This is a genomic window from Pseudomonas sp. MYb193 (assembly GCF_002966775.1).
Lineage (GTDB): Bacteria > Pseudomonadota > Gammaproteobacteria > Pseudomonadales > Pseudomonadaceae > Aquipseudomonas > Aquipseudomonas paracarnis.
In genome coordinates this window covers 4134890-5057635 of the sequence record NZ_CP023269.1, presented here as the reverse complement: position 1 = coordinate 5057635, position 922746 = coordinate 4134890, and the positions used below count along the sequence as shown (strand labels likewise).

The window sequence follows — 922746 nt, the reverse complement described above, 5'->3', positions numbered from 1 at the left end:
CAAAATTGCTGGGTATCGACCAAGCCGTGCTGGTCCAGGCGTTCGACCAGTTCACCGGCACCGACGCCCAGGGCAGTAATGTCCATGGGTTGGGGCGCATCGAAGAGCCCACGCGCGTTTCCCACACCATTTTGCGGATTGTCAGCCTGTTGTTGCTGATTGCCGTGGTCGGCGGCGGTTTTGTCTGGTGGCAAGACCAGACCTCCCAGCGCAACAAAGACCTGACCAGCAACGCCATGGAACATGTCGAAGTCGAAAGCGCCGACGGCACCACCCAGATTCACCCCCTGGACGAGCCGGAAGACCAGGCCGTGGTAGAGGGGCAAGCTGCGCCGCAAGCGCCGGCCACTGCCGAACAACCCGCGCCAGACGCTGGCACGGCCCCTGCTGCGGTACCGGCTCCGGCTGTTCCGACCGCTCCGGCAGCACCTGTGGCCCAGGCTCCGGCGGTTCCAACGCCCGCACCTGCGACCCCTGCGCCAGCCGCACCCGCAGCGCCGGCGCTGTCGCCTCCCACCACCCCGGCATTGATCGCCGGTGATGGGCGCGTACAAATTACCTTCATCGCTGACTGCTGGACGCAGGTCACCGATGGCAACGGCAAAGTGCTGTTCAGCGGTTTGAAGCGTAAGGGAGATACGCTTGACCAGAGCGGCAAGCCTCCTTTGACGCTGCGTCTGGGCTTTGCCCGTGGCGCGCAAGTGGCCTACAACGGCCAGCCTGTAGACGTGGCGCCGTTCACCAGTGGCGAGACTGCTCGCCTCAAGTTGGGACAATAGTCATGCACGGCGAATCTCCAATCAAACGTCGCGTATCGCGCAAGATCTGGGTCGGCTCGGTGCCGGTGGGTGGCGACGCCCCCATTGCAGTGCAGAGCATGACCAACAGCGACACTAACGACGTGGCCGCCACTGTTGCCCAGATCAATCGTCTGGAAGCGGCTGGCGTGGATATCGTGCGGGTGTCCGTTCCGGACATGGACGCAGCCGAGGCCTTTGGTCGTATCAAGCAGTTGGTCAAGGTCCCACTGGTTGCCGATATTCACTTCGACTACAAGATCGCATTGCGCGTGGCCGAACTGGGTGTGGACTGCCTGCGTATCAACCCCGGCAATATCGGGCGTGAAGACCGCGTGCGTGCCGTGGTGGACGCTGCCCGTGATCGCGGTATTCCGATCCGTATCGGCGTCAACGCCGGCTCCCTGGAAAAAGACCTGCAAAAGAAATACGGCGAGCCCACTCCGGCAGCGCTGGTTGAGTCGGCACTGCGCCACGTTGAACACCTTGAACGCCTGAATTTCCAGGACTTCAAGGTCAGCGTAAAGGCCTCGGACGTGTTCATGGCCGTGGAAGCCTATCGCCTGCTGGCCAAGGAAATCGTGCAACCGCTGCACCTGGGTATCACTGAAGCGGGCGGTTTGCGCTCAGGCACAGTGAAATCTGCGGTGGGTCTCGGTATGCTGCTCGCCGAAGGGATTGGCGATACTATCCGCATCTCCCTGGCGGCAGACCCCGTAGAGGAAGTGAAGGTCGGCTACGACATTCTCAAGTCCCTGCGTTTGCGTTCCCGTGGTATCAACTTCATCGCCTGCCCGAGCTGCTCGCGGCAGAACTTCGACGTGGTGAAAACCATGAACGACCTGGAGTTGCGCCTGGAAGACCTGCTGGTGCCGCTGGATGTCGCAGTGATCGGTTGTGTGGTCAACGGGCCGGGTGAGGCCAAAGAGGCCCACGTGGGCCTGACGGGTGGCACACCGAACCTGATTTACATCGACGGCAAACCGTCGCAGAAGCTAACGAATGACAATCTGGTGGATGAGCTGGAAAAGCTGATCCGCGAGAAAGCGGCCGAGAAGGTCGCCGCTGACGCAGCGCTGATCGCTCGCGGCTGATTGAACGAATTTAAGGATCTGATGTGAGCAAGTCTCTGCAAGCCATTCGTGGCATGAACGACATCCTGCCGGAGCAGACGCCACTGTGGCGCTACTTCGAAAGCACTGTCGCGCGCCTGCTGGATAACTACGGTTACAAGCAGATCCGCATGCCGATCGTCGAGTTCACCGAGCTGTTCAAGCGCTCCATCGGTGAAGTGACCGACATCGTCGAAAAAGAGATGTACACCTTTGAAGACCGTAACGGCGACTCCCTGACCCTGCGCCCGGAAGGCACTGCCGCGTGCGTTCGCGCCGTACTGGAACATGGCATCACCGGTGGTGGCCAGACCCAGAAGCTATGGTACATCGGCCCGATGTTCCGCCACGAGCGCCCGCAGAAAGGCCGTTACCGCCAGTTCCACCAGATCGGTTGCGAAGTGTTCAACCTGGACGGCCCGGACATCGACGCCGAGCTGATCGTGCTGACTTGGCGTCTGTGGGGCCAACTGGGCATCCGCGATGCGGTCAAGCTTGAACTCAACAGCCTGGGCACCAGCGAGTCCCGGGGTCGCTATCGCGAAGCCCTGGTCGAGTACCTGTCGGCCCACCTGGACAAGCTGGACGAAGACAGCCAACGCCGTCTGAAGACCAACCCGTTGCGCGTCCTGGATACCAAGAACGCCGACACCCAGGCCGTGCTGGTCGATGCGCCGAAAATGGCTGATTACCTGGACGACGAGTCCCGGGTGCATTTCGAGGGCCTCAAGGCGCGTCTGGATGCAGCCGGTATTCCCTACGTGATCAACCCCAAGCTGGTGCGTGGCCTCGACTACTACAGCAAGACCGTGTTCGAGTGGGTCACCGACAAGCTCGGCGCCCAGGGCACCGTGTGTGCCGGTGGTCGCTACGACGGCCTGGTCGAGCAAATGGGCGGCAAGCCGACCACGGGCGTAGGCTTTGCCATGGGCATCGAGCGGCTGATCCTGCTGCTGGAAACCCTGGAGCAGGTCCCGGAAGAAATTTCCCGTCAGGTGGACGTGTACCTGTGCGCCTTCGGCGAGGCTGCCGAACTGGCGGCCCTGGCCTTGAGCGAAAAAGTACGTGACCAACTGCCCAACCTGCGCCTGCAGATCAATGCCGGCGCTGGTAGCTTCAAGAGCCAGTTCAAGAAGGCCGACAAGAGCGGTGCGCTTTACGCACTGATCCTCGGCGATGACGAGCTGGCACAGCAAGTGGTAGGTTTCAAACCCCTGCGTGGCCAGGGTGAACAACAGAACATTGCCTTTGATGCGCTCGCTGCGCACTTGGCCACCTGCGTCGTGCAGGGTTGAAGCTGTCGAACAGCCGAATTTAGCGATTAAGGAGTATTGGGGTGTCGAGTACTGATGATGAGCAACTGGCCGAGTTCAAGGACTGGTGGCAGCGTAACGGCAAGCCCCTGGTCACTGGCGGCCTGCTGGCTTTAGTGGTGGTGTTCGGCTGGCAAGCCTGGACCAAGTATCAGGCCAACCAATCCCAGGGCGCCTCGATCGTTTATCAGCAATTGCTGGAAACTACCCTGACGCCGGACGGCAAGCCTGACCCTGCGCAGGTGGCAGACCTGGCCGGCAAGCTGAAGAACGAATTCGGCGGGAGTACCTACGCCCAGTACGGCAGCCTGTTCGTCGCGAAAGTCGCGGTCGATACCGGCAAGCTGGATGACGCCGCCACCGAGCTGAAGGCCATTGCCGACAAGCCGACCAACCCGACCCTGGGTGAAATCGCACGTCAGCGCCTGGCACAGGTATTGGCGGCGCAGAACAAGGCTGACGAAGCACTCAAACTGCTCGACGGCGATGCTGACAAGGCATTCGTGGCCACTCGCGAAGAGCTCAAGGGCGACCTGTTGGTCCAATTGGGTCGTACCGACGAAGCCCATGCTGCGTACCAAAAAGCCAAGGCGGCGCTGTCTGATGAAGCGGCGGTCGGTGGCTTACAAATCAAGCTCGACGACTTGGCCAAAGGGGATGCGTGACGTGATCCGTTGGAAACATGCAGCATTGCTGGCTCTGGCCGTTTTGGCCGCGGGTTGCAGCAGCAACAGCAAAAAAGAACTGCCTCCTGCCGAGCTGACCAGCTTCAAGGAAGAAGTGGTCCTGCAAAAACAATGGAGCCAATCCATTGGTGATGGGCAGGGCGACCTCTACAACCTGTTGCAGCCGGCGATTGACGGCGACAACATCGTGGCTACTGATTCCACTGGCGTCGTGGTTGCCATGGATCGCATGAACGGCGACGTCAAGTGGAAGAAAGACCTCGAGCTGCCGGTTTCCGGCGGTGTGGGCGTCGGCTACGGCATGGTGCTGATCGGCACCCTCAAGGGTGACGTGGTCGCGCTGGACTCCAGCACCGGTGAAGAGAAATGGCGCGCTCGCGTGACCAGTGAAGTGCTCTCGGCGCCGGCGACCAACGGCGATATAGTCGTGGTGCAAACCCAGGACGACCGCGTGATCGGCCTGGATGCCTCCACCGGGGACCAACGCTGGTTGTACGACAGCACCCCTGCAGTGTTGACCCTGCGCGGTACCAGTGGTCCGATTGTGACCAACAACCTGGCCGTTGCTGGCCTGTCGACCGGTAAAGTGGTTGCCCTGAATACCCAGAACGGCGTGCCGGCCTGGGAAACTCGTGTGGCCATCCCGCAAGGTCGCTCCGAACTGGATCGCGTGGTAGACATCGACGGCGGCTTGTTGCTGTCGGGTGAAACCCTTTACGTCGCCACCTACCAGGGTCGTGTTGCCGCGCTGGACCTGCAAAGCGGTCGCATCAACTGGCAGCGTGATGCCTCCAGCTATGCGGGTGTCGCCCAAGGGTTTGGCAGCGTCTATGTGAGCCTGGCATCCGGCACCGTTGAAAGTGTCGATGAGCGTTCCACCACTGCACTGTGGAGCAATGACTCCCTGGCTCGCCGTCAACTGTCGGCACCGGAAGTCTTCTCCAGCTACGTCGCGGTCGGTGACTTTGAAGGCTACCTGCACCTGCTGAGCCAGGTGGACGGTCGTTTTGTCGGTCGCCAGCGTATCGACAGCGACGGCCTGCGTGCGCGTCCGCTGGTGGTGGGTAACATGCTTTATGTGTATGGCAACGGCGGCAAGCTGGAAGCCCTGACCATCAAGTAAAGGTTTGACTATGCTTGGGGTAACCCCCAGGCGGCCCTGCTTCGGCGAGGCATGCGGCATCTGACGATGCTGCCCCGAGCACCAGCCGCTGCCCTGCAGCGGCTTTTGTATTTTCTGAAATAACGAAGTGGAGAGCCGCATGGTTCCCGTAATCGCCCTGGTGGGCCGACCTAACGTCGGCAAGTCCACCTTGTTCAACCGCCTGACCAGGACTCGCGACGCCATTGTCGGCGACTTGTCCGGTCTGACCCGTGATCGCCAATACGGTGAGGCAAAGTGGCAAGGGCGCTCCTACATTATTGTCGACACCGGTGGTATCTCCGGTGACGAGCATGGCATGGACGAAAAGATGGCCGAGCAGTCGCTGCTGGCCATTGAAGAAGCCGATGTCGTGTTGTTCCTGGTGGACGCCCGCGCGGGCTATACCGCCGCTGACCAGATGATTGGCGAGCACCTGCGCAAGCGCAACAAGCGTTCCTATCTGGTCGCCAACAAGATCGACAACATCGATCCTGAGGCCGCCCGTGCCGAATTCAGCCCGATGGGCCTGGGCGATGCGATCCCGGTCGCCGGTGCTCACGGCCGCGGCATCACCCAGATGCTGGAAATCGCCCTGCGCGACTTCCCAAAGGATGATGTCGAGGAAGAAGAGGGCGAGGAAGAGATCGTCGCTGAAGGCGAGGAAGCCAAGCGCATTCCTGGCCCGAGCGAAAAAGACGGTATCAAGATCGCTATCATCGGCCGCCCGAACGTCGGCAAGTCGACCCTGGTCAACCGTATGCTCGGTGAAGACCGCGTTATCGTCTACGACCAACCCGGTACCACCCGCGACAGCATCTACATCCCGTTCGAACGCAACGAGGAAAAGTACACGCTGATCGACACCGCCGGTGTGCGCAAGCGCGGCAAGATCCACGAAGAAGTTGAAAAGTTCTCCGTGGTCAAAACCCTGCAGGCGATCAAAGACGCCAACGTGGTGATCTTCGTGATGGACGCCCGCGAAGGCGTGGTGGACCACGACCTCAACTTGCTGGGCTTTGCCCTGGAAGCCGGTCGTGCCCTGGTCATCGCGATCAACAAATGGGACGGCATGACGCCGAGCGAGCGCGATTTCGTCAAGATCGAGCTGCAACGTCGGCTGTTCTTCGTCGAGTTCGCCGATATCCACTTTATCTCGGCACTGCACGGCACTGGCGTGGGCAACCTCTACGCGTCCGTACAGAACTCGTTCAAGTCCGCGGTTACCCGCTGGCCGACCAACCGCCTGACCCAGATCCTGGAAGATGCGGTCGGCGAGCACGCGCCGCCGATGGTCAACAACCGCCGGATCAAACTGCGTTACGCCCACTTGGGTGGTGCCAACCCGCCGATTATCGTGATCCACGGTAACCAGATCGAGAAGGTGCCCAAGTCCTATGTGCGTTACCTGGAAAACACCTACCGCCGTGTCTTGAAACTGGTCGGTACGCCGATCCGTATCGAGTTCAAGGGTGGCGAGAACCCATACGAAGGCAACAAGAACACACTGACTGACCGTCAGGTGAACAAGAAGCGTCGTTTGATGACTCACCACAAGAAGGCCGACAAGAAGCGCCGTGATAAAAAATAACGGCAGCTTCGAGTTGTAAGCTACAAGCTGCAAGAGAGGGCTCCTTTGGAGCCCTTTTTTGTGTGCGCCCAGCATGGGCGCAATCTTGTGGGTGAGAGTCCCGCCGTGAGCTGACCACAGCGAACGAAGTGAAGCGCAACTGCATGAGGGCGACCGAGTGTGGGGAGGAAGCGTGAATCGAAGCCATGAGCCGATGTACAAGAACCGGATATAAGGCAAAGCCGATCAGGGCGAGCGGGCACAAAACCGCGAAGCTCTTGTGGTCAAGGATCAGGCTGTGTAAATCCGGCGGTTGTGTGGTGAAGGATTGCGTTCTTACCTGGGGAGATCTCGCCTCATGCCTGAAAGGGCGACGGTGCAAGCCGGAGCGAGAAGTCAGCAGAGGCCGTAGTAGTCTTTTTTTTTGACGAAGGGCCGAACGAGAGAAAGCGTTATAGGCCATGTTGATGCGAAAGACCGGAAGTCAGATGCCTGCCAAACGCGGGGCTGATGGAGACTGCGAACGGTGAAGCCGTGAGAAGCTCCGTCAGCGACGAGGTCAATCGCCCGCAAAATGAAACCGACAACGCAGGGCAAGGGCTGCTGGAGCGGGCCTTTGCGAGAGAAAACCTGAAGCGGGCGTGGAAACGGGTCAAGGCCAACAAAGGTGCGGCGGGGGTCGACGGTCTGGATATTGATCAGACGGCCGAGTACCTGCTGACCCAATGGGCGGCGATTCGTGAACAGCTTCTATCAGGTGTCTACCGGCCCAGTCCGGTACGGCGTGTAACCATTCCCAAACCCGACGGCGGTCAACGCGAGCTGGGTATCCCAACGGTCACCGACCGCTTGATCCAACAAGCGTTGCTGCAAGTCTTGCAGCCACTACTCGATCCGACTTTCAGTGAACACAGCTACGGCTTCCGTCCTGGACGCTGTGCGCAGGGCGCCGTTTTAGCGGCTCAGCGCTATGTTTCTTCAGGACGTAAAGTGGTGGTGGATGTTGATCTGGAGAAATTCTTCGACCGGGTCGACCACGATATTTTGATGGATCGTTTACGCAAACGGATCGCGGATCGGGCGGTTATCCGGCTGATTCGTGCGTATCTGGATGCGGGAACGCTGATCAATGGCGTGGTCGAGAAAAGTCGCTGCGGGGTGCCGCAAGGCGGCCCGCTGTCGCCGTTGCTGGCGAATGTGCTACTGGACGAAGTGGATCGGGAGCTTGAACGTCGAGGTCATTGCTTCGTGCGCTATGCCGACGATGCGAACGTTTATGTTCGTAGTCAGAAGGCGGGGCAACGGGTGATGGATTTGCTGAAGCGTCTGTATGAAAAGCTGCACTTGAGCGTCAACGCGAGTAAGAGTGCGGTGACGAGCGCGTTTGGTCGCAAGTATTTGGGCTATGAGTTGTGGTCATTCCGCGACGAAGCTAAGCGTGCTGCCTCTTATGAAGCGCAGAAGCAGTTCAAGCAGCGAATACGCTGGTACACCCGACGCTCGTGTGGTCGTAGCTTGCAGCAAATCGTCGATGAGCTGCGCCCTTACATTTTGGGTTGGAAAGCTTACTTCGGGTTGTCGCAAACCCCAGCCGTCTGGCGTGAGCTGGACGAATGGATGCGACACCGATTGCGAGCTATCCAGCTCAAACAATGGAAGCGCGGAACGACGACGTATCGCGAGTTGCGAGCACTTGGCGCGAGTAACCAAGTGGCGCAGAAGGTGGCAGGAAACACCTGCCGCTGGTGGCATAACAGTCGTCTGGAGCTGAATCGCGTGCTTACTATTGCGTGGTTCGACAGGCTGGGATTAGTACGTCTCTCATAACCTCAATCTCTCGAACCGCCCGGTGCGGACCCGCATGCCGGGTGGTGTGGCAGGGGAGCGGCCTGTGAAGGCCGCCCCCTATGCCGATGCCTGGCGGTTTGCCCCTTGACCTGCTCGCAGCTTGCAGCTTAAAACTTGCAGCTCACCCGAAGGGGGCTCCCATGATCACCAGTAAGCTGCCAAACGTCGGCACGACCATTTTCACCACCATGTCGCAACTCGCCGCCGAAACCGGCGCGCTCAATCTGTCCCAGGGTTTTCCCGATTTCAATGGTCCGCAGGGTTTGCTCGATGCAGTGGGTAAGCATATCGCCCTCGGTCATAACCAGTACGCCCCCATGACAGGCCTGCCGGTGCTGCGTCAGCAAGTGGCGGCCAAGATCGCCCGAAGCTATGGCGTCACGGTGAATGCCGACACTGAAGTGACCATCACGCCAGGCGCTACCGAGGCGATTTTTTGCGCCATTCAGGCGGTGATTCGCAGCGGCGATGAAGTCATCGTGTTCGACCCCAGCTATGACAGCTACGAGCCTTCGGTTGAACTGGCCGGTGGCCGCTGCGTGCATGTGCAACTGAGCCTGCAAGGCTTCGCCCTGGACTTCGAGAAACTCAAGGCTGCGCTTTCACCGCGTACGCGCATGATCATCCTCAATAGCCCGCACAACCCCACCGGTGCATTGATCAGCCGTGCCGAGCTGGACCAGTTGGCCGAACTGATCCGCGACCGCGATATCTACCTGATCAGCGATGAGGTCTACGAGCACCTGGTATTCGACGGTGTGCCCCACGTCAGCGTATTGGCCCATCAGGAACTGTATCAGCGCGCATTCGTGGTCAGCTCATTCGGCAAGACCTATCACGTCACAGGCTGGAAGACCGGCTACGTGGTCGCGCCACCGGCCCTCAGCGCCGAACTGCGCAAGGTGCATCAATATGTCAACTTCTGCGGCGTCACCCCTTTGCAGTACGCTTTGGCGGACTTCATGGCCGAACACCCGGAACATGTCGAAGAACTGCCGGCCTTCTATCAGGCCAAGCGGGACCTGTTCTGCGACCTGCTGGCGCCATCGCGCTTGAGCTTTACCCGGGTGACCGGCACTTACTTCCAACTGGTGGATTACTCGCAGATACGCCCAGACCTGGATGACATCGCCATGTCCCTGTGGATGACCCGTGAACATGGCGTGGCGACCATTCCGGTTTCGGTGTTCTACCAGCACCCACCCCAAGGCCAGCGCCTGGTGCGCCTGTGCTTTGCCAAACGCGAGGAGACGTTGCGACAAGCGGCGGAAAAACTATGCGTGATCTGAGTGTACTGCCCAATCTGAACATTGCCCTGGTGCAGACGAGCCTGGCCTGGCATGACCGGCATGCCAATTTCGAACACTTCGAGTTGCTGCTGGAGCAGGCCAAAGGCGCCGACTTGATCGTGCTGCCAGAGATGTTCACCACCGGTTTTTCCATGGAATCAGAAACCCTTGCCGAGCCGGAAAACGGCCCCACCCATCATTGGCTCCAGGCCCAGGCGGCAAAGTATCAGGCCGTGATTACCGGCAGTGTGATCATCCAGGCCGCCGATGGCAGCCACCGCAACCGTCTGCTGTGGGCGCGGCCGGATGGCGAGGTGTTGCATTACGACAAGCGCCACCTGTTCCGCATGGCCGGTGAACATGACCATTACACCCCAGGTGAACGTCAGGTGCAGTTCGAGTTAAAGGGATGGCGCATTCGCCCGCTGATCTGCTATGACCTGCGCTTCCCGGTGTGGAGCCGCGACGCCCAGGATACGGACCTGCTGCTGTACACCGCCAACTGGCCGGGCGCTCGGCGTCAGCATTGGAATCGGCTGTTGCCGGCGCGGGCCATTGAGAACCTGTGTTACGTGGCGGCGGTGAACCGGGTGGGCACCGACGGCAAGGGGTTTGCCTACACCGGCGATAGCCAGGTGTTGGATTTCCAGGGTGAGACTTTGCTGAGTGCAGGGGAGGCGGATGGGGTGTTCCAGGTGATCCTGGATGCGGCAGAGCTGGCGGCTTACCGTACACGGTTCCCGGCGAATCTGGATGCCGATAGCTTTCAGTTTGTCTAAGGCCTATCTGTCGCCGGCAAGGGCGTCATCGCGGGCAAGCCCGCTCCCACAGTTGATTGGGGTTACCTGAAAAAATGCAATCCAAATGGGGGAGCCGGGCTTGCCCGCGATGACGGCCCCACAAACAATACAACTCTGACGCCGAACAAAAAGGCCCCTGGATTCTCACCCAGGGGCCTTTTGCATTACGGCAATGCTTACGCCGCTTTGGCTTCCTGCTGGCTCAACGAACGGTTCAGCGCACTGAACAGCGCCTTGAAGCTGGCGGTAGTGATGTTTTCATCGATCCCCACACCATGCACCGGGCGCTCACCGTTCACGCGCAGCTCAATGTAAGCCGCCGCCTTGGCGTTGGTACCTGCACCAATCGCGTGCTCGTTGTAGTCCATGATCTCCACGCCAATCGGCAGGCCGGCCACCAAGGCTTCCAGCGCACCGTTGCCTTTGCCCTTCCAATGCAGGTTGGTTTCGCCCTGGCCTTTGCCCGAGACTTCTACCTCGACAAAGCTGTTGCCGTTCTCTTCCTGCAGGCGGTGGCTGACCAACGCGTACGGCGTGTTGGCTTGCAGGTATTCACGCTGCAGCAAGGCGTAGATCTGTGGCGCGGTCATCTCCAGGCCCACGCGGTCGGTTTCGGCCTGCACCACCTGGCTGAACTCGATCTGCATGCGACGCGGCAAGCTGATGTCGTATTCCTGCTCCAGCAGGTAGGCGATACCGCCTTTGCCCGACTGGCTGTTCACGCGGATCACCGCCTCGTAGCTGCGGCCAATATCGGCCGGGTCGATCGGCAAGTACGGCACTTCCCACAACGCATCGTCTTTCTGCTGGGAGAAGCCTTTGCGGATCGCGTCCTGGTGGGAGCCGGAGAACGCGGTGTGTACCAGGTCGCCCACATACGGGTGACGTGGGTGCACCTGGATCTGGTTGCATTCCTCGACCACTTTGCGCACGCCGTCAATGTCCGAGAAGTCCAACTGCGGATCCAGGCCCTGGGTGTACATGTTCAGCGCCACGGTGACCAAATCGACGTTACCGGTGCGCTCGCCGTTGCCAAACAGGCAGCCTTCCACACGGTCGGCGCCGGCCATCAGGCCCAGCTCGGTGGCCGCCACGCCAGTGCCACGGTCGTTGTGGGTGTGCAGGCTGATAATCACGCTGTCGCGACGGTTGATATGGCGACCGAACCACTCGATCTGGTCGGCATAGATATTCGGCGTGGCGCACTCGACGGTCGCTGGCAGGTTGAGGATCATCTTGTGCTCAGGCGTCGGGTTCCACACCTCGATCACCGCGTCGCAGACTTCCTTGGCGAACTCCAGCTCGGTGGCGCTGAAGGTCTCTGGGGAATATTCGAAGGTCCACTGGGTTTCCGGCTGCTGGGCGGCGTATTTGACGAACAGCTTGGCGGCGTTGACCGCGATGGCCTTGATGCCGTCCTTGTCCTGGTTGAACACGATGCGGCGGAACGACGGCGAGGTGGCATTGTACAAGTGCACAATGGCTTTCTTCGCGCCGCGCAGGGATTCGAAGGTACGCGCAATCAAGTCTTCACGGCCCTGGGTCAGCACCTGGATGGTGGTGTCCTCGGGGATGTGGTTGTCTTCGATCAGGGTGCGCACGAAGTCGAAGTCGGTTTGCGACGCGGCAGGGAACGAGGCTTCGATTTCCTTCACGCCAACGGCCACCAGGGTCTTCCAGAAGCGCAGCTTTTTCACCGCGTCCATCGGCTCGATCAGCGACTGGTTGCCATCACGCAGGTCGGAGCTGCACCAGATAGGCGCTTGGGTGATGGTCTTCGACGGCCAGGTACGGTCCGGAATGTCGATGGTGGGGAACGCGCGGTACTTCGAAGACGGGTCTTTGAGCATGCTCATCGGGAAATCCTTGGTTGTAGGGGCCGAGAAAAGGCGGCCTGCCGTGGAACTGTTATTGGGGATAAAACTGAGGGCGAGGCAGATCGATTCAGCCTGGCAGTCGTGCGCTGACAAGGCACAGGCTGCGGTGCTGGCGGAGCTGAATGAGGGTGTGAGAGGTTTTCATAAGCCCAACCCTAACCGTGGCCAAGTGAGATGGCAAGGTGGTCGGGAAAAATTGATAGATTTTCTGTGTAAAACAAGCTTTACGAATATTTATTGCTAACAGCATCTTGTTTTCTTCACATTGTTGCGCTGCTGTAGGTGGTGGCGCAATTTTGGTGATGAGGTTTTCCCGTGGCGCCGCATGCGACAGTGAAGGGCTCACCATCGTGCAAACAACGCACGACGGTGATTACTCAAATGACTTTATGGAAGACCTGATAATCCCCTGCCGTATGGCTATTCGTGACGTTGGCCCCGGGGTCCCTTGGTATTGACGGGCCGCTGATGGCAACACTCTTGTTGAATGTTTTGTCCGGGTACACGCCTATGCCCACCCCTCCAGTGAGTTCCGCCAGACCTGGAACGTTTCGGGCCGTGTTCATATGGGCCCGGCCGACCAAGGCGAGTACTTTTTCGCCCGGCTTGCGTGTTTCCAAGATACGGGTCGCGAAGTAATTGAATTCTTGCAGGCGAGTAATGCCGTTGTCGTTGTCCCCAACGTACTTGTAGAAATCGGGCATATCCGATCGGCGGGTCAAGTAGTGGTGCTCGAGGGATTTGACGGTGATTCCATTGTCATTGGCAAGTTGAACCAGTTCCGAGAGCGTGGGAGACGCGCCTTGAGGACGGTGGCCACCCATGCCCACATCCATGAGCTGGCCCGCGGCATTGGTTTCGACACCTTCAATATAAAACGTGGTAACCCCCGACTCTTTGAGGGCCTGCATATTCTCTTTGAGCATCTGGAAACTGGCGATTTCGTTATGGCGCTCGCCCAGTACCACCACATCAGTGATTTCGTAGGCCTTACGCAACAGGTCGGCTGGCGAGGTGCCGGGTGCGAGCTCCAGCCGGGGCGGGCGCGGCGGCATCTGGCCTTGAGTGAGCATGTTCTTGTAGAAGTTGTACAAATCCCGCCTGAACCAATACCTGGCCACTGGCAAGGTTTTAGGGGTGAAGTCGGCTTCGACCAGCCGCCCTCTGTTGAGGCTGAAATACTCGGCGTCTGGTAACGCTGGTCGGGCAGGGGCCTCGGCGCCTCTCGTCGAAGCTCCCGGTGCCGGCGTGGGCGCTCCACCGGGCAGTTGATTCAGGCGCCATTCACCGTTGCCCGCATGTTGTACAGAGGCGACGATTCTACTGCTTTTGGGCGCAGTTGATGGGACGTTCGGGTCGATGATATTGACCCAGCCACTGCGAGCGTGAAAGGCTGAATCGATCTGATAAACCCTGCTCACGCGGGTACTGTCGGTAAATCGGATGAACCACTCGTCGCCAACGTTATAGGTACCGTCACTCCTTAGCGTCCGGCCGTTGATCATATCGCCAGGCCTGGCGTACGCACTCAAGTCGCGCTCTGGAATGACGGCGTCGTTGGGCGTGCGTGAGCCGGCGATAGTGTTGCCGGTGCTGGCTAAAGGTCGCGCCGGCACTGGGCTGACGGGCGCAGGCAGTGCTCTTGGCCCTGGGCGCGGGGTAATCGCGCCTGTCGCCGTCGACGACTTGAATACCGGGCGTATGGGGGCCGCGCGAACATTGGAGATACCCGCGGCAGACAGGGTGAAATCACTGTAGATCGCCCGTCCCAGGCCGGGTCTTTTGATCAGGTGCGGCAACACTCTGCTGTTGGCGCGCAGTGCGCTGATGCCGGCTTTGCCCAGACGAAAACCCGCAGAGACGCCTTTGCCAGCCACCGGTATCAGGTCGGTAAAGATCAATGCCACTTCAATGCCGAACTCGATTTTGTTCTTGAGCGATTGCCGTGCGACCTCCGCACTGCTTACGGACTGGTGATCCGCTCGGTCGATCGCCATCTGTACGTGTTGCTTGTACAGATGGTCTTGGAAATCACCTTTTATAGGCTCAAGGCGAGTGGCGCCTCCCAGCAGCTTGATCGACGAGACCGCCAGCTCGGGGGACATCAATTTCGTTGGGCTGTACGCAGCTTCTTTAAGCGCTCCCTTGAACTGATCGACCTCATCTTTACTGACGGGTGATTTTCTTTGCGCGATATAGGTTGCCCACTCTTTTTTCTCCAGGAGGGTGTCGAGGGCCTTGTGGTCCGCGACTTCGCGATAAGTAATGCCGTCGGGAGCCTTGGGGGTGTACAGCACCAGCGATGGATCTGTCTGGTTGCCGATCACCATCACGCCCTGCACCGCTAGCCCCCTGTGGAGCAGGCTGTTGGCGACGATGGTTTTCCCATCGACTTGAGGGCGGGTGGCCGGGTCGGGGTGAGTCAGTACCGCATCCGCCCACTGCGCCGCGCGTTTATGAATGTTGTCGCTGGCCAGTTCCGTATAGGCGTCGGGGCTGAGTTCTGCCAGAAACGCCTCTTTGTCCATCGCGTCTGCCAGATGAGCTTTCCACGCTGTGCGCAAGTGCACAGCGCTCCCCGATTGGGCATCTGGGGCCATTTTCTGTTTGAGCAGTTTGGTGTATTCGCCCCCGACATCGGCGGTATTGACCAGTGCCTTGAGATCGTCGGTATCCAGGGTAACCGGCTTGCCGCTCAGGTCTCGTACGGGCTTGCCGTGCTTGTCGCGCAGAGGCAAGGTCATTTTCTCATCGGTGTATACACCTCTTTCGACGGCCGGGAAGCCACTGGGATTCTTCAGCGCCAAGTCGGTCAGGGACACCGCGTCTTGTTTCGAATAGAGGGGTTGGCCAGTCCCTCTTCCGCCGTGGATGGCGGTGCGGGTGTGGACCTGCACCATGAGTTGATCCGCATCGATTTCTGCTGCCGGGTATCGCTGCTTGATGGCTGCATTCAGGCGGTCACGGGCGAAGGTGTTCAGCGCCGGAATTTTTTCAAGCAGGGGCGTCAGCGCATCCAGGCTCCGTTCCTGCGCTTTGTCCAAGTGCAAAAACAAGGCTTCTTGAAAGGGGCTTAGATTCTTCAACCATTCGGGTTGGAGTTTGTCGGTCAGTTTGGCGTCCCGGGCCAGCATGGCGTTGGTGCCATCGGTGAGGTACGACCAGTCAGCCGCATTATCGATACCTTCCAATGTGGCACTGTCGAGAAGAGGTTTGACGGTTTTGCCTGGCGCCAGTGCTGTGCTCAGGTGGGTATTAATGTCTGCCCGCTGGCGTTTGAGCATCCAGGGGATCGATTGCGCCAACACATCCCCGGCCGATGGCTCGACACTCGACATTAGATCTTTTCCGGTAATAGGGTCGGGCCTGTTTTGCAGAGCCGGGGGCAGGCCTTGCAGGAGCAACTTGGCCTCGACACCGCCCTGGTCCAGGCGGCTGGCCAAAGCCTGGCGTGCCTGGGCCGGGGTTGCGAATTCCTCGAAACCTTCGCTGGGCGTGTACATCACGACGGGGCCATTGTCATCGTTGAGCGCAAGTGCGCGCCCATTCGGCCAGGTGGGCGGCGTAGCATAGGAGCCGTCTTTTCGGGTGATGAGAAAGGCCCCTGGCAGCATCGCGCCATGTTCCGTTTGGTCATCCACAGTGACGGGGTACACCCCTAAGCGATCACCGTCGGTGAAGCGTTTTTCCCGGTCTTGCAGGGTGGGGTAGCGCAACGCGGAGTCGATCAGGCCTTTGCCGGTCGCGCTCAGGGTGCCATCGCTCAGGCGCAGTGAGGCGAGGATCGACAGCTGTTTTTTGTGCAGGAACAACAGTTGCTCTTGCGGCGACATCTGGAGAGTCGGCTGATTTTCCACCGGCCGCGGTGTGCTCCAGTATTCTTCAAGCGCCTGCGGGTATTGCGTGGCAATGCTGCGAGCAATGGATTGCAGCGTGCCTTCGGTAAAGGCCGGTACCGCCAGGTCGGCAATGGTTCGTCGATAGGTGAATTCAGTTCTTATGCCTCGCTCCGGGCGCATCAACGCATTCGGGTTGGCCTGGATGTCGCGGATCATCCTGGCCAGCGCAGCCATCAGGGGCTCTGAAGAGGCCAGTGATTCGCGTCCATCGCCCACTCTGTAGCGATTGAAACTGAGCATGTCGGGATTCAGCGGCCTGATCGCGGGGAACGCTTCCTCAAGTTGCGACTGTACAAAGGCCTTGAAGCCGGGTTGCTGGCTATGCAGGCGTTGCTTGTCTTCGGTCAGCATCGCGTGTTCAGCGGTGAACTGTGTTTCATTGCTGGGTTTGAAATGCTTCACCAACTGCGGGTATCGCATTTTCGCCGGGGTTATACCTGACGAGGCGGGAGTAGGCGGGTCATCGGGGGCGTAATTGGCGGCGGCGGGCAAGGGAGCTGATGCAGGTTGTTGCAGAGTTGCGGGTGGTGTAGGCGGGCTGGTCGGGGGAGTACCGGGTGAGGCGTGAGATGAGGTCAGGAGGTTTTGCGAATGTCGCTCTGACAGTGCTGGGGTAAGTGACATGGAAAGAGTCTCATGGGAATTGGATCTCCAATGCTCAGGTCCTGCTCATTACGTCCGTGTAAATCGCTGGTTGAGTGAGTCTCGGGTGTCGGATGGTTCATCGCAAAAGTGTAAGAAGATCACAATGCATTGCAGCGAACCTCCGGCAGATCAGGCGCCAGCGCAGGAAATCACTGACGCCCCTCACGGCCACGGTATTCAGGGTTGAAACGCGCCGATAAAAATCGCCGGATCTACCCGTGCATCGTTCAGGCTGACGTTCCAGTGCATATGCGGCCCAGTGGCCCGGCCTGTCGAGCCGACTTTGCCGACTACCGCACCGCGCACCAGTGGCTGACCCACCTTCACATCGATCTTCGACATATGGCAGAACATGCTGATAAAGCCCTGGCCATGGTCGACAAACACGGTATTGCCGTTGAAGAAGTAATTGCCGACCAGAATCACCTTGCCATTGGCGGGTGTCTTGATCGGTGTGCCGGCCGGTACGGCGAAATCCAGGCCCGAATGCGGGTTGCGTTCTTCACCGTTGAAGAAGCGGCGCACCCCGAATTTGCTCGAAAGCGGCCCGTTCACCGGTTTATCCAGCACCAGATTGCTAGGCAGGTTCGGGCTGAAGCTGCGGTAAGCCTTGAGCTGCACTGCCAGTTCGCCTTCGATGCGCTTGAGCTGGGCCGGGTCAGGGTTGACCTGGCTCTTGTTCTTCAAGGTGATGCGCTGTTCCGGATACTTCTTGTAACCGACGATAAACGGCAGGTTGCGCCCACCGCTGCTGATGCGCTCGTTGCCAGGCTTGACCGTTAACGGGATACCCACAATCGCCAGCCAGTTGTCCTGCTCCTTGACCACCAGCACCGGCTTGCCCTGGTAGGTGGCTTTCGGCGCCGTGGCCGAAGGGCCTAGTTCGACGACGGCCACGCCGCCTGGCACCGGTTTGTTCAGGGTCCGCGTGATGTAACTGTCGGCGTGGGCGTTAAATGTGAGGCACAACAGCATCAACAGGCTCAGTAGGCGTGGCATCGATCAATCCAATAATGAAAGGGTGACGGGTGTCAGGTGGTTGTCTTCCACCCGCACTTGCAATTGGCCTTCACCCAGGCGCGCGGTGAGGCGCTGGCCGGTGTGGGTTTGTGCGGCATTGCGAATCGCCTGGCCGCGCTCGTCCAACAGGATGCTGTAGCCGCGGCCCAGGGTCGCCAGCGGGCTGACCACCTGCAATGTCTGCACTTGGCTCTGCAGTTGCAGACGCCGAGCCTTGAGACCTTCACGCATGGCGCGGGGCAGGCGTTCGGCGAGGCTGTCCAGGCGCTGGCGCAAGAGTGCCAGTTGACGGCCGGGGTGCTGGCCGGCGAGGCGGGTTTCCAGGCGGATCAAGCGCTCGCGACGGGTATTGAGGCTACGCTCAAAGGCGCGGCGCAAGCGCATGTCCAGGTCATCCAGGCGCTGGGCCTGCTGGCGCAAGCGCTCGCCCGGGTGACGCAGGCGCCGGGCCATGCCTTCCAGGCGCAGGCGGCTGTGGCTCAGGCGGTTGCGCATCAGCATTACCAGGCGGCGCTGCAGGTTTTCCACTTGACGCACCAGGTGGCTGGCGTCGGGAGCCAGCAACTCGGCGGCGGCGGAGGGAGTAGGGGCGCGGACGTCCGCCACGAAGTCGCTGATGGACACATCGGTTTCATGACCAACGGCACTGACGATAGGGGTAACGCAGGCATCAATTGCGCGGGCCACCGCCTCTTCGTTGAAGCACCACAAGTCTTCCAGGGAGCCACCGCCACGGGCCAGGATCAGCGCGTCGAAACCCCGGGCGTCGGCGAGTTTCAGCGCCCGCACGATTTGCGGGATTGCTTCTCGGCCTTGCACGGCGGTAGGGATCAGGGTCAGTTCAACGTTCGGCGCGCGGCGGCGGAACACGCTGATGATGTCGCGGATCACCGCGCCGGTGGGCGAGCTGATAATACCGATGCGCCGAGGATGCGCCGGCAGCGCCACTTTGCGTTCGGCACTGAACAGGCCTTCGGCGCTCAGCTTTTCCTTCAGTGCATCGAAGGCCAGGCGTAGCGCACCATCACCGGCCGGCTCCACGGTATCGAGGATCAGTTGGTAATCGCCGCGGCCCTCGAACAACGAGACCTTGCCGCGCACCTTCACCGCCAGGCCATCCTTCAACGCCTGACGTACCCGCGCCGCGTTATTGCGAAACAGCGCGCAACGCACCTGGGCGCCACTGTCCTTGAGCGTGAAATACACATGGCCGGAGGCCGGGCGGGCGAGGTTGGAGATCTCGCCCTCCACCCAGATATTGGTGAACACGTCTTCGAGCAACACCCGCGCACGGCCGTTGAGCTGGCTGACAGTCAGGACTTCGCGGTCCAGGCCCAAGCGGGCAAAAGGATCTTTAATCATGGGCGGCAGTTTATAGGCATTCGTGCAGGGTTTGACAGAATTGCTCCACCAGCGCGTTTGGCGCTTGCGCACAGGCCAGGGCTACGGTGCTGTCGCAGTCAGGGTCGGCCAAGGGCAAAAATTGCACGTTGGGCGGGGCGATGTCCTGCATGGATTTTGGTAGCAAGGCAATACCGAAACCGGCCTGGATCAATTGCAACTGCGTGGTCTTGCGCGACATCACCCGCGCCGCCTTGGGGAAAAAACCTGCACGCATGCACAATTCAGCCGACAGATAGCTCAGCCCGCCGCGCTGAGGGTGGGGGATTGAAATAAACGCCTCGTCCTTGAGTTGCATTAACTCGACCGCTGCGTTGCCGCGTGCCAAGGGATGACCCGTAGGCACTGCCAGCGCCAACGGCTCGGTGCACCAAGGCACCACGCGCACGCCTTCGCGCTGGCGCAACACCGGCAACCGCAGCAGGCCGACGTCCAGGCGCCCCTCGGCGATTTCCTCCAGTTGGGCTTCGGAGGAGAGTTTGACGATATCCATCGACACACCCGGACAGCGCTCCAGCCACGTGCTGATGCCTTGCAGTAACGCGCCGCTCATCGGCACGGTGCTCGAATGGCTCAGGCGCAAGGTGCCGAGCTGGCCCTGGCCCACTTGTGTCGCCAGGTCGCTGGCCTTGAGCAACTCACTCAGCAGGTTGCGCGCCCGTGGGTAGAAGGCTTCGCCGGCGGCCGTCAGCCTTGGCTGGCGTGCAGTGCGTTCGAACAGTGGGGTTTGCAGTTGAGATTCAAGTTCCTTGATCTGCCGGCTCAAGGCTGATTGCGCCACGAACAGGCGCTCGGCGGCAGCACTGAAGCTACCGCTGTCGGCGATTTCGACGAAATAACGCAGTTGCCGGGTGGAGATCAAGAGTCATGCCTTTTTGAGATGAGTAGTGAGCCTGGAAGATATTAGTCGCAACCCTTGCCGATGGCTAAAGTGAACGGCATCTCAATAGAAGGAATAATTCATGGGCCCGGTTGAGCTGATGAGCCAGTGGTCGTTCGGTGGTATTGATTGGCTGGTGATCGGCCTGGGCGTGACGGTGGCTTATATCGTGTTCGGCATTGCCGGGTTCGGCACGGCGCTGGTGGCGGGGCCCATCCTGATTTTATTCATGCCGCTGTCGAAGATCATCCCGTTGCTGGTGCTTCTGGACTTTGTCGCGGCGTTTGGCGGCCTGCTGCAAACGCGGCGCGATGTGAACAAGCCGGAACTGTTGCGGTTGCTGCCCTGCATGGCCATCGGCTGCACCCTGGGCGTGGTGTTTTTGCTCAACCTGCATTCGGACCTGTTGCTGTTATTGATGGGGCTGTTTATCAGCGCCTACGCGATTTACAGCCTGGCGGTGAAAGCACGACCGACTCAGCTGGCGGCGGGCTGGTCGGTTCCCATGGGCACTGTTGGGGGGCTGTTTGGTGCGCTATTCGGCAGTGGCGGCTTTTTATATGCGATTTACCTGAACAGCCGTTTGCCCAAGGACGCGGCGCGGGCTACGCAAAGCGCGCTGATCAGTTGCAGCACGGTGGTGCGTTTGAGTCTGTTCCTGATTGCCGGGGTGTATGCAGATTTGCCGTTATTGATGTTGGCGGTTTGCCTGTTTCCGGCGATGGTTCTGGGGTTGTGGTGTGGGCGCAGGCTGACGATGCGGCTGTCCCGTGAGGCGTTCGTGCGGTTGGTGACCTGGCTGGTATTGGCCAGTGGTATTGCGTTGATCGGACGGTATTTGAGTACTTGACCTGATTTTTTCAGGGATTAAGCTGCCAGCCTCCCGGGCGTCATCGCGGGCAAGCCCGGCTCCCACATTGGAATGCGATCACCTGTGGGAGCCGGGCTTGCCCGCGATGGCGCCAATAGCCACACCGCAGGACTCCCATGAACTCCCAAAGCATCCTTGTCCCGAAAATCTCCACCTTGCCGGTCCACGAACCCCGCGCCCGGGCGATTGTGCGCTGGCTGGTGCGCAAGAACATCATCAAGGAAGAGCTCACCACCTGTGGGCGTACCGGCAACCGCATGGGCTACGCCCTGGCCGATGGTGCCCGCGCCGTGGTGCTGCACCCCGAGGCGCTGCCATTCAACGAGCCGGTCAATGGCCTGGAGATCATCTACAAGCGTTGCATCTATACCCCGGCCAAGGGGTTCCTCGAAGAAGCGGGCTGCCCGGAGTGCCTCAAGGAAGTCGGCGAGGCGCTGTTTGAAAGCCTGGAAGACTGGATGCCTGGCCACACCGATAACTTCACCTGCCCGCTATGTGGGCATGAAGACGACATCAATGGCTTTCTGTTCCTGCAGGAATGCGGGTTTTCCAACCTGGGATTCATTTTCAACAACTGGGCGGAGGCGGGTTTCAAACAAAGCTTTATCGACGAGTTTGCCGATTGGCTGGACCAGAAGATCAGTTGGGTCAAAGTCGAGCTATAACCCTGATCAAATTACCCATCTATCAGTATTACCAAGTTTGTCAGAGTTTTACATTGAGCCCGGCAGGGTGCATGTATATAATGGCGCGCTTCCATTTTCCCGCTCGGGAGCCCCCGCGATGCTGCGTATCAGCCAAGAAGCTCTGACATTCGACGACATTCTCCTAGTGCCCGGTTATTCCGAGGTGCTTCCTAACGAAGTCAGTCTCAAGACCCGCCTAACCCGTGGCATCGAGCTGAATATTCCCCTGGTTTCCGCTGCCATGGACACCGTCACCGAAGCCCGTCTGGCCATTGCCATGGCTCAGGAAGGCGGCATCGGCATCATCCACAAGAACATGACCATCGAGCAGCAAGCTGCCGAAGTGCGCAAGGTCAAGCGTTACGAAGCCGGAGTGGTGAAAGATCCGATCACCATCGAAGCCGACGCTACCGTGCGTGACCTGTTCGAACTCACGCGTATGCACAACATCTCCGGCGTCCCGGTGCTGCACGATGGCGACCTGGTCGGCATCGTCACTTCCCGTGACGTGCGTTTCGAGAACCGCCTTGAAGTCACCGTCCGCGAAGTGATGACGCCTAAAGAGCGCCTCGTCACCGTCAAGGAAGGCGCCGACAAGAACGATGTGCGTGAACTGCTGCACAAGCACCGCATCGAGCGCGTGCTGATCGTCGACGACAAGTTCGCCCTCAAGGGCATGATGACCGTCAACGACATCGAAAAAGCCAAGGCTTACCCGCTGGCCAGCAAGGATGACCAAGGTCGTCTGCGCGTTGGCGCTGCGGTCGGTACCGGTAAAGACACCGGTGATCGCGTCTCGGCGCTGGTCGCTGCCGGTGTTGACGTGGTAGTGGTCGACACCGCCCACGGCCACTCCAAAGGCGTGATCGACCGCGTGCGTTGGGTCAAGCAGAACTTCCCTGAAGTGCAGGTGATCGGCGGCAACATCGCCACCGGCGCTGCCGCCAAGGCCCTGGCCGAAGCTGGCGCCGACGCAGTCAAGGTCGGTATCGGCCCAGGCTCCATCTGCACCACGCGTATCGTCGCCGGTGTGGGCGTGCCGCAAATCAGCGCCATCGCCAATGTCGCCGCTGCCCTTGAAGGCACTGGCGTACCCTTGATCGCCGACGGTGGCATCCGTTTCTCCGGTGACCTGTCCAAGGCCATCGTTGCCGGTGCCTCCTGCGTGATGATGGGCTCGATGTTCGCCGGTACCGAAGAAGCGCCAGGCGAGATCGAACTGTTCCAGGGCCGTTCGTACAAGGCTTACCGTGGCATGGGTTCGCTGGGTGCCATGTCCCAGGCGCAAGGCTCTTCCGACCGTTATTTCCAGGACTCTTCGGCAGGCGCCGAGAAGCTCGTACCGGAAGGCATCGAAGGCCGTGTGCCGTACAAAGGCACCCTGAGCGCGATCATCCATCAACTGATGGGCGGCCTGCGTTCCTCGATGGGCTACACCGGCAGCGCCAACATCGAAGAAATGCGCACCAAGCCAGAGTTCGTACGGATCACCGGCGCCGGCATGGCTGAATCCCATGTCCACGACGTGCAGATCACCAAGGAAGCGCCAAACTACCGTGTAGGTTGAGGCTTCCAGCAAAACGTTAAGTAACCGGGGCTGTTCTTTCAGCCCCGAGTTGTTTCTGATTCATTAGACGAGACTGACTTCATGGCCCTCGACATTCACGCCCACCGCATCCTGATCCTCGACTTCGGTTCCCAGTACACTCAGCTGATCGCCCGCCGCGTGCGTGAAATCGGCGTGTACTGCGAACTGCATCCGTTCGACATGGACGATGAAGCGATTCGCGAATTCGCACCCAAAGGCGTCATTCTCGCCGGTGGCCCCGAGTCCGTTCACGAAGCCAACAGCCCGCGCTGCCCGCAAGCGGTATTCGATCTGGGTGTGCCGGTATTCGGCATCTGCTACGGCATGCAGACCATGGCCGAGCAACTGGGTGGCAAGGTTGAAGGTTCCGAACTGCGTGAATTCGGTTATGCCCGTGTGGACGTGGTCGGCAAGAGCCGCCTGCTGGACGGCATCGAAGACCACATCGACGCCGACGGCCTGTTCGGCCTCGACGTCTGGATGAGCCACGGTGACAAGGTCACCAAAATGCCGGAAGACTTCCACATCCTGGCCAGCACCCCGAGCTGCCCGATTGCCGGCATGTTCAGCGACGAGCGTCGCTACTACGGCGTGCAGTTTCACCCGGAAGTGACCCACACCAAGCAAGGCGGGCGCATCCTGTCGCGTTTCATCCTCGACATTTGCGAGTGTGAAGCCCTGTGGACCCCGTCGAAAATCGCTGAAGACGCCATCGCCCAAGTGCGCGCCCAGGTCGGCACTGACAACGTATTGCTTGGCCTGTCCGGCGGCGTTGACTCCTCGGTTGTGGCCGCTTTGCTGCACAAGGCCATTGGCGACCAGCTGACCTGCGTATTCGTCGACAACGGCCTGCTGCGCCTGCACGAAGGTGAGCAAGTGATGGCCATGTTCGCCGAGAACATGGGCGTCAAGGTGATCCGCGCCAACGCTGAGGACCAGTTCCTCAACAACCTGGCCGGCGAGTCCGACCCGGAGAAGAAGCGCAAGATCATTGGTCGTACCTTCATCGACGTGTTCGATGCCGAGTCCAACAAACTGGACAACATCAAATACCTCGCCCAGGGCACCATCTACCCCGACGTGATCGAGTCGGCCGGCGCCAAGAGCGGCAAGGCCCACGTGATCAAGTCCCACCACAACGTGGGCGGCCTGCCTGAGGAAATGAACCTCAAGCTGGTAGAACCGCTGCGCGAACTGTTCAAGGACGAAGTCCGCCGTCTGGGCCTGGAACTGGGCCTGCCGTACGACATGGTCTACCGCCATCCATTCCCGGGCCCGGGCCTGGGCGTGCGTATCCTGGGTGAAGTGAAGAAGGAATACGCCGACCTGCTGCGTCGCGCCGACCACATCTTCATCGAAGAACTGCGCAAGGCCGACTGGTACCACAAGGTCAGCCAGGCGTTCGTGGTGTTCCAGCCGGTGAAATCGGTTGGCGTTGTAGGCGATGGCCGCCGTTACGCGTGGGTTGTTGCACTGCGTGCCGTAGAGACGATCGACTTCATGACAGCGCGTTGGGCACACCTGCCTTACGAACTGCTGGAGACGGTCAGCGGCCGTATCATCAATGAGATCGAAGGTATCTCGCGCGTGACGTATGACGTGTCGAGCAAGCCGCCGGCGACGATTGAGTGGGAGTGATTCCTGGCCCGCGCCTCGAATCGTAAATAAACAAAGCCCCGGCAGATGCCGGGGCTTTGTTGTTTCAGGGGGGGATCCGTGGCTAGCGAGCAAATGTTTCCCACTGCCCTTGTGCGTTCAGCCGAACCGCAATCGAATCCGCAGTGGCGTTGGGGGCGTGGGGGTTGATGATGGTCCAGCCGCTGGTCCCCCCTCGATAGGTTTCATAGCGTACGTAATAGGGTTTGCCATCGTACAGAATCGCCTCGCCAGGGTCGGACGTGAGTCGATAGATCCCTTGGTATTTCCCAGGTTCGCTGACCGGTGCTTCGCCCTCCAGGATCTCATTGGCTTCCCACGCAGGAGGAACCTGCGGGGCGCTGGTCGCTGCCGGCATCACGGGTAAATTCACTGCGGGAACAAAGCCTGCGGGTGGCGGGATGTCGTCGTAAGCGGGCACGTTATTAATGTTTACCTCGGCCGTCGGAACCGGCGTCTTGATCAGTGGCAACCCCCTGAACCGCATACCCTGGTTGTTGAGGGCCTGGAGCAGTTCCGGCAAGGAGTTGTAAACGTTACCGTTAAGCCGAGGGAACTGGGCCGCATCAATAAAGTAACCCTGGCTGATGGTGCCCTGGATAGTACTGCGCACCAGCGCCTTGAGCCGATTACGGTGGATCAGGGTCAATGTCGATTGGGTCTGTTCCAGCAGGTAATCGCCAGGAAGCTTGAGCGCATCCTCGACCTGCCGCTCAGTGAACACATAGGTGCGTGGCATCTCCAGTTCGGTCATGGGTATTTTCAGAGAGAGGTCTGTGTCCAGAGCATTCAGGCTCGGGTTTACTTTGGGCCGATTCACTACCTTGGGGCCAAGACGCACTTCAACCTTGGGGCTGGCGGCATTGAGTTCCTCAACGATGCGCAGGCTGGTGCCACCGTTTATTTCACTGATACCGGCCACGCCCCTGAACGTGTTGGTGTTTTGCGCCCCGGTCAACGCTACCCATTTGCCGACGCCGTTCTTGAGCTGGTCCAGGCGAATGATTTCGCTGGTCAGGAAGTTCTTGGCCATTTGTTCATCCATCGCCACCGCGAAGGATCGGTAATTGGCCAGGCAGCCCGTGGCCTGCACACGTATGCCGTATGCCCTGGCGGCGGTGAGCAGTGCCTGGGTGTTAAAGCGTACCGGCAACAAGGCATCCATTTGCTCAAGATAGACTTTCAGGTCGTCAGACAGCACCCCGGTGTTGGCGAACGTATCGAGGTCCAGTTGATGCAGGTCGTTGAACAGGCGGTTCAGGTAGAGCGTCTTGATCCCTTGGCGCGCCAGGGCAGGCATGTCTTTGATCAGAACGTACAAGCTGGCGATGCGATTCGGGCTTTCAGCGACGACCAGACCGGGGGCGGTTTTGAACACGGCTTCAATCAGCTCGGTGGAGGACATTTCTGGCGTGAGCGAGGGCAAGGCCGGGCGCTCAGGCAGGCTGTGAATGAAAAAGGGCCGGGAGAAAAATTGACGCGCTGCGGTGAGGATTTTGGTGCGCGCCGGATTGATAAAATAATCTGAGGTGTAGAAGTCAGTGAAGCCGCCTCCAGGCTTGGGGATACGCTTGAAGTGGTCCGGCCTGCCGCCCATTGCCAGCTCAATCTGGTACGGGTCCAGGTCGTTGAGGTCATAAGCGGTGCCGAGGCTGGAGGGGGGGTTACTGGCGTTGGGCGAGCCATAGGAACTCGGCATGGTTTCTTCGACCGTGCTTGTACCCAGCCGTGTTTCGCCTGCAGCGACCGTGTCGACCGGAGCACCTCCCCTGATGGCGTCGGATGGACGCAAAGCGAGCTCCCATTCACCGGCGGCATTGAGTTGTACCGGGCGTGTGCCGTAAAAAGCGTTAGGGTTCTGTGGATCGATAATTGCCCAGCTCCCTTCGCCATTGATATCGGCCTCGTAGCGTACGTAATAGACGGCATCCTTGAACTTGATGACGGTCGAAGGGTTGGCTTTGACGGTGTAGATATTGCGGTAGCGTCCTCCTTCGGTCATTGGGGTTGCCTCTTCCAGGCCTTGCAGGCGTTTCCAGGATGTCGGTATCTGGGAGGTGGCGGCCGGTGGCTCCCCGGCAGTGGGCGGTACCGTCGTTTCTCCACCCGTCGGTGTCACTGCGGGCTCATCGACGGGCTCAGGCTGTAGTTCCTTTTTGTACTCGGCCATTTCGGCGGCCTCTGCGGCATCGACCTCCGCACCCACCTCCGTGATGGGGCCCGGCCCGGCCAGGGCCAGCACGTTGAACAGCATGGCGATACCATTGATCACCGCCGCCGTCACGCCAGCCTTGCGCTCTGCGCGGGTACGGCCATTGACGGCCTGATCGATATTCATACCGGTGAGCGCGATGCTGGCGCCCAGGACCGGCAAAGCCACTTCCCAGCCGATCGCGGCCATTGGGCCGAACACTTTCAAGCCGGCGCTCAGGTAGCCTATCCACAGTTTTTTTTGCAGGTCCTTCTGGGTGGTCAGCAGTTGCCGAGCCTCGTCGTACATGGACCAGCGCGTACGCTCCATCAACCAGGAGAAAGCATCGAGATTGATCGCCTGGTTTTTGCGGTTGATCAGATGGTGGTCGGACTTGCCCCACGTGCCGACGAGACGGTTCATCAGGTCAGTGATGTTCTCCTGCATGGCCAGGCGATCAGACAGCGGGAAGTGACAGAGGAAGGCGTCGCGGCTCTGTTCGTTGTTCATTTTGCCCAGAACCCACCAGTGCATGTCCGCCGGGGTTTCCAGGACTTGGAACGCAGGGGTGTCGCCGGGCGTGTAAAGAATCTGGCGGCCCTTCGGATCGACGATGCGTAGCAAGTTGAACGCCACATGGCCGTCTACATCCAGGGCGTATACCTGGGGAGGTTCGCCTGCAGACACTTCGGTTTGCAGCATCTTGCGGGTGATAGGCCACGTCACGTTGGAGGCGACAGTACTGATGCAGGTCTCTAGGTCTTCTTTTGTCAGCTGTTTGAGGTCGGCGGCCTGAACCGCTTTGCTGAGAAAATTGCATTTGGCCAGGGTTCGGAAGTCGTCGGCATGGCTGTGCCAGAAGTCGTCCAGTTGACCGTTGTAGAGGCTGTCGAATCGAATGTTCCAGAAGTCCTTCAGCACTTCGTTGCCATGCAGACGCACTTCGTTGGTTTCATTAAAGTCGCCATACACCGGACCCGTGGTGTAAAAACCCCCATACAGGTCGAGCAAGTCGGCGTTGTCGAAATCGGTGGCACGAAAGCGATGAATCACCAACTGCGTCAGGGTTGTCGATTCGTAGGGTTTTTCCAGTAGGTGTTCCCAACCGGTGAAGGTCTTGGTGCTGCTCTGGGCGCTCTTGAACCGATGGTAGTAGACGTCATCCGGGTCCAGGCCTTTTACACCGTGCTTTTGCAGGATGTCGCAGGCGGTTTGATGGGCGCTGTCATTCAGGCTGGGGCATGCCGGGATTATTTGGGTGGCCAACGTTATCAGCGCGGCCTTGTCGGCTGCATTGGGCAGGGGGGTACCGGTACTCATGGAGGGCTCATCCTTCAAAAAGAAGGCGAGGGTCCCTTAGGTGCGACGCTTGCGGGCGCTACATAGTTGTTGGGTAAGGCTTCAGCGTCTCGCAATATCCGAAAAATAAAACTTATCCAACGTATGCCGCGACTCGGTGTACTCGAACTGCCTTCCATCCTGCAAAAACGTCTGGTTACTCACCACAATCACATGGCTTTGCCCCTCCAGATCCAGATGCGCCTGGTCGTCCTTGCTGCGCGGCAGGGCTTCGATGGTGCGTTGCGCGTAGCTGATCTGCAGCTGCAGCGTTTGCTCGATAAACGCGTAGATCGACTGCTCGGCGATGTCGCGGTCCAGGCCGGGAATCAGGTCGCTGATGAAGTGGTTGATGTCCAGAATCACGCGTTTGCCGCCGATGCGGCGCACCCGTTTGATGCGCGTGATCAATGTGCCGGGTTCGGCCTCGATGTGCTGCAGCAGTGAGCCTTCCAACGGGATCTGGGTGAACTCGACCACGTCGGTACGTACGTCATCGCCCAGGTCAGCGTGGGTTTCGTGGAAGCTGACGATGCCGCCCAGTTGGAACTCGATCGGGTTGGGCGACAACACAAAGGTGCCCTTGCCGTGGATCTTTTGCGCAAAGCCACGTTCCTGCAACTGCTCGATGGCGCGCCGTACGGTGCCACGGCTGGCCTGGTAGGCGTCCATCAGTTCGGTTTCGGAGGGAAGGCGCGTACCGCGTTGCAGGCGCTCGGTGGTGATGCTGGCAAGCAGATCCGTATAGATCTGGTTGTATTTGCTCATGGGATGGCTCTTGCCCGGCGTTATGAAGGTGGACTGCGCGTTCAAGGCAGGAACCTTAGTGGCAGAGGTTGGGTTTGTCCATTGGACACCTGTGCACGCAGGTGAAAAACCTGACGGAAAGATCGTATGGATAAACAAAAGTGTAACTCGTACAGACGAGTTGTTGATTTAACTCGTACAGACGAGTACTTTTCCCTCCTCGGCGTGCTGCCAACGACTGCCACCCATAAAAACAATCACAGTGGAAAACGAGCATGAGCCACGACTATTCAACGATTGCCCGCGAGATCCTCGACAACCTCGGGGGCCGCGAAAACCTTGAGCAGGCTGCCCATTGCGTGACCCGCCTGCGCCTGGCGCTCAAGGACCCCAGCCTGGTCAACAACAGTGCCCTGAACCAGGTCGACCTGGTCAAGGGCTCGTTCTTTACCGGCGGCCTGTTCCAGGTGGTGATCGGCCCCGGCGAAGTGGAAAAGGTCTACGCCGCCCTGCGCGAACTGACCGGCCTTGCCGCTTCGACCATTGCCGACGTCAAGAAAGCCGGCGGCGACAAGGCCAACCCCATGCAGCGCCTGGTGCGGGTGTTCTCCGATGTGTTCATGCCGATCCTGCCCGCGCTGATCATCGCCGGCCTGTTGATGGGCGTGAACAACCTGATGGGCGCCAAGGGCATGTTCATCGAAGGCCAGACACTGCTGGAGGCCTACCCGAACCTGGATGGCCTGTGGAGCCTGATCAATCTGATGGCCAACACCTCGTTCGTGTTCCTGCCGGCGCTGGTGGGCTGGTCGGCGGCCAAGCGTTTTGGCGGCAGTGAAATCCTCGGCATCGTGCTCGGTTTGATGCTGGTGCACCCCGACCTGCTCAACGCCTGGAACTATGGCAAGGCGGTCGCCGGCCTCGATGGCCAGAGCCTGCCGTACTTCGATATCTTCGGCTGGTTCCAGATCGAGAAGGTGGGTTACCAGGGGCAGATCCTGCCGATCCTGATGGCCGCCTTTGTCATGAGCGTGATCGAGAAGTGGCTAAGGGCGCGGGTACCGAATGCCATTCAACTGCTGGTGGTGCCGATCACTACCATCGTTGTCACCGGTGTGCTGGCCCTGGCAATCATCGGCCCGGTGACGCGTCACCTCGGCATTCTGATTACCGAAGGCCTGGTCACCCTGTTTGAAATCGCACCTATGGTCGGCGGCGCGATTTTCGGCCTGCTCTATGCGCCGCTGGTGATTACCGGTATGCACCACATGTTCCTCGCCGTCGACCTGCAGTTGATCTCCACCCAGGGCGGCACCTTTATCTGGCCGATGATCGTCATGTCCAACCTGGCTCAGGGCAGCGCCGCGCTCGGGGTGTTCTACATGACCCGCAATGCGCGGGACAAAAGCATGGCCTCGACCTCGGCCATTTCCGCTTACTTCGGCATCACCGAGCCGGCGATGTTCGGGGTGAACCTGCGTTTCAAATTCCCGTTCTATGCCGCGCTGCTGGGCTCGGCGCTGGGCAGCATTTTCCTGTCGTTGAACAAAGTGCAGGCCTCGGCCATCGGCGTCGGTGGGCTACCCGGGTTTATCTCGATCGTGCCGAGTGCGATTCCAATGTTTGTGATCGGCATGGTGGTGGCGATGGTCGTGCCGTTTGCGCTGACGTGCATGTTGAGCATGAAGATCGTTCGGCCTGGTTACCGGGTCGCCTGAAGATCGCTATCGCAGGCAAGCCAGCTCCCACAGTGAACACATTCAAATGTGGGAGCTGGCTTGCCTGCGATGAGGCCGGAAGGGCCAACACCAACTCTACTGAAGGAACCCACCATGCAATCCTGGCAACACTCGGTGATCTACCAGATCTACCCCAAAAGCTTCCACAGCCACGCGGGTAACGCCACCGGTGACCTGTTGGGCATCGTGGACAAACTCGACTACCTCAAGTGGCTGGGCATCGATTGCCTGTGGGTCACTCCCTTCCTGCGTTCGCCTCAGCGCGACAACGGCTACGACATCAGCGACTACTACGCCATCGACCCCAGCTACGGCACTATGGCCGACTGCGACCTGCTGATCAGCGAAGCCGCCAAGCGTGGTATCAAGCTGATGCTCGACATCGTGGTCAACCACACCTCCATCGAACACGAATGGTTCCAGCAGGCGCGCAGCAGCCTCGACAATCCCTATCGTGACTTCTACATCTGGCGCGACCAGCCGAACAACTGGGAGTCCAAGTTCGGCGGCTCGGCCTGGGAATACGAAGCGCAGACTGGCCAGTACTACCTGCACCTGTTTGACCATACCCAGGCCGACCTCAATTGGGACAACCCCAGGGTGCGCGCCGAAGTGTTCAAGATGATGCGTTTCTGGCGAGACAAAGGCGTGGGTGGTTTTCGCCTGGATGTGATCAACCTGATCTCCAAGCCCGCAGATTTCCCTGAAGACACCAGCGACGGCCGCCGCTTCTATACCGACGGCCCGCATGTGCACGAGTACCTGCAGCAAATGCACCACGAAGTCTTCGAAGGCCATGACCTGATCAACGTAGGCGAGATGTCGTCCACCCGCCTGGAACACTGCATTCGCTACTCGAATCCGGCCTCGAAAGAGCTGTCGATGACCTTCAACTTCCACCACCTGAAAGTCGATTACCCCAACCTGCAAAAGTGGGTAAAGGCCGATTTCGATTTCCTGCAACTCAAGCAGATCCTCTCCGATTGGCAGACAGGCATGCAGGCCGGTGGCGGTTGGAACGCGCTGTTCTGGTGTAACCACGACCAGCCGCGGGTGGTTTCGCGATTTGGTGATGACGGCGAATATCGCGTGGTCTCGGCCAAGATGCTTGCCACTGCGCTGCACTTTCTCCAGGGCACACCCTATGTGTACCAGGGCGAAGAGTTGGGCATGACCAATCCGGGCTTTGACAGCATCGAACAATACCGCGATGTGGAAACCCTGAATATCTTCCGACTCAAGCGCGATGCGGGAGAGTCCGAGGCGTCGAGCATGGCGGCAATCATGCAGAAGTCTCGCGACAACGGGCGTACGCCCATGCAGTGGAACGACCAGGCCAATGCCGGCTTCAGCCTTGGCGAGCCGTGGATCGGCATCCCGGCCAACGCCGCGCACATCAATGTCGAAAACCAGCTGGATGACCCGGACTCGGTGCTGCATCACTACCGTGCATTGATCGCCCTGCGGCGCCATGAGCCCCTGATCCAGCAAGGCGTTTATCGCCCACTGCTGCAAGACCATCCCAAGGTTTGGGCCTACCTGCGTGAAGGCCAGGGCGAGCGCCTGTTGGTGCTCAACAACTTCTACGGCACACCGTGCGAAATCCAATTGCCCGATGGCGTCATCAACGCGGCGTGCGAACAACGTTTGCTGATCAGCAACTACCCCGACTGCCCGGTGCGCACGAGCGCGGTGGTGTTGCGTCCTTACGAATCGTTTGTGCTGTACCTCAAGGGCTGAGCCGCCCTACCGGCAATCGCGTCACGCAAGACAGTAAGAAAAAACAATAAAAATAAAAGGAGCACTTCATGAAAACAACAATAAAGCTGGGCCTTATCGCCTCGTGCCTCGCTGCGCCGTTTGGCGCCCAGGCTCTGGAATTCGCCGGTTACTTGCGCAGCGGCGCAGGCACATCGACCGGCAGTGGCAAGCAGCAATGCTTCCAACTGCCGGGGGCGCAAACCAAGTACCGCTTGGGCAACGAATGCGAGCAGTACGCTGAACTGGAATTGCGCCAGGACCTGCTGACCCTCGATGACGGTTCGGTGTTCAGCGTCGATGCCATGGCTTCCCTCTACAACAAGTACGACCGTGCCCTGAAATTCCAGGGAGAAAACAACGGTTCGGCGCGCATGCCGCAGATGTATGCGCAATGGTCCAACCTGCCCAGTCTCAATGGCGGTTCGCTGTGGGCCGGGCGGCGTTACTACAAGCGTAACGACATCCATATCTCGGATTTCTACTACTGGAACCAGAGCGCCACCGGCGGGGGAATCGAGGATGTGCTGATCGGCGGCTTGAAATACAGCTACGCCCTGTCACGCAAGGACAACTTGTACCAGAAGGAATACGCCACCCGTCACGACTTCAACGTCGCAGGTTTCAATACCAACCCGGGCGGCGAGCTGGAGCTTGGCTTGAGCTACATAGCCAGGGCCGGTGGGCGTGATACCAATAGCGGATGGGCGCTGACCGCGCAGCATGTGCAAGCGGCATTCCTGGGGGGCAAGAACAAGTTTGCCCTCCAGTACGGCGAAGGCCCAGGCACCGGTCTGGGTTACACCGGCAATACCACGTTGGACAAAAGCAGCAAAAGTTACCGCGCCGTGGAGTTCTTTGATTGGCAAGTGACCCCGCGTTTCGGCGGGCAAGTCGAGGCGGTGTACCAGAAAGATGTGCGTCCAGGGCGCCAGGACCAGAACTGGATGTCGCTCGGTGTGCGTCCTGCGTATGCGCTCAGCGAGCAATTCAAACTGGTCACTGAGCTGGGGCACGATCAGGTCGAGGCCACCGGCGGTACGCGCAAATTGAGCAAATTTACCTTCGCCCCGACCTGGTCGCCCAAAGGCCCTGAGTTCTGGGCGCGGCCCGAAGTGCGGTTGTATTACACCTATGCGTCCTGGAACAAAGCGGCCAAGCGTGCGGCCAATGAGCTGGCGGCGGGCTCGGCGTTGTCCGACACCGGCGCCTATGGCACCGCGCGGCATGGGTCGAACGTCGGTGTGCAGGTCGAATATTGGTGGAAGTAAGCCGGGCTCGTGTGGGAGCGGGCTTGCTGTGGCGAGCAAGCTTGCTTGCGCTGGGGTGCGAAGCGCCCCCAAAAGCCTGCGACTGCTGCGCAGTCGAGCGGGAGCAAGCTCCCTCGCCACAGCAAGCCCGCTCCCACCTTTGATCTCAACCTTGCATCGGCTCAATGATTTTTAAAGAACAACACAAACAGGTGAAGTCATGACCACATCTCAACCCCTGGAACTGCTGGCACCCTTGTCCGGGGTTTTGCTGGCGCTGGATCAGGTCCCCGACCCGGTATTTTCCGGCCGCGTGATTGGCGATGGCCTGTGCATCGACCCCACCTCGCAGACCCTCTGCGCGCCGTTGGCCGGGGTGATCAGCAACATTCAGGACAGCGGCCACGCGGTCAGTGTCACCGCCGATAACGGAGTGCAGGTGCTGCTGCATATTGGCCTGGACACCGTGAACCTTGCAGGCCAGGGCTTCACCCGCCTGGTCGAGGAAGGCCAGCGGGTGGAGGCCGGGCAGCCGCTGATAGAGTTCGATGCCGACTATGTGGCGCTCCATGCACGCAGCCTGCTGACCTTGATGCTCATTGTGAGCGGCGAGCCGTTTGTGCCATTGGTGGCCGGTCAGGCGCTGGTCGAGTCCGGCCAGCCACTGGTGCAGGTCTCACCGGGGCCGATGCCCGCTGAGGTGGACGTGGAAGAGGGCAATGCGCTGTTTTCCAAGCCAGTGACACTGCCCAATGCCAGCGGCCTGCACGCCCGCCCTGCGGCGGTGTTTGCCCAGGCGGCGAAGGGGTTCAGTTCCAGCATTTTCCTGCACAAGCAAACCCTGAGCGCCAATGCCAAGTCGCTTGTGGCGATCATGGCGCTGCAGACCTCCCAGGGCGACAGCGTGCAAGTGAGCGCGGCGGGGGAAGATGCCGAGGCGGCAATCCAGGCGCTGGTGGCGTTGCTGCTCGACGGCTGTGGCGAGACGCTGCCGGTAGCGGTCGAGGCGATCAACGAGCCCGCCACGCCTGCGTCTTCTGCGTCCGTGTTGCGAGGCGTCTGCGCGTCGCCGGGCTCGGCGTTCGGCCAGGTTGTCCAAGTGGCTGAACCGGCGCTTGAGATTCCCGAAGCCGGTGCCGGAGAAACCTTCGAACGTACCGCATTGGCCCGTGGCCTGCGGGCGGCAAACGAGGCGCTGCAAGCGTTGCAGGCCAAGGCGGCCGGCAGTGCCCAGGCCGAGATCTTCCGCGCCCACCAGGAACTGCTCGAAGACCCGACCCTGCTTGAACAAGCCCATAGCCTGCTGGCCGAAGGCAAGAGCGCGGCCTTTGCCTGGAATACGGCCACGGTGGCGACCGCCAGGCTCTTCGAAGGCTTGGGTAAAACGCTGCTCGCTGAGCGTGCGGCGGACTTGGCCGATGTTGGCCAGCGCGTACTCAAGTTGATTCTGGGCGTGCCTGAGCGATCAATGGAGCTGCCGGAGTGCGCCATCCTGGTCGCCGAACAGCTGACGCCCTCACAAACCGCCGGCCTGGATGCCAGTAAAGTTTTAGGTTTCGTCACGGTCGCCGGTGGCGCGACCAGCCATGTGGCAATCCTCGCACGGGCGCTCGGCCTGCCGTCGATTTGCGGGGTGCCGAGCCAGGTATTGGCCCTGGCCAACGGCAAGCGGGTGCTGCTCAATGCTGACAAAGGCGAGCTGCACCTGGAACCGGACCTGGCTGAAATCGAACAATTGCAGGCAGTTCGCCAACAGCAAAAACAGCGGCTGCAACGTGAAGTGGCGCAGGCCTCACGGGCGGCGGTCACCCGCGACGGGCATCACGTCGAAGTCACCGCCAACGTCGCCTCGTTGCAGGAAGTGGAGCAATCCCTGACCCTGGGCGGGGAAGGCGTGGGCCTGCTGCGTTCGGAGTTCCTCTACCTGGACCGCAACCGCGCCCCGAGCGCAGAGGAGCAGGCCGACACCTACAGCGCCATCGCCCGCGCCCTCGGCACCGAGCGTAATCTGGTGGTACGTACCCTGGATGTGGGCGGCGATAAACCCTTGGCCTATGTGCCGATGGAAAACGAGACCAACCCATTCCTTGGCCTGCGCGGTATCCGCCTGTGCCTGGAACGCCCCGAACTGCTGCGTGAACAGATGCGCGCGATTCTTGCCAGTGCAGGCTTGGCGCGGCTGCATATCATGTTGCCGATGGTCAGCCTGCTGTCGGAGCTGCACCTGGCGCGCAAGATGCTCGAAGAAGAGGCGCTGGCCCTCGGGCTGACCGAGTTACCGAAGCTGGGCATCATGATCGAAGTCCCCAGCGCAGCGCTGATGGCGGATGTGTTTGCGCCCCATGTGGATTTCTTCTCCATCGGCACCAACGACCTGACCCAATACACCCTGGCCATGGACCGCGACCATCCGCGCCTGGCCAGCCAGGCCGACAGTTTTCACCCGGCCGTCCTGCGCCTGATCGACATCACCGTCAAGGCGGCCCATGCCCATGGCAAGTGGGTGGGGGTATGTGGTGCGCTGGCCTCTGAAACAGTGGCGGTGCCGGTATTGATCGGGCTCGGCGTGGATGAGCTGTCGGTCAGCGTGCCGCTGATCCCCACCATCAAGGCCACCGTGCGCGAACTGGACCTGCACGACTGCCAGATCATTGCCCGCCAAGTGCTGGGCCTGGAAGAAGCCGATCAAGTGCGCGAGGCCCTGCGCCTGTACCACGCGGCCACCGTTGAAACCTCACCTGTCGTGGAGCACTGAGCATGTTCGAGAAATTGCAGCGGGCGTTCTGGAAAGCCCTGACGCCTGATTTGGTGGCCGAGACGGTCACGCCGACGACGCCGAGCCTGTTGTCGGCCGATGTGGTGAGTGCATTGGGCGGGGAGGGGAACGTCACGTCACAGCAGCGCGTGGCACTCACGCGGGTGCGCGTGCAATTGAAGGAGGTGGGTGGGTTGGATGAGTCGGCGTTGAAGGCTGCCGGTGTCCCCGCAGTGATGGTACTGCCGGGCGGCGTGGTCCATCTGCTCACCGGCCTATAAGGCGACGATGATCCCATGTGGGAGCCGGGCTTGCCCGCGATAGCGGTGTGTCAGGCGCCGAATACCTTGACTGTCAGGCCGCCATCGCGGGCAAGCCCGGCTCCCACAGGGATTTGCAGTGTGCGGGCTGTCGTGATCAGAGTTGAGGGGTGTCTTGCGGTGGCTTGGTCTTGTCCACGCCCGGCACATGCAGGTTGCCTTCCACCACCTGGTTACCCTCTAACTGCGGCTGGGTCACCCAGGTGAGGATGTCGTAGTAACGCCGGATGTTCGCCACAAAATGCACCGGCTCGCCGCCGCGGGCGTAGCCGTATCGGGTCTTGCTGTACCACTGCTTCTGCGACAGGCGTGGCAGCATCTTCTTCACGTCCAGCCACTTGTTCGGGTTCAGGCCTTCTTTCTTCGCCAGGATGCGCGCGTCGTCCAGATGGCCGGTGCCCACGTTGTAGGCGGCGAGGGCGAACCAGGTGCGGTCGGGCTCGGCGATCTTGTCGTCCAGCTCATCCTTGATCCGGGCCAGGTACTTGGCGCCGCCCATGATGCTCTGCTTGGGGTCCAGGCGGTTGGACACGCCCATGGCTTGCGCGGTGTTCTGGGTCAGCATCATCAGGCCGCGCACGCCGGTCTTGGATGTGACCGTGGGTTGCCACAGCGATTCCTGATAGCCAATGGCTGCCAGTAACCGCCAATCGACTTTCTCGGCCTTGGCATAGGCGCGAAAGTGCTTCTCGTACTTGGGCAGGCGTTGTTGCAAGTGCTGGGCAAAGGTGTAGGCGCCGACATAGCCGAGGACATCGACGTGCCCGTAGTAGCGGTCCTTCAGACGCTGCAAGGTGCCGTTCTTCTCGACCTTGTCCAGATAGCTGTTGATTTCGTTGAGCAGGCTGTTGTCGTCGCCTGCCGCCACGGCCCAGCTTTGATTGCTGGCATTGCCGAGGTCGAAGGCCACGCGCACGTTGGGGAAGTACACCTGGTTCATGGCGACTTCGTTGGAGTCCACCAGGGTCAGGTCGATTTGCCCTTCGTCGACCATGCGCAGCAAATCCACCACTTCCACCGCGTCGGATTCTTCGTACTCAATCGCCGGGTTCTGTTTTTTCAGCGCCGCCAGTTGTTCGGCGTGCGTGCTGCCCTTGAGCACCATGATCTTCTTGCCCACCAGGTCGGCGGCGTTGGTGGGGCGCGATTGGCCGTTGCGGTAGATGATCTGTGGGGTGACTTCAAGGTACGGGTGGGAGAAGCGCACCTGCTGCTGGCGCTGGTCGCTGCTCACCAGGCCGGCGGCGGCGAGTACCGGGCCATTGGGTTTGCCCAGCCGGCTGAACAGGTCGTCGAGGTTGTCGGCCGTCTCGATTTCCAGCTTCACTCCCAAGTCATCGGCAAAGCGCTTGACCAGTTCGTATTCGAAGCCGGTTTCGCCGTTGCGATCCTGGAAATACGTAGCGGGACTGTTGCGAGTGACCACCCGCAATACGCCATCCTCCTTGATTCGCTCCAGTGTGCTGGGTTTATCAACACAGGCACTGAGCATCAGGAAGAGCAAGGTGGCGATGAGCCATTTGACGCATCGCAGGCGCGAAACAGTTGGGAAGAACATCTGCGCAGTATACGCAAACGGCTCACGGCGCCATATCTCGACAGCGGCGCACTTGTCTGCTAGCCAGCGTAAAACTGTGCTGCAGCCCGCAGAAACGGGGCTTGGCGAGCGATTGTGACGGTTAAAATAACTGCGCCCAATACCCTGGATAACGCCGTGATCGCAGGCAAAGCGTGCCAACTGACGTTCGGCGGCGGCCACCGGTAGCGTTTCGGGTGCCGTTGGCGAAGGTTTACGCTAGAATGCACGGCCTCAAAGCACACCCCTTCCCGAGGCTGTCCCGAAGATGTTGATCCTGCGCGGCGCTCCTGCCCTTTCTGCCTTTCGCCACAGCAAACTCCTTGAGCAACTGAGCCAGAAGGTTCCAGCTGTTACAGGCCTGTACGCTGAATTTGCTCACTTCGCCGACGTAACCGGCGTCTTGACCGCCGACGAACAGCAAGTGCTGGCACGCCTTCTGAAGTACGGCCCAAGCGTTCCCGTTCAAGAGCCGACTGGCCGCTTGTTCCTGGTTCTGCCACGGTTCGGCACCATCTCGCCCTGGTCGAGCAAGGCCAGCGACATCGCCCGCAACTGCGGCCTGGATAAAATCCAGCGCCTGGAGCGGGGGATCGCCTTTTACGTCGCTGGCCAGTTCAGCGATGCCGAAGCCGAGCTGATCGCCAGCAGCCTGCACGACCGCATGACCCAGATCATCGTCAGCCAGTTGGAACAGGCTGCCGGCCTGTTCAGCCACGCCGAACCCAAGCCGCTCACCGCGATCGACGTGCTGGGCGGTGGCCGTGCCGCCCTCGAGAAGGCCAACACCGAGCTGGGCCTGGCCCTGGCCGAAGACGAGATCGACTATCTGGTCAACGCCTTCACCGGCTTGAAGCGCAACCCTCACGACATCGAACTGATGATGTTCGCCCAGGCCAACTCCGAGCACTGCCGTCACAAGATCTTCAACGCCAGTTGGGACATCGACGGCCAAAGCCAGGAAAAAAGCCTGTTCGGCATGATCAAGAACACCTACGTGATGCACAGCGAAGGCGTTTTGTCGGCTTATAAGGACAACGCCTCGGTCATTGTCGGCTCCGTCGCCGGTCGCTTCTTCCCGGACCCGGAAACCCGCCAGTACGGCGCGGTGCAGGAGCCGGTGCACATCCTGATGAAGGTTGAAACCCACAACCACCCGACCGCGATTGCCCCGTTCCCGGGCGCAGCCACCGGTTCGGGCGGCGAAATCCGTGACGAAGGCGCCACCGGCCGTGGTGCCAAGCCCAAGGCGGGCCTCACCGGTTTCACCGTGTCCAACCTGCAGATCCCGGGCTTCGAACAGCCGTGGGAAGTGCCGTACGGCAAGCCTGAGCGCATCGTCACCGCGCTGGACATCATGATCGAAGGCCCGCTGGGCGGCGCCGCGTTCAACAACGAATTCGGGCGCCCGGCGCTCACCGGCTACTTCCGGACCTTCGAGCAGTCCATCACCACCCCGCGTGGCGATGAAGTGCGCGGCTACCACAAGCCGATCATGTTGGCTGGCGGCATGGGCAACATCCGTGAAGAGCACGTCAAGAAAGGCGAGATTCTGGTCGGCTCCAAGCTGATCGTGCTCGGCGGCCCGGCGATGCTGATCGGCCTGGGCGGCGGTGCGGCCTCTTCCATGGCCACCGGCACCAGCTCGGCCGACCTGGACTTCGCTTCCGTACAGCGCGAAAACCCTGAGATGGAGCGCCGCTGCCAGGAAGTCATCGACCGTTGCTGGCAGTTGGGTGACAAGAACCCGATCAGCTTCATCCACGACGTCGGCGCCGGCGGTTTGTCCAACGCCTTCCCGGAACTGGTCAACGATGGCGACCGTGGTGGCCGTTTCGAACTGCGCAACATTCCAAACGACGAGCCGGGTATGGCCCCGCACGAAATCTGGAGCAACGAATCCCAGGAACGCTACGTACTGGCCGTCGGTCCTGAAGACTTCGCACGCTTCCAGGCCATCTGCGAACGCGAGCGTTGCCCGTTTGCCGTGGTCGGCGAAGCTACTGCCGAGCCGCAACTGACCGTCACCGACAGCCACTTCGGCAACAGCCCGGTGGACATGCCATTGGAAGTGCTGCTGGGCAAGGCCCCGCGCATGCACCGTTCGGCGGTACGTGAAAGCGAGCTGGGCGATGATTTCGACCCAAGCACGCTGGACCTGGCCAACAGCATCGAACGCGTGCTGCACCATCCGGCCGTGGCGAGCAAAAGCTTCCTGATCACCATCGGCGACCGCACCATCACCGGCCTGGTTGCCCGTGACCAAATGGTCGGTCCATGGCAGGTGCCGGTCGCCGACGTTGCCGTCACCGCCACCAGCTTCGACGTGTACACCGGTGAAGCCATGGCCATGGGCGAGCGCACACCGCTGGCCCTGCTGGACGCTCCGGCGTCGGGTCGCATGGCCATTGGTGAAACCCTCACCAACATCGCGGCCTCGCGTATCGGCAAGCTGTCCGACATCAAGTTGTCGGCCAACTGGATGTCCGCTGCCGGCCACCCAGGTGAAGATGCGCGCCTGTACGACACGGTCAAAGCTGTCGGCATGGAGCTGTGCCCGGAACTGGGTATCACCATTCCGGTGGGCAAGGACTCCATGTCCATGGCCACCCGCTGGAACGAAGACGGCACCGACAAGAGCGTCACGTCGCCGCTGTCGCTGATCGTCACCGGTTTTGCGCCGGTCACCGACATCCGCCAGACCCTGACCCCGCAACTGCGCATGGACAAGGGTACCACCGACCTGATCCTGATCGACCTGGGCCGTGGCCAGAACCGCATGGGCGCTTCGATCCTGGCGCAAACCCATGGCAAGCTCGGCAAACAGGCTCCGGACGTCGACGACGCCGAAGACCTCAAGGCCTTCTTTGCCGTGATCCAGGGCCTCAACGCCGACGGCCATCTGCTGGCTTACCACGACCGTTCCGACGGTGGTTTGCTGACCAGCGTTGTCGAAATGGCCTTCGCCGGTCACTGCGGCCTGAACATCGTGCTCGACAGCGTTGCCGAGGATGCTGCCGAAATCAACGGCATCCTGTTCAACGAAGAGTTGGGTGCAGTGATCCAGGTACGCCAGGACGCGACCCCAGACGTGCTCGCGCAGTTCAGCGCCGCTGGCCTGGCCGAGTGCGTGGCGGTGATTGGCCAGCCGATCAACAACGGCGAAGTCAATATCTCCTTCAACGGCGACACGGTCTTTACCGGTCAGCGCCGCTTGCTGCAACGCCAGTGGGCCGAGACCAGCTACCAGATCCAGCGTCTGCGCGACAACGCCGACTGCGCCGAGCAGGAATTCGACGTGATCCTGGAAGAAGACAACCCGGGCCTGAGCACCATGCTCAGCTTCGACGTCAACCAGGACATCGCCGCGCCTTACATCAAGAAGGGCATTCGTCCACAAGTTGCCGTACTGCGTGAGCAGGGCGTCAACGGCCAGGTGGAAATGGCCGCGGCGTTTGATCGCGCCGGCTTCAATGCGATCGACGTGCACATGAGCGACATCCTCGCCGGTCGCGTTGACCTCAACGAGTTCAAAGGCCTGGTGGCCTGCGGTGGTTTCTCCTACGGCGACGTGCTGGGTGCCGGTGAAGGCTGGGCCAAGTCGGCCCTGTTCAACAGCCGTGCCCGCGATGCGTTCCAGGGCTTCTTCGAACGCAACGACAGCTTTACCCTGGGTGTGTGCAACGGTTGCCAGATGATGTCCAACCTCAGCGAACTGATCCCGGGCAGCGAGTTCTGGCCGCACTTTGTGCGTAACCGTTCCGAGCAGTTCGAAGCCCGTGTCGCCATGGTGCAGGTGCAGGAGTCCAACTCGATCTTCCTGCAGGGCATGGCCGGTTCGCGTATGCCAATCGCCATCGCCCATGGTGAAGGCCACGCCGAATTCAGCAGCGAAGAAGCGCTGCTTGAAGCCGACCTGTCCGGCACCGTAGCCCTGCGTTTCGTCGACAACCACGGCAAGGTCACCGAAAGCTACCCGGCCAACCCGAACGGCTCGCCGCGCGGGATCACCGGCCTTACCAGCCGCGACGGCCGCGTGACCATCATGATGCCGCACCCGGAGCGCGTGTTCCGCGCCGTGCAGAACTCGTGGCGTCCGGAAGAGTGGAACGAAGACGGCGCCTGGATGCGCATGTTCCGCAACGCTCGCGTGTGGGTGAACTAAGGCCGTGTACAAGCTCGCCTTCTTCGTGCCCGACAGCCATGTGGAGACGGTGAAAACCGCCGTCTTCACCGCTGGCGGCGGGCGCATCGGCGACTACGACAGCTGCGCCTGGCAAGTGCTGGGCCAGGGCCAATTCCGCGCCTTGGACGGCAGTCAGCCGTTTATCGGGCAGGTGGGCCAGGTTGAAGTAGTTGAAGAGTGGAAGGTTGAGTTGGTGGTGGCAGATGAATTGATCGTGGCCGCTGTGGCTGCGTTGAAGCTCAGCCATCCCTATGAGACACCTGCGTATGAGGTGTGGCAGTTGGCGGATTTTTGATTCGTTAATTGTGTAAACAAGAAACCCGCTGGGCCAGTTTGGTCAGCGGGTTTTTTGTTGGTTGTAAATGCCAATCGCAGGCAAGCCAACTCCCACATTTGGCCCAGTTGTCAGACCATACATCAATCCCATGTGGGAGCTGGCTTGCCTGCGATGGCGTCGGCGCAAGCGCCTCAGAACTTTCCGACAAGCCTTTCAGGTTGTCCCTCGGAACCTGTCTCCCTAGCCTCAATCGGTCGCTGATAACTCAGTGATCGGGGCTTGAATTCAAGACCCGTCCAGCAATGATCTTGCGTACGGTTTGAAATTCAATATGCAAATTCCAGATTTCGTTGTTCCTCGCCTCAATACCAGCTCTGCGCTAGGGCAAGCTCTGATTTCAATGTTCAGATCCATTGAAATGGAATTGACGCTCGAAGGCGCCAGTCCGGGCGCGGTCCAGGTCATTGTATTCGGTGGTTGTGCTGTTCATTTATATACCCACCACCGTGTGTCCACGGACGTGGATGCGGAGATTTATTGCGCAAATACTCAGGACACGCTGCGCCTACGAACATTGCTTGCAGAGTTTCCAGAACAGTTTTTCGATGAGCAGTCTGGCCGTGTCATGGAGCTGAACTATGACCTCCAATACAACACTAGCTTTGGTCCGCTCCACGAAGACTACTGGGAGCGAAGTATTCCCCTGGAAGAGTTTCCTCTTGAATCTGCGCTGCATCTTCATGTAGCTGCGCCTATCGACATTGCAATCTCCAAATTGGGCAGAGCCACTGATCAGGATGTAGATGACATCATGGCGTTGCTCAGGGCTGGCTTCATAGTGACCGCTGAGCTCCGTCAGCTGGCATTGCAGGCGATTGATATGTATGTTGGCAACAAAGAGCCACCCAGATCCATACTGACCAATATCTTGCACGATTATCTGGAGACTGCAGATGGCGAAGCCCTTTAACGGTCCGGTCCTCTCGTCCGCCTTGGACACACTGGTCAAAAGCCCCTTGAATCAGGCTGATGATGCTGCCTTGGTCAGTGCAGCGAAAGCTGTGTGGTATTCGGATACGAATCTTGTGGGCGAGGTGAGGGCGTTCATTCAGGAGCACTCCAGTGAGGTAGAGCTTCGTCGCGCAGGCTATTTGCTTGAGCGCTTCACACGCTTTTCGTGTGCGACCGATAGTCGGGTAAAGGAAGCGTTGAAGGCGCTTGAACTGTTCTCAGCCTCAAAGCAATACGTGAAATCCCAAGGCGCTGTTGCGTTGCGCAGTCGTTGTGACGAACTGGCAATGTCCTGGGGATTAAGTGAGGGGCTGGGTTTGAAGGTTCAGACCTTGATGCCTTTTCAGACCCGCCACTATGAAGCCGAACAGCGTGCGGCGTCTGCCTAGGTATAGATAGCTATCAAAGAACCCGGCTTAGTCCGGGTTTTTGCTGTTTGCGATGTCTTCAGTTTTCGGAGATTTCCGACAAGCCTTTCAGGTTGTCCGTCGGAACTCGCACAACTAACCTTCTCGAGTCGCTGCCAATTCAGTGACCGGGACTGCAAGCCCGCCGAAACCTCACCAGTTAGTCACAAGCGCCTTTATAATTGCGGCGCTTTTTCATGGTCGCCATTTATGGCGGCTGTGTGCGGGAGACCTTCGGGTCTACCGAGACTTGCTGGTGACTCTCGGTCTTGCAGGCCCGCACACAGCTGCCACCCATCATCTGCAAGTGATGCTGGTAGTTCTTACTTCACACCAGAGGTTTACCATGATCAAAGACAGCCCAAATCCCCCATCTGACTCCCTGCCCACCGACCAAATCTTCACCGTCCTAAGCTGCCTGAACAGCGAAACCCTGCTCGCCAACGCCTCCGAAGACCTGGCATCCGTACAGGCACTGGCGGGTAATCTGGCTTTTGAAATCGACGGCCCGCACCGTGATGCGGTGCTAGGGATTCATCGGATAGTGGAGGGCATTCAGTTGATGGTGGATCGAGTACTGGATCTACACGAAGTACCCGCCAGTAACTGAATACACCACACTCTGTGGCGAGGGAGCTTGCTCCCGCTGGAGTGCGAAGCGCTCCCAGGATTTTTGGGGCCGCTGCGCAGCCCAACGGGAGCAAGCTCCCTCGCCACAGGGGATATCAGGCGTTGATCGGGCGAGTCACCAACCGCTCCAACGCTTCACCCAACCCCGACGCCTTGTCACCCATCAACAGGTGCCAAACACCGCTCTCAAGCTGACTCACACCCTGGCAACCGAGCGCAGTGAGCTGAGCCTCAGACAACCGCGAATCATCCCCCAATTCCACCCGCAGCCGGGTCATCGCCACCGCTTCCAGATACCTTACATTCCCCCGGCCACCCAGCGCATTCAGCCATTTCTCGGCCTCCTGCACATTCACCGTCACGGGCTTATCCACAGGCTCAACCGCTACAGGCGCTGCGGCAACAAACCCTGGCATCGCCAAGCGAATTTCATCAGCAATGCTATCGGCCATCGGCCCGACCACCACCTGCAAACTGCCGCCGTTACCCGGCCGAACCACAGCCATGGCACCCAGCGCTTTCAACTCTGCATCCACCGCCTTGTTGCGATCCACCATGTCCAGGCGCAGCCGCGTAGTACAAGCACCCACACTCAGTAAGTTCTCGGCGCCGCCCAACGCCTGGATATAAGCCGTAGCCCGCTGGTTATCACTCATCGCTTCGGCCTGCACCACCTGGATGTCTTCACGGCCCGGCGTCTTCAGGTTGAAGCGGCGGATGCAGTAGCTGAATACCGTGTAGTAGATCACCGAGTAAGCCAAGCCCACCGGTACCACCAACCAGCCATTGGTGGACTTGCCCCAACCCAGCACCATGTCGATAAACCCACCGGAGAAGGTAAAGCCCAGGTGGATATTCAGCAGGTCGGTGACCGCCATCGACAGGCCGGTGAGCAGTGCGTGAATCAGGTACAGGAAGGGCGCCAGGAACATGAAGGCAAATTCAATCGGCTCGGTCACCCCGGTGAGGAACGAGGTCAGCGCCATCGACAGGAAGATCCCGCCCATCACTTTGCGCCGCTCAGGCAACGCATTGCGGTACATCGCCAGACACGCCGCGGGCAAGCCGAACAGCATCACCGGGAACATGCCGGTCATGAACTGGCCGCCTTTGGGGTCGCCGGCAAAGTAGCGGGTCAGGTCGCCCGTGACCACCGCGCCGGTTACCGGGTCGGTGAAGCTGCCGAACACGAACCACGCCATGTTGTTAAGGATGTGATGCAAGCCAGTGACGATCAGCAGGCGGTTGAACACGCCAAACACGAACGCACCGAGGCTGCCGCTTTCCATCAACAGCACGCCGAAGCTGTTGATGCCGTGCTGGATCGGGGGCCAGATCAGGCCGAAAATCACGCCCAGGCCCACCGCGCTGAACCCGGTGACAATCGGCACAAACCGCCGCCCACCGAAGAACGCCAGGTACTCCGGCAACTTGATGTCCTTGAAGCGGTTGTACAGCCCACCGGCCATCAAGCCGCTGGCGATACCGGCGAGCATGCCCATGTTGATGGTGGTGTCCATCACCTTGAGCGTGGAGATCATCACCAGGTAACCAATCGCCCCGGCCAGGCCCGCAGTGCCGTTGTTGTCACGGGCAAACCCCACGGCAATGCCGATGGCGAAGATCAGCGCCAGGTTGGCGAAGATCGCCTGGCCGGCATCGTGCATCACCGCGATGTTGAGCAAGTCGGTGTCGCCCAGGCGCAGCAGCAAGCCGGCGATCGGCAGGATCGCGATCGGCAGCATCAAGGCGCGGCCCAGGCGTTGCAGGCCTTCGATAAAGTGTTGGTACATGGCGTGTCTCCCTATTCTTGTTGTTTTCAGCTCAGCGGCCAGTGGTGTTGACAGGCTTGGCGAACGGCCTTGGCGCTGCTCAGGTTGAGCAGTTCCTGGCTCAGCTGCCGGCATTGCGCCGCGTCCAGATGGCGAACGCGGTCCTTGATCTCTCCGATCTGCGGCGGGCTCACCGACAGCTCGGTGACGCCCAGGCCGACCAGTACCGGCGTGGCCAGCGGGTCAGAGGCCAACGCACCGCACACGCCGACCCAACGCCCGTGTTTCGCCGCACCGGCGCAGGTTTGCGCGATCAGCCGCAGCAAGGCCGGGTGCAGCGCATCGACGCGCGCGGCCAGGCCTGCGTGGTCGCGGTCCATGGCCAGGGTGTACTGGGACAGGTCATTGGTGCCGATGGACAAAAAGTCCGCATGTTCGGCCAGCTGTTCAGCCATCAGCGCAGCGGCGGGCACTTCGATCATCACCCCCAGTTCGGGGCGCTGGCTCAAACCCAACTCGGCGCACAGTTCATCCAGGCGCTGGCGAATCTGCAGCAGTTCATCCACCTCGCTGACCATCGGCAACAGGATGCGGCAACGCGCCAGCGGCGAGACTAGCAACAGGGCACGCAGTTGCTGGTCGAGCAGTTCCGGACGCACCTGGGCCATGCGAATACCGCGCAGGCCCAACACCGGGTTGGCCTCGATTGGCAGCGGCAAATAGTCGAGCTGCTTGTCGCCGCCCACGTCGATGGTGCGGATGATCACCGACTTGTCGCCCATGGCATCCAATACGGCCTGATAAGCCTGGCGCTGTTCCTGCTCATCCGGCGCGGTACGGCGGTCGACGAAAAGGAATTCGGTGCGCAGCAGGCCGACGCCATCGGCACCGTTTTCAAACGCCACCTGGGCCTCGCTGCTGGAAGCAACATTGGCGGCGATTTCAATGCTCACACCGTCGCGGGTACGTGCCGGTTGTTGCGCTTGGGCCTGCTGTTGCTGGCGACGCAGTTTTTGCGCGTCGCGTATCTGGTGCACTTCAGCATGGCGCGCATCGGTAGGGGCCAGTTCCAGGCGGCCATTGATGGCGTCCAGCACCACGCGTTGGCCCTGAGGCACATCCAGTACCTCGGCACCGAGTGCGACCACGCAGGGCAAGCCTTTACCTCGGGCAAGAATCGCGACGTGGGACGTGGCGCCGCCTTCGGCCATGCAGATACCGGCGGCCTGCTGTTCACTCAGTTGCAGCAAGTCTGACGGGGTCAGTTCATGGGCGCTGACAATCGAGCCGGCGGGTAACTCAAAGTGCCAGGCCTCACCCAGCAAGGCCCGCAATACGCGTTGTTGCAGGTCGCGAAGATCGTTGGCGCGCTCGGCAAACAACGGCTTGCCCAACGCCAACAGCACGGCGCACTGGGCCTGGATCGCATCACGCCAGGCGTGGGTGGCAGCGCTGCCGTGGGCGATGGCGTCGGTGGCCGCTTCCAGCAGCGCCGGGTCTTCGAGCAGTGCAAGGTGAGCGGCGAAGATGTCTTCTTCCTCGACATTCTTGCGTTGGCGGGCATGGTCGAGGGTGCTACGGATTTCGTCACGCACCTGCTCCAGTGCCGTGTCGAGGCGCTGCTGTTGTTCGTCGGCGCTATGGTCGCCGGTGTCTTCGGGCAGCTCGATGCCGGACAGGCGGAACAGTGGCCCGCACACCAGGCCGGGCGCTGCACAAACGCCTTGCAGTACATCGGCTTCCACACTGGCGCGACGTGGCGCAGCAGTGGCTACCGGGGCGTGATGGGCTTCGCTGACCGCCACGGATAGCGCTGCGACCAGCCCTTGCAACGCCGCCTCTGCGTCTTGGCCACGGCAACTCACCCGCACTTCGTCGCCTTCGCCGATGCCCAGGCCCATCAAGCCAATCAGGCTGTCGCACGACGCCGATTTATCAGCGAAGTGCAGGTGCGACTGGCTGCTGAAACCCTGGGCGGTCTTGCGGATCAGGGCGGCAGGGCGTGCATGCAAACCGCCTCGATGGGTAATGCGTACGCTGGCGCTGGCCTCGATGCTGGAGTTATCCACAGCTGCTTGGGCGGTAGTGGTGGTGCGCGCAGCAATCTGCAGCAACGGCTCACCGATCTTGACCGTCTTCAGCGCCACTGGCGTCAGCTCAAAGCGGTCACTGTTGGTCAGGATGATCAGGCTCACCAGGCTCTTGCACTGGCGCGCGATGCGGTCCAGATCAAACTGCACTAACGGCTGACCCTCGCTCACCCGTGCGCCGTCCTTCACCAGCAAGGCAAAGCCTTCGCCATTGAGCTCCACGGTGTCGATGCCCACATGCATCAGTACTTCGGCACCGTTATCAGCACGGATGGTCAGGGCGTGCCCGGTGCGCGCGACGTGGATGATCACGCCGTCACAGGGTGCCTGCAGGCAATCGTTCAACGGGTCGATAGCAATACCGTCGCCCATGGCGCCGCTGGCGAACACTTCGTCGGGGACGCGGTTCAGGGCCAGCACCGGCCCACTCAAGGGGGCGCTGAAGGTCAATGGATTATTGTTGTTGGGCATGGGCACGGTACTCATCAGGAAAACGCCGCTTTAGTGCGTGCGGGTGACTTTGCTCAGGTGGCGCGGCTGGTCCGGGTCCATGCCCCGTGCCTGCGCCAGGCCGGCGGCCATCACGTAGAAGCTCTGGATCGCCAGGATCGGGTCCAGGCTCGGGTGTTCGGCGCGGCTCAGCGTCAGGTCGCGTTCGGCGATATCGTCCGGCGCAGCCAGCAACACGCGAGCACCGCGTTGGCGCATATCGGCGGCCAGGCTCAACAGGCCGGCCTGCTCGGCGCCGCGTGGGGCGAACACCAGTAGGGGGTAGTTTTCGTCGATCAAGGCCATCGGCCCGTGGCGCACTTCGGCGCTGCTGAAGGCTTCGGCCTGGATCGCCGAGGTTTCCTTGAGCTTGAGCGCGGCTTCCTGGGCGATGGCAAACCCGGCGCCACGGCCGATCACCATCAAGCGCTGGCTGCCTTTGAGGGCGTCGACGGCCAGGCGCCAATCCTGTCTGGCGGCGTCACGCAGGCCCTCGGGCAAGGCCTGACAGGCTTGCAGCAAGTCGGCTTCTTGATTCCAGTGGCCGATCAACTGCGCACTGGCGCTGAGGGTGGCGATAAAGCTCTTGGTGGCGGCCACACTGAGTTCCGGCCCGGCGCACAGCGGCACATGAAATTCACACGCGGCTTCCAGCGGTGAGTCTTCGGCATTGACCAGCGAGATGCTCAAGGCACCACGCTTGCGCAACAAGCGCAGACTGTTGACCAGGTCCGGGCTCTGCCCCGATTGGGAGAAACCAAACGCCACCTGGCCGCTGACTTTCATCGGCGCCTGCAACAGGGTCACCACCGACATCGGCAACGACGCCACCGGGATGCCCACGTGTTGCATGGCCAGGTAGGCGAAGTAACTGGCGGCATGGTCGGAGCTGCCGCGGGCGATGGTCATCGCCACTTGCGGCGGCTGGCGGCGCAGGCGGCCGGCGACTTCTTCCAGCATCGGGTCCAGGCGTTGCAGTTGGGCCGCGACGGCGTCGCAGGAGGCCAGGGCCTCTTCAAGCATTTTTGAAGTCAATGGTGTCTCCTTCGACCATTACGTCGGTGAGTGTCAGGGAGCGGTCCAGACGCACGCAGTCGGCAAAGCTGCCCGGTTGCAGGCGGCCGCGTTCTTCCAGGCCCAGGTAGTCCGCAGGAAATTGCGACAGGCGTTGTGAGGCTTCACTGATGGGCAGGCCGATTTTCACCAGGTTGCGCAGCGCCTGATCCATGGTCAGGGTGCTGCCGGCCAGGGTGCCGTCGGCCAGGCGCACGCCGCCCAGGCATTTGGTCACGGTGTGGCTGCCCAGCTTGTATTCGCCATCGGGCATGCCGGCGGCGGCGGTGGAATCGGTCACGCAGTACAGGCACGGGATCGAGCGCAGGGCCACGCGCATGGCACCAGGGTGCACATGCAGCAAGTCCGGGATCAGCTCGGCGTACTGGGCGTGGGCCAACGCGGCGCCGACGATGCCGGGTTCGCGGTGATGCAGCGGGCTCATGGCGTTGTATAAGTGGGTGAAACTGGTGGCGCCAGCGGCCAGGGCGGCAACGCCTTCTTCATAGCTGCCCAGGGTGTGGCCGATCTGCATGCGCACGCCGCGTTGGCTGAGGGCGCGGATCAGGCCGTCGTGGCCGGCGATTTCCGGGGCGATGGTGATCACCCGGATCGGCGCCAGGCGCAGGTAGGCTTCCACTTCCTGCATCAACGCGGTGTGGGCGAAGTTGGGTTGGGCGCCGAGTTTGCCGGGGTTAATGTAGGGCCCTTCCAAATGCACGCCCAGCACCCGCGCACTGCCCACGGGGCGTTGTTCGCAGAAGCTGCCCAGTTCACCGAGCACGCGGGAGATTTCTTCCACCGGTGCCGTCATGGTTGTGGCCAGCAGCGAGGTGGTGCCGAAACGTACGTGGGTACGGGTGATAGTCTCGAAGGCACCCGCACCTTCCATGATGTCCGCGCCGCCACCGCCGTGTACGTGCAGGTCTATAAAGCCCGGCAGCAGGTACGGAAGGTCGTTGTCGGCCGGGTCGCACGGCGTGCCGTCAATGGCGACAACCTTGCCGTGCTCATGCACCAGGCGACCACGCATCCAGCCGCTGGGCGTGAGGATATTGTCTTCAGTCATGGGCAGTTCTCTAAGTTCGCATTCAGGCGGAGTAGTCATGGCGGCGCAGCTCTGCGACAAAGTCGTAGTAGTCGTTGCGGCAGTAGGTGTCGGTGATCTCAATCGGCGTGTTGTCGGCGGTGTAGCCCACGCGGGTCATCAGCAGCATGGCGGTGCCGGGGGCGATGCCGACCAGCGCGGCGAACTCATCCGAGGCATTGATCGCCTGGATATGCTGCAAGGCGCGCACGATGGGCTTGCCGATGCTTTCCAGGTATTCGTACAACGAATTGCCGATGGCCTGGGGATGGGGCAGCACCGAGGCCGGCATGGCGGTCATTTCAATCGCCATCACCGTGTCGTCGGCTTTGCGCAGGCGCTTGAGGCGCGCCACTTTGTCGGTGGGCGAGAGGCCCAGGCGGATCAGTTCTTCGTGGGTTGGCGGGGTTATGTCGCGCTCCAGCCACTGGGACGACGGCACAAACCCCTTGAGCCGCAGCATTTCGCTGAACCCCGACAGGCGCGACAAGGGTTGTTCCAGGCGCGGCGTAATGAAAGTGCCGGAGCCTTGGCTGCGACGGATCAGCCCTTGAGCCAGCAACACTTCCAGCGCTTTACGGGCGGTGACCCGCGAGATGCTCAACTGCTCGCTGAGGGCGCGTTCCGAAGGCAGGGCCTGCTCGGATTTCCACTGGCCGGCATGGATTGCTGCTTCAAGGCTGCGGGCCAGTTGCAGGTACAGCGGCGTGGACTGCTTGTCGTCGGGGCGCAGGGCCAGGATGGGATTCATCTGTCAGGTTTCCGATGCGTTATTGGAATGTTGTCGCCCGGTAATGGCCGAAAACTAATACCACTTAAATACCATGTCAATGCTACCAAAACGGTGCAAATCCCGGTTTCAGGGCGCTTTAATGGGGCTTGGTATCAAGTGGTATTAGAGAGGTCTTTATTGCGCGCACAAGTGCAGGGTCCCGCGCGGTGAACTGGTATTCACCGGCGGGTGCTGCCTGGGACAGGAATTATTTTCGAATTATTTTACGAACGGCACGCGATTACGGCCGAATCTCGATGAGGGTGCCGTCTTTGACCAGGTTCCACACTTCGCGCATATCCACATTGCGCATGCCGATGCAGCCGTCGGTCCAGTCCAGGGTGTGGAACCACTGTTCCGGGTAGTCTTCGGTGTCGGGGGTGCCGTGGATCATGATCATGCTGCCCGGCTTTACGCCTTCGCGGCGGGCGCGGGCGGCGTCGCTGATATTGGGATAGGAGATGTGCATGGCCAGGTTGAAGCGGTCGCTGGTCTTGCGCCAGTCGATCCAGTAGAGGCCTTCGGGCGTGCGGCGGTCACCTTCGATCAGCTTGTGGCCCTTGGGGTTCTTGCCCAGGGAAATGCGATAGGTCTTGAACGGCTTGCCGTCGTTGATCAGCTGCAACTGGTGGGCGGACTTGAGTACCAGGACTTTCTCGACCGTTTTACCACCAAGGGTTTGCACCGTGGAGGCCGGGGACAGCGTGGCGAACGACAGGCAGATCAGAGCAAGCAACCAACGCATTGAAACGGTATCCCTTTGGCGACATTGGCCGGCTTGTTATTGGGCGGGCTTGGACAGCGGTGGCACTGATTCGCTACGTACCGGGTACGCCTGTTGGCGACGGTCAGCGAAGAAGCATTCTAAGGTACGCCCGACTGTGCGGAAAGCCAGCTCGGACCAAGGGATATCGGCTTCGTCGAACAGCCTCACTTCCAGGCTCTCCTGGCCTGCGGCGAAGTCCAGGTCGATCAGTTCGGCGCGGTAGAAGACATGCACCTGGCTGATGTGCGGCACATTGATCAGGGTATAGAGGCTCAGGTTGCGCACCCGGGCGCAGGCTTCCTCCAGGGTTTCACGCATGGCGGCCTGTTCGACGGTCTCGCCATTTTCCATAAAGCCGGCGGGCAGGGTCCAGTAACCCAGGCGTGGCTCGATGGCGCGGCGGCACAGCAGCACTTGGTCGCCCCATACCGGCACGGTACCGGCGACGATATTGGGATTCTGGTAATGAATGGTCGAGCAGTGGTCGCATACATAGCGCAGGCGTGCGTCGCCTTCGGGAATGCGTTGGGTTACCGGTTTGCCGCACTGGCTGCAGAAATTCATGCTGGGGTTCCTGGACAATGGGCACATCTTGGCTCGGTGCCGGGCGTTCCTGCAAGTTGTCGTTTCGCGACAGCGCTGCGGTTTTGGGGTTGGGCGCTCGCACGCTTTGGTGCATGATGCAAGGTAGCCAACAGACCGAGATGACTCATGCTGGACGAGCTACTTCGCCGGGTAAGCAACCACACCCCCCACACCCTGGAAACCGACGGGCGTTTCCCCGAGGCTGCGGTGCTGGTGCCGGTTACCCGCAGTGACGAACCCGAGCTGATCCTGACCCTGCGCGCCAGCGGCCTGTCGACCCACGGTGGCGAAGTGGCCTTTCCCGGCGGGCGCCGCGACCCCGAAGACCCGGACCTGATCTTTACCGCCTTGCGCGAAGCCGAAGAAGAAATCGGCCTGCCGCCGGGGCTGGTTGAAGTCATCGGCCCGTTGAGCCCGCTGATTTCCCTGCACGGCATCCGCGTAACGCCGTATGTGGGCGTGATCCCCGATTACGTCGAATACCTGGCCAACGACGCCGAGATTGCCGCCGTTTTCAGTGTGCCTTTGGACTTTTTCCGACAGGACCCGCGCGAACATACCCACCGCATTGATTACCAGGGCCGTAGTTGGTACGTGCCAAGCTACAGGTTCGGCGAATACAAAATCTGGGGGCTGACGGCAATCATGATCGTCGAGCTGATCAACCTGCTCTATGACGATGCCAAAATCAGCCTGCACCAGCCGCCCAAGAGCTTCATCAATCTATAAGCCATCGTTCAAATGGCATGCCGTGAGGAAAAACCATGAAATACCGCCTGGGCGACGCCCGCGTCGAGACCCATCCCCACAGTTGGGTTGCACCGAATGCCACGCTGGTGGGCAAGGTCAAGCTGGAGGAGGGCGCCAACGTCTGGTTCAACGCGGTGTTGCGTGGCGATAACGAGCTGATCCTGATCGGCAAGAACAGCAACGTGCAGGACGGCAGCGTGATGCACACCGACATGGGTTACCCGCTGACCCTCGGCACCGGCGTGACCATTGGTCATAACGCCATGCTGCACGGCTGCACCGTCGACGATTACAGCTTGATCGGCATCAACGCAGTGATCCTCAATGGCGCCAAGATCGGCAAGCACTGCATCATCGGCGCCAACTCGCTGATCGGTGAGGGCAAGGAAATTCCCGATGGCTCGCTGGTCATGGGCTCGCCAGGCAAAGTGGTGCGTGAGCTGACCGAGGCGCAAAAGCGCATGCTCGAAGCCAGCGCCGCGCACTATGTGCATAACTCGCAGCGTTATGCCCGTGACCTGGCTGAGCAGCAGGAATGAGCACGATTGAACGACCGGTCGCCTCGCCCTGCGTCAGCATTTGTGCGCTGGATGATGACGATATCTGCACCGGCTGCCAGCGCAATGTGGATGAGATTACGCGCTGGAGCCGCATGGACAACGCCGAGCGCCGGGTGGTGCTGGGGTTGTGCCATGAGCGGGCGGTGGCGAGTGGGATGGTGTGGATGACCCCTGGGAAATCTGGCGCCTGACAGGCCTTATAGCAGGCAAGCCAGCTCCCACCCTTGATGTGTGAGTACCTTCAAATGTGGGAGCTGGCTTGCCTGCGATGAGCATAGGTATCTACATAACTCTGTTAGCTCAACGGTAACCACGATGCGAAGCGAGCCGCTCTTGATCTGCTTTTGATCTTAGGCGCCCCGTTAAACCACGCTGGCCGGAATTCGACAGGGATTTGGGGGGTAAACCGGCAGGGATGCCGGTTTAGCCGCCCCGCGCCATGGATGGCGCGTGGCGGCGGCCCCCCAAATCACTGGCGGATTACGGGCACACCGAGCCTAAGCGAGGTGCCGAGTGGTGGGGCAAGAGCGTTTTGCTTACTTTGCCGCTTTTGCAAAGTGAGCCGCCGTCAGGGCGGAACCCTAAGTGGCCGTTACCTCAGGAATGGATATGTACACGGTCCAACTGTGTTGACTGTCAGGCCGTCTTCGCAGGCAAGCCAGCTCCCACATTGGATCGCGGGGCATCAGTTATATCTGTGTCGGCTGCCAGGCCGTCACGGGAGCAAGCTCCCTCGCCACAGATTTAGCGTCGTGCCGAAGTTGTGTAGATACCTATGCTGCGATGAGGCCCTGCCAGACGACCTCCTTGTAATTGTGTACCCTGTGCGGCATTGCCCACAGGTCCATCCTCCATGTTTTTCCTGATCGCCTATATCAGCAGCGTCGTGCTGATCAACTTCGCCTTCTCCACCGCCCCACACCTGGACGTCATCTGGTCCGCCTGGGGTGGCCTGGTATTTATCCTGCGTGATATGGTGCAAACCCGCTTCGGCCATGGCGCAATCATCGCCATGCTCGCGGCGCTGGTGCTTTCCTATATCACCTCCGACCCGTCCATCGCCCTGGCCAGCGCTACGGCGTTTGCGGTGTCCGAGTGCATCGACTGGCTGGTGTTCAGTATCACCAAACGCCCGCTGCATGACCGCCTGTGGATAAGTTCGGCGCTGAGCATTCCCCTCGATACCTTTATCTTTTTCGGCCTGATCGGCGCACTGACGCCGGCGGTGGCGGGCACGGCGTTGGTGTCCAAGTTCGCCGGTGTCACCGTGGTCTGGCTGATCATGGCCTGGCGTATCCGCCGGCGGGCTGTCGCCAACTGAGGCCAATTTTTACAGTTCATGTAAAATGCCGGCCTTTCTCCCCCATGATCCGCTCCCCTGAGGACCTGAGATGACCCGAATCGGAACTCCATTGTCGCCAACCGCGACCCGCGTTTTGCTGTGTGGCTGCGGTGAGCTGGGCAAGGAAGTGGTAATCGAACTGCAGCGCCTGGGCGTTGAAGTGATTGCCGTGGATCGCTACGCCAATGCGCCGGCCATGCAGGTGGCGCACCGTAGCCATGTGGTCAACATGCTCGACGGCGCGGCGCTGCGTGCGGTCATCGAGGCGGAGAAGCCGCACTTTATCGTGCCGGAAATCGAAGCCATCGCCACCGCCACCCTGGTGGAACTGGAGGCCGAAGGCTTTACCGTCATCCCGACCGCCCGTGCCACTTCGCTGACCATGAACCGTGAAGGCATTCGTCGCCTGGCCGCCGAAGAACTGGACCTGCCGACCTCGCCGTACCACTTCGCCGATACCTTCGAAGACTACAGCAAGGCCGTCCAGGACCTGGGTTTCCCTTGCGTGGTCAAGCCGGTGATGAGTTCGTCGGGCAAGGGCCAGAGCCTGTTGCGCAGCGCCGACGACGTGCAGAAAGCCTGGGATTACGCCCAGGAAGGCGGGCGTGCCGGCAAGGGCCGGGTGATCATCGAAGGCTTTATCGACTTCGACTACGAAATCACCCTGCTGACCGTGCGCCACATCGGCGGTACCACTTTCTGCGCGCCGGTGGGCCATCGCCAGGAGAAGGGCGACTATCAGGAGTCCTGGCAGCCGCAGGCCATGAGCCCGATTGCCCTGGCAGAGTCCGAGCGCGTTGCCAAAGCCGTGACCGAAGCCTTGGGTGGCCGTGGCTTGTTTGGCGTGGAATTGTTCATCAAGGGCGATCAGGTGTGGTTCAGCGAAGTGTCGCCGCGCCCCCATGACACTGGCCTGGTGACCCTGATTTCCCAGGACCTGTCGCAGTTTGCCTTGCACGCGCGCGCCATTCTCGGCCTGCCGATCCCATTGATCCGTCAGTTCGGGCCTTCGGCGTCGGCGGTGATCCTGGTGGAAGGGCAGTCCACCCAGACTGCATTCGCCAACCTCGGCGCCGCGCTGAGCGAGCCGGATACAGCGTTGCGTCTGTTTGGCAAACCTGAAGTGAACGGCCAGCGCCGCATGGGCGTGGCACTGGCGCGGGATGAGTCGATTGAAGCGGCTCGGGCCAAGGCGACCCGTGCTTCCCAAGCAGTTGTTGTAGAGCTCTAAAACCCCGTCGCGTCTATCGCAGGCAAGCCAGCTCCCACATTAGAAAGCATTCACACATCAAAATATGTGAACCCAATCAAATGTGGGAGCTGGCTTGTCTGCGATAGCGGTCTATCAGGCGACCTTGTTCAAGTCGTTATCCCGCGTCTCTTTCAGGCACAGCACCGCAATCAAACTCAGCAACGCGGCCGCCGATACATATCCTCCGACATAACTCAAACCACCCATCGCCACCAGCTTGGTCGCGAAGAACGGCGCCGCCGAGGCCCCCACGATCCCACCCAGGTTATACGCTGCCGATGCGCCGGTATAACGCACGCGGGTCGGGAACAATTCCGGCAGCAGGGCGCCCATCGGTGCGAAGGTCACGCCCATCAAAAACAGCTCCAACGCCAGAAACAGCGCTACGGCCCAGGTCGAGCCATGGGTCAGCAGCGGCTCCATGGTAAAGCCCGACAGAATCGCCAGGACCGCGCCGACAATCAGCACCGGCTTGCGCCCGTAGCGATCACTGGCCAGGGCGGCCAGCGGTGTCGCCAGCCCCATGAACAGCACCGCGAAACACAGCAGGCCGAGGAAGGTTTCACGGCTGTAGCCCAAGGTGGAAACGCCGTAGCTCAACGAAAACGCCGTGGTGATATAGAACAGCGCATAGCACACCACCATCGACGCGGCGCCCAGCAGTACCGGCAGCCAATGCTGGCTGAACAGTTCCACCAGCGGCACTTTCACTGGTTTTTCCGTGGCCACTGCATTGGCGAACACCGGCGTCTCATGCAACTTGAGGCGTGCATACAGGCCCACCATCACCAGTGCGGCGCTGAGGATGAACGGAATGCGCCAGCCCCAGCTGCGAAATTGCTCGTCATTCAGGCTCATGGCCAAAATCAGGAACAAGCCGTTGGCCGCCAGGAAGCCTATCGACGGGCCCAGTTGCGGGAACATGCCGAACCAGGCGCGCTTGCCCTTGGGGGCATTCTCGGTCGCCAGCAAGGCCGCGCCGCCCCATTCCCCACCCAGGCCGAGGCCTTGGCCGAAACGCAAGACACACAAGAGAATCGGCGCCCAGGCACCGATGCTGTCGTAGCCCGGCAGCAAGCCGATCAGGGTAGTACATACACCCATCAGTAGCAGTGAAGCCACGAGGGTTGATTTACGGCCGATACGGTCACCGAAGTGACCGAACAACGCCGACCCCAGAGGGCGGGCGATAAAAGCGATACCGAAGGTCAGGAACGATGCCAGCATCTGCGCGGTGCCGGAGGTCTGTGGGAAGAACACCGGGCCGATCACCAGGGCGGCAGCCGTGGCGTAGATGTAGAAATCGTAGAACTCAATGGCGGTGCCGACGATGCTCGCGGTGGCGACGCGGGCGGTCGAGTTGGCAGGTGCGGCGCTCGCAGCCTCTTGGTAGGTGGTGCTCATGACGTTATCCCTGACGGTTATTGCGCGTTTGGACGCGGATTATTATTGGTCGAACACCCATGGATCAGGGCTGTGCGCGGGGCGGCTCGGGATGGGAGCAAACACCGGTCGGACATGGTAAGGCGGTGCCAGGACACGCTGGGTGCGGATAGCACGCGGTCGGGCGGGGCTTGGGTAAGCCGCAGGGATTATAGGAAGGGGCCTAAGGATCCAACAAGGGGCTGGCGAGGATCTATGGCCTGGAACTGGATCAATGTGGGAGCTGGCTTGCCTGCGATAGCATCACTGCGGTGTGACTGACACCCCTAAGCGCCTGCATCGCGGGCAAGCCCGGCTCCCACACAAGCCAGCTCCCACATTGACCGGGTTGAGCCTGTTGAGGTCAGGCGGCAACCGGCACACGGCTGGTATGCCAGATCAACACCTTGCTCACCCGGTTGTCCTCGGTCTCGAGGATTTCCAGGCGATAGCGGCCGACTTTCAGGCATACCGCGCAATCGGGAATGGTTTCCAGCGCCTCGGTCACCAGGCCGTTGAGGGTCTTGGGGCCGTCGCTGGGCAGGTGCCAGCCCAGGCTCTTGTTCAGTTCACGGATCGAGGCAGCACCGTCGATGATGTAGCGACCATCGGGCTGGGCTTCGATATGCGGGTTATCCAGCGCCTGATCGCTTTCGAACTCGCCGACGATCTCTTCCAGAATATCTTCCAGGGTGACGATGCCCAGCACTTCACCATACTCGTCCACCACCATGCCCAGGCGCCGCTGCTGTTTGTGGAAATTCAGCAGTTGCAGCTGCAACGGCGTGCTTTCCGGCACGAAGTAAGGCTCGTGGCAGGCGGCGAGCAGGGCCTCTTTGGTCAGGCTGGCGTCGGGCAGCAGGTGTTGGATCTGCCGGGTATTGAGCACGGCCTGCACCTGGTTGATGTCGCTGTGGAACACGGGCAGGCGGGTGCGCGGCGAGGTGCGCAACTGTTCGATGATGTCTTCTATCGACTCATCAAGGTTGATGCCGTCCACTTCGCTGCGCGGCACCAGGATGTCGTTGACCGTGATGTTGTCCAGGGCATGGATACCGGGCAGGCCGGGAATGCGGTCGGCGTCGGTGTCGGGCTGTGGGTCGTCATCATGGTCGGGCAGGGGCTCGTCGCTGTTTTTCACCACGCCGGATTTGCGCGCAAACGGGCGCAATAACAGCTGGCTGATGCCATTGAGCAGCCAGGCCAGCGGGTAAAGGATTTTCAGCGGCACGCCCAGCAATGTATTGCCAAAGCCCAGCACTGCTTGGGGGTGACGGGTAGCCAGGGTGCGAGGCAGGTAGTCGGCCAGCACCAGCAGCCCTGCGCAGGAAATCAGCCAGCCTAGCCAGGGCCCGTTCTCTGCCCAGGCATAGATCGCCAGCAGGGTGCAGAGAATCACCACGGCGGCGCGGCACAGGCTGTTGCACAGGATCAGGCTATGGCGCGGGAAGCTCAGGCGTGCGGCCGCCTTGTCGCCCTGGCGTGTGCCAGGGCGTAGCGCCAGCAGGTGTTGTTGCGCGGCTTCAATGGCGGTAAACAGTGCTGCCCATAGAATCAGCAGGGCAATTACGGCGAGCATCGGCCCTAAGGGCAAGTTGTCCATGATCACTGCCCGTCAGATATGCAGGATGTATTCGCGAACCAGCTTGCTGCCGAAATAGGCCAGCATCAACAGGCAGAAACCGGCCAGGGTCCAGCGGATGGCCTTGTGCCCACGCCAGCCGAGGCGGTTGCGTCCCCACAGCAGCACGCTGAACACGACCCAGGCCAGGCACGCCAGCAAGGTTTTATGGACCAGGTGCTGGGCAAACAGGTTTTCGACGAACAGCCAGCCGGAGATCAGCGACAGCGACAGCAGGGTCCAGCCGGCCCACAGGAACCCGAACAGCAGGCTTTCCATGGTTTGCAGCGGCGGGAAGTTCTTGATCAGCCCGGACGGATGCTTGTGCTTGAGCTGGTGATCCTGCAGCAGCAGGAGCAGGGCCTGGAACACCGCGATGGTGAACATGCCGTAGGCGAGGATCGACAGCAGGATGTGGGCGAGGATGCCCGGCTCCTCGTCGATCACCTGTACGGTGCCGGTGGGGGTGAACTGCGCCAGCAGCACCGTGAGCATTCCCAGGGGGAATAGCAGCACCAGCAGGTTCTCCACCGGAATCCGGTAGCAGGCCAGCAGCGTCAGCGCGATGACGGCCGCGGCGATCAGGCTGGCGGCGCTGAAAAAGTCCAGGCCCAGGCCGACCGGGGTCATCAGGTGGGTGAACAGGCTGGCGGCATGGGCCAGCAGAGCCAGCACGCCAAGGCCGACGAGCAGACGTTTGTCCGCTTTGGTGCCTTGGGCCAGACGAGTGCCCTGATAGAGAGTCGCAGCGGCATATAAAATGGCGGCGGCGAGGCTGGGTAGCAAACTGGGTGACAAGGGGAGCATAAATCCTGGTAGGCAAGCCCGAAAGGCGTTGAGTTTGGCACACACCTGCGCTGCAAGAAAGACTCCCGGGCCAGACAGCGGGTGTGCATGGGCGCAGTCTTCGCTATAATCCGCGACCTGCCCATGCCGCAGGCTCGCCGAGCGCTGTGATTAATAGCGATTTGCCAGAGCCTGGGCCGCCATTACCTCGGTCTACCTGCATTTCGATGAGTAGGGCCTGAAAGGATCGCGCATGTTTGAAAACTTGACTGACCGTCTCTCGCAGACGCTGCGCCACGTTACCGGCAAGGCCAAGCTGACCGAGGACAATATTAAAGACACCCTGCGTGAAGTGCGCATGGCGTTGCTGGAAGCCGACGTGGCCTTGCCAGTGGTGAAGGACTTCGTCAACTCGGTCAAGGAGCGTGCGGTCGGCACCGAAGTGTCCCGCAGCCTGACCCCGGGCCAGGCCTTTGTGAAGATCGTCCAGGCCGAACTCGAAAGCCTGATGGGCGCGGCCAACGAAGACTTGAACCTCAGTGCCGTGCCGCCAGCCGTCGTGCTGATGGCGGGCCTGCAAGGTGCGGGTAAAACCACCACCGCCGGCAAACTGGCGCGCTTCCTTAAAGAGCGCAAGAAGAAATCCGTGATGGTGGTATCGGCCGACGTGTACCGTCCGGCGGCCATCAAGCAGTTGGAAATGCTCGCGGGCGAAGTGGGCGTGACCTTCTTCCCGTCCGACCTGAGCCAGAAGCCGGTCGACATCGCCAACGCGGCTATTAAAGAAGCCAAGCTCAAGTTCATCGACGTGGTCATCGTCGATACCGCCGGTCGCCTGCACATCGACGAAGAGATGATGGGCGAGATCAAGGCGCTGCATGCCGCGATCAACCCGGTCGAGACCCTGTTCGTGGTCGACGCCATGACCGGCCAGGATGCGGCCAACACCGCCAAGGCTTTTGGTGACGCACTGCCGCTGACCGGCGTGATCCTCACCAAGGTCGACGGCGACGCCCGTGGCGGTGCCGCGCTGTCGGTACGTGCCATTACTGGCAAGCCGATCAAGTTCATCGGTATGGGCGAGAAGAGCGAAGCGCTCGAGCCGTTCCACCCTGAGCGTATCGCCTCGCGCATCCTCGGCATGGGTGACGTGCTCAGCCTGATCGAGCAGGCCGAAGCCACACTCGACAAGGACAAGGCCGACAAACTGGCCAAGAAGCTGAAGAAGGGCAAGGGCTTCGATCTCGAAGACTTCCGCGACCAGCTGCAACAGATGAAGAACATGGGCGGCCTCGGCGGCCTGATGGACAAGCTGCCCAACATCGGCGGTGTGAACCTGGCGCAAATGGGCAACGCCCAGGGCGCGGCAGAGAAACAGTTCAAGCAGATGGAAGCCATCATCAATTCCATGACCCCGGCCGAGCGCCGCGACCCTGAGCTGATCAGCGGTTCGCGCAAACGCCGGATCGCCATGGGTTCCGGCACCCAGGTGCAGGACATCGGTCGCTTGATCAAGCAGCACAAGCAGATGCAGAAGATGATGAAGAAATTCTCCGCCAAGGGCGGTATGGCCAAGATGATGCGCGGCATGGGCGGTATGTTGCCCGGCGGCGGCATGCCTAAAATGTAAAGTATTCGAGTGGGAGCCCAGCTCCCGCTCCGACCCACAGGGATGTGGGATCTCCAGCAAACCCGCCGTTGGCGGGCGCTGACTCGCCGTTTTAACCGACGGCTCTATAGCAGATCTGAATGGCACGCTGATAGGCGCCAGAAAAAGACATTTGCAAAAGTCCGGATATTCCTTAGAATATGCGGCCTTTCGGGCACCTATGCCCGCTGTGCATTTAGATTTGCAGCACCGACTACAGGAACGATGTTCACATGCTAACAATCCGTCTTGCCCTTGGCGGCTCCAAAAAGCGCCCGTTTTACCACTTGACCGTAACCGACAGCCGCAACCCGCGTGACGGTTCGCACAAGGAACAGGTTGGTTTCTTCAACCCTGTTGCTCGTGGTCAAGAAGTTCGTCTGTCCGTGAACCAAGAGCGCGTAGCCTACTGGCTGAGCGTTGGCGCACAGCCATCCGAGCGCGTTGCAAAACTGTTGAAGGACTCGGCTAAGGCCGCAGCCTGAGCAATATGAACGCGACGCCAGCTGTTGCTGATGATTTGATCGTTATCGGCAAGATTTACTCTGTTCATGGCGTTCGCGGCGAAGTGAAGGTGTATTCCTTTACTGATCCGACTGAAAACCTGTTGCAGTACAAAACCTGGACGCTCAAGCGCGAAGGGAGTGTGAAACAGGTCGAGCTGGTCAGTGGACGCGGGAGCGACAAGTTCCTGGTCGCAAAGCTCAAGGGTCTTGATGATCGTGAAGAAGCTCGTCTTCTGGCCGGTTATGAGATCTGCGTGCCGCGCAACCTGTTCCCTGAATTGACCGACGGCGAGTACTACTGGTACCAGCTGGAAGGTCTGAAGGTTATTGATCAACTCGGGCAATTGCTGGGGAAAATCGATCATCTTCTGGAAACCGGCGCCAATGATGTAATGGTGGTCAAGCCTTGCGCTGGCAGCCTGGATGACCGTGAACGCCTGTTGCCCTATACCGAGCAATGCGTGTTGGCCGTCGACCTGGCCGCGGGCGAGATGAAGGTGGAATGGGACGCGGACTTCTAAGCGTGGCTAATTTGCGCATTGAAGTGATCAGTTTGTTTCCCGAGATGTTTTCCGCCATCAGCGAGTACGGCATCACCAGTCGGGCGGTGAAACAGGGGCTGTTGCAGCTCACCTGTTGGAACCCGCGAGACTACACGACGGATCGACATCACACTGTGGACGATCGCCCATTTGGCGGTGGCCCGGGCATGGTGATGAAGATCAAGCCCCTGGAAGACGCGTTGGTTCAGGCCAAGGCAGCCGCCGGGGAGAAGGCGAAGGTAATTTACCTGTCCCCTCAAGGCCGTCAGCTGAAACAGGCGGCGGTACGCGAACTGGCGAATGAGGAAAGTTTGATCCTGATTGCCGGTCGCTATGAAGGCATTGACGAGCGTTTTATTGAAGCTCATGTCGATGAAGAGTGGTCGATTGGGGACTATGTCCTGTCTGGCGGCGAGCTGCCGGCGATGGTCCTGATAGATGCGGTTACACGACTGCTGCCCGGAGCTTTAGGGCATGCGGACTCCGCGGAGGAAGATTCCTTCACGGATGGTTTGCTGGATTGCCCGCACTACACCCGTCCGGAGGTGTATGTGGATCAGCGTGTTCCCGACGTATTGCTAAGTGGCAATCACGCACACATCCGGCGTTGGCGTTTACAGCAGTCCCTTGGTCGGACCTATGAACGACGCGCCGATCTTCTGGAAAGCCGCTCGCTTTCTGGAGAAGAGAAGAAGCTGCTCGAGGAATACATCCTCGCGCGGGACGATAGTTAACAACGTATCGATGGTAGGTCCATTGACTTACCTTAGGAGCACAGCATGACTAACAAAATCATCCTTGCACTCGAAGCAGAGCAGATGACCAAAGAGATCCCTACCTTTGCCCCGGGCGACACTATTGTCGTTCAGGTGAAAGTGAAGGAAGGCGACCGTTCGCGTCTGCAAGCGTTCGAAGGTGTGGTAATCGCCAAGCGTAACCGTGGTGTGAACAGTGCTTTCACTGTTCGTAAAATCTCCAACGGTGTTGGCGTAGAGCGTACTTTCCAGACCTACAGCCCGCAAATCGACAGCATGGCCGTCAAGCGTCGCGGTGACGTACGTAAAGCCAAGCTGTACTACCTGCGTGACCTGTCCGGTAAAGCAGCTCGCATCAAGGAAAAACTGGCTTAAGTCCAGCTTCCCGATGCAGAAAAAAGCAGCCTACGGGCTGCTTTTTTGTGCCTGAAATTTGCCTATCTGCCGGTATTGACCCATGACCACCCGCCTCGAAGAAATCCAGCGCCGCACCAACCTGTCCGTCACGCACGTGACCAAGGCCGTGTTCCCGCCCACCACCAACCACCACAACACCCTGTTCGGCGGCACCGCCCTGGCATGGATGGACGAAGTGTCGTTCATCACCGCCACGCGTTTCTGTCGCTTGCCTTTGGTGACAGTCTCCACCGACCGTATCGACTTCAACCACGCGATCCCGGCCGGCTCTATCGTTGAGCTGATCGGTCGGGTGATCAAGGTCGGCAACACCAGCCTCAAGGTCGAGGTTGAAGTGTTCGTCGAGAGCATGAGCGCTGATGGCCGTGAAAAGGCGATCCAGGGCGTGTTCAGCTTCGTCGCGATTGACGCAGATAAACGCCCTGTCCCGGTACTGCCTGGCTTTGTTGACTGATTACTCGGTGGTACTGGCCTGCGGTTGAATGACCGCCAGCAAGGTCCAGCCCGCTACAGGCTTCAAATTGCTCTCGGGCGAGACCACGTGCACCCAGCCGCTGGTGTCCCGGGCAAACAGCAAGGTGGCGCGCTCCCCGTGCAACGCCTGGTACTGCTCCCAGCCAAAGCCGTCGGTGAGGCTGGTGCTGTAGAGCTCGGCGCCTTGGCCCAGCAGGCTGGCCAACTTGGTGTAGCTCAAGGGTTGGCTGCCCAGCAAGTGCCCGCGATGTTCGTGGCTGGCCTTGTGTTTGTCGGTGCGGCGGTTTTCCTGGCTGCTGGCCAGGGCGAACAGGCGATGGCCGAAGTCATGGCGAAAACGCATGGTGGCCAAGGCATTCAGTTCGCCAGAAGGCGAGAGCGCGAGCAGATGCCCCAGGCCGACCAGGTCCAGATGGGACTCGGCATGCTGGGAGGCCGGGTTGCCGAAGTACGTAGGCAAGCCTTCCATACGACTGGCGCGGATGTTTTCCCAGCTGGAATCCGTCAGTAACACGCGGCTGCCCAATTGCTGCAACGCCTTGCCGAGTGCCCGCGCCGGGCCGTTCGCACCCACGATCAGGAAGCCGCTGGGCGCCGGCTCGGCGACTTTCAGCAGGCGGGCTAAGGGGCGTGCCGTGGCGCTTTGCAGCACCACGGTGCCGATGATCACCGCGAAGGTCAGCGGAACGAGCAACAACGCGCCTTCGTGGCCAGCCTCATCCAGACGGATCGCAAAGATCGCTGACACCGCCGCCGCCACAATGCCCCGTGGGGCGATCCAGGCCAGCAGTGCGCGCTCGCGCCAGTTCAACCCCGAGCCAAAGGTCGAAAGCGCCACGTTCAACGGGCGTGCAATGAATTGGATGATCAACAGCAGGATCAACACGAACGGGCCCAGGGCGATCATGGCGTTCAGGTCCAGGCGCGCCGCCAGTAGGATGAACAGCCCGGAAATCAGCAACACGCTGAGGTTTTCCTTGAAGTGCAGGATGTGCCGTACATCCACGCCTTTCATGTTTGCCATCCACATGCCCATCAGCGTGACCGCCAGCAGGCCGGACTCATGCATCACTTGGTTGGAGGCAATGAAGATGCCCAGCACGCCCGCCAGTGTCGCCAGGTTGTGCAGGTATTCCGGCAACCACTGGCGGCGCATGATCTGCCCCAGTACCCAGCCACCGGCGATGCCGAACAGGCTGCCGCAGAGGATGACGCCGCCGAAGGTCAGCAGGCTGTGGCTCAAACCATCGCCCGACGCACTGGCGATGATGAAGCTATACACCACTACCGCCAGCAGTGCGCCAATCGGGTCGATGACGATGCCTTCCCAGCGCAGGATATTGGCGATGGAGGCTTTGGGGCGCACCACACGCAACATGGGCACGATCACCGTCGGGCCGGTGACCAGTGTCAGGGTGCCGAACAGCAGCGCCAGCATCCAGTCGAAGCCCAGCAGCCAGTGGGTGGCCAGGGTGATCACCGCCCAGGTCGAGAGGGCGCCGACGGTGACCAGCCGGTGGACGACGCTGCCGATTTCCTTCCATTCCGACAGGTGCAGGGTCAGGCTGCCCTCAAACAGGATCAGCGCCACTGCCAGCGACACCAATGGCATCAACAGAGGGCCGAACATTTCCTGCGGGTCGAGCCATCCGAGTATCGGCCCTGCCAGAATCCCGCTCAGCAGGAGAAACAGAATCGCTGGCAGTTTCAGGCGCCAGGCCAGCCACTGGCAGCCGAGTGCGGCCACGCCAATGCCGCCAAAAGCCAACAAAATCTGTTGTTCGTTCATTAAAGCTTCCTGTTCCTTGAAATAGCGGGCTATGAAAGACTAATGGCTCTTGTCACAGTCCTTAAATAATACGCGTATTGCCTTGTGCTAAGTCGCTTGAGTGCCCATGCCTGCCATTGACCATCCCCTGATCGACCGCTTCCTCGACGCCCTCTGGTTAGAAAAAGGCCTGTCGGACAACACACGCCAGGCGTACCGCAGCGACCTGGCGCTGTTCAACGGCTGGCTGCAGGAAAAAAACCTCGAACTGATCAATGCCGGGCGCGAGCTGATCCTCGATCACCTGGCCTGGCGCCTGGAGCAGGACTACAAACCGCGCTCCACTGCCCGATTCCTCTCCGGCGTGCGTGGCTTTTATCGCTACCTGCTGCGGGAAAAACTCATTGCCGTCGACCCGACCCTGCAAATCGACATGCCGCAACTCGGCAGGCCGTTGCCCAAATCCTTGTCGGAAGCCGACGTCGATGCCCTGCTCGCGGCCCCGGACCTGAGCGAGGCCATCGGCCAGCGCGACCGTGCCATGCTGGAGGTGCTGTATGCCTGCGGCCTGCGCGTCACCGAACTGATCAGCCTGACCCTGGAACAGGTCAACCTGCGCCAAGGCGTGTTGCGCGTGATGGGCAAGGGCAGCAAGGAGCGGCTGGTGCCGATGGGCGAGGAGGCGATTGTGTGGGTCGAGCGCTACATGCGCGATGCGCGCCACGAACTGCTGGGTGGGCGCCCCAGCGACGTGCTGTTCCCCAGCCAGCGCGGCGAGCAGATGACCCGCCAGACCTTCTGGCACCGCATCAAGCACCAGGCCAAAGTGGCCGGGATCGGCAAAGCGCTGTCACCCCACACCTTGCGCCATGCGTTCGCCACCCACTTGCTCAACCACGGTGCGGATTTGCGCGTAGTGCAAATGCTGCTTGGGCACAGCGACTTATCCACAACCCAGATCTACACCCATGTGGCACGCGCACGTTTGCAGGACATGCACGCCAAGCACCACCCGCGCGGATAAAACCGTCAGAAATGGCCCATTTTAGCTGTCGCGGTCTGCCCTCCCGCCCAACTGTGGTAGGCTTTGCCGGTTCGCGAAGGGGACGGCACCCGTTGTGTTCCAGATCAGTATTCTGCTCCCGTCCCTGCCTCTGCCTTCAGGAGTTCCCATGCGCTTGACCCAGATTATTGCCGCCGCAGCCATTGCGTTGGTTTCCACCTTTGCGGTCGCCGATGATGCGGCCGAGCAGACCATTCGCAAGAGCCTGGCCAACCTGGCGCTCGACACCCCGATCGAAAGCATCAGCGCCAGCCCCATGGCCGGCCTGTATGAAGTCAAGCTCAAGGGTAGCCGCGTGCTGTACGCCAGTGCCGATGGCCAGTACATCGTCCAGGGCTACCTGTTCCAGCTCAAGGATGGCAAGCCGGTCAACCTGACCGAGAAGGCCGAGCGCCTGGGCGTGTCGAAGCTGATCAACGGCATCCCGGTGGCTGAAACCGTGGTTTACCCCGCCATTGGCGAAACCAAGACCCATATCACCGTGTTCACCGACACCACGTGCCCGTACTGCCACAAGCTGCACGCTGAAATCCCGGCACTGAACAAGCTGGGCGTGGAAGTGCGCTACGTCGCTTTCCCGCGCCAGGGCCTGGGTTCGCCGGGTGACGAGCAGTTGCAGGCGGTGTGGTGCTCGGCCGACAAGAAAGCGGCCATGGACAAGATGGTCGACGGCAAGGAAATCAAATCGGCCAAATGCGCCAACCCGGTTTCCAAGCAGTTCGCCCTGGGCCAGTCCATTGGTGTGAACGGTACACCGGCCATCGTTTTGGCCGACGGCCAGGTGATTCCGGGCTACCAGCCGGCGCCGCAAGTTGCCAAACTGGCACTGGGTGCCAAGTAAGCATTTATCGTTGAGCCTTTGACGATCATGGCCCGCCGAACCGTCGGCGAGTCATTAATTGAGAGCCGCAGTTGTGCGGCTGTTTTCACGGCCGACCTAGCGTCGGCCGTTTCATGGGGAGTTCTTCAGTGAAACCGGTCAAAGTAGGCATCTGTGGGTTAGGGACCGTCGGTGGCGGTACCTTCAACGTACTTCAGCGTAACGCTGAAGAAATTTCCCGCCGCGCAGGTCGCGGGATTGAAGTGGCGCAGATTGCCACGCGTTCGCCAAAGCCCCAGTTCGAAACGACCGGTATTGCGATTACCAACGATGTGTTCGCCGTGGCCACCAACCCTGAGATCGATATCGTTATCGAGCTGGTAGGCGGCTACACCGTGGCCCGCGAGCTGGTGCTCAAGGCCATCGAGAACGGCAAGCACGTGGTCACCGCCAACAAGGCGCTCATCGCCGTGCACGGCAACGAGATCTTCGCCAAGGCCCGCGAGAAGGGCGTGATCGTGGCGTTCGAAGCCGCGGTGGCCGGTGGTATCCCGGTGATCAAGGCGATCCGTGAAGGCCTGTCCGCCAACCGCATCAACTGGGTAGCCGGCATCATCAACGGCACCGGTAACTTCATCCTCACCGAAATGCGCGAGAAGGGCCGTACCTTCGAAGACGTGCTGGCCGAAGCCCAGGCCCTGGGTTACGCCGAAGCCGACCCGACGTTCGACGTGGAAGGCATCGACGCGGCTCACAAGCTGACCATCCTGGCGTCCATCGCCTTCGGTATCCCGCTGCAGTTCGACAAGGCTTACACCGAAGGCATCACCAAGCTGACCACCGCCGACGTCAACTACGCCGAAGCCCTGGGCTACCGTATCAAGCACCTGGGCGTGGCGCGCAGCACCTCGGCGGGCATCGAGTTGCGGGTTCACCCGACGCTGATCCCGGCCGACCGCCTGATCGCCAACGTCAATGGCGTGATGAACGCGGTGATGGTCAACGGCGACGCCGCCGGTTCCACCTTGTTCTACGGCGCCGGTGCCGGCATGGAGCCGACCGCGTCGTCGGTGATCGCCGACCTGGTGGACGTGGTTCGCGCCATGACCAGCGACCCGGAAAACCGCGTGCCGCACCTGGCCTTCCAGCCGGACTCGCTGTCGGCCCACCCGATCCTGCCGATCGAAGCCTGCGAAAGTGCCTACTACCTGCGCATCCAGGCCCAGGACCATCCAGGCGTGTTGGCCCAGGTGGCCAGCATCCTGTCGGAGCGCGGTATCAACATCGAATCGATCATGCAGAAGGAAGTCGAGGAGCAAAACGGCCAGGTGCCGATGATCCTGCTGACCCACCGCGTGCTCGAACAGCACATCAACGATGCCATCCATGCCCTCGAAGCCCTGCAAGGCGTGGTCGGCCCGGTGGTGCGCATTCGCGTCGAACACTTGAACTAACCGATTTGTTCCAGGGGCCCCGTCCATTCGGCGGCCCCTGTTCGAGAATGTTTTAGAGGAGCCAGTCATGCGTTACATCAGCACCCGCGGCCAGGCACCGGCCCTGAATTTCGAAGACGTTCTGCTGGCAGGCCTTGCCACCGACGGCGGCTTGTATGTGCCGGAAAACCTGCCACGCTTCACCCAGGAAGAAATCGCCTCCTGGGCCGGCCTGCCGTATCACGAGCTGGCTTTCCGAGTGATGCGCCCGTTCGTCACCGGCAGCATTCCGGATGCGGACTTCAAGAAGATTCTGGAAGAAACCTATGGCGTGTTTTCCCACAACGCCATCGCGCCCCTGCGCCAACTGAACGGCAATGAGTGGGTACTGGAGCTGTTCCACGGCCCGACCCTGGCGTTCAAGGACTTCGCCCTGCAACTGCTCGGTCGCCTGCTCGACTACGTGCTGGAAAAACGTGGCGAGCGCGTGGTGATCATCGGTGCTACCTCCGGCGATACCGGCTCGGCGGCCATCGAAGGGTGCAAGCACTGCGAAAACGTCGACATCTTCATCCTGCACCCGCACAAGCGCGTGTCGGAAGTGCAACGTCGCCAGATGACCACCATCTTCGGTGAGAACATCCACAACATCGCCATCGAAGGCAACTTCGATGACTGCCAGGAAATGGTCAAGAACAGCTTCGCTGACCAGAGCTTCCTCAAGGGCACGCGCCTGGTGGCGGTCAACTCGATCAACTGGGCGCGGATCATGGCCCAGATCGTCTACTACTTCCACGCTTCGCTGCAGTTGGGTGGCCCGGCGCGCTCGGTGTCGTTCTCGGTGCCTACCGGCAACTTCGGCGATATTTTTGCCGGTTACCTGGCGCGCAACATGGGCCTGCCGATCAACCAGTTGATCGTCGCCACCAACCGCAACGACATCCTGCATCGCTTCATGAGCGGCAACCAGTATGTGAAGGAAACCCTGCATGCCACGCTGTCGCCGTCCATGGACATCATGGTGTCGTCGAACTTCGAGCGCCTGCTGTTCGACATGCACGGTCGTAACGGCGCAGCCCTGGCCGAGTTGATGAACAGCTTCAAGCAAGGTGGCGGTTTCAGCGTCGAGCAAGAGCGCTGGACCGAAACCCGCAAGCTGTTCGATTCCCTGGCCGTGGACGATGCGCAGACCTGCGAAACCATCGCGCAGGTCTATGCCGAGACCGGCGAAGTGCTCGACCCGCACACGGCTATCGGCGTGAAAGCCGCCCGCGAATGCCGCCGCAGCCTGGATATTCCAATGGTGATCCTCGGTACCGCGCACCCGGTCAAGTTCCCGGAAGCGGTCGAGAAAGCCGGCATTGGCAAGGCCCTGGAGTTGCCGGAGCATTTGACCGACCTGTTCGAGCGCGAAGAGCGCTGCACCGTGTTGGCCAACGACCTGAAGGCGGTGCAGGCGTTCGTCAGCCAGCATGGCAATCGGGGCAAGCCGCTCTAATCAAGAATGGGGTAGCGGGTTTGTGTGGGAGCTGGCTTGCCTGCGATGCAGGCCCGGCTCCCACATTCAGCTAACTCACCCGCTGACCATGAGGCGGATATCAGGCTGCTACAGGTATGCATTCAGCTTTTTTTGCAGTCGGCCAAGCCCGTCCTCGTGACGGGCTTTTTCATTCTGGCGAGCCATACTTGCCCAGTCGCCCAATCAAGGAAACCCAACCGGTGCAGGTTTTGATCCAATGGACGTTGAAGCTGGTGTGCCTGTTGTGGCTTATCCAGGTGCCCATGAGCCTGGCCGCCGTCAGCCTGCCGTTCAAACTGGTGCCGGCGTTTATCCCGCTTGAACCTATGCCGCTGGCGCCAACGGAGCAGCAGTGGTTGGCGGCGCATCGGACACTGAAGGTGGGCATCTCGATAGATGATTACCAGCCGATCGATATCACCCGCGACCGCAATCGCTACCAGGGCATCAGCGCCGATTATTTGAGCCTGGTTGGCGCGCGGCTGGGTGTGCCCATGCAAGTGCTGGGCTTTTCCGAGCGCGCCCAGGCGGTTGAAGCCCTGCGCAACGGCACCATCGACATACTCACCAGTGCCAATGGTTACGAGCGTGACGTACCTGGCCTGCAATTCACCCCGGACTACATGCCCGACCGCTCGGTGGTGGTGCTGCGTCGCGACGATACCCAAGGCGACGATCTGGCCGGCAAGAAGCTGGTGTTGCTCGACGGCTACGCCAACGTGCAGAAGGTGCACGCGGCGTATCCCGACAGCCACATCATGCTCGCCCCCAACCTCTACAGCGGCCTCGAAGCCTTGAAGCAAGGTGACGTCGATGCGTTTATCGGCAACGAAGTGATTGTGCGCGCCTATAAGTCGCTGCGGCCTTACCTGGGGTTGCAGATCAAGGAGCAGAGCCGGCTGGCGCCCATCGGTTTTGCCTTCGCCACCCGCCAGGCAGATCCGTTGTTGGGGGCCATGATGAATCGCGCGCTGGCAAGCCTCGACGAGTCGGTGCAGCGTGAAATCCTCGCGCGCTGGACCACCGGGCTCGGCGTCGGTATCAGTGGTGAGCGCATTGCGTTGTCGGCGTCGGAACAGGCCTGGGTGCGCGAGCATCCCCATGTCGTGGTGGTGGCCCAGCAGATGTCTCCCTACATATTCAAGGATAAGGAGGGTCACTGGGTTGGCTTGAATGTGGATTTGTTGCATCGCATCACGCGCATGACCGGTTTGCAATTTGTCTTTGAAGAGGTGCACTCCACCGCGCAAACCCTGGAATGGCTGGAAACAGGCAGGGCGCAGATGAACACGACCCTGGCCGTTAACCGCGAGCGCAGCACAGTGCTCAACTTCAGCCATGGGTATGGCGGGTCCGGCTGGGTGTTTGTCGAGCGTGCCGACGCCGCGCCGCTCACCGGCTTGAAGCAGTTGGACGGCAAGGTGCTGGCGCTGCCGGCACGTCATGTATTGGAAAATGATATTCGCCATGCGCATCCGAACATCACGTTGCGCCTGGTGGACAATTACAACCAGGCCCGTGAGCTGGTACGACGGGGCGAGGCGGCCGCTACCATTCAAACTGAAGTGGAAGTGCAGAGTTACCCGGAAGATGGCCTGCGTATCGGACGCAGTGTCGATGGCAAGTGGTCGTCCAACTGCCTGTCGGTGCGCAAGGACCAGCCTGAGTTGCTGAGCATTTTGAATAAAGCCCTGGAGGCGCTGCCGGTGGCTGAGTTGAGTGCCTTGCGCTTGCGTTGGATCGGTGCCGTGGCGATTCCGCTGCCGGCCTGGCAACGGGTACCGCCATGGGCCTATTGGACGGTGGCCACGGCGCTGCTGTTTGTGTTGGTGTCGCTGGTGTGGAACAGCCGGCTCAAGCGCCAGATTCACCAACGGCTGGAGGCCGAGCAACGGCTCAATGACCAGTTGGCGTTCAAGCGCGCACTGCTCGACGGCATGCCCAACCCGCTGTTCGTCCGCGACCTGGACGGGCGCCTGGTGACCTGCAATAAAAGTTATGAACAGCAATTGGCGACCCGGCTGGAGCTGATCCAGGGCCTGACGCTGATGGAGAGCAAGGTCGTGCCCGACGCCACAGCGGCGCGGCTGCACGAAGGCCACATGGAGCAATTGGCCACGCAGCAGCCGTTGTTTGTCGACCGGCAATTGGAGCTCAACGGCGGCAGTTATCACGTCTACCAGTGGACCGTGCCTTTTTTTGATGCCCAGGGCCGTCTGCAGGGATTGTTGGGCGGTTGGATCGATATCAACGAACGCAAAGACCTGGAGCGCCAGTTGATGGACGCTCGCCAGGCCGCCGACGAAGCGAACTACGCCAAAAGTGCATTTCTCTCGGCCTTGAGCCACGAGATTCGCACCCCCATGACTGCCATCATTGGCTTGCTCGAACTGGAGCAAGAGCGTTGTCTGGCAAGCGGCCAGCCGGTTTCCGAGGCGCTGCAGGTGGCCCATCGTTCGGCGCGTGAGCTGATTGCGCTGATGGGCGACAGCCTGGACTTGGCCAAGATCGAAGCCGGCCACCTGCAGCTGGCGCCACAGACCACTGAGTTGAAGCGCTTTTTCGAGGGTATCCAGAGCCTGTTCGAAGCCACGGCGCAAAAGAAGGGCCTGCATCTGACCCTGGCGTTTGATCCGGCTGCTCAGGGTTATTACTGGTTCGACCCGCTGCGGTTACGCCAGGTGATGCACAACCTGTTGGGCAATGCGCTCAAATTTACCGAGCGGGGCGGGGTTCACCTCAGCGTGACCTGCCAACGGGATGAGACCGATAGCGAATACCTGCACCTGTGCGTCAAGGACAGCGGCCCGGGCATCAGCGCCGAGCAACAGCCGCGGGTGTTCAAGCCGTTTACCCAAGTGAGCGCCCTGACCGCTGCGCAACACGGCGGCACCGGTCTGGGCCTGAGTATCTGCAAGCAACTGGTGGAATTGATGGGCGGGAGCATTCACCTCGACAGCGTGGTGGGCGAGGGGACGGTGGTGTGCATTGACCTGCGCCTGGACCGAGTCAGCACCGATGATGTGCCGGCAACGCCCGCCGCAACGTTGTCACCGACGGGGCGTAGCCTGTCGGTACTGGTGGTGGATGATTTGGCGGCCAACCGCCTGGTGCTGGCGCAGCAGTTGCAGTTCCTCGGTCACCAAGTGGTCGCCCTGGAGTCGGCCGAGGCCGCGTTGCAACGCTGGCGTGAGCAGCGTTTTGACGTGCTGGTCACCGATTGCCAGATGCCCGGCATGTCCGGCTATGCCTTGAGTGCCGCGATTCGGCGCCTCGAAGCCGAGGAACAAAGGCCTCGTAGCGCGCTGGTGGGTTGCACCGCGAACGCCATGAAAGATGAACAACGCCGCTGCGAGGACGCCGGTATGGATGAGCTGCTGGTCAAGCCGGTGACCCTGGAACACTGGACCCAAGTGCTGGCCCGCGTGGCGCCCCGGCGTTCGTTCGATATCCAGGCCCTGCGCACCATGACCCAGGCCGATGGCCCGGTGCTGCAGAGCATGTTGCACGAACTGGCCAAGAGCCTGGACCACGAACACGAGGTATTGGCGGGTGCCCTGGCCGAGCGCGACGTGGCACGCTTGAATGCATCGCTGCACCGGCTCAAGGGCATTTGCTCGCTGGTGGACGCACTGCCACTGGCCAAGGCTTGTGTCGCCCTTGAGCAGTGCGCCCGTGAACAGCGCGGCGCCGAGCTTGAAGAACCCTGGCTGCGCTTGTCCGAGGTGCTCAAGGCGTTTCGTCGCGACCTGCAACCCTATCTGGATGCCTGACACCTTAATGCCGATCAGCTAAGCGAATGCAATGCTCAAGGCAACGAAGATCCCCTGTGGGAGCTGTCTTGAACTGGCCCACCGCCTTCGCAGGCAAGCCAGCTCCCACAGGAGAGCTGCGCTTGCCCCTCCCACATTTAAGCAAGCTTTTAGGACACGTCCTATGGGGTACACCACAGCATGTGGCTACTGTGCAGGACTTTCCCTGTACCGACATCCCTACCCATGCGATCCCTGAACGTCCTGATCCTCGAAGACAACCCGTTTCAACTGATGGCTCTGCACCAGATGCTCAATGCCAACGGCGTGTTCAATGTACGGGCCGCGGAAACGGTCGAAACCGCCCGCCAGTCTCTGGACAGCAAAGGCCCGGTGGATATCGCCATCTGCGATTTGTACCTGGAGCAGGGCGATGGCCTGGAATTGATCCGTGAATTGGCGGAACGCCGCCTGGCCCAAGTATTGATCCTGCTCAGCAACGCCGAGCCCGACGTGCTGGAAGGTGTGGCGAACATGGCCTGCCAATTGGGACTCAAGGTCTTGGCGTGTTTGCCCAAGCCGGCTTCGGCCAAGTTGATCGGGCAACTACTGAGCGATTGCCAGGTACATTTTCGCCCGGGGCCACCGGTGCTGTCCTGGGAGCGCGTGCGCCAACTGTTGGGCTTGAGCGAGCGGGAACAACTGCCGCCCTCGGCGGATGTCAGCCAGGCGACTATCGCAGCCTGTGGCAGGGTCTGGTACCAGCCCATCGTCAGTCAGGCCGGTGTGTTGCAAGGGGTGGAGGCGCTGGCGCGTTGGCAGTTGCCGGACGGTGAGCTGTTGCTGCCTGAGGAGTTCCTGCCGGTGCTGGAGTTTGCCGGCATGGAAGAGGCGTTTACCTGGCATGTGCTGGAGCAGGCGCTTGGCCTGGCGAACCAGGTGATGGGCGAAAGCGGCCAGGTGCTGCCAGTGGCCGTGAACATCCCCGGGCGCATGCTGGAGCGCGAGCACTTTCCCCAGGTGCTGCAAGGTCTGCTGCAGTTGCACGGTGTACCCGCCCATAGCCTGACGCTGGAGCTGGTGGAAACGTCGACCTTGAAAACCGACAGCGCCCATGTCACCGGCTTGCTGCGCTTGCGTATGTTGGGTTGCCAGTTGTCCATCGGCGACTTCGGCATGGGCGGCACCAGCCTGCAGCATTTGCTGGAACTGCCTTTTACCGAGCTGAAAATTCCCCCGGCGTTTGCCTGTGGGATGGCCAATGATGACCGCAAGGCCGCTGTGGTGGCGGGCGCCATGAGCATGGCGGCGCGCCTGGACGTTGCCGTGGTGGTCACCGGCGTGGAAACCGCCGCCGACTATCACGCTGTGGGCGAACTGGGCGCGGCGTGGCTGCAAGGCTGCTTTATCGCCCGGCCGATGGACGCCGCGGCGCTCAAGCAATGGATCGCGTTCCAGGCTAGGCCAGCCCGTGTTCCTGCACGTAAATAAACAGGGCGGCATCGTTGGCCAGCCCCAGCTTGCGCATGGCGCTGACTTTTTGCGCGCTGACGGTCTGCTTGCTGCGATGCAGGTGCGCGGCGATCTCGCCCACCGTCATACCACTGGCCAACAGGCGAATCACCTCCAGTTCCCGGGGTGACAGGTGCTCCTGGGAATGCAGGCGATCAGCGCCGACTTCTCCGGCCAGGCTCAGCGCCTGGCGGATGGTCTGGGCCACATAGGTGCGTTGCTGGCGCACCTGGCGGATCGCCTGGGGCAGCTCATCGGCCAGGCTGGCCTTGCTCAGCAGGCCCATCACACCCAATGCCAGGATGGAATGAAACAACCCGGCATTGTTGAGCATGGTCACCACCACAATGGGCAGGTGCGGATAGTGCCGGCGCAGTTGCTCGATCAAGCGCAGCCCGTCGGCCTGGGGCTCGACGGGCATCATGAAGTCGGTCACCACAACATCGCAGGCACAGTGTTGCAACAACGCACTGAGGGCCTGGGGGGAATTGGCCTCGCCGACGATGCTGATGTGCGCGTCACGTTCGAGCACGGCGCGCAGGCCAATCAGGAAAATCGGGTGATCGTCGGCAATCACGATACGCAAGGGCGGTTCAGACGCAGCTCTCAAGGCAGGCTCCCGGGACAATCGAGGGATTCTAGCCTGTGCGCTGTTGTTTTTTCTCTGTCATCTTTTCCGTGCATGCTCGTTTTCCTCAAGCAGTGGATTACACAAAAGGTAGAACTTTCTGCTTTGAGCACGGGTCACTTGAATGTCAGCCTCTTCGTGACATTTTTGTTTTTCGAACCTTTTTCGAATGATTGAGTGGTGATCGAGATGGAAAGTATCAACCTATTGCTCAGCCAAGCACTGAGCCCTTATCAGGTTACGCTGACCTCTGCCGGTATGCGCGACGACTGCCTGGTAACCGTGAAGAACCCCGGTGGCGCCATCGTGGTTGAACGTGAAGTCGATCGTGCGCAATTGAGCGACAAGCGCGCGCTGGTGGATGTGGTGGATTGCCTGCTCCGCGACCTGAAAATCGCCGAAGGGCGCCTGGAACCTTCAGTCATCGCTGCCTTGCGCAACGCCTCCCAAACCCGTGGCGGCGCACTGGCATGAAACATTATTTTTCTTCGGAACCTTCCTACAAGGTGGTCAGTCAGAGTTTGTAACAGCAAGAGCAGGCATTGTGCTCCGGTGTTTGTCGCTTGCTGTGCGGGTCTTTTTGTAGACCACGTTTAACCCCGAGTTGTCTCCCCACTGCTCGGGGTTTCTTTTTGCCTGGGATTTGTCAGATCGCGCCATCCTCGCGCAGGCGAGTGATAGCCGCCGCGTCGTAGCCCAAGGCATTGAGCACCAGGCTGTTGTGTTCACCCAGTTGCGGGCCGACCCATTCGCAACTGCCCGGTGTATCCGAGAGCTTGGGCACGATGCCGGGCATCTTGAAGTCCTTGCCGCCCGGCAACTGCGCCTTGAGGAACATTTCCCGGGCCAGGAATTGCGGGTCGCCCAGCATGTCTTCGGCGCTGTAGATACGGCTGGCGGGCACCTCGGCTTTATTCAGGTGCTCAATCACCTGGTCGAGCGACAGCGAATTGACCCAGCGATCAATCACGCCATACAGCTCGTCGCGGCGAGCGTCACGCCCGTCATTGCTCGCCAGTGCAGGGTCGCTCGCCAAGTCGTCACGGCCGATCACCCGCATGAAGCGCTTGAAGATCGCATCGCCATTGGCGCCGATCTGCACATGCTTGCCGTCTGCGGTGGTGTGGATCGAGGACGGGGTGATGCCGGGCATGATGTTGCCGGTGCGCTCACGGATAAACCCGAACACGTCGAACTCGGGGATCATGCTTTCCATCATGGCGAAGATGGCTTCATACAGCGCCACATCCACCACTTGGCCCAGGCCGCCGTTGACTTCGCGGTGACGCAGCGCCATCAGCGCGCCGATCACGGCCCACAACGCGGCAATCGAGTCGCCGATGGAGATCCCGGTGCGCACGGGCGGGCGGTCCTCGAAGCCGGTGATATAGCGCAAGCCGCCCATGGACTCGCCCACCGCGCCAAACCCCGGCTGGTCCTTCATCGGCCCCGTCTGGCCGAAGCCCGAGAGGCGCACCATCACCAACTTGGGGTTGAGTGCGTGCAGGGTTTCCCAGCTCAGGCCGAGTTTTTCCAGCACGCCTGGGCGGAAGTTTTCGATCAGGATGTCGGCGTCGGCCAACAGTTGCTTGAGGATCGCCAGCCCCTCAGGGTGCTTGAGGTTGAGGGTCAGCGACTGCTTGTTGCGCGCCTGCACAAACCACCACAGCGAAGTGCCTTCATACAGCTTGCGCCATTTGCGCAGCGGGTCGCCGCCGTCCGGGGATTCGACCTTGATCACCTCGGCGCCGAATTCGGCGCAGATGCGTGAGGCAAACGGGCCGGCGATCAAAGTGCCCAGCTCGATGACTTTCAGGCCGGCAAGTGGTTTGGCAGTGAGCGACATGGGGATCCTTACAAGCGCGGGATGTTGATGTACTGCTTTTTAACATAGGCGAGCCGCGCGGATGCAGCGCAGTATTCGTTCAATGCCCTCGCCATCGGTTAGACTGGCCGCCTTTCCTTGTCTTTAGAAGCCCGTTCATGGCCCAGCCGTCCACGACCTACAAATTCGAACTCAACCTCACCGACCTCGACCGCTCGGTGTACGAGAGCGTCAAACAGACCATCGCGCGCCACCCTTCGGAAACCGAAGAGCGCATGACCGTGCGCCTGCTGGCCTACGCCCTCTGGTACAACGAGCAATTGGCGTTCGGGCGTGGCCTGTCGGATGTAGATGAACCGGCCCTGTGGGAAAAAAGCCTGGATGATCGGGTTTTGCACTGGATCGAAGTCGGCCAGCCGGATGCCGACCGCCTGACCTGGTGCTCGCGCCGCACCGAGCGCACCAGCCTGCTGGCCTATGGCAGCCTGCGCGTGTGGGAAGGCAAGGTGGTGCCGGTGGCCAACAACCTGAAAAACGTGCACATCGCTGCCGTGCCCCAGGAAGTGTTGGAGACCCTGGCCAAGGACATGCCGCGGGTGATCAAGTGGGACGTGATGATCAGCGAAGGCACGATCTTTGTGACCGATGACCGTGGCCAGCATGAAGTGCAACTGCAATGGCTGGTCGGCGAGCGCGGTTGAAAAGGTGGGAGCTGGCTTGCCTGCGATGGCATCCACTCGGCGTGCCTGATGTACCGAGTCGTATGCATCGCAGGCAAGCCAACTCCCACACTTGATATTTGTTGCGTTCACTATCTGTGTTTAACCGATGTATTAGAAGAGAAGCTCCCGTCACCCCATGCGTATCGATCCCCGCCCATTGCCCGCCGTCCTGCCTTTTCTCGGTGAACTGCCGCCGCTGTTGACCCGCCTTTACGCCGCACGCGGGGTGCAGTCGGAGGCCGAGCTGGACAAGAGCCTGGCGCGGTTGATTCCCTATCAGCAGCTCAAGGGCATCGACGCCGCGGTGGATTTGCTGGTGACGGCCCTGGAGCAGCGTCAGCGCATCCTGATCGTCGGTGACTTCGACGCCGATGGCGCCACGGCGAGCACCGTAGGCACCCTGGGCCTGCGTTTGCTCGGCGCGGCCCATGTCGATTACCTGGTGCCCAACCGCTTCGAATACGGCTACGGCCTGACCCCGGAAATCGTCGCGGTGGCGCTGGAGCGCGAGCCGCAGTTGCTGATCACCGTGGACAACGGTATCTCCAGCGTCGAAGGCGTGGCGGCGGCGAAAGCGGCAGGGTTGCAAGTGCTGGTCACCGACCACCACCTGCCCGGCGATGAACTGCCGGCCGCCGACGCCATCGTCAATCCGAACCAGCCTGGCTGTACGTTTCCCAGCAAGGCCCTGGCCGGTGTCGGCGTGATCTTTTACGTGCTGATGGCCCTGCGCGCGCGCTTGCGCAGCCTGGGTTGGTATGACAGCAAGCCCCAGCCGAACATCGGTGAACTGCTCGACCTCGTGGCCCTGGGCAGCGTCGCTGACGTGGTGCCGCTGGACGCCAACAACCGCATCCTCGTGCACCAGGGCCTGGAGCGTATTCGTGCCGGTCGGGCGCGGCCGGGCATCAAGGCGATCCTGGAAGTGGCCAAGCGTGATCATGCGCGTATCACCTCCACCGACCTGGGTTTTATCCTCGGCCCGCGCCTGAATGCCGCCGGACGCCTGGATGATATGAGCCTGGGCATCGAATGCCTGCTCACCACGGACTTCGCCGCCGCACGGGAAATGGCTGCGCAACTGGACGGCATGAACCAGGACCGTAAGTCCATCGAACAAGGTATGCAGCGCGAGGCCCTGGCCCAGCTCAAGGATCTGCCGGTGGAGTCGATGCCGTACGGCTTGTGCCTGTTTGATCCGGAGTGGCACCAAGGGGTGATCGGGATCCTCGCGTCACGTATGAAGGAGCGTTATTTCCGCCCGACCATCGCCTTCGCCGATGCCGGTGATGGCCTGCTCAAGGGCTCTGGACGCTCGGTGCAAGGCTTTCATATCCGCGATGCGCTGGCGGTCGTCGCCAGCCAGCACCCCAACCTGATCACCAAGTACGGCGGCCACGCCATGGCGGCGGGGCTGACCTTGCCCGAGGCCAACTTCCCGTTGTTTGCGCAAGCCTTCGATGCCGAAGTGCGCCGGCAACTGCGCGAAGAAGACCTCACCGGTCGCCTGCTTTCAGACGGCACCCTGGCGGTGGAAGAGTTTCACCTGGAACTGGCCCGGGCCCTGCGCCATGCCGGCCCGTGGGGGCAGCACTTTCCCGAGCCGTTGTTTCACGGGGTATTCCAGTTGGTGGAGCAGCGGGTGGTGGGTGAGCGGCATTTGAAAGTGGTGCTCAAGAGCGAATGCGGGTCGGTGAAGCTCGATGGCATCGCCTTTGGTGTGGACCGCGAAGTGTGGCCAAACCCGACGGTGCGTTGGGTGGAATTGGCCTACAAGCTGGATGTGAATGAGTTTCGTGGCAATGAAACGGTGCAACTGATGATTGCGCACATCGAACCGCGCTAGTTTTCATCAACACCACGTACCACTGTGGGAGCGGGCTTGCCCGCGATGACGGAGTGTCAGTCAACGCTACTGTGACTGAGCCAGCGCTATCGCGGGCAAGCCCGCTCCCACATTGGGTCTTAGGTTAAGCTGGAGTTATTCAGCTTTGGCCTGATGCTTGACGATAATATCCACCAACCGCTTGGCTAGCGCCGGGTAGTTCTCATCGAAGTGATGCCCGCCCGGCAGCTTCATGGCTTCACCCACGGCGGTCTTGTCGGTGCAGCCACTCTCGTCGACTTCTTCGGCGCCGTAGATGCACACCACTTTCTCTGGCGGCAGCTTGGCCATTTCCGGGCCGGTGGCGGCCTCTTTGCCGGCGTTGCCGAGCCAGCCTTCCACTTCGATTTCAAAGCTGCCGGTACGGGCGAAGGCCAGCAGGATGATCGCGTCCACCCGTTGCTGTTCGTTCTCTGGCATACGGTTGTAGATCGCCGGCAATACGTCGGCGCCGAACGAGTAACCGGTCAGCACGAAGCGCTTGGTGCCCCACTTTTGCCGGTAGTGTTGCATCAGCTCGGTGAGGTCCTTGGCGCTTTGCTCCGGCGTCTTGTGCTGCCAGTAGTAGCGCAGGGTGTCGATGCCCACCACCGGGTAGCCGATCTTCGCCATCTCGCCCGCCACGTCGCGGTCCAGGTCGCGCCAGCCGCCGTCACCGGAGAGGAACAGGGTCACGGTGTCCTTGGCTTGGCCGGCAGGCACTTCCACCACCGGAATCGCCAGGCCGCCATTGTCCGAACCGACCAGTTGCTTGCGCAGTTCGTTATTCAGCACCTGTGGGTAATGAATGTCGTAGTCGCTGATGCTGGTGGTGGCGCGCGGTGTGTCGCGTACGAAACTGGCGCTTTCATCGTCGGGGTTATCGTTCCACGCCACCAGCCAGCTGCCATGGGCGGCGGTTTTCGGCAGCGGGTCGTTGCAGCCTTCCTGTTTCAGGGCGAAGCCCACGGAGATGGCGTTGGCCTTGTCGTCGTTCTGGGTGGCCAGCCAGCGCCAGGCGAGTGCGGCGCCAGGGCCGATGCCGCTGACCAGGGTTGCCGGGCCTTTCAGCTGGGCCAGGGCGCCTTGCAGGGCTTTTTCCTGCAGTGCGCAGTCATCTTTTGGCAGCACCACCTGAACCAGTTGCGCTGAACCGCCCTGGCTCAGGGCAATCAGCTGGCTGTCGGTCAGGGTTTCGTCGGCCATCACCGCCACGGCCACGCGGGCTTTTGCGTTGCTTGCCGGGGTTACGCGGGTCATTACCGAACCGTCGGCCTGGGGCAAGTGCTCCAGGGTCGGTTGCGGGGCAGGGCGGTTCCAGTACCAGAAGCCACCCGCCGCGATCAGCGCAAGCAGCACCACTAAAGCCAATACATACCGCCAGGAGCGTCGAATCATCAGCGTTTCACCAATCCAGTCAAGCCGCCCGCGATCAGGGCGGCGGTATCGGCCAATGCCACCAGCGGATCCAGTCCTGCGGGCACGGCCATGTAACGGGGTTCCCAGTCGGGCTGGAACTTGTCTTTGAAGCGGCGCAAACCTTGGAAGTTATACAGTTGCTCGCCACGGCGGAACACCATCGAGCCCAGGCGCTGGGTCAGCGGTGCGCCACGGCGCGGTTGCAAGCCCGACAACGGCACCATGCCGAGGCTGAAGCGCGCGTAGTCGTGGCTCTTATAGTGTTGAATCAGGCCCACCATCATGAACTCCATGGTCAACTTGGGCGCGTCCGGGTGGGCACGCATCAGGTCGAGGCTGGCCAGATCATGATTGTAGGTTTCGAGCAAATTGGCGAAGGCCACCGGGCGTCCTTCGAAGCGAATGATCGCGATACGAAAGTGCTTGAGGTAGTCATCGCTGAAACGGCCCAGGGAGAAGCCCTTTTCCCGCACATTCTTACCTGTAAGCCAGGCATCGGAGATGACTTTTAATTCATCCATCGGCGCCTTGCCCGGTTCGCAGATTTCCAGGGACAGGCCGTCCCGGGTGCCACGGTTCCAGGTGTAGCGCAAATCCTTCATTTCTTTGCCCTTGGCTTCCAGGTCAAAGCGTTTCAGGTCGACGCGGGCTTCTTCACCCAGTTTGATCGCGGTGAGGCCGATGTCCATGTAATACGGCAGGTTTTCGGCGCGTACCTGGTAGAACACCGGACGGGCGTGGTGGATGTCGCACAGGTCACGGAACTGCCAGATCATCTCGGCGCGCGGTTGGGTCGGGCCGATCGGGTCGTACAAAGCCACCAGGCTACGCCCGCGTCGGGCATACATCAGGAAGGCTTCATCGTTGGGGTGAAACAGCAGCGCCTTGTCGCCGGTGAGCGCCAGGCCGCCGTCGGGTTGGGACGAGGCCATCAGGATCTTGCTGGCGCGCTCCAGTTCTTCCGGGGTCGGCAGGTGGATGACCGGGCGTGCCGTGCGCAGCAGCCAGGTCAGCGACACGATCACCAGCAACACGGCGGCGCCGAGCAGCGAACGCAAACCACGCGGGGCGTTGGCGTCGAGGGTGAACTGCCACCAGAGTTGGTGACTGTAGGGCACGTCCTGATAGGCAAACAGCAGCAGCCAGATCGAGGCGCCGAGCACACAGACACTGGCCACCAGGTACAGCGGCGAAAACGGCAACTCGGTCAGGCGACTGGCGCGGTAGAACGAGCGCCGGAAGATGGCCAGCAGCACTGCGGTCATGGTCATCAGGCTGGCTTCTTCCCAGTCGAAGCCTTTAAGCAGCGAGAGCAGGGCGCCAACCAGCAGCAACACCATGGTCAGCATCCAGGCGGCCGACAACCGCCGGCGCAGGCCCTGGGCGAGCAACAGGCATAACACGCCGATCAGGCTGGCACCGAAGTGCGACGCGTCAATCAGACGATGGGGAATCAGGAAGCCGATGTTTTCCAGGCGCGAGTCGATCTCTGGCGTGGCGCCGGAAAACAGCAGGACCACGCCGGACAAAAAAACCAGGACGGCCAATACTGGCGCTGCCAGCCCCGACGCTACCCGCAGGCTTTGCTGGGTCTGGAACAGGCGCTGGGCCTCGTTGACCAGCAGGAATACACAGGCGATCAACAGTGGCAGCACCACGTAGATCATGCGGTACAGCAGCAAGGCAGCAGCCAGGGGCGCGGCACCGAGTTTGTCGGCAAAGGCCGCCAGCAGGATCGCTTCGAATACGCCCACGCCGCCCGGCACATGGCTGAGCACACCGGCGGCCAGGGCCAGCAGGTACACCAACAGGAACGGGCCGAAGGGCGGCGCTTCCGGCAACAGCAGATACAGCACGGTAGCGGCTGCGGCGACGTCCAGTGCGGTGATGATCAGTTGCAGGAAAGTCAGGCGTCGGCCAGGCAGGCGCAGGGTACGACGCCCGGCCTTGACCAGCAGGTTGTCGGGGTAAGGTTGCTCCGGCAGGCGGCGGCGATAGATGCCGATGCACAGCAGGGCCGACAACAGCAGCACGGCGCCGGCAATGCCGCCGAGCAGGCTTTGCGATAAATGCAGGTAAGTGGAGGCGGCTGGCAAGTTGCTCAACGTGGCCAGCGCGGCTAGCGGCGGCAGCGCACAGCCCAGGGCCAGGCTGGCGAATACAGTCATGTGCGCCACTTCCGAGGCGCCGATGCCATGGCGTGCATATAAACGGTAACGCACCGAACCGCCCGAGAGCATCGACAAACCAATGGCGTTGCCGATAGCAAAGGCGGTGAAGCCACCCAGGGCCAGGGTCTTGGCGGGCAATTGCACGCCGGCATAACGTGCGCCGGAGAATTCATAGCCGAGCAGGATCACAAAACCGGCGACTGCCGCCGCAAAGGCCCCCAATAGCGCAGGCTTGGGCACTTCCAGGATCGAATCGTGCAGGGCGTAGAGGTCCAGCTCCAGCAGCAGGTGCCGGCAGGCGATCAGGGCGATTGCAAACAGCAGGAGCGTCACGGCCAGGCCGATGGGCTGGCGATACTTGCTCAACAGGTCCAGCCACCGCAAACGGGTGGGAGTGATCGGTTGTTCTGCTGTGACGGTGTCTTGTGGTTCAGACGAGTTGGCGCGCATCAATCACCTCGTGGATTGTGCGCGACAGGATGGAGGTATCCAGCCAAGTTACCAATCCCTATGGACAAAATAATTACAAATATTAACGCGGATCACCGGACGCGGCGACTGCGGCCATTGGTCGTAGAGGGGTAGCGCTTAGCATTGAGCATAGCGTGCAATGAGATGGACTCTGCAAACCGTCTACGGTTTCATGAAAGATGCCATGCCATTGTTTCAGAAGAACTTTTTCGTCAGATACAAAAAAGGCCACTCTTTCGAGTAGCCTTTTTTGATGTTTGGTTGCGGGAGCCGGATTTGAACCGACGACCTTCGGGTTATGAGCCCGACGAGCTACCAGACTGCTCCATCCCGCGTCTGTGGGCGGCATTCTACAGCCCAATGGCGGGGTGTCAACCGTTAATGAGCCGATCGCTGAAATAAGCGCTAATTATTCTGAAATCAAGGTGTTGGCCGAATTGTGCAGGTGTGCAGGCGCAAAACGAACACGCACAAAAAAGGCCACTCTTTCGAGTAGCCTTTTTTGATGTTTGGTTGCGGGAGCCGGATTTGAACCGACGACCTTCGGGTTATGAGCCCGACGAGCTACCAGACTGCTCCATCCCGCGTCTGTGTGTCGGCATTCTACAGAGGAACGCGAGTGTGTCAACCTGTGAATCGAAGAAAAGCGCTTTTGCTTCAATCGGTTAGCGCTTGATGAGGGGCTTCTTGAGGGCTTGAAGCCAGACAGGGCAAGGCTTTCAGCTCTATTGGGATGCTGGATTCGATTGAGGAAATATATTCATCTACGAAATTTCCTACCGCTCAGACAGAAGATTCAAACTACTGGTGCTATATACAGGGGTGAGTGCGATACTGGCCACCCGTTGGTTAACACCCCGTTTATATGACGCAGCGCAAAATCATCCACGTCGACTGTGATTGCTTCTACGCCGCCATCGAGATGCGCGACGACCCGAGCCTGGCGCAAAAGCCCTTGGCTGTCGGTGGCTCGGCAGATCGGCGCGGCGTGATCGCCACCTGCAATTATGAGGCGCGGGCGTATGGGGTGCGTTCGGCGATGTCGTCACGTCACGCCCTGAAGCTGTGCCCGGACTTGACCATCGTTAAGCCGCGCATGGATGCCTATAAAGAAGCATCGAAAGAAATTCAGCTTATCTTCCGCGACTACACCGACTTGATCGAGCCGTTGTCGCTGGATGAGGCTTACCTCGACGTGTCTGACAGCCCGCATTTTGGCGGCAGCGCCACGCGTATTGCTCAGGATATTCGGCGCCGGGTCTCCAATCAGTTGCATATCACTGTGTCTGCCGGCGTGGCGCCCAACAAGTTTTTGGCCAAGATCGCCAGCGACTGGAAAAAGCCCAACGGCCTGTTTGTGATCACGCCGGATCAGGTTGAAGAGTTTGTCTCGCAGTTGCGTGTCAGCAAGCTGCATGGCGTTGGCAAGGTCACCGCTGACAAGCTGGCGCGCCTGGGCATCGAAGACTGCCTGCAATTGCGCGACTGGAACAAACTGGCGCTGGTGCGCGAATTCGGCAGTTTTGGCGAGCGCCTCTGGAGCCTGGCCCGTGGGATTGATGACCGTGTGGTGCAAAACGACAGCCGGCGGCAATCCATCAGTGTGGAAAATACCTTCGACGTGGACCTGCCGGATCTTTCAAGTTGCCTGGCGAAGCTGCCGGAACTGATGGAGACCCTGGCCGGGCGCATGGCACGTATCGACAGCAGCTACCGGGCGGGTAAGCCGTTCGTCAAAGTGAAGTTTCATGATTTTACCCAGACGACGCTGGAGCAGGCCGGGGCAGGGCGGGACCTGGAGAGTTATCAGCAATTGATGACCCAGGCGTTCAATCGAGGGGGTAAGCCGGTGCGGTTGTTGGGGATAGGCGTACGGTTGCTGGACCTGAGTGGCGGCAACGAACAGCTCGAGTTTTCCTGGTAGCGGCCCGAAACAACTGTGGGAGCTGGCTTGCCTGCGATAGCAGTGTGTCAGTCACGAATGCTTTAACTGATACACCGCTATCGCAGGCAAGCCAGCTCCCACAGTTTGATCTTCACAGGCATTGCGCGATCAGCGAGCGCCAGGATCTGCGACGAGTCGCCCCCCATCCTTGGTCAACGCCTGCACAAACTCCTGCTGCAACTCCGGATCGTTGCGCGTCAGTTCAATCAGGCTTTGTTCCAGCTCGCTGGCTTCTTCTTCCAGGCCCAGCTCCGACAGGCGTTTGACCCGGTGTACCCACTGGTTCACTTCGTCATCTTCCAGGTCGTCATAGATCAGGGCATGGGCTTCGAGCAGCTTGCTGCGCAGCGTGTTGCTGACCGCCAGGGTCGAGTCGGTATGCACGTCGTCCTGGCCATCCGCCACAGTGATTTTCAGCGTGGTGACGCGGTTCAGGTCCTGCTCGGCAAAGGGGCTGTCCAACAGGTTAAGGCGCAGGATGCCGTTACGGTCGGTGGTCAGCTCATGGGTCTGCTTGCCGGCAGTGACTTGTACCGGGCGCTCGCTCCAGGGCAGGCTCGAATACTCCAGGCGCTTGTCGCGCTGGACTTCATCGATAGCCGCCAGGTTCTGTTGCGCACGGCCGTGGGATTGCACGTTCATGAACGGGTTGATGCCGTCCACGCCGTAGCTCAACCAGTCACGGGTCACGCTCGCGGGCAGGTTGCCGAGGGCGAAGATATTCACCACGTTGGCACCCACGCCCGCCACCAACGCCACGGCACCCAGCGGCATCTCATAGAGTTTGCGCCAGGGCTGGTAGGGCGTGTAGCGATCGTAACGACGGGTGACTTCGAATTCGGTGACCTCGAAGGTCTTCTGCTCATGAATGCGAACCCGGCGTTGCGGCAGCTCCAGCACTTTAGGCTCGCCTACATCGATCTGCAGGCTGTGGTCGAGCAACTTACGCTCGACCCGCTCCTCGTGCTCGCTGCGTTGCGACATCTGATTGGCGCAGCCGCTGACCAGCAGGGCGCCGCACAAGGCGGCGCCCCCCAGGGCTCTGGTGTTTCGCTTGAACATGACTTCTCTTGATCTGGTTTTCAGCGACGAATACGCGCCTGGAGGAAAGACAGCACGTCAGCCACCGGCAACGGTTGGGCTTCGGCTTCGGTCCGGCTCTTGTATTCCAGATTGCCATCGGCCAGGCCGCGGTCACTGACCACGATCCGGTGCGGGATGCCAATCAGTTCCATGTCGGCGAACTTGATGCCCGGGCTGGTTTTCTTGTCGCGGTCATCGAGCAGCACTTCAAAACCGGCAGCGGTCAGTTCCGCGTACAGTTTGTCGGTGGCTTCGCGTACTTGCTCGGTTTCATAGCGCAGTGGCACCAGGGCTACCTGGAACGGCGCCAGGGCGTCACTCCAGATGATGCCTTTCTCGTCGTTGTTCTGCTCGATGGCAGCAGCAACCACGCGGGATACGCCAATGCCGTAGCAGCCCATGTCCAGGGTGATCGGCTTGCCGTTCTCACCCAGTACTTCGCACTTCATCGCCTTGCTGTACTTGTTGCCCAGCTGGAAGATGTGCCCGACTTCGATGCCGCGCTTGATCTCCAGGGTGCCCTTGCCATCCGGGCTCGGGTCGCCGGCCACGACGTTGCGCAGGTCGGCCACGGTCGGAACCGGCAGGTCACGCTCCCAGTTCACGCCGAAGTAGTGCTTGTCGTCGATGTTTGCGCCGATACCGAAGTCGCTCATCAGCTCGACCGAACGGTCGATGATGATCGGCAGCGGCAGGTTCAGCGGGCCCAGGGAGCCGGCACCGGCGCCAATGGCGTCGCGCAGTTCGGCATCGGTGGCCATGACCAGCGGGCTGGCCACGCCAGGTTGCTGGGCGGCCTTGATTTCGTTGAGCTCGTGGTCGCCACGGATCACCAGGGCGATCAGCTTGCCTTCTTCTTCGGCGCGCACGATCAGGGTCTTGATGGTCTTTTCAATCGGCAGATTGAATTTCTCCACCAGGGCCGCGATGGTCTTGGTGTCTGGCGTGTCGACCAGGCGCAGCTCCTCGGTGGGAGCAGGGCGCGAGGTTTCACGTGGTATGGCTTCGGCCTTCTCGATGTTCGCCGCGTAGTCGGAACCGTTGCTGAACACGATATCGTCTTCGCCGGACTCGGCCAGCACGTGGAATTCGTGGGAGCCGGCACCGCCGATGGAGCCGTTGTCCGCTTCAACCGGGCGGAACTTCAGGCCCAGGCGCGTGAACACGTTGCAGTAGGCCTGGTGCATGCGGTCGTAGGTCGCTTGCAGGGAAGCCTGGTCGGCGTGGAACGAATAGGCGTCCTTCATGATGAACTCGCGGCCACGCATCAGACCGAAGCGTGGGCGGATCTCATCACGGAACTTGGTCTGGATCTGATACAGGTTCAGCGGCAACTGCTTATAGCTGCTCAACTCGTTGCGCATCAGGTCGGTGATGACTTCTTCATGGGTCGGGCCGGCGCAGAAATCGCGGCCATGACGGTCCTTGAAGCGCAGCAACTCAGGGCCGTATTCTTCCCAGCGCCCGGATTCCTGCCACAACTCAGCCGGTTGGGTGCTCGGCATCAACACTTCCAGAGAGCCGGCCGCGTTCATTTCTTCACGAACGATGGCTTCGACCTTGCGCATCACCTTCAAGCCCATGGGCAACCAGGTGTACAGGCCCGAGGCCAGTTTGCGGATCATGCCGGCGCGCAGCATCAACTGATGGCTGATTACAACCGCGTCGGAAGGCGTTTCTTTCTGTGTGGCGAGCAAATATTGACTGGTACGCATGGTAGGCCGTTGTCGGTTGCTTGGACTTGAAATGACTTGGGATTGTACGGGCGCTTGTCGCCGGAGTACAGGCGTGAGGTAGCTGGGTGTATCTGTCGTAACCGTCGCTTGTGTGGGAGCTGGCTTGCCTGCGATAGCGGCGTTGGGTTCACCATCGCTATCGCAGGCAAGCCAGCTCCCACATTGACCGAGTCGTATCAGTCTTCCGGCGGGGGATTCAGTCGGGCGCGGCGGTTCTCCTGGAACCAGTGCAGCGCAATCAGGAGCAGCGTCGGCACACCCAGCAGGCAGGTGATCATAAAGAAGTTGTGATAACCGAACTTCTCCACCATCACCCCTGAATAGCCGCCGATCAAACGCGGCAGCAACAGCATGATCGAACTGAGCAGCGCATATTGGGTGGCGGAGAACTTGAGGTTGGTGAGGCTCGACAGGTACGCCACGAACGCCGAAGTGGCCATGCCCGAACTGAAGTTGTCCAGGGAGATGGTGACGATCAACATCTGCAGGTCGGGGCCCATGTCGGCGAGCATCACGAACAGCAGGTTGGTACCGGCCGAGGCCACGCCGCCGATGAACAGGATCGGCAGTATCCCGAACCGCACGATCAACAGGCCGCCCATGCCGGCGCCGAGCAGGGTCATGATCAGGCCGAAGATCTTGCTCACCCCGGCGATCTGGTCCTTGGTGAAACCCTGGTCGATATAGAACACGTTGGCCATGACGCCCATCACCGTGTCGGACATGCGATAGGTGGCAATCAGCCCAAGCAGCAGCAGCGCCTGCCAACGGTAGCGCAGGATAAAGTCGTTGACCGGCGTGAGCACGGGCGCCAGGCCCCGGCGGCCCATGGCTGAAAGGCACAGGGTAGTGAGGATGATATAGAGGATGGCGCGCAGGAACGCGCGGTCTTCCATCAGCAGTTCCCACAGGCTCACGCCCTGAAACAGCACGCTGGCGAAGTCGGTGTTGTAAAGCTGAGTGAACATCGCCGGCACCGAGACCAACAGCACGATCAGCACAAACACCGACACCAACTGGTGCGCGAAACTGTAGCGCCCGGCCTGCAACTGGGTGCGCAGCGGCACATCAGGTTCGCGCATGAGGAAGGTGGTGAGTAACGCCGGCACCATCAACACGCCGAACAGCACATAAGTGCCGGTCCAGGCCGAGTGTTTATAGTTGAAGCCGGTGGAACCAAAGCCTTCGGCAAAGAACAGCGCACCGGCCGTGGCCAGCAGGGCGGCGATGCGATAACCGGACATGTAGCTTGCCGCCAGGGCGGCCTGACGGCTGTCGTCGGCGATTTCCAGGCGGTAGGCATCCACGGCGATGTCTTGCGTGGCCGACGCGAAGGCGACGACCACCGCAATGGCGATCAACCAGGACAGGTGTTTTTGCGGGTCACAAAAGCCCATGCCGATCAATCCGAGGATCACCAGCGATTGGGCCAGCACCAGCCAGGAGCGACGTCGCCCCAGTTTGCCAAGCAACGGCAGGCGCCATTGGTCGAGCAGCGGCGACCAGACCCATTTGAAGGCGTAGGCCAGGCCGATCAGGCTCGCATAGCCAATGGTCTCGCGGGCCACACCGGCTTCACGCAGCCACACCGAAAGCGTCGAAAACACCAACATGTAAGGCATGCCGGCGGCGAAACCGAGCAACAACAGCACTAACGTCGAAGGGCTGGCATAGGCGGCGAGCGCGGCGCGCCAGGTTTTACGGGGCATGGGCTGGAGTCTGCCTCAGATTTGCGGAAACAAAGCGCGCACTCTAACCGCTGTGCTCTACCGGGCGCCAGCCATGACGCTGAATATCAACACGATTGTTCAGGATGGTGACGCCTTCGCTACGTAAACGCGCACGTTGTTCGTCACCCGAGGCACTGCCCACCGGCAAACTTATCCGACCACCGGCAGCCAGCACCCGATGCCAGGGCAACCGCGTGTCTTGCGGCAACTGGCTCAGGGTGCGCCCGACCCAGCGTGCAGCCCGCCCCAAACCGGCCAGGTGGGCCAGCTCGCCGTAACTCACCACGCAGCCTTCGGGCACCTGCGACAACGTCAGGTAGAGGGCGGTGCGGCGCATCTCGGCGGGGCTTTGTGGTGTATCGGCGGGTAGGATCACTGTGGGTATATCCGTTGAGATCGTCGTTGTTTTGTCAGAAACGTCTGTAAACATGACGATGAGTATTGAACTCAATATAAATCCTTGAGTCAGTTCTAGCCATGTAACACTATAACGCCCCTTATTTTCGCCAACCCCGAGTCCCGTACTTGCTTATGTTGTCCAGAACCCTGTTGTGCCTTGCTGTTTTCAGTGCTTCCACGCCCTTGCTCGCCGATACCGTCTGGTTGAAAAACGGTGACCGGCTCACCGGCAAGATCAAAGTCTTCGACGGTGGCAAGTTGCTGATCCAAACCGACTACGCAGGCTCCATTCCGGTGGACTGGAAACAGGTCAAAACCCTGGAAAGCGACCAGGAACTGCTGGTCAAGCAGGACGCCTACAGCGGTGAAAAGGCCAAGTCCTTGCAGGCATCGGATGACGGCAAGGTGGTGCTGGCCAATGGCGAGGCGCCCAAGACGGTGGAACTGGCAAGTATCCAACAGATCATGAAGCCCAAGCCCGTGATCGAAGACCTGGTGTGGAAGGGCAACGTCGACCTGGCGCTGGACTACAAGCGCGCGGACAAAGACACCAACGACTACGACATCGACTTCAAGACCTCGGCCCGTCACGGCCAGTGGCGTCATACGGGCAAGGGCGAATACAACCGCGAGTTCCAGGACGACGTCACCACCACCGATAACTGGGCGCTGGAGTACAACCTGGACCGCTTCATCACCGAGCACTGGTTCTGGCAGGGCCGCCTGACCTACAAGCGCGACAAGGTCGAAGACCTGGCTCGCCAGCGCGTTGTCGGTACTGGTCCTGGCTATCAGTTCTGGGACGATGAACTGGGGGCGTTCTCCCTCGGTTCGCTGGTCAACCGCACCGATTATGAATATGCCGACGGCGGCAAGGACAACTTCTATTCCCTGGCTATGAAGTGGAACTACAACCGCTACCTGGTGGGCAAGACCGTCGAGTTCTTCACCAACGGCGAATTGGGCAAACCCCTTGCCGGGCCGGCCGAGTATTCCCTGGATGCGGAAATGGGCTTGCGCTACAAGGTCACCGAGTGGGCCTCGCTCAACTTGAAGGCTGAGCGCAACGAGGTCAGCGGCAGTTCCGAGAGCAGCCTGAGCAAGACTCGCTACACCGCCGGCTTCGGTGTGGCCTGGTAAAAGCTGCGTCGGCCACTCTGGCAACCTGCGCAGATATTGATTACCTTGTGTTGAGATCCATTCCCATATGCCATGGGCCGCGGAACACCCGAGGAGTCATCTATTGAGCACGCAGGTTGCCAAGAACGCCCGAGAGCTGTTGCTCAAGGAATACCGTGGGGCGCTCGCCACACAGTCCAAAGCCATGCCCGGCTTTCCCTTTGGCTCGGTGGTGCCCTACTGCCTGGACGAGCAGGGCCGCCCGCTGATCCTGATCAGCCGCATTGCCCAGCACACCCATAACCTGCAAAAAGATCCCAAGTGTTCGCTGTTGGTGGGTGAGCGCGAGGCCGATGATGTGCAAGCCGTGGGGCGCCTGACCTACCTGGCCGAAGCCGAGAAGCTTGAAGACGCCGCCGCCATCGAAGCTGCGGCCGAGCGCTACTACCGCTACTTCCCTGATTCGGCCAACTACCACAAGGCCCACGATTTCGATTTCTGGGTGCTTAAACCGGTGCGCCACCGTTATATCGGTGGGTTTGGCGCGATCCATTGGGTCGACCAGTTGACCTTGGCCAACCCGTTTGCGGGCAAGGCCGAGCGCAGCATGATCGAGCACATGAACAGTGATCACACCAAGGCCATCGCCCATTACGTCGACCTCGGCGGTTTGCCGACCAGCGAGCCAGCACAACTGGCCGGCATCGACAGCGAAGGCATGCACTTGCGTATCGGCCAATCCTTGCACTGGTTATCTTTCGAGACGCCTTGCAACACACCGACACAAGTACGCGAAGCCCTGGTTTCATTGGCTCACGCCGAGGCGTGGCCGAAAAAAACCACGGTTGACGCTTGAATTTACACAACGGCGACGTCATCTAAGGTGGACTGGCAAGGCATTCTTGCGTTGAGGAACCATTTGATGCGCCCTTTTTTATTGCTCTTTCTGCTGTTCCCGGTGCTGGAGCTGTTCGTATTCGTTAAAGTCAGCGGTGCGATCGGGTTTTTCCCCGCGCTGTTGCTGATCATCGTAGGCTCCATGCTCGGCGTCCTGGTGCTGCGTGTCGCCGGCCTGGCGACCGCGCTGCGTGCCCGTGAAAGCCTGAACCGCGGCGAACTGCCGGCCCAGACCATGCTTGAGGGCCTGATGATGGCCCTGGCCGGTGGCTTGCTGATCCTGCCGGGCTTTATCAGCGACGTGCTTGGCCTGGTGCTGTTGCTGCCATTCACCCGCAAGCTGCTGGCCGGCAAAATGCGCCAGCGTGCTGAAGGGGCCGCCATGCGCCAGCGTGCGTTCGCCGATGACCTGCAACCCCGTGGCGGTCCGGCTCCGCGCCAACCCCTGGGGCGTGAAGGTGATGTGATCGAAGGCGAGTTCGAACACCGCGACAACAAATAACCGCTTCACCGGCACGGCACCTTCGGGTGCCGTGTTGCATTTACCCTTGAGCCGACACAAAAAATTTCATCCCCGGCCCCTTGTAATAAGCCTGGGCGCCCTTATGTAACGGTCACCGCAAGGTTTCTGGTGGTGACATCAGACAGACTTCCGCGTCTCGCCCAGCGAGCCGCGACCGGCACCGCCGGAATTTAACCCGCCGGAATTGACACCGGCCGATGAAAAACACAATTAGGAGAGATCGACAATGAAGCTTCGTCCTCTGCACGACCGCGTCGTAATCCGTCGCAGCGAAGAAGAAAAGAAAACCGCTGGCGGGATCGTTCTGCCAGGTTCGGCTGCTGAAAAAGCCAACCACGGTGTAATCGTCGCTGCTGGCCCAGGCAAAACCCTGGAGAACGGTGATGTACGCGCACTGGCCGTGAAAGTGGGTGACAAGGTTGTTTTCGGCCCTTACTCCGGTAGCAACACTGTGAAAGTAGACGGCGAAGACCTGCTGGTCATGGGTGAGAGCGAAATTCTCGCCATTCTGGAAGACTGATTTCCTCGCTAATTTTCCCGTTACTACAAAGTATTTAAGGAATATCGATCATGGCTGCTAAAGAAGTTCTGTTTGGCGATTCCGCCCGTAAAAAAATGCTCAAAGGCGTTAACGTCCTGGCTGACGCGGTAAAAGCGACCCTGGGCCCGAAAGGCCGTAACGTGATCATCGAGAAGAGCTTCGGCGCTCCGACCATCACCAAGGACGGCGTTTCCGTCGCCAAAGAAATCGAACTGAAAGACCGTTTCGAGAACATGGGCGCGCAGCTGGTCAAAGACGTTGCCTCCCGTGCCAACGATGACGCAGGCGACGGCACCACCACTGCTACCGTACTGGCTCAGGCGATCGTCAACGAGGGCTACAAGGCCGTTGCTGCCGGCATGAACCCTATGGACCTCAAGCGTGGCATCGACAAGGCGACCGTCGCCATCGTTGCCGAGCTGAAAAACCTGTCCAAGCCATGCGCCGACACCAAGGCCATCGCTCAGGTAGGCACCATCTCCGCCAACTCCGACAGTTCCATCGGTGACATCATTGCCGAAGCCATGGAAAAAGTCGGTAAAGAAGGCGTGATCACCGTTGAAGAAGGCTCGGGCCTGGAAAACGAACTGTCGGTTGTAGAAGGCATGCAGTTCGACCGTGGCTACCTGTCTCCTTACTTCGTCAACAAGCCAGAGACCATGGTTGCCGAGCTGGACAACCCGCTGATCCTGCTGGTCGACAAGAAGATCTCCAACATCCGCGAAATGCTGCCAGTACTGGAAGCCGTTGCCAAAGCCGGCCGCCCATTGCTGATCGTTTCCGAAGACGTTGAAGGCGAAGCCCTGGCGACTCTGGTAGTGAACAACATGCGTGGCATCGTCAAGGTTGCAGCCGTCAAGGCTCCAGGCTTCGGCGACCGTCGCAAGGCCATGCTGCAGGACATCGCCGTATTGACCGGCGGTACCGTTATCTCCGAAGAGATCGGCCTGAGCCTGGAAAGCGCCACCCTGGAAAACCTGGGTAGCGCCAAGCGCGTGACCATCTCCAAGGAAAACACCATCATCGTTGACGGTGCTGGCGTTGAAGGCGACATCGAGTCCCGTATCGCACAGATCCGTGCACAGGTTGCCGAAACTTCCTCGGATTACGACCGTGAAAAACTGCAAGAACGCCTGGCCAAGCTGTCCGGCGGCGTTGCAGTGATCAAGGTTGGCGCTGGTTCCGAAGTTGAAATGAAAGAGAAGAAGGCCCGCGTTGAAGACGCCCTGCACGCAACCCGTGCAGCCGTTGAAGAAGGCGTGGTACCTGGCGGTGGCGTTGCGCTGATTCGTGCTCTGGAAGCGCTGACTAACCTGACCGGCGAAAACGCCGACCAGAACGTCGGTATCGCTGTGCTGCGTCGTGCTGTTGAAGCACCGCTGCGCCAGATCGCTGCCAACTCCGGCGACGAGCCAAGCGTTGTGGTCAACGAAGTCAAGAACGGCAAAGGTAACTACGGTTACAACGCTGCGACTGGCGTCTACGGCGACATGATCGAAATGGGCATCCTGGACCCTACCAAGGTGACTCGTTCCGCGCTGCAGGCAGCAGCCTCCATCGGTGGCCTGATCCTGACCACTGAAGCCGCAATCGCTGACGAGCCGAAGGCCGAAGGCGCAGCTGGCGGCGGTATGCCAGATATGGGCGGCATGGGTGGCATGGGCGGCATGATGTAAGCCAGCCTTACCCGGCACTATAAAAAGCCCCGTCTGCAGTGATGCAGGCGGGGCTTTTTTATGAGCGGCTGTATCTACCCGACGGCGGCCTGACAGCCACGCTTATCTAACTGATGCGCCGCGGTCAAAATGTGGGAGCTGGCTTGCCTGCGAAGACGGCCTGCCAGCCTGCAGGAATGTTGGATCAGGGCGAGTTCATATCCGTTATTTAGGCAACGGCTATCTAGGGGTCTGCCCTGACAGCGGCTAACCCTGCATCCTGTAGGGTTACCCACGAATTCAAGCCTGTGTTCGGCCAGCGTGGTTATCGGGGTTGTGGTTGCCGTCGACCGCTACAAAGTTGTGTCGATACTTATGGCCAATCGCAGCATAGGTATCTACACAACTTCGGCACGACGCTAAATCTGTGGCGAGGGAGCTTGCTCCCGTGACGGCCTGGCAGCCGACACAGATATAACTGATGCCCCGCGATCCAATGTGGGAGCTGGCTTGCCTGCGAAGACGGCCTGACAGTCAACACAGTTGGACCGTGTAGATATCCATTCCTGCGGTAACGGCCACTTAGGGTTCCGCCCTGACGGCGGCTCACTTTCGAAAAGCCGGAATGCCGGCCCAGACAAAAGTAAGCAAAGCGCTCTTGCCCCACCACTCGGCACCTCGCTTAGGCTCGGTGTGCCCGTAATCCGCCAGTGATTTGGGGGGCCGCCGCCACGCGCCATCCATGGCGCGGGGCGGCTAAACCGGCATCCCTGCCGGTTTACCCCCCAAATCCCTGTCGAATTCCGGCCAGCGTGGTTTAACGGGGCGCCTAAGATCAAAAGCAGATCAAGATCAAGAGCAGCTCGCTTCGCATCGTGGTTACCGTTGAGCTAACAGAGTTATGTAGATACCTATGCCAATCGCAGGCAAGCCAGCTCCCACATTGGATCTTCGTTGCATTCGCTTAACTGATCGGCATTACGGCTTGCCGTGAAGGCCGGTACAGCAACAAGCAATACAGCCCCAGGCAGATCAGCCAGCAAAAGATCGCTGTCCACACATTGTGGGAAAAGAAATGCGCCCCTTGCAGCATACGGCTGACTGAAAACACGCTGCCCAGGCTGACGGCAAAGATGAACGCGTAGCGCGCCAGCCGCGGCCGTCGATCCCGCAGGGCAAAGAACCAGGCGAACAAGGCGAACCCGGTGGCGGCATGTCCGCCGGGCCAGCAACGGCCGGGTTTATCGGTAGGTGGGCGCGGGCTGAGCAGTTCACTGTAGGTTTCCTGGCCGCCGAATTCCTTGAGGCTCCAGGGGCATTGCACGGCGGTGATGGTTTTCAATGGCGACACGAACGCCGTCGCCATTCCCAGCGACAGCACCAGGCACACCAGTTCACGGCGGTACGGCTTGAGTCGCTGCAGGATGAAGCTGCCGACCAGGCCCAGAATCGCCAGCACCGAAAACAGGATCACCAGTTGCTTGGCACGGTCATGCAGGATGTCTTCAAGGAAGAAGCTATAGCGGCCAATAAAGCCGCCAGCCTCCGCGCTGTAGAAATGCCTGGCCAGGTCCATGTCCAGTGACGTTAGCTCCAGTAACAGCATGGCCACTGCAGCGCTGGCAGGCAGGCCCAGGCACAGCCAAAAATCAAGCGGTTTGGAAACCGGTAAAGAGGAGGGGGATTTCATCTCGAACCTTGGTAAAAAAGCCCCACGCTCACCTGCGCGGGGCTTTTTGATTAGCGTTTGCTTAAGACTGGAGCCTCTTCCTTGGGCGCTTTCCAGCTCAGCAGTTGCTGTTTGTAGTCATAACTGGCGGCCTGGTAGTAGGTGACCGCCCGTTGAATCAAGGGGTCATCGCTACCGACGCGCAGCTCCTGGCTCTCGCCCAGGGCCTGGTCGTGGCGACGCAAGCCTTGGCGCGGGCTGAGGATTGCCAGGTCCTTGCCATCAAACAGACCCAGGTGCTGGTAATTGCCCACCACCACCCGTGGAGGTAATGGGTTGTCTTGCAGCAGGTTGCGGCCAAAGAATGTCGATTCGTAGCTCAGGTTGAGCAGGCCCAACAAGGTTGGCGCCAGGTCGATCTGGCTGGCCAGTTGGGCGGACTCCCGTGCGTCGATCAGCTTGGGCGCGTAGATAAACAGCGGGATCTGGTAGTTGGTGATAGGCAGGTCTTCCTTGCCCGCGCTGCCGGCGGTGTGGTCGGCGACGAACACGAAGATCGTGTTATCGAACCACGGCTTCTGGCGCGCTGCCTCAAGGAACTGGCCGATGGCGTAGTCGGTGTATTTCACCGCGCCGTCGCGGCCCTTGCCGGACTTGATGTCGATACGCCCGTCCGGGTAGGTGTAGGGACGATGGTTGGAGGTGGTCATCAGTTGCAGCAAGAACGGCTGTTGCTTGGCGTAGTCGGCGTCAGCCAGTTTCAAGGTCTGTTTGAACAGGTCTTCGTCGGCCATGCCCCAGGCGTTTTTGAACGAGATATCTGACTCGGGCACGCTGCTCTGGTCCACCACCCGATAGCCGTTGCCGCTGAAGAACGCGTTCATATTGTCGAAGTAACCGCGCCCGCCATAGACAAACACGCTGTCATAACCGATGGCCGAGAGCTGTTGCCCCAAGCTGGCGAACCCGCTTTCGCGGCCGATGCGTTTGACGATCGAACGCCCCGGCGTCGGCGGGACTGCCAGGGTAATGGCTTCCAGGCCGCGGTCGGTGCGCGTACCGGTGGCGTAGAAGTTATTGAAGTACAGGCTCTGTTGGCGCAACGCATCCAGATTGGGCGTGAGGTTGCGCGCATCGCCATTGCTGCCCATGTACTTGGCGCTGAAGCTTTCGATGGTCACCAGTACGATGTTGGGCTTGCGCAGTGTGCCGGGGTTGGCGATGGCACGGCGAATATCCAGCGGGTCCTGGTCGACAAAGCGGGCGTTGGGTTCACTCAGTTCGGCTCGCAACTGCTTGGCGACGACGTCGGTCGGCAGGCTTTTATAGAACTGGGTGTAGTCCAGTTCGTTGTTACGGAACGCGGCAAAGAACTGATAGGGGCCGTTGCTGGCCAATTCGTTGTTGTACGCGTTGCCGCCTTGGGTGCGCGGGCTGTCCTGGCTGACCAGTTGCAGGCTGAGGCCGGCGAGCACCAGCAGGCCCAGGGCGTTGATCACACGGCCACGCAGTGGAGGCAATGGCGCTGCCATCGCGGCATTGAAGGGTTTGCGCAGAGCCACGCTCAGAATCAGCGCCAGCATTGCCAGCAGGCTCAGCAGCTTGCCGATCGGGTAAGACTCCAGCAGGTTGTTCAGTACCTCATCGGAGTACACCAGGTAATCGACGGCAATGAAGTTGAAGCGCACGCCAAACTCATCCCAGAACAACCATTCGGCCACCGAGGTGAACAGCATGGCGAACAGGCTGACGGTCAGCACCGCTTGCAGGAACCAGCGATGGCCACGGCGGCGCCACAGGGCTGGCGGGCAGAGCAGCAAATACAGGCCAAGCGGCAAGGCTGCATAGGCGAGGAAGGCCAGGTCGTAGAGCACACCCACGCCAAACACCGGCAGCAGGTTGCCGCCGACTTCATCCAGGTGAGTGATGAGCAGCACACTGCGGGTGAGCAGGAAAACCACTAACCAGGCACCGGTGATCAACAGCAAATAACGCATTGGCGCGGTTTTGAAAAAACCCATGTCTATGTTCCTTAGATCAATGGGGGGCGATCTTCTTCCTGAGGCTGTAGTCAGTTTGTGAAGCTATAGTGAAAAACTTGTTTGGCTCTAAAAACAGTTGAAAAGCTTTATCGGCGGGGCTCTGCGCTCTATCCCTGAGCCCCGCTTGGCCTTAAGCTGCGCGAGCCAACACGGCCGTTACCGCGTACGGAGACACTGCCCATGCGAATTCTATTGGTTGAAGACAACCGCGATATCCTCGCCAACCTGGCCGATTACCTGGGGCTCAAAGGCTACACAGTGGACTGTGCGCAGGACGGTTTGTCGGGCCTGCACTTGGCAGCCACCGAGCATTACGACCTGATCGTGCTCGACATCATGTTGCCCGGCATCGATGGCTACACTCTGTGCAAACGCCTGCGCGAAGACGCGCGCCGCGACACACCGGTGATCATGCTTACCGCTCGCGACCAACTGGACGACCGGCTGCAGGGCTTCAAGTCCGGCGCCGATGACTACCTGCTCAAACCCTTCGCCTTGTCGGAACTGGCTGCGCGTATCGAAGCGGTGTTGCGCCGTGCCCAGGGCGGCGGGCGTCGGGCCCTGCAAGTGGGTGACCTGAACTACGACCTCGATACGCTGGAAGTCACCCGCGAAGGGCGCTTGCTCAAGCTCAACCCCGTGGGCCTGAAACTGCTCGCCGTGCTGATGCAGAAAAGCCCGCACGTTCTGCGCCGGGAAATTCTCGAAGAAGCCCTGTGGGGCGACGATTGCCCGGACAGCGACAGCCTGCGCAGCCACGTTCATCAATTGCGCCAAGTGATCGACAAGCCCTTCGCCAAACCGCTACTGCAAACGGTGCACGGTGTGGGTTATCGCCTGGCCGAGGGTCGTGATGGAGTTTAAGCAAAGCCTTGCCCAACGCATCATCATCGCCTTCGCCTTGATGAGTGCGTTGGTGGCGGGGGCCTTCGCCATCGGCATCATCGCGACGGTGCACCTGGTGGAGGAGAAATTGATCTCGGCTGGCCTGGGCGGTGACCTGCAGCGCCTGTTGCTGATGGACAGCGTTGAAGACTGGAGCCACCGACCAGAGCCGGACCAGCTGTTCTATTTCAGCGGCGGGCGTGGCGATTTTGAACTGCCCAAGGATCTGCGCCATCTGGACCCGGGGTTCCATGAGGTGTTTCGCGAGGCGCTGTCGTACCACGCCATGGTTGAAGTAGTCGATGGCCGGCGTTATGTGTTGCTGCAAGACCAGAGTGATTTCGAAGAGCGTGAGCGTGTGCTGTTTGCGGTGGTGCTGGTGGGGTTCGTACTCAGCCTGGCGCTGGCGGCGTTCCTCGGCTGGGTGCTGGCACGCAAGGTGATGGCGCCAGTGGTGCGCCTGGCCCGCCAGGTCCGTCATCGTGACCAACTGTTGGGCCTGGCACCGCCCTTGGCGCCGGATTACGCCGCCGATGAAGTGGGCGAGCTGGCGGTGGCGTTCGACGCTACCCTGGGGCGTTTACGCCAGGCGCTGTCACGTGAGCAATTGTTTACCAGCGATGTGAGCCATGAGTTGCGCACGCCCTTGATGGTCCTGGCCAGCTCCTGCGAACTGTTGCGCGAAAACCCAGCCATCGATCAGCGCGGTCGCAACCAGGTAGAGCGCATTGCCCGTGCCTGTGAAGAAATGCGCGAGCTGGTGCAAACCTTCCTGATGCTGGCCCGCGCCAAACACGACGACGCCGCCAGTTCGCCCCAAGGCAACCTCACCCAGGTGGCCGAAGACCTGCTCGGTATCTGGCGCGAGCCCATCGAGAAAAAAGGCCTGACGTTGATCTACCTGCCAGGCAACCCGCTGGACACCTGCTACAACACCACCTTCTTGCATGCGGTGATGGGCAACCTGCTGCGCAACGCACTGCATTACACCGAGCAAGGGTTTATCCGCCTGACCCTGGAGCTCAGTGGTTTCACGGTGGAGGACTCCGGTGTCGGCATCCCCGAAGAGAAGCGCGAAGCGATGTTCGAGCCGTTCGTGCGCGGTAGCGAGAAGCGTGGCGAGGGCCTTGGCCTCGGCCTGTCACTGGTGCAGCGGATCTGCGAAAGCCAGGGCTGGAGCGTAAGCCTGAGCACCATGGAGCCCAATGGCTGCCGTTTTCATGTGGAGCTCAACCCAGTCAAAACCTGACCTTTCAGTCTGTCGCTTTGCGGATGCAGACTGCCTGCTTTTCGGCGAAGATGGCCCGGTGCTACTGATTGTTTCTGTAAAGTCTTGAAATGTATGCAATTGGACAGGACAAGATTTTCACAACGAGTTGACCTGTTGATCACAGTTCGTTGCTTAAGGTCGTAGGCATCAGTTACTGGAGACGTAAGATGCCTTCCCCGATCAAGCTGGAATTTTCTGACAAGTACGACGATCAACACGCGCAGAAATATTTGCTCAAGCATCAGGACAATCTGGCTCGCCGGTTGTCCCACAAACGCGACGAGCAGTTGGCGCGCGGTGCGCTGGCCATGGCCGGCGAGCCGGGGCTGGTGTTGGACCTGCCGTGTGGTGCTGGACGTTTCTGGCCGTTGCTGGCCGAAAAACCCAACCGTGTGATTATCGGAGCTGACAATTCGGCGTCGATGTTGAAGATCGCCACCGCTGCCCAACCGGCAGAGGTGGTGAAACGGGTACGCCCTTTGCAGACGTCTGCCTTTGATATCGATTTGCCAGATAACTCCGTCGACAGTATTTTTTGTATGCGCTTGATGCACCACATCGGTGAGCCAGAGCACAGGCTGACAATACTGCGCGAGTTTCAACGTGTTACCCGCGACAGCGTGATTATTTCGCTGTGGGTAGACGGCAATTTCAAGGCCTGGAAGCGCAAGCGCAGCGAAGTGCGTCGTCGCAAAAAAGGTGAGCAAGACGGTTACCAAAACCGGTTTGTGTTACCGGCTGCTACTGTCGAGGCAGAATTCGAGCAGGCCGGTTTCCGTGTTCAGGAATCCCTGGACTTCATACCGCTCTACGCCATGTGGCGAGTGTATGTATTGCGCAAGAGGTAACAGGATGGCAGTTGAGTGCGTAGTAGGCAGTCATGTAGCTCCCGAAGAACGATTTGATTTTTTCTGGCGTCAGCAAGGTGAATGGGTGGAAGAACCCAACCGCCGACGTGGTGGTGAAAGTGGCGTGCAACGGGTCATAAGTCCTAACGGCCGTTTGCTCTATTGCAAGCGCCAGACCGGCCACATTTACCGCAGCTGGCTGCACCCCTTTGGACGTCCGACCGTGCTGCGTGAACGCGATGCCCTCAAAGGCCTGCGTTTGCTGGATGTGCGTGTGCCGGAACTGGTGTTTTGCGAAGCACGTCGCGACCCGGAGCACCAATGGAAAGCCCTGTTGGTCACCGCGTCCCTGGACGGTTTCGACGAGATTGAAAACTGGTACGCCGCCGGTGGCCGCGAACAGTATGGCGAGGCGGTCCACGAGCGCCTGCTGCAAGAGTTGGCCGGCACCTTGGCCCGTATGCACAAAGGCCGCTGGCAACACGGTTGCCTGTATATCAAGCACATTTTCGTGCGGGTTACCGGTGAGCCTGATGCGGCGACTGTGGAAGTGGCCTTGCTGGACTTTGAGAAATGCCGCCAGCGCCTGACCGCTTATCGGGCCGCGTCCCACGACATGCTGCAATTGCGTCGCCATTCGTCGTGGAATGATACCGACTGGAAAAAACTCAGCTACTTTTACGAGACGGCGTTTGGCAGCGCTATCAAGGGTTTAACCAGATGAAGCTAGAAATAGCACGAGGTTTGTTTCTGGTCGGGGCATTGGGTGTTGCAGCCCTGGCCCTGGCGGTATGGGAACAACCTCGTACACAAGTGTTGAGTGCGGTAGACGGTGGCGGGCAATGCCTGCTGCCACGCATTGCCAAGACGAGTGTGGCGGCCAAGCCCGACCATGAATTGCTGTTATTCATGTTCGGCATGTCTCAAGCGATGAGGCCGCAAAGTTGAAACGATTGACCTTGTGGGAGCGGGCTTGCTCGCGAAGGGGCAGTGTCAGTCACTGAAGGTGTCGACTGATCCACCGCCTTCGCGGGCAAGCCCGCTCCCACATTTTGATGTCGTCGGTCTTTAGACCAAGTGCAGGTGGTTATCCCAGAACCCCGCCGGTAACTCCAGTGGTGTGGCCAGTAACTTTTCCTGGCGGCAGTCATAGAAGCGGCAACGGCCCTGGCCGGATGTCACCACAAACCCATCCGCCACCGCACCCACCCCCGCACAGTCAGGCAAGGGCCCATCCAGGCGCAGTTCGGCGGTGTCCATGTCCCAGATAAAAAAGCGATTGCCACGAGGTGCTGTCAACGCCACCAGGCGCAGTTCGCTGTGCACCGCCACGCTGGCGGTGTAATGTCCCATCGCCTGCAACTGTTCGTCAGCCACCGGGAACGCCACGAACGGCTGCCCCGGTCGCTTGATCGCCAGCAACTCGGAACGCTCTTGGGACGGGCCCATGAACTGTTGCCCGGTGAGGATGGTGCCATCGCTGGCGATGCCCATGTGCCGCACGCTGTTCATCTGCTGGGCCAGGGTTTCCTTGCTGATCAGGCTGCCGTCGCGCCGCATCAGCACCAGGCTCGGCTCCATGGCATTGAGGTTCATCTCTACCCGGCTTTCGGCTTCGGTACGAATGCCACCGTTGGCCACGATCAGCGTCTCGCCGTCGGGCATCCACGAGACTTGATGCGGGCCGATGCCGTGGGTAGATATCTCGCCGCTGTGCACCAGCCGCTCACCTTCAAACTTATACACACCCAACAGGCCGCGGCCAGGGTCGGAGGTGTCGTTCTCGGTGGCGTACAGCCAGTCACCGCTCTTGTGGATCACCGCATGGCCATAGAAATGGCGGTTGGCGTTGGAAGTGATGGTTTGCAGCAGTCTGCCATCGCGCAGGTCGATCAGGTAACTCTCGGTGCCTGGTCGACGGGCGACGAACAACGCAATCGGCAACGTCGGGTGGTTGATGATGTCATGGCAGCGCTGGCCGACCTGGGTTGCAAATACCGGCTTGCCGTCCAGGCGATAGCCGACAGCGTAGTGCTTGCCGTCGGCATCATCGCGCGCCGACAGCAGCAGCGGGCCTTTGTCTTTGTGCTTGAACAGCGTCCAGCCACCCAAAGTGATAGCGCTGAGCAGCACGCTGCCCACCGCCAAAGCCTGTCGCCTGAGCATCATCAGTCACCGTCGTTGGCGTTAAAGCCCAGTTGTACGCCCAGCGCCTTGGCCAGTTCACCTTCATGCAGGCGGTGGACTACGTTGAGGCTGTCATAGATGTCGTTGAGTTGCTGGCGCCCGGCGGCGTCGTTCAACAATTCGTTGAGGGTGCGCTGGTTGCTGGCGAACAGTTTCAGCGACGCTGCGTAGGCGGCGTCGATTTTCTCGGCCAGGGGCTTCTGGTCCGCCGGCAGCAGGCCCCGCAGGCCTTTGTTATCGACGCCTACCCACACGGTCTGAGCCGCGGCGAGGCTGGCTTCCAGGCTCTGCAGGGACGACTGGCTGCGCCAGGCATCGGCCTGGAACGGTTGCGGGATGCCCTTGGTCTGGCGGCCCATTGGGGTGCCGAGTTTTTTCTTCAGGGTGTCCAGGGCGGTCACTTGCACGCGCAGCAGGTCGGCGATGGCTTCGTGGGAATCAGCGTAGCGCTGGTTCGGAAACTTGGTCATCTGCGCGAGCATGCCGTCGGTGCTGTTCCAGCTGGCCAGGATCTCTTCGGCCAGGACTTTCTGGCGCTCGCCGATAGCCATCAGCAACGGGCAATAGCGGGCTTTCTGGGCCTCGTCGGCGACGTCGGGCTTGGCGTCGTAGAGGATGTATTCGTAGGCCGACAGGCCCTGCACCACCACGCTGGATTTCGCCAGGGCCGCGGCGTCGATCTGCGGCTGGGCACTGACCAGTTGCTCGACCTGGCGGCCGACCAGGTTCTTCTTGTCTGGCCAGAACTGCACCTGCCACGCCCGGTTGCCTTCGGCCAGCGGGCCGATCAGCAGCGGTTGCAACTCGGCCCAGGCTTTTTGTGCGTGCAGGAAGTCAGCGCGGGCGGTGTCCAGGCTTTCCTTGCCTTGGCAGTAGGCCAGGGCGCTGACGGCCAACTGACGGTCGGCCTCAACCCAGCGGCTGTAGGTCGGCAGGATCACTTGCTTGGCGATGGCTGCCGAGGTCACTGCTTGCGGGTCTTGGGGCGAGCAGGCACCCAAGGCCAGGGCGGCGAGGCTGGTGAACAACAACTTGGGACGAAACATGTCGAGCTCCCTTCTGTAAGTGGGGCAAAGCTTATAAAGAATTCAGGAACGCCAGCAACGCGGCACGCTGCTCGGCATTGAACGACAACACATGTTGCTGCGCCGCTTGAGCTTCACCGCCATGCCACAGCACGGCTTCAAGCAGGTTGCGGGCGCGGCCGTCATGCAGGAACTGGGTGTGGCCACTCACGGTTTGCGTCAGGCCGATACCCCACAGCGGCGGGGTGCGCCAGTCGCGGCCGGTGGCTTTGAATTCGCTACGGTTGTCGGCCAGGCCTTCGCCCATATCGTGCAGCAGCAGGTCGCTGTAAGGGCGGATCAACTGGTTGGCCAGTTCAGGTTCGGCGGCATTGGCGGCGGTGGTGAAGCTGGGCTTGTGACAGCCTTGGCAACCGGCCTGGTAGAACAGGTTCTTGCCGGCCAGCACTTGCGGCGTATCAACGTCCCTGCGTGCGGGCACCGCGAGGTTGCGGGTGTAGAACAGCACCAGGCGCAGAATGTTATCGCTGACTTCCGGTTCACCCTGCGGGCCATTGCCGTTGGGCGCCTGCTTGCAGGCCACTTGGGCGTCGGTGCAGTCATCGAAGGGTCTCAGGGACGTGGTGAGGCCCATATCACCAGAAAACGCGTGAACGTTTTGTTGATTGAGGTTGGGCTGCCCGGCTTTCCAGCCAAAACGCCCGAGGACAGTTTTGGCCTGAGCGTCATCCCAGACCCAATTGGCGCGGCCCACGATGGCCTCTTTGTCGGCGGTCTTGGGGTCGGTGTTGCGCAGGATATCGGCATCGCTGATCGCTTCGAGCAGGCCCAGGCCGATCATCGGCGGGGCGATACGCGCCGAGAAGCGTGTGTCGGGGTGCATCGGGCCGTAGCCGAGTTGGGTGATCTGCAGGTCGGGCTTGCGTAATTCAACGAGCGTGCCGTCCTTGAACCTGACGTTGACCGGTGTGTAGTCGACCCGCACTTTGCCTTCCGGCGCAACGCCGGGCACGGCCATGTCCTGGAGTTGCCCGCCGTAGACCGGCTCGGGTACCACGCCGATCTGTTCGATGAGCTTGGCGTAGGCGGGCTGCTCTGTAATAGAGGGATGGATGGACAGGCGCACCAGCATCGACACGGCATTGGGTGCGTCGGGCAGTGGCGGGTGGCCACGGCCATCCTTGATATGGCAGTTCTGGCAGGCGTTGGTATTGAACAGCGGGCCCAGGCCATCGCGCGCCGTGGTGGTGGACGGCGCAATCACCCACGGGTTGCGAAAGAAACTGTTGCCGACGCTGAAGTCCAGGCGCCGCGTCGGCGCCAGGTTGGCCGAGGGCAGGGAAAAGGCGTTCTGGTCGCGCTTGGTTACCGTCGCCGCGCCACCGGCCCGCGATTCACCCGGCTCTGCTTTCGTGAAGCGAGGGGCGTCATCGCAAGCAGTCAGGCTTAAAGCCATCAACGCTGCAGGCAGGTACAAAAGCGCACGGAACATCGAGATTCCTGGACGAGGGCAGAAAATTAAGGCGCAAAGTCTAACAGGGCAGGGCAGATTGAATAAGAGCAATTATCGTTTGGTGGCATCCCGATTCTTTCCCGCTAGAATGACTGCACATTTTTTTATGGAGGTGGCCAATGCAGGCTCTCGACGCTTTGCTCAACCGTGTTTCCGTGCCCCGTTTGCTCGACCCGGCACCGACCCAGGAGCAGCGCGACCTGCTGTTCGCCGCCGCCATGCGCGCGCCCGACCACGGTCAACTGCGCCCGTGGCGTTTCCTTACCGTGGAAGGCTGCGCCCGTGAACAGATGGGCACGCTGTTGGCCGAAGCGGCTCGCCTGCAGGATGCCGACGCACCGCAAGCCGCCATCGACAAGGCCCAGAACGGTCCGCTGCGTGCGCCGCTGGTGGTGGTGGTGATTGCACGTGTGCAAGAGCATTTCAAAGTGCCCAAGTCCGAGCAATTGCTGGCCGCCGCCTGTGCGGCCCACGGCATTCTGCTGGCGGCGTACGCCCAGGGTATTGGTGCGGTGTGGCGTACCGGCGAATTGTCCTACTCAGCCCATGTCGCTAAAGGCCTGGGGTTGGCGGCGAATGAAGAAGTGATTGGCTTTCTCTACCTGGGCACGCCGCAGAACCCGCCGCGTACGGCGCCGAAGGAAGACCTGACGCCGTTCGTCCAGGCCTGGCCCGGCCGGTAATTCACCACTGTTCTGCTCTATGTGGGAGCTGGCTTGCCTGCGATGGCATCGACTCGGTTTCACAGATACACCGAGTTGTCAGCATCGCGGGCAAGCCCGGCTCCCACCCAGATGTTTAGTGTTTTCAGAACCGAGTCAGACCCTGAACTGATCCATCAACTTCATCTGCTGGCTGGCCAGCGCATTGAGCTGGCTGCTGATCGCCGCCGACTCGGTGGCCTGACCCGTGAGGGTTTCAGTCACGGTGCGAATCGCCGAGACGTTGCGGTTGACCTCTTCGGCCACCGCGCTCTGCTGTTCGGCCGCGCTGGCGATTTGCAGGTTCATGTCGCTGATCACCGTGACCGCGTCGCTGATCTTGCCCAGGGCTTGCACAGCTTGATGGATCTGCCCGGCATTGCTCTGCGCCTGGTGCTGGCTGGAGTGCATGGTCGCCACGACGCCACGGGTGCCGCTCTGGATACGCTCGATCACCAGGCGGATTTCTTCCACCGAGTCCTGGGTGCGTTTGGCCAGGTTGCGCACCTCGTCGGCCACCACCGCAAAACCACGTCCGCTTTCCCCGGCGCGTGCCGCTTCAATCGCCGCATTCAACGCCAGCAGGTTGGTCTGTTCGGCAATGCTGCGGATCACCTCCAGCACTGAACCGATTTGCTCGCTGTTGACCGCCAGGGCTTCGACTTCGCCCACGGCTTTGCTGACTTCGTCGGCCAGGGTGGTGATATCGCGGGTGCTCTGCTCAATGATCGACATGCCTTCGCGGGCCGACTGGTCGGCACCGCGTGCCGCGCTGGCGGCATTGGAGGCGCTGTTGGCCACGTCGTGGGCGGTGGCGCTCATTTCGTTCGACGCGGTGGCGACCTGGTCGATTTCACGGAACTGCACCTGCATGCCTTCGCTGGTCTGGCGCGCAATGGCGGACGACTGATCGGCCGTCCCACGAGCTTCGGTGATGCTTTGCTTGATCTGTGCAATGGTCGGCTGCAGCTTGTCGAGGAAGCGGTTGAACCAGTTCACCAGCTCGCCCAGTTCGTCTTTCTTGGCGTAGGCCAGGCGCTGGGTGAGGTCGCCGTCACCGCTGGCGATGTCCTTGAGCATGGCGGCCACGCTATTGATAGGGCGGGTCACGCCAGTAGCGGTCAGCCAGATCAACAGCAAGCCCAGCAGGCCAGCGGCGGCGGCCACCAGCAGGGCTTTGAGCGTGCCCGTTGCCTGGGCCTCGTCGAGTACGGCTTGCAGTTTTTCGTTGTCGGCCAGCATCACCGCTTTGGGCAGATTGATCACCACACCCCAGGATTTGGCACCGGCAATCGGCTTGAGGGGGTACACCGCACGAATGGTGTCGTCCTGCTCACGGATCACCGGGCGATCATTGGCCAGCAGTTGCACGATCTCCTTGCCTTCGGCGCCGAGGCTGTCGATCAGGTTCTTGCCGACTTTGGCTGGTTCACCGCTGTAGGCGGCGATCAGGCCGGTGCTGGACAGAATCTCCAGGTGGGCGGCGCCGTTGAACAGGTCTTTCTGCGCTGCATCGGTGGTCGCTTGCAGGGCGGTGAGGGCGATGTCCACGCCGACCACACCGATGACTTTGCCGTCGACGATCAGCGGCAGGGAAATGGTGGTCATCAGTACCGGTTTGCCGGCCACCGTGTCTTCGTACGGGTCCAGCAGGCACGTACTGCGGGTGTCCCGTGGGCAGGTGTACCAGATGTTGTAGGGCGTGCCGCTGAGGTTGAGGGTGGTCTTGGTCAGGTCATCTTCGACCATGATGGTGTTCTGGCCTTCGCCGCCAGCACGACTCCAGTAGCTGGAAAACCGGCCTTTTTCATTGGAAACGCGTGCCTTGTCGTCGATGAATTCGCTGTCCTTGCCATCCAGTCCGTTGGGTTCGAACGACAACCAGATGCCCAGCACTTTGGTGTTGCGCTCGAACGCGGTTTTGACGCTGCGGTTGAGCTCTTCACGCAGGGCCCCGGCTTCAAGGGCGCGTTGGGTGCCCAACTGACGCAGGTCTTTGATTTGGTCGGCCAGGGCTGTGACCACCAGCAGGTTTTCGCCGAAGGTCTGCTGCAAGTGGCCGGCCTGTTCGGCCGCTTTGGATTGCAGCAACTGCTCCACGCTGGCGGTGAGCATTCGTGAGCTTGAATCACTGACCAGCCGATCGTTCTGGTTGGTGTTGTAGATATTGATGCCGACCACCAGTGCAATCACACCCAGCAGACACAGGCCGGACAGCAACACGATTTTCAAGCGGATGGAGAGGGTGTCGAACATAGGTTCACTCACGAATGGACTTGTTGGAATGCACGCAAACGCGCCAAGTCCATTCGGCGTCATGCCTGAAACATCGGCGTCACAAATCAATTCATGAGGAACAGGCGATGAGCGGTAGGAAAACGCCTACAACCAGCCTCAGATGGGCCGTGCGAGCTGCTCGGGGCGGGACCAGATCCACAGGTTGCCCAGGCTCATCCCGGCAATCGCCAGGTACACCGGCCAGCCGTGATCGAGCATCACCAGCATCAGCACGGCGCACAGCAACATGCTCACGGTGGCGCTGACCTTGGCGCGACGGGCGATGATCTTGCCATTGCGCCAGTTGGACAGGATCGGCCCGAACAGGCGGTGGTTTTCCAACCAGGCGCTGAGGCGCGGCGAGCTTTTGGTGGCGGCCCAGGCGGCGAGCAGGATGAATTCGGTGGTGGGCAACCCCGGTATGACAATCGCCACCAAGCCGATCCCCAGGCTGACGTAGGCCAGCAGGCCAAAGAGGACTTGGGCGATTTTGGAGGAGGATTGGGGTTTTCCGGTCATGCTGCAGTTTTCTGGTGGGTAGGTTTACACATTATCAGCCATGAAATGCACCCAAGTGTGGGAGCTGGCTTGCCTGCGATAGCGGTGTATCAGGTTAAACATCTGGCGCTGACCCACCGCCATCGCAGGCAAGCCAGCTCCCACATTGAACCGCTGTCTACCAGAACACTTACGCCAGTTCTGGGGCGCTAGCGTACGCCTGTTCCAGCAACACGGTGAAGCGCACAAACGCATCGATCGCGCCTTTTTCCACGGCAGCCTCTTCTTCGGCGCTGAACTGCAGGCCGTCGAGGGTGCGGGTGAAGCGCTTCCAGCCCTCGGCGCGACCGCCGGCCGGCTCGCCCAGGTGGCGCGCACCGAAGGTTTCGCTCAGGCCCAGGCCCACGGCGCGCTTGATCAGGAACGCAGCGCCCAGCTTGGAGCCTTCGGAGACGAACAGCCAGCCCAAAGCTTCGGCTTTGCTGGGGTTGTTCACCGCGCCGGCAACCGGGGCCGGGGTTTCGGTGTCCAGGTCTGCCAGGTCGAGCTTGGCGGCTTCGGCGCGGCAGCGGGCGGCCATGTCAGGGATGATCTGGTTCAGCTCGGCATCGTTATACAGGGCCACCAGTTCCGATTGGAACAGGTACTGGGCCACCACAAAACGGGCGAAGTTGGCTTGGGTTTCGAACGGCGCGTGAGCCTTCACCAATGCGTCGAGCTTGGTGTGCGGCTCGTTGGTGATCTGGTTCAGGCGTTGGGAGCGCAGGCTTGGGCGTTCTGCGGTGGAAGAAGCGGTCATGAAAAAAATCCTTGAGAAGAGAAGCGCCTGGGTGCCCTGAAGAGAGCTGTTATCAACTAGACGAACAAGAAGACGCGGCACAGTAAAAAATCCTCACCTCGCCGTGGATGCAATGGCGGCGAGGTGAGGCGGAAGGGTCAGATGTCCCAGATCACGTTGATCGCAAAGTTGCGACCGGGCTGGGTCAGGCGGTCGAGGTTGGCCGGGCCGGTCACACCGGCTTCGCCGACGCTGTCGTAGCTGCGCACGTCATCCCAGTTCCAGTACTTCTTGTCGGTGAGGTTGTAGAGGCCACCGTTGACGGTCACGTCTTTGCTCACCTTGTAGTAAGCGGTCAGGTCGAGGATGCCGAAGCCTGGGGTCTTGAACGGGCCGTCGGTGCCGCCGTCGGGCGCGTGGAAGGTCGTGCTGTCTACGCGGTCCTGTTTTTTCACCAAGGTCCAGCTCACCAGGCCACCGTAGTTGTCCTGGTCGTAGCCCAGGCCAAACACGCCCTTGAGCGGGTTGACGCTGTTCAACGGCTCGCCATTGTCGTCGTTGCGACCGTAGGTGTAGGCAACCGAGCCTTGGGTATACAGGCCCTTCGGCGCGCCGAAGGTATCCAGGTTCAGGCGGCCCTTGGCTTCCATGCCCTTGATGGTGGCGCGTTTGATGTTGACCGCCTGGAACTGCTCCACGGTGCCGCCGACCACGGCGTTGTCTTCGTCGATAAAGTCACGGTACTTGTTGTAGTACACCGCAATATCGAAGGAACCTTCGTCGAATTTGCCGCGAATCCCGGTTTCGATGCCTTTGCTGGTTTCTGGCTTGAGGTCTGGGTTAGGTTCGACGGTGTAGCCCAGGTTGAGGTTTTCGAAGCGACCGTAAAGCGCTTTGGCAGACGGCGTACGGAAGCCCTCGGCGTATTGACCGAACCAGGTGTAGTTGTCGGTCAGGGCATAGGTGAGGCCGAACTTGGGTGTTACGCGGTTCCAGGTCTTGTCTTTGCCATCGACGGTATAGGCGCCGGTCGGGTTGACGGTGTTGAGGAATTCCTGGGTCAGCTTGGGCTTGAGCCGGGTGTAGTCATAACGCACGGCAGGCAGGAAAGTCCATTTGTCCCAGGTGATCTGGTCCTGGGCGAACAGCGAGTAGGTGTTGATGGTTGGGTCGGGGAAGTCGCTGGCTTTCTTCACGCTGTCGCTCGCTTGCGGGCTCGGCGCGCCGATGGCGGTGCAGCCGGCGCCAATGGCCAGGCACGAGGCCGAGCCTTCGCGTGAGCCGGTGACTTTCTGCTGCTTGAGGGTGGTGCCGTAGGTCACTTGGTGCTCGGTTTCACCGAGGCTGAATGCTTTGTCCAGTTGCGCGTCGAAGACCCACTGTTTCTCTTCGTAAAGGGTGTCGCGGGTACGCAGGACGCGACGGCCGGCCTGGTAGATTTCGGCGGTGGTCTGGTCGGTCTTGGCGATCTGGTAGTTGAGGCTGGTCTTGATGCGGTCGGCAATCGGCGACTCCAGGGCGAAGGTGTTTTCCAGGCCGAAGCGCTCGCGGGTAATGGTGTCGTTACCGCGACGGTCGCGGTACAGGTTCATGCCCCGGCCACCGATGAACGGACCGCCCACTGCGTTTTTCAGATTGACGTCGCGGTCATCCTTGAACTTCTCGTAGGTCAGGCCCAGGCGGTTGTCATCGCCATAGTTCCAGCCCAGCTTGGCCAGCACGTTGGTGGTGCGCGCATCTTCCGGGTTGGCGCCGGTACGGGCCAGGCCAGTGGCGTTGTTGCCATCGTAGGATTCGGTTTCGTGGCCATTGCGTTGGCTCAGGTGCAGCAAACCGTCGAAGTCTTGCACACGCCCGGCGAAGGTGCCGGAGGTCAGCCAGCTCTCGTCGGCGGAGCTGTAGCCGGTCTTCAGGCGCGCACCGACGTCCTGGCCTGGCTTGATGATGTCATCCGGGTCGAGGGTGAAATAACTCACCGCGCCGCCGATGGCGCTGCTGCCGTACAGGGCCGAGGCCGGGCCGCGCAGGATCTCCACGCGCTTGACGATTTCCGGGTCGACGTAATTGCGTCGGGTCTTGGCGTAAGGGCCGTTGAAGAAATTGTCCGGCACTTCGACGCCATCCACCTGGGTGAGGATGCGGTCGCCGTCGATACCGCGAATGTTGTAGCCCGCGTTACCCGAGCGTGTACCGGCGCCGCCGACGGAGACGCCGGGTTCGTAGCGCACCAGTTCACGGATGTTGTTGACGTTCTGGCGGTCCAGTTCTGCGCGGTCGTGCACGCTGACGGTGCTCGGTACGCTGTTCACATCCTGTTCATTGCGGGTGGCGCTGATGGTCACCTGTTGCAGGGCGAGGGCGCTGCCGGCGCTACGTTTTTCCAGCACGATGTTGTTGGTGCCCAGTTTGCGATAGCTCAGGTTGGTCCCCACCAACAGTCGCTCGAGGGCTTTTTCCGCTGGCAGCGGGCCGCGCACGCCAGGGGACGATACGCCCTGGCCCAGTTCGGCCGGCAGGCCCACTTGCCAACCGGTCACTGCGGTAAAGGCGTTAAGTGCCGACACCAGTGGCTGCTGTTCGATGCTGAACGTGTAATTGGCGTGGCTGCGAGCGGCAGGTTCCGCGGCGGTGGCGCTCATGACGGGCGCACCAGCCAGCAGGATCGCGGCGGTCAGCAAGGACAAAACGGGCGAAGCAGACCGGCGGTTGAAACGAGAGGACATCGAGAGCGCTCCGGGATACGAATCTTATAGTTGCGAACCGAACCAAATAGGAATCAGTTGCATTGGCTATAACGAGACGTATCGCCGGTTAACATCGAGTAAAAATAATTCTCATTTAGTTCAGGATCACCAGCGCCGGGTACTCCGACAGCTTGGCCGAGGTGATGTGGGCCAGGGAGCGCACCACGTCCAGGGGCTGGTCGAGGCGGTAGTTGCCGGTGACGGCGACGCTGGCCAACTGCTCGTTGTTGTTGACGATCCAGCCGGGGTAATAGCGGCGCAGCTCAGCCAGCACTTCGCTCAGCGGGCAGTTTTCGAATACCAGCCGGCCCTGGACCCAGGCCAGGTCTTTGCTGGGGTCGAGCTTGGCCGGTTGGCCGAAACCCTTTGGGCCGATGCGGATGCTTTCACCGGCGCTCAGGCGCACACGGGCATCGTCGAACGTGTTGCTCAGGTCGACATCGCCGCGCTGCACTTGAACCTGGGCTTCGCCATTGAGGTAGCGCACGGCAAAGGCGGTGTCACGCACGCTGGCGCGCACCGGGCCGGCGTCGATTTCCAGGGGCAGGCCACGGGTGGGCGCTATTTCAAAGAACGCTTCGCCCTGGTACAGGCGGGCAATGCGCTGGTGGTCCTTGATGGTGCTGGAAAATGCCGAGTTGGTGTTCAGCAGTACCTTGGAGCCATCATCCAGTTGCAGGCGCTGGCGCTCGCCGACCACCGTCAGATGGTCGGCCTGCAAACGCACCGGCAGGTTGCTGAAACTGAACAGGCCGACCAGTAACACGGCGGCGGTGGCCAGAGGTTTCCAGTGCGGTTTGATCCGGCGCCAGCCGTTGGGCTTGCGCGGTGCGGCGAGGGCCACGGCGGCGCTGTGTACCGGCGCATCACCCCAGGCGGCCTGGGCCTTGCTGAAGGCGTGGACATGCGCCGGGTCCTGGGCCAGCCAGGCGTCGAACGCGGCCTGCTGCCCAGGTTGCGGGCACTGCAAGGCGATCAGCCAATCGAGGGCTTGGTCCATGGCCGCGTCTTGCAACACCTCATGAGCCAACGCATGGGGGCGCAGTTTATTCGGGTCCGTCACGGTGTTCCTCGGGTCTTCGCCACGTTCTATTCATTTTTCCTACAGCTTGGATCGACACCTCTGTCGGGTGACAGCTTAAGGCTGATCCAGCCGTTCGGCCACACCCACACAGATAGCCATGATCAATTTGAGTTCCTTTTGCACCGTGCTCAAGGACACACCCAACTGATCGGCAATTTCCTGATAGCTGCAACCGTGCAGACGGCTGAGGATGAAAATCCGCTGCTGGCGGGCGCTCAACTGGCCGAGGCTGACACTCAGGTGCTCCAGTAGCTGCTCGGCCTGGGTAGCTTCCTCCGGCGTGCTGGCCGGCGCGGCGACGCTTTGCAGGACATCCAGCGGGACATCCTCCTGCAGGGTACGCGCCTGAATCCTGCGCGAACGCAAGTGATCCAGCGCCAGGTTGCGCGCTGTCTGGTAGACAAAGGGTTCAAGGTGGTCGATTGGCCGCTCGCTGAGGGCCCGAGTCACGCGCAGGTAGGTTTCCTGCAACAGGTCCTCGGCAGTGCTGTGGTTATGCACCATGCGTTGCAGAGTTCGTAGCAGGATCACCCGTTGGGTGAGGAAGACGTGGTTGAAGCGAGATTGGCTCACAGTGATACCAGACCGATTTGCAGTTAATGATAATGCTTATCATCAACTGAAATGGCAAGTGGCACTTTGAGATGCCTTGGAGAGTGTGTGGGAGCCAGGCTTATGTGGGAGCTGGCTTGCCTGCGATAGCATCATCTCGGTTTGACTGAACGACCGAGTCGCCTGCATCGCGGGCAAGCCCGGCTCCCACAAAAGCCAGTTCACACAATCCAGCCCAGGGATTACTCGGCGTTGCACAACGCCAGGCAGTTATCCAGCATACGGTTGGAGAAGCCCCACTCGTTGTCATACCACGCCAGTACCTTGAGCAGCTTGCCGCTGACCTTGGTGTGATTGGCATCGAAGATCGACGACAGCGGGTTATGGTTGAAGTCACTGGAAACCAGCGGCAGGGTGTTGTAGCCGAGGATCTTCGAATGCTGGCTGGCGTGTTTGAGCAGGGCGTTGACTTCATCGGCCGTGGCTTCTTTCTTCAACTGCACGGTGAGGTCCACCAGCGACACGTTGATCACCGGTACACGCACCGCCATGCCGGTCAGCTTGCCTGCCAGTTCCGGCAGCACCAGGCCCACCGCTTCAGCGGCGCCGGTCTTGCTCGGGATCATGTTCTGGGTGGCCGAACGCGCGCGGTACGGGTCGGTGTGGTACACGTCGGTAAGGTTCTGGTCGTTGGTGTAGGCGTGAATGGTGGTCATCAGGCCGCTTTCGATACCCAGCTCGCGGTGCAGCACCTGGGCCACCGGCGCCAGGCAGTTGGTGGTGCACGATGCGTTGGAAATGATCTGGTGGGATTGACGCAAGATGTCATGGTTTACCCCATAGACCACCGTGGCGTCCGCGCCCTTGGCCGGGGCCGAGATGATTACTTTGCGCGCGCCGGCGCTAATATGGGCGGCAGCCTTGTCACGGTCGGTGAACAGGCCGGTGCATTCGAACACTACGTCGATCTTGTGCGCAGCCCACGGCAGGTCGGCGGGGTTGCGAATGGCACTCACGGCAATCCGGTCACCATTGACGGTCAGGCTTTCCTGATCGTGGGCAACCTCTGCGTCGAAAGTGCCGTGTACGGTGTCGTACTTGAGCAGGTGGGCATTGATCGAGCTGTCGCCCAGATCATTGATGGCGACGATCTGCAGATCCTGGCGATAGCCTTGGGTATACAGTGCGCGCAGGACATTACGGCCGATACGGCCAAAACCATTGATTGCGATTCGAAGAGTCATCGGAAAGTGCCTGTCGTCGATTTGTTGTAAGAATTACAAGATTATTCGCATAAAAATAGAAAACAAGCCTTTTTAGTGGCAATATTTTGTTCAATCTACAACGAGTGACCTGAATCAACTGGTCCGATGATCCAAACGACCCCCTGCCATCCCATGAGCCGTGGGCGTTTGATCAGCATAGACACTCAGGTCGCCACATCCGTTAGCCTGGAGTTCTATACATGCATCCCCGCGTTCTTGAGGTCACCGAACGGCTTATCGCCCGCAGCCGCGCCACCCGCGAGGCTTACCTTGCGCTCATTCGCGGCGCAGCCAGCGACGGTCCGATGCGCGGCAAGCTGCAATGCGCCAACTTCGCCCATGGCGTGGCCGGTTGCGGCACCGAAGACAAAAACAGCCTGCGCATGATGAATGCCGCCAACGTGGCAATTGTTTCTTCTTATAACGACATGCTCTCGGCGCATCAGCCCTACGAGCATTTCCCCGAACAAATCAAAAAAGCGCTGCGCGAAGTCGGCTCGGTCGGCCAGTTCGCCGGCGGCACCCCCGCCATGTGTGACGGCGTGACCCAGGGCGAGCCAGGCATGGAACTGAGCCTGCTCAGCCGTGAAGTCATTGCCATGTCCACGGCGGTAGCGCTGTCCCACAACATGTTCGACGCCGCGCTGATGCTGGGCATCTGCGACAAAATCGTCCCTGGCCTGATGATGGGCGCGCTGCGCTACGGCCACCTGCCGATGATCTTCGTGCCGGGCGGTCCGATGCCGTCGGGTATCTCCAACAAGCAGAAGGCCGATGTGCGCCAGCGCTATGCCGAAGGCAAGGCCAGCCGCGAAGAACTGCTGGAATCGGAGATGAAGTCCTACCACAGCCCTGGTACCTGCACCTTCTACGGCACCGCCAACACCAACCAGTTGCTGATGGAAGTCATGGGCCTGCACTTGCCCGGCGCTTCGTTCGTCAACCCTTACACGCCGCTGCGGGATGCGTTGACCCGCGAAGCTGCGCACCAGGTCACGCGTTTGACCAAGGCCAATGGCAACTTCACGCCGATTGGCGAGATTGTCGACGAGAAGTCCATCGTCAACTCCATCGTTGCGCTCAATGCCACCGGCGGCTCCACCAACCACACCCTGCACATGCCGGCCATTGCCATGTCGGCAGGCATCATCCTGACCTGGCAGGACATGGCGGACCTCTCCGAGGTGGTGCCGACCCTGTCCCACGTGTATCCAAATGGCAAGGCTGACATCAACCACTTCCAGGCGGCGGGCGGTATGTCGTTCCTGATCCGCGAACTGCTGGAAGCCGGCCTGCTCCACGAAGACGTCAACACCGTGGCCGGCAAGGGCCTGAGCCGCTATATCCAGGAACCTTTCCTGGTGGATGGCGAACTGGTCTGGCGCGACGGCCCGATCGAAAGCCTCGACGAAACCATCCTGCGCCCGGTGGCCCGTGCGTTCTCGCCGGAAGGCGGCTTGCGCGTGATGGAAGGCAACCTTGGCCGTGGCGTGATGAAGGTTTCGGCGGTAGCGCCGGAGCATCAGGTTGTCGAAGCGCCCGCGGTGGTGTTCCAGGACCAGCAGGACCTGGCCGATGCCTTCAAGGCCGGCCTGTTGGAAAAAGACTTCGTCGCGGTGATGCGCTTCCAGGGGCCGCGCTCCAACGGCATGCCGGAACTGCACAAGATGACCCCGTTCCTGGGCGTGTTGCAGGACCGTGGTTTCAAAGTGGCGCTGGTGACAGATGGGCGAATGTCCGGCGCGTCGGGTAAGATCCCTGCCGCGATCCACGTCAACCCCGAAGCCCAGAGCGGCGGGCCGCTGGCGCGGGTCCAGGATGGCGATATCATTCGCGTCGATGGCGTTACCGGCACCCTGGAGCTTAAGGTGGACGCCGAAGTATTTGCAGCGCGTACGCCTGCCACGGGCCTGTTGGGCAATAACGTGGGGGCCGGTCGCGAGTTGTTTGCATTCATGCGCTTGGCCGCAAGCTCCGCAGAGCAGGGCGCCAGCGCCTTTACCTCTGCCTTGGAGACGCTTAAGTGAAGCTTGCGCTGGTCGGTGACATCGGGGGTACCAACGCCCGTTTTGCGTTATGGCGGGATCAGGAACTGCATTCGATCCGCGTGCATGCCACGGCGGATCACGGCAGCCCTGAAGAGGCGATCAAGGTCTATCTCAAAGAAGAAGGCCTGCAAATCGGGGACATCGGTGCGGTGTGCCTGTCGGTGGCCGGGCCGGTGAGCGGCGATGAATTCAAGTTCACCAACAACCACTGGCGCCTGAGCAAAACCGCGTTTTGCCAGGCCCTGCAGGTGGATGAACTGCTGCTGGTCAATGACTTCTCGGCCATGGCCCTGGGCATGACCCGACTCAAGCCCGACGAATTTCGCGTGGTCTGCGAAGGCACGCCGGAGCCCTTGCGCCCGGCCGTGGTGATCGGCCCGGGTACGGGTCTTGGCGTCGGCACCTTGCTGGACCTCGGCGCAGGCCGTTGGGCGGCATTGCCGGGGGAGGGTGGGCATGTCGACCTGCCCCTGAGCAGCCCGCGGGAAACCCAGCTGTGGCAACACATCTACAGCGAGATCGGGCATGTCAGCGCCGAAACGGCGTTGAGCGGTGGCGGCCTGCCACGGCTGTACCGGGCGATTTGTGCGGTGGATGGGCACGAGCCGGTGCTCGACACCCCCGAAGCCATCACGGCGGCGGGCCTGGCCGGCGATCCGGTGGCCATGGAAGTATTGGACCAGTTCAGCATCTGGCTGGGCCGGGTGGCGGGCAATAACGTCTTGACCACCGGTGGACGCGGTGGCGTGTACATCGTGGGTGGGGTGATACCGAGGTTTGCCGACTTCTTTATCAACAGTGGCTTTGCCCAGAGTTTTCGCGACAAAGGCTGCATGAGCGACTACTTCAAAGGTATTCCGGTGTGGCTGGTGACGGCGCCGTATTCCGGGTTGACTGGGGCTGGTGTGGCGCTTGAGCAAGCTTTTGCATAGGTCATAATGGCGCCATCGCAGGCAAGCCAGCTCCCACAGTCTGGAATGCATTCCAAGTGTGGGAGCTGGCTTGCCTGCGATGACGGCCTAAAGGGCACCCGATGATTTAAGCCAGGCCATAACAACAAGGAGGCCCCGTGAGCGTAATCAGTAAATCCATTCTCCTCGTCGACGACGACCAGGAAATCCGCGAATTGCTGCAAACCTACCTCAGTCGCGCCGGCTTCCAGGTCCGTGGCGTGTCCGACGGCGCGGGGTTCCGTCAGGCGATGAACGAGGCGCCGTGCGACCTGGTCATCCTCGATGTCATGTTGCCAGACGAAGACGGCTTCAGCCTGTGCCGCTGGATCCGCCAGCACCCGCGCCAGGCGCAGGTGCCGATCATCATGCTCACCGCCAGTTCCGACGAAGCCGACCGCGTGATCGGCCTGGAGCTGGGCGCCGATGACTATATCGGCAAGCCGTTCAGCCCCCGCGAGTTGCAGGCGCGCATCAAGGCACTGCTGCGTCGCTGCCAATTCGGCCAGGAGCGCAGCAGCGGCGGTGATGTGTGGGTGTTCGATGAATGGCGCCTGGATATGATCAGCCACCGCTTGTTTCATGTGGATGGTGAAGAGGTGATCCTCTCCGGTGCCGACTTCGCCTTGCTCAAGTTGTTTCTCGACCACCCGCAACAGATCCTCGACCGCGACACCATCGGCAACGCCACCCGTGGCCGCGACCTCATGCCCTTGGACCGTATCGTCGACATGGCCGTCAGCCGCTTGCGCCAACGCCTGCGCGACACCGAGAAACCTCCGCGGCTGATCCGTACCGTGCGTGGCAGCGGCTATCAACTGGCAGCCAGCGTGGTTGCCGGCAATGCCCACTGAACCGCTGAACGAACGTCGCCGCCGCTTTCCGGTACCCCGCTCGCTGCTGGGGCGCATGTTACTGCTGACCTTGCTGGCGGTGCTGTTCGCCCAAGCGCTGTCCAGCGTGATCTGGGTGTCGCAATTGCGCGCCACCCAGCTTGAGGGCCTGGTCACCAGCGCCCGTAGCCTGGCGCATTCAATGACCGCCAGCGTGAGTTACTTCCGGTCGCTGCCGGTGGCCTATCGCCCGTTAGTGCTGGACCAATTGCGCAGCATGGGCGGCACGCGTTTTGTGGTGACCCTCAATGATCGCCCGCTGGACATGCAAATACTGCCCGAAACCCCGCGCAAGCAAGCGGTGCTGGTGGCGGTGGACGAAGTGCTGCGCCAGACCCTGGGTGCCGACGTGCATATCTCGGTAGAGTTCGTCAGCGCCGAAGACCTGCGCATCTTCAATGCCGGCCTGAAGCTCGACGAACTGCCGCGCTCCTGGGCCCATTACGCGCTGACCCTGGAACCGGTGAACCCGCCGGTGCTGGTCACCCAGATCCAACTGGCACCCGGTGAATGGCTGTACATCGCCTCCCTATTGCCCGAGCCCTACACCAGCCTGGAAGAGCAAGGCCTGCCGTCCCAGCAGGTGTGGTTCATCGTGCTCACCAGCGGTTTTCTGCTGCTGTTCATCGGCCTGCTGGTGCACTGGCAAAGCCGACCGCTCAAGCGCCTGGCGCGAGCGGCGCGGGACATGTCCCTGGGCGCCGATGTGGAGCCGGTGGCTGAAGGCGGCGGCAGTGAAGTGGTGGAAGTGGGCCGTGCATTCAATGCCATGCGTGAACGCATCAGCCGTTACCTGACCGAGCGCAGCCAGTTGTTCAGCGCCATTTCCCATGACCTGCGCACGCCCATCACCCGCCTGCGCCTGCGTGTGGAATTGCTGGAAGACGAGAACCTGCAAAACAAATTCGGCCGTGACCTGGATGAGCTGGAATTGCTGGTCAAGGGCGCGCTGCAATGCGTGAAAGACACCGACATCCACGAAAACATCCAGCCGGTGGATCTCAACCACGTCCTCGAATGCCTGGTGGAGCCGTACCTGGCACCCCATGGCAATGGCCGAGTGACCCTTGATGGCGCGGCCCTGTCAGCCTACCCAGGCAAGCCGCTGGCGCTCAAGCGTTGCATCGGCAACCTGATCGACAACGCGCTCAAGTACGGGCAGAACGCGCATTTGCATATCGAGGACGATGGCGTGCAGTTCATCCTGCATGTGGATGACGAGGGCCCCGGTGTGCCGCAGCAGCGACTGGAGCAGGTGTTTGAGCCGCACTTCCGCCTGGCCGGCCAGCAGCAGGGTTACGGATTGGGATTGGGGATTGCGCGCAACATTGCCCACAGCCATGGGGGCGAAGTGAGTTTGCAGAACCTGCGTGAAGGCGGCCTGCGCGTTACCCTGCAACTACCAAGAACCTTGGACTAACAAACACCTGAGATCAAATGTGGGAGCTGGCTTGCCTGCGATAGCGGTGGTTCAGTTGACTCATTAGTGACTGACACACCGCCATCGCAGGCAAGCCAGCTCCCACATGTTGCTACGCGCGCATCAGATGCTTTGGCGCAACCGGGCCAAGTCGCGCAGCGGCGGCGCACCGAACAACCGGCTGTACTCCCGGCTGAACTGGGACGGGCTTTCATACCCCACCCGATACCCCGCCGCCGAGGCCTCCAGCCCTTCGGCAATCATCAGCCGCCGGGCTTCCTGCAAGCGCAGTTGCTTCTGGTATTGCAGCGGGCTCATGGCCGTGATCGCTTTAAAGCGATGGTGCAAGGTCGAGACGCTCAGGTTCACTTCCTTGGCCAGGTCGTCGATACGCAGCGGCTGTTCGTAGTTACCGTTCAACCAGGTGATCGCCTGGCTCACCCGATGGCTCTGGCTGTTAGCCACAGCGATTTCATACAGGCGATAACCCTGCGGGCCACGCAGCAAGCGGTAGAGAATTTCACGGTTGATCAAGGGCGCGAGCATCGCGATGTCTTTAGGCGTGTCCAGCAAGCGGGTCAGGCGCAGCACCGCGTCGAGCAGTGCGTGATCGATGCGGTCGACGTACATGCCTCGTGAGGTCGGGCGCGAGGGCACGCCCATCGGCCCGGCCTCTGCGATCAGCGCTGTGAGCTGCGCCGGGTCGATATTGATACGCACCGAGAGGTTCGGGTTTTCGGCGGTGGCGTCGATAATGCGGCCGGCTACCGGCATCGCCACCGAGAACACCAAGTAGTTGAGCGGGTCGTAGGCAAAGATCTCGTCGGCCAGGCGCACTTCCTTACTGCCACTGGCGAGGATGCACAGTGCGGGTTCCACCAGCACCGGCATGAAATCCCGCGGCGCGTTGTGGCGGTTCAGGTACAGCGAGGTGATCGCCGTGCCGTAGGAGCCGTCCTCCCAGGTATGGCGGTGCACGATACTGGCCAGCTCGGCGCGTTGTTTCTCCATCTCGGCATCGAGGGGAATGGACTTGGATTCGGGCGACGGCATGGGGCGTCCTCTACACGCTTCTTTGATGGGCTCAGCATAGCGGCGGCTTTTCAAAAAGTGTTACGTCGATTCTGCAGCATCCTTGCCTGATCCTGCGAGATAGCGTGAATCAGGCAAGTGCGCAGCCTGTCATCAGCCTGAAACATGAGGCCTGGGCCTGGAATAAATCCTGGGGCCGAACGTCCTCCCTACGCTTCTCGCAGGATTGTGCAATAAGCCTGCAGGAATTGACTAACCGCGCCCACCCCCGCGCCGTTATCTTTGACCCTGTGGCAACACGCCCTCACTGTGCTTGCCGAGCATCACTTCTCAACGGGAGAGTCGAACATGTCCACCCCCATTCCCGCGAGCCATATGGCCTTTATCCGCGCCCGTAGCGGGTGCAGCACCGAGCTGGGTGCACGCTTGAGCAGTTTGATCGAACCAGGTCGCCAGGCCCAGGGTTGCCTGCAATTCTCATTGCAGCACTCCCAGGTCGATCCCGATGTCTGGTTGGTGTCCGGGTTCTGGAGCAGCGAGCAGGCCATGAGCGCCTACTTCAACTCTGCGGCCCTGATGATCTTCACCGAGCTTCTGAACGACATGGTCGTGCGCAGCATGGACTTCCAGACCTTCACCGACGCATCGGCGGCACAGGCCTACGGCGAGTACCTGCAACTGGCCGGTTAACGGTTAGAATGGCCGACTTTCCATTGGCCAGGACCTGCAACATGGCACGTAAACAATTTGCTCACCACGAAGCCGTTTCCGCCGTAGTACCGGGCGAAGGTGGCTACAGCGCCGCCGTCGCCGTCAAGGCACTGGATGGCATGGGCGCACCCAGGTTTCACAAGATCCTTGATGGGCAGACGTTCAAGACTGCGTCCGATGCCGATGATGCGGCGACGCTGCAACTTGATCTTTTGATTGATGTGAATGCTGACGGCGAACTGAGCTGGGCAACTGCTGAACGCTGAGGCAGCACACCTAACCAATGTGGGAGCTGGCTTGCCTGCGATAGCGGTGTATCAGTCACTCTTGGGTTAACTGACCCACCGTCATCGCAGGCACGCCAGTTCCCATAGTTTTGATTGCATTTCAGTCAGGGTTTGGTGGCGCCTGGTCTGTGCATTTTGAACAGGGCCTCAGGCCCCAGCTGGAAATAATCCGCCGGGCCACCCCCGCGCAAAATAGGCTCGGCGGCAGCAGTGTCGTAGATCCCATCCTTGAGCAACCATTTGGCGATGTGCACCGCAACCACCTCGCCCAGCACCAGCCAGCTTGGCACCAACTGCTGGTCGGCACGTTGCAGCTGGATGATCTGCGTCACCTTGCACTCGAACGACACCGGGCTCTCGCCCACCCGTGGTACGCCAACGATTTTCGAAGCCACGGGCGTCAGCCCGGAGAGTTCGAATTCATTCACCTCGGGCGATACGGCCGCGCAGCTCTGGTTCATCTGCTCGGCCAGCGGGCGGGTGGCCAGGTTCCAGACGAATTCTCCAGTCTGTTCGATATTGTTCAGGCTGTCTTTACGCCCGACACTGGAAAACCCAATGATCGGCGGAATGTAGTTGAACGCATTGAAGAAGCTGTAAGGCGCCAGGTTCAGGCGGCCTTCGCGATCGTGCGAGGAGATCCAGCCAATCGGGCGTGGGCCGACGATCGCATTGAACGGGTCATGGGGCAGGCCGTGGCCGTTGGCGGGTTCGTAAAAGTGGATATCGTCGGACATCACCTGCTCCATATGGAATTCTGGGGCACGCATCATAACGAATGTGGGAGCGGGCTTGCTCGCGAATGCGGTGGGTCAGTTGATACAACTTTGACTGATCCACCGCGTTCGCGAGCAAGCCCGCTCCCACATTTTTAGTCGGTGGTGATTCGCGAGTGTTTACGCGTGTCTTTCATGGTCACGTACACCATCAACGACACGGCGATACACGCGGTCACGTACCAGTAGTAGCCAGTTTCCATACCGATGCTCTTGAACCACAGCGCGATGTATTCAGCGGTACCGCCGAAGATCGACACGGTCAGGGCATACGGCAGGCCCACGCCCAGTGCGCGGATTTCGGTCGGGAACAGCTCGGCCTTCACCACGGCGTTGATAGAGGTGTAGCCGCTGACGATGATCAGCGCGGCCATGATCAGGAAGAACGCGCCCCACCAGCTCTGGATGGTGTGCAGGGTGGTGAGGATCGGCACGGTGAACAGGGTGCCAAGGACGCCGAAGGCGATCAGGATCGGGCGGCGGCCGATTTTATCCGACAGCCCGCCGATGATCGGTTGCAGGCACATGAACAGAAACAGCGTCGCCGCCGAGATGGTGGTGGAGTCGGAGATGCTCATGCCGACCGTGTTCACCAGGTATTTCTGCATGTAGGTGGTGTAGGTGTAGAACGCCAGAGTGCCGCCCATGGTCAGGCCGACCACGGTCATCAGCTCCTTGGGATGGCGCATCAAGGTGCGCATTGCGCTTTCCTTGGCTTTTTCTTTCTTGGTGAACGACTCGGTTTCTTCCATGCCGCGACGCAGGTACAGCGCGACCACTGCGCACAAGGCACCGATGGCGAACGGGATACGCCAGCCCCAGGCATACAACTGCTCGGTGGTGAGCACCTGTTGCAGCACGATCAGCACCGCCAGCGCGATGAGCTGGCCGGAGATCAGGGTCACGTATTGGAAGCTGGAGTAGAAACCGCGGCGTTCCTTGGTGGCCATCTCACTCAGGTAAGTGGCAGAGGTACCGTATTCGCCGCCGACCGACAGGCCCTGCAGCAGGCGGGCAAACACCAGCAGGATCGGCGCACCGATACCAATGATTTCATAGCCGGGGCTCAGGGCAATCAGCAGCGAGCCGAAGCACATCAGGTACACCGAGGCCATCAAGGCTTTTTTACGCCCCACTTTGTCGGCGTACAGGCCCATCAGCCAGCCACCGATCGGGCGCATCAGGAAGCCCACGGCGAAGATCGCGGCGGTGTTGAGCAGTTGGGCAGTGGTGTCGCCTTTGGGGAAGAAGGCTTTGGCGAAGTACAGCGAGAAGGCGGCGTAGACGTACCAGTCGTACCATTCGACCATGTTGCCGACCGATCCGCTGAATATCGACTTGATGCGGCTGGAGGTGGTGCGCTCCTGCGCTTTGACGGCCATCGATCCCAGAGGCACGGTGTTGGAGTTATCCATTGAAGGATCCTTCATCTAGTTGTTTTTATGGAGCGGCGCGTGCGCAGCCTGTTGGGGCTATAGCAGGAGCTGTGCCAGGTAGAGGAAGGCCCGGAATAGAAGGGTTGCGGGATTTTATTGAGCGGAAATTCGCTGATGGTTTTGGGGTGATGAGCGGAAATCCGCTTATGGCTGCCGACGCCATCGCAGGCAAGCCAGCTCCCACACCTGCCTGTGCTCACAGACCAAAATGTGGGAGCGGGCTTGCCCGCGATGGCGATCCAAAGGTCGCTACACAAACATCTCCCTTACCAACCCATGCCGCTGCATCTTCTCATTGAAGGTGCGACGTGGCAGTTGCAACTCGGCCAGCACCGCCTTGATATCACCCTTGTGACGCGTCAACGCGGCCTTCAGGCAGTGTGCCTCGAACGCTTCCTGCTGCGCCGCCAACGACTGCCCGGCTTCGATCCCTTGCGGTTCCGGCTCGTCCAGCCCCAACACCTGGCGCTCGGCGACGTTGGCCAGTTCGCGCACATTGCCCGGCCAGTCATGGCTGAGCAGACGCCCCAACTGTGGCCCACTTAAGGGCTCGACCTGGCGGCCCAGACGCTTGGCAGCGCTTTGCGCAAAATGCGCGTACAGCAGCGGAATATCTTCGCGACGTTCACGCAATGGCGCCAGGCGCAGTTGTGCGACATTGAGCCGATAGGCCAGGTCTTCGCGAAAGCGCCCCGCACGCGCTTCTTCCAGCAGGTCGGGCTTGGTGGCAGCGATGATGCGCAGGTCCACATGGATACTCTGGTTGGAGCCCAGCCGCTCCAGCTTCTGCTCTTGCAATACGCGCAGCAATTTCACTTGCTGGGCCAGGGGCATGCTTTCGATTTCATCCAGGAACAAGGTGCCGCCGTGGGCATATTCCAGTTTGCCGATACGTTTGCCCTGGGCGCCGGTAAAGGCGCCGCTTTCATGTCCGAACAGTTCGGCTTCGAACAACTGCTCGGGGATTGCCGCGCAATTGAGGGCCACGAACGGCTTCTTGGCGCGTGGGCCGAAGTCGTGCAGGCAGCGGGCGACCAACTCCTTGCCGCTGCCGGTCTCACCCCGGATCAGCACATTGACCGGCAAACTCGCCAGGTCCAGCACTTGGCGGCGCAAGCTTTGAAGGCCCATGGACACACCCAGCAGGCTGGACTCCAACTGCACGCGATGATCGGCCTGTTGATGCAGACGGCGGTTTTCCAGGATCAAGCCGCGCTTGTCCAACGCCCGGCGCAGGCTGTTGAGCAAGGCGTCGGGGCTGAAGGGTTTTTCCAGGAAGTCGTAGGCGCCGTCGCGCATGGCTTCGACGGCCATTGGCACGTCGCCATGGCCGGTGAGCAAAATCACCGGCAAATCGGCATCGCGGCGCTGCACCTCGGCCAACAGCTCAAGGCCGCTGAGCCCCGGCATGCGCACGTCGCTCAGAATCACCCCGGCAAAGTCCTTGGGCAGTTGCGCCAGGCACTCTTCGGCGCGGCTGAACAACTGCACGTCAAACCCTGACAGGCTCAGCCATTGCTCGACGGCCGTGCGAATACTGGCTTCGTCATCGACCACAATCACCGCGTTCAACATAGGTCTGGCGTCTCCAGGGCGATAGGCAGGGTCAAGGTGAAAATCGCGCCATCGCCACGGTTGGCGGCACTCAGGCGTCCGCCCAGTTCATGCACGATAGCGTAGGACACCGCGAGCCCCAAGCCGAGCCCGTCGCCCACCGGTTTGGTGGTGAAAAACGGGTCGAATACGCTGCTCAAATGTTCCTCGGCAATCCCGCCACCGCTGTCGCAGACGCTCAATTGCCATAGTTGCTGATCGGCGTGCAGGCGGATTTCCAGGCGCTTGCGCGGTTTATCGGCCATGGCGTCGAGGGCGTTGCGCAGCAGGTTGATCAGCACTTGTTCCAGGCGGATCGCGTCGCCACGTACCCAGGCCGGGCGAGTGAGGTCCAGCACCACACCGATGGCTTCGTCACGCAGGCGCGCGTCGAGCAGGTGCAAGGATTGGTCGACCACCGTCGCCAGGTCCAGCTTTTCGCGCAGACCGCTGGGGCTCTTGCGCGCGAACGTCTTGAGGTGGCCGGTGAGCGCGGCCATGCGCGTGAGCATGTCATCCAATGGCGTGAGAGCCTTGTAGGCATCGTCCACGCGACCATGGTCGAGCAACAGCCGCAGCGTCGCCAGTTGCATGCGCTGGGCGGTCAGCGGCTGGTTGATTTCATGGGCGAGGGCGGCCGACATCTGCCCCAATGCCGCCAGCTTGGCCGACTGCACCAGGCCATCCTGGGCGGTGCGCAGCGCCTGGGTGCGTTCTTCGACCAATTGCTCCAGTTCTTCACGGCTGCGCTGACGCAAGCGGGCCAGGCGCCAGTGCTGGCTGAGGAACAGCCCCAAGAACACCAATGCCAGCCACGAACCCGCAGCGGCAAGGCCCGCGTTACGTTGGTCTTCAAAGGCAAACTGGGGTTTGCGCAACAGGTGCAAGGTCCAGCCTTCGCGCTTGAGCGGCAGCGACTCCCAGATGTAATTGGCGTTGCCCTCGGGGCCGTTGACGCGGATCAAGTGGCTGTTTTCGTCAAAGCGTTGCAGGGGCTGGGTGTCCAGCGGCTGCAGTTGCTTCTTGTCGTATTGGCGGGTGGCCTTGAGTTCAGCCAGGTCATTTTCGGACAACGGCCGCAGGTTGCGATAACGCCAGCCCGGCTGGTTGGCGATAAACACGATGCCCCGCGCATCGCTGACCAACAGCAGGTCATTGCCCTGGGCCCATTCGCGCTCCAGCTCGGGGAACTCCAGCTTGACCACCATGGCCCCAAGGAACTGCTCGTGCTCATCCACGACCGCGCTGGAAAGAAAATAGCCCGGAATACCCGTGGTCACGCCCACTGCATAAAAGCGCCCGGTGCCCTGGCTCAAGGTCTGGCTGAAATACGGCCTGAACGCGTAGTTGTGGCCGACATAACTGCTGGGCAGGTTCCAGTTGCTGGCGGCCACGGCCAGGCCGGTGCGGTCCATCAGTTCCAGGGTCGAAGACTGCGCAGCGCCGTTGATGCGCTCCAGCTTGCGGTTGAGCCGGTCTTGCGTGGCGGCGTCCAGCGGGCCCTTCAAGGCGCTGATCATCTCCGAATCCAGCGCCAGTACGGCGGGCAGGGCACGGTAGCGTTCGATCAGGGTGTGCAGCGAGTTGGCATACAGCGCGAGCTGCTGATTGGCACGGGCGGCGTCGTCCACCAAGGCCTGGCGTTCGGCATGGCGCGTGGCCAAGGCGGCAGCCAGCACCGCACCGGCGATGATCAACAGAGAATAGAAGGTCAGGCGCAGGGGGCGAGGGATCACGATCATACGATGATGAACAGGCACGGTAAGGGGCGAGCACCATAGCATGGGCGGCTCATATCTTGTGACCAAGGAGCTTGTATGGGAGCTAGCCCCCCTTGCTCCCGGCAGAAAAAAAGGCGACTGGGCCATGGGGCCGCAGTCGCCTTTATTCTTTTGGATGAGGTGCTTACTGCACTTCTACCGCCAGGCTGTCACTGATCTTTTTCTGCCAGATGGCAGGACCGGTGATGTGGACGGATTCACCTTTGCTGTCCACTGCAACGGTGACCGGCATGTCTTTCACGTCGAACTCGTAGATGGCTTCCATACCCAGTTCGGCGAAGGCAACCACGCGCGACTTCTTGATGGCCTGGGCCACCAGGTAAGCGGCGCCGCCCACGGCCATCAGGTACACGGCCTTGTGGTCCTTGATCGCTTCGATGGCGGTCGGGCCGCGCTCGGACTTGCCGATCATGCCCAGCAGGCCGGTTTGCTCGAGGATCTGACGGGTGAACTTGTCCATCCGCGTCGCAGTGGTCGGGCCCGCCGGGCCAACCACTTCTTCGCGCACCGGATCAACCGGGCCGACGTAGTAGATAAAGCGGCCCTTGAGGTCCACCGGCAAGGTTTCGCCCTTGTTCAGCATCTCGACCATGCGCTTGTGCGCCGCGTCGCGACCGGTAAGCATCTTGCCGTTGAGCAGTACGGTTTCGCCCGGCTTCCAGCTCTGCACTTCTTCCGGGGTCAGGGTGTCGAGGTTGACGCGACGGGCCGATGGGCCGGCTTCCCAGACGATTTCCGGGTAGGCGTCCAACGGTGGCGCTTCCAGCGACGCCGGGCCCGAGCCGTCCAGCACGAAGTGCGCGTGACGGGTGGCGGCGCAGTTGGGGATCATGCACACCGGCAGTGAGGCTGCGTGCGTCGGGTAGTCCATGATCTTCACGTCGAGCACGGTGGTCAGGCCACCCAGGCCCTGGGCGCCGATGCCCAGTTGGTTGACCTTCTCGAACAGCTCCAGGCGCATTTCTTCGATGCGGTTCTGCGGGCCGCGCTTTTTCAGCTCGTGAATGTCGATGGACTCCATCAACACTTCCTTGGCCATTACCGCGGCTTTCTCGGCGGTGCCGCCGATGCCGATGCCGAGCATGCCCGGTGGGCACCAGCCGGCGCCCATGGTCGGAACAGTCTTGAGCACCCAGTCGACGATCGAGTCGGACGGGTTGAGCATGGCCATCTTCGACTTGTTCTCGGAGCCGCCACCCTTGGCCGCCACGTCCACTTCCACGGTGTTGCCCGGGACGATGGAGTAGTGGATGACCGCGGGGGTGTTGTCCTTGGTGTTCTTGCGGGCGCCTGCCGGGTCGGCGAGGATCGAGGCACGCAGGACGTTTTCTGGCAGGTTGTAGGCGCGACGCACGCCTTCGTTGATCATGTCGTCCAGGCCCATGGTGGCGCCGTCCCAACGCACGTCCATACCCACGCGCACGAACACGGTGACGATACCGGTGTCCTGGCAGATCGGACGATGGCCGGTGGCGCACATGCGCGAGTTGATCAGGATCTGGGCGATGGAGTCACGGGCAGCCGGCGATTCTTCGCGCTGGTAGGCTTCGTGCATGGCCTGGATGAAGTCAACGGGGTGGTAATAGGAAATGAATTGCAGGGCGTCGGCAACGCTCTGAATCAGGTCGTCTTGCTTGATCACGGTCATGAGTCGCGCTCCTCTATAAGGGAACATTCAATAAAGATGGCGTCAGTGTTGCATCGGTCGGCTGAAGCCATCTTTCCAAGGCACGCCAGAATGGTGCAGGCGCGACGCTAAAAAGGCGCGGCAGTATAACCCGGCACGGTGGCCGATACACCCGACTATGGTCAAACTGTCGCAGGCATGATTCCCTGTGCGCGCTCCTTATGATTGAGTCTTTATATGCCTGAACTGTACGTCGGCGAACGCCACTGGTCTGTATCCCTCGGCAGCAACCTGCTGGATGCCTTGAATCAGGCCGGCGTGGCTGTGCCCTTCAGTTGCCGAGCCGGCAGTTGCCATGCGTGCCTGGTGCGTTGCGAGGGTGAGGTTGACGACCAGCAGCCCGAAGCCCTGAGCCCGACGCAGCGCCAGCAAGGTTGGCGCCTGGCGTGCCAGTGCCGGGTCAGTGCAGACCTGAAGGTCGAAGCGTTTGACCCTCAGCGCGATGGCCTGCCCGCCCAGGTGGTGGGCGCCGATTGGCTGAGTTCGACGGTACTGCGCCTGCGCCTGCAACCGGAACGTGCCCTGCGGTACAACGCCGGGCAGCATCTGGTGCTGTGGGCGGGGCAGGTGGCGCGCCCCTATTCTCTGGCGGGCTTGCCCCAGGAAGAGCCGTACCTGGAGTTTCATATCGACTGCCGTCAACCCGGTGCATTCAGCGATGCGGCGCGACAGTTGAAGGTCGGTGATCCTTTGCGCCTGGGTGAACTGCGGGGTGGAGCACTGCACTACGACCCTGACTGGCAATCGCGGCCGTTGTGGCTGCTGGCTTCCGGTACTGGCCTGGGGCCCTTGTGGGGTGTGTTGCGCGAGGCACTGCGCCAGGATCACCAGGGCGACATTCGCGTGATTCACCTGGCCCATGAGGCCGAAGGTCATTATCTGGCTGAACCCCTGGCAGCCCTTGCCGCCCGGCATGGGAACCTGACCGTGGAGCTATGGACCGCGGCGCAGTTGCAGCCGGCGTTGGCGCAACTGCGGCTGGTTTCCCGGCATACCCTGGCCTTGCTTTGCGGGCACCCTGCCAGCGTCGAGGCCTTTTCCAAGCGCTTGTTCCTGGCGGGGCTGCCGCGTAATCAACTGCTGGCGGATGTGTTTCTATCCTGCCCTTTCACTTTATGAAAAGCCTGCTCAAGTCGGTATCGGAGTTTATCGCCAGGTGCTGATGACGCCATCGCAGGCAAGCCAGCTCCCACAGTAGACCGAGTTGTCTGACTATTGTGGGAGCTGGCTTGCCTGCGATGAGCATAGGTATCTACACAACTTCGGCACGACGCTAAATCTGTGGCGAGGGAGCTTGCTCCCGTGACGGCCTGGCAGCCGACACAGATATAACTGATGCCCCGCGATCCAATGTGGGAGCTGGCTTGCCTGCGAAGACGGCCTGACAGTCAACCCAGTTGGACCGTGTACATATCCATTCCTGCGGTAACGGCCACTTAGGGTTCCGCCCTGACGGCGGCTCACTTTCGAAAAGCGCGAAAGTAAGCAAAGCGCTCTTGCCCCACCACTCGGCACCTCGCTTAGGCTCGGTGTGCCCGTAATCCGCCAGTGATTTTGGGGGCCGCCGCCCCGCGCCATCCATGGCGCGGGGCGGCTAAACCGGCATCCCTGCCGGTTTACCCCCCAAATCCCTGTCGAATTCCGGCCAGCGTGGTTTAACGGGGCGCCTAAGATCAAAAGCAGATCAAGATCAAGAGCGGCTCGCTTCGCATCGTGGTTACCGTTGAGCTAACAGAGTTATGTAGATACCTATGCTGCGATGAGGCCCTGAAATTCAACACAGTGGCCTGCACTGAAATGCAAAAAGCCCCGCCATTCACATGGCGGGGCTTTTGTTTTTCAGCCTGTCACTCAGACCTGCGGGTCGCCCACATGCAGGATCTTCATGCCATTGGTGCCACCGGTGGTGTGGTAGCTGTCGCCCTTGGTCAGGATGACCCAGTCGCCTTTTTCCACGACGCCGCGTTTGACCAGCTCGTCGATCGCCTTCTGGCTGACTTCGTTCGGTGCCAGCGACGCCGGGTCGAATGGGATGGTGTACACGCCACGGAACATGGCCGCGCGGGCCTGGGCTTCGCGGTGTGGGGTGAACGCGTAGATAGGCACCGAGGAGCGGATGCGCGACATGATCAACGGCGTGTAGCCACTTTCGGTCAAGGCGATGATGGCCTTGACACCCGGGAAATGGTTGGCGGTGTACATGGCAGCCAGGGCGATGCTCTGGTCGCAGCTTTCGAAGACTTTGCCGATGCGATGGCTGGAGGTCTTGCTGGTCGGGTGCTTTTCGGCACCGACGCAGATACGCGCCATGGCCTGTACGGCCTCCAGCGGGTAAGGGCCGGCGGCACTTTCAGCCGAGAGCATCACGGCGTCGGTGTAGTCGAGTACGGCGTTGGCCACGTCGGACACTTCGGCACGGGTCGGCATCGGGTTCTGGATCATCGACTCCATCATCTGGGTCGCAACGATCACCGCTTTGTTGTGACGGCGTGCGTGCAGGATGATCTTCTTCTGGATACCGATCAGCTCGGCGTCACCGATTTCAACGCCCAGGTCGCCACGGGCAACCATCACGGCATCGGAGGCCTTGATCAGGCCGTCGAGGGTTTCATCATCGGCCACGGCTTCAGCACGTTCGATCTTCGCTACCAGCCAGGCGGTACCGCCGGCTTCGTCGCGCAGCTTACGGGCGTATTCCATGTCGGCGGCGTCGCGCGGGAAGGACACGGCGAGGTAGTCCACTTCCATTTCGGCGGCAAGCTTGATGTCGGCCTTGTCTTTTTCAGTCAGGGCCGGCGCTGTCAGGCCACCACCGCGACGGTTGATGCCTTTGTGGTCGGACAGCGGGCCGCCGATGATCACGGTGCAGTTCAGTTCGGTCGGCGTGGCAGTGTCAACGCGCATCACCACACGGCCGTCGTCCAGCAGTAGCTCGTCACCGACGCCGCAGTCCTTGACCAGGTCCGGGTAGTCGATGCCCACCACGTCCTGGGTGCCTTCGGTCAGCGGGTGGCTGGTGGAGAAGGTGAACTTGTCACCGATCTTCAGCTCGATCCGCTTGTTGGTGAATTTGGCGATACGGATTTTCGGGCCTTGCAAGTCACCCAAGAGTGCAACGAAGCGGCCATGCTTGGCGGCGAGGTCACGCACCAGCTTGGCGCGAGCCTTGTGCTCGTCCGGGGTGCCGTGGGAGAAGTTCAGACGGGCGACGTCCAAACCAGCCAGAATCAGCTGTTCGAGGACTTCCGGCGAGTTACTGGCCGGGCCAAGGGTGGCGACGATTTTGGTACGACGGACGGACATGCACGGACTCCTGAGTTCAAGCGCTGGGGAAGGCTACTATGCTCTTTCGTTGTAGTCATTGTTCGTTTGCACTACTTATCGACGATTGGCTTGTTTTGGCTGCGGTTGAATGGGCAAAGGCCTTGAAGATTTTCGACCAGGGGTCGATACACTGCACAAGACAGGAGAACCCCATGCGAATTTTGCTCGTTGCTGCCCTGGCCGTCAGTGTTGTCGGCTGTACCCGCTGGTCGATGGACCACCATTTGAACAACGCTTACCGCGCCTATGGGGTCGGTGATTGCCAGCGTGTCACCCTGGAGTTGTCCCAGGTCGATCGCGAGAGCCGAACTCGCCGCTACGTGCAACCGGAGGTTTCGATGTTGCGCGGGCAGTGCCTGGAACGCCAGAAACTGTTTGTCGATGCCGCACAGACCTATCAGTTCATCATCGGCCACTACCCGTCGAGTGAGTACGCCTATCGAGCCCGTGCGCGGCTCGATACCTTGCAGCAACTGGGGCATCTGCCGGCTGCAGGTCTGGCAAAACCAAGGCCTGCGTCGTTGTAAGGGTATTTGTCGCTTCATGGCTGGCCTGTTGCCAGTCTTGCGCTAATCTTTGAATGTCTGTTTGTGCAGTTTCCCATTCGAACGGATGCAAGGCCCGGATTCGGCAGCTGTTTGGTGACAAGCGGTACCTTTTGTCACACCGAGATCCAGGGAGAGCGAGCGATTGCTTGTTCCGAATCACTGGCACGGCCAGATTTTTGGCTAATGGATGGCGACTTCACCATGTTTACCGAACGACGGATCGAGCGGCATCAACTGCCGTATTTTTTGCAGGTGTTCAATCGTATTACCGACAAGCCAATCGGCTATCTTGGAAATGTGTCTGAAAACGGTCTGATGCTGATCAGCTCGTTACCCATGATGACCGAGGTGGATTTCGAGCTGCGCTTGAAAGTGCCGGTGGCGCAAGGCGAGTTCAAGGCAATTGACCTCACGGCAACCTGCTTGTGGAGCCATGAAGATGTTACCCCGCAGCATTACGACTCGGGGTTCAGCGTGCTTGAGGCGCCCGAAGAGTACCGGCACCTGATCAACGCGCTGTTGCAGTACTTCAGCTTTTATCCTTTGCAGGCCTCTGTCTGAATTATGCGTGGGGTCGTGGCCGTTTCCTGGCCATGCCCCTGCGCAGTCATCCTCAGAATACCCCGGCCTTTTTCCACTCCAGATAGCGCGTGACCAGCCCGGCACCCAGCGCCGATGGCAAGGTATCGAGCACCGACAGCCCATGGGCACTCAAGCGATCATGGCGTTGGTTGCGGGTGTTGAGGTAATCGATCGTGCCGCTGTAAGCCAGCGCTTCGGGCAATGTCTGCACAGGCGCCTGGCGTAGTTGGTCGAGGACCTCTTCCCTCAGGCTGGCCACCAGTACCCGGTGATGCCTGCCGATACGCTGGACGGCAGCCATCAGTGCTTCATCCTCCTCATCCCGCAGGTTGGTGACGATGATCACCAGCGCCCGGCGTTTTTGACGTGCCAACAACTGGCTGGCGGCCGCCTGGTAGTCGGCGGTTTTTCGCGTGGTCTGCAGGTCATAGACCGCATTGAGCAACAGGTTCAATTGGCCACTGCCCTTGACCGGCTTCAGGTAGCGCGGCTGGTCGCTGGCAAACGTGCACAGCCCTACGGCATCGCCCTGTCTCAAGGCAACGTAGCTCAGCAGCAGGCAGGCATTGAGCGCGTGGTCAAAATGGGACAGTTCATCATCCTGGCTGCGCATGTGCTGGCCGCAATCGAGCATGAACACGATTTGCTGGTCGCGTTCGTCCTGGTATTCCCGGGCAATGGGCGTTCGTTGGCGGGCGGTGGCTTTCCAGTCGATCTGGCGCAGGCTGTCACCTTCACGAAACTCGCGCAGTTGATGAAACTCCAGGCCTAATCCTCGCCGCTGATGTTGGCGCACGCCCAGTTGGCTGAGCCAGTTATCCACACCCCGCAACTGCGCACCGTATAAACGTGCGAAATCCGGGTAAACACGAGTGGCATCGTGGTTCTCGACCCAGCGGCGTGCCGACCACAGCCCCAATGGGCTGGGCAGCAGCAGTTCGCAGCGACTGAAATGGAAGTGCCCACGCCGCAAGGGGCGTACGCGATAACCCAGCTCAGCGCGTTCACCGGGGCGTAGTTGAATGGATTGAGGTAGGTTCTCCACACTCAGGCCATCGGGCACGTGATCGAACACCTGTACGGTCAGAGGTTGCAGGTAGTCGTGCTCCAGGCACAGGCGTATTTCTTCCCAGCGCCCCAGCGCCAGGCTACCAGGCAATGTTCTGTACACGCGGGCCGAAGGGCGGCGATGCAAGCGTGCGGCATCCAGCATCGCCAACAGCAACAGGGCCAGCAGCAGTCCCCAGGCTATCGAATGCAAGGTGGCGGGCACTTTGAACTGCAACGCTGCCGAGGCGCCCAACAGGGTGTTCAAGCCGAGCAGAACGCCCAGCCAGGTCAGCAGCAGACGGGTCGGTTTCATGATTGCGTCATTGTCTTGGTGCAGCAATCTGGTCGAGTAACTGCTGGAGCACCTGGTCGACTTCCAAGCCGTCGATGTCCAGTTCTGGTGCGATGCGTACCCGGTGACGCAGTACCGCCAGGGCGCAGCCCTTGATGTCATCGGGGGTGACGAATTCGCCACCGCGCAACAGCGCACGGGCCCGTGCCCCGCGTACCAGGGCGATGGAGGCCCTGGGGCCGGCACCGATGGCCAGCCCCGGCCAACTGCGCGTGGCACGGGCCAGGCGCACGGCATAGTCGAGCACCTGTTCATCCAGCGGCAGGTCACTGGCAATTTGCTGCATCGTTACTACGTCCGCGGCTTGCAGCACCGTACGCAACAGCTGTACCTCCAGCATGTCGGCCTTGGACGAGCGCGTCACTTCGCGGACCATATCCAGCTCTTGTAGAGCATCTGGGTAGTCCATTCGCACCTTGAGCATGAACCGGTCCAGCTCGGCCTCGGGCAGTGGGTAGGTGCCTTCCTGTTCGATGGGGTTCTGGGTCGCCAGCACCATGAAGGGCTGGCCGATGGGCAACGCCTCGCCCTCCAGGGTCACTTGGCGTTCCTGCATGGCTTCGAGAAGCGCTGCCTGGGTTTTGGCCGGTGCCCGGTTGATCTCGTCGGCCAGCAGCAGGTGGGTGAATAACGGCCCCTTGCGCAGTTTGAACTGTTCGGTCTGCAGGTCGTACACGGCGTGGCCGGTGACATCGCTGGGCATCAGGTCCGGGGTGAACTGGATACGCGCGAAATCACCGCCAAAACAGCGGGCCAGGGCCCGTACCAGCAAGGTTTTACCCAGGCCAGGCACGCCTTCCAGCAATACGTGGCCGCCTGCGATCAGGGCGGTGAGCACGTCGTCAATCACCAGGTCCTGGCCAATCACGGCCTTGCGCAATTCCACGCGCAGCGCCTGGGCCTGCTGGCTGGCGTGCTGAAGGTTTTCGGCGGTCAGGGTGGTGGCCAGTGGAGAGTCGCTCATAAGGCATTCCTGAGGGTTTGCAGGTGCGCCACCTGACGGCTGAAGTCGGCGCTGGAGAGCCGCTTCAGCGCAACGGGCTCAAGCGCCTGGCTGATGATGTGAGGGGGTTGTCGCGTAAGGTGTTCCAGCACCTGGCGTTGCTCTGACGCATCGAGGTGTTCGAACCCTGGATGGCGTCGCCGGGCTGCGCGCAGAATGTCGTGTTGCAAGGCTTGCAACAACGTGCCCTGGCCGCTGCGGCGCAACAGGAAGTCCGCGCTGGCCTTCAAGTGTTCCTGCAACTGGCGACGTGCCTTGGGCGCCGGTGCCTGGATCGGGCCCTGGCGCATGCCTGCCTGCCACAGCCCCAGAGCAAGCAGCGCAACCAGGGCGACGAGGGCCTGGGGGAAATAACGGAGCAACAGAGTGATCAGATCGTCCGTGTCGCTGTTGAACAGCAAGGTGACGTTGGTGTCCTGGTTCAGATACCACAGCAACCAGGCGTTATCATGGTTGCCGATATTGGCGGTTGTCCACAGGTCGCTGTCGGTGATCACCGTTATGCGGCCTTGCCCCAGGTCGAGTTGCATCAGGTGGCTGGACTTGGCGCTGTTGGCGGAAAACTGCGCCAGGTGCTTGGGGTCGGTGAGGTTGAAGTCGGTGTCAAAACTGAAGTACGCCGGGGCGGTTTCGTTGTCGACATAGAGCTTGGTCAGGTCCGGCTTGGTTTTTTTACGCGGTGGCACGGATTCGTCGAAGGTGTCGCTCAAGGTTTGGCGGATAGTGAGGCGATCAAGCAGCAGGTCACCGCTTGTGCCGGTTTCCTCATCCCATAATGCCTCGGCGACCAGTAGCAGGTGGCCACCGGCTTTTGCCCAGCCCAGTAGTTGTTCGACCTGGCGCGGGGTCATGTTGCTGCGCTCCCCCAGCAGCAACAGGCTATGGCCTTTGGCAGGCAGGTCGGCGAGTCGTTCAAGGCCATTGGCGTGCGCCACCACCACGCCTTGCTGGCGCAGAAAGTGCTCGGCGGCCAGATAGGGATTGGCGCGAGCCTCTGGCGACGGGCCCCGGTCAACCACTTCGTCGTAGGGAATTGCTTTGTGCCAGGCATATAAGCCGCCCGCACCCAACAGGCACGCCAACGACAGCGCTGTCCACAATAGCGCGCGATTCATTGGCTCGCTCCGTCACTGAAAAGAGCACGCCAGTCGCTGCACAGTTTTTGTTGGGCTGAAGAGGGCGGCAGACGGTGACCATAGGCCAGGTTCTGCCAGTGGCGCGTCAGTTCGTCGCTGAACGCCAGTAATTGCGGTTGTTGCAGACGATGAACGCGCTCCAGCACCTGCCCCTCGGTATCGGCGCTTGTCAGTGGCAGGTCGAACTCATGCAACAGCCGGCTGAGCAACCCGCGATACAGCAGGCCAAGGGCTTCCCGGGGCTGGGTGGGCCATAGTTGTTCGGCGGTACTGGCGATGTCTTCGGGCAATGTCTCGGCGCCCAGTTCCAACCCGAACAACTGGGCGGGAACGGGCGAGGGGGCGGTAGTGCGAGTGGGTCCAAGGCGGCTGACGAACGTGCGCAACCATTCACGGTAACGCCAGAACACCAGAGCCAGGCCGCCAATCACAAGGCTCCAGAGCAGTATTTCCAAGGTTTTGGCGACGTATTTGAAGGTGTCGCTGTTAAGGTTGTCGAGCAGTGCCTGGAGCCAGCCAGGTAATTTGCCGTCGCCCTTGGCCTTGTTTTTAACCGGCGTTTTTTCTTCGCCAAACCGATAGCGTGTGACGGTTTCCGGGTTCTTGAAAGGTGGCTTTTCCAGCAATGCCTGGATGGATTGGCTGGCGGCCTGGGTGCTAAGTGGCTTATGGGCTGTGGTTTCATCTGCCATGGTCGGTGGGCTGATTTGTAGCAGTGCCAGGCCAACGACCAGCAACAACAGTGGTGCAACGTTGTTCAGGCGCTGGCGCAGGCGACGGAATACCAGTTCCAGGTCCCAGGCCTCCAGCACCGTGCGGCGGTTGAGGTACAGGCTGAAGCCACAGGCGACGTAGATGGGTTCCCAGAACACCAGGATCAGGGCATAGAAGGCATTGCTCAGGTGCTCAAGCCAAAGCACGTCCGAGCCTGATGCCAATACCAGCCGTTGCCAGTCCCAGTCCAGTTCAACCTGTTGCGGGATGAAGAGATAGAAGAGGGCCATGCCGCCAAACCACAGACCGATTTCCAGGTGTACGCCGATCGTCGTCAGCCAGCGTGCGGCGCCAGCGTTACGTTGCAGCAACACCCCAAGGCGTCGTTGACGTGCGTCACCGTCCAGGCCTTCCAGTTGGCTGACGGGCAGGGTGAAGCTGCGACTCATGCTCAGCCGCCGCCAGGTCAGGCTGGCGAACAGTTGCCCTTTGAGCAACTGCGGCCAATGGCGAATGGCCTGTTTGAGGCTGGGGGGCTCACCAAACAGGGCCTGGGAAAGAATGTACAGCGGCAAGCGGTCGAAGGCCGGCTTGAGCCACCAGAACAGGAACATGACCAGAGACGGGTAACTCCAGAGCAGCACCGTCAACAGGCTGAATACCGGCAGGCTCACCAGCGCCCAACTGCTCATCAGCAAGAAACGGTGTTCCCGGGCCATCAGCACACCCAAATCCATGGCTTCCCAGGAAGTGCGCGGGCGAATGACTACGTTGGCGTCAGTCAGGCGCATGGCGACTCCGCCCGGCCAGGGTCAGGTAAGCGGCCACCAGCAGCCAGAGGGCGGCGCCTACCGCGTACTTGATCCAGGGCTCAATGCGAGTGGTTGAGGACCAGTAGGCTTCGATAAAGGCGGCGATCAACAGGAACACCATGACACCGCAAAGCATCCTTACGCTTTTGCGTGCGGCCAGGCGCAGGGCCTCGCTGCGCGCCAAGCGCCCGGGGACGACCAGCGACCAGCCCAGTTGTAATCCTGCGGCACCGGCCAATGTGATGGCGCTCAACTCGAATGCGCCGTGACCAATGACAAACGACCAGAAGGTTTGGCCATAGCCAATGTCGGTAAGGTGCCCGGAGACCGCACCTATGACCAAACCGTTGAAAATCAGGAAGAACACACTGCCCAGGCCAAACAACAGGCCGGCGGCAAAGGTCTGGAAGGCGATGCCGATGTTGTGCATCACGTAATAGCCAAACATCATCCAGTCTTCGCTGGCGGCACGCTCGGCAGCGCGGCCCAGGCGGCTGGCGTCTGGGTTGTACATGCCCTGCATCTCGGCCACCTGCTGGGGGCTGATGATGCTGTAGACCAGGTCGGGGAACAGGTACACCAGCAGGGCGATCCCCACCAGGCTGCCAAAGAACAGCAGGCCGGCGATCAGCACGAAGCGCCATTGTTCGCGTACCAGGCGCGGGAAGTCGGCGAGAAGAAACGCCAGTATGTTTGCTGTCAGATGGCTGCGATGGCGATACAGTTGTTGATGGCCGCGCAATGCCAGCTGTTGCAACGGATCGACCAGGTAACTGCTGTAGCCGCGTTGCTGAGCCAGGGCCAGGTGTTGGCACAGGCGTCGATATTGATGCGGGAAGTCGGCAACATCGGCGGCCTTGGCTTTACCTTGCTCCAGTTGCTTCAACTGCTCGGCGAAGGTTTGCCATTGATGCTGGCGGCGGCTTTCAAAAAGGCTCTGCTTCATGTCGGCCCCAACAAACCACGGGCTACCCCGTTCAGTTGCTCCACGGCACGCGGCGCAGGCACCTGCAGGGGCCCTGCGAGGATGGCGGCCAGTTCATTCACCCGTTCGGCCGAGAGTTCGGCCTGGCGTTCGGCGAAACCGAGGATGGCCCGTTGTTCGCTCAGTTCCAGTGCAAAGGGCAGGCGCAGGGCGGGCGCTTGAGGAATGCTCGGGCGTACCAGCGGCAGCTCGCGGTAGACCACGAGTGTGCCTGCGGCCAGGTCGCCTAGCCGCTTGAAGTGTGGATGCTGCAGGCAACTGATCGCGCCGAGGAAATAACCGAAGGGCAGCATGTCGACAAAACGCAGCAGGTTGCGTATCAATGATGCCGACCAGCCAATGGGCGTGCCGTCATCCTGTACCACGCGCAGGCCCATGACCTGCTTGCCCGGCGAGCAGCCTTGGTTGAGCACTTCGAACAACACCATGTACCACCAGCTCACCACGAACAGCAGCAGCGAACCCAGCCCGATCCCCACATTGCCGAGCAGCGCCAGCGGCACCAGCAAGATGCCCATGATGATCCCTCGCACGCCCAGGTCGAATGCAAAGGCCAATGCCCGAGAGGGCAGGCCAGCAGGGCGCAGGAGCAGGTCGATGCCCTCCGGCGTTTCTATCTGATAGTGGGTATCCAAAGGCGTTGATGGCATTGCGATCCTTGGCAGTGCGAGGCGACTTGAGAGACACGGATGCTAACAGTGTCGACGGTGGAAGCAACCACCCGAGGTTTTTCTGGGTATTTATACAGTCAGGTATCGCTGGCCCCCAACGCCTTGCAGCGCCTAGACTTTGTCGGTCTTCAGCACAGGAATAGCCCGTGACCTCGATTTTCTGGTACGACTATGAAACCACCGGCATCAACCCGCGCAATGATCGCCCGCTCCAGGTAGCCGGGATCCGCACTGACCTTGAGCTCAATGAGGTCGGTGCGCCGATCAATCTTTATTGCCAGCCCAGCGACGATATCCTGCCTCACCCGGCAGCGTGCGCGATCACGGGCATCACGCCGGGTGTCCTCGCCGAGAAGGGCCTTGCCGAAGCCGATTTCATGACTCGGGTGCACGCCGAACTGGCCGCGCCAGGTACCTGCGGCGCCGGCTACAACACCCTGCGATTCGACGATGAAATGACGCGCTACAGTCTGTACCGCAATTTTTTCGACCCGTATGCGCGCGAGTGGCAGGGCGGCAACAGTCGCTGGGACTTGATCGATGTGATGCGCACCGCCTACGCCCTGCGGCCGGAGGGCATCAACTGGCCCGAGCAGGATGGGCGTGTGACCCTCAAGCTCGAACGCTTGACCGAGGCCAACGGCATCGACCATGGCCAGGCCCATGACGCGTTGTCGGATGTGCGTGCAACCATCGCCCTGGCGCGGTTGGTCCGAGAGAAACAACCGAAGTTGTATGAATGGTTGTTTCAACTGCGCAGCAAGCAGCGGGTCATGGATCAGGTGCGGTTGCTGCAACCGATGGTGCATATCTCCGGGCGTTTCTCCGCCGAGCGCCATTATCTGGGCGTGGTCTTACCCCTGGCCTGGCACCCGCGCAATCGCAATGCCTTGATCGTCTGTGACCTGGGGCTCGATCCACAAGGGCTGTTGGACCTGGATGCGACGACGCTGCGTCAGCGTCTTTACACGCGCCGCGATGAGCTGGCCGAAGGTGAGCTGCCGGTTCCGCTCAAGTTGCTGCATATCAACCGCTGCCCGGTGGTTGCACCGTTGAAGGTGCTGCGCCCTCAAGACCTTGAGCGCCTTCAATTGGATAAGGAGGCTTGCCTCGCGCGGGCGCTGCGGCTAACTGACGCACAGGAAGTTTGGCGGGACAAGTTAGCGGCCATTTACGCCGAGGAAGACTTTGCGTCGAACTCGGACCCGGAGCAGCAGCTCTACGAGGGTTTTATGGGTGACCGTGACCGCCGTTTATGTGAGCAAGTTCGCATGGCAGAGCCCGCGCAATTAGCCCGTCAGCAGTGGCCGTTCGATGATCATCGTTTACCGGAATTATTATTTCGCTACCGGGCGCGTAACTTTCCTGAAACCTTGAACAATGAGGAGCAACAACGCTGGAAACTTTTCTGTCAACAACGTTTGTCGGATGCACAGTGGGGGGCGCCGAATACCCTGTTGGCATTTAAGCAGGCGCGTGAGGAGTTGGCGGTTAGTGCTACATCGTTTCAGTGCCAGGTACTGGCGCAATGGCAGGACTATGCGGATTGCTTAGCGGCGCGCCTGAATCTGTAGGCGCATAACTACAGAATATTCAGACAATAAAAAACGCCAGCAAGCTGGCGTTTTTCATGTGTGACGTATCGGGTGAACGTCCGACCGGGCTTAGCCCAGCAGGGTTGCCCAACCTTCAACTACGTCACCGCCCCACTTGGCTTTCCACTCTTTCAGAGTTTTGTGGTTGCCACCTTTGGTTTCAATCACTTCGCCGTTGTGCGGGTTTTTGTACTGCTTGACCTTGCGAGCACGCTTGGTGCCGGTAGTTTTCACAGCGCCACGCGGTGCTTTAACTTTCGACTCTGGATCCAGCAGCGCGATGATGTCACGCAGGGATTTGGAGTATTCGCCCATCAGGGTGCGCAATTTGCCTTCGAATTCCAGCTCGGTTTTCAGCTTGTCGTCTTCGGACAGGTTCTTCAAACGGGCTTGCAGCTCTTTGATAGCTTCTTCGGTGGCGCGGTATTCGTTGATCAGTGACATGTGGACTACCTTATGTAGAACGCTGATTGACAGGGTGAGTGGCCTAATAATAGTCAGGCAATTTCATCAAGTAAACATTTAAGACGGTATTTAGGCGAATGACATTGAATGTGTGTGGGAAAACCTGGCCGATGAGTTAATTAGTAAGCGTTATGCGCAAAAGATAATCGCCTTAATTTTTTGCTACCGGCCTGAGCATGCCGTTGTATCGTCATATAGCGCTGGTAAAACCTTACACGATTAAGGGGTGTTACCACGGCCATGCCTCAAGATAAGGTGCAAGGGAATACTGCAGTTTTTCTGCGTAATCGCTAGAATAGCGGCCTTTGTGAAGTTCTGGAGTTTCCCCCTAATGCGCACTTTTCGGCTGGTGATTGCTTGCCCGGACCGGGTTGGCATCGTTGCCAAGGTCAGTAACTTTCTGGCTTCCCATAATGGCTGGATCACCGAGGCGAGCCATCACTCGGACGATCTCAGTGGTTGGTTTTTCATGCGTCACGAAATCCGTGCCGATACGTTGCCCTTTGGCCTGGAAGCTTTCCGCGAGGCGTTTGCGCCGATTGCCGAAGAGTTTTCGATGACCTGGCACATCACCGATACAGAGCAGAAGAAACGCGTGGTACTGATGGCCAGCCGCGAATCCCACTGCCTGGCAGACCTGCTGCACCGCTGGCACAGCGACGAACTCGATTGCGAGATTGCCTGCGTGATCTCCAACCATGACGATCTGCGCAGCATGGTCGAATGGCATGGCATCCCTTATTACCATGTGCCGGTCAACCCACAGGACAAGGAGCCGGCATTCGCCGAAGTGTCGCGCCTGGTCAAGCAGCATGACGCGGATGTGGTGGTGCTGGCGCGCTACATGCAAATCCTGCCACCGGAGCTGTGCCGCGAATACGCAGGCAAGGTGATCAACATCCACCACAGCTTCTTGCCGTCCTTTGTCGGTGCCAAGCCATATCACCAGGCTTCCCTGCGTGGCGTGAAGCTGATTGGTGCAACCTGCCACTACGTGACCGAAGAGCTGGACGCCGGCCCGATCATCGAGCAGGACGTGGTGCGCGTCAGCCACAGCGACAGTATTGAAGACATGGTGCGGTTCGGCCGTGACGTCGAGAAGATGGTGTTGGCTCGTGGCTTGCGCTACCACCTGGAAGATCGCGTGTTGGTGCACGGCAACAAGACCGTGGTCTTCTGACCCAGCGGTTTTGATTGAAAGACACCGGGGCCTGGAGGTAAAACTCTCCAGGCCCTTTTTTATTTCTGTTTCAGGAGATTCCCATGAGCGACCCGCTGGATAAAGCCACCTCAAGGGCACCTGCTACCTTGGGCGAGGGCTGTTTGAGTCGTTACGACCCGGACGCGCTGGATGCCGAGGATGGTACTGATTTTCCAGGCGCGGCGCGTTTATGGGAACAGACACAGGCGCAGGACGAGCCGCCTGCCGCCCCTGAAAAAGACGCTTGAGCAGCGGTTTGCCGACCATCAATAGAAACACTGGCGCACCGGCCAGCAAATAGAAGTAGTAGGTCACCGCGCGCCAGATCAGAATCGCCGCAGCCGCTGTGGATGTGCCCACCATGGGCGCCAGCAGTGCCGCTGACGTCAACTCCGCAGCGCCGGCCCCGCCTGGCGCCAGGCTGAACTGCCCGGCAGTCAGGGATAACATCTGGATCAGAAAGCTCCAGGCCCACTGCACCTCGCCCCCCAACCCGCGCAGCGCCAGGTACAGCACGCTGTAACGCAGCAGCCAATGCAGGCTGGTCAGCGCAAAGACCCCAAGCAAGGTGCTGCGGGGTAGTTTCAGGGTGGCGCTGAACGCCGCCAGAAAACGCAGCAACCGGCGTGCCCAGCGTCGGCGGGTAGTAGCACTGACCTTCATGGCCTTGAGTGCCAAACCCGCCAGGCGAATCAGCCGTCGGTGAAAATGCACCACGGCCCAGCCACTGATTACCCCACCCACCATCGACACGGCGCTGAGCCCCAGCAACCACTCCAGACGCGGGCTGAGGCTATGGAACAGCGCATATAGCAAGATCCCCACCAGTGCGCAGAGAAAAAACACCAGGTCGCTCAACTGGTCCATGGCAAACACCGCGCTGCCTTGGGCGGGGCGGATGCCGTTGCGTGCCAGCAGGGCCATCAGGGTCAACGGCCCGCCGCTGCCGCCAGGTGTTGCACACATGGCGAACTCGGTGGATATCACCACGCCAAGGCTTTTAAGCGGGCCTAACTCGCCGCGATGCTCGCCAAGCAGCAGGCGGATACGCAGGCTGTTGATCAGCCAGCAGCCAATGATCATGGCGAACATCCCCAGTAACTGGGGCAAGGGAAACTGGCGCAGGCGCGCTATGCTTTCGCCGCCGCCCAGCCACAATGGGATCATCAGCGCCACCAAGAGCGCCAACACTAACCCGATCAGTCGGCCCATGGCTGCGTCGCCAGCCAGGCGGCCTTGGTCTGGGGGACGCGCCCTGTGCTGAGCAGGCGTTGTAAGGTGTGCAACCAATAATCGCGGGAAAACCTGTGGCGCATGTCCACCGGGTGCAAACCCAGTCGGATCAGCGGGGCGGTCTGCCAACGCTGTTCACGGCGATCACTGAGGATTTTGGACAATCCCCGGCGCCAGGCACTGCGGGCGCTCCACACCAGGCCGGGGGCGTTGATAGGCGTGAAGTCCGGCAGGCGATAAAGATGTTGTGGGTCGCTGGTGTAGCTCAGCGGCAACTGGCGCAATGCCTGCCGGGTGCCGCCGCTCATCAACCAGGCGGGCGCGACAAAGCCATGCAGCGGCCAGCCATTGCGCTCAAATACCTCAATGCCGGCGGTCAACCGGCGCAACGCCTCGGCTTCGGACAGCTGGTAAAACTCGCCTTCGTGGGTATAGATGCGTCGCATAAACCATTCTTTTGGCGTACGCGGCCGAGGTTGGTCGTCGCAATGGTAGTAACCGTGCAAGGTGAGCTCATCGCCCTTGGCGACACGGCTGTCGAGCAGGCGCCGAAAATCGCGGTGGGCGGCCAGGTCGTCATGGTGATGGAAGTCTGGCACCACCAGCCAAGTGATTGGCACGTTGCCCAGTGCATCGACGGCCTCGACGAAGGGCCGGTAGTCGGCCCAGGTGTGCGGTGCCACGTCGTGCAGTACCAGCATCAGCGCGCGCTCAGCCATGGGCGAGCATCGGTTCATGGCTGCCCAGCACGGCGTAGTAATGCCCCAGCAAGCTGTCGACCACCGTATCCCACGCATAATGCAGCTCGACATGGCGCCGAGCCTGAGCACCCAGGAGTCGGCTGTCGGTACTGAACAGCTCGCGCACCGCATCGGCCATGGCCTTGGGGTTGTTTGGCGCGCACAGCAGGCCACAACGCTCGTCGACAATCTCGGTAAAGGCCCCGGCCGCCACGGCGACCACTGGAATACCGCAGGCCATGGCTTCCAGGATCACCAGGCCGAAGGTCTCCTGGTCGCCACCATGCAGTAAGGCGTCGGCGCTGGCCATCAGCCGAGCGACATGTTGGGCGGGCCGGAATCCGTCAATCACGGTGACATTGTCTGGCACGCTGGCCGGCATGCCGGAGCCCACCAGTAGCAAGTGGTAGCCTTCCCCCAGGCGTTTCATGCAGTTGAGCAGCACCGGCAGGTTTTTCTCCTTGGAGCCGCGCCCGGCAAAGATCAGTAGCCGAGTGTCTTCGCCAATCCCCAGTTCGGCGCGCAGGCCGGGGTCGCGTACCTCAGGGGTGAAGGTTTGCAGGTCTACACCCAGGGGTTGCACGAAGACATTTCTGACGCCAAGCCCGGTGAGCTTGTCGGCCATTACCTGGCTGGGGGCGAGCACTCGGTCAAAATTCCCATAGAGTTTGCGCACATAGGCTTCAACATTGGGGGTAAACCAAGGCCCCATGCGGTTGCTCACCAGCAGTGGCAGGTCGGAGTGGTAAAAGCCGATGACCGGCACATCCAACTGCCGCCTTGCATCCAGGGCTGCCCAGGCGGTCAGGTAAGGGTCGCCAACTTCGATCAGGTCGGGCTGTAAATCGTGCAGGACATTTCGCCAAGGCGCCAAGCGAAGGGGGAAGCGATAGCCTTTGCCGAAGGGCAGGGCGGGCGCCGGTACTTTGAAGATGCCGTCCTGCTCGCTCAAGTGTGCGCCAGGAATCAACAGGCTGTGGCGAATGCCCGGCTTGAGCGCCAGACGCCGGTGCTTGGCGTCAAGGTAAGTGCGTACGCCACCGCTGGCCGGGGCGTAGAACATGGTTATGTCAGCGATATGCACGATGAACATCCCTCCGATCCATTGCTCTCCCTAGATGGACCTGAGGTAAGGATAGATGTTCGGTTTAGATTCGCAGCATGACGGTGACGGGAGCGGACAAACGCACGCTGTAGGAGCGAGCTTGCTCGCGAAAAACTCACAGACTCCGCGTTTCTTCAGGCAGCCCGCGTTATCGTTGACGTTTTTCGCGAGCAAGCTCGCTCCTACGGGTGAATTTCAAATCCGGAAGCTGCCCACCAATTGCTTCAAGCGCGAGGCCTGTTGTTCCAGGTCCGAGCAGGCGCGCAGGGTCGATTGCAGGTTTTCCACCCCTTCCTGGTTGAGGGTGTTGATCTCGGTGATGTCCATATTGATCGACTCCACCACCGAGGTTTGTTCTTCCGTTGCGGTGGCGACCGACTGGTTCATGCCGTCGATCTCGCCAATGCGCTGGGTCACGCTGTTCAGGCGCTCGCCGGCCAGGTTGGCGATTTCCACGCTGTCCAGGCTGTGGCGTTGGCTTTCGCTCATGGTAGTCACCGAGTCCCGGGCACCCACCTGTAGCTCTTCGATCATCGTCTGCACCTGTTGCGCCGACTCCTGAGTGCGATGAGCGAGGTTGCGCACTTCATCGGCTACTACCGCAAAGCCCCGCCCGGCTTCCCCGGCGCGCGCCGCTTCGATCGCCGCATTGAGCGCCAGCAGATTGGTTTGCTGGGAAATGCTGGTGATCACCTCAAGAATCTGGCCGATATTCACCGTTTTGCTGTTAAGTGCTTCGATATTGGTGCTTGAGGTGCTGATCATGCTGGATAACTGCGTCATCGCCTTGATATTGCGTTCAACCACCTGCTGGCCGTCTTCGGCCAAGTGCCTGGCATCGCTGGCTTGACTGGAGGCTTGGGCGGCGTTGCGTGCGATCTCCTGGGCTGCGGCCCCCAGTTGATTGATGGCCGCAGCGACGCTGTTGGTGCGGTTGGCCTGTTCGTCGGAGTTGACCATCGACGAGTTGGAGGCGCTGACCACCCGCAGGGCCACTTCATTGACGTGCTCGGTGGCTGAAGACACTTCGCGAATCGAGGTATGAATGCGCTCGACGAAGCGGTTGAAAGCATTGCCCAGGGTGCCGAATTCATCATTGTTCTGGATGGTCAGGCGGCGGGTCAGGTCGCCTTCACCGTCGGCAATGTCTTGCATGGCGCGGGTCATCAGGTGCAAAGGTTGCATCAAGACGCGGATCAGCATGCCGAGCAGGGCGATGATGATCACCACCGCGATGATCGTGGCGATCACCGCCGAGGTGCGGAACTCACTGAGCATGGCGAAAGACTTGTCCTTGTCCACCGAAACGCCCAGGTACCAGTTCACCGATGGCAGGCCCTTGATCGGTGTGAACGTCACGATATTGGTCTTGCCATTGGCTTGCACTTCGCTGAAGTCGCCGCTGATCTTCGGCGTGTCTTTTGGATAAACGTCCGACAGGGTCTTCATCACCAGGGCTTTATCGGGGTGCACCAGCACTTTGCCGTCGGCGCTGACCAGGAACGCATAGCCCATGCCGCCAAAATCCAGCGCGCCGATGTTATCCACCAGGGTCTGCAGGCTCAGGTCGCCGCCGACTACGCCGATGCTCTGGCCGCCCTTGGCGCTTGGCGTGGCAACGGAGATGATCAGTTGCCCGGTCGCCGCGTCGATATAGGGTTCGGTCAGGGTCGAGCCGTTACTGGCCTGGGCGCCCTTGTACCAGGGGCGAACACGCGGGTCGAAGCCGTCGGGCATCTTGGTGTCAGGGCGGATGGTGAACGTGCCCTGGCTGTCACCGACGTAGGTCGCCATGAATGACGAGGTCAGCGCTTTCTGCTCCAGCAGGCTGGCAACGACGGCTTTTTCAGGGTTGATGGCGATGTTCTGTGCGGCGTTTTCCACCAGGGCGATACGCCCGGTGAGCCAGGTCTGGATGTTGCTGGCGGTAACGTCGCCCATCTCGTGCAGGTAGTTGTTGAGGTCGTCGCGAATCGCGTTGCGCTGCAGATAGTCGTTGTAGAGGGTAAACAACGCAAAGGCGGCGATGACGATAAGGGAGGCTGCAAGCAGGATCTTGTGGCTGAAGCGCAGATTTTTGTTCATGGCTTGAAGGGTCCGCTAAGGTCTTAATATCCGAGGCGCATCCAATGCGGGAGGCGCGAAATGGCAGCGTTAAAAAAGGTGTGGTATTTCTGGTGATAGCTCCGTTGGTCCGTATCGGAATTATCTGACCGTTTTTTAGTCTTTGTCGGGCTTACATCCGTCTATATCGACCTCGCGGCACTAAAGATTAACCATAGGTGACGAAATGCCTGACTCCACACAACTGCTTATCGGTGCAGGCCTTGACGGCCAGCCCATCGCCCAGTCCATGCGCCTGGCCAACCGTCATGGGTTGATCGCCGGCGCCACCGGCACCGGCAAGACCGTCACCTTGCAGCGCCTGGCGGAAGCCTTCAGTGATGCGGGCGTGGCGGTGTTCGCTGCCGACATCAAGGGCGACCTCTGCGGCCTGGGCGCCGCCGCCAACCCCCAGGGCAAAGTGGCCGAGCGCATCGCCGGTATGCCCTTCCTTGATTATACGGCCCAGGCGTACCCGGTCACCCTGTGGGATATCCACGGCCAATCCGGTCATCCGTTGCGCACCACCATCAGTGAAATGGGCCCGCTCTTGCTCGGCAGCCTGTTGGAACTCACCGACAGCCAGCAGTCGGCGCTCTATGCGGCGTTCAAAGTGGCCGACCGCGAAGGCCTGTTGCTCCTGGACCTTAAAGACCTCAAGGCACTGCTCAATCACCTGCGCTATCACCCGGAACTGCTGGGCGAAGACGCGGCCTTGATGACCACCGGTTCCAGCCAGGCCTTGTTACGACGCCTGGCGGTGCTGGAGCAGCAGGGCGCCGAAGCCTTGTTTGGCGAGCCGGCCCTGCAACTGGAGGATATTTTGCAGCCCGCCAGTGATGGGCGTGGGCGCATCCACCTGCTGGACGCCAGCCGCCTGGTGCATGAAGCGCCGAAGGTCTACGCGACCTTCCTGTTATGGCTGCTGGCAGAGTTGTTCGAACAATTGCCGGAACGCGGCGATGCCGACAAACCGTTGCTGGCGTTGTTTTTCGATGAAGCGCACTTGTTGTTCGCCGATACGCCAAAAGCCTTGCAGGAGCGTCTGGAGCAAGTGGTGCGCCTGATCCGTTCCAAAGGGGTTGGCGTGTACTTCGTCACCCAGTCGCCGGGCGACCTGCCGGATACGGTACTGGCGCAACTGGGCCTGCGCATCCAGCACGGTTTGCGCGCATTCACCGCCAAAGAGCAGAAATCCTTGCGAGCGGTGGCGGACGGTTTTCGGCCCAACCCGACGTTCGATACCTTGTCAGTGCTTACAGAGTTGGGCACCGGTGAGGCATTGGTGGGAACCTTGCAGGAAAAGGGCACGCCGGAAGTCGTCCAGCGCGTACTGGTTGCTCCCCCGCAATCGCGGATCGGGCCGCTCAGCGAAGCAGAACGTGCAGCGTTGGTCGCCAGTTCGCCACTCTTGGGGCGCTACGACAAGCCGGTAGATCGTGAGTCTGCCTATGAAGTGTTGATGGCTCGCAAGGAACTGGGGGCTGCCGATGAGGCCGCGCCGGCCACCGAAGAGCCGAGCTTCACCGACAAGGCGGGTGCATTCCTGGGGACCACGGCGGGCAAGGCGTTGAAATCAGCCATGCAGCAGGCCGCCAATCAGATGGGGCGCCAGTTGGTGCGGGGGTTGCTGGGTTCGTTGCTGGGCGGCAGCAAACGCAAATAGCGCTTCAGGCTTTGGGCCGGGCATGGGCGGCCAGCCGTTCCAGGGCAGCGCGCAAGCCCGGGTCGTTGATCCCTTCAGCAGTGGCCTGAAGGGTTTCGGCGGCCGTTTCCGACAGGTCCATGGTATGCCCCACTGCGCCTTGCGGCACGGTGGGTGGCTGTACCTTGAACTGAATGCGCGTCAAATTGGCAAATTCGTCGAACGCCATCAACTGGCGCTGCAAGCGCTTCTGTTGGTAGCGCAAGCGGGTGGCCCAATGCCCATCGGTGACAATTAATAGCAGGTTGCCTTCACGCCAGGAGGCGACGTGACAATGTTCCCGGGCGGCCGGCTGCAGTTGGCTTTCCAGCAGGCGTTGCAGATGGCCCAAGCGTTGCGCCTGGCCGAAGATAGCTTTCAACGGTTTGGCTTCGCGGAGCAACGCGCCGGGGGCGCGGGCTGTGAGAGGGCGAAATGCCATGTTTAGACACCTTAGGTAACAGAGCGGCTATCTTAGCAGAAAGCGCCTGTATGCCCCGAGGCTCTGCGTCGGCAGGGCTTTCTCCGTCAAATCAATAAGTAACTTCTGCGTCTGATGGGTTGAAGTTCCAGCAAAAGCCCTTATTTTAAACAAGCCCTCTCACAGCGCCGTGCCTGTCTCAGGGAACAACGCCACTTTCCTCACCCACGATTCCGGGTAGAATGCGCGTTCGCAATGCGGCCGTGAGGGCTGCTCGGGCCACTCACGGTGCGCCCTCCATCCCTATGTGTGGAAGAACCTGCCGATATGTTTGCGCCTTTGTTAAAGAAACTTTTTGGAAGCAAGAATGAGCGCGAAGTCAAACGCATGCTCAAGACGGTGCAGCTGGTCAATGCCTTCGAAGAGCAGATGGTTGCTCTGTCGGACGAGCAATTGCGCGCCAAGACCCAAGAGTTCAAGGCCCGCATAGCCAAAGGTGAAACCCTCGACAAGCTGCTGCCCGAAGCCTTCGCGGTCGCCCGTGAAGCCGGTAAGCGCGTCATGGGCATGCGCCACTTCGACGTCCAGTTGATCGGCGGCATGACCTTGCATGAAGGCATGATTGCCGAAATGCGCACCGGTGAAGGCAAGACCCTGGTGGCAACCCTGGGCGTTTACCTCAACGCACTGTCCGGCAAGGGCGTGCACGTTGTGACGGTGAACGACTACCTGGCTCGCCGGGACGCCAACTGGATGCGCCCGCTGTATGAATTCCTCGGCCTGACCGTCGGCGTGGTAACGCCGTTCCAGCCGCCGGAAGAGAAGCGCGCCGCGTACGCCTGCGACATCACCTACGGTACCAACAACGAATTCGGTTTCGATTACCTGCGCGACAACATGGCGTTCAGCATGGATGAAAAATTCCAGCGTGAACTCAACTTTGCCGTGATTGACGAAGTCGACTCCATCCTCATCGACGAAGCCCGTACCCCGCTGATCATCTCCGGCCAGGCCGAAGACAGCTCGCGCCTGTACACCGAGATCAACAAGTTGATCCCGCGTCTTGAACAGCACATCGAGGAAGTGGAAGGCGTGGTGACCAAAGAAGGTCACTTCACCATTGACGAGAAGACCCGCCAGGTCGAACTCAACGAAGCCGGTCACCAGTTTGTCGAAGAAATGCTGACCCAGATCGGCGAACTGGCCGAAGGCGAAAGCCTGTACTCGGCGCACAACCTGGGTCTGTTGACCCACGTGTACGCTGGCCTGCGCGCCCACAAGCTGTTCCATCGTAACGTCGAATACATCGTGCAGGACGGCCAGGTGGTACTGGTTGACGAGCACACCGGTCGTACCATGCCCGGTCGTCGTCTGTCCGAAGGCCTGCACCAGGCCATCGAAGCCAAGGAACACCTCAACATCCAGGCCGAAAGCCAGACGTTGGCGTCCACCACTTTCCAGAACTACTTCCGTCTGTACAACAAGCTGTCCGGCATGACCGGTACGGCCGACACCGAAGCGTTCGAATTCCACCAGATCTACAACCTGGCCGTGATGGTCATTCCGCCGAACAAACCGTTGGCGCGTAAAGACTACAACGACCTGGTGTTTCTGACCGCCGAAGAGAAATACGCGGCGATCATCAACGACATCAAGGACGGTATGGCCAAGGGCCGTCCGATCCTGGTGGGTACCGCCACCATCGAGACCTCCGAGCACGTGTCCAACCTGCTCAACAAGGAAGGCATCGAGCACAAGGTACTGAACGCCAAGTTCCACGAAAAAGAAGCCGAGATCATCGCCCAGGCCGGTCGCCCAGGCGCATTGACCATCGCCACCAACATGGCTGGTCGTGGTACCGACATCCTGTTGGGCGGCAACTGGGAAGTGGAAGTGGCCTCGCTCGACAACCCGACGCCTGAGCAGATCGCCCAGATCAAGGCCGACTGGCAGAAGCGTCACCAGGCTGTGCTGGAATCCGGTGGCTTGCAGGTGATCGCGTCCGAGCGTCACGAATCGCGTCGTATCGACAACCAGCTGCGTGGCCGTGCTGGCCGCCAGGGTGATGCCGGTTCCAGCCGTTTCTACCTGTCGTTGGAAGACAGCCTGATGCGTATCTTCGCATCGGACCGGGTGAAGAACTTCATGAAAGCCCTGGGCATGCAGTCCGGTGAAGCGATCGAGCACCGCATGGTGACCAACGCCATCGAGAAGGCCCAGCGCAAAGTAGAAGGCCGTAACTTCGACATTCGCAAGCAACTGCTCGAGTTCGACGACGTCAACAACGAACAGCGTAAAGTGATCTATCACATGCGTAACACGTTGCTGGCCGCCGACAACATTGGCGAGACCATCGCTGATTTCCGTCAGGACGTGCTCAACGCCACTGTCAGTGCTCATATCCCGCTACAATCACTGCCTGAGCAGTGGGATGTTGCCGGCCTGGAAGCTGCGTTGAAGAGCGACTTCGGTGTGGACTTGCCGGTTCAGCAATGGCTGGACGAAGACGACCACCTGTATGAAGAAACCCTGCGCGAAAAACTGATGGCCGAGCTGCTGGCGGCGTACAACGAGAAAGAAGAGCAGGCGAGTGCCGAAGCTCTGCGCACCTTCGAGAAACAGATCGTATTGCGCGTGCTGGATGACCTGTGGAAAGACCACCTGTCGACCATGGACCACCTGCGCCACGGTATCCACCTGCGTGGCTACGCCCAGAAGAACCCGAAGCAGGAGTACAAGCGCGAGTCGTTCACGCTGTTCTCCGAATTGCTGGATTCGATCAAGCGCGATTCGATCCGCGTGCTGTCCCACGTTCAGGTGCGTCGCGAAGACCCGATCGAGGAAGAAGCACGCCTGCGTCAGGAAGCCGAAGCACTGGCGGCGCGCATGCAGTTCCAGCACGACGAAGCGCCGGGCCTGGATGAGCCTGAAGCATTGGGTGAAGAGGTCGATGTGGCCCTGGCCCAGACCCCGGTTCGCAATGACCAGAAGCTGGGCCGCAACGAGCTGTGCTACTGCGGTTCGGGCAAGAAATTCAAACACTGCCACGGCCAGATCGAATAAGATTTTCGCCTGACGCTGCAACACCCCGCGCCGCGACCGGCCTTTGCCGTCGCGGCGTTTTGCCATTAATTCCCACCGTCGATAGCGACGGCACAGACATCACCTATTTTTAAGGAGCGCATTCATGGCTGTTGGTCTTGGTCCTTTGCCCACGTTGCACCCGGTTGCCGGTTTTGAACTCGGTATCGCTTCGGCGGGCATCAAGCGCCCGGGGCGCAAGGATGTGGTGGTGATGCGTTGTGCGGAAGGCTCGACCGTGGCGGGCGTGTTCACCCTCAATGCCTTCTGCGCTGCGCCGGTGATTCTGGCCAAGCAACGGGTGGCCGGGTCGATTCGCTACCTGCTGACCAATACCGGCAATGCCAACGCCGGCACCGGCGAGCCGGGCCTTGTCGCGGCGGCGCGCACCTGCGCCAAGCTCGCCCAGTTGACCGGCGTCGATGCCAGCCAGGTGCTGCCGTACTCCACCGGTGTGATCGGTGAGCCGCTGCCGGTGGAAAAAATTGAAGGTGCCCTGCAAGCCGCGCTCGATGACCTGTCTGTGGATAACTGGGCGGCTGCCGCTACCGGCATCATGACCACCGATACCTTGCCAAAAGGCGCGAGCCGTCAGTTCGTGCATGAGGGCGTGACCATCACCGTCACCGGTATCAGCAAGGGCGCAGGCATGATCCGTCCGAACATGGCCACCATGCTCGGTTATATCGCCACCGACGCCAAGGTCTCCCGTGATGTGCTGCAACGCCTGATGCTGGACGGCGCCAACAAGTCGTTCAACCGCATCACCATCGACGGTGACACCTCCACCAACGACTGCTGCATGCTGATCGCCACCGGCCAGGCCAACCTACCGGAAATCACTTCCACCGAAGGTCCATTGTTCGTGGCGTTGAAACAGGCAGTGTTTGAAGTGTGCATGGACGTGGCCCAGGCCATCGTGCGTGACGGCGAGGGCGCGACCAAGTTCGTCACTGTTGAAGTCAACGGTGGCGGTAACCATCAGGAATGCCTGGATGTGGGCTACACCGTGGCGCACTCGCCGCTGATCAAGACCGCGCTGTTTGCTTCGGACCCGAACTGGGGCCGTATCCTCGCGGCTGTCGGCCGTGCTGGCGTGCCGGACCTGGACGTGAGCAAGATCGACGTGTTCCTGGGTGACGTGTGCATCGCCAGCCGTGGCGCCCGCGCCGAAACGTACACCGAAGCCCAGGGCTCGGCGGTGATGCAGCAGGAAGAAATCACCATCCGTATCGAACTGGGTCGTGGTGACTGCAGCGAAACCATCTGGACCACCGACCTGTCCCACGAGTACGTGAAGATCAACGCGGAATACCGTACCTGATACCAAGAGGAAACTGGCGGTGAAACGAGTACATGTAGCAGCAGCGGTGATCCGCGGTGTCGATGGCAGGATCCTGCTGGCGCGCCGTGCCGATACTCAGCATCAAGGCGGCCTCTGGGAGTTTCCCGGCGGCAAGGTGGAGGCTGATGAGTCGGTTGCCACGGCCTTGTCCCGTGAATTGCAGGAAGAGCTGGGCATCCAGGTCACCACGGCGCGGCCGCTGATCAAGGTGCAACATGACTATCCGGACAAGCAGGTATTGCTGGATGTCTGGGAAGTCTCGGCTTTTACCGGCGAGCCCCATGGCGCTGAAGGGCAGCCGTTGGCGTGGGTGGCACCGCGGGACCTGGTCAACTATGAATTTCCGGCGGCGAATGCGCCGATTGTCGCCGCGGCACGCTTGCCCGCCGAGTACCTGATCACCCCTGGCGAGCTGGAGACCCCGACGCTGTTGCGCGGTATCCAAAAGGCTATTGCTGGTGGCATCAAGCTGGTTCAACTGCGTGCCCCTAACGGTTACGACCCCAAATACCGCGACCTGGCGGTAGATGCGGTGGGCCTGTGCGCCGGCAAGGCGCAATTGATGCTCAAGGGGCCGTTCGAGTGGCTGGGGGATTTTCCCGCTGCCGGCTGGCACATGACCTCGGCGCAGTTGCGCAAATACGCCAGTAAGGGCCGCCCACTGCCCAAAGACCGTTGGTTGGCGGCTTCGTGCCACAATGCGGAAGAGCTGGCCCTGGCAGAAATGATGGACGTGGATTTCGTGACCCTGTCGCCCGTCCAGCCGACCCAGACCCATCCGGATGCCCAGCCGTTGGGGTGGGAGCAGGCGCAGCAGTTGATCGCCGGGTTCAGCAAGCCGGTGTTTCTGTTGGGCGGGGTTGGGCCGGCGCAGCGGGAGCAGGCCTGGGAGGCTGGTGCGCAAGGTGTGGCAGGTATTCGAGCGTTCTGGCCGCAGGTGTGATGCAGCTCTGATGGCCTCATCGCAGGCAAGCCCGCTCCCACATTTGATAGGTGAACACTTCAAGTGTGGGAGCTGGCTTGCCTGTGATAGGCATAGGTATCTACACAACTTCGGCACGACGCTAAATCTGTGGCGAGGGAGCTTGCTCCCGTGACGGCCTGGCAGCCGACACAGATATAACTGATGCCCCGCGATCCAATGTGGGAGCTGGCTTGCCTGCGAAGACGGCCTGGCAGCCGACACAGATATAACTGATGCCCCGCGATCCAATGTGGGAGCTGGCTTGCCTGCGAAGACGGCCTGACAGTCAACACAGTTGGACCGTGTACATATCCATTCCTGCGGTAACGGCCACTTAGGGTTCCGCCCTGACGGCGGCTCACTTTCGAAAAGCGCGAAAGTAAGCAAAGCGCTCTTGCCCCACCACTCGGCACCTCGCTTAGGCTCGGTGTGCCCGTAATCCGCCAGTGATTTGGGGGGCCGCCGCCACGCGCCATCCATGGCGCGGGGCGGCTAAACCGGCATCCCTGCCGGTTTACCCCCCAAATCCCTGTCGAATTCCGGCCAGCGTGGTTTAACGGGGCGCCTAAGATCAAAAGCAGATCAAGAGCTGCTCGCTTCGCATCGTGGTTACCGTTGAGCTAACAGAGTTATGTAGATACCTATGCTGTGATAGGGCACTATCAAGCGCCACATAATGGTCAGTGTGGCTTGGCCGCCGGCTGCCACAACACTTCCGCAACGCCTTGGCGCTTGGCAATCACCCTGGCCGCCACAAACAGCAAATCCGACAACCGATTGATGTACGCCAACCCCACACCCTCAAGCGGCTCCACCGCATTCAAGTGCTGACAGCGGCGCTCGGCGCTGCGCGCCAGGCTGCGGCACACATGGGCCTGGGCAATCAAGGCTGAGCCGCCGGGCAGGATGAAATTCTCAAGCGGCCCGACTTCCTCGTTCCAGCGATCAATCGCTGCTTCCAGCCGATCCACTTCCGCCGCATTCAGCGCCTTGTACACCGGCATCGCCAGTTCACCGCCCAAGTCAAACAGACGGTGCTGGCAAGGCGTGAGCACTTCAATCACGTCCTTCAACGCCGGGTGCTTGCCGCTTTGTTCTTCAAGGTTGGCCAGCAGCAGGCTCAGTTGGCTGTTCAGGGTATCCACCTCGCCAATCGCTTCCACGCGTGGATGGTCCTTGGGCACGCGGCGGCCGTCGCCGAGGCCGGTCTCGCCTTTGTCGCCGGTACGGGTGTAGATCTTCGACAGGCGAAAGCCCATGGTCAGTGCTCCAGTTGGGTAAGTTCAGTGGGGGGCAATTGGCTGCCGGCCAAAGGCAGGCGCAAGGTAAAGCAGGTGCCCTGGCCCAGGGTGGAATGCACCTCCATCTGGCCCTTGTGGTTGTTGGTGATGATGAAGTACGACACCGACAGGCCTAGCCCGGTGCCCTGGCCGATTTCCTTGGTGGTAAAGAAGGGTTCGAACGTGCGCTTGCGCACGTTTTCGCTCATGCCGATGCCGTTGTCTTCTACCTGGATTTCTGCCCACGGCGGGTTCAGACGGGTGCGCAGGATAATGCGCCCAGGTTCGCTGTCGTCTTCACGCAGGTGAATGGCTTGTGCGGCGTTCTTCAACAGGTTGAGCAGCACTTGTTCCAGCTCGTTGGCGGTGCCGGGTACCGGGCCCAGTTGCGGATCGAACTGGCGGATGATCGCCTGGCCCTTGAAGTCGAAACCAATGGTCAGGTCGAAGTCGTTGCCAGCGATTTCCACGGCCTGGTCGATCAGCGCCGGCAAATCGCAGGGCGCCATCTGGCGATTGCTGCGGCGGCTGAAGCTGAGCATGTGGGTAACGATTTTCGCGGCACGCGCCCCGGCCTGCTGAATGCCATCGAGCAATTGCGGGACTTCGCGGCCTTGCAAATATCGGTTGACCGTCTCCAGCTCGATGCCCACCTGTTCGGCAAGTTCCAGGTTCTTGGGCAGCTCGGGGGACAGGCGCCGGCGAATGTTCTGCACGTTATGCAGGATCGCGCCCAGCGGGTTGTTGATCTCATGGGCCATACCTGCAGCCAGGCCGCCCACGGAGAGCATTTTTTCCGATTGCACCATCATTTCTTCCAGGGACAGGCGCTGGGTGATGTCGTCGATTCGGATTACCACTCCGCGCCCGGCGCCGCCCATCAACGGGTAGAACGTCAGTGCATAATGCTTGGGCTCGTCGTCCTTGATCCAGGTGACCCGCTCAATCCGCTCCACCGTGTGTTGCTCCACGGTGGCCTTGATCTGTGGCAGGTACGGCTTGAGCGGCTGGAAGGCCAGGAAAACCGGCTGGTTCAGGGCTTCGTCCAGGCGAGTGCCGGATAGGGCGGTGGCTTCCTGGTTCCACTGGGTAACGTAGAGTTGTTCATCCAGGGCGATCAGCGCCGAGGGCATCGAGTCGATAATGCTGTTCAGGTAGTTCTGGAAGCCCGTGAGCTTTTTCTCGATCTTGCTGCGCACCTGGACTTCCAGTTCCAGCTTGCGGTTGGTATGCCGGGTTTCTTCGGCCAGGCCCTGAGCCTGGTCATACGCAGCCTGGGAGTCGTCGCGTGCGCGTTTGAGCTGCTGCTCGCGGGCTTCGATGCGCGACAACATGGTGTTGAACGCTTCGGCCAGGCTGCCGATTTCATCACGGTTGCCACGCCCGGCGCGCAAGGCGTAGTTCTCCTCGCGGGTCACCTGGCGGGACAGTTCTTCAAGTTCATGAATCGGCCGTGTGATCAGGCGTTTGATCTGCCGGGCGATGACCAGCCACAACAACACACTGAAAATCAGGATGCCCAGGCTGGCGGTCAGCGTGCCGGTATAGAACGCCATCGGCAGCTCACTGCTGGCCACCAGCAACAAATGCCCCGAAGGCTGAGTGCCACGGGGCAGGGTGATGACCTGGTTGCTGCGAAATTCAGTGAGGCGCCACGCTTCGATATGCCGGTAGTGGTCCGGCAGGTGCAGGCGGTCGCCGTGCTGCATCTGCGCCAGGCGGTTGCCTTCGCCATCGTACAAAGCGGCGGCGCGCAACGGTGAATAGCTGGTCAGCTCATTGAGCAGCGCCTCGGCCTTGGTCGGAGACTCAAGGGCCTCGGCGGCAAGCGCGGGGTTGGACACCAGTCGACCAATGGACTGCAAGGCCTGGGGGGCCATGCTTTCCTGGGAGATCCAGTAGGCGGCGCTGATAAACGTCAGGTTGGCCACCAGCAATACGGTGGTCAACAATACCAGCAGGGCCGCCAGCAGTTTCTGCCCTACCGGTAGATTTTCAAGACGCTGGCGCAGTGGCATCAGGGGTTTCCCAGGTGATAGACAGGTAGGCAGGGTAGCGCGTGCCTCAGTCGCTGGCCAATCCGCGTGCGCGCAGATATTCGACCAGGCGCGCTTGCAACTGTTGCAGGTGCGGCAACACCAATTGATGGCGGGCCGCCGCCTGGCAGGCATAGCCCAGCAGGTAGCTGATCTCGGTACGTCGGTGGTTGGCCACGTCCTGGTGCATGGACGAGTAATTGGCCGCCGTGGCCTGGATCACCCGCTGCACTTCGCTGTGCAGGTCCTGTGCGGCAGCAGGCTGGCCGCAGCATTCCAGCAGCTCGGCCAATTCAGCGCACAAGGTTGCCACTTCACACGCGTGGGCTTGCAAACCGCCGTTGCGGCACTGGTAAAGCACGGTCAGCGGGTTGATGGCGCAATTGAGCGCCAGCTTGCGCCACAGGCGTGTGAGGATATCACTGGCCCAATCGTGGGGAATGCCGGCCGCTTGCAGGTCGTTCAGCCACAGCGGTGGCGTGGGGTGGCTCGCATCCCCCAGCCAGGTGTAACCATGGCCGGCAAATACCACCCGCCAGTCGCCTTCGCGAAACGCGCCTTCGGTACTTGAGGCATAGATGCAACGGGCCAACGGCACTTGTGCAGCCACTGCGTCCTGGCTGCCAAGGCCGTTTTGCAGCAGGATCAGTTCGGCGTCGGGCGCAAGTCTAGGGTGCAACTGGGCGATAGCGCTTTGAGCATCGTAGGCTTTGCACGCGACCAGCAGGCGATGAATCGGCTCCGGGCTGTCAGGCGTTTCACCGACTACCGGGTAAGTCTGTTCCACACCCTGCTCGACCAGGGTCAGCCCTTGGCCGGCTCGATAGTCGGCCAGGCGCGCCTCATTGCGCAGGATCAGCCTGACGGGCACGCCTGCGCGCGCCAGACGCGTGGCCCAGAGGGTGCCCAGGCTGCCGGCGCCAAGAATATGCCACGGGGTCGACATCAGTGTGTACTCCATAAGGTCGCCAGCGGTGAACGGCGCGAAAGAACCGCTATAATGCCCCGGCATTTTAGCTCGGGCGCGCTCCATCTCTACTGAGCCCGCCCCTTATATTGGAGAAATCACATGCCTTCGTTCGACGTGGTATCTGAACTGGACAAACACGAAGTCACCAACGCCGTCGAGAACGCCGTCAAGGAACTGGACCGTCGCTATGACTTGAAAGGCAAGGGCAGCTTCGAATTCAAGGAAAAGGAACTGACCGTCAACCTGACCGCTGAAGCCGATTTCCAGCTGGAAGCGATGATCGAGATCCTCAAGCTGGCCCTGGTCAAGCGCAAGATCGACGTGCAGTGCCTGGAAGTCAAGGACGCCTACGCCTCAGGCAAACTGATGAAGCAGGAAGCCGTGCTCAAGGAAGGCATCGACAAAGAGCTGGCCAAGAAGATCGTGGCGCACATCAAGGACGCCAAGCTCAAGGTCCAGGCCGCCATCCAGGGCGAGCAGGTTCGCGTCACCGGCAAGAAGCGTGATGACCTGCAAGAGGCTATCGCAGCCCTGCGCGCCAAGACCTTCGACATGCCGCTGCAGTTCAATAACTTCCGCGACTGATGGCACTTTGGGGAACCTGTGGGCACTTTTGACGTCCGACGCCCCAAGCATCATTGCCTACAATTGAGCCCTTCGGGGCTCAATTGCGTTGTCAGGCAGTCAATACAGCCTTATCGCCGCACAATAGGAGAAAGTAGATGGATTTGAACGCTGAAATGGATCACCTGATCAAGACCTCCCAGTCTTGGCTCCCCATGATCATGGAATACGGCAGCCGGGTATTGCTGGCGTTGGTCACCCTGGCCATTGGCTGGTGGCTGATCAATGTTTTGACTCACCGCGTGGGCCGTCTGCTGGCCATGCGTAACGCAGACTTGGCACTGCAACACTTCATCACCAGCCTTGCGAACATCGCGCTCAAAGTCATGCTGGTGGTCAACGTGGCCTCGATGATCGGTGTGGCCACCACCTCGTTCGTTGCGGCGATCGGTGCCGCTACCCTGGCTATCGGCCTGGCCTTGCAAGGCAGCCTGGCGAACTTTGCCGGCGGCGTGTTGATTCTGTTGTTCCGCCCGTTCCGTATCGGTGACTGGATCGAAGCCCAGGGGACCTCGGGTACCGTCGACAGCATCCAGATCTTCCACACGGTACTGCGTACCGGCGACAACAAGACGGTGATTATTCCCAACGGCAGCCTGTCCAACGGCCTTATCACCAACACCAACCGCCAGCCGACCCGCAAGGTTGTGTTTGACGTGGGTGTGGACTATGAGGCGGACCTGCAGAAGGCCCGTGAAGTGCTGCTGGCTTTGGCTGAAGACCCGCGTGTACTGAAGGACCCTGCCGCCGTGGCGGTGGTGTCGACCTTGGGCGACAGTTCCATCACCGTCTCCCTGCGTTGCTGGACCAACACACCGGATTATTGGGACGTGATGTTTATGTTCAATGAACTGGCGCGTGACCGTTTGAAAGCGGCCGGGATTGATATTCCGTTTCCGCAACGGGTTATTCGGGTGATGCAGGAAAGTGCGCCGAAGTAACTTGGCGTGATGCTATCGAAGTTGGCCGAAAGGTCAGCTTTGAAAAACTAGTTACTTAGCTTGCTAGTTGTTTTGTTGATTGAAATAAAACTGCAATAAAAAAGCCGCTCCCTGTTTAAACAGAGGAGCGGCTTTTTGTTTAAGGCCGAGGCCTCAAGTCATCGTTGTAATTGAACCGGCAATTACAAGATGTTCAGCGGGTAGTTGGCGATCAGACGCAGCTCGTCGATCGACGGCGAACCGTAGTACACGCCATCACCGGAACGGTAAGTCGCTTGACGCAGGCGCAGGCTCAGGTCTTTTGCCGGGCCGCTCTGGATCACGTACTTGGCTTCGATGTCGCGTTCCCACTCTTTGCCATTCGAGGTGGTGCCCGTATTGGCGCCGCTACCGGTTACATAACGGGTCATGAAGCTCAGGCCCGGAATGCCGAAGGTTGCCATGTTGATGTCATAACGCGCCTGGTAGGACTTTTCGCCTTCGGCGTTGAAGTCGGAACGGGCGATGGAGTTGGCCAGGAACACCGTGCCGCCGCCGTCTACGCCGTAACCGTAGTCGCCGTCACCGGTGACTTTCTGGGCTGCCAGGGTGAAGGTGTGAGCACCGATGGTGTACGCGCCCTGCAAGCTGAAGGCGCGGTTGTCGAGCTTGGTCACGCCATCTTTCTCTGCACGTTGCAGGCCGGCGCCGTCGCTCTTGGTGTCGTAGATGTTGAAGTCCAGGGCGAACGACTGATCATCGCTCAGGGCGTGGGTCCAGTTCAGGTTGCTGTAGTACTTGCGGAAGTAATCTTCGGTTTTCGCGTAGTACAGGCTGCCGGTGACTTCTGGAGTGAAGGCATACACACCGCCGACAAAGTCGGTTTTGGTCAGGCCCAGGCTGTCGTGGTAGGTCTGGTTCTGCGCGACGCTGGAAGTGAAGTGACCGCCTTCAAGCTTCAGGCCCTTGATTTCGTTGCTGGTGATGGAGATACCTTGCGGCAGCTCTGGCAGCAGGCGGCTGTCGTCGGAGGCAAACACTGGGGCCGTGGTGTATTGGTCACCGACTTTCAGCACGGTGTTGGAGATGCGGAACTTCACCGCGCCGCCGCCTTTGGAATAGTCATCTTGCGAGCGACCGTCGGAACCGGTTGGGAACAGGCCGGTGCCGGCGCGGCCCTTGCCGCTGTCGAGCTTGACGCCCATCAGGCCGATCACGTCGACACCGACACCAATGGTGCCTTGGGTGAAGCCCGATTCGTACAGGGCATTGAAGCCCAGGCCGGTTTCTTCAGCACGGCTCTTGGAGCCTGGGCCCGACGGGTTGTTACGGAAGTCACGGCTGAAGTACAGCGCGCGAGTATTGATGCTGAACGTGCTGTCTTCAACAAAGCCCTTGGAATCGTCCTGGGCGGACGCCATTGCGAACTGCGAGGTGCCTGCTGAAACAGCCAGGGCGATCATGCTCCACTTCATCACGCGCATCGTGATTTGCTCCTTTGGTTTTAGGAAGAGTACTGCCGTCCCACCTGTATTTTTATCTGGGCGGCTCTTTCTTTTTGTGTCGGCGCAAAGTTATCTCACGCAGACCCTATTGACGATACTTACTCAATTATCCTTTCAGCTTCTTTACGAGGCTGTCGTAAATCGCTAGATCCATGTCGCAAATTCACAGCCAGAAATGTATCCAGGCTGACAACTTCAATGCTGTTTTCAGACTTCTTTCAAAGTTTGAACGCATCCCTGATACACATTGAAACGCCACTATTTTTATCGCGAAACACCTGTGTCCAAACGGGTGTCGTTGCCGACGATATGGGGGTGAATGCAACAAGCGTGCTCAAACCACTTACCGAATGTCATTTTTTCGTGAAAAGTGTGATGAACCTGTAAAAACCGCATAAGCACGGGGGTTTTACGCCATTTCGGTTGGGCTTGACGCCAAGGTGTTACCTCGGTTCGGTGGTACCTGAATCCTGTACCTGGGTAAAACGTTACCGGTTGACCCTTATCAGTGGGTAATCGGCGGATCCCTTTGAGGCACAGGTGGGTCATTTTGGTGCATCCCGTTGAGGCCCGGCCTAGCGTTGCTCACCTGGGCTATTGCCTCTAAAGGGTGCATTTTTTTGCCTGGTTGCCTCAAGGCCGCCAGCATTGCCCGTGAAGCCTTGGGCATTCGAAGGTATGCTGGGCACCTGTTACCGACCTGCCGAACGGAGTGCCACGTGTTCGCCTTAGATCAACGCCTGCAACAAGACACCTTGGCCATTGGGGACTTCCCGCTCTGTCGCCTGCTGCTGTCCAATGACGCCAATTACCCCTGGTTCATCCTGGTGCCGCGCATCGAAGGTATCAGCGAAGTGTTTCAACTGGATGTCGCAGATCAACAAACCTTGTGGCAAGAAACGACGGCCCTGGCGCAGTTGCTTAACGACGGGCTGGCGGCCGACAAGATGAACATCGGCGCGCTGGGTAACGTGGTCAGCCAGTTGCATGTGCATGTGATTGTGCGCAAGCGCGACGACGCCGCCTGGCCAGCCCCGGTGTGGGGCAAGCACCCGGCCCGGCCCTACACCGAAGAGCAGGTGGCCGCGACTCGCAGCCGATTGCGCGAGCTATTGCCTGCCGACTTCATCTTTACCCAGGACTGAACCATGGACCTGCAAGAACGCGTCACCGACCTGGAAAGCCGCCTGGCCTTCCAGGACGACACCATTGAGACCCTCAACGACATCCTGGTCACCCAGCAGCGGGCCGTCGAACGTCTGCAATTGCAGATGACTGCACTGCTCAAGCGCCAGGAAGAAATGGGCGGGCAATTCGAGTCATCCGAAGAAGAAGCGCCGCCGCCCCACTATTGAGTGCGCACGCAATAAAAAACCGCGACCCAGCCAAGGCTGGATCGCGGTTTTTTTTGCTGCGAAAGCTGGGGAATCAGCGACGCGGCAGGGCAGCGATGACATCTTCGGCTTGCAGGCCCTTGTCACGGTTCATCACCGAGAACTCTACGCGCTGGCCTTCGACCAGGACGCGATGGCCTTCGCCACGAATGGCTCGGAAGTGGACGAAGATATCGTCGCCCGAGTCGCGGGAAATGAAGCCGAAGCCCTTGGAGGTGTTGAACCACTTGACGGTCCCGGTATCCCGGTTGGTCATGTCATAGTTTTGCGACGCGGCCGCTGGAGACGAGCGGTAGAAGCTGATGGCCAGGTGAAGAACGATGGCGACCACAGCGATCACCAGGCTGAGCAGGATGGCCGGATGGCCCCCGACTTCAGGCATGGGCGCCAGGAGGGTGAGGGTTTGTACGACAACAGTCAGCACCAGCAGCGCACTGACCAGGTTTTGCAGTTGATGACGCGTGCCTTTGTTCCAGTAAGGGATTACCGGTGCGAGCGTCAGGTTAAGAAGGCCGAACAAGGCCAGGTACAGGGCGTCGTGTTGTTCCAGGTAGGGCAGGCTTTCAGGCTGCAGGCTCGGAATAAAGGACAGCAGCAAGGCTGCAACGCCCGTTAGCAGGTGGACGATTTTCAACATTTTGGTTAACTCACGTTAAGACGGATCACAAGGAAGAGCTGACTGGCACGGTTCGCTTCTGAACAATGGGAGGCGTTGAGCACGTGCGCGGGTATCAGCCTATGTGACGTGCCGCAGGAATAAACGGCAGCCACACCGCGTCTATTTAACAGCAAAGGCTGTGCCTACTCAAATCAAGCATTTCGGGGTGTTGCCACGGCCACGGCATTTCTGCGTCAAACGCTTGTCCTAGACAGGTGCGGGATTTTTTAAGTGGTGGCCTAGACCCTTCCTACAGGTAAACAGGCTTGCCAAGTCAGATCCCGCAGGCGGTGCGGGGCGATTTGCCGCATGCCGCCCGAGTGTGTCGGGCTGCACGTGGCGCACTCTCTTGCTAGAGTGGAGCTGCACCTGATCAATGAATGCTCGTCAATTGAAGGGGAAACACATGGCAATCGATATTGGTATCAGTGAAGAAGACCGTAAATCCATCGTCGACGGACTTTCCCGCCTGCTCTCCGATACCTATGTTCTGTATCTGAAGACCCACAATTTCCATTGGAACATCACAGGCCCCATGTTTCGTACGCTGCATCTGATGTTCGAAGAGCAGTACAACGAGCTTGCGCTGGCAGTGGACTCCATTGCCGAGCGTATCCGTGCCCTGGGCTTCCCGGCGCCGGGTGCCTATTCGATTTACGCCCGCCTGTCTTCCATCAAGGAAGAAGAGGGTGTGCCGAGCGCCGAAGAGATGATCAAGCAGTTGGTGGCCGGCCAGGAAGCGGTCACGCGTACCGCGCGAGGCATCTTCCCATTGCTCGACAAAGTCAGTGATGAGCCGACGGCGGACCTGTTGACCCAGCGTATGCAGGTTCATGAGAAAACCGCGTGGATGCTGCGCTCCCTGCTCGAAAACCAGTAATTGTCGAACCCAGGCGGCGCCTTTTCGGCGCCGCCTGCTGGTTTCCCTGCGCTTCCTGGCGTTGTCCTACAACTAACAACTCCCCGTCTTCTGGCTGCGCTGCGCTGGCTGCTGTTTTATAGGCCATCGTCCAATGGGAGAAGCCCATTGGCTGCTGTTTGGCAATGGAGTGTCAGGTGTATGTCACGTGGAGTGGGTAAGGGAATGATGGAAGCCTGTGGTTTTCACAAGATAAAGGTCGACCCTTTTACCAAGGGTTTTGATATGGGGCTGGCCAAGCCACTGTCCCGTTCGGTCAGGCTCAATGGGTTTTCTACCTGCCTGCGGCTTGAACAGATCTATTGGAATATCCTGACGGAAATCGCCAGGCTCAATACCTGTTCGGTCAGTGCGCTGTTGTCCTATGTCGATCGGGAAGTGCATTTGCGTTACGGAGGCGTGAAGAACTTCAGTGGGCTGGTGAGGGTGGTGTGCGTGGTTCACGTCCTCAAAGGCCGGGGCGCTCTCACGTCCGGGGATACGCTCGCGCAGTAGTCCGATGGCCGGCCCTTCAGCCCGACGGGCCCGGTCCTGGGCACAAAGCCGGCTGCGCTGTGTTGATTTACCAGATATAATCCCGCGCTTTGCTGCGCATGCCGGGCTTTATGCACAGGGCAGGGCGTGGCGCTGTAACGATCTGATCGCCGAGACATCTCCATGCCCATGTACGACTATCAATGCGCTTCCTGTGGTCATCAGTTGGAAGCCATTCAGAAGATCAGCGCCGCGCCGCTGGTCGATTGCCCTGCCTGCCAGGCACCTGAGTTGAAGAAGATGTTGTCCATGCCGGGCTTCCGCCTGAGCGGCAGCGGCTGGTACGAGACTGATTTCAAGACCGGTGCCAAGAAGAACCTGGCCGGCGGCGACAAAGCAGACTGAGTTGAACTCTACGCGCAGGCTCCTGCATTATCCGTCCCCTGCTTTAATGTGCGGTGACGAGGCGGGCCTGCCACCGAATTTCGAATTACGAGAAGTGAAACCACGACCATGATGCGCAGCCACTATTGCGGCCAACTGAACGAGACCCTGGAAGGTCAGGAAATCACCCTTTGCGGATGGGTTCACCGTCGCCGAGACCACGGCGGGGTGATCTTCCTCGATATCCGTGACCGTGATGGTCTGGCCCAGGTAGTGTTCGACCCGGACCGCGCCGAAAGCTTCGCCGCCGCCGACCGCGTGCGCAGCGAATACGTAGTGAAGATCACCGGCAAGGTACGCCTGCGTCCGGCCGGTGCCGTGAACAAGAACATGGCGTCCGGCGGCATCGAAGTGCTGGGCTATGAGCTGGAAGTGCTGAACGAGTCGGAAACCCCGCCGTTCCCACTCAATGAATACTCCGACGTGGGCGAAGAAACCCGCCTGCGCTACCGCTTCCTGGACTTGCGTCGTCCGGAAATGGCCGAGAAGCTGCGCCTGCGCTCGCGCATGACCACCAGCATCCGCCGCTTCCTGGATGAAAACGGCTTCCTCGACGTCGAAACGCCGATCCTCACCCGGGCCACCCCGGAAGGCGCGCGCGACTACCTGGTACCGAGCCGTACCCATGCCGGCAGCTTCTTCGCCTTGCCGCAATCGCCGCAGCTGTTCAAGCAACTGCTGATGGTGGCCGGTTTCGACCGCTACTATCAGATCGCCAAGTGCTTCCGTGACGAAGACCTGCGCGCTGACCGCCAGCCGGAATTCACCCAGATCGACATCGAGACCAGCTTCCTCGATGAAAAAGAGATCATGGGCCTGACCGAGCAGATGATCCGCAACCTGTTCAAGGAAGTGCTGGACCTGGAGTTCGGCGAATTCCCGCACATGACCTTCGAAGAAGCCATGCGCCGCTACGGTTCCGACAAGCCAGACCTGCGTAACCCGCTGGAACTGGTGGATGTGGCCGACCAGCTCAAGGACGTCGACTTCAAGGTGTTCAGCGGCCCGGCCAACGATCCTAAGTGCCGCATCGCCGCCCTGCGCGTGCCTGGCGGCGCGAGCATGCCGCGCAAGCAGATCGACGACTACACCAAGTTCGTCGGCATCTACGGTGCCAAGGGCCTGGCGTACATCAAGGTCAACGAGCGCGCCAACGGTGTCGACGGCCTGCAATCGCCGATCGTGAAAAACATCCCTGAAGCCAACCTGAACACGATCCTCGATCGCGTCGGTGCGGTTGACGGCGACATCGTGTTCTTCGGTGCCGACAAGGCCAAGATCGTCAGCGAGGCCCTGGGCGCGCTGCGTATCAAGCTCGGTCACGACCTGAACCTGCTGACCTGCGAATGGGCGCCGATGTGGGTTGTGGACTTCCCGATGTTCGAAGAGAACGACGACGGCAGCTTCAGCGCCTTGCACCACCCGTTCACCGCACCGAAGTGCTCCCCGCAAGAGCTGGAAGCCAACCCTGCAGGCGCGCTGTCCCGTGCCTACGACATGGTGTTGAACGGTACTGAACTGGGTGGCGGTTCGATCCGTATCCACCGCAAAGAGATGCAACAAGCGGTATTCCGCCTGCTGGGCATCAACGAAGCGGAACAGGAAGAGAAATTCGGCTTCCTGCTCGACGCCCTGAAATACGGCGCGCCGCCGCACGGTGGCCTGGCGTTCGGCCTGGACCGTCTGGTGATGCTGATGACCGGCGCCCAGTCGATCCGTGAAGTGATCGCCTTCCCGAAAACCCAGAGCGCTGCGGACGTCATGACCCAGGCTCCGGGTGTGGTGGATGCCAAGGCACTGCGCGAGCTGCACATCCGCCTGCGCGAGACGCCGAAGGCTGAGTAAGGCTGCTGCGTGAAAGCGCGATAAGGTAGCAGGCAGTCAAAAAGGCGCATCTTCGGATGCGCCTTTGCGTTTAAAAGAGGGAAATCTCGCCTGGGGCGGGATTGATAAGGTTTCTAGAGAATTCGGAGTTGTGTTATGGCTGGCCATTCCAAGTGGGCGAACATCAAGCACCGCAAAGAGCGTCAGGATGCCAAGAAAGGCAAGATCTTCACCAAGTGGATTCGCGAACTGACCGTCGCGGCCCGGCAGGGGGGCGGTGACCCGGGCTCCAACCCGCGTCTGCGCCTGGCGCTGGACAAGGCGCTGGGCGCCAACATGAGCCGCGACATCATTGACCGCGCCGTGGCCCGTGGCGCCGGTGCGGCCGATACCGACGACATGGTCGAGCTGACCTATGAAGGCTACGGCCCGGGCGGCGTCGCGGTGATGGTCGAATGCATGACCGACAACCGCAACCGTACCGCGGCAGCCGTGCGTCATGCGTTCAGCAAGTGCGGTGGTAACCTCGGCACGGATGGTTCGGTGGCCTACCTGTTCGAGCGCAAGGGGCAGATCACCTTCGCACCGGGCACCGATGAAGACGCGCTGATGGAAGCCGCGATGGAAGCGGATGCCGATGACGTGGTCACCAACGAAGACGGCTCCATCGATGTGTTCACCTCGTTCGCCAGCTTCTACGCCGTGCGTAATGCCTTGGAAGCCGCTGGTTTCAACGGCACCGATGCGGAGATCGTGATGCTGCCGACCACCAGTGCCGAACTGGACCTGGACGGTGCGCAGAAGGTGCTGAAGCTGCTGGACATGCTTGAAGACCTGGATGATGTGCAGAATGTGTATTCGAATGCCGACATCCCTGAGTCTGTGGCCGAACAGCTCGCTTAAGAACGATGAGTATTCACTGTGGGAGCTGGCTTGCCTGCGATAGCATCACCTCGATTTGACAGAAGCACCGAGGTGCCCGCATCGCAGGCAAGCCAGCTCCCACAGGGGTTCTATGCTGTTACACAAATGTGTGCCTGGCACATACCGTTGTAAATCCAACCCGCAGGCGTTATGACTTTAATCCTAGGTATCGACCCCGGTTCGCGCATCACCGGTTTTGGCGTGGTGCAGCAGACCCCACGCGGCTGTGTGTACGTCGCCTCGGGCTGCATCCGCACTGGCGCAGGGGAATTGGCCGAGCGGCTGCAGATCGTCTATCGCGGCGTACGTGAAGTCATCCAGACCTACGGCCCGGTCACCATGGGCATAGAGAAAGTCTTCATGGCCAAGAATGCCGACTCGGCGTTGAAGCTCGGCCAGGCCCGTGGCGCTGCCATCGTGGCAGGTGCAGAGGAGGGCATGGAGATCGCTGAATACACCGCGACCCAGGTCAAGCAGGCCGTGGTCGGTACCGGTGGTGCCAACAAGGAGCAGGTGCAGATGATGGTCATGCACATGCTCAAGCTCACTTCAAAGCCGCAGATCGACGCCTCGGATGCCCTGGCCATCGCCATTTGCCATGCCCATACCCGCTCCAGCCTGTTGCCTCACGGCTTGGGCGCAGCACGTAGTCGTGGCGGGCGCCTGCGTCTCTGATAGCATCAGCGCAATCGTTATTTTTGCGGTCAGGCTCCGATCTGACCCCCAAGCTTTAAGGATCTGAACCGTGATTGGACGCTTGCGCGGCACCCTGGCTGAGAAACAGCCGCCGCACCTGATTCTGGATGTGAATGGGTTGGGTTATGAGCTGGAAGTGCCCATGACCACCCTGTATCGCCTGCCGTCGGTCGGCGAGCCGATAACCTTGCACACTCATTTAGTGGTGCGCGAAGACGCGCAACTACTCTATGGTTTCATCGGCAAGCGTGACCGCGATTTCTTCCGCGAGCTGATTCGTCTCAATGGCGTGGGGCCCAAATTGGCCCTGGCCTTGATGTCGAGCCTGGAAGTGGATGAATTGGTACGTGCTGTATCGGCCCAGGATACCTCAGCCCTGACCAAGGTGCCGGGGGTGGGCAAGAAGACCGCCGAGCGCTTGTTGGTCGAGCTCAAGGACCGCTTCAAAGCCTGGGAGGTGGTGCCGAGCATGTTCGCCCTGGTACCGAACCAGCCGGATATGCCGGCGGCCCAGGTCGCCAGCGCCGAGAGCGATGCCGTCAATGCGCTGATCTCCCTGGGCTACAAGCCCCAGGAAGCCAGCAAGGCCGTATCGGCCATCAAGGACAAGAACCTGAGCGCTGAAGACATGATTCGCCGTGCCCTGAAGGGAATGATTTAAGTGATTGAAGCCGATCGTCTGATCGCGGCCACCGGCCCGCGTGACCGTGAAGAAGTCCAGGACCGGGCCATCCGCCCGTTGAGCCTGGCCGAATACATCGGCCAGCCCACCGTGCGCGAGCAGATGGAGCTGTTTATCCAGGCCGCTCGCGGGCGCAGTGAGTCCCTGGACCACACCCTGATCTTCGGCCCGCCGGGGTTGGGCAAGACCACCCTGGCCAATATCATCGCCCAGGAAATGGGCGTGTCGATCAAGTCCACCTCCGGCCCGGTGCTTGAGCGTCCTGGCGACTTGGCCGCGCTGCTGACCAATCTTGAACCCCATGACGTGCTGTTTATCGACGAAATCCATCGCTTGTCGCCGATTGTCGAAGAAGTGCTGTACCCAGCCATGGAAGACTTCCAGCTCGACATCATGATCGGTGAAGGCCCGGCGGCCCGTTCGATCAAGCTCGACCTGCCGCCCTTCACCCTGGTGGGCGCGACCACCCGCGCGGGCATGTTGACCAACCCGCTGCGAGACCGTTTCGGCATTGTTCAACGTCTAGAGTTCTATAGCACCGCCGATCTGGCGACCATTGTCAGCCGGTCGGCGAGTATCCTCGGCTTGCCCCTGGACCCGGAAGGCGCCTTTGAAATCGCTCGACGTGCTCGTGGCACGCCGCGAATCGCCAACCGCCTGCTGCGCCGCGTGCGCGACTTTGCCGAGGTGCGTGCCAAGGGCCACATCACCAAGGCGGTCGCGGACCTGGCCTTGAACCTGCTGGATGTGGACGAGCATGGCTTTGATCATCAGGATCGACGTCTGCTCTTGACCATGATCGAGAAATTCGACGGTGGCCCGGTCGGCGTGGACAGCCTGGCCGCAGCCATCAGTGAAGAGCGCCATACCATTGAGGATGTGCTGGAGCCGTACCTGATCCAGCAGGGCTACATCATGCGTACCCCGCGGGGCAGGGTGGTGACGCGTCATGCCTATTTGCACTTCGGGCTAAACATTCCGTCACGATTGGGAGAGATGCCCGTGGTAGACGAATTCCTCGATGCGGTAGACGATTAAAAAGCTTACGCCGGACGATTTATCTGAGCTTTGTGCTGTCCCAGTGTCTGGCGTCGTCATTTGAGTCACTGCAAAAGCGTTCAGGAATGAAAAAACAGTTGCCCAGCCAATTGGCAACCTGAGGAGTAAGCACTAGAGTATGCGCGCGCAAAACGGGGATCAGTCGTTCGCACATCGCTGTCGCGTTTATTACGAGGACACCGATGCCGGCGGCATCGTTTATTACGTCAATTACCTGAAATTCATGGAACGGGCTCGAACCGAGCGGCTGCGGGAGTTGGGTTTTGCCCAGTCCGAGCTGGTAGGCGAGGACCTGTTATTCGTCGTGCATTCCAGCGAGGCGCGGTATTACGCGCCGGCGCGACTGGACGATGAGTTGCTGGTAAGCGCTGAAGTCATCGAATTGAACCGTGCCAGCCTGCGTTTCAAACAGCAGGTCAGGCGGGCCACGGATGCAACGCTGCTCTGTGAGGGGCAGTTCCTGGTGGCGTGTGTGCGCACCAACAGCTTGAAACCTCGGGCCATTCCCGAAACTCTACGCGCGGCCTTTGCCGCCGTGAGCGGCGCGGGTCAACAATCAAAGCAGGAGATTTAGCGTGGAACCTACCGTCGTCGACCATTCCTCCATGTGGAGCCTGGTCAGCAATGCCAGTGTCGTGGTTCAACTGGTCATGCTGACCCTGGTAGCCGCATCGGTTACCTCTTGGGTCATGATTTTTCAGCGCAGCAACATGTTGCGCGCCGGTCGACGTGCCCTGGAGAGCTTTGAAGAGCGCTTCTGGTCGGGTATCGACCTGTCCAAACTGTACCGTCAGGCCGGTAGCAACCCGGACCCGGACTCAGGCGTCGAGCAGATCTTCCGTGCCGGTTTCAAGGAGTTCTCGCGCCTGCGCCAGCAGCCGGGTGTCGATCCTGAAGCGGTGATGGAAGGTGTGGCCCGTGCCATGCGCGTGGCCATCTCCCGCGAAGAAGAGAAACTTGAGCAGGGCCTGCCGTTCCTCGCCACCGTGGGTTCTGTCAGCCCGTACATCGGCTTGTTCGGTACCGTATGGGGCATCATGAACTCCTTCCGCGGCCTGGCCCAGGCGCAACAAGCCACACTGGCCACCGTGGCCCCGGGTATTGCCGAAGCCCTGATCGCCACCGCGATCGGCCTGTTCGCCGCTATCCCCGCAGTAATCGCCTACAACCGTTTTGCCGCAACCAGCGAAACCTTGATTGGCCGTTACTACACCTTCGCCGATGAATTCCAGGCGATCCTGCACCGTAAAGTGCACACCAGCGAAGAATAAGCAGGTAATTCCCAATGGCTTTAATCGCTCGAGCTCGCAAAAAGCGCAAGCCGGTCGCCGAGATGAACGTAGTGCCCTACATCGACGTGATGCTGGTGCTGCTGGTGATCTTCATGGTGACCGCGCCGATGCTCAACCAGGGCGTGAAAGTTGATCTGCCCAAGGTTTCCAGTGAAGCCTTGCCGCAGGACAACAACACTCAGGTCCTGACCATTTCGATCAAGGCTGACAAGACCTATTACTGGAACCTTGGCAGCGAAGTCGATACGCAAAAGCAGCAGGACAAGGCCCTGACCTTGCCTGCAATGACCGATGCGGTGACCAAGATCATTCGCTCCGGCAACGAAGGCGGCAAGCACACCCAGGTGTTTATCCGGGGTGACAAATCGGTCGACTACGGCTCCGTCATGGGCGCCATGGGCGGGCTGCAGAAGGCCGGCGTCGGTAACGTTGGCTTGATTACCGAGGCGCCCTGATGCAGCAACAGCGAGAGCCGTCCGCCTCGGAAAGCTACTTCTGGCCTGGCGTGTGGGCAATTGCCCTGCACGTCCTGGTGTTCGGCATGCTATTCGTCAGCTTTGCCATGACCCCGGACCTGCCGCCAGCCAAGCCGATCGTGCAGGCGACCCTGTATCAGCTGAAATCGAAAAGTCAGGCCACCACCCAGACCAATCAGAAGATTGCGGGTGAGGCCCAGAAGTCGGCCGCGCGCCAGACTGAAGTCGAGCAGATGGAACAGAAGAAGGTCGAGCAGGAAGCGGTGAAGGCTGCTGCGGAACAAAAGAAAGAAGAGGCGGCTCAAAAGGCCGAGGAATCGAAAAAGGCTGACGAAGCCAAGAAGGCCGACGAGGCTAAAAAGGCTGATGAAGCCAAGAAAGCCGAGAAAGCTGCCGAAGCGAAAAAGGCCGAAGAGAAACAATTGGCTGATATAGCCAAGAAGAAATCGGAAGAAGAAGCCAAGAAGGCTGCCGAAGAAGAGGCCAAGAAAAAGGCCGCTGAAGAAGCCAAGAAAAAGATAGTCGAAGACGCGAAGAAGAAAGCCGCCGAAGACGCCAAGAAAAAAGCTGAAGCAGACGAGGCGAAGAAGAAAGTCGCCGACGAAGCGAAGAAGAAAGCTGCCGCCGACGCCTCCAAGAAAAAGGCCCAGGAAGCAGCACGCAAATCCGCCGAAGAGAAAAAGGCCCAGGCCCTGGCAGATTTGCTTTCCGACACGCCGCAGCGTCAGCAAGCCTTGGCCGATGAGCGTGGCGATGAAGTCGCGGGCAGTTTCGACGACCTGATTCGGGCGCGGGCAGCGGAAGGTTGGACACGTCCACCTTCGGCGCGTAAAGGCATGACAGTAGTGCTGCAGATCGGCATGTTGCCGGACGGTACGGTGACTTCGGTCAGCGTGGCCAAGTCCAGTGCTGACGGTTCGTTCGACAGTTCGGCGGTTGCCGCGGTCAAGAATATTGGCCGGTTGACCGAGATGCAGGGAATGAAACCAAGTGACTTCGCTCCCTATCGTTCATTCAAGATGACATTCACACCTGAGGATCTAGCCTTGTGAGAAACCTTCTTCGAGGAATGCTTGTCGTTATTTGCTGTATGGCAGGGATAGCGGCGGCGGATGAAAAGAACATCCTGGTAACCAGCGGCAGTGATCGGGCCACCCCGATTGCAGTCGTGCCGTTCGGTTGGCAGGGCGGCAGCGTGCTGCCGGACGACATGGCCCAGATCGTCAGTGACGACCTGCGTAACTCCGGTTACTACGCGCCGATTCCGAAAGGCAACATGATCAGCCAGCCAACCCAGGCCAGCGAAGTCATCTTCCGTGACTGGAAGGCGGTCGGTGCCCAGTACCTGATGGTCGGTAGCATCACGCCGGCCGGCGGTCGCCTGCAGATCCAGTACGCGTTGTTCAACGTGGCCACCGAGCAGCAGGTCCTGACCGGCAGCGTATCGGGTACCGCCGAACAGCTGCGTGACATGGCTCACTACATCTCGGACCAGTCGTTTGAAAAACTCACCGGTATCAAGGGGGCGTTCTCAACGCGCCTGCTGTATGTCACGGCTGAGCGTTTCTCTGTAGACAATACCCGCTACACCCTGCAGCGTTCGGACTACGACGGTGCTCGTGCAGTGACCTTGCTGCAGTCCCGTGAGCCAATCCTGTCGCCGCGCTTCGCGCCGGACGGCAAGCGTATTGCCTACGTATCGTTCGAACAGCGTCGCCCGCGTATCTTCGTGCAGCACATCGATACTGGCCGTCGTGAGCAGATCACCAACTTCGAAGGCCTCAACGGTGCGCCAGCCTGGTCGCCGGACGGTTCGCGCCTGGCTTTCGTGCTGTCCAAGGACGGCAACCCGGATATCTACGTGATGAACATGGCCTCGCGTCAACTCTCGCGTGTGACCAGCGGCCCGGGCATCAACACCGAACCGTTCTGGGGCAAGGATGGCTCGACCATCTACTTCACCTCTGACCGTGGCGGCAAGCCTCAGGTCTACAAGGCAAATGTGAACGGCGGCGGTGCGGAACGTGTGACCTTTATTGGTAACTACAACGCCAACCCCAAGCTTTCGGCCGATGAAAAGACGTTGGTGATGATTCACCGTCAGGATGGTTTCACTAATTTCCGGGTTGCGGCCCAGGATTTGCAGCGCGGAACCGTAAAAATTCTTACAGATACCAACCTTGATGAGTCAGCCACTGTTGCGCCCAACGGCACCATGGTAATCTACGCCACCCGCCAGCAGGGCCGGGGAGTCTTGATGCTCGTGTCCATCAATGGACGCGTAAGGCTCCCACTTCCTACCGCACAAGGCGAAGTCAGAGAACCATCCTGGTCCCCTTACCTGAACTGACGCGGCGCTACAAAAAGAAGTACTTAACACACTGGGGTTCATTAGGAGTTTCACGATGGAAATGCTGAAGTTTGGTAAGTTTGCTGCTCTGGCTCTGGCTCTGTCCGTAGCCGTTGGTTGCTCCTCTAAAGGCGGCGACAATGCCGGTGAAGGCGCAGCTGTTGATCCAAACGCTGGTTACGGCGCCAACACTGGTGCGGTCGACGGCTCCCTGAGCGAAGAAGCTGCTCTGCGCGCTATCACCACTTTCTACTTCGAATACGACAGTTCGGACCTGAAGCCAGAAGCCATGCGCGCTCTGGACGTTCACGCCAAGGACCTGAAAGCTAACGGCGCTCGCGTTGTTCTGGAAGGTAACACTGACGCCCGTGGTACTCGTGAGTACAACATGGCACTGGGCGAGCGTCGTGCGAAAGCCGTTCAGCGCTACCTGGTACTGCAAGGTGTTGCTCCAGGCCAACTGGAACTGGTTTCCTACGGTAAAGAGCGTCCAGTTGCAACTGGCAACGACGAACAGTCGTGGGCTCAGAACCGTCGCGTCGAACTGCGTAAGTAATTCGTCATGCGAACGTGCCGTCGTGCTCTAACTGTATTGGCTCTCAGCTTCGCACCGCTTGCGGTGTGGGCTGCGGTTCCTGTAACGGATAGCAACTCAGGCTATAACAATAGCGGGAGCAGTTATCCGCCAGCGGGTTATGGCACGAACGGCGCCTATGCGGGGGGAGCGGCTACGTCCGCTCCCTCGGCACAGGGCGAACTGTTCAACCAGCTGCAACGCATGCAGGATCAATTGTCCCAGCAACAAGGCGCCATTGAAGTTCTGCAGAACCAAGTGAACCAGCTGAAGCAAGAAGGCCTGGAGCGTTACCAGGATCTTGACCGTCGTATTGGAGCCGGTGTTGCACCTGCCGCTACTCCTGATAATTCTTCTACCGGTGGCGCACCCAGTGCCGCTGCCGGTGGCGCAGCAGCGGGGGCCGCCGCTGCAGCTCCTGCCGCCAGCAGCGAACCGGGCGATCCTGCGAAGGAAAAACTGTATTACGATGCAGCCTTCGACCTGATCAAGGCCAAGGATTTCGATAAAGCCAGCCAGGCGTTTACCGCTTTCCTGCGTAAATACCCCAACAGCCAGTACGCGGGCAATGCCCAGTACTGGTTGGGTGAGGTCAACCTGGCAAAGGGTGATTTGCAGGGGGCGGGCCAGGCTTTTGCCAAGGTCAGCCAGCTGTATCCCAAGCACGCCAAGGTGCCGGATTCGCTTTATAAACTCGCTGACGTAGAACGCCGCCTGGGTCATACCGACAAGGTCAAAGGCATTCTGCAACAGGTGGTCGCCCAGTATCCGGGTACCTCCGCGGCGCAGTTGGCCCAGCGGGACCTGCAACGCTTGTAAGCAGTGCAGCCCGTTTAGAAGAAACCCGCGCTTGTCGCGGGTTTTTTCGTTAGAATCCACGCCCTTTTATGAAACACGCTTTCTGGGGTTGACGCGTTGGCGCAATCCCTTGAAGTGCCTGACGGAGGCGGACAGCCTGTTTAGCTGTTACGCCCGTGGCGACTATGCAAGACACATTACGTATTACCGAAGTCTTTTACTCGTTGCAGGGTGAAACGCGCACTGCTGGCCTGCCCACCGTATTTGTACGGCTCACCGGCTGCCCGTTGCGCTGCCAATACTGTGACAGCGCCTACGCCTTCAGCGGCGGCACCGTGCGCACCCTCGACGACATCCTGGAACAGGTTGCCGGTTACCGGCCGCGCTACGTCTGCGTGACGGGCGGTGAGCCTCTGGCGCAACCCAACGCCATTCCGTTGCTCAAACAGCTGTGTGATGCCGGCTACGAGGTCTCACTGGAAACCAGCGGCGCCCTGGACATTTCTGCGGTCGACCCGCGCGTCAGCCGAGTGGTTGACCTCAAGACCCCGGACTCCAAGGAAGCCCACCGCAACCGCTACGAGAACATGGACTTGCTGACGGCCAACGATCAGGTCAAGTTCGTCATCTGTTCCCGTGACGATTATGACTGGGCCACCTCCAAGCTGATCCAGTATGGCCTGGAGCGTCGAGCGGGTGAGGTGCTGTTCTCGCCAAGCCATCACGACCTGAATGCCCGTGACCTGGCGGATTGGGTCGTGGCGGACAACCTGCCGGTACGCCTGCAATTGCAGCTGCATAAGTACCTGTGGAACGACGAGCCGGGGCGCTGATCCGGCGGCTGCTTTAGGCGTTCTACCCACCGAATTACCGTTCAAATGCGTTTTTTCTGATTTATTTAAAATAAGGTGTTGAATAATCCTTAGAAATCAGTATTATACGCGCCACCACACAGCGGGTCGTTAGCTCAGTTGGTAGAGCAGTTGGCTTTTAACCAATTGGTCGTAGGTTCGAATCCCACACGACCCACCATTTTTGGCGGTTTAGAAAATCCGGAAGGCCCACGCAAGTGAGGATTTCCGGGTTTTTTTTTGCCTGTGATTTGGCCTGCCCGAGTCGACGTTGGGTCAACGTCTGCGCAAATTTCCGTTGTCGTCCAAAAATTCCTTAAATTCAAATATTCATATGCGGACCGGTGCTGACCCAATAGTCCGGGCGTTCGTGTGGGTGCTCGATGTGTATCAAATCTGATACCGCTGGTCGGAAAACAACCAATAACTTCAAGCAATATCCATTCTTATTCGATTATTTTCTTTATTTGTCAGCTAGTTACAGTTTTTTTAGGGTGTTACCCAAAGGTGGGTCAGATTATTGGCGAGAAAGGCGGTCGATGTTAGTTTGCCACCCTTCGTAAATTCGATGGATCGAACATGAATTCCCAACCGCCACGGACTCGGTATTCACTGAGCATTGCCCTGCTTGTCTGCCTCGCCTCCCCCAGCGTGATGGCGGCAACCCTTCCGGGTGATCAGGACCTGATCCGCGACCGGCAAAACCGCCTGTTGGAAGATCAGCAACGCCGCCTTGAACAACTCAAGGAACTGCCCGGCAAAGAGGCCAGGCCCGAAGCGCCAGCAGCCCCGGTGGACAGCCGTTGCTTCCCGATCCAAACCATTTAACTCCAGGGGGCCGACCACCTGCCTGCCCCTGAACGCGAGCGTCTGCTCAAACCGTACACCGGTCAATGCCTGGGCGTCTCACAACTCAACGCCCTGCTCAAAGACCTCACCGACTTCTACATCGACAAAGGCCTGATGACGAGTCGCGCCTACTTGCCGCAACAGGACATGTCCAAGGGGCATCTGCAAGTGCTGGTGGTGGAGGGCAAACTCGAAGGCTTGAAGGGCGCCGACAACAGCAAGTTGACGGACCGCGAGCTGGCCATGGCCTTTCCCGGCAAAAGCGGCGAGATATTGAACCTGCGAGAAATCGAGCAGGCCGTCGACCAACTCAATCGCTTGCCGTCCAATCAAGCCCAGATGGAGCTGACCCCGGGCGAGGCCGTGGGCGGCAGCTCGGTATTGGTCAAAAACAACCCGCAAAAGCCATGGCGCGCCAGCCTTTCACGTAACAACGACGGCCAGAAAAGCACCGGCGAACAGCAGTGGGGCACCGGCTTTGAATGGGACAGCCCGCTGGGCCTGGCCGATCAGCTGATTCTGCGCGGCGGCCATGACGCGGTCAGCGACCATCAGAAAACTTCCAAGAACGCGATGCTCTACTACAACGTGCCCTGGGGCTGGTGGAACTTCAGCTACAGCTACAACCAGAGCGACTACCGTTCGGTCGTCCAGGGCGACGGTTTCGACTTCAAGCAAACCGGTGACAGTGAAAACCATCAGTTACGCGCTGAGCGGGTGATCCACCGTGATGCCGTGAGCAAGACGTCGCTCAACGTCGGCCTGTCCCACCTGCGCACCAACAACTACATCGATAGCAGCCGCCTCAAAGAGAGCAGCAACCGCCTCAGTGAACTGCAGTTGGGCATCAACCATGGTCGTCGTATCGGCAGTGCGTTCGTCAACGTCGATGTGGGCATGCAAAACGGCACCGGCGCCTTCGACGCCCAAGGCAATCACAACCCCCTGCCTGGCGTGCCGGATGCGCGCTACCGCAAATACACCGCCACCGTCAGCTACCTGCAACCCTTCACGCTGTGGGGCGAGTCGTTCAGTTTTACCAGCCTGGCCACCGGCCAACGCAGCGAAGACGTGCTGTTCAGCCCCCAGCGCATGAGCCTCGGTGGCTCGGCGTCGGTACGCGGCTACAAGGATCAGCAACTGACCGGCGACAGCGGCGGTTACTGGCGCAATGACCTGCGCTGGAGCCGCCCGGTGACCCTCGGTTGGCTGCGCCCGGTGTTCGGCGAGTACGGTGCCAGCGTGGGCTACGACCAGGGCGTGATCCGCAATGGTCGCTACAACGGCGAGGTGCACGGCCGCGTCTCAAGCAACTCCCTTGAGCTGTTCGCCCGCGGCCAACACGTGAGCACCAGCGTGACCTTTGCCCACTCGCTGGAACGACCGGCCGCGCTGCTTGAGCGCGAAGCACCGATCTACTTTCGCATGGATTTCTTCCTGTAATTCAACGCCCAGTTGCAACGAGAATTTGAAATGGATGTTCGCCAATTTGCCTTCCTGGTTCGCCAGCCTTCTGCTGCCCTGAAAAGCCGTGACGCGTTCCTGGGCCTGCCCAAACGTGGCGTGGCGCTGATCCTGGCCAACGCGCTGTTCTGGCAACCGCTGCTGGCCCAGGCCGAAGGCATCGTGGTCAGCGCGCCGGGCACCACGGTCGGCCAGGCGGGCAATGGCGTGCCGGTGGTAAACATCGCCGCCCCCAATGGCAGTGGCCTGTCCCACAACCAGTTCAAGGACTACAACGTCGGCGCCAACGGCGTGATACTCAACAACGCCACCGACCGTACCCAATCGACGCAACTGGGCGGCATCATCCTCGGCAACCCGAACCTGCAAGGCCGCGCCGCCAACGTCATCCTCAACGAAGTCAACGGCGGTAGCCCCAGCCAGTTGCGCGGCTACACCGAAGTGGCGGGACAGTCGGCCAAGGTCATTGTCGCCAACCCCTACGGTATTACTTGCAGCGGCTGCGGCTTCATCAACACCCCAAACGTCACCCTGACCACCGGCAAACCGATACTCGACGCAAGCGGCCAACTGCAGCGTTACCAAGTCGATGGCGGCGCCGTGACCATCGACGGCCAGGGCTTGAACGCCGATAACGTCGATCGCTTCGAAATCATCACCCGCACGGCCAGGATTAACGCACAGATCAATGCGCGCAACTTGAGTGTGGTTGCCGGGCGCAATGACGTCGATGCTAAAAGCCTGCAAGCCACTGCCCGCGCCGACGACGGCAGCGCTAAGCCCGAGCTGGCGATTGATTCGACGGCGTTGGGTGGGATGTATGCCGGGGCGATCAAACTGGTGGGCACCGAGGCCGGGGTGGGCGTGAAGCTCGACGGTACGTTAATGGCCAGTGGCGGTGATATTCAGCTCGATGCCAGCGGACGACTGAGTTTGGCTAATGCCAAAGCCAGCGAAGCGGTGGTGATCAAGGCCGGTCAATTGGACGCTGCGGGTGCGGTGTATGCCGGCACGCGAGTCGATGTACAAACCACGACAGGCCTGAGCAACCAGAAAAGCCTGGCGGCCCGCGACAGCATCACCGTGACCAGCGGTGGGGCGCTGGTCAACAGCGGCATCATCGAAGCCGGTGTCAACGCCGATGAAAGCCGCAATGCCGGTGGCGATGTCAGTCTGCACGCGGCAAACCTGAGCAATAGCGGCAGCGTGGTTGCCAGCCGAACCCTTACCGCCACGGCCAACCAAACCTTGAACAATCAAGGCGGCACTCTGAGCGGTACCACCGCCGTGATTAACGCCGGTCAACTCGACAACCGTGGAGGTCGTGTACTGGGTACGGACTCGCTCAAGGTCACGGCCACCGGTCTGGATAACCGCACCAACGGTCTGCTGCACAGTGAAAACAGCACCGACGTTACGGTGACCGCTGCGCTGGATAACCAGAACGGTCGCGTGATCGGCCTCAAGAACCTGACGCTCAACGCCGGCCAACTGACTAACGATAACGGCCTGGTCGCCAGCCAGGCGCAGGCCCGTGTAACCGCAGGGCAACTGAGTAACCAGGCGGGTGAAATCTCTGCCAGCCAGACAACCGTGATTGCCACGAACCTGGATAACCGTTCAGGCAAATTGCTGGGCAGCAACCTCAACGTAACCGCCAGCGGTGCCATCGATAACCGCCTGGGGATTTTCTCTGCGACCAGCCTGACAGTACAGGCGGCCAGCCTGGATAACCGCGACAAAGGTTCCATCGCCGCCCAAGGCGTGATGAACCTGACCGTCGCCGGGCTGCTGGACAATCGCAATGAAGGCAACCTCGTCAGCCAGGGGGCTCAACAAATAACCGCCGGGCAGTTGAACAACAGCCAGGGCGGCCTGGTGTCCAGCAAAACCACCCTGGCGTTGCACGGCGACAGCCTGATCAACCAGGGTGGCCTGGTCATTGCCGACGGCGCGCTGACCCTCACCGGCGGCGATCTGGATAACAGCCAAGCGGGCGTGATCAGCACCAAGGCCGCAGCGCACGTACAACTAAATCAGTTGAACAACAGCAACGGCGGCAAGTTGGGCAGCGATGGTGCGCTGACCCTCAACGCCAACCAGCTCGAAAACAGCGCCGGTCGCATCAGCGCCAAGGGTGACCTGCAGGCAACCGTCGGTGTGCTCAATCAACAAGCGGGCGAACTCGTCAGCGACGGTGCGCTGAACCTGACCGGCACGTCCGTGGATAACCGCAATGGCGGCCTTATCGCTGCCACCAACGGCGTGGACCTGCGCAGCCAGACCATCCTTAACCAGCAGGGCGAGATCTCCAGCCAGGCCAAGGTGCTGGTAGTTGCCGACCAACTGAACAACACCACCGGCAAAGTCATTGGCGACAGCGGCCTGACCCTCACGGTGCAACGCCTGCTCAACCAGAGCAAAGGCTTGCTGGCGGGGCGTGAGAGGCTTGTGTTGAATGGCGGTCAGCTGGATAACAGCCTGGGTGGCCGCGTTACCAGTCAAAAAGACCTGACCATTAGCCTGACCGGTGACTTGCTCAACCAAGGGCAGGGCACGCTGCTGAGCGAGGGCGGGCTGACCGTCAAGGCTGGCACCCTGGATAACACCCAGGGCGGTATTGTGTCGGCGGCCAATGCGCTGTCGATCACCACTCAGGGCCAACTGAACAATCAGGCGGGCAAACTGCTGGCCGATGGCACGGCCACGTTGGTGAGCGCTGCGCTGAACAACAGTCAGGGCGGCGTGATCAGCGCCAAGCAACAGGTTGACGTGCACAGCGCCGGCCTGGACAACAGCCAGCGCGGCAGCATCAGCAGTGACGCCGGGATCACCCTTAACGCGGGGCAACTGGACAACAGCCAACAAGGGTCGATCTTCGCCAAGTCAGCGGTCAAGGCAAGCCTGAGCGGGCTGGATCAGCATGACCGTGGCGAACTGGTCAGCAATACCAGCATCGACCTGGACTTGAACCATGGGCAACTGATCAACCGCGACCACGGCCTGATCGCAACTCCCGGCCAATTGCTGTTGAGCAACCTGGGCAGCGTCGACAACAGCCAGAGCGGTGAAATCTCCAGCACCCAGTCATTCCTGTTGGCCACCGACGCCCTGAACAACCAGGGCGGCAAACTCATCAGTGGCGACAGCCTTCAGGTACGCGTCGCCAAGGCGCTGGATAACAGCCTCGAAGGGGTGTTGTCGGCGAAGAACTTGCTGCAGGTGCAGGCTGACAGCCTGGACAACCAGGCCGGTGGCGCACTTGCGAGCCAGGGCGCGCTAGACCTGAAGGTCACTGGCGCACTGGACAACCATAACCAAGGGCTGATTTCCGCTGCCACAGCCTTGACCACTAACGCAGGCTCGTTGGACAACAGCGACAAGGGCCGCCTCTCGGCGGGCACCCACCAGGCCCTAAACACCGGCGCGCTGGACAATCAACAGGGCGGACGAATCGTCAGCGACGGTAGCCAGACAGTCACTGCCGCCAATGTGGATAACCGCGCGGGTGTGATCGGCAGCCAACAGGCGCTGAACCTGACCACTGCCAACCTCGATAACACTGCCGGGTTGATCAACAGCCAGGCGGACCTGACCCTGACCGGGCAAACAGTCGACTCAAGCCTGGATGGCGAAATCTCAGCCAAGGGCGATTTGAAACTCATCGTCCAACAGCTGATCCAGCGTCAGGGCCGCTTGATCGGCGAGCGCGCCGTAACCCTCGACCTGCAAGGCGGCAATCTCGATAACAGCGCAGGCTTGATCAGCGCCAGAGGCCCACTGACGTTCGCACGTCTGGCCAACCTGGCCAACCGCGAACAAGGTGAAATTTCCAGCCAAACAGCATTTACCGTGGCCGCCAAACGCATCGATAACGGTGATCGCGGGGTCATCCTCAGCGCTGATCGATTGCGTCTTGAAGCGGATACCGTGGTCAACGCCAACAAGGGCTTGATCTCCGGCTGGAATGGTTTGACGGTGGTCGGCAATAGCCTCGACAACAGCGCCGAGGGCACGTTGTCGAGCAAGAGTGGCACCCTGCACACCGACCTCACCGGTGTATTGGATAACCACGCAGCCGGTGCCCTGGTCAGCCAGGGGAAGCAAACCCTTATCGCGGGCAGCCTGAACAATGATCAGGGGATCATCTCCGGCCAGGCCGATGTCGACCTCAACGTTGCCGGTCGCCTGGATAACAGCAACAACGGCCTGATTTCCGCAGCTCAACACCTGGGCTTCAATAATGCCCAGAGCCAAATCCTCAACCGTGCTGGCCGGATCAACGCCGGCAACATCGCTCTTATCGGCCAGAGCCTGGATAACAGTGCCGGCCAACTGATCAGCCAGGGCACCCTTGACGGCACCCTCAGTGGTGCGCTGATCAACGCCAACAACGCCCGCCTGGCCAGTGGCGCAGCACTGTTGCTGAACGCCGCCAGCCTGGACAACCGAGGCGGCCAACTGGTCAGCCAGGATCGCCTTGATCTGACCCTCGCCAATGGCGACCTGGATAACAGCGCCAAAGGCACACTCGCCAGCCAGAAAGACCTGGTGTTCAGGCTGTTGGCCGGTGACGTTCACAACCAGCAAGACGGCCTGATGTTCAGCCAGAAGGGCAAGCTCGACCTTACCGCCCGCAGCCTCACCAACTATCAAGGCACGCTGCAAAGCCAGACTGATAACCGCCTGCGCCTCAGTGGCGCCCTGAATAACCAGGGCGGCCGCGTCGACAGCCTCAGTGGCAACCTGGACCTGGAAACCGCCAGCATAGCCAACACGGCCGGTGGCGTACTCAACAGCAGCAAGGGCTGGGTCAAACTGGTCACTGGGCTGTTCAACAACGGCAGCGGCATCACCCAGGCGCAGTCGTTGAACATCGAAGCCAAAGGCGGGCTGCTCAACCAACTGGGGCATCTGTCGGCCCTTGGCGGTGACAGCCAGATTGTCACCACTACCCTGAATAACCAGGGTGGCGGCGTGTATGCCGACACCTTGCTCAAAGTCACGGCAGCGAACTTCGATAACCAGGGCACTGAGGTCGGTAATGGTGGCAAGGTCGGCGCCCGAGTAATTGATTTTGGCCTGACAGGCACCCTCAGCAACAGCTATGGCCTGATTGAAAGCGACGACACCCTGCGTCTCGCCGCGCACACCATCAATAACGTCAGCGGTAACGTGCGCGCCATGGGCGGTGTTGGCACCACCGATATTCGCACCACGGGCCTGTTCGATAACCGCTTCGGCGTGCTGGAAAGCGCCAACGAAACCCTCAACCTGCAAGCGGCCAGCCTGGATAACAACGGCGGGCGTATCGTCCACACTGGCGGCGGTAAATTCGACCTCACGTCCGATCAAGTCACCCGCGCCGGCGGCAGCTTCGTCACCAACGGCCAACTGGACATCAAGGCGGCAAGCTGGACCAACAGCAGCGTGATCCAGGCCGGGCGTCTGAACCTCGACATTGGCCAATTCACCCAGACCGCCAGCGGGCAATTGCTCGGCGCACATAGCCTGACCGGCACGGGCGACACCTGGACCAACGACGGCCTGCTGGCCAGTGACGGCACCCTCAAGCTGATCCTCACCGGTGGCTACAGCGGCAACGGGCGGGTCAGCAGCCTGGGCGATATGACCCTCGCGGCGGCCAACGTGGACCTGGGCGAGAATGGTCGTATTGCAGGTGGCGCGCTTACTCAAATCACGGGTACCCACGTCCTGAACAACCGTGGTCGCCTCACATCAGTAGGTGATCTGACGGTCAACGCTGCCACGTTGAATAACTACGGCACCCTGGGCGGCTCCGAGAGCGTTCGCCTCAACGCCACCCATTTGCTCAACGAAAAAGGCCTGTTGTTCAGCGGCGAGGACATGACCCTACGGGTCAACGACTTCAGCAACCGCTTTGGTGATGTCTACAGCCTGGGCGGCCTCGATATCGCCCGCGACGATGCCAATGGGCGCAGTGCGCAGATCGAAAACGTCTCCGGTACGCTGGAGAGCGACGGCAATATGCGTTTGCTGGCCGATACCCTGAGCAACCGGCGCGACCAGTTCACCACCGAAAAAAGCCTGGTTTCCGGGAGCATCAGTGTCTACGGCAACGATTACTGCAAAGGCAAAGGCTGCGAGCTGAAGTTCAGCGGCGTCGAAACCTATGAGGACGTCATCAAAGGCAGCTCCGCCTCCGCATTCATCAATGCCGGTGGCGACCTGACGGTGGGCAGCCAGACCTTCGATAACCTCTACAGCTCGGTATCGGCCGCTAAAAACATCCTGATCAACACCGACGTGCTGAACAACACCGGCGCTGCCGGCGGTGAGCAACGTAATTTCGGTTACGCCTACTACACACGAAACCGGTCTGCTTACTCATTGCTGATGAGCGAAGTCGATCAGTTCAACCGCAGCAACGATCCCAACTCAAGTGACTATAAGCCGGGTGCGTACACGTTCGACCAGTTCATTGAGAAGACGCGGTTTTCGGACACCTTCTTCACATCACCTATCGACTACACCGTCCCCACCTCTGGCAGCGTGATCGCCCAAGCTGTGATCCAGGCAGCCGGTTCGGTCACCGTTAACGCAACCAAAGAAATCAACAACAGCGTCATCCGCCCGAACGCCACCAACATCGACACCCCGGCGGCCAACCGCAACACCAACTCGGATGTATTTGCCTCCACGGTAAAACCGGCGATCACCGCACAGTTACCGCCAGACCTGGCCCAACGCCAAGTCAACCCGGTGACCTTGCCCGGCTTCAGTTTGCCGACCAGCCAGAACGGCCTGTTCCGCCTCAGCGGCCAGGCAGCGAACGCGGGTGTAGCGGGTAAAGCGGACACCGCTACCGGTGACTTCAGCGTCAACGGGCGTGTCATCACCGCCGCCGACCGCGAAAAAACCCTCGACTACACCGCCGTGCAAGAACGCGGTTTCAGCCTCGACGGCCAGCCCGTCAGCGGTGCAGTCAACGGCCAGGGCCCGCTGGCGTTGGACAACCGCGCGCCCTCCGTCACCCGCGTTCAAGGAATGCCGGACATCGCCCCGGTGGACAACAGCCACAAATACCTGATCGAAACCAACCCGGCGCTCACCGACCTCAAGCAGTTCATGAGCTCCGACTATCTGCTCGGCAAACTCGGCTACAACCCCGATGCTAGCTGGAAGCGCCTGGGCGACGGCCTGTACGAGCAACGTCTGATCCGCGAAGCCGTGGTGGCCCGCACCGGCCAGCGCTACATCAACGGCCTCGCCAGCGATGACAAGCTGTTCCGTTACCTGATGGACAACGCCATCTCTTACAAGGACTCGCTCAACCTGCAACTGGGCGTATCCCTCACCGCCGAGCAAGTGGCGGCGCTGACCCACGACATCGTGTGGATGGAAGAAGCCGAGGTCAACGGCGAAAAAGTCCTGACCCCCGTGCTCTACCTGGCCCAGGCCAACAACCGCCTGGCGCCCAACGGCGCGCTGATCCAAGGCCAGGACGTGAGCTTGGTCACCGGCGGCGACCTGCACAACAGCGGCACCCTGCGGGCCACCAACAACCTCAGCATGGTCGCCGGCAACATCGACAACAGCGGCCTGATGCAAGCCGGCAACCGCCTGGAAATGCTCGCCACCGACTCGATCCGCAACAGCCGTGGCGGCATCATCAATGGCCGCGACATCAGCGCCACCGCGGTGACCGGCGACATCATCAACGAACGCACCGTCACCACCTTTAAACAGGACGGCCAGGGCTACCAACTGCGCAACGACGTGGCCAGCGAAGCCTCCCGCTTCGAAGCCACCGACACGCTCAAACTGAACGCCGGCCGCGACGTGCTCAACCTCGGCAGCAACCTGAAAGCCGGTGGCAACGCCAGCGTAACCGCAGGGCGTGATGTGCTGATCGTCAGCCAGACCGAACAGGACGACTACGCCTACCAACGCCGCCGTATCAGCGGCACCGAGCAAACCATCCTGCAACACACCTCCGGTGTGGACGTGGGCGGCAACCTCGCCATCGACGCGCGCCGCGACATCGCCGTGGTCGCCAGCACCGTCAGCGCCGCCAAAGACCTCAGCGTCAAAGCCGGCGAAAACCTGACCCTGGCCGCCGCAGCCAACGAACAACACGACTACTCCAAAGGCAAAAAAGGCGGCACCAAAACCACTACTCAACTGGACGACGTCACCCAACAAAGCGCCGAACTCAAAGCCGGCGGCGACCTGATCGCCATCGCCGGCACCGACCTGACCCTGGTCGCCAGCAAAATCAGCGCGGGCAATGAAGCCTATGTGCACGCTGATAACGAACTGCAAATGCTGGCGGCGCAGGACAGCCACTACTCGCTGTATGACATGAGCAAGAAGGGCAATTGGGGCAGCAAGAAAACTCAGCGTGATGAAGTGACCGATGTGAAGAGTGTCGGGAGCGAGATCAAGACTGGGGGGGATCTGACACTGGAGAGTGGTGGGGATCAGAAGTATCAGGCGGCGAAGCTTGAGAGTGGTGGGGATATTGCGATTGTCAGCGGTGGGGCGGTCGAGTTTGAGGCAGTGAAGGATCTGCATGACGAGAGCCACACCAAGAGCAAGGGCGACCTCGCCTGGACCAGCTCCAAGGGCAAGGGGAATACCGACGAGACGCTACGTCAGACGCAGATGATTGCAGAAGGCAGCGTCGTGATTAAAGCCGTCGATGGCTTGAAAATTGACATCAAGCAGATCGATCAAAATACGGTTAGTCAGACGATTGATGTGATGGTCAAAGCCGACCCGCAACTGGCCTGGCTAAAAGAGGCCGAGCAGCGCGGAGACGTGGATTGGCGCCAGGTTAAAGAGCTGCACGACAGTTTCAAATACAGCAATTCAGGCTTGGGCGCCGGCGCGCAGATCATCATCGCGATCATTGTTACCTACTTCACGATGGGAGCCGCCAGCGGTGCAATTGCCGCAGCTGGTTCGGGGACATCGATGGCGAGTGCCACGGCTGTTGGGACTGCGGCCACGTCTGCCGGATGGGCCAATGCTGCGGGCAGTACCGTGCTTGCTGGCATGGCGAGTAACGGTGCGATCAGCGCCATCAATAACCGTGGAAACCTGAGCACCGTCTTAAAGGATGTCACTTCCAGCGACGCGATGAAAGGCTACGTGGTGTCCGGCGTCACTGCGGGCTTGACTGCAGGTGTCTATGACAAATGGACCGGCACTCAGACGGGCACTTCCACTGCACTCCCCAACTCAGGTGCAGTAGCCACCGTAAGTCCGTTGAGCACCTGGCAAGGCGTGGGGCAGTTCACCGCCAACCAAGTACTGCAAAACGGAACATCCCTATTGGTGGATCGGGCGCTTGGGGGCGAAGCCCGTCTTGGCGACGCGTTGCAGAATAGTTTGGCTAACGCATTTGCGGCTTATGGATTCAATCTGGTCGGGGATGTTTCCAAGAACCGGTTTGCAGAAGGTGGCATTACCAAGATTGGGCTACATGCCTTGATGGGCGGGTTGGCAGCTGAGGCTTCTGGAGGAGATTTCCGCACAGGGGCTCTGGCTGCAGGTGTGAATGAGGCGTTGCTGGATAGCCTCGCCAAGAACTACGCGGACATGCCCGATGACCAGAAGAAAGGTTTGCTGGTCATGAACTCGCAGTTGCTTGGTGTGCTTGCGGCTTCGGTACAAGGCGATGCCGATGCTAAAAATCTGCAAACGGGGGCATGGGTAGCGGGTAACGCAACGCAGTACAACTATCTGTTTCACCAAGAAGTGGAGGAGATGACTGAGGAGGTTGCTAGTAAGAAAACCGAGGCTGAGAAAAATGAGGTTCGTGCCCGCTACGCGCAACTTGACGAAGCTAGAAACGGGGAGCTGCGATCGGTTTGCCAAGCTGCTCCCGCCGCATGCGATGCAGCATCAAATCGTTTAATCGCGGATGAGCCCAAGCTGCGTGAGTTGGCCAAATCGCTCTATGCACAAGGTCATACCAGTGAGGCCACTACGATTGCGGCTATTATCATCAGCAATAACACCACTGCGACTTTAACGATAGCCACGGAACTGGCGGCATTGCGGGATGGCGACCAGTCTTCATTCTGGGACGCTGCTGCTGGTACACTGCTAGGCGCATCACTTGGAGGAATGAGGCCGAGTGGAGGTGGCGTCGCTGCAAAAGGCGCAGCAACGGCCCTAGAGACAACCAGTCCTGTTGTCGTGACTGGGAAGCGTGCAATTGATAAAGCACAAAGCTACGAGGGTGCACTTCGAGACGTATATGGTAATGTCCCGTATGCGGAGCGCCAGTACACAACTATTGTCAATGGGCAGCGTGTTAATGGTGTCGCTGATAATGTGACTATTGTTAATGGGCAACGGACTGCTGTTGAAGCTAAGTTTGTAGAGGACTGGAGGAGCTCGCTCCGAAATCCTGCTAGCTCAGTGGGCTCAAAGCCTTGGTCGGCTGCTGAACAGACCAAAATGGTAGATCAGGCAAAAAAATACTCATCCGGCTTCGAGGGTGGCGTTATCTATCATACGAATAGTCCAGAGTTGGCTAGTCATTACTCAAAAATATTTAGTGAGTCAGGTGTTAAAAACTTTAAGTTTGTAATTACGCCAGTAAAAAACTGAGGTGATGTGTTGGCTAATCAGATAGATGAGTTAGAGAAGATTTTAGGTGGGAAGCTCGAAAGGTCTGATGCTAGAGTCATCCCTGGGACGGATGGTGCAGCCACCAGGGAGGCTATGTATTTCTCTGATGATGGGAAAAATAAATTCCGAAAGCAATTTAAAAATATCACATGCTTCGCCGATCCTACGAACGCAACTAGTGGTGGGATCAATGAAGCAGGGTGTAGCATTACGCCGTTAGGTGGCCCACTATTTCACGCTGTCATATATCACGGAGATATTAACGGTTGGAGAAAGGATATTAAGGCCGGTGCCGAGGGTCTCGGGTTGCTGCTGGCTCGAATCGAGGATGATCAATTTGTTATTAGCGATGGTCGCTCCATTCCTCTGTCAGAGTGCAAGATAGAGTTCTCTTAAACTTACTCCACTGACACCGGCTTTGCACCGGTGTTTTTGCATCCTTTCTGCATCCCTTTTGAGGGGGAAGGGGGATGGTTTTATTTGATTGGTCTGTTGGCGGTTCGCTCTTTAATAACGTGGTTTTATTTTTTTCTTTTTTTTGGGGGGGGGCTGCTAGCTTTATGGTTAACCAAGACGGATGGTCTATAAAAAACCATTTTTTTGTAAATAATTCAATTGATTAAGTTTGAGTGATAGATGGGGCAGGCCATGATTTTCGAGTAAAACTGGGTAACCTACCCTCATCTATTTTTCTCTATTAATAATCAGAGGGTTACTGGGTTTGTTTTTTTCAAAGCATCGTTCACTAGAAGGTGCGCGCTTTCGATTAGCTGGGCCAAACCAAAGGTTTGAAGTCGCTGTGATCCGCTTGAGGAAAACGCTTGTTCATTCGCCATAGCTGATGCCGAAGCCAAAAGCTCACTCGCATTCACTAATGCTTCTTCGGAGCTCAAGTCTGACCTCACATTGAAAACACTGGTAGGCAAATCATTATCATCTATTTTCGTGTTCATGAGCGACACTCCAATGCACCACACATTGAATGAGCGTCAACGGCAGAGCGCGAACAGCTCATCACGACTTTTACTTCAATAACTCGACAGTTTCGATTTGTAGAAAACATCCACTCGGTCCTCAGACAGTTAAGGGACCACCACCTTCGTTGCGACACGAGTGGGTGGTGGACCGTGCGAGGGTCGCAAACCGGTGTCCGAGGGTACCGGCCGGGCAAAAGCCCGCCTCACACGGTCCACCATAGATGCGGTAAGCAGGCATAAAAAAAGCGCCTGCTACAGAGCTATGGCGCTACCGCGCCTCAGACTACTTCAGGTTGCGACACCCGGCCACAGGATTTACTGCGACGGCGAATCCTAGCCAAGTTACTTCCTATGGCTCAACCTCGGCAGGTCGTGGGAAAAGTCCGAAGCTCGGGAACACGGCATTACGTCCTCAAAAATGATTCAAACAAGGACTCGCTCAACCTGCAACTGGGCGTGTCGCTGACTGCCGAGCAAGTGGCGGCGCTGACCCACGACATCGTGTGGATGGAAGAAGCCGAGGTCAACGGCCAGAAAGTCCTGACCCCCGTGCTCTACCTGGCCCAGGCCAACAACCGCCTGGCCCCCAACGGCGCGCTGATCCAAGGCCAGGACGTGAGCTTGGTCACCGGCGGCGACCTGCACAACAGCGGCACCCTGCGGGCCACCAACAACCTCAGCATGGTCGCCGGCAACATCGACAACAGCGGCCTGATGCAAGCCGGCAACCGCCTGGAAATGCTCGCCACCGACTCGATCCGCAACAGCCGTGGCGGCATCATCAATGGCCGCGACATCAGCGCCACCGCGGTGACCGGCGACATCATCAACGAACGCACCGTCACCACCTTTAAACAGGACGGCCAGGGCTACCAACTGCGCAACGACGTGGCCAGCGAAGCCTCCCGCTTCGAAGCCACCGACACGCTCAAACTGAACGCCGGCCGCGACGTGCTCAACCTCGGCAGCAACCTGAAAGCCGGTGGCAACGCCAGCGTAACCGCAGGGCGTGATGTGCTGATCGTCAGCCAGACCGAACAGGACGACTACGCCTACCAACGCCGCCGTATCAGCGGCACCGAGCAAACCATCCTGCAACACACCTCCGGTGTGGACGTGGGCGGCAACCTCGCCATCGACGCGCGCCGCGACATCGCCGTGGTCGCCAGCACCGTCAGCGCCGCCAAAGACCTCAGCGTCAAAGCCGGCGAAAACCTGACCCTGGCCGCCGCAGCCAACGAACAACACGACTACTCCAAAGGCAAAAAAGGCGGCACCAAAACCACTACTCAACTGGACGACGTCACCCAACAAAGCGCCGAACTCAAAGCCGGCGGCGACCTGATCGCCATCGCCGGCACCGACCTGACCCTGGTCGCCAGCAAAATCAGCGCGGGCAATGAAGCCTATGTGCACGCTGATAACGAACTGCAAATGCTGGCGGCGCAGGACAGCCACTACTCGCTGTATGACATGAGCAAGAAGGGCAATTGGGGCAGCAAGAAAACTCAGCGTGATGAAGTGACCGATGTGAAGAATGTCGGGAGCGAGATCAAGACTGGGGGGGATTTGACGCTGGAGAGTGGGGGGGATCAGAAGTATCAGGCGGCGAAGCTTGAGAGTGGTGGGGATATTGCGATTGTCAGTGGAGGGGCGGTTGAGTTTGAGGCGGTGAAGGATCTGCATCAGGAGAGTCATGAGAAGAGCAAGGGAGATGCGTTCTGGACATCATCAAAAGGTAAAGGCAATACAGATGAGACCCTGCGCCAGACCCAAATGGTGGCAGAGGGCAATATCGCGATCAAGGCGGTGGAAGGCCTGAAAATCGACGTCAGGCAGGTCAACCAGCAAACCGTCAGCCAATCGATTGATGCGATGGTCAAGGCCGATCCGCAATTGGCCTGGATTAAAGAGGCCGAGGCTCGTGGGGATGTGGACTGGAGGCAGGTCAAGGAGATTCACGACAGCTTCAAGTACAGCAACTCGGGGTTGGGGCCGGCGTCGCAGATCATTATTGCGATTGTGATGGCTGCATTTGTTGGACCTGCAGCTATGGGGGCAATGACCACCGCAGGTGCTGGTATTGGCGTCGCTGCTGGCACTGGCGCTATTGCCGCAGGTGCTGCGACTAATGCCACGGTGAGTGCGGTTAATAATCGCGGCAACCTCGGCGCGGTATTTAAAGATGTCACTTCGTCTGATGCGATGAAGGGATACGCAGTATCTGGCCTCACAGCAGGTTTCACGGCGGCATATTTTGACGGTTGGACGGGAAGTAAAACGACTCAAGCTTCCGGAAAAATCGACTTACAACTTAATACGCTGAAGGGCGTAGGGCAGTTTGCGGCCAACCAGACGCTACAGAACGGCACCTCGGCCGTGCTTAAAAAAGCGCTGGGGCAGGATGCCGATTTGGGTGATGCGCTCACCAGCGTTTTATTCAACACATTGGCGGCCACCAGCTTTAACGCAGTTGGTGAAATAGGTTTGAAGACGGGCAGTATCGAAAAAGTAGCTACCCACGCGCTCGTTGGTGGATTTATCGCGGAGGTGGCCGGAGGAGATTTTGTTAGCGGGGCTATCGCCGCCGGAGCTAACGAAGCACTGGCAAATCAGCTACGCCGCTTGGCTACCGATATAAGCCCTGAGAAGCGGGACGTCTTTCTAACCACCGCCGCTCAACTGATTGGTGTCGCTGCAGCAGCAGTTGTTGATGGTGGCGCCGACACGAAAAATCTTCAAGTTGCCGCATGGGCTGCTCAGAATGCCACCAATTACAACAGCTTAAATCATGAAGATGCCGCCGATTTTGTAGCAGATATGAATATCTGCGGGAAAGACGTGACATGCCAGCAGAAAACGTGGAAGGCAGGTAAGTACGACGATATCAGCCTCGGAAATTATGAAGAGGCCATGAAAACCGCTGGCCCGGCGTGGGCAAAGTCTCAGATAACAACGCTCGAAGGTGGTTTGTTTGCGCTTAAATCGCTCAACTGCCAAACAGATGTGTGTTTTAACTACAAGCAGACATTGGAGGCTAGGGCGTATGAGAATCTGGATAAGCTCCATACGTTGGTTAACACCTATGAACCTTATATTGCAGGCATAGCTGGTGGTGTTGCTGGAGGCGTGCGTCCTAGGCAACCTACGCTTCGAGAGGGTGAGACAGCAGGTGCGCAGGCTGGTAAATCAGAGGCGTACTGGAGTAAGGTTAAAATCGAAACTGGCGGTGTAAAAACACCCACAAGCTGGCAGGGGTCAGGCCCTGCGCCTGGGGTTTTAGGCTTGGAGCCGGGGTCTGTATCATCTAAAGCTATACAGAATTATTTTCCTAGTACAAAAAACGGTTCCATTGAGTTTGTTTTTGATCCTAAAACTAGCACTTTCGCTGTCGGTAAGCCTACCACTAACCTTGGGGGCTCTCCTCATCAACAGCTGGCAGAAACTATAAAGTCCGACGGATCGGCTCTAGTTGGTGGTATGTTTCGGCGAGGACCCAACGGGGAGGTGATAACGAATGAGTTTAGCGGGCACTACTGGAAAAATTGGACACCTGAGGTCAGAGCTAAGTTTGAGCAGACTCTTAAGCAGTACGATCTCAATGTCAAACATCATCCTGGAATGTAATGTATGAAAGATTCTGAGAGAATTATTTTGGATGGGGGGGGCGTAATTTGCAGATGTGAGTCTGGTCGCTGGAAGCTATCAAGCGATGAAGCTACATGGCCTTTGGTTAGCTCGTCAGATTTCAAAAGAGTTATCTCATTACTTGAGATACCTTTTGAAAGCGTTAAATTAGCTCTAGGACTAGACTTTCCCTACATGAGTGTTGTGAGGGTTGGATTGAGGCACGATTCTGATTATTGGATAAATCTTGCCATTTCTTGGGTCGCGCAAAGTTCGGCTCAAGAGGTCGCTTCCTTTGTAGAAGACCTGAAGAAGTTATCAGTAGATAAGGCTGTCTCACAAAGTAACCGACATTTGGCAAGAAAGGAACTAAAGCGTATTCTTAATGGTTAATTGATACAAGGCGCGCAGTATCCACTGCTAAGGAGTAGAGAAAAAAAGGGGACAGAAAAAAAGAGAAAAAAGGGGACAGATTTATTTTTTTCCCATTTGCTAGGCTGTAATTCTCTAAGGAAGGAGGTTACCTATGCCCAGAGTGGGACGTGTCGTTTTGCCCAACTATCCTCATCATGTTGTACAGCGTGGTCACAACCGCCAGGTGATCTTTGCTGCCGAGGAGGACTACCAGCGCTACGTGAGAGACCTTCGAGAGCTTAAGGACGCATTTGGCATAAAAATATACGCCTACTGTTTGATGACTAATCATGTCCATTTACTGGTTTCTCCGGGTAACTCGGTTGCAGGGCTAGGGCAGTTAATGAAGGCGCTCGCGGCTCGGGCCACTCGGTATCGAAACAGGTTAGAAGGGCGGACAGGTACATTATGGGAGGGACGGTATAAATCAAGCGTGGTGCAAACGGAGACTTACTTGCTAGCTTGCTGCCGGTACATTGAATTAAATCCGGTTCGTGCATGCATGGTAGCTGACGCGGCGGATTATCCATGGTCAAGTTACAGTGCCCGCACAGGGCTGGTGCCTGATAGTGACTGGCTTGATGTTGATGCTTGTTTTTCCATATTGGGGGATACAACGCTGAAGCGCCGCGAAAATTATAAGTTATTTGTGAAGCAGTCCGTTTCGAGTGATGAGACGAAAATTATTCGTGAGGCGTTGCAACGGGGGCAGCTTACCGGAACTGCTCGTTTCATTGAAGAAGTTGAGAGGATTGCAGGCGTTCGTATTGAGCGCCGAGGGCAAGGGCGGCCAAGGTTGGATGGTGGTAAATAAATCTGTCCCCTTTTTGCTTTTTGTCGTGGTGTATCTAATATGGGAAGTAATAAGTGAAGCCAAAAACGGTAGGTTGGTACCTATTGGGTACGCTAGCTGTGTATTTTTTTCTGGTTTTTTTTGTGGTAGGTATTGTCGGTAATTTACTCGTGGCGACGATTGCATATTTCAAGCTGGGTCATTGGGCGCTTGAGGCTGGCGTTATCAATGCCTCTCTGAAAGTCGCTGCTTACTGCGGGGTTCCAGTAGGTGCGGGTATTTGGATGTTGTCATGGCTGAAAAGTCGTAAAGACAAAAAAAGGCACTAGTATTTGGAAGAAGTAGAAAAAGGGGACAGATTTGAATGGCACTTACTTAACCTTCTTTGGTTGTCCATTTCTCCTGACCTCGGCCCTTGCCGCCGAACGCGTTTGCATCAGCATCGGGTAAGGTTTTGGATAAAAGGGGACTGGATAAAAGGGGACAGATTTATTTTTTCCCCATTTGCTAGGCTGTAATTCTCTAAGGAAGGAGGTTACCTATGCCCAGAGTGGGACATGTCGTTTTGCCCAACTATCCTCATCATGTTGTACAGCGTGGTCACAACCGCCAGGTGATCTTTGCTGCCGAGGAGGACTACCAGCGCTACGTGAGAGACCTTCGAGAGCTTAAGGACGCATTTGGCATAAAAATATACGCCTACTGTTTGATGACTAATCATGTCCATTTACTGGTTTCTCCGGGTAACTCGGTTGCAGGGCTAGGGCAGTTAATGAAGGCGCTCGCGGCTCGGGCCACTCGGTATCGAAACAGGTTAGAAGGGCGGACAGGTACATTATGGGAGGGACGGTATAAATCAAGCGTGGTGCAAACGGAGACTTACTTGCTAGCTTGCTGCCGGTACATTGAATTAAATCCGGTTCGTGCATGCATGGTAGCTGACGCGGCGGATTATCCATGGTCAAGTTACAGGGCCCGCACAGGGCTGGTGCCTGATAGTGACTGGCTTGATGTTGATGCTTGTTTTTCCATATTGGGGGATACAACGCTGAAGCGCCGCGAAAATTATAAGTTATTTGTGAAGCAGTCCGTTTCGAGTGATGAGACGAAAATTATTCGTGAGGCGTTGCAACGGGGGCAGCTTACCGGAACTGCTCGTTTCATTGAAGAAGTTGAGAGGATTGCAGGCGTTCGTATTGAGCCCCGAGGGCAAGGGCGGCCGAGGTTGGATGATGGTAAATAAATCTGTCCCCTTTTTGGTCCCCCTTTTTGGTCGTCCTGAACGTAACCTACAGGTATCCAATCAAGTGTGTTCAGAAAACCCGAGAGCCTTACACAGGTAAGGTTCTCGGGTTTTTTTTGCCCGTCAGAAATGTTTTCCCTGGCTCCCTCAGCCCGTTCATCCAAGCGATAGGTTCTTTTTTGCTGATTTTGCCGGTAACTCCTGACTTCCGGTCTTTGATTGTTGGTTTTTATTTCTTTTCGCAATATTTTTTCGGTTTTTTTGAGCTTTTTGGATTTTTCTTTGAATTTTTTCATTCCGCAAACTCAACAACGCAATTTGTATCAAACTATGTTCGTTTAGTATTGGATCCAATCAGTCGGCATTGCCGGTGGTGTGTCTGACACAAACAAACTGCTGAAAAAGGAGAAACGCCATGATGCTCAAGGACCCTTCCCGCAAATATCGCCACTTCACCACGGTCAACCTGCCGGATCGCACCTGGCCCAGCACTGTCCAGGCTGCCGCTCCCACCTGGTGCAGTGTGGATATGCGTGATGGCAACCAGGCGTTGATCGAGCCGATGAATGCCGAGCGCAAGCGGCGTTTCTTCGATTTGCTGGTGAAGGTCGGTTTCAAGCAGATCGAGGTGGGCTTTCCTGCCGCTTCGCAGACCGACTTTGACTATGTCCGTGAGCTGATTGAAAGCGGTTCGATTCCTGATGATGTGACGATTCAGGTCATGACCCAGGCGCGCAGCCACCTCATCGCGCGCACGTTTGAGGCGTTGAAGGGCGCGCCTCGCGCCATCGTGCATGTTTACAATGCGACGGCGCCGGTGTTTCGGGACGTTGTCTTCAATGTGGACAAGGCGGGCTGCATCGAGATCGCTACCCAGGCAACTCGGGAGATCAAGCAGCACATGGACGCGAACCCCGATACGCAGTGGACGTTCCAGTATTCCCCGGAAACCTTTTGCTTCACCGAGCTGCATTTTGCATTGCAGGTGTGTGAAGCGGTGACGGATACGTTCGGGCCGACCCCGAGCAACAAGATGATCCTGAATCTGCCCACCACCGTGGAGGTGTCTACCGCCAATGTCTTCGCCGACCAGATCGAATGGTTCTGCCGGCACTTCAGTCGCCGTGACAGTGTGGTCATCAGCGTGCATCCGCACAATGATCGGGGCACTGGAGTTTCCACCGCGGAGCAGGCGTGCCTGGCCGGTGCCGAGCGTGTCGAGGGCACGTTGTTCGGTAACGGTGAGCGTACCGGCAACGTCGATATCCTCACATTGGCGATGAACCTCTACACCAGCGGCATCGATCCGCAGTTGGATTTCTCCGACATCCTGCACGTCCAGCGTGAGGTGGAGTTCTGCAATCAGTTGCCCACCCATCCTCGTCACCCTTACGCCGGTGAGTTGGTGTTTACCGCGTTCTCCGGCTCGCACCAGGACGCGATCAAAAAAGGCTTTGCGGCGCGCCAGGCCAATCCGCAGGGCATGTGGGAAGTGCCGTACCTGCCTATCGATCCTGCCGATATGGGCCGTAGCTATGAAGCGGTGATTCGCGTGAACAGCCAGTCGGGCAAGGGGGGCGTGGCCTATCTGTTGGAGCAGCACGGCATTGTGATGCCGCGTCGCTTGCAGATGGAGTTCAGCAGCCTGGTACAACAGGAAGCAGATGGCTCCGGCCAGGAAATCAGTGGCGAGATGATCCTTGCCTGCTTCACCCGGCATTACCTGGAGCAGGGCAAGCCTTACGCGTTACGAGCCCCCAAACTGGTGAGCGAGGGCGATGTGACTTACCTGGAGGCCACCCTTGAACAAGGTACACAGCGCATCGACTTGAGTGGCGAGGGCAACGGCCCGCTGGCGGCGCTGGTCGATGCGTTTGCCCAGCGTGGCATTCATTTTGATATCGCCGATTACCACGAACATGCCACCCGTGACGGTGCCCAGGCTGAGGCGTTGGCCTATGTGGAAATTCGCGTGGGTAACCAGTTGCTGTTCGGCGCCGCTCGCGATGGCAGTAGCCTGCTCGCTTCCCTCAAAGCGGTCACCAGTGCGGTCAATCGTGCATCGCGCCTGGGCCTGCTCAGCGTGGTGAATGCTGCGGTGCCGTCCTGAGATGAACGCGCATACCGCATTGGCGGCACTTGCCGGTAATTATGGCCACGGTGACATCGTGGCCTCGCATCGACATGACGAAGGCCAACTGGTCTACGCCATCAACGGTGTGATGCTTGTGTCGGTGGAGGAGACCACCTGGGTGGTACCTTCCGGGCATGCCCTGTGGGTGCCTTCAGGTTTGGAACATCAGATCCGCATGACCGGCGAAGTGCGCATGCGCACTTTGTTGATCTCGCCGGGAGCGCACCGTCGTTTGACCGAGGAGTGCGAGGTCATCAGGGTTTCACCCTTGCTGCGCGAGCTGATTGTGGCGGCCGGCGATGAGCCTGACAGCCACCCGGCGTCGTTGCGTCATGTACAGATTGTCGAGCTGATTTTCTCGGAACTTGACCGTGCGCAAAGGGTGCTGGCTCACGTGCCGATACCGGACGAGCCGAGGCTCAAGTCACTGTGTGCGGACTTTATCGACAACCCTTCTCAGGAGTCGAAACTGGAGAGTTGGGCGGTGCAACTCAATATGAGTTCACGCACCCTGGCTCGGCTGTTCCAGAAAGAGTTGGGCATGAGTTACGGCGAGTGGCGCAAGCGCACGCGGCTGCTGCTCAGCATGCAGCGGCTGGCCAGTGGTGCCTCCATCCTTGAAGTGGCATTGGAGCATGGTTATCAGAGTCCGAGTGCATTTACCGCGATGTTCAAACGCACCATGGGCTACACCCCGAGTAACTGTCGCTTGGTCTGAATCTGACTGGCGATAGCACCACCTCCTTTTGAACATGGCCCCGCCTCCAGGCAGGGCCATGTTTACCTGTGCCTGGTGTATGGAGCCTGCGGCGCAGAGGGCGCGCCGGCACATTGTCCCAATCGAAACGATGGTTGTCTGGAACTCGGGAGATGCGCAACCCGTTGCTCTCTTACCCTGCGTCTCTACTTGGCATTCTGGATTTCTTCGATGGGTTCGCCTTCTCTTTTCCCACGGCATTGCCGTCTTTCGCTGCTTGGCATGGCGGTGGCGTTGTTGGCGGGTTGTTCGTCCTGGGTCGCCCATACACCGGCACAGCCACATCCGGAACGCATCAATGCCCTGAGCCACCTGCCCCAAGGTGTCTCGGACCAAGCGTTACCTGAGCGCTGGTGGCAGTTGTATAACGATCCGCAACTCGATGCGCTGGTGCAACAGGCGTTGCTGCACAACCGCGACCTGGCGGCGGCCCAGGCCCATGTGCAAGCGATGCTGGCCGGGATCCAGCAGGCCGATGCCGAGCGCTGGCCGTCCACCCAGGCGTCATTGGGGGCCGCTTACGGCAAGACCGCCGATGACCAGACGCTGGCCAAGGCCACCGATAGCCATGCGCCGTCAGAGTGGGCATTCAACCCAGGCTTCGAGCTGGCTTATCAAGTGGATGTGTGGGGCCAGGTTCAGCGCACCATTGAACGTGCCCAAGTGCAAACCGCAGCGGCGCAGGATGCCGAGGACTTGCTGCGCATCACGGTCGTGGCGCAAACCACTCGCGCCTATGTGAATGCCTGCGCCCTGGGGGCGCGTGCCAAGGTACAGCGCCATTCGTTGGACGTGGTCGGGCATAGCCTGGCGTTGACCGATCGCCAGCGCCAGGCCGGTGTGGTGACTGACCTTGAGTACAACCGCATGCAAGCCCTGCAAGGCGAAACCCAGGCCCTGTTGCCGATGCTGGAGGCGCGCCGACAAGCCGCGCTCTACGAATTGGCCATGCTGACCGGCGTCGCTGAACTGGACCAAGGCTCTGGCGCCGCAACCTGTGAAGTGGTGCCCCAACTCAATGCCGAGTTGCCGGTGGGTGATGGCTGGCAACTATTAGCGCGCCGCCCCGACATCCGTCAGGCCGAGCGCGCGTTGCAGGCGGCCACGCTGCAAGTGGATATCGTCCAGGCCGACCTGTACCCCAAGGTGACCTTCGGCGCTTCAGTGTCCTCCTCGGCCAACAAACCCCATGAGCTGGGGGACAGCAGTGCGGTGATGTTCGGCATCGGCCCACTGATTACCTGGCAGTTCCCTAATTGGCAGGCCAACCGCGCGCGGGTCAAGCAGGCACGGGCACTCGAGCAGGTGGAGGTCGCGCAGTTCGAGGCCAGCGTCCTCAAGGCCCTCAAGGAGGTGCGCCAGGCCCTGGCGTTGTACGACGGCGAACGGCAGCGCCACGCGGCCTTGAGCCGGGCGCTGGACAGCAGCCGCCAAGCCTACAAGTTGGCCCAATTCAACTACGACGCCGGTTCTATCGACTTTCTCGACGTGCTGGACAGTGAGCGTGAACTGATCCGCTTGCAGGCCACGCGCGCCGACGCCGATGGCCAGTTACTGCAACGCCAGATCGGCCTATTCCGTGCCCTTGGCGGCGGTTGGCAGTCCGGCGCCGTCGATACCCCGGCCGCTGCGCCCACCCACGCGTCTATCCCTTCTTCCGGTACCCAGCCATGAATATCGCCGTTGATGAAAAAACTGCTGTCCAGGACGAGCAGGAGAATGTGCTCGAGCAACTCATGCATGCGCGTAAGCAACGGCGCAAAAGAAACCTGATCCTGCTGGGCGGCGCCGGGTTGTTGATCGCGGCGGTGGTGTTCGGCGTGTACTGGATGACCGTCGGCCGCTATCTGGAGCAGACCGATGATGCGTATGTGCGGGCCGACTGGATCCCCATCAGCCCGAAAGTCTCAGGCTACGTGGCCCAGGTTATGGTAGAGGACGATCAGCCGGTCAAGGCGGGGGACGTGCTGGTACGCATCGAGGACCGTGACTACCAGGCCCGCTTGGCACAAGCCCGCGCAGAACTGGCCGAGACCCAGGCCTCGGTGGCAGCGCAAGAGGCCAACTTGACAGTCACGGACAGCCTGATCGCCCAGCAAAAGGCCGGGGTTGCCCAGGCTGAGGCCCATGCTCGCAGTGTGGCCGCTGAGTTGCGCCGCGCAAGCCTCGACCAGCGTCGCTACGAAGGCTTGGTGCGCGAACATGCTGCCAGCGCGCAGCGTCTGGAAACGGCCGCCGCCAGTTACACCCAGGCCAATGCTGCGGTGGAAATTGCCAAGGCGATGCAACGCCAGCAGGAAACCCGCTTGACCGTGGCCATCACCCGCCGTCAACTGGCCCAGGCTTCGCTCCAGCAGCAGATAGCCCGCCGCAGCCAGGCCGAGGCGCAGTTGAACCTGGCGACGCATGCGTTGGAGGACACCTTGATCCGCTCACCCATCGACGGCGTGGTGGGGCAGCGCAAAGTCCGTACCCGCCAATACGTCGCGCCAGGGTTGCCACTGCTGGCGGTGGTGCCTTTGCAGCAGGCTTACGTCGTGGCCAACTACAAAGAAACCCAATTGCGCGATATGCGTGCCGGCCAACCGGTGGATATCAGCGTCGACAGTTATTCGGGGCGCAAGCTCAAAGGCCATGTGGTGAGCTTCTCGCCAGGCTCCGGGGCGGTGTTCGCACTGTTGCCGTCGGACAACGCCACCGGCAACTTCACCAAGATCGTGCAACGCTTTCCAGTCAAGATCGTCATTGATGAGCATGACGAAGGCGGGCCCATCCTGCCGGGCATGTCGGTGATCACCACGGTGGACACCCGCCCAGATGAGCAGGGCGCTGCACATGACTGAAGCGGCTGAAAAGAGCGTCTCCTTTCGCGCCTGGGTGGCGGTGATCGGGGGGCTGTTCGGCTGTTTCATGGCCGGCATGAACGTGCACGTGACCAGCGCCGCGCTGCCGGAGATCGAAGGCTCCCTGGGCGCGACGTTCGAGGAAGGCTCGTGGATTTCCACCGCCTACCTGGTCGCGGAAATCGTGATGATCCCGCTGACCGCCTGGTTGGTGCAGGTGTTCTCTCTGCGACGTGTGATGCTCGTGGGCTCGTTTGTATTTTTGGTGGCGTCCATTGCCTGCTCCTGGGCGCCCAACCTGGAAGTGATGATCATCATTCGGGTAATCCAGGGCGCTGCCGGCGCAGTGCTGATTCCCTTGTCATTCCAGCTGATCATCACTGAACTGCCGCCCAGCAAGATCGCGATGGGCATGGCCCTGTTCGCGCTGTCCAACAGCGTCGCCCAGGCCGCCGGGCCGTCCATTGGCGGCTGGCTGACCGATGCCTATTCCTGGCGCTGGATCTTCTACCTGCAACTGGCCCCCGGCATTCTCTTGCTGCTGGCGGTAGCATGGTCGATCGATGCCAAGCCCATGCAGCTAAGCCTGCTCAAGCGCGGCGACTGGGGCGGGATCATCGCCATGATCGTCGGCCTGGGTGGCTTGCAGATCGTGCTCGAAGAAGGTGGCCGCAAGGACTGGTTCGGCTCCGATTTCATTGTATGGATGTCATTGATTGCCGGCGTTGCCTTGGTGTACTTCGTGCTGTCGCAGTTGTATGGCAGTCGCTCCTTCATCAACCTGCGCCTGCTCAAGAGCTACAACTTCGGCGTGGCCAGCGCAGCGATGTTCATCTTTGGCGCGGCCACCTTCGGCCTGGTGTTCCTGGTGCCTAATTACCTGTCTCAGTTGCAGGGCTACAACGCCCGGGAGATTGGCATCAGCCTGATCGCCTACGGCATGGTGCAACTGGTACTGGCGCCGTTCATGCCGCGCCTGATGAAGTGGCTCAACCCGAAACTGATGGTCGCCAGTGGCTTTTTCATCATGGCCCTGGGGTGCTATCTCGGCGCGCACCTGGACGTGGACAGCGCCGCCAACGTGATTATTCCGTCCACCGTGGTACGGGGCATCGGGCAGCCGCTGATCATGGTGGCGCTTTCCGTGCTGGCGGTGTCTGGCCTGGCCAAAGATGAAGCCGGCTCGGCCTCGGCCTTGTTCTCCATGCTGCGCAACCTGGGTGGTGCCGTGGGCACTGCGGGCCTGACGCAGATCGTGGCCATGCGCGAGCGTTTTCACTCTGAGCGGGTAGGGGAGTCGATCACCCTGTTTTCCCCGTCCTTTCAGGAGCGCCTGCGCGCCAGCATGGCCGACAGCGAGGCTTTTATCTTCAACCAGCTATTACCCGCTCAGCAGCAGGTCCTTGAGGGCTTGATCCACACCGTGCGTCGTGAGGCGTACCTGATGGCCTACAGCGATGCGTTCTATGTGTCCTGTATTGCTTTGATCTTGTGCGGTGTGGCGGCCCTGGCATTGCGCCAATCAGCAAAGAACTGAACTCGTTACTGCCCGCAGGTAATACGCGGGCGCTTATCAGCGCTAGAGGGAACTTGAATGGTAAAAAGGCGAATGGCCGCGTTCATAGACTAGTTAATTGCTAACTTAGCAATTCCGTACAGTTTGTTTGCACTCCCTTGAGGGGTGTTAGCCAACTATTGCCTGGCGAAGTTGATCTTATTAACTTCGGTCGGGCTTCTGTTGTTGTAGGTTTTATAACTTGGAAATAAATTGTATTAATTTTCCAAAAAACACTTGCTGATCATCATGAACTTCCTCTAAGTTTCGTCTTGCTTCGACGGCTGACCTTCGGGTCACGGAAACATAACCGTACAACTTAATTGAATAAGACTCTAGCACTGGCCAAGAACGGCGAGGCAGGCCTGCTTATGCCTTAAAAAAAGGTAAGCGGGTATCTCTCGAGTGGTCAGCGTTAACTAAAGCCTGATAAGGAGCGCAACATGGAAGATAAAAAGACGCTGTTGAACGCCAAGAAAGTAGAGCTGGGCAATCATCGGATCTTTGCTGAAATCAATTCGCTGCCGGTCCTGCGCGCCTTTATGGAAACCCATGTGTTTGCGGTGTGGGATTTCATGTCCCTGGCCAAGCGCCTGCAACAGGACCTCACCTGTACTCGCCTGCCTTGGCTGCCCCCCGTGGACCCGGCGGCCGCGCACCTGATCAACGAAATCATCCTGGGCGAAGAGTCCGACCAGAACTTGCAAGGCGGTCACTACAGCCACTTCGAACTCTACCTGCATGCCATGCGCGAAGTCGGCGCCAGCACCGACAAGATCGAACACTTTGTCAAATTGATGCGTGAAGGTGTCGATCTGAAAACGGCCTTGAGCCGTTGCGGTGCAGGCCTGGCAGCGTCGGCTTTCGTCACTGACACCATCGAAACCGCCATCAACGCTTCCACCCACAGTGTGGCTGCTGCGTTTTTGCATGGCCGTGAAAGTGTCATCCCGCAGATGTTCCAGCGCATTCTGGACGATTGGGATATCACCGCAGACGACGCGCCAACCTTTCGCTATTACCTGCAGCGCCACATCGAAGTCGACTCGGAAGACCACGGCCCGGCGGCAGAAAGCCTGTTGGCGCGCCTGGTCAATGGCGATGCGCAGCGTCAGGAAGAGGTCTACGTATCGGCTATCGCGGCGGTACAAAGCCGCCTGGCGTTGTGGGACAACCTGCGCGTGGCCATGGGCGAAACGGTCAGTGAGTGCGTGGCATGAACTTCGAAGTGATCGAGGCCGACCAGGCCCAATGGTTTGAGGTGACCTCTGAACGCGGTATCACGCTGACCGTCTTCAAAGACACATTGGACCCTGTTACGAAAACCGGAGTGCGTACACGTCTGGTACGTTTTCACCCTGGGGGCGGCACCCGTGAAATCTATACCCATGATTATCACGAAGAAGTGTATTTGATTGAAGGCGACCAGACAGAGCAGGCCAGTGAGGGGCGCCCGGAGAAAACTTACCGCGACGGTAGTTACTTCTTCAGGGCCGCACACACGGAGCACGGGCCGTTTAATTCGAAAGACGGATGCCTGTTGTTTGAAGTGCACTACTACTGAGTATCATGAATAAAGGAAGTAGTCATGAGAGCTGAAGCATATCAATCGTTTTCCGAGTCGTGGGAGGAAAGGGCGACCATTCGGACGCGCCCGAGACGACGCTTGGAAGATGACGAAAAGTTAATATTTCCGGCCAGTCGTCAACCATTGGTCATGAGCGCTACCTTCATGCAGGAGTGTAGTCACTTACAGCATTTTGTTCTCGTTCAGAGCTTGTATAAGTTCATTAATGATGTGGTGATTTTCGAAACCGAAATTGTCGACAAGACCGCCAGGAGCATTGCGAAAGATAACTTCGCTATCCGCTTTCCGTTTGCGTGCCGTTACGACGCGATGACCGTGGTCGTCGATGAGGACTATCACGCGCTAGTGGCGATGGACTACATGCAACAGACCATCGAGTTGACGGGCATCGAACCCATCACCTTGCCAGCGGAAATCGAGCTCAGCCGTTCAATCCCCAAGGCATTGGCCATGGCGCCCGCGCACCTCAAGGCTGCTGTCGAGCTGATCTGCGTGGCCATTGCCGAAAACACCCTGACCAACGATGTTGCCGCGTTTGCCCGCGACGACTCGGTCAAGGCATCGGTCAAGGGGTTGATGGCCGACCACTTGGCGGATGAGGGTCGACATTCGGGCTTTTGGGCCAAGTTGACGCGCATTTACTGGAATACCGCGAGCGAAGAGGACAAGCGTGTGCTGGCCTCGATCATGCCGGTGTTCCTGGGTGAGTACCTGACCAACGAGATCCAGCAGGGGTTTGATTTCGCGCTGATCGAGCAACTGCCGGTGAGCCCCAGCGTCAAGGCGGCGTTGCGTGAAGAGGTCGAAGGCATGAGTTTTCCGATCACGCCGTCTCACCCGCTGGTAGGCAACATCGTCCGATTCTTCAAACACAGCGGCCTGCTCGACGCTCCCTGCATGCAGGAAGCGCTCGCCGATTATCTGCGCTAGAGGACAACTTCGATGAGACATCTTGATATCGTTTTGTGCGGGCGCAGCCATGCGCTCGCCTGCCTTACGCAAGAGTTGGAACAGATGGGGCACACCGCCCGCTTGTTGACCAGCGATAACGCCGTTGAGCTTTGCCAGTTGTCGGCGCCGGACGTGCTGATAGACGACGCCAGCACGGCGCAACTCCCGCACTATCCGTCGTGTCATCACCTGTCTTTGCGGGCGCAGGCTAACGATGCGAGTGATGTTTTCGCGCCCCTGCAGGTGGACTGCCTGTGGCGTCCTGGCGATGGCGACTGGATGCTGCTGGGGCGTCGTGAAGTCAGCGCCTCCCTCGCCGGCAACGGTGCCGACCGGGCACGTGAAGCGATCGCGCAAGTGGTAGAGATGGCCAGTGTGCACATCGGGCGTTTCTCACGCAGTGCTGACTATCTTGAGGTGCCCCGTGAGCCGGTGCAGGCGATTGACCGCTTGTCGAGCCTGACCCTGCTGGATGGCCTGGCCTGGCGCCATCGCCACAATGCGAGCGCTAATATCGGCATTCTGGAGGAGGCCAGGCGCCCCTTTGTGCAGCGCTTGGCCGATAGCCTGTTGGCCAACGCCGAGCGCAACGCCCTGAAAGTGCAAGGGCGGGGTATGTCCTATGCGCAACTGCACGCTTATAGCGTTGCGATCCAGGAACGCTTGCAACCCTTGCTTGAAACCTCGACCCCAGGGTTGACGGTGGTCGGCATCTCGTTGCCCAAAGGCACTGCGCTCTATGCAGCGATCCTGGCGGTGATTGGTTGCGGTGCGGTGTACCTGCCGTTGGACCCGAACCATCCTGTCGAGCGCCGTGCGGCCATCCTCAAGCATGCCGGTGCCAGCCTGCTGATCCAGGACACCGAGGCAGACAACCCGCTACCGGGCCTGGCTACCCTGGATATTGGCCATCTGGACTTCTTCCACCACGGCGCCAAGGGCTACAGCCGTGTCGCCCTGGCCCCGGATCAGAGCCTGTTGCGCGTAGCGCTGCACGGTTCGGCACCCTGTGTGGCGATCTACACGTCCGGCACCACCGGCCAACCCAAAGGCGTGTTGCTCACAGTCGACAACTTGAGCCACTTCTGTGCGTGGTATGCCCGTTATGTGGAACTGGACCGCCATAGCCGTGCCCTGCAGTTCTCGACCATCAATTTCGATGCATCGCTGCTGGATATCTTCCCGACGCTGATCCAGGGTGGCGAGTTGATCGTGCCCACCGAAGACCAGCGCCGCGACCCGGTGGCGCTTGCTGAATTGATCCAACAGGAGCAGGTCACCCACGCCTTTTTGCCGCCGGCTTTGCTCAGCATCATCCAGCTTGAATCGCTGTACGGCATGCAGCACTTGGTGACGGGCGGCGATGTGTGCGAACCCCACGTGATCGAACAACTGGTGGGCCATTGTGCACTGCACAACATCTATGGCCCCACCGAGACCACGGTGCTCGCCACTTGCCGTACCTTCCAACGGGGGGACAACAATCGCAACCTGGGCGTACCGATTGCCAATACTGCGATTTACCTGCTGGATGAGCACGGCCAACCGGTAGGCGAAAATGACAGCGGTGAAATCCATATCGCCGGGCCAGGGGTGGGCGCCGGTTACCTGGGCGCCTTGCAAATGACGGCCGAACGCTATCGGCTGCACGAGTTGCCCGATGGCCAGTGGGTGCGCCTCTACCGTACCGGTGACCTGGCGCGCTGGACCGAGGAGGGCATCCAGATCATCGGGCGCCTGGATAACCAGGTGAAGATCCGCGGTTTTCGGGTGGAGCCGGAAGAGATCGAACACCTGCTGCAATCGAGCCAGTTGTTCCGGCAACTGGCGGTGGTCATCGATCACCAGCGCCGCATCCTGGCGTTTTTCTCTCAGCCTCAAGAGGGCGAGGGCCAGGCGGCCAGTGAGCAGTTGCAGGCCTATGCGCTCAAACATTTGCCCGACTACATGCGCCCCAGCGCCTATTGCCTGCTGGACCGGTTGCCGGCCACGGCCAATGGCAAGGTCGACCGCAAGGCCCTGAGAGACCTGCCGGTCAACTACAAGACGCAAGGGCCGCGCCTGGCGCCCCAGAACGCCACCCAGGCGCAGTTGCTGGAGCTGTGGTCCAGGCTGCTCGACTTGCCAGGGCCGGACATTTCCGTAGATGACAGTTTCTTCAATCTGGGTGGCCATTCGATCCTGTTGTCGCAGATGCTCATGGGGATTCGCGAGGCGTTCGGCAAAGGAGTCTCGATCAACCGCTTTATTGAACAACCCACCTTGGTCAACCTCGCCAACCTGATTGACCAGGACGTCGAGGCCACTGCTACGGTCAGTCCCCAGGCGCTGCAAGACGCCATGATCCGGCCTGAGCTGGAGGTACTGCCCATCAGTCGATTGGGCAACATACATAAAGTCATCGTGACCGGCTCCAACGGGTTCCTGGGTGTGCATATCGTCGAGGCCCTGCTGGAACTGGGCAGCACCGAAGTGGCGTGCCTGGTGCGCGAGTCCGGCGGCATGAGCGCGCAACAGCGCTTCGAGGATGCGCTGATCCAGAACCGCCTCGAACATCTGGACCTGAGCCGGGTCAAGGTCCTGGCGGCGGATATCAGCAAGCCGCGCCTGGGGTTGTCCGAGCAGGACTATGAATGGCTGGATCGTGAATACGGCGTGTTGATCTACAACGCGGCCAACGTCAACCACGTGCTCGACTACGAGTCGCTGGTCAAGGACAACGTCACGCCGGTGCTGGAATGCCTGCAATTGTGTGAAGGGCGCAGCAAGAAAATTTTCAACTTCATTTCCACCCTGTCGGCCTCCAGCACGGTGGACGAGCAGGGCCGGGTATTGGAAGAACCGCCTGCCTTCACGCCGCCCATCTACATCCGCAATGGTTACAACCTCTCCAAATGGGTAGCTGAGCGCATCTTGTGGAACGCCAGTGAGTCGGGGGTGTGGGTCAATCTCTATCGCCCTGGAAACATCGCGTTCAATACGCGAACCGGCGTGTGCCAGCCCCATCAGAACCGTTTGATGCTGATGCTCAAAGGCTCCTTGCAGCTTAAGCAAGTGCCCGAACTGGCGCTCAACTTCGACCTGATGCCAGTGGACTTCCTCGCACGCTTCATTGCGTTTCACGCCAGCCGTCATAACCGCACCAAAGCGGTGTTCAACTTGCACAACCCGCTGCCTTTGACATGGGCTCACTATCTGGAGGCGTTCCGCGCGGCCGGTCACGATTTCCAGATGGTCCCGGTGACACAATGGCAGCAACGCCTGTCGGCCATCGACAGTGATAACGCGTTGTTCGGCGTGGTCGGTTTTTACCTCAATGGGTTTGAAGAAGACATTGGCGATATCTCGATGATCGAGTACCGCAATGCACTCTCAGGCATCCAGAGCATGGGCGAAGACTACCCAGCCAAGAACAGTGAGTTGCTGCAAAAAGGCTGTGACTACCTCAAGCAAATCGATTTCATCTGAACAAAAAAGGAGCTTACCCATGCAACATTTTGAACCCGATACCCTGGTCCGTAATCCAGTCGGCAACCCTGTCGTCGCCAGCGTCAGCGTGAATGGCGATGCTCGCAGTGTGTGGAATGTCGTCGGAGATTTCGCCGGTTTCGCGAAGTTTATTCCGGCCTTGTCCCATATCGAGATGACGGGCGAGGGCGTGCGCTCGGTACGCAAGAAGCTGTTCAAGGACGGCAATGTCGTGATTGAGCAACTCAACAGCCATGACGATCAAGCCATGACCATGACCTGGTCGCTGATCTACACCTCGCTGAACATCGGTAACCTGTGGGCGCTGATGGAGGTGGTGCCACAAGGCCCGAACCAGAGCCTGGCGACCTGGACCATCATTGGCCAGCCCTACACGGGCGGCAAGGAAGACGTACCGGCGTTTGAAGCTTTCCTGCAAGGCTTTGCCGATGACGCGATGAAGAACGTACAGGCGCTCTTCAACTGACATAGAAAGAGCAGGCGGAGGCTGATTCCGTGGCGAGGGAGCTTGCTCCCGTTGGGGCGCGAAGCGACCCTGAGAATAGGACTGCTGCGCAGTCCAGCGGGAGCAAGCTCCCTCGCCACAGAAGCATTCTGCTGTTTTAAGCGTTAGTTGATGGCCTGATCAATCCCCGCCTGCAAGGCCTGGCTTTCACTGTGCCCACCCGCTCGCAGCGGGCCCAGGTTGAAGGCTTGGTCCTTGCGCGTGGCGTCGTCGTGTTTCTGGGTCAGTTCGTCCTTGGCACCCAGGGCCAGGTTGACCGGTGACTTCGAAACGTTCAGCCCGACATCGGCGCGGTAGTCGCTGCCGGCCAGTGTGGTTGCCGTCACCTTGGAGCCACCCAGCTCAACCTTGCCATTGGGCGCACTGATCCGTGCGCCCGTGAGCTGGGTATCACCCTTGACCTGCAGGTTGACGCCGTGGCTCGCGCGAATGCCTGACGCCTGGGTGACGCTGTCCTTGGCCACATGGCTGACATCCAGATACAGAGTCGGGGTGTAGCTGGTGTTGCCGCTCTTGTCGCCGAACAACACGCTTTCGGCGGTATTGGCCACCTTGCTGCCGGTGGTGTCTTTGCCACTGACGGTGTAGCTGTCGCTGGTTTTTGGCCAGACCTTATCCTTGAAGCCAGACAAGCGCGTGCCCAGGGCATCGGTCTTGTCTGCCAGGTAAGCCTTGGCCTTGTCCACGCGAGTACCGAAGGCGCCACGGGGTTGCGGGTTCACGTCGTAGCTGCCACTGCGGGTGAGTTTTTCGCCCAGCCGCTCCTTGGCATTGACCACGCTGTTGACCACGCTGTCCTTGGCCGAAGCCAGCTGCCCGGTGCCTTTATCGACGACGTTCTCCAGCTTGTCGCGATGCTTGTCGAACGCGCCTTCAGCCTTGGCTTGTACCTTGTCCTTCAATGGGCCGCTGGCTTTGGCCAGCTTATCCACCACCCCCGGCTGGTTTTTCTCGACATCCAGCCTGGCGTCGACATTCACCTGGGTGCTGTTGACCTGGTCCTTGCGGCTTTCGACGACGAGGTCGCCGCCCACCGTGCCATGCACCTTGTCGGCATCGATACGCGCTCCGGCCAGATGGGTATCGCCGGCACTGTTGAGGGTGACGTCGCCCGCGGTGATCACGCTGTTGTGCTGGGTGGTGCCTTGCAAGTGATCCACATCGACCTTGACCCGCGCATTGATGCCGCGCTGGGTCTTGGGTGTCTCATGTTCACCGGCGTCGGCCAAGGTGGTTTTGCCGACGCTGCCCCCTGCGCCCAGGGTGACGCCCCAGTTGCCACGGGCCTGGCTCGATTGCGCAGACTCTTGCAGGATGCCGCCGTTTTGCGCATCGAGGCTAACGCTGGCTGCGCTGACCTGAGTGCCCTGCAAGTGGATGGCATCGGTTGCCTCAGCGCCGCTGGCGAGGCTGACCTTGCCCGTGCTGTGCAACTGCCCGACGACGGCGCTCTGGTCGTTTTCCGCTACTTTGCCAATGTTGAAGTTGGCGCTGAGGCTGCCGGTCTTGCTGCTGCTTTCGGCGCTGCTGGTCTTGCCGGCACCGAGGGTCAGGCCGCCGCCCAGGTTGCTGCCGTTGCTGACGTGGCTATCGGTGGCGGCTTGCAGGTTTAGCTTGCCGCCGGCATTGAGGCTGATATCGCCAGCCTTCGCGCCCGTACTGCCGATCTGCGTGCCTTGCAGGGTCATGTCAGCGCCGCTGCTGAGCTGCACGGGGCCGCTGCCCTGGATGGTCGCGACCTGGGCCTGGCTGTCCTGGGTGTCCAAGCGTTTGTTATCCAACTGCACGCCGGCACCGAGGTTGACGTTGCTGCCATTGGCGCCGGGTGCGGTGCCCACCGTCAGTGAGCCGTTGCCGCGCAGCGTGCTGCTGTTTTTGCTCTGGGTGTTGGTGGCCTGGTTGAGCGCCAGCTCACCGCCGGTCTTGAGGTTGACCCCGGCCTGGCCGCCGTCGAACTGGCTGCCTTCATAACGGGCATCGCCCTTGGCCTCGATGCTCACGCCTTGGCTGGCCATATAGCTGCCGACCACCGCCGTGCTGGTGGATTCGCGCACATCGCTGCTGCCGCCCAGGCCACTCCCGCGCACGTTCAGGTCTTCACCGGTGGTGGTATAGACCCGTACGCCAGCCTTGGCGTCCACGCCTTGCTCGCTGCTGCTGTGGGTGTTGGCCGCTGCGGTGGCAACGTGCTCGCCCGCCTTGATGTTCAGCCCGCCCTCGGTGGCGCGGTACTGGGTGCCCTCGTCCTGCAAGGTGCCGGCCGCATTGATCTGCACCGTGGCGCCGCTGAACTGGCTGACCACGGCGGTGCTGTCCTGTGTTGTGCCGGTTTTGTTCGTATGCCCGACTTCCACGTCCAGGCCGACATTGGGTTGCTCGAACGCGTCCAGCAAACCGGGTTGATGGAACTTGGCCTGGGCCACGCCCTCGACGGCTTTTTCGATCGGGCGGGTAATGCCTTTGTATTCCACATTGGCGCCGACATCGGCGGTCCAGCCGTTTTCCTTGTGGGTGCTGGTCTCGGTGGAATGGGCAGCCTGGTTGTCGATCTGGCCAGCGTTGACCTGCAGCCCGGCGCCGGCCTTGGCCTGTGCTCCCTCGCTGGTGAAGGTGTTGCCAGCGTTGATGGTCAGCTTGCCGGCCGCGGCCACGGTGCTGGTTTGCGCGGTGGTTTTTTCAGCGGTGTCTTGGCTGCTTTGGTGGCTGAACTGAGCGCCACTGCCTGCCCGATCAATGCCGCCGGTGTAGTAGAAACTGCCGCCGGTGGCGGTTTTGTCGACGGCTTCGGTGCGCTTGTCGTGAGCGGCCAACAGCTCGACGTTTTTGCCGCTCAGGCTGGCATCGCCTTCGGTGGCCTGGAGGTTGGATCCGGTGATGCTGACATCGCCTGCGGCGTTAACCGCCACACTGGCGCCTTTAAGGCTGGAAGCCTGTTGTTGCGTGGTGTCGGTCTTGCGGGTTTGCTGCTGGTCTTCATAGCTCAACCCCGCACGGTACTGGCGGCTGACACCCTCGGTTTCCTTGGCGTAGCTATCGAAGCCACGGGTATGGGTGCGGGTGGTGTCGTGGGTGGTGTTCTCGGCGGCAACGACCTTGATATCGCCCTTGGCATCCGCTTGCAGTTCACCCGCGGCGGACACCTGGGAGCCACTGACGGTGATGTCCTTGGCACTTTGCAGCTTGAGGTTGCTGTCCGAGCGCAGGTTGCTGGCAACCACGGTGCTGTCCTTGAGGTTCTTGCGGCTTTCGTCCTTGGAGATACCGAAGAACTTGCTGTCATTGCTGTAGCGGTTGTCGTGGGAGGTGTCCTGGACGCCGTCGATCACCAGCGAGCCTTTGTCGCTGATGACGCTCGCCTCTTTGCCGCCACGGGCCTGGCTGCCGCTGATGCGCACGTCGTCGGCCTTGACGATCAGCTTGCCGTCGGCGTTGACCTTGCTACCGGTGTTCGACGTCTTGCCCTGGTTACCGTCACCTTGCTTGCCGAAGAAGCTGCCACCGGTGAGGTCGCCGGAGTAGGCATTGTCGCGGCTGCTTTGGGTACGGCTGGCGCTGGCGATTTCCACGTGCCGGGCGGCCAGTTGAATATCGCCGGGGGTTTTCAGCTCGGCGCCTTGCAATTGCAGCTTCTGTTGGCTGGTCAGTTCCAGTGTCTTTCCGGCCTTGAGGCTGCTGGTGATGCTGCGTTGTTCGCTGCTGGATTTATCCCAGTTGGCTTTCCACAGGTGCTTGCGATGGTTGCCCTGGTCGCGGGTTTCATGGGTTTCGGTGGCGGCGTTAACGTGCAGGTCGGCACCGCTGTCGATGCGCAGAGTGTTGCCCGCTTCCACATGGCTGGCTTTGATCTCGGTGTTGGCGCCGGAAGACAGCGCCGCATCCTGTTGCGCCACAACCTTGTTGCCGTGCTGGCGCGAGTCTTTGTCGGTGGTGATGCGGTCGTAGGTTTCGTAGGTGAACAGGAAGTTGCTGTTGTCCCACTGTTCACGCTTTTCCTGGAGCTTGCGGCTTTCCAGGCTGCTGAGGGTCAGGTTGCGGCTGGCGTCGAGTTTGACGTTGCGCCCGCTCACGTCGGTGGCGGCCAGGTTCAGGTCCTTGGCGCTGTGCAAGTCGACATCGCCCTGGCGGCTGTGCACGCCAGCGCGAGTGGCGTCGAGGCTGTCGGCACGCACCTGGCCGCTGATATCAAGGTCGCCGGCCGAACTGATCTTCACCCCGTCAGTGCCTTGCACCTCTACGCCGCCCACGCGTACACCGGCGCCTTCGGCGGTGCTGATGATATTGATGCGCCCGGCCTGCATGGCGCCGAACAGGCGCGCGTCGATGCGTTGGTCCTGGGTCTTGCTGGCCGGGTCCACCTGGCGCACTTGGCCACTGGCGAAATCGACCTGGTTGCGGCCGACGGTGAGGTTCAATTGATCGCGGGCACTGAGGCGACCTTCGCTGTCGATGCGTGGCGCGATCAGGTTGATGGAGCCTTCACGGTTTTGCAGGCCTTGGCCCTGGATCGTCAGTTGGCCGTTGGCATCGCGGGTGCTCAAGGCTTGCAGCTTGCCGTCGTTGAGTTCAGGGCGGCCCACCACCAGGTTGGCATTGGGCGTGTTGATGAAACTGCCGCCATTTACCGAGATACCGTTAGGGTTGGCCAGCACGTAATCGGCCGCCTGGCCAAAAACCTCCTGGGCGCCGTTGAGGGTCGAGGCGTTGCGGCTGATCACTTCGTTGAGGATCACGCTCGCCGCCTGGCCCTGGAACTGCGGGTTGGCCGCCAGCTGCCCGGCAAGTTGGGACTGGCCGGCCTGCAAGGCGTTGTTCAACACTAGGCCCTGGCGGTCGACGTTGTAATCCAGGAACTGGTTATGGGACAGGCCACCGGCGTTCGGCGCGACGATGTTGACGATGGGTACGCCGCCCTGGTTTTGCAGTTGCGGCGTGCCGCCAGGTCCTTCAACGACGGTCAAGCCTGCGGCGAGCGCGAGCTGCGGCAGCAGGAACAGGCTGGCGATGGCCCAGCGCAGTTTGCCCTGAGGTGAAAGGTGGAAGCTAGGTGAAGTAGTCGGCATAAATAATCTCGCTCTGTGTTGGCTGATCCACGACGCGCGTTGTTCGTTGCAGCGCTGCTGGGGGGGGTCAGGTACGGCGGTGACTCAGGCTAAAAACAGGTGTTGACTCATCGGTGCACATTCATATCTGCACGCTAAGGCGCGTCAGCCAGACCTCCGGCTCCTGGCGAAAACCTGTGGGGGTGTTGAGGTTGCGTTGGTAGTCGATGTCGAGCTGTACGTTCTTCCAGCTCAGGTTGAGCCCCGCGCTGGCGCCGCTCAGGCGTTGGCTCTGGGCGCCGTGTTCGTGCTTGACCCAGCCGTTGTCCAGGCCCAGGCGCGGGGTGAGCTTCACCGGCAAGTCAGTGTTGAGCGGCAGGCGCAAGGTGTTGCGCCAGACCGCGCCAATGGCACCGGAAGTACTGTTTTCGCGGTAGCCGCGCACGGCCGAGTCGTCGGTGATCAGCAGCTGTTCGATGGCGGGCAACGCATCCGGGCTGTACTGCACCGACAACTGGCTCTGCCACTGCCATGGCTGCGCTGCCCATTGGCCGTTGCGCCATTGGGTGAGGTTGGCGCGGTACTTTTGAAACTGCGCCTTGGGCCGGTTTTTCTGCACCTGGTCGGCATCGCGATCGGCGCCGAACCAGGTCAGACCCTGGGCGTAATTGACGTCCAGGTTCCACACCGCGCTGTTGAGCCAGAACAGGTTCAGGCCCGCTTCGGCTACGGTCAGCGTGGGGCTTTGGATGTCCAGGTGTACCTTCTGTAGGTAGCTGTCGACGTCTTTGTAGGCCAGTTGCAGGTTGGCGCTGAGTTGGTGGCCCTGGTCGCGCCACAACACACGGTCGCTACGCAGGCTGACCTGATCGGTGCGGCCACTGTTGTAAAACGTGGTGCGGCTGAGTTTGAACGGCGAGCGGTATTCGGCATGGCTGGCGAACAGGCTGTAGGTCCAGTAACCGTAGGGGATCGAGTAGAACAGGCTGTGGCTGCGGCTGTAGCGCGGCCCATGGTTGAGCGTGTCGCTGAAGCTCAGGTTGAGCGAGTCGTTGATTTGCAGCGGGCTGTCCAGGCTCAAGTTGATCGCATTGCGATCACGCCCGGTGCCGGCGCTGCCGAGGTTATCCACCCCCAGGCCCAGGGCCCAGCGCGAGGCACTGCTGCGCGAGCGCAGGATGATGCGCGACGCGCCCGCTGTGCTGCCTGGGGCGACGTCGGCGGTGAGGTCCACCGAGCGCAGGCGGTTGAGCTGGTCCAGGCCCTGCTCCAGGTCTCGCAGGTTCAGTGGTTTGCCGAGCATCCCGGGGAATGCCCCGCCCAATGACACCGGCAGGCTCTGGTCGGCCAGTTCGATAGCCTCCAGGTAGCCTTCTTCGACGTGAATATCCAGCGGTTGCCCGGCGGCGGGCGCGCTGATCAGGTAGGGGCGGCTGGCGATATAACCGGCCTCGACATACAGCCGCGTAATCTCGGCCAGCAGGCGGTTGATCTGGGTGACGCCCATGCAAGGCGCCACGTAGGGCTCGATGTGTTTATCCAACTCGGCACGGCTGAACAGCGTGACCCCGGCCAGGCGCGTACCGCTCAAGGGCCAGCAGCGTTCGTCCTTGGCGATGTCTGTTGGCAAGGCCGGTGTGGCCGCTGGCGTACCGAAACTGCCACGTTGCATCTGGCGTTGGCGTTGCTCCAATTGTAATTGCTGCAGGTCGCGTTGCTGTTGCTGCTGCAAGCGCAGGGCTTCCTGGCCTGGCTGCGGCGCCTCGGCGCCAGCCACGGGCAGCGCCCACAGGCAGAGCAGGGCGATGCCCAGGTTCCGGGTACAACTCAAGTGTCCGGTTGAGAGCTGATTTGGCACTCGACATCCTTAACGTAGAAATACACACGATCCACACCGCACGAGCTAAACCTTGAACTCAGCGCAGACTTGCCCCACTTGAGTGAGTGCTGAACGGTTTGTTACATCGCCGTAGGATTTATTGCATATTCTGTAAGAAAAATCGTGTGATGCAGTGCTCAAATGCACAAATTCAGTGCGCGAATGGGCATCTCAGCCCAAAAAATCCTGATTTTTCAGGAGGCGGGAGGGGGCGGCGCGGTTTTGATTGTTGTTTGGGCTTCACCTAATCGGCGTGCCGCGGTGAGGAACTGAACACCTTGCCCGGTTGCCAGATTAGGCTTTTGAATCCATTGGATATTCTGTAGCCTTGCGCAGCTTTAAGCTGTACCCGTGCTTGATGAACAAAAACACTTCGTCCGGCGGCGCCCGAAGGGCTCCTGAGCCGGTGGTACACTCGACTTTCGCGCTACTGCGCCTGCAGGTCTTGCGAACATGACGCACATTTCCGAACGCCTACTGGTTCAAGCTCACCTCGACGCCAAGCAGCCCAAGGTCCTCAGCGCTGCCGAAGAGGCGAGCCTGCGAACCGCCATCGCCGCCGAGCTCAAGGCTCAGGACGCGGTGCTGGTTGCCCACTTTTATTGCGACCCGGTGATTCAGGCCCTGGCCGAAGAAACTGGTGGCTGTGTTTCCGATTCCCTGGAGATGGCGCGCTTCGGCGCCGCTCACCCGGCCAAAACCGTACTGGTGGCTGGCGTGCGCTTCATGGGCGAGACCGCCAAGATCCTTACGCCTGAAAAACGCATCCTGATGCCTACCCTGGAAGCCACGTGCTCCCTGGACCTGGGTTGCCCGGTGGATGAGTTTTCCGAGTTCTGCGATCAGCACCCCGAGCGCACCGTGGTGGTCTATGCCAACACCTCGGCGGCGGTCAAAGCTCGGGCGGATTGGGTGGTGACTTCCAGCTGCGCGCTGGAAATCGTCGAAAGCCTGATGGATAACGGCGAGACCATTATCTGGGGGCCGGACAAACACCTGGGCACCTACATCCAGCGCCAGACCGGTGCCGATATGCTGCTGTGGGACGGTGCCTGCATCGTCCACGAAGAATTCAAGTCCAAGCAGCTCGAAGACATGAAGGCGCTGTACCCGGATGCGGCAATCCTGGTGCACCCGGAGTCACCGACTTCGGTGATCGAATTGGCGGACGCGGTGGGTTCCACCAGCCAACTGATCGCTGCGGCGCAACGCTTGCCGAACAAGACCTTTATCGTCGCGACCGACCGCGGCATCTTCTACAAGATGCAGCAGTTGTGCCCGGACAAAGTCTTTGTCGAAGCGCCTACCGCCGGTAACGGTGCAGCCTGCCGCAGTTGCGCGCACTGCCCGTGGATGGCAATGAACACACTGGAGCGTACGTTGCAGTGTTTGCGTGAGGGCAGTAATGAGATCTTCGTGGAGCCGGCGGTGATTCCGCAGGCGGTACGACCGCTCAAGCGCATGCTCGACTTCACCCAGGCCGCACGATTGAAACTGGCCGGCAACGCCTGAACACAAATCAAAATGTGGGAGCTGGCTTGCCTGCGATAGCGGTGTAACAGTCACAGGTGTTTTTGACTGCAACACCGCTATCGCAGGCAAGCCAGCTCCCACACTCGAGTTACTTATTTTGCTTCGGGATCCGCACCAACTGCGTATCCGAATAGATGTCATGCCAGCTGCGTTTGTGTTTATCGAACAACGACCAGATAAATCCCAACCCCACGCACAGCCATGACGCAATCGACACCACAAAACGCAGCAGTGCCTGCCACAGGCTGATCCGCGACCCGTCGGCGTTTTGCACGCGCACGCCCCACACCTGCATGCCCAGGGTTTGCCCCGAATGGGTCCAGAACTTGGCGAAGAACCCGAACAGCACGAACAGCAGGATCGTGGACAGCAACGGGTCACCGTCCAGCGCGCCGGATTCGGTGAGCGTGCGCATCTTCGCTTCGCCCACGAAGGCGATCCACACCAGCTTGTAGATAAACGCGGTGACGATCAGCAGGGCAGTGCACAACAGGAAATCGTAGAACATCGCTGCCAGGCGGCGGCCCAGGCCAACGGCGGGGAATTCGCCCTGGGGGCTCAACAGGGGTTTGGACATGGCAGGGCTCTCTGGAGAAAGCACGCAGTTTACGCAATGGCGCCCATAAAAAAGCCCCTGATGTCATATCAGGGGCTTTTTGTCGCAGGTATGGATCAGGCTTCTGCTAGGACTTCGTCAGCCTGCATGCCTTTCTGGCCTTGCACGGCAACGAAAGTCACTTTCTGGCCTTCCTTCAGGCTCTTGAAACCATTGCCCTGAATTGCACGGAAATGCACGAACAGATCCGGACCGCTTTCAGGAGTGATAAAACCAAAGCCTTTTTCGTCGTTGAACCACTTGACGGTACCGCTCTGACGCTCAGCCATTTTCTTCTTTCCTTTGACGCTAAAAATTAATGACAGCCCCTTTCACGCGAAAGAGTACTGGGCTGGGTTGCAGGAAAGTAAGAGACGTCGAACGGGTTGTAGCAAACTACTTGAGCTACTGCCCAGGTCCAGGTTCCAAGCGACCCATGCAAACACAGTGGGCAAACTCTACGCCAACTAATATGAAAAAAACAAGCCCTTGTGCAGGCCCTGATTTTACTGGGGCTCATGACACTTTGTTGAATGTTCTGATACCCGCTTATTCGATAGAGTTATTCACTTGTTATAGAGCGTCAGCTATAAAAAGCCTATCGTGAATGCACTGTTTTATGGCGGTTGCGTTACAGTTTAGTGCACATTAACGCAACCGCGTTACTTATAGAAACAGTCAATCAGCCACGGTAGTAACGTTGCGGAACAAATGGCATTTTACTTACACGCAGTGGCACCCTTTTCCCACGTACCATTGCGCAAACTTCGGTATCCAGTGCGACAAATGCGCTGTCCAGGTAACCCATCGCCAGCGGGCCACCCAAGGTTGGACCAAAGCCCCCGCTGCAGACGCTGCCGATAACGGTACCTTGTGCATCGACAATTTCAGCGCCTTCACGCACCGGGGTACGCTCCTGCGGCAGCAGGCCTACGCGTTTGCGCGCCACACCGGTTTGCTGCTGAGTGAAGATGCGGTCGGCGCCAGGGAAGCCGCCGGCCCGTGCGCCATCGGCACGCCGAGCCTTGGAAATCGCCCACAGCAGGCTGGCTTCGATTGGTGTGGTGTCGGTGTTCATGTCGTGGCCGTACAGGCACAGGCCGGCTTCCAGGCGTAGCGAATCGCGGGCACCGAGGCCGATGGCCTGCACTTCGGTTTCGGCCAGCAGGCTGCGGGCCAGGCTCTCGGCATTGGCCGCCGGCACGGAAATTTCAAAGCCGTCTTCACCGGTGTAGCCGGAGCGGCTGACGTAGCAGTCCACGCCCAGCAAACGCAGGGTGGCAAATTGCATGAAGGTCATCTGGGTGACTTCAGGGGCCAGGCGCGCCAATACTTTCACTGCCGCCGGGCCTTGCAGGGCCAGCAGGGCGCGTTCTTCGAACAGCGGTTCGATGGTGCATTGGTCGCCGATATGTGTGCGCAGGTGCGCCAGGTCCTGGTCCTTGCAGGCGGCGTTGACAACCAGGAACAATTCGTCGTTGCCCAGGTTGGCGACCATCAGGTCGTCGAGGATGCCGCCTTGCTCATTGGTGAACATCGCATAGCGCTGCATGCCTACTGGCAGGTCGATGATATCGACGGGCACCAGGGTCTCCAGAGCCTTGGCGGCATTTGCGCCGGTGAGGCGGATCTGGCCCATGTGGGACACGTCGAACAACCCGGCGTGTTCACGGGTATGCAGGTGTTCCTTCATCACGCCCAATGGATACTGCACCGGCATGTCGTAGCCGGCGAAGGGCACCATGCGTGCGCCCAGTTCCAGGTGCAGGGCATGCAATGGGGTTTGCAACAGGGTTTCGGTGGACATATTCAGCTCCTGAAAAACGTGCCGACGCGCTTGTGGGCGTCAGCACTCGATAATGTTGACCGCCAAACCGCCACGGGCGGTTTCCTTGTATTTGCTTTTCATGTCGGCGCCCGTCTGGCGCATGGTGCGGATGACCTTGTCGAGGGACACAAAGTGCTGCCCGTCGCCACGCAGGGCCATGCGCACCGCATTGATCGCCTTCACCGAGCCCATGGCATTGCGCTCGATGCAGGGCACCTGCACCAGCCCGCCAATTGGGTCGCAGGTCAGGCCGAGGTTGTGTTCCATGCCGATCTCGGCGGCGTTTTCCACTTGGGACACGCTGCCGCCCAGCACTTCGCAGAGTGCGCCTGCGGCCATGGAACAGGCCACGCCGACTTCGCCCTGGCAACCGACTTCGGCGCCTGAGATCGAAGCGTTTTCCTTGTACAAAATGCCGATGGCGGCGGCTGTGAGCAAAAAGCGCACCACGCCGTCTTCGTTCGCACCGGGGATAAAACGCATGTAGTAATGCAGCACGGCAGGAATGATCCCGGCCGCGCCGTTGGTGGGCGCGGTGACCACGCGCCCGCCATTGGCGTTTTCTTCGTTGACCGCCAGCGCATACAGGTTGACCCAATCGAGCACCGACAGCGGGTCGCGCAGCGCCGACTCCGGGTTCTTGCACAACTGCCTGTGCAAGGCCGCTGCCCGGCGCTTGACCTTCAAGCCTCCGGGCAAGATGCCTTCGTTGCGACAGCCGGCATCGACGCAATCCTGCATGACCTGCCAGATCTTCAACAAACCGCTGCGGGTTTCCGCTTCCGGGCGCCAGGCACTTTCATTGGTCAGCATCACCTGGCTGATAGACAGGCCATAGGTGGTGCAGTGGCCGAGCAAGTCCTTGGCGTGTTTGAACGGGAAGGTCAGGGGTGTAGCGTCTTCGACGATACGGTCGGCGCCCGCCGCGTCTTCATCCACCACGAAACCGCCACCGACCGAGTAGTACTCGCGGCTGCGGGTCTGGATGCCGGCGGCGTCAAAGGCACGAAAGATCATGCCGTTGGGATGATAGGCAAGGGGCTTGCGGATCATCGCCAGGTGTTCTTTCTCGTTGAACGCAATGCTGTGTTCGCCGAGCAGGTTGAGGCGCCCGTCACTGCGCATCTGTGCCAGGCGTGCAGCCACGGTTTCGGTATTCACGGTGTCCGGGTGTTCGCCTTCCAGGCCCAGCAACACAGCCTTGTCGCTGCCGTGGCCTTTGCCGGTGGCACCCAGCGATCCGTAGAGTTCCACCTTGATGCCGGTGGTGGCCGCCAGCAGGTTGTCACGCTTGAGCCCCTCGACGAATCGAGCGGCGGCACGCATCGGGCCGACGGTGTGGGAGCTGGAGGGGCCGATGCCAATCTTGAACAGGTCGAACACGCTAAGGGACATGGTTGTTCTCCGGTTTCTTATTATTTTCTGAAAGCCGACTCGGTCAATGTGGGAGCCGGGCTTGCCCGCGATAACGGTGGGTCAGGCAACATTACTGTCGGCTGATACACAGCTATCGCAGGCAAGCCAGCTCCCACACTGGCCGCGTATCTCCCGTCAGATCAGGCGTAGCTCTCGATCGACGGGCACGCACACACCAGGTTGCGATCGCCAAACACGTTGTCGACCCGGCCAACCGGCGGCCAGTACTTGCCTTCGATCAACGACGCTACCGGGTACACCGCTTGTTCACGAGTGTATGGGTGGCTCCATTCGCCTACCAGTTCCGCTGCCGTGTGCGGCGCGTTCTTGAGGGGGTTGTCGTCTTTGTCGAGGGTGCCGTTTTCCACTGCGCGAATCTCTTCGCGGATGGCGATCATGGCGTCGCAGAAGCGGTCCAGCTCTTCCTTGGATTCACTTTCGGTGGGCTCGATCATCAAGGTGCCGGCCACCGGGAACGACATGGTCGGCGCATGGAAACCAAAATCGATCAGGCGCTTGGCCACGTCGTCCACGCTGATGCCGCTGCTGTCTTTCAACGGGCGCAGGTCCAGGATGCATTCGTGGGCCACCAGGCCATTGCTGCCGGTGTACAGCACCGGGTAGTGCTCTTCCAGGCGACGGGAAATGTAGTTGGCATTCAGGATCGCCAACTGCGACGCACGCTTGAGGCCGGCGCCGCCCATCATGCTGATGTACATCCAGGTGATCGGCAGAATGCTCGCGCTGCCGAACGGCGCAGCGCACACCGCGCCTTCCTTGCGTTCCATGGCGGCGTGGCCGGGCAGGAATGGCGTGAGGTGCGACTTGACGCCAATCGGGCCAACGCCCGGGCCGCCACCGCCGTGGGGAATGCAGAAGGTTTTGTGCAGGTTCAGGTGGGACACATCGCCGCCGAACTTGCCCGGTGCGCACAGGCCGACCATGGCGTTCATGTTGGCGCCGTCGATGTACACCTGGCCGCCGTTGTCATGAATGATCCCGCAGATTTCGCGAATACCTTCCTCGAACACGCCGTGGGTAGAAGGGTAGGTGATCATCAGTGCTGCGAGGTGCTCGCGGTGCTCGATGGTCTTGGCGCGCAGGTCTTCGATGTCGACGTTGCCGCGTGCATCGCAAGCGGTGACCACCACGCGCATGCCGGCCATGTTGGCGGTCGCAGGGTTGGTACCGTGGGCTGACGACGGGATCAGGCAGATGTCGCGACGTTCTTCGCCACGGCTCTGGTGATAGGCACGGATGGCCAAGAGGCCGGCGTACTCACCTTGGGAGCCGGCGTTGGGTTGCAGGGAGATCGCGTCGTAACCGGTGGCCGCGCAGAGCATGGCTTCCAGTTCGGTGGTCAGTTGCTGGTAGCCGGCGCTTTGCGCGGCGGGGGCGAACGGGTGCAGGGCACCGAATTCGGCCCAGGTCACCGGGATCATTTCGCTGGCGGCGTTGAGCTTCATGGTGCACGAGCCCAGCGGGATCATGGTGCGGTCCAGGGCCAGGTCCTTGTCGGCCAGCTTGCGCAGGTAGCGCATCAGCTCGGTTTCCGAGTGATAACGGTTGAACACCGGGTGGCTGAGGATCGGCGACTGGCGCAGCAATGCGCTTGGCAGGGTGCTTTCGGTTGCAGCAAAGGCTGGCAGGGTTTTGCCGTCGGCGAAGATGGCCCACAAGGCTTGGATATCGGCCTGGGTGGTGGTTTCGTCGACCGACAGGCCAACGCGTTCGCCATCCACCACGCGCAAGTTGATGCGCTGGGCGCGGGCCTTGTCGTGCAGGGCTGCGGTGTGGGCGCCGGTGTGGATTGTCAGGGTGTCGAAGAAGTGTGCCTGCTCGACTTTCTGGCCCAGGGCAGTCAAACCCTTGGCCAGGATCGCGGTCAGTTGGTGAATGCGCTGGGCGATCTGCGTCAGGCCCTTGGGGCCGTGGTACACGGCATACATGCTGGCGATGTTGGCCAGCAGCACTTGCGCGGTGCAGATGTTGCTGGTGGCTTTCTCGCGGCGGATATGTTGCTCGCGGGTTTGCATGGCCAGGCGCAGGGCCGGCTTGCCGAAGCGGTCGACGGAAACACCGACCAGACGGCCTGGCATGTCGCGCTTGAACGCATCCTTGGTGGAGAAGTACGCCGCGTGCGGGCCACCGAAGCCCAGTGGCACGCCAAAGCGTTGTGCGCTGCCAATGGCGACGTCGGCGCCGAATTCACCCGGCGGCGTCAACAGGGTCAGGGCCATCAGGTCGGCGGCCACGGCGACCAGTGCGTTGGCGGCGTGGAAACGTTCGGTCAGTTCGCGATAGTCGAACACATCGCCGTTGCTGGCCGGGTATTGCAGCAGGGCGCCGAAGAACGGGCTGACGTCGGTCAGTTCGCGCTCATCGCCCACCACTACATCGATGCCCAGTGGCTCGGCACGGGTACGCAGGACGTCGAGGGTTTGTGGGTGGCTGTGCACCGAAGCGAAGAACGCGTTGCTGCTTTTGTTCTTGCTCAGGCGCTTGCAGAAGGTCATGGCTTCGGCGGCGGCCGTGGCTTCGTCGAGCAGGGAGGCGTTGGCAATCGGCAGGCCGGTGAGGTCGCTGATCAGGGTCTGGAAATTCAGCAGGGCTTCCAGGCGGCCTTGGGAAATCTCGGGTTGATACGGCGTGTAGGCGGTGTACCAGGCCGGGTTTTCCAGCAGGTTGCGCAGGATCGGCGACGGCGTATGGCAGTTGTAGTAGCCCTGGCCGATGTAGGTCTTGAACAGTTGGTTCTGGCCGGCAATGGCCTTGATCTTGGCCAGGGCCTGGGCTTCGCTCAGGCCGTCTTCCAGGCCGAGCACGCTGGTGCCCTTGATGCTTTCCGGGATCACGCTGGCGCTCAGGGCTTCGAGGGAATCAAACCCCAGGCTGGCGAGCATTTGCTGCTCATCTTCCTGGCGCGGGCCGATGTGGCGGGCGATGAATTCATTGGCGGTGGTCAGATTAACGGTCATGGCGCGCTCCTCAAGCTTCAGCGTTGGCTTTGATCAGGCGGTCGTACGCATCCTGATCCAACAGCTTAGCCACTGCATCGGCATCGGCGGGTTTAAAACGGAAGAACCAGCCTTCGCCCATCGGGTCTTCGTTGACCAGTTCCGGGCTGCCATCGAGCTTATCGTTGACTTCGAGGACTTCACCGTCCAACGGCATGTACACACCACTGGCGGCCTTGACCGACTCCACGGTGGAGGCTTCGGCGCCCTTGGTATAAGCCTGCAACTCTGGCAGTTGCACGAAAACCACATCACCCAGCGCATTCTGCGCAAAAGCGGTGATACCCACGGTGACGCTGCCATCGGCTTCGGCGCGCAGCCATTCGTGATCTTCAGTGAAACGCAACTCGCTCATGGAAACTCCTCAGGGCCAGAATCGTCTGGTGGACGGGATTGGAATAATGAGGAGTTGCTTAGCAATATCGCGGCCAATGTTATTAAGTCGTTATAGATCAACAGGTTAATAAATTTCGCGAGAAGGTTGGCTGAGTACGCTGTAGCGATTTCGCTACAGTCCGGTGCGTGAAAAAAAGCCTATGTGGATCAAAGCCTTGCATGGCGCGCAAAAAACAGGGTTGTAGCGATATCGTTACGCTGTAGCGCTTTCAGTACACTGGATGTCGTTCTCAGACCAAATCTGTAATGCGGTCTCTGTGGGAGCAGGCAAGCCAGCTCCCACAGTTGAACCGCGTTTATTCCGTCAGGGTTTGTTGGGAATGCCGTATTTGCGCAGGCGATGGGCGATAGCCGTGTGGGAGGTTTGTAGTCGGCTGGCCAGTTGGCGGGTCGAGGGGTAGCGGCTGTAGAGGCTTTCCAGCAGGCTGCGCTCGAAATCTTCCACGGCCTGTTCCAGGCTGTCGACTTCACCATCGCTCTGGCGCGCCACGGAGGTGCCGGCGATGTCCAGGTCGCCGATGTCCACCAGGCTGCTTTCACAGATGGCGGCAGCGCGGAAGATCACGTTTTGCAACTGCCGCACGTTGCCCGGCCAGTGGTTGCCCAGCAGGGCTGGATAGGTACCCGGCGCCAGGCGGCAGACCGGGCGCTGGATCTGCGCGCAGGCTTGCTGCATGAAGTAGCGCGCCAGTAGCAGGATGTCCTGGCCGCGTTCACGCAAGGGCGGTACGGCGACATTGAGCACGTTGAGGCGGTAGAACAAGTCTTCGCGAAAGGTGCCTTCGCTGACCATCTTTTCCAGGTCGCGGTGGGTGGCGCTGAGGATGCGCACATTGACCTTCACCTCGCGGTCACCGCCCACGCGGCGAAAGCTGCCGTCATTGAGAAAACGCAGCAGTTTGGCTTGCAGGTACGGCGACATCTCACCGATCTCATCAAGGAACACCGTGCCCTGGTTGGCCAGCTCCATCAGCCCTGGTTTGCCACCGCGTTGCGCGCCGGTAAAGGCGCCAGGGGCATAGCCGAACAATTCACTTTCGGCGAGATTTTCCGGCAGTGCCGCGCAGTTCAGTGCCAGAAACGGCGCACTGTGGCGCGCACTGATGGCGTGGCAGGCGCGTGCCACCAGCTCTTTGCCGGTACCGGTTTCGCCCTGGATCAGCAGCGGTGCATCCAGCGCCGCCACCCGTTGCGCCCGCGCCTTGAGCGTGCGGATCGCCGGGGATTCGCCCAGCAGCGCATCAAACCCTTCGGCGTGGTCATGGTGCAGCGCCGACAGTTGTTCGCCGATGCGGTTGGGCTGGTAGAGGGTGAGCAGGGCGCCGGCGTCGGTGATCGGCGTGGCGCCCAGCAGCAAGGTCTGGCCGTTCACGCTGATCTCGCGCAACGGCAATCGAAAGCCCTGGTCCAGCAAGGTTTCCAGCAATGCCGGATCATCGAACAGCTCGGCGATGCTCTCACCAGCCGGTTCACGCCCGTACAAGGCGATCAGCGCCGGATTGGCCAGCAGGATCTTGCCTGCACTGTCCAGGGCCAGCACCGGGTCGGTCATGGCCGCCAGCAGGGCGTCGAGTTGCAAGTGGCGACGCTGGCCCGGAAGGATGTCGACGACCTTTACCGCTTGCACGCCGTGCACGCTGAACAACGCGTCGCGCAGTTCTTCGAGCACTTCGGCGCTGAGGGTCGGCGCATCGATATAGACATTGGGCGGCACCATCTCCACCGCATCCAGATTGAGATTGCGCCCACCGAGCAAGGCCAGGACTTCCTGGGTGATGCCGACGCGGTCGATGAAGCTGACGTGGATACGCATGGGGCGGATCTTGATTCTGGAGTGCTGAGGGTGGCCAGTATGCCTTGGAGCCGGTGGAGATCAAAATGTGGGAGCTGGCTTGCCTGCGATGGCGGTGGGTCAGTTACCGAAAATATCGTCTGACACGTCGCTATCGCAGGCAAGCCAGCTCCCACATTCGATTGGGGGGAAGGTTATTCCAGGTGTTCGGGTTTGACCGGGTCGCCGGATTTCATATCCAACTGCTGGCGCACATCCTCAAACATCAGATCGTAATGTTTGTGCTGTGAACCGACGCTGCTATGGGTCTTGGGAATGCCGTATTTTTCGACAATCTTGGTCACATTGCTGGCGAAGTTATAGGCCTGGTCCTTGGTCAGGAAAAAGGTTTCCTTCATGTCCTTGCCCTGGATGCTGCCATGCAGGGTGAACTGCATGCCTTTGCCTTCGCGGTCATCCGTGACGACTTCGTAGTCCAGGCACAGGTCGTAGCTGACATCGTCCTTGTTCAGCGCGTGTCGCTCGATATGCAAGTGGCCGGGTTCAAAGATAGCCATAGGCGTTTCTCCTCAACTTCACAGGTAGGTGATGCCAGGTTTTGCCGTGCTGATGCGGGTGCCGGCGCTGCCCTGGACGATGGCTTCGATGTCCGAGAGTGAACCGATCACCGCGGTTTTGCCAGTCTGACGGGCGAACTCGCAGGCGGCTTGTACCTTGGGGCCCATGGAGCCGGCGGCGAAGCCGAGTTTTTCCATATCGTCGGGGTGGGCCTGGCCGATGGCCTTCTGGGTGGGCTTGCCGAAGTCGATAAAGGCGGCGTTGACGTCGGTGGCGATCACCAGCAAATCGGCCTCCAGTTGCGTGGCCAGCAAGGAGGAACACAGGTCTTTGTCGATCACCGCTTCAATGCCGCGCAGCTTGCCATCTTCGCCATACATGGTGGGGATGCCGCCGCCACCGGCGCAGATCACAATGGCTTTTTTCTCCAGCAGCCACTTGATCGGGCGAATTTCAAAGATGCGTTTGGGACGCGGGCTGGCGACTACACGTCGGTATTTGTCGCCGTCGGGCGCGATGGCCCAGCCTTTCTCGGCGGCGAGTTTCTCGGCTTCGGCTTTGGCATACACCGGGCCGATGGGCTTGGTGGGGTTCTGGAAGGCCGGGTCTTTGGCGTCGACTTCGACCTGGGTGAGCAGGGTGGCGAACGGCACTTCGAAGTCCAGCAGGTTGCCCAGTTCCTGTTCAATGATGTAGCCGATCATGCCCTCGGTCTCGGCGCCCAGCACGTCCAGTGGGTAAGGCGAGACGCTGGTGTAGGCCGCCGCCTGCAATGACAGCAGGCCGACTTGCGGGCCATTGCCGTGGGCGATCACCAGCTCGTTGCCGGGGTGGATCTTGGCGATCTGTTCGGTGGCGATGCGGATATTGGCGCGTTGGTTGTCTGCGGTCATGGGTTCACCACGACGCAGGAGGGCGTTGCCGCCCAGGGCTACGACGATGCGCATACAGAATGTCCTTTCAGGGAACGCATGAACACCTCGGTCAATGTGGGCGCTGGCTTGCCTGCGATGAGGGCCTGGCAGGCGACCTGCTGTTGCCAGACCCACCGCTATCGCAGGCAAGCCAGCTCCCACACTGACGGTGTTCACACCGTGGAAATTAAATGTCCGCCAACGCCGACACCAGAATCGCCTTGATGGTATGCATGCGGTTTTCCGCTTGCTCGAAGGCAATATTGGCCGGCGACTCGAACACCTCTTCGGTCACTTCCACGCCATTGGCCAGGTGCGGATAGCGCGCCGCGATGTCCTTGCCGACCTTGGTTTCACTGTTGTGGAACGCCGGCAGGCAATGCATGAATTTCACCCGAGGGTTGCCCGAGGCTTTCATCATCTTGGCGTTGACCTGGTACGGCAGCAGTTGCTCGATGCGCTCGTCCCACGCTTCCACCGGTTCGCCCATGGACACCCAGATATCGGTGTGGATGAAGTCCACGCCCTTCACGGCTTCTTTCGGGTCTTCGGTGATGGTGATGCGCGCGCCGCTTTCCTCGGCAAAGGCCTGGCACTGTTTGATGAAGTCTTCATGGGGCCACAGCGCTTTCGGCGCACCGATGCGCACGTCCATGCCCAGCTTGGCGCCGATCATCAGCAGCGAGTTGCCCATGTTGTAGCGGGCGTCCCCGAGGTAGGCGTAGCTGATGTCATGCAGCGGCTTGTCGCTGTGTTCGCGCATGGTGAGGGTGTCGGCGATCATCTGGGTCGGGTGGAATTCGGCGGTGAGGCCGTTGAACACCGGCACACCGGCGAACTTGGCCAGCTCTTCGACGATTTCCTGCTCAAAACCACGGTACTCGATGGCATCGAACATCCGGCCCAGGACGCGGGCGGTATCTTTCATGCTTTCTTTGTGGCCGATCTGCGACGACACCGGGTCGATATAGGTGACGTGGGCGCCCTGGTCATGGGCCGCAACTTCGAAAGCGCAACGGGTGCGGGTCGAGGTTTTTTCGAAGATCAACGCGATGTTTTTGCCTTGCAGGTGCGGACGCTCGGTGCCGGTGTATTTGGCGCGTTTGAGGTCGCGGGACAGGTCCAGCAGGTAATTCAGTTCGCGAGTGGTGTGGTGCATCAGCGACAGCAGGCTGCGGTTGCGCATATTGAAAGCCATGATGGAATCTCCTTAATAGTCGATAGGGTCGCGGATGATCGGGCAGGTCATGCAGTGGCCGCCGCCACGGCCACGGCCGAGCTCGCCGGCGCTGATGGTGATGACTTCCACACCGGCCTTGCGCAGCAAGGTGTTGGTGTAGGTGTTGCGGTCGTAGCCGATCACTACGCCGGGCTCCACAGCCACCACGTTGTTGCCGTCATCCCACTGCTCCCGTTCGGCGGCGAAGCTGTTGCCGCCGGTCTCGACCACGCGCAGGGCCTTGAGATTGAGCGCTGCAGCCACGGTTTCGAGGAAGTTGGTTTTCTCCCGTTGGATGTCGATACCGTGGGGCTTGCTCTCGTCAGGGCGCAGGGTAAACGGCACGATCTGGTTGACCACTTCGGGGAAGACGGTGACCAGGTCGCGGTCGCAGAAGCTGAACACGGTGTCCAGGTGCATCGCGGCGCGGGATTTGGGCAGGCCGGCAACGATGACCTTTTCCACGGCTTTGTTCTTGAACAGGTTGCGCGCCAGTTGGCCGATGGCCTGGTGGGACGAGCGCTCACCCATGCCGATCAACACTACGCCGTTGCCAATCGGCATGACGTCGCCGCCTTCCAGCGTGGCAGCGCCGTGTTCCTGGTCGGGGTCGCCGTACCAGATCTGGAAGTCGGCGTTGGTGAACTCGGGGTGGAATTTATAGATGGCGCTGGCCAGCAGGGTTTCCTGGCGTCGTGCCGGCCAGTACATCGGGTTAAGCGTCACGCCGCCGTAGATCCAGCAGGTGGTGTCGCGGGTGAACTGGGTGTTGGGCAGTGGCGGCAGAATGAAGCTGGCGTGGCCGAGGAAGTCGCGGAACATCTCGATGGTCTTGCCACCGAAGCTGCTCGGCAGGTCATCGGCCGACACGCCGCCGATCAAAAACTCGCTGATCTTGCGCGGCTCCAGGCTGCGCAGCCACGAGCCGACTTCATCGACCAGGCCCAGGCCAACGGTGTTGGCGGTGATCTTGCGTTCCAGAATCCAGTCCAGCGCTTCTGGGTTGGCGACGATGTCGGTGAGCAGGTTGTGCATTTCCAGCACATCAATGTCCCGCTCGCGCATCTTGGTCACGAAGTCGAAGTGGTCGCGCTTGGCCTGGGCCACCCACAGCACGTCATCAAACAGCAGTTCGTCGCAGTTGTTGGGGGTCAGCCGCTGGTGGGCCAAACCTGGGGAGCACACCATGACTTTGCGCAGTTTGCCGGCTTCGGAATGTACGCCGTACTTCACTTTTTCCGTGGTCATTACAGATCCTCCAGTGAACACACAATTACAGAGTCAGGAAGCCGTCATAGAGCCCATAGGCCGCCACCAGGGCGCCAATGACTACTGCGGCGAAGATCAGCTTCTCGACGTTGGTGAAAATCGGTTTGCCCAGTTCACGTTTGGCCTTGGCGAACAGGATCGCGCCAGGGGCGTAGAGCAGGGCGGAAAGCAGCAGGTATTTGGTGCCGCCGGCATAGAGCAGCCAGATCGCGTAGATCAGGGCGACGGCGCCGATGAACAGGTCTTTCTTGCGCTCTTTCAGGGCGTTCTCGTAGGTCTCGCCGCGCACCGCCAGCAGCAGGGCGTAGGCCGCCGACCACAGGTAAGGCACCAGAATCATTGAGGTGGCGAGGTAGATCAGTGACAGGTAGGTGCTGGCGGAAAACAGCGTGATCACCAGAAATATCTGCACCATCGCGTTGGTCAGCCACAGGGCGTTGACCGGCACATGGTTGGCGTTCTCCTTGCGCAAGAACTCCGGCATGGTGTGGTCCTTGGCGGCGGCGAACATGATCTCTGCACACAACAGCACCCACGACAGCAACGCGCCCAGCAGCGAGATGATCAAGCCGACGCTGATCAGCACCGCCCCCCAGTGGCCGACCACATGCTCCAGCACGGCGGCCATCGACGGGTTCTGCAACTTGGCCAGTTCCGGCTGGGTCATGATCCCCAGGGACAGCACGTTCACCAGCATCAGGAACAGCAGCACAGTGATAAAACCGATCACGGTGGCCTTGCCCACGTCACTGCGTTTTTCGGCACGGGACGAGAAGATGCTCGCGCCTTCGATGCCGATAAACACCCACACGGTGACCAGCATCATGTTGCGCACCTGGTTCATCACACTGCCCAGGTCCGGGTTTTTCACGCCCCAGATGTCGGCGGTGAAGATGTCCAGCTTGAACGCAAACAGGGCAATCAGCACAAACAGCAGCAGCGGCACGACCTTGGCGACGGTGGTCACCAGATTGATGAACGCCGCTTCCTTGATCCCGCGCAGCACCAGGAAATGCACGGCCCACAGCAGCACCGACGCACCGATCACTGCCGCCGGCGTATTGCCTTCGCCAAAGATCGGGAAGAAGTAACCCAGGGTGCTGAACAGCAATACGAAGTAACCGACGTTGCCCAGCCAGGCACTGATCCAGTAGCCCCAGGCCGATGAGAAACCCATGTAGTCGCCGAAACCGGCCTTGGCGTAGGCGTACACCCCGCCGTCGAGGTCAGGCTTGCGGTTGGCGAGGGTCTGGAACACGAAGGCGAGGGTCAACATGCCGATGGCGGTAATCACCCAGCCGATCAACACTGCACCGACATCGGCGCTGGCGGCCATGTTTTGTGGCAATGAAAAAATGCCGCCGCCAATCATCGAGCCGACGACAAGTGCGACCAGGGCGCCTAATCGAAGTTTTCCGGGAGTTTCAGACATTGCATGACTCCAATGCAGGAGAAGAGAGACCACAGAATAATTCCGTGCGCTAATCAAACAGCTGACTCAGATCACTTCATTGGCACATTCCATTGTGAATTAACGACTTAGGGTGAGGTTTTGCGGGCGAAAAAATCCCGCAAAGGCGCTGGGTAGAGCGCTCTCTGCTTTATGGTTAATCAATTGGTCGGGGCATGGGTGTTGACGCTAGTTCTTATTTGCGAATGTGCAAATTTTTTGTCCGTTGTTTGGCGAACACTTCATAATTGACGTATTTAAATTCTAAATAAGCCTAAACTTCGCGCCTTTACATATCCTTATGTTATGAAACCTTCATCCATTTGAATTACTTGTGTGCGCAGTTGTCGCCCAACCGAAAATTTCGAGGAACCTGCATGTCCCAACCCGCCCAGAAACTTCGGCTCAGTGCCCTGATTGCCCTGGTGGTGGGCTCGATGATTGGCGGCGGCATCTTTTCATTGCCGCAGAATATGGCTGCCCGTTCCGGAGTGGGCGCCATATTGATCGGTTGGGCGATCACCGCCATCGGCATGCTGACCCTGGCCTTTGTGTTCCAGACCTTGGCCAACCGCAAACCGGAACTGGATTCCGGGGTGTACGCCTACGCCAAGGCCGGCTTCGGCGACTACATGGGGTTCTCATCGGCCTGGGGCTATTGGATCAGCGCATGGATGGGCAACGTCGGCTATTTCGTGTTGCTGTTCAGCACCCTGGGTTACTTTTTTCCGGCATTCGGCCAGGGCAATACACCGCTCGCCATTGGCTGCGCGTCGCTGTTGCTGTGGGCCGTGCATTTTCTGGTGATGCGCGGAATCAAAGAGGCGGCGTTCATCAATCAGGTGACGACGGTGGCGAAGATCGTGCCGCTGCTGATGTTTATCGTGATTGCCGCGGTGGCGTTCAAGGCGGACATCTTCACCCGTGATATCTGGGGCCTGGGCAATCCGCAAATGGGCACTGTGGTCGAGCAGGTGCGCCACATGATGCTGGTCACGGTGTTCGTGTTTATCGGCATCGAAGGCGCCAGCGTTTATTCGGCGCGAGCCGAGAAGCGCTCGGATGTGGGGCGCGCGACGGTGATTGGTTTCCTGGGCGTGCTGGCGCTGTTGGTGCTGGTGAATGTGCTGTCCCTGGGCATCATGAACCAGCCGGAACTGGCCCAATTGCAGAACCCGTCGCTGGCGGGCGTGCTGGAACACATTGTCGGGCCCTGGGGCGCAGTATTGATTAGCATCGGCCTGGCCGTTTCGCTGCTCGGGGCATTGCTTTCGTGGGCGTTGCTCTGCGCGGAAATTCTCTATGCCACTGCCCATGACAAGACCATGCCGGCGTTCCTGAAAAAGGAAAATGCCAATCAGGTGCCGGTTAACGCGTTGTGGCTGACCAATGTGATGATCCAGGCGTTCCTGGTGATCACCCTGTTTTCAGCCAGTACCTACACCACCCTGATCTACCTGGCGTCGTCGATGATCCTGGTGCCTTACTTGTGGTCGGCGGCCTATGCGGTGCTGTTGAGCGCGCGCGGCGAAACCTATGCAGGCTGGCAGCGTCGGCGCATGAAAGATCTGCTGGTGGGACTGGTTGCCCTCGGTTATGCGATCTGGCTGCTGTATGCGGGGGGCTTGAAGTACTTGCTGCTGTCGGCGTTGCTGTACGCACCGGGTGTGATCCTGTTTGCCCTGGCCAAGCGCGAGCAGGGCCAACCCTTGTTTACCACCGTGGAAAAAGGCATTTTCAGCGGCGTGATCGCGGGCGCCGGGTTAGCCGCGTATGGGCTGTATAGCGGGGTATTGTCACTGTGAGACTGGCGTATCAACCGCCCTACGACTGGGCGGCGATGCTGGGGTTCCTATCGGCGCGGGCGATTACCGGGTTGGATACCGTGGTCGCCGGCGTGTATCGGCGCAGCATCAGTGTGGCGGGGCGACATGGCTGGGTCAGCGTCGAACCGGGCGCGGGGGATTGGCTGGAGGTGACGGTCGACTTTCCCGAGCCTGCCGCGATGCCTGAGATCGAGCGGCGCTTGCGCAGGATGTTTGATCTGGACGCGGTGCCTGAGGTGATCAACGCGCAATTGTCGCAAGACCCCCTGATGGCGCAACTGGTTGCGGCCCGCCCTGGTCTGCGGTTGCCTGGCACCTGGGATGGGTTGGAACTGGCGATTCGTGCGGTGCTGGGCCAGCAGATCACCGTGGTAGCGGCGATTCGCCTGGCGGGCAAGCTGGTGGCGCAGTATGGCCAGCCCCTGAAAACCCCACACCCCGGTATTACCCACCTGTTCCCGACACCTGAAGTGCTGGCGGCGGCGGACCTGGCCGCCCTGGGCATGCCCAAGGCGCGCGGCCGCACTCTGTCCGGTGTGGCCCAGGCGCTATTGGATGATCCACAGCTTTTCGAACCCAAGGCCAGCCTCCAGGACGGCGTTGCAAGGCTAGTGGCATTGCCGGGGATTGGAGAGTGGACCGCGCAGTACATCGCCATGCGCCAGTTGCGCGAGGCGGATGCGTTTGCGTCGGGGGATATCGGGCTGATCAATGCTTTGGCAGCCTTGGAAGGTGGGCCGGTGTCGGCGCGGCAATTATTGGCGCGGGCCGAGGCGTGGCGGCCGTTGAGGGCGTATGCGGCGCAGCATTTGTGGACGTCGTTGAGCCGCGGGGATTGATAGCGACGGTGATGGCCCCATCGCGGGCAAGCCCGGCTCCCACAGTAGACCGTGTTGTTTGATCCTGTGGGAGCTGGCTTGCCTGCGATAGCGGTGCCCAGGTCACCACTGAGGTCGGTGTGACCCTAACTCCACCGCCGGCAAATCCCACTGCAACGGCGTGCCACTGATGCTCAGCGGGGCTAGCAGCCGATGAGCCTGCCCCCAGGCTGTCTGCTCCACCACCAGGCCTTGGTCATTGATATCTTCTTCGCGCAATGCCGCTTGCAGTGGCACTTGCCCGGCCTCCACCAGCAACTTCGCCGTACGCGCCAACGACAAGCGCGCCGAACCGCCGCGTCCGGAGTCCAGGCGCTCGGCCAAAGCCCGGATCGCGCTGGCGGCCATCAAATAGCCGGTGGCGTGATCCAGCGCCTGCACCGGTAGCGGCAGCGGTTTATCCGTCTGTTTCCAAGCCATGCCGGCCTCGGCAATCCCGCTGCTCATCTGCACCAGGCTGTCAAAGCCACGCCGATTACGCCATGGGCCGCTCCAGCCGTAGGCGTTGAGGCTGACGTCTATCAGTCCGGGGGCGATGTGCTGACGTTCGCCAAGGGTATAACCGAGTTGCTCCAGGGCATCGGCGCGGTAACCGTGGAACAGGATGTCGGCGTCCTTGAGCAACGCTTCGAACACTTGCCGGTCGTCGTGGCTCGTTAGATCCAGGCGGGCGCAGCGTTTACCCAGGGTCATTTCCGGGACGACGCCAGGTTCGTTCCAGGTGGGCGAGTCGATGCGCAGTACGCTGGCACCCAATCCGGCGAGGAAACGACTGGCCACCGGGCCGGCCAGCACCCGGGTCAAATCCAGCACCTTGATGCCGGCCAGTGGGCGAGCGGCTGAGCCGAGCCAGGGTTTGTCGGTGCCGGGTTCGAAGACCTGACGCTGGATCAACGCTTCGGCGTTTACCGCCAAGCCTTGGGGATGCTGCTGCCAGGCTTGCCAGCTACGCATCTGCGCCGCACAACCGCCCGCATCGACAACCGCCTGTTCCAGTTCGGCGGCTTTCCAGGTCGCGACTCTACTCGCCATGGCTGCGCGATCAGCGGCAGGCCCCAATACCCGCTCGGCCGCTGCGCGATGATGGGGCGCGTTGGTGTGCAGGCGGATCCAGCCATCGACGCTGGCGTAATCACCCGCTACCGGGTCCCACAAAGGCGGCACCTGCCACCCCACGGGGCGAATCGACGAGGAGAACCACAACGAGGCCAGGCGCCGATCCACGCTCACGCTGGGCAGGCGCCCGGTTTGTTGCTCAATCAACTGGGCGACGGCCTGGCCCGCGGCGCCGATGCTGGCGGCCGCCAGGTCTGTCACGGCGAAGGTCGAGGGCAAGGCGCCGGCCTGGGGCTGGGGCTGGGGCAGTGGGGCGTGCGGTAAAGCGAGTGCGGCTTGGATGGGAGTCAGCAGGTCTGTCATCAAAGGCCCTCCGTAAGAGAAGGGCCACTATAGAAGATCATCCCACCGGTGTGGCAACCCCAGGGATCAAGGGCAGTTCGATGCTGGCGATAAAGCCGCCATCGGGATGGTTGGCCAGGATCAGGTTACCGCCATGGCGCTCGGCGGCGCGACGGGCGATGGCCAGGCCCAGGCCATGGCCTTGGGCGGTCTGGCCCGGCGCCCGGTAGAACGGCTCGCCCAATTGGCTCAGGTGCTCGGCTTCAACGCCGGGTCCGTGGTCGCGTACGCTGATCAGAATGCGCCCGCCTTGATGCTGGGCCTGCAATTCAATCGGTTCGCCCCCCGGGTTGAAGCGCTGGGCATTGCGCAGCAGGTTGTCCACGGCGCGTTCGATCATGGTCGGCCAGCCTTTAAGCTGCAAGTCATTGGCAGTCGTCAGTTGCACCACTTGCTCGGGGGCACTGAGTTGGGCGTCCTTTTGCAGCGTTTTAAGCAACGGGGTGAGGTCGATGTCTTCGGCGCTGGCGTTGTCGGCGTCGCCCCGTGCCAATACCAGGATCTCGCTGATCAAGGCCTCCAGTCGATCGCATTCGCGGGTCAGGCGCGGCCAGAGTTTTTCCCGTTCTTCGGGGCTGGCGCGTTCGGCCAAGGCCAGGGCGATACGCAAGCGCGCCAACGGCGAGCGCAGTTCGTGGGAGACGTCGCGCAGCAACTGGCGCTGGCTGCCGATCAGGCTTTGCAGGCGCGCGCCCATGCGGTTGAAGTCGTTGGCCAGCACGCCGAATTCATCGCGCCTGTTGGCCAGTTGCGCCAGACTGTTCTGTTGATAAGTGGTTTGCCCCAGGTCATGCACCGCGCCGCGCAGACGGCTGAGCGGTCGGGTGATGGACAAGGTCACCAGCAGGCTGAACAGGGTCAGCACCACCAGGGTAATCGCCAATGCACTGAGCGGCCACAGCAGGCTGCTGCGGTGCCAGGCGTCCAGCTCCGGGTGAGGAATACGGTAGATCAATAGGTAGGTGTCGCCGGTTTTGTCGCTGGTGTATTCGGCGGTCAGGCGTCGCCACGGCAGATGGCCGTCCTGGCTGTCGTTCTGGCGGGCTTCGAAGGCGGCGGCGCGGCGCGGGAAGGTACCGCGCACCACTGGCTCGCCGCTTTCGTTAAGCACTTGCACGTCGATGTGGTACTGGCGTTTGCGCTGCTGCAGCAACTCCTGGGCGGCGTCTTCACCCTGGCTCTCGTAGAGCTGCGTCCACTCTTGGGCCAGGTTGTTGAGGCCAGGGTGGCGGCTGAGAATCCAGGCGTCCTGGTTGAGCATGTGCCCAAGCAGGATCGACAAACCGGCAACCAGGGCGATGGCCAGCCAGAAACTCGCCAGGATACGCCAGAACAATGAACGCACAGGAAACCCTCAAACAGGAAAAGCCCAGCGGCGCGAGCCACTGGGCTGGGGTGAAGCTAGATCATTATTGCGCTTTTTGCGCTTGCTGGGCTTTCCAGGCCTGGAACTCTTTCCATTCGGCGCGGCGCTCGGCTTGTTTCTTGACGATTTCGTCGTACTTCTTCTGCTGGTCGGGCTTGAGCACGGCACGGATATCGGTCTGGGTTTTCTGCTTGCCGGCGGCGATTTCGTCCTGCATCGCCTTCTGGTCAGCGGCTGGCAGTTTGTCCAGGTACTTTTTGACCAAGTCTTTGCGGGCGTGCCATTGGTCACCCATCAGCTTGCGGATCTGCTCGCGCTGTTCCTTGCTCAAGTCCAGCTGGCTGAACGGGCCGCCTTTGCCACGCGGACCGTGTTCACCGTGGCCTGGGCCGCCCATCATGTGGCTTTCAGGACCACCCATCGGGCCTGGGCCTTCCGGCATTGCCATGGCAACGGTGGGCAGGGCAGTGGCGAACATCAAAGCGATAAGGGTCTTGCGCATGGTGATTCTCCTGTCTCTATTCCGGTGAGTCCGGATGTGAGTAGGTTACGCAGAGCAAGGTCAGCGGCGGTCAGGGTAGGGTAAAGCTTCGGTAAAGACGGGTTTGATAGGAACTGACAAAACCTCGAGGCTGATGAGAACACTGGTGGGAGCTGGCTTGCCTGCGATAGCGGTGTGTCAGGCACCCTCATGCTAACTGGCCCACCGCTATCGCAGGCAAGCCAGCTCCCACAGGGTTAAGCGTGATGTTTAGGGGCTGTAGTAGTAACCACGACTACGCAGCGCCACTATCCGTGGCCGGCCATCGGGGTGTGGGCCGATCTTTTTACGCAGGTTGCTGACGTGCATGTCCAGGCTGCGGTCATACAGGGTCAACTTGCGGCCCAGGGCGATCTGCGCCAGTTCCTGTTTATCCAGGGGCTCGCCGGGCTGACGCAGCAATGCTTCAAGCAGGCGGCTTTCGGAGACGGTGAGGGCGAACTCCTGTTCATCGATGCTGACAACGCCGCGCACCGGGCTGAAGCACAGGTCGCCCAGTTCCAGCTGGGTTGATACCGCGGCCGGGTGGCTGCGGCGTAATACGGCGCGCAGGCGCGCCGTCAGCTCGCGCGGATCGCAAGGTTTGGCCAGGTAGTCGTCGGCGCCCAGTTCCAGGCCAAGGATGCGGTCCAGGGGCTCGCCCCGGGCCGAGAGCATCAGCACCGGCAGCTCCGGGTGGTCGTTGCGCAATTGCTTGAGTAGCTCCAGGCCGCTGCCGTCGGGCAGCATCACGTCGAGCACGACGGCCGCAGGCGCGCTGTCGGCCAGGGCTTTTCGGGCGCTCAAGCCGTCATGGCAGGCGCGTACCTGGAAACCTTCCTGGCTCAACCAACTGGTCAGCAGCTCACAGAGCTCCTGGTCATCATCTATCAGTAACAGCTCGCTCATGACTCACTCAATTTAGCCATTGTCGGCGGCGAAGGCCCCACCGGTGATGCCGTGAGCCATTAGGAGTGCGCCGAAACGATTAGGTTCGACGCAGCCGGGTTCAAGGCAAGACTTGCTTGAACGGCTTGACCACTACATCGGCGTAGACGCCTGCTGCGACATAAGGGTCAGCCTTGGCCCAGGCCTGGGCGTCGGCCAGGGAGGCGAACTCGGCGACGATCAGGCTTCCGCTGAAACCCGCGTCGCCTGGGTCGTTGCTGTCGACGGCCGGGTGCGGGCCGGCCAGTACCATGCGGCCTTCGGCTTGCAGCTGTTTGAGGCGCTCGACGTGGGCCGGGCGTACGCTCAGGCGTTTTTCCAGCGAGTTGGCAACGTCGGTGGCAATGATGGCGTAGAGCATGTCAGTCCTCGGTTTTCGGTGTGGTGTCATGCAGGTGGCGTGACAGGTAGATGCCCTGGCCGATCAAAAACAATACGGTCATGCCCAGGCTGCCAAACACTTTGAAGTCGACCCAGTAGTCCTGGAAGGTGAAGGCCACGAACAGGTTGGCGGCGCCGCAGAACAGGAAGAACACGATCCAGGCCACGTTCAGGCGCACCCACACCGGCTCCGGCAAGGTCAGCGCATGGCCCATGATCCGCTTGATCAGCAGGCGGTCACCGATGAAGTGGCTGCCGATAAACACCAGGGCGAACAGCCAGTTCACCACAGGGGCTTTCCATTTAAGGAAGGTTTCGCTGTGGAAGGCCAGGGTCAGGCCACCGAACACCAGGCAGGCGACGAGGGTGAGCCATTGGCTTTTTTCCAGCTTGCGCTGCGAGATGAAGATGGCGCCGTACACTACGATAGAGCTGATGATCAGTACGGCAGTGGCACTGTAGATGCCCCCGAACGACAGCTCGTGGCCGGCGATTTCGATGACCCTGGGGTCGAGTTTGGTAACGATGAAAAACAGCAACAGCGGGATGAAGTCGATGAATTGTTTCACAGTAAGAGCCAGAAGCTGGATGTGGCGGCATAATAACAAACATCCTTGGTTGCGATAGCGCCAGCTGACTTGAGGTTACATACCCACGTGAATGTTGATTTGCACTGCCACAGCACGGCCTCCGACGGCGCCCTGGCGCCCGCGGTACTGGTTGCGCGTGCGTTTGAAAAAGGCGTGCGAGTTTTGGCATTGACCGACCATGACACCCTTGAAGGCCTCGACGAAGCCCGCCAGGCCGCGCACTCCCTGGGTATGCAGTTGGTCAACGGCGTGGAATTGTCCTGCACCTGGGGCGGCGCCACCATCCACGTGCTGGGCTACGGTTTTGATCAAAAGGCCCCGCCCTTGGTGGCGGCGATTGCCCAATTGCACGATGGCCGCTGGCTGCGGTCCGAAGAAATAAGCCGCAAGCTCAGCCTCAAAGGTATGCCAGGTGCCCTCGACGGTGCCCGTGCTATCCAGCAGGAATTGGGCGACAGCGGCAACGCACCGGCCCGTCCGCACTTTGCCGACTGGATGGTGCGTGAAGGCTATGTGAAGGATCGCGCCGAGGCCTTTCGCAAATGGCTGGGCGCCGGCAAGTTGGGCGATGTGAAGCTGCACTGGCCAACCCTGGAAGACACCGTCCAGACCCTGCGGGCCTCCGGGGCCTGGGTGAGCCTGGCGCATCCCTGGCATTACGATTTCACCCGCAGCAAGCGCCGCAAGCTGATCAGCGACTATATTGGAGCGGGTGGTCACGCCATCGAGGTGGTCAACGGGCATCAACCCGCCGAACAGGTCGGCAGCCTGGCGATCCTCGCCCGCGAATTTGGTCTGCTGGTCAGTGCCGGCAGTGACTTTCATGGCCCAGGCGGCTGGTCCGAGATTGGCGAATATCGCCAGGTCCCGGAAGATCTGCCGCTGTTGTGGGGGCGATTCAAGCATGACCCCATTATTGCCACCGTCTGAACAGGTAGAGCACGTGAGCCAATTCTTCCAGATTCATCCGGAAAACCCTCAGGCGCGCCTGATCAAGCAGGCCGTGGAGATCATCCGTGCCGGCGGCGTGGTGATCTATCCGACTGATTCGTCCTACGCCATTGGCTGCCAGATCGGCGACAAGGGCGCGGTGGAGCGAGTAAGGCGCCTGCGCCAGCTGGACGACAAGCACAACTTTGCGCTGATCTGCAGCGACTTGTCCCAGCTCGGGCTGTTCGCCAAGGTCGACACCGGCACCTTCCGCCTGCTCAAGGCCCACACGCCGGGGCCCTACACCTTCATCCTCAACGCCACCCGCGAAGTGCCGCGCCTGTTGCTGCACCCGAAGAAACGCACCATTGGCCTGCGCGTGCCGGAACACCCGATTGCCCTGGCGCTGCTGGCCGAGTTGGGCGAACCGCTGATGAGCGTGTCGTTGATCCTGCCCGGCGAAACCGAGCCGTTGTACGACCCTTACGAAATGCGCCGTTTGCTGGAAAAGCACGTCGACCTGATCATCGACGGCGGCTACGGTGGCAACAAGGCCTCCACGGTGATCAACCTGGCCGATGGCGAACCAGAAGTGGTGCGTGTGGGTTGTGGCGATCCGGCTCCGTTCATGGTCGAGGCCTGAATGTCAGCCGTGGAAGCCGCTGATCCCCAGGCTGGCGCCCAGCAGGAACTGCCGTTTGCCATGGTGTATGGCCAGGCGGTCATGGAAATGCCCCTGGACCTGTACATCCCGCCGGACGCCCTGGAGGTGTTCCTTGAAGCCTTCGAAGGCCCGCTGGACTTGCTGCTGTACCTGATCCGCAAGCAGAACATCAACATCCTCGACATTCCGGTGGCAGAAATCACCCGCCAGTACATGGGCTATGTCGAGCTGATGCAGTCGGTGCGCCTGGAGCTGGCCGCCGAGTACCTGGTGATGGCGGCCATGCTCGCCGAGATCAAGTCGCGCATGCTGTTGCCGCGCTCGGAGACGGTGGAAGCCGAAGAGGATGACCCGCGCGCCGAGCTGATCCGCCGCCTGCAGGAGTACGAACGCTTCAAGGCCGCCGCCGAAGGCATCGACGGCCTGAGCCGTGTGGGCCGTGATGTGGTGGTGCCCAAGCTCGACGCTCCCGAGGCGCGCGCGCGCAAGTTGCTGCCGGATGTGAGCCTGGAAGAATTGCTGATGTCCATGGCCGAAGTACTGCGCCGTGGCGATATGTTTGAAAGCCACCAGGTCAGCCGTGAAGCGCTGTCCACCCGCGAGCGCATGAGCGATGTGCTGGAACGTCTCAAGGGCGGTGGGTTTGTGCCCTTTGTCGAGTTGTTTACTGCCGAAGAGGGCCGACTGGGCGTGGTGGTGACCTTTATGGCGATCCTTGAGCTGGTCAAGGAGTCCTTGGTCGAGCTGGTGCAGAATGAGCCTTTTGCGGCTATCCACGTGCGGGCGCGAGCCGAATAACGAGCTGAATCGATGAATCTGACTGAACCCCGCGAACTGGCCCCTTTGCTGGAGGCCTTTCTCCTGGCCTCGGGTAAACCGCAATCTCTGGAGCGCCTGTTCGAACTCTTTGAAGAGGCCGAACGCCCGGAGCCGCCGGTCTTCAAGAAGGCCTTGGAGATCCTGCGCAAATCCTGCGAGGGCCGTGCCTTTGAACTGCGTGAAGTGGCGTCGGGTTACCGCCTGCAGATCCGTGAGAAGTTTTCACCGTGGGTCGGGCGTTTGTGGGAAGAACGTCCGCAGCGCTACTCCCGGGCGATGCTGGAGACCATGGCACTGATCGCCTATCGCCAGCCCATCACCCGGGGCGAGATCGAAGACGTGCGTGGTGTGGCGGTCAATAGCCATATCGTCAAGACCCTGCTTGAGCGTGAGTGGATCCGCATTGTTGGCTACCGCGATGTGCCGGGCAAACCGGCCATGTTCGCTACCACCAAGGTGTTTCTCGATCATTTCAACCTGAAAAACCTCGACGACCTGCCACCCCTGGCCGAGCTGCGCGAAATGGAGGCCGAGCCGGTGCTCGACTTCGACGACGCGCCGGTGCCGCAAAGCCTGCAGGAACTGGCCGACGCCAGCGCCGAGCCGGAGGAGCCCAAGGACGAAACCAGTTTCCATACGTTGTTGCTGGAGCTGGACGACATGGAGCAGGGGATCAAGACCGACTTCGACGATTTGCTGCGTGATGGTGCGGCGGAGCCAGAAACCCAGGTGAACGTTGAATCCGAGCCTGAGGTCGAAGCCGAAGACGATGTGCTCGGCGTGGCCCAAGCCCGGGAAAAGCTCCTGGCCGCCGTCGCCGCCCTCGAACAGCCGCCCCTGAGTGACGAAGAAGACGAAGCCCGGGCGCTGGCCGAGGCCATCGAAAACGAGCGCCGCCAGCTCGAAGACTGACCGGCTCTGACGTTCACCGCGCAACCCATGTGGGAGCTGGCTTGCCTGCGATGCAGACGCCTCGGTCTCTCAGATGCAAGGAGGTGATGCCATCGCAGGCAAGCCAGCTCCCACAGAGGATCGACCATGAGTGCCATGAAAGACCCGTGCATCAGCATCTGCAAATTCAACGATGACATCTGCGTCGGCTGTGGCCGCAGCAAGCGTGAAATCCGTGCCTGGAAGAAGCTCGATAAAGCCGACAAGCGCACGGTGCTGGCCGAAGCCGAGCTGCGATTGCTGGCCCTGGGGGCCACCGGTCGGCGGAAAAGCAAATGAGCTGGGCGTTATCGACTAGTCTGGGATGCGCAACACGCGCCATGCGCGTATGATTCGCGACCCCTTGCCGAGCTATTTGGCCAAGGCCCCGCTTTCAATACCCTCAGGCCACGCCTGAATCGACCCACCGGGAGGTGCTTACGATGAATGACCAAGACCAGAAAGACCAGGAAATCGGCCCAGCAGGCGAAAAACTGCAAAAAGTGCTGGCGCGTATCGGCGTGGGCTCGCGCCGCGACGTCGAAGCCTGGATCACCCAGAAGCGCATCAAGGTCAACGGCGTCGAGGCAACCCTCGGCCAGCGCGTCGACCTGCACGATGCAATCACCATTGATGGCAAGGTCATCAAGCGTGAAGAGGCCGCCGAATCGGTGCGCCGCGTGATCATGTACAACAAGCCCGACGGCGAGATCTGCACCCGTGACGACCCGGAAGGCCGTCCGACCGTGTTCGACAAGATGCCCAAGCCTAAAGAAGGCCGCTGGATCAACATCGGCCGCCTGGACATCAACACCACCGGCTTGCTGATGTTCACCACTGACGGTGAGTTGGCCAACCGCCTGATGCACCCGTCCTACGAGATGGACCGTGAATACGCCGTGCGTGTACGTGGTGAAGTCGATGACGAGATGATCGAACGCCTCAAGGCGGGCGTGGTGCTCGAAGACGGCCCGGCCAAGTTCACCGACATCAAGCAGGCGCCGGGTGGCGAAGGTTTCAACCACTGGTACCACTGCGTGGTGATGGAAGGCCGTAACCGTGAAGTGCGTCGCCTGTGGGAGTCCCAGGGCCTGGTGGTCAGCCGCCTCAAGCGCGTGCGTTTTGGTCCGGTGTTCCTGAATTCCGACCTGCCGATGGGCCGCTGGCGCGAAATGAGCCAGTACGAAGTCGATATCCTCAGCGCCGAAGTGGGCCTGACGCCGGTTGCCATGCCGCAGATGAACGCCAAGAGCAAAGACAAGCTTGAGCGTATGCAGCGTAAATCGTCGCGCCCAGTGCCACGTACCGAACGTGTTGCCCGCACCCTGCGCCCGGCGCTGGATGCACCGGCCACCGGCGGTCGTATCTCGCGTCAGCCGCACATTGAAGGTGAACGCCGCCCCACCACACCATCGCGTCAAGAAGGCGAGCGTGCGCCACGTACGCCGCGTCCTGCTCCGGCGGGTGGTCGCAGCAACCGTGGTGAAGCGGATCGCCCGGCCGACAACGCCAGCACCAAGCGTCCAGCCAAGCCAGCGGCGAACAAGCGCCCTGGCCCGAAACTGGTCGCGGACGAGCCTTCGGGCAAGCGCCGTGGCGCCCCGGCCGGTTCCGGCCAGCGTCCTGGTTTTGGCCGCAAGAAGCCGCAGTGATGCGCTAAGCGCTGCGCGAAAACGCCAACCCTAGGGTTGGCGTTTTTTTTGCGATCTACATTTGAAATGCAACCAACTGTGGGAGCTGGCTTGCCTGCGATAGCGGTGGGCAAGCCCTAATGCCAGTCAGTTAAGACAGAATCGGTAACTGTGGCGAGGGAGCTTGCTCCCGCTGGGGCGCGAAGCGGCCCCAAAAATGGGACTGCTACGCAGTCCAGCGGGAGCAAGCTCCCTCGCCACAAGTCACTGGTTGTCTGCTCTAGCTCTTAACTGACTGGCATTAGGGCAAGCCAGCTCCCACAGGGATCTCTACACGTCTGACGGTCTTTTAAAAGGCAAAGGCGCCATCAAATACCGGCTTGTCATCCAGCGCCAACACCCCACTGGCAAAGATCAGGTCCAGGTGATGACTGCCTTTCTGCCCGCCACCCAAGCCCAGGTGCAGCCCGCAGTGACGCTCTTCAAACCCGGCATTGCGCGCATACAAGTCCTTGACCCCTTCATTGGTGCCAATCCCCAACTCCTCCACGCGACGGTTGGACGGGTTGGCGTTCAGGTACTTGTTGAAGTCATCTGCCAGCCCCGGCACTTCGCTGGCCACGCTGCACACGGTGGAGTTCTCGATCCATAACTCCAGCGGCGATTGCAGCACGCCGTATTTGCGTGCAAAGGGGATGGTACTGAGGAAGGTGCCGACAAACCGCACCTGGCCGTTGATGGCTTCGCTGTGGGTGGCGATTTCGCCGGGCGCCAGGTCGTGGTTGCCGACGCCGTTGATATTGGTCCACTTCTTGATGCTGCTCATCGGCGCTTCCAGGCGCGAACCGTGTTTGTCGGTAAAGCTCAGCACGTTGGCCTGGGCCATGCGCCGGATCAGTGTGGCGTTGAGGTCGGCGATGCGTTGGGGCTCGACGCTGAAGGTGTCGTAGAAATAGTCGCCGTAATCCTTGAACAGCAGGGATTTCTTCCAGTGCTCGGCCATCACGCCTTGCAGGGCGCGGATAAAGTCAGGGCCTTCGGCGCGTGGGTTGGGCAGCGTGGAGGAATCGTAGAGGAACAGGTACAGGTCACAGGTTTGAATGGCCTGTGCCAGGGTGTCGCTGGGCGCCAGGTCCAGGCGTTGCAGTTGGAAGTTGAAGCGGGCGGCGCTGCCGTGGGTGATCGCCTGGGCGATGGCGTCATAGCGCTCGGTATGGCCGAGCAACACGGTGGGGCGGTTCAGGCCGTTGAGGGCCGGGTGGTGAGCAAGGTAGTAGAGAAAGTGTTCGACGGCGCGGGCCTTGTCCATGACGGGTGTCCTTCGGTGCCTTGGGTAAGGGGGCAGGCGCCGTGCACAGCGCCTGCCGGATGCCTGCCGGTTATTAGAAAGGCCACATCGCGGTGCCAAAAGGCACAACGGCATCGGCTTGCATCATTTCAACGGCGGCCTCATGGGTCGGCGCTTCAAACCAATCGTCGAGTTGCAGTTCGGTTTCCAGGTCGTTTTCCAGTGCTTGCATGGTGTATCTCCTAGAGGACGTTGATTGAGAACGGCTCACCCACGGGCTTCGCGGGCAAGTGGAAAGAACCTAGAAGAGAGTGTTTCGAAATGCAAAAAATTTATTGACACGGTTTCATTTGGATTTTTTCTTCTGTTTTTTGGCGGATTTTTTTATTCAGGCAAAACAGTAAATTGGCTGAAGCGATTCTTCAGACGTGGCCTTCCGACAGAATTCCGTTGAGGGCTGCCAAAGTCTGGCTGTAACGCAGGATTTCCGTGGTGTAACGATAGATTTACGCAACTGCCCTGGCTTTGTTGGGGGGCGCGCCGATGTAAGCATTAGCTGACAGAATTGCCTGTGCACTTTCTCGGTGCGTGCCGAAGCTGTCGAGCGGTGTACAATGCGCCGCGTTTTACTGTGACCCCCCTTGCGTACCCACGCAAAAGGCCAAGACCTCAGGGTTTGATCCCCCTGATCACTCCGCCTGGCCACGAGCCGGACGGGTTCGATTTCGTCACAGATAAAAACAAACAGGTGACGCATGACCATTAGAAAGACGCTGTACTCCTGGTGCCTGCGCTGGGGTTTGAGCGGCGCTGCTTGAGTCGGTAATTCAAGGCAGCAACCTGCATTCAACTCTTCAAACCTTGCGTGAGACCCTTTTCATGAGTGGACCCCATTCCTCTTCAGGCGAGCTGAAACGCGGCCTGAAAAATCGGCATATCCAGTTGATCGCCCTCGGTGGCGCCATCGGCACCGGCCTGTTCCTGGGCTCGGCCGGGGTGCTCAAATCCGCCGGCCCGTCGATGATCCTGGGCTATGCCATCTGCGGCTTTATCGCCTTCATGATCATGCGCCAGCTTGGCGAGATGATCGTCGAGGAGCCCGTCGCCGGCTCCTTCAGCCATTTTGCCCACAAGTACTGGGGCGGTTTCGCCGGTTTTCTGTCGGGCTGGAACTGCTGGATTCTGTACATTCTGGTGGGTATGTCGGAGCTGACGGCCGTCGGCAAGTACGTGCATTACTGGTGGCCGGAGATTCCGACCTGGGTCTCTGCGGCGGCCTTCTTCGTGCTGATCAACGTGATCAACCTGGCTAACGTCAAAGTCTTCGGTGAAGCCGAGTTCTGGTTCGCCATCATCAAGGTGGTGGCGATCGTCGGCATGATTGCCCTGGGCAGCTACCTGCTGGTCAGCGGCAGCGGCGGTCCCCAAGCCTCGGTCAGCAACCTGTGGGAGCATGGTGGTTTCTTCCCCCATGGCGTCGGCGGCTTGGTGATGGCCATGGCGATCATCATGTTCTCCTTCGGCGGCCTGGAAATGCTCGGCTTTACTGCTGCCGAAGCCGACCAGCCACGTACTGTTATCCCCAAGGCGATCAATCAGGTGATCTACCGCATCCTGATTTTCTACATCGGTGCCCTGGTGGTGCTGCTGTCGCTCACACCGTGGGACAGCCTGCTGGCGACCCTCAACGCCTCCGGCGATGCCTACAGCGGTAGCCCGTTCGTGCAGGTGTTCTCGATGCTGGGCAGTAACACCGCCGCGCATATCCTCAACTTCGTGGTGCTGACCGCCGCGCTGTCGGTGTACAACAGCGGTACTTACTGCAACAGCCGTATGCTCTTGGGCATGGCCGAGCAGGGCGATGCGCCCAGGGCGCTGGCGAAGATCGACAAGCGCGGGGTGCCGGTGCGTTCGATCCTGGCCTCGGCGGCGATCACCCTGGTGGCGGTGCTGATGAACTACCTGATGCCCCATGACGCGCTGGAACTGCTGATGTCGCTGGTGGTGGCCACGTTGGTGATCAACTGGGCGATGATCAGTTTCTCCCACGTCAAGTTCCGCCAGCACATGAACCGCACCGGCCAGGTGCCGCTGTTCAAGGCGTTGTGGTATCCGTATGGAAACTACATCTGCCTGGCGTTCGTGGTGTTTATCCTGGTGATCATGCTGATGATGCCGGGGATTCAGGTGTCGGTATATGCGATCCCGGTGTGGGTAGCGTTCATGGCAGTGTGTTACTGGATCAAGAACAAGCGCACGGCGCGGTCAGCTATTGGCGCAACGGGTCCGGTTCTGGAGTAGGACTTTTCCCCTTGCAGAAAACCCGGCGCCCTGCCGGGTTTTTTGTGGGTATGGCAGGTTAGAATCGCCCCCTCTTTTTTCCGCATGCCCGGAGGCCCCCGATGCAATACACCGACGTCGCCGATAGCGCCTTGCAGCGCGATGAGCTGGAGGACTTGATCGGCCGGCACAGCGGCCCTTTGCGCTTGATCGGAGTAGATTTAAGTGGCGTCGACCTGTCGCGCATGGCACTGGACAACTGGGTGTTCGAGCGCTGCACCCTGGTCCAGACCTCGTTTCTCGGTTCTCGACTGGAAGGGACTCAGTGGAAAAACTGCCGAGCCAGCCTCGCCATTTTCGAAGCGGCCAACCTGCTCGAGGCGCAATTCCACAGTTGCGATCTGAACAACACTCGTTGGCAGCGCAGCAAACTGTCCCAGGCGACTTTTACCCAGTGCAAGCTGACGGGCGCCAATTTCACCCATTGCGCGTCACTGGGGCTGAGCTTCAGCGAAACCCTGCTCAACAGTGCCTTTTTATCCGGGTTGTCGTTTGCTCGAAGTGTGCTCAAGAATCTGGATTTTTCCGACAGCGACTTGTCGGATACGGACTTTCGCAAGGCTGAACTGGTCGACTGCAGCCTCGCACATGCCCGCATCAACGGCGCTAATTTTGCGGGTGCCGACTTGCGCGGTGCAGATTTGAGCGGTTTTCGTCTCAATGATGCCAAACTGTTCAAAGGCGCCGTGATTTCCAAAGCCCAGGCGTCGATATTGTTGTCTGAGTTGGGCTTGTCCGTTGCCTAAGGTCTTGATTGATGCTGGAAATTTCCAACAATGTGCACCTGCCCGACGCCGAGATCGAGCTGACCGCCATTCGTGCCCAGGGTGCCGGTGGGCAGAACGTCAATAAAGTGTCGAGTGCGGTGCACCTGCGGTTTGATATTCCGGCCTCGTCGTTGCCGGCGTTCTACAAGGAGCGTCTGCTGGCGCTGCGTGACAGCCGGATCACCAGCGAAGGCGTGCTGGTGCTCAAGGCCCAGCAATATCGCACCCAGGAGCAGAACCGCGCCGATGCGCTGGAGCGCCTGGTGGAGTTGATCCAGAGCGCCACCAAGGTCGAGAAAAAGCGTCGTCCGACCAAGCCCACCCTGGGCTCGAAGAAACGCCGCCTGGAGTCCAAGACCAAGCGCGGCAGCATCAAGGCCGGGCGCGGCAAGGTCGACTTCTAGGCGTCGCGTGTTTCGCGGGCCTTAGGCGCCTGGCGGTACAGGTAGACGCTCAGCAGCAAACCGGCGAAAGCTGCGAGGGCGGCGAACAAGAAGATCGAGGCAAAGCCAAAACCTGCCGCCACGGCGCCCGCGAGCGGCCCGGTGATGCCCAAGGACAAGTCGATAAACAGCGAATAGGCCCCCACCGCCGAACCTCGGCTGGAGGCCGGCACCAGGTTGACCGCCTCTACCCCCAATGCGGGGAACACCAAGGAAAAGCCGAAACCGCTCAACGCCGCACCCGCCAACGCCAGTTGGGCATCCGGCGCCAGCCACAGCAGCAGCAGGCCCAGCACTTCCACTGACAGGCAGGCGATTGCGACGCGAAAACCGCCAATGCGGTTGATCAAATTGCCAAACAGCAAGCGTGCGCCGATAAAACTGGCACCGAACAGGCTCAAGGCCCACACCGCGTTATCCCAGTGCTGGGTGCTGTAATACAACGTGATAAAGGTGGCGATGGTGCCAAAGCCGATGGAGCCCAGCGCCAGCGCGCAACCATGCGGCAGCACGCGGCCCAGCACGTTCATGAACGGCAAACGTACGCCGGGCACAATCGGCGCCGCTTGTTTTTTCCAGGCCAACAGCACACCCAGCACGGCCAACAGAATGATGCTGACGCCCATGCTCCACAGCCCAAAATGGCTGACCAGCAGCACCCCCAACGGCGCACCCACCGCCAGCGCGCCGTAGCTGGCGATGCCGTTCCAGGAAATAACCTTGGCCGTGTTCGCCGCGCCGACACGGCCAATGCCCCAGCCAATCGCGCCCGAACCCACCAGGCTTTCAGCGCTGCCCAGCACCAGCCGCCCGACCAGCAGGCAGCCGAGGCTCAGAGCCGGCAGGCTGGAAAACCACGCCGCAAACAACATGAACACGCCACTCAAACCGCAGCCCACCAAGCCGATCAGCACGGCGCGCTTGCTGCCCAGATTGTCGATGATCTTACCGGCATAGGGGCGGCTCAGCAGGGTTGCCAGGTATTGCACGCTGATCACCAGCCCGGCGATGACGGCGCCATAGCCCAGCTGGCTATGGACATAACCCGGTAGTACGGCCAGGGGGATGCCGATATTCAGGTAGCCGATGAAGGTAAACAGCACGATGGAAACGACTTGCAGCGTGACCGCCATGGGGCGCTGGGTATCTGGCATGGGAGAGATCCACTGTCGCAGCAGGTAAAGATAGGCTGCTAATGATACCGGTGCGCAAGCCGGGCAGGGCGGCAAAAATGTAAAACGTCAGATCTAAGGCAGATCAAGCTTGGGCGGGGGCCAGCAATTGGGTGGTCACCAGGGCCGCCAGGGCGTTTTCCTGGGTGCCGAAGCGCTTGAGCAGTGCTGCTTGCTTGTCGGCACTGAGGCGGTTCCAGACTTCGACCATCTGCAAGGCAGCGTCGAGTACAGCGGTGTCCGGTGTGTCGGAAGGGGAAGTGGTCATAGTGAAGGTCTCGGATAATTCAGGCAGTGTGGAAAGCGCTCAAAGGCGCGCTTTCCACACGGTCTGGTACGGCGTCAGTCTCGGCTTTCGCGCTCGACTGGTTTTGCTTCTTTGGCCTCAGGCTGCTTGTCGCTGGCCTGCTGCGGTGTTGGCTGCTCAGTTGGGTGCAGGCTTGGGAAGGGGAGATTAGGTATCTCGTGCATCGTGGTCGCTCCTCGCAAGGTCTGTTTTTTCAATCGCAGGTGATTCCGCGCTCTCAAAAAGCCTTGGCAGGATACAGCACCGTAAATGACAAAAAGACTTTTATCTCCATAGATGCACAATTTTTAATGGTTCAGGCGCAAGTGACATGAGGTCACACCCCTAGAACGGCACCTTGCCCAGGATCATGTCGCGGTACATCACAAAATCCCCCAGCAAGCTGTAGAACGGGTGTTGAAAGGTGGCGGGGCGGTTCTTTTCGAAGAAGAAGTGGCCAATCCAGGCAAAGCTGTAGCCCGCCAGGGGCAACGCCAGCAGCAGAACCAATGAGCCTCTGCCGATGGCGTACGCGAGAATGCCTATTACCAGGGTGGTGCCGATAAAGTGCAGGCGTCGGCAGGTGCTGTTGCCATGTTCGCTCAGGTAGTACGGGTAGAACTCGGCAAAACTATTGAATTTCTTGATATTTTCCACGGTCACCGGCCCTCTGGTTGCTGTGCCGCCAACGGGTGCGCGGCGGGGAGCTTATTTGAGTCTAGAGTGATCAGTGCTAACAGCCAGTGACAATAGATGCCACTTTAGTATCCTTGGCTTCCTGGCTGCCGTTTGAGCCTGCTTTCAACAAGAAGACGCCATGAGCGAACGAACAACTTCTGCAAGCTGGGCGATGGGCATCGTCAAGGCGCTGGAAATGGATGGCCTGGATTGCCGTGCCTTGTTCAAGCAACTGGGCCTGGACTACGGCGCCCTCAGTGACCCCGATGCGCGCTTCCCGCAAGACGCCATGACCCGCCTGTGGCAACGCGCGGTAGAGGTGTCGGGCAACCCGGCGATTGGCCTGAACATGGGCAAGGTGGTGCGCCCGGCCTCGTTTCACGTTGCCGGTTATGCGTTAATGTCCAGCAACACCCTGGCCGAAGGTTTTATGCGATTGGTGCGCTACCAGCGCATCATCGCCGAAAGCGCTGATTTGAGTTTTCGACTGTTACCCGAAGGCTATGCGTTGATTCTGACGGTGCATGGCGATCACCTGCCGCCGACCCGTCAAAGCGCCGAAGCCTCGCTGGCCAGCGCCCTGGCCCTGTGCGGCTGGCTCACCGGGCGCACCCTGCAGCCCCGCAAAGTGCTGCTGCAAGGCGAGCAGCCGGCGGACCTGGCGCCCTACCAACAGGCCTTTCATGCGCCTTTGCAATTCAATGCACCCTATGACGCGCTGATTTTCGAGCAGGCGGACATGGAGGCGCCGCTGCCCACGGCCAACGAAGCCATGGCGCTGTTGCATGATCGCTTTGCCGGTGAATACCTGGCGCGTTTTTCCGAAAGCCGCGTGACCCATAAGGCGCGTCAGGTGCTGTGCCGCCTGTTGCCTCAGGGCGAGCCCAAGCGCGAAGCCGTGGCCCAGACGTTGCACCTGTCCCAGCGCACCTTGCAGCGGCGGCTGCAGGAGGAGGGCACCAGCTTCCAGGCCTTGCTTGATGACACACGGCGCGAACTGGCCGAGCAGTACCTGGCACAACCCAGCATGACCTTGCTGGAAATCGCTTACCTGCTGGGGTTTGCCGACCCGAGCAACTTTTTCCGCGCGTTTCGCCGCTGGTTCGATGCCACGCCCGGTGAATACCGGGCGCGCTTGCAACAAATGTCGTCGGTCAGTGACGCCAGAACGCCGGAATGCACAACACAAACACGGTGATGATCTCCAGGCGACCCAACAACATGCCCAAAGACAGGATCCACTTGGCGGCATCCGGCAGGGTGGCGAAGTTACCGGCCGGGCCGATGGTTTCGCCCAGGCCGGGGCCCACGCCGGAAACGGTACTGGCGGCGCCGGTCAACGCGGTCATCCAGTCCACGCCTAGCAGCGACAGGGCCAGGGCGATCATGCAGATGGTGATGGCGAAGAAAAACGAAAAAGTCAGGATCGACCGCACAATTTCTTCATCGAGGCGATGGCCGTTGTACTTCTGCTTGATCACCGCGCGCGGATGGATCAACTGATTCAAGTTGGCCTTGAGCAGGATGTAGGCCACCTGGAAACGAAAGATTTTGATACCGCCCGCGGTGGAGCCCGAGCAGCCGCCGATAAAGCCCAGGTAGAAAAACAGCATCAGTGAGAAGTTGCCCCACAGGCTGTAGTCCCCCAGTGCAAAGCCGGTGGTGGTCACCACAGACGTCACGTTCAGCGCCACATGGCGCAAGGCATCGAGCCAGTGCAGGTTGGTGGTCCACCAGTACCAGGTGCCGAGTACCAGCCAGGTCACCAGCAACAGGCCGAGCAAGCCTTGCACCTGCTGGTCCTTGATCAGCGCCCGACGGTTACCACGTAAAGTTGCAACGTACAGGGCGAACGGCAAGCTGCCCAGGATCATCACCACCACCGCGACCCAGTGCACCGCCGGTTGTTTCCAATGGGCCAGGGACTCGTCCGAGGTGGAAAACCCACCCGTGGAAATCGCCGACATCGCATGGTTGATCGCATCGAACACGCCCATTCCGGCCCACCAGAAGGCCAGGCTGCCGAAGATGGTGATGCCCACATACGCCGCCACGATCAGACGCGCCACCATGTGTGAACGAGGCATGACCTTTTCCGAGCGATCCGAGGATTCGGTCTGGAACAGGCGCATGCCACCAATGCGCAGCAGCGGCAGGATCGCCACCGCCATGCCGATAAAGCCGATACCGCCGAGCCAGTGCAGCAGCGAACGCCACATCAAAATGCCCGGCGACATGCTGTCCAGCCCGCTCAACACGGTGGAGCCGGTGGCGGTGATGCCGGACATGCTTTCAAAGAACGAGTCGGTGTAGCTGATGTGCTGGGTCAGCAAAAAGGGCAGGGCGGCGAATATGCACACCACCACCCAACTACTGACCGTCAGCAGGTACATGTCCCTGGGGCGCAGGTGCACATGCTCTGGGCGACCAGGGATGACCAGCGCCAGGCCGGCGATAAAGGTAATCAGGCTGGCCCACAGGAACGAGGGCAGGTCGCTGGTGCGTTCGAAGATCACCAGGGTCGCCATCGGGATCACCATAGCGACCGCAAGGGTGATCAGGAAGATGCCGATGATGAAACCGATGATGCGCAGGGTCGGCAACGCCATGAAGTTCGCTCGGGTGATTGGGCAGAGGCGCCATTCTACCTGCGGTGCAGGTCTTGTAAACCAAGGGCTGCCGGTTGATGGAGAACCCCTGTGTGTGGCTTGGTGTTTACACAACTTCGCAGCGACGCTGAAGCTGTGGCGAGGGAGCTTGCTCCCGTGACAACCTATCAACCGACGCAGATTTCCCTGACACACCACGATCCAAATGTGGGAGCTGGCTTGCCTGCGAAGACGGCCTAACAGTCAACACAGTTGGATTGTGTACATATCCATTCCTGCGGTAACGGCTACTTAGGGTTCCGCCCTGACGGCGGCTCACTTTGCAAAAGCGGCAAAGTAAGCAAAGCGCTCTTGCCCCACCACTCGGCACCTCGCTTGGGCTCGGTGTGCCCGAACGCAGACTTGAATCCGTGGGCCGCCGCCACGCGCCATCCATGGCGCGGGGCGGCTAACCCGGCGTCCTGCCGGGTTACCCACGAATTCAAGCCTGCGTTCGGCCAGCGTGGTTTAACGGGGCGCCTAAGATCAAAAGCAGATCAAGAGCAAGATCAAGAGCGACTCGCTTCGCATCGTGGTTACCGTCGGCTGCTACGGGCGGTCTGCAAAGTTGTGTAGATACCTCTGCTGCGATGGCGGTGTATCCGTGACAATTAGTCGACCGGACCACCGCCATCGCCGGCAAGCCAGCTCCTACAGGTATAGCGGCGGCAGTTACTGCGCGCATGAAAAAGGCGACCCGCAGGTCGCCTCTTTCAACTGCGCTTGATCAGAACTCGTGATCAGCGCTGTCCGGGTTCAGGTCGCTGATGCCCAGCTTGCCGGCAGCAGCCTCGATCGAGCCGGTCTGCTTGACCAGGGCGGCAATCGAGTCACGCACGATCTGGTTGCCCTTTTCATTGTCGGCGGCGATCAACTGGTCGTAGTGCTCGCCGTTGTTGGCGTGGTCAACCATCACCTGGATCTTCGCTTCAGTGGCCGCCAGGTCAGCCTTGAGGGCTGCATCGGCTGCCGGATCGGCCTTGGCCACCAGGGACGACAGGCTGGCGCCGGTCAGCTTGGTGCCGTCAACACGGGTGTATTCGCCCAGGTAGACGTTACGGATGCCCTTGGCGTCGTAGAAGTGCGAGTAATGGGTGTTGTCGCTGAAGCAGTCCTGTTCGTCTTCCGGCGAGTTGGCTTCCAGGGACACTTTCATGCGCTCCCCGGCGAGTTCGCCCAGAGACAGGCTGCCCATGCCGAACAGCATTTTACGCAAGCCATCGGTGCCCGGTTCCGACTCCAGGGTGGCGCGGTAGTTGTCTTCGACGTTGGGCTTCCAGTTGCCGACCATTTCCTGCAGGTCGCTGACCAGCAGTTGGGTGACAGCGCGCAGGTAAGTGCGGCGACGCTCGTTGTGGCCGCCGGTTGCACCGTCACCGGTCATGTAGTCCGATGCCGGGCGGTTGCCCGCGCCTGGGCCGGTGCCGTTGAGGTCCTGGCCCCACAGCAGGAATTCGATGGCGTGGTAGCCGGTGGCGACGTTCGCTTCGGAACCGCCCAGTTCATTGAGGCTGGCGAGTTTTTCCGGAGTGATCTCCTTGACGTCGACCTTGTCTTCGCCGACCTGGATCTCGTTATTGGCGATGATATTGGCGTTCGCACCTGGGTTGCCCAGCGCGTGCTCGTAGGACTTGTCGACGTAGTCGATCAGGCCTTCGTCCAGGGGCCAGGCGTTCACCTGGCCTTCCCAGTCGTCGATGATGGTGTTGCCGAAGCGGAATACTTCGCTCTGCAGGTAGGGTACGCGTGCGGCGATCCAGGCGGTACGGGCCGCTTTCAGGGTTTCGTCGTTCGGGTTGGCGAGGAAGGTATCGATTGCGGTCTGCAGGGTTTTTGCGGTGGATTCGGCATCGCTGTACACCGCAAACACCATGTCTGCGTAGTGCGCGACCACGGCCTTGGCGGCCGCTTCGTCGACCTGGCCAGCCGGGGCAGCCGCCGGTGCGGTAGTGCTGGCGGCAGCGGGTGCCTGGGGCGCGGCGGCCTTGTCTTTACCTTCGCCGCAACCGGCGAGAGAAATGGCAATGGCCAGCAGACTGGCGGTGGCCAGGGGCATACGAATCATGGCGAACATCCTGCTTCGGTTGTTGAAAGGGCGCGCGGGGAGCGCAAACGCTGCGACATAATGCGAAAGATTTGCATTTTGTGTAAAGGCTTATACGCGGGAAATATTGAGTATCGAAGTGTAAATTCAAAGACTCACGGCGTTATTGCGCTCTGACTGCTTCAGATAAGCCGTCAACTCCCGGGCCTGCAGCGGTTTGCTGTAGTGATAACCCTGCCCCTCATGGCACCCCTCGGAGATGATGTAGGCCTCCTGTTCGGCAGTCTCCACGCCTTCGGCAATCACCTGCATGCCCAGGCTTTTGCCCAACTGGATAATGGCGCGCACGATGGTGGCGTCATCGTCGTCGTCCTGCAGGTCCTGGACGAAGCTCTTGTCGATCTTGATCTTGTCCAGGGGCAGGCTCTTGAGGTAACTCAAGGATGAGTAGCCGGTGCCGAAGTCATCAATGGCGATCAGCGCGCCGGAGCGACGCAGGCTCAGCAGGTGCTGGGCTGCGGTGCTGATGTCTTCCATCAGGCCGGTCTCGGTCACTTCCAGCTCCAGGCTGCGGGGCGGCAGGCGATAGATCTGCATCAGGTTGTTGACCACCCGCGGCAACTCGGTGTGGTGCAGTTGCACGGTGGACAGGTTGACGGCCATGCGCAGCGCGGTGAAACCCTGGTCATGCCATTCGCGCAGTTGCCGGCACGCCTGGTCCAGCACCCATTCGCCGATGGGAATGATGGTGCCGTTCTGTTCCGCCAGCGGAATGAACAAGTCCGGCGGTACCAGCCCATGTTCCGGGTGTTGCCAGCGCAGCAGGGCTTCCACACCGACCACGTGATGGTCGAGATAGCTGATTTGTGGTTGGTACACCAAGTGAAACTGCTCGCGGCCCAAGGCGTCTCGCAAGTCTTTCTCCAGTTCACGACGCCGGCGCATTTCGCTGTCGACGCTGGCGATATAAAACTGATAGCGGTTGCGCGAGCGGCTCTTGGCCAGGGTCATGGTCTGCTCGGCTTTCTGGAGCAACTTCTCGGTGCTGTCGCCATCTTCCGGGAACAGCGTGATGCCGATGGTGGCGCGCAGGCGGATCAGGTCATGCTCAAGGGCGAACTCTGCTTCCAGGTCATCAAGGATGCTTTGCGCCAGTTCGGCGGCTTCGTAGGGCTGGTCGATATCGGCTTGCACCAGGGCGAACTGGTCGCCGCCCAGGCGGGCGAGCGTGCCCAGGCGGCCACTATGGGCGCGCAAGCGATCAGCCAAGGCCAGCAAGAGTTTGTCGCCGGCCTGGTAGGTGAATTGCTCGTTGACGCTCTTGAAATCATCCAGCCCCACGCACAACACCGCGACACGGCGTTGCCGGCGGCCGGCGTCCGTGAGGATTTTGTCCAGTTGCGCCTGCAACTTCTGGCGGTTCGGCAGGCCGGTCAGGAAGTCGTATTGGGCCATGCGCAACAGGCTCGATTCGGCCTCGTGGCGCAGGTGGGTATTGCGCTCGATGGATTCGAGCAATTGGTTGGCGGTGTTTATCCACTGCCCCAGTTCGTTGCGTTCGTGGCCCTTGAGCTGAGGGATTTTGTGCTCGCTGGGACGGTCCGGGTTGATCGAGGTCAGGTGCTCGATTATCCGCGACAGCGGTTTGGTGAGCATCCAGTGATACACCAGGTACAGCACCAGCCCCATGACCAGGGCGCGCAATACGCCCGAGATAAAGATGATGACCGAGCTGACCAGAAAACTTCGGCCATAGGTGGCGGTGTCGAGAGTGATGCTCAGGTCGCCGTAATATTCGCTGTAGGGGCCCTTGCCGACCAACGCAGTAGTAAAGGAGCGTTCCTGGCCAAGAATCAGGTCGGTCAACCAGCGGCTGGGCGACTGCTGTAAAGGACGGCTTTTTTCCGCCAGCATGGTCTCGTTGGGGTGCCCGATGGAGGCCATGCGCACAGCGTCGTCCTGGAACAGACCTTCGATCACCTGCATGCCCATCTCGCGATCCAGGCTGTACACGGCCTGGGTCGAGGGGTCGCGAAACATGTCGAGGATGCGCTGGGCATCGCCCGCCACGGCCTGGCGCGTCTTGTAGGCATCAAAAACGATCTGCGCCACGCTCAGCGCCACACCCACGATCAATGCCGACAGCAGCACAACCCGTAGCAACTTCACCGACAAGCTGTTCTTGAGTTCCAGCTTCAAAGGGGCATTCCTTGTCTCATGCGGGTGGCCGTCAATATGCCATGAGTATTGGCAATCTGGTGATGGCAGTCAAAGGGACATTCGGGCTTGAGATTAATTGAAGGGGCTGGATAAACGTGGAGGGATACCCGCTTATGTCAGGACGTTTGAGGCGTGGGCTGGACGCCGGGCAGAGAAGAAGAAGGCGGAACAGATCCGCCTTCTGTTTGGCGACGCTCTCAAAAATTGATCTTACCCTCTGGCTGTTGCTCTTCCCCTCCGACCTTTGACTGTTCACCCGCTATGTCTACGAGTTTGTTCGTCAAGTCCAGTGCGCTTTTCGCCAGGTCCATTCCCTTCTCAAGAAGACCGGATAACATTGGCACTGCACCCGCGGCCGTTGAAATAGGATCCATTGTCATTCTCCACATTGATTCAGGAGGTTTATTCCTCCTGGCGTTTATGTGGTGAATAGTTACCGTTGGGTTCCGGGATTTCTGGCATGGCAATCAGGGCGCCCATGAAAAAGCCCGGCAATCGCCGGGCTCTTTTTACTGCAAGCGTCGCTTAGGCAGTGAAGGTCTTGCCTTCGAACTGCTCAGCCACGAACTTCCAGTTGACCAGGTTCCAGAACGCTTCTACATACTTTGGACGCACGTTGCGGTAGTCGATGTAGTAGGCGTGTTCCCAGACGTCGCAGGTCAACAGCGGGGTGTCGCCGTTGGTCAGCGGGTTGCCGGCGCCGATGGTGCTGGCCAGGGCCAGGGAACCGTCAGCCTTTTTCACCAGCCAGCCCCAACCGGAACCGAAGGTGCCGACCGAAGTCTTGGTGAACTCTTCCTTGAACTTGTCGAACGAACCGAACGCAGCGTTGATGGCTTCAGCCAGTGCGCCGGTTGGTTGGCCGCCGGCGTTCGGCGCCAGGCAGTTCCAGTAGAAAGTGTGGTTCCAGACCTGAGCGGCGTTGTTGAAGATGCCGCCCGAGGAAGACTTGACGATCTCTTCCAGGGTCTTGCCTTCGAACTCGGTGCCAGGCACCAGGTTGTTCAGGTTCACGACATAGGTGTTGTGGTGCTTGTCGTGGTGGTATTCCAAGGTTTCCTTGGAGATGTGCGGCTGCAGGGCATCGTGTGCGTAGGGCAGCGGCGGCAATTCGAAAGCCATGATGATTCTCCTAATCAGGTCAGTTGCGGTGAGCGCAAGGCCGATCACGGGCGGCCAAACATGCGCCGGGGAGTTTGTACTCTTTGCGGCGCAGGGGGCCGATCATAGCACCGGGGGTGCGGCATAACCACGCAACAACTGTGTGGGATAGAGGTTCCAGAGCGTTTTGGAATATTGCTCAGGCGCTGATCAGTTGATAGGCCACCGAGAACATCATCGCGGCTACCAGCAGGTCCAGCAGGCGCCAGGTGGCCGGGCGTGCCAGCCAGGGTGCCAACCATGCCGCACCCAGCGCCAGGGTGGCGAACCACAGGAACGATGCACTGGCTGCACCGGCTACGTAGGCACCGGGTTCGGTTTGTTGCGCGCCCAGGGAGCCGATCAGCAGGACGGTATCCAGGTAGACATGGGGGTTGAGCAAGGTGACCGCCAAAGCGCTCAGCAGCACAGCGCGCAATGAGCGCGTCTTGAGGCTGTCGCTTTGGTCCAGGCTCTGCTTGGAGCACGCCCTGCGCAGCGCGCATGCGCCGTACCAGAGCAAGAACGCTGCACCGCCCCAGCGTGCCACCGCCAGCAGTATCGGGCTCTGCGCCAGCACGGTGGCCAGCCCGAATACCCCAGCGGCCACTAGCAGTGCGTCGCAGATCACACACAACGCCGCCACGGGTAAGTGATGTTCGCGGCGCAGGCTCTGCGCGAGTACGAATGCATTTTGGCTGCCGATTGCCATGATCAACCCGAGGGCCACCAGCAAACCGTTCATATAGCTTTGCCACATAGAGGGAGATCCTTGTTGATGCTCAAACGATGCTGGCTATGGTGCGGGTCGGGGCTGTATAAGAAAAACCAATATTGCTGATCGCTCATTAGAGAAACTGATGTTCGACTATAAATTGCTTTCTGCCTTGGCGGCGGTGGTGGAACAAGCCGGCTTTGAGCGCGGTGCCCAGGTGTTGGGGCTGTCGCAGTCAGCCATCTCCCAACGCATCAAGCTATTGGAGGCGCGCGTCGGCCAGCCGGTGTTGATACGGGCCTCGCCGCCAACGCCCACCGATATCGGCCGGCGCCTGCTCAACCATGTGCAGCAGGTGCGTTTGCTGGAGCGTGACCTGCAAAGCCAGGTGCCGGCCCTGGACGAGGAGGGCATGCCTGAGCGCCTGCGCATTGCCCTGAATGCCGACAGCCTCGCCACTTGGTGGGCCGAGGCAGTCAGCGACTTCTGCGCCGAACAGCATGTGTTGCTGGACCTGGTGGTCGAAGACCAGACCGTGGGCCTCAAGCGCATGCGCGCCGGTGAAGTGGCGGCCTGCATTTGTGCCAGCGAGCGTCCCGTGGCCGGCGCTCGCAGCCTGTTGCTGGGCGCCATGCGTTATCGGGCGCTCGCCAGCCCGGCCTTTCTGGCGCGGCATTTTCCTGGAGGCGTGCGGGCCGACCAATTGGCGCGCACGCCTGCGCTGGTGTTCGGCCCGGATGATTTCCTACAGCACCGCTACCTGGCGTCCCTAGGAGTGGACGGTGGTTTCGAACACCATCTATGCCCGTCATCCGAAGGTTTTATCCGCCTGACGGAAGCCGGCCTGGGGTGGGGCCTGGTGCCTGAATTGCAGGTGCGCGACCAGTTGGAAACCGGTGTATTGGTCGAGTTATTGCCAGATAAGCCCATCGATGTGCCGTTGTACTGGCATCATTGGCGCAGTGGCGGGCAACTGTTGGGCTTGTTGACCGACCATCTGGCCGATGTGTGTGGCCATTGGTTGGTGCCGTTGGAGTGATGGCGCGCGTCAAGGCAAGAGCGATGAAAAATGAAAGAACACGGAGTACGACATGAAAATTCTGGTCACCGGCGCAAGCGGCTTCATTGGCGGGCGCTTTGCGCGCTTCGCCCTTGAGCAGGGCCTGGACGTGCGGGTCAACGGGCGGCGCGCCGAGGGTGTGGAACACCTGGTGCGGCGCGGTGCCGAGTTCATCCAGGGTGATTTGAATGATGCCGACCTTGTGCGCGACCTGTGCCGCGATGTCGAAGCCGTGGTGCATTGCGCCGGCGCCGTCGGGCTGTGGGGCAAGTACCAGGACTTCCACCAGAACAACGTATTGGTCACCGAAAACGTCGTCGAAGCCTGCCTGAAACAGCGCGTCGGGCGCCTGGTGCACCTGTCGTCGCCGTCGATCTATTTTGACGGTCGCGATCACCTTGGGCTCACCGAAGAGCAAGTGCCCAAGCGTTTCAAGCATCCCTATGCCGCTACCAAGTACCTGGCCGAGCAGAAGGTGTTCGGCGCCCAGGAGTTCGGCCTGCAAGTGATAGCCCTGCGCCCACGCTTTGTCACCGGTGCCGGCGATATGAGTATCTTCCCGCGCTTGCTGAAAATGCAGCGCAAGAACCGCCTGGCGATCGTCGGCGACGGCTTGAACAAAGTCGACTTCACCAGCGTGCACAACCTCAACGAGGCGCTGCTCAGCAGTTTGCTCGCCACCGGCTCGGCCCTGGGCAAAGCCTACAACATCAGCAATGGCGCACCGGTGCCGATCTGGGATGTGGTGAACTACGTGATGCGGCAGATGGAGCTGCCCCAAGTGACCCGCTATCGGTCCTACGGTTTGTCCTACAGCGTGGCGGCGTTGAACGAGGCATTCTGCGCGATGTGGCCGGGGCGGCCGGAACCGGCGTTATCGCGTCTGGGCATGCAAGTGATGAATAAAAACTTCACCCTCGACATCAGTCGCGCCAGGCATTATCTCGACTACGAGCCCAAGGTCAGCCTGTGGGCCGCGCTCGACGAGTTCTGCAGTTGGTGGAAAGCCCAGGACCCGGGCCGCCAATAACCTCATAAGCAGCAACACTTCGGGAACCCAATTCCAGGTTCCGAGTCGATCCATGCGCCGGGAGTGCGGTTTATACTCCTGCCGCTCGGCTTTACAGCCAGCCATCTCATTGATTCAGGGTAGATTCATGCGTAACGATGCTAAAGACGACTTCGACAACGTTCCCAGCCTGCGGGCCGACCTTGGGGATGACGATGATTTCGTGCCGACCCCCGCGACGTCGGTGCGTTCGCGAACGACGCCCGTGGTCAAGGTCAAGAGCGCCAGCACAGGCCCGTTGTGGGCACTGGTCGGCGCGCTGTTGATCGCTTTTGCGGGCCTGGCCTGGTGGAGCTTCCAGCAGATTTCCCTGATGGGCCAGCAGTTGGTTGCCACCCAGGAAAGCTTTGCCCGCATCAGCGAGGAAGCGGCAGGACGGCTGCAGGCGATTTCCGGCAAGGTCGTGGCCAGCGAAGCGAATGTGAACAACGGCAGCGAAGCCTTGAAGCTGCAGATCAAGCAACTGGAAGCCCAGTTGCAGGAGCAGGGCAAGCAACAGTTGGGCGTAGCGGGTCAAGCCTCCGAGTTGGACACCCGCCTGGCCCAGATGAGTGCCAGCACCACCGAACTGACAGCGGCCAATACCAAGCTGCAAGGCCAGGTGCAGGCCCTCACTGACGCGGTCGCCGGCCTCACGGCAGCACAGGCCGAGATCAAGGGCCTGGCCACCGATGTGGCGGCGTTGAAGAAACAAGGTAACCCAAGCGCGGCCATCGCCCGTCTCGAGCAAGACCTGGTGGTACTCAAGAGCGCGCAGGAAAACCAGCCGGCCAACATCGACGCGCCGACCAACAAAGAATTCGATGTGTTCCGCATCCAGACCACGCGCAATATCACCACCTTGCAGAGCCAGGTGCAGAACTTGAATCAGCGTCTCAATGCGCCTGCTGCGGTCACCCCACTGGGTCAATGAACTCAAAATCATCCTCTGTAGGAGCGAGCTTGCTCGCGAAAAACGTTAACGATCCCGCAGGTTCCCTGGAATAAACGCGGCGCTTGTGAGCTTTTCGCGAGCAAGCTCGCTCCTACATTCGGGTGTTGATTGTCACCGCTCGGTGACATTTCTTTTCCCCTTCGTTACTTGCCCCTGCCGCGCCCTTGTTTAGACTCCGGTCATCCCAAAAAAACAATAAGGGCCACCCATGACCACCCACCCACTGCCTGCCAGCAGTTGGCTGAATGCACCTGCCCATTACGCTTGGCTCGCCGCAGAAGGCCTGCGCCTGTTGGCGTTCGCCAAGGCATCGCGCCTGCCGGACGGGTTCGGCAACCTCGACGATAAAGGCCAGTTGCCGGCCAATGCCCGCGCCGAAACCATGAACACCGCGCGCATGACCCACAGCTTTGCCATGGCCCATGCCATGGGGTTGCCGGGTTATGCCGAACTGGTGGCGCACGGTGTGGCAGCGCTCAGCGGCCCGCTGCGTGACAGTGAGCACGGTGGCTGGTTCGCCGCGCCCCAGGCGGCTGATGGCAACACCGGCAAGGCCGCCTACCTGCACGCCTTCGTGGCCCTCGCCGCCAGCTCTGCCGTGGTGGCCGGCGCGCCGGGTGCGCACACATTATTGAACGACGCCGTCCATATCATCGACCAGTTCTTCTGGAGCGAAGAGGAGGGCGTCATGCTCGAATCCTTTGTCCGGGACTGGAGCGGCGTCGAAGCCTATCGTGGCGCCAACAGCAACATGCACGCCACCGAAGCTTTCCTGGCATTGGCCGATGTCAGTGGTGATACACGTTGGCTGGACCGTGCGCTGCGCATCGTCGAACGGGTGATCCACACCCACGCCGCTGGCAACCAGTTCATGGTCATCGAACATTTCGATGCGCACTGGAAGCCGTTGCTCGGTTACAACCAAGACAACCCCGCCGATGGCTTTCGCCCCTACGGCATCACCCCCGGCCATGGTTTCGAATGGGCGCGGTTGCTGCTGCACCTTGAAGCTGCGCGCCTCAAGGCCAAGCTGGCCGCGCCGGACTGGCTGGTGAGCGACGCCAAAGGCCTGTTCGCCAGTGCCTGCGAGTATGCCTGGGCGGTGGATGGTGCGCCGGGCCTTGTCTACACTCTGGATTGGAACCAGCGCCCGGTGGTACGCGAGCGCCTGCACTGGACCCATGCTGAAGCCAGCGCCGCTGCTCAGGCGCTGCTCAAACGTACCGGCGAGCTGCATTACGAAACCTGGTACCGACGCTTCTGGGAGTTTTGCGAAACCCACTTCATCGACCGGCTCCAGGGCAGTTGGCACCACGAACTCAGCCCGCACAACCAACCCAGCAGTAAAATCTGGGGCGGCAAACCTGACCTGTACCATGCCTGGCAAGCGGTCGTGCTGCCTGCACTGCCCTTGGCACCCAGCCTGGCCAGTGCATTGGGCAGTGGATGCTATGTCACCAAGTGGTGACATTTGTACGTCCCTTTGTTACCTGCGCCCCGAAAATCCATGTTTAAACTCCGTGCAGCGCAAGCTCTAGACTTGCATGCATAACAACAAGAAAAGGTACTCAGATGAACGCGATTAATCGCCTCGCCGTCGCTATTTCCATTGCCTCGTTGTTCCCCCTCAGTGCATTTGCCGCCGACTCCAAAGGTACGGTGGAAGTGGTGCATTGGTGGACCTCCGGCGGTGAAAAAGCGGCTGTGGATGTCCTGAAGGCCCAAGTTGAGAAAGACGGCTTCACCTGGAAAGACGGTGCAGTGGCAGGCGGCGGTGGCGCCACCGCCATGACCGTGCTGAAAAGCCGCGCGGTCGCTGGCAACCCGCCAGGCGTTGCCCAGATCAAAGGCCCCGATATCCAGGAATGGGCCTCTACTGGCCTGCTCGACACCGATGTGCTCAAAGACGTCGCCAAAGAAGAAAAATGGGATTCGCTGCTCGACAAGAAAGTCTCCGACACCGTGAAATACGACGGTGACTACGTGGCCGTGCCGGTGAATATCCACCGCGTGAACTGGCTGTGGATCAACCCGGAAGTCTTCAAGAAAGCCGGCATCACCAAGAACCCAACCACCCTCGAAGAATTCTATGCAGCGGGCGACAAGCTCAAGGCTGCAGGCTTCATTGCGCTCGCCCACGGCGGCCAGCCTTGGCAGGACAGCACCGTGTTCGAAGCGGTGGTGCTTTCGGTAATGGGCGCTGATGGCTACAAGAAAGCGCTGGTCGACCTGGATAACGGCGCACTGACCGGCCCGGAAATGGTCAAGGCCCTCACCGAGCTGAAGAAAGTCGCGACCTACATGGACGTCGACGGCAAGGGCCAGGACTGGAACCTGGAAGCTGGCAAGGTCATCAACGGCAAGGCCGGCATGCAGATCATGGGTGACTGGGCCAAGTCCGAGTGGACCGCCGCCAAGAAAGTCGCCGGCAAGGATTATGAGTGCGTAGCGTTCCCGGGCACTGATAAAGCCTTCACCTACAACATCGACTCCCTGGCGGTGTTCAAGCAGAAAGACAAAGGCACTGCCGCGGGTCAGCAGGACATCGCCAAAGTAGTGTTGGGTGAAAACTTCCAGAAGGTGTTCAGCATCAACAAGGGCTCGATCCCCGTGCGTAACGACATGCTGACCAAGATGGAATCCTACGGCTTTGATTCCTGCGCCCAGACCGCCGCCAAGGACTTTTTGGCCGACGCCAAGACTGGCGGCCTGCAGCCAAGCATGGCGCACAACATGGCCACCACCCTGGCGGTGCAAGGTGCGTTCTTTGATGTCGTGACCAACTTCATCAACGACCCGAAAGCCGACCCGGCCGACACGGCCAAGAAGCTTGGCGCGGCGATCAAGTCGGCCAAGTAACACCCTATGTAGGAACCCGGCTTGCTGTGGCGAGGGAGCAAGCTCCCTCGCCACAAAAGCGGGTTCCTGCAGGCTGTAGTCCTTTTTCCCTGTACTGGATTTTCCCATGAGTTCTGTTGCTGTGTTCAGCAAGGCCTCGCCATTCGATGTGCTGCAGCGCTGGCTCCCTAAACTGGTGCTGGCGCCGAGCATGTTCATCGTGCTGGTGGGCTTTTATGGCTACATCCTGTGGACGTTCGTGCTGTCGTTCACCACCTCGACGTTCCTGCCCAGCTACAAATGGGCGGGCCTGGCGCAGTATCAGCGGCTGTTCGATAACGACCGCTGGTGGGTGGCGAGTAAGAACCTGGCCGTGTTCGGCGGCATGTTCATCGGCATCACCCTGGTGATCGGTGTGCTGCTGGCGATTTTCCTCGACCAGAAAATCCGCCGCGAAGGCTTTATCCGCACCATTTACCTGTACCCGATGGCGCTCTCCATGATCGTCACCGGTACCGCCTGGAAATGGCTGCTCAACCCGGGCATGGGCCTGGACAAACTCCTGCGGGACTGGGGCTGGGAAGGCTTCCGTCTCGACTGGCTGATCGACCCGGACCGCGTGGTCTACTGCCTGGTGATCGCCGCTGTGTGGCAAGCCTCGGGCTTTATCATGGCGATGTTCCTCGCCGGCCTGCGCGGTGTTGATCAGTCGATCATCCGCGCTGCGCAGATCGATGGCGCAAGCCTGCCGCGTATCTACTGGAGCGTGGTGCTGCCGAGCCTGCGCCCGGTGTTCTTCAGTGCGGTGATGATCCTGGCGCACATTGCGATCAAGAGCTTCGACCTGGTGGCGGCAATGACCGCAGGCGGCCCGGGCTACTCGTCCGACCTGCCGGCTATGTTCATGTACTCGTTCACCTTCAGTCGCGGCCAGATGGGCATGGGTTCGGCCAGTGCAATCCTGATGCTCGGTGCGATCCTCGCGATCATTGTGCCGTACCTGTATTCCGAGCTGAGGACCAAGCGCAATGACTAGTCTCGCCGCAAAACCTGCCATCAGCCTGAGCCGCATCGCGATCTACGCGGTGCTGATCCTGGCGGTGCTGCTGTACCTGGTGCCGCTGGTGGTGATGCTGCTCACCAGCTTCAAGACCCCGGAAGACATCAGCACCGGTAACCTGCTGAGCTGGCCCACCGTGGTCAGCGGCATCGGCTGGGTCAAGGCCTGGGCCACCGTGGATGGCTACTTCTGGAACTCGATCAAGATCACCGTTCCTGCTGTGCTCATCTCTACCGCCATTGGCGCCTTGAACGGCTACGTGTTGTCGTTCTGGCGCTTCCGCGGTTCGCAGTTGTTCTTCGGCCTGCTGCTGTTCGGCTGCTTCCTGCCGTTCCAGACTGTGCTGCTGCCCGCGTCGTTCACCCTCGGCAAGATGGGCCTGGCCAGCACCACCACCGGCCTGGTGTTTATCCACGTGGTCTACGGCCTGGCGTTCACCACGCTGTTTTTCCGTAACTACTACGTGAGCATCCCGGATGCGTTGATCAAGGCGGCACGCCTGGACGGAGCGGGTTTCTTCACCATCTTCCGCCGGATCATCCTGCCGATGTCGACGCCGATCATCATGGTCTGCCTGATCTGGCAGTTCACCCAGATCTGGAACGACTTCCTGTTCGGTGTGGTGTTCTCCAGCGGCGACTCCCAGCCCATCACGGTAGCGCTGAACAACCTGGTCAACACCAGCACCGGGGCCAAGGAATATAACGTGGATATGGCGGCGGCGATGATCGCCGGGCTGCCGACCCTGCTGGTCTATGTGATCGCAGGCAAGTATTTCGTGCGCGGCCTCACGGCCGGCGCGGTCAAGGGGTAATCATGGCTACGCTTGAACTTCGCAATGTAAACAAGACCTATGGCGCCGGCCTGCCCGACACCTTGAAGAACATCGAACTGTCGATCAAGGAAGGCGAGTTCCTCATCCTGGTCGGCCCGTCGGGCTGTGGTAAATCCACGCTGATGAACTGCATCGCCGGCCTTGAGACCATCACCGGCGGCGCGATCATGATCGGTGATCAAGACGTGAGCGGCATGAGCCCCAAGGACCGTGACATCGCCATGGTGTTCCAGTCCTACGCGCTGTACCCGACCATGAGCGTGCGCGAGAACATCGAGTTCGGCCTCAAGATCCGCAAGATGCCGCAAGCCGACATCGACGCCGAAGTGGCGCGCGTGGCCAAGTTGCTGCAGATCGAACACCTGCTCAACCGCAAGCCGGGCCAGTTGTCCGGTGGCCAGCAACAGCGCGTGGCCATGGGCCGTGCCCTGGCGCGTCGACCGAAGATCTACCTGTTCGACGAACCGCTGTCCAACCTCGACGCCAAGCTGCGGGTCGAGATGCGTACCGAAATGAAGCTGATGCACCAGCGTCTGAAAACCACCACCGTCTACGTGACCCACGACCAGATCGAAGCGATGACCCTGGGCGACAAAGTGGCGGTGATGAAGGACGGCATCATTCAGCAATTCGGCACCCCGAAGGAAATTTACAACGACCCTGCCAACCTGTTTGTGGCAAGCTTTATCGGTTCACCACCGATGAACTTCGTTCCCATGCGCCTAAAACGCCAGAACGGTGGTCTGGTCGCGCTGCTCGACAGCGGCCAGGCCCGTTGCGAGTTGCCGCTGGGCATGAATGACGCCGGTTTGGAAGACCGCGATGTGATCCTGGGCCTGCGCCCGGAGCAGATCGTGCTGGCAGCGGGCGAGGGCAACGGCTCGTCGAGCATTCGCGCCGAAGTGCAGGTGACCGAGCCTACCGGCCCGGACACCCTGGTGTTTGTGCAGCTCAACGACACCAAGGTCTGCTGCCGTTTGGCGCCGGACGTGGCGCCGCAAGTGGGCGAGACCCTGACCTTGCAGTTCGACCCGGCCAAGGTATTGCTGTTTGACGCCAAGACCGGTGAGCGGTTGGGCGCAGTGGCTTCATTGCCGGCACAGGGGCATGCCGACAATGTGACCCAGTTCAAGGGCCGTTAAGCAAGATAAGTGATTGTTTTAGTTAAAAAATGTAACCCGCGTTAGATAAAAACAGTTTAATAACAATAAAGACGAGGATGTAGGGATGAAAAAGCAACACAACAACACCCGGCTGATCTGCCAACTGTCAGCGGCAGCAGCCCTTGTATTGTCCGCCAATGCGATGGCGGCCGATGCATTCAGCGCCGATTCCAAGTGGATGACCGGCGATTGGGGCGGCGAGCGTACCAAGCTGATCGAGCAAGGTATCGACATCAAGGCTGACTACGTGGGCGAGATGGGCTACAACGCCCACGGCGGCTACAACGACGACAAGACCGGTCGTTACTCCGACCAGTTCGGTCTGGGCGTGGCGCTGGACCTGCAAAAACTGTGGGGCTGGGATAACACCCAGGCCAAGATCCAGTTGACCAATCGTAATGGCCAGAACATCTCCAATGACCGCATTGGCGACCCGCGTGCCGGCACCTTGAGTTCCTCGCAAGAAGTGTATGGCCGTGGCCACATGGTGCGTCTGACCCAGTTCTGGATTCAGCACCAGATGTTCGACAACAAGCTGGACGTGAAGCTCGGTTACTTCGGTGAAGGCGAAGACTTCAACACCTTCCCTTGTGACTTCCAGAACCTGTCGTTCTGCGGCTCGCAGGTCGGTAACTACGTCAATACCTGGTACAACTGGCCGGTCGCCCAGGCCGCTATCCGCGTGAAATACAACATCACGCCTGAGCTGTATGCGCAAATCGGTGCCTACAACCAGAACCCGTCGCAGCTGGAGCACGGCAACGGCTTCAAACTCAGCGGCAGTGGTACCAAGGGCACCGTGATTCCGGTGGAATTGGTCTGGTCGCCGAAGGTTAATAACCTGCCGGGCGAATACCGTGTGGGTTTCTATAAAAGTGCGGCCGATGCTCCGGATGTACGTGAAGACGTCAACGGTAACGATGCGGTCCTCAGCGGCGCCGACTTCCGTACCCGCAGCAGCAAGAAAGGCTACTGGTTCGTTGCGCAACAGCAACTCACCACCCATAACGGCGACGCTTCCCGTGGCCTGAACATTGCAGCCAACGCGACCTTCCATGACAAGGAAACCAACCTGGTCGACAACTACCAGTCGTTGATGCTCGTGTACAAAGGCCCATTCGACGCGCGTCCAAAAGATGACGTCGGCATTGGCGTCGCTCGCCTGCATGTCAACGATGACGTGAAGAAGAACTCTCAATTGCTCAACGCCGCCAATGGTGTGAGCGACTACGACAATCCGCTGTACACGCCGATTCGTGAGACTGAATACAACGTCGAACTCAACTACGGTTTCCACGTCACCAACTGGCTGACTGTGCGTCCGAACCTGCAGTACGTTGTCCAGCCTGGCGGCGTGGATAAAGTCGACAACGCGCTGGTAGCGGGCCTGAAAATTCAGTCTACGTTCTAACGCTGTTGCGATAAGCTCCTCTCTCTGTGCGCATTTGCGGGTAGCCATGGCTATCCGCTTTTTTTTGCGTGGCACTGTGATATTCGGGACCTGGGCACATGCACGAGCAACCGCTGCAACGCTTTTTCAAATCCCTGCGCGAGCGTCCGGTGTTCGCCTGGGAGCGCTTTCAGATGCGCGATGTGTTGGTGATCGACCACCCCCTGTGCCAGGCGGTGTTCAGTCGCCAGGGCGCGCAATTGCTGCACTTTCAACCTACGGGCCAGAAGCCGTGGCTGTGGTGTGCCGCCAAATGGCCGCAAGTCGGGGCTATCCGTGGTGGCGTACCGGTGTGCTGGCCGTGGTATGGCCGCCACCCCAGCGAAAATGCCTGGCCGTCCCACGGATGGGCCCGCTTGATCGACTGGAAACTGCTCGACAGCAGCACCGATGACGACGGCGTGCGCCTGCACTGGCAATTGCAGCTGTGCGACTGGCAGGTGGACTTGCACGCGCACCTGGGTGACACCCTGGAACTGCGCCTGAGCACCGAGCATCACGACGAGCTGCCGTGCCAGTTGAGCCATGCATTGCACGCTTACTGGCGTATTGGTCACGTCGATGAGGTAGCGCTGTCTGGGCTCGAAGGAGCACAAGGTTACGACCAGCTCAATCGCCAGGTTTGCCAGCAGGAAGGTGAATTGCGGGTCGATGGCGGATGCCAGCGGGTGTTCCAGCATGAGGGCGAATTGCAGCTCAAGGACCACGCCTGGCAGCGTGAACTGTGCATCGACACCGGCGACAGCGCCGATACGGTGGTGTGGCACCCGGGGAGCCGGCCGCTGTTGGGCGTGAGCTTTAACGAAGCGTCGGGGTTTGTGTGCGTAGAGGCGGCGATGGCGGCGGCGAGCCTGGCGCCGGGGGAGAGGGCCCACTTGAGTTTGCAGGCCAGGGCAGGGGTTTAGCGGTGTGGCTGATGGCGCTATCGCAGGCAAGCCAGCTCCCACCTTTGGAATGCATTCCCCTGTGGGAGCTGGCTTGCCTGCGATAGCGCCGGTACTGCTGGTAGAGCTGCCTGCTAGTTGAATTCATCCCCAACCGGATACCGGCTGTCATTCAAACTCTCTTTGATCTTGCGCAAATGCGGCTGGAAATCCACTCCGCGACGCAGGGTCATACCCGTTGCCAACACGTCCAATACCGTCAATTGGATAATCCGAGAAGTCATCGGCATGTAGATATCCGTGTCTTCCGGCAACGGGATGTTCAGGCTCACCGTACTGGCCTTGGCCAGCGGCGAGTTTTCGGCGGTCACGCCCAGCACTGACGCACCGTTTTCCCGAGCGATACGCGCCACTTCCACCAGTTCGCGGGTACGGCCGGTGTAGGAAATGATCACGAACAACTCACCAGTGTGCGCCACCGAGGCGATCATGCGTTGCATCAGCACGTCGGCGTGGGCGGTCACCGCCAGGTTGAAGCGGAAGAACTTGTGCAACGCGTCCATGGCTACGGGGGCCGAAGCGCCGAGGCCAAAGAAGTGGATTTGCCGCGCCTGGATCAACAAGTCCACGGCCTTGCTGATCAGCGCCGGGTCCAGGGCCTGGCACGCACTGTCCAAGGAGGCAATGGCGCTGCCAAAGATCTTCTGGGTGTAGGCCTCGGGGTTATCATCGGCCTCCACGGCGCGGCTGACATACGCGGCGCCACTGGCCAGGCTTTGCGCCAACTGCAATTTGAGTTCAGGGTAACCGCTGACACCGAACGAACGGCAGAAGCGGTTGACCGTCGGTTCACTGACCGAGGCGGCCTGGGCGAGGGCGGCGATCGAGAAGCGTGTGGCCTGCTGCGGGTTGAGCAGGATCACTTCAGCGACTTTGCGCTCGGCCTTGTTCAATTCTTCGAGGCGGTTCCGGATCTGTTCCAGAAGATTTCGCACGCGGTCCATTCAGTCTTTCCTTCGGGCGACGATGCAAATAAAAAGGCGGTAACCAATCGATGAGTGGCTTTTCGCGGTGGCCTATCCTACTGAGGGTAGCTGAACACCACCACTCGCAATGCGTATTTCGGGAAAATGTTGTGGTTATTACTACATTTTTCCTTGAGTGATGCCTTGAAAAAAGGTATTTGTAGCTTAACTTGATAAAAGAACAAACATCATGCCTTCGATAACCGTGGAACCCTGCACCTTTGCCCTGTTTGGCGCCTTGGGTGATCTGGCGCTGCGCAAGTTATTTCCTGCCCTTTATCAACTCGATGGCGCCGGGTTGCTGCACGACGACACACGCATCCTGGCCCTGGCCCGTGAAGCCGGCTCCGAGCAGCAACACCTGGCCCATATCGAAAAAGAATTGCGTAAATACGTCGGCAAAGAGCTCGACGAAGCCGTGGCCCAGCGTTTCCTCGCACGCCTGGCTTATGTGCATGTCGACTTCATGAAGGCCGACGACTACGTCGCCCTGGCCGAAAAAGCCGGCAGCGAGCAACGCCTGATTGCCTACTTCGCCACCCCGGCGGCGGTGTACGGCGCGATCTGCGAAAACCTGTCCAAGGTCGGCCTGGCGGAAAATACCCGCGTAGTGCTGGAAAAACCCATCGGTTCGGACCTGGAGTCGTCGCGCAAGGTCAACGACGCCGTGGCGCAGTTCTTTCCGGAAAACCGCACCTACCGCATCGACCACTACCTGGGCAAAGAGACGGTGCAGAACCTGATCGCCCTGCGTTTCGCCAACAGCCTGTTCGAAACCCAGTGGAACCAGAACTACATCTCCCACGTGGAAATCACCGTGGCCGAGCAGGTTGGCATCGAAGGCCGTTGGGGTTACTTCGACAAGGCTGGCCAACTGCGCGACATGATCCAGAATCACCTGTTGCAACTGCTTTGCCTGATTGCCATGGACCCGCCCGCCGACCTGTCCGCCGACAGCATCCGCGACGAGAAGGTCAAGGTGCTCAAGGCCTTGGCGCCGATCAGCCCCGAGGGCCTGACCACTCAGGTAGTCCGTGGCCAGTACATCGCCGGCTACAGCGCTGGTAAAGCCGTGCCGGGTTACCTGGAAGAAGACAACTCCAACACCCAGAGCGACACCGAGACGTTCGTTGCCCTGCGTGCCGATATCCGTAACTGGCGCTGGGCCGGCGTGCCGTTCTACCTGCGTACCGGCAAGCGTATGCCGCAAAAACTGTCGCAGATTGTCATTCACTTCAAGGAACCGTCCCACTACATCTTCGCCCCGGAGCAGCGTCTGCAGATCAGCAACAAGCTGATCATCCGCCTGCAGCCGGACGAAGGTATTTCCCTGCGTGTGATGACCAAGGAGCAGGGCCTGGACAAAGGCATGCAACTGCGCAGCGGACCGCTGCAATTGAATTTTTCCGACACCTATCGCAGCGCACGCATCCCCGATGCCTACGAGCGATTGTTGCTGGAAGTGATGCGCGGCAATCAGAACCTGTTTGTTCGCAAAGATGAAATCGAAGCCGCGTGGAAGTGGTGTGACCAGTTGATCGCCGGCTGGAAAAAATCCGGTGATGCGCCCAAGCCTTATGCGGCGGGGTCCTGGGGGCCGATGAGCTCCATTGCACTGATCACGCGGGATGGGAGGTCGTGGTATGGCGATATCTGAATTGAAACTGCCTCAGGGCGTCACTGCCCATGAGTACCGTACGCCTGCGCTGCTGGCCGATGGCCTGGCCAATGACGTGGCTGAACAACTGCGCTCGGCCATCAGCGCCCGTGGCGAGGCCACGTTGGTGGTGTCCGGTGGCCGCAGCCCCGTGGCGTTTTTCCAGAACCTGGCCAAGCAGGGCCTGGACTGGTCCATGGTCACCATCACCCTGGCCGATGAACGCTGGGTGCCGGTCGAACATGCCGACAGCAATGCTGGCCTGTTGAAGCAACACTTGCTGCAAGGTCCGGCGGCCAAGGCGAAGTTCTTGAGCCTGTACAGCCCCGCTGCCAATCTTGAAGACGCTGCCGAGCAGGCCGATCGCCTGCTGGGCGAGTTGCCAGCCATTGATGTGCTGGTGCTGGGCATGGGCGATGACGGCCACACCGCATCGCTGTTCCCCAACAGCCCTAACCTGAGCGAAGCGCTGAAGGCCGACGGTACCCGCCGTTGCTGGCCGATGCTGGCGCCCACTGTGCCGCACCAGCGCCTGACCATGAGTCGTGCGCTGCTGGCCACGGCCAGCTACACCGTGCTGTCGATTTCCGGCAGTTCGAAATTGACCACCTTGAGCGCCGCGCTGGCCAGCGACGATGTTGCTGCCATGCCGATTCGCGCGTTTTTGCAACCTACTCTAGAGATTTACTGGTGCCCATGAGCCAAGGATCAGCCGCTATGAAAAGCCCTCAACCGACCGTGTCCATGGCGGATAAAGTTGCCTTGATCGACAGCCTCTGCGCCAAGGCGCGGATCCTGCCGGTGATCACCATCGCCCGCGAGCAGGACATCCTGCCGTTGGCCGACGCCCTGGCCGCTGGCGGTTTGACCGCGCTGGAAGTGACCCTGCGTTCCGAGTTCGGCCTCAAGGCCATTCAGGTCTTGCGCGAGCAACGTCCTGAGCTGTGCACCGGTGCCGGTACCGTGCTCGACCGTCACATGCTCGAAGCGGCAGAAGTGGCAGGCTCGCAATTTATCGTCACCCCCGGCATCACCCGTGACTTGCTGGAAGCCTCGGTACACAGCCCGATCCCGCTGTTGCCGGGCATCAGCAACGCCTCCGGCATCATGGAAGGCTACGGCCTGGGTTATCGCCGCTTCAAGCTGTTCCCGGCTGAAGTCAGCGGTGGTGTTGCTGCCATCAAGGCTCTCGGCGGCCCGTTCGGCGAAGTCAAATTCTGCCCGACTGGCGGTGTTGGCCCGGCCAACATCAAGAGCTACATGGCGTTGAAAAACGTGATGTGCGTGGGCGGCAGCTGGATGCTGGATCCGGAGTGGGTCAAGAACGGCGACTGGGCGCGTATCCAGGAAGTCACTGCCCAGGCGCTGGCGCTGCTGGACTGAACTGATTTATCGAATCGTTGTTGCTGTGCTTAACGGCATTTTTGCGGCGCACTTGGTCGGTGTGCCGCTTTTTTTTGCCTGTAAAAAAACCTCAAGCACATCGCCGCTTTGAAGGTGGGAGCTGGCTTGCCTGCGATAGCTCTTTATCAGTTAGCCCATCTTTGGCTGATACACCGTTATCGCAGGCAAGCCAGCTCCTACAGTTTTAAACGGTGTTTAGTTTGGTGATCGCATGGACTAGCGCATTGATGTCCGCCGCCGACGTCAACAGCCCCGGCGTCACCCGGATACAGGTGCCAAACGCTGCTCCCGTGCGCGTGGTGGTGAACAGGCCGTGCTCCTTGAGCAACCGGTCCACCATCGTCTGCTGATCACGCCCGATGAGCTTGAAGGCTGTGATCCCGCAGTACAGTCGCGGGTCATCCGAGGTCAGTACTTCAATCCCCGGCAGCGGCCGTACCTGGTTTACCCACAGGTTGCGCAGGTAATTGACGCGTGCGCCCTTGGCCGCAGCGCCACCCAACTGTCGATGCTCTTCAAACACGAGGGGCAAGGTCATGAGCGCCGGAAAGTTCGGCGTGCTGTAGGACGTACGCGCTCGCACATCGGTGGCTGGGTAGTGAAACTCGCCCATATCCGGGTCGATATCGGCCAGGCGCTCCGGTGCGATGTACAAAAAGCCCAGGGTCAGCGGCGCGCCGATCCACTTGTGCAGGTTGAAGCCTGCGAACTGAATGCCCAGTTCGGCCAGGTTGAAGTCGATCTGGCCCAAGGCGTGGGCGCCGTCGAGGATCACGTCGATTGCGCGTTCGCGCGCGGCCTTGGCAATGGCCGCAACCGGCATGACCAGGCCCGTACGGTGGGTCACATGGGTCAAGGCCATTAATCTCAGACGCGGGTACTGCACAAACGCATCGTGATAAGTCTGCACCAGGCTGTCGAAACTGGCCGGGTGGGTGTGGGCCACCTCTATCACTTCCACGCCGCGAGTCGCTGCCAGCCAGCGCATGGCGCCTTTGACCGTGTCGTATTCCAGGTCGCTGATCAGCACCTGGTCGCCGGGTTGCAGGCGGTTGTAGTTGCGGATCAGTGACTGCAAGGCTTCGGTAGCGTTACGGGTGAAAGCGACCGATTCGGGGTCGACATCAATCAACCCGGCCAACTGGCGGCGTATCTCGTTGTTTTCACCCTGTTCAAAACGCTGGCGCACATGCACAGAGTTGCTGCGGTTGATAAAGCTGATGTGCTCAAGGTACTGGGCCTGCACCGCCCGGCTCATGCGCCCGAAGTAGCCGTTTTCCAGGTTGATCGGGCCGGGCTCGTATTCATAGCGCTGGGCGATGGCGTGCCAGTGCGGTTCGTTATCGGCATTCCTTGGCATGGTGAGTCTCTCAGTGGCGGGGGGCGGGTCTGCCATGTTTGGCGCGCAGTGGTTCAAGCAATTCGGACAGGCCGTTGTGGTCGATTTCCTGCATCAAGGCCAGCAAACCGCCCAGTTCCCCGTGGGGGAAACCTTCACGGGCGAACCAATTCAGGTAGGGCCCGGGCAGGTCGGCAATGATCCGGCCTTTGTATTTGCCAAAGGGCATTTGACGGGTGATCAGCAGTTCGAGTTTTTCGGGATTCATGAGCGTCGTAGGGTTGAGGCCAGGCTTTCGAAAATACAGGCATTCTGCATGAAGGCCAAATGACAGATCATGCAAATAACCAACATACAGATGGTTCAATAATTCGTAAGATATTGAAAATAAACACAAAAATAATTTTTCTAAACCTGGCACGGGCGCTGCAATAACCAAGGCAACCTTCTAACCCGTACAAGGAATTGAAAAATGACTGATATCAACAAAGAATCGATCTCCGTACTGAACGACCTGATTGAGACCAGCATCGACGGCCAAAAGGGTTTCAAGGAATGCGCTGAAGACATCAAGCATCCAGAACTCAAGGCCCTGTTTGCAAAGCGCTCCGCTGATTGCGCGACAGCCGCTGCTGAACTGAAAACTGCTGTGCGTGCCTTGGGTGGCGATCCTGAAGATTCCGGCAGCATGGCCGGCGCCTTGCACCGTGGCTGGGTCGACGTGAAGTCGATGGTCACCGGCAAGGACGAAGAGGCCGTATTGAACGAAGCCGAGCGCGGTGAAGACCACGCACTGAAGGCTTACAAGGAAGCGATCGAGAAGATCAACAAGCACAACCTGGTGGGCATTCGTGACTTGGTTGAGCGTCAGTACCACGGTGTACAGCGTAACCACGACCAGGTAAAAGCCCTGCGTAACCAGGCTCGCGCTCAGTCGTAAGACCTGAGGTAAGACCTACGCTGGACCTAGTGTGGGAGCGGGCTTGCTCGCGAAAGCGGTGGATCAGTCACTGTTGTATTGGCTGATACACCGCATTCGCGGGCGAGCCCGCTCCCACATTTTTTTATGCAAAGGCTGGAATGTAGATCAGCCGATGCTGATTGGCGGCAGCTCGGTCAGGGTCACGACTTGCTGTTTGCGTGGCGCCAGAATTTCCGCCTCGCCATCGACTACCAACTCATCACGCTGATTGAACACCCGAGTGGCAATGCGCACGCGAAACTTCGGCAGTTTCTCGAGGATTTCCAAACGCACGGTCAGGGTGTCGCCGATCTTCACCGGTTTCTGGAAGGTCATTTGCTGGCCGATATAGATCGTGCCTGGCCCAGGCAACTCGCAGGCCACCGCCGCGCTGATCAGCGCGCCGCTGAACATGCCGTGGGCAATTCGCTCCTTGAACATGGTCGCCTTGGCGTATTCAGCGTCCAGGTGCACCGGGTTGTGGTCACCCGACATGGCGGCGAACAGCTGGATATCGCGCTCTTCGACGGTTTTGCTGAAGCTGGCAGTCTGGCCCACTTCAAGCGCTTCGTACGGGGTGTTGGTTACCTGGGTCATCTCAACGTGCATCCTGTGGCTTAACGGTAATTAATCGGCTGATTTTAAAGCAAAAACTATTCGCAGCGGGTGGGCCTGCGCAACGCCAGCGCCTGGTCGAGCCAGGTCAGCAGGTCGGCGGTGACTTCATCACGGTTGGTTTCGTTGAATACTTCATGGCGCGCCTGCGGGTAAAGCGTCAATTGCACGTCCTGGCAACCGGCCTCACGCAGGGCGTGGGCCAGGTGCTTGAGACGCTTGCCTTCACTCACCGGATCACGATCGCCGCCCATCACCAGGATCGGCAGGCCGGGATCAATCTGCGCCAGGTTGGAGACTTTGCTGATCTGCTGCAAGCCGCCCAACAGGTCGATCCACAGTTGATTGGTGCAACGAAAGCCACAGAGTGGGTCGTTGATGTAGTTGTCCACTTCAACCGGGTCGCGGCTGAGCCAGTCAAAGGCGGTGCGATTGGGTTTGAAGGCTTTGTTAAATGAGCCGAACGACAAGAAGTCGATCAACGCACTGCGCCCTCGCAGGCCTTGGCGTGCACGCTCGATGCGCGCAATGATTCGCGCTGCACGGTAGAGGGCCACCGGTTGGAAATTCGAGCCGCTGAGTATTGCGCCATGCAAGCTGGCGCTGTGATGCAGCAAGTATGCCTGGGAGATATAGCTGCCCATGCTGTGGCCCAGCAAGATGATCGGTAGCGCGGGGTGCTGTTGGCCGATGTGCTGATTAAGGCTGGCCAGATCGCCCACGACTTTGTTCCAGCCATCCGTTTCAGCATATAGCCCAACGGTGCCGGCCTCGGCGGTACGGCCATGCCCACGCTGGTCCAGCGCATATACGCCATACTCTGCGCCACACAACGCCTGCGCCAGGCGCGCATAGCGACCGCCGTGCTCGGCCATGCCATGGGAAATCATCACCACGGCCTTGGGCGGGCCGTCGGGCATCCATTGGTTGACGTACAGACGGGTGTGGTCGTTCGCGGTCAGCCAGAAGGTGCTGTGGTTCATGGCGGCTTCCTTTGCTCAGGGTGGTGGCATTGTATAGCTCATCCGGCGTGAGGCGGGGTATCTGCCTACGCCTTAGGTACAAGATTCATACAATCAATGACACAGTTCAGCGTCTTGCCTGTTTGGCCATAGCTGCTAACTTCCCCAAAGCTCCGCTTCTTATTGCTGCACATCTGCATGGCAGCGGCCGGACACACTCAGGTAAAGAGGACAAGAATAATGCAACCTGATTTCTGGAATGACAAACGCGCGGCGGGAGTCCCCAATGCCATCGACCTCAGCACCTACAAGTCGGTGATCGAGGTCTTCGAGCGTTCCTGCAAGACCTTTGCCGACCGTCCGGCATTCAGCAGCATGGGCATTACCCTCACCTACGCCGAGCTTGAGCGCCAGAGTGCGGCGTTTGCCGGTTACCTGCAGCAGCACACCGACCTCAAGCCCGGCGAGCGCATCGCGGTGCAGCTGCCCAACGTGCTGCATTACCCGGTTGCGGTGTTCGGCGCACTGCGCGCCGGGCTGATCGTGGTCAACACCAACCCGCTTTATACGCCGCGCGAGATGCGCCATCAGTTCAAGGATGCCGGTGTGCGGGCGCTGGTCTACCTCAACCTGTTCGGTTCACGTGTGCAGGAGGTGTGCACCGATACGGAGATCGACTACCTGATCGAAGCCAGGATGGGCGATTTCATGCCCGCCGCTAAAGGCTGGCTGGTCAACACCGTGGTCGACAAGGTGAAGAAGATGGTCCCGGCCTATCACCTGCCACGGGCGGTGTCGTTCAAGCGCGCCCTGCGCATGGGCGCGGGCCTTGGAGTGACGCGCCATCCGGTGACCCTGGACGACGTCGCCGTGCTGCAATACACCGGCGGCACCACTGGGCTGGCCAAGGGCGCGATGCTCACTCACGGCAACCTGGTGGCGAACATGCAGCAAGTGCGGGCGTGCATGTCGCAACTGGGCGACGACGGCCATCCGCTGATCAAGGAAGGGCAGGAGGTGATGATTGCACCGCTGCCGCTGTACCACATCTATGCATTCACGGCCAATTGCATGTGCATGATGGTCTCCGGTAACCACAACGTGCTGATCACCAACCCACGGGACATCGGCGGGTTTATCAAGGAGCTCAAACAGTGGCAGTTCTCCGGCCTGTTGGGGCTCAACACACTGTTTGTGGCGCTGATGGACCACCCGGATTTCAAGACCCTGGATTTCTCCCACCTGAAGATTACCAACTCCGGCGGCACCGCCCTGGTCAAGGCCACGGCGGAACGCTGGAAGGCGGTGACCGGCTGCGCCATCGGCGAAGGCTACGGACTCACCGAAACCTCGCCAGTGGCCAGTACCAACCCCTATGGGGGCCTGTCGCGCCTGGGTACCGTGGGCATCCCGGTGCCGGGTACGGCGATGAAAGTCGTGGATGACCTGGGGCAAGAACTGCCATTGGGCGAGCGCGGCGAGCTGTGCATCCAGGGCCCACAAGTGATGAAGGGCTACTGGCAGCAACCGGCCGCCACCGCCGAAACCCTGGACGCCGATGGCTGGTTGAAGACCGGTGACATTGCGGTGATCGACACCGATGGCTATATCAGTATTGTGGATCGCAAGAAGGATTTGATCATCGTCTCGGGTTTCAACGTGTACCCCAACGAAATTGAAGACGTGATCATGGCCCACCCGGCCGTGGCCAACTGCGCCGTGATCGGCGTACCGGACGAGCGCACGGGGGAGGCGGTAAAGCTGTTCGTGGTGGCACGGGCCCAGGGGGTGAGCCTCGAGGAACTGAAGGCGTACTGCAAGGCCAACTTCACGGGGTACAAGGTGCCCAAGCATATTGTGTTGAGAGAGTCGTTGCCGATGACGCCGGTGGGGAAAATTCTGCGCCGGGAGTTGCGCGACATCGCTTGAATTGAAATAGGGTACAAAAATGTGGGAGCTGGTTTGCCCGCGATAGCAGTGTTTCAGTCGCCTGTTGAATTGACTGATCCACCGCTATCGCAGGCAGGCCAGCTCCCACACTGTATTTTTCGCCCTTGAGAGCCTGTTCTAGAGCCATTTCTGGCGTTATAGAATTTTTGCTCTAAAAGTGACCATTGGATGTTCTTGAGTCATGCTTATGACTGTAGGGCCCTCTTTTGGCTCTAGGCGGCCCTTGGCAAAGCTGCTACTCTCGGCGCGCTTTGTGACTTCTAGGCCTGCTTGAAAGCGCCAGACTCACCTAAAAACATACACCAATAATAATCGCATCAAATGCGATGATGAATTCGCGTCGCTGAGGAGTGGGCTTCCATGAATGAAGACTTTTGGAAGGATAAGTACCCCGCCGGGATTGCTGCACAGATCAATCCAGACGAGTATCCGAATATTCAGGCGGTACTGAAGCAGTCCTGCCAGCGCTTCGCCAACAAACCGGCTTTCAGCAACCTGGGCAAGACAATCACCTACGGTGAACTGTACGAATTGTCCGGCGCATTCGCCGCGTATCTGCAACAGCATACCGATTTGAAGCCTGGCGATCGAATCGCCGTGCAACTGCCCAACGTTCTGCAATACCCCGTCGCTGTATTCGGTGCGATCCGCGCCGGCCTGATCGTGGTCAACACCAACCCGCTGTACACCGCGCGGGAGATGGAACACCAATTCAATGATTCGGGGGCCAAGGCCCTGGTTTGCCTGGCCAACATGGCGCACCTGGCTGAAAAAGTCGTGCCCAAGACCGCCGTCAAGCACGTGATCGTCACCGAAGTTGCCGACCTGCTCTCGCCGTTCAAGCGCGTGCTGATCAACAGCGTGATCAAGTACGTGAAGAAAATGGTCCCGGCCTATCATCTGCCCCACGCCATCAAGTTCAACGACGTACTCGCCAAGGGCCATGGCCAGCCGGTCAACGATGCCAGCCCGGCCAGCGGCGATGTGGCCGTGCTGCAATACACCGGCGGTACCACCGGCGTGGCCAAGGGCGCGATGCTGACCCACCGCAACCTCGTCGCCAACATGCTGCAATGCAAGGCGCTGATGGGCTCCAACCTCAACGAAGGCTGCGAGATCCTGATCACGCCGCTGCCGCTCTACCATATCTATGCCTTCACCTTTCATTGCATGGCGATGATGCTGATCGGCAACCACAACATCCTGATCAGCAACCCGCGCGACCTGCCGGCGATGGTCAAGGAACTGTCGAAGTGGAAGTTCAGCGGCTTCGTCGGCCTCAACACCCTGTTCGTGGCACTGTGCAACAACGAGGGTTTCCGCAAGCTGGACTTCTCTGCGCTGAAGGTCACCCTGTCGGGCGGCATGGCGTTGCAACTGGCTGCGGCGGAGCGTTGGAAGGCTGTGACCGGCTGCGCGATCTGCGAAGGCTACGGCATGACCGAAACCAGCCCGGTGGCTACGGTCAACCCGATCCAGCACATCCAGATCGGCACCATTGGCATTCCGGTGCCTTCCACCGCGTGTAAAGTCATCGCCGACGACGGCACCGAGCTTGCACTGGGCGAAACTGGCGAGCTGTGTGTGAAAGGTCCGCAAGTGATGAAGGGCTACTGGCAGCGTCAGGACGCTACCGACGAGATGCTTGACAGCGAGGGTTGGCTGAAGACCGGCGACATCGCGATCATCCAGCCAGACGGCTACATGCGTATCGTCGACCGCAAGAAGGACATGATTCTGGTCTCCGGCTTCAACGTCTACCCCAACGAGCTGGAAGACGTGCTGGCGGGCCTGCCGGGTGTGCTGCAGTGTGCGGCTATCGGCGTACCGGATGAAAAATCCGGCGAGCACATCAAATTGTTCATCGTGGTCAAGCCAGGGGCTACCCTGACCAAGGACCAGGTGATGGAACACATGCGCGCCAACGTTACCGGCTACAAAGTGCCCAAGGCCGTCGAGTTCCGTGATGCGCTGCCGACCACCAACGTGGGCAAGATCCTGCGGCGTGAATTGCGTGATGAAGAACTGAAGAAACTCGGTCTTAAAAAGTAACCCATAAGAAACCCCGCCGATGCGGGGTTTCTTATGAGGGCGCTGGCGAAACACTTACCCCCTGTGGGAGCTGGTTTGCCTGCGATAGCGCTACAGCAGCCACTGCTGTATCGCCTGACTCACTGCCATCGCGGGCAAGCCCGCTCCCGCAGGGTTACCAGGGTTACAGCACGAACTGCGCGAAGCTCACACCCGCACCGGCGGGGCGTACGTCCTTCAAGAACGAGTCCTTATCCGCGCTTAGCTCCAGCGTAATCTCTGGCTTGCGCTTGCCCGCATTGCGTACCACCAGCCCTTCGAGTTTTTCACGCAGGAACACGGTCGGCACCTTCAGGTGCAGCAACTGGTCGGTGTCGGCGTTGTGCATCAACAGGTGGATCCACTCGTACTGGCCTACGGCAATACGCCCCACCGGCAGGTCGAACCACCAGATGTTGCGTTTGCGGTCCAGGTCGGTGAAGTGGCAGTTGTTGACGCCGAGTACGGCACCGCCCAGTTCCTGGTTTCTGCGGGCAATGGCCTGTGCTTTATTGAGTTTCATAACCTTCCTACGGGATCTGTTATTCAGCGTTGCAGCCTGAATGTGCCGGGCATTCTCGTGGGTTGGCTGCAAAACATAAAGCCAAACCTGCCGCTTTCGATGAAATGCTTGCGCAAAAATAATTGAAACTCTGCCGCTGCGCTTCAGGTCAACCGCTACGTAGTGACCAAAAACCATTTGATTGTTATCAGGAGTAATACCATGAGCAGCACTTCCGATAAGGTAAAGGGCTTGGCGAACGAAGCTGTCGGTAACATCAAGCAAGGCGTCGGTGAAGTCACAGACAATGACAAACTGCGTGCTGAAGGCATGATCCAAGAGAAAAAAGGCGAAGCTCAGCAAGCAGTGGGCAAGACCAAGGACGCAGTGAAAAAAGCCACTGAGTAACACGTCCTGGCTGGCTGACCCCAGCAGCCCGACGGCCATCCACGGATGGCCGTTTTTGTATCCGGTGCTGCAACTAAACTTTCGAAATTGTTTCAAAGTCGCCAAATGGGCTACTTTGATGTAGAAAACGGCCCCTGAGTCGCCCACGAACTCAACCTCTTTTGCGGCGAAAGGAGACGCTATGCTTTTTCCAGTACTCGATGGTCTCAAGCTGCACAAGGTGCTGGTACGCACCATCAAGGAATTCGTCGATGACGAGATGCCTACCTACGCCTCGGCACTGGCCTACCAGATGCTGTTCTCTTTGTTTCCGTTCCTGCTGTTCCTCATTGCCCTGATCGGCTTCCTGCACTTGCCCGACTTCTTCAGTTGGCTGCGCCTGCAATCGGAGCTGGTGTTGCCTCCCCAGGCGCTGGAACAGGTCAACCCGGTGATCGATCAATTGCAGCAGTCCAAGGGCGGCTTGCTCTCGGTGGGTATCGTTATCGCCCTGTGGACGGCCTCTGCGGGCGTGCGCCTGATGATGAGCGCCATGAACGCCGCCTACGATGTAGTTGAAGGTCGGCCGATCTGGAAGCGTTTCCCGCTGTCGATTTTCTACACCGTGGGTATCGCCGGCATGCTGCTGGCGGCCGCCGCGCTGATGGTGCTGGGCCCGCAAGTCATGGAGTGGCTGGCCGGGCAGATCGGCATGCAGGAATTCGTGGTCACGCTGTGGACCATCCTGCGCTGGCCGCTGATTGTGATCTTGCTGATGTTCGCCGTGGCCCTCATGTACTACGTGATGCCGGACGTCGAACAGGAATTCCGCTTTATCACCCCCGGCTCCGTCTTGGCCGTGGTGGTATGGATCGTCGCCTCCCTGGGCTTTGGCTACTACGTCAAGACCTTCGCGGACTACAACGCCATGTATGGCAGTATCGGTGCGATCATTGTCTTGCTCCTGTATTTCTACATCTCTGCCGCCGTACTGCTGCTGGGCGCGGAGATGAACGCGGTGATCGAGCATATGTCTGCCGAGGGCAAGGACCCCGGTGAGAAGGAAATAGGCGAGCCGGGCCACACCGATGAAAAACAACACGTCTCAGGCTTAGGCCGGGACCACTCCAAGCCTATGACCGAGCCTGAACAATGATCCGTGAAATCCTGAAAATGGGCGACGAGCGCCTGCTGCGTATCGCCCCGCCGGTGCCGCCGGAAATGTTCGACAGCCCGGAGTTGTGGCAACTGATCGACGATATGTTCCAGACCATGGAGCACGTGGGCGGCGTTGGCCTGGCGGCGCCGCAGATTGGCGTGGACCTGCAACTGGTGATCTTCGGTTTCGAGGCCAGCGAACGCTACCCGGACGCGCCGCCTGTGCCGCAGACCATCTTGATCAACCCGCTGATCACACCGCTCAGCCCGCTGCAGGAAGAGGGCTATGAAGGTTGCCTGTCAGTGCCCGGCCTGCGCGGCGCCGTGAACCGTTACCAGCAGATCCGCTACGAAGGGTTCGACCCCAAAGGCGAGCCGATCGTACGTTTTGCCGACGGCTTCCATGCGCGGGTGGTGCAGCATGAGTGCGACCATTTGATCGGCCGGCTGTACCCATCGCGGATTACCGACTTCAGCAAATTCGGATTTATTGAAGTGATGTTCCCGGAGCTGGACCCAACGGCTGACGAATAGCCCTTCTGAACCCACATTGGATCAGTGTTTATTCAGGACTGGGGCATTGAGCCCCATCGCAATCATCGGTTTATTGCGCTTGTAACGCACCAGCCGCTCACTCAGCGATTGCGGCAAAACCGTGTCCTGGCTGAACCCCATGCCCTGATACAACCCTTCCAGGTCCGGATGGCACAGCAACCAGACAGTCTCCTCACAACCTGCCACGGCCTCTTCAATCAGTCGCGCCGCCAGCTGCTGGCCACGATAAGTCGGCGCCACAAACACCCCCGTCAGCCACTGCCCACCCATCACCGGGCTCAAGCACAAGCCGGCCACGATCTCGCCATCTCGCACTACCCACAAACGGCCGCCCTTGAGCGCTTTCATCGATGAATTGTGGCTGCGGTAAAACTTGTTCAGCAGTGGCCATAGAGGCTCGGCCAGCGGTTCGATGTGCAATGGGGGCATGGGGTTCAGACAAGCGTTATCCAGGGCAGGGGATTATAAGCGCCTTCTGCCGGGCAATAGGTGGTATACCCAGTGCTACATCCCCTGTTAGTGGAGCATGCATCATGGCCAAAGGTATGGATTCAAAGAAAGCCGCGAAGAAAAAACCGGCAAAGACCGCGGATGAAAAGCGCGCGGACAAGAAGACCAAAAAGTCCGAAGCAGGCCTTTTCGGTCACTGAGTTACACGCTTAGAACCAAACGATCTGCAAGATTTTCCCGCCTCATTGCACAGAGCAGGAAACACCTGCTCTGAGCTGCCGATGGCCAATTACCTTGATCCGACCCACCGCCGGGAAATCGAAGCCCTGGCGACGACCTTTGTGGCAAGAACCGAGTGGCCGACCTGGCTGCTGTTGATCGGCGTATATGCCGGCTGGTTTGCGGTGATCCTTGGCAGCCGGTGGCTGGGCCTGTGGCTGAGCATGTTGCTGCTGATTCCGCTGCTGACCCTGTGGCTATCGGTGCAGCACGAATTGCTCCACGGCCATCCGACCCGTTCGTTATGGCTGAATAAACTCCTCGGCTATGCCCCTTTCGCGGTGTGGTATCCCTACACGCTGTACCGCGATAGCCACCTGTTGCACCATAACGATCATGACCTGACCCTGCCGGGCATCGACCCGGAAAGCCGCTACCTCAATCAGCAGCAATGGAACAACAGCTCGCTGTTCGAACGTGGCGTGCATTGGCTGACCAAGACCGTGTTTGGCCGCTTCCTGCTGGCTGCGCCGTTGGCCATTGGCCGGTTGGCACGTCACGAGTTTCAACGCCTGCCCCAGGTATGGCCGATGTGGCTGGCCCACGGCGCCGTCACTGTGCTGATGCTGAGTTTCATCGCCTACTACAGCGCGCTTGCGGTATGGCATTACCTGCTGCTGGTCAGCGTGCCAGCCTTGTCCCTGGCCTCGATCCGTTCCTTCTATGAGCACCGCCCCCATCCCCGGCCGGAACAGCGCACAGTGCTCAACGAAGCGTCCTGGCCCTGGGCCTGGCTGTTTCTCAACAACAATCTGCACCTGGTGCACCACGATCTGCCGATGTTGCCGTGGTACCTGTTGCCCAGGGTGTACCGTGCCCGGCGCGAGCAGTGGCTGGCGCGCAGCGGTGGTTTCCTGGTGCAAGGGTACGGCCAGTTGATCAGCCGCCACGGCCTCAAGGCCATCGACAGTCCCCGGCACCCGTTTGCCTGAGAGGCGACCATGAGTGAGCACTACGCCGACCTGCGCATGTACGTTGCGCCCGAGCCTATCCAGCAGGCCAATCAACACTGGCTGGCGCGCATCCTCGAGCGCTTGACGCTGCATCGTCTTGATGCCGACCACCTCGACTTGCCCGGCCTGTGGCTGGCGCCGCAATTGCTCGTCAGCCAAACCTGCGGCTACCCGCTGATGACCCAACTGCGCGGCCAGGTGCGCATCATTGGGCGCCCCCGTTACGAGTTGGCCCACAGCAGCCACGGCGAACATTGCAGCCTGCTGTTGACTCGCGCTGACAACCCGCGTACCCGCCTGGCGCAGTTCTACCAGAGCCGCGGCGTGATCAACGGCCACGACTCCAACAGCGGCATGAACCTGCTGCGTGACTGCCTGGCGCCGTTGCAGCGCGACGGGCGTTTCTTCGCCAGCGTCGGCATCAGCGGTGCCCATCGCGAGAGCTTGCGCTGGCTGCGTGAAGGCCGCGCCGACCTCGCTGCAATCGACAGCGTCACCTACGACTACCTCGCCCGATTCGCCCCCGAAGAGGTCGCGGGCCTGCGCGTCATCGCCCGCAGCGCGCCGAGCCCGACTTTGCCCTACATAGGCGCGCTGGGCTTGAGCGATGCGCAGGTAGCGCAGATTCGTGAGGCGATGAACCTGGCGTTGCAGGACCTGCCGCAGGTGGCGCAAACCCTCGGTGTCCGAGCTGTGCTTCCTGCCAGCGAAGATGACTACCAGGTGGTGTTGGATTACCAGCGTAAAGCCGCCAGCATCGGCTATCCGGTACTTCAATAAGGTTATATAAAAATACGTTTTAAATATTATTAAAGCATAAGAAGCCTTGCTAGGATTGCTTCACCGGAACACCGGACATACCGCGCAACCTACTCAGAAGGAGCCACTATGTCCGGCGCCGATCGTGCTCACAGCGACTACGTGGGCTCACTGTTTCGCATTCATTACCCTTGGCTGTGCAGCCGCTTGCACCGCTACCTCAACTCCCGTGCCCACGCCGAAGACATCGCCGTCGACGCGTTTGTCCAGCTCTTGAGTGCACCCCAGGTAGCGCCGATACGACAGCCCCGCGCATTGCTTACCACCATTGCCCAGCGCCTGGTGTACCAGGTGTGGCGCCGGCGTGACCTGGAGCGTGCCTACCTCGCTGCGCTGGATGACGATGCAGCCTGCGCCGAGGACCGGGCGCAGGTACTCGAAGCCCTGCAAGCCATCGATCTATCGCTCGACCGCTTGCCGGCCAAGGTCAAGACGACGTTCCTGTTGTCCCGCGTCAACGGCCTGACGTACCCCCAGATCGCCGCCGAACTGGGGATTTCCCAGCGCTCGGTCAGTGACTACATGGCCCGCGCTGTTACCGGCCTCGAATCCCACACTGACGGTGCTCACTTTGAATCTGAATCGAACCACCAAGAGGCAACTTATGAAAGCAATCAAACACCTGCTGGGCAGTTCGCTGCTGGCATTGGCGGTACTGGCGCAACCCACCTCGGCGGCCGAACCTTCCACGCTGCGCATCGGCTACCAGAAAAGCTCGGTCAGCATGGTGCTCGCCCGTGAGCACAAGCTCTTCGAAGCCGCACTGCCGGGCACCCAGGTGCAGTGGACCGAATTCCTCGGTGGCCCGCCGCTGATCGAAGCGCTCAACGCCGGCAGCCTGGACATCGGCAATATTGGCGATATCCCGCCGATCTTTGCCCAGGCGGCCGGGATCGACTTGCAGTATTTTGCCGTCGAGCCCAACGAGGGCAAGGCCGAAGCAGTGCTGGTGCCCAAGGCCAGTACCGTGCAGAACGTGGCCGAACTCAAGGGCAAGCGCGTGGCATTGCTCAAGGGCTCCAGTGCGCACAACCTGTTCCTCAAAAGCCTGCTGCACGCCGGGTTGCAGTGGAAGGATGTGAACGTGGTGTACCTGTCGCCTTCCGACGGCCGCGCCGCGTTCGAACAAGGCAAGGTGGACGCATGGGTGGTGTGGGACCCGTACTACTCGGCCGCCGTGATCGACGGCTCGGCACGCGTGCTGCGGGACGGGCAAGGGTTGAACCCTGCGGGCAGTTTCTTCGTGGTCAACCACCCGTTTGCCAAGCAGCACCCAGAGGCCATCGCCACGATTATCCAGACGCTTGGCAAGGCGCAGCGCCTGTCGCTTGATCAGCCTGACGCGAGCATCACGCTGATGGCCGGCACCCTGGGCCTGCAACCGGCGGTGGTCAAAAGCTACTTCGAACATCGCTCGCCCGAGCCGATCCGCCCCTTGGCGGCCATCGACATTGCCAACCAGCAACGCACCGCCGACCTGTTTTTTGCCAACGGCCTGATCCCGAAAAAAGTCGATGTGCAGCAGGCTGTCTTCAAGCCCCTTGGTCATCCATGAGCCAGACCGCTAAACCGATCAGTGTGGGAGCTGGCTTGCCTGCGATACAGACACCTCGGTGTATCAGATGAGCCGAGGTGTCTGTATCGCAGGCAAGCCAGCTCCCACAGGTTCAGATCGCAGCCAGGGTCTCTTTCATTGTCTGGGCTGGCGAAGCAGTGGCCTTCGCCGCCACCTGCTGCTGTTGCTGCTCCTTCAAACGCTCGGCCACTTGTTTGGCGATGGCGTCTTGTTTGTCCTGGGGCATCGCCTGCACCTGTTCTTCGGTCAGCCCTTGTTCCTTGAGTAACTGTTCACGAATACGTTCGGCTGGGGTCTTGCTCATGTATTCGGTGAACTCGGTACGCGCCCCATTAGTTGTGGCCTGTAACTGCACGCGGGTCTTGGCGAAGGCTTCGTCGATGCGATCGCTGGCCTTGTCCAATTCCCTCTGCGCGGCGGGCACTGTCACGCTGTGTTGCGCAGCCTGCAGGGCGCCGCTGTACAGCGCACTGGCGGCGGCGTTGGCGGGGTCCATGTCGGGTCGCGTGATCTGTTGCACGTTCGACGCCGCTTGAGTGTTGTTAACCAGCATGATCGTTCACCTATGAAAACAGACGGTGCGACAGCTGGAGCAAATACTGTGCCGGTTGCCAGACCCCAGTGTTTACTGGGGCTGGCGTCGTCGGCGCGGCAAGCCTTCTCCTTGTGCGGCCAACCGTTGCCGTCAGTGAGCGATGTTCTCCAGCGCCAGGTTGCGCGTGCGCGGCCCAAACCAACTGATGGTAATCATCACGATCAACATGCTGCTGGCAATAAACGCCAACACGCCCGGCGTGCCCAGGTGCTCGAGGATAAAACCGATCAACAGGCTGCTGAACACCGTGGATAAACGGCTGAACGAATAGCAGAACCCGACCGCCCGCGCACGGATATTGGTGGGGAACAATTCGCTCTGGTACGAGTGATAACTGAAGCTCAGCCAGGCATTGCAGAAGGTGATCATCACCCCGCAGAAAATCAGCCCTAACGCTGTGGTTTGCAGGGCAAACAGGCTGCCGAAGATCACTGCACCCATGGCCGAGCCGACAATTTGCCACTTGTTCTCAAAGCGGTTGGCCACCTTGACGAACAACAGCGGGCCCAGCGGGTAGGCGAGGGTGATGATGAAGGCATAGAGCAGGCTGTGGGTCACGCTGACACCCTGGCCCGAGAGCAAGGCCGGCAGCCAGTTGCCAAAGCCGAAGAAGCCGATAGCCTGGAACACATGGAACACGATCAGCATCAAGGCGCGGCGACGGTAGGGTGGCTGCCAGATGTCGGCGAAACGGCCATTGCCCTGCACGCTGATCGCTTCGGGTTCCGGTTCGTCCAGCGGCTTGCCGTGATCCTTTTGGCAGCGTGCCTCCAGGTTGTTCAGGATCGTGTCGGCTTCTTCGAAGCGTCCCTTTTGTGCAAGCCAGCGCGGTGACTCCGGCAGGCGCTTGCGCAGTTGCCAGATAAACAGCGCAAACACCGCACTTGAGAGCACCACCCAGCGCCAGCCCGCGATACCGAACGGCGCCTGTGGCACCAGCCACCACGACATCAACGCCACGGCCGGCACCGACAGAAACTGGATAAAAAACGCAAAGGCAAACGCCGAACTGCGCATGCGCTTGGGCACCAGCTCCGAAAGGTAGGCGTCGATGGTCACCAGTTCGATGCCAAGGCCAATGCCCACCAGAAAGCGCATGCAGATGATGCCCACGGCCGAGGTCTGGATGCCCATCAACACTGTGGCCACTGTGTACCAGACCAACGCAAAGGTGAAAATCGCGCGTCGCCCGAAGCGGTCAGCGATGGGGCTGAGCAGGCTGGCGCCGAGGAACAGGCCGAGGAACGTGGCCGAGGCGAAAGCGGCTTGGTCCGAAAAGCCGAAAACACCTTCGCTGCCGGTATGAAAAATTCCGTCGTTGATCAGGCCAGGGCTGATATAGGCGGTTTGGAACAGGTCATACAGCTCGAAAAAACCGCCGATGGAGAGCAACGCCACCAGGCGCCAAATAGTGGCGACGGCGGGCAGGCGGTCGATGCGGGCGCTGATGTGGGCGGCGCGGGTTGGGTCTGAGACGCAAGCGGCGAGTGGGGGCATGAATAACCTTCAGTTGGGCGAGTTGGAAGCTTCGAGCTTTAAGCCAAACCGCTATTGGGCTTGGAGCTTAACGTGCGCAACTGCTTCTCTAATTGTGGCCGTCGAGCGCGTACGTCTTGAAGCCGGCGTGCTGGCTGAGGCGTTGGTAATACGCCGCGATGGCGGGGTAAGGCGGCCGCTCCATGGGTGTCATCTGCCACCGATGTACCGAAAGGCCTATCAAGATGTCAGCGAGGGTGAACTCTTCGCCGACGACGTAGGCACCGGTCTTGGTCAACTGTTGTTCTAGCAGGGCCATCTTGTCATTCCAGGCCTGCACACCCGCCTGGATGCGTTGCGGGTCCTGATAGTCCGGGTTTTGACGCACCAGTGCGTGGAACGCATAGCCCCACGAAGGGTTGAGTTCGGTGGCTTGCCAGTCCATCCACTGTTCGACCCGTGCACGCAAGGCAGGCTCAACGGGTAGCAAGTCATGGCGCTGATAGAGGCCGACAAGGTAGCGGCAGATGGTATTGGACTCCCATAGCACGCCATGGTCGTCGATCAGCACTGGCACCTGGGCGTTGGGGTTCAAGGCGAGGAAATCGGGGGATTGGGTAGGCTTGAAACCGATGCCCCAGTCTTCGCGCACGTAGTCGATGCCCAATTCCTGGCAGGTCCATAGTACTTTTCGCACGTTGATTGAAGAGGTACGACCCAAGATTTTCAGTGAATGGCCCATGGTGCTTCCCTGGCATTTGGAGAATGACCAATCTAGCAGGGGCCGGGCACGGCGGCGAGGGTATGAAGCGGGCACGGTCGAAAATGTGGGAGCTGGCTTGCCTGCGATAGCGGTGGTTCAGTTGAAGATGCGTTGACTGACCCACCGCTTTCGCGAGCAAGCCCGCTCCCACAGGGGATCTGTGCCAGGCGCTGATTTTGTGGACACTACATGGCCAGCTCTCACATTGATTGCGTTCGGCTCGACGCTCAGGTGCTCTCGCGCACCTGCAACTCAAACCCCATATCCACCACTGGCTTGGCCACCTTGTTGCCCGCCATGATCGTCAGCAGATGCTCTGCTGCCCGACGCCCGATGGCTTCCCGTGGCGTGCTGATGCTGCTCAGGCGCGGCACCATGAATGACGAGGCGGGTAGGTCGTTGAAGCCCAGCACCGCCACACGTTCAGGCACCTTGATGCCATGGCGCAGGGCTTCGAGCAGGGCGCCCTGGGCCAGGTCGTCGTTGCCGAAGAAGATCGCGTCCACATCCGGATGGGCGGCCAGCAGTTGCAAAAACAGTTCGCCTCCCAGGCCCACGGAAGACGGGCGTGGCGTCAGCAGCTCCAGCGCCGGGTCGTACATGCCGGCCTGTTGCAAGGCGCGGCGAAAGCCTTCGCCGCGCAGCAAGGTGCGTTGGTCCAGTTGTGCGCCGATATAGGCCAGGCGCTTGCGACCACGGGACAGCAAGTGCGCCGCCGCGGTCTCGCCGGCGGCCAGTTGCGAGAAACCCACACAGTTCACCCCGGCATTGGGGTCCAGATCCATCATGTACACACAGGGCACATTGCTGGCCTCGACCATTCGTCGCGCGCTTTCGGTACGGTCAAAACCGGTCAGCAACAAACCCCGTGGCTGGTAGGCCATGTAGTTGCGCAACAGGTCTTCTTCTTCATCGCGCGAATAATGGGAGTTGCCGATCAGTACTTCAAAGCCCTTGGGCCGCAGCACTTGGTGGATGGCTTCGAGGGTTTCGATAAACAGCAGGTTGGACAGTGACGGCACCAGCACCACCACCGAATGGCTCTGCGCCGAGGCCAGGGCGCGGGCGGCGGGGTTGACCACGTAGCTCAGCTCGGCGGCGGCCTGTTGCACTTTTTCCACCAGTTCGGTGGCCACGGTACTGATACCGCGCAGGGCACGGGAGGCGGTGATCGGGCTGACGCCGGCCAGGCGCGCCACTTCATTGAGGGTAGGGCGGCCCGTCGTGCGGGTATTTTTATCGTTCTTGGAGGTCATCAGGCGGCTTGCCAAACAAAAATCGAGGCACTAAGGTAGCGCTGTCTCCAAAGGGCTGCAAATTCTTGGATAAAGGGTTGCCTGATCCTGTCCAGCTCTTGAAGTCAATCTGTTGGAACGGATGCACGCGTCACTCCATAAAAATGACAAGTCGGCGCGGGAAAAGCCTGTTTTTGCACTAGCCTTACGCTATGCAAAGGTAGCGCTATCTGCGTCCTGAGGTGTTTCATGAGTCAACCTGTTACCGCCCTGGTCATCATGGGTGTTTCCGGCTGTGGCAAGTCCAGCGTCAGCCAAGCCCTGTGCGCCCTTAACGGCGCCACTGCCATTGAAGGCGACAGCTTTCACCCTGCCGCGAACATCGAAAAGATGAGCGCCGGCCACCCCCTCAACGACGACGACCGCGCCGGCTGGCTCGACATCCTGTGCGATGAACTGCGCCGCGCGTTGAAAGCGGGCGAGCATCCTGTACTGACCTGTTCGGCCCTGAAGAAAAAATACCGTGACCACCTGCGCGAAGCTGCGCCGGGCCTGGGTTTTGTCTTCCTGGAGCTGACCCGCGAAGTCGCCGCCGACCGCGTGTCTCACCGCCCCGGCCATTTCATGCCGGCAAGCCTGATCGACAGCCAGTTCGCCACCCTTGAATCGCCCAAGGGCGAGCCGCTGACCCTGGCCTTGAACGCCAGTGAAGACAGCGTCGAGGAGCTGGCCGCGCAGACCCATACCTGGTGGCGCAAGCACGGCTTTGAACCTACTCATTAATTTTTTGCCGGAAAAGATAGCGCTATCCCCGGCAGGAAGTTCAACACCCGCTTTAATAACAACAACAAACAGGAGAGACCCCCCATGTTTGGCATGTCCCACGAGTCTTACCTGCTGCTAGATGCAGTAGTCACTATCATTGGGTTGATCGTACTGATCACCAAGTTCAAGGTGCACCCGTTCATTGCACTGATCATCGCGGCCGGTTTCCTCGGCCTGACCTCGGGCATGCCCGTGGACAAGATCATCAAGGCGTTCCAGGACGGTTTCGGCGGGGTGCTCGGCTTTGTCGGCATCATCCTCGCGCTGGGCACGATGCTCGGCAAGATGATGGCCGAGTCCGGCGGTGCCGATCAGATCGCCCAGACCCTGATCCGCGCCTTCGGCAAAGAGAAGGTCCAGTGGGCCATGATGTTCGCCGCGTTCCTGGTGGGCATCCCGCTGTTCTTCGAGATCGGCTTTGTGTTGCTGATCCCGCTGGTGTTTATCGTCGCCCGGCGTACCGGCGTGTCGCTGATCAAGATCGGTATCCCGTTGCTCGCTGGCCTCTCGGCGGTGCACGGCCTGGTGCCACCGCACCCGGGCCCGCTGCTGGCCATCGGCGTGTTCGGTGCCGATATCGGCAAGACCATCCTGTACGGCCTGATCGTCGCCCTGCCGACCGCCATCATCGCCGGCCCGATCTTCGGTACGTTCATCGCCAAGTACATCCCGGGCAACCCGTCCCAGGAACTGGTGGACCAACTGGCCCGCGAGACCGATAACAAGTCGCTGCCCAGCTTCAGCATCACCCTGGTCACCGTGCTGCTGCCGGTGTTCCTGATGCTGCTCAAAACCTTTGCCGACATCGCGTTCGCCGAAGGCAATGTGGTTCGCAACTGGATGGACATGATCGGCCACCCGATCACCGCACTGTTGCTGGCTTTGCTGTTGTCGCTGTACACCTTTGGCCATCGCCAGGGCATCCACTCCAAGCAGATCCTCAAGCTGCTCGACGCCAGCCTTGCGCCGACCGCCGCGATCATCCTGATCATCGGTGCCGGTGGTGGCTTCAAGCAGATGCTGGTGACCAGCGGCGTGGGCGACGTGATCGGCCATATGGCGGTGAACGCGCAGATCAACCCGATCCTGCTGGCGTGGCTGGTGGCGGCGGTGATTCGGATTGCCACCGGTTCAGCGACGGTCGCGACCATTACCGGCGCGGGCATTGTGGTGCCGGTGGTGGGGATGATCCCTGGGGTTAACCGCGAGTTGCTGGTACTGGCGACGGGCGCGGGTTCGTTGATCCTGTCTCACGTCAACGATGCGGGGTTCTGGCTGGTCAAGCAGTACTTCAATATGACCGTGGCCGAGACGTTCAAGACCTGGACGGCGATGGAGACCATTCTGTCGATCGTGGCGCTGATCTTCATCATGTTGCTGTCGTTGGTGGTGTAAGCCACACCCCAAAGCAAGGGTGGGAACTGATCAAATGTGGGAGCTGGCTTGCCTGCGATAGCGGTAGTGAATCCAACACTGCCATCGCAGGCAAGCCAGCTCCCACATTGATTGGGTTTCTTCAGGTAGATCAGGTCAGGCTTTAGTCACCAACGCATCCGCCCTGAACATCCCGCGAATCCCACGCACGGCCTGGCGAATCCGGTCCTGGTTTTCGATCAGCGCAAAGCGCACATGATCGTCGCCATACTCACCAAAGCCGATCCCCGGCGACACACACACCTTCGCTTCCAATAGCAGTTTCTTGGCAAACTCCAGCGAGCCCATGGCTGCGTACTGCTCGGGAATCTTGGCCCAGACGTACATCGACGCCTTCGGATTCTCCACCATCCAGCCCAGTTCATGCAGGCCCTTGACCAGCACATTGCGACGCTGGCGGTACTGCTCGGCGATGTCCTTCACGCACTGTTGGTCGCCTTCCAGCGCCGCAATCGCCGCCACTTGCAGCGGGGTGAAGGTGCCGTAGTCGTGGTAGCTCTTGATGCGTGCCAGGGCGTTGACCAGTTCCGGGTTGCCCACCATGAAGCCGATGCGCCAGCCGGCCATGTTGTAGCTCTTGGACAGGGTGAAAAACTCCACCGCAATGTCCTTGGCGCCGGGCACTTGCATGATCGAGGGGGCTTTCCAGCCGTCGTAGACGATGTCGGCGTAGGCTAGGTCGTGCACCACCAGCACGTCGTACTGCTTGGCCAGGGCGATCACCCGTTCGAAGAAGTCCAGTTCCACACACTGCGCGGTCGGGTTGGACGGGAAGCCGAGGATCATCATCTTCGGCTTGGGGATCGAGCCGCGAATCGCGCGCTCCAGTTCTGCGAAGAAATCCACGCCCGGTATCAGAGGCACCGAACGTACCTGGGCGCCGGCTATCACTGCGCCGTAGATATGAATCGGGTAGCTGGGGTTGGGCACCAGCACGGTATCGCCCTGGTCCAGGGTGGCCAGCATCAAGTGCGCCAGGCCTTCCTTGGAACCGATGGTCACGATGGCTTCGGACTCCGGGTCGATATCCACCTCATAACGGTCCTTGTACCAACGCGAAATCGCCCGGCGCAGGCGCGGAATGCCTTTGGAGGTGGAGTAGCCGTGGGTGTCTTCACGCTGGGCGACGGTGACCATTTTCTCCACGATATGAGGAGGCGTGGCGCCGTCAGGGTTACCCATGCTCAAGTCGATGATGTCTTCGCCGCGCCGACGCGCAGCCATCTTCAGCTCGGCAGTGATATTGAAAACATACGGGGGGAGTCGATCTATGCGCGCAAAGCGGCGCGGCGAACCTTGGTCTGCCATTGTTGCCTCGAGGTACGTAAGCGCCCGGAACCGTCCGAGCGACGTCGGCCACTGCGGTGGCCTGCGGGGCAGACAATACGGGCGATGATGGCCAGTTGTCCAGATGCGTAGGAAATTTTTCTACATGGAGTACAACGCGGATATGCCCCTATACTCGATGCGGGTTTGTTCCCTCATAAGAAGGAGACTGTTCGTATGGATCAGCAGACAAAACAACCGTTGGAGCCACGCCTGGAAGCCGGCAAGACCCTGGTGATCGCCGGGGTGCAAGGGCGATATTCGAAGGCCACCGTGGGCGATATCCCACGGCTGTGGGAGTTGTTCGATACCTGCATCAAGGACATCAAGAAGCGCGTCGGCGGTGTGACCTACGGGGTGTGCCATAACCCGCATCACGGCGAATTCGATTACCTGGCAGGTGTTGAAGTCCCGGCCAAGAAGGACGTGCCGAGCAATTTCGAGGTGATCGAAATTCCGCCACTCAACTATGCCGTGTTCCCCCACTACGGGCCGGTGCAGGCGCTTGAGCAAACCTACGAGCGCATCATGTTCGAATGGCTGCCGCACTCGGGCTACAAGGTCATGGGCGCGGATTTCGAGCGCTATAGCGCGGACTTCGATGCCAGGAAGGGCACGGGGACGGTGGAAATCTGGCTGCCGATCGGGGAGCGGGGCTGACACTGCACCCGATGTCACGTAAACACGACATGCACGCTTAAAAGTCATGTTTACGTGACATTGCCGCTATGGATTAAACCTGAAACTCAACCGGCGCTCATACCCTACGCGACCCTTGTACGCCTCACCGCGATCCACCCATCCCGCCCCCAGATACAATCCCATTGCCGCCAGGTTGTGGGCATCCACCGACAACTCCAACCCCTTGATCTGCGGCCAGGCCTCGCGCGCCACGGCGGGCAACGCCTGCAAACACATCTTGCCGTATCCACGCCCCTGCTGATGCCGGTCTACCTGTAGCGCGTGGAGTGTGGCGCTGTGTTCATCGGCCCAATGAGGCAGGCACGGTGGTCGCTTGAGCAGCAGGAACGCCACGGGAAGGTCGTCGACCAACAGCGCAAAGCCCTTGACCCCAGGGCTCGGGTTGGCGAGCAGGGTATTGAGGGCGCAATACATATCACCGCAAAACGGCAGTTGTTCAGGGTGAACTTCGATGGCGCCGACTTGCTGTTGTTGCACAGCGTTCAGCGCCTCGTAGGCAACGAGGCGGGTTGGCATGGGACTATCCGAACGGCTGCAAGGGAAGTGGCAGTTTATCGGGTTTGAGCCACGGGAAATTATTTTTCAGGGGGATGTCGATTTCCCTCGGGGCCATTCGACTAAGGGTGTCTTCCGTGATTTTCCACCCCAAGGAGTCATCGCCATGAGCACTGCAATCAAGAGCCTGATCGAGCAATGGAAAGACGCCGTCGTCAGTCGCCAAATTGACAAAATTGTCAGCTTTTACGCCGACGATATCGTCTCGTTCGACGCTGTAACCGCTCTGCAATTCAAGGGCAAGGCGGCCTATCGCGCGCATTGGGAGGCGTGCATGGAGCACTGCCCCGGCCCCGGCATCTTCGGGTTTCATGAATTGCATGTCGTCGAAGCGCCAGACAGCGCATTCGCCCACTGGCTGGCCCACTGCGGCGGTGCCGGGCCGGACGGTGAGGTGAAGGCTTGCTGGATGCGTGTCACCGCCGGCTACCAGCGCATCGATGGCCAATGGAAGGTGGTGCACGAGCACTGGTCGGCGCCGTTTGATATGCAAAGCGGCACGGCGTTGTTCGACCTGAAACCTTGAGCACCGCGAACTATAGTCAGTAGTCCGAAAACGGAGAACGCCATGAAATACCTGTGCCTGATCTACAGCAACGAACAGGCGTTGCACACTTCGCCCGACAGCCCCCATGACTCGGAATGTCTGGCTTACGCCGAGGCCATCCAGGCCAGCGGGCGCATGCTGGCCGCCGAGCCGCTGGAGTCGGTGACCACCGCCACCACCGTGCGCATGCGCAACGGCAAGCTGTCGATCACCGACGGGCCGTTTGCCGAAACCAAGGAGCAGCTCGCCGGGTTCTACCTGATCGACGCCAAGGACCTCAATGAAGCGCTCCAGGTGGCTGGCGGCATTCCGGCGGCCCGGGTCGGCAGTGTGGAAGTGCGCCCCGTGCGCCAATTGAATCTCTCAACACAATAATCAAAAGACTTGAGGAGGTTTCCCGTGAACACTCAACCCGCCCAATTTGAACTGTCCATCAGCCGCTTGATCGATGCGCCGCGCCGCCGGGTGTTTCGCGCCTGGACTGAGCCAACCCTGCTGCAACAATGGTGGGGCCCCCACGGCATGACCACCCCTGAATGCGAGATGAACCTGTGGGTCGGCGGCTTGTTCCGCACCTTGATGCGCGCCCCGGATGGCAGCGAGTACCCGACCCAGGGCGTGTTCCTGGAAATCGACGCGCCCAACCGCCTGGTGTTTACCGACGCGTTCATGCCGGGTTGGGTGCCCTCGGGCAAGCCGTTCATGAGCGCCGAAGTCACCTTTGAAGATGTCGGCGGCAAGACCCTCTATACCGCCCGCGCCATGCACTGGAGTGCCGAGGACAAGCAGGCCCATGAAGCCATGGGCTTTCATGACGGCTGGGGCCAGAGCCTGGACCGCCTGGTGAAGTTGGTGACCGAGGACATGGTCGATTGACCCAGCAGATCGACGCTATTTACCGCCGCGAATCACGCCGCGTGCTCGCGACGTTGATTCGTGTGCTGGGGGATTTCGACTTGGCCGAGGAGGCGCTGCACGAAGCATTTTTCGTCGCCCTGCAGCGCTGGCCCCAAGATGGCGTGCCGGATAATCCACGGGCGTGGCTGGTGTCCACCGGCCGCTTCAAAGCCATCGACCGTCTGCGTCGGCAGTCGCGTTTTACCCCGTTATTGGAGGAGCAGGCCGAGGCGTTGGAGGCCGTGCCTTGGAGTGATGACGACGTGGAAGACGACCGCCTGCGCCTGATGTTCACTTGCTGCCACCCAGCGTTGGCGGCCGATGCCCAGGTTGCGCTGACCTTGCGCGAGATCTGCGACCTGAGCACCGAGGCCATCGCTCACGCTTTTCTTGCCACGCCCACCACCATTGCCCAACGCATCGTGCGCGCCAAGGGCAAGATCCGTGAGGCGAAAATTCCCTATCAAGTGCCGTCCCGCGCCGAATTGCCCGAACGATTGGACAGTGTGCTGCGGGTGATTTACCTGGTGTTCAACGAGGGCTATTCGGCCTCGGCGGGTGCCGACCTCACCCGCGAGGACCTGACCTTGGAGGCCATTCGCCTGGGGCGTTTGCTGCTGGAGTTGCTGCCCGAGCCGGAAGTCATGGGCTTGCTGGCGTTAATGTTGCTGCACGAGTCGCGTCGGCCTGCCCGCACTTCTGCCAGCGGCGAACTGGTGCTGTTGGACGCTCAGGATCGTACGCTTTGGGACAGGGCCTTGATCGCTGAAGGATGCGCATTGGTGGAGCAGGCGCTGATGACGCCACGCTTCGGGCCGTATTGCTTGCAGGCGGCGATTGCCGCCGTGCACGCCGAGGCGCCCAGCGCAGGGGAGACCGATTGGCGGCAGATTGTCGGGCTCTACGATGTATTGCTCAGGTCTGTGCCGTCGCCGGTGATCGAGTTGAACCGTGCGGTAGCGGTGGCGATGGAGCAGGGGCCGTTGGCGGGGTTGGTGCTGGTAGACAATCTTTTGCAGCGCGGTGAGTTGCAGGACTACCACTTGGCGCATTCGGCGCGTGGGGAGTTTTGTCGGCAGTTGGGGCGGTTTGACGAAGCCCGCAGCGCGTACGAAAAAGCGCTGTCGCTGACGCAACAGGCGCCAGAAAAACGCTTCATCACGCGGCGTCTCGCCGAACTCAAATAGCCAAAACAATGTTATGACGCCCCGCGATCCAATGTGGGAGCTGGCTTGCCTGCGATGACGGCCTGACAGCCAACGTCTCTCTAACGGCCCCCTCTACATTGCACTGCGTTCACTCCAGCATCTTGCCCAGCAACCAGCTCCCCGCAGGCCCCGGCGGCTGGTGCCGGGACCACAGCGCATCCACCGCCACCGAACGCGGCCAACTGCGCACCTTGAGTTCAACCAACTGGTTACCGCCAAAGCGCTCCACCAGCCAGCGTGGAATCGGTGCCCAGCCAAACCCCAGCTGTGCCATTTCCATCAGCATCAGGTAACTCGGCGCCGACCATACTCGCTGCGTGCCGCGGTTTTCATTGGGGCTGATGATGCTCGCCAAACGCAACTCCCGGTGTTGTTGCAAGGTGTGCGGATGAACCTTGTCCAGACTCGCCAATGGGTGTCCAGGCGAGACGAACAGTGCGATCTCCGTGCGCTCCTCCACCGTGGAGAAGGAAAGGTCCGGCGGGTAGGCTTCTTGTTTCTCGATAAACGCGATCTGCGCCCGGCCACTTTGCACCAGCGCGATCAAGTCTTCGCATTCCGCGATCAGGCATTCCAGCTCAAGGTCCGGGTAGCGTTGCTCGAAGGCAGTGAGGGCGACCTCGAATCGATCGGATTGGTAAGTATCGGACATGGCGATACTCAATTTCGGCTCCAGGCCTTGCGATAACTGACTGGCTGCCAGCTCCAGGCGGTTACTGGCTTCCAGCACTTGCTCAGCCCGTTGCAGCAACACTTGCCCCGCCGGCGTGAGGGTCGGCTTGCGGCTGCTGCGGTCAAACAGCACCACGTTCAGGTCAATCTCAAGGCTGGCCACTGCCGCGCTCACGGTGGACTGGCTTTTGCCCAGCTTGCGCGCCGCCGCGGAAAACGAGCCTTGGGTGGCAGCCTGGACAAACGCCTGAAGCACTTCATGGGAGGCCATGACTATCGCCTTGATCGATGGTTATTGGTTATGAAGTATCGAGACAAAGCCTGATCATGGCAACCATCGTCACTCACGGAGCCGGTCATGACCCCTACCAAATCCTTTACTGAACGCGTGTTTCAAGCCCTTGGTTTCGAAGGGCTGGCCTTATTGATTTGCACGCCGCTGTTGGTGTGGATCACCGGCCGGCCGGCGCTGGAAATGGGCGCAGTGACCCTGGGCATCAGCCTGTTGGCACTGAGCTGGAACGTGGTGTTCAACAGCCTGTTCGACCGCCTTAAAACCCGCCTGCAACTGGACAACGGTGGTTGGACCCGTGTGCTGCACGCGCTGTTGTTTGAAGGCGGTCTGATTCTCTTGGCAGTGCCGTTGATTGCCGCCTTGATGAAGATCAGCCTGCTGGAGGCCTTCATCCTCGACATTGGCGTGCTGTTGTTCTTCCTGCCGTACACCTACGTGTACCACTGGGGTTATGACGTGTTGCGCGAGAAATTCGCCGGTAAAACCCCAGTTACCCCGTAGGCGTGCGTCGCTTATAGGAACATCCCCCCCGACGCCTCGATCCGCTGGCCGGTGATCCAATGACTGCCATCGGCCAGCAAGGTCGAAATCGCCCCGCCAATATCGTCCGGCAAGCCAGCGCGGCCCAGGGCGGTGTTATTGGCCACCATCGCATTCACATCGGTGTTATCGCGCACCGCACCGCCGCCGAAGTCGGTGGCGATAGCACCCGGTGCCAGGGTGTTCACGGTAATGCCCCGTGGGCCCAGCTCTTTAGCCTGGTAGCGCGACAAGACTTCCACCGCGCCTTTCATGGACGCGTAAGCGGCATAACCCGGCAGGCTGAAGCGCGCCAGGCCGCTGGAGACATTGATAATGCGCCCGCCATCGCTGATCAGCGGCAGCAGTTTTTGCGTAAGGAAAAACGGTGCCTTCACATGGATCGCCACCAACTGGTCGAACTGGGCTTCGGTGGTTTCGGCAAAGCTTGCGTAGGTGCCAACCCCGGCGTTGTTGATCAGGAAGTTGAAATGTTCCTGGGCGAACACATCCTTGAGCAGGGTGCCGATCTGGCCAACGAATGCATCGAAGGTTGCGCTCTGGCTGACGTCCAGCTGCAGCATGGCGGCGCGACCGCCCAAGGCCTCTACCTGGGCAACCACGGCTTGGGCTTCAGCCGCTGCGCTGTGGTAAGTGCCGATGATGTCGATGCCTTGCGCAGCCAGGTGCAGGGCGGCGCTTTTGCCCAGGCCACGGCTGGCGCCAGTGATGAGTGCGATTTTACGGGTCATGGTGCAGTCCTCGAATGGGGTGAGTGGGACTGAGTGTATTTGTCCGGCCATAACGTGATAAACAGGCTGATATCGGAATCACTGGCCGGATAAGGCGAACAATCTAATGAACAAGCTTGAGTTGCTGCGCACCTTCGTACGCGTCACTGAGTTGTCGAGTTTTACCCAGGCCGGTCAAAGTCTGGGCTTGCCGCGCTCTACGGTATCCGAGCATGTGCAGGCGTTGGAGGAGTTGCTCGGCGCACGGCTGTTGCAACGCACCACGCGCAAGGTGCAGGCGACCCAGGATGGTCGTGTGTTGTATGAGCGCAGCAAGGATTTGCTGGCGCATATGGAGGAGCTGGAAGGTTTGTTCCGTCAGGACGAAACCCAATTGGCCGGGCGCATACGGGTGGACATGCCCAACGTCATGGCGCGGGGCTTGATCTTGCCGAACTTGCCCACGTTCATGGCGCGCCATCCTCTGATCGACATGGAGATCAGCTGTTCAGATCGCCAGGTGGACCTGATCGCCGAAGGTTTTGATTGCGTGGTGCGCGTCGGCGCCCAGCCCGATCAAACCGTGGTAGCGCGGCGGGTGTGCAGCATGCCGATGGTCAACTGCGCGAGCGCGGCGTACCTGCAACGGTATGGCGTGCCCAAAACCCTGGCAGACCTGGCGCATCATCAGTTGGTGCATTACGTGCGGCCGCTGGGCGCACGCTCGGCCGGGTTCGAATACATGGTGGGCAACAAGGTGCAGCGGCTGCCGATGGCAGGCCGGGTGACGGTCAACAGCACCGACGCCTATCAATCGGCGTGCCTGGGCGGGTTTGGCATCACTCAGGTGCCGCAGCTCGGCATACGCGACTTATTGGCCAGCGGCGAGTTGGTGGCGGTGCTGCCCGACTACCAAGCGCCGCCCTTGGATGTGTCGTTGCTGTACGCCGGCCAGCGGCATCTGCCGTTGCGAGTGCGGGTGTTCATGGACTGGTTGACCGCCACCCTGCAAGCTCATCTTTAACGGCGTGCCGACAACTGCTGGGGCGCCAGAAACGCGTCGTGGAAGTAATCCCGGAACGCTTGCATCGCTGGGGTAAACGCACGCTCGCGGTGCCAGGCCAGGCCGACGCTCATGGGTGTGACCGGGTCGGTCACGGTCAGGGTTTCGATGCGTTTGCCTTCCAGGGACCAGGGCCGGTGCACCAGGTCTGACAGGATCGCCACGCCGCTGCCGTTGGCAACCATGCTGCGCACCGCCTCCACTGAGCTGGTGCGCAGCCGCACCTTGGGCGTTTGCCCGGCCTGTTCCCAGTAGCGCATGGCGCTGTGTTCGGCTTCGTCGACGGTGAGCAAAATGTAGGGTTCTTGGGCCACGTCGGCCAGGCTCACGGCACCGCGTTCGCACAACGGGTGATGGCTGGGCAGCCACAAGCGGCGCTCGGAGTTGAACAGAATTTCCGAGACGATATCCGCGTGGGTAAGGTTGGCGGTCAGCACCACGGCCATGTCGAACTGACCGTCGAGCAGGCCCTGTTCGATGGCCTGGCGCTCCTGTTCGAACACCTCGATGGTTACGTCCGGATGCCAATGCTCCATGCGCTGCAAATGGTGCGGCAGAAAATAACCCAGCACCGTGTAGCTGGCCGCCACCCGCAGCACGCCGCTGGCGCGGTAGTCCGGCAACGGGCTGTTGAGGGCATCCTCCACGCTGCGCACAATCACATAGGCACGGTTCAGAAAATGCCGTCCGGCGTCGGTGAGGTTCATGCCTTGGGCCGAGCGCACGAACAACTGCACGCCGAGCATGGCTTCCAGCTCCTTGATCGCCGTGGTCACCGCCGATTGGGAAATATTCAAGTGAATCGCCGCCTGGGATATCTGGCCGATCTCGGCGGTGGCGACGAAGTAGCGAACCTGACGCAAGGTGAGGGACATGAGCGATATCTGATTTTCAGAAGATGGGCCATCTGATAATAGATCTTCCCAAGGGGTCAAGCCCCGGCCTACTTTGCGGGCATCACCTTTGGCGGAGCGACCCCGATGCAGGCAGTGGATTTCAATTCAGACATGGGCGAAAGCTTTGGCCCCTGGACCATCGGCGACGGCGTCGACGCAGAGCTGATGGCCTATATCAGCTCGGCCAATATCGCCACCGGCTTTCACGCCGGCGACCCCGGCACCATGCGCCGCACCGTCGAGCGCGCCAAGCAACTGGGTGTGGCCATCGGCGCGCACCCAGGCTTTCGTGACCTGGTGGGGTTCGGTCGCCGGCATATCAACGCACCGGCCCAGGAACTGGTGGACGACATGCTCTACCAGCTCGGTGCCCTGCGTGAAATGGCCCGTGCCCAAGGCGTGACCCTGCAACATATCAAACCTCACGGCGCGCTTTACATGCACCTGGCCCGTGATGAAGAGGCCGCCCGGCTGTTGGTGCAGAACCTGCAAATCATTGAGCCCACGCTGATGCTGTACTGCATGCCCAACTCGGTGATCTGGCGCATCGCCAAGGAACTGGGGCAGCCGGTGGTGCGCGAGTTCTATGCCGACCGTGAATACGACCTGAGCGGCTCCATCGTGTTTACCCGCAATGTGCGGGCGCTGGATCCAGCCACAGTGGCCGCCCGGGTCTTGCGTGCGTGTCAGGCCGGCCTGGTACGTACCGTCGAAGGCGAAGACCTGGCGATCGAGTTCGATTCCATCTGCCTGCACAGCGACACCCCTGGCGCCCTGGATCTGGTGGAGGCTACCCGTGAAGCCTTGGACCAGGCGGGTATCGACGTCAGAACACCCCGATAAGATCCAACCCTTACTTTTTTGCCTGCCTTTCTACAAAGATTCCAAGAGGAACAGACATGGCTGAAACGTCCCCCATCCGCTACAGCTTCGGCGGTGATGAACACCTGTTTGCCGAGGTCAGCGACAGCATGTCCCTGGAGGCTTTTTTCAAGGGCATGGCGGTGACCCGTGCGGTGGAGCGCCTGGCGCTGGAAGGCGTACTGGATGTGTGCCTGGCCAATGCATCGTTCCAGATTCGCTTCGACCCCGACCGCATCGCGCCTCACGCGTTGCTCGACGCCGTGCAAAGCGCCGAAGCCCAGGCGGTGACTGAGCGCACCTTGCGCACGCGCATCATCGAAATCCCGGTGCTCTATAACGACCCCTGGACCCACGAAACCCTGATGCGCTTTCGTGACCGCCACCAAGACCCCAGCGGCACAGACCTGGAATACGCCGCACGCATCAATGGCCTGGCCGACGTGGACGCGTTCATCGCCGCCCACAGTGGCGCGCCGTGGTTTGTGTCGATGGTCGGCTTTGTCGCGGGCTTGCCGTTCATGTTCCAGATGGTCGAACGCGAGCGGCAATTGCAGGTGCCCAAATACCTGCGGCCACGCACCGACACACCGAAACTGACCCTGGGCCATGGCGGTTGCTTTGGCTGTATCTACTCAGTGCGAGGGGCGGGCGGTTATCAGATGTTCGGCGTTACCCCGGCACCGATCTACGACCCGGCGCAGCAGTTGGCGTACCTCAAGGAGCACATGGTGTTCTTCCGCCCTGGCGATATCGTGCAGTTCAAGCCGATGGACCGCGAGGCATATGACCTGGCGGTCGCCGAGGTGGACGCCGGGCGTTTCGACTTGCGCATTCGCCCGGTGGAGTTTTCCCTGGATGCCTTTCTCGCCGACCCCATCGGCTATCCGAAAAAACTGCAGGAGGCGCTGGCATGATCAAGGTCCTCAAACCCGGCCTCGCCACCTCCGTGCAGGACCTGGGCCGCGAAGGTTATTACCATTTGGGCATCCCACCATCGGGGGCGCTGGACCAATACGCGTTGAGTGCGGCCAACCACCTGGTGGGCAATCCCGTGGGCGCGGCGGGCCTGGAATGCACGCTGATCGGGCCGGCGCTGGAGTTCCAGCAGGACGCGCTGGTGGCCTTGAGCGGCGCCTTGATGTCGCCGCGCCTGGACGGTGAAGTGGTGCATCAGGATACCGCCTTTGCCGTACGCGCCGGGCAGGTGCTGCGGTTCGAGTTTCCCAAGGCCGGCGCACGCACCTACCTCGCCGTCGCCGGCGGTATCGACGTGCCGTTGGTGCTCGGCAGCCGCTCCACCTACACCCTCGGCGCCCTCGGCGGGTTTAATGGCCGACGCTTGCAGGAGGGCGATCAATTGCCGATCGGTACCGCCAGCGGCACCGGGCGTGCGGGCAACAGCTTGCCGATGGCGTTGCGGCGTTCGGTCGGCGGCGATGTGACGTTGCGGGTGGTGCCGGGGCTGTATTACGAACGCTTGAGCTTGGAGGCCAAAAGCAGTTTTTTTGCCGAGCCGTGGACGGTCGGCTCCGAGGCCGATCGCATTGGCTATCGCTTCAAGGGCGGCAGCGCGTTGAGCTTCCAGCTGCGGGAACAGCCGTTTGGCGCCGGCTCCGATCCTTCCAACATCGTGGACAGTTGCTACCCGATTGGCTCGATTCAAGTACCGGCCGGGCTGGAACCGATTGTGCTGCACCGCGATGCGGTGTCGGGCGGTGGCTACGCGATGATTGGCACGGTGATCAGCGCCGACCTGGACTTGATCGGGCAGATGCAGCCCAACCAGCGAGCGGGGTTTGTGGCGGTGAGCCTCGAGGAGGCTTTGGAGGCGCGGCGGGTGTACAAGAAGCGGCTCAAAGCGATGACGGGACTCTTCAATCACTGAATAAACGCAAACTCCTGTGGGAGCTGGCTTGCCTGCGATAGCGGTGGGTCAGCTTGCATCGCCTTGGCTGATACACCGCCATCGCAGGCAAGCCAGCTCCCACAGTTGGGCTCATTTCAATTTGAGCATTTGCGCAATGCCCACTGGCCAGTGATCAAGGCCGCGCCAGCATCGTGAGGGCGATGGCTGGACGCTTCCATCACTGAATAAACGCAAACTCCTGTGGGAGCTGGCTTGCCTGCGATAGCGGCGGGTCAGCTTGCATCAGCCTTGGCTGATCCACCGCAATCGCAGGCAAGCCAGCTCCCACAGTTGGGGGGCATTTCAATTTGAGAATTTGCGGAATGCCCACCGCCCGGCGATCAGGGTAAAAGTTGCGACCAAGGCCACCAGTATCCAGAAGCCTTCCGGATCTTGGGACAGGGGCACCCCACCCACATTCATGCCAAAAAAACCGGCAATGATATTGATCGGCAGCGCCAGCACCGTCACCACCGTGAGGGTAAACAGCGTGCGGTTGCTCTGTTCATTGAGGTTGGCGGCGATCTCTTCCTGCAACAGTTTGATGCGTTCGCCCAGGGCGGTCAGGTCGTTGATGATCAGCGCAAACTCTTCGGTAGATTTGCGCAATTCCTTCACGTCTTCCTTTTGCAGCCATTGGGGCGGGCGATTGAGCAGGCGCAGCAGCGAGCCCGGCTCCAAAGCCAGCAGGCGTTGCAGGCGCACCAGCACGCGGCGGGCGGCGCCCAGTTCGGCACGATTGGTGGACAGGCGCGAAGACAACAGCTGATCCTCGATTTGGTCAACGCTGATGCTGGTCTTGCGCACGATCTGCGTCAGCACTTCGCCCTGGTCGCGCAGCAGGTGCACCAACAGCTCCAAGGGGGAGCGAAAGTGTTCGCCGGCCTTCACCGACGAGCGCAATTTATCCACCGAGTGCAACGGCTGCAGGCGTGCGCTCACCAGCAAGCGGCTGCGCGCGCACACCCACAGCGTGGAAATATCCGACGAGACCATGCTGCTGAAGTTGAACACCACATCGTTGACCACGGCCAATAAGGCCGAGTCCACATGCTCGATGCGCGTGGAGCGTGAGCCCTCATGCAAGGCTTCAAAAAACTCTTCTGGCAGTGACAAATGCGCCTGCATCCAGCGCTCGCAGGCGGCGTGCGCCAGGTTCAGGTGCAGCCACAGGAATTCTTCCGGGTCTGGCGGTTGCTGCAAGGCGGCGAGGGCGGTGGCGGAATCAATTTGCTGGCCTTTCTCGCCGGGGCGAAAACGAAAACCGTAAAGCAGGCCAAACAGATCGGAATCCTGATGGCCGTGGTCGATGCTGTGGTTCATGGCGACTCGCAGAGAAAGGGCCTGTAGGACGTTTCACAGGTTCCTGAGCGAATCATTGCAAGGCGGTATGACGGTTATGTGACGGTTTGAGGCTCGCATAAAAAAACGCACCACCCGAAGGTGGCGCGTTTTTTCAAGGTTCAACTCAGGTGTCTTGCTTGTTTTCCAGCACGGCACCGGTTTTGGCGTCGAGCTTCACATCCCATTTCTTGCCGGTGGTGTCGGTCAGGTCCACTTCGTAGACCAGCTTGCCAGCTTCGTGATCCAACTCGGTATCGTTGATGGTCGCGCCGGCATGTTGGGCGACGGCGGCGGCGTTGAGCTTTTCGAACGCCATCACTTCACCGGACTTGAGCAGGCTAGGAATCTGGTCTGGACGGACATCAGCCTGGGCCAGGCCGGCGGTCAAGGTCAGGGCAGTAGCGGCGAACAGGGCAGTCAAGGTTTTCATGGTGTATGTCCTTCTTAGGTTGAGCTGTTTAAGTGGCGCCAGATTAACCAGCGCAACTTAACTCAGCCTTAATGGCTCACTGACACCAACGCTTTTAGTACTTATGGTCGTTGAGCAGGTCTTGCACGCTGGACGACGGCCAGCGCTTGTAGAACTTCAACAACTCGGCGGCGCGGTTGGTGAAGATGCCGTCGACGCCGGCCTTCATGACCTTCTCGAAGTCCACCGGCTCATCCACGGTATACACATGCACCAGCAGGCCCTTGTCGTGGGTCAGCTTGTTCATTTCCGGCTTCACCAGGTCGGTGTAGCTCTGGTCGCCGTGGTCGGTCAGCTCAGCCGACGGGCCGGTGCCGATGGCGCCGAGGCTTTTGGCTTCATCGACCCACTTTTCGAATTCGGCGGCGTCTTTGGGCTCTTGCTTGGCGTAGTAGGCGGCCTTGGTGGGTTCGCCAGACTCGGCGAAGGTCACTTTGGATTTGGGTTCGATGCTGCCTTCACCCACCCACAACAGCAGGATTTTCGGGGTGTTGGGCATTTCTTTCTGCAGCTCTTTGAGGCTGGCGGTTTCGAAGGTTTGCAGCACCACGCGGCCCTTGCCTTGGCCGACACCGGTGTTGCTCTTGCCCAGTTTTGAGCCGGCGGAGCTCAGCCAGCCTTTGTCGAGCAGCTTGTTTTTCAGGTCAGCTTCGATACCGGGGAACTGCTTGGGCTCCTTGGTCTCGATGTACAGGCCGGGTTTGTGCGAGGGGTTGCCTTCGGCGATCTTGATGATGTCGTCCAGGCTCAGGATTTTCAGGCCAACGAAACCAGGGCGCGCGCGGTCCGGGTAGGCGGCGTTGAACCAGCTGCCGGCGTCGAGGGTTTGCAGTTCTTTCCAGGTGAACTCGTTGGCAGGCGCGTCTTTGCGCTCGGGGAACTTGGTGGCAACGTCGGTGGTGCGCTGCAGGTTGTTGTCGTGCAGGGCGAACAGTACGCCGTCCTTGCTACGTTGCAGGTCCAGTTCCAGGTAGTCGGCGCCCAGGTCGCGTGCAACCTTGTAGGCAGCGGCGGTGGATTCAGGTGCGTCGTAGGATGCGCCACGGTGAGCGATCACGGCAGGATAGGGGATGCCTTCGTTTGTCGCCAATTCGGCCGGGCTGACCGGTTCGGCAGCCTGTGCCTGGCCAAGGCCGAGCATCAACGCCAGCAGCAAGGCGCTTTTGGAAAACGTGACAGGCATATGCGAAGTCCTTTCGTGGAGGTAACTTTGAGAAGGTGTCCTTTTTAACAATTGATTGCGAACGGCGCTATCACCAAACCGACATTAACGTGCGCACCGGCCAATTTTGTCGACTTTTTTGCAGGGGGTTGCAGTATTCTTACGGGTAGCTGCCCCGTCAGAGGGCGGTAATTTCTGCCACGCGTGTAAACCATCTTTCCAGTCCCTGTGGGACTTTTCAGTGAGGTTTACCATGCGCATCACTTCAGAGCTTATCTGCCAGGCCGCCGACCAACTCCAGGGATTTGTCGGCCTCAACCGCAAGACCGGCCAGTACATCGTACGTTTCAGCGAAGACTCATTCGGCATGGACGTGGCCGATGACGGCATCATCCCCACGGCCGAGTTCGTCTGGCTGCCGGCTGCCGACCACACCATGACCCTGTGCCGAGCCCGCCTGCAGTTGTTGCTCGACCAGAATATCGACGAGCGCATCAACATCACCGAGCCGCTACGCGTGTATATGCGCCGGGTAGAGATCCCGCAGATCAGCGCGTTGCGTAGTTTGGTGAGCTGAGCGTCCGCGATTACTAACGATGACGAGCAAATGTGGGAGCTGGCTTGCCTGCGATAGTATCACTGCGGTTTCACTGCATCACCGAGGTGTCTGCATCGCAGGCAAGTCAGCTCCCACCGGGTTCGGTGATTCAAGTGGAGAAGGTGTAGGCCCGCTCTACCTTGCATACCCGTGTGTGAAACGCCGCATACCAAGTGGCCCGCCCTTGCTCGCGCACCTGCCGATGCTCGGCCTGCTGTTTCCAGGCCAGTATCGCCGCCTCACTGGCCCAGTAGGACACGGTGATCCCCAGTCCATCCTCCCTCGCCGATTCCACCCCCAGGAACCCCGGTTGTTGCCTGGCCAGTTCCAGCATGCGTGTGGCGGCCTCGCCATAACCCAGGTCGGCGCCGGTGCGCAGCGAGCTGAAAATCACCGCGTAATAAGGTGGGGCGGGTGTCTTGGCGATCATACCGATACCTCCTGGCAGGCCTTGAGCAGCGCAATCGTCAGCGGCGGCGTGATGCCCTTGAGTGCGGCGCGTTCGGGCTGGAACAGGGTGGCGACGAAGAACGGGTGGTCGAGCAGTTCCACCGCGCGCAGATCGCCCGCCGAATCGTGGCCGGTGGGAATCAGGTTGGCGTCCAGCAGGGCGTCGGCAAAGGTGGGGTTGATGCCGTAGCGGCAACGGTAACCCTCGTGGATGTCCAGGCTGCCGTAGGCCTGGGCAATGCGCGTGTATGGGGCCAGGCGTACGGTGTCGCTCACTTCCACCAGGGAGCAGTCCAGCGGCGTGATGACGGCGCGTTCAGCATCCGGCATTAATTCGCCGTGCTGGGCATCGGCCCAGCCGAGCACATGGCGGGCATATTCCAGCACGGCATGTTGAAAACCGCCGCAGGTACCGAGGAAAGGGCGATCTTGTTCGCGGGCAAAACGTATCGCCCGCAGGGCGCCGTCGACATCGCGATAGGGGCTGCCGGGCACGCACCAGAAACCGTCGAAGTCGCTCAGGGCAGATGTGGAGGTGAGGGTGTCGGTGGCCAGCCATTGCACTTGGACGTTCAGGCCCAGAACGTCGGCGGCCTGTTGCAGGGCCATGGGAATGGCCTGGTGGGCGGTCACATCGGGGTTGTAGTCACCGATCAGGGCAAGGTGCAGCGCGGGTGTTGGCATCATGTACGTCCATGACTTGTGGTGGGGTGATACCCACTATAGATTGGCGCTCACGCAATCAATATTGGCGTTTGCCCACATGTTCAATGCAGTCACGCACTATCAAATCGACTACGCCGACCTGTCATTGATCCTGGCCCTGGTGCGCGGGGGGACCCTGGCGCGGGCGGCGGCGCTGCTGCGGGTGGATGTATCCACGGTGTTCCGTGCGGTGCGGCGGCTGGAGGCGGCGCTGGGCCAGACCCTGTTTGAAAAAAGCCGTGCCGGTTATTTGCCCACCAGCCTGGCGAGCAACCTGGCCCAACAGGCCGAGCGTGCGGAGCAGGCGCTGGAGGCCGCGCGCATCGGTGTGGAACAGGGCGGTGAAGTCATCAGCGGCACCGTGCGCCTGACCTGCACCGACTCGGTGTTGCAAGGTTTGCTGTTGCCGGCCCTCGCGCAGTTCATGCCGGCCTACCCGGCGTTGACCTTGGAACTGAGCACCTCCAATGACTTCGCCAACCTCAGCCGCCGCGATGCGGATATCGCCCTGCGCCTGACCAGGACGCCGCCAGCGCATCTTGTCGGACGTTGCCTGGGGGCGGTGACCTATCAGGTGTGTGCCAGTGCCGACTATGCGCGCCTGCACCCAGACCATGAGTGGGCCGACCTGGCCTGGATCGCGCCGGACGATTTTTTACCCGATCACCCCACCGTCATCTGGCGCCGTGAGCATTTGCCGGGCGTGCGTCTCCGTTATCGGTGCAACAGCATGCAGTCGGTGACCGAATTAGTGCGCGCGGGGTTGGGCGTGGCGGCGCTGCCGGATTTTCTGATGGGCGATGGCCTGCAACCGCTGGGCCCTGCGCTGGCAGGGCACGATACGGCGCTGTGGTTGTTGACGCGGCCTGATTGCCGGGCGTTACGCTCGGTGGTGACGCTATTTGATGAACTGGGGCGGCATGTGCGCTGGCTGCGGAGTTAACCTGCAGACAGCCAGCGCCAATGGCTCAGCGATTGCCCCGCTCATTGGCAAACGCACTTACCGCTTGTACTGCTTCGCCGGTGCCTTCGCGAATCTGCAGGATCACCGTGCCGGCCTGGTTGGCCAGCTCCACACCTTGGGCGGCGCGGTCGCGGGTGGCGTCCATGCTGTCGATGGCTTGGCGGGTTTCGTCCTGGATCATGGCGATCATGCCGGAGATTTCCGCGGTGGAGCCGCTGGTGCGCGCCGCCAGTTGCCGCACTTCATCGGCCACCACGGCAAAGCCACGGCCCTGCTCGCCGGCGCGGGCGGCTTCAATGGCGGCGTTGAGGGCCAGCAGATTGGTCTGGTCGGCAATGCCGCGAATGGTATTGACGATGGCGGTGATCTGTTGCGAGCGTTCGCCGAGTTTGGCGATCAGTTGCGAAGAAGTGTCGATATCCACGGCAATTTCGCGCATGCCGCTGGCGGTTTTCTGAATCACCTCGGCGCCTTTTTCCGCCATCTCCTGGGTGTTCAACGACAGGTGGTAAGCCTGGGCGGCGCTCTGTGCGTCAGCGGCATGCTGTAGCACGCGGGCGGTGACATCCGAGGCGAACTTCACCACTTTGCACAGGCGCCCGCTGGCGTCGTACACCGGGTTGTAGTTGGCTTCCAGCCACACGACCTGGCCGTGTTTATCCACCCGCTCGAACTGGCCATTGAACAGCTCGCCCTGGTTCAAGCGCTTCCAGAACTCGCTGTAGGCCGCACTGTTGGCCAGCTCGGGCGTGCAAAACAGGCGGTGATGCTTGCCCTGGATCTGCGCCAGGCTGTAACCCATGCGCTGCAGGAAATTGCCGTTGGCGGTGATGATGGTGCCGTCGAGGTTGAACTCGATCATCGCCATGGCGCGGTCGATGGCTTCGAGCTTGGCGTTGGCTTCGCTTTCGGCTTGTAGGCGCGGGGTGACGTCCATGGCGTATTTCACCACTTTGATCACATTTCCCGCCTCATCCCGTACCGGGTTATAGCTGGCTTCCAGCCACACCGAGGCGCCGTTGGCACCTACTCGTTCAAAGGTGCCCGACTGGAATTGGCCGTTGCGCAGGTGCGTCCACAGCTGGTTGTAGTCAGCGCTGCGGGCGAACGCCGGGGTACAGAACATCCGATGGGGCTGGCCCAGGATCTGTTCGGCGCGGTAGCCCATGGTCTTGATGAAGTTGTCATTGGCGCGCAGCACGGTGCCTTGCAGGTCGAATTCGATCACGGCCATGGAGCGCTCGATGGCGTCCAGCAGGCTGGTCTGTTGGGCAAGGCTGTGTTGCAGGGTACTGATGGTTTTCTTGTGAGCGTTGAATAGCATGGTGGAGGGCTCGGGCATGCAAGCGTATGCGGGGTCCATGTATTTGCGCCTGACCCCGTAGGGCCCCTGGCCTTACGGTTGACTTGCTCATTGCCAGCTTCCTGATGCTGACAGAGGGGGGTAGAACAACGGTGTCAGAGTGATCAACCGACCTGGAAGTTCGCCCGTCAGGCAGGACTATTTTGACCAGGCGACCAATGGCGGCATTATGCTATTGCGGCAGGCCGGCGAATGAAGTTTCAGACGAGGTGTCATCAGACAACTCAGGACGGATGGGCGACCACGCAACGGGTGGAATACGCCAAAACGCTCTGCAATAACGCGCCTTAGTGTGAGGGCGGAGTGCTGGCTTCGTAGCCGGCCAGGAACAGGTCGATGGCTGATTCGATGACACCAGCCTGGGCGGCAGGGTCGAGCGTGGGCTGGCCGAGGGTAATCTGCGGCCAGAATGCAAACGCCTTGAGCAGGCTTTGGATCTGGTGGGCGGCGAACGCCGGGTCGGTGCAGGTGAGACGGCCGTCTTCCTGGGCGGCGCGCACCCATTGGGTAAAGCCTTCTTCTCGTGCGCTGAGGCGGTTGACCATGTCTTGAGCGCGTTCCGGCGAATGAATGGTGGCAGCAATGGCTACGCGTGCCAGGTCGAGGAAGTTGGCGTCCGACATCATCTGCATTTTCGCTTCCAGCAACGTGCGCAGTTGGTCGCGCAGCGGGCGGTCGCTGGTATAGATCACGTCCAATTGGGCAACGCTGCTGGCCCATAGTTGGTGGAGGATCTCGGCGAACAGTTCTTCCTTGCTGGGGAAATGGTTGTACACCGTGCGCTTGGAAACGCCAGCAGTAGCGGCGATCTTGTCCATGCTGGTGACCTCGAAGCCGTGCTCGCGAAATTCGGCAATCGCCGCAGCCACGATGGCTTCGCGTTTACGCTCGGTGAGGCGTTTGGGGGCAGTCATGGAAGGCATTCGACTCAACAATGAAATTACACCGGGCAGTTTACTTGCTCCGGATTTTGTTGCAATCTAGAAACTACACTGTGCAGTGTAATACTTGAGCGGACCGCCGGAGTCACATCGTCATGGCCACTATTTCAACCCGTCTCGACCCGGCGCCTTCGGCGCCCAAGCCTGCCGAACAGGGCCTGGGGCATTTCAGCAACGACGCCCCGGTGCAACACGGTGGCTTGGGCAAGACCCTGCGTATTTTCTGGAACATGCTGTTCAACAAACCGCGCACGACCCGGCCGGTGGGGCAAATTCCGGTGCAGCCACTGACCCGCGAGCAGTTACTGGCCGCACCTGATCACAGCGTTTATCGCCTGGGCCATTCGACCGTACTGCTGAAAATTCGCGGTAAATTCTGGGTCACCGACCCGGTGTTTGCCGAACGCGCCTCGCCATTCAGTTGGGCCGGCCCCAAGCGTTTTCATCAGCCGCCCGTCAGTCTTGATGAGCTGCCAGCGCTGGAAGCGGTGATCCTTTCCCATAATCATTACGACCATCTCGACCGCAAAGCGGTAGTCCAATTGGCCGAAAAGACCCGCTACTTCCTGGCGCCCCTGGGCGTGGGTGACACGCTGGTCAAATGGGGCGTAGACGCCAGCAAAGTGCGCCAGCTGGAGTGGTGGCAGGGCATCGAAGTCGATGGCGTTCGTTTTGTCTGCACGCCGGCTCAGCACTTTTCAGGGCGCGGCCTGTTTGATGGTAACCAGACCCTGTGGTGCTCATGGGTCATGATCGACGCTACGCGACGTATATTTTTCAGTGGCGACACTGGCTATTTCGACGGTTTCAAACGCATCGGCGAGCAGTACGGGCCTTTCGACCTGACCCTGATGGAAACCGGCGCTTACAATGTCGATTGGCCCCATGTGCACATGCAGCCGGAGCAAACGCTGCAGGCGCATATCGATCTGAAAGGGCGGTGGCTGCTGCCGATTCACAATGGCACCTTCGACCTGGCCTTCCACGCCTGGCACGAGCCCTTCGACCGCATCATGGCCCTGGCCTGGGAGCGCAATGTCTCGATCACCACTCCGGCAATGGGCCAGGCGTTCCGCCTGAACCAGCCCGAGCGCGGGCAGGCCTGGTGGCTGGAAGTGGAGCCTCAACCGGTCAACGAACACGCAGCAAGCTGAGTCGATGGCCCGCTTGGAAAAGAGTTTTTCATCGAATTTCTGCTCTGCGACAAAGGGCAAATGAGAGTGCGATGATCCCGCGGGAATTTTATTTCCGGGAGGATGTTTCGATGGACAGCCACTGTAAGAAGCTTTGGAAAATAGGGGTGCCTTGTGCCCCAGCCCAACCGCTACCCCCGCCAATGAACGCCGCCGACGTACCCGCTTCACCACCCCATGCAGCACCCACCTCTATTGTCTTTGGCACCGAGCAGGCTGCGGGCGCCATGCTCGTCCCTGGGTATAACGCCCTGGCGCCCCATCTACGGCCGGTGCGTGACCCCGCGCTATCACTTGTCGCCCTCAGCGGCGAGGACCCTACCGAACCAGTGATGGTAGAGGTACCGCTCGTGTTGAATAACACCACGTTCACCGCCACGCGGGCGTTGACGGGCTATCGGGTCGGGTATGTCGAGCGCTATGTGCAGGGCAATCACGTTGAACGGGTCGAACACAGTGAGGCCTTGCACCGAGTCTTCGACATCCTGCGCAGGGCCGGTGTCCAATGGGTAGCGGTGGACATGCAGCGCAGCGGCGACGGTCAGCAGGCCTGTCGTGAAATCGATGAGCGGGTGGCAGCCCTTCGCCTGGATGCCTTGGTGTCGGAAGATCCAGAAGCCGCCTTTCATAACGCCTCGAGAAGCGGATACCCCACGGTGTGTGAAACCCTGGAGGATGGCTCCAGAGTCTGGTTTTACAGTGCACGCTGGGCAGGTGATCGTTTGGCGGCACTGGTACGCGCTTACCGCCAGCTACGGCCATAGAGGTTATTGAAGACTACGTCGAGCTGGGAAGAGTAGGGCGCAGCAGCAGGATTCGCCCGAAATAGTGATGGGGTGTCGGCTCTTAGACTGGTGCGGTGTTATCGACCGATAACGCTCACATCCAGTTAGACAGAGGGGAACTTCATGATCGGACCAGTTTCGGTAAGCGGATGGGCAACAGGCCTGCTTCAGGAACTTGCAAACCCTGTGCAAGGTTTCAAGAGTGCCCGCCAGATGTCAGTGGAGATGGGCCAAGGAGGCGGCGTTACCTCAGAGTCACTGTTGAGGGACTCGCTCAAGCAGATTGCCAATATTGATCGTGGGCTACAGGGCGGCAATGCGTTTTTGGAAACCAACCCGGATGCCATGACGCAGGCGAAGGCCCGCGACCAGGAACGTGCCAATGGCCGCGTACTCAAGCACTTGCATGGGGTGCCGATAGCGCTGAAGGATGTCTTCGAAACCAACGACCGCATGCAGACCAGTGCAGGTTCGAAGGCTTTGGTGGGCACGCCGGCCACTAAAACCGCCAAGGTTGTCGACAATTTGTTGAAGAACGGAGTGGTGATTGTGGGGAAAACCAACATGAGTGAGCTGTCCAACTTTCGGTCACTATTACCTGTGGATGGCTGGAGCTCCCGAGGTGGCCAGACGCTGAACCCTCATCGACTCGGAGGGCCGGTGGCTGGGTCGAGTTCGGGTTCGGCAGTGGCGGTCGCCCAAGGGCATGTGCCTGTGGCACTGGGGTTGGAAACCAACGGATCGATCATCAGCCCCGCCGCCTACAACGGTGTGTTTGGCCTGAAAACAACAACGGGCCTGGTCAGTACCGAAGGCGTCATGACCAGCACTCGCATGGATGCGGTGGGGACTTTTACCCGCAATATCTGTGATGCGGCAGAAGTGCTTAACGCAATGACCGAGACCACTGCCTACACCAAGGGCCTGCGCTCCGACGCCTTGAAGGACAAGCGAATTGGCTATACCCCTTTACCTGAGTTGTCCGCTGAGCAGGCCAAGGACCCGGCCAAGCGAGCAGACCGCAAGCATTATGAGGCGGCGCTCGACGTGATGAAGGCCCAAGGGGCGATTCTGGTGCCGATGGCGCGGTTGGATGCTGGCGTCCCCGAACAAACCTATGTCGATTATAACAACGCGCTGTTCTCGGACGTCAGGCAAGCGCTGGAAGACTACCTGGCTGGGCGAGAAGGTTTGCCGGTCAAATCACTCTCTGAGCTGATTGCTTTTATCAACCGCACCCAAAAACCTGGTGAGCCTGACCAGAAACTGCTGGAAATGATCAATGGGGTGCAGACCAGCAAGAAAGATCGCGATGCGCTGTGGAAAGCCATTCTTCCTATATTTCAGAACACCATTGATGACCCCATGAAGGAGCACAAGCTCGACGCCATGGTGTCGAACTTCCAGTCCGACAATTATTTTTTCAGCGCTGCGGCCGGGTACCCAGGCATATCCGTTCCGTCAGGCATGGATGAAGACGGCATGCCCACGGCACTTTACGTGTATGGCTCCGCCAACAGTGAAGCCACCTTGCTGTCAGTCGCCTATGGTTATGAACAAGCCTCACAGGCCATTCAAAAACCGGCTTTTCTCCCAGGTGCTCCCTTCACACCGACACCTGCCAGTACAGATGGCTTGATTGAGACTACTGACACTTGAGTTTGAATCAGCCTCTGCAGACGGCTGCCTCGCAGAGGTTGTGCCAGGGTTCAATCGACCGCCACGGGTGCATTTGAAACCATTGAGGTGCCCGGAGAAACGCCTGGACTCTACGCACCATTGGGTTGAGGCGTTTGTGAGTCAATGGTTGCGGTGGTTGAACCCATCAACCGGGAGATGAGGCCTTGCGCAGAAGGTTGCGCTGCGGCGGTATCAAGCCGCCGCGCACTCATCCCCCACCCCGGCGCGAACCCCGGGAAAAATACCAGCCCTTCGGCCTCCAGGCGAAACGCCAGGATCAAACGAGTTTCATCGTCCACGTCTCCGTGGCCTTCCAGTTTCTCAATTGCCTGCACCGCCACGCCAGCCTGGCGAGCCAGCTCTTCGCGGCTCCAGCCCAGCATGACGCGCGCCTGCGCGCAGTGTTTGGTGGTGAATTGATGCAAGACGATCTGTTGTTCTACGAAAGAACTCATTGCCAGAGAGGACATGGGGTTTCTCCAGGTTCGACAGGGGAGGCGCAACTATACTGTGTTTTTGTACAGTTGTTTCTACCGCTCATCCACTGGCGTTGCAACCCCTTATGATTCCAGCCCTGGTGCCTCACGAATAATCAGGTGATCCAGGTTCTCGATCCTGGCGCTGAATACCCCGAACGTCTGCTCGGGTTTTTTCTGGCTGGGCACCTGCACAAGCTGCGGCGTGACCCCGTAGAAAAAGCAATACAGCGGCCGCTCGCTGCTGGCTGCCGCCTTGATCTGTTCCAGGAATGCCGTGCGCTTGCGGTAGTTTTCGATAAGCTTTTTGCTCAGGTAGACATTTACCGAATAGGGCTTTTTGTCGAGCCACACCTTCTTTTCGAAGTCGATGCGAAAACTGCTGGTGTAGTCTTTGATGGTCTTGATCTTGCCCCAGTAAATCAAACCCTGGTTGTCTTGCAGGTATTCAATCTTCTTGAAGAATGCCCAGTAGGTCGCCGTGTGCTCACCGATCTTCAAAGGCATTGCCTTGAGCTTGTCCTTGTCATCGATGTTGGACACGTAGCACTCCACTGGGTGTGCGAATACGCTGGTTTTGTCCGGGATCGAGTCATTGCTGCCAGAAGAGGTGGTAGCGCAGTTTGCGGGCACTTTCGTCGGCTCCTGCAGGACGCTTCCAGCGGTGCCGACTACCGGCGTTCTAGGCTCGTACAGTCGCCGCGTCAGCACAAGTTCCGATGGAAAATTTTCCTCACGCTCGTCGTCATTTTCACCCATCGCAGGTTTATGGCTGCCGGCATAGCGGCAGCCGTCGATATGCCGCGTGCCGGGTTTGTTCTTGAAGTGCGGCGTGCGCTGGTAGTTGACGTTCTTGGCGTTGAAAGTACTCAACGCATTGGCGCTATCGAACGCCGCACGGCAGGCGTCGTTGGGGCACAGGAAGCTGTCCTTGTCGGAATCGAAGGCGGTAGTTTCATCGAAATTCAGATCTCGCACGTCGTAGATCGACAGCTTGTCGTCGAGACTCAGGCTGTAGGCCGTGTCGAATTTCATAGGGCTCGGGTCCGTCAGAGGTTTGGCTATTAATAGCCGGATCTTGCGTAAATATCAGCAAGAAACTGCCACGCGTCGCCCGCTCAAGAAACACAGGGTGCCGCCCATGGCCGTGAGTGCGGCCAGGGCAAAGAACATGCTGGTGGGCGCCGCATTGATCAGCAGATAGCCACAAATCACCGGGCTCATGGCCCCGCCAAACGCGGCCAGGTTCTGTGCGCCGTAATAACTGCCCCGTAGTGCATCCGGCGCGATGGTGTCGATAAAGAGGAACTCCGAGGGGTAGATGATCATCTCGCCCAGGGTGAACACGAACATTGCCAGGCACCAGGTCAGCAGACTGTGCGCCTGGCTGAAGCCGACCAACCCGGCAATAAACAGCAGGGTGCCCAGCACGATCCAATGGCGCAGTTGCTCGCGCTTGAGAAATCGGCCGATTTGGTACTGCATCAAAATCACGGTGATGGCGTTGCAGGCGAGCACCGCAGACAGAATTTTCAGTGCCTGGTCGGGTGTGTAGGCCACTAGCAAAAACTGCGACAGATACAGGGTGTAGCGCCCATGGACGATGGTGCTCAACAGGCTGCCGCTGGTGAAGAGGATCAGCGTGCGGTCGCTGCGCAAGGTGCGCAAGGTGCTGAGGAAGCTTTGAGGCTTATGACTGTCGTCGCGCTGGGTCGGCGCAATGCCGATCATCAGGAACAGGCTGCCAAAGGCAATGGCGCTGGCGATCAAAAACGGTGCCCACGGCAATTGGCCGGCAATCACTACGCCCAACATCGGGCCCGTGGCATAGCCGACATTGGTCAGGGTGTAGCGCAGGGAAAACACCTTGGCGCGCTCACCCACCGGCAGGTTTTCGCTGATGATCGCCTTGGAGCCGATCAGGAACAGCGCTGACGCGGCTTCAGTCACAACAAGGGTCAGCGTGGTGAGGTAGAGGTTGCTGGCAAAGGTCAGCAACAAAAAACCGATGGAGCTGGAGAGCATGGCCAGGATCAACAGCTTGCGCTTTTCCAGGCGGTCGATGATGTAGCCGCCGTACAAACCCAGGAGCGTGGCGATGAACACGGCGACCCCCATCAGCAGGCCGATGTCCTGTTGGTTGAGGCCCAGACGTGTGCTCAGCCAGAGGGCCAGCAACGGGCTGGTCATGGCACGGCTGACCACGATGGTCACCGAGCAGATCATCAGGCGACGGATTACCAGGGAGTAGGTGGCCACGGTGGGGTGCGCTCCTTGTGATTCTTACCTACACGACTCAGATCACCAGCGAACGCAGATTGAGTGTGGGAGCTGGCTTGCCTGCGATAGCGGAGTAACAGCCAACATTGTTTTAGCTGACCCACCGTTATCGCAGGCAAGCCAGCTCCCACATTCGATGGCGTTATTGGCCAGAGTTGATGGTGATTTTCTCGACCGCCCCCTGTTCCAGATCCCACTTCTTCAGGATCTTGCCGTAAGTTCCGTCATCAATCATGCCCTGCAATGCCTCACTGATCGCCGTGACCAACTCGGTATTGCTCTTCTCAATCCCAAGCCCGGTGAATTGCTTGGAAATCGCCAGCCCCACCGGCTTGTACTTGCCCTTGTCCAGCGACATCAAATAAGGAATGGTCTCGCTGCCCTGCATCGCCGCATCCAGGCGGTTCTGCTGCAACTGCGCCCGCGCATCTGCCGAGCCTTCGGTGCCGATCACCACGATTGCCGGCTTACCCGCCGCTTCGCAGTTTGCCTTGCTCCAGGCGGTAATTTCCGACGGCCAGGTGGTGCGGCGGCTGGTGCCGACTTTTTTACCGCACAGGTCGGTCAATTCCTTGATCTCTTCGCGCTTGGCCAGGGTGTACAACTGTGGGCCGCTGGTGAAGTAGTCGATGAAGGTCACGGCTTTCTGGCGCTCGGCGGTATCGGTCATGCCCGACAGCACGATGTCCACGCGCTTGGTGGTCAGGCCGCTGAGCATTTGTTCGAAGCCGGTTTCCTGCCATTTGATCTTCACGCCCAGTCGCTCGGCCAGGGCGTTGCCCAGGTCGAAATCGAAACCGGTGAGTTTGTTGGTGGCCGGGTCCTTGAAGTCCATCGGCGGGTAGTTCGGCACGATGGCCGCGCTGATCTCACCCTTGTCCTTGATGGCTTGCGGCAAGGCCGCGAATACACACGAGGAGGCCATCAGGCCTGCAAGCAAGGTAGGGATAAATATCTTCTTCATAGGGGCGTTCTCGTTAGTTTTTTAGTTAAGTGCGAACGGCAGAAATAAAGCTTTGGGTACGCGGGTTTTGTGGGCTTATTAGAATGTCTTCCGGGCTGCCGGCTTCCACAATCTGGCCGGCGTCCATAAACACCATGCGGTTGGACACTTCGCGAGCGAAGCCCAATTCATGGGTGACCACGATCATGGTCATGCCGGTGGTGGCCAAATCGCGCATCACCGACAGCACTTCGCCTACCAGCTCCGGGTCGAGGGCTGAGGTGGGTTCGTCAAACAGCATCAACTTGGGGCGCATCGCCAAGGCTCGGGCGATTGCCACACGCTGTTGCTGGCCACCGGACAACTCCACTGGGTAGGCATTGCGCTTGTCCGCCAGGCCAACGCGGGCCAGCAGTTCCAGGGCATCTTCGATGGCTTCCTTGGGCGAGCGCTTGAGCACCTGGCACGGGCCTTCGATGATGTTTTGCAACACAGTCATGTGCGGGAACAAATTAAAGCGCTGGAACACCATGCCGGTGGCCAGGCGCTGGCGGGCGATCTGCGCTTCGTTCATCTCGTGCAGCTTGTTGCCGACCACTCGATAACCAACCAATTCGCCATCGACCCACAGGCCGCCCTTGTCGATCTTTTCCAGCTGATTGACGCAACGCAGCAGGGTACTTTTGCCCGAGCCGGACGGGCCGATGATGCACATCACTTCGCCTTGCTCGACCTCTATATTGATGTCACGCAGGGCGTGATACTGGTCGTAATACTTGTTCAGGTTGACAGCCTTGACGATGCTTCTCATGGGGCAAATCTCCTCAACCCAGGCTTACGAACGCTTGCCGGCGCCGCGGGCAAAACGACGCTCGAGGCGACTTTGACCAAATGAAAGAACAGTCACCACCGCCAGGTACCAGATGCCCGCCACAATCAGCAGCTCCATCACCCGGGCGTTGGCGTAGTAGATGTTTTGCGCGTTGTGCAGCAGTTCCGAGTACTGGATCACACTGGCCAGGCTGGTCATTTTCACCATGCTGATGAACTCGTTGCCTACGGGCGGGATGATCACGCGCATCGCCTGCGGCAGAATGATCCTGCGTAGCGCCTGCAGGCTCGGCATGCCGATGGACTTGGCCGCCTCGTATTGGCCGGTGTCCACCGACAGCAAGCCGGCACGCACCACTTCAGCGGTATAGGCGCCCTGGTTAATGCTCAAGCCGAGCAGGGCGGCCACGAAGGGCGTCATCAGGTCGACGGTGTCGATGCTGAACAGGCCCGGAATCGCGATCACCGGGAAGATCAACGCCAGGTTGAACCACAGCAGCAGCTGCAAAATCAGCGGTGTACCGCGAAACAACCAGGTATAGGTGATGGCCACGTAACGCAGGATCGGGTTGGCCGACATGCGCATGATCGCCGTGATCACTCCGATCACTACGCCCAATGCCATCGCCAGGATCGACATGACGATGGTGTTCACCAGGCCCCAGAGGATGGCTTGCGACGTAAGGAACTGGCCAATGTAGGACCATTCGATCTGGCCATTGGCAAACGCGCGCAACAGCGCCGCCAACACAATCACGATCAGGGTGGCAAAAAACATCCGCCCGTAATAGCGCCGCGGCACATGTTCGTACTGGGTGATATCGAACTGGTTTTCGGACAACTTGCGCTCGGCTTCCAAGCGCTCGGCCGGGGTTTGGTTCATGCTGCTACTCCAAAACTAATGACGCTCTAACCGATGTACACGGTGTTACGGCTGAAACCCGGTCAAATGTGGGAGCTGGCTTGCCTGCGAAAGCGCCGGTGAGCTCACCACACCTACCAAGGCTTAAATCCGAAACCCCTGATAACTCTCAGCCCACTTCTGCTGTTCAGTCAAAGCAATCTTCAACCGCCCAATCTGCTCCTTCACCCGCTCCGGCGCCGTCCCACCCCACCCACTACGCGCCGCAATCGCCGCCTCCAGGGTCAGGCAGTCGCGCACGTCCGCGGTGAGTCGCCCATCCACCTCGGCCAACATCGCCGGTGAGGCTTGCCACAACTCAATCTCATGCTGCTCACAGGCCTGCACCAGCGCGCCGGTAATCTCATGGGCCTCCTTGAACGGCACACCACGGGTGGCCAGCCAGTCCGCCACCTCAGTCGCCAAGGTAAAGCCCATTGGTGCCTGGCGCCGCAACTCCTCTACCTGCACCTTCATGGTCGCCACCATGCCGGCCATCGCCGGCAACACCAGCAGCAAGGTGTCCACGCTGTCCAACACGCTGTGCTTGTCTTCACTCAAATCGCGGTTGTACGACAGCGGCAGCGACTTGAGCGTCGACATCAGCCCGGTCAGGTTGCCGATCAAACGCCCGGCCTTGCCCCGCGCCAATTCGGCAATGTCCGGGTTCTTTTTCTGCGGCATGATCGAACTGCCGGTGGCGTAGGCATCGTCCAGCACTACCCAGCAAAACTGGCGCGACGACCACAGGCAAAACTCCTCCGACAGCCGCGAAATATTCACCCCGAGCATGCCGGCCACAAACAGGAACTCCGCCACATGGTCACGGCTGGCGACGGCGTCGATGGAGTTTTCGCATGGCCCGGTGTAACCCATTTCCCTGGCCGAGTGCTCTGGCTGACGCGCTATCGCCGAACCTGCCATGGCGGCCGCGCCCAATGGCGACAGGGCCGTACGCGCATCCCAATCCACCAGGCGCTGCACATCGCGCAGCATCGACTGCGCGTGGGCCAGCAAGTGATGGGCGAACACAATGGGTTGCGCCTGCTGCAAATGGGTGAAGCCCGGGCAGATGCTCTCCACATGTTGCTCGGCCTGCTCAACCAGCGCCTGCTGCAAACCCAGCACCTCGTTGGCGATGGTGCGCGCATGGTCACGCAGGAACAGGCGCAGGTCGTTGGCCGTCTGGTCATTGCGCGAGCGTCCGGCGCGCAACTTGCCGCCCAGGGCGCCCAGGCGCTCGGTCAATACGCGTTCGATAAAGGTGTGCACGTCCTCGTCATCCAGGGTGGGATGCAGGCGACCGGCGGCGAAATCCTCACCGATACGGTCCAGGGCTTCGAGGGTGCGCAGGGTTTCCGACTCATCCAGCAAACCGGCGCGCTGCAACTCACGGGCATGGGCACGGGAGCCGGCCAGGTCGTAGGGCGTCAGGCGAAAATAACGCTCTGGGCAACGCGACAACGCGGCCAACGCCGCAGACGGACCGGTCTTGAAACGAGCGCCCCAAAGGCGGTCGGTGGGCTGGGACATGGGTATTCCTCACGCTTGTTTTTAGAAGAGTCGGAGGCAGTTTCAACAGAAGTTTATCGGTGTAGAACCGGCATCTGACGCGCCGTATTCAAGGTTGCCAAGGGCGGATGTTTATGTTCATTATCGCCGCCTGGCTATGTTCAAGGATTGGGTTCAAGCCTGTTGAATATGGCACTCGAGGTCAACGCGCATTATGGAAACCCCACTTTCCACTTCTGGAAACCTGCCGCCAAAACCCGGCACACGAGCACCGCTGCAACTGAGTGGGCTGGACTTCAAATTGCTGCGGGTATTTATGGCCGTGGTCGAAGCCGGCGGCTTCAGTGCTGCGCAAAACGAGCTGAACGTGGGCCTGGCGGCCATCAGCAAACAGATCTCCGACCTCGAGATTCGCATCGGCATGCGCCTGTGCACACGGGGCCGCGAAGGGTTCGGGCTGACCGAAGAAGGCAAGTTGGTGTATCAGGCATCCATCGAGTTATTTACCTCAGTGGACAGTTTTCGCGACAAGCTTAGTTCGGCGCAAAACGAACTGATCGGCGACCTGAGTGTGGGCGTTATCGATAACACCGTCTCTGACGTCAATTCCCCGCTGATTACCGCCCTGGGCAACTTACATCGCCAATCGCCAAAAATAAGATTGCGCCTACATGCCTCGCAATTGGACGAAGTTGAACGCGGAGTAGTGGAAGGGCGCTTGGTCGCCGGCATTGTCCCGGTGTACCAACGCCGTGAAGAATTCGACTACTTCCCGCTCTACGAAGAAAAGGCCCACGCCTACTGCGCCGTAGGGCATCCCTTGTTCACTGCGAGCGACATCACCCCCGATGCGCTTCGCCAATACGAAGTGGTCAACCATCGGTATGCGATCCATCGCGACAAGGCCAACTTCGTCAGCCACGACAGCCAGTCCGCCTCGGCTTCACAAGTGGAAGCCGTCGCCATCCTGATCCTCACCGGCCGCTTCCTGGGCTTTCTGCCAGAACACTACGCCACGCCACTGGTGAGGGAAGGGCGCCTGCGCGAACTGTGCCCAGAGCAGGTTCATTTAAGCACCGCGTTCAACCTGATCCTGCGCCACAACGCGCCGAGAAGCCCGATGGTAAAAGCCTTCGCCACAGCGCTGGGTGTAGACCTGAAGACGTCGGCCTAAGCCTCAATAAAGCTCAAATGTGGGAGCTGTCGAGCCCCGGCGAGGCTGCGAAGGGATCGCCTCGGTCTCCCCGCCAACCCCACCTACCCGCATCACCGCTGCAACCGAGCCCGCTTTTTCTTCTTCGCATGAAAATGCCGAAAATGCGCATCCTGCGCCGCCGCCAACAACTCCCGATCCCCACGCGTATCGCCCCAGGCCCTGAGCCGATACTCCCCCAGGTCGCCATAAACCGCTTCAAGGCGCAGCACCTTGTTCTCACAGCGGCAGTTATTGCCGGTGAGCTTGCCGGTCAACACACCGTCGACCACCTCAAGCTCAGTGCCAATCAACTTGATCCCAAGCCGATCCGCAAACGGCTGCAACACCAACGCAGGCGACGCCGAGCACAGCGTCACCACCGCCCCCGAGCCCAACTCCTGCTCCACTGACAACACCCCCGCAGGGCGCATCAACCGCGCCCAATTACGCTGGCAATACTCCTCGGCTTTTTGCTGCACCCAGGTCTTTTCCACACCCGTCATAAAGGTGCGAATCAACTGTGCCTTCAACTCATCCCGGCTGATCTGCCGCATCAAAAACCGCAGCCCAGGCACCGCCAGCTTGACCATCCGGCCATAAAACTCACCGGGGCCAAAGGCAAACTTGAGGAAGGGCACGAAACTGTCGTGGTGGGTGAGGGTGCCGTCGAAGTCAAAGACGGAAAGTACTTTGGCGTCTGCGGGGCCGGCTTCGAGCATGTCTGGGTTCACGGGTGGTCCTTATCAGGTAGGGCGGTTTCATAGCGTTGTGACTGGCGCTTGCCTGCCGGGGTTCAGGTTGACGGTTCAGCCTGGTCGCTGCGGGTCAGCCTCTGCGCTCTTTTGTGTGCGTGCGACGGTCCATGCGTTTATGGCGATACGAGTTTACTACCCCTGAGCCAGGAGTGGGGCTTCCGAGGTTCCGGCACGCTCATTCGAGAGCGAGTGCAGTTAGGTCTTACAAGTGTTTTGGCCGACTGATTGGAGTGTGGGTTAAATTTCCTACATACCACTCGCACCACTTAAAGCGAACTTTCCGATATTTCCTATTTGCTATTTTTCGTATGGTAAATGCCAAAAACAACAAGGCGTTAACCCTATGGCAAACCACGGCTACATGACCATCAGCGGCAAATCCCAAGGTCTGATTTCTGCAAAGTGTTCGACTCAAGACTCTATCGGCAACAAGTGGCAGGAGGGGCACTGCGACGAGATAATGGTGCTGTCCTTCCACCATAATATGGCCAACAGGGGCAACGTCAGGGCGTCGAGTCATGGGCCGATTGCCATTACCAAAAATATCGATAAATAGTCACCCTTGCTGGCGGTAGCGCTCTCCAACAGGGAAGAGCTCAACTGCGTCATCAATTTTTATCGGATCGCCCAATCGGGCTGGCATGAAAAATACTACAGCGTCGATATTCGAGGCTGCATCATCACCGACCTCACTGTCGACGTACCGCATTCTGTTTTGCATATTGATGCAGAGGCACAAGAGCATGTTGCGCTTAAATATCGTGAAATAATCTGGACTCACCATAAGGCGGGTACAAGTGGCTTCAGTACTTGGGAGACAGGTCGGTGAATAAAAATTATGAAAAACAGCAGCCCACATTTTACGATATCTGGGTGGTTAGTCAGGCTGCAGCGTATCTGACTAACCAAGCTTGTACCATCAGTGCTCGGAATATTAATGATGGGGTTGTTCGGTTACAGTTCAATCGGGAGGTGGCTTATTACGCGCGGAGTATTGTTAGGGATGTTGAGGAAGGCAGGAAAACTATTGATCAGGGATTGAAAGAAATAAAGCAAGAACAAGAAAGCCTCATAAACCAATCTCTGGAGGTGGGGAGGAAAGGCATCGGGGCTATCGCGGGCGCACTTCAGTTTGCGACTGGGGCAGGAATTTGCTACGCCTCAGTCGGTACGCTGTGTTTGCTGGCGGGTATCCCGATCATGGCACACGGCGCTAATAATATTTATGAGAACGGTCGCAATTTAATGAATGATGTCTCAGATACAGCGGGACCAGTCAGGAGCGCATATCGCGCCGCAGCAACGTCATTTGGATATGGTGAGCGTGAAGGCGACCTAGCCTACGGTGGTACTGATATAGGATTGTCAATGTACAGTCTTGGTAGGCGTGTGATTAAACCTGACGCATGGCGATTGTTTAGATACATAAGATCAGATAAAGAACGGGCTTATAAAACTATGGGTGCCGCGCCGTTAGGGTTGGAAGCTTATACCGACTACGAGACCGGTAGGCAAATATATAAAAGGCTTAATGAATGATTGTGCTCTGGTCTGCGTTGTTTGTGATGGGTGGCGTATGGTCCGCTTATGCTCTGAAAAGGAGGTTTTCTGGGTGTGATTTGAATCATATAAAGCTGTATTCTTGTGTGGTCTATAACGGCTATTTTGTGGTGTCCTATATTGAGGTTATTAAGTATGGCGAGTTTCCTTTTTTTGGGATTAGGACTGATTTTATTATTCAATATCCCATCATCGAGTGGATTGCCTTTTTCGGCATATTGGCTCACGGATTTGCACTTCCGATGAAGTGGAAGGTCAGGCGCTGGTTCTGAACGAAAAAAGAGAGTGTAGGCTTGTCGGAGGCAGAGAGTACTCAGGCCTTAGGTTCGGCTTCGAGCATGTCTGGGTACACGGGTTGGCCTAGGTCCTATCTAATAGTATTAAGCATGCATCAGCTATGACAATAGGAGCCTACTCCCGTGCCAGTCTTCCGATCTTGGCGTAAAGCCTTTCGCTAAAAGCCTCCCGACCACTCGACCGATGACAACGCTGATGGCAATTGGGCACAAGGCTACAGCATTGGTGATGCGATCCGAGCCCTTCTGGGCCAGGTGCTTGACGTGATGGACTTCAAGAAATAGCAAATTCCTTTTTTACCGACGAAAAAAAGCCCTGAACATGCCAGGGCTTCCTTTAGCGCTTAGTCCGGATCAATCCCAGCTCAACGCGCCGCCGGTCTGATACTCGATCACACGGGTCTCGAAGAAGTTCTTCTCTTTCTTCAAGTCCATGATCTCGCTCATCCACGGGAACGGGTTAGTCGTGCCTGGGTACTCTTCCTTCAAGCCGATCTGCGACAGGCGACGGTTCGCGATGAACTTGAGGTAATCCTCCATCATCGCCGCGTTCATGCCGAGAACACCGCGAGGCATGGTGTCACGCGCATATTCAATCTCCAACTGCGTACCCTGCAGAATCATCTGGGTCGCTTCTTCCTTCATCTCGGCATCCCACAGGTGCGGGTTTTCGATTTTGATCTGGTTGATCACGTCGATACCGAAGTTCAGGTGCATCGACTCATCGCGCAGGATGTACTGGAACTGCTCGGCCACGCCGGTCATTTTGTTGCGGCGGCCCATGGACAGGATCTGGGTGAAGCCGCAGTAGAAGAAGATGCCTTCCAGCACGCAGTAGTAGGCGACCAGGTTGCGCAGCAGTTCTTTGTCGGTGTCGACGGTGCCGGTTTCGAACTTCGGATCGGAGATCGAGCGGGTGTATTTGAGGCCCCAGGCGGCCTTTTTGGCGACTGATGGAATCTCGTGGTACATGTTGAAGATCTCGCCTTCATCCATGGCCAGCGATTCGATGCAGTACTGGTAGGCGTGGGTGTGGATCGCTTCTTCGAAGGCCTGGCGCAGGATGTACTGGCGGCACTCCGGGTTGGTGATCAGGCGGTACACGGCCAGCACCAGGTTGTTGGCTACCAGGGAGTCGGCGGTGGAGAAGAAGCCCAGGTTGCGCATGACGATACGGCGTTCGTCGTCGGTCAGGCCTTCGGGGTTTTTCCACAGAGCGATGTCGGCGGTCATGTTGACCTCTTGCGGCATCCAGTGGTTGGCGCAGCCGTCGAGGTACTTCTGCCAGGCCCAGTCGTACTTGAATGGCACGAGTTGGTTGAGGTCGGCGCGGCAGTTGATCATGCGCTTTTCGTCAACGGCGACGCGGGCGGAGGCGCCTTCCAGCTCGGCGAGGCCTTCGGCGACGTCGAGTTTGTCCAGGGCGGCCTTGGCGCGCACGATGGCGGCGGAGTCGTTGGCGGTGACGGCACGGGCTTCCACGGCGGCAGCGGCGCCGGCACCGTCGAGGCGGTCCATGTTGGCTTCGGTGGCGTGGCCGGCGTTGGCGCCTTTAGCGGCTACTTCGCCTTCTTCTTCTTTGTCGAATTCGTCCCAGCTCAGCATGACGTGTCGTCTCCTGCGTGAGGGCTCAAAGGTGCCCGTGTGAAACCGGATGGTTGGGTGTTCACACGGCCCTAGGGCCGCGGTGGATCTTAAGGAATCGTTTGTTGCAACAGCTCGCGCAGGCAAATAAACGGAATCAGGTTGCGGGTGCTGCATGAGGCTTGAGGGGCGCAGCGATGCGTGCTTGCTGCAGCGCAGGCTCAAGGTCTGGCTCTTTATCCCTGTGTAAAGGGATATTGCAGGCCCGATTTACCCGCGCATTATAGGGAAAAATTCAGGTTTGTGTTGCGGCGGATGGTCACTTGGGAGCGCCAAAATGACGTGGGTTTCGGCCAGAGCGAGTGTTTGCAAGGCTTTGCTGGGCGTGGGAGTTTTTGACGGGCGGGGATGTTTTTTTTGGGGCAGGGGAAGGGGGCGTAAAAAGAGTGGCCGTGGCTGAAATCGCCATCGCAGGCAAGCCAGCTCCCACAATTGATGTGGGGTGTATGCAAGGGCGGGTTCTTGGCCGCAAGAACGATTTCTTGCGGCAATTAAGAATCCAACTTCAGAAGTTGTTAGCCGTTAGAGCACCCATTGCCCATTACTTGATAGTTAAGAATATGACGCTGGCCTTGAGAATCTTCATATTCCATCTTCACCGGTACAACTTCGCAGACTTCTGGAATGCTGCTCATGGACAAGACTTTGGCCACATCCAAGTGCGTGCTATAGGTGTAGTCCTCGACAATCGGGGCGTTCTGGCCGGCCAGTTCAGTCGGGGCTTCGTCCGCCAGGGCGGCGGTGGCGCACAAGCTGCTCAGGGCCATAACTAATAACGCTTTCATTTCTTCATTACCTTCTTCAGGGCGAAAGGGGGCACGGGGCCCTTGTGAGGCCGCGTGTGTCACTTAAAAGTTGGGAAGTTCGGATTAACGTTGCCTTCGTGGGGGCTGTTGCGTTGTTAATCAGAGTGCCTTGTTGGCGGAGTTGATTTTAGGCGCCTCGGTTATATTCATATACCCGTGGTTTTGATAAACACTTTTGGCGGTTTTTGTAACAATCCCTCAATCAAGATTTTTTCAGAAGCCTGCCAGCCGCCGCAGCACGCGGGCCAGAGCGGTGAAAAGGCATAGCAGGGCAATTTGTAGGGTCTTGTTACTACCATCGTCGAATGGTTCTATAGGCCCACCCCGGCTACAACAGGGTCCATACAACAACAACTATGTCACCGAGGTAAGAAAGATGAGTGCGGCTTCCCTGTACCCCGTTCGCCCCGAAGTAGCAGCCAACACGCTGACCGACGAGGCGACCTACAAGGCCATGTACCAGCAGTCGGTGGTCAACCCCGATGGCTTCTGGCGCGAGCAAGCCAAGCGCCTTGACTGGGTCAAGCCTTTCACCGCGGTGAAGCAGACCTCTTTCGACGACCACCATGTCGACATCAAATGGTTCGCCGATGGCACTCTGAACGTTTCCTACAATTGCCTGGACCGTCACCTCGCCGAGCGTGGCGACCAGATCGCAATCATCTGGGAGGGCGACGACCCTGCCGAGAGCCGCAACATCACCTACCGCGAGTTGCATGAAGAAGTCTGCAAGTTCGCCAACGCCTTGCGCGGCCAGGACGTGCACCGCGGCGATGTGGTGACTATCTATATGCCGATGATTCCCGAAGCCGTGGTCGCCATGCTGGCCTGTACCCGCATCGGCGCGATCCATTCGGTGGTGTTTGGCGGTTTCTCCCCGGAAGCCCTGGCCGGTCGCATCATCGACTGTAAGTCGAAAGTGGTGATTACTGCTGACGAAGGCATCCGTGCCGGTAAGAAAATTCCGCTTAAGGCTAACGTTGACGACGCACTGACCAACCCGGAAACCAGCAGCATCCAGAAGGTGATCGTGTGCAAGCGCACCAATGGCGCGATCAAGTGGAACCAGCATCGCGACATCTGGTACGAAGACCTGATGAAAGTGGCGGGCACCGTCTGCGCGCCAAAAGAAATGGGCGCCGAAGAAGCGCTGTTCATCCTCTATACCTCCGGCTCTACCGGCAAGCCCAAGGGTGTGCAGCACACCACCGGTGGCTACTTGCTCTATGCGGCCCTGACCCACGAGCGCGTATTCGACTATCGCCCAGGCGAAATCTACTGGTGCACCGCCGACGTCGGCTGGGTCACTGGCCACACCTACATCGTCTACGGCCCGCTGGCCAACGGCGCGACCACGCTGCTGTTCGAAGGCGTGCCGAACTACCCCGACATCACCCGCGTGGCGAAGATCGTCGACAAGCACAAGGTCAACATCCTCTACACCGCACCGACCGCGATCCGCGCCATGATGGCCTCCGGCACCGCTGCCTGTGAAGGCGCCGACGGCAGCAGCCTGCGCCTGTTGGGTTCGGTGGGTGAGCCGATCAACCCGGAAGCCTGGGACTGGTACTACAAGAACGTCGGCCAATCCCGTTGCCCGATCGTCGACACCTGGTGGCAGACCGAAACCGGTGCCACGCTGATGAGCCCACTGCCAGGCGCCCATGCGTTGAAGCCGGGTTCGGCGGCACGGCCGTTCTTCGGTGTGGTGCCGGCGCTAGTGGACAACCTGGGCAACATCATCGAAGGCGCCGCCGAAGGCAACCTGGTGATTCTGGATTCCTGGCCAGGCCAGGCGCGTACGCTGTACGGCGACCATGACCGTTTTGTCGACACCTACTTCAAGACCTTCCGCGGCATGTACTTCACCGGTGACGGCGCACGTCGCGATGAGGATGGTTACTGGTGGATCACTGGCCGTGTGGATGACGTGTTGAACGTGTCCGGCCACCGCATGGGTACTGCCGAGATCGAGAGCGCCATGGTTGCGCACCCCAAAGTCGCCGAGGCGGCGGTGGTGGGTGTGCCGCATGACATCAAGGGGCAGGGCATTTATGTGTATGTCACCTTGAAGAATGGTGAAGAGCCCAACGAAGCACTGCGCCTGGAGCTGAAAAACTGGGTGCGCAAGGAAATCGGGCCGATTGCCTCGCCGGACGTAATCCAGTGGGCGCCTGGGTTGCCGAAAACGCGCTCGGGGAAAATCATGCGGCGCATTTTGCGCAAGATCGCCACGGCTGAATACGACGGGTTGGGGGATATCTCCACCCTGGCAGATCCGAGCGTGGTGGCGCATTTGATTGAAACGCACAAGACCATGAACGTCGCGTAAGCGGGGTAGGTGGGACAGAGCCCCATTCGGTGCAAGCCGGGTGGGGCTTTTTTTGGGGACTCAGAAGCACCGAGGTTCAATGTGGGAGCTGGCTTGCCTGCGATAGCTATTTATCAGTTAGCCCATCTTTGGCTGATACACCGTTATCGCAGGCAAGCCAGCTCCCACAGTTCAGATCGCATTTCATAAAGGGGGGGGGTGGCGGTCTAACAGGGTCGCATCACAACCAAGCCAATAAATATCGGTTTTTCCGGTAGGACATTTCTGAATGTTACCGGCCCGCTCAAATGTGTAACCACCCGCACAAAGCTGGGGCAATGGACCACGCCCATGCCCCGAAAAACCGCGTTCTAGACACCCCTAAAAATAAGATTAAACGCCAGACTTGCCGTGCTAGAAGGGTTTGCGAATAATAGGCCCGCAATTTGCAGCATCATCAGGTTTAATATCTTTTGTCTCTGCATAAATTTCAGAGACTGTCAATGAGTTGGAACCGCTTTCTCAGTGCTTCTGTAAATTGTTGTCGCATTGAGGAAATATCGGCTTCCGGCCTGTCGTTAGAATGCCGATCACTCGCTCGTCGTCGCAGGTGTCGCCCGCGCAGGACGCAGCACCGCTATTCGGTTACACCTTCGCCGCATCGTGGGCCATGGCTCATACTGCTGTTTTTGCCCTATACCGATGGAGTCCCAAGATGAAGAAACTCGTGCTGTTGGGCGCCCTGGCGCTGTCCGTGCTGTCCATGCAGGCTTTCGCCGAAGGCAAGCCGCTGAAAATTGGTATCGAAGCGGCTTACCCTCCGTTTGCCTCGAAGGCGCCGGATGGCAGCATCGTCGGTTTTGACTACGACATCGGCAACGCCCTGTGCAAGCAGATGGACGTCAAGTGCACCTGGGTCGAGCAGGAATTCGACGGCCTGATCCCTGCGCTGAAAGTGCGCAAGATCGACGCGATTCTGTCGTCCATGTCCATCACCGAAGACCGCAAGAAATCCGTGGACTTCACCACCCGCTACTACCTGTCCCCAGCGCGCCTGGTGATGAAGGAAGGCACCACCGTCAGCGACAGCCTGGATGAACTCAAAGGCAAGAAGATCGGTGTGCAGCGCGGTTCGATCCACGATCGTTTCGCACGTGAAGTCCTGGCGCCAAAAGGTGCGGATATCAAGGGTTACAGTACCCAGAACGAAATCTACCTGGACGTGGCTGCCGGTCGTCTCGACGGTACCGTGGCTGACGCCACCCTGCTGCAAGACGGTTTCCTGAAAACTGACGCCGGCAAAGGCTACGCGTTTGTAGGCCCATCGTTCACCGAAGCCAAATACTTCGGCGACGGTATCGGCATCGCAGTGCGCAAAGGTGACAAAGAAAACCTTGAGCGCATCAATGCGGCCATCGCTGCAATCCGTGCCAACGGCGAATACAAGAAAATCCAGGACAAGTACTTCGACTTCGATATTTACGGCGCTGACGCCAAGTAACTCATCGCAGCTGTCTGTCCGAAATGGCGCAAGCAACAGTCATCCTGAAGTTTGCGCCATTTTTTCATCCCCCTTTTCGAGGACCTGAATCATGTTGAAAGGCTACGGGGCCGTCATCCTCGATGGCGCATGGTTGACGCTTCAGCTCGCCTTGTCGTCCATGGCCTTGGCCATTGTTCTGGGTCTGATCGGGGTCGCGCTACGCCTGTCGCCGGTACGCTGGCTGGCTTGGCTGGGCGACTTGTACTCCACGGTGATCCGCGGGATCCCCGACCTGGTGCTGATCCTGCTGATTTTCTACGGCGGTCAGGACTTGCTTAACCGCGTCGCGCCGTTGCTGGGCTTTGACGACTATATCGACTTGAACCCCCTGGCCGCCGGTATCGGCACCCTGGGTTTCATCTTTGGCGCCTATCTTTCGGAAACCTTCCGTGGCGCCTTCATGGCCATTCCCAAGGGGCAGGCTGAAGCCGGCCTGGCGTATGGCATGAGCAGCTTCCAGGTGTTTTTCCGGGTGATGGTGCCGCAGATGATTCGGCTGGCGATCCCCGGGTTTACCAACAACTGGCTGGTATTGACCAAGGCCACCGCGCTGATTTCGGTGGTAGGTCTGCAAGACATGATGTTCAAGGCCAAGCAGGCGGCAGACGCCACCCGTGAGCCTTTTACCTTCTTCCTCGCAGTGGCGGCGATGTACCTGGTGATCACCAGCGTGTCGTTGCTGGCCTTGCGTTACCTTGAGAAGCGCTACTCGGTAGGCGTAAGGGCGGCTGATCTATGATCTTCGACTACAACGTCATCTGGGAGGCCATGCCGCTGTACCTCGGCGGCCTGCTGACCACCCTGAAACTGCTCGGTATCTCGCTGTTCTTCGGCCTGCTCGCGGCCTTGCCCCTGGGCTTGATGCGCGTGTCCAAGCAGCCGATCGTCAACGGCGTGGCCTGGCTTTACACCTATGTGATCCGCGGCACACCGATGCTGGTGCAGTTGTTTTTGATCTACTACGGCCTGGCGCAGTTCGAAGCGGTACGCGAAAGCTTCCTGTGGCCGCTGCTGTCCAGCGCGACATTCTGTGCGTGCCTGGCGTTTGCGATCAACACCAGCGCCTACACCGCCGAAATTATCGCCGGCAGCCTCAAGGCCACGCCTAACGGTGAGATCGAAGCGGCCAAGGCCATGGGCATGTCGCGCTACAAACTGTACCGCCGCATCCTGTTGCCGTCGGCCCTGCGCCGTGCGCTGCCGCAGTACAGCAACGAAGTGATCATGATGCTGCAGACCACCAGCCTGGCGTCTATCGTTACCCTGATCGACATCACCGGTGCCGCGCGTACGGTCAATGCCCAGTATTACCTGCCGTTCGAAGCCTATATCACCGCCGGCGTGTTCTACCTGTGCCTGACCTTCATCTTGGTGCGCCTGTTCAAGTTGGCCGAGCGCCGCTGGCTGAGCTACCTGGCTCCACGGAAGCACTGATATGGAACGTATCGATCATCTGCTGCCCTGGGGGCATTTGGGCTGCGAGCGCCAACTGAGCGTGTTCCGCTTTGGCAGCGGCGAGCGCAAGGCCTATATCCAGGCCAGCCTGCACGCCGATGAGTTGCCGGGTATGCGTGCCGCGTGGGAACTGAAAAAACGCCTCACAAAGCTGGAGCAGCAGGGCGCCCTCAACGGCGTGATCGAGCTGGTGCCGGTGGCTAACCCGATGGGCCTTGGCCAGCTGTTGCAAGGCAGCCACCAGGGGCGTTTCGAAGTGGGCAGCGGCAAGAACTTCAATCGCGACTTCGTTGAGTTGAGCGAGCCGGTCGGTGCATTGTTGCAAGGCAAACTGGGTGATGACCCGCACGCCAATGTGCGCATGATTCGCCAGGCCATGAGCGATACGCTCGCCGCCTTGCCCGAGCCGAGCAGCCAGTTGCAAGGCATGCAACGCATCCTGCTGAGCCATGCGTGCACCGCCGATGTGGTGCTGGACCTGCATTGCGACGCCGAAGCCGCACTGCACATGTATGCGCTGCCCCAACACTGGCCGCAGTGGCGGTCGCTGTCGGCACACCTGAATGTGAAGGTCGGCCTGCTGGCGGAAGATTCCGGCGGCAGTTCGTTTGACGAGGCGTGCTCGTTGCCGTGGCTGCGTTTGTCGCGCACGTTCCCGCAGGCGCAGATTCCGCTGGCCTGCCTGGCAACGACGTTGGAGTTGGGCGGCCAGGCCGACACCGGCCGTGATGAAGCCATCTTCCACGCCGAAGGCATCCTTGCGTTCCTCGCCGAACAAGGCTTGATCAAGGGCGAGTGGCCCGCGCCGCAACACGAACCTTGCGAAGGTGTGCCTTTTGAGGGCACCGAACTGCTGTTCGCGCCCCATGCCGGGGTGATCAGTTACCTGCGTAAAGCGGGCGACTGGGTAGAAACCGGCGACGAGATTTTTGAAGTGATTGACCCCCTGACCGACCGCGTAAGCACTATTTGCGCGGGCACCTCGGGGGTGTTGTTTGCCGTTGAACGGCTACGTTATGCCCAAGCGGGTTTCTGGCTGGCCAAGGTGGCGGGGCGCGAAGCGCTGCGTCACGGGCGCTTGCTCAACGACTGACCACCTGTTTTTGTGAGAACCGACCGCATGTACAAGCTTGAAGTCCAAGACCTGCATAAACGCTATGGCAGTCATGAAGTGCTCAAAGGTGTGTCCCTGGCCGCCGCCGCCGGTGATGTGATCAGCATCATCGGTTCCAGCGGTTCGGGCAAAAGTACCTTTTTGCGCTGCATCAACCTGCTGGAGCAGCCCCACGCCGGCAAGATTCTGCTCAATAACGAAGAGCTGAAACTGGTGGCCAACAAGGACGGCGCCATGAAGGCTGCCGACCCCAAGCAACTGCAACGTATGCGTTCACGCCTGTCCATGGTGTTCCAGCATTTCAACCTGTGGTCGCACATGACCGCGATTGAAAACGTGATGGAAGCCCCGGTGCACGTGTTGGGCATATCGAAGAAAGAGGCCCGTGAAAAGGCCGAGCATTACCTGGCCAAAGTTGGTGTGGGCCATCGTAAGGATGCGTTCCCGGGCCACATGTCCGGTGGCGAGCAGCAGCGCGTAGCGATTGCTCGTGCGCTGGCGATGGAACCTGAGGTGATGCTGTTCGACGAACCTACTTCGGCGCTGGATCCGGAGTTGGTGGGCGAAGTGCTCAAGGTCATGCAGGACCTGGCCCAGGAAGGCCGCACCATGGTGGTGGTGACCCACGAAATGGGCTTTGCCCGGGAAGTGTCGAACCAGTTGGTGTTTTTGCACAAAGGCATTGTTGAAGAGCGTGGCAATCCGAGGGAAGTGCTGGTGAACCCGCAGTCGGAACGGTTGCAGCAGTTCCTCTCTGGCAGTTTGAAATAATCAAGACTGCTTTTGTGCACCGGGATAGTGCATGCTCCGCAGTCTTGAGGTAAGCCCCGATCCCGTGTGGGAGTTGGCTTGCCTGCGATAGCGATGCATCAGCCAATGATGTGTTAACTGACCCACCGCCATCGCAGGCAAGCCAGCTCCCACTTTTGATCTGTGTTTGTTTTGGGATTTGTAGTTGATTACGGGCTAGCATTGGCCCACAGCTTCTTTCACCGTTTTCGCTCCGGATAGCACTCCATGACCGCCCACAAAATTGGTTTCCTGATTTGGCCCAGCACAAAAGCACTCACGCTTGCGCTGGCTGAGGAGGCCTTGCGCGTTGCTCAGCGGGTACATCCGGATGTGGTCTACGAATTGTCGTTTCTGCAGGCCGAGCCGCAAACCGAGGGGGCCTGGCAACTGCCGGGCGAGCCGTGGGCCGGCAAGCTGGAAGGTTTTCAGAAACTGTTCCTGCTGGCGGATGAGCCGCCTGCCGCCATCGCCTCCCAGCTCAGCACAGCGCTCAAGCAGCTGGTTCGGGCTGGTTGCGTGATCGGCGGGTTATCGGCAGGCGTGTACCCATTGGCCCAGCTTGGTTTGCTGGATGGTTATCGTGCTGCCGTGCATTGGCGCTGGCAGGACGATTTCGCCGAGCGTTTCCCCAAGGTCATCGCCACCAGCCACCTGTTTGACTGGGACCGTGATCGCCTGACCGCTTGCGGCGGCATGTCGGTACTTGACCTGCTGTTGGCGGTACTGGCCCGTGACCATGGCGCCGAGTTGGCCGGTGCCGTGTCTGAAGAATTGGTGGTGGAGCGCATCCGTGAAGGCGGCGAGCGCCAGCGCATTCCGTTGCAAAACCGCCTGGGCTCCAGCCATCCGAAGCTGACCCAGGCGGTGTTGCTGATGGAAGCCAATATTGAAGAGCCGCTGACCACCGATGAAATTGCCCAGCACGTGTGCGTGTCACGACGACAGCTGGAGCGCATCTTCAAGCAGTACCTTAACCGCGTTCCCAGCCAGTATTACCTGGAACTGCGCCTGAACAAGGCGCGCCAGATGTTGATGCAAACCAGCAAGTCGATCATTCAGATCGGCCTGTCGTGCGGCTTCTCCTCGGGGCCGCATTTCTCCAGCGCCTACCGTAACTTCTTCGGCGCTACTCCCCGTGAAGACCGCAACCAACGGCGCAGCAGCAGCCCGTTCGAGTTGTCGTCGGTGCCCTCCGAGCGCGGTTGAGCGGCGGGCTATTCATCGCCCTCTGTGTCGGGTCCACCGCTGACGGAGTCCTGGTTGGGATTGATCGGCGGGGGTTGTAAAGCTTCCGGTACATCGAAACTTACCGCCGTGCGGTTGTAATAACTGCGCAGCATGGCGATCGCCGCGGGCGAGAACGGGTTGCCGCTGAGGTCGAAGCCCTGGGCTCTGTCTGCATCCATTTCAAGGAGGTCGCTGGGCAGCTCGCTAATCTGGTTATTGCGCAAGCTCACTTGATCAAGCGATGGCAGGTTGAATATTCCGTTCGGCACTTGCGTGAGGCCAGCTTCTTCGATCATCAAACCTGTCAGTCCCGACATTTTGCTGATGTCGGGCGCGACGCCCAGCGGGTTATGACTCAGGTCTAGGTACTCAAGGTTTTGCAGGTCGCTCAGGGCGTCGGCGCTGGTGGTGGTCAAGCGAATATGGCTGTTTGCAAGGCTCAGTGACTTGAGTTTGGGTAGATTGAACACGGCGCCTGGGATGTCGTTCAAGGCATAGCGGTAGATCAGCAGGCTTTCCAGGTTGGGAAAGTGCTCGAGAAATCCCTGGGGAATCGACGTAGTTTCCTCTGCCCTCAATTCCAGCTTCGAAATGTGCTCGAAATCGATATTCAATGACGGTAGATCGCCTAGCGGCGCCAGCGTCACTTCCATTTCATGGGAGGCGGCGGGTGGCTCTTGGTCGGAGTCCAGAGCGGTTTCCCGTCGCCAGGCTGCTTCCAGCACTGTTTTGAGTTCGTCTCGCACCAACTGCTGCTGAGCCTGCGCTTGCTCGTCCAGTGGTGCCCTCGTAAGCGGATGCTGTGCCGGCACACTCACTATCCATTCCTGCAAATCGGCTTGAAGACGCTCGTAGTCCGCTTTCAAGCGCACCAAGTGTGCCATTGAGTCGTCCAGGCCGCCGGGCAGCCTGAAGATGAAGTTATTCGCCTGGTCGACGCTGTACTTGGGGTAAAGCGCTTGCACCATAAGCCTCTGCGCGGGGTTGGCATCAGCACCAAAATGTTCACCGGTTATCTGGCAATAGGCTTTGATCCTCTGCAGCGTGGCGCGTGAGAACCCGTTGCCTGACAGGTTAAAGGCTTTGGCGGCATTGCCTGGCAGTTGGAAGATCGCATCAGGCAGCCGACTCAAATAGTTGTTGCTCAGATCGGCGCTGACTAGTTGGGGGCGATTGAGCAAGTTCTCGGGAAACAGGGAGATATGGGTTCCGCTCAGGTTCAGCGTCTGTAGTTCGGGCATGTGCCCGAGGTTGGGAGACCGTGACAGCTGATTGTTGCTGGACAGGTCCAGGCTTTTGAGTCCTGTGAATGGATCAAGGTCTGCGCGGTTTTGCAGGGTCAGGTTGCAGTTGCGCAGCGTCAGTCTGTCAAGGTGAGAAAGTGCGATGACCTCGGGAGGAATTGTGTTGAGGGCAACGTCGCTCAGATGCAACGTACGTAGGTTGGGGAAGTGGGTGAGGAAACCTGGCGCTCCCCGGGTAGTGGGGTAACCCTTTAGCGTCAAACTGGAAATGTGATCGAAGTTTGCATTGAGTACAGGCAGTTCGCCGTGTATGGGGTAGCCAAGGTTCAGTGTGCGTCCGATGGCGTGGTCAGTATCGATCGGCGTTTCATGGCGCCAGCCGCGGAGCAGTTCTTGTGTCCATATCCAGCGGTGCAGTTCCGCTTCGGCGACCGTGGAAGGGGGCAGCGGGGCATCGGTGTTGAGAGAGGCCTGCAAGAGGGTCGAGCGCCAGGCCATCAGATCGGTTTTGAGTCGTAAAAGCTCGTTTTTCAGGTAGCGGAGCGTCTGTAAGGGAGTGCTGGGATAGCTGTTCAAAATGTCCAGTGTCTGAGTCAGCTCTTGCGGGCTCAGACCAGGGTACAGCTCGTGTAACAACGCCAACTCGGGGGTGTTGCCGGCCTCTGGCGGTGTGGCAGGGTAGCCTTCCATGCCGCCGGGCAGGCGCATCAGCCTGGGGTCGTAGGCAGGTTTGCGCACTGGATCCTGGGCCAACAGCGCGCCGAGCGCTTCACGTGTCAGGGGGCGCTGGCTCAAGGTTTGCCGTAGCAACGGACCCTGGCCGATATGAATGCCCAGCGCATCGCGCTGAGTGTCAGGCAGGGCCTGCAGGACGGCAGTGTAAAAATCCGTTTCGGCAAGCACCATGCCTTTTTCGTCTTCGGGGATGTACTCGCCTTCGATGGTACGCACCAGGGTGCGTTTGATCGGTGCTTCAGGAGCGCCGATTGCATCGTGCAGCTTGCCGGTTTGCTTGAAATCGCGCACTTCCAGGCGCACAGACGGCGACCAGCCCGGCAGGTTTTCCAGCGAGTGCAGGGCGAGGCGGTGGGTGTCGCTGTTTTCCAGAGCGCTCATGTACAACCCTTCATGCGCCCGGCTGATTCGAACGTGATGAGCGGCCCAGCGCGCTCGCTCAAGTACCGGTGCGGGTACCTTGCCTTGGTCGATGTCCAGCAACTGCTGGCCGGTGGAGCAGCGTAATACGTCTTCGGCGGCGCTCGTTGGCAGGCCGGGCGCGGCGTCGATGATGGTTTGCAGGCGTGCGTCAGCGGTTATCTCCAGCCCGCGATAACGCGAGTCGAACAGCGAGGCGCGGCTTTTCTGAGCTGCGCGTGCCAGTTGTTTGCGCAGTTTGGCGGTGCGTGCAGGCAGGGTGGGCGTGGGGCCGAACGGCTCTTCAAGCAAGGTTTTGCGTTCCGACTCGTTCAAGGTTTCCAGCACGATCGTCAGCAAATCGCCCTTGTTCATCTGGGCTTCGTGTATCTGTGCCACGGCGGCGTTTTTATGGCCTTTGTGCTCCCAGACGGTTTCACCTTTGGCGTTGAGAAACCGCAGGGTCTTGGATTCGGGCCATAGGCCCGTCTGGCTCAGCAACCACAGTTGCGTTTGGGTATCAGCCTTCTGATACATCGCAGGGTCATCGCTGTTCATCTGGTCGATGAAAGTTTGCAACTGCTCATCGATCCGGATGCGCTTGAGTGTGTCGGCCAACAGCGGCGGCGGCGGTTGGTGGTCCATGTACAGTTTGCGCAGGACGTCATCATTGGTCTCGCTGATGCGACTGGCTCTTTCAAGACCGGCTTCGCTGATACCTTCGGCAGATGGGCCGAGCCGGCGCAGCAAGGTGGTGCGATTCCAGGTCAACGGGCGATCCACGGGCGTCAACCAGGCGCCCTTGCCATTGCTCAGTACGCGTGGGCGGTAGGCGTGGGGGCGCGTCGGATGTTCAAGGCTAGCGTTGCCCGAGGGTTGCTTGATGGAAAAATATTGTCCGTCCAGCGCCAGGATCTGCTTTTGTTGATGGGCATGTAATCCCTGCGGGCTGGGGCGCGACCCCGGCACCAATTGAATGTCATGGGCGTAGGGCGCCAGGTCGGGGTTCCACAGACGGGTTTTACGGTCGGTGGTCACCGGAGTGAGTCTGTCAAAGAAGTCCCATAGCGCCTTCGGTAGCGTCTGTCGCAACAGGTTTTCGGCGATCGGTGCGCCGACCGCGAACATCCCCAGTTGGACCATTTGCTCAAGGATTGACATCAGGTGCCCGAATGCCTGGCGCTTGAGCCCTTCGGCCCAGTCGAGCACGCCTTCGAACACATCGTCGAGCAGTTGATAGGCGGTATAGCCGAGCATCAGTAAGCCCAGCGGCGGAACAAAGGGTGTTGCGATGAAGGCGGCGATTTCGAGAATGGCTTCACCGATTTTCTGCACAACCTCCCAGTGCCGCCAGCGAGCATTTCTGTCAGCGTCGGCGGTGGGAATGGCCGTTACGCGAGCATCGTTGAGCAACTTATCAAGCTTGTTCTCATACAGGTGCTCGTACAGGTCGTTGGTGATTTTCGTCGCATAGAATTGCAGGTTGGTTTTGGCCACGGGTTCGTCACGCCAGACAGGGCGGGGGTCGCCCGAAACATGCTCGTGCCAGACGACCTGTGATAAGCGGCTGTTGAGATCGGCAAAGAAGTAGCCGCGCTGTTCATGCCTGACGAAACGGCTGAAAAACGCCTGATAGTCGGCGCTGCGCAGTTTGTTCGCCAGGTCCTGCATGAAGGCCTGACCGTTGGCGTAATACTTGAGCGGCGATTGCGGGTCGCCCGGAATATAGGCCACCATCGGGACGGCGCTGCGATTGGACTCCAGGTCGGCGGCGAACAGCACGATGCCGGTCAAGGGGGCGTTCATCAGGCTAAGGTCATGGCACAGCAACGGCCTGCCGTTCAGGTCGCCGATCAGGTTTTTGAGAAAGCTGCGAAGTGTATTGAACGCTTGGGGCGATACATCTTTTTTCAGCTGCGCCATATGCAAGCTGGCTTGGGCGTCGGCTTTCAGGCTGTTGATGACCTTTTGGCGCAGTTGAGCCTTGATCGCCGCGTCATTGAAGCCCAAAAGGTTCTTGAGGTAGCGCTGGTATTGCTTGCCGACATCCAGCGTGCGGCATAACCCGATGAATTGCGCGATGCTGATTTTCTCGCGTAATTGGGGCAACGTGTTGAATTGCCCGGTGGCGGAGGGCTGAGTAATGAATGTCGACTCTGGGGCATATGCCGCCGGCTTGCTTTCGCCCGCATCAAAGTTGTGCAATGCCGCCTCCACCATTGAAACGGTCCAGGTTTTGGCGCCAGTTTCTATGGGAAGCAGCGGTGTGGTCTGTGGGATATACAACCGCAGGTAAATAGCGCTGACGTCGCAGTCGGCGTCGAACTGCTGCTTGAGTGCCTGCTGCAGCAAGGGGGCGGCAAATGCCTGCGGGGATTGGAGCGTGGATAGGGCGCTGTCGACTTGGTTTTGTGCCTTCCAGCTGTTCTCCAGGGCCTTCTTGGCGGGAGCTTGCTGGGTGCGGTTGGCATCGCCATACCAATCGGCGAATTCAATTGGGCTGTTTTTCAGGGCCTGGCGCCGGGCACTTGAGGCGTTCCCTAGCCATTTCGGTAGGCGGGGGTTGACCTCGGCGGGCACTACGGCTGCGACTTGTGCGAGGTGTTGGGAGAGCGAGGTTTGAGTTGGGGTGGGCATGGGCTGGATCTTCATTGAGTTGAGGCAGCGACATCACACCAACTTTGATGCAGGGCGGGAGCATATATAGTGATGCCCGCAACGAAACCCGCAGATCTTGCGCTTGCCTCCCTTGCTTATGAGGCCGTGCTGCCCGGAACTCGGGTAGGCGCGGTTAGATCGTCAGGGCGCGCCAACCCTTTCGCTGCATGATCCTGACGTAAACCTGCCGCAGCGTTTAAACTGCGCCATTGCGACGCTATTTGTCGCATTGGCGTAAACCCGCGAAAAACACGGGTTGGCGCTATAAGAAGTTGTCGCTTGGCGACAAGGCCCCACTGAAAACTGTCCTTACAATCCCTGCATCGCCCGCCAGTTCCAGGCAGGCGTTCCTCTTCAGGAGACTCCGATGTCCGTTGAGCAAGCCCCGGTGCAACGTGCCGATTTCGACCAGGTGATGGTGCCCAACTACGCACCTGCTGCCTTTATTCCTGTGCGTGGCCAAGGTTCGCGCGTGTGGGACCAGGCCGGTCGCGAGCTGATCGACTTTGCCGGCGGCATCGCGGTTAACGTTCTGGGCCACGCCCATCCGGCACTGGTCGGTGCCTTGACCGAACAGGCCAACAAACTCTGGCATGTCTCCAACGTGTTTACCAATGAGCCGGCGCTGCGCCTGGCCCACAAGCTGATCGACGCCACCTTTGCCGAGCGCGTGTTCTTCTGCAACTCCGGCGCCGAAGCCAACGAGGCCGCCTTCAAGCTGGCCCGTCGCGTGGCGTTCGACCGTTTTGGCAGCGAGAAGTACGAGATCATCGCCGCGCTGAACAGCTTCCATGGCCGTACCCTGTTCACCGTCAACGTCGGTGGCCAATCGAAGTACTCCGATGGTTTCGGGCCTAAAATCACCGGCATCACCCACGTTCCTTATAACGACCTGGCTGCGCTGAAAGCGGCGGTCACCGATAAGACCTGCGCCGTGGTTCTGGAACCGATCCAGGGTGAAGGCGGCGTACTGCCAGCCGAACTGGCTTACCTGCAAGGCGCCCGCGAACTGTGCGACGCGAACGACGCGCTGCTGGTGTTCGACGAAGTGCAAACCGGCATGGGCCGCAGCGGACACCTGTTTGCCTACCAGCATTACGGCGTGACCCCGGACATCCTCACCAGCGCCAAGAGCCTGGGCGGCGGCTTCCCGATTGCGGCGATGCTGACCCGTGAAGACCTGGCCAAGCACCTGGTAGTCGGCACCCACGGCACCACCTACGGCGGCAACCCGCTGGCGTGCGCGGTAGCGGAAGCGGTGATCGACGTGATCAACACTCCAGAAGTGCTGGCGGGTGTGAATGCCAAGCACGACCTGTTCAAGGCGCGCCTGGAGCAGATCGGCAAGCAGTACGGCATCTTCACCCAAGTGCGTGGCATGGGCTTGTTGATCGGTTGCGTACTCAGTGATGCCTTCAAAGGCAAGGCCAAGGACGTGTTCAACGCGGCCGAAAAAGAAAACTTGATGATCCTGCAAGCCGGCCCCGACGTGGTGCGTTTTGCGCCGAGCCTGGTGGTGGAAGAGGCGGACATCAATGAAGGCCTGGATCGTTTTGAGCGTGCTGTGAAGACGTTGACGCAAGCCTGATAGCGACACATTTTATTGGCCGGACCTGAACAAATGTGGGAGCTGGCTTGCCTGCGATAGCATCACCTCGGTGCCGTTGATATACCGAGTTGCCTGTATCGCGGGCAAGCCAGCTCCCACATGGATCTGCTTACACATTGAGACCGATGTGTATCCAGGGCCTGTGTCCGGCATTTTTTCCTCTGTGAGTTTTCGAGTTAAGGAGTGACACCATGCTGGTGATGCGCCCCGCGCAAATGGCTGATCTGGGCGAGGTACAGCGTCTGGCTGCGGACAGCCCGATTGGTGTCACCTCCTTGCCGGATGATGTGGAACGCCTGAGCGATAAGATCGCGGCCAGCGAAGCTTCTTTCGCGGCCGAGGTGAGTTTCAACGGTGAAGAGAGCTATTTCTTCGTGCTGGAAGACACCGAGACCGGCCAACTCGCCGGCTGCTCGGCCATCGTAGCCTCGGCTGGTTACTCCGAGCCGTTCTACAGCTTCCGTAACGAGACCTTCGTGCACGCTTCCCGCGAGCTGAAGATCCACAACAAGATCCACGTGCTTTCCCAGTGCCACGACCTTACCGGCAACAGCCTGCTCACCAGTTTCTACGTGAAGCCTGCGCTGGTCGGTTCGCCGTGGTCGGAACTCAACTCCCGTGGCCGACTGCTGTTTGTCGCCAGCCATCCCGAGCGCTTTGCCGACTCGGTGGTGACCGAGATTGTTGGCTACAGCGACGAGAACGGTGACTCGCCGTTCTGGGATGCCATTGGCCGCAACTTCTTCGACCTCAACTACGCCGCCGCCGAGCGCCTGTGCGGGCTGAAAAGCCGTACCTTCCTCGCCGAGCTGATGCCGCACTATCCGATCTACGTGCCGCTGCTGCCGGACGAAGCGCAAGAAGCCATGGGCCAGGTGCACCCGCGTGCGCAAATCACCTTCGACATCCTCATGCGTGAAGGTTTCGAAACTGACCATTACATCGACATCTTCGACGGTGGCCCGACGCTGCACGCCCGGGTCTCGGGCATTCGCTCGATTGCCCAGAGCCGCGTGGTGCCAGTGAAAATCGGTGAGATGGTCAAGGGTGTTGGCCGCCAGTACCTGGTGAGCAACGCGCAGTTGCAGGATTACCGTGCGGTGATGCTGGAGCTTGACTACGCGCCCGGCAAACCAGTGACCCTGGACCTGGCGGCAGCCGAAGCGCTGGGTGTTGGCGAAGGCGCCAGTGTGCGCCTGGTTGCGGTTTAAAAAGAGAGTTTCGCGGGTGGCTGACAACAGCGGCCCGTTCGAGGAGATAGCATGATCGTTCGTCCCGTACGCAGCAGCGATTTACCGGCCCTGATAGACCTGGCGCGCAGCACTGGCACCGGCCTCACCACCTTGCCGGCCAACGAAGAGCGCCTGACCCACCGGGTGGGCTGGGCGGAAAAAACCTTTCGCGGCGAAGCCGGGCGCGGCGATGCCGACTACCTGTTCGTGCTGGAAAACGACGACGGCCGCGTAGTGGGAATCTCCGCCATTGCTGGCGCCGTTGGCCTGCGCGAGCCGTGGTACAACTTCCGGGTTGGGCTGACTGTCAGCGCTTCCCAGGAACTGAATATCTACCGTGAGATACCGACGCTGTTCCTGGCCAACGACCTCACCGGTAATTCCGAATTGTGCTCGTTGTTTTTGCATGCCGATTACCGCAACGGCCTCAACGGTCGCATGCTGGCCAAGGCGCGCATGTTGTTTATCGCCGAGTTCCCGCAACTGTTCGGCAACAAGATCATTGCCGAGATGCGCGGTGTGTCCAACGACGCCGGGCGTTCGCCGTTCTGGGAAAGCCTGGGCCGGCACTTCTTCAAGATGGAGTTCAGCCAGGCCGACTACCTCACGGGCGTGGGCAACAAGGCGTTTATCGCCGAGCTGATGCCCAAGTTCCCGCTGTACAGCTGCTTTCTCTCCGAAGACGCGCGCAATGTGATCGGCAAGGTCCACCCGGACACCGAGCCGGCGCTGAGCATGCTCAAGAGCGAAGGCTTCAGCTACCAGGGCTATGTGGATATTTTCGACGCGGGCCCGGCGGTGGAATGTGAAACCAGCAAGATCCGTGCGGTGCGCGACAGCCAGTCACTGGTGTTGGCCATCGGCACGCCGGGGGACGACGCCACGCCGTTCCTGATCCATAACCGCAAGCGCGAAGAATGCCGTATCACCGCCGCTCCGGCCCGTCTGGCGGCAGGTACGCTGGTGGTCGATCCACAGACCGCCAAGCGCCTGCAACTGGTGGTGGGTGATCAAGTGCGTGCTGTTGCGTTGTCTGCTGCTCGGGAGTCCAAATAATGAATTCGCTGTATATCGCAGGGAGCTGGCTGGCTGGCCAGGGTGAGCTGTTTGAATCGCGCAACCCGGTGACTCAGCAAGTGCTGTGGGCTGGCAATGGTGCCAGTGCTGAACAGGTCGAATCCGCCGTGCAGGCTGCGCGTCAGGCATTCCCGGCATGGGCCAAGCGCCCGCTCGAAGAACGCATCAGCGTGCTGGAAACCTTCGCCGCTACGCTTAAAAGCCGTGCCGATGAAATCGCCCGCTGCATTGGCGAAGAAACCGGCAAGCCACTGTGGGAGTCGGCCACTGAAGTCACCAGCATGGCCAACAAGATTGCGATCTCGGTGCAAAGCTACCGCGAGCGTACCGGCGAGAAGAGCGGCCCCCTGGGCGACGCCACCGCTGTGTTGCGCCATAAACCCCACGGTGTGGTGGCGGTGTTCGGCCCTTACAACTTCCCTGGGCACTTGCCCAATGGGCACATCGTCCCGGCGTTGCTGGCGGGCAATACCGTGCTGTTCAAGCCGAGCGAGCTGACCCCCAAGGTCGCCGAGCTGACCGTACAGTGCTGGATCGAAGCCGGTTTGCCGGCGGGCGTGCTCAACCTGCTGCAAGGCGCGCGGGAAACCGGCATCGCCCTGGCGGCCAACCCAGGCATCGACGGCCTGTTCTTTACCGGCTCCAGCCGCACCGGCAACCATTTGCACCAGCAATTCTCAGGGCGCCCCGACAAGATCCTGGCCCTGGAAATGGGCGGTAATAACCCGCTGGTCGTGGACGAAGTCGCCGACGTGGATGCGGCGGTGTACACCATCATCCAGTCGGCGTTTATCTCGGCGGGCCAGCGTTGCACCTGCGCGCGCCGCTTGCTGGTACCGCAAGGTGCCTGGGGTGATGCCTTGCTGGCGCGCCTGGTGGCGGTGAGTGCGAGCATTGAAGTGGGCGCTTTCGACCAGCAACCGGCGCCGTTCATGGGCTCGGTGATCTCCCTCGCTGCGGCCAAAACCCTGATGCAAGCCCAGGAACTGATGTTGGCCAACGGCGCGGTGGCGCTGCTGGAGATGACCCAGCCTCAGGCTCAGGCCGCTTTGTTGACCCCTGGAATCATCGACGTAACCGGGGTGACGGAACGTGAAGACGAAGAGCTGTTCGGCCCGCTGCTGCAGGTGATCCGCTATGCGGATTTTGCCGGTGCCATCGCTGAGGCCAACAACACCCAGTACGGCCTGGCCGCTGGCCTGTTGTCGGACTCCGAAGCGCGTTACCAGCAATTCTGGCTGGAAAGCCGCGCCGGTATCGTCAACTGGAACAAGCAGTTGACCGGCGCTGCCAGTACCGCGCCGTTCGGTGGTGTCGGGGCGTCGGGCAATCATCGCGCCAGTGCCTATTACGCGGCGGATTATTGCGCGTACCCGGTGGCGTCGCTGGAGACGCCAAGCCTGGTCGTGCCAGCCACGTTGACCCCTGGCATAACACTCAAGTGAAGGTGACACCGATCTAAGGTGGGAGCTGGCTTGTCGGATCGCCGCATCGCTGCGATGGCATCACCTCGGTTTGGTTGAAAGACCGAGTCGCCTGCATCGCAGGCAAGCCAGCTCCCACACTGGGTCGGGTTAACAGATATAGACCTGCAGTTGATGCCTATAAAAACAGATGTTCGTGGAGCCTCGCCGATGAAATCCTGTGAAGTCAATTTTGACGGTCTAGTGGGGCCGACCCATAACTACGGCGGTTTGTCCTTCGGCAACGTCGCGTCCCAAAGCAACAGCCAGCAGTCTTCCAACCCGAAGGAAGCGGCGTTGCAGGGCCTGCAGAAAATGAAAGCCCTGATGGACATGGGGTTTGTGCAAGGTGTGTTGGCGCCCCAGGAACGCCCGGACGTGGCCGCGTTGCGCAACCTCGGTTTCAATGGCACTGACGCTCAGGTGATTCAGCAGGCGGCCAAGCAGGCCATGCCTTTGCTGGTGGCCAGTTGCTCGGCATCCAGCATGTGGGTAGCCAACGCCGCCACCGTCAGCCCAAGCGCCGACACCGCAGACGGCCGTGTGCATTTCACCGCCGCCAACCTCAATTGCAAATACCACCGCAGCATCGAGCACCCCACCACCAGCCGAGTGCTGGGGGCGATGTTCGCCGATGGCAAGCATTTCGCTCACCACGCCGCCTTGCCGGCCGTGGCGCAATTTGGCGATGAAGGCGCGGCCAACCACACGCGTTTCTGTCGTGAGTACGGCGAGGCGGGCGTCGAGTTTTTCGTCTTCGGCCGTAGTGCTTTCGACCCCCGTTACCCGGCCCCGCAGAAGTACCCGGCGCGCCAGACCCTCGAAGCCTCCCAGGCCGTTGCGCGCCTGCATGGCTTGAAGGATGACGGTGTGGTCTACGCTCAGCAGAACCCGGCGGTGATCGACGCGGGTGTGTTCCACAACGATGTGATCGCAGTGGGCAACGGCGAAGTGCTGTTCTATCACGAGGATGCGTTCCTCAACACCGAACAGATGCTTGCCGAGCTGCACGGCAAGTTGGGCAAGTTGGGCGGCAACTTTCAGTCGGTGTGTGTGCCTCGCGCGTTGGTCAGTGTCGAGGACGCGGTGCGTTCCTACCTGTTCAACAGCCAGTTGCTGACTCGTCCTGACGGTTCGATGCTGCTGATCGTGCCGGAAGAGTGCCGCGCCAATGAGCGCGTGTGGCAGTACCTGCAAGGTCTGACCGCTTCCGGCGGGCTGATCCGCGAAGTCAAGGTCTTCGACCTCAAGCAAAGCATGCAGAATGGCGGCGGGCCGGCGTGCCTGCGCCTGCGCGTGGCGTTGAATGAAACCGAGCTGGCGGCCGTGAACCCAGGGGTTATCATGACCGCGCCGTTGTACGAAACCCTGACCCAATGGGTGGGCAAGCACTACCGCGACAGCCTGCGCGAAACCGACTTGGCTGACCCGCAGTTGCTGCTTGAGTGCCGGACGGCACTGGATGAACTGACGCAAATCCTTAAACTGGGCTCGGTTTATCCTTTCCAGATCAATTAATGCCACACGGCTGAGATATTTTATTTATGACCGACACCCTGAAACTCATCCTTGAAGACACCGACGGCACCCAGCTGGAAACCTCCTGCACCCGCGTCGCCGTAGTCTGGCAGGGCAAGGAGATCTGGATCCAGCACGATGGCCGCGGCCAACTGCTGATTGGCGTAGACGTAGAGGAGGGCGACGCCGAGTACGCCAACCTGCTGATGCGCCCATTGGCCACCAACCTGATGAGCCTGCAACTGGAAATGGAACCGGCCGACGTTGAAGGTGACGACGACGATCACGTCCATGGCCCAGGCTGCAACCACTAAGGAAGCTGCTTATGCTCGCCCTCGGCAAACTGCTTGAACTGACCCTCGCCGGTCGTGAACCGGCGCAAAAAATTCAACTGACTGTCGACGGCGTGCAGATGCGCTGGCTCAGCGAAGGCGCGCTTGAAGTGCGTCCTCCTGAAGCTCTGGACAACGGCAGCGACTTGCTGCTGTCGTCCGGCATCCATGGCAACGAAACCGCGCCGATCGAATTGCTCGACCGCCTGTTGCATGGCATTGCCCGCGGGGAGATCAAACCCCGCACCCGTATTCTGTTCCTGTTCGGTAATACCGAGGCCATGCGCCGCGGTGAGCGTTACCTCGAGCTGGACGTCAACCGGCTGTTCAATGGCCGTCATGAACAAAACATCGGCCCCGAAGCCATGCGCGCCGCCGAGCTTGAGCAATTGGCCCGCAGCTTTTTCAGCCTGCCTGGCCGCTCGCGCCTGCATTACGACCTGCATACCGCGATTCGTGGTTCGAAAATCGAGCAGTTCGCGTTGTATCCCTGGAAGGAAGGGCGCCAGCATTCGCGCCACGAGCTGGCACGCCTGCGCGCTGCCGGTATACAAGCGGTGTTGCTGCAGAATAAAACCTCGATCACCTTCACCGCGTTTACCTATGAACAGTTGGGCGCCGAGGCCTTCACCCTTGAATTGGGCAAGGCGCGACCATTCGGGCACAACGAGGGTGTAGACGTGCGTCTCCTGGAGGCTCGCCTCACGCAGATCATCGAAGGCACCGAGCCTGTGACCGAGAGCCTGGACGGCCTGCAGCTGTTTGCCGTGTCCCGTGAAGTGATCAAGCATAGCGACGCGTTCCTGTTGCACCTGCCGGCGGATGTGGAAAACTTCTCGCCGTTGGCCAAGGGCTACCTGTTGGCCGAAGACGTGGCCAAGACCCGTTGGGTGATCGAGGAGGAGGGCGCGCATATCATTTTCCCCAACCCGAAGGTCAAGAATGGCCTACGGGCGGGGATATTAATTGTGCCGACCTCAGAAGACGCCGCGGAGCTTAAACAGGGTTAAAGGAATACTGTTTGCGCGGCGGCATGTTCAGTTCTTCGCGGATACCATTCTCACTGAATGACACCGGGTTGGAATTGGTGGGTGGAGTCGACGGGTCGTTGTCGAAGTCGAAAGGGGCGGCGTCTGTAGGCAGGCCCACCGCCTGCAGTTCGCTGTTGCGGATGAGCGGACGGGCCTTGTCGCCGTCGACACCGTCCTCGCTGTATCCTGGCAGGGTGGTTCCGGTGACCGCGTTGTACGCATGGCACAGCTCGTGATAAAGCAACGGTATGTTGGTCATTCGATTGCCGATGAACGTCGGATTGTAGTAGATCGAACCACCGTAGGCCGGTATGCCCCGTTGATTATTCTCAATGAATGACCTGGGTTCCGATTCGTTGCTCGGCGCAAACAGCCCGTTGCTCTCATCTTGCAACTCATAGATATTGATTGGGGTGCCGCCTATCAATTGCGCGGCGTACAGCGCTTGCAGCAATTGTTGCCCGTTCGGCGATTGGGCCAGCAGCGAGAGGTCATCGTTTACTCGTTGTTGAAACTGGAGGCTACCGACTACTCGAACGCCGCTGTGGATCAGAGGGTAGTAATTGATATCGGTCACCCGCGCTTGCTGGACATCTATTGGCGAGCTGTTCCCTGATGTGGAAGCGGGCACGCTGAACTGCTGCGCAGCAACAAGGATGGTGTTGGAGTCTTTGAAGACTATGTCCCTCGGCTTGAGCTGAAGTGCCAGATCCATGCCGTGTCCGGCATACATCACATTGCTGTGCGGGCCTGCCTGTAAAATATCATCGCCTGGCCCACCCACCAGGATGTTGTGCTTGCCTCCCCCTGTCAGATGATCATGGCCCTCTCCGCCATTGATAAAGGCCTGCCCTTGGGCGCCAATGACGGTATCGTCCCCGGCGCCGGAGTAGACCGTCATGTCACCGTCGGCGAGGGCAACAACCCTGTCGTTTCCATCACCTGCCTCGATATAGCAGGCGCCTCGCCGAGTCAGGATCATATCTTCGCCGGGGCCGGCGAAAATGCGCGAGTAGCCGCCTCCGGCCCAGATGCGATCACTGCCTTCACCGGCGTCGATCAGGATGGGGTGGGTGACATCGTCGGCAACATTAATAAGGTCATCACCGCCCTGTGTCCGGAACACCACGAACTGATTGAGCCCGTTCAGGGTGACATGGAAACGTTGCGTATTGACTATGACGCTGAGGCCTTCACCTTCGCCTTGCGCGGGGAGGTCGACGCAGATTCGGTCGGCTTTATCGGTGGTTGTGAACACAAGGTAATCGTGCAGTTCATCGGCCAATTCGCGCTCGACAAGCACGGTATTATCGGCATGCAGCGTGATGAACACTAACGGCAGTTGGGCGTGCGGGCCCCTTTGGAGGTTTTTGGTGCGGTTGATGGGGTCGCTGATTCGTCCGTCAATCATCCAGACGTTATCGGGAGCGCGCGGAGCGCTTGGAAGGTTAATCTCAGACATGCTGACTCCGTTGATGATGGGAACTCTTTTGAGGTAAGCCTCAAAACCATTACATCGTCGGTACATCAATCACTGGTTTTACTTATATATATGCCCTGTCGATCCAAAGAAACTCGGCTGGACAGGGCTCGGATGCAATCAGCTAACGCGCTTTTGCGGCTCGCTTTGATAGATCGCCCGCACTTTGTGCAGGGTATCGGCGCAGGTACGCGCAGCTTCCTGACCCTTGTGCACGAAGTGCTCATAGAAGAACGTGGTGTGCTCGCTGCCGGCATGGAAGTGGTGCGGCGTCAGGGACACCGAGAACACCGGCACTTCAGTTTCCAACTGCACCTGCATCAGGCCGCTGACCACTGATTGCGCGACGAATTCGTGACGGTAGATGCCACCGTCCACCACCAGCGCGGCAGCGACGATCCCGGCGTAACGGCCGGTCTTGGCCAGCAACTTGGCGTGTAGGGGCATTTCAAAGGCGCCGCCGACTTCGAAGAAGTCGATGTCCGATTCCTGATAACCCTGGGCGATCATTTCGGCGAGGAAGCCTTTGCGCGATTGGTCGACAATATCCTTGTGCCAGCAGGCCTGGATAAACGCGACGCGCTCGCCGTGATGGTTTTTGCTTTTGCTGTCGATTGCGGTGGGTTGCATGTTCTGACTCCTGTTTAAGAAAAAAACAGGGCGTTATGAATCGAATGGGATTTAAGGGTACGCATGCGCAAGCAGGCGCGCGGCCCTTAGGTGCCAATCCCGTTCTCTCTTCATCCGGACTATGACCGTCGGCCCCGGGATCACACCGGGTCTGCTGACCTTGTCGCCGTCCTGCCTGAGCAGTTCAAGGCGCCAAGCGCTCGCGGGCTATGCACATTGCGTGCAATTACCGCCGGTGGGGAATTGCACCCCGCCCTGAGAACGTTGCCGCCAGAACCCTGGCGGCGGAGAGTTTTTAACATGGTTTTTCGAAAACTGCACGGCTGCCGTCTCGATAACTTATATCGGTTTGATTGGTTGGTATTCGAATGAATGCAATAGGGGCTTGATATTCCGTGGCTTTGCCCGCAGTAATCACACACAAAAGGACTTATCCACTCCGTTAGAGGCCCCCTTCATGACCGTGATCGACCTGCGCAGCGACACAGTGACCCAACCTACCCCCGGCATGCTCGACGCAATGGCCAGCGCCGTCAGCGGCGATGATGTTTATGGTGAAGACCCCAGCGTCAACCGCTTGGAGGCTGAGTTGGCCAAGCGCCTGGGCTTTGCCGCGGCGCTGTTCGTACCCACCGGCACCATGAGCAACCTGCTGGCGTTGATGGCTCACTGTGAGCGCGGCGAGGAATATATCGTCGGTCAGCAAGCCCACACCTACAAATATGAAGGCGGCGGTGCGGCGGTGCTGGGGTCGATCCAGCCGCAGCCCCTGGAAGTGCAAGCTGATGGCTCCCTTGATCTGAACCAGGTGCTTGCAGCCATCAAGCCCGACGACTTCCACTTCGCGCGCACGCGCCTGCTGGCGCTGGAAAACACCATGCAGGGCAAAGTGCTGCCGCTGGATTACCTGGCCAAGGCCCGTGCATTTACCCACGAGCACGGCTTGGCCCTGCACTTGGATGGCGCCCGTCTCTACAACGCGGCAGTCAAGCTGGGCGTGGATGCGCGAGAAATCGCCCAGCATTTCGATTCGGTGTCGGTGTGCCTGTCCAAGGGCCTCGGCGCGCCGGTCGGTTCGGTGCTGTGTGGCTCGGCGGCGCTGATCGCCAAGGCTCGGCGCTTGCGCAAGATGGTCGGCGGCGGCATGCGCCAGGCCGGCTCACTGGCGGCGGCGGGGTTGTATGCTCTGGATCATCAGGTGCAGCGCCTGGCTGACGACCATGCCAACGCGCAATGGCTGGGCGATGAGTTACGCAAGGCCGGCTACAGCGTCGAGCCGGTGCAGACCAATATGGTGTATGTGCAGGTAGGCGATCAGGCGCAGGCGCTGAAGGCCTTTGCGGCCGAGCGTGGGGTCAAGTTGAGTGCCGCACCGCGCCTGCGCATGGTCACCCATCTGGACGTCAGCCGGGCGCAGATCGAGCAAGTGCTGCAGACATTCGTCGCGTTTTCGCAGAAATGACAGTGCAGGCCGTCTAATTGACTGTTTCTATCACATAAACACGCTGTACCACCGGCAAAGGGCCGATATAATGCGGCCCTTTGCCGTCGCTCCGTCTGATGATGTTGCGCACTGGCCTTTGGCCGCAGCCTCCGTGGAAGAACCTAATGAAAAGCGCAGAAATCCGTGAAGCCTTCCTTCGCTTCTTCGAAGAGCAAGGTCACACCCGTGTAGCCTCCAGCTCCTTGATCCCAGGCAATGACCCAACCCTGCTGTTCACTAACGCGGGGATGAATCAGTTCAAGGACTGCTTCCTGGGCCAGGAAAAGCGCGCCTACACCCGCGCTACCAGCAGCCAGAAGTGCGTACGCGCCGGCGGCAAGAACAGTGACCTGGAAAACGTCGGCTACACCGCTCGTCACCACACCTTTTTCGAGATGCTGGGTAACTTCAGCTTCGGCGACTATTTCAAGAAAGACGCGATCACGTTCGCCTGGACCTTCCTCACCGGCGTGCTGAAGCTGCCCAAGGAAAAACTCTGGGTCACCGTGTACGCGACGGACGATGAAGCGTATGACATCTGGACCCAGGAAATCGGTGTACCTGCCGAGCGCATGATCCGTATCGGTGACAACAAAGGCGCGCCCTATGCGTCCGATAACTTCTGGACCATGGGCGATACCGGCCCGTGCGGCCCGTGCACCGAGATTTTCTACGATCACGGCGACGATATCTGGGGTGGCCCGCCGGGCTCGCCGGAAGAAGACGGCGACCGTTACATCGAGATCTGGAACAACGTGTTCATGCAGTTCAACCGCACCGCCGATGGCGTGTTGCATCCGCTGCCAGCACCGTCGGTGGACACCGGCATGGGCCTGGAGCGGATCAGTGCGGTGATGCAGCACGTTCACTCCAACTACGAAATCGACCTGTTCACCAACCTGCTGAGCGCCTCGGCGGCAGCTATTGGCTGCGCCAATGAAGGCCAGTCTTCGCTCAAGGTAGTGTCGGACCACATCCGTTCCTGCGGTTTCCTGATCGCCGACGGCGTGCTGCCGTCCAACGAAGGCCGTGGCTACGTGCTGCGTCGCATCATCCGTCGCGCGTGCCGCCACGGTAACAAGCTGGGCGCTACCGGCAGCTTCTTTTACAAGATCGTGGCCGCGCTGGTTGCCGAGATGGGCGATGCCTTCCCGGAACTCAAGCAACAGCAAAGCAACATCGAGCGGGTACTCAAGGCTGAAGAGGAGCAATTCTCCAAGACCCTGGAGCACGGCTTGAAGATTCTGGAACAGGACCTGGCTGAGCTCAAAGGCACCGTGGTGCCGGGTGATGTGGTGTTCAAGTTGTACGACACCTATGGTTTCCCGATGGACCTGACTGCCGACATCGCCCGCGAGCGCGAGTTGACCGTCGATGAAGCCGGTTTCGAGCGTGAGATGGAAGCCCAGCGCGTGCGCGCACGTTCGGCCAGCTCCTTTGGCCTGGACTACAACACCCTGGTCAAGGTTGACGTACCGACCGAGTTCACCGGCTACAAGACGACTGCGGGCTCGGCCAAGATCGTCGCCATCTATAAAGACGGTAAGTCGGTCGACGTGTTGAGCGAAGGTGAAGAGGCGGTGGTGGTACTGGACCAGACGCCTTTCTATGCCGAGTCGGGTGGCCAGATTGGCGATTGCGGTTTCCTGAGCTCGACATCCGGTCGTTTTGATGTGCGCGACACCACCAAGACCGGCGGGGCTTTCCTGCATCACGGTGTGCTGGTGCTGGGCAACTTGACCGTGGGCGCACCGGTAGACACCCAGGTCGATGCCGACGTACGGCATGCCACGGCGTTGAACCACTCGGCCACTCACTTGCTGCACGCCGCGCTGCGCCAGGTGCTGGGCGAGCACGTGCAGCAAAAAGGTTCGTTGGTGGACAGCCAGCGCCTGCGTTTTGACTTCAGCCACTTTGAAGCGATCAAGCCTGAGCAGATCAAGGCGCTGGAAGACATCGTCAACGCCGAGATTCGCAAGAACACCCCGGTTGAAACCGAAGAAACCGATATCGAGACCGCCAGGAATAAAGGCGCCATGGCGCTGTTTGGCGAGAAGTACGGCGACGAAGTCCGCGTACTGAGCATGGGCGGCAGCTTCTCGGTAGAACTCTGTGGTGGCATCCACGCCAACCGCACCGGCGATATCGGCCTGCTGAAGATCATCAGCGAAGGTGGTGTGGCCTCGGGCGTACGTCGTATTGAAGCGGTAACCGGTGCTGCGGCCCTGGCTTACCTCAATGCAGCCGAAGAACAACTCAAGGAAGCGGCCGGCCTGGTCAAGGGCAGCCGCGACAACCTGATCGACAAGCTGTCCGCCGTGCTCGAGCGCAACCGTGCGCTGGAGAAACAGCTGGAGCAGTTGCAGGCCAAGGCGGCGAGCGCTGCGGGCGATGACCTGTCGGCTGCGGCGGTTGACGTCAAGGACGTAAAAGTCCTGGCTGCGCGCCTGGACGGCCAGGATGGCAAGGCGCTGTTGGCCTTGGTCGATCAGTTGAAGAACAAGCTCGGCCGCGCAGTGATCCTGCTCGGCAGTGTCCATGAGGATAAGGTCGTTCTGGTTGCTGGTGTAACCAAGGACCTGACTGGCCAACTCAAAGCCGGTGATTTGATGAAGCAAGCCGCTGCGACAGTGGGTGGCAAGGGCGGTGGTCGTCCGGACATGGCGCAAGGCGGTGGTGTCGATGCCGCAGCCTTGGACGCGGCGCTGGCCTTGACCGTGCCATTTGTCGAGGCAGGTATTTAAAGCACTGTTAACCGGCCCGTGGTCTAGTCACGGGCTTGTTCAGTGCGGGTGGATTGGAAATTAGGCGCCCCTTTACGGGCTGAGGCGGCTTGGAAATGGCTTTGATCGTACAGAAATTTGGAGGTACCTCGGTCGGTTCTGTCGAAAGAATCGAGCAGGTCGCCGACAAGGTTAAGAAGTTCCGCGATGCTGGTGATGACCTGGTAGTGGTGCTGTCGGCCATGAGTGGCGAGACCAATCGCCTGATCGATCTGGCCAAGGCCATCAGCGGTGATCAACAGCCGCTGCCGCGCGAGCTGGATGTGATCGTCTCCACGGGCGAGCAGGTAACCATTGCGCTGTTGGCCATGGCGCTGAACAAGCGTGGCGTGCCAGCGGTGTCCTACACTGGTAGCCAGGTGCGCATTCTTACAGACAGCGCACATACCAAGGCGCGGATCCTGCAGATTGATGATCAGAAAATTCGCACTGATCTGAAAGCAGGGCGCGTGGTAGTTGTAGCGGGTTTCCAGGGCGTGGATGAGCACGGCAACATCACCACGCTGGGTCGTGGCGGTTCGGACACCACCGGTGTGGCCCTGGCGGCAGCGCTCAAGGCTGACGAATGCCAGATCTATACCGATGTGGATGGCGTCTACACCACTGACCCACGCGTCGTGCCAGTGGCCCAGCGGCTGGACAAGATCACCTTTGAAGAAATGCTGGAAATGGCCAGCCTTGGTTCCAAGGTGTTGCAGATTCGCGCGGTGGAGTTCGCCGGCAAGTACAACGTTCCGCTGCGCGTATTGCACAGCTTCAAGGAGGGTCCGGGCACCCTCATTACTATTGATGAAGAGGAATCCATGGAACAGCCGATCATTTCCGGCATCGCTTTCAATCGCGATGAAGCCAAGCTGACGATCCGTGGCGTGCCAGACACCCCAGGCGTGGCTTTCAAGATTCTGGGGCCTGTCAGCGATGCGAATGTTGAAGTCGACATGATCGTGCAGAACGTTTCGCACGACAACACCACCGATTTCACCTTCACCGTGCACCGCAATGAATACGATGCAGCATTGAAAATCCTGCAGAACACTGCGAGCGAGATTGGCGCCCGTGAAGTGGTCGGCGATACCAAGATTGCCAAGGTGTCGATCGTCGGGGTGGGCATGCGTTCCCATGCTGGCGTTGCCAGCCGTATGTTCGGGGCTCTTGCCAAAGAAGGTATTAACATCCAGATGATTTCCACCTCGGAAATCAAAGTCTCGGTCGTCCTCGAAGAGAAGTACCTGGAGCTGGCTGTACGCGCGCTGCATACGGCTTTTGAGTTGGATGCTCCGGCCCGACAGGGCGAGTGATGCGTTGCCAGGAAGGCGCGGTTTACCGCGCCTTTCATTTTTTTGTGGGGTACATGGTCTTTTGCATGGGCTCGACAATACTTAGCGAGTAGGGCTACGACCTTTTGGTTGTAGGTCGAATGCTTTTTTTTTGCAGACTGTTGTTCCTGAACTGAAATGCGTGAGGTGAAAGGTATGCTGATTCTGACTCGTCGTTGCGCAGAAAGCCTGATTATCGGTGATGGCGAAATCACTGTGACCGTGCTCGGCGTCAAAGGCAATCAAGTACGTATTGGGGTTAACGCTCCGAAAGAGGTGGCGGTCCACCGCGAGGAAATCTACCTGCGGATCAAGAAAGAGAAGGACGAAGAACCAAGCCTTTAATTTTTATCGTTTTTTATGTTTGCAAACGGGGAGGAACGTGGTTAATATACGCCCCGTGTTGCGGAGAGCTGGCCGAGTGGCCGAAGGCGCTCCCCTGCTAAGGGAGTACACCTCAAAAGGGTGTCGGGGGTTCGAATCCCCCGTTCTCCGCCATTATTTGCTTAGTACGTTGCAATCTGGTTTTTTCGGTAAGTTGTTGAAAATACTCGAAAAAATAGCTTTACATAGAGATTGAACGGCCTATAATGCGCGGCAACAAATGCACTCGTAGCTCAGCTGGATAGAGTACTCGGCTACGAACCGAGCGGTCACAGGTTCGAATCCTGTCGAGTGCACCATTTAAGAGTTAGTTGCAGCGATGCAGGTAGCTTGGCTTCAACCAGTTGTGATCTGGTCTAAAAACACAATCTGCACTCGTAGCTCAGCTGGATAGAGTACTCGGCTACGAACCGAGCGGTCACAGGTTCGAATCCTGTCGAGTGCACCATACAAACAAAAAGCCCGCCTAGTGCGGGCTTTTTGCCGTCTGGCGTTTGTATAGGTTTTATTTGGCACGCTCCTTTTTCTCCCTTCTCATGTGTTTTCCCTCGCGCCTGCGTCGTCGCATTTCATAGATGCAGCCAATACTGAGCTTTGGCGTGCAAGCGCTTGTTCTTTCCAGTTTTTTAACGTTTAAAACGTCCGGGCGGTGTATCATGCGCCCGTCAGCCCCGCCGGGGCTTGTGGAATACCTCCATGGACTTACCCAGTAGTTACTCAGTACCCCGTTTTACCAATCATGAATTGACTGATTGATCCTTCCGGCGTGCCCCGCTGCTGGGAGTGGAGTTCGCCTATGACCGAAATAGAAGTAAAGAAAACACAAGAAAGCCTGCAGGATCGTCTGGCTCAAGTTATCGAGCTGCTGCAGCGCCAGCGCGTGGTCGAAGACCTCACGCACCGCCAGGAAGGTCCGAACCACGACCGCGTCGAAAACCTGGTTCACCGGCAAAACCTCGTCGAGTTGCAACGCAAGCTCGATGACCTGCACTCCGCCGACGTCGCTTATATTCTTGAAGCCTTGCCGCTGGATGATCGATTGACCCTGTGGCAGTTGGTGAAGGCTGATCGCGACGGTGACATCCTTCTGGAAGTGTCGGACTCGGTGCGTGAGACGCTCATCGCCGACATGGATGACCACGAACTCCTGGCTGCTGCCAAGGAGATGGATGCGGACGAGCTTGCTGACCTGGCCCCTGAGCTGCCCCGTGATGTTGTCCATGAGTTGATGGAAGCGCTCGACACGCAGCAGCGTGAGCGTGTGCGTTCCGCGCTGTCGTACGACGAGGATCAGGTCGGCGCCCTGATGGACTTCGAGATGGTCACCATCCGCGAAGACGTCAGCCTGGAAGTGGTGTTGCGTTACCTGCGCCGCCTCAAAGAGTTGCCCGGCCACACCGACAAATTGTTTGTGGTCGACTATGAGGGCATCCTCAAAGGCGTTTTGCCGATCAAGCGCCTGCTGGTCAATGATCCGGAGAAAAAAGTTGCTGACCTGATGGCCAGCGATACCGTGAGCTTCCACCCGGACGAAGATGCCTACGACGCGGCCCAGGCATTCGAGCGTTACGACTTGATCTCGGCTCCCGTGGTGGATAAGAACGGCAAGTTGATCGGTCGTCTGACCATCGATGAAATCGTCGACTTGATCCGTGAGGAAAGTGAAACCGAAGTCCTCAACATGGCGGGTTTGCGTGAAGAGGAAGATATTTTCGCGTCGGTCTGGCGTTCACTGCATAACCGCTGGGCCTGGCTGGCTATCAATCTGATTACCGCGTTTATCGCTTCTCGCGTGATCGGGTTGTTTGAAGGCTCCATCGAGAAGCTGGTTGCCTTGGCGGCGTTGATGCCGATTGTGGCGGGCATTGGCGGCAACTCCGGGAACCAGACCATCACCATGATCGTGCGCGCCATGGCGCTGGACCAGGTCAGTACCGCCAATTCCTCACGGCTGTTGCGCAAGGAACTGGCTGTAGGCCTCATAAACGGATTGGTGTGGGGTGGCGTGATTGGCGTGGTGGCCTACTTGCTCTACGGCAGTTGGTCCCTGGGCGTGGTAATGACTGCGGCCATGACCCTTAACCTGTTGCTGGCGGCATTGATGGGGGTATTGATCCCCATGACCCTGGCGCGTCTAGGTCGCGATCCCGCCATGGGTGCCAGTGTGATGATCACGGCCATGACTGACAGTGGTGGTTTCTTCATCTTCCTGGGCCTGGCAACGATCTTCCTGCTCTGACCCTTCCCGCGGGGGCAAACCTGCCCTCGCTTTGTTTCTTATTCCCAAACTCCCAGCAAAAAAAAGCCAGCACAGGGCTGGCTTTGGCTTTCAGGTGTCAATCAATTGGCTTCTGCGGCCGCCTCCACGTCGTGCGCGATCAGCGAGACGAGAGCATTTTGCTGGCGGTGGGAGAGCTGACGAAAACGCTGCAGCAGTTCGCGTTCGTGCAGTGACAGCTCGGGGCTGTCCAGGCGCATGCTCAACTCTTCACCCAAGGCACCTTCCTGAATAAGGCTTTGTTCCAGGCGTGCGATGATTTCGGAGTTCATGCTGCGGTGATGATTGCGAGCCACCTCGGCAATGCGTTCCCGCATTCCGTCTGGCAGACGTACGACGAATTTGTCAGCCGTACGGCTGGAATAAATTGCCTGTTTCAATGGGCGCATATATTTAACCGGTTAGTTCAGGGGAGCGGTTTCTGGAATTGGCCGCAAGATGAGTGTTAAGACAAGGCTCACGACCAAAGTTCAACCCGAATTGCAAAGAGGCCGCATCATGCCTCAGATTTGCCATTTCATTGGCGTCAATTCTGTGACAAATATTGAACCGCCTACAGGCTTTATGCCAGTACTGATTTGCGTTTTTGCGGACTGGTTGGAAAAAATTCCCCGGGCTGCAGCGAAGCTCGCCAATCTTCGCCCAGGCCTGCGCGGAATCTGGGTTAAAGGGCGCCCGTCCTACAGCGATATGGCCTTTTGCCCTCAAGCTTAAGGTTAGTAGCTGCTCGGTTATTTACGAGTGTCAGGCGACATAAGGTAGGGAGAAAGGGCGGCGGGGGAGGGCTAGCGAAGGAGTGGATCGAATTTGATTCGGCGACCCTTGATGAGTGCCATTATCAGTAGGCTGCCCAGCACGGCGCTTGCGACCAAGGCTAGGGTTTGAGCTTGTTGTGAGGTGGCTCCCAGGCCTAGCGCGGCGGACATGAGGGTCAGGCACAGAAATAACCAGGCAGATTTGGACATGAATAATTTTCTCAGAAAACCCAATGCTCGCCCGCTGGGGCAGATTGGGTATCTTGGGTCAGGCGGATGGGGGACTGGGGGTTGGCAGTCATCAGTGCGAGTTGAGGGCGCTGTTGCAGATGGTGGGGAATGGCTTGGCTGATTTGCGCGCCGTCTTCAGTATTGATCGGCTGAAAATGAAACGTCACCACCGCGGCCAGTGCCACAGCGTTCAGTGCTAATAGAAGGACGCTGTTCATAGTCATGGTCTCCACGGTGCCTGGAACGATTGGTTTTGTATGTATGACTTTGCAGATGTCGTGCCAACCTATTAGGTCAATAAAAACAAAGGGTTAGATTTAATTTGTGAGGTGTTGAGGTTGCAGTTTGCAATGATGGCATATTGGCGCAGTGCAATTTGCACGATGCATCTGAAGGCTTTAGTCTGCAGCGAGAGGCTTTGAATGCATTCGCAGGGATCGGCCTACATTCAAAATGCCAACGGACGACATGACAAAACCAGCCTCGGCCGTTAAGATGCACGCCGTCTGTCGCTAGCCCTTCCGGGTAAGCATTTGGCATTTGTCCCAGTAGCTCAATTGGATAGAGCATCCCCCTCCTAAGGGGAAGGTTGGCCGTTCGAACCGGCCCTGGGACACCATATTATTCAAGGCTTGTAGCGCTTTACCCAGCATTTGTAGACTGTTTATGGGTGCAATATGGGTGCAGTCACTTGCCCCGACTCCCGACTAGAGGAAGTTTTTGCTCAACCCTAACCTTGGAAGGGAAAGCGAGCATCGTGCTAGTCATTCAGAATTAGCCGCAGCAGGGCTCATGTCGAAGCCATCCCCATATTTTTGGACTGCGAAGAGTTTACTGATACGAGTGGCTCCCCCGTCGTAGCTCCAAATACCTTTTGCGTAGGTCAGTCCAATCGCAGGCGACAGGCCATCCGCGTGACTCCCAAGGCCCCCCACAGGTCGATAGAGGTCTGGCAGGGGGAATCCGAGATAACTATTCACATGTCACTTCCTCGTGGTCGATGAAAAGTCCTCCTCAGGCGGGTATATTGTGCGGACTACTCTGGGGGGGAGCCCAAAATGTTGAATTTTGAGAGTCGCATAGGAAGCGGTGGGTTTGGTAACGTCGACCTCGTTAGGGATCTAAACGGGAACGCTTTTGCCAGGAAGACCTTCAGCAACAATCAGCCTTCCAGTTTTCCGGATGAGCTAGTTCCTAATATTAGGAGTCGCTTCATTCGTGAGGCTAGCGTCCAAGCTAACCTACAACATCGTAACATCATGCCAGTGCTGCACTCTCAGTTGGCAGATAATCCTCCTTGGTTTTTGATGCCCGTGGCTGCGTCTACCCTTGACAAAGATCTGCGCTTAGATCAAACGTTGGGCGGAAATCCGATCGCCGTTATGATGGATATACTTGCTGGGCTAGAGTATTTGCACAGCGTTGGAATTACGCATAGGGATCTGAAACCACAAAACGTACTAAAGCTTAATTTCAACGATGGTGCTGCTTATGTCATAAGTGATTTCGGTCTCATATCATTGAGAGATACTCAACTGTCTGTTCTTACACAGACCGGGATGAGGATGGGATCTGACTACTATACTGCGCCAGAGATAGTTGCTGACTTGCGTCGTGCATCTGCGATGTCAGACATATATTCGGCTGGCTGTATACTCCACGACCTTTTTGGGGTCGACGATCGGATTCCGTGCTCTGAAATTCAAGAAATCGGTCCCTACGCAGACATCATGCGTTGCTGTACTAGACGAGAGCCCAATCGACGCTTCCAAAGTGTAGCTGCTTTGAGGGATGCCATTCTCTCAGTAGGGCAAGCCCCTGTAGTAGTTGCTCAAGCGCAAGTAGCGGCATTGATAGATTTGTTGAAGAATGGCTCTCCTTTGACTCAGCAGATTTGGAGAACTATTGTCGAGAAAGTCGAAGATGAATCTTCTTCAAGTGATATGCGAGCACTACTTTCCACTATTTCGATAGATCGGATTGATGAGTTAATTCTGCTTAGTCCTGACCTTGCTAGTAGGCTTGGGGTCGAATATGCAAAGTGGGTCAAAGATAGTTCCTTTGACTTCAATGAGTGTGACGGTATCGCAAATCGCCTTTCACGGTTCTTTACTACTGAAAATATCGACTGCCAAGTTGAAGTTCTCTTGGCATATCTCGAGATGGGAACGAGCCACAATCGTTGGTATGTTGAGCAAAAGTTTCATAACGTATGCAAGCCAACGCTTGATACTCGGATTGCTAATCGTCTCGCGTTAGAACTACGTGTGCTTGGTCATAAGGCGTGCCGAATGATAGCTCACATGGAAAACTCCATTGGAGTGGAAAGAGCGTCTTTGCATCCGAGCATTGTATCAACGCTAACACAAATCTGCCCGGTGTAATTTATGATGGTATTTTCCCAGACAGATAAGGGGCCTAGGGAACAAAATCAGGACTTTTTCCTGGTTGAAAATGTTTCTGATAGCCTCTATCTTGTTGTCGCAGATGGCGTGGGTGGCAATAAGGGAGGGCAAACTGCATCACGAAAAGCTTGTGAAAACTTCATGGCCGCAGTGAGAAATGGCTTTTCGCCAAAAGATGCCATAATTAGTACGCATGATGTGATACTTGATCTCGCTTCGAAAAATCCAGACTTGACCGGTATGGCGACAACGCTTACTTGTTTAGTACTCTGTGGCAATAAAGCTTACGGAGTGCATAGTGGTGATAGCAGAGTTTACCTTCTCAGGAAAAACGGATTGCAACAAATTACCCAAGATCACTCGGAAGTTGCAAGGCTTCTTCTATCGGGTAAACTAAATAAGTCAGAGGCCAGTACATACCCCCGACGAAATGTGCTCTATAGTGCGGTCGGAACCATGGCCAAATTTGTTTTCCAAGAATTTGAGCTGGAAGTGGCTGACGGTGATCGCCTTTTAGTTATGACGGATGGCGTTTATTCTGTTGTACCTAAAAAATATTTCAGGGACTTGTCTTTGTCATATGCTAGTCTCCAGGAATATTGTGACTCTATCATAAGATGCGTGATTGAGGGTCAGACTAAGGATAACTACACTCTTGTCGGAGTGGAGGTGTCTAGTGCAAAAGATCAAGAGTCAGTTTAAAGAGTTTGAGTGGCAGCGTTACTGGTTAATAAGTATCTCTAAATCTCAATATTGATCGCTTACAGAGAATGATCAATAGAAAAGCTATAGAAAAAGGCCTTGCTCTGGAAGTTTCAGGCGAGGCCTTTTTCGTTTCGCTGATCAGTTAGTTGGTCGAGTAGCTACGTCTATACAGATTGCACGTGGTCTATCTTCACAGAGCATCTTGCTCTGCTTCCTGTTTATCGTCCCCGTTGTCTTCCTCTTGAGAGCGCACCCAATGGCCCGAAAATGTCCCTGATAGGCCGCAGTACTCACTAGGAGTGGACGATGTAATTACTGCTGCTGACTTTCCTATAGTAATATCAAAAGTCTCGCCAGTAGCTTTTTTGTTTCTATCTACTACCCGCATCGACGTGGATATCTCTCCATTCGACTGGATTCTAGCTACCGTATTTTCCATCGCCCAAACATCACATTCGTGATGAGTGCCAGTATCTACAGTCTGGATATGAACCGCGATCGGCTGCACTGGGCTACCATGCGCTAGTTCGTTCGCAACAAGCATTTTTCCAGTATAACCGCCTTCCTCATATGAAAAGTAGGTGAACTGCTGAGAAAATGCAAAAGTAGGAATGCTTGAGATTGCAGCAATGATAAAGCATTTGAAAATCTTCATAGAGGTTCCATTTTCTAAATGATATGGTCGCTTAATTAAAAATTATTAGAGGACTTTAAACATCAACTTATGGCTTAGGTCAAAAAGTAGCGGGTCAATGGCTATATCTTTGGTGTTAGGTTCTCCTATCACTTGCCCTTTAGCTATAAAATAAACACCTTCTACTTTTACTCTTTTTCCATTCAATGCTTTGAAAACCTCGGCTTCATCGTCGTCAAGACTAGAAATTTGTGCCAGTCCGATTCCATACTGTTCGCCTCTTCGTGCTTCCCATTCAAAATACAACCAGTCTTTCCAGGGGCCAGTGCCCATCTTGACTTGACCTATGAACCTTCCGTTTTCTCTGCTGTAAGCCTCGCTGCCCGGTACCAAATACCCTGGTGTTGCTTTAATTAAATAGTCAACGTTAGTGACTGGAAAATCTATCGCAACATCCTTTGCATACGCTATTGTTCTTTCAGAAACTGCTTCTGCTTTAATGAATGCATTGGCAGTACCAGTACTCTTGAGCGAAATAGCATATTGTGTAAGGTTCAATTTTTGCATGAATAAAACATTCGGATTGCCAGCTGTGCCACCAGATATTCCGCCTGTTTTGAAAAACTCATACAGTGTTTCGTCCAAGCTATAACCAGCCTTGTTGAACGCCTTATTCATGTACTTTGCATAAATATATGACTGTTCTTGAGTCGGAAATGGAGATTTCGCAACTCTGGACATATCATATTTAAAGTCATCCTCGTAGTAGTCCCTGAATTTGTTTACTACTTCTTGGGCCGCCGATATAGTCAAAGGCGCAGGCGGCAAAGCAGCATGAGATAGTGAACACAGTAGTATGAAATAGAGAGTCACAAAAACCCTGAGCATATCCAACTTCCTTATCAGTATTAAAATTTGATGTGTATGTGGCGTCGACGTAGCACGCGAAGCCAACCAAGTATGAGATCTGATTGCCTCGAGAGCCTGGCACCGGCAGCTTTAGCGATAGGTTCCACTATCGCAGACAGAACGCTTGGGTACCGAGCTACTACAGTGCAGGCCGGAACCAAAGGGTTTTCCACAAAATTGATCATAAAACGTCCAATGTCACGATTAGTGTGTTCACGATTAGATCACATCAGCACACGATGTGGGAATGCCTCCTTCACTACGTCATCGCTTTGGTCATCGTGTTCGTGAACTTCGTCTTGCCACAGGCATGACCCAGGAGGAGTTCGCTGATAGGTGCGGTTTCGCTCGGACTTACATGTCCAGAATCGAGACGGGTGGAGCGAACCCCAGCCTAGATGCGATTCAAACACTTGCGGACGGGTTGAAAATCGAGCTTTCAACATTATTCAAAGAGATTTGACGTTTTAAGCAGAGGGCGGAATAGAGGGTATTCCGCCCAGCAAAAGTTACAATGCTCTAGCCCACGCCAAATCGAGCGCTTGTTTTAATGTTTTCATCTCCCCTTCAAACATCTCTAAAGTAATCTCATCCCCTACACGTCTTGCAAGTTTTTTCTTTTGATCTCCATTCATCGCGTTCACCGCATCAGCGGTTCTTCTCCAATCTAAGAAATCTGGATAACACTCCTCAAGACTACCAAAGCTAAGCACGTGAATTTGATCGTTGTCCCTAAGTGGTTTATTAAGCTTCATGAACTCATCGAAACCTGGCTTAGCTTTAATTGAAGGCATATCACACAGAACTACGAATCGATTACTATAAATAGAGTTGCTCATTGGTGAGAAAGCTTTGGTTATCGCATTGATAGTCCGCTTAGCCTGGTGTGTGTCGCCTTCGGCGGAAACTATTTGCAACGCAGGCATGGTCTGATAATGTCTTTTTATCACCCTTGTCAGAAGCTCGAATTCGCTGGGTCCCTCAACAATCAGAAAGTTTCTTGGAAGGAGTAAGTCTGCTGGACTACCGCCTAAGAGCTCATAAATAATATATGGCTTATCGAAGTCATCCGTTTTGCGAATGATAGTTGTGCATTCAAATTTCTCTGTCTTGAATATACTTTCCACCTCGCTTGACTCAGCAACGAATACCGACGAATGAGTGCTAATAAATACTTGATCAAGCTTCTCGCTCAACTCTAGAAGAACTCGTTTTAATTTCCGCTGGGCCGTAGGGTGTAAGTGCAGTTCGGCTTCATCAATGAAAAATAGAAAAGACTTTCCGGCGTCTTCTCTTGCCTTGCGATAATCAGCGTAGGCAGTTGAATAACTGCGAGCATTAAAGCTCTCTGCATTCCGTCACCTTTTTCGCTTGCATAAGTTTCAATTCCATCATCTACCACTGTTTCGAATTTTTTCAGTAGATCCCCAAACTCTGGTGAAATGACTTCAAATAATACTTTAGAACACTCTGAAAATTGCTTCTCTAGATGTCCCTTTACTGCACTACCCAGATCACGGAAGTGACCGTAAATTGCAGAGTCCTCTGAGTTGAATAGTTTTTCGAAGGTGGCATGAAACTCCTTGTACTTAGGATCATCGTCAAGAATTTGCTCTATTACAGAAGCCAGCATGATCCCTACGGCACTTTTCTGGCTATATTTAGTGAACTCCTCAAAGTATTGCCTTGTATGAATATATTCAAACTTCGGTAGAAAGTCATTTAGCGCGGAATCGAAACCGGCGGGGTTTTTAGCAACTTGCCCCTCAATTTCGACGGTTCTTTTTTTGGGGTCACTGCTTCTTCTAGTTATCGTGATCGTATCTGAACCTGAGAGTATTGCTAGAATTTTAGTTTTGTTCCCCGCATTGATCATGTTTTCAGCGCCATGTTGAGCGCCCGAAAACTCGACACTCACAATTACTTCCTTGCTTGAGTCTCGCATGTATTGAATGTTTTCTATTGTCCCTGATTTGGATGAGCTGGTATAAAACCAGTTGATAGCTTCAAAGAAGTTTGTTTTGCCTGTGTTATTTTGGCCTACAAGTATATTAAAGTCTGAGAAAGCCAAATCAATATATTCTATTGATCTAAAGTTTTTGATTTTTATTCTAGAGATCTTCATGCTTTCCCTGCCTTTTAAATGATGGTCAGGTGAGTGTCCTCTGCGCGATATGGCTTGTCAATGATTCGACTTGACTAGTCAGGATATGGGGACGGCTTAGAATTTAAAACTGTAAATAATGACTACGGCTTAGAAGAGGTAGTCATGAAAAAAACATGTGCAGCATGTGAAGGCGTAATTGAAAAAAAGTCTAAACAGTGGGCAGTTCAGAAGTATTGCAGTGTAAAGTGTAGGAAGATTGATAATCGGAAGAAAAAGTCTCGTCAGACAAGGCTGGATCAGAAAAGATCAAACTTGCGACAAAATGATGAGATGCTTTATCTGGTTCGGCAATGTAGGAACGCTGGGACAGTTCAAATTCTACAAGGTCACACTTTAGACTCCTTTATTAAAACCATGAATCTTGTGAAGGATCGTCCTGCTGGCAAGGTGCATCTTTGTCATATTGCACCTGTTAAGGGGGAGGGCTTTATTGGTCTGTTTCATTATCTGAATCTTTTTTATGGGGGCGCTCACCAAAATTTTAAGTTTCGCAATGCATATATTGCTGGTGGTTTGCTGATAAAGAGTGAAGAGTTGCTGGGTGAGTGGTGTGTTGATGAAGTGATGAGCAATAATGATATTTTGATAAAGATAGAAGAATATTTGGGAGATATTATTTCTGAGTATATTCAGTGCAGTCCTGTTAGGAAATCAAAGAAGGTTCAGGTCGCTTTGAAGATCCTATCGCTTGATAATAGTCTTGTTTTTGATGACCTCCTTCAAAGTGGTTATGCAAGTTTGTTGGAACGGTGGTCTGCTCTGTCTAACCAATCTTGTTCGTTCGTCCCTGAATGCAGGGAGTCTAAGTATCTTGCTTACATGGATAGTGTCTCGAGGTTTATTTCTGTTGATATGAAGCGTTCTAAGAGTCTTGAAAAGCTTAGGCTGATTATGTATGTAGGGTATATGGCTCTTTCGCGAGTGGAAGAAAGTAGGACTTATAATAAATATTTCTATGTTAAGTATGAGTATTTGATGGTTGCAAAATATGGTCAGGCTATGCTTAAGGATCCTCATGACTGGCGGGCGTTTAAGGATGTTTTGTATGATGCTGCTTTCGAAGCACTCCAGGGCGGGATGCCTAATATGAAGAAGCTAAAGAGAGTAGTGATGTCATACTTGGATTTTCCAGAGAGAGCATATTTCGTTGGTAGGAATATTTAAGGTGGTGTGAATTTTGAATCCGTTTGTTGTTCAATTATATTTTTCGGAAGTATAGGGTGGATGGTTTTAATTGGCGAGCGGGTTGTCTTTTGATTTTTTTATTCGCGTAAATTGCCGATTTCTGGAATTCACTATAGTTCAGCGCTTAATGAAAAACTGTCAAAAACTGTCTGGATATAGTAAAATCTCCCCCGCAGACGTATTAGGGGTGGATATGACGCAGCCAATAGTTGAAAAAGTTACACGTGAATCTGTTTTTAACCTCGATGCATCTACAATCTTTGAGGGCGACGCGCTTACTGTTCTGCGTCGGTTGCCGAGCGGAAGTGTGCGCTGTGTTGTGACGTCGCCTCCTTATTGGGGGCTTCGTGACTATGGAATTGAAGAGCAGATAGGCCTAGAAATGGCTATGCCTCAATTCATTCAAAAGTTAGTGATGGTTTTTTCCGAAGTTAAACGAGTGCTTACTGATGACGGTACGCTCTGGGTTAATATAGGTGACGGTTATACGAGTGGCAATCGTGGTTACAGGGCCGCGGATAAAAAGAATCCAGCTAGAGCTATGACTGTTCGTCCGGACACTCCAGAAGGGCTCAAGCCGAAAGATTTGATGGGTATTCCCTGGCGTCTTGCTTTCGCTCTTCAAGATGACGGGTGGTACCTCAGGACAGACATCATCTGGAACAAGCCAAACGCAATGCCCGAGAGCGTAAAAGATCGTCCGACTCGATCGCATGAATTTCTTTTTATGTTCAGTAAATCTGAGAAATACTATTATAACTCAGATGCTGTCAAGCAAGTTGCTGATGGTGGGGGGTTGCGGAATTTGCGGTCAGTTTGGAATGTCAATACAAAGCCATACGCTGGAGCTCATTTTGCAACTTTTCCTCTGGATTTAATTCGTCCATGTATTAAAGCTTCTTCTGAGCCGGGTGATTTTGTTTTAGACCCATTTTTTGGTTCCGGTACTGTCGGTTTAGTATGTAATGAAGAAAATCGAAATTTTGCTGGCATAGAATTAAATCCGTCATACGTGGATCTTGCGCTGGATCGCTTGGGCGGCACTTTCAATAAAATTGTTAGGATCAATGCTGCATGAAGACGGACCTCTCTTTTCCATTGCCCGAATTGCAAGTATCTTTCGCTAGCAAGCTTCAAGAGTTTCGAGAGCTGTGGTTACAAAATGCTCTTCTGGAAACCGTAGGCGAGCTTGAAGTTTCGAATATAGATATAGAGCTTTCGAAATTCGTCTCTAGCGAAAATCTCAAGAAACTTGCCTCGAAAGGACTTAGGGGAGAGTTAGTCTTTGCGGTGCCTGCCGTGCTGCGCGCAAACCCACGATTGCTTGGTTATTATCGGCTATTGCTTGGGTATAGCCAAAAAGAGTTTTATGGCCCGGGCTTTGGTGTTATGTCTCTTAAGTCAATGGAGACGACTGGGAAACTCAATAGTAAAGCTAAAATAAGCATTGAAGAGCTTTGCCAGGCATTATGTGGTGCAGCATCTCATCTTGTGAATGGATTGAGTTCTTCACATCTTAATATTGATCTTTTAGATGATTTGACATTGTTGACGGTCGGTCCCCAAATGCGGGGAGGAGTCAATAATAAGCTTGGCCAAAAAGGTATCGTAGACGTATTCGCGGTTATTCAAGAAATCTTGAGTCATGCAATCGTCAGCTCCACACGTGAGGCAATTGAAATAAAAAATGCGGGTGGCAGAGATGTTTGGGTAAAATTTGCATCTGATCCAGATATTGTAATTCGTGAGACAATGGCAGATGGCGCGATCAGAAAGATTCTTGCTATTGAAGTCAAGAGTGGAACAGATATATCCAACATTCATAACCGTATTGGCGAGGCTGAGAAAAGCCATCAGAAAGCAAAGAACGAGGGTTATCGTGAGTGCTGGACAGTAGTTAATGTCGCTAAATTGGATATAGCCAAAGCAAAAACTGAATCTCCGACCACCAATACGTTCTACTCGCTGAAAGACCTTATGCACAAAAAAGGTGCGTCTTACGAGGAGTTCAAACAAAATATTATTGCCATGGTCGGGATTCCATCCGCCTCATAATTATTTCCAATGGCCTGGAATTTGAATGTTAAAGTTTTTTGCTGCTCTTTCCAGGCCTTGTAAGATTTGCTTGTGGCGTTCCAATTCGCCAGTTTTCCAAGAAGTACGTATTGATAACAAAGCTTTAAGATCTGGTAAATCATACATTTTTAATTTGTGCAGGTTTGCCCAAGTGGGTTTGGCAAATAAATTATAGATTATGGTGTTGTCATCTCTTTCACTTGCGACTCGTGTTGGCCCTTTCAATAAGGTAGCATCTTCATTGGCTTCATCTTGTGATTCATAAGTTTTAATAAGATGCATGGCTAAGCGCTCTATGGAAATTTTTCATATTGTATCTAAATCGCAGAAAGCGGAGTTAGTCGGATTTTAAAGGATTTCACGCACTAAGCCTAGTGCTCTTGTCGAAGCTTCTGCGCTGTGCGCGTCGATACCTTACGAGTTAACCTTAAGTTTATATCGCGCTTGAGTCCTGCCGCGATTCTTAATGAGTACATATTGTGGTGCGCAGAGTGAAATTGCGTTCGAACTCATTGGTGTTATCTGAGGTAGTTCGAGATGAAGAGCTAAGGGCTTATGGAGTGTTACTTGGGAATTTGGAGCTGACAGTGATCCGCTTGTCTGCGTTGTAACACTATGGCGTTGCATTTCGTGATCTCCGTGCAATCAGCGCAGACCCCTCAAATTTTTAATCGCGCTGGTTTCATCGTTCAGACATGGATCTGAGCTGGTTTTCCGTAACAAGCCACTATCAATTAGGTCTACCTTTAAGAGAGTTGCTTGAGCACCAAGGATGGCTATCAAATAGATACTGGCATAGGTCCAAATGATAGATTATCATTTGATTATCGTTTTGTATGTCTTAATGAGAGCCTTTCTACATGATTCTTGCACATCTCTATCTGAGAGCGTCTACACAAGATCAAGATGCGAATCGTGCCCGCGCTGCATTGCTGGCCTTTGCAGCAAGCTGAAATTATGGAGTTGCAGGGATCTATGCCGGCAATTTCTTCGGTACCAAATTGCATCGATCTGAGCTCCACAGGCTGTTGACCTGCGCGGAGCCTGGGCAAGTTTTATGTGTTGAATCGGTGGATCGTCTTTCCCGGCTTGGCCAATTGGATTGGCAAACCCTAAAGGGAACGATCAATTCAAAAGGTATGAGGCTGGTAGTAGCCGGCTTGCCTACGAGCTGGGAACATCTGGACGCAGGTCTGAACGGCCGCAGCGACATTGCTGGCTCTGTAATGCATGTAATCAATAACATGCTCATCGACCTAATGGCGACGATGGCTCGTCTCGATCAAGAGAAATGAGTCGAACGCATTAAAGAGGGGATTGCCAACAAGAGAGCCGCAGACCTTAGTTGGAAAGCGCAGGGGAAAAGCAAAAACGTAGAGAAATGGGCGATTGTTGAGAAGCTACTGAAAGGTCAACCGGCTTCTAGAATGACCATTCGCGAAATCGCCCAGGCCGCTAACGTTGGAGAAGCAACTGTTTATAGAGTTAAGCAAACTAGATCCACGCCCGTGCTTGTGATTGAGGAGCGTTGCGAGGGCGAGCACTTTGATGGCAATCCGAAGCGCAACCTTCGGATTGCAGATCCTTTTGGTCCTCAGGAAAAACCCACCTCCTTCTGGCATTCACCAGCTCGACTTTATGAGCTCCCAACCAGCGCAAAGATTCTAGATCTACCACGCTTATAGACCCTTGCAATTGCAGCATCCCGAGTAGATTTCCGTTGCGAGCTACGATACGAAAGCTTATCGACTATAACGGCAACCAATGCTTAGGGCTGTTCGCGCTTTCGTCTGCCGATTCCACTGGCTTTCCTCGAGGCTCTGAGTTTTCGACGTATTTAGCGCGCTCTCATGCGCTTCCTGGACTCAAGTCCCTTACCTTCCGACAGCTGAGGTTTTAGGGCTGTTAGGATTCATATGAATCACAAGAATGTTAGCCGTTAAAGGCTTCAGACCTTCTCGATCCAACCCGCCGGTGCTTCGATGTCACCGTTTTGGATACCCGTTAGCTCGTTGAATAGAAGCTGCGTCAAAGGGCCGGCCTCATTCTCGCTGTGGAATACATGCAATCGATCCTTGTAGTAGATACCGCCAATAGGCGTAATGACCGCAGCTGTACCACAGGCGCCCGCTTCCTTGTAATTTCCCAGATTTTCGATATAGACATCTTCTTCCACGGCGTTGAGCCCTAGGCGGCTCTGGGCAAGCTCGATCAACGAGGCGCGGGTGATCCCGGGTAGTATTGAAGGAGAACGAGGTGTAACAAAGGTATTATAGTTGCTAATGGCGAAAAAGTTGGCCGAACCGACTTCTTCGATTTTTCCATGAGTCATCGGATCGAGGTAGATACAATCGGCGAAACCGAATGCCCGTGCTTCACTACCTGGTAATAGGCTCGCTGCATAGTTTCCTCCCACCTTTGCGGCACCTGTGCCATTGGGAGCTGCACGATCGTAATCTGAGATGAAGAAGTTACTAGGTTTCAGCCTACCCTTGAACAAACCGCCAACCGGGATACAAAATACGCAAAATATAAACTCCGGCGCACTACACAGACCGATGTTGTCTCCTACGCCGATCACGAAAGGTCGTAGATACAGAGAGCTGCCCGTACCGTAGGGTGGCAGAAACCTTTCATTGGCCTTAACAACTTGTTTGCACGCATCGATGAACTGGGCAGTAGATACCATTGGCATAAGAAGCCGCGCGCAACTGTGTTGCATACGCGCAGCATTTTGATCGGGGCGAAACAGATTGATGGAACCATCTTTACAACGATATGCTTTCATGCCCTCGAAACACTGCTGCCCGTAATGCAGCGCAGTCGAGCCTTCGCTGATATGTAAATGATTGTCCTCGGTCAGATAACTTTCATGCCATTTACCATTACGCCAGTGCGAAATATAACGAACATCGGTTTTCATGTAATTGAAACCTAGATTATTCCAATCTAGTTGCAAATGTTCCATGCCGTTACTCCTGATTACTATTGATAGCTTTGCCTGCGCTTAACAGCCGACCCTCTTGTGCTTTTCCGCCGCCAACGAGAAAGCCCGCCGGGGTCTAGCGACCCTTACCCTCCATGGTTAAGACAGGCCCATCGCCGGACAGATAGCCGTAATTGTCTTCTGGCGTTGAACGCTTTACTGAATAACACGAGCTCCGGTGTAGGCATCCCGACCAAACTCTTCAAGTTCACGAAATATTCAATTCCCAGATGCTCATGCAGGGGCCAACGAAAGCATACCTGTACTATTTTGCCGGGCTTGCTTCGCGTAGCTTTGGTTGAGGCTCCCACACCATCCTCTTGAAAGCGGACTTCATCATTCAGTATCAGGGAACTGGCGTGTTCAAATTGATCAGAACCTTGGCACGAAGGCTCAATCCAATGGGGATCGAAATAGAAGGGGCGGTATAGTGCGGCGGGTAGTAGATCAATGACCGCCTCGGTGAGGCCTGCGTTATTTTCTTGGGGCAAAGGAGGTAGGGAAAGGAAAGCAGAGAGACTTTTTTCTACCCGCAGCAATGTTGGGGCAAGCGGGAATATTAAGCTTATGCTCAAATTAGCCCAATAGTCGTACGTCTTCATGTGGCAATCACGGAAGCAGTACCGTTGAACCGGTGGTCTTCTGTGCGCTGAGCGCCTCATGCGCGAAGCGGGCATCTGCTAAGGAATACCGTTGACGAATATCTGCCGTGATGTGGCCTTGGTCGATCATTGCAAACAGCTCGTTGGCCATTATTTGCAGGCTATCTGCGCTATTTGCGTAGGAGGGCAGACCGGGGCGCGTTACGTAGAGCGAGCCTTTTTGAGCTAGTGAACTCAAGTCGACGCCTTTGACGGCTCCCGATGCATTCCCGAAACTAACCATCAGCCCGCGAGGTGCTAGGCAATTCAAAGAAGTTTCCCACGTATCTTTTCCTACTCCGTCATATACGGCTGGGCACTTTTGGCCACCTGTCAACGCCATCACTCGCTCGGCAACGTCTTCCTCGCGGTAGACTATAGCTTCCCAGGCCCCTGCAGATCGAGCGATTGCTGCCTTCTCTTGAGAACTGACTGTGCCAATGAGTTTGGCACCCAAGGCTTTTGCCCACTGGCACGCAATTGTGCCGACACCACCAGCAGCCGCGTGAAATAAAATAATTTCCCCAGCTTTGAGTCTATAAGTCTGGCGAAACAGATATTGCACCGTGAGGCCCTTTAGCATTAAGGCTGCGGCCTCTTCGAAGCTGATGCTCTTCGGCAAGTGCACCAGATTATCTTCGGGCAGCGTGTGCACATCGCTGTAAGCGCCAAGCGGCCCTGTAGCATAAGCGACTCGATCTCCTGGTTTGAACCGAGTGACCGCGCTGCCTACGGCCTGCACTAAGCCCGCACCTTCAAAGCCCAATCCTGATGGGAACGCGGGGACCTCATACAGACCGTTGCGAAAATAGGTGTCGATAAAGTTTAAACCGACAGCCTTGTTCCTCACTTGTACCTGGTGAGGATTTGGCGCGATGCAAGAGAACTCTACGAAATCTAGAACCTCAGGGAGGCCATGCTGTTTGAATTCAATTCTTCGCGTCAAATGAGATCTTTGGTCTTCCATGTAAAAAGCGTACCCGTCCATGTCTATGGGGCCTTATATAGCGTGTTTTCTGACTCCGTGGAACATTTTTTTTGCAATCGAAAAGTTGTATTTAAAAATTTCATAATTCTACTTTTGGTGCGCACCTATTTGGTGCAATTCGAGGAGTAGCTAATTCACAAAGCCCTAGATTTTAAAAAAATAACTAAAAAACAATTATTTACATGGATTGGTTGTAAAAAATCAGTGCAGTTTAATCTCGCTGAAGGCCATTTTTTACTAATATTTTGCACAATTTTGGTGCGTAAAAAAAATTGTAAAAGGGTGTTTCTATGCCGTCAGCTATGCTATTTTTTTCACCAAGTGCTTTAAGAAACGGATAACAGCGTTGGCGGAGAACCCAAATGGCAACGGATTGCATGATTGTAGGTTTCAACGATTATAATTTTGACGCTTATATCGATGCGCTTGAAGTGGGTGGCAAGACAGGCGTTTCCTATCGCGACAGCAATCTGTCTTTTTTGACCTACGAAGGCACTAGGCTTCGAGCTCTTGATGTCCTCAATAAACATGCTGGCTTTCTGAGACACCAAAATTCAGAATTGAATAACTCCGACTTTCTCTGGCCTGTTATTACGTATTTGGGTACATATCTAAACAGGCGTGGAATAAGCTTTGATTACATTCGCCTGTTTCATCAAGACCACGAAAAGCTCAAAGCTTGCTTGATTCAGCAAGATGTGAGAACGGTTGCAATTACCACCACGGTTTATGTAACGCCTCAGCCTATTATGGAGATTGTTGAATTCGTCAGGCAACAGAGTAAAAACACGACTGTTATAGTTGGCGGACCGTACTTGGCTGACCTGCCAAAAATCCTTGACGAAGCTGCACTCGCAGAGCATCTTGAAATGCTAGGCGCTGATATTTACATCTTTGGAGCGGAGGGTGAGGAAACATTAGTTAAGGTTATATCCGCGCTTAAACTTGGCGAAGACTATCGTCATATAGATAGTATCGGCTACAACACGGAGAACGGGTTCAAAATTAATCGAATCGTTCCTGAAGGAAATAATCTTGAAGACAATATGGTGGACTACAGTCTTTTTGATAAAAAAGATATAGGTGAATTTGTGACGGTCAGAACTGCAAAGTCCTGTCCTTTCGCTTGTGCTTTTTGCGGGTTTCCAGAACGAGCAGGAAAGTATAAGTATCTACCAGTTGATTATGTTGAAAAAGAGCTGGACGCAATTCGTGATATTGGTGGCGTTACGACAATCACGTTTATCGATGATACGTTCAATGTGCCTAAAGGACGTTTCAAAGACATGCTGCGGATGATGATAAAAAATGACTATCAGTTTCGGTGGAACAGCTACCTGCGTAGCGATCATGTGGATGATGAAGCTCTTGAGTTGATGGCGGCAAGCGGATGTGACGGGGTATTCCTCGGCGTGGAATCCGGAAGCACCGATATATTGGTCAATATGGCAAAAAACAGCCGTCCTGAACATTATAGGAGAGTCATTAAAAAGTGTAGGGAGTTAGGCATCATTACCTACGCTTCTGTAATCATAGGCTTCCCAGGTGAAGACAGGAGAACTGTTCAAGAAAGCATCGATTTTTTGAACGAAGCGAAGCCGGACTTTTTTCGAGCCCAGGTGTGGTATGCGGATCCCATTACGCCAATCTACAAAAAAGGCCAAGACTACGACTTATCAGGTCAGGCTTTCCAGTGGCGGCACAAAACCATGGATTCGATGGAGGCTGCTTACTACGTAGAGAAGATGTTTTTATGCGTCACTGGTAGTACTTGGTTGCCACAGAACGGATTTGAACCCTGGAGCCTTTACTATCTCCAGCGCAAAGGGATGACGCTAAGCAAAATACGCTCATATCTTGAATACTTTAACGACGGCTTGAAGCAGAAGTTGTTGAGTAAGAATTCGCCGGACGTCGGTCGAGTTTTCTACCAAAATATGGTCAGCGTCTTATTGGGTGAACATCTACCTACTACATCATTAAGGTTCGGAGCGCGCTCTCTGGACTGCAGACTCTTGCAATGGGCTGAGTACCTCAAACAGCTTTCTTTAAGTAAAGCGTCTTGGCACGCGGATACTAAGCGACAGGTACCGAGCTTTAGCAGGACCTTTTCAATTAATTCAGCCCCTTCACTACCGCTATTACTTGAGCACCTTATTACCACAGCAGGTACAGCTGGCGGACTGAATCTTCTCGTAGATTATTCAAACTTGATGAATACTGAGGTACCAATCCCGTTTGTGATGACTTCGCCGCTCGAACATTGTGATACACCGTTCAACGATCCGAGTTTTGATGCGCTTTCATCACTGCCGGGGCTATATCTGCTAAGGGATCATCATGCTGGCGTGGATCTATGTGGTACTGGAATAACTGAAATGCCTCTTGGGTGTGTGGTGTTCATTCAAGGACCAAAACAAAGCCTCGAAGACGCAAAAGCGTGCTATCTCAGCCATATTTCGACTTACCATAGGTCGTTGGCATTTATTGTCGTCAATCAGAGTACTAAGCAAGTAGTCGTGTATATGCCGAAGCTATATTTGGATGATCCACAGTGGCTGATACATCCGGCTTGGGAAGAAAATTCAATGTCGCAAACTGAGTCACCATCAGCGGCGGTTGTCGCCCCTAGTTTTAGCTTTGAGTGAGGAAGACTAAATGACAATGCAGAAAGAGCGTCAGTATGAAGTTGTCGTAAATGATGAAGAACAATATTCTATCTGGTTTGCCGAAAAAGAGATCCCGATAGGTTGGCGAAAAGCTGGATTTTGCGGACCTAAAGAGAGTGCGCTCAGCTATATAGAAAGCGTTTGGGTTGATATTCTGCCTCGTTCGATTCGAACTGCTAATTAGTAATTGTAGTAAGCAGCAAATATGAGCTCTCTACTTTATACCTAGTTAAAATATTCAAGGACGAAAAATGACTAAGCTATACCTGAAGCAAACTACGACCGTAGAGCCGCTATTCAACAATTGGTTTTCCTGGCCGGTTTTTATTCCGCCTCATAGTGCAGCGCTTTATTTAAAAAATCATTATTTGCCTATGGTTGCTTCATTTCTCGAAGAACCTGAATTGCACGCAGCAGCTATTGAGAATCCTGCAATGCGTGCCGGTCCTTTTATAAACGGTCATTGCGGATACAAAAGGTTAGAGCTGTTTTTCGAAGATTCGAAAAACAACCTAGCGCCATTGCTTAATCTCGCTTCGATGATAGAGCAACTCGAACAGCTGATGAAGGCTCAAAATGGCTATACCCTAATCAATCTCTATAAACAATTGCCTAGTGCGCTTCGCGGGATGGTCGAGCTAGTCTATGATCTCAATCATAGTCCGTCCATCCGGTTCATAGAAAGGCTGTTATATAAAAGTGAGTTCTATAATCCAGACCTGCAAAGTATAAGGCTGGGAAGTATCGAGAGTGATGTCCAGCGCTTCTCATTGAATACGCCTAAACTTGATCCTGGAATACTAAATTTGAGAGTGCCGCACTCAGATCGCTTAATAGATGCGTTGTCTGTATCCCGATATAAAGGCCTAGATCAGGAGCAACTTATAGCAGCGCTACCGTGGGATAGGCTATCGGATACGGAAAAAAAACATATTTTTACATGCTTTACCGAGCAGCTTCCGTCAAATATCCGTCATTCTAATCCCCGCGAGTTCAGTATTAAGTACTTTGGGCATGCTACTCTTTTGATTCAAGCTCAAGGTATGTCTATTATGACTGATCCTTGCGTCAGTCCTTATGTCGAAGGCGCAAAACGTCGATATGATTATTCGGATCTGCCGGAAGTTATTGATGTAGTCCTCATTACTCACGCGCATCAAGATCATGTAATTTTTGAAACATTGCTTCAGTTACGGCACAAGATAAAGAAGATTATTGTACCCAGAAGTAGTGGTGGGTTCCTGCAGGACCCTTCATTAAAGCTAATGTTAGAGATACTAGGATTTGATAATGTAAGCGAGCTTGGCGAGCTGGAACACTTTGAATACGGCCCCGCTAGAATCACCGGCATCCCTTTTTTTGGTGAGCACGGCGATTTGCATATTCAGACTAAAATTGGTTACTGCGTAAATATCAATCAGTTTTGCGGTTTGTTTTTAGCTGATTCTGATGTTTTAGATCCCGAGATGTACGACGCAACGCTCCGAGAGATTGGCAGCATAGATGCGGTATTTATTGGCATGGATTCGGTCGGAGCGCCCTATCGTTGGCTGTATGGAGCGCTTTATAACACGCCGCTGGATCACGCTCGTGGAAAGGATCGTCGTATAAATGGCTCTAACGCCGATAAAGCCTTTGAATTTGTCAAACGGATCAGTCCGAAGGCCGCATACGTTTATGCGATGGGTGCTGAACCTTGGATTTCGCATATCACCGGATCGAATACCGATCCAAATGCTGCGCAGAACCGTGAGGCGCGCCAATTTGTTGAGAAGTGTACAGCGCAGGGAATTGAATCAAAAGTATTGTACTGGATGGATCAATTGTAACGCCGAGAACTCGTACGCATTATATTTTAAGGGGAAATCATTTGTTTAAAACGAGCCCTATCCGCCTTGCCGGCAGCCTAGCGTCAACAGCGTTGGGTGTCGAGTTTATGCAAGTAGCTGTACCTGTACTGGCAAGCAGTTATTTGGGCCTGACAGCCTCACAGACGGGCTGGGTATTGGCTACTCGCTATCTACCTATCTTTCTTATTGGATTATTCGTAGGCGCTTTTTTGGATAGGGTTTCGTTGCCGCGCGCACTTCGTCTCTTCAATATATTAGGGGGCATTGGAGCCGCATTGTTTTCATTGCTGATTTTGAACGATGCCGCGGACGTGTACGCATTAATGTTACTGACATTCATAGTTGGTACGATAAAGTTGGTAACAGATACTGCAAGTGCGACTATTGTGCCGTTGATGGTTGAGAAAAAAGAGTTTCTCAACTTGAACTCTACTCTTATATCCAGTCAGTCGGTGGCGAAACTCGTAGCTCCGTTGATAGCGGGTAGCTCATTATCTCTCATAGGCGCTGGCGCAGGACTGTTGATACAGTCTAGTACTTTCTTTCTAGCGTTCTTGCTTTTTTTTGGTTTGCGGATAGAGGTGGTCAGGAAGGAGCCTGAGCCGTTTTCGACCGCGACGTTGATTAGCGAAGTTAAAGAGGGCGTGGAGCTGATTTTTTATGACAAAAACTTACGGTGGTTGGTCTTAACAGCATGTTGCTGGAATTTTATTGCTGAAACAATTATTAGTTATGTGTTGGTGTACTCGACGCAAATTTTATATCTTTCGGCAGTTGAGGTCGGTGCCTGCCTAGCGGTCGGTGGGGCTTCATTTCTGGTGGGCTCGCTCAGTTCGCGATACCTGTTAAGATTTTTTTCTTTTAAATGCGCAATCATCGCAAGTATGTGTGCGCCAGTTTTTGCTGGGCTGCTATTAGTTTTATTAAATATCTCGGGTGTTTATCCGGTTGTGATGGTATGTGCCGTGTTTGCCTCGATGAACTATGCAGCCTCAATACACATGGTCTCGTCGTTGAGTGAACGTCAAATACAGACCCCAATTACCGCTCTAGGTAGGGTTCAGGCTGCATCTCGGTTAATGATGTCAGGAGTCATGCCTATTGGATCAATAATGGGGACATCATTGATTCGGATAAAGGGCGAATATTCTGCGCTTATCGGGATATTTCTAGCCAGTTTTTTTCTGTTAGGAATTGTAGCCGTCTTATCTAGGCACACGGACCTACAGCGAAGTAACGCCTAATTAGAGTCTGCCAAAGGAATAAGCTTATGGCTTTCAAAGATTGCATTATTTTAAGTGCCGAAACCTATGATCGGTTGATGTTAGTCACCCAAGGTCATGAAGAACTCATGCTTTGTGTTAGTGCTGTCGCATTGACCCATTTGTATGCCCGGTTTTCTGAGCTCAAGAGTCCGTGCGTAGCGTTATGCACGCAAAGCGGAAGATATCGCTTTGTCAAACAACTCGACAACCTTACGGTTAAGGCCGCGCTCTATGCGTTTAAAGAGCGAATTCAACAGCAGGTTGAAGATAGTGCCTCAGGTGCTTCTACTGATCTGATTGTCACCAGCACGGCGGGCTGTGCTGCAAATGCACCCGATTCTCTATGCTTCACTCTGGAAAACGGAGCGAAGCACATCGTAGTCGAATGTGTGGCAGTTTCACGTAGAAAAAATCTTTTAATGGCGATCAGTGGCGTATTGGATTTTTTCTTAGGCAGGATGCTTTGTGAACTTGATTCAGTGCTGTCTTCTCTACCAGTGATTAATATACCGCAAACGATAACGTCAGCGAGGGAGGTGCGTAATAAGACTATAGATTTCGAAAGTGAATTATACGATTTATGTGTCACCTATGCGAAAAAGATCGCGCTTTACGATGCAACACGAGAGCTGACTTTCCAACAGCTATGGGACAGTGTCCAGCAACTAAAGGGAACACTAAAGCATCGCGGGGTCCGCCCAGGAGATGCAATTGCGATCTACTGCTTACGTGATATCGACCCTATCTTATTGATGCTCGCCGCACTTTGCGTAGGCGCGTGCTATGTTCCGCTTGATCCTGGTTATCCATTAGAAGTTTTACAAGACTACATTAGCGAATCCGGAATCTCCTTCATCGTTGTCGATGACTTTGCCCAACCGCATGTGGAGAAGATATCCAAAGTCCACCCTATATTAAAGCTTCGCGAACTGCTCGAAAGCCCAATTATTAGCGTTAGTAACTGCGGGCCGAATACTATTGATAGGGTTGCTTATGTGATTTTTACTTCGGGTAGCTCCGGAAAACGCAAAGCGGTCGGGATAACTATATCGGCGTTGCTTCAATCTACACGCGCACGGGTCGAATATTATGGTTGCGACCAGGGTGAAGTCAGGAATATCTTGATTGCCTCCATCAGCTTTGACAGCTCAGTGGGTGTCATTTATGGCAGCTTATTTTCGGGAGAAGCACTTTTTATCCCTGTAGCCGGCAGTGAGAGGGACGTCAATCTTATCTTAGATACAATCGAGGCAAATGCAGTTACTTCATTATTGACACTACCTTCTTATATAAAGTTGCTCCTCGAGGCTGACCAATCTTCTTCTCGTTCAAAGGGGCTGCGGCGTATCATCTGCGCTGGAGAAGTATTGGAAAAAACGCTGGTAAACGCGCTGTACCATCAGCGCAATGAATTGACTATATTCAATGAATATGGCCCTACTGAAGGTACTGTCTGGGCGACTGTGAACCGGATCATTGCTGAAAAACCAGAACCAGACATTTCAATAGGCTGTGCGCATTCCAATAACAGTGTTTATGTGTTAGATGAAAATCTCAATCTAGTGCCACCTGAGATTGAGGGAGAGCTCTATATTGCCGGCGGTACATTAGCGATTGGTTATCTCAATGACGTCTCTGAGACGGCAAGCCGATTTCTGCCGAATCCTTTCTCCGCATCTGGTGAACGGTTATACCGGACTGGTGATAGGTTCTCCAGAACTGCGGCTGGCGCTCTTCATTATCACGGTAGGCTTGACCGTCAACTGAAAATCAGTGGATATCGAGTCTCCTTAACTGAGCTGGAAGAACAGGCTGTCTCCATTACTGGAGTGCAAGAGGCGGCAGCGGTTATTGTAGAAAAAGATACGGGCAGCATTAAATTATTTATTCGTGCTGATATATCCGTTGCCGAGGCTTTAGACCAGCTTAAAGCGAAAGTTCCTACCCACGCAATTCCCTCATCGGTCACGCTTATAGAGAATTTTCCGAGGCTGCCCAATGGTAAGAACGATTATCAAAAGTTGGCTGAAATAGCAGTTGCCGAAGCGTTACGCTCAAATAAGAACAATGAGGGTCACCCTATTGAGTCACTTGAAACATATCTATTTACGCTGTGGCAAAGCATATTAAAGGTGGAAATTACTGAGCCGTCAGTAGATTTTTTTGAACTAGGAGGCAGCTCAATAAAGGCGATCATGCTGCTTAATCGTATCCAGAAAAAAATCGATCGCACGTTATACGTAGGTGCGGCTTTTGAACAGCCGACTATTATCGGTATGGCTAACTACCTGAAGTCGAATTTTTCCGAAGCATTGATTGACGCGAATATCAAATTCTGATTTTGGAAGTTAAAACGATAAAGTCTACGGTACTTGAATAGTGAAGGAGCACTCTGATGACGCATGAAATTCGTAAGCGGCGAGAATTCGACACCGTACAAAGAAGAACATTGACCTCATTCAGTCAAGATCGTTTTATATTTTCACATATGCTGAATCCCTCGGATTGCTCATCTAATATACCGCTCATATTAACCTTCCGTGGTCAGCTAGATAGGCAGGCCTTACAATGCGCTTTGGACGATATTGTTAAGCGTCATGAAGTCTTGCGCACTGCAATTGAATTTGATTTGGATAAGCCAATTCAATTAGTTTATAAAGCTTTTTCTGTAAACGTGCTATTTCATGACTTGTCAGCTTTTTCTGCACAGGACAGGGAGCCGGCAGGGGAAAGCATAATCCAAAGAGAAGTTGACACCGCATTTAATCTAGCGCACCCCCCTTTGTTCCGAACCGTAGTGCTTAAATATTCAGATACGAAATTTAAGTTACTAATCAATGTTCATCACGTGGTGTTCGATGGCTGGTCGGGCAATCTGTTGGTCAGCGAATTGATGGATTATTACCAAGGTTATATAAGCAGTAGTTCGGTGATCCGCCATACATCGGCTTTTCAATATTCAGAATTTGCTTTGCAGCAACGTGCCTGGTTGAATGGTACTGAAGCGCAAAAACAGCTTAATTTTTGGCGAGATAGACTTCAGTCGGCTCCTCAGACGTTAAACTTACCTACCGATATCCACGGCGAGGCAAACAGAGGTCCTATGGGAAGGACTATTGAAGTTGAGTTCCCCATAGGGCTAATGGAAATAGTAACACTGTTTAGTCGGCAGTATAAAGTTACCAACTTTATGGTCTTGCTTACAACGTTCTTCATTATTCTTTATAGGTATACAGGTGAAAAGGATATTTGTATCGGTACTCCGGTCGCCAATAGGAATCGGGAAGAATACGAGGACGTCATAGGGTGCTTTATCAATACGTTGGTTATTCGCGTGGTGATGCGCGGCGATATTTCGTTTCTAACACTTGTTGATGAAGTAAGGAAACAAGTGATGGCGGCCTATTCGAATCAAGACTTTCCATTTGATCAATTGGTTGAGAGGTTGTGCCCTACCCGAACTGATGGGCAATCGCCTTTTTATAATGCAATGATGGTCTATCAAACAGAACCTGAGCGAATAGTTTCTGAGACTGTAAGTGTATCTCCTGAATATCATACCCGAGCAGCTCATCTTAATAATTTGAATTTCAGCATCTTTGTGCGTGATGGTAAACACAGGATGTGGTTAGAATATAATTCCGGTTTATTTACCGAGCGATTTGTGGATAAGATTGGGTTTGATTTTTTTTCGATGCTGTCAAAATTTATAGAATGCCCAGAGCTGCCTATTGGAGTAGCCTCAGCCGGATTGTTTTCTCAGAATCCCGCCGTCGCCTCTTTTGAGCAAAAAGAGTACGATAGTGAGACGACTGTTCATGGATTATTTACCCATACTGCTCTTCGCTGGCCAGAGCAACCGGCATTGTTGTACAACAACCGCGAGATAAGTTTCGCTCAGTTGGATAATGGCTCCAATTTGATTGCTCGACGATTGATCAACAGTGGAGTGCAGCCTGGTGACTTAGTTGCTTTTTATCTGGAGTCGACTCCCGAAGTTTCGCTCTGCCAGTTGGCTATAATGAAAGCCGGTGGTGGATACCTGCCTATCGATATAAATTTACCGATTGATAGACTCGCATTTATCCTACTGGATTCCTGCCCAAGGCTGATCGTGACTCAACAATCGCATCTGCAGGCTTTGGTAGATATCGATACACCGAAACTAATATTAGGCGATGAGGACTTATTCGCACTATGTAGAGTGTATGGTCAACCGGATATCGATGTAGCTCCGGCGCAGGTTGCGTATTGCATCTATACCTCTGGTTCCACTGGTCAGCCGAAGGGCGTAATAGTCAGCCATCAGCAGGTTATGAGTTTCTCCGCTGGATTATCAACCCTATTGGACAGAATACCAATCGCGGGATCGCGAATGGCGTCATTGGCTTCACCTGCGTTCGATGCGTCTGTGCGCCAGTTGCTCTTCATGTGCCAGGGAGCCACCAACTGCATCATTCCCGAACTAGTTCGCGCTAATATCCAGCTATTAGCCGAATTTACAGCCGAGTATCAATTGGATGTACTCAACCTCACCCCGTCGACTTGCTCTGCTTATTTAGACGTCATGGAGGCGACTGCATTGAGCTCCAGTTTACCGTCGACGTTGATATTAGGGGGTGAGCGAATCGACCATGGATTATGGGAAAGGCTGTCACATATTCAAAGTCTCAAAGCGTTTAACGTTTACGGGCCAACCGAAGCGACCGTGCATTGCTGTTTCAGCCGGATCGAACAAGGGCAAAAGCCTTCTATTGGCCGGTCGACGGCAAACGCGCAGCTGTATTGTCTGGACGAGGATTTGAACTCTCTTCCGATTGGCGCCATTGGCGAGCTCTATATAGCAGGGACGGCTTTGAGCTACGGGTACCAAAGGCGGCCCGGATTGACGGCTAGCCGCTTCTTACCGAATCCGTTCTCTTCAGTTCCAGGCTCTCGTCTCTATCAAACCGGTGACCTAGTCAGATTCCACAAGGATGAAAGTATTGAATATGTCGGGCGAAATGATCTGCAGGTGAAAATAAGAGGATATCGAATCGAGTTGGGCGAGGTCGAAGTTGCGCTAAGGAATATTGAAGGGATAAAAGATGTAGCTGTTATCATTAAAAACTATTTGGGCGTCGACAGAATAGTGGCCTACATAGTTCTCACAAAAGCTAACGTTCTCGATAGTGTATCTGTCAGAAGTCAACTGCTGCTTTGGCTACCCAGCTATATGGTCCCCAGTCTGATTTTTACATTAGAATCTATGCCGCTGAATATTAGTAACAAGACGGACAGAATTTTACTTTCGAGGCGACAGGATACTCAAATTGTTAGATACGAGCCGGCTCAGATGTCTGGAATAACCGAAAATCTCGCGGTTATCTGGCGAATGATTTTATGTCTCGATAATGTCCATCTGGATGGCGACTTTTTTGATCTGGGCGGACACTCGCTGCTGGCAATAAAATTAGCCAACCATGTCTTAAAGACTTTTAAGATAAAGTTACCTATCGCCCAAATATTCAGCCTCCGTACGCTTCAGCATATAGGTGCTTACTTGGAGCAGTTTTCCGAGGGGGGAGGGGCTGAGGAAGTGAATTTGAGATCTGCTACGCAATCAGAAATGATCCCACTTTCTTTCGCACAAGAGCGGCTTTGGTTGCTGGAACAACTAACTCCGGGAGTGGCTTCTTACAATATACCACTTATACTTAAATTTGATGGCGAGCTGGACGTTCAGCGACTACGTGCCTGTTTTTCTGCCTTGTCGAAGCGACATGAAATTTTACGTACAGCTATACGTATGGTCGATGATCAACTGGTGCAACATATAGCAGAGCCTTTTGAAATACCCATGAAGGTCAGCTCGATGGAACATCTGTGTGCTGAAGAGAGAGCGCTAGAGACGTCAAGTTTGATTGAGCGTGAGGCGAAGAAGCCTTTTATATTATCGGATGTTCCGCTCTTCCGTTTGCACTTGATAAGACATAGTGATGAGCGTCATATTTTAGTAGTTAATCTTCATCACATGATATTCGACGGACTTTCTACACAACTATTTCTCACTCAATTGCGCGACAGTTACGAGGCCTACGGGAGCGGTAGCCAGCCCACTTCACTCAATCCTGGGGCGCAATATGCTGATTTCGCATTATGGCAACGGCGCTGGATCGACAGTGGAGAGTCCTCCACGCAATTAGCATTTTGGAAGAAACATCTAAAGAACGTATCGCCCGGATTAAATATGCCATTGGATTTTAAGCGGCCCCAAAGCGCCGCTTATCACGGGATGATTGAAACGTTTGAATTGCCAGTGGAGTTAGTTATACCGTTGCAAAAAGTCTGCAAAGAGAAGCAACTGACGATGTTTATGTTGCTCTACGCAGCGTTCAATATTCTGCTTAGCCAATGGACAGGTGATCGGGATATTTTGGTTGGAACACCTGTAACAAACCGAACACGTGAAGAGTTCGAGGAGTCGATCGGGTTGTACGTCAATACTATCCTTCTGCGCACTGTCGTTGATGAAGGTATGACGTATGAACAGTATTTCAAATTAATCATGTCGAATGTGTCCAGTGCATTTGATAACGCGGATCTGCCGTTCAATGTATTAGTTCAGGCGCTGAACCCAGTTCGGTTACCAGGATGCTCTCCGCTAAGTCAAACCATGTTTGGCTTTCAGAGCAGGGAGCCCGAAATTAGTCACATAGCTGATCTTGATGTTGAAGTTTCCTATCAGGGTGGAGACGTGGCTAGGTTCGATCTCGTCTTCAATACCTTTATGTCAGCAGGGAGACTGCATGGCTATGTGGAATATAAGAAAAGTTTATTTTTATCATCAACAATTCAGTCGTTGATTCAAAAGTTTCAGCATGTACTAGTAACATTGATCAACGCAAATTTTTCGGTAGATCAAATTTTGAACGATGCGTCAACGCCCAGTGAGTTAGTTAAGTTATCTGAGTAGCGTGCATACTTTTATTCGATTTAACATAAGGAGATTGTATGGAGCATTATCAGGATAGTCAGCGTTATTCGTTGGGCAAGTTGTACGACGCAGTGGTCGAAAAATTCCCTTCGCATCCGGCCGTGATTCATGACGGTATCACGTTGACATATTCCGAACTTAGAGAGCGGGCTGATGCTCTAGCTTCTGAGCTATCTCGCTCATTTGGAGTTAATCAAGGTGATCGAGTTGGTATATATCTCGACCGATCTGATCAATTAATTGTGGCTATTCTTGCCACTGTTCGGCTGGGTGCTAGCTACGTACCGCTAGATCCGGACTATCCAATTGAACGCGTGCGGTACATGTTTCAAGATTCTAATAGTGCGGTATTGATTACGCAGTGTAAACACCGCATAAAAGCTAGACAGCTTACAGATGCAGTGCTTGACCTAGACAGTCCTTACCTTATTTTAAATGGTGGTTTTACACCCGAACTTTTACATAGGGCTGGGGCATCGAGTTTGGCTTATGTTATGTATACCTCTGGTTCAACTGGCGACCCTAAAGGGGTCGCAGTGACCCACGGGAATATAATAAATTTGATCTCTTCTGATTATTACTCAGACATAACTTCATCGTCGAGAATGGCTCAACTGTCCAACAGTTCTTTTGATGCTACCACATTTGAGTTGTGGGGGGCGCTCTTGAACGGTGCGTGCTTGATCATTATAAAGGGTACCGCAGCCTATGATCCGAATACGCTTCCTTCTCACCTTGCTATGCATCGTATTACCCATGCGGTGTTAACATCTGCGGTTGTTTCACAAGTGGCTGCGTATAATCCAGCCGCCTTCAAAGGCTTGGAAACATTATTATTCGGCGGAGAGAAAGTTGACCAAAAGTTTATAAATTTGATAATCAACAGCGAGCCCCCGAAGCGATTGATGTATATGTATGGGCCAACTGAATGCACCACATTTTCTACGGGCTATGAGGTGCATGCAGTCGATCTGTCCGCCAGCAGTATTCCGATAGGGCTAGCCATCAGTGGGGCGACTGCCTTTATCCTCGATGATTTTCTCGAACCTGTCAGCATCGGCCAAACGGGCGATTTGTATATTGGTGGTAACGGTGTTGCACATGGATACCTCAATAAACCAATTTTAACGGCCAGCCATTTTTTGCCTGATCCTTTCAGTCCGATGCCGCGGGCCCGGATGTACAAGACCGGCGATCTCGCTCGTTATCTGCCAGATGGTCAGATTGAATTCATGGGCCGTAACGATGAGCAGTTAAAAATCCGTGGATTTCGAATTGAGTCTACAGAAATAGAAGCGAAATTGAGCCAAGTTCCCGGTGTCAATGATGTAGTTGTTGGCGTCAAAGTTGTCGATCAAGAGACTCAGTATCTTGTTGCCTTTATTGTTACCACGGATGGAGCCTCCCTTGATGATTCGTTTCTAAGGCGTGCGCTGCTCAAGCAGCTTCCTGCATACATGGTGCCAGCGGTCTTCGTCTATTTGGAGGAGTTTCCTCTTACGATAAATACTAAGGTCGACCGAACATTACTTTTACAGAAAATGACCCTACCCTCCATCGGTAACCGAGGCGAAGGCTTTGAAACTCAACAGCAATTATTAGCAATCTGGCGTAAGCTTTTGCTAATAGAAGAGATTGCTCCGGATGATGACTTTTTTTTGTTGGGTGGTCATTCACTGCTGGTGATCAAGCTAGCTGGACATATCAAACGTGATCTTCATGTGACTGTGCCGATTGACATGTTGTTTCAGTACACACGTCTGGCTGACATGGCTTCTTATCTTCAACGTGAGATCGAACAGGGCCTTCAGTCTGTATCTCACTCAATGATTGAGCCGCCGTTAGCAAGCGATGATCATGCTTCTATCTTCGCGCCGATCATGCTGAAACAAGGGCACTCGGATAGTATTCTAGTGCTAGTTCATCCTGCGGGTGGAGAGGTTACTTGCTACCGATACTTGATTGAAAAGTTACCACCTGAATGGACCGTGTTGGGCTTTCAACGACCAGAATTAACCGGCGGGACAATTCCGTCGTTCATAACTTTGGAGAAATTAGCCCAATCGTATGTGAATGAGTTAATAAGTGTACAACCTAATGGGCCGTACCGGCTGGGCGGTTGGTCCATGGGAGGCGTCATTGCCTTTCATATGACCACATTACTTGAAGCCCAAGGACATGATGTAGTATTTCTAGGGCTAGTCGACTCGCACTTTGTTGTTGCTCAAGCTGAATGGCAGTCTATTGAAAATGATTTGATTGATCTTTCATCCACTGATTTAACGCAACACACGAATTATCGGGCAGTTATGTCCTCATTCGAAGAGCATATGTCAGCTCAGTCTTCGGTAGTTAACCAACTCGAAATTGATGTTGATGTCCTTCGCCGTCTTTATATTGCTAATTGGATAGCACTTTGCAGATATCAACCAAGTAATTCGGTCTCGAGTTTATCTTTCTATGCTGCGCAGAATAGCCGTTCAACATTCTCTTTCCCTGAGCGAATGAGACATCTTCAAGCGCTTTGCGACAGTCCGTTGCGAGTGAGTATCGTGCCAGGCGATCATTATTCCGTAATGCAAGGTGAGGATTTGGCAACATTCGCTGAGCAATTTATTGAAGATCTAAATCTTTCATTAGGCGACACTCAGTAGTGAACCTTTTTTGTAAACTTGTGTATCGTCGTTAAGGGAGCCACCTATGATTAATGATCCACGCATGCAAAATCTACACACGCCAACATTGGCTGATGTATTAGACACTTTTGGTGTGTGGGGGGTCCTTGATTCAAGGATTATTCCCATGAATGATTTCACGGGGCCCGTGTTTGGTATTGCCTATACGGTGCGCTGGGCGCCAGTTCGCAAACCAAGAGATATTATGGCTGCGCAACCCTCTACCTGGAATGACGTCAAACATTTTCTGGCCCCCGAAGTTAAAAGTGGGCGAGGCAAGATTTATGTCGGAGGGGTAGATAATGGTGTTTTGACGGAACTGGCGCTGGCTGGCGGATTCAGTGCTGCGGACTTCAATTTGAGGGGATTCGAGGGTATCATCTTGGGGGGGGCGATCAGGGATGCACATGTTATCAAGCAATTGAGTATTCCGGTTTGGGCAACCAATTTTACGCCTGCAGACACCCAAGGTAACTTCAAGGTGTCTGAGGCCGGAACGACGTGCAACATTTCAGGCATAACAATTAAAACGGGTGACCTAATAGTCGCGGACGCATCAGGATGTGTGGTTGTGCCGCAAGAGTTAATAACTGACGTACTGACCAGAGCTTTTGAGATCGAACAGAAAGAAAAGATAATATTCGATAGAGTTTCAGCGGGTGAGGTACTTTGGGATGTTGTTCATGATCTAGGTCGATTATAAAATGATGATCATAAATAAATAAATTTGGTTTTCAGCCGACGATATCATTAAGGTTTATGGGGGGGTTGCGTATGGAAAAAATTAATAAGGGGTACGTGCTGGCAATTATCAGTGTGGATGATCCAGAAGTCTTCAAGCAGTACGTAGCACGCACTCCGCATGCAGTGGAAAAATTTCGGGGAACGTTTTTATCGAGGGGCACGGATTATACGATTCATGAGGGCGGAAGCGATCCCGCGCGTATTGTGCTCCTTGAGTTCGAGTCTTATAAGGTTGCGAAAGATTTTTACGAATCTCCGGAGTATCAGGAGGCTGCCAATTTTCGACGGAAATCAGCGGCTACCCATTTTTTTATTCTCAACGGTTATGACCACAGCCTTGCAGCTATTGTCCCGGGTGGGTTGAAGGAAAAAGGTGATTAATGAAAAAAGTTAATGTCAATGCTGTACGCGGAACGAGGGATATGCTTCCCGCCGCTACGGAATTTCGTGATACGGTGCTCCAGAAAATATTAAGCGCTTATCAGGCATGTGGTTTTCGGCGGATAGAAACTCCAGTGCTTGAAAGTCTTGATCTATTGCTGGCCGGCCAGGGCGGCGAGAATGAAAAACTAATTTTCAAGGTCATGAAGCGTGGCGAAAAGCTGGATATTGCCGGTGCTCGAGAGGAGTCGGATATTGCTGAATATGGTTTACGTTTTGATTTGACTATCCCGCTTTCGCGTTTTTATGCAAATAACATTTCACAATTGCCGATGCCTTTCAAATCTGTACAGGTGGGGCCCGTATGGCGCGCGGAACGACCTCAGCGAGGCCGCTATCGTCAGTTCATACAATGTGATATAGATGTGATTGGGGAGCCATCAATTAATGCAGAAGTTGATCTTATTAGGACAACTGCTAAATGTTTGAGTAGTGTTGGCCTTAAAGATTTTGTTATCCGTATCAATAACCGAAAACTAATTGAAGCTTTATTGGTAGAGTGTGGTTTTTTTGACCGCGATTTCTCCGGTATTATGATTGCCTTGGATAAACAGGACAAGATTGGTATCGAGGGTGTGCGCTCTGAACTCAACGGGTATTCGGCTGAAGCAGTTCAACGATTGATTGATTTTCTCAATGAAGGAGTTGAAACTCCTCAGGGTGTTACTTCGATTTTCAAAGGTTCAACTCCAGCGGGTGTGATCGCACTAATTGAAGATTTGGATGTCGTAATGGATACGGTTCGTTCATTGTCGCAGGGTAACTATGAAATTATATTTGATCCTTCTCTTATAAGGGGGATGGGTTATTACACTGGGCAAATATTTGAAATTACTTATAAGGAGTTTCCATTCTCTATAGCCGGCGGTGGTCGTTATGATGGTGTCATCGGTCGATTGCTCGGGCGTGACGTAGCTGCTTGCGGTTTTTCAATCGGATTTGAGCGGTTGTGCGAGGTTTTGGAACTTGAGAAGTTGGTGGAGGCGAGCCAAGGCGATCGAGCTATTATTTTCGTTGAAGAGGATGCTCAATCCTCATTCGCTTATGGATTAGCCGTACAGATCGAAAAAGATTACGCCGTGGTGAATGTGCTGCGGAAGCTAAAAAACCATCATCGCCAGTTAGAAAACCTATACGCCGAGGGTTATCGGGCATTTTATTATCCGACTGAGACAGGGTATCAGCAGCGCGTTGTAGAATTTGATAAGGTTTGAAGTGTAAGCCTCATTCTTTCTGTAGCTCCGAAAGCATGAGGCTATCCATTATTTCACAGTATGAATAGAGAAACCCATTGGTACTTCACCAAAGTCTTCTTTTATATGCAAGTTGTTATTTTTTGCGGAGGGTAGGGTTGTAATGCAAGCGTCTACTAATCCGTTGGCGCACTGTATTGCCGCTTCGGAGTTGCTGGTGACAATGCTTTTTTTATAGTCGGTCGATACAAGTAACTGTGGAGCGGGGTGGGTCGCGACTGAACTGACAGGTCCCTCGTTACGGGCAGCTAACACCATATTAAAGGTATGCATAATAAAGCAATCAGACAGTGTTAGTGTTTTCAGATTTGAGAATACGAGTGTGTGTAGTTCCGGATAAACGATACAGCCCAGTAACGCGTGACTGGGGTTTTTTGGCATTTGTTCCAATGCTTTTTCCAATGTTTGATAAAGCTTAACCTCACCAGTTCTTCCTTGCCGCTTATACCATTCGTTAGCTGCTTTTTCACAGTTTGTCCCTGCCGGGCCAAGTGTATGGATCACTTCAATCGCGTTCAAACTATCGGCGTTCATGCTTGACTCCTTTCAAGGTGGTTACATTTTGTTTTTAACAAAAGCTCAGCGCTCTGTAAAGTCTTGTAACAATTTATTTTTGACTTCCATATTGCCATCCAACGAATCCAGTTTTTTGACGTCGCGCCTTAATTAGCCAGTCTCTCAAGTCTTCACCTCTTCACGCTGGTGATAGCTTCGTTCAGCTACGACGTGGGTAGCGAGGTGAAATTTGCGGATAGCATCTGTGTCGGTGGTTGCGCAGCCGTGGTTGAGGCTATCGCGCGATTTTTTTGGTGGGTTTATCAACGTTTAAGCAAAGGAAGGATCTATGGGCAATGGCAGGTATCAGTAGTCTGGCGGATACGAGTCTCAGCGTTGATATGGGATGGTCAGCAAATGCCGGACGCAACGTTAAGTTTTTCCACGGCCCGAGCTGGCGCCGATCCACCGTTGAGTTGGTGATGCCGTTCCAGTTGTACCGGTGCATCAAAAATGGCTGATATACATTGTGTCTCCAGCGCAGTTCGATCACCCAATGTTGGTATTAATTCTGTTTTGAGACTACTAATGCAAGCTCTGCTGTCGTACTTTCCTAGCAGTTTCATCGTCGACTCATGCTTTGTTGAACGCGATCTCGCCATAACCCCTGCCGAAATAATCGCCTTGTGTATTGCCCCCTGATCTGAGTGAAATAGTAGATCTTAAGGTCTGCTACGCTGCTAATAACCAATGTCCACTGCATTGATCACGAGTTCGGCCTCCGGTTTTTTTAACGGTGCCCAGCCAACGATTCTATGTTGCGGAGAACTAATAGATGGCTAGGTAATGCCACTTTGCTTGCGCCCAGATATAGATCTATAGATAGATGATGTCGCGGTAGCAGGCTTGATTCAGGGCTGGCACGGCAACTCACGGTTAAAGTTCTTCCGACTGTTGCTCGTTTGTAGGCATGGGTGCCGTTTTCTTACCATGCTACGTACACTGAACCGTCCAAGCTGTTCACTCCTCTCACGCATCAATGACAAAATTCTGCGGCTACCCTTAGCGCGACGACTTTGCGAGAAAAACTCATCGATTCGACTGCTCAATCAAAGCCTTTAACATCGGACAGGTTCTTGGCGTAGTAGCGTCAGCGGGTAATATTAAGCGCCTTACACAGCCACTGACTCGTGATATTCACCAGCTCGACTTTATGGGCTTTCGATCAGTGCATAGATTCTAGATCTACCGCGCATACCGTCCCTAGTGTCCTGAGCGGTTAATTCAAAAATCTATTTTTAATCGCACCCAGCTTTGCTTTATGCACCGAGCTGATGATGGTTTCAGCCGTTTTGTTCCACTTGAATGGTTTTGCTGAGTGCTCATTGTGGGCTTCGATGAATTGACGAATGCCCGTTTTCAGCTCCGCGACGCTGGTAAAAACACCCCGATACAGGGCTCGCCGCTCCAGTTGAGCGAACCAGCCTTCCACGGCGTTCAGCCAAGAGGCGCTGGTCGGCGTGAAGTGCAGCTTGAAGCGTGGATGCTTCTCCAACCACTGCTTGATCGCGAGAGTCTTGTGAGTCGAACTGTTGTCCAGGATCACATGCAGATCCAGTTCGGCCGGTGTGCTGCGGTCGATCTGTTGCAGGAAAGCCAAAAACTCCTTGGCCCGATGACGCTGGGTAATCCGCCCGATCACCTTGCCCGTCAAAATGTCAAAAGCCGCGTACAGACTCGCCGTCCCGTGGCGTTTGTAATCGTGGGTTCGACGCTCGATCTGCCCCGGACGTAGCGGCAACATCGGCTGTGTGCGATCCAGTGCTTGGATCTGGGTTTTCTCGTCAACCGACAGCACCAGCGCGTTATCCGGCGGGTTCAGGTAGAGCCCGACCACATCGACCACCTTGTCGGCAAAGAGAGGATCGTTACTGATTTTGAAGGTCTTCAGCCGGTGCGGCTTGAGGTCGGAAGCGGCCCAGACTTGTCGAACCTGCCACGTGCTGACCTGCGCATATTTGGCCATCAGGCGAACACTCCAGTGTGTTGCCTCACGAGGGACACGCTGAGTTGTTAACGTCAGGATGTCGTTGAATTTTGCAGCACTGAGCTTGCGCGGCTGGCCGCTACGCGGCAAATCGTTCAATCCCTCAAGCCCTGCCTCCTGATAGCGCTTGCGCCATTTAAAGATCACGGATGCCGATACTTGCATCTGCTCAGCAACGGTATTGGGTGTGAGCCCATCCGCCAAGAGAAGCAATATTCTGGCGCGTTGTGCGAGGTTCTGCGCCAATGACCCCATCCGCAACCAGCCTTGCAGGGTGACGAGGTCGGAAGGTGTTAAAGCAAAGGGAGCAGCGGGACGGGCCATTTGTACAATCAGTCCATGACGGTGGGCCATCAGTTTACCGCCCCTCCGATTGATAGTCGAACTAACCGCTCAGGACACTAGCTCGTAACAAAAAGAAATAAAATAATAAAAATTAATTGAGATGTAGGTATTTACATCTTTGATATGTAGGAGATTGCCGATTTTCTATGTTTTGATCGAGCAAATGTATTTTTTAGGTATACCCATACGAGACTCTCGTTTGAGACAGTTTTCTCGTCTCAATAGGGTTGTCTTTCGTTTTTGGTATGCTAGTTTTACAACGTCTAAAGCCTAATGAGACAAACCTCGCCCATGGCACTTTACGGATACGCCCGAGTCTCCAGCAGCGACCAAGATTTTGTGCTGCAAGAAAAAACCTTGCGCGAAGCGGGTTGTGACGTGGTTCGTTCCGAAAAAGGAAGCGGGGCAAGCCGAGTGGGTCGAACGGAGCTTCAAACGCTGCTCGATTTCCTACGCCCTGGCGATACGCTAGTGGTTACACGCATTGACCGCCTTGCACGCAGCATCAAAGATCTTCAAGACATCGTTTACACGCTAAAAGAGCGGGGAGTCAGTCTCAAGGCGACTGAGCAGCCAATCGATACGCTCAGCGCGGCGGGGAAAGCCTTCCTGGACATGCTGGGCGTTTTTGCAGAGTTTGAAACCAATTTGCGACGTGAGCGCCAACTTGAGGGGATTGCTGACGCTAAAGCTCGTGGCGTTTACCGGGGCCGTAAACCGTCCATTGACCCTCTGGAGGTTCAACGCTTGCGGGCTGAAGAGAAACTAGGCGCGACAGAGATTGCTCGACGGCTTGGCGTCGGTCGTGCCTCAGTGTATCGAGTGTTAGCTCAGCATGGACACCAAGCGTAATTCCATTCCTGTCGACTCGCTGTTGCAGTTGCGGCAGCGATTGGATCTTTTGCCACGCAAAAGTCCTGAGCGCGCCAGACAGGTGCAGGCCGTTGCCGAGCTATACGGCATGTCGTCTACCACGGTCTACCGTGCATTGCATGCTTTCAACAAACCGCACGCAGTACACCGCGCTGACCACGGCAAACCACGCAAACTCCCAAAAGCCGAGCTAGAGCGCTATTGCGATCTGGTCGCGGCTTTGAAACTGCGCACCACCAACAAGAACAAGCGCCATCTCTCTACAGCCAACGCAATCAAGCTGCTGGAGGATTTCGGTGTTGAGACGAAGCAAGGCTTAATAAAGGCTCCCAAGGGGCTGTTGACCAAGCCGACCGTCAATCGCTATCTGGATCGTTGGCACTTGGATCATGCGCATTTGACGCGAGAACCAGCTGCGGTGCGTTTCCAGGCGGAGCACAGCAACGATTGCTGGCAGTTCGATATCTCTCCGTCCGATCTCAAGCGCATCGACAAGCCAAACTGGATCGACCCCAGTAAGGGCGAGCCTACACTGGCGATTTTCAGTGTGGTCGATGACCGCAGTGGTACTGCTTACCAGGAGTACCACTGCATCTACGGCGAGGATGCAGAAACAGCATTGCGTTTTCTGTTCAATGCCATGGCGGTAAAGGCCGACGCCGAGAATCCATTCCAGGGCCGACCAAAGATGATCTATCTCGACAATGGCCCTGTCGCTAAATCTCGCGTGTTCCAGAATGTGATGCAAGCGCTCGCGATTGAATGGCAGACGCACCTGCCTGCCGGCAAGGACGGTACGCGAACAACGGCTCGATCCAAGGGAAAGGTCGAACGTCCGTTTCGTACGGTTAAGGAGGCGCATGAGACGCTGTACCACTTTCACAAGCCGGAAACTGAGCAGCAGGCGAACGAATGGCTGTCGCACTATCTGGTGCACACCTACAATCAGCAGCGCCATCGTTCAGAGTCGCGCACCCGCATGGCGGACTGGCTCACTATGCTGCCAGATGATGGCCTGCGCGAGATGTGTACCTGGGAGCAGTTTTGTCGATTTGCACGCGAGCCGGAACGGCGCAAGGTTGGCATCGATGCGCGTATTACCATTGATGGTACACAGTATGAGCTTGAGCCCGGCATGGCCGGAGACCATGCGATTTTGTTGTGGGGCCTGTTCGACGATGAGTTGTACGCCGAATATGAAGGCGAGCGCTTCGGCCCCTATTATCCTGTAGACGGTCCTATTCCGCTGCGCCGGTATCGGGCATTCAAACGAACCAAGGCGGATGAGCGCGCAGACCGCATCCGTTTACTGGCCGACCGGCTTGGATTGCCGATTGCGGCACTATCTGGCACCGACGTGCACTTGTCTGATGCTCCCATGTCCGCGGCGGACATTCCACGTCAGCCGTTCGACCCGCATGCCCACGAATACCACTATCCGACAGTGATTGCTGCCAAGTTGGCCATCGCTGACGAATTGGCCAAACCGCTGGCCAAGCTTGTGGCTGAAGACAAAGTATTCATCGATCAGGTGCTGGCCGAAACGCTTATGCGCCGGGTCGTTCTGGAGCGCGTGCGCGAATATTTCCGACACAAAAAAGGAGCTCAACATGCGGGCTGAAGTGATGCAGCATTTCGGGTTGACGGTGCCGTTCAAGCAGGCTGGCTACTATGAGACTGAACACCACAAGGATCTGATAAAGGACGTTCGTGGAGCGGTGCAGGAAGGTCGTTTGGTCGCAATCTGTGGTGTGATCGGCAGCGGCAAGACCGTGCTGCTACGCCGGTTGACCAAGATGCTGCAAGACGACAAAAAAGTGATCGTCTCCAAATCTGTCGCCGTGGATAAGCACAACATCAAGCTGGCCACGTTGATCGAGGCTCTTTATTACGACTTATCGTCCGAAAAGCAGGTGCAAATTCCCAAGAAGATCGAGCGCCGAGACCGACAGCTTCAAGAAATGATTTTAAAGGGTAAGAAGCCCATCGTCATGTTCGTCGATGAGGCGCATGACTTGAATGGGCACACCCTCACTGGCTTGAAACGTCTGATGGAACTGGCCGAAGACGTGGATGGACTGCTTTCGGTAGTGCTTGCAGGCCACCCTAAACTGCGCAATGACCTGCGCAAGGACAACATGGAGGAAATCGGCGCCCGTACCGATGTGTTCTCGCTGGACGGCATTACTGGGGCACAGCGCGAGTATATCGAGTGGTTATTACGTACCTGCACTGGAGCGGAAGACGCCAGCGAGTCAATCCTGACGGACGCTGCCATCGACCTGCTCGCGAGCAAGCTGCGGACACCGCTGCAAGTGCAACTTCACCTCACGCTGGCCTTAGAGGCTGGATACCAGACCGGCGAGCGGCCTGTGTCGGTGGATGTCGTCGAGTCGGTACTCTCACGACATATCGATGACCTGGAGCCCACGTTGACGCGCAATGGTTATCGCATGAAGGACTTGGTGGAGCAATTCAGCGCCAAGCCGCATGAGTTCAAGGCGTTGTTCAATAACACCCTGGATCTCGAACGGGCGACTGAGCTGCGCGACAAGATGCTCGCGGCCGGCATTCCTCTGTGATCCCAAACCACCGCTGGTCATTTGCAGATAACGTGAGCCCGTCGCAATGAAACGCGAGCCCGCGTCGTCGAATGCAAGCCCATTTGCAATTAATGTGAGCCGGAACCTTTGGTTGGTTGCAGCTAATGTGAGCCAGAAATGCCGCTTAATGCGAGCCCGAGTGTTTTCAAATGCGAGCCGCTACACGTAGAATAGCCCCACACCCCGACGAGATGCGAGATGGCCAGGCCCCGCGAGTTTGATGAGAAACAAGCACTTCTGGCGGCCATGCATGTCTTTTGGAACAAGGGTTATGCCCGCACCTCGCTCAACGATCTGCTACGAGTCACCGGCCTCAGCAAGAGCAGTTTGTATGAGACCTTCGGGGACAAGCGCAAGTTGTTCATGGCCGCCTACGAGGTTTATCGCCAAGAGCGTATGCAGATGCTGCGCGGTTACCTTTCGAGCCAGCCAACAGCCTATGCCTCGATCGAGACATTCTTCGAAACAGTCTTGGAACACGCCAAGAACGATGACAAGCCCTTCGGCTGTATGAGTTGCAACGAGGCGGTCGAATTCGGACCGCATGACCCGGAACTGCAGGAGCTGATTCAACTGGACTTTCAAGGAATGGAAGCGGCCTTTGCCTATGCGGTGAGGGATGGTCGGCAGGATAGTTCGATCGCCTCGACCCTAACTGACCAGGCTCTGTCCAGCTTGCTGACGGTCAATCATCAGGGCCTGCAAATCATGGCCCGATCCAGGATGGATCCCAACAGACTCCAGATGGCGGTGGCAGCAATGCTTACCGTGCTGAAGTAGATGCCATTTTTTTTACCCATTACGGACCGTTCGGTCCGTAAAGTAAATGATGAGCGTCAATAGCTGCACCTGAAACACCCCCTTTTCGTCAACTAGAGAGCAAATGCCATGAAGATGTTTACTGCCGCTGACTCGGTTCTGCTGCTGATCGACCACCAGGTCGGCACCATGAAGCTGATCCAGACCCTGCCGTTTGAGGTCGTCAAGCGCAACACCCTGGCTCTGGCCAAGGCTGCCAAGGAACTTGGCGTGCCGATCGTGCTGACCACCGGTACCGAAACCCAGTTCCAAGGGCCGCTGCTGCCGGAATTCAAGGAACTGTTCCCGGAAGAGTACGAAGCCCGTATCGCCCGCGGCGGCATCGTCAACACCTGGAGCGACCCGATCTTCCGCGATGCAGTGCTGAAGACCAACCGTCGTAACCTGATCATGGCCGGCGCCACCACCGACGTGTGCGTCATGCCGCCGGCCATTAGTGCCCGCCAGGATGGTTTCCAGGTCCAGGTCGTGCTCGATGCCTCCGGCTCTCCGTACGAGTACTCCGAAGAGGCTGCTCGCCTGCGCATGGTTCAGGAAGGCGTGACTCTGACGGCCACCAACACCATGATTGCCGAGCTGGCTCAGGACTGGAGCCGCCCGGAAGTAGGCAAGGTGCTGCAGATCATGAAGCACGAAGTGCTGCCGCAGGTCTTCTGAAGGCTCACGCCGTTTGGCGGTGAAGTGGCGGTCGCTCCAGCAAACGTGAGGGTGCTGGAGCGGCTGTCACCCTGTTTTATCCCCTCTCAGGGCAGCATCTGCCCACAGCCAACGGGCTCGGCCCTGAAGTAACTCATCCCCAACAAACTCATCAAGGTGAACTCATGGACATCAAGAACACCCGAATCCTTGTCGCCGGCGGTACCGGAGGCGTTGGCGAAGGTATCGTGCGCGCCCTGCTGGCTGCAGGCGCAACCGTAGCGGTCACAACCCGCTCCGACTCCAACGTGGCAAAGCTGCGCAGCTATGTTCAAGACGTCGCCGGCGACCGGCTGCACGCCTTCATCGGTGGCTTCAGCAGCGAACATGAAGCGCTCTCGCTCGGCCAGACGGTCAAGAATCAGTTCGGCGAGGTCGATGTGGTTGTCGCCTCCCTCGGTGGCTGGACCCAGGGTCAAGCCATTCCCAATGTCTCGGTGCAGACCTGGGAAGACGTCGTTCGTGACAACCTCACCTCTCATTTCCTGGCCATGAAAGCACTGTCCCCGCTGCTGGCCGCCCGCCATGGCCGCTACGTGCATATCAACGGCTCCAGCGCGGAAATGTCCTACCCCGGCGCCGGCCCGGTCGCCGCGATGGCCGCTGCCCAGAAGTCGCTGACGCTGACTCTTGCCAAGGAACTGGGGTCCATCCAGGTCAAGGTAAACGAGCTGATCCTGCCACCGATCAACACCCGTCAGCGCATGGCTTACGGCAAGCAAGACTTCCTGAGCGCTGTGCAGGTGGGTGAGTACATCGGAAAGCTCATCGAAGAAGATGACAACGAAGTGCTGCACTACCTGGATCGCTAAGGTTTTGCGGCCGACTTTGGCCGTCAATGCCTATCCACCTTCTGTAATCCAAAGGAGTCATCCATGAGCTATTCGCTTCCCCAGCTGCCCTACGCATATGGCGCCCTCGAGCCGCACTTTGATGCGCACACCATGGAGATCCATCATTCCAAGCACCATCAGACCTACGTCAACAATCTCAATGCGGCCATTGACGGGCTAGGCCTGAAAGCGATGTCTGTGGAAGAGTTAATTGCCGGCTTGGATGGCTTGCCGGCGAGCGTGCAGACCGTTGTGCGCAACAACGGTGGCGGTCACGCCAACCATTCGCTTTTCTGGACGATACTCAGCGCCAATGGCGGCGCACCGGCCGGCAAGCTGGCCGCATGTTGGCGCTGATTGAAAACTGACCCACCCTGCCGATTGAAAATTGACCCAGGACGGATTGCTGATTTCTGTCCCAGCAATTGTGGATAAGCTTAGCAGCAGTGTTCCGATTAAAGACGCATCAAGCCCCACCGCATGCAGCAGGGCGTTTATGGTGCGGATCAAAATGGCTCATCGTCCTCGATATCATTTCCGTCCTTTCGCTTTCGTTCCCGTGACTTGATCTTTGTCTGGGCCGCCAAGGTGCTGTGTTGCAAGCGGTAAGACTCGTTGCCCGTTTCGACGATGTGGCAGTGATGTGTCAGCCGATCCAACAACGCTGTGGTCATCTTTGCGTCGCCAAACACACTCGACCATTCCGAGAAGCTCAGGTTGGTGGTGATGACCACGCTGGTGTGTTCGTACAGTTTGGACAGCAGGTGAAATAACAGGGCACCGCCGCTTTGACTGAAGGGCAAATACCCCAGCTCATCCAGTATCACCAGGTCTGTTCGTAGCAGTCCCTGGGCGATTCGGCCTGCCTTACCATCGTACTTTTCACGCTCCAGCAGATTGACCAGATCCACCGTGGAGAAAAAGCGCACGCGTTTGTTGTGGGCCGTAATTCCGGATATAGCCAAGGCACTGGCCAGGTGTGTTTTCCCGGTTCCAGGCCCGCCGATGAACACGACATTCTGCGCGGTTTCAGTGAACGCTAAGCTGGATAGATCGCTGACCAGCCGGGCATCAGCGCTGGAAGCGCTGAAGTCAAAGCCAGCTAAGTCACGGTGCATGGGGAGTTTTGCCATGTTCATCTGATGATTCACCGAGCGCACCGCGCGATCTGCATGTTCCTGCTGAAGCAGATGTTCCAGCAGCCATTTCGATGAAGCCGTCGACGCTGTTCCTTGAGATACCAGTTCTTCCCAAGCACTGGCCATACCGTGCAGGCGCAGTTCTTTGAGTTCAGTCATCAGGTCACGCATTGCGATTCTCCTCATCGGTCGTACGGAGCCGGTCGTAGCGCGCCGTATTGGCAACAGGCGCGACCTTGAGTTGCAGGCTGGTTTCTACACAGGGAGGTGGTGCGGTGGAGGTCAGGCGGGCAAGGACATTGAGGATGTGATCGGCGCTCAGACTTCCCGATTCAAGTACCAGCTCCACCGCCACCAGCACAGGTTCGAGACCCGCAATTGGCACAGCAGCCAGTACCTGCATCATGATTCGATCACCGTTGGTGTGACGCCTCAGCCCTCGTTTGAGAAGCCGTAACGGTTTTGGCAGATCAGCAAATGGCGCGCCATTGCGCAGTGCACCAGGCTTGCGCTCGATGAGTGGGATGTAGTGCTGCCAGTCAAAACTGACCTGATCTCGATCAAAGAGGCGCTCATGGCTGGCGATCACCGTTTCGTCGGCAATGACCACGATCCGCGAAGGGTACAAACGGCTGCTGACCCACTGACCAACACGCTCGCAAGGTACCGAATAACGATTGCGCGCCACGCTGATTAGGCAGGTGCTAGTGTCCTGAGCGGTTAATTCAAAAATCTATTTTTAATCGCACCCAGCTTTGCTTTATGCACCGAGCTGATGATGGTTTCAGCCGTTTTGTTCCACTTGAATGGTTTTGCTGAGTGCTCATTGTGGGCTTCGATGAATTGACGAATGCCCGTTTTCAGCTCCGCGACGCTGGTAAAAACACCCCGATACAGGGCTCGCCGCTCCAGTTGAGCGAACCAGCCTTCCACGGCGTTCAGCCAAGAGGCGCTGGTCGGCGTGAAGTGCAGCTTGAAGCGTGGATGCTTCTCCAACCACTGCTTGATCGCGAGAGTCTTGTGAGTCGAACTGTTGTCCAGGATCACATGCAGATCCAGTTCGGCCGGTGTGCTGCGGTCGATCTGTTGCAGGAAAGCCAAAAACTCCTTGGCCCGATGACGCTGGGTAATCCGCCCGATCACCTTGCCCGTCAAAATGTCAAAAGCCGCGTACAGACTCGCCGTCCCGTGGCGTTTGTAATCGTGGGTTCGACGCTCGATCTGCCCCGGACGTAGCGGCAACATCGGCTGTGTGCGATCCAGTGCTTGGATCTGGGTTTTCTCGTCAACCGACAGCACCAGCGCGTTATCCGGCGGGTTCAGGTAGAGCCCGACCACATCGACCACCTTGTCGGCAAAGAGAGGATCGTTACTGATTTTGAAGGTCTTCAGCCGGTGCGGCTTGAGGTCGGAAGCGGCCCAGACTTGTCGAACCTGCCACGTGCTGACCTGCGCATATTTGGCCATCAGGCGAACACTCCAGTGTGTTGCCTCACGAGGGACACGCTGAGTTGTTAACGTCAGGATGTCGTTGAATTTTGCAGCACTGAGCTTGCGCGGCTGGCCGCTACGCGGCAAATCGTTCAATCCCTCAAGCCCTGCCTCCTGATAGCGCTTGCGCCATTTAAAGATCACGGATGCCGATACTTGCATCTGCTCAGCAACGGTATTGGGTGTGAGCCCATCCGCCAAGAGAAGCAATATTCTGGCGCGTTGTGCGAGGTTCTGCGCCAATGACCCCATCCGCAACCAGCCTTGCAGGGTGACGAGGTCGGAAGGTGTTAAAGCAAAGGGAGCAGCGGGACGGGCCATTTGTACAATCAGTCCATGACGGTGGGCCATCAGTTTACCGCCCCTCCGATTGATAGTCGAACTAACCGCTCAGGACACTAGGCTCTGTACGGAAATTTCGTACAAATTGCATGGCTCAGGCCAGCGAGACCAACGCCGCATAACTTTTCGCGGGTTTTTCGAAGCGCGTAACGATGCGGCGGTTCTCCTTCAGCCAGCCAAACATAGGCTCGGTGATATTGCGCTGCCGGCACTTGGTGGGTTTTCGCTTCATACTGCGCAGAGGAATAACAGGTTGCATCCGATGCCTGTCGCAGTAGCGACGCAATGCCTTGGCGTCATAGCCTTTGTCCGCCAACAACAGTCGGCAGCGTTTGCGGGGCCGACCGTGCAGACTGGGTATATAGGCTTCATCAAGCAACGGCTTGACGCAAGCGATATCGCTGGCTTGTCCGTCCGAATAGAAACTTCAGCGGGATGCCGTTGGCATCGCACAGCATATGGATCTTGGTGATCAGGCTGGCCCAGCTGCGCCCGAGCGTGTGATTTGCGGTCCTTCAGGTCCTCTTTTTTCCTGCACCAGAAGAGGCCCGGGTTGCTCGTACCACACTGGAGTCAATCAACCAGGTCTCCAGATCAATTAACCATGCTCGTTTAGCTTGATGCGAAGCCGCTTGAGCATCTGGTCAAACTCTACTCGATTGCGCCAATCACGGAAGCGCTGATATAAACCGTCGACCATGGGTCAAAGTATTCAGGCATATCGTGCCATACAGCGCCAGGATAGAGTACCCAGAAGACGTCGTTGAGCATCAAGCGATCATCTGTTCGTTGCCGCCCGCTGCGGCGTGGCTTATAGAAAATTTCTGCAACTAAATCCCAGGCTGCGTTGGGGAGTCCGTACCGTTTGGCTATCGTAGGCTCCTGCCTTCGATGAGCGCGGACTTTATTGAATCTCGACGCCCGTGGAAGTTAAATTGGTTTCGACTAATTTCGTACATCGCAGCCTCCCGGTAGATTTCTGTTGCGATTTACGATGCGGAAGCTCATCGACTATTCTCCAGGGCTTGCCGGCTAACGAACGCCTCAAGACTCTTAAATAATATGAGTCTCCGCCTGCCTAGCTTGAACGTTGGGATCTCGCCACGACCGATATAGTCATACATTGCGGATCTCGCCACGCCTATCAAACGAGCCCCTTCCTCAACGCCAACACTAATGGGGTTTGCACGGATTTCTGAATTCATCACTCGATCCTCTACCGCTTTAAGAAGGGTTTTTACAGTTGATGGCGTTACGATATGTGGCTGTACATCGAATGTCAACACATTCGTTGTGCTGAAGCTAAAGGTGTGACAGGCTATCTACCTCGAATTTCCTTTTAGGAGTACCGCTGTGGCAGTCAGAAAAAAATCCGAAACGATCAATCTCCGTGTCAGTCCTGAGTCAAAAAATCTACTTGAAGGGATGTCGAATGTTCTCGGCAAGACAGCTACCCAGATCATTGAGGAGCTGATTGCCGTCGCAGCGAAGAGCGTGCAGCTCAAAAAACTGGGCGACATTGTGGACACGGAGAGTTTGAAGGATGAAGGTTTGGATCTACCAACAGTGGTAGAGGCCGCTTACGTTGAGGGCGACCCAGTACTTACGAAACTTAGGATGTTTTACATTGCGCCTAGTGCAGTCGGCGAGCGTGATAAACTAATTGTTTCTGCTATTGTTGAGTCGTTAGATATATTTTTTGGTCCATCTGAGCTATTTTCTGATGAGGATATTCCTCTGAAGTCAGATTTTCGATCTATGACGCCGATGTTGGATTTGCATAAAATATACAATAAGTGGGATGTTCTTGAAGAGTATGCGGTTTTTAGAGGGAAAAATAAAAGTTTAAACTCTACCTTTTCCGCATTTCTCAAATTGACGAATAGAGACTAAGGGCCTCAACTGCTCTAGCCTTGATGTCGGGTGCAAGATGGGCGTACCGCAACGTCATTTTGATGTCTGTATGCCCCAATAGATCACGCACCGTGTTTAGCGGGTATCCTGCCGCGACAAGGCGTGAGGCGAAGTCGTGGCGCATATCATGCCACCGAAACCCGCTGATACACGCTTCCTGTAAAAGCTTTTTCCACGCGGTTTTGACGTCCTCCATTCGGCCACCTTCAAGTCCTGGGAATACAAAGAGGGATTGTCCGCTTTGATCTTTCCAAGCACTAAGCGCTTTAGTTGTTTCGGTATTCATCGGTATATGGCGAGTCTCAGAAGTCTTTGTGATGTCGCCGCCAACAGTGATTATCTTTCTGTCAAAGTCAATCGCATTCCATGTTAATCCAAAAATTTCCCCCCGTCTCATCCCTGTGCTCAATGAAACGATAATCATCGGCTTTAAATGGTCGGTGAATGTAAGTTCACGTAGGTTTTGGTACAGCTCCTTGTGTCTTGCAGTTCTCCACCGATTTGCGCTGTCGCGTTCTAGTATTGCTCGGTGCTCTCTAACTTCCAATGCATTGAGCAGGTTGCGCATTTCATTTTCGGATAGGTAGCGGATCGTTCCCTTGGAGTCTATTTTCAGAGGCTTGATTTTTTCTGAAGGAGAGATAGACAGATATCCCCAATCCACCGCACGAGAGAACACTCCACCTATAGATCCCATTTTGCGGTTAGCGGTGGACGATTTGTTGCCTAATTGCATCCATGTGGTGCGGATCTGTTCGAGATCGCGGCCAGTAATTGCGTCGATTCGCTGAGCCATAATCGGACCGAAGTTGTTGTCCAAGGTGTGCAGAGTTTTTTCATGGCCCTTATGGTGGGTCTTGAACCACGGCATATAGGTATCATTGATGAAGTCGCGTAGAGAGGGGAGAGCAGTACCTTTTCGGTTTTGGGTGACTGCCAGTGGTTCGCCGTGATTCCGCGCTTCATACAAGTACTGTGTTGCTTCCTGGCGAGCTTGGTCGAGGGTAAGGATGCCGACTCGCCCCAGAGCTTTTTTGGATGCTCGCCTCCATCTGACTACGTACGATTTAAACCCAGCAGCCGTAACACGGACGAACAGACCCGCTACCAATGTGTCGTGGACCTCATATTCTTTGCCGGTGGTTTTCAAAGCTGAGATGAGCTTACCAGTTAGCTTCTCTTTCATTTGCTATCCGTGGGTGCATTATGGGTGCAAAAACTACTATACGGACCTGTATTCTCAGACGCAACCGGACGATATACCCAATAAAATCTGGGGGGCGCCAATATACATAGAGGGCGAAATGGCCCTCCTAAGGGGAAGGTTGGCCGTTCGAACCGGCCCTGGGACACCATCTCTGTTGAGTTTTCCCTTTTCGGTATTCGCCGGTCTAAAAAACAGTCTTTCTCGCTCCTCGCTTTCGCAGGTCTCAGCCGGGCTTCTTCCGGTTGGAGCTCGATGCATTTGTGTGGGTGGGGGTATTCACGCCCCAGGGCTATACGCTTCTTCTTATATAGAAGAGGCGGCGAGGCATCCTGATTTTATAGGCGAATGGGTTTTTAGCTTTTTTGCGGATAAGGGGTTGACGTTCATGGCGATCCCTGTAGAATTCGCCTCCCGCTTACGAGAGATCGCAAGCGCAAGTGGTTGAAGTTGTTGAAGAAATCTTCGAAAACTTCTGAAAATAACCACTTGACAGCAAATGAGGCTGCTGTAGAATGCGCGCCTCGGTTGAGACGAAAGATCTTAACCAACCGCTCTTTAACAACTGAATCAAGCAATTCGTGTGGGTGCTTGTGGAGTCAGGCTGATAGTCAACAAGATTATCAGCATCACAAGTTACTCCGCGAGAAATCAAAGATGTAACCAACGATTGCTGAGCCAAGTTTAGGGTTTCTTAAAAACCCAAAGATGTTTGAACTGAAGAGTTTGATCATGGCTCAGATTGAACGCTGGCGGCAGGCCTAACACATGCAAGTCGAGCGGTAGAGAGAAGCTTGCTTCTCTTGAGAGCGGCGGACGGGTGAGTAATGCCTAGGAATCTGCCTGGTAGTGGGGGATAACGTTCGGAAACGGACGCTAATACCGCATACGTCCTACGGGAGAAAGCAGGGGACCTTCGGGCCTTGCGCTATCAGATGAGCCTAGGTCGGATTAGCTAGTTGGTGGGGTAATGGCTCACCAAGGCGACGATCCGTAACTGGTCTGAGAGGATGATCAGTCACACTGGAACTGAGACACGGTCCAGACTCCTACGGGAGGCAGCAGTGGGGAATATTGGACAATGGGCGAAAGCCTGATCCAGCCATGCCGCGTGTGTGAAGAAGGTCTTCGGATTGTAAAGCACTTTAAGTTGGGAGGAAGGGTTGTAGATTAATACTCTGCAATTTTGACGTTACCGACAGAATAAGCACCGGCTAACTCTGTGCCAGCAGCCGCGGTAATACAGAGGGTGCAAGCGTTAATCGGAATTACTGGGCGTAAAGCGCGCGTAGGTGGTTTGTTAAGTTGGATGTGAAATCCCCGGGCTCAACCTGGGAACTGCATTCAAAACTGACTGACTAGAGTATGGTAGAGGGTGGTGGAATTTCCTGTGTAGCGGTGAAATGCGTAGATATAGGAAGGAACACCAGTGGCGAAGGCGACCACCTGGACTAATACTGACACTGAGGTGCGAAAGCGTGGGGAGCAAACAGGATTAGATACCCTGGTAGTCCACGCCGTAAACGATGTCAACTAGCCGTTGGAAGCCTTGAGCTTTTAGTGGCGCAGCTAACGCATTAAGTTGACCGCCTGGGGAGTACGGCCGCAAGGTTAAAACTCAAATGAATTGACGGGGGCCCGCACAAGCGGTGGAGCATGTGGTTTAATTCGAAGCAACGCGAAGAACCTTACCAGGCCTTGACATCCAATGAACTTTCCAGAGATGGATTGGTGCCTTCGGGAACATTGAGACAGGTGCTGCATGGCTGTCGTCAGCTCGTGTCGTGAGATGTTGGGTTAAGTCCCGTAACGAGCGCAACCCTTGTCCTTAGTTACCAGCACGTAATGGTGGGCACTCTAAGGAGACTGCCGGTGACAAACCGGAGGAAGGTGGGGATGACGTCAAGTCATCATGGCCCTTACGGCCTGGGCTACACACGTGCTACAATGGTCGGTACAGAGGGTTGCCAAGCCGCGAGGTGGAGCTAATCCCATAAAACCGATCGTAGTCCGGATCGCAGTCTGCAACTCGACTGCGTGAAGTCGGAATCGCTAGTAATCGCGAATCAGAATGTCGCGGTGAATACGTTCCCGGGCCTTGTACACACCGCCCGTCACACCATGGGAGTGGGTTGCACCAGAAGTAGCTAGTCTAACCTTCGGGAGGACGGTTACCACGGTGTGATTCATGACTGGGGTGAAGTCGTAACAAGGTAGCCGTAGGGGAACCTGCGGCTGGATCACCTCCTTAATCGACGACATCAGCTGCTCCATAAGTTCCCACACGAATTGCTTGATTCATTGAAGAAGACGAAAGAAGCAGCCCGAAATTGGGTCTGTAGCTCAGTTGGTTAGAGCGCACCCCTGATAAGGGTGAGGTCGGCAGTTCGAATCTGCCCAGACCCACCAATTTTGTGTGGGAAACGCCTGTAGAAATACGGGGCCATAGCTCAGCTGGGAGAGCGCCTGCCTTGCACGCAGGAGGTCAACGGTTCGATCCCGTTTGGCTCCACCACTACTGCTTCTGTTTGTATAAAGCTTAGAAATGAGCATTCCATTGTTGTGATGGTGAATGTTGATTTCTAGTCTTTGACTAGTTCGTTCTTTAAAAATTTGGGTATGTGATAGAAAGATAGACTGAACGTTACTTTCACTGGTAACGGATCAGGCTAAGGTAAAATTTGTGAGTTCTCTTAATTGAGAAATTCGAATTTTCGGCGAATGTCGTCTTCACAGTATAACCAGATTGCTTGGGGTTATATGGTCAAGTGAAGAAGCGCATACGGTGGATGCCTTGGCAGTCAGAGGCGATGAAAGACGTGGTAGCCTGCGAAAAGCTTCGGGGAGTCGGCAAACAGACTTTGATCCGGAGATGTCTGAATGGGGGAACCCAGCCATCATAAGATGGTTATCTTGTACTGAATACATAGGTGCAAGAAGCGAACCAGGGGAACTGAAACATCTAAGTACCCTGAGGAAAAGAAATCAACCGAGATTCCCTTAGTAGTGGCGAGCGAACGGGGACTAGCCCTTAAGTGGCTTTGAGATTAGCGGAACGCTCTGGAAAGTGCGGCCATAGTGGGTGATAGCCCTGTACGCGAAAATCTCTTAGTCATGAAATCGAGTAGGACGGAGCACGAGAAACTTTGTCTGAATATGGGGGGACCATCCTCCAAGGCTAAATACTACTGACTGACCGATAGTGAACTAGTACCGTGAGGGAAAGGCGAAAAGAACCCCGGAGAGGGGAGTGAAATAGATCCTGAAACCGTATGCGTACAAGCAGTGGGAGCCCACTTTGTTGGGTGACTGCGTACCTTTTGTATAATGGGTCAGCGACTTATTTTCAGTGGCGAGCTTAACCGAATAGGGGAGGCGTAGCGAAAGCGAGTCTTAATAGGGCGTCTAGTCGCTGGGAATAGACCCGAAACCGGGCGATCTATCCATGGGCAGGTTGAAGGTTGGCTAACACTAACTGGAGGACCGAACCGACTACCGTTGAAAAGTTAGCGGATGACCTGTGGATCGGAGTGAAAGGCTAATCAAGCTCGGAGATAGCTGGTTCTCCTCGAAAGCTATTTAGGTAGCGCCTCATGTATCACTGTAGGGGGTAGAGCACTGTTTCGGCTAGGGGGTCATCCCGACTTACCAAACCGATGCAAACTCCGAATACCTACAAGTGCCGAGCATGGGAGACAAACGGCGGGTGCTAACGTCCGTCGTGAAAAGGGAAACAACCCAGACCGTCAGCTAAGGTCCCAAAGTTATGGTTAAGTGGGAAACGATGTGGGAAGGCTTAGACAGCTAGGAGGTTGGCTTAGAAGCAGCCACCCTTTAAAGAAAGCGTAATAGCTCACTAGTCGAGTCGGCCTGCGCGGAAGATGTAACGGGGCTCAAACCATACACCGAAGCTACGGGTATCACGTAAGTGATGCGGTAGAGGAGCGTTCTGTAAGCCTGTGAAGGTGAGTTGAGAAGCTTGCTGGAGGTATCAGAAGTGCGAATGCTGACATGAGTAACGATAATGGGTGTGAAAAACACCCACGCCGAAAGACCAAGGTTTCCTGCGCAACGTTAATCGACGCAGGGTTAGTCGGTCCCTAAGGCGAGGCTGAAAAGCGTAGTCGATGGAAAACAGGTTAATATTCCTGTACTTCTGGTTATTGCGATGGAGGGACGGAGAAGGCTAGGCCAGCTTGGCGTTGGTTGTCCAAGTTTAAGGTGGTAGGCTGAAATCTTAGGTAAATCCGGGATTTCAAGGCCGAGAGCTGATGACGAGTTATCTTTTAGATAACGAAGTGGTTGATGCCATGCTTCCAAGAAAAGCTTCTAAGCTTCAGGTAACCAGGAACCGTACCCCAAACCGACACAGGTGGTTGGGTAGAGAATACCAAGGCGCTTGAGAGAACTCGGGTGAAGGAACTAGGCAAAATGGCACCGTAACTTCGGGAGAAGGTGCGCCGGTGAGGGTGAAGGACTTGCTCCGTAAGCTCATGCCGGTCGAAGATACCAGGCCGCTGCGACTGTTTATTAAAAACACAGCACTCTGCAAACACGAAAGTGGACGTATAGGGTGTGACGCCTGCCCGGTGCCGGAAGGTTAATTGATGGGGTTAGCTAACGCGAAGCTCTTGATCGAAGCCCCGGTAAACGGCGGCCGTAACTATAACGGTCCTAAGGTAGCGAAATTCCTTGTCGGGTAAGTTCCGACCTGCACGAATGGCGTAACGATGGCGGCGCTGTCTCCACCCGAGACTCAGTGAAATTGAAATCGCTGTGAAGATGCAGTGTATCCGCGGCTAGACGGAAAGACCCCGTGAACCTTTACTATAGCTTTGCACTGGACTTTGAATTTGCTTGTGTAGGATAGGTGGGAGGCTTTGAAGCGTGGACGCCAGTCTGCGTGGAGCCATCCTTGAAATACCACCCTGGCAACTTTGAGGTTCTAACTCAGGTCCGTTATCCGGATCGAGGACAGTGTATGGTGGGTAGTTTGACTGGGGCGGTCTCCTCCTAAAGAGTAACGGAGGAGTACGAAGGTGCGCTCAGACCGGTCGGAAATCGGTCGTAGAGTATAAAGGCAAAAGCGCGCTTGACTGCGAGACAGACACGTCGAGCAGGTACGAAAGTAGGTCTTAGTGATCCGGTGGTTCTGTATGGAAGGGCCATCGCTCAACGGATAAAAGGTACTCCGGGGATAACAGGCTGATACCGCCCAAGAGTTCATATCGACGGCGGTGTTTGGCACCTCGATGTCGGCTCATCACATCCTGGGGCTGAAGCCGGTCCCAAGGGTATGGCTGTTCGCCATTTAAAGTGGTACGCGAGCTGGGTTTAGAACGTCGTGAGACAGTTCGGTCCCTATCTGCCGTGGACGTTTGAGATTTGAGAGGGGCTGCTCCTAGTACGAGAGGACCGGAGTGGACGAACCTCTGGTGTTCCGGTTGTCACGCCAGTGGCATTGCCGGGTAGCTATGTTCGGAATAGATAACCGCTGAAAGCATCTAAGCGGGAAACTAGCCTCAAGATGAGATCTCACTGGAACCTTGAGTTCCCTGAAGGGCCGTCGAAGACTACGACGTTGATAGGTTGGGTGTGTAAGCGCTGTGAGGCGTTGAGCTAACCAATACTAATTGCCCGTGAGGCTTGACCATATAACACCCAAGCAATTTGAGTCGAAAGGCCAGATTGCGGTGTGTGAAGACGCAATGAACCGAAAGTTCGACGCTCACAAAACACCACGATCTATCACATACCCAATTTGCTGAAGCGAGGCCAGCTGGCCACGACTCAGTACCCGAATTTCTTGACGACCATAGAGCATTGGAACCACCTGATCCCATCCCGAACTCAGCAGTGAAACGATGCATCGCCGATGGTAGTGTGGGGTTTCCCCATGTGAGAGTAGGTCATCGTCAAGATTAAATTCCGAAACCCCAATTGCGAAAGCAGTTGGGGTTTTGTTTTGGGCGCTCGAAAAGCACGCCAACTTCCAAAGCCTGCACAGCGCTCCATTGAAACCTTTTGTACAGATACCCGAATACCAGTCGAACCTTGCGTGTTATCAAGGTTCACAGGTGGTGCGCCGTGTATTTATCTCCACGGTTATGTACCTCACAGACACCCGCGTAGCGTCTGAGCTGTGAAACAAAATAATCGCCGGGAACAGGCCCTGCTGCCTGTCCGGATTCAACCGCCCCGGACTATCATGCTGATAGCCCTACCCCTCACCGCAAGGAGCCGCTCGGAACGCCGATGCGCCAGATCTGGAAATCTTTTCGAGCCCTTTATTTCGCCTCTTTGATGATGCTGATCGGCTCCGGCCTACTTAGTACTTATCTGGCTTTGCGTCTGGCAGCAGACAATGTCGACAGCCTGTGGGTCGGTGCGCTGATGGCCGCCAACTATTTTGGCTTGGTGCTGGGCGGTAAGCTCGGACACCGACTCATCGCCCGGGTCGGGCATATTCGCGCCTACGCCACCTGCGCGGGCATCGTCGGTGCAGCGGTGCTGGGGCACGGTTTGATTGATTGGCTGCCAGCCTGGATCGTGCTGCGGATGATCGTGGGCCTGGGGATGATGTGCCAGTACATGGTCATCGAGAGTTGGCTCAACGAGCAGGCGGATGCCAAGCAGCGCGGTGTAGTGTTCAGCGGCTACATGATTGCGTCCTACCTTGGGTTGGTGCTGGGCCAGCTGATCCTGGTCATGCACCCCCATCTTGGGCTTGAGCTGTTGATGCTCGTGGCGTTGTGCTTTGCCCTGTGCCTGGTCCCGGTGGCAATGACTCGACGTATTCACCCGGCCCCACTGCACCCGGCCCCGATGGAGCCGCGCTTCTTTATCAAGCGCGTGCCGCAGTCGCTCAGCACCGTGTTGGGCGCTGGGTTGATCGTCGGTTCGTTCTACGGCTTGGCACCGCTGTACGCCTCTCAGCAGGGCCTGACGACCGAGCAAGTCGGCCTGTTCATGGGTAGCTGCATTTTTGCTGGATTGGTCGTGCAGTGGCCACTGGGCTGGTTGTCAGACCGCTATGACCGCGCGCTGCTGATTCGCTGCTTCGCCTTGTGCCTGGCGGTGACGGCCTTGCCGTTGGCAATCATGACGCAGGTTCCGCTGGAAGTGTTGTTCGTGGCGGGCTTCTTCTGTTCGCTGGTGCAGTTCTGCCTTTACCCTTTGGCAGTGGCCTTTTCCAACGACCATGTGGAAGGCGATCGTCGGGTATCGCTGACGGCCATGTTGCTGGTGACCTACGGGATCGGCGCCAGCGTGGGGCCGCTGTTGGCCGGTGTGGTAATGAAGCTATTCGGCAGCCAGATGCTCTATGCGTTTTTCAGCCTGTGTGCATTGATCCTGGTGTGGCGCATTCGCCCCAAGGCGGTGACCAACCTGCATCAGGTCGATGACGCGCCGCTGCATCACGTGGCGATGCCCGACAGCATGTCCAGTTCGCCTTTGGTGGCTGCCCTTGACCCGCGGGTGGATGAGCAGGTGGTACAGGATCAGATGCAAGTCACTGTGCCCGATCCAGAGCCTGCCCCTGAAACCGATGAGCCGACGAGCGAAGAGCCGCACGAGCCACCAGACCCGGACGAACATCCCCATGACTTAAGCAGGGCACGCCCCTGAACGAAAAAACGGGCAGATCCCATCAGGATCTGCCCGTTTTTTTATCTCAGCGTCTAACGCTTAGAGATCGTCGTCTTTATCGAAGCGCCGAGCTTCACGCTGTAATTGGTAGACAAAGCGTTCCACTTGTCGCTGCACCAAGCCACTCATGTTATGAAAGTGCACGCCGGCAAAGGTGGTGTTGATCTTGTCTTCGAAGTGCAGATAGCGCAGTTCCACAGAGGTGGTCATGCTGCCGAAGGGCAGGGCAGCGATAAAGCGATCATAGACCTGGCCTAACTGCAGACGCTCGGAGATGTCGCCTTCAAAGCGCAATTTGCAGCCGGTTGCCGAGATGTCCAACAGCTTACCGCTGACAGGCACCTTGAGCTTCTCGCCACCTAACTGAATATCCACCAATTGCGCGAGTTTCAGTGCGGCGCGGAAGGCATTGCGTCTTTGGTGGTAAACCACTTCGCCGGGCAGGCTGCCGCTGTAGATGCGGTGGCCGCCTTTCTCGCTGATGGTCAAGGTGCCGTTGCTTTCCCAGGCAACCCGCACGCCCTCATGGAAACCTTCGATACGGAAGGCTTCGCCATTCTCAAGATAGCGTTCACCGTCGCGGGGAATCATTTCGTCCAGTATCAGCGTCTTGCTGTCCCGGTCGATGTCCACCAGGTAGCTCTGGAAGCGCTGGCTACGTTCGTGGAAGGTGATGATCAGCGGGTCATGGCTTTCTTGCAGCATCCGCAACGTGCTGGCGATTTCCAGAGGCGTGGTGAGCACCTTGGGTGGCTGCGGTGCATCTTCCGCATTAAGGGCGTTGAACACGGTTCTTCCATCTCCAGGCAAAATACGACTACACGCAAGAACCGGCATTTTGCCAGTATGTAGCGCGCCTTGGATAGGTCGCGCTGTAAACCGGCGTCAGGCTTGGCTGCGGGTGCTTGGTTTGATCAGGCGTGAGGTGGAGCCTTGGGCGTTATACAGGGCCGGAGGCTCTCCGCCGTGCAGTATGCGCAACTGATTGGCGGTGGTGGCTTGCTGAAGCTGGATCGACTGGCCGTTGAGCAGGTTGGCTTCCTGGCACTGGGCGAGCAAATGATTGAGTTCTTTGCTTTGTGCCAGCAGTTGATCGCCGACTGAGGAGTGGCTGGCCAGTTGTGCCAGGCCATCATGATCGGCGGGCAGGCCCAGGCTGATCAGAATCTCGCTGCGTTTCTTGCCGTGCTGTTCGAGCAAGACAATCAGCGACTGTTTGCGCGCCAGGATTTCTTCCAGCAAGGGCATATCCCGGCCGTACAAGGCCAGGGATTCTTCCTTGAGCAGCTCGAGCAATTGTTGCGTCGGCGCCAGATCATCAATGATCAGTTGGAGCAAATGTTCGTCGTGGTGCATGGCTGGCCTTGGGTTTTAAGCGTCCAAAAGCCCTGCGCAGGCTTTTGCCTAGCGCTCGGCTTCGAAGTTGAGCAGCTTGCTGGCTACACGGTTGCTGTCGACTTTATAGCTGCCATCGGCGATAGCCTGTTTCAACTCGGCCACGCGGGCTTTATTGACGACGGGTTGATCGCGCAGCGAGTCAGTGACCTTCTGCAACTGTTGAGCCTCATTGCTCAGGTGTACCGATTCCCCACTCTGGCTGGCGGCGGCCTGTTCTGCTTTGGCAGGCAAGGGCTGCGGCTTGGCCTCTACGCTGTCCTTGGTACCGCCGGTGCGCGTATTGCCGGGCAAAGCCGGGGCGTTATTCAAACGACTGAAATCAATGACCATGTTGAAAAACCTCTGGGTATTTGGACGCTTGCCATGTTTTCGGCCATACCCGGGCAAACTTTAGGCTCGATTGACAATAAACCTGTTCGGCTCAATATCCAGCACACAGTGTAGGAAAAGCTGGCATTTGATTCCAGTCATCTATAGCGCCACCTCGACCTGGCCTGGTGCCGTGACCCGCGCCTTGATCACGCGATTGGAGTTGAGGTTCTTGACGCGGATCTGTTCGCTCATGCCGCCATTTGACAGCGCCTCGCCCGGCATCCTGACGTTCAGGCCGCCGCTGCTGGCGGAAATTACCACCTGGTCACCCTTGCGAATCACCTCGGCCTGTTCCAGATGAACCAGCGTGAGGACTTGGTCGGTGACCACTGGCCGCGTGAGTTTCTGCCCGACGGCCTGGTCCAGCGACGTCAGGTAGCCCTGGTTGATCAAGCTGATATCCCGCTCGCGCAACGCCACGTCGTCGTAGCCGATGATGCCCGTGCGCTTCAACGGTCGCGCCACTACCACCACATCGCGATACAGCTTGACCTGAGCCGGTACGAAAACCGTCCAGGGCGAGGCGCCCTCGCAGCGTACCTTTACGGTCACACGGCCGATGGGCTGGGCGGGGCTTTCCAGAGTGGCTGTCAATTCCTTGTCGCACAGTGGCATGCGCAAGCGAGGGTCCAACTGGTTGACCTGAATTTCATAACGCCCCGGCGTCTGGGTAGTCGCCAGATAATCTTCTACAGTGAACTCAAGAAAGCCTTGGGTGACGCCGATAAGTAGATCAGGCAGGGTGACGTTGTCGGCACGGGCCGTGACGCCCAGGCCCGAGACAAGCAGTGCCATCGCGGCGCAGAGCAGTCTACGGTAGCGTGAGCGGCCAGGGTGTCGGGAAACTGTCGTTTTAATATCCATACTCAGTAAATAGCAAAGCTCGTGCCGTTTAGTGTTGGGTACGCGTCGTACCCCTAGGATTTAGGAGTCTGGGCATGGCAGGTGTAATGGATTCAGTAAACCAGCGCACACAGCTGGTAGGGCAGAATCGCCTGGAGTTGTTGCTTTTCCGCCTGGATGGCAAACAGTTGTATGGCATCAACGTGTTTAAAGTGCGTGAAGTGCTGCAATGTCCCAAGTTGACGATCATGCCCAAGTCCAGTCCGGTGGTGTGCGGCGTGGCCAACATCCGTGGCGCGACCATTCCGATTCTTGACCTGGCCATGGCCACGGGCGCCGCGGGTTTGCAAGACCGCCAGAACCCCTTCGTGATCATCACCGAATACAACACCAAGACCCAGGGTTTCCTGGTGCGCTCGGTGGAGCGCATCGTCAATATGAACTGGGAAGAGATCCATCCGCCGCCCAAGGGCACGGGGCGCGATCACTACCTGACGGCGGTGACGCGGGTCGATAACCAGTTGGTGGAAATCATCGACGTGGAGAAGATCCTCGCCGAAGTGGCCCCCACCTCGGAAACCATCTCCGTCGGGGTGGTGGATGCCGAAACGGCACACAAGGCGGTTTCGCTGCGTGTGTTGACCGTGGACGACTCTTCTGTGGCGCGCAAGCAGGTCACGCGTTGCCTGCAAACGGTCGGGGTTGAGGTGGTAGCCCTCAATGATGGCCGCCAGGCCTTGGATTACCTGCGCAAGCTGGCGGACGAAGGCAGGAAGCCTGAAGAAGAATTCTTGATGATGATCTCTGACATCGAGATGCCGGAAATGGATGGCTACACGCTCACGGCCGAAATACGTAACGATCCACGCATGCAAAAGTTGCATATCATCCTGCATACTTCGTTGTCGGGGGTATTCAATCAGGCAATGGTCAAGAAGGTCGGTGCGGATGACTTTCTGGCCAAGTTCCGTCCTGATGACCTCGCATCCCGGGTGGTCGACCGGATCAAGGCAGCAGATCACGGCTAGGGGATTTCCCCCGGCGGTCACACGATTTAAGAGGCGGCATCATTGTCTACGGGTAATTTGGATTTCGAACAGTTCCGGGTCTTCCTGGAAAAAGCCTGTGGCATATTGCTCGGTGAAAACAAGCAGTACCTGGTATCCAGCCGTCTCAACAAGCTGATGGAACAGCAGGGCATCAAGTCCCTGGGTGAGTTGGTCCAGCGTATCCAGGGGCAGCCGCGCAGTGGGCTCAAGGAAATGGTGGTCGATGCCATGACCACCAACGAAACCTTGTGGTTTCGCGATACCTATCCCTTTGAAGTGCTCAAGAACAAAGTCTTGCCGGAAGCCATCAAGGCCAGCCCGGGCCAGCGCCTGCGCATCTGGTCGGCGGCCTGTTCCTCGGGGCAGGAACCGTACTCGATCTCGATGTCCATCGACGAGTTCGAGCGGACCAACATGGGCCAGTTGAAAGCCGGCGCGCAAATTGTGGCCACGGACTTGTCCGGCACTATGCTCACCAACTGCAAGACCGGTGAGTACGACAGCCTGGCGTTGGGCCGAGGCTTGTCCCAGGAGCGCCTTCAACGTTACTTCGATCCCAAAGGGGCGGGGCGTTGGGCGATCAAGGCGCCGATCAAGAATCGCGTCGAATTCCGCTCGTTCAACCTGCTCGACAGCTACGCCAGCCTGGGCAAGTTCGACATGGTGTTCTGCCGCAATGTGCTGATCTATTTCTCCGCTGAAGTGAAGAAAGACATCCTGTTGCGTATCCATGGCACGCTCAAGCGCGGGGGTTATCTGTTCCTCGGTGCTTCCGAGGCGCTCAATGGGCTGCCGGATCACTTCCAGATGGTGCAATGCAGCCCGGGGATCATCTACCAGGCCAAATAGCCTGGGTGTATGCAATAAAACTGTGGGAGCCGGGCTTGCCCGCGATAGCGTTTTGTCAGTCGACGAATAGGTCGGCAGGCACTCTGCCATCGCAGGCAAGCCAGCTCCCACATTTGTTTTCTCGGCAAGCTGGCGTAAAGCGGCAACTGCCCATTGCCGCTTTACTGGCACTACGCGGAAATCGCTTGCCGCTTTTCTGGCATAGTCGCCGGCAACTCCCTTCGAAACCCTTGATATACGGGGCTTTCGCAAGTTTGGCATACACCTTGCTATAACCCTGCTAACGAACAGCAGGTCAGCCTAAAGGTTTCCGCCATGAGCATCAGCTTCGATAAAGCGCTCGGTATCCACGAACAAGCCCTGGGCTTCCGCGCCCAGCGTGCCGAAGTCCTGGCCAACAACATCGCCAACGCCGACACCCCGAACTACAAAGCTCGGGACCTGGACTTCTCCGCCGTGCTCGCCGCACAACAGGACAAGACCAAGAACGGCACCTTCGCCTTGAACATGACCAATAGCCGTCATATCGAAGCGCAAGGCGTGGGCAATGGTGACGAGTCGCTGCTGTATCGCACGCCGATGCAGCCGTCGATCGACCAGAACACCGTTGACGCCCAGCTGGAGCAATCGAACTACGCCGAAAACTCGGTGAACTTCCAGGCCAGCTTCACCCTGCTCAACAGCAAATTCAAAGGGCTTATGTCAGCCCTGCGCGGAGAGTAAGCCATGTCCCTGTCCAGTGTTTTCAATATTGCCGGCAGTGGCATGAGCGCGCAGACCACGCGTTTGAACACCGTCGCCAGTAACATCGCCAACGCCGAGACCGTCTCCTCGAGCATTGACCAGACCTATCGCGCCCGCCATCCGGTGTTCGCCACTATGTTCCAGGGTGGCCAGGCAGGCGGCAGCGAGTCGCTGTTCCAGAATCAGGACGCAGCCGGCTCCGGCGTGCAGGTGTTGGGCGTGGTCGAAGACCAGAGCAACCTGGAGGCCCGTTACGAGCCCAACCATCCTGCCGCGAACGAAAAGGGCTACGTCTACTACCCCAACGTCAACGTGGTCGAGGAAATGGCTGACATGATTTCCGCCAGCCGCTCGTTCCAGACCAACGCGGAAATGATGAACACCGCCAAAACCATGATGCAGAAGGTCCTGACCCTGGGTCAGTGATAAGGGGCGCCAAATAATGGCCATCGTTGATACGTCAAACAACACGGCTGTCCAGGACCTGTTCAACTCCAAGGTCAAGGACGCGTCGAACAATGTCTCGAATGTTTCCAAAGCGGCCACGGGTAACCAGGCGCTGGGCAAGGACGCATTCCTGCAGTTGCTGGTGACCCAGCTGAAAAACCAGAACCCGCTGTCGCCCCAGGACAACGGCGCGTTCGTGGCCCAGCTTGCCCAGTTCAGCAGCCTGGAAGGCATCAACACCCTGAACGACTCGGTGAACAACATCTCCAGCAACTTCAGCTCTTCTCAAGCGCTGCAGGCTTCGTCGCTGGTGGGGCGGTCGATCATTATCCAGACCGACAAAGCCATGGTGGATACCAGCAAGAGCATGAACGGTTCAGTGGCGGTGCCATCGGCTGTTGGCAACGTGTCCGTCAAGATCACCGACAAGGACGGCAACGTCGTGCGCACCGTGGATATGGGCGCGCAGAGTGCCGGCAGCCAGAGCTTTATCTGGGACGGCAAGAACGACAAGGGTGAGGTCGCCCCAGCCGGCACCTACACCTTCAGTGCCTCCACCAAGAACGACAAAGGTGACGCGGTGGCCCTGACCACCTCGCTACCAGCCACGGTCACCAGCGTGACCCTGAGCAAGACCGGCGGCGAAATGCTGCTCAACCTTGCAGGCGGCATGGGCAGCGTCAAGCTGTCGCAAATTCAGACTATCGGTACATAGAGCCGGCTAAATACGGCAGAGGAGAGAAACATGTCTTTTAACATCGGCCTTAGCGGCCTCTATGCGGCCAACAAACAACTGGACGTGACCGGCAACAACATCGCCAACGTCGCGACCACTGGCTTCAAGTCATCCCGTGCTGAATTCGCGGATATCTACGCGGCCTCCAAGCTGGGCACCGGCCAGAACAGCATCGGCAACGGTGTGAACCTGGCGGCGGTGTCCCAGCAGTTCACCCAGGGCGACGTCAACGGGAGTGGCGGCATCCTCGACATGGCGATCCAGGGTGGTGGCTTCTTCGTGCAGAAGGGCAGCGACGGTTCGCTGGAATACACCCGTAGCGGTGCTTTCCGTGCGGACAAAGACGGCTATATCACCAACAATACCGGCACCTCGCGCCTGCAAGGCTATGCCGCGGACGAGAATGGCAAAATCACCAAAGGCGGCCTGGTTGACCTGCAGCTGAACCTGGCGAACCTGCCGCCGAAGGCGTCTACCAAGGTGGACTCTTCCAGCAACCTGAACTCCTCGTCGCCGGTGATCGATCAGTCCAAGAACCCGTTTGATCCAACCAAGTCCGAAAGCTTCACCACGCAATACAGCACCACCTTGTACGACTCCCAGGGCAATGCGCACCCGATGGTGCAGTACCTGGTCAAAACCGATGCCAACCAGTGGCAGGCCTACACCTTGATCGATGGCCGCAATCCTGATGGTTCGGCTCCTACCGGTACCGGTGCTGACGTGAAGGCGCCTGTGCCGTCGACGTTGAGCTTCGATGGTGCTGGTAACCTCAAGAGCATCGTGACCGGCGGTGTTGCCGGTAACACCTTGACCATCAAGGATTGGGTGCCTGGCACGGTGACCGATGGCGTATGGAAGGCTAACGATGCGACGGCTAACAAGGATGGCATCGCCATCAACATGGGCACTGTCACCCAGTACAACTCGGCCAGCTACCGTAACCCGCCGGTCACAGATGGTTACGCCACCGGCCAGATCACCGGCCTGAAGATCGATGGCAGCGGCGTGCTCTTCGCCACCTTCAGTAACCAGCAGAGCAAGGCCATCGGCCAGATTTCCCTGGCCAGCTTCAACAACGAGCAGGGCCTGCAGCCCGCCGGTGGTACGACCTGGAAAGAGACCTTCGCGTCGGGCCAGCCGGGCTACGACGCACCGGAATCTGGCACTCTGGGGTCGATCAAGGCCTCCTCCCTGGAGAACTCCAACGTCAACCTGACCAACGAGTTGGTGGACCTGATCAAGGCCCAGAGCAACTACCAGGCGAACGCCAAGACCATCTCCACCCAAAGCACCATCATGCAGACCATCATTCAGATGACCTGATAGGTTAGCGCTTTAAAATGTGGGAGGGGGCTTGCCCCCGATAGCGGTGTATCAGCCAAGTATCCATTGACTGACACCCTATCGGGATCAAGCCCCCTCCCACATTTGCATCTGCTTCACGCTGCCCATCCAGGTATTGACCGAACAGCAATACAGCAACAAGGGCTTTATGCCCGCCCAAGAAAAAGCCCCCGATACACCCTAGGTGTATCGGGGGCTTTTCTGCCTCGGGTGGTTAAACCCAGGGCAGGTTCAGCTTATTGGCAAGCTTCGCAATCCGGCTCGTCAATCGCGCAGGCCTTTGGCACAGGTGCCGGGCCGGCTGGCGCTGCGAGTACCGAGTCATCACCGTGGTTGCCGCTGGACACTGCGTTCAGCTTGCCGGTGTTGATGGTCGACTTCTCGGTGCTGGTGGCGGCCAGGGCACGGAGGTAGTAAGTGGTTTTCAGGCCACGGTACCACGCCATGCGGTAGGTCACGTCCAGCTTCTTGCCCGAAGCGCCGGCGATGTACAGGTTCAGGGACTGGGCCTGGTCGATCCACTTCTGACGACGGCTGGCGGCGTCAACGATCCACTTGGTGTCCACTTCGAAGGCGGTCGCGTAGAGCTCTTTGAGTTCTTGCGGGATGCGCTCGATCTGCTGCACGGAACCGTCGTAGTACTTCAGGTCGTTGATCATGACCGAGTCCCACAGGCCACGAGCTTTCAGGTCGCGAACCAGGTACGGGTTGATCACTGTGAATTCGCCCGACAGGTTCGATTTCACATACAGGTTCTGGTAGGTCGGTTCGATCGACTGCGACACGCCAGTGATGTTGGCGATGGTGGCGGTCGGTGCGATGGCCATGATGTTGGAGTTACGAATACCTTTCTGCACACGGGCACGTACCGGTGCCCAGTCCAGGGTTTCGTTCAGGTCGACGTCGATGTACTTCTGGCCACGGGCTTCGATCAGGATCTGTTGCGAATCCAGCGGCAGGATGCCCTTGGACCACAGCGAACCCTGGAACGTCTCGTAGGCGCCGCGCTCGTCGGCCAGGTCGCACGAAGCCTGGATCGCGTAGTAGCTGACCGCTTCCATGGACTTGTCGGCGAACTCGACCGCTGCATCGGAACCGTAAGGGATGTGCTGCAGGTACAACGCGTCCTGGAAGCCCATGATCCCCAGGCCAACCGGACGGTGCTTGAAGTTGGAGTTCTGCGCCTGTGGCACCGAGTAGTAGTTGATGTCGATGACGTTATCGAGCATGCGTACGGCGGTGTTGACGGTACGCTCCAGCTTGGCGGTGTCCAGCTTGCCGTTGACGATGTGGTTCGGCAGGTTGATCGAGCCCAGGTTGCAAACGGCGATCTCGTCCTTGTTGGTGTTCAAGGTGATCTCGGTGCACAGGTTCGAGCTGTGGACCACGCCCACGTGCTGCTGCGGGCTGCGCAGGTTGCATGGGTCCTTGAAGGTCAGCCATGGGTGGCCGGTTTCGAACAGCATGGACAGCATTTTGCGCCACAGGTCTTTGGCCTGGATGGTCTTGAACAGCTTGACCTTGCCCGGGTACTCGGTGAGGGCTTCGTAGTACTCGTAGCGCTCTTCGAAGGCCTTGCCGGTCAGGTCGTGCAGGTCCGGCACTTCGGATGGCGAGAACAGGGTCCACTTGCCGTCATCGAAGACGCGCTTCATGAACAGGTCAGGGATCCAGTTGGCGGTGTTCATGTCGTGGGTACGACGACGGTCATCACCGGTGTTCTTGCGCAGCTCGATGAACTCTTCAATGTCCATGTGCCAGGTTTCCAGGTAGGCACATACAGCGCCTTTGCGCTTGCCACCCTGGTTCACGGCAACGGCGGTGTCGTTTACCACTTTCAGGAACGGTACGACGCCCTGGGACTTGCCGTTGGTGCCCTTGATGTACGAACCCAGTGCACGCACCGGTGTCCAGTCGTTGCCCAGGCCGCCGGCGAATTTGGACAGCATGGCGTTGTCGTGGATCGCGTGGTAGATGCCCGACAGGTCATCCGGCACGGTGGTCAGGTAGCAGCTCGACAGCTGTGGACGCAGGGTGCCGGCGTTGAACAGGGTTGGGGTCGACGACATGTAGTCGAAGGACGACAGCAGGTTGTAGAACTCGATCGCGCGGTCTTCTTTGTTCTTCTCTTCGATCGCCAGGCCCATGGCCACGCGCATGAAGAACACTTGCGGCAGTTCGAAGCGGATGCCGTCCTTGTGGATGAAGTAACGGTCGTACAGGGTTTGCAGGCCCAGGTAGGTGAACTGCTGGTCACGCTCGTGGTTGATGGCCTTGCCGAGTTTTTCCAGGTCGAAGGTGGCCAGGACCGGGTTCAGCAATTCGAATTCGATACCTTTGGCGATGTAGGCGGGCAGGGCCTTGGCGTACAGGTCGGCCATCTCGTGGTGAGTGGCGCTGTCAGCGACTTTCAGGAAGCCCAGGCCTTCGGCGCGCAGGGTGTCCATCAGCAGGCGGGCGGTCACGAACGAGTAGTTCGGCTCACGCTCGACCAGGGTACGGGCGGTCATCACCAAGGCGGTGTTGACGTCGGTCAGGGCCACGCCGTCGTACAGGTTCTTCAGGGTTTCGCGCTGGATCAGGTCACCGTCGACTTCTTCCAGGCCTTCGCAGGCCTCGGTGATGATGGTGTTCAGGCGGCCCAGATCCAGCGGTGCGAAGCTGCCGTCGGCCAGGGTGATGCGGATCGACGGGTGCGCTTGCACGGCGGCTTCTTCGGCCGGGGAACGTACGGCACGCTCCTTGGCTCGCGAGTCACGGTAGATCACGTAGTCGCGGGCCACTTTCTGCTCGCCGGCACGCATCAGGGCCAGTTCGACCTGGTCCTGGATTTCTTCGATGTGGATAGTGCCGCCCGATGGCATGCGACGCTTGAAGGTCGCGGTGACCTGTTCGGTCAGGCGTGCAACGGTGTCGTGGATGCGCGACGAAGCGGCAGCGGTGCCGCCTTCAACTGCAAGAAACGCTTTGGTGATGGCGACGGTGATTTTGTCATCGGTATAAGGAACGACAGTGCCGTTACGCTTGATCACGCGCAGTTGGCCAGGTGCAGTGGCGGACAGATCCAGGTTCGAATCAGCGGCCTGCGGCACGGAGCCCTGCGGGTTCTCGCGAGTTGTGTCGGTTTGCATGAGGGGGTGTCTCCACATTCTATATTTATTTGGGCACCATCACGGTGCCCACCGTTCCGTCCTGAAGCACTTACAGCAGGCCTGGGCCTGGCATAACAACTTCGGGACAGGAGGAAGGGAGCTCATCGCGCCGCTTCCATGCCGAAGTCTTTGGTTCGGGGCCGGGGAGCCCTTCGCCGTATTCCTGGTGGGTGACAGTGGCCCCATTCAAGCCCTGCAACACCCGTACCGTTTTCTGCCAATCGGGCTGGAAAACGGTTGCCATCCGCGTGCGCGGTTTGGGCTTTCAAAAAATGCTTTGGTTCAACCAAACGCGAGCAAGAAAGCGCTTGAGTTTCTTGTCTGATATGTGTTTGGTCTTTTCGCTGAAAACCCTACATGTAGGGTTTTTTTAGCGCCGAGGTACAAGATAATGCGTTTTTGGGGGCTTAGCAACGCACTACCTGTGGATAACGCTGTGGGTAAAATGTGTATGAATCATGGAACACCCGTGTAGGCCGCATTACTACTGGATTACACCGTTTGTCACCGAATATTCCCGGATAGAAACTGCCGGCGGGAATTTTGAGGGCGCGAACCCTACCACAAAAAATCGCCATGACCGAATGGATTTCCCGGCTTGTGTTCAAGGGCCGGTGCATGGCTACAATCGGCCTTGATCAGGGCAATAGCATGCTTGCTCCACATGACAACTGTAGGAGCGAGCTTGCTCGCGAAAATCGTCAACGATAATGCAGCAAACCTGGATAAATGCGGTGCCCTTGCGTCCTTCGCGAGCAAGCTCGCTCCTACAATAGAGAACCGAGGTAGCGCATGGAGCAAGAAACCTGGCAGATACTGATCGTCGAGGACGACGAGCGACTCGCCGAGTTGACCCGTGAGTACCTGGAAAGCAATGGCCTGCGTGTGTCGGTGGAAGGCGATGGTGCCAAGGCCGCGGCGCGCATCATCGCCGAGCAGCCGGACCTGGTGATCCTCGACCTGATGCTGCCCGGCGAAGACGGCCTGAGCATCTGCCGCAAGGTGCGCGAGCGCTATGACGGCGTGATCCTGATGCTCACCGCGCGCACCGACGACATGGACCAGGTGCAGGGCTTGGACATGGGCGCCGACGATTATGTGTGCAAACCCGTGCGCCCGCGTTTGTTGCTGGCACGTATCCAGGCGCTGCTGCGCCGCAGCGAACCGGTGTTGCCCGTTGCAGTGGAAAACCAGCGCCGCCTCCAGTTTGGTCCGTTGGTGGTGGACAATGCCTTGCGCGAAGCCTGGTTGCATGAGGGCAGCATCGAACTGACCAGCGCTGAATTCGACTTGCTGTGGCTGCTGGTCGCGAACGCCGGGCGCATCCTGTCCCGCGAAGAAATCTTCATAGCGCTGCGCGGTATCGGTTATGACGGCCAGGATCGTTCCATTGACGTGCGTATCTCGCGCATTCGGCCAAAGATCGGCGACGATCCGCTCCACCCACGCCTGATCAAGACCATCCGCAGCAAAGGCTACCTGTTCGTCCCCGAAGCCGCTGCCGATATGCCGCTGTGAACTCGATCTTCCTGCGCATCTACGGCGGCATGTGCGCGGCGCTGATCCTGGTGGCGCTGCTCGGCGCCCTGGCACTGCACCTGCTTAATGACGTGCGCAGCGGCCAGTACCGTGAGCGCCTGGCCCACGGCACCTTTGCGTTGATGGGCGATAACCTGCAACCCATGAGCACCATTGAACGGCAGCGCGCCTTGGCGGTGTGGGAGCGTTTGCTGGGCATCCCGCTGGAGCTGCGCACGTACACCGATGCGCAATTGGACCTGGGCCAGCGCAACCGCCTGCAACGCGGCCAGGTCCTGGTGGAACAGACTGGGCCTCATGCGGCGCGGGTGCTGCGGTTGGTCAGCGAGCAAGAGCAATTGGTGCTCACCGGCGAAGTGCAGCAGATCAGCGAGCAATTGGCCCGTGCGACTATTTACCTGCTGGCCGACGAACTGGTGCGTTTCCCGGTGGCCGAACAGCCCCAGCGCCTGGCCGACATCAAACACGCCAAGGGTTTTGGTTTTGAAATGCACCTGATGGCCCTTGACCAGGCCGACATGGACGACGACCAGCGTCGTCGCGTGGCGGAGGGCGATACGGTGATGGCGCTGGGCAAGGGCGGCGATTCGATTCGCGTGTTTGCCGGCATGGTCGGCACCCCGTGGGTTCTGGAGATCGGCCCGCTGTACCAGATGAATCCGTACCCGGCGCAATGGCTGATCCTGATCACCTTGATCGGCCTGACTTTGATCGGCTTGATCGTCTATTTGCTGGTGCGTCAACTTGAGCGCCGGCTCAAAGGCCTTGAGGCGGCGGCTACGCGTATCGCCAAGGGCAATCTGGAAGTGCGCGTACCCGCTCGCGGTGCAGACTCGGTAGGGCGGCTGGCGGCAGCTTTCAATGGTATGGCCGAGCACCTGCAGCAATTGCTGGCGATTCAGCGTGAGCTGGTGCGGGCGGTCTCCCACGAATTGCGCACACCCGTCGCGCGCCTGCGTTTTGGCCTGGAGATGATCGGTGACGCCGCCACGCCCGAGGCGCGACGCAAATACCTGGAAGGCATGGATGGCGATATCCAGGACCTCGATGGCCTGGTGGACGAGATGCTCACTTATGCGCGCTTGGAACAGGGGGCGCCGGAGCTGAATTTCCAGCGCGTAGACCTTGATGCATTGCTCGATCAGGTGATTGGCGAATTATCGCCATTGCGCCCGCAGGTCACCGTCACCCGGGGTATTTGCCTGTCCTCGGCACATTGGGATGACGCTTGGGTCGACGCTGAACCGCGCTACTTGCACCGTGCCCTGCAAAATCTGGTGAGTAACGCCATGCGCCACGCCAGAGGCCAGGTGTTGATCAGTTATCAGGTGGGGCAGGTGCGCTGTCGCATCGATGTGGAAGACGACGGTCCTGGTGTGCCGGAAAGCGCCTGGGAGCGCATCTTCACGCCGTTTCTGCGCTTGGATGACAGCCGTACCCGCGCTTCTGGCGGGCATGGCCTGGGCTTGTCGATCGTGCGGCGGATTATCTATTGGCACGGCGGGCGGGCGCTGATCAGCAAGAGCAATAACCTGGGTGGGGCGTGTTTCAGCCTGAGCTGGCCCAGGGATCAGAATAAACCCTGAAACCGCTATCGCAGGCAAGCCAGCTCCCACAGGTGAATGCGTTCCCAATGTGGGAGCCGGGCTTGCCCGCGATGGCGGTCTACCAGGCGCTGATAGCCACCAGGCTCAACAACTGCTCCCCTTGCACCACAAACTGCCCTTCCAGCTCTTTGCCATGCTTCCATTCTTGCGAAAGATCGGTCAGCAACCGCAACCGCACCCCCCCAGCCGCTGACCACTCCAACACCTCGGCATGCTCGAAATAAAAGCGCTTGTGCACGATCGGATAGAGCGCCTTGAACAGGCTTTCCTTGACCGAAAACGTCAGCGTCACCAGCAAGGCGTGTTGCTCACGGGGTAGGGTGGCCATGCGCTGCAACTCATCGGCCGTCAGGATTTCCCCGGCCAGGCGTTCGGCCCGTTCCAGTGACAACAGGTGCTCCAGGTCCATGCCCAGCCCGCGCCATTGCGCCTTGTGCCCGACAATCGCCGCAGCGTGCCCGGTGCTGTGGGTGATGGAACCACTGATATGCCCTGGCCAGACCGGGGCGCGGTCTTCGCCGATGGCCGGGATGCAGCGCAGATGATCGAGTCGTTGCAGCGCTTCGCGCGCGCACAGGCGGCCGGCGAGAAATTCCGCCTGGCGCTTGGCGACCGAGCGCTGGATGCTCGCAGGCGGTGGCACATCGCAGCGCTGGAAATCACCGGGGCTCAATAAAGCCGGGTCGAATCGCGTGCTCAAAAACACCGTGCCCGGCAAAGAAACCGGCAACGGCCAATGATCATCGAGTGGGGTGCAGCAAGCGGGTAGGGGCGTCATGCGCGGTATTTTGCCGAGTTGGCGCGCCAGTGGATAGCCCGGTGCGGTTCAGCTGCGGTTCAGAGCCTGTTCAGGGGGAGTTCAGGGGCGCCTGCGTAGTCTGGACCCCACAGCCTAAATGCGTATGAGGTAACCACCATGACTGCGATCAAAAAGCTGATGTTGGCCTTGACCATGCTCGGCGCCACTGCCGGCGTGCAGGCGTCCGATGGCGCCTTTGCGGCCTTTGGCAGCGAGAAAACCAAGAAATCCAGCAACCTGATCCATCGTGTCAGCTTCGAAGACGCCGGCACCCAGGCCGCGCCGTGGGGCCAGGCCCTGGGCGCTAACGCCGCGCAACCCGACTATCGCAGCGGCTACGCGCACCTGACTGGCCACTACAATGGCATAAAACTGCGCCCCCAAGAGCTGCAGGGCCGCTATGATATCCCCCTGTCGGCTAGTTGAATTGCAGTGGAGAACCTTATGAAATTGCTGGTGGTGGAAGATGAGGCGCTGCTGCGTCATCACCTGTTTACCCGCCTGACCGACAGCGGGCACGTGGTCGAAGCCGTGGCCAATGCCGAAGAAGCCCTGTACCAGACCGGCCAGTTCAACCATGACCTGGCGATCATCGACCTTGGCCTGCCCGGTATGGGCGGCTTGGACCTGATTCGCCAGTTGCGCACCCAGACCAAGACTTTCCCGATCCTGATCCTCACCGCCCGCGGCAACTGGCAGGACAAGGTTGAAGGCTTGGCGGCCGGGGCCGACGACTACGTGGTCAAGCCGTTCCAGTTCGAAGAGCTGGAGGCACGCATGAACGCCTTGCTGCGCCGCTCCAGCGGTTTTACCCAGTCGACTATCGTTGCCGGGCCGCTGCTGCTGGACCTCAACCGCAAGCAAGCCTCCCTGGACGAGCAGCCCCTGGCGCTGACCGCCTATGAGTATCGGATCCTCGAATACTTGATGCGTCATCATCAACAAGTGGTCGCCAAGGACCGCTTGATGGAGCAACTGTACCCGGATGACGACGAGCGCGATCCAAACGTGATCGAAGTGCTGGTCGGCCGCCTGCGCCGCAAGCTGGAAGGCCCGGCGGGGTTCAAGCCGATCGATACCGTGCGTGGCCTGGGCTACCTGTTCAATGAGCGCTGCCGTTGATTCGTTCGCTACGTGTGCGCCTGATGCTGGCGGCCGCCACCCTGGCCGTGCTGTTTATGCTCGGCTTGTTGCCGGCCATGCAAGGCGCGTTCAGCCTGGCGCTGCAGGATTCCATCGAACAGCGCCTGGCGTCGGATGTGACCACCCTGATATCTGCGGCGCGGGTCGACAATAACCGCCTGCTGATGCCGGCGCAGTTGCCCGATGAGCGTTTCAACCTCACCGACAGTCGGCTGTTGGGCTATATCTACGACCGTGAAGGTCATCTGGTATGGCGCTCACGGGCGACCCAGGAAGAAAACATCAACTACAAACCGCGCTATGACGGGCGCGGCAACGAATTTGCGCGGATTCGCGAGGCCAATGGCCAGGAATTCTTTGTGTATGACGTCGAGGTCCGGCTGCTGGGAGGCAAGAGCGCGGCGTTCAGCATTGTCGCCCTGCAGCCGGTACGCGAATACCAACTGACCCTCGAAGGCCTGCGTGAGAACCTCTACCTCGGGTTCGGCGCGGCGTTGCTGGTGCTGTTGACGCTGTTGTGGCTGGGCCTGACCTGGGGCCTGCAAGCCCTGCGGCGCCTGAGCCATGAGCTCGACCAGATCGAAGGCGGCACCCGCGAAAGCCTCAGCGAAGAACACCCCCGTGAGCTGCTGCGCCTGACCGGCTCCCTGAACCGCTTGCTGCACAGCGAGCGCGAACAGCGTGCGCGCTACCGCGACTCCCTCGATGACTTGGCCCACAGCCTGAAAACGCCACTGGCGGTGTTGCAGGGCGTGAGCGAAGACATGGCCCAGCGCCCGGAAGAACGTAGCCAGGCGTGGGTGTTGCAATCGCAGATCGAACGCATGAGCCAGCAGATCGGTTACCAACTGCAGCGTGCCAGCCTGCGTAAAAGTGGCCTGGTGCGCCATCAGGTCCGCCTGGAACCGGTGGTGCAAAGCCTGTGCGATACCCTGGAAAAGGTTTACCGCGACAAGCGGGTCACCGTGACCTTCGATTTACCGCAGGCCTGCGAAGTGCCCATCGAGAAGGGCGCGTTGCTCGAAATGCTCGGCAACCTGCTGGAAAACGCCTACCGCCTGTGCCTCAAGCAAGTGCGTATCAGCCTGGTGGAAAACCTTGATGGCATTGAGCTGTGTATCGAAGACGACGGCCCCGGCGTACCACCGGACCAGCGTGCACGGATCCTGCAGCGCGGCGAACGGCTCGACCGCCAGCACCCGGGGCAGGGGATCGGGCTGGCGGTGGTCAAGGACATCATCGAAAGCTATCACGCGCGGTTGACGTTGGGGGATTCAGCGTTGGGTGGGGCGGCGTTCAGGATTCACTTTCCTGCCTTGTGATCTGCACTGGCCTCATCGCAGGCAAGCCAGCTCCCACACTTGAATGTATTCACACATCAAAATTTGTAAACCCGATCAACTGTGGGAGCTGGCTTGCCTGCGATGAGGCCCTCCCAGCCGATACGCCTCTAACTCTCCTGCGCTCTGTAGGCCCCCGGCGTCAACCCCGTCCACTTCTTGAACGCCCGATGAAACGCCGACGGTTCGGAAAATCCCAACTGCTCGGCGATCTCCTGCAAAGACAAATCCGCCCGCCCCAGGTGGTAAATGGCGATATCCCGGCGTAGCTCATCCTTCAATGCCTGAAAGCTCGTGCCTTCTTCGCGCAGGTGGCGGCGCAGGGTCTGTGGGCTGATGTGCAGGTGCTGGGCAACGGCTTCCAGGTCTGGCCAGGGCGTGCGGTCGCGGCTCAGCAGGCGGCGCAACTGGCTGCTCAGGCTGTCGCCTTCATCCGGCCGGGACAACAAGTCGGCAGGGGAGCGCTGCAAGAAGTGCTTGAGGGTGCGTTCATCCTGCAACAGCGGCAGGCTCAGGTAGCGGCTGGGAAACACCAGGCTGCTGTTCGGCGCACCGAACACCTGAGGGCAGGGGAACAGCAGGTCGTATTCACCGGCATGGGCTGGCATCGGGTAACTGAAGGTGGCCTGCTGCAGCCGGATACGCTGGCCGATCAACCAACTGCCCAGGCGATGCCAGATCACCAGCAGGCATTCACTGAGGAAGTGGTCCGGGTCCCATAGCTGTGAGTCGTCCAGGCTCAGGCGCGCCATGTCGCCTTCTTTGGTCAGCTGCCAGCGTGGGCCTTGGGGGAACAGGCTATAAAACAATAAGCCGCGCTCCAACGCCTTCTCCAGCGTGCGGCAATGGATCAGCGCGTGGCACATCATGGCGAAAGTGCCGCGTTTGCTCGGCCCTTCGGCAAATCCGAGGTATTCGTCATCCAACCCCAGCCAGAGCATTTGCAGCAAGCGCGTAAATTGCTCTGGAGCGATGCGGGCGCGGGGTTCGGTCAGCAGTTCCGGGGTGATGCCCACCTGCTGCAACACCCCCGAGTAGTCAAAACCGACCCGGCGCGCACCGCCGAGTGCCGCTCGGGCGTAATGGCTGGCGATGGTACGTTCACGCATGCAAGGGCCTCATCCATGGAGTGGCGAATGGTAGCCATCACCCGGCGGAGCGACAAGGCGGATATCCGCCAAATTGTAGGACGAGACAGGATGAGTGGGCGGAAATCCGCCACTGTGTTGCACTCTCCGGAGTCGCCCGTGAACCCCAAGCCCCGATGTCTAAAGGCCTTCAGCGCGTTTAAGCAAAGTGGCACGCTGTTTGCGATAAGGATTACAGCGCAGGCTTGCTCCTACAGGCTTCGCAAACAACAAATCCCTCCAGTGCAGGAGGGTTCGCAATTCAAGTGCCGTGGGCAATGGCGGATATTTGCCACACGGGACGATTGAGGAACTTTGCAATGACGACTCGTCAGCCAATCTACAAATCCCTGTATTTCCAGGTGATCGTTGCAATCGTTATCGGTATTTTGCTCGGCCACTTCTACCCGCAGACCGGCGTGGCCCTCAAGCCACTGGGTGACGGCTTTATCAAGCTGATCAAAATGGTCATCGCCCCGATCATCTTCTGTACCGTGGTCAGCGGCATCGCTGGCATGCAAAGCATGAAGTCGGTGGGCAAGACCGGCGGCTATGCGCTGCTGTACTTCGAAATCGTTTCCACCATCGCCCTGCTGATTGGCTTGGTCGTGGTCAACGTGGTGCAGCCGGGCGCCGGCATGCACATCGACGTCGCGACCCTGGATGCTTCCAAAGTGGCGGCCTACGTCACCGCCGGTAAAGACCAGAGCATCGTCGGCTTTATCCTCAACGTCATCCCGAACACCATCGTCGGCGCCTTCGCCAACGGCGACATCCTGCAAGTGCTGATGTTCTCGGTGATCTTCGGTTTCGCCCTGCACCGCCTGGGTGCCTACGGCAAGCCCGTGCTGGACTTCATCGATCGCTTCGCCCATGTGATGTTCAATATCATCAACATGATCATGAAGCTCGCCCCAATCGGTGCCCTGGGTGCCATGGCGTTCACCATCGGCGCCTACGGTGTCGGTTCCCTGGTGCAACTGGGCCAGTTGATGATTTGCTTCTACATCACCTGCATCCTGTTTGTGGTGCTGGTGCTGGGCGCTATCTGCCGCGCTCACGGTTTCAGCGTGTTGAAGCTGATCCGCTACATCCGTGAAGAACTGCTGATCGTACTGGGCACCTCGTCTTCCGAATCCGCACTGCCACGCATGCTGATCAAGATGGAGCGCCTGGGCGCGAAGAAGTCCGTGGTCGGCCTGGTGATTCCAACCGGTTACTCCTTCAACCTCGACGGTACGTCGATCTACCTGACCATGGCGGCCGTGTTCATCGCCCAGGCGACCGACACCCACATGGATATCACTCACCAGATCACCCTGCTGCTGGTGCTGCTGCTGTCGTCCAAAGGCGCTGCTGGCGTGACCGGTTCGGGCTTCATCGTACTGGCCGCCACCCTGTCGGCCGTTGGTCACCTGCCGGTTGCCGGCCTGGCGCTGATCCTGGGTATCGACCGTTTCATGTCCGAAGCCCGTGCGCTGACCAACCTGGTGGGTAACGCAGTTGCCACCATCGTTGTGGCCAAGTGGGTCAAGGAACTGGACACCGACAAGCTGCAAAGCGAGTTGGCGTCTGGCGGTACCGGTATCTCCGAAACCCGCGAGCTCGATGACCTGGGCGTGGCTGAAGGCCCGGCGCCTGTCGTCAAGTAAGTGGCTGTTGGCGTGAACTGACGCCAACGCTATCCGTAAACGCCCCGACTGGTTCGGGGCGTTTGCGTTTCTGGCGGGATACAACGGATATTTTTGGTTTACAGTGAGCGCGACAGTACTTACCGGAGGCCTGATGGACAGTGTGGATCTGAACGTCCTGCGCAGCGTACTGCAATGGCGCCGCGCCGGGGAGCGCGTGATGTTGTACAGCGTGGTGCAAACCTGGGGCAGCGCGCCGCGCCCGCCGGGGGCGATGCTGGCCCTGCGCGGTGATGGCGTGGTGATTGGTTCGGTGTCGGGCGGTTGCATCGAGGATGACTTGATCGCGCGCCTGCAGGACGGCCGCTTACCCGCTGACGGCCCGCCCGTGCAGTTGGTGACCTACGGCGTCACTCGCGACGAGGCGGCGCGTTTTGGCCTGCCCTGCGGCGGCACCCTGCGGCTTACCGAGGAGCGCGTGGAAGAGTGGGGTTGGGTCGAAGCGCTGCTGGCGCGTTGTGAAGATCATCAGATCGTCGCTCGCGAGCTGAACCTGGCCACCGGCGAGGTGACGTTGAGCGCCGCCAGCAAGACCGACGTGGTGAGCTTCGACGGCGAACGCTTGCGCGCCATCTATGGCCCGCGCTGGCGCCTGCTGTTGATCGGCGCCGGGCAGCTGTCGCGCTACGTAGCGGAAATGGCACGCCTGCTGGATTTCGAAGTGCTGATCTGCGACCCCCGCGAAGAGTTCGTCTACGGCTGGGAAGACCAGCATGGACGCTTTGTGCCGGGCATGCCCGACGAGGCGGTGTTGAACATCCATACCGATGAACGCACGGCCATTGTCTGCCTGACCCACGATCCACGTCTGGATGACATGGCGTTGCTGACGGCGCTGAACTCCACGGCGTTCTATATCGGCGCCCTGGGGTCGCGGGTCAATACCCAGAAGCGTCGGGAGAACCTGGCCGCGCTGGGCCTGTCGGCGGACGCCATCGCACGTTTGCACGGGCCGATCGGCCTGCACATCGGCAGCCATACGCCGGCGGAAATTGCGCTGTCGCTGATGGCGGAAATTGTTGCGATCAAGAACGGTGTGGCACCGATGCAGAAGAAACCGATGGCGGTGGTGGCTGAGTGACGGTGACGGCGATTGTGCTGGCGGCGGGGCAGGGCAGTCGTTTTCGCGCTGAAGCCGGAGCGGATCAAGACAAATTGCTCGCCGCCAGCGTGGGGCTGGATGGCGTTACTCGGCCGGTCATCGAGCAGGTATTGGTGAACCTGCCGGCGACGCTTGTTGAACGCTGGGTGGTGACCTCGCCGGAGCGCCTTGAGGTTATTCGGCTGGCTGAGGCGCATGGTTGCAAGGTCCTGCTGCTGGAATCGGCCGGTATGGGCGACAGCATTGCGGCGGCGGTCAAGGCCAGCGATGCAGCGGATGGGTGGCTGGTGGTGTTGGGGGATATGCCGTTTATTCAGTCATCGAGTATCGAACGGGTGATTGCCAGCGTGGAGGGCGTCACTGTGCCGGTATCTGCCGGGCAGTACGGGCACCCGGTGGCTTTCCATCACACGTTTGGGCCGGCGCTGATGGCTCTGAGTGGGGATCTTGGGGCCAGGCCTTTATTTGCACAAACACAGGTGCGAGAGGTGCAGGTAGATGATCCTGGTGTGCTTTGGGATGTGGATGTGCCGCAACGGTTGAGTTTTACTGCAGGTTAAGTGTGGCAGCTGGCTTGCCTGTGATAGCCATAGGTATCTACTTAGAGCCGACGTTGGACCTGTGGCGAGGGAGCTTGCTCCCGTAACGGCCTGATAGCCGGCGCTTATCTACCTGACGCACCACCGTCCAATGTGGGAGCTGGCTTGCCTGCGATAGCGGCCTGACAGTCAACACAGTTGGATTGTGTACATATCCACTCCTGCGGTAACGGCCACTTAGGGTTCCGCCCTGACGGCGGCTAAACCGGCATCCCTGCCGGTTTACCCTCCAAATCCCTGTCGAATTCCGGCCAGCGTGGTTTGACGGGGCGCCTAAGATCAAAAGCAGATCAAGAGCGACTCGCTTCGCATCGTGGTTACCGTCTGCCGTTACAGCTCACAAAGTTGTGTAGATACCTCTGCTGCGATAGCGGTGTGTCAGTCACCGCCACGCTGGCTGAATCGACGCTATCGCAGGCAAGCCAGCTCCCACAGTGATTGCATTCTAGGTCGAGATAATCAGCCATAAAAAAGCCCCGCCTGATCACTCAGGCGGGGCTTTTTAGTGACTTATGGAATCAGACGAGGGGTTTAGGCTCGTGCTCTGCTTCCTGGGCCTCGTGCTCTACCGCCTTGGCTGCGGCTGCAGCAGCTTCGGCTTCCTTGCGGCGACGACGCACTTCGCGCGGGTCGTTCGGCGCACGGCCGTTTTCGGTGAGGGCGCTTGCAGGCGCAGCTTCAACCACTGGGGCGGCCACTTCGGCAACCACTGGGGCTTCAACTTCAACCACGGGCGCAGGCTCAGCAACCGGCGTAGGCTCAACCACTGGGGCTGGCTCGGCGACGACTTCAGCAACCGGTGCCGGTGCTTCTTCTACCACTGGGGCAGGCGCTGGCGCTTCAACCGGTGCAGCCGGTTCGGCAGTCCACTGGAAGGCGGTCTGTTCTTCGCGAACTTCACGCACAGCCGGGGCGGCTTCTTCGACCACCGGAGTTTCTACAGCCGCTTCGACTACTGGCTGAGGCTCAACCGATGGAGCTGGCTCAACGGCAACCACGTCGGTTTCTGGCTGTGCATCACGAACCGGGGCTACTTCCACTTCCGGAACCACTGGGGCTTCGACAGGGGTCGTGGCTTCAACGACTGGCGCTTCAACAACCGGCGCTTCAACCGCTGGGGTTTCGGCGGCTGGCGCTTCTACGGCAACAGTGTCTTCGATGGCAGCGGTAGCACGTTCGGCTTGCTCGTGAGCCTGGGCTTCAGCAGGGGCGCTGATGACCGAGCTGGCAACGGCAGCGGTAACGGCCAAGCCGGCAGCCAGTTCGGCGCCTGTTGGCTCGTTGTTGGCAGCTTCTGCGTTTTCGCCGGTTTCTTCCGAACCTTCGATTACGTTGCCGTTGGCATCACGTTGACGCTCACGACGGTTGCTGCGACGACGCTGGCCACGGGAGCGGCGGCGTGGACGATCGCCTTCGGCGTTGTCCTGGCCGTCTTCCTGCAACTGCTCTTCGCCGGTCAGTACTTCTTCTTCGGAAGCAGCAGCGGCTTGCTCGGCGCGTGGTTGACGCTCTTCACGTGGCGGGCGCGGTTGGCGCTCTTCGCGTGGTGCGCGTTCTTCACGCGGCTGGCGGGCCGGGCGTTCTTCGGTGCTAACGGCTGCGGCAGCGGCAGGTGCCGCGTCCAGAGGCTCGCGCAGTTCACGCACGCGTTCTTCACGCTCGCCGCGCGGCTTGCGATCTTCACGTGGAGCGCGTGGGGTACGTGGGGCGCGCTCTTCACGCGGTGCACGTTCTTCACGGGCTACGGTCGGGGTGTCTTCACGGGCTTCACGAGGCGCACGCTCTTCACGTGGTGCGCGTTCTTCACGCGGGGCACGTTCTTCGCGAGGCTTGCGCTCTTCGTCACGGCGGCCATTGCGGTTACGGCTCTGCTGGCGACCGTTGCGACGCTCTTCATTGCGTGCTGGGCGCTCGGTGGCAGGCTTTTCAACCACAACCGGGGCAGCAGGCTCTTCCTTGGTGGCGAACAGGCTGACCAGCGACTTCACCAGGCCCTTGAACAGGCTTGGCTCAGGCAGGGCGGCCGGCGCGGCAACCGGGGCGGCAGCTTCGGTCGGTACCGGTGCGTTGGCACGGGCCGGTGCAGTCTTCACCGCGGCTTCCTGGCGAACCAGGGTGCGGGTCGCAGCGGCTGGCTGGACTTCTTCGACTTCGGCGGCAGCCGCGGCGATTTCATAGCTGGACTGCCCGCTATGGGCTTCCGGGCTGTCATCACGCAGGCGCTGGACTTCGAAGTGCGGCGTTTCGAGGTGATCGTTCGGCAGGATGACGATACGGGCACGGGTGCGCAGTTCGATCTTGGTGATCGAGTTGCGTTTTTCATTGAGCAGGAAGGCGGCAACCGGAATCGGCACTTGTGCGCGAACTTCGGCGGTGCGGTCTTTCAGGGCTTCTTCTTCGATCAGGCGCAGGATCGCCAGGGACAGCGATTCAACGTCACGGATGATGCCGGTGCCGTTGCAACGCGGGCAGACGATGCCGCTGCTCTCGCCCAGGGAGGGGCGCAGGCGCTGACGGGACATTTCCAGCAGGCCGAAGCGCGAGATGCGGCCGACTTGCACGCGAGCGCGGTCAGCTTCCAGGCATTCGCGGACTTTCTCTTCCACGGCGCGCTGGTTCTTGGCAGGGGTCATGTCGATGAAGTCGATCACGATCAGGCCGCCGATGTCACGCAGGCGCAGCTGGCGGGCGATTTCTTCAGCCGCTTCCAGGTTGGTCTGCAGGGCGGTTTCTTCGATGTCGCTGCCTTTGGTCGCACGTGCCGAGTTGATGTCGATGGACACCAGGGCTTCGGTCGGGTCGATCACGATGGAGCCGCCGGAAGGCAGTTCGACCACGCGCTGGAAGGCGGTCTCGATCTGGCTTTCGATCTGGAAACGGTTGAACAGCGGCACGCTGTCTTCGTACAGCTTGATCTTGCTGGCGTACTGCGGCATCACCTGGCGAATGAAGGTCAGGGCTTCGTCCTGGGCTTCAACGCTGTCGATCAGCACTTCGCCGATGTCCTGGCGCAGGTAGTCGCGGATGGCGCGGATGATCACGTTGCTTTCCTGGTAGATCAGGAACGGCGCGGAACGATCCAGGGACGCTTCTTTGATAGCGGTCCACAGTTGCAGCAGGTAGTCGAGGTCCCACTGCATTTCTTCGCTGCTGCGGCCAAGGCCGGCAGTGCGCACGATCAGACCCATGTCGGCCGGTGCGATCAGGCCGTTCAGCGCTTCACGCAGTTCGTTACGCTCTTCGCCTTCGATGCGACGGGAAATACCGCCGGCACGTGGGTTGTTCGGCATCAGCACCAGGTAACGACCGGCGAGGCTGATGAAGGTGGTCAGGGCTGCGCCCTTGTTGCCACGTTCTTCTTTTTCGACCTGGACGATGACTTCCTGGCCTTCGCTCAGGACGTCCTTAATGTTCACGCGGCCTTCAGGGGCTTTCTTGAAGTATTCGCGGGAGATTTCTTTGAGGGGCAGGAAGCCGTGGCGCTCGGAGCCGAAATCGACAAAGGCAGCCTCAAGGCTTGGTTCGATGCGAGTGATACGGCCTTTATAGATGTTGGCCTTTTTCTGCTCGCGTGCACCGGATTCGATGTCCAGGTCGTAGAGACGTTGGCCATCTACCAGTGCAACACGCAACTCTTCGGGTTGAGTTGCGTTAATCAGCATTCTTTTCATGTTGTACCGTCGGTTTCCGGGCTGCCGGAAACGGCGTTCGGCACACACGACTTCTCACGGTCGGTGTCAGGTGCGTCAAGAGTGGTTGGCCACTCCAGTGTCCAGCAAAATCGGCCAATTGGGCCGGTATCGCGACGGACGCGTCCTGCTCGTTAGCGGTGGTGACAAAGGCACCACTTCAACAAAAGCTAAGGTCAGGAGGAGGAATCAACCGGCGACTGTGGACGAGATGAAGCGTCTAAAACAAGCCTAGTGCTACACAGTCCGACGGTTGTGCATCTCCACCCTACACGTATCCCTGATAATTCGGGTGCTGCCGCGCGCAGAATCCGCAGCGGGTTGGCATTTACCGTGTTCTCCAATGGGGAGTCCACGCTCATGGCTAAACAAGACTAGGTGTGGGCGGTTGCGCTCTCACTCAGCTCTTAACAGGCGTTGTTTCCGAAGCATTCGCCATGGTCTGGCTCAAAACTGACTGCACTTTGTGAACTGGCCGTAAATATCGGCGCAAAAGACGAGTATTCACTCTGCTTTCTGCACTCGCTTCAGGCCTCATGTCACCTGCGCTTGTTACAATCTTGAGCCTTCCTGGGTGGCGAAAGCCCCGTAGGACGGCCTCGCGTCCTGATGAATTGCGATGGTCAGGGCCGGCAGTTTGCCGCATGTCCTCTGTCCAGGCCGCTTTTGGCGGCGTTCGCGACTATAGCAGTAATGATTAAGTGCTTCAATTCCATAAAAAATTGTTATCATCGCCGCCATGACGACTACCACCCCCCCGACCCCCAGCGTCCAGCTGCTTGAGGTCTCGCCGGAATATGCCGGCCAACGCATCGACAACTTTCTTTTGGCCAGGCTCAAAGGCGTGCCCAAGACCTTGATTTATCGCATTTTGCGTAAAGGCGAAGTGCGCGTGAACAAGGGGCGCATCAAGCCTGAGTACAAGCTGCAGGCGGGCGATATCGTCCGTGTGCCGCCCGTGCGCGTGCCTGAACGCGACGAACCGGTACCGCTGGCCCAGGGGTTGTTGCAGCGCCTGGAAGCGTCGATCGTGTTCGAAGACAACAAGCTGATCGTGATCAACAAGCCCTGTGGCATTGCGGTTCATGGTGGCAGTGGCTTGAACTTCGGCGTGATCGAAGCCTTTCGTCAGTTGCGCCCGGATGCCAAGGAGCTGGAACTGGTGCACCGCCTGGACCGTGACACCTCCGGCCTGTTGATGATCGCCAAGAAGCGCAGCATGTTGCGCCACTTGCACACCGCCCTGCGTGGCGACGGCGTGGACAAACGCTACATGGCGCTGGTGCGCGGCAACTGGGCCAGCTCGATCAAGAGCGTGCGTGCGCCGCTGCAGAAGAGCAACCTGCGCTCCGGCGAGCGCATGGTCGAAGTGGACGAGGAGGGCAAAGAGGCCCTGACCCTGTTCAAGGTGCTGCGTCGCTTCGGTGACTTCGCCACGATGGTGGAGGCCAAGCCGGTCACTGGCCGCACTCACCAGATTCGTGTGCATACCCTGCATGCGGGCCACTGTATCGCGGGTGACACCAAGTACGGCGACGAGGACTTCTCCAAGGAAATTCGCGACCTGGGCGGCAAGCGCCTGTTCCTGCATGCCTACATGCTCACCGTGCCGCTACCCGATGGCGGCGAGCTGAAATTGCAGGCGCCGGTCGATGAAATGTGGGCCAAGACCGTGGAGCGTTTGAGTGTCGCACCTTGATTACAAACTGCTGATCTTCGATTGGGACGGGACGCTGGCCAATTCCATTGGCCGCATCGTCGAGTCCATGCACATGGCGTCGACCCGCTCGGGCTTTGAGTTGTGCACGGACCTGGCGGTCAAGGGCATTATCGGCCTGGGTTTGCCTGAAGCCATTCGCACCCTGTACCCCGACATCAGCGACGCCGAGTTGGTAGCGTTTCGCGAGCACTACGCCGACCACTACATTGCGCTGGAAGCTACCCCTTCGCCGCTGTTTGAAGGCGTGGTGCAATCGCTGCAAGCGTTTCGTGCCCAGGGTTATCACCTGGCGGTCGCCACCGGCAAGGCTCGTCGCGGCCTGGACCGTGTGCTCAAGGCTCACGGCTGGGATGATTACTTCGATATCACCCGGGCTGCGGATGAAACCGCGAGCAAGCCTCATCCCTTGATGCTGGAGCAGATCCTTGCGCACTGTGGCGTTACGCCACGCGAGGCATTGATGGTGGGTGATGCGTCTTTCGACCTGATGATGGCCCGCAATGCGGGCATGGATAGTGTCGCCGTCAGCTACGGCGCCCAGTCTGCCGAGGCGTTGCAGCAGTACGAACCGAGGCTGACGATTGATCATTTTTCCGAACTGCAGGCCTGGCTCAGCCGGGCCCGATAAGTCTTTGCTGGGGTTAATGGCATGAGTGACGAGTGGAAGGCGCCTGAAAAGGCCGAGAGCAGTGATGGTAAAAGCTGGAAGCTTTTGGAGAAGACCCTCCTGGCCAGCGTCCAGGAACAGCGGCGTTCGCGGCGCTGGGGGATTTTTTTCAAGCTGCTGACCTTTGTGTACCTGCTTGGGATGCTGGCGCTGTTCAGTCCGCTGATGGACATGGAAAAGAGCGCCACCCGTGGCAGTCACTACACCGCCTTGATCGAAGTGCGCGGCGTGATTGCCGACAAGGAGCCCGCCAGTGCCGACAATATTGTCACCAGCCTGCGCGCGGCTTTTGAGGATGCCAAGGTCAAGGGCGTTATCCTGCGCATCAACAGCCCAGGTGGCAGCCCAGTGCAGTCGGGTTATGTGTATGACGAGATTCGTCGTCTGCGCGCCTTGCATCCGGATACCAAACTCTATGCCGTGATCTCCGACCTGGGTGCCTCGGGTGCCTATTACATTGCCAGTGCTGCAGACCAGATCTATGCCGACAAGGCCAGCCTGGTGGGTTCTATCGGTGTGACGGCGGCCGGTTACGGTTTTGTCGGTGCCATGGAGAAACTGGGGGTCGAGCGTCGCACCTATACCTCGGGTGAGCATAAGTCGTTCCTCGATCCTTTCCAGCCGCAGAAGGCGGATGAAACCGCGTTCTGGCAGGGCGTGCTCGACACTACCCATCGTCAGTTCATCGCCAGCGTCAAGCAGGGGCGTGGGGATCGCTTGAAAGATAAAGAGCATCCGGAGCTGTTCTCCGGCCTGGTCTGGTCGGGCGAGCAGGCATTGCCGCTGGGCTTGATTGACGGCTTGGGCAGCGCCAGCTCGGTGGCGCGGGATGTAGTGGGTGAGAAGGAGTTGGTGGATTTTACGGTCGAGGAATCGCCGTTTGATCGCTTCTCCAAGAAGCTCGGTGCCAGTGTGGCGGAGAAGCTAGCCCTGTACATGGGCTTCCAGGGGCCGTCCCTGCGCTGAAATTCCAAGCTAGGTGTAGATCAACTGTGGGAGCGGGCTTGCCCGCGATAGCGATGGATCAGTCGATATAAGTGTCGCCTGGTACATCGCTATCGCAGGCAAGCCAGCTCCCACATTGCTTTACGAGGGTTTCAAGGGATCTGTACGCCTTCGGTCAGCAGCATGTCCACCAGTCGAATCAGTGGCAGCCCAACCAGGCTGGTCGCATCCGGTCCCTCGGTGCTCCGGAACAAGCTCACACCGAGCCCTTCTGCTTTGAAGCTGCCTGCGCAGTCATACGGCTGTTCAATTCGCAGATAGCGCTCAATACGCTCTGCATCCAGTTCACGCATGTGTACGGTAAACGGCACGCAGTCCACCTGGCAGCGCCCAGTCTCGCTGTTGAGCAGTGCCAGCCCGGTAAGAAAGCTCACACGCTTGCCGCTGGCAGCCAGTAATTGCTCGCGGGCATTTTCGAAGGTGTGCGGCTTGCCGATGATCCGGCCTTCCAGTGCGGCGACCTGATCCGAGCCAATGATTAAATGCCCAGGATGGCTGGCGGCGAGGGCGCGGGCCTTTTGTTCGGCCAGGCGCTTGACCAGTTCGATGGCGGATTCATCCGGGCGGTGGCTTTCGTCGATATCCGGCGAGCTGCAGGTGAACGGCAGGTGCAGGCGACTCAGTAATTCCCGGCGATAAACCGAGCTGGACGCGAGTAATAAAGGCAGCATATACGTCTCCTCAAGGCAGTCGCCGATTCTAGCGACGTGACCGGCTGACGCACAGGGCTGAATTTCCTTTGACATGGCCGGGTGCATCCCTATAATGCTGCGCCTATGTTGAATGACCCGATTCCACCTCACGTTGACCCGCGCAAATTGGCTGATCGTGGCACCACCCTTCAAGGTGAAGTGCTGCTGGCCGATTTGGAGAGACTCTGCGACCCGCTTTCCGACACTGTCGGTACGGTGCAGGCGAAATTCGTTTTTGAACGAGATGAACGTAAATCTGTGGTAATCCACAGCGTTATCGACACCGAAGTCAAAATGGTTTGCCAGCGTTGTCTTGAGCTGGTCACCCTGCCGATCCACAGCGAATGCAGTTATGCTGTGGTGAAAGAGGGTGCGAATACCCAGTCGTTGCCGAAAGGTTATGACGTGCTGGAACTGGGCGAAGATCCATTGGATCTGCATGCACTGATCGAGGAGGAGCTTTTGCTCGCCTTGCCCATTGTGCCTGCTCATCATCCGGAAGAATGCCAGCAGCCGGAGGGTCTCGATGACGAGGCCGAGCCGAGCGAGGACGAGGTAACGCGGTCCAACCCGTTCAGTGTATTGGCGCAGTTAAAGCGTGACCCAAACGTTTAGGAGTTAATCAATTATGGCTGTTCAGCAGAACAAAAAATCCCGCTCCGCCCGTGACATGCGCCGTTCGCACGACGCTCTCGAGGCTAGCACCCTGTCCGTGGAAAAGACCACTGGTGAAGTTCACCTGCGTCACCACGTATCGCCAGAAGGCGTATACCGTGGCCGTAAAGTGATCGACAAGGGCGCTGACGAGTAATCACTTGTCTGCTCAAGTCATCGCGATTGACGCAATGGGCGGGGACTTCGGTCCCCGCAGCATTGTTCAGGCCTGCATTGCCAGCCTGTCTGCCACGCCCTCGCTGCACCTGACCCTCGTCGGTCAACCCTCCCTACTTGAAGAACTGATTGCCAGCCATCCGGCGGTGGATCGCGCGCGCCTGACGATTACGCCAGCCAGCGAAACCATCAGCATGGATGAAAAGCCGGCGGTTGCCCTGCGTGGCAAACCCGATTCTTCAATGCGGGTGGCCCTTGAGCTATTGCGTGATGGCAAGGTGCAAGCCTGTGTCAGTGCCGGTAATACCGGCGCGTTGATGGCCTTGTCGCGGCATGTGCTCAAAACCCTTCCGGGTATTGATCGGCCGGCGATGGTGGCGGCGATCCCGACGCAGAAAGGCTATTGCCAACTGCTGGACCTGGGCGCCAATGTTGATTGCAGCGCCGAGCACCTGCTGCAGTTCGCCGTAATGGGCTCGGTGGCCGCCGAAGCGCTGGGCGTGGCCCGGCCCAGGGTTGCCCTGCTGAATATCGGTACCGAGGACATCAAGGGCAACCAGCAAGTCAAGCTTGCCGCCACCTTGCTACAAAGCGCGCGGGGCTTGAACTACATCGGCTTTGTTGAAGGTGATGGTTTGTACCGTGGTGAAGCTGATGTGGTGGTGTGCGACGGCTTTGTCGGTAATATCCTGCTCAAGTCCAGCGAAGGCCTGGCAACCATGATTGCCACGCGTATTGAAGCTTTGTTCAAGCGCAACCTGGCGTCACGTATGGTGGGGGCTTTGGCGTTGCCCCTGATGCGACGCTTGCAGGCTGACCTGGCGCCAGCACGGCACAACGGTGCAAGCTTTCTTGGCTTGCAGGGCATTGTGGTAAAAAGCCATGGCTCGGCCGGTGTGCTGGGCTTTCAAAGTGCAATTGCACGGGCCTTGATCGAGATTCAGGAGAACCTGCCGCAACGCTTGCACGGCCGTCTCGAGGATCTGTTGCCTTAGGCGAATTGGCCCGGGAATGCTTAAATGTGACCGGCCAGTTCAATTGACCATCCAATCAGTCAGTTTCGTTCGCGCCCACCGTAGGCGCGAGCATTTTTGACGACCAGATCATTAGGGGCTTGTTACATGTCTACATCCCTCGCATTCGTCTTTCCAGGGCAGGGTTCGCAGTCCCTCGGCATGTTGGCCGAGCTGGGCGCGCAATACCCGCTGATCCTGGACACCTTCAAGGAAGCTTCCGACGCCCTGGGTTACGACCTGTGGGCACTGACCCAGCAAGGGCCGGAAGCATTGCTCAACCAAACCGATAGAACTCAGCCGGCCATCCTGACCGCCTCGATCGCCCTGTGGCGCTTGTGGCTGGCAGAAGGCGGCGCACGCCCTGCCTTCGTCGCGGGCCACAGCCTGGGCGAATACAGCGCCCTGGTGGCCGCCGGCAGCCTGACCTTGGCTGAAGCGGTCAAGCTGGTCGAGCGTCGTGGTCAACTGATGCAAGAAGCCGTTCCGGCCGGGCAGGGCGGCATGGCCGCTATCCTGGGCCTGGACGACGCAGTGGTGATCGAGGCCTGCGCCGAAGCGGCGCAAGGCGAAGTGGTCAGCGCGGTGAACTTCAACTCCCCAGGTCAGGTGGTGATCGCCGGTGCCAAGGCGGCCGTCGAGCGTGCCATCGAGGGTTGCAAGGCCCGTGGCGCCAAGCGAGCGCTGCCATTGCCGGTGAGCGTACCGTCCCACTGCGAACTGATGCGCCCGGCGGCCGAGCGCTTTGCCGAGTCTATCGCTGCCATCAACTGGCAGGCGCCGCAGATCCCGCTGGTGCAGAACGTCAGCGCGGCCGTGGCCGCCGACCTCGACACCCTCAAGCGCGATCTGCTGGAGCAACTGTACAAGCCAGTTCGCTGGGTTGAGTCGGTCCAGACCCTGGCCGCCAACGGTGCCACCGAACTGGTCGAGTGCGGCCCGGGCAAAGTCCTGGCCGGCTTGAACAAGCGCTGCGCCGACGGTGTGTCGACCGCCAACCTCAATACCCCAGAAGCCTTCGCTGCCGCTCGCGCGGCACTGGCCTGAATCCCGTACTTAGGAGAAGCCTGCATGAGTCTGCAAGGTAAAGTTGCACTGGTTACCGGCGCAAGCCGTGGCATTGGCCAGGCGATCGCCCTGGAGCTGGGCCGTCAGGGCGCCGTTGTGATCGGCACCGCCACCTCCGCCTCGGGCGCCGAGCGTATCGCCGCGACCCTGAAGGAAAACGGCGTGCAAGGTACCGGTCTTGAACTGAATGTGACCAGCGATGAGTCCGTGGCTGCCGTACTGGCCCAGATCACTGCTCAGTTCGGTGCACCGGCTATCCTGGTGAACAACGCCGGGATCACCCGTGACAACCTGATGATGCGCATGAAAGACGACGAGTGGTACGACGTGGTCGATACCAACCTGAACAGTCTGTTTCGCCTGTCCAAGGGCGTTTTGCGCGGCATGACCAAGGCGCGTTGGGGCCGAATTATCAATATTGGCTCCGTAGTGGGTGCCATGGGCAACGCAGGCCAAGTAAACTATGCCTCTGCCAAGGCCGGCCTGGAAGGTTTCAGCCGCGCACTGGCGCGTGAAGTCGGCTCGCGGTCGATTACGGTCAACTCGGTGGCCCCTGGGTTCATCGACACCGATATGACCCGCGAACTGCCGGAAGCACAGCGCGAAGCCTTGCTGACGCAGATTCCGCTGGGCCGTCTGGGCCAGGCCCAAGAGATCGCGAATGTGGTCACTTTCCTGGCATCTGACGGTGCGGCATACGTGACTGGGGCTACAATCCCGGTTAACGGCGGGATGTACATGAGTTAAATTGTGACGGATCGCTTCAAAAAAATGTCATACGAGCTGTCTAAAATCCGTTATAAAGCTGCAACTTAATTTATAGGCAGGTGGCCGACCGGGTACAGGGTGAAGCTTTCAGTTGAAAAGCTGAAATGGCTTTCTATACACTTACCCACTGGCCAGCTGCCTGAATTTGTCCATTAGGAGTTAAACAAGGTATGAGCACCATCGAAGAGCGCGTCAAGAAAATCGTCGCCGAGCAACTGGGCGTTAAGGAAGAAGAAGTGGTCAACACTGCTTCCTTCGTAGAAGACCTGGGTGCCGATTCCCTTGACACCGTTGAGCTGGTGATGGCTCTGGAAGAGGAATTCGAGACCGAAATCCCGGACGAAGAAGCTGAAAAAATCACTACTGTTCAAGCTGCCATCGACTACGTTACTAGCCACCAGGCGTAATAGTTTGTAGTCGTCGCTTGCTGTCAGGGAAAAACCGCACTGCTGTAAAGGCGTGCGGTTTTTTCTTTAGCGGCGATGAAAAGTGTCGTCATTAGAAAAAGGAGAGTGCTGTGTCGCGTAGACGCGTCGTAGTCACCGGTATGGGTATGTTGTCGCCACTGGGTACGGATGTGCCGAGCAGTTGGCAGGGCATTCTGGCTGGCCGCAGTGGTATTGGTCTGATCGAACACACGGACCTTTCTGCCTATTCCACCCGTTTTGGCGGCTCGGTAAAGGGCTTCAATGTCGAGGAATATCTCTCGATCAAAGAATCCCGCAAGCTCGACCTGTTCATTCAGTACGGCCTGGCTGCCGGGTTTCAGGCTGTGCGTAACGCCGGCCTGGAAGTCACCGACGCCAACCGTGACCGCATCGGCGTGGCCATGGGTTCAGGTATTGGCGGTCTGACCAATATCGAAGAAACCAGCCGCACTTTGCATGAGACTGGCCCACGTCGAATTTCACCGTTCTTCGTACCGGGCTCGATCATCAATATGATTTCCGGCTTCCTGTCCATTCATCTGGGTGCACAGGGACCGAACTACGCAATCGCCACGGCGTGTACCACAGGTACCCACTGCATTGGCATGGCGGCACGCAACATTGCCTACGACGAAGCCGACGTGATGATCGCCGGCGGCGCCGAAATGGCCGCGTGCGGCCTCGGCATGGGCGGCTTCGGCGCGTCTCGTGCGCTGTCGACCCGCAACGACGAGCCGACCCGTGCCAGCCGTCCGTGGGACAAGGGCCGTGACGGCTTTGTGCTCTCCGACGGTGCCGGTGCGCTGGTGCTCGAAGAGTTGGAGCACGCCAAGGCGCGTGGTGCCACTATCTACGCCGAATTGATCGGGTTTGGCATGAGCGGCGACGCTTACCACATGACCTCGCCGCCGTCCGACGGAGCGGGTGCTGCGCGTTGCATCACCAATGCCCTGCGCGATGCGAAGGTCAACCCCAACCAGGTGCAGTACATCAACGCCCATGGCACTTCGACCCCGACCGGCGACCTGGCGGAAGCAGAGGCCATCAAGTCGGTGTTCGGCGAGCACGCCTATAAGCTGGCGGTCAGCTCCACCAAGTCCATGACCGGCCACCTGTTGGGTGCGGCGGGCGCGGTCGAGGCGATCTTCAGTGTGATGGCAATCAGGGATCAGGTCGCTCCGCCGACTATCAACCTTGATGAGCCGGACGAAGGCTGCGACCTGAACTTCGTGCCCCACGAAGCGCAGCCCATGCCGATCGACGTGGCGATTTCCAACTCGTTCGGTTTCGGTGGCACCAACGGTTCCCTGGTGTTCCGCCGGTTCGCCGAGTGATGCACAGCTGGGTCGACGGTCAGCCAGCGGACAGCGTGCCCCTGAAAGATCGCGGCCTGGCCTATGGCGATGGGGTGTTCGAGACCATCGCCGTCAAGGCCGGGCAGCCGTTGCTGCTCGACCGTCACCTGCAACGCCTGGAAGAGGGTTGCCGGCGTTTGGCATTGGTGGTGGATCACGGGTTGATTCGCCACGAAGTACTGAGCTTCGCCGCCACCCTTGGCGACGGTATTCTCAAATTGATCCTCACCCGTGGCGACAGCTTGCGCGGTTACGGCATCAACCCTGGCGCCCCGGTGCGCCGCATCTTGCAGGGCAGCGCGCCCGCTGTTTACCCGTCTACCCATGAAGTCGAAGGCGTGCGCCTGTTCGCGTGTGCCACGCGCTTGGCGCAGCAGCCGTTGCTGGCCGGTATCAAGCACCTCAATCGCCTGGAGCAGGTGATCGCGCGTGCCGAATGGCAAGATGCCGAACATGCCGAAGGCCTGATGCTGGATATGTCTGGCCGGGTGATCGAAGGCATATTCAGCAATCTTTTCCTGGTGAGCAACGGCTTGTTACTAACCGCTGATCTGAGCCGTTGTGGCGTTGCGGGCGTGATGCGCGCCGAAGTTCTGGCCCAGGCACAAGCGCTGGGCGTCCCGGTGGCCGTGGCCGACATCAGTGTGGAGCAGTTGCAACAGGCCGATGAAGTCTTCGTCTGCAACAGCGTTTATGGCATTTGGCCGGTGCGAGGCTGCGCTGCGATGAGCTGGCCGGTTGGGCCGCTCACCCGTAAACTGCAGGGCATTGTTCGCGCGCTATTGGATATTTGAGTTGATACGAAAACTGGTGTTACTGCTGCAGATCAGCCTGATCTCGGCGGCGTTGCTCGTGGGCTTTTCTGCCTGGAAACTCGACTCTGCCCTCAAGCAGCCCCTGAAGCTGCCTCAGGAGCAGTTGCTCGATGTACCTGCTGGCGCTACGCCGACGGGCACCTTCAATCGTCTGGAAGCCGACGGCGTGCTCGACGATGCATTCTGGTTGCGTCTGTACTGGCGCTTCAACCTCGAAGGCCAGCCACTGCACAGCGGCGAGTACCGCATGAGCCCGGGCCTTACCGCCGAGGGTTTGATCGGCCTGTGGCAGCGCGGAGAAGTGGTGCAGTACAGCCTGACCTTGGTGGAGGGCTGGAATTTCCGTCAGGTGCGCACCGCCCTGGCCAAGCATGAAAAGATCGTGCAGACCCTCGCGGGCCTGACTGACAGCGAAGTGATGGATAAGCTTGGCCACCCAGGTGTGTTTCCTGAAGGGCGGTTCTTCCCCGACACCTACCGTTTTGTCCGCGGCATGACTGATGTCGAGTTCCTGAAAAAAGCCTACAACCGCCTGGACGATGTACTCGCCCAGGAGTGGAGCAAGCGTGCCGCTGACGCGCCCTACACCGACCCTTACCAAGCACTGATCATGGCGTCGCTGGTGGAAAAGGAGACCGGGGTGCCTCAGGAGCGCGGGCAGATTGCCGGTGTGTTTGTGCGTCGCCTGAAGATCGGCATGCTGCTGCAGACCGACCCCACCGTGATCTACGGCCTGGGTGAGCGCTACAACGGTAAATTGACCCGCGCCCACCTCAAGGAAGCCAACCCCTACAACACCTACATGGTCGCCGGCCTGCCGCCCACGCCCATCGCGATGGTCGGCCGCGAGGCCATCCACGCAGCGCTGAACCCGGTACCGGGCAGCAGCCTGTACTTCGTCGCCCGTGGCGATGGTAGCCATATATTCTCGGATAACCTGGATGCGCATAATGCCGCTGTGCGTGAGTTCCAACTCAAGCGCCGTGCCGATTACCGTTCCAGCCCGGCACCGGTGGTGAAACCGCTGGAAGATTCGGTACCTTCCAGCGATGCGCCTACCCCCGACGCTCCGATCGAGCCCGCGCCGGACACTACCGCGCCGCAAAGCCCGCAATGACTCTGACTAAGGACTGCCTGTGACTGGCTTGTTTATTACCCTGGAAGGCCCGGAAGGCGCCGGCAAAAGCACTAACCGTGACTACCTGGCCGAGCGCCTGCGTGCGCAGGGCATCGAGGTGGTGCTGACCCGTGAGCCGGGTGGTACGCCGTTGGCCGAGCGCATTCGCGACGTCCTGCTGACCCCGGGTGACGAGCCGATGAATCCGGACACCGAGTTGCTCCTGGTGTTTGCCGCCCGTGCCCAGCACCTGGCCGAAGTGATTCGCCCGGCCCTGGCGCGGGGGGCCGTGGTGATCTGCGACCGGTTTACCGATTCCACCTACGCCTACCAGGGTGGGGGCCGGGGGTTGTCCATGGAGCGCATCACCACCCTGGAAACCTTCGTGCAAGGCGATCTGCGCCCCGACCTGACCCTGTTGTTCGACCTGCCGGTGGAAGTGGGCATGGCCCGCGCCAGTGCGCGAGGTCGTCTGGATCGCTTCGAGTTGGAAGGCCAGGCCTTTTTTGATGCGGTGCGCAGCGCTTTCCTGCAGCGCGCCAAGGCCGAACCCGCACGTTATTATCTATTGGACGCCGCCCAGCCGCTGAGTCAGGTGCAACAGGCTATCGACGCGCTGCTGCCCACTCTGTTGGAGCGTAGCCGTGGCTGAGTCCTACCCGTGGCAGGACGGCCTCTGGCAGCAACTGGCGGGGCGCGCCCAGCACGCCCACGCCTATCTGCTGCATGGGCCGGTGGGCATCGGTAAACGCCACCTCGCCGAACGCCTGATGGGCAGCCTGTTGTGCCAACGCCCGGTCAATCTGGAGGCATGTGGCGAGTGCAAGTCCTGCCTGTTGCTCAAGGCTGGCAGTCACCCGGACAACTATGTGCTGGAGCCCGAGGAAGCGGACAAGGCCATCAAGGTCGACCAGGTGCGCGACCTGGTGAGCTTCGTGGTGCAGACCGCGCAGATGGGCGGGCGCAAAGTGGTGCTGATTGAGCCGGTTGAGGCGATGAACATCAACGCGGCCAACGCCTTGCTCAAAAGCCTTGAAGAGCCGTCCGGCGATACCGTGCTGTTGCTGGTGAGCCACCAGTCCAGCCGCTTGTTGCCGACCATTCGCAGCCGTTGCGTGCAGCAGGCTTGCCCGTTGCCCAGCGAGGCCATGAGCCTGCAATGGCTGGCGCAGGCGTTGCCGGAATGCAGCGCAGAAGAACGAGGCGAGTTGCTGACCCTGGCGGCCGGCTCGCCTTTGGCGGCAGTGAAGCTGCAGGCTCAGGGCGTGCGCGAACAGCGTGCACTGGTCGTGGATGGCGTGAAGAAGCTGCTCAAGCAGGAATTGTCCGCCACGCAACTGGCCGAAAGCGCCTGGAAAGATATTCCGCTGTTGCTGTTGTTCGACTGGTTCTGCGACTGGTCCAGCCTGATCCTGCGCTACCAGCTCACCCAGGATGAAAACGGCCTGGGCTTGGCGGATATGCGCAAGGTCGTGCAATACCTGGCGCAAAAAAGTGCCCAGGACAAAGTGCTGAACATCCAGGACTGGATCCTCGCCCAGCGCCAGAAAGTCCTCGGCAAGGCCAACCTCAACCGCGTGCTGTTGCTCGAGGCATTGCTGGTGCAGTGGGTCGGCCTGCTCGGGCGCCGTTAAATTCCGTGGCTGACGGGTGTATCGTTGGCCCTACCTCTTTTGTGACTTAAGCTCAGATTCCTATGCTCGTAGATTCCCATTGCCACCTTGATCGCCTCGACCTTGCCCAGCACGGCGGCTCCCTCGACGTCGCCCTTGAAGCTGCCCGCCAGCGTGGGGTAGGGCACTTCCTGTGCATTGGCGTCAGCGCCGACAACGCCGCCGACGTCAAAGCCCTGGCTGATCGCTACGCCGACGTCGATTGCTCGGTGGGCATTCACCCGCTGGACCTCAAGCCAGGCGAAGCGCCGGCTCTGGACTGGCTACTGGGCGAACTCAACCATCCGCGAGTGGTGGCCATTGGCGAAACCGGCCTGGACTATCACTACGAGCCTGAAGCTGCCGAGTTGCAGCAGGCCTCGTTCCGCCTGCACCTGCAAGCCGCCCAGCAGACGGGCAAGCCGGTGATCGTCCACACCCGAGGCGCCCGTGCCGATACCCTGGCTTTGCTGCGTGAAGCCGCGTTGTCGCAGGCTGGCGTGTTGCACTGCTTTACCGAAGACTGGGACATGGCCAAGGCGGCCCTGGACCTGGGGTTCTATATTTCCCTGTCGGGCATCGTCACCTTCCGCAATGCCGACGCGCTGCGCGATGTGGCCCGCCAGGTGCCCGCCGACCGCCTGCTGGTGGAAACCGACTCGCCGTACCTGGCTCCCATCCCCCATCGTGGCAAACCGAACTTGCCCGAATATGTACGTGACGTGGCTGATTACCTGGCGATGCTGCGCGGCGAGTCGTACGAACGCTTTGCCGAGCAGACTACCGAGAATTTCAAGCGCCTGTTCCCGCTGGCCCACGTAGCCGGTTAGGGCGGCCGAATCCCAGGCAAAAAAAACCCGGGTTCTGGGGGGGGAATCCGGGCTAAGACCATTAGGAGTAAAACAAGGGCACGCAGTCCGTCGGTACCCAGGTCGACGCGTCACTTGGGGGAGATGTCGCGCCGACAGTTGAAGTATTGACCACTATCCCATTCAGTCCAGTCGTGATTGATCGTTTTTTAAACAGATTTGGAATACGCGGCCTTCGCTTGAGTTCTCATTGCGCTGATGGGCAGGTTCAGGTGTTGCGTATTATTTCTGACTGATAACGGCGAAATCGTTGGCGCATTGAAAGTTATGTGCCTGACGGGTTCACATAGACATTGCCCAACGACCGTTCAGTCGGGATAATCCCTCGCACCGGGTAAATCGTATCGCCACGTATCCATGGCCCTGCGCAACCCTCCCTATTTCCGACCTTTGCAGACTCTTCCTCATGCACAAAGAACCCCGTAAGGTCCGTGAATTTCGCCGCCGTGAGCAGGAAATTCTCGACACCGCGCTCAAGCTGTTCCTCGAACAAGGTGAAGACAGCGTCACCGTCGAGATGATTGCGGATGCCGTGGGTATCGGCAAAGGCACGATCTACAAACACTTCAAGTCCAAGGCCGAAATCTACCTGCGCCTGATGCTTGACTACGAGCGCGATTTGAACGAGTTGCTGCACTCGGCGGATGTCGACAAAGACAAGGAAGCCCTCTCCCGCGCTTACTTCGAGTTTCGCATGCGTGACCCACAGCGCTACCGCCTGTTCGACCGCCTGGAAGAGAAGGTGGTCAAAGGTCACCAGGTGCCGGAGATGGTCGAGGAGCTGCACAAGATCCGCGCCTCGAACTTCGAACGCCTGACCCTGCTGATCAAGGGCCGTATCAGCGAAGGCAAGCTTGAAGACGTGCCACCGTATTTCCACTACTGCGCCGCCTGGGCCTTGGTGCATGGCGCTGTGGCGCTGTACCACTCGCCGTTCTGGAGCAATGTGCTGGAAGACCAGGAAGGTTTCTTCCAATTCCTGATGGACATCGGCGTGCGCATGGGCAACAAGCGCAAGCACAGCCCGGAACTGCCGGGCGCCGAGAAGAGCGGCGACACCCCTGCCACGTAAGTCATTCGCCACAGTGATGGCGCAACGATTTACTGCCAGGCGCAGTAACCCAGGAATATACTCAGGCAAGGACCTTGCTAAAAGCTGATTTATGAGTCAGCTTTTAGCGCGCCCGAATTATCCTCTGCCGGAGTGATCCATGATCGTTGATCGTCAAGGCAGGCGTTTTCGCAATTTGCGGATCAGCCTGACTTCAGCCTGCAATTATGCGTGTACCTATTGCGTGCCTGACGGCAAGCGGCTGGTGGCTGCCCAGGATGAACTGTCGGCCGAGGCCATGGCCCGAGGCGTGGCTTATCTGATCGAAGCGGCGGGTATCGAGCGCTTGCGCATTACCGGCGGTGAGCCGTTGGTCAGCCCCAAGTTGGAAGCCTTCATGGGGGCGGTAGGGCAGATGGGCCTGAGCGACATCAGTCTGACCACCAACGGCCAACTGCTGGCGCGTAAACTGCCGTTGCTGGTGGCAGCCGGTATTCGGCGCATCAATGTCTCCCTCGACACGCTGGATGCCGACGCTTTCCGCAGCATCGCCCGTGGCGGCGACCTGGCCACCGTGCTCGATGGCATGGACCAGGCCAGTGCTGCCGGAATCAAGATCAAGGTCAACATGGTGCCGTTGCGCGGCCAGAACCTGGACCAGGTGATGCCGTTGCTCGATTACTGCCTGGCGCGAGGATACGAGCTGCGCTTTATCGAACTGATGCGCATGGGGCACCTGGCCAAAGACTCCAACGCGTTCCTGCAACAGTTCGTCAGCTTGCAACAGCTGCTCAGCTTGATCGGCGAGCAACATGAATACCTGCAAGCCAACGCACCCGTCGATGCGACGGCGGTACGCTACGAAGTGCCGGGCAAGGGCTTCTTCGGTGTGATCGCCAACGAGAGTGTGCCGTTCTGCCGCACCTGTTCGCGGTTGCGGTTGTCCTCCACCGGCTGGCTGCATGGGTGCCTGTCCTCCAGCAATCGCCATTATGTCGGTGACTTGCTCGATCAACCGCGTCACCAGGCGTTGCCAGCGTTGCAGGGCTTGTTGATGAAGGCCTTGGCTGACAAGCAGGAAGTGGCGTTCTCCGGCGGTGCCACGATCATGAAGATCATTGGTGGCTAAGCTAGATATTGCGAGTTCACACATTTGATTTGTGGCGCAGCTGAATGGCGCGGATTCTGCATCCCACGCCCCATTCGCCGGTTTCCTGTCACCGGCCTCTGGAGGATTAGGATGCGTAGTCTGGTTTTGCTGCTGGCGTCATTGGCCCTGGGCGGTTGCATGACCGTCAGTGATATGGCCGAAGGCACCCGCTATCAGATGAGCGATGCCGGGCTGCTCGATCACAGCGATACGCGGCGTACCGCCTCGGTGCGCATACAGCCGGACTCCTTTGTGTTTATTGCCCAAGGCGCCTTCGTGCCGCCGGGCAGCGCCTACCCGCGGCCCAATGTGGTGGCCGAGGAAGCATTCAATGGCTTCGTTGAATATTTCCCTATGGTGCGTCGCGCCCGCCAGCCCGAAGGTCTTGAACAGGCCATGGCCGAAGCCCGTGCCGTCGGTGCTCACTACCTGCTGTATTGCCGTTTTGCGGCAGCCGATGACCGTATCGGCAACGCCGACGAGTGGACCGACCAGCAAGCCCTGGACCGCCTTGGCCTGGACAGCGGGGTGATCCAAGTCATGTTGATCGAGACCAGCACCCAGTATTTGATTGATACTGCACGTATTCGCAGTCGTGGCGGTTTACTGACGTTCCACGACACATCGCCACAAGATTTGATCGCTCGCCCCCTGGCGCAATATGCCCGCGGTTTGCTGGGTATGAGTGATCAGTAAGACAGAGGAGCCCGCCATGACCGATTCCGCCAAGGCCAATGATTTATTGGCCCAACTGCCCAAGGGCAAGGGGCCGGCACCGGTGCATCTGTGGAACCCGGATTTCTGCGGCAACATCGACATGCGCATCGCCCGCGATGGCACCTGGTTCTATCAGGGCACACCTATCGGGCGAAAGCCGATGGTCAAGTTGTTCTCCAACATCATCCGCCGCGATGGCGACGATTATTTCCTGGTGACGCCCGTGGAGAAGGTCGGCATCCGTGTCGATGACGCACCCTTTGTTGCAGTGACAGTGGAAGTGCAAGGGCAGGGCGAAAGCCAGGTATTGCGTTTTACCACCAACGTCGACGAACAGGTCGAGGCAGGCCTCGAACACCCGCTGCGGGTGGTCACCGACCCCATCACCCAGGAACCCGCCCCCTATGTGCGCGTTCGCACCAACCTCGAAGCCCTGGTGCATCGCAACGTTTTTTACCAGTTGGTGGAGCTGGCGGTGAGCCGTCCGATCAACGGTCAGAACTGGCTTGGCGTCTGGAGCAACGGGGAGTTTTTCCCCATCGGCCTGGAGCCCTGAGGCGGTTTTTGCCTTCAGCCTGAAATAATCCTCTTGCGGTAAACGCGCGCTTTCGGTTATCAATTTGTACATGATTAGACATGTTCGATTTGATAAGAAAAAACGCGTCGTCGATGAGCTCATCCGCCGTATCGAAGGTGGAGTCATGGCCGACGGCTTTCTGTTGCCGGGCGAGCACCAACTGGCCGAGGAGTTTGCGGTCAGCCGCGGCACGCTGCGCGAGGCGCTGGCCGAGCTCAAGCGTCGCAACTACATCGCCACCCAGAGCGGCGTCGGTTCGATTGTCACCTTTGACGGCATGGTGTTGGACCAACGCAGCGGTTGGGCCCAGGCCTTGGCCGATACGGGCGCCCAAGTAAGCACCGACGTCCTGCGTTTCGAAGCCGTGACGCGCCCGGATCTGTTCAGCCGTTTCGGCACCGACCAGTTCATTACCCTCGACCGCCTCCGGCGCACGGCTGACGGTACAGCGGTGTCGCTGGAACGCTCGTTGATGCCGGCCGTTGGCGATCTGGAAAACCTGCCCCACATTGGGCTGATCGATAATTCCCTGACCATCACTCTGGCCGCCTACGGCTACGTCGGGGCCGACGGCGACCAGTGGATCGGTGCTGAACCCCTGAGCGATGAAGACGCCGAATTACTCGGGCGCCCCAGCGGTACGGTATTTCTCAAGGCGTCGCGCACCACCTATGATCGTCGCGAGCGTTTCATGGAGCATGTCGAAAGCCTGCTTGACCCGTTGCACTTTCGCCTGCATCTGCAGTTTGGAGCGTCGAAATGAGCCGAGAAAATCGCGCACTTGGCGCCTTTTATGGCCTGGCCCTGGGCGATGCCTTGGGCATGCCCACCCAATCCTTGAGCCGCGAGCAGGTCCAACAGCGCTTCGGTGCCATCACCGCCTTGGAAGACGCCGACGCGGACCAGCCCATTGCGCCCAACATGCCTGCCGGTTCCATCACCGATGACACCGAACAAGCCATCCTGGTTGCCGAGTTACTGGTGCAAGGCCAGGGCAATATCGAGCCCACCGTGCTTGCCCAGCGCCTGATCGACTGGGAAGCAGGGATGCGCGCCAAGGGTTCCCAGGACTTGCTCGGGCCGTCCACCAAGCGCGCGATTGACATGATCCTCGCCGGCCATACCCCGGAAGAATCCGGGCGCTACGGCACCACCAATGGCGCGGCGATGCGCATCACCCCGGTGGGCGTCGCCGCCGATGTTGGCGACCCGGGGCGGTTTATCCAGGCGGTGATCCAGGCGTGCCAGGTCACCCATAACACCAGCCTGGGTATTTCCAGCGCTGCGGCCGTGGCGGCGGTGGTCTCGGCTGGCATCAATGGCGTGGACCTGGGGGAAGCCCTGAATATCGGGACCCAGATTGCCCGACAGGCCGAAAGCCATGGTCACTGGATCGCGGGCGGACGCATTTCTACCCGCATCAGTTGGGCTCGCACCCTGAGCGTCGGCAGCGGCGATAAAGCGTTGTTTGCCGACCTGCTTTACGAGTTGATCGGTACTTCGGTGGCTTCTCAGGAATCGGTGGTGGTCTCGTTTGCCTTGGCCCAGCAAGTGGCGTCGGGTGATATGAATGCCTTCGAAGCCCTGTGCCTGGCGGCCAGCCTGGGCGGCGACACCGACACCATTGCCGCGATCCTCGGCGCCATGCTGGGGGCGTGCCTGGGCATGCAGTGCTGGCCTGAGGCGTTGGTTGAACAGGTCAAGCGGGTCAATGGCCTGGACTTGCAGCCGCTGGCTCAAGGGTTATTGGCCTTGCGATAAACACGGAACTAAATGTGGGAGCAGGCAAGCCAGCTCCCACATTCAAAAGCGTTGGGTCAGGAAGACCGGATAACGATTCGACTCGCTGCCACAACCACAACAACAATACAGGCACCAGGAGCACCCCTTAATGAGCAGCCCCTCTTCCGGCCAAACCGCCGGGCAACTGGAAACACGCGGCATCGAACCGGTCCCGGAAGGCGAGTGCAACGGTCATCCGCTGCAACTGTTCTGGGTGTGGTTCGCGGCCAATATCAGCATCCTCGGTTTGCCCCTTGGTGCAACGCTGGTGGCGTTTCGTGGCCTGGCCATCTGGCAGGCGATCATCGTCGCGATTCTTGGCGCCGCGGGGTCCTTTGCCGTAGTGGGCATCATCTCCATCGCCGGTCGCCGTGGTCGTGCGCCCAGCTTGACCTTGTCCCGCGCCATTTTCGGTGTGCGCGGCAATATCGGCCCGACATTGGTGTCGCTGATGTCCCGCCTGGGTTGGGAAACCGTCAACACCACCACCGCAGCCTTCGTATTGTTGTCGTTGAGCTCCATCCTGTTCGGCTCGGCAGTGGAGGCCAAGAGCGCGCCGGTGCTCACCCTGATCTTCATTGCCATCTTCGTGCTGTTGACCCTGGCCGTATCGGGCCTGGGCCACGCCACGTTGCTGGTGATCCAGAAGTGGGCCACCTACGTATTCGGCGGCCTGAACATTCTGGTGGGCGGCTTTCTGTGTGCCACCATCGACTGGAGCGCGGTGTTCAACGCCACCCCGGCGCCGTTGAGCGCGATGATCATTGGCGTAGGCACCATGGCGGCCGGTACCGGTATCGGTTGGGCCAACGCCGGTGCAGACATGTCGCGTTACCAGCACCGCAGCGTCAAGGCCGTGCGCCTGGTGGCCTCCGCCGCGTTTGGTGCAGGTATCCCGCTGGTGCTACTGATCACCCTGGGTGGCCTGTTGTCGGTGGGTAACAATGACCTGGCATCGGCCACCGACCCCATCATCGCGATCCGCGACATGCTGCCGACCTGGATGGCCGTGCCGTACCTGATCACCGCGTTCGGCGGCCTGTTGCTGTCGAACAACCTGTCGGTGTACTCGGCCGGCCTCACTACCCTGACCCTGGGCTTGAAGGTCAAGCGCGTGCATGCGGTGATCGTCGATATCGTGGCGATTTTTGCCGGCTCCATCTATTTCATGCTGATCGCCGATAGCTTCTATGGCCCGTTCATTACCTTCATTTCGTTGCTGGCGGTGCCGATCACGGCGTGGGTCGGGATCTTCGTGGTCGACCTGATTCACCGTCATTACTACAGCCCCACCGACCTGCTGGACGTCAGCGCCAGCAGTGCCTACTGGTATCGCGGTGGCGTGGAGTGGCGTGCATTTGGCGCCTGGGCCGTGGCCATTGTGCTGGGGTTCAGCTTCACCACCATCGGCACCACCGCCGAAAACATCTGGTTTGCCGGGCCGCTGTCCGACTCCTGGCTGGGCCACAACGGGCTGGGCTGGATCGTGACCTTCGTGGTGGCTGGCGGAATATATGCAGTCTTGGGCGGAGCGTCTGACCGTCGTCCGGCTTTAGCAGAGAGCGCCAATGTCTAGATTGCTGCACACCGGCCAGGTCATTGTCGACCTGGTCATGGGCCTCGACACCCTGCCGGCAAGCGGCGGTGACGTGCTGGCCAACTCCGCCAGTTTCCAAGTCGGTGGCGGTTTCAACGTAATGGCTGCGGCACGGCGCAATGGGTTGCCGGTGGTTTATCTGGGCCGCCATGGCGATGGGCGCTTTGGCGAGCTGGCGCGTGCCGCGATGCAGGCCGAAGGTGTTGAAATGGCCTTGGCGGCCAGCGCTGGCAAAGATACCGGGTTGTGCGTGTCGCTGACTGAAGCGAGCACCGAACGCACCTTCATCTCCCATCTCGGCGCCGAGGGTGAGCTGAGCGCCGACGACTTGGCTCAGATCGTCCCGCGTATCGATGATTACGTGTACGTCAGTGGCTACAGCTTGCTGCTTGAAGGTAAGGCGCAGCCGTTGCTTGACTGGCTGCTGGCGCTGCCGCGAGAGATCGTGGTGGTATTCGACCCAGGCCCGCTGGTCAAGGCGCCGGACTCGGCGTTGATGCGTGCCTTGTTGCCGCGTATCGACATCTGGACCAGCAATGGCCCTGAAGCCCTCGCGTTTACCGGGGCGACGGATATGAGTCAGGCGCTGCCCGTGCTGAATCAGCACTTGCAGGCACTGCTGGTTGTGCGTGATGGACCAAATGGTTGCTGGGTAGGGCGTGGGGCAGAGACTGAGCATGTACCTGGCTTCAAGGTGCAGGCGGTAGACAGCAATGGTGCGGGGGATGCGCATGCAGGGGTATTCATTGCCGGGTTGGCGAAGGGTTTGAAACCGGTTGAGGCGGCGCGTCGAGCGAACGCAGCGGCGGCATTGGCGGTGACGCGTTGGGGGCCGGCCACTTCACCTGGCGTCACCGAAGTCGACGCATTGCTGGCTGAATAAATACGCACAATTCAGTGGGAGCGGGCTTGCTCGCGAATGCGGTGTATCAGTTAAAGCATGTGCTGACTGACACACCGCATTCGCGAGCAAGCCCGCTCCCACAACGGGTTCTGCGTCTAACCTGCTTTTTTCAGCGCTTGAATCAACTCATCTTTGCGCATGGTTGAGCGCCCAGGAATATCCTTGGCCCGCGCCTCTTTCATCAAACTTTCCTTGGTCTGCGTACCCAGCGAAGCCCCACTGCTGCGCGGGTGGCCTTCACGGCTGGCAGCGGCACGCTTGGCCGATTCCTGCCGGTCCTGGGTCTTCTTGGCTGGCGCCTTGCGTCGGCCTGATCCGCCGGCTTTTTCACCACCGCCGGACTGTTTGTTCACGGTAGCCCAGGCACGGGCTTCGGCTTCGTCTTTGGGCAACCCCTTATGCTCATAACTGTCTTCGATATGAGCGGCCTTGCGTTTCTGTTCGTCGGTGTATTTGGCTTTGCTTCCACGAGGCATCGCTAAAACTCCCTCTGGCCCCAGTCGCGGGGCCAGGCCAGAAATGGATTACTGAGTACTTTGAGCGTCGAGCTTGCGCGCCTCATCCACACCAGAAGCGGTGAGCTTGATCGGCAGGTTCAACGCGTATTCGCCGGCGTCGTCGGTGGTCACATGCCCATCCTTGATCAGCCCGCGGTCCTGCAGGAACGCCAAGACACTGGCGACCTCTTTTTCACCGCGGTAATTGTCCAGCACCTCCTTGCCCAAGCCTTGCGGATGGGCGTGCAGCAGGCGGGTGAGGACTTCTTTTTCAAGGTTTCTATCGACGTTCATGCGTACCTCTTCACTGGGAAATGGTCGGGTGTTGGTCGTACCAAATGTGCATCAAGGCGCTGGTTGTTTCTGTGCGCCGGGGATGTTCGAGTCGTCGCCTTTGTTGATCTTCGGCTCATTGTTGCTCGTGCCAGGGCCCATCTTGCCGTTGCCTACGGCAGGCGGTGCCTGGCGCTGGGTGTCGTTGCCTTTGGTGCGTGGGTCGGCGCTGTTGTCGATGATCGCGCCACCGTTGGTGTCCAGGCCGGTGCCCATGGACTTTTGCGATTCGGTAGTGGCGTCCGGCGTTGGATCGGTGGGGCCAGTGGTCGAGCTAGCCGCGAAGGCGCTCAAGGACGCGGCAGACAACAGGCCGGTGAGGGCGAGGGCAGCAAATTTGGAATTTTTCATCAGGGTGTCTCCATATGATTAATGTCCTTACCCTGTATTGGTCTGCCCGCATTTGACGATCGTGCCGGGATGGCGACGAACGGTACTGCTGTGCCTGTAAGATTTTGTGTGTCGGTAAGGGCAATTGCACTGCAAACGGCCATCAAACCGTCTTAGTATGTGGCCTTTGAATTTGCCCAAGGCTCGCCCATGACCATCGAGATTCGCCCCGCCGTGCCCAGCGATGCTGCGCAGATCCTGACCTTTATCACTGAACTTGCCGAGTACGAGAAAGCCCGGCATGAAGTGATCGCCAGCGTGGTGGATATCGAACGCAGCCTGTTCAGCGAAGGCGCCACGGCCCACGGCTTGATCTGCTTGCGCGACGGCTTGCCGATTGGCTTTGCGGTGTTCTTTTTCAGTTACTCGACGTGGCTGGGCAGTAACTGCCTGTACCTGGAAGATCTGTACATCAACCCGGAACAACGCGGCGGCGGGGCCGGCAAGAAGTTGCTGCGCCACTTGGCCAAGATCGCCTGTGACAACGGTTGCGGGCGCTTTGAATGGAGCGTGCTGGACTGGAACGAGCCAGCGATCGCCTTCTACAAATCCATAGGCGCCCAGCCTCAGGAAGAATGGGTGCGTTATCGCATGGAAGGCGATGCCCTGCGCGACTTCGCCCAAGGCTGAAGCCTCATTTATGTAAACACTAAAACCAGAATGTGAGCTTTCCTGTGGCGAGCAAGCTTGCTTGCGCTGGGGTGCGAAGCGCCCCCCCAAAAAGCTGGAGTCTGCTGCGCAGACAGCGGGAGCAAGCTCCCTCGCCACAGCTAACCCGCTCGAACATTTTGTTTTTTCTCAATATATGGGATCTTAATTTATATATTGAGATATTTCAGGCGATGGGTTTATAGTCGCCAGCATCAGCACTCACTACAAAAAATAAAAAGGTGAAGCGATGCAGGCGCAACCGTTGTCCCTACCCGCCGTGCCCGAGCCGACTTACGGCGAGCGGCTGAAGAACAAGGTGGTGATCGTCACCGGCGCCGCCCAAGGCATTGGCGAAGCCATCGTTGCGTGTTTCCAGGCCCAGCAGGCGCGGTTGATCATTGCCGATATCCAGGGTGACAAAGTCGAGAAAATCGCCGCTCATTGGCGCGAACACGGTGCGCAGGTTTACGCTCAACCGGTTGATATCACTTCCAAGGATCAGTGGCAGGCATTGGTCAACCTGGCCATCGAGCGCTTTGGTCGCGTGGATGTGCTGGTCAACTGTGCCGGAGTCAACGTGTTCCGTGACCCGCTGGAGATGAGCGACGAGGACTGGCGCCGCTGTTTCGCCATCGACCTCGACGGTGCCTGGTACGGCTGCCGCTCGGTATTGCCGCACATGATCGAGCAAGGTATCGGCAACATCATCAATATCGCGTCCACCCATTCCAGCCACATCATTCCCGGTTGCTTTCCTTACCCCGTCGCCAAGCACGGCCTGCTCGGCCTCACCCGTGCACTGGGCATCGAGTACGCGCCCAAGGGCATCCGCGTGAATGCCATCGCCCCCGGCTATATCGAAACCCAGCTCAACGTCGATTACTGGAACGGTTTCCCTGACCCTCACGCCGAACGCCAGCGTGCGTTCGACCTGCACCCGCCCAAACGCATTGGCCAGCCCATCGAAGTGGCCATGACAGCACTGTTCCTGGCGACCGACGAGGCGCCCTTTATCAACGCCACTTGCCTGATGATCGATGGCGGGCGGTCTGTGATGTACCACGACTAAAGCGTTTTCCAATAACAAGAAGGAGGTGGTCCATGTTCAAGCAAACACTCGGTGCCGTGGCACTGGCAATGGCGTTCTGCGGCTGGGTATCGGCTGAAGAAGTGAAGATCGGTTTCCTGGTCAAGCAGGCCGAGGAACCCTGGTTTCAAACGGAGTGGGCATTCGCGGAAAAAGCCGGCAAGGAGCATGGTTTTACTGTGATCAAGATCGCCGTGCCCGATGGCGAAAAGACCTTGTCGGCCATCGACAGCCTGGCTGCCAATGGCGCCAAGGGTTTTGTGATCTGCCCGCCAGACGTGTCCCTGGGCCCGGCCATCGTTGCCAAGGCCAAGGTCAACGGTTTGAAAGTGATGGCCGTGGATGACCGCTTTGTCGATGCCAAGGGCAACTTCATGGAAGACGTGCCGTACCTGGGCATGGCCGCGTTTGAGGTGGGCCAGAAGCAGGGCGCCGCCATGGCCGCCGAAGCGAAAAAGCGCGGTTGGGACTGGAAGGACACCTATGCGGTGATCAACACCTTCAACGAGCTCGACACCGGCAAGAAGCGCACAGACGGCTCGATCAAATCCCTCGAGGAGGCCGGTATTCCCAAGGACCACATCCTCACCGCTGCGCTGAAAACCCTCGACGTCCCCGGCAGCATGGACGCCACCAACTCGGCCTTGGTCAAGCTGCCGAGCGGAGCGAAGAACCTGATCATCGGCGGCATGAACGACAACACCGTGCTCGGGGGCGTGCGCGCCACCGAAAGTGCCGGCTTCAAGGCCGCCAACGTCATCGGCATCGGCATCAATGGCACCGACGCCATTGGCGAATTGAAGAAAGCCGACAGCGGCTTCTTCGGCTCCATGCTGCCCAGCCCGCATATCGAGGGCTACAACACCGCGCTGGCGATGTACGAGTGGGTCACCACCGGCAAGGAACCGGCCAAATACACCGCCATGGACGAAGTGACCTTGATCACCCGCGCCAATTTCCAGGAAGAACTGACCAAGATCGGCCTGTGGAAATGAGCGGCGCGGCCCTGCGTTTCAATGGCATCGGCAAGGAGTTTCCCGGTGTGAAAGCCCTGGCGCAGATCAGCTTTGAAGCGCGGCCGCATTCGGTGCACGCGCTGATGGGCGAGAACGGCGCCGGCAAGTCGACCCTGCTGAAAATCCTCGGCGGCGCCTACATTCCATCCAGCGGTACGGTGCAGATCGGCGCGCAGACCATGGCCTTCAAATGCGCCGCCGACAGCATCGCCAACGGTGTGGCGGTGATTCACCAGGAGCTGCACCTGGTGCCGGAAATGAGCGTGGCCGAGAACCTGTTCCTCGGGCATTTACCCACACGCTTTGGCGTGGTCAACCGGAGCCTGCTGCGCAAGCAGGCCCTGGCCTGCCTCAAGGGCCTGGCCGATGAAATCGACCCCGACGAAAAACTCGGGCGCCTGTCCCTGGGCCAGCGCCAACTGGTGGAAATCGCCAAGGCGCTGTCCCGTGGCGCCCATGTGATCGCGTTTGACGAGCCGACCAGTAGCCTCTCGGCGCGGGAAATCGACCGCTTGATGGCCATCATCACGCGCCTGCGCGAGGAGGGCAAAGTGGTGCTCTACGTGTCGCACCGTATGGAAGAAGTGTTCCGTATCTGCGACGCAGTGACGGTGTTCAAGGACGGTCGCTACGTGCGCACGTTCGAGGACATGAACACGCTGACCCACGATCAGCTGGTGACCTGCATGGTCGGTCGCGATATCCAGGATATCTACGATTACCGACCGCGTGAGCAGGGCGAAGTGGCGCTCAAGGTCGACGGCTTGCTCGGTCCTGGCCTGCGTGAACCGATCAGTTTCCAGGTGCGCAAGGGCGAGATCCTGGGCCTGTTCGGGCTAGTGGGCGCGGGGCGTACCGAGCTGTTTCGCCTGCTCAGTGGGTTAGAGCGCGCCAGTGCCGGCAGCCTGGAACTGTGCGGGCAAGCGCTGCAACTGCGCTCACCCCGCGACGCCATCGCCGCCGGGGTATTGCTGTGTCCGGAGGATCGCAAGAAAGAGGGCATCATCCCGCTGGGCAGCGTCGCTGAGAACATCAACATCAGCGCCCGTGGTGCCCATTCCACCTTTGGCTGGCTGTTGCGCGAAGGCTGGGAGAAAGGTAACGCCGACCGACAGATTCAGGCGATGCGGGTCAAAACGCCGAACGCGGCGCAGAAGATCATGTACCTGTCCGGCGGCAATCAGCAGAAGGCCATCCTCGGCCGCTGGTTGTCGATGCCGATGAAGGTCCTGCTGCTGGACGAACCCACCCGGGGTATCGACATCGGCGCCAAGTCGGAGATCTACCAGATCATCCATAACCTGGCGGCCAGTGGCATTGCGGTGATCGTGGTGTCCAGCGACCTGACGGAGGTGATGGGCATCTCCGACCGCATCCTGGTGATGAGTGAGGGCGCCTTGACCGGTGAGTTGCCCCGCGCCCAAGCGGATGAAGCGCGCCTGCTGCAACTGGCGCTGCCACAGTCGCGGGCTTGAACAAGAACAAGAGGGTTTGGCTATGTCTGAGGTAAAAACTGCAAAGGGTTTCTGGCCGGGTTTCAATCAGCGCAAATTTCTCGATGACTGGGTGATGCTGCTGGCGGCACTGGGCATTTTTGTGCTCAGCGCGGTGTTCATCGATAACTTCCTCTCACCGCTGAACATGCGCGGTCTGGGCCTGGCGATTTCGACTGTCGGTATTGCTGCGTGCACCATGTTGTTCTGCCTGGCCTCAGGGCACTTCGACTTGTCGGTAGGCTCGGTGATCGCCTGCGCCGGGGTGGTGGCGGGCATCGTGATGCGCGACACCGACAGCGTGGTACTCGGCGTGTCGGCGGCCTTGGCCATGGGCCTGGTGGTAGGGCTGATCAACGGCATCGTGATCGCCAAGCTGCGCATCAATGCGTTGATTGCCACCCTGGCGACCATGCAGATCGTGCGCGGCCTGGCCTACATCTTCTCCAACGGCAAGGCGGTGGGGGTGATGAATGAAGGGTTCTTCGTGTTCGGCAACGGCCAACTGCTGGGCGTGCCGGTGCCGATCATCATCACCGTCCTGTGCTTTGTGTTCTTTGGCTGGCTGCTCAATTACACCACCTATGGGCGCAACACCATGGCCATTGGCGGCAACCAGGAAGCCGCGTTGCTCGCCGGGGTCAATGTCGATCGCACCAAGATCATCATTTTTGCCGTGCATGGTTTGATCGGCGCATTGGCCGGGGTGATCCTCGCGTCACGCATGACCTCGGGCCAGCCGATGATTGGCCAGGGGTTCGAACTGACCGTGATCTCGGCTTGTGTGCTGGGCGGGGTGTCGCTGAGCGGTGGCATCGGCATGATCCGCCATGTGATTGCCGGGGTGTTGATTCTGGCGATCATCGAGAATGCGATGAACCTGAAGAACATCGATACCTTTTACCAATATGTGATTCGTGGCTCGATCCTGTTGCTGGCGGTGATAATCGACCGCATGAAACAACGTTAATGGTCGCCCTGTGAAGATCAAACTGTGGGAGCTGGCTTGCTGTGGCGAGCAAGCTTGCTTGCGCTGGGGTGCGAAGCGCCCCCAAAAGCCGGCTCCAGCTGCGCTGTCGAACGGGAGCAAGCTCCCTCGCCACAGCAAGCCAGCTCCCACTTTGGATCTCCTGTGTTCAGGAGGGCGGTATTTGCCATAATGCCCCCGCTTTCATACTTATAGGCCCGATATGCAGGAAAACGTCCACACCCCCGTCAAAGACGCCGCCCCCACCGGTACCCAGACCCTGTTGCGCGGCCTGGGCGTGGTGCAAGCGGTGGCGGCTGGTGCGCGGGATCTCAAGGAGATCGCCCGGCGCATCGGCACCACGCGCAGCACGACGCACCGCCTGGCCAGTTGCCTGGTGGACGAGCGTTACCTGCGCGTGGTGCCCCAGGTCGGTTATCTGCTGGGGCCCAAGCTGATCGAGTTGGGGTTCCAGGCCCGTGAAGAGTTGCCCTTGGTGAACCTGGCGGTGCCCTACCTGGATGAGTTGTCGGCGCTGACCGGCGACACCATTCACCTGGCGATTCGTGAGTACGACGAGGTGCTTTACCTGCACAAGAACCCCGGCCGCAATGGGCCGGAAATGCGCTCGCGGGTCGGCCATCGCATGCCGCTGGCGCGCACCGGTATCGGCAAGGCGTTGATGCTGGATGATTCGCCGCAGGAGTGGCAGCGCTTGTACGAGGCGAGCTTGCCGACGGCGGGCAAGAGCCTGCAATGGCCGCAGCATCCGGAGCAATCCTGGGCGCAGTTCGAACAGCGCATGCATGAGTATGTAGAGGGTGGCTACGCGTTTGATCTCGAAGACAACGAGCCTTCGATCCGCTGCGTGGCCGCACCGGTGCGCGATGCCAGCGGGCGCATTGTCGCCGGCATCAGCATTGCCAGTACGGTGCCCTACATGCCGCTGGAGAAAATGGCCGAACTGATCCCTGTGATCAAACAGGTCGCAGCCCGGCTGTCAGCGGAGTTGGGCGCCAAGGCCTGATCAGGCTTTCAGGCTCGCCATGTCGATGACAAAGCGGTACTTCACATCACCGGCAATCATGCGCGCATAAGCTTCGTTGATCTGGCGAATGTCGAGCATCTCGATGTCGCAGGTAATGCCATGCTCGGCGCAGAAATCCAGGACTTCCTGGGTTTCGGCAATGCCGCCGATCAGCGAGCCGGCCAAGACTTTACGACCCAGCACCAGCTTGGCAGCGTTGACGGGTGGGTCCACCGGCTCGATCAGGCCGACCAGGATATGCACGCCGTCAAAGCGCAGCACATCGAGGTAGGGGTTCAGGTCGTGCTGCACCGGGATGGTGTCCAGCAGGAAATCGAAGTGCCCGGCAGCGGCTTTCATCTGCTCGGCATCCGTGGACACGATCACATGGTCGGCGCCCTGGCGACGGCCTTCCTCGGCCTTGCTGGCCGAGCGTGTGAACAACGTGACTTCGGCGCCCATGGCCTTGGCGAACTTGATGCCCATGTGGCCCAGGCCACCCATGCCGAGAATCCCGACTTTATCGCCGGCCTTTACGCCGTAGTGCTTGAGGGGCGAGTAGGTGGTGATGCCTGCGCACAGGATCGGCGCAGCGCTGGCCAGGTCGAGCTTGGCCGGGATCTTCACCACAAAGTGTTCATTGACCACGATGCTGTCGGAGTAGCCACCCATGGTGTTGCTGCCATCCACGCGGTCCGGCGTGGCGTAGGTCATGGTCGGGCCTTCGAGGCAGTATTGCTCAAGGTCTGATTGGCAGGCTTCGCAGTGACGGCACGAGTCCACCATGCAACCCACGCCAACCAGATCACCGACTTTATGCGCGGTCACGTTGGCGCCGACCGCGGTGACTTTGCCGACAATCTCGTGGCCCGGCATCAGCGGGTACACGGCGATGCCCCATTCGTTGCGAGCCTGGTGGATATCGGAGTGGCACACGCCGCAGTAAAGGATCTCGATGGCCACGTCATCGACGCGCGGGCTGCGGCGTTCAAATGACATCGGGGCGAGGGGCGTGGTGGCCGACTGGGCGGCGTAACCGATGGCGGTGTACATAGTAAACCTCACAAAAGCTTGGACTGCAGAGGCGGCGAATTCTGCGCGCAGGCCTTTGGCGCGAACATGGCAATTGCTCCGAGTCTCATGCCTATTCGTCCGGCAGTGCCTGAGGTTTGGATATATTGGCCGCCAGACCTGCGATGATGCTGTCATCCCTCATCCGCGAAGTTTTTTGCCATGCTGTTGACCCGCCATTTGGACGCCAATGCCACGCTGGTTTCCTTGATCGAAGGGCTCACGCCCCGCGATGGTTTTTCCCCGACTCACCTGCCCGGTGTGCAGGTGCTGCGCGCCAGTTGCGATGTGGCGCGTGGGCCGCAGATCTATGAGCCAAGCCTGATGTTCGTGGCCCAGGGCAGCAAGGTCGCCTACCTCGGCCCGCGCACGTTGGAGTATGGCGCCGGGCATTACCTGATCCAGGCGATGCCGGTGCCGTTCGAATGCGAAACCTTTGCCATGGCCCCCGAGGCACCGTTGTATGGCGTGACGGTAGGCATCGACCGCGTGGTGTTGGGCGAGTTGGTGATTGCCATGGGCATGCAAGCCGGGCCGCCGCCGACCGCGCAGACCTTGGAGTCGATGAGTTCGGTGGTGCTCGATGATGCCATGCGCGGCTGCGTCGAGCGGTTGTTGCAGTGCCTGCACGATCCGCTGGAAAGCCGGATCATGGGGCCTGCGCGGGTGCGCGAATTGTTGTTCACCGCCTTGCGTGGGCCTCAGGCCGATGTGTTGCGTGCGCTGGTGGAACAACAGGGGCAGTTTTCGCGCATCGCCACCTCATTGAATCACCTGCATGCCCATTACGCCGAGCCGCTGAATATCGAGACGTTGGCCGGGTATGCGCACATGAGTGCGTCGACCTTTCATGAGCATTTCAAGCGCTGCACCTTGTTATCGCCAGTGCAGTACCTCAAGCGCCTGCGGTTATTGAAGGCCCAGCAGTTGCTGCTGGTGGAAGGCATGAGCGTGGCGCAGGCGGCGCACAAGGTGGGGTACCAGAGCACGTCGCAGTTCAGTCGGGAGTACAAGCGCTATTTCCTGCGCAACCCGGGGGAAGAGCGGGCCGCCTGACACCACGAGGTCATTGTGGGAGCTGCCTGCGATAACGGTGGGTCAGCTATACATTTGGCACCTGAAGACCGCCATCGCAGGCAAGCCAGCTCCCACATTTTGATCGATGCCGCCCACAAAAAAGGCTCCCATCTCGGGAGCCTTTTCTGGTTAAGCGAACGACTTACATATTCGGGTAAGTCGGCCCACCCGCACCTTCCGGCGTCACCCAGGTGATGTTCTGCGAAGGGTCCTTGATATCACAGGTCTTGCAGTGCACGCAGTTCTGGGCGTTGATCTGGAAGCGTTTCTCGCCGTCTTCCTTGGTCACCACTTCATACACGCCAGCCGGGCAGTAGCGCTGCGCCGGTTCATCGTAGAGCGGCAGGTTGGTGCCGATCGGGATGCTTGGGTCTTTGAGCTTCAAGTGGCACGGCTGCTCTTCTTCATGGTTGGTGCCGGAGATGAACACCGAGCTCAGTTTGTCGAAGCTCAGCTTGCCGTCGGGTTTGGGGTAGTCGATCTTCTGGCTGTCTTTGGCCAGCTTCAGGCAGGCGTAGTCCGGCTTGGTGTCGTGCAGGGTGAAAGGGATCTTGCCGCCGAAAATGTTCTGGTCGAGCCAGTTGAAACCGCCGCCGATGATTGCGCCGAACTTGTGCACGGCCGGGCCGAAATTACGGCTGGCGAACAGTTCTTCGTACAGCCAGCTGGCTTTGAAGCTGTCGACATATGTGGTCAGCTCATCACCGCCCTCGGATTCGGCAAACAGGCGGTCGGTCACGGCGTCGGCGGCGAGCATGCCGGACTTCATCGCGGTGTGACTGCCTTTGATCTTGGCGAAGTTCAGGGTGCCCAGATCGCAACCGATCAGCGCGCCGCCCTTGAAGACCATTTTCGGCAGCGAATTCAGGCCACCTTTGCAGATCGCGCGGGCGCCGTAGCTGACCCGCTTGCCGCCTTCCAGGTACTGGGCCAGCACCGGGTGGTGCTTGAGGCGCTGGAATTCATCGAACGGCGACAGGAAGGTGTTGCTGTAGGACAGGTCGACGATCAGCCCGACCACCACCTGGTTGTTTTCCAGGTGATAAAGGAACGAGCCACCGGTGTTCTCTTTACCCATGATGTCCAGCGGCCAACCGGCGGTGTGCACCACCAGGCCCGGCTGGTGCTTGGCTGGGTCGATTTCCCAGATTTCCTTCAGGCCAATGCCGTAGTGCTGGGCGTCGGCGTCGCTGTCCAGGTTGAAGCGCTGGATCAGTTGCTTGCCGATGTGGCCACGGCAACCTTCGGCGAACAGCGTGTACTTGCCACGCAGCTCCATGCCCGGGGTGTACAGGCCGTCTTTTGGCTTGCCTTCACGGTCGACGCCGAGGTCGCCGGTGATGATGCCGCGTACTACGCCGTTCTCGTCGAACAGCGCTTCCTGGGCGGCGAAGCCTGGGTAGATTTCCACGCCCAGGTTCTCGGCCTGCTGGGCCAGCCAGCGGCACAGGTTGCCCAGGGAAATGATGTAGTTGCCTTCGTTGTGCATGGTCTTGGGCACAAAGAAGTCGGGCACCTTGGTGGAGGCTTCCGGGCTGCGCAGTACATAGATGTCATCGCGCACCACGGGCGTGTTGAGCGGGGCGCCGAGTGCTTTCCAGTCCGGGAACAGTTCATTCAGGGCACGTGGTTCAAACACGGCACCGGAGAGGATATGGGCGCCGACTTCGGAGCCTTTCTCGACCACGCAGACGCTGATTTCCTTACCGGCTTCGGCGGCCTTCTGCTTCAGTCGGCAGGCGGCAGACAGGCCAGCCGGGCCAGCGCCGACGATGACCACGTCGAATTCCATGTATTCGCGTTCCACAGGCTATCTCCTACTCAAGGCTCAACAGGCTTTTTTTTCTAATGGGTGGAGGTTCGGTGTGGTTCTGCGCGAAGGCAGCACCCACCTGTCTCTCTAGGTGGCGCATTATATATAGACCACTGACAGCGTCCAATACAAACGTTTGTTTGAATTGCCTGCAGCCTAGATAAATCAAAGCAACGGGGCTTATGACTGACCATTTTGCCGTATTGACCAGAATAGGCGTTCCGGTCAAGATACGGTCGGTTTTGCGCTTCCCGTAGGCAGACTGCAGGTTTCAAGAGCACGTCCAAAGACAGGCCGAAGGCAATGAAGGTGATGCGCACCCAAACGTTGGAGCGCAGTTTACACGCCGCGATAAAGAATGACCTCTCAGTCACCACTGACGAACGGTCGTCATTTCCCGTGTGCAAGGTCACTGCCGAGGTCTTTGGAGGTGCCCTTGTGTGCCGATGAGCATCAACCGCCAGGTTCGCCTAGGCGACTTTCTTTTCACCGGAGAGTAACGAGGAATCCATGAAGGTTCTTGTAGCTGTCAAACGCGTTGTCGATTACAACGTGAAAGTTCGCGTCAAGGCGGACAATTCCGGCGTCGACCTTGCTAACGTCAAGATGTCGATGAACCCTTTCTGCGAAATCGCTGTGGAAGAAGCCGTACGCCTGAAAGAGAAAGGCGTGGCGACGGAAATCGTCGTGGTGTCCATCGGGCCGACCACTGCCCAAGAGCAGTTGCGTACCGCTTTGGCCCTGGGCGCCGACCGCGCCATTCTGGTGGAGTCCGCTGAAGAGCTGACCTCCCTGGCCGTTGCCAAGCTGCTCAAGGCCGTTGTCGACAAGGAACAGCCACAACTGGTGATCCTGGGCAAACAAGCCATCGACAGCGACAACAACCAGACTGGCCAGATGTTGGCTGCACTGACCGGTTACGGCCAGGGCACCTTTGCTTCGAAAGTCGAAGTGAGCGGCGACAGCGTTGCGGTCACCCGTGAAATCGACGGCGGCGCCCAAACGGTTTCCCTGAAACTGCCGGCTATCGTCACCACCGACCTGCGTTTGAACGAGCCGCGTTATGCGTCCCTGCCAAACATCATGAAAGCCAAGAAGAAGCCTCTGGAGACGCTGACTCCGGACGCTTTGGGCGTTTCCACCGCCTCTACCAACAAGACCGTCAAAGTCGAAGCGCCGGCTGCACGCAGCGCGGGCATCAAGGTCAAGTCGGTGGCTGAACTGGTCGAGAAACTGAAAAACGAAGCGAAGGTAATCTAATCATGACTATCTTGGTAATCGCTGAACACGACAACAAGGTACTGGCCCCGGCCACCCTGAACACCGTGGCCGCTGCCGCTAAAATCGGTGGGGACATCCACGTGCTGGTTGCTGGTCAGGGCGCTGGAGCCGTGGCTGAAGCGGCTGCAAAAATCGCAGGCGTGAGCAAAGTCCTGAACGCTGACAATGCCGCTTATGCGCATCAGCTGCCGGAAAACGTTGCGCCGCTGGTCGCCGAGCTTGGCGCTGGCTACAGCCACATCCTGGCCGCCGCTACCTCCAACGGCAAAAACATCCTGCCACGCGTTGCCGCGCAGCTGGACGTTGACCAGATCTCCGAGATCATCTCGGTAGAAAGCGCCGACACCTTCAAGCGCCCGATCTACGCCGGTAACGCCATCGCTACCGTGCAGTCCAACGCCTCGGTCAAGGTCATCACCGTGCGTGCCACCGGTTTCGACCCGGTTGCCGCCGAAGGTGGCTCGGCTGCCGTTGAAGCCGTCTCCGCTGCCCACGACGCTGGCACTTCCAGCTTCGTCGGCGAAGAGCTGGCCAAGTCGGACCGTCCTGAACTGACCGCTGCCAAGATCGTCGTTTCCGGCGGGCGTGGCATGCAGAACGGTGACAACTTCAAACACCTGTACGCCCTGGCAGACAAGCTGGGCGCTGCGGTCGGCGCTTCCCGCGCAGCCGTTGACGCAGGTTTCGTACCCAACGACATGCAGGTCGGCCAGACCGGCAAGATCGTTGCGCCACAGCTGTACATCGCCGTCGGTATCTCCGGCGCGATCCAGCACTTGGCCGGTATGAAAGACTCCAAAGTGATCGTTGCGATCAACAAGGACGAAGAAGCGCCGATCTTCCAGGTTGCCGATTATGGCCTGGTGGCGGACTTGTTCGAAGCCGTACCTGAATTGGAGAAGCTGGTCTAATCCAGCCGCTTCACTTATAAAGAGCCCGGTCTTATGACCGGGTTTTTTTTTACTGATCGGGAGAGTCTTGCCATGGAACTGCGCCCCTGGGCCTTACTGCTGAGCCTTACGCTGCTGCCGAGCCTGACGCTCGCCGCCGGCAAGTGCGAGCGTCTGGTGATCACTGGCAGCCCGGACGCACCGCCATTTCTCTGGCGTGACCCCCAGGACCCTACGCACCTGATCGGCGCGACCGCTGACGTGCTGCAACAAGTGGGCAAGGAGCTCGGGCTGAAAATCGACCTGCTCTACGGCGGCAAACGCTCCCTGGCCCTTGATGAAGCGCGTAGCGGGCGCATGGACATTCTCGCCGACGCATCGCTGAACCTGGGTGAGCTGGACCACTTCGACTACATCCATCCGGCGCTGATGCAGACCGACTACCTGGTATGGACGCTTAAGGATTCAGCCGTGGTCTATTCCACCGCCGCCGATTTGCACGGCCACAAAGGCGCAGTCTCGGAACGTGCGCGCTTGAGCGCGGAGTTCGAAACCTTCGCCAGCCAGCAACTCAACCTGCAACGCCTGCCCAATGTGACGCCGGCTTTCCAGAAACTGTTGCTCGGTGAGGTGGACTACGTGCTGGCTGGGCGCTATTCCGGCATGGCCATGGCCCAGACCCTGGGCATGAGTAATGACCTGGTGGCCCATGAGGTGCCTGTCGATCAGCCTGGCCTGTACCTGGCGATTTCCCACAACTCGGCCTGCAATGATCCTTGGCTTCGCGGACAGCTGACGAAAAAGATGACAGAATTGCCCGCCTCCGGTGCCGCTCAAGCCGCGCTGCAGCGCAATCTGGAGCGTTGGAAAGCGCAACTGCAACAACCTGTCGGCACCCCAATAAAGTAGGGATTTACAGTGATTTTTCGAGCTCTTTTCGCGGCCCTCGCCGTTGTCGCGCTGGCGGGATGCGCAACCGATCCTGCGCCGATCGAACAAATGCGCCTGACCCAGCAAGCCTTGGAACAAGCCACCGCGGTCGGGGCCAACACCGATGAATCCTCCGAACTGAAGCTGGCCGAAGAAAAATTCGCCCGGGCCAAGGGCAACATGGCCGACCAATCCTACAAGCGAGCGCGTATGCGCGCCGAGCAGGCTGAACTGGACGCACGCCTGGCCGAAGCCAAAGTGCTGACCGGCAAGAGCCAGGAACAGTTGAACGTGCTCAATACCCGTATCACTCGCCTGCGCAAGCAGCTGCAGTTGGGAGAAGCACAATGAGCCCGATGATCCGTGGCCTGAGCTGTGTACTGCTGCTGGGCAGCGTGGCCTTGGGTGGTTGTGCCAGCCAACCCACGAGCGAGCAGGCGTTGCAGCAGGCCGGCGATGACTTTCAAAAGGTCAAGGAAGACGCCAACGTGCTGCGCTTCGCGCCCAAGGACGTGATCCGCGCCGGAGAGTCCCTGGCCCGCGCCGATCGCCTGTCCAGCTACTGGGGCAGCGGCTCCGATGTGGTGCATTACGCCTACCTGAGCCAGCGGTACAGCGCCATCGCCCGAGAGCACACCCAGCAGGGCCTGAATGCCGAGCGCGGCACCCAATTGGAGTTGGAACGTCAGCGCCTGCAACTGGCCTTGCGCGAAAACAAGCTGGCCAGCGTGCAACAGCAGGGCAAGTGGGTTGAAGCGCAAATCGCCAGCCTCACCACCCAGACCGACCGTGGCCTGGTGATGACCCTGGGCGACGTATTGTTCGACACCGGCGAAGCGGAGCTGCAGAACTCGGCCAACCGCACGGTGCTCAAGATCGTGCAATTCCTGCAACTGAACCCCAAGCGTCGGGTGCGCATCGAGGGCTACACCGACAACACCGGTGGCGAGCAGGAAAACCTGAAACTGTCCCGCGACCGGGCTCAATCGGTGGCCGACCTGTTGATGGACCTGGGTATCGATGACAAACGCATTGAGGTCGAGGGGTATGGCGACCAATACCCGGTGGAAGCCAATGCCTCCGAGCGTGGTCGTGCACAGAATCGTCGGGTGGAAATTGTGTTCTCTGACGAGAAGGGCCAATTGGGCGCTGCGCGCTAATAGCTGACGTAGATCCAAATTGTGGGAGCGGGCTTGCTCGCGAATGCGGTGGCTCAGTACTGGATGTGCTGACTGACACACCGCCTTCGCGAGCAAGCCCGCTCCCACATTTCGTTTCGGCGATGCCCCAGCTCCCCCCGGCAGTTTTTACTGTCACTCCCGCCCGCGCTCGACTATTGTGGCAACTGTCCCCGTACACTTCTAAACTGTGCCGGTATGTTTCACACAAAAATAAAATGCCCGTGAAATCGAGTGCTGCGTCATGACCAATCTGTTGCTTTACCAACGTATTGCCCAGCAACTGGCTGAGGACATCCGCCGCGGTGTCTACCAACCGGGGGAGCGCGTGCCGTCGGTGCGCAAGATGAGTTCCCAGCTCAATGTGAGCCATGCCACGGTGCTGCAGGCCTATGCCAACCTGGAAGACCAGGGGCTGATCCGGGCGCGGCCACAGTCGGGCTACTACGTGCACCAGACGCCAGCACTCACGGCGCCTACGCCTGATATCGCACGGGTCGAGCGCCCAGGGTTGGTCACCCGTAGCAGCATCATCCAGCAGGTGCTGGTCGAGTCGCGCCGTGAAGGGGTGTTTCCCTTGGGCGCGGCGGTGCCGAGTGTCGACTACCTGCCAGTGCGGGCACTGCATCAGCAGTTGGCCAAGGTCACGCGTTTCCAGAGCCCACGGGCGTTCAGCTACATGTTCAGCCCTGGCTTTGAACCCCTGCGGCGTCAGGTGGCGATCCGCATGCGCGATGCCGGGGTGGTAGTGGACCCTTCCGAAGTGGTGATTACCCACGGCTGTGTCGATGCCTTGCAAATGTCGTTGCGCGTGCTGACGCGCCCTGGCGACCTGATCGCGGCTGAATCACCGACCTATTACGGCTTGCTGCAATTGGCTGATCTGCTGGGCCTCAAGGTGATCGAGATCCCCAGCGACCCCGCCACGGGCATGAGCCTGGAAGCCCTGCAACTGGCCGCCAACCAATGGTCGATCAAAGCGCTGGTGCTGACCACGCGCTTGAGTAACCCGCTGGGCGGCACCATGCCAGAGGAGCGGCAGAAACAGTTGCTGCGCCTGGCGTCGGACTTCGATATCCAGATTGTCGAAGATGATATTTACGGCGAGTTGATGTTCGAACTCGGCCGCACCAAAGCCCTCAAGGCCTACGACCGCCTTGACCGGGTGATCTATTGCTCAAGCTTTTCCAAGACCTTGTCGCCGGGCGTGCGCATTGGCTGGATGATTGCCGGTAAATACCAGCAGGAAATCCAGCGCCTGCAGATGTTCAGCACGCACTCGGCATGCAGCGTCACCCAGATGGGCGTCGCGGCTTATCTGGAAAATGGTGGCTACGACCGTCATTTGCGCTACATCCGCCAGGAATACCGCAAGAACCTCAGCGCCTTCCAATTGGCGGTGCAGCAGTACTTCCCCGAGGGCACCCAGATGACCCGTCCGACCGGCGGCTTTATCTTGTGGGTCAGTTTGCCGGGGCGGGTCAATACTCAGGAACTGCATGTGCGCGCCCTGCAACAAGGCATCAGCATTGCGCCAGGGCTGATCTTCAGTAATACCGAACAGTTCAACCACTGCATTCGCCTCAATTGCGGCACGCCGTGGAACCGCGAGGCGGAGAGGGCGTTGATGACCCTGGGAATGCTTGCCAGCCAGCTGTGCCAGGAGGCCGCAGCGGGTTTTTGAGGCGAGCAAAGGGGACAAGACTGATCTGTGCCCTTGTCATGCCGCGCACAACAAGCGAGCATATGGCCTTCTGCCGTTAATGCTGTTGGCGATATGACTTCTATTTTTCGCGTTACGTTGATGCTTGGTCTGCTGAGCCTGTGCAATGCCGGTAGCGTGCTGGCTGCAGCGCCGGTGGCTGAAGGCAAGCCTGCTGTCGGTGCCGAGCAAAAGACCTCAGCCAAGCAGCCAGCGCCTGCGAAAAAAGCCCCCGCCGCACAAAAGAAAGCCGCTTCGACCAAAAAGCGTGCACCCGTGGCGAGCAAGTCCAAGTCGGCCCATGAGGTCGCCCAGACCAAACTGCCACCGGCACAGTTGGACCTGTCCCTGCCTTCGGACATGGTCAGGCACTTGCAACCCATCGGCACCATGCCCAAGCCCAAGAGCGTGCCTCTGTTGCCGCCGATGTTTGGCGAAAAGCCAACCGACAATAGTGCATTCCAGATCAACGGCCGCTTGCTCAGCAATGAGATGAAGCTGCAACTGCGTAACGAAGAGCGCCGTGATGTTGAAGGCGCTGCGCTGGATTTCGAATTCAAGCAATAAACTTCGGGCTACAGGTGACCCAGGTTGCCGACCATCTGTCGCAGACTGGTTGGTCATTTTTGTTTTGTGCGAAAAACTCCTGTTGGCCCATTTTAAAACGGCTGTTTAAGGGCGTACTCTAGCCCGGCCATCCCTATTGAGTCGTCGAGGACCTGCTGGTCATGAAATGCCGTGAAGGCTGTGGCGCCTGCTGCATTGCCCCCTCCATCAGTTCGCCACTACCCGGAATGCCTCAGGGCAAACCCGCTGGCGTTCGCTGCGTGCACCTGTCGGTGGAACAACTGTGCCAGTTGTTCGGTCAACCGCAGCGGCCAGCCGTGTGCAGTGATTTCAAGGCCGATATTGAGGTGTGCGGCAACGACCAGGCCGATGCCATCCGCCTGATCGGCTGGTGGGAGCAGATGACGGCGGCTTGATGGGCTTTACTATCGGAACTTCAACAATAAGGAATACAACGATGGGTTCGCTGAAACGAGTGGCTGTGCTGTGCGGTTTTACGCTGTTGTTTGCGGCCACTGCCCAGGCTGAGGATTGGCAAGTCGCCAAGGACGAAGACGGTATCAAGGTGTCGCTGAGCGAGATTGCCGGTTCCAAGTACAAGGCCTATCGCGGCGTGACCGTGATCAAGGCGCCTTTGGCCAAGGTCCAGGCGCTGCAGGAAGATGTGGTCGGTGCTTGCGCATGGATCCATGAATGCAAATCCCAGAAGCTCGTCGACAAGAAAGGCGACGAAGCCTGGACCTACACCCAGTTCAAGGCCCCGTTCCCTGTGACGGACCGCGACTCGTACATCCACGTCACCACCACCAAAGCCGCTGACGGCACCGTCACGCGCAAGCTGGAAGGCGTGCCGACCTACAAGCCTGAAGCAAAAGGCTACGTGCGGGTCGCCCAGGTGGAGGGTTTCTGGAAACTGGTGCCAAAGGGCGATAACCAGACCGAAGTCACCTACCAGGTACACACCGAGCCAGGCGGCAGCGTGCCGTCGTGGCTGGCCAACAAGTTTGTGGTGGACGCGCCGTTCAACACCTTGAAAGCCTTGAAAGAACACGCTGAAAAATAAGTGCAGTTGATCCGGTGCCTCCGGCCTTGAGTGGAACGTTTGGCGAGCCCTCACGGTCCAGATAGAAGTAAGCCCACCTATGGGTTTTATCGAGGAGGCACCGATGCCGAAGTGGAATGTTTCTTTCATCAACGACCGCGGCGAGCCGGTAGTCGAGCAATTCGACTGCGAGCATGAGCCGACGCTGGAAGAAGCCGCACAAATGGTGCGCGTGCGTGTGTCGCCGGTGTTGGAAAAGCTGGACCTTAACGATCTTGCCGACCGTGTCCCCGACCCCACGGTCAAGAGCCTGCATGATCAGAATGGTATCAAGGACCTCAAGGTCGAACCCGCGGCCTGAACATTTTCTATAGACCCTTCAAGCACCTCTGGTGGCGGCGATAGCTTCACGCTACTCTGCAATCGAGATCAGCGAATGAATCGCTAAGGTCTGGTCTTGTCAGCTACATGCTTGTTTTCCTGCGGTGTTGTTATGCCGTGGTGCCCGCGTCAGCAGGGCGCGGGGCTTCAGGAAGCACGGAAAGTCTATCCATCGGTGTGAGGAGGACGTTTCATGAGCACAGCCTATCAAGAAGACATCAGCACCAACGTACTGCGCCGCATGAAAGAAGGCGGCTTTGATTTCTCGCGTTTTCACCCCATCGAGTTCTACGCCATTTTCCCGGATGAGGAACGGGCGCGCAGGGCTGCGGGTCGATTTCGTGGGGAGTCCCTCAACGCCCAGGTCAGCGCGCGCGACGATGGCGCCTGGTACCTGGAACTGAGCAAAATCATGTTCGCAACCTACGACGGCATAGGAGACTTCGAGCAAGACTTTGAAGCGGTGGTCGAGCCCCTGGGAGGGATCATCGAAGGATGGGGCGTCAAGCAGGAGGTGCGTGGGTTACCCATGTAGTTGGTATTTATGAGCAGCACAGCGTATCGGCTGACCTTTGGGTCGGCCGATTTTGTTTGGGCTACCGTCGCAACGGAATCTGCCGTTTCAGGCGCAAAAAAAAGCCACCCGAATAGGGTGGCGGAAAGGGAAGACCGAGGAGTCATCAGTACACGAGTCAATACGTTACTGAATATGCAAAGGGTTTGGCTGTAGGACACGTCCTGTTCAACCGATGTGGGCGATTATCCGCATGTGCAGGCGGGCAGTGAAATCAACTCTGACTATGCTGTTGATAGCCAAACGCCGCATTGCAACGGAGCGTACGGCGTGGCCCAGGCAATTGCGCGCACCAGGACGGTGCGGCAAATCCCTTCGGATTATGCAACTGTTTGATTATCAAGTGTTTATGCCGCTGGCACGGGCCTTGCGAAGGTTCTTGCGTCCGGGTGACAAGGAGTACGGCATGATCCGCACTTATTACGATGAAATGTACGATGGGGCAGGGCAGGTTCGCCCCCATTATCGCGAGTTCGCCCGTTGGTTGGCCGACACCCCTGCCGAACTGCTGGCCCAGCGCCGGCGTGAAGCCGATTTGCTGTTCCACCGCGCCGGCATCACCTTCACCCTCTACGGGGACGAACAAGGCACCGAGCGCCTGATCCCCTTCGATACCATCCCCCGCAGCATTCCGGCGAGTGAATGGCGGGTTGTCGAACGCGGTTGCATCCAGCGGGTCAAGGCGCTGAACCTGTTCCTCACCGACCTGTACCACGACCAACGCATCATCAAGGCCGGCATCATCCCCGCCGAGCAGGTATTGGCCAACGAGCAATACCAACTGGCAATGCAGGGCCTGGATTTGCACCGCGATATCTATTCGCACATCTCCGGGGTGGACCTCGTACGCGATGGCGACGGCACGTACTACGTGCTCGAAGACAACCTGCGCACGCCCAGCGGTGTCAGCTACATGCTCGAAGACCGCAAGATGATGATGCGTCTGTTCCCCGAGTTGTTCGCGGCCCAGCGCATCGCGCCCATCGACCATTACCCCAACCTGCTGCTCGACACCCTCAAAAGCGCCAGCCCCCTGGATAACCCCAGTGTGGTGGTACTGACGCCCGGGCGTTTCAACAGCGCGTTCTTCGAACATGCCTTCCTGGCTCGGGAAATGGGTGTGGAGTTGGTGGAAGGCGCGGATTTGTTCGTGCGCGATGACCGTGTGTTCATGCGCACCACCGATGGGCCCAAGGCTGTCGATGTGATCTACCGTCGCCTCGATGATGCATTTCTAGATCCCTTGGCATTCAACCCCGACTCGATGCTTGGTGTACCCGGCCTGCTCGCCGCCTATCGTTGCGGCAATGTGGTGCTGGCCAACGCCATTGGCACCGGAGTCGCGGACGACAAATCGGTTTACCCGTTCGTCACCGAGATGATCCGCTTCTACCTCGATGAAGAGCCGATCCTGCAGAACGTTCCGACTTTTCAATGCCGTAAGCCTGACGAGTTGTCCCACGTGCTGGCCAACCTGCCCGACCTGGTGGTCAAGGAAACCCAGGGCTCCGGTGGTTACGGCATGCTGGTTGGCCCGGCGTCTACAACCGCAGAAATCGAAGCGTTCCGGGCGCGTATCAAGGCCAAGCCACACGCCTATATCGCGCAGCCGACCCTGTGCTTGTCCACCTGCCCGACCTTTGTCGAAAACGGCATCGCCCCGCGCCATATCGACCTGCGCCCCTTCGTGTTGTCCGGCAAGGACACCCGCGTGGTGCCGGGTGGCCTGACGCGTGTGGCGCTGCGCGAAGGCTCGCTGGTGGTCAACTCGTCCCAGGGCGGCGGAACCAAAGACACCTGGGTGGTTGAGGACTGATGCCATGTTGAGTAGAACTGCCTCGGATTTGTACTGGATGTCGCGCTACCTGGAGCGTGCCGAAAACCTCGCGCGCATGCTCGATGTCAGCTATTCGCTGTCGCTGATGCCCCAGGACGGGCGCGGCGATGGCCTGCACGAATTGGCCATGCCGCTGTTGATCACCGGCACTCTGGACGATTACCACGAGCGCCATGGCCCGTTGCACGCTGAACGCTTGCTGCACTTTTTTGCCCTGGACGCGGCCAACCCGGCGAGCATCTACAGCTGCCTGGGTGCGGCGCGGGCCAGCGCCCATGCGGTACGTGGGCGGATCACCGCCGACATGTGGGAAAACATCAACGCCACTTGGCTGGACATTCGCGATATCGCCCAGCAGGGGCTCAGCCATTACGGCATGAGCCGGTTTTGTGAGTGGGTCAAGGAGCGTTCCCATCTGTTTCGGGGCGCCACGTACGGCACCATCATGCGCAACGATGCCTTCCGCTTTATCCGCCTGGGCACCTTTATCGAGCGCGCCGATAACACCCTGCGCCTGCTGGATGCCCGCTACGAAATGGCCGGCGAACAGGCGGCGGCGGTCAGCGATGGCACGGCTCACGCGTATTACCAATGGAGTGCGTTGCTGCGCGCACTGTCGTCGTTCGAGGCGTACACCGAGATTTATCGCGATGCGCCAGGCGCTCGGCAAGTGGCCGAACTGCTGCTGTTACGCGCCGATGTGCCGCGTTCGCTGCGTGCTTGCAGCGAAGAGATCGACCAGATCCTCGCCAGCCTGCCAGGCCTCAATGGCCGCCCGGCCCAGCGCCTGGCTGCCGAGATGGATGCGCGCCTGCGCTTTACCGCCATCGACGAAATCCTCGAGGAAGGCCTGCATGCCTGGCTGACCGACTTTATCCCTTTGGTCCGCCAGTTGGGCGACGCCATCTACAGTTCCTACCTGGAGGCGGCATGAGACTCTCCATCAGCCACGACACCACCTACCACTACGAAGACCAGGTGCGCGCCAGCATCCAGTACCTGCGCCTGACCCCCCATGACAGCGAGCGCCAACACGTGCTGAGCTGGCAACTCGACCTGCCGCGCCCGGTGCGGGCGCAGGTGGACCCGTTCGGCAACATCCTGCATGTGCTCACGCTGGACGAGCCCCATGACGCCATCATCATTGGCGCCCGGGGCGTGGTGGAGATCGATGAATTACGCGAGGCCGAACACGAAAGCCAGTCTGCCTTTCCGTTCCTGCGCTCCACGCGCCTCACCGAGCCCGACGACGCCCTGCGCGGGTTTGCCGAGCAAAACTGCCATCAGCGTCGCGACCGCACGGCGCTTATCGACTTGATGCAGGCGCTCAACCACACCATGGTCTACACCCCCGGCGTGACCGACGTCGATACCTGCGCCGCCCAAGCGTTCGCAGGGGGCGCTGGGGTGTGCCAGGACCATACCCATGCGTTCCTGGCCTGCGCACGCAGCCTGGGGATCCCGGCGCGGTATGTGTCGGGGTATTTGTACACCGAAGACAGCGCGCACCTGGCCAGTCATGCCTGGGCCGAAGCCTGGCTGGATGACGCCTGGTACAGCTTTGACGTGACCAACCAACTGGCCCGGCCGGAGCGGCACTTGAAGCTGGCCGTGGGCCTGGACTACCTCGACGCCTGCCCGGTACGCGGTATGCGCCGTGGCGGAGGGCATGAGCAGATGCATGCCAAGGTATTTGTGGCGCCGCAGCAATGACCGATAACTGATAACTGTAGGAGCGAGCAAGCTCGCTCCTACAATTTGCGGCCCGCCATATGCCGCAGATACCCCACCAGCAAATCCAACTCATTGTCTGGCAATACACTGGCTGTAAACGCCGGCATCTTCGCCTGTGGCCAATGCCTCAGGCTTTGCGGGTCGCGGATGTAACGCTTGAGGAAATCGCCACTGAAATATTCGGTGGGGTTGTAGGGCACATTCAGGTCCGGCCCCATCTGGGCATCACCGCCGCCATTGAGGCGATGGCACGCCAGGCAGTTCTTCTGGAACAACGCGAAGCCTTGGTTGATCGGGTCGTTCGCCGCCAGCTTCGGGTCGGGCAATAACGCCGGGAAACGCTCGCCAACCGTCTGCAACTGTTTGAACCTGGAGACTTGGAACGGCCACTGTTCCGGGCTGATACGTCCTGCTTGAGGGTTGGTCCAGACCAGATAGAACGGTCCGGCGCTGGGCTTGCCCTTTGCCAGCGGTGGCCATGGATGGGCCGGGTCTTCCACGGCCAGCCAGGCGCGGGCGCCGTTTTTTTCCAGCAACGGCGCGGCGGCAAGTTCGGCGGCAAAACCATCAAGGGCAACGGCTTGCAGGTGGTTCGCAGGTTTAAGGCCCGGCAAGAGCACCGCGAGGGGCACCGCACGATAGGTCATGTTGCGCTTGTAGGACACATCATCAACGATCTGCACCGTCTGAGCGTCGGGATGCTTGAGCAGCTCGGCGGTCTCCCAGGTTTTGTGGGTGTGGTCCAACTCGATGGTCAACTGTGCCGCCGCCGCAGGCAGACTCAGCAGCAGGGCAAAAAGGGCGAGGATCGGTTTCAAGGCACAGGCCCGTTGCGAGAGAGTGAGGGCGCACACGATAACGGAAAACGGCAGGTAAAAAGACAGCTCCTGCAACAGAAGCGCTAAGCGCAATGTCCTGGCAGGTGCTGCCAAAAGCTGCAGGCCTGGTGCGGTGTGTGCACGGAAGCTGGGAGTGTCACCCAATAACCTTGGTTAAATTGGGCAAGATCAGAATCAAGGTGGTGGCGAACAGGATAAGTCCCGCCTGACGTACTTTCGATTGTTTGAACATGGCTGACTGCCTTTTCTTTTGTTGTTATTCCTGAGCGTCAAATGCGTGCCGTTGAAGTCAGTATCGCGAGGTGACGTTGCACTTTTCTTACAGCTGCTCCAGCAAAACCCGGCAGCAGCGTCTTACAGATTCAACCTTAGAGCGCCCGTTCTTTCTGGCTTAGACTCATTTCATATCAGCTAAGAAGTATTTGCGCTAAAAACGGCATGAGGCTTATTGCCATCTTGGCGCCAGCCCTAGGGCTAGACAGCTAAAACGATTAATCAGGCATTTCCCGTAGGTACCTACCGTTCGTCCGAGCGAGGGGGTCAAAAGCAATGAGCGCATCCGTCATTGAAACCGTGTCAATCGGGCCTAAGGTAGGGGCACACACCCATAGCGGTTCGAGGATGTCATGACCCAAGCTTTGATCTTTGATGCGATACGCACGCCCCGGGGAAAAGGCAAGGCCGACGGTGCCCTGCACAGCGTCAAGCCGGTAAACCTGGTGGCCGGCTTGCTCACGGCGCTGGCGCAACGCAGCGACCTCGACACCCGCCAAGTGGATGATATCGTCTTGGGCTGCGTCACCCCCGTGGGCGACCAGGGCGCCGATATCGCCAAGACCGCCGCGCTGGTGGCCGACTGGGATGTCAGTGTTGCCGGTGTGCAGGTCAATCGTTTCTGCGCGTCGGGCCTGGAAGCGGTGAACCTGGGGGCGATGAAGGTGCGCTCCGGCTTCGAAGACCTGGTGGTTGTCGGCGGCGTCGAGTCCATGTCCCGCGTGCCCATGGGCAGCGATGGCGGCGCCTGGGTGCTCGACCCGCAAACCAATATGCACAGCCACTTCACGCCCCAAGGCATTGGTGCCGACCTGATCGCCACCCTGGAAGGCTTCACGCGCCAGGATGTCGACACCTTTGCCCTGCAGTCCCAGCAGAAAGCCGCCAGGGCGCGGGCAGACGGTTCCTTCAATAAGTCGTTAATCGCGGTGCACGACCAGAACGGCATCGTGCTGCTGGACCATGACGAATTTATCCGCGGCGACTCAACCCTCGAGGGCTTGGGCAAGCTCAATCCCAGTTTCGAAATGATGGGCCAGATGGGCTTCGACGCCACCGCGTTGCGGGTCTATAGCCACGTGGAGCGCATCCACCATGTGCATACGCCGGGCAACAGTTCCGGCATTGTGGATGGCGCCGCGCTGATGCTGATCGGTTCCGAGGCCAAAGGCCGTGAACTGGGCCTGCAACCGCGGGCGCGTATTGTCGCCACGGCGGTGACCAGTACCGACCCGACCATCATGCTTACAGGCCCCGCGCCGGCCACTCGCAAAGCACTGGCCAAGGCCGGCCTGCGGGTTGAAGACATCGACCTGTTCGAAGTCAACGAAGCCTTTGCTTCGGTCGTGCTCAAGTTCATCAAGGACATGGGCATCGACGCCGCACGGGTCAATGTCAACGGCGGCTCCATCGCCATGGGCCACCCCTTGGGCGCCACCGGCTGCGCGATTCTCGGCACCTTGCTCGACGAGCTCGAGGTGCGCCAGCAACGCTACGGCCTGGCCACCTTGTGTGTCGGCGGTGGCATGGGGATCGCCACCATTATCGAACGCCTCTGAGCCTAAGGAATTTGTCATGACCGATGCCATTCGTTACGAAAAAGGCCAGGACCAGATCGTGGTACTGACCCTGGACATGCCCGGCCAGAGCGCCAACACCATGAACGCCGCCTACCGCGAAGCCATGGCGGCCACCCTCGCGCGCCTGGAAGCGGAAAAGGACGAGATCGCCGGAGTGGTGATCACCTCGGCCAAGAAAACCTTTTTTGCCGGGGGCGACCTCAATGAGCTGATCAAGGTCGATAAAGCCCAGGCCAAGGCGTTCTACGACAGTGTCTTGGTATTGAAAGCGCAATTGCGCCGCCTGGAAACCCTCGGCAAACCGGTGGTCGCCGCGATCAATGGCGCGGCCCTGGGCGGTGGTTGGGAAATTTGCCTGGCCTGCCATCACCGGGTCGCGCTGGACGACAAGTCAGTGCAACTGGGCTTGCCGGAAGTCACCCTTGGCCTGTTGCCCGGGGGCGGCGGCGTGGTGCGTATGGTGCGCATGCTTGGCCTGGAAAAAGCCTTGCCGTATTTGCTCGAAGGCAAAAAGGTGCGGCCCGCCCAGGCCCTGCAAGCGGGTTTGATTGATGAGTTGGCGGCGGATCGCGAGGCATTGCTGGCCCAAGCCCGTGCCTGGATTCTGGCTAATCCGCAGGCCAGGCAACCCTGGGACACCAAGGGCTACGCGATTCCCGGCGGCACGCCGTCCCACCCTAAAGTCGCGCAGATGCTCGCCATTGCGCCGTCGATTTTGCGTAGCAAGACCCAGGGCTGCTTCCCCGCGCCGGAGAAAATCCTCTGTGCTGCAGTCGAGGGCGCCCAGGTGGACTTCGACACCGCACACCTGATCGAAACCCGTTACTTCACCGAACTGGTGACCGGGCAAGTAGCGAAGAACATGATCGGCACCTTCTGGTTCCAGCTCAATCAAATCAATGCCGGCAGCTCGCGACCGCAGGGTTTTGCGCCTTATGTAACGCGCAAAGTCGGCGTGCTCGGCGCCGGGATGATGGGCGCGGGCATCGCCTATGTCAGTGCCTGTGCGGGGATCGAGGTGGTGCTCAAAGACATCACCCTGACCGCCGCCGAAAAAGGCAAAGCCCATTCAGCCGCATTGCTGGACAAGAAAGTCAGCCGTGGGCAATTGACCGCCGAACAGCGCGAAACCACCCTGGCGCGCATTCATCCTACGCAGGATGACGCCGACCTGGCCGGCTGCGACCTGATCATCGAGGCCGTATTCGAAGACCGCGCACTCAAGGCCAAGGTTTCGGCTGCGGCGCAAAGCGTGGTGGGGGCCGACGCGGTGATCGCCTCCAACACCTCCACTTTGCCCATCAGCGGCCTGGCCACGGCGGTGCCTGATCAAGCCAGGTTCATCGGCCTGCACTTCTTCAGCCCCGTGGACAAGATGCCCTTGGTGGAAATCATCAAGGGCGCGCGCACCAGCGACGAAACCCTGGCCCGAGGTTTTGACTTCGTACTGCAAATCAAGAAAACCCCGATTGTGGTCAACGACAGTCGCGGTTTCTTTACCTCGCGGGTATTCGGCACCTTTACCAACGAAGGCATCGCCATGCTCGGCGAAGGCGTGGCGGCGCCGATGATCGAGACCGAAGCGCGCAAGGCCGGGATGCCAGTGGGGCCGCTGGCGGTGTCCGATGAAGTGTCCCTCAGCCTGATGAGCCATATCCGACAGCAAACGGCCAAGGACCTGCAGGCCGAAGGCAAGGCTATGCCGAACCATCCGGCGACGGCGGTGATTGATCTGTTGGTGAACGAATACAAGCGCACGGGCAAGGCGGCCGGCGGTGGTTTTTACGACTATCCCGCTGGCGGCCAGAAGCACCTGTGGCCTGAGCTGAAAAACCGGTTCGAACAGCCCGGCAAGCAAATCTCCCCCCAGGATGTGCGTGACCGCTTGCTGTTTATCCAAGCCATCGAAACCGTGCGCTGTGTGGAGGAGGGCGTGTTGATGTCCACGGCGGATGCCAACGTTGGTTCAATCTTCGGCATCGGTTTTGCCGCTTGGAGTGGCGGCGCGTTGCAGTTTATCAACCAGTACGGGCTGAACGACTTCATCGCCCGCGCCCGCTACCTCGCCGAGGAGTACGGGGAGCGCTTCTCGCCGCCGGCGTTGTTGCTGGAAAAGGCCGCGCAGGGTGAAGTGTTCCGGTAATCAAAATGTAGGAGGGGAGCTTGCTTTGAAGGTGTATTTCAAGGCAGGCTCTGGGGTGTGCAATATTCCCATCGCCGTGTCAGGTATTTTTTATGTCGCTACGCGTCTGCATCCTGGAAACCGATATTCTGCGTCCCGCTTTGATCGATGAGTACCAAGGCTATGGGCAGATGTTCAAGCGCCTGTTCGCCAAGCAACCGATAGCCGCCGAGTTTGTGGTCTACAACGTGGTGCAAGGCGAGTACCCGCCGGATGACGAAGTGTTTGACGCGTACCTGATCACCGGCAGCAAGGCCGATTCCTTCGGTACCGACCCCTGGATCCAGACGCTCAAGACCTACCTGCTCACGCGTTATGAGCGCGGCGACAAGCTGCTGGGCGTGTGCTTCGGCCATCAGTTACTCGCGCTGCTGCTGGGCGGCAAGGCCGAACGTGCCAGCCAGGGCTGGGGGATGGGCACCCACGGCTACAAACTGGATGCCAAGACGCCATGGATGAGCCCCGAGGTGCCGGAGCTGACGCTATTGATCAGCCACCAGGACCAAGTCACCACCTTGCCGGAAAACGCCACCGTGATCGCCTCCAGCGAATTCTGCCCGTTTGCCGCGTATCACATTGGCGACCAGGTGCTGTGCTTCCAGGGCCATCCGGAGTTTGTTCACGACTATTCCCGTGAGTTGCTGGAAATACTTCAGACAACCCTGGGTGAAAAGGTCTACAGCAACGGCGTGGCCAGCCTGGAGCGCGACCACCACGGCGTGACCGTGGCGGAGTGGATGATGCGCTTTGTGGCGCACCAGCCTGAAGCCAAGGCTTAAAGCCAGCCCGAACGCTTGAAGCTGGCCCATAAACCGGTACAGCCCAAGGTAATAAAACCGAGCACCCCAAAATAGCCGTAGTGCCATTGCAGCTCGGGCATGTTCTGGAAGTTCATCCCGTAAATCCCCGCCACCGCCGTGGGGAACGCCAGGATCGCCGCCCACGCGGCGAACTTGCGCTGCACCACGCTCTGGCGCGAAGCCTCCAGCAACACACCGATCTCGATGGTCTGGCTGGCAATGTCGCGCAGGGTGGTGAGGTCTTCCATCTGTCGCGTAACGTGGATTTGAACATCACGAAAATACGGGCGCATGTTCTTGTCGATAAACGGGAAGCTGAGCTTCTGCAACTCTTGGCTGATTTCCACCATCGGCGCCACATGCCGCTTGAGCCGCAGCACGTCACGACGCAGCCCGTGGAGGTGCTGGATATCGCGCTCGTTGAGTGAACTGCACAGTACGTTACGCTCCAGCTCATCAATCTCGGCGTGGATCGCCTCGCTCACCGGCTGATAGTTTTCGGTGACAAAATCCAGCAACGCATAGAGTACGAAATCTTCCCCATGCTCCAGCAACAACGGGCGCGCCTCACAACGCTGGCGCACAAAACCGTAGGACGCCGAGTGGCCGTTGCGTGCGGTGATGATGTAGCCGTTGCCGGCAAAGATATGGGTTTCGATAAACTCCAGCTTGCCGTTCTCGCGCACCGGTGAGTAGGTGACGATAAACAGCGCGTCGCCGAAAGTTTCCAGCTTCGGGCGGCTGTGTTTTTCCATGGCGTCTTCAATCGCCAGCTCGTGCAGGTTGAACTGGCGTTGCAGGTTGTTCAGTTCCTGGGCGCTGGGTTCTTCCAGGCCGATCCACACAAAGTGCCCAGGTTTGGCGGCCCAGGCCGCGCCTTCATCGAGAGTGATATCCGAGACTTTCTTACCGGCGCTGTAGACGGCAGCCGCAACAACTCTACCCATGGTGCTGATCACTTCTTATCAAGAGGACAGATGTTGGGCAGCTTAGCCTGAATGGCGTTCCGTTGTTGCTCACCGACATTGGCCACTCCCCTGTAGGAGCGAGCTTGCTCGCGAAAATCGTCAACGATAACGCAGCGCCCTCAGGTGACCCGCGTCGCTTATACGTTTTTCGCGATCAAGCTCGCTCCTACAAGCTCACGGTCCATTTGTGCAATGCACTCATCCATCTGCGTCTGACACGTCAGCAGCAACTGAGGGATGTCATCCACCGTCAAGCCACAGGTAGGAATCGGCGGCAACGAGCGTATCAGCACACTGCCGCTGTCCCAACGATTGAGCTTCATCTGCGTCACGTAATTGCTGACACACACCTGCACGATAGGCACACCGGCCGCAATCGCCATATGGAACGCGCCTTTCTTGAACGGCAACAACCCTTTGCCCAGGTTGCGCGTACCTTCCGGGAACACCCAGATCGACGTGTCCTCATGCTGCAAGGTATGCGTGGTGGTCAGCATCGCACGCCGCGCCTTGTGCGCATTGCCACGGTCGATCAGCACATTGCCCGCCAGCCAGAACAACTGGCCGAACAGTGGTACCCATTTCAGGCTTTTCTTGGCAATGCAGACCGTGCGGTGAGGCACTACATTGCCGAACACAAACAGATCGTAGTTGGACTGATGGTTGGCGATCACCACGCAGGTACCGGGCTTGTTGCGCAGCGAGTCGACGTCGGTCTTCACGTTCAAGCCCAGGATCCGCATGGCCGGCAACGCATAGAGGCGAGCGCAGAGACGGCTGTTGTCCGGGTTGAACGGCCGGCACACACCGACCAGCACACCCAGCACGCCAGCGATCATAAAATGCAGGCCCATCAACAACATACGCAACAGAAAAAGCATCGACACGGCCCATCGGGACAAAAGGTGGCGCAGTGTACGGATGTGCACTGTATTCGGCAATTGCCCCTACAGATGTAGGAGATAGCCGATGTTTAAGCGCATGTTTCCACATGGGCCGATAACGGCTAGCTAGAGCGGCTACGGACGTTTCACATTTATAGGTAAGAAAAAGCCCGACTCAAGGTCGGGCTCTGGCGCAGTAGGGGTAGGACTTAGCTCAGGCTATGGCCCTGATCCTGGATGATTGCATCGTCCAGGGCTTCAAGCAGTGCGCGGCGTACTTTCAACTTAGTGTGTTTGTGCGCGTTCATATTGATCTTCTTCAGCTGCCGCGCCGCTTCCAGTGCTGCAGCGTGCAGTTCTTCGGGTGCCACCACCTTGTCGAGGAAACCGGCGTGCAAGGCGCCTTGCGGATCAAACATCTCGGCATTGATCACCGAACGCTGAAACGCCGACTTACGCAGGCGATCCCGCGCCAACTCGATACCGGCATGGTGCATGGTCATGCCAATCGCCACTTCATTCAGGCCAATGCTGAACGGGCCTTCGACGCCAATCCGATAATCCGCCGACAACAACAGGAACGCGCCCTTGGCCACCGCATGCCCAGGGCAGGCCACGATCACCGGGAACGGATGCGCCAACATCCGCCGCGCCAGGGTCGAACCCGAGGTCACCAGGCTGATTGCCTCTTTAGGGCCGGCCGTCATCACCTTCAAATCATAACCACCCGACAAAATCCCCGGCGTGCCCGTGATGATCACCACCGCCCGATCCTTCTCGGCCTGATCCAGCGCTGCATTAAACTCACTGACCACCGCCGGAGAAATGGCATTCACCTTGCCGTTGCTCAGGGTCAGGGTCGCGATACCGTCTTCGAAGTGGTAGGCAATCAACTCACTCATGACGCGATTCCTTGTAGGGCTTGTTATAGAGATAGATGCGCAGACGTTACTCACCACGCCCGTGCGGGTAAAGCGCCGTGACTGACTACCCAGTCAGGCTTTTCCTGCATCCCCAAGCGTAGACGCCCCGGAGCAGGGCGCAGCAAGCGCTCCAGACGCGTGCCGCCGATGCCTGAGAATGGCACAATCACCACCCCTTGCCGGACGGTGAATGGCATAACGGTCTAACCGCATGAAAATTCTGAAAAAAACCTTTGCCATCAGAAAGGCTTTCGACTACATTAGCGCGCCTCGACAGACTGAACTGGTTTGACGAGATACGGTGAAGTGTCCGAGTGGCTTAAGGAGCACGCCTGGAAAGTGTGTATACAAGAAATTGTATCGAGAGTTCGAATCTCTCCTTCACCGCCAAATTTAAAACGACTAAACCCCTGAAAACGTTAAAGTTTTCAGGGGTTTTGTGTTTTAAGAGGGTCAAAAAAGGCCCATATGGGAACATCCATGGGAACACAGGCTGCCGGATTGCCTACGTTCGAACCTCGGTCTACGGGGCTTTGTCACCACCTGGTGGCTGGATGCCCAGGGCGTGCTGCAGCATGCCGATGACGTCCGGGCCGTCCTCGTTGATCCACATGCCGTAGTGCTGTCGAATCATGTTCGCGCTGGTGTGGCCCATCTGCTCGGCGATCCAGTCAACCGAAGCCACGCCGGTGGTAAGCAGCTGGCTGGCGTAGGTGTGCCGACACTGGCCGGGCCCGCGATAACGAACGCCGGCCGCTTTCAAGTGCGCTTTGAAGAACCTGTCCCTCACGACGAAGTCGCTGACATGCGGCAAGCCGCTCTTGGTGTTCAGGAACACGAAGTGCAGCTTGTGCTTGCGGATGGTCTTGTTGTCCCGCTCGACGACATCCACCGTGTCCACGGTCTTGAGCTGGTTGATCACGTCCAGCTTGCGCAGGGCATCCCACGCCGGCTCCAGCAGACGCACCTTGCGCGTAGAGCGCCGGGTTTTCGTCACTCGATAGGCCCCGCGCACCTTCGAACGACGAAACGTCACCGTCCCCTGTTTCAGATCGACATCCTCCCAGGCCAGCGCGATGGTCTCCGACACCCGTGGCCCTGCCCAAATCATGAACTGCACCATCAGCAGCTCCTGGGTGCGGCTGGTGTGCGTATTGAGGATTTGCTTGATCTCCGCCCTGGTGAAAGGGTCCGGCGCCTCTGGATCGGGCAAACGCACGAATAACCCCTCGGTTGGGTCGTGTGCGACCTTCTTCCGGGTGCGGTACAGCCGGAAAACCTGGCGCACATTGCTGATGATGTCGCGGATGGTCTTGTTCTTCAGCCGCTTCGACAGCGGCCCCTGGATCCACTCCTGCAGGTCCAAGTGGTCAATCTGATCGATCTGAACGTCACCCCAGCGCGGCCGCACATGGACCTCAGCCTTGTTCTTGTACCCACGGAAAGAGGTCGCGGCCACGCTGTTGCTCTTGATGGTCAACCACAGGTCCAGGTAGTGCCCAAAGCTGTTCTCGGCCAGTTTGGTCGACTCGGGAAAATGCCGGCGGTAATCGAAAGTGCCAGCGGCTATCTCGTACTCGATCACCGTCACCAGGCGCTTTGCATGCTCGCGGTTGGCCTGAGTGTTGCCACCGGGCACCAGCTCCCGGCACAGCTCGCCATTAAAACGAAAATAGACCCGTACCGAATTGCCACGGGCCTCTACGCCATCTGCCATATGCGTCCCCACGCGATGTATTGAAAGATTCTTCCAACAGGAAGAAAAAAGGCCCGTCGCCGGGCCTGATGTATTGCGGTTTAAGTGTTGCCGATCACTGCTGGCGAAGTAACCAGAACAGGCTGGCACTTTTTCTAGGCGCCGGTGTTACCCCGGCTTGAGCCTCCTCGGCGCGACGCTTGGCGTTGGCAGCCTGGCGCGCTTTGCTGCACTTCTGGTGGTTGCCGTGGGCACGGGATCTGCCGCATTGGTCGCATACGCCGGTTAGGTCGAGGTTCCAGGGAAAGGATTTACCGTTGTTCAAGGTGCTACCTCGCTTTCGGTCCATTGAACGATGTCGGCTCCAAAATCCACGGCAACGAATTCCAGCGAGCCAAATGACCAAGCGTACTTATCGCCAAAACGTTCCAGTCGTTTTAATACGCTTCCGCAAGAGAGCTTGACGTCAATGAATGCTGGAGCTTCCTGGAAGTCGTCAGGGTCCGCATTGCTCCAACTGACAGTAAGTTTCTCCACGGCCGTGATTACGTCTGCAATTTCGAATTCACGGCCTTTGGGACCTACCAGGCTCCGAATTTGGTGAACGGCTGTTTGCCAGCGATCCTTGCGTACAACTGCGCCGTCCTCACGAAACTCATAGTCGGCAGGGTCAGCGTTGGCAAACTCTGGCTTTCTGAAGTCTCGCTCAGTGACAATTCTGGTCATGAGTTCTCTCCGTCACATCCGAAATGATTGATGAACAAAGGTCGGCGGCGCTTTGTGTTCTGCGGGTTTTGCGCTGTCGCCCTGGACCTCACAGACAAACCGATGCCGCTTTTGGTTGGGCGCCGTCAGGGCCTTGGTCAGGCCTGGCACGGCGGCGGAGCATTGCTCGTAGGCGTGAGTGCCTTTCCAACTATCCGCCATCACCACCTGGCAATCCGTCCGGGTTGCATCCGCGCACAGGTAAAGCAAAAGGAATACGGTCATGGTGCATTCCCCGCGCCGCAGTTCGGGCAGTCGTCGAAGCGCTGGCGCTCGCTGAGAAAACGCCCGCAGCCTTCGCAGTTGAACCGGTCGCTGTAGATGCGGTTGCGCTGGTGCCTGAGCTTGGGCAGCTTGAGGGTGACTGAGCGCAGTGCCTGCTTGTGATCGAGCAGCGCGGCCCGGACCACCGGCCGGGAACGCTCGACGATGTACCCGCATGGCCAGAGCTCGAAGCCTTGGGCCAGGTACCCAGTGGCATCTGCCGCCCCCGGGTGGATGGCGTCATCCAGGTTGGCGGTTGGGCCTTTGCCGCCACGCCACACCAGATCATTGCCGTCCCACTCGCGTGCGTAGGCCACATATACGCGGCCGTCTTCGTTGCGGTAGGCCTCGGCCTCTGACTTGGTGAGGAACTGGCAGTCAACGCCGACCTCTGCCCGGTTGCGGATGTACTCCACTGGCCAGGGCAGGTCGGTTTCGCGGCATTCGTACTGCTTGACCGCGGGCTCGCGTTTGAACTGCTCAGCCTCGTTCAGGTTCGAGGTGTAGCCGCCACCCTCGCGCCAGAACATGGCCCGGCTGCCGACATTGCTGCGGCTGTCCTGCAAGAAGAAGAGGTCAGACATGACCAGCCTCCTGCTGCGCTACGCTCAGCGCAATCGCTACCGGCTGCACCCAAATCGACACGTTGCTGAGCATGAACGTCTCACCCGCCTCGGAAAGCAGCAGCGTCATGCCGAACACGTCGGCCATCGCCCTTGCCGCCGCACGCGGCACCGCGTTGCCAATCCGCTCCCGGTGGTGGCCGTCGTTGATGCCGTCCAGCCGGAAGACTCCCGCCTGTTCGATCTTGCGAACGCGCTGCATCCGCTCGATCTCATGTGCGGTCTGCGGATCTGCTGACCAGTGGTCTTCTGGATCAAACAGCGATTGCAGCGCGGCCAGCTCCAGGGTGGTAAACGGGCGGTGCCAGGTGCCGTCGAGGCTGGTGATCATGCAGGTCAACCGGTCATTGGGCGCCGGCATGCGCTGATCGGCAACAGACCACCGGCCGTTGTCATGGCAGGCGCTGGCGGACACGGCACCGGCCGGCGCGTTGTACTCGACCACGCCATAATGTCCGCCCGTCAGGTACGCATCGCCCTTGGTGCGCGACATGCCTGGGCGCGGGTCTGCGATCGATAAAGTCCCGCTGGCAACCTGTTGTGAGCCGGTCACGGTCTTGGCGTTCTCGCACCAAGGCGTTATCCGCAGCTTTTGGGTGCTGGCGTTCGGGTGCCAGTTTTTGTAGGCAGGATCTGCCACAGCGAAAGCGCCTTGCCCGGTGGTGCTGCCGGCAATGACGGTACCGGCCGGCTTGCTGTAGTCGGTGACCAGGTACTTGCCGAAGCCCTTGGACGGTTGTCGCGGGTCGGCCACAGCCTGCCCGCCGGAGCTGGGCCCGTGCCCTGCAGTGACAGTGCCGGCGGCTTGGTCGTTGCGAACCACTCGGAAAACGTTGTTGTGCCGTTCGCCGCTCATGCGTGGGTCTGCAACGCTGAATGTTCCTTGCCCAGGGCTGCGTTGGCCGGTGACCACACCACAGTGACGGTCATAGGGCAACACGCCGTATTGGGTGTATTCGAATTTGCTGGTCGGTCGAGGGTCGGCAACGGAGAACTTGCCGTTGGTTGGGCTCGACCGGCCGGCGACTGTGCCAGCGGTGTCCTGCCAGTCGTGCACACCCATATAACCGGCGCGATATTCCGGCACGATCACGAAGTCACGCAGGTAACCGTCCTCGATCGCAAACCGGCTCAGGCTGCGCCAATCCTTCCCAGCCTCAACCAAGGCCAGGCGCACCCACGTTTTCCACTGCAACGCTGGCACCCGGTGCATCGGCCCTGCCTGATCGATATCGCCGGCCAGGGGCATGCGGCTCAGCACATCACCGACAGCACGCAGACTGCGCTTTTCAGGTTCGTACAAGAATGCCGGAACCTGCTCGACGTGCCTGGCAACCAGCAAGAATCGCTTGCGACTCTGTGCCAGCCCGCCAATTTCGCCACAGTCGTGGGTGGTTTCCGCTACCGCGTAGCCGTAATGGCGGAGCAGCTTGGTGATCTGGTCCAGCAGGTAGCGGCCACGTGTTGCCAGGCGCGGCACGTTTTCGAACACGATCAACTTCACCGGATTGTGCTTCCAGGCTTCACACATCAGCCACACGCAGCGCAATGTCAGCTCGTTGAGTGCACGGTATTTGGGCGTCTGGCTCATTGTCTCGGACAGCAAGCCTGAAGCGCCCTTGCAGGGGCTGCTGATGAACACCGCGTCCGGGTCTTCGTCGCCGGCGGCGCGGCGCAGGTCTTCGGCGGTGGCTTCTTTCCAGCCGGCGGGTGGCTGCTGGCCGTGGAACGCGGTGAACTGGTCACGGGTGAACAGGTCCATCAGCGTGCCAGGCACACCGGTCATCATCTGGAAGTCACGCAAACCGGCCGGGTCGACATCGACGCCACCCAGGCAGCGCCATTCAGCTTGCACGGGGCCCAGTACAGGTTTGGAGTCGCTGAAGCCAGCGGCGCCGCTGCCGAGGCCGCAGCAGAGGTGGAAGTGGGTGAGGGTGCGCTTAAGCATAAGACACCTCCACCAATTCGACGTCGTCGTAACTAGGTGTATCGACATCAGCTGCGATAACGCGAATGCCGCAAAATCCGTATGGCCCAGGTTCATTGCCCCCCCAGCCTTCTTCGTTGTGAAGGTCTTCGGTCCAAAAAGGTCCAGGGTTGTCACCTGTCATAAGATTTTTGGTGGTGATGCTGAAGCTTGCGCCGCCTTCGCTCAGCATCCGGTAGATCATCGTTTGACCAAACAAGCGGATAACGGTCCGGACGACATCTCCATTTTCAGCAGAGAGCCGGTCATCGGCGTTCGACCAAAAACCATTGATTAGTGAGGCAGTTTCCTCGGTCAGTACGTCGTGATTTACCTCAAGAGTGACCTGGTATTCCTTCCAGGTTTCCTTGACCAGGTATCGCTTGATGTTCGGTGGGGTGCTAGCCTCTACGGCGCTGCTGCTTGGGTTCTGTGCTTGCATGGTGCTGCTCCTTTGTAGTGGTAGGTGTCGGGGAGTTGGCGCTCCTCGACACCATCTTTCAGGCCGGTTTGGCCTGGTCTTGCTCAATGATCGTTATGACTTCGTCCCGGTCTTTCGCATAAGCGAAGGGCAGTTCGCCCCCAGGGCGAGTGATGGGGTAGCGCGACTCAGGCAACCGGCACAGCGCGACGGTATAGCCGTTGTCGGTAACCCAGCAGTTCTGCTGGACTTGCCCGTCCCTATTGCGTTTCGGCGCCCATTTCATGCCCAGGTACCTATCAGTTCTTCCCAGATCGCATCGCCGTCAGGCAGGTACGTGTGCACCTCTTGCTCTGGCGAGTAGTCCAGCTGCAGCACCGCCAGGCAGTCGTCGAACAATGCGGTGTCGAGGCCGCGCAGACTGGTCAGGACGAAGGGGTAGTCGCGGCCGTTGTAGAGCCCGAGCAGGAAGCGACCGATGACTGCGCTCTGGCCTGTATCCCGCTGGGCGACAGGAACCAAGCGAGCCAGTGCCTCGATACCTGCCTTTCGGATGGCGGGGCGGTTGGCTTCAAACTCTTGCAACTGCTGAAACCAGTTAGGCTGCGGCTTTTCGGCAGGCATGTTCATGCGAGTTCTCCTTTCGAAGGCCGGATCAGTAAGGAATGGTGTCGTGGAAAGCGATGTCGTGAACCAACTTCCTGGTCTCAAGCTGAAGGTCCTGGGGAACAGCGAGAAGATTGCAGAGCAGGTCAACCAGACAGATCATCTGCGCACAGTTGAGGGCTGTGCGCCCGTTGAGGTCCGCCCCGTATTTACGAGTGAGCTGGCCTTGATATGCGGGTAAAAAAGCATTGAGACTGCTGCAAATCCATTCTCCAGACTGCGCAATCTCGATACCAAACGCACTTGCCTCAGCTGCGTCGACGTTGCCAATGGCTTCCGGCCGGATCATTGGCGTGTGGTCGTCGTGAGCTGAGAGATCGACCGTAACCATTCTACTGGTGACCGCATCACTGCATTCCAGCCGTTGGTTGGCGGTTATCACCAAAGCCCCGCGGAATGTCACTTCCTCACTCAGGCCATCCCCCGAGCGAAGGCTCACGCTGCCGGAGCTGAAAAGCGGCTTCAATTCATCCCAGTCAATGGATTGGCCTAACTCGCCTTGTTCCTCGCAAATAACAATCCGTTGCCCTGCGCTGGCAAACGTGCGCGCTCGCCCGGCTGGAGTGGAATGCCCCAGAAAGTTGGAATAAGGCGTTTGCCCGTTCAGCTTTTGGAGGTAGCCCAGCAGCAGACTCTTGCCGCTGCCGGCGGCGCCGACGATCTGCAGGAATGGGAAGCTGGTCTGGTCTTCGCGAATTCGGCCGGCATGCACCGCTCCCATCCACCAGGCCATAGCCAGTACCCCGCGCGCGCCGAAGTAGGAGACAAAGTCGTTGAAGCGAATGGCCGATTTGAGTTCGTTTTGCATGGTGCTGCTCCTGTTGTTGCGGTGGTTACACGCCCTGGAATACCCAGCAGCGAATGGTTTTAGGCTTGTCGAAGGCGTCGACCTGGCGCGACGAGTTGACGGGCTTGTTCGATTCCAGAAATTTGGGTGACTTGCTGGTCTTCAGTAGGCGTTTCAGGTCACTCAGCGGCGGCACTTGCTGGCGTTTATTGGCGGCCATTTCCACAAATTCGTTGAGGTTCACGGCGATCAGCCCATCGCGGCGCGCATGGTTCAGCGCGGCTTTCTCGTCCATGCCATTGAGGAATTCGTACAGGTCCCAAAACTCGCGCACGGTCGGGTGGTCGGCATTGATTGCCTGCTGCCGCTCCAGAGCCATGCGGCTGATTTCGGCGTGGGCGAGGGCCTTGCGGCGATCGCCGAGCGGTACGACTCCGGCCAATGCGTCCACCAGGCTGCGCAGCTGGGCGTGGTTCTTGGCGATACGCACGGTGCGCACACCAGGCAGGGCCAGCAGCTCCTGTTCGTAGCCGGAGGTGTTTTCCTCCAGCAGCCGCATGGTTTCGGCCTCGCGTTGTAGCGCCTTGACCAGGAAGCCGCTGATGCTGTCCATCGGCATGCGTTCCAGCTGCTCGGCGTACTGCTTGGTTTCCGGCGTGTGGTGCTCACGTGTCAGATGGACGTGGCAGATACGCTGCAGGATTGGCTCTGATGCGTTCACCGGGTTGTTTTGCGCAATCAGCAAGGCGGCGCGGAATGGCGGTTCGTGGGTGTCGTTACCGTTGTTTTTTACGCCGGTGGAGCGAACGCTGCGGCCGTTGTAGGCGGTTTTCAGTTCATCCCAGTCGAAGTGTTTAACCGGCTGGCCTTCCTTTTGTTCACGCTCGGATTCGATCAGCACTACCGGCAAGTTGCTGACCTGCGAGAAGTTACGCGCACGGCTCGCGGCGGTCGCTTTGGACGGGTCGAAGCCTTCGTAATCAGTGCGCCCGACCGACTTCCACAGCAGCTCAACCAGGGTGGTCTTGCCAGAGCCGGCTTCGCCGACCAGCTCCAGGAACATCAGCGACTTGTGGATCTGGCGTATCTGCTCGGCGTGCAACGCGCCCAGCCACCAGGCCAGCACCACCAGGCCCTGGACGCCAAAGCATCGCCAGTAGATATCGAACCAACCCTCGTTGTAGTCATTGAGGTCGGTATTGATGTGCAACACCGGTGACTGGCTCTGCGACTTAATGCTCAGCTTGCCGAGGTCAAAGAAGTCTTCCTTGTTGCGCACCTGCACCTTGCCGCCGTGAAAGGCCAGGTCGTTGAAAACGTAGGCTCCATGGTCGCGGCTGTAGCCGATCCATTCGATGGTGTTGACGGTTTTCAGGCAATCGAGCTGCGGCGCCAGGATCCGTTTCAACTGCTGGGCGCTACCCTCGAACATCGCGCCGTTGGAGACGTTGAGCAGGCGATTCGCGAACTCAGGCGCCGAAGTGAGCTGCTTAGCGGTGAACGTGCTTTTGATGGCCGGCCCTTGCGGACGCTCGATACGGAAGTAGTACCAGGCCTCATCGGTCAGGTCATTGCGCATGTAATACAGCGCCTGGAAGTTGCAGTTGGCGATGCTGGTCACTGAGCCAGACTGGCGCAGTGCCTTGTAGCGTCGCTGTTCCTCTGTAAGCAACTGGTCTTCGTGGCGCTCCGAGCTTTCCAGATCGGTCATTGCACGGTCGTATTTTTCAAGGTCCAGCCGAAACCAGTACAAGCGTTTGCGGAACGTGAAGTGGAATTCTTTGCGCTCGTTGCGCACGTAGATCAGGAACGCCTTTTCTTCGGCTGAATCAGCCAGCAGCAAATCGCCCTGGTGGCGCGCTTCTCCAAGGTCCAGCTCGATGCGCTCTGCTCGTTTGTCGTCGCCCTCGATCGACTTCCACCGCAAGTGCAGATCGTTCCAATCGACCTTTTTCCCGTTGGGCTGCGGGATAACGGCTGCTTTACAGGTGAAGCCCAGCTCGCTCGCTTCCTTCGCCCAGCGGCGCATGTTGGCCTTGGCGATTGGCTCGTTATCCAGCGCCCACACCAGACGCGGCAGACGTTTGCCGGCGTCCTGACGTAACTTGACCAGGGCCTTGAGTGAGTCGATGGGGCAGGGAGCGCTGGACATCATCGACACGGCCGGCACTTCGTTGTGCAGCAGAGCGATGGAGTCGAAGATTCCCTCGACTATGAATAGTTCGTCGACCTCCAGCAGGTCCACACTCGGCGGGCACCACCAGACGCCTTTGTAACCGGTCAAGCCTTCCCCGGTGGGGCGGAAGCGCGCTTTCATCTTGCCGAATCGGTCTGGCCGATCTATCAGGCGCTCCCAGTAGCCACCCTTCTCCAAGGCGAAACGCACCGTGGCGCTACCGATGTTGAGCCGTCCATCCCAGTAGTTATCCTGAGTGAACAAGCCGGCGATCAGCTCAAATTTGAAACCCCGCGCAAACTCAAGGTAGGCGCGTGCTGTGGCCTGGGGGTTGTCCGCTGTCGACGGCGCGGTCTTGCTCCAGTCGTTGAACAGATCGTCGTAGACGTCTTTTACGTAGACTCGGTGGTCGCACTTTTCCGGCCGTCCGCAGATCAACGTCCAGGGCGAGTCGTAGAAGGTGTACAGAGTTTTCTGGCGGCAGGCTGGGCATACACCCTTGCGCATGTAATTGGTGTTGGCCATGTGCTTGAGCTGGTAGTCCCGCTCAATGCGTTGGATGACGTCGGCTCGCAGCCTTTGTTCCATTTCCATCGTGGCTTACTTCGCTTCGTCGAGACTGTGTTTAAGGGCGCCAATCAGGCTTTTTCGTGCGGCCATCGCGGGGAAGGCCACGAGCAACGAGCCGTGCCGCAAACCCTCGGGGATCAAGCGAAAGCGGTCGTCATACCAATGCTCGTTGAGCATCACCGCGTACTGCGCACGGAGCTCAACGAGCAGTGCCTCAGCGTGGTCGCGGGGCAGTTTTGCGGTGATGGCGATGTCGATTTCCATGGTCCACCTCGGATTGCGGGCAAAGCTCACCCAAACCCATTGGGAACGGGGCAGGGCGGGGTTTAAAAGGGAGCGTTACTGAAGGTGTGGCTTGTGTACTGCGTTGCGCTGGTCGAGCATTTTTTGCGGAAGGAAGCGAGCCGGAACTGGGAAGCGTTGATCCGCCAGAATGTCCACCAGATGTACACGGGTGCTGTCAGCCCCGGTGGCCCAGTCGACGCCTATCCAACGACGCTTTTTGATCATTTGCAGTTCAGTCCAGGCGTTGTGAACAAGCTTTGGCGCCATGAACACCGGAACTTCCAACGCAAGCGTCAGGTGGCGAATACAGCGATCAAACAACAAATCGGAGTCCACAAGGTGTTCAGCCTCGTGATGCTGCAGGTAGGCGAAAGCAGCTTGTTGCATGCTGCTGCGGTAGTCATGAGTCTGTTGATCAAGGTTCATCACGCGCGCTCCATTTCCAGTTGGTCCAGCAGATCGGGTTGATCGTTTTTTGCCGTGAGATTTCGACGTGCAAGTAACCGCACTTTTGTAGGCGCCATGGGCAGGACCGTAAGGGGGTGGTCAATGCCTGTTGGGCTGAGCTGATACTCCCAGACCAATGAACCGGAGAACGTGGCGCCGCATAGCAAGTTGGTGCATTCCGAGTACATCGAGCGGAAACAAGGCGTCTGCCCTTCAGAGGTTCGGATACGCATAGAACTGTTGCAGCAAGGGCACACCAGCTTGTAAGTACTCACTGTACGGTCCCCTTGGTGTGCAACAGGATCGTGGCAAGTACTTCCGAGTGACGGGCCGACATGTACCGGTTATGAGCAGCAAGGATCGCCTCGGCTTCATCCGGTTCAATGACTCCATCGTCCAGCGCCTTGGCTATGATCTGGTCGACCACGCCTCGCTTGGCGGCAGCGTTGACCGAGCGGTTGTAGAGATCGACGTTGTCCAGAGTCTCTGGCTTGGCCAGGGGCACGAACATGCCGCCGTACAGTGCCGCGATATATTCCGGGAGGTGTGTGGTGCCCGCGTCCTGCTCCAGGCAGTGAATCTGCTCGTCGGTCAAAGGCCGGCTACCGGCGTTTTCGTAGATGTGGTTATCGAACTTTTTGAGTTCGTAACCGAGGCGAGCGGCTGCACATTCGCGACCACCTTTGTAGTCGCTGATTACTGCGCTCATTACTTGGCGCTTGGTCGCTAGAACTGGGCGTTTCATCTTCTGGTATCCCCTTGGAGCCAGAGGCCCTAGTTTGTAATCACGCCGTCTTTGATTCCGAGCAGCACGGCCGCGCGATGAGCCTCACCGCGCAAGCACTTCTTCTGTCCGTTCAAAACCGCGTAGACCGTTGATGGGTTGAATTCATTTTTTTCAGCCCAGTCTTTGGCCGAGATCCCGAGACGTGCGAGACGATCACGGGCCTCTTGGCATGCTTGCTCGATGGGGGATGCGTTCGGCATAGTCTCGTTTCGTGTGGTTTCGTGTGATGACAGGCGAAGTATTTCCCATGTACGTGGGATCGTCAAGCCTTGATGGAGACAATTGTGGGAATTGGTGACCGCCTCAAAGAGGAACGGGAGCGTCTGGGGTTCAGTCAGACTGAATTTGCGGCTGTTGCTGGGGCTTCGAAAAACAGTCAATACAACTACGAAAAAGGTGACCGGAGCCCTGACGCGGACTACCTCGCGGCTATTGCAGCTAGAGGCGTCGACATTCTTTACGTGGTGACTGGCGAGCGTAAGCGCCAAGCAGCCGATAGCATCAGCGATAATGCATCGGAGTTCCTTGAGGTCTACGAGCGAATCAATGGTGACGATCGGCAGGTCCTACTGCGGATGGCTTCAGCATTCGCCATTGCTGCTGATTCAACGGCAAGGAAAGCCAGCAACTGAGAAGTCCCTGTCGGGGCCGGATAAGCGGACGCAACAAGCCGGCCAAGAAGTTCGGTTTTTCATGGAAGTTCAAAGGAGAAAGGAATGGCACTGAGCCCTTGTAAGTCTTGCAAACACACGGTGGATACCACCGCAAAAATCTGTCCCAAGTGCGGCACTAAAAATCCCGGATTAACCACGGGCCAGAAAGTATTCAGGCTTGCGACACTTTTGCTTATTATCGCTGTGGTCGTTTCGATGTGTTCGATAGCGAGTAATGACAGCACTCCTGAAAAAGCTGCGAAGCAAGCCGCTGCAACTACCGTTTTGCCGCCTAGCTACTCAATCACCAAAGATGACTTCCGGGAAGGCAGACCACGAAAGGTCGAGGTAATGCTCCCTAAGCGATTAAACGAAGCTGACTTGTTTGAAGTGGCTGAAGCCATTCGGGCCAACACGAAAATAAAGGCTGACAGAACCTTCATTGGTTTCCGTGTTGAGGGGCAATCCGAAAGGACCTACTGGGCAAACGCCAGTTTTGATCCAGACTATAAAGCCTCGCTGATCGGTTTGAGTCTGCAGGATTACCAGACCCTGAAAGCGCTTGACCTGAAGGCTTACCCAAACAGGATTGGGAGCTGGTTGCGGGACGGTTCAACGGGTTACGTGATGGTGTTGTACAAGCAGGATGACAAGTATCTGATTGACTCTGTTTTCGCCAGTGGCGGCAAAAATACAGCGAAGTATGTCGCCAAAAAACTACCAGACGGCGGATTGCGCCTTGACGATCCCGAGAGTGATTTCAACGAACATTACGTTGTGGATGCCAAGGGCAACCTGCAAGGCTGGGGTGAAAATGGCGTGTACATGACGCTGCCCCCGTTCAAGCCCGCGTCGTGACGTAACAACACACATATTTTTTGCTTGCTGTCTGATGACACAGCAAAACGTGATGGAAATTAGCTGTTCCCCGGGAGACTTTAACGGCGTCATGTAGGCGCCGAGTACCCGTTGCGTGTGAAAGGAGTATTCGCATGATGGAGAACAGTGGTGTGTCGGAAAGCCAAGTGTCAGTCGTAGATGCGAACTGCCTTAGCGATCAAGAAGTGAAGTTGCTGGTAATGTTCCGGGCCATCAGTGCCCAGCGGCAACAAGATGTTCTACGATTGTTGGAGGTTTTTACACACACGCCTGAGCAGTAAACCTGCGGACCCCGGACAGGTTCCGGGGTTTATGCTGACTTTTCAGCCTGTGCCTTCTTCCACTCTCGATCTACCGCTCGTTTGGCCGTCGCCTCACTGGCGTACAGCCACCGTAACCGCCTCAGCTTTGATTGATCCCCCGCAGTAATCGTTTTTTCTTTCCCTGTTCTCTGGTCGCGGTAGTACGCGATGATCCCCGTGTAATCGCCCTTGTCCTCTTCTGCGAGATCCTCGACGTTATCCTCCGGCAGCTTACTTTCCAGCTCGAGGTTCACCGTGTATCCACCGTCTGCGCTCAGACTGTGTTGCACGTTGCCGCCGTACCAGATGATCTCGTCGATTTCCTGCTTCACGCCCTGGAGCGTGTACGTCAGCTCTGGTATCAGATCCGGCCGCCCCATGGCCAGGTTGTAGCTGAGTGTGGCACTGCCACGTTGCAGCCTCCGGAATTCCGCCCTGGCGGCACGTAGGGCCGACTGCTGGTCGCTGTACGTGTGTCGCAGATCTTTGAGGTTATCGCCGCCGCCGGCAATAGCCTCCTGTTTTTTGGCACTGTTCACGTCGTAGTAATAGGCGCGCACGCCGTCGTAGCTATCGCGGTCGGCCTGTAGGTAGCGGTGTTGGTCACCGTCGGCGCGGGTGAGGGTGATGTGCGGCAGGTCCAGGCCGCTGGCCGTCTTGCCGCCACCCGCCGGCAGGCACATTAGGCAACCCGCTTTCACGCTGGCCACCGCGTCGAATTCCTCACCCAGGCGGCTGATCAGGTTGGCGTCGGACTCGTTGGCCTGGTCGAGCTGCAGGATGGGCAACCCGTCCAGAGCGCCTGCGATGGTCGCGGTCAGGCCGTTGCCGATGGCGATATCGCCCAGGACGTCGCCGAGGGTGGTGTTGCTCCAGCTACGCTCCCGTTTGGTTTTCAGGCCCTTGCGCAGGTCTGCCGATCGAGCACGGATGCTCAGTACGTCAGGCGCGCCACTGTGTTCGGTTTCGTCGACGGTATAGGTGCCCTTGTCCACCAGTCCGGTGTCGCTCCAACCCAGCCACAACCGCAACACCGCGCCCTTGGGTGGGATCGCCAGCAGGCCGTCGTGGTCGCTGAGGGTGATGCTGAGTTGGTCCGCCTCGACGCCGCGGTTGTCGGTCAGCTCGAGGCCCATCAGGCGAGGGCTGATCAGTTGGGCGATGTCCAGACCGTCGACGGTGAGCCGAAAGGCGGGCACGGGGTAGGCTGCGTCACGAACGTACCGCTCGGCGGTGCTACGTACGTAGCCGGTGACCTTGGAGATTACCGATTCGATCACAGCAGGCCTCGCAGGATGTTGACGCCAATGCTGGTACCGGCGCCGAGCAGATCGATGCGGTCATCGTCGGTGCGCTTGAGGCTCAAGGTAAATTCAATACGCCGAGGCTCGCCGTTGCTGAAAAAGATGGTCTTGGTCTCGCTCATACTTTCGATCACCCATAGGCCGTATATCCGGCCGCTGCCTTCGACCATGGGCCATGCCTTGCCTGTGTTCGCCATCAGGCGCAGGGCGTCGAGGCTGAGGGCGCTGCCGGCCAACTCCGGGAGGATTATGCCGGGGAGGGTGATTGCATCATCGCCACGGCCAACGAATTGCCACGCGGGAGCTGCGCCAACCCGGTTGTTGCTGGCATGGCGCCAATCTGTTTGGCGTTGCAGCTCTTGGTAGGCGGCGGTTCTAAGGCTAAACACGAACATGCCGAGGGCGAGCATCATGGTGGCTATTCCAGGTCAGAAAGTTTGCTGCGCTGACGCGCCTTCTTTTCGTTTTCGATGCGGGCGATCATGGCTCGCAGGGTCTTTTCCAGGCTTTGCATGTCCGTACCAGGCCCCACCGGGAAGTTGAATTCGTAGGTGTCGTGGCTATCGTAAACGGCTGCTGCGGGCGCGCTGCTGATGGGCGGCGTGTTATCCACGGCAAACGCCGGCATGGCGGTCGCTCCCAAAGCCAGGGTGCTTGCGGCAGCCATCTGTTTGCTCACGCTGGTCAGGGCGTCCAGCGGGCCTTTCTGCCCGCCTTCCAGCCCCTGAGTCAGCCCCGCCATGGTGAACCCGCCCAGCTCCGCAAACACCCGGGACGGGCTGTGGATGCCGAGCTTTTCCTTGAACCAACCGATACTGGCGTCGCCGATCGAGCCGATGGCGTCTTTGACGGCGCCGACTCCAGATGTGAGGCCATTGATCAAGCCGTTGATGATCATGCCGCCGAACTCAGTGAATTTCCCCGGCAGTTCCACGCCGAAGTAACTCATAACCCCGGAAAAGGCCTGGTAGAACAAGCCGAGTGGGCTGAAGTTAGCAATCAATTGAAGGATGCCAGACAGGCCTTGATCAAAGCTGGTCTTAATACTTGCCCACAGATTGGCGGCGCCCGTAGCAAGAGAAACGATGCTCTGCACAAGCGTGGCGATCATGTTGCCGATGGCTGCCCCGAACCGTTGCCCCATTGACTGAGCGGCGCCGCCGACGTCCTCGACCGGCTTCAGCAGGTCACTGAACCACCCAATCAACCCGCTGATTCCGTTGGATATCATGTTGAACAGAGGCTGTGCGATGCTGCCGAGCAGCCTTAACGCAGCGCCTACACCTGGTATGGCATAGGCGGCTTTCGCCAGGTTGCCCAGTAGTTCGCCGAACTTACTGAATCCGGTGAGCACTGGTTGCAGTGCAGCGGAAAGCCCCTGCCAAAAGCCGATGAAGAAACCCTTTATCGGTTTCCAGTATTTGTAAACAAGGAACCCGGCAGCGACTAGTCCAGCAATTGCTGCCATCAACCACCCTATGGGTGTAGCCAGGATCGCTGTGCCGACTGAGCTGATAGCACTGATCAGTGTGGTGGCGAATAACCGGGCTGCTTGCACCAACATTGGGAACGCGTTACGAGCCAAGCCCGTCAGCGTTGGTAGCAGCTTGCCGAGCATCTTGGTGACGACGCCACCCTGTAGACCGAACATCGTCATACCGTAGCGGAGCACGGCGAACGGTCCCAGCATGCTCGCCATGGTCAATGCTAGAGCGCCGAACACGAATGCAAGCGCGGTAATCGCGCCCACCACTTTGACCAAACCACCGGCCAATTTGGGATTCTCTCTGGCCCATGAGCCGACGCTGTTTGCGACTTCGCCCAGGGTGTTGATCAGGCTCTTGAGTTCTGGCGCAACGGCTGCGCCGAACTCTGCCATGGCGTTGGTAAAGCTGCCCTCGGCAGCCTCCATGACGTTGGTTAGCGTGCCGAGCTGTTCGTTGACTCGGGTACGCAGATCAGCCTGGACTTGCAGTTTTTGCTGGACCTCTTGATACCCTGCCAGGCCCTTGTTCATCATCACGTTTAAGGTGGTCAGCGTTTCAGCGTCATCCCCAAAAAGCTTGCCAATCACAGCCGTACGGTCGGTGTCGTTCAGAACTTTGAGCTTTTCCACCTGCGCGTATAGGTTTTCCAGTCCAGCAAAGTTGCCCTCATCATTCGTGAATTTGAGAGCTACGCCTTTGTTAGCACCCGCTGCAATTTTGTTGGCTTTGTCGACCTTGCTCTGATCAAGTCCCGCCTGAAAGATCTTGCGGAAGGAGTTTCCCGCCGCGCCTCCATCCATCCCGGCCTGGTCCATCATGATCAACAGCGGCGCCAGTTCCTTAGCTGCATCAAGCCCCGACTTCTTGATTGTGTCCATGACGGGCGAAATTTTGCTGAAGCCCTGAAGCATTTTGTCCGGGTCCAAACCGGCGTAGAACCCGCGCTGGATAGTATCCATTAGGCTCATCATGTCTGTTTCGCTGGTACGCGTCGCATCCTGCATTTTGGCGGCGAACTCTGCTGCCTCCGTCGCTCCCATCTTCAGCTGGACACCCAGGTATGCAGCGGCTTCACCCGTACCGCCCAGAATGCTCTTGGCACTCAGGCCCTGGCGCCTGAGCATTGTCATCATGTTCTGGAAGTCGGCCGTGGTGCCAGGCAAACGGTCGCCCAGCTTGGTGGCCAGGTCGGTGATTTTCTGGAAGTCCTCCGAGACCTTCCCAGTGTCATCCATCATCGACACCTTGAGCTGCGTAGCGGAATCCTCGTTGGGTGCGAATGAATTAACTACTGCAGCAAGGGGCCGGCTCGCTGCATAGCCTACGCCCAGGCCAGCGGCCCCACCCATGGCGAGTCGTCCAGCATTTTGCTGACTACGGCGAAGACGTTCGCTCGCCTGCGCGCTAGCGCGCTGACGTCGTGTCAGTTCCTGAAGGCGTCGCTGTTGCTCTGCAATTTCAGCATTCGCCCGAGCCATATCAGCGCGTAACTGTGCGCTGTGCTGCCCAAGATTACGCGTGCTGATCCCGGCAGCCTGAAGGCTCTGACGCATTGTTTGAAGTTGACGGGTCTGGGCGGTCTCTTGGTCTTTCAGTCGTTGTAGAGCAGTGCGCGCACGGTCAAAGTCCCTCTGCATGGCGCGGGTTGGATTTTGCGTTTGGGACAGTGCGCGCCCCAGTTCCTGGGTGCGCTGTTGAGCCGCTTGCAGTTCGGTTCGGGTCGAACTCAGCCCCTGCTTTAGCTCGCGGAAACCGTTTATTTGTTTCTGCGACTCGTTGAGACCTTTCAGCCGGTCCCTGGCTGCCTTGAGCGCCTGCGCAGCTACGGTGGATTGCCGTTGAATACTGCGCAACGGGGCTGTGACGCGGTCAATGGCGTTCAGAATCAGCTGTAGCCGCAGATCATTTGCCATCGGTGGAACTCCGCACCCTGGCGCGCTCGCGCCAGTCCATCAGTTCTTGCAGGCCCAACTGATCCATGTCAGCCGGTGCCCAGTGAAAAACCACAGCCAGGTCGGCCATGGCGTCCTCTACGCAACGAGGGATGCGTCCGTCTTCATCGATTTCTGTAGCAAAAAACCAGACACCTTGGTGCCGAGCGCGAAAAGGTCGGCGGGGTCCATCGAGTTGACTTCAACGGGGGTGAGGGTTGGGCTGCTGATGCGCGGCACTACCTTTACCAAGCTGTTGACGTCCATTTGCAGCAGCTCTGCCAGGCTCACACCGCGCAGCTCGCCCGAGTTGGGCTTGCGCAGGGTGATGCTGTCGATGACAGTGGTGCCACGGCGAATTGGGGTATCGAGGACGACGGTGTTGTCGTCGGCCAAAGGTTGAATGTCAGGTTGTTCGGTAGCTGCGGTTTTCATGGATAAAGCTCCTGGTGATGGGTAAGCGTTCTATGTTTTGGGTGGGCTATCAGAAGCCCAGGGCTTTGCGCTGTTTCTCCAGCATGTCGACCCCGTTGACCTTCTCGATGAAGTTGAGCAGATCAATTTCGATGATCTCTTCGTTGTCGACGGTCAACTTGTAATAAGTGCAAGTGGTGGTCATCGAATGTTCGGTGTCTTCGCCTGGCTGGGCGTCACCCATTTCGATGGTCTCGTGACGGCCGCGCACAACGACTTCCACGGCGCTCACTTCGCCCGTGTCGTCCTGCTCAAAGGCACCGGTAAAACGCAGGGCCACGCCCGAGGCGTTGACCATGGCGAACTGTTTCAGGCTGATCAGATCCAGGCCACCGGTTTTCCATTCGAACTGGATACCGTCGTCGGAGAAACCCAGGTCAGCCTTGACCGGGCCGTTCATGCCGCCGCCGCGATAGGCTTCCATCTTGCGGCCGAGGGCGGGCAGGGTGACGGACTTGACCACACCCCTGTAGATGTTGGCGTCGTTGAACAACATGAGGTTCTTGAGTTTGCGTGGCATAGCCATGGCAGTGTTCTCCGGGTGTTTGGCTGGGGGTTAACTCCCCTTGCGGGGAGACCCGGTTTAGCTGTTGATCTGGCTGGCAAACTGCATCAGGTAGCTGTCGGTGATGCGCTGGCGAAGGGTGAGGTCTTCCAGGGGAGGCACTGGCGTGTAGTCGTAATCGATCGTCAACTTGCCGGCCTTGAGGGTGTCTTTGTCGTTGATGTCTTCCGGGTACCAGCAGCTGCCGCCGATCAGGTAGCCCTGGGCAACCATCTCGCGGAACTTGGCGTTGATGCCTTCGATGATGTCCCGCACCAGGGAAGCGTGCATGGGCTTGTCCACGGCCCACATGTGCGCCTCGGCCATGGTGTCGGCGAGGATCTGCGCGGTACGGGTGTAGTTTTCGAAAGCGAACTGCGGGTCGTCGCTGCAGGTGCGGCTGCCCCAGAAGCGAAAGCCGTTGGCGTTGATGAGGGTGGTGACCTCGTTGCTGTTGAGGTAGTTGGCGTCAGTGGCCGGGTTTTGCAGATCCCAGAACACGTCGGCGCTGATGCCGGTCGCGCCGTTGACGGCAACGTTGGAGAGGGTCTTGTGCCAGCCGGTTTCCTGATCGATCTTCGCGCGCAAGCCCAGGGCGCGCGCCGTGGCAGCGGCGGTGACGGTCTTGCTGGTGACGGTGTCCCAGTTGAGGAAGTCCGGCCAAATCACCATGACTTCACGGGCGCCGAAGTTCTCGCGGTAGGCGACCACCTCTTCCTTGGTTTTGCAGTTCCAGGCGCTGACGTATGCGAAAGCGCGTAGGTCTTGAGCAACCGATACCAGGGCGGTGGCCACCGGCAAACTGTCGAGGCCTGGTACGCCGAGGATACGCGGCGTCATGCCCACCCGGGCCTTGGCCGCGAGCAGGGCTTTCATGCCGGTGTACTGGCCGTTGGCGTTAGTGGTGCCGATCAAGGCGCTGGTGGTGGTGGCTTCGTCTGCGCCTTCCTTGACCCGCACCACGATGACGTAGGGCTTGGTCTGATCGCTGATGGCTTGCAGGCTGGTCGCCAGGGTGCCTTTGACGCCAGCTTTGCCGATGGCGGCTTTAACGCTGGTCAGCAGTACTGGGGTGTCCAGCGGGAAAGCGAGCGGGTCCGCATCTTCAGCCGTGCAAACCAGGCCGATGACTGCGGTGGGGATGGTACGAATGGGGCGGGTGCCGTCGTTGAGTTCGATGACCCGCACGCCGTGGAGATAGTCTGAACCGGCCATGGGTGGTTGCCTGCGCTGTGATGGAATGACAGTGCACAGGCTGCCGCGCGCGCGACCTCTGTGCGAGAGGTCGGCGTTGTAGCGCGGCCCGCTACAAGGATCAGTCGATGGTCGCTACTACCTGGTCCATTGCAGTCGTGATTTCCTTCGCCCGTTCCAATGCGGCCAGCCCCTGTAATTCACTCACTTCATACTTGCGCATGCGCAGAGCTGCCAACTGTGCGAAAGCATCAGCGAGCGCGGCTGATTGGCTGAGAATACGCTCCGCCGCTGCCTGTGGTTCAAGCGCTGTGGCGCGGGCGAAAGAGGTGATCCAAATACCGGGCTCACCGTTGTAGCCAGCATCCTTGTAAGTGTTAGCCGCTGCGGAGCGTTCTCGGTACTCAACCTCAAATCGGTTCAGGTATGTGTATTGGTTGGCGGCGTAATCATCAATCCGCCTGACCAGCTCAGCCACGTCAGGAATAACGGGCGGTGGATCGCTGAGGTATGGCACCCCCTCATCATCGGCCAGGATGACCTTACGATCTGACTGCCCCATCAACAGCTCCTGATGGCGCTCATGGGTGATGGGTTGTGCATCTGTCGGGATGTCATGCAGCGCATGCAATTCGCTGTCATAGAACCCTTTTTTTTCCGCGCTGTAGAAAACAGTCATGCATCAGTCCTCAGTAGCCGTATGAGACCCAGCGGGCCGCTACGATGTTGTTCGCCCATGGCCCGCCGCTGGATGACATCGACTGGGTAAACAGGTTGAAGTAGTTCGTGTAGATGTCGCCGACATAAGCGTGGTCGATGTCACCGGTCGAGTTATAGGCGCATACCACGGTGGATAGGTTGGCGTTCGGGTAGGTGGTCGGCAGGATGATCGACGTTCCAGTGCTCTGGTCTCCGTTGGCGGCAAAGCCCCATTGACGAATGATCCCGCTTGGCGATTTCTCCCAGCCATTGATCGACTTCAGGCTGGCAAAATGGGCCATTTTGTCCAGCACCGCCGAACCCTGGACAAACCAGTCACTTGGCCCGATGCAGGTGAACACCGCTTCGGCGCCGCCTGGGATGACCACTGTCGGAAGGACTGAGCCGCCAATCTGGACGTTATCGGTGCCCGCGCGATTGATGCTGACGTTGTTTGGCGACAGGTTCTGAATCTGGATCATCGCCCCCACTGGAAGCGCGGCGGCTACCGGCAATGTCAGTGCTTGGTTAACGGCGGACCCATAGAAATAAGTGAGCTTTCCCGCCGCTGATGCGGGAAGTGCAGCGCTCGCCGTATAGGCGCTGACGCCGCCGAACTGGTTACCTGCACGCCGCACAAAGGCTGTTGTCGCGATCTGGTTGGAGTCGTCGAACTGAATAGCCAGTGGCGCAGTTGGCGTCCCGGTCAGCGCCGGGTTTGCGAGCGGCGCTTTCAGCGACAGGTAGTAGTTCATAGTCGCGGCAAAGTTGGGATCGTTGCCCAACGCTGCGGCCAGTTCATTCAAGGTATCCAACGCACCAGGTGCAGCGTTCACCAATGCTGCGACCGCAGCCGCGACGAAGGCAGTCGTTGCGATCTGCGAGTTGTTCACGACCAGGGCAGGTGTAGGTGCTGTTGGGATGCCCGTCAGAGCCGGCGAATTCAGGGGCGCGCGGCTGGTATCAATTGGGTGCCGGTGATCTTCTCGAGACTTTTTCACCGACACGCCTGGTGCTGGCACACCGTCCATCAAAGGCGACAGGCTGCCTCGCTCCGCTGCCAGCTCTTGCTGGACAAATTCAGCATTAGCGAGCTGACCGTTCGATGTCCCCACCGGAAGTGTCGGCAGGCCGTTCATGCGGTGCAGTGCGCCGGTCCCTTGGGCGAACCACTCGTAATTACTGACGCAGGTGAACTCCAGTTCACTGCCTGGATACAGCACCAGGGTATCGATCAAGCCGCCGACGCCGCCGATTTGGATGGTGTCGGTACCAGCTTTCGCCATGGTGATGGGAACGCTGGAAACGTTCTGCACATTGATCGTAGCCCCTACCGGCAGTGCGGCGGCGCTGGGTAGGTTCAGCGTCTGGCCAGCCTCGGTGCCGTAGTAGTAGATCATCTTGCCGGCTTCGGCAGGGACGATGGCACCGCCGCTGTTGCGCGGGGACGTACCGCTGTAGCCCGTGGTGACGTTTTGGAAAAGCAGCGGCGTGGTACCCAGCACCAGGGGCGCGTCAGTCACCAGTTTCCAAAGGGTATCGGCCTGTTTTTCACCCAGCTCGACGGTAACGGTCAGTCCTGGCGTGACATCGGAGCTGCTGTCGGCGTCGCGTGTTCGCGTCCAGGCACCAGCGGCGACCAGGTAGATGCCGTTGTCCTTGCCTTGCACCTGGTCTTTGACCAACACCCGGTCACCAACTTGCACTGCGACACCATCCAACATTTTTGTGCCGGAAAGTGTGATCGGCACTGTGGTTGCCGCACGCACGCTGTTTTTACCGTCGAGCTTGTCCAGTTCCTCGGCAATGCGGGAGTCAACAAACTCGCGGGTAGCGAGCACCACGGCAGGGTCAATTTTCAACTGAACGTTGGCCGTACTGGTGACGATGATATTCAGCCGCACGATCTGAGTTTTACCGGTGCCTTGATTCAGCAGGGGCTTGAAGCTGGGTGCACAGTTGGCGACAGCTACCAAATCCCCGTCGACGTCGTACAGACCGATTTCCCGGATCCACCATCCGCCAACGTCCGGGGGAATGACCTGCTCGGCCACGATGACGCTTGCGTTTGTCGGGTCAACCTTCAGTTGGTTGAGCGGCGCGCGGCGGCGCTCATTGATCAAACGGGTTTGAGTTCGCGATGGGATTGGCTCTGTGCCGTTGGCGTCGCCGACTCCCATTTGAGAGATTGTCCACGCGATGCCCAGGGCATCAGCGTTGGCTTGCTTGGCTTCGCCCACGGCCGTGAGAATGGCAAAGAACTGGCTGTTTTGATCGATCATGGGTAAACGTCCAGGGTTTCAATTTGATGGTCACGGCCGACATGGCCAAAGGTGCCGGTCACTTCAATGTCGCGGAGGATCGGCGGGTAAATGTCGATTTCATCGCCTTCGTAAAGGCCTGCTGCGAGGTTCATGACGCCACTGGTGGAAAGCGTGATTGCCAGCCCGGTCAGGTGCCGCGTTACAGGTCGCGCGTCGTCGATCAGCCAGGTAAGTTCCTGATACATCTCCTCCGTAATACCGGTGTCCAGCACGCCAACCTTGATGGCGAACGTCCCCGGCACGCCCTCGGGGAAGGTTTGCCACCACTCCAGCACCTCAATCAGGTAGCCAAGTGGCTCAACCACACGGCGCAGGGCGCCGATGGTGCCTTTGCGTGAGTGGATGTAATGGGATGAGCGAATGGCGGTGCGTTTCGCGGCTTCGGTCCACTTGCTGTCCCAGCGGTCGACGGAAAATGCCCACGCCAAATACGGGAGTAATTGAATGGGGCAGGTGTCGGGGTTGCACAGCTGTCGCAGTGGTATGGGAACGCGCTGGATTTGCGCGAGCGCCTGAGCCGCCTGTCGTTCCAACGCGGTGGCGTTTCCCGGCAGCAGTTGGCCGCTCATTACTCAACACCACGGGTAACGGTGACGCCAGTGCAGTAGGGCGCCTGGGCTTTGGTGGCGACGATATCGGTCCAGCCTTCCAGCTCGACCTTGCGCACGCCCTCAACATGTGCGGCAGCGTGGAGCGCGGATTCCGTCACCTCCATCCCAAGGCGTCGACGCTGGTTGACGTAGGCCAGCAAACGCTTTTCAGCCGCTGCAAGGATTGGTTCGATTTCCGGCCCGCTGGAGAGTGAGTACAGCTTGGCCTTTACCTGGTACGGAATGATTTCCGCGCCTTGCACGGTCAAGCGGTCGGCAACTGGCCGACGGTCATCGTCGCTGAGGTAGATTTTGACGGCTGCGAGCAGGTCGGCAGGGGCCGAGCCATCACCTAGCAGGGCTTGCACCGTCACCACGGCCACTGCTGGCGACGGGCTTTCGGCGGTGGCATCGGCCACCCGGCCGTCAGCCCCGCGAGCGTGAAAGATGTAGCTGTTGCGTGGGCCGGCGGTGCTTAAACCTTCCCAGGCCATTTGCGCCCGCTCGCGCAGGCTGTCGTCGCCTTCCATAATTTTGGGGATGGGAGGAGTGGTATTGGCGCGTGCTTCCTGAATCACCAGGCGCTTGACGTTGAAGTTGGCGGCCAGTTGCTCCAAGTCGGGCCCGCGTGCGGTCGCGAGCAGGTTGGCCAGGGACGCCTCATTCACTCGCTGCCGCCAGATGGTTTCGCGGTAGGCATTCTCCTGCAGCAGTTTGGTCAACGGCTCGGATTCCATCTCCAGGCGTGTGGCGATTTCTGCCTGTTCCTCGATCGGCCATAGGCTGATCATGTAGGTCCTGCGCTCGGCCAGGATCTGTTCGAAGTCGATTTGTTCGACGATCTGTGGGGGAGGCAACTGGCTGAGGTCGATGGCGGCGAAGCTGTTCATACACTGCCCCCAAGTTGTAGCGGCACGCTGAGGCTTAAAGGTTGATTCGTGTCGACCACGCTGCCTTCCAGCTCAATAGCTGCCTGGCCGAGCAGGTTCGCGCCAGTAAATTGCACGCGGCTCAAACTGATACGGGATTCCCAGCGCATTAGCGCCATGACAGTGGCCGCGTATACCCGCAGGCGGGTGACGTCGTTGAAGGGGTGGTCCACCAGTTCGGGAAGCAAGCTGCCGTATTCGCGGCGCATCACTCGGGTTCCGATACGGGTGGTGAGGATGTCCGTGATGCACTGGCTGATGTGATCCAGGGTGCCGATGGCTGCGCCGGTTTCTCGGTTCATTCTGGTTTCCCTGTCTTGCCGCTGCCTGGCATCACGCCGCCGTGCGGGTGGTTGACCAGGCTGATGTTGGCCGCGATCACGTCAGTGGAGACGGTCACAGTGCCGGTGACGTTCTGGTTGCCGGTTTGGGTGTAGTTGCCTTTGTGCGTGATATCGCCGACGAGATTGATGCCGCCCGTGCTGACCAGGTTGGTGGTACCGCCCTCGGCCAGGGTCGCGCTGAGGTGATGGGCCACGCTGTCGTACTCGATCACCGTGCCGTCGGCGTAGGTGCGACGGTGCAGGCCGGGGCGGTTGCCGTTGGCGGGGATGTGATCGCTGGGCAAGCCGGTGATGACTATGCCATTGGCGAGTTGGCCGGACGGGCTGAATAAGATCACCTGCTCGTCGACGGTCGGCGGGTCCCACTCGCGGTCAGATCCGGCGCGCAGGGCGAGCCATGGCAGCCAGGCAGTGGTTAGTGTTCCGGTTTTAACCTGCACGCGCGGGGGCTCCATCTGCACGGCGGCGATGACGCCGAAGCGGATGAGGTTTTCGAGCATGCGGGAGAGGGCGGCGAAGTCGTTCATGGCGCCGATGGTGGCGCCACGCGCGTGCGGGTGCAGCTTCGTTGCCTTGTAGGAAGGGTAGTTACAGTGTCAGGTGTGCGAGCAGGCCGTCGCGAATCAGTTCGAGGTCAGCGTCGGTGAAGCCCAAAACCTCCCGCTGTTCGTAACGCACGTCAGGAGCGCCAGGCTCTGCACGATCCTTCAAACCATACTGGTGAACCCTGGCAATCCGAGCGATACGCCCGGTGAACCCAACCGTTACGGCGTTGCTATCGCCACGGACCTTGAGGTATGACGCTGTACGTAGCTTCTTGAACATCGCCAGCTTGCGACGAATACGGCCCTGCTTACCGCGCAGGTTCCGCTGCTTACGCGGTGCAAACTTGCTCCCGTCCGGATTTTGCTGAGCCACCACGCGCTTCTGCTGACTACGACGCAACTCCTGGCCGATGGTCCGGGCCAGTTTGCTTCGCTCTCCTGGCTCCAACCGAGCCAGCAGCACTCCCGCCCAGTCCTCCAGTGCTTCCAAGTTACTTGCCATCGGGCACTATCCACTCACTGGTGTTGCCATGTGCCCCTGGTTTCCAGTTCGGATCGAGATAGCCGGCCACTCGCTGCGGTTCGTTAGGATGTTTGACGGTGGTGTTGCCCTGGTCGTCATTGCCCACGACGACGCGCTCTGTCAGCTGCAGGGTGATGCTGAGGTCCACCTTGTTCTTGTCCAGGATGTCGGCTTCGAACTGAATGCCGTTTTTGACCTTGTCGAGGTTTTCCAGCATCTCGGACTGATTGACGCTGAGCCAACCTAGAATCGGCAGGATCACGCTGTCAGGGTGGCCGGCGAACTCGGTGAGGATGATCTGCAGGTCAAAGCTGTATTCAAACGACAGGGTATGGGCAGCGGTGCAACGAACCCTGCCGTTGTCGATGAAGATCAGCAGGCGGTCGGGGTTGTGTTTGAACTCGGCAACGGTGGCCAGCAGGTGGGCGCGCAGGCTTTCGGGCTTGTTCATGGTTGGGCCTGCTGGTGTTTGTAAACCATGTCTACCTGGGCGGCGCAATCGGCCCAGGCGGCTTCGGCGCGGTCTTGGTCGGTGAGTTGGTCGCCATTACTGAGTGGGCTGGTCGCCGGCAGGACGCACGGTACTACGGCCGGACAGCCAGTCACGATAAGCGGCGGCGCCGGTGATGGCGGGGCGCTCGCGCAGCCGGCGAGCAGCGTCAGGCAAAGGCTGATCAGCCCAGTTGCGTAGTTCGTCGTTTTCACGTTTCAGCTCCTCTATGGTTCGCTCGCGTTTCGCCAGGCTCAAGCGCAGTTGGTCCTGCTGAGTGCGCAGGTTGCTCTGTGCATCGCGCTCCTGCTTAAGGGTGGTGCTAAGCGTGTTGGCGGTCGCCAGGTTGCGGTCGGCGTCATCGCGGGCCGTCTTGGCCGTATTTTTCGCCAATTGGGTTTGGCCCTCGGCGATGTCGATCCGTTTTTCCTGACCCCAGATCAGCAGCGTCAGGGCGCCGAGCAGGGCGATGCCATACAGCGCCTGGCGCAGAACGCTCACGCGCGGTACCAGCCGAGCTTGTTCATGGCCGCGGTGTCGAGCTGCTTGATAGGGCCGCGCACGACCACGGCCCGGGCGCCGTTCATTATCTGGATGGACTCGGCCAGGAGCTGCATGTCGTCATGTTCGGACGACGCAGGCACCACCAGCACGTCCCCGTCCTGTACCCGTAGTTTTTCTACCGCGTCGAAGTCGATCATGCCGCCACTCCTTGTCCACACTCGCAACCGGCGTGCCGCTCGTAGGCGCGCTGGAGCTTGGTGTCGTAGAGATTGCGCAGATAATCCGGCCCGTTGTAGAGCTTGGCGAACTCTGCCCATTTACGAGCTTTCAGGGCCTTGTGTAGCGCCGGGTCGGTCTCGATAAAGCGGGTGAAGGCTTCAAACTGCTGTGATTCGCCGGCACTCATTGCCGCCACAAAGTCCTGCACGCTGGCATAGTTGAGGCGCTTCCAGTGGAAACCCATGATCTGGAAGGCACCCCAGGACGCTGATTCCAGGGCGGCGGTGTCATCGATCAGGCGAGCCATTGCCAGACGTTGGTGTTCGGCGGTGCCGCCTATGTATCCACCCGGTTTCGGGTTGACCAGGGCAGGTGTGGCGACAGCGAGCTGGCCGGCGTGGCGCTTGAGTTCGTCCGGGTCATCGCCTGCGTTTCGAGGTGTGGCGAGCTGGCGGTACATGATGTGGCGTTCGAAGAGGATCATCGGCTTGCCGTTGTCGAGAAAGCCCTTGCCCTTGGATTCCACTTCGTTGACCGCGTAAATGCTCGCCAGCGGTACGCCGAGACGTTCGGCTGCGACCACCAGGTCGTTGTTGCGGAGGAGTTGGGTGCAGTCGCCACCGGCAAGACTGGCTTGAGTCTTGGTGCCGGCGACGCCGTCGGCGACCAGGCCTACTTTGACCTGGTACGCGCGGACGGCGGCTTCTGTGGCGTCGCCGTAGTCACCGTCCGGCACGACGTTGGCACCGTTCTTGTTGAGATTCTTTTGCAGCATCAGCACCGCTTGTGAACGGTCGCCGTGGCGGAGGGTGGTGGTCATGCGCTGGGCCTCAACAGGGCGGCGACGTTGCCGCGTGAACGGAAAATCAGAATGCAGAGCAGCACGATGGAAGCGGCCTGGCCGAGGCTGGTTGGCTGGCGGTCCAGTAGGATCTCCAGACCGCAGATGCACAACGTGGCGCCAAACACGCTTGCCAGCAGCGAGATGCTGCGCCGGTACCGCGCATCGCCTCGGGTGTAGCAAGCAAGGCGCAAGGCACTCAGCAGGTAGGCGATTGCCGCGATCAACTGCACGGCCAGTTCGATGTTCTGCATATCAGGTGCCCCCTCTGATGCGACGCCAGATGTCCCAGATATCCGCCTTTTCCACCCAAACCATCAGTTTGATGCTGATTGGGATGACCACCAGGGCACAGAGAAAGGCGCTGCCACCGCTGGTGATAAACGGAATTGCCTGTAAAGCCATTGGCGCGAACAAGTAGCCCACGCCGGCGGACAGGAATAGTGAGCCCAGCCGTTGCCAGACCTTCAGGTCACGCTTGGTGCTGGTAACCAGCCAGGCACCGAGGATGGCGCCGAATAGCGCCCCGTCATCGATGACTGGCGTGACGCTGGCCAGGCCCAAGCCAATGAGCAGGCCAGACACAACGCTGGAAGTCGGATCAGCCATGGTGTGGGTTTCCTTGGTTGCAGAGGGTCAGTTCCATAGCTGCACCATCTGCCGCTGGGGCGCGCTGGTTTGGGCTTCGGGCATGTTGACGACAAGGCCGTGCGGCAGGATGGGGCCGTAGTCAGCCAGGCCGGGGTTGGCTTCAAGCACGGCCTCGGTGACGCCAGCAGTGCGGCCGTAGAAACGCCAGCAGAGGGCGTCAACGGTGTCGTTTTGGTTCGTGCGGACAGCGATGGGCATCAGATCAACTCCACGGTGGTGCGGCTTAAACCGAGGAAGTCACGCACGGCCCAGCGCAGATCGCGGCGGTAGTCGTCGATGGTCGGGGCTGTTTCTTCTGCTTTATCGGTGCCGGTGTTGGTTGCGCTGTAGTCGCGGTACCGCTCGCAGACTTCGGCGCCGGTACCGGCCTCGATCGCGCGGCGATACAGGTGGGCCTGGACCGATACATCTTTGATCTTGTCGTCGGGTACTTCCGTCAACGTGGCGTAGCCAGCCGCCAGTTGTTTGGCTTTCCACGACTTCAATTCACGGTTGAGATTGATGGCTGCGGCGATTACGGCAGTTTCAAGGCGTGCGGGGCTGACGCTGCTGTCAATGCGCAGGGTGGCGCGCAGCTGCTCAAGGTCGATTGAGGGCCAGAACGGGTCGGTATTGATATGACCGCCGCTGACTGGGCCGCTGGCTACAAATGCGCTCAAAGGGAAGGGCCTCGGATGTCTGCGCGGGAAACTTCGCGCAGGATCTGCTGCCTGGTGAATTCGGGGTGTCGTGTGCAGAGATTGTCCATCGCCCGCATAGCGTTGCGGTTCACCAGCCCACGCTCGTGCGAGTTAGCCGGCATGATGGCGCCTTGCTTGATGGGGCCGGTGCAGACGGTGCGGTCGTAAGCCTCTGTCTCAGCGATGTACTGTTCAGCCGCAGCAAACAGGCGCCTTTCGGATTCAGAAGGAGTGAAATCACCCTGGTAGAGGTTGGCGAAGGCGGTATTCATGACTGCTCCGATAGATCGCCGGTGGTCGGGGCTTCACGTTCAGGAGGAGCGGCCTGGCCGATCCGCCCCGAGCCGGCGGGGTGCGTGGGGACGCTCGGTTAACTGCCTGGGGCAGTGTGTTTTTTGAGGAGACGCTCGACGCGCTCCAAATCTTTTTTGCCGCCGCAGTTGCTGTGCAGATCGATGGCTTTGGCCAGGTGCTGCTTGGCCTCTGCCAGGGCTACCAGGTTGTCGGCAGCCGAATCATCAGGAATGGCTGCCAGTGCCTTGCCAAGCGCCAGGTGCAACTTGGCGCGAGCCTGGTCGGGCATGTCCTGTTCAGCAGTGATGCGCTGGGCTTCCTCTAGGAACTCCAGTGGAAAACGATCGCCAGCCTTTTGCGCCTTGAGGGCGGCTTCGGCGATTTCCTCGGCGATCAAGGTGCCGGTGGTACGTTCGAAGCGGTCCGGCATTTTCAGACCGTGCTTGATGACGTAGTCAGCAATCGTCAGCGCCCCGCCGTAGCCGCCCGCGTCAATACACCAGAGCATGATCGTGGTCAGGACTTCGTCCTGGGCACCGTTGCCAGCGTCCAGCACACCTTGCACGTAGGGCTCGTACTCAGGGATCAGCAGCGCCTTGAGTTCAGCTTTGCCCTGGTTGGACTGCACCTGCTTGAGGCGCGCGCGGTGCTGGGCCAGTTGGGCCAACTGGTGCTCGTAGGCAGTAGCGCCTTCCATTGAAGTGGCCGGCGCAGTTGCGGCGGACTCAATGGCTGCGCGTTTGCGCAGCTGGTTACGTTGGGCTGGTGTCTGGTGCATGGCGCGCCTCTTAGGCCTCGGTCGGTGCTGGATAGTTGACGGCCGTGATGCCTTCCACCAGTGCGACCAGGCCGAAGTCTTCGATCACGTAGGCTTCGTTGGAGGACTGGTAGTCGGCGACACGATCCAGCTCGGGTTCGTCTTTCAAGTGGCGACGGCGGGCACCGTTTTGGTAGTAGATCGAGAGGTTGCTGAGGGTGGTGACCAGGACGGTGTTATCCGGGAAGAACGGGGCGTCGACGACCGGCAGGCCACCCAAACGGGCGCGGCTGACAATCTCTTGAGCGGCGTTTTCTTCCTGGTTGGAGTCGGCGCCCTTTTCCACGGCTGCCAGCAGTTTGCTGTGCATCAGGTTGCGGGAAACCATGACGCGCAGATCCGGGCGGGTGCGGTGCCATGGGTCGAGCATCTGGATGGCGTCGAACACCAGGCCGTCGAGGTTGGCGTAATCGCCCTCGAATACGGTGTCGACACCCGCAACCTTGATGACCTTGCGGGGGCCGATGGTGGCAGCATCGAGCACGCGGTCGTCGGCGCTGATGCGGATTTTTTGCAGCCAGCCGATGTTGACGTCTTGCAACAGTGGGTTAGCGGCGCGGTTGGTGGTCGCAGCGGCGCTGGTACCGTTGAAACCGATCATGATGCGGTCTAGTGCCTGGCGCAGGATGATCGCGTTGCTCAGCTTGACTTGGAAGTCGGGAAACTTGGCCCAGGCATCCAGCAGGGCATATGGGAACGCGCTATCGAAGTTCGTCTGCTTGCAGACGTAGCTGTCCTTGCTCAGCGTGCTACGGCTCAATGGGCTGCGAGGGGTGCCACCGGAGGTATCTGTGCGGCTTGCAACCGGGCCATTGACACCCAGCAGCAGGGCCTCGCCGGACTGCTCGTCGACGCCAATGATGTTGATCTGTTTCAGGAAACCATCGGATTCCTGCACCGCAACTTCCAGTTTTTGCTGGATGCTGGGGTCGACGCTGAATTTTTCGTGGGCACTGGCTACGCCGTTGAGCAGGGCGATCTGCACGGCCAGGGCGGCGAAGGCAAAGCGTGTTTCTTTACGCATGGGGGTGTTCTCCGGTGAATAGGCTTGTCGGTGTTGGGCCGTGGGTTCAGTAAGCAGTCAGTACGGTGCCTGCACCGCCGGTGCTGTGCGGGCGCTGTGGCTGGCTGAGGTCAGCGGTTTGCCCGAGCTTGGTTTTGAGCTCTTTCAGCTCGGTATCCAGGCTGGTGAACTGCTTTTTCAGATCGACCAAGGCCTTGCTTGAAGCGTCGGCTTGCTCAGCCTGCTGGGTGGCGAGGGTTACCAGGCTTTCCAGCGCTTCACCGATGTCGGAGAAAGTGTTGGCGTCCTTGCCATCCTTGTCCTTGCTCAGTTTGATGAACTCACCGAGCTTGGCCTTGATTGCTGCAAAAGCACTCGGCTGGTCGGTGACTTCTTCGAATTCGAGTAAGGCTTCCTCAGCAGCGCTGAACAGGTTGTCTTTGTCCTGTTTGCGTCCGGCCAAGGTGCCGTGTGTAGCGCTGAAGCTCAGGGCTTCGGTGCCCAGGCTGGCTGGGGTGTCAGTGATGGCGAGGCCGACCAAGTAGGCCTTGCCGCTATCGGCAAACTTGGGCTGGATCTCGACCGAGGTGTAGACCTTCTGACCGGCCTTGTTCAAAGCCAGCAATGCATCGTTGGGTTCGAGCTGGGCGAACAACGCCAATTTCTTGATGCCGGCAATCTCGACTTCTTCAGCCTTGAGCGCCACTACGTCGCCATAAGCGCCGAACTCGCCGCCGGGCCAGTAACCCTTGATGTGTTCGCAGTTGATGCGAGCGCCATAGGTGTTCTGGCTGTACTGCGAGGCCATGTCGTCAATCCAGCTCCGCTCGATGATGCGGCCATCGGTGGTCGCGCCTTCTACGGCAATGCGGGTCCACTTGGAGCGGAATTTCTGTTTGGTGCTGCTGGCCATGGGGAGTCCTCAGTGCGGTGGCGGCGAACTGCCGTTGCGATGTGGGCATGGTCGGCAGCTGTGGCCTCGCGGGCAACGAGCCGCACTTGTAGAGCAAGGCTTTACAGGGAGCAGAGCGGGTGTACCACGCGCGCGGGAGGCAGCATCTGCGCCATGAATGCTCTCGCTGAAATTCCCGTCCGTGATAACCGTCGCCAGGCCAAATTTTTGTACTGGACGGGTTGGCGCATCACCGAAATTGCCGAGTACCTGGACGAAAAAGAGAAGACCGTCCACAGCTGGAAGGCCCGTGACGAATGGGACCGGGCTGATAACGTCGAACGCATCGGCGGGGCGCTGGAGGCGCGTTTGGTGCAGCTGATCCTGAAGGACGGCAAGACCAGCGGCGACTTCAAAGAAATTGATCTGCTCCACCGGCAGTTGGAGCGCCAGGCCCGTATTGAGCGGTTCAAGGGCGGCGGTACCGAGTCTGAGCTAAACCCGAAACTGAATGACCGCAACAGCGGGCCGAAGAAAAAGCCGAGTCGCAATGAGTTCAGCGAGGAGCATATCGAGCTGCTCACTCAGGCGTTTGTCGATGGGTGCTTCGGCTATCAGTTGGATTGGTACAAGGCTGGCAATCAGCGCACCAGGGCCATCCTGAAAAGCCGGCAGATCGGGGCGACTTTCTACTTCGCCCGTGAGGCGTTGATTGATGCCCTGACCACGGGCCGTAACCAGATTTTCCTGTCGGCTTCGAAGAATCAGGCTCACATTTTCAAGTCGTATATTCAGTCTTTTGCCAGGGAAGTCGTCGGCGTTGAGCTGACTGGCGATCCCATCACGCTGGCGAATGGCGCCGAGCTGCACTTCCTGGGCACCAATGCCCGCACCGCCCAGGGCTACCACGGCAATTTCTACTTCGACGAATTCTTCTGGACGTTCAAGTTCAAGGAACTGAACAAAGTCGCCTCGGGTATGGCGATGCAAAAGCAATACCGCCGTACCTACTTCAGCACGCCGTCGAGCATGGCTCACGAGGCATACACGTTCTGGACGGGTGAGCGATTCAACAAGGGCAAACCCGCTGCCAATCGTATTTCGGTCGATGTTTCCCACGATGCCCTGCAGCAGGGACGTTTGTGCGAGGACAAGGTGTGGCGGCAGATCGTCACGATTCTGGACGCTGAGCAGCGCGGCTGTGATCTGTTCGACCTTGAAGAGCTGCGGCAGGAGTATGACGCCGAGGCCTTCCAGAACCTGCTGATGTGCCAGTTCGTGGACGACGGGGCGAGCATCTTCCCTCTGTCGATGTTGCAGTCGTGCATGGTGGACAGCTGGGTTAACTGGGCCGAGGACTACAAACCATTGGCGCCGCGCCCGCTTGCAGACCGCCAGGTGTGGTTGGGCTATGACCCGGCTGAAACGGGCGACAGCTCTGGTCTGGTGGTCGTAGCGCCGCCGATGGTGCCGGGCGGTAAGTTCCGGGTCATTGAGCGGCACCAGTTCCGGGGCATGGATTTCGCGGCGCAGGCTGAGTCCATCCGCATGGTGACCCAGCGCTATTGGGTCACCTATATCGGTATCGACGTAACAGGCATGGGTTCTGGTGTGGCGCAGCTGGTGCGGCAGTTCTTTCCCGGACTGACAACGTTCAGCTATTCGCCAGAGGTGAAGTCGCGCCTGGTGATGAAGGCCTATGACGTGATCAACAAGGGCCGACTGGAGTTCGACGCCGGCTGGACGGACTTCGCGCAATCACTGATGGCGATCCGTAAAACCATCACCGCCAGCGGCCGACAGTTCACCTATACCGCCGGGCGTAGCGAATCCACCGGCCACGCCGACCTGGCCTGGGCTCTTTTCCATGCACTACACCACGAACCGCTCGAAGGGCAGACGGCTGCCAATACCGGGCTGATGGAGCTTTTTTGATGAGTATAAACAATGAGGTGGCGGTTGCCACTGAGCAGGCGGCAAGTGACCACAAGTCGGTGGCATTCACGTTCGGCGAGCCGGAGTCAGTGTTGTCGGCCAGGGAGATATTTGATTCGTTGGAGTGCTGGTTTAACGGGCGCTGGTATGAGCCGCCATTGTCGCTGGATGGACTTGCCCGGTCGGTTAAGGCCAGCGTTCACCTCGACTCGGGGCTGCGATTCAAGCGTAACCAACTGACCCGCACGTTCATCCCGCACAAGATGCTGAGCCGCGAGGCGTTCGACCAGTACGCGCAGGATTACCTGGCATTGGGCAATGGGTATGTGGAGGCGCGGCGCTCTTTGCTGGGCTCGACCGTGGCGCTGAAGCCCCCGCTGGCGAAGTACATGCGGGTCGGGAAGGACGAGCGCTATTTCCAGGTACAGGGCTGGAAGAATGAGCACGAGTTCGACCAGGGCAGCGTGTTCCATTTGCGTGAGCTGGATCTGCACCAGGAAATTTACGGGTTACCGGAGTGGCTGTGTGCGCTGCAATCGGCGCTGTTGAATCAGTCGGCGACGCTGTTCCGCCGCAAGTATTACGAAAACGGTAGTCATGCTGGTTTCATCTTGTACATGACGGACGCGGCGCAAAACGAGTCCGACATCGACGATCTGCGCACGGCTTTGAAAAACTCCAAGGGGCCGGGCAACTTCCGCAACCTGTTTGTGTACGCGCCGAATGGGAAGAAGGAGGGCATTCAACTGATACCGGTTAGCGAGGTGTCAGCGAAAGACGAATTCAACTCGATCAAGGACCAGACCCAGGGCGACGTTCTTGCCGCCTTGCGGGTTTATCCCCAGCTGATGGGCATCGTGCCGAAAAACGCCGGCGGCTTTGGCTCGCCGAAGGAAGCGGGGGAGGTCTGGGCCACCCTGGAGCTTGAGCCGATTCAGACACGCCTGGCCCTTCTCAATGATTGGGTTGGCGAGGAGGTCGTGCGCTTCAAGCCCTTTGAACTTGGAGCGGGGGAGAAATAGTACCCCCGCGCAGTAAACGAGGCGACGAGCTGGTGCGCTAACACCCGCTCGACGCTGAATCACTCGAACGTGCCGAGTGCTCCAACCAAGGCCTCGCCCCACTGCGCAGGGGGTGCGAAGCCTAAGCGAATCCAATTGTCGAAACAAGGATCACTTAATGAGCACACCAATTATCCCGTGGATGGGCGGCAAGCGTCGCCTGGCAGATCGCCTTATCCCGCTGTTTCCACCTCACGAATGTTACGTCGAGGTCTTTGCCGGCGGCGCCGCGCTTTACTTTATGCGGCCCCAGGCCGCCCCGGTTGAAGTCCTTAATGACATCAACGGCGATCTGGTTACGCTGTATCGCGTGGTGCAGAACCACCTGGAGGAGTTTGTGCGCCAGTTCAAGTGGGCGCTCAGCTCTCGCCAGGTGTTCGAATGGCAGAAGATGACCAGACCGGAAACACTCACCGACATCCAGAGGGCTGCGCGGTTTTTCTACCTGCAGCACCATGCCTTCGCTGGCAAGGTCAGCGGGCAGACCTTCGGTACTGCCACCACCGGCCCGGCCATCAACCTGCTGCGGATCGAAGAGAACCTGTCGGCAGCTTGGCAGCGCCTCTCCGGTACCTATGTCGAGAACCTGGGTTGGCTTGAGTGCGCTGAACGCTACGACCGACCGCACACCTTCCATTACATGGACCCACCTTACTGGCAGACCGCTGGTTATGGAGTGGATTTTCCGTTTGAGAACTATGAACGGATGGCCGACTTCATGCGGCGGTGCAAGGGCAAGGTGATGGTCAGCATCAACGACCACCCGGATATTCGAAGGGTGTTTGAAGGATTCCACTTTGAGACGGTGGACATTCGGTACAGCACTACCAATCAGCGGCAGGGGAAGGCCGAGGTCAGTGGAGAGCTGGTCATTATGAACTGGGAGCCGGCGGCACTGGGGGGGCTATTCTAACCAGACTGCATTGGTAGAGCATCACGGCTTGCGCATACGGGTCATAGACCCCGGCTGGCACTCGCGCGGCAGGCTTTAACTGCACATCGCCTAGATACTCTCCGATACGTTCTCTGCAAAACATTGAGCCGCCCATGAGGCGGCTTTTTGCTGCTCGTGAAAGGGGTCTTTGGGATAGAAAAATCCTGCTCGGATGAACGAAAGTCTGTCGTTCTTTAGCATGAAAAAACCCACTTCAACATAGCACTTACGGGGTGTCACGACAAGCAATAAGGGCTGTTCGGCCCAGCAAATACGGGCGATGGCCGTAGGGGGGAGGTGATCAGAGTCACCCTTGCATGGGCGTTTGTCGGGTGGGGTTGTGGCGTGCCACAAAACTCAGGTCGGGGGAGTTGACGTGCTTCACCCTGGCGCGCGCCGTCATCCCCCCACCTCGCCTGCGGGCTAAATGGGTCGTTTTTTCTGCGCACCTGCGGACCATTTGCAGGTGGCCAGGCTGGGGCTCTGCTGGGCGTTGTGGGGAGGTCGAAAGCCTGCGGAACCCTGCACCGAGGGGGGATTTCTTTGAAAGGTCTGGAGGCTTTGCTGTGGAGGTAGAGGGGGGGTATCTCAAAAAGAGTAATTTCAGTAACCACCTCCCGGGAATGGGCTGGAGGCCGCGTATTCCGTGGGGTTCGGTATTACAAAAAGGAGTAACAGAGAAGTAATTGAAAAGGTAATTATTTTTCAAGTTGTTGTTTTTAAAGGGGTTTTATAAATATGAGAATTACATTTATAAAGAGTAATCAGATTACTTCAATATTACTTAAAGATTACCTTTTGGATGAAACTAAAAACCCTTTAATTTCAATGGTTTGAGCGTTAAAAGCGGTCAAGATTACTAATGTTACTCTTTTTTTTACCCCCCTCCAGATTTCGGATTCTGGCCCCCTCTACGTGTGATGCGCACGCGTAACGCGGTGTAAGCTGAGGCCCATGGGAATGGCGTGGGAATACTTTCGCGCAACTGGCACCGCTGGAGCCCTTGTATTCCGGGGCCTCGGCTCAGCGATCGAGGGTGCGGGTACTTTCGAATCTCTCCTTCACCGCCATATTGATACCTAAAGGCCCCATAAATGGGGCCTTTTTGCATTCTGCGTATTCTGTTTCCCCACTCAGGTTTCGCATGGTTTGGTCCCGGGGCCTTTTGAGCCTTAAGCCTGCCATTGTACGAACTATCCTTTTTTAATCGTGATCTGGTTGGCCTCCTTTTTGATTAGGAGCCAGTTCAGGGGGCTGTTATTTGTGAGGTTTGTGCTGGCATTGGTTGATGATGAAAAGAGCCCCAGACGTCGGGGCTCAATCCGATTCTCTACTTCAACTGGGCGGGCGTTCCTTGGGTATTGAAGGTTGCCCAATCTAGCACCTGAGATACGACGATTCCGTCATCACTATCTATTAGCGTCCTAAAGTAGTCTCGGAGGCCAACTGCACTGGTGTTGTCGCGATTGAAGCACCAGAGAGACTCAAGGATACGCACCGCGCCAAATGTCGCTAGCATGTCATACAGAGGCTTATAGTTGCGTTGCTTTCGTAGGTCATATTCCAAAAAATACAGAGCCATATCGTCTCTCCTTATCGCGATTTGTCAGATTGAGATAGGACAGACGCAGCGAGCGTCTTCGTGGTATCGCTGTACTTCTCGGATTGCAGAACCTGCGAGGCCTTTGTCTCCATTGCTTTCCCTGTCTCCTTTGCAGAACAGGATTGGGAGAGCGCAGATGCTGCTAAGCTTTTCGCAATGGCTGAGGCGTTAGGATCGCGAAGGGTTTCAGACGCCAGGGTGGCGACCTTCGGCGATGATTGCTTAGTGTTTTTGCTCATGATAGCGGTACCTATCTCAGTGGGATTTGCCCGCCTGAAAAAAGGCACCGTTGAGCAGGTTTCACAATCCATCGTTTGACGATGGGGTAGTGATTCGCTCTAATGCCGACTCTCAGGTCGGGTTACAACAAACCGCTGGCTTGAGTGGGCGAGTGATTACGTTCTGTCCGGAAAAACGAAGCGTAATCACCCGCTGTCTTCTTACCTGCCCATGTTAGGGCACGGCCAACGCTAACCCCTACATGTAGGGTTTTTTTTGCGTCTGAACACAAGATAATGCGTTTTTGGGGGCTTAGCAACGCACTGCCTGTGGATAACGCTGTACGTAAAATGTGTATGAAACGTGGAGCACCCTTGTAACCCGCATGGCTACTACATTCAGCCGTTTATCACCGAATATTCTAGGAAAAAGGTGACTAGGAAAAAGGTGACTAGGAAAAAGGTGATGGATTTATTTGATTTTCTCTTCACTACCAAATTCGAAGCAAACAATCCCTCTGGTTTGAGAGGAAAACAGAGGGATTGTAGTTTTTAAGTTTGAGAACGTAGATTTCTTAGGTCACGCGCTCGGCACATCCATCCGTCGTCCAATCACATCGAGCAAATCGCACCCGTCCCGCAGCGGAATTGAGCAGAGCAGTGCAAAATCACTGAGCACCACCGCATCACTACTGATTTCACTACGTAGAGCAAGGTTCTCAAGGACTTGTGTAACGGCACGAAGTCGATAGGTCGCGGCGTCGAGGAGTATTTCCAGCGGCACGGTGGTATCGACAAAAAGGGCAGGAGTGGCGCTGTCGTTGCTGGTGAGGGCAATGTATTGGTTCATGTGTAAAACTCCGGTTGTCAGAGGAGAGCAACCACACATTTGTCGCCAAACAAAAGGGTGGCAGCTGTACGCAGGTTGGCGAACCGGGACAATCGGAAAAACCGGCAGACCCGAAGGTCTCCCGCGCACAGCTACCGTCGAGCAGCTTATTGCGCGCAGAAGCATCCCGCAAATACATAGGGGAGTTTCTATCGATTTATCGTCGAGTCGCCAAACCCGGTCGCTGTGTGAGCGACCGAGAGACTATAGGTGTGGCGATTTTAAAAAGGCAGCCTGTCGCTTCTGAATGGAGTGTAGGACGTTGCCCAAAGCCACCAGCACCCGCCCTCAATGCCTATGCCGATGATGCACATCCGGAAAATGCGCATGGCTATGTCTCATCACTCCATGTGCATGCACATGGCTATGAGGCACCTTCGAGTCCCACTCAAACCCATGCTCATGTTGATGATGCTCATCATGCACATGCCAATGCCCATGTTCCGTTGCCTCATGCAGATGCTCATGGGCATGCCGCTCCGTCAGGTGCAGCCACACGCCTACGGCCATCAGCGCCGAGGCAATCCAGAAGGCCACGGTCACCGATTCGCCAAATACTAGCAACGCCACTGCAGCACCGAGAAAAGGTGCCGTGGAGAAGTAAGCGCCGGTGCGCGCGCTGCCCAGCCCGCGGAGGGCCAGCACGAACATCACCAGGCTGATGCCATAGCCGAGGAAACCTACCACCAGGATCGGCGCCAGTTGCGCCATGCCGGGAATCTGCGCCCCGAGGTAAAGTGCCAGGCTGCAATTGACCAGCCCCGCAATCAAGCCTTTGGCACCTGCGATAAACAATGCGTCAGACGCGGACACTTTGCGCGTGAGGTTGTTATCGATCCCCCAGCACAAACACGCCAGCGCAACGGCAAGCGGTCCGGTCCAGTCCTGGCGGCTGCCGTCGGCACCGGACCACGACAACACCACGCCGCCCAACACAATGGCAAGCATGCCGAGGACGATGCGTCGGTCGGCGTTTTCGCGGAACACAACCCAGGCGATCACGGCAGTCAGTACCGACTCAAGGTTGAGCATCAGGGAGGCGCTGGCGCTGGTGGTACGGGTCAGGCCGAACATCAATGCAACGGGGCCGAGGATGCCGCCGAAGGCGATGGCGCCGAGTAGCCAGGGCCATTCCGATGGGGTTAGCCCGGTAGGTTTCCAGCCGCGATCACGGATCAAGCGCACACCGGCAAGGCCGATGCCGCTGCCGAGGTAGAGCAGGCCGGCGAGCAGGATGGGCGAGAGGCTCAGGCCAAGGCTTTTGGCCAGTGGGGTGCTGGCGCCGAACAGGGCGGCGGCCGCGAGGGCGTAAATGATGCTGAGGTTCATGGGCCATCCTCGAAAGTCAGGCCCATGATACGTCGCTTACCGGGGTCAGCGCCCTGGCAATTTCGTACTTTATTGCGCGGTTTTCAGCTTGATCACATCACCGGATATTTTGGTGGTGTAGCCGTTCAATACCCAGGCCCAGAACCACTTCTCTTGCACTTGCGTGTTGATCAACGCGTCGCCGCCCTTGGCCTTGATGGCTGCATCCTGGGCGCGCACGAAGCGGTTGTTCTGGCCTATCGGGATGACGCCCAGCAGCATGATGCCGGTGGCGCTGGCTTCGCTGTGGCCCAGCACGGTGTATTGGCTGGCGTCGTATTGCTGGGTTTTCATGGCGGTGCCGGTGCAGCCTGCCAGGGTGAAACCAAGTACGGCTGCTGCAACGACTTTACTGACGTATTTCACTCATAACTCCATAGGTTCAATCTCGAGATTCAATTCTCGGGGGGCGACACTCTAAGCGCTCAGTTGGCAGATTGAAATCAATCAGCGAGGCTGTGATGCAGATGACTCAGTCTGGCGCGTGCTCTGCGGTGATCCCATCACAGCCTCGCTGGGGCTCGACAGCTCCCACATTTGCTCTTCGGCGTGTCATAGATGCAACCACGACGGAATGAGGTGCGCTGATTTTTCACCAGCGCAGCTGTCTCAAGCCTGTACGTAACGGCGGATAACCCGCCCATACACCGCGAGGTTGATCACCACCACCACAGCTCCCAGCAGCAGTTGGATATTGGCAGTCAGCCCGGCGGGGTAGATCAGCGTCAGAATGTAGTGCTCGATAAACCCACCGCCATAACCATCCTGCCCGGCCAAGTGGCGAAACAGGTTTTCCCAACGGGTAAGCGGGCAGGGCAGGTGCAGCACCTCTACCGCGATGCCCCAGGCAACGGCGGGCAGGTGCAGCCACATTACCCGGGGCCACTTCAGGGTGAGCAGACCGCCGAACAGCACGAACAGGATAAAGGCCAGGTGGAACAGCACGAGGCCGTCGGCGGCTAGGCGGTAGAGCATGTTTGAGCTCGATGTGAGGTGAAGGGATACGTGAATTTTTGCAGCGTGCCGTTATAGCTCCAGTTGACTGGCATTGATACCGAACGCCTTGGCTATCTTTTCTCGCGTGGTGCGGCGGGGTTTGCTGACCGCTTCCTGCTGGGCAAATGCCGATTGTGAAATACCCAGGCGTCTGGCGACTTCTTCCTGGGTCAAGCTCAGGTGCTCGCGCCACGCGCGAATAGGTGTTGCGCCATCCACCAGGCGGCTGACTACCGCATGGGGGATCAGGTTTGGATCGTTTTGCTGCGCCACATAGTGTTCATAGGGAATCACCACATAGGCTGGCTTGCCCTGCGTATTGTGGATGATCTGTACGGCAGTAGGTTCGCTCGTCACGTTTTTTAACCTCTTGGATACTGACGACCTGGATGCTGCCGTCCCAGTCGAAAAGGACCCGGTAATGACCTACCCGCAAGCGATAGCTGTGAGGATGGTTAACCAGCGCCTTGACGTTGATTGCATCGGGCATGTGTTCAAGAGCGGACACGGCATCGCGTACCTGTTGCTGATGATACGAATGCAACCGAAGCAATTGTTTGACGGCTTTTCGCGTCCATTGGATTGAATTCATGAGAGGTTAATAAGTCTTTTATAAGGTTTGCAATCGGTATTTTCAGATCCGCGTCAACGGGTCATGACGTTTTCCTCTCAAACCCTAGACGGCCGCCGTCAGCGCCGACGGGTAAAACTGTTGCGTGGTATGAATCAACGGATGGTCCACGAAGGTTGCTTGCAGGCAATGAGGGCCGTTATTGTGCTGAATCCTTTTAGTCCTCGCCCCAAGGTTGTGTTGTGATGAATGCACCGCGTAACGCTGTCCCGATCAAAGCCGTGATTTTCGATATGGACGGGTTGTTGCTGGATACCGAAGGCATCTACACCGAAGTCACGCAGATCATTGCCGAACGCTATGGCCGTACCTACGACTGGGGCATCAAGCAGCACATCATCGGGCGGGGTGCCCAGGATTTGGCCGATTACGTGGTCAAGGCACTGGACCTGCCGATCACGCCCGCCGAGTTTCTGGAAATACGCGAACCGCTGATGAGCGAGCGCTTTCCCAAGGCCCTGGGCATGCCCGGCGCCGAGGCGTTGGTGCGGCACTTGAAGGCGCACAATATTCCGATTGCGGTGGGCACCAGTTCATCGCGTAACTCGTTTGGCCACAAGACCACCCTGCACCGTGAATGGTTTGGCCTGTTCGACACCATCGTCACCGCTGACGACCCGGAAGTAGGCGCTGCCAAGCCCGCGCCGGATATCTTCCTCACCGCTGCGCGCCGGTTGGGTGTAGCGCCTGAGGATTGTCTGGTGTTCGAAGATTCGCCGTTCGGCGTGACGGCCGCGAAGGCTGCGCACATGACCGCTATTGCGGTGCCCGATGAGGCGATGGCTGACAGCAAGTACCAGCATGCTGACCAGATTATTCGCAAGCTCGCCGACTTTGATTTGGCGGCCTATGGCTTGCCACCCATGGCCTGACCCCGCGTGGTCAAAAATGTGGGAGCTGGCTTGCCTGCGAAAGCGGTAGTGCAGTGACAGATGTGGCTCTGACACACCGCCTTCGCGGGCAAGCCCGCTCCCACATTCGGTTTGCGGTTTTGCAAAATCAGGCGCTGAAACCACCATCGATGGTCAGGCTGGCGCCCGTGATATAGCCGGCTTCCGGCCCGGCCAGATAGGCCACAAAACTGGCAATCTCCTCCACATGCCCATACCGTCCTACCGCCATCAACCCGATCAGACTTTCGGCAAAATCACTGTTCGCCGGGTTCATATCGGTGTCCACCGGCCCAGGCTGCACGTTGTTGATGGTGATGCCCCGTGGCCCCAGGTCCCGCGCCAATCCCTTGGTCAACCCCACCAGCGCCGCCTTGCTCATGGCGTAGGGCCCGCCACCGCCAAACGGCATGCGCTCGGCGTTGGTGCTGCCGATATTGATTACACGGCCACCTTCGCCCATATGCTTGGCGGCTTCCTGGGTGGCGATAAACACGCTGCGTACGTTGATCGCCAAGGTCTGGTCGAAGTCTTCCAGCTTGAATGCTTCCAGCGGCGCGATGGCCAGCACGCCAGCGTTATTCACCAGGATATCCAGGCGTCCAAACGCCTCGACCGTGGCGTTGACCGCAGCGCGAATCGCCGTGGCATCGGCGCTGTCGGCGTGTATCGCCAGAGCCTGCCCCCCTGCGCTGATCACCTCGTTCTGCAGTGTTTCAGCCTTGGCGGCCGAGCTGACGTAGGTAAAGGCAACCGCTGCCCCCTGGGCGGCGAGGCGCTTGACGATGGCGGCGCCGATGCCGCGGGAACCGCCTTGAATCAAGGCGACTTTGCCGGTGAGGTTGTGTGTGGTCATGTCGATCTCCGAGGTAGTTGATGGAGCGAGTATCGACCTCACCCGCGCTGCTCGGTAGCCCGTGGTTGCTATAGTCTGTGTAAACCAAAAGTTTAGAGTGGGGCGATATGGAAAGCTTTGGCAGTATCGAATGCTTTGTGCGCAGCGCCGAGGGTGGCAGCTTTGCCGAGGCTGCTCGGCACCTGAGCCTGACCCCGGCTGCGGTGGGTAAAAGCGTTGCCAAGTTGGAGGCGCGCCTCGGTGTGCGGCTGTTTCAGCGCAGCACTCGGCGTCTGGCGCTGACCGAAGCCGGCAAGATGTTCCTGGCGGAAGTCAGCGGCAGCCTCACCACCATCCAAAATGCGGTCGCCAACCTGGCCAGTGCCGAAGGGCGGCCGGTGGGCACGCTCAAGGTCAGCATGGGGCCAGTGTTCGGTAACCGGTACGTGGTGCCGTTGCTGGGCGAATTTATGCGGCGTTGTCCGGATATCAGCCCGGACTGGCATTTCGATAACCGCCAGGTCGACCTGATCGGGCAAGGCTTCGATGCGGCCATTGGCGGCGGGTTTGAGCTGCCCCAAGGCGTGGTGGCGCGCAAGTTGACCCCGGCGCACCGGGTGCTGGTGGCGTCGCCGGATTACCTGGCGCGACGCTTGCCGGTGCGGGCGCCCGACGACCTGTCGCACTGCCTCGGCATCTTGATTCGCTCGCCGCAGACTGGCCGGGTGCGTTCGTGGCAACTGACCCACCGTGAGCGCGAGCACAGCCCTCTAGTGCTGAAACCAGCGATGACCATGAGCGACTCCGAAGCCGCTTGCTGCGCCAGTGCCCAGGGCCTTGGCATCGCGCTGGTGAGCATGCCGATGGCGGTGCCGTTCCTGGACAGCGGTGCGTTGGTGCGAGTGTTACCCGATTGGTATGTGGACGACGGCAATATTTCCATCTACTACGCCGAGCATAAATTGCTGCCGGGCAAGACGCGGGCGTTTGTGGATTTCATTATTGAGCAGTTCGCCGAGCAAAAACTGGCTCAACGGTTCAGTGCTATCTGAGCACGGCCTTACATCGAGTCGTGGCCATCACGGGCAAGCCCGGCTCCCACATTGGATTGCGATCACTGTGGGAGCCGGGCTTGCCCGCGATGCAGGCGCATCGGTCTACCGTCCGAACTTGCCCGGCCAGCCGATGACCTTCTTCGGCCTCGGTGTCGCATAAGTCCTGACCTTCGAGGTCGACAACCCCAACCGCACCAACGACTCGGCCACCATCACCGCCGCCGTCACCCCGTCCACCACCGGCACCCCGGTGCGCTGGCGAATCTGCTCGTCCAGCCCGGCCATGCCGCCGCAGCCCAGGCAGATCACTTCGGCCTTGTCGTCGCGGATGGCCAGTTCCGCCTGGTGCACGATGGCCTCCATGGCTGCCAACGGGTCTTCTTCCAGCTCCAGCACCGCCATGCCGCTGGCGCGCACCGAAGCGCAACGCTGGTAGAGGCCGGCGAGTTTCAGCCGGTCTTCAATCAGCGGCACCGTGCGGTCCAGGGTGGTCACCACCGAGTAGGCGTGCCCCAGGAACATCGCGGTGCTGGCCGCCGCTTCGGTGATATCCACCACCGGTACATTGAGCAGTTCCTGCAAGCCTTCACGGCCATGTTCGCCATAGCCGGCCTGGATCACCGCATCAAAGGGCTGGTCGTAGGCCATTACCCGATCCATCACGGCGATGGCTGCCAGATAACTTTCAAAGTTGCCTTCCACCGATTCTGCGCCGAAGTACGGGGTGAGCCCGACAATCTCGGTGCCCGGTGAAGCCACGGCCCGTGCTTGCTGGGCGATGGTGTCGGTGATGGATTCGGTGGTGTTGACGTTGACCACGAGGATACGCATGGAAAGTCCTTGTTTAATGACTGACGTTATCGACGGCGATGCTTTCGCCGCTGACATCGGCGTAGTGCGGCTGACGCTTGGCAATCAGCAGGTACAGCAACCCGGCAATGCCGGCGCCAAACAACCAGGAAAACGGCGAGACGCTGGCAAACCCCGGCAGCAGCGCCAGTAAGATGGCGATCACCGCCGCAGGAATAAACGCCGCCACGGCGCGCATATTCACGCCTCGGCTGTAGTAATAAATGCCTTGGGGGTCTTCGCTGTACAACTGCGGCACATTCACCTGGCTTTTGCGAATCAGCCAGTAATCGACCATGATCACCCCGTACAACGGCCCCAGCAGCGCGCCGAGGCCAGAGAGGAAGTACACGATCACCAACGGGCTGTTGTAGAGATTCCACGGCAGGATCAGCACGGCAACGAAGGCGCTGATCAGCCCGGCGCGCCGGAAGTTCAGGTACTTGGGCGCCAGGTTGCTCAGTACAAAGGCCGGGGCGACGAAGTTGGCCATGATGTTCACCGCCACGGTGACGATCAGGAAGGCCAGGCAGCCGAGCACGAGAAAGAAGGTGTTGGGGATCGCCGCGATGATTTCGGTCGGGCTTTCGATCACCCGGCCATTGAGTTGGAACTGTCCGCCGCACAGCAGCACGGTAATCGCGGCGAACACCAGGATATTGACCGGCAGCCCCCAGAAGTTCCCGACCTGGATGGTCTTGCGGCACGGCGAAGAGCGGGCGAAGTCGCAGAAATTGAGGATCAGGGTGCCGTAGATGGCCAGCCACAGCGCGCCGCCGGCAAAGATATTGCGCCACATCTCGCCGCCACTCAGAGGCTCGCGGATCGACCAGGCAATCTGCCCGTTCGCCTGGAAGTACATCCAGCCGGCCAGTGCGGCCACGGTCAGCAGTATCACCGGCCCGGCGAAGCCTTCATAGCGACGTACCATTTCCATGCCGTAGGCGAGGATCACCAACTGCACCAGCCAAATCGCCACAAAGCACGCCCAACCCAGGGTCGAGAGGCCGAGAATCGAGTCGTGGTCATAATCGGCAAACCCTGGGTGAATGGCCGTCAGCAGCACGCGGAAAACTACCGAGGCCAGGTAGGTCTGGATCCCAAACCAGGCAATCGCAATCACCGCTCGGATCAAGGCTGGAATCTGCGCACCGTGAATGCCGAAACTGATGCGGCTGATCACGGGAAACGGCACACCGGTCTTCTGCCCCATATACCCCGAGAGGTTCATGAAGAAGTACACCAGTGCTGCGCCGATCCCCAGAGACAACAATATTTGCCAGCCGCCCAAACCCAATGCGTATAAACCGATGGCAAATGAATAGTTGGCGATGTTGTGCACGTCATTGGTCCACAACGCAAAAATGCTGTAGCGCCCCCAGCGTCTGCCCTCGATTTTGGTGGGGGCCAGGTCCTTGTTGTGCAGGCGTGGGCTGAGTACCAGCGGGCCGGGGCATGCAGCCTTGGGGTGGAGGGTAGAGGAGGGCAGATCCAGCGCGATATTGCTCGAAAGACTTGTACGCATTCGGCAGGCTCCAGCACATCCGCGGCAAAGCGGCGGACGGCAAAGTGTATGTAGGTTTTGTATTGATTGTATACAAAGCGTACTTCTGCCTAAGCCATATGCGTGCCAATTCTGGATATATGAAAAGCTTGGATAATTTCGTTTTTATATAGGTTGCGAATAACTTACTGAATTACAAACGTTATAAATTGACCGTTTGAACAGGTATTTATTTGTTTGTTAATTGCAGGGCTATTTATAGACAGCGCCATTGGCGCAGGGAGATGTTACGTTTTGGTGCGTTGTACATTAAGTTGCACACAAAAATGGCACTTATGGTTACAAGGTTGTGTACAAGATTTATCCCGCCCAAAAGCAGATATCGCATTCTGTAGGAGCGAGCTTGCTCGCTCCTACAGCGGCGGTGGCATCAGAGGCTCAAGCCTTGCTGATGATATTCCCCGCATGCAGTCCGCATTCTTTCTGCGTGGCTTCTTCCCACCACCAGCGGCCTTCGCGCTCATGCTGGTTCGGCAATACCGGGCGGGTGCAGGGCTCGCAGCCGATGCTGATAAACCCACGCTCATGCAGGCTGTTGTAAGGCAACTCCAACATGCGGATATAACCCCACACCTCTTCGCTGGTCATCTGCGCCAGCGGGTTGAACTTGTACAGGGTACGTTCCGGGGTGGAGAACGCCGTGTCGATTTCCAGCGCCGCCACCTGGCTGCGGGTGCCGGGGCTCTGGTCGCGGCGCTGGCCGGTGGCCCAGGCGCTGACACCTGCGAGTTTGCGGCGCAGCGGTTCGATCTTGCGGATGCCGCAGCATTCGCCATGGCCGTCCTTATAGAAGCTGAACAGGCCTTTCTCTTTGACGAAGGGCTCCAGCTTGCTCGGGTCTGGCGAGATCAGCTCGATGTCGATCTTGTAGAACTCACGAACCTGCTCGATAAACCGGTAGGTCTCCGGGTGCAGGCGGCCGGTGTCGAGGCTGAACACCTTGACGTTCTTGTTCAGCTTCCAGGCCATGTCCACCAGGACCACATCCTCGGCACCGCTGAAGGAAATCCACAAGTCATCGCCGAACTGGCTGAACGCCAGCTTGAGAATGTCCTGGGCAGACTTGTTGGCATAAGTCGTGGCGAGTTCAACGACGTCGAAGGCTTGGTTCATCAGGACGGTTCCTACAGGTCAGTGGCGCTGAGCGCTCTCTAGGAGGGCGATGGTATCAAAAACTGTCCCGCGTTGCGGCGGCGGGCTTGAGTCGCTAGAGTTCGGCAGTCCTTTTGCTCGCTCAACTAACAACATCTAACAGGAGTGTCGTGTGGAAATTGCCTGCCTTGACCTGGAAGGGGTACTGGTTCCGGAAATCTGGATCGCCTTTGCCGAGAAAACCGGCATTGAGTCCCTGCGGGCCACCACCCGTGACATTCCCGACTACGACGTGCTGATGCAACAGCGCCTGCGCATCCTCGACGAGCATGGGCTCAAGCTGGCCGACATCCAGGCCGTTATCGCCACGCTCAAGCCGCTGGACGGCGCCATTGAGTTCGTCAATTGGCTGCGCGAGCGCTTCCAGGTGGTGATCCTGTCCGACACCTTCTATGAGTTCTCCCAGCCGCTGATGCGTCAGCTGGGTTTCCCGACCTTGCTTTGCCACCGCTTGATCACCGATGAAAACGATCGGGTGGTGAGCTACCAACTGCGCCAGAAAGACCCCAAGCGCCAATCGGTATTGGCATTCAAGACCCTCTACTACCGCGTGATCGCTGCCGGTGATTCCTACAACGACACCAGCATGCTGGGTGAAGCTGACCGTGGGATTCTGTTCCATGCGCCGGACAATGTGATTCGCGAATTCCCGCAGTTCCCGGCGGTGCATACGTTTGAAGACCTGAAGAAAGAGTTTATCAAGGCGTCGAATCGGCAGTTGAGCCTGTAAGTTATGCGGCGTGGCTGATTGCCTCATCGCAGCATAGGTATCTACATAACTCTGTTAGCTCAACGGTAACCACGATGCGAAGCGAGCCGCTCTTGATCTTGATCTGCTTTTGATCTTAGGCGTCCCGTTAAACCACGCTGGCCGGAATTCGACAGGGATTTGGGGGGGTAAACCGGCAGGGATGCCGGTTTAGCCGCCCCGCGCCATGGATGGCGCGTGGCGGCGGCCCCCCAAATCACTGGCGGATTACGGGCACACCGAGCCTAAGCGAGGTGCCGAGTGGTGGGGCAAGAGCGCTTTGCTTACTTTCGCGCTTTTCGAAAGTGAGCCGCCGTCAGGGCGGAACCCTAAGTGGCCGTTACCGCAGGAATGGATATGTACACGGTCCAACTGTGTTGACTGTCAGGCCGTCTTCGCAGGCAAGCCAGCTCCCACATTGGATCGCGGGGCATCAGTTATATCTGTGTCGGCTGCCAGGCCGTCACGGGAGCAAGCTCCCTCGCCACAGATTTAGCGTCGTGCCGAAGTTGTGTAGATACCTATGCTCATCGCAGGCAAACCAGCTCCCACCTTGACCATGTAACGTCAAACGACGCGGTCAACTGTGGGAGTCGGGCTTGCCTGCGATGACGTCGGCGCCGTCACGCCTTACCCTCGGCCAGCAAGCGCTCATAAGGAATACGCAAGCCTTCATGCAGACGCTTGATCATCGACAGGCTTAGCTTGCGCTTGTGGTTCAGCACCTCTGACACCCGCCCACTGGTGCCGATAAACGGCTCCAGATCGCGTGCGGTCATGCCCAATTGCTCCATGCGAAACTTGATAGCCTCTACCGGATCCGAAGGGGGCATGGGGTAATGCTCGGCTTCGTACTTCTCGATGAGGACTGCCAGGATTTCCAGCTCATCACCTTCAGGCGAGCCGGGTGGTGCTCCCCATATCTGCTCGACTCGTACGAGTGCCGCAGTCAGGTCTTCCTGGGAGTGAATAGGTTTGATGTTCATCACGCAGTCTCCGCGTTGATCTGGTCGTACTGAGCGTGGGTCCCCACGAACCGTATAAACCCTAGTTGTCGCTGGTAGTCGATCGTCATGATCACTCGATACTTGTTGCCGCCAACGTTGAACACGACCCTGCCCCCCTTAAGAATGCTCGCTGTTCTGAGTTCGGCCTTGAGTGCTTGCGGTGTTGGATAATTGGCCTTTTCCATGTGCCGATACAACTCGACCAGCGGTGTTCTGGCGTCGCTATAAGCTGAATGGCTTTCCCAGAATATTCGTAGGGTAGATAGAGCGATTATCCGCATCGCTTCAACCTCCCGTTTTGGGAGATCATAGGTGCGATTGCGTGGATAGGCAATCTCGGAAATATTTCCAGACGAGGAGGTAGTCGCTTCATGTGATCCTTCACAGGTGGCGGGTGGACGGTCGCTCCGGACGCTATCTGCAAGCGTCTATCCCGTCCACAGCGGTTCTGATTCAGGCTTTTTCTATCGCATGGCGTTCTACTCGAACGCTAGGAAGGGGCTGTACCCTACAGATTTTCCAACGTTTGTAACAACACACGCACCTTCGTCAGAGACTCCTGATACTCCGCCTGCCACTGCGAATCCGCCACAATCCCACCGCCACCCCAGCAACACACCTGTCCGTCCTTGACCAGTAAGCTGCGAATCGCGATGGAGCTGTCCATTTCGCCGCGCACGTCCAGGTACACCAGCGAGCCGCAATACAACCCGCGGCGGGTGGGCTCAAGCTCGTCGATGATCTGCATGGCGCGAATCTTCGGCGCGCCGGTAATGGAGCCGCCAGGGAAGCTGCCGGCGATCAGGTCGAGGGCGTCTTTGTCGTCGGCCAATATGCCAGTGACACTGCTCACCAGGTGGTGCACGTTGGGGTAGCTTTCCAGGCTGAACAGCTCCGGCACTTTCACTGAGCCGATACGGCAACTGCGGCCAAGGTCATTGCGCAGCAGGTCAACGATCATCAGGTTTTCTGCGCGGTCCTTGGGGCTGGCGAGCAGCTCAGCGGCGTTGGCAGCGTCCTCTTCCGGTGTTAAACCGCGAGGGCGGGTGCCTTTGATCGGGCGGGTTTCGACCTGGCCTTCGCTGATGCGCACGAAGCGCTCCGGCGACAGGCTCAGCACCGCGCCGTCATCGGGCAAACTCTGGAACCCGGAAAACGGCGTCGGGCAGGCTTCGCGCAGCGCGCAGTAGGCTGCCCATGGATCGCCGATGCACGGCGCACGAAAGCGTTGGGCAAAGTTGACCTGGTAGCAGTCGCCGGCCTGGATGTAATCCTGGATACGCAGGATGGCCTGCTGGTACGCATCCACGCTGAGGTCCGGCGCCATGGTGCCCTGGAGCTTGAAGGTGGTGGGGGTGTCACCTGTTGCATGACTGAACAGGGCGATCAGACGTTGCCGCTCGCTATCGGCCAGCACTGGGTGAAACACCAGTTGGCTGGTGCGCGCCAGGTGATCGCTGACCAGTGCCCAGGCATACAGCCCCAGGCGCGCATCCGGCAGATGCAGGTCGTCCACGGCCAGGCGCGAGACCTGTTCCAAGTGCCGGCCGAAGTCATAGCTCAAGTAACCGATCAAACCGCCGGCAAATGGCAATTCAACGCCAGCAGGCAGGGCCGCCTCACCCAACTGCGCCAGGTTCTCGCGCAGGCGTTGCAGGAAATCGCTGCCGCGTTCATCCGGCCCAACCGTCAAGGTCGCTTCGGGCCAGGCGCTGAGCAGGTCATAACGCCCCCGCTCGGCAGCCGGGCGGCCGCTGTCGAGCAGCACCGCGCCAGGCGCATGGCGAATAGCCGCAAAGTACTCGGCGGGGTTGGCCCGGTAGGGTAAGGGGTAAACGGAGCAGGTCGACATGCGAGGGTGAATCAGCCAGTGGCGGGGGGGGAGGGGATTGTAGTCCTCTGTAGGACTTGCTCCTAGAGGGGATGTCGGTGATAGCTCGATAGAGGGTATAGCCTGAGGGGCAAATGGCTTGTCAGAAAGCCATCGCAGGCAAGCCAGCCCCCACCTATCGAGCCCGGGCTTGCCTGCGATGCGCTGCTTAGCCTTCAACCGGCGGAATATGCCCGAACATCTCCTGCACGAACTTCACCCGTTCCTCGGGGGTTTCTGTCACCCCGGCCGCCTTGAGCTCTTCAAGCCGTGCCTCCACCGCATGGGTGCGCAAAGTCAGGCCGCAATCGTTGGCAATCTGGATGTTCAGCCCAGGCCGAGCGTTCAGCTCAAGGATCAATGGGCCTTTTTCCTGGTCCAGCACCATGTCCACGCCGATATAACCCAGCCCGCACAGCTCATAGCAGCCGGCGGCGAGCTTCATGAAACCGTCCCAGTTGGGCAGTTGCACGCCATCGACGGCGTTGGTGGTGTCGGGGTGCTTGGTGATGATGTTGTTCAGCCAGGTGCCGCGCAGGGTCAGGCCGGTGGCCAGGTCTACACCCACGCCGATCGCGCCCTGGTGCAGGTTGGCCTTGCCGCCGGACTGGCGGGTGGGCAAGCGCAGCATCGCCATCACCGGGTAGCCCATCAGCACGATGATGCGGATGTCCGGCACGCCTTCATAGCTGATGCTCTTGAAGATCTGGTCGGGCACCACGCGGTACTCGATCAACGCGCGGTCGCGGTGGCCGCCGAGGGAATACAGGCCGGTGAGGATGCTGGAAATCTGGTGCTCGATCTCCTCATGGCTGATGATTTTGCCGGACACCGTGCGGTAGCGCCCTTCAAACCGGTCGGCCACCACCAGGATGCCGTCACCGCCGGCACCCTGGGCGGGCTTGATCACGAAGTCGCTGCGCCCACCGATAATCTCGTCGAGCTTGTCGATCTCCTTTTCGGTGGAGATCACCCCGTACATTTCCGGCACGTGGATGCCGGCCGCCAGGGCCCGTTCCTTGGTGATGATCTTGTCATCCACGATGGGGTACAGGCTGCGCTTGTTGTACTTGAGCACGTAGTCGGCATTACGCCGGTTAATGCCCATGATCCCCCGCGCTTCCAGGGCCTTCCAGGTCTTCCAGAAGCCGAACATCAAGAGTCAGCCTTCAGGAACGCCTTGAAACGCACCAGCTCGGTGAGGCGATAACCGCGGTAGCGACCCATGGCCAGCATGAAGCCCACCAGGATCAACAGGATCGCCGGGAAGGTGAACACGAAGTAGACCAACTCCGGCACGCTCATGATCAGGTGCGCCAGGGACGCAGCGAACAGCGTGCCAATCGCCACTTTCAGCGCATGGTTGGCGCCACGCTCCTCCCAGGTGATCGACAGGCGTTCGATGGTCATGGTCAGGATCACCATCGGGAACAGCGCCACCGACAAGCCGCGTTCCAGCCCCAGCTTGTGGCTGAACAGGCTGATGGCGGCAATCAGCACCACCACGAAGGTCAGCACCACCGACAGCCTCGGCAGCATCTGCAGTTTAAGGTGTTCAAGGTACGACCGGAGCGACAGGCCCAGTGCCGTGATGATCGTGAACAGCACAATCCCGAAGCCCAACTGGGTCTCGCGGAATGCCAGGGCGATCAGTACGGGGGTGAAGGTGCCCAGGGTCTGCAGGCCGATGAGGTTGCGCAGGATCAAGATCACCAGCACGCCTATCGGGATCATCACCATGATCATGAAGGTCTGCTGGGTTTGCAGCGGCAGGCCGTACAGCGAGTATTCGAGGAAGTTGGCGTCGGTGTTTTCGTCCGTCAGCTTGGCCAGGCGGATGGCGTTCATCTCGCTGTTGTTCAGGCTGAAGGTCACCATGGCTTTCTTGCCGCCATCGACGGTGATCAGGTTTTCATCGCCGGTCCACCACAGCAGGCGGTCGGCGGGCAGGCCCTGTTCACCAGTCTCCGGGTTGAAGTACAGCCAGTCGTTGCCGTTGAAACTGCGCAGCCATAGTTCCGGGGTTTGCGGCTGGTCGGCCACCAGGCGGATGGTGTGGACTTTCTCTACCGGCACGTGGGCGATGGACAGCAGCAGTTCGACGATCTTGGCTTTGTGCGGCGTCGAGGGGTCGCCGGCCAGCAGCAACTTCACATTGTCGTCGTTGAGGTTGTTGGTGCGCTTGATGGCTTCACTGATAAAGGTCTCGACGTCGGCCGAGTGCTGGCGGATCGGGGCCAGCAAGGCTTCGGCGGCGATCTTCTCGGGGCCTTCCACGGGCATGCTGTCGCGGAAGGTCGGGCCTTTGATCTTGACCTTTTCGCCGCTGTAGCGCTTGGTCAGCACCAGGCGGTAATAGAGGGTCTGGTTGCCCTTGGCCCGACGCGCCGACCAGGTGACCTTGCGGTTGCCGTCGATGCGGTTGACGCTCACCCCGTAGTTGTTCGAGATAAAGCTCTCATTGAGGCTGACGAAGTCGCGGCTCAAGGGCGGCACGAACATCTGGATCTTGACCGGGTCTTTCGGGTTGGCGACGAACTCGACCTTGGCGTCGATGTTCCACAAGTCGTCGGTGGCATCTTCGGTGACGGGAATTCCCAGCACGAAGATCTGATAAGCGGTGACCGAAATGCCCAGCACCACCAGCAAGGTGATCAGGATTTTCAGGTGCAGGGTCAGAGAGCGCATTCGGTTTACTCGGCGGTATTAAGCGTCGGCGGCGCAGGCGGGTTTGCCTGCTGCATATTTAAGACTAGGGTCGACCAGCGCATCAAAGCGTTTCAAGGCTTCGGAGCCAATCAGCAGCGGGTATTGGAATGCGCTGCGGTCAGTCAAGTTCACTTCGATGCTGCGTAAAGCACTGCCCATGCAGATATCCAGCGCAATCACTGGGCGGGCGGTGTAGTTCTTGTCCTCATCGGGATCGTAGTCGCCGGCGCGGCGCTTGATCTTGCTGACGCGCGCCAGGGGCAGTTCGATGGGGTGGGAATGGGCGGTGTCGATGGCCAGGTAGAAGCGTACCCAGGATTCGCCATTGCGCTTGAAGCGCTTGATATCGCGGGCACTCAACGAGGCGGTCTTGGCGCCGGTGTCGAGTTTGGCCGCCACTTCCAGGTCGATACCCGCAAGCTTGGCGTATTCATTCAGGCCGTACACGGTCTTCTCGGCGCCAGCGCCAAGGCTCGGTATGCACAGCAGGCACATCACTAGTAGGTAAGGCTTGAGTCTCATAAATCCTGAGGCAGGGCAGTGCACTGTTCATTTCATGGGGACTGGCATTGCTGCGCAATCTCGGGTGCGCCCTTTCATCATTTGATGTCAGGCAAAAGCGGCGGGCATTCTAACATGATGCTTTTTTGGCGCCAGCGCTGGCAGGCGGCCATGCCTTGGCAAGCGAATGAGGGGGTTATTAGACGATTGTCGACAATGTGTATTTATTCTTTGACTGTGAGAGGCTTATTGGCTAGTTTTTGCGGCATTGATTTTAAAGGTGTCGACAATATGCTGGAGCAACTGGAAAAACCATCGGTGGCACCAGACGATTCCCAGACCATGTCGGAGAACGTCTTCCGGCGTATCCAGGCCGCCATCGTCAAAGGCGAAATCGCCCCCGGCAGCAAGATTTCCGAGCCGGAGCTGGCGCGCACCTACGGCATCAGTCGCGGCCCGCTGCGCGAAGCGATCCATCGCCTGGAAGGTCAGCGCCTGCTGGTGCGGGTGCCTCATGTCGGCGCACGCGTGGTGTCTTTGAGTCATGCCGAGCTGGTCGAACTGTATGAGATTCGCGAGTCCCTGGAGGGCATGGCCTGTCGCCTGGCCGCCGAGCGCATGACTGACGCAGAGATCGAGGAGCTGCGCCAGGTGTTGCACACTCACGAACGGGATGCGGCGTTCCAGGCCGGTGTCGGCTATTACCAGCAGGAAGGCGACTTCGATTTTCACTACCGCATCATTCAAGGTGCCGGTAACCGCACCCTCACCCAAATGCTCTGCGGCGAGCTGTATCAACTGGTGCGCATGTACCGCATCCAGTTCTCCGCCACCCCCAATCGTCCACGCCAGGCCTTTGCCGAGCATCACCGCATTCTGGACGCGATTGCCGATCGCGACGGTGAACTGGCCGAACTGTTGATGCGCCGGCATATCGGCGCCTCCAAACGCAACATTGCCCGTCACTTCCCGGACGGTGCGCCTTCATCACGAGGTGAGTCATGAGTTCCAACAACAACAGCACTCCCGGCCAGCGTTTCCGTGACGCCGTCGCCAGTGAACAGCCCTTGCAAGTGGTGGGCGCCATCAACGCCAACCATGCGCTGTTGGCCAAGCGCGCCGGCTTCAAGGCGATTTATCTGTCAGGTGGCGGTGTAGCCGCCGGCTCCCTCGGCGTGCCGGACCTGGGTATCACCGGCCTGGATGACGTGCTCACCGACGTGCGCCGCATTACCGACGTGTGCGACCTGCCGCTGCTGGTGGACGTGGACACCGGTTTCGGCTCCTCGGCGTTCAACGTGGCGCGTACCGTCAAGTCGATGATCAAGTTCGGCGCCGCCGCCATCCATATCGAAGACCAGGTGGGCGCCAAGCGCTGCGGTCATCGCCCCAACAAAGAAATCGTGTCCCAGCAGGAAATGGTCGACCGCATCAAGGCCGCCGTGGATGCGCGCACCGATGACAGCTTCGTGATCATGGCGCGTACCGACGCCCTGGCAGTCGAGGGCCTGGAGTCCGCCCTGGAGCGTGCAGCCGCGTGCATCGAGGCCGGTGCCGACATGGTATTCCCGGAAGCCATCACTGAACTGGAGATGTACAAGCTGTTCGCCTCCCGCGTGAAGGCGCCGATCCTGGCGAACATCACCGAGTTCGGCGCGACACCGCTGTACACCACCGAACAGTTGAAGTCTGCGGATGTTTCCATTGTGCTGTACCCGCTCTCGGCCTTCCGTGCCATGAACAAGGCCGCCGAGAATGTCTACACCGCGATTCGTCGCGACGGTACCCAGCAGAACGTGATCGACACCATGCAAACGCGCATGGAGCTTTACGATCGCATCGACTACCACACCTTCGAGCAGAAGCTCGACGCGCTGTTCGCCGCGAAAAAATAAACCCTGTGGTTCCCTGAACAACTACAAAATTGGAGAACGAACATGGCTGAAGCAAAAGTATTGAGTGGTGCTGGCCTGCGTGGCCAGGTCGCCGGGCAGACTGCACTGTCCACCGTGGGCCAGGCCGGCGCCGGCCTGACCTACCGTGGCTACGACGTACGCGAACTGGCCGCCGACGCCCAGTTTGAAGAAGTCGCCTACCTGCTGCTGTACGGTGAGTTGCCAACCCAGGCAGAACTGGCCGCCTACAGCAACAAGCTGAGCAAACTGCGTGACCTGCCCCAGGCCCTGAAAGAAGTGCTCGAACGCATCCCCGCCGACGCCCACCCGATGGACGTGATGCGCACGGGTTGCTCGTTCCTGGGCAATATCGAGCCGGAGAAAGACTTCAGCGTACAGCGCGATGTCACCGACCGCCTGCTCGCCGCGTTCCCGGCGATCATGTGCTACTGGTATCGCTTCAGCCACGACGGCCAGCGCATCGATTGCGTGACCGACGAGCCAAGCATCGGTGGCCACTTCCTGCATTTGCTGCATGGCAAGAAGCCGAGCGAGCTGCACGTCAAAGTGATGAACGTGTCACTGATCCTCTACGCCGAACACGAATTCAACGCTTCGACCTTCACCGCACGGGTGTGTGCATCGACATTGTCCGACCTGTATTCCTGCGTCACCGCTGCCATCGGCTCCCTGCGCGGCCCGCTGCATGGCGGTGCCAATGAAGCGGCGATGGAAATGATCGAGCGTTTCTCCTCGGCCCAGGAAGCGGTTGAAGGCACCCTTGGCATGTTGGCGCGCAAAGACAAGATCATGGGCTTTGGCCACGCGATCTATAAAGACAGCGATCCGCGCAATGAAGTGATCAAGGGCTGGTCGAAAAAACTCGCTGACGAAGTGGGCGACACCGTGTTGTTCCCGGTCTCCGAAGCCATCGACAAGACCATGTGGGAACAGAAGAAGCTGTTTCCCAACGCCGATTTCTACCATGCCTCGGCGTACCACTTCATGGGCATCCCGACCAAGTTGTTCACGCCGATCTTCGTATGCTCGCGCCTGACCGGCTGGGCTGCGCATGTGTTCGAGCAGCGCGCCAACAACCGCATCATCCGTCCAAGCGCCGAGTACACCGGCGTTGAGCAGCGCAAGTTCGTGCCAATCGAACGTCGCTGAATGGGATGGGCTGTGCCCGCTGGCTCATGTGCTTTTTTGTGGGAGCTGGCTTGCCTGCGATGGCATCACTGTGGTGTGACAGGTACACCGAGGTGATGCCATCGCAGGCAAGCCAGCTCCCACAGGAAACAAAGCCAGTGTCGACAGTTCACCTTTCGAACTTACCGTGACCGAGTCCTGACGATGAACACTGAATTTCGCAAACCGCTCCCCGGCAGCCGCCTGGATTTCTTCGACGCCCGTGCGGCTGTCGAGGCAATCACCCCCGGCGCCTACGCCACGCTGCCCTACACCTCGCGCGTGCTCGCCGAGAACCTGGTGCGCCGTTGCGACCCGGCCACCCTCGACGCGTCCCTGAGCCAACTGATCGAGCGCAAGCGCGACCTCGACTTCCCGTGGTTCCCGGCCCGCGTGGTGTGCCATGACATCCTCGGCCAGACCGCACTGGTCGACCTCGCCGGCCTGCGCGATGCCATCGCCCAGCAAGGCGGCGACCCGGCGCAGGTCAACCCGGTGGTGCCCACCCAACTGATCGTCGACCATTCCCTGGCCGTCGAGGCCGGTGGTTTTGACCCGCAAGCCTTCGAAAAAAACCGCGCCATTGAAGACCGTCGCAACGAAGACCGTTTCCACTTTATCGAGTGGACCAAAAAGGCCTTCAAGAACGTCGATGTGATCCCGCCGGGCAACGGCATCATGCACCAGATCAATCTGGAGAAAATGTCTCCGGTGATTCAAGTGCGTGACGGTGTGGCCTTCCCGGATACCTGTGTCGGCACCGACAGCCATACGCCTCACGTAGACGCCCTGGGTGTGATCGCCATCGGCGTCGGTGGCCTGGAAGCCGAGAGCGTGATGCTCGGCCGTGCGTCGTGGATGCGCCTGCCGGAAAGCGTTGGCGTGGAATTGACCGGCAAGCTGCAACCGGGCATCACCGCCACCGATATGGTGCTGGCACTCACCGAATTCCTGCGTCAGCAAAAGGTGGTCGGCGCCTGGCTGGAGTTCTTCGGCGAAGGGGCTTCGGCACTGACCTTGGGTGACCGTGCCACCATCTCCAACATGGCCCCGGAGTACGGCGCCACCGCCGCGATGTTCTACATCGACGCGCAAACCATTGCCTACCTCAAACTCACCGGTCGCGAAGACGAACAAGTCGCCCTGGTCGAGCAATATGCACGCCACACTGGCCTGTGGGCAGACGACCTGAAAGGCGCGCAGTACGAGCGCAACCTGAGCTTCGACCTCTCCAGCGTCGTGCGCAACATGGCCGGCCCGAGCAACCCCCATGCCCGCCTGGCCACCCGCGACCTGGCGTCAAAAGGCATTGCCGGCCAATGGGATGACTTGCCGGGGCAAATGCCCGACGGCGCAGTGATCATCGCCGCCATCACCAGTTGCACCAACACCAGCAACCCGCGCAACGTGATCGCCGCCGGCCTGTTGGCACGCAACGCCAACAAGCTTGGGCTGACCCGCAAACCGTGGGTCAAGTCGTCCCTGGCGCCGGGCTCGAAAACCGTGGCCATGTACCTGGAAGAAGCCGGACTGGGCCATGAACTGGAAAAACTCGGCTTTGGCGTGGTGGCCTTTGCCTGCACCACCTGCAACGGCATGTCCGGCGCGCTCGACCCGGTGATCCAGCAAGAGATCATCGACCGCGACCTGTACGCCACCGCAGTGTTGTCGGGTAACCGCAACTTTGACGGGCGCATTCACCCTTACGCCAAGCAAGCGTTCCTGGCGTCGCCGCCGCTGGTGGTGGCCTATGCGATTGCCGGTACCATCCGTTTCGACATCGAAAAGGACGTGCTCGGCCTGGATGCCGACGGCAAGGAAATCCGCCTGCAAGACATCTGGCCGAGCGATGAAGAGATCGACGCGGTGGTCAAGGCTTCGGTGAAACCCGAGCAATTCCGTGCGGTGTATATCCCGATGTTCGCCATCCACGAAGACACCGGGCCCAAGGTCACGCCGCTGTACGACTGGCGCCCACAAAGCACCTATATCCGCCGCCCGCCGTACTGGGAAGGCGCGCTGGCCGGTGCACGGCCGCTCAAAGGCATGCGCCCGCTGGCGGTGCTGCCGGACAACATCACCACGGACCACCTGTCGCCGTCCAACGCGATCATGCTTGACAGTGCCGCCGGTGAATACCTGGCGAAAATGGGCTTGCCGGAAGTCGACTTCAACTCCTACGCGACCCACAGGGGCGACCATTTGACGGCGCAGCGCGCCACCTTCGCCAACCCGAAACTGTTCAACGAAATGGTGCAGGAAAACGGCAAGGTCAAGCAGGGCTCTCTTGCGCGTATCGAGCCGGAAGGCAAGGTCACGCGGATGTGGGAAGCCATCGAGACTTACATGGAGCGCAAGCAACCGCTGATCATCATCGCCGGCGCCGACTATGGCCAAGGTTCGTCCCGCGACTGGGCGGCCAAGGGCGTACGCCTGGCCGGTGTGGAAGCGATTGCCGCCGAAGGCTTCGAGCGTATCCACCGCACCAACCTGGTGGGCATGGGCGTGTTGCCCCTGGAGTTCCTGCCGGGCACCGACCGCCACACCCTGCAAATCGACGGCAGTGAAACCTATGACGTGGTCGGCGAGCGCACCCCGCGTGCGCAACTGACCTTGGTGATCAACCGCAAGAATGGCGAACGTGTCGAGGTGCCAGTGACCTGCCGCCTGGACACCGCCGAAGAAGTGTCGATCTACGAGGCCGGTGGCGTGTTGCAACGTTTCGCCCAGGACTTCCTGGAATCAAAGGCGACCGCCTGAAGAGGATAACCATGGCACACGTAGCGCAAATCAAGATCCCCGCCACCTACATGCGTGGCGGCACCAGCAAGGGCGTGTTCTTCAGCCTCCAGGACCTGCCCGCCGCGGCGCAGGTGCCGGGCCCTGCACGCGACGCTTTGTTGCTGCGGGTGATTGGCAGCCCCGACCCCTATGACAAGCAGATCGACGGCATGGGTGGGGCCACCTCGAGCACCAGCAAGACCGTGATCCTGGCCAAAAGCAGCCGCGCCGATCACGACGTGGATTACCTGTTCGGCCAGGTCTCCATCGACAAGCCATTTGTCGATTGGAGCGGCAACTGCGGCAACCTGTCGGCGGCGGTGGGTTCGTTCGCCATCAGTGCCGGCCTGGTCGATGCAGCCCGCGTACCCCATAACGGCGTGGCCGTGGTGCGGGTGTGGCAGGCCAATATCGGCAAGACCATCATCGCCCACGTGCCGGTCACTGACGGCGCGGTGCAAGAAACCGGCGACTTTGAACTGGACGGCGTGACCTTCCCGGCCGCCGAAGTGCAGTTGGAATTCATGGACCCGGCGGCGGAAGAAGAGGGCGGTGGGGGTTCGATGTTCCCCACCGGCAACCTCGTCGACGACCTGGAGGTGCCCGGCGTCGGTACCTTCAAGGCCACGTTGATCAACGCCGGTATCCCGACGATTTTCATCAATGCCCAAGACCTGGGCTACACCGGTACCGAGCTGCAAGGCGCGATCAACAGCGACCCCAAGGTCCTGGCGATGTTCGAGACCGTGCGAGCGTATGGCGCGTTGCGCATGGGCCTGATCCAACACCTGGACGAAGCCGCCCAGCGCCAGCACACGCCCAAGGTGGCGTTCGTCGCCAAGCCTGCAGATTACGTGGCCTCCAGCGGCAAGGCGATCAAGGCCGGCGATGTGGACCTGCTGGTGCGCGCCTTGTCGATGGGCAAACTGCACCACGCGATGATGGGCACCGCGGCGGTGGCGATTGGCACCGCCGCGGCAATTTCCGGCACCTTGGTCAACCTGGCGGCGGGCGGCGTAGAGCGCAATGCCGTGCGCTTCGGGCACCCGTCCGGCACCTTGCGTGTGGGGGCCGAGGCCAGCCAGGTGGACGGTGAATGGGTGGTAAAGAAAGCCATCATGAGCCGCAGTGCGCGGGTGTTGATGGAAGGCTACGTGCGCATTCCCGGCGACGCGTTCTAAAGGTCTACACAGAACCCCTGTGGGAGCGGGCTTGCCCGCGATGACGGAGTATCAGTCGACATCTTTATCAACTGAAAAATCGCAATCGCGGGCAAGCCCGCTCCCACAAGGAATCTTTATTCCAAGGCGGGCAACCAGACCCGCCCTGATGATCAACCGTGAGCTTGAGGAATAAACCCACCTATTTAGGAGAACTGCCATGAGCGCCAACGTCGACCAGAACAACCGCCCCGACTACGACCCGGTTTTGCAGGGCATCGCCGACTACGTCCTCAACTACCGCATTGACTCCCAGGACGCCCTGGATACCGCCCGCAACTGCCTGATGGACACCCTCGGCTGTGGCCTGCTGGCCCTGCGCTTCCCCGAGTGCACCAAGCACCTGGGGCCGATGGTCGAGGGTACCGTGGTGCCGTTCGGTGCACGGGTGCCGGGCACTTCGTTTCGCCTGGACCCGGTCAAGGCCGCCTGGGATATCGGTTGCATCGTGCGCTGGCTCGACTACAACGACACCTGGCTTGCCGCCGAATGGGGCCACCCTTCAGACAATCTTGGCGGCATCCTCGCCGTGGCCGATCACCTGTCGCAAAAGCGCCTGGCCAATGGCGACGCGCCGCTGACCGTGCGTGCAGTGCTGGAAGCGATGATCATGGCTCACGAAATCCAAGGGGTGATTGCCTTGGAGAATTCCTTCAACCGGGTAGGCCTCGACCATGTGTTGCTGGTGAAAGTCGCTACCACGGCGGTCACCGCCAAGCTGATGGGCGCCAACCGCGAGCAGCTGCTATCGGCGTTGTCCCACGCCTTTGTCGATGGCCAGGCGCTACGCACCTATCGCCATGCACCGAATGCCGGCTCGCGCAAATCCTGGGCTGCAGGCGATGCATCGAGCCGCGGCGTGCGCCTGGCAGACATCGCCCTGCGTGGCGAAATGGGCATCCCCGGCGTGTTGAGTGCGCCGCAGTGGGGCTTCTATGACGTGCTGTTCAGCCACACCAACAAGGACCTGGCGCTCAAGCCCGAGGACAAGCGAGCTTTCAGCCTGCCCCAAGCCTACGGCACCTATGTGATGGAAAACGTGCTGTTCAAGATCAGCTTCCCTGCCGAGTTTCACGCGCAAACCGCCTGTGAAGCGGCAGTCGCCCTGCATCCGCAGGTCAAGCATCGTTTGCATGAAATCGACCGTATCGTGATCACTACCCATGAGTCGGCGATTCGCATTATTTCCAAGGTCGGCCCATTGGCGAATGCCGCCGATCGCGACCACTGCCTGCAATACATGACCGCCGTGCCCTTGGCGTTCGGCAATCTGGTGGCCGAGCAGTATGAAGATGATTTCCACGCGGCCCACCCGATCATCGATGAGCTGCGCGACAAGATGGCTATCGTCGAAGACCCGCGCTACAGCCGCGAATACCTGGAGGCCGACAAGCGCTCGATTGCCAACGCGGTGCAGGTGTTTTTCACGGATGGCACCTGCACCGAGCAGGTGGTGGTGGAGTACCCGATTGGCCATCGTCGTCGTCGGGTGGACGGCATTCCACTGCTGGAAGACAAGTTCAAGGCCAACCTGGCCACGCGGTTCACTGCGCAACGCAGCGCTGAGATTGTTGCCCTGTGCAAGGACCAGGCGCGGCTTGAAGCGACACCTGTGAACCGTTTCATGGACCTGTTCACGATCTGAAAAACAGCACGGTCGCTGTGGGAGCTGGCTTGCCTGCGATAGCGGTGTGTCAGCCCCACATGAATTGACTGGATGTCAGCTATCGCAGGCAAGCCAGCTCCCACAGTTGACTGAAGTTTCTGCTTCAGAATCTATTCAAACCGCAGTATCACCCGGCGGTTGTGCTTGCTCTTTTTCTCGATCTTCTCGCAGAACACCCGGCCGATTTCCTCGGTATTGAGTACATGGGTACCGCCGCAGGGCTGGATATCGATGCCGGGGATTTCAATCACCCGTACCGAACCCGAGACCACCGGCGGCGCAACCGCCTGGGTACGGGTGATCTGCAGCAGGGTCGCGTACTCGGTGGCAGGCATCGACAGAGTTTTGACCGCGTGGGCTTGTTCGATAAGGGCGTTGAGGTCTTGGGTGAGGCGGTCTTTGTCCAGGGTCATTTCTGGCAGGTCGAAATCCAGGCGGCCTTTATCTGCGCTGATGCTGCAACCGGTCACGGGCGCGTCGATGAGGGAGCACAGCAAGTGCAGGCAAGTGTGCATCTTCATGTGCTGGTAGCGCCGCTCCCAATCCAGCCCGGCGTCGACCTGGACGCCAGCGGCCAACTGTTCGGGGCAGTGATCCACCTGGTGCCAGATGATCGAGCGCAACACCGGGTCGCGCACGGTGCCGGTCACTTGCACCCGGGTGCCATCGGCCAGGGTGAGGTGACCGGTATCGCCCGGTTGCCCGCCGCCGGTGGGGTAGAACAGGGTGTGCTCCAGGGCGATACCTTGTTCGCTGACGGCAATCACCCGGGCGCTGAAGGCGTTCTGGTAGGGCGCGCTGTCAAACAGCGCCAGGGTTTCCATGGTATGCACGGACATGTTCAACCTCCGACGATCAATGGGGTGGCTTGCAAGAGGTGGCGCACCAGTGCGCTCAAGCCAGGGGGAGAGAGCAGGGTGATTTCAAATTCCGGCCCGCACACCTTCAGGTTCAGCGGCAGGCGTGGCAGTTGTTCGCCGGTGTCGAGGCGACGCAGGCGAAACTGCAGGTGGTGCCGCTCTTTCACCGTGGGTTCAAGCATCAGCCCTTGCAGCGGATGAAAGTCGGCGTCCAGCACGGTGACCTTGTGGCCGGCACTCACTTCGCCCACCACGTGCAAGCGCTCATCCAGGGCGAAGGCGCCGAGGTAGTTGCTGTGGTCCGATTCATCGTTTTTCTGCAGTTGGATCTGGTTGACCACCTTGACCTTGGTGCCTGCCGGCACGTCCTGGGTAATCACGCAGGAGGGGCTGATAAACACGTTATCGCCGATCGAAACATAGCCCAGCACGCGGGCGCCGGCGCCGACTTCGACGTTGTTGCCCAGGCGCGGGTGGCGTTTGCCGTCCGGGTTGTTGGCAATACCGCGCGCACCCAGGGTCACGCCGCAGAGGATGTAGCAGTCGTTGCCGATCACGCAGGTCTCGCCGATGACCGTGCCGTAGCCATGGTCCAGCACAAAGCGCCGGCCGATGCGCGCTGCCGGGTGAATCTCGGCGCCGGAGAGAATCTTGCCCTGGTTACTCAGTTTGAGGGCCATGCGCGAAAAATCGCCGTGGTCAGCGGACTGGAAATGCCACACCAGGTGCGCAAGGCGGTAGAACAGCACGGCCTTGAACGAGGCGTAGGATTCCAGGATCAATTCACCGCGCCCACGGGACGCGGGGTCGCGATAGGCATAGGCAATCAGATCCTCGGCCACCGCCTGGGCGGCGGTCTGGATCAACGGCGCCAGGTGCGGCTCCAGCTGCTTCATCTGTCTGGGCGTCAGGGTGGTGATGAGGTGGGTGAGCAACTCATCGTGCAGCTGTTGCATGTCGATAAAGCCCCCCATGGAGACACCCCCGTACGTTGAATGGTTGGAAGCCCCGTTATTCGAAACTGGGCAGGTAGCTGTCGGCATTGTCGTAGACCATGGTCAACACCACCGTTTCAGGCGGCAGTTCGGGGGCGAGTTGGGCGATGGCAACCATGTTGGCGGCCGAAGATAGCCCCAGGCTGATGGCATCGGTGCGCATGATGCGTTTGATCATGTCCAGGCAATCGGCGTGCGACACCTTGAGCATGCCGTCGATCACGTCCAGGTTCAGGATGCTGGGGATCAGGCCGATCGACAGGCCCTGGATCCCGTGCGCCGCGTGCCGGTCCTTGAGCAGGTCGCACTCTTCCGGTTCTACGCCCATCACCCGCAGCGCTGGCCAGGCGGCCTTGAGGGTTTCGCCGATACCGGTGATGTGTCCCCCGGTGCCAATGCCGCTGACGAAGTAGTCCGCGCGCTGTTCACCGAAGGCGCGAAGGATTTCCGGGGCGGTGGTGTCGCGGTGGGTTTGGGGGTTGGCGCCATTGCGTTGCTGGTTGAGCATCACGTAGTTGGGGTTCTCCAACTGCAGCTCCATGCACTTTTCACCGTGGGAGTTATTGCCCAGGCGACTGTCGGACAGCACTACCCTGGCGCCATACAGACGCAGCAGCTTCTGTTTTTCCGGGCTGTAGTTGTCAGGGATCACCAGCACCACTTTATAGCCCAGCACATTGCCGGCCATCACCAGGCCAATGCCGGTGTTGCCGCCACTGGGTTCGATGATGGTCTGCCCGGAATCACGGATCAGCACGCCGCGGCGCTCGGCATCCAGGATCATGCCCAGAGCGATGCGCGCCTTGTGGCTGCCGCCGGGGTTGAGGGACTCCAACTTGGCGTAGACCTCGATGCCGAGGTCTTCGGAAAACTGGGCCAGACGCACGATCGGCGTTTGACCGATGACGTCGAGAATGGAGTTATGCAGCATCAGCACGTCCCCACTTTCAGTACAACGGCATGTCAGGTTCGACGTCGCGAACCCAATGTTTCATGCCACCCTGCAGGACTTTGGTGTTGGCAAAGCCGGCTGCCAACAGGGTGCTGGCGGCTTGCTCGGCGCGGGCGCCTGCGTAGCAGATCAGGTAGTGGGTGTTGTCGCGGCTCAGGCTGGCGAGTTGCCCATCCAGTTCTGCCAACGGGATATGCACCACGCCCGGTAATTTGCACACTTCCAGTTCGCTGGCGTCCCGCACGTCGAGCAATACATCGGCGCTGCTGGGGTGTTCGAGCACTTGCTTGAGCACCTGGGGCTTGATGTAGCGTTCCGCGGCCAGGGAGGGCTGGCTCGGTACGGCATCGGCGCAGGTGGCCGGCGCGACGGTTTCGCTATGGCGCAGGTCCGAGCAGCAGGGGCAATCAGCGCGGCGCTTGAAGCGAATCTCGCTGAACTTCATCGCCAGTGCGTCAAAGCGCATCAAACGGCCGGACAGGGGTTCGCCAATGCCGATCAGCAATTTGATCGCCTCGGTGGCCTGGATCATACCGACCACGCCCGGCAACACGCCGATCACACCGCCCGCGCTGCAATTGGGCGCGAGCTCAGCGGGCGGGGCCTTGGGGAACAGGCAGCGGTAGCAAGGCCCACCTTTATAGTTGAGCACGCTGATCTGCCCGTCGAAACGGTAGATAGCGCCGTACACCAAAGGTTTGCCCAACTGCACACAGGCGTCGTTGACCAGGTAGCGGGTGTCGAAATTGTCGGTTCCGTCGATCACCAGGTCATAGGCGCCCACCAGCGCCAGGGCGTTGTCGCTGTTGAGCGCGGTGTTGTACGCGTTGATCTGGATATGCGGATTGAGGTCCAGCAGGCGCTGCTTGGCGGACTCGACCTTGGGCATGCCCAGGGTGCTGTTGCCATGCACAATCTGGCGTTGCAGGTTGCTGCTTTCCACCACATCAAAGTCCACCAGCCCCAAGGTGCCGATGCCGGCCGCGGCCAGGTACAGGCTGATGGGCGAGCCCAGCCCGCCGGTACCGATGACCAGCACCTTGGCTTTCTTCAGGTTCAATTGGCCTTCGCGGCCGACGCCCGGCAGGGTGATGTGGCGCACGTAGCGCTGGACTTCTTCGTTGCTCAGGGTATCGATGTCCATGCCGCCTGAGGTGGCGAGCAACACTTCGATCCGGGATTTCGGCGGCAGGGCTTCATCGGCTTCGATCAGCGCCTCCTCGGCGGTAAACAGGAAGTGTTCCTTGAGCTGGTTGTTCTTTTCATGGAACAGGTGCTGACGCAATTGGGGGTGATGGGTGCAGAGATTTTCAATGACTTCGCGCAATGTCGATCCGGCGCCCTCAAGGGTCGATTCCGGCAGCTTGGCCACGCGAACCAGAATGTCGGGGAAAGAGACAGCGTTCATGGACAACTCCGTGTGCAGGTCGTTGAAAGGTTGAAGGGAGAAATGCTTGCCATCCCAGGCAAACAGCTTGGAGCCCAGGGCCTGGCCCTGGCGGACATCCACCACCAAATAGCTGACGGGGAAGATCGGCTCGCCCAGGAACAGTGCCTTGTCCTGGTCTTCGTCACTGAAATAGGCGCCGACATCCGGGTGTGAGTGGTAGATCACCACCACCGGGTTGTCACTGCGAAACGCCTTGTTCATCAGCAGGGTGTCGGCCACCGAAAAGGTGTAGCCGTTGGCCGCGCTGCGTGGGTACATCTGGGGGTTCTTGCGGTGCAGCTCATTCTGGATATTGCTGCCCAGGTACACGCTGCCGTCGGCGAAGACGAAACCACAGCACTCCTCGGGGTAGCTGCGACTGGCGTGGGCGTAGATCTGTTCCAGGGCGGTGGGGCGGAGGACGTCCATGTTTCTCTCGCGTTGGTTGAGGGTCACTTTTTCTTGGCCATGAGTTTTTCAATTGGCAACTTGGTGATCGCAAAGCCGGCCAGCAGGATCGCCGAGTACAGCATCAGGTCGCGGGAAATTTCCACGCCTTCGTACCAGGCTCCGATGATGACCGCGAACACCGGGAAGATGATGAAGACGAACGACAGGATGATCGGGCTCAGGCGCTTGAGCAGCATGAAATACACAATGAACCCACCCACCGAGGCCACTAGCCCCAGGTAGAACAGCGCGCTCCAGGAGCGCAGGGTGATGTCGTCGAACGTCGGTGTTTCAAACCACAGTCCGGCCAGGAACAGCATCAGCCCGGCAATGCCGATGGGCAGGGTGTTGTAGGTGATGACGCTGATGGCGCTGCCTTTTTGTTTGGTAATGACATAGCACAAGGCGTGCATGATCGCGGCGCTCAGAATGGCCAGTACCCCGAAGAACTCGGCGTGGTCCAGGTGCAGGCCCTGGCTCTTGATGATCATGTAAAGGCTGCCGAAACCAATGCCGATGCCGACCACCTGGGAGAAATAGATGCGCTCGCGCAGGAACAGCGCGGAGAAGATCAGGATGAACACTGGCATGCAGCTGAACAGCAGGGCCGTGAGGCCCGACGACACATGCATTTCGCCGTAATTGAGCAAATAGTAGGGAACGCTGAAGTAGGACAAGGTCACGAATACGAAGAACCAGCGGCTTTCCCGGGGAAACAGGATCGGCTCACGGCGCACCATGGCAAAACACAGGAACAGCGGAAACGCGATCAGAAAGCGCAGGCCGGCGGATGTCAGCGGCGGCACGCTCTCGACGGCAATCTTGATGCCCAGCCACGTAGTGCCCCAACTCAGGCACACGATAAGGAACATCACGCTGGTCACCAGCCCGGCGAGCCACTGTTTTTGCGTTTTTGTTTTTGCAGTGTTTTCGAGAACGGCGGACATTGGCATCGTATATTGCTTCCCTGAGCCGAAATTGAACTCTATATTGAACTTGTAATGAGTTATGTTTATCGGCGATTGAACCCGTAAAAGCACACTATTAGGGCGAAAGATGGCTGTCAAAACAAATATTGACATGGTGTCAATTATGCGTGAGGGCCTGTCCAACGGGCAGGGCGTGAAGTACAAGCGCCTGTCTGATGTGATGGAACGGGGCATCCTCGAAGGCTTGATTGAACCGGGACGAAAACTGCCGCCCCATCGGGTGCTTTCCGACAATTTAGGCGTGACCATCGGCACCATCAGCCGGGCTTACGGTGAACTGGAACGCCTGGGCCTGGTGGTTGCGCGGGTAGGTGACGGCACCTTCGTGCGCAAGCGTGGGATGGAGCGCCAGCGTGATGAGGGCTTTCGTAATTTCAGCGAGGAGCCGCGCCAGTACTTCGACATGAGCCGCAACATGCACATTCCCGGGCAAGAGACGGTGTTTCTCGCCCAGAGCTTCCAAACCCTGTCGACCAACGCCAAGTTCCTCCAGGACATCAGCGCCTACACCCCCGACGCCGGCCTGCCGCGTTACCGTGAAGCGGGCGCGCAATGGCTGGTGCAGCGCGAGTTTCATCCGATTCCCGAGCAGGTCATCTGCGTCAACGGCGGCCAGCACGGCTTGCTGTGCGCCATGATGGCGTTGCTGCGTGCTGGCGATACGGTGGTCACCGAGCAGTTGACTTATCCCGGGCTGATTACCGCTGCGCGTATGCTGGGGGTGCGGCTGATCGGCCTGGAGATGGATGAGGAAGGCGTACTGCCCACGGCGCTGGATGAGGTCTGTCGCAATCACCGTATTTCGGCGTTGTACTGCACGCCGACTATCCAGAATCCGACCACCGCTGTGTTGTCGGTGGCGCGCCGCGAAGCCTTGGCCAGGGTGTGTCGCGAACATAACCTGCTGATTCTGGAGGACGAAGCCCACGGTGTGCTGGTGGAGGACCGTCCGCCGCCCCTCAGCTATTTCGCGCCTGAGCGTACGATCTTGATCAGCAGCCTGAGCAAGGCGGTATCGGCCGGTTTGCGGGTGGGCTACGTGCATGCGCCGCCGGCGCTGGTCAGCCGCATCTCGGCGGCGCTACGTTCGACCTGCTGGATGGCCACACCTGTGACCCTGGAACTGGCGACCCAGTGGATTGAAAACGGCACGGCGGAATATTTGTTGCGTCAGCAGATCAACGAGATCAGCCGTCGCAAGACGCTGGTCGAAGATTTATTGACCGGCTTAGCCTATCGCACCCACCTCAACAGCCCGCATTTCTGGATCGAAGTACCGGAACCCTGGCGCGCCTCGGAAATCGAGGCGGAGCTCAAGCAGAACAATTACCTGATCGCCACCGCCGAGGCGTTTGCCGTGGGGCAGACAGCGGTGCCGCAGTTTATTCGGGCGAGTATCTGCAACACGTCGGGCGATGATCAGTTATTGCGCGAGGGGTTTGATGCGCTGGCGACGGCGTTGGGGCAGGGGGGCGGGCGGTTTCATCTGTAAATCCGCGTTACCGTTCATCGCAGGCAAGCCAGCTCCCACAGGGGAGTGCATTCCAACTGTGGGAGCTGGCTTGCCTGCGATAGCGTCAGTTCAGGCGACAGAGATCACTTGAAGCGCCGCTCCACACCCTTCTCCACCAGAATCTTCGCCGAAATCTCTTCCACCGAAAAATGCGTGGAATTGATGTGCGCGATATTCTCCCGGCGGAACAGATTTTCTACTTCACGCACTTCAAATTCGCACTGGGCATAGCTGGAGTAGCGGCTGTTGGGCTTGCGTTCGTTGCGGATGGCGGTCAGCCGGTCCGGGTCGATGGTCAGGCCGAACAGTTTGTGTGAATGCGCGCGCAAGGCGGCGGGCAGGGTCAGGTGTTCCATGTCGTCTTCGGTCAGCGGGTAGTTGGCTGCACGAATACCGAACTGCATGGCCATGTACAGGCAGGTCGGGGTCTTGCCGCAACGCGACACGCCCACCAGGATCAGGTCGGCCTTGTCGTAGTAGTGGGTGCGGGCACCGTCGTCGTTGTCGAGGGCGAAGTTCACGGCCTCGATACGCTCCATATAGTTGGAGTTATGCCCGATGGAATGGGACTTTCCGACGGAATAGGACGAATGTTCACTCAACTCCTGTTCCAGCGGCGCCAGGAAGGTGGAGAAAATGTCGATCATGAAACCATTCGACGTTGCGAGAATCTCACGAATGTCTTGATTGACGATGGTGTCGAAAATGATCGGGCGAAAACCGTCTTTTTCAGCCGCCAGATTGATTTGTTGTACCATGGCCCGCGCTTTATCCACGCTGTCTATATAAGGCCGGGTGAATTTGGCGAAGGTAATGTTTTCGAACTGCGCGAGCAGGCTCTGGCCCAATGTTTCGGCTGTGATGCCGGTGCCGTCGGAAATAAAGAAAGCAGATCGTTTCATTTGAGCCCTGGGCCTTAAGCTGATGGCGAATCTTGGATATGATAGGCGCGATTTTGCCGTCCCGCAGTGGGCCGCATTCTCACTTATTTTCCAGGTCCAGGCCACAAGCGCTGGCGTTAGCTCCTACTGAGCAACCCGCGTCCTGAGCTTTTCCAACACAGAAAGTGGAGAGATCACCTTGGTAGAGTACGTAGTTTCCCTCGATAAGCTCGGCGTCCATGATGTAGAGCATGTGGGGGGCAAGAACGCATCCCTCGGCGAGATGATCAGTAATCTTGCAGGCGCTGGTGTCTCGGTGCCCGGTGGTTTCGCCACCACGGCCCAGGCTTACCGCGACTTCCTCGAGCTGAGCGGCCTCAACGCCCAGATCCACGCCGCGCTGGACGCCCTGGACGTCGATGACGTCAACGCCCTGGCCAAGACCGGCGCCCAGATCCGCCAGTGGATCATGGAAGCCGAGTTCCCCGAGAAGCTCAACGAAGAAATTCGCACCGCCTTCGCCACTCTGTCGGCCGGTAACCCGGACATGGCTGTTGCCGTGCGTTCCTCTGCCACCGCCGAAGACTTGCCGGACGCCTCCTTTGCCGGCCAGCAGGAAACCTTCCTCAACATTCGCGGCGTCGAAAACGTGATCCGCGCGGCAAAGGAAGTGTTTGCCTCCCTCTTCAACGACCGTGCGATTTCCTACCGCGTACACCAGGGTTTCGACCACAAGCTGGTGGCCCTGTCTGCCGGTGTGCAGCGCATGGTGCGTTCGGAAACCGGCACTGCCGGTGTGATGTTCACCCTGGATACCGAATCCGGTTTCCGTGACGTGGTGTTTATCACCGGCGCCTACGGCCTGGGCGAAACAGTCGTACAAGGCGCGGTCAACCCGGACGAATTCTACGTACACAAGGGCACCCTCGAAGCGGGCCGCCCGGCCATCCTGCGCCGTAACCTGGGCAGCAAGGCCATCAAAATGATCTACGGCGACGAGGCCAAGGCCGGTCGCTCGGTCAAAACCGTTGAAGTCGACAAGGCCGAGCGCGCGCGTTTCTGCCTGACCGACGCTGAAGTCAGTGAGTTGGCCAAGCAAGCGATGATCATCGAAAAGCACTACAAGTGCCCGATGGACATCGAGTGGGCCAAGGACGGTGACGACGGCAAGCTGTACATCGTGCAGGCGCGCCCGGAAACCGTGAAGAGCCGCACTTCGGCCAACGTCATGGAGCGCTACCTGCTCAAGGAAACCGGCACCGTGTTGGTAGAAGGCCGTGCCATTGGCCAACGCATTGGCGCAGGCAAGGTGCGGATCATCAAGGACGTGTCCGAGATGGACAAGGTCCAGCCGGGTGACGTACTGGTTTCCGACATGACCGACCCGGATTGGGAACCGGTGATGAAGCGCGCCAGTGCCATTGTCACCAACCGTGGCGGGCGTACCTGCCACGCGGCGATCATTGCCCGTGAGCTGGGGATTCCGGCAGTCGTGGGTTGCGGCAACGCCACCCAACTGCTCAAGGATGGCCAAGGCGTGACCGTTTCCTGCGCCGAAGGCGATACCGGCTTTATCTTCGAAGGTGAGCTGGGCTTCGATATCAAGCAAAATTCCATCGATGCCATGCCCGACCTGCCGTTCAAGATCATGATGAACGTCGGCAACCCGGACCGCGCCTTTGATTTTGCGCAGTTGCCGAACGCCGGCGTGGGCCTGGCCCGCCTGGAGTTCATCATCAATCGCATGATCGGCGTGCACCCCAAGGCTCTGTTGAACTACGACGGCCTGCCGTTGGACATCAAGGAAAGCGTCGACAAGCGCATCGCTGGCTACAACGACCCGGTAGGTTTCTACGTCGAGAAACTGGTCGAAGGCATCAGCACCCTGGCTGCGGCGTTCTACCCGAAAAAGGTCATCGTGCGCCTGTCGGACTTCAAGTCCAATGAATACGCGAACCTGATCGGCGGCAAGCTCTACGAACCGGAAGAAGAAAACCCGATGCTGGGTTTCCGCGGCGCCTCGCGTTACATCAGCGAAGCCTTCCGTGACTGCTTCGAGCTCGAATGCCGTGCGCTCAAGCGTGTGCGCAACGAGATGGGCCTGACCAACGTCGAGATCATGGTGCCGTTCGTGCGCACCCTGGGCGAAGCGAGCCAGGTCGTGGACCTGCTGGCAGAAAACGGCCTGACCCGCGGCGAGAACGGCCTGCGCGTGATCATGATGTGCGAATTGCCGTCCAACGCCATCCTGGCTGAAGAGTTCCTGGAGTTCTTCGACGGTTTCTCCATCGGCTCGAACGACCTGACCCAGTTGACCTTGGGCCTGGACCGCGATTCGGGGATCATCGCCCACCTGTTCGACGAGCGTAACCCAGCGGTCAAGAAGCTGCTGGCCAACGCCATCCAGGCTTGTAACAAGGCTGGCAAGTACATCGGTATCTGCGGCCAAGGCCCTTCGGACCACCCTGACCTGGCCAAATGGCTGATGGAGCAGGGGATCGAGAGCGTCTCGCTGAACCCCGATTCCGTGCTGGAAACCTGGTTCTTCCTGGCCGAAGGCCAAGCGTCCGCCTAAGGGCGTAAGGTCAAAAGTGCCGGTCACTCGTTGCGGGTGACCGGCATTCTTATCTGTACAGGGCGGGAATCCTTGCGGACGCCGCCCTTTTTTGTGCAAGAGCATTATGCAAAGCAGCAGCCATCTGTTTCCTGTCGCCCTGATCAGTGCTGAACGTCGCGGCGACCTGAGTGAAGACGTCTACCGGCTCAAGCCCGGTAACAGCCCGGACGGCACCGTCGAGCTGGCGGTTACCCGTTTGGGCCTGGCCGATGTCCCGGAAAACCGGGGCACGCCGATTATTTTGTTGCATGGCAGTTTTTCCAACCGGCGTTTCTGGTATTCGCCCAAAGGTATCGGCCTGGGGGCTTACCTGGCGCGTCGCGGATTTGATGTGTGGATCCCGGAAATGCGCGGCCATGGTTTGTCCAAGCGCAATCACGACTACGCCAGAAACCGTGTCGCCGATTACGCGCGCTACGATTTGCCGGCCGTGGGGGCGTTTGTGTGTGAGCAAAGCGGGCAGATTCCGCACTGGATCGGGCATTCCCTCGGTGCCACTACCCTGGCTGCGGCCTTGGGTGGGCGGCACTTGGATGCATCGGCGGTGGCCTCGGTGGCGTTGTTCGGCTGCCAGGTCAGTCGCACCCACTGGCCGTTGAAAATTCCACCGGTGGAGTGGAGTGGTCGCTTTATTCTCAAGCGCCTTGCCCATCTGTCCGGCCCACGCTTCAAGCGTGGGCCCGAGGACGAGCCGGCCGGCGTGATGATCGAAGCGATGCGTTGGAATGGCCTGTTCGGCCGGTTTGGCGATGCCGAGCATGACTGGTGGAAAGGCTTGGCGCAGGTCGATGTGCCGCTGTTGGCGGTGAGCGCAGCGGGAGACCGGCAAGACCCGGACTGGGCCTGCCGCAAGCTCTTCGAGCAAGTGGGTAGTGAGCATCGCCAGTACCTGTGCCTGGGACGCCAGCAAGGTTTCAGCGAGGATTTCGGCCATGTGCAGATGCTGGTCAGTAAAGCGGCCCAGGCCCAAGTGTGGCCTTTGGTCGAGCGTTGGTTGAACGACCCGCTGACACCCTTGTTGGGTACGCAGCCCGAGGTGTCCGCAGCGGTTTGACGAAACGCTCTACCAAGGGCGTTTCACTCTTGAATGGTTGCGGCTAAGATATGACGCGCCACGCGCTTCTGGTCATATTCAGTCGCGTAACGTGTATTGCGTTGCGCTGATCGTGGTTTGATCATGGCCGCCGCCCACCCGCAGGCGCTTAAAGAATGCCTGTCGCGGGGCGTTTTCTTGATGTACACCGTGGATGTTCGACCTCTTCTTTGATGACAGGAGTTTCTCGATGAACCATTACGTGACCCCCGACCTGTGTGACGCCTACCCGGAGCTGGTGCAGGTAGTGGAGCCGATGTTCAGCAACTTCGGTGGCCGAGACTCCTTTGGTGGCGAGATAGTCACCCTCAAATGCTTCGAGGATAACTCCCTGGTCAAGGCGCAGGCTGACCTGCCGGGCGCTGGTAAAGTGCTGGTGGTCGACGGTGGTGGTTCGCTGCGCTGCGCGTTGCTGGGTGACATGATTGCCGAGAAAGCCGCGAAAAATGGTTGGGAAGGGCTGGTGATCTACGGGTGCATCCGTGACGTAGACGTCATCGCCCAGACCGACCTGGGTGTGCAGGCCCTGGCCTCTCATCCGAAAAAAACCGACAAGCGCGGCCTTGGCGACCTGAACGTCCCGGTGACATTCGCAGGCGTGACGTTCCGCCCCGGTGAGTACATTTATGCCGATAACAACGGGGTGATCGTGTCACCCAGCCCGCTGAAAATGCCTGAATAAACTGCCGCAACCGATCGGGGTGAGGATGTTCGAAGAAGAAAACGCGCAATGGGGGCTGGTGCATGCCCTGGTGCTGGACGGTAAAGGCGGTGCGCGTTCGATTGCCCGGACTGAGCTCGACGATTTGCAGTTGCAGCCCCAGGAAAGCCTGTGGCTGCACTGGGATCGCAGCCATCCTCAAACCCAGACCTGGCTGCGTAAATCCAGCGGCCTGAGCGAGTTTGCCTGTGACTTGCTGCTGGAGGAAAACACCCGTCCACGCCTGTTGCCGCTGCCGGACGCCGAATTGCTGTTGTTTCTGCGCGGGATCAATCTCAACCCAGGCGCGGAGCCGGAAGACATGGTGTCGGTGCGCATCTTCGCCGCCGCCAACCGAGTGATTTCTCTGCGTTTGCGCCCCTTGCGCGCTACCGATGAGTTGCTGGTGCAACTGGCAGACGGCAAAGGCCCCAGGACGGCGTCTGAACTCATCCTTTATATGGCTCAGTACCTGACCAACAAAGTGCAGGATCTGGTTGCTGGCTTGTCTGAAATCGTCGATTCCGAGGAAGAAAAACTCGATGCCGACGAACGGTATACCCCGGAGCATGGCAGCGCTCTGCAGATCCGTCGAAGAGCCGCCGGACTCAAGCGCTTCCTGGCCCCCCAGCGGGATATTTTTGCCCAACTGACACGAATCAAATTGGCGTGGTTCTGCGACGACGATGCCGACTATTGGAACGAACTGCACAACAGCCTGACCCGTTACCTGGAAGAGCTGGAATTGGCCAGAGAGCGCGTGGGGCTTGTGCTGGAGGCTGAAGACCGGCGCTTGAGCCTGCGCATGAACCGCACCATGTACCGCTTCGGGATCATCACCGGGATCTTCTTGCCGATGAGTTTTCTTACCGGTTTGCTCGGTATAAATGTGGGCGGCATTCCGTTCTCTGCCAGCCCTTACGGATTCATGATTGCGTGCCTGTTGATGGTGTCTGTGGCACTGGGGCAATGGTGGCTGTTTCGACGATTGCGCTGGGTTTGACCTGAATATGACCTGAACGTAAGAAAGGGCCGATGTGACCCGATGAATTTTACCCTCGTCTTTTAAATCACTTGCGAGAGGTCTCTATGCACGATCCGTTCGAACAGTCTTTGCGTGACATGCTCAATGCTTCGCCATCCGACCGTGATGACGATGCCTGCCTGGGCCGCGTACTAAAAACCGCCAACCGTCAGGTAGGGGCGGGTGACCTGTTCGGTCTGCTCGGGCGTTGGTTGCCGGCGTTGATGATGGCCCTGAACAATGGTTCGGCCCATGTATCACCGGTTTCCCGTCGTAAACCTCTTGCTAGCACTGCTGATAAGGCTGATTGAATATGGAACTTGATCTCTGGACCCAGAGCCTGGTCACCGCGATGACCGCATTGTGGACCAAGGTGGCGAATTTCATTCCCAACCTGTTTGGTGCCCTGGTCCTGGTATTGCTGGGTTTTGTCGTGGCCAAGCTGCTCGATACCCTGCTGTCCAAATTGCTCGCCAAACTGGGGCTCGATCGCCTGATGGCCGGCACTGGCCTGACCAAATTGCTCGGCCGCGCAGGGTTGCAAGTACCGATTTCGACCCTGATCGGCAAGATCGTCTATTGGTTTGTTCTACTTATTTTTCTGGTTTCTGCAGCGCAGTCCCTTGGACTTGAGCGAGTTTCAGCTACGCTCGACATGCTGGCACTGTATTTGCCGAAAGTTTTCGGTGGCGCGCTGGTGCTGCTGGTGGGGGTTTTACTCGCGCAACTGGCCAACGGGCTGGTGCGCGGGGCCGCCGAAGGCGTGGGGTTGGACTACGCGGCAGGCCTGGGGCGAATCGCACAGGGGCTGGTGATCATCATCAGTATTTCCGTCGCGATCAGCCAGTTGGAGGTCAAGACTGACCTGCTCAACCACGTTATTGTGATTGTTTTGATTACCGTTGGTCTGGCAGTTGCGCTGGCCATGGGGTTGGGAAGCCGGGAAATTGCCGGCCAGATTCTTGCGGGAATCTATGTGCGTGAGCTGTATCAAGTTGGGCAACAGGTGCGTGTGGGCGAGGTCGAAGGGCAAATCGAGGAGATCGGCACAGTCAAGACGACCGTGCTGACCGATGACGGGGAACTGGTGTCGCTGTCCAACCGGATTCTCCTGGAGCAGCAGGTCAGTAGCCGCTAATCCGGCAAATCCTGCTAATGTACGCCGCCGCAAACCCGGGTGACCGGGTTGCAGCGGACATTGACCTGACTGTCGGCACGACTTGTTTTGAATAAAGCCCAAACGCTGTCCACGCGCTATGACCCCCGTGAGCTCTCTGATGAGGAGTTGGTCGCGCGCTCGCACACGGAGCTGTTTCACGTAACACGCGCGTACGAAGAATTGATGCGCAGGTATCAACGCACTCTGTTCAACGTTTGTTCAAGGTATTTGGGGAACGATAGAGACGCGGATGATGTCTGTCAGGAAGTGATGCTCAAGGTGCTATACGGCCTGAAGAACTTCGAGGGCAAATCGAAGTTCAAGACCTGGCTGTACAGCATCACGTACAACGAGTGCATCACGCAGTATCGGAAGGAACGGCGAAAGCGTCGCTTGATGGACGCTTTGAGTCTGGACCCCCTTGAGGAGGCGTCTGAAGAGAAGGCGCCGGCACCCGAGGAAAAGGGCGGACTTGATCGCTGGTTGGTGCATGTGAACCCGATTGACCGCGAAATTCTGGTGCTTCGATTTGTCGCAGAGCTGGAATTTCAGGAAATCGCTGACATCATGCATATGGGTTTGAGTGCTACAAAAATGCGGTACAAGCGTGCTCTTGATAAATTACGTGAGAAATTTGCGGGCGAGACTGAAACTTAGTGCGTAGCAAATATCTCTTACGTGTAGGCAAGTTCTGTTAGACTTGTCGCCGAGTTGTCCCCCGGTTTGTGGGACTGCTTTACAATCACCAGATGGGGATTTAACGGATGAAACTGAAAAACACCTTGGGCTTGGCCATTGGTTCTCTTATTGCCGCTACTTCTTTCGGCGTTCTGGCACAAGGCCAAGGCGCAGTTGAAGGCGAGCTGTTCTACAAGAAGCAGTACAACGATAGCGTTAAGCACATCGAAGACGGCTTCAACCCAGGCGCTCGCATTGGTTACTTCCTGACCGACGATCTGTCGTTGAATCTGTCGTACGACAAGACCAACCACACCCGTTCGAACGACGGCACTGGCAACCAGAAGATCAAAGGTGACACTGGCAGCCTCGTTGCTCAGTACCACTTCGGTCAGGCTGGCGTTGATAGCCTGCGTCCATACGTTGAAGGCGGTTTCGGCCACCAGAGCCGTACCAACGTTAAGGCTGACGGCCACAGCGGTCGCGACCAGACCACTTTCGCTACCATCGGTACCGGCGTGAAGTACTACTTCACCAACAACCTGTACGCTCGTGCTGGTGTTGAAGCTGACTACGGTCTGGACAACGGCAAGTGGGACTACTCCGCACTGGTTGGCCTGGGCGTGAACTTCGGCGGTAACGCTGGCGCAGCTGCTCCAGCTCCTACCCCAGCACCAGCTCCAGAGCCAGTTCCAGAGCCAGAAGCTCCGGTTGCTCAGGTTGTTCGTGTTGAGCTGGACGTTAAGTTCGACTTCGACAAGGCCGTTGTTAAGCCTAACAGCTACGGCGACGTTAAAAACCTGGCCGACTTCATGGCTCAGTACCCAGCTACCAACGTAGAAGTTGCTGGTCACACTGACTCCGTAGGTCCAGACGCTTACAACCAGAAGCTGTCCCAGCGTCGTGCTGACGCTGTTAAGCAAGTCCTGGTTAAAGACGGCGTTGCTCCTAGCCGTGTAAATGCTGTTGGTTACGGCGAATCCCGCCCAGTTGCTGACAACGCAACTGAAGCTGGTCGCGCTGTTAACCGTCGCGTAGAAGCGTCGGTTGAAGCTCAAGCTCAGTAATTACTGAGTAAAGAAAAGCCCGGCTCCGGCCGGGCTTTTTTTCGCCTGCGATTTGCCTCAGGCGCTTGCCGCAGCGGCGATGCTAGCCATCTGTGCGGCGCCGGCAACCTGGCCAATCACCAGGATGGCCGGGCTCTTCAGCGCAAAAGCTTTTGCAGCTTCATGCATGGCCGCCAGGGAGCTGCGGCATTCGCGTTGTTGGGGTAACGAAGCGTTTTCGATCATTGCCACCGGCATATCCGCAGCCATGCCGCCGTTGAGCAGCTGTTCGCGGATTTCTTCCAGCTTGGCCACGCCCATATACACCACCAGCGTGGTTCCACCCTCCGCCAGCGCACGCCAGTTCAGGCTACTGTCGTCCTGGGTATGCGCGGTGACCAAGGTCACTCCACGGCTCACCCCGCGCAAGGTCAACGGGATGTCACACTGGGTCGCCCCGGCCAGGCCTGAGGTGATGCCATTGACCAATTCCACCTCGACTCCACGCTCGCGCAGCCAGGTTGCCTCCTCGCCACCGCGGCCAAAAATACACGGGTCACCGCCTTTAAGACGTACTACGCATTTGCCCTGGCGTGCATAACGCAACATCAGGCGGTGAATGAAATCCTGCGGGGTAGAGCGACATCCCCCGCGCTTGCCGACGGTAATTATCCGAGCGCTGGTGCAGTGTTCCAGTACTGTCGGGTTGACCAGATCATCAATCAGCACGACGTCCGCTGCCTGCAGAGCCCGGACCGCTTTCAGGGTCAGCAACTCCGGGTCACCCGGTCCTGCGCCTACCAGCCACACTTTTGCGCTCATGTTGTTCCCCTTACACACTGATGGCGATTGGCTGCGGGTTGCTGGCCAAAAGACGTTTGATTTCCGGCACGCAGGAGCCGCATTGGGTGCCGCAGCCCAGGGCCTGTTTGAGGCCATCCAGGTCCAGGCCGCTGCCGATACCGGCACACACGGCGTTTTCGCTGACGTTCTTGCAGTTGCACACAATCTTGTTGCTGGCCGTTGTACCGCCCGGCGGCGCGCTTAAGGGCGCCAGCAACCAGCGCCGCAGTTGCTCGTCGGCCCGGCCTTCCAGCCACAGGCTTTGCAGCCAGTGACGGGCCAGGGTTTCGCCGGCCAGGCGCAGGGCGGTGATGCGACCTTTCTCGATTTTTACGCGCTTGCCGATTGAGCGGCGCGGGTCGTCATAGGCCATTACCGGGCCGTCGTTGAGGCCCAGCAGGTGGTCGATACGGGTCAAGAGTTGCAGGTCGGGCGCCTCGGTATGCGCGGCGCGCACCAGCAGCGCGGGACGTTCACGGCCAGCCAGGCTCAGGCTGACGTAGGCAAAGGTTTCACACAGTGGGCGCAAGGCTTCGAAGTGCTGCTGTACATCGCCTTCGATCAGCGCAAACAGCTGCCACGGCAGTTGCACTGCTTCCAGGCGCACGCCGCTGTGCTTGAGCTCCGGCTGCTTGGACAAAGGGTCGAACGCCGGTTGAGTGAGGGTATTGACGCCGCCCTTGAGAAAGCGATCGCCCCAGTGCATGGGCAGAAACGCTTGGCCGGGACGCACACTGTCATCGCTGCCGACGGCGACGATCACGCTGCCGCGACGGCTTTTCAGGCTGACCAGGTCACCCTCTTTGAAGCGGTGGCGGCGTAGCTCATCCGGATGCAGGCTCAACAATGCTTCACTGACGTGCCCGAACAGCTGCGCTGCCGTGCCGGTGCGGCTCATGCCGTGCCATTGATCACGCAGGCGACCGGTGATCAGGGTCAGGGGGAATCGCGCATCGCGCTGTTCCTTGGCGGCGCGGTAAGGCTCGGCGACAAATCGCGCCCGGCCCGTGTCAGTAGGGAAAATGCCGTCGGTGTACAGGCGCGACGTACCCGCTTGCGCACCCTCGGGAAACGGCCACTGCTGCGGGCCGAGCCGGTCGAGCAGGGCGTGGCTGATGCCGGACATATCCAGGTCACGGCCTTGGGTCAGTGGCTTGAATTCATCAAACAGCTGCGCCGCTTGCTCAAAGGCGAACAGGCTCGGCAACCCCGGACGCAGACGACGCTCCAGGCGCTGTGCGAAATCCACCGTGATCGCCCAATCCGCGCGTGCTTCACCCGGTGGGTTGATGGCGCGGCGCACGTGGGAAATACGTCGCTCGGAGTTGGTCACCGTGCCGTCTTTTTCACCCCAACTGGCGGCGGGCAGTAGCAGGTCGGCATAGGCGGCGGTTTCGGTGGTACGAAACGCTTCCTGCAACACCACGAACGGGCACGCGGCCAAGGCGGCGCGCACCGCGTTCTGGTCGGGCAGCGATTGGGCTGGGTTGGTACAGGCGATCCACAACGCCTTGATCTTGCCAGCCTGCACCTGTTCAAACAGCTCGATGGCGGTAAGGCCCGTAGTCGCGGGCAGTCGCTCCACGCCCCAATAGGCCGCCACTTCAGCGCGGTGTTCAGGGTTGGCCGCTTCGCGGTGGCCCGGCAGCAAGTTGGACAGGCTGCCGGTTTCGCGCCCGCCCATGGCGTTCGGTTGGCCGGTCAGGGAAAACGGCCCGCAGCCCGGCCGGCCAATGGTCCCCGTGGCTAGATGCAGGTTGATCAACGCGCTGTTTTTGGCGCTGCCGGCGGTGGATTGGTTAAGCCCCATGCACCACAGCGACAAAAAGCTGCTGGAGGTGCCGACCCACTGCGCGCACAGGCGCAGCTGTTCGACGCTGATGCCGCATAGTTGCGTGACCATCTGTGGCGTGTAGTCATGCACCAGGCGCTTGAGTTCGGCCAGGCCGTCGGTGTGGGCCTGGATAAACGCGCGGTCGATCCAGTCTTCCCACAGCAGTAAATGCAAAATGCCGTGGAACAACGCCACATCCGTTCCCGGCAAGATGGCCAAGTGCAGGTCGGCCAAGTCGCAGGTGTCGGTACGCCGAGGATCAATCACCAGCACTTTCATCTGCGGGCGTTGCGCCTTGGCTTGCTCCAGGCGTCGGAACAATACCGGGTGGGCGTAGGCCATATTGCTGCCGACGATCATCACGCAGTCGCTGTTTTCCAGGTCTTCATAGCTGCACGGCGGCGCATCGGCGCCCAGGCTGCGCTTGTAGCCGACCACCGCCGAAGACATGCACAGCCGAGAATTGCTGTCGATATTATTGGTGCCCACCAACGCGCGGGCCAACTTGTTGAAGCTGTAGTAGTCCTCGGTCAACAGTTGCCCGGAAATATAGAACGCCACACTGTCGGGCCCGTGTTCGGCAATGGTATCGGCGAACACGTTGGCCGCGTGGTCCAGGGCGGTGTCCCAGTCGGTGCGGGTGCGTGCCAGTTCTTTGCCCAAGCGCAATTGCGGGTAAAGAGCACGGGCGCTCAAGTCGCCGGTCAGGTGCAGGCTCGCGCCTTTGCTGCACAACTTGCCGAAGTTGGCCGGATGGCTGGGGTCGCCTTGCACCCCCAGGATCTGTTCGCCGTCATGCTCGATCAGCACGCCGCAGCCCACCCCGCAATAACAACAGGTGGACGCGGTGGTCTGGCGGTTCATCAACCCGCGTCCCGCAGGGCCAGCATCACCCGGCCGTTTTCGACCCGGGCTTGATGATGGTGGGCGCAGCCGATATCCGGGGCCTGGGCTTGGCCAGTCGCCAGGTCGATCTGCCAGTTGTGCAGCGGGCAGGCCACCCGCTTGCCGTAGATCAAGCCTTGGGACAGCGGCCCGCCTTTGTGTGGGCAGCGGTCGTCGAGGGCAAAGACTTCATCGTCACTGGTGCGAAAAATCGCAATGTCACCTTTCGGCCCGCTGATGATGCGCGAGCCCAGGGCGTTGATTTCATCGAGGGCGCAGATATCCAGCCAGTTCATAGCGAGACCTCCAGTTGTTTGACGGGGATCACGTCGAATTCCTTTTTCAGCAGCGGCTGTTCCAGGCGTTCTTTCCACGGGTCCTGCTCGAATGACAACGAGAACTGCAAACGCTCATTGAGGGCCCGGCGGCGGGCCGGGTCTTCCAGCACAGCCTTCTTGATATGCTCCATGCCCACCCGCTGCAGGTAGTGCACGGTGCGCTCCAGGTAGAAGGCTTCTTCGCGGTATAGCTGCAGGAATGCGCCGTTGTATTCGCGTACTTCCTCGGCGGTTTTCACCTTGACGAAGAACTCCGCGACTTCGGTCTTGATCCCGCCGTTGCCACCGATGTACATCTCCCAGCCCGAGTCGACACCGATAATGCCTACGTCCTTGATGCCCGCTTCCGAGCAGTTGCGTGGGCACCCGGAGACCGCCAACTTGACCTTGTGGGGCGACCACATATTGAACAGGTCATGCTCCAGCTCGATGCCCAGTTGCGTCGAATTCTGCGTGCCAAACCGGCAGAACTCGCTGCCCACACAGGTTTTGACGGTGCGGATGGATTTGCCATAGGCATGCCCGGACGGCATATCCAGGTCCTTCCATACCCCTGGCAAGTCCTGCTTCTTGATACCGAGCAAGTCAATGCGCTGGCCGCCGGTGACCTTGACCATCGGCACGTTGTACTTGTCGGCCACATCGGCGATGCGGCGCAACTCCGAAGGATTGGTCACGCCGCCCCACATCCGTGGGACCACAGAGTAGGTGCCGTCTTTTTGAATATTGGCGTGGGCCCGTTCGTTGATCAGCCGCGATTGCGGGTCGTCCTTGGCTTCGCCGGGCCAGGTGGAGATCAGGTAGTAATTGAGGGCCGGGCGGCAGGTGGCGCAGCCATTGGGGGTGCGCCAGTTCAGGTAACGCATGGTGCTGTCGATGGTCAGCAGGTGCTGCTCGCGGATGGCCTGGCGGATCTGCCCGTGGTTGAGGTCGCTGCAGCCACAGATGGCTTTTTCACTTTTGGGTTTGACGTCGGCGGCGCCGCCCACGGTGTTGATCAGGATCTGCTCGACCAGCCCGGCACAGGAGCCGCAGGAACTGGCGGCCTTGGTGTGTTTTTTCACCTCATCGACACTGAACAGCCCTTGTTCCTGGATCGCCTTGACAATGGTGCCCTTGCACACGCCGTTGCAGCCGCAGACTTCGGCGCTGTCGGCCATGCTCATGGCTTTGTCCTGGCCTTGGTGGCCGACATCGCCGAGTGCATTTTCACCGAACATCAGATGATCGCGGATTTCACCGATGGCGTGGTTCTCACGGATCTGGCGGAAATACCAGCCGCCATCGGCGGTATCGCCGTACAGGCAGGCGCCGACCAGAATGTCGTCCTTGATCACCAGCTTCTTGTACACGCCGCCAATCGGGTCGGAGAGCGTGATGGTTTCGGTACCTTCGCCGCCCATGAAGTCGCCGGCGGAGAACAAGTCGATGCCGGTGACTTTCAGCTTGGTCGAGGTCACCGAGCCCTTGTAAGTGGCAAAGCCCAATTGGGCCAGGTGGTTGGCGCAGACCTTGGCCTGTTCGAACAAGGGCGCCACCAGGCCATAGGCGATGCCGCGATGGCTGGCGCATTCACCGATCGCATAGATACGCGGGTCGTAGGTTTGCATTGTGTCGTTGACCAGGATCCCACGGTTGCAGGGGATGCCGGACTTTTCCGCGAGTTCGGTATTGGGGCGGATGCCGGCAGCCATCACCACCAGGTCGGCGGGGATGATGTCGCCATTCTTGAACTGCACCGAGCCGACGCGGCCATTGCCGGCATCGTGCAGGGCCTGGGTCTGCTCGCACAGGCGAAACACCAGGCCGCGGCTCTCCAGTTCGGTTTGCAGTAGCTGGCCGCTGGTCTTGTCCAGTTGCCGCTCCAGCAGCCATTCACCGATGTGCACCACCGTCACGTGCATGCCGCGCAGCATCAGGCCGTTGGCCGCTTCCAGGCCGAGCAGGCCGCCGCCGATCACCACCGCATGCTTGTGGGTCTTGGCGGTGTCGATCATCGCCTGGGTGTCGGCAATGTCGCGGTAACCAATCACGCCCTGCAAGCTGTTGCCGGGAATTGGCAGGATAAACGGCGTGGACCCGGTAGCGATCAGCAGGCGGTCATATTCGGCTTCGGTGCCGTCTTCGGCGATGACTTTGCGCTTGACCCGGTCGATCTGCACCACCTTGCGGTTGAGCAGCAACTTGACGTTGTTGTCCAGGTACCAATCCAGGTCGTTGAGCACGATCTCTTCGAAGGTTTGCTCACCGGCCAGTACTGGCGACAGCAGGATGCGGTTGTAGTTGGTGTGAGGCTCGGCGCCGAACACGGTGATGTCGTACAGCTCGTTGCTCAGCTTGAGCAGTTCTTCAAGGGTGCGAACCCCGGCCATGCCGTTGCCGATCATCACCAGTTTGAGTTTTTTCATGTCGTTCTCCGCAATGGCTCGACAAATCGTGCGCAAACAAAAAAGGCATCCCCGCTAGTCAGCTAGCGAGGACGCCTTTGTCCTGGTCCCGTTCTATCGGGAAGCTCGGCCCTTCGTCGTTGAAGGAGCGGCTATATGTGGGGTGTTGAGAACGTTAATGCAGCAGCTGTGCCAAGTCCCTATAGCCCAGGTTTACTGGGCGTTTACACGGAGAGTCGGCGCATTCTGCCCGTTAGTGGTGCATCAGCCAGTACAGCAGCACCAGATTGAGCAGCAGCGAAGCCATCGCCAGGGTCTGCCAGACTTTCAAGGGTTCGCGTTCAAGCAAGGGGCGTGGGCGTAGGCTCAATTCGCGGCGATCGGCCTGCTCCAGCACCAACAGCCATTCTTCGGCGGTTTCATAACGCTGGGCCGGGACAGCGGTCACCGCTCGTTCCAGGCTGTGTGGCAACCACTCCGGCAAGTCGGGGCGATAACGGCTGGCGCTGACGGGTTGGGAAAACCTGGGCCGTTGGAAGGCCTCGATTTCACCGTAGGGGTAATGCCCGGTCAGCAGGTAATACAAGGTCACGCCGACGCTGTACAAATCCTGTTGTGCCGTAGGCTGCTCGCCAGCGAACGCCTCGGGCGCGATGAAACTCGGGGTGCCGGGCAGCAGGTGGGCACGGTCCTCGGAGAGCCCGGGGCAATAGGCCAGGCCGAAGTCCAGCACACGCAGTTCGCCATCTTCTCCCAGCAGCAGGTTTTCCGGCTTGATGTCGCGGTGCAGGATCTGCCGGCGATGCAACAGGCCCACGGCGCGCAGCAAGCGTTCGGCAATCGACTGCCATTGCGCCAACGGCAGCGGGCCTTGTTGTTGGAACAGTTGGGCCAGGGTTTGTCCGGCGTATTCGCGCATCACGTAGTACAAATGCTGACGGCCACTGGCCGCATGCACTTCGGGAAAGGCACGGCCGGCGACCCGGCGCAGAAACCATTCCTCCGACAACAAGGCCTGTGCGGCGTCGGTATCGTCGCAACGCAACGGTAAGGTCTTGAGCAGCCAGGGTTGCCCCTGGGCGTCGTGCACGCGGTACAGCAACGACTGCCGACTCTGCGCCAGCACGCTTTGCACCTGCCAGCCTTCAAAGGTTTGCCCGACTTTCAGTGGTGGCGGCAGCGGCCATTGCTGCAACTGCACCAAGGCGTCGCCGAGGGTGGCCGCGCCGAGTTGATCGATGCGCACCAGCAAGGCGCTGGCGTTGTCTTGGCTACCCGCCAGGTGGGCGGCGTTGACCAGGGTGTTGACGGCCAGCTCGAGGTCGCTTTGTTCGCGCAGGATCGCGCCGATGCTGTGATCGCCCAGCGTGGCCCACACCCCATCGCTGAGCAGCAGGAAACACTCGCCCTCGCGCAACGGGCCATCGAGGAAGTCCAGCACCAGATGCTGATCCAGGCCGAGGGCGCGCTTGAGCACATGTTGCATGCCCGGCTGTTCCCACACATGGTCTTCGCTGATGCGTTGCAACTCGCCGTCAAGCCAACGGTACGCCCGGCAATCACCGACATGGGCCAGGGTGAAACGCTGGCCGCGAAACACCAGGGCGCTGAGGGTGGTGAGCAACGGTTGGCCGCCGCCGTTGGCTTGCAACCAGCGATTTTGCGCCAGTAACAAGCGCTCCAGCGCCTGGGCCACGCCCCAGGTCTGTGGCGTAGCGTAGTAGTCCAGGGCCAGGGCCTGCAGGGTCGAGCGTGCGGCCAGGCCACCGTCGGCGCACTGGCTGACGCCGTCGGCCAGTGCGCACAGGTAGCCTTTGCTCGCGGCCAGTTCCGCCATGGGCGTGACCACCCGCAGCGCATCCTGGTTCTCGCTGCGCGGGCCGATGGCACTGGCCTGGGCGACGCTCAGTTGCAGGCTCATCAGACGCGGGCGGCGGTCACGGCGGCCGAACCCCAGGTGGTTCTCCAGCGCCGTTTCACCCCATGCAGGCCGAACCAGGCCAACACACCGAGGCTGGCGAACAACCACAGGGCCAGTTGATAGCTGCCAGTACTCTGCTTGATGGCGCCCATGCCCGCCGCAAGGGCGAAGCCACCGATGCCACCGGCCATGCCGATCAGGCCGGTCATCACGCCGATCTCACTGCGAAAACGCTGCGGCACCAATTGGAATACCGCGCCATTGCCGGCGCCCAGGCCGAGCATGGTGCAGACGAAAAGCGCCAGCGCTGCGTAGGAGCTGGGCAGGTTGAACCCCACTGCCGCAATGCAGATCACCGCCACGCTGTACATGCCGAGCAGGGTCTTGATCCCGCCGAACCGGTCTGCCAGGGCGCCACCCAATGGGCGCATCAGGCTGCCACCGAACACACAGGCGGCGGTGTAGTAGCCGGCGGTCACCGGGCTCAGGCCGTACTGGTCGTTGAAGTAGCCGGGCAGGGCGCTGGCCAGGCCGATAAACCCGCCGAAGGTCACGCTGTAGAAGAACATGAACCACCAGCTGTCGCGGTCGCCCAGGGCCTTGAAGTAGTCGGCCATGGATTTGGCTTTCGGCCGTTCAGGCGCATTGCGCGCAAGCCAGGCGAATACGATCAGGGTCAGCACCAGTGGGATCAGCGCAAAGCCGAACACATTGCTCCAACCAAAGGCGGCCGCCAGCACGGGCGCCAGCAACGCCGCAAACACCGTGCCGGAGTTACCGGCGCCGGCGATGCCCATCGCCTTGCCCTGATGCTCCGCCGGGTACCACTGTGACGCCAAGGGCAGGGCGACCGCGAAGGACGCACCGGCCATGCCCAGGAACATGCCCAGCAGCAGCGCTTGTTCGTAGCTGTGGATCCCCAGTTTCCAGGCGCAGAACAGCGCCACGATCACAATCACCTGGCCAATCAGCCCGGCGGTCTTGGGCGACAGCTTGTCGGCCAGCATCCCCATCAAGAAGCGCAGCACCGCGCCCGCCAGGATCGGGGTGGCCACCACCAGGCCGCGCTGTTGAGTAGTCAGGTGCAAGTCAGCGGCAATCTGCACCGCCAGTGGGCCCAGCAGGTACCAGACCATGAAGCTCAGGTCGAAATACAGGAACGCGGCAAACAGGGTCGGGGTGTGCCCGGATTTCCAGAAGCTTGATTTCATCACGCACCTCAACGGTTGGGGGTCTAGAAACGAAAAAACGCCGCCACCGGGTTCGCGAGGGCAAACCGGGTGGGCGACGTCTTTGTCGTGAAGGGGCAACCGCCGTTGGCTACCTGTGATAATTCTTTAGCAAGAGCTGAGCCAGATCAGCCGAGCAACTCGCTCATGGCAATAATCTGCTCCGCCACCTGGATCAGTTTCTGTTGACGGCTCATGGCCTGGCGGCGCATCAGGGTGTAGGCCTCTTCCTCGTTGCAGCTCTTCATCTTCATCAGCAGGCCCTTGGCCAACTCGATGCGCTTGCGTTCGGCCAGTTGCTGGTCGCGGGCATGAAGCTGGGCGCGCAGGGCCTGGTCACTCTCGAAGCGCGCCATGGCCACATCGAGGATCGGTTGCAGGCGCTGGGCCTGGATACCTTCGACGATATAGGCACTGACGCCGGACTTGATGGCCTGGCGCATCACATTCGGGTCGTGCTCGTCGGTGAACATCACGATGGGCCGTGGCTGATCGCGGCTGACCAGCACCACTTGCTCCATCACATCGCGCCCGGGTGACTCGGTATCGATCAGAATCACATCAGGACGCACTGTTTCGACGCGTGCGGGCAGGTCGATGGTCAAGCCGGACTCATCGATCACCTCGAAGCCGGCCTCGGTCAATGCGGCCTTGAGGCGCCCGACCTTGCGCGGGGTGTCGTTGATCAACAGGATTCGCAGCATCGTCGGGCTCCTGTCAGCGCAGCGCTTGGCGATTGGCATCATCGACCAGGGCATGCAGGTGGAAGCTGCGGGCGTAGCCGGCGGGGTCGCTGCCGTCCCAGGTCTTGCCGTCGAGCAACTGGCTGCGGCGCATGTCCGAGTCGCCTGCGGTAATGCCCAGCGCCTCGGCAGCCTGGCGATACAGTGCCAATTGCTGAACTTGCCGGGCAACGCCCAGGTAGTCAGGGTCTTCCCGCAGCAAGCCCCAGCGCCGGAACTGGGTCATGAACCACATGCCATCACTGAGGTAAGGCAGGTTCACCTCGCCGTCGGCGAAAAAGCGCAGTGCATGGGGATCCTGCCAGTGGTTGCCCAGGCCATCGTCATAGTGCCCCAGCAGGCGCGGTTCGATGCAGGCCACAGGTGCGTCGAGGTATTCACTGGCACTGAGCAACTGGGCGGTAGAGCGGCGGTTTTCACGGCTCTGTTCGATAAACCGGCTGGCCTCGAGGATCGCCATGACCAGCACGCGTGCGGTATTGGGGTACGCGTCAGCGAAGGCTTGGGTGCAGCCCAGGACTTTTTCCGGGTGGTCCGGCCAGATTGCCTGGCTGGTCGCCAGGGTATAGCCCTGGTTCTGTTGCACTGCGCTGGCGCACCAGGGTTCACCTACGCAAAGTCCATCGATGCGTCCGGCTTGCAGGTGCGCCACCATTTGCGGCGGCGGCACCACCACACTGTTCACATCCTGCAATGGATGGATGCCTTGGCTCGCCAGCCAGTAATACAACCACATGGCGTGGGTGCCGGTGGGAAACGTCTGAGCGAAGGTCAGTTTTGTCCGGCTTTGGTGCACATGGCCTTTCAACGCCTCAGGAGTGATCACCCCTTGCTGTTGCAGGCCGTGGGACAGGTTGATGCCCTGACCATTCTGGTTCAGCCCCATCAGCACTGCCATGGGGCTGGCGGCGACGCCGCCGATGCCCAGGTGTACGGCATAAATCAGCCCGTAGAGACTGTGGGCGGCGTCCAGTTCACCGCTGACCAGCTTGTCGCGCAGGTTGGCCCAGGATGCCTGGCGTTTGAGGTTGAGTGTGAGGCCGTAGGGTTGGGCGAAGCCCTGGGTGGCGGCGACCACCAGCGAGGCGCAATCGGTCAGGGCCATGAACCCAAGGTCCAGGCTGCTCTTTTCCGGGGCATCGCTGCCATTTACCCAAGCCAGCGGATCGTTCATCAATACCTGCCTTTTCTGAAAAAAAAAGCGCCGTTTCCCAGGTTGGCGTTACAGGCCATTGCAGGGGAACGACGCCTTTGTCCGTAGGCCCGTACCGCCGTTGGTGCGAGCCTGATACAGAGTGCATAGCAAGGCACATGCCATGGGTGGGCCGGTGCAACTGGCCGTCAACTTTCCATCATGATTGAACCTCGTGCGCCTCGCAGTATGGCCGCTTCCTCAGGCCAGACCGTCAGGCATTCCCACGGTGCACGCTGATTTCCTCGCAACCCTCAATTGCCGCTGGCTGTACAGCGTGCTGCTGTGCGCCGCGCTGTTGCTGGGCAGCCGCACGGCCTGTGGCGAGGTGTACCAGGCACAGGATGAGGGGCTGCCGGCTTTCTTTGCTGCGCTGTCTGTGTCATTGGGTCTGCCCGTGGTGACCAGCCGTGCCGTGGCTAATAGGCAGGTGAGCGGAGCATTCGATTTTGCGGCGCCGCAACAGGTCATTGAAACGCTCGCCGCGCGCGAAGGCTTGATCTGGCACAGCGATGGCCAAGTGTTGCACGTCTACGCTGCCGACGAAGCGAGAAGCTCGGCGGTGGCGCTGCAACATATTAGTGTCGACAGGCTGCGTGGCATCATGCGACGTGCAGGGCTGGATGAGCCACGTTATCCGCTGCGCGCAAACGGGGCGCGCATGTTCTACGTATCCGGGCCTCCCAGCTATGTCGATCATATATTGCGGCTGACGCAACTGATGGATCGACCCCCTCGCAAGTTGCCAGAGCGCCCGCCTGCATTTGGCGTGGTGCAAGTGGTCAATTTCCCGGTGGAAGATCACCCGCACGGCGTGGGTACCAACAGGGGCCTGGTACCAGGCATGCTCTCGATGATCCATGCCCGGCTATCCCAGGCGCAGAGGGTCCAGTTGGCCGACGGCCGCCTTGCGTTGCTGGCCTATCCGGATACCAACAGTGTGTTGATCAAGGGCTCGCCTGCCCAGGTGAAAGTTATCGAGAAACTGCTGGCCGAGCTGGATGTGGCCCAGGTGCTGAATGAAACTTTGCCAGGGCAGGCGCATGCCGGTGGTGGAGACCCGCAGGCCGGGCCACCTCAGTTGACCGCCGCGCAATATGAGCGTGTGCAACGTGCGTTCCTACGGACGGAGCGCGAGTTTTCCCCCTGAGAAGGCGTTTGTCCATGCACCTGGAAATACTGCTGCAGGAGCAATTGATCAGCCGCAAGCGTTTGGCCGCGTTCGCGCCGGGAAAAGTGCTGCCCTTGGACCCAGGCGTCACACGATGTGTGGAGGTGCGGGTCAATGGACAATTGATGGCGTTAGGTGAGTTGGTGCAGTTGGAGGACCGGCTAGGAGTTGAGTTGCAGGAGACTTTCCAGGAGTGGCTGTCGCGATAAGGGGCGCAAGCGATTTGTCTGACCGGCAGCGGCCCAAAAAAAACCATTGAATGGGTTTTTTCCTAACGCGAGTCTGCGGGGCGGTTTTTATAGTCGTGCCAATGGCAGGTGAGCCGGTTCACACAGTAAGGATTTGAATGTCAGTAGTCGATACAGAGGTGCCTATGGCCGTCGTGACGCAAGAAGCGGCGGCATCCCTGGTCTTCGCTCGCTGGACCTTGCACGGCGATGGTCGGTTGATAGGCGCGGATGCGGATATACAGCTGCCTCCCAAGGAGGGGCAGGTGCTGCGGTTGCTGCTGGCCTCCGGTGGCGCACTGATGACCAAGGACCGCTTGCTGGAACTGGCCTGGCCTCGGGGCGAGGTAGCCGATGAGTCACTTACGCGTTGTATTTATTCCCTGCGCAAGCATTTGAGGGCCGACAAAGGCTTTATCAAGACTATTTATGGCAAGGGCTATCGCTTTACATGCCCGGTACGGGTGGGTGATCAACCGAGGGCTGTCCTGCACCTGTGCGCCGTCTGTGGTCAGGCCAGTAATGTCAAAGGTTAGGGTCGGGGGCAGAGGCCTGTTGTTCAGTGTGCTGATGGGCTGTAACCCGGCATGGGCCTATTGCTGGGAAGAGGCGGCCAGCCGCTACGATCTCGAGCCAGAGTTACTGCAGGCTATCGCCTCAGTCGAGTCGGGTTACCGTGCGCAAGCCATGAACTACAGCAACCGAAACGGCACACGGGATATTGGCTTGATGCAGATAAACAGCATTCACCTGCCTCGTTTGCTCAAGCAGGGTATTACCGAAGAGCGGTTGTTGAACGAACCTTGCCTGTCGGTGGAAGTAGGCGCCTCGATTCTTGCCGATTTTATACAGCGTTTTGGCTACAACTGGACGGCAGTGGGCGCTTACAACGTTGGGCCCGGCCCCGGCCCTCAGCGTGAGGCATTACGCCTGCGCTACGCCGAGAGGATCTGGGTGCGCTATGAGGCCTTGATGGCGCAGCGTCAATGAGATCGAGTGTCATGCCTCGCATGCAACCCACCGCCGCGGCTATAATCACCGCCACCTTTTACCGCCATCCGAGTCTAGCCCGCCCATGTATAACCTGGCCCGCCAGCTGTTGTTCAAACTTTCCCCGGAAACCTCCCACGATCTGTCCCTGGACCTGATCGGTGCTGGTGGCCGCCTGGGGCTCAATGGCCTGGTATGCAAGGCACCGGCGAAAATGCCGGTGTCGGTGATGGGGCTCGACTTCCCCAACCCGGTCGGGCTGGCAGCCGGCCTGGACAAGAACGGCGCCGCCATCGACGGGTTTGCGCAGTTGGGTTTCGGCTTTGTCGAAATCGGCACCGTGACCCCACGGCCGCAACCGGGCAACCCCAAGCCCCGCATTTTCCGCCTGCCGGAAGCGGAGGCGATCATTAATCGCATGGGCTTCAATAACCTCGGCGTCGACCATCTGCTGTCGCGGGTTCAGGCGGCGAAATACACCGGCATCCTGGGTATCAACATCGGCAAGAACTTTGACACCCCTGTGGAACGTGCGGTGGATGACTACCTGATATGCCTGGACAAGGTCTATGCCCACGCCAGCTATGTCACCGTCAACGTCAGCTCGCCCAACACTCCGGGCCTGCGCAGCCTGCAATTTGGCGATTCCCTCAAGCAACTGCTCGAAGCCTTGCGCCAGCGCCAGGAAGACCTGGCCGTGCGTCACGGCAAGCGTGTGCCCCTGGCCATCAAGATCGCGCCGGACATGAGCGATGAAGAAACCGTACTGGTGGCCCAGGCCCTGGTGGATTCAGGGATGGACGCGGTGATTGCAACCAATACCACCCTCAGCCGCGTGGGTGTCGAAGGCCTGGCCCATGGTGACGAGGCGGGCGGCCTGTCGGGCGCGCCAGTGCGTGACAAGAGCACCCATATCGTCAAGGTGCTGGCGGCCGAGTTGGCTGGGCGTTTGCCGATCATCGCGGTGGGCGGTATTACCGAAGGCAAGCACGCGGCCGAGAAGATCGCGGCTGGCGCCAGCCTGGTGCAGTTGTACTCCGGCTTTATCTATAAAGGGCCGGCGTTGATTCGCCAGTCGGTGGATGCCATCGCTGCCTTGCGCTGACAATCTGCTGGGCAATAAAAAGGGCTCCATAAAGGAGCCCCTGGGCCGAAGCCCGCCGCCCGGATGGGGCGCGCGTGGTTAAGTCGTTACTCGTTCAGAGATGTGTGTCGGAATAAAGTGCCCCTGATTAGCCGACGGCGTGAAGTTCGTTGAGTCTGTGGATGCCCGCAGTGCCTGTCATACCGTCCCAGTTGTCGCCGCGTCCTTCTCGCCAGCCGTTGATCCAGGCTTGGCGTACCGACGGTAGAGTAAATGGGCAAAGCTCACGGGATTTTCCATGAACGCCATATTGATATCCGCGTAAAAATGCTCTTTCCAACGGATCACGCTTAAGTCTTCTCATAGGGTGTTTCCCTCACTTGTTGACTGTCTAGATATCCTTCGGCCTTGTCCAAGGCCGGGCAGAGTTTTTCTGCCGTTGGTGGGCTCGCTGCCGGCGTGGCGAGCCGATGTGTCGGCACCGTTACGGCGCCAACCTGTGTTGAGTTCTAACCAATAGGTCACATGTATTCAATGATCGTTTTGTCATAAGCACGTAACGATAACGATGCTATAGCCATAAGCTGGGATGGTTATTCGCCCCTTTTATAGGGCAAAGCCAGCTATGATGTGCCCTGCACAGAGGAAAGGTTTAATCCCTTGGTGAGAATGACCGCCTGTTGCAGTCAGTTATTATTCGACGAAGGGTCGGAATATTTCTTTTTGTTGCACAACATTCTTCTTCTGCCTCGCCAATAAAGGCTCAAGGGCCCGTCAGACGGGGTGGAACGGCACATTCGTGCCACGCGAGCACTCTTCGAGAAAAGTGCTTGATTGAAAACCGAACCGGCGATGCGTCGCCTGTTCACTTATTGCTGAAAAGCCTGGAATGCCCCATGTCGGACCGTTTTGAACTCTTCCTCACCTGCCCCAAGGGCCTCGAAGGCCTGCTGATCGAGGAAGCCGTCGGGCTTGGCCTTGAGGAAGCCCGCGAGCACACCTCGGCCGTGCGCGGCATGGCCGACATGGAAACCGCTTACCGCCTGTGTCTCTGGTCGCGCCTGGCCAACCGTGTGTTGCTGGTGCTCAAGCGCTTCCCGATGAAGGACGCCGAAGATCTTTACCACGGCGTGCTGGACATCGAATGGGCTGACCACATGGTCCCCGACGGTACCCTCGCGGTGGAGTTCAGCGGGCACGGCTCGGGCATCGACAACACCCACTTCGGCGCCCTGAAGGTCAAGGATGCGATCGTCGACAAACTACGCACCCCGACCGGCGAACGTCCGTCCATCGACAAGATCAACCCTGACCTGCGCATTCACCTGCGCCTGGACCGTGGCGAAGCCATCCTGTCCCTGGATCTTTCCGGCCACAGCCTGCACCAGCGCGGCTACCGCCTGCAGCAGGGTGCGGCACCGCTGAAGGAAAACCTGGCGGCGGCGATCCTGATCCGCGCCGGCTGGCCGCGTATTGCGGCCGAAGGCGGCGCGCTGACAGACCCGATGTGCGGTGTGGGTACCTTTTTGGTCGAGGGCGCGATGATCGCCGCCGACATGGCCCCCAACCTCAATCGTGAACTGTGGGGGTTCACCACCTGGCTGGGCCACGTCCCGGCGCTGTGGAAAAAACTGCACGCAGAAGCCACTGAGCGCGCCGCTATCGGCATGAACAAGCCGCCGTTGTGGGTGCGTGGCTATGAAGCCGACCCACGCTTGATCCAGCCTGCTCGCAATAACATCGAGCGCGCCGGGCTGAGCCATTGGATCAAGGTGTACCAAGGCGAAGTCGGTACTTTCGAGCCGCGCCCGGACCAGAACCAGAAAGGCCTGGTCATCTGCAACCCACCTTACGGCGAGCGCCTGGGTGATGAAGCCAGCCTGTTGTACCTCTACCAGAACCTCGGCGAGCGCCTGCGCCAGGCCTGCATGGGCTGGGAAGCGGCGGTGTTTACCGGCGCGCCGGACCTGGGCAAGCGCATGGGTATCCGTAGCCACAAACAGTATTCGTTCTGGAACGGCGCATTGCCGTGCAAGTTGCTGCTGATCAAGGTCAACCCGGATCAGTTCGTCACGGGCGAGCGCCGCACTCCTGAACAGCGTCAGGCCGAACGTGAGCAAGCGGCCTACGACCAGGCCCCGAGCGAGCCGGCAGAGCGTCAGTACAACAAGAACGGCAATCCGATCAAGCCCGCCCCGGCCCCCGTGGTGGAACAGGCGCGCTTGAGCGAAGGCGGGCAGATGTTCGCCAACCGCCTGCAGAAGAACCTCAAGCTGTTGGGCAAATGGGCCAAGCGCGAAGGGGTGGATTGCTACCGTGTGTATGACGCCGACATGCCTGAATACTCCATGGCCATCGACCTGTACCACGATTGGGTGCACGTACAGGAATACGCCGCGCCTAAATCCATCGACCCGGAAAAAGCCTCGGCCCGCATGTTCGATGCCCTGGCGGCAATTCCCCAGGCACTGAACGTCGACAAGAGCCGTGTGGTGGTCAAGCGTCGTGAGCGTCAGAGCGGCACCAAGCAATACGAGCGTCAGAGTGCCCAAGGCAAATTCACCGAGGTCAGTGAAGGCGGGGTTAAGTTGCTGGTCAACCTCACCGATTACCTGGACACCGGCCTGTTTCTCGACCATCGCCCGATGCGCATGCGCATCCAGAAGGAAGCGGCGGGCAAGCGCTTCCTCAATCTGTATTGCTACACCGCCACAGCCAGTGTGCATGCTGCCAAGGGCGGCGCGCGCAGTACCACCAGCGTCGACTTGTCCAAGACCTACCTGGACTGGGCGCGTCGCAATTTCTCCCTCAACGGCTTCTCCGACAAGAACCGCCTGGAGCAGGGTGACGTGATGGCGTGGCTGGAAGCGAGCCGCGATGAATTCGACATGATTTTCATCGACCCGCCGACCTTCTCCAACTCCAAGCGCATGGAAGGCATCTTCGACGTGCAGCGTGACCATGTGCAGTTGCTCGACCTGGCCATGGCGCGCCTGGCGCCGGGTGGCGTGCTGTACTTCTCCAACAACTTCCGCAAGTTCCAGCTGGAAGACAACCTCAGCGAACGCTATGCGGTCGAGGAGATCAGCGACAAGACCATCGACCCGGATTTTGCGCGCAATGCCAAGATCCACCGCGCCTGGAAAATCACCGCACGCTGATTTTTCCCTGTAGGAGCGAGCTTCTGTGGCGAGGGAGCTTGCTCCCGCTGGGCTGCGCAGCGGCCCCGGAAGCTTGTGGGCGCTTCGCACCCGAGCGGGAGCAAACTCCCTCGCCACAATAAGCCCTTTGACGGTTTTGCGCTGGTCAAACCCATGACCGATGGCTATAACTTAAGCCCTAGCCAAAGTGACACCCCCGCACACTGGCGCTGTGAGTGTTGCCTATGCCGATGCAAGTCGTTCGCCCGAAAATCCTTGGTTTTATCAGTGAGCAGGCATCGGCTTGGCTGGTGGCATTGGTGGTGTTAGTGGTTGGTAGCGCGCTGACGGTGGTCGTCGCGTGGGCGGCGTCCGACCTGTATCAGCAACAGGTGCGCCAGCGGTTCCAGTTGCTGGTCAACGAGCGCTACAGCCGCATCCAGGAACGTTTTGAAGACCAGGAACAACGCCTGGGCAGCCTGCAGCGTTTCTTCGTCAATTCCGGCGAGGTGTCCCGCACCGAGTTCGACGGTTTCGCCAAACCGCTGTTGTTGCATGCCCGTGCTTATGCCTGGGCACCACGGATATTTCGCACGCAGCGCAGCCTGTTTGAACAGGATATTTCTCGCCAGCGTGGCATTCCCTTCAGTATCCGCGAACTGAATACCTCCGGTGAATTGGCGCCAGCGGCCGAGCGCGATGAATACGTACCGGTGCTGTACAGCCAGACGCAAAGTTTGCTGGGCTCGCCGCTGGGCTTTGATCTGCTGGCGCAGCCCCTGCGCCGTGCAGCGCTGGAGCGTGCGCAACAAAGCGGCCAGTTGGCGGTGTCACAGCCCATGCAATTGGTGGGGGTGGAGCCCGCTTATGCGGCAGGCGTGTTATTGGTGGCGCCCGTGAGCAAAGTCGCGGGGGCCGAGCCTTATGGTTTTGTGATGGCGGTGATCAGCATGCGCCAGCTGGTGGCCGAGGGGTTGCCCAGGCCCAACCGTGACAATTTGGTGATGCAGATCGTAGACACCTCCGACACCCAGCAACGGGTGTTGTATGCGTCCAGTAACGCCTTGGGCAGCAGTGGCTTGACGGCTGCACGCCGCCTCTCCCTGGGCGATCATGTCTACGCTCTTAGCCTGAGCGCCAGCGAGGTGTTCGACAGGGCCAACCATTCTTCGATGCACGCCATTCTGGCGATGGGCGTGTTGCTCAGCGCCTTGCTCAGTGCGCTGCTTTACATGTTGGTCAGCCAGCGCCAGCGCGCACTGAAATTGGTGGAGCAACGCACCGTTCAATTACGTGCCCGTGAGCAGGAGTTGCGTGGCGCCCATGGGCAACTGCGCAGCGTGTTGAATGCGGCAACTCAAGTGGCGATCATTGCCACTGACCTGCGCGGTGTGATCAACACCTTCAATGCCGGTGCCGAACAGATGTTGGGCTTCAAGACCGAGGAGGTGCTGGGGCATATGACCTTGGACCGTTTGCATGTGGCCGTGGAACTCGACGCCCGCGCTGAGCCGTTGAGCAGGGCGCTGGGCAAGCGCATTCCGGCGAGCCAGGCGATGCTGGTGGAGAGCCCGGACAGTCAACATGAAGGACGTGAGTGGACGCTGGTGCGCAAGGATGGCAGCCAGTTGACGGTCAACATGTTGCCGACCGTGCTCTTGGATGACCATGGCCTGTGGGTCGGACACCTGGCGATTTACCTGGATGTCACCGAGCAAAAGCGCGCCTATGAGGCCCTTGCCGTCCGCGACCGCCTGCTGAAAAAACTCAGCGCCCATGTGCCTGGTGGCATCTTCCAGTTCACCCTGGAGCCCCAGGACAACGGGCGTTTCATCTATGCCAGCGAAGGCATGCGCGATATCTATGAAATCGAGCTGGGCATGCTGCAGAAGGATGCGCGCACGGTGCTGGAGCGCATTCACCCTTTGGATCTGGAGCGAGTGCGTGCGTCGATACGCCTTTCTGCGTTGCAACTGAGCCATTGGCGAGAAGAGTACCGCGTGCAATTACCCCAGCGAGGCCTGCGCTGGATTCGCGGCGAAGCGACGCCGGAAGAGTTGCCGGGAGGCGGTACGCTTTGGCACGGTTATGTATCGGATATTTCTGACCTCAAACGGGTCGAGGAAGAACTGCGCGCGCTGTCCATCACCGACTCCCTGACAGGGATCTATAACCGGCGCTATTTCCAGGATCGTCTCAAGGGCGAAATGCTTCGGCTCAACCGTATATCTGGCGCGCTGTCGTTGATCATGCTCGATATCGACCACTTCAAGCGCATCAACGATCAGCACGGCCATGCCGTGGGCGACAGCGTGTTGCAGGAGTTGTGCAAGCGTATCGGCCAACGCTTGCGCCGCACCGATGTGTTTTGCCGGATCGGCGGGGAAGAGTTCGTGGTGCTGTGCCCCAACACCGACGGCGCTCAGGCCTACAGCCTGGCGATACAGTTGTGGCAGTCGTTGCGCGATGCGGCGATGGAACCGGTGGGGGTGGTTACCGCCAGCTTCGGCGTGGCCAGTTGGCGGATCGACGAAGGCATCGATGGGTTGCTGCTGCGCGCTGATTCGGCGGTGTACGTGGCCAAGCAGGCGGGCAGGGATCGGGTGCAGGTATGTGGGAGCGGGCTTGCCCGCGAAGGCGGTGTGTCAGTTGTCGAAGATATCGACTGAACACCCGCTATCGCGGCATAGGTATCTACATAACTCTGTTAGCTCAACGGTAACCACGATGCGAAGCGAGCCGCTCTTGATCTTGATCTGCTTTTGATCTTAGGCGCCCCGTTAAACCACGCTGGCCGGAATTCGACAGGGATTTGGGGGGTAAACCGGCAGGGATGCCGGTTTAGCCGCCCCGCGCCATGGATGGCGCGTGGCGGCGGCCCCCCAAATCACTGGCGGATTACGGGCACACCGAGCCTAAGCGAGGTGCCGAGTGGTGGGGCAAGAGCGCTTTGCTTACTTTCGCGCTTTTCGAAAGTGAGCCGCCGTCAGGGCGGAACCCTAAGTGGCCGTTACCGCAGGAATGGATATGTACACGGTCCAACTGTGTTGACTGTCAGGCCGTCTTCGCAGGCAAGCCAGCTCCCACATTGGATCGCAGGGCATCAGTTATATCTGTGTCGGCTGCCAGGCCGTCACGGGAGCAAGCTCCCTCGCCACAGATTTAGCGTCGTGCCGAAGTTGTGTAGATACCTATGGCTATCGCGGGCAAGCCCGCTCCCACAGGGTAATGGAGTGCTTAGAGGACCGGCGCGGCCGCAACGACCTTCGGCTGGCGATACAGGTCCAGCAGCACCTGATCCAATACCGACGAGGCTCCCCAAGGCTTGGAGTCGTTGAGAATAGCCACCACCGCCCAGGTATTGCCATTGTTGTCGCGGCTGTAACCGGCAATGGCGCGTACGGTGTTCAAGGTGCCGGTCTTTACGTGGGCTTCGCCGCGCAGGGCGGTGGTTTTCAGGCGTTTACGCATGGTGCCGTCGGTGCCGGCGATCGGCATCGAGCTGATGTACTCCGCCGCATAAGGACTTTTCCACGCCGCTTGCAGCATGGCCGCCATTTCGCGGGCGCTGACCCGTTCGGCGCGGGACAGGCCGGAGCCGTTTTCCATCACCAAGTGCGGCGCGGTGATGCCTTTCTTGGCCAGCCACTGGCGCACGACGCGTTGCGCGGCCTTGGCATCGTCGCCATCGGCATCGTTGCGAAACTGCGCACCCAGGCTCAGGAACAACTGCTGGGCCATGGTGTTGTTACTGTATTTGTTGATGTCGCGGATGATTTCCGCCAGGTCCGGCGAGAAGGCGCGCGCCAGCACCTTGGCATCCTTGGGCACCGGAGCCTGGATATCACGGCCCTGGATGGTACCGCCCAGCTCCTTCCAGATCGCCCGCACGGCGCCTGCGGTGTAGGTGGCGTGGTCGAGCAGCGACAGGTAAGTCTGCGAGCTGCAGCCATCACCCAGTTGGCCGCTGACGGTCACGGTCACGCTGCCGTCGGCGGCGGTCACCGGGCTGTAGCGCACGTCACCGGTACACTGCTTGGCGTTGGTGACTTTCACCTGGTTGTCGATGCGAATGCTGGCAATCGGCGGCTCGACCGATACAATCACCCGCCCCGAATCATTGCGGGTCACGAAGCGCAGGGCCTTTAGGTTGACCAGCAAGGCGTCGGGCTTGACCAGGAACGGCTTGTTCTCATCGTTGCCGTCGTCGTTGAACTCGGGTAATTGCGGCTGGTTGAAGAAGTTACGGTCTAGCACCAGATCGCCGGTGACTTGCTGAACGCCATTGGCGCGCAGGTCGCGCATCAGCAGCCAGAGCTTTTCCATGTTCAGCTTGGGGTCGCCGCCGCCCTTGAGGTACAGGTTGCCGCGCAATACGCCGCCGCTGAGGGCGCCATCGGTGTAGAACTCGGTCTTCCACTGATGGTTGGGGCCGAGCATTTCCAGGGCCGCATAAGTGGTGACCAGCTTCATGGTGGAAGCCGGGTTAACCGAGACGTCGGCGTTGAAAACCGTAGGGGTACCAGGGCCGTTCAGGGGCAGCATCACCAGGGACAGCGCGGTATTTTGCAGCTTGGCTTTCTGCAAGGCCTGCGCAACGCTGGGTGGCAGGGTGTTATTGACGGGAGCAGCGGAAACGGAAAAGGCCAGGGGCAAGACAACACTGGCAAGTAACACTGAACGCAAAGATTTGATCATAAGAAATAAAACCCTACTGCTGAGGAGGGTGAAAAAGGCGAGGGGTACGGAAGAAAATCCCTCATTGGTCACGAAAGTGTCGGCATTATGCCCCAAGCTGGCGCTGCTTGTAGCTGAACGATAGCCGCTAATTGCGGTTTTTTTGCGCGCATTTGCCCGTCGGTCCCAGAGAGTCGGGCAATTGCCGCCTTAAACTGCTAAAGTGCCGCCCGTTAATACTTATGAGGATTGTTCCAATGGCGACTAACCGTTCCCAGCGTCTGCGCAAAAAACTGTGCGTTGATGAATTTCAAGAGCTGGGTTTCGAACTGAACCTGGACTTCAACGAAGGCCTGAGTGAAGAAGCTATCGACGCTTTCCTCGAAGCATTCATCAAAGAAGCCATGGAAGCCAATGGCCTGGGCTATGTCGGCGGCGATGACTATGGTCTGGTTTGCCTGCAAAAGCGTGGCTCGGTCTCCGAAGAGCAGCGTGCTGCGGTCGAAGCCTGGCTGAAAACCCGTTCCGAGCTGACCAAGGCTGAAGTCAGCCCGTTGCTGGACGTGTGGTATCCGGAAAAGCCGATCAACGCGGCTAAGTGATACTAAAAAAAACGGCGACCTGAGGGTCGCCGTTTTTTTATGCCTTGCGCCAATTCAGAATCAGCAGCGTCAACACCCCCGCCACAATCCCCCAGAACGCCGAACCGATGGAAAACAACGTCAAGCCTGACGCCGTGACCATAAAGGTAATCAGCGCCGCTTCCCGTTCCTTCGGCTCATTCATGGCGATGCTCAAGCCATTGATGATCGAGCCAAACAGCGCCAACGCCGCAATCGACAGCACCAGTTCCTTGGGCAGGGCTGCGAACAGTGCTGCCAGCGTGGCGCCGAATACCCCGGCAATCCCATAGAACACCCCACACCACACCGCAGCGGTGTAGCGCTTGTTGCGGTCTTCATGGGCGTGCGGCCCGGTGCAGATTGCGGCGCTGATCGCCGCCAGGTTGATGCCGTGGGAGCCGAACGGTGCCAGCACCAATGACGCCAGGCCGGTGGTGGTGATCAATGGTGACGCCGGCACGGTGTAGCCGTCGGCCCGCAGCACGGCTACGCCGGGCATGTTCTGCGAGGTCATGGCCACCACGAACAGCGGGATGCCGATGCTGATGGTCGCCGCCAGCGAGAAGTGCGGCGTGGTCCACACAGGCGTCGCCACCTCCAGATGAAAGCCGCTGAAGTCCAGCAGCCCCATCAGCCCTGACAAGGCGGTGCCGATGAGCAGGGCGGCCAGCACGGCATAGCGCGGCGACAGACGCTTGATGATCAGGTAGGTGAAGAACATCCCCAGCACCAGCCCGGTACGGTGCTGGGCGGCGACGAAAATTTCGCTGCCGATCTTGAACAGAATCCCGGCCAGCAGCGCCGCCGCCAATGACGCCGGAATCCGCTTGACCAGCTTCTCAAAGCTGCCGGTCAACCCGCAGAGCGTCACCAATACAGCGCAGGTGATGTAAGCACCGATGGCCTCGCCATAGCTCACCCCGCCCAGGCTTGTGATCAGCAGCGCCGCGCCAGGGGTGGACCAGGCGATGGTGATTGGTGTGCGATAGCGCAGGGACAGGCCGATGCTGCACACTGCCATGCCGATGGAAATCGCCCAGATCCACGAAGAAATCTGCGCCGTGGTCAAGCCGGCGGCCTGGCCGGCCTGGAACATCAGCACCAGGGAGCTGGTATAGCCGGTCATCATGGCGATAAAGCCGGCGACGACGGCCGACGCAGAAGTGTCGGCCAGCGGGCGCAAGGGCGCTTGGGTGGCGTCGGTCATGGAGCGATGATCCTTGTGTCAGGCTTTCCTGTAGGAGCGAGCAAGCTCGCTCCTACAAAGAGGGCGTGGGAAATCGTGGAATCAAGCCTAAACTCAAACGTAACGAGTCATTGCAATACAGCCGAGGCCGCAAACAGCCGTACAGTGTGTTGGCGCAGTGGGTTGTGTACAATGTGCGCTGTTTTTAGGTGATACTTGCCAGCGACACGCTGTTGCCGTATTACCGTTAATTCGCCGTTCTCAAACCCGAGTGCCCATGAACGAACAGTTGCAACCTCTCAAGAAACAACCGCGAGCCGGCAAGGCCGGTCGCAGCGGAACCCAGGACGATATCGTCTATGCGCATATCTTCGAGGCGATCCTTGAACAACGCCTGGCGCCCGGAACCAAATTGAGTGAAGAGGCACTGGGCGAGATCTTCGGCGTGAGCCGCACCATCATTCGCCGCGCGCTGTCGCGCCTGGCCCATGAAAGCGTGGTACTGCTGCGGCCCAATCGCGGTGCGGTGGTTGCCAGCCCAAGCGTCGAAGAAGCGCGTCAGGTGTTCATGGCCCGGCGCCTGGTGGAGCGGGCGATCACGGAGTTGGCGGTGCAGCACGCCACGGCCGAGCAGTTGGCCGAGTTGCGCCAGATGGTCAACGACGAGCGCGACAGCTTCTCGCGCGGTGACCGTGGCGCCGGTATCCGTCTCTCTGGCGAATTCCATTTGAAGCTGGCCGAAGCCGCGAAGAACGCGCCGCTGATCAGCTTCCAGCGCAGCCTGGTGTCCCAGACGTCATTGATCATCGCCCAGTACGAAAGCGGCAACCGCTCGCACTGTTCCTACGATGAGCACACCCAGTTGATCGACGCGATCGAAGCCCGGGATGCGACGTTGGCGGTGAACTTGATGATGCATCACATGGATCACATCGACAGCAAGCTCAACCTCGATGAAGAGAGTGCGTCGGATGATTTGCATGCGGTGTTTTCGCATCTTTTACAGACTAAAAAACCTGGGCGCTCGTCTGTAAAGTTGTAAACCCAATCAAATGTGGGAGCAGGCTTGTGTGGGGGGCTTGCCCGCGATGCAGGCGCCGCGGTGTATCAGTTACACCGCGGTGATGCTATCGCAGGCAAGCCAGCTCCCACACAAGCCTGCTCCCACATTTGTTGTATGTAGCTTGAATCAGCGCTGGTGCACCAGTTGCCCGGCTGCATAGGTTTGCAACACCGTCCGGTCATCCCCCAACGTCATCAGCACAAACAACGTCTCGGCAATGTTATTGGCCTGTTTCAGGCGATAGCTCAGCAGCGGCGTGGCGTTGTAATCCAATACCAGGAAGTCTGCATCGGTACCCGGCTGCAACGTGCCGATCTTGTCTTCCAGGCGCAGCGCTCGAGCGCCGCCCAGGGTCGCCAGGTACAGCGACTTGAACGGGTTCAAGCGCGCACCTTGCAGCTGCATGACCTTGTACGCTTCGTTCAGGGTTTGCAGCAGCGAGAAGCTGGTGCCGCCACCCACGTCGGTGCCCAGGCCCACGTTCAAGTTGTGTTTCTCGGCCATCGGCAGGTTGAACAACCCACTCCCGAGGAAGAAGTTCGAAGTCGGGCAGAACGCCACCGCCGAACCAGTCTCTGCCAGCCGTGCGCATTCGTCGTCGCACAGGTGTACGCCGTGGGCAAACACCGAGCGCTCGCCGAGCAGCTTGTAATGGTCGTAGACATCCAGGTAGCCGTTGCGCTCCGGAAACAGCTCATTGACCCACTCGATTTCCTGCTTGTTCTCGCTGATGTGGGTCTGCATGTACAGGTCTGGGTACTCGCCCAGCAACTGACCGGCCAGCGTCAGTTGCTCCGGCGTGCTCGTAGGGGCGAAGCGTGGCGTCACCGCGTAATGCAGGCGCCCCTTGCCGTGCCAGCGTTCGATCAGCGCCTTGCTTTCCTGATAGCCGGATTCGGCGGTGTCGGTGAGGTAGTCCGGCGCGTTGCGGTCCATCATCACCTTGCCGGCGATCATGCGCAGGTCGAGTTTCTCGGCCGCTTCAAAGAATGCATTCACCGATTGCGGGTGCACGCTGCCGAACACCAGCGCCGTGGTGGTGCCGTTGCGCAGCAGTTCCTTGATGAAGATATCGGCGACTTCTTCGGCGTGAGCCTTGTCGGCAAACTGGCTTTCACAGGGGAAGGTGTAGGTGTTGAGCCAGTCCAGCAACTGCTCGCCATAGGCGCCGACCATACCGGTCTGCGGCAGGTGGATATGGGTGTCGATCAAGCCAGGGGTGATCAGCGCGTCCTGGTAATGGGTGATGTCGATATCGGCGGGCAGGCTCGGCAGCAGGTCGCTGGCGTGCCCAAGGGCACTGATCTGGCCGTTGTCGATCACCAGCAGGCCGTCCTCGAAATATTCATAGGAGGCTTCGACCCCCACGATGGCAGGGTCGGCGATGCTGTGCAGGATGGCGGCACGGTAGGCTTTGCGAGTCAAAGGCATGATCGTCTCAATTCAGATAGCGTGGCTGCGGCGCGAAGCCGGCAGCAGTTTGGCAATAGGTTCGGCGCCGGCAAGGTGCTGGCCGAAATTGGCGTTATAGGTGGCGATGATTTCGCCGGCGATGGAGATGGCGATCTCCACCGGAAGCTTGCCCTTGACCTCGGGGAGGCCCATGGGGCAACGCATGCGTTGCAACTGCGCGGCGTCAAAGCCGCGATCACGCAGGCGGTGTTCGAATTTGACCCGCTTGGTTTTCGAGCCGATCAGGCCGAAGTACGCGAAGTCGTTGCGCTTGAGCAGGGCGGCGGTCAGTTCCAGGTCCAGCGCGTGGTTGTGGGTCATGACGATGCAGTAGCTGCCTGCAGGCAGGTCGGCAATTTCGTCGACCGGCTCTTCGCTGACGATTTTACGCACGCCTTGGGGGATGTGCTGCGGGAATTCCTGCTCGCGGGAATCGATCCAGCGCACCCGGCAGGGCAGACTCGCCAGCAATGGCACCAACGCACGGCCGACGTGGCCGGCGCCAAACACGGCGATGTGCGCTTGCGCCTGGCCCATGGGTTCGAACAGCAGCACGGTCACGCCGCCGCAGCACTGGCCCAGGCTGGCGCCGAGGCTGAAGCGCTCCAGATGGGTGTTCTGCTGCCCGCGCACCAGCATGTCCCGGGCGATCTGCATCGCCTTGTATTCCAGGTGCCCGCCGCCGATGGTGTCGAAGGCGTGCGCGGCGCTGATGACCATCTTGGAACCGGCGTTGCGCGGGGTTGAGCCGAGTTCTTCGATGATGGTGACGAGCACGCAGGGTTCGCCCTGGTTTTGCAGGGTGGCGAGGGCGCTGATCCAGTTGTCCATGTCTACCTCAACATTTCTGCTGTTAGTTCGGCCGCTATCGCAGGCAAGCCAGCTCCCACATTTGATCGGGTTAGCACCTCAAAATGTGGGAGCCGGGCTTGCCCGCGATGGCAGCGCCTGGGTCTAGAGCGAAGCCAATTCAGTGTCAGCCTCGACAGCCTTCGCCGCCCGCAACTGCCGCATCTGTTCACACCCCCACAACACCCGCTCGGGCGTGGCCGGCGCATCGATCCTGGGCTGCTGGCGATAGTCAGCCAAGCTCGCCACCGCATCCTTGATTGCACACCACGAAGCAATCCCGAGCATGAACGGCGGCTCGCCCACGGCCTTGGAATGGAACACCGTGTCCTCCGGGTTCTTGCGGTTCTCTACCAGCTTCACCCGCAAGTCCAGCGGCATGTCGGCCACTGCCGGGATCTTGTAGCTCGCCGGGCCGTTGGTCATCAGCTTGCCCTTGTTGTTCCACACCAGCTCTTCCATGGTCAGCCAGCCCATGCCCTGGATGAAGCCGCCTTCCACCTGGCCGATGTCGATGGCCGGGTTCAGCGAAGCGCCGACGTCATGCAGGATGTCGGTGCGCAGCATTTTGTATTCACCGGTCAGAGTGTCGACGATCACTTCGCAGCAAGCCGCCCCGAAGGCGTAGTAGTAGAACGGTCGCCCGCGTGACTGGCTGCGGTCGTAGAAAATTTTCGGGGTTTTGTAGAAACCTGTGCTGGAGAGCGATACCTGGGCGAAATACGCCTGCTGGATCAACGCCTCGAAGCTCAGGATCTGCTCGCGCACGCGCACATGGCCGTTGCGAAACTCCACGTCCGCCTCGCTTACGTCGTACTTGCGCGCCGCAAACTCCACCAGGCGCTGCTTGATGGTTTCGGCCGCATTCTGCGCGGCCTTGCCGTTCAGGTCGGCGCCGCTGGAGGCAGCGGTGGGCGAGGTGTTGGGTACCTTGTCGGTGTTGGTGGCGGTGATCTGGACGCGGTCGATTTCTACCTGGAATACCTCGGCCACGACTTGCGCGACCTTGGTATTCAAGCCCTGGCCCATCTCGGTGCCGCCGTGGTTCAGGTGGATGCTGCCATCGGTGTAGATATGGATCAGCGCGCCGGCCTGGTTGAGGAAGCTGGCGGTGAACGAAATACCGAATTTCACCGGGGTCAGCGCCAGGCCTTTTTTCAGGATCGGGCTGTGGGCGTTGTAGAGGCGGATTGCTTCGCGGCGCTCGGCATATTGGCTGCTGGCTTCCAGTTCGGCGGTCATTTCTTCGAGCATGTTGTGCTCGACGGTCTGGTAGTAGTGGGTGACGTTGCGCTCGGTCTTGCCGTAGTAGTTGGCCTTGCGCACCGCCAGCGGGTCTTGGCCCAGATGGCGCGCGATGGCGTCCATTACCTCTTCGATGGCGACCATGCCTTGGGGGCCGCCGAAGCCGCGATAGGCGGTGTTGGAGGCCGTGTTGGTCTTGCAGCGATGGCCATTGACCGTGGCGTCGCCCAGGTAATACGAGTTGTCGGCGTGGAACATGGCGCGGTCGACAATCGAGTTGGACAGGTCCGGCGAACAACCGCAGTTACCCGCCAGTTCCAGGTTGATGCCGTGCAGTCGGCCGTTGTCGTCAAACCCCACGTCGTATTCGATATAGAAGGGGTGGCGCTTGCCGGTCATCAACATGTCTTCGACCCGTGGCAGGCGCATCTTGGTCGGCTGGCCAGTGAGGCGCGCCACCACGGCGCACAGGCACGCCGGGCTGGCGGCCTGGGTTTCCTTGCCGCCAAAGCCACCGCCCATGCGGCGCATGTCGACCACGATCTTGTTCATCGACACATCCAGCACTTCGGCCACCAGCTTCTGCACTTCGGTGGGGTTTTGCGTGGAACAGTAGACGATCATGCCGCCGTCTTCGGTGGGCATCACCGAAGAAATCTGGGTTTCCAGATAAAAGTGTTCCTGGCCACCGATATGCAAAGTGCCCTGGATACGGTGCTTGGCGCTTGCCAGCGCAGTGGCCGAATCGCCGCGCTGGTGGGTGTGGCTGTCGAGCACGAAGTGCTTGTTGCGAAACGCCTCGACCACATCCAGCACCGGTTCCAGGTCTTCATATTCGATCACCGCCGCCATCGCCGCCTTGCGTGCGGTCTCCAGGTCGCGGGCGGCCACGGCCAGTACCACCTGGCCGACGAACTGCACGGTGTCGATGGCCAGCAGCGGGTCGCCGGGCATCAACGGGCCAATGTCTTTCAGGCCCGGTACGTCTTCATGGGTGATGGCAATGCGTACGCCGTCGAAGGCGTAGCAGGGCGCGGTGTCGATGCTGATGATCCGGGCATGGGCGCGGTCGGACATGCGCGCATACAGGTGCAACTGGTTGGGAAATTCCAGGCGGTCGTCGATGTACTGCGCTTCACCGCTGACGTGCTTGGCGGCGCTGTCATGCTTGACGCTGCGACCTACCCCGGTGGTGAGGTCCTGGGCAAAGAGTGCGGCAAGTTCGGCCTGGGTTTTTACCACGGCGTGATGGTTAGACATAAGCGGTCACCCGAGTCTCGATGTGCGGCGTTTGCAGTTCGATGAAGTATTTGCGCAGCAGGTTCTGCGCGCTGAGCAGGCGGTATTCCTTGCTGGCGCGGAAGTCCGACAGTGGGGTGAAGTCCTGTGCCAGGGCGGCGCAGGCTTTCTCGACCGTGGCCAAGTTCCAGATGGCGCCCACCAACGCGGCCTCGCAATTTTTTGCGCGTTTTGGTGTGGCGGCCATGCCTCCGAAGGCAACGCGAGCCGCGCTGATCACACCGTTGTCGATGTTCAGGTTGAACGCCGCGCACACCGCGGAAATATCGTCGTCCAGGCGCTTGGACACCTTGTAGGCCCGGAACAGCGTGTGGCCCTTGGGCACGATGATGGTCTCGATGAACTCGCTGTCCTGGCGCGCGGTGACGCGGTAGTCGATGAAATAGTCTTCCAGCGCCAGGGTGCGGCGGGTGTTGCCTTTGCACAGTACGATCTGCGCGCCCAGGGCAATCAGCAGCGGCGGCGAATCACCAATGGGCGAAGCGTTGCCGATATTGCCGCCCAGGGTGCCCTGGTTACGAATTTGCAGGGAGGCGAAGCGGTGCAGCAGTTCGCCGAAGTCCGGGTATTCGTGGTGCAGCGCGGCGTAGCAGTCGGAGAGGGCGGTGGCCGCGCCGATTTCCAGGCGGTCGTCGAACTGCTCGATGCGCTTCATGGCTTCAATGTTGCCGACGTAGATCATCACCGGCAGGGTGCGGTGGAACTGGGTGACCTCCAGCGCCAGGTCAGTGCCGCCGGCCAGCAGGCGGGCCTGCGGGTAGGCGTCATAGAGGTCGGCCAGGTCGGCGACGGTCAGTGGCACCAGGCAGCGCTTGTCACCGCTGTTGAGTTCACCGGTTTGCGTCGGCGCGATGGCCTTGAGGCGGGCGATGGTTTCAGCCTGGCGGCTGTCGAATTGATCCTGGGGCTTGTTGCAGCAGGCCTGTTCGGCGGCGGCGAGGATCGGGCGATAACCGGTGCAACGACACAGGTTGCCGGCCAGGGCTTCATGGGCTTTCTGGCTGTCGGGGGCATCGCTGTTCTTTTGCAGGGCAAACAGCGACATCACGAAACCTGGGGTACAAAAGCCACACTGCGAACCGTGGCACTCGACCATGGCCTGTTGCACGCTGTGCAGTTGGCCCTGATGCTTGAGGTCTTCGACGCTGATCAGTTGTTTGCCGTGCAGTGACGACACGAACGTCAGGCAGGAATTGAGGCTGCGATAACGAATCTGCTCGACGCCTTGCTCGTCGGTGTGCAACTCGCCGACCACCACGGTGCACGCGCCACAGTCGCCGCTGGCGCAGCCTTCCTTGGTACCGGATTTGCCCACATGCTCGCGCAGATAGTTGAGCACGGTCAGGTTGGGGTCCAGGGCGTGCTCGCTACGGAGTTCCTGGTTAAGTAAAAACTGGATCACGGAAGGCCTCGCAGACTCATTATTGTTGTTAACCGCTTTGCGCCGAATCTAGTCATGTCTGACTTTTCGGTCAATGGTTTTCTGACCTAAGGGTCAAGAAAATACGATCACAACACTTTCAATTATGGTCCAGTCTTCTGGAACCGGCGTTTTTGGCGGCTTACAGGCTTTCAACGTTGCTTATTTCGTGCCAAATTCGCCACGGTGGGCGTAGCGCCATCAGCGGGCCAATGCGCTACACTGCCGCGCTTGTACCGATAGCAGATTTTGAAGGGAAAACATGACGTTCAAGGCGCCGGACAGTCTCGCCGAGCAAATTGCTCACCACCTCGCCGAACGTATCATTCGCGGCGATCTCAAGCCTGGGGAGCGGATCCAGGAACAGAAAGTCACGCTGGCGCTCAACGTCAGCCGTGGTTCCGTGCGCGAAGCTTTGCTGATCCTTGAGCGCCGCCATCTGATTGCGATCCTGCCGCGCCGTGGCGCCCACGTCACAGAGCTCACCGCGCACAAGGTGCAGAGCCTGTGTACGTTGATGGGCGAGATGTACATCCTGCTCGGCAATGCGGTTGCCGAAGGCTGGCAGACCCAGGCCGACATGGCGCCGTTTCTGCAGATCCAGCAACGCCTTCAATTGAGCCTGGAGCGTGAGGACATCCGCGCTTTCGTCGAAGAAAGCTTCAATGTGATGCGCGCTGCATACCCCTTCGCCAACAATCCGTATTTGCAGGAAACCGTCGAGAACCTGCAGCCGGCGATGAACCGCGCCTATTACCTGGCCCTGGATCAGCGCAAGGCGTCCATGAGCGAGTTCCTGGCGCTGTTCGAGCAATTGCTCGCCGCAGTACTGGCCCGTGACTTGGTGCAGATACGTGGGGTGCTCACCGCCTACTGCCAGCGCAGTAGCTCGCTGGTCATCGCTGCGTTGGCGGACGCCTAAGCGTGCGGCTCAAGTGCATCAAGTTGGCGGGGTTCAAATCCTTCGTCGACCCGACTACCGTCAACTTCCCCAGCAACATGGCGGCGGTGGTGGGGCCCAATGGTTGCGGCAAGTCGAACATCATCGACGCCGTGCGTTGGGTGATGGGCGAGAGCTCGGCGAAAAACCTGCGCGGCGAGTCGATGACCGACGTCATCTTCAACGGCTCCACCAGCCGCAAGCCGGTGAGCCAGGCCAGTATCGAACTGGTATTCGATAATTCCGACGGCACCCTGATCGGCGAATACGCAGCCTACGCGGAAATTTCCATCCGTCGTAAAGTCACCCGCGACAGCCAGAACAGTTACTTCCTCAACGGCACCAAGTGTCGCCGTCGCGATATCACCGATATCTTCCTTGGCACTGGCCTGGGCCCGCGCAGCTACTCGATCATCGAGCAGGGCATGATCTCCAAGCTGATCGAGGCCAAGCCCGAAGACCTGCGTAACTTTATCGAAGAAGCGGCTGGTATCTCCAAGTACAAGGAGCGCCGCCGCGAGACTGAAAACCGTATCCGCCGCACCCACGAAAACCTCGCCCGCCTCACCGACCTGCGCGAGGAGCTGGAGCGCCAGCTCGAACGCCTGCATCGCCAGGCCCAGGCCGCCGAGAAGTATCAGGAATACAAGGGTGAAGAGCGCCAGCTCAAGGCGCAATTGTCGGCCCTGCGCTGGCAAGCATTGAATGACCAGGTGGGCCAGCGCGAAGCGATTATTGGCACCCAGGAAGTCAGTTTTGAAGCGCTGGTGGCCGAGCAGCGTAATGCCGACGCCAGCATTGAGCGCTTGCGTGACGGCCACCATGAGTTGTCCGAGCGCTTCAATCTGGTGCAAGGCCGCTTCTATTCGGTGGGCGGTGACATTGCCCGGGTCGAGCAGAGTATCCAGCACGGCCAGCAGCGTTTGCGCCAGTTGCAGGATGACTTGAAGGAAGCCGAACGCGCACGCCTGGAAACCGAATCGCACCTGGGCCATGACCGTACCTTGCTGCTGACCCTGGGCGAAGAGCTGGACATGCTCACCCCCGAGCAGGAAATCACCAGCGCCGCCGCCGAAGAAGCCGCCGCCGCCCTAGAAGAATCCGAAGCCACCATGCACGGCTGGCAGGAACAGTGGGACGCCTTCAACCTGCGATCTGCTGAGCCACGCCGCCAGGCCGAGGTGCAGCAGTCGCGCATCCAGCAGTTGGAAACCAGCATGGAACGTCTGGCCGAGCGCCAGCGCCGTCTGCAGGAAGAGCGTGTCCTGCTCGCTGCCGACCCGGAAGACGCGGCGATCATGGCGCTGAGCGAACAACTGGCCGAAAGCGAAATGACCCTGGAGGAGCTGGAGGCCAGCGAAGAACAGCAAGTGGAGCGCCTGGAGCAACTGCGCCAGCAATTGCACACCGCGACCCAGGCGCAGCAGCAAGCCCAGGGCGACTTGCAGCGGCTCAATGGTCGGCTGGCTTCGTTGGAAGCCTTGCAGCAAGCCGCGCTCGACCCCGGCACTGGCACCGCCGAGTGGCTGCGCGACCAGCATTTGGCCGAGCGCCCGCGCCTGGCTGAAGGCTTGAAAGTCGAAGCCGGCTGGGAACTGGCGGTGGAAACCGTGTTGGGTGCCGATCTGCAAGCGGTGCTGGTGGATGATTTTGCGGGTTTCGACCTGGCCGGGTTTGCCCAGGGCGATTTGCGCCTGCTCAGCCCGGCGCCCGAGGGTGCAAGGGTACCGGGCAGCTTGCTGGACAAGGTCGAGGCGGCGATGGATCTGTCGCCATGGCTGGGCCAGGTCAGGCCCGTGGAGTCCCTTGAGCAAGCCTTGGCCCAACGCGGCCAATTGGCGGGCGGCGAAAGCCTGATCAGCCGCGATGGTTATTGGGTCGGCCGCCACTTCCTGCGCGTGCGCCGCGCCAGTGAGGCGGAAAGTGGCGTATTGGCCCGTGGCCAGGAAATCGTCAACCTGAGCGCCGAGCGTGAAGAGCGCGAAGCCACACTGGAAAGCCTGGAAACCGAACTGCAAACCCTGCGCGCTACCCAGCGCCAGCAGGAAACCGGCCGCGAACACCTGCGTCGGCTGTTGCAGGACGAAGCGCGCCAGCAAGGTGAGTTGAAAGCCCAGTTGTCTGCGAGCAGGGCCAAGGTGGAGCAATTGACCCTGCGCCGCACCCGTCTTGACGAAGAAGTGGCCGAAATGGGCGAACAGCGCGCCCTGGAACACGAACAGATCGGTGAAGCGCGCCTGCACTTGCAGGAGGCCCTCGACAGCATGGCCCTGGACACCGAACAGCGCGAGTTGCTGCTGGCCCAGCGCGACAGCCTGCGCGAGCGCCTTGACCGCGTGCGCCAGGAAGCCCGGCAGCACAAGGACCACGCCCATCAGTTGGCCGTACGCCTGGGCTCGTTGCGCGCCCAGCATGATTCCACACGCCAAGCCCTTGAGCGCCTGGAGATGCAGTCCGAACGCCTGACCGAAAAGCGCGAGCAACTGAGCCTCAACCTGGAGGAGGGCGAGGCACCGCTGGAAGAGCTGCGCCTCAAGCTTGAGGAATTGCTCGACAAGCGCATGACCGTCGATGTCGAACTCAAGACCGCCCAGATCGCCCTGGAAGACGCCGACCGTGAACTGCGCGACGCCGAAAAGCGTCGCACCATGGCCGAGCAGCAATCGCAGTTGATCCGCGGCCAGCTCGAACAACAGCGTATGGAATGGCAAGCCCTCACCGTGCGCCGCAAGACCTTGCAAGACCAATTGCTGGAAGACGGCTATGACCTGCACGGCGTGCTCAACACCCTGACCGCCCAGGCCAACGAGAAAGACGCCGAAGAAGAACTTGAACGGATTGCCGCACGTATTCAACGCCTGGGCGCGATCAACCTCGCCGCTATCGATGAGTACCAGCAGCAGTCCGAGCGTAAACGTTATCTGGATGCCCAGGACGCCGATCTGGTTGAAGCCCTGGACACCCTGGAAAACGTGATCCGCAAGATCGACAAGGAAACCCGCAACCGCTTCAAAGATACCTTTGATCAGATTAATGGCGGTTTACAGGCGTTATTCCCAAAAGTTTTCGGTGGTGGCAGCGCCTACTTGGAACTGACGGGCGAAGATCTACTCGATACAGGGGTAACGATCATGGCGCGGCCTCCGGGCAAGAAGAACAGCACCATCCATTTATTGTCCGGCGGCGAAAAAGCCCTGACCGCATTGGCCCTGGTATTTGCCATCTTCAAGTTGAACCCGGCGCCGTTCTGCATGCTCGACGAGGTTGACGCACCGCTGGATGACGCTAACGTTGGACGCTACGCTCGGTTGGTCAAAGAGATGTCCCAGACGGTGCAGTTCATCTATATCACCCACAACAAGATCGCCATGGAAATGGCCGACCAGTTGATGGGGGTGACGATGCATGAGCCCGGCTGTTCGCGATTGGTCGCGGTGGATGTGGAAGAGGCGATGGCGATGGTGGAATCCTGAGCCACGCTGGGAGAGAGAATTTACAGCACGCTGTAGGGCGATTTACCGGCCTGGGGAAAGTGGCAAATGGACATATTTGTTCAAGGCATTTTGACAGACGGTGTAAAGTTATCTTTGGTCGTGCTAGTTTAATGTCAATTTTTCGTGTGCGTGGGCAAAACGTCAGTCAGAACATAGAGTTGGCGCCACGTTTTAAAGCGGTTTGCACGGTGCTAAACCCCTTATTTTTCAGCATTTTTTATTAGAGGCACGGGATTACATGGAAATCGGTCTGCGCGAGTGGCTGATCGTCATCGGCATTATTGTCATTGCCGGTATTCTTTTCGATGGCTGGCGCCGCATGCGCGGTGGCAAGGGCAAGCTCAAGTTCCGGCTGGACCGAAACCTGTCCAACTTGCCTGACGACGACGGCGCCGCCGAGCTGCTGGGGCCGCCCCGTGTGCTGGATACCCATAAAGAGCCGCAACTGGATGAGCACGACCTGCCGTCGATGAGCGCCCCGCTGCGTGAAGCCCGCGAGCCGTCGTCCAAGCGTGGCAAGCGCGGTAGCGCGGCGGTTGCCGAGCCGCACCAGGGCGACCTGAACCTCGACGTCGATGATGGCCCGAGTTTCAGCAGCCGCGATGACGATTTCCCGGACGAGACGTCTGCCAAGAGTGCGGCGCGCCAATCGGTCAACGATCAGCCGGCTGCCGAAGAAGTCCTGGTCATCAGCGTGATCTGCCGCGATGCCGGCGGTTTCAAAGGCCCGGCACTCTTGCAGAACATCCTCGAAAGCGGCCTGCGTTTTGGCGAGATGGATATCTTCCATCGTCACGAAAGCATGGCCGGTAATGGCGAGGTGCTGTTCTCCATGGCCAACGCGGTCAAGCCCGGCACGTTCGATCTGGACGATATCGACCTGTTCAGCACCCCGGCGGTGAGTTTCTTCCTTGGCCTGCCAGGCCCGCGTCACCCCAAACAAGCGTTCGACGTGATGGTGGCCGCTGCCCGCAAGCTGTCCCAGGAGCTCAACGGCGAGCTCAAGGACGACCAGCGCAGCGTGCTCACCGCCCAGACCATCGAACACTACCGTCAGCGCATCGTCGAGTTCGAGCGTCGCGCCCTGACACAGAAACGCTGAGGATCGATCTTAAGCGTTGTCTGTAGAATCCGTGCACTAACATATTGAGCAGCTTCGGCTGCTCTTTTGCTTTATGAGAGAACACCCATGACCGCCGCCCAAACCCGCATCCTCGAACTGCGTGCTGAACTGGATCAGCATAACTACCGCTACCACGTCCTCGACGAGCCGAGCATCCCGGACGCCGAGTACGACCGCCTGTTCCATGAACTCAAGGCCCTGGAGGCCGAGCACCCGGAACTGGTGACGCGTGATTCACCGACGCAGCGGGTCGGCAGTGCGGCATTGTCGGCGTTCACCCAGGTCAAGCACGAGATCCCGATGCTCAGCCTGGGCAACGCCTTCGATGAAACCACCATGCTGGAGTTTGATCGCCGGGTCACCGAGGGCCTTGATCTGCCGGTGGGCGATCTGTTTGGCGCTGGCGCGGCGGTGGAATACAGCTGCGAGCCGAAGCTGGATGGCCTGGCGGTCAGCCTGCTGTACCAGGATGGCGAGCTGGTGCGCGGTGCCACCCGGGGCGACGGCACCACCGGCGAGGACATCAGCGTCAATGTGCGCACCGTGCGCAATATCCCCCTGAAACTGCACGGCACGGGCTGGCCAGCCACCCTGGAAGTGCGCGGTGAAGTGTTCATGTCCAAGGCCGGTTTCGAGCGGCTGAACGCCTCGCAACTGGAAGTGGGCGGCAAGACCTTCGCCAACCCGCGCAACGCCGCGGCGGGCAGCCTGCGCCAACTGGACTCGAAGATCACCGCCAGTCGCCCGCTGGAATTCTGCTGCTATGGCATCGGCCAGGTGACCGCGGATATCAGCGACACCCATATCGGCAACCTCAAGCAGTTGCAGAAGTGGGGTATGCCGATCAGCCACGAATTGAAGCTGGCCAAGGGTATCCAGGAATGTCTGGACTACTACCGCGACATCGGCGAGCGCCGCAATGCGCTGGGCTATGAAATCGACGGCGTGGTGTTCAAGGTCAACAGCATTGCCTACCAGCGTGAACTGGGCTTCCGTGCCCGCGAGCCGCGCTGGGCGATCGCGCACAAATTCCCGGCCATGGAAGAACTCACCGAGCTGCTCGACGTGGAGTTCCAGGTCGGTCGTACCGGTGCGGTCACGCCGGTGGCGCGCCTCAAGCCGGTCAAGGTGGCCGGCGTGACCGTGTCCAATGCCACCCTGCACAACATGGACGAAGTGGCACGCCTGGGGCTGATGATTGGCGACACCGTGATCATCCGCCGCGCCGGTGATGTGATTCCGCAGGTGGTCTCGGTGGTCACCGAACGCCGCCCGGAAAACGCCCGCGCCGTGCAGATCCCGCAGAATTGCCCGGTGTGCGGTTCCCATGTGGAGCGTACGCAACTGGTCAAGCGTAGCAAGGGCAAGGAAACCGTCAGCGAAGGCGCGGTGTACCGTTGCGTCGGGCGCCTGGCCTGCGGTGCGCAACTCAAGCAGGCAATCATTCATTTCGTCTCGCGCCGGGCCATGGACATCGACGGCCTGGGCGACAAGACCATCGAGCAACTGGTGGATGAACAGCTCATCGGTTCGCCGGCCGATCTCTACAAGCTCAAATATGAACAGATCATCGACCTGGAAGGCTTTGCCGATATCTCCAGCAAGAAGCTGATCAGCGCCATCGAAAACAGCAAGACCCCGACCCTGGCACGCTTTATCTACGCCTTGGGCATTCCCGATGTGGGCGAGGAGACGGCCAAGGTGCTGGCGCGCTCGCTGGCGTCCCTGGAGCGTGTTCAAAAGGCGTTGCCTGAGGTGCTGACGTACTTGCCGGATGTTGGGCTGGAAGTGGCCCATGAGATCCATAGCTTCTTTGAAGACGGGCACAATCAGCAGGTGATTGGCGCGCTATTGTCACCGGACGAATGCGGCCTGCAATTGCAGGAGCAAGGCGAACTCAGCGCGGAATTCGCCGCCAGCACCACCTTGGGCGGTTTGCTCGACAAGCTGCACGTGCCGTCGGTGGGGCCAGGTGCTGCGCAGAAGCTCGCGGACAAGTTCGGTTCGCTGGAGGGCGTAATCAAGGCTGACTGGCTCGATATGCGCCAGGCGCTGCCCGAGAAACAAGCCAAGGCTGTACGGGACTTTTTCGATAATGCCGACAACGCCAGCCATGCCCTGGCCATCGAGCAGCAGCTCAAGGACTTTGGCATGCACTGGCAGAGCGAGAAAAAGCTCGTTGAAGGCTTGCCCGAAGCCGGGCACACCTGGGTACTCACGGGCTCCCTGGAGCTGATGAGCCGCGATGTGGCCAAGGACAAGCTCGAAAGCCTGGGGGCCAAGGTGGCCGGTTCCGTTTCGGCGAAAACCCACTGTGTGGTGGCGGGACCGGGCGCCGGCTCGAAACTGGCCAAGGCCAATGAACTGGGCCTGAAAGTACTGGACGAAGAGGCCTTCGTCGCCTTCCTGGTCAAGCACAACATCACCGTCTGATTGATCGTCCCCACTCCGCGTGGGAGCGATCTCTCAACACTGTAGGAGCGAGCTTGCTCGCGAAGAATCAAAGGGCGCCGCTGTAAATCAGGCGCCCCGCATTATCGTTAACGATCTTCGCGAGCAAGCTCGCTCCCACAGGGAGCAGAGGCATCTCCTGCACGTGTTGAACGATCTCTCCCGATAAATGATCTAGTCTCTGTCACCCAGGGAGAGATCGCCATGTTCCGCTACTTCGAGCAACTCAGCACGCGCATCGCCGCTCCGTTCATGGCCGAAACCTCGCGCAACAGCAAGGTGTGGCAATGCCGGTGTGGCCAGTCGCTGTTTTTTCGCAACAGCCAATGCCTGGCCTGCCAGGCGGCATTGGGTTACCAGCCGCAGCAAAGCCACCTGTCGTCCTTGCAACCTGGGCCGGCGGTCGGTACTTGGCTGGCGGACGATAATCTCGATGCCGGCGCATTCCGGCGCTGTGCAAACCTCGATTCACCCGCCGCCTGCAACTGGCTGATACCTGCTCACAGCACTGCACCGTTGTGCGTGGCCTGTAGCCTGAACCGCACCATTCCTGACCTATCAATTGCGGAAAACCCCGAACGCTGGCGCAAGGTCGAAACCGCCAAGCGCCGCTTGGTGGCGCAACTGATCAGCCTGGGCCTGCAAGTGGTGCCCAAGAGCGTTGACGAAGAGACTGGCCTGGCCTTCGACTTTATCGGTATCGACCTGGAAGGCAACGCACCCACCACCGGTCACGCCAATGGGCTGATCACCCTGGACATCAAGGAAGCCGACGACGCCCACCGCGAAAAAGTCCGCGTACAGATGCGCGAGCCGTACCGCACCTTGCTTGGCCATTTTCGCCATGAAGTCGGCCATTACTACTGGGATCGCCTGATCGCCAACAGTCACTGGCTCACACCTTTTCGCAACCTGTTCGGCGACGAACGCGCCAGTTATGCCGGGGCCCTCGACCGGCACTACCAGAACGGCCCGCGCCCGGACTGGCAACTCACCTGCGTGAGCGCCTACGCCACCATGCACCCCTGGGAAGATTGGGCTGAAACCTGGGCCCACTACCTGCACATGATGGACGCCGTGGACACGGCCCTGGGCTTTGGCATGAGCGCCCGCGAGATGGACCTGGATTACCAGCCATTCCCCCTGACCACGCTCTACGACCCGCAACACCCTGGCGGCCCGGCATTCCTTTCCTTCGTCAATGCCTGGATCGAACTGGCCGGCATGCTCAACGAACTGTCCCGCGCCATGGGCCAGCCGGATTTCTACCCCTTCGTGCTGCCGCCCGCGGTGATTGCCAAGCTGCACTTTATTCACCTGGTCATCCAGGAAGAAGGCGGCAGGGCTGATGGGGTTATGGCAAGTGCTTGAGCCTTCTCATTTTTTAATCCGGAACCAACGGTTGTAACTTCCGATGAGATGGGTACAATGGCGCGGCTTGCCGAGAGGCAGCGTCGTTATGGTGACCCCATCGGTCCCCCCGCAACGATTACCCGTGAACCTGGTCAGAGCCGGAAGGCAGCAGCCACAGCGGGAACATTGTGTGCCGGGGTGTGGCTGGTGGGGTTGCCTCCATAACGCTCCCTTCTGCAGTCCCTTCTAAAACTCAAGTTATTTTCAGCCAGTCATCTGTGATGCTTCCTGCACAGTGCATGACGGTCATTTCGCGTCTAGTGGCATACTCCCAAGCGTCTCTTCCCCTGGCTACGAGGCTCTATGCACTCGGAACATTTCGACTTATCCAGCCCCGTATTCTTGCCGATCACCGAGCACACCTGTGCGGGTTTGTTGGGCGGCGAGGGTTTCGATGCGCTTGTAGCCCTGAGCGAGCCCCAATTGGCGGCGGTGCTGGTGATCCAGAACCTGGCGCAGGTGCCGGAAAGCGACCTGAGCGCCAACGGTGCTGAAAAAGTGTTGGCCAAGCTGATTGACTGGGCAGTCGATGCCCGCCATTCGGCCAGTGTGTCCCTGCTCTCTGAAGCGCAGCGGCTGTTCGATCAGAGGAAGCTGTACTTCGGCCTCAATGTGGTCAAAAGCCTGAAGCTGCGCTTTCTGCTGGAGGAGGAAGTCCAGGCGCGGGACTACCTGTTACCCAGTGGCAAATGGGACGTCGAGTATAAAGTCCGCCATCTCAAGGCCAATGATCCGTTCAGCCAGCAGGTGATCACGCCCAGGCATCGCGAGCGCTGGTTGAGCGCCGAGCAGGACAAGCTGCTCAGAACCTTCCGTGCCAACCTGAACGAAGACCTGCATGTTCAAGGCTATGCAGGCATTGGCAAGAGTCACCTGCTGGTGGCCTTGCTGGAGCACCTGCGCCCGGAAAAGACCTTGCTGTTGGCACGCACCCCGGCAAAACTCGAAACCCTGCGTGCGCGCATGGTGGGAGCGCGGGAGCGTAAGGCCGGGCATACCTTCCAGGACTTCGCCCATGCTCTATTGCATGGCCCGAGGCCAAAGCCGCTGAATACGCCGGCGAGGGTGCCGACCAAGCAGGCGCTCGCTCAAGAGCTGAATATCTTTGGTTTCCGCCGCCTGGAAGGGCAAGCGGTGGTGGAGGTGTGCCTCAAGGTGCTTGAGGCCTACTGCCGCTCCTGGGAGTACAGCTTGTCGGCCCAGCATTTGCCGCATTTCAAGCAACCGCTCGCCGGCGTCGATGCCAGGGCGCTGCTCGAGTATGCCAGCCGGTTGTGGGGCTACCTTGAGGCGAACCCGGCCTGGGGCCGGCATACCGGGTTTGAAGGCTTGTTGATGATCAAGCGCGCCAGCCTTGCAGGCTGCGTGGTGCCCGAGCGCTATACCCATGTGCTCATCGATGAGAGCCAGGACATCCCGGCGCCGCTGTTGCAAATCATCGAGCGCGGCTGCCAGGTGCTGATCACTTTGGGGGATGAGTATCAGCAGGCCAGTGGCGGCGTGGTCAAGCGTGCCCGTGAGGTTCGCCATACCGACGTGTGCTACTCCGTGCGTTCCGGGCGCAATGTCGAGCGCCTGGTCAACCCGTTGATCAGCTTGCACTCGGAAAAAAGCAAATCGCTTTTCGAGGGCGCGCGCGATGCCGATGTCGGCATTGAGTTTTATCCGCAGGGTTTCGTGCCCCCGCAAGGTTGCGTGGTGTTGACCGCTTCCCATTGGGACACCATGCAGTGGGCGATCCAGCTGAGCCACGCCCGCTGTGCGTTCGGCCTGGCGAGCAAAGAGGCCCAGCAGTCGCTCAAGCATTTCATGGACACGGTCATCGCGTTGTTCAAACCCGATTTCTATAGCAATGAGTTCAATGACCTCGGCCCCCATGCGTTTTTCAGCGACATGGCCGATTGGCAGCAGGTGCGCGAAGCCTGCCAGTTCGATGAGGCGTTTCTGTGGGTCGAGGCCGAGCTGGAAAAAGGCTTTAACGGGGCGGATGTCACGCGTCTGAACAGGTTGATTGGCCATCCGGACGAGCGCGTCCTGTTGATGCTGGCGCAGGATGCGGGTGGCATGGAGTTCGACCGGGTACTGCTCACCCCGGAATTGTTGACCAATGTGAAGTTCCAGGACGCCTACGCGTTCGATCAACGACTCTGTGCGGTGTATATCGCGATTTCACGGGCCAGGGTGCAGTTGTACCTGCCCTACGATGTGGTCGAGTGGCTCGACTATCACAAGTATCAAAAGACCCGTGAATCCCACGGTTACTGACGGTTTTAATCCGGCTGTTTCACAACTTTCATAAAGCCCTCTGGACAATCCGCAGACCGCCTTGTTAGCTTGCGCCGGCCACTTGTTTCAGAGTATGACAAGGGCATGGATTTGATGTTGAAGTGCTATCACTTCTTTCACTCACAAGGATGTCTGTCATGAAAAGCCTGCAAGGGTTGCCTCGTCTTATCAGTGCTTCGGTAGGGACGCCCGGCAAAGCCCGCAACTTGCCCGCCGATGTTCAGTGCATCCAGTATTTATTCAATTTGATCATTCCCAAGATGGGGTTTGCCTTGCTGGAAAACGGCAAGTGCGACGGCCAGTTGGTGCAGTGCATCAGCCAGTATCAGTTTCGCCATCTCAAGTACGCCCATCCCGATGGCGTGATCGACCCCACCGGGCGGACGTTCAACAGTCTGATCGAAGAGGCGCTGAAGGTACCGGTGCGGGCTTTTCCCAATACGCGCATTCCGACGTTTCTCAACATCTTCGGCAATAACAACGTCGATGCGGTACAGGCCACGGTCAATGTGTACCTGGACCGCGTGCGTGCGGTGATCGAGGCCGAGCGGCGTAACCGGCAGTTGATGATGCAGTCCACCTGCGATGGCGGGACGACATTGAGCGATACGGATTTCCAGAACGCCGCCAAGCAATTGGGCAACGGTATTTCGGTGAATGTGGTCAAGGCGTTCGCCACGGTGGAGTCGGGCGGGAAGGTGGGGTTCGGGCCGGCCAAGTTGCCGATCATCGCCTTTGAAGGGCACCACTTTCGCAAGTACACCAAGCACATCTACGACCAGTCGCAGCCGTTGCTGTCGTATGTCTACAAGAAAAAAGCCGGCCCGCAATGGCAGGCGAACAACAAGGATCAGGTCAAGGCCTGGGAGACCATGGCCACCGCCTTTGCGCTGGATCAGGAAGCCGCCTTGATGTCGGCCTCCTGGGGCATGTTTCAAATCATGGGGTTCAATTTTGCTGCGTGCGGATTCAAGACGGTGTTTGAGTTCGTGGCGTCATTAAAGATCAATGCCGGTAACCAACTCAAAGCCTATCTCAGCCTTTGCAGCCACAACTCGGCATTATTGAGTGCCATGAAAAACAAGGACTTTACCGCCATGGCCCGAAACTATAACGGTGATGATTACGGCAACTATGACGTCCTGATGAAACAAGCCTACGAAGCCTTTGAAGGGAAGAAATAAGATGATTCGTTATCTGGCGATGGGAGTGTTGTCGTGGTGCGCCGTGGCGCCTGCGTTGGCCGGCCCGGCGGCGTTGCATTCAGGCCAATATGAAGGGCTGATGCTGGCGGTGACGCCGGGGCATCAGGTGGAGGGTTTCTACCAGGAATCGATGGGCGAGGGTGTGGCCCGTGGTTGCACGTTCTACTTGCAAGGCAAACCCGAAGCGCTCACCACCTGGCTGGACGCTGCCTACCCAGGCAGTGTGGCAGCGGCGTCCGACGGGGTGACCCTGACCGTGGCGCAGGGCCGTCAACACCCCGGCTGCATCAACGTGCTGATGCCGGAAATCGCCACCGGCCTGGCGCTGAGCCAGACCGCCAGCAAACAATGGATCGGCTTGGTGACGGTGTCTGCCGACAAGGCTTACTTGCTGAAAACGCCGGGCGCCAAAGCGGCAAAGCGGCCCTACATCGTCAAGCATGACGTAGTGGGCGTACTGGCATTCAAGGACGGCTGGGCGCAGGTGGAATTCATCAACGCTGACGACCGTTCGTTCACGGGCTGGATCAGCCAGGGCCAGTACGCACGGTTGGCTGCGCCGAAGCTGTAAAAAGGTGGGAGGGGGGCTAATGCCCGCTCCCACATTTGATCTTCATGGCTGTGAGCATTAAGGCAATCCCGTCAGCCAAAGGTCTCGCGCAGTAGCCCGGCAAACGCATCTCGCGCCAGGTGCCGCTGGGTGTCCGTGTGCCAGAACAACAGGTTGTCCACGGGCGCCAGTGCTTCAAAGCGATACGATGCCAGCTGATTGGCCTGTTCATAGCGCGCCAGGATCCCCTCGGGTGCCAACGCCACGCCAATCCCCGCGCTCACGCATCCGATGATCGTGCCCCAACTGGCGTAGCTGGCGATTGCTGGCTTGATGTCATGGGGCTTGAGCCAGTTTTCCAGGGCGGCGCGATAAGGGCAGCCCGGCGGCCACACCAGCAGGGTTCGGCCGGCCAGGTCCTCGGCACTGTTGATAGGGGCGCTGCACGCGCTGGCGATCAGCACCAGGCGCTCGCTGTAGACCACGCTCTGTTCCAGCTTTGTGCGTTTGCCGCCGGCAGCCACCAGCGCCACATCCAGGCGGTGGTGCTGCAGGTCATCCAGCAGTTGCGCCCAGGCACCGGTGACCAGTTCCAGGCTGACATCGGGATAACGCCGATGGTATTCCGCCAGCAGCGGTGGCAAGCGCCCGCTGGCGCTGGATTCCACCGCACCGATGCGCAAGGTGCCACGGGGAATGGCGCTGGCATCCACGGCGCGTTTGGATTCATCCACCAAGGCCAGGATACGTTCGCAGTAATCCAGGAAGATCTCTCCCGCGGCGCTGATCGCCAGCCCTCGGCCAGCACGGATAAACAGCGGTGTGCCCAACTCGCTTTCCAGCTGCTTGATGCGCGTGGTGATATTGGACGGCACGCAGTGCAATTGCAGCGCAGCCTGGGCCACGCTGCCGGTTTGCGCCACGGCTCGTACCATTTTCAGTTGGGCCAGTTCCATTGCTCAGTTCCAATGATTTCAGAAGTCAGAAACGCTTAATTGTCCTATGCCTTGCCTGGGCCAAGACTGGCAGCATTCCTTTTGCGTGGATGCTGTCGATGAATACTCCGTCACCTCTGAAGCTTACGCTAGTCATTGCCAGCGTCATCCTCTGTTGGGCGTATTCCCCCATCGGCGTACACATGGGGCTGCACAGTTACAGCCCCGGCCAATTGGCGCTGCTGCGGTTTTTGATCGCGTCGGTATTCATGGGCGGCGTGGCCTCGGTGGTGGGAATTGGACGGCCACCATTGCGCGACCTGCCGTGGTTGTTGGTGCTGGGCTTTTTCGGGGTGTTCCTGCACCACACCAGTCTCAATTACGGGCAGCAATGGGTGACGGCGGCAGCGTCGAGTGTGTTGGCACAGTCGGCGCCATTGTTCAGTGTGTTGATCGCGTTTTTGTGCTTGAAGGAGCAGGTCAGCACCTGGCGCTGGGGCTGCGTGCTGTTGGGGTTGGCCGGCGTAGTGGGGGTGATCTGGGGCGACCGGGGCATAGGCGATATCAACCCACGGGGTTTGCTGATCTTGTTGGCGGCCTGCTCATGGAGTGTGTACTTCGCCATCCAGCGACATTACGCCCATCGCTACAGCCCGTTGACGATGGCGTGCTACATGGTGTGGTCCGGCACCCTGATGCTGTGCGTGAACCTGCCGGGCCTGCCCGTCGCCATCGTGCAGGCACCGATGGTGGAGAATCTTGCCGTGCTGGTGCTGGGCATTTTTCCCAGTGCCTTGGCCTATCTGGCCTGGGGTTACGTGTTGAAGTACGTCGAGGTCAGTCGTGCGTCGGTGGCGATGTACCTGATTCCACCGGTTGCCATGCTGATGGCCGCCACGCTGCTTGGCGAACACGTCACCCTGCAGGTGATGCTGGGCGCGGTGATCGTGCTGGCAAGTGTCGCCGCTATCAGTCTGGAAGGGCATTGGCGCTCCAAGGTGCCAGCAAAACGCCCGCAGGTGCCCTCCGGGAGGCCAATCGAACAAGCTTCGTCAGATTAGACGAGCGTGCCGGATGCAATTTCCCCCTTGCTCCGCTAGCATTACCGGCTTCTGCTTCCCAGTTGCGACGGTTTTCGATGAGTTATCAGGTTCTTGCACGTAAATGGCGCCCGCGCTCGTTCCGCGAAATGGTCGGCCAGACCCATGTGCTCAAGGCTCTGATCAATGCCTTGGACAGCCAACGGCTGCACCACGCCTACCTGTTCACCGGTACGCGCGGGGTGGGCAAGACCACGATTGCGCGCATCATCGCCAAGTGCCTGAATTGTGAAACCGGTATTACCTCGACGCCTTGTGGCACCTGTTCGGTGTGCCGTGAGATCGACGAAGGGCGTTTCGTCGACCTGATCGAGATCGATGCCGCGAGCCGAACCAAGGTCGAAGACACCCGCGAACTGCTGGACAACGTGCAGTACGCGCCGAGCCGTGGCCGCTTCAAGGTCTACCTGATCGACGAAGTGCACATGCTGTCCAGCCACTCCTTCAACGCCTTGTTGAAAACCCTGGAAGAGCCGCCGCCCTACGTCAAGTTCATCCTGGCCACCACCGACCCGCAGAAACTTCCGGCAACGATTTTGTCGCGGTGCCTGCAGTTCTCCCTGAAAAACATGACCCCCGAGCGTGTGGTCGAGCATTTGACCCATGTGCTGGGCGTCGAGAACGTACCGTTCGAAGACGACGCGCTGTGGTTGCTGGGCCGCGCCGCTGATGGTTCGATGCGCGATGCCATGAGCCTCACCGACCAGGCTATCGCGTTTGGTGAAGGCAAGGTCATGGCCGCCGACGTGCGCGCCATGCTCGGTACCCTGGACCACGGCCAGGTGTTCGACGTGCTGCACGCGCTGATCGAAGGCGACGCCAAGGCGTTGCTCGAAGCGGTGCGCCACCTGTCGGAGCAAGGCCCGGACTGGAATGGCGTGCTCTCGGAAATCCTCAACGTATTGCACCGCGTCGCCATCGCCCAGGCCCTGCCGGAAGGCGTGGACAACGGCCATGGCGACCGTGATCGCGTATTGGCCCTGGCCCAGGCCTTGCCGGCCGAAGACGTACAGTTCTACTACCAGATGGGCCTCATCGGTCGCCGCGACCTGCCCCTGGCACCCGACCCTCGGGGTGGCTTTGAAATGGTGCTGCTGCGCATGCTGGCATTCCGGCCGGCAGATTCGGCAGACGCACCGAGACAGCCGCTAAAGCCAGTGGGGATCAGCCAGGCCACAGTTGATTCCGCCAAACCAGTGGCTGGCGCGGCTGTTGTTGCGCCAGTAGTTGCTGCGCCTGCGGTTGCTGTGCCTGAGCCGGTTGCGCCGGCACCTGAGCCCGAACCTGCGCCGGTTGCCGTCGCACCGGTGGTCGAGCCCGAGCCGGTCATCGAGCCCGAGCCCGTTGTCGACTTGCCTTGGAATGACCCGGTCGAAGCGCAAGTAGAGCCCGAGCAACAGCCCGCCGTGGAGCCCGTGCTGGAAACCACCGGCGAGCAACCCGAGCTGACACCGATGCCTGCGCCGACTCCGGACAGCGTGGTGCCGGATGCCCCTGAGTGGGTATCGGCCCCCGTTCCTGAACCGACGGTCGCCCAGGTCGACGCGGCCACTCCCGGCATTGACCTGGACGACGAACCGCCGCTGGACGAAGACTACATCGAGCCGGACATGGATTCGGCCTACAGCTACCTGGACGATTTGGCCAGTGAGCACACCGCGGAACCTGCGCCCGAGCCCGAGGTAGAGCCTGCCGCGGCTCCGGCTACCGGCCTGGCCCTGCAATGGCTGGAATTGTTTCCGAAATTGCCGATCTCCGGCATGACCGGCAGTATCGCCGCCAACTGCACCCTGATTTCCATCGAAGGCGACCACTGGCTGCTGCACCTGGACCCGGCCCATAGCGCCTTGTTCAACGCCACCCAGCAGCGCCGGCTCAACGATGCGCTCAACCAGTACCATGGGCGCACGCTGACCATCGCCATCGAGCTGATCAAGCCCGAGCAGGAAACCCCGGCTCAGGCAGCGACCCGTCGGCGCCTTAACCGCCAGCGCGAGGCCGAGGACTCGATCCACGCAGATCCGCTTATCCAACAAATGATGCAACAGTTCGGTGCGGTCGTCCGCCACGATACTATTGAACCTGTCGAAGCCCCGGTGCCCCAAGCGTCATGACACCGGGCTACTCATTGATCCACGTACTTTTGAGGTGATTCCCATGATGAAAGGTGGCATGGCCGGCCTGATGAAGCAGGCGCAGCAGATGCAGGAAAAAATGGCCAAGATGCAGGAAGAACTGGCCAACGCCGAAGTCACCGGTAAAGCCGGTGGCGATATGGTCAGCGTGGTGATGACCGGTCGTCACGACATCAAGCGTGTCAGCATCGACCCAAGCGTATTGCCGGGCGTGGGTGAAGATGACCTGGAAATGCTCGAAGCGCTGTTCGCCGCAGCCGTCAACGACGCTGTGCGCAAGATCGAAGCCAACAGCCAGGACAAAATGTCCGGCGTGACCGCTGGCATGCAACTGCCACCGGGCATGAAACTGCCGTTCTGATACACGCTTTAGCTAGACTCAAATGCCAGGCATCGCGCCTGGCATTTTTTTTGGCCGGTCGAAACATCGAACCCCAGGCCTTCACCGATGGTCTGCACCCTATACCGTTGAAACCACTCACCGATAAAGGAGCCCCGCTGATGCCTCAAGAAATGACGCTCAACCAACGCATCGTTCTGGTCTCACGCCCTCAAGGCGCACCCACGCCGGAAAACTTTCGCCTGGAACGTGTGAGCCTGCCGGACCTGGCAGACGGTCAGGTGTTGCTCAAGACCCTGTACCTGTCCCTGGACCCCTACATGCGTGGACGCATGAGTGACGCGCCGTCCTACGCCGCGCCCGTGGAAATCGGCGAGGTGATGACCGGTGGGGCTGTCAGCCGTGTCGAGCAATCGCGCAACCCGAAATTCGAAGTGGGCGACCTGGTGGTCGGCGCCACTGGCTGGCAAAGCCACTGCATTTGCGAAGGCCATAACCTGATCCCGCTGCCCAAGGGGTTGCCGAGTCCGTCGATGGCCTTGGGCGTACTGGGTATGCCGGGCATGACGGCCTACATGGGCTTGATGGATATCGGCCAGCCCAAGGCCGGGGAAACCCTGGTGGTGGCGGCTGCGTCTGGCGCGGTGGGGTCGGTGGTGGGCCAAGTGGCCAAGCTCAAGGGCTTGCGCGTGGTGGGCATTGCCGGTGGCGCAGACAAGTGCCGCTACGTGGTGGATGAGTTGGGCTTTGACGCCTGTATCGACCACAAGAGCGAAGATTTTGCCCATGAGCTGGCCCTGGCCTGTTTCAAAGGCGTGGACATTTATTTCGAAAACGTCGGCGGTAAAGTCTTCGATGCCGTGCTGCCTTTGCTCAACCCCAAAGCGCGCGTGCCGCTGTGCGGGTTGATTGCCGGCTATAACGCCCATGAAGCGCCCAGCGGCCCTGACCGTTTGCCGGCGCTGCAACGCACCTTGCTGACCAAGCGGGTGCGCATCCAGGGCTTTATCGTGTTCGATGACTACGGCGACCGCCAGCCGGAGTTCCTCAGTGCCATGGCGCCTTGGGTGCGCGAGGGCAAGATCAAGTTCCGCGAGGACGTGGTCGACGGCCTGGAGCAGGCGCCCGAAGCCTTTATCGGCCTGCTCGAAGGGCGCAACTTCGGCAAGTTGGTGGTGCGCGTCGCGCAGGATTGAGTATTTGACGCTAATCCGGGGCGCGGGTATAAACCGCGTCTCGTTGTTTTGTCGGACCCTTCGCCCATGAGCTTCAGCCCCCTGATTCGCCAACTGATCGACGCCTTGCGCACTTTGCCCGGCGTCGGCCAGAAAACTGCCCAGCGCATGGCGCTGCAACTGCTGGAGCGTGACCGCAGCGGCGGCACCCGCCTGGCCCAGGCCCTGAGCCAGGCCATGGAGGGCGTGGGCCACTGCCGCCAGTGCCGCACCCTCACCGAAGAAGAACTCTGCCCGCAATGCGCCGACCCACGTCGCGACGACACGTTGCTGTGCGTGGTGGAAGGGCCGATGGATGTGTACGCCGTGGAGCAGACCGGTTACCGCGGGCGTTACTTTGTGCTCAAGGGCCACCTGTCGCCGCTCGACGGTTTGGGGCCGGAAGCCATCGGTATCCCGCAATTGGTGGCACGAATCGAAGAGCAGGGCACCTTTACCGAAGTGATCCTGGCAACCAACCCGACGGTGGAAGGTGAAGCCACTGCGCACTACATCGCCCAGTTGCTGACCAATAAAGGTTTGATTACTTCACGGATCGCCCATGGCGTACCGTTGGGTGGCGAGCTGGAATTGGTGGACGGCGGCACCCTGGCGCACTCGTTCGCAGGCCGCAAACCCATCGCGCTCTAAATGTGGGATCTGGCTTGCCTGAGATAGCATCACCACGGTGTAACTGAAAGACCGAGGCGCTGGCATCGCGGGCAAGCCCGGCTCCCACCTGGGTCTTGTGTGGTGGTAAAAAATGTATTCGGCTTGATAACCAAGCAAGCGCTTGGTAAGTTCGCTCCATCTCGCCATGGAGCTTGCCGATGTCCGCCTGTCAGGAATACTTCGACCCCAGCCACCAATTGGTCCGCGACAGCGTGCGCCGCTTCGTCGAACGCGAGATGTTGCCCGGCATCGAGCAATGGGAGGAAGCGGAAAGTTTTCCCCGCGAACTTTACCTCAAGGCCGGTGCGGCGGGCATTCTGGGCATCGGCTACCCCGAGGCGCTGGGTGGCAGCCACGAAGGCGATCTGTTCGCCAAGGTCGCCGCCAGCGAAGAACTGATGCGCTGCGGCTCCGGTGGCGTGGTGGCAGGGCTCGGCTCCCTGGATATCGGCCTGCCGCCCATCGTCAAATGGGCCCGGCCCGACGTGCGTGAGCGCATAGCGCCTCTGGTGCTCGCCGGCGAGAAGATCATCGCCCTGGCGGTCACCGAGCCCAGCGGCGGCTCGGATGTAGCCAACCTGCAAACCCGCGCCGTACGTGAAGGCGAGCATTACCGCGTGAGCGGCGCCAAGACCTTTATCACCAGCGGCATTCGCGCTGATTTCTACACCGTGGCCGTGCGCACGGGCGGGCCGGGCTTTGGCGGCATCAGCCTGCTGCTGATTGAAAAAGACACGCCCGGTTTTACCGTCGGCCAGCCACTGAAGAAGATGGGCTGGTGGGCGTCGGACACCGCCGAGTTATTCTTCGATGACTGCCGCGTGCCTGTGGGCAATCTCGTCGGTGTAGAGAACATGGGCTTTGCCTGCATCATGGGCAACTTCCAGAGCGAGCGCCTGGCCTTGGCCCTCATGGCCAACATGACCGCGCAACTGGCCTTGGAGGAAAGCCTCCAGTGGGCCGCCCAGCGCGAAGCATTCGGCAAACCCATCGGCAAATTCCAGGTGCTCAAGCATCGCCTGGCGGAAATGGCTACCGCCGTGGAGGTTTCCCGCGAGTTCACCTATCGCCAGGCCGCGAAGATGGCCGCCGGCAAGAGCGTGATCAAAGAGATTTCCATGGCCAAGAATCTGGCTACCGATACCGCTGATCGGGTGACGTATGACGCGGTGCAGATATTGGGCGGGCAGGGATATATGCGTGGCAGTCTGGTGGAGCGGCTGTATCGCGATAACCGGATTTTGTCGATTGGTGGCGGGACGCGCGAAGTGATGAATGAAATCATCAGTAAGCAGATGGGGTTGTAAACCGGGGTGTTCTTTCGGGCCTCATCGCGGGCAAGCCCGGCTCCCACAGGGGAATGCATTCCAAGGTGGGAGCCGGGCTTGCCCGCGATGGCGTCAGTACTGACGACGCTTATCTCTCGGTCAGCCCGAACTGCGTCAGGCAATACGTCGGAATCCCCATGTCTGCCAACCGCTGCGAGCCACCCAGCTCTGGCAAATCAATAATCGCCGCGGCTTCAAAGATCTTTGCCCCCATGCGCCGCACCAGGTTCGCCGCCGCAATCAGGGTGCCGCCGGTGGCGATCAGGTCATCGAACATCAGCACGGAGTCGCCTTCGCACAGGCTGTCGGCATGCACTTCCAGGAAGGCTTCGCCGTACTCGGTCTGGTAACCCTCGGCCAGCACGTCCGCCGGCAGCTTGCCTTGCTTGCGGAACAGGATGAGCGGCTTGTTGAGTTGGTAGGCGATGATCGAGCCGATCAGGAAGCCACGGGCATCCATTGCACCGATATGCGTGAAATCGGCTTCGACATAGCGTTGGGCAAAGCTGTCGGCCACCAGGCGCAGGGCGCGGGGCGATTGGAACAGCGGCGTGATGTCACGAAAGATCACACCCGGCTTGGGGAAGTCGATAACGGGGCGAATCAGGGATTTGATGTCGAACGAATCAAAAGTCATCGTCGAGGAGTCCAGAGCGGAAAACGGACTCGAAGTATACCTGCGGCCTCGCCGATTGGCGCGGCCGCAGCCTGGATCAGACCTCCAACGAACCGCCAGCCAATGCACACAGCTGGATCGGGTCGAGGATATGCACTTCTTTACCCTCGGCGGCAATCAACTGGTTCTGCTGGAAACGGGTAAACACGCGGGACACAGTCTCCACTGCCAGGCCCAGGTAATTACCGATCTCATTGCGCGACATGCTCAGGCGGAACTGGTTGGCCGAGAACCCACGGGCGCGAAAGCGCGCCGACAGGTTGACCAGGAACGTGGCGATGCGCTCGTCGGCGGTTTTCTTCGACAGCAGCAGCATCATTTGCTGGTCGTCACGAATTTCGCGGCTCATCACGCGCATCAACTGGCGGCGCAATTGCGGCAGTTGCAGGGCCAGTTCATCCAGGCGCTCGAAAGGAATTTCGCACACCGATGTGGTTTCCAGGGCCTGGGCCGACACCGGATGAATCTCGGTGTCCATCCCCGACAGCCCGACCAACTCACTGGGCAGGTGAAAACCGGTGATTTGCTCTTCGCCGCCGTCGCTGAGGCTGAAGGTCTTCAATGCGCCCGAGCGTACTGCATAGACGGAATCAAACTTGTCGCCCTGGCGAAACAGAAACTCGCCTTTTTTCAGTGGGCGGCCGCGTTTGACGATGTCGTCCAGCGCATCCATGTCTTCCAGATTCAACGAAAGTGGCAGGCAGAGGGGGGCCAGGCTGCAATCCTTGCAATGGGCCTGGCTGTGAGCGCGCAGTTTGACTGGCTCGGACATTTCTTAAATCCTTGTGGGAAAACACACATAAGACGTAAGGGTAACGCACTGGGGGGCAGCGAAGCCAGCGTGTACAGAAAACCTGCACAGGTATAAAGATTTGTTGCTTGAGGTCGATACAAAGAGCACATCTCTTAGACGGAGCTCGGATCATGTCTGTTATAGCGGCCTACAACCCGGCTATTCGCATCCCTGTTGTGCCTGACGCGAAGCCGGTTACTGCGCTCGAGGACGAAGATCCCACCCTTGAAAAGTCCGCTGAAACCAAGGTCGTGGAAGGTGTGACAGTGACTATTTCCGCTGCGGCATTCAAAGCTGCAGGCGTTGAGCAGCGCAGCAATGCGGACATCGATGACAGTGGCCTGGAAGATAGCGTCAAACAGGTATTGAAAATGATCCGCCAACTGAAGCAGCAGATCGCCGAAAAACAGGCCGAACTGGCGGCGGTGGCCGCAGACAATACTCTTTCCCCTGAAGAGGCGCGTGCCAAGGCCAGCGCGCTGCAGACCGAGATCGGTTCGCTGCAGGCTGGCCTGATGTCGGCTCAGACGTCGCTGGCCAAGGCGATGAAAGGCATGAGTGCCGAGGATTCGATGAAAGCTGCCTCCCTGGCGATGTAATCAAATCACCCGCGAAAACCGTTGCCTGTTCTGGTGCTCCAGGTAGGCATCGAACACCATGCACACCGAGCGCACCAGCAAGCGCCCGGCCGGCAACACGCGAATGCCCTGGGCGTCCAGTTCGATCAAGCCATCATCGGCCATTGTCTGCAATTGCGGCCATAACTCGGCAAAATAGCCGCGAAAATCGATGTTGTACGCCTGTTCGACCCCCTCGAATGCCAGGCTGAAATTGCAGATCAACTGCTGGATCACGTCCCGTCGCAATCGGTCGTCCGTAGTGCAGACCAGGCCGCGGCTGGTCGCCAGTTGCGCGCCCGCCAAGGCATTCTGGTACTGGTTCAGGTCACTGCTGTTCTGGCAATACAAGTCGCCGATCTGGCTGATCGCCGACACCCCCAGCCCAATCAGGTCGCAATGCCCGTGGGTGGTGTAACCCTGGAAGTTGCGCTGCAGCTTGCCTTCTTCCTGGGCCACCGCCAGTTCGTCGTCCGGCAGCGCAAAGTGGTCCATGCCGATGTAGCGGTAACCGGCCTGGGTCAGCTGTTCGATGGTGGTTTGCAGCATCAGCAGTTTTTCTGCCGGCGAGGGCAGGTCGTCGGTGTTGATCCGCCGCTGGGGCATGAAGCGTTCCGGCAGGTGCGCGTAGTTGAACACCGACAGGCGGTCAGGCTGCAAGCGGATAACTTCCTCCACGGTGCGCGCAAAGTTCAACGGCGACTGCTTGGGCAGGCCGTAGATCAGGTCGATATTGATCGAGCGAAATTGCAAGGTGCGCGCTGCATCGATCACGGCGCGGGTTTCCTCCAGGCTTTGCAGGCGGTTGACCGCCCGTTGCACGTCGGGGTCGAGGTCTTGCAGGCCGATGCTCACGCGGTTGAAGCCCAGTTCGCGTAGCAGGCCCATGGTGGCCCAGTCGGCTTCGCGCGGGTCGATTTCGATGCCGTAGTCGCCCGAGTCATCATCCAGCAAATTGAAATGCTGGCGCAGGCGTGTCATCACCTGGCGCAGTTCATCGTGGCTGAGAAACGTTGGCGTACCGCCGCCGAAATGCAGTTGCTCAACGGGTTGCTGCGGGTCGAGGTGGCAGGCCACCAATTGGATCTCCTGCTCCAGGCGCTGCAGGTAGGCCTGGGCGCGCCCCCGGTCCTTGGTGATCACCTTGTTGCAGGCGCAGTAGTAGCAAATGTTGGCGCAGAAGGGTACATGCACGTACAGCGACAGTGGCCGCACGGCCTTGCGGCTGTCACGCAGGGCGTGGAGCAGGTCGAAGGTGCCGACCTGGCTGTCAAATTGTACGGCGGTGGGGTAGGACGTGTAGCGCGGCCCCGCCAAGTCGTAGCGGTGAATCAGATCTGTGTCCCAACGAATGGCGTCGAGCATGCGGGCGGTCCCCCGGATTGGCTAGTGGGCCGAGTCTAGGGGCAGGGCGGTGCAGGCATCTTGATTTGCATCAACGGGGAGCGGCGCTATGCCACAGGGCCTGTTAATGCCCCATTAGCCAGTGCTGATGAGGGCCGGGCAAGGTCCAGAGGCCGAAGATCATCACCAGCACCCCACCGGTCACCCGCACGCTGCGCTTGCGCAATAACGCCGTCACCCGTTCGGCGGCCAGCCCGGTGGCCAGCAGCACCGGCCAGGTGCCCAGCCCGAACGCCAGCATCAGCAAGGCGCTGTCCAGTGCATTGCCCTGGCTCGCCGCCCATAGCAGGGTGCTGTAGACGAGCCCGCACGGCAACCAGCCCCACAGCGCACCCAGCAACAAGGCGCGGGGCAGGCTGGACACCGGCAGCAAACGGTTGGCCACCGGCTGCAGATGCCGCCACAGGCCGCGCCCCAGGTTTTCGATACGGGTGAGGCCGCTCCACCAGCCGGCCAGGTACAGGCCCATGCAGACCAACAGCAGGCCGGCGAGCACACGTATGAACATCGCCGCCGGGCTGTTGGCCACCGCCCAGCCGGCCAGGCCGATCAATAAACCGGCGGTGGCATAGCTGAGGATGCGCCCCAGGTTGTACGCCAGCAGCAGGCGAAAACGGCGGCTGCGTTGTTCCTTGGGGATCGCCAGGGTCAGTGCGCCCATCAGCCCGCCGCACATGCCCAGGCAATGGCCACCACCGAGCAGTCCGAGGATCAGCGCCGAGACCAGCAAGGGCACCAGCTCAAGCATGAGGGGGCTCTTTGGGCGCTTGCTCGGGGTTGTTGGCTTCATCGATGGCGGCCAGGTGGTTCGGGTCCTGGTCGTCGAACAGCACGCTGTGGGCCGGGCCATCGAGGTCTTCGTACTGGCCGCTGTCCACGGCCCAGAAGAAGATGTAGATGGCCACGCCCACTAACAGCAGTGCCGCCGGAATCATTACATAGAGAGCTGGCATCTGTACTCCATGCCCACGCGGCTCAGGCCGGCAGCGGGCGGGTTGCTGGGGCGGTACCCGGGGCTTGCGCGCTCGGCAGGCGAGTCAGGCGCAACGCGTTGAGTACCACGGTCAACGAACTGAGGGACATGCCGATGGCCGCCCAGATCGGAGTGATCCAACCCAGGGCGGCGAACGGCAGCATAAGGCCATTGTACAACCCGGCCCACAACAGGTTCTCGATGATCACTCGGCGGGTGCGCCGCGCGAGGCTGAAGGCCTGCACCAGCGCATCCAGGCGGTTGGACAACAGCACCGCATCGGCGCTGGTTTTCGCCAGGTCGGTGGCCGAGCCCATCGCCACACTGATATCGGCAGCAGCCAACACCGGCACATCATTGACCCCATCGCCCAGCATCAGCACTTTGCGACCTTCCTTGTGCAGGTTTTGCAGTACCTGCAGCTTGTCGTCAGGGCGCAGGCTGCCGTGGGCTTCGTCGATACCCAGCTCAGAGGCGACACTGGCTACCATCGGCGAACTGTCGCCGGAGAGCAACAGCGTGCGCCAGCCCCGCGCCTTGCATGCAGCCAGCAAGGCGGGGGCGTCGCTGCGCAGACGGTCGTCGAGTACGAACCAGGCCAGCGCCCCGCTGCGGTCGCCCAGCAGCAGCCATTGCCCGGCTTCGTCCGGCGAGGCGGGAATCGCGCAGCCACTGAGTTCACAGACAAAACCCGGCTGGCCGATGCGCAACAGACGTTCTCCCACACGACCCTCCAGGCCCAGCCCTTGCGTGCTCAGCACTTCATCGGCGGCCAGCGGCGCACGGCCGAAGGCACGGGCAATCGGGTGTTCGGAGCGGTTCTCCAGGGCGGCGGCAAGGCCCAGGCATTGGTCGCTGTCCAGCGCGCCGAGGGGCCGGATGGCGCGCAACGCCAGGCGCCCTTCGGTGAGGGTGCCGGTCTTGTCGAAAATCACCGTATCAATCTGGTTCAGGCCCTCAAGCACATGGCCGCGGGTCAGCAGTAACCCGAGACTGTGCAAGGTGCCGGTGGCGGCGGTAAGGGCGGTGGGCGTGGCCAGCGACAGGGCGCACGGACAGGTCGCCACCAGCATCGCCAGCACAATCCAGAACGCCCGTGTGGGGTCCAGCTCCCACCACAGCAGGCCGATCAGTGCGGCGGCGATCAGCGAGCACAACAAGAACCACTGCGCAGCGCGGTCGGCGATCTGCGCCAGGCGCGGCTTCTCGGCCTGGGCGCGCTCCAGCAGGCGCACGATGGCGGACAGGCGCGTGTCATGCCCCAGGGCGCGTACTTGGACGGTCAGCGCGCCTTCGACATTCAGCGTGCCAGCCGTGACGCTGTCACCCGTGCGCCGAGGTTGCGGCAGGTACTCGCCGGTCAGCAGGGATTCATCGATGCTGGATTGGCCGTCGAGAATCACGCCATCCGCCGGCAGCACCGCGCCGGGATGCACCAGTACACGCTCACCCACTGCCAGTTCACTGAGCAGGATGCGTTCGCTCTGGCCGTCGTCCTTGAGGCGCAGGCAGGAGGCGGGCAACAGGTTGACCAGTTGGGCGGTGGCTGCGGCAGTACGCTCCCGGGCGCGGCGCTCAAGGTAGCGTCCGGCCAGCAGGAACAGGGCAAACATGCCCACGGCATCGAAATACAACTCGCCTACGCCAGTGATCGCCGTCCAGATGCCGGCCAGGTACGCGCCGCCAATCGCCAGGGACACCGACACGTCCATGGTCAGGTGGCGCGTGCGCAGGTCACGCAGGGCGCCTTTGAAGAAGGGCGCGCAGCTGTAGAACACGATGGGCGTGGTCAGAAACATCGCGACCCAGCGCAGGATGACGTGCAGTTCCGGGCTCAGGTCGATATTGAATTCCGGCCAAGTGGCCATGGTTGCCATCATGGCCTGGAACCACAGCAAGCCGGCGACCCCCAGTTGTCGCAGGGCCAGGCGATTCTCGCTGGCCAATTGTTCGGCGGCGCGGTCGGCCTGGTAAGGGTGGGCGGCGTAACCGATATGGCGCAGCTCGCTGAGCAGTTGGCTCAACGGCAATTGCCCATCGGCCCAGCGCACGTGCAGGCGGTGGTTGGACAGGTTCAATCGCGCTTCGGCCACGGCGGGCAGGCTGCGCAGGTGTTTCTCGATCAACCAGCCGCAGGCGGCGCAACTGATGCCTTCCATCAGCAGGGTGGTTTCGGCCAGGTCGCCTTGATGGCGGACAAAGGGTTTTTGCACATCGGGGCGGTCGTACAGCGCCAGCTCGTCCACCAACTGCACGGGCAGCGCCTCGGGGTTGGCCGAGGCTTCGCTGCGGTGTTGGTAATAGCTTTCCAGCCCGCCGGCCACTATCGCCTCGGCCACGGCCTGGCAGCCTGGGCAGCAGAGTTCGCGGCGTTCGCCGAGGATCTGGGCGGTGAACCGGCTTCCGGAGGGGACGGGTAGGGCGCAATGGTAGCAGGGGGTGGTCATGGTTCGAGGTCTTTGGTGGCTGGGAGGGCCTCTTCGCGGGCAAGCCCGCTCCCACAGGGGCACGCGGTGTCCTTGTGGAAGCGGGCTTGCTCGCGAAGCGCGGAGCGCAGGTTGTTTATTTTCTCAGGTCCTCGGCGCCCTGCAACGGTTCGTCACCCAGCAACAAATCCTTGTCATGGCTGACCTCTTCTTCTTCGAACAGGCGCCAGGTGTTGCCGCCTTCCACGCCAAGCAGTTCCACGAAACGGCGACCTTCGACCTTGTCGGTGACCTGGCCGATGTAGCGGCCGGGCTCGCTGTCGCTGCGGGTGAGGTTGATCTTGCGATCCTTCTCTGGCTGGGTCGGGGAGATCAGGTTCAGCTCCAGGGTATCTGGATTGCTGTAGCCAGTCAGTTGCAGCTCGACCTCGCCGGTCAGTTCGTCCAGGTGCAGCTTGCCGCGCAGTTGCAGGGTCTGGGCCAGGCGTTCGCGGTCCAGGGAACGGTTGATGCCTTTGCCGGCCTCGTAGTAGTTGTCGTTGACCAGATTGTCCGGGTTGTTCACTGCGATGGTCACCATGGACAAGGTCAGGGTCACCGAGCAGGCCAGAATCGCGATGATGATCCAGGGCCAGAGGTGCTTGTACCAAGGGCTGGCGGCAGTAGTTGCGGGCATGCGTATGTTCCCTGTTAACGGACTTGTGGGCCGATGAATCGGCTCTTGGCTTCAATATGGACGCTGGTGTCATCGGCGTCTTCGAGGATGAAGGTCACCTCGTTGGTGCTCGACGGCAACTGCTCCGGCGCACTCGACAACTCCACCGGCATGCTGACGATATCGCCGGCGGCCACTTTGATTTCGCGCCGGCCTTGCAGCTTGAGGTCCGGCAGGCCAGCGGCGTCGAGCACGTAGGTGTGATCGCGCTGGTCTTTGTTCATGATCTTCAGGCTGTAGACGTTTTCGATGCGCCCTTCGGCGTTCTCGCGATACAGCACGCGGTCTTTGCTGACGTCGAAACCCACCAGCGAGCGCATGAAGAAGGCGGCCACCAACAGGCTGATCATCGCCAGCAATACCAGGGCGTAACCGATCAGGCGCGGGCGCAGCTTATGGGTTTTCTGCCCCGAAAGGTTGTGTTCGGTGGTGTAGCTGATCAGGCCGCGTGGGTACTCCATCTTGTCCATGATGTTGTCGCAGGCATCGATACAGGCGGCGCAACCGATGCACTCGATTTGCAGCCCGTCGCGGATATCGATACCGGTAGGGCACACCTGCACGCACATCGTGCAGTCGATGCAGTCGCCCAGGCCCTGGGCCTTGTAGTCGGTACCCTTTTTACGTGGGCCACGCACTTCGCCACGGCGCGGGTCATAGGACACGATCAAGGTGTCCTTGTCGAACATCACGCTCTGGAAGCGCGCATAGGGGCACATGTAGATGCACACCTGCTCACGCAGCCAGCCGGCGTTGCCGTAGGTGGCGAGGGTGAAGAAACCCACCCAGAAATACGACCAGCCATCGGCCTGGCCAGTGAAAAAGTCGAACACCAGTTCGCGAATCGGCGAGAAGTAGCCGACGAAGGTGATGCCGGTGGCAAAGCCGATCAGCAGCCACAGGCTGTGCTTGCTGAACTTGCGCAGGAATTTGTTGGCGCTCATGGGCGCCTTGTCGAGCTTGATGCGTTGGTTGCGGTCGCCTTCGGTGACCTTTTCGCACCACATGAAGATCCACGTCCACACGCTTTGTGGGCAGGTATAGCCGCACCACACGCGCCCGGCGTATACGGTGATAAAGAACAGGCCAAATGCCGCGACAATGAGAATGCCCGATAGCAGGATGAAATCCTGGGGCCAGAACGTTGCGCCGAAAATAAAGAATTTACGCTCCGGCAGGTTCCACCACACTGCCTGGTGACCGCCCCAGTTCAGCCACACCGTGCCGAAGTACAACAGGAACAGAGCGGCACCGCCGACCATGCGCAAGTTGCGGAACAAGCCAGTGAAGGCGCGGGTGTAGATCTTCTCTCTCGAAGCGTAGAGGTCAACGGTCTTGGCAGGCGGGGTAACGTCATGTACCGGTATCTGGTCGCTCATCATTGCATCCCACGGCGGTGGAGATTTGCCTCGGCCAGTACGTGCCAGCCGGGGTCAAATTAAGGGTGTTGCAGTGGCCTAATGATACGCCCCCGATGGTGCGCAAAGGGTGCGACCTTTGGTCGCGTTGGGGGAAATCAATTGATGGTGTACGTGACCTGGATCAATTGACTTGGCAAGTATGGACGGTTTTTGTCGGTAAGCCGGTCATTCGTCCCATGGATTGATCAGTGCAACGCCGCTCGATTGGAAGTCGCTGATGTTGCGCGTGACGACGGTGAGCCCATGAACCAGCGCGGTAGCGGCAATCAATGAATCACTTTCGTTGGCTCGGTCGGGTACATGCAAGTGTGCGCAACGCAACGCGACTGCTGCATCGACGGGCAGGATTCTGGCATCAAAGGCGGGCATCACATGACGCTTGAGCCAGGCTCTCAACACCTTCCCCTGTGCCGGGTCTCGCCGCTCAATTCTCAGGACTCCGGTTTCCAATTCCTTCAGCGTGATCGCCGAAATAAACATACGTGGCGCCACCACACTTTTTGCCCACGCCACGACATTCGCATCAGCCTGAGGTTTACGCAGTTCAGAGATCACATTCGTGTCGAGTAAATACATCAAGAAAAGTCCACGGGGCGATGAATGATCACGGCACGTTCGATTTCGAAGTCGATATCGGCCGCTTCCGGCATCACCAAAAGATCAACGATGTCGGCGTTCAGACCTGTCAGCTTCTGGTAGTCCTCAATGCTTAGCAGTACATGGGCAGGCTTGCCGCGATCAGTGATAAAAACCGGCCCTTTGCGGGCGGCTTTTTTGGCACCACTTGTGTCTTGATTGAATTCGCGGCTGGAGATGGTCGTGATGGTCATGGGGTGGGTCCCCCTTCGCTGGACTTAATGTAGTTACGTTACTACCTTGCGAATGCGTGCGGCAAGGTTGAGGCTACGAACGGTAGATTTGGCTTTGGAAGGTTCGCAGTTGAAACAAAAAAGCCCCGCCAGCATTCGCTGCGCGGGGCTCCATTGTTTCAGAGGTCTTACTGCTCCTCAGCCTTCTTATCCCCATGAGACAAGCTATACACATACGCCGCCAGCAAATGCACCTTGTCATTGCCCTGCAACTGCTCCTGCGCCGGCATCTGGCCCTGGCGGCCGTAACGGATGGTCTGCTGCAGTTGCGCAAAGCTTGAGCCGTAGATGAACGCACCCGGATGCGTCAGGTCGGGTGCGCCCATGGCTGGGGTGCCTTTACCGGCCGGGCCGTGGCAGGCCACGCAGTTGGCGGCGAAGAGTTTTTCACCGTTGGCCACATCGGCCTTGGCGCCTTCCGGCAGTTTGCGGCCATCGAGCTGGGTCACCACAAAGCCTGCTACGTCAGCCACGCCTTGCTCGCCGATGACTTCGGCCCAGCCTGGCATCACCGCGTGGCGGCCCTTCATGATGGTTTCCTTGATGGTGTTGGGTTCGCCACCCCAGCGCCAGTCGGCGTCGGTCAGGTTGGGGAAACCGTAGGCGCCCTTGGCGTCGGAGCCGTGGCACACCGAGCAGTTGGAGGCAAACAAGCGGCCGCCCATCTTCAAGGCTTGTGGGTCCTTGGCGACTTCCTCAATCGGCATCGACGCGAATTTGGCGAAGATCGGCCCGAACTTGGCCTCCGACCTGGCCATTTCCTTTTCCCATTCGTGCACGCCGGTCCAGCCGGTCTGGCCGTTGGCGAAAGGGGTTTGCTTGTCGTTGTCGAGGTAGTTGTAGCCTGGTAGCAGGCCCTTCCAGTTGCCGAGGCCAGGGTAGAGCACCAGGTAACCAAGGGCGAAGACGATGGTGCCGACAAACAGCATGAACCACCACTTGGGCAGCGGGTTGTCGTACTCCTCGATGCCGTCGAACGAGTGGCCGACGGTCTCGTCCGTCTGTTCGGTGCGCTGGCCCTTGCGGGTCGACAGCAGCAGCCAGGTCAGGGCGAAGATGGTACCCAGACTGAGGACTGTGACGTACAGACTCCAGAACGTAGTCATTCTTTGTTACTCCTAGAAGCTTGCTCGACGTGCTTGATGGCTTCGGGATCATCTGCAAAGGGCAGCATGGTCGCGTCGTCAAACTCCGACTTGCGCCGCGGGCTGAACACCCACAACGCCAGGCCGACAAAGGCCACCATCACCACAACGGTGCCCAGGCCACGAATCATCCCGATATCCATGTAGGTCACCGTTTGCTTTTGATGATGGTGCCAAGGCCTTGCAGGTAGGCCACCAATGCGTCCATTTCGGTCTTGCCCTTCACGGCGGCGGCCGCACCGGCGATGTCTTCGTCGGTGTAGGGCACGCCCAGGGTGCGCAAGACTTCCATCTTCTTCGCGGTGTCCTTGCCGTCGAGCTTGTTTTCCACGAGGAACGGGTACGCCGGCATTTTCGACTCAGGCACGACGTTGCGCGGGTTGTACAGGTGCGCACGCTGCCAGTCATCGGAGTAACGCCCACCCACACGGGCCAGGTCCGGGCCGGTGCGTTTGGAGCCCCACAGGAACGGGTGGTCCCACACGCTTTCACCGGCGACCGAGTAGTGGCCGTAGCGTTCGGTTTCGGCGCGGAACGGGCGGATCATCTGCGAGTGGCAGCCCACGCAACCGTTGGCGATGTAGACGTCGCGGCCTTCCAGTTCGAGGGCGGTGCGCGGCTTCATGCCTTCGACCGGCTTGTTGGTCACGTCCTGGAAAAACAGCGGGACAATTTGGGTCAGGCCGCCGATGCTCACGGCGATGACCATGAAGAAGGCCAGCAGGCCGATGTTCTTCTCGACTACTTCATGCTTCATCAGTGAGCTCCCACAACGGCGATCTTGGCGGCGGCTTCGGCTTCTACAGGGTCGCTGGCACGCACGGTGCGCCAGACGTTGTAGGCCATCAACAGCATGCCGCTGGCAAAGAACGCACCGCCCAGGGCACGTACGATAAAGCCCGGGTGGCTGGCTTGCAGCGCTTCGACGAAGGAGTAGGTGAGGGTGCCGTCATCGTTGATCGCACGCCACATCAGGCCCTGGGTGATGCCGTTGACCCACATCGAGGCGATGTAGAGCACGGTGCCGATAGTGGCCAGCCAGAAGTGCGCGTTGATCAGCCCGACGCTGTGCATCTGCACGCGGCCGAACAGTTTGGGGATCATGTGGTACAGCGCGCCGATGGAGATCATCGCTACCCAGCCCAGCGCCCCGGCGTGTACATGGCCGATGGTCCAGTCGGTGTAGTGGGACAGCGAGTTGACGGTCTTGATCGCCATCATCGGACCTTCAAAGGTCGACATGCCGTAGAACGCCAGGGACACCACCAGAAACCGCAGGATCGGGTCGGTGCGCAGCTTATGCCAGGCGCCCGAGAGGGTCATCATGCCGTTGATCATGCCGCCCCAGCTTGGCGCCAGCAGGATGATCGACATCGCCATGCCCAGGGACTGTGCCCAATCCGGCAAGGCGGTGTAGTGCAAGTGGTGAGGGCCGGCCCAGATGTACAGGGTGATCAGCGCCCAGAAGTGCACGATGGACAGGCGATAAGAGTAGATCGGGCGCTCGGCCTGCTTGGGCACGAAGTAGTACATCATCCCCAGGAAACCGGTGGTGAGGAAGAAGCCTACGGCGTTGTGGCCATACCACCACTGGATCATCGCGTCCGTTGCGCCGGAATAGGCCGAATAGGACTTGAACAGGTTCACCGGCAGGGAGGCGTGGTTGACGATGTGCAGCATCGCCGTGACCACGATAAAGGCCCCGTAGAACCAGTTGCCCACGTAGATGTGCTTGGTCTTGCGCTTGACGATGGTGCCGAAGAACACCAGGCCGTAGGTCACCCACACGATGGCAAGCAAAATGGCGATCGGCCATTCCAGCTCGGCGTATTCCTTGGTGGTGGTGTAGCCCAGGGGCAGGCTGATGATGGCGCCGACGATGACCGCTTGCCAGCCCCAGAAGGTGAAGGCGGCGAGGCCATCGGAGATCAGTCGCGTCTGGCAGGTGCGCTGCACGACATAGTAGGAGGTGGCAAACAGTGCACATCCGCCGAAGGCGAAGATCACCAGGTTGGTGTGCAGTGGGCGCAGGCGGCCGAAAGTCGTCCAGGGCAGGTCGAAATTCAATTGCGGCCAGACCAGTTGCGAGGCGATGAACACCCCGAGCCCCATGCCAAGGATCCCCCAGACCACCGTCATGATGGCGAACTGGCGGACTACCTTATAGTTATAAGCAGTCGGACTGATTGCTGTGCTCATTCTAAGGTTCCACGGTTTAGGTTTTTTTATAGGTAAAATCGGCCGCAAGTATGTAGAAACCGAGGGGCCATTGCAACGCAATGGCTGACCTGTATCAATACGTTCCACGCCAGATTCTGCGCCCTTTCCATGTTTGGTGTAAGGATAAAGACCGAAATAGAAAGCTGATCAAGTGGACAGGAATTTTAGGGGGCGCAACGGATACCGTCGCCTACGCCAGAATTGCTCCACTGTGGGAACAAGCGTAGACCCGAATAGGAGGAGGGGAAAGTTGGGTTTGGAAGGGGTGCGACACTTGGTCGCGACTTATGCCTGTGGCGAGGGAGCTTGCTCCCGTTGGGCTGCGCAGCGGCCCCAAAATCGTGGGAGCGCTTCGCACTCCAGCGGGAGCAAGCTCCTTCGCCACAGGTAGAGCTTTTACTGCGGTTGGCTGTCTGGCGTTGCGCCTTCAGCGTTATGGGACAGGCTGTACACGTAAGCCGCCAGCAGGTGCACCTTGTCATTGCCTTGCAGCACGTCCTGAGCCGGCATCTGGCCCTGGCGACCATGGCGGATGGTCTGCTGCAACTGCGCCAGGCTGGTGCCGTAGATAAAGCCGGCAGGCTCGGTCAGGTTGGGCGCACCCATGGCTTCCACGCCGTGACCTTGCGGACCATGGCACGCCACGCAAGTGGTGCTGAAGGCGGCTTGGCCGGCGGCCAGGTCGGCGGTGTTGTCGGCGGGCAACGGCAGCTTGGCCAGGTCGTGACGCACATAGGCGGCGACGTTCTTCACCCCGTCCTCGCCCAGCACTTCACCCCAGGCCGGCATCGCCGCGTGGCGACCGTTCAGGATGGTGGCCTTGATGGCCTCGGCCGAACCGCCCCAGCGCCAGTTGTTGTCGGCCAGGTTGGGGAAGCCGTAGGCGCCCTTGGCGTCCGAGCCGTGGCACACCGCACAGTTGGAGGCAAACAGGCGACCGCCCATCTTCAACGCTTGCGGGTCCTTGGCGACTTCTTCCACCGGCATGGCCGCGAACTTGGCGAAGATCGGCCCGAACCTGGCGTCGGCCTTGGCCATTTCCTTGTCCCATTCCTTGGTCTGGGTCCAGCCGTCTTCATAGCCCGGCAGTACGCCTTTCCAGTTGCCCAGGCCCGGGTAGAGGATCAGGTAGCCGACGGCAAACACCAGGGTGCCGGCGAACAACATGAACCACCACTGGGGCAGCGGGTTGTCGTATTCCTCGATACCGTCGAAGGCGTGGCCCATGGTCTGGTCGACGCTGCCCTTGGTCTCGCCCTTGCGGGTGCCGACCAACAGCCAGGTCAGGCCGATCAGGCTGCCCAGGGTCAATACGCAGATCCATGTACTCCAGAACGTAGTCATGGCCGAGTGCTCCTTGTGGCTGGCTCTGCTTGAGCGTCGGGTGGGGAAGGTTCATCGGCAAACGGCAGCAGGCGGGCCTGCTCGAATTCCGCATTGCGGCGGTTGTTGAATACCCACAGCGACAGGCCGATAAAGGCGATGGCAACCACCAGCGTACCCAGGCCGCGGATGGTGCCCGCATCGAATTCAAATCCCATGGCTCACCTCTTGCTCTTGATGGCAGTGCCGAGCACTTGCAGGTAGGAAACCAGCGCGTCCATCTCGGTCTTGCCCTTGAGGCTGGCGACTGCGCCATTGATGTCGTCGTCGGTGTACGGCACGCCGAGGGTGCGCATCACTTTCAACTTGGTCTCGGTGTGGCTGCTGTCGACGGCGGCGGTGACCAGCCAGGGGTAGGCCGGCATTTTCGACTCTGGCACCACGTTGCGCGGGTTGTACAAGTGAGCGCGGTGCCAGTCGTCCGAGTAGCGCGCGCCGACGCGGGCCAGGTCCGGCCCGGTACGCTTGGAGCCCCACAAGAACGGGTGGTCCCACACGCTTTCGCCGGCCACCGAATAGTGGCCGTAGCGCTCGGTCTCGGCGCGGAACGGGCGGATCATCTGCGAGTGGCACTGCACGCAGCCTTCGCGGATGTAGATGTCGCGGCCTTCCAGTTGCAGCGCGGTGTAGGGCTTCATGCCTTCGACCGGTTTGTTGGTCACGTCCTGGAAGAACAGCGGGACGATCTGCGTCAGGCCACCGATGCTCACGGCGAGCACCATCAGCAGCATCAACAGGCCGACGTTCTTTTCAATCGTTTCGTGTTTCATCATCGACTCCTCAGGCCATCTGCGCGGCAGCGGTGACTTCGGCAGGTTGCGCCGAACGCACGGTGCGCCATGTGTTGTAAGCCATCAGGAACATGCCGCTGAGGAAGATCGCACCGCCCACCAGACGCACGATGAAGCCTGGGTGGCTGGCCACCAGGGTTTCGACGAAGGAGTAGGTGAGGGTGCCGTCTTCGTTGACCGCACGCCACATCAGGCCCTGGGCGATGCCGTTGACCCACATCGAGGCGATGTAGAGCACGGTGCCGATGGTGGCCAGCCAGAAGTGCGCGTTGATCAGGCCGAGGCTGTACATCTGCTCGCGACCGAAGACTTTCGGGATCATGTGGTACAGCGCGCCGATGGAGATCATCGCCACCCAGCCCAGCGCCCCGGCGTGTACGTGGCCGATGGTCCAGTCGGTGTAGTGGGAGAGGGCGTTGACGGTCTTGATCGCCATCATCGGGCCTTCGAAGGTCGACATGCCGTAGAAGGCCAGGGAGACGACGAGGAAGCGCAGGATCGGGTCGCTGCGCAACTTATGCCAGGCACCCGAGAGGGTCATCATGCCGTTGATCATGCCGCCCCAGCTTGGCGCCAGCAGCACCAGTGACATCACCATGCCCAGGGACTGCGCCCAGTCCGGCAAGGCGGTGTAGTGCAAGTGGTGAGGACCGGCCCAGATGTACAGGGTGATCAGCGCCCAGAAGTGCACAATCGACAAGCGATAGGAATACACCGGACGCTCGGCCTGTTTGGGCACGAAGTAGTACATCATGCCGAGGAAGCCCGCAGTCAGGAAAAAGCCTACCGCGTTGTGCCCATACCACCACTGCACCATGGCATCCGTCGCACCGCCGTACAGCGAGTAGGACTTGGTCAGGCTGACCGGGATTTCCAGGTTATTGACGATATGCAAAATGGCCACGGTGATGATGAACGCGCCGAAGAACCAGTTGCCCACATAGATGTGCTTGGTCTTGCGTTTCATGATCGTGCCGAAGAACACGATGGCGTAGGCGACCCAGACAATGGTGATCAGGATGTCGATCGGCCATTCCAGCTCGGCGTATTCCTTGGAGCTGGTGTAGCCCAGTGGCAGGCTGATGGCGGCCAGCAGGATCACAAGCTGCCAGCCCCAGAAGCAGAACGCGGCGACTTTCGGCGCGAACAACTGCGTCTGGCAGGTGCGTTGCACCGAGTAAAAGGAGCTGGCGAACAGCGCACAGCCACCGAACGCGAAAATCACCGCGTTGGTGTGCAAAGGGCGCAGGCGGCCGAAGCTGGTCCAAGGCAAATCGAAGTTGAGCGCAGGCCAAACCAATTGGGCCGCGAGAAAAACCCCGAGCCCCATGCCGACGATGCCCCACACCACCGTCATAATGGCGAATTGGCGGACCACCTTGTAGTTATAGGCGGTACTTAAAGTAGTGTTCATGGTTCCCCATCCACGGTTCAACCCAAGCAAGTGCAGCACTTGGGCTGGAGTTATAGGCAGACTAAAAAGCGAGGCAAGCATGGGCAAAGAGCACAAGGCCAGTATTGACGGGGATCAATGGGCGCAGTGTGTACGGGAACATGGCTGGTTGTGGGATGTCGCCACGGGCACGACGTCGGATAAGCCGGTCACGTTGATCCTGGCCCACGGCGCTGGCGCACCGATGGACTCGGCATTCATGAACGACATGGCTGCACGCCTTGCCGGGCATGGCGTGAACGTGTTGCGCTTCGAGTTCCCGTACATGGCCCAGCGCCGCTTGGACGGGGGCAAACGCCCGCCAAATCCGGCGCCGAAACTGCTGGAGGCGTGGCGTGAGGTGTATGCCCAGGTGCGACGTCATGTCGCTGGGAAACTGGCGATTGGCGGCAAGTCCATGGGCGGGCGCATGGCCAGTTTGTTGGCCGATGAATTGGGCGCCGATGGGTTGGTGTGCCTGGGGTATCCGTTTTATGCGGTGGGCAAGCCGCAAAAGCCTCGGGTGGAGCACTTGGCCGGGTTGAAGACGCCGACGTTGATTGTGCAGGGCGAGCGTGATGCCTTGGGCAATCGAGCGGCGGTGGAGGGGTATGCGTTATCGCCGAGCATTGAGGTGATGTGGCTGGTGGCGGGGGATCATGATTTGAAGCCGTTGAAGGCGTCGGGGTTCAGTCATGAGCAGCATTTGGAGGCGGCGGCCATCAAAGCGTCAGGTTTTCTCGCCTGACGCTTTGCAGGTTTCTCCATGTTGGGACATTTCGGCTAGTGTTTTCGTGAGATTTAACACTAGCGGTCCCTAATGAGCGTGAAGTGTCCTGTCGCATCGTATTGAGCATACTCACTGTCGAAGGATGCCTCGAAGTTGCCATTGGCCGTGCCTTCAGCAGGGTTGAGCTTTATTGTGAGCGTTGCGTGTTTGGCGGGAATCGCTTTAGTGCCAGGCATGTCCCCAGGGCCAGAGATGTAAAGAGCATAATGTAACATTCCGTCGAGTATATAGGTATTGTCTATCGGCGCTTCTCCTAGGTAAGGAATATGAAAATAATATGAAGAAAAATTTTTTTCACGTTGATCTCCAATGGCTCCTGAAAATATCCAGGTATTTGTCTGTGTGCTATGACCAAAAATTGTTCTTTCTGCAGTGATTGATGTTTGAGGGTTTTTAAATGTCCATTCAAAATGGTTGTTTGCAGATTGAGAGAAATAGCAGTCGGGGATGAAAATAATTTCTTGGTTCATGGTGAGGCCTTTTTACGCGTGGGGTTTGCGTTATCTGATTTTTCAGAAATACCAGCTTGAATGTGTCGCGCTCGACTAAGACGTGAAACTTATTTTGTTTTAAGTCTCTTTTGTCGCGCCCTATTACGATGGGGGAGTAGGCTCTTTTATAGGCTGAAACGTGCCGTTAGTCATGTCTAAACGGTCGCCGATTTTATTTTTAAAGGTGGCTTCGCAGCGCAATGGCTGCTGAGTCAGTGTAAGCGTTACATTATACGCTCCTTCATAGGTGCCACCGCCGTGAGGGCGATAGTAAAAATTCGATTTTCCATCATTCGTCATAAATGTTTTATTAATGATCTGTTCATTTTCATCGTCGCAGTAAATATAAATAACCCAGTCACGGTATTGAGGCGTATTCCATTCTCCCTCCTCGCTGGTCAGATACCATGCCTTGCTTGTATTGGAGTAGGTCAGCCAGCCCTCCGTTTTGTATTGAGTTTGTCCTTCTGTCCACTCAAAGATCGAACGTTGTGAGGCAAGGGTAGTTCCAGGCCACTCACAGCAGCATTTTATTTCGCGTAATTCCGGCGCTGTGTCAGTGAAAGAACCTTCGAAATTCAGCGTTGTGTTCCCTGTGCTTTCGTCAACGGTTATCTCAATGTCACCGACAGGTTTAAAGCGTTCTTCAGTTTCAGGTGCGTTATTGTTTGCACCTTGAATGTACATATGGGCGAAAGCTTCCGGGGTTTGCTGGATTGATTTGTTAGGTGATGTGCTTATGGAGTCGCAAGGTATTTTCAGTAACAGTGATTGTTGAGTGTCTGGGGACTGGAGCGTCAACTTGACCCAATACTGATTATTGTATTCGGATAGGTGCAGTGGGAGAGCCCAGCCTTCCAATGTTCTTTCGTTGTTCGATGATTTTTCAGTCCATTGCACACGCCCCATGGTTTTTGGGAAGGGATGCAGGGCGCTATTTGAGTCGGTAGACCGGGACATGACGGTGTGCTCCTGTTTGACAGGTTCACACTATAAGGAGGGAGGCGTTCAAAGATTAACTGTGAGAATTGACAGTTTTATAGAATGCTTGGTGATAAAAAGATGATGAGTGATAGCCATCTGCAAGGGGCTCACTTGTTGGAGAAAGTGAGCCCCTGAAGTTCTACCGGTTAAAACGCTCCACCAGCGAGTACTGAGTATTCGCCGTATGAGTCAGTTCTTCACTCAACTGCGCCGAGTTCATCGCCTGCTCTGAGGTCTGGTCTGCCAACAGCGCAATAGTGCTGATGTTACGGCTGATCTCCTCGGCCACCGCACTTTGCTCCTCGGTTGCGGCTGCGATCTGAGTGGTCATGTCGGTGATATTGGCCACCGCCTCACTGATGCCCACCAATGCCTGGTCCGCTTCCATCACCCGCGCCACACCTTCTTCGGCCTGGCGGTGCCCGGCGTCCATGGTTTGCACGGCCGCAGCCGCCGTGTGTTGCAGCTTGGCGATCAGGTTGTGGATCTGCCCGGTGGATTCGGCCGTACGCTGCGCCAGTTGGCGCACTTCATCGGCGACCACCGCAAAACCACGGCCCATCTCACCGGCACGCGCTGCTTCGATAGCGGCGTTGAGCGCCAGCAAGTTGGTCTGGTCGGCGATGCCCTTGATTACATCGACAACGCCGCCAATTTCATCGCTGTCTTTGGCCAGTTGCGTGACGGTCACGCCGGTCTCGCCAACGGCGGCCGAAAGCCGCTGAATCGCCTCGCGGGTTTCCCCGGCGATATCGCGGCCGCGACCGGTCAGGCGGTTGGCTTCCTGGGTGGCGTCGGCGGTGCGCTGCACGTTGCTGGCGACTTCCTGGGTGGTCGCCGCCATCTGGTTTACCGCAGTGGCCACCTGTTCGGTTTCCACGCGCTGGCGTTCCAGGCCGCTGGAGCTGTTATGCGCCAGGGTGTTGGATTGCGCCGCCTGGTCGTTGAGGTGCTCGGCGGTGTCCTGCAAGCGGGTAAGACAGGTTTTCAGACGCGCTTCCTGGCTGAGGATCGACATTTCCAGTCGGGCCTGGGCGCCACGGCTGTCGGTGTACATCTGCGCGATCAGCGGGTCGGACGTGGTTTGCTCGGCCAGGCGCAGCAAGCGCTTGAGGCCGCGTTGCTGCCAGCTCAGGCCCAGCAGGCCCAACGGCACCGACAGCGCCGCAGCCAGGGCAAAGCCCCACTGGGAGGTGAGGGTGGCGCCGATCATGAAACTCAGTTGGCTGACCAGGATAAACGGCAGCCAGTCCTGCAGCACCGGCAGCCATTTGTCGCGCTGGGGAATCGCCGACTTGCCCTGGTTGATGCGTTGATAAAGCGCCTCGGCCCGACGGATCTGCTCGGCGGTTGGCTTGATGCGCACCGATTCGTAGCCGATCACCTGGTTACCGTCGAACACCGGTGTTACATAGGCGTTAACCCAGTAGTGGTCACCGGTCTTGCAGCGATTCTTGACAATGCCCATCCATGGCAAGCCTTGTTTGAGCGTGGACCACATGTGCGCGAACACCGCCGAGGGCACATCCGGGTGACGCACCAGGTTGTGCGGGGCACGGACCAGTTCGTCGCGGGTGAACCCACTGATTTCGACAAACGCGTCGTTGCAGTAGGTAATGACACCCTTGGCATCTGTGGTGGAGATCAACCGTTGCTGAGCGGGGAAGGTACGTTCGCGCTGGGTAACGGGTTGGTTATTACGCATGATTGTTCAATCCGCAAGGCTTTCAGGGGGTATCGGCCATGCTGGGTATTTATTTAACTTATTTTTGCAACAATCCTGGGAGCAGAGTGCCGACTGTGGCGAGGGAGCTTGCTCCCGCTGGGCTGCGAAGCGGCCCCAAACAACTTGCGGGCGCTACGCACCCGAGCGGGAGCAAGCTCCCTCGCCACAACAGCTCGTTCTTACAGTCGGGCAGGCTTAGCTGGCCAGCATCGGGTAGGTGAACAAGCCGAAATGCAGCAGATTCAAGCCAAAATGCGTGGCAATCGCCGCGCCCAGCCCGCCAAAGCGATACGCCAGGCCGTAACCGACCCCGGCAATACTGGCCAGCGTCACCCATTGCCAACCCGCACCACAATGCATCAGGCCGAATAACAGCGAGGACAGCAGCAGCGCGAGGTTCTCGCCGTAGGGCAAGTGTTTGAAGCGTTGGCTCAGGCCGCCCTGAACATAGCCACGAAACAGCGCTTCTTCCACCAGCGTCACCAGCAGCAGGTTATTGAGTACCCACAGCCATGCCTGGTCCGGCCATTTCGGTGCCCAACTGATCATTCCCATCAGTGCGGCCCCACCCAATACGGCGATGGCGGTCAGTGTCAGTGCCAGGGCGGTGACGCAGATCGACAGGCGCAATGAACGTCGCGCCACAATCCACGGGCAGGCCAGCAACAGCCAGAAGCCTATCAGGGGTTTGTCCTGGTTCAGGTACATCGAGAAGGGCACTGAGTCCGGAGTAAAACGCTGGGGCGCGATACCGCGACCGTTATAGAAACCCGGCAGCCAGTGCATCACCAGGCCCAGGGCCAGGACGATAAACAAGCCGTGGCCCAGGTAGCGTGCCCAAGGGTTGCGTTGCTGTCGTACGGCGTACCCGGCCGCCAGCAGCAGTGCGATGGAGACCGCCGCCAGTACGCCCAGTTGGCCGTAGATCAAAGCCACGACATAGCCAATGGAAAGTAGGGTGAGGTACAGCCAGGGCAAAGCAGTCATGTGAAATCCTTCGAAAAATCCGGGCGGCATTATAGCGAGTGGCCAGGTTCTAGGGCATGAAAACGCCTCCATGTACAAGGCAAGGGGGAAAGGATTGCAAAGTATGTTTGCGGCTGGTTATAGTCGTCGCGTCTTTATATCCCTTCAAAAAGATCAGCACATGCCAGCTTCCCAGCGCATAGCGGTAGTCGATTCAGCGGTCAACGCCGTGGTCGTGCCGTGCCGTGGCAAGCAGCCTGCGCAGATCAGTCATTACCCCCCACCTGTCAGTAGCACGCCGGTGTACGCAGTCGTATCACCGCCGGGTGTTGGCATTTCGGGCTGATCAGCGATTCGCTGTTGCCCGTGCCTGCCTGAAAAAAACCTACTGAAATTCAGTTTTTTACTGAGTCGGCTTTTTTGCCTGATAACAGGTGGTAACCATGTCTGTGCTTTCGAAACAATCCGTGGCCGCGGCGGCCTCGACGAGCGTGTTTGTCTTGCTGTGGAGCAGCGGGGCGATCTTCTCCAAGTTGGGCTTGGCCCATGCTTCGCCCTTTGCCTTTCTGTTGATCCGGTTTGCCATCGCCCTGATGGGGTTGGTAGTGCTGGTGCCGCTCCTCAAGTTGAAGCTGCCACGTCCCGGCAAGCCGCTGCTGTATGCGGCGGCGACGGGCCTGGTCTTGCTGGGGGCCTATCAGATTTTCTATCTGCTGGCCCTGGACCTCAACGTCACCCCTGGGGTGATGGCGACCATCATGGGTGTGCAGCCGATCCTCACCGTGGTGCTGATGGAGCGCCAACGCTCCTGGCGCCGGCTGTTCGGCCTGGGGTTGGGGTTGGCTGGCTTGATCATGGTGGTGTACCAGGGCATCGGGTTGGCGGGCATGTCCCTGGTCGGGATGGTGTTCGGGCTGCTGGCGCTGGCGAGCATGACGTTTGGCTCGATCATGCAAAAGCGCATCACCGACAACCCCTTGGGCACGCTGCCACTGCAATACTTGGCCGGGCTGTTGCTGTGCGGAGTGTTCGTGCCGTTCCAGCCGTTCCACTTTGAACACAGTGCACGTTTTTACCTGCCGGTCCTGTGGATGGGGCTGGTGGTGTCCGTGCTGGCGACGTTGTTGCTGTACCGCCTGATCGCCCGGGGCAACCTGGTGAATGTCACCAGCCTGTTCTACCTGGTGCCAGCAGTGACGGCGGTGATGGACTACCTGATCTTTGGCAATCGCCTGGCCTTGTTGAGCGTGCTGGGAATGGCGTTGATCATCGTCGGCTTGGTGTTTGTATTCCGTAAGTAATAAACCCACCCCTGTAATTAGATGGACTCGCCCAAGCCGAGGCGTCTATGCGCCACGGTGGCATTCTTATAGAAGCCAACGACAGCGAGGGCGAGCCCATGAAAAAGCATACGACGATCAATCAGTCTTTGTCAGCCGATGTATCTACTTGCGTAAACGTCGCGGTAGACCTTGCCAAAAAGGTCTTCCAAGTGGCCGGCGAGAATGCGCTCGGCCAGGTGATATTCGAGGATCGGATTAAGTCACGAGAGGCCTTTCAAACCTTTCTTCTTAAGCTTCCAGCAAGCGTAACGGTGCTGGTGGAAACCGGGCCAGGTGCTCAGGCATGGGCGCGATTGCTGCAAACGCAGGGCAATTCAGTGCGCATCCTACCGGCTCAGCATGTGGCCACTCATCGCAGCGGTCCGAAAAATGATCGCAACGATGCGTTGGCGATCCTGCGTGCTGGACGCGACTGCAGGATATCTGCCGTACCGGTCAAAAGTGCGGCGGCGCTCGCAATGCAAGCGCTGCATCGGGCCCGACAGGGATATATACGGCGACGTACGGCAGTCGGTAATCAGATGCGCGGCTTACTGCTGGAGCAGGGAGTATCCATGCCCCAAGGCGAAATGGCCATCAGCCAACGTATCCCGCGAATACTGGAAGACGCCACTCAGCCATTACCCGATTTGCTGCGCGAACTAATCGCCGAACTGCTAGTTGAATGGGTTCATTTGGGCGAACGCGTCAACGTGTTGACCGGTCGGCTCGAAACAGCGGCGAAGAACGATGAGACAGCCAAGCGATTGATGACGGTGCGCGGAGTTGGCCCGATCATAGCCACAGCACTGTTGGCCAAGCAGACTGAGCCTGAACGCTTCGCAAATGCCCGACAGTTCGCCGCCTACTTCGGGCTGGTGCCCAGCCAGCACAGCAGCGGAGAAAAAATCCGGCTCGGCAAGATGAGCAAGAAGGGTGATGCGTATTTGCGCAGTCTGGCGGTCCAGGGTGCCCACGCCGTTTTAAGACAGGTACGACCGGATTCAGAGCAGCCCGACGACCAGCGGTTACAGCGTTGGGTATCTCGTCTGGGGCGCAAGGAGGCGGCAGTGCGTTTGGCCAACCGTAACCTGCGTATCCTCTGGCGGCTCTTGCAGAACGACCAGACGTATCGCCGCCAGCCAGGCAACAGTCAGGAGGCTGCGATGAGCCACTGATTTACAGAGTTCTGCCACCGGGGCGTTTAGCCGCTCCAACCCGTGCTAACGAACATTGACCCCTGGTCAGACCGTCGCGAATTGATGCCTGCGCTCCTACCGGCCCTTGAGGCCTTTTTGTAATGGGCAGATCGCGAGCTGATCCAATGTTGGCCAGAAGCTGTTTGGAGCTTCCTCGGATAGGCCTGATACATAGATGCAACCGGGTACCAATGTTTGAAAAGCGGGTTGAAAGTGGGGGCGAGTCCATACATAGGAGCGAGATTGGTCGCTCCTACAGTTTTTGCGGGCGCAGCACCAACCACAACGCCCCGGCAATCAGCACACCGCCATACAGGTGGGCCATGGACAGCGGCTCATCCAACAACAACGCACCCCACAACACGCCGAACGGCGGAATCATGAAGGTCACGGTCATCGACTTGACCGGGCCGATGGATGACAGCAGGCGGAAGTACAGGATGTAGGCGAACGCAGTACACACCAGCCCCAAGCCCAGCAGCGACACCCACACCTGCCAGCCGCCCCAACTCGCCGGTGGCTGGGTGATGGCGCTGAAGGCGAAGAACGGCAGCAAAAACAACGTAGCACCCAGCATACTGCCCAAGGCAGAGAGACGACTGTCCAACCCGCCGCGCTGATCCAGCCAGCGTCGCGCCAGGAAACCGGCGAAGCCATAGCAGGTGGTCGCCAGCAGGCACGCTAATGCGCCCATTAACAGTTCCAGATCAAATGCCACCGGCCCTGCGCGGGTGAGCACGGCAACACCAAGCAGACCCAAGGCCACCCCCGCTATTTTCGACGGCGTCAGGCGTTCGCTGAAAAACAATCCGCCGATCAGCACACCCATCAGCGGTGTGGTGGCGTTGAAAATCGCCGAATAACCCGCTGGCAGTACCTGCGCCGCCACCGAGTACATCGTCGCGGGAATCCCCGAGTTGATCACGCCCAGCAGCAGGACCGTCTTGAACTTGCTTTGGAAATCCCAGCTCACGCGCAGCATCGCCAGGATCACCAGTAAACCCGCGGCGGCAATCGACACGCGGAAAAACGCGGTGGGCACCGTGCCGATTTCCGGCGCGATGATGCGCATGAACAGGAAACTCGCGCCCCAGATGGCAGCCAGCCCCAGCAGATACAGGGTGTCAACAGGTCTCACGGAAAACTCCTATGTCAATCGGGCGCAGAAGTGTTGCCCAGCGGGCAGGTCGGCACAATGGCTAATTGCAGTCAGTTTGCCCCCATGCAAAATCATTCTTCTCCTGCCTCGGTTCACTGGCTAAGCTCTGGGCTTCCAGATACCCGTTCGAGGTTTCCCGCATGTCGCAGTCCGCCCTCGCTATCGCCCGGATGATCCTCGACGGTTTCGACGATTACCGTGAGCACTTCCGCCAGATCACCGATGGCGCCCGTGAGCGTTTCGAGAAGGCCCAGTGGCAGCAGGGGCAGGCCGCGTCGGCGGCGCGCATCAACCTCTATGAGGAAAAAGTCGCTGAGGTGACTACTCGTCTGCGCGCCAGTTTCGACCCTGCGGGATTGCAGGACATCGGCCAGTGGCCCTTGGTAAAAAGCGCTTATATTGGCTTGATCGACCTGCGCTTTGACGATGAGCTGTCCGAGACCTGGTACAACTCGATCTTCTGCGGCCTGTTCAGCCATGACCTGATCAGTGACGGCTGCATGTTCATCCATACCACCCGGCCTAGCCTGCGCCGGGCGCGGGCGGCGCAAACCCGTATCTACACGCCGGCCGGTAAAATAGCGGAGATGCTGGCGCAGGTCTTCTCTGACTACAGCTTCAGCGAGCCCTACGCCGACCTGCCCGCCGACCTGCGCCGCCTCGAAGCCCAGTTGCGGGAAAACCTGCCGGATTGGGTGTGCAAGGACCCGGACCTCAAGGTCGAGTTGTTTTCCTCGGTGCTGTACCGCAACAAAGGCGCCTACCTCGTGGGGCGCATCTACACCCGCGACGAACAATGGCCGCTGGTGATTCCGCTGCTGCACCGCGAAGGGCGAGGCATCCAGATCGATGCGTTGATCACCGACGAAGCCGACGTGTCGATCATCTTCTCGTTCACCCGTTCCTATTTCATGGTCGACGTGCCCGTGCCTGCGGAATTCATTGGCTTTCTCAAGCGCATCCTGCCGGGCAAACACATTGCCGAGCTGTACACCTCCATCGGTTTCTACAAGCACGGCAAATCCGAGTTCTACCGCGCGCTGATCAACCACCTGGCCACCACCGATGACCAGTTCATCATGGCCCCCGGCGTGCGTGGCATGGTCATGAGCGTGTTCACGCTGCCGGGTTTCAATACGGTGTTCAAGATCATCAAGGACCGCTTCTCGCCGTCAAAAAACGTCAACCGCGCCACGGTGATCGAAAAGTACCGTCTGGTGAAAAGCGTCGACCGGGTAGGGCGCATGGCCGACACCCAGGAGTTCGCCGACTTCCGTTTCCCCTTGAGCAAGTTCGAGCCCGAGTGCCTGGCCGAGCTGCTGGAAGTCGCCGCCGGTACCGTCGAAGTGGAGGGCGACACCGTGCTCATCCGCCACTGCTGGACCGAGCGACGCATGACCCCGCTCAACCTCTACCTCGACAACGCCAACCCCGCTCAGGTGCGCGAAGCATTGGAGGATTACGGCCTGGCGATCAAGCAACTGGCGGCGGCGAATATCTTCCCCGGCGACATGTTGCTGAAGAACTTTGGCGTCACCCGCCACGGCCGCGTGGTGTTCTACGACTACGACGAAATCTGCTTTCTCACCGAAGCCAACTTCCGCCATATCCCCGCGCCGCGCACCCCCGAGGATGAAATGGCCTCCGAGCCCTGGTACTCCATCGGCCCGCTGGATGTGTTCCCCGAAGAGTTCCCGCCGTTCCTGTTTGCCGACGCCGGGCAGCGCCGGTTGTTCGATGAGCTGCATGGCGAGTTGTACAACGCTGACTACTGGAAGGGCCTGCAGGACGCGATTCGTGCCGGCAAGGTTATCGACGTGTTCCCCTACCGCCGAAAAGACCCGCTATAACCCATTCCCTCCCTGTGGGAGCGGTTTACTCCCGTTGCAGCTCAACCGGCTGCCCGCTCGGCTGCTTTTCTGCCACACTTGCCGGCCGTGCATAAATAGATGACCGTCGAAATAGCTGATGACAGACCAAGCACCCACCATCGACCAACTGCTCAAAACCCTCGATCACGCCATGCTCGCCGACCGCCACCGCTTGCGCCGGCAGTTGCTTGAGCTGCGCAAGAAGCCCGATGAGGAGAAGCTGGCGCAGTGGGTGGCGCGCATGCAGGCATCGTGCGCCCAGGTCACGGCGCGGCGCGCCAGCCTGCCGGTGATTCGCTACGACGACAGCCTGCCGATTGCCGCCAAGCGCGATGAGATCAAGGACGCGCTGAACAAGCACCAAGTGCTGATCATCGCCGGTGAAACCGGCTCGGGTAAAACCACGCAGTTGCCGAAAATCTGCCTGGAAATCGGCCGCGGCCAGTTCGGCCTGATCGGCCATACCCAGCCACGCCGGATCGCAGCGCGCAGTGTCGCCAGCCGTGTCGCTGAAGAGCTGGCCACGCCATTGGGTGCGCTGGTCGGTTACCAAGTGCGCTTCGAAGACCAGAGTGACTCCAACACCCTGATCAAGCTGATGACCGACGGCATCCTGCTGGCCGAAACCCAGAACGACCGCTACCTCGAGCGCTACGACACGATCATCGTCGACGAAGCCCACGAACGCAGCCTGAACATCGACTTCCTGCTCGGCTACCTCAAGACCCTGTTGCCGCGCCGCCCCGACCTGAAAGTCATCATCACTTCGGCCACCATCGACCTGGAGCGCTTTTCCAAGCACTTCGACGATGCGCCGATTGTCGAGGTGTCCGGCCGTACCTTCCCGGTGGACACCTGGTATCGCCCACTCACCCTGGAACAGGACGAGGAGGGCAACCGCGTCGAGGACGACCTGACCGTCGACCAGGCGATCCTCGCCACCCTCGATGAAATCGCCGCCTATGAGCGCAGCGAACGGCGCAGCCCCGGCGACGTGTTGGTGTTCCTGCCCGGCGAGCGCGAGATTCGTGACGCGGCCGACATGCTGCGCAAGGCCCAACTCAAGCACACCGAGATTTTGCCGTTGTACGCACGGCTGTCGCCGGCCGAGCAGCAGCGCATTTTCCAGTCCCACCCGGGCCGGCGCGTGGTACTGGCGACCAACGTCGCGGAAACCTCGCTGACGGTGCCGGGCATTCGCTATGTGATCGACAGCGGCACGGCGCGCATCAGCCGCTACAGCTACCGCGCCAAGGTGCAGCGTTTGCCCATCGAGGCGATTTCCCAGGCCAGCGCCAACCAGCGTAAAGGCCGTTGCGGCCGGGTTGAGCCGGGTATTTGCGTGCGCTTGTACAGCGAAGAAGATTTTATCGGGCGCCCGGAATTTACCGACCCGGAAATCCTGCGCACCAACCTCGCTGCCGTGATCCTGCAGATGCTGCACCTGCGCCTGGGCGAGATCACCGATTTCCCGTTTATCGAACCGCCGGATGGCAAGGCCATCAGCGACGGTTTCAACCTGCTGCAAGAACTCTCGGCGGTAGACCGCAACAGCCAGCTCACGCCGTTGGGTCGCCAGCTTGCCCGCTTGCCGGTGGACCCGCGCATGGGCCGCATGTTGCTGGAAGCGGCCAAGCTGGGCAGTTTGCAGGAAGTGTTGATCGTCGCCAGCGCCATGTCGATCCAGGACCCGCGCGAGCGCCCACCGGAGCGTCAACAAGCGGCCGACCAGGCCCACGCACAGTGGAAAGACCCGGATTCGGACTTCGCCGGGTTGGTCAACCTGTGGCGCGGTTTCGAGGAGCAGCGCCAGGAACTGACCGCCAGCCCGTTGCGCAACTGGTGCCGCAAAAACTTCCTCAACTACTTGCGCCTGCGCGAGTGGCGCGACTCCCATCGTCAATTGAGCCTGATCTGCCGCGACATGCAGCTGAGCCTCAACAAAGAGCCCGCGGACTATCCGAAGCTGCATAAAGCGGTACTGTCCGGCTTGCTCAGCCAGATTGGCCAGAAGACCGAAGACGGCGATTACCTCGGCGCGCGCCAGCGTCGCTTCTGGATTCACCCGTCTTCGGGCATCGGCAAGAAGCGCCCGCAATGGCTGATGACCGCCGAACTGGTGGAAACCACCAAGCTCTATGCACGCATGGTGGCGAAAATCGACGCCGACTGGATCGAGCCGCTGGCCGGGCATCTGATCAAGAAAAACCACTTCGAACCCCATTGGGAGAAGAAGCGCGGCCAGGTGGTGGCCTTTGAGCAGATCACCCTGTTCGGGCTGATCGTGGTCGGGCGCCGGCCGGTGCATTACGGGCCGATTGACCCGGTGGTGTCCCGTGAGTTGTTTATTCGTGAAGGCCTGGTGCGCGGCGAGATTCAGTCCCGTGCCAAGTGCCTGACGGCCAACCAGAAACTGCTGGAGCAACTCGACGAGCTGGAAGCCAAGGCTCGCCGTCGCGACATCCTGGCCGATGAAGAAACCCTGTACGCCTTCTACGATGCGCGCCTGCCTGCAGAGATTCACCAGACCGCCACCTTTGACAGTTGGTACAAGGTCAACAGCCAGAAAGACCCGCAACTGCTGATCATGCGCGAAGAAGATGTATTGGCCCGCGAGGCCAGTGAAGTCACCGCCGCGCATTACCCGGACACCTTGCACTTGGGCGACCTGGCCCTGGCCTTGAGTTACCACTTCGAACCCAACCACCCCCGTGACGGCGTGACCCTGCGGGTGCCGGCGCCTTTGTTGCCGGCCTTGCCAGCCGAGCGCCTGGAGTGGCTGGTGCCGGGGTTGATCGAAGCCAAGTGCATCGCTCTGGTGCGCAACTTGCCCAAGGCGTTGCGCAAAAACTTCGTGCCGGTGCCGGACTTCGTCAAGGCCGCGCTGCAACGCATCGAATTCGGCCAGGGCTCGCTGCCCCAGGCGCTGGGGCGTGAATTGCTGCGCATGACCGGTGCGCGGGTCAGCGATGAAGCGTGGGCCGAGGCGGCGCAACAGGTGGAGAATCACCTGAAGATGAACCTGGAAGTGGTCGACGGCCAGGGCAAGTTCCTCGGTGAAGGCCGTGACCTGGCCGAGCTCACCGCACGGTTCGCCGAAGCCAGCCAGGCGGCCTTGGCCGTGCCGCAAACCGCGAAAAGCCAGCAGCCGGTGGAGGCCAAGGTGTTTGCGGCGGTGGCGGAAAAAACCCAGCAGAACATCGCCGGCCTATCGATGACGGTGTACCCGGCACTGGTGGAAGAGAACGGCACGGTCAAGGAGGGGCGCTTCTCGACTGCCGCCGAAGCCGAGTTCCAGCACCGTCGCGCCTTGCAGCGCCTGCTGATGCAGCAATTGGCGGAACCGGCGAAATTCCTGCGCGGTAAATTGCCGGGCTTGACCGAGTTGGGCTTGATGTACCGTGAACTGGGGCGTATCGACACGCTGGTGGAAGACATCCTGCTGGCCAGCCTCGATACCTGCGTACTTGAAGGCGAAGATAGCCTGCCACGGGACGGCGCTGGCCTGGCAGCCTTGGCTGAACGCAAGCGCGGCAGTTGGACCGAGCACGCCGAACGCTTGGCGCGCCTGACCCTGGAAGTGCTGAAGCTCTGGCACGGCCTGCAAAAACGCTTCAAAGGCAAGATCGATCTGGCCCAGGCCGTGGCCTTGAACGATATCAAGCAGCAACTGAGCAACCTGGTGTATCCAGGTTTTGTGCGGGAAACCCCGGCCCAGTGGTTCAAGGAACTGCCGCGTTTCCTCAAGGCCATCGAACTGCGCCTGGAAAAACTGCCGAGCCAGGTGCAAAAGGACCGCGTGTGGAGCAGCGAATTGGGCGGCCTGTGGGCGCAGTACCAGAACCGCCTGAACAAACACACCCAAGAAGGCAAGCGCGACCCGCAGCTGGAGCTATACCGCTGGTGGCTGGAGGAATACCGAGTGTCGTTGTTTGCCCAGCAGTTGGGCACCAAGGTGCCGATTTCCGATAAGCGCTTGAGCAAGCAGTGGTGTCAGGTAGAGCCCTGAAATTACCCCGGTTTCAGAACCGGGCAGGGCCATTGAGGTGATTGTCTGGCGCTATAGCGCCAAACCCCCGGGGTTGTGGCAAACTTCGCGGTTACAAGATTGAATAAAAGCATTGCCAGTTTGATGCCCGCTGGATGACATCAAACGACTTTAATTTTGGTACGACGGTACCAATATCTTCTGCCTGACAGATTTAGAGGAACGACCGTGCATAACGTCGTCATCAGCGGCACCGGCCTGTACACCCCGGCCAACAGCATCTCCAACGAAGAGCTGGTGCAGTCTTTCAATGCCTACGTACAACAGTTCAACGCCGACAACGCCGCCGCTATCGAACGTGGCGAGGTGCAGGCGCTGACCGAGTCGAGCGCGGCATTCATCGAAAAGGCATCCGGCATCAAGAGCCGTTTTGTGATGGACAAAGACGGCATCCTCGATCCGCAGCGCATGGCGCCGCGCCTGCCCGAGCGCAGCAACGACGAATGGTCGGTGCTTTGCCAGATGGCCATCGGTGCCGCCGAACAAGCCCTGCAGCGCGCCGGCAAGACCGCCGCCGACATTGATGGCGTGATTGTCGCCTGCTCCAACCTGCAACGTGCCTACCCGGCGATCGCCATTGAAGTCCAGGAAGCCTTGGGTATTCAGGGTTTCGGCTTCGACATGAACGTGGCGTGTTCCTCGGCCACCTTCGGCATCCAGAACGCGGCCAATAGCATCCAGTTGGGCCAAGCCCGGGCGATCCTGATGGTCAACCCGGAAGTCTGCACCGGCCACCTGAACTTTCGTGACCGTGACAGCCATTTTATCTTCGGTGATGCCGCCACGGCGGTGATCCTGGAGCGTGCTGACCTGGCGACGTCCGAACATCAGTTCGATGTGGTGAGCACCAAGCTGCTGACCAAGTTTTCCAACAACATTCGCAACAACTTCGGGTTTCTCAACCGCACGGCGGAAGAGGGCATCGGCGCCCCCGACAAGCTATTCGTGCAGGAAGGCCGCAAGGTATTCCGTGATGTTTGCCCGATGGTGGCCGAATTGATCGGCGAACACTTGGCAGAAAACCAGCTGAGCGTGACTGATGTGAAGCGTTTCTGGCTGCACCAGGCCAACCTGAGCATGAACCACCTGATCGTGAAAAAACTGCTGGGGCGCGACGCGTCGGTGGAAGAAGCGCCAGTGATCCTCGATACTTACGCCAATACCAGCTCGGCCGGCTCGGTGATTGCGTTTCACACTTATCAGGATGACCTGCCCAAGGGCGCGGTTGCCGTACTCAGCTCCTTTGGCGCCGGGTATTCGATTGGCAGTGTGATCCTGCGCAAACGCTGAGTGTGTGGCCGGAGGCGGTCAACTGTGGGAGCTGGCTTGCCTGCGAAGGCATCGGCTCGGTGTGCCTGAATCACCGAGTTGTCTGGATCGCAGGCAAGCCAGCTCCCACATTGACCGTATTTCCACGGCAAGATTGAGGTAAACGATGCCAGCAGCGGACGACGCGCACCTGCTTGAACGCCTGCTCAAGGGGGAGCAGCGGGCCTATAAGGAATTGGTCACCACTTATCAGAGCGCAATGCGGGCGGTGGCCTATGCCATCGTTGGCCAGCGCCACGCCGATGAAATCGTGCAAGACGCCTGGGTTTCAGTGGTACGCAACCTGGCCAGGTTCGAAGGGCGATCAAGCCTGAAGACGTGGCTGTTGACCATTACCGCCAACGCTGCCAAAGGTCGTTATAAACAGAATCGTCGGGAAGTACTGCTCGACGATTTGCCTTCACCCCACGGCACCATTGGTGATGATCGCTTCAGCCCAGATGATGGCCATTGGGCTGTCGCCCCGTATGCCTGGCACCAGGACACCCCGGAAGCGCTGCTGACCGAAGATGAACTGCGCAAATGCCTGGAGCATACGATTCTGAGTTTGTCCGAATTGCAAAGCAGTGTGCTGGTACTGCGTGAACGCCAGGGCCTGGAACTGGAAGAAATCTGTAATCTTCTGACCCTTTCACTCTCCAACGTCCGTGTGCTGTTGCATCGAGCGCGGCTTAAAGTCTTCGCCACGGTGGAGCATTTTGAGGAAACGGGCGAATGTTGACCTGTAAAGAACAAGTAGCGCGTTCCAGTGACTATCTCGATGGGCAATTGACCTTTCGGGAGCGTCTGCTGGTGCGTCATCACTTGATGTTTTGTCCGAACTGCCGGCGCTTTATCCGTCAGATGCGCCTGATGCAGGCAACGCTCAAGCGTATGCCGCAGGAGCCGGTGGAGGGTGTTGATGCGCTGGCCGAACAACTGGCCGCCGAGCGGCGTAAAGACATCATGTAATTAGATGGACTCGCCCAAGCCGAGGCGTCTATGCGCCACGGTGGCATTCTTATAGAAGCCAACGACAGCGAGGGCGAGCCCATGAAAAAGCATACGACGATCAATCAGTCTTTGTCAGCCGATGTATCTACTTGCGTAAACGTTGCGGTAGACCTTGCCAAAAAGGTCTTCCAGGTTGCCGGCGAGAATGCGCTTGGCCAGGTGATATTCGAGGATCGGATTAAGTCACGCGAGGCCTTTCAAGCCTTTCTTCTTAAGCTTCCAGCAAGCGTGACGGTACTGGTGGAAACCGGGCCAGGTGCTCAGGCATGGGCGCGATTGCTGCAAACGCAGGGCAATTCAGTGCGCATCCTACCGGCTCAGCATGTGGCCACTCATCGCAGCGGTCCGAAAAATGATCGCAACGATGCGTTGGCGATCCTGCGTGCTGGACGCGACTGCAGGATATCTGCCGTACCGGTCAAAAGTGCGGCGGCGCTCGCAATGCAAGCGCTGCATCGGGCCCGACAGGGATATATACGGCGACGTACGGCAGTCGGTAATCAGATGCGCGGCTTACTGCTGGAGCAGGGAGTATCCATGCCCCAAGGCGAAATGGCCATCAGCCAACGTATCCCGCGAATACTGGAAGACGCCACTCAGCCATTACCCGATTTGCTGCGCGAACTAATCGCCGAACTGCTAGTTGAATGGGTTCATTTGGGCGAACGCGTCAACGTGTTGACCGGTCGGCTCGAAACAGCGGCGAAGAACGATGAGACAGCCAAGCGATTGATGACGGTGCGCGGAGTTGGCCCGATCATAGCCACAGCACTGTTGGCCAAGCAGACTGAGCCTGAACGCTTCGCAAATGCCCGACAGTTCGCCGCCTACTTCGGGCTGGTGCCCAGCCAGCACAGCAGCGGAGAAAAAATCCGGCTCGGCAAGATGAGCAAGAAGGGTGATGCGTATTTGCGCAGTCTGGCGGTCCAGGGGGCCCACGCCGTGTTAAGACAGGTGCGACCGGATTCAGAACAGCCAGACGACCAGCGGCTACAGCGTTGGGTATCTCGCCTAGGGCGCAAGGAGGCGGCGGTGCGTTTGGCCAACCGCAATCTGCGTATCCTCTGGCGGCTCTTGCAAAACGACCAAACTTATCGACGTCAGCCAGGCAATAGTCAGGAGGCTGCGATGAGCCACTGATTTACAGAGTTCTGCCACCGGGGCGTTTAGCCGCTCCAACCCGTGCTAACGAACATTGACCCCTGGTCAGACCGTCGCGAATTGATGCCTGCGCTCCTACCGGCCCTTGAGGCCTTTTTGTAATGGGCAGATCGCGAGCTGATCCAATGTTGGCCAGAAGCTGTTTGGAGCTTCCTCGGATAGGCCTGATACATAGATGCAACCGGGTACCAATGTTTGAAAAGCGGGTTGAAAGTGGGGGCGAGTCCATACATAGGAGCGAGCTTGCTCGCTCCTACATGTTAAGCGTTAGAACTTGGCTTCAGCATCCAGCTGCAAGGTGTTGGTATCGGCATCCCGCTGGGTCCGGCTGGCGAAGTCAGCCTTGGTCAGGAAGTAGGTGGCGCCAATGGCGAAGTTCTTGTCGATGTCGTAGCTGACTTTCATCTTGTGACCGCGCGAGCCGGTGGTGCCGTTGGCGAAGTCCGAATCGGTGAAGGCGCCTACGACGGCATTACGTTGAACGTCGCGGTAGTTGTAGTCCAGGTTCAAACCGAACACCTTGGACTTGGCACCCAGCAACCAGGCGGTGTCCTGGTCGGTCACCGCATCGTTGTTTTTCACGTATTGGCCGTAGAACGACAGCGGCACGGCCAGGCCACCGATGTCTGCTTGCGCAAAGCCTTCGTACAGGCGGAATTCATTGTTGGCCGAGTTGCCGTTGACCGCCAGTGCGCAAGGCGTGGTGGTGGTTGTGCAGCGGCTGTCCTCGTCATTCTTGTAGGCGTAGATACTGCCGCCCAAGGTCATTTTCAGGTTGTCGGTGACCGAGAACCGCGTGCCCAACTGGCCGGACGTCAGGCGCAGGTCATGGCGAAATTGCACGCCGTCACCGTCCACGTTGTCCTTGAGGTTGTAGTTACCCAGGCTGCCGAACAGCTCAGCGCTGCTACCCAGTGGGTATTTGTAGGTGACGGCCAGGCCTTCAGGGTTGATGTCGCTATCCCAGATCACATCGCCCATGTTCACCCACGGCTGCAGCATCTTGCCGCCGATCACGTGCAGGTTCTTGATCTGGTCCGGGTGGTAGTCGATGTAGCCGAGGTCCAGCCAGATCGACTTCTTATCGAAGTAACCATCCTGGTCCTGGTTGGTGGAGCGTGCATCATCGCCGCCGCCGGTGGCGATACGGATACCAGTGTCCACTTGCGGGTTGATTTCGGTGTAGGCACCCAGGCGGGCACGGATACGTTGACGGTCCTTGTCACGCCCACCGTTGTTGGGCTCGCCGTCGATCTTGATGGTTTCCTGGCGGAAGCGCACGTCACCCTTGAACTGGGTCTTGGCTGCCCAAGCCAATTTCTGGTCGAAGCTGCTCAGCTCGTTGGTTTTTTTCGCAGTGGCCGCGATCTGCTCGTTGGTCTCTTGTTGAGCCTGGCGTGCGATCTGCTGCTCTTTCTGATCCCTGGCCAGTTCCATTTGCAGTTCGGTGTACTGTGCCGCGGTGATCTGGCCGTTGGCCTTGAGCATGTCGAGCAATTTAGCGTCGACTGCAGCGCTGGCCGGAACGCTCAGTGCCAGCAACAGGCCGCCACACAGGACCGCCGCAGTTTTAGTGGAAGCAAGACGCATATCAATCTCCGAAAGTGAGGAGGGAGGGCAACACCCTCCAGGACACAACCGACCCATGACGGACGGAAAAAATGTCGCCCGGTAGACCCGGACGCTCTAAAAACTGGCGTCAGTATCGCGACCGTTTATGACGGAGTAGTGGCTAAGTGATTTCATCTAGATGACAAATCGTTACGCTACGGAACTAAGGGTTTTGACGTCTGTCCGCGTGTTTTGAGGATGTGTGCGCGGCTGTGATCAGCGATACTCCCCAGGTTTTCATGCCAAGAAACGATGAGGATGCCGATGCCGCTGCAACGCCTGGACAGCCTGTCCGATATCGCTGCGCACACGTGGGATGCCCTGATGCCACAGGCCCAGCCGTTTATGCAGCATGGGTTTCTCAGTGCGCTGGAAGACAGCGCCAGCATCGGCCCGCATTCGGGCTGGCAGACGGAGCACTTGCTGCACTGGGAAGGCGACCGGTTGATGGCGGCATTGCCGGGTTATCGCAAATGGCATTCTTATGGCGAGTACGTGTTCGATCACGGCTGGGCCGACGCTTGCGAGCGCGCCGGCATCGACTATTACCCCAAGTTGCTGACGGCCGTGCCGTTCAGCCCGGTCGGTGGGCCGCGCGTATTGGCTGCCAGTGCCGCAGACGCTTTCGAATTGCTTAATAGCCTGCCGGGGTATCTGGAGATCGAGGGCCTGTCGAGCGCCCATATCAACTTTACCGATGCCCTCGCCGATGAAGCCATGGCCCAACACCCCGGTTGGTTGCAACGCCTGGGTTGTCAGTTTCATTGGCAGAACCGTGGTTATCGCGACTTCCAGGATTTCCTTGACGCCCTGAGTTCACGCAAGCGCAAACAGATGCGCAAAGAGCGCGAACAAGTGGCAGGGCAGGGTATCGAGTTCGAGTGGTTGCAAGGCCATGAGCTGAGCGAATCCCAGTGGGATTTTGTTTACGCCTGCTACGCCAACACCTACGCGGTGCGTCGGCAATCGCCCTACCTGACCCGCGCATTTTTCAGCCTGTTGGCTGAGCGCATGCCCGCAGCCATACGCGTAGTCTTGGCCAAACAAGGCACGCGCCCGGTGGCGATGGCCTTCAGCCTGATCGGTGGCGACAGCTTCTACGGCCGCTACTGGGGTTGCCTGGCGGAGTTCGACCGCCTGCATTTCGAGACCTGTTTCTACCAAGGCATGGACTACGCCATCGCTCACGGCCTGCAACGCTTCGATGCGGGTGCCCAGGGTGAGCACAAATTGATTCGCGGGTTTGAGCCGGTGATTACGCGGTCATGGCACTACCTGCGCCACCCTGGGTTGAAGAACGCTGTGGAAGATTTTCTTGAGCGCGAACGGGTCGGGATTCTGGCGTATGCCGAAGAGGCGAGGGCGGCCCTGCCTTATCGGCAGGTCTGAACCATCGGTCTGGCAACCCTGCTGACTAACAATAAAACCGCTAATCTGTATGTACAGACGTACATACAGGATGTGTCATGCATTTTGAGTGGGATGAATCTAAGAACAAAGCCAATATTTCTAAGCACGGCATCGACTTTAACGACGTCCCAGATATTTTTCGGCATCCAATGCTGGCCTTGCGCGATGATCGGGCAGATTATGGCGAAGAGCGTTGGATCAGTATTGGCTGGATCAAATTGTTAATGGGTGTGGTCGTATATACCGAGCGGTGTGGTGATGTGATCCGTATCATATCTGCGCGAAAAGCAACCAAGAAGGAGGCCAAATACTATGACGCAAACATCGAAAACTGATTGGGAGCGCCTGGCCAACATGAATGATAAAGAAATCGACACCAGCGATATTCCTGAGCTGGACGCCGAATTTTTTCGACGCGCCGAGTTACGTGTTCCGGTGAAGCAGGCCGTGACCATTCGACTGGATGCCGATGTTCTGGAGTGGTTCAAAGGCCAAGGCACCGGATATCAGACACGTATTAATCAATTGTTGCGTCAGTACATGCAAGCCCACCAAGGTTGAAGCGCATTCAATTGAAGTCAGCCAGTAAAACACCCTGTAGGAGCGAGCTTGCTCGCGAAGAACGTGCAGACGACGCGGGTTTACAGCTATAAGCACTGCGTCATCGTTGGCGTTTTTCGCGAGCAAGCTCGCTCCTGCAGGGATTGGGTCAAGCGGTTTTTTCTGCACCCAACCATCGGTACGTAATGCCGCCGATCACCGCGCCGAGGATCGGCGCGAGCCAGAACAGCCACAATTGCTGCAGCGCCCAGCCGCCGACAATCAACGCAGGCCCTGTGCTGCGGGCCGGGTTGACCGAGGTGTTGGTCACCGGGATGGAGATCAGGTGGATCAGCGTCAGCCCCAGGCCAATGGCGATGGGCGCGAAGCCTGCCGGGGCTCGACGGTCGGTGGCGCCAAGGATGATCAGCACGAACATCGCCGTCATCACCAGCTCACAGACAAAGCCTGCCGCCATTGAATAACCACCGGGTGAATGCTCGCCATAACCATTGCTTGCCAGCCCGGAGGCCAGTTCGAACCCGGGTTTGCCGCTGGCGATGAAGTACAGCAGTGCGGCGGCGATGGCGCCACCGATCACTTGCGACACGATGTAGGCCGGCAACTCCTTGGCCGGGAATCTGCCGCCGACCACCAACCCCACCGAGACGGCCGGGTTAAGGTGACAGCCGCTGATATGCCCGATGGCAAATGCCATGGTGAGCACCGTGAGCCCAAAGGCCAGGGATACGCCGAGCAGGCCGATGCCGACGTTGGGGAACGCTGCGGCCAACACCGCACTCCCGCAGCCACCCAACACCAGCCAAAACGTACCCAGTCCTTCCGTTACGGAACGTTTGAACAGTGACATGAACACTTCCTTAGATTGCTCTATCTGATTAACGGTCTGTGTGGCTTCCCTGCTGCCTTAAATCAGGGCCATCCTGGGGCCTGATTGCAGTACAGCAGGATTGTGTCGCAAGACCAGCCAGATAGAGAAAGCTGTCAGAATTGTTCGGAATTGAGCGGGGCTTTACCCAGCAAAATCAGTCTATGCCGACAAACCCCCCGGTCTGATGCTGCCATAACCGCGAATAAAGCCCGCCGTATGCCAGCAACTCGGAATGGCTGCCGCTTTCGGCAATCTGGCCTTTTTCCAGCACCACCAGGCGGTCCATTCGTGCGATGGTCGACAACCGGTGTGCAATCGCGATCACCGTCTTGCCCTGCATCAGGGTTTCCAGGCTCTCCTGGATCGCCGCTTCCACTTCCGAGTCCAGCGCGGAGGTGGCTTCGTCCATGATCAGGATCGGCGCGTCCTTGAGCAGCACGCGGGCGATAGCGATACGTTGGCGTTGCCCGCCGGAGAGTTTCACCCCGCGTTCACCCACATGGGCATCCAGCCCGGTGCGGCCCTCGGAATCCGACAGCAGCGGGATGAATTCATCGGCGCGGGCCTTGTGCACCGCCGCCCACAGTTCTTCGTCTGTCGCGTCGGGCTTGCCATACAGCAGGTTGTCGCGGATCGAGCGGTGCAGCAACGAGGTGTCTTGGGTGATCATGCCGATTTGTGCGCGCAGGCTCTCCTGGGCGACCTCGGCGATGTCCTGGCCGTCGATGAGGATGCGCCCGCCCTGCAGGTCGTAAAGGCGCAGCAGCAGGTTGACCAGCGTCGACTTGCCCGCGCCGGATGGGCCGATCAAGCCGATCTTTTCCCCGGCCTTGATCTCGAGGTTGAGGCCGCCAATGATTCCGCTCTTCTTGCCGTAGTGGAAGTCCACTTGCTCAAAGCGTACCTGGCCGTGGGGTACCGTCAGGCGCGGAGCGTTTTCACGATCGATAACGGCCAGTGGCTGGGCGATGGTCTTCAGGCCGTCTTGCACAATGCCGATGTTTTCGAAGATGCCGTTGACCACCCACATGATCCAGCCGGACATGTTGACGATGCGGATCACCAGGCCGGTGGCCAGGGCAATCGCGCCCACGGAAATCAGCGACTGGGTCCACAGCCACAGGGCCAGGCCAGTAGTGGTGACAATCAGCAGGCCGTTCAGAATACAGATCACGGTGTCCATGCTGGTGAGCACGCGTGCGGCCAGTTGGGTTTTTTCGGTCTGCTCGATGATCGCTTGCTTGGCGTATTCCTGTTCGTTCTGCGTATGGGCGAACAGCTTCAAAGTGGTGATATTGGTGTAGCCGTCGACGATTCGGCCCATCAACTTGGAGCGCGCCTCCGAGGAGACCACCGAGCGTTCTTTCACCCGAGGTACGAAGTAACGCAGGGCCAGGCTGTAGCAAACGATCCAGGTGATCAGCGGAATCATCAGCCGCCAGTCGGCCTCGGCAAACAACACCAGGGCACTGATGGCGTAGATCGACACGTGCCAGATAGCCTCCGCGGTCGCCACCGCCGAGTCACGCAAGGAGTTGCCGGTTTGCATGATCCGCTGGGCGATGCGCCCGGCGAAATCGTTTTGAAAGAAATTCAGGCTCTGCTTGAGCACGTAGCTGTGGTTCTGCCAGCGAATCAGGCTGGTCATGCCAGGGTTGATGGTCTGGTGCACCAGCAAGTCATGCAGGCCGTTGAAGAGCGGGCGCAACAACAGGGCGACCACGGCCATCCAGATCAGCTCTGCGCTGTGGATCTGGAAAAAATTCGCTGGTGGCGTGCCCTGGGCCAGGTCGATGATGCGGCTCAGGTAGCTGAACAACGCAACTTCGATCAGGGCGCCGACCAGCCCCACCACCAGCAGTGCGGCGAAGCACGGCCACACCTGGCGCAGGTAATAAAGATAGAAGGGCAGGACTTTTTCGGGAGGGGCCGCGCTGGGGGCGTCGCGGAAAATATCGATCAGTTGTTCAAAGCGACGATAGAGCATTGGGTTTGACGCCCGCCGGGCGGGCTCTCCTTTCAAAGGTGCACGGTGCCATGCGGGCACCGTGCAAAGCTGCCTGCAGACCTCAGTCGATGCGCTTGGCCGACTTGATGATCACAGGATCGATAGGCACGTTCTGCATGCCTTGCTTGGTGGTGGTCTGGGAGTTGACGATGATGTCGACCACGTCCATGCCCTTGACCACTTTGGCGAACACGGCATAACCGGCATCGCGGCCCGGGTCGAGGAAAGCATTGTCGGCCACGTTGATGAAGAATTGGCTGGTGGCCGAGTTCGGGTCATTGGTGCGAGCCATGGACAAGGTGCCACGCACGTTATGCAGGCCATTGCTGGCTTCGTTCTTGATCGGCGCTTCGGTCGGCTTTTGCGCCATTTGCTGGGTGAACCCGCCGCCCTGGACCATGAAGCCTGGGATCACGCGGTGAAAGATTGTGTTGGTGTAGAAGCCCTTGTCGACATAGGTCAAAAAGTTCTTGGTGCTGATGGGCGCCTTGACCGGGTCCAGTTCGATTTCAATCTGGCCGTTGGTGGTGTCGAGCAGCACGTGTGGCGCCTTGGCCGGCTCGGCCGCCATCAGGTTGGCAGCGAACAGGGCGGAACCGGCAAAGAAGGCGATTTTTTTCAGCATGGGTCAGTGATCCTGGGTAGTGGTTTCGACGGTCTTTAGAAACTCGAGCAAGGTCGCGTTAAAGACCTCGGGTTGATCCAAGGGCGTGGCATGGCGGGAATCTTCGATGACCACCAGCCGCGCATCGGGCAGCAGTTTTACATAGATTTCTTTCTGCGCCACGGGGGTGTAGTCATGGTCGGCGCTGATGACCAGGGTTGGACAGGCAATTCTCGACAGTTGTTCCTGCACGCCCCAGCCCACAATGGCGTCGAAGCTGGCGAGATAAGCACGTTTGTCGTTGCTTGCCCAGCGTTCGGCCATCTTGCGGCGCAGGTCGGCCTGCTCAGGTTTTGGGAACAGCCGATCGCCCAAGGCCTTGCCGATGGTGCCCAGGCTGAGCACGCGGGCCAGGGTCCAGCGTTTGGCCCACTGCCAATAGTCGTCGGCACTGCGCACCTTGACCTCAGGCGCGCTGTTGACGATGCACAGGCTCTTGACCCGCAGGGGTTCATCCACCGCCAGTTGGAAGGCGATCATGCCGCCCATGGATAAACCCACCACGTGGGCCGCTGGCAGGTCCAGGTGTTCGATCAGGGCGACCAGGTCGAAGGTAAACCCTTTGATGCTGTAGCGCTCCCGGGGTTTGTCCGAGCGACCATGGCCGCGCACGTCAACCACGATCAGGCGGTAGTGGCGGGCGAGTACCGGTATTTGCAGTTCCCAATCCTGGCTGCTGGAGCCCAGGCCGTGGATCAGGATCAGGGGGGTGCCATGGCCGTATTCCTCGTAATGCAGGCTGCAGCCTTCATGATCGAACCAGGCCATGGATGAACTCCGTTTCAGGCTTGTTGGGGAGCGGCGAAGGGCGCGTCCAGGGGAGCGGTGTCAAAGGTGCGCAGCAATTCCACGAGGATCTGCGTGGCGGGCCCCAAGGGTTTGTCTTTGTTGGAGTACAGGTAAAACGTCGGGTTGCGACTGCCACCTTTTTCCAGGGGAAGCTGCTTGAGCACGCCTTCCTTGAGTTCGCGCTCGATCATGTGCCGGGGCAGCCAGGCAAAGCCCAGGCCGCTGCCGACGAAGGTGGCGGCGGTAGCGAGGCTGCCGACAGTCCAGCGCTGTTCGGCGCCGAGCCAGCCGACGTCGCGAGGTTGCTGGCGGCCCGAGTCACGGATCACCACCTGCATCTGGCTCTCCAGGTCGTGGAAACTCAGCTCACGGTTGAGGCGATGCAGCGAGTGATCGGGGTGGGCCACGGCGACAAACTCCACATCGCTCATTTCCGTGCCCAGGTAGCCCGGGATGATAAACCCGCAAATGGCCAGGTCCGCCATGCCGTCGAGCAGCAACTCTTCGACACCGGACAGCACTTCTTCGCGCAGGCGCACCCGGCAGCCACGGCTTTGGGGCATAAAGGCGGTCAGCGCGCGAACGAGGCGTGCGCTGGGGTAGGCGGCATCCACCACCAGGCGCACTTCGGCTTCCCAGCCCTGCTCCATGTGATGGGCGAGGTCTTCCAGTTGGCTGGCGTTTTTCACCAGTTGGCGGGATCGGCGCAGCAGCACTTCACCGGCCTCGGTCAGCACCGCCTTGCGCCCGTCGATACGCAGCAAGGGGACACCGAGTTGGTCCTGCATGCGCGCTACGGTGTAGCTCACTGAAGATTGCGAACGGTGCAGCGCTTCGGCGGCTTGGGCAAAGCCGCCATGATCGACCACGGCTTGCAAGGTGCGCCATTGATCGAGGGTAACGCGGGGCGCTTTCAAGATGAGCTCCTCTTGTCCTAAGCTGGCGGTCCTTATTGGAGACTGCCGAATGAGAAAATTGTGTTGTGTGTTGCTGGCGCTGCTGCCGATGAGCGCGTTTGCCTACCCTATCGACGTGACGAAAAAGATCGATGGCGTGAGCATTGATTACACCGCCTCCGATGTGGACGGCGACATCAGTTCGATCCAGCTGAACAACTACGGTACCCAGGACGCGGTGTGCAAGGTTACCTTCACCAACGGCCCGGAATCGCCACGCCGTCGCACCGTGACTGTGCCGGCAGGCAAAAGCACCAACACCACGGTCAAGTTCAACCGCGCCATCATCAAGATGCGCATTGCCTTGGACTGCGCGCCAAAATAAAGCGGTAGCGGGGCATGCCCACAGGAATACTCCGCTTATAAACGAATTTCTAGATGGGTTGTAGCAGTTTTTTGCGCTTTTTTATCGAATAGGCCCTGGTTAACCTTCTCTCCATCGACTTACAGCAATTACCGATGGAGCCTACGAAGCCATGTCCAATGTTCTGATCATCGAAAGCAGTGCGCGCCAGCAGGATTCCATTTCCCGCCAGCTCACCCAACAGTTCATCAGCCAATGGCAAGTCGCCTATCCGGCAGACCGTATCACCGTGCGCGACGTTGCGCTCAATCCGGTACCCCACCTGGATGCCAACCTGCTGGGCGGTTGGATGAAACCGGCGGAGCAGCGTAACGACGACGAACAGGTGTCCCTGGACCGCTCCAACGAGTTGACTGACGAACTGCTGGCCGCCGACGTGTTGGTGATGGCCGCGCCGATGTACAACTTCGCTATCCCCAGCACCCTCAAAGCCTGGCTGGATCACGTGTTGCGGGCCGGTGTGACTTTCAAATACACCGCCACTGGGCCCCAGGGCCTGTTGACCGGCAAGCGCGCCATCGTGCTCACCGCACGCGGCGGTATTCACACGGGTGCTACCTCGGATCACCAGGAACCGTACCTGCGCCAGGTCATGGCATTTATTGGCATTCATGACGTCACCTTCATTCACGCCGAAGGCGTCAACCTGGGCGGCGACTTCCAGGAGAAGGGCGTCAATCACGCCAAGGCACTGCTGGCCCAGGTGGCCTGAGGCGTTAATCGTCAGATAATCCCGTGCTGCTTATATAGCCCCACGCAAACCCTTCAAGTACGCGTATCGAACCTCCCTTTGCACTTTTTGCTCCTGAGTGCTCCTGCCCGACTGCCGCTTTAGCGAGGTCGGGTTTTTTTTGCGCCGAGTTTCTTCAACCCCCAAAAAGCTTTAATGTCGCGCCCATTCGAAACGAGGCGCGCATGGGCTATCTACTGGTTGTCACCCTGATTCAGGCATTTTCCTTCAGCTTGATCGGCGAATACCTCGCCGGTCACGTCGACAGCTACTTTGCGGTGCTGGTGCGCGTGGTGCTGGCCGGGCTGATCTTTATCCCGCTGACGCGCTGGCGCTCGGTGGAGCCCGCGTTCATGCGCGGCATGTTGGTGATCGGTGCATTGCAGTTCGGCGTGACCTACGTCTGCCTGTACCTGAGCTTTCGCGTGCTGACGGTGCCGGAAGTGCTGCTGTTCACCATCCTCACGCCGCTGCATGTGACCCTGATCGAGGACGCGCTTAATCGCCGCTTCAATCCCTGGGCGCTGGTGGCGGCCCTGGTGGCGGTGGGCGGTGCGGCGGTGATTCGTTTCGATCAGATCACCCCGCACTTCCTGATGGGGTTCTTGCTGCTGCAATTGGCCAACTTCACCTACGCCGCCGGGCAAGTCATGTACAAGCACCTGGTGGCGCGTTATCCCAGTGACCAGCCGCACTTCCGGCGTTTCGGTTATTTCTACCTGGGTGCCTTGTTGGTGGTGTTGCCGGCATTCCTGCTGTTCGGCAAGGCTGACTTCCTGCCGCAAGCGCCGCTGCAATGGGGGGTGCTGGTGTTCCTCGGGTTGGTCAGCACCGCGCTGGGCATGTACTGGTGGAACAAGGGTGCTTGCCTGGTCAATGGCGGCACCCTGGCGGTGATGAACAACCTGCATGTGCCGGTGGGGTTGCTGCTGAACCTGCTGATCTGGAACCAGCACGAACCGCTGGGCCGTTTGGCCCTGGGCGGTCTGGTGATTCTGGGGGCGGTTTGGATCAGCCGGCTGGGTGTGCGTCGGGCGGTGCCGTCTCCATCGTGATCACCACCTTGCCTTTGGCGCGGCCTTGTTCGACATAGTCCAGGGCCGCCGCTGTGGATTCGAATGGAAAGGTACGGTCGATAACCGGCCGGAGACTGCCGGACTCGACCAGCGCGGTGATTTCATCCAGTTGTGCGCCACTGGCACGCATGAAGACAAACTCATAGCTCACGCCTTGCTTGCGTGCTTTCCTGCGGATACCGCTGCTCAACAGGCCCATGACCAGGCCTAATACCCAGGGCAGGTTCTGGGCGCGGGCGAAGGCGGGTGTCGGCGGCCCGGAGATGGAGATGAGCTGACCGCCGGGCTTGAGAATCTTCAGTGACTTGGCCAGCGCATCTGGGCCCAGGCTGTTCAGCACCACATCGTAATCCCGCAGCACGGCCTCGAAGGCTTGCTGTTTGTAGTCGATCACTACATCCGCGCCCAACGCCTTGACCCACTCGACATTGGCGGTGCTGGTGGTGGTGGCGACAAAAGCGCCCAAATGCTTGGCCAGCTGAATGGCGATACTGCCCACTCCGCCTGAGCCCGCATGAATGAACACTTTCTGGCCTTTCTTCAGCTTCGCGGTTTCCACCAGCACCTGCCACGCCGTGAGCGCGACCAGGGGCAGGGCCGCGGCTTGCTCCATGGTGATGTTGTCGGGTTTGCGCGCCAGTGCGTCTTCGTGCACGGCAATCAACTCAGCGAAGGTGCCGATACGCTGCTGGGGCGGGCGGGCGTAGACTTCGTCCCCCGGCTTGAAGCGTCGTACCGCCGCGCCGACGCTGAGCACCACGCCGGCCAGGTCATTGCCGAGTGTCAACGGCATCGCATAGGGCAGGATCAGTTTGAATTCGCCCTTGGCGATCTTTGCATCCAGCACATTAACGCTGCTGGCCCGCACCTGAACCAGCACGTCATGTTCACCCACAACAGGCGCGGGGGCCTCGATGAGGCGGCCGGGCTGCTTGCCGTACCGTTCGATGGAAAATGCCTTCATGGTTCAACGCTCGTTGCTTCGGTGAGAAGGGCAGGCGCGGAGCACGCCTGCTACCGGTTGATCAGGCGTTGACCAGGTAACGCTCGGCAACCTGGGACTGCTTGATCTGCGCCAGCAAGCCTTGCCGCGCAGCCTGCAACGCGTCCCAACGGGCGCCATCCTGCAACGGTGGAATGGTTACCGGCTCGCGGCGGTCGAAACCGACCAGCGCCGCGTCCACCAGATCACCCACTTCCATCACGTCCGTGAGGGTGTTGATATCAATGCCCGCACGCTCCCAGATCTCGGTACGCGTGGCAGCGGGTAGCACGGCTTGCACGTACACGCCTTTGGGCGCCAGTTCCAGGCTCATGCCCTGGGACAGGAACAGTACGAACGCCTTGGTCGCGCCGTACACCGTCATGCCAAATTCCGGGGCCAGGCCTACTACCGAGCCAATGTTGATGATCGCGCCGTTGCCGGCTGCCGCCAGGCGCGGGGCGATGGCACTGGCCAGGCGTACCAGCGCCGTGGTGTTGAGGGCGACCAACTGCGCGACGCTTTCGGTGGACTGTTCAATAAAACTGCCGGACTGCGCGGCGCCTGCATTATTGACTAGCGTGCCAATGCTGGCGTCATCGCGCAGGCGCGCTTCAACTGCGGCAAGGTCAGCGCTTTGGGTCAGGTCGGCCGGGAGGATATCAACGCTGACGGCGTGGTGCTCACGCAGCCTGGCGGCGAGCGCTTCCAGGCGCGTGATGTCACGGGCCACCAATACGAGGTCGTGGCCGCGTGCGGCAAAACGTTCGGCGTAGGCGGCGCCAATGCCGGTCGAAGCGCCAGTGATCAGAACGGTGTTGGAAGTGCTCATGGTGTGATGCTCTGTGAGTGCGAGGAGTTTTTATGATGTCGATCATAATCAAAGCTGTCAACGGTTTTGATTATGATCGACATCATAGTAATATACCTATCTCGCAAGCTGGCAGGACCACAGACATGAAGATCACCAAGGCGCAGTCACAGAGCAATCGGGCCCATATCGTCGCGACAGCTTCGGAGCTGTTCCGCGAGCGGGGTTTCGATGGGGTGGGCGTGGCCGAGTTGATGGCTGCGGCCGGTTTTACCCAAGGCGGCTTTTACAAGCACTTCGGTTCCAAGGCGGACTTGATGGCGGAAGCAGCCGCTAACAGTCTGGCGCAGTCACTGGCCGACAGCGCGGAGATGGAGGTGGAGCAGTTTTTCGAGGTTTACCTGTCCAGGCAGCACCGCGACCATCGCGGCGGCGGATGCACATTGGCGGCGTTGTGTGCCGATGCCGCCCGTCAATCGGACACGCTGAAGGCGACCTTTGCCGACGGTTTGGAAAATACCCTGCAGGCCCTGGAAGCAAAGTACAACGCAGCTCATGAGACGCCACAAGAAGGCGTGCGCGCGAAAATGCTCGACAGCATGGCTCATGCCATCGGCGCAATCATGCTGTCGCGGGCGTGCCCGGATGATTCCGCACTGGCCGATGAAGTGCTTGAGGTTTGCCGCAAGGAGATTACGGCGTCACTGCCGTAATCCCGTTTGCATCACTCATGCCGTTTCGGCGACGGGTACCTGCGTGGCTCCGGCCAACGCCGGCAGCACGCCGGCGCGCAGGTCGTTGCCGCTCGGCTGCTGATACAGGCTCAGCCCGAACTCCGGCAACACTGCCAATAGATAATCGAAGATATCGCCCTGGATCCGCTCGTAATCGCCCCACGCCGTGGTGCGGGTAAAGCAGTAGATCTCCAGCGGCACGCCCTGGGCGGTGGTTTGCATCTGGCGCACCATGCAGGTCATGTTCGGCTGGATGTCCGGGTGGCTTTGCAGGTATGCCAGTGCGTAGGCGCGGAAGGTGCCGAGGTTGGTCATGCGCCGACGGTTGGCCGACAGTTGCGCGCTGTGGCCCTGAGCCTCGTTCCAGGCCTTGAGTTCGGCCTGCTTGCGGCTGATATAGCCGCTGAGCAAGTGCACCTGGGTCATGCGCACTTCTTCCTCGTCGTTCAGGAAGCGTACGCCGCTGGCGTCGATGTACAGGCTGCGCTTGATACGGCGCCCACCTGAGGCCTGCATGCCACGCCAGTTCTTGAACGACTCGGACATCAGGCGCCAGGTGGGGATGGAAACGATGGTCTTGTCGAAGTTCTGCACCTTCACCGTGTGCAGGGTGATGTCCACCACATCGCCATCGGCACCCACCTGGGGCATTTCGATCCAGTCACCGACGCGCAGCATGTCGTTGCTGGTCAATTGCACACTGGCGACGAACGACAGCAGCGTGTCCTTGTACACCAACAGAATCACCGCCGACATCGCACCCAGGCCCGACAGCAGTAACAGGGGTGAGCGGTCGATCAGGGTGGCGACGATGATGATCGCGCCGAACACGAACAGCACCATTTTCGCCAGTTGCACATAGCCCTTGATCGAGCGGGTGCGTGCGTGTTCGGTGCGTGCGTAGATATCCAGCAACGCGTTGAGCAGGGCACTCATGGCCAAAACCATGAACAGAATGGTGATCGCCAGGGCTACGTTGCCGATAAACAGAATGGCGGTCTTGCTCAGGTCCGGCACCAGGTACAGGCCGAACTGGACCACCAGCGATGGCGTCATCTGCGCCAGGCGATGGAAGACTTTGTTATGCCGCAGGTCGTTCAGCCAGTGCAGGGCCGGCTGCCGGCCGAGCAATTTGACCGCGTGCAGGATGAGGTAACGGGCGACCCGTCCCACCACCAATGCCACCACCAGCAACACCAGCAAGCCTAGGCTGGAATGCAGGACCGGGTGTTCATCGAGGGCGCCCCAAACGTCTTGGACGTTGAGCCAGAGCTGTTTGATATCCATGAGTGAACCGATTCTTCTGTAAGACAACACGGGGCGATTAGAGCATTTAAGTGCAACAAAGTTGACGCTCTGGACAAAATCGCTGACAAAAAAGCAGCTGATTAGCCCCGTTCGCGTAAAGAAACTCGGTTTGGGCGCCCGAAACCGGTAACCTATGCAGCTGATATTTTGTATTTCTTCGAGGTAGCACCCGTGTTTTCCCAATTCGCCCTGCACGAACGCCTGCTTAAAGCCGTGGCCGAGCTTAAATTTGTCGAGCCTACGCCTGTGCAAGCAGCGGCCATCCCGCTCGCGCTGCAAGGGCGTGACCTGCGGGTGACGGCGCAAACCGGCAGCGGCAAGACCGCCGCTTTCGTCCTTCCGGTACTTAACCGCCTGATCGGCCCGGCCAAAGTGCGCGTCAGCATCAAGACCCTGATCCTGCTGCCGACCCGCGAGCTGGCCCAGCAGACCCTGAAGGAAGTCGAGCGCTTCTCGCAGTTCACCTTCATCAAGTCCGGCATCATTACCGGTGGCGAAGACTTCAAGGTCCAGGCCGCGATGCTGCGCAAGGTACCGGACATCCTGATCGGTACCCCAGGGCGCATGATCGAGCAGCTCAACGCTGGCAACCTCGACCTCAAGGAAGTCGAAGTGCTGGTGCTCGACGAAGCCGACCGCATGCTCGACATGGGCTTTGCCGATGATGTGCAACGTTTGGTCGGTGAGTGCGTCAACCGCCAGCAGACCATGCTGTTCTCCGCCACCACCGGTGGTTCGACCCTGCGCGATATGGTCGCCAAGGTGCTGAACAACCCTGAGCACTTGCAGGTCAACAACGTCAGCGACCTGAACGCCACCACGCGCCAGCAGATCGTCACCGCTGACCATAACGTGCACAAAGAACAGATCCTGAACTGGTTGTTGGCCAACGAGACCTACCAGAAGGCCATCGTGTTCACCAACACCCGTGCCGCCGCCGACCGTATCTACGGGCGCCTGGTTGCGCAGGAATACAAGGCGTTCGTGCTGCACGGCGAGAAAGACCAGAAGGACCGCAAGCTGGCCATCGACCGTCTCAAGGCGGGCGGCGTGAAGATCCTGGTGGCCACCGACGTGGCCGCACGCGGCCTCGACGTCGACGGCCTGGACCTGGTGATCAACTTCGACATGCCCCGCAGCGGCGACGAATACGTGCACCGTATCGGCCGTACCGGACGGGCCGGCAATGATGGCCTGGCCATTTCGCTGATCTGCCACGGCGACTGGAACCTGATGTCGAGCATCGAACGCTACCTGAAGCAGTCGTTCGAGCGCCGCACCATCAAGGAAGTCAAAGGCACGTACACCGGGCCGAAGAAGGTCAAGGCGTCGGGCAAGGCCGTTGGCGTGAAGAAGAAAAAGACCGACGCCAAGGGCGACAAGAAGAAAACCGGCGCCAAGTCGCCGACCAAGCGCAAGATCGCCAACCGGCCGAAGACCGACAATCTGTCGCTCGTCAGCAAGGATGGCATGGCGCCGCTCAAGCGCCGCAAGCCAGAATCTCCGGCTGCCGAATAAGCAGGCGGGCCTAAAAAAACCGGACGATGTCCGGTTTTTTTTTCGCCATCAGTTTTTAGTCTTGGCGGCCGCTTCCTTGAGCTCCTTGAGCCGTGCATCGATCAATTGGCACTTGTCAGGAAACTCGGCGCTTTCGGTATCCAAGTCCATCTTCTGCAGCTGGTCATTCATCTCCTTGGCCTTGGTCGGGTCCTGCTCTGTGAGCTTGGTCACTTCCTTGGCCAGCTCCTCCCGCTTGGCCGTGGCCTCCTCAGGCGTGCAGGCCCAGGCGGGCAGGGCGCTCAGCAGCGTGGCGGCGAGGGTCAGCTTCATCAAGGTTTTCATGGTCGGACTTCCTTGGCAGTGATGTGCAGTTGAGGCGGCGAACCTCTGGAAAGTTCAGAGAAATGACGCCCGTCCGTTCGGTTGAACGGCCAGTGCCGGAGCGTGTCACTCCCTTAGACGGGCTAACTCCATCGGCCTGCAGGAGGAATCAGGATGACGACTTACAATTGGGATCTGATTGAACGTCTGCTGCATGAAGTGCAGAACGGCGAGGGCAGCTTTGCCCCGCGCAAATACGCCGAACAAGAAGCGGCCGAGAAGGCGACGGCCGGCGAGGACACTGGCAACCTGGACGCGCTGAAGAAGACCGCTGCCGACTACGAGGCGCTGCTGTTCAAGCGTGGCTTTATTGAGTCGCGGCCTGAAGAAGAGGGCGGCAATGGCGAGAATTTCATTCTGACGGCGCTGGGTGCGCAATTGCTGGCGCTGATCGACAGTTCGATTCCGGGTAATGATCATCCACGTCAGGTGTTGGATGAGCAGGAGGACGCGCTTGATCCGGCAACGTTCGCTGAAGTGGCCTCCAAAGCCCAGATCGCCTGATCTTCTTATGCCCCGGCGCCCCGAGGGAGCCGGGTGAACCTGTCGAATCGGTAATCTGCCGCTAAGGTTGCTGACAGCCAGCGACGCCTAATCTGCTGCCATTCAACTCGCGGACTTGAATCGGCATGCACTCCACAACCTCCAGACGCACATTCGTCAAAGGCCTGGCCGCGGGCGGCCTGCTGGGCGGGCTCGGGCTTTGGCGCCCGCCGGTGTGGGCGCTGGCCAGCGCCGGCCAGCCCACGGTACTCGCCGGCAGCGAATTTGACCTGTTTATTGACCAGACTCCCGTCAACCTGACCGGCCGTGCTCGCACCGCGTTGACCGTCAACGGCAGCCTGCCAGGCCCGCTGTTACGCTGGCGGGAGGGCGACACCGTGACCCTGCGCGTGAAAAACCGCCTTGGCGAGCCTACCTCGATCCACTGGCACGGCATCCTGCTGCCATCGACCATGGACGGCGTGCCCGGCCTGAGCTTCAAGGGCATCGAACCGGGCGGCCTTTACGTCTACCAGTTCAAGGTCAAACAGCACGGCACTTACTGGTATCACAGCCATTCAGGGCTTCAGGAACAGCAGGGCGTGTATGGCCCGCTGGTCATCGACCCCAAGGAACCCGAGCCGTATATCTACCAGCGCGATTACGTGGTGATGCTGTCGGACTGGACCGACGAAGACCCCGTCGCCCTGATGAAAACTCTCAAGAAGCAGTCCGATTACTACAACCTGCACAAACCCACCCTGGGCGATTTTATTCAGGATGTGGGCAAGCAGGGCTGGTCGGCCACGGCTGCCGACCGGCTGATGTGGGCGCAAATGAACATGAACCCCACCGACCTTGCGGACGTCAGCGGCGAGACCTACACCTACTTGGTCAACGGCCAGCCGCCTGGGCAGAACTGGACCGGAGTGTTCAAGGCGGGGGAAACGATTCGCCTGCGTTTTATCAATGGCTCGGCGATGACCTATTTTGATGTGCGCATTCCAGGGTTGAAGATGACCGTCATCGCCGCGGATGGTCAGCCGGTAAAGCCGGTAAGTGTCGACGAGTTCCGTATCGCCGTGGCGGAAACCTACGACGTGCTGGTCGAGCCTGTGGCAGAGGCCTACACCCTGTTTGCCCAGTCCATGGACCGCACAGGCTATGCCCGTGGCACCCTCGCCCGGCAGATGGGAGCGACCGCCCCAGTTCCACTGCTTGATCCGCGCCCGTGGCTGACCATGGAGGACATGGGCATGGGCGGCATGGACCACGGCGCGATGGCCGATATGCCGGGCATGGAAGGCATGGATCACAGTGCCATGGGCGCGATGGCGATGCAGAAACACCCCGCCAGCGAGCAGAACAACCCGCTGGTAGACATGCAGGCGATGAACCCGGTGCCCAAGCTGGACGACCCTGGAATCGGCCTGCGCAACAATGGCCGCCGGGTGCTCACCTATGCCGACCTGCGCAGTACCTTTGAAGACCCCGATGGCCGCGCCCCCTCGCGCACCGTCGAATTGCATCTCACCGGGCATATGGAAAAGTTCGCCTGGTCGTTCAACGGCGTGAAGTTTTCCGATGCCGAGCCCTTGCAACTGACTTATGGCGAGCGCGTGCGGGTGGTGCTGGTCAACGACACCATGATGGCCCACCCGATTCACCTGCATGGCTTATGGAGCGACTTGGAGGACGAAAACGGCCAGTTCCTGGTGCGCAAACACACCATCGACATGCCACCGGGCTCCCGTCGCAGTTACCGCGTCACCGCCGATGCCTTGGGGCGATGGGCCTATCACTGCCACCTGCTGTACCACATGGAAATGGGCATGTTCCGCGAGGTGCGCGTGCATGAATAAGGAAGCGAGCATGAACCGTTGCGTCTCGTCCCTTTGCATCGCTTTCGCCACGCTGGGGTTCGCCCCATGGGCGTTGGCGGCCGAGGATGAATTTCAGGGCATGAGCCCGGCGACGCCAGCGTTGACGCAAAGCCGTACGCCGATTCCGGCGCTGACCGACGCAGACCGCGCAGCGGTCTACAACGCGCCGGGAGGGCATCAGGTACATGACAGCGGCGTCAACTCGATGCTGCTGGTCAACCAGTTGGAATGGCAGGGCGGCGACGGCAACGCGCAGAGTTGGGACATCAAGGGTTGGGTCGGCGGTGACATCGACCGGTTGTGGCTACGCAGTGAAGGCGAACGCAGCGCCGGCCGCACTGAAAGTGCCGAAGCCCAAGCGTTATGGGGGCACGCAATCAGCCCTTGGTGGGATGTGGTCGGCGGCGTGCGCCAGGACTTCAAGCCCGGTGCCAGCCAGAGCTGGGCGGCCTTTGGCCTACAAGGCATGGCGCTCTACAACTTCGAGGCCGAAGCCACGTTGTTTGTCGGCGAATCGGGGCATACGGCCGCACGCCTTGAGGGTGACTACGACATTCTGCTCACCAATCGCCTGATCCTGCAGCCCACCGCAGAACTCAATTTTTATGCGCAGAACGATCCGCAACGCGGTGTCGGGTCGGGCTTGGCGGAAAGCGAACTGGGCCTGCGCTTGCGCTACGAAATTCGCCGCGAGTTTGCGCCCTACGTTGGGGTCAGTTGGAACCGGGCTTATGGCCAGACCGCGCAATACGCACGGGACGAAGACGAAGACATCAATCAACTGCGCTGGGTGGTCGGCGTGCGCTTGTGGTTCTGACGGGTTTCCCTTTTTATTATTCGCCGCCTGGCGCGGCCTGGAGTCTTGCATGTCTATGTTGAAAACCACGCTGCTGGGTGCTGCGTTGTGGGTAGGTTTAAGTCTTAGCCTGCCCGCTTCGGCCCACCCCAAGCTGCTGTCATCCATTCCGGCGGCAGGCGCACAGGGCGCCGCTCCCTCCGTGATTGAATTGCATTTCTCAGAAAACCTGCTGACCCAGTTTTCCGGGGCCAAGTTGATCATGACCAACATGCCGGGCATGCCCAATTCGCCGATGCCGGTGAAGGCCAGCGTGTCGGCGAGCAGCGACCCCAAGGTGATGTTGATCAAGCCGGCCTCCGCACTCACCACTGGCAGCTATCGGGTGGATTGGCGTGCCGTGTCGTCCGATACGCATCCGATCACCGGTAATGTGGTGTTCCGCGTGCAGCCATGAGTGAGCTGATCCCCATCGTATTGCGCTTCGCGCTCTATCTCGACCTGATGGTGCTATTTGGGCTGGGGCTGTTTGGCCTTTATGGCCTGCGCGCAGAGCAACGCGGGCGGCTCAATCTCAGGGCCTGGATGGGATTGACGGGCGGCTTGGGGCTGGCGTTTTCGGTGGCGTCGCTATTGATTATGACCCAAGCCATGAGCGGCGCCACGGATTGGCAGACGCTGTGGCCGCACCTGCAAATGATGCTGTGGCAGACCGACCTGGGGTTGACGTGGTGGGTGCGTATCGCGGCGTTGATTGTTGCGGCACTGAGTCCGCACCTGGCGCTGGCCACGCTGTCGGCTGGCGTGGCGTTGGTCACCCTGGTGTGGACAGGGCACGGCGTGATGCACGAAGGTGCGCAAGGTGTGTGGCATATCGTCAGCGACAGTGCACACCTGTTGGCAGCGGCGGGTTGGGTGGGGGCGTTGGCGGCATTTGGTTTGTTGTTGATGCCTGCGCCGTTGCCACATGATGATCGGGTCCAGGTTCTGGCCAGAGCATTGGCAGGCTTTGAGCGCATTGGCGCGGGATTTGTCCTGGTGCTGATCGGCACTGGCGTTGCCAATTACCTGTTTGTTGTCGGGCCGAATCTGGGGGGCATCAACGGCGGAGTCTACGCGGTGCTGCTATGCCTGAAGCTGGGGTTGTTCGGCCTGATGCTGGCCTTGGCGGCGCTCAATCGCTTTCACCTAACGCCGCTTCTGCAACGATCCATCGCGTCGGGCGACTATAACGTGGCGATCCGTGCGTTACGGCGCAGCATGGCCCTGGAGTTTGGCGCTGTGGTGCTCATCCTTGGCCTGGTGGCCTGGCTGGGCACCTTGGCGCCTGACTAAGACTGTGCGCTTTTCAGGCATTTGAGCGCCTGGAAGTCGCTGCGGACTTTGTCGATTTTCTGGGTGAGTTTCAGGCGCTGCGCTGGGGAGCTTTGGGCCATCACATCAATGAGCAAGCTGCGCGCGGCGGCTTCGGTCTGTGCGTAGGCGGCGCGGTATTGCGGGGTCCACAGGCTTTCGCGATCCACCAGCAGTTGCTGGATTTTCTGCGGGAAATCGGCATTGTGGCGTTGTTGCAGCGCCTCGATAAATTGCGCCTGCCAATGGGCGCGGTTGCCGATCCACGCTTGGTTTTGCGCGCCCAACTCGGCGGACCAGGCCGTCACGCGATTTTGCTGGGCCGGACTCAATGGGCCGATCCAGGCGTCCAGGCGCTTGCTCATGCGCTGGGCGCGTTCCTTGATCTGCTGGGCCAGCGGCGGCTTGAGGTATTCGTCCTGGCGTTTGCGCAGGTCCTTGGCCAGAGCATCGCTCATGTCCTTGACCTGCTGATCGTCCAGGCCTTGCAGCAATTGCACAGCTGAGGGCGTGATTTCCCGAGCAATCTCGGCAATTGCCTGTTTGGCTTCGACAGTACGGGTTTGCAATGCGGCGTCGGTGACCTGGTTACTGTCGACCATCTGCTGCAGGCGGTCGAGCCAGTCCAGGTAGCCAGGCAATTGCGTGGTGCAGTGCCAGGCCAGGTGTTCCTTGAGGGTGTCGTTGAACCAGCTCTTTTGCCCGGCATTCATGTCCAGGTAGTCGTTGAGGGTCCAGGGGATGATCACGTCGAGGTTACGGTAGGCCAGGCCCACGCGATTGCAGCCGGCGAGCACCAGGCTCAGGGTCAGCAGTACCATCAGGAATTTGAGCCGGCGCAACATGGGCAGGTCCTTGCATGGAGGGCGTTAATGCATGTGAACCTGCGCGGGGTGCGACAGTTCAGCCCATCAATAAAACGACCGCGCGGCCTTCAAGGTCAACAGCCCATCACATTGCGAGTTGTGTCCGGAGTAGGCCGAGCAGTCACTGCCGCTGAGGCTGGAGCCGCTGTAGATCAGGTCCAGGTCAATGCCTTTCCAGGCCCGGGAAAACTGTACCGACCAATCGCTGAAACTGCTGATGGCGCCGTTCTCTACCGAGACCGGTGTGCCCAGTTGATGGGTTGTGTACTTCATGCTGACGCCGATGCCGAAAGGCTGGGTGCCGCCCAGATCTGCAAACAGGGTGCTGTCCTGGCGGTCGGGGTCGTTACTGAAAGACACGCCAAAGCGATTGCCCAACAGGTTCAGCCCGCCGTAGAACTCCTGGCTGTCGAGGGGGCTGAGCTTGGGGTAGCTGTAGTGGATCAAGCCGACTTCATAGCCCAGGGTCTGGTCGAACGGACGCTTGAAGCCCATGTAGGAGTCGACTTCAAGGTTATTGGCCGACGACAGGCCCATGTTCGGGGAAAACTGGCCGAAATACAGGCCGCTGTCGTGGGTAAGGTCCAGGCCTCCGTGGAACGAGTCGCTGCCAGGGGCGGTCGGCTTGACCAGGCCCTGGGCCATGGTGCGGCTGGGGGTTGTACCTAATTTCAGGTCGAAGTCACCCAATTCGCGCTGGAAGATATGCGCTTCGGCCAAAGGGCTGGCGACCAGGATGCTGACCACGAAAATACAGCGTTTAAGCATGCTTCACTCCATGAAAAGCGAGGAGCAGTAACGGAAAGATTCAGGCAGATGCCCGTGCTAGACGTGTGCAAGGATACCGGCGAATGCCAGGCATTGAGGCCCGTTCGTCGATTAGCTGCGTATTGAGGGTGTCGGGAGGGGGTGGCAACTCTAGTCCTAGCGCCTCGAAGGCAAGACGCTTAGGGACCAGATGCAGTGCGCGGGTATGACTATTACTTCTTGCCCAGGCTGATCTGCTTGGACGGGCCGAAAGTCTGGCCGCTCACGCCCTTGGCAATTTGCTGGATTTCGCCGCCGGACTTGAGGAACGCAGCGATCTGGCTGTTGATCGATTCGCTGGTTTCAACGGCGGGAGCTGGCTTTGCTTTGCTGTTGGATGCTTTTACACGCATGGCGGCCACTAACCTGTAGAAAATTAACTTGGCCAGCTATCGTACAGGAAATACTTGACAATTGCTTGGCAAATATCCCTCGAGAATAAGTGCTCGCGGTTGGAAATAGCCGAAGTTCAGCGCTGAAATAAAGCGCTAACTTACTGTTTTAGCTGGAAACCCGAGGCTGGTGGACACGCTGATGGCCTGCTCAAAGTGAACCGAACGATCAGACGAGTGGGGCGATGCCACTGGAACGCCATGCCAGCCCGCGATTTTTCAGGCGTGTGCGCGTGCAGGGCACAACTCGGGTAGAATGCCGCCCACGCAATGAGGGTATTGGAAATGGCTTTAGTCGGGCGCTACAACAGCTTGCAAGTGGTCAAGCACACTAACTTTGGTTTGTACCTCGATGGTGCGCAAGATGGCGAAATCCTCTTGCCTAATCGGTATATCCCTAAAGATATTCCCAGTGAAGATGAAGACTGGCTCAACGTTTTCATTTATCTGGACAGCGATGACAAACTTATCGCCACCACCGAGAAACCCAAAGTTCAAGTCGGTGAATTTGCCAGTTTGAAAGTTGTGGAAGTCAACAGCATTGGCGTGTTCCTTGATTGGGGTTTGCCCAAGGATCTGCTGCTGCCGTACTCGGAAGAAAAACGCCAGATGACCGCGGGTGAATATTGCGTGGTGCATGTCTACCTCGACAAGCACACCAAGCGCATCACCGCCACCGCGCGCCTTGACCGTTACCTGGACAAGACGCCGGCCAACTACCAGGTGGGCCAGGAAGTCGACCTGCTGGTGGCCGAAGCCACTGACATGGGCTTCAAGGCGATCATCAACAACAAGTACTGGGGCTTGATCCACAAGAACGAAGTGTTCAAGTTCCTGCGCCCGGGCAAGGAAGAGAAGGGCTTTATCAAAGAGATCCGCGCCGATGGCAACATCAGCCTGAGCCTGCAGCCGGTGGGCCAGGAAGCGGCCTCCAGCCTGAACTCGAAGATCCTCGCCAAGTTGCGCGACAACAATGGCAGCCTGCCGGTCAGCGACAAAAGCGACCCGGCGGTGATCAGCAACTTGTTCGGCGTGAGCAAGGGCAACTTCAAGAAGGCCATTGGTGCGCTCTACAAGCAGGGTCAGATCGTGATTCATGCGGATCGCATTGAACTAAGCTGAATACGCTTCGCTCTCCTATGGACGCGAGCTTGTTGTGGCGAGGGAGCTTGCTCCCGCTCGACTGCGTAGCAGTCGCAAGCTTTTTTGGGGGCACTTCGCACCCCAACGCAAGCAAGCTTGCTCGCCACAACAAGCTTGCTTTCACAGTAGGGCTTGCTCATGTCCAGAAAGTCGTTGTATGCCTACCTCGGTACCTTGCTCGCCTTCCTGGTCCTCGACGGCCTTTGGCTCGGCGTGCTCATGGGGCCCACCTACAAATCCCTGCTTGGCGCGCTGATGCTTGATCAGCCACGCCTGTTGCCTGCGGTATTGTTCTATCTCCTGTATGTCCTTGGCTGCGTAGTGTTGGTGGTCTTGCCCAGCGCCAGTTGGCGGCGCGCTGCGCGTTTGGGCGCATTGCTTGGGCTGGTGGCCTACGGCACTTATGACCTGAGCAACTGGGCCACGCTTCAGGGCTGGTCCGCTGGGTTGGCGCTGATGGACATGGCGTGGGGCACGTGCCTAACCGCCATTTGCTGCACTGTTGGCCACTTGTGTGCAAATCGGCTGTGGCGGTAGAGGGCGGTTGATCAGTACTGAACCTGCTAATAACAACCCGGTACCGGCAACGACCAACGCCGGTTGCAGGCCGCCACTGAGATGGCTGCTGACTGATGCCAACAGTGGGCCGCTCAATTGGCCGACGGCGAAGCTGGCGGTCAGCAACCCCGTGCTGCGTTGGTAGCCATGGGGCGCGACCTCCCGTAATCGCGCCATCACCAACTGCATGCAGGCCAGAAATGGCGCACCGCACAGCAAAACGCCCAGCGCCAAGCCCCAGCCATTGCCAAGCAGGCAGGCAAATACCCCGGCTGCTTGCAGCCATAAAGTCGCCATCAGCCAGCGACGGGTGGTGTTCGGGTGCTTGCGGCGCAGGCTGGCCACCCCCACTCCCAGCGCGGCCGCCAGGCCAAAGCAGGGCCAGAACAAGTCGGCCTGCCAGGCCCCGTGGAGTTGAACGCTGGCCATCTGCGACAGAAAGGTCGCCGGGATGATGTAGCCCAGGCCGTACAAGAAATAGATACAGCACAAGTGCGCGATGCTGCCGTTGCTCCCCGCGTTGGTGGGCTGGGTCACCGTGAGGTTCGGCTTGGGTAGAAACGGCAGGATCGCCAGCAACATCACCAGCGCCACCGTCCCGTAGATCAACCACAGCGCGGCAGAGCTTTGCCCCGATAGGTTCGACACCAGCGCCAGCAGCCCCGTCAGCACAATCCCCAACCCCGGCCCAGCAAACACCAGCGCCCCCAGGCGCGGGCGGCCGGCGGCAATCGCCAGTGGCTGGCTCAGGCTGGTAATCATCACCAGGGCCCAGGCACTGGCGACCCCGGTGCCAAAGCGCAGCAACAAGTGCGGCCAGAACCCGTTAGCCCAATAGGACGCCAAGGTCAGCAATACGCACAACCACAGCCCGCCGTAGAGGCGCCCGCGCACATGCTGATGGCTACGGGCAAAGATCGAGTCCACCGCGCCGACGAAATAACCCAGGTAATTGGCGGCTGCGATCAGGCCGGCGCCGGTCAGGTCGATCTGGCCTTCACTGAGCAAATGCGGCATTTGCGGAGTCAGGGCGAAGCGGCCAATACCCATGGCCATCATCAGGGCGACGAAGCTGGCGAGTAAACGAATCAGCGGGGACATGTTCAGGTTTCCTGCAAAGAAGCGAATGCCTTGCAGGCTAAGGCGGATTGACTTTCTGTAAAATTGAATAATAGTGAGTAACTTGTTCAGTTTTGGAGAAAGTAATGGAGTTCAGTCAATTGCGCATTTTCCAGGCTGTGGCGGAAGAGGGCTCCATCACCCGCGCCGCCGAGCGCCTGCACCGCGTGCCGTCCAACCTGTCGACCCGGCTTAAACAAATGGAAGAGCAATTGGGTGTCGACCTGTTCGTGCGCGAGCGCCAGCGTTTGCAGCTTTCTCCGGCGGGCAAGGTACTGCTGGACTACAGCACTCGCCTGCTGGCGCTGCATGATGAAGCACACGGCGCCGTACAAGGCGGGCAACCGGCCGGTGATTTCGTATTGGGCAGCATGTACAGCACCGCCGCAGTTCATTTGCCGAAGCTGCTGGCGCGCTATCACAAGACTTACCCCATGGTGAATCTGCAGGTGCAGTCGGCACCCAGTGGGGAGTTGCTGGAAGGGCTGATAACCGGGCGCCTGGACGCAGCCTTCGTCGACGGCCCGCTGACCATCGCCACCCTGGATGGCGTACCGCTGTGCGAAGAGCGCCTGGTGCTGATTTGCGAGGCCTATCATCCGCCGGTGTGTGGCCCTCAGGATGTGGCGGGCCGTGCGGTGTTCACGTTCCGGCGCAGTTGCGCCTACCGCACGCGCCTGGAAACCTGGTTTTCCCATGAGCGAGTGGCGATGGGGCGGGCGATCGAGATCGAGTCCTACCAAGGCATGCTCGCTTGCGTGATCGCAGGTTCCGGCGTGGCGTTGATGTCTGAGTCCATGCTCGCAAGCCTGCCCGGCAAGGACAGCGTGTCCGTTCATCCGCTGACCGGGCCTTTTGCCACTGCGACCACCTGGCTGATGTGGCGAAAAGGCATGCTCGGCGCTAACCTCAATGCATGGATAGACCTGCAGCAAGACGGCAACCCGCGATGCGTGCAAGACACACGCGCCATTGCTTGAACGATCCGTCAGGATTCGGATCAATTCAGTAATAGTTCGTTGTGGTTTCCTTCAAGCATTACCTAGGACTTAGGGCTACTATCACTGTAGGAAACGGCGACAGAACTCCCGCCGGCCAGCACTACCCTCAAAGGGGGCAATCATGAAAGAGAAAATCCAAAACTGGCTCCACGACCTCGGCGTTGCATTGGGCTTGATCGAGCCTCCGCTGCAACCGGTGCCGATTCGCACGGATGACGAGCAACGTCGGCCACGTCGCCGCTAATCACGCGGTCCAGAAAATGTGGGAGCGGCGGTGCGACGATTCGACTTGCTCGCTCCCACAGTTGTTTTGTACCAGGCGAAAAAAACGGGCGCGACCTCCGACGTCGCGCCCGCTGAAGAAAATATCCCCGCCTTTGTTATAGCTCAAACCACCGCAGCCGCCACCTTTGCCGGCCGACGCGACAGCAGGCTCACCAGCACAAAGCTCACCAGCGCCACCGCCAGGCTGTAGTAGATCGGCGTGTTTGCATCCAACCCATCCTTGAACATAAACACCAGCGCGGTCACAAAGCCCAGGCTCATGGACGTGATTGCGCCCGAGGTGGTCGCGCGCTTCCAGAAGATCGCGCCGATCAAGGGCACCAACATACCGCCCACCAATAGGTTATAGGCCAGGGTCAGGGCGCTGATCACATCGTTGACCACCAAGGCGATACCCAGCACGGCAACGCCGGTCAACAGGGTGAACAGGCGGTTGATGCTCAGGCTCGACGCCTTGCCGCCGCGCAGGCGGGGCAGCAGGTCTTCGGTCAATACGGTGGAGGCGGCGAGCAGGCCGGCGCTGGCGGTGGACATCATGGCGGCCAGCGCGGCGGCGATGACCAGGCCGCGAATGCCGTCCGGCAGCGAAGCTTTGACGATCGCGGCGAAGGCATTGTTGACGTTGTCCAGGTCCGGGATCAGCACATGGGCAGCCATGCCGATCAGCGCACAGGCCAGGCCGTACAGGATGCAATAGAAGCCGGCAAAAGTGCCTGCGTACTGGGCGACCTTTTCGTCACGGGCGGTGAAGACCCGTTGCCAGATATCCTGGCCGATCAGGATGCCGAAGAAGTAGATCATGAAGTAGGTGATGATCGTGTCCCAGCCGATCGCGGTGAAGCTGAAGTTTGACGCTGGTAGCTTGGCCACCAGTTCATCCCAGCCGCCGACGCGGTACAGGCAGATCGGCAACAGGATGAACATCAGGCCGACGGTCTTGATCACGAATTGCACAATATCGGTGAGGGTCAGCGACCACATGCCACCGATGGTCGAATACACCACCACCACGCCGCCGCCCACCAGTACCGACATCCAGAACGGCAGGTCGAACAGCACTTGCAGCACGGTGCCGATGGCCAGGATCGAGGTCACGCCGATCATCAGCGCATAGGCCAGCATGATCACCGCGCTGGCCTGGCGGGCCATCGGGTTGTAGCGTTTTTCCAGGACCTGGGTGACGGTGAAAGTTTTCAGCTTCAACAGGGGCTTGGCCAGGAACAGGTTCAGGGCAATGATGCCCGCGCCCAGCGCGGCGCACAGCCAGAAGCCCGAAATACCATGCACATACCCCAGACGCACGGTGCCGACGGTGGACGCACCGCCCAGCACCGTGGCGGCCATGGTGCCCATGTACAGCGATGGGCCGAGGTTGCGGCCGGCGACCAGGTAGTCTTCGTGAGTCTTGGCACGACGCATGCCGTAGTAGCCGAGCACCAGCATGCCGGCGGCGTAGATGAGTACGACGAATAAATCCAAAGCCATGACGGCGGTTCTCCGATTATATTTTTTATGGGCGATCAGGCGGCAGCTGGCTCGGTAAACACGCGAGCGAAAGTCAGGTACATCGTTGTCGGGGATCTGTGCGACCCCCCTTGGTTATGAGTGTGAAGACGCGGTTTTTATTGTTCTCAGCGCGTTCGCCTTATCAGCGATGCGCGACGCCAGGCAATACGCAGAGCATTTCGTACAGCAAGTTGGCGCCCAGCAACGAGGTATTGCCGGTGGTGTCGTAAGGCGGCGAAACTTCTACCAGGTCGCAACCAATCAGATCGAGGCCCTGGCAGCCGCGGATGATTTCGATGGCCTGGATGGTGGTCAGCCCGCCGATTTCCGGGGTGCCGGTGCCGGGCGCCCAGGCGGGGTCGATGCCGTCGATGTCGAAGCTCAGGTACACCGGGCCACCGCCGACTTTTTCTCGCACTTCGGCCATCAGCGGCGCCAGGGAGTGATGCCAGCATTCTTCGGCCTGGACCACACGGAAGCCTTGCTTGCGGCTCCAGTTGAAGTCTTCGGCGGTATACCCCTGGGCGCGCAGGCCGATCTGCACCACGCGGTCGCAATCAAGCAAGCCTTCTTCCACGGCGCGGCGGAAGGTGGTGCCGTGGGCAATTTTCTCGCCGAACATATGGTCGTTGACGTCGGCGTGGGCATCAATGTGCACCAGCCCGACCTTGCCGTGTTTCTTGTGGATAGCCCGCAGGATCGGCAGGGTGATGGTGTGGTCGCCACCCAGGGTCAGGGGGATGACGTCGTGCTCGAGGATCTCGTCGTAGGCCTCTTCGATGATGCGCACCGCGTCGAGCAGGTTAAAGGTATTGATCGCCACGTCGCCGATATCGGCCACCGACAGTGAGTCGAACGGTGCGGCGCCGGTGGCCATGTTGTAGGGACGGATCATCACCGACTCGGCGCGGATTTCCCGTGGGCCGAAGCGCGTACCGGCGCGCAGCGAGGTGCCGATATCCAGAGGCACGCCGACGAAGGCGGCGTCCAGGCCCTTGGCGGTTTGCAGGTGGGGAAGACGCATCATGGTGGCGATGCCGGCGAAGCGCGGCATTTCGTTGCCGCCCAGTGGTTGGTGGAAAATCTTGTCCACGGGATTGCCTCATCGTTGTTTTGTTTATTGATGGCCGATTCTGCGAAAAGCCTGGCTTAGGAAGAATCGGCAGAGGCAAATACTTAGTTCAGATTTTTCTAAACTAAAGCCTGGGGTAAACTCCATTCAAATGTGGGAGCAGGCAAGCCAGCTCCCACAATTTTAGTGTGTCCCCTGGAGCCCCCATGGCCAACGCCTTGCCCGACCTGAAACTCCTGCGCATCTTCGTCAGCGTCGTGCGCCACCAAGGGTTTGCCAACGCCCAGCACGAGCTCAACCTGTCGACGTCGGCCATCAGCACCTACATGAGCCAACTCGAGTCAGCCTTGGGCCTGGTGCTGTGCCATCGTGGCCGTGGCGGCTTCAGCCTGACCAGCAAGGGCGAGCTGTTTCATCAGGAAACCCTGCGCCTGTTGGGCGAACTCGAAGGTTTCGAGCAATACGCCGCCGCGTTGAAAGGCGAGTTGCGCGGCACCCTCAAGCTCGGAGTGCTCGACTCCACCGTCAGCGACAAGGCCTTGCCGTTCGCCGAAGTGATTGGCGCCTACAGCCTGGAGCACCCGGCAGTGCATTTGCACCTGTCGGTGATGAGCCCCTACGAATTGCAACTGGGGGTGCAGGACAACCGCCTTGACCTGGCCATCGGTGCGTTTTCCAACCGCATGAGCGGGCTGGTCTACATGCCGCTGTACCGCGAACAGCACTGGTTGTATTGCAGCACCCGGCACCCATTGTTCAACGAGCGGCGCATCCCGGAACAAGTGATCACCCAGCAACGCATGGTCGGGCGAGGTTACTGGAGCCAGGCCGAGCTGGCGCGCCACGGCTTCAAGCACAGCGCTGCCACGGTGGAAAGTATGGAGGCGCAACTGATTCTGGTGCTGTCGGGCGCTTATATTGGCTACCTGCCCGAACACTACGCCCAGGCCTGGGCTGACAAGGGCGACCTGCGCGTTTTGCTGCCGGCCACCTTCGGCTACCAGGCGCCGTTTTCGATGATCATGCGCCGTGGTCGTAGCCGCGAGCCCCTGATCCAGACCTTCCGCGATTTGCTCAAGACCCAGCTCAACCAGGCCTGAACACACCATGTCCCGACCCCATTGCCCGCGCTGCCTGCGCCCGACCACGCACTGCCTCTGTGCGCTGATCCCCCACCTCGACAGCCGCACCCGCGTGTTGCTGTTGCAGCACCCGAGCGAGGTCGGCCATGCACTCAATACTGCGCGGTTGGCGGCGCTGGGCCTGAACAACGCGCAGTTGGTGGTGGGGGAGGTGTTTGATGACCTGGCGACGCTATTGAACCCGCCTGGCTATCGGGCACGCCTATTGTTTCCGGCGGATGACGCCGAGCCGCTGCACGCCTACGCACCTGACGATCAGCCAATGCTGTTGGTGGTTCCCGATGGCACCTGGCGCAAGGCGCGCAAACTGTTGCACCTCAACCCCTTGCTGGCGGCGTTGCCCCGGGTGACATTGGCCGAAGGTGGCGTTTCCCGCTATCGCTTGCGCAAGGCGCCGGGGCCTGGCGCCTTGTCGACGGTCGAAGCGATCACGCAAGCGTTGCAGGTATTGGAAGCGCCGACGTCGTTTGAGCCACTGCTCAAACCCTTTGAAGCGCTGATCGAAGGGCAGATTGCTGCGATGGGCGATGAAGTATTCCAGCGCAACCATGGCGACCCGACATAAACCCGGCTTATGCCTTTAAGCCATAAGCACCACACTTTGCGTGATATGGCCCGCCGGCCTTTCCCGGTATGATGTGCGCCCCGCAGTCTGGATTGCGAATACGCCATGACCTTGCAGTACCCAACAATCGCCGATTGTGTCGGCAACACGCCCCTGGTCCGCTTGCAACGCATGGCGGGTGAAACCAGCAATACCCTGTTGCTCAAACTCGAGGGCAACAACCCGGCCGGCTCGGTCAAAGACCGCCCGGCACTGTCGATGATCGCCCGCGCCGAGTTGCGTGGGCAGATCCAACCCGGCGACACCCTGATCGAAGCCACCTCGGGTAACACCGGGATCGCCCTGGCCATGGCCGCAGCGATCAAGGGTTACAAGATGGTGCTGATCATGCCCGACAACGGCAGTGCCGAGCGCAAGGCGGCGATGACCGCCTATGGCGCCCAGCTGATCCTGGTGACCCAGGAAGAAGGCATGGAAGGCGCCCGCGATCTTGCCGAGCGCATGGCCGCCGAAGGCCGTGGCGTGGTGCTCGATCAGTTCGCCAACGGCGACAACCCCGAGGCGCACTACACCAGCACCGGCCCGGAGATCTGGCGCCAGACCCAGGGCACCATCACTCACTTCGTCAGCTCCATGGGCACCACCGGTACCATCATGGGCAACTCGCGCTACCTCAAGGAGCAGAACCCGGCGATCCAGATCGTCGGCCTGCAACCGATGGAAGGCGCGGCCATCCCGGGTATTCGTCGTTGGCCCGAAGAGTATTTGCCGAAGATCTACAACGCCACGCGGGTAGACCGCATCATCGACATGGCCCAGCGCGAAGCCGAAGACACCACCCGCCGCCTGGCCCGTGAAGAGGGCATCTTTTGCGGCGTGTCCTCCGGTGGCGCCGTGGCCGGTATGTTGCGCTTGTCCAAAGAAGTGGAAAACGCGGTGATCGTCGCGATCATCTGTGACCGAGGCGACCGTTACCTGTCGACCGGCATTTTCGACGAACCCAACTGATGGCCAAGCACGAGAGAGGCCTGCGCTTCCAACCGACGGGCGGCAGCCGGGCCCCACAGATACCCGTGGGCAAGAAACAGCGCCTGACCATCGAGCGCCTGGCCAATGATGGCCGGGGCATCGTGTTCTTTGAAGGCCGCACCTGGTTTGTGAATGGTGCGTTGGCCGGCGAAGAGGTGGAAGCACGGGTGTTGGGCGCCCATGGCAAAGTGGTCGAGGCGCGCACCGAGCGGGTGTTCCAGGCCAGCGAGTTGCGTCGCCCGGCACCCTGCGCCCATGTTGGCCGCTGCGGCGGTTGCAGCGTGCAGCACCTGCCCCATGAAGAACAACTTGCCCTGAAACAGCGCATGCTTGCCGAGCAATTGTCCCGGGTGGCCGGTGTCGAGCCACAGGAGTGGGCAGCGCCGTTGAGCGGGCCGGAGTTCGGTTATCGGCGCCGCGCCCGCGTGGCCGTACGTTGGGACGCCAAGGCGAAGAAACTCGAAGTGGGTTTTCGCGCCGTGGCCAGCCAGGACATCGTCGCTATCGATGATTGCCCGGTGCTGGTACAGGCCTTGCAACCGATCATGCAGCGTTTGCCAACGATGCTGCGTCGCTTGAGCAAACCGCAGGCGTTGGGGCATGTCGAGTTGTTCAGCGGTTCGTCCATCGCCGTGTTGCTGCGGCATATGGCGCCGTTGTCCGAGGCTGACCTGCAGATCCTCAAGGAATTCTGCACCTTCCATGACGCCCAATTGTGGCTGCACGGGGAAGGGCAGCCGGAGCCCGTCGAGCCGGGTCAGGCCCTGGGCTTCCGTTTGGAGGCGTGGGATCTGGAGCTGGCGTACCGGCCGGGCGACTTTGTGCAGGTCAACGCCGGGGTCAACCAGGCGATGGTCGCCCAAGCGCTGCAATGGCTGGCGCCACAAGCCGACGAACGGGTACTGGACCTGTTTTGCGGCCTGGGCAACTTTGCCCTGCCACTGGCTCGCCACGTACGCGAAGTGGTGGCGGTGGAGGGCGTACAGGCCATGGTGGACCGTGCGGCCCTCAATGCCGTCAGCAACCATTTGCATAACGTACAGTTTTTTCAGGCCGATTTGTCCCAGCCTTTGACCGACGCAGAATGGGCCAAACAGGGCTTTTCTGCGGTACTCTTGGACCCACCCCGCGATGGTGCCCTGGAGGTTGTGCGCAAACTTGCAGCCTTGGGGGCCAAGCGCCTGGTGTATGTGTCCTGCAACCCAGCCACGCTGGCGCGGGACACGGTTGAGTTGGTCAAGCAAGGCTACCGGCTAAAGCGTGCCGGGATCCTCGACATGTTTCCGCAGACCGCGCATGTCGAGGCCATGGCGTTATTTGAAGCGGGCTAGGATGCCCGTTTAATCCGACTGGCCTGCGTTCTCCAGGGCCTGAACACTGCCACGGAGCTCGCAGTAAAAGTCGGCGATGATTTTGGCGCATCGAAGGTGCGTCGTAGGGAAGGTAAGCAAGATGGTACAGGTGAGAGCACACCAGCCGATCAACACCGACGGCAGTATCAATCTCGAGGCATGGCTGGATCATGCCGTCAGTGTCGACCCGGCACTGGACCGTGAAGCCTTGAAAGCAGCCTGCGAGTTCGCTCGTGAGTCTGAACAGCAAGACAATGCGGCCAAGAACCTGTGGGCCGAAGGCACTTCAAGTTTTCGCACTGGCCTGGAAATCGCCGAGATCCTCGCCGATCTCAAGCTGGACCAGGATTCGCTGATTGCCGCCGTGCTCTATCGCGGCGTGCGCGAAGGGCATATTCCGTTGGCCACCGTTGGCCAGCGTTTCGGTTCGGTGGTGGCCAAGCTGATCGACGGCGTGCTGCGCATGGCGGCCATCAGCGCCAGCCTCAGCCCGCGCCAGTCGATGGTGTTGGGCACCCAGGGCCAGGTAGAGAACCTGCGCAAAATGCTGGTGGCGATGGTCGACGATGTGCGCGTCGCGCTGATCAAGCTGGCCGAGCGTACTTGCGCGATCCGTGCGGTGAAGACCGCCGATGACGAAAAGCGCAACCGTGTGGCCCGCGAAGTCTTCGACATCTACGCGCCACTGGCTCATCGCCTGGGCATCGGCCACATCAAGTGGGAGCTGGAGGATTTGTCCTTCCGCTACCTGGAACCCGACCAGTACAAACAGATCGCCACGTTGCTGCACGAGCGGCGTCTGGATCGCGAGCGCTTTATCAGCGACGTCATGGGCCAGTTGCGTTCGGAGTTGCAGGCCACCGGCGTGGACGCCGATATCAGCGGCCGCGCCAAGCACATCTATTCCATCTGGCGCAAAATGCAGCGCAAGGGCCTGGCCTTCAGCCAGATCTACGACGTGCGTGCGGTGCGCGTGCTGGTGCCGGAAATGCGCGACTGCTACACCGCGCTGGGTATCGTCCACACGCTGTGGCGGCACATTCCCAAGGAATTCGACGACTACATCGCCAACCCCAAGGAAAACGGCTATCGCTCGCTGCACACGGCGGTAATCGGCCCTGAAGGCAAGGTGCTGGAAGTGCAGATCCGCACCCACGCCATGCACGAAGAAGCCGAGCTGGGGGTGTGTGCGCACTGGCGCTACAAGGGCACCGACGTCAAGGCCGGGTCCAACCAGTACGAAGAGAAAATTTCCTGGCTGCGCCAAGTGCTGGAATGGCACGAGGAGCTCGGCGACATCGGCGGCCTGGCCGAACAACTGCGGGTGGATATCGAGCCGGACCGGGTCTATATCTTCACGCCTGACGGCCACGCCATCGACTTGCCCAAGGGCGCCACGCCGCTGGACTTCGCCTACCGCGTGCACACCGAAATCGGGCATAACTGCCGCGGCGCCAAGATCAATGGGCGCATCGTGCCGCTCAACTACAGCCTGCAAACCGGTGAACAGGTCGAGATCATCACCAGCAAGCACGGCACGCCGAGCCGCGACTGGCTGAACCCGAACCTGGGCTACATCACCACCTCGCGGGCGCGGGCGAAGATCGTCCACTGGTTCAAGCTGCAGGCGCGTGACCAGAACGTCGCCGCTGGCAAGACCTTGCTTGAACGCGAACTGGCGCGCCTGGGCCTGCCTCAGGTGGACTTCGACAAGCTGGCCGAAAAGGCCAACATGAAGATCGCCGAAGACATGTTCGCCGCCCTCGGCGCGGGCGACCTGCGCCTGGCGCAACTGGTCAACCTGGCCCAGCAACTGGTCGAGCCGGAGCGCGGCAACGAACAGCTGGAGCTGATCCCGCGCAAAGCCACTGGCTACAAGCCGGGCAAGCGTGGCGATATCCAGATCCAGGGCGTGGGCAACCTGATGACGCAAATGGCCGGCTGCTGCCAGCCGTTGCCGGGCGACGCCATTGTCGGCTACATCACCCAGGGCCGTGGCGTGAGCATTCACCGCCAGGATTGCGCCTCGGTGCTGCAACTGGGCGGGCGCGAACCGGAGCGGATCATCCAGGTCAGTTGGGGCCCGGTGCCGGTGCTCACTTACCCGGTGGACATCATCATCCGTGCCTACGACCGTTCCGGCTTGCTGCGTGACGTCTCGCAAGTGCTGCTCAACGAGCGGATCAACGTGCTGGCGGTCAACACCCGTTCAAACAAGGAAGACAACACTGCATTGATGTCCCTGACCATCGAGATTCCGGGGTTGGACGCACTGGGACGGTTGCTGGGGCGGATTTCCCAGTTGCCGAACATCATCGAAACCCGGCGTAACCGCACCCCATGATTAGCAGGATGATTGCTCACTGACATGTGGAGTTGTTTTCTGTGGGAGCTGGCTTGCCTGCGATAGCATCACCTCGGTTTAACTGAAGCACCGAGTCGCAAGCATCGCAGGCAAGCCAGCTCCCACATTAGATATTCAGCGGAAAGAGATACGATGTATTCACTCGAAGACCTGCTTCACCTGATGAGCCGCCTGCGCGACCCGCAGTACGGCTGCCCGTGGGACATCAAGCAAACCTACGCGACCATCGTCCCGCACACGCTGGAGGAGGCCTATGAAGTGGCCGACGCCATCGAGCGCGGCGACTTTGACCATCTGCAAGGCGAGCTGGGCGACCTGCTGTTCCAGGTGGTGTATTACAGCCAACTGGCCCGGGAAGAAGGGCGCTTCGAATTTGCCGGCGTGATCGACAGCATCACCCGTAAGTTGATTCGCCGGCATCCTCACGTGTTCCCAACCGGCGACCTGTACGCACCGCTGGATATCCCGCAGTTGAGCGAAGAACAGGTCAAGGAACGCTGGGAGCAGATCAAAGCTGAGGAGCGCGCAGAAAAGTCCGACGCTCCCGAGCAACTCTCCCTGCTCGACGATGTGCCCACCGCCTTACCCTCGTTGTCCCGTGCGGCCAAATTGCAAAAGCGCGCCAGCCAGGTCGGTTTTGACTGGCCGTCCGCGTTGCCGGTGGTGGACAACGTTCGCGAAGAATTGGATGAAGTACTCGAAGCCATGGCCGAAAACGACGCGGTGGCCATCGCCGATGAAGTCGGTGACCTATTGTTTGCCGCGGTCAACCTGGCCCGTCACCTCAAGGTCGACCCGGAAACCGCCTTGCGCGGTGCCAATGCCAAGTTCGAACGACGTTTCCGATTTATCGAACAGGCATTGCGCGATACACACCAACCCATAGAAGATTGCACCCTCGAAGAGTTGGACGCCCTCTGGGGTGAAGCCAAACGTCAGGAAAAGAATGTGTCCAGCTGCGGTTGAGCAGCTGCCTAAGTGAGTAAGCACCATGAGCCTTTCCCTTCGCGACCAGTTGCTCAAAGCAGGTCTGGTCAACCAAAAGCAGGCCAAACAGGTCGGCAAAGAGAAGCAGAAACAGCAGCGCCTGGTCCACAAGGGCCAGGCCGAAGTCGATGATACCCAGGCGCGCCTGGCCGCTGAGGCACACGCCGAGAAGGTCAAGCGTGACCAGGAGCTGAACCGTCAGCAGCAGGAAAAAGCCGAGGCCAAGGCGCGTACTGCCCAGGTCAAGCAACTGATCGAGACCTCGCGCCTGCCCAAGCTGACCACCGAGGACTACTACAACTTCGTCGATGACAAGAAGGTCAAGCGCCTGTCGGTCAACACCTTGATGCGCAACAAGCTGAGCAACGGCTCCCTGGCGATCGTGCACCACGGTGGCGGCTACGAGGTGATCCCACGGGAAGCGGCGCTGAAGATCCAGGAGCGCGCGCCTGAGCGTATCGTGCAGCTCAACATCCTCACCGAAAGCCAGGTGCCGGATGAGGATGATCCGTACGCCGCTTACCAGATCCCTGATGATCTGATGTGGTAAGCCGCTGGAAATGACAAACCCCGCCAAAAGGCGGGGTTTGTGTTTTAAGCGTGCAGCACCAACCGGTTACCAATCCACTGCGTAACTCAGGCTGAAGGTACGACCCTCGGCATTCGGGTACGGTGCGCGAGCATTGGCCTGGGCGAACATGTTCTGGTAGTTGCGGTTGGTGAGGTTGTACACCGCCCCTTCGAGGCGGCCTACCGGTAGCCTTACCGAGCCCAGCAGGTCGACCAGGGTGTAGCCCTGGATATCGCGACCGTTGTTGTCCTTGGCCGCAGCGTCATAATTGGCCAGGCGCATACCCTGCAAGCGCAGGCTGTAGTCGTCACGCTCATAGCCGACAAACGCTGTGGTCTTGGCGGGGGAGATGCGGGTGGCAGGCAGGTCGATCCACTTGCCGTTCTGCTGGGTCTCGCCTTTGGCGTAAGCGTAAGTACCACCGACGGACCATTGGTCGGTGATGTTATAGGTCAGGCCGGTTTCGACGCCACGCACGCGTTCTTTCTGATTGATCAGGCGCAGCACACGATCATTGGCGTCATAGAACTGCGTGACATCCGAGGTGTTTTCGTACGCGGTGACACTGGCCTGCCACTTGTCCCAGTCGCCACGCCAGCCCAGCTCGTAACTGTCGACCTTCAAGGCCTGGGCATTGAGGTCCTGGATATCGTATTTGCTGTTCACGTCACGCAGGAAGCGCTGGATATCCGGCAGGGAAAAGCCCTGGCTGAAGTTGACGAACACGTCCTGGTTTTCGGTCAGGTGATACACCGCCCCGAGGTTATAGAGCGTGTCATCGTATTTGAGCGTGCCGCCGGGCAGTGTCGCGCGGTTGCCGGTCTGGACGATTTCCCCGTACGCGATGCTGTCGGAGACTTTGCTCTCAATCCACTCGCGACGTACACCACCGCGTAAGGTCCAGTCATCGATGTCGTAAGACAGCTGGCCAAAGATGGCTTTGGTGGTGGTCTCGATATCCGGGCCCAGTTCGAACGTGGTACCGGTTTTGCTGTAGCTCAGGCCATTGACCCGGTATTGGTCGCCACGCTGGCGTGAGGTTTCATGGTCGTAGTCCGCGCCCCATACCAGGTTGCCCGTTGCCGGGCCGATGTCCGGCATCTGGGTATCGACCGCTGCACGCAGGCCGTAGACGTCCTGCACGCTGTTGTTGTCTGACACGCCTGCCCGGCCCCGGGACAGGTCGGGGAAGAACAGTGCGTCGGCCCGCCGCCAGTAGCTTTCGATCTGCAGGCCCTGGCCGTAGAAATCCTTGTCGGCGTAGTTGAGGTTGACCGCCTGGTTGTGGGTGTAGGGTTGGTCGCCCAGGTCCAGGCCTTTTACGGCGACTGCGTTGCTGGTGATGCGGGGGTTCTTGGTATAGCGGGTGTCTTGTTCGTCCTTGTAGTCTTGCAGCGACAGGCTGATCTTCTTGTCGTCATCAAGCTCATAGCCGAAGCGACCTTGCAGGTCGTAGGTATCGGTGTCCATGTTGCTGCCCTGGGACGTGTCCTGGGGAATGCGCTTGCCATTACCGTCGAACTGATCGTTGCGCTGCACGGTGTTGCCCGAGAGGTACCAGTCCACCGGGCCTTTGCGCCCGGTGGCGCTTTGGAACGCCTGGTAAGCGAACCCCTTGTGGCTGAGGTTGTTGCCGGCGGTCATGCCGATCTTGCTGCTGAACGCCAGGTCTTCACCTTGGTTGCGTTTGGTGATGATGTTGATGATGCCGCCCGATGCGCCTGCGCCGTAGACACTGCTGGCGCCGGAGATCACTTCGATACGCTCGATGCTTTCCGGTGCCACGCTGTTGAGCTGGCGGAAGTTATCGCGCGTGGCGTTTTGTGAAACCCCGTCGATCAGGATCAGGGTATTGCGCCCGCGAAGCGTCTGGCCGAAGTTGCTCATGCCGCCGCTGGAAGGGGCAATGCCAGGTACCAGTTGGCCGAGGATATCTGCAACCCGACGTCCTGCCCCGGTCTGCTGGCGGATTTGCGCTTCATTGATCACCTGCACTGAGCCTGGAATCTGCGCAATGCTGGTTTCGCTGCGCGTGGCCGATACCACTGTCGCCTGCAGTTGCAGGCTGGTCGGGGCTGCCTGTGTCTGCTCTGTCTGATCGGCCCAGGCAGGGGCACTTATTGCCCCGAGAAGTGGCAGCATTACTGCCCATTGCGATGTGTTCATGATCATGTCTCAGAGTTATTAGAAGTATTGACAGAAAAATCGGATGTCTCAGGCGCTCGCGCAAACGAACGGATGGCGCGGATACTCACGGCGGCCAAGGCGTAGGTCAGTGCGACCAGCCAGAAGCTGTGCGCCAGGCCCACCCATCCCATGCCGATACCACCCAACAGTGCGCCGCACAGTGCACCGGCTTTCGCGGCGCTGTTGCCCATGCCCAGGGCAAAACCCTGCTGGCTGTGCGCTACGGTAGTGGCGATCAGTGTGTAGGCCACGGGCAACAAAGCACCCTGCCACACGCCCCACAGCAGCCGGCTGGCGATGAACCCCGACCATTCACCGGCCAGCGCCGTGCACGCCAGCGTGAGGGCGCAGGCCCACGTGACCCACTCGATGATGCGCAGCGTATGCGCTGGCTGATGTCGATCGAACAGGCGGCCCCACAACGGCGCGGACAGTGCCAGGGTCAAGGCACTTGCGCCATAGCTGGCGCCGATCAGCCACGCGGGCGCGTGCAAAACCTGGGCGACATATAAGGCGTAAAACGGTTGCGGCATCATCCTGGCTGCCTGAATCAATACGATGATCCCCAACATCGCGCCAATCCAGCCTTTGGGGAGTGCGGCAGGCTTGGACGTGCGGGCAGGTCTCGATCGTGGTGAGTCACTGGGTAAAAACGCGCTGATTATCGCGCACAGCAGGCAGACGGCGGTGGCGCTGTAGCACAGCAATGCGAAACCGGATATGTCCATCAACCAGCCGCCCAATACCGGCCCGGCCAGGGAGCCTACAGCGGTGGCTGATTGCAGCCGCGCAAGAATGTGCCCCCGTCCGCCGTCGCCGCAGCAGGCCAGTGCGTAGGCTTGGGCTGCGGCGATGAAACCGGCCAATGCGCCCTGTACCACGCGGATGGCCACCAACCACCACGGGTCAGGCGTAATCGCAGCCAGCGCCTGGCATACCGCCAACGCCAGCAGCGCGCGGATAATCATCAGCTTATGGCCGGTACGGTCGCCGAGTCTTCCCCACAGGGGCGTGAGAATCATCGCTGCCATCATCGGCCCGGCATACACCAGCGACGACAGCAGGCCGGTGTACTGAGCATTTGCAGTGCCCAGCAACTTCTGGATTTGCAGCGGCCAGAACGGGCCGCTCATTTCCATCGCCCCCATCGACACCAACTGAATCACCACCAGCAGCCGCAGCGCTGTGTTGTTAGTCGGCATTGGCGGCCGCGCTCAACGGGTTAGGCAACCGCCCGACGATATCGGCATGACTCTCCAGCAGGCGCATGCGCATGAACGACTTGGCCGGCCATGCTTGCTCCAGCAGTGCTTCGCGCTCGGTGGCCCAGCGCTGCGGATCAACCTGCGAGCGCAGGTCGTCAAAACACTGGCTGACCTGAGCCGACAGTTCATTCCAGAGCAGCGCCTGGGGGATGTCGAAGTGGCGCGCGGCAAGCAGGATGAGCTCGCCAAGATGGCACATGAATACGGTGTGCAGCAGCTTGTCCCGTACGAAACCCGCGTCGTCGTACAGCGTCATCTTCGGGTCGTGCAGTTCAATGTCCAGGCCGTGGGCGTGCAAGGTCTTGCGGTCGATTCGGATATCGCCGAAGTCGCGCAACAGAAGGCGGCTCAATTGTCCGTCTGCGGCCATCACCATGAAGGAGTTCTGTTGATGGGCCTCAAAAGCGATGCCGTAGCGCAAATACATGCCCAGCAGTGCCGGCACACTGATCGCCGCGTAATCATGGAAGAAGGCGAGCATGGCCGCCGCGTCATCCTTGCCTTGGCTCAGGCGCACCCATTGGCGCAGCAGCGGCTGGCCGTGGTGATCAATGGCAAACAGGCTGCCCACAGGCACGGCCATTTCGTCCGGCTGGAGCTGGCTCTGGGGATTGTCGCGATAGAGCACCGCCAAGTGGCGGGAGTGCTCGTCATTGGCCGGTTGTGGCTGGAAATGCACACCGATCCGCTCGGGAACGATGTTCAGGCATTTTTGAATCGCAGGCTCGCGTTCCAGGATGCTCAGCAGCAGATGGCTGATCCGTGGGCCCATGCGCGCTGAACGCGGCGATACGGTGCGCTGTACGCTGGTCAGGCGCAGTGACACGGGCAGTTTGACCATCGGTGCATCGCGACGGCCTTCAGGCAACACGGTTCTGAATGACATGGTGGGGTGGGCGGTAAACGCGACGATATCGGTCAGCACCAGCAGTTTGTCGCCGATTTCGTTGGCGAACAGTTGAGGCAACTCCTGGCGTGCCTGCCAAGGGTGGGCAGGCAACGGCAGATAATCGTCTGCTTCAAGGCCTTGTGTTTGAAGTGTGGTGGTTAATTGCTGCGCCGCGTGCGGAAAGTGATTGCTCCACCACTGCCAGTAATCTGCCGTCCCGGCCAACGTTTCGACATGGGCAAACTGGCGATGCAGCGCGCACAGCAGCACCGGGAAGCGTGCTTCGAACTCTGGCGAATAGTCGATGACTTGTGCGGTATTCAGGCCCAGCTTGGTCTTGTAGTTGGGGTGCCATGGGTGACCCAATGTTCCCCACTGTTCAAGCACGGAAGTTGGGTTGATAACGCTCGGGCTGTTCTTGAGATGACTCAGCAGGTTGTCTTGATGCACCGGGTCCATTGACGCATGCAGCTTGAGCGTCCATTGCTCATGGAAGGCGAGGCACAAGGTGTCGTTGATGAAGCTGTCGTCGATCTCTACGTTGAGGCGGTTGAGCACTTCCCGGTCGGCAGGCGACTCGAGGCTGGCGTTAAGCAACGTCAACAACTGCGATGGGAACTGGATTTTCTGTTCGGGCTGGCCTTCGCGCAACAGGATGACTTCGCCACGCAGGTCCCAGCTTGCCATGCGGCCAGGGTGCAAATGTTCGAAACGCAATCGGGCCTGGCAAGCCAGTGTCAGCGAGCAATGCCCATGTTCGTCATAGAGGAGAGTGCTGGGGTCCAGCAGGCTTTCACGAAACAATGCTTGGATCAGGCGTTGGAAGCTACGTTCGGCGGCGGGGGCCAGCGTATTGATCAAGGCGTCGAGGCCGATGTGGCTGGCCTGAAATTGCGCGGTGGCAAGCGCTTCGCTCCAGCGTTCCAGCAACGTGTTTTCCGGCTTCCTGCTATTTCCGTGCATCAAATTGATTCCCTAATCGTGAGCCTGAATGAAAGGCGCACGAATGATATCGAGAATCATTATTTGTGTGTGCTTTTGTTACATTAATTTATACCGAATCTTTGACAAAAAAACCGCGCTCGAATGGCGCGGTTTTTGATGTAGACGGCCCGGCTGCGTGGGCCGGGCGTCAACATGATTTCAGAGCTTCAGGAGCTTTTTGCCTGGCGTTGCAATTCGAGAGTTTCGAGCTCGTTTTTATAATTGTTGGCGTCGCTCTCGTTGTGAAACATGCCGACCAATACGTCTTGCTGATGGACATCCCAGATGTGAATCCCGTGGCCTACTGCTTCGTGGGACATATGTTCATCGTCGCGTTCAGTTACTTTTACAGTCATCTGCTTGCTCCAATCTCTGGTTGATCTGCGGCAAGGCGTCGCAGGCCTCTGTTATATGATCTGTTAGCTTGCTAAGTAAACTGATTTTGCGCGCAATAATTCATTGCGGGGAATGCAACAATGCTGCAGGCCACGTAAACCAAGGCATTGCGTCGCCATCGCAGCGGCTTTATGACAAAAGTTTCATGTTCAGGTCGGCTAGGTTGACCTCGGCACCGCTATCGCAGGCAAGCCAGCTCCCACCTTGGAATGCATTCCAAGGTGGGAGCTGGCTTGCCTGCGATAGCGGGAGTGGCGTCCCCTAAAAATCCCAGGCAAAAAAAAGCCCCGCATTCAGCGAGGCTCTTGTCCGGTGCATCAGCAATCAGCTGCCTTTGACGGCCTTACCGTCAACAGTGCCATCTTGCAGCATGATGTTGTACTCCTTGCCGTCAGTCTCAACCTGACGCAGGGCAACCAGAATGCCGCCCTGGTCCTTGGCAAACCACATCTGTGTGATGCGCTTGCTCTGCGACGGGTCGCGCACGCGCTCGACCTTGATCGCGTCGATCGAACCGACCTTGGTCTGGACCTTTTCCGAGCCAATCACGCGGAAGTCGTAGGTATCGGTATCAGTACCCTCAACCACGCGGTAGCTCATGCTCTTCTTGCCCGCGGCAACATCGCGTTGCAGAGCAAGTTGGTAGGTGGACTTGTCGAGCATGCCGCTTTCGAGCGTGACATTGACCGGGTCTTTGTTTTCAAAGCCGGTGACTTTCTTGGCGCTCTGGTCGAAGTCCAGATTGATCTTCTTCGCCTTGCCCAGGCCGCCGCGTTCGAAGCTGTAGCTCTTGGGTTGCAGGGTGTCCTTGTCGAACAGGATCACACTGGTTTCGGTCAGGCTGGCAATCATCATCGAGGCCTTGAAATTCAAGGTCCAGGTACCGTCGCCATTCTTGCTCAGGCTGCGTTCAGCCGAACCGCTCATGGGCAGTTGTTTCCAGTCGGCGGTGTAGCTGACGGAGAAGGGGTGAAGGTCTGCCGCTTGTACGGCAGGCAAAGCGAACAGCGCAAAAGCGAAAAGCAGGGCGCGACGCATAAAATCTCCTAGGTTCGAATCAAGTGGCCGCTGGCCGCGAGTAACTGGCCGTCCAATAATGCACCCTGGTCGCCAAGAATCAACCGTCCTTCGGCAAACCAGCGAACGGCCAGCGGGTAAATCCTGTGTTCCTGGGTATGAACCCGTTGCGCAAGCGTCTGCGCCGAGTCGCCTGACTCTACCGGAACCACTGCCTGTACGACCAGAGGCCCGCCATCGAGTTCCTCGGTCACAAAGTGCACGCTGCAGCCATGTTCACGGTCGCCGGCGTCGAGCGCGCGCTGGTGGGTGTGCATGCCTTTGTACTTGGGCAGCAGGGAGGGGTGGATATTGAGCAGGCGCCCTTCGTAGTGCCGGACGAAATCTGCGCTGAGGATGCGCATGAAACCGGCAAGGACAACAAGTTTTGGGTTGAAGGCGTCGATCAGTTCGATCAAGGCGCTGTCGAAGGCCTCGCGACCGTCGAACGCCTTGTGATCCAGGGCACGGGTGTCGATACCCGCGTCCCGGGCGCGTTGCAGGCCGTAGGCGTCGCTGCGGTTGGAAATCACCGCAGCGATGCGCACCGGGCTGTTGCCGGTGCGCGTGCTGTCGATCAGGGCCTGCAAGTTACTGCCGGTGCCGGAAAGCAGCACCACGACATCACAGGTCTGGGGCATCAGTGAGCCTTGAGGTTCTTCAGTTCAACCTGGGCTGCACCTTCGGCAGCAGTGGCGATCTGGCCAATGACCCAAGGTTGTTCGCCGGCTTCACGCAGCACGTTCAGCGCGGTTTCAACGTGTTCCTGCGCGACGCAGATCACCATGCCTACGCCGCAGTTCAGCACGCGGTGCATTTCGGTTTCGTTGACGTTGCCTTTTTCCTGCAGCCAATCGAAGACTGCCGGGCGCTGCCAGCTGGCCACGTCGACAATCGCCTGGGCACCTTTTGGCAGGACGCGCGGGATGTTGTCCAGCAGGCCGCCACCGGTGATGTGGGCCATGGCCTTGACGGCGCCGGTGTCCTTGATCAGCTTGAGCAGTGGCTTGACGTAGATGCGGGTCGGCGCCATCAGCAGGTCGGTGAGTGGCTTGCCGTCGAGCTGGATGTTCTCGATGTCGGCGCCGGACACTTCGATGATCTTGCGGATCAGCGAGTAGCCGTTGGAGTGCGGGCCGGACGATGGCAGGGCGAGCAGGGCGTCGCCAGCAGCTACTTTGGAGCCGTCGATGATCTCGGCTTTTTCCACCACACCCACGCAGAAGCCGGCCAGGTCGTAGTCTTCGCCTTCGTACATGCCTGGCATTTCAGCAGTTTCACCGCCGACCAGGGAGCAACCCGACAGTTCGCAGCCGGCGCCGATGCCGGTCACGACCTGGGTCGCGGTCTCGACATTGAGCTTGCCGGTGGCGTAGTAGTCGAGGAAGAACAGCGGCTCGGCGCCGCACACCACCAGGTCGTTGACGCACATGGCGACCAGGTCGATGCCAATGCTGTCGTGCTTGTTCAGGTTCAGGGCCAGGCGTAGCTTGGTGCCTACGCCGTCGGTGCCGGACACCAGTACAGGCTGCTTGTAGCCGGCCGGGATTTCGCAGAGGGCGCCAAAACCGCCCAGGCCACCCATGACTTCAGGGCGCGCAGTGCGCTTGGCGACGCTCTTGATGCGTTCGACCAATGCTTCACCGGCGTCGATGTCTACACCGGCGTCCTTGTAGCTCAGGGAGGGTTGCTTGCTCATGATCCAGGCCTTTAGGGGGGATTTCTGGGTAACGACCGGGCGGGCGGGGGCTTTTGGAAAGGGCCCTGCCGTTGACGGTCTGCGAAGGCGCGCGATTTTATCAGGCTTGAGGGGCAGCGGCCATCCTCGGGCCGACGGGCAGGGCATATGAGTTCAAAAAAATGCAAATCGGGCCGGTAATCGTGCGTATTAAGGTATAGCCTTGAACTCGCTAGCGTTATGACAGTATGAAAACTTACCGGGACCCTGTGAATGTTTTACCGGTCGCTGTGTCACAGCCTTGCCAAGCCGAGATCACGCGGTCTGTTCCAACCGCTAAATTTGTCGTTCGGGAATCTTCCATGCGTCTGTGTAAATTCTTCTTTGTAGGCTGCTTGTCGTTGGTCAGCCTGGCGAGTCATGCCGAAACCCTCAATGGCCTCTATCAAGTACTTGAACCGGTCAGCAGCCAGTCGCCCCAAGAGCGCGACCAGGCCACCCAGCGTGCCGTGCAGACCCTGGTGATCCGCCTGACCGGCGACGCCAAGGCCGCCGATGGCCCAGGCCTGGCGGCGATCCGCAAAGACCCGCAACAAATCATCAGCCAGTACGGCTACGACGCCGGCCCGCCCGAAAGCCTGCAAGTGGACTTCGACCCGGTCAGCACCGACCGCGCCTTGCGTGATGCCGGCCTGTCGATCTGGGGCAGCAACCGGCCGTCGATCCTGGGTTGGTGGCTGAACGATTCAACTGAAGGCAGCAGCCTGGTCGGCGATGGCCAGGCCGTTGCCCAGGCCCTGCGCAGGGCCGCGCAACACCGGGGTCTGCCGCTGCGCCTGCCGCTGGGAGACCTGGATGAACAGGTAGTCGCCACCGCGCCGAATCTTGAAAGCCCCGACGCCACGCCTTTGCGCGCAGCCTCCGAGCGTTACGGTGCCGATGCTTTGCTGGCGGTGCATGCGCGCCAGGAAGGCAGTCAATGGCAGGCCAAATGGCGCCTGTGGCTGGGCGACAAGGCTGAGGAGGGCACCGCCCAAGGCGCTGACACTGCCGCGCTCGCCGATGCGGTATTGCTGGCGGTCAGCCAAAAGCTGGCGCCACGCTTTGCGGTCAAGCCGGGCGTGAGCACTGAGCAACTGCTTGAAGTGCAAGGCATGAACCTGGAGCGCTACGCCGCCCTGGGTCGTTTGCTGGAGCCCTTTGGCGGCCAGCCGCAGTGGGTGGATGGCAACCGGATTGTGTATCGCGTCAATGGCAGCGCCGAACAATTGCGCACCCAATTGAGCCTGGCCAAGCTGCAGGAAATTCCTGCTGGCGAAGCCCCGGCCCAGCCAGCCGTGATCGATGGCACGCAACCGGCTGTTGCACCTGAGCCCCAGGCGCAACTGCGTTTTCGTTGGTAACTAGTGGTCCTCCTTCTATATAGAAGAAGGGCGTAAAAAACAGATGGAGTGGTTTATGGCGGATACGCGTCGTTGGGTGTGGCTTGGCGGGATTGTCCTGCTGTGCGTTTTTGTGTTCTTGCTGCATTCGATCCTGACGCCGTTTCTGGTGGCGCTGCTGCTCGCCTATCTGTTCGATCCCGTGGTGGATCGCTTGGAAAAAGTCGGCATGTCGCGCACCTGGGGCGTGATCACGGTGTTTGCGCTGTTCACGTTGATCATCACGGCGCTGGTGTTGATATTGGTGCCGATGTTGGCCAAGCAACTGTTTCGCCTCTATGAGCTGGCGCCGCAGATGCTCGACTGGTTGCAGCACACGGCAATGCCGTGGGCCCAGTCCAAGTTCGGGCTGGCGGATGGCTTCTGGAAGTTCGACAAGGTCAAGGCAGCTATCAGCGAGCATATGGACAAGACCACCGATATCGTCACGGTGGTGCTCAGCCAGGCGACTGCGTCGAGCCTGGCGCTGATCGGCTGGTTGACCAACCTGGTGCTGATCCCGGTGGTGGCGTTCTACCTGCTGCGAGACTGGGACATCATGATGGCCAAGATCCGCAGCCTGCTGCCCCGCGACCGGGAAGAGCGCGTTGTTTCCCTGGCAGCGGAGTGTCATGAGGTACTGGGCGCGTTCGTGCGTGGCCAGTTGCTGGTGATGCTGGCCCTGGGGGTGATTTATGCTGCCGGCCTGATGGCGATCGGCCTGGAGCTGGGGCTGTTGATCGGCTTGATCGCGGGCCTGGCGGCCATCGTGCCCTACATGGGCTTTGTGATCGGCATCGGTGCGGCGCTGGTGGCCGGGCTGTTCCAGTTCGGCGGCGACCTGTACCCGATGCTGGGGATTGTCGCAGTGTTCATGGTGGGCCAGGCCTTGGAAGGCATGGTGCTGACGCCACTGCTGGTGGGCGATCGGATCGGCCTGCACCCTGTGGCAGTAATCTTTGCGATTTTGGCGGGTGGCGAGCTGTTCGGCTTTACCGGCATCCTGTTGGCGCTGCCGGTGGCGGCGGTGATCATGGTGCTGGTGCGCCATGTGCACGACCTGTACAAGGATTCGGACGTGTATACCGGGGTGGATGAGCCCGAGTTGTAATCGCGGTGTCACAAACCCGGCCCTGGCCGGGTTTGTTGTTTCTGTCGCCGGGTGCGTCAAACAATCTGCGTAAAACCGCCGGGTTAACGCAAACCTTTGATTTTGCTTGTGGTCTGCTGCATTGTGCACCCGGCGTCACGGGTATAAACTTTGCAAACTTTACATAGAGGCCACTAACGGTTCGATGGGAGCCGTTCAGTCAGCATGAAACCGATTCAGCTGCCCCTAGGTGTGCGTCTGCGTGATGACGCTACCTTTATCAACTACTACCCAGGCGCCAATGCCGCTGCACTCGGCTATGTGGAGCGGCTTTGCGAAGCCGACGCCGGGTGGACTGAAAGCCTGATCTATCTGTGGGGCAAGCATGGCGTGGGGCGTACCCACCTGCTGCAGGCCGCATGCCTGCGTTTCGAGCAGACGGGCGAGCCGGCGGTCTACCTGCCCTTGGCCGAGTTGATGGACCGCGGGATCGGCATCTTCGATAACCTTGAGCAATATGAACTGGTGTGTCTCGACGACCTGCAGGCAGTGGCCGGCAAGCCGGAGTGGGAAGAGGCGCTGTTTCATCTGTTCAACCGCCTGCGCGACAGCGGCCGGCGCTTGCTGATCGCCGCGTCCACCTCGCCGCGTGAACTGCCGGTGAAGCTGGCAGACCTCAAGTCGCGCCTGACCCTGGCGTTGATCTTCCAGATGCGTCCGTTATCCGATGAGGACAAGCTGCGTGCGCTGCAACTGCGCGCTTCCCGTCGTGGCCTGCACCTGACCGACGAAGTCGGGCACTTTATCCTCACCCGTGGCACCCGCAGCATGAGCGCGCTGTTCGATTTGCTTGAGCAACTCGACCAGGCTTCCCTGCAGGCACAAAGAAAATTGACGATCCCTTTCCTGAAAGAAACCTTGGGCTGGTAAGGTCTTGATTTTCCGTGTGTCGGCATTTTCAAGGCGTCAGAAAACCTGCGTTTGAGCCCGAAGGGCTACGCAACTGAAGCGATAAATGGAATCACGGCTTAGATGGCATAGTCGAAACGATAAGTCACATAGATCACGATTGAATTTGCAAATCGATGTGATAGAGGGCATAGTCTCGGCTTCTTTACACATCAGCCACGGTCGTGCCCATGCTAAATCGCTTCGCACCCCTCGTGCCTCTCGCACTCGTTACCCTGTTGTTTGGTTGCGCCTCCCACCCTCAGCAGGTGGCAGAACAGCAAAAACCACAGGTTCAAAATCAGGCAAAGTTCGTTGCTGCACAGTCTGCTTCTGTTTATGAAGAAGAGGTGGCAACCGAAAAAGAACTCGCCGAGTTCTCTGACAGCAAGCCTTACCAACTGCCTCTTCTGGCCGACAGCATCCTTGAGCGCGGCATGTCCTTGATCGGTACCCGTTACCGTTTCGGCGGCACCTCGGAAGCCGGTTTTGATTGCAGTGGTTTCATTGGCTACCTGTTTCGTGAAGAAGCCGGCATGAATCTGCCGCGCTCTACACGCGAGATGATCAACGTGAATGCACCGTTGGTCGCACGCAACAACCTCAAGCCCGGTGATCTGCTTTTCTTTAGTACCAGTGGCCGCGGTCGTGTCAGCCACGCCGGTATCTACCTGGGCGATAACCAATTTATCCACTCCAGCAGCCGCCGCAGTGGTGGTGTTCGGGTCGATAACCTGGGTGACAGCTACTGGAGCAAAACCTTCATCGAAGCCAAGCGCGCACTCGCCATGGCTCCGACTACGGTTACCGCTAGTAAGTAAAGTTAAAGTGTTACTTGAAGTTTGACGTGTAAGCGCTAGAATCCCTGGACATTGTTGTCATCCGTTCGCGCGAGCTTTGCTTGCGCGTTCTGGTTTTCAACGTTCGGCAGCGAAAGCCGCATCCAGACCAGGATTGTTCTGCACATGTCGACCTCGGCCCGCCTGATGCTTATTGTTTGCGCCGCGCTGCTCAGCGCCTGCGCCAGTCGTACACCGCCGCCCGCGCCCGTCGCGGTCAAGCCTAAGCCGGTGTTCAACTATGCCACCCAGAATTTCTCGCCTGCTGCCGAAGACGTGCTCTTTCGTGCGCTGGGCCTGGTCGGCACACCTTACCGCTGGGGCGGCAACACACCGGACTCGGGATTTGATTGCAGTGGCCTGATCGGTTTTGTATTCCGCGACGCTGCCGGCATCTCATTGCCGCGCACCACCCGTGAATTGATCGTGATGCGTGCCCAGGACGTCAGCGAACAAAACCTGCAAACCGGCGACCTGCTGTTCTTCGCCACCGGTGGTGGTTCGCGGGTCAGCCATGCGGGCATCTATGTGGGCGAAGGGCGCTTCGTGCATGCACCGCAGACCGGCGGTACGGTGAAGCTGGATACGCTATCCAAAGCGTATTGGCAGAATGCCTACCTGAGTGCCAAGCGCGTGTTGCCAGGGAATCTGGCGCGTAATCCCTGAATCAATAAAACTCCAAAATGTGGGAGCGGGCTTGCCCGCGAATACAGTGTGTCAGTCAAAGGATTGGTTGGCTGGGGCACCGTAATCGCGGGCAAGCCCGCTCCCACATTGGTGTGTGGCGATTTACTTAACAGCCGACACCCGCCAAACCTTATTGCCCACATCATCGGCCACCAGCAAATCCCCCTGCTGATCTATCACCACGCCGACCGGCCGGCCCATGGCTTTCTCATCGCTATCAAGAAACCCCGTCAGCACATCCACCGGTTGCCCTTTCGGCTGGCCCCCTTCGAAGGGCACGAAAATCACCTTGTAGCCACTGTGCGGCTTGCGGTTCCAGGAACCATGCTGGCCGATAAATGCGCCATTACTGAAGGGAGCGGGCAGTTTGCTGCCCTCGGCGAAGGTCAGCCCCAGCGACGCAGTATGAGGGCCTACCGCGTAATCGGGAGCGATGGCCTTGGCGACCATGTCCAGGTTCTGCGGGGTGACACGCACATCCACATGCTGGCCGTAATAACTGAAAGGCCAGCCGTAGAAGCCGCCATCCTTGACCGAGGTGATGTAATCCGGCACCAGGTCACTGCCGATCTCATCGCGTTCGTTGACCGCCGTCCACAGCTTGCCGCTCTGTGGCTCCCACGCCATGCCGTTGGGGTTGCGCAGGCCGGAGGCAAAAATGCGGTGTTGGCCGCTGGCGCGGTCGACTTCCCAAATGGCGGCGCGGCCCTGTTCGGCTTCCAGGCCGTTTTCGCCGACGTTGCTGTTGGAGCCGACGCTCACGTACAGCTTACTGCCGTCCTGGCTGGCCACTACATTTTTGGTCCAGTGGTGGTTCAGGGGGCCACCGGGTAAATCCACCACCTTGGTGCCTGGGGAGGTGATTGCGGTTTCACCCGGCTGATAAGGGAAGCGCAGCAACTTATCCGAATCGGCCACATACAGGTCGTTGCCTACCAAGGTCATGCCAAACGGCGAATTGAGGTTCTCCAGGAACACCGTGCGAGTTTCTGCTACACCGTCATGGTCGGCATCGCGCAGCAAGGTAATACGGTTCGGGCTCGGCCCCCCGGCACCGGCACGGTCCATAACTTTTTCCATCACCCAGCCACGTACGCCTTTGGCATCGTCCGGCTTGGGCGGTGCATTGGTCTCGGCCACCAGCACGTCGCCGTTGGGCAGCACGTAGAGCCAGCGCGGATGATCCAGGCCTTCGGCGAACGCGGCCACTTGGGTGCCGGCGGCGGCGATGGGCTTGGCGCCTTCGGGCCAGCCGATGGCCGGGGCGATATTGACGGTGGGGATCAGCGTCTTGTTCGGCTCCGGCAACTTGGGCGAGGGCCCGGTGCCATCGGCGACCTGCAGGGTCGAACTTTCGCCGCACGCCGCGAGGCTGCCTGCAAGCATGATCAGTAGGGCGAGTCGGGTTTTAGGCATGGTTTTCTCCTTGATACCTGTAGGGGTAGAGAAGCACGAACGGCAGATGGTTCAAGTACAAGGCCAGCTTTAATTGACGCTCCACCCCCAACCCACTAACCTTCGCGGCTTGTTCCAGGTGCTCTGTGGCGCGCGCGTCGACAGAGTGAAACAGGGAAACCGGTGAGTGAGCGCACTTGTACACAGTGCCGCCGCGATTCCGGCGCTGCCCCCGCAACGGTAAATGAGTCAAGACGGTGCTGTTTGCCACTGTATCGCGTGCGATATGGGAAGGCGCACCCTCGGCTGCTTGCTATCAAAAGCGCCACTCATGAGCCCGGAGACCGGCCTGGATCATCCAACAGCATCACGGTGGGCGATGCTTGGCTGTCTGTTTTTTCTTTTTCCTGCCCGCCGTTTTTGTCCAGCCCCAACGGAGCGCTGCCATGACTGATTCCCCCGACCGCGACGAACGCCACCTGGCGCGCATGCTGCGCAAAAAAGCCGTGATTGACGAGCGCATCGCCAATTCCCCCAACGAGTGCGGCCTGCTGCTGGTGCTGACCGGCAACGGCAAAGGCAAGAGCAGTTCGGCGTTCGGCATGTTGGCCCGGGCCATGGGGCATGGCATGCAATGCGGTGTGGTGCAGTTCATCAAGGGGCGTAACAGCACCGGCGAAGAATTGTTTTTCCGCCGCTTTCCCGAGCAGGTGCGCTTTCATGTGATGGGCGAAGGCTTCACCTGGGAAACCCAGGACCGCCAGCGCGATATCGCCGCTGCCGAAGCGGCTTGGGCGGTGTCCCGGGCCATGTTGAATGACCCCTCTATCGGCTTGGTGGTGCTGGACGAACTGAACATCGCCCTCAAGCACGGTTACCTTGACCTGGACCAGGTACTCAGCGATCTGCAAGCGCGCCCGCCCATGCAGCATGTGGTGGTCACCGGCCGTGGCGCCAAGCCTGAGCTGATCGAAATGGGCGACACCGTCACCGAAATGGGCATGCTCAAGCACGCGTTCCAGGCCGGTATCAAGGCACAGAAAGGCGTCGAACTTTGAATCAGCCCCGTCATTGCCCGGCCGTATTGATCGCCGCTCCGGCGTCTGGCCAGGGCAAAACCACGGTCACCGCCGCGCTGGCCCGTTTGCACCGCAACCTGGGGCGCAAGGTGCGCGTGTTCAAATGCGGGCCGGACTTTCTCGACCCGATGATCCACGAGCGTGCCAGTGGCGCGCCGGTGTACCAGTTGGACATGTGGATGGTGGGCGAGCAGGAAAGCCGCCGCCTGCTCTGGGAGGCAGCGGGGGAAGCTGACCTGATTCTCATCGAAGGCGTCATGGGCCTGTTCGACGGCACGCCTTCGAGCGCTGACCTGGCGCGGCACTTCGGTGTACCGGTGCTGGGCGTGATCGATGGCACCGCCATGGCCCAGACGTTCGGCGCCCTGGCCCTGGGGCTGGCGCGCTATCAGCCCGACCTGCCGTTCGCCGGCGTGCTGGCCAATCGCGTCGGCACCCTGCGCCATGCGCAATTGCTCGAAGGCAGCCTCACCGAGGGCTTGCGTTGGTACGGCGCGTTATCCCGTGAGACTGGCATCGAACTGCCCAGCCGCCACCTGGGCCTGGTGCAAGCCAGCGAACTGAATGACCTTGATATACGCCTGGATGCTGCCGCCCAGGCGTTGGGCAGCAGCTGCGAAGTGGCCCTGCCGCCGCCGGTGACCTTTGCCGCGCCCGAGGTGATCGAAGCCGAACCCTTGCTGGCCGGTGTGCGGATTGCCGTGGCCCGTGACGAAGCCTTTGCCTTTACCTACGGCGCCAGCCTGGATCTGTTGCGGGCGATGGGCGCCGAGTTGAAGTTCTTCTCACCGATCCATGATCGCCAATTGCCTGAAGCTGACAGCCTCTATCTGCCCGGCGGCTATCCGGAATTGCACCACCAGGCATTGTCGGCCAATACCTCGATGCTGGACGCCATTCGTGCTCATCACGCCGCTGGCAAGCCACTGCTCGCTGAATGTGGCGGCATGCTCTATCTGCTCGACTCCTTGACCGATGTGGACGGTACACGCGCCGAACTGGTTGGCTTGTTGCACGGCGATGCGGTGATGCAAAAGAAACTCGCGGCCCTGGCGCTGCAAAGTGTCGAGCTGCCGGAGGGGACCTTGCGTGGGCATACCTATCATCATTCCCTGACCAGTATCGAATGGGCGCCGATTGCCCGTGGGCTTAGCCCTAACGGCGGGCGCGGTGCCGAAGCGGTCTATCGACAGGGGCGGATGACGGCGTCCTATGTGCACTTTTATTTTCCGTCGAATCCTGGCGCGGTGGCCGCGTTGTTTGCGCCTGACCTTGAGACAGCTATCGCAGGCAAGCCCGCTCCCACAGGGGAATGCATTCCAAATGTGGGAGCGGGCTTGCTCGCGAAGAGGCCATGACTGACAACGCTTTCCCCCAAGCCGATCGCGAGGCCGTCTATCGCGCCATCGCCGAACGCCGCGACATGCGCCACTTCCGCGGTGGCAGCGTCGCGCCTGAGCTGCTGCAACGCCTGCTCCACGCCGCGCACCAGGCGCCCAGTGTCGGCCTGATGCAGCCGTGGCGTTTTATCCGCATCAGCGACCGTTCGTTGCGCAGCCAGATTCAACAGTTGGTGGAAGAAGAGCGTGTGCGCACCGCCGAAGCATTGGGCGAGCGCTCCGATGCGTTCATGAAGCTCAAGGTTGAAGGCATCAACGACTGCGCCGAGGTACTGGTCGCCGCCTTGATGGACGATCGTGAGCGCCACATTTTCGGGCGCCGCACCTTGCCGGAAATGGACATGGCCTCGCTCTCCTGCGCCATCCAGAACCTGTGGCTGGCGGCGCGCGTGGAAGGGTTGGGCATGGGCTGGGTTTCGCTGTTCGACCCCCAGGCCCTGGCCGAGTTGCTGGGTTTGCCACCCGGCGCAAAGCCCCTGGCAGTGTTGTGCCTGGGCCCGGTGGCAGAGTTTTACCCAGCACCGATGTTGCAGCTCGAGGGCTGGGCCGAGCCGCGACCGCTAAGTGACATGCTGTATGAAAACAAGTGGGGAGTGAGTCAATGAGTGTGGCCTTGCTGTGTGTCGCTGCGGTGGCGCTGGATGCGCTGCTGGGTGAGCCCAGACGCTGGCATCCGCTGGTGGCGTTCGGCAATTTCGCCGGGCGCATCGAACAACGTTTCAATACTGGCGGGCGTGGCTGGCGCAGCCATGGTGTGACCGCGTGGTTTATCGCGGTGGTGCCGCTGACCCTGTTGGCCACGGCATTGTCGTGGGCGCCTTATATCGGCTGGCTGCTGGAGATCCTGGCGCTGTACTGCGCCTTGGGCATGCGCAGCCTGGGTGAGCACGTGATGCCGGTGGCCCAGGCCCTGCGCAGTGACGACCTGGACGAAGCGCGTACACGTGTGAGTTACCTGGTCAGCCGCCAGACCAGCGAACTGGACCACACGGAAGTCGCACGCGCAGCCACCGAATCGGTGCTGGAGAACGGCAGCGATGCGGTATTCGCCGCGTTGTTCTGGTTCGTGGTGGCCGGTGTGCCGGGCGTGGTGCTCTATCGTCTGAGCAACACCCTGGACGCCATGTGGGGCTATCGCAATGAGCGCTTTGAGCGCTTCGGTTGGGCAGCCGCCAGGATCGATGATGTGCTCAACTATATTCCTGCGCGCCTGGTGGCTTTAACCTACGCGCTATTGGGTAAAACCCGCCTGGCGCTCAAATGCTGGCGCACTCAGGGGCGGACCTGGGACAGCCCCAACGCCGGCCCGGTGATGGCGGCGGGGGCCGGTGCCTTGGGTGTGGAGCTCGGCGGCGCGGCGATTTATCACGGCGAGGTGCATCAGCGCCCGCCATTGGGCGAAGGCCCGCCGGCCGACGCCGATTCCATTGATCGCGGCTGGCAACTGGTGCAGCACGGCGTATGGCTGTGGCTGCTGGTCCTGTGCGTGGGGGCGCAAATCTATGCTTGAACATGGTGGTCGGCTGCGTAAGGCCGCGATTGAGTACGGCATTGCCGAAGCGGATTGGCTCGACCTGTCCAGCGGCCTGGCGCCCTGGCCGTGGCCGATTCCCGAGATTCCCTTGCGTGCCTGGGCGCGCTTGCCGGAAACCGATGACGGCTTGGAGAAGGCTGCCAGCGAGTATTACGGTGCCGGCCCGTTGCTGCCGGTGCCGGGCTCCCAGGCAGCGATTCAACTGCTGCCGCGCCTGCGTCGTTCCGGTAAGGTCGGCGTGCTTTCGCCCTGTTACGCCGAGCACGCCGAAGCCTGGCGCCGCGCCGGTTATGTGGTGCGCGAAGTGCAGGAGCAGGAAGTCGACTTCTTTCTCGACAGCCTCGACGTGCTGGTGGTGGTCAACCCCAACAACCCCACGGGCTTGAGCCTGAGCCCGCAACGCCTGCTGGACTGGCATGCGCGGCTGGCCCAGCGCGGTGGCTGGCTGGTGGTGGACGAGGCGTTCATTGACGTGACCCCGGACTTGAGCCTGGCCAGCCATGCCGATCAGGTCGGCTTGATCGTGCTGCGCTCATTCGGCAAGTTCTTCGGCCTGGCCGGCGTGCGCCTGGGCTTTGTGCTGGCCGAGCGCAAGTTGCTCAAGCTGTTGGCCGAACAGGTCGGGCCCTGGGCCGTCAGTGGGCCGACGCGGGTGCTGGGCCAAGTGTGCCTGCGCGACACCGACGGGCATGCGCGCCAGCGCAGCCGTTGCATCGCAGCCGGCCAGCGTCTGTTCGAGTTGCTTGAGCGCCGCGGCCTTCAACCTCAGGGTGGCTGCGCATTGTTCCAGTGGTTGATTACCCCCCACGCTGAACGGCTTCACGAGTTCATGGCCCAGCGCGGCATCCTGCTGCGCCTGTTTGTGCACAACAGCAGCGTGCGCTTGGGCCTGCCCGACACCGAAGCCGACTGGCTGCGCCTTGATGAAGCCCTGGCCGCCTACAAGGACGCCACATGACCACGTTGATGGTGCAGGGCACCACCTCCGACGCCGGTAAAAGCACCCTCGTGACTGCGCTGTGTCGCTGGCTGGTACGCCAGGGTGTCGCGGTGGTGCCGTTCAAGCCGCAGAACATGGCGCTCAACAGCGCGGTGACCGCCGAAGGCGGCGAGATCGGCCGCGCCCAGGCGGTGCAGGCCCAGGCTGCCAACCTGGCGCCCCACACCGACATGAACCCGGTGTTGCTCAAGCCCAACAGCGACACTGGCTCCCAAGTGATCATCCATGGCCGTGCTGTCACCAGCATGAATGCCGTGGCCTATCACGACTACAAAGCCATTGCGATGCAAGCGGTGCTGGCCTCCCACACGCGTTTGAGCCAGGCCTACCCGGTGGTGATCGTCGAAGGCGCGGGCTCACCGGCCGAGATCAATTTGCGCGCCAATGACATCGCCAACATGGGCTTCGCCGAAGCGGTGGACTGCCCGGTGCTGTTGATCGCGGACATCAACCGCGGCGGCGTGTTCGCCCATCTGGTCGGCACCCTGGAGCTGCTGTCGCCCAGTGAGCAGGCGCGGGTCAAGGGCTTCATCATCAACCGTTTTCGCGGCGATATCGCGTTGCTGCAACCAGGCCTGGACTGGCTCGAAGCGCGCACCGGCAAACCGGTAGTCGGCGTGCTGCCCTACGTGATGGACCTGCACCTGGAAGCGGAAGACGGCATCGACCAGCGCCAGATCGACAAGGCCGCCCAGGTGCTCAAGGTGGTGGTGCCGGTGCTGCCGCGCATCAGCAACCATACCGACTTCGACCCGCTGCGCTTGCACCCCCAGGTGGACTTGCAGTTCGTCGGGCCGGGCCAGGCGATACCTGCTGCTGACCTGATCATCTTGCCGGGCTCGAAAAGCGTGCGCAGTGACCTGGCCTATCTGCGTGCCAACGGCTGGGATACTGCCGTGGCGCGGCATCTGCGTTATGGCGGCAAGGTACTGGGGATCTGCGGCGGCTTGCAGATGCTCGGCGAGCAAGTCCACGACCCGTTGGGCCTGGAAGGGCTGGCCGGTTCCAGTGATGGCCTTGGGTTGCTGGCGTTCAGCACCACCCTGGAACAAGAGAAACAACTGCGCAATGTGCGTGGGCGTCTGGTATTGGAAGATGCCGACGTCAGCGGTTATGAAATCCATGCGGGGGTGACCTGCGGCGCTGCCTTGGCAAGCGCTGCGGTCCTGCTGGACGATGGCCGTAGTGATGGCGCGCAGAGTGCCGATGGGCAAATTCTAGGCACCTACCTGCACGGCCTGTTCGAGACCCCGGCAGCGTGCAGCGCGTTGCTGCGTTGGGCCGGGTTGCAGGATGTGCAAGAGGTGGATTATCACGGCTTGCGCGAGCGCGATATCGAGCGGTTGGCGGACTTGGTGGAGCACCACTTGGACACCGATTTGTTGCGCAAGCTATGTGGGATCTGACGGTGTTCACACGATCCAACTGTGGGAGCTGGCTTGCCTGCGATAGCCATGTGTATCTACACAACGCTGTAGTGCTCAACGGTAACCACGATGCGAAGCGAGCCGCTCTTGATCTGCTTTTGATCTTAGGCGCCCCGTTAAACCACGCTGGCCGGAATTCGACAGTGATTTGGGGGGTAAACCGGCAGGGATGCCGGTTTAGCCGCCCCGCGCCATGGATGGCGCGTGGCGGCGGCCCCCCAAATCACTGGCGGATTACGGGCACACCGAGCCTAGGCGAGGTGCCGAGTGGTGGGGCAAGAGCGTTTTGCTTACTTTTGCGCTTTTCAAAAGTGAGCCGCCGTCAGGGCGGAACCCTAAGTGGCCGTTACCTACATAACGGATATGCACTCGGTCTAATCCAACATCCCAGTTGGCTGTCAGGCCGTCTTCGCAGCGATGCGGCGACCCGACAAGCCAGCTCCCACATTTGGATGGCGGAGCATCAGATGGATATGCGCCGGCTGTCAGACCGTCGCGAATGCGGTGGGTCAGCCATAGGTGCATTCACTGATACACCCTATCGGCGAGCAAACCCGCTCCCACATTGTTTGTCAGGGGCCTTTGCATGTATCAATTGATCCTCGGCGGCGCCCGTTCGGGCAAGAGCCGCCTGGCCGAAAAGCTTGCCGCAGAGAGCGGGCTTGCCGTCATTTATATCGCCACCAGCCAGCCGCTCGACGGTGAGATGAACGAGCGTGTCACTTTGCATCGCCAGCGTCGCCCCGACCATTGGGGCCTGGTTGAGGAGCCCATCGAGCTGGCACGTGTGCTGCGCGAGAACGCCGCCACTGATCGCTGCCTGCTGGTGGATTGCCTGACCTTATGGCTCACCAATCTTCTGATGCTCGAAGACCCGGCGCGCCTTGCGCGCGAGCGTGATCAACTGTTGCAAACCCTGGCTTCGCTGCCGGGGGAAATCATTTTTGTCAGCAACGAGACCGGTCTGGGTGTCGTGCCGCTGGGCGAATTGACTCGCCGTTATGTGGATGAAGCCGGTTGGCTGCATCAAGCCTTGGCCGAGCAATGTCAGCGCGTTGTGCTGACGGTCGCCGGCTTGCCCCTGACTTTGAAAGGTACTGCGTTATGACCGATTCCTGGTGGCTCAACCCCTGCAAGGCGGTGAATGCCACAGCCCACGAACAGGCGCTGGCGCGTCAGCAGCAGTTGACCAAGCCCGCTGGCTCCCTCGGCCAGTTGGAGGCCCTGGCGGTGCGGTTGGCGGGTTTGCAGGGCCAGGTCAAACCGTCGGTGGATCACCTGTGGATCGCGATTTTTGCCGGCGATCACGGCGTGGTCGCTGAAGGCGTGTCGGCATTTCCCCAGGCGGTGACCGGGCAGATGCTGCAAAACTTCGTCACCGGTGGTGCGGCAATCAGCGTGTTGGCGCGGCAACTGGAAGCGCAATTGGAAGTGGTTGACCTTGGCACGGTCACGCCTTCCCTGGCTTTGCCTGGCGTTCGTCACCTGAATATCGGTGCGGGCACGGCCAATTTTGTCCATGCCCCGGCGATGACCCAGGCCCAGGGCCAGTTGGCCCTGCAAGCCGGGCGAGACAGCGCACACCGCGCCCTGGAAGGCGGCGCGCAGCTGTTTATCGGCGGCGAGATGGGCATCGGCAACACCACCGCGGCCAGTGCCTTGGCCTGCGCATTGCTGGATTGCCAAGTCACTGACCTTACAGGCCCTGGTACCGGTTTGAACGCCGCAGGGGTCAGCCATAAGGTCGCGGTTATCGAGCGCGCCTTGGCGTTGCACGCCGGTCAGCGCGGCGATGCATTGCAAACCCTGTTCAATCTCGGCGGTTTTGAAATAGCCGCGCTGGTCGGTGCTTACTTGGCCTGCGCCCAGGAAGGCATCGTGGTGCTGGTGGATGGGTTCATCTGCAGCGTGGCCGCGCTGGTGGCGGTGCGCTTGAACTCTGCATGCCGCGAATGGCTGGTGTTCGGCCATCGGGGTGCTGAGCCGGGTCATCGCCATGTGCTGCACAGTCTCGATGCGCAACCGTTGCTGGAACTGGGCCTGCGCCTGGGCGAAGGCAGCGGCGCGGCGTTAGCGGTGCCCTTGTTGCGCCTGGCGTGTGCGCTGCACGGGCAGATGGCGACCTTCGCCGAAGCCGCCGTGGCGGACCGCCCCGCATGACCTTGCGCCTGGACCTGCTGCGCCACGGCGAAACCGAGCTGGGCGGCGGCCTGCGTGGCAGCCTGGACGATGCGCTGACCGCCAACGGCTGGCAGCAGATGCGCGACGCAGTGGTGGGGCAAGGGCCGTGGGATCGGCTGATCAGCTCGCCGCTGCAACGCTGCGCTCTGTTCGCCCAGGAGCTGGGGACGCAACTTGATTTGCCGGTGAGTCTGGAGCCTGACTTGCAGGAGCTGCACTTCGGCGCCTGGGAAGGGCAGAGTGCGGCCGCGTTGATGGATACCGATGCCGAAGGGCTGGGCTTGTTCTGGGCCAACCCCTATGACTTCACGCCGCCGGAGGGTGAGCCTGTCATCCAGTTTTCCGGGCGGGTGCTTGGCGCTATCGCCCGGTTGCATCAGGCCTATGCTGGTCAGCGGGTGCTATTGATCAGTCATGGCGGTGTGATGCGCCTACTGCTGGCCCAGGCGCGAGGGTTGCCCCGTGAGCAACTGCTGAATGTCGAAGTTGGTCACGGCGCCTTGTTCGGCCTGCAGGTTGAGGCCGATGGCGTGTTGAAGGAAGGACTCTGACGATGCTGCCGTTCTGGATCGCCCTGCAATTTCTGAGCAGCCTGCCCATTCGCTTGCCGGGCATGCCGCAACCTCAAGAACTGGGCCGTTCGTTGTTGTTTTATCCGCTGGTTGGGTTGCTGTTCGGCGTGCTGTTATGGGGCCTCAACCAGGTGTTGCAGGGCGCCCCGTTGCTGTTGCACGCCGCGTTGCTGCTCACAGCCTGGGTGTTGCTCAGCGGTGGCCTGCACTTGGACGGGCTGGCCGACAGCGCCGATGCCTGGCTGGGTGGTTTTGGCGACCGCGAGCGCACCCTCAGCATCATGAAAGACCCGCGCAGCGGCCCGATTGCGGTGGTTACCCTGGGCCTGGTGCTGCTGCTCAAGTTCAGCGCGCTGGTGGCGTTGATCGAGCAACACAATGGCGCCGCCTTGATCCTGGCGCCCCTGATCGGACGCGCTTCGATGCTGGCGCTGTTTCTCACCACGCGCTATGTGCGGGCGGGCGGATTGGGCCAGGCACTGTCAGACCATCTGCCGCGAATTGTCGGCCAACAGGTGCTGATCCTCAGCGGGTTGGCCTGCATTCTGATCGGCGGTTTCAGCGGCGGTATCGCGGTGTTGCTGGCGGCACTGTGTTTCGTGTGGCTGCGCCAGTTGATGGTCAAGCGTCTGGGCGGTACCACCGGCGACACCGCTGGCGCACTGCTGGAGCTGCTTGAAGTCGCGGTGCTGGTCGGGCTGGCGTTGTAACGCCTTCTTGCAATTGGTTAACTCCGGGTATATACACGCTCTATGCTTGCCTCCCAATGTTTATGCACCAACCTGCGACGCGCCGCCCGTGGCGTCAGCAGGCACTACGACGGCGCTCTCGACGGCTTCGGGATCAACGTTGCCCAGTATTCTCTGTTGTGCAACCTGCAGCGCCTCGATCAACCGAGCATTTCCAGCCTGGCGGACGCCATGGGCCTGGATCGCAGCACCCTGGGGCGCAACCTGCGCGTCCTGGAAGGTGAGGGGCTGGTGCAGTTGGTGGAGGGCGATGATTTGCGCAACCGCCTGGTGGTGTTGACTGCCACAGGGCAAGAGCGGCTGACTGCCGCGTTACCGGCTTGGGAAGCGGCGCAACAAAAATTGATTGATAAGCTCGGCGCCGAAAAGCGCGAAATGTTGTTGGCCTTGCTGGATGAACTCGCCTGAACGGCGGTTTGTTCGACTACAAGCGGGTATATACCCGCGAACGGAGAATAAGAAATGACCTCGATGTGGCGCACCAGTGGTTGGGTCCTTTTAGGGAGTGCGCTGATCCTGGCGTTGTCCTTGGGCGTACGGCATGGCTTTGGCCTGTTCCTGGCGCCGATGAGCAGCGAATTCGGTTGGGGGCGTGAAACCTTTGCCTTTGCCATCGCCTTGCAGAATCTGATCTGGGGCTTGGCGCAGCCATTTACCGGGGCCTTGGCCGACCGTTTCGGCGCGACCAAGGCGGTGTTTGTCGGGGGGGTGTTGTACGCCGTCGGCCTGGTGCTGATGGGCATGTCCGACTCCGCGTGGTCCCTGTCGTTGAGTGCAGGTTTGCTGATTGGCATGGGCCTGTCCGGCACCTCGTTCTCGGTGATTCTCGGCGTGGTTGGCCGCGCCGTTGCGCCGGAAAAACGCAGCATGGCCATGGGCATTGCCAGCGCCGCCGGCTCGTTCGGCCAGTTCGCCATGGTGCCCGGCACCCTCGGCTTGATTGGTTGGCTGGGCTGGTCCGCAGCGTTGCTGGCGCTGGGCTTGATGGTGGCGTTGATCCTGCCGCTGGTCGCCATGCTCAAGGACCGGCCGCTGGCGGTTACGGTGGGCCAGCAAACCCTGGGCGAAGCGCTGAAAGAGGCTTGTTCTCACTCCGGCTTCTGGCTGCTGTCCTTCGGCTTTTTTGTGTGCGGTTTCCAAGTAGTGTTTATCGGTGTGCACTTGCCGGCGTACCTGGTCGACCAGCACCTGCCGGCCACGGTGGGCACCACGGTGCTGGCCTTGATTGGCCTGTTCAACGTATTTGGCACCTACACGGCGGGTTGGCTCGGTGGCCGCATGTCCAAGCCGCGTCTGCTCACCGGCTTGTACCTGTTGCGGGCGGTAGTGATTGTGTTGTTCCTGTGGGCGCCGGTCACCGAAGTCACGGCGTATCTGTTTGGCATGGCGATGGGCTTTTTGTGGTTGTCCACGGTGCCGCTGACCAATGGCACCGTCGCGACCCTGTTTGGGGTGCGCAACCTCTCGATGCTCGGCGGGATTGTGTTCCTGTTCCACCAGCTTGGCTCGTTCCTCGGCGGGTGGCTGGGCGGGGTGGTCTATGATCGAACCGGTAGCTACGATTTGATCTGGCAGGTGGCAATTTTACTCAGCCTGCTCGCCGCCGCGCTGAATTGTCCGGTGCGTGAGCGGCCGGTGGCGCGCATTCAGGCGCAGATGGAGGCGGCATGAGCATGACAGCGCGTCTTATGCTGTTGGCTGTGGGGCTGGGGTTATTGCTGCTGGCCTGGTGGGGTTGGCAACGGGGCGGCCTGGCGTTGATGCAACTGGGCATGGCGATCTGCTAAGTTGTGGGTCTGAACTGACTCAAGGACTTTTGACATGCAGATGCGCTGGCTCGCTGTACCCGTCCTGATGGCTATTGGTAGCGTGGCGATGGCCGCCAGTTGCCCACCGTTGCTGGACGGCCAATTGCCCAAGCTGCGGGCCAAGGAATCCATCGACCTGTGCCAGCAATTCGCTGGCAAGCCCTTGGTGATCGTCAACACGGCGAGCTTCTGCGGCTTTGCCCCGCAATTCAAAGGCCTGGAAGCGTTGTATCAGCGCTACAAGGGCGAAGGCCTGGAAGTGATCGGCGTGCCGTCCGATGACTTCAAGCAGGAAGCCAAGACCGGGGAAGAAACCGCCAAGGTCTGCTACGTGAATTATGGCGTGACCTTCACCATGACCGAGCCGCAGAAGGTCAAGGGGCCGGATGCGGTGCACCTGTTCAAGGTACTTGCACGGCAGGCCGACGCGGCGCCCAAGTGGAACTTCTACAAGTATGTGGTGGATCGCCAGGGCAATCTGGTTGCCAGTTTTTCCAGCCTGACCAAGCCGGACAGTCCAGAGCTGATCAAGGCGGTGGAACAGGCATTGGCTTCCAAACCCTGACCGCCAGCCAAACAAAAGCCCCGCCTCCTTCACAGGAGAGCGGGGCTTTTTATACGACTGCGGGTTAGAACTTGTAGGTCATGCCCAAGCCGAAACCGTTGGCGCTGTTTTCATACTTGGCGTTGTAGCTGGCCAATTGGTTGGAGCGTGAAACCTTGACGTCCTCTTCCTTCAGGTAGGAGTAGGCCAGGTCGATGGTCATGTTATCCATGACCTGGTAGCCCAGGCCCAGGCTGAAGATAGTACGGTCGCCGGTCGGGATGCGCGGTGAGCGATCCGTGTTGTTGGTGGGCGACTGGTCGAATGTCAGGCCGGTACGCAGTACCACTTGCTTGGTGAGCTGGTACGAAGTACCCACGGCGTAGGCCCAGGTGTCGTGCCAGTTCTGGTCTTCCTTGATTGTGCTGACCAGGCCCGGGGCAAGCGCGCCGCCAGTAGCGCCGCTGACGCCTTCGTTCTTGACGGTGATGTCTTTCAGGCGGCTCCAGCGTGTCCAGGTTGCACCGGCATAGAGTTTCCACGCGTCGGTCAGGTCTTGAGTGACGGACAGGTCGTAGGACTCAGGTGTGTCGATTTTCAGCGAGGCGTCATAGCGGTTGCTGCGCAGGAACGGCGAGGTCGCGGTCGGTGCGGTGACTTCGGTGTGGCCGTCCAGCTTGTAGCTGACCTTGGAGTGGTAGGTCAGGCCGACGCGGGTGGTATCGGTGGCTTGGACCAGTACGCCGATGTTGAAGCCCAGCGCGGTGTCGTCACCCTTGATCTTGATATTGGTGTCTGGCGCGCGAGGGTTCAGCGTCAGGTCCGATTCCAGGGTGCCGGCGATGCGGTTGATGGTCGGGCCAAAACCCACGGAAACGCGGTCGTTGAAGGCGTAGCTGACGGTCGGTTGCAAGGTGATGACTTTCACTTCGCTCTTGCTGCCAAAGCCACGGCCCTGGAAGCCGCTTTCGTAGTCGGTCACCAGGCCGAACGGCGCATAGACGCCGAAGCCGACAGCCCACTGGTCGTTGAGCTTATTGGTGTAGAAGCCGAAAGGCACGGCAGTGAAAGGCACCATATCGCCTTTGTTGCTGCCAGCGGAGCGGCCGCTGACATTGCTGATATCGGTGGAGGCATCAATGGCTGCAACGCCACCGGTGATCTGTTGGCCTTCCAGGCGTGCCATACCGGCAGGGTTACCGAACACAGTGCTCGCATCATCGGCAGAAGAAGAGCGACCTGCGAAACCGGTACCCATCCCGCTGACGCTCTGTTCGTTGAGGGCAAAGCCGCTGGCGAACAGTTGGGAGGATGCCATGGCAACGGCGAGGCCAAGTGTGGTCTTGAGCATTACTTTTTTCATTATTAGAACTCCGTGTGATCACCGCAGCGGAAAGTATCAATAAATTTCACATCGCGCTATAGGCTGTAATGCAGGAGATAGATCGGTTTTGTAGGACAATCCGACCAAAATTGCCGTTTTTTGCCGAATCTTGCAATTTGCCCGGTCAGCAAGCTGCCTGTTTCATGGGGCTTACACAGGTTTGCCACGCTTGGGTGAAATCTCGCAGGCGGCCTTGTGGATGGAATATTTCTTTCCAGATACGCGCCATGGCCAGCACATCGCCGGGTGCGGGTAGGGCAGGGCGCTGTTGTTCCACCAGCAACCAGGCGATGGCCGTGGCGTAGCGCAGGTTCACCGTCAACTCCAACTGAGGCGCGCTGAGGAACGCATGTTGGCTGGCCAGCCCGCGCACCAGGCTGGCGCGTTCCGGGTCCAGGGCCAGGTAGTCATCCCAGAGAGCGCGGTGACGTGGTTCGGTGATGCTGTAGAGGCCATGGCCGCGCCGGTCATGCAGCGCCGAGCCCAGTTCTGACTGGCTGGCGGCAATGCCCAGCAGCAGGGATTCGGCTGTCGAGCTGTGACGGCCGAGGTACATCAGCGTCGGCCGGATCACATAACGACACAATTCACTGGCGGCAATACCCATACGAGCCTCAGTCCTTGCAAAGGGTGGACGAGCCTGAGAAGGGGAGCTTGGCAGCAATGAATCGGATCTCAGGCCCGTCGTAAGCGGATCAGGTCGCTTGAGTTGAAGTGTAGTGTCATATTCCTGATGTAAAGGACTGTTTTTAAAACATCTTCTGCAATCGGTTATAACGTTTATATCGATTTGTACTTAGCGCCACCGACTCAAGGCCAAATTCCAGGCAATAAAAAACCCTGTTATTCAAACAGGGTTTTTGCGGTTTCAGCGACGCGGGTCGATCAGGCAGTCAGTGCCTGACGGGTACGATCGATCACGGCCTGCAGCGGTTCTGCGCTGGAGTATTGATCGGGGTACAGGCGTTCGCTGTGACGAGCGATGCCGTGTTCGTTGACCAGGGTGAAGCTGAAGCAGCCTTTGCGAGCGGCCATGATCAGGCAGTTCATTGGGGCAAAAGCGTTGGTGAGGGTGCGAATGGCATCCTGAGTGTGGATTTGAGCGTTCATATTATTGGTGTTCCTACAAATGACACGGATAAGAACCGTGCAACGTTAAAACGTTCCAGTAACGCTGATCACCATTGATCAAACGAAGAACCCGACTGGAACAAAGCAGCCAGTTTGAAGCGCTATTGAATTAGGCGCGCTTGGGCTGGCAGGTAGGTACTTAGGAGGGCAGGCAACACAACAGGGGCAAAGGTTCTGGGCCCGGGGTGAAGATCCTGATCAATTTGCAGGTTGGTTCGGTCAGAGTATTGGAACTTCGCGGCACCCTTTGCTTGTTCAAAGGCAGTGTCGTCGCAAGGAATACCTGGAAACCATCGAGGTGGCCGATCCCATGTGGTTCAGGGGACGTATTCGACCAGAATTGACTTTCAGCTTGGTACTAACGCCGCGGATAGTAACGGATTGAGACAGGGAAGGGAAGGCCGATTGCAAAAAAACTTCGATCAGCCGCCGAGCAACTCGCGATAGACCAGCACGGTCATGGACGCGGCCAGGGCGCACCCCAGCCCGTAGGCGGCGAGCGTCAATCGCAAGGACTGGCCGGTCTCGATCATGTGGATCACTTCGCGCATGTCATTGATCCTTCCGTCACTGAGTTCGATGCACAGGACCACGGCGGTAAAGGCGGCTGACAGCAAGATAGCAATGGCGAACAGTGCGCCGTCCGGAGAGGGGAGTGCGGCATTGATTCCCAGGGAGATCGCGCAGATGGCCAGTAGCAGCCCGGCGAATATCAGAATTCCTTTCATCGGCCCTACTGGTTTGCATTGTCGGTGGCGCAGTGTGGCGAGCCGAGGCGGATTTGAAAAGCCCTCGGGTTTGCCCGGTCAGTAACATGTTTAACCGGAGTTGAATCAAAAAGCGCCGACGATATAACCAGTTGATCGGGACTTGTGCACATTTGTGGCCGAGGGTGTAACCCTGCTGTCACTGATCTGCAAGTGCGCCCATTTGCCTGTAATCAAAATTTAAGTCAATGAAAAATCTCGCTTTTTTTTATTGGTGAAAAAATCGTCAGTTTGACTGCGGCCCCCGTTCCATGGGGCTTTGCGCCTGTTCAAGGGGGGTTGTCCACTGAGTTATCCACAGCTTCTGTGGATTGTCCCGAGCGCTTGCTCTAGGACGGGCGTGCACGGTTTTTTCAGCTTTACCTGTACGAAAAAAAGAGTAGAGTGGCGCGCCTTCCGTTCTGCCCCACAGTGCTTTATGAAGTTTCGCTCAGTATCACCTTCTGTTACCGACACGCCCCAAACTGTTACCGCACCCAAGCGTTTTTCCTTGAAGGTCGCATTGTGGCTGCTCGACAGCCCGCGCCTGGGGCAGAGCACCAATATCAAGCATCTCGCCGGACGCTTGCTCAAGCAGCCCGCCCGCGAAGGCGTGGTGGCCGCGCAGAGCCGTCTTGGCCAACTGATGTGCCGCGAGTGCGGAAACGCCCGTGACCGGCGCATCGGCCACGATTTGTTGCGTTCGGCTGCTCGCGCCGGCGACCGTCGCGCCCAGCGCGAACTGGGCCAGGTCGAAGACTGAGCTGTCCTCCGGCCTTAGGCTTGGTTACCCTTGATCTTTTTCGGTGATGGCAGAAATGGCTATGGTGTTTGACTGGACCAGTATCGCCTTGGGTCTTGTGGGCGCAGCCGTGCCGCTAATGGCATTGTGCTGGCAACTCCAGCGGCGCCTGACCGCACGCACCACCGGCTGGGAGCTGCTGGAGGAACGCCTGGCGACCGCACAACTGGCCCAGGAAGGGCTCGCCGCGCAATTGGACGCCAGTCGCGATGAGATCAGTGACCTCAGCCAGGCCAATGCCGCCAAACAAGCCGACCTGGCGGCGCTGCGCCGTGAAGTCGAGTTGTTGCAGATCGACCGCGATAACGCCCGCGATGCCGCGCACGCCTGGAACCTCGACCGCAGCGCCAAGGAAACCGAACTGCGTCGCCTTGACGCCTTGGCCGCTGCCCTGAGCGCCGAATTGCGCGAGCAGCAAGAGAGTCATCAGCAACGCCTCACCGACCTGCAAGGCTCACGGGACGAGCTGCGTGCACAATTTGCCGAGCTGGCCGGCAAGATCTTCGACGAGCGTGAGCAACGCTTTGCCGAAACCAGCCAGGAACGCCTCGGTCAACTTTTGGACCCGCTCAAGGAACGTATCCAGTCCTTCGAGAAGCGTGTCGAAGAAAGCTATCAGAACGAAGCCCGAGAGCGCTTTTCCCTCGCCAAAGAGCTTGAGCGCCTGCAGCAATTGAACCTGCGTCTGTCGGACGAAGCCACTAACCTGACCCGCGCCCTCAAGGGCCAGAAAACCCAGGGTAACTGGGGTGAGCTGATTCTTGAGCGGGTGCTGGAGCACGCGGGCCTGGAGAAGGGCCGTGAGTACCAGACCCAGGTCAGCCTCAAAGGCCCGGATGGCGAGCGTTTTCAGCCCGACGTGCTGATCATGTTGCCGGGCGACAAGCAGGTAGTGGTCGACTCCAAGGTCAGCTTGACCGCCTATCAGCAGTACGTCGCGGCGGATGACGAGGTGATTGGCCAGGCCGCCTTGAAGCAACACGTGCTGTCCTTGCGTAATCACGTCAAAGGCTTGGCCGGCAAGGACTACAAGCGCCTGGAGGGGTTGCACAGCCTGGATTTCGTCCTGCTGTTCGTACCGATCGAGGCTGCCTTTTCTGCGGCATTGCAGGCCGAGCCCAACCTGTTCCAGGAAGCCTTCGACCGTCATATCGTAATCGTCAGCCCCACGACCTTGCTCGCCACCCTGCGCGTGATCGACAGCCTGTGGAAGCAGGAGCGCCAGAGCCAGAACGCACGAGAAATTGCCGAGCGTGCCGGTTGGCTGTATGACAAGTTCGTGCTGTTTATCCAGGACCTGGACGAAGTGGGCAACCGGCTACAACAGTTGGACAAGGCCTACAGCGCGGCGCGCAACAAGCTGACGGATGGGCGTGGGAACCTGGTCAGCCGTACCGAGCAACTCAGGTTGCTCGGTGCCCGCGCCAGCAAGAGCTTGCCGGCGGATCTGCTGGAGCGGGCGATGACCGATTCGGATGGCGTGGCGCATCTCCCGGAATAAATAAATACCTGAATTGTGAATAGATCGAATACAGCCCCGTTACAGGGGCAGATGTCTGCTCAATAGCGCCCGCAACGCCGCCGGCTTCACCGGCTTGGCCAAGTAGTCCAACCCCGCCCCATGCACCTCGGCAACCATCTCCGGTCGCCCATCGGCACTGATCACTACGCCGGGAATCGGCTCGGCCAGTTGCGCACGCAGCCAGCCCATCAACTCGGTACCGGTTTCGCCGTGGTCCAGGTGGTAATCCACCAACGCCAGTTGCGGGCGGATGCCCTCGGCCAGCAATGCCGCGCATTCGGCCTGGTTGGCGGCCGTCCAGACTTCACAGCCCCAGCGCGTGAGCAGGCTGCGCATGCCGATCAGGATGCTGTCTTCGTTATCCACACACAGCACGCGTGCGCCACTCAAGGGCAGGCCGGTTTCTGCGGGCGCCTTGGGTTGCACGCTGGTCTGGTTACGGGCCAGCGGCACGCACACGCTGAAGACGCTGCCTTTGCCCGGCCAGGAGCGCACGCTCAGGCGATGGCCCAGCACGCGGCACAGGCCGTCGGCAATCGCCAGGCCCAGCCCCAGGCCCTTTTCGGCACGGGTCTGGTGACTGTCCAGGCGCTTGAACTCTTCGAAGATCACCTTTTGTTTATCGGGCGCAATACCAGGGCCGCGATCCCAGACCTCCAGGCAGAGTTCGCCCTTGCGACGACGTACGCCCAGCAGCACCGGGCCGTCGGCATAACGGAAGGCATTGGTCAGAAAATTCTGCAAAATCCGCCGCAGCAGCTTGATGTCGCTGTCCACTCGCAAACGGCTGCCGCGCCAGCGGAAGCGCAAGTGTTGCTCCTGGGCCAGCGCCTTGAATTCTGCGCCCAGGGTGTCGAACAGCTCGTTGAGGACAAAGGGCTGGCGTTGTGGGTTGATCTTGCCGTTTTCCAGGCGCGAAATGTCCAGCAAATCGCTGATCAGGTCTTCGGCCGAGCGCAGTGAGCTATCCAGATGCTGCACCAACTGCCGTGCCTCGCCGGACAGGCCATCGGTCTGGTGGGAGAGGGCGGCGGAAAACAACCGCGCAGCGTTCAGCGGTTGCATCAGGTCATGGCTCACGGCCGCCAGGAACCGCGTCTTCGACTGGCTGGCGGATTCGGCCACGCCCTTGGCGTCGGTGAGGGCCACGTTCAGTTGCGACAGTTCATGGGTGCGCTCGGTCACCCGCTGCTCCAGGCCCTCATTGGCCTCGGTCAGCGCTTGTTCGGCTTCGCGGAAGGCGGTGATGTCGGTGAAGCTCATGACAAACCCGCCGCCGGGCATCGGGTTGCCGATCAACTCGATCACCCGGCCATTGGGGAACAGGCGCTCGGAGGTGTGCGCACGCCCCTGGCGCATCCAGTGCAGGCGACGCGCCACGTGCACTTGCGCTTCACCGGGGCCACACAGGCCGCGCTCGGCGTTGTAGCGAATGATGTCTGCAATGGGCCGGCCGACGCTGATCAAGCCGTCCGGGTAGTTGAACAGTTCCAGGTAGCGCCGGTTCCAGGCCACCAGCTTGAGCGACTGGTCCACCACGCTGATGCCCTGGGTGATGTTCTCAATGGCACCTTGCAACAGAGCGCGGTTGAACTGCAGCACTTCCGAGGCTTCGTCGGCGATACGGACCACGTCCTCCAGCTGCATTTCCCGCCCTTCAATCGCCGCTTTCACCACCGCCCGCGTCGAGGAGGCCCCGAGTACGCCGGCCAGCAAGCGTTCGGTGTGGGCGATCCAATCGTTATCGGCATTCTGGTTGGGGTTGAAGCCTTTGCCCTGGCGATAGGCGAAGCGAATAAAACTCTGCTGGGCCCGTTCTTCCCCGACGAAGCGTGCCGCCAGGCTGAGCAGGTCGCTGATCTGCACCGACAGCATGGAGCGCGCACTCGCACGCTGGCTGATTTCCTGGCCAATAAAACGGCCTGCCTGCCAGTGCTCGGAAACCCGTGTGCGCGACAGCATCGACACCCACACGAAGAGGGTGAAGTTACCTGCCAGGGAGAACACGGTGCCCAGGGTCAGCGAGGTGACCGACAGCCCGAACGGGTGGGAGTGCATCCAGGTCAGGCCGGGGAAAAGGCTGAGCGACCAGCCCAGACTTTTCGCCGTCACTGGCAAGACCAACGTGTAGAACCACAGGAAAGTACCGGCGGCCAAACCGGCAAACACCCCACGCCGGTTGGCCTGCTTCCAATAGAGGGCGCCGAGCATCGCCGGGGCCAGTTGGGTCACAGCGGCAAAGGCGATCTGGCCGATGGTCGCCAGGCTGGCGGTGGAGCCCAGCAAGCGGTAGCTCACGTACGCCAGCAGCAGGATGATCACAATGCTCACCCGGCGAACCGACAGCATCCAGTGACGGAAGACTTCGAATGGCCGCTCGGCGCTGGATCGGCGCAACAGCCAGGGCAGCAGCATGTCGTTGGAAACCATGGTCGACAAGGCGATGCTCGCTACGATGACCATGCCAGTGGCCGCCGATGCACCGCCAATGAATGCCAGCACGGCGAGGGCAGGATGGGCCTCGGCCATTGGCAGGCTGATCACATAGGAGTCCGGCAGCACCGAGCCGGGCAACAGCATCTTGCCGCCCAGGGCGATGGGCACCACGAACAGTGCCGCGAGGATCAAATAAGCCGGGAACACCCACTTGGCCAGGCGCAAATCCTGGGGGTCGATGTTCTCCACCACCGTCACATGAAATTGTCGCGGCAGGCAGATGATCGCCATCATGGCGACGCCGGTCTGTACCACCATCGAAGGCCAGTTGATGGTCTCTTTCCAGTATTCCTCCAGGCGCGGGGCGAGCATGGCCTGGCTGAACAGATCGCCGAAACCGTCGTACAAGCCGTAGGTGACAAACGCACCGACGGCGAGAAAAGCGAACAGCTTGACCAGCGACTCAAAGGCAATCGCCAGCACCATGCCGCGGTGGTGTTCGGTGGCGTCGAGGTTGCGTGTACCGAACACGATGGTAAACAGCGCCAATACCAGCGACACAATCAAGGCCGTGTCCTGGGCGCGGGTGCCGGTGGTGTCGGGGCCGGCGCCGATCAGCAGGTTCACGCCCAGCACGATGCCTTTGAGCTGCAACGCGATATAGGGCAGCACGCCGACCAGGCAGATCAACGCCACCACCACCGCCAGGGACTGGGATTTGCCGTAGCGGGCGGCGATAAAGTCGGCGATGGAGGTGATGTTTTCCTGCTTGCTGATCAGGATCATCTTTTGCAGCACCCAGGGTGCCAGCACCAGCAGCAGCACAGGTCCCAGGTAGATCGGCAAGAATGCCCACAGTTGTTCTGCGGCTTGGCCTACGGCGCCGAAGAAGGTCCAACTGGTGCAGTACACCGCCAGCGACAGGCTATACACCCAGGCACGCACGCGCGGCGGCAGCGGCGCATGGCGGCGGTCACCGTAAAAGGCGATGGCAAACATGGTGGCCATATAGGCCAGGGCAACGGCGGCGATCAGCCCGCTGGACAGCGTCATGGTAACTCCGAGCATAAGAACACCCGGGCATTCCAGGCCCGGTTGGACAGTCTCGCATGATGCCTGGTGTTAGTCAGTGTCGACCAAGGTCGTGTGGGATCTAATGTCGCAGGCGGCGCTCAGCGTGGCGGCAGAGTTTTCTGGCGCAGGATGTAGATCGTCACCAGCACCGCACTGGTCAGCATAAAGCCCCGTGCCCATGGCAGTGGCACCAGGTAGCAGGAAATCGAGATGCTCAGCCACATCAAGCCGATGGCGTAGACCTTGCCTTTGAGCGGGATGCCATTGCCGTCGAGGTAATCGCGCACCCAGGGCCCCAGGCGCGGGTGTTCCACCAGCCAGTGGTAGAAGCGCGGGGAGCTGCGAGCGAAGCAGGCGGCGGCGAGTAGCAGGAAGGGTGTGGTCGGCAGTACCGGCAGGAAAATACCGATGACTCCCAGCGCTACGCTTAGCCAGCCGATGGCCAGCAGCGCATAGCGCAGGAGCAGTGGACGGTTGCCCATGGGAGCCACGGGCAAGCGACTCAGTGGTGACGTGGCTTGAGGATCGCCGGTTTTTCGTCAGGCGCGTTGCACAGCAGGTACAGCGCGGTCAGGGCTTCCGGGATCTGCACGATCATGTCGTCCATCAGGTTGGCGTCGGCGGCGATGTCGGAGAACTCTGCTTCCTCTTCGAACAGGCCAGAACCGACCATGATCGGCAGCAGCATTTCGCTGACTTCTTCTTCGGCGGTTTCGAACCAGGCGGCTTCGCGCAGGAATACGCCTTCCATGAAACCGATGCACCAGCCGCGCAGGTCGGAGTCATCCGGATCGTCGCCCAGGTCCAGCTCGCACGGCAACTCGAACTCTTCGTCGGAGGCCAGTTGGCGCGCGATGTGGGCCTTGAGGGCGATCAGGGTGGATTCGATTTCTTCGCGATGGGCGGCGTCGCTGTAATGAGGCTCTTCAGCGAACAGCGCGTCGATCCATTCACGGTCCGGGACGGGGTCGGAGCAGATCGACAGGGCGGTCAGGTAGCCGTGGGCGGCCACGTAGTCCAGCGCCTCGTCATGCAGCTCATCGGCGTCGAGGAAGGCTTGCAGGCGGGTTAGTTGCTCAGCGAAGGACATTGAAGGGCTACCTTGGGAATAAACGATGCTGAATTCTAGGCTTTCTTGAGCGCCCAGGCCAGCCGCACGGCATATTTGCCCGGTTTTAGCCTGGTGCGTCTATTCGTCAGTCGCGCCCTTTGGTGGATAACGCTCGGGTATACTGCCGCGTTTTGTGATGCCCCTGCAGGCCCAGCGCCAATCCGGGAAAACTTCGCTTACGGATTATTTTTCGTGAGCGCGGATATTTTCGGCCAGCCTGTATTGAGGGATTTCGGCACCATTTTGGAGTTTTACATGCTCGAGCAGGCTCAACGCGTCCTCAAGGACATCTTCGGCTACGACAGTTTTCGTGGCCGCCAGGGTGCGATCATTGAGCGCGTGGCCAGTGGCGGCGATGCCCTGGTGCTGATGCCTACCGGTGGCGGCAAGTCGCTGTGCTTCCAGGTGCCGGCGCTGTTGCGCAATGGCCTGGCCGTGGTGGTGTCGCCGCTGATTGCGTTGATGGACGACCAGGTCGCCACCCTTGAAGAACTCGGTGTCGCCGCCGCGTCGTTGAACTCCACCCTCAGCGCCGAGCAGCAGCGCGACCTGGCTGCACGCATCAAACGTGGCGAGGTGAAAATGCTTTACCTTGCGCCGGAGCGCCTGGTGCAGCCACGCATGCTGGCCTTTTTGCAGAGCCTTGAGATCGCTCTGTTCGCCATCGACGAAGCCCACTGTGTGTCGCAATGGGGCCACGATTTCCGCCGCGAATACCTGCAGCTTGGCCAATTGGCCGAACTGTTTCCCTATGTGCCGCGTATCGCCCTGACCGCCACCGCCGACAAGCGCACCCGCGAAGAGATCGTCGAGCGCCTGCATTTGCAGAACGCCGAGCGCTTCCTGTCGAGTTTTGACCGGCCCAATATTTTCTACCGCATCGTGCCCAAGGAGCAGCCGCGCAAGCAGTTGCTGGCGTTCCTGTCCGAGCGGCGCAGTGACGCGGGCATCGTGTATTGCCTGTCGCGCAAGAAAGTCGACGAGGTCGCGGCGTTCCTCTGTGAACAAGGCTACCCGGCGCTGCCTTACCATGCCGGGCTGCCCAATGAAACGCGATCAGCGCACCAGAAACGCTTCCTGAACGAGGAAGGCCTGATCATGGTGGCGACCATTGCCTTTGGCATGGGCATCGACAAATCCAATGTGCGTTTCGTGGCGCACATGGATCTGCCCAAGTCCCTTGAGGCTTATTACCAGGAAACCGGGCGTGCCGGCCGCGATGGCCTGCCGGCGGATGCCTGGATGGTCTACGGCCTGCAAGACGTGGTGATGCTCAAGCAGATGCTGCAGAACTCCGAGGGCGACGAGCGCCACAAGCGCCTGGAGCAGCACAAGCTCGATGCCATGCTGTCGTTGTGCGAAGAGACCCGCTGCCGCCGCCAGACCCTGCTGGCGTATTTCGACGAAGACATGCCTGAGCCCTGCGGCCACTGCGATAACTGCATCGACGGCGTGCAAACCTGGGACGCCACCGAACCGGCGCGCCAGGCGTTGTCGACGATCTATCGCACCGGCCAGCGTTATGGCGTGGGCCATCTGGTGGATGTTCTGCTGGGCAAGGACAACGAAAAAATCCGCAGCTTCGGCCACGAAAAACTCTCGGTGTACGGTGTCGGTAAAGCTCGCGCCGAAGGTGAGTGGCGTTCGCTGTTTCGCCAGATGGTTGCCCGTGGGCTTGTCGACATCGATATCGAAGGCTACGGCGGGCTGCGCCTGAATGACAGTTGCCGGCCGTTGCTCAAGGGCGAAGTGAGCCTCCAGCTGCGCCGTGACCTCAAGCCGCAGACCACCGCCAAAAGCAGCAGCACCAGCCAGGCCAGCCAACTGGTGCGGGGTGAAGAGCGCGAACAATGGGAAGCCTTGCGCACCCTGCGGCGCAAACTGGCGCAGGAGCACAGCGTGCCACCCTACGTTATCTTCCCCGACTCCACCTTGCTGGAGATGCTCCGCGAGCAGCCCACCACCATGGCCGAGATGGCTCGGGTCAGCGGTGTGGGCGCACGCAAACTGGAGCGCTACGGCCAGGCCTTCCTGGAAGTGCTCGGCGGCCAGGCCGAAGCGCCGAAGGAAATCGCCGATATTCGCCACGAACTGATCAGCCTGGCCCGTGCCGGCATGACCCCGATCCAGATCGCAGGCCAACTGCAATGCTCGGAAAAAAACGTGTACACCTTGCTCGCCGAAGCCATCGGCAAGCAGCAATTGTCCCTGGAGCAGGCCCTTGATTTACCTGAGGATTTGCTCGGTGAAATCCAGGACGCCTTTCTCGATGGAGAAGGCGAATTGCCAGCTGTCACCGAAATTGCGCCGTTGTTTACCGGGCGTGTTCCGGAAGGCGTTTTGTACTGCGTGCGTGCCGCTTTGCAGTCTGAATTCGAAATTTAGTGTGCCAATTACGACAATGTAACGAATCAGTACATAGCGGGCCTTGCCTATGGGCAGGGCTCATGCTTAGCTGACTAATAATTAGCCATACTTTATTTTCAGTCTTAAACACGAGTTTTTTATGCCGTTAACCGATCAACACCGTTTTGGCATGCAGTTGGCGCAAATGTCGCGAGGTTGGCGCGCCGAACTGGACCGCCGCCTGGCGGGGCTGGGCTTGTCCCAGGCGCGCTGGTTGGTGCTGCTGCACCTGGCCCGTTTTGTCGAAGCACCCACCCAGCGTGAATTGGCCCAAAGTGTCGGCGTGGAAGGGCCCACCCTGGCTCGCCTGCTCGACAGCCTGGAAGGCCAGGGCCTGGTGCAACGCCAGGCCGTAGTGGAAGACCGTCGTGCCAAACGTATCCTGCTGTGCGACACCGCCCAACCGTTGATCGACCAGATCGAAACCATTGCCACGGCGTTGCGCCATGAATTGTTCGTGGGCGTGAATGAAGAAGACCTGCGGGTGTGCATGCGGGTGCATGAGCACATCCTGGCGAACCTGGAAAAGTCCTGATCTAAATAATGTGAGAGCTGGCTTGCCTGTGATGACGGACATTCAGTCAAGTGATTAGCTGACTACTGACGCACCGCTATCGCAGGCAAGCCAGCTCCCACATTGGGTTTCGTGTTCGGCTTCTTAGAACGTCTGGCCCAGGTTCAAGTACACCGCCTTCTGATTATCATCATTGAACCCATAGCTGAAATTCAGCGGGCCCAAGGGTGTGTCAAACCCCAGGAAAATACTCGCGGCGTTGATATAGCCGCTGTCGAACTCGTTATCGCTGTTCCACGCCCGGCCCCGTTCCAGGGATGCACCCAGGTACAACGGGAAGTCCAGCGGCAGGTAAGAGCGTGGGGTGAGCCTGCGGAAGTACACCGCGCGCATGAGGCTGATGTTCTGCCCCGAAATCGCATCCTGGCGGAAGCCCGACAATTGCCGTGCGCCCCCCAGCAGGAAGCTGGAAATCACCACATCCGAATTATCCAGTGTGCGACCGTAACGACCGCCCAGTATCAAGGTATCCGGCCCGTGGCTCATGGCCTTGTCCAACTTGAATTCCCACTGGCGGTAGCGCTGGTCGGAGCCCAGACCGGGTTCGAATTCGCGAAAGGCCAGGCCGATGTCTTCGCCGCTGTGGGGGAAGTACACGTTGTCCAGGGAGTCGAAGGAATATTTGAGTTCATAGAAGCCTTCGCTGAAGCTCACGCTCGGCAGGTCGCGGTCGCCAATGCGCACGTCCGCCTTGCCCCAGGCTTCGCCCACGCCAAAGCGGATCTCGCCGCTGTTGCCGATCTGCCGGCCCACATTCAAACCAAAGCCATAGCGTTCCAGGCGGTATTCGGAGATGGGGTCGTTGTCCAGGATCAGCTCGACGTTCTGTGCCTCGGCCCTGATGTAGGGGGCCACAAAGTAGCGTGAGCCGGTGTCCATGGGTTGGTAGAACTCGCTGTAGAGCTCCTGCCGATCACCAATCTGCACCCGTGTGAGCCATTCCGCGCCGAGGCGGTTGATGCCATTCACACGGTAACTGGCGCCGAGGTTGAAGGCGCTATCACCGCGCATGTCATCCGAGAGGTTCAAGCCCAGGCGCAGGTAGTCGGTGCCGCTGCGCTTGCCGCGTGCGCTGATCACCAGGGTGTTGTCCTGGCCCTTTTTCACTACGCGGTATTGCACCTGCTCGAAGTAATCCAGGCCGTACAGGGTGCCCATGTCCGATTGCAGGCGGCCCAGATTCAAAGGTTCTCCCAGGCCCTGGCGAATGTAGTAGCGGATAACGTCATCGCTGACCTTGGAGTCGTTCTCCACCTGGATCGCGGTGATCACCGGGGTGCGTTCGCCCGGTGTGCGCGCGGCTACCAGGTCGGCGTCGATGGGTTCGGCAGGGCGCAGGTGTGCCAGGCGTACGTCGAGGGCACGGGTGGCGCGGTAGCCAGCGTCGATCATGTCCTTGGCGCGGCCAAAGTCGGTGACGCCATAAGCGGCCAGCGGTGGTTGGATCAACACATCCTTGGGGTTCAGGGCCTTGAGCTGCTCTTCGGAGTTGCGCCGGGTCATCAGGGTGATGGACTGGTTGAGCACATCCACCACGGTTGCCAATTGCTTGCGCGAGCGTAGCGGGGTGCCGATGTCGACCACGATGGCGATATCGACGCCCATCTCCCGCGCCACGTCCAACGGAATGTTGTCGGTCATGCCGCCATCTACCAGCAGGCGGCCATCCAGCTCCACCGGGGCGAACACCGCGGGGATCGACATGCTGGCGCGTATCACCTGGGGCAGGTGGCCTTTGCTGAACACCACTTTTTCGCCGGTGGTGATGTCGGTGGCCACGGCGCGGAATGGGATCGGCAGCTTGTCGAAATTACGTGTGTTGCTGCTGTGGGCGAACATGCTTTCCAACAGCAGTGCCAGGTTCTGGCCCTGGATCACGCCCAGCGGCAGGCCTAGGCTGCCATCGTCGCGGAAACTGAGTTTTTGTTTGACCAGGAAATCCCGGTCATCCTGTTTGCGCCGAAACGGTACGTCTTCACGTGGTGGCGCGTCGGACAGGGCCTGCTGCCAGTCGATACCCAGCGCCAACTTCTCCAGCTCGTCGATCTTGTAGCCTGACGCGTACAACCCGCCAATCACCGCGCCCATGCTGGTGCCGGCAATCGCATCGATATGAATACCTTGCTCCTCAAGCGCCTTGAGCACACCGATATGCGCCAGGCCACGGGCGGCCCCGCCGGACAGCACCAGGCCGATTTTCGGGCGGGGCGCTTCTACCGCGTCGGCAAGTAGGGGGACAAGGCACAGGAACAGGCAAGACAGCAGGCGGCGCATCATCAATCTCGTGGCTGGGCGACAAAGGCCGCTATTATAGCCACCCGATTCGCTGAGCCTGTTACGCCAGGAGCCGCTTAATGATGTCTGCATGCAAACCCGAGATCGTGATCACCTATTGCACCCAGTGCCAGTGGTTGCTGCGCGCCGCGTGGCTGGCCCAGGAGCTACTCAGCACCTTTGCCGATGACTTGGGGCGCGTGGCACTGGAACCGGCCACCGGCGGGGCCTTTCGCATTACCTGCGATGGCGTGCAGATTTGGGAGCGCAAGGCCGATGGCGGTTTTCCCGAGGCCAAGGTGCTCAAGCAACGAGTGCGCGACCAGATTGATCCCGAGCGCGACCTGGGCCATAACGATCGTACGCAATGAAGGTCACCGCCACTGGAGGACGGTGACCCCTCTCGCTATTTGGCGGCGAGTTTTTGCTTGATAAACCCGACCACCCACGTCAGCACCAACCCACCGACACCACCGCCGACAATATTGCTGCCAACCGCGGCCATATCCAGCGCTTCGCCGCTGGTGGTGCCCGTAAGTGCGGCGACAACCTGGCCCAGCACGAGGCCACCGACCCCGCCGAGGAAAGTATTGAGTCCGGTCCCCAGACCTTGTTTGGTCATGCCAGCGATGTTGCCGCCGACGGCACCACTGATAATCTGAACCAGCAAGCTGATGAGCATTTCCATGATGAAGCTCCTGCATCGCATTGAGGGATGACCACTCGCTTGCAGCAACTTCAGAAAACACCATGGCTGTCGTCGAGGAGTCTTTATCCGTTGAACGACTACAGACTGTTGCGGACGTTTAAAGTATAGATCAGGCTGTGGCTGCCGGCTGTTTGGCCTGGCTGGCGCTGCCCATCAGGCCGGAGAGCACGATGGCGACGATGATCAAGGCGCCGCCCAGCAGCATGCGCAGGGTCGGGGTTTCGGCAAACAACAGCCAGGCCACGGTGATGCCGTAGACGGGTTCCATGGCAAACACCACCGACGCGGTGCGCGCCTTGATCACCGCGAGGCTGGCGACAAACAGGCTATGGGCCAGGCCGGTACAGAACACCCCCAGCAGTCCGATCCACAGCCAATCTATCCCACGTACATCCGCCAACCCCGGCGCGGCTACGGGCAGCAGGCACGCGGCGACCACGACGTTCTGGCACAGCGCGGCCTGTACCGCTGGAATTCGCCCGGAACTGGCGCGATTGTTCAACGACAACAACGAGAACAACAGGCCCGAGGCGATCCCCCAGAGCAGCCCGCCGGTGGCTTGGCTGGCGAGGTCGAAATCGGGGGTGACCAGCACCAGGCCAACGGTAACAAGGGCGACCAGCAGCACTTCATTGGGCCGAATACGCTCGCGGAAAATCAGCCCCTCAAGGATCACCGTAAAGGCCGGAAACGCGGTGAACCCCAGGGTCGCCACGGCCACGCCGGCGACTTTGACGGCGATAAAGAACGTCACCCAATGGGCAGCCAACAACACACCGCTGACCAGCAGCCGGCGCCAGTCACGCATCTCCAGTTTTTTCCAGGGAGCGTTGCTGGCAAAGCGCGCAAAGACCGCCAGTGCCAGCACGGCAAACGCCGCCCGGCCAAATACGATGATGGCGGGGGAGGCCGCCGCCAGCTTGCCGAACACGCCAGTGAGGCCAAACATCAATGCGCCGATATGCAGGGCGCCAAGGGCTGAGCGGGGAGTCATTGCGATCCTTGATCCAACAGGGGGTGAGAGCCTCGCAGTCTAGAGGGTTGGCGGGTGGGCGTCTGTCGCGGGTGGGGTGATTTTTAGCGCAAGACTCTTGCTAGCCCGCTCGACGCAACGCACCGGGCGAGGCGCCAAACGCCCGAAGCATGGCCGCGCAAAAGGCACTTTGCGAGGCGTAGCCGACGCGCTCGGCAATCTCGCCGATGGGCAGGGAGGTTTCGCGTAAAAGCCTGAGCGCCATGTGCAAGCGGCGACTGCGTAGATAGTCCATCGGCGTTTGCCCGCACTCAGCCATAAACCGTGCATGCAGGCGCGGCACGGACAAATCGGCAATTCGCGCCAGGTCGGCCACCTGGAGCGGACGCGCCGCATGGCGCTCGATATGGGTATTGAACGCGGCATAAGGCAGGCGTCGGCCAGGCAGCGGTTGGGCCTGAGGGTGGTTGAGGCTGGCCAGTAACAACACGGCACCTTGCTGGACGATCAGCGGGTCGTGCACCGGGCTTTGTGCCAGCCACTGCACTAACTGGTGTTGCCGGGCATCCAGCGCCAGGCGCGCGGGTTGGTCGAGCAAGCGGCGGCTGGCATCGGCATGTTCGCCCAAGGATTGCACCACCCAGTGCTCGGTCGGCACATCCAGCACCAGGCAGCGGCTGCCATCGCGGCTGATGCAGGCGTGGTGGGCGGAGAAGGGCAGCACCATCACGCTGCTTTCGCGCACCTGGCTGCCACGGCCATCGACTTCCAGGTCCAGGTGCCCGGAAAGGCCGAACACCAACTGCGCATGCTCATGGCTGTGGGCAATGGGCGCTTCGAGGTAGTGGCGTAGCGTGAGGGTCGGGCTCATCGCGGTCTCCAGGGCGGCAAGCCGTCAGTCTACAACGCTTGGCGGGCCGCGGGCGCTGTCATCAGACTGACGCACGCTTGTCATGGGCTATTAATCGCCAAGGCGCAAGCTCGCCAAAACAGCGTCGAGGGATGCCCATGACCCGTGCCGAGTTCACCAAGCCCAGCCGCAAGCAACGGGTGCGAACCCTGTGGATTTCCGACGTGCATCTGGGCACTCGGGATTGCCAGGCCGAACACCTGTCGCACTTTCTCAAGGGCTACCACGCCGACAAGGTCTACCTGGTCGGTGACATCATCGACGGCTGGAAACTGCGCGGCGGCATGTATTGGCCTCAAGCCCACACCAACGTGATCCGCCGCTTGCTGACCATGGCCAAGCGTGGCACCGAGGTGATCTATGTCACCGGCAACCATGACGAGTTCCTGCGTCGCTATTCCAAGCTGATCCTGGGCAATATTCAGTTGGTCGATGAGGCTGTACACGTCACCGCCGATGGCCGCCATTTGCTGGTGATTCATGGCGACCAGTTTGATGTGATCACGCGCTATCACCGCTGGCTCGCCTTCCTCGGCGACTCGGCCTACGAATTCACCCTGACGCTGAACCGCTGGCTGAACCACTGGCGTGCGCGGTATGGCTACGGTTATTGGTCGCTGTCGGCGTACCTGAAACACAAGGTCAAGACGGCGGTGAGTTTTATCAGCGATTTCGAAGAGGCGATCGCCCACGAGGTGACCAAACGGGAATTGCACGGGGTGGTGTGCGGGCATATTCACCATGCCGAGATTCGCAAGGTGGGCGAGGTGGATTACCTCAACTGCGGGGACTGGGTGGAGTCGTGCACGGCATTGATCGAGCACTGGGATGGGCATATCGAGTTGTATCGGTTGGCGGATGCGCAGGCCAAAGAGGCACTGCTAAAGGCCGAAATGGTCGCTGGCTGAACCTGTGGCGAGGGAGCTTGCTCCCGTGACGGCCTGACAGCCGACGCTGATCTACCTGACACCCCACGATTCAAATGTGGGAGCGGGCTTGCCCGCGATGGCGGCGGGTCAGGCAATTAATTTGCAACTGAAGCACCGCCATCGCAGGCAAGCCAGCTCCCACAGTTAATCCTGTTGCTTCAGTTGGAAACGTCGGCGATGGCTTGAGCCAGCAACGTCAAGCGCGTCGCATCAACCCCAGCCACGTTAGCCCGCCCCGAACTGACCATATACACACTGTGCTTTTCGCGCAGTTGCTTGACCTGCTCGGCACTCAAGCCGGTATAGGAAAACATCCCACGCTGCGCGCCGATATGTGCGAATTTCTCGGCCAGGCCATGGGGCGCAAGCGCTTCCACCAATCCTGCGCGCAAATGGGCGATCCGCGAACGCATGGCCTCGACTTCCTCGCTCCACTGCTTTTTCAACCGTGCATCACCGAGGATGGTCGCCACCACGGCGGCACCGTGATCCGGCGGTGTCGACCACAGGTTGCGAGCGATATTCGCCAGTTGGCTACGCACATCGGTGAGCTTTTCAGCATCCGCCGCACACACGATCAATGCACCCACGCGGTCGCGATACAGGCCGAAGTTTTTCGAGCACGAACTGGTGATCAGCACTTCCGGCAGCTCGGCGGCAAACAGGCGCACCGCCCAGGCGTCCTGCTCCAGGCCATCGCCAAAGCCCTGGTAGGCGAAGTCGATCAGCGGCAGCAACTGGCGTTCACGCACGATCTGCAAGACCTGGCGCCAGTCATCCTGGGACAGGTCAAAGCCGGTCGGGTTATGGCAGCACGCGTGCAGCAATACCACGTCGCCCTTGGGCACGCTGGACAGGGTTGCCAGCATCGCCGCCACATCCAGGCGGTTGTCACTGCCCACGTAAGGGTAATGGCTGACCTTGAGCCCGGCCTTGGCAAAAATGGTTTCGTGGATCGGCCAGGTCGGGTTGCTCAGCCACACGCCACGGCCCGGCAGGCTGTGGGCGATAAAGTCGGCACTCAAGCGCAGGGCGCCGGTGCCGCCTGGGGTTTGCGTGGCGCCAGCGCGGCGGTCACGCAGCAAGGCCGAGTCGGCGCCGAGCACCAGTTCGCTGATCAGGCTGCCAAAGGCCGCATCGCCATGGCCACCGATATAGGTTTTGGTCACTTGAGTGTCGATCAGGCGCTGTTCCGCCAGCTTCACCGAGTGAGGAATCGGCGTGAGGCCTTGGTCGTCCTTATAGACACCTACGCCCAGGTCGAACTTGTTCGGGTTGGCGTCCTGAGCATACAGGTCCATCAGCCCGAGGATCGGGTCGCCGGGCACGCGGTCGATGGCATCGAAATGCATTACTTGCGGCCCTCGGCAGTCTTGGCCACTTCGTCGGTGCGCGCGGCCATGATGAAGTCGTTGCGGTGCAGACCCTTGATAGAGTGGCTCCACCAGGTCACGGTGACTTTGCCCCACTCGGTGAGCAGGCCTGGGTGATGGCCTTCGGCTTCGGAGATTTCACCCATGGCGTTGGTGAAGGCCAGGGCGAATTTGAAGTTCTTGAACAGGAAAACCTTTTCCAGCTGCATCACGCCGTCGCGCACTTCGATGTTCCAGTCAGGGATCTGCTTGATCAGCACCGGCAGTTCTTCATCGCTGACTTGCGGGGCATCGGCGCGGCAGGCTTCGCAGTGGGCTTGGTTCAAGGTGGTCATGGAAGGTGTCCTGAATTCGAATGATTGAAGGTCAGTGGCGTTACCCTAAAGCAACGCGGGGCCAGGGAACAGACTCACCTGGCCTTAAAACGCAAGGTTCACGCGGCTTTGGGCTTGGGTGGGAATTTCGGTGCGTGCAGACCCAACTGCATACCGCGCTCGACCATGCCCATGATGTCCTCCTGCGCCACGTCGAACAGGCGCTTGAGTTCGGGCAAGACGAAGTACAACGGTTGCAGGATGTCGATGCGATAGGGGGTGCGCATCGCTTCCAGCGGATCAAAGGCCTGGTGCTCAGGCTCGTCCGACAGGCAATACACACTTTCTTTAGGCGACGACAGAATGCCGCCACCGTAGATACGCCGGCCCTGGGGCGTGTCCACCAGGCCGAACTCGATAGTCATCCAGTACAGGCGCGCCAGGTACACCCGTTGCTCCTTGGTGGCCGCCAGGCCGAGCTTGCCGTAGGTGTGGGTGAATTCAGCGAACCAGGGGTTGGTCAGCAGCGGGCAGTGGCCAAAGATCTCGTGAAAAATATCCGGCTCTTGCAGGTAGTCCAATTCTTCACGGGTGCGAATAAAAGTCGCCACCGGAAACTGCTTGCTGGCCAGTAATTCAAAAAAGGTCTGGAAGGGGATCAGCGCCGGCACGCGGGCGACTTGCCAGCCGGTGGTGTCGGCCAGCACCTTGTTGATTTCGCCCAACTGGGGAATGCGGTCCAGAGGCAGGCCGAGCTTGTCGATACCGTCCAGGTATTCCTGGCAGGCGCGGCCCTCGATCACTTTCAATTGGCGAGTGATCAGGGTGTTCCACACCGCATGTTCTTCTGGCGGGTAGTGGATAAAACCTTGCGCATCGGGCTCGCGGGCCACGTAGTGCGTCTGCTTCATACGGCTCTCCTGCTAGGCATTCGTTCTTGTTATGTCCTGGGATGCTCCTATTGATAACCGGATAGGCGCCGGTTTCCATCAGCCTTAACGGACTAGCGTAGGAAAAATTACCGATTATCGTAAAGTATTCGTTACGACAGGCCCGCTCGTCGCAGCCATGGGCTGGGAAAAGTCACCGCGCTGTCACATAATCTTGACGACTATCTGCGCCCGGCGACAAAAAGACGCGGCGCCTACTCCCTTTTCGAGTCTTTCCATGCGTATCAAAGTGCACTGCCAGAACCGCATCGGCATCCTGCGGGACATCCTCAACCTGCTGGTGGAGTACGGCGTCAACGTCGCCAAGGGCGAAGTCGGCGGCGAGCACGGCAATGCCATCTACCTGTTCTGCCCCAACCTGGTGAACATGCAATTCCAGGCGTTGCGCCCGCAGTTCGAGGCGATTGCCGGGGTGTTCGGGGTCAAGCGGGTAGGGCTGATGCCCAGTGAGCGGCGGCATATGGAGCTCAATGCGTTGCTCGGCGCCCTGGAGTTCCCGGTGCTGTCCATTGATATGGGCGGCTCCATCGTGGCCGCCAACCGTGCGGCGGCGCAGTTGCTTGGCGTACGGGTGGATGAAGTGCCGGGGATTCCCCTGTCGCGTTACGCCGAGGATTTCGACCTGCCGGAACTGGTGCGCGCCAGCAAATCGCGAATCAATGGCCTGCGGGTCAAGGTCAAGGGCGACGTATTTCTGGCGGACATCGCGCCCCTGCAATCCTCCGAGCACGATGACAGTGAAGCCATGGCCGGCGCCGTGCTCACCCTGCACCGTGCCGACCGTGTCGGTGAGCGTATCTATAACGTGCGCAAGCAAGAGCTGCGCGGTTTCGACAGCATCTTCCAGAGCTCCAAGGTCATGGCCGCAGTGGTACGTGAAGCGCGACGCATGGCGCCCCTGGATGCGCCACTATTAATAGAAGGCGAAACCGGCACCGGCAAGGAGCTGTTGGCCCGGGCCTGCCACTTGGCCAGCCCGCGCGGGCAGTCGCCGTTGATGGCGCTCAACTGCGCGGGGTTGCCCGAGTCGATGGCCGAGACCGAACTGTTTGGCTACGGCCCCGGCGCATTTGAAGGGGCGCGGGCGGAAGGTAAGTTGGGCCTGCTTGAGCTGACGGCGGGCGGTACCTTGTTCCTGGATGGCGTGGGAGAAATGAGCGCGCGCTTGCAGGTCAAGCTGCTGCGCTTTCTGCAGGACGGTTGTTTTCGCCGGGTGGGCAGTGATGAAGAGGTGTACCTGGACGTGCGGGTGATCTGCGCGACCCAGGTGGACTTGTCGGAACTCTGCGCCCGGGGTGAGTTTCGTCAGGACCTTTATCACCGGCTGAATGTGCTGTCTTTGCATATTCCGCCGTTGCGCGAATGCCTGGATGGCCTTGCGCCGTTGGTCGAGCACTTTCTCGACCAGGCCAGTCGGCAGATCGGTTGCCCACTGCCCAAGCTTGCACCTGCGGCCATGGACAAGCTCAGCCACTACCACTGGCCGGGCAATGTGCGGCAGCTGGAAAACGTGCTGTTCCAAGCGGTGTCGTTGTGCGAAGGCGGCACGGTCAAGGTTGAGCATATTCGCTTGCCCGATTATGGCGTGCGTCAGCCGCTGGGCGATTTTTCCCTGGAGGGTAGCCTGGAGGATATCGTCGGGCGCTTTGAAAAGGCGGTGTTGGAAAGCCTGTACGCCGAACACCCGAGCAGTCGCCAGTTGGGCAAGCGCCTGGGGGTGTCGCACACCACCATTGCCAACAAACTGCGTGATTACGAAGTGCTCAAGGCCGATCGTAGTTAAAACGGTGGGAGCTGGCTTGCCGGCGATAACGGACTGTCAGTTGGCATATCAGTTCCTGCCCAACCGCTATCGCAGGCAAGCTCCCACATTGGTTGGGTATTGCCCACGGAATCAACGCCCAGCATCAATCCTCTGTGGGAGCGGGCTTGCCCGCGATGGCGGCGTGTCAGTCAATGAGTCTGTCACTGAACCACCGCTATCGCAGGCAAGCCAGCTCCCACATTGGTTGGGTATTGCCCACGGCATCAGCGCCCGGCATCAATCCCCTGTGGGAGCGGGCTTGCCCGCGAAGGCGGCGTGTCAGTCAATGAGTCTGTCACTGAACCACCGCTATCGCAGGCAAGCCAGCTCCCACATTGGTTGGGTATTGCCCACGGCATCAGCGCCCGGCATCAATCCCCTGTGGGAGCGGGCTTGCCCGCGATGGCGGCATGTCCGTCAATGAGTCTGTCACTGAACCAACGCTATCGCAGGCAAGCCGGCTTTGATCTGTACCGGATTTAAGGCCGGTGTTTGCCGCAGGCGGCAGTAGTCCGCCGTTTTTTCGACTGTTTCTCCCCTGCCAATTTCACATACCTCCACGAAACCCCCGCCGCGCCTGGGTTTGCGCCTCTTTTGAAAAGTTGGTTCGCAAATTGCTTAAGCCTCCTCAGTACAGCGGTGGGCGGCAAGCGTCCGTCAGAAAGAGGATAGAGCGTGGACAAGTACCTTTATGTGGCAATGACCGGCGCCAGCCAGAATGCACTGGCGCAGAAGGCCCATGCCAACAATCTGGCGAACATTTCCACCAACGGCTTTCAGCGCGACCTGGAACAGGCGCGTTCGATGCCGGTGTTCGGTGACAGCTTTCCGGCGCGGGCGTTTGCCATGACCGAACGTCCGGCTACCGACTTTTCACCGGGCGCGATGATCGAGACCGGCCGCGACCTGGACGTAGCCGTCAGCGGCGACGGCTGGATGGCGGTGCAGACCCCGGATGGCGGCGAAGCCTACGTGCGCAGCGCCAGCATGAACGTGGATGCCTTGGGCGTGCTGCGTGCCGGCAACGGTATGCCGATCATGGGCAACGGTGGCCCGATCGCCGTGCCGCCCCAGCAGAAAATCGAAGTGGGTTCGGACGGCACTATCAGCATCCGCGCCATGGGCGAAGGCCCGCGAGTAATGGCTGAAGTGGACCGTATCAAGATGGTCCAGCCTGACCTCAAGAACATGACCAAGGGCCTGGACGGCACCATCCACACCAAGGATGGCCAACCGGCCCAGGCCGACGCGAACGTGCGGCTGACCTCGGGTTTCCTGCAGGCAAGCAACGTCAATGCCGTGGAAGAAATGACCGCAGTGCTGGCGCTGGCCAAGCAGTTCGAGCTGCACATCAAGATGATGAACAGCGCTAAAGAAGACGACCAGGCCATGACGCGCGTCATGCAGATGAGCTGATCCGAGCCCATTAACTAATTTGCAACGTAGCGCCAACCATCCGGCGCACGAAGGAGAACAGCATGCTTCCGGCTCTATGGGTTGCCAAGACAGGCCTGTCCGCCCAGGACACCAACCTGACGACCATTTCCAACAACCTGGCAAACGTGTCGACCACGGGCTTCAAACGTGACCGCGCCGAGTTCCAGGACTTGCTCTATCAGATCAAGAAGCAACCGGGCGCCCAATCGACCCAGGACAGCGAACTGCCGTCGGGCCTGCAACTGGGTACCGGTGTGCAGATCGTCGGCACCCAGAAAAACTTCAGCGCCGGCAACCTGCAGCAAACCGGCCAGCCCCTGGACATGGCGATCAACGGCCGGGGCTTTTTTCAAGTGCTGCAACCGGATGGCACCACTTCTTACACCCGTGACGGCACCTTCCACCTGGACTCCAACGGCCAGATCGTGACCGCCAACGGTTTCGCCCTGGAGCCTGCTGTCGTGGTGCCGCCCGACGCCAAGACCTTCACCGTTGGCAACGACGGCACCGTGTCCATCACCGTCGCTGGCAACCCAGCGTCCCAGGTGATCGGCAACCTGCAAACCGCCGACTTCATCAACCCGGCCGGCCTGCAGGCCATGGGCAACAACCTGTTCCTGGAAACCGCCTCCAGTGGCGCGCCGCAAATCGGCACCCCTGGCTTGAACGGCTTCGGCACCACGCTGCAAAGCACCCTGGAAACCTCCAACGTCAGCACCGTTGAGGAGATGGTCAACATGATCACCACCCAGCGCGCCTACGAGATGAACTCCAAGGTGATTTCCACCGCCGACCAGATGCTTTCGTTCGTTACGCAGAATCTGTAATCAAGTCTATGGGGCGCCCTTGAGGGGGCCTGCAACACCGTGAGGTTAGGGTCATGAATCGCTATGTTTGTGTGTTGGCATTGAGTGGGATCGCCGTGCTTGCGGGCTGTGTCGCCCCCACGCCAAAGCCCAATGACCCGTACTACGCGCCGGTGTTGCCACGCACGCCGCTGCCTGCGGCGGCCAACAATGGCTCGATCTACCAGGCCGGTTTCGAGCAGAACCTGTACAGCGACCGCAAGGCGTTCCGGGTCGGTGACATCATCACCATCACCCTGAACGAGAAGACCCAGGCCAGCAAGAACGCCAACTCGCAGATCGGCAAGAACAGCAAGACCAGCATCGGCCTGACCTCGCTGTTCGGCGGCGGCCTGAACACCAACAACCCACTGGGCGGTGGTGACCTGAGCCTGGACGCCGGCTACAGCGGCGACCGCGCCACCAACGGCAAGAGCGCGGCCGGGCAGGGCAACAGCCTGACCGGTTCGATCACCGTGACCGTCGCCGATGTATTGCCCAACGGCATCATTGCCGTGCGCGGTGAAAAGTGGATGACCCTCAACACCGGCGACGAGCTGGTGCGCATCGCCGGCATGGTCCGCGCCGATGACATCTCCACCGACAACACCGTGCCGTCGACGCGCATTGCCGATGCACGCATTACCTACTCGGGCACCGGTTCGTTCGCCGATGCGAGCCAGCCGGGCTGGTTCGACCGCTTCTTCCTCAGCCCGCTGTTCCCTTTCTAGGTGGCCATTTTGAAGTTCAAACAGCTGATGGCGATGGCGCTTTTGCTGGCCTTGAGTGCTGTGGCCCAGGCCGAGCGCCTGAAGGACATCGCCAGTATTTCCGGCGTGCGCTCCAACCAGTTGATCGGCTATGGCCTGGTCGTGGGGCTCAACGGCACGGGTGACCAGACCACCCAGACGCCGTTCACCCTGCAAACCTTCAACAACATGCTCTCCCAGTTCGGCATCAAGGTACCGCCAGGCTCGGGCAACGTGCAGTTGAAGAACGTCGCGGCGGTGTCGATCAGCGCCGATCTGCCTGCGTTCGCCAAGCCGGGGCAGGTGGTGGACATCACCGTGTCGTCCATGGGTAACTCCAAGAGCCTGCGTGGCGGTACCTTGCTGATGACGCCGCTCAAAGGTATCGACGGCAACGTCTACGCCATCGCCCAGGGCAACCTGGTGGTCGGCGGTTTTGACGCCGAAGGCCGCGATGGTTCGAAGATCACCGTCAACGTGCCGTCGGCCGGGCGTATCCCCGGTGGCGCCACGGTTGAGCGCACCGTGCCGAGTGGTTTCAACCAGGGCAACAGCCTGACCCTGAACCTCAACCGCTCCGACTTCACCACCGCCAAGCGCGTGGTCGACAAGATCAACGACATGCTCGGCCCTGGCGTGGCCCAGGCTATCGACGGCGGCTCGGTTCGCGTCACTGCGCCTTTGGACCCGAGCCAGCGCGTGGACTACCTGTCGATCCTGGAAAACCTTGAAGTGGACCCAGGCCAGGCCGTAGCGAAAGTCATCATCAACTCGCGCACCGGAACCATCGTGATCGGCCAGAACGTCAAGGTCTCGCCAGCGGCGGTAACCCACGGCAGCCTGACGGTGACCATCACTGAAGACCCGATCGTCAGCCAGCCTGGGCCGTTGTCCGGTGGCCAGACTGCCGTGGTCCCGCGCTCGCGCGTCAATGCCCAGCAAGAAGCCAAGCCGATGTTCAAGTTCGGCCCCGGCACCACCCTGGACGAGATTGTCCGTGCGGTGAACCAGGTGGGCGCTGCGCCCGGCGACTTGATGGCGATCCTCGAAGCTTTGAAGCAGGCCGGCGCGTTGCAAGCCGACCTGATCGTGATCTGAGGCCATGGCCATGGATATGCGCAAGAGCGGCATCAGCAGCACGGCAGACTCGGGGTCTTACTCCGACCTGAACCGGCTTAACCAGCTCAAAGTCGGTGACGACAAAAACAGCGAAGGCAACCTGCGCAAGGTGGCGCAGGAGTTCGAATCGCTGTTTTTGAACGAGATGCTCAAGTCCATGCGCTCGGCCACCGATGCCCTGGGCAAGGACAACCCGCTGAACACCCCGGCCGCCAAGCAGTACCAGGAAATGTACGACCAGCAACTGGCGGTATCGATGTCCCGCGAAGGTGGCGGTATCGGCCTGGCCGATGTGCTGATGCGCCAGATGCAGAAGAACAAGCCGGTGGAGGCCCAGGCCGCCACCTTGCAAGGCCCGGCGGCGGACGCGCCGGTGAAGAAAGTCGATGTGCCGACCGAGATTGCCGCCGGTACCCAGGCCGAAGGCCCGTTGGGCCGCTCCAATGGCCAGCGGCCTTTGTGGGCGTATCGCGTGGCCGTGCCTGAGGGCGCCAGCACCCATGCCAACGACATGGAACTGATGAACCAGCGCCGTATCGCCTTGCCCAGCAAGCTGGCCGACCGCCTGCTGGCGGGCATCGTGCCGAACGCTCCGGTCGAAGCCAAAGCCGCGCCCCTGCGTAACAGCGCTGCCGACGACACGGTCATCAACAGCAGCGCGCGTAGCTTTGCCGTGCCGAGCGGGCGCATGCAGGTGTATGGCCGCGCCATTGCCCAGCCACCGCTGGCGCCGGCCAAGAAAGCCTTCAGCTCCCAGGATGAATTTGTCGCCACCATGTTGCCGATGGCCAAGGCCGCTGCCGCACGGATTGGTATCGACCCCAAGTACCTGGTGGCCCAGGCGGCACTGGAAACCGGTTGGGGCAAATCAGTCATGCGTGCCGAAGACGGCAGCAGCAGCCACAACCTGTTCGGCATCAAGGCCGGGCAGAGCTGGCAGGGCGGTCAGGCCCGGGCGATCACCAGCGAGTTTCGCGATGGGGCGATGGTCAAGGAAACGGCGCAATTCCGTTCCTACAGCTCCTACCAGGACAGCTTCCACGACCTCGTGACCCTGCTGCAAAGCCATGATCGCTATAAAGAAGTTGTGAAATCAGCCGACAACCCGGAACAGTTTGTACGCGAGTTGCAAAAAGCCGGTTATGCAACCGACCCGGATTACGCCAGCAAGATTTCGCAGATCGCAAAAACCATGAACAGTTACCAGAACTACGCTGCCGCTGGCGCAACCACACATTTATAAGGTCTGAACCATGAGTTTGCTCAGTATCGGGATGTCAGGGCTCAATGCCGCTCAAGGATCGTTGTCGGTCTTGAGTAATAACATCGCCAACGCCAACACCTCGGGTTATTCGCGCCAGCAGACCACGCAGAATGCGAGTGCCAACAACCCCTACGGCGGTGTGTACATTGGCAGCGGCACCACGCTGGCGGATGTGCGTCGGGTCTATAACGAGTTCCTGGACGCGGCCTACCAGAACAGCACGGCGCTCAATAACGATGCCAAGGCTTATTCCAGCCAGGCCAGCGCTATCGACAAGACCTTGTCGGACAAGACAACCGGCATGTCTTCGGTACTCAGCGCGTTTTTTGCCGCTGTGCAGACCTCTGCGGCCAACCCCAGCGACGTGTCTGCCCGGCAAGTGCTGCTGACCAGCGCCCAGACCCTGAGTAACCGTTTCAACGCCATCTCCAGCCAATTGACTCAACAGAAAGAGTCGATCAATGGCCAGTTGAGCACCATGAGTGACCAGGTCAACCAGTTGACCTCCTCGATTGCTTCGCTCAACAAGCAGATCACCCAGGCCCAGGGCTCAAGCAACAGCGCCCCGGCCAACCTGCTGGACGCCCGTAACGAGGCGGTGCGCTCGCTCAATGAACTGGTGGGTGTGACCACCAGTGAACAGAATGGTGTGTTCAGCGTCAGCACCGGCACGGGCCAATCCCTGGTATTGGGCGACCGGCCCAACACCCTCTCGGCAGTGCCGAGCGCTAGCGACCCAAGCCAGTACACCATTGCGCTCAATGCTGGCGGCGGTACGGCGATCGACCTGGGCAACGTGCTCAGTGGGGGCAGCATCGGCGGCCTGTTGCGTTATCGCAGTGATGCCCTGATGCCGGCCATCAATGACTTGGGGCGTATCGCCCTGGCGACAGCCGATACCATCAACAGCCAACTGGGGCAGGGCCTGGACTTGAACGGTGACTTCGGCTCATCGCTGTTCAAGGACATCAACAGCGCGGCGGCCATTGCTCAGCGCAGTCAGGGCGCGCTGGGCAACAGCACGGGCTCCGGCAATTTGAATGTGACCATTGCCGACACCAGCAAGCTGTCGACCTACGACTACAAAGTGACCTTTACCAGCGGCAACAACTACACGGTGGTGCGTTCCGACGGCAAGGCCATGGGCGCGTTCGACACCAATACCGCGCCGCCGCCGGTGATCGATGGCTTCACCCTGGCGCTGGATGGCAAGGGGCCGATGGCGGCGGGCGATAGTTTCAAAGTCAGTCCTACCGCCAGCGGGGCCACCAACATCGGCACGACTTTGACGGACGCCAATAAAATCGCGTTCGCCGGGCCATTGCTGGGCGAGGGCAGCAAGACCAACCAGGGTACCGGCACCTTTACACCGCCGACCCTAACCCTGCCTATCGATATTCATGGTGGCGCCGATACCGCGCAACTGCGTACCGGCATTGAGCACTCGATGCCAGTGAAGATGGTATTCGGCAAGCCGGCCGCCGACGGTACCCAGGGCTACACGCTCAACGATGCCCAGGGCAACCCGATTGGCACCGGCACCATCGTGCCGGGCCAAGGCAACAAAATCACGGTCGACGTGCCGATGCGGGATGCCAACGGCACGCTGCTGGTGCCGGCCAAAAGCTTCAAATTCGATACCACGGTCGCCGGGTCGCCCGCCGCTGGCGACAGCACCACGTTTTCCTTCAACGCCTCGGGCAAGTCGGATAACCGTAACGCCCAGGCGTTGCTCGACTTGCAGACCAAAGCCACGGTCGGCCTGTCCGATGGCAGTGGCGGCGGAGTGAGCCTAGTGGCGGCCAACAGTCGCCTGGTGTCGACCGTCGGGGCCAAGGCCGCGTCGGCCAATACCGACACCACGGCCACGGGCGCCTTGCTCAAGGCCAACCAGGATGCGCGCAACTCCGTGTCCCAGGTCAACCTCGATGAAGAGGCGGGCGACATGATCAAATTCCAGCAGTACTACACCGCCTCGTCGCAGATCATCAAGGCTGCGCAAGAAACCTTCAGCACGCTGATCAATAGTCTTTAAGGGAGTCTGGGACGATGCGTATTTCCACTGCACAGTATTTTGAAACCAGTGCCGCCAAGTACACGGACAACTATTCCAGCGTGGTGAAGGCCCAGGAGCAGGCCAGTTCCGGTGTGCGCGTGCAGACCGCAGCGGATGACCCGGTGGCGGCGGCGAGGTTGTTGTTGCTGCAACAGCAGAAGGACATGCTCGGGCAGTTCAACGGCAATATCACCAGTTTGAAGAACTCGTTGACCAACGAGGAAAGCGTATTGGGGGCAATCAACGAGGCGCTGCAGGCGGCCAGTACCTTGGCCATTGAAGCGGGCGGTTCGCGCAGCGATGCCGACCGCAAGTCGATTGCCGGCCAGATCGGTGCGCTTGAAGACCAAGTGCTGGGCTTGCTTAACAGCAAGGATTCCTCGGGCAACTATCTGTTTTCCGGCTCCAAGACCTCGACGCCGCCCTACAGCCGTAACAGCGACGGGACCTACACCTATCAGGGTGATGAAACGCCGCTAAGCCTGCAGGTTTCCGATTCCCTGAGAGTCAGTGCCGGTGACACCGGCAAGAGCATCATGGACGGTGCCGTTAACTCGGGCCGCACCCAGGCGACCTGGATCGCACCTGCCATCGTGCCGCCGGCAACGGCGCCAGTGCCCAATGATCATAAAGTCTCAGTGTCGGCCGGCCTGGTGACTTCAGGCTCGGATTACACGAATAAATTCGCCGATGGCGAGCCATACAAGCTGACCTTTACCAGCAGCACCCAGTACAAGGTCTCCGACAAGAACGGTAATGACGTCACGTCGGAGATCCCTGGCAACGGCACCTTTGATTCCACCAAGGAAGGCGGCTCCACCGTGAGCCTGCGCGGCGTGAATTTTGATATTGCGGTGGATCTCAAGGATATAGCGACGGGGCCGGACGCCGATGCGTTGGTCAAGGACCGGTCGTTCAGCCTGGCCGCCAAGCCCGACACCTTCAGTGTTTCGCGCACGCCCAGTAATACCTCCACTGCGCAGCTGACGAATGCGCAGGTGAGCAACCCGGCCACCTATGCCAGTACGTTCCCGGCTAACAGCGGGGCGGTGATCAAGTTCACCAGTGGCACGGCGTATGAAGTCTATGCCCAGCCCTATAGCGCCGACAGCAAAGCGATCGCAACCGGCGACACCGGTGGCGGTACGACCGTGACGGCAGCAGGCGTGATCTTTGATGTCAGCGGCACACCGCAAGCCGGCGATCAGTTTGCGGTCGCTGCCAGCACTGCCAAGACCCAGAACGCGCTGGATACCCTGAGCCAACTGCGCAAGGCGCTGGAGCAACCGGCCGACGGCAACCCGGCGGCGATGGTCAAGCTCAAGGATGCGCTCGACGCTTCCATCAGTAATTTTGCCAATTCACGTGCCCAGGTCGACAACGTGCGCGGTTCTATCGGGGCCCGCGAAGCTGCACTGGATATCCAGTCGGCGGAAAACATCAGTATCGGCACTGCAAACAAAAGCACTATGAGCGACCTGGCGAACATTGACATGGGCGAAGCGGCGATCAACCTCACGTTGCAGCAAACCATGTTGCAGGCCTCGCAACTGGCGTTCGTTAAAATCTCCCAGCTGAACCTGTTCAGTCGCATGTAATCGTCGCAATGAACAACGGCCTCCCCTGGCGACAGGGGAGGCCGTTGTCGTTTCTGGCCTGGAAATGTTGCCGGTTTTTGCACAAAGCGCGCAAAATTGAGTGACCTGTGAGTCATAAAGCGCATCTTCACTGTATCGTGTGAAAAGGATAAGTCGTCACAGGGCCTTTATCGGGCGGCTTTCAGCGAGATTTTCATGGGGTTATCCCCTTTATTGTCAGCACTCCCGGCGTAGTCCGAGGGGTGTTCTCCAGCTATTTAGTATTGGGAAGCCACAATGATTGGCATAAAAAGCATCGCCAGTTACGTGCCGGCAGACGGGATCGATAACTACGCCCAGGGTGCCAAATTCGCCAAGGATGAAGAGTTCATCATCGGCAAGATCGGTTCGGCCTTCCTGCCGCGCAAGGAAGCTGCACAGGAGACTTCCGACCTGTGCGTCGAAGCCGTCAATGCATTGTTTGCCAACAACCCGGATTTGAAGCGCGAGTCCATCGACGCGCTGATCGTCGTCACCCAGAACGGCGATGAAGAGGGCTTGCCCCACACCGCCGCCATCGTCCAGGACAAATTGGGCCTGCCGACTCACGTTGCCGCCTTCGATATTTCCCTGGGCTGCTCCGGCTACGTGTACGGCATCTACGCGATGAAAGGCTTCATGGAAGCCGCCGGCCTTAAAAACGGCCTGCTGATCACTGCCGACCCGTACTCCAAGATCGTCGACCCGGAAGACCGCAACACCACCATGCTGTTCGGCGATGCTGCCACCGCCACCTGGATGGGCGAGGACGCGCCGTGGTTGCTGGGCAAATCCAAGTTCGGTACCGACGGTTCCGGCGCGCCGCACTTGAAGGTCAGCGATGGTGTGTTCTTCATGAACGGCCGCCAGGTGTTCAACTTCGCCTTGCTCAAGGTGCCGGCACACTTGCACGAGCTGCTCAATGAGTCGGACCTCAAGGCAGATGACATTGATGCGTTCTGTATCCACCAGGGCAGCGCGGCCATCGTCGACGCCGTGGCGCGCCGCTTTGAAGAAGCGCCGGTGGACAAGTTCATCAAGGACATGGTCGAGACCGGCAATACCGTGTCATCGAGCATTCCGTTGCTGCTGGAAAAACACGTGATGGACGCCACCTGGAAGCGCGTGGCAATCAGCGGTTTTGGTGTGGGGCTGTCGTGGGGCTCGGCGATTCTCTATCGTCCGTAATGCTTTAGCGGCTTCATGAAAAACGCCGATGATCGAATGATCATCGGCGTTTTTTATTGGCGCCAGAAAAGCCAATGAAACCGAGGTTTTATGACTGCGTAAGCCGTTGAAATACAAGGGCTGGCACAGGGCTAGTAAAAAAAATCAAAAAAACCCTCAAGCAACCGGCTACCACGACGATAACTATTACGTAGGTTCTCAGGCCACACCCGGCGGTTGCCAGGGCCGGAAGCCGCAGTATCCATCCAACGAGGATTTCGTCATGGCTTTAACAGTAAACACCAACATTGCTTCCATCACGACTCAGGGCAACCTGAACAAAGCTGGCGGCGCCCTGGCCACTTCCATGCAGCGCCTGTCTTCCGGCCTGCGTATCAACAGCGCTAAAGACGACGCTGCCGGCCTGCAGATCGCTAACCGCCTGACCAGCCAAATCAACGGCCTGGGCCAAGCTGTAAAAAACGTGAACGACGGCATCTCCATCGCTCAGACCGCTGAAGGCGCGATGCAGGCTTCGACCGACATCCTGCAAAAAATGCGTACTCTGGCCCTGTCCTCGGCTACCGGCTCCCTGAGCGCCGACGACCGTAAGTCGAACAACGACGAATACCAGGCCCTGACTTCGGAACTGACCCGTATCTCGCAAACCACTACTTTCGGTGGCCAAAAGCTGCTGGACGGTTCGTACGGTACCAAGGCTATCCAGGTTGGCGCCAACGCCAACGAAACTATCAACCTGAGCCTGGAAAACGTTTCGGCCAACACCATCGGTTCGCAGCAGGTTAAAAGCAAGGCCATCGCGCCTAGCCCTACAGGCCTGGCTGGCGGTGCCATCACTGTTACTGGCAACGGCCAAACCAAAACGGTTAACTACGCTGCTGCTGCCTCGGCAAAAGACATCGCTGCCGGCCTGAACGGTTCGATCGGTGGCCTGACCGCTACCGCCAGCACCGAAGTGAAGCTGGAAGTGGGTGCTGCCACACCTTCGAACTTCACCCTGGCTGTAGGTAACAGTGGTGCTGTGTCCTTCGTCGGTGTTACCGATCTGGCTGGCCTGGCTGACCAACTGAAGTCCAACGCTGCCAAGCTGGGCATCAGCGTCAACTACGACGAAGCTAATAAGAGCCTGTCGGTTAAGTCGGATTCCGGCGAAAACCTGTCGTTCGCTGGCGCTGATGCCAACGCTCAGGCGAACATCCTGGTTGGCGCGAAAGATGGCGCTGGCGCATTCGCTACCCCGGCTGCGCTGGGTGCTCCTGCGATCGTTGTGACCGGTCAAGTTTCCCTCGATTCGGCTAAAGGCTACTCGCTGAGCGACGCCGCTAACGGTGTTTCGGACTTGTTCGCTGGCGCTACCGTTTCGTCGACCAAAACCACCATCGCTCAAACCGACGTGACCGACGCGACCAAGGCGCAAAACGCCCTGGCAGTAATCGACAAAGCCATCGGCACCATCGACGGCGTTCGTTCGGGCCTGGGTGCTACCCAGAACCGTCTGACTACCACTGCAGACAACCTGCAGAACATTCAGAAGAACTCCACCGCTGCACGTTCCACCGTTCAGGACGTCGACTTCGCTTCCGAAACCGCCGAACTGACCAAGCAACAAACCCTGCAGTCGGCTTCCACCGCGATCCTGTCGCAGGCTAACCAGCTGCCATCCGCTGTACTGAAACTGCTTCAGTAATCAGCGCGCTTGGTAACTAACGGAAGGGCGCGTTTACGTGCCCTTCCGTTTTTTCGGTTTAGAGGAGATTGGACATGGACATGAGTGTAAAGCTGAACCAGTCTTATCCGCCGGTTGCCCCTCAAGGCGCGCCTCCCAAGGTGACTGCCGATCAAAGCAGCAGCAAGGCCCAGGAAGTGGCGGCAACCGGCAAAGAGCCTGAGCGCGCGGACCTGGAAAAAGCAGTAACCGATATTCGCGAATTCGTCCAGGCTGCCCAGCGTAGCCTGGATTTTTCCATTGACGATTCGACCCACCGGGTCGTGGTCAAGGTCATTGCCACCGACAGTGGTGAAGTGATCCGTCAGATTCCGTCGGAAACGGCGTTGAAACTGGCACAAAACCTTTCCAGCGCAAGCAACGTGTTGTTTGACGACAAGGTGTGAGCTGGCATGAAATTTGTTGCTGTCAGGTCTTGAGGCGCAATAAGTCAAGATAACGGCAGCCACCGAACAGGAGATAGATGATGGCGGGTTCAACGGTAAGTGGTATCGGTTCGAACATCGATACGCAAGCGATCGTGAAGTCCTTGGTGGACGCCGAAAAGGTGCCCAAGCAGACGCAGATCAATACCGCGTCCCAGAAGGCGACCACCACGCTGTCTTCGATCGGCAAGATTCAAGCAGCGTTGGATGCATTCCGTGGTGCCTTGGACACCATGTCCAAAGACAGCAGTTTCACCGGGCTGACGGGCTCGTCGTCAGATGAGAAGACGGCGACCATGACTGCGAGTAATACGGCTTCCAATGGTAGTTTTCGGCTGATCGTCGACCAGTTGGCCCAGGCTTCCAAGTTGTCCACCAAGAACTTCTCCGGCGGCACCTCCGCCGTGGTGAACGCTACGGATAAGCCGACCACCTTGACCATCTCTCAGTCGGGCAAGGATTACAGCGTCAATGTTCCAGCCGGCGCGACCTTGCAGCAGGTGCGGGATTCGATCAATACCCAGTTTGGTACTTCCGGGCTGAGTGCCAACATCCAGACCGACTCCAATGGTTCCCGATTGATCCTGACCTCTACCACCATGGGGACCGGTTCCGACCTTACGCTTTCCGGCACCTCCGGTTTGGATGTGGGTTCAACGGTCGTCGACGTGCCCAAGGATGCGCTGTACAGCATTGATGGTGTTGCGTCTGTGTCCAAGACCAACAGTATCGAGGGCGCGCTCAGTGGTGTGAACATCAAGTTGGTGGCGCCGTCGACTTACAAGACGGGCACCTCTGGCGATAAAAACGCTACGCTGATCACCGTCAGTACCAACAACACGGCGCTCAAGTCCGGAGTCAAAGGCTTCATTGATACCTACAACGCCTTGATCACCGCAATGAACGCCGAAACCAAGGTCACCAAGAATCTTGACGGCAGCACGACGGCTGCGGCATTGACGGGTGACTCGACCATGCGTTCGCTGCAGGCGGCGATCCGCAATGAATTCAACACGCTTTCGGGGACTGGCACTTTCAAGTCGTTGGCTCAATTTGGCGTGAGCACAAGCTCTACTACCGGCTTGCTGACAATCGATGACAAAAAGTGGGACGCCGCCGTCAAGACTAATGCAGCCGATATCAACAGTATGTTCAGCGGCAAAGACGGCATGTTGGCGCGCATGAAAAGTGCAACGGATGACTTTGCCAGGGCCTCTACCGGGGTGTTGGCGACACGTTCCACTTCCTTGTCCGATAGCCTCAAGGACATCGCAAAGCAGCAGGAAACCCTGAACGAGCGCATGGAACTGCTGACCAACAGCCTCTCCGCCAAATACAACGCCATGGACACCCTGGTTGCCCAACTGCGCCAGCAAAGCACCAGTGTCATGACCACGCTCAATGCCTTGAACAACCCTAAAACCAATAACTGATCGCCACTCACGCAAAAGGCCAGGCAACCTGCCTGGCCTTTGCGTACCGAAAGACGACCGGTGTTAAAGCTTTTTGCGGCCCAGTCGACATATTGGTTACTAGAATCCTTTTCGCTGTCGCCTGTCACGAGGTAGAAACATGAACCCTATGCGAGCCCTTCGCCAATACCAGAAGGTCAATTCCCACGCACAGATCTCCGAAGCCAGCCCGCATCGCCTGGTGCAGATGCTGATGGAAGGCGGCCTGGATCGCATGTCCCAGGCCAAGGGCGCCCTGGCGCGTGGTGACATCGCACAGAAGGGCTTGATGCTCGGCAAGGCCATCGACATCGTTATCGGGCTGCGCGACGGCCTGGATGCTGAAAAGAGTGATAACCCGGCTTATGTTCAGCAGTTGGAAAGCCTTTATGTCTACATGACCAACCGGTTGATGGAGGCTAACCAGCAAAACGACGCCGAGATCATCGACGAAGTCGCTCGATTGATGATTACCGTAAAAGAAGGCTGGGATGCTATCGGCGCGCCACAAGGCGCAGCAGAATAAGGCCATGGGCCTTGAGGAACTCGTCATGAGCCACGCACTGCAACGCATTGATGAAACCCGTGAAGCCCTGGTCGACGCGCTGGCCGCGCGCAACTGGGATGCCATCAGCGAGCTCGACCTGGGCTGCCGCAGTGTGATCGATCAGGTGCTGAGCGAAGCGCCGGTGGATGAGGATGCGCTGCGTGGAAAGCTGGAAAGCCTGTTGGCGGTTTACCAGCAGTTGCTTGAGGTGACGACCGGCGAGCGCCAGGCGATTTTCGAAGAGATGTCGCAGATCAACCAAGCGAAAAATGCGTCAAAGGTTTACCATCTGTTCGGTTGAAAGGGCGCAGTTAATCCGAACGGTGCGTCATATATTTGACTGTGCCAGCATTTTTGACTTAACTAGTGCTGTTTTCAGATTTCAGACGTCTAGTAGGTAACAAATCTTACAGAAGTCTAGATTGCCCTCATTCCGGGGCAGGAAGTTTTACTAGGGAAGTTGCTATTGCATGTGGCGTGAAACCAAAATTCTGCTGATCGATGACGATAGCGTCCGCCGCCGCGATTTAGCGGTGATTTTAAATTTTCTTGGTGAAGAAAATTTGCCCTGCGGCAGCCACGATTGGCAGCAGGCGGTCAGCTCGTTGTCGTCGAGCCGTGAAGTCATTTGTGTATTGATCGGGACGGTAAACGCTCCTGGCGCAGTTCTGGGCCTGTTAAAGACACTGTCTACCTGGGATGAGTTCCTTCCGGTGTTGCTAATGGGCGATATTTCTTCCGTGGACCTGCCGGAAGACCAGCGCCGCCGCGTGCTTTCCAACCTGGAAATGCCGCCCAGCTACAGCAAATTGCTCGATTCCCTGCACCGTGCCCAGGTCTATCGCGAGATGTACGACCAGGCCCGCGAGCGCGGCCGTCACCGTGAACCCAACCTGTTCCGCAGCCTCGTCGGCACCAGCCGCGCCATCCAGCACGTGCGCCAGATGATGCAGCAAGTGGCCGACACCGACGCGAGCGTGCTGATCCTCGGCGAGTCGGGCACCGGCAAGGAAGTGGTCGCGCGCAACCTGCACTATCACTCCAAGCGCCGCGACGGGCCCTTTGTGCCGGTCAACTGCGGGGCGATCCCGGCAGAGCTGCTGGAAAGCGAATTGTTCGGCCACGAGAAGGGCGCCTTTACCGGGGCGATCACCAGCCGTGCCGGGCGCTTTGAGCTGGCCAATGGCGGCACCCTGTTCCTCGACGAAATCGGCGACATGCCGTTGCCGATGCAGGTCAAGCTGCTGCGCGTATTGCAGGAACGCACCTTCGAGCGCGTGGGCAGCAATAAGACCCAGAGCGTGGACGTGCGCATTATTGCCGCCACCCACAAGAACCTCGAAAGCATGATCGAGGTCGGCAGCTTCCGCGAAGACCTGTACTACCGCCTCAACGTATTCCCCATCGAGATGGCCCCGCTGCGCGAGCGCGTGGAAGACATCCCGTTGCTGATGAACGAACTGATCTCGCGCATGGAGCACGAGAAGCGCGGCTCCATTCGTTTCAACTCCGCGGCAATCATGTCCCTGTGCCGCCACGGCTGGCCGGGCAACGTCCGCGAGCTGGCCAACCTGGTGGAGCGCATGGCGATCATGCATCCGTACGGGGTGATCGGCGTGGTCGAGTTGCCGAAGAAATTCCGCTACGTCGACGACGAGGACGAGCAGATGGACAGCCTGCGCAGCGACATGGAAGAGCGCGTGGCAATCAACGGCCATACTCCAGACTTCGGCGCTAGCGCGATGTTGCCGCCCGAAGGCCTTGATCTCAAGGACTACCTCGGCAACCTGGAGCAAGGCCTGATCCAACAGGCGCTGGATGATGCCAACGGCATCGTCGCCCGGGCCGCCGAGCGCCTGCGTATCCGTCGCACCACCCTGGTGGAGAAGATGCGCAAGTACGGGATGAGCCGCAAAGAAGGTGATGAACAGGCGGATGATTGACGCCTGTTTTTCAACTACCTGATTTATAGGTAGTTTTTTTTCGGCACGGGTATTGCTACAACCCTCGCAACGTTCCGTTTAACTGACGGTCAGCCAAGCGAGAGAGCATCATGCCCCACGCCGCCCAACTATCTTCGGCCCCTGCCATCCAGGGGCTGGTTTCGCCTGTAGAGCCGCCGACCCGCCAGGGCCTGGAGCACGCGCTCTCGCAGTTCAACCAGATGTCGAACCAGCTGACCGACTCCTACAGCCTGCTTGAGGCCCGGGTTTCCGAGCTTAAAGGCGAACTGGCGGTGGTCAGCGCCCAGCGCATGCAAGAGCTGGCCGAGAAAGAACGCCTGGCCAACCGCCTGCAAAACCTGCTGGACCTGTTGCCCGGTGGCGTGATCGTCATCGACGACCAGGGCCGCGTGCGCGAAGCCAACCCGGCCGCCTGCGACCTGCTTGGCTTGCCCCTGGAAGGCGAGCTGTGGCGTGAAGTCATCACCCGCTGTTTTGCCCCCCGTGAAGACGACGGCCACGAAGTCTCCCTCAAGGACGGGCGCCGGCTGTCCATTGCGACCCGTTCCCTGGACGCCGAGCCGGGCCAGCTTGTGCTGCTCAATGACCTGACAGAAACCCGGCACCTGCAAGATCAGTTGGCTCGCCATGAGCGGCTGTCGTCGCTGGGGCGGATGGTCGCTTCCTTGGCCCATCAGATTCGTACGCCGTTGTCGGCGGCATTGATCTACGCCAGCCATTTGACTGACGAGCAATTACCAGCGGCCACCCACCAACGCTTTGCCGGGCGCCTCAAGGAGCGCCTGCATGAGTTGGAACACCAAGTACGTGACATGCTGGTATTTGCCCGTGGCGAACTGCCGCTGACCGATCGCGTTACCCCTGCCGGTTTGATGCAGTCGCTGCAAGCGGCAGCGGCGACCCATGTGCAGGAGGCCAACCTGCGCTGGCAGTGCGACAGCCACCAGGGCGAATTGCTGTGCAACCGCGACACCCTGGTGGGCGCGCTGCTCAACCTGATCGAAAACGCCACCCAGGCCAGTGGCCCCGGGGCGCGCCTGAAAGTGCACCTGTACACCCGCGGGCAAACCCTGCGCCTGTGCGTCAGCGACAGCGGCAGTGGTATCGCCCCGCAGGTGCTGCAGCGCCTGGGCGAGCCGTTTTTTACCACCAAGACCAACGGCACTGGCCTGGGCCTGACCGTGGTCAAGGCAGTGGCCCGTGCCCATCAGGGACAATTGCAACTGCGTTCGCGCCTGGGGCGTGGCACCTGTGCATTGATGACCTTGCCGCTGTTTTCCAGCGCGGCAAGCGCGGAGTAAGAGGATGATGGCTATCAAGGTTTTATTGGTGGAAGACGATCGCGCCCTGCGTGAAGCATTGGCTGACACGCTGCTGTTGGCGGGCCATGACTACCGTGCGGTCGGCTCTGCCGAGGAAGCCTTGGAGGCGGTCGAGCAGGAAACCTTCAGCCTGGTGGTCAGCGACGTCAACATGCCCGGCATGGACGGCCACCAATTGCTCGGCCTGCTGCGGGTGCGTCAGCCGCAGCTGCCGGTGCTGCTGATGACCGCCCATGGCGCGGTGGAGCGGGCGGTGGATGCCATGCGTCAGGGCGCGGCGGATTACCTGGTCAAGCCGTTCGAGCCCAAGGCGTTGATCGAACTGGTCGCCCGGCATGCCCTGGGCGTGATGCCCGCAGCCGACGGCGATGGCCCGATTGCCTTTGAACCGGCCAGCGCGCAGTTGCTTGAACTGGCGGCGCGGGTGGCGCGCAGTGATTCCACTGTGCTGATTTCCGGCGAGTCCGGCACCGGTAAAGAAGTGCTGGCGCGTTATATCCACCAGCAATCGGGCCGTGCCAAACAACCGTTCATTGCGATCAACTGCGCGGCGATCCCCGACAACATGCTGGAAGCCACCTTGTTTGGCCATGAAAAGGGCTCGTTCACCGGCGCCATCGCGGCCCAGGCCGGCAAGTTCGAACAAGCCGACGGCGGCACCATTCTGCTCGACGAAATCTCGGAAATGCCCCTGGGCCTGCAAGCCAAGTTGCTGCGGGTATTGCAGGAGCGTGAAGTGGAGCGGGTGGGCGCACGCAAGCCGATCCAGTTGGATATCCGCGTGGTTGCCACCACCAACCGCGACCTGGCGGGCGAAGTGGCGGCGGGGCGCTTCCGGGAAGACCTGTTCTACCGGTTGTCGGTGTTCCCGCTGGCCTGGCGCCCATTGCGTGAGCGCCCGGCGGATATCATTCCCCTGGCCGAGCGCCTGCTCAACAACCACGTCAAAAAAATGAAGCATGCCCAGGCGCGTTTATCGCCCGAGGCTCAGGCGTGCCTGGTCAGTTACCCATGGCCGGGCAACGTGCGCGAGCTGGACAACGCGATCCAGCGTGCGCTGATTTTGCAGCAGGGCGGGTTGATCCAGCCCCAGGATTTCTGCCTGGCCATGGGCAATGGCGCTGCGCCGTTGCCGAGCCTGGCCCCGGCTCCAGTGGTCGCCGAGACGGAATCAGCCGGTGCCCTGGGCGATGACCTGCGCCGCCGTGAATTCCAGATGATCATCGACACCCTGCGCGCCGAACGTGGCCGCCGCAAAGAAGCGGCCGAGCGCCTGGGCATCAGCCCGCGTACCTTGCGCTACAAGCTGGCGCAGATGCGCGACGCCGGTATGGATGTGGAAGCGTATCTTTTCGCCACATGACCGGTAACAAGTTCGACAAGCTTTGTCGCCTTTTCTTACGAGTTGCTCCAGAGCTGGCACCCTTGTTGCTACCACCCCTAGTAACCGCTGCGTAGTGTCAAAAAATTGCGGGTCGTCGGAGAGAGAAGGTCATGAGCCAGGGTATTGAGTTCAATCGGTTGATGTTGGATATGCGCGCCATGCAAATGGATGCCATGGCTCAACCGAAATCCGTCGCGCCAGCGCCGGAATTGGGCCAAAGCAATTTTGCCGACATGCTCGGTCAGGCAATCAATAAAGTCAGCGATACCCAGCAGGCGTCCAGCCAGTTGGCGACGGCCTTCGAGATCGGTAAAAGCGGCGTGGACCTCACCGATGTGATGGTCGCCTCGCAAAAGGCCAGTGTGTCCTTCCAGGCCTTGACCCAAGTGCGTAACAAGCTGGTTCAGGCGTATCAAGACATCATGCAGATGCCGGTTTAAGGACGAGATTTAAGTCATGGCTGAAGCAGTCTCCGACAACCTCCCCGCCAAGGCCGACGGCAAACCGCCGTTGTTTGGCCTGTCGTTCCTGGAAAACCTCTCGGAAATGACCATGCTGCGTCAGGTGGGCCTGATGGTGGGCCTGGCCGCCAGCGTGGCGATTGGTTTTGCCGTGGTGCTGTGGTCGCAGCAACCCGATTACCGCCCCCTTTACGGCAGCCTGTCGGGCATGGATTCCAAGCAGATCATGGAAACCCTCGCCGCCGCCGACATCGCCTACACCGTGGAGCCCAACTCCGGCGCCTTGCTGGTCAAGGCGGATGACGTAGCCCGCGCCCGGATGAAACTGGCCGCCGCTGGCGTGGCGCCGTCCGACAGTAATATCGGTTTTGAAATCCTCGACAAAGACCAGGGCCTGGGCACCAGCCAGTTCATGGAAGCCACCCGCTATCGTCGTGGCCTGGAAGGCGAACTGGCGCGCACCATTTCCAGCCTCAATAACGTCAAGGCCGCCCGTGTGCACCTGGCGATTCCGAAAAGCTCGGTGTTCGTGCGTGACGAACGCAAGCCCAGCGCCTCGGTCTTGGTCGAGCTGTTTGCTGGCCGCTCCCTGGAGCCTGGCCAGGTACTGGCGATCGTCAACCTGGTGGCAACCAGTGTTCCCGAATTGAGCAAGTCGCAAATCACCGTGGTGGACCAGAAGGGCAACCTGCTGTCCGACATGGCCGAAAACTCCGCGCTGACCCAGGCCGGCAAGCAGTTCGACTACAGCCGCCGCATGGAAAGCATGCTCACCCAGCGCGTGCATAACATTCTGCAACCGGTACTGGGCAACGACCGCTACAAGGCTGAAGTGTCGGCCGACGTGGACTTCAGCGCCGTCGAGTCCACCTCCGAACAGTTCAACCCGGACCAGCCAGCCCTGCGCAGCGAGCAGTCCACCAGCGAACAACGCACCGCCAGCAATGGCCCCCAAGGTGTGCCAGGCGCCCTGAGCAACCAGCCACCCGCGCCGGCCTCGGCACCGCAAACCACTGGTGGCGCCGCCGCCACGGCTGGCGCGATCCAGCCTGGCCAGCCGCTGTTGGACGCCAACGGCCAGCAGATCATGGACCCGGCCACCGGCCAGCCGATGCTTGCGCCATACCCTGCGGACAAGCGTAACCAGTCCACCAAGAACTTCGAACTCGACCGTTCCATCAGCCACACCAAGCAGCAACAGGGCAAGATCAATCGCCTGTCGGTGTCGGTAGTGGTCGATGACCAGGTCAAGGTCAACCCTGCGGACGGCGCGGTGACCCGTGCGCCGTGGACGGCTGACGAACTGGCGCGCTTCACTCGTCTGGTGCAGGACGCTGTTGGCTTCGACGCCAGCCGTGGCGACAGCGTCAGCGTGATCAACATGCCGTTCTCCGCCGAGCGCGGTGAAGTGATCGCCGACCCGGCGTTCTACACCCAGCCGTGGTTCTGGGACATCGTCAAGCAAGTGCTGGGGGTGCTGTTCATCCTGGTGTTGGTGTTCGGCGTATTGCGCCCGGTGCTCAACAACATCACCGGCGGCGGCAAGAAGCAACTGGCACTGGCCGGTGGCGACGTCGAGTTGGGTGGCATGGGCGGCCTGGACGGCGAACTGGCCAACGACCGCGTCAGCCTCGGCGGCCCGCAAAGCATCCTGTTGCCAAGCCCGAGCGAAGGCTATGACGCTCAGTTGAACGCAATCAAGAGTCTGGTGGCAGAAGACCCGGGCCGTGTGGCTCAGGTCGTGAAAGAGTGGATTAACGCAGATGAATGATCGAGCCGCTGTGGCCAAGCTGTCCCGGGTCGACAAAGCCGCCGTGCTGCTGCTGTCCCTGGGTGAAACCGACGCCGCCCAAGTGCTGCGCCACATGGGCCCCAAAGAGGTCCAGCGTGTCGGCGTGGCCATGGCGCAGATGCGCAATGTGCACCGCGAGCAAGTCGAGCAGGTGATGAGCGAGTTCGTCGAGATCGTCGGCGACCAGACCAGCCTGGGCGTCGGCTCCGACAGCTACATTCGCAAGATGCTCACCTCGGCCCTGGGCGAAGACAAGGCCAACGGCCTGATCGACCGCATCCTGCTGGGTGGCAACACCAGCGGCCTGGATAGCCTCAAGTGGATGGAGCCGCGTGCGGTGGCCGACGTGATCCGCTACGAGCACCCGCAGATTCAGGCGATCGTGGTGGCCTACCTGGACCCCGACCAGGCCGGCGAAGTGCTTGGCCACTTCGACCATAAAGTGCGCCTGGACATCATCCTGCGTGTGTCGTCGCTGAACACTGTGCAGCCGGCAGCGCTCAAGGAACTCAACACGATTCTGGAGAAGCAGTTCTCCGGCAATTCCAACGCCTCGCGCACCACCCTGGGTGGCATCAAGCGCGCAGCCGACATCATGAACTTCCTCGACAGCTCGGTCGAAGGCCAGTTGATGGACTCGATCCGCGAGATCGACGACACCCTGTCCGGCCAGATCGAAGACCTGATGTTCGTGTTCAACAACCTGGCCGATGTCGACGACCGTGGCATCCAGGCGCTGCTGCGCGAAGTGTCCTCGGACGTGCTGGTGCTGGCGCTCAAGGGCTCGGACGAAAACGTCAAAGAAAAGATCTTCAAGAACATGTCCAAGCGCGCCTCGGAGCTGTTGCGCGACGACCTGGAAGCCAAGGGCCCGGTGCGCGTCAGCGACGTGGAAACCGCTCAGAAAGAAATCCTCACCATTGCCCGCCGTATGGCCGAAGCCGGAGAAATCGTTCTCGGCGGGAAGGGCGGCGAAGAAATGATCTAAGGCGCCTTGCATGTCGAATAAAGATGAGGCGCCCAGCGATCTGATTCGCGCGCGGGATGTCGGCGGCTTCGACATCTGGTCGCTGCCCAGCTTCGACCCCCATGTGCCGGAGCCCGAGCCTGAACCGGTTGAAGAACCTCCGGCAGAGATGGAAGAAGTGCCACTGGATGAAGTCCAGCCACTGACCCTCGAAGAGTTGGAAACCATTCGCCAGGAGGCCTACAACGAAGGCTTTGCGGCGGGGGAAAAAGACGGTTTTCGCAGCACCACCCTCAAGGTTCGCCAGGAGGCCGAAGCGGCGCTGGCCACCAAGTTGGGCAGCCTGGAGCGCCTGATGGGCAACCTGTTCGACCCTATCGCCGAACAGGACTCGCAGCTGGAAAAATCCATGGTCGGCCTGGTGCAGCACATTGCTCGCCAGGTGATCCAGCGCGAACTGGTGCTCGATTCCAGCCAGATCGAAGGTGTGATGCGTGAAGCCCTCAAGCTGCTGCCCCTGGGCGTCGGCAATGTGCGGCTGTACATCAACCCGCAAGATTTCGAACAGGTCAAAGCCCTGCGCGAGCGTCATGAAGAAACCTGGCGCATCGTCGAAGACGCTTCGTTGCAGCCGGGTGGTTGCCGCGTCGAGACCGAACACAGCCGCATTGACGCGACAGTGGAAACCCGTATCAGCCAGATCATGGCCAAGTTGTTTGATCAACTGCATGAACAGGCCCTGCATCCCGCCGAGCCTGACCTGAGCGTTGACCTGGACGCCACCGATGCGCCTTGATCGCACCAGCTTCGCCAAGCGCCTGGGCAGCTACGCCGAGGCCACCGAGTTGCCCGGCCAGCCGGTTCTTGAAGGGCGCTTGTTGCGCATGGTCGGCCTGACTCTCGAAGCCGAAGGCCTGCGCGCCGCCATGGGCAGCCGCTGCCTGGTGATCAACGACGACAGCTACCACCCGGTGCAGGTCGAAGCCGAGGTGATGGGCTTTTCCGGCAGCAAGATTTTTCTGATGCCGGTGGGCAGCCTGGCGGGTATCGCTCCCGGCGCCCGCGTGGTGCCGCTGGCCGACACTGGCCGCCTGCCCATGGGCATGAGCATGCTGGGCCGCGTACTCGACGGTGCCGGCCGTGCGCTGGACGGCAAGGGCGGCATGAAGGCCGAAGACTGGGTGCCGATGGACGGCCCCACCATCAACCCGCTCAAGCGCAACCCCATCAGCGTGCCGCTGGACGTGGGCATTCGCAGCATCAACGGTTTATTGACGGTCGGTCGCGGCCAGCGCCTGGGCCTGTTCGCCGGTACCGGCGTGGGTAAGTCGGTGTTGCTGGGCATGATGACGCGCTTTACCGAGGCCGACATCATCGTGGTGGGGCTGATCGGTGAGCGGGGCCGCGAAGTGAAGGAGTTCATCGAGCACAGCCTCGGTGAAGAAGGGCTCAAGCGTTCCGTTGTCGTCGCTTCTCCGGCAGACGATGCACCGCTGATGCGCTTGCGTGCGGCGATGTACTGCACGCGCATCGCCGAATATTTCCGCGACAAGGGCAAAAACGTCCTGTTGCTGATGGACTCGCTCACGCGTTTCGCCCAGGCCCAGCGCGAGATCGCCCTGGCCATCGGTGAGCCGCCCGCGACCAAGGGTTACCCCCCGTCGGTATTTGCCAAGCTGCCCAAGCTGGTAGAGCGTGCCGGTAATGCCGAAGCCGGCGGTGGCTCGATCACCGCGTTCTACACCGTGTTGTCTGAAGGCGACGACCAACAGGACCCGATTGCCGACTCGGCCCGGGGCGTGCTCGACGGCCACATCGTGCTGTCGCGGCGCCTGGCGGAAGAGGGGCATTACCCAGCCATCGATATCGAAGCGTCCATCAGCCGGGTGATGCCGGCGGTGGTCACGCCGGAGCATATGGCCCGTGCCCAGCAGTTCAAGCAGCTGTGGTCGCGCTACCAGCAAAGCCGTGACCTGATCAGCGTCGGCGCCTATGTGGCCGGTGGCGACCGCGACACCGACCTGGCCATCGCCTTGCAGCCGCAACTGGTAACCTACCTGCGCCAGGGTCTCAACGACAAGATCACCATGGGCGAAAGCCAGTCGCACTTGCAGTCCATCTTCGCCCCGGCGCCGGGCGGCTAAGCCATGGCCAACAGCCGCGCCGCACGCCTGGCCCCGGTGGTGGACATGGCCGAAAAGGCCGAGAAAGCCGCCGTACAGCGCCTGGGTTATTTCCAGGGCCAGGTGCGGTTGGCCCAAAGCAAGCTGGGCGACCTGGAGCGTTTTCGTGGCGAGTATCAACAGCAGTGGATCGAGCGCGGCAGCCAGGGTGTTTCTGGCCAGTGGCTGATGGGGTACCAGGGCTTTCTCAATCAGCTTGAAACTGCCGTCGGCCAGCAACGCCAGAGCCTGGCCTGGCACGAGGCCAACCTCGACAAAGCCCGCGAGGCCTGGCAACAGGCGTTTGCCCGGGTCGAGGGGCTGCGCAAGCTGGTGCAGCGCTACATCGACGAAGCGCGAGCCATCGAAGACAAGCGCGAGCAAAAACTGCTCGATGAGTTGTCCCAACGCCTTCCCCGCCCAGAACAGTTCTAACCGGCACCACAAATCCAATGTGGGAGCTGTGTTGCTCAGATGCGGTTCAGCTGCTACACCTTGTGTCTAGTGCAATGACAAGGAAGCAGTCACATGTCAGTCGAGTCAGAAGTATCCCTGGACGGGAAAAAGTTGACGATCGCAATCAAGGGCCGGTTCGATTTCGGCAGCCACCAGGCGTTTCGGGAAGCCTACGAGCGTTTCTACAAGGTCCCCGAGACCTACATCGTCGACCTCAAGGATGCCACCTACATGGACAGTTCAGCCCTCGGCATGCTGCTGTTGCTACGGGATCATGCCGGCGGCGATGACGCCGAGGTCCGCGTGACGAACAGCAACTCCGACGTGCGCAAGATCCTCGCCATCTCCAACTTCGACAAACTGTTCGATATCAATTGAGCGCCCTGGCCCCTGTCCTGGAGGCGCTGACCATCCTGATCGCCGAAGACAGCGCCGCCGACCGCCTGTTGCTGGCGAGCATCATCCGCCGCCAGGGCCATCAGGTGCTGACTGTCAGCAATGGCGCCGAAGCGATTGAGGTGTTTGCCCGCGAGCGTCCGCAACTGGTGTTGATGGACGCACTGATGCCGGTCATGGATGGCTTTGAAGCCGCGCGGCAGATCAAGCAACTGGCGGGGGAGGCGCTGGTACCGATCATCTTCCTCACGTCGCTGCGCGAAAGCGAAGCCCTGGCCCAGTGCCTGGACGCCGGCGGCGATGACTTTCTGCCCAAACCCTATAACCCCTTGATCCTGGCGGCCAAGATCAACGCCATGGACCGCCTGCGCCGCCTGCAAGCCACGGTTTTGCAACAGCGTGACCTGATCGCCAGGCATCACGAACACCTGATGCATGAGCAGCGGGCGGCCAAGGCGGTGTTCGACAAGGTCGCCCATTCCGGTTGCATCAACGCCGCGCCGAATATCCGCTACCTGCAATCGCCTTATGCGTTGTTCAACGGTGACCTGTTGCTGGCGGCCTACACACCGTCCGGCGATATGCACGTGCTGCTAGGGGATTTCACTGGCCATGGCTTGCCGGCCGCCATCGGTGCCATGCCCCTGGCCGAGGTGTTCTACGGCATGACCGCCAAGGGCTATGGCCTCACGCAGACCCTGCGGGAAATGAACGCCAAGCTCAAGCGCATCCTGCCGGTAGACATGTTCTGCTGTGCCACCTTGCTGTGCCTGAGCGCCCAGCGGCGTGCGGTGGAGGTGTGGAGCGGCGGCATGCCCGAAGGCTATGTGCATGAAGTCGCCACGGGCAGGCGCACGCCATTGATATCGCGGCACCTGCCCTTGGGGGTGTTGTCGGCAGAGGCGTTCGATGACAGCACCGAGGTCTGGCCCATGGCGTTGGGCGACCGGGTATTCCTGCTCTCCGACGGTGTGCTGGACACCGCTGACGCCAACGATCAACTGTTCGGTGCCGAGCGCTTGCAGCAGGTGTTCGCCGCCAACCGCGAGCCCGACCGCCTGTTCGAGGACATCGAGCAGGCCCTGGCGGCCTTTCGCGGCCAGGCGCGCGATGACGTCAGCATGGTCGAGATCACGTTGCAGGCAGGCCAGCCATTGCGGGCGGCCGAGCCGATGTATGCCGACAGCGGCCAGTCGTGCCCACTGGATTGGTCGGTGAGTTTCGAATTCCGCGCCCAGACCCTCAGGACCTACAACCCGCTGCCGTACCTGCTGCAGCTGCTGTTGGAAATCCACGGCCTGCGCGAGCAGAGCGGGGCGCTTTACAGTGTGATGGCCGAGTTGTATTCCAACGCGCTGGAGCATGGCGTACTGGGCCTGGACTCACGGCTCAAGCGCGATGCCCAGGGGTTTGCGCAGTATTATCGCCAGCGCCATGAGCGCCTGGCGCAGTTGGACAGCGGTTATGTGCGCCTGCATATGCAGGTGGTGCCCACCGACAAGGGCGGCAAATTGAGCGTGCGCCTCGAAGACAGCGGGCAGGGCTTTGATGTGGAGCAGGAGCTGGCACGCCCCGTGGACATAGACCGTCTGTCTGGCCGGGGCCTGAGCCTGGTGCGTCAGTTGAGCAACGCGGTACGCTGGTCCGATGGCGGTCGCAGTGTCTGCGTGGAGTTTTGCTGGGAGGCTCTGGCATAATCCGCCGATTCTTGATCAAGGAGCGAGCAAGTGGCTGAGATTCATATGGACCCCGAGGTGTTGTCGGGTTTGCAGGAAGTCATGGAAAGCGAGTACCCCACGCTGCTGGACACCTTTCTGCATGATTCTGAAGAGCGCGTGCAAGCGCTGCGCAAGGCGCGCAACGACGCCAAGACGTTGGGGCGCATTGCGCACAGCTTCAAGGGCAGCAGTGGCAACCTGGGAGCGGTGCGGTTGGCGACGTTGTGTGAGCGGTTGGAGACCGAGTCCATCAAGCCAGCTTCGGACTTGGGGCCTTTGGTGGATCAGATTGATCGTGAGTTTGCGCTGGTTCGCCCACTGTATGAGCATGAGCGGGAGCGGTTTTCTGGGGTTTGATATTTTATCGGCCTGACTTGGCCCGACTCTTGCTCTACCTCCATAGACTGCATCCCCGACCCCATGCAGTGGAGACCCTAACTTATGCCAGTCGTCCCCAATTCGCTTCTTCAGGCTGCCACTGCGGCCAAGCCTCAAGCGCCGGCCGCCACGCCTGCGGTAGCGCCTGCGGTTCCGCGGGACAAGGGCGCTGGCTTCGCTCAAGTGTTTGCCAAGCAAGCTGCCAAGCCGCTGGCCAAGAGCGACGACGCGCCAGCCAAACCGGTGCGCGACAAGGCTTCTGATGCCAGCGCCAAACCGCCCGCCGGCGACGATAAACCTGCCGCCAGCGCGCCAGCGGTTGCCGATAGCGGCAATCCCTTGCCTGCCAAGCCGGCCAAGAGCGACGACCACGCTGATAGTGAAGGCGAGCCACCTGCCGACCCGTCCCTGGCGCTGCAACCGGTTGCCGACCCGGCGCTGGTTGCCACCGTGACGCCTGTGGCGGTCCCTGTGCCGGTACAAGCGCCTGCCGTCACGGCCGCAGATGACAACGCCCAGCCGCTCATCGCGGTAACCGAGGAGCCCAAGCAGCCGGCCTTCGACCCTGAGGCCGACCCGCTGGATTCGATGCCGGCCGTGCGCCTGGCGATGGAGCAGGGCGGTCATGTCTCGGCCAGCAGCCAGGCGCCGCAGAAAGCCGCGCCCACCACTCAGGATCAGCCGACCGCCGCGCAGAGCTTTGCCGCCGGCCTGGCCAACATGGTCGACCAGCAAGCCACCAAGGACAGCACCGACCAGGGAGGCGACAAGGCCTTCGGCGCGCTGATCGATGACGGCCTCAAGGACCTCAAGAACGCCAGCAGCGACACCCGTGTGGATGATTTCGCCAACCGCCTGGCGGCGCTGACCCAGGCGGCCACGCCGAAAACCGCGAATGCCTTGGCGCCCGTCCCCAATGCGCCCCTGGCCATGCACCAGAGCGGCTGGACCGAGGAGGTGGTCAACCGCGTAATGTACCTCTCCAGCGCTAACCTCAAGTCGGCCGAGATCCAGTTGCAGCCCGCTGAGCTGGGGCGCCTGGACATCAAGGTCAACATGACGGCGGACCAGCAGGCCCAGGTCAACTTCATGAGCGGCCATGCGGTGGTGCGTGAAGCGCTGGAAAGCCAGTCTGGCCGTTTGCGCGAGATGTTTGCCCAGCAGGGCATGGGGCAGGTGGATGTGAATGTCTCCGACCAGTCGCGGGGCCATGACCAGCAGCAACAGCAGAGCCAGGCGCGAGGCGTCAGTAGCAGCGGCAGGCGCGCTGACAGCGGCGACGCCGGTGGCCCTGTGGATGTGGCCGAAGTGGCAGCGCCCGTGAGCCAGAGCGTGATCGGCTCCAGCGCCGTCGACTACTATGCCTGACTTCCTGCTCAAACCCGGTCAGTGTGGGAGCTGGCTTGCCTGCGATGGCGGTGGATCAGTGACACACATGTGCACTGACCCACCGCCATCGCAGGCAAGCCAGCTCCCACATTTGATTTAGGTTGTCTTCGCCTAAGACAACTCTGGCATAACACTTGCTCTTGCCTTGCCATAGATCTACGAATCCCCGAATAGTGACGGATTATTGGCATGGCGAAGAGCGACGACGCAGCAACTCCCCCCGCAGGCAAAGGCAAGCTCAAGCTGATCCTGTTGATTGTGCTGGGCCTGCTCCTGGCGATCGGTGCCTCGGTGGGCGGCACCTGGTACATCATGCACAGCAGTGCGAGCAAACCGGCGCCCACCGCCGAAACCGCCACCAACGTCAAGCAACCGGCAATCTTCGAGCAGATGCTTCCGGCCTTTGTCGCCAACTACAACCAGAATGGTCGTCAACGCTACCTGCAGGTGAGCATCACCTTGCTGGCGCGCAACCAGGCGGACCTGGATGCCCTCAAGGTGCATATGCCGGTGATCCGCAACAACCTGGTGATGCTGTTCTCCGGGCAGAGCTTCGACAGCCTGGCCACGCCAGTCGGCCAGGAAATGTTGCGCCAGAAGGTCACTGCCAGCGTGCAGGAAGTGGCCCAGAAAGAACTCGGCAAAGTCGTGGTCGAGCAGGCGCTCTTCACTAACTTCGTATTGCAGTAGGATCACGACATGGCCGTGCAAGACCTGCTGTCCCAGGATGAAATCGACGCGCTGTTGCATGGCGTGGACGATGGTCTGGTACAGACCGAAATGGCTGCCGAACCCGGCAGCGTCAAAAGTTATGACCTGACCAGCCAGGATCGCATCGTGCGGGGACGCATGCCGACCCTGGAGATGATCAACGAACGCTTTGCCCGCTACACCCGCATCAGCATGTTCAACATGCTGCGCCGCTCGGCGGACGTGGCCGTGGGCGGCGTGCAGGTGATGAAGTTCGGTGAATACGTGCACTCGCTGTACGTGCCCACCAGCCTCAACCTGGTCAAGATCAAGCCGTTGCGCGGCACTGCGCTGTTCATCCTCGACGCCAAGCTGGTGTTCAAGCTGGTGGACAACTTCTTCGGTGGCGACGGCCGTCACGCCAAGATCGAAGGGCGTGAATTCACCCCCACCGAACTGCGGGTGGTACGCATGGTGCTGGAGCAGGCCTTCATCGACTTGAAGGAAGCCTGGCAGGCGATCATGGAAGTCAATTTCGAGTACATCAACTCGGAAGTGAACCCGGCCATGGCCAACATCGTCGGCCCCAGCGAGGCCATTGTGGTGTCGACCTTCCACATCGAACTCGATGGCGGTGGCGGCGACCTGCACGTGACCATGCCTTACTCGATGATCGAACCGGTGCGCGAAATGCTCGACGCCGGCTTCCAGTCCGACCTCGACGACCAGGACGAACGCTGGGTCAAGGCCCTGCGCGAAGACCTGCTGGACGTCGACGTGCCGCTGAGCGCCACCGTGGCCCGCCGTCAGTTGCGCCTGCGGGATATTTTGCACATGGCGCCTGGGGACATCATCCCCGTCGACTTGCCGGAAGAGCTGATCATGCGCGCCAACGGCGTACCGTCATTCAAGGTCAAGCTCGGTTCCCACAAGGGCAACCTGGCGCTGCAAGTGGTTGAGCCGATCAACCGCCGCTGATTCAACCCCAATTCATGATTGTTTGCTGCGCCGAGGACATGTAATGGCTACCGAACACGAAAACACTTCCGCCGAAGACCAGGCCCTGGCTGACGAGTGGGCTGCGGCCCTGGAAGAAACCGGCGATGTTGGCCAGGACGACATCGACGCGCTGCTGGCCGCCGACGCCGCCACCGCGCCGGCCGGCAACCGCCTCGCCATGGAAGAATTCGGCAGCGTGCCGAAGAACAACGAGCCGGTGAGCCTCGACGGCCCGAACCTGGATGTGATCCTCGACATCCCGGTGTCGATTTCCATGGAAGTGGGCAGCACCGAAATCAACATCCGCAACCTGTTGCAGCTCAACCAGGGCTCGGTGATCGAGCTGGACCGCCTGGCCGGCGAGCCGTTGGACGTGCTGGTCAACGGCACCCTGATTGCCCATGGCGAGGTGGTGGTGGTCAACGAGAAGTTCGGCATCCGCCTGACCGACGTGATCAGCCCGAGCGAACGCATCAAGAAGTTGCGCTGAGATGAAGTACTCGATGGCGGGACTGTTGCTGGCGCTGCCATTGAGCGCCCTGGCGGCTGAGCCGGTGGTGCAGGTGGCTACGGCGCCAGCGGTCGGCAGTGTCAGTGGGCAGTTGACGCAGCTGGTGCTGGGCCTGTTGCTGGTGATCGGCCTGATCTTCCTGCTGGCCTGGTTGATGCGCCGCGTGCAGCGCATCGGGCCGGGCAACGGCCAGGTGATCGAGCTGGTGGGCTCGCGCGCCCTCGGCCCGCGTGATCGGCTGGTGTTGGTGCAGGTGGGCGAGGAGCAGATCCTGCTTGGCATCACCCCCGGCCGCATCACCCCGCTGCATGTACTCAAGACCCCGGTGGATGCGGTCAAGACCGAAGCCGCCACGCCAGAATTCGCCCAGCGCCTGATGGAGTTGCTGGGCAAGGATCAGAAGGATAAGAAGTAATGCGCGTTTTGTTGACGCTCATGCTGTTGCTGGCCGCGCCGATGGCCCTGGGCGCCGACCCGTTGTCGATCCCGGCGATCACCCTGGGCACCAACGCGGCGGGCGCGCAGGAATATTCGGTCAGCCTGCAGATCCTGCTGATCATGACGGCGCTGAGTTTTATCCCGGCGTTCGTCATGCTGATGACCAGCTTTACGCGGATCATCATCGTCTTCTCGATCCTGCGCCAGGCCCTGGGCCTGCAGCAGACGCCGTCGAACCAGATCCTCACCGGCATGGCGCTGTTTTTGACGCTGTTCATCATGGCGCCAGTGTTCGACAAGGTGAACCAGCAAGCCCTGCAACCTTATCTGGCGGAAAAGCTCACAGCCCAGGATGCCATCGACAAGGCCCAGGGCCCGATCAAGGACTTCATGCTGTCGCAAACCCGCTCCAGCGACCTTGAGCTGTTCATGCGCCTGTCCAAGCGCACCGACATCGCCACCCCGGACCAGGCACCGCTGACCATCCTGGTACCGGCGTTCGTCACCTCCGAATTGAAGACCGCGTTCCAGATCGGCTTCATGATCTTCATCCCGTTCCTGATCATCGACCTGGTGGTGGCGAGCGTGTTGATGGCCATGGGTATGATGATGCTGTCACCGTTGATCATCTCGCTGCCGTTCAAGATTATGCTGTTTGTGCTGGTGGACGGCTGGGCGCTGATTATTGGCACCCTGGCCGGCAGTTTCGGAGGGGTATAGCGCTATGACGCCAGAAGTCGCCGTTGACCTGTTCCGTGAAGCGCTGTGGCTGACCACCCTGATGGTCGCCGTGCTGGTGGTGCCCAGTCTGCTGGTGGGCCTGCTGGTGGCAATGTTCCAGGCCGCCACCCAGATCAACGAACAAACCCTGAGCTTTCTGCCGCGCCTGCTGGTGATGCTGGTGACCCTGATCGTCGCCGGCCCGTGGCTGGTGCAAACCTTCATGGAATACATCCTGCAGTTGTACGGCAGTATTCCGCAGTTGATCGGCTGAGCCGATGCAATCCTTGCTGGCCTTGACCGACACCCAGATCAGTACCTGGGTGGCCTCGTTCATCCTGCCGCTGTTTCGCGTCACGGCGATGTTGATGGCCATGCCGGTGTTCGGCACCACGCTGGTACCGCGTCGTGTGCGCCTGTATTTTGCCGTGGCGATCACGGTGGTGATCGTGCCGGGTTTGCCGCCGATGCCGCCGGTCAACGCGCTGGATCTGAGCGCCTTGCTGCTGATCGCCGAACAGATCCTGATCGGCGCCATGCTGGGGTTTTCCCTGACGTTGTTCTTCCAGGCTTTTGTGATCGCCGGGCAAATCATCTCGATCCAGATGGGCATGGGCTTCGCGTCCATGGTCGACCCCACCAACGGGGTGTCGGCGGCGGTGATCGGGCAGTTTCTGACCATGCTGGTGACCTTGCTATTCCTGGCCATGAACGGACACCTGGTGGCGTTCGAGGTGCTGACCGAGAGCTTCACCACCTTGCCGGTGGGCGCAGGCTTGGTGGTCAACCACTTCTGGGAACTGGTGGGGCGCCTCGGTTGGGTGCTGGGCGCGGCGCTGTTGCTGGTGTTGCCGGCGATCACGGCGCTGCTGGTGGTCAATATCGCGTTCGGCGTGATGACCCGCGCGGCGCCGCAACTGAACATCTTCTCGATTGGTTTCCCGCTGACCCTGGTGTTGGGCATGGGGATTTTCTGGGTCGGCCTGGCTGACATTCTCAATCAGTATCAACCGCTGGCCACCGACGCCTTGCAGTTCTTACGTGATCTGGCACGGGCGCGCTGAGCCATGGCCGAGAGCGAGAGTGGTCAGGACAAAACAGAAGACCCCACGGAGAAACGTAAAAAGGACTCCAGGGAGAAGGGCGAGATCGCCCGCTCCAAAGAGCTCAACACCTTCGCCACCATGATCGCCGGCGCAGGCGCCTTGCTGATCTACGGCGGGGGCCTGGCGCTGGACTTGCTGGAGATGATGAAACACAACTTCAGCTTGCCCCGCGAGGTGCTGCTCAACCCCGATGCCATGGCCCAGTACCTGCTGCACTCGGGCAAAATCGCCCTGTTGGCGGTGCAACCGATCTTGATCACCTTGCTGCTGGCCGCGCTGATCGGCCCGGTCGCCCTTGGTGGCTGGTTGTTTGCCGCGGGCAGCATGGCGCCCAAGTTCAGCCGCATGAACCCGGGCGCGGGGCTCAAGCGCATGTTCTCTGCCAAGGCCCTGATTGAATTGCTCAAGGCCCTGGCCAAGTTTTTCCTGATTCTGTTCGTGGCGTTGGCGGTGTTGTCATCCGACATCGACGACTTGCTGCGCATCGCCCATGAGCCGCTGGAGTCGGCGATCATCCACAGCGTGCAGGTGGTGGGCTGGAGCGCACTGTGGATGGCCCTCGGGCTGATCCTGATCGCCGCCGTGGATGCGCCGATTCAGTTGTGGGAAAGCCACAAGAAACTGCTGATGACCAAGCAGGAAGTGCGCGACGAACACAAGGATCAGGAAGGCCGCCCCGAGGTCAAGCAACGCATCCGCCAACTGCAGCGGGAAATGTCCCAGCGCAAGATGATGGCCTCGGTGCCCGACGCCGACGTGGTCATCACCAACCCGACTCACTACGCCGTAGCCCTCAAGTACGACCCCGAAAAGGGCGGTGCACCAATGCTGCTGGCCAAGGGCAGCGACTTCACTGCGCTGAAAATCCGCGAAATTGCGGTGGCCAACGACATTCTACTATTGGAGTCGCCAGCATTGGCGCGCTCGATTTTCTACTCCACCGATCTGGACCAGGAAATCCCCGCCGGCTTGTACCTGGCCGTTGCACAGGTACTGGCCTACGTTTACCAAATCCGTCAATACCGCGCCGGCAAGGGCAAGCGGCCTGATCCGCTCAAGGATTTGCCGATCCCGCCGGACCTGCGTCGCGATTCCTGAACGCTGCTGCTCACTGTAGGAGCGAGCTTGCTCGCGAAAAACTCACCGTCGCCGCGTTCATCCTGACTTCCCGCATTATCGTTACCCACCTTCGCGAGCAAGCTCGCTCCTACAACCTGTCAACTTTGACAGTAGCCATTACGCCGCCTTCACTGTTTGATACAGCGATGAGGCGTGCAGCTCTGCACGACTCGGGAGGCGGTGATGGATAGGGGTACGGTCAGGTGGTTTGATGCGGTCAAAGGCATCGGCTTTATTGCCCGGGATCGCGATGGCAACGAGGTTGCCGTCCAGTCGACAGGCGCTCAACGCGGTGATGTCCCACCCACCTCTTCCAAACCGCGAAAACCCCGCAAGCGCAAGAAACCCTCGGATGCATGAATCTTCTGCTGTTCCACCGCTACCACCCATCGGCAGCTCGCGTCTACCTGTCAACTCTGACAGTAGCCAAAGGATATTTCCCGTTGTTCTATGACTGAACCAAACACTGCGCGTATGTAGTAAACGAGATGCAGGGAGAGCGGGATTGAAGGTGGCTACAGGAACTGTCAAATCCTATGACTGGGTCAGGGGCGATTGGCTGATCGAATTGGATGATGAGGCAGAAGAGGTATTTATCAATCGCAAGGATTGGCGTTGTACAGCGCTGTCGGTGGGTAAGCAACTGAGGTTTCAAATGGTCCATCGGCCCAAGGGCGTCTATGCGTTGCCCGTCAGGGTGCGTCACCGGGGTGGGTTGGGTTCTGAGTAAGTGTAAGGAGAGCGGCAATGGCAACGGGTACTGTGAAATGGTTTAACGCGGAGAAGGGGTTTGGTTTTATTACCCAAGATGATGGAGGGCTCGATGTGTTTGCCCATTACTCGGCAATTACGACGGCTGGGTACAAAAGCCTGGATGAGAATCAAAAAGTAGAGTTTGACATCACACAAGGTCCAAAAGACCCACAGGCTGAGAATATACGACCTGTTTAGAGCGCACCCAATCATCCCCAGACAGAAATCAGTCCAAATGTGGGAGGGGGCTTGCCCGCGATAGCAGTGGCTCAGTCAATGAATCCATTGCCTGATACACCGCGATCGGAGGCAAGCCCCCTCCCACAGTTTTGACCGTGTCACCCGCTACCTGCGGTGTTCGTCGGTCTTGCTCCAGCTCGATCAACTGCGCAACGCCGAGCAATTCCAGTGTGAAACGTTTGATTTGAGCGAGGCTGCCACTTAATCGCCCCGCGCAGTCGCCATAACGACGAACAGTGCGCCTTTTTTTCCTCCGATAAGCCCTCTCGGCTCTTGGGCAGGTTGGCTGTATCAACTACCTGTCAACGTTGACAGTAGTCAGCGTCGGTTCCAGCTGTTCTATTACCTATGCACGTATGCAGTAAACGAGATGCAGGGAGTGCGGTCTTGAAGGTGGCTACGGGTACGGTCAGGTATTACGTCTGGCTCAGAGGCGATTGGTTGATCAAACCCGATGGCGGGAGAGGGGATGTGTTTATCAATGGCAGGGACTGGCGTTGCACTGCGCTGTGGTTTGGCAAGTGCATGGAGTTCCAAATGGTCCATCGACCCGAGGGTATTTATGCGCTGCCTATCAAGTCGCACAGCCCACGTGAGTCGGGTCTCAAATGAAGTGTAGGGAGAATGGCAATGACAACTACAACTGGCAGAGTGAAGTGGTACAACGATGAAAAAGGGTTTGGTTTTATTACTCGGGATGATGACGGGACGGACATTTTTGCCCATTTCAAGGACATCCAGTCAGATGGTTTTAAATCTCTGATGGAGGGTCGGGAAGTAGAGTTTGAGGTCGTACAAGGTTCAAAAGGCCTGAAAGCTGTGGCAATACGGTATATTTAAAGCCCACCCAATCATCCCAGACAGAACTCAGTCCAAGTGTGGGAGGGGGCTTGCCCCCGATAGCAGTGGATCAGTCAATGAATCCATTGCCTGATACACCGCGATCGGGGGGCAAGCCCCCTCCCACAGTTTGGACCGTGTCACCCGCCGCTTGCGGCGCTCTTTATTCCGACGCCAACGTGCAAGCGATCAGCCAGTAACTGCGCCAGTTCGATCAACTGCGCAACGCCGAGTAATTCCTCTCGTTTCGAACCTTCCAGGTCAAAGGCCAGGTCGCAGCTCAAGGCGTTGGCCGAGGCGAGTGTTTCACTGAGGTTGACCAGCAGGTCTTCGGTGCTGATGCCGTCGGCTACGGTAAACAGCCGGGCGGGGGGATTTGGGGTAGGTTTGATCACTGTGAAGCTCCTTATGAAAGTGAAGCCGCCACTGATCGCCGCGACGCGATGGAGGGTGGCAGCTGTACGCAGGTTCGCGGACCGGTGAAGGAGCAACCCGGCATACCCGAAGGTATCCCGCGCACAGCCGCCATAGCGCCGCACAGTAGACGATAAAAAACCGCTTACTGAAAGGGAGATGGTGCTTTTGCTCCGTTGTGAACCGGGCCGCGACGCCCGTCCGCTGCGTTTGCAGCGGTGTACGGAGACTAGAGATCACATTTCCTAGGGGCAACCCCAAATCCATGTCGGAAATTTCCTCGATATCCACGATGCACACAAATCCAAATGTGGGAGCGGGCTTGCCTGCGATAGCTGACTCACAGCCACTATCCCAGTGGCTGACACACCGCAATCGCAGGCAAGCCAGCTCCCACACTTGAATCGGTTACCACCCGAAAATCGTCCCGAAAGCAAAGTTGGAAGGCTTCTTGCAACCCCGCCTCCAAGTCGCCCTCCAGCGTCAAAACTTTGCTTCAAGGACCCGAGGAATACCGGTGGTAGATCGCTCTCAAATGCTCAACACGGCCCGTGGCACCCTGACTGACCTGTCGCGGGGCAATCTGGGTGTGCCGTTGTTGTTGCTGGTGATGCTGGCAATGATGATGTTGCCGATGCCGCCGTTCCTGCTCGACGTGTTCTTTACCTTCAACATTGCCCTGTCCGTCGTTGTGTTGCTGGTGTGCGTGTACGCCTTGCGGCCGCTGGATTTCGCGGTGTTCCCGACGATTCTGCTGGTGGCGACCCTGCTGCGCCTGGCATTGAACGTCGCTTCCACGCGGGTGGTGATGCTCCACGGCCAGGACGGCCACGCCGCCGCCGGCAAGGTGATCCAGGCCTTCGGTGAGGTGGTCATCGGCGGTAACTACGTGGTCGGTATCGTGGTGTTCGCGATTCTGATGATCATCAACTTCGTCGTGGTGACCAAGGGCGCCGGGCGGATTTCCGAGGTGAGCGCGCGGTTTACCCTCGACGCCATGCCCGGCAAGCAGATGGCCATCGATGCCGACCTCAACGCCGGCCTGATCGACCAGAACCAGGCCAAGTCGCGCCGGGCCGAAGTTGCCCAGGAAGCCGAGTTCTACGGCTCCATGGACGGCGCCAGCAAATTTGTGCGCGGCGACGCCATCGCCGGCCTGTTGATTCTGTTCATCAACCTGATCGGCGGCGTGGCCGTCGGTATGTTCCAGCACGGCATGACATTCGGCGATGCCGGCAAGGTGTACGCCTTGCTGACCATCGGTGACGGTTTAGTGGCGCAATTGCCATCACTGTTGTTATCCACAGCGGCGGCCATCATGGTTACCCGTGCTTCGGGCTCCGAAGACATGGGCAAGCAGATCAGCCGGCAGATGTTCGCTTCGCCCAAGGCCCTGGCCGTGGCGGCGGGCATCATGGCGATCATGGGCATTGTGCCGGGCATGCCGCACTTCTCGTTCCTGAGCATGGCGGCCCTGGCCGGCGGCGCGGCTTACCTGTTCTGGAAAAAGCAGAACGCGGTCAAGGTCCAGGCTCAGCAAGAGATTGCCCGCCAGCAGGATCTGCTGCCATCCCCGGCCCGCGCCCAGGAAACCAAGGAGTTGGGCTGGGACGACGTCACGCCCATCGACATGATCGGCCTGGAGGTCGGTTACCGCCTGATCCCGCTGGTCGACCGCAACCAGGGTGGGCAACTGCTGGCGCGGATCAAGGGTGTGCGCAAGAAACTGTCCCAGGACCTGGGTTTCTTGATGCCCACTGTGCATATCCGTGACAACCTCGACCTGGCCCCCAGCGCCTATCGCCTGACCCTGATGGGGGTAATCCTGGCCGAAGCCGAGATCTACCCGGACCGCGAACTGGCGATCAACCCCGGCCAAGTGTTCGGTACGCTCAACGGTATTACCGCCAAAGATCCGGCTTTCGGCCTGGAAGCGGTGTGGATCGAAGTCAGCCAGCGCAGCCAGGCGCAGTCCCTCGGTTACACCGTGGTGGATGCCAGCACCGTGGTCGCCACGCACCTCAACCAGATTCTCTACAAGCACTCCCACGAGTTGATCGGCCACGAGGAAGTCCAGCAATTGATGGGCTTGCTGGCCAAATCGTCGCCAAAACTGGCCGAAGAGCTGGTGCCTGGCGTGCTGTCACTGTCGCAGTTGCTCAAGGTGTTGCAAGCGCTGTTGGCCGAACAGGTGCCCGTGCGCGACATTCGCAGCATTGCCGAGGCCATCGCCAACAATGCCGCCAAGAGTCAAGATACTGCCGCTCTGGTGGCGGCGGTGCGTGTCGGCGTGTCCCGCGCAATCGTGCAAAGCATTGTAGGGACTGAGTCGGAGCTGCCTGTGATCACCCTGGAGCCCAGGTTGGAACAAATATTGCTCAATAGTATTCAGAAGGCAGGGCAAGGCCAGGAAGAAGGCGTTTTACTGGAGCCAAGCATGGCTGAAAAGCTGCAGCGTTCGTTGATCGACGCCGCACAGCGCCAGGAAATGCAGGGCAACCCGGTGATCCTGCTGGTGGCCGGCCCGGTTCGCGCGATGTTGTCGCGGTTCGGGCGCCTGGCTGTACCGAATTTGCACGTGTTGGCTTACCAGGAAATTCCTGACAATAAGCAAGTGACTATTGTCGCGACAGTTGGGCCCAATGGCTGAGGTAGTGGGTTATGCAAGTTAAGCGTTTTTTCGCCGCCGATATGCGTCAGGCCATGAAACTGGTCCGTGATGAGCTGGGCGCCGATGCCGCGATTATCGGTAACCGTCGTATCGCCGGTGGTGTCGAGCTGACGGCTGCCCTGGATTACACGCCCCAGGCGCTGGCCCCGCGCGTGCCGAACATGGAGCTCGAAGACGAGCTGCGCAAGACCGCCTCGCGCATTGTGTCGGCCCAGGCTGAACTGAGCATGCGTGGCGACAGCGATGCCAGCACCAATCGCCAGTTGTTTGCCGGCTTGCCGCTGACCGCCGCCGAGCCGCTGGTTGAACCCACCTTTGTCGAACCGCCGCGTCCTGCAGCGCCTGCCCCGGCTGCCGCAGTTGACCAGCGCGTGATTGACTCGATGCGTTTTGAACTCAACGGCCTGCGTGAATTGCTCGAAGTGCAGCTCGGCTCGCTGGCCTGGACCCAACTGCAAGGCAGCAAGCCGCAGCAAGCCAACCTCTGGCGTCGCCTGCAACGCATCGGCCTGTCCGGCCCGTTGTCCCGCGACCTGCTGGCCTTGACCGCCGAAGTCGAAGAACCCCGCCAGGCCTGGCGCATGCTGCTGGCGCACTTGGCGCGCATGATTGCCACGCCGGAAATCGAACCCCTGGAAGAGGGCGGTGTAATCGCCATGGTCGGCCCCGCCGGCATGGGCAAGACCACCACCCTGGCAAAGCTGGCGGCCCGTTACGTGCTTAAATATGGCGCGCAGAATATCGCCCTGGTGAGCATGGACAGTTACCGTATCGGCGCTCAGGAGCAGCTCAAGACCCTGGGCCGCATCCTCAACGTGCCGGTGACCCATGTCGACCCGGGTCAGTCCCTGGCCAATGCCCTCGACCCGTTGCTGCGCAAGCGCGTGGTGCTGATCGATACCGCCGGCCTGCAAGCCAGTGATCCGGCGCTGCGCATGCAGCTCGAGAGCCTGGCCGGGCGGGGCATCAAGTCAAAAAATTACCTGGTGCTTGCAACCACCAGCCAGAAACAGGTTCTTACCGCTGCTTATCACAGTTACAAGCGTTGCGGCCTGGCCGGTTGCATCCTCACCAAGCTCGACGAAACAGCGAGCCTGGGCGAGGTGTTGAGCCTGGCCATCAGCCATGAATTACCGGTTGCCTACCTGACCGACGGGCCGCGGATCCCGGATGATCTGCATCTGCCGCGCCGTCATCAGTTGGTCAGCCGTGCCGTGAGTGTGCAAATGCAAGACGAGCCTAGCGAGGAAGCGATGGCCGATATGTTCGCCGACCTTTACCACCACCCGGCTAAACGGGTGGGTTGAGGCAGGATGAACACCGTGAAATGTACCTACATCGATGGTCTGCAAGCGATTCACGCGGCCAAGCCATGTAGCCTGCGTCTAAGCAAGACAAGGTAAAGAAATAAAATGGGCAGCATGCATCCCGTACAGGTGATCGCGGTGACCGGCGGCAAAGGTGGCGTCGGCAAAACTAACGTGTCAGTGAATTTGTCCCTGGCCCTGGCAGAGCTTGGCCGTCGCGTCATGCTGCTGGATGCTGACCTGGGCTTGGCGAACGTGGACGTTCTGCTGGGGCTGACACCCAAACATACCCTGGCCGATGTGATCGAGGGCCGCTGTGAGCTGCGCGACGTGCTGCTCCAGGGCCCCGGAGGCATTCGCATCGTGCCGGCGGCCTCGGGCACCCAGAGCATGGTGCACCTGAGCCCCGCGCAGCATGCCGGGCTGATCCAGGCGTTCAGCGACATCGGCGACAACCTCGACGTGCTGGTGATCGACACCGCCGCCGGGATCGGCGAGTCGGTGGTCAGCTTCGTGCGCGCAGCGCAAGAAGTGCTGTTGGTGGTGTGCGACGAGCCCACCTCGATCACCGATGCCTACGCGCTGATCAAACTGCTTAACCGTGACTACGGCATGAACCGCTTTCGCGTGTTGGCCAACATGGCCCAGAGCCCGCAGGAAGGGCGCAACCTGTTCGCCAAGTTGACCAAGGTCACGGATCGCTTCCTCGATGTGGCTTTACAATACGTCGGCGCAGTTCCCTATGACGAGTGTGTGCGCAAGGCCGTGCAAAAGCAGCGTGCGGTCTACGAAGCGTTCCCTCGTTCGAAATGCGCACTGGCGTTCAAGGCCATTGCCCAGAAGGTCGATACCTGGCCGTTGCCCGCCAACCCGCGGGGGCATCTGGAGTTTTTCGTCGAGCGTTTGGTGCATCAGACGAGCGCAGGACCGGTGCTATGACATCCAGCGGCTACAACCTTTACAAAAAGTCGGCACGTGACAGCCAGGGCGAATTGATCGAGCGCTATGCGCCGTTGGTCAAGCGCATTGCCTATCACCTGTTGGCGCGCCTGCCCGCGAGTGTGCAGGTCGAAGACTTGATCCAGGCCGGCATGATCGGCCTGCTTGAAGTCTCGACCAAATACGACGCCAGCAAGGGTGCCAGTTTCGAAACGTATGCGGGTATCCGTATCCGTGGCGCGATGCTCGATGAAGTGCGTAAAGGCGATTGGGCGCCGCGTTCGGTACACCGCAATACGCGCATGGTCAGCGATGCAATTCGTGCAATTGAAGCAAAAACCGGTCGTGACGCTAAAGATCATGAAGTTGCGGCCGAACTCCAATTGAGTCTCGACGATTACTACGGGATTTTGAACGATACCTTGGGCAGCCGCCTGTTCAGTTTCGACGACCTTTTACAGGACGGCGAACACGAAGGGCTGCACGAGGACGGCGCGAGCGCGCATACGGAGCCGTCGCGCGACCTGGAAGATGAACGTTTCCAGGGCGCGTTGGCCGATGCAATCGCCAATTTGCCAGAGCGTGAGCGGCTGGTGCTGGCGCTGTACTACGACGAAGAGCTGAACCTCAAGGAAATCGGTGAGGTCCTGGGGGTCAGCGAATCGCGTGTCAGCCAGTTGCATAGCCAGTGCGCAGCCCGCTTGCGGGGGCGATTGGCCGAGTGGCGCGCGCGCTGACAGGCAGTGTGGGGGCACTGCAGACGCTGCCGTGAGATCGCAAGGTTTCGCGGCTATGTGCCGTGGTGCCCTGGGCAGTCCTTTTTGTGTAACGCCTGTTGATTGAAATGGCGCGTCCAGGTGCTGGGCGCGTTTAAGACTGCTTGGAGGTCGAATTGGACAAGAACATGAAAATCCTCATCGTTGATGACTTCTCAACGATGCGGCGGATCATTAAAAACCTGTTGCGTGACCTTGGGTTCACCAACACGGTCGAGGCGGATGACGGCCTGACGGCCATTCCGATTCTCAACAGCGGGAGCATCGACTTTCTGGTGACCGACTGGAACATGCCGGGCATGACCGGTATCGACCTGCTGCGCCATGTGCGCGCCGATGAAAAACTGCGCAGCCTGCCTGTGCTGATGGTGACCGCCGAAGCCAAGCGCGAACAGATCATCGAAGCCGCCCAAGCCGGGGTCAACGGTTACGTGGTCAAGCCATTCACGGCACTGGCGTTGAAAGAGAAGATCGAGAAAATCTTCGAACGCATCCACGGCTAATGCCATCGCGGGGGAGCTATGGAGCATAACGAAACGTCACAGGGCGACTTTGAGTCGACCCTGAAAAAACATGCTCACCAGTTGGTCGACAGCCTGGAAAAAGGCCAGTTCGCCGATGCGGTGCAGTTGATCCATGAGCTTAACCAGACCCGTGACCGCGGCCTGTACCAGGAAGTGGGCAAGCTCACACGCGAGCTGCACAGTGCGATCGTCAATTTCCAGATTGACCCGCGCATGCCCCAGGCCGAAGAAATTTCCCAGATCACTGATGCCACTGAGCGCCTGTCCTATGTGGTCAGGCTGACCGAGGCAGCGGCCAACCGCACCATGGACCTGGTGGAAAACGCCACGCCCCTGGTCAACGGCATGGCCACCGAAGCCCAGGCCTTGAGCCAGGACTGGGGCCGCTTCATGCGCCGCGAAGTCGGCGCTGAAGAGTTTCGTGAATTGGCGCGTCGCGTCGACGGGTTCCTGTCGCGCAGCGAACAGGAAAACCGCACGGTGGCCAGCAACCTCAACGACATCCTGCTGGCCCAGGATTACCAGGACCTCACCGGCCAGGTGATCAAGCGCGTGACTCAGTTGGTCACCGAAGTGGAAAGCAACTTGCTCAAATTGGTGCTGATGGCCGGCCAGGTCGATCGTTTTGCCGGCATCGAACATGACCGCGAAGCGATCCTCTCGGAAAAAGATCCACAAAAACATCTCGCCAAGGGTGAAGGTCCGCAGATTCATGCCGATAAACGTGAAGACGTTGTGTCAGGTCAGGATGACGTAGATGACCTGTTATCCAGTTTAGGCTTCTAAGGAGCACCCACATGAGCTTCGGCGCCGATGAAGAAATCCTTCAGGATTTCCTTGTAGAGGCCGGCGAAATTCTAGAGCAACTGTCCGAACAACTGGTCGAGCTGGAAAGCCGACCGGATGATGCGAACCTGCTCAATGCAATTTTTCGCGGTTTTCACACTGTAAAAGGGGGCGCCGGCTTCCTCCAGCTCCATGAGCTGGTGGAGTGCTGCCACATCGCCGAGAACGTCTTCGACATCCTGCGCAAGGGTGAGCGTCACGTTGACTCGGAATTGATGGACGTGATTCTCGAAGCACTGGATGCGGTCAACGGCATGTTCAGCCAGGTGCGTGAACGTGCACCGATCACCGCCGCTACCCCGGCACTGCTGGCCGCCCTGGCGCGCCTGGCCGAACCTGCCGACACCACGGCTGCGCCGGTGGTCGAGGCCGCACCGGAGCCGGTGGCGCAAGCCGAGCCGGACGTGACCGACAGCGAGTTAGAACAACTGCTCAACTCCCTCAGCGCGGTCAAGGCCGAGGCTGAAGCGCCGGTGCAGCCTGCCGCGACGCCGAGCAGTGAAGACATTACCGACGCCGAATTCGAGTCGTTGCTCGACCAGTTGCACGGCAAAGGCCAGTTCGCAGCAGATGCCGTGGCACCTCCTACGGCGACGCCAGAAGCACCCGCTGCCAACACCAGCACTGACATTACCGACGACGAATTCGAGGCACTGCTCGACCAACTGCATGGCAAAGGCACCTTTGTGGCCGAAGCCCTGCCTGAGGTGGCGGCGACTGCCGCCGCCGCGCCAGCGGCCACTGCCGCACCGGCCGGCGACGGGCTGATCTCCGATCACGAATTCGAAGCCTTGCTCGACGAGCTGCACGGCAAAGGCAAGTTCAGCGAAGTGGCCCCGGCAACCGCCGCCCAGGTTGCAGCACCAGTCGCTGCGGCACCGGTTGCTGCCAAACCTGCGCCGGCTGCCAAGCCAGCACCTGCCGCCGCCCCGGCCCCTGCGCGTGCAGCCGCGCCGGCTGCTGCGGAAAAACCCGCCAGCGAAGCCGAAACCACCGTGCGCGTGGATACCGCGCGCCTGGACGACATCATGAATATGGTGGGCGAACTGGTGCTGGTGCGTAACCGCCTGGTGCGCCTGGGCCTGAACAGTGGCGACGAAGCCATGCAGAAGGCCGTGTCGAACCTCGACGTGGTCACCGCCGACCTGCAAACCGCGGTGATGAAAACGCGGATGCAGCCGATCAAGAAAGTCTTCGGCCGTTTCCCGCGCCTGGTTCGCGACCTGGCGCGCCAGCTCAAGAAAGAAATCAACCTGGAGTTGGTGGGCGAAGAAACCGACCTCGACAAAAACCTCGTCGAGGCTCTGGCCGACCCGCTGGTCCACTTGGTGCGCAACGCGGTCGACCACGGTGTAGAAACCCCGGAAGAACGCGAAGCCGCCGGCAAGTCCCGCAACGGCAAGGTGATTTTGGCGGCGGAGCAAGAGGGCGACCATATCCTGCTGTCGATTACCGATGACGGCAAAGGCATGGACCCGACCATTTTGCGCAATATCGCGGTCAAGCGCGGCGTGATGGACAAGGACGCCGCCGACCGTCTGACCGACACCGAGTGCTACAACCTGATCTTCGCCCCGGGCTTTTCGACCAAAACCGAGATCTCCGACGTGTCCGGGCGTGGCGTGGGCATGGACGTGGTGAAGACCAAGATCAGCCAGCTCAACGGCTCGATCAATATCTACTCGACCAAGGGCCAGGGCTCCAAGATCGTCATCAAGGTGCCGTTGACCCTGGCGATCATGCCGACCCTGATGGTGATGCTGGGCAACCAGGCGTTCGCCTTCCCGCTGGCCAACGTCAACGAGATCTTCCACCTCGACCTGTCGCGCACCAACGTGGTGGACGGCCAGGAAGTGGTGATCGTGCGCGACAAAGCGTTGCCGCTGTTCTACCTCAAGCGCTGGCTGGTGGCCTCGGCCGCCCATGAAGAACAGCGCGAAGGCCATGTGGTGATTCTGTCCGTGGGCACCCAGCGCATCGGCTTTGTGGTCGACCAACTGGTGGGCCAGGAAGAGGTGGTGATCAAGCCTTTGGGCAAGATGCTGCAGGGCACCCCGGGCATGTCGGGCGCAACCATTACCGGTGACGGTCGCATCGCACTGATTCTCGATGTTCCGAGCATGCTCAAGCGTTACGCCGCACGGCGTATTTGATTCTGGTGGGGCAGGGCGGTCATGCCCGCCCCGCCTAACGGAGTGTTTATGGCAGTCAAGGTCCTGGTGGTGGACGATTCGGGTTTCTTCCGCCGCCGCGTCTCGGAAATTCTTTCCGCTGATCCAACGATCCAGGTGGTCGGCACGGCCACCAACGGCAAAGAGGCGATCGATCAAGCCATTGCCTTGAAGCCGGACGTGATCACCATGGACTACGAGATGCCGATGATGGATGGCATCACGGCCGTGCGCCACATCATGCAACGCTGCCCCACACCGGTATTGATGTTCTCGTCGCTGACTCACGAAGGCGCGCGGGTGACCCTCGACGCCTTGGATGCCGGCGCGGTGGATTTTTTGCCGAAGAACTTCGAAGACATCTCGCGCAACCCCGACAAGGTCAAGCAGATGCTGTGCGAGAAGGTGCACAGCATTTCCCGCAGTAACCGTCGCAGCCTGTTCAGCACGCCCGCGCCAGCTCCCACGCCTGCGCCCGCAGCAGCGGCGCCTACCTCGTCGTTTGCGCGCCCGGCGCCTGCGCCTGTGGCCCGGCCTGCGGTAGCGCCGGTACGTGCCGCCGCAGCGCCGAGTGCGCATTCGCCCGCGCCCAAGCGCAAGGCTTACAAGCTGGTCGCCATCGGCACCTCCACCGGCGGCCCGGTGGCCTTGCAGCGGGTATTGACTCAACTGCCGGCCAACTTCCCGGCGCCGATTGTGCTGGTGCAACACATGCCGGCGGCGTTCACCAAAGCCTTCGCCGAGCGCCTGGACAAGCTGTGCCGTATCACCGTCAAGGAAGCCGAGGATGGCGACATCCTGCGTCCTGGCCTGGCACTGCTGGCGCCGGGCGGCAAGCAGATGATGGTGGATGGGCGTGGCGCGATCAAAATCCTGCCGGGCGATGAGCGCCTGAACTATAAGCCGTGCGTGGACATCACCTTCGGTTCTGCAGCCAAGTCCTACGGCGACAAAGTTCTGGCGGTGGTGCTCACCGGCATGGGCGCCGATGGCCGTGAAGGTGCGCGCCTGCTCAAACAGAGCGGTAGCGCCATATGGGCCCAGGATGAAGCCAGTTGCGTGATCTATGGCATGCCCATGGCCATCGTCAAGGCTGACCTGGCCGATGCGGTCTACAGCCTGGACGACATCGGCAAGCACCTGGTGGAGGCCTGCCTCTGATGGATGTCTTGAGCCTGATCGGTATCACCATGGCATTTGTCGCCATCATTGGTGGCAACTACCTGGAGGGCGGCCACCTCGGCGCCTTGGCCAACGGCCCGGCAGCGCTGATCGTGATCGGTGGCACCGTGGGCGCGGCGTTGTTGCAGTCGCCCCTGAGCTCGTTCAAGCGTGCCATGCAGATTCTGGTGTGGATCATTTTCCCGCCACGGGTCGACCTGGCAGGCGGCATCGACCGCGTGGTCAATTGGAGCCTCACCGCCCGCAAGGAAGGCCTGTTGGGCCTGGAAGGCGTGGCCGATGCCGAACCTGACGGCTACGCGCGCAAAGGCCTGCAACTGTTGGTCGATGGCGCCGAACCGGAAGCGATCCGCAGCATCCTCGAAGTGGATTTCTACACCCAGGAAAGCCGTGACATCAATGCGGCCAAAGTCTTTGAAAGCATGGGCGGCTACGCGCCGACCATCGGCATCATCGGCGCGGTAATGGGCCTGATCCACGTGATGGGCAACCTGGCCGACCCCTCGCAACTGGGCAGCGGCATTGCCGTGGCGTTTGTCGCGACCATCTACGGCGTGGCCAGTGCCAACCTAGTGTTGCTGCCGGTGGCCAGCAAGCTCAAGTCGATTGCCATGCGCCAGTCGCGTTATCGCGAGATGTTGCTCGAAGGCATCCTGTCGATTGCCGAGGGCGAAAACCCGCGCTCCATCGAATTGAAGCTTCAGGGCTTCATGGATTGATGGGTATGCACATTGAGCTGTGGCCAGTGAGCTTTATGTGGCGAGCGAGCTTGCTCGCGCTGGGCGGCGAAGCAGCCCCAAAACCAGGCACCGCAATCTGTCTGAACAAACGCGTTGCCTGGATGGGGGCCGCTTCGCGCCCCAGCGCGAGCAAGCTCGCTCGCCACAGTAAAGCGGCCAATAGCGGTCAGGGAGGTATTTGCCTGTGAGCCGTCGCCGTCGCGAGCCTGAAGAGCACGTCAACCACGAACGCTGGCTGGTGTCCTACGCGGACTTCATCACCTTGCTGTTCGCGTTTTTCGTGGTGATGTACTCGATCTCGTCGATCAACGAAGGCAAGTACAAGATTATTTCCCAGGCGCTGGTCGGTGTGTTCAACGATGCCGAGCGGGCGCTCAAGCCGATCCCCATCGGCGAAGAGCGGCCCAAGACCGTGACCCCGGCCAAGCCCCTGGTCAATGACAGTGAGGAAACCGCCGCCGGCATCCAAGGCACCAGCGACCCGCTCAAAAGCATCGCCGACGATATCAGTGCCGCTTTTGGCGACCTGATCAGTTCCAACCAGATGACCGTGCGCGGCAATGAGTTGTGGGTGGAGATCGAGCTGAACTCCAGTCTGTTGTTCGCCAGTGCCGATGCGTTGCCCAGTGACCAGGCGTTCACGATCATCGACAAGGTGGCGGCGATCCTCAAACCGTTTGAAAACCCGATCCACGTAGAAGGCTTCACCGACAATTTCCCTATCAGCACTGCGCAGTACCCGACCAACTGGGAACTGTCCTCGGCCCGCGCATCGAGCATCGTGCGCATGTTGGCCATGCAGGGCGTGAACCCCCAGCGCCTGGCGTCGGTGGGCTATGGTGAATTCCAGCCGGTGGCCAATAACGCCACGGTGGAAGGCCGCGCCCGTAACCGCCGGGTGGTGCTGGTGGTCTCGCGTAACCTGGATGTGCGTCGCAGCCTGACCGGTACTGGCACCGCCAATGCCACCCCGGATGCGGCGTTGAAGCGTGCTGGCACACAAACTGCACCGCCCGTTGTCAAGCCGCCGGTCCGACCGAGTAACGTCAATTCTCCGTCGCTGGCTCAATAACCGTATGCAATGTCTCGGTCGCGCCTGTGCCCGCCGGGAGGAACCAACCGAATGAGAGTCTGGGCAGTTGCCAATCAAAAGGGTGGGGTCGGCAAGACCACCACTTCCATCGCCTTGGCCGGCTTGCTGGCCGAAGCGGGCAAGCGTGTGGTCGTGGTCGACCTGGACCCCCACGGTTCCATGACCAGCTATTTCGGCTACGACCCGGATGCGCTGGAACACAGCTGCTATGACCTGTTTTTGCACAAGGGCAGCGTGCCGGCGGATCTGCCTGGGCAACTGCTGTTGCCCACCAGCAACGAAAGTATTTCCCTGCTGCCGTCGAGCACCGCCCTGGCCACGCTGGAGCGCCAGTCGCCAGGCCAGAGCGGCCTGGGCCTGGTGATCGCCAAGACCCTGGCGCAGCTGTGGCAGGACTTCGATTACGCGATCATTGACAGCCCGCCGTTGCTCGGCGTGCTGATGGTCAACGCGTTGGCGGCCAGCCAGCAATTGGTGATCCCGGTGCAGACCGAGCACCTGGCGGTCAAGGGCCTGGAGCGTATGGTCAGCACCCTGGCGATGATCAACCGTTCGCGCAAGCAGGCGCTGCCGTTCAGCATCGTGCCGACCTTGTTCGACCGTCGCACCCAGGCGTCCCTCGGCACCTTGCGCGTATTGCGCGATGCCTACCCGGACACTATCTGGAACGGTTACATCCCGGTGGACACGCGCCTGCGTGACGCCAGCCGTGCCGGGCTCACACCGTCGCAGTTCGACGGCAAGAGCCGTGGCGTGCTGGCCTACCGTGCGTTGCTCAAGCACCTGCTGTCGCAACAACTTGTGGCGCAGGTGGCGTGATGAACCGTCCTGTCGAATTCAAGACCCGCCCGCAACTGGCACTGGAATCCTACCTGGATGCCTTGCTGCAGGATGCGACGGCCGAGGAACTGCCAGAACCGATTCTGGTACTTGAGCCTGCTGTCGAACCCGAAAGCCCGCTGGATGAATTCCAGCAGGCGGTGATGGAAGAGCAGGCACGGGATGCGCAGGGGGTGGAGGCGCCCGTGGTGGTGCCGAGCGCCCCGGCAGTGGTGGCGCCCCCGGTGGTTGAACCGCTGGTGGACGTGCACTTGCCGCCCAGCATCACGCCGCCACCGGTGACGGGCGACGGTCGCCCCTCGTGGGCTGCCGAGCCGTTCGAGTGCCTGCTGTTCGACGTCGCCGGGTTGACCCTGGCGGTGCCGCTGGTGTGCCTGGGCTCGATCTATTCCCTGGAAGGCCAGGAGCTGACGCCGCTGTTCGGGCAGCCGGAGTGGTTCCTCGGCATCCTGCCCAGCCAGGCCGGCAACCTCAAGGTGCTGGATACGGCGCGCTGGGTGATGCCCGACCGCTACCGCGATGATTTTCGCCAGGGCCTGCAATACGTGATCTCGGTGCAGGGCTACGAGTGGGGGCTGGCGGTGCATCAAGTCAGCCGCTCGTTGCGCCTGGACCCCAATGAAATCAAATGGCGCAGCCACCGCGGCCAGCGGCCGTGGCTGGCGGGCACGGTGATTGAACACATGTGCGCGTTGCTGGATGTCGCCGAACTGGCCGAGTTGATCGCCAGCGGTGCGGTGAAGGCCATGCCACAGAACAAACGCAGTTGATTGAACAATAAGGGCCTCGCGGTTGCGCGGCCCACTTGCACACACGCCGTCGATAGCGGCATTTGAAGGGGTCAGATGAATGAACAAGTCAGCGTCCGCACAAGGTTTGGATGATCCGATCCTGCAATGGGTGACCTTCAAGCTGGACAACGAAACCTACGGCATCAACGTGATGCGCGTGCAGGAAGTGTTGCGCTACACCGAGATCGCCCCGGTTCCAGGCGCACCAAGCTACGTGCTGGGCATCATCAACCTGCGCGGCAACGTGGTGACGGTGATCGACACCCGTCAGCGGTTCGGCCTGGACACGGTTGAAGTCAGCGACAACACCCGTATCGTGATCATCGAAGCCGACAAGCAAGTGGTCGGCATCCTGGTCGACAGCGTGGCCGAGGTGGTTTACCTGCGCCAATCGGAAGTGGAAACTGCACCGAACGTGGGTAACGAAGAGTCGGCCAAGTTCATCCAGGGCGTGTGCAACAAGAACGGCGAACTGCTGATTCTGGTTGAGCTGGACAAGATGATGAGCGAAGAAGAATGGTCGGAACTGGAGAGCATCTGATTGTTCCTTGAGGCAGCGGTGATTGTCCTGGCCCTCTTGTGGGCCGGGACCTTGGCGTTTGTGCTGCGCTATCTGCGCCAGCAGCGGGAATCGGCCTTGCAACAGGCCGAGCGCGATGCGGTGCGCGACCGGCGCATTCTGGAACTGGTCAAGCGTGTTGATCACTTCCAGCAAAGTGCGGTGCGGGTTGGGGATGAAGTGCATGAACTGCGCGCGATTCTCGCGCCGTTGCCCGACAGGTTGGTGCAGTTGGAGCAGCGTGATCCGTCGAACCTGTCGTTTGCCCAGGCGGCCAAGCTGGTCGGCATGGGGGCTACGGTGGATGAGCTGACCCAGTCATGTGGGCTGACCCAGGCTGAGGCGCAGTTGATGAGTAAGTTGCACAAGGGCTGATTCTCGACGCGGCTTGGCCGCCGCAGCGATCAACTGTGGGAGCTGGCTTGCCTGCGATGACGGCCTACCAGCCGACACCTCTCTACCTGACACCCCCCGATCCAACTGTGGGAGCTGGCTTGCCTGCGATGACGACCTATCAGCCGACACTTCTCTGCCTGACACCCCACAATTCAACTGTGGGAGCGGGCTTGCTCGCGAAGGCGGCCTGACAGGCGACGCTGTTATAGCGAGTACATATCCATTCCTGCGGTAACGGCCACTTAGGGTTCCGCCCTGACGGCGGCTAACCCGGCGTCCTGCCGGGTTACCCACGAATTCAAGCCTGCGTTCGGCCAGCGTGGTTTAACGGGGCGCCTGAGATCAAAAGCAGAGCAAGATCAAGATCAAGAGCGGCTCGCTTCGCATCGTGGTTACCGTTGGGTGGCAGATTTGAGGTCTTTGTCGATTGAACCGCCGCCATCGCAGGCAAGCCAGCTCCCACCTTTTGATCTGTGTACTTCAATCAATTTTCTCCAGCCACAGACTTTTCCTGTTCCCCAAAGGTCAACATCCTTCAAGCACCTTGACCCAGGAGATACCCCTAAATGACCGCCCCCAAAGCCCTGTTGATCCTCCACGGCAAACAAGCCCTCAACGAGGATGTGCGCGCCGCCGTGCTGGCCCGGCGTGAGCAGGGTTGGGAATTGGCCGTGCGGGTGACCTGGGAGGGCGGCGATGCTCGGCGACTGGTCAATGAAGCCCTGGCCGAGGGGTACACCCATATCATTGCCGGCGGTGGCGACGGCACCTTGCGCGATGTGGCCGAAGCCATGGCCCATGCCAACACTGACGCCAGCCTGGTGCTGATGCCCCTGGGCACCGCCAATGATTTCGCCAAGGCCGCCGGCGTGCCGTTGGAGCCGGTTGGCGCCCTGGCCTTGCTGGACGTACAGCCCAGGGCGATCGACCTTGGCCAGGTGGGTGGGCAAATCTTCTTGAACATGGCCACCGGTGGTTTTGGCAGCCAGGTCACGGCCAACACGTCCGAAGACCTGAAGAAGGTCCTGGGCGGTGCCGCGTACCTTTTTACCGGTTTAACCCGCTTCAGTGAATTGAAAGCCGCCTACGGTGAATTGGAAGGCCCGGATTTCCACTGGAAAGGCGAGTTGCTCGCGCTGGGCATCGGCAACGGTCGCCAGGCCGGTGGCGGGCATGTGCTGTGCCCGGGTGCATTGGCTGACGACGGGCTGTTGGATGTCAGCATCTTGCCGGCGCCTCAAGAGGTGGTCGGCACGTTGCGTGAGTTGATGAACAACGGCTGGGGCCTGGACACCATGTTCGTGCGCGCACGCTTGCCCTGGGTGAAGATCAAGGTCGCACAAGGCTTGTACATCAACCTCGACGGCGAGCCGCTGGAAGGCGACGACCTGCACTTCGAGGCGCTGCCCAAGGCCTTGCGCGTGCACTTGCCGCTGGGTTCGCCGTTAGTCGTCCAGGCTGATGATCTGCTCACGCACGGCAAATAGCACCAGGCCCGCCACGTCAAAAATCTGCAAGCGCTTCATGATCTGCGAGCGGTGGGCTTCGACGGTCTTGATACTCAGGCCCAGGCCGTGGGCAATTTCCCGGGTGGATTTGCCGCGCACGATCAAGCGCAGGATTTCCAGTTGTCGCGCCGTCAGGTTGTGGCTGTGGGCGACAGGCGCGCTGGAGCTCTGGCTACGGATCAGCGCCTGGTTGATCACTGTGTGGGCGATGGCGGGGCTCAGGTAGCGTTCGTTGTTACGCAGCGCCTGCAGGGCATGTTCCAGCTCGTTGGCGGTGGTGTCCTTGAGCAGGTAGCCGTGGGCACCAGACTCAAGGGCGCGCATGATCATCTCGGGATCGGTGTGCATCGACAGGATCAGCACTTTGCACTTGGGGTAGGCGCGCTTGAGTTGCTGCAAGGCATCCAGGCCCCCGGTGTGTTTCATCGACAGGTCCAGCAGCACAATGTCGGGCTGCAGGGCGCAGAATTTCTCAAGCAGTTGCGCGCCATCGCTGGCCTCTCCAACGACGGCGTAGCCGGGGATATCCAGGATCAGTGCACGCACGCCGGCGCGGATCAAGGCATGGTCATCGACCAGGAGCAGATTGCAGGTCACCGGAGAACCTTATGGGCACTGGCCCGTTCGAGGGCGCGGGGGGCCCAGGGGAAAAGTGCGTGGATGCGTGTGCCGTTGCCCGGCTGGCTGCTGACGGACACGGTGCCGCCCAACTGGTGGGCCCGTTCGCACATGCCGGCCATGCCCCGTTGGCCTTCCTTGCCGGGGTCGGCGGCAGGTGCGAAGCCTTGGCCGTCATCGCATATCGTCAGTGACAGCCCTTCCGGCAAGCGTTGCAGGCGCACCAGCAGGTTGTGTGCCTTCGCATGGCGCAGCATGTTGGTGACCGCTTCCTGGGTGATGCGAAAGGCCGCCACGGCCATTTCTTCGGGAATGCCGGTGAGGCGTTGCTGGCACTCCAGGCTCCAGCACACCTGGGTATTTTCCAGGGCCTTGAGCAGGTGCGCGCGCAGGCTGGCTTCCAGCCCCAGGCTTGCCAGTTGGCGAGGGTTGAGAATGGCGGACACGTCGCGCACCTTGGCCAGGGTTTCATTGAGCGTGTTGCATAGCACCGAGCAATGAATTTGCAGGTCTTGGGGCAGTCGACGCTGCAACCATTCGCTTTGCAACTTGGCGGCGGTCAGCAATTGGCCGATGTCATCGTGCAGCTCGCGGCTGAGGCGGTGGCGTTCGTTTTCCTGGACTTGCAGCAGGCGGTCGGCCAGCTCCTGAGGCTGGAACTTGATGGCTTTGCGCGAGCGCCACTGGTGCAGGGCGACCACTGCCAACGTGACCAGGTTGAGCAACACAATCACTAACGGCAGCGGCGCGCCTTGCAGGTAAACCCACAGGCTGACCAGCAGTGAGCACAGGCACAGGGCAAGGATGAGGGGGCGCGCATGGCGGCGGGACACGAACCTTGCGATGAGTGACTTGAGGCTGGCGTACATAGCGGATGGAGCCAATGAGGGTTCACTGCGCGAAGACCGGTCACGGCGGTTGACTGGGCTCTGTCGAGAGTGCGGTGCCGGATCGTGGTTATCCATAATGAAGTTGCTTCATTTCGAGCGGGGCATGGTACCACCACTATTACCGTTGGTCGCCTGGCATATTCCTCGGTCGATATATTAACCACATCAATGCCCTGACCGTCAGGTCAGCGCTCTTGAGTTGTATTAGTTAGACTGATTTGTACAATTTTTAAGGTGATGGCTAATTGATATTTCTTCAGCCTCTAGAAGTATTTCATCTTTGCCTTAAACGGTCGCTTTTAGATAACACGGGTATTAAATACGACCTCTCCTTGATTTAAGACCTCTGCTGTAGACGCTGCTGATGGCCGTAGTCTTTTTGCGGAATCTGCAAGGTCACCGTGGCAATCAGCGAAGTTTGCTCACTGTCATCCAGGCCCAGTTCCCCGGTACGGATGTCAATCAGCTCCAGTTGCCAAGCCAGTAACCTCAGGCAGTCGTGCAACGCATCCAGGGCCTGGTCATGCAGTTGCACCGGGCTCACGGCATTGGCGATCAGGTATTGAATGTGCCGGGAAAACTCGCTGATCGCCTGCAAGGCCAGGCCATCGGCTTTTTCTGCCAGTTTGGCCAGGCTGGTTTTCATGCAGTCGATGGCGTCGCTGTCATTGCGGATCAAATGCAGGTGGTTCAGGCATTCCTCGGACTTGGCCAGCAGCATTTCGGCTTCCAGCAAAAACTCGGGAAGCGCGGTTTGCCATTCGTTCGCGCTATTCATCATGCAAGTCTCCACAACTTAAGGTCGGGTGATGAGATGTCGCACCGGGTGAATGGCTTAAAACTAGCGCTGAAATACGACTGGGGCGTGTAGGTTGCTTCTGATAATCCAGTAGGACGTTTATTGAAAAACTCACGAATGCCGCCTTTAGCCGCTGTTAGGCGGGATGACGCAACTTCAGTTGCCGATACGTGAGTGCCTGAAAGGCCCGTAGACCAAGGGCTTGGGTTGGCAAACAAAAGCCTGACTCCATTCATGCAATGAGAATGGCGTCACATTAATGGCTATTAGATATCGCGAATATCAGGTTGGGCCTGATTGCGCATAGGGGAATCCCCTATGTGGTGGAACTGCACGTCAATTCGACTGTCGCGCAAGGCGGTTTGAAAGAGCATCAAGGGCGCACGAAGTAAAGCATGATGTCAGTGTGACATCAATGAATTTGCATGGCATTTTATTGGGGTCAAGGTCCGGCGCTTGCCGCCGATAACGTGCTTATACAGCTGCACACCCTTTCACGCGCCTGCGGCGTGTACACCAGGAGTTTTTAATGGCCGGCATTCTCGACACGGTAGATCAACGCACGCAATTGGTGGGTGAGAATCGCCTGGAAATTCTCATGTTCCGCCTCTTCGGACGGCAGTTGTTCGCGATCAACGTGTTCAAAGTGCAGGAAGTGCTGCAGTTGCCCAAGCTGACCCTGATGCCCCAGCGCCACCCGTTCGTGTGCGGGGTGGTCAACCTGCGTGGCCAGACCCTGCCGGTGATCGACCTGTCCCAGGCCATCGGCATGCGTCCTTTGGTGCCGGGACCCAACAGCACCATTATCGTCACCGAATATAATCGCTCGGTGCAGGCGTTCCTGGTGGGCGGCGTCGACCGCATCGTCAACATGAACTGGGAAGCCATCCTGCCGCCGCCGACCAGCGCCGGTCGCCAGCACTACCTCACCGCCATCAGCAAGGTCGATGAGCAACTGGTGGAAATCATCGACGTGGAAAAAGTCCTCGCCGAGATCGTGCCCTACAACGCCAAGGTCTCCCGGGACAAACTTGAAGACCCGGTGCTGGAGCGTGCCCGTGGCCGCGAAGTGCTGCTGGTGGATGATTCCAACGTGGCGTTGTCGCAGCTGCGTGACACCCTGGGCCAGTTGGGCGTGAAGATGCACGTCGCCAGCGACGGCCTCAAGGCACTGAACATGCTCAAGGCCTGGGCCGACAGCGGCCAGGTGATGACCGACAAACTGCTGATGATCTTCACCGACGCCGAAATGCCCGAGATGGATGGCTACCGTCTCACTACCGAAATCCGCAACGACCCGCGCCTGCGTGGTCTGTACGTGGTGATGCACACTTCGCTGTCGGGCAGCTTCAATGACTCGATGGTCAAGAAGGTCGGCTGCGACAATTTCCTCTCCAAATTCCAGCCGGACAAGCTGGTGGACGTGGTGCGCCAGCGACTGATGTTGGACGAAATGCCCGCCTGACTTTAGGATGACACTTTGTTTCCTAGGAAGGCAGGCCCATGCTGCGTCTCAGCGCGTTGTACCGTTACCCCTTGAAGTCCGGCAAGGCTGAAGCCTTGCAGCAGATTGGCCTGGATAAACTCGGGTTGGACGGGGATCGACGCTGGATGCTGGTGGATGAAGCCAGCGGGCGGTTCCTGACGCAGCGGGCCGTGGCGAAGATGAGCCAGCTCTCGGCGTTGTGGAACAGCAGCGGGGGCCTGACCCTGAGTTCGCCGGGCTACGCGCCATTGGATGTGGAATTGCCGGGCAGCGCCAGCGAACTGCGTGGTGTGACCATCTGGCGCGACACCCTGCGTGTGCCGGATGCTGGCGATGAGGCCGCGGCCTGGGTCAGCGCATTCATTGGCAAGCCGACGCGCCTGGTGCAACTGCCCCTGGAACGTGCGCGCACCACCGAAGCCGGTTATGGCAAGGATGACGACAAGGTCGGCTTCGCTGACGGCTACCCGTTGCTGTTGATCGGCCAGGGCTCCCTCGACGACTTGTGTGAAAAAATCGGCCGCCCGATGCAGATGCTGCGCTTTCGTCCCAACCTGGTTATCGAAGGCGCCGAGGCTTTCGCCGAAGACGGCTGGAAGCGCTTGCGCATCGGCGACGTGGAGTTTCGGGTGGTCAAGCCGTGCTCGCGGTGCATCCTCACCACAGTCGACCCCCAGACCGGTGAGCGCAGCCCCGACCGCGAGCCTTTCGCGACGCTGGAAACCTACCGCAAGACTGAAAAGGGCGCGATGTTCGGCCAGAACCTGGTCAACGATGGTATTGGGCGCCTGGAAGTCGGCATGCCGGTAACGGTGCTGGAATAAAAAAGCCCGTCTCGCAGCAGGAGAGCAAGATCGACGCTCTTGGCCCCCCCTAATCCTTATAGGAAAGTATGTTGTGCAGTGGGAATATGTCTCTGTTACAGATCACTCCCAGCGGTTGATCAGCAGGGGCGTGCCTGACGGGAGTGCTCAGCCCCAATCAATCTGTTCGCCACACCCCTTATCAGTAGTCATCAAAATGCCCGGCACTATGACGAATGAATCTAGAAACCTGTCAAATCTGACAGTTTAAGCACTCCAAGCCAAGTGGGAATATCCCGGTAGCCCTGTTATCTCAACTGGGCGATGGATATCAGGAGAGTGAATGATGGAATTTATCGTAGAGTTGCCGAGAGATGACGTGACCGAAAGTGCCGCACGTGCGAAATTTCTGGCCATAAAAGGATTTAATCAAAACAATCCCGTCTGTTTCTATGACATATCAAAGGTGGAACTGCGTCCAGCTACTCACGCGGCCACCATTTTTTATGAGGAGCGAGCCAATCCTAATTTTGTGCCTTCCCGCCATGAAGTTCGTTGATGGCGAGCTGCATAAGTTAGTAGGTTTGGTTAAAGAGTTGTCCAGCCAGGATATTCGAAAATAGCCGGATATTTTCCGGCTATTTGTCGTTCTTGGAGTGGGTACCGCGTTTCAGGATTTCATTGCGCCCAGTCGCGCGACTGAGTGCGAACATGAACGATCGCAAAGGATACTCTCGGCAGAACCTGCTCCCGCCCAGCTCGGCATGCTGAACCAGGTTAGGGAAGTATTTTTTGCGAAATTAAAGATTTAGCCACGGTATTCGCACAAGTAAGCGGTATCGACCGTCACTTTGAGTTGAAACTTGCTGTTGGCCGGTACGTTGAACTGGCTACCGGCAGCGAAGGTTTCCCAGTCGCTGCTGTCGGGCAGCTTCACGGTCAGGGCGCCGGAGACAACGTGCATGATTTCACGTTGGGCGGTGCCGAATTCGTATTCACCGGGAGCCATCACGCCGATGGTCGCCGGCCCTTCTGCGGTGCCGAAAGCGATCGACTTGACGGTGCCGTCGAAGTACTCGTTGACTTTGAACATGGGTGGATCCTCGGAAAAGATGGATGCTTACGCTCATCACTGCAGGCGCGGGCTTCTGTGGCGAGGGAGCTTGCTCCCGTTGACTGCGTAGCAGTCCCCGTTTTTTGGGGGCGCTTCGCACCCCAGCGCAAGCAAGCTTGCTCGCCACAGGATTTCGTTGGTGCAGGTGGGCAGCATCAAAGGAAATTGGTTGGCCAGTATGCCCAAGGCTGCAAGCGCTGCCTAGACCGGCAAAATCAGTGGCAGCAGGCGCGCGGTGTTGCGTGCATCCTCCAGGGCGCGATGCTGCTGGCCATTGAACTGCATTCCGGCCAATTGCAGCGCACCATTGAGCCCCAGCGGCTTGTCCAGGCGCCGGGCCTTGGCAAAGCGTTGCTTGAGGTTCACATGCGGCGTGTCGCCCAAGGCGCTGGCGAGGCCATGGCGCTGCCACTCCAGCTCAAGCTGCACGCGATCATAGTCACCCCAGCTGGCCCAGCCTTCCAGGCGTGGCTGATGTTGGCCCAGCCAGCGCTCGAACAGCGGCCACACCTCGGTGATCGGCGCGGCCATGTCGATATTGGCCTGAGTGATATGGGTGAGTTTGCGGCAAAAGGGTGTCAGCAATGGCCGCCGCAAGGGCCGCACAAAGCGCTGAAAGTGGTCCAGTTCGCGGCCCTGGCGGTTGACCAGGCTGGCGCCGATCTCGATGACTTCCATCTCTGTCACGGGCCAGCCGCCGTCATCCGTTGTGGCTTCAAGGTCAATAATCAGCCAATGAGGCATGTGCAGGTTCCCGTACTCGTCCCTTCCTGATGGGGATAGAGCGTAGCCCGGCCCTGTAGTTCCGCCTAGGGGCGTTATTCGATCTCCAGCAAAACCTGACGGTTGCGCACCTGATCGCCCGTCATGACGCGCATCTCCTTGACGGTGCCATCGATGCCGGCCTTCAACGGGTGCTCCATTTTCATCGCTTCGAGCACCAGCAACAGTTGGCCTTTGCTGACGGTCTCACCGACGCACACCCGTATATCGACGATGGCGCCGTCCATGGGCGCCTGGACCGTGCCGCTGCTGGCGTCGGCCTGGCGGCTGGCGACTTGCTGGGTGCGGTCTGTGACAGTCAGCCCTGGTAGCCATAGCCGGTTGCCGTCCAGGTGATAAGCGATGCGGCGGCGGACCCCCTTGATGACCAGGCTGGCGTGGCGGCCGTCGGTGGTGAGTTGCAGGTCGTCAACGCTGACGCTGTGGAGTTGTCCATTGGCCTCCAGACGGTACGTTACGGGGACACTCGCCGTATTGCGCCAGCGCGCAAGTGTTTGGGTGTGCTGGTTGGCGCTGTGTTGATAAAACAGCGCGGCGGCCAGCTTGAGCTGTTCAGCGGTCGCCGTGTGCTGTGGGATGACGCTGAAGTGTTCGGCGATCAAGCCCGTGCTGAAGTCGCCGTTGATAAAGTCCGGGTGCTTGAGCAGGTCGATGAGCAAACGCTGGTTGGTCGCCACGCCCAGCAATACGCTGTCTTCCACGGCCCGCAGCAGTTTTCGCCGGGCTTCTTCGCGGCTGGCGCCGTGGGCGATGATCTTGCCCAGCATCGGGTCGTAGAACGGGCTGACGGTTTGGCCTTCAAGCAATCCATGGTCGATGCGTACGCCGGGGGCTGGTTCCCAACGCAACACGTCACCGGTTTGCGGCAGGAAGCCCTGGGCCGGGTCTTCGGCGTACAGGCGTACTTCCATGGCGTGGCCGGTCAGGGTCACCTGTGATTGGGTGAGTGGCAGCGGTTGGCCGGCGGCGATCTGCAACTGCCAGTCCACCAGGTCGAGGCCGGTAATCATCTCGGTGACGGGGTGTTCGACTTGCAGGCGCGTGTTCATTTCCAGGAAATAAAACTGGCCGCTGCGGTCGAGCAGAAACTCCACGGTGCCGGCACCCACATAGTTCACCGCCCGCCCGGCCTTGAGCGCGGCTTCGCCCATGGCCTGGCGCAGATTGGGCGTCATCACGGGGCAGGGCGCTTCTTCAATGACTTTCTGATGGCGGCGCTGGATCGAACAGTCGCGTTCGCCGAGGTAAATCAGGTTGCCATGGCTGTCGCCGAACAGTTGCACTTCCACGTGGCGCGGGTCGATCAGCGCCTGTTCGAGGATCAACTCGTCGCTGCCGAACGCATTCATGGCTTCCGAGCGTGCGGTGCGCAATTGCTCCAGCAGCTGTTCGCGCTGGTGCACCAGGCGCATGCCACGCCCACCGCCGCCGGCGCTGGCCTTGATCATCAGCGGGAAGCCGATGTGTTCGGCTTCCTGTTGCAGGGTGGCATCGTCCTGGGCACTGCCTTGGTAGCCGGCGATGCAAGGTACGCCGGCGTCGAGCATGGCGAGTTTGGACAGGCGTTTGCTGCCCATTAGTTCGATCGCCTCGGCGCTGGGGCCGATGAAGGTGAGCGTGGCCTGCTGGCAGGCGCGGGCGAAGTCGGGGTTTTCCGAGAGGAAACCGTAGCCGGGGTGAATGGCGTCGACGCCGGTCAGTTGGGCGGCGGCGAGGATGGCCTCTGTGTTCAGGTAGGACTGGTGTACGGGCGCCGGGCCGATGTGTACGGCTTCGTCGGCCATCTGCACGTGCAGGGCGTCGGAATCCGCGTCGCTGTACACGGCCACGGTGCGGTAGCCGAGGGCCTGGGCAGTGCGCTGGATGCGGCAGGCGATTTCACCGCGGTTGGCGATCAGGATCTTGGTGAATGCGGGCATTGGGTTATTCCTTGGTGGATGTGGCGTGTGTTGGGGCCTCTTCGCAGGCAAGCCAGCTCCCACATTTGAAATGTCTCCCCCTGTGGGAGCTGGCTTGCCTGCGATGGCGTCATCGAGACCAACTCGGCTTTCGCTTCTGCACAAACGCCTGCGTCCCCTCAACCCCTTCTTCACTCCTCACCGCCTCGGCAAACCACTGCGCCCCGCGATCCAGCACGGCCTCAAGGGGCTCATCCACACTGGCCAGCAACAGCGCTTTAGTCCGTGCGTTCGCCCCCGGCGCACACTGCAACACCTGCCCCAATACCTCATCCACCCGCTGCGCCAATGCCTGGGCGTCGTGCTCGACAAAATGCACCACTCCCAGCCGTCCAGCCTCCACCCCATCAAACCGCGCCGCCGTCAGCGCCAGGCGCCGCGTGTGAGTAAGGCCAATACGCTTGACCACAAACGGCGCAATCTGTGCCGGCAACAACCCCAAGCGGGTCTCGGGCAAGCCGAACTGCGCCTGGCCCTCTGCAATCGCAACATCACTCACGCACGCCAGCCCGAACCCACCGCCCAGCACCGCGCCTTGCAGCACCGCGATCACCACGGGTGCCAGTGCCTGCACCTCTTGCAGCAAGGTGCCAAATGCGCGGTTCAACGCTTGCAGTTGATCCCCCGCGCTGACCAGATCCTTCACATCGGCCCCCGCGCAAAAATGCCCGCCCGCGCCGCTGATCACCACGGCGCGCACCTGGCTGTCCAACTGCGCCAGTACCGCGCGCAGCTCATTGACCATTTCAAGGCTCATTGCATTGCGGCATTCGGGCCGGTTGAGGGTGATATGCAGCACGCCGTTGTGGGCTTCTAGCAGCAAGGTGCTCATGGCTTTTTACCGGGCAGGGTGCCCATCAGTTTGCAGATGATGCCCAGCATGATTTCGTCGGCACCGCCGCCAATCGACACCAGGCGCACGTCGCGATAGGCGCGGGCCACCGGGTTGTCCCACATGAAGCCCATGCCGCCCCAATATTGCAGGCAACTGTCGCTGACCTCACGGCCCAGGCGCCCGGCCTTGAGTTTGGCCATGGAGGCCAGCCGCGTGACGTCCTGGCCCTTGATGTACTGCTCGGTGGCCTGGTAGACCAAGGCGCGCAGGCATTCGATTTCGGTGGCCAGTTCCGCCAGGCGGAAGTGGATCACCTGGTTGTCGATCAACGCCTTGCCGAAGGTCTGGCGCTCCTTGCAGTATTCGATGGTGCTGTCGATGCAGTACTCCAGGCCCTTGATCATATTGGCCGCGCCAAACAGGCGTTCCTCTTGGAACTGCAACATCTGCATCATGAAGCCCGCGCCTTCGTGGCCGATGCGGTTGCGTTGCGGTACGCGCACGCCGTCGAAAAACACCTGGGCGGTCTCGGAGCTGTGCATGCCGAGTTTTTCCAACGGCGGGCTGACGCTGATGCCGGGGCTGTTCATCGGCACCATGATCAGGGATTTGTTGATGTGCGGCTTGTCGTCCGAGGTGTTGGCCAGCAGGCAGATGAAGTCAGCGCTGGGCGAATTGGTGATCCACATCTTGCTGCCATTGATCACGTAGTCATCACCATCCTTGCGCGCATGGGTCTTGAGCCCGGCCACGTCGGAGCCGGCGCCGGTTTCCGAGACGCCGATGCAGCCCACTTGTTCGCCGCTGATGGCCGGGCGCAGGAACTCTTCGCGCAGTTCATCGGAGCCGAAGCGCGCCAGGGCCGGGGTGCACATATCGGTCTGCACGCCGATGGACATGGGGATGCCGCCGCAGCGGATGGTGCCGAACTCTTCGGCGGCGACAATGGAGTAGCTGTAGTCCAGGCCCATGCCGCCGAATTTTTCCGGTTTGGAGATGCCCAGCAGGCCGAGGTCGCCGGCCTTGCGGAAGATTTCGTGAATGGGGAAGCGCCCGGCTTTTTCCCATTCATCTACGTGCGGGTTGATCTCGCGGTCGACGAAGGCGCGCACGGTGCGGCGCAGTTCCTGGTGTTCCTGGGTGAAGATCATTTTTATTGTTCTCCTGATTAGAACCGCGCCACACCAAAGCTGTTCGGTTGCAGTTGTCGCAGTTCGGCTTCGTGACAGATATCCAGCAAAAATCCGAGCAAGGTGCGGGTATCCCGTGGGTCAATCAGCCCGTCGTCCCACAGGTTGGCGCTGCCGTAGAGGGCGGTGGACTGGCTGTCGAGCTTCTGCGCGGTGACCTGTTCGAGCATGTCGAGCACCTTGGGGTCGGGCACCAGGCCGTCCTTGAGTTGCTTGGCCTCGGTGACAATGCGCAGCACCTTGCCCGCTTGTGCGCCGCCCATCACCGCGGTGCGGCTGTTGGGCCAGGCGAAGATAAAGCGGGGGTCCAGGCCGCGACCGCACATTGCGTAGTTGCCGGCACCGTAGGAGCCCCCGACCACGATGGTGAGTTTAGGCACACGGGCATTGGCCACCGCCTGGATCATCTTCGCGCCGTGCTTGATCACCCCTTGCTGTTCCGACTCGGTGCCCACCATGAAGCCGGTGGTGTTGTGCAAAAACAGCAGCGGCGTGCGGCTCAGGTCGCACAGCTGGATAAACTGCGCGGCCTTGCTCGCGCCCTTCGGCGTGATGGGGCCGTTATTGCCGATCACTCCCACGGCGCGCCCCTGGATATGCAGATGGGCGCAGACGGTGTGGGGATCGAACTCGCCCTTGAATTCCAGCAGGTTGGAACCGTCGGCCAGGCGCGCCAGGATTTCGCGCACGTCATAGGGCTTTTTCGGGTCATCGGGGATCAGCCCCAACAGCTCTTCAATCGGGTACAGCGGTTCGCGATAGGCGCGGGGTGGCGCGTGCGGCAAGCGGTCATTCCAGGGCAGCAGGCCCACAATTTCACGCACGATGCGCACGCCATCGGCATCGTCTTGGGCCAGGTACTCAGCGGTGCCGGCGGTTTGCGCGTGCATCTGCGCGCCCCCCAGCTCTTCATCGGTGGCGACTTCGCCGGTGGCGGCCTTGAGCAACGGTGGCCCGGCGAGGAACAGCTTGGCCTTGCCGCGCACCACCACCACGTAATCCGACAAGCCCGGCTGATACGCACCACCGGCCGTGGCCGAGCCGTGCACCACGGTGATCTGCGGCAAGCCCATGGCGGACATGCGTGCCTGGTTGGCAAAGCTGCGCGCGCCTTCAACGAAAATCTCGGCGGCGTAGTTGAGGTTGGCGCCGCCGCTTTCGGCGAGGGTCACCACTGGCAGTTTGTTCTCCATGGCGATCTGTTGCAGGCGCAGGGATTTTTTCAGCCCGGAGGGGGAAATGGTGCCGCCCTTGATCGCGCTGTTGTTGGCCACCACCAGCATGCGCACGCCGCTGACATAGCCGATGCCGGCGATCAGCCCACCCCCGGCGGCACTGCCATCTTTGTCGTCGTGGAGTTTGTAGCCGGCCAGGCTGGCCAGCTCCAGGAACGGCGCTCCAGGGTCCAGCAGCAGGTTGAGGCGCTCACGGGGCAGCAATTGGCCGCGCTTGTCGAACTTGGGCTTGGCTTCCTGGGCCTTGGCCAGCAGGTTATGTTCCAGCTGGCGCAACTGGGCGATGGTGGCCAGCATGGCTTCACGGTTTTGCGCGAACGCTGGGCTGTTAGGGGCGATCATGGTTTCAATGACTGGCATGGCGTTATTGCTCCGCCTTGAGCACATCCGGCAGGTAGGCGCGGTGGAACCCGTTGAATGGCTCGCTCGGCGCCTGCGCCTTGTGCAGCGGCCATGCGCGGCTGCCCAGGCTGGCGGCGCCGTCGATGCGCAGGGTGCTACCGCTGATAAAGGCCGCAGCCGGGCTGAGCAGGAAGACGATGGCCGCGCTGACTTCCGACTCGGTGCCGATGCGCTTGAGCGGCACATGCTCACGCAGGGTGGGAATCACCGCCTTGAAGGCGCCTTCGTAGGTGTCCATGCCGCTGGAGGCAATCCAGCCAGGCGCCACGGCGTTGACGCGCACCCCGGCATAGCCCCACTCAAACGCGGCGGTCTTGGTGAAGTTGTCCATGCCGGAGCGCGCCGCGCCGGAGTGGCCCATGCCGGGCATGCCGCCCCACATGTCAGCGAGCATGTTGACGATCGCGCCACCGTGCTTGCTCATCGACTGGTTGAACACTTCCCGCGCCATCAGGAAACCGCCCACCAGGTTGGTGCGCAGTACGGTTTCAAAGCCCTTCTGATTGATCGCGGCCAGTGGCGACGGGTATTGGCCGCCAGCGTTATTCACCAGCCCATGGATGGGGCCGTGGTCGTGCAGGACTTGCGTGACCAGTGCCTTCACCGCCTCTTCATCGCGGATGTCACAGGCCTGCCAATGGGCGACGCCGCCATCTTCTGCAATTTCCGCCGCGACCTTCTGTAGTTTTTCTGGCTTGCGCCCCACCAGGATCACGCAGGCACCAAGGGCCGCCAGCTCATGGGCGGTGCAGCGGCCAATGCCACTGCCGCCTCCGGTGACAATCACGGTTTGCCCCTTGAACAGGTCGGCTTTGAAGATCGAGTCGAAGGCCACGGCAACGGTCCTTTAGGTGAGTTGGTCGGCAATGTGTTGCGGCACGGCGATGGGGATTTCCAGCAGTTGCTGAGCGAAGGCTTTGCCTTGCGGGTCGATGCGCAGGCTGGCGATACCGCCGCCGCCCAGGGCATTCTCCAGCAGGAAATTCAGGCTGTGGCTGCCGGGCAAGTACCAGCGTTCGACGCGGCCATGGATCGGGTCGAGCACGTGGTCCATCCAGTCGACGATCACCTCCGGGGTCAGGGCTTCGGCGATCCACGGCAGGTAGTCGGGGTGGCGGGCGATCACGCCAATATTGCTGTGGTTGCCCTTGTCACCTGAGCGCGCCACGGCGAGTTTCACCAGCGGTACGCTGGCGTCGGCATGGCCCTGGGGCTTGGCCGGCTCGATGGGCACAGCCGGCGTGAGCAGAGGCGCGGAGGCGGGCAGCTCGACGGCATAACGTTGGCCTTGGTACTCGATGGCGACGCTACACCGTGATTTGTCGACCAGGAACGAAAACAGCCGAATCAGCGGATACACCGTCGGCCGCCCGCCGACAATGCCGGTCAGCCCCGGTGCCATGCCGGTTGCCGCCTGGGCGATCTCGCGGGCGAACAGCACCAGCGCCTGCTTGCTCGGGTGCCGCACCGCCAGTTTCACCACCACTTCACGGCAATCCGCACGCCGGGCGTGGGCGCCGTAGGTGGCTTCGCTGCCGAGCAGTTCGATATTGACGTCGGTGTAGGGCGCCCAGCCGCGCTGGCTGAACAGCTCCGAAGTCTTGTTGATGAGCGCCTGGCTGACCCGCTCGGCCTTGGCCACCGCGTCGATGCCAGCGAGCAGGCAACTGGCGGTGCAGCGAAAGCCATCGGGGTAGGTGGCGCTGACCTTGTACTGGTCGGTGGGTGGCAGGCCCTTGGCGCCGTGCAGGCGCACCGCGTGTTTGCCTTGTTGCTGCAGTTTGACCTGGCTGAAATCGCAGATCACGTCCGGCAGCACATAGGCGCGCGGGTCACCGATTTCATACAGCAGTTGTTCGGCCACGCTGAGTTCGCTGATCAGCCCGCCGCTGCCTTCGACCTTGTTGACGGTGAACTGGCCGTCGGCGCTGACTTCGACGATGGGGAAGCCGATGTGTTCGTAGTCGGGCACGTCACGCCAGTCGGTGAAGTTACCGCCGGTGCATTGGGCGCCGCATTCGATGATATGCCCGGCCAGGGCAGCCTGGGCCAGGTGATCGTAGTCCTGCCATGACCAATTGAATTCATGCACCAGTGCCGCGCTGACCACTGCGCTGTCGACCACCCGGCCGGTGATGACAATATCGGCGCCGAGCCCCAATGCCTGGGCAATGCCCGGTGCGCCGAGGTAGGCGTTGGCGGACACGCACAGGGGCGGCAGCGGGGCGCCGTTGTACAGGTCGGTGACAGGTGGCAGCTGTTTGAGTTGAGGGTGCAGGTCATCGCCGAGCAACACGGCGATTTTCAGCGGGATGTGGGCGTTATCGCAGGCTGCTTGCAGGGCGGCGGCGCAGGCCTGGGGGTTGATACCGCCGGCATTGCTGATCACCCGGATGCCCTGGCGCTGGATATCCGCCAGCAGGGGCGTAAGCACCTCGACAAAATCCGTGGCGTAACCGGCCTTGGGGTCTTTCAGGCGGGCACCGGCGAGGATCGACATGGTGACTTCCGCCAGGTAATCGAACACCAGGTAATCCAAGGCGCCGCCCTGCACCAATTGGGCGGCGGCGGTGCAAGTGTCGCCCCAGAAGGCGCTGGCGCAGCCGATACGTACCGTCTTGCTCATGAGAAATCCTTCCTCCAAGGGCTGGTGCCGAGACTACCAAGCAAGCGCTTGGTTTGTAAACTCCAGTCACAAGTTTTACCCAAGCGCTTGCTTGGGTGGCAGTCACGGCCTAAATTGCCGGCCAAGACGACAGTAGACGTGAAGGAGAGCAGCATGGATGAGCACAAAGCCCTGGGGGTGATGCGCACCATGGTCGATGGTGGCCAATTGACGGACCCCGAGAGCGCCCGCGGCAAGTTGCTGCAAACCGCAGCTCATCTGTTTCGCAACAAGGGGTTCGAGCGCACCACTGTGCGAGATCTGGCCAGCGCCGTGGGCATCCAGTCCGGCAGCATCTTTCATCACTTCAAGAGCAAGGATGAGATATTGCGTGCGGTGATGGAGGAAACCATCCATTACAACACCGCGATGATGCGCGCTTCACTGGAAGAGGCGAGCACGGTGCGCGAACGCGTGCTGGCGCTGATCCGCTGCGAGTTGCAGTCGATCATGGGCGGCAGTGGCGAGGCCATGGCGGTGCTGGTCTACGAATGGCGCTCGCTGTCGGCCGAAGGCCAGGCGCACGTGCTGGCCCTGCGTGACGTGTATGAGCAGATCTGGTTGCAGGTACTGGGCGAGGCCAAGGCCGCTGGCTACATCCGGGGCGATGTGTTTATCACCCGGCGCTTCCTCACTGGCGCCTTGTCCTGGACCACCACCTGGTTTCGTGCCCAAGGCAGCCTGACCCTTGAAGAGTTGGCCGAAGAGGCCTTGTTGATGGTGCTGAAGTCAGACTGAGGCGCAAGTTATTAATTTGCTGACGAAAGTTGTCTCCCCAAGTAAAAACGCCTAGCTTATCGGCATTGAACTCTTCAACGGTGCGTGCCTCGATGTTTTCGCCATGGCGGCTGGCTGCAGGACTTACTTTATGGGCACTGGGCACCGCCGCGTGGACGCAGGCCGGTGCCGCGCAGTTGGTGAGAGTCGGCGCGGCGCATTTTCCGCCCTACACCGTACGCCCTGAACAAGGCGCCGACACCGGGTTGCTGCCGCAATTGGTCGAGGCGTTGAACGCTGCGCAAACCGATTACCAGTTTGTGGTGGTGCCTACCTCGATCCCCCGGCGTTTTCGTGACTTCGAGCAAGGCCGGGTCGACATGGCGATCTTCGAAAACCCGTCCTGGGGTTGGCAGAATATTGCCCATACCAGTGTTGATATGGGGCTGGAAGATGCGGAAATCTTCGTTGCCCAGCGCCAACCCGGGCGTGACCAGAGCTACTTCGCCGACCTCAGCGGCAAGCGCCTGGCGGTATTCAGCGGGTATCACTATGCCTTCGCCGACTTCAATCCCGATCCCAAGAACATGGCCGAGCGTTTCAACGCGACGTTGACCTATTCCCATGACAGTAACCTGCTGATGGTTGCCCGTGGGCGTGCGGATATTGCGCTGGTTACCCGTTCGTACCTGAGTGATTTCATGGTGCGCAACGCAGACATGGCGGGGCAGTTTTTGGTGTCGGAGCGTATTGACCAGGTGTATCACCACTACGCGTTGCTGCGGCCCAAGGCACCGATCACCGGGCCGGCGTTTGCCGGGTTGCTCAAGGGGCTGCGTGATAATGGCCAGATGTTGAAGATTTTCGAGCCGTATCGAATTGATGTGACGGCGGTGCCCGGGCAATAGAGTCGGTTTTTACTTGAATACCATTTGTCGGCTAATCAATAAAACTGTCAGTTCTGACAGTAGCTGTCTGGTTGTATGCGTTGTTCACTCCTTGACTTGAAGTTCGTACCTCGCGAGTTTCAACATAGGGAGTTTTATCATGGCCAATATATCTAACCCGCAAATCGAATATCCAGTGCCCTCCGTTGAGTATGCTCAAGGACCAACCTTGAATCCGTTGCTGGTAAGAGGTGGAGCAAAAGTTGTCATTGAATTGGACGGTATGTTACCGAGTGAGACGTATACGGTTTACTTCAAGGCCCCCCTGGCAGAGGCCAATCCGGTGATTGCTCCTCAACAGGGTAATCATTCGGGGCGTTTGGAGTTCTTCATTCCCCCGTCTGTTATTGGCCTATGTATTGGTTATACGACGCACATTTTTTATACCGTACAGATGGGTGAAATGTTTTTGGGTCAATCGCTGGAGCTTGACTTGACCATCATGCCATTGTCCCCCAGTGATGTGGACGTGCCGGGTGTCTATCTAATTGAAGCGGGAACGGGGGAGAATCTGGATTTGGCGACATTCCCGGGCAATGTAAATGCGACGCTGGATCCTTACCCCTTAATTGCAGCCGGTCAGCTCGTATCATGTCGTGTAGAGGGTACGGACGAGCATGGCGAACCTGCTTCGCTTGAGGTGATGAACCTTTATGAGGTGAGACCGTACGAAGTCATGAATGGCTTTCAATTTCAGATTACACGTTATTTTCTGAATAAATTGGCAAATTGGTCATCCATTGATGTGCGTTTTTTGGTCAAATATGACAGGGTTCCATCGCTAGAACTTGAACCGGTTCAAGAGTTGCGGGTAGTCACAAAAGGTATTAGGCAGTCAACACGTTATGCCTTCTACGATGGAACCGATTTTGAATTTGAAAACTTGAACGGTTGGGAAAAAGGTTCGGCAATTAAAGACCCTCGCGACTTGATCATCCAGCGTAATGGTGATGATTGGTATGGGCACTTTTACAGTTACACCCATAATTCAGATGGCGTATTGCTTGAGAAAACCTTTTCACGGCTGGTGGTGGGGCAGGCGTATTCATTCTCTGTCTTTGTTCAACGGGCCAATAGCGCTTATGCGGTACCAGAGTTGTCGCTGAGTGCCGATGCCAATCAAAAGACCCCTGTCGTCCCGTTTCCCAATCGCACGCAAGAAGAGCTCAAGCTTGAATTCACGGCCTCATCTGCGGTCATGACGCTTCAGATTCATAGTCATGTAGCGACGGGATGGGGAAATGATTTCAACCTCCGGCAAATACTGGTGATGTCGGTTTGATATATCGCGGTCGGTTAAAAAACAGGCAGCCTGCCATGTGTGTGCAGTACTGCCTGTTCCTATTGAAAGCACATCAAGGGATTGTTCGCTTGTCCGTAAGTGCGGCGGCTTGATTCAAACCCGCCGCGCAAACGTATCACTATGACTGCCCGACACCTTGCGGCAATGCACCAGCGCATCGCGAATCATGAAGTTCACCAAGGTCGGAGACACCCCAAGCTCCTTGGCGATGTCTTTTTGCGGCACGCCATGCAAGCGGTACATCTCGAACGCGTAGCGGGTGCGCTGGGGCAGTTGCGTCAGGGCGTCGGCGATGTTTTCCAGGGTGTTGAAATTGATGTGCGAGGTTTCCGGTGAAGCGCCGTGAATAACCACATTCAAGCCTTCCTCTTCGGTCCCGGAGTATTTGAGCTCCAGGGCCTGCTTGCGGTAATGATCGATCGCCAGGTTGCGCACGATCTGGAACAGATAACTCAGTTGGGCCTTGAACGATGAGGTGATGGTCGGCGCCGACTGCAGCCGGAAGTAGGCGTCCTGCACCACGTCTTCGGCGCGGGAGCGGCACCCGGTGATACGGGCCGCGATCTTCACCAAAATCAGTCGATTGTCGACGAACGCCTGGAGAAGGGGTGAATCGCACCTGCCTGTGGATACTTGTTCCGTCATGGAAATCACCTTGCTGCGAATAGGTTAGGGGAGGGCATCCCTGCTGAGGCCTCCTACATATCGGGCAACAAATTATGCTTAATGATAATGATTGTCAAATGAGAAGACGAACTAATCTTATGCCTTGGGCAAAGGTGTGAACCACGTCTCGCTCGCCCCCGGCGACTAATTATTTGAAGGCTCCGTCCGTTCTCATGGGTGACAGGTTCGTTAGTACAACGGCCAAGGATCAGCACCCGCAGGAGGACCAGATGGGTTTTTATCGTGCATTCAGCGTGTTTCAGTTCGGAGTCCTCGCGGGATGAGTACGTCCCTGCGGCTGCGCCTGTTTTGCCTGCCCCACTCAGGCGCCAGCGCCTCGGTCTACGCTCGCTGGCGCCGGGTCCTGCCGGACTGGCTGCAAGTGTGCCCGCTGGAATTGCCGGGACGCGGCATGCGCATGGACGAGCCATTGCAGCGCGATATCAAGGCCTTGGCCGCGCAGCTTGCTGAAGAAATCAGCCGTGATCTGGATGGCCCCTATGCCTTGTTCGGCCACAGCCTTGGCGGGCTGTTGGCGTTTGAATTGGCTCACGCTCTGAACGCGCGCAATCTGCCCGCGCCCCTGGCGTTGTTCGCGTCCGGCACGGCGGGCCCGGCGCGTCGTGATGTGAGCGGGTACGCCGTCGAAAAGACCGATGCCCAACTGATTGCCCGACTGCGCGAATTGCAGGGCACCGCCGAAGAAGCCCTGGCCAACCCCGAGCTGATGCAACTGATGTTGCCGATCCTGCGCGCTGATTTCCTGCTGTGCGGCAGTTTCACCTATGGCGAGCGCCAGCCCCTGGCGCTGCCGATCCATGTGTTCGGTGGCAAGCAAGACAGCGTGCGTGCCGACCAGTTGCTCGACTGGCAACTCGACGCCGCCAGTGGGTTTTCCCTGGACATGTTTGACGGCCATCACTTCTTCCTCGTGCAGCACGAAAGCGCCGTGCTGCGCTGCGTGCGTCGCTATGCCGACGAGCACTTGGCGCGCTGGCGCATTGGTGCGACGCGGCAGCTCGTCGCCGGCTGAACCCCACCGACTTCCCGAATTTCCCGTAAGCCGATTTCAGGCAGGAACCCCATGATGGACGCCTTCGAACTTCCCCGCACCCTGGTCCAGTCCCTTCAACAGCGTGCTGCGCAGACGCCGGACCAGGTGGCGTTGCGCTTCCTCGCCGAGAGTGCCGAGCACAGTGTGGTGCTCAGTTATCGCGACCTCGACCAACGCGCCCGCACCATCGCCGCCGCCTTGCAAGCCAACGCTGGCCTGGGCGAGCGTGCGGTGTTGCTGTTCCCGAGTGGCCCGGACTATGTGGCGGCGTTCTTTGGTTGCCTGTACGCCGGGGTGATCGCGGTGCCGGCTTATCCACCGGAGTCTACGCGTCGTCATCACCAGGAGCGCCTGCTGTCGATCATCAGCGATGCCGAGCCGCGGCTGCTGTTGACCATTGCCAGCCTCAGCGAGGGCCTGGCGCAGATTGAAAACGCGCCCACGGTGTTGAGTGTCGATACCCTGGAGGCGCAGCAGGCCGACCAGTGGGTCGAGCCCGACCTCAAGGCCGACGACATCGCGTTCCTGCAATACACCTCCGGCTCCACCGCATTGCCCAAGGGCGTGCAAGTCAGCCACGGCAACCTGGTGGCCAACGAAGTGCTGATCCGCCGTGGTTTTGGCATCGACCTCAACCCCGATGACGTGATCGTCAGCTGGTTGCCGCTGTACCACGACATGGGCCTGATCGGCGGCCTGCTACAACCGATCTTCAGCGGCGTGCCCTGCGTGTTGATGTCGCCGGCCTACTTCCTTGGCCGACCTTTGCGCTGGCTGGAGGCGATCAGCGAATACGGCGGCACTATCAGCGGTGGCCCGGACTTCGCCTACCGCCTGTGCAGCGAACGGGTCAGTGAGTCGGCCCTGGAACGCCTGGATTTGAGCCGCTGGCGCGTCGCCTATTCGGGTTCCGAGCCGATCCGCCTCGACACCCTGGAACGCTTCGCGGAAAAATTCGCGGCCTGTGGTTTCACCCCGAATAATTTCTTCGCCTCCTACGGCCTGGCCGAAGCCACCCTGTTTGTCGCCGGCGGCACCCGTGGCCATGGCATTCCCGCCCTGCGCCTGGACGAACAGGCGCTGGCCGCCAACCGTGCCGAACCGGGGCAGGGCCCTGCGATCATGAGTTGCGGCACCAGCCAGCCGGACCACGCCGTGCTGATCGCCGACCCGCACACCCTCACCGAGCTGCCCGACCAGTGCGTCGGCGAACTCTGGGCCACGGGCCCGAGCATCGCCCACGGCTACTGGCGCAACCCGCAAGCCAGCGCCAAGACCTTCGTCCAGCATGCTGGCCGCACCTGGTTGCGCACCGGTGACCTGGGTTTTATCCGCGACGGTGAGGTGTACATCACCGGGCGCCTGAAAGACCTGCTGATCGTGCGCGGCCACAACCTTTACCCCCAGGACATCGAACAGACCATCGAGCGCGAAGTGGAAGTGGTGCGCAAGGGCCGGGTCGCCGCGTTTGCGGTCAATGACCAGGGCCTGGAAGGCATCGGCATCGCCGCGGAAATCAGCCGCAGCGTGCAGAAAATCCTGCCGCCCGAAGCGCTGATCAAAGCGATCCGCCAAGCCGTGGCCGAGGCCTGCCAGCAAGCCCCGAGCGTGGTGGTGCTGCTCAACCCCGGCGCCTTGCCGAAGACCTCCAGCGGCAAAGTGCAGCGTGCTGCCTGCGCGATTCGGCATGCCGATGGCAGCCTCGACAGCTATGCGCAGTTCCCCGGGCAGCAGGGGCAGGCGAGCGAAGTGGCACTGGAATCGGACTTGCAACAGCAGATCGCGGCGATCTGGTGCGAACAACTGCAACTGGCTCATGTGGCGGGCGACGATCACTTTTTCCTGCTGGGGGGCAACTCCATCACCGCGACCCAAGTGGTCGCCCGCCTGCGCGAAAGCCTGGGGCTGGAACTGAGCCTGCGCCTGCTGTTCGAAGCGCCGACCCTCGCCGCCTTCGCCACGGCCGTCGCGCAGCTGCAACAGGATGGCGGCGTGGCCCAAGGCGCAATCCACGTGCTGTCACGTCAAGAAGACCTGCCTCAATCCCTGGCACAGAACCGCCTGTGGATCACCTGGCAATTGGACCCTCACAGCAGCGCCTACACCATTCCCGGCGCCTTGCACTTGCGCGGCGAGCTGGATGAAGACGCACTGCGCCACAGCTTCCAGCAACTGATCCAGCGTCACGAAGCCCTGCGCACGCGCTTCTACGAGCGCGACGGCCAGGCGTTTCAGCGTGTCGAGGCTACGGCGGATTTCGAACTGCCGATCATCGACCTCAGTGACCTGCCCAACACCGAACGCGAAGCCCGTGCGCAACAGGTCCGCGAAGACCAGGCGCGCAGCCCGTTCGACCTGGAAAAAGGCCCGTTGCTACGGGTCACCCTGGTGCGCCTGGGCGATGAAGAGCACCAACTGCTGGTGACGTTGCACCACATCATTGCTGACGGTTGGTCGCTGAATATCCTGATCGACGAGTTCTCGCGCCTGTACGCCGCTGCCGCCCAAGGCCAGTCCCTGGAGTTGCCCCCGCTGGCCTTGCAATACGCCGACTACGGCAGTTGGCAGCGCCAATGGTTGGCCGAAGGCGAGGGCCAGCGACAGCTGACGTACTGGAAAGCGCAGTTGGGTGACGAGCATCCGGCCCTGAACCTGGCCACCGATCACCCGCGCGCCGCCCAGCATCGGCACAGCGCCTCGCGCCATAGCCAGCGCCTGGATGCGCGCCTCAGTGCGGCGATCCGCCAGACCGCCCAGGCCCATGACTCGACGCCGTTCATGCTGTTGTTGGCGACGTTCCAGACCTTGCTCTATCGCTACAGTGGCCAGCGCGATATCCGTATCGGCGTGCCCAATGCCAACCGCCCACGCCATGAAACCCAGGGCCTGATCGGCTTCTTTATCAACACCCTGGTGCTGCGCGCCGAGCTGGACGGGCGCCTGCCGTTCAACCAGCTGTTGGCCGCCACCCGCGAGACCACATTGGCCGCCCAGGCCCATCAGGACCTGCCCTTCGAACAACTGCTGGAAGCCTTCCCCCAGGCCCGCGAACAGGGCCTGTTCCAGGTCATGTTCAACCACCAGCAACGTGACCTCAGTGCCTTGCGCCGCCTGCCGGGCCTGCTGGCCGATGAGTTGCCCTGGCACAGCCGCGAAGCCAAGTTCGACCTGCAACTGCACAGCGAAGAAGACCGCAATGGGCGCTTGAGCCTGTCGTTCGACTACGCCGACGAGCTGTTCGATTGCGCGACCATCCAGCGTCTGGCCGAGCACTTCATCCATCTACTTCACGCTGTGTGCGCGCAACCACAACACGCCATCGGCGATCTGCCGTTGATGCAGGCTGACGAACAGCAACCCTGGAGCGAAGCCCCTTGCGCGCCGGCCCGGCACTGGCTGCCCGAGCTGCTCAACCAACAAACGTCGGACGCCACCGCGCTGGTCTGGCAGGACGGCAGCCTGACATTCGCCCAATTGCACACCCAGGCCAACCGCCTGGCCCATTACCTGCGCGACAAAGGCGTCGGCCCGGACGTGTGCGTAGCCATCGCCGCCGAGCGTTCGCCGCAACTGCTGATCGGCCTGCTCGCCATCATCAAGGCCGGTGGCGCCTACGTGCCGCTGGACCCGGATTACCCCGCCGAACGCCTGGCCTACATGCTCAAGGACAGCAGCGTGCAACTGCTGCTCACCCAGACCGCGTTGCTGCCCCAACTGCCCAGCGCCGAAGGCGTGTGCGTGATTGCCATGGACAGCCTGCACCTCGACAGCTGGCCGACCCAGGCGCCAGGCTTGCACCTGCACGGCGATAACCTCGCCTACGTGATCTACACCTCCGGTTCCACCGGCCAACCCAAAGGCGTGGGCAACACCCACGGCGCCCTGGCCGAGCGTTTGCAGTGGATGCAGGCCACCTATCAACTGAACGAAACCGATGTGCTGATGCAAAAGGCGCCGATCAGTTTCGACGTGTCGGTGTGGGAATGCTTCTGGCCATTGATTGCCGGCTGCCGCCTGGTATTGGCCGGGCCGGGCGAACATCGCGACCCGCACCGCATCGCGCAGCTTGTGCAGGAACATGGGGTGACCACGCTGCACTTCGTGCCGCCGCTGTTGCAACTGTTTATCGACGAGCCGCTGGTGGCCGAATGCACCAGCCTGCGTCGCCTGTTCTCCGGCGGCGAAGCCTTGCCCGCCGAACTGCGTAACCGCGTACTGGCGCGCTTGCCAGCGGTGCAATTGCACAACCGCTATGGCCCGACCGAAACCGCGATCAACGTCACCCACTGGCAGTGCGCAGCCTCGGATGGCGAGCGCTCGCCGATTGGTCGGCCGTTGGGCAATGTGATCTGCCGCGTACTGGACGAGCAGCTCAACCCGTTGCCGGCCGGTGTGCCGGGCGAACTGTGCATCGGCGGTATCGGCCTGGCGCGGGGTTACCTGGGCCGTGCCGGGCTGACGGCCGAACGTTTTGTCGCCGACCCGCTGGGCGCGGCGGGCGCCCGCTTGTATCGCACCGGTGACCGTGCGCGCTGGAACGCCGATGGCGTGCTCGAATACCTCGGGCGCCTCGATCAGCAGGTCAAACTGCGGGGGTTCCGGGTGGAGCCGGAAGAAATCGAAGCGCGCCTGCTGGCCCAGGTAGGCATTGCCCAGGCCGTGGTGCTGGTGCGTGATGCACAGTTGATCGGCTACTACACCGCCGACACCGAACTGGATGAGCAAAGGGTCAAAACCGCCCTGGCCGCCGAGTTGCCGGAGTACATGGTGCCCGCGCTGCTGATGCGCCTGGACGCCATGCCCCTGAGCCCCAGCGGCAAGCTCGACCGGCGTGCCTTGCCAGAGCCGGTATGGCAAACCCGCGAACACGTCGAACCGCACACACCTTTGCAACTGCAAATCGCCGCGATCTGGCGCGAGGTGCTTGGCCTGCCACGCATCGGCCTGCGCGATGACTTTTTCGCACTCGGCGGGCACTCGTTGCTGGCCACGCAAATCATCTCCCGCACCCGCCAGGCCTGTGACGTCGAACTGCCCCTGCGCACCCTGTTCGAAGCCAGCGTGCTGGGCGATTTTGCCCAGCAGGTCGGGCTGATCCAGGCGGCGGGCCAGCGCAACCAACAGACGGCCATCGGCAAGGCCGACCGCAGCCAGCCGGTGCCCTTGTCCTATTCCCAGCAGCGCATGTGGTTCCTCTGGCAGATGGAACCGGACAGCCCGGCCTACAACGTCGGCGGCATGGCGCGCCTGCGCGGCGTGCTGGATGTGGGGCGTTTCGAGGCCGCCTTGCAGGCCTTGATCATGCGTCACGAAACCCTGCGCACCACCTTCCCAAGTGTCGATGGTGTGGCCTGTCAGAAGGTCTCGGCGCAAACCGGCGTGCGCATGGACTGGCAGGATTTCTCCGCGCTGAATGAGCCGCAGCGCCAGCAGCGTTTGCAGCAACTGGCCGATGTCGAGGCGCACACGCCGTTCAACCTGGAAACCGGGCCGCTGTTGCGCGCCTGCCTGGTCAAGGCCGGCGAGCAGGAACATTACCTGGTGCTGACCCTGCACCATATCGTCACCGAAGGCTGGGCCATGGACATCTTTGCCCGTGAACTCAGCGCCTTGTACGAAGCCTTTATCGACGAGCGCGACTCACCGCTGCCAGCGTTGCCGGTGCAGTACCTCGACTATAGCGTGTGGCAACGCCAGTGGATGGAAGCCGGTGAGCGCCAGCGTCAGCTGGACTACTGGACCGCCCAACTGGGCAACGAACACCCGTTGCTGGAACTGCCCGGCGACCGTCCGCGGCCACCGGTGCAAAGCCACCGGGGCGAGCTGTACCGGTTTGATTTGAGCGACGAGCTGGCCGCCCGCGTGCGTGCCTTCAACGCCCAGCACGGCCTCACGCTGTTCATGACCATGACCGCGACCCTGGCAGTGTTGCTCTACCGCTACAGCGGCCAGACCGACCTGCGCATCGGCGCGCCAGTGGCCAACCGTATCCGTCCGGAAAGCGAAGGCTTGATTGGCGCGTTCCTCAATACCCAGGTGCTGCGTTGCCAGCTCAACGGGCAGATGCGGGTCAGCGAGCTGTTCGAGCAGGTGCGCCATACCGTGATCGAGGGCCAGTCCCATCAGGACCTGCCGTTCGACCATCTGGTGGAAGCCCTGCAACCGCCGCGCAGCGCGGCGTACAACCCGTTGTTCCAGGTGATGTGCAACGTGCAGCGCTGGGAATTCCAGCAAAGCCGCCAACTGGCTGGCATGACCGTGGAGTACTTGGCCAACGATGCGCGGGCGACCAAGTTCGACCTCAACCTGGAAGTCACCGACCTCGACCATCGCCTGGGTTGCTGCCTGACCTACAGCACCGACCTGTTCGACGAGCCGCGTATTGCGCGCATGGCCGAGCATTGGCGCAACCTGCTCGAAGCGTTGGTCGCCGATCCCGGCCAGCGCCTCAGCGAATTGCCGTTGCTGAGCGCGGATGAACAACGCGCCTTGCAAGACAGCCTGGGGGTGGAGAAGGGCGAGCATCGCCTCGACCAGTGCATCCATCAACTGTTCAGCCAGCAGGCCAGCCAGCGGCCGGAGGCCCCGGCGCTGACCTTTGCCGGTGTGACCCTCTCGTATGCGCAACTGGATGAGCGCGCCAACCGCCTGGCCTGGATGCTGCGCGAGCGTGGCGTGGGCCCGCAGGTGCGCGTCGGCCTGGCGCTGCCGCGTTCGCTGGAAATGGTCGTCGGTTTGCTGGCGATCCTCAAGGCCGGCGGTGCCTATGTGCCGCTGGATCCGGAATACCCGCTGGACCGCCTGCATTACATGATCGAAGACAGTGACATCGGCCTGCTGCTCAGTGATGCGGCCCTGTTCGAAGCTCTGGGTGAGTTGCCGGCGACGGTGGCGTGCTGGTGCCTGGAGGATGACTCGCCGGTGCTGGCCAATTACCCCGCCGAAGCGCTGCCGTTCGTGAGTCTGGCGCAACACCAGGCGTACCTCATCTACACCTCGGGTTCCACGGGCAAGCCCAAAGGCGTGGTGGTGTCCCACGGTGAGATCGCCATGCATTGCCAGGCGGTGATCGAGCGCTTTGATATGCGCCCGGATGACTGCGAGCTGCACTTTTACTCGATCAACTTCGACGCTGCCACCGAGCGTTTGCTGGTGCCGCTGCTGTGCGGGGCGCGGGTGGTATTGCGCGCCCAGGGCCAGTGGGATGCCGAAGAAATCTGCGCGCTGATCCGTACCCATCGCATCAATGTGCTCGGTTTCACCCCGAGCTACGGCAGCCAGTTGGCGCAGTGGCTGGCGACCCAGCAACAGACGCTGCCGGTGCGCATGTGCATCACCGGTGGCGAAGCCTTGACCGGCGAACACCTGCAACGCATCCGCGCAGCGTTCACGCCCCAATTGTTCTTCAACGCCTACGGCCCCACCGAAACCGTGGTGATGCCCCTGGCCAGCCTGGCGCCCGAGCAGTTGGAGGAGGGCGCTGGCAGCGTGCCGATCGGCAGCATCGTCGGCGAGCGCGTGGCTTACATTCTCGACGCCGACCTGGCGCTGGTGCCTCAGGGCGCCAGCGGCGAGCTGTACATCGGTGGCGCCGGCCTGGCCCAGGGTTATCACCAGCGGCCGGGGATGACGGCGGAGCGCTTTGTCGCAGACCCGTTTGCTGGCAAGGGCGGGCGCCTGTATCGCACCGGCGACCTGGTACGCCAACGCGCCGATGGCCTGGTGGAGTACCTGGGGCGCATCGACCATCAGGTGAAGATCCGCGGTTTTCGCATCGAACTGGGCGAAATCGAAACGCGCTTGCTCGAACATGACGCTGTGCGCGAAGCGGTGGTGCTGGCACTGGATGCGCCGAGCGGCAAGCAATTGGTGGCGTACCTGGTCAGCGATGCCGAGCACGCCGCCTTGCGCGACGCGTTGAAGGCGCACCTCAAGGCGCAACTACCGGACTACATGGTGCCCGCGCATCTGATCGTGCTGCAGAGCATGCCGCTGACCGCCAACGGCAAGCTCGACCGCCGCGCCTTGCCTGAGCCGGACCCAGAGGCCAATCGCCAAGCCTACGTGGCGCCGCGCAGCGAGCTGGAACACAGCCTGGCCGCCATCTGGTGCGCGGTGCTGAACGTGGAGCAAGTGGGCCTCGACGATAACTTCTTTGAACTGGGCGGCGACTCGATTCTGTCGATCCAGGTGGTGAGCCGGGCGCGCCAGGTCGGCATTCATTTCAGCCCCCGTGACCTGTTCCAGCACCAGACGGTTCAGAGCCTGGCTGCCGTGGCCACCCGCTCGGAGCGCGTCATCGCCGAGCAAGGGCTGCTGACCGGTCCCTCGGGCCTCACGCCGATTCAGCACTGGTTCTTCGACACCGATATCCCGGCGCGCCAGCACTGGAACCAGGCGTTGGTGCTCAAGCCACTGCAACTGCTCGATGCCCATCGCCTGGAGCAAGCGCTGCTGGCGGTGCTGGAACACCACGACGCGCTGCGCTTGAGCTTTACCCCGCGCGATGCGCAATGGCATGCCGAACACCTGGGCGTGCCGGAAGGCGGCGTGCTGCTGCAGGCGCAGGTGCGCGACATGCAGGCGTGCACGGCGTTGTTCACCGACACTCAGCGCAGCCTCGACCTGGCACAGGGGCCGCTGCTGCGCGCCTTGCTGGTGGACGGGCCGCAAGGCCAGCAGCGCTTGCTGATCGCCATCCATCACCTGGTGGTGGACGGCGTGTCGTGGCGCGTCCTGCTGGAAGACCTGCAAAACGTTTATCGCCAACTCAGTGAAGGCCAGTCCGTCAGCCTGCCGGCCAAAACCAGCGCGCTGCGTGATTGGGCTGCGCGCTTGCAAGCCTATGCCCACAGTGAATCCCTGCGCGAAGAGTTGAGCCTGTGGCAAGCGCAATTGGCTGGCCCCGCCTTGGCCTTGCCAGTACAGCGTCCCCAAGGTGCGCGGCGCAATAGCGATGCCGAAACGGTGAGCGTGCGCCTGGATGCCGAGCGCACCCGGCAGTTGCTGCAACAGGCGCCGAGTGCCTATCGCACCCAGGTCAACGACCTGTTGCTGACCGCCCTGGCCCGCGTGCTGTGCCGCTGGAGCGGGCAGGCCTCGGCACTGATCCAACTGGAAGGCCATGGCCGCGAAACCTTGTTCGATGACATCGACCTGACCCGCAGCGTGGGTTGGTTCACCAGTGCTTACCCGTTGCGCCTGACGCCGCTGGCCGAGCACGGCGACTCGATCAAGGCGATCAAGGAGCAACTGCGTGGCGTGCCCCATAAAGGTTTGGGGTATGGCGTGCTGCGTTACCTGGCCGATGACCTGTGCAAGCAGAGCATGGCCGCATTGCCGAGCGCGCAGATTACCTTCAACTACCTGGGTCAGTTCGACCAGAGCTTTGGCACTGATGCGCTGTTCCACCCGCTGGAGGAATCCGCCGGCCTGGCCCATGACCCGGATGCGCCGTTGCCCAATGAACTGAGCATCGACAGCCAGGTCTACGGCGGCGAGCTGGTGCTACGCTGGACGTTCAGCCGTGAGCGGCATGATCAGCAGGTAATTCGCGATCTGGCCGAAGCTTACCTGGCCGAATTGCACAGCCTGATCGCTCATTGCCTGCAGGACGATGCCGGCGGCCTCACGCCGTCCGACTTCCCCCTGGCGCACCTGACCCAGGTGCAACTGGACGCCTTGCCGGTATCGGCCAGCGCCATCGAAGACGTCTATCCGCTGACCCCGATGCAGGAGGGCTTGCTGCTGCACACCCTGCTGGAGCCGGGCACGGGCCTGTATTACATGCAGGACCGCTACCGCATCAACAGCGCCCTGGAGCCGGAGCGTTTTGCCCAGGCCTGGCAAGCGGTGATCGCCCGCCACGAAGCCTTGCGTGCCTCGTTCTGCTGGAACGTCGGCGAAGACATGCTGCAAGTGATCCACAAGCCCGGCAGCACGCCGATCGAATACCTGGACTGGAGCGCCGACCCGCAGGATCAGCAGGAGCCGCGTCTGCAAGCCTTGCTCAAGGCCGAGCGCGAAGCCGGTTTTGACCTGCTCAACCAGGCGCCTTTCCACTTGCGCCTGATTCGCGTGGGCGAGGCGCGCTACTGGTTCATGATGAGCAACCACCACATCCTGATCGATGCCTGGTGCCGTTCGCTGCTGATGAATGACTTCTTCGATATCTACACAGCCCTGGGCGAAGGCCGCGATGCGCAACTGGCGACGCCGCCGCGCTATCGCGACTACATTGCCTGGCTGCAACGCCAGGACCTCAACGAGGCGCGCCAGTGGTGGCAGCAAAACTTGCAGGGCTTCGAGCGCGCCACGCCGATCCCGAGTGACCGCCCGTTCTTGCGCGAACACGCCGGCGGCAGTGGCGGCATGGTGGTCGGCGACTGCTACACCCGCCTGGATGCCCGCGACGGTGCGCAACTGCGCGAACTGGCCCAGGCGCATCAGCTTACCGTCAACACGTTCGCCCAGGCGGCGTGGGCCCTGGTGCTGCGGCGTTTGAGTGGCGATCGCGACGTGCTGTTCGGCGTCACCGTGGCCGGGCGCCCGGTGGACATGCCCGAGATGCAACGCACCGTGGGGCTGTTTATCAACAGTATCGCGCTGCGGGTGAAACTGCCCGAGGACGGCCAGACGTGCAGCGTGCGCCAGTGGTTGAGCGCCTTGCTCGACAGCAATATGCAACTGCGCGAGTACGAATACCTGCCGTTGGTGACGATCCAGGAACACAGCGAATTGCCCAAGGGCCAGCCGCTGTTCGACAGCCTGTTCGTGTTTGAGAACGCGCCAGTGGAAGTCTCGGTGCTGGACCGTGCGCAAAGCCTGAACGCCACCTCGGATTCCGGGCGTACCCACACCAACTTCCCGCTGACGGCGGTGTGCTACCCCGGCGATGACCTCGGCTTGCACCTGTCCTACGACCAGCGTTACTTCGACGAAAGCACCGTGCAAGGCATGCTCGCTGAGTTCAAGCGCCTGTTGCTGGCGCTGGTGCAGGGCTTCCATGGCGACATGGCCGAGCTGGCGCTGATTGGCGAGCAGGAACGTGAATTCCTGGTGGCGGGCTGTAACCAGAGTGAGCGAGCCTATCCGCTGGAGACGAGCTACATCGAGCTGTTCGAGGCCCAGGTGGCAGAGCATCCGCAGCGCATCGCCGCCAGTTGCCTGAGCCAGCAATGGAGCTACGACGAACTGAACCGCCGCAGTAACGGCCTGGGCCACGCGTTGATTGCGGCCGGTGTGGGCCTGGACCAACCGGTGGCGTTGCTGGCTGAACGTGGGTTGGACTTGCTCGGCATGATCATCGGCAGCTTCAAGGCCGGTGCCGGTTACCTGCCGCTGGACCCAGGGCTGCCCGGCCCGCGCCTGAGCCGCATCATCGACATGAGCCGCACGCCGCTGCTGGTGTGCACCGAGGCGTGCCGCGAGCAGGCCGTCGAGTTGCTGCAAGGGGTTGATTGCCAACTGCTGGTGTGGGAGGAAGTGCCCGCCCGTGGCGAAAACCCCGGTGTCTACAGCGGCCCGGACAACCTTGCCTACGTGATCTACACCTCGGGTTCCACCGGCTTGCCCAAGGGCGTGATGGTCGAACAGCGTGGCATGCTCAATAACCAGTTGAGCAAGGTGCCGTACCTGAACCTGAGCGATGCCGATGTGATTGCCCAGACCGCGTCGCAAAGCTTCGATATTTCTGTGTGGCAGTTCCTCGCCGCGCCGCTGTTTGGCGCACGGGTGGACATTGTGCCCAATACCATCGCCCATGATCCGCAAGGGTTGCTGGCCCACGTTCAAGCACAGGGCATCACCGTGCTGGAGAGTGTGCCGTCGCTGATCCAGGGCATGCTGGCCCAGGAGCGTATCAGCCTCGAGGGCCTGCGCTGGATGCTGCCTACCGGGGAGGCGATGCCACCTGAGCTGGCCCATCAGTGGCTGCTGCGTTACCCGCAGATTGGCCTGGTGAATGCCTACGGCCCGGCGGAATGCTCCGATGATGTGGCGTTCTTCCGCGTCGATCTGGCGTCGACCCGTGGCACTTACCTGCCGATTGGTACGCCGACCGACAACAACCGCTTGTACCTGCTGGACGGCGCTTTAGAGCTGGTGCCTCAAGGGGCGGTGGGCGAGTTGTGCGTCGCCGGCACCGGTGTCGGTCGTGGCTATGTCAGCGATCCGCTGCGCACCGCCCAGGTGTTTGTACCCAACCCCTTTGGCGCGCCTGGTGAGCGCCTCTACCGTACCGGTGACCTGGCACGGCGTCGCAGCGATGGGGTGCTGGAGTATGTCGGTCGTATCGACCACCAGGTGAAGATTCGCGGCTACCGCATCGAACTGGGTGAAATCGAAGCGCGCCTGCATGAACAACCGCAGGTGCGCGACGCGGCGGTGGGTGTGCAAGAGGGAGCCAATGGCAAACATCTGGTCGGCTACCTGGTGGCCGCCGACGCCACGCTGGAACCGAGTGAACAGCTGGAGCGCGTCAAGCAACGCCTGCGTAGCGAACTGCCGGAATACATGGTGCCACTGCATTGGCTATGGCTTGAGCGCCTGCCCCTGAATGCCAACGGCAAGCTCGACCGCAAGGCCCTGCCGGCCCTGGAGATCGGCCAGTTGCACAATCAGGACTATGTGGCGCCGCGCACTGAGCTGGAAACCACGTTGGCGGGTATCTGGGCCGAGGTGCTGAAGGTCGAACGGGTCGGGGTGCAGGACAACTTCTTCGAACTGGGCGGGCATTCGCTGCTGGCCACGCAGATTGCCTCGCGGGTGCAGAAGACACTGCAACGCGATGTGCCGTTGCGGGCGATGTTCGAGTGCAGCACCGTGGCGGAGTTGGCCGAGTATATCGAGGGGGTGGCAGGCAATGAGATCAGTGCCGAGAAGGTGGATCGGTTGAGTGATTTGATGGCGGAGTTGGAAGGGCTTTGATCTTCGTTGTCTGTCAGGGCCTCATTGCAGCATAGGTATTTACATAACTCTGTAAGCTCAACGGTAACCACGATGCGAAGCGAGCCGCTTTTGATCTTAGGCGCCCCGTTAAACCACGCTGGCGGATTACGGGCACACCGAGCCTAAGCGAGGTGCCGAGTGGTGGGGCAAGAGCGTTTTGCTTACTTTTGCGCGAGCCGCCGTCAGGGCGGAACCCTAAGTGGCCGTTACCGCAGGAATGGATATGTACACGGTCCAACTGTGTTGACTGTCAGGCCGTCTTCGCAGGCAAGCCAGCTCCCACCTTGGATCGCGGGGCATCAGTTATATCTGTGTCGGCTGCCAGGCCGTCACGGGAGCAAGCTCCCTCGCCACAGATTTAGCGTCGTGCCGAAGTTGTGTAGATACCTATGCTCATCGCAGGCAAGCCAGCTCCCACATGTTGAGTTGTGAATACATTCAAATGTGGGAGCTGGCTTGCCTGCGATGGCGCCCGCGAGGGCGGCGCTTATTTTGGTCCGAGAATCTTCACTAACTTATCCGGCGAAGGCGCCCCTTGCTGCTGCTGCAACCCACCCTTGTCATCCAGATAGAAGATCGCCGGCGTCGCCGACAACTCCAGTTCATCCATCAGCTTCATATTGGCATCAAGCTTGGCCTCGACCTCGGCGGGGATCTTTTCCAGCGCCTTGAGCTTGCTGCCCTTGCCGGCGGCTTCGTGTTCTTGCAGGGCTTTTTGCGGGTCTTTGGCGGCGAGCAGGGCGGCGGATTTGCCTGGGCTGTCTTCGCGGATGATGCCGACCATGATGTGGCGCAACTGCACCTTGCCGGCCTTCACCCACGGGCGGGCCTGTTCCCAGAACATGTTGCAGTACGGGCAGTTGGGGTCGCTGAACAGGTAGACGGTGCGCGGGGCGTTTTTATCGCCATCCTGGATCCAGCTGCTGTTTTCCATCTTGGCCCAGACTTCCTTGGCCATCGGCGCGTACACCAGTTTTTCCAGGGGCGCGGTGCTCAGGTCATTGCCTTGGGCGTCGTACAGGTTGCCCGCGATCACGTGCTTGCCGTCGGCGGTCAGGTACAGGGCCATGCCACGGTTCTGGTACTGGGCGGCATAGCCGGTGAGGCCGCTGGGGGCATCGAATTTGCCGATGATCTTGGCACCTTTGGCTTCGATCTGTTTGATCGGGGCCGGCAGGTCTTCGGCCTGGGCCAGCGTAGCGGCTAGCGTCAAAGGCAGCAGGGTCAGCAGGTGGCGGAGGCGAGGCATGTCGGTTTCCTTGTCGTGGTGTTGTCGAAGGGTTCCATGGCACGGGCCAGGCTGGCTTCGGAGAGTTCGCCCAGGTGGCTGTTGATCAGGCGCCCATCGGCTTGGTAGAACAACGTGGTCGGCAGCGCCATGGAACCCACAGCCTGGCCGAGGCGGCCGCTGGCGTCGAACAGCACATTGTCGAGGTTCAGGCCCTGGGTGGCCAGGTAGGTGCTGACGCTCTGCATGCTTTCGGCCTGGTTGACGAACAGGAAGGTCACATCGGGGCGCATGCGCTGGGCGTTTTCCAGCACCGGCATTTCGCGTCGGCACGGCGGGCACCAGGTGGCCCAGAGGTTGATCACCAACGGGCCGCCTTGATAATCCGCCAGTTGCACCACCTCGCCATTGGCATTGCGCAGGGTGATATCCGGCAGGCGCGTGCCTTTTTCGTACAGGCTCAGAGACAGGCTGGTCATGCCCCAGAACAACAGGCCGGTGATCACCCCGGCGCTGAGCGGCTTGCGCAGGGCAGGGCGACGCCAGCCGTAGACCAGCGCGCCAAGGATCAGCGCGATGATCCCTGGCCAGGCGAGAAAGCCGCCGTCACGCAGGTCGACCATCTCTACCCAGTCGTTGCTGTAATAACTCCAGTACATCAGCACAAAGCTGACGCGGGCGGCGAGCAGGCCCAGCAGAAACAGGCTGAACAGCACCGACTCCGGGTTTTCGCCGCCGCGCTTGGCCACGCGCCAGCCCACCAGGGTGGCGAGAATCAGCGCGCTGATCAGCAGCAGGTGATTCAAGGCGATGGCGAAGGTGCCGATGGTGAGGGTCAGCATCAGAGAGCGTCCCGCGTCTGGGTCCAGCGTTGCAGGAAGGCAGCGGCGTCTACTTCGCCGGTGATGCGTTGGGCGCGGCGTTCTTCACCGTCCGGGCCGATCCACACGAAGCTCGGTGGCCCAGGAACTTTGTAGCGGCCCAGCAGCTCGCGGCTGGCGGCGTTGTCGGCGGTGACGTCCAGGCGTAACAGGCGCACGTCTTTGAGCGCGTCCATCACCTCGGGTTTGCCGAACACCTGTTTCTCCATGATCTTGCACGACACGCACCAGTCGGCGTAGTAGTCCAGCAGCACCCATTGGCCCTGGGCCTTGGCGCTGTCGAACTGGCTTTGCAGCACGGCCGGGTCGTTGATCGTGGTGAAGGCATCGTGGGCGCTCGGTGCACCGGCGACCTTTGAGCCACTGTAAACCTTCAAGGGTTGCCACAGCTCATCGCTGCCGCCGGCCGCCCCCACCACCAGCACCGCGCCCCACAGGCCCAGCACCAGGGAACCAGCGCCGAATACCTTGGCCGCCAGGCCGGGCTCACGGGCCAGCGCCCAGCCACAATAAGCCATCACCAGCGCCAGGGCGCCCCACAGGCCGATCCACAGGCTGTCGCCGACCACTGGGCGAATCATCAGCACCGCGGTGCCCAGGAACAGGAAGCCGAAGATGCCCTTGAGCACGTTCATCCAGGTGCCCGGCTTGGGCAGGAAGCGATTGCCCACGGTGACCAGCAGTAACAGCGGGATGCCGATACCGATGCCCATGGCAAACAGGATCAGCCCCCCGTGAAGCGCATTGCCGCTCTGGGCGATGTACAGCAGGGCGCCAGCCAGGGGCGCGGTCATGCACGGCCCCACCAGCAGGCCGGACAACGCGCCGAGCACACCGGCACCCACCAGGCTGCCACCGCTTTGCTGGCGGCTGACGTTATCGAGGCGGTCGCGCAGGAAGGCGGGCAGTTGCAGTTCAAAGAAGCCGAACATCGGCAGGGCGAGCAGCACGAACAACGCCGCAAAGCTGCCGAGGATCCACGGGGTTTGCAGTAACGCCGCCAGGTTGGCGCCGAGCAACGCGGCCATCACCCCCAGGGCGGCATACACCAGCGCCATGCACACCACGTAGCTGCCGGCCAGGGCAAAGCCGCGACGCGGGCTGGCGCCGCTACCGACCACCAGGCCAGCGAGGATCGGCAGCATCGGCAACGAGCAGGGCGCAAATGCCAACAGCAGGCCCAGGCCGAAGAACACCAGCAGGCTCCACCCCAGGCTGCGCTGCTGCAGGCCGCTGGCCAGGCTTTGATCCTGGGCTTGCGCGGTCGCGGCGACGGCCGGGTTGCCGCCCAGGTCCACGGTGATCGACTGTGGCGGATAGCACAGGCCCGCATCGGCGCAGCCCTGCCAGCCGAGCTTGACCTGGCCGGTGGTACCAGCGGGGATCTTCACTTCCAGGCCCTGGCGATACACCTGTTGTTCACCAAAGAACTCGTCGCTATGAGCTTCACCCTCGGGCAGCACGGGTTTTTCGGCCAGGCCGTCGAACTTCATGCGTTGCTGGTACAGGTAGTAACCGTCGGCAATCTGCCAAAACAGCTGGGTTTCGCCGCTTTCAAGACGTTCGGAGGTAAAGGCGAAGGCTTTGCCTACCGGGAGGAAGTCGGGTTTGGTTTCGAAGGGGCTGCCCGGCGCTGCCTGGGCGAATCCCGCAAACAACACCAGCAGAAAGGTAAACAGATGCCGCATGGTCAAGCCTTAGTTCGATGCAAGTGAGGCACACAATGTGTGGCGTTGATTAACCGATGATTAACCGCCGCTATTCTAGAGCGTAGGGATTGTCCGGTGTTGCGAACTTTAGCGGCATAATGCGCGCTTAATCCGTGGCTTTTCTAATCGCGCCATCTTTCATGAAGGGTTAACCATGCACGTACTGGTCTGTGAAGACGACGAACTGATCGCCAGTGGCATCGTGGCCGGCCTGACCGCCCAGGGCTTTACCGTGGAGCGCGTGGCCACGGCCTCGGCTGCGCGGGCAATGCTCAAGGCCGCGGCCTTCGACATCATGGTGCTCGACCTCGGCCTGCCCGACGAAGACGGCCTCAAGCTGCTGCAACAACAGCGCAGCCAGGGGTTGGAGATTCCGGTGCTGATCCTCACCGCGCGGGACTCGGTGACCAACCGCGTCGACGGCCTGCAAGCCGGCGCCGACGACTACCTGCTCAAGCCTTTCGACTTGCGCGAACTCGCCGCCCGCCTGCAAACCCTGTTGCGCCGGGTGGCGGGGCGCAGCGTCAACCTGATCGAACATGGCCGCCTGGCCTACGACCCCAGCAGCCGCGAGACCTTCCTCGGCGGCCAGCCGGTGGACCTGTCCCGGCGTGAACAGGCGTTGTTGCAGGCGCTGTTGCACAACAAGGGCCGCGTACTGTCCAGCGAACAGCTCAAGGACAGCGTCTACGGCTTCAGCGACGAACTGGAAAGCAACGCCCTCAACGTGCATATCCACCACCTGCGGCGCAAGTTGGGCAATGGCATCGTCGAAACCGTCAGGGGGCTGGGCTATCGCCTCGGCACGGCTGATGGCGGAGAAAACACGCCGTGATGAGCTTGCGTCTGCGCCTGACGTTCAAGCTGGGCGCCGCTTTTGTACTGATCTGGGTGCTGGCGGCCGCCTGGATGCTCAACGACTTGCGCAACCAGATGATGTTTTCCCTCGACCAGCGTCTGGTGGCTTCGGCGCGCATGGTAGCCGGGCTCACCGAGCAGATGCCGGGCCTGGCCAGCGTCAGCGGGGGCGCGCATTTGCGCACCGAACAACTGAATGTGCCGGGTGGCATGGCTTGCCAGGTCAGCTCCTTGCGTGGCGAGATCCTGGCGCGCAGCCATACCACGCCGGAGGAAGGGTTGGAGTCGCGCCGCAGCGGCTTTCGCGACCAGATCATCGACGGCGTGGGCTGGCGCAGTTTTACCCTGTCCCGTGGCGACTTGCTGATCACCACCGCCGACCGCCAGGTGGAGCGTGAAGCCCTCAACCTGTCGATCCTGCTGGCGGCGTCGGTGCCGGTCGGCGTGGCATTGCTGGGCTGCCTGTGCCTGTTGTGGCTGGGCATTGGCCAGAGCCTGGTGCCGCTCAACCGTATGCGGGATGCCCTGATGCGGCGCAGTGTCGACTCCCTCGAGCCTCTGCAGATTCACCCGCTGCCCAGTGAACTCAAGCCGTTGCTCGACACCCAGAACCAATTGCTGCAGCGCATCGCCAAGACCATCGAGCGCGAACGTCGCTTGACCGGTGACGCCGCCCATGAACTGCGCAGCCCGTTGACCGCGATCAAGACCCACCTGCAAGTCGCGCGCATGACCGAGGGAGCTGCCCGCGACCAGTCCCTGGCGCACGCCGAGGAGGGCGCCGATCGCTTGCATCGCACCCTGGAGCAACTGTTGTTGCTGGCGCGGGTGGAGGGTAGCCTGTCGTTTGACGATGGCCTGCAGTCCAGTGCCGAGGAAGTCGCCCGGTTGGCGATCCAGGATGCCAACGCCGGCGACAATTCACGCATTGATCTGATCCTGGCGCCGGATCTTTCCCCTGTTCCAGTGGCAATGCCTGTGGGCCTTGCCGTCGCGGCCTTGCGTAACCTGCTGGACAACGCCTTGCGCCATACCCCGGCCGATACCCGCGTGGAACTGCAGGTGTTTTCTACCCCGGATAATGTGGTGTTCCGCGTGCGTGACCATGGCCAGCAGATCTCCAGCGAAGACCTGCAATACCTCACCCAACGCTTCTGGCGCAATGGCAGCAGCGAAGGCTGTGGCCTGGGCCTGGCGATTGTCCAGGCGATCGTGCAGCGCTGTTCCTGCTCGTTGCACTTCGACAGCCAGCCCGATGGTATGCGGGTCGACCTGGGCATGCCGTTGCGGCGCTGAGCAGTCCTATTCACGTGGCAAATAATTACCGCCCGCCTGAGGCTCAAGCCTTCAGGATGGCGGTAATTTTTTTGCGCTTGAACGGGCCGAATGAGTCGGCCTGAATTGAAAAGGACTGTTCTTATGTTGGTGATCGACACCAGTTTCCCCGCCAGGGATTTCAACGACCGCCGCGGCGAATCCGTGCAGCAGGTGCTTGTGCACTACACGGCCGCGCCCTTTGCTTCCTCGCTACGCACCCTCACCCAAGATGGCGTCAGCGCCCACTATCTGCTGCCCGACCCCGCTGAACCCAGCTACCGCGCTGCCGGTTATGAAGAGCTGCGGGTGTTTCGCCTGGTGAACGAGGACCAGCGCGCCTGGCACGCAGGCGTGAGCTATTGGGCGGGGAAGGCCGATCTCAACAGCCGCTCGGTGGGCATTGAAATCGTCAACCTGGCGCGGGATGAAGCGGGGGTCTTTACCTTTCCGGAGTACGCACCGGCACAGATTGACCTACTGATTGAATTGCTTCGCGACCTGCTGGAGCGCTATCCGCAGGTGGGCCCCACTGACTGGCTCGGGCATTCGGACGTGGCCTACTGGCGCAAGAGCGACCCTGGGCCTCGGTTGCCCTGGCGTGTGCTGCATGAGGCCGGCATCGGGGCCTGGTTTGATGAATCGAGCCGGGCGATGTACCAGCGCCGCTTTTGTCTCGGCTTGCCGCAGGAGGTCGAAGTGGAGCGGGCGTTTCAGCGTTATGGCTACAAGCCCGCGCAGAATCGCCGGGCCTTTGAACAGCGCACCCGGGCGTTCCAGATGCACTTTCGGCCACGGGATTATTGTGGATTCCTGGATGCAGAGACGTGCGCGATTCTTTATGCGCTGAATGAAAAATACCGCGGGCTTCGGAGCTGAGCGCTGTTCAAATGTGGGGCTGGCTTGCCTGCGAAAGCGGTAGTGCCGTAACAGATGCAGCGACTGACACACTGCCTTCGCGAGCAAGCCCGCTCCCACATTTTAATCTCCCCACTATCGGTAAATATCCGACCAACCTCCTAAATCCCCGTGCACCTGAAGCGTCTCCACAACAGGAAATCCGTGCGCATGCCCTTGGGCCAGACGCCAACGGATCGGCAGTTTGGTCACGATCATCAGCGTATTGAGGGATCCAGAGATGTCAGTCGCTACCAGCCGTATCGAAGACGCCCCGGTGCAGGCCGCGGAAACGCTCTATCAGTTTGACGAAAGCCCGCTGCTGGCCCGCCAGCGCCAGCAGGAATCCAACGCCCGCAGCTACCCACGGCGCATCCCCCTGGCACTCAAACGCGCCAAGGGCATTTACGTGGAGGACGTGGAGGGGCGTCGGTTTATCGACTGCCTGGCCGGCGCCGGAACCCTGGCGCTGGGGCATAACCACCCGGTGGTGATCCAGGCCATCCAGCAAGTGCTGAGCGACGAACTGCCCCTGCATACTCTGGACCTGACTACACCGGTCAAGGATCAATTCGTGCAGGACCTGTTCGGTTTGCTCCCATCGGAACTGGCGCGAGAAGCGAAAATCCAGTTCTGCGGCCCCAGCGGCACTGATGCGGTGGAAGCCGCGTTGAAGCTGGTGCGCACTGCCACCGGGCGCAGCACCGTGCTGTCGTTCCAGGGCGGCTATCACGGCATGAGCCAGGGCGCGCTGAGTTTGATGGGCAGCCTGGGGCCAAAGAAACCCTTGGGCGCCTTGCTCGGCAATGGCGTGCAATTCCTGCCATTCCCGTATGACTACCGTTGCCCGTTTGGGCTGGGTGGCGCCGAAGGTGTGCGGGTCAACCTGCATTACCTGGAAAACCTGCTCAACGACCCGGAAGCCGGCGTGCTGTTGCCAGCGGCGGTGATTGTCGAAGTGGTCCAGGGTGAGGGCGGTGTGATCCCGGCGGACCTCGACTGGCTGCGTGGCCTGCGCCGTATCACCGCGCAAGCGGGGGTGGCGCTGATCGTCGATGAGATCCAGAGCGGTTTTGGGCGTACCGGCAAAATGTTTGCCTTCGAACACGCCGGCATCATTCCGGACGTGGTGGTCATGTCCAAGGCGATTGGCGGCAGCCTGCCGTTGGCGGTGGTGGTGTATCGCGACTGGCTCGACACCTGGCTGCCGGGCGCCCATGCCGGGACCTTCCGCGGCAACCAGATGGCGATGGCGGCGGGCTCGGCGGTGATGCGCTACCTCAAGGATCACGACCTGGCAGGCCATGCGGCGACCATGGGCGAGCGCCTGGGCGAGCACCTGCGCATCCTGCAGCGCGACTTCCCGCACCTGGGGGATATCCGTGGGCGTGGGCTGATGCTGGGGGTGGAACTGGTAGACCCGACTGGCACGCCTGATAGTCAGGGCCACCCGCCGGTGCATCGCCAGCTGGCGCCGCTGGTGCAGCGCGAATGCCTCAAGCGCGGGCTGATCCTGGAACTGGGCGGGCGCCATGGCAGTGTGGTGCGTTTCCTGCCACCGCTGGTGATCACCGCTGGCGAAGTCGACCAGGTGGCTGAGATTTTCGGGCGCGCCTTGGCGGCGGCCGTGGCCAGCCTGTAATTTTCCAGGCCCTTGGTACGTTTCTACAGATATCAGTGCTGCGCGTGGTGCGCAGCCAGCCTTTGAGCAACGGAGAACAGCAATGACCTCAGTATTTGACCGCGACGACATCCTCTTTCAGGTAGTGGTCAACCATGAAGAACAGTATTCGATCTGGCCCGACTACAAGGCCGTGCCGGAAGGCTGGCGCACCGTGGGCAAGAGTGGCATGAAGAAGGAGTGCCTGGCGTATATCGAGGAAGTGTGGACCGACATGCGCCCGTTGAGCCTGCGCCAGAAAATGGATGGCGCGGCCCTCGCCAACTGATTCACCTGGGTTCAAATGTGGGAGGGGGCTTGCCCCCGATTGCGGTGTATCAGCCAGCCAATGTTTAGCTGACACACAGCTGTCGGGGGCAAGCCATCTCCACATCAAGCATTACAGTGATGTGTGGGTATAGAGGTAATCCGTCGCCAACGACGCCAGCGTCCTCACGCCCACCACCAACGCCGACTCATCCACAAAGAACCCTGGGTTGTGATTCGGCGCCGCCTTGCTCATGTCCTGGTCCCTTGGGGTCACCCCCAGGAAGACAAACAGCCCCGGCGCCTCCTTGGCATAGAACGAGAAGTCTTCGGCACCACCCACCAACGGGCCCTGCACCACGTCATCCTGAGCCGCCCAGCGCAGGCTCGGCAGCATTTTCTCGGTCAGCGCCGGGTTGTTGATGGTGGGGTCGTACTTCTCGATGATCGTCACTTCGGCCTTGGCGCCACCGCTTTCGGCGATTTTCTCTACGGTTTGACGCACGTCTGCATGCAGCTTCTGGCGGATACCGTAGTCGTAGGAGCGAATGGTGCCGCTCATGTCCACCGACTCGGGGATGATGTTATAGCGGGTGCCACCGTTGATGGTGCCGATGCTCACCACAGAGGGGAATGACGAAATATCGGTACGGCGGCTGACCACGGTCTGCAGGCCGACAATGGTTTGCGCGCCAACGGTGATCGGGTCGATACCGTCCCAGGGGCGGCCGGCGTGGGTCTGTTTGCCGAGGATCCTGATGCGCAGGTCATCGGAGCTGGCCAGGGTGGGGCCCGGGCGGTAGGCGATTTGCCCGGCAGGCACACCGGCCCACACATGCAGGCCAAACACCGCATCGGGCTTGGGCGCTTTCATCACGCCTTCCTGCACCATCATCTTCGCACCCCAGGTGTTCTTGCCGTCGGGGATAAAGTCGCTGGGGCCTTCTTCGGCCGGTTGGAAATAAAACACCACGGTGCCGGGCAGTCGCTCGCGCATCCCGGTAAGAATCTTCGCAGTGCTCAGCAGGATAGCGGTATGGGCGTCGTGGCCGCAGGCGTGCATCACGTCGACTTCTTTGCCCAGGTAGGTGCCCTTGGCTTTGGAGGCGAAGGGCAGGTCGGCGACTTCCTTGACCGGCAGCGCATCCATGTCGGCGCGCAGGGCCACGGTCGGGCCGGGCAGGGCGCCTTTCAAGATGGCGACGACGCCAGTGCGGGCCACCCCGGTCTTCACCTCAAGGCCGAGTTCGCGCAACTGTTTGGCGACCAACTCGGCGGTGCGGGTTTCGGTATTGCCCAGTTCCGGATGGGCGTGGATATCGCGGCGGGTTTCCAACAGGCTGGGTTCGAGGATTTTTGCCTGGGCGGCAATGGTTTCCCGGGCACTGTCCTGGCCGCTGCTGGCGGCGATCACTGCACTGCTCGCGACCGCGCCGAGCAGACCCAAAACCCATTGGTGTGTCAGACCGTTCATTCGCATACCAACCTCTCCTTGCTTATTGTTGTGGATCTTTCTCCTGCACGCTGCCGGCGGTCAGCACTTGCACGCTCAAGCGCGGTGTCGCCAGGTCCAGCCCAGCTTCATCCAGATGCCGCTTGAGCGACAGGTTGAATGCCCGCGACACTTCCCACTGCTTGATCGGCGCGGTCTTGAAGCGTGCGCGCAGGATCGCGCTGCCGGACTCGAAGCTTTCCACGCCCTGGATCTCCAGCGGCGACCAGATATTGCGGCGTTGCAGCGGGTCGTTGCGCATGGCATGGCCGACCTCGCGCATCAGTTTGATCGCGTCGTCGATTTCCATGTTGTAAGGGATCGCCACCCGGAAGATCGCGTAGCCGAACTCGCGGGAGTAGTTCTTGATGCTCTTGATTTCGCTGAACGGGATGGTGTGCACGATGCCGTCGATATCGCGCAGGCGCACGGTACGGATGGTCAGGCCCTCTACGGTACCGAGGTGGCCGCCGACGTCCACGTAGTCGTCGATGGCCAGGGAGTCTTCGATGATGATGAACAGGCCGGTGATCAAGTCCGCCACCAGCGATTGCGCACCAAAGCCAATGGCGATACCGATCACGCCCGCACCGGCCAGCAGGGGCGTGACGTTCATACCCATGTTCGCCAAGGCCACGATGGCGGCGATGATAAAGATGGTCACGAACAGCACGTTGCGGATCAGCGGCATCATGGTTTGCGCACGCGCGTTGGCCAGGCCTTTGCGCGAGCGGGTCAGGGCGTGGTGAATGGCCGTGTCGCTGAGGATCCAGATCAGCCAGGCAAACAACAAGGTCCCACCGAGGCCGAACAGCTTCACGGCTATTTCATGACCTTCACCTTCGGTAAAGCGAATCATCGACAGGCCCCAGACCCGCAGCCCCAGTTCGATAAATACCAGCCACACCACCAGGTGCACCAGGGTGTAGACAAAGCCTTTGAGGCGTTCGGAGTACAGCGCGTGGCGTTTGTGCCCGCGTTGTGGCTTGAGAGCGTGGCGGCGCACCAGGCCGTTGATCACCATGCACAACACCAGCAGCACCGTGCACAGCAACGACTGGCGCAGGGCGGTGCTGGTGTCGCCGGCCGACAGGAAGGTGGCGAACAGTGAGATGCCCACCAGCAGAAGAGCCGGGATGTACCAGAAGGTGCCGATGATCGACAGCGTATCGGTGAGGGCGCGGCGGGTCAGTCGGCGCGACAGCGGCTGGTTGCGGATCAGGTGCGCGATGGGTCGGCGGAAACGCAGGATAAACACCCCGGTGGACAACGCCGCCATGACATTGGCCACGGTCGCGGCGGTGTGGGCCAGATGCTGGCCGAGCGCGGCAACCAGGCGCGGGTCGCTCAAGGCTTCACCGAAGGCGGCAAAACTGCCGATCCACCACAGCGGGCGGAATGCCTGGTGGCGCAGGATATACAGCGCGCGGTGGCGGTGCGGGCCGTCGAGTACGGAGAACGCAATCACGCAGATTGCCGAGAAACAGGTGCCGACCACCAAGGCATAGGCCAGCACCATGGCCAGGGATTTGCCCAGGGAGGAAGGCAGGGCGTAACTGAGGTAAACCGTAATCACCAAAGCGATCAGCCAGGGGCCCAGCTTGCGCAGGGCAAAGCGCAACATGTCCCAGGTGCGCGGGTGCTGCGGCAGCTCTTCGGGCAGGCCGAAGCGCTCGCGCACTCGGTGGCTGAGCCAGATCAGCGCAGCGGCCAGCAGGCTCCATACGGCCAGGATCACGGCAAAACCGAAGATGATCGGCAGCCATTCGCTGGCCGGCAACATCAGGGCGGCCAGTTCATCCTTGGCCAGGTCGACTTCATTGGACCAGCGCCCCAACGGGCTGTCGGCGCCGGAAAACTGCTGCTCAAAGCCCGACAGCGTACTGCCGATCAACCCGAGTACCCCGAGTTCGGCGGCGGGCTGGGCCTTTTGCGTGGCGGCGCGCAGTTTCTTCAGGTCGCTGAGCAACTGGGTGCGCTGTTGGTCGTTTTCCAGGGTTTTGATCACTTCGTCCAGCGACTGCCCCAGGGGCACTTCCGCCTGGGGTTGGGTCTTGCTGGAGCCGCCCAGCATCCCGGGCAAGCCCACGGCTTGGGCGGGCATCACTGGCAGCAGCGTGAGCAGGGCGATCAGCAGGTAGCAGGGCAGGGCAAACAGACGGGAGAACACGAGGCGGTCAACCTTGAAAACGACGAATTGACCGAGTGTACGAGGCCGCTATGCCCAATGCGAGCGCATTTGTCACTGCGCCAGTTTGGCGAGGATCTTGTAGAGCACGGTGCCGAGGATCAACAGCATGCCGATCCACATGCCAAACACGCCCAGAGGCTTGTCGCGAAAGTTGAAGCCGACCGCGAGCATGATCATGCCGATCACGATGGGGATCAGCATGGCGTGGAATGAGGACATTGAGATCATGGCGAGGGGCGGCCTTGTCGGACTGGAAGTTCTGACAAGTCTAGGCCGGATTGGCAGAAGTGCAGTTGATGTGAGTCAGATAGCCTTATATCTGTTTGGAAACCCATCGCGGGCAAGCCCGCTCCCACACTGAAATGCATTCACAGATCAAATGTGGGAGCGGGCTTGCCCGCGATGGGCGCGCCTGGGTCTCAGGGTAAATCGCGACTGGCGTAGAACGCCCCCAGCACCTTGACCAGATGCGCCAGGTCATGGCTGCCGCACAGCTCGCGGATCGAGTGCATGGCAAAGGTCGGCAAGCCGATGTCCACGGTGCGCACGCCCAGGTGGCTGGCGGTGATGGGGCCGATGGTCGAGCCGCAGCCCATGTCGCTGCGCACCACGAAGCTTTGCACTGGCACTTCCTGGGCCATGCACAGGTGGCGGAAGAACCCGGCGGTTTCGCTGTTGGTGGCGTAGCGCTGGTTGCTGTTGACCTTGATCACCGGGCCGGCGTTGAGTTTCGGGCCGTGGTTGGCGTCGTGTTTCTCGGCGTAGTTGGGGTGTACACCGTGAGCGTTGTCTGCCGACACCAGCAGGGATTTCTGGATGGTGCGTACGAATTCCTCACCTTCTGGCAGCAGGCGACGCAGGGTCTGTTCCAGCATCGGGCCATCGGCACCGCAGGCCGAGCAGGAGCCGACTTCTTCGTGGTCGTTGCACACCAGCACGCAGGTTTCGTCGGTGTCGCTGGTGAGCAAGGCTTGCAAACCGGCGTAACACGACAGCAGGTTGTCCAGGCGCGCCCCGGCGATGAAGTCACCATTGAGGCCGATCACGGCGGCACTTTGGGTGTCGTAGAAGCTCAGCTCGTAGTCGAGTACCACATCGGCATTCAACCCATGCTCGCGGGCCAACTGTTCGGTGAGCACGGCGCGAAAATCCACGCGCTCGTCACCGGCAAACTGCGCCAGGATCGGCGGCAGCTCGGTCTGGGCATTGATTGCCCAGCCCTGGTTGGCTTCACGGTTGAGGTGAATGGCCAGGTTGGGAATGATGGCGATCGGCAGCTTGAAATCGATCAGTTGGCTCTCGACCTTGCCATCGCGGCGGAAGGTGACACGCCCGGCCAGGGACAGGTCGCGGTCGAACCAGGGCGCCAGCAGCGCGCCGCCGTAGACTTCCACGCCCAGTTGCCAGAAGCCCTGGCGTTGCAGCTCCGGCTGGGGCTTGACCCGCAGGCACGGGCTGTCGGTATGGGCGCCGACCATGCGGATACCGTCCTGCAGCGGCGATTGGCGGCCGAGCTTGAAGGCGATGATCGAGGAATCGTTGCGGGTCACGTAGTAGCGACCGTTGGCCTCGGTGGTCCAGGTATCGCGCTCGTCGAGACGCTGGTAACCGGCCGCTTCCAGGCGTTGGGCCAGGGCGGCAGTGGCATGAAAAGGAGTAGGGGAGGCCTTGAGGAAGTCGATCAGGCCTTGATTCAACGCTTCGCGCATAAATAGCTCCAGACAGCAGTGGCGAGAGTTTACCGTATTGGCCAGATATTTGGAGTGAGCGTGCAGGGCCGAGAACCACACCAAACCCTGTGGGAGCTGGCTTGCCTGCGATAGCGGTCTTTCTGTGCCAGATGTATTGGCTGGCACGCCGATATCGCAGGCAAGCCAGCTCCCACATTTGACCGCATCAGCCCTTCAAAAAGGGGCTGGGCACTCGAAGCGCAGGCGCTCGCCGCTTTGCGGATGGGTGAAGCTGAGCATGCTTGCATGCAGGCACAGGCGTGGCCAGGCGGTCAGGGCTTGTTCATGGGCGTACAGACCGTCACCCAGCAACGGATGCCCGATGGACAACATATGCACGCGCAACTGGTGCGAGCGCCCAGTGATGGGTGTCAGTTCCACGCGGCACCAGTCGCCGCAACGCTCCAGTACTTTCCAGAAGGTCAGTGCATGTTTGCCGAACTCATGGTCGACCACGTGGCGGGGCTTGGTCGGCGGGTCATAGCGCAGGGGCAGGTCGATGCTGCCGCTGTCCAGTGCCGGTTGGCCCCAGGCCAGGGCGGTGTAGGCCTTTTCGGTCTCGCGGTCGTGAAACTGGCGGGACAGTTCGCGGTGGGTATCCGCGTCCCGGGCCAGCAGGATGATCCCTGACGTTTCCCAGTCCAGGCGATGGACGATGCGGGCTTCGGGGTAGCCGTTTTCCTGCAGGCGGGTGATCAGGCAATCCTTGTTGTCGTCGGCGCGACCAGGCACCGAGAGCAGCAGGGTCGGCTTGTTCACCACCAGGACAGCGTCGTCCTGATGCAGGATATGGATATTGGACAGCGGCATTAAACAGCCTCGTAACAAACGCCAACGGCGGCTCGCCCACCCGGTTCCCCAAAAGGGATCAAGGTGACCGAGCCGCCGTGGCGACCGCCCTTTCGATCAACGATCGGGCAGGGTGATATTGAGTTCCAGAATCGAGCAGCTGCCGTCATTTTCCAGGGCGACATGCACGTCATCGTTGCCGATATTGACGTACTTGCGGATCACCTCGACCAGTTCCTTCTGCAAGGCTGGCAGGTAATCCGGCGTGCTGCGTTGGCCGCGTTCGTGCGCCACGATGATCTGTAGACGCTCTTTCGCTACCGACGCGGTACTTGGCTTTTTGTTGGCGCGAAAGAAGTCGAGAAATTTCATTGTTTAGTTGCCTCCAAAGATACGCTCGAAGAATCCCTTCTTCTTGACATCGAGGAAGCGGTGTTCCACGGTCTTGCCCAGCAAGCGATCCACGGCATCGCTGTACGCCTGGCCGGCGTCGCTCTGGTCGTCGAGAATCACCGGTACGCCCTGGTTGGATGCCTTCAGGACGGCCTGGGATTCCGGAATCACGCCCAGCAGGGTCACGGCGAGGATTTCCTTCACGTCTTCAACACCGAGCATTTCGCCGTTGTTGACGCGCTCCGGGTTGTAGCGGGTGAGCAGCAGGTGTTCCTTGATCGGGTCCTGGCCTTCTTCGGCGCGCTTGGACTTGCTGGCCAACAGGCCGAGCATACGGTCCGAGTCACGTACCGAGGAGACTTCCGGGTTGGTTACCACGATGGCTTCGTCGGCGAAGTACATCGCCAGGTGAGCACCGGTTTCGATACCGGCCGGAGAATCGCAGACCACGTATTCGAAGGTTTCCTTGAGCTCGGCGAGAACCTTGCCGACGCCTTCTTTGGTCAGCGCGTCTTTGTCACGGGTCTGGCTGGCGGCCAGTACGTACAGGTTCTCAAGGCGCTTGTCCTTGATCAGGGCCTGTTGCAGGTTGGCTTCGCCGTTCACCACGTTGACGAAGTCATACACCACGCGACGCTCGCAGCCCATGATCAGGTCAAGGTTACGCAGACCGACGTCGAAGTCGACGATGACTGTCTTGTGGCCGCGCAGAGCGAGGCCGGTACCGATAGCGGCGCTGGTGGTGGTCTTACCCACACCACCCTTGCCGGATGTAACCACGAGAATCTTGGCCAAGGTGTTTCACCCCTAAGGAAAAAGGACTTTCGGTCCCTGAAAAACATCTCTTGGAACTCGCCGCAGGCGGACAGCCTTTGCAGGAAAAAGACGGGGTTTCCATGGGAAAACACCAACTTCCAAAAAGTCCTACACAAGTCTTGCCGGTTTCGCTTTGCTATCAGAGTCTAGAGATGCTTGGAAAATGCGGCAGTATCCGTTAAAGACGGATGATGTTCAACACATCGCCCGACAGGTTGACCTGTACCGAAGCGCCCCACAGTGGATCGCGGCGCAAATCTTCGGAAACCTTGTACTGACCCGCGATGGAAACCAGCTCGGCGGTCAACTGCTGGCAAAAAATACGTGCCTTGGTATCCCCCTTGATGCCGGCCAGGGCGCGTCCGCGCATCGGGCCGTATACATGGATGTTGCCATCGGCAAGAAGTTCCGCCCCCGGGCTGACCGAGGAGACCACCACAAGGTCGCCACCCTGGGCGTAAATCTGCTGCCCGCCGCGTACCGGCGAGGTGATGATCTTTGTAGGCCTGATCGCAGGCTCGGGTGGTTTTTCCGGTTTTTTCTTTTCTTCGCCGACCAATGGTTCCAGCGCACGCTCGCGGGCGCCGGACGGCGGCAGTACTGGCAGTTCAATGGCGATGGCGGCGGCAATGTCTTCGATGCGGCTGGCGCGGATGGCCAGGGTGCGCAGGCCATGGGAACGGCATACGCGCATCAGGCCGGGCAAATCAATCACGCCCTGGCCAGCCGGCAGCTTGTCCAGCGCCAGCACCAGCGGGGCGTTGTTGAAGAAGTTCGGCGCCAGGGCGACCTTGGCGGCCAGTTGGCGGTCCAGGGCGTCGAGGTCATTGCGGGCCAGTTCCAGCACGGTAATGGCGAGCATGCTGCCTTTTAGCTGGAACACGGGATCTTGGTCTAGCGGTTCGGTTTGGCTCATGGTCGGCGAAAGCGGCTTGTCACGAAAAGTGTCGAGACTTATAACGAGAACACTCACCCGCCGCAAGCCGAGTCGAACCGTTGTAGAATGCGCGGCCCTTGTCTTTACCGGAATCTGTAATGGATCGCCCGCGTTTTCGAGCTGTATTTCTTCACCCGCGTTTTTGGCTGCTATGGCTGGGGCTCGGCCTGCTGTGGCTGGTCACCCAGTTGCCGTACCGGGCATTGTTGACCATTGGTCGCCTGCTCGGTGCGGGCATGTACCGTGTGGCGGGTGATCGTCGCCGTATCGCAGCGCGCAACCTTGAACTGTGCTTCCCGGAAAAATCCGCCAAGGAACGCAAACGCCTGCTCAAGGAAAACTTCGCTTCCACCGGTATCGCCTTCTTTGAAATGGCCATGAGCTGGTGGTGGCCCAAGCCGCGCCTGGCGCGCCTGGCCCATGTCGAAGGGCTGCAACACCTCACCCAGGCACACTTGGAAGGCAAAGGCGTGATCCTCATGGCCTTGCACTTCACCACCCTGGAAATCGGCGCGGCGCTGCTGGGGCAGAAGCACACCATCGATGGCATGTACCGCGAACACGGCAACCTGTTGTTCGATTTTATCCAGCGCCGTGGCCGTGAACGCCATAACCTCGATTCCCTGGCCGTGGAGCGTGACGACGTGCGCGGCATGCTCAAGCTGCTGCGCGCCGGCCGCGCCATCTGGTACGCGCCAGACCAGGACTACGGCGCCAAGCAAAGCATCTTCGTGCCGCTGTTCGGCATCCAGGCCGCCACCGTCACCGCCACCAGCAAGTTCGCACGCCTGGGCAAGGCGCTGGTGGTGCCGTTTACCCAGGAGCGCCTGGCTGACGGCAGCGGTTACCGCCTGGTGATCCATCCGCCGCTGACCGACTTCCCGGGTGAAACCGACGAGATCGACTGCCTGCGCATCAACCAGTGGGTCGAAGCCTCGGTGCGCGAATGCCCCGAGCAATACCTGTGGACCCATCGCCGCTTCAAGAGTCGGCCGCCGGGTGAGCCCAAGCTGTACGAAAAGCGCCGTCGATAATCCCAACCCCTTCTCACCATGGAGTGACGCAATGCGCCCAGCGGAACCGGTCACAGGCTTGATTCTTTCCGGCGGCGGGGCGCGAGCGGCTTATCAGGTGGGGGTGCTGGCGGCGATTGCCGAATTGCTGCCGCCAGGGGCAGCGAATCCTTTTCCGGTGATCGTCGGCACCTCCGCCGGCGCGATCAATGCGGTGAGCCTGGCCAGTGGGGCCAGTGACTTCTGCGCGGCTGTCCAGCGGCTGACCGCATTCTGGCAGGGCTTTCGCAGCCATCAGGTGCTGCGCAGCGATTGGCCGGGGGTGATACGCCAGGCCAGTCGCTTCCTGATCCATAGCCTGTTGGGCCTGGGTCGCCAGGTGCCGGTGGCGTTGCTCGACAGCTCGCCACTGTGCGACTTGCTGCAAGCGCGCTTGAACCTGGACGGCATCGACGAGGCGATCCGCCGCCAGCACTTGCAGGCGGTGGCGGTGACGGCCTTTGGTTATGAGTCCGGGCAAGCGGTGACCTTCTATCAGGGCGGCGGCACCATCGATGCCTGGCTGCGCCATCGGCGGATCGGCGTGCCGACCCAACTGACGGTGGAGCACTTGCTGGCGAGTTCGGCGATTCCGCTGTTGTTCGCTCCGGTCAAACTCGATGAAGAGTACTTCGGCGATGGCGCAGTGCGGCAGTCAGCGCCCATCAGCCCGGCCTTGCACCTGGGGGCCAGCCGCGTATTGGTCGTCGGTGTGAGCGGCAACCCAAGGGGCAATGAAGCCTCGACGCAACGCACCTACACCGGCCAGCAACCGACCCTGGCGCAAATCGGCGGGCACATGCTCAACAGCACCTTCATTGACAGCCTGGAAAGCGATATCGAGCTGCTGGAGCGCTTGAACCAGTTCAGCCGCGTCGTGCCTGCGGATGCGGCGGTGCAGGGCCTGGCGCCGGTAGAGGTGTTGGTGATTGCCCCCAGCCAGCCCATCGATGAAATCGCCGCGCGACATCGCCAGGAATTGCCGGCGGCGTTGCGTGTGTTTTTACGCGGGCCTGGGGCAACCAAGACCAGCGGGGCAGGAGTGTTGAGCTATCTGTTGTTCGAGGCGGGATATTGCAGTGAGTTGATCGAACTGGGGCGCAAGGATGCGCTGGCCAAGCGCGAAGAAATCACCCGTTTCCTGGGCCTGACGCCGAACTGAATGTGGGCGCTGGCTTGCCTGCGATAGCGGTATGCCAGCCAACACTGCTGGCACAGACATATCGCGATCGCAGGCAAGCCAGCTCCCACAGGGAACCACGATCAACCTTTAGAAGTGGTATTTGACCAGGAAGCTTGCTGTGTCCTGAGTCGTTTTGAATGCCCCCGAATCCTCGATCCCGTACTTGTTCTTCCAGTAGTCGTATTCAAAACCCACATACAACTGCTTGTCGCCCCAATGCAGCGCCTTGCCCAGGTCGTATTTGACCTGCGGGTTGAAGTGCAGGTTGGCGTGATAAGTGCCGCGGGCGTTCTTGTCGTTATCCACCACCCAGTCCATGAAACCGTCGATCAGCACGTCGGAATTGCCCACGGGAATAGTGTAGGACCAGACCGGAGTGATCTGCCACACGCCGTCACCCGGACGATTGCCCTCGGTCTGGCGCTGGTAGAAGTTCAACTGGAAGTAGTCGAAACCGGGGATGTTCAAGTCGAATGCCGGACCCAGCAGGTAGGACTCGTTATCGCCCTCGCCGAACTCATAGGTGAAGGCCAGCAGCACGTCCTTGATCGGGCCGAACGACAGGTCCTTGTCCAGGATCTTGCCGAACGACAAACGCGGGCTGAACTCGCCGTAGTAAGTATTCGGGCCGACATTGCCGTCTTCCTTGCCGTTGTAAAAGATACGGTCGAGGAAGAAGAAGTTGTCGCCGTACTTCCATGCGTCGGCATGTTCGAAGGTGACGGTTTGCTGGATCTGCGGGTTGACGGTAAAGCTCTTGCCCCACAGATAAGTCAGGCTGTTGTTTTGCCACTGCAACAAGTCACCGGCGACGGCCTGGCCACCGGCCAACAGTGATCCTGCCAGCATCAGGCCTTTGAACATGGGTTTCATTCGGTTGCTCCCGAGTTAAAGTTTTATGGTTTTTTTTCTTCTACGCAGGCGCTCTGGTATGGCGCCTTTTGGTTCGCTGCAAAAATCGTCTGTTCGGTCAGCTTTGATGCTTTTAGCAAGAGCTGCGCCAAGGTGTTTAAAAAGCCAAAAAATCCCCGTCGGCTGCAGCGGATGCAGTCGAATTCAGGGGACTTTTGCGCACTTTGGCAGCAAACATCAGGCCGGGATAAGTTGGCCTTGAGGTCAGCTTTTACATTCGCTGTTTTTTTTTGAGTCGATTCGAGCGGGCGCGGAGAATACTGGCTCCCAGGCCTGGGCTCAAGTGCGCTGTAACAGAGCGCGAGGGGCAAGAATGGGGCGCGGCGTGTGGCCGGCCCCATGTCAAGGTTGTGCATGTGGGGGTTCCCTGTTTGTTGTTATTTTTGTACTAACAAAGGAATCAATGCGTATGCGCGACTTCGGGGCGCTCAGCGCCGCCGAGGATGTTGAACAGGATGTTGAGCGACAGCGCGCTGAGGGTGGCCATGGCGATGCCGCTGTGGGTAATCGGGCTCATCCACAACGGCAGCTGTGCGAAGAACTCCGGGCGTACCACGGGGATCAGGCCCATGCCGATACTCACTGCCACCAGCAACTGGTTACGGCGGTCGGCGATGTCGGCTTCCTGCAGAATCTTGATCCCGGTTGCCGCCACCATCCCGAACATCGCAATCGCCGCGCCGCCGAGCACCGCAGGTGGAATTGAAGCCACCAGATAGGCCGCCTTGGGCAACAGGCTGAGCACGATCAAGAACGCGCCGGCCATGAGCGTGACCGAGCGGCAGCGCACGCCGGTCATCTGCACCAGGCCGATATTCTGCGCGAAGGAGGAGTGGGTAAAGGTGTTGAAGAAGCCGGCAAAGAACGACGCGCCGGCATCACACAACAGGCCGCGTCGCAGCATCTTCGGCGTGACCTCCTGGCCGGTGATCTTGCCCAGGGCGAGGAACATGCCGGTGGACTCGACAAAAATGATCACCACCACCAGGCACATCGACAGGATCGGCGCCAACTCGAACTTGGGCATGCCAAAGTGCAACGGCGTCACCACCTGCACCCACGGCGCCTGGGCCAGGCCACTGAGGTCGACCATGCCGATCACACCACATAGCGCGTAACCCAGGCCCATGCCGATCAGTACCGAGATGTTCACCCAGAAGCCGCGCATGAAGCGGTTGATCAGCAAGATCGTGGCCAGTACCAGGGCGGCAATCGCCAGGTAGACCGGCGAGCCAAACGTGGCGGCGGCGCTGCCCCCGCCGGCCCAGTTCACCGCCACGGGAAACAGCGAAAGGCCGATGGCGGTGATCACCGTACCGGTCACCAGCGGCGGGAAAAAGCGCACCACCTTGGACATGAACGGTGCGATTAGCATGCCGAAGAACCCGGCGGCGATGGTCGCGCCGAAGATGCCCTGCAAACCGATGCCGGGCATGCCGGCCATGGCGACCATGCTGCCCACGGCGGCGAAACTGGCGCCCATCATCACGGGCATGCGGATGCCCATGGGGCCGATGCCGAACGACTGCACCATGGTGGCGATACCGGCCACCAGCAGGTCGGCGTTGATCAGAAAGGCGATTTCTTCACGGCTCAAGCCGGCGGCCTGGCCAATGATCAGGGGCACGGCGACGGCACCGCCGTACATCAGCAAGACGTGTTGCAGGCCTACCAGAATCAGTTGCAAGAGGGGCAGCCGCACCATGGCGGGCGCGGCAGGAGTCTGCGTTTCTAACTGGGACATGCAACACCTCGAATCTTTTTATTTTTGTGTTGTTTGGCATTCAATTGCCGGATGAAACTTAATCTTCAAGCCATCACTGATCTCCCTTGTGGGAGCTGGCTTGCCTGCGATGGCGGTGTGTCAGTCACCGAAAGCGTTGGTGATCTGCCGCTATCGCAGGCAAGCCAGCTCCCACATGGGAACGGTGTGAAACAGTCAGTTGGTACGGGCCCCCTGATTGATCCAGGTGCCGATCAAATCCCGTTCCTGCTGGGTCATCTGGGTAATGTTGCCCAGCGGCATGATCTGGCTGGCCACGGCCTGCGCTTGAATCCGCGCCGCCTGCTGTTGGATCTGTGCCGGTGTGTCGAACATCACCCCAGCCGGGGCCGTACTGAACAGCGGGCTGGTGGGCTTGGCCGAATGGCACACGGTGCAGCGTTGCTCGATCACGTGGTGCACCTGGCCGAAGTCCGTGGTGGCCTGGGCCGGTGCCGGTTCAGCGGCGGGTGCGGCAGGCGCGGCCGGTTTCAAGCCACCGCCCAGTGCGGTTTCTGGCAGGGGTTGGTACTCGATGGCAGCCGGTGCCTTGGCAATCGGTTCAGCCGGCTTGGGCCCGGTCACGTAGGCCAGGCTGATCATCGCCAAGGCGCCCACGGGCAAGGTCCATGCATACTTCTGGCTGTCATGCCGGGTGTTGAAGTAATGGCGCACCAACACTGCTGCCACCGCGATACCGGCCAGGATCAGCCAGTTGTATTGGCTGCCATAGGTGCTCGGGAAGTGGTTGCTGATCATGATGAACAGCACCGGCAAGGTGAAGTAGTTGTTGTGGCGTGAGCGCAGCAGACCTTTGGCCGGCAGCGCCGGGTCGGGCGTGCGGTTCTCGGCGATGGCCGCCACCAGCGCGCGTTGGGCCGGCATGATGATACGGAACACGTTGCCCACCATGATCGTGCCGATCACTGCACCCACGTGCAGGTAGGCACCGCGGCCGCTGAACACCTTGCTGAAGCCGTAAGCCGCCGCAATCAACAGCACGAACAGGATCAAGCCGAGCAGGGCGGGGCGTTTGCCCAGGGCCGAGTCGCACAGGAAGGAGTAGATGAACCAGCCGGCGAACAGTGAGCCGATGCCCAGCAACACGCCTTCGGTACCGCTGAGGCTGCTGCCGGGGGCGAGCAGGTACAGCGTCGGGTTGAAGTAGAACACCACGCACAGCAGCGCGACGCCCGACATCCAGGTGAAATAGGCTTCCCATTTGAACCAGTGCAGGTTGTCCGGCATGGTCGGCGGGGCCAGTTTGTATTTTTCCAGGTGGTAGATACCGCCACCGTGGATCGCCCACAAGTCACCGGCCAGGCCGTTCTTGGGGTTGACGCGATTAAGGTTGTTTTCCAGCCAGACGAAGTAGAAAGAAGCGCCGATCCAGGCGACGCCAGTGATCATGTGAACCCAGCGCACGCTCAGGTTCAGCCATTCCAACAGATGTGCTTCCACAGTCTTTACCTCTCGCCTGTCACCCTTGTTGTCGGGTGATCAGACCTTCTCTTATTGGTGGGGGGCGAGGATCAACCGCTCATCCTCTTTGAAAAAATGCTCATCGCAGTTATTGCCTGTGCCACTGCGATCAACCACCAGGAAGTCATCCCGCTTTTCGATCGTCAGCACCGGGTGGTGCCAGACGCCGCGATGGTAATTAATGCCCTGCCTGCCGTTGGTGACGAAGGCGCGGACCAAGCCCGATACAGGTTCATCGCCAAGTGGCGCGACCACGATCAGAAAGGGGTTGCCGAGCAGCGGAATGAACGCCTGGCTGCCCAGCGGGTGTCTCTCCAGCATGCACACGGTCAGCGGCATGTCCTGCGCGTCGGCGCGGAAGATGCTGATGATGGCGTGGTCTTCCGGTTTCGCGGTGTCGACCGTGGCCAGTTTGTGAAAGCGCATGGTCGACCCGTTGTTGATCATGAAGTGATCGCTGCCATCGGTTTCGATAACGTCTCCGAAGGGGGCGAAGGCTTCTTTGGTCAAAGGTTCGATCATCAGTGTGCGCATGGCTGTCTTCTTATCCGAATACTGTGTTGTTTGGTCTATTGCTATCGCGGGCAAGCCCGCTCCCACATTTGGAATGCATTCACCTGTGGGAGCTGGCTTGCCTGCGATGGGGTCACCGCTTACTTGGCGACTTTGCCCAAAACCCGCAGGCGACTCACACCACCATCCGGGAACACGTTCAAGCGGATGTGGGTAATCGGCCCCAGCGCCTTGATCTGCTCGGCGAAGGTGTGTTCGGCGTGCATTTCCAGCTTCTGCGCCGGCAGCAGTTCGCGCCAGAACAGCGACTGGGTTTCGATCTGGCTGTCGGTGCCGCCTTTCACGAAGGCGCCCTGGATCGAGCAGGTGTCCGGGTAGTTGCCCTTGAAGTGCAGGGTGTCGACCACGATTTTCTCGATCTCGCCCGGGTGGCCCAGGGCGACGATCACCCAGTCATTGCCTGGCGTGCGACGACGCGCGGTTTCCCAGCCATCGCCCATGTTGATGCCGCGGCCCGGGTTGAGGATGTTGCTCATGCGGCCGAAGTGTTCGTCGGAACAGGCCAGGGCACGACCGCCATTGAGCGCGGCGGCCAGGTCGACCTGTTCGTTGTCGCCCACCGAAGACCAGTCGCGGAACGGCACGCCGTACACACGCAGACGGGCCACGCCGCCATCCGGGTAGATGTTGAAGCGCAGGTGGCTGAACGCCTGGTCGTTGTTGATCTCGTGGTAGTGGTGGCTGTTGCCTTGCAGCTCGACGGCCGACAGCACTTCCACCCACTGGGTGTTGGCATCCGGCTCGCCCGAGGCCAGGAAGCAGGCTTCCAGGGAAGCCGACGGCGGGAAGTTGCCGGTGAAGAATGAAGTGTCGATGTCCACGCCTTTGATCGAACCCGGCACGCCCAGGCGGATCACCGCACTGTCGTAGCCTTCGAAGCGCTTGCGGCGTGACTCCCAGCCGTCCATCCACTTGCCGTTGTCATCGAAAACGCCCTCCTTCCACACGGCCGGGGTCGGCTGGAACAGGCGGTTGGCGTCAGCGAACCAGTCATCGGTCACCGAGATGATCTTGGTGCCCAGGCGGGCGTCGGCCAGGTTGACGAACTTTTCGAAAGGTACGGCGTAAGCTTTCATTCTTCTTGTCTGCCTTAGATAGAGTGGCTGGGGATGGACTGCTAGAGGGTCAGTAAACGGAACAACGCGATCTTGTTGATCTCGTCCAGCGCGCACTTGAACTCGGTGTCTGCCGAGTTGTGGATGCGCGTTTCGAACGCGGCGAGGATCTGATGCCGGTTGCTGCCTTTTACCGCCATGATGAAGGGAAACTTGAACTTGGCTTTGTAGGCCTCATTCAGCTCGGTGAAGCGAGAAAACTCTTCGGCCGTGCATTGGTGAATACCCGCGCCCGCTTGTTCATCGGTGCTGGCTTGGGTCAGTTGGCCCTGGACGGCAGCTTTTCCGGCCAGGTCCGGGTGAGCATTGATCAGCGCCAGTTGCGAGGCGTGATCAGCACTCAACAGGATATCGCTCATGCGCTGGTGCAGGGTTTCGATCTGGTCGATCGACGCGTCCTGGCCCAGGTCGAAGGCCCGTTCGGCCACCCATGGCGAGTGTTCGTAGATATCGGCAAAGGCCTGGACGAAGGCGTCGCGGCTCAAGGTCGAAGGTTTCAGGGTCTGGAACGCAGTCATTTCGCCGCTCCCGGGAAAGGGTGGGTTTGGTGCCAGTGACGGGCGATGTCCACGCGACGGGTGAACCACACCTGATCATGGCCTTTGACGTATTCAATGAAGCGCTTGAGCGAGGCCAGGCGTGCCGGGCGACCGATCAGGCGGCAATGCAGGCCGATCGATAGCATCTTCGGCGCTTCGGCACCTTCGGCATACAGCACGTCGAAGGCATCCTTGAGGTACTCGAAAAAGTCATCGCCCTTGTTGAAACCCTGCACCTGGGTGAAGCGCATGTCGTTGGTGTCCAGGGTGTAGGGGATCACCAGGTGCGGCTTGCCGTTCGGGGTGTTGGGTTCCCAGTAGGGGAGGTCGTCGTCGTAGGTGTCGCAGTCGTACAGGAAGCCGCCTTCCTCCATCACCAGGCGACGGGTGTTGGGGCCGGTGCGGCCGGTGTACCAGCCCAATGGGCGTTCACCGGTGAGTTCGGTGAGGATGCGGATGGCTTCGAGCATGTGCTCGCGCTCCTGGGCCTCGTCCATGTACTGGTAGTCGATCCAGCGGTAGCCGTGGCTGCAAATCTCGTGGCCGGCGGCGACCATGGCGCGGATCACATCCGGATGACGCTGCGCGGCCATGGCCACAGCGAAGATGGTCAGCGGGATGTCGAATTCTTTGAACAACTTGAGGATGCGCCACACACCGGCACGGCTGCCGTACTCGTACAGCGACTCCATGCTCATGTTGCGCTCGCCTTGCAGCGGTTGAGCCGAGACCATTTCCGAGAGGAAGGCTTCCGACTCTTTGTCACCGTGCAAAATGTTGCGCTCGCCGCCTTCTTCGTAGTTGAGTACGAACGACAGCGCAATGCGTGCCTTGCCCGGCCAGTGGGGGTGAGGAGGGTTACTGCCGTAACCGATCAGGTCGCGTGGGTAGTCAGCGCTCACTGCAGTCTTCCTTCTTGTTCGTGGTAGCAGGTGTGTGTGGCGTCCGGGCAGTGAAATGACTGAGTGGCGTCACAGCGATGAGTGATTGTATACAACTTATTGCAAACTTTGTAAGCCTGCATTTCTGCATTTTTTCTGAACGGGCTCTCTACGGGTCTCTGCAAGAAACTTGCCTGAGTGGTCAGGTTAAAATGAAAAAGCCCACTGCAGGAGCGAGCTTGCTGGCAAATAACCTGAGGGCGCCACTTTTCACCCTGAAAGCCCGCGTCATCGTTGGCGTTTTTCGCGAGCAAGCTCGCTCCTACAAGGGATTGGAGGGCTGTTGAATTAATTGTGTACAATTTTTCTGAAAAGTGTCTTAATCAGCCATCGCCGGCTTTTTCACTGCCCTGAAAGAGTGCGGGTTTCTCTATGACTGACTTCGGGAGGCGCATAAAAGCCATGGGACGTTTGACCACACACGTTTTGGACGCCGCGCACGGTTGCCCCGGCAGCGCAATCAAGGTTGAGCTGTACCGCGTCGAAGGTGCGCAGCTTGAGCTGGTCGCTACCGCCACCACCAACAGCGACGGCCGCTGCGATGCGCCGCTGTTGCAAGGCGACGATTACCGCAGCGGTGTCTACCAACTGCAATTCAACGCCGGCGATTACTACCGCGCCCGTGGCGTGCAGCTGCCGGAGCCGGCTTTCCTGGATGTAGTGGTGCTGCGCTTTGGCATCAGCGCCGAGCAAGAGCATTACCATGTACCCCTGTTGATTTCGCCTTACAGCTATTCCACCTATCGCGGTAGCTGAGTCGTCACCTCGCTTCATACCCCCAAATGCTCTTCGTTGGTTTCGCCCGCGCACACTGCGGGCTTTTTTTCGCCCGTGGTGTGTTCAACTATCTAACGCCTTTTGAGCCGCGACGCTGCCTAGGCTGGTGTTTGTCCTTCCATCAAGAAGAAAGCACCATGACTTCAGCCATCGGCAACATCTATTCAGATGATCCGGATATCACTGCCGAACGCGTGCAGCAGCACATGCGCGATCAACTGACTCGGCGCATCAACACTCATCCCCAGCCCGGCCGCCTGGTCAACCAGCTCGCGCAGGCCGACCGGCGGTGTTTCCAGTCGACCAGAGTGCTCGCCCGCTTGATAGGTCATGCGCCCCGGGTTCTGGGAGTGATTCGTGCCGCGCTGCGCAAGGAATTTGAAATTGACCCCGACAGCCTGCTGTTTACCCAGGCGGCATTGCCGGGAGCGGCCGCTAAAGTTGACAGTTTGACCGACCGGGCGCTGCTGTCGCTGGCATTGCCTTCGGTACCGGACAACCTCAATCAATTCACCTCCTTGAGTGTCAAGGGCGATCCAAACCGTCGGCTGCCGTATACGCCTTTGCAGGTGTTGCGACGCATGATCGCGATGAACCTGCTGGAGCGGCTGCCTCAAGCGGTAACGGAATATTGGCAGGCTTTGGCGCATGGATCGTGGCACACACGTCAGGAACGCTGGGCTGAATCATACGCCGCAGCTTTTGCCGAGCAGGCTTTCATGGCACGGCAACTGGATGAGATTTCCATTGCGGGAATGACCCTGGTCCAGCAATTGGTGGATGCCCCCGACACCGAGGCGCGCCAGCGCGCCGGGGGCAGTTGGGCCAGCGTGCGGGTAAGCCAATTGATGTGGCCAGGCTTGCCTGCAGTCGCGATTCCCGGGGCACTGCATATTTATCGAGACGGCGACCCCGAGGGTGCGCCGCATGTGATTTACCTGCCGGGCGTGGCCCGCCATTTTTACGAGTATCCGTCGTTCTTCTCGCTTCAATGCGGCCTGTTGGCGTTGACCAGTCAAACGCTGTTCGATGAACTCTGGCAATGCTTGCCATTAAAGCGTCGTCACCAATTATGCAGACCTGATCACCTGAGCCCAGCCTCCGTTGTCGTGCGTGGCGCGGCGGTGACGGAGGATGCGTTGGCGCTGAGCGCCCGGGCGTTGCTGGATGGCCAATGGGCGAATGAGTTGGCCTGCGCGCTGGCGATCAATCATGCGCATGTGTTCGCTGCAAGCAGGCCGCGGCCTGAAACGTTGTCGGCCACAGCCTTTCTCCGTTCGATCGAGCAAGCTCGCAAACGGCTGGCAGGCAGCGCCCGGCTGCACAACGTGTGCGACCAATTACTTACCTGGGACCGGCAACGACGGCAGCCGGAAATCCTGTTTGCCAGTGCGATGCCCGAGCTGGCCCGGCTTACGGCAGAGCAACAGGTCAAACGCTATGAAAAGGGCTTGGTTGGGTTGCTCAACCAGGATGATCTGAGTGCGCAGAGCGCGGCGTTCGAACAGGTGTTGGCGCTCGAGCGCCAGCGCAAGGAGCACACGCAGGTGCTGAGCGCACAGATCAAGGATGCGCAGCATGAACTGTTCGATTTGCCGTTCTGGCTTGCGCGCCCTGGGGGAGGGCGCAGGCGTGCTGCGCTGTTTTTGCGCGCCCAGGTCGAAGCATTGCGCTGTGAGGTTGAGTTGCAACACCAGCTCAAGCTCATATCCACGGCGCATCGTGACGTGATTAGCGAAGTGCTGGACCAGCCTGCAGCGCGCAAACGCCCTGGCAGTCAAACCCAGGTGCTGTCGGTCTCGGTGGGCAGCGCGCCGGATGCCTTCTATCCGCTGCATAACCTGTGGGTGGTGACGCGAGTGACCGCGCTGAAAAAACCGGCAGGGGCAATTCCGGTGGTGCTGTATGCATTTGGAGACTATGGCGGGCTTATGGCTTTTTCCGGCCTGGAGGCGCTGACGCAGGGGCTCAAAGCGACACTCGGCAGCAGTGACTATTCCAGGTTATGGGGTTGTGTCGAACGGGATAAGCTCCACGACTTGCGCGCCCATGCGGTGCGCAACACGCTGGCTGTGCGTTACGAGCCTGTCGACATCAGCCCCACTGGTCTCTCGCTGAAAAACCTGGTGATGTACTACGCAGGTTTGAGCAAACGCATCGGTGGCATGGCGGGGCTTTTCGGCGAGGTGAAGGATGCGATGGTCAGCCGCTTGTTGTGGGTGGTCGAGCTGCACCAACATCTCGCGTTTCCTCCCAACCATGCTTTGAGCCAGGCGTTGGCCAATGTAGACGTGCTGCGTAAAGTTGCGCTTGAGATGAAAAGCTCCCCAGCGTGGCTGGCCAGCGCAACGCCTACCCAAGTCAAACAATTCCAACGCCTAAAGCGCAGGTACCTGGGCAGTGCCGCTGCCGCTGAAAGCGGGCTCGTGCAGATCCTGCCTGACCTGGACACCTTCGCCCGCAGTGCGTTGATCGCTCGTTTGACTGAAGACGGTTTTTACCCGGAACTGGACATCGACAAGCCGTTGATCGACTTACCGGATGACACCTACAGCAGTTTTTGTGGCCACGAAAGTCGCTGCATGCCGGGCGATCGCAAAGTCATCGTGACACCCAGCCTCAAACGCCACACGTTCAGCATGCTGCAACTGGCGTTGCATAACCTTGACTCGCAAGCACCCTGGACACGCCCGCGATTGACACGCGGCCGCTATCTGCAACCGCAGTGGCGCCAGCGACTGAACGCCGATTATCTGATCAACACCGTGTCTTCGCTGGATATCGGCGGTCATTACGCGATACGGGCCCACCGTGCATTTTACCCTGCGGGGGCGAGCGGTCAGAGGGAAGAACGTATCCCTGTGCTGATAAATCGCACGTTGCGGGACTGCGCGCAGATGCAGCTTTTTTCGGCGACCGCCCAGGGTTTGAGCGCCCCGGCGCAGAGCCTGTTCAAGGTTGCAATGGCAGCCCGCACGGCTGAGGACCTGTTAAAGAACGGGCATCGGCTGACGCTCAGTGTGGTTCATCTGGTAGGACACACGATGCTGCATGATCGTTACATCGCAGGCATTGTGGTGATGGCGGACCAGGCCAGCGGACGCTGCGTGGTTTACTGGCCGGCCGCGCCCCACGCGTTGGTCATCAGCGAATACACCGGTGTGGAAATGGCCCTTGCGGCGCTCAATCGTATGGCTGTAGAGCCCGATTACGTTAAGGTTCTGGCGCGACAGGTTGCACCGGGTTGGGCATTCGAGGCCATTACCCATAACGTCGATGCAACAAATGAGAACAGCTCGATTTCTGACGTGGATTATATCCTCGCCGGTTTTTCGTTCATCGCAGGCGTGTGGAAGGGCTATGAGTTTTTCCGCTCATTCAAAATCACGCACCTTGAGCCTACGCCAGCGGTCAGTGAAATCGAAGCGCTGATCCACGAGCAGATTGCCAGTGCACCGTCGAACTGGTTGGCGGTGGTGCCCACCACCTACCGTGACGCCATGGCACTGCTGCACGCGGCCAGCTCGCTGGAGCTGCAAGGGCGGGTTCAAGCCGTCAGTAACTCCAGCTGGATGTTGGCGACTTATCGGGTTCACCGCCTTGAAGAGCAGAGCGAGGCCACCAGGCGCGGGTTGCTGGGTATTTTGATTCCGTTTTTCGGGAAGGTTAACGCCTTCCACGAGTTGCTGTTGGCTGCCCGACGCTATCATCGCTTTGGTGACCCTAACGATGCCGTGGATGTGGCGTTCATGACCCTGTTTCTGGCGGTCGAACTGGCGACAGACTTTGCGCCTGTTCCCAAAGTGAAGGGCGGTAAGGTCACAGGCATGCGTTCGCCGATGAAGGTTCTGAGTCGTATCCGTCGCTTGCCGATGGCAATGCGTAGTCATTTGCCCAGCGCGTCGTCGTCGCTGGTGGCGCAATCGAAGCTCTTGGAGCGTTTCAGAATCAAGGGTAAGCCCGAGGGCGCCGTAGCGTTGAAAGGACCGGGCAGGCAAGGCGTGCATGTCAAGAACGGCGAGCAGTTCGTCGCGGACGATACGCACCATTACCCGGTTTACCAGCGTGAAAACGAAGAGGTATTTCGCCTGCGAAATAGCCGGGAACCGGGGCTGGATGAGTTGGTCCTCAACATTCAAGAGCCTGAAGAGTGGTTGTTGGGCATGAATGCGCCACAACCTGGGCCCAGCTCCGGGGTGCATAACCCATGGCCCGTTTCCCCATTGCCGGATTGGCAACCCCCTCGTACGCGCACGGCTACTGAGAATCGGATTGTTCAGTCACGTACAACGGACACCCAGTGGCTGAGTTGGGGAATTCAAGTCAACCGCAGTCAAATTGTGGACTTCCCTGCGCCTGGAGTGTTTGAGGTTGGTGCAGCTCCCAGAGGTTCTTCGCTCAATGCCAGGTTTTTACGCGTGGCTCCTCCTTATACCGACATCCAGGATCCGAACAGCGTTTTTTACCGGATGCTCCCGCAGGGTGATCGTGCACCGTTGAACGGCCTGGTGTTTATCACCCGAAATGAGCCACCGGGGCGATCCGCGCTAACCGATATCATGCGCTGGACAAGCACTGATATTCGCGACCAGCCTATTCCCGTATCACGCTTGCCTTCAGGTGGGTGGCAAAATCATCCGGCACTGTTCGACAGGCCGTTGAGGCACTATGTGAGCATGGCCTTTCCCACCCTGACGAATGACGCTCGAACGTTTGCCGTCATAAGGTTGGTTGAGTTGTCAGGTCCTTCCCGGGCTGCCACGGCAAGCCATTTGCTCGACATCCGCGCGACGCTGGACGAATGGCTACCTGCGCCTCCTGCGAGGAGCGGCCAAACGGATGATTTACTCCGGATGTTGCGACCTAATGAACGGCGCAGCGAATATCTACACATCGGTTTTGAAGGCAAGGCGCCCGGCTTCACGCGTGTTGACTTCATGCCGCCTCATCCGTTAGACCCGAGCCTGCAATATGCTGTCAGACCGGTCAGGACGCAGAGGCTTGAAGCAGAGCGCGCCGCCGTCAGAACCGTGTTGGAGCAGCAGGGGTACCGCGTTGAGGACTTGTCTGTGCGACGCCCAGGGTTACCTCTTGGAGAAAGCAGTATTGAATCAGTCGTGACTCATCCCCGTTCGAGCACAATTTACTACGTGGCCTACCAATGGTTTGAGACAGGGCGAATTCGCGTGAGAACGAAGCTTTCGGACAAGTGGGTTCGGGTAGCCATCAACTCCCACCCTGACTCTCTTTTATTAAGGGCGGTTGACAACGCGATGCAAGAACAACGCTTGGTGCGGATTGCGGCCGGCATCCAGTGGCCCACAAAGGGACAGCTGGCCCCCACTGTTTATTTCGTCAAATTGATCCCTTAGCGTTGATGAGAGCCATTGCACCGGCACCGCCAAACAGCGCGGCGCTGGTGCGGTTGAACCAGCTCTGGCCCGAACCGCTGCGCAAATACCGCGCGGCGCCATGGGCGCCCAAGCCGTAAGCCAACTTGCATAACAGGTCGAGCACCGTCCAGGTGGCGATCATGATCAACAATTGCGGTAAAAACGCCTGCTCGGCGCTGAGAAACTGCGGCAGGAAGGCCGCGAAAAACAGGATGTCCTTGGGGTTGCTGGCCCCCAGTACGAAGGCCCGGCCAAACAACGCACCAAAGCGCGGCACAGCCGGGGACTGTGGCACTTCGGCGCCTGCGCTCGGCAGCCGCGATTGCTGCCAGCTTTGCCAGGCGAGGTAGAACAGGTACAGCGCGCCGACGATCTTCAGTGCGCTGAACAATTGCTCGGATGCCAGCAACAGCGCGCCGAGGCCAAGTGCCGAGGCGCTCAGCAGACAGATCGAAGCAAATACGCCGCCCAGAAACGCCGGGTAAGAGCGGCGCAGGCCGAAGTTGAGGCTGTTGCTGATCATCAGCAATGACAGCGGGCCGGGGATCAGAATCACCACCAGCGCAGCGCCGCTGAACAACAGCCAGGTATCCAGGTTCATCTACAGTTCTCCCTTACGTGCAAAAGCCCCACCCGAAGGTGAGGCGGTTTCTCAGCCCTTCCTGAACTACAGAAAGATGAACTTGGCGATAAAGATCGCGCACAGCACCCACAGGCTGATGGAAATCTCGCGGTACTTGCCGGTGCCGGCCTTCAACGCCACATAGGTGATAAAGCCCAGGGCGATTCCGTCGGCGACCGAAAATGTCAACGGCATCATGATCGCGGTCACGATGGCCGGAATGCTGTCGGTGGCTTCATCCCAGTTGATATGGGCCATGCTCGCCATCATCAGCATTGCCACGTAAATCAATGCGCCCGCCGTGGCATAGGCGGGAATCATGCCGGCCAGCGGCGCGAAAAACATCGCCGCCACAAACAGCACGCCTACGGTCACGGCAGTCAAGCCGGTGCGGCCGCCGGCAGCTACACCAGCAGCACTTTCCACATAGCTGGTCACGGGCGGCACGCCAACCATGGCGCCGAACACGCTGGAAGCACTGTCGGCCTTTAATGCACGAGACAGGTTGTCGATCTTGCCGTCTGCCTTGACTAGCCCGGCGCGTTGGGCAACGCCCATCAGTGTACCGGCAGTGTCGAACATGTGTACAAAAAGAAAGGCAAATACCACGCTTATCATGCTCACATTGAACACACCCATTACGTCCATGGCCATCCAGGTCGGTGCCAGGCTCGGTGGGGTAGAGAGAATGCCGTTGTAATGCACCAGGCCCAGGCCCCAGCCCGCCAGGGTCACGGCGATGATGCTGATCAGGATCGCGCCGAATACGCGGTGGTAACTGAGGATGGCGATCAGCAGGAAGCACACCGCCGCCAGCAGTGGGGCGGGTTCATGCAGGGAGCCGAGCTTGATCAGGGTGGCCGGGCTGTCGACGATGATGCCGGCGGTTTTCAGGCCGATCACCCCCAGGAACAGGCCCACGCCCGCGCCCATGGCATGACGCAGGCTGACCGGGATACTGTTGAGCAACCATTCGCGGATACGCGACAGCGTCAGGATCATGAACAGCACACCCGAGACAAATACCGCACCGAGGGCGGTTTCCCAGTTGTAGCCCATGGTGCCGACCACGGTGTAGGTGAAAAACGCGTTCAAGCCCATGCCCGGCGCCAGGCCCACTGGCCAGTTGGCGTACAGGCCCATCAACAGGCAGCCCAGCGCGGCGGCGATGCAGGTGGCGACGAAAGCCGCGCCGTGATCGATACCGGCATCGGCCATGATGTTGGGGTTGACGAAAATGATGTAGGCCATGGTGATAAAGGTGGTGAGGCCGGCGATCAGCTCGGTCTTCACTGTGGTGCCATGCAAGCGCAGTTTGAACAGGCGCTCCAGCCAACCGCCTCGGGGCGCGGCCAGATCCAACGTAGGGGCTTCGGTTTTACGGCTATCCACAGCGAGTACTCCTCAATCGTTTTATTGTTATTTCCAGCGCCGGTTACATGAGTGGGCAACCGCGCTTTGAGGTACTGGCGGGCTTTGTTGACCAAAAGGTCAGAAACTCGCACGAGGCGAATTATGCTTTTGTATACAAATAAAGCAAATAATGTTTTCGATTGTCTCGGCGAAAACGGATGAAAGGCCCAGGCCAAGGGATTTATTCTGCACGACGCCTTGAAACAAGCCTTCGATACCCGCACCTTGTGGGCGCAAGCATTCGGTCAGCGCGGCGAAAAGGGGAGCCCCATGTACAAGGTTTATGGCGATTACAAGTCGGGCAATTGCTACAAGGTCAAATTGATGCTCAATCTGTTGGGCATCCCGTATGAATGGATCGATATCGATATCCTCAAGGGCGATACCCAGACCCCGGCGTTCCTGGCCAAGAACCCCAATGGCAAGGTCCCGGTATTGGAGCTCGAAGATGGCACCTGCCTGTGGGAGTCCAACGCGATCCTCAACTTCCTCGCCGATGGCAGCGAATTTCTGCCGACCGAACCGCGCCTGCGCACGCAAGTCCTGCAGTGGCAATTCTTCGAGCAATACAGCCACGAGCCCTACATTGCGGTGGCGCGGTTCATTCAGTTTTACCTGAACATGCCCGAGGATCGGCTGGAAGAATACAAGACCACCCACAAAGGCGGTTACAAGGCCTTGAGAGTGATGGAGCGTCAGCTTCAAGCCACGCCTTATTTAGTGGGCGAGCAATTTTCCATTGCCGATATTGCGTTGTATGCCTACACCCATGTGGCCCATGAAGGCGGCTTTGACCTGGCGCCGTATCCGGCGGTGCAGGCGTGGTTGCAGCGGGTGGCCAGTCATCCTCGGTATGTGCCGATGCTCGACTGATTCACTCGGTCCAATGTGGGAGCTGGCTTGCCTGCGATAGTGTCACCCTGGTGCCCCGGCTAAACCGAGGTGTCTGCATCGCAGACAAGCCAGCTCCCACATTCAGCGCGGCGGCGTGTCAGGCAGTGCTTTGTTGAGCAGTTCAAAGCAGCGCTGCGCCGCCGGGCTCAAGCCCATCCCGCTACGGCTGATCAACCCGATCTCTCGATTCACCCCGGGATGATCGATGCTGATCCGTTTCAAACCTTCCAGGCTATCGGCCGCTGACTCCGGCAACACACTGATGCCCAGGCCCTGGCGCACCAAGGCCAATACGGTCGACATGTAGTTGGCCTCCATGCCCGCGTTCAGCGTCAACCGTGTCTCATCGAACAGCGTGTCCACTTGCTCGCGCACACTGCTGTCGCGCCCGGTCAGGATGATCGGCTGGTCCGCCAATTGTTCCAGCGTCAGTTGGCGATGGCGGGCGAGCGCATGGCCTGACGGCACAAATGCGCACAAACGATCATTAAGCACGGGCACGAAGTCCAGGCCGTGGCTCAGGCGGGCGCGCACGCCGATGCCGAAATCCACTTCGCCGTTGCGGACCTTTGCGTGAATGCGCTGGGCCACCAGGTCATGCAGGCGCACTTCGATGCCGGCAAAGCGTTCGCGAAACAGGCGCAAGGCCGGGGGCAGGGCGCCAGCGCAGACTGAGGGCAGCGCGGCGATGGTTACCACTCCACGGCGCAAGGCGGCGAGGTCGCGGGAGCCGGTGACGATGTTGTCCAGGTCCAGCAGCAGTTTTTCCATGGGCCCGCGCGCCTCCTGGCCCGCAGCGGTAATGCTCACGTGGCGCGGGCTGCGGTCGAGCAGGGCGACGCCGAGCCAGTCTTCCAGTTGTTGCACCTGCACGGTGAGGGCCGACGGCGAAAGGTGTAACTCGTTGGCCGCTTTGGTGAAACTGCCAGTGCGGGCCACCGCGAGGAAGGCCTGGATGTGCTGGATCGAGTTTTTCATTTTGTTTTTCCGAACGTGCTAGGCCGAATATTCCAATTTACAAAGACTAACCCGCTTCCAATACTCCAGGGAAAACAATAACCGGCCAACCAGGCCGCCCTGGAGTAACCCATGCTCGCAACCCTGGGTGTCATCACCATCCTGTGCCTGCTCACTGCCGTCATGAGCAAGCGCCTCTCGCCACTGGTGGCCTTGATCGCCTTGCCGATCATCGCTGCGCTGATCGGCGGCTTCGGCCTGCAAACCAGTGCCTTCATCATTATCGGTATCAAGAACGTCGCCCCGGTGGTCGGCATGTTTGTGTTCGCGATCCTGTTTTTCGGGATCATGACCGACGCGGGCATGCTCGATCCCATCATTGATCGCATCCTGCGCACGGTCGGCACGCGTCCTACACGGATTGTGGTGGGGACCGCGACCCTGGCGTTGCTGGTGCACCTGGACGGCTCTGGCGCGGTGACCTTTCTGGTGACGGTGCCGGCGATGCTGCCGCTGTATACGCGGCTGGGCATTGATAAACGCATCCTCGCCTGCGTGTGTGCGATGGCCGCCGGCGTCAACTTCCTGCCCTGGACCGGCCCGGTGCTGCGTTCGTCGGCGGCGCTGCATGTGCCGGTGGCCGACCTGTTCCAGCCACTGATCCCGGTGCAGATCGTCGGGCTGATCTTTGTTTTCGCCTGCGCCTGGTGGTTGGGCCATCGCGAAGAAAAACGCCTGGGCCTGGGCGCCGGTTCCAGCGTGGAGGCGGTGCCGCAACGAGTGCTCAGCGACAACGACATCAAGCTGCGTCGTCCACGGTTGTTCTGGGTCAACCTGGTGCTGACTGTGCTGGTGATGGTGGTGATGATCGCCGGCTGGGTCGACCCGGTGGTGATGTTCATGCTCGGCACCGTGGTTGCGTTGTGCATCAACTACCCCAACGTGGACGCCCAGCGTGCGCGCATTGACGCCCATGCGAAAACCGCCCTGACCATGGCCAGTATCCTGCTCGCCGCCGGGGTATTTACCGGCATCATGCAAGGCACCGGCATGCTCAAGGCCATCGCCGAAGTGGCGGTGGCGCAGATTCCGGCGGGCCACGGCAAGTTGATCCCGGCCGTCGTGGGCTTTTTGTCCATGCCCATGAGCATGTTGTTTGACCCCGATTCCTACTATTTCGGCGTGATGCCGGTGATCGCCGAAGTCGGCAAGGCCCTGGGCGTCGACCCGCTTCAGGTGGCCCAGGCTTCGCTGCTGGGCGTGCACACCACCGGCTTCCCGGTCAGCCCGCTGACCCCTGCGACCTTCCTGCTGGTGGGCCTGTGCAAGATCGAACTGGCCGATCACCAGCGCTTCACCATTCCTTTCCTGTTTGCCGCCTCGGTGTTGATGACCCTGACGGCGTTGCTCCTGGGAGTGATTTGAGATGAACATCCTGCGCATCGGCTCCGGCGCCGGCTACTCCGGCGACCGTATAGAACCTGCAGTGGAACTGGCCGAACACGGCGACCTGGATTACCTGGTCTTCGAATGCCTGGCCGAACGCACCATCGCCCTGGCGCAACAGGCGCGTATCAGCGACCCGCAAGGCGGTTATGACCCGCTGCTGGCTGAGCGCATGCGCCGTGTCTTGCCCTTTGTGGGGCAGGGGCAGGGGCCGGGGCGTGGACGCCTGCGCGTGATCACCAACATGGGCGCGGCAAACCCGCAGGCGGCGGCCAGTGAAGTACGGCGCATTGCTGGCGAGCTGGGCCTGGGCCTCAAGGTTGTGGCAGTGGTCGGGGATGACGTGCTGCATACCTTGTCTGCCGAGCAGTTGCTGGATAACGGCCAGACCGTAGGCGCATTGGGTGAGCGGTTGATTTCTGCCAATGCCTACCTGGGCGTGGAGGGCATTGTTCAAGCGTTGCGCGCCGACGCCGATGTGGTGATCACCGGGCGCGTGGCCGACCCTTCGCTGTTCCTGGCGCCGCAGATGTTCGAGTTCGGCTGGGCCTTCGATGATTGGCCGCGACTGGGCCGGGGCACACTGGTGGGGCATTTGCTTGAGTGCGCGGGGCAGGTCAGTGGCGGTTATTTCGCCGATCCAGGCTTCAAGGATGTGGAGGATCTGGCGCGCCTGGGCTTTCCCCTGGCCGAGATCGACGCCGACGGCAATGCGTTGATCACCAAGGTGGCAGGCTCGGGTGGGCGGGTCAGCCGCGCGACTTGCGCCGAACAACTGATTTATGAAGTTCACGACCCTTCGGCGTATTTGACCCCCGATGTGACGGCCGACTTTTCCCAGGTGGGGTTTGTCGAGGAGGGCGTGGACCGGGTGCGTGCCCAGGGAGCCAGTGGGCGTACCCGGCCTGATCAACTGAAGGTCAGCGTCGGTTATCTGGACGGTTGGATTGGTGAAGGGCAGATGTCCTATGGTGGTCCCGGCGCTGTCGCACGGGCCGAGTTGGCGCGGGAAGTGGTGCTCAAGCGTCTCGCGTTGATCGGGGTCAACATGCAGGACCTGCGTGCCGAGTTGATCGGCATGGATTCATTGCACGGCCCTCGCAGCAGCGTCGAGCCTTGGGAAGTGCGCCTGCGGGTTGCCGCCCGTTGTGACGAGCGCAGCGACGCCGTGCGGGTCGGCAATGAAGTGGAGACCCTCTACACCAATGGCCCGGCCGGCGGCGGTGGGGCGAGCAAGAGCGTGCGTCAGGTGGTGGCGGTGGCGTCGTTGCTGTTGCCCCGTGAAGCGGTCAAACCGAGGATTGAAGAATGAAACTGCACAGGCTGGCCCATTCCCGCACCGGGGATAAGGGCGACACGTCGAACATCTCGATCATTGCCTATCGCGCCGAGGATTATCCGTTGCTGTGTGAACAGCTGACGGCTGAGCGCGTGGCTGAGTTCTTTGTCGATTTACGCGATCCCGATGCGGCACCGGTTCAGCGCCATGAGTTGCCGAACGTGCAGGCCCTGAACTTCGTCCTGCCGGGAATCCTGCGCGGCGGCGTAACCCGCTCGCTGGCCCTGGACGCCCACGGCAAGTGCCTGGGTTCGGCACTGCTGGATCTCGACCTGACAATACCGACTTAAGAACACCGCAGAGCAAATGTGGGAGCTGGCTTGCCTGCGATGCGGGCACCGCGGTGCAGCAGATGTACGGCGGTGATGCAATCGCAGGCAAGCCAGCTCCCACATTGACCGCCGTGTGCTTCAGATCGCAGCGAAGCGCTTGTCCAGGTAGTCAATGATCACCTTGGAGTCATACATCCAGGTGGTCTGGCCGTTCTCTTCGATGCGCAGGCACGGCACTTTGATCTTGCCGCCTTGCTCCAGCAGGGTCTGGCGGTCCTGCTCGTTGTTCTTCGCGTCCTTGAGCGCCACCGGCACATTCAGGCGGTGCAGGGTGCGACGGGTCTTCACGCAGAACGGGCAGGCGTGGAACTGATACAGGGTCAGGTCCTTGGCTGCAGCATTGACCTTGGCCTGTTGCTCGGCAGGGCGTTGTTTTTTACGCGGGCGGGTAAGAAAGTCGCCCGCGATGATGACGTGGCCGAGGCCCACTCGAAGTGCTTTGACGAACATGGCTGAAACCTCTTGCCCATGACTGAGGGGGCGCAGCTTACCTGATTTCTGCAGGCGAAAAAAAACCGGCGATGAGCGCCGGTTCCTTCCTGCCCAGCCGGTTACTTGATCAGGCTGAGAAATTCGCTGCGGGTGGCCGCGTTCTCGCGGAACTCACCCAGCATCACCGAGGTGATCATCGACGAATTCTGTTTCTCGACACCGCGCATCATCATGCACATGTGCTTGGCCTCGATCACCACGGCCACGCCCAGGGCGCCTGTCACTTCCAATACGGCGTCGGCGATCTGGCGGCTGAGGTTTTCCTGGATCTGCAGGCGGCGCGCATACATGTCGACAATACGCGCGACCTTCGACAGGCCCAGCACTTTGCCGCTCGGAATATACGCCACATGGGCCTTGCCGATAAACGGCAGCAGGTGGTGCTCGCACAACGAGTACAGCTCGATGTCCTTGACCAGCACCATTTCGCTGTTGTCAGAGCTGAACAAGGCACCGTTGGTGACTTCCTCGAGTGTCTGTTCATAGCCGCGGCAGAGATACTGCATTGCCTTGGCGGCACGCTTTGGCGTGTCGAGCAGGCCCTCGCGGGACACGTCCTCGCCGAGTTGGCCGAGGATCGCGGTGTAATTCTGTTCCAGGGACATGAAACTACCTGTGGGATTTTCGCAAAGCGCAAGGTTACGGTGGCGGACACATCGCTGCAAGCCTGACGATGGCACTTGTTACTCGTCGCGCCCTTCCATCATGGTGCGCTTGAGCATCACATACACCGCGCCGGCACCGCCGTGACGAGCCTGGCAGGAGGTAAAGCCGAGCACCTGGGCATGCTGGCGCAGCCAGGTATTGACGTGGCTTTTGATCATCGGCCGCTTGCCATCCAACCGCACCGCCTTGCCGTGGGTGACGCGCACGCAGCGGATTTCGAATTTGGTCGCTTCGGCCAGGAAGGCCCAGAGGGTTTCCCGGGCTTTTTCCACGGTCATGCCGTGCAGGTCGAGGCTGCCTTCGAACGGGATCTGGCCGGCCTTGAGCTTGCGCATCTGGCTTTCCTGCACGCCGTCGCGGGCCCACATCAGTTCATCTTCGGGGCCGACGTCGATCACGAACTGGTCCGACAGGCCGTCCACGGTAGTGGCATCGGTGCGCACGGTCGCGGCCTGGCGCAGCTTGGCGATCTGCGCCCGGTCAGTCTTGGGTTTGCCGGTGTCGGCGCGGTCGTGCTTGATCGGCTTGACGCCGCGCAGCTCGTTTTTGAACAGGGAAAAATCGTCGTCTTGCATGTCAGCCTCCGCGAAGGGCGGGCAGTTTACCTAAATCGCGGCGGCCAGGGCGCAGGAAACGCTATCCAAGCGCCATCAGTCGTGTTTTTTCATCAGGTGAGAGGCGATATTCAGCGACAGCGGCTGGCGCATTTTCCGGCGGCTGCGACGCCACAACCACACGCCCAACCACAGCACCAGCAAGCCGATCCCCAGCAGGAGTGCCGAGCCGCCCGGGCTGGCATTCAGTTCGCCCAGGGCGGGCGAATGCCCAAACAGGCCGGCGCCACCAGCGCCCGCCAACAACAAGCCTACTATCGCCAGCAACGCGGCAATGCACGCTACCAGGCGCAGACGCCAATTGCTCGGGCCCTTGGGGCGCAAGCGACGAGCATCAAAACCATCGGATATCTTCATTCCGACCTTTCCTCCAGGGTATCGGCCCTTCGACCGGAAGATACACAGGTTGTTCCGGGGGGAGAGGTAAATGCGCCAAATGAGAGGGCTTTGCGGATGAGCGGAGCAATAAACACGCCGCTCACCGCCAGCAGCCTCAGATCAAGTCTTTGGCCAGCGCCAGGGTGGCGAAGTTGTCTGCCATGATGGCCATTTCGGTTTGCTGCACATGCTCGGCGCTCAGGATACCGCCCTTGTAGGGCAGGTCGCGGGTGGCGCAGGCGTCTTCCACCAGGGTGCAGCGAAAGCCCAGGTTCTTGGCCGCGCGCACGGTGGTGCTGACGCTGGAGTGGCTCATGAAACCGCAGACGATCAGGTCCAGGGAGCCGAGGTCTTGCAGGTGTTTTTCCAGGCCGGTGCCATGGAAGGCGCTGGGCAGCAGTTTGCCGATGATGGTTTCGTCACCCTCAGGCTCAAGGCCCGGAATGAATTCGCCGCGCTCGCCCTGGGGGTCAAACAGGCCGCCCACGGTGCCCAGGTGGCGCACATGCACAATCGGGCGCCCGGCATTGCGCGCTGCGGTCACAAGCTGCTTGATGTTCTCTACCGCCGCGTCCATGCCCGAGAGGGCGAGCGGGCCGCTGAGGTATTCTTTCTGGGCGTCGATGATCACCAGGGTCGCATGATTGAGGTTGGCTGCTGCGTAACCGCGACCGCTGAGTTGAAACATCGTCTTTGGAACGGACATTCTGGGGCTCCTGTGAGTGGGGCTTTTGCGACATTGTCCACTGGCTGAGCGCTTCTGTGAATCGCTACTATCGTAAGGTACGCCGTTGCTGGCGTGCAGCCATGTCAAGAGGCAGGCCTGTTTAACACAATGCGGGCAGATTCGATGAAATCCGACGTACGGCGCCAGGTTTTTCGTACATCGTCGGTACAGGTGAAGGCTGTTAGAATCGCCAGTCGTTTTTTCCAGGAGCTTGCCCCCGTGATCACTTCCCGCCTGCGCACCTTGCGCGACCATATCCGTTGGGCTGTCAGCCGTTTCCATGGGGAAGACCTGTTTTTTGGCCATGGCACCGACAATGCCTGGGACGAAGCCCGGCAATTGGTGCTGGGCGCCTTGCACCTGCCGTGGGAAATCGCCGACAGCTATTTGGATTGCAACCTGGAAGAAGAGGAGATCTCCCATGTGCAGCGCTTGCTGCATCGACGTATCCACGAGCGAGTGCCAACGGCCTACCTGCTGAAGGAGGCCTGGTTTTGCGGCATGTCGTTTATCGTCGATGAGCGCGTATTGATCCCGCGTTCACCCATAGGCGAACTGATTGAAGACCGCTTCGAACCCTGGCTGGCCCAGCCGCCGGCACGCATCCTCGACCTGTGCACCGGCTCCGGTTGCATCGGCATCGCCTGTGCCTATGAATTCCCCGAGGCCGAAGTGGTGCTGGGAGACTTGTCCTTCGAAGCCCTGGAAGTGGCGAACCAGAACATCGAGCGCCATGGCGTCGACGAGCGGGTCTACACCGTCCAGGGCGATGGTTTTGACGGGTTACCCGGCCAGCGTTTCGACCTCATCGTGTCGAACCCGCCCTACGTGGATGCCGAAGATTTCGCCGACATGCCCGATGAATACCAGCACGAACCGGAACTGGGCCTGGCCTGCGGTGACGACGGCCTGAATCTGGTACGCCGGATGCTGGCCGAAGCGGCGGACCACCTGACCGAGAAGGGGCTGCTGATTGTCGAAGTGGGCAACAGCCAGGTGCATGTAGAGGCGCTGTACCCGGAAGTGGATTTCGCCTGGCTGGACTTCAAGCGCGGTGGGCATGGGGTGTTCATGCTCACGGCTGAACAGTGCCGCGATCATCAGGCAGTATTTGCCGCACGGGTCTAACTGAAGAAACTGGGCCAATGTGGGAGCTGGCTTGCCTGCGATAGCCATAGGTATCTACACAACTTTGTAGGCTGTAGCAGCCGACGGTAACCACGATGCGAAGCGAGACGCTCTTGATCTTGATCTGCTTTTGATCTTAGGCGCCCCGTTAAACCACGCTGGCCGGAATTCGACAGGGATTTGGGGGGTAAACCGGCAGGGATGCCGGTTTAGCCGCCCCGCGCCATGGATGGCGCGTGGCGGCGGCCCCCCAAATCACTGGCGGATTACGGGCACACCGAGCCTAAGCGAGGTGCCGAGTGGTGGGGCAAGAGCGTTTTGCTTACTTTGCCGCTTTTGCAAAGTGAGCCGCCGTCAGGGCGGAACCCTAAGTGGCCGTTACCGCAGGAATGGATATGTACACGGTCCAACTGTGTTGACTGTCAAGCCGTCTTCGCAGGCAAGCCAGCTCCCACATTTTAATTGCATTTCAATCTATCAGCGGTGCGTGGCAATCCAGATCAACAACCCCGCCTGAAACACCGTAAACGCCACCAGACAGGTGATGGTAAAGCGCAGCCCGCTGTCTTCACGCTTGAACTTGGTGACTTTTTCCTCTTCCTTGCGCAGCTTCACTTCCTGCTCCGCCAGATTCTGCTCTGCCTGTTGCAGCATCTGCGCGGCTTCCAGGATCTCTACGAACTGCACTTTTTCAGTGTTCCAACTGTCGAGCACGTCGCTGACCTTGCCGGGTTGCACATTGCCCTTGAGGTGCTGCACATCGGCATAGGCCACATCAAATCCCTGGATACGCAGGAAGTGATCGCGGCGCAGGCGCGTGGCTTCGTTGAGGGCGTCCTTGTTGGCCAGGTCCACGCCGTCGACGCGGTAGTGTGACCACTTCTTCTTCGCCCAGGCGGCGCCTTGGGCCACCAGGAAGCGCCCGATACCGCGGTTGGCCGGCTCGATTTCCAGGCTGTTGCCGGGCCCGAAGTGCACGCGGTGTTTATCGTGATCGACCCAGATATCCAGGTGGTTCTGCTCGCGCCGTACTCGCTGGCCCGGTAACTGGATGACCATGCGCAACAGACTGTGGTGTTTGTCGTGGCGTTCGGCATAGCCGAACTGCACAAAGCGCAACGGCCGTGCGCCGGTCGCGCGGTCGGTGGCCAGCGGGGCCAGGCGCAGCATCTTGAAATGTTCGGCGTGAACGTCGGCCCACGGCAGGGCCGCTGCGGCGCCAGCTTCGGTTGCGGCCGTGGTCTCGGCGGTCGATTCGGGTGTTGTTTCGGTGGTTGTCATGCGGCGCGATCCTGTCCAAGCCCTGCGAGCCGACAGTCTTTTTACTGTCGACTCTGGACTTATCGGCCGTTTTTTCCAGGACTGGAGGCCAATTGCCGCTTAACGGGGTTGAAGTCCTTCGATAAAGCTGACGATACGTTGGCCCAACTCCGCAGCCAGCGGCAGTTTCGGGTCATTGTAGGAGGCCAGTTGCTGCTTCACGTTATTGGGCACGATGCGCATCACGTGGTTCATGCCTTCGATCACCGTCAACTGCGCGTCGGGCTTGGCCTGCTTCAGTTGCCGGGCGTCGCCTACGCCAACCTGGATATCGTTGGTGCCCTGAATGATCAGCGCCGGCATGTCCAGGCGCGCAAAGGCGGCCGACGGATCGGCGCGGAACAGGCTGATCAGATACGGCTGCACGCTGGGTCGGAAAATACCCTCCAATGGGCGCGGCACGTCGGCGTCCACCTGGCCGGCCTTGAGGTGATCGAGTATTTCATTGCTGCGCAGCAGCAGAGCAGGGGGCAAGTGATCGGCCAGTTGCTGACGGATAACCTGATCTACCGGGCGGGCGCTGCCAGACAAGGAAATGACTCCGGCCGGTTCAAGTTGCGGCGCGGCGAGGGCGGCGACCAGCGCGCCCTCACTGTGGCCCAGAACAATCAGCGGGCCCATGCGCTTGTCGGCCTTGAGCAACTTGCCCCAGGCCACGGCGTCGGCCACATAAGCCTCCAGGGTCAGGTTGCGTTCATCCGGCGTGGCCGCCAGGCTTGCGGCCACGCCGCGCTTGTCGTAGCGCACGCTGGCGATGTTATGCCGGGCCAGTACCCAGGCCAGGCGCTTGAGGCTGTCATTGCGGGCGCCGTCGGCGCTGTTGCCATTGCGGTCGGTAGGGCCGGAGCCGGCGATGATCAGCACCACCGGTACGGGGTTGTCGGATTGGGGCAACAATAATGAGCCAAACAGTTGGCCGCTGCCGGTGTCCAGGCTGATAGGGCGTTGTAGTACCACAGGGGAGGCGGCCTGGACCGCGGCGGTAAACAGGGTGAGGGTGAACAGCAGAACTCGCAGCATCATCGCGCCATCATCAGTGAGGTGCCGGTTGGACCAATGTCTACCGGTAAGGTTTCGAGGATGAACTAGTCGGTTAGCCTGCGTATACTGGCCGCCTTAAGTTATTACGGTTGACTTGATTCAACTGATTTCACGGAGCGCCCTGCATGTCCGGCAATACCTTCGGCAAGCTGTTCACTGTCACCACCGCGGGCGAAAGCCATGGCCCGGCGTTGGTCGCCATTGTCGACGGCTGTCCGCCAGGCCTGGAGCTGAGCCTGGACGACCTGCAGCGCGACCTCGACCGCCGCAAGCCCGGCACCAGCCGCCACACCACCCAGCGCCAGGAACCGGACGAAGTCGAAATCCTCTCCGGAGTGTTCGAAGGTCGCACCACGGGCTGCGCCATTGGCCTGTTGATTCGTAACACAGACCAGAAGTCCAAGGACTACTCGGCGATCAAGGACCTGTTCCGCCCGGCCCATGCCGACTACACCTACCACCACAAATACGGCGAACGCGACTACCGTGGCGGTGGCCGCAGCTCGGCGCGTGAAACCGCCATGCGCGTGGCCGCTGGCGCCATCGCCAAGAAATACCTGGCTACCCAGGGCATCGTCATCCGAGGCTACATGAGCCAGTTGGGCCCGATTGAAATCCCGTTCAAGACGTGGGACAGCGTCGAAGACAACGCCTTCTTCTGCCCCGACCCGGACAAGGTGCCGGAACTGGAGGCCTACATGGACCAGTTGCGCCGCGACCAGGACTCGGTCGGCGCGAAGATCACCGTGGTGGCCGAAGGCGTGAAACCGGGCCTGGGTGAGCCGATCTTTGATCGCCTCGACGCCGAACTGGCCCATGCGTTGATGAGCATCAACGCGGTGAAAGGCGTGGAAATCGGCGCCGGCTTCGCCTGCGTATCCCAGCGCGGTACCGAGCATCGCGATGAGATGACCCCTGAAGGTTTCCTCAGCAACAACGCGGGCGGCATCCTCGGCGGTATTTCTTCCGGCCAGCCGATCGTGGCGCACCTGGCGCTCAAGGCCACGTCGAGCATTACCACGCCTGGCCGTTCGATCGATGTGCACGGCAACCCGGTGGATGTGATCACCAAGGGCCGCCACGACCCGTGCGTCGGCATCCGCGCCACACCGATTGCCGAAGCCATGATGGCCATCGTGTTGATGGACCATCTGCTGCGCAACCGCGGGCAAAATGCCGATGTGCGCGTGAGTACCCCGATACTGGGCCAACTGTGATCGCCTGGGGCAATGAGCGAGCTTGTTGTGGCGAGCGAGCTTGCTCGCGCTGGGCTGCGCAGCAGCCCCAATAACATGCTCCCACCGCTCCCATACTGGCGCCTCTCCAGCTTCTACCTCTTCTATTTCGCCCTGCTGGGGGCGACCGCGCCGTTCCTGGCGCTGTACTTCGATCACCTCGGTTTCTCCAGCGCGCGCATCGGCGAGCTGGTGGCCATCCCCATGCTGATGCGCTGCGTGGCCCCCAACCTGTGGGGCTGGATCGGCGACTACACCGGCCGGCGCCTGGCCATTGTGCGATTCGGCGCGGTGTGCACCCTGGCCAGCTTCTGCCTGATTTTTGTCAGCAAGACCTACGCCTGGCTGGCGCTGGTGATGGCCCTGCACGCGTTCTTCTGGCACGCGGTGCTGCCGCAGTTCGAAGTCATCACCCTGGCCCACCTGCACAAGCAAACCTCGCGCTACAGCCAGATCCGTCTGTGGGGCTCCATTGGTTTCATCCTTACTGTGGTGGTCATGGGGCGCCTGTTCGATTGGCTGAGCCTGGATATTTACCCGGTGGTGGTCGTGGTGATCATGGCCGGCATCATCGGCGCCAGCCTGTGGGTACCGAACGCGCAGCCGGCCAGCCACGGCAACCGCCTGGCTGGCGATGGCTTTCTCAAGCAATTGCGCAGCCCCGGCGTGCTGGCGTTTTATGCCTGCGTGGCGCTGATGCAAATGAGCCATGGCCCGTATTACACCTTCCTCACCCTGCACCTGGAGCATTTGGGCTACAGCCGTGGCGTGATCGGCCTGCTGTGGGCGCTGGGGGTGGTGGCGGAAGTGCTGATGTTCCTGGCCATGAGCCGTATTCTTGCGCGCTTTTCGGTGCGCCGGGTGCTGCTCGCCAGCTTCTTGCTGGCGGCGCTGCGCTGGTGGCTGCTGGGTTCATTTGCCGAGGTTTTCTGGCTGCTGCTGGTGGCGCAGTTGATGCACGCCGCCACGTTCGGCAGCTTCCACGCGGCTGCGATTGCCTTTGTGCAACGCAGCTTCGGTGACCGCCAGCAAGGCCAGGGCCAGGCCCTTTATGCCGCGCTGGCCGGCACCGGCGGCGCGCTCGGCGCCCTGTATTCCGGTTACAGTTGGAACCTGCTGGGGCCAACCTTCACGTTCAGTATCGCCAGCCTCGCGGCCCTGGCCGCCGCCATTATCATTGGCCTTCGATTGCAAGAGCCGAACCAAGGAACCGTGCAATGAGCTATGTAGCCGTCTACTCCATCGCCACCCCGGACACCCCGAACAAAGTGTTGACCCATGCCGACGACATCCAGTCGACCCTGGCCGAGCACGGTGTGCGGTTCGAGCGCTGGCAGCCAAGCCCAATCGAGAAGGGCGCCAGTGCGACGCAGATGATCGCCGCGTACCAGGCGCAGATCGATGCTCTGGGCTACGCCGCTGTTGAAGTGGTCAGCGTGACCCACGACCATCCACAGAAAGACGAGTTACGCGCACAGTTCCTGGATGAACGTACCTACAGTGAAGATGAAGTGCGTTTCTTCATCGCAGGCCAGGGGCTGTTTACGCTGCACATAGGCGACTATGTGTACAGCTTGCGCTGTGAGAAGAATGACTTGCTGATCATCCCGGCCGGTGTACCGCACTGGTTCGACATCGGCGAAAACCCGCACTGTGTGACACTGCGTTTGTTCAACACAGCCCGAGGCGTTGTGCCCTCCTTGACCGGTGATGCGATTGCCACCCGCTTTCCAGGGCTGGATGACTAAGCATAGATAACTGAATGTTCAACCCTGGCAAGTTGGAAGTTGCTGTGGGAAGAAACTTAATTATTTGTAGGGCAAAGCTGTTTGTTCGGTGCTGTGCGCTTTGATTCCACTCTTTATGTAACTCTCTGTTCGGCGTCAATGTTTATGCCATCTGTCAATGGGAGGAATCCGAAAGATGGCAGCGCATCAGCAGATATAAGGAGAGAACAATGAGTGGCCCCGAGGAGACGTATCGCCCGTTGGTTATCGTGCCGACGGCTATCAGAAAACGCATGAGCTTGTCCGGCAAGCCCCTGACTTCCACCGAGCTGGAAATCCTGCGATGGGCCTCCGAGGGCAAGACCGTCTGGGAAATCAGCCAGATTCGCGCCACCTCTGAAGCCACGGTTAAATTTCATCTGCGCAACATCTACGGCAAGTTGGATGTCACCAACCGTGTACAGGCAAAGAATGAGGCCGCCCGCCAGGGCTTGTGCTGAAGGCACAAAAAAGGGTCGCGACGCCAATGGCGCCGCGACCCTTTTTTGCGTTTGAATTCGCTCAACTCGAGACGCCCATTGATGCAAGAGCCCTTCTGCTTCTGTTCACGCACTTAGACAAGCTTTGTGATGTGTATTTGCGCCGGAAAACTAGAGTTCTCGCCTTCTTGTCGGACGTTTCCCAAAGATGCTGTTGCCGGTCATTTTCCATTGCGGGCACCCTACCGGGGTTCTAGTGTTGGCATGTCGCTGCCTATCCGCGACTCGGCTTTTGCAAGTGCCATTACCCTTTTGGCATACCTGTAAACACTTAGACAAGGAGCAAGCCATGAACCAGAATATCCAGAAAGGTGCGACCGCACCCAATCATCAAGACGTAGAGAAAGTATTCTTCAGCAAGGAAGAGTTGCAGGTCTTGAGCGATGCCATCAAGAAGTCCAAGACCCGTGTTTCCGAAACCAAGGCTGCGAGCTGCGCGTACCACCGTTGAACTGACCCCGAAAAAGCAAGAAAGTCCTTTCTTGCTTTTTCATTTTTTGGGTACTGAGTATTCAGTTGTCGATCAGGGAGGTGGACATGAGGGCGATCTTTATCGGCCATCAAACGTGGCTAGTGGAACATGGAAGTACAAGGATCCTGATTGACCCGCTGTTATGTGAAGACTTCGGGCTAGTCGACGAGCACCGGATCGAGATCTATCCGCCGCGTACCGTCGATGCCGCCGCACTTTCCGATATAGACCTGATTTTCCTCAGTCACGAACATTCCGATCATTTCGATATCAAGTCGCTGAATCTGTTACCACGTTCCGCCCGGTTTGTGGTGGGGGCGACCATTGTTGAACCGGTCAAACAATGCATCCGTGACCTCGGGTTCACCCTTATGCAAGTCAACGACACCGATCAAATGCGGGTCGGCGACTTGAGCCTACGCTTCTACCCGGCGGATCCGAAGACTGCCTTCTGGGAAAGCCGGGTCACCCAGGTGCATATCGAGGAGGCCGAGCAGTCGAGCGGTGGCATCTTCATTGCTGTGGATGCCCTGGTGTCCGAAGTGTTCAAGACCGATATCGTCGCAGGACGACTGGTACCGCCCAGGCTGGTGATCGTCTCGAACAACTCTAGGGTATCGCCTCCAGGAGCCTTTCAGTCCCTGGAAAACTGGGGCAAGAACGCGAGTGACAGCAACCGTAAAGTCGGTCCGTTGGGGATTGGTGTGCTCAGCGCCGTGCTGACCAGCTACATGGACGATTTTCCGGTGCAACCCGAGAACATCGCCCTTTGCGGCGGTGGGTTCATCAAGCGCCTGGGCGCTTTCGCCGCTTTCCCGTTTTCCGATCAGCCGACATTGAGCCGCTTGGCCAATCAGCTCAGCCTGGACACCAATATTGTCGGCCTGCTGCCAGGCGAAGCCTTTTCCCTGGACACTGATCCCAGGCCTCAGGCGGTTATCGACTGGGTTCAGGTGGATAAGGTGCAGCACAACTTGCTAATGGGGGAGCTGGACCAGTTCATCGATGCCCGCAAGACCGTCGAGGTGGTCGCATCGGTACGCCCGGACGTGCAGGACGCCGAGGCGTATGAAGAGTTGCTGCGACGTGCGCAAGCCGAGCTGCAACGCCTGGCGAAAAGCCTGATGTTGTTTATCACCGGACGCAAGGTGTTGGCGATGTCTCACTACAACGGGTGCAAGCTCGGGCCGAAAAGAATCGTTTTCAGTTTTGTCGCCCATGCCCTGGGGCGTCAGGACAGCTATGCACTGAATCTGATCAGCGGCCAGTTCGAGGCTGAGGCGCATAACCAGCTCGAATCGCTGGTGGGGCTGTATCCCTTTGGAGTATGCCTGCCCTTGGTGGACTTCATCGGCATGGTCGAAGGGGACCTGCAGGTCTGGGACATCGTCGGCGTTTCGGTCCAGTCCTGGTTTGAGACCGGCATCTTCGATGGCCTGATCCCGTTCTTCTACAGCTATTACGGCGAGAACGGCAGCCCTGAGCTCTTGGCGAAAATCATCTGGCGCAGCATGCGCAATCTTGAGGTGTGCCCATGCAACTGACGATGATCGGCCACGAAAGCTGGTCACTGCAGGCTGGTGATTGCCATGTGTTGATTGACCCGGTGCTGGGTGGTGGCTTCGGTTCCGATACTGACCGGCAGTTTGCGATAATCCCGGCGCGCAACGTCGATCTGCAGCGTATGCCGGCGGTGGATGGCATTGTCTTGACCACCGAGCACCTGCAGCACTTTCACCCGGCCTCCTTGCGCCGTCTGTCGTCGGACTGCGGGCATTTGCTCAAGCGCAAAGTGGTCTATGTCCCGGAACTGTTTCCCGGCGCGGCCGAGGCGATTGTCCGTGCATGCGGTTACGAGGTGCGGCGGGTCGATACTCAGGCAGAGTTCGTTATCGGCTCGCTGAGGCTGCGCTTCTACATGCCCTTCACCGAGGTACTGTTCTGGGACAGCCGGGTAGCGTCGCTGCATGTCGAGCATCAGGGCCGCGAGGCGGTGTTCATCCAGTCCGACACCCGAATCGCCGACGCCTACTTTGCCGATGTCAATAATGGAGCCGTTGCCTGGCCCCAGGTGATGGTTGTGACCAATAATTTCCAGTGCAGCGGGACGCAAGGGCCGATTGGCCTGGACAACCTGTTGCCGGTGCCGGACCAACGCTACACCCGGCTGTCCGGCTTGCGTCTGCTGGACGAAATCGTACATAGACCGATGCGCCGACTGAACCAGGTGCCGACCCTGCTCCTCGCGGGCAATGGATATCGCGATCCCTTTGGCAAGACGCATCACCCCTGGTCGAACCTCGAACTTGCGCAGATCTGTAGCGAACTGTCTTTGTTGCGGGCGGTGCACTCACTGACACCCGGCGAAAGCTTTGACGTGGCGCCGGCTCGGCCTGGCGAACCGGCTGGCTGGATCTGCGCATCCGAGGAACAGGTAGGGCCCTGCCCACCGAAAGGGCGACGCCAGACGGTCTCTCTTGATACACAGCGGATCAAGGCCCATCTCGACGAAATGGCCAGGACCTGGCTGATTACTCGCTACGGCCAGGTCCTGATGGCCCAGAGCAACTACCTGGGGCGCCCCGTTAGTCCGTGCCGTGCGGTGCTGCAATTGATCCGGGACGACGGCGCCGGTCAACAGTGGGTGCTGGATGTGTCCAGGGTCGAGTTCATCGAGGTGCCGGACGAAGGCGAGGGGGCGATCAAGCGTTATCCCTACGGCATCCGTGTCGACCATGGCGATTTCTGCAAGCTGGTTCTCGGCGAGTTGCAGATATGGGAGCTGCTCAACCTGTCGGCATCGCAGTGGTATGTCTGCGATCGCTATGACAGCCCACTGGCGTTCTGGCTCGAGTATTACAACGAGCAAGTGGACTATGGACGTGCCTTGCGCAGTTATGAGCTGTCCCTGGTGACTGCGCCATGAGCCGGCAAAGAGCCTTTGAGCATGTGCATCTCGAACTCCTCGGCGCAGCTCAGGTACAGCAGCAGCGACAGGCGCTTGCCGAGCTGTTGGCCGAGCGTTATCAGGTTCTGCGGGTACTTGGCCAGTCGGTGAAGTCCCTGGTCTGCTCGGGCGTGTGCATGGCCTCGGGCGAGCAGGTGGTGATCAAACGTTATTTCGATGAGGCGGCCTATACCGCCGAAGCCAGCGGATACTTGCTGTTCCGCTCGGGGCCGATCGCAGGCATGCGCTGTCAGGATGCGCGGCACCAGGTACTCGTGCTGGAGTCTCTTCAAGGGCGTTTGCCCGGTCCGGCCGACCTGCCTGAAGTGATCGCGGCCTACGCGGCGATGCATGCCACGGCCCTTGCGAATATCCAGCGGGTCATGGGGCACCGCAGTACCCCTGAGTTTCTCGATCCCTGCCTGTCGTCGCGCTGCCGTTTGCCGCCGTTCGACCTGCAATGCATCAGCGTCGGTGACTGCAAGTCGGAGCATCTGCTCGTTACCGTGGATGGCGTGCGCATCCTCGACTTGGAGACTCATTCCCTGCAGCGCAGTGTGTGGTTCGACATCTTGTCCTTGAGCCGCTTCCTGGGGGTGGGGCCGGTAAGTTCGTGGAGTCTGGAGGAATGGGTGGCCCGTTACTGTGAGTGCCGGAAGATTCCCGCCCACTATTATGATCTGCAGAAAATCCAAGACTGCCTGCTGCGTGTACAGGCCCTGGAGCCTGGTCGGGTGTACTGCGAGGAGGCGCTGTCGTGAAGTGGATGTACTGTTTTACGCCGACATTACGCTATCAGCCGTTCGCTCGCTCCGAAGAGCGAGCTTTCGCCGACGGCTTTTTCGGCCTGGCCTTCAGCCTTGCGCCCTGGGCGGTCGGCGCTTATGTATGGGTGTCGTTGTTGCAATACGCCGTGCCGCTGTTGTTCATCTACAAGCTGAGCACACTGGTGGCGGCCCAAGGCATCGTCGATATTGTACTGACGGACACCGTGCTCCTGGCGTTCTTGGCCATCAGCGGTTTTTTGCTGATGGTGAGCGAGCTCAATCTGGAACGCTACATCTCCCTGACGTTATGCCGCGAGTTCGAGCGCCTTCTGGCGCGCAAGATGCAGCCCCGTGTAGATGTGTCGGTGCTGGAGCGGGTGGTTTCGCGGGATTTCAGCGTCATTCTCGATGGCATCGGTGCTAGCGTTAACCTGTTGGCTATTCCGGTTTTCCTGCTGCTTTCAATCCTGCTGGCGTTGTTGGTCTTTGGCACGGCAGGTTTCTGGGCGGTTGCGGTGATCGGTGTGTTCCTGCCGCTTTCCTATCTGCTGTCCTGGCTCTCAGACCGCAACTACCAGCGGATCATGGATATGGCGGCGCAGCGTATCGAACGGTGTTCGGCATGGTTGCGTAAAGGCCCGTGGCTCAAGCAGTTCGCCGACCGGACGGTCTTGCAGAGCATCGAGCGGACACTGGGGGGCGAACGCTGCCTGCGCAACCTGGATACTCTGTTGCGTGGTGCCGACAGCTACATCATCGGTTTCGGTCGCTTGATTCCCTTTGTGTTGCTGGGGCTGCTGGGCACCTCGGAATCGGCCACGGTCTGGGAAGGGGCGATTTTCTGGCTGAGCATCCCGTTGCTGGCGTCGGTGCTAGCGCTGCCCCGATCCTATGTGAGTTACAAGGCCATCGGCCGCTCTCTGGAAGCACTCAATGGTCTGTATCAGAATTCCTCCAGGCATTCGGTGCTGCGACCCGCCGCCGCCGATCTGGCCCGGGGCGTGATCGAGTTCGATGCCGACTGGCCGGTCTGGCCTGCGAAGCTGGTCGAACTGATTCCTGGCCCGCTGGAGAGCCAGCGCGAGGACCTGCACGCCTTGCTGGGCGCTTTCCGGCTGGTACCCGAGCTGGGGCCGAACCCACAGCAGGTCCTGCAGCTGCCCATCGAGCTGGACGGGAGCAATCTCTCTGCCGGACAACGCCTGCGCCTGCAACTGCTGCGCGGGGTGTTTCTGGCCCGTGCCCAGGACGGAACCCTGAATATCGACCACGACCTCTCGGCGTTGGACGCTGCGGCCGCGCTGGCAGTGAAAGACGCCTTGGAGTGCCTGTCCTGGGTAAGCTTCAGCCCATCGGCAGCAAGAGCGATAGCGCAGCGCAAAGGCTCACCCGTGCAGGTTAGTGAGCGGACGGCTTCGACGGTGCCGGCTAACTGCCGGGCACTGGATCGCTTCAGTCTCGGCGATCTGTTCAAGTATTGTGGCTGGGGTGTGCTGATGTTGATGGTGCCGGCGCTGATGATGAGTTATGCCGCCAACCTGACGCTACCAGAGGCAGGCTTCTCGCCTTGGCAGGTTCTGTTGTATGCCGTGGTCGGGGTAGGGGCAGGAATCGCTGCCGGGCTGTTTATCGAGAATCTGTTGCGCAGCCGCTTTTCCCGCTTGTTCACCGATGGCTTGCGAGACATTCGGGTCACTGGCCTGGCCGATGCGCTGCAGGTGGTTTCTCGCGACGTCACCACGACATTCGAACGTATTGCCTGGTATGCCCACGACATTGCCTGGATTATCGCGCTATTGCTGTGCAATGGCGTGGCCTTGTGGATGGGGTTCGGCCTGTTCGGCATCGCGGTGGCGCTGCTGTTCAGCGGCTTGCTGGCGGGGTTGTACCGGCTTTCGATCAACGAGCTATATCGGACCCGGGTGGAAAGCGTTAAGGGATTTGACTCCCTATTGCGCTCGGCCCATGTGACGTTTTCTATTTCCCGGGCCGGTGGCGTGGGTTTTGAACGCATGGGAGATTGGCTAGCGCTCACTCAGCGGGGGACGATAGTCGAGGGGGTGAGGCATTTCTACACCACTCGCATGCGCAGTGTTATCACCCGTACCGTCACGGCAGCCAGTTGCACTTTGCTCAGCGACCTAGTGATTATTCTGGTGGTCCTGATGGGCTGGCTCTACCGGCCCAGCGATTCGGCTTTTGTGCTCGCGGTCACGGCTTTGTTACTGGTGCGTTCCGATCTGGCCAATGTGTTTTTGGCCGTCACAGGTTTCAAGTCGCAGTCGGTGTCGGTGGAGCGTCTGCAGCATTTTGCCCGGCCCAAAAGCTCGGTGGTCGTGGCGATTGCTGGGCAAAGCCTGAGCATTGCTCCCTTTATTGCTCAACATGCCTATCGTGCCCTGAGCCTGGAACGGAGCCGGTTGTATTCGCTATCGGGGCACTCCGGTTCTGGCAAGAGCGATTACCTCAAGGGCGTGGCCGGTATCACCGACGTGATCATCGAAGAGGCGGGCATGGTGCAGGCCATGACATCAAACTGCTATTACCTGGACAGTAATTCCCAGGCGCTGCTCGGCGGTGAACCCGGGGCAAGCGGCTGGCTGGATACTTGGCTGAGCGCGTTGCCGGAGGACCACCATCATCTGTTGTTGCTGGACGAGCCGTTCAGTGCTTTGCGCGCGGAGCAGTTGGCCGAGCGTGTGCAAGCGTTGCACCTTTACGCCGAGCGTAGCGGTAACACCCTGGTGCTGGTGGATCATCGTTGCCGACTGGAAAATGACATAGAGCTCGGCGAGCTGGTAGTTGATTGCCCGGAGCGAGGAAAGACTCATGGATGAGCCGATTCTGTACTTGGGCGACCGGGGGTTTCTTAAACGTTACGGCAGTCCTTACTCGGCGCAACAGGTCGAGGAGATCGCGCGCAGGGTTCTGGCCAAATCCGGACTGGGCCTGGCCAGCGGCGACTGGTCCACAGCCAAGGCTGTCAGCAATGCCTTGGCTGGGGGCGCACGAACGCGGCATATCTATCATTCGCGGTTTTTGCTGCGAGTCACCGAGCAGGCAACGGGGCAGGGCGTCAGTGTCCGTCAGATCCAGGCCAACCCGGAGTACTACTACACGGCTCCTGGATATACTTTCGCCGCCGATGCGCAACAGATAGCCGAAGACCTCGATATCATCCACTACTGCCAGCCGGGCCTAGTGACCCTGGGGGGCGACTGGCTGGACATTCTGCTTGCGCAACAGCAATACGCGCTGCTCGAAGCGATCCTGCAACAGATGGAGGCGGCCATTGCGATTGCCTCGCGAATTCTCCTGGGGTTCCACCCCAGCGCCGGCTTCCTGCAGGTGTTGAGAGAGCGATCGTTCGCCGGCGCCGCGGTGCCGGTCAACCTGCTGAACATGCAATGCCCAAGCTACGCCGGCTACTTGCGCCAAATCAAGGCCCGATCCCGCCTCTACGCCGTGCATTGCCTGGCGGGCGGCGATATTCCGCTGGCGCCTGCGCTGCACTACGCCTTTCATCATCGGCAGGTAGACGCTTGTATCGTCGGCGCTACCCGTACGCGGCATATCGAGGCATTGACGGCCTGCGAGGCTGGCTTCAGGAGTTCGATGAGATGAACGTGATTCTCATGCGCCGTGCGAGGAAGTTCGATGAGGAGTTATTGCAAAACCACCTACATACGCTGCAGTGCGCACATGGTGACCTGCTAGTTCTGTCCGGGTGCTCGACCTGCTATGTCCCGGTCCTGTCGCTGGCTGGCAGCTTGGGGATCCAGACCCTGGTCTTCGAGCAGGAGTTCTACGATCCGCAGCAGGTCTATGGGGCTCGCAAGATGGATTGGTTGTTCGATTCCTATGCTGGTCGCTACGGTAGCCAGAGCCTCAACACTCTCTACCATGTATTTGCCATCGAACTGGAAGCGATTCTGCACCGGTACAGCGAAAGGACCCTGGTGATCTATCTCGACCAGTTACTGCTCGAAATCGCATACGCCGTACTTGCCGGTCTGCCATTGAAGATGCTCCAAGGCTTTTCGCTGTACCTCGAAGAGCTGAGTATTGCGATCCTCGCCAGGGTTCCGTTCAAGGACGGGTTCCAGACACTGCTGCTGAAATCGAATGTAACGCCGGCGCAAGCCTTCGTCGGCAGGCCCGAATTGAAACTGGTGCGGTAATGCCGTCTGCCTGTTGGAGTGATCGCCGTACCTACCCCTGATTGACGAGAAAGGAGTGTTCATGGACCCGCAACGCAAGGACTATCTGGCGACAGAGGCGGTCTACACCGGCGATTCACTGCGCATCGGCAACGAGTACGTCATGCATGAGTGGGAGAGGCCACTGATCCGCAGGATGGTCGAGGACCTCAAGCTCACGCCTGATGACCGGCTACTGGAAATCGGCTTCGGCATGGGCATCTCGGCCAGCATCCTGCAGGAGTTCGGCCCGGCGTCCCATACCATTGTCGAGCCCCACCCACAGGTGCTGCTCCAGGCCGAGCGCTGGAAGGGCGTACGTAAGAACATTCAGTTGCACCCCGGCTACTGGCAGCAGTTTGACACCAGCAGCCAGCGTTATTCCGCGATTTTCTTCGATCCGTTCGCCGATGAAATGGCGGCGGTTGACAACGAAAACCTCAGGTTCCTTAAGTTTGCCGCGCAGTCGCTGCTCGATGATGGCGGGCGCCTCGCCCTTTTCTGCATCCGGACCTTGCTGCCACTGGAGTACCAGCGTGTGATGTTCGAACACTATCGCCGCGTGGAAATCAGTTCCGTGCAGGTTGCCCCCAGGGATACGGCCAACCCCACGGGGGACTTGGACGGAAAAATGATTTCAGTCGTGCTGCACAAATAGCAAAAGCCTCGAGTCAGCCATCCCAGGTCCGCTCGCCGGACATGCTTGGCTCGACAAAAAAACCATTGGTAACAATAACGGTGATAACGGTGAGCAATCTTACAGCGTGTCTTGGCCTAGTCGGCCTTATCTGGTTTTTTGGCAGCCATGCATGGGCTCAGACTCAGGCCCCGACAGCCCCAGCCTCGGCCGCCACCTCCTCCAGCAAAGCAATGACCATCATTTTCGAGCCGCCCAAGGGTCAGGAAGAGGCGTTCCTGAATACCTTCGTCACCTCTCAGGCTGCGCACATGCAGACTTATGCTGGTAAGTCGAAGGAAGGGGTCAAGGTGATCAACCTGATCCCCACCGAACTGGGCGAGCCGCTGATCCACATGATGATCTACCGCGACCCTGCGACCTTCGAGCGAGCCAAGCGGATATTCGCTTCGCGCGAGGCCATGAGCGGGTATATCGACGGCCATGTGAAAGCCTACGGCGGTTACCACATTCCCAAGGAGTACCTGCGTTACACCAAGGTGTACATGAGCAACGTACTCACTGAGTAGTCGACGGAATGACTCGGCCGCCGATGCAGCGGCCGATACACAGAGAGAGTCCAGGCTATGCGCGTGGTTATCGGGGCGTTGTTGATTGGCCTAGTGTTTTTTGCAGTTCCCAGTCTGCAAGCAGGCAGTCGTGGCGAGCTCTTCATGTTGAGCAACGGTTGTATCAATTGCCACGGTTTCGAGGGACAGCGCACGCCGGGGGCGATTCCTTCGCTGGCCGGCCAGCCCGAGGCCTACCTGTACAAGATCCTGGCGGCTTATCGCGACGGCACTCTCAAAGGCACCATCATGAACCGGGCGATGGAAGGGTACGACGACCAGACGCTCAGGCAGTTAGCCGAGTATTACAGCAGCCTGCCGAAAGAATCGCTCGGGGGGGCCGTGTCCCAGGCACACAAACAGGGTGAGCGGCTGTACGCGCAACACTGTTCCAGTTGCCATGAGGAGCAGGCAGATACGCCGTATGTGAAAGGACAGAATGCGCAGTATATGCAAGGAGTGCTGAAGGATATGGTCACAGGCCAACGAACGATGCCAGAGGAAATGACCAGTGCGATGTCTGCCCTCAAAGGCGAGGAGTTGCAGCAGCTTCTGGGGTATCTACAAGGTTGCGCGCAGGGGGCACTATGTCGATGAACCCACAACGCAGGCTGCTGCTCAGGTGGCTGGCCACGGGCATCGGCGTTTCCTCGATCCAGGCCCTGGCCAGACCTGCGGTGGCCGTGACGGCCCACTCTTATGCGGTAGTGGTGATCGGCGGTGGTTTTGCCGGCGCAACTTTCGCTCGTACTCTCAGGCGCCTGGACGCCAACGTCGGCATCACTCTGGTCGAGCCCAGCCGGCAGTATCACTGCTGCCTGCTGGGGGTTGAATACCTGGTGGGCAAGCGGGACGAAGAAACCCTGGTCTTTGGTTACGAGCAGTTACGAGCCGAGGGCATCGAGGTGCTCCATCAGAAGGCGCGCTTGATCGATGCCAAACGAAAGCAGATCAGGCTCGCGGACGGTTCGGTGCTCGGCTTTGACCGCTGCGTAGTGGCAACGGGTATTGGCTACAAGTACGACAGCATCGCCGGTTACAGCGAGGCGGTGTCCAGTCGTGTACCTCATGCCTGGGGCGGCGGCGAGCAACTGCGCTTGCTCCGGCAGCAACTGGAGGCCATGCCCAACGGCGGCAATGTGCTGATCTCGGTACCCGTGGACGATTACCGCTGCCCACCCGGGCCGTATGAAAGGGCCAGCCTGATTGCCGATTATCTCAAGACCCACAAGCCCGATTCTCGGGTGATCGTCCTGGATGCCAAGCCGCGGTTTGCCAAGCAGGCGCAATTCGAGCAGGCCTGGAAACGTTTCTATGGCTATGGGAGTAAGCAGGCCACCATCCAGTGGGTCGGCGCCTTGCAGGGGGGGACCGTGCTAGGTTTCGACGAAGCCAAGGGGCAGTTGCTGACCGAGGGTGGTCCGGTCAGCGGCCATGTGATCAATATCATTGCGCCCCAACAGGCTGATGATTTTTCACGGCACAACGGCCTGGCCGCAGAGCATGGCTGGTGTCCGGTCAACACCCAAACCCTGGAATCCCTGCTAGTACCGGATGTGCATGTGATCGGCGACGCGGCCTACGCCGAGAAACTGCCCAAGTCGGCCTTCGCTGCGACATGCCAGGCCAGGGTCTGTGCCTTAGCCATCCATAGCCAGATGTACGGCCTGGAGCTGCTCAAGCCGCAGTATATGAATGTCTGCTACAGCCTGTGTGGCGACAACTATGGTATCTCGGTGCTCCTGCACTACCAGCATGACGCAGCCAGCAATGTCATCGAGATCCAGACCTTGCGGGTCACACCCCTGGACGCCAGCGATGAAGATCACCGTCGTGAAGCGCTGTCGACCTACAGCATGTTCGACAGCTTGGTCAAAGAGGCATTTGGCTAGACTTGGGACCACTAAAAGGGCTGCGGGACCGAATAAAAACGCCCGATACAATGCATCGGGCGTCGGGAAGAACCAGGTGTAAACCTATTCAGGACTGGATACTGTCGCTTAGGCCGAATGATAAGTCGGCAGCGCAAAGCGGTTCTGGCTTTGCAGCATCGAAATCTGCGGCAGTTCGCTGGCTTGTTCAGCCAAGTCACGGCGAATGGCGCTGATCACCCAAGTCAGTTGGTCGGCAGTGTGCAACTGCTGATAAGAGATCGAGCGCTTGACCTGCTTACCTTCGCTGTTGCGCAGGGTCAACAGGATGCCGCCGTCCGGACGTGGCTGGGTGGTGACGTCGTAGTTGGAGAATACCGAAGCGAATTTATCTTGGATCAGGCTCATGTCTATCAGCTCCATTGGCTCAAGTTGGCAAGCATGGAGTGATAGGTGCAGTGATTGTGCCAGTATTGGAATTTATAGAAAATCCTTATAAATCAGGTATTTATAAATTTATAGGATTTTCATTTTCGTGCAATTTGCATGAAGGGCCATCGTGCATCCTGCATTTTGCGCTATCCGCCCAGTGGTTTTTCCGCAAGGAGCGGAAGGGCTGTAATGATACTGACCGCCTTTTGCTCGGAAAAATCCACATACACGATATAGGCGTATCCCCCCGCTAACTACGATGCGAAGCGAGCCGCTCTTGATCTTGCTCTTGATCTGCTTTTGATCTCAGGCGCCCCGTTAAACCACGCTGGCCGAACGCAGGCTTGAATTCGTGGGTAACCCGGCAGGACGCCGGGTTAGCCGCCCCGCGCCATGGATGGCGCGGGGCGGCGGCCCACGGATTCAAGACTGTGTTCGGGCACACCGAGCCTAGGCGAGGTGCCGAGTGGTGGGGCTGAGCGTTTTGCTTACTTTTGCGCTTTTTCAAAAGTGAGCCGCCGTCAGGCGGAACCCTAAGTGGCCGTTACCGCAGGAATGGATATCTACACAATCCAACTGTGTCGCCTGTCAGGCCGCCTTCGCGAGCAAGCCCGCTCCCACAATTGGATCGTGGGATGTCAGGTAGAGAAGTGTCGGCTGGTAGGTCGTCATCGCAGGCAAGCCAGCTCCCACAGTTGGAGCGCGGGGCGGCAGGGAGATAAGCATCGGGCAGCCGCCACGGGATACAAAACTTTTCAAATCCCGCGTGTACAGCCAAAGAACCGCTGACGTATTTTCCGCTACACCAGTCGATGTACCTGGACCAGACCAAGAATAAGAAAAGGGACGTCCCGCCATGACTCATCAGCAAATCGACATGATCACCTGGCGCATGATGCTGCGTAAGGTGCCTGCCATCGTTCGGGCGCTACCACGGGTGGTGCGCGGCATGCGTGCGGCCAACGTCACCGACCCCAGCCAACCCTGCGGCCTGGGCTGGCATTTCGAACAAGCCACCTTGCGTAACCCGGAGGGTGCTGCCCTGCTGTATGGGGACAGCGTGATCAGCTACCGAGACGCCAATCAGCGCGCCAATCGCATTGCCCATCACTTGCAGGCCCAGGGCATCCGCAAGGGTGACGTGGTGGCGCTGTTTATCGAGAATCGCCCCGAGTTGCTGCTCAACGTGCTGGCCGTGGCCAAGCTGGGCGGCATCTGCGCCATGCTCAATACGGCGCAAACTCAAGGGGCGCTGGTACACAGCCTGACCCTGGTCAAGCCGGTTGCCATTGTGGTCGGTGCCGAATTGCTCGGCGCTTACGCAGCAGTGCGTGATCAAGTTCAGATCCCTGCCGGGCGCACCTGGTTCGTGGCCGATCAGCCCGATAGTAGGGTGCCCGACGGCTACATCGACCTGATGGCCGCCAGTGCCGAAAGCCCGGTGGACAACCCGGCAAGTTCGGCGCAGGTGTTCTTCCACGATCCCTGCTTCTATATCTACACCTCCGGCACCACCGGCTTGCCCAAGGCCGGCATCATGAAGCACGGGCGCTGGACCAAAACCGCCGTGAGCTTCGGCAGTATCGCCCTGGACATGGGGCCGCAGGACGTCCTCTATTGCACCTTGCCGCTGTACCACGCCACCGGCTTGTGCGTGTGCTGGGGGGCGGCGATTATCGGTGCTTCGGGCTTTGCCATTCGGCGCAAATTCAGCGCCAGCCAGTTCTGGGACGATGCACGCCAGTTCAAGGCGACCACCCTGGGCTATGTCGGTGAGCTGTGCCGCTATCTGCTCGACCAGCCCGCGAGTGCGCAGGACCGCGATAACCAGGTGACCAAGATGGTCGGCAACGGCCTGCGCCCCGGTGTGTGGGCGCAGTTCAAGCAGCGTTATGGCGTGGAGCATATCTGCGAACTGTATGCCGCCAGCGACGGCAATATCGGCTTTACCAACGTGCTGAATTTTGACAACACCATCGGCTTTTGCCTGCAGCATTGGGCGCTGGTGGATTACGCCCATGACAGCGGTGAACCGCTGCGCGGCAACAATGGGTTCATGGTCAAGGTGCCCACTGGCGGGCAGGGCCTGCTATTGGCGCGCATTGATGATAAGTCGCCCTTCGACGGTTACACCGACCCGGAAAAGAACCGCAAGGTGGTACTGACCGACGTATTCGAAAAAGGCGACCGCTATTTCAACACCGGCGACCTGGTGCGCAGCATCGGTTTCGGCCATGCGCAATTTGTCGATCGCCTGGGGGATACCTATCGCTGGAAGGGCGAAAACGTCTCGACCACCGAGGTGGAAAACGTCCTGCTGAAACACCCGCAGATCGCTGAAGTGGTGGCCTATGGCGTCGAGATCGACAACACCAACGGCCGCGCAGGCATGGTCGCCATCACCCCCTGCGAATCCCTGGCCAGCCTGGACATGCGCGAACTGCTGCAATTCGCCCACGGCCAGTTGCCCCCTTATGCGGTGCCGTTGTTTTTGCGGATCAAGGTGAAGATGGAAACCACCGGCACGTTCAAGTACCAGAAAGTGAAGCTCAAGGAGCAAGGGTTCGACCCGGACAAGGCTGGCAATGACCCGGTCTACGCCTGGTTGCCGGGTTCGGACACCTATGTGCCGGTGACCGGGCAATTGCTGGCGCAGATCCAGGGCGGCCAATTCCGTTATTGATTCTGGCTATGGCGGCTTTTGACAAAAAAGCCATGACACCGGGGAACTCCATCGCGACACTGGGCGCCTTAAACAGTTATGTCAGTCGCCTCAGCAAGGAGCCCCCATGTCAGATCAGCCTAAACAAATGACCGAAGACGAAGCCGCCGAGTTTGCCGAGCAAGTCTTCGACGTCGCTCGGCGCGGCGACGCCGCCATGCTTGCCGCACTGTTGGCGAAAGGCCTGCCGGCCAACTTTCGTAATCACAATGGCGACACCTTGTTGATGCTCGCGGCGTACCACGGCCATGCCGAGGCGGTCAAAGTGCTGCTGGAGTTCAAGGCCGACCCCCTGATCGCCAACGACAAGAACCAGTTGCCGATTGCCGGCGCGGCGTTCAAAGGCAACCTGCCGGTGGTCCAGGCGTTGATCGAAGGCGGCACGCCGATTGACGCGGCCTCCTCGGACGGGCGTACGGCCTTGATGATGGCGGCGATGTTCAACCGCGTTGAGATGGTTGACTATCTGCTTGGTAAAGGCGCAAACCCCAAGGCCACCGATGCACAAGGCGCGACGGCACTGGCTGCGGCGCAGACCATGGGCGCGGTGGATACGGCGGCGCAGTTGCAGAAACTGGTGTAGGCTACGCGCCCTTCAAAACTTGCCCGTTACAGGATCGCCCCATGAAAACCGCCCTCGTCGAACTCATCAGCAAAATCAGCGCCGGCGTCATGGGGGAGGATGAGGTAGCGCGTATTGCCGACGAAGCGGCCCAGGCCTACGCGGACCCGGCGGCGTTCCTGGCGGCCAATCCTGATATCAACTACGACGACAGTTTTCCGATCCCGCTGGGGGAGTGGGTGGTGGTCGGTAGCCTGCCGGACACGGTGTTGTTCCAGGCCGATACCTATGGCGACCTGTTTGCCCAGATCGTTGCGTCGTTCGGTCCGGGCGTGGCGTTCAACCTCAAGCCCAAGCAACTGGCCAAGACCGAAGACCTGACCGCGCTCAACCGCATCCAGATCCAGATGAGCGCTCTGAGCCCGGAAGACGGCGGTTATGTGCTGATGAACTTCAGCCAGTTGCTGGATGACGAGATCCAGGCAGTGCTGGTGTTCGGTAACGACCTGCCGCGGGTGCTGGAACTGTGTGCCGAAGTCGGCATCAAGGCCGAGCCCTCGCTTGAAGCCTTGAGGATTGCCGTACACGTCTGAAATAAAACGGAACCCGCGCCAAGGCTGACTATCCTACAAGGGCATGCCCTCACTTAGGAGCGACACCATGGGTTCCACGTTTAATAGTCTGATTGGCCTGATCATCCTCGCGCTGGATATCTGGGCGATCATCAACGTGTTCAAAAGCGGCGCCAGCACCGGCGCCAAAGTGCTGTGGATCCTGTTGATCCTGCTGTTGCCAGTGCTGGGCCTGATCATCTGGGCTATCGCCGGGCCGCGCGGTAACGTGCGGATCTGACGACCCACTCGATTTGGAGCGGGCACAGTCAATGTGGGAGCTGGCTTGCCTGCTCCCACAAGGGGGTTCACGGCATTAATTAAATTTGTGTGTCGAAAGTATTCTCCGCACGAAATTTTCACATCCCATCCAAGACAATTCCCCGGCTTTATCCGGCTGCCAAGGCTCTGTCTCCAGTGCCCTTAAAGGCAGGGCCGTGGCATACGTTCAGTAATTAATAGCCTTGCCGGCCTTGATCGGGCACCATTTGCGCCACCGCGTTAACCGCCTACCCCAGCCAGCCTGGGCGAGGGACGGACGCCACTGCATTATTTCGCAACTTAAACTTCCAATGGGTCCTAAAACGACATGGCAAACCCGGACGCCCTGAATCAGCAGCGAGCTTCAAATCGCCTGCTGCAACCGACCGTCAAATCCCATCTGGCGTACACGCTGCTCTGCGCACTGGTCATGATGGTGATGTTTTCTCTGCTGCGCTTGGCGTTGCTGGTCTATAACCGCGAGATGATCCTCGATACGCCGGCCTCGACGTTCCTCGAAGCCTTCGCCAACGGCCTGCGCCTGGACATTCGCCTGGTGATGTACCTGCTGATTCCGCTGCTGTTGGCGCTGTTCAGCGTGCGAGCGATGGCGGCGCGTGGGTTCTTCCGTTTGTGGCTGACCGTTGCGTCCAGCATCGCCTTGTTCCTTGGCCTGATGGAGATGGACTTCTACCGCGAATTCCACCAGCGCCTCAACGGCCTGGTCTTCCAGTATGTGAAGGAAGACCCGAGCACCGTGATGAGCATGCTCTGGTACGGTTTCCCGGTGGTGCGTTACCTGCTGGCCTGGGCCGTGGGCACGCTGATCCTGAGCATGGCCTTCAAGGGCGCTGACCGCGCAACGCGCCCACGGGGCCCCTTCAGCGGCGGCACTATCAGCACGCGCCAGGTGGCGCCATGGTACAGCCGCATCGCAGTGTTCATGGTTTGCCTGCTGGTCGCCGTGGTCGCCATCCGTGGCACCCTGCGCCAGGGGCCACCGCTGCGTTGGGGTGACGTCTACACCACCGATTCGAACTTCGCCAACCAGCTGGGCCTCAATGGCACCCTGTCGCTGATCGCGGCGGCCAAGGCGCGCTTTGGTGAAGACCGCGCCAACATCTGGAAGGCGACCCTGGAACAACCGCTGGCCACCCAGACCGTGCGCGACATGCTGGTGCTGCCGCAAGAGAAGCTGGTAGACACCGACACCGCAGCCGTGCGCCGTGACTTCACGCCACCGGCCGAGAAAACCCTGCCGATCAAGAACGTCGTAGTGATCCTCATGGAAAGCTTCGCCGGTCACTCGGTGGGCGCATTGGGGCGTCCGGGCAATATCACCCCGTACTTCGACAAGTTGACCCAGGAAGGCTTGCTGTTCGACCGCTTCTTCTCCAACGGCACCCACACCCACCAGGGTATGTTCGCCACCATGGCCTGCTTCCCGAACCTGCCGGGCTTCGAATACCTGATGCAGACCCCGGAAGGCAGCCACAAGTTGTCGGGCCTGCCACAGTTGCTCAGTGCGCGTGATTTCGACGATGTGTATGTCTACAACGGCGATTTCGCCTGGGACAACCAGTCGGGTTTCTTCAGCAACCAGGGCATGACCAACTTCGTCGGCCGCAACGACTTTGTCGACCCGGTGTTCTCCGACCCTACATGGGGCGTGTCCGACCAGGACATGTTCAACCGTGGCCTGGAGGAGCTTAAAGCCCGTGAAGGCGGCAAGCCGTTCTACGCGTTGCTGCAAACCCTGTCCAACCACACGCCGTACGCGTTGCCAACGCCATTGCCGGTTGAGAAAGTCACCGACCGTGGCAGCCTCAACGAGCATTTGACGGCCATGCGCTACTCCGACTGGGCCTTGGGCCAGTTCTTTGAAAAGGCCCGCAAGGAGCCGTACTTCAAGGAAACCCTGTTCGTGATTGTCGGTGACCACGGTTTTGGCAATGAGCAGCAGATCACCGAGATGGACCTGGGTCGCTTCAACGTGCCGATGCTGATGATTGCACCGGGCATGCGCGAGAAGTTCGGTGAGCGTGACCACACCGTGGGCACCCAGATCGACATCGTGCCGACCATCATGGGCCGCCTGGGCGGCGATACCTTGCACCAGTGCTGGGGCCGCGACCTGCTGAACCTGCCGGAAGGTGACAAGGGTTTCGGCGTGATCAAGCCATCGGGCAGCGACCAGACCGTGGCCTTGCTCACCGGCGATCGCGTGCTGGTATTGCCCAAGGAAATGCCACCCAAGTTGTGGGAATACACACTGGGCGCCGAGCCGACTGGCAAGGTGATTCCTGAGTCGCCGGACGAAGCTGCGCTCAAGCAGAAACTCGAGTCGTTCCTGCAGACCGCGACCAAGAGCCTGCTGGATAACACCGCAGGTGTGGTAGATGGCAAACCGGACTAACTGACCGGCAATAAAAAAGAGGCCTCAATTGAGGCCTCTTTTTTTGTCCGGGGTTTTATATCTTGCCGAGCAACAACAGCACCAGCAGAACAACCAGTACCACACCCAGGATACCCGACGGTCCATAACCCCAGTTACGCGAGTGCGGGAACACGGGCAGGCCACCGACCAGCAGGAGGATCAGGATAATGATTAGAATGAGGCTCATGGTTTTATTCCTTATAGGTTCTGTGCAAAACCGGCTGTTTGACCGTTATCTCGTCCATGTGCATTGGGACGCCTTAACCATTCCGACTCATGCACTTGGCAGAAAATTCATTGTTTTTCTAAAACATTTTGATTAGTTGCTTATTTCTTTTACCCCGTACGCAACTTGAACTAATCAGTTGAAAAAAATTGAACTTGGGCTATATGCGCGACTGCGACCCAGCCACGGGTTTGCCTCTGGCATTCATCAATCTGATGGTGCGTGGGTGCAGGAAAAACCTTCGCTACACTGCCGGTCACTTCTTCGGTAAACCACAAGGTTACTTCTATGCAAAACCGCATGATGATCACTGGCGCCGGGTCTGGCCTGGGTCGCGAAATCGCTCTGCGCTGGGCCCGTGAAGGTTGGCAGTTGGCGTTGTCCGATGTCAGCGAACCCGGTTTGCAGGAAACCCTCAAGCAGGTTCGCGAGGTCGGGGGGGATGGCTTTATCCAGCGCTGTGACGTGCGTGACTACAGCCAACTCACGGCCTTTGCCCAGGCCTGCGAGGTGAAGCTCGGGGGCATCGATGTGATCGTCAATAACGCCGGCGTGGCCTCGGGCGGGTTCTTCGCTGAACTGTCCCTGGAGGATTGGGACTGGCAGATCGCAATCAACCTGATGGGCGTCGTCAAAGGCTGCAAGGCGTTCCTGCCGCTGCTGGAAAAGAGCAAGGGGCGCATCATCAACATCGCGTCAATGGCAGCGCTGATGCAGGGCCCCGCCATGAGTAACTACAACGTGGCCAAGGCGGGCGTGGTGGCGTTGTCTGAGAGCCTGTTGGTGGAGCTCAAGCAACAGGACGTGGGCGTGCATGTGGTGTGCCCGTCGTTTTTCCAGACCAACCTGCTCGACTCGTTCCGTGGGCCAACCCCAGCCATGAAGGCTCAAGTGGGCAAGTTGCTTGAGAGTTCGCCCATCTCGGCGGCGGATATTGCCGACTACATTTACCAGCGTGTGGCCGAAGGTGAATTCATGATCCTGCCCCACGAGCAAGGCCGCATGGCTTGGGCGTTGAAACAGAAAAATCCGCAGTTGCTGTATGACGAAATGACCCTGATGGCCGACAAGATGCGCGCCAAGGCGCAGGCTGTGAAGGGCTGATTTGGCTGGGGTCTGTCAGGCAAATTACCTACCTATGTAGGCAGCGCCTGATTTGCCCGCAAGCCATTGCCGGTCCAGTGCCAAGGGGGCATGGTCGAGGTCCTGTTATTTGCAAAGGACAACCGCCATGCTGGTCTTAAGCCGTGCCATAGGCGAAGCCATCGCCATTGGCGATGACATCACCGTGCATATCCTTGAAGTGAACGGTACTCATGTGAAA

The 922746-nt window shown here is 59.6% G+C and carries 820 protein-coding genes, 10 tRNA genes, 3 rRNA genes, 1 other RNA gene, 11 pseudogenes and 2 riboswitches (2 of these 847 only partly in view); of the genes and pseudogenes, 486 read left to right on the top strand and 359 right to left on the bottom strand.

Annotated elements, in window-relative coordinates:
* The 9 genes from CLM72_RS23060 to CLM72_RS23015 all read left to right on the top strand — a co-directional run.
* Window positions 1–779, top strand: partial view of a RodZ family helix-turn-helix domain-containing protein gene (locus CLM72_RS23060; protein WP_105228358.1) — the 3' portion only. Its footprint begins 208 nt before the window's first position; only the last 779 of its 987 coding nucleotides appear in the window; its start codon lies off the left edge, out of view; it ends in the stop codon at window positions 777–779.
* Window positions 780–781: 2 nt separating this feature from the next.
* Window positions 782–1891: a flavodoxin-dependent (E)-4-hydroxy-3-methylbut-2-enyl-diphosphate synthase gene (gene ispG / locus CLM72_RS23055; protein WP_003175952.1), complete on the top strand. Its 1110-nt coding sequence runs from the start codon at window positions 782–784 to the stop codon at window positions 1889–1891.
* A gap of 23 nt (window positions 1892–1914) precedes the next feature.
* Window positions 1915–3204, top strand: coding sequence for a histidine--tRNA ligase (hisS, locus tag CLM72_RS23050; protein ID WP_034128022.1), 1290 nt, complete (start codon window positions 1915–1917; stop codon window positions 3202–3204).
* A 41-nt stretch (window positions 3205–3245) separates the two neighbouring features.
* Window positions 3246–3887: a YfgM family protein gene (locus CLM72_RS23045; RefSeq protein WP_003194010.1), complete on the top strand. Its 642-nt coding sequence runs from the start codon at window positions 3246–3248 to the stop codon at window positions 3885–3887.
* Window positions 3880–5031 carry an outer membrane protein assembly factor BamB gene (gene bamB / locus CLM72_RS23040; protein ID WP_032903676.1) on the top strand — a complete coding sequence of 384 codons (1152 nt, stop codon included), beginning with the start codon at window positions 3880–3882 and terminating at the stop codon, window positions 5029–5031. Before CLM72_RS23045 ends, bamB begins: the two co-directional genes overlap by 8 nt.
* Before the next feature lie 139 nt (window positions 5032–5170).
* Window positions 5171–6640: a ribosome biogenesis GTPase Der gene (gene der / locus CLM72_RS23035; protein WP_016977675.1), complete on the top strand. Its 1470-nt coding sequence runs from the start codon at window positions 5171–5173 to the stop codon at window positions 6638–6640.
* Window positions 6641–7129: 489 nt separating this feature from the next.
* Entirely contained in the window at window positions 7130–8446 is a 1317-nt protein-coding gene (ltrA, locus tag CLM72_RS23025; RefSeq protein ID WP_201913665.1) for a group II intron reverse transcriptase/maturase, read from the top strand.
* Window positions 8447–8607: 161 nt separating this feature from the next.
* Entirely contained in the window at window positions 8608–9756 is a 1149-nt protein-coding gene (locus CLM72_RS23020) for a pyridoxal phosphate-dependent aminotransferase (protein WP_105228356.1), read from the top strand.
* Window positions 9744–10535: an amidohydrolase gene (locus CLM72_RS23015; RefSeq protein ID WP_096143339.1), complete on the top strand. Its 792-nt coding sequence runs from the start codon at window positions 9744–9746 to the stop codon at window positions 10533–10535. Before CLM72_RS23020 ends, CLM72_RS23015 begins: the two co-directional genes overlap by 13 nt.
* Before the next feature lie 197 nt (window positions 10536–10732).
* Here CLM72_RS23015 and leuA (CLM72_RS23010) read toward each other — a convergent pair whose 3' ends face one another.
* From leuA (CLM72_RS23010) to CLM72_RS22985, 5 genes are all read right to left on the bottom strand, one after another.
* Window positions 10733–12412 (bottom strand): 2-isopropylmalate synthase, encoded by a 1680-nt coding sequence (gene leuA, locus CLM72_RS23010; protein WP_105228354.1) that lies wholly within the window; start codon window positions 12410–12412, stop codon window positions 10733–10735.
* 398 nt (window positions 12413–12810) lie between these two features.
* Entirely contained in the window at window positions 12811–16752 is a 3942-nt protein-coding gene (locus CLM72_RS23000; protein ID WP_177430942.1) for a membrane-targeted effector domain-containing toxin, read from the bottom strand.
* Between the two features lie 402 nt (window positions 16753–17154).
* The gene (locus tag CLM72_RS22995; protein ID WP_057975063.1) at window positions 17155–17976 is read right to left on the bottom strand and encodes a M23 family metallopeptidase; all 822 of its coding nucleotides are present in this window, start codon (window positions 17974–17976) and stop codon (window positions 17155–17157) included.
* 3 nt (window positions 17977–17979) lie between these two features.
* Window positions 17980–19359 carry an exodeoxyribonuclease VII large subunit gene (gene xseA / locus CLM72_RS22990; RefSeq protein WP_054897806.1) on the bottom strand — a complete coding sequence of 460 codons (1380 nt, stop codon included), beginning with the start codon at window positions 19357–19359 and terminating at the stop codon, window positions 17980–17982.
* Window positions 19360–19369: 10 nt separating this feature from the next.
* The gene (locus tag CLM72_RS22985) at window positions 19370–20260 is read right to left on the bottom strand and encodes a LysR family transcriptional regulator (protein ID WP_105228352.1); all 891 of its coding nucleotides are present in this window, start codon (window positions 20258–20260) and stop codon (window positions 19370–19372) included.
* A 100-nt stretch (window positions 20261–20360) separates the two neighbouring features.
* Between CLM72_RS22985 and CLM72_RS22980 the strand changes: the two genes are divergently transcribed.
* The 4 genes from CLM72_RS22980 to guaA all read left to right on the top strand — a co-directional run bounded on the left by CLM72_RS22980 (window position 20361) and on the right by guaA (window position 25061).
* Window positions 20361–21128: a sulfite exporter TauE/SafE family protein gene (locus tag CLM72_RS22980; protein WP_105228350.1), complete on the top strand. Its 768-nt coding sequence runs from the start codon at window positions 20361–20363 to the stop codon at window positions 21126–21128.
* A 137-nt stretch (window positions 21129–21265) separates the two neighbouring features.
* On the top strand, window positions 21266–21814 hold the full coding sequence (locus CLM72_RS22975; protein ID WP_057703905.1) for a hypothetical protein: 549 nt from the start codon (window positions 21266–21268) through the stop codon (window positions 21812–21814).
* A 118-nt stretch (window positions 21815–21932) separates the two neighbouring features.
* Window positions 21933–23402: an IMP dehydrogenase gene (guaB, locus tag CLM72_RS22970; protein ID WP_034128014.1), complete on the top strand. Its 1470-nt coding sequence runs from the start codon at window positions 21933–21935 to the stop codon at window positions 23400–23402.
* 81 nt (window positions 23403–23483) lie between these two features.
* Window positions 23484–25061, top strand: a complete 1578-nt coding sequence (guaA, locus tag CLM72_RS22965; protein ID WP_014719806.1) for a glutamine-hydrolyzing GMP synthase — start codon at window positions 23484–23486, stop codon at window positions 25059–25061.
* A gap of 82 nt (window positions 25062–25143) precedes the next feature.
* Here guaA and CLM72_RS22960 read toward each other — a convergent pair whose 3' ends face one another.
* Together CLM72_RS22960 and treR are read right to left on the bottom strand one after the other, a co-directional pair.
* Window positions 25144–28590 carry a membrane-targeted effector domain-containing toxin gene (locus tag CLM72_RS22960; protein WP_105228348.1) on the bottom strand — a complete coding sequence of 1149 codons (3447 nt, stop codon included), beginning with the start codon at window positions 28588–28590 and terminating at the stop codon, window positions 25144–25146.
* Window positions 28591–28671: 81 nt separating this feature from the next.
* Window positions 28672–29376: a trehalose operon repressor gene (treR, locus tag CLM72_RS22955; protein ID WP_054918297.1), complete on the bottom strand. Its 705-nt coding sequence runs from the start codon at window positions 29374–29376 to the stop codon at window positions 28672–28674.
* A 254-nt stretch (window positions 29377–29630) separates the two neighbouring features.
* Between treR and treP the strand changes: the two genes are divergently transcribed.
* From treP to CLM72_RS22930, 5 genes are all read left to right on the top strand, one after another.
* Window positions 29631–31073, top strand: a complete 1443-nt coding sequence (gene treP / locus CLM72_RS22950) for a PTS system trehalose-specific EIIBC component (RefSeq protein ID WP_105228346.1) — start codon at window positions 29631–29633, stop codon at window positions 31071–31073.
* 114 nt (window positions 31074–31187) lie between these two features.
* Window positions 31188–32834 (top strand): alpha,alpha-phosphotrehalase, encoded by a 1647-nt coding sequence (gene treC / locus CLM72_RS22945; RefSeq protein WP_105228344.1) that lies wholly within the window; start codon window positions 31188–31190, stop codon window positions 32832–32834.
* Window positions 32835–32902: 68 nt separating this feature from the next.
* On the top strand, window positions 32903–34123 hold the full coding sequence (locus CLM72_RS22940; RefSeq protein ID WP_105228342.1) for a carbohydrate porin: 1221 nt from the start codon (window positions 32903–32905) through the stop codon (window positions 34121–34123).
* Window positions 34124–34322: 199 nt separating this feature from the next.
* Window positions 34323–36857 carry a phosphoenolpyruvate--protein phosphotransferase gene (ptsP, locus tag CLM72_RS22935; RefSeq protein ID WP_105228340.1) on the top strand — a complete coding sequence of 845 codons (2535 nt, stop codon included), beginning with the start codon at window positions 34323–34325 and terminating at the stop codon, window positions 36855–36857.
* 2 nt (window positions 36858–36859) lie between these two features.
* On the top strand, window positions 36860–37138 hold the full coding sequence (locus tag CLM72_RS22930) for a PTS transporter subunit EIIB (RefSeq protein ID WP_105228338.1): 279 nt from the start codon (window positions 36860–36862) through the stop codon (window positions 37136–37138).
* A gap of 136 nt (window positions 37139–37274) precedes the next feature.
* Here CLM72_RS22930 and mltF read toward each other — a convergent pair whose 3' ends face one another.
* Window positions 37275–38735 carry a membrane-bound lytic murein transglycosylase MltF gene (gene mltF / locus CLM72_RS22925; protein WP_073842888.1) on the bottom strand — a complete coding sequence of 487 codons (1461 nt, stop codon included), beginning with the start codon at window positions 38733–38735 and terminating at the stop codon, window positions 37275–37277.
* Window positions 38736–39021: 286 nt separating this feature from the next.
* On the opposite strand from mltF, the gene purL reads away from it, so the two are divergent.
* The 5 genes from purL to CLM72_RS22900 all read left to right on the top strand — a co-directional run bounded on the left by purL (window position 39022) and on the right by CLM72_RS22900 (window position 45244).
* Window positions 39022–42918, top strand: a complete 3897-nt coding sequence (purL, locus tag CLM72_RS22920; RefSeq protein WP_072447211.1) for a phosphoribosylformylglycinamidine synthase — start codon at window positions 39022–39024, stop codon at window positions 42916–42918.
* 4 nt (window positions 42919–42922) lie between these two features.
* Complete coding sequence (locus CLM72_RS22915; RefSeq protein WP_047711711.1) at window positions 42923–43234, top strand: NGG1p interacting factor 3 protein, NIF3; 312 nt, start codon at window positions 42923–42925, stop codon at window positions 43232–43234.
* A 313-nt stretch (window positions 43235–43547) separates the two neighbouring features.
* Window positions 43548–44186 carry a DUF6036 family nucleotidyltransferase gene (locus tag CLM72_RS22910; RefSeq protein ID WP_105228336.1) on the top strand — a complete coding sequence of 213 codons (639 nt, stop codon included), beginning with the start codon at window positions 43548–43550 and terminating at the stop codon, window positions 44184–44186.
* Window positions 44170–44616 (top strand): hypothetical protein, encoded by a 447-nt coding sequence (locus CLM72_RS22905; protein ID WP_105228334.1) that lies wholly within the window; start codon window positions 44170–44172, stop codon window positions 44614–44616. The genes CLM72_RS22910 and CLM72_RS22905 overlap by 17 nt, the downstream gene beginning before the upstream one ends.
* Before the next feature lie 364 nt (window positions 44617–44980).
* Window positions 44981–45244, top strand: a complete 264-nt coding sequence (locus CLM72_RS22900; RefSeq protein ID WP_105228332.1) for a DUF6124 family protein — start codon at window positions 44981–44983, stop codon at window positions 45242–45244.
* 115 nt (window positions 45245–45359) lie between these two features.
* Here CLM72_RS22900 and nagE read toward each other — a convergent pair whose 3' ends face one another.
* The 7 genes from nagE to CLM72_RS22860 form a co-directional block, all read right to left on the bottom strand.
* A complete protein-coding gene (nagE, locus tag CLM72_RS22890) occupies window positions 45360–47057 on the bottom strand; it encodes an N-acetylglucosamine-specific PTS transporter subunit IIBC (protein ID WP_105228328.1) in 1698 nt (565 codons plus the stop codon).
* 26 nt (window positions 47058–47083) lie between these two features.
* Window positions 47084–49597 carry a phosphoenolpyruvate--protein phosphotransferase gene (gene ptsP, locus CLM72_RS22885; RefSeq protein ID WP_105228326.1) on the bottom strand — a complete coding sequence of 838 codons (2514 nt, stop codon included), beginning with the start codon at window positions 49595–49597 and terminating at the stop codon, window positions 47084–47086.
* Between the two features lie 30 nt (window positions 49598–49627).
* Window positions 49628–50650 (bottom strand): SIS domain-containing protein, encoded by a 1023-nt coding sequence (locus CLM72_RS22880; protein WP_105228324.1) that lies wholly within the window; start codon window positions 50648–50650, stop codon window positions 49628–49630.
* A complete protein-coding gene (gene nagA / locus CLM72_RS22875) occupies window positions 50631–51737 on the bottom strand; it encodes an N-acetylglucosamine-6-phosphate deacetylase (protein ID WP_105228322.1) in 1107 nt (368 codons plus the stop codon). Before nagA ends, CLM72_RS22880 begins: the two co-directional genes overlap by 20 nt.
* 22 nt (window positions 51738–51759) lie before the next feature.
* Window positions 51760–52506, bottom strand: coding sequence for a GntR family transcriptional regulator (locus CLM72_RS22870; RefSeq protein ID WP_105228320.1), 747 nt, complete (start codon window positions 52504–52506; stop codon window positions 51760–51762).
* Between the two features lie 262 nt (window positions 52507–52768).
* A complete protein-coding gene (locus tag CLM72_RS22865) occupies window positions 52769–53272 on the bottom strand; it encodes a murein L,D-transpeptidase family protein (protein WP_014719790.1) in 504 nt (167 codons plus the stop codon).
* Between the two features lie 36 nt (window positions 53273–53308).
* Window positions 53309–53857: an NUDIX hydrolase gene (locus CLM72_RS22860; RefSeq protein ID WP_105228318.1), complete on the bottom strand. Its 549-nt coding sequence runs from the start codon at window positions 53855–53857 to the stop codon at window positions 53309–53311.
* Between the two features lie 147 nt (window positions 53858–54004).
* Here CLM72_RS22860 and CLM72_RS22855 point away from each other — a divergent pair, with 147 nt between their 5' ends.
* The 5 genes from CLM72_RS22855 to purT all read left to right on the top strand — a co-directional run bounded on the left by CLM72_RS22855 (window position 54005) and on the right by purT (window position 57761).
* On the top strand, window positions 54005–54607 hold the full coding sequence (locus CLM72_RS22855; RefSeq protein ID WP_105228316.1) for a CoA pyrophosphatase: 603 nt from the start codon (window positions 54005–54007) through the stop codon (window positions 54605–54607).
* 35 nt (window positions 54608–54642) lie between these two features.
* Window positions 54643–55167, top strand: a complete 525-nt coding sequence (locus CLM72_RS22850) for a gamma carbonic anhydrase family protein (protein WP_032895426.1) — start codon at window positions 54643–54645, stop codon at window positions 55165–55167.
* Window positions 55164–55379, top strand: coding sequence for a DUF1289 domain-containing protein (locus tag CLM72_RS22845; RefSeq protein ID WP_105228314.1), 216 nt, complete (start codon window positions 55164–55166; stop codon window positions 55377–55379). The genes CLM72_RS22850 and CLM72_RS22845 overlap by 4 nt, the downstream gene beginning before the upstream one ends.
* A 662-nt stretch (window positions 55380–56041) precedes the next feature.
* Window positions 56042–56509: a preQ0 transporter gene (locus CLM72_RS22830; protein ID WP_003193971.1), complete on the top strand. Its 468-nt coding sequence runs from the start codon at window positions 56042–56044 to the stop codon at window positions 56507–56509.
* Window positions 56510–56579: 70 nt separating this feature from the next.
* Window positions 56580–57761, top strand: a complete 1182-nt coding sequence (gene purT, locus CLM72_RS22825; protein ID WP_105228312.1) for a formate-dependent phosphoribosylglycinamide formyltransferase — start codon at window positions 56580–56582, stop codon at window positions 57759–57761.
* Between the two features lie 114 nt (window positions 57762–57875).
* Here purT and CLM72_RS22820 read toward each other — a convergent pair whose 3' ends face one another.
* The 3 genes from CLM72_RS22820 to CLM72_RS22810 all read right to left on the bottom strand — a co-directional run bounded on the left by CLM72_RS22820 (window position 57876) and on the right by CLM72_RS22810 (window position 61632).
* Window positions 57876–59186, bottom strand: coding sequence for an MFS transporter (locus CLM72_RS22820; protein WP_060763571.1), 1311 nt, complete (start codon window positions 59184–59186; stop codon window positions 57876–57878).
* Window positions 59187–59568: 382 nt separating this feature from the next.
* Window positions 59569–60807, bottom strand: coding sequence for a transporter associated domain-containing protein (locus tag CLM72_RS22815; protein WP_105228310.1), 1239 nt, complete (start codon window positions 60805–60807; stop codon window positions 59569–59571).
* A 12-nt stretch (window positions 60808–60819) separates the two neighbouring features.
* Complete coding sequence (locus CLM72_RS22810; protein ID WP_034115853.1) at window positions 60820–61632, bottom strand: inner membrane protein YpjD; 813 nt, start codon at window positions 61630–61632, stop codon at window positions 60820–60822.
* Window positions 61633–61864: 232 nt separating this feature from the next.
* Here CLM72_RS22810 and ffh point away from each other — a divergent pair, with 232 nt between their 5' ends.
* The 6 genes from ffh (at window position 61865) to CLM72_RS22780 (ending at window position 65933) form a co-directional block, all read left to right on the top strand.
* Window positions 61865–63241, top strand: coding sequence for a signal recognition particle protein (ffh, locus tag CLM72_RS22805; protein ID WP_003193965.1), 1377 nt, complete (start codon window positions 61865–61867; stop codon window positions 63239–63241).
* Between the two features lie 251 nt (window positions 63242–63492).
* Window positions 63493–63744 (top strand): 30S ribosomal protein S16, encoded by a 252-nt coding sequence (gene rpsP, locus CLM72_RS22800; protein ID WP_003175899.1) that lies wholly within the window; start codon window positions 63493–63495, stop codon window positions 63742–63744.
* A 5-nt stretch (window positions 63745–63749) separates the two neighbouring features.
* Window positions 63750–64286 (top strand): ribosome maturation factor RimM, encoded by a 537-nt coding sequence (gene rimM / locus CLM72_RS22795; RefSeq protein ID WP_003175898.1) that lies wholly within the window; start codon window positions 63750–63752, stop codon window positions 64284–64286.
* Complete coding sequence (gene trmD, locus CLM72_RS22790) at window positions 64268–65041, top strand: tRNA (guanosine(37)-N1)-methyltransferase TrmD (protein ID WP_153475158.1); 774 nt, start codon at window positions 64268–64270, stop codon at window positions 65039–65041. Before rimM ends, trmD begins: the two co-directional genes overlap by 19 nt.
* A 45-nt stretch (window positions 65042–65086) precedes the next feature.
* Entirely contained in the window at window positions 65087–65437 is a 351-nt protein-coding gene (rplS, locus tag CLM72_RS22785; protein ID WP_003175895.1) for a 50S ribosomal protein L19, read from the top strand.
* A gap of 82 nt (window positions 65438–65519) precedes the next feature.
* Entirely contained in the window at window positions 65520–65933 is a 414-nt protein-coding gene (locus CLM72_RS22780) for an acyl-CoA thioesterase (RefSeq protein WP_105228308.1), read from the top strand.
* Here CLM72_RS22780 and CLM72_RS22775 read toward each other — a convergent pair whose 3' ends face one another.
* Entirely contained in the window at window positions 65934–67742 is a 1809-nt protein-coding gene (locus CLM72_RS22775) for a sodium:proton antiporter (protein ID WP_105228306.1), read from the bottom strand.
* Window positions 67743–67848: 106 nt separating this feature from the next.
* On the opposite strand from CLM72_RS22775, the gene xerD reads away from it, so the two are divergent.
* From xerD to CLM72_RS22745, 6 genes are all read left to right on the top strand, one after another.
* The gene (xerD, locus tag CLM72_RS22770) at window positions 67849–68745 is read left to right on the top strand and encodes a site-specific tyrosine recombinase XerD (RefSeq protein WP_105228304.1); all 897 of its coding nucleotides are present in this window, start codon (window positions 67849–67851) and stop codon (window positions 68743–68745) included.
* Window positions 68746–68893: 148 nt separating this feature from the next.
* The gene (locus tag CLM72_RS22765) at window positions 68894–69625 is read left to right on the top strand and encodes a thioredoxin fold domain-containing protein (protein WP_005791088.1); all 732 of its coding nucleotides are present in this window, start codon (window positions 68894–68896) and stop codon (window positions 69623–69625) included.
* 128 nt (window positions 69626–69753) lie between these two features.
* Window positions 69754–71058, top strand: a complete 1305-nt coding sequence (locus tag CLM72_RS22760) for a homoserine dehydrogenase (protein ID WP_105228302.1) — start codon at window positions 69754–69756, stop codon at window positions 71056–71058.
* 67 nt (window positions 71059–71125) lie between these two features.
* A complete protein-coding gene (gene thrC / locus CLM72_RS22755) occupies window positions 71126–72535 on the top strand; it encodes a threonine synthase (protein ID WP_003193958.1) in 1410 nt (469 codons plus the stop codon).
* 221 nt (window positions 72536–72756) lie between these two features.
* Window positions 72757–76329 carry a transporter substrate-binding domain-containing protein gene (locus CLM72_RS22750; RefSeq protein WP_105228300.1) on the top strand — a complete coding sequence of 1191 codons (3573 nt, stop codon included), beginning with the start codon at window positions 72757–72759 and terminating at the stop codon, window positions 76327–76329.
* Window positions 76330–76554: 225 nt separating this feature from the next.
* Complete coding sequence (locus CLM72_RS22745; protein ID WP_105228298.1) at window positions 76555–77799, top strand: EAL domain-containing protein; 1245 nt, start codon at window positions 76555–76557, stop codon at window positions 77797–77799.
* Here the strand turns inward: CLM72_RS22745 and CLM72_RS22740 are convergent.
* A complete protein-coding gene (locus tag CLM72_RS22740) occupies window positions 77768–78430 on the bottom strand; it encodes a response regulator transcription factor (protein ID WP_105228296.1) in 663 nt (220 codons plus the stop codon). The genes CLM72_RS22745 and CLM72_RS22740 overlap by 32 nt on opposite strands.
* A gap of 207 nt (window positions 78431–78637) precedes the next feature.
* On the opposite strand from CLM72_RS22740, the gene CLM72_RS22735 reads away from it, so the two are divergent.
* Complete coding sequence (locus tag CLM72_RS22735; protein WP_020301357.1) at window positions 78638–78922, top strand: DUF3509 domain-containing protein; 285 nt, start codon at window positions 78638–78640, stop codon at window positions 78920–78922.
* Window positions 78923–79094: 172 nt separating this feature from the next.
* Here the strand turns inward: CLM72_RS22735 and CLM72_RS22730 are convergent, their stop codons facing one another.
* Window positions 79095–80294, bottom strand: coding sequence for a CaiB/BaiF CoA-transferase family protein (locus CLM72_RS22730; protein ID WP_105228294.1), 1200 nt, complete (start codon window positions 80292–80294; stop codon window positions 79095–79097).
* Window positions 80295–80431: 137 nt separating this feature from the next.
* Between CLM72_RS22730 and CLM72_RS22725 the strand changes: the two genes are divergently transcribed.
* Both CLM72_RS22725 and recJ read left to right on the top strand, forming a co-directional pair.
* Window positions 80432–80974 (top strand): YaeQ family protein, encoded by a 543-nt coding sequence (locus CLM72_RS22725; RefSeq protein WP_003193952.1) that lies wholly within the window; start codon window positions 80432–80434, stop codon window positions 80972–80974.
* A 157-nt stretch (window positions 80975–81131) separates the two neighbouring features.
* On the top strand, window positions 81132–82841 hold the full coding sequence (recJ, locus tag CLM72_RS22720; RefSeq protein ID WP_058409961.1) for a single-stranded-DNA-specific exonuclease RecJ: 1710 nt from the start codon (window positions 81132–81134) through the stop codon (window positions 82839–82841).
* A 135-nt stretch (window positions 82842–82976) separates the two neighbouring features.
* Here the strand turns inward: recJ and CLM72_RS22715 are convergent, their stop codons facing one another.
* From CLM72_RS22715 to CLM72_RS22700, 4 genes are all read right to left on the bottom strand, one after another.
* A complete protein-coding gene (locus tag CLM72_RS22715) occupies window positions 82977–84257 on the bottom strand; it encodes a virulence factor family protein (RefSeq protein WP_034128631.1) in 1281 nt (426 codons plus the stop codon).
* Window positions 84257–86899: a bifunctional lysylphosphatidylglycerol flippase/synthetase MprF gene (gene mprF, locus CLM72_RS22710; RefSeq protein ID WP_014719775.1), complete on the bottom strand. Its 2643-nt coding sequence runs from the start codon at window positions 86897–86899 to the stop codon at window positions 84257–84259. Before mprF ends, CLM72_RS22715 begins: the two co-directional genes overlap by 1 nt.
* Before the next feature lie 279 nt (window positions 86900–87178).
* Window positions 87179–87255: transfer RNA gene (locus CLM72_RS22705), tRNA-Met, on the bottom strand.
* Window positions 87256–87430: 175 nt separating this feature from the next.
* Window positions 87431–87507 (bottom strand) — tRNA-Met (locus CLM72_RS22700).
* A gap of 278 nt (window positions 87508–87785) precedes the next feature.
* Between CLM72_RS22700 and dinB the strand changes: the two genes are divergently transcribed.
* Entirely contained in the window at window positions 87786–88844 is a 1059-nt protein-coding gene (gene dinB / locus CLM72_RS22695) for a DNA polymerase IV (RefSeq protein WP_105228292.1), read from the top strand.
* Between the two features lie 129 nt (window positions 88845–88973).
* On the opposite strand, the gene CLM72_RS22690 is transcribed toward dinB, so the two are convergent.
* The 4 genes from CLM72_RS22690 to CLM72_RS22675 all read right to left on the bottom strand — a co-directional run bounded on the left by CLM72_RS22690 (window position 88974) and on the right by CLM72_RS22675 (window position 93751).
* Window positions 88974–89927, bottom strand: a complete 954-nt coding sequence (locus CLM72_RS22690) for a hypothetical protein (RefSeq protein WP_105228290.1) — start codon at window positions 89925–89927, stop codon at window positions 88974–88976.
* A gap of 20 nt (window positions 89928–89947) precedes the next feature.
* The gene (locus CLM72_RS22685) at window positions 89948–91663 is read right to left on the bottom strand and encodes a proline--tRNA ligase (RefSeq protein WP_034128629.1); all 1716 of its coding nucleotides are present in this window, start codon (window positions 91661–91663) and stop codon (window positions 89948–89950) included.
* A gap of 197 nt (window positions 91664–91860) precedes the next feature.
* Entirely contained in the window at window positions 91861–93393 is a 1533-nt protein-coding gene (locus tag CLM72_RS22680) for an AmpG family muropeptide MFS transporter (protein WP_105228288.1), read from the bottom strand.
* A gap of 43 nt (window positions 93394–93436) precedes the next feature.
* Window positions 93437–93751: an MGMT family protein gene (locus tag CLM72_RS22675; protein WP_054897670.1), complete on the bottom strand. Its 315-nt coding sequence runs from the start codon at window positions 93749–93751 to the stop codon at window positions 93437–93439.
* 194 nt (window positions 93752–93945) lie between these two features.
* Here CLM72_RS22675 and CLM72_RS22670 point away from each other — a divergent pair, with 194 nt between their 5' ends.
* The 5 genes from CLM72_RS22670 (at window position 93946) to groL (ending at window position 98569) form a co-directional block, all read left to right on the top strand.
* Entirely contained in the window at window positions 93946–94953 is a 1008-nt protein-coding gene (locus CLM72_RS22670) for a DUF481 domain-containing protein (protein ID WP_105228286.1), read from the top strand.
* Window positions 94954–95056: 103 nt separating this feature from the next.
* Window positions 95057–95788, top strand: a complete 732-nt coding sequence (locus CLM72_RS22665) for a HugZ family protein (RefSeq protein ID WP_105228284.1) — start codon at window positions 95057–95059, stop codon at window positions 95786–95788.
* 66 nt (window positions 95789–95854) lie between these two features.
* On the top strand, window positions 95855–96331 hold the full coding sequence (locus CLM72_RS22660; RefSeq protein WP_105228282.1) for an FxsA family protein: 477 nt from the start codon (window positions 95855–95857) through the stop codon (window positions 96329–96331).
* Between the two features lie 247 nt (window positions 96332–96578).
* Window positions 96579–96872: a co-chaperone GroES gene (locus tag CLM72_RS22655; RefSeq protein WP_105228280.1), complete on the top strand. Its 294-nt coding sequence runs from the start codon at window positions 96579–96581 to the stop codon at window positions 96870–96872.
* A gap of 50 nt (window positions 96873–96922) precedes the next feature.
* Window positions 96923–98569: a chaperonin GroEL gene (gene groL / locus CLM72_RS22650; protein ID WP_105228278.1), complete on the top strand. Its 1647-nt coding sequence runs from the start codon at window positions 96923–96925 to the stop codon at window positions 98567–98569.
* 943 nt (window positions 98570–99512) lie between these two features.
* Here groL and CLM72_RS22640 read toward each other — a convergent pair.
* Both CLM72_RS22640 and CLM72_RS22635 read right to left on the bottom strand, forming a co-directional pair.
* On the bottom strand, window positions 99513–100238 hold the full coding sequence (locus CLM72_RS22640; protein ID WP_105228276.1) for a phosphatase PAP2 family protein: 726 nt from the start codon (window positions 100236–100238) through the stop codon (window positions 99513–99515).
* Between the two features lie 50 nt (window positions 100239–100288).
* Entirely contained in the window at window positions 100289–102238 is a 1950-nt protein-coding gene (locus CLM72_RS22635) for an LTA synthase family protein (protein WP_105228274.1), read from the bottom strand.
* Between the two features lie 201 nt (window positions 102239–102439).
* On the opposite strand from CLM72_RS22635, the gene colR reads away from it, so the two are divergent.
* From colR to CLM72_RS22610, 5 genes are all read left to right on the top strand, one after another.
* Entirely contained in the window at window positions 102440–103123 is a 684-nt protein-coding gene (colR, locus tag CLM72_RS22630) for a two-component system response regulator ColR (RefSeq protein ID WP_003208587.1), read from the top strand.
* Window positions 103113–104393 carry a HAMP domain-containing sensor histidine kinase gene (locus tag CLM72_RS22625; RefSeq protein ID WP_105228272.1) on the top strand — a complete coding sequence of 427 codons (1281 nt, stop codon included), beginning with the start codon at window positions 103113–103115 and terminating at the stop codon, window positions 104391–104393. The genes colR and CLM72_RS22625 overlap by 11 nt, the downstream gene beginning before the upstream one ends.
* Window positions 104394–104581: 188 nt before the next feature.
* Complete coding sequence (locus tag CLM72_RS22620) at window positions 104582–105262, top strand: class I SAM-dependent methyltransferase (RefSeq protein ID WP_105228270.1); 681 nt, start codon at window positions 104582–104584, stop codon at window positions 105260–105262.
* Window positions 105263–105266: 4 nt separating this feature from the next.
* Window positions 105267–105986 carry a lipopolysaccharide kinase InaA family protein gene (locus CLM72_RS22615; RefSeq protein WP_019817333.1) on the top strand — a complete coding sequence of 240 codons (720 nt, stop codon included), beginning with the start codon at window positions 105267–105269 and terminating at the stop codon, window positions 105984–105986.
* Window positions 105983–106210, top strand: coding sequence for a hypothetical protein (locus CLM72_RS22610; RefSeq protein ID WP_003193932.1), 228 nt, complete (start codon window positions 105983–105985; stop codon window positions 106208–106210). The genes CLM72_RS22615 and CLM72_RS22610 overlap by 4 nt, the downstream gene beginning before the upstream one ends.
* Window positions 106211–106330: 120 nt before the next feature.
* Here the strand turns inward: CLM72_RS22610 and CLM72_RS22605 are convergent, their stop codons facing one another.
* The 3 genes from CLM72_RS22605 to CLM72_RS22595 are packed head-to-tail and all read right to left on the bottom strand — an operon-like array spanning window position 106331 to window position 109966.
* Window positions 106331–107428, bottom strand: a complete 1098-nt coding sequence (locus CLM72_RS22605) for a DUF1513 domain-containing protein (protein WP_032902721.1) — start codon at window positions 107426–107428, stop codon at window positions 106331–106333.
* A gap of 2 nt (window positions 107429–107430) precedes the next feature.
* Window positions 107431–108495 carry an imelysin family protein gene (locus CLM72_RS22600; RefSeq protein ID WP_105228268.1) on the bottom strand — a complete coding sequence of 355 codons (1065 nt, stop codon included), beginning with the start codon at window positions 108493–108495 and terminating at the stop codon, window positions 107431–107433.
* A gap of 31 nt (window positions 108496–108526) precedes the next feature.
* On the bottom strand, window positions 108527–109966 hold the full coding sequence (locus CLM72_RS22595; RefSeq protein ID WP_105228266.1) for a di-heme oxidoredictase family protein: 1440 nt from the start codon (window positions 109964–109966) through the stop codon (window positions 108527–108529).
* 140 nt (window positions 109967–110106) lie between these two features.
* Between CLM72_RS22595 and CLM72_RS22590 the strand changes: the two genes are divergently transcribed.
* The gene (locus tag CLM72_RS22590) at window positions 110107–110670 is read left to right on the top strand and encodes an NAD(P)H nitroreductase (protein WP_034128618.1); all 564 of its coding nucleotides are present in this window, start codon (window positions 110107–110109) and stop codon (window positions 110668–110670) included.
* A 135-nt stretch (window positions 110671–110805) separates the two neighbouring features.
* Here the strand turns inward: CLM72_RS22590 and CLM72_RS29650 are convergent, their stop codons facing one another.
* From CLM72_RS29650 to gap, 8 genes and pseudogenes are all read right to left on the bottom strand, one after another.
* A complete protein-coding gene (locus tag CLM72_RS29650) occupies window positions 110806–111561 on the bottom strand; it encodes a methyl-accepting chemotaxis protein (protein WP_370706227.1) in 756 nt (251 codons plus the stop codon).
* 102 nt (window positions 111562–111663) lie between these two features.
* A pseudogene (locus CLM72_RS29645) lies at window positions 111664–112803 on the bottom strand (HAMP domain-containing protein); the annotation flags it as partial.
* 279 nt (window positions 112804–113082) lie between these two features.
* On the bottom strand, window positions 113083–113484 hold the full coding sequence (locus tag CLM72_RS22580) for a YbaN family protein (protein ID WP_105228262.1): 402 nt from the start codon (window positions 113482–113484) through the stop codon (window positions 113083–113085).
* A gap of 169 nt (window positions 113485–113653) precedes the next feature.
* Entirely contained in the window at window positions 113654–114262 is a 609-nt protein-coding gene (locus CLM72_RS22575) for a biliverdin-producing heme oxygenase (RefSeq protein ID WP_105228260.1), read from the bottom strand.
* Between the two features lie 137 nt (window positions 114263–114399).
* Window positions 114400–116964 (bottom strand): TonB-dependent receptor, encoded by a 2565-nt coding sequence (locus CLM72_RS22570; protein WP_105228258.1) that lies wholly within the window; start codon window positions 116962–116964, stop codon window positions 114400–114402.
* A 115-nt stretch (window positions 116965–117079) separates the two neighbouring features.
* Window positions 117080–118048, bottom strand: coding sequence for a FecR domain-containing protein (locus CLM72_RS22565; RefSeq protein WP_105228256.1), 969 nt, complete (start codon window positions 118046–118048; stop codon window positions 117080–117082).
* A 75-nt stretch (window positions 118049–118123) separates the two neighbouring features.
* Window positions 118124–118642, bottom strand: a complete 519-nt coding sequence (locus tag CLM72_RS22560) for an RNA polymerase sigma factor (protein ID WP_003193922.1) — start codon at window positions 118640–118642, stop codon at window positions 118124–118126.
* Window positions 118643–118863: 221 nt separating this feature from the next.
* The gene (gap, locus tag CLM72_RS22555) at window positions 118864–119865 is read right to left on the bottom strand and encodes a type I glyceraldehyde-3-phosphate dehydrogenase (RefSeq protein ID WP_003193921.1); all 1002 of its coding nucleotides are present in this window, start codon (window positions 119863–119865) and stop codon (window positions 118864–118866) included.
* A 221-nt stretch (window positions 119866–120086) separates the two neighbouring features.
* Here gap and edd point away from each other — a divergent pair, with 221 nt between their 5' ends.
* The 4 genes from edd to CLM72_RS22535 all read left to right on the top strand — a co-directional run bounded on the left by edd (window position 120087) and on the right by CLM72_RS22535 (window position 125197).
* The gene (gene edd, locus CLM72_RS22550) at window positions 120087–121913 is read left to right on the top strand and encodes a phosphogluconate dehydratase (RefSeq protein ID WP_014719752.1); all 1827 of its coding nucleotides are present in this window, start codon (window positions 120087–120089) and stop codon (window positions 121911–121913) included.
* Window positions 121910–122866, top strand: coding sequence for a glucokinase (locus tag CLM72_RS22545; protein WP_034128613.1), 957 nt, complete (start codon window positions 121910–121912; stop codon window positions 122864–122866). The genes edd and CLM72_RS22545 overlap by 4 nt, the downstream gene beginning before the upstream one ends.
* Window positions 122867–123003: 137 nt before the next feature.
* On the top strand, window positions 123004–123738 hold the full coding sequence (locus CLM72_RS22540) for a response regulator (protein WP_003193918.1): 735 nt from the start codon (window positions 123004–123006) through the stop codon (window positions 123736–123738).
* Complete coding sequence (locus CLM72_RS22535; protein WP_034128612.1) at window positions 123728–125197, top strand: ATP-binding protein; 1470 nt, start codon at window positions 123728–123730, stop codon at window positions 125195–125197. The genes CLM72_RS22540 and CLM72_RS22535 overlap by 11 nt, the downstream gene beginning before the upstream one ends.
* 123 nt (window positions 125198–125320) lie before the next feature.
* Here the strand turns inward: CLM72_RS22535 and CLM72_RS22530 are convergent, their stop codons facing one another.
* Complete coding sequence (locus CLM72_RS22530; RefSeq protein WP_105228254.1) at window positions 125321–126250, bottom strand: AraC family transcriptional regulator; 930 nt, start codon at window positions 126248–126250, stop codon at window positions 125321–125323.
* A 327-nt stretch (window positions 126251–126577) separates the two neighbouring features.
* Between CLM72_RS22530 and CLM72_RS22525 the strand changes: the two genes are divergently transcribed.
* Window positions 126578–126919 (top strand): antibiotic biosynthesis monooxygenase family protein, encoded by a 342-nt coding sequence (locus tag CLM72_RS22525; protein WP_073522888.1) that lies wholly within the window; start codon window positions 126578–126580, stop codon window positions 126917–126919.
* A gap of 8 nt (window positions 126920–126927) precedes the next feature.
* On the top strand, window positions 126928–127206 hold the full coding sequence (locus CLM72_RS22520) for a hypothetical protein (RefSeq protein ID WP_105228252.1): 279 nt from the start codon (window positions 126928–126930) through the stop codon (window positions 127204–127206).
* Between the two features lie 125 nt (window positions 127207–127331).
* Here CLM72_RS22520 and CLM72_RS22515 read toward each other — a convergent pair whose 3' ends face one another.
* The 5 genes from CLM72_RS22515 to CLM72_RS22495 all read right to left on the bottom strand — a co-directional run bounded on the left by CLM72_RS22515 (window position 127332) and on the right by CLM72_RS22495 (window position 134461).
* Window positions 127332–127964: a flavin reductase family protein gene (locus CLM72_RS22515; protein WP_105228250.1), complete on the bottom strand. Its 633-nt coding sequence runs from the start codon at window positions 127962–127964 to the stop codon at window positions 127332–127334.
* Between the two features lie 134 nt (window positions 127965–128098).
* Window positions 128099–129418, bottom strand: a complete 1320-nt coding sequence (locus CLM72_RS22510; protein ID WP_105228248.1) for an MFS transporter — start codon at window positions 129416–129418, stop codon at window positions 128099–128101.
* Window positions 129419–129688: 270 nt separating this feature from the next.
* Complete coding sequence (locus CLM72_RS22505) at window positions 129689–131014, bottom strand: sigma-54 dependent transcriptional regulator (protein ID WP_105228246.1); 1326 nt, start codon at window positions 131012–131014, stop codon at window positions 129689–129691.
* The gene (locus CLM72_RS22500) at window positions 131008–132774 is read right to left on the bottom strand and encodes an ATP-binding protein (RefSeq protein ID WP_105228244.1); all 1767 of its coding nucleotides are present in this window, start codon (window positions 132772–132774) and stop codon (window positions 131008–131010) included. Before CLM72_RS22500 ends, CLM72_RS22505 begins: the two co-directional genes overlap by 7 nt.
* A gap of 163 nt (window positions 132775–132937) precedes the next feature.
* The gene (locus CLM72_RS22495; RefSeq protein ID WP_105228242.1) at window positions 132938–134461 is read right to left on the bottom strand and encodes a fumarate hydratase; all 1524 of its coding nucleotides are present in this window, start codon (window positions 134459–134461) and stop codon (window positions 132938–132940) included.
* 216 nt (window positions 134462–134677) lie between these two features.
* Here CLM72_RS22495 and CLM72_RS22490 point away from each other — a divergent pair, with 216 nt between their 5' ends.
* Window positions 134678–135619, top strand: coding sequence for an iron-sulfur-binding ferredoxin reductase (locus CLM72_RS22490; protein WP_105228240.1), 942 nt, complete (start codon window positions 134678–134680; stop codon window positions 135617–135619).
* A gap of 732 nt (window positions 135620–136351) precedes the next feature.
* Here the strand turns inward: CLM72_RS22490 and pyk are convergent.
* The gene (pyk, locus tag CLM72_RS22480) at window positions 136352–137803 is read right to left on the bottom strand and encodes a pyruvate kinase (protein WP_003193904.1); all 1452 of its coding nucleotides are present in this window, start codon (window positions 137801–137803) and stop codon (window positions 136352–136354) included.
* A gap of 173 nt (window positions 137804–137976) precedes the next feature.
* Here pyk and CLM72_RS22475 point away from each other — a divergent pair, with 173 nt between their 5' ends.
* Together CLM72_RS22475 and CLM72_RS22470 are read left to right on the top strand one after the other, a co-directional pair.
* Window positions 137977–138351, top strand: coding sequence for a tol-pal system YbgF family protein (locus CLM72_RS22475; RefSeq protein WP_003193903.1), 375 nt, complete (start codon window positions 137977–137979; stop codon window positions 138349–138351).
* 222 nt (window positions 138352–138573) lie between these two features.
* Window positions 138574–138933, top strand: a complete 360-nt coding sequence (locus CLM72_RS22470) for a PilZ domain-containing protein (RefSeq protein ID WP_019821226.1) — start codon at window positions 138574–138576, stop codon at window positions 138931–138933.
* A gap of 52 nt (window positions 138934–138985) precedes the next feature.
* On the opposite strand, the gene CLM72_RS22465 is transcribed toward CLM72_RS22470, so the two are convergent.
* The 6 genes from CLM72_RS22465 to CLM72_RS22440 are packed head-to-tail and all read right to left on the bottom strand — an operon-like array spanning window position 138986 to window position 145656.
* Window positions 138986–140317, bottom strand: coding sequence for a DUF58 domain-containing protein (locus CLM72_RS22465; protein WP_105228236.1), 1332 nt, complete (start codon window positions 140315–140317; stop codon window positions 138986–138988).
* 7 nt (window positions 140318–140324) lie between these two features.
* Window positions 140325–141320, bottom strand: a complete 996-nt coding sequence (locus CLM72_RS22460) for a MoxR family ATPase (protein ID WP_105228234.1) — start codon at window positions 141318–141320, stop codon at window positions 140325–140327.
* A complete protein-coding gene (locus tag CLM72_RS22455) occupies window positions 141317–142474 on the bottom strand; it encodes a DUF4350 domain-containing protein (protein WP_105228232.1) in 1158 nt (385 codons plus the stop codon). Before CLM72_RS22455 ends, CLM72_RS22460 begins: the two co-directional genes overlap by 4 nt.
* Window positions 142471–144000 (bottom strand): DUF4129 domain-containing protein, encoded by a 1530-nt coding sequence (locus CLM72_RS22450; protein ID WP_105228230.1) that lies wholly within the window; start codon window positions 143998–144000, stop codon window positions 142471–142473. Before CLM72_RS22450 ends, CLM72_RS22455 begins: the two co-directional genes overlap by 4 nt.
* Complete coding sequence (locus CLM72_RS22445; protein WP_105228228.1) at window positions 143987–144967, bottom strand: stage II sporulation protein M; 981 nt, start codon at window positions 144965–144967, stop codon at window positions 143987–143989. Before CLM72_RS22445 ends, CLM72_RS22450 begins: the two co-directional genes overlap by 14 nt.
* Complete coding sequence (locus CLM72_RS22440; protein WP_105228226.1) at window positions 144964–145656, bottom strand: RDD family protein; 693 nt, start codon at window positions 145654–145656, stop codon at window positions 144964–144966. The genes CLM72_RS22445 and CLM72_RS22440 overlap by 4 nt, the downstream gene beginning before the upstream one ends.
* Before the next feature lie 167 nt (window positions 145657–145823).
* Between CLM72_RS22440 and sbcB the strand changes: the two genes are divergently transcribed.
* Window positions 145824–147251, top strand: a complete 1428-nt coding sequence (sbcB, locus tag CLM72_RS22435) for an exodeoxyribonuclease I (RefSeq protein ID WP_105228224.1) — start codon at window positions 145824–145826, stop codon at window positions 147249–147251.
* 90 nt (window positions 147252–147341) lie between these two features.
* Here the strand turns inward: sbcB and mvaT are convergent, their stop codons facing one another.
* Window positions 147342–147716 carry a histone-like nucleoid-structuring protein MvaT gene (gene mvaT / locus CLM72_RS22430; protein WP_019821235.1) on the bottom strand — a complete coding sequence of 125 codons (375 nt, stop codon included), beginning with the start codon at window positions 147714–147716 and terminating at the stop codon, window positions 147342–147344.
* A 352-nt stretch (window positions 147717–148068) separates the two neighbouring features.
* On the opposite strand from mvaT, the gene purU reads away from it, so the two are divergent.
* A complete protein-coding gene (gene purU, locus CLM72_RS22425) occupies window positions 148069–148917 on the top strand; it encodes a formyltetrahydrofolate deformylase (RefSeq protein WP_019821236.1) in 849 nt (282 codons plus the stop codon).
* 123 nt (window positions 148918–149040) lie between these two features.
* On the opposite strand, the gene CLM72_RS22420 is transcribed toward purU, so the two are convergent.
* From CLM72_RS22420 to CLM72_RS29635, 5 genes and pseudogenes are all read right to left on the bottom strand, one after another.
* Window positions 149041–150150 (bottom strand): lysylphosphatidylglycerol synthase transmembrane domain-containing protein, encoded by a 1110-nt coding sequence (locus tag CLM72_RS22420; protein WP_105228222.1) that lies wholly within the window; start codon window positions 150148–150150, stop codon window positions 149041–149043.
* Entirely contained in the window at window positions 150138–150890 is a 753-nt protein-coding gene (locus tag CLM72_RS22415) for a DUF2334 domain-containing protein (RefSeq protein ID WP_105228220.1), read from the bottom strand. The genes CLM72_RS22420 and CLM72_RS22415 overlap by 13 nt, the downstream gene beginning before the upstream one ends.
* Entirely contained in the window at window positions 150883–152004 is a 1122-nt protein-coding gene (locus CLM72_RS22410) for a glycosyltransferase family 1 protein (RefSeq protein WP_105228218.1), read from the bottom strand. Before CLM72_RS22410 ends, CLM72_RS22415 begins: the two co-directional genes overlap by 8 nt.
* Before the next feature lie 207 nt (window positions 152005–152211).
* A complete protein-coding gene (locus CLM72_RS29640) occupies window positions 152212–152976 on the bottom strand; it encodes a methyl-accepting chemotaxis protein (protein ID WP_370694806.1) in 765 nt (254 codons plus the stop codon).
* 93 nt (window positions 152977–153069) lie between these two features.
* Window positions 153070–154101 (bottom strand): annotated as a pseudogene (locus CLM72_RS29635) (cache domain-containing protein); the annotation flags it as partial.
* Window positions 154102–154306: 205 nt separating this feature from the next.
* On the opposite strand from CLM72_RS29635, the gene CLM72_RS22400 reads away from it, so the two are divergent.
* Window positions 154307–155785 carry a helicase HerA-like domain-containing protein gene (locus CLM72_RS22400; RefSeq protein ID WP_105228214.1) on the top strand — a complete coding sequence of 493 codons (1479 nt, stop codon included), beginning with the start codon at window positions 154307–154309 and terminating at the stop codon, window positions 155783–155785.
* A 4-nt stretch (window positions 155786–155789) separates the two neighbouring features.
* Here CLM72_RS22400 and CLM72_RS22395 read toward each other — a convergent pair whose 3' ends face one another.
* A complete protein-coding gene (locus CLM72_RS22395) occupies window positions 155790–156245 on the bottom strand; it encodes a DUF721 domain-containing protein (protein ID WP_034128591.1) in 456 nt (151 codons plus the stop codon).
* 306 nt (window positions 156246–156551) lie between these two features.
* Between CLM72_RS22395 and secA the strand changes: the two genes are divergently transcribed.
* From secA to CLM72_RS22380, 3 genes are all read left to right on the top strand, one after another.
* Window positions 156552–159287, top strand: coding sequence for a preprotein translocase subunit SecA (gene secA, locus CLM72_RS22390; protein ID WP_105228212.1), 2736 nt, complete (start codon window positions 156552–156554; stop codon window positions 159285–159287).
* A 124-nt stretch (window positions 159288–159411) separates the two neighbouring features.
* Window positions 159412–160629, top strand: a complete 1218-nt coding sequence (argJ, locus tag CLM72_RS22385) for a bifunctional glutamate N-acetyltransferase/amino-acid acetyltransferase ArgJ (RefSeq protein ID WP_105228210.1) — start codon at window positions 159412–159414, stop codon at window positions 160627–160629.
* A gap of 19 nt (window positions 160630–160648) precedes the next feature.
* The gene (locus tag CLM72_RS22380; protein WP_047711674.1) at window positions 160649–161593 is read left to right on the top strand and encodes a Nudix family hydrolase; all 945 of its coding nucleotides are present in this window, start codon (window positions 160649–160651) and stop codon (window positions 161591–161593) included.
* Between the two features lie 701 nt (window positions 161594–162294).
* Here CLM72_RS22380 and CLM72_RS22370 read toward each other — a convergent pair.
* From CLM72_RS22370 to CLM72_RS22360, 3 genes are read right to left on the bottom strand one after another with little or no spacing between them, the layout of a single operon-like run.
* The gene (locus tag CLM72_RS22370) at window positions 162295–162873 is read right to left on the bottom strand and encodes a cob(I)yrinic acid a,c-diamide adenosyltransferase (RefSeq protein ID WP_105228206.1); all 579 of its coding nucleotides are present in this window, start codon (window positions 162871–162873) and stop codon (window positions 162295–162297) included.
* A 2-nt stretch (window positions 162874–162875) separates the two neighbouring features.
* A complete protein-coding gene (locus tag CLM72_RS22365) occupies window positions 162876–164912 on the bottom strand; it encodes a HAMP domain-containing sensor histidine kinase (RefSeq protein WP_105228204.1) in 2037 nt (678 codons plus the stop codon).
* A 46-nt stretch (window positions 164913–164958) separates the two neighbouring features.
* Window positions 164959–165876: a putative 2-dehydropantoate 2-reductase gene (locus CLM72_RS22360; RefSeq protein ID WP_072447142.1), complete on the bottom strand. Its 918-nt coding sequence runs from the start codon at window positions 165874–165876 to the stop codon at window positions 164959–164961.
* Window positions 165877–165999: 123 nt separating this feature from the next.
* Between CLM72_RS22360 and CLM72_RS22355 the strand changes: the two genes are divergently transcribed.
* Entirely contained in the window at window positions 166000–166485 is a 486-nt protein-coding gene (locus CLM72_RS22355) for a YajQ family cyclic di-GMP-binding protein (RefSeq protein WP_003193880.1), read from the top strand.
* Window positions 166486–166622: 137 nt separating this feature from the next.
* A complete protein-coding gene (locus tag CLM72_RS22350; protein WP_054898004.1) occupies window positions 166623–167465 on the top strand; it encodes a mechanosensitive ion channel family protein in 843 nt (280 codons plus the stop codon).
* A gap of 182 nt (window positions 167466–167647) precedes the next feature.
* Here the strand turns inward: CLM72_RS22350 and CLM72_RS22345 are convergent, their stop codons facing one another.
* Window positions 167648–168928, bottom strand: coding sequence for an OprD family porin (locus CLM72_RS22345; RefSeq protein ID WP_034128586.1), 1281 nt, complete (start codon window positions 168926–168928; stop codon window positions 167648–167650).
* A 740-nt stretch (window positions 168929–169668) separates the two neighbouring features.
* Here CLM72_RS22345 and CLM72_RS22340 point away from each other — a divergent pair.
* Together CLM72_RS22340 and CLM72_RS22335 are read left to right on the top strand one after the other, a co-directional pair.
* The gene (locus tag CLM72_RS22340; RefSeq protein ID WP_054898003.1) at window positions 169669–170094 is read left to right on the top strand and encodes an HIT domain-containing protein; all 426 of its coding nucleotides are present in this window, start codon (window positions 169669–169671) and stop codon (window positions 170092–170094) included.
* A 3-nt stretch (window positions 170095–170097) separates the two neighbouring features.
* A complete protein-coding gene (locus tag CLM72_RS22335; RefSeq protein ID WP_005790924.1) occupies window positions 170098–170304 on the top strand; it encodes a SlyX family protein in 207 nt (68 codons plus the stop codon).
* A gap of 73 nt (window positions 170305–170377) precedes the next feature.
* On the opposite strand, the gene CLM72_RS29465 is transcribed toward CLM72_RS22335, so the two are convergent.
* Window positions 170378–170980, bottom strand: coding sequence for a cold-shock protein (locus CLM72_RS29465; protein ID WP_003193875.1), 603 nt, complete (start codon window positions 170978–170980; stop codon window positions 170378–170380).
* Window positions 170981–171407: 427 nt separating this feature from the next.
* Here CLM72_RS29465 and CLM72_RS22325 point away from each other — a divergent pair, with 427 nt between their 5' ends.
* From CLM72_RS22325 to CLM72_RS22230, 20 genes and pseudogenes are all read left to right on the top strand, one after another.
* Entirely contained in the window at window positions 171408–171881 is a 474-nt protein-coding gene (locus tag CLM72_RS22325) for a Dps family protein (RefSeq protein WP_105228202.1), read from the top strand.
* Between the two features lie 180 nt (window positions 171882–172061).
* On the top strand, window positions 172062–172415 hold the full coding sequence (locus CLM72_RS22320; protein WP_034128584.1) for a ribbon-helix-helix domain-containing protein: 354 nt from the start codon (window positions 172062–172064) through the stop codon (window positions 172413–172415).
* Window positions 172416–172577: 162 nt separating this feature from the next.
* Window positions 172578–172799 (top strand): FmdB family zinc ribbon protein, encoded by a 222-nt coding sequence (locus CLM72_RS22315; RefSeq protein WP_003193872.1) that lies wholly within the window; start codon window positions 172578–172580, stop codon window positions 172797–172799.
* 108 nt (window positions 172800–172907) lie between these two features.
* Window positions 172908–174683 (top strand): aspartate--tRNA ligase, encoded by a 1776-nt coding sequence (gene aspS, locus CLM72_RS22310; RefSeq protein ID WP_005790914.1) that lies wholly within the window; start codon window positions 172908–172910, stop codon window positions 174681–174683.
* Between the two features lie 135 nt (window positions 174684–174818).
* Entirely contained in the window at window positions 174819–175565 is a 747-nt protein-coding gene (locus tag CLM72_RS22305) for a YebC/PmpR family DNA-binding transcriptional regulator (protein WP_105228200.1), read from the top strand.
* Window positions 175566–175736: 171 nt separating this feature from the next.
* Window positions 175737–176261: a crossover junction endodeoxyribonuclease RuvC gene (gene ruvC / locus CLM72_RS22300; protein WP_019821257.1), complete on the top strand. Its 525-nt coding sequence runs from the start codon at window positions 175737–175739 to the stop codon at window positions 176259–176261.
* 70 nt (window positions 176262–176331) lie between these two features.
* Complete coding sequence (ruvA, locus tag CLM72_RS22295) at window positions 176332–176943, top strand: Holliday junction branch migration protein RuvA (RefSeq protein WP_003193868.1); 612 nt, start codon at window positions 176332–176334, stop codon at window positions 176941–176943.
* Window positions 176944–178002 (top strand): Holliday junction branch migration DNA helicase RuvB, encoded by a 1059-nt coding sequence (gene ruvB, locus CLM72_RS22290; protein ID WP_003193867.1) that lies wholly within the window; start codon window positions 176944–176946, stop codon window positions 178000–178002.
* A 139-nt stretch (window positions 178003–178141) separates the two neighbouring features.
* On the top strand, window positions 178142–178597 hold the full coding sequence (gene ybgC, locus CLM72_RS22285) for a tol-pal system-associated acyl-CoA thioesterase (protein ID WP_014719714.1): 456 nt from the start codon (window positions 178142–178144) through the stop codon (window positions 178595–178597).
* 1 nt (window position 178598) lies between these two features.
* Complete coding sequence (gene tolQ / locus CLM72_RS22280) at window positions 178599–179294, top strand: protein TolQ (protein WP_003193865.1); 696 nt, start codon at window positions 178599–178601, stop codon at window positions 179292–179294.
* A gap of 23 nt (window positions 179295–179317) precedes the next feature.
* Complete coding sequence (gene tolR, locus CLM72_RS22275) at window positions 179318–179770, top strand: protein TolR (RefSeq protein ID WP_161793227.1); 453 nt, start codon at window positions 179318–179320, stop codon at window positions 179768–179770.
* Window positions 179770–180843, top strand: coding sequence for a cell envelope integrity protein TolA (gene tolA / locus CLM72_RS22270; protein ID WP_105228198.1), 1074 nt, complete (start codon window positions 179770–179772; stop codon window positions 180841–180843). The genes tolR and tolA overlap by 1 nt, the downstream gene beginning before the upstream one ends.
* 17 nt (window positions 180844–180860) lie before the next feature.
* A complete protein-coding gene (gene tolB, locus CLM72_RS22265; RefSeq protein WP_177430941.1) occupies window positions 180861–182141 on the top strand; it encodes a Tol-Pal system beta propeller repeat protein TolB in 1281 nt (426 codons plus the stop codon).
* Window positions 182142–182196: 55 nt separating this feature from the next.
* Entirely contained in the window at window positions 182197–182697 is a 501-nt protein-coding gene (gene pal / locus CLM72_RS22260) for a peptidoglycan-associated lipoprotein Pal (protein ID WP_003193861.1), read from the top strand.
* 6 nt (window positions 182698–182703) lie between these two features.
* Entirely contained in the window at window positions 182704–183534 is an 831-nt protein-coding gene (gene ybgF / locus CLM72_RS22255; protein ID WP_105228194.1) for a tol-pal system protein YbgF, read from the top strand.
* A gap of 164 nt (window positions 183535–183698) precedes the next feature.
* Window positions 183699–184346 (top strand): 7-carboxy-7-deazaguanine synthase QueE, encoded by a 648-nt coding sequence (queE, locus tag CLM72_RS22250; RefSeq protein WP_034128580.1) that lies wholly within the window; start codon window positions 183699–183701, stop codon window positions 184344–184346.
* A 123-nt stretch (window positions 184347–184469) separates the two neighbouring features.
* Window positions 184470–184545: transfer RNA gene (locus CLM72_RS22245), tRNA-Lys, on the top strand.
* A gap of 398 nt (window positions 184546–184943) precedes the next feature.
* A pseudogene (locus tag CLM72_RS22240) lies at window positions 184944–186656 on the top strand (ShlB/FhaC/HecB family hemolysin secretion/activation protein).
* 30 nt (window positions 186657–186686) lie between these two features.
* Window positions 186687–197285 carry a filamentous hemagglutinin N-terminal domain-containing protein gene (locus CLM72_RS29460; RefSeq protein ID WP_305888529.1) on the top strand — a complete coding sequence of 3533 codons (10599 nt, stop codon included), beginning with the start codon at window positions 186687–186689 and terminating at the stop codon, window positions 197283–197285.
* Window positions 197286–197294: 9 nt separating this feature from the next.
* Window positions 197295–197702, top strand: coding sequence for a hypothetical protein (locus tag CLM72_RS22230; RefSeq protein ID WP_078803706.1), 408 nt, complete (start codon window positions 197295–197297; stop codon window positions 197700–197702).
* A gap of 308 nt (window positions 197703–198010) precedes the next feature.
* Here the strand turns inward: CLM72_RS22230 and CLM72_RS22225 are convergent, their stop codons facing one another.
* Window positions 198011–198259 (bottom strand): DUF6124 family protein, encoded by a 249-nt coding sequence (locus tag CLM72_RS22225; RefSeq protein WP_105228192.1) that lies wholly within the window; start codon window positions 198257–198259, stop codon window positions 198011–198013.
* Between the two features lie 375 nt (window positions 198260–198634).
* On the opposite strand from CLM72_RS22225, the gene CLM72_RS22220 reads away from it, so the two are divergent.
* From CLM72_RS22220 to CLM72_RS22160, 15 genes are all read left to right on the top strand, one after another.
* Window positions 198635–201910, top strand: a complete 3276-nt coding sequence (locus tag CLM72_RS22220) for a DUF637 domain-containing protein (RefSeq protein ID WP_105228190.1) — start codon at window positions 198635–198637, stop codon at window positions 201908–201910.
* A gap of 3 nt (window positions 201911–201913) precedes the next feature.
* Entirely contained in the window at window positions 201914–202303 is a 390-nt protein-coding gene (locus tag CLM72_RS28850; protein ID WP_127880968.1) for a hypothetical protein, read from the top strand.
* 133 nt (window positions 202304–202436) lie between these two features.
* Window positions 202437–203138, top strand: coding sequence for a transposase (locus tag CLM72_RS22215; RefSeq protein WP_105228188.1), 702 nt, complete (start codon window positions 202437–202439; stop codon window positions 203136–203138).
* 53 nt (window positions 203139–203191) lie between these two features.
* Entirely contained in the window at window positions 203192–203446 is a 255-nt protein-coding gene (locus tag CLM72_RS28845; protein ID WP_146120443.1) for a hypothetical protein, read from the top strand.
* Between the two features lie 212 nt (window positions 203447–203658).
* On the top strand, window positions 203659–204360 hold the full coding sequence (locus CLM72_RS22210) for a transposase (protein WP_105228186.1): 702 nt from the start codon (window positions 203659–203661) through the stop codon (window positions 204358–204360).
* A gap of 415 nt (window positions 204361–204775) precedes the next feature.
* Window positions 204776–206470, top strand: coding sequence for a 2-isopropylmalate synthase (gene leuA, locus CLM72_RS22205; protein WP_105228184.1), 1695 nt, complete (start codon window positions 204776–204778; stop codon window positions 206468–206470).
* Window position 206471: 1 nt separating this feature from the next.
* Window positions 206472–207212 carry a helix-turn-helix domain-containing protein gene (locus CLM72_RS22200; protein WP_054899116.1) on the top strand — a complete coding sequence of 247 codons (741 nt, stop codon included), beginning with the start codon at window positions 206472–206474 and terminating at the stop codon, window positions 207210–207212.
* 210 nt (window positions 207213–207422) lie between these two features.
* Window positions 207423–208925, top strand: coding sequence for an efflux transporter outer membrane subunit (locus CLM72_RS22195; RefSeq protein WP_105228182.1), 1503 nt, complete (start codon window positions 207423–207425; stop codon window positions 208923–208925).
* Window positions 208922–210094 carry an HlyD family secretion protein gene (locus CLM72_RS22190; RefSeq protein WP_105228180.1) on the top strand — a complete coding sequence of 391 codons (1173 nt, stop codon included), beginning with the start codon at window positions 208922–208924 and terminating at the stop codon, window positions 210092–210094. Before CLM72_RS22195 ends, CLM72_RS22190 begins: the two co-directional genes overlap by 4 nt.
* The gene (locus CLM72_RS22185; protein WP_034128563.1) at window positions 210087–211631 is read left to right on the top strand and encodes an MDR family MFS transporter; all 1545 of its coding nucleotides are present in this window, start codon (window positions 210087–210089) and stop codon (window positions 211629–211631) included. The genes CLM72_RS22190 and CLM72_RS22185 overlap by 8 nt, the downstream gene beginning before the upstream one ends.
* A 461-nt stretch (window positions 211632–212092) precedes the next feature.
* Window positions 212093–212869, top strand: a complete 777-nt coding sequence (locus CLM72_RS22180; RefSeq protein WP_054898387.1) for a DUF3050 domain-containing protein — start codon at window positions 212093–212095, stop codon at window positions 212867–212869.
* A complete protein-coding gene (locus tag CLM72_RS22175; protein ID WP_034128561.1) occupies window positions 212866–213213 on the top strand; it encodes a DUF4437 domain-containing protein in 348 nt (115 codons plus the stop codon). Before CLM72_RS22180 ends, CLM72_RS22175 begins: the two co-directional genes overlap by 4 nt.
* Window positions 213214–213237: 24 nt before the next feature.
* Window positions 213238–214167 carry a diiron oxygenase gene (locus CLM72_RS22170; RefSeq protein WP_105228178.1) on the top strand — a complete coding sequence of 310 codons (930 nt, stop codon included), beginning with the start codon at window positions 213238–213240 and terminating at the stop codon, window positions 214165–214167.
* A gap of 12 nt (window positions 214168–214179) precedes the next feature.
* Window positions 214180–217656 carry an amino acid adenylation domain-containing protein gene (locus CLM72_RS22165; RefSeq protein WP_105228175.1) on the top strand — a complete coding sequence of 1159 codons (3477 nt, stop codon included), beginning with the start codon at window positions 214180–214182 and terminating at the stop codon, window positions 217654–217656.
* A gap of 19 nt (window positions 217657–217675) precedes the next feature.
* Entirely contained in the window at window positions 217676–218143 is a 468-nt protein-coding gene (locus CLM72_RS22160; RefSeq protein WP_034128559.1) for an SRPBCC family protein, read from the top strand.
* Window positions 218144–218286: 143 nt separating this feature from the next.
* On the opposite strand, the gene CLM72_RS22155 is transcribed toward CLM72_RS22160, so the two are convergent.
* Window positions 218287–223242, bottom strand: a complete 4956-nt coding sequence (locus tag CLM72_RS22155) for a hemagglutinin repeat-containing protein (RefSeq protein WP_105228173.1) — start codon at window positions 223240–223242, stop codon at window positions 218287–218289.
* A gap of 121 nt (window positions 223243–223363) precedes the next feature.
* Window positions 223364–225079 (bottom strand): ShlB/FhaC/HecB family hemolysin secretion/activation protein, encoded by a 1716-nt coding sequence (locus CLM72_RS22150; RefSeq protein WP_105228171.1) that lies wholly within the window; start codon window positions 225077–225079, stop codon window positions 223364–223366.
* A gap of 474 nt (window positions 225080–225553) precedes the next feature.
* On the opposite strand from CLM72_RS22150, the gene nadA reads away from it, so the two are divergent.
* Window positions 225554–226612: a quinolinate synthase NadA gene (nadA, locus tag CLM72_RS22145; protein ID WP_105228169.1), complete on the top strand. Its 1059-nt coding sequence runs from the start codon at window positions 225554–225556 to the stop codon at window positions 226610–226612.
* A 109-nt stretch (window positions 226613–226721) separates the two neighbouring features.
* Here the strand turns inward: nadA and CLM72_RS22140 are convergent, their stop codons facing one another.
* The 12 genes from CLM72_RS22140 to arcD (CLM72_RS22085) all read right to left on the bottom strand — a co-directional run bounded on the left by CLM72_RS22140 (window position 226722) and on the right by arcD (CLM72_RS22085) (window position 241069).
* Window positions 226722–227210 (bottom strand): RDD family protein, encoded by a 489-nt coding sequence (locus tag CLM72_RS22140; RefSeq protein ID WP_105228167.1) that lies wholly within the window; start codon window positions 227208–227210, stop codon window positions 226722–226724.
* Window positions 227211–227305: 95 nt separating this feature from the next.
* Complete coding sequence (locus tag CLM72_RS22135; protein WP_105228165.1) at window positions 227306–227518, bottom strand: cold-shock protein; 213 nt, start codon at window positions 227516–227518, stop codon at window positions 227306–227308.
* Window positions 227519–227910: 392 nt separating this feature from the next.
* Entirely contained in the window at window positions 227911–229035 is a 1125-nt protein-coding gene (gcvT, locus tag CLM72_RS22130; protein WP_105228163.1) for a glycine cleavage system aminomethyltransferase GcvT, read from the bottom strand.
* A gap of 39 nt (window positions 229036–229074) precedes the next feature.
* A complete protein-coding gene (locus tag CLM72_RS22125) occupies window positions 229075–230451 on the bottom strand; it encodes an L-serine ammonia-lyase (RefSeq protein ID WP_073522961.1) in 1377 nt (458 codons plus the stop codon).
* Window positions 230452–230612: 161 nt separating this feature from the next.
* A complete protein-coding gene (gcvP, locus tag CLM72_RS22120; protein WP_105228161.1) occupies window positions 230613–233450 on the bottom strand; it encodes an aminomethyl-transferring glycine dehydrogenase in 2838 nt (945 codons plus the stop codon).
* Window positions 233451–233460: 10 nt separating this feature from the next.
* A complete protein-coding gene (gcvH, locus tag CLM72_RS22115) occupies window positions 233461–233844 on the bottom strand; it encodes a glycine cleavage system protein GcvH (RefSeq protein ID WP_014719698.1) in 384 nt (127 codons plus the stop codon).
* A gap of 345 nt (window positions 233845–234189) precedes the next feature.
* Window positions 234190–235698, bottom strand: a complete 1509-nt coding sequence (locus CLM72_RS22110; protein WP_003193823.1) for a sigma-54-dependent transcriptional regulator — start codon at window positions 235696–235698, stop codon at window positions 234190–234192.
* A 173-nt stretch (window positions 235699–235871) separates the two neighbouring features.
* The gene (locus CLM72_RS22105; protein ID WP_105228159.1) at window positions 235872–236234 is read right to left on the bottom strand and encodes a DUF5064 family protein; all 363 of its coding nucleotides are present in this window, start codon (window positions 236232–236234) and stop codon (window positions 235872–235874) included.
* Window positions 236235–236252: 18 nt separating this feature from the next.
* Entirely contained in the window at window positions 236253–237182 is a 930-nt protein-coding gene (gene arcC, locus CLM72_RS22100) for a carbamate kinase (RefSeq protein WP_014719696.1), read from the bottom strand.
* A 154-nt stretch (window positions 237183–237336) separates the two neighbouring features.
* Window positions 237337–238347, bottom strand: a complete 1011-nt coding sequence (locus CLM72_RS22095) for an ornithine carbamoyltransferase (protein WP_005790837.1) — start codon at window positions 238345–238347, stop codon at window positions 237337–237339.
* Window positions 238348–238359: 12 nt separating this feature from the next.
* A complete protein-coding gene (gene arcA / locus CLM72_RS22090) occupies window positions 238360–239616 on the bottom strand; it encodes an arginine deiminase (RefSeq protein ID WP_105228157.1) in 1257 nt (418 codons plus the stop codon).
* Window positions 239617–239641: 25 nt separating this feature from the next.
* Window positions 239642–241069 carry an arginine-ornithine antiporter gene (arcD, locus tag CLM72_RS22085; protein ID WP_105228155.1) on the bottom strand — a complete coding sequence of 476 codons (1428 nt, stop codon included), beginning with the start codon at window positions 241067–241069 and terminating at the stop codon, window positions 239642–239644.
* Window positions 241070–241464: 395 nt separating this feature from the next.
* Between arcD (CLM72_RS22085) and arcD (CLM72_RS22080) the strand changes: the two genes are divergently transcribed.
* Window positions 241465–242892, top strand: a complete 1428-nt coding sequence (arcD, locus tag CLM72_RS22080) for an arginine-ornithine antiporter (RefSeq protein ID WP_105228153.1) — start codon at window positions 241465–241467, stop codon at window positions 242890–242892.
* Complete coding sequence (locus tag CLM72_RS22075) at window positions 242889–243752, top strand: DNA-3-methyladenine glycosylase (protein ID WP_105228151.1); 864 nt, start codon at window positions 242889–242891, stop codon at window positions 243750–243752. Before arcD (CLM72_RS22080) ends, CLM72_RS22075 begins: the two co-directional genes overlap by 4 nt.
* A 102-nt stretch (window positions 243753–243854) precedes the next feature.
* Here the strand turns inward: CLM72_RS22075 and CLM72_RS22070 are convergent, their stop codons facing one another.
* The 6 genes from CLM72_RS22070 to CLM72_RS22045 form a co-directional block, all read right to left on the bottom strand.
* Window positions 243855–245210, bottom strand: a complete 1356-nt coding sequence (locus tag CLM72_RS22070; protein ID WP_105228149.1) for a CoA transferase — start codon at window positions 245208–245210, stop codon at window positions 243855–243857.
* Between the two features lie 37 nt (window positions 245211–245247).
* Window positions 245248–246594: a HAMP domain-containing sensor histidine kinase gene (locus CLM72_RS22065; protein ID WP_105228147.1), complete on the bottom strand. Its 1347-nt coding sequence runs from the start codon at window positions 246592–246594 to the stop codon at window positions 245248–245250.
* Between the two features lie 64 nt (window positions 246595–246658).
* Complete coding sequence (locus tag CLM72_RS22060; RefSeq protein WP_034128544.1) at window positions 246659–247117, bottom strand: LTXXQ domain protein; 459 nt, start codon at window positions 247115–247117, stop codon at window positions 246659–246661.
* A gap of 249 nt (window positions 247118–247366) precedes the next feature.
* Window positions 247367–248044 (bottom strand): response regulator transcription factor, encoded by a 678-nt coding sequence (locus CLM72_RS22055; RefSeq protein ID WP_105228145.1) that lies wholly within the window; start codon window positions 248042–248044, stop codon window positions 247367–247369.
* A 100-nt stretch (window positions 248045–248144) separates the two neighbouring features.
* Window positions 248145–248444: a YciI family protein gene (locus tag CLM72_RS22050; RefSeq protein ID WP_034128543.1), complete on the bottom strand. Its 300-nt coding sequence runs from the start codon at window positions 248442–248444 to the stop codon at window positions 248145–248147.
* Window position 248445: 1 nt separating this feature from the next.
* The gene (locus CLM72_RS22045; protein WP_034128542.1) at window positions 248446–249033 is read right to left on the bottom strand and encodes a septation protein A; all 588 of its coding nucleotides are present in this window, start codon (window positions 249031–249033) and stop codon (window positions 248446–248448) included.
* Window positions 249034–249120: 87 nt separating this feature from the next.
* Between CLM72_RS22045 and CLM72_RS22040 the strand changes: the two genes are divergently transcribed.
* From CLM72_RS22040 to rluB, 6 genes are all read left to right on the top strand, one after another.
* On the top strand, window positions 249121–249984 hold the full coding sequence (locus CLM72_RS22040; RefSeq protein WP_003193798.1) for a PHP domain-containing protein: 864 nt from the start codon (window positions 249121–249123) through the stop codon (window positions 249982–249984).
* A gap of 13 nt (window positions 249985–249997) precedes the next feature.
* Window positions 249998–250627 carry an L-threonylcarbamoyladenylate synthase gene (locus tag CLM72_RS22035; protein ID WP_003193796.1) on the top strand — a complete coding sequence of 210 codons (630 nt, stop codon included), beginning with the start codon at window positions 249998–250000 and terminating at the stop codon, window positions 250625–250627.
* A 120-nt stretch (window positions 250628–250747) separates the two neighbouring features.
* On the top strand, window positions 250748–251446 hold the full coding sequence (locus tag CLM72_RS22030; RefSeq protein ID WP_164365898.1) for a ScpA family protein: 699 nt from the start codon (window positions 250748–250750) through the stop codon (window positions 251444–251446).
* A gap of 12 nt (window positions 251447–251458) precedes the next feature.
* Window positions 251459–252379: an SMC-Scp complex subunit ScpB gene (gene scpB / locus CLM72_RS22025; protein ID WP_003193794.1), complete on the top strand. Its 921-nt coding sequence runs from the start codon at window positions 251459–251461 to the stop codon at window positions 252377–252379.
* Between the two features lie 126 nt (window positions 252380–252505).
* A complete protein-coding gene (locus CLM72_RS22020; RefSeq protein WP_034128540.1) occupies window positions 252506–252697 on the top strand; it encodes a DUF1289 domain-containing protein in 192 nt (63 codons plus the stop codon).
* A gap of 143 nt (window positions 252698–252840) precedes the next feature.
* The gene (gene rluB, locus CLM72_RS22015) at window positions 252841–254049 is read left to right on the top strand and encodes a 23S rRNA pseudouridine(2605) synthase RluB (RefSeq protein WP_014719681.1); all 1209 of its coding nucleotides are present in this window, start codon (window positions 252841–252843) and stop codon (window positions 254047–254049) included.
* Window positions 254050–254377: 328 nt separating this feature from the next.
* Here rluB and CLM72_RS22010 read toward each other — a convergent pair whose 3' ends face one another.
* Window positions 254378–255337: a leucyl aminopeptidase gene (locus CLM72_RS22010; protein WP_105228143.1), complete on the bottom strand. Its 960-nt coding sequence runs from the start codon at window positions 255335–255337 to the stop codon at window positions 254378–254380.
* 73 nt (window positions 255338–255410) lie between these two features.
* The gene (locus CLM72_RS29010; RefSeq protein WP_003175756.1) at window positions 255411–255548 is read right to left on the bottom strand and encodes a hypothetical protein; all 138 of its coding nucleotides are present in this window, start codon (window positions 255546–255548) and stop codon (window positions 255411–255413) included.
* A 647-nt stretch (window positions 255549–256195) separates the two neighbouring features.
* Here CLM72_RS29010 and CLM72_RS22005 point away from each other — a divergent pair.
* The 3 genes from CLM72_RS22005 (at window position 256196) to arfB (ending at window position 258827) form a co-directional block, all read left to right on the top strand.
* Window positions 256196–257617 carry an amino acid permease gene (locus tag CLM72_RS22005; protein WP_057975120.1) on the top strand — a complete coding sequence of 474 codons (1422 nt, stop codon included), beginning with the start codon at window positions 256196–256198 and terminating at the stop codon, window positions 257615–257617.
* Window positions 257618–257718: 101 nt separating this feature from the next.
* A complete protein-coding gene (locus tag CLM72_RS22000) occupies window positions 257719–258402 on the top strand; it encodes a pentapeptide repeat-containing protein (RefSeq protein WP_105228141.1) in 684 nt (227 codons plus the stop codon).
* A gap of 11 nt (window positions 258403–258413) precedes the next feature.
* Window positions 258414–258827, top strand: coding sequence for an alternative ribosome rescue aminoacyl-tRNA hydrolase ArfB (gene arfB / locus CLM72_RS21995; RefSeq protein ID WP_096144818.1), 414 nt, complete (start codon window positions 258414–258416; stop codon window positions 258825–258827).
* Here arfB and CLM72_RS21990 read toward each other — a convergent pair.
* From CLM72_RS21990 to CLM72_RS21980, 3 genes are all read right to left on the bottom strand, one after another.
* On the bottom strand, window positions 258824–260020 hold the full coding sequence (locus tag CLM72_RS21990) for an MFS transporter (RefSeq protein WP_105228139.1): 1197 nt from the start codon (window positions 260018–260020) through the stop codon (window positions 258824–258826). The two genes, arfB and CLM72_RS21990, sit on opposite strands and share 4 nt — an antisense overlap.
* A gap of 103 nt (window positions 260021–260123) precedes the next feature.
* Window positions 260124–260306, bottom strand: coding sequence for a hypothetical protein (locus CLM72_RS21985; RefSeq protein WP_105228137.1), 183 nt, complete (start codon window positions 260304–260306; stop codon window positions 260124–260126).
* 363 nt (window positions 260307–260669) lie between these two features.
* On the bottom strand, window positions 260670–260981 hold the full coding sequence (locus CLM72_RS21980) for a DUF962 domain-containing protein (protein WP_034128574.1): 312 nt from the start codon (window positions 260979–260981) through the stop codon (window positions 260670–260672).
* A 160-nt stretch (window positions 260982–261141) separates the two neighbouring features.
* On the opposite strand from CLM72_RS21980, the gene CLM72_RS21975 reads away from it, so the two are divergent.
* Complete coding sequence (locus tag CLM72_RS21975; protein WP_105228135.1) at window positions 261142–262200, top strand: AraC family transcriptional regulator; 1059 nt, start codon at window positions 261142–261144, stop codon at window positions 262198–262200.
* On the opposite strand, the gene CLM72_RS21970 is transcribed toward CLM72_RS21975, so the two are convergent.
* The 5 genes from CLM72_RS21970 to CLM72_RS21940 form a co-directional block, all read right to left on the bottom strand.
* Window positions 262157–263611, bottom strand: a complete 1455-nt coding sequence (locus tag CLM72_RS21970) for a TrkH family potassium uptake protein (RefSeq protein ID WP_003193780.1) — start codon at window positions 263609–263611, stop codon at window positions 262157–262159. The two genes, CLM72_RS21975 and CLM72_RS21970, sit on opposite strands and share 44 nt — an antisense overlap.
* 766 nt (window positions 263612–264377) lie before the next feature.
* Window positions 264378–265715, bottom strand: a complete 1338-nt coding sequence (locus CLM72_RS21955) for an imelysin family protein (protein WP_105228131.1) — start codon at window positions 265713–265715, stop codon at window positions 264378–264380.
* 126 nt (window positions 265716–265841) lie between these two features.
* On the bottom strand, window positions 265842–267893 hold the full coding sequence (locus tag CLM72_RS21950) for a bifunctional diguanylate cyclase/phosphodiesterase (RefSeq protein WP_105228129.1): 2052 nt from the start codon (window positions 267891–267893) through the stop codon (window positions 265842–265844).
* A 546-nt stretch (window positions 267894–268439) separates the two neighbouring features.
* Complete coding sequence (locus CLM72_RS21945) at window positions 268440–269036, bottom strand: superoxide dismutase (protein WP_003175739.1); 597 nt, start codon at window positions 269034–269036, stop codon at window positions 268440–268442.
* Window positions 269037–269214: 178 nt separating this feature from the next.
* A complete protein-coding gene (locus tag CLM72_RS21940) occupies window positions 269215–269814 on the bottom strand; it encodes a LysE/ArgO family amino acid transporter (RefSeq protein WP_032895568.1) in 600 nt (199 codons plus the stop codon).
* A gap of 100 nt (window positions 269815–269914) precedes the next feature.
* Here CLM72_RS21940 and CLM72_RS21935 point away from each other — a divergent pair, with 100 nt between their 5' ends.
* The 10 genes from CLM72_RS21935 to CLM72_RS21890 all read left to right on the top strand — a co-directional run bounded on the left by CLM72_RS21935 (window position 269915) and on the right by CLM72_RS21890 (window position 281083).
* Entirely contained in the window at window positions 269915–270808 is an 894-nt protein-coding gene (locus CLM72_RS21935; protein WP_054896698.1) for a LysR family transcriptional regulator ArgP, read from the top strand.
* 52 nt (window positions 270809–270860) lie between these two features.
* Complete coding sequence (locus CLM72_RS21930; protein WP_034128528.1) at window positions 270861–271859, top strand: NAD(P)-dependent oxidoreductase; 999 nt, start codon at window positions 270861–270863, stop codon at window positions 271857–271859.
* Window positions 271860–271986: 127 nt separating this feature from the next.
* Window positions 271987–272811, top strand: coding sequence for an ATPase (locus tag CLM72_RS21925; RefSeq protein WP_105228127.1), 825 nt, complete (start codon window positions 271987–271989; stop codon window positions 272809–272811).
* Window positions 272812–273040: 229 nt separating this feature from the next.
* The gene (locus CLM72_RS21920) at window positions 273041–274300 is read left to right on the top strand and encodes an AGE family epimerase/isomerase (protein ID WP_105228125.1); all 1260 of its coding nucleotides are present in this window, start codon (window positions 273041–273043) and stop codon (window positions 274298–274300) included.
* 104 nt (window positions 274301–274404) lie between these two features.
* Window positions 274405–275691 carry an ABC transporter substrate-binding protein gene (locus CLM72_RS21915; protein WP_003193767.1) on the top strand — a complete coding sequence of 429 codons (1287 nt, stop codon included), beginning with the start codon at window positions 274405–274407 and terminating at the stop codon, window positions 275689–275691.
* A 106-nt stretch (window positions 275692–275797) separates the two neighbouring features.
* Window positions 275798–276706, top strand: coding sequence for a carbohydrate ABC transporter permease (locus tag CLM72_RS21910; protein WP_003193765.1), 909 nt, complete (start codon window positions 275798–275800; stop codon window positions 276704–276706).
* On the top strand, window positions 276699–277544 hold the full coding sequence (locus tag CLM72_RS21905; protein WP_003193763.1) for a carbohydrate ABC transporter permease: 846 nt from the start codon (window positions 276699–276701) through the stop codon (window positions 277542–277544). Before CLM72_RS21910 ends, CLM72_RS21905 begins: the two co-directional genes overlap by 8 nt.
* A gap of 2 nt (window positions 277545–277546) precedes the next feature.
* On the top strand, window positions 277547–278707 hold the full coding sequence (locus CLM72_RS21900; protein ID WP_096144824.1) for an ABC transporter ATP-binding protein: 1161 nt from the start codon (window positions 277547–277549) through the stop codon (window positions 278705–278707).
* 85 nt (window positions 278708–278792) lie between these two features.
* The gene (locus CLM72_RS21895; protein WP_054918236.1) at window positions 278793–280139 is read left to right on the top strand and encodes a carbohydrate porin; all 1347 of its coding nucleotides are present in this window, start codon (window positions 278793–278795) and stop codon (window positions 280137–280139) included.
* Window positions 280140–280237: 98 nt separating this feature from the next.
* The gene (locus tag CLM72_RS21890; protein WP_054896703.1) at window positions 280238–281083 is read left to right on the top strand and encodes a D-hexose-6-phosphate mutarotase; all 846 of its coding nucleotides are present in this window, start codon (window positions 280238–280240) and stop codon (window positions 281081–281083) included.
* Between the two features lie 113 nt (window positions 281084–281196).
* Here CLM72_RS21890 and CLM72_RS21885 read toward each other — a convergent pair whose 3' ends face one another.
* Window positions 281197–282057: a MurR/RpiR family transcriptional regulator gene (locus CLM72_RS21885; protein ID WP_169856377.1), complete on the bottom strand. Its 861-nt coding sequence runs from the start codon at window positions 282055–282057 to the stop codon at window positions 281197–281199.
* Window positions 282058–282277: 220 nt separating this feature from the next.
* Between CLM72_RS21885 and zwf the strand changes: the two genes are divergently transcribed.
* Genes zwf through CLM72_RS21870 form a run of 3 tightly spaced genes read left to right on the top strand, consistent with a single transcriptional unit; the run spans window position 282278 to window position 285127 of the window.
* Complete coding sequence (zwf, locus tag CLM72_RS21880; RefSeq protein ID WP_034128521.1) at window positions 282278–283744, top strand: glucose-6-phosphate dehydrogenase; 1467 nt, start codon at window positions 282278–282280, stop codon at window positions 283742–283744.
* On the top strand, window positions 283731–284444 hold the full coding sequence (gene pgl / locus CLM72_RS21875) for a 6-phosphogluconolactonase (protein ID WP_105228123.1): 714 nt from the start codon (window positions 283731–283733) through the stop codon (window positions 284442–284444). Before zwf ends, pgl begins: the two co-directional genes overlap by 14 nt.
* A gap of 17 nt (window positions 284445–284461) precedes the next feature.
* Window positions 284462–285127: a bifunctional 4-hydroxy-2-oxoglutarate aldolase/2-dehydro-3-deoxy-phosphogluconate aldolase gene (locus CLM72_RS21870; protein ID WP_026067364.1), complete on the top strand. Its 666-nt coding sequence runs from the start codon at window positions 284462–284464 to the stop codon at window positions 285125–285127.
* A 205-nt stretch (window positions 285128–285332) separates the two neighbouring features.
* Here the strand turns inward: CLM72_RS21870 and CLM72_RS21865 are convergent, their stop codons facing one another.
* A complete protein-coding gene (locus CLM72_RS21865) occupies window positions 285333–286508 on the bottom strand; it encodes an aminotransferase class V-fold PLP-dependent enzyme (RefSeq protein WP_105228121.1) in 1176 nt (391 codons plus the stop codon).
* Between the two features lie 10 nt (window positions 286509–286518).
* Window positions 286519–286755 (bottom strand): DUF3820 family protein, encoded by a 237-nt coding sequence (locus tag CLM72_RS21860; protein ID WP_003193750.1) that lies wholly within the window; start codon window positions 286753–286755, stop codon window positions 286519–286521.
* Between the two features lie 204 nt (window positions 286756–286959).
* Here CLM72_RS21860 and CLM72_RS21855 point away from each other — a divergent pair, with 204 nt between their 5' ends.
* On the top strand, window positions 286960–287427 hold the full coding sequence (locus tag CLM72_RS21855; protein ID WP_003193748.1) for a PA2169 family four-helix-bundle protein: 468 nt from the start codon (window positions 286960–286962) through the stop codon (window positions 287425–287427).
* Window positions 287428–287574: 147 nt separating this feature from the next.
* Here CLM72_RS21855 and CLM72_RS21850 read toward each other — a convergent pair whose 3' ends face one another.
* On the bottom strand, window positions 287575–288045 hold the full coding sequence (locus CLM72_RS21850; RefSeq protein WP_003193747.1) for a MaoC family dehydratase: 471 nt from the start codon (window positions 288043–288045) through the stop codon (window positions 287575–287577).
* 56 nt (window positions 288046–288101) lie between these two features.
* Window positions 288102–289046 carry an alpha/beta hydrolase gene (locus tag CLM72_RS21845; protein WP_105228119.1) on the bottom strand — a complete coding sequence of 315 codons (945 nt, stop codon included), beginning with the start codon at window positions 289044–289046 and terminating at the stop codon, window positions 288102–288104.
* 219 nt (window positions 289047–289265) lie between these two features.
* Between CLM72_RS21845 and fadD2 the strand changes: the two genes are divergently transcribed.
* Complete coding sequence (gene fadD2 / locus CLM72_RS21840; protein WP_054918241.1) at window positions 289266–290954, top strand: long-chain-fatty-acid--CoA ligase FadD2; 1689 nt, start codon at window positions 289266–289268, stop codon at window positions 290952–290954.
* 381 nt (window positions 290955–291335) lie between these two features.
* Complete coding sequence (gene fadD1 / locus CLM72_RS21835; RefSeq protein WP_105228117.1) at window positions 291336–293027, top strand: long-chain-fatty-acid--CoA ligase FadD1; 1692 nt, start codon at window positions 291336–291338, stop codon at window positions 293025–293027.
* 163 nt (window positions 293028–293190) lie between these two features.
* On the opposite strand, the gene CLM72_RS21830 is transcribed toward fadD1, so the two are convergent.
* Complete coding sequence (locus CLM72_RS21830; protein ID WP_034134348.1) at window positions 293191–293568, bottom strand: hypothetical protein; 378 nt, start codon at window positions 293566–293568, stop codon at window positions 293191–293193.
* Between the two features lie 201 nt (window positions 293569–293769).
* Between CLM72_RS21830 and CLM72_RS21825 the strand changes: the two genes are divergently transcribed.
* The 3 genes from CLM72_RS21825 to def all read left to right on the top strand — a co-directional run bounded on the left by CLM72_RS21825 (window position 293770) and on the right by def (window position 295626).
* The gene (locus tag CLM72_RS21825; protein ID WP_105228116.1) at window positions 293770–293955 is read left to right on the top strand and encodes a CsbD family protein; all 186 of its coding nucleotides are present in this window, start codon (window positions 293770–293772) and stop codon (window positions 293953–293955) included.
* Window positions 293956–294136: 181 nt separating this feature from the next.
* Window positions 294137–295090, top strand: a complete 954-nt coding sequence (locus tag CLM72_RS21820) for a YihY/virulence factor BrkB family protein (RefSeq protein WP_032895581.1) — start codon at window positions 294137–294139, stop codon at window positions 295088–295090.
* The gene (gene def / locus CLM72_RS21815; protein ID WP_034128513.1) at window positions 295087–295626 is read left to right on the top strand and encodes a peptide deformylase; all 540 of its coding nucleotides are present in this window, start codon (window positions 295087–295089) and stop codon (window positions 295624–295626) included. Before CLM72_RS21820 ends, def begins: the two co-directional genes overlap by 4 nt.
* 21 nt (window positions 295627–295647) lie before the next feature.
* Here def and CLM72_RS21810 read toward each other — a convergent pair whose 3' ends face one another.
* Complete coding sequence (locus CLM72_RS21810) at window positions 295648–296076, bottom strand: GNAT family N-acetyltransferase (RefSeq protein WP_105228114.1); 429 nt, start codon at window positions 296074–296076, stop codon at window positions 295648–295650.
* Between the two features lie 302 nt (window positions 296077–296378).
* Between CLM72_RS21810 and CLM72_RS21805 the strand changes: the two genes are divergently transcribed.
* From CLM72_RS21805 to CLM72_RS21790, 4 genes are all read left to right on the top strand, one after another.
* The gene (locus tag CLM72_RS21805; RefSeq protein ID WP_105228112.1) at window positions 296379–297308 is read left to right on the top strand and encodes a fatty acid desaturase; all 930 of its coding nucleotides are present in this window, start codon (window positions 296379–296381) and stop codon (window positions 297306–297308) included.
* A gap of 9 nt (window positions 297309–297317) precedes the next feature.
* Window positions 297318–298109 (top strand): phosphate/phosphite/phosphonate ABC transporter substrate-binding protein, encoded by a 792-nt coding sequence (locus tag CLM72_RS21800; protein WP_105228110.1) that lies wholly within the window; start codon window positions 297318–297320, stop codon window positions 298107–298109.
* Between the two features lie 108 nt (window positions 298110–298217).
* On the top strand, window positions 298218–298889 hold the full coding sequence (locus CLM72_RS21795; RefSeq protein ID WP_233475354.1) for a sigma-70 family RNA polymerase sigma factor: 672 nt from the start codon (window positions 298218–298220) through the stop codon (window positions 298887–298889).
* Window positions 298795–299703, top strand: coding sequence for an aliphatic sulfonate ABC transporter substrate-binding protein (locus CLM72_RS21790; protein WP_233475361.1), 909 nt, complete (start codon window positions 298795–298797; stop codon window positions 299701–299703). The genes CLM72_RS21795 and CLM72_RS21790 overlap by 95 nt, the downstream gene beginning before the upstream one ends.
* A gap of 112 nt (window positions 299704–299815) precedes the next feature.
* On the opposite strand, the gene CLM72_RS21785 is transcribed toward CLM72_RS21790, so the two are convergent.
* From CLM72_RS21785 to CLM72_RS21770, 4 genes are all read right to left on the bottom strand, one after another.
* Entirely contained in the window at window positions 299816–300277 is a 462-nt protein-coding gene (locus CLM72_RS21785; protein WP_096144832.1) for a hypothetical protein, read from the bottom strand.
* A 132-nt stretch (window positions 300278–300409) separates the two neighbouring features.
* Window positions 300410–301816 carry an MFS transporter gene (locus CLM72_RS21780; protein ID WP_105228106.1) on the bottom strand — a complete coding sequence of 469 codons (1407 nt, stop codon included), beginning with the start codon at window positions 301814–301816 and terminating at the stop codon, window positions 300410–300412.
* A gap of 88 nt (window positions 301817–301904) precedes the next feature.
* Entirely contained in the window at window positions 301905–302537 is a 633-nt protein-coding gene (locus CLM72_RS21775; RefSeq protein WP_105228104.1) for a glutathione S-transferase family protein, read from the bottom strand.
* Between the two features lie 248 nt (window positions 302538–302785).
* Entirely contained in the window at window positions 302786–303817 is a 1032-nt protein-coding gene (locus CLM72_RS21770) for a LacI family DNA-binding transcriptional regulator (protein WP_161793224.1), read from the bottom strand.
* A 225-nt stretch (window positions 303818–304042) separates the two neighbouring features.
* On the opposite strand from CLM72_RS21770, the gene CLM72_RS21765 reads away from it, so the two are divergent.
* Window positions 304043–304576, top strand: a complete 534-nt coding sequence (locus tag CLM72_RS21765) for a gluconokinase (protein ID WP_034128504.1) — start codon at window positions 304043–304045, stop codon at window positions 304574–304576.
* A gap of 84 nt (window positions 304577–304660) precedes the next feature.
* On the top strand, window positions 304661–306013 hold the full coding sequence (locus tag CLM72_RS21760; protein ID WP_014719640.1) for a GntP family permease: 1353 nt from the start codon (window positions 304661–304663) through the stop codon (window positions 306011–306013).
* Between the two features lie 135 nt (window positions 306014–306148).
* Here the strand turns inward: CLM72_RS21760 and alaC are convergent, their stop codons facing one another.
* Window positions 306149–307360 (bottom strand): alanine transaminase, encoded by a 1212-nt coding sequence (gene alaC, locus CLM72_RS21755; protein ID WP_105228102.1) that lies wholly within the window; start codon window positions 307358–307360, stop codon window positions 306149–306151.
* A 195-nt stretch (window positions 307361–307555) separates the two neighbouring features.
* Here alaC and CLM72_RS21750 point away from each other — a divergent pair, with 195 nt between their 5' ends.
* On the top strand, window positions 307556–308038 hold the full coding sequence (locus tag CLM72_RS21750) for a GyrI-like domain-containing protein (RefSeq protein ID WP_105228100.1): 483 nt from the start codon (window positions 307556–307558) through the stop codon (window positions 308036–308038).
* 66 nt (window positions 308039–308104) lie between these two features.
* On the opposite strand, the gene CLM72_RS21745 is transcribed toward CLM72_RS21750, so the two are convergent.
* Window positions 308105–308596: an N-acetyltransferase gene (locus CLM72_RS21745; protein WP_014719637.1), complete on the bottom strand. Its 492-nt coding sequence runs from the start codon at window positions 308594–308596 to the stop codon at window positions 308105–308107.
* A gap of 145 nt (window positions 308597–308741) precedes the next feature.
* On the opposite strand from CLM72_RS21745, the gene CLM72_RS21740 reads away from it, so the two are divergent.
* The 4 genes from CLM72_RS21740 to CLM72_RS21725 are packed head-to-tail and all read left to right on the top strand — an operon-like array spanning window position 308742 to window position 311266.
* A complete protein-coding gene (locus tag CLM72_RS21740; protein WP_105228098.1) occupies window positions 308742–309161 on the top strand; it encodes a nuclear transport factor 2 family protein in 420 nt (139 codons plus the stop codon).
* Window positions 309162–309203: 42 nt separating this feature from the next.
* Window positions 309204–309557, top strand: coding sequence for a YciI family protein (locus tag CLM72_RS21735; protein ID WP_105228096.1), 354 nt, complete (start codon window positions 309204–309206; stop codon window positions 309555–309557).
* A gap of 24 nt (window positions 309558–309581) precedes the next feature.
* Window positions 309582–310058, top strand: a complete 477-nt coding sequence (locus CLM72_RS21730; protein WP_105228094.1) for an SRPBCC family protein — start codon at window positions 309582–309584, stop codon at window positions 310056–310058.
* Window positions 310055–311266 (top strand): RNA polymerase sigma factor, encoded by a 1212-nt coding sequence (locus CLM72_RS21725; RefSeq protein WP_105228092.1) that lies wholly within the window; start codon window positions 310055–310057, stop codon window positions 311264–311266. Before CLM72_RS21730 ends, CLM72_RS21725 begins: the two co-directional genes overlap by 4 nt.
* Before the next feature lie 109 nt (window positions 311267–311375).
* Here CLM72_RS21725 and CLM72_RS21720 read toward each other — a convergent pair whose 3' ends face one another.
* Complete coding sequence (locus tag CLM72_RS21720; protein ID WP_105228090.1) at window positions 311376–312230, bottom strand: LysR family transcriptional regulator; 855 nt, start codon at window positions 312228–312230, stop codon at window positions 311376–311378.
* An 87-nt stretch (window positions 312231–312317) separates the two neighbouring features.
* On the opposite strand from CLM72_RS21720, the gene CLM72_RS21715 reads away from it, so the two are divergent.
* Window positions 312318–312755: a multidrug/biocide efflux PACE transporter gene (locus CLM72_RS21715; RefSeq protein ID WP_105228088.1), complete on the top strand. Its 438-nt coding sequence runs from the start codon at window positions 312318–312320 to the stop codon at window positions 312753–312755.
* An 11-nt stretch (window positions 312756–312766) separates the two neighbouring features.
* On the opposite strand, the gene CLM72_RS21710 is transcribed toward CLM72_RS21715, so the two are convergent.
* Complete coding sequence (locus CLM72_RS21710; protein WP_054896722.1) at window positions 312767–313525, bottom strand: SDR family NAD(P)-dependent oxidoreductase; 759 nt, start codon at window positions 313523–313525, stop codon at window positions 312767–312769.
* Between the two features lie 106 nt (window positions 313526–313631).
* Here CLM72_RS21710 and CLM72_RS21705 point away from each other — a divergent pair, with 106 nt between their 5' ends.
* Window positions 313632–314528: a LysR family transcriptional regulator gene (locus CLM72_RS21705; RefSeq protein WP_105228086.1), complete on the top strand. Its 897-nt coding sequence runs from the start codon at window positions 313632–313634 to the stop codon at window positions 314526–314528.
* Here CLM72_RS21705 and CLM72_RS21700 read toward each other — a convergent pair.
* Window positions 314525–315442 (bottom strand): LysR family transcriptional regulator, encoded by a 918-nt coding sequence (locus tag CLM72_RS21700; RefSeq protein ID WP_014719628.1) that lies wholly within the window; start codon window positions 315440–315442, stop codon window positions 314525–314527. The two genes, CLM72_RS21705 and CLM72_RS21700, sit on opposite strands and share 4 nt — an antisense overlap.
* 105 nt (window positions 315443–315547) lie before the next feature.
* On the opposite strand from CLM72_RS21700, the gene CLM72_RS21695 reads away from it, so the two are divergent.
* Genes CLM72_RS21695 through CLM72_RS21685 form a run of 3 tightly spaced genes read left to right on the top strand, consistent with a single transcriptional unit; the run spans window position 315548 to window position 318212 of the window.
* Window positions 315548–316306 (top strand): 5-oxoprolinase subunit PxpA, encoded by a 759-nt coding sequence (locus CLM72_RS21695; protein ID WP_105228084.1) that lies wholly within the window; start codon window positions 315548–315550, stop codon window positions 316304–316306.
* A gap of 56 nt (window positions 316307–316362) precedes the next feature.
* Window positions 316363–317241 carry an allophanate hydrolase subunit 1 gene (locus CLM72_RS21690; protein WP_105228082.1) on the top strand — a complete coding sequence of 293 codons (879 nt, stop codon included), beginning with the start codon at window positions 316363–316365 and terminating at the stop codon, window positions 317239–317241.
* Window positions 317238–318212 carry a biotin-dependent carboxyltransferase family protein gene (locus CLM72_RS21685; protein ID WP_105228080.1) on the top strand — a complete coding sequence of 325 codons (975 nt, stop codon included), beginning with the start codon at window positions 317238–317240 and terminating at the stop codon, window positions 318210–318212. The genes CLM72_RS21690 and CLM72_RS21685 overlap by 4 nt, the downstream gene beginning before the upstream one ends.
* 324 nt (window positions 318213–318536) lie before the next feature.
* On the opposite strand, the gene CLM72_RS21680 is transcribed toward CLM72_RS21685, so the two are convergent.
* From CLM72_RS21680 to CLM72_RS21670, 3 genes are all read right to left on the bottom strand, one after another.
* Window positions 318537–319556 carry a transporter gene (locus CLM72_RS21680; protein ID WP_057975143.1) on the bottom strand — a complete coding sequence of 340 codons (1020 nt, stop codon included), beginning with the start codon at window positions 319554–319556 and terminating at the stop codon, window positions 318537–318539.
* Between the two features lie 145 nt (window positions 319557–319701).
* Window positions 319702–320007, bottom strand: a complete 306-nt coding sequence (locus tag CLM72_RS21675) for a PepSY domain-containing protein (protein WP_014719623.1) — start codon at window positions 320005–320007, stop codon at window positions 319702–319704.
* A 94-nt stretch (window positions 320008–320101) separates the two neighbouring features.
* Window positions 320102–321229 (bottom strand): glycerophosphodiester phosphodiesterase, encoded by a 1128-nt coding sequence (locus tag CLM72_RS21670; protein WP_105228078.1) that lies wholly within the window; start codon window positions 321227–321229, stop codon window positions 320102–320104.
* Window positions 321230–321461: 232 nt separating this feature from the next.
* Between CLM72_RS21670 and CLM72_RS21665 the strand changes: the two genes are divergently transcribed.
* On the top strand, window positions 321462–321785 hold the full coding sequence (locus CLM72_RS21665) for a DUF2025 family protein (protein WP_014719621.1): 324 nt from the start codon (window positions 321462–321464) through the stop codon (window positions 321783–321785).
* Between the two features lie 130 nt (window positions 321786–321915).
* On the opposite strand, the gene CLM72_RS21660 is transcribed toward CLM72_RS21665, so the two are convergent.
* Both CLM72_RS21660 and CLM72_RS21655 read right to left on the bottom strand, forming a co-directional pair.
* On the bottom strand, window positions 321916–322236 hold the full coding sequence (locus CLM72_RS21660; RefSeq protein ID WP_034128487.1) for an antibiotic biosynthesis monooxygenase: 321 nt from the start codon (window positions 322234–322236) through the stop codon (window positions 321916–321918).
* Window positions 322233–322940: a CTP synthase gene (locus tag CLM72_RS21655; RefSeq protein WP_105228076.1), complete on the bottom strand. Its 708-nt coding sequence runs from the start codon at window positions 322938–322940 to the stop codon at window positions 322233–322235. Before CLM72_RS21655 ends, CLM72_RS21660 begins: the two co-directional genes overlap by 4 nt.
* 79 nt (window positions 322941–323019) lie before the next feature.
* Here CLM72_RS21655 and CLM72_RS21650 point away from each other — a divergent pair, with 79 nt between their 5' ends.
* Window positions 323020–323904, top strand: coding sequence for a LysR family transcriptional regulator (locus CLM72_RS21650; RefSeq protein ID WP_105228074.1), 885 nt, complete (start codon window positions 323020–323022; stop codon window positions 323902–323904).
* Window positions 323905–323929: 25 nt separating this feature from the next.
* Here the strand turns inward: CLM72_RS21650 and CLM72_RS21645 are convergent, their stop codons facing one another.
* Both CLM72_RS21645 and CLM72_RS21640 read right to left on the bottom strand, forming a co-directional pair.
* Window positions 323930–325249 (bottom strand): PAS domain-containing methyl-accepting chemotaxis protein, encoded by a 1320-nt coding sequence (locus tag CLM72_RS21645; RefSeq protein ID WP_034128572.1) that lies wholly within the window; start codon window positions 325247–325249, stop codon window positions 323930–323932.
* Between the two features lie 326 nt (window positions 325250–325575).
* Complete coding sequence (locus tag CLM72_RS21640; RefSeq protein ID WP_105229186.1) at window positions 325576–326202, bottom strand: TetR/AcrR family transcriptional regulator; 627 nt, start codon at window positions 326200–326202, stop codon at window positions 325576–325578.
* Between the two features lie 122 nt (window positions 326203–326324).
* Here CLM72_RS21640 and CLM72_RS21635 point away from each other — a divergent pair, with 122 nt between their 5' ends.
* From CLM72_RS21635 to CLM72_RS21625, 3 genes are all read left to right on the top strand, one after another.
* Window positions 326325–327383 (top strand): MBL fold metallo-hydrolase, encoded by a 1059-nt coding sequence (locus CLM72_RS21635; protein ID WP_105228072.1) that lies wholly within the window; start codon window positions 326325–326327, stop codon window positions 327381–327383.
* A 266-nt stretch (window positions 327384–327649) separates the two neighbouring features.
* Window positions 327650–328186, top strand: a complete 537-nt coding sequence (locus CLM72_RS21630) for a hypothetical protein (RefSeq protein ID WP_252730672.1) — start codon at window positions 327650–327652, stop codon at window positions 328184–328186.
* Window positions 328187–328330: 144 nt separating this feature from the next.
* Complete coding sequence (locus CLM72_RS21625; protein WP_256595222.1) at window positions 328331–329866, top strand: amidase family protein; 1536 nt, start codon at window positions 328331–328333, stop codon at window positions 329864–329866.
* A 110-nt stretch (window positions 329867–329976) separates the two neighbouring features.
* Here CLM72_RS21625 and CLM72_RS21620 read toward each other — a convergent pair whose 3' ends face one another.
* From CLM72_RS21620 to argH, 7 genes are all read right to left on the bottom strand, one after another.
* Window positions 329977–330357, bottom strand: coding sequence for a helix-turn-helix transcriptional regulator (locus CLM72_RS21620; RefSeq protein ID WP_034128484.1), 381 nt, complete (start codon window positions 330355–330357; stop codon window positions 329977–329979).
* A 90-nt stretch (window positions 330358–330447) separates the two neighbouring features.
* Window positions 330448–331398 (bottom strand): hypothetical protein, encoded by a 951-nt coding sequence (locus tag CLM72_RS21615; protein WP_105228070.1) that lies wholly within the window; start codon window positions 331396–331398, stop codon window positions 330448–330450.
* Window positions 331399–331452: 54 nt separating this feature from the next.
* Window positions 331453–332622: an MFS transporter gene (locus tag CLM72_RS21610; protein WP_105228068.1), complete on the bottom strand. Its 1170-nt coding sequence runs from the start codon at window positions 332620–332622 to the stop codon at window positions 331453–331455.
* A 163-nt stretch (window positions 332623–332785) separates the two neighbouring features.
* Window positions 332786–333607, bottom strand: a complete 822-nt coding sequence (locus CLM72_RS21605; RefSeq protein ID WP_105228066.1) for an ABC transporter substrate-binding protein — start codon at window positions 333605–333607, stop codon at window positions 332786–332788.
* A 25-nt stretch (window positions 333608–333632) separates the two neighbouring features.
* On the bottom strand, window positions 333633–334397 hold the full coding sequence (locus tag CLM72_RS21600) for an amino acid ABC transporter ATP-binding protein (protein ID WP_003193648.1): 765 nt from the start codon (window positions 334395–334397) through the stop codon (window positions 333633–333635).
* Window positions 334398–334421: 24 nt separating this feature from the next.
* Window positions 334422–335300 (bottom strand): amino acid ABC transporter permease, encoded by an 879-nt coding sequence (locus tag CLM72_RS21595; protein WP_019819278.1) that lies wholly within the window; start codon window positions 335298–335300, stop codon window positions 334422–334424.
* A gap of 123 nt (window positions 335301–335423) precedes the next feature.
* Window positions 335424–336851: an argininosuccinate lyase gene (gene argH / locus CLM72_RS21590; protein WP_105228064.1), complete on the bottom strand. Its 1428-nt coding sequence runs from the start codon at window positions 336849–336851 to the stop codon at window positions 335424–335426.
* A gap of 193 nt (window positions 336852–337044) precedes the next feature.
* Between argH and CLM72_RS21585 the strand changes: the two genes are divergently transcribed.
* The gene (locus tag CLM72_RS21585; protein ID WP_105228062.1) at window positions 337045–338004 is read left to right on the top strand and encodes a LysR family transcriptional regulator; all 960 of its coding nucleotides are present in this window, start codon (window positions 337045–337047) and stop codon (window positions 338002–338004) included.
* Window positions 338005–338096: 92 nt separating this feature from the next.
* On the opposite strand, the gene CLM72_RS21580 is transcribed toward CLM72_RS21585, so the two are convergent.
* Complete coding sequence (locus CLM72_RS21580) at window positions 338097–338744, bottom strand: HAD-IB family hydrolase (RefSeq protein ID WP_105228060.1); 648 nt, start codon at window positions 338742–338744, stop codon at window positions 338097–338099.
* Window positions 338745–339123: 379 nt separating this feature from the next.
* Between CLM72_RS21580 and CLM72_RS21575 the strand changes: the two are divergent.
* The 3 genes and pseudogenes from CLM72_RS21575 to CLM72_RS21565 all read left to right on the top strand — a co-directional run bounded on the left by CLM72_RS21575 (window position 339124) and on the right by CLM72_RS21565 (window position 340612).
* Window positions 339124–339609, top strand: a pseudogene (locus CLM72_RS21575) (Hcp family type VI secretion system effector).
* Entirely contained in the window at window positions 339606–340319 is a 714-nt protein-coding gene (locus CLM72_RS21570; RefSeq protein ID WP_256595221.1) for a DUF4225 domain-containing protein, read from the top strand. The pseudogene CLM72_RS21575 and the gene CLM72_RS21570 overlap by 4 nt, the downstream one beginning before the upstream one ends.
* Window positions 340316–340612: a hypothetical protein gene (locus CLM72_RS21565; protein ID WP_034128474.1), complete on the top strand. Its 297-nt coding sequence runs from the start codon at window positions 340316–340318 to the stop codon at window positions 340610–340612. The genes CLM72_RS21570 and CLM72_RS21565 overlap by 4 nt, the downstream gene beginning before the upstream one ends.
* A 139-nt stretch (window positions 340613–340751) precedes the next feature.
* Here CLM72_RS21565 and CLM72_RS21560 read toward each other — a convergent pair.
* From CLM72_RS21560 to CLM72_RS21550, 3 genes and pseudogenes are all read right to left on the bottom strand, one after another.
* Window positions 340752–340924, bottom strand: a pseudogene (locus CLM72_RS21560) (HNH endonuclease); the annotation flags it as partial.
* A gap of 66 nt (window positions 340925–340990) precedes the next feature.
* Complete coding sequence (locus CLM72_RS21555) at window positions 340991–342241, bottom strand: ribonucleotide-diphosphate reductase subunit beta (RefSeq protein ID WP_014719604.1); 1251 nt, start codon at window positions 342239–342241, stop codon at window positions 340991–340993.
* Between the two features lie 554 nt (window positions 342242–342795).
* Window positions 342796–343065, bottom strand: a complete 270-nt coding sequence (locus CLM72_RS21550) for a DUF2790 domain-containing protein (RefSeq protein ID WP_014719601.1) — start codon at window positions 343063–343065, stop codon at window positions 342796–342798.
* Window positions 343066–343462: 397 nt separating this feature from the next.
* On the opposite strand from CLM72_RS21550, the gene acs reads away from it, so the two are divergent.
* The 7 genes from acs (at window position 343463) to argR (ending at window position 351507) form a co-directional block, all read left to right on the top strand.
* Window positions 343463–345418: an acetate--CoA ligase gene (acs, locus tag CLM72_RS21545; protein WP_005790645.1), complete on the top strand. Its 1956-nt coding sequence runs from the start codon at window positions 343463–343465 to the stop codon at window positions 345416–345418.
* A 694-nt stretch (window positions 345419–346112) separates the two neighbouring features.
* On the top strand, window positions 346113–346898 hold the full coding sequence (locus CLM72_RS21540) for an ABC transporter substrate-binding protein (RefSeq protein ID WP_034128472.1): 786 nt from the start codon (window positions 346113–346115) through the stop codon (window positions 346896–346898).
* Between the two features lie 91 nt (window positions 346899–346989).
* Window positions 346990–347679 carry an ABC transporter permease gene (locus tag CLM72_RS21535; RefSeq protein ID WP_003193627.1) on the top strand — a complete coding sequence of 230 codons (690 nt, stop codon included), beginning with the start codon at window positions 346990–346992 and terminating at the stop codon, window positions 347677–347679.
* Window positions 347676–348374: an ABC transporter permease gene (locus tag CLM72_RS21530; protein WP_105228058.1), complete on the top strand. Its 699-nt coding sequence runs from the start codon at window positions 347676–347678 to the stop codon at window positions 348372–348374. Before CLM72_RS21535 ends, CLM72_RS21530 begins: the two co-directional genes overlap by 4 nt.
* A 1-nt stretch (window position 348375) precedes the next feature.
* Window positions 348376–349488 (top strand): succinylglutamate desuccinylase/aspartoacylase family protein, encoded by a 1113-nt coding sequence (locus CLM72_RS21525; protein ID WP_105228056.1) that lies wholly within the window; start codon window positions 348376–348378, stop codon window positions 349486–349488.
* A gap of 27 nt (window positions 349489–349515) precedes the next feature.
* A complete protein-coding gene (locus CLM72_RS21520; RefSeq protein WP_014719598.1) occupies window positions 349516–350280 on the top strand; it encodes an ABC transporter ATP-binding protein in 765 nt (254 codons plus the stop codon).
* A 246-nt stretch (window positions 350281–350526) separates the two neighbouring features.
* Complete coding sequence (argR, locus tag CLM72_RS21515) at window positions 350527–351507, top strand: transcriptional regulator ArgR (RefSeq protein WP_034128470.1); 981 nt, start codon at window positions 350527–350529, stop codon at window positions 351505–351507.
* Window positions 351508–351515: 8 nt separating this feature from the next.
* On the opposite strand, the gene CLM72_RS21510 is transcribed toward argR, so the two are convergent.
* Entirely contained in the window at window positions 351516–356543 is a 5028-nt protein-coding gene (locus tag CLM72_RS21510; protein ID WP_105228054.1) for a dermonecrotic toxin domain-containing protein, read from the bottom strand.
* A 388-nt stretch (window positions 356544–356931) separates the two neighbouring features.
* Between CLM72_RS21510 and CLM72_RS21505 the strand changes: the two genes are divergently transcribed.
* The 7 genes from CLM72_RS21505 to astE all read left to right on the top strand — a co-directional run bounded on the left by CLM72_RS21505 (window position 356932) and on the right by astE (window position 364805).
* The gene (locus CLM72_RS21505; RefSeq protein WP_096143499.1) at window positions 356932–358152 is read left to right on the top strand and encodes an aspartate aminotransferase family protein; all 1221 of its coding nucleotides are present in this window, start codon (window positions 356932–356934) and stop codon (window positions 358150–358152) included.
* 212 nt (window positions 358153–358364) lie between these two features.
* Window positions 358365–359384: an arginine/ornithine succinyltransferase subunit alpha gene (gene aruF / locus CLM72_RS21500; RefSeq protein ID WP_105228053.1), complete on the top strand. Its 1020-nt coding sequence runs from the start codon at window positions 358365–358367 to the stop codon at window positions 359382–359384.
* 51 nt (window positions 359385–359435) lie between these two features.
* Window positions 359436–360461: an arginine N-succinyltransferase gene (astA, locus tag CLM72_RS21495; protein WP_105228051.1), complete on the top strand. Its 1026-nt coding sequence runs from the start codon at window positions 359436–359438 to the stop codon at window positions 360459–360461.
* Window positions 360458–361927 carry a succinylglutamate-semialdehyde dehydrogenase gene (astD, locus tag CLM72_RS21490; protein WP_168220200.1) on the top strand — a complete coding sequence of 490 codons (1470 nt, stop codon included), beginning with the start codon at window positions 360458–360460 and terminating at the stop codon, window positions 361925–361927. Before astA ends, astD begins: the two co-directional genes overlap by 4 nt.
* Window positions 361928–362116: 189 nt before the next feature.
* Window positions 362117–363463 (top strand): N-succinylarginine dihydrolase, encoded by a 1347-nt coding sequence (astB, locus tag CLM72_RS21485; RefSeq protein WP_105228047.1) that lies wholly within the window; start codon window positions 362117–362119, stop codon window positions 363461–363463.
* Window positions 363464–363489: 26 nt separating this feature from the next.
* Complete coding sequence (locus CLM72_RS21480) at window positions 363490–363777, top strand: hypothetical protein (protein WP_003175651.1); 288 nt, start codon at window positions 363490–363492, stop codon at window positions 363775–363777.
* A gap of 11 nt (window positions 363778–363788) precedes the next feature.
* A complete protein-coding gene (gene astE, locus CLM72_RS21475; RefSeq protein ID WP_054922329.1) occupies window positions 363789–364805 on the top strand; it encodes a succinylglutamate desuccinylase in 1017 nt (338 codons plus the stop codon).
* Here astE and CLM72_RS21470 read toward each other — a convergent pair.
* Together CLM72_RS21470 and CLM72_RS21465 are read right to left on the bottom strand one after the other, a co-directional pair.
* On the bottom strand, window positions 364792–366288 hold the full coding sequence (locus CLM72_RS21470) for a M91 family zinc metallopeptidase (RefSeq protein WP_158688699.1): 1497 nt from the start codon (window positions 366286–366288) through the stop codon (window positions 364792–364794). The genes astE and CLM72_RS21470 overlap by 14 nt on opposite strands.
* A 138-nt stretch (window positions 366289–366426) precedes the next feature.
* Window positions 366427–366936, bottom strand: a complete 510-nt coding sequence (locus tag CLM72_RS21465; protein WP_054922336.1) for a 6,7-dimethyl-8-ribityllumazine synthase — start codon at window positions 366934–366936, stop codon at window positions 366427–366429.
* Between the two features lie 97 nt (window positions 366937–367033).
* Window positions 367034–367203: riboswitch (FMN riboswitch) on the bottom strand.
* Between the two features lie 190 nt (window positions 367204–367393).
* On the opposite strand from CLM72_RS21465, the gene ltaE reads away from it, so the two are divergent.
* From ltaE to mgtE, 8 genes are all read left to right on the top strand, one after another.
* Window positions 367394–368398: a low-specificity L-threonine aldolase gene (gene ltaE, locus CLM72_RS21460; RefSeq protein ID WP_034128464.1), complete on the top strand. Its 1005-nt coding sequence runs from the start codon at window positions 367394–367396 to the stop codon at window positions 368396–368398.
* A 146-nt stretch (window positions 368399–368544) separates the two neighbouring features.
* Complete coding sequence (gene alaS, locus CLM72_RS21455; protein WP_105228043.1) at window positions 368545–371163, top strand: alanine--tRNA ligase; 2619 nt, start codon at window positions 368545–368547, stop codon at window positions 371161–371163.
* 95 nt (window positions 371164–371258) lie between these two features.
* Window positions 371259–372500 carry an aspartate kinase gene (locus CLM72_RS21450; RefSeq protein WP_003193595.1) on the top strand — a complete coding sequence of 414 codons (1242 nt, stop codon included), beginning with the start codon at window positions 371259–371261 and terminating at the stop codon, window positions 372498–372500.
* A gap of 174 nt (window positions 372501–372674) precedes the next feature.
* Window positions 372675–372863 (top strand): carbon storage regulator CsrA, encoded by a 189-nt coding sequence (gene csrA / locus CLM72_RS21445; RefSeq protein WP_003175645.1) that lies wholly within the window; start codon window positions 372675–372677, stop codon window positions 372861–372863.
* Window positions 372864–372925: 62 nt separating this feature from the next.
* Window positions 372926–373016 (top strand) — tRNA-Ser (locus tag CLM72_RS21440).
* Window positions 373017–373124: 108 nt separating this feature from the next.
* Window positions 373125–373201: transfer RNA gene (locus CLM72_RS21435), tRNA-Arg, on the top strand.
* A gap of 72 nt (window positions 373202–373273) precedes the next feature.
* Window positions 373274–373350, top strand: a tRNA-Arg gene (locus CLM72_RS21430).
* 348 nt (window positions 373351–373698) lie between these two features.
* A complete protein-coding gene (mgtE, locus tag CLM72_RS21425; protein ID WP_105228041.1) occupies window positions 373699–375141 on the top strand; it encodes a magnesium transporter in 1443 nt (480 codons plus the stop codon).
* Between the two features lie 101 nt (window positions 375142–375242).
* On the opposite strand, the gene CLM72_RS21420 is transcribed toward mgtE, so the two are convergent.
* Window positions 375243–375569, bottom strand: a complete 327-nt coding sequence (locus tag CLM72_RS21420; protein ID WP_003193592.1) for an Arc family DNA-binding protein — start codon at window positions 375567–375569, stop codon at window positions 375243–375245.
* Window positions 375570–375618: 49 nt separating this feature from the next.
* Between CLM72_RS21420 and CLM72_RS29120 the strand changes: the two genes are divergently transcribed.
* Entirely contained in the window at window positions 375619–375894 is a 276-nt protein-coding gene (locus CLM72_RS29120; protein WP_105228039.1) for a hypothetical protein, read from the top strand.
* A gap of 71 nt (window positions 375895–375965) precedes the next feature.
* On the opposite strand, the gene CLM72_RS29365 is transcribed toward CLM72_RS29120, so the two are convergent.
* A complete protein-coding gene (locus CLM72_RS29365; RefSeq protein WP_105228037.1) occupies window positions 375966–376145 on the bottom strand; it encodes a PA3371 family protein in 180 nt (59 codons plus the stop codon).
* An 11-nt stretch (window positions 376146–376156) separates the two neighbouring features.
* On the bottom strand, window positions 376157–376384 hold the full coding sequence (locus tag CLM72_RS21405) for a hypothetical protein (RefSeq protein ID WP_105228035.1): 228 nt from the start codon (window positions 376382–376384) through the stop codon (window positions 376157–376159).
* 324 nt (window positions 376385–376708) lie between these two features.
* On the opposite strand from CLM72_RS21405, the gene CLM72_RS21400 reads away from it, so the two are divergent.
* The 3 genes from CLM72_RS21400 (at window position 376709) to CLM72_RS21390 (ending at window position 379273) form a co-directional block, all read left to right on the top strand.
* A tRNA-Arg gene (locus CLM72_RS21400) sits at window positions 376709–376785 on the top strand.
* A 439-nt stretch (window positions 376786–377224) separates the two neighbouring features.
* Window positions 377225–378550: a serine/threonine-protein kinase gene (locus tag CLM72_RS21395; protein WP_105228033.1), complete on the top strand. Its 1326-nt coding sequence runs from the start codon at window positions 377225–377227 to the stop codon at window positions 378548–378550.
* Between the two features lie 3 nt (window positions 378551–378553).
* A complete protein-coding gene (locus CLM72_RS21390) occupies window positions 378554–379273 on the top strand; it encodes a PP2C family serine/threonine-protein phosphatase (RefSeq protein WP_105228031.1) in 720 nt (239 codons plus the stop codon).
* Window positions 379274–379466: 193 nt separating this feature from the next.
* Here CLM72_RS21390 and CLM72_RS21385 read toward each other — a convergent pair whose 3' ends face one another.
* Window positions 379467–379931 carry a hypothetical protein gene (locus CLM72_RS21385; protein WP_105228029.1) on the bottom strand — a complete coding sequence of 155 codons (465 nt, stop codon included), beginning with the start codon at window positions 379929–379931 and terminating at the stop codon, window positions 379467–379469.
* A 45-nt stretch (window positions 379932–379976) separates the two neighbouring features.
* Complete coding sequence (locus tag CLM72_RS21380; protein WP_105228027.1) at window positions 379977–380798, bottom strand: hypothetical protein; 822 nt, start codon at window positions 380796–380798, stop codon at window positions 379977–379979.
* Between the two features lie 268 nt (window positions 380799–381066).
* Here CLM72_RS21380 and CLM72_RS21375 point away from each other — a divergent pair, with 268 nt between their 5' ends.
* Window positions 381067–381282: a helix-turn-helix domain-containing protein gene (locus CLM72_RS21375; protein WP_105228025.1), complete on the top strand. Its 216-nt coding sequence runs from the start codon at window positions 381067–381069 to the stop codon at window positions 381280–381282.
* 46 nt (window positions 381283–381328) lie between these two features.
* Here CLM72_RS21375 and CLM72_RS29115 read toward each other — a convergent pair whose 3' ends face one another.
* Both CLM72_RS29115 and CLM72_RS29110 read right to left on the bottom strand, forming a co-directional pair.
* Window positions 381329–382066: an ATP-dependent endonuclease gene (locus CLM72_RS29115; protein ID WP_371920478.1), complete on the bottom strand. Its 738-nt coding sequence runs from the start codon at window positions 382064–382066 to the stop codon at window positions 381329–381331.
* Window positions 382033–382944, bottom strand: coding sequence for an AAA family ATPase (locus CLM72_RS29110; RefSeq protein WP_218275505.1), 912 nt, complete (start codon window positions 382942–382944; stop codon window positions 382033–382035). The genes CLM72_RS29115 and CLM72_RS29110 overlap by 34 nt, the downstream gene beginning before the upstream one ends.
* Window positions 382945–383088: 144 nt before the next feature.
* On the opposite strand from CLM72_RS29110, the gene CLM72_RS29360 reads away from it, so the two are divergent.
* The 3 genes from CLM72_RS29360 to CLM72_RS21355 all read left to right on the top strand — a co-directional run bounded on the left by CLM72_RS29360 (window position 383089) and on the right by CLM72_RS21355 (window position 386226).
* Window positions 383089–384150, top strand: a complete 1062-nt coding sequence (locus CLM72_RS29360; protein ID WP_256595218.1) for a hypothetical protein — start codon at window positions 383089–383091, stop codon at window positions 384148–384150.
* Between the two features lie 214 nt (window positions 384151–384364).
* Window positions 384365–385249, top strand: a complete 885-nt coding sequence (locus tag CLM72_RS21360; RefSeq protein ID WP_105229181.1) for a site-specific DNA-methyltransferase — start codon at window positions 384365–384367, stop codon at window positions 385247–385249.
* Window positions 385246–386226, top strand: coding sequence for an XcyI family restriction endonuclease (locus tag CLM72_RS21355; protein WP_105228023.1), 981 nt, complete (start codon window positions 385246–385248; stop codon window positions 386224–386226). Before CLM72_RS21360 ends, CLM72_RS21355 begins: the two co-directional genes overlap by 4 nt.
* On the opposite strand, the gene CLM72_RS21350 is transcribed toward CLM72_RS21355, so the two are convergent.
* Complete coding sequence (locus CLM72_RS21350; RefSeq protein ID WP_105228020.1) at window positions 386227–386529, bottom strand: hypothetical protein; 303 nt, start codon at window positions 386527–386529, stop codon at window positions 386227–386229.
* A gap of 689 nt (window positions 386530–387218) precedes the next feature.
* Here CLM72_RS21350 and CLM72_RS29630 point away from each other — a divergent pair.
* Window positions 387219–387542 (top strand): recombinase family protein, encoded by a 324-nt coding sequence (locus CLM72_RS29630; protein WP_371920477.1) that lies wholly within the window; start codon window positions 387219–387221, stop codon window positions 387540–387542.
* A gap of 653 nt (window positions 387543–388195) precedes the next feature.
* Here CLM72_RS29630 and CLM72_RS21340 read toward each other — a convergent pair.
* Together CLM72_RS21340 and CLM72_RS21335 are read right to left on the bottom strand one after the other, a co-directional pair.
* On the bottom strand, window positions 388196–389215 hold the full coding sequence (locus tag CLM72_RS21340) for a branched-chain amino acid aminotransferase (RefSeq protein ID WP_105228018.1): 1020 nt from the start codon (window positions 389213–389215) through the stop codon (window positions 388196–388198).
* A gap of 627 nt (window positions 389216–389842) precedes the next feature.
* Window positions 389843–390820: an NADPH:quinone reductase gene (locus CLM72_RS21335; protein ID WP_105229180.1), complete on the bottom strand. Its 978-nt coding sequence runs from the start codon at window positions 390818–390820 to the stop codon at window positions 389843–389845.
* Between the two features lie 404 nt (window positions 390821–391224).
* On the opposite strand from CLM72_RS21335, the gene CLM72_RS21330 reads away from it, so the two are divergent.
* The 10 genes from CLM72_RS21330 (at window position 391225) to hisS (CLM72_RS21285) (ending at window position 408696) form a co-directional block, all read left to right on the top strand.
* Window positions 391225–393510, top strand: coding sequence for a PhpK family radical SAM P-methyltransferase (locus CLM72_RS21330; protein ID WP_105228016.1), 2286 nt, complete (start codon window positions 391225–391227; stop codon window positions 393508–393510).
* A 10-nt stretch (window positions 393511–393520) separates the two neighbouring features.
* Window positions 393521–393715: an MbtH family NRPS accessory protein gene (locus tag CLM72_RS21325; protein WP_105228014.1), complete on the top strand. Its 195-nt coding sequence runs from the start codon at window positions 393521–393523 to the stop codon at window positions 393713–393715.
* A gap of 67 nt (window positions 393716–393782) precedes the next feature.
* Window positions 393783–395360, top strand: a complete 1578-nt coding sequence (locus CLM72_RS21320; protein ID WP_105228012.1) for an MBL fold metallo-hydrolase — start codon at window positions 393783–393785, stop codon at window positions 395358–395360.
* Between the two features lie 41 nt (window positions 395361–395401).
* Complete coding sequence (locus CLM72_RS21315; RefSeq protein WP_105228010.1) at window positions 395402–396625, top strand: MFS transporter; 1224 nt, start codon at window positions 395402–395404, stop codon at window positions 396623–396625.
* Between the two features lie 26 nt (window positions 396626–396651).
* Window positions 396652–398985, top strand: coding sequence for a non-ribosomal peptide synthetase (locus CLM72_RS21310; protein ID WP_105228008.1), 2334 nt, complete (start codon window positions 396652–396654; stop codon window positions 398983–398985).
* 56 nt (window positions 398986–399041) lie between these two features.
* A complete protein-coding gene (locus tag CLM72_RS21305) occupies window positions 399042–403601 on the top strand; it encodes a non-ribosomal peptide synthetase (protein ID WP_105228006.1) in 4560 nt (1519 codons plus the stop codon).
* A gap of 38 nt (window positions 403602–403639) precedes the next feature.
* The gene (locus tag CLM72_RS21300; RefSeq protein WP_105228004.1) at window positions 403640–406276 is read left to right on the top strand and encodes an amino acid adenylation domain-containing protein; all 2637 of its coding nucleotides are present in this window, start codon (window positions 403640–403642) and stop codon (window positions 406274–406276) included.
* A gap of 46 nt (window positions 406277–406322) precedes the next feature.
* On the top strand, window positions 406323–407000 hold the full coding sequence (locus CLM72_RS21295) for an RraA family protein (RefSeq protein ID WP_105228002.1): 678 nt from the start codon (window positions 406323–406325) through the stop codon (window positions 406998–407000).
* Between the two features lie 71 nt (window positions 407001–407071).
* Entirely contained in the window at window positions 407072–407422 is a 351-nt protein-coding gene (locus tag CLM72_RS21290; protein WP_105228000.1) for a DUF1330 domain-containing protein, read from the top strand.
* On the top strand, window positions 407422–408696 hold the full coding sequence (gene hisS / locus CLM72_RS21285) for a histidine--tRNA ligase (RefSeq protein ID WP_105227998.1): 1275 nt from the start codon (window positions 407422–407424) through the stop codon (window positions 408694–408696). Before CLM72_RS21290 ends, hisS (CLM72_RS21285) begins: the two co-directional genes overlap by 1 nt.
* Before the next feature lie 48 nt (window positions 408697–408744).
* Here the strand turns inward: hisS (CLM72_RS21285) and CLM72_RS21280 are convergent, their stop codons facing one another.
* Together CLM72_RS21280 and CLM72_RS21275 are read right to left on the bottom strand one after the other, a co-directional pair.
* Window positions 408745–409269: a hypothetical protein gene (locus CLM72_RS21280; RefSeq protein WP_105227995.1), complete on the bottom strand. Its 525-nt coding sequence runs from the start codon at window positions 409267–409269 to the stop codon at window positions 408745–408747.
* Window positions 409270–410509: 1240 nt separating this feature from the next.
* Window positions 410510–411601, bottom strand: coding sequence for an IS630 family transposase (locus CLM72_RS21275; RefSeq protein ID WP_105226939.1), 1092 nt, complete (start codon window positions 411599–411601; stop codon window positions 410510–410512).
* 312 nt (window positions 411602–411913) lie between these two features.
* Here CLM72_RS21275 and CLM72_RS21270 point away from each other — a divergent pair, with 312 nt between their 5' ends.
* From CLM72_RS21270 to CLM72_RS21240, 7 genes and pseudogenes are all read left to right on the top strand, one after another.
* On the top strand, window positions 411914–412474 hold the full coding sequence (locus CLM72_RS21270) for a recombinase family protein (protein WP_095031005.1): 561 nt from the start codon (window positions 411914–411916) through the stop codon (window positions 412472–412474).
* A 4-nt stretch (window positions 412475–412478) separates the two neighbouring features.
* On the top strand, window positions 412479–414116 hold the full coding sequence (locus tag CLM72_RS21265; RefSeq protein ID WP_218275519.1) for a DDE-type integrase/transposase/recombinase: 1638 nt from the start codon (window positions 412479–412481) through the stop codon (window positions 414114–414116).
* Window positions 414106–415077: an ExeA family protein gene (locus tag CLM72_RS21260; RefSeq protein WP_105227991.1), complete on the top strand. Its 972-nt coding sequence runs from the start codon at window positions 414106–414108 to the stop codon at window positions 415075–415077. The genes CLM72_RS21265 and CLM72_RS21260 overlap by 11 nt, the downstream gene beginning before the upstream one ends.
* Before the next feature lie 219 nt (window positions 415078–415296).
* The gene (locus CLM72_RS21255; RefSeq protein WP_105227989.1) at window positions 415297–415878 is read left to right on the top strand and encodes a TetR/AcrR family transcriptional regulator; all 582 of its coding nucleotides are present in this window, start codon (window positions 415297–415299) and stop codon (window positions 415876–415878) included.
* A 108-nt stretch (window positions 415879–415986) separates the two neighbouring features.
* Window positions 415987–416574 (top strand): isochorismatase family protein, encoded by a 588-nt coding sequence (locus CLM72_RS21250; protein WP_105227987.1) that lies wholly within the window; start codon window positions 415987–415989, stop codon window positions 416572–416574.
* Window positions 416575–416738: 164 nt separating this feature from the next.
* Window positions 416739–417425 carry an SDR family NAD(P)-dependent oxidoreductase gene (locus CLM72_RS21245; RefSeq protein WP_105227986.1) on the top strand — a complete coding sequence of 229 codons (687 nt, stop codon included), beginning with the start codon at window positions 416739–416741 and terminating at the stop codon, window positions 417423–417425.
* A 63-nt stretch (window positions 417426–417488) separates the two neighbouring features.
* A pseudogene (locus tag CLM72_RS21240) lies at window positions 417489–417788 on the top strand (superoxide dismutase); the annotation flags it as partial.
* 164 nt (window positions 417789–417952) lie between these two features.
* Here the strand turns inward: CLM72_RS21240 and istB are convergent.
* From istB to CLM72_RS21215, 5 genes and pseudogenes are all read right to left on the bottom strand, one after another.
* Window positions 417953–418756: an IS21-like element ISPsy20 family helper ATPase IstB gene (gene istB, locus CLM72_RS21235; RefSeq protein WP_105227982.1), complete on the bottom strand. Its 804-nt coding sequence runs from the start codon at window positions 418754–418756 to the stop codon at window positions 417953–417955.
* A pseudogene (locus CLM72_RS21230) lies at window positions 418749–419297 on the bottom strand (IS21 family transposase); the annotation flags it as partial. The pseudogene CLM72_RS21230 and the gene istB, both read right to left, overlap by 8 nt.
* Window positions 419298–419305: 8 nt before the next feature.
* Window positions 419306–420397, bottom strand: coding sequence for an IS630 family transposase (locus CLM72_RS21225; RefSeq protein ID WP_105226939.1), 1092 nt, complete (start codon window positions 420395–420397; stop codon window positions 419306–419308).
* A 115-nt stretch (window positions 420398–420512) separates the two neighbouring features.
* Window positions 420513–421291 (bottom strand): annotated as a pseudogene (locus tag CLM72_RS21220) (IS5 family transposase).
* 131 nt (window positions 421292–421422) lie between these two features.
* A complete protein-coding gene (locus CLM72_RS21215) occupies window positions 421423–421623 on the bottom strand; it encodes a helix-turn-helix domain-containing protein (protein WP_105227980.1) in 201 nt (66 codons plus the stop codon).
* A gap of 148 nt (window positions 421624–421771) precedes the next feature.
* Here CLM72_RS21215 and CLM72_RS21210 point away from each other — a divergent pair, with 148 nt between their 5' ends.
* On the top strand, window positions 421772–422311 hold the full coding sequence (locus CLM72_RS21210) for a hypothetical protein (RefSeq protein ID WP_105227978.1): 540 nt from the start codon (window positions 421772–421774) through the stop codon (window positions 422309–422311).
* Here the strand turns inward: CLM72_RS21210 and CLM72_RS21205 are convergent.
* A complete protein-coding gene (locus tag CLM72_RS21205; protein ID WP_105227976.1) occupies window positions 422289–423518 on the bottom strand; it encodes a site-specific integrase in 1230 nt (409 codons plus the stop codon). The genes CLM72_RS21210 and CLM72_RS21205 overlap by 23 nt on opposite strands.
* Window positions 423519–424250: 732 nt before the next feature.
* On the opposite strand from CLM72_RS21205, the gene CLM72_RS21200 reads away from it, so the two are divergent.
* The 6 genes from CLM72_RS21200 (at window position 424251) to CLM72_RS21175 (ending at window position 431165) form a co-directional block, all read left to right on the top strand.
* Window positions 424251–425787 (top strand): 16S ribosomal RNA (locus tag CLM72_RS21200).
* Between the two features lie 81 nt (window positions 425788–425868).
* Window positions 425869–425945 (top strand) — tRNA-Ile (locus CLM72_RS21195).
* A gap of 30 nt (window positions 425946–425975) precedes the next feature.
* Window positions 425976–426051 (top strand) — tRNA-Ala (locus CLM72_RS21190).
* Between the two features lie 247 nt (window positions 426052–426298).
* Window positions 426299–429190, top strand: a 23S ribosomal RNA gene (locus tag CLM72_RS21185).
* Between the two features lie 151 nt (window positions 429191–429341).
* Window positions 429342–429457: ribosomal RNA gene (gene rrf / locus CLM72_RS21180) — 5S ribosomal RNA — on the top strand.
* The 16S, 23S and 5S rRNA genes sit together here with 2 tRNA genes alongside, the layout of an rRNA operon.
* Before the next feature lie 334 nt (window positions 429458–429791).
* Complete coding sequence (locus tag CLM72_RS21175; RefSeq protein WP_054922167.1) at window positions 429792–431165, top strand: MFS transporter; 1374 nt, start codon at window positions 429792–429794, stop codon at window positions 431163–431165.
* 60 nt (window positions 431166–431225) lie between these two features.
* Here CLM72_RS21175 and CLM72_RS21170 read toward each other — a convergent pair whose 3' ends face one another.
* From CLM72_RS21170 to flgA, 4 genes are all read right to left on the bottom strand, one after another.
* Window positions 431226–431975: a flagellar brake protein gene (locus tag CLM72_RS21170; RefSeq protein WP_105227974.1), complete on the bottom strand. Its 750-nt coding sequence runs from the start codon at window positions 431973–431975 to the stop codon at window positions 431226–431228.
* A gap of 96 nt (window positions 431976–432071) precedes the next feature.
* Entirely contained in the window at window positions 432072–432542 is a 471-nt protein-coding gene (locus tag CLM72_RS21165; RefSeq protein WP_034128459.1) for a flagella synthesis protein FlgN, read from the bottom strand.
* A 48-nt stretch (window positions 432543–432590) separates the two neighbouring features.
* Window positions 432591–432914 (bottom strand): flagellar biosynthesis anti-sigma factor FlgM, encoded by a 324-nt coding sequence (gene flgM, locus CLM72_RS21160; protein WP_034128458.1) that lies wholly within the window; start codon window positions 432912–432914, stop codon window positions 432591–432593.
* A 141-nt stretch (window positions 432915–433055) separates the two neighbouring features.
* Window positions 433056–433820 (bottom strand): flagellar basal body P-ring formation chaperone FlgA, encoded by a 765-nt coding sequence (flgA, locus tag CLM72_RS21155; protein ID WP_105227972.1) that lies wholly within the window; start codon window positions 433818–433820, stop codon window positions 433056–433058.
* A 74-nt stretch (window positions 433821–433894) separates the two neighbouring features.
* On the opposite strand from flgA, the gene CLM72_RS21150 reads away from it, so the two are divergent.
* The 6 genes from CLM72_RS21150 (at window position 433895) to flgE (ending at window position 438950) form a co-directional block, all read left to right on the top strand.
* Window positions 433895–434827 (top strand): chemotaxis protein CheV, encoded by a 933-nt coding sequence (locus CLM72_RS21150; protein ID WP_105227970.1) that lies wholly within the window; start codon window positions 433895–433897, stop codon window positions 434825–434827.
* Between the two features lie 42 nt (window positions 434828–434869).
* Window positions 434870–435697 (top strand): protein-glutamate O-methyltransferase CheR, encoded by an 828-nt coding sequence (gene cheR, locus CLM72_RS21145; RefSeq protein ID WP_014719581.1) that lies wholly within the window; start codon window positions 434870–434872, stop codon window positions 435695–435697.
* Window positions 435698–436012: 315 nt separating this feature from the next.
* Window positions 436013–436420, top strand: a complete 408-nt coding sequence (gene flgB, locus CLM72_RS21140) for a flagellar basal body rod protein FlgB (protein WP_105227968.1) — start codon at window positions 436013–436015, stop codon at window positions 436418–436420.
* 3 nt (window positions 436421–436423) lie between these two features.
* Window positions 436424–436867, top strand: a complete 444-nt coding sequence (gene flgC, locus CLM72_RS21135) for a flagellar basal body rod protein FlgC (protein ID WP_032895649.1) — start codon at window positions 436424–436426, stop codon at window positions 436865–436867.
* Between the two features lie 16 nt (window positions 436868–436883).
* Window positions 436884–437603 (top strand): flagellar hook assembly protein FlgD, encoded by a 720-nt coding sequence (gene flgD / locus CLM72_RS21130; protein WP_105227966.1) that lies wholly within the window; start codon window positions 436884–436886, stop codon window positions 437601–437603.
* A gap of 30 nt (window positions 437604–437633) precedes the next feature.
* Entirely contained in the window at window positions 437634–438950 is a 1317-nt protein-coding gene (gene flgE, locus CLM72_RS21125; protein WP_054922158.1) for a flagellar hook protein FlgE, read from the top strand.
* Window positions 438951–439207: 257 nt separating this feature from the next.
* On the opposite strand, the gene CLM72_RS21120 is transcribed toward flgE, so the two are convergent.
* Window positions 439208–442102, bottom strand: coding sequence for a ribonucleoside-diphosphate reductase subunit alpha (locus CLM72_RS21120; RefSeq protein WP_032895655.1), 2895 nt, complete (start codon window positions 442100–442102; stop codon window positions 439208–439210).
* A 685-nt stretch (window positions 442103–442787) separates the two neighbouring features.
* Here CLM72_RS21120 and CLM72_RS29625 point away from each other — a divergent pair.
* The 3 genes and pseudogenes from CLM72_RS29625 to CLM72_RS21100 all read left to right on the top strand — a co-directional run.
* Window positions 442788–442898, top strand: a pseudogene (locus tag CLM72_RS29625) (outer membrane lipoprotein carrier protein LolA); the annotation flags it as partial.
* A 17-nt stretch (window positions 442899–442915) separates the two neighbouring features.
* Entirely contained in the window at window positions 442916–443641 is a 726-nt protein-coding gene (locus tag CLM72_RS21105) for a response regulator (protein ID WP_105227960.1), read from the top strand.
* Complete coding sequence (locus CLM72_RS21100; RefSeq protein ID WP_105227958.1) at window positions 443638–445248, top strand: ATP-binding protein; 1611 nt, start codon at window positions 443638–443640, stop codon at window positions 445246–445248. Before CLM72_RS21105 ends, CLM72_RS21100 begins: the two co-directional genes overlap by 4 nt.
* Before the next feature lie 79 nt (window positions 445249–445327).
* Here the strand turns inward: CLM72_RS21100 and CLM72_RS21095 are convergent, their stop codons facing one another.
* A complete protein-coding gene (locus CLM72_RS21095) occupies window positions 445328–446047 on the bottom strand; it encodes a 4'-phosphopantetheinyl transferase (RefSeq protein ID WP_105227956.1) in 720 nt (239 codons plus the stop codon).
* Between the two features lie 138 nt (window positions 446048–446185).
* On the opposite strand from CLM72_RS21095, the gene CLM72_RS21090 reads away from it, so the two are divergent.
* From CLM72_RS21090 to CLM72_RS21080, 3 genes are read left to right on the top strand one after another with little or no spacing between them, the layout of a single operon-like run.
* The gene (locus tag CLM72_RS21090; RefSeq protein ID WP_105227954.1) at window positions 446186–446494 is read left to right on the top strand and encodes a hypothetical protein; all 309 of its coding nucleotides are present in this window, start codon (window positions 446186–446188) and stop codon (window positions 446492–446494) included.
* An 18-nt stretch (window positions 446495–446512) separates the two neighbouring features.
* Window positions 446513–447190: a response regulator gene (locus CLM72_RS21085; RefSeq protein ID WP_003193559.1), complete on the top strand. Its 678-nt coding sequence runs from the start codon at window positions 446513–446515 to the stop codon at window positions 447188–447190.
* Complete coding sequence (locus CLM72_RS21080; protein ID WP_019817208.1) at window positions 447187–448533, top strand: ATP-binding protein; 1347 nt, start codon at window positions 447187–447189, stop codon at window positions 448531–448533. Before CLM72_RS21085 ends, CLM72_RS21080 begins: the two co-directional genes overlap by 4 nt.
* A gap of 128 nt (window positions 448534–448661) precedes the next feature.
* Here CLM72_RS21080 and CLM72_RS21075 read toward each other — a convergent pair whose 3' ends face one another.
* Window positions 448662–449660, bottom strand: a complete 999-nt coding sequence (locus CLM72_RS21075; RefSeq protein WP_105227952.1) for an AraC family transcriptional regulator — start codon at window positions 449658–449660, stop codon at window positions 448662–448664.
* Window positions 449661–449998: 338 nt separating this feature from the next.
* Between CLM72_RS21075 and CLM72_RS21065 the strand changes: the two genes are divergently transcribed.
* From CLM72_RS21065 to CLM72_RS21055, 3 genes are all read left to right on the top strand, one after another.
* The gene (locus CLM72_RS21065) at window positions 449999–451330 is read left to right on the top strand and encodes a dicarboxylate/amino acid:cation symporter (RefSeq protein ID WP_003189258.1); all 1332 of its coding nucleotides are present in this window, start codon (window positions 449999–450001) and stop codon (window positions 451328–451330) included.
* 133 nt (window positions 451331–451463) lie between these two features.
* Window positions 451464–452450 (top strand): XdhC family protein, encoded by a 987-nt coding sequence (locus CLM72_RS21060; protein ID WP_105227948.1) that lies wholly within the window; start codon window positions 451464–451466, stop codon window positions 452448–452450.
* Window positions 452447–453031, top strand: coding sequence for an NTP transferase domain-containing protein (locus tag CLM72_RS21055; protein ID WP_105227946.1), 585 nt, complete (start codon window positions 452447–452449; stop codon window positions 453029–453031). The genes CLM72_RS21060 and CLM72_RS21055 overlap by 4 nt, the downstream gene beginning before the upstream one ends.
* Window positions 453032–453588: 557 nt before the next feature.
* On the opposite strand, the gene rne is transcribed toward CLM72_RS21055, so the two are convergent.
* Complete coding sequence (gene rne / locus CLM72_RS21045; protein WP_177430940.1) at window positions 453589–456732, bottom strand: ribonuclease E; 3144 nt, start codon at window positions 456730–456732, stop codon at window positions 453589–453591.
* A gap of 766 nt (window positions 456733–457498) precedes the next feature.
* On the opposite strand from rne, the gene rluC reads away from it, so the two are divergent.
* The 3 genes from rluC to CLM72_RS21025 are packed head-to-tail and all read left to right on the top strand — an operon-like array spanning window position 457499 to window position 460112.
* A complete protein-coding gene (rluC, locus tag CLM72_RS21035; protein WP_034128444.1) occupies window positions 457499–458458 on the top strand; it encodes a 23S rRNA pseudouridine(955/2504/2580) synthase RluC in 960 nt (319 codons plus the stop codon).
* A complete protein-coding gene (locus CLM72_RS21030; protein ID WP_105227942.1) occupies window positions 458445–459107 on the top strand; it encodes an HAD-IA family hydrolase in 663 nt (220 codons plus the stop codon). Before rluC ends, CLM72_RS21030 begins: the two co-directional genes overlap by 14 nt.
* Window positions 459108–459128: 21 nt before the next feature.
* Entirely contained in the window at window positions 459129–460112 is a 984-nt protein-coding gene (locus tag CLM72_RS21025; RefSeq protein WP_105227940.1) for a S49 family peptidase, read from the top strand.
* A gap of 131 nt (window positions 460113–460243) precedes the next feature.
* Here CLM72_RS21025 and CLM72_RS21020 read toward each other — a convergent pair whose 3' ends face one another.
* Entirely contained in the window at window positions 460244–460822 is a 579-nt protein-coding gene (locus CLM72_RS21020; protein ID WP_034128441.1) for a nucleoside triphosphate pyrophosphatase, read from the bottom strand.
* 105 nt (window positions 460823–460927) lie between these two features.
* Here CLM72_RS21020 and CLM72_RS21015 point away from each other — a divergent pair, with 105 nt between their 5' ends.
* The 20 genes from CLM72_RS21015 (at window position 460928) to CLM72_RS20920 (ending at window position 478516) form a co-directional block, all read left to right on the top strand.
* Window positions 460928–461458, top strand: a complete 531-nt coding sequence (locus CLM72_RS21015) for a YceD family protein (protein WP_003175611.1) — start codon at window positions 460928–460930, stop codon at window positions 461456–461458.
* 13 nt (window positions 461459–461471) lie between these two features.
* On the top strand, window positions 461472–461654 hold the full coding sequence (gene rpmF / locus CLM72_RS21010; protein WP_003179396.1) for a 50S ribosomal protein L32: 183 nt from the start codon (window positions 461472–461474) through the stop codon (window positions 461652–461654).
* 4 nt (window positions 461655–461658) lie between these two features.
* Window positions 461659–462669 carry a phosphate acyltransferase PlsX gene (gene plsX, locus CLM72_RS21005; RefSeq protein WP_084479911.1) on the top strand — a complete coding sequence of 337 codons (1011 nt, stop codon included), beginning with the start codon at window positions 461659–461661 and terminating at the stop codon, window positions 462667–462669.
* Between the two features lie 126 nt (window positions 462670–462795).
* Window positions 462796–463734 (top strand): ACP S-malonyltransferase, encoded by a 939-nt coding sequence (fabD, locus tag CLM72_RS21000; RefSeq protein WP_054897933.1) that lies wholly within the window; start codon window positions 462796–462798, stop codon window positions 463732–463734.
* Between the two features lie 24 nt (window positions 463735–463758).
* Window positions 463759–464502, top strand: a complete 744-nt coding sequence (gene fabG, locus CLM72_RS20995) for a 3-oxoacyl-ACP reductase FabG (protein ID WP_003189275.1) — start codon at window positions 463759–463761, stop codon at window positions 464500–464502.
* Window positions 464503–464693: 191 nt separating this feature from the next.
* On the top strand, window positions 464694–464930 hold the full coding sequence (acpP, locus tag CLM72_RS20990) for an acyl carrier protein (RefSeq protein WP_003175607.1): 237 nt from the start codon (window positions 464694–464696) through the stop codon (window positions 464928–464930).
* A 110-nt stretch (window positions 464931–465040) separates the two neighbouring features.
* Complete coding sequence (gene fabF / locus CLM72_RS20985; protein ID WP_034128438.1) at window positions 465041–466285, top strand: beta-ketoacyl-ACP synthase II; 1245 nt, start codon at window positions 465041–465043, stop codon at window positions 466283–466285.
* On the top strand, window positions 466285–467100 hold the full coding sequence (gene pabC / locus CLM72_RS20980) for an aminodeoxychorismate lyase (RefSeq protein ID WP_105227938.1): 816 nt from the start codon (window positions 466285–466287) through the stop codon (window positions 467098–467100). Before fabF ends, pabC begins: the two co-directional genes overlap by 1 nt.
* A 1-nt stretch (window position 467101) precedes the next feature.
* Window positions 467102–468238 carry an endolytic transglycosylase MltG gene (gene mltG / locus CLM72_RS20975; protein WP_105227936.1) on the top strand — a complete coding sequence of 379 codons (1137 nt, stop codon included), beginning with the start codon at window positions 467102–467104 and terminating at the stop codon, window positions 468236–468238.
* A 19-nt stretch (window positions 468239–468257) separates the two neighbouring features.
* Window positions 468258–468890: a dTMP kinase gene (tmk, locus tag CLM72_RS20970; protein ID WP_105227934.1), complete on the top strand. Its 633-nt coding sequence runs from the start codon at window positions 468258–468260 to the stop codon at window positions 468888–468890.
* A complete protein-coding gene (locus CLM72_RS20965) occupies window positions 468883–469872 on the top strand; it encodes a DNA polymerase III subunit delta' (RefSeq protein WP_034128434.1) in 990 nt (329 codons plus the stop codon). The genes tmk and CLM72_RS20965 overlap by 8 nt, the downstream gene beginning before the upstream one ends.
* 62 nt (window positions 469873–469934) lie before the next feature.
* Window positions 469935–470720, top strand: coding sequence for a TatD family hydrolase (locus CLM72_RS20960; protein ID WP_034128433.1), 786 nt, complete (start codon window positions 469935–469937; stop codon window positions 470718–470720).
* Between the two features lie 445 nt (window positions 470721–471165).
* Window positions 471166–471831 (top strand): TetR/AcrR family transcriptional regulator, encoded by a 666-nt coding sequence (locus tag CLM72_RS20955; RefSeq protein WP_034128432.1) that lies wholly within the window; start codon window positions 471166–471168, stop codon window positions 471829–471831.
* 139 nt (window positions 471832–471970) lie between these two features.
* The gene (locus CLM72_RS20950; protein WP_019817203.1) at window positions 471971–472939 is read left to right on the top strand and encodes a GTP 3',8-cyclase MoaA; all 969 of its coding nucleotides are present in this window, start codon (window positions 471971–471973) and stop codon (window positions 472937–472939) included.
* Between the two features lie 111 nt (window positions 472940–473050).
* Window positions 473051–473656, top strand: a complete 606-nt coding sequence (locus tag CLM72_RS20945) for a DUF4823 domain-containing protein (RefSeq protein WP_034128431.1) — start codon at window positions 473051–473053, stop codon at window positions 473654–473656.
* Window positions 473657–473672: 16 nt separating this feature from the next.
* A complete protein-coding gene (locus CLM72_RS20940; RefSeq protein WP_105227932.1) occupies window positions 473673–474233 on the top strand; it encodes a DUF1285 domain-containing protein in 561 nt (186 codons plus the stop codon).
* Between the two features lie 70 nt (window positions 474234–474303).
* Entirely contained in the window at window positions 474304–475017 is a 714-nt protein-coding gene (locus CLM72_RS20935; protein WP_057976379.1) for a GntR family transcriptional regulator, read from the top strand.
* Complete coding sequence (locus tag CLM72_RS20930; RefSeq protein WP_105227930.1) at window positions 475014–476015, top strand: ADP-ribosylglycohydrolase family protein; 1002 nt, start codon at window positions 475014–475016, stop codon at window positions 476013–476015. Before CLM72_RS20935 ends, CLM72_RS20930 begins: the two co-directional genes overlap by 4 nt.
* Before the next feature lie 130 nt (window positions 476016–476145).
* Window positions 476146–477612, top strand: coding sequence for a cytosine permease (locus CLM72_RS20925; protein ID WP_105227928.1), 1467 nt, complete (start codon window positions 476146–476148; stop codon window positions 477610–477612).
* On the top strand, window positions 477605–478516 hold the full coding sequence (locus tag CLM72_RS20920) for a PfkB family carbohydrate kinase (protein ID WP_105227926.1): 912 nt from the start codon (window positions 477605–477607) through the stop codon (window positions 478514–478516). The genes CLM72_RS20925 and CLM72_RS20920 overlap by 8 nt, the downstream gene beginning before the upstream one ends.
* Before the next feature lie 116 nt (window positions 478517–478632).
* Here CLM72_RS20920 and CLM72_RS20915 read toward each other — a convergent pair whose 3' ends face one another.
* Genes CLM72_RS20915 through CLM72_RS20905 form a run of 3 tightly spaced genes read right to left on the bottom strand, consistent with a single transcriptional unit; the run spans window position 478633 to window position 479718 of the window.
* Window positions 478633–479013, bottom strand: a complete 381-nt coding sequence (locus CLM72_RS20915) for a hypothetical protein (RefSeq protein WP_034128425.1) — start codon at window positions 479011–479013, stop codon at window positions 478633–478635.
* A 48-nt stretch (window positions 479014–479061) separates the two neighbouring features.
* Complete coding sequence (locus CLM72_RS20910; RefSeq protein WP_032895690.1) at window positions 479062–479328, bottom strand: hypothetical protein; 267 nt, start codon at window positions 479326–479328, stop codon at window positions 479062–479064.
* A 51-nt stretch (window positions 479329–479379) separates the two neighbouring features.
* Window positions 479380–479718, bottom strand: coding sequence for a hypothetical protein (locus CLM72_RS20905; RefSeq protein ID WP_034128424.1), 339 nt, complete (start codon window positions 479716–479718; stop codon window positions 479380–479382).
* Between the two features lie 189 nt (window positions 479719–479907).
* On the opposite strand from CLM72_RS20905, the gene CLM72_RS20900 reads away from it, so the two are divergent.
* The 6 genes from CLM72_RS20900 (at window position 479908) to CLM72_RS20875 (ending at window position 485998) form a co-directional block, all read left to right on the top strand.
* A complete protein-coding gene (locus CLM72_RS20900; RefSeq protein ID WP_034128422.1) occupies window positions 479908–480387 on the top strand; it encodes a GNAT family N-acetyltransferase in 480 nt (159 codons plus the stop codon).
* A gap of 268 nt (window positions 480388–480655) precedes the next feature.
* Window positions 480656–481477 carry an SDR family oxidoreductase gene (locus CLM72_RS20895; RefSeq protein WP_034128421.1) on the top strand — a complete coding sequence of 274 codons (822 nt, stop codon included), beginning with the start codon at window positions 480656–480658 and terminating at the stop codon, window positions 481475–481477.
* A gap of 32 nt (window positions 481478–481509) precedes the next feature.
* Window positions 481510–482490 carry a substrate-binding domain-containing protein gene (locus tag CLM72_RS20890; protein ID WP_014719544.1) on the top strand — a complete coding sequence of 327 codons (981 nt, stop codon included), beginning with the start codon at window positions 481510–481512 and terminating at the stop codon, window positions 482488–482490.
* A complete protein-coding gene (gene araG / locus CLM72_RS20885) occupies window positions 482487–483986 on the top strand; it encodes an L-arabinose ABC transporter ATP-binding protein AraG (RefSeq protein WP_105227924.1) in 1500 nt (499 codons plus the stop codon). Before CLM72_RS20890 ends, araG begins: the two co-directional genes overlap by 4 nt.
* A gap of 22 nt (window positions 483987–484008) precedes the next feature.
* Window positions 484009–484974, top strand: a complete 966-nt coding sequence (gene araH, locus CLM72_RS20880) for an L-arabinose ABC transporter permease AraH (protein WP_034126745.1) — start codon at window positions 484009–484011, stop codon at window positions 484972–484974.
* Between the two features lie 220 nt (window positions 484975–485194).
* Window positions 485195–485998, top strand: coding sequence for an IclR family transcriptional regulator (locus CLM72_RS20875; protein WP_105227922.1), 804 nt, complete (start codon window positions 485195–485197; stop codon window positions 485996–485998).
* Here CLM72_RS20875 and CLM72_RS20870 read toward each other — a convergent pair whose 3' ends face one another.
* Entirely contained in the window at window positions 485999–487051 is a 1053-nt protein-coding gene (locus tag CLM72_RS20870; RefSeq protein WP_105227920.1) for an NAD(P)-dependent alcohol dehydrogenase, read from the bottom strand.
* Between the two features lie 180 nt (window positions 487052–487231).
* Between CLM72_RS20870 and CLM72_RS20865 the strand changes: the two genes are divergently transcribed.
* Complete coding sequence (locus CLM72_RS20865; RefSeq protein ID WP_105227918.1) at window positions 487232–488125, top strand: AraC family transcriptional regulator; 894 nt, start codon at window positions 487232–487234, stop codon at window positions 488123–488125.
* 163 nt (window positions 488126–488288) lie between these two features.
* On the opposite strand, the gene CLM72_RS20860 is transcribed toward CLM72_RS20865, so the two are convergent.
* A complete protein-coding gene (locus CLM72_RS20860; RefSeq protein ID WP_105227916.1) occupies window positions 488289–489953 on the bottom strand; it encodes an electron transfer flavoprotein-ubiquinone oxidoreductase in 1665 nt (554 codons plus the stop codon).
* Between the two features lie 516 nt (window positions 489954–490469).
* On the opposite strand from CLM72_RS20860, the gene CLM72_RS20855 reads away from it, so the two are divergent.
* The 14 genes from CLM72_RS20855 to CLM72_RS20790 all read left to right on the top strand — a co-directional run bounded on the left by CLM72_RS20855 (window position 490470) and on the right by CLM72_RS20790 (window position 502054).
* The gene (locus tag CLM72_RS20855; RefSeq protein WP_014719538.1) at window positions 490470–491219 is read left to right on the top strand and encodes an electron transfer flavoprotein subunit beta/FixA family protein; all 750 of its coding nucleotides are present in this window, start codon (window positions 490470–490472) and stop codon (window positions 491217–491219) included.
* Between the two features lie 2 nt (window positions 491220–491221).
* On the top strand, window positions 491222–492151 hold the full coding sequence (locus tag CLM72_RS20850; RefSeq protein ID WP_034120769.1) for an electron transfer flavoprotein subunit alpha/FixB family protein: 930 nt from the start codon (window positions 491222–491224) through the stop codon (window positions 492149–492151).
* 72 nt (window positions 492152–492223) lie between these two features.
* A complete protein-coding gene (locus CLM72_RS20845; protein WP_105227914.1) occupies window positions 492224–493039 on the top strand; it encodes an ABC transporter substrate-binding protein in 816 nt (271 codons plus the stop codon).
* Window positions 493040–493048: 9 nt separating this feature from the next.
* Window positions 493049–493411, top strand: a complete 363-nt coding sequence (locus tag CLM72_RS20840; RefSeq protein WP_105227912.1) for a DUF4398 domain-containing protein — start codon at window positions 493049–493051, stop codon at window positions 493409–493411.
* On the top strand, window positions 493408–494220 hold the full coding sequence (locus tag CLM72_RS20835) for an OmpA family protein (protein WP_034126751.1): 813 nt from the start codon (window positions 493408–493410) through the stop codon (window positions 494218–494220). Before CLM72_RS20840 ends, CLM72_RS20835 begins: the two co-directional genes overlap by 4 nt.
* Before the next feature lie 262 nt (window positions 494221–494482).
* Entirely contained in the window at window positions 494483–495922 is a 1440-nt protein-coding gene (locus CLM72_RS20830; protein ID WP_003193472.1) for a PLP-dependent aminotransferase family protein, read from the top strand.
* Between the two features lie 93 nt (window positions 495923–496015).
* On the top strand, window positions 496016–496507 hold the full coding sequence (locus CLM72_RS20825) for a hypothetical protein (RefSeq protein ID WP_014719533.1): 492 nt from the start codon (window positions 496016–496018) through the stop codon (window positions 496505–496507).
* A 161-nt stretch (window positions 496508–496668) separates the two neighbouring features.
* Window positions 496669–496923: a YkgJ family cysteine cluster protein gene (locus CLM72_RS20820; protein WP_034126753.1), complete on the top strand. Its 255-nt coding sequence runs from the start codon at window positions 496669–496671 to the stop codon at window positions 496921–496923.
* A gap of 41 nt (window positions 496924–496964) precedes the next feature.
* Window positions 496965–497570: an START domain-containing protein gene (locus CLM72_RS20815; protein ID WP_034126754.1), complete on the top strand. Its 606-nt coding sequence runs from the start codon at window positions 496965–496967 to the stop codon at window positions 497568–497570.
* Window positions 497571–497649: 79 nt separating this feature from the next.
* Window positions 497650–497910 carry a hypothetical protein gene (locus CLM72_RS20810; RefSeq protein WP_034126755.1) on the top strand — a complete coding sequence of 87 codons (261 nt, stop codon included), beginning with the start codon at window positions 497650–497652 and terminating at the stop codon, window positions 497908–497910.
* Between the two features lie 213 nt (window positions 497911–498123).
* The gene (locus tag CLM72_RS20805) at window positions 498124–498465 is read left to right on the top strand and encodes a ribonuclease E inhibitor RraB (RefSeq protein ID WP_003193463.1); all 342 of its coding nucleotides are present in this window, start codon (window positions 498124–498126) and stop codon (window positions 498463–498465) included.
* A gap of 445 nt (window positions 498466–498910) precedes the next feature.
* Window positions 498911–500320 carry a circularly permuted type 2 ATP-grasp protein gene (locus CLM72_RS20800; protein WP_034127039.1) on the top strand — a complete coding sequence of 470 codons (1410 nt, stop codon included), beginning with the start codon at window positions 498911–498913 and terminating at the stop codon, window positions 500318–500320.
* A 4-nt stretch (window positions 500321–500324) separates the two neighbouring features.
* Entirely contained in the window at window positions 500325–501275 is a 951-nt protein-coding gene (locus tag CLM72_RS20795) for an alpha-E domain-containing protein (protein WP_034126756.1), read from the top strand.
* Window positions 501272–502054 (top strand): transglutaminase family protein, encoded by a 783-nt coding sequence (locus CLM72_RS20790; RefSeq protein WP_105227910.1) that lies wholly within the window; start codon window positions 501272–501274, stop codon window positions 502052–502054. Before CLM72_RS20795 ends, CLM72_RS20790 begins: the two co-directional genes overlap by 4 nt.
* 38 nt (window positions 502055–502092) lie before the next feature.
* Here CLM72_RS20790 and CLM72_RS20785 read toward each other — a convergent pair whose 3' ends face one another.
* A complete protein-coding gene (locus tag CLM72_RS20785) occupies window positions 502093–502893 on the bottom strand; it encodes a cytochrome c (protein WP_105229179.1) in 801 nt (266 codons plus the stop codon).
* A gap of 647 nt (window positions 502894–503540) precedes the next feature.
* Between CLM72_RS20785 and CLM72_RS20780 the strand changes: the two genes are divergently transcribed.
* The 3 genes from CLM72_RS20780 (at window position 503541) to CLM72_RS20770 (ending at window position 507728) form a co-directional block, all read left to right on the top strand.
* The gene (locus CLM72_RS20780) at window positions 503541–504746 is read left to right on the top strand and encodes an acetyl-CoA C-acetyltransferase (RefSeq protein ID WP_105227908.1); all 1206 of its coding nucleotides are present in this window, start codon (window positions 503541–503543) and stop codon (window positions 504744–504746) included.
* A gap of 16 nt (window positions 504747–504762) precedes the next feature.
* Window positions 504763–506910, top strand: a complete 2148-nt coding sequence (locus tag CLM72_RS20775; RefSeq protein ID WP_105227906.1) for a 3-hydroxyacyl-CoA dehydrogenase NAD-binding domain-containing protein — start codon at window positions 504763–504765, stop codon at window positions 506908–506910.
* Window positions 506911–507002: 92 nt separating this feature from the next.
* Window positions 507003–507728, top strand: a complete 726-nt coding sequence (locus tag CLM72_RS20770) for an amidotransferase (RefSeq protein ID WP_105227904.1) — start codon at window positions 507003–507005, stop codon at window positions 507726–507728.
* On the opposite strand, the gene CLM72_RS20765 is transcribed toward CLM72_RS20770, so the two are convergent.
* The 4 genes from CLM72_RS20765 to CLM72_RS28840 form a co-directional block, all read right to left on the bottom strand.
* Window positions 507725–508696, bottom strand: a complete 972-nt coding sequence (locus CLM72_RS20765) for a magnesium and cobalt transport protein CorA (RefSeq protein ID WP_034127041.1) — start codon at window positions 508694–508696, stop codon at window positions 507725–507727. The two genes, CLM72_RS20770 and CLM72_RS20765, sit on opposite strands and share 4 nt — an antisense overlap.
* A gap of 158 nt (window positions 508697–508854) precedes the next feature.
* On the bottom strand, window positions 508855–509598 hold the full coding sequence (locus CLM72_RS20760; protein ID WP_105227902.1) for a 1-acylglycerol-3-phosphate O-acyltransferase: 744 nt from the start codon (window positions 509596–509598) through the stop codon (window positions 508855–508857).
* A gap of 212 nt (window positions 509599–509810) precedes the next feature.
* Complete coding sequence (locus tag CLM72_RS20755) at window positions 509811–510503, bottom strand: crotonase/enoyl-CoA hydratase family protein (RefSeq protein ID WP_014719521.1); 693 nt, start codon at window positions 510501–510503, stop codon at window positions 509811–509813.
* Between the two features lie 50 nt (window positions 510504–510553).
* Window positions 510554–510721, bottom strand: coding sequence for a hypothetical protein (locus CLM72_RS28840; protein WP_158688698.1), 168 nt, complete (start codon window positions 510719–510721; stop codon window positions 510554–510556).
* A 103-nt stretch (window positions 510722–510824) separates the two neighbouring features.
* Between CLM72_RS28840 and CLM72_RS20750 the strand changes: the two genes are divergently transcribed.
* Window positions 510825–510914: transfer RNA gene (locus CLM72_RS20750), tRNA-Ser, on the top strand.
* Between the two features lie 133 nt (window positions 510915–511047).
* On the opposite strand, the gene CLM72_RS20745 is transcribed toward CLM72_RS20750, so the two are convergent.
* The 16 genes from CLM72_RS20745 to CLM72_RS20675 all read right to left on the bottom strand — a co-directional run bounded on the left by CLM72_RS20745 (window position 511048) and on the right by CLM72_RS20675 (window position 522177).
* Window positions 511048–512241, bottom strand: coding sequence for an Arm DNA-binding domain-containing protein (locus CLM72_RS20745; RefSeq protein ID WP_105227900.1), 1194 nt, complete (start codon window positions 512239–512241; stop codon window positions 511048–511050).
* Window positions 512242–512335: 94 nt separating this feature from the next.
* On the bottom strand, window positions 512336–512545 hold the full coding sequence (locus CLM72_RS28835; RefSeq protein WP_168220158.1) for a hypothetical protein: 210 nt from the start codon (window positions 512543–512545) through the stop codon (window positions 512336–512338).
* Window positions 512542–512946 (bottom strand): hypothetical protein, encoded by a 405-nt coding sequence (locus tag CLM72_RS20740; RefSeq protein ID WP_105227898.1) that lies wholly within the window; start codon window positions 512944–512946, stop codon window positions 512542–512544. The genes CLM72_RS28835 and CLM72_RS20740 overlap by 4 nt, the downstream gene beginning before the upstream one ends.
* Window positions 512947–512958: 12 nt before the next feature.
* Window positions 512959–513210, bottom strand: coding sequence for a hypothetical protein (locus CLM72_RS20735; RefSeq protein WP_105227896.1), 252 nt, complete (start codon window positions 513208–513210; stop codon window positions 512959–512961).
* Window positions 513207–513833: a hypothetical protein gene (locus CLM72_RS20730; RefSeq protein ID WP_105227894.1), complete on the bottom strand. Its 627-nt coding sequence runs from the start codon at window positions 513831–513833 to the stop codon at window positions 513207–513209. The genes CLM72_RS20735 and CLM72_RS20730 overlap by 4 nt, the downstream gene beginning before the upstream one ends.
* Window positions 513826–515820, bottom strand: coding sequence for a DNA cytosine methyltransferase (locus CLM72_RS20725; RefSeq protein WP_105227892.1), 1995 nt, complete (start codon window positions 515818–515820; stop codon window positions 513826–513828). Before CLM72_RS20725 ends, CLM72_RS20730 begins: the two co-directional genes overlap by 8 nt.
* A complete protein-coding gene (locus CLM72_RS20720) occupies window positions 515813–516280 on the bottom strand; it encodes a DUF2528 family protein (RefSeq protein WP_105227890.1) in 468 nt (155 codons plus the stop codon). Before CLM72_RS20720 ends, CLM72_RS20725 begins: the two co-directional genes overlap by 8 nt.
* 58 nt (window positions 516281–516338) lie before the next feature.
* Complete coding sequence (locus CLM72_RS20715) at window positions 516339–516545, bottom strand: hypothetical protein (RefSeq protein ID WP_105227888.1); 207 nt, start codon at window positions 516543–516545, stop codon at window positions 516339–516341.
* Window positions 516542–516889, bottom strand: a complete 348-nt coding sequence (locus CLM72_RS20710) for a hypothetical protein (RefSeq protein ID WP_105227886.1) — start codon at window positions 516887–516889, stop codon at window positions 516542–516544. The genes CLM72_RS20715 and CLM72_RS20710 overlap by 4 nt, the downstream gene beginning before the upstream one ends.
* A 25-nt stretch (window positions 516890–516914) precedes the next feature.
* Window positions 516915–517733, bottom strand: coding sequence for a hypothetical protein (locus tag CLM72_RS20705; RefSeq protein WP_105227884.1), 819 nt, complete (start codon window positions 517731–517733; stop codon window positions 516915–516917).
* Between the two features lie 25 nt (window positions 517734–517758).
* Complete coding sequence (locus tag CLM72_RS20700; protein ID WP_168220199.1) at window positions 517759–520476, bottom strand: toprim domain-containing protein; 2718 nt, start codon at window positions 520474–520476, stop codon at window positions 517759–517761.
* Between the two features lie 12 nt (window positions 520477–520488).
* Window positions 520489–520722, bottom strand: coding sequence for a hypothetical protein (locus CLM72_RS20695; RefSeq protein WP_105227880.1), 234 nt, complete (start codon window positions 520720–520722; stop codon window positions 520489–520491).
* Between the two features lie 75 nt (window positions 520723–520797).
* Window positions 520798–521169, bottom strand: coding sequence for a hypothetical protein (locus CLM72_RS20690; protein WP_105227878.1), 372 nt, complete (start codon window positions 521167–521169; stop codon window positions 520798–520800).
* The gene (locus CLM72_RS20685) at window positions 521169–521447 is read right to left on the bottom strand and encodes an ogr/Delta-like zinc finger family protein (protein WP_371920476.1); all 279 of its coding nucleotides are present in this window, start codon (window positions 521445–521447) and stop codon (window positions 521169–521171) included. The genes CLM72_RS20690 and CLM72_RS20685 overlap by 1 nt, the downstream gene beginning before the upstream one ends.
* Window positions 521448–521461: 14 nt before the next feature.
* Window positions 521462–521935: a YmfL family putative regulatory protein gene (locus tag CLM72_RS20680; RefSeq protein WP_105227874.1), complete on the bottom strand. Its 474-nt coding sequence runs from the start codon at window positions 521933–521935 to the stop codon at window positions 521462–521464.
* A gap of 29 nt (window positions 521936–521964) precedes the next feature.
* On the bottom strand, window positions 521965–522177 hold the full coding sequence (locus tag CLM72_RS20675; RefSeq protein WP_092231667.1) for a DNA-binding protein: 213 nt from the start codon (window positions 522175–522177) through the stop codon (window positions 521965–521967).
* A gap of 84 nt (window positions 522178–522261) precedes the next feature.
* Here CLM72_RS20675 and CLM72_RS20670 point away from each other — a divergent pair, with 84 nt between their 5' ends.
* The 3 genes from CLM72_RS20670 to CLM72_RS28830 all read left to right on the top strand — a co-directional run bounded on the left by CLM72_RS20670 (window position 522262) and on the right by CLM72_RS28830 (window position 523790).
* The gene (locus tag CLM72_RS20670) at window positions 522262–522609 is read left to right on the top strand and encodes a helix-turn-helix domain-containing protein (protein ID WP_105227872.1); all 348 of its coding nucleotides are present in this window, start codon (window positions 522262–522264) and stop codon (window positions 522607–522609) included.
* Window positions 522610–522693: 84 nt separating this feature from the next.
* Window positions 522694–523488, top strand: a complete 795-nt coding sequence (locus CLM72_RS20665; RefSeq protein WP_105227871.1) for a zinc ribbon domain-containing protein — start codon at window positions 522694–522696, stop codon at window positions 523486–523488.
* 134 nt (window positions 523489–523622) lie between these two features.
* A complete protein-coding gene (locus CLM72_RS28830) occupies window positions 523623–523790 on the top strand; it encodes a hypothetical protein (RefSeq protein WP_158688697.1) in 168 nt (55 codons plus the stop codon).
* Between the two features lie 29 nt (window positions 523791–523819).
* Here the strand turns inward: CLM72_RS28830 and CLM72_RS20660 are convergent, their stop codons facing one another.
* From CLM72_RS20660 to CLM72_RS20530, 27 genes and pseudogenes are all read right to left on the bottom strand, one after another.
* Entirely contained in the window at window positions 523820–525091 is a 1272-nt protein-coding gene (locus CLM72_RS20660; RefSeq protein ID WP_105227870.1) for a phage late control D family protein, read from the bottom strand.
* Window positions 525088–525528, bottom strand: a complete 441-nt coding sequence (locus CLM72_RS20655; protein WP_105227869.1) for a phage tail protein — start codon at window positions 525526–525528, stop codon at window positions 525088–525090. Before CLM72_RS20655 ends, CLM72_RS20660 begins: the two co-directional genes overlap by 4 nt.
* 5 nt (window positions 525529–525533) lie before the next feature.
* Window positions 525534–528515 (bottom strand): phage tail tape measure protein, encoded by a 2982-nt coding sequence (locus tag CLM72_RS20650; RefSeq protein ID WP_105227868.1) that lies wholly within the window; start codon window positions 528513–528515, stop codon window positions 525534–525536.
* A complete protein-coding gene (locus tag CLM72_RS20645; protein ID WP_017477242.1) occupies window positions 528505–528624 on the bottom strand; it encodes a GpE family phage tail protein in 120 nt (39 codons plus the stop codon). The genes CLM72_RS20650 and CLM72_RS20645 overlap by 11 nt, the downstream gene beginning before the upstream one ends.
* An 8-nt stretch (window positions 528625–528632) precedes the next feature.
* Window positions 528633–528968: a phage tail assembly protein gene (locus tag CLM72_RS20640; protein ID WP_105227867.1), complete on the bottom strand. Its 336-nt coding sequence runs from the start codon at window positions 528966–528968 to the stop codon at window positions 528633–528635.
* A 49-nt stretch (window positions 528969–529017) separates the two neighbouring features.
* Window positions 529018–529533 (bottom strand): phage major tail tube protein, encoded by a 516-nt coding sequence (locus CLM72_RS20635; RefSeq protein WP_105227866.1) that lies wholly within the window; start codon window positions 529531–529533, stop codon window positions 529018–529020.
* A gap of 57 nt (window positions 529534–529590) precedes the next feature.
* Complete coding sequence (locus CLM72_RS20630; protein ID WP_105227865.1) at window positions 529591–530766, bottom strand: phage tail sheath protein; 1176 nt, start codon at window positions 530764–530766, stop codon at window positions 529591–529593.
* A 100-nt stretch (window positions 530767–530866) separates the two neighbouring features.
* Window positions 530867–531424, bottom strand: coding sequence for a hypothetical protein (locus CLM72_RS20625; protein ID WP_105227864.1), 558 nt, complete (start codon window positions 531422–531424; stop codon window positions 530867–530869).
* 10 nt (window positions 531425–531434) lie between these two features.
* Window positions 531435–533726, bottom strand: a complete 2292-nt coding sequence (locus tag CLM72_RS29355) for a phage tail protein (protein ID WP_256595215.1) — start codon at window positions 533724–533726, stop codon at window positions 531435–531437.
* Window positions 533723–534337 carry a phage tail protein I gene (locus CLM72_RS20610; protein ID WP_105227863.1) on the bottom strand — a complete coding sequence of 205 codons (615 nt, stop codon included), beginning with the start codon at window positions 534335–534337 and terminating at the stop codon, window positions 533723–533725. Before CLM72_RS20610 ends, CLM72_RS29355 begins: the two co-directional genes overlap by 4 nt.
* Complete coding sequence (locus tag CLM72_RS20605) at window positions 534337–535248, bottom strand: baseplate assembly protein (protein ID WP_105227861.1); 912 nt, start codon at window positions 535246–535248, stop codon at window positions 534337–534339. Before CLM72_RS20605 ends, CLM72_RS20610 begins: the two co-directional genes overlap by 1 nt.
* The gene (locus CLM72_RS20600; RefSeq protein ID WP_105227859.1) at window positions 535245–535589 is read right to left on the bottom strand and encodes a GPW/gp25 family protein; all 345 of its coding nucleotides are present in this window, start codon (window positions 535587–535589) and stop codon (window positions 535245–535247) included. The genes CLM72_RS20605 and CLM72_RS20600 overlap by 4 nt, the downstream gene beginning before the upstream one ends.
* Window positions 535586–536158 (bottom strand): phage baseplate assembly protein V, encoded by a 573-nt coding sequence (locus CLM72_RS20595; protein WP_105227857.1) that lies wholly within the window; start codon window positions 536156–536158, stop codon window positions 535586–535588. The genes CLM72_RS20600 and CLM72_RS20595 overlap by 4 nt, the downstream gene beginning before the upstream one ends.
* A 61-nt stretch (window positions 536159–536219) precedes the next feature.
* Window positions 536220–536678: a phage virion morphogenesis protein gene (locus tag CLM72_RS20590; RefSeq protein ID WP_105227855.1), complete on the bottom strand. Its 459-nt coding sequence runs from the start codon at window positions 536676–536678 to the stop codon at window positions 536220–536222.
* A complete protein-coding gene (locus CLM72_RS20585; protein ID WP_105227853.1) occupies window positions 536668–537150 on the bottom strand; it encodes a phage tail protein in 483 nt (160 codons plus the stop codon). Before CLM72_RS20585 ends, CLM72_RS20590 begins: the two co-directional genes overlap by 11 nt.
* Window positions 537147–537332: pseudogene (lysC, locus tag CLM72_RS29105) on the bottom strand (Rz1-like lysis system protein LysC); the annotation flags it as partial. The gene CLM72_RS20585 and the pseudogene lysC, both read right to left, overlap by 4 nt.
* Entirely contained in the window at window positions 537247–537690 is a 444-nt protein-coding gene (gene lysB / locus CLM72_RS29350) for an Rz-like lysis system protein LysB (protein WP_105227851.1), read from the bottom strand. The gene lysB and the pseudogene lysC, both read right to left, overlap by 86 nt.
* Window positions 537687–537890, bottom strand: coding sequence for a hypothetical protein (locus CLM72_RS20575; RefSeq protein ID WP_105227849.1), 204 nt, complete (start codon window positions 537888–537890; stop codon window positions 537687–537689). Before CLM72_RS20575 ends, lysB begins: the two co-directional genes overlap by 4 nt.
* Entirely contained in the window at window positions 537887–538732 is an 846-nt protein-coding gene (locus CLM72_RS20570; RefSeq protein ID WP_105227847.1) for an N-acetylmuramidase family protein, read from the bottom strand. The genes CLM72_RS20575 and CLM72_RS20570 overlap by 4 nt, the downstream gene beginning before the upstream one ends.
* Window positions 538729–539007, bottom strand: a complete 279-nt coding sequence (locus tag CLM72_RS20565) for a phage holin family protein (protein WP_105227845.1) — start codon at window positions 539005–539007, stop codon at window positions 538729–538731. The genes CLM72_RS20570 and CLM72_RS20565 overlap by 4 nt, the downstream gene beginning before the upstream one ends.
* Window position 539008: 1 nt before the next feature.
* Window positions 539009–539362, bottom strand: coding sequence for a putative holin (locus CLM72_RS20560; RefSeq protein ID WP_019818195.1), 354 nt, complete (start codon window positions 539360–539362; stop codon window positions 539009–539011).
* Between the two features lie 27 nt (window positions 539363–539389).
* On the bottom strand, window positions 539390–539602 hold the full coding sequence (locus CLM72_RS20555) for a tail protein X (protein WP_105227843.1): 213 nt from the start codon (window positions 539600–539602) through the stop codon (window positions 539390–539392).
* Complete coding sequence (locus CLM72_RS20550; protein WP_105227841.1) at window positions 539602–540063, bottom strand: head completion/stabilization protein; 462 nt, start codon at window positions 540061–540063, stop codon at window positions 539602–539604. Before CLM72_RS20550 ends, CLM72_RS20555 begins: the two co-directional genes overlap by 1 nt.
* Window positions 540060–540356, bottom strand: a complete 297-nt coding sequence (locus tag CLM72_RS20545; protein WP_105227839.1) for a hypothetical protein — start codon at window positions 540354–540356, stop codon at window positions 540060–540062. Before CLM72_RS20545 ends, CLM72_RS20550 begins: the two co-directional genes overlap by 4 nt.
* Window positions 540357–540454: 98 nt before the next feature.
* The gene (gene gpM / locus CLM72_RS20540; RefSeq protein ID WP_105227837.1) at window positions 540455–541156 is read right to left on the bottom strand and encodes a phage terminase small subunit; all 702 of its coding nucleotides are present in this window, start codon (window positions 541154–541156) and stop codon (window positions 540455–540457) included.
* A gap of 10 nt (window positions 541157–541166) precedes the next feature.
* On the bottom strand, window positions 541167–542219 hold the full coding sequence (locus tag CLM72_RS20535; RefSeq protein WP_105227835.1) for a phage major capsid protein, P2 family: 1053 nt from the start codon (window positions 542217–542219) through the stop codon (window positions 541167–541169).
* A 46-nt stretch (window positions 542220–542265) separates the two neighbouring features.
* Window positions 542266–543111, bottom strand: coding sequence for a GPO family capsid scaffolding protein (locus CLM72_RS20530; RefSeq protein ID WP_105227833.1), 846 nt, complete (start codon window positions 543109–543111; stop codon window positions 542266–542268).
* Window positions 543112–543264: 153 nt separating this feature from the next.
* Here CLM72_RS20530 and CLM72_RS20525 point away from each other — a divergent pair, with 153 nt between their 5' ends.
* From CLM72_RS20525 to CLM72_RS20515, 3 genes are all read left to right on the top strand, one after another.
* Window positions 543265–545025, top strand: coding sequence for a terminase ATPase subunit family protein (locus tag CLM72_RS20525; RefSeq protein WP_105227831.1), 1761 nt, complete (start codon window positions 543265–543267; stop codon window positions 545023–545025).
* Window positions 545025–546047 carry a phage portal protein gene (locus tag CLM72_RS20520; protein ID WP_105227829.1) on the top strand — a complete coding sequence of 341 codons (1023 nt, stop codon included), beginning with the start codon at window positions 545025–545027 and terminating at the stop codon, window positions 546045–546047. Before CLM72_RS20525 ends, CLM72_RS20520 begins: the two co-directional genes overlap by 1 nt.
* A gap of 157 nt (window positions 546048–546204) precedes the next feature.
* Window positions 546205–546999 carry a DNA adenine methylase gene (locus tag CLM72_RS20515; RefSeq protein WP_058410919.1) on the top strand — a complete coding sequence of 265 codons (795 nt, stop codon included), beginning with the start codon at window positions 546205–546207 and terminating at the stop codon, window positions 546997–546999.
* 1614 nt (window positions 547000–548613) lie between these two features.
* Here CLM72_RS20515 and CLM72_RS29345 read toward each other — a convergent pair.
* The 7 genes and pseudogenes from CLM72_RS29345 to CLM72_RS20475 all read right to left on the bottom strand — a co-directional run.
* Window positions 548614–548862, bottom strand: a complete 249-nt coding sequence (locus CLM72_RS29345) for a hypothetical protein (protein WP_105227825.1) — start codon at window positions 548860–548862, stop codon at window positions 548614–548616.
* A 559-nt stretch (window positions 548863–549421) separates the two neighbouring features.
* Complete coding sequence (locus tag CLM72_RS20500) at window positions 549422–549691, bottom strand: short-chain dehydrogenase (protein ID WP_069868706.1); 270 nt, start codon at window positions 549689–549691, stop codon at window positions 549422–549424.
* Window positions 549692–550018: 327 nt separating this feature from the next.
* On the bottom strand, window positions 550019–551059 hold the full coding sequence (locus CLM72_RS20495) for a DMT family transporter (RefSeq protein WP_105227822.1): 1041 nt from the start codon (window positions 551057–551059) through the stop codon (window positions 550019–550021).
* A 69-nt stretch (window positions 551060–551128) separates the two neighbouring features.
* Window positions 551129–551464 (bottom strand): hypothetical protein, encoded by a 336-nt coding sequence (locus CLM72_RS20490; RefSeq protein ID WP_003193349.1) that lies wholly within the window; start codon window positions 551462–551464, stop codon window positions 551129–551131.
* 243 nt (window positions 551465–551707) lie between these two features.
* Window positions 551708–552073, bottom strand: a complete 366-nt coding sequence (locus CLM72_RS20485; protein ID WP_044275129.1) for a DUF2784 domain-containing protein — start codon at window positions 552071–552073, stop codon at window positions 551708–551710.
* A 51-nt stretch (window positions 552074–552124) separates the two neighbouring features.
* On the bottom strand, window positions 552125–552451 hold the full coding sequence (locus CLM72_RS20480) for a helix-turn-helix domain-containing protein (RefSeq protein WP_047711582.1): 327 nt from the start codon (window positions 552449–552451) through the stop codon (window positions 552125–552127).
* A pseudogene (locus tag CLM72_RS20475) lies at window positions 552435–552686 on the bottom strand (type II toxin-antitoxin system RelE/ParE family toxin); the annotation flags it as partial. The pseudogene CLM72_RS20475 and the gene CLM72_RS20480, both read right to left, overlap by 17 nt.
* 224 nt (window positions 552687–552910) lie before the next feature.
* On the opposite strand from CLM72_RS20475, the gene CLM72_RS20470 reads away from it, so the two are divergent.
* Window positions 552911–553597 (top strand): HAD-IA family hydrolase, encoded by a 687-nt coding sequence (locus CLM72_RS20470; RefSeq protein ID WP_054897203.1) that lies wholly within the window; start codon window positions 552911–552913, stop codon window positions 553595–553597.
* 127 nt (window positions 553598–553724) lie between these two features.
* Here the strand turns inward: CLM72_RS20470 and CLM72_RS20465 are convergent, their stop codons facing one another.
* Window positions 553725–554471, bottom strand: a complete 747-nt coding sequence (locus CLM72_RS20465; protein ID WP_057701055.1) for a 3-oxoacyl-ACP reductase family protein — start codon at window positions 554469–554471, stop codon at window positions 553725–553727.
* A gap of 107 nt (window positions 554472–554578) precedes the next feature.
* Between CLM72_RS20465 and CLM72_RS20460 the strand changes: the two genes are divergently transcribed.
* Window positions 554579–555502 (top strand): LysR family transcriptional regulator, encoded by a 924-nt coding sequence (locus tag CLM72_RS20460; RefSeq protein WP_105227818.1) that lies wholly within the window; start codon window positions 554579–554581, stop codon window positions 555500–555502.
* A 105-nt stretch (window positions 555503–555607) separates the two neighbouring features.
* On the opposite strand, the gene CLM72_RS20455 is transcribed toward CLM72_RS20460, so the two are convergent.
* From CLM72_RS20455 to CLM72_RS20445, 3 genes are all read right to left on the bottom strand, one after another.
* The gene (locus tag CLM72_RS20455) at window positions 555608–556336 is read right to left on the bottom strand and encodes an aspartate/glutamate racemase family protein (RefSeq protein ID WP_057701053.1); all 729 of its coding nucleotides are present in this window, start codon (window positions 556334–556336) and stop codon (window positions 555608–555610) included.
* A gap of 13 nt (window positions 556337–556349) precedes the next feature.
* Entirely contained in the window at window positions 556350–557879 is a 1530-nt protein-coding gene (locus CLM72_RS20450) for an NCS1 family nucleobase:cation symporter-1 (protein ID WP_105227816.1), read from the bottom strand.
* A gap of 417 nt (window positions 557880–558296) precedes the next feature.
* Entirely contained in the window at window positions 558297–559031 is a 735-nt protein-coding gene (locus CLM72_RS20445; protein ID WP_105227814.1) for a phosphoadenylyl-sulfate reductase, read from the bottom strand.
* 151 nt (window positions 559032–559182) lie between these two features.
* Here CLM72_RS20445 and thrH point away from each other — a divergent pair, with 151 nt between their 5' ends.
* The gene (gene thrH / locus CLM72_RS20440; protein WP_014719505.1) at window positions 559183–559800 is read left to right on the top strand and encodes a bifunctional phosphoserine phosphatase/homoserine phosphotransferase ThrH; all 618 of its coding nucleotides are present in this window, start codon (window positions 559183–559185) and stop codon (window positions 559798–559800) included.
* Window positions 559801–560441: 641 nt separating this feature from the next.
* Here the strand turns inward: thrH and CLM72_RS20430 are convergent.
* The 6 genes from CLM72_RS20430 to CLM72_RS20405 form a co-directional block, all read right to left on the bottom strand.
* Window positions 560442–560804 carry a type II toxin-antitoxin system HigA family antitoxin gene (locus tag CLM72_RS20430; protein ID WP_105227812.1) on the bottom strand — a complete coding sequence of 121 codons (363 nt, stop codon included), beginning with the start codon at window positions 560802–560804 and terminating at the stop codon, window positions 560442–560444.
* The gene (locus CLM72_RS20425) at window positions 560804–561106 is read right to left on the bottom strand and encodes a type II toxin-antitoxin system HigB family toxin (protein WP_105227810.1); all 303 of its coding nucleotides are present in this window, start codon (window positions 561104–561106) and stop codon (window positions 560804–560806) included. Before CLM72_RS20425 ends, CLM72_RS20430 begins: the two co-directional genes overlap by 1 nt.
* Before the next feature lie 227 nt (window positions 561107–561333).
* The gene (pabB, locus tag CLM72_RS20420) at window positions 561334–562677 is read right to left on the bottom strand and encodes an aminodeoxychorismate synthase component I (protein WP_105227808.1); all 1344 of its coding nucleotides are present in this window, start codon (window positions 562675–562677) and stop codon (window positions 561334–561336) included.
* A gap of 187 nt (window positions 562678–562864) precedes the next feature.
* Entirely contained in the window at window positions 562865–563851 is a 987-nt protein-coding gene (locus CLM72_RS20415; RefSeq protein WP_003193326.1) for an alpha-L-glutamate ligase-like protein, read from the bottom strand.
* Window positions 563851–565383 carry an inactive transglutaminase family protein gene (locus CLM72_RS20410; RefSeq protein WP_105227806.1) on the bottom strand — a complete coding sequence of 511 codons (1533 nt, stop codon included), beginning with the start codon at window positions 565381–565383 and terminating at the stop codon, window positions 563851–563853. Before CLM72_RS20410 ends, CLM72_RS20415 begins: the two co-directional genes overlap by 1 nt.
* An 18-nt stretch (window positions 565384–565401) precedes the next feature.
* Window positions 565402–565926 (bottom strand): ATP-dependent zinc protease, encoded by a 525-nt coding sequence (locus CLM72_RS20405; RefSeq protein ID WP_014719501.1) that lies wholly within the window; start codon window positions 565924–565926, stop codon window positions 565402–565404.
* A gap of 270 nt (window positions 565927–566196) precedes the next feature.
* On the opposite strand from CLM72_RS20405, the gene CLM72_RS20400 reads away from it, so the two are divergent.
* From CLM72_RS20400 to prpD, 6 genes are all read left to right on the top strand, one after another.
* Entirely contained in the window at window positions 566197–566910 is a 714-nt protein-coding gene (locus tag CLM72_RS20400) for a GntR family transcriptional regulator (RefSeq protein ID WP_014719500.1), read from the top strand.
* Complete coding sequence (gene prpB, locus CLM72_RS20395; RefSeq protein WP_003193320.1) at window positions 566907–567800, top strand: methylisocitrate lyase; 894 nt, start codon at window positions 566907–566909, stop codon at window positions 567798–567800. Before CLM72_RS20400 ends, prpB begins: the two co-directional genes overlap by 4 nt.
* A gap of 42 nt (window positions 567801–567842) precedes the next feature.
* Complete coding sequence (gene prpC, locus CLM72_RS20390; RefSeq protein ID WP_014719499.1) at window positions 567843–568970, top strand: 2-methylcitrate synthase; 1128 nt, start codon at window positions 567843–567845, stop codon at window positions 568968–568970.
* A gap of 183 nt (window positions 568971–569153) precedes the next feature.
* Complete coding sequence (acnD, locus tag CLM72_RS20385; protein WP_105227804.1) at window positions 569154–571748, top strand: Fe/S-dependent 2-methylisocitrate dehydratase AcnD; 2595 nt, start codon at window positions 569154–569156, stop codon at window positions 571746–571748.
* An 11-nt stretch (window positions 571749–571759) separates the two neighbouring features.
* The gene (prpF, locus tag CLM72_RS20380; RefSeq protein ID WP_105227802.1) at window positions 571760–572950 is read left to right on the top strand and encodes a 2-methylaconitate cis-trans isomerase PrpF; all 1191 of its coding nucleotides are present in this window, start codon (window positions 571760–571762) and stop codon (window positions 572948–572950) included.
* A 199-nt stretch (window positions 572951–573149) separates the two neighbouring features.
* Window positions 573150–574634 carry a 2-methylcitrate dehydratase gene (gene prpD / locus CLM72_RS20375; RefSeq protein ID WP_105227800.1) on the top strand — a complete coding sequence of 495 codons (1485 nt, stop codon included), beginning with the start codon at window positions 573150–573152 and terminating at the stop codon, window positions 574632–574634.
* A gap of 131 nt (window positions 574635–574765) precedes the next feature.
* Here prpD and CLM72_RS20370 read toward each other — a convergent pair whose 3' ends face one another.
* The 5 genes from CLM72_RS20370 to CLM72_RS20350 are packed head-to-tail and all read right to left on the bottom strand — an operon-like array spanning window position 574766 to window position 580288.
* Entirely contained in the window at window positions 574766–575494 is a 729-nt protein-coding gene (locus CLM72_RS20370; protein WP_105227798.1) for an alanyl-tRNA editing protein, read from the bottom strand.
* A gap of 2 nt (window positions 575495–575496) precedes the next feature.
* The gene (locus tag CLM72_RS20365; protein WP_105227796.1) at window positions 575497–576489 is read right to left on the bottom strand and encodes a serine O-acetyltransferase; all 993 of its coding nucleotides are present in this window, start codon (window positions 576487–576489) and stop codon (window positions 575497–575499) included.
* A gap of 37 nt (window positions 576490–576526) precedes the next feature.
* Complete coding sequence (locus tag CLM72_RS20360) at window positions 576527–577441, bottom strand: PLP-dependent cysteine synthase family protein (protein WP_105229178.1); 915 nt, start codon at window positions 577439–577441, stop codon at window positions 576527–576529.
* A 16-nt stretch (window positions 577442–577457) separates the two neighbouring features.
* Window positions 577458–579320, bottom strand: a complete 1863-nt coding sequence (gene moeB, locus CLM72_RS20355; protein ID WP_105227794.1) for a molybdopterin-synthase adenylyltransferase MoeB — start codon at window positions 579318–579320, stop codon at window positions 577458–577460.
* Window positions 579321–579343: 23 nt separating this feature from the next.
* Window positions 579344–580288, bottom strand: a complete 945-nt coding sequence (locus tag CLM72_RS20350) for a DMT family transporter (RefSeq protein ID WP_034128416.1) — start codon at window positions 580286–580288, stop codon at window positions 579344–579346.
* A gap of 109 nt (window positions 580289–580397) precedes the next feature.
* Here CLM72_RS20350 and CLM72_RS20345 point away from each other — a divergent pair, with 109 nt between their 5' ends.
* Window positions 580398–581822: a PLP-dependent aminotransferase family protein gene (locus tag CLM72_RS20345; RefSeq protein ID WP_054897194.1), complete on the top strand. Its 1425-nt coding sequence runs from the start codon at window positions 580398–580400 to the stop codon at window positions 581820–581822.
* Between the two features lie 104 nt (window positions 581823–581926).
* On the opposite strand, the gene CLM72_RS20340 is transcribed toward CLM72_RS20345, so the two are convergent.
* A complete protein-coding gene (locus CLM72_RS20340; protein WP_003193298.1) occupies window positions 581927–582745 on the bottom strand; it encodes a pyruvate, water dikinase regulatory protein in 819 nt (272 codons plus the stop codon).
* Window positions 582746–582923: 178 nt separating this feature from the next.
* On the opposite strand from CLM72_RS20340, the gene ppsA reads away from it, so the two are divergent.
* The 8 genes from ppsA (at window position 582924) to CLM72_RS20300 (ending at window position 591062) form a co-directional block, all read left to right on the top strand.
* Window positions 582924–585299 (top strand): phosphoenolpyruvate synthase, encoded by a 2376-nt coding sequence (gene ppsA / locus CLM72_RS20335; RefSeq protein ID WP_003193296.1) that lies wholly within the window; start codon window positions 582924–582926, stop codon window positions 585297–585299.
* Window positions 585300–585405: 106 nt separating this feature from the next.
* Window positions 585406–586395 carry an alpha/beta fold hydrolase gene (locus tag CLM72_RS20330; RefSeq protein WP_105227792.1) on the top strand — a complete coding sequence of 330 codons (990 nt, stop codon included), beginning with the start codon at window positions 585406–585408 and terminating at the stop codon, window positions 586393–586395.
* Window positions 586396–586624: 229 nt separating this feature from the next.
* Entirely contained in the window at window positions 586625–587116 is a 492-nt protein-coding gene (gene rraA / locus CLM72_RS20325; protein ID WP_014719488.1) for a ribonuclease E activity regulator RraA, read from the top strand.
* Window positions 587117–587141: 25 nt separating this feature from the next.
* Window positions 587142–588137 carry a zinc transporter ZntB gene (locus tag CLM72_RS20320; RefSeq protein WP_105227790.1) on the top strand — a complete coding sequence of 332 codons (996 nt, stop codon included), beginning with the start codon at window positions 587142–587144 and terminating at the stop codon, window positions 588135–588137.
* An 86-nt stretch (window positions 588138–588223) separates the two neighbouring features.
* The gene (locus CLM72_RS20315; RefSeq protein ID WP_105227788.1) at window positions 588224–588469 is read left to right on the top strand and encodes a CrfX protein; all 246 of its coding nucleotides are present in this window, start codon (window positions 588224–588226) and stop codon (window positions 588467–588469) included.
* Window positions 588470–588471: 2 nt separating this feature from the next.
* Window positions 588472–589296 carry a mechanosensitive ion channel domain-containing protein gene (locus CLM72_RS20310; RefSeq protein ID WP_003193288.1) on the top strand — a complete coding sequence of 275 codons (825 nt, stop codon included), beginning with the start codon at window positions 588472–588474 and terminating at the stop codon, window positions 589294–589296.
* 87 nt (window positions 589297–589383) lie between these two features.
* Complete coding sequence (gene sigX / locus CLM72_RS20305) at window positions 589384–589974, top strand: RNA polymerase sigma factor SigX (RefSeq protein WP_003193286.1); 591 nt, start codon at window positions 589384–589386, stop codon at window positions 589972–589974.
* Between the two features lie 107 nt (window positions 589975–590081).
* Window positions 590082–591062 (top strand): OmpA family protein, encoded by a 981-nt coding sequence (locus CLM72_RS20300; RefSeq protein ID WP_105227786.1) that lies wholly within the window; start codon window positions 590082–590084, stop codon window positions 591060–591062.
* A gap of 57 nt (window positions 591063–591119) precedes the next feature.
* Here CLM72_RS20300 and cobA read toward each other — a convergent pair whose 3' ends face one another.
* The 8 genes from cobA to CLM72_RS20260 form a co-directional block, all read right to left on the bottom strand.
* A complete protein-coding gene (cobA, locus tag CLM72_RS20295; protein ID WP_105227784.1) occupies window positions 591120–591863 on the bottom strand; it encodes a uroporphyrinogen-III C-methyltransferase in 744 nt (247 codons plus the stop codon).
* A gap of 10 nt (window positions 591864–591873) precedes the next feature.
* On the bottom strand, window positions 591874–594582 hold the full coding sequence (locus CLM72_RS20290) for a nitrate reductase (protein WP_105227782.1): 2709 nt from the start codon (window positions 594580–594582) through the stop codon (window positions 591874–591876).
* Window positions 594582–594899 (bottom strand): nitrite reductase small subunit NirD, encoded by a 318-nt coding sequence (gene nirD / locus CLM72_RS20285; RefSeq protein WP_014719483.1) that lies wholly within the window; start codon window positions 594897–594899, stop codon window positions 594582–594584. The genes CLM72_RS20290 and nirD overlap by 1 nt, the downstream gene beginning before the upstream one ends.
* A complete protein-coding gene (gene nirB / locus CLM72_RS20280) occupies window positions 594896–597349 on the bottom strand; it encodes a nitrite reductase large subunit NirB (protein WP_096143550.1) in 2454 nt (817 codons plus the stop codon). The genes nirD and nirB overlap by 4 nt, the downstream gene beginning before the upstream one ends.
* A gap of 232 nt (window positions 597350–597581) precedes the next feature.
* Window positions 597582–599249, bottom strand: a complete 1668-nt coding sequence (locus tag CLM72_RS20275) for a bifunctional protein-serine/threonine kinase/phosphatase (RefSeq protein WP_105227780.1) — start codon at window positions 599247–599249, stop codon at window positions 597582–597584.
* A complete protein-coding gene (locus CLM72_RS20270; protein WP_032903097.1) occupies window positions 599249–600460 on the bottom strand; it encodes a NarK/NasA family nitrate transporter in 1212 nt (403 codons plus the stop codon). The genes CLM72_RS20275 and CLM72_RS20270 overlap by 1 nt, the downstream gene beginning before the upstream one ends.
* A gap of 146 nt (window positions 600461–600606) precedes the next feature.
* A complete protein-coding gene (locus CLM72_RS20265) occupies window positions 600607–601182 on the bottom strand; it encodes an ANTAR domain-containing response regulator (RefSeq protein WP_003193274.1) in 576 nt (191 codons plus the stop codon).
* Between the two features lie 13 nt (window positions 601183–601195).
* The gene (locus CLM72_RS20260) at window positions 601196–602395 is read right to left on the bottom strand and encodes a CmpA/NrtA family ABC transporter substrate-binding protein (protein WP_105227778.1); all 1200 of its coding nucleotides are present in this window, start codon (window positions 602393–602395) and stop codon (window positions 601196–601198) included.
* A gap of 247 nt (window positions 602396–602642) precedes the next feature.
* On the opposite strand from CLM72_RS20260, the gene CLM72_RS20250 reads away from it, so the two are divergent.
* The 5 genes from CLM72_RS20250 (at window position 602643) to CLM72_RS20230 (ending at window position 605906) form a co-directional block, all read left to right on the top strand.
* Window positions 602643–603563: a secretin N-terminal domain-containing protein gene (locus CLM72_RS20250; protein ID WP_256595214.1), complete on the top strand. Its 921-nt coding sequence runs from the start codon at window positions 602643–602645 to the stop codon at window positions 603561–603563.
* A gap of 14 nt (window positions 603564–603577) precedes the next feature.
* Window positions 603578–603793, top strand: a complete 216-nt coding sequence (locus CLM72_RS20245) for a FliM/FliN family flagellar motor switch protein (protein ID WP_034128368.1) — start codon at window positions 603578–603580, stop codon at window positions 603791–603793.
* Window positions 603794–603957: 164 nt separating this feature from the next.
* Window positions 603958–604347: a winged helix-turn-helix domain-containing protein gene (locus CLM72_RS20240; RefSeq protein WP_072447526.1), complete on the top strand. Its 390-nt coding sequence runs from the start codon at window positions 603958–603960 to the stop codon at window positions 604345–604347.
* The gene (locus CLM72_RS20235) at window positions 604334–604801 is read left to right on the top strand and encodes a transglycosylase SLT domain-containing protein (protein ID WP_177430938.1); all 468 of its coding nucleotides are present in this window, start codon (window positions 604334–604336) and stop codon (window positions 604799–604801) included. Before CLM72_RS20240 ends, CLM72_RS20235 begins: the two co-directional genes overlap by 14 nt.
* An 85-nt stretch (window positions 604802–604886) precedes the next feature.
* Window positions 604887–605906, top strand: a complete 1020-nt coding sequence (locus tag CLM72_RS20230; RefSeq protein ID WP_072447413.1) for a quinone-dependent dihydroorotate dehydrogenase — start codon at window positions 604887–604889, stop codon at window positions 605904–605906.
* A 127-nt stretch (window positions 605907–606033) separates the two neighbouring features.
* Here CLM72_RS20230 and rmf read toward each other — a convergent pair whose 3' ends face one another.
* The gene (gene rmf / locus CLM72_RS20225; RefSeq protein ID WP_002553055.1) at window positions 606034–606249 is read right to left on the bottom strand and encodes a ribosome modulation factor; all 216 of its coding nucleotides are present in this window, start codon (window positions 606247–606249) and stop codon (window positions 606034–606036) included.
* A gap of 532 nt (window positions 606250–606781) precedes the next feature.
* Here rmf and rlmKL point away from each other — a divergent pair.
* Both rlmKL and CLM72_RS20215 read left to right on the top strand, forming a co-directional pair.
* Window positions 606782–609046: a bifunctional 23S rRNA (guanine(2069)-N(7))-methyltransferase RlmK/23S rRNA (guanine(2445)-N(2))-methyltransferase RlmL gene (gene rlmKL / locus CLM72_RS20220; protein ID WP_034128371.1), complete on the top strand. Its 2265-nt coding sequence runs from the start codon at window positions 606782–606784 to the stop codon at window positions 609044–609046.
* Between the two features lie 224 nt (window positions 609047–609270).
* On the top strand, window positions 609271–611694 hold the full coding sequence (locus CLM72_RS20215; protein ID WP_105227776.1) for a GGDEF domain-containing protein: 2424 nt from the start codon (window positions 609271–609273) through the stop codon (window positions 611692–611694).
* 568 nt (window positions 611695–612262) lie between these two features.
* On the opposite strand, the gene dacB is transcribed toward CLM72_RS20215, so the two are convergent.
* Entirely contained in the window at window positions 612263–613723 is a 1461-nt protein-coding gene (dacB, locus tag CLM72_RS20205) for a D-alanyl-D-alanine carboxypeptidase/D-alanyl-D-alanine-endopeptidase (RefSeq protein ID WP_105227774.1), read from the bottom strand.
* 236 nt (window positions 613724–613959) lie between these two features.
* On the opposite strand from dacB, the gene CLM72_RS20200 reads away from it, so the two are divergent.
* Entirely contained in the window at window positions 613960–614304 is a 345-nt protein-coding gene (locus CLM72_RS20200) for a YggL family protein (protein ID WP_003193255.1), read from the top strand.
* Window positions 614305–614341: 37 nt separating this feature from the next.
* Here the strand turns inward: CLM72_RS20200 and CLM72_RS20195 are convergent, their stop codons facing one another.
* The gene (locus CLM72_RS20195) at window positions 614342–615532 is read right to left on the bottom strand and encodes a benzoate/H(+) symporter BenE family transporter (RefSeq protein WP_019820510.1); all 1191 of its coding nucleotides are present in this window, start codon (window positions 615530–615532) and stop codon (window positions 614342–614344) included.
* Window positions 615533–615788: 256 nt separating this feature from the next.
* Here CLM72_RS20195 and CLM72_RS20190 point away from each other — a divergent pair, with 256 nt between their 5' ends.
* The gene (locus CLM72_RS20190) at window positions 615789–616553 is read left to right on the top strand and encodes a GntR family transcriptional regulator (RefSeq protein ID WP_014719469.1); all 765 of its coding nucleotides are present in this window, start codon (window positions 615789–615791) and stop codon (window positions 616551–616553) included.
* Window positions 616554–616700: 147 nt separating this feature from the next.
* Here the strand turns inward: CLM72_RS20190 and guaD are convergent, their stop codons facing one another.
* The 4 genes from guaD to xdhA form a co-directional block, all read right to left on the bottom strand.
* Entirely contained in the window at window positions 616701–618005 is a 1305-nt protein-coding gene (guaD, locus tag CLM72_RS20185; protein ID WP_105227772.1) for a guanine deaminase, read from the bottom strand.
* Window positions 618006–618017: 12 nt separating this feature from the next.
* Complete coding sequence (gene xdhC / locus CLM72_RS20180; protein WP_105227770.1) at window positions 618018–618857, bottom strand: xanthine dehydrogenase accessory protein XdhC; 840 nt, start codon at window positions 618855–618857, stop codon at window positions 618018–618020.
* A gap of 123 nt (window positions 618858–618980) precedes the next feature.
* On the bottom strand, window positions 618981–621380 hold the full coding sequence (gene xdhB / locus CLM72_RS20175; protein WP_105227769.1) for a xanthine dehydrogenase molybdopterin binding subunit: 2400 nt from the start codon (window positions 621378–621380) through the stop codon (window positions 618981–618983).
* A complete protein-coding gene (gene xdhA / locus CLM72_RS20170; RefSeq protein WP_105227767.1) occupies window positions 621373–622821 on the bottom strand; it encodes a xanthine dehydrogenase small subunit in 1449 nt (482 codons plus the stop codon). The genes xdhB and xdhA overlap by 8 nt, the downstream gene beginning before the upstream one ends.
* 280 nt (window positions 622822–623101) lie before the next feature.
* Here xdhA and CLM72_RS20165 point away from each other — a divergent pair, with 280 nt between their 5' ends.
* The 9 genes from CLM72_RS20165 (at window position 623102) to CLM72_RS20125 (ending at window position 636322) form a co-directional block, all read left to right on the top strand.
* Entirely contained in the window at window positions 623102–623761 is a 660-nt protein-coding gene (locus CLM72_RS20165; protein WP_105227765.1) for a GntR family transcriptional regulator, read from the top strand.
* A gap of 2 nt (window positions 623762–623763) precedes the next feature.
* The gene (gene smc, locus CLM72_RS20160; protein WP_105227763.1) at window positions 623764–627252 is read left to right on the top strand and encodes a chromosome segregation protein SMC; all 3489 of its coding nucleotides are present in this window, start codon (window positions 623764–623766) and stop codon (window positions 627250–627252) included.
* 259 nt (window positions 627253–627511) lie between these two features.
* Window positions 627512–628375 carry a cell division protein ZipA gene (zipA, locus tag CLM72_RS20155; protein ID WP_054898611.1) on the top strand — a complete coding sequence of 288 codons (864 nt, stop codon included), beginning with the start codon at window positions 627512–627514 and terminating at the stop codon, window positions 628373–628375.
* A gap of 87 nt (window positions 628376–628462) precedes the next feature.
* Window positions 628463–630829 (top strand): NAD-dependent DNA ligase LigA, encoded by a 2367-nt coding sequence (gene ligA / locus CLM72_RS20150; RefSeq protein ID WP_105227761.1) that lies wholly within the window; start codon window positions 628463–628465, stop codon window positions 630827–630829.
* A 222-nt stretch (window positions 630830–631051) separates the two neighbouring features.
* Window positions 631052–632218, top strand: a complete 1167-nt coding sequence (locus CLM72_RS20145) for a putative zinc-binding metallopeptidase (RefSeq protein ID WP_105227759.1) — start codon at window positions 631052–631054, stop codon at window positions 632216–632218.
* Between the two features lie 98 nt (window positions 632219–632316).
* Window positions 632317–632413: signal recognition particle sRNA small type (gene ffs / locus CLM72_RS20140), an RNA gene on the top strand.
* 150 nt (window positions 632414–632563) lie between these two features.
* Window positions 632564–634525 (top strand): hypothetical protein, encoded by a 1962-nt coding sequence (locus CLM72_RS20135; protein ID WP_105227757.1) that lies wholly within the window; start codon window positions 632564–632566, stop codon window positions 634523–634525.
* Window positions 634526–634683: 158 nt separating this feature from the next.
* Window positions 634684–635730, top strand: coding sequence for an N-acetylmuramidase family protein (locus CLM72_RS20130; protein ID WP_105227755.1), 1047 nt, complete (start codon window positions 634684–634686; stop codon window positions 635728–635730).
* Between the two features lies 1 nt (window position 635731).
* Window positions 635732–636322, top strand: a complete 591-nt coding sequence (locus tag CLM72_RS20125) for a hypothetical protein (protein ID WP_105227753.1) — start codon at window positions 635732–635734, stop codon at window positions 636320–636322.
* A gap of 71 nt (window positions 636323–636393) precedes the next feature.
* Here CLM72_RS20125 and CLM72_RS20120 read toward each other — a convergent pair whose 3' ends face one another.
* The gene (locus tag CLM72_RS20120) at window positions 636394–637257 is read right to left on the bottom strand and encodes a LysR family transcriptional regulator (protein WP_060772981.1); all 864 of its coding nucleotides are present in this window, start codon (window positions 637255–637257) and stop codon (window positions 636394–636396) included.
* A 98-nt stretch (window positions 637258–637355) separates the two neighbouring features.
* On the opposite strand from CLM72_RS20120, the gene CLM72_RS20115 reads away from it, so the two are divergent.
* The 6 genes from CLM72_RS20115 to CLM72_RS20085 all read left to right on the top strand — a co-directional run bounded on the left by CLM72_RS20115 (window position 637356) and on the right by CLM72_RS20085 (window position 644004).
* Window positions 637356–638297: a DMT family transporter gene (locus CLM72_RS20115; RefSeq protein ID WP_105227751.1), complete on the top strand. Its 942-nt coding sequence runs from the start codon at window positions 637356–637358 to the stop codon at window positions 638295–638297.
* 77 nt (window positions 638298–638374) lie between these two features.
* On the top strand, window positions 638375–640450 hold the full coding sequence (gene dnaX / locus CLM72_RS20110) for a DNA polymerase III subunit gamma/tau (RefSeq protein WP_105227749.1): 2076 nt from the start codon (window positions 638375–638377) through the stop codon (window positions 640448–640450).
* 43 nt (window positions 640451–640493) lie between these two features.
* On the top strand, window positions 640494–640832 hold the full coding sequence (locus CLM72_RS20105; protein WP_003193199.1) for a YbaB/EbfC family nucleoid-associated protein: 339 nt from the start codon (window positions 640494–640496) through the stop codon (window positions 640830–640832).
* A gap of 140 nt (window positions 640833–640972) precedes the next feature.
* Complete coding sequence (locus tag CLM72_RS20100) at window positions 640973–642007, top strand: NADP-dependent oxidoreductase (RefSeq protein ID WP_003193196.1); 1035 nt, start codon at window positions 640973–640975, stop codon at window positions 642005–642007.
* Between the two features lie 66 nt (window positions 642008–642073).
* The gene (recR, locus tag CLM72_RS20095; RefSeq protein ID WP_014719453.1) at window positions 642074–642676 is read left to right on the top strand and encodes a recombination mediator RecR; all 603 of its coding nucleotides are present in this window, start codon (window positions 642074–642076) and stop codon (window positions 642674–642676) included.
* 179 nt (window positions 642677–642855) lie between these two features.
* Window positions 642856–644004 (top strand): acyl-CoA dehydrogenase family protein, encoded by a 1149-nt coding sequence (locus tag CLM72_RS20085; protein ID WP_105227745.1) that lies wholly within the window; start codon window positions 642856–642858, stop codon window positions 644002–644004.
* A gap of 109 nt (window positions 644005–644113) precedes the next feature.
* On the opposite strand, the gene CLM72_RS20080 is transcribed toward CLM72_RS20085, so the two are convergent.
* The gene (locus tag CLM72_RS20080; RefSeq protein WP_034128393.1) at window positions 644114–644662 is read right to left on the bottom strand and encodes an adenine phosphoribosyltransferase; all 549 of its coding nucleotides are present in this window, start codon (window positions 644660–644662) and stop codon (window positions 644114–644116) included.
* 76 nt (window positions 644663–644738) lie between these two features.
* A complete protein-coding gene (gene fnr, locus CLM72_RS20075) occupies window positions 644739–645473 on the bottom strand; it encodes a fumarate/nitrate reduction transcriptional regulator Fnr (protein WP_005790290.1) in 735 nt (244 codons plus the stop codon).
* Window positions 645474–645625: 152 nt separating this feature from the next.
* Between fnr and CLM72_RS20070 the strand changes: the two genes are divergently transcribed.
* A complete protein-coding gene (locus CLM72_RS20070) occupies window positions 645626–646093 on the top strand; it encodes a FlxA-like family protein (protein WP_105227743.1) in 468 nt (155 codons plus the stop codon).
* Here CLM72_RS20070 and hemN read toward each other — a convergent pair whose 3' ends face one another.
* From hemN to ccoN (CLM72_RS19990), 16 genes are all read right to left on the bottom strand, one after another.
* Window positions 646094–647476 (bottom strand): oxygen-independent coproporphyrinogen III oxidase, encoded by a 1383-nt coding sequence (gene hemN, locus CLM72_RS20065; protein ID WP_105227741.1) that lies wholly within the window; start codon window positions 647474–647476, stop codon window positions 646094–646096.
* Between the two features lie 103 nt (window positions 647477–647579).
* The gene (locus tag CLM72_RS20060; RefSeq protein WP_105227739.1) at window positions 647580–648263 is read right to left on the bottom strand and encodes a sulfite exporter TauE/SafE family protein; all 684 of its coding nucleotides are present in this window, start codon (window positions 648261–648263) and stop codon (window positions 647580–647582) included.
* Window positions 648256–648468 carry a cbb3-type cytochrome oxidase assembly protein CcoS gene (gene ccoS / locus CLM72_RS20055; protein ID WP_014719448.1) on the bottom strand — a complete coding sequence of 71 codons (213 nt, stop codon included), beginning with the start codon at window positions 648466–648468 and terminating at the stop codon, window positions 648256–648258. The genes CLM72_RS20060 and ccoS overlap by 8 nt, the downstream gene beginning before the upstream one ends.
* Window positions 648469–648490: 22 nt before the next feature.
* Window positions 648491–650935, bottom strand: coding sequence for a heavy metal translocating P-type ATPase (locus CLM72_RS20050; RefSeq protein ID WP_105227737.1), 2445 nt, complete (start codon window positions 650933–650935; stop codon window positions 648491–648493).
* A gap of 115 nt (window positions 650936–651050) precedes the next feature.
* On the bottom strand, window positions 651051–651590 hold the full coding sequence (locus CLM72_RS20045; protein WP_105227735.1) for a FixH family protein: 540 nt from the start codon (window positions 651588–651590) through the stop codon (window positions 651051–651053).
* Window positions 651591–651604: 14 nt separating this feature from the next.
* Complete coding sequence (gene ccoG, locus CLM72_RS20040) at window positions 651605–653008, bottom strand: cytochrome c oxidase accessory protein CcoG (protein WP_034128398.1); 1404 nt, start codon at window positions 653006–653008, stop codon at window positions 651605–651607.
* Window positions 653009–653215: 207 nt separating this feature from the next.
* Window positions 653216–653626 (bottom strand): type II toxin-antitoxin system VapC family toxin, encoded by a 411-nt coding sequence (locus CLM72_RS20035; RefSeq protein ID WP_034128399.1) that lies wholly within the window; start codon window positions 653624–653626, stop codon window positions 653216–653218.
* Window positions 653626–653880 carry a type II toxin-antitoxin system Phd/YefM family antitoxin gene (locus tag CLM72_RS20030; protein WP_105227733.1) on the bottom strand — a complete coding sequence of 85 codons (255 nt, stop codon included), beginning with the start codon at window positions 653878–653880 and terminating at the stop codon, window positions 653626–653628. The genes CLM72_RS20035 and CLM72_RS20030 overlap by 1 nt, the downstream gene beginning before the upstream one ends.
* A gap of 167 nt (window positions 653881–654047) precedes the next feature.
* Complete coding sequence (gene ccoP, locus CLM72_RS20025; protein WP_014719444.1) at window positions 654048–655025, bottom strand: cytochrome-c oxidase, cbb3-type subunit III; 978 nt, start codon at window positions 655023–655025, stop codon at window positions 654048–654050.
* Window positions 655022–655207 carry a CcoQ/FixQ family Cbb3-type cytochrome c oxidase assembly chaperone gene (locus CLM72_RS20020; RefSeq protein ID WP_005790274.1) on the bottom strand — a complete coding sequence of 62 codons (186 nt, stop codon included), beginning with the start codon at window positions 655205–655207 and terminating at the stop codon, window positions 655022–655024. Before CLM72_RS20020 ends, ccoP (CLM72_RS20025) begins: the two co-directional genes overlap by 4 nt.
* Before the next feature lie 5 nt (window positions 655208–655212).
* Window positions 655213–655821, bottom strand: a complete 609-nt coding sequence (gene ccoO, locus CLM72_RS20015; protein ID WP_003193167.1) for a cytochrome-c oxidase, cbb3-type subunit II — start codon at window positions 655819–655821, stop codon at window positions 655213–655215.
* Window positions 655821–657263: a cytochrome-c oxidase, cbb3-type subunit I gene (gene ccoN / locus CLM72_RS20010; RefSeq protein ID WP_014719443.1), complete on the bottom strand. Its 1443-nt coding sequence runs from the start codon at window positions 657261–657263 to the stop codon at window positions 655821–655823. Before ccoN (CLM72_RS20010) ends, ccoO (CLM72_RS20015) begins: the two co-directional genes overlap by 1 nt.
* A gap of 417 nt (window positions 657264–657680) precedes the next feature.
* The gene (ccoP, locus tag CLM72_RS20005; RefSeq protein ID WP_054897851.1) at window positions 657681–658628 is read right to left on the bottom strand and encodes a cytochrome-c oxidase, cbb3-type subunit III; all 948 of its coding nucleotides are present in this window, start codon (window positions 658626–658628) and stop codon (window positions 657681–657683) included.
* Entirely contained in the window at window positions 658625–658825 is a 201-nt protein-coding gene (locus CLM72_RS20000) for a cbb3-type cytochrome c oxidase subunit 3 (protein ID WP_003193161.1), read from the bottom strand. The genes ccoP (CLM72_RS20005) and CLM72_RS20000 overlap by 4 nt, the downstream gene beginning before the upstream one ends.
* Before the next feature lie 3 nt (window positions 658826–658828).
* Window positions 658829–659437, bottom strand: coding sequence for a cytochrome-c oxidase, cbb3-type subunit II (ccoO, locus tag CLM72_RS19995; protein WP_003193159.1), 609 nt, complete (start codon window positions 659435–659437; stop codon window positions 658829–658831).
* A 10-nt stretch (window positions 659438–659447) separates the two neighbouring features.
* Complete coding sequence (ccoN, locus tag CLM72_RS19990) at window positions 659448–660872, bottom strand: cytochrome-c oxidase, cbb3-type subunit I (RefSeq protein WP_034128402.1); 1425 nt, start codon at window positions 660870–660872, stop codon at window positions 659448–659450.
* A gap of 79 nt (window positions 660873–660951) precedes the next feature.
* Here ccoN (CLM72_RS19990) and CLM72_RS19985 point away from each other — a divergent pair, with 79 nt between their 5' ends.
* Window positions 660952–661638 (top strand): alpha/beta family hydrolase, encoded by a 687-nt coding sequence (locus CLM72_RS19985; protein WP_105227731.1) that lies wholly within the window; start codon window positions 660952–660954, stop codon window positions 661636–661638.
* Window positions 661639–661697: 59 nt separating this feature from the next.
* On the opposite strand, the gene CLM72_RS28825 is transcribed toward CLM72_RS19985, so the two are convergent.
* The 4 genes from CLM72_RS28825 to CLM72_RS19965 all read right to left on the bottom strand — a co-directional run bounded on the left by CLM72_RS28825 (window position 661698) and on the right by CLM72_RS19965 (window position 665868).
* Complete coding sequence (locus tag CLM72_RS28825) at window positions 661698–662150, bottom strand: hypothetical protein (protein WP_146120480.1); 453 nt, start codon at window positions 662148–662150, stop codon at window positions 661698–661700.
* Between the two features lie 123 nt (window positions 662151–662273).
* Window positions 662274–663131 carry a hypothetical protein gene (locus CLM72_RS19975; RefSeq protein WP_105227727.1) on the bottom strand — a complete coding sequence of 286 codons (858 nt, stop codon included), beginning with the start codon at window positions 663129–663131 and terminating at the stop codon, window positions 662274–662276.
* A 163-nt stretch (window positions 663132–663294) separates the two neighbouring features.
* On the bottom strand, window positions 663295–664860 hold the full coding sequence (locus CLM72_RS19970; protein WP_105227725.1) for a PAS domain-containing methyl-accepting chemotaxis protein: 1566 nt from the start codon (window positions 664858–664860) through the stop codon (window positions 663295–663297).
* A gap of 216 nt (window positions 664861–665076) precedes the next feature.
* Entirely contained in the window at window positions 665077–665868 is a 792-nt protein-coding gene (locus tag CLM72_RS19965; RefSeq protein ID WP_105227723.1) for a CPBP family intramembrane glutamic endopeptidase, read from the bottom strand.
* Between the two features lie 422 nt (window positions 665869–666290).
* Here CLM72_RS19965 and CLM72_RS19960 point away from each other — a divergent pair, with 422 nt between their 5' ends.
* Complete coding sequence (locus CLM72_RS19960) at window positions 666291–667148, top strand: DMT family transporter (protein ID WP_105227722.1); 858 nt, start codon at window positions 666291–666293, stop codon at window positions 667146–667148.
* A 98-nt stretch (window positions 667149–667246) separates the two neighbouring features.
* Window positions 667247–668347 (top strand): IS110 family transposase, encoded by a 1101-nt coding sequence (locus CLM72_RS19955; RefSeq protein ID WP_105229176.1) that lies wholly within the window; start codon window positions 667247–667249, stop codon window positions 668345–668347.
* 274 nt (window positions 668348–668621) lie between these two features.
* Here the strand turns inward: CLM72_RS19955 and CLM72_RS19950 are convergent, their stop codons facing one another.
* Window positions 668622–669506 (bottom strand): DMT family transporter, encoded by an 885-nt coding sequence (locus CLM72_RS19950; RefSeq protein WP_105227720.1) that lies wholly within the window; start codon window positions 669504–669506, stop codon window positions 668622–668624.
* 161 nt (window positions 669507–669667) lie between these two features.
* Here CLM72_RS19950 and aceK point away from each other — a divergent pair, with 161 nt between their 5' ends.
* The 6 genes from aceK to CLM72_RS19915 all read left to right on the top strand — a co-directional run bounded on the left by aceK (window position 669668) and on the right by CLM72_RS19915 (window position 678908).
* A complete protein-coding gene (aceK, locus tag CLM72_RS19945; RefSeq protein ID WP_105227718.1) occupies window positions 669668–671377 on the top strand; it encodes a bifunctional isocitrate dehydrogenase kinase/phosphatase in 1710 nt (569 codons plus the stop codon).
* A gap of 118 nt (window positions 671378–671495) precedes the next feature.
* A complete protein-coding gene (gene hrpA, locus CLM72_RS19940) occupies window positions 671496–675407 on the top strand; it encodes an ATP-dependent RNA helicase HrpA (RefSeq protein WP_105227716.1) in 3912 nt (1303 codons plus the stop codon).
* A gap of 207 nt (window positions 675408–675614) precedes the next feature.
* Window positions 675615–676736, top strand: a complete 1122-nt coding sequence (locus CLM72_RS19935; RefSeq protein ID WP_105227714.1) for a beta-ketoacyl-ACP synthase III — start codon at window positions 675615–675617, stop codon at window positions 676734–676736.
* Between the two features lie 145 nt (window positions 676737–676881).
* Window positions 676882–677496, top strand: coding sequence for an RNA polymerase sigma factor (locus CLM72_RS19925; RefSeq protein ID WP_105227710.1), 615 nt, complete (start codon window positions 676882–676884; stop codon window positions 677494–677496).
* Window positions 677490–677726, top strand: a complete 237-nt coding sequence (locus tag CLM72_RS19920; protein WP_014719432.1) for an anti-sigma factor — start codon at window positions 677490–677492, stop codon at window positions 677724–677726. The genes CLM72_RS19925 and CLM72_RS19920 overlap by 7 nt, the downstream gene beginning before the upstream one ends.
* An 81-nt stretch (window positions 677727–677807) precedes the next feature.
* The gene (locus tag CLM72_RS19915; RefSeq protein WP_105229078.1) at window positions 677808–678908 is read left to right on the top strand and encodes an IS110 family transposase; all 1101 of its coding nucleotides are present in this window, start codon (window positions 677808–677810) and stop codon (window positions 678906–678908) included.
* A gap of 288 nt (window positions 678909–679196) precedes the next feature.
* Here the strand turns inward: CLM72_RS19915 and CLM72_RS19910 are convergent, their stop codons facing one another.
* Window positions 679197–680519, bottom strand: a complete 1323-nt coding sequence (locus CLM72_RS19910) for a putative porin (RefSeq protein ID WP_003193136.1) — start codon at window positions 680517–680519, stop codon at window positions 679197–679199.
* A gap of 285 nt (window positions 680520–680804) precedes the next feature.
* On the opposite strand from CLM72_RS19910, the gene CLM72_RS19905 reads away from it, so the two are divergent.
* From CLM72_RS19905 to CLM72_RS19895, 3 genes are all read left to right on the top strand, one after another.
* The gene (locus CLM72_RS19905) at window positions 680805–681929 is read left to right on the top strand and encodes a GNAT family N-acetyltransferase (RefSeq protein ID WP_105229175.1); all 1125 of its coding nucleotides are present in this window, start codon (window positions 680805–680807) and stop codon (window positions 681927–681929) included.
* Between the two features lie 77 nt (window positions 681930–682006).
* Window positions 682007–682285: a BrnT family toxin gene (locus tag CLM72_RS19900; protein ID WP_003193132.1), complete on the top strand. Its 279-nt coding sequence runs from the start codon at window positions 682007–682009 to the stop codon at window positions 682283–682285.
* A complete protein-coding gene (locus CLM72_RS19895) occupies window positions 682263–682511 on the top strand; it encodes a BrnA antitoxin family protein (protein WP_032895852.1) in 249 nt (82 codons plus the stop codon). Before CLM72_RS19900 ends, CLM72_RS19895 begins: the two co-directional genes overlap by 23 nt.
* 148 nt (window positions 682512–682659) lie before the next feature.
* Here the strand turns inward: CLM72_RS19895 and aqpZ are convergent, their stop codons facing one another.
* The 5 genes from aqpZ to CLM72_RS19870 all read right to left on the bottom strand — a co-directional run bounded on the left by aqpZ (window position 682660) and on the right by CLM72_RS19870 (window position 687760).
* A complete protein-coding gene (gene aqpZ / locus CLM72_RS19890) occupies window positions 682660–683361 on the bottom strand; it encodes an aquaporin Z (RefSeq protein ID WP_044275039.1) in 702 nt (233 codons plus the stop codon).
* Window positions 683362–683536: 175 nt separating this feature from the next.
* Window positions 683537–685369 (bottom strand): ABC transporter ATP-binding protein, encoded by a 1833-nt coding sequence (locus CLM72_RS19885; RefSeq protein ID WP_073527169.1) that lies wholly within the window; start codon window positions 685367–685369, stop codon window positions 683537–683539.
* Window positions 685370–685451: 82 nt separating this feature from the next.
* Window positions 685452–686015: a peptidylprolyl isomerase gene (locus tag CLM72_RS19880; protein WP_105227708.1), complete on the bottom strand. Its 564-nt coding sequence runs from the start codon at window positions 686013–686015 to the stop codon at window positions 685452–685454.
* Window positions 686016–686018: 3 nt separating this feature from the next.
* On the bottom strand, window positions 686019–686822 hold the full coding sequence (locus CLM72_RS19875) for an alpha/beta fold hydrolase (RefSeq protein WP_105227706.1): 804 nt from the start codon (window positions 686820–686822) through the stop codon (window positions 686019–686021).
* A gap of 14 nt (window positions 686823–686836) precedes the next feature.
* On the bottom strand, window positions 686837–687760 hold the full coding sequence (locus CLM72_RS19870; RefSeq protein ID WP_003193120.1) for a LysR family transcriptional regulator: 924 nt from the start codon (window positions 687758–687760) through the stop codon (window positions 686837–686839).
* A 49-nt stretch (window positions 687761–687809) separates the two neighbouring features.
* On the opposite strand from CLM72_RS19870, the gene CLM72_RS19865 reads away from it, so the two are divergent.
* From CLM72_RS19865 to CLM72_RS19855, 3 genes are all read left to right on the top strand, one after another.
* Window positions 687810–688124, top strand: a complete 315-nt coding sequence (locus CLM72_RS19865) for a 3-phosphoglycerate kinase (RefSeq protein ID WP_034128295.1) — start codon at window positions 687810–687812, stop codon at window positions 688122–688124.
* A gap of 151 nt (window positions 688125–688275) precedes the next feature.
* On the top strand, window positions 688276–688875 hold the full coding sequence (locus tag CLM72_RS19860; RefSeq protein WP_105227704.1) for an FMN-dependent NADH-azoreductase: 600 nt from the start codon (window positions 688276–688278) through the stop codon (window positions 688873–688875).
* 203 nt (window positions 688876–689078) lie between these two features.
* Window positions 689079–689948 (top strand): carboxylate/amino acid/amine transporter, encoded by an 870-nt coding sequence (locus CLM72_RS19855; protein ID WP_034136149.1) that lies wholly within the window; start codon window positions 689079–689081, stop codon window positions 689946–689948.
* On the opposite strand, the gene CLM72_RS19850 is transcribed toward CLM72_RS19855, so the two are convergent.
* Both CLM72_RS19850 and CLM72_RS19845 read right to left on the bottom strand, forming a co-directional pair.
* Window positions 689905–690933, bottom strand: coding sequence for an NADP-dependent oxidoreductase (locus CLM72_RS19850; RefSeq protein WP_105227702.1), 1029 nt, complete (start codon window positions 690931–690933; stop codon window positions 689905–689907). The genes CLM72_RS19855 and CLM72_RS19850 overlap by 44 nt on opposite strands.
* Before the next feature lie 61 nt (window positions 690934–690994).
* Window positions 690995–691783, bottom strand: a complete 789-nt coding sequence (locus CLM72_RS19845; protein ID WP_105227700.1) for an SDR family oxidoreductase — start codon at window positions 691781–691783, stop codon at window positions 690995–690997.
* Between the two features lie 125 nt (window positions 691784–691908).
* Between CLM72_RS19845 and CLM72_RS19840 the strand changes: the two genes are divergently transcribed.
* Window positions 691909–692475, top strand: coding sequence for a TetR/AcrR family transcriptional regulator (locus CLM72_RS19840; protein WP_034128300.1), 567 nt, complete (start codon window positions 691909–691911; stop codon window positions 692473–692475).
* Between the two features lie 15 nt (window positions 692476–692490).
* Here CLM72_RS19840 and CLM72_RS19835 read toward each other — a convergent pair whose 3' ends face one another.
* Complete coding sequence (locus tag CLM72_RS19835) at window positions 692491–693783, bottom strand: mechanosensitive ion channel family protein (RefSeq protein ID WP_105227698.1); 1293 nt, start codon at window positions 693781–693783, stop codon at window positions 692491–692493.
* Window positions 693784–693975: 192 nt separating this feature from the next.
* On the opposite strand from CLM72_RS19835, the gene CLM72_RS19830 reads away from it, so the two are divergent.
* On the top strand, window positions 693976–695322 hold the full coding sequence (locus tag CLM72_RS19830; RefSeq protein ID WP_105227696.1) for a DEAD/DEAH box helicase: 1347 nt from the start codon (window positions 693976–693978) through the stop codon (window positions 695320–695322).
* 48 nt (window positions 695323–695370) lie between these two features.
* Here the strand turns inward: CLM72_RS19830 and CLM72_RS19825 are convergent, their stop codons facing one another.
* Entirely contained in the window at window positions 695371–695646 is a 276-nt protein-coding gene (locus CLM72_RS19825; protein WP_105227694.1) for a hypothetical protein, read from the bottom strand.
* 153 nt (window positions 695647–695799) lie between these two features.
* On the opposite strand from CLM72_RS19825, the gene CLM72_RS19820 reads away from it, so the two are divergent.
* From CLM72_RS19820 to copD, 5 genes are all read left to right on the top strand, one after another.
* On the top strand, window positions 695800–696189 hold the full coding sequence (locus CLM72_RS19820; protein WP_034128303.1) for a hypothetical protein: 390 nt from the start codon (window positions 695800–695802) through the stop codon (window positions 696187–696189).
* A gap of 125 nt (window positions 696190–696314) precedes the next feature.
* Entirely contained in the window at window positions 696315–698030 is a 1716-nt protein-coding gene (locus CLM72_RS19815; RefSeq protein WP_105227692.1) for a copper resistance system multicopper oxidase, read from the top strand.
* A gap of 10 nt (window positions 698031–698040) precedes the next feature.
* A complete protein-coding gene (locus CLM72_RS19810) occupies window positions 698041–698868 on the top strand; it encodes a copper resistance protein B (RefSeq protein ID WP_105227690.1) in 828 nt (275 codons plus the stop codon).
* Between the two features lie 49 nt (window positions 698869–698917).
* Window positions 698918–699304, top strand: a complete 387-nt coding sequence (gene copC / locus CLM72_RS19805) for a copper homeostasis periplasmic binding protein CopC (RefSeq protein ID WP_105227688.1) — start codon at window positions 698918–698920, stop codon at window positions 699302–699304.
* Complete coding sequence (gene copD, locus CLM72_RS19800) at window positions 699301–700182, top strand: copper homeostasis membrane protein CopD (protein ID WP_105227686.1); 882 nt, start codon at window positions 699301–699303, stop codon at window positions 700180–700182. The genes copC and copD overlap by 4 nt, the downstream gene beginning before the upstream one ends.
* Here the strand turns inward: copD and CLM72_RS19795 are convergent.
* The 3 genes from CLM72_RS19795 to CLM72_RS19785 all read right to left on the bottom strand — a co-directional run bounded on the left by CLM72_RS19795 (window position 700179) and on the right by CLM72_RS19785 (window position 702226).
* Window positions 700179–701045, bottom strand: a complete 867-nt coding sequence (locus CLM72_RS19795) for a DUF6279 family lipoprotein (RefSeq protein WP_105227684.1) — start codon at window positions 701043–701045, stop codon at window positions 700179–700181. The two genes, copD and CLM72_RS19795, sit on opposite strands and share 4 nt — an antisense overlap.
* A gap of 66 nt (window positions 701046–701111) precedes the next feature.
* The gene (locus tag CLM72_RS19790; RefSeq protein WP_057976196.1) at window positions 701112–701834 is read right to left on the bottom strand and encodes a TorF family putative porin; all 723 of its coding nucleotides are present in this window, start codon (window positions 701832–701834) and stop codon (window positions 701112–701114) included.
* A 212-nt stretch (window positions 701835–702046) separates the two neighbouring features.
* Window positions 702047–702226, bottom strand: coding sequence for a hypothetical protein (locus CLM72_RS19785; RefSeq protein ID WP_003193095.1), 180 nt, complete (start codon window positions 702224–702226; stop codon window positions 702047–702049).
* Between the two features lie 324 nt (window positions 702227–702550).
* On the opposite strand from CLM72_RS19785, the gene CLM72_RS19780 reads away from it, so the two are divergent.
* Together CLM72_RS19780 and CLM72_RS19770 are read left to right on the top strand one after the other, a co-directional pair.
* The gene (locus CLM72_RS19780; RefSeq protein WP_105227682.1) at window positions 702551–703387 is read left to right on the top strand and encodes a S1 RNA-binding domain-containing protein; all 837 of its coding nucleotides are present in this window, start codon (window positions 702551–702553) and stop codon (window positions 703385–703387) included.
* A gap of 159 nt (window positions 703388–703546) precedes the next feature.
* On the top strand, window positions 703547–703945 hold the full coding sequence (locus tag CLM72_RS19770; RefSeq protein ID WP_105227678.1) for a DUF2177 family protein: 399 nt from the start codon (window positions 703547–703549) through the stop codon (window positions 703943–703945).
* Here CLM72_RS19770 and CLM72_RS19765 read toward each other — a convergent pair.
* Window positions 703889–705067 (bottom strand): MFS transporter, encoded by a 1179-nt coding sequence (locus tag CLM72_RS19765; RefSeq protein WP_105227676.1) that lies wholly within the window; start codon window positions 705065–705067, stop codon window positions 703889–703891. The two genes, CLM72_RS19770 and CLM72_RS19765, sit on opposite strands and share 57 nt — an antisense overlap.
* 104 nt (window positions 705068–705171) lie before the next feature.
* Here CLM72_RS19765 and CLM72_RS19760 point away from each other — a divergent pair, with 104 nt between their 5' ends.
* Window positions 705172–706065 carry a LysR family transcriptional regulator gene (locus tag CLM72_RS19760; RefSeq protein ID WP_105227674.1) on the top strand — a complete coding sequence of 298 codons (894 nt, stop codon included), beginning with the start codon at window positions 705172–705174 and terminating at the stop codon, window positions 706063–706065.
* A gap of 142 nt (window positions 706066–706207) precedes the next feature.
* The gene (locus tag CLM72_RS29340) at window positions 706208–706330 is read left to right on the top strand and encodes a PA1414 family protein (RefSeq protein WP_003193089.1); all 123 of its coding nucleotides are present in this window, start codon (window positions 706208–706210) and stop codon (window positions 706328–706330) included.
* A gap of 143 nt (window positions 706331–706473) precedes the next feature.
* On the opposite strand, the gene CLM72_RS19755 is transcribed toward CLM72_RS29340, so the two are convergent.
* Together CLM72_RS19755 and speB are read right to left on the bottom strand one after the other, a co-directional pair.
* Window positions 706474–707856 (bottom strand): sodium:solute symporter, encoded by a 1383-nt coding sequence (locus CLM72_RS19755; RefSeq protein WP_105227672.1) that lies wholly within the window; start codon window positions 707854–707856, stop codon window positions 706474–706476.
* A 163-nt stretch (window positions 707857–708019) separates the two neighbouring features.
* Window positions 708020–708970, bottom strand: a complete 951-nt coding sequence (gene speB / locus CLM72_RS19750) for an agmatinase (RefSeq protein WP_065909690.1) — start codon at window positions 708968–708970, stop codon at window positions 708020–708022.
* Window positions 708971–709155: 185 nt separating this feature from the next.
* Here speB and CLM72_RS19745 point away from each other — a divergent pair, with 185 nt between their 5' ends.
* The 7 genes from CLM72_RS19745 (at window position 709156) to CLM72_RS19715 (ending at window position 716939) form a co-directional block, all read left to right on the top strand.
* On the top strand, window positions 709156–710049 hold the full coding sequence (locus tag CLM72_RS19745) for a LysR family transcriptional regulator (RefSeq protein ID WP_032895879.1): 894 nt from the start codon (window positions 709156–709158) through the stop codon (window positions 710047–710049).
* Window positions 710050–710056: 7 nt separating this feature from the next.
* A complete protein-coding gene (locus CLM72_RS19740) occupies window positions 710057–710656 on the top strand; it encodes a tRNA-uridine aminocarboxypropyltransferase (protein ID WP_105227670.1) in 600 nt (199 codons plus the stop codon).
* Window positions 710657–710761: 105 nt separating this feature from the next.
* Window positions 710762–711664, top strand: coding sequence for a cysteine synthase CysM (gene cysM, locus CLM72_RS19735; protein WP_034128318.1), 903 nt, complete (start codon window positions 710762–710764; stop codon window positions 711662–711664).
* A complete protein-coding gene (rlmD, locus tag CLM72_RS19730) occupies window positions 711664–713016 on the top strand; it encodes a 23S rRNA (uracil(1939)-C(5))-methyltransferase RlmD (protein ID WP_105227668.1) in 1353 nt (450 codons plus the stop codon). Before cysM ends, rlmD begins: the two co-directional genes overlap by 1 nt.
* A 121-nt stretch (window positions 713017–713137) precedes the next feature.
* Window positions 713138–715381: a GTP diphosphokinase gene (gene relA / locus CLM72_RS19725; protein WP_005790193.1), complete on the top strand. Its 2244-nt coding sequence runs from the start codon at window positions 713138–713140 to the stop codon at window positions 715379–715381.
* Between the two features lie 153 nt (window positions 715382–715534).
* A complete protein-coding gene (gene mazG / locus CLM72_RS19720) occupies window positions 715535–716368 on the top strand; it encodes a nucleoside triphosphate pyrophosphohydrolase (RefSeq protein WP_105227666.1) in 834 nt (277 codons plus the stop codon).
* A 25-nt stretch (window positions 716369–716393) separates the two neighbouring features.
* Window positions 716394–716939, top strand: a complete 546-nt coding sequence (locus CLM72_RS19715) for a DUF2058 domain-containing protein (RefSeq protein WP_014719402.1) — start codon at window positions 716394–716396, stop codon at window positions 716937–716939.
* 66 nt (window positions 716940–717005) lie between these two features.
* Here CLM72_RS19715 and CLM72_RS19710 read toward each other — a convergent pair whose 3' ends face one another.
* The 7 genes from CLM72_RS19710 to purM form a co-directional block, all read right to left on the bottom strand.
* Window positions 717006–719126, bottom strand: a complete 2121-nt coding sequence (locus CLM72_RS19710; RefSeq protein WP_105227664.1) for a TonB-dependent receptor — start codon at window positions 719124–719126, stop codon at window positions 717006–717008.
* Between the two features lie 2 nt (window positions 719127–719128).
* Complete coding sequence (locus tag CLM72_RS19705; protein WP_105227663.1) at window positions 719129–720349, bottom strand: MFS transporter; 1221 nt, start codon at window positions 720347–720349, stop codon at window positions 719129–719131.
* A complete protein-coding gene (locus tag CLM72_RS19700) occupies window positions 720339–722264 on the bottom strand; it encodes an IucA/IucC family siderophore biosynthesis protein (protein ID WP_105227661.1) in 1926 nt (641 codons plus the stop codon). The genes CLM72_RS19705 and CLM72_RS19700 overlap by 11 nt, the downstream gene beginning before the upstream one ends.
* Window positions 722265–722452: 188 nt before the next feature.
* Complete coding sequence (locus CLM72_RS19695; RefSeq protein WP_034128323.1) at window positions 722453–722641, bottom strand: hypothetical protein; 189 nt, start codon at window positions 722639–722641, stop codon at window positions 722453–722455.
* A 364-nt stretch (window positions 722642–723005) separates the two neighbouring features.
* Window positions 723006–723719 (bottom strand): DUF3108 domain-containing protein, encoded by a 714-nt coding sequence (locus CLM72_RS19690; RefSeq protein WP_014719399.1) that lies wholly within the window; start codon window positions 723717–723719, stop codon window positions 723006–723008.
* 8 nt (window positions 723720–723727) lie between these two features.
* Entirely contained in the window at window positions 723728–724378 is a 651-nt protein-coding gene (purN, locus tag CLM72_RS19685; RefSeq protein WP_105227660.1) for a phosphoribosylglycinamide formyltransferase, read from the bottom strand.
* On the bottom strand, window positions 724378–725436 hold the full coding sequence (gene purM, locus CLM72_RS19680) for a phosphoribosylformylglycinamidine cyclo-ligase (protein WP_014719398.1): 1059 nt from the start codon (window positions 725434–725436) through the stop codon (window positions 724378–724380). The genes purN and purM overlap by 1 nt, the downstream gene beginning before the upstream one ends.
* A 341-nt stretch (window positions 725437–725777) precedes the next feature.
* Here purM and CLM72_RS19675 point away from each other — a divergent pair, with 341 nt between their 5' ends.
* From CLM72_RS19675 to CLM72_RS19655, 5 genes are all read left to right on the top strand, one after another.
* Window positions 725778–726818 (top strand): DUF2066 domain-containing protein, encoded by a 1041-nt coding sequence (locus CLM72_RS19675; protein ID WP_070415432.1) that lies wholly within the window; start codon window positions 725778–725780, stop codon window positions 726816–726818.
* A 55-nt stretch (window positions 726819–726873) separates the two neighbouring features.
* Window positions 726874–727947 carry an AI-2E family transporter gene (locus tag CLM72_RS19670; RefSeq protein ID WP_003193054.1) on the top strand — a complete coding sequence of 358 codons (1074 nt, stop codon included), beginning with the start codon at window positions 726874–726876 and terminating at the stop codon, window positions 727945–727947.
* A gap of 204 nt (window positions 727948–728151) precedes the next feature.
* Entirely contained in the window at window positions 728152–728856 is a 705-nt protein-coding gene (gene hda, locus CLM72_RS19665; protein WP_014719395.1) for a DnaA regulatory inactivator Hda, read from the top strand.
* Window positions 728857–729065: 209 nt separating this feature from the next.
* Window positions 729066–729695, top strand: coding sequence for a C40 family peptidase (locus CLM72_RS19660; protein ID WP_003193051.1), 630 nt, complete (start codon window positions 729066–729068; stop codon window positions 729693–729695).
* Window positions 729696–729839: 144 nt separating this feature from the next.
* Window positions 729840–730379: a C40 family peptidase gene (locus CLM72_RS19655; protein WP_003193049.1), complete on the top strand. Its 540-nt coding sequence runs from the start codon at window positions 729840–729842 to the stop codon at window positions 730377–730379.
* 123 nt (window positions 730380–730502) lie between these two features.
* Here the strand turns inward: CLM72_RS19655 and CLM72_RS19650 are convergent, their stop codons facing one another.
* Window positions 730503–731816 carry a sorbosone dehydrogenase family protein gene (locus CLM72_RS19650; RefSeq protein WP_105227659.1) on the bottom strand — a complete coding sequence of 438 codons (1314 nt, stop codon included), beginning with the start codon at window positions 731814–731816 and terminating at the stop codon, window positions 730503–730505.
* A 99-nt stretch (window positions 731817–731915) separates the two neighbouring features.
* A riboswitch (cobalamin riboswitch) is annotated at window positions 731916–732163 on the top strand.
* Window positions 732164–732241: 78 nt separating this feature from the next.
* Here CLM72_RS19650 and cobO point away from each other — a divergent pair.
* From cobO to CLM72_RS19585, 13 genes are all read left to right on the top strand, one after another.
* Window positions 732242–732853, top strand: a complete 612-nt coding sequence (gene cobO, locus CLM72_RS19645; RefSeq protein ID WP_005790169.1) for a cob(I)yrinic acid a,c-diamide adenosyltransferase — start codon at window positions 732242–732244, stop codon at window positions 732851–732853.
* The gene (locus CLM72_RS19640) at window positions 732850–734232 is read left to right on the top strand and encodes a cobyrinate a,c-diamide synthase (protein WP_105227658.1); all 1383 of its coding nucleotides are present in this window, start codon (window positions 732850–732852) and stop codon (window positions 734230–734232) included. Before cobO ends, CLM72_RS19640 begins: the two co-directional genes overlap by 4 nt.
* On the top strand, window positions 734229–734879 hold the full coding sequence (bluB, locus tag CLM72_RS19635; protein ID WP_054899035.1) for a 5,6-dimethylbenzimidazole synthase: 651 nt from the start codon (window positions 734229–734231) through the stop codon (window positions 734877–734879). The genes CLM72_RS19640 and bluB overlap by 4 nt, the downstream gene beginning before the upstream one ends.
* Window positions 734876–735784 carry an adenosylcobinamide-phosphate synthase CbiB gene (gene cbiB / locus CLM72_RS19630; RefSeq protein WP_105227657.1) on the top strand — a complete coding sequence of 303 codons (909 nt, stop codon included), beginning with the start codon at window positions 734876–734878 and terminating at the stop codon, window positions 735782–735784. The genes bluB and cbiB overlap by 4 nt, the downstream gene beginning before the upstream one ends.
* Window positions 735777–736766 carry a threonine-phosphate decarboxylase CobD gene (gene cobD, locus CLM72_RS19625; RefSeq protein WP_105227656.1) on the top strand — a complete coding sequence of 330 codons (990 nt, stop codon included), beginning with the start codon at window positions 735777–735779 and terminating at the stop codon, window positions 736764–736766. Before cbiB ends, cobD begins: the two co-directional genes overlap by 8 nt.
* A complete protein-coding gene (locus CLM72_RS19620) occupies window positions 736763–738214 on the top strand; it encodes a cobyric acid synthase (protein ID WP_105227655.1) in 1452 nt (483 codons plus the stop codon). The genes cobD and CLM72_RS19620 overlap by 4 nt, the downstream gene beginning before the upstream one ends.
* A 607-nt stretch (window positions 738215–738821) precedes the next feature.
* Window positions 738822–739343 (top strand): bifunctional adenosylcobinamide kinase/adenosylcobinamide-phosphate guanylyltransferase, encoded by a 522-nt coding sequence (gene cobU / locus CLM72_RS19615; RefSeq protein ID WP_105227654.1) that lies wholly within the window; start codon window positions 738822–738824, stop codon window positions 739341–739343.
* Window positions 739340–740395 (top strand): nicotinate-nucleotide--dimethylbenzimidazole phosphoribosyltransferase, encoded by a 1056-nt coding sequence (cobT, locus tag CLM72_RS19610; protein WP_105227652.1) that lies wholly within the window; start codon window positions 739340–739342, stop codon window positions 740393–740395. The genes cobU and cobT overlap by 4 nt, the downstream gene beginning before the upstream one ends.
* Window positions 740392–740967, top strand: coding sequence for an alpha-ribazole phosphatase family protein (cobC, locus tag CLM72_RS19605; protein ID WP_105227650.1), 576 nt, complete (start codon window positions 740392–740394; stop codon window positions 740965–740967). Before cobT ends, cobC begins: the two co-directional genes overlap by 4 nt.
* 2 nt (window positions 740968–740969) lie before the next feature.
* The gene (locus tag CLM72_RS19600; RefSeq protein ID WP_073527131.1) at window positions 740970–741698 is read left to right on the top strand and encodes an adenosylcobinamide-GDP ribazoletransferase; all 729 of its coding nucleotides are present in this window, start codon (window positions 740970–740972) and stop codon (window positions 741696–741698) included.
* A 42-nt stretch (window positions 741699–741740) separates the two neighbouring features.
* A complete protein-coding gene (locus tag CLM72_RS19595) occupies window positions 741741–742145 on the top strand; it encodes a MarR family winged helix-turn-helix transcriptional regulator (RefSeq protein ID WP_034128336.1) in 405 nt (134 codons plus the stop codon).
* 54 nt (window positions 742146–742199) lie between these two features.
* The gene (locus CLM72_RS19590; protein WP_105227648.1) at window positions 742200–743408 is read left to right on the top strand and encodes an MFS transporter; all 1209 of its coding nucleotides are present in this window, start codon (window positions 742200–742202) and stop codon (window positions 743406–743408) included.
* Between the two features lie 150 nt (window positions 743409–743558).
* Window positions 743559–744110, top strand: coding sequence for a glutathione peroxidase (locus CLM72_RS19585; protein ID WP_105227646.1), 552 nt, complete (start codon window positions 743559–743561; stop codon window positions 744108–744110).
* 64 nt (window positions 744111–744174) lie between these two features.
* Here CLM72_RS19585 and CLM72_RS19580 read toward each other — a convergent pair whose 3' ends face one another.
* The 4 genes from CLM72_RS19580 to CLM72_RS19560 all read right to left on the bottom strand — a co-directional run bounded on the left by CLM72_RS19580 (window position 744175) and on the right by CLM72_RS19560 (window position 747332).
* Window positions 744175–745452, bottom strand: coding sequence for an OmpP1/FadL family transporter (locus CLM72_RS19580; RefSeq protein ID WP_105227644.1), 1278 nt, complete (start codon window positions 745450–745452; stop codon window positions 744175–744177).
* A 145-nt stretch (window positions 745453–745597) separates the two neighbouring features.
* Window positions 745598–746080: a hypothetical protein gene (locus tag CLM72_RS19575; RefSeq protein WP_054899027.1), complete on the bottom strand. Its 483-nt coding sequence runs from the start codon at window positions 746078–746080 to the stop codon at window positions 745598–745600.
* 278 nt (window positions 746081–746358) lie between these two features.
* The gene (locus CLM72_RS19570) at window positions 746359–746583 is read right to left on the bottom strand and encodes a hypothetical protein (protein ID WP_003193022.1); all 225 of its coding nucleotides are present in this window, start codon (window positions 746581–746583) and stop codon (window positions 746359–746361) included.
* 443 nt (window positions 746584–747026) lie between these two features.
* Entirely contained in the window at window positions 747027–747332 is a 306-nt protein-coding gene (locus CLM72_RS19560) for a hypothetical protein (protein ID WP_105227642.1), read from the bottom strand.
* Between the two features lie 457 nt (window positions 747333–747789).
* On the opposite strand from CLM72_RS19560, the gene CLM72_RS19555 reads away from it, so the two are divergent.
* Entirely contained in the window at window positions 747790–748113 is a 324-nt protein-coding gene (locus CLM72_RS19555) for a hypothetical protein (RefSeq protein ID WP_034128342.1), read from the top strand.
* A 175-nt stretch (window positions 748114–748288) separates the two neighbouring features.
* A complete protein-coding gene (gene rmuC / locus CLM72_RS19550; RefSeq protein WP_169918249.1) occupies window positions 748289–749653 on the top strand; it encodes a DNA recombination protein RmuC in 1365 nt (454 codons plus the stop codon).
* A gap of 39 nt (window positions 749654–749692) precedes the next feature.
* On the opposite strand, the gene CLM72_RS19545 is transcribed toward rmuC, so the two are convergent.
* The 3 genes from CLM72_RS19545 to CLM72_RS19535 all read right to left on the bottom strand — a co-directional run bounded on the left by CLM72_RS19545 (window position 749693) and on the right by CLM72_RS19535 (window position 754274).
* Complete coding sequence (locus CLM72_RS19545) at window positions 749693–753163, bottom strand: PAS domain-containing hybrid sensor histidine kinase/response regulator (protein ID WP_105227638.1); 3471 nt, start codon at window positions 753161–753163, stop codon at window positions 749693–749695.
* A gap of 119 nt (window positions 753164–753282) precedes the next feature.
* Window positions 753283–753666: a YbaN family protein gene (locus tag CLM72_RS19540; protein WP_019818414.1), complete on the bottom strand. Its 384-nt coding sequence runs from the start codon at window positions 753664–753666 to the stop codon at window positions 753283–753285.
* A gap of 20 nt (window positions 753667–753686) precedes the next feature.
* Window positions 753687–754274, bottom strand: a complete 588-nt coding sequence (locus CLM72_RS19535; protein WP_034128344.1) for a YecA family protein — start codon at window positions 754272–754274, stop codon at window positions 753687–753689.
* A gap of 276 nt (window positions 754275–754550) precedes the next feature.
* Between CLM72_RS19535 and recQ the strand changes: the two genes are divergently transcribed.
* Window positions 754551–756680 (top strand): DNA helicase RecQ, encoded by a 2130-nt coding sequence (gene recQ / locus CLM72_RS19530; RefSeq protein WP_105229174.1) that lies wholly within the window; start codon window positions 754551–754553, stop codon window positions 756678–756680.
* Between the two features lie 121 nt (window positions 756681–756801).
* Entirely contained in the window at window positions 756802–757236 is a 435-nt protein-coding gene (locus CLM72_RS19525; protein WP_003193007.1) for a MarR family transcriptional regulator, read from the top strand.
* Window positions 757237–757359: 123 nt separating this feature from the next.
* On the opposite strand, the gene CLM72_RS19520 is transcribed toward CLM72_RS19525, so the two are convergent.
* Window positions 757360–759549, bottom strand: coding sequence for a patatin-like phospholipase family protein (locus tag CLM72_RS19520; RefSeq protein ID WP_105227636.1), 2190 nt, complete (start codon window positions 759547–759549; stop codon window positions 757360–757362).
* Window positions 759550–759632: 83 nt separating this feature from the next.
* Here CLM72_RS19520 and CLM72_RS19515 point away from each other — a divergent pair, with 83 nt between their 5' ends.
* On the top strand, window positions 759633–759920 hold the full coding sequence (locus CLM72_RS19515) for a SelT/SelW/SelH family protein (protein WP_073527233.1): 288 nt from the start codon (window positions 759633–759635) through the stop codon (window positions 759918–759920).
* A 35-nt stretch (window positions 759921–759955) separates the two neighbouring features.
* On the opposite strand, the gene CLM72_RS19510 is transcribed toward CLM72_RS19515, so the two are convergent.
* The 3 genes from CLM72_RS19510 to CLM72_RS19500 all read right to left on the bottom strand — a co-directional run bounded on the left by CLM72_RS19510 (window position 759956) and on the right by CLM72_RS19500 (window position 762102).
* Window positions 759956–760237, bottom strand: a complete 282-nt coding sequence (locus CLM72_RS19510) for a hypothetical protein (RefSeq protein ID WP_105227634.1) — start codon at window positions 760235–760237, stop codon at window positions 759956–759958.
* Window positions 760238–760367: 130 nt separating this feature from the next.
* Window positions 760368–761252: a DMT family transporter gene (locus CLM72_RS19505; protein WP_105227632.1), complete on the bottom strand. Its 885-nt coding sequence runs from the start codon at window positions 761250–761252 to the stop codon at window positions 760368–760370.
* Window positions 761253–761352: 100 nt separating this feature from the next.
* The gene (locus CLM72_RS19500) at window positions 761353–762102 is read right to left on the bottom strand and encodes an AraC family transcriptional regulator (protein ID WP_105227630.1); all 750 of its coding nucleotides are present in this window, start codon (window positions 762100–762102) and stop codon (window positions 761353–761355) included.
* 137 nt (window positions 762103–762239) lie between these two features.
* Between CLM72_RS19500 and CLM72_RS19495 the strand changes: the two genes are divergently transcribed.
* On the top strand, window positions 762240–763049 hold the full coding sequence (locus CLM72_RS19495) for a UDP-2,3-diacylglucosamine diphosphatase (RefSeq protein WP_014719368.1): 810 nt from the start codon (window positions 762240–762242) through the stop codon (window positions 763047–763049).
* Window positions 763050–763228: 179 nt separating this feature from the next.
* On the opposite strand, the gene CLM72_RS19490 is transcribed toward CLM72_RS19495, so the two are convergent.
* The 3 genes from CLM72_RS19490 to phhA form a co-directional block, all read right to left on the bottom strand.
* Window positions 763229–764422, bottom strand: coding sequence for an amino acid aminotransferase (locus CLM72_RS19490; RefSeq protein WP_105227628.1), 1194 nt, complete (start codon window positions 764420–764422; stop codon window positions 763229–763231).
* Window positions 764422–764778 carry a 4a-hydroxytetrahydrobiopterin dehydratase gene (locus CLM72_RS19485; RefSeq protein ID WP_003192995.1) on the bottom strand — a complete coding sequence of 119 codons (357 nt, stop codon included), beginning with the start codon at window positions 764776–764778 and terminating at the stop codon, window positions 764422–764424. The genes CLM72_RS19490 and CLM72_RS19485 overlap by 1 nt, the downstream gene beginning before the upstream one ends.
* Window positions 764779–764876: 98 nt before the next feature.
* Window positions 764877–765668 (bottom strand): phenylalanine 4-monooxygenase, encoded by a 792-nt coding sequence (phhA, locus tag CLM72_RS19480; RefSeq protein WP_003192992.1) that lies wholly within the window; start codon window positions 765666–765668, stop codon window positions 764877–764879.
* Window positions 765669–765924: 256 nt separating this feature from the next.
* Between phhA and CLM72_RS19475 the strand changes: the two genes are divergently transcribed.
* From CLM72_RS19475 to CLM72_RS19280, 37 genes are all read left to right on the top strand, one after another.
* Window positions 765925–767490, top strand: a complete 1566-nt coding sequence (locus tag CLM72_RS19475; RefSeq protein WP_003192990.1) for a sigma-54-dependent phenylalanine hydroxylase transcriptional regulator PhhR — start codon at window positions 765925–765927, stop codon at window positions 767488–767490.
* Window positions 767491–768186: 696 nt separating this feature from the next.
* Window positions 768187–768927, top strand: a complete 741-nt coding sequence (locus tag CLM72_RS19470; protein WP_003192988.1) for a flagellar basal body rod protein FlgF — start codon at window positions 768187–768189, stop codon at window positions 768925–768927.
* Between the two features lie 62 nt (window positions 768928–768989).
* On the top strand, window positions 768990–769775 hold the full coding sequence (gene flgG / locus CLM72_RS19465; RefSeq protein WP_003192986.1) for a flagellar basal-body rod protein FlgG: 786 nt from the start codon (window positions 768990–768992) through the stop codon (window positions 769773–769775).
* Window positions 769776–769828: 53 nt separating this feature from the next.
* Window positions 769829–770524, top strand: coding sequence for a flagellar basal body L-ring protein FlgH (gene flgH / locus CLM72_RS19460; protein WP_034126774.1), 696 nt, complete (start codon window positions 769829–769831; stop codon window positions 770522–770524).
* Window positions 770525–770530: 6 nt separating this feature from the next.
* Window positions 770531–771640, top strand: coding sequence for a flagellar basal body P-ring protein FlgI (locus CLM72_RS19455; RefSeq protein WP_161793221.1), 1110 nt, complete (start codon window positions 770531–770533; stop codon window positions 771638–771640).
* A gap of 4 nt (window positions 771641–771644) precedes the next feature.
* Window positions 771645–772904, top strand: coding sequence for a flagellar assembly peptidoglycan hydrolase FlgJ (gene flgJ, locus CLM72_RS19450; protein WP_105227626.1), 1260 nt, complete (start codon window positions 771645–771647; stop codon window positions 772902–772904).
* Window positions 772905–772914: 10 nt separating this feature from the next.
* On the top strand, window positions 772915–774960 hold the full coding sequence (gene flgK, locus CLM72_RS19445; protein ID WP_105227624.1) for a flagellar hook-associated protein FlgK: 2046 nt from the start codon (window positions 772915–772917) through the stop codon (window positions 774958–774960).
* A 14-nt stretch (window positions 774961–774974) separates the two neighbouring features.
* Window positions 774975–776579 carry a flagellar hook-associated protein 3 gene (locus CLM72_RS19440; protein WP_105227622.1) on the top strand — a complete coding sequence of 535 codons (1605 nt, stop codon included), beginning with the start codon at window positions 774975–774977 and terminating at the stop codon, window positions 776577–776579.
* A gap of 276 nt (window positions 776580–776855) precedes the next feature.
* Window positions 776856–777785 (top strand): ketoacyl-ACP synthase III, encoded by a 930-nt coding sequence (locus CLM72_RS19435; protein WP_003192977.1) that lies wholly within the window; start codon window positions 776856–776858, stop codon window positions 777783–777785.
* A 262-nt stretch (window positions 777786–778047) separates the two neighbouring features.
* Entirely contained in the window at window positions 778048–779472 is a 1425-nt protein-coding gene (locus CLM72_RS19430; RefSeq protein ID WP_105227620.1) for a flagellin, read from the top strand.
* 74 nt (window positions 779473–779546) lie between these two features.
* Window positions 779547–779897, top strand: a complete 351-nt coding sequence (locus tag CLM72_RS19425; RefSeq protein WP_034126780.1) for a flagellar protein FlaG — start codon at window positions 779547–779549, stop codon at window positions 779895–779897.
* 80 nt (window positions 779898–779977) lie between these two features.
* A complete protein-coding gene (fliD, locus tag CLM72_RS19420; protein ID WP_105227618.1) occupies window positions 779978–781369 on the top strand; it encodes a flagellar filament capping protein FliD in 1392 nt (463 codons plus the stop codon).
* Window positions 781370–781508: 139 nt separating this feature from the next.
* Window positions 781509–781913 (top strand): flagellar export chaperone FliS, encoded by a 405-nt coding sequence (gene fliS, locus CLM72_RS19415; RefSeq protein ID WP_054898643.1) that lies wholly within the window; start codon window positions 781509–781511, stop codon window positions 781911–781913.
* 25 nt (window positions 781914–781938) lie between these two features.
* Window positions 781939–782235, top strand: a complete 297-nt coding sequence (locus CLM72_RS19410) for a flagellar protein FliT (protein ID WP_034126783.1) — start codon at window positions 781939–781941, stop codon at window positions 782233–782235.
* A gap of 169 nt (window positions 782236–782404) precedes the next feature.
* Window positions 782405–783877, top strand: a complete 1473-nt coding sequence (locus tag CLM72_RS19405) for a sigma-54 dependent transcriptional regulator (protein ID WP_034126784.1) — start codon at window positions 782405–782407, stop codon at window positions 783875–783877.
* Between the two features lie 110 nt (window positions 783878–783987).
* On the top strand, window positions 783988–785199 hold the full coding sequence (locus CLM72_RS19400) for a PAS domain-containing sensor histidine kinase (RefSeq protein WP_105227616.1): 1212 nt from the start codon (window positions 783988–783990) through the stop codon (window positions 785197–785199).
* Window positions 785200–785206: 7 nt separating this feature from the next.
* A complete protein-coding gene (locus tag CLM72_RS19395; protein WP_105229173.1) occupies window positions 785207–786583 on the top strand; it encodes a sigma-54 dependent transcriptional regulator in 1377 nt (458 codons plus the stop codon).
* Window positions 786584–786714: 131 nt separating this feature from the next.
* The gene (fliE, locus tag CLM72_RS19390; RefSeq protein ID WP_003192959.1) at window positions 786715–787044 is read left to right on the top strand and encodes a flagellar hook-basal body complex protein FliE; all 330 of its coding nucleotides are present in this window, start codon (window positions 786715–786717) and stop codon (window positions 787042–787044) included.
* 16 nt (window positions 787045–787060) lie between these two features.
* Window positions 787061–788836 carry a flagellar basal-body MS-ring/collar protein FliF gene (gene fliF / locus CLM72_RS19385; protein WP_014719351.1) on the top strand — a complete coding sequence of 592 codons (1776 nt, stop codon included), beginning with the start codon at window positions 787061–787063 and terminating at the stop codon, window positions 788834–788836.
* Complete coding sequence (gene fliG / locus CLM72_RS19380) at window positions 788829–789845, top strand: flagellar motor switch protein FliG (protein ID WP_003192957.1); 1017 nt, start codon at window positions 788829–788831, stop codon at window positions 789843–789845. The genes fliF and fliG overlap by 8 nt, the downstream gene beginning before the upstream one ends.
* A 10-nt stretch (window positions 789846–789855) precedes the next feature.
* Window positions 789856–790620: a flagellar assembly protein FliH gene (gene fliH, locus CLM72_RS19375; protein ID WP_014719350.1), complete on the top strand. Its 765-nt coding sequence runs from the start codon at window positions 789856–789858 to the stop codon at window positions 790618–790620.
* Window positions 790610–791968, top strand: a complete 1359-nt coding sequence (gene fliI / locus CLM72_RS19370) for a flagellar protein export ATPase FliI (protein ID WP_054898641.1) — start codon at window positions 790610–790612, stop codon at window positions 791966–791968. The genes fliH and fliI overlap by 11 nt, the downstream gene beginning before the upstream one ends.
* A 3-nt stretch (window positions 791969–791971) precedes the next feature.
* A complete protein-coding gene (gene fliJ / locus CLM72_RS19365) occupies window positions 791972–792421 on the top strand; it encodes a flagellar export protein FliJ (protein ID WP_003192954.1) in 450 nt (149 codons plus the stop codon).
* Between the two features lie 93 nt (window positions 792422–792514).
* On the top strand, window positions 792515–792820 hold the full coding sequence (locus CLM72_RS19360) for an STAS domain-containing protein (RefSeq protein WP_105227614.1): 306 nt from the start codon (window positions 792515–792517) through the stop codon (window positions 792818–792820).
* Complete coding sequence (locus tag CLM72_RS19355; protein ID WP_105227612.1) at window positions 792817–794535, top strand: fused response regulator/phosphatase; 1719 nt, start codon at window positions 792817–792819, stop codon at window positions 794533–794535. The genes CLM72_RS19360 and CLM72_RS19355 overlap by 4 nt, the downstream gene beginning before the upstream one ends.
* Window positions 794536–794565: 30 nt before the next feature.
* Window positions 794566–794913, top strand: coding sequence for an Hpt domain-containing protein (locus CLM72_RS19350; RefSeq protein ID WP_105227610.1), 348 nt, complete (start codon window positions 794566–794568; stop codon window positions 794911–794913).
* An 84-nt stretch (window positions 794914–794997) separates the two neighbouring features.
* Window positions 794998–796302 carry a flagellar hook-length control protein FliK gene (locus CLM72_RS19345; protein ID WP_105227608.1) on the top strand — a complete coding sequence of 435 codons (1305 nt, stop codon included), beginning with the start codon at window positions 794998–795000 and terminating at the stop codon, window positions 796300–796302.
* A gap of 210 nt (window positions 796303–796512) precedes the next feature.
* Complete coding sequence (gene fliL / locus CLM72_RS19340; protein WP_019818373.1) at window positions 796513–797013, top strand: flagellar basal body-associated protein FliL; 501 nt, start codon at window positions 796513–796515, stop codon at window positions 797011–797013.
* 9 nt (window positions 797014–797022) lie between these two features.
* A complete protein-coding gene (gene fliM, locus CLM72_RS19335; protein WP_014719344.1) occupies window positions 797023–797991 on the top strand; it encodes a flagellar motor switch protein FliM in 969 nt (322 codons plus the stop codon).
* Between the two features lie 43 nt (window positions 797992–798034).
* Window positions 798035–798502, top strand: a complete 468-nt coding sequence (gene fliN, locus CLM72_RS19330; RefSeq protein ID WP_069558450.1) for a flagellar motor switch protein FliN — start codon at window positions 798035–798037, stop codon at window positions 798500–798502.
* Between the two features lies 1 nt (window position 798503).
* Window positions 798504–798938, top strand: a complete 435-nt coding sequence (gene fliO, locus CLM72_RS19325) for a flagellar biosynthetic protein FliO (protein ID WP_105227606.1) — start codon at window positions 798504–798506, stop codon at window positions 798936–798938.
* Window positions 798938–799681, top strand: coding sequence for a flagellar type III secretion system pore protein FliP (fliP, locus tag CLM72_RS19320; RefSeq protein ID WP_003192937.1), 744 nt, complete (start codon window positions 798938–798940; stop codon window positions 799679–799681). The genes fliO and fliP overlap by 1 nt, the downstream gene beginning before the upstream one ends.
* Window positions 799682–799685: 4 nt before the next feature.
* Window positions 799686–799955 carry a flagellar biosynthesis protein FliQ gene (fliQ, locus tag CLM72_RS19315; protein ID WP_003192936.1) on the top strand — a complete coding sequence of 90 codons (270 nt, stop codon included), beginning with the start codon at window positions 799686–799688 and terminating at the stop codon, window positions 799953–799955.
* A gap of 4 nt (window positions 799956–799959) precedes the next feature.
* A complete protein-coding gene (gene fliR, locus CLM72_RS19310; protein ID WP_105227604.1) occupies window positions 799960–800745 on the top strand; it encodes a flagellar biosynthetic protein FliR in 786 nt (261 codons plus the stop codon).
* Between the two features lie 3 nt (window positions 800746–800748).
* Window positions 800749–801885 (top strand): flagellar biosynthesis protein FlhB, encoded by a 1137-nt coding sequence (flhB, locus tag CLM72_RS19305; RefSeq protein ID WP_105227602.1) that lies wholly within the window; start codon window positions 800749–800751, stop codon window positions 801883–801885.
* 768 nt (window positions 801886–802653) lie between these two features.
* Window positions 802654–802857 carry a cold-shock protein gene (locus tag CLM72_RS19290; protein WP_105227598.1) on the top strand — a complete coding sequence of 68 codons (204 nt, stop codon included), beginning with the start codon at window positions 802654–802656 and terminating at the stop codon, window positions 802855–802857.
* A 672-nt stretch (window positions 802858–803529) separates the two neighbouring features.
* Window positions 803530–803739 (top strand): cold-shock protein, encoded by a 210-nt coding sequence (locus CLM72_RS19280; protein WP_105229172.1) that lies wholly within the window; start codon window positions 803530–803532, stop codon window positions 803737–803739.
* A 140-nt stretch (window positions 803740–803879) separates the two neighbouring features.
* Here CLM72_RS19280 and CLM72_RS19275 read toward each other — a convergent pair whose 3' ends face one another.
* Window positions 803880–804134, bottom strand: coding sequence for a DUF6124 family protein (locus tag CLM72_RS19275; RefSeq protein WP_105227594.1), 255 nt, complete (start codon window positions 804132–804134; stop codon window positions 803880–803882).
* Between the two features lie 554 nt (window positions 804135–804688).
* On the opposite strand from CLM72_RS19275, the gene flhA reads away from it, so the two are divergent.
* The 15 genes from flhA (at window position 804689) to yegS (ending at window position 820475) form a co-directional block, all read left to right on the top strand.
* Window positions 804689–806803, top strand: a complete 2115-nt coding sequence (gene flhA / locus CLM72_RS19270; RefSeq protein WP_105227592.1) for a flagellar biosynthesis protein FlhA — start codon at window positions 804689–804691, stop codon at window positions 806801–806803.
* A gap of 11 nt (window positions 806804–806814) precedes the next feature.
* Complete coding sequence (flhF, locus tag CLM72_RS19265; RefSeq protein ID WP_003192914.1) at window positions 806815–808131, top strand: flagellar biosynthesis protein FlhF; 1317 nt, start codon at window positions 806815–806817, stop codon at window positions 808129–808131.
* A 105-nt stretch (window positions 808132–808236) separates the two neighbouring features.
* Window positions 808237–809070 (top strand): flagellar synthesis regulator FleN, encoded by an 834-nt coding sequence (fleN, locus tag CLM72_RS19260; RefSeq protein ID WP_003192912.1) that lies wholly within the window; start codon window positions 808237–808239, stop codon window positions 809068–809070.
* Window positions 809067–809807, top strand: coding sequence for an RNA polymerase sigma factor FliA (fliA, locus tag CLM72_RS19255; RefSeq protein WP_003192909.1), 741 nt, complete (start codon window positions 809067–809069; stop codon window positions 809805–809807). Before fleN ends, fliA begins: the two co-directional genes overlap by 4 nt.
* Window positions 809808–809974: 167 nt before the next feature.
* Window positions 809975–810349 carry a chemotaxis response regulator CheY gene (locus CLM72_RS19250; protein ID WP_003192908.1) on the top strand — a complete coding sequence of 125 codons (375 nt, stop codon included), beginning with the start codon at window positions 809975–809977 and terminating at the stop codon, window positions 810347–810349.
* Between the two features lie 18 nt (window positions 810350–810367).
* A complete protein-coding gene (locus CLM72_RS19245; protein WP_003192906.1) occupies window positions 810368–811156 on the top strand; it encodes a protein phosphatase CheZ in 789 nt (262 codons plus the stop codon).
* 11 nt (window positions 811157–811167) lie between these two features.
* Window positions 811168–813369 carry a chemotaxis protein CheA gene (locus CLM72_RS19240; protein ID WP_105227590.1) on the top strand — a complete coding sequence of 734 codons (2202 nt, stop codon included), beginning with the start codon at window positions 811168–811170 and terminating at the stop codon, window positions 813367–813369.
* A gap of 48 nt (window positions 813370–813417) precedes the next feature.
* Window positions 813418–814548: a chemotaxis response regulator protein-glutamate methylesterase gene (locus CLM72_RS19235; RefSeq protein ID WP_105227588.1), complete on the top strand. Its 1131-nt coding sequence runs from the start codon at window positions 813418–813420 to the stop codon at window positions 814546–814548.
* Complete coding sequence (locus CLM72_RS19230; protein ID WP_105227586.1) at window positions 814548–815288, top strand: flagellar motor protein; 741 nt, start codon at window positions 814548–814550, stop codon at window positions 815286–815288. The genes CLM72_RS19235 and CLM72_RS19230 overlap by 1 nt, the downstream gene beginning before the upstream one ends.
* A gap of 205 nt (window positions 815289–815493) precedes the next feature.
* A complete protein-coding gene (motD, locus tag CLM72_RS19220; protein ID WP_105227584.1) occupies window positions 815494–816381 on the top strand; it encodes a flagellar motor protein MotD in 888 nt (295 codons plus the stop codon).
* Between the two features lie 51 nt (window positions 816382–816432).
* Window positions 816433–817221 (top strand): ParA family protein, encoded by a 789-nt coding sequence (locus tag CLM72_RS19215; protein WP_014719332.1) that lies wholly within the window; start codon window positions 816433–816435, stop codon window positions 817219–817221.
* Window positions 817221–818012: a CheW domain-containing protein gene (locus CLM72_RS19210; RefSeq protein WP_032902451.1), complete on the top strand. Its 792-nt coding sequence runs from the start codon at window positions 817221–817223 to the stop codon at window positions 818010–818012. Before CLM72_RS19215 ends, CLM72_RS19210 begins: the two co-directional genes overlap by 1 nt.
* Window positions 818013–818091: 79 nt before the next feature.
* Window positions 818092–818574, top strand: a complete 483-nt coding sequence (locus CLM72_RS19205) for a chemotaxis protein CheW (RefSeq protein WP_003192896.1) — start codon at window positions 818092–818094, stop codon at window positions 818572–818574.
* The gene (locus CLM72_RS19200) at window positions 818575–818967 is read left to right on the top strand and encodes a DUF2802 domain-containing protein (RefSeq protein ID WP_105227582.1); all 393 of its coding nucleotides are present in this window, start codon (window positions 818575–818577) and stop codon (window positions 818965–818967) included.
* 587 nt (window positions 818968–819554) lie between these two features.
* Complete coding sequence (gene yegS, locus CLM72_RS19190; RefSeq protein WP_105227580.1) at window positions 819555–820475, top strand: lipid kinase YegS; 921 nt, start codon at window positions 819555–819557, stop codon at window positions 820473–820475.
* On the opposite strand, the gene CLM72_RS19185 is transcribed toward yegS, so the two are convergent.
* The 3 genes from CLM72_RS19185 to CLM72_RS19175 form a co-directional block, all read right to left on the bottom strand.
* Window positions 820434–821093 carry a response regulator transcription factor gene (locus CLM72_RS19185; RefSeq protein WP_105227578.1) on the bottom strand — a complete coding sequence of 220 codons (660 nt, stop codon included), beginning with the start codon at window positions 821091–821093 and terminating at the stop codon, window positions 820434–820436. The two genes, yegS and CLM72_RS19185, sit on opposite strands and share 42 nt — an antisense overlap.
* Window positions 821090–821983, bottom strand: coding sequence for a sensor histidine kinase (locus tag CLM72_RS19180; RefSeq protein WP_034126804.1), 894 nt, complete (start codon window positions 821981–821983; stop codon window positions 821090–821092). Before CLM72_RS19180 ends, CLM72_RS19185 begins: the two co-directional genes overlap by 4 nt.
* A gap of 358 nt (window positions 821984–822341) precedes the next feature.
* Window positions 822342–822785, bottom strand: coding sequence for a hypothetical protein (locus CLM72_RS19175; RefSeq protein WP_177430937.1), 444 nt, complete (start codon window positions 822783–822785; stop codon window positions 822342–822344).
* A 547-nt stretch (window positions 822786–823332) separates the two neighbouring features.
* Between CLM72_RS19175 and CLM72_RS19170 the strand changes: the two genes are divergently transcribed.
* From CLM72_RS19170 to CLM72_RS28810, 3 genes are all read left to right on the top strand, one after another.
* Window positions 823333–824268: a chemotaxis protein CheV gene (locus CLM72_RS19170; protein ID WP_034126805.1), complete on the top strand. Its 936-nt coding sequence runs from the start codon at window positions 823333–823335 to the stop codon at window positions 824266–824268.
* 38 nt (window positions 824269–824306) lie between these two features.
* Entirely contained in the window at window positions 824307–825113 is an 807-nt protein-coding gene (locus CLM72_RS19165; protein WP_105227576.1) for an MOSC domain-containing protein, read from the top strand.
* A gap of 322 nt (window positions 825114–825435) precedes the next feature.
* On the top strand, window positions 825436–825651 hold the full coding sequence (locus CLM72_RS28810) for a hypothetical protein (protein ID WP_158688695.1): 216 nt from the start codon (window positions 825436–825438) through the stop codon (window positions 825649–825651).
* A 249-nt stretch (window positions 825652–825900) separates the two neighbouring features.
* Here the strand turns inward: CLM72_RS28810 and CLM72_RS19160 are convergent, their stop codons facing one another.
* The 8 genes from CLM72_RS19160 to CLM72_RS19125 all read right to left on the bottom strand — a co-directional run bounded on the left by CLM72_RS19160 (window position 825901) and on the right by CLM72_RS19125 (window position 835235).
* Window positions 825901–826185: a pyrimidine/purine nucleoside phosphorylase gene (locus tag CLM72_RS19160; RefSeq protein ID WP_105227574.1), complete on the bottom strand. Its 285-nt coding sequence runs from the start codon at window positions 826183–826185 to the stop codon at window positions 825901–825903.
* Window positions 826186–826407: 222 nt separating this feature from the next.
* Entirely contained in the window at window positions 826408–826950 is a 543-nt protein-coding gene (locus CLM72_RS19155; protein ID WP_019818536.1) for an exonuclease domain-containing protein, read from the bottom strand.
* A 74-nt stretch (window positions 826951–827024) separates the two neighbouring features.
* Window positions 827025–828908 carry an acetyl/propionyl/methylcrotonyl-CoA carboxylase subunit alpha gene (locus CLM72_RS19150; RefSeq protein WP_105227572.1) on the bottom strand — a complete coding sequence of 628 codons (1884 nt, stop codon included), beginning with the start codon at window positions 828906–828908 and terminating at the stop codon, window positions 827025–827027.
* Window positions 828909–829017: 109 nt separating this feature from the next.
* Window positions 829018–829779, bottom strand: coding sequence for an enoyl-CoA hydratase/isomerase family protein (locus CLM72_RS19145; protein ID WP_105227570.1), 762 nt, complete (start codon window positions 829777–829779; stop codon window positions 829018–829020).
* Window positions 829776–830933 carry a citronellyl-CoA dehydrogenase gene (gene atuD / locus CLM72_RS19140; RefSeq protein ID WP_105227568.1) on the bottom strand — a complete coding sequence of 386 codons (1158 nt, stop codon included), beginning with the start codon at window positions 830931–830933 and terminating at the stop codon, window positions 829776–829778. The genes CLM72_RS19145 and atuD overlap by 4 nt, the downstream gene beginning before the upstream one ends.
* A 17-nt stretch (window positions 830934–830950) precedes the next feature.
* Window positions 830951–832567 carry a geranyl-CoA carboxylase subunit beta gene (gene atuC, locus CLM72_RS19135; protein WP_105227566.1) on the bottom strand — a complete coding sequence of 539 codons (1617 nt, stop codon included), beginning with the start codon at window positions 832565–832567 and terminating at the stop codon, window positions 830951–830953.
* A 4-nt stretch (window positions 832568–832571) separates the two neighbouring features.
* The gene (locus tag CLM72_RS19130) at window positions 832572–833444 is read right to left on the bottom strand and encodes an SDR family oxidoreductase (RefSeq protein ID WP_105227564.1); all 873 of its coding nucleotides are present in this window, start codon (window positions 833442–833444) and stop codon (window positions 832572–832574) included.
* A gap of 12 nt (window positions 833445–833456) precedes the next feature.
* Window positions 833457–835235, bottom strand: coding sequence for an acyclic terpene utilization AtuA family protein (locus CLM72_RS19125; protein ID WP_105227557.1), 1779 nt, complete (start codon window positions 835233–835235; stop codon window positions 833457–833459).
* A gap of 153 nt (window positions 835236–835388) precedes the next feature.
* Between CLM72_RS19125 and CLM72_RS19120 the strand changes: the two genes are divergently transcribed.
* The 3 genes from CLM72_RS19120 (at window position 835389) to CLM72_RS19110 (ending at window position 838220) form a co-directional block, all read left to right on the top strand.
* Window positions 835389–836012, top strand: a complete 624-nt coding sequence (locus tag CLM72_RS19120) for a TetR/AcrR family transcriptional regulator (protein ID WP_034126813.1) — start codon at window positions 835389–835391, stop codon at window positions 836010–836012.
* Between the two features lie 92 nt (window positions 836013–836104).
* The gene (locus tag CLM72_RS19115) at window positions 836105–836899 is read left to right on the top strand and encodes an ABC transporter substrate-binding protein (RefSeq protein WP_105227555.1); all 795 of its coding nucleotides are present in this window, start codon (window positions 836105–836107) and stop codon (window positions 836897–836899) included.
* Between the two features lie 139 nt (window positions 836900–837038).
* A complete protein-coding gene (locus CLM72_RS19110) occupies window positions 837039–838220 on the top strand; it encodes a hypothetical protein (protein ID WP_146120436.1) in 1182 nt (393 codons plus the stop codon).
* Window positions 838221–838334: 114 nt separating this feature from the next.
* On the opposite strand, the gene CLM72_RS19105 is transcribed toward CLM72_RS19110, so the two are convergent.
* Window positions 838335–838886 (bottom strand): RNA polymerase factor sigma-70, encoded by a 552-nt coding sequence (locus CLM72_RS19105; protein WP_032904207.1) that lies wholly within the window; start codon window positions 838884–838886, stop codon window positions 838335–838337.
* Between the two features lie 301 nt (window positions 838887–839187).
* Here CLM72_RS19105 and CLM72_RS19100 point away from each other — a divergent pair, with 301 nt between their 5' ends.
* On the top strand, window positions 839188–839940 hold the full coding sequence (locus CLM72_RS19100) for a thioesterase II family protein (protein ID WP_105227551.1): 753 nt from the start codon (window positions 839188–839190) through the stop codon (window positions 839938–839940).
* 51 nt (window positions 839941–839991) lie between these two features.
* Entirely contained in the window at window positions 839992–852888 is a 12897-nt protein-coding gene (locus CLM72_RS19095) for a non-ribosomal peptide synthetase (RefSeq protein ID WP_105227549.1), read from the top strand.
* Window positions 852889–853396: 508 nt separating this feature from the next.
* Here CLM72_RS19095 and dsbG read toward each other — a convergent pair.
* Genes dsbG through dsbD form a run of 3 tightly spaced genes read right to left on the bottom strand, consistent with a single transcriptional unit; the run spans window position 853397 to window position 856706 of the window.
* Window positions 853397–854158, bottom strand: a complete 762-nt coding sequence (gene dsbG / locus CLM72_RS19085; protein ID WP_020302229.1) for a thiol:disulfide interchange protein DsbG — start codon at window positions 854156–854158, stop codon at window positions 853397–853399.
* On the bottom strand, window positions 854134–854979 hold the full coding sequence (locus tag CLM72_RS19080; protein ID WP_073527064.1) for a TlpA disulfide reductase family protein: 846 nt from the start codon (window positions 854977–854979) through the stop codon (window positions 854134–854136). The genes dsbG and CLM72_RS19080 overlap by 25 nt, the downstream gene beginning before the upstream one ends.
* Window positions 854979–856706: a protein-disulfide reductase DsbD gene (dsbD, locus tag CLM72_RS19075; protein WP_105227547.1), complete on the bottom strand. Its 1728-nt coding sequence runs from the start codon at window positions 856704–856706 to the stop codon at window positions 854979–854981. Before dsbD ends, CLM72_RS19080 begins: the two co-directional genes overlap by 1 nt.
* A gap of 175 nt (window positions 856707–856881) precedes the next feature.
* Between dsbD and CLM72_RS19070 the strand changes: the two genes are divergently transcribed.
* The 5 genes from CLM72_RS19070 (at window position 856882) to CLM72_RS19050 (ending at window position 861745) form a co-directional block, all read left to right on the top strand.
* Window positions 856882–857562 carry a response regulator gene (locus tag CLM72_RS19070; RefSeq protein WP_032895992.1) on the top strand — a complete coding sequence of 227 codons (681 nt, stop codon included), beginning with the start codon at window positions 856882–856884 and terminating at the stop codon, window positions 857560–857562.
* The gene (locus tag CLM72_RS19065; protein ID WP_020302232.1) at window positions 857562–858881 is read left to right on the top strand and encodes an ATP-binding protein; all 1320 of its coding nucleotides are present in this window, start codon (window positions 857562–857564) and stop codon (window positions 858879–858881) included. Before CLM72_RS19070 ends, CLM72_RS19065 begins: the two co-directional genes overlap by 1 nt.
* 123 nt (window positions 858882–859004) lie before the next feature.
* A complete protein-coding gene (locus CLM72_RS19060; protein ID WP_105227545.1) occupies window positions 859005–859778 on the top strand; it encodes an N-acetylmuramoyl-L-alanine amidase in 774 nt (257 codons plus the stop codon).
* A 259-nt stretch (window positions 859779–860037) separates the two neighbouring features.
* Complete coding sequence (locus CLM72_RS19055; protein ID WP_105227543.1) at window positions 860038–861438, top strand: aspartate aminotransferase family protein; 1401 nt, start codon at window positions 860038–860040, stop codon at window positions 861436–861438.
* A gap of 82 nt (window positions 861439–861520) precedes the next feature.
* Window positions 861521–861745: an MbtH family protein gene (locus CLM72_RS19050; protein ID WP_003192847.1), complete on the top strand. Its 225-nt coding sequence runs from the start codon at window positions 861521–861523 to the stop codon at window positions 861743–861745.
* A gap of 111 nt (window positions 861746–861856) precedes the next feature.
* Here CLM72_RS19050 and CLM72_RS19045 read toward each other — a convergent pair whose 3' ends face one another.
* The 8 genes from CLM72_RS19045 to minC all read right to left on the bottom strand — a co-directional run bounded on the left by CLM72_RS19045 (window position 861857) and on the right by minC (window position 870050).
* Window positions 861857–863203, bottom strand: coding sequence for an amidohydrolase (locus CLM72_RS19045; protein WP_105227541.1), 1347 nt, complete (start codon window positions 863201–863203; stop codon window positions 861857–861859).
* A gap of 16 nt (window positions 863204–863219) precedes the next feature.
* The gene (locus CLM72_RS19040) at window positions 863220–865385 is read right to left on the bottom strand and encodes a mechanosensitive ion channel family protein (RefSeq protein WP_105227539.1); all 2166 of its coding nucleotides are present in this window, start codon (window positions 865383–865385) and stop codon (window positions 863220–863222) included.
* 72 nt (window positions 865386–865457) lie between these two features.
* Window positions 865458–865634 (bottom strand): hypothetical protein, encoded by a 177-nt coding sequence (locus CLM72_RS29005; RefSeq protein WP_164692207.1) that lies wholly within the window; start codon window positions 865632–865634, stop codon window positions 865458–865460.
* 191 nt (window positions 865635–865825) lie between these two features.
* Window positions 865826–867115 (bottom strand): M18 family aminopeptidase, encoded by a 1290-nt coding sequence (locus tag CLM72_RS19035; protein ID WP_105227537.1) that lies wholly within the window; start codon window positions 867113–867115, stop codon window positions 865826–865828.
* A gap of 195 nt (window positions 867116–867310) precedes the next feature.
* Complete coding sequence (locus tag CLM72_RS19030) at window positions 867311–867946, bottom strand: RluA family pseudouridine synthase (protein ID WP_057700864.1); 636 nt, start codon at window positions 867944–867946, stop codon at window positions 867311–867313.
* Window positions 867947–868042: 96 nt separating this feature from the next.
* On the bottom strand, window positions 868043–868297 hold the full coding sequence (gene minE / locus CLM72_RS19025) for a cell division topological specificity factor MinE (protein WP_003175252.1): 255 nt from the start codon (window positions 868295–868297) through the stop codon (window positions 868043–868045).
* Between the two features lie 3 nt (window positions 868298–868300).
* Entirely contained in the window at window positions 868301–869113 is an 813-nt protein-coding gene (gene minD / locus CLM72_RS19020) for a septum site-determining protein MinD (protein WP_003192835.1), read from the bottom strand.
* A 199-nt stretch (window positions 869114–869312) separates the two neighbouring features.
* A complete protein-coding gene (gene minC, locus CLM72_RS19015; protein WP_003192832.1) occupies window positions 869313–870050 on the bottom strand; it encodes a septum site-determining protein MinC in 738 nt (245 codons plus the stop codon).
* A gap of 119 nt (window positions 870051–870169) precedes the next feature.
* On the opposite strand from minC, the gene CLM72_RS19010 reads away from it, so the two are divergent.
* A complete protein-coding gene (locus CLM72_RS19010; protein ID WP_105227535.1) occupies window positions 870170–871105 on the top strand; it encodes a lipid A biosynthesis lauroyl acyltransferase in 936 nt (311 codons plus the stop codon).
* Window positions 871106–871136: 31 nt separating this feature from the next.
* A complete protein-coding gene (locus CLM72_RS19005) occupies window positions 871137–872285 on the top strand; it encodes a patatin-like phospholipase family protein (RefSeq protein WP_105227533.1) in 1149 nt (382 codons plus the stop codon).
* Window positions 872286–872393: 108 nt separating this feature from the next.
* Here the strand turns inward: CLM72_RS19005 and CLM72_RS19000 are convergent, their stop codons facing one another.
* The 8 genes from CLM72_RS19000 to puuE all read right to left on the bottom strand — a co-directional run bounded on the left by CLM72_RS19000 (window position 872394) and on the right by puuE (window position 879591).
* Entirely contained in the window at window positions 872394–873179 is a 786-nt protein-coding gene (locus tag CLM72_RS19000; protein WP_003192827.1) for an outer membrane protein OmpK, read from the bottom strand.
* 23 nt (window positions 873180–873202) lie between these two features.
* Window positions 873203–873574 (bottom strand): hypothetical protein, encoded by a 372-nt coding sequence (locus CLM72_RS28805; protein ID WP_146120435.1) that lies wholly within the window; start codon window positions 873572–873574, stop codon window positions 873203–873205.
* Window positions 873575–873618: 44 nt separating this feature from the next.
* Window positions 873619–874962, bottom strand: coding sequence for a nucleobase:cation symporter-2 family protein (locus CLM72_RS18995; protein WP_032896003.1), 1344 nt, complete (start codon window positions 874960–874962; stop codon window positions 873619–873621).
* 195 nt (window positions 874963–875157) lie between these two features.
* Window positions 875158–876441, bottom strand: coding sequence for a urate hydroxylase PuuD (locus tag CLM72_RS18990; RefSeq protein ID WP_105227531.1), 1284 nt, complete (start codon window positions 876439–876441; stop codon window positions 875158–875160).
* 51 nt (window positions 876442–876492) lie between these two features.
* Window positions 876493–876996 (bottom strand): ureidoglycolate lyase, encoded by a 504-nt coding sequence (locus tag CLM72_RS18985; RefSeq protein WP_014719295.1) that lies wholly within the window; start codon window positions 876994–876996, stop codon window positions 876493–876495.
* Between the two features lie 119 nt (window positions 876997–877115).
* A complete protein-coding gene (gene alc, locus CLM72_RS18980) occupies window positions 877116–878111 on the bottom strand; it encodes an allantoicase (protein WP_017137848.1) in 996 nt (331 codons plus the stop codon).
* Window positions 878112–878152: 41 nt separating this feature from the next.
* On the bottom strand, window positions 878153–878668 hold the full coding sequence (gene uraD / locus CLM72_RS18975; protein ID WP_105227529.1) for a 2-oxo-4-hydroxy-4-carboxy-5-ureidoimidazoline decarboxylase: 516 nt from the start codon (window positions 878666–878668) through the stop codon (window positions 878153–878155).
* Window positions 878665–879591, bottom strand: coding sequence for an allantoinase PuuE (gene puuE, locus CLM72_RS18970; protein WP_014719292.1), 927 nt, complete (start codon window positions 879589–879591; stop codon window positions 878665–878667). Before puuE ends, uraD begins: the two co-directional genes overlap by 4 nt.
* A gap of 441 nt (window positions 879592–880032) precedes the next feature.
* On the opposite strand from puuE, the gene uraH reads away from it, so the two are divergent.
* Window positions 880033–880386, top strand: a complete 354-nt coding sequence (gene uraH / locus CLM72_RS18960) for a hydroxyisourate hydrolase (protein ID WP_034126134.1) — start codon at window positions 880033–880035, stop codon at window positions 880384–880386.
* Between the two features lie 158 nt (window positions 880387–880544).
* Window positions 880545–885779 (top strand): dermonecrotic toxin domain-containing protein, encoded by a 5235-nt coding sequence (locus CLM72_RS18955; protein ID WP_105227525.1) that lies wholly within the window; start codon window positions 880545–880547, stop codon window positions 885777–885779.
* Here CLM72_RS18955 and CLM72_RS18950 read toward each other — a convergent pair.
* Complete coding sequence (locus CLM72_RS18950; RefSeq protein ID WP_034126136.1) at window positions 885763–886401, bottom strand: LysE family translocator; 639 nt, start codon at window positions 886399–886401, stop codon at window positions 885763–885765. The two genes, CLM72_RS18955 and CLM72_RS18950, sit on opposite strands and share 17 nt — an antisense overlap.
* 66 nt (window positions 886402–886467) lie before the next feature.
* Window positions 886468–887814, bottom strand: a complete 1347-nt coding sequence (locus CLM72_RS18945) for an NCS2 family permease (RefSeq protein WP_034126137.1) — start codon at window positions 887812–887814, stop codon at window positions 886468–886470.
* A 291-nt stretch (window positions 887815–888105) separates the two neighbouring features.
* Here CLM72_RS18945 and CLM72_RS18940 point away from each other — a divergent pair, with 291 nt between their 5' ends.
* The gene (locus CLM72_RS18940) at window positions 888106–888708 is read left to right on the top strand and encodes a glutathione S-transferase family protein (protein ID WP_105229169.1); all 603 of its coding nucleotides are present in this window, start codon (window positions 888106–888108) and stop codon (window positions 888706–888708) included.
* Between the two features lie 102 nt (window positions 888709–888810).
* Here the strand turns inward: CLM72_RS18940 and CLM72_RS18935 are convergent, their stop codons facing one another.
* Window positions 888811–889707, bottom strand: a complete 897-nt coding sequence (locus tag CLM72_RS18935; protein WP_105227523.1) for a LysR family transcriptional regulator — start codon at window positions 889705–889707, stop codon at window positions 888811–888813.
* A gap of 111 nt (window positions 889708–889818) precedes the next feature.
* On the opposite strand from CLM72_RS18935, the gene CLM72_RS18930 reads away from it, so the two are divergent.
* Genes CLM72_RS18930 through CLM72_RS18920 form a run of 3 tightly spaced genes read left to right on the top strand, consistent with a single transcriptional unit; the run spans window position 889819 to window position 892761 of the window.
* Window positions 889819–891111 carry a CitMHS family transporter gene (locus CLM72_RS18930; RefSeq protein ID WP_105227521.1) on the top strand — a complete coding sequence of 431 codons (1293 nt, stop codon included), beginning with the start codon at window positions 889819–889821 and terminating at the stop codon, window positions 891109–891111.
* A 1-nt stretch (window position 891112) separates the two neighbouring features.
* Complete coding sequence (locus CLM72_RS18925; RefSeq protein ID WP_105227520.1) at window positions 891113–892444, top strand: acyclic terpene utilization AtuA family protein; 1332 nt, start codon at window positions 891113–891115, stop codon at window positions 892442–892444.
* On the top strand, window positions 892441–892761 hold the full coding sequence (locus CLM72_RS18920; protein ID WP_105227518.1) for a hypothetical protein: 321 nt from the start codon (window positions 892441–892443) through the stop codon (window positions 892759–892761). Before CLM72_RS18925 ends, CLM72_RS18920 begins: the two co-directional genes overlap by 4 nt.
* A gap of 120 nt (window positions 892762–892881) precedes the next feature.
* On the opposite strand, the gene CLM72_RS18915 is transcribed toward CLM72_RS18920, so the two are convergent.
* The 5 genes from CLM72_RS18915 to CLM72_RS18895 all read right to left on the bottom strand — a co-directional run bounded on the left by CLM72_RS18915 (window position 892882) and on the right by CLM72_RS18895 (window position 895659).
* A complete protein-coding gene (locus CLM72_RS18915; protein ID WP_020302241.1) occupies window positions 892882–893253 on the bottom strand; it encodes a glutathione S-transferase N-terminal domain-containing protein in 372 nt (123 codons plus the stop codon).
* 101 nt (window positions 893254–893354) lie between these two features.
* A complete protein-coding gene (gene folE, locus CLM72_RS18910) occupies window positions 893355–893900 on the bottom strand; it encodes a GTP cyclohydrolase I FolE (protein WP_014719282.1) in 546 nt (181 codons plus the stop codon).
* A 78-nt stretch (window positions 893901–893978) separates the two neighbouring features.
* The gene (locus CLM72_RS18905; RefSeq protein WP_003192796.1) at window positions 893979–894536 is read right to left on the bottom strand and encodes a Smr/MutS family protein; all 558 of its coding nucleotides are present in this window, start codon (window positions 894534–894536) and stop codon (window positions 893979–893981) included.
* Window positions 894537–894611: 75 nt separating this feature from the next.
* A complete protein-coding gene (locus CLM72_RS18900; protein ID WP_020302242.1) occupies window positions 894612–894932 on the bottom strand; it encodes a hypothetical protein in 321 nt (106 codons plus the stop codon).
* A gap of 136 nt (window positions 894933–895068) precedes the next feature.
* On the bottom strand, window positions 895069–895659 hold the full coding sequence (locus CLM72_RS18895) for a cysteine hydrolase family protein (protein WP_057977001.1): 591 nt from the start codon (window positions 895657–895659) through the stop codon (window positions 895069–895071).
* A 240-nt stretch (window positions 895660–895899) separates the two neighbouring features.
* On the opposite strand from CLM72_RS18895, the gene prmB reads away from it, so the two are divergent.
* Complete coding sequence (gene prmB / locus CLM72_RS18890) at window positions 895900–896808, top strand: 50S ribosomal protein L3 N(5)-glutamine methyltransferase (RefSeq protein ID WP_105227516.1); 909 nt, start codon at window positions 895900–895902, stop codon at window positions 896806–896808.
* A 477-nt stretch (window positions 896809–897285) separates the two neighbouring features.
* Here prmB and CLM72_RS18880 read toward each other — a convergent pair whose 3' ends face one another.
* Window positions 897286–898089 (bottom strand): hypothetical protein, encoded by an 804-nt coding sequence (locus tag CLM72_RS18880; protein WP_034126144.1) that lies wholly within the window; start codon window positions 898087–898089, stop codon window positions 897286–897288.
* 99 nt (window positions 898090–898188) lie between these two features.
* Entirely contained in the window at window positions 898189–899151 is a 963-nt protein-coding gene (locus tag CLM72_RS18875; RefSeq protein ID WP_105227514.1) for an alpha/beta hydrolase, read from the bottom strand.
* A gap of 143 nt (window positions 899152–899294) precedes the next feature.
* On the opposite strand from CLM72_RS18875, the gene aroC reads away from it, so the two are divergent.
* The 15 genes from aroC to CLM72_RS18805 all read left to right on the top strand — a co-directional run bounded on the left by aroC (window position 899295) and on the right by CLM72_RS18805 (window position 914192).
* Window positions 899295–900386 carry a chorismate synthase gene (gene aroC / locus CLM72_RS18870; protein WP_003192786.1) on the top strand — a complete coding sequence of 364 codons (1092 nt, stop codon included), beginning with the start codon at window positions 899295–899297 and terminating at the stop codon, window positions 900384–900386.
* Window positions 900387–900461: 75 nt separating this feature from the next.
* Window positions 900462–901625: an MFS transporter gene (locus CLM72_RS18865; protein WP_034126374.1), complete on the top strand. Its 1164-nt coding sequence runs from the start codon at window positions 900462–900464 to the stop codon at window positions 901623–901625.
* A complete protein-coding gene (locus tag CLM72_RS18860) occupies window positions 901622–902152 on the top strand; it encodes an acireductone dioxygenase (protein ID WP_105227512.1) in 531 nt (176 codons plus the stop codon). The genes CLM72_RS18865 and CLM72_RS18860 overlap by 4 nt, the downstream gene beginning before the upstream one ends.
* A gap of 209 nt (window positions 902153–902361) precedes the next feature.
* The gene (locus CLM72_RS18855) at window positions 902362–902631 is read left to right on the top strand and encodes a response regulator transcription factor (RefSeq protein WP_054896323.1); all 270 of its coding nucleotides are present in this window, start codon (window positions 902362–902364) and stop codon (window positions 902629–902631) included.
* A 328-nt stretch (window positions 902632–902959) separates the two neighbouring features.
* Window positions 902960–903121 (top strand): hypothetical protein, encoded by a 162-nt coding sequence (locus tag CLM72_RS28800; protein ID WP_158688694.1) that lies wholly within the window; start codon window positions 902960–902962, stop codon window positions 903119–903121.
* A gap of 86 nt (window positions 903122–903207) precedes the next feature.
* Entirely contained in the window at window positions 903208–904686 is a 1479-nt protein-coding gene (locus CLM72_RS18850; protein WP_105227510.1) for an MBL fold metallo-hydrolase, read from the top strand.
* Window positions 904677–906068, top strand: a complete 1392-nt coding sequence (locus CLM72_RS18845; RefSeq protein ID WP_105227508.1) for an MBL fold metallo-hydrolase — start codon at window positions 904677–904679, stop codon at window positions 906066–906068. Before CLM72_RS18850 ends, CLM72_RS18845 begins: the two co-directional genes overlap by 10 nt.
* Entirely contained in the window at window positions 906065–906850 is a 786-nt protein-coding gene (locus tag CLM72_RS18840; RefSeq protein ID WP_105227506.1) for a hypothetical protein, read from the top strand. The genes CLM72_RS18845 and CLM72_RS18840 overlap by 4 nt, the downstream gene beginning before the upstream one ends.
* Window positions 906847–909693, top strand: a complete 2847-nt coding sequence (locus tag CLM72_RS18835; protein ID WP_105227504.1) for an ABC transporter ATP-binding protein — start codon at window positions 906847–906849, stop codon at window positions 909691–909693. Before CLM72_RS18840 ends, CLM72_RS18835 begins: the two co-directional genes overlap by 4 nt.
* A complete protein-coding gene (locus tag CLM72_RS18830) occupies window positions 909686–910480 on the top strand; it encodes a hypothetical protein (RefSeq protein WP_054920468.1) in 795 nt (264 codons plus the stop codon). Before CLM72_RS18835 ends, CLM72_RS18830 begins: the two co-directional genes overlap by 8 nt.
* Complete coding sequence (locus CLM72_RS18825) at window positions 910477–911037, top strand: hypothetical protein (RefSeq protein WP_105227502.1); 561 nt, start codon at window positions 910477–910479, stop codon at window positions 911035–911037. The genes CLM72_RS18830 and CLM72_RS18825 overlap by 4 nt, the downstream gene beginning before the upstream one ends.
* A 61-nt stretch (window positions 911038–911098) precedes the next feature.
* Entirely contained in the window at window positions 911099–911713 is a 615-nt protein-coding gene (locus tag CLM72_RS18820; RefSeq protein WP_105227500.1) for a class I SAM-dependent methyltransferase, read from the top strand.
* A gap of 212 nt (window positions 911714–911925) precedes the next feature.
* Window positions 911926–912261, top strand: a complete 336-nt coding sequence (locus tag CLM72_RS18815) for a hypothetical protein (RefSeq protein ID WP_105227498.1) — start codon at window positions 911926–911928, stop codon at window positions 912259–912261.
* Window positions 912262–912318: 57 nt separating this feature from the next.
* On the top strand, window positions 912319–912897 hold the full coding sequence (locus CLM72_RS18810) for a cytochrome c (RefSeq protein ID WP_105227496.1): 579 nt from the start codon (window positions 912319–912321) through the stop codon (window positions 912895–912897).
* Window positions 912888–914192, top strand: a complete 1305-nt coding sequence (locus CLM72_RS18805; protein WP_105227494.1) for an FAD-dependent oxidoreductase — start codon at window positions 912888–912890, stop codon at window positions 914190–914192. Before CLM72_RS18810 ends, CLM72_RS18805 begins: the two co-directional genes overlap by 10 nt.
* A 108-nt stretch (window positions 914193–914300) precedes the next feature.
* Here CLM72_RS18805 and CLM72_RS18800 read toward each other — a convergent pair whose 3' ends face one another.
* On the bottom strand, window positions 914301–914579 hold the full coding sequence (locus tag CLM72_RS18800) for a DUF3509 domain-containing protein (RefSeq protein WP_003172952.1): 279 nt from the start codon (window positions 914577–914579) through the stop codon (window positions 914301–914303).
* Window positions 914580–915459: 880 nt separating this feature from the next.
* On the opposite strand from CLM72_RS18800, the gene CLM72_RS18790 reads away from it, so the two are divergent.
* The 5 genes from CLM72_RS18790 (at window position 915460) to CLM72_RS18770 (ending at window position 921175) form a co-directional block, all read left to right on the top strand.
* Window positions 915460–917286 (top strand): long-chain-acyl-CoA synthetase, encoded by a 1827-nt coding sequence (locus tag CLM72_RS18790; protein ID WP_105227492.1) that lies wholly within the window; start codon window positions 915460–915462, stop codon window positions 917284–917286.
* Between the two features lie 106 nt (window positions 917287–917392).
* Window positions 917393–917908: an ankyrin repeat domain-containing protein gene (locus CLM72_RS18785; RefSeq protein WP_105227490.1), complete on the top strand. Its 516-nt coding sequence runs from the start codon at window positions 917393–917395 to the stop codon at window positions 917906–917908.
* Window positions 917909–917949: 41 nt separating this feature from the next.
* A complete protein-coding gene (locus tag CLM72_RS18780) occupies window positions 917950–918480 on the top strand; it encodes a hypothetical protein (RefSeq protein ID WP_105227488.1) in 531 nt (176 codons plus the stop codon).
* Between the two features lie 67 nt (window positions 918481–918547).
* Window positions 918548–918739, top strand: a complete 192-nt coding sequence (locus CLM72_RS18775) for a PLDc N-terminal domain-containing protein (RefSeq protein WP_003192770.1) — start codon at window positions 918548–918550, stop codon at window positions 918737–918739.
* 348 nt (window positions 918740–919087) lie between these two features.
* Window positions 919088–921175, top strand: coding sequence for an LTA synthase family protein (locus CLM72_RS18770; RefSeq protein ID WP_105227486.1), 2088 nt, complete (start codon window positions 919088–919090; stop codon window positions 921173–921175).
* Window positions 921176–921230: 55 nt separating this feature from the next.
* On the opposite strand, the gene CLM72_RS18765 is transcribed toward CLM72_RS18770, so the two are convergent.
* Window positions 921231–921383, bottom strand: a complete 153-nt coding sequence (locus tag CLM72_RS18765) for a DUF3309 family protein (protein ID WP_003192767.1) — start codon at window positions 921381–921383, stop codon at window positions 921231–921233.
* A 327-nt stretch (window positions 921384–921710) separates the two neighbouring features.
* On the opposite strand from CLM72_RS18765, the gene CLM72_RS18760 reads away from it, so the two are divergent.
* Together CLM72_RS18760 and csrA (CLM72_RS18755) are read left to right on the top strand one after the other, a co-directional pair.
* Window positions 921711–922526 carry an SDR family oxidoreductase gene (locus CLM72_RS18760; RefSeq protein ID WP_168220183.1) on the top strand — a complete coding sequence of 272 codons (816 nt, stop codon included), beginning with the start codon at window positions 921711–921713 and terminating at the stop codon, window positions 922524–922526.
* Between the two features lie 127 nt (window positions 922527–922653).
* Window positions 922654–922746, top strand: the 5' end (the start) of a protein-coding gene (gene csrA / locus CLM72_RS18755) for a carbon storage regulator CsrA (RefSeq protein WP_096143236.1). It continues 111 nt past the right edge of the window; the window shows 93 of its 204 coding nt (coding positions 1–93); its start codon is at window positions 922654–922656; the stop codon falls past the right edge of the window.

Excerpts from the sequence above, each read along its gene's own strand:
- CLM72_RS22200 (WP_054899116.1), top strand. The coding sequence starts at position 206,472 with ATGAACGCGCATACCGCATTGGCGGCACTTGCCGGTAATTATGGCCAC.
- tolA (WP_105228198.1), top strand. The coding sequence starts at position 179,770 with ATGCAGCAACAGCGAGAGCCGTCCGCCTCGGAAAGCTACTTCTGGCCT.
- treC (WP_105228344.1), top strand. The coding sequence starts at position 31,188 with ATGCAATCCTGGCAACACTCGGTGATCTACCAGATCTACCCCAAAAGC.
- guaD (WP_105227772.1), bottom strand. The coding sequence starts at position 618,005 with ATGCCTTTGACTCGCAAAGCCTACCGTGCCGCCATCCTGCACAGCATC.
- CLM72_RS20920 (WP_105227926.1), top strand. The coding sequence starts at position 477,605 with ATGTCTAGATTGCTGCACACCGGCCAGGTCATTGTCGACCTGGTCATG.
- CLM72_RS19590 (WP_105227648.1), top strand. The coding sequence starts at position 742,200 with ATGACCTCGATGTGGCGCACCAGTGGTTGGGTCCTTTTAGGGAGTGCG.
- CLM72_RS20470 (WP_054897203.1), top strand. The coding sequence starts at position 552,911 with ATGAATGCACCGCGTAACGCTGTCCCGATCAAAGCCGTGATTTTCGAT.
- CLM72_RS22445 (WP_105228228.1), bottom strand. The coding sequence starts at position 144,967 with ATGAAGCAGAGCCTTTTTGAAAGCCGCCGCCAGCATCAATGGCAAACC.
- CLM72_RS22165 (WP_105228175.1), top strand. The coding sequence starts at position 214,180 with ATGAGACATCTTGATATCGTTTTGTGCGGGCGCAGCCATGCGCTCGCC.
- CLM72_RS28830 (WP_158688697.1), top strand. The coding sequence starts at position 523,623 with ATGATGGAGAACAGTGGTGTGTCGGAAAGCCAAGTGTCAGTCGTAGAT.
- CLM72_RS19715 (WP_014719402.1), top strand. The coding sequence starts at position 716,394 with ATGAGCCTTTCCCTTCGCGACCAGTTGCTCAAAGCAGGTCTGGTCAAC.
- CLM72_RS20100 (WP_003193196.1), top strand. The coding sequence starts at position 640,973 with ATGCCTCAAGAAATGACGCTCAACCAACGCATCGTTCTGGTCTCACGC.
- CLM72_RS18770 (WP_105227486.1), top strand. The coding sequence starts at position 919,088 with ATGGCAAACCCGGACGCCCTGAATCAGCAGCGAGCTTCAAATCGCCTG.
- CLM72_RS22975 (WP_057703905.1), top strand. The coding sequence starts at position 21,266 with ATGAACTCCCAAAGCATCCTTGTCCCGAAAATCTCCACCTTGCCGGTC.
- gpM (WP_105227837.1), bottom strand. The coding sequence starts at position 541,156 with ATGCACCAGACACCAGCCCAACGTAACCAGCTGCGCAAACGCGCAGCC.
- pal (WP_003193861.1), top strand. The coding sequence starts at position 182,197 with ATGGAAATGCTGAAGTTTGGTAAGTTTGCTGCTCTGGCTCTGGCTCTG.
- CLM72_RS21850 (WP_003193747.1), bottom strand. The coding sequence starts at position 288,045 with ATGACCCAGGTAACCAACACCCCGTACGAAGCGCTTGAAGTGGGCCAG.
- CLM72_RS18920 (WP_105227518.1), top strand. The coding sequence starts at position 892,441 with ATGAAACTGCACAGGCTGGCCCATTCCCGCACCGGGGATAAGGGCGAC.
- ybgF (WP_105228194.1), top strand. The coding sequence starts at position 182,704 with ATGCGAACGTGCCGTCGTGCTCTAACTGTATTGGCTCTCAGCTTCGCA.
- CLM72_RS19345 (WP_105227608.1), top strand. The coding sequence starts at position 794,998 with ATGCCAGTCGTCCCCAATTCGCTTCTTCAGGCTGCCACTGCGGCCAAG.
- CLM72_RS19780 (WP_105227682.1), top strand. The coding sequence starts at position 702,551 with ATGGCTTTAGTCGGGCGCTACAACAGCTTGCAAGTGGTCAAGCACACT.
- CLM72_RS20830 (WP_003193472.1), top strand. The coding sequence starts at position 494,483 with ATGACCAATCTGTTGCTTTACCAACGTATTGCCCAGCAACTGGCTGAG.
- CLM72_RS21645 (WP_034128572.1), bottom strand. The coding sequence starts at position 325,249 with ATGCTATTCAACGCTCACAAGAAAACCATCAGTACCCTGCAACACAGC.
- nagE (WP_105228328.1), bottom strand. The coding sequence starts at position 47,057 with ATGTACCAACACTTTATCGAAGGCCTGCAACGCCTGGGCCGCGCCTTG.
- CLM72_RS19875 (WP_105227706.1), bottom strand. The coding sequence starts at position 686,822 with ATGGCCTGGTTCGATCATGAAGGCTGCAGCCTGCATTACGAGGAATAC.
- CLM72_RS21355 (WP_105228023.1), top strand. The coding sequence starts at position 385,246 with ATGAAGACGGACCTCTCTTTTCCATTGCCCGAATTGCAAGTATCTTTC.
- dsbG (WP_020302229.1), bottom strand. The coding sequence starts at position 854,158 with ATGCCTCGCCTCCGCCACCTGCTGACCCTGCTGCCTTTGACGCTAGCC.
- CLM72_RS20125 (WP_105227753.1), top strand. The coding sequence starts at position 635,732 with ATGATTCGTTATCTGGCGATGGGAGTGTTGTCGTGGTGCGCCGTGGCG.
- nagA (WP_105228322.1), bottom strand. The coding sequence starts at position 51,737 with ATGACTGAAGACAATATCCTCACGCCCAGCGGCTGGATGCGTGGTCGC.
- CLM72_RS22610 (WP_003193932.1), top strand. The coding sequence starts at position 105,983 with ATGAAGCTAGAAATAGCACGAGGTTTGTTTCTGGTCGGGGCATTGGGT.
- CLM72_RS21760 (WP_014719640.1), top strand. The coding sequence starts at position 304,661 with ATGTTTGGCATGTCCCACGAGTCTTACCTGCTGCTAGATGCAGTAGTC.
- CLM72_RS21780 (WP_105228106.1), bottom strand. The coding sequence starts at position 301,816 with ATGCCCCCACTCGCCGCTTGCGTCTCAGACCCAACCCGCGCCGCCCAC.
- phhA (WP_003192992.1), bottom strand. The coding sequence starts at position 765,668 with ATGAAGCAGACGCACTACGTGGCCCGCGAGCCCGATGCGCAAGGTTTT.
- CLM72_RS21625 (WP_256595222.1), top strand. The coding sequence starts at position 328,331 with ATGATCGGACCAGTTTCGGTAAGCGGATGGGCAACAGGCCTGCTTCAG.
- CLM72_RS21825 (WP_105228116.1), top strand. The coding sequence starts at position 293,770 with ATGAGCAGCACTTCCGATAAGGTAAAGGGCTTGGCGAACGAAGCTGTC.
- CLM72_RS19280 (WP_105229172.1), top strand. The coding sequence starts at position 803,530 with ATGACAACTACAACTGGCAGAGTGAAGTGGTACAACGATGAAAAAGGG.
- CLM72_RS21250 (WP_105227987.1), top strand. The coding sequence starts at position 415,987 with ATGAAGATGTTTACTGCCGCTGACTCGGTTCTGCTGCTGATCGACCAC.
- CLM72_RS21930 (WP_034128528.1), top strand. The coding sequence starts at position 270,861 with ATGAAAATTCTGGTCACCGGCGCAAGCGGCTTCATTGGCGGGCGCTTT.
- CLM72_RS29360 (WP_256595218.1), top strand. The coding sequence starts at position 383,089 with ATGAAAAAAACATGTGCAGCATGTGAAGGCGTAATTGAAAAAAAGTCT.
- CLM72_RS22185 (WP_034128563.1), top strand. The coding sequence starts at position 210,087 with ATGACTGAAGCGGCTGAAAAGAGCGTCTCCTTTCGCGCCTGGGTGGCG.
- CLM72_RS20315 (WP_105227788.1), top strand. The coding sequence starts at position 588,224 with ATGCACGATCCGTTCGAACAGTCTTTGCGTGACATGCTCAATGCTTCG.
- CLM72_RS19570 (WP_003193022.1), bottom strand. The coding sequence starts at position 746,583 with ATGAACGCTCAAATCCACACTCAGGATGCCATTCGCACCCTCACCAAC.
- cobC (WP_105227650.1), top strand. The coding sequence starts at position 740,392 with ATGACCTTGCGCCTGGACCTGCTGCGCCACGGCGAAACCGAGCTGGGC.
- xseA (WP_054897806.1), bottom strand. The coding sequence starts at position 19,359 with ATGATTAAAGATCCTTTTGCCCGCTTGGGCCTGGACCGCGAAGTCCTG.
- CLM72_RS19770 (WP_105227678.1), top strand. The coding sequence starts at position 703,547 with ATGTCCAGAAAGTCGTTGTATGCCTACCTCGGTACCTTGCTCGCCTTC.
- CLM72_RS22725 (WP_003193952.1), top strand. The coding sequence starts at position 80,432 with ATGGCCCAGCCGTCCACGACCTACAAATTCGAACTCAACCTCACCGAC.
- CLM72_RS19485 (WP_003192995.1), bottom strand. The coding sequence starts at position 764,778 with ATGACCACCTTGAACCAAGCCCACTGCGAAGCCTGCCGCGCCGATGCC.
- CLM72_RS28800 (WP_158688694.1), top strand. The coding sequence starts at position 902,960 with ATGAACCAGAATATCCAGAAAGGTGCGACCGCACCCAATCATCAAGAC.
- CLM72_RS22345 (WP_034128586.1), bottom strand. The coding sequence starts at position 168,928 with ATGCGCGTGATGAAGTGGAGCATGATCGCCCTGGCTGTTTCAGCAGGC.
- CLM72_RS21360 (WP_105229181.1), top strand. The coding sequence starts at position 384,365 with ATGACGCAGCCAATAGTTGAAAAAGTTACACGTGAATCTGTTTTTAAC.
- CLM72_RS21640 (WP_105229186.1), bottom strand. The coding sequence starts at position 326,202 with ATGACTGCCCCCAAACGCCTCACCGAGCGTAAACGCGAAGCCATCGTG.
- aceK (WP_105227718.1), top strand. The coding sequence starts at position 669,668 with ATGTCGCAGTCCGCCCTCGCTATCGCCCGGATGATCCTCGACGGTTTC.
- CLM72_RS19395 (WP_105229173.1), top strand. The coding sequence starts at position 785,207 with ATGGCTATCAAGGTTTTATTGGTGGAAGACGATCGCGCCCTGCGTGAA.
- CLM72_RS20805 (WP_003193463.1), top strand. The coding sequence starts at position 498,124 with ATGAGCACAGCCTATCAAGAAGACATCAGCACCAACGTACTGCGCCGC.
- CLM72_RS20745 (WP_105227900.1), bottom strand. The coding sequence starts at position 512,241 with ATGGCAGATGGCGTAGAGGCCCGTGGCAATTCGGTACGGGTCTATTTT.
- fliQ (WP_003192936.1), top strand. The coding sequence starts at position 799,686 with ATGACGCCAGAAGTCGCCGTTGACCTGTTCCGTGAAGCGCTGTGGCTG.
- flgA (WP_105227972.1), bottom strand. The coding sequence starts at position 433,820 with ATGGATATTAAAACGACAGTTTCCCGACACCCTGGCCGCTCACGCTAC.
- CLM72_RS21920 (WP_105228125.1), top strand. The coding sequence starts at position 273,041 with ATGACCACCCACCCACTGCCTGCCAGCAGTTGGCTGAATGCACCTGCC.
- prpB (WP_003193320.1), top strand. The coding sequence starts at position 566,907 with ATGAGTTCCAACAACAACAGCACTCCCGGCCAGCGTTTCCGTGACGCC.
- CLM72_RS20770 (WP_105227904.1), top strand. The coding sequence starts at position 507,003 with ATGTCGCTACGCGTCTGCATCCTGGAAACCGATATTCTGCGTCCCGCT.
- CLM72_RS22460 (WP_105228234.1), bottom strand. The coding sequence starts at position 141,320 with ATGAGCGACTCTCCACTGGCCACCACCCTGACCGCCGAAAACCTTCAG.
- flgG (WP_003192986.1), top strand. The coding sequence starts at position 768,990 with ATGCTTCCGGCTCTATGGGTTGCCAAGACAGGCCTGTCCGCCCAGGAC.
- hemN (WP_105227741.1), bottom strand. The coding sequence starts at position 647,476 with ATGCTCGACGCCATTCGTTGGGACACAGATCTGATTCACCGCTACGAC.
- CLM72_RS19070 (WP_032895992.1), top strand. The coding sequence starts at position 856,882 with ATGCACGTACTGGTCTGTGAAGACGACGAACTGATCGCCAGTGGCATC.
- CLM72_RS20135 (WP_105227757.1), top strand. The coding sequence starts at position 632,564 with ATGCACTCGGAACATTTCGACTTATCCAGCCCCGTATTCTTGCCGATC.
- CLM72_RS21450 (WP_003193595.1), top strand. The coding sequence starts at position 371,259 with ATGGCTTTGATCGTACAGAAATTTGGAGGTACCTCGGTCGGTTCTGTC.
- CLM72_RS20450 (WP_105227816.1), bottom strand. The coding sequence starts at position 557,879 with ATGCGTACAAGTCTTTCGAGCAATATCGCGCTGGATCTGCCCTCCTCT.
- CLM72_RS21855 (WP_003193748.1), top strand. The coding sequence starts at position 286,960 with ATGACTGATATCAACAAAGAATCGATCTCCGTACTGAACGACCTGATT.
- CLM72_RS20820 (WP_034126753.1), top strand. The coding sequence starts at position 496,669 with ATGAAATGCCGTGAAGGCTGTGGCGCCTGCTGCATTGCCCCCTCCATC.
- CLM72_RS19865 (WP_034128295.1), top strand. The coding sequence starts at position 687,810 with ATGAGAAAATTGTGTTGTGTGTTGCTGGCGCTGCTGCCGATGAGCGCG.
- CLM72_RS20655 (WP_105227869.1), bottom strand. The coding sequence starts at position 525,528 with ATGATGCTCGCCCTCGGCATGTTCGTGTTTAGCCTTAGAACCGCCGCC.
- CLM72_RS18760 (WP_168220183.1), top strand. The coding sequence starts at position 921,711 with ATGCAAAACCGCATGATGATCACTGGCGCCGGGTCTGGCCTGGGTCGC.
- CLM72_RS20300 (WP_105227786.1), top strand. The coding sequence starts at position 590,082 with ATGAAACTGAAAAACACCTTGGGCTTGGCCATTGGTTCTCTTATTGCC.
- CLM72_RS20460 (WP_105227818.1), top strand. The coding sequence starts at position 554,579 with ATGGAAAGCTTTGGCAGTATCGAATGCTTTGTGCGCAGCGCCGAGGGT.
- CLM72_RS21635 (WP_105228072.1), top strand. The coding sequence starts at position 326,325 with ATGGCCACTATTTCAACCCGTCTCGACCCGGCGCCTTCGGCGCCCAAG.
- CLM72_RS22775 (WP_105228306.1), bottom strand. The coding sequence starts at position 67,742 with ATGAACGAACAACAGATTTTGTTGGCTTTTGGCGGCATTGGCGTGGCC.
- fliJ (WP_003192954.1), top strand. The coding sequence starts at position 791,972 with ATGGCCAACAGCCGCGCCGCACGCCTGGCCCCGGTGGTGGACATGGCC.
- CLM72_RS21305 (WP_105228006.1), top strand. The coding sequence starts at position 399,042 with ATGACGCATGAAATTCGTAAGCGGCGAGAATTCGACACCGTACAAAGA.
- mgtE (WP_105228041.1), top strand. The coding sequence starts at position 373,699 with ATGACCGAAATAGAAGTAAAGAAAACACAAGAAAGCCTGCAGGATCGT.
- CLM72_RS22470 (WP_019821226.1), top strand. The coding sequence starts at position 138,574 with ATGTTTACCGAACGACGGATCGAGCGGCATCAACTGCCGTATTTTTTG.
- copC (WP_105227688.1), top strand. The coding sequence starts at position 698,918 with ATGTCTATGTTGAAAACCACGCTGCTGGGTGCTGCGTTGTGGGTAGGT.
- CLM72_RS29010 (WP_003175756.1), bottom strand. The coding sequence starts at position 255,548 with ATGCAAGCACTGGAAAACGACCTGGAAACCGAACTGCAACTCGACGAT.
- fliN (WP_069558450.1), top strand. The coding sequence starts at position 798,035 with ATGGCTACCGAACACGAAAACACTTCCGCCGAAGACCAGGCCCTGGCT.
- gcvP (WP_105228161.1), bottom strand. The coding sequence starts at position 233,450 with ATGACCGTTAATCTGACCACCGCCAATGAATTCATCGCCCGCCACATC.
- guaB (WP_034128014.1), top strand. The coding sequence starts at position 21,933 with ATGCTGCGTATCAGCCAAGAAGCTCTGACATTCGACGACATTCTCCTA.
- purU (WP_019821236.1), top strand. The coding sequence starts at position 148,069 with ATGCGCACTTTTCGGCTGGTGATTGCTTGCCCGGACCGGGTTGGCATC.
- CLM72_RS20535 (WP_105227835.1), bottom strand. The coding sequence starts at position 542,219 with ATGCGTAAAGAAACACGCTTTGCCTTCGCCGCCCTGGCCGTGCAGATC.
- flgD (WP_105227966.1), top strand. The coding sequence starts at position 436,884 with ATGGCCATCGTTGATACGTCAAACAACACGGCTGTCCAGGACCTGTTC.
- CLM72_RS19205 (WP_003192896.1), top strand. The coding sequence starts at position 818,092 with ATGAACAAGTCAGCGTCCGCACAAGGTTTGGATGATCCGATCCTGCAA.
- CLM72_RS19855 (WP_034136149.1), top strand. The coding sequence starts at position 689,079 with ATGGGCTATCTACTGGTTGTCACCCTGATTCAGGCATTTTCCTTCAGC.
- fliE (WP_003192959.1), top strand. The coding sequence starts at position 786,715 with ATGAGCCAGGGTATTGAGTTCAATCGGTTGATGTTGGATATGCGCGCC.
- fliF (WP_014719351.1), top strand. The coding sequence starts at position 787,061 with ATGGCTGAAGCAGTCTCCGACAACCTCCCCGCCAAGGCCGACGGCAAA.
- CLM72_RS19545 (WP_105227638.1), bottom strand. The coding sequence starts at position 753,163 with ATGACGCTGTCCAGCGGGCTGATCGCCGCCGTTGCCCTGGCCTATATG.
- ispG (WP_003175952.1), top strand. The coding sequence starts at position 782 with ATGCACGGCGAATCTCCAATCAAACGTCGCGTATCGCGCAAGATCTGG.
- CLM72_RS20835 (WP_034126751.1), top strand. The coding sequence starts at position 493,408 with ATGAGCCCGATGATCCGTGGCCTGAGCTGTGTACTGCTGCTGGGCAGC.
- CLM72_RS20680 (WP_105227874.1), bottom strand. The coding sequence starts at position 521,935 with ATGAAACGCCCAGTTCTAGCGACCAAGCGCCAAGTAATGAGCGCAGTA.
- CLM72_RS20575 (WP_105227849.1), bottom strand. The coding sequence starts at position 537,890 with ATGATCGACTTCGACGCGGTAGAAAAACTACGGGTACAGGACGGGGAC.
- CLM72_RS21785 (WP_096144832.1), bottom strand. The coding sequence starts at position 300,277 with ATGCTGGTTAACAACACTCAAGCGGCGTCGAACGTGCAACAGATCACG.
- fliP (WP_003192937.1), top strand. The coding sequence starts at position 798,938 with ATGCGCGTTTTGTTGACGCTCATGCTGTTGCTGGCCGCGCCGATGGCC.
- CLM72_RS21680 (WP_057975143.1), bottom strand. The coding sequence starts at position 319,556 with ATGAACCACAGCATCGACCACGGCCATCAGGATTCCGATCTGTTTGGC.
- CLM72_RS22850 (WP_032895426.1), top strand. The coding sequence starts at position 54,643 with ATGAAATACCGCCTGGGCGACGCCCGCGTCGAGACCCATCCCCACAGT.
- CLM72_RS22620 (WP_105228270.1), top strand. The coding sequence starts at position 104,582 with ATGCCTTCCCCGATCAAGCTGGAATTTTCTGACAAGTACGACGATCAA.
- CLM72_RS21710 (WP_054896722.1), bottom strand. The coding sequence starts at position 313,525 with ATGACCCGTAAAATCGCACTCATCACTGGCGCCAGCCGTGGCCTGGGC.
- CLM72_RS22180 (WP_054898387.1), top strand. The coding sequence starts at position 212,093 with ATGGAAGATAAAAAGACGCTGTTGAACGCCAAGAAAGTAGAGCTGGGC.
- CLM72_RS19820 (WP_034128303.1), top strand. The coding sequence starts at position 695,800 with ATGACGACTTACAATTGGGATCTGATTGAACGTCTGCTGCATGAAGTG.
- CLM72_RS18825 (WP_105227502.1), top strand. The coding sequence starts at position 910,477 with ATGAACGTGATTCTCATGCGCCGTGCGAGGAAGTTCGATGAGGAGTTA.
- CLM72_RS20000 (WP_003193161.1), bottom strand. The coding sequence starts at position 658,825 with ATGGGATTTGAATTCGATGCGGGCACCATCCGCGGCCTGGGTACGCTG.
- CLM72_RS21630 (WP_252730672.1), top strand. The coding sequence starts at position 327,650 with ATGCTCGTCCCTGGGTATAACGCCCTGGCGCCCCATCTACGGCCGGTG.
- CLM72_RS22325 (WP_105228202.1), top strand. The coding sequence starts at position 171,408 with ATGGCAATCGATATTGGTATCAGTGAAGAAGACCGTAAATCCATCGTC.
- atuD (WP_105227568.1), bottom strand. The coding sequence starts at position 830,933 with ATGATCTTCACCCAGGAACACCAGGAACTGCGCCGCACCGTGCGCGCC.
- CLM72_RS21405 (WP_105228035.1), bottom strand. The coding sequence starts at position 376,384 with ATGAACAGCGTCCTTCTATTAGCACTGAACGCTGTGGCACTGGCCGCG.
- CLM72_RS22690 (WP_105228290.1), bottom strand. The coding sequence starts at position 89,927 with ATGTTCAAGCGAAACACCAGAGCCCTGGGGGGCGCCGCCTTGTGCGGC.
- hda (WP_014719395.1), top strand. The coding sequence starts at position 728,152 with ATGAAACCGATTCAGCTGCCCCTAGGTGTGCGTCTGCGTGATGACGCT.
- CLM72_RS22365 (WP_105228204.1), bottom strand. The coding sequence starts at position 164,912 with ATGCCACTGCGCCAGCGTCTTGAAAATCTACCGGTAGGGCAGAAACTG.
- CLM72_RS20320 (WP_105227790.1), top strand. The coding sequence starts at position 587,142 with ATGTTCGAAGAAGAAAACGCGCAATGGGGGCTGGTGCATGCCCTGGTG.
- CLM72_RS19035 (WP_105227537.1), bottom strand. The coding sequence starts at position 867,115 with ATGCGCGAAGCGTTGAATCAAGGCCTGATCGACTTCCTCAAGGCCTCC.
- CLM72_RS18895 (WP_057977001.1), bottom strand. The coding sequence starts at position 895,659 with ATGTCCGTTCCAAAGACGATGTTTCAACTCAGCGGTCGCGGTTACGCA.
- CLM72_RS20795 (WP_034126756.1), top strand. The coding sequence starts at position 500,325 with ATGTTGAGTAGAACTGCCTCGGATTTGTACTGGATGTCGCGCTACCTG.
- araG (WP_105227924.1), top strand. The coding sequence starts at position 482,487 with ATGAGCGGCGCGGCCCTGCGTTTCAATGGCATCGGCAAGGAGTTTCCC.
- CLM72_RS21525 (WP_105228056.1), top strand. The coding sequence starts at position 348,376 with ATGGAACGTATCGATCATCTGCTGCCCTGGGGGCATTTGGGCTGCGAG.
- CLM72_RS29120 (WP_105228039.1), top strand. The coding sequence starts at position 375,619 with ATGAGTGTTAAGACAAGGCTCACGACCAAAGTTCAACCCGAATTGCAA.
- CLM72_RS22940 (WP_105228342.1), top strand. The coding sequence starts at position 32,903 with ATGAAAACAACAATAAAGCTGGGCCTTATCGCCTCGTGCCTCGCTGCG.
- rne (WP_177430940.1), bottom strand. The coding sequence starts at position 456,732 with ATGCTGATTAACGCAACTCAACCCGAAGAGTTGCGTGTTGCACTGGTA.
- CLM72_RS20290 (WP_105227782.1), bottom strand. The coding sequence starts at position 594,582 with ATGAACCGCCAGACCACCGCGTCCACCTGTTGTTATTGCGGGGTGGGC.
- CLM72_RS22055 (WP_105228145.1), bottom strand. The coding sequence starts at position 248,044 with ATGAGCGAGCTGTTACTGATAGATGATGACCAGGAGCTCTGTGAGCTG.
- CLM72_RS19110 (WP_146120436.1), top strand. The coding sequence starts at position 837,039 with ATGGCCAATATATCTAACCCGCAAATCGAATATCCAGTGCCCTCCGTT.
- CLM72_RS20425 (WP_105227810.1), bottom strand. The coding sequence starts at position 561,106 with ATGCGGATAATCGCTCTATCTACCCTACGAATATTCTGGGAAAGCCAT.
- gap (WP_003193921.1), bottom strand. The coding sequence starts at position 119,865 with ATGACTCTTCGAATCGCAATCAATGGTTTTGGCCGTATCGGCCGTAAT.
- CLM72_RS20560 (WP_019818195.1), bottom strand. The coding sequence starts at position 539,362 with ATGGCTGATCCGACTTCCAGCGTTGTGTCTGGCCTGCTCATTGGCTTG.
- CLM72_RS22930 (WP_105228338.1), top strand. The coding sequence starts at position 36,860 with ATGTTCGAGAAATTGCAGCGGGCGTTCTGGAAAGCCCTGACGCCTGAT.
- ptsP (WP_105228326.1), bottom strand. The coding sequence starts at position 49,597 with ATGCCCAACAACAATAATCCATTGACCTTCAGCGCCCCCTTGAGTGGG.
- CLM72_RS22070 (WP_105228149.1), bottom strand. The coding sequence starts at position 245,210 with ATGACAGACCTGCTGACTCCCATCCAAGCCGCACTCGCTTTACCGCAC.
- CLM72_RS21670 (WP_105228078.1), bottom strand. The coding sequence starts at position 321,229 with ATGCCTGTCACGTTTTCCAAAAGCGCCTTGCTGCTGGCGTTGATGCTC.
- fliL (WP_019818373.1), top strand. The coding sequence starts at position 796,513 with ATGGCGAAGAGCGACGACGCAGCAACTCCCCCCGCAGGCAAAGGCAAG.
- CLM72_RS22505 (WP_105228246.1), bottom strand. The coding sequence starts at position 131,014 with ATGTTGAACGCGGTGATTGTGGTCGATGACGAAGCCAGTATTCGCACG.
- pabB (WP_105227808.1), bottom strand. The coding sequence starts at position 562,677 with ATGTCGACCTGCTCCGTTTACCCCTTACCCTACCGGGCCAACCCCGCC.
- CLM72_RS21215 (WP_105227980.1), bottom strand. The coding sequence starts at position 421,623 with ATGAATTCAGAAATCCGTGCAAACCCCATTAGTGTTGGCGTTGAGGAA.
- arcC (WP_014719696.1), bottom strand. The coding sequence starts at position 237,182 with ATGCGCATCGTCGTAGCCCTGGGCGGCAACGCCCTCCTGCGTCGTGGT.
- CLM72_RS18860 (WP_105227512.1), top strand. The coding sequence starts at position 901,622 with ATGAGCTATGTAGCCGTCTACTCCATCGCCACCCCGGACACCCCGAAC.
- bluB (WP_054899035.1), top strand. The coding sequence starts at position 734,229 with ATGACTGACAACGCTTTCCCCCAAGCCGATCGCGAGGCCGTCTATCGC.
- fabD (WP_054897933.1), top strand. The coding sequence starts at position 462,796 with ATGTCTACATCCCTCGCATTCGTCTTTCCAGGGCAGGGTTCGCAGTCC.
- CLM72_RS19600 (WP_073527131.1), top strand. The coding sequence starts at position 740,970 with ATGCTGCCGTTCTGGATCGCCCTGCAATTTCTGAGCAGCCTGCCCATT.
- CLM72_RS21020 (WP_034128441.1), bottom strand. The coding sequence starts at position 460,822 with ATGCTGCCTTTATTACTCGCGTCCAGCTCGGTTTATCGCCGGGAATTA.
- CLM72_RS20515 (WP_058410919.1), top strand. The coding sequence starts at position 546,205 with ATGAGCACACCAATTATCCCGTGGATGGGCGGCAAGCGTCGCCTGGCA.
- CLM72_RS22640 (WP_105228276.1), bottom strand. The coding sequence starts at position 100,238 with ATGAAATCCCCCTCCTCTTTACCGGTTTCCAAACCGCTTGATTTTTGG.
- CLM72_RS21270 (WP_095031005.1), top strand. The coding sequence starts at position 411,914 with ATGGCACTTTACGGATACGCCCGAGTCTCCAGCAGCGACCAAGATTTT.
- CLM72_RS19105 (WP_032904207.1), bottom strand. The coding sequence starts at position 838,886 with ATGACGGAACAAGTATCCACAGGCAGGTGCGATTCACCCCTTCTCCAG.
- CLM72_RS22745 (WP_105228298.1), top strand. The coding sequence starts at position 76,555 with ATGCGATCCCTGAACGTCCTGATCCTCGAAGACAACCCGTTTCAACTG.
- treP (WP_105228346.1), top strand. The coding sequence starts at position 29,631 with ATGAGCCACGACTATTCAACGATTGCCCGCGAGATCCTCGACAACCTC.
- CLM72_RS22680 (WP_105228288.1), bottom strand. The coding sequence starts at position 93,393 with ATGCCCCGTAAAACCTGGCGCGCCGCGCTCGCCGCCTATGCCAGCCCT.
- CLM72_RS20960 (WP_034128433.1), top strand. The coding sequence starts at position 469,935 with ATGCTCGTAGATTCCCATTGCCACCTTGATCGCCTCGACCTTGCCCAG.
- dinB (WP_105228292.1), top strand. The coding sequence starts at position 87,786 with ATGACGCAGCGCAAAATCATCCACGTCGACTGTGATTGCTTCTACGCC.
- CLM72_RS20520 (WP_105227829.1), top strand. The coding sequence starts at position 545,025 with ATGAGTATAAACAATGAGGTGGCGGTTGCCACTGAGCAGGCGGCAAGT.
- fliS (WP_054898643.1), top strand. The coding sequence starts at position 781,509 with ATGAACCCTATGCGAGCCCTTCGCCAATACCAGAAGGTCAATTCCCAC.
- CLM72_RS21420 (WP_003193592.1), bottom strand. The coding sequence starts at position 375,569 with ATGCGCCCATTGAAACAGGCAATTTATTCCAGCCGTACGGCTGACAAA.
- CLM72_RS20950 (WP_019817203.1), top strand. The coding sequence starts at position 471,971 with ATGATCGTTGATCGTCAAGGCAGGCGTTTTCGCAATTTGCGGATCAGC.
- CLM72_RS20455 (WP_057701053.1), bottom strand. The coding sequence starts at position 556,336 with ATGCGTATCCTCGTGGTCAACGTCAACACCACCGAATCCATCACCGAC.
- CLM72_RS18845 (WP_105227508.1), top strand. The coding sequence starts at position 904,677 with ATGCAACTGACGATGATCGGCCACGAAAGCTGGTCACTGCAGGCTGGT.
- flgJ (WP_105227626.1), top strand. The coding sequence starts at position 771,645 with ATGGCCATGGATATGCGCAAGAGCGGCATCAGCAGCACGGCAGACTCG.
- arcD (WP_105228153.1), top strand. The coding sequence starts at position 241,465 with ATGTCCCAACCCGCCCAGAAACTTCGGCTCAGTGCCCTGATTGCCCTG.
- CLM72_RS21615 (WP_105228070.1), bottom strand. The coding sequence starts at position 331,398 with ATGAAATTCGACACGGCCTACAGCCTGAGTCTCGACGACAAGCTGTCG.
- CLM72_RS20630 (WP_105227865.1), bottom strand. The coding sequence starts at position 530,766 with ATGGCCGGTTCAGACTATCTCCACGGCGTGCGGGTCATCGAACTCAAC.
- CLM72_RS21555 (WP_014719604.1), bottom strand. The coding sequence starts at position 342,241 with ATGCTGAGCTGGGACGAATTCGACAAAGAAGAAGAAGGCGAAGTAGCC.
- CLM72_RS21300 (WP_105228004.1), top strand. The coding sequence starts at position 403,640 with ATGGAGCATTATCAGGATAGTCAGCGTTATTCGTTGGGCAAGTTGTAC.
- CLM72_RS22475 (WP_003193903.1), top strand. The coding sequence starts at position 137,977 with ATGCGAATTTTGCTCGTTGCTGCCCTGGCCGTCAGTGTTGTCGGCTGT.
- CLM72_RS20640 (WP_105227867.1), bottom strand. The coding sequence starts at position 528,968 with ATGAAAACCGCAGCTACCGAACAACCTGACATTCAACCTTTGGCCGAC.
- CLM72_RS29365 (WP_105228037.1), bottom strand. The coding sequence starts at position 376,145 with ATGTCCAAATCTGCCTGGTTATTTCTGTGCCTGACCCTCATGTCCGCC.
- moeB (WP_105227794.1), bottom strand. The coding sequence starts at position 579,320 with ATGGACGTCCTCCGCCCCACCGCCCTGGAACAGATCTACGCCCACGCC.
- alc (WP_017137848.1), bottom strand. The coding sequence starts at position 878,111 with ATGAAAGCTTACGCCGTACCTTTCGAAAAGTTCGTCAACCTGGCCGAC.
- CLM72_RS19095 (WP_105227549.1), top strand. The coding sequence starts at position 839,992 with ATGATGGACGCCTTCGAACTTCCCCGCACCCTGGTCCAGTCCCTTCAA.
- CLM72_RS20755 (WP_014719521.1), bottom strand. The coding sequence starts at position 510,503 with ATGAGTGAGTTGATTGCCTACCACTTCGAAGACGGTATCGCGACCCTG.
- CLM72_RS22225 (WP_105228192.1), bottom strand. The coding sequence starts at position 198,259 with ATGAACACGAAAATAGATGATAATGATTTGCCTACCAGTGTTTTCAAT.
- CLM72_RS18940 (WP_105229169.1), top strand. The coding sequence starts at position 888,106 with ATGTACAAGGTTTATGGCGATTACAAGTCGGGCAATTGCTACAAGGTC.
- CLM72_RS20895 (WP_034128421.1), top strand. The coding sequence starts at position 480,656 with ATGCAGGCGCAACCGTTGTCCCTACCCGCCGTGCCCGAGCCGACTTAC.
- CLM72_RS22980 (WP_105228350.1), top strand. The coding sequence starts at position 20,361 with ATGGGCCCGGTTGAGCTGATGAGCCAGTGGTCGTTCGGTGGTATTGAT.
- CLM72_RS20845 (WP_105227914.1), top strand. The coding sequence starts at position 492,224 with ATGGAACTGCGCCCCTGGGCCTTACTGCTGAGCCTTACGCTGCTGCCG.
- ruvC (WP_019821257.1), top strand. The coding sequence starts at position 175,737 with ATGACTTTAATCCTAGGTATCGACCCCGGTTCGCGCATCACCGGTTTT.
- CLM72_RS21065 (WP_003189258.1), top strand. The coding sequence starts at position 449,999 with ATGACGACTCGTCAGCCAATCTACAAATCCCTGTATTTCCAGGTGATC.
- CLM72_RS19960 (WP_105227722.1), top strand. The coding sequence starts at position 666,291 with ATGTCTGTGCTTTCGAAACAATCCGTGGCCGCGGCGGCCTCGACGAGC.
- CLM72_RS19575 (WP_054899027.1), bottom strand. The coding sequence starts at position 746,080 with ATGGGTATTGCCGCCAGTGAATTGTGTCGTTATGTGATCCGGCCGACG.
- CLM72_RS21275 (WP_105226939.1), bottom strand. The coding sequence starts at position 411,601 with ATGGCCCGTCCCGCTGCTCCCTTTGCTTTAACACCTTCCGACCTCGTC.
- CLM72_RS21520 (WP_014719598.1), top strand. The coding sequence starts at position 349,516 with ATGTACAAGCTTGAAGTCCAAGACCTGCATAAACGCTATGGCAGTCAT.
- queE (WP_034128580.1), top strand. The coding sequence starts at position 183,699 with ATGCAAGACACATTACGTATTACCGAAGTCTTTTACTCGTTGCAGGGT.
- CLM72_RS20715 (WP_105227888.1), bottom strand. The coding sequence starts at position 516,545 with ATGAAATGGGCGCCGAAACGCAATAGGGACGGGCAAGTCCAGCAGAAC.
- CLM72_RS20230 (WP_072447413.1), top strand. The coding sequence starts at position 604,887 with ATGTATAACCTGGCCCGCCAGCTGTTGTTCAAACTTTCCCCGGAAACC.
- CLM72_RS21395 (WP_105228033.1), top strand. The coding sequence starts at position 377,225 with ATGTTGAATTTTGAGAGTCGCATAGGAAGCGGTGGGTTTGGTAACGTC.
- nadA (WP_105228169.1), top strand. The coding sequence starts at position 225,554 with ATGACGCACATTTCCGAACGCCTACTGGTTCAAGCTCACCTCGACGCC.
- CLM72_RS20200 (WP_003193255.1), top strand. The coding sequence starts at position 613,960 with ATGGCGACTAACCGTTCCCAGCGTCTGCGCAAAAAACTGTGCGTTGAT.
- CLM72_RS21655 (WP_105228076.1), bottom strand. The coding sequence starts at position 322,940 with ATGCCAACACCCGCGCTGCACCTTGCCCTGATCGGTGACTACAACCCC.
- CLM72_RS22765 (WP_005791088.1), top strand. The coding sequence starts at position 68,894 with ATGCGCTTGACCCAGATTATTGCCGCCGCAGCCATTGCGTTGGTTTCC.
- CLM72_RS20800 (WP_034127039.1), top strand. The coding sequence starts at position 498,911 with ATGATCCGCACTTATTACGATGAAATGTACGATGGGGCAGGGCAGGTT.
- CLM72_RS20790 (WP_105227910.1), top strand. The coding sequence starts at position 501,272 with ATGAGACTCTCCATCAGCCACGACACCACCTACCACTACGAAGACCAG.
- CLM72_RS21735 (WP_105228096.1), top strand. The coding sequence starts at position 309,204 with ATGAAATACCTGTGCCTGATCTACAGCAACGAACAGGCGTTGCACACT.
- CLM72_RS21865 (WP_105228121.1), bottom strand. The coding sequence starts at position 286,508 with ATGCCAAGGAATGCCGATAACGAACCGCACTGGCACGCCATCGCCCAG.
- CLM72_RS22440 (WP_105228226.1), bottom strand. The coding sequence starts at position 145,656 with ATGCCATCAACGCCTTTGGATACCCACTATCAGATAGAAACGCCGGAG.
- CLM72_RS19400 (WP_105227616.1), top strand. The coding sequence starts at position 783,988 with ATGCCCCACGCCGCCCAACTATCTTCGGCCCCTGCCATCCAGGGGCTG.
- CLM72_RS22305 (WP_105228200.1), top strand. The coding sequence starts at position 174,819 with ATGGCTGGCCATTCCAAGTGGGCGAACATCAAGCACCGCAAAGAGCGT.
- colR (WP_003208587.1), top strand. The coding sequence starts at position 102,440 with ATGCGAATTCTATTGGTTGAAGACAACCGCGATATCCTCGCCAACCTG.
- uraD (WP_105227529.1), bottom strand. The coding sequence starts at position 878,668 with ATGACTGCGTTCCAGACCCTGAAACCTTCGACCTTGAGCCGCGACGCC.
- CLM72_RS22600 (WP_105228268.1), bottom strand. The coding sequence starts at position 108,495 with ATGTTTCGTCCCAAGTTGTTGTTCACCAGCCTCGCCGCCCTGGCCTTG.
- rplS (WP_003175895.1), top strand. The coding sequence starts at position 65,087 with ATGACTAACAAAATCATCCTTGCACTCGAAGCAGAGCAGATGACCAAA.
- CLM72_RS19475 (WP_003192990.1), top strand. The coding sequence starts at position 765,925 with ATGCGTATCAAAGTGCACTGCCAGAACCGCATCGGCATCCTGCGGGAC.
- CLM72_RS21870 (WP_026067364.1), top strand. The coding sequence starts at position 284,462 with ATGAAAAGCCCTCAACCGACCGTGTCCATGGCGGATAAAGTTGCCTTG.
- CLM72_RS21085 (WP_003193559.1), top strand. The coding sequence starts at position 446,513 with ATGAAATTGCTGGTGGTGGAAGATGAGGCGCTGCTGCGTCATCACCTG.
- minC (WP_003192832.1), bottom strand. The coding sequence starts at position 870,050 with ATGAGCCAAACCGAACCGCTAGACCAAGATCCCGTGTTCCAGCTAAAA.
- CLM72_RS19965 (WP_105227723.1), bottom strand. The coding sequence starts at position 665,868 with ATGACTGCTTTGCCCTGGCTGTACCTCACCCTACTTTCCATTGGCTAT.
- CLM72_RS20900 (WP_034128422.1), top strand. The coding sequence starts at position 479,908 with ATGACCATCGAGATTCGCCCCGCCGTGCCCAGCGATGCTGCGCAGATC.
- CLM72_RS21805 (WP_105228112.1), top strand. The coding sequence starts at position 296,379 with ATGGCCAATTACCTTGATCCGACCCACCGCCGGGAAATCGAAGCCCTG.
- CLM72_RS19595 (WP_034128336.1), top strand. The coding sequence starts at position 741,741 with ATGCTTGCCTCCCAATGTTTATGCACCAACCTGCGACGCGCCGCCCGT.
- CLM72_RS20700 (WP_168220199.1), bottom strand. The coding sequence starts at position 520,476 with ATGGAACAAAGGCTGCGAGCCGACGTCATCCAACGCATTGAGCGGGAC.
- CLM72_RS19495 (WP_014719368.1), top strand. The coding sequence starts at position 762,240 with ATGACCCGTGCCGAGTTCACCAAGCCCAGCCGCAAGCAACGGGTGCGA.
- CLM72_RS21510 (WP_105228054.1), bottom strand. The coding sequence starts at position 356,543 with ATGCCCACCCCAACTCAAACCTCGCTCTCCCAACACCTCGCACAAGTC.
- thrC (WP_003193958.1), top strand. The coding sequence starts at position 71,126 with ATGCGTTACATCAGCACCCGCGGCCAGGCACCGGCCCTGAATTTCGAA.
- ccoN (WP_034128402.1), bottom strand. The coding sequence starts at position 660,872 with ATGAACACTACTTTAAGTACCGCCTATAACTACAAGGTGGTCCGCCAA.
- groL (WP_105228278.1), top strand. The coding sequence starts at position 96,923 with ATGGCTGCTAAAGAAGTTCTGTTTGGCGATTCCGCCCGTAAAAAAATG.
- CLM72_RS19555 (WP_034128342.1), top strand. The coding sequence starts at position 747,790 with ATGAAGTTTCGCTCAGTATCACCTTCTGTTACCGACACGCCCCAAACT.
- scpB (WP_003193794.1), top strand. The coding sequence starts at position 251,459 with ATGAATCTGACTGAACCCCGCGAACTGGCCCCTTTGCTGGAGGCCTTT.
- CLM72_RS20120 (WP_060772981.1), bottom strand. The coding sequence starts at position 637,257 with ATGGAACTGGCCCAACTGAAAATGGTACGAGCCGTGGCGCAAACCGGC.
- CLM72_RS19740 (WP_105227670.1), top strand. The coding sequence starts at position 710,057 with ATGTCCCGACCCCATTGCCCGCGCTGCCTGCGCCCGACCACGCACTGC.
- CLM72_RS23020 (WP_105228356.1), top strand. The coding sequence starts at position 8,608 with ATGATCACCAGTAAGCTGCCAAACGTCGGCACGACCATTTTCACCACC.
- CLM72_RS20905 (WP_034128424.1), bottom strand. The coding sequence starts at position 479,718 with ATGAAAAATTCCAAATTTGCTGCCCTCGCCCTCACCGGCCTGTTGTCT.
- CLM72_RS19840 (WP_034128300.1), top strand. The coding sequence starts at position 691,909 with ATGAAGATCACCAAGGCGCAGTCACAGAGCAATCGGGCCCATATCGTC.
- dsbD (WP_105227547.1), bottom strand. The coding sequence starts at position 856,706 with ATGCGGCATCTGTTTACCTTTCTGCTGGTGTTGTTTGCGGGATTCGCC.
- CLM72_RS21795 (WP_233475354.1), top strand. The coding sequence starts at position 298,218 with ATGTCCGGCGCCGATCGTGCTCACAGCGACTACGTGGGCTCACTGTTT.
- rluC (WP_034128444.1), top strand. The coding sequence starts at position 457,499 with ATGACGACTACCACCCCCCCGACCCCCAGCGTCCAGCTGCTTGAGGTC.
- CLM72_RS20400 (WP_014719500.1), top strand. The coding sequence starts at position 566,197 with ATGCTGGAGCAACTGGAAAAACCATCGGTGGCACCAGACGATTCCCAG.
- CLM72_RS20695 (WP_105227880.1), bottom strand. The coding sequence starts at position 520,722 with ATGGAAATCGACATCGCCATCACCGCAAAACTGCCCCGCGACCACGCT.
- xdhB (WP_105227769.1), bottom strand. The coding sequence starts at position 621,380 with ATGTCTAACCATCACGCCGTGGTAAAAACCCAGGCCGAACTTGCCGCA.
- CLM72_RS20590 (WP_105227855.1), bottom strand. The coding sequence starts at position 536,678 with ATGGCAAGTAACTTGGAAGCACTGGAGGACTGGGCGGGAGTGCTGCTG.
- CLM72_RS19815 (WP_105227692.1), top strand. The coding sequence starts at position 696,315 with ATGCACTCCACAACCTCCAGACGCACATTCGTCAAAGGCCTGGCCGCG.
- CLM72_RS21585 (WP_105228062.1), top strand. The coding sequence starts at position 337,045 with ATGGAAACCCCACTTTCCACTTCTGGAAACCTGCCGCCAAAACCCGGC.
- CLM72_RS18930 (WP_105227521.1), top strand. The coding sequence starts at position 889,819 with ATGCTCGCAACCCTGGGTGTCATCACCATCCTGTGCCTGCTCACTGCC.
- CLM72_RS22060 (WP_034128544.1), bottom strand. The coding sequence starts at position 247,117 with ATGCGCAAGACCCTTATCGCTTTGATGTTCGCCACTGCCCTGCCCACC.
- fadD1 (WP_105228117.1), top strand. The coding sequence starts at position 291,336 with ATGAATGAAGACTTTTGGAAGGATAAGTACCCCGCCGGGATTGCTGCA.
- cobU (WP_105227654.1), top strand. The coding sequence starts at position 738,822 with ATGTATCAATTGATCCTCGGCGGCGCCCGTTCGGGCAAGAGCCGCCTG.
- CLM72_RS29640 (WP_370694806.1), bottom strand. The coding sequence starts at position 152,976 with ATGGTCAACTCCGACGAACAGGCCAACCGCACCAACAGCGTCGCTGCG.
- ccoP (WP_014719444.1), bottom strand. The coding sequence starts at position 655,025 with ATGACTACGTTCTGGAGTCTGTACGTCACAGTCCTCAGTCTGGGTACC.
- CLM72_RS20870 (WP_105227920.1), bottom strand. The coding sequence starts at position 487,051 with ATGTACACCGCCATCGGTTACGCCGCCCAGTCGGCCACCACGCCCCTC.
- CLM72_RS22105 (WP_105228159.1), bottom strand. The coding sequence starts at position 236,234 with ATGGCTATCTTTGAACCCGGCCACTTGCATATCGAGCGACACGCGCTG.
- CLM72_RS18865 (WP_034126374.1), top strand. The coding sequence starts at position 900,462 with ATGCTCCCACCGCTCCCATACTGGCGCCTCTCCAGCTTCTACCTCTTC.
- CLM72_RS20720 (WP_105227890.1), bottom strand. The coding sequence starts at position 516,280 with ATGCAAGCACAGAACCCAAGCAGCAGCGCCGTAGAGGCTAGCACCCCA.
- CLM72_RS20105 (WP_003193199.1), top strand. The coding sequence starts at position 640,494 with ATGATGAAAGGTGGCATGGCCGGCCTGATGAAGCAGGCGCAGCAGATG.
- CLM72_RS21175 (WP_054922167.1), top strand. The coding sequence starts at position 429,792 with ATGCGCCAGATCTGGAAATCTTTTCGAGCCCTTTATTTCGCCTCTTTG.
- CLM72_RS21390 (WP_105228031.1), top strand. The coding sequence starts at position 378,554 with ATGATGGTATTTTCCCAGACAGATAAGGGGCCTAGGGAACAAAATCAG.
- CLM72_RS21605 (WP_105228066.1), bottom strand. The coding sequence starts at position 333,607 with ATGAAGAAGATATTTATCCCTACCTTGCTTGCAGGCCTGATGGCCTCC.
- CLM72_RS20215 (WP_105227776.1), top strand. The coding sequence starts at position 609,271 with ATGCCGATGCAAGTCGTTCGCCCGAAAATCCTTGGTTTTATCAGTGAG.
- CLM72_RS21310 (WP_105228008.1), top strand. The coding sequence starts at position 396,652 with ATGGCTTTCAAAGATTGCATTATTTTAAGTGCCGAAACCTATGATCGG.
- CLM72_RS19895 (WP_032895852.1), top strand. The coding sequence starts at position 682,263 with ATGACGCAAACATCGAAAACTGATTGGGAGCGCCTGGCCAACATGAAT.
- CLM72_RS19700 (WP_105227661.1), bottom strand. The coding sequence starts at position 722,264 with ATGCACGGAAATAGCAGGAAGCCGGAAAACACGTTGCTGGAACGCTGG.
- CLM72_RS22845 (WP_105228314.1), top strand. The coding sequence starts at position 55,164 with ATGAGCACGATTGAACGACCGGTCGCCTCGCCCTGCGTCAGCATTTGT.
- CLM72_RS20555 (WP_105227843.1), bottom strand. The coding sequence starts at position 539,602 with ATGCCCATCGCTGTCCGCACGAACCAAAACGACACCGTTGACGCCCTC.
- CLM72_RS19160 (WP_105227574.1), bottom strand. The coding sequence starts at position 826,185 with ATGTTCAAAGTCAACGAGTACTTCGACGGCACCGTCAAGTCGATCGCT.
- CLM72_RS20910 (WP_032895690.1), bottom strand. The coding sequence starts at position 479,328 with ATGAACGTCGATAGAAACCTTGAAAAAGAAGTCCTCACCCGCCTGCTG.
- CLM72_RS22420 (WP_105228222.1), bottom strand. The coding sequence starts at position 150,150 with ATGGGCCGACTGATCGGGTTAGTGTTGGCGCTCTTGGTGGCGCTGATG.
- CLM72_RS22580 (WP_105228262.1), bottom strand. The coding sequence starts at position 113,484 with ATGACCGGAAAACCCCAATCCTCCTCCAAAATCGCCCAAGTCCTCTTT.
- CLM72_RS21600 (WP_003193648.1), bottom strand. The coding sequence starts at position 334,397 with ATGAGAAGCATCGTCAAGGCTGTCAACCTGAACAAGTATTACGACCAG.
- CLM72_RS20370 (WP_105227798.1), bottom strand. The coding sequence starts at position 575,494 with ATGTCCGTGCATACCATGGAAACCCTGGCGCTGTTTGACAGCGCGCCC.
- CLM72_RS19405 (WP_034126784.1), top strand. The coding sequence starts at position 782,405 with ATGTGGCGTGAAACCAAAATTCTGCTGATCGATGACGATAGCGTCCGC.
- CLM72_RS19060 (WP_105227545.1), top strand. The coding sequence starts at position 859,005 with ATGTTGGTGATCGACACCAGTTTCCCCGCCAGGGATTTCAACGACCGC.
- CLM72_RS20030 (WP_105227733.1), bottom strand. The coding sequence starts at position 653,880 with ATGACCATCACGACCATCTCCAGCCGCGAATTCAATCAAGACACAAGT.
- CLM72_RS20115 (WP_105227751.1), top strand. The coding sequence starts at position 637,356 with ATGAATACTCCGTCACCTCTGAAGCTTACGCTAGTCATTGCCAGCGTC.
- CLM72_RS21075 (WP_105227952.1), bottom strand. The coding sequence starts at position 449,660 with ATGCGTGAACGTACCATCGCCAGCCATTACGCCCGAGCGGCACTCGGC.
- CLM72_RS21225 (WP_105226939.1), bottom strand. The coding sequence starts at position 420,397 with ATGGCCCGTCCCGCTGCTCCCTTTGCTTTAACACCTTCCGACCTCGTC.
- recR (WP_014719453.1), top strand. The coding sequence starts at position 642,074 with ATGAGCTTCAGCCCCCTGATTCGCCAACTGATCGACGCCTTGCGCACT.
- CLM72_RS21675 (WP_014719623.1), bottom strand. The coding sequence starts at position 320,007 with ATGAAAACCTTGACTGCCCTGTTCGCCGCTACTGCCCTGACCTTGACC.
- CLM72_RS22160 (WP_034128559.1), top strand. The coding sequence starts at position 217,676 with ATGCAACATTTTGAACCCGATACCCTGGTCCGTAATCCAGTCGGCAAC.
- CLM72_RS21715 (WP_105228088.1), top strand. The coding sequence starts at position 312,318 with ATGACCCCTACCAAATCCTTTACTGAACGCGTGTTTCAAGCCCTTGGT.
- CLM72_RS19825 (WP_105227694.1), bottom strand. The coding sequence starts at position 695,646 with ATGAAAACCTTGATGAAGCTGACCCTCGCCGCCACGCTGCTGAGCGCC.
- ccoN (WP_014719443.1), bottom strand. The coding sequence starts at position 657,263 with ATGAGCACAGCAATCAGTCCGACTGCTTATAACTATAAGGTAGTCCGC.
- CLM72_RS22360 (WP_072447142.1), bottom strand. The coding sequence starts at position 165,876 with ATGTCGACCCCGTGGCATATTCTTGGCGCCGGCAGCCTGGGCACCCTC.
- CLM72_RS22050 (WP_034128543.1), bottom strand. The coding sequence starts at position 248,444 with ATGCTCTACGCCATCATTGCCACCGACGTTGCCAACTCGCTGGAAAAA.
- CLM72_RS22660 (WP_105228282.1), top strand. The coding sequence starts at position 95,855 with ATGCGCCCTTTTTTATTGCTCTTTCTGCTGTTCCCGGTGCTGGAGCTG.
- rmf (WP_002553055.1), bottom strand. The coding sequence starts at position 606,249 with ATGAGAAGACTTAAGCGTGATCCGTTGGAAAGAGCATTTTTACGCGGA.
- CLM72_RS20330 (WP_105227792.1), top strand. The coding sequence starts at position 585,406 with ATGCAAAGCAGCAGCCATCTGTTTCCTGTCGCCCTGATCAGTGCTGAA.
- CLM72_RS21025 (WP_105227940.1), top strand. The coding sequence starts at position 459,129 with ATGAGTGACGAGTGGAAGGCGCCTGAAAAGGCCGAGAGCAGTGATGGT.
- CLM72_RS19540 (WP_019818414.1), bottom strand. The coding sequence starts at position 753,666 with ATGGGCAACCGTCCACTGCTCCTGCGCTATGCGCTGCTGGCCATCGGC.
- CLM72_RS21700 (WP_014719628.1), bottom strand. The coding sequence starts at position 315,442 with ATGTCCCTCACCTTGCGTCAGGTTCGCTACTTCGTCGCCACCGCCGAG.
- CLM72_RS20610 (WP_105227863.1), bottom strand. The coding sequence starts at position 534,337 with ATGAGCGGCCAACTGCTGCCGGGAAACGCCACCGCGTTGGAACGACAG.
- arcD (WP_105228155.1), bottom strand. The coding sequence starts at position 241,069 with ATGTCTGAAACTCCCGGAAAACTTCGATTAGGCGCCCTGGTCGCACTT.
- CLM72_RS19925 (WP_105227710.1), top strand. The coding sequence starts at position 676,882 with ATGCCAGCAGCGGACGACGCGCACCTGCTTGAACGCCTGCTCAAGGGG.
- CLM72_RS19745 (WP_032895879.1), top strand. The coding sequence starts at position 709,156 with ATGGCCAACGCCTTGCCCGACCTGAAACTCCTGCGCATCTTCGTCAGC.
- CLM72_RS19785 (WP_003193095.1), bottom strand. The coding sequence starts at position 702,226 with ATGCGTGTAAAAGCATCCAACAGCAAAGCAAAGCCAGCTCCCGCCGTT.
- prpD (WP_105227800.1), top strand. The coding sequence starts at position 573,150 with ATGAGCGCCAACGTCGACCAGAACAACCGCCCCGACTACGACCCGGTT.
- CLM72_RS20635 (WP_105227866.1), bottom strand. The coding sequence starts at position 529,533 with ATGGCTATGCCACGCAAACTCAAGAACCTCATGTTGTTCAACGACGCC.
- prpC (WP_014719499.1), top strand. The coding sequence starts at position 567,843 with ATGGCTGAAGCAAAAGTATTGAGTGGTGCTGGCCTGCGTGGCCAGGTC.
- yegS (WP_105227580.1), top strand. The coding sequence starts at position 819,555 with ATGACCGCCCCCAAAGCCCTGTTGATCCTCCACGGCAAACAAGCCCTC.
- CLM72_RS21970 (WP_003193780.1), bottom strand. The coding sequence starts at position 263,611 with ATGGCGTTGCCGACCCTGCGCATCATCGGTTTCATCATCGGCATCTTC.
- aroC (WP_003192786.1), top strand. The coding sequence starts at position 899,295 with ATGTCCGGCAATACCTTCGGCAAGCTGTTCACTGTCACCACCGCGGGC.
- CLM72_RS22515 (WP_105228250.1), bottom strand. The coding sequence starts at position 127,964 with ATGTCCGACGATATCCACTTTTACGAACCCGCCAACGGCCACGGCCTG.
- CLM72_RS19425 (WP_034126780.1), top strand. The coding sequence starts at position 779,547 with ATGGACATGAGTGTAAAGCTGAACCAGTCTTATCCGCCGGTTGCCCCT.
- CLM72_RS21800 (WP_105228110.1), top strand. The coding sequence starts at position 297,318 with ATGAGTGAGCACTACGCCGACCTGCGCATGTACGTTGCGCCCGAGCCT.
- CLM72_RS22190 (WP_105228180.1), top strand. The coding sequence starts at position 208,922 with ATGAATATCGCCGTTGATGAAAAAACTGCTGTCCAGGACGAGCAGGAG.
- CLM72_RS21775 (WP_105228104.1), bottom strand. The coding sequence starts at position 302,537 with ATGGGCCATTCACTGAAAATCTTGGGTCGTACCTCTTCAATCAACGTG.
- CLM72_RS22530 (WP_105228254.1), bottom strand. The coding sequence starts at position 126,250 with ATGCCGTCGCCCGAATCCAAGTCCATTCCCCTCGATGCCGAGATGGAG.
- CLM72_RS19765 (WP_105227676.1), bottom strand. The coding sequence starts at position 705,067 with ATGTCCCCGCTGATTCGTTTACTCGCCAGCTTCGTCGCCCTGATGATG.
- CLM72_RS21340 (WP_105228018.1), bottom strand. The coding sequence starts at position 389,215 with ATGGAACATTTGCAACTAGATTGGAATAATCTAGGTTTCAATTACATG.
- fliO (WP_105227606.1), top strand. The coding sequence starts at position 798,504 with ATGAAGTACTCGATGGCGGGACTGTTGCTGGCGCTGCCATTGAGCGCC.
- CLM72_RS19435 (WP_003192977.1), top strand. The coding sequence starts at position 776,856 with ATGATTGGCATAAAAAGCATCGCCAGTTACGTGCCGGCAGACGGGATC.
- cobT (WP_105227652.1), top strand. The coding sequence starts at position 739,340 with ATGACCGATTCCTGGTGGCTCAACCCCTGCAAGGCGGTGAATGCCACA.
- CLM72_RS20710 (WP_105227886.1), bottom strand. The coding sequence starts at position 516,889 with ATGAACATGCCTGCCGAAAAGCCGCAGCCTAACTGGTTTCAGCAGTTG.
- CLM72_RS20050 (WP_105227737.1), bottom strand. The coding sequence starts at position 650,935 with ATGACCACCCCCTGCTACCATTGCGCCCTACCCGTCCCCTCCGGAAGC.
- CLM72_RS20730 (WP_105227894.1), bottom strand. The coding sequence starts at position 513,833 with ATGTCTGACCTCTTCTTCTTGCAGGACAGCCGCAGCAATGTCGGCAGC.
- purL (WP_072447211.1), top strand. The coding sequence starts at position 39,022 with ATGTTGATCCTGCGCGGCGCTCCTGCCCTTTCTGCCTTTCGCCACAGC.
- CLM72_RS22830 (WP_003193971.1), top strand. The coding sequence starts at position 56,042 with ATGTTTTTCCTGATCGCCTATATCAGCAGCGTCGTGCTGATCAACTTC.
- CLM72_RS20725 (WP_105227892.1), bottom strand. The coding sequence starts at position 515,820 with ATGCTTAAGCGCACCCTCACCCACTTCCACCTCTGCTGCGGCCTCGGC.
- gcvH (WP_014719698.1), bottom strand. The coding sequence starts at position 233,844 with ATGAGCGAGTTGCGTTTCACTGAAGATCACGAATGGCTGCGCGCCGAA.
- CLM72_RS21925 (WP_105228127.1), top strand. The coding sequence starts at position 271,987 with ATGCGTAACGATGCTAAAGACGACTTCGACAACGTTCCCAGCCTGCGG.
- CLM72_RS19850 (WP_105227702.1), bottom strand. The coding sequence starts at position 690,933 with ATGAAGGCATTTTCCATCGAACGGTACGGCAAGCAGCCCGGCCGCCTC.
- CLM72_RS29465 (WP_003193875.1), bottom strand. The coding sequence starts at position 170,980 with ATGTTGAAAATCGTCCACCTGCTAACGGGCGTTGCAGCCTTGCTGCTG.
- CLM72_RS21705 (WP_105228086.1), top strand. The coding sequence starts at position 313,632 with ATGAACAAGCTTGAGTTGCTGCGCACCTTCGTACGCGTCACTGAGTTG.
- treR (WP_054918297.1), bottom strand. The coding sequence starts at position 29,376 with ATGAGCAAATACAACCAGATCTATACGGATCTGCTTGCCAGCATCACC.
- copD (WP_105227686.1), top strand. The coding sequence starts at position 699,301 with ATGAGTGAGCTGATCCCCATCGTATTGCGCTTCGCGCTCTATCTCGAC.
- CLM72_RS20850 (WP_034120769.1), top strand. The coding sequence starts at position 491,222 with ATGACTATCTTGGTAATCGCTGAACACGACAACAAGGTACTGGCCCCG.
- CLM72_RS22450 (WP_105228230.1), bottom strand. The coding sequence starts at position 144,000 with ATGCGCCTGACTGACGCCAACGTAGTCATTCGCCCGCGCACTTCCTGG.
- uraH (WP_034126134.1), top strand. The coding sequence starts at position 880,033 with ATGGGACGTTTGACCACACACGTTTTGGACGCCGCGCACGGTTGCCCC.
- CLM72_RS19835 (WP_105227698.1), bottom strand. The coding sequence starts at position 693,783 with ATGGATATCAAACAGCTCTGGCTCAACGTCCAAGACGTTTGGGGCGCC.
- hrpA (WP_105227716.1), top strand. The coding sequence starts at position 671,496 with ATGACAGACCAAGCACCCACCATCGACCAACTGCTCAAAACCCTCGAT.
- CLM72_RS21945 (WP_003175739.1), bottom strand. The coding sequence starts at position 269,036 with ATGGCTTTCGAATTGCCGCCGCTGCCCTACGCACACGATGCCCTGCAG.
- CLM72_RS20945 (WP_034128431.1), top strand. The coding sequence starts at position 473,051 with ATGCGTAGTCTGGTTTTGCTGCTGGCGTCATTGGCCCTGGGCGGTTGC.
- CLM72_RS29650 (WP_370706227.1), bottom strand. The coding sequence starts at position 111,561 with ATGCAGGTGCAGTTCCGTGAAATCGACCAGGTCGCCACCGCGTCGAAC.
- CLM72_RS21015 (WP_003175611.1), top strand. The coding sequence starts at position 460,928 with ATGTTGAATGACCCGATTCCACCTCACGTTGACCCGCGCAAATTGGCT.
- CLM72_RS21165 (WP_034128459.1), bottom strand. The coding sequence starts at position 432,542 with ATGCACCACGACGAACATTTGCTCCAACTGATCATTGATGATCTGGCG.
- CLM72_RS21765 (WP_034128504.1), top strand. The coding sequence starts at position 304,043 with ATGAGTCAACCTGTTACCGCCCTGGTCATCATGGGTGTTTCCGGCTGT.
- CLM72_RS19705 (WP_105227663.1), bottom strand. The coding sequence starts at position 720,349 with ATGCCGACTAACAACACAGCGCTGCGGCTGCTGGTGGTGATTCAGTTG.
- CLM72_RS21810 (WP_105228114.1), bottom strand. The coding sequence starts at position 296,076 with ATGCCCCCATTGCACATCGAACCGCTGGCCGAGCCTCTATGGCCACTG.
- def (WP_034128513.1), top strand. The coding sequence starts at position 295,087 with ATGATCCGTGAAATCCTGAAAATGGGCGACGAGCGCCTGCTGCGTATC.
- pgl (WP_105228123.1), top strand. The coding sequence starts at position 283,731 with ATGGCGATATCTGAATTGAAACTGCCTCAGGGCGTCACTGCCCATGAG.
- CLM72_RS22465 (WP_105228236.1), bottom strand. The coding sequence starts at position 140,317 with ATGAAACCGACCCGTCTGCTGCTGACCTGGCTGGGCGTTCTGCTCGGC.
- CLM72_RS28825 (WP_146120480.1), bottom strand. The coding sequence starts at position 662,150 with ATGAACCAAGAAATTATTTTCATCCCCGACTGCTATTTCTCTCAATCT.
- CLM72_RS19170 (WP_034126805.1), top strand. The coding sequence starts at position 823,333 with ATGGCCGGCATTCTCGACACGGTAGATCAACGCACGCAATTGGTGGGT.
- CLM72_RS22735 (WP_020301357.1), top strand. The coding sequence starts at position 78,638 with ATGGAAAGTATCAACCTATTGCTCAGCCAAGCACTGAGCCCTTATCAG.
- CLM72_RS20270 (WP_032903097.1), bottom strand. The coding sequence starts at position 600,460 with ATGAAATCAAGCTTCTGGAAATCCGGGCACACCCCGACCCTGTTTGCC.
- ccoO (WP_003193159.1), bottom strand. The coding sequence starts at position 659,437 with ATGAAACACGAAACGATTGAAAAGAACGTCGGCCTGTTGATGCTGCTG.
- purM (WP_014719398.1), bottom strand. The coding sequence starts at position 725,436 with ATGAGCAAGCAACCCTCCCTGAGCTACAAGGACGCCGGTGTAGACATC.
- CLM72_RS19215 (WP_014719332.1), top strand. The coding sequence starts at position 816,433 with ATGAGAGTCTGGGCAGTTGCCAATCAAAAGGGTGGGGTCGGCAAGACC.
- CLM72_RS20525 (WP_105227831.1), top strand. The coding sequence starts at position 543,265 with ATGAATGCTCTCGCTGAAATTCCCGTCCGTGATAACCGTCGCCAGGCC.
- CLM72_RS19155 (WP_019818536.1), bottom strand. The coding sequence starts at position 826,950 with ATGCCTCATTGGCTGATTATTGACCTTGAAGCCACAACGGATGACGGC.
- mltF (WP_073842888.1), bottom strand. The coding sequence starts at position 38,735 with ATGTTCTTCCCAACTGTTTCGCGCCTGCGATGCGTCAAATGGCTCATC.
- CLM72_RS21325 (WP_105228014.1), top strand. The coding sequence starts at position 393,521 with ATGACAATGCAGAAAGAGCGTCAGTATGAAGTTGTCGTAAATGATGAA.
- CLM72_RS18800 (WP_003172952.1), bottom strand. The coding sequence starts at position 914,579 with ATGAGCCTGATCCAAGATAAATTCGCTTCGGTATTCTCCAACTACGAC.
- CLM72_RS20260 (WP_105227778.1), bottom strand. The coding sequence starts at position 602,395 with ATGAACGATCCGCTGGCTTGGGTAAATGGCAGCGATGCCCCGGAAAAG.
- flgB (WP_105227968.1), top strand. The coding sequence starts at position 436,013 with ATGAGCATCAGCTTCGATAAAGCGCTCGGTATCCACGAACAAGCCCTG.
- CLM72_RS18790 (WP_105227492.1), top strand. The coding sequence starts at position 915,460 with ATGACTCATCAGCAAATCGACATGATCACCTGGCGCATGATGCTGCGT.
- fliM (WP_014719344.1), top strand. The coding sequence starts at position 797,023 with ATGGCCGTGCAAGACCTGCTGTCCCAGGATGAAATCGACGCGCTGTTG.
- CLM72_RS22510 (WP_105228248.1), bottom strand. The coding sequence starts at position 129,418 with ATGGATAACTCCAACACCGTGCCTCTGGGATCGATGGCCGTCAAAGCG.
- rraA (WP_014719488.1), top strand. The coding sequence starts at position 586,625 with ATGAACCATTACGTGACCCCCGACCTGTGTGACGCCTACCCGGAGCTG.
- CLM72_RS22900 (WP_105228332.1), top strand. The coding sequence starts at position 44,981 with ATGATCAAAGACAGCCCAAATCCCCCATCTGACTCCCTGCCCACCGAC.
- CLM72_RS22870 (WP_105228320.1), bottom strand. The coding sequence starts at position 52,506 with ATGAATCCCATCCTGGCCCTGCGCCCCGACGACAAGCAGTCCACGCCG.
- CLM72_RS18950 (WP_034126136.1), bottom strand. The coding sequence starts at position 886,401 with ATGAACCTGGATACCTGGCTGTTGTTCAGCGGCGCTGCGCTGGTGGTG.
- CLM72_RS20595 (WP_105227857.1), bottom strand. The coding sequence starts at position 536,158 with ATGAACGACTTCGCCGCCCTCTCCCGCATGCTCGAAAACCTCATCCGC.
- CLM72_RS21955 (WP_105228131.1), bottom strand. The coding sequence starts at position 265,715 with ATGATTCGTATGCCCCTGGCCACCGCCAGTCTGCTGGCCATTGCCATT.
- CLM72_RS18995 (WP_032896003.1), bottom strand. The coding sequence starts at position 874,962 with ATGTCCCAGTTAGAAACGCAGACTCCTGCCGCGCCCGCCATGGTGCGG.
- ccoO (WP_003193167.1), bottom strand. The coding sequence starts at position 655,821 with ATGAAGCATGAAGTAGTCGAGAAGAACATCGGCCTGCTGGCCTTCTTC.
- CLM72_RS19525 (WP_003193007.1), top strand. The coding sequence starts at position 756,802 with ATGCCGTTAACCGATCAACACCGTTTTGGCATGCAGTTGGCGCAAATG.
- CLM72_RS19660 (WP_003193051.1), top strand. The coding sequence starts at position 729,066 with ATGCTAAATCGCTTCGCACCCCTCGTGCCTCTCGCACTCGTTACCCTG.
- CLM72_RS19955 (WP_105229176.1), top strand. The coding sequence starts at position 667,247 with ATGAAAAAGCATACGACGATCAATCAGTCTTTGTCAGCCGATGTATCT.
- CLM72_RS18985 (WP_014719295.1), bottom strand. The coding sequence starts at position 876,996 with ATGCGCACACTGATGATCGAACCTTTGACCAAAGAAGCCTTCGCCCCC.
- fliG (WP_003192957.1), top strand. The coding sequence starts at position 788,829 with ATGAATGATCGAGCCGCTGTGGCCAAGCTGTCCCGGGTCGACAAAGCC.
- CLM72_RS19050 (WP_003192847.1), top strand. The coding sequence starts at position 861,521 with ATGACCTCAGTATTTGACCGCGACGACATCCTCTTTCAGGTAGTGGTC.
- CLM72_RS20935 (WP_057976379.1), top strand. The coding sequence starts at position 474,304 with ATGATTAGACATGTTCGATTTGATAAGAAAAAACGCGTCGTCGATGAG.
- CLM72_RS19880 (WP_105227708.1), bottom strand. The coding sequence starts at position 686,015 with ATGCTGAAAAAAATCGCCTTCTTTGCCGGTTCCGCCCTGTTCGCTGCC.
- CLM72_RS21695 (WP_105228084.1), top strand. The coding sequence starts at position 315,548 with ATGCAGGCAGTGGATTTCAATTCAGACATGGGCGAAAGCTTTGGCCCC.
- CLM72_RS18905 (WP_003192796.1), bottom strand. The coding sequence starts at position 894,536 with ATGCAAGACGACGATTTTTCCCTGTTCAAAAACGAGCTGCGCGGCGTC.
- CLM72_RS29005 (WP_164692207.1), bottom strand. The coding sequence starts at position 865,634 with ATGATCTCAATGTCCTCATTCCACGCCATGCTGATCCCCATCGTGATC.
- CLM72_RS20625 (WP_105227864.1), bottom strand. The coding sequence starts at position 531,424 with ATGACTGTTTTCTACAGCGCGGAAAAAAAAGGGTTCTATGACAGCGAA.
- CLM72_RS28810 (WP_158688695.1), top strand. The coding sequence starts at position 825,436 with ATGATGGAATTTATCGTAGAGTTGCCGAGAGATGACGTGACCGAAAGT.
- CLM72_RS22595 (WP_105228266.1), bottom strand. The coding sequence starts at position 109,966 with ATGTTCCGTGCGCTTTTGTACCTGCCTGCAGCGTTGATGGCTTTAAGC.
- CLM72_RS21255 (WP_105227989.1), top strand. The coding sequence starts at position 415,297 with ATGGCCAGGCCCCGCGAGTTTGATGAGAAACAAGCACTTCTGGCGGCC.
- CLM72_RS21620 (WP_034128484.1), bottom strand. The coding sequence starts at position 330,357 with ATGTCCTCTCTGGCAATGAGTTCTTTCGTAGAACAACAGATCGTCTTG.
- CLM72_RS21890 (WP_054896703.1), top strand. The coding sequence starts at position 280,238 with ATGCACGAGCAACCGCTGCAACGCTTTTTCAAATCCCTGCGCGAGCGT.
- CLM72_RS21540 (WP_034128472.1), top strand. The coding sequence starts at position 346,113 with ATGAAGAAACTCGTGCTGTTGGGCGCCCTGGCGCTGTCCGTGCTGTCC.
- cobO (WP_005790169.1), top strand. The coding sequence starts at position 732,242 with ATGACTGATTCCCCCGACCGCGACGAACGCCACCTGGCGCGCATGCTG.
- flhA (WP_105227592.1), top strand. The coding sequence starts at position 804,689 with ATGCTCAACACGGCCCGTGGCACCCTGACTGACCTGTCGCGGGGCAAT.
- CLM72_RS22670 (WP_105228286.1), top strand. The coding sequence starts at position 93,946 with ATGTTGTCCAGAACCCTGTTGTGCCTTGCTGTTTTCAGTGCTTCCACG.
- fliI (WP_054898641.1), top strand. The coding sequence starts at position 790,610 with ATGCGCCTTGATCGCACCAGCTTCGCCAAGCGCCTGGGCAGCTACGCC.
- CLM72_RS20825 (WP_014719533.1), top strand. The coding sequence starts at position 496,016 with ATGACTTCTATTTTTCGCGTTACGTTGATGCTTGGTCTGCTGAGCCTG.
- CLM72_RS19810 (WP_105227690.1), top strand. The coding sequence starts at position 698,041 with ATGAACCGTTGCGTCTCGTCCCTTTGCATCGCTTTCGCCACGCTGGGG.
- CLM72_RS22335 (WP_005790924.1), top strand. The coding sequence starts at position 170,098 with ATGGACCTGCAAGAACGCGTCACCGACCTGGAAAGCCGCCTGGCCTTC.
- rlmKL (WP_034128371.1), top strand. The coding sequence starts at position 606,782 with ATGTCGGACCGTTTTGAACTCTTCCTCACCTGCCCCAAGGGCCTCGAA.
- CLM72_RS19915 (WP_105229078.1), top strand. The coding sequence starts at position 677,808 with ATGAAAAAGCATACGACGATCAATCAGTCTTTGTCAGCCGATGTATCT.
- CLM72_RS21845 (WP_105228119.1), bottom strand. The coding sequence starts at position 289,046 with ATGAACCACAGCACCTTCTGGCTGACCGCGAACGACCACACCCGTCTG.
- CLM72_RS21260 (WP_105227991.1), top strand. The coding sequence starts at position 414,106 with ATGCGGGCTGAAGTGATGCAGCATTTCGGGTTGACGGTGCCGTTCAAG.
- CLM72_RS20445 (WP_105227814.1), bottom strand. The coding sequence starts at position 559,031 with ATGAACCAAGCCTTCGACGTCGTTGAACTCGCCACGACTTATGCCAAC.
- acs (WP_005790645.1), top strand. The coding sequence starts at position 343,463 with ATGAGTGCGGCTTCCCTGTACCCCGTTCGCCCCGAAGTAGCAGCCAAC.
- CLM72_RS22520 (WP_105228252.1), top strand. The coding sequence starts at position 126,928 with ATGGCCGACTTTCCATTGGCCAGGACCTGCAACATGGCACGTAAACAA.
- flhB (WP_105227602.1), top strand. The coding sequence starts at position 800,749 with ATGGCCGAGAGCGAGAGTGGTCAGGACAAAACAGAAGACCCCACGGAG.
- zipA (WP_054898611.1), top strand. The coding sequence starts at position 627,512 with ATGGAAATCGGTCTGCGCGAGTGGCTGATCGTCATCGGCATTATTGTC.
- CLM72_RS21295 (WP_105228002.1), top strand. The coding sequence starts at position 406,323 with ATGATTAATGATCCACGCATGCAAAATCTACACACGCCAACATTGGCT.
- CLM72_RS18820 (WP_105227500.1), top strand. The coding sequence starts at position 911,099 with ATGGACCCGCAACGCAAGGACTATCTGGCGACAGAGGCGGTCTACACC.
- CLM72_RS19790 (WP_057976196.1), bottom strand. The coding sequence starts at position 701,834 with ATGCTTAAACGCTGTATTTTCGTGGTCAGCATCCTGGTCGCCAGCCCT.
- CLM72_RS22865 (WP_014719790.1), bottom strand. The coding sequence starts at position 53,272 with ATGCGTTGGTTGCTTGCTCTGATCTGCCTGTCGTTCGCCACGCTGTCC.
- CLM72_RS21650 (WP_105228074.1), top strand. The coding sequence starts at position 323,020 with ATGTTCAATGCAGTCACGCACTATCAAATCGACTACGCCGACCTGTCA.
- CLM72_RS22525 (WP_073522888.1), top strand. The coding sequence starts at position 126,578 with ATGTCCACCCCCATTCCCGCGAGCCATATGGCCTTTATCCGCGCCCGT.
- fabG (WP_003189275.1), top strand. The coding sequence starts at position 463,759 with ATGAGTCTGCAAGGTAAAGTTGCACTGGTTACCGGCGCAAGCCGTGGC.
- CLM72_RS20430 (WP_105227812.1), bottom strand. The coding sequence starts at position 560,804 with ATGAACATCAAACCTATTCACTCCCAGGAAGACCTGACTGCGGCACTC.
- CLM72_RS28840 (WP_158688698.1), bottom strand. The coding sequence starts at position 510,721 with ATGCCATTCACCGTCCGGCAAGGGGTGGTGATTGTGCCATTCTCAGGC.
- CLM72_RS22415 (WP_105228220.1), bottom strand. The coding sequence starts at position 150,890 with ATGGCTGAGCGCGCGCTGATGCTGGTACTGCACGACGTGGCACCGCAC.
- CLM72_RS19690 (WP_014719399.1), bottom strand. The coding sequence starts at position 723,719 with ATGCGTCGCGCCCTGCTTTTCGCTTTTGCGCTGTTCGCTTTGCCTGCC.
- CLM72_RS22170 (WP_105228178.1), top strand. The coding sequence starts at position 213,238 with ATGAGAGCTGAAGCATATCAATCGTTTTCCGAGTCGTGGGAGGAAAGG.
- alaS (WP_105228043.1), top strand. The coding sequence starts at position 368,545 with ATGAAAAGCGCAGAAATCCGTGAAGCCTTCCTTCGCTTCTTCGAAGAG.
- CLM72_RS19670 (WP_003193054.1), top strand. The coding sequence starts at position 726,874 with ATGGCGGATACGCGTCGTTGGGTGTGGCTTGGCGGGATTGTCCTGCTG.
- CLM72_RS20780 (WP_105227908.1), top strand. The coding sequence starts at position 503,541 with ATGACCCAAGCTTTGATCTTTGATGCGATACGCACGCCCCGGGGAAAA.
- CLM72_RS22455 (WP_105228232.1), bottom strand. The coding sequence starts at position 142,474 with ATGAATCGCGCGCTATTGTGGACAGCGCTGTCGTTGGCGTGCCTGTTG.
- CLM72_RS29355 (WP_256595215.1), bottom strand. The coding sequence starts at position 533,726 with ATGATCGATCAAAACAGCCAGTTCTTTGCCATTCTCACGGCCGTGGGC.
- CLM72_RS21505 (WP_096143499.1), top strand. The coding sequence starts at position 356,932 with ATGTCCGTTGAGCAAGCCCCGGTGCAACGTGCCGATTTCGACCAGGTG.
- CLM72_RS22320 (WP_034128584.1), top strand. The coding sequence starts at position 172,062 with ATGTCACGTGGAGTGGGTAAGGGAATGATGGAAGCCTGTGGTTTTCAC.
- CLM72_RS21320 (WP_105228012.1), top strand. The coding sequence starts at position 393,783 with ATGACTAAGCTATACCTGAAGCAAACTACGACCGTAGAGCCGCTATTC.
- CLM72_RS19235 (WP_105227588.1), top strand. The coding sequence starts at position 813,418 with ATGGCAGTCAAGGTCCTGGTGGTGGACGATTCGGGTTTCTTCCGCCGC.
- CLM72_RS22155 (WP_105228173.1), bottom strand. The coding sequence starts at position 223,242 with ATGCCGACTACTTCACCTAGCTTCCACCTTTCACCTCAGGGCAAACTG.
- CLM72_RS20735 (WP_105227896.1), bottom strand. The coding sequence starts at position 513,210 with ATGACCGTATTCCTTTTGCTTTACCTGTGCGCGGATGCAACCCGGACG.
- CLM72_RS19975 (WP_105227727.1), bottom strand. The coding sequence starts at position 663,131 with ATGTCCCGGTCTACCGACTCAAATAGCGCCCTGCATCCCTTCCCAAAA.
- CLM72_RS22780 (WP_105228308.1), top strand. The coding sequence starts at position 65,520 with ATGACCACCCGCCTCGAAGAAATCCAGCGCCGCACCAACCTGTCCGTC.
- edd (WP_014719752.1), top strand. The coding sequence starts at position 120,087 with ATGCATCCCCGCGTTCTTGAGGTCACCGAACGGCTTATCGCCCGCAGC.
- fnr (WP_005790290.1), bottom strand. The coding sequence starts at position 645,473 with ATGTCCGAGCCAGTCAAACTGCGCGCTCACAGCCAGGCCCATTGCAAG.
- araH (WP_034126745.1), top strand. The coding sequence starts at position 484,009 with ATGTCTGAGGTAAAAACTGCAAAGGGTTTCTGGCCGGGTTTCAATCAG.
- CLM72_RS22815 (WP_105228310.1), bottom strand. The coding sequence starts at position 60,807 with ATGGACAACTTGCCCTTAGGGCCGATGCTCGCCGTAATTGCCCTGCTG.
- CLM72_RS21915 (WP_003193767.1), top strand. The coding sequence starts at position 274,405 with ATGAACGCGATTAATCGCCTCGCCGTCGCTATTTCCATTGCCTCGTTG.
- CLM72_RS21665 (WP_014719621.1), top strand. The coding sequence starts at position 321,462 with ATGCGCATCACTTCAGAGCTTATCTGCCAGGCCGCCGACCAACTCCAG.
- CLM72_RS22315 (WP_003193872.1), top strand. The coding sequence starts at position 172,578 with ATGCCCATGTACGACTATCAATGCGCTTCCTGTGGTCATCAGTTGGAA.
- CLM72_RS19535 (WP_034128344.1), bottom strand. The coding sequence starts at position 754,274 with ATGTCCTTCGCTGAGCAACTAACCCGCCTGCAAGCCTTCCTCGACGCC.
- CLM72_RS21105 (WP_105227960.1), top strand. The coding sequence starts at position 442,916 with ATGGAGCAAGAAACCTGGCAGATACTGATCGTCGAGGACGACGAGCGA.
- CLM72_RS21245 (WP_105227986.1), top strand. The coding sequence starts at position 416,739 with ATGGACATCAAGAACACCCGAATCCTTGTCGCCGGCGGTACCGGAGGC.
- CLM72_RS29460 (WP_305888529.1), top strand. The coding sequence starts at position 186,687 with ATGGATGTTCGCCAATTTGCCTTCCTGGTTCGCCAGCCTTCTGCTGCC.
- mazG (WP_105227666.1), top strand. The coding sequence starts at position 715,535 with ATGTATTCACTCGAAGACCTGCTTCACCTGATGAGCCGCCTGCGCGAC.
- CLM72_RS22605 (WP_032902721.1), bottom strand. The coding sequence starts at position 107,428 with ATGCTCAGGCGACAGGCTTTGGCGGTGGGCAGCGTGCTGCTCAGCGCT.
- flgK (WP_105227624.1), top strand. The coding sequence starts at position 772,915 with ATGAGTTTGCTCAGTATCGGGATGTCAGGGCTCAATGCCGCTCAAGGA.
- CLM72_RS19620 (WP_105227655.1), top strand. The coding sequence starts at position 736,763 with ATGACCACGTTGATGGTGCAGGGCACCACCTCCGACGCCGGTAAAAGC.
- CLM72_RS20815 (WP_034126754.1), top strand. The coding sequence starts at position 496,965 with ATGGGTTCGCTGAAACGAGTGGCTGTGCTGTGCGGTTTTACGCTGTTG.
- istB (WP_105227982.1), bottom strand. The coding sequence starts at position 418,756 with ATGCGTGACCTGATGACTGAACTCAAAGAACTGCGCCTGCACGGTATG.
- CLM72_RS21935 (WP_054896698.1), top strand. The coding sequence starts at position 269,915 with ATGTTCGACTATAAATTGCTTTCTGCCTTGGCGGCGGTGGTGGAACAA.
- CLM72_RS21720 (WP_105228090.1), bottom strand. The coding sequence starts at position 312,230 with ATGGCCTCCCATGAAGTGCTTCAGGCGTTTGTCCAGGCTGCCACCCAA.
- CLM72_RS21375 (WP_105228025.1), top strand. The coding sequence starts at position 381,067 with ATGCCTCCTTCACTACGTCATCGCTTTGGTCATCGTGTTCGTGAACTT.
- CLM72_RS20020 (WP_005790274.1), bottom strand. The coding sequence starts at position 655,207 with ATGGATATCGGGATGATTCGTGGCCTGGGCACCGTTGTGGTGATGGTG.
- CLM72_RS29340 (WP_003193089.1), top strand. The coding sequence starts at position 706,208 with ATGAAAGAGAAAATCCAAAACTGGCTCCACGACCTCGGCGTTGCATTG.
- trmD (WP_153475158.1), top strand. The coding sequence starts at position 64,268 with ATGGGACGCGGACTTCTAAGCGTGGCTAATTTGCGCATTGAAGTGATC.
- nirB (WP_096143550.1), bottom strand. The coding sequence starts at position 597,349 with ATGAAAAAACTCAAACTGGTGATGATCGGCAACGGCATGGCCGGGGTT.
- ptsP (WP_105228340.1), top strand. The coding sequence starts at position 34,323 with ATGACCACATCTCAACCCCTGGAACTGCTGGCACCCTTGTCCGGGGTT.
- CLM72_RS19010 (WP_105227535.1), top strand. The coding sequence starts at position 870,170 with ATGGATCGCCCGCGTTTTCGAGCTGTATTTCTTCACCCGCGTTTTTGG.
- CLM72_RS20925 (WP_105227928.1), top strand. The coding sequence starts at position 476,146 with ATGAGCAGCCCCTCTTCCGGCCAAACCGCCGGGCAACTGGAAACACGC.
- CLM72_RS22675 (WP_054897670.1), bottom strand. The coding sequence starts at position 93,751 with ATGCGCCGCACCGCCCTCTACCTGACGTTGTCGCAGGTGCCCGAAGGC.
- argH (WP_105228064.1), bottom strand. The coding sequence starts at position 336,851 with ATGTCCCAGCCCACCGACCGCCTTTGGGGCGCTCGTTTCAAGACCGGT.
- CLM72_RS22495 (WP_105228242.1), bottom strand. The coding sequence starts at position 134,461 with ATGACCGTGATCAAGCAAGACGACCTGATTCAGAGCGTTGCCGACGCC.
- cbiB (WP_105227657.1), top strand. The coding sequence starts at position 734,876 with ATGAGTGTGGCCTTGCTGTGTGTCGCTGCGGTGGCGCTGGATGCGCTG.
- CLM72_RS21910 (WP_003193765.1), top strand. The coding sequence starts at position 275,798 with ATGAGTTCTGTTGCTGTGTTCAGCAAGGCCTCGCCATTCGATGTGCTG.
- CLM72_RS19560 (WP_105227642.1), bottom strand. The coding sequence starts at position 747,332 with ATGAAAGGAATTCTGATATTCGCCGGGCTGCTACTGGCCATCTGCGCG.
- CLM72_RS19210 (WP_032902451.1), top strand. The coding sequence starts at position 817,221 with ATGAACCGTCCTGTCGAATTCAAGACCCGCCCGCAACTGGCACTGGAA.
- CLM72_RS19710 (WP_105227664.1), bottom strand. The coding sequence starts at position 719,126 with ATGAACACATCGCAATGGGCAGTAATGCTGCCACTTCTCGGGGCAATA.
- CLM72_RS20365 (WP_105227796.1), bottom strand. The coding sequence starts at position 576,489 with ATGGGGGGCTTTATCGACATGCAACAGCTGCACGATGAGTTGCTCACC.
- CLM72_RS23000 (WP_177430942.1), bottom strand. The coding sequence starts at position 16,752 with ATGCGATACCCGCAGTTGGTGAAGCATTTCAAACCCAGCAATGAAACA.
- CLM72_RS22960 (WP_105228348.1), bottom strand. The coding sequence starts at position 28,590 with ATGAGTACCGGTACCCCCCTGCCCAATGCAGCCGACAAGGCCGCGCTG.
- hisS (WP_105227998.1), top strand. The coding sequence starts at position 407,422 with ATGAAAAAAGTTAATGTCAATGCTGTACGCGGAACGAGGGATATGCTT.
- CLM72_RS18915 (WP_020302241.1), bottom strand. The coding sequence starts at position 893,253 with ATGTTCGTCAAAGCACTTCGAGTGGGCCTCGGCCACGTCATCATCGCG.
- prpF (WP_105227802.1), top strand. The coding sequence starts at position 571,760 with ATGGCACACGTAGCGCAAATCAAGATCCCCGCCACCTACATGCGTGGC.
- CLM72_RS19230 (WP_105227586.1), top strand. The coding sequence starts at position 814,548 with ATGGATGTCTTGAGCCTGATCGGTATCACCATGGCATTTGTCGCCATC.
- flgM (WP_034128458.1), bottom strand. The coding sequence starts at position 432,914 with ATGGTCATTGATTTCAGTCGTTTGAATAACGCCCCGGCTTTGCCCGGC.
- tolB (WP_177430941.1), top strand. The coding sequence starts at position 180,861 with ATGCTTGTCGTTATTTGCTGTATGGCAGGGATAGCGGCGGCGGATGAA.
- CLM72_RS20350 (WP_034128416.1), bottom strand. The coding sequence starts at position 580,288 with ATGTCCGCCGTTCTCGAAAACACTGCAAAAACAAAAACGCAAAAACAG.
- CLM72_RS19985 (WP_105227731.1), top strand. The coding sequence starts at position 660,952 with ATGGGCAAAGAGCACAAGGCCAGTATTGACGGGGATCAATGGGCGCAG.
- CLM72_RS19080 (WP_073527064.1), bottom strand. The coding sequence starts at position 854,979 with ATGCTGACCCTCACCATCGGCACCTTCGCCATCGCCTTGAATCACCTG.
- CLM72_RS22655 (WP_105228280.1), top strand. The coding sequence starts at position 96,579 with ATGAAGCTTCGTCCTCTGCACGACCGCGTCGTAATCCGTCGCAGCGAA.
- zwf (WP_034128521.1), top strand. The coding sequence starts at position 282,278 with ATGCCTTCGATAACCGTGGAACCCTGCACCTTTGCCCTGTTTGGCGCC.
- CLM72_RS22135 (WP_105228165.1), bottom strand. The coding sequence starts at position 227,518 with ATGGCTGAGCGTCAGAGCGGTACCGTCAAGTGGTTCAACGACGAAAAA.
- CLM72_RS19490 (WP_105227628.1), bottom strand. The coding sequence starts at position 764,422 with ATGCATTTCGATGCCATCGACCGCGTGCCCGGCGACCCGATCCTCGGG.
- argJ (WP_105228210.1), top strand. The coding sequence starts at position 159,412 with ATGGCTGTTGGTCTTGGTCCTTTGCCCACGTTGCACCCGGTTGCCGGT.
- cobA (WP_105227784.1), bottom strand. The coding sequence starts at position 591,863 with ATGAGCGCAAAAGTGTGGCTGGTAGGCGCAGGACCGGGTGACCCGGAG.
- CLM72_RS20190 (WP_014719469.1), top strand. The coding sequence starts at position 615,789 with ATGAACGAACAGTTGCAACCTCTCAAGAAACAACCGCGAGCCGGCAAG.
- CLM72_RS22490 (WP_105228240.1), top strand. The coding sequence starts at position 134,678 with ATGCCTGAACTGTACGTCGGCGAACGCCACTGGTCTGTATCCCTCGGC.
- CLM72_RS22140 (WP_105228167.1), bottom strand. The coding sequence starts at position 227,210 with ATGTCCAAACCCCTGTTGAGCCCCCAGGGCGAATTCCCCGCCGTTGGC.
- CLM72_RS19505 (WP_105227632.1), bottom strand. The coding sequence starts at position 761,252 with ATGACTCCCCGCTCAGCCCTTGGCGCCCTGCATATCGGCGCATTGATG.
- CLM72_RS18875 (WP_105227514.1), bottom strand. The coding sequence starts at position 899,151 with ATGATGCTGCGAGTTCTGCTGTTCACCCTCACCCTGTTTACCGCCGCG.
- CLM72_RS22195 (WP_105228182.1), top strand. The coding sequence starts at position 207,423 with ATGGGTTCGCCTTCTCTTTTCCCACGGCATTGCCGTCTTTCGCTGCTT.
- CLM72_RS21350 (WP_105228020.1), bottom strand. The coding sequence starts at position 386,529 with ATGCATCTTATTAAAACTTATGAATCACAAGATGAAGCCAATGAAGAT.
- CLM72_RS20765 (WP_034127041.1), bottom strand. The coding sequence starts at position 508,696 with ATGGGTAGAGTTGTTGCGGCTGCCGTCTACAGCGCCGGTAAGAAAGTC.
- CLM72_RS20415 (WP_003193326.1), bottom strand. The coding sequence starts at position 563,851 with ATGTTCGGCTTCTGGAAGACCTGGAAGGCCCTGGAAGCGCGGGGGATC.
- CLM72_RS18785 (WP_105227490.1), top strand. The coding sequence starts at position 917,393 with ATGTCAGATCAGCCTAAACAAATGACCGAAGACGAAGCCGCCGAGTTT.
- ccoP (WP_054897851.1), bottom strand. The coding sequence starts at position 658,628 with ATGACTACGTTCTGGAGTACATGGATCTGCGTATTGACCCTGGGCAGC.
- cysM (WP_034128318.1), top strand. The coding sequence starts at position 710,762 with ATGACCTTGCAGTACCCAACAATCGCCGATTGTGTCGGCAACACGCCC.
- CLM72_RS20810 (WP_034126755.1), top strand. The coding sequence starts at position 497,650 with ATGGGTTTTATCGAGGAGGCACCGATGCCGAAGTGGAATGTTTCTTTC.
- CLM72_RS22210 (WP_105228186.1), top strand. The coding sequence starts at position 203,659 with ATGCCCAGAGTGGGACATGTCGTTTTGCCCAACTATCCTCATCATGTT.
- CLM72_RS19125 (WP_105227557.1), bottom strand. The coding sequence starts at position 835,235 with ATGAGCAAGACGGTACGTATCGGCTGCGCCAGCGCCTTCTGGGGCGAC.
- CLM72_RS22220 (WP_105228190.1), top strand. The coding sequence starts at position 198,635 with ATGGCTCAACCTCGGCAGGTCGTGGGAAAAGTCCGAAGCTCGGGAACA.
- rpsP (WP_003175899.1), top strand. The coding sequence starts at position 63,493 with ATGCTAACAATCCGTCTTGCCCTTGGCGGCTCCAAAAAGCGCCCGTTT.
- CLM72_RS21750 (WP_105228100.1), top strand. The coding sequence starts at position 307,556 with ATGGATCAGCAGACAAAACAACCGTTGGAGCCACGCCTGGAAGCCGGC.
- CLM72_RS20855 (WP_014719538.1), top strand. The coding sequence starts at position 490,470 with ATGAAGGTTCTTGTAGCTGTCAAACGCGTTGTCGATTACAACGTGAAA.
- CLM72_RS20485 (WP_044275129.1), bottom strand. The coding sequence starts at position 552,073 with ATGCTCTACCGCCTAGCCGCCGACGGCCTCGTGCTGTTCCACCTGGCC.
- CLM72_RS19120 (WP_034126813.1), top strand. The coding sequence starts at position 835,389 with ATGGATGAGCACAAAGCCCTGGGGGTGATGCGCACCATGGTCGATGGT.
- CLM72_RS21900 (WP_096144824.1), top strand. The coding sequence starts at position 277,547 with ATGGCTACGCTTGAACTTCGCAATGTAAACAAGACCTATGGCGCCGGC.
- CLM72_RS22810 (WP_034115853.1), bottom strand. The coding sequence starts at position 61,632 with ATGCTCCCCTTGTCACCCAGTTTGCTACCCAGCCTCGCCGCCGCCATT.
- CLM72_RS21940 (WP_032895568.1), bottom strand. The coding sequence starts at position 269,814 with ATGTGGCAAAGCTATATGAACGGTTTGCTGGTGGCCCTCGGGTTGATC.
- CLM72_RS19430 (WP_105227620.1), top strand. The coding sequence starts at position 778,048 with ATGGCTTTAACAGTAAACACCAACATTGCTTCCATCACGACTCAGGGC.
- gcvT (WP_105228163.1), bottom strand. The coding sequence starts at position 229,035 with ATGTCCACCGAAACCCTGTTGCAAACCCCATTGCATGCCCTGCACCTG.
- flgC (WP_032895649.1), top strand. The coding sequence starts at position 436,424 with ATGTCCCTGTCCAGTGTTTTCAATATTGCCGGCAGTGGCATGAGCGCG.
- CLM72_RS19100 (WP_105227551.1), top strand. The coding sequence starts at position 839,188 with ATGAGTACGTCCCTGCGGCTGCGCCTGTTTTGCCTGCCCCACTCAGGC.
- ligA (WP_105227761.1), top strand. The coding sequence starts at position 628,463 with ATGACCGCCGCCCAAACCCGCATCCTCGAACTGCGTGCTGAACTGGAT.
- mprF (WP_014719775.1), bottom strand. The coding sequence starts at position 86,899 with ATGCGCGCCAACTCGTCTGAACCACAAGACACCGTCACAGCAGAACAA.
- CLM72_RS22730 (WP_105228294.1), bottom strand. The coding sequence starts at position 80,294 with ATGTCGCTCACTGCCAAACCACTTGCCGGCCTGAAAGTCATCGAGCTG.
- fliH (WP_014719350.1), top strand. The coding sequence starts at position 789,856 with ATGTCGAATAAAGATGAGGCGCCCAGCGATCTGATTCGCGCGCGGGAT.
- CLM72_RS20080 (WP_034128393.1), bottom strand. The coding sequence starts at position 644,662 with ATGACTTTTGATTCGTTCGACATCAAATCCCTGATTCGCCCCGTTATC.
- recQ (WP_105229174.1), top strand. The coding sequence starts at position 754,551 with ATGCTCGAGCAGGCTCAACGCGTCCTCAAGGACATCTTCGGCTACGAC.
- CLM72_RS29345 (WP_105227825.1), bottom strand. The coding sequence starts at position 548,862 with ATGAGCAAAAACACTAAGCAATCATCGCCGAAGGTCGCCACCCTGGCG.
- aqpZ (WP_044275039.1), bottom strand. The coding sequence starts at position 683,361 with ATGTCACTGTTCAAACGTTCCGTAACGGAAGGACTGGGTACGTTTTGG.
- CLM72_RS19175 (WP_177430937.1), bottom strand. The coding sequence starts at position 822,785 with ATGATGAATAGCGCGAACGAATGGCAAACCGCGCTTCCCGAGTTTTTG.
- CLM72_RS20245 (WP_034128368.1), top strand. The coding sequence starts at position 603,578 with ATGCACCTGGAAATACTGCTGCAGGAGCAATTGATCAGCCGCAAGCGT.
- CLM72_RS22855 (WP_105228316.1), top strand. The coding sequence starts at position 54,005 with ATGCTGGACGAGCTACTTCGCCGGGTAAGCAACCACACCCCCCACACC.
- CLM72_RS22010 (WP_105228143.1), bottom strand. The coding sequence starts at position 255,337 with ATGGACAAGGCCCGCGCCGTCGAACACTTTCTCTACTACCTTGCTCAC.
- CLM72_RS19845 (WP_105227700.1), bottom strand. The coding sequence starts at position 691,783 with ATGAGCACTTCCAACACCGTTCTGATCACTGGCGCTTCGACCGGCATT.
- argR (WP_034128470.1), top strand. The coding sequence starts at position 350,527 with ATGACCGCCCACAAAATTGGTTTCCTGATTTGGCCCAGCACAAAAGCA.
- CLM72_RS22860 (WP_105228318.1), bottom strand. The coding sequence starts at position 53,857 with ATGAATTTCTGCAGCCAGTGCGGCAAACCGGTAACCCAACGCATTCCC.
- CLM72_RS21985 (WP_105228137.1), bottom strand. The coding sequence starts at position 260,306 with ATGACCACTTCCCCTTCCGACACACCGGACACCGCTGTACTCGACGCT.
- CLM72_RS20500 (WP_069868706.1), bottom strand. The coding sequence starts at position 549,691 with ATGAACCAATACATTGCCCTCACCAGCAACGACAGCGCCACTCCTGCC.
- minE (WP_003175252.1), bottom strand. The coding sequence starts at position 868,297 with ATGAAATTTCTCGACTTCTTTCGCGCCAACAAAAAGCCAAGTACCGCG.
- CLM72_RS18830 (WP_054920468.1), top strand. The coding sequence starts at position 909,686 with ATGGATGAGCCGATTCTGTACTTGGGCGACCGGGGGTTTCTTAAACGT.
- CLM72_RS29110 (WP_218275505.1), bottom strand. The coding sequence starts at position 382,944 with ATGAAGATCTCTAGAATAAAAATCAAAAACTTTAGATCAATAGAATAT.
- CLM72_RS28805 (WP_146120435.1), bottom strand. The coding sequence starts at position 873,574 with ATGCACAACCTTGACATGGGGCCGGCCACACGCCGCGCCCCATTCTTG.
- guaA (WP_014719806.1), top strand. The coding sequence starts at position 23,484 with ATGGCCCTCGACATTCACGCCCACCGCATCCTGATCCTCGACTTCGGT.
- flgH (WP_034126774.1), top strand. The coding sequence starts at position 769,829 with ATGAATCGCTATGTTTGTGTGTTGGCATTGAGTGGGATCGCCGTGCTT.
- pabC (WP_105227938.1), top strand. The coding sequence starts at position 466,285 with ATGCACAGCTGGGTCGACGGTCAGCCAGCGGACAGCGTGCCCCTGAAA.
- CLM72_RS21660 (WP_034128487.1), bottom strand. The coding sequence starts at position 322,236 with ATGATCGCCAAGACACCCGCCCCACCTTATTACGCGGTGATTTTCAGC.
- CLM72_RS21685 (WP_105228080.1), top strand. The coding sequence starts at position 317,238 with ATGATCAAGGTCCTCAAACCCGGCCTCGCCACCTCCGTGCAGGACCTG.
- CLM72_RS19760 (WP_105227674.1), top strand. The coding sequence starts at position 705,172 with ATGGAGTTCAGTCAATTGCGCATTTTCCAGGCTGTGGCGGAAGAGGGC.
- CLM72_RS20585 (WP_105227853.1), bottom strand. The coding sequence starts at position 537,150 with ATGAACAAGCCCGAAAGCCTGCGCGCCCACCTGCTGGCCACCGTTGCC.
- CLM72_RS23015 (WP_096143339.1), top strand. The coding sequence starts at position 9,744 with ATGCGTGATCTGAGTGTACTGCCCAATCTGAACATTGCCCTGGTGCAG.
- CLM72_RS20705 (WP_105227884.1), bottom strand. The coding sequence starts at position 517,733 with ATGCAAAACGAACTCAAATCGGCCATTCGCTTCAACGACTTTGTCTCC.
- CLM72_RS19065 (WP_020302232.1), top strand. The coding sequence starts at position 857,562 with ATGAGCTTGCGTCTGCGCCTGACGTTCAAGCTGGGCGCCGCTTTTGTA.
- aspS (WP_005790914.1), top strand. The coding sequence starts at position 172,908 with ATGATGCGCAGCCACTATTGCGGCCAACTGAACGAGACCCTGGAAGGT.
- CLM72_RS19005 (WP_105227533.1), top strand. The coding sequence starts at position 871,137 with ATGCGCCCAGCGGAACCGGTCACAGGCTTGATTCTTTCCGGCGGCGGG.
- CLM72_RS19655 (WP_003193049.1), top strand. The coding sequence starts at position 729,840 with ATGTCGACCTCGGCCCGCCTGATGCTTATTGTTTGCGCCGCGCTGCTC.
- CLM72_RS19360 (WP_105227614.1), top strand. The coding sequence starts at position 792,515 with ATGTCAGTCGAGTCAGAAGTATCCCTGGACGGGAAAAAGTTGACGATC.
- CLM72_RS22995 (WP_057975063.1), bottom strand. The coding sequence starts at position 17,976 with ATGCCACGCCTACTGAGCCTGTTGATGCTGTTGTGCCTCACATTTAAC.
- bamB (WP_032903676.1), top strand. The coding sequence starts at position 3,880 with ATGCGTGACGTGATCCGTTGGAAACATGCAGCATTGCTGGCTCTGGCC.
- CLM72_RS19905 (WP_105229175.1), top strand. The coding sequence starts at position 680,805 with ATGCCGCTGCAACGCCTGGACAGCCTGTCCGATATCGCTGCGCACACG.
- CLM72_RS18955 (WP_105227525.1), top strand. The coding sequence starts at position 880,545 with ATGACTTCAGCCATCGGCAACATCTATTCAGATGATCCGGATATCACT.
- CLM72_RS20650 (WP_105227868.1), bottom strand. The coding sequence starts at position 528,515 with ATGGCAAATGATCTGCGGCTACAGCTGATTCTGAACGCCATTGACCGC.
- CLM72_RS19585 (WP_105227646.1), top strand. The coding sequence starts at position 743,559 with ATGCAGATGCGCTGGCTCGCTGTACCCGTCCTGATGGCTATTGGTAGC.
- CLM72_RS20130 (WP_105227755.1), top strand. The coding sequence starts at position 634,684 with ATGAAAAGCCTGCAAGGGTTGCCTCGTCTTATCAGTGCTTCGGTAGGG.
- CLM72_RS20775 (WP_105227906.1), top strand. The coding sequence starts at position 504,763 with ATGACCGATGCCATTCGTTACGAAAAAGGCCAGGACCAGATCGTGGTA.
- csrA (WP_003175645.1), top strand. The coding sequence starts at position 372,675 with ATGCTGATTCTGACTCGTCGTTGCGCAGAAAGCCTGATTATCGGTGAT.
- CLM72_RS21975 (WP_105228135.1), top strand. The coding sequence starts at position 261,142 with ATGAGCGAACGAACAACTTCTGCAAGCTGGGCGATGGGCATCGTCAAG.
- CLM72_RS21745 (WP_014719637.1), bottom strand. The coding sequence starts at position 308,596 with ATGCCAACCCGCCTCGTTGCCTACGAGGCGCTGAACGCTGTGCAACAA.
- CLM72_RS21120 (WP_032895655.1), bottom strand. The coding sequence starts at position 442,102 with ATGCAAACCGACACAACTCGCGAGAACCCGCAGGGCTCCGTGCCGCAG.
- CLM72_RS21330 (WP_105228016.1), top strand. The coding sequence starts at position 391,225 with ATGGCAACGGATTGCATGATTGTAGGTTTCAACGATTATAATTTTGAC.
- CLM72_RS19150 (WP_105227572.1), bottom strand. The coding sequence starts at position 828,908 with ATGCCCGCATTCACCAAGATCCTGATCGCCAACCGCGGTGAAATCGCC.
- ccoS (WP_014719448.1), bottom strand. The coding sequence starts at position 648,468 with ATGCCAGCTCTCTATGTAATGATTCCGGCGGCACTGCTGTTAGTGGGC.
- aruF (WP_105228053.1), top strand. The coding sequence starts at position 358,365 with ATGCTGGTGATGCGCCCCGCGCAAATGGCTGATCTGGGCGAGGTACAG.
- CLM72_RS20165 (WP_105227765.1), top strand. The coding sequence starts at position 623,102 with ATGACGTTCAAGGCGCCGGACAGTCTCGCCGAGCAAATTGCTCACCAC.
- CLM72_RS20570 (WP_105227847.1), bottom strand. The coding sequence starts at position 538,732 with ATGACCACCACCCTCCGCCACGGCGACCGTTCACAAGCGGTGCTGATG.
- rimM (WP_003175898.1), top strand. The coding sequence starts at position 63,750 with ATGAACGCGACGCCAGCTGTTGCTGATGATTTGATCGTTATCGGCAAG.
- leuA (WP_105228184.1), top strand. The coding sequence starts at position 204,776 with ATGATGCTCAAGGACCCTTCCCGCAAATATCGCCACTTCACCACGGTC.
- ybgC (WP_014719714.1), top strand. The coding sequence starts at position 178,142 with ATGCGCGCGCAAAACGGGGATCAGTCGTTCGCACATCGCTGTCGCGTT.
- secA (WP_105228212.1), top strand. The coding sequence starts at position 156,552 with ATGTTTGCGCCTTTGTTAAAGAAACTTTTTGGAAGCAAGAATGAGCGC.
- CLM72_RS22350 (WP_054898004.1), top strand. The coding sequence starts at position 166,623 with ATGGATTTGAACGCTGAAATGGATCACCTGATCAAGACCTCCCAGTCT.
- CLM72_RS22215 (WP_105228188.1), top strand. The coding sequence starts at position 202,437 with ATGCCCAGAGTGGGACGTGTCGTTTTGCCCAACTATCCTCATCATGTT.
- CLM72_RS19245 (WP_003192906.1), top strand. The coding sequence starts at position 810,368 with ATGGAGCATAACGAAACGTCACAGGGCGACTTTGAGTCGACCCTGAAA.
- CLM72_RS20760 (WP_105227902.1), bottom strand. The coding sequence starts at position 509,598 with ATGCTTTTTCTGTTGCGTATGTTGTTGATGGGCCTGCATTTTATGATC.
- CLM72_RS19500 (WP_105227630.1), bottom strand. The coding sequence starts at position 762,102 with ATGAGCCCGACCCTCACGCTACGCCACTACCTCGAAGCGCCCATTGCC.
- CLM72_RS20665 (WP_105227871.1), top strand. The coding sequence starts at position 522,694 with ATGGCACTGAGCCCTTGTAAGTCTTGCAAACACACGGTGGATACCACC.
- CLM72_RS22095 (WP_005790837.1), bottom strand. The coding sequence starts at position 238,347 with ATGGCTTTCAATATGCGCAACCGCAGCCTGCTGTCGCTGATGCACCAC.
- ccoG (WP_034128398.1), bottom strand. The coding sequence starts at position 653,008 with ATGAGCGACCAGATACCGGTACATGACGTTACCCCGCCTGCCAAGACC.
- CLM72_RS22125 (WP_073522961.1), bottom strand. The coding sequence starts at position 230,451 with ATGTCCCTTAGCGTGTTCGACCTGTTCAAGATTGGCATCGGCCCCTCC.
- CLM72_RS21205 (WP_105227976.1), bottom strand. The coding sequence starts at position 423,518 with ATGAAAGAGAAGCTAACTGGTAAGCTCATCTCAGCTTTGAAAACCACC.
- CLM72_RS21565 (WP_034128474.1), top strand. The coding sequence starts at position 340,316 with ATGATTGTGCTCTGGTCTGCGTTGTTTGTGATGGGTGGCGTATGGTCC.
- CLM72_RS19580 (WP_105227644.1), bottom strand. The coding sequence starts at position 745,452 with ATGAAAAAAGTAATGCTCAAGACCACACTTGGCCTCGCCGTTGCCATG.
- CLM72_RS22000 (WP_105228141.1), top strand. The coding sequence starts at position 257,719 with ATGCAATACACCGACGTCGCCGATAGCGCCTTGCAGCGCGATGAGCTG.
- CLM72_RS20060 (WP_105227739.1), bottom strand. The coding sequence starts at position 648,263 with ATGCTTGAGCTGGTGCCCTTGCTGGTCTCGGCGCTGATCCTCGGACTG.
- purT (WP_105228312.1), top strand. The coding sequence starts at position 56,580 with ATGACCCGAATCGGAACTCCATTGTCGCCAACCGCGACCCGCGTTTTG.
- CLM72_RS22400 (WP_105228214.1), top strand. The coding sequence starts at position 154,307 with ATGCCTGACTCCACACAACTGCTTATCGGTGCAGGCCTTGACGGCCAG.
- CLM72_RS21090 (WP_105227954.1), top strand. The coding sequence starts at position 446,186 with ATGACTGCGATCAAAAAGCTGATGTTGGCCTTGACCATGCTCGGCGCC.
- CLM72_RS21480 (WP_003175651.1), top strand. The coding sequence starts at position 363,490 with ATGACCGACACCCTGAAACTCATCCTTGAAGACACCGACGGCACCCAG.
- CLM72_RS21820 (WP_032895581.1), top strand. The coding sequence starts at position 294,137 with ATGCTTTTTCCAGTACTCGATGGTCTCAAGCTGCACAAGGTGCTGGTA.
- CLM72_RS19910 (WP_003193136.1), bottom strand. The coding sequence starts at position 680,519 with ATGCGTCTTGCTTCCACTAAAACTGCGGCGGTCCTGTGTGGCGGCCTG.
- CLM72_RS20145 (WP_105227759.1), top strand. The coding sequence starts at position 631,052 with ATGTTCCGCTACTTCGAGCAACTCAGCACGCGCATCGCCGCTCCGTTC.
- rluB (WP_014719681.1), top strand. The coding sequence starts at position 252,841 with ATGAATGACCAAGACCAGAAAGACCAGGAAATCGGCCCAGCAGGCGAA.
- fliR (WP_105227604.1), top strand. The coding sequence starts at position 799,960 with ATGCAATCCTTGCTGGCCTTGACCGACACCCAGATCAGTACCTGGGTG.
- CLM72_RS22715 (WP_034128631.1), bottom strand. The coding sequence starts at position 84,257 with ATGATTCGACGCTCCTGGCGGTATGTATTGGCTTTAGTGGTGCTGCTT.
- CLM72_RS19675 (WP_070415432.1), top strand. The coding sequence starts at position 725,778 with ATGCGTCTGTGTAAATTCTTCTTTGTAGGCTGCTTGTCGTTGGTCAGC.
- CLM72_RS20645 (WP_017477242.1), bottom strand. The coding sequence starts at position 528,624 with ATGGCCGACCTGGCTGTGGTTTTTCACTGGGCACCGGCTGACATGGAT.
- CLM72_RS18805 (WP_105227494.1), top strand. The coding sequence starts at position 912,888 with ATGTCGATGAACCCACAACGCAGGCTGCTGCTCAGGTGGCTGGCCACG.
- CLM72_RS22615 (WP_019817333.1), top strand. The coding sequence starts at position 105,267 with ATGGCAGTTGAGTGCGTAGTAGGCAGTCATGTAGCTCCCGAAGAACGA.
- CLM72_RS19440 (WP_105227622.1), top strand. The coding sequence starts at position 774,975 with ATGCGTATTTCCACTGCACAGTATTTTGAAACCAGTGCCGCCAAGTAC.
- atuC (WP_105227566.1), bottom strand. The coding sequence starts at position 832,567 with ATGCCAGTCATTGAAACCATGATCGCCCCTAACAGCCCAGCGTTCGCG.
- CLM72_RS20940 (WP_105227932.1), top strand. The coding sequence starts at position 473,673 with ATGACCGATTCCGCCAAGGCCAATGATTTATTGGCCCAACTGCCCAAG.
- CLM72_RS20690 (WP_105227878.1), bottom strand. The coding sequence starts at position 521,169 with ATGAACCTTGATCAACAGACTCATGACTACCGCAGCAGCATGCAACAA.
- CLM72_RS19000 (WP_003192827.1), bottom strand. The coding sequence starts at position 873,179 with ATGAAACCCATGTTCAAAGGCCTGATGCTGGCAGGATCACTGTTGGCC.
- CLM72_RS22570 (WP_105228258.1), bottom strand. The coding sequence starts at position 116,964 with ATGTCCTCTCGTTTCAACCGCCGGTCTGCTTCGCCCGTTTTGTCCTTG.
- purN (WP_105227660.1), bottom strand. The coding sequence starts at position 724,378 with ATGCCCCAGACCTGTGATGTCGTGGTGCTGCTTTCCGGCACCGGCAGT.
- CLM72_RS21385 (WP_105228029.1), bottom strand. The coding sequence starts at position 379,931 with ATGAAGATTTTCAAATGCTTTATCATTGCTGCAATCTCAAGCATTCCT.
- fleN (WP_003192912.1), top strand. The coding sequence starts at position 808,237 with ATGGGCAGCATGCATCCCGTACAGGTGATCGCGGTGACCGGCGGCAAA.
- CLM72_RS21280 (WP_105227995.1), bottom strand. The coding sequence starts at position 409,269 with ATGAACGCCGATAGTTTGAACGCGATTGAAGTGATCCATACACTTGGC.
- CLM72_RS18935 (WP_105227523.1), bottom strand. The coding sequence starts at position 889,707 with ATGAAAAACTCGATCCAGCACATCCAGGCCTTCCTCGCGGTGGCCCGC.
- CLM72_RS20465 (WP_057701055.1), bottom strand. The coding sequence starts at position 554,471 with ATGACCACACACAACCTCACCGGCAAAGTCGCCTTGATTCAAGGCGGT.
- CLM72_RS18900 (WP_020302242.1), bottom strand. The coding sequence starts at position 894,932 with ATGAAGATATCCGATGGTTTTGATGCTCGTCGCTTGCGCCCCAAGGGC.
- CLM72_RS20545 (WP_105227839.1), bottom strand. The coding sequence starts at position 540,356 with ATGAATACCGCCTTCGCCAACCTCTACCAGGGTGATTTCACTCCTTCT.
- acpP (WP_003175607.1), top strand. The coding sequence starts at position 464,694 with ATGAGCACCATCGAAGAGCGCGTCAAGAAAATCGTCGCCGAGCAACTG.
- CLM72_RS22685 (WP_034128629.1), bottom strand. The coding sequence starts at position 91,663 with ATGCGTACCAGTCAATATTTGCTCGCCACACAGAAAGAAACGCCTTCC.
- fliD (WP_105227618.1), top strand. The coding sequence starts at position 779,978 with ATGGCGGGTTCAACGGTAAGTGGTATCGGTTCGAACATCGATACGCAA.
- CLM72_RS19860 (WP_105227704.1), top strand. The coding sequence starts at position 688,276 with ATGTCCAATGTTCTGATCATCGAAAGCAGTGCGCGCCAGCAGGATTCC.
- CLM72_RS19885 (WP_073527169.1), bottom strand. The coding sequence starts at position 685,369 with ATGCTCTATCGTCGCTTTGAACAACTGATCGATATTTTCCGCGACGCC.
- CLM72_RS20070 (WP_105227743.1), top strand. The coding sequence starts at position 645,626 with ATGTCTGTTATAGCGGCCTACAACCCGGCTATTCGCATCCCTGTTGTG.
- CLM72_RS22635 (WP_105228274.1), bottom strand. The coding sequence starts at position 102,238 with ATGGGTTTTTTCAAAACCGCGCCAATGCGTTATTTGCTGTTGATCACC.
- CLM72_RS19240 (WP_105227590.1), top strand. The coding sequence starts at position 811,168 with ATGAGCTTCGGCGCCGATGAAGAAATCCTTCAGGATTTCCTTGTAGAG.
- CLM72_RS21290 (WP_105228000.1), top strand. The coding sequence starts at position 407,072 with ATGGAAAAAATTAATAAGGGGTACGTGCTGGCAATTATCAGTGTGGAT.
- CLM72_RS22625 (WP_105228272.1), top strand. The coding sequence starts at position 103,113 with ATGGAGTTTAAGCAAAGCCTTGCCCAACGCATCATCATCGCCTTCGCC.
- astA (WP_105228051.1), top strand. The coding sequence starts at position 359,436 with ATGATCGTTCGTCCCGTACGCAGCAGCGATTTACCGGCCCTGATAGAC.
- CLM72_RS19520 (WP_105227636.1), bottom strand. The coding sequence starts at position 759,549 with ATGCGCCGCCTGCTGTCTTGCCTGTTCCTGTGCCTTGTCCCCCTACTT.
- CLM72_RS19055 (WP_105227543.1), top strand. The coding sequence starts at position 860,038 with ATGTCAGTCGCTACCAGCCGTATCGAAGACGCCCCGGTGCAGGCCGCG.
- CLM72_RS19795 (WP_105227684.1), bottom strand. The coding sequence starts at position 701,045 with ATGTTGCGCCGGCTCAAATTCCTGATGGTACTGCTGACCCTGAGCCTG.
- xdhC (WP_105227770.1), bottom strand. The coding sequence starts at position 618,857 with ATGGACAACTGGATCAGCGCCCTCGCCACCCTGCAAAACCAGGGCGAA.
- CLM72_RS22500 (WP_105228244.1), bottom strand. The coding sequence starts at position 132,774 with ATGATCGTGATCCCTCGCCCCCTGCGCCTGACCTTCTATTCTCTGTTG.
- CLM72_RS22905 (WP_105228334.1), top strand. The coding sequence starts at position 44,170 with ATGGCGAAGCCCTTTAACGGTCCGGTCCTCTCGTCCGCCTTGGACACA.
- fliA (WP_003192909.1), top strand. The coding sequence starts at position 809,067 with ATGACATCCAGCGGCTACAACCTTTACAAAAAGTCGGCACGTGACAGC.
- CLM72_RS20530 (WP_105227833.1), bottom strand. The coding sequence starts at position 543,111 with ATGGCCAGCAGCACCAAACAGAAATTCCGCTCCAAGTGGACCCGCATT.
- CLM72_RS20740 (WP_105227898.1), bottom strand. The coding sequence starts at position 512,946 with ATGACCAGAATTGTCACTGAGCGAGACTTCAGAAAGCCAGAGTTTGCC.
- CLM72_RS22575 (WP_105228260.1), bottom strand. The coding sequence starts at position 114,262 with ATGACCGCTTCTTCCACCGCAGAACGCCCAAGCCTGCGCTCCCAACGC.
- CLM72_RS22820 (WP_060763571.1), bottom strand. The coding sequence starts at position 59,186 with ATGAGCACCACCTACCAAGAGGCTGCGAGCGCCGCACCTGCCAACTCG.
- CLM72_RS22395 (WP_034128591.1), bottom strand. The coding sequence starts at position 156,245 with ATGGCATTTCGCCCTCTCACAGCCCGCGCCCCCGGCGCGTTGCTCCGC.
- CLM72_RS21905 (WP_003193763.1), top strand. The coding sequence starts at position 276,699 with ATGACTAGTCTCGCCGCAAAACCTGCCATCAGCCTGAGCCGCATCGCG.
- CLM72_RS20565 (WP_105227845.1), bottom strand. The coding sequence starts at position 539,007 with ATGCAGAACATCGAACTGGCCGTGCAGTTGATCGCGGCAATCGCCTAC.
- flhF (WP_003192914.1), top strand. The coding sequence starts at position 806,815 with ATGCAAGTTAAGCGTTTTTTCGCCGCCGATATGCGTCAGGCCATGAAA.
- CLM72_RS21595 (WP_019819278.1), bottom strand. The coding sequence starts at position 335,300 with ATGAACCAAACCCCGGCCGAGCGCTTGGAAGCCGAGCGCAAGTTGTCC.
- CLM72_RS22005 (WP_057975120.1), top strand. The coding sequence starts at position 256,196 with ATGAGTGGACCCCATTCCTCTTCAGGCGAGCTGAAACGCGGCCTGAAA.
- dacB (WP_105227774.1), bottom strand. The coding sequence starts at position 613,723 with ATGATCAAATCTTTGCGTTCAGTGTTACTTGCCAGTGTTGTCTTGCCC.
- CLM72_RS20235 (WP_177430938.1), top strand. The coding sequence starts at position 604,334 with ATGTCAAAGGTTAGGGTCGGGGGCAGAGGCCTGTTGTTCAGTGTGCTG.
- CLM72_RS21535 (WP_003193627.1), top strand. The coding sequence starts at position 346,990 with ATGTTGAAAGGCTACGGGGCCGTCATCCTCGATGGCGCATGGTTGACG.
- CLM72_RS20345 (WP_054897194.1), top strand. The coding sequence starts at position 580,398 with ATGGCTGTCAAAACAAATATTGACATGGTGTCAATTATGCGTGAGGGC.
- rlmD (WP_105227668.1), top strand. The coding sequence starts at position 711,664 with ATGGCCAAGCACGAGAGAGGCCTGCGCTTCCAACCGACGGGCGGCAGC.
- CLM72_RS19030 (WP_057700864.1), bottom strand. The coding sequence starts at position 867,946 with ATGCCGCTGTCCAATATCCATATCCTGCATCAGGACGACGCTGTCCTG.
- CLM72_RS20875 (WP_105227922.1), top strand. The coding sequence starts at position 485,195 with ATGCAGGAAAACGTCCACACCCCCGTCAAAGACGCCGCCCCCACCGGT.
- relA (WP_005790193.1), top strand. The coding sequence starts at position 713,138 with ATGGTACAGGTGAGAGCACACCAGCCGATCAACACCGACGGCAGTATC.
- arcA (WP_105228157.1), bottom strand. The coding sequence starts at position 239,616 with ATGACCACGGAAAAAGTGAAGTACGGCGTACATTCCGAAGCCGGCAAA.
- CLM72_RS21580 (WP_105228060.1), bottom strand. The coding sequence starts at position 338,744 with ATGCTCGAAGCCGGCCCCGCAGACGCCAAAGTACTTTCCGTCTTTGAC.
- CLM72_RS20035 (WP_034128399.1), bottom strand. The coding sequence starts at position 653,626 with ATGTATTTACTCGACACGAATGTGATCTCTGAACTGCGTAAACCTCAG.
- CLM72_RS20915 (WP_034128425.1), bottom strand. The coding sequence starts at position 479,013 with ATGCCTCGTGGAAGCAAAGCCAAATACACCGACGAACAGAAACGCAAG.
- CLM72_RS21740 (WP_105228098.1), top strand. The coding sequence starts at position 308,742 with ATGAGCACTGCAATCAAGAGCCTGATCGAGCAATGGAAAGACGCCGTC.
- CLM72_RS20085 (WP_105227745.1), top strand. The coding sequence starts at position 642,856 with ATGTCCGCCTGTCAGGAATACTTCGACCCCAGCCACCAATTGGTCCGC.
- CLM72_RS20605 (WP_105227861.1), bottom strand. The coding sequence starts at position 535,248 with ATGAACAGCTTCGCCGCCATCGACCTCAGCCAGTTGCCTCCCCCACAG.
- CLM72_RS20045 (WP_105227735.1), bottom strand. The coding sequence starts at position 651,590 with ATGCCCGCAACTACTGCCGCCAGCCCTTGGTACAAGCACCTCTGGCCC.
- CLM72_RS18765 (WP_003192767.1), bottom strand. The coding sequence starts at position 921,383 with ATGAGCCTCATTCTAATCATTATCCTGATCCTCCTGCTGGTCGGTGGC.
- CLM72_RS19695 (WP_034128323.1), bottom strand. The coding sequence starts at position 722,641 with ATGACTGTAAAAGTAACTGAACGCGACGATGAACATATGTCCCACGAA.
- CLM72_RS22910 (WP_105228336.1), top strand. The coding sequence starts at position 43,548 with ATGCAAATTCCAGATTTCGTTGTTCCTCGCCTCAATACCAGCTCTGCG.
- nirD (WP_014719483.1), bottom strand. The coding sequence starts at position 594,899 with ATGAACTGGCTGGATATCTGCGCCCTCGATGAAATCAACGCCCTGGGC.
- CLM72_RS22110 (WP_003193823.1), bottom strand. The coding sequence starts at position 235,698 with ATGCGTATCCACGTCAGCTTCATCGACCGCGTCGGCATCACCCAGGAA.
- ltrA (WP_201913665.1), top strand. The coding sequence starts at position 7,130 with ATGGAGACTGCGAACGGTGAAGCCGTGAGAAGCTCCGTCAGCGACGAG.
- CLM72_RS20955 (WP_034128432.1), top strand. The coding sequence starts at position 471,166 with ATGCACAAAGAACCCCGTAAGGTCCGTGAATTTCGCCGCCGTGAGCAG.
- CLM72_RS20265 (WP_003193274.1), bottom strand. The coding sequence starts at position 601,182 with ATGCTGCGAATCCTGTTGATCAACGACACCCCGCGCAAGGTCGGGCGC.
- CLM72_RS20495 (WP_105227822.1), bottom strand. The coding sequence starts at position 551,059 with ATGAACCTCAGCATCATTTACGCCCTCGCGGCCGCCGCCCTGTTCGGC.
- CLM72_RS20410 (WP_105227806.1), bottom strand. The coding sequence starts at position 565,383 with ATGCGCTCTCTGACCCTGCACCTGAAAATCCTGATCACCTTGCTGGTG.
- CLM72_RS19115 (WP_105227555.1), top strand. The coding sequence starts at position 836,105 with ATGTTTTCGCCATGGCGGCTGGCTGCAGGACTTACTTTATGGGCACTG.
- CLM72_RS21830 (WP_034134348.1), bottom strand. The coding sequence starts at position 293,568 with ATGAAACTCAATAAAGCACAGGCCATTGCCCGCAGAAACCAGGAACTG.
- CLM72_RS20890 (WP_014719544.1), top strand. The coding sequence starts at position 481,510 with ATGTTCAAGCAAACACTCGGTGCCGTGGCACTGGCAATGGCGTTCTGC.
- CLM72_RS21690 (WP_105228082.1), top strand. The coding sequence starts at position 316,363 with ATGGCTGAAACGTCCCCCATCCGCTACAGCTTCGGCGGTGATGAACAC.
- acnD (WP_105227804.1), top strand. The coding sequence starts at position 569,154 with ATGAACACTGAATTTCGCAAACCGCTCCCCGGCAGCCGCCTGGATTTC.
- CLM72_RS20275 (WP_105227780.1), bottom strand. The coding sequence starts at position 599,249 with ATGAGCCTGCAACTGAGCGTCGCCCAGGCCAGTGCCATCGGCCCGCGC.
- CLM72_RS20240 (WP_072447526.1), top strand. The coding sequence starts at position 603,958 with ATGGCCGTCGTGACGCAAGAAGCGGCGGCATCCCTGGTCTTCGCTCGC.
- CLM72_RS22020 (WP_034128540.1), top strand. The coding sequence starts at position 252,506 with ATGAGTGCCATGAAAGACCCGTGCATCAGCATCTGCAAATTCAACGAT.
- arfB (WP_096144818.1), top strand. The coding sequence starts at position 258,414 with ATGCTGGAAATTTCCAACAATGTGCACCTGCCCGACGCCGAGATCGAG.
- CLM72_RS21895 (WP_054918236.1), top strand. The coding sequence starts at position 278,793 with ATGAAAAAGCAACACAACAACACCCGGCTGATCTGCCAACTGTCAGCG.
- recJ (WP_058409961.1), top strand. The coding sequence starts at position 81,132 with ATGCGTATCGATCCCCGCCCATTGCCCGCCGTCCTGCCTTTTCTCGGT.
- CLM72_RS19180 (WP_034126804.1), bottom strand. The coding sequence starts at position 821,983 with ATGTACGCCAGCCTCAAGTCACTCATCGCAAGGTTCGTGTCCCGCCGC.
- der (WP_016977675.1), top strand. The coding sequence starts at position 5,171 with ATGGTTCCCGTAATCGCCCTGGTGGGCCGACCTAACGTCGGCAAGTCC.
- fadD2 (WP_054918241.1), top strand. The coding sequence starts at position 289,266 with ATGCAACCTGATTTCTGGAATGACAAACGCGCGGCGGGAGTCCCCAAT.
- CLM72_RS19250 (WP_003192908.1), top strand. The coding sequence starts at position 809,975 with ATGAAAATCCTCATCGTTGATGACTTCTCAACGATGCGGCGGATCATT.
- CLM72_RS18850 (WP_105227510.1), top strand. The coding sequence starts at position 903,208 with ATGAGGGCGATCTTTATCGGCCATCAAACGTGGCTAGTGGAACATGGA.
- CLM72_RS21550 (WP_014719601.1), bottom strand. The coding sequence starts at position 343,065 with ATGAAAGCGTTATTAGTTATGGCCCTGAGCAGCTTGTGCGCCACCGCC.
- CLM72_RS19920 (WP_014719432.1), top strand. The coding sequence starts at position 677,490 with ATGTTGACCTGTAAAGAACAAGTAGCGCGTTCCAGTGACTATCTCGAT.
- CLM72_RS22355 (WP_003193880.1), top strand. The coding sequence starts at position 166,000 with ATGCCTTCGTTCGACGTGGTATCTGAACTGGACAAACACGAAGTCACC.
- CLM72_RS21470 (WP_158688699.1), bottom strand. The coding sequence starts at position 366,288 with ATGTCTGAGATTAACCTTCCAAGCGCTCCGCGCGCTCCCGATAACGTC.
- cobD (WP_105227656.1), top strand. The coding sequence starts at position 735,777 with ATGCTTGAACATGGTGGTCGGCTGCGTAAGGCCGCGATTGAGTACGGC.
- pyk (WP_003193904.1), bottom strand. The coding sequence starts at position 137,803 with ATGTCCGTCCGTCGTACCAAAATCGTCGCCACCCTTGGCCCGGCCAGT.
- CLM72_RS22175 (WP_034128561.1), top strand. The coding sequence starts at position 212,866 with ATGAACTTCGAAGTGATCGAGGCCGACCAGGCCCAATGGTTTGAGGTG.
- CLM72_RS18925 (WP_105227520.1), top strand. The coding sequence starts at position 891,113 with ATGAACATCCTGCGCATCGGCTCCGGCGCCGGCTACTCCGGCGACCGT.
- CLM72_RS19410 (WP_034126783.1), top strand. The coding sequence starts at position 781,939 with ATGAGCCACGCACTGCAACGCATTGATGAAACCCGTGAAGCCCTGGTC.
- CLM72_RS20195 (WP_019820510.1), bottom strand. The coding sequence starts at position 615,532 with ATGACCGACGCCACCCAAGCGCCCTTGCGCCCGCTGGCCGACACTTCT.
- CLM72_RS22590 (WP_034128618.1), top strand. The coding sequence starts at position 110,107 with ATGCAGGCTCTCGACGCTTTGCTCAACCGTGTTTCCGTGCCCCGTTTG.
- astB (WP_105228047.1), top strand. The coding sequence starts at position 362,117 with ATGAAATCCTGTGAAGTCAATTTTGACGGTCTAGTGGGGCCGACCCAT.
- alaC (WP_105228102.1), bottom strand. The coding sequence starts at position 307,360 with ATGGCAGACCAAGGTTCGCCGCGCCGCTTTGCGCGCATAGATCGACTC.
- mvaT (WP_019821235.1), bottom strand. The coding sequence starts at position 147,716 with ATGTCACTGATCAACGAATACCGCGCCACCGAAGAAGCTATCAAAGAG.
- CLM72_RS20675 (WP_092231667.1), bottom strand. The coding sequence starts at position 522,177 with ATGCCGAACGCATCCCCCATCGAGCAAGCATGCCAAGAGGCCCGTGAT.
- CLM72_RS18775 (WP_003192770.1), top strand. The coding sequence starts at position 918,548 with ATGGGTTCCACGTTTAATAGTCTGATTGGCCTGATCATCCTCGCGCTG.
- CLM72_RS21465 (WP_054922336.1), bottom strand. The coding sequence starts at position 366,936 with ATGCAACCCACCGCAATCGACAGCAAAAGCAAAAACCATCACGGCGAG.
- CLM72_RS28850 (WP_127880968.1), top strand. The coding sequence starts at position 201,914 with ATGAAAGATTCTGAGAGAATTATTTTGGATGGGGGGGGCGTAATTTGC.
- CLM72_RS19650 (WP_105227659.1), bottom strand. The coding sequence starts at position 731,816 with ATGCCTAAAACCCGACTCGCCCTACTGATCATGCTTGCAGGCAGCCTC.
- CLM72_RS19900 (WP_003193132.1), top strand. The coding sequence starts at position 682,007 with ATGCATTTTGAGTGGGATGAATCTAAGAACAAAGCCAATATTTCTAAG.
- CLM72_RS18880 (WP_034126144.1), bottom strand. The coding sequence starts at position 898,089 with ATGACAACCACCGAAACAACACCCGAATCGACCGCCGAGACCACGGCC.
- leuA (WP_105228354.1), bottom strand. The coding sequence starts at position 12,412 with ATGAGCATGCTCAAAGACCCGTCTTCGAAGTACCGCGCGTTCCCCACC.
- CLM72_RS21990 (WP_105228139.1), bottom strand. The coding sequence starts at position 260,020 with ATGCCAGATACCCAGCGCCCCATGGCGGTCACGCTGCAAGTCGTTTCC.
- CLM72_RS19045 (WP_105227541.1), bottom strand. The coding sequence starts at position 863,203 with ATGCGAATGAACGGTCTGACACACCAATGGGTTTTGGGTCTGCTCGGC.
- astE (WP_054922329.1), top strand. The coding sequence starts at position 363,789 with ATGCTCGCCCTCGGCAAACTGCTTGAACTGACCCTCGCCGGTCGTGAA.
- CLM72_RS21380 (WP_105228027.1), bottom strand. The coding sequence starts at position 380,798 with ATGCTCAGGGTTTTTGTGACTCTCTATTTCATACTACTGTGTTCACTA.
- CLM72_RS21860 (WP_003193750.1), bottom strand. The coding sequence starts at position 286,755 with ATGAATCCCGAAAAACTCGAACTGCTGATCACCCGTCAAATGCCCTTT.
- CLM72_RS21150 (WP_105227970.1), top strand. The coding sequence starts at position 433,895 with ATGGCAGGTGTAATGGATTCAGTAAACCAGCGCACACAGCTGGTAGGG.
- xerD (WP_105228304.1), top strand. The coding sequence starts at position 67,849 with ATGCCTGCCATTGACCATCCCCTGATCGACCGCTTCCTCGACGCCCTC.
- ffh (WP_003193965.1), top strand. The coding sequence starts at position 61,865 with ATGTTTGAAAACTTGACTGACCGTCTCTCGCAGACGCTGCGCCACGTT.
- ltaE (WP_034128464.1), top strand. The coding sequence starts at position 367,394 with ATGACCGTGATCGACCTGCGCAGCGACACAGTGACCCAACCTACCCCC.
- folE (WP_014719282.1), bottom strand. The coding sequence starts at position 893,900 with ATGTCCCTGGAACAGAATTACACCGCGATCCTCGGCCAACTCGGCGAG.
- CLM72_RS19165 (WP_105227576.1), top strand. The coding sequence starts at position 824,307 with ATGCTGCGTCTCAGCGCGTTGTACCGTTACCCCTTGAAGTCCGGCAAG.
- CLM72_RS18815 (WP_105227498.1), top strand. The coding sequence starts at position 911,926 with ATGACCATCATTTTCGAGCCGCCCAAGGGTCAGGAAGAGGCGTTCCTG.
- flgE (WP_054922158.1), top strand. The coding sequence starts at position 437,634 with ATGTCTTTTAACATCGGCCTTAGCGGCCTCTATGCGGCCAACAAACAA.
- CLM72_RS20360 (WP_105229178.1), bottom strand. The coding sequence starts at position 577,441 with ATGCTGCATAACTCCATTCTCGACGTCATCGGTCAAACGCCGATCGTG.
- CLM72_RS19510 (WP_105227634.1), bottom strand. The coding sequence starts at position 760,237 with ATGGAAATGCTCATCAGCTTGCTGGTTCAGATTATCAGTGGTGCCGTC.
- CLM72_RS21530 (WP_105228058.1), top strand. The coding sequence starts at position 347,676 with ATGATCTTCGACTACAACGTCATCTGGGAGGCCATGCCGCTGTACCTC.
- CLM72_RS20340 (WP_003193298.1), bottom strand. The coding sequence starts at position 582,745 with ATGAAACGATCTGCTTTCTTTATTTCCGACGGCACCGGCATCACAGCC.
- CLM72_RS21060 (WP_105227948.1), top strand. The coding sequence starts at position 451,464 with ATGGACAGTGTGGATCTGAACGTCCTGCGCAGCGTACTGCAATGGCGC.
- CLM72_RS20600 (WP_105227859.1), bottom strand. The coding sequence starts at position 535,589 with ATGAACCGAGAAACCGGCGCAGCCATCGGCACCCTGGATCACATCAGC.
- CLM72_RS19290 (WP_105227598.1), top strand. The coding sequence starts at position 802,654 with ATGGCAACGGGTACTGTGAAATGGTTTAACGCGGAGAAGGGGTTTGGT.
- CLM72_RS20405 (WP_014719501.1), bottom strand. The coding sequence starts at position 565,926 with ATGAGACTCAAGCCTTACCTACTAGTGATGTGCCTGCTGTGCATACCG.
- CLM72_RS22370 (WP_105228206.1), bottom strand. The coding sequence starts at position 162,873 with ATGGGCTTTCGCCTGTCGAAGATCTACACCCGTACCGGCGACAAAGGC.
- CLM72_RS18840 (WP_105227506.1), top strand. The coding sequence starts at position 906,065 with ATGAGCCGGCAAAGAGCCTTTGAGCATGTGCATCTCGAACTCCTCGGC.
- CLM72_RS20930 (WP_105227930.1), top strand. The coding sequence starts at position 475,014 with ATGAGCCGAGAAAATCGCGCACTTGGCGCCTTTTATGGCCTGGCCCTG.
- CLM72_RS19755 (WP_105227672.1), bottom strand. The coding sequence starts at position 707,856 with ATGGCTTTGGATTTATTCGTCGTACTCATCTACGCCGCCGGCATGCTG.
- CLM72_RS19970 (WP_105227725.1), bottom strand. The coding sequence starts at position 664,860 with ATGCGTAATAACCAACCCGTTACCCAGCGCGAACGTACCTTCCCCGCT.
- dnaX (WP_105227749.1), top strand. The coding sequence starts at position 638,375 with ATGAGTTATCAGGTTCTTGCACGTAAATGGCGCCCGCGCTCGTTCCGC.
- CLM72_RS18855 (WP_054896323.1), top strand. The coding sequence starts at position 902,362 with ATGAGTGGCCCCGAGGAGACGTATCGCCCGTTGGTTATCGTGCCGACG.
- CLM72_RS20310 (WP_003193288.1), top strand. The coding sequence starts at position 588,472 with ATGGAACTTGATCTCTGGACCCAGAGCCTGGTCACCGCGATGACCGCA.
- CLM72_RS20865 (WP_105227918.1), top strand. The coding sequence starts at position 487,232 with ATGCTGTTGACCCGCCATTTGGACGCCAATGCCACGCTGGTTTCCTTG.
- rpmF (WP_003179396.1), top strand. The coding sequence starts at position 461,472 with ATGGCTGTTCAGCAGAACAAAAAATCCCGCTCCGCCCGTGACATGCGC.
- CLM72_RS19515 (WP_073527233.1), top strand. The coding sequence starts at position 759,633 with ATGTCTGCATGCAAACCCGAGATCGTGATCACCTATTGCACCCAGTGC.
- CLM72_RS21095 (WP_105227956.1), bottom strand. The coding sequence starts at position 446,047 with ATGACGCCCCTACCCGCTTGCTGCACCCCACTCGATGATCATTGGCCG.
- CLM72_RS19145 (WP_105227570.1), bottom strand. The coding sequence starts at position 829,779 with ATGAGCACCTTGCTGCTAGAAGCCCACAACGGCGTGCTGCATATCACC.
- CLM72_RS22535 (WP_034128612.1), top strand. The coding sequence starts at position 123,728 with ATGCCCACTGAACCGCTGAACGAACGTCGCCGCCGCTTTCCGGTACCC.
- CLM72_RS22410 (WP_105228218.1), bottom strand. The coding sequence starts at position 152,004 with ATGTTCATCGTGCATATCGCTGACATAACCATGTTCTACGCCCCGGCC.
- CLM72_RS18810 (WP_105227496.1), top strand. The coding sequence starts at position 912,319 with ATGCGCGTGGTTATCGGGGCGTTGTTGATTGGCCTAGTGTTTTTTGCA.
- CLM72_RS18780 (WP_105227488.1), top strand. The coding sequence starts at position 917,950 with ATGAAAACCGCCCTCGTCGAACTCATCAGCAAAATCAGCGCCGGCGTC.